Source organism: Enterobacter sp. AN-K1 (genome assembly GCF_020971765.1).
GTDB classification, from domain to species: domain Bacteria; phylum Pseudomonadota; class Gammaproteobacteria; order Enterobacterales; family Enterobacteriaceae; genus Enterobacter; species Enterobacter hormaechei_C.
Window position 1 is genome coordinate 3,146,000 of the sequence record NZ_CP087390.1, and the last position, 922,746, is coordinate 4,068,745.

The window sequence follows — 922,746 nt, forward strand, 5'->3', positions numbered from 1 at the left end:
CGCAACTACTCATCGCAGCAGTACATGCGCAGCGAAGAGGAGATGTGTGAGCTCTTCTCGGACATCCCGGAAGCGCTGGAAAACAGCGTAGAGATTGCCAAGCGCTGTAACGTCACCGTGCGTCTCGGCGAATACTTCCTGCCGCAGTTCCCGACGGGAGACATGACCACCGAAGATTTCCTGGTCATGAAATCGAAAGAGGGTCTGGAAGAGCGTCTGGAATTCCTCTTCCCGGATGAAGCGGTCCGTAAAGAGAAACGTCCTGAATATGACGAGCGCCTGGATATTGAACTCCAGGTGATCAACCAGATGGGGTTCCCAGGCTACTTCCTGATCGTGATGGAGTTCATCCAGTGGTCGAAAGATAACGGCGTGCCGGTAGGTCCGGGCCGTGGTTCTGGTGCCGGCTCGCTGGTGGCGTATGCTCTGAAAATCACCGATCTCGATCCGCTGGAATTTGACCTGCTGTTCGAACGTTTCCTCAACCCGGAACGTGTCTCCATGCCCGACTTTGACGTCGACTTCTGCATGGAAAAACGCGACCAGGTGATTGAGCACGTGGCCGATATGTACGGTCGTGATGCGGTTTCGCAGATCATCACCTTCGGTACGATGGCCGCGAAAGCGGTTATCCGCGACGTGGGCCGCGTTCTGGGCCACCCGTACGGTTTTGTCGATCGTATCTCTAAGCTGGTGCCGCCCGATCCGGGCATGACTCTGGCGAAAGCCTTTGAAGCTGAACCTCAGCTGCCGGAAATCTACGAAGCCGACGAAGAGGTCAAAGCGCTGATCGACATGGCGCGCAAGCTGGAAGGCGTCACGCGTAACGCCGGTAAGCATGCGGGGGGTGTGGTTATCGCCCCGACCAAAATCACCGACTTTGCGCCGCTGTACTGCGACGAAGCGGGCCAGCACCCGGTCACCCAGTTCGACAAGAACGACGTAGAATACGCCGGGCTGGTGAAGTTCGACTTCCTCGGCCTGCGTACGCTGACCATCATCAACTGGGCGCTGGAGATGATCAACGCCCGTCGCGAGAAGAACGGCGAACCGCCGCTGGATATCGCGGCTATCCCGCTTGATGACAAGAAAAGTTTCGACATGCTGCAACGCTCGGAGACGACAGCCGTCTTCCAGCTTGAATCCCGCGGCATGAAAGATTTGATTAAGCGTCTGCAACCAGACTGCTTCGAAGATATGATCGCGCTGGTGGCCCTGTTCCGTCCGGGGCCGTTGCAGTCGGGGATGGTAGATAACTTTATCGACCGTAAACATGGGCGCGAAGAGATTTCCTACCCGGACGTGCAGTGGCAGCATGAAAGCCTGAAACCGGTACTGGAGCCAACCTATGGCATCATACTGTATCAGGAACAGGTCATGCAGATCGCCCAGGTGCTTTCTGGTTATACCCTTGGCGGCGCAGACATGCTGCGTCGTGCGATGGGTAAGAAAAAGCCGGAAGAGATGGCCAAGCAGCGTTCCATCTTTGAGGATGGGGCGAAGAAAAACGGCGTCGATGGCGAACTGGCGATGAAAATCTTCGACCTGGTGGAGAAATTCGCCGGGTACGGATTTAACAAATCCCACTCCGCCGCCTATGCTTTGGTTTCGTATCAAACGCTGTGGCTGAAGGCTCACTATCCCGCTGAGTTTATGGCGGCGGTAATGACCGCCGATATGGACAACACCGAGAAGGTGGTTGTCCTGGTGGACGAGTGCTGGCGCATGGGGCTGAAGATCCTGCCGCCGGATATTAACTCTGGCCTGTACCATTTCCACGTTAACGATGACGGGGAAATCGTCTATGGGATCGGCGCGATCAAGGGCGTAGGCGAGGGGCCGATCGAGGCGATCATCGAAGCGCGTAACAACGGCGGCTATTTCCGCGAGCTGTTCGATCTGTGCGCCCGCACCGATACCAAAAAACTGAACCGCCGGGTGCTGGAAAAACTGATCATGTCCGGCGCGTTTGATCGGCTGGGGCCACACCGCGCCGCGCTGATGAACTCGCTCGGCGATGCGCTGAAAGCAGCCGATCAGCACGCGAAAGCGGAAGCCATTGGCCAGGCAGATATGTTCGGCGTGCTGGCGGAAGAGCCAGAGCAGATTGAGCAGTCTTATTCCAACTGCCAGCCCTGGCCAGAACAGGTGGTGCTGGATGGGGAGCGGGAAACGTTAGGCCTGTACCTGACGGGGCACCCGATCAACCAGTATCTGAAAGAAATTGAGCGCTATGTCGGCGGCCACAGGCTTAAAGACATGCATCCGACAGAACGTGGTAAAATCACCACGGCTGCGGGGCTCGTGATTGCTGCAAGGGTAATGGTCACCAAGCGCGGCAATCGTATCGGCATCTGTACCCTGGATGACCGTTCCGGGCGTCTGGAGGTGATGTTGTTCACCGACGCGCTGGATAAATACCAGCAATTGCTGGAAAAAGACCGCATACTTATCGTCAGCGGACAGGTCAGCTTTGATGACTTCAGCGGGGGGCTTAAAATGACCGCCCGCGAAGTGATGGACATTGACGAAGCCCGGGAAAAATATGCTCGCGGGCTTGCTATCTCGCTGACGGACAGGCAAATTGATGACCAGCTTTTAAACCGACTCCGTCAGTCTCTGGAACCCCACCGCTCGGGGACCATTCCAGTACATCTCTACTATCAGAGGGCGGATGCACGTGCGCGGTTGCGCTTTGGTGCAACGTGGCGTGTCTCTCCGAGCGATCGTTTACTGAACGATCTCCGTGGCCTCATTGGTTCGGAGCAGGTGGAACTGGAGTTTGACTAATACAGGAATACTATGAGTCTGAATTTCCTTGATTTCGAACAGCCGATTGCAGAGCTGGAAGCGAAAATCGATTCTCTGACAGCCGTGAGCCGTCAGGATGAAAAACTGGATATTAACATCGACGAAGAAGTGCATCGTCTGCGCGAAAAAAGCGTAGAACTGACGCGCAAAATCTTTGCCGATCTCGGCGCATGGCAGATCGCCCAGCTGGCGCGTCATCCACAGCGTCCGTACACCCTGGATTATGTCCGCCTGGCGTTTGACGAATTTGACGAACTGGCAGGCGACCGCGCATACGCTGACGATAAAGCTATCGTCGGCGGTATCGCGCGTCTGGATGGACGTCCGGTGATGATTATTGGTCATCAGAAAGGCCGTGAAACCAAAGAGAAAATCCGTCGTAACTTCGGTATGCCAGCGCCAGAAGGCTACCGTAAGGCCCTGCGTCTGATGGAGATGGCTGAGCGTTTCAATATGCCTATCATCACCTTCATCGACACGCCGGGTGCTTACCCGGGTGTTGGCGCTGAAGAGCGCGGTCAGTCTGAAGCCATCGCACGCAACCTGCGTGAGATGTCTCGCCTGAAAGTGCCGGTCATCTGTACCGTTATCGGTGAAGGTGGGTCCGGCGGTGCGCTGGCAATTGGCGTGGGCGATAAAGTGAATATGCTACAGTACAGTACCTATTCCGTTATCTCTCCGGAAGGCTGTGCCTCCATTCTGTGGAAAAGTGCCGATAAAGCGCCGCTGGCTGCTGAAGCGATGGGCATCATTGCCCCACGTCTGAAAGAGCTGAAGCTGATCGACACCGTTATCCCTGAACCGCTGGGCGGCGCGCATCGTAAGCCGGAAGTGATGGCTGCTTCCCTTAAAGCGCAACTGCTGGCAGATCTGGCGGACCTGGACGTGCTGAGCACAGAAGATCTGCTCAACCGTCGTTATCAGCGTCTGATGACCTACGGTTACGCGTAAGCCTCACAATTATCCTAAAAGCCGCACATTGTTGCGGCTTTTTTTATACCTGCCGTTTACCTTAACTATGCTTATCTGATGTTTTTCAAGGAGGTAAACCATGAACATCATTGCCATCATGGGGCCACACGGCGTCTTTTATAAAGACGAACCCATCAAGGAGCTGGAGCAAGCCCTTAAAGCACGCGGATACCAGCTGATCTGGCCGCAAAACAGCGCCGACCTGCTGAAATTTATCGAACACAATCCGCGCATCTGTGGCGTGATATTCGACTGGGACGAATACGACATGGAGTTGTGCAGCGATATCAATAAGCTCAACGAATATCTTCCGCTGTACGCGTTTATCAACACTCACTCGACCATGGACGTGAGCGCGCATGATATGCGTATGGCGCTGTGGTTCTTCGAATACTCACTCGGCGTTGCCGAGGACATTGCGACCCGCATTCAGCAGTACACCGGTGAATACCTCGATAACATCACACCGCCGTTCACGCGCGCGCTGTTCACCTATGTGAATGAAGGGAAGTACACCTTCTGTACGCCAGGCCACATGGCGGGAACAGCCTATCAAAAAAGCCCGGTGGGATGTCTGTTCTACGATTTCTTTGGCGGTAACACGCTGAAGGCGGATGTGTCGATTTCGGTCACCGAGTTAGGCTCTCTGCTGGATCATACCGGCCCGCATCTGGAAGCCGAAGAGTACATCGCCCGGACCTTTGGCGCCGAGCAAAGCTACATGGTGACCAACGGTACCTCAACCTCGAACAAAATCGTCGGGATGTACGCCGCGCCTGCCGGCAGTACGCTGCTGATTGACCGCAACTGCCATAAATCACTGGCGCATTTGCTGATGATGAGCGACGTGGTGCCGCTCTGGCTGTCGCCTACGCGTAATGCGCTGGGTATTCTCGGCGGCATTCCTCGCCGTGAATTCGCGCATGAAGCCATTGAAAATAAGATCGCGGCGATCCCCGAGGCAAGCTGGCCTGTGCATGCGGTGATCACCAACTCCACCTATGACGGGCTGCTTTACAACACGAACTGGATCAAGCAGACGTTGGACGTGCCGTCGATCCACTTTGACTCCGCGTGGGTGCCTTACACCAATTTCCACCCGATTTACTCGGGTAAAAGTGGGATGAGCGGCGAGCGGGTGCCGGGCAAGGTGTTCTTCGAAACGCAGTCGACGCACAAAATGCTGGCCGCGTTTTCCCAGGCGTCTCTTATTCACATCAAGGGCGAGTACGACGAGGACACCTTCAACGAAGCCTTTATGATGCACACGACCACGTCGCCGAGCTACCCGCTGGTGGCGTCCATCGAAACGGCGGCGGCGATGCTGCGCGGTAATCCGGGTAAACGCCTGATCAATCGTTCGGTGGAACGGGCGCTGCATTTCCGAAAAGAGGTTCAGCGGCTTAAAGATGAAGCGGACGGCTGGTTCTTTGATATCTGGCAGCCGGAAGAGATTGATGAGGCAGAATGCTGGCCCGTCGCGCCGGGGGAGAGCTGGCACGGTTTCCGGGATGCCGATGCGGACCACATGTTCCTCGATCCGGTTAAGGTGACGATCCTGACGCCGGGCATGGATGAGCAGGGTGTGATGGGTGAGGAAGGGATCCCGGCTGCGCTGGTGGCGAAGTTCCTTGATGAGCGCGGCGTGGTGGTGGAGAAAACCGGCCCCTATAATTTGCTGTTCCTGTTCAGCATCGGGATCGATAAAACCCGCGCGATGGGGCTGTTGCGCGGACTGATGGAGTTTAAGCGTGCATATGATCTGAACCTGCGGGTAAAGAATATGCTGCCGGATCTCTACGCGGAAGATCCTGACTTCTATCGCAATATGCGTATTCAGGATCTGGCCCAGGGGATCCACAGGCTGATCCGCCAGCACGAGCTGCCGCGCCTGATGTTGCAGGCATTTGATGTTCTGCCTGAAATGAAGCTGACGCCGCACAGGGCGTGGCAGCGCCAGGTGAAAGGGGAGGTTGAAACCGTTGAGCTGGAAAACCTGGTCGGGCGGGTATCGGCCAACATGATCCTGCCTTATCCGCCGGGCGTGCCGCTGCTGATGCCGGGTGAAATGATCACCGAGGAGAGCCGGGCGGTGCTCGATTTCCTGCTGATGCTCTGTTCGGTAGGGCGCCACTATCCGGGCTTTGAAACGGACATTCATGGCGCGAAACGCGATGATAACGGCGTGTACTGGGTGAGAGTCCTAAAATAAAAGGGTCTGCTTGCCAGGGGCGGGTTGTCGGTTGTAACGTTCAGAGCATCATAAAAAGGAGAAACTATGCTGGGTTTAAAAGCGGTTCATCATATTGCGATCATTGCCACCGATTACGCGAAAAGTAAGGCATTCTACTGCGACGTTCTCGGCTTTACGCTGTTGAGCGAGGCTTACCGTGAGGAGCGCGACTCCTGGAAAGGCGATCTGGCGTTAAACGGACAATATGTGATTGAACTGTTCTCTTTTCCTTTCCCGCCAGCGCGTCCTTCACGCCCGGAAGCCTGCGGCCTGCGCCACCTGGCCTTCAGCGTCGATGACCTGGACAGCGCGGTAAAACATCTGGAAGCCCACGGCGTGGCCTGCGAAGCGATTCGTGTCGATCCCTTTACCGATAAACGTTTCACTTTTTTCAACGATCCGGACGGGCTGCCGCTGGAGCTTTACCAGCAGTAATCGCCGTCATGTGTGATAATGCCCGTTCAGTTCGGGCATTTTTTATGTGTAATTTTCTATGACCTTACCCGCTATCGCGCACGCCGTTTCACCCTATCGCCAGCTGCTGGTGGGGTTCAGCGGTGGCCTGGATTCCACCGTTTTGCTGCACCGCCTTAAGCTCTGGCGCGACCGTGAGCCTGACGTCCAGCTGCGGGCGATGCATATCCATCACGGCTTAAGCCCCCATGCCGACGACTGGGTGGCGCACTGCGAAGCGGTGTGCTCAGGGTGGGCAATCCCGCTGATCGTTGAACGCGTCACGCTTGAGGATGAGGGGCTGGGTATTGAGGCGCAGGCGCGGAAAGCCCGCTACGCCGCGTTTTCCGGCGCATTACAGCAAGGGGAAGCGTTGGTCACCGCGCAGCATCTGGACGACCAGTGCGAGACGTTTTTACTGGCGCTCAAGAGGGGCAGCGGGCCTGCGGGGTTATCTGCCATGCCTGAGCGCGCTGATTTTGCTGAAACAGAGCTCATCCGCCCACTACTGGGTGAGACGCGCGCATCACTGGAAGCCTGGGCGCAGCAGCATCATCTGTGCTGGATTGAAGACGAGAGCAATCAGGACGACAGCTACGACCGTAACTTCCTGCGCCTGCGCGTCTTACCGCTGCTGAGTGAGCGCTGGGCCCATTTTTCCGAAGCGGTGGCCAGAAGCGCCATGCTGTGTGCTGAACAGGAAAGCTTGCTGGATGAGTTGCTGAGCGAGGAGCTGGATACGCTGACTACCGCTGACGGTGCCCTGAACATTGCGCCGTTGAAGGTGATGAGCCCCGTGCGCCGGGCTGCTCTGATTCGTCGCTGGCTGGCTTACCACCGTGCGGTTATGCCGTCCCGGGCGATGCTCAACCGTATCTGGGAGGAAGTTGCACAGGCGAGGGAAGATGCCGCCCCGTGTATACACCTGAATGGTTATGACGTCAGGCGCTATAAAGGGCAACTCTGGTGGGTAAAATCTGTGCCGTCGCTGGCTGACGTTGTGCTCGACTGGCCGTCGCCGGAAAAAGCATTAACGCTACCGATGAATGCCGGTGTCGTTGCGTTAAGCCATTCGGGCAATGTGCGTCTACCTGAGCCGGACGAGAACGTTACCATACGCTTCAGGGCCAGCGGCATGCTGCATATCGTCAGTCGTAACGGCGGGCGTAAGCTGAAGAAAATCTGGCAGGAACAGAACGTTCCGCCCTGGCGACGTGATACCACGCCGCTTCTGTTTTACGGCGACACGCTCATCGCGGCGGCAGGGGTTTTCATCACTGAAGAGGGGTGGGCTGAAGCGGGTGTTAATTTTGAATGGAAAGCGTAACGGGCAGCCTGGCTGCCCGTTGGTTATCAGGATTCGCTCACCACAACGGTGCCGATTTCCGGATGGCTGAAACTGGCAATTTTGTCGAGGCGTAGCTCACGCGTTGCACCTGCATCTTCCACAACCAGGTATTCCACATTTTTACGGGAAACCAGATCGCTGGCCTTTGCCTTTAGCACTTCGCCATCTTTTAGCTCCAGCGTCAGTATTAAATGATGCTGGCAGGCGAGTTCGAGGTTGTCATAGTCATCACAATTGATGGGTTGATAGGTATCATTCATCGACATAATCGCTCACCAGTAAATTCGCCGCAGCATACGCTGCTTTTTCCCTGACCGATTCAGAAAGGCTCTCATCAGAGGCCACTTCATTTAGCACGTTCAATACACAGCCCAACGCATCCGGAATGTACCCCAGATCTCCGCTGGCGATCTCCGCATACCGTCTGCGAATCAACTCACAATAATTATTCACATCACCTCCTGCCAGCGTACTGACTTACTGTGAGATATCATTAAGCCTACGAAGTTAAACTCGGTTTAGCAAGGTGACTATACCATACTCATTTAAGCATTATCAGCGCCTTGATAAGAGGGAGACACCACCTCGTAACAGCCTTTTGCCGCGGTTTTCGCTACAATGTACGCCTGATTCGAAAGGAGTTCTCTCATGGCGCTGAAAGCGACAATTTATAAAGCTGTGGTCAATGTGGCGGATCTTGACCGTAACCAGTTTCTGGATGCGTCATTGACGCTGGCGCGTCACCCTTCTGAAACCCAGGAGCGCATGATGCTGCGCCTGCTGGCGTGGATTAAGTATGCCGACGAGCGTCTGCAATTTACCCGTGGTTTAAGCGCGGAAGATGAACCGGAAGCCTGGCTGCGCAACGATCATCTGGGTATCGATTTATGGATTGAGCTTGGCCTGCCGGATGAACGCCGGATCAAAAAGGCCTGCACCCAGTCTGCTGAAGTGGCGTTGTTTGCCTACAACCAGCGCGCGGCGGAGATATGGTGGCAACAAAATAAAAATAAATGTGCGCAGTTCAAAAATCTTACCGTCTGGTATCTGGATGATGAACAGCTGGCGCAACTGAGTGCGTTCGCCAGCCGGACGATGGCGCTACAGGCGACGATTCAGGACGGCGCCATCTGGCTTTCCGATTCTCAGAATAATCTGGAAATTCATCTCACGGCCTGGCAGCCCGCATCATGATTGTATTGTCCCGAAACGTCAGCATCCCTGATAACGAGCTGGAGATCACCGCCATCCGGGCCCAGGGAGCAGGGGGACAGCACGTTAACAAGGCCTCAACGGCTATCCATTTGCGCTTTGACATTCGGGCCTCCAGCCTGCCAGAGTATTATAAAGAAAGCCTGCTTGCCGCCAGCCATCACCTGATCACCAGCGAGGGTGTGATGGTGATTAAAGCGCAGGAGTATCGCAGCCAGGAGCTAAACCGGGAAGCGGCAATAGCCCGGCTGGTCGCGGTCATTAAAGAGCTGACGGCTGTACAAAAAAGTCGCCGGGCAACACGTCCAACGCGGGCATCGAAAGAACGTCGGTTGTCATCGAAGGCGCAGAAATCCACTGTAAAATCACTGCGTGGCAAAGTCCGTCACCCATAATGTGACGAAAGGGATACCCTTTTTCATAAGGAAAGTATTGTGAAAAAAGCATTATTATCAGCGCTGGCCGTGACAAGCCTGTTCGCGCTTTTTGGCTGTAATAACCGTTCAGAAACGCAGGTACTACAGCCAACGCAAAATGAAGAATTAAAGCCGATGCAGCAAAGCTGGCGCGGCGTATTACCGTGTGCAGATTGCGAGGGCATCGAAACCTCTCTGTTCCTGCAAAAAGATGGCACCTGGGTCATGAACCAGCGTTACCAGGGGGCGAAAGAACCGTCTTCTTTTGCATCTTACGGAACATGGGCGCGTACGGCTGAGAAGCTGGTATTGACGGATACCACGGGCGATAAAACCTTCTTCCGCGCCAAAGGCGAGGGGATGGAGATGCTCGATCGCGAAGGTAATCCGATTGAATCCCAGTTCAACTACACGTTGGCCCCGGTAAAAGCGACCCTGCCAGCCACCCCAATGGCGATGCGAGGGATGTATTTCTACATGGCGGATGCGGCGATCTTCACTGACTGTGCAACCGGGAAGAAAGTCAGCGTGGCGAACAATGCCCAGCTGGAGCGAGACTATGCCGTCGCGCGCGGCAACGACAGTAAGCCAGTGTTGCTGACGGTTGAAGGGCATTTTACGCTGGAGCCAAACCCGGATAGCGGCGAGCTGGTGAAAACGCTGGTGGCAGATAAAGACGCGAAGTTTGCTGCGGGGAAAGACTGCGAAAGCAAATAAGATATAGCCATTAAAAAACCCCGCACTGGCGGGGTTTTTTGTTTCTTAACCTTTGATGGCTTTCACCAGGGAATCAAGAATATCGCCCGTCTTGATCATCTGTTTTTCGCCGGTGCGACGGTATTTGTATTCAATCTCGTCGCTGTCGAGGTTACGGTCGCCAATGACGATGGTGTGTGGAATACCGATCAGTTCCATGTCAGCAAACATCACGCCAGGACGCTCTTTACGGTCATCCATCAGCACGTCGATACCTTTCGCGCTCAGCTCAGCGTAGAGTTTCTCAGCCAGCTCCTGCACGCGGTAAGACTTGTGCATGTTCATTGGCAGGATCGCTACCTGGAACGGCGCGATGTTATCCGGCCAGACGATTCCGCGTTCGTCATAGTTCTGCTCGATAGCGGCAGCAACAACGCGCGTTACGCCAATGCCGTAGCAGCCCATGGTCAGAACCTGGTTACGGCCATCTTCGCCCTGAACGGCAGCGTTCATAGCGCGCGAGTACTTATCGCCCAGCTGGAAGATGTGGCCTACTTCGATACCGCGTTTGATCATCAGGGTACCCTTGCCGTCCGGGCTTGGATCGCCTGCGACCACGTTACGGATGTCAGCCACTTCCGGCGTCGCCACGTCACGATCCCAGTTGATGCCGAAGTAGTGTTTACCGTCGATGTTTGCGCCAGCAGCGAAGTCGCTCATCGCCGCAACGGTGCGGTCAATGACCACCGGAACAGGCATGTTCACCGGACCCAGAGAACCAGGACCTGCATTCACCACGGCGCGGATCTCCGCTTCCGTTGCGAAGGTCAGCGGGCTGGCAACCTGCGGCAGCTTCTCGGCTTTCACTTCGTTCAGCTCGTGATCGCCTCGTACCAGCAGGGCAACCAGTGGATAAGCGCTACCTTCAGCCGATTTCACCAGCAGGGTTTTCACGGTTTTTTCGATCGGCAGAGTAAACTGCTCAACCAGCTCGGCGATAGTTTTCGCGTTTGGCGTATCAACCAGCGTCATCTCTTGCGTTGCCGCGCCGCGTGGTTCTTTCGGTGCCAGCGCTTCTGCAAATTCGATGTTCGCGGCGTAATCAGAGGAGTCAGAGAAGATCACATCGTCTTCGCCGCTCTGCGCCAGAACCTGGAATTCATGGGAGGCGCTACCGCCGATTGAACCGGTATCAGCCTGTACAGCACGGAAATCCAGCCCCATGCGGGAGAAGATTTTACTGTAGGCCGCGTACATTTTGTCGTAGGTCTCTTGCAGCGATTCCTGAGAAGTATGGAAAGAGTAAGCATCTTTCATCAGGAATTCGCGAGAACGCATGACGCCAAAGCGTGGACGCACTTCGTCACGGAACTTGGTCTGGATCTGGAAGAAGTTCAGCGGCAGCTGTTTGTAAGAGCTCAGCTCGTTACGGATCAGGTCGGTGATCACTTCTTCATGCGTTGGGCCGAGAACGAATGGACGATCGCCACGATCGGCAATACGCAGCAGTTCAGGACCGTACTGCTCCCAACGACCGCTCTCCTGCCACAGTTCAGAGGGCTGAACGACCGGCATTAACACCTCGATAGCACCGGCGTTGTTCATCTCTTCACGCACGATGTTTTCGACTTTTTTCAGGACGCGCACGCCGGTCGGCAGCCAGGTGTATAACCCGGAGGCCAGCTTGCGGATCATCCCGGCGCGCAGCATCAGCTGGTGGCTGATCACCTCGGCGTCGGCAGGTGTCTCCTTCAGAGTGGAGAGCAGATATTGGCTAGTACGCATGTTGTTACGGTTCCATTTCGACGATTGGAACAGGCTGAAACACCAGCCTGACACAAAAAAAGTGGTTTAGTTTACCAGTGTGGCAAAGATGCCAAAAGAGAGGAGAACAAAATTACCTGGGTTCCAGGGCAAACACTTCAAAACCCGCCGCAGTCACGCGCCAGCGCACGTTAAAGTCCAGCAGCCAGACGGCGTACGTATTCCCGGCTTCCTCTTCTTTGCGGTAGGCGGGACGGGGGTCCTGAGCCAGCACTTCAACGATAAAGTCACGCAGGCGAGGATAACGCTTTTCCAGCTCGCTGATTTGCGTTGTAATTTCAGACGTGAAGTGAACCGCCATATCTGCCTGCGGTGCGTCCTGAGCATAGCTTGCCCGGGCATCCGGCAGCGCTTCGGCGAAGGGCAGGTAAGGCTTAATATCTATGACCGGCGTGCCATCAACCAGGTCAAGGCTACCTAACTCCAGGATCACCTGATCTTTCTGACAACGTATGCCTTTCAGCTCGACCAGCGACATCCCGATGGGGTTGGGACGAAAGGTTGAGCGGGTGGCAAAGACACCCATTCTGGCATTTCCGCCCAGACGAGGCGGACGCACGGTGGGACGCCAGCCGCCTTCCATGGTCTGGTGAAATACAAAGACCACCCATAAATGGCTGAACGCCTCAAGCCCGCGCACTGCATCGGCCTGATTATACGGCGCGACAAGATGAAGCTCGCCGCCGCCGTTAATGACCAGACCCGGCTGACGTGGAACGGCGAACTTTTCTTTATAAGGGGAGCGGATAACGCCTATCTGCTCGAACTGAAATGAACTCATTTCGCCGTAATGTTAAGCGCAGAACCGATACATACCGCCTGGCGATAGCAACCTGGTGTGCCGCTGGTGACTTCGCAGCTGTGCAGCAGCACCGCGTTGGCTTTCATTTTCGACGCGTTGATTTGCATACGCTTGCGGGCTGTCGGAATATTGGGTGGGGAGTCCTGATTCGTTGCCTGGCAGGATTCGCCGCTCACTTCGCCCAGTTCACGGAATGGCTTACCGACCAGCTCGTCGGCTTTGGTAATAATACGTACCGGCGCAGCGCGAGGCGCTTTCGGTTTTGCTGGCTCCGCTTTTGGCGGGGTTGCAGTGCTTTGAACAGGTTCAACAGGAGATCTGCTTAGCATAGAACAGCCGCTCAGCATCAGTGCTAAAAGACAGATCGGTAAAGCACGCATAATAATTCCTCAGTGGATAATCAAAACGTCAGATATTGAAGCAGTTGACCGCACAAATGACAAGACGGGCAAATGCCCGTCTTGATGATATTACACTGCCGGGAGATTACCAGCCTTTAACCGCGCCGCCGTTAAACACCTTATTGGCTTCCTGGTACACTTCTTCAGACTGATATGCCTGTATGAATTTCTTCACATTCTCCGCGTCTTTGTTGTCTTCGCGAGTCACGATCAGGTTGACGTACGGGGAATCTTTATCTTCAACGAAGATGCCATCTTTCGCTGGGGTCAGGCCGATCTGGCTGGCGTAAGTGGTGTTGATCACGGCCAGGGCGATCTGCGCATCGTCCAGAGAACGTGGCAGCTGTGGTGCTTCCAGCTCAACAATTTTCAGATTTTTCGGGTTTTCGGTTACGTCCAGAACGGTCGGTAACAAGCCAACGCCTTCTTTCAGTTTAATCAGGCCCACTTTCTGTAGCAGAAGCAGGGAACGGCCAAGGTTGGTTGGGTCGTTAGGGACGGCAACCTGTGAACCCGGCTGGAGTTCATCCAGAGATTTAATTTTCTTGGAGTAACCGGCAATCGGGTAAACGAAGGTGTTACCGACAGCAACCAGTTTATAGCCGCGATCTTTGATCTGCTGATCCAGGTACGGTTTATGCTGGAAGGCGTTAGCGTCAATGTCGCCTTTGCTCAGCGCTTCGTTCGGCAGAACGTAATCGTTGAAGGTCACCAGTTCAACGTCCAGGCCATATTTCTCTTTAGCGATTTTCTGCGCGGCCTCAGCAACCTGCTGTTCTGCACCGACGATAACGCCTACTTTGATGTGGTTTGGATCTTTTTCGTCCTGACCGCAACCCACCAGTGCCAGCGAGCCAATCAGTGCGCCTACTGCTGCGAAGGTCTTAAATTTAAACGCCATGTTATATCCTTAACTCGTCGAGTTTGTGTTGTTTGTAACGTTATTTATGCGTAACAGCCCGGACGATACGATCGCCAGAGAATTGAATTAAGTAAACCAGCACAACCAGCAATACCAGAACGGTATTCATTACGGTAGCGTTATAGCCAATATAGCCGTACTGATATCCAATCTGGCCTAAACCGCCAGCACCTACGGCGCCGCCCATTGCGGAATAACCGACCAGGGTGATAAGCGTGATGGTTGCTGCGTTCACCAGCCCAGGCAGCGCCTCTGGCAGCAGAACTTTGCGAACGATCTGCATTGGCGTCGCACCCATAGCGCGGGAAGCTTCGATCAGGCCGGTTGGGATTTCCAGCAGGGCGTTTTCCACCATACGGGCGATAAACGGTGCCGCGCCTACGGTCAGCGGGACAATAGCTGCCTGCAAACCAATCGACGTCCCGACGATCACGCGCGTAAACGGAATCATCCACACCAGCAGAATAATGAACGGAATAGACCGGAAAATGTTCACCAGCGCAGAGAGCGTGCGGTACAGCTTCGCGTTTTCAATAATTTGACCCGGGCGCGTAACGTACAGCAGCACGCCGACCGGCAGCCCAATCACAAAACCAAAGAAGCCCGATACGAAGGTCATTGCCAGCGTTTCCCAAACGCCGCGAACCAGTAGCCACATCATCGGCTCAGACATAACCCAGTACCTCTACTTTTACGTGATGTTCTTGCAGCCAGGCAATTGCCGCCTGGGTTTCTTCCTGTGTGCCGTGCATTTCCGTCAGCATAATGCCGAACTTCACGCCACCGGCGTAGTCCATCTGCGCGCTAATAATGTTGTTATTCACGTTAAAGCGACGCGCGGTTTCGGACAGCAGCGGTGCGTCAACGGACTGGCCCGTGAACTCCATGCGCAGCATCGGGACGCTGTCAGGCGTTGCGTCTGTTTTTAAACGTTCCAGATAATCTTCCGGAATATCCAGATGCAGTGTGGACTGAATGAACTGCTGAGCCAGCGGCGTTTTCGGGTGGGAGAAGACTTCACTCACCGTGTCCTGCTCAATCAGCTCACCGTTGCTGATGACCGCCACGCAGTCGCAGATGCGTTTCACTACATCCATTTCATGCGTAATAAGGAGAATCGTCAGGCCCAGGCGACGGTTAATGTCTTTTAACAGTTCCAGAATAGAGCGCGTGGTGGCCGGGTCTAACGCGCTGGTGGCTTCATCGCACAGCAGCACCTTAGGATTGCTTGCCAGCGCGCGAGCGATTGCTACACGCTGCTTTTGCCCGCCGGACAGATTTGCCGGGTAGCTGTCATGCTTATCACCCAGACCCACGAGGTCGAGCAGTTCGGTGACGCGACGCGTAACTTCTTCTTTCGGCGTGTTATCCAGCTCAAGCGGCAGGGCAACGTTGCCGAACACGGTGCGGGATGCCAGCAGGTTAAAGTGCTGGAAAATCATGCCAATTTGGCGACGCGCTTTGGTGAGTTCTTTTTCTGAGAGAGCGGTAAGCTCCTGGCCGCCAACTTCTACGCTGCCCTGGGTTGGGCGCTCAAGCAGGTTAACACAACGGATCAGCGTACTTTTACCCGCACCCGATGCGCCAATGACGCCATAAATCTGACCAGCAGGCACATGCAGGCTGACGTTGTTCAGCGCCTGAATGGTTCGGTTCCCCTGCTGGAACACTTTGGTGATATTGGAAAGTTTAATCATTAGATTATTTTTATCGTAAGTAAGTTAGCCGTGGCATTTTCTTCTGCCAGATACGGGGAATGACCGTAAACAAAATGGATGTTAAGGCATCCAGACGTCTAAATCAATCCACCTCTGTGCGATGAGCACTTTATTGCGCTGCGATTCATGAGATACTAGCTGAACAAGACTTTTTCAGGAGCAAACCGGTGGCAAAATCTGTACCCGCAATTTTTCTCGATCGTGACGGCACTATTAATGTGGATCACGGTTACGTCCATGAGATTGATGAGTTCGAGTTTATCGAGGGCGTAATAGATGCCATGCGCCAGTTGAAAGAGATGGGCTATGCGCTGGTGGTGGTGACTAACCAGTCCGGTATTGCCCGGGGTAAATTCACCGAAGCGCAATTCGAGACGCTGACGGAATGGATGGACTGGTCTCTGGCCGATCGTGGCGTCGATCTTGATGGCATCTATTATTGTCCGCATCACCCGCAGGGAAGTGTAGAGGCGTATCGTCAGACCTGTGATTGCCGTAAGCCACACCCGGGCATGTTTATCTCTGCACAGGAATTCCTGCACATTGATATGGCCGCATCTTATATGGTGGGCGATAAACTGGAAGATATGCAGGCAGCAGCGGCGGCAGGTGTAGGTACCAAGGTATTAGTGCGTACCGGTAAACCGGTCACCACAGAAGCAGAAAATGCAGCCGACTGGGTGATAACTAGTCTGGCAGAACTGCCAAAAGAGATTAAAAAGCACCAAAAATAAGGCGTTTTGGCGAAAAGGTGAGCGGTTGAAATAAAAATGCATTTTTCCGCTTGTCATTCCTCGGCGGCTCCCTATAATGCGCCTCCATCGACACGGCGGATGTGAATCACTTCACAGATAACCCGGTCGGTTGAAGAGAAAAAATCCTGAAATAACGGGTTGACTCTGAAAGAGGAAAGCGTAATATACGCCACCTCGCGACAGAGCGCTGAAGCGCGTCGCAACTGCTCTTTAACAATTTATCAGACAATCTGTGTGGGCACTCAAAGTGACATGGATTCTTAATGTCCTCGGACACTAAATGAATACCAAGTCTCAACGAGTGAACACGTAATTCATTACGAAGTTTAATTCATTGAGCATCAAACTTTTAAATTGAAGAGTTTGATCATGGCTCAGATTGAACGCTGGCGGCAGGCCTAACACATGCAAGTCGAACGGTAACAGGAAGCAGCTTGCTGCTTCGCTGACGAGTGGCGGACGGGTGAGTAATGTCTGGGAAACTGCCTGATGGAGGGGGATAACTACTGGAAACGGTAGCTAATACCGCATAACGTCGCAAGACCAAAGAGGGGGACCTTCGGGCCTCTTGCCATCGGATGTGCCCAGATGGGATTAGCTAGTAGGTGGGGTAACGGCTCACCTAGGCGACGATCCCTAGCTGGTCTGAGAGGATGACCAGCCACACTGGAACTGAGACACGGTCCAGACTCCTACGGGAGGCAGCAGTGGGGAATATTGCACAATGGGCGCAAGCCTGATGCAGCCATGCCGCGTGTATGAAGAAGGCCTTCGGGTTGTAAAGTACTTTCAGCGGGGAGGAAGGTGTTGAGGTTAATAACCTCAGCAATTGACGTTACCCGCAGAAGAAGCACCGGCTAACTCCGTGCCAGCAGCCGCGGTAATACGGAGGGTGCAAGCGTTAATCGGAATTACTGGGCGTAAAGCGCACGCAGGCGGTCTGTCAAGTCGGATGTGAAATCCCCGGGCTCAACCTGGGAACTGCATTCGAAACTGGCAGGCTAGAGTCTTGTAGAGGGGGGTAGAATTCCAGGTGTAGCGGTGAAATGCGTAGAGATCTGGAGGAATACCGGTGGCGAAGGCGGCCCCCTGGACAAAGACTGACGCTCAGGTGCGAAAGCGTGGGGAGCAAACAGGATTAGATACCCTGGTAGTCCACGCCGTAAACGATGTCGACTTGGAGGTTGTGCCCTTGAGGCGTGGCTTCCGGAGCTAACGCGTTAAGTCGACCGCCTGGGGAGTACGGCCGCAAGGTTAAAACTCAAATGAATTGACGGGGGCCCGCACAAGCGGTGGAGCATGTGGTTTAATTCGATGCAACGCGAAGAACCTTACCTACTCTTGACATCCAGAGAACTTAGCAGAGATGCTTTGGTGCCTTCGGGAACTCTGAGACAGGTGCTGCATGGCTGTCGTCAGCTCGTGTTGTGAAATGTTGGGTTAAGTCCCGCAACGAGCGCAACCCTTATCCTTTGTTGCCAGCGGTCCGGCCGGGAACTCAAAGGAGACTGCCAGTGATAAACTGGAGGAAGGTGGGGATGACGTCAAGTCATCATGGCCCTTACGAGTAGGGCTACACACGTGCTACAATGGCGCATACAAAGAGAAGCGACCTCGCGAGAGCAAGCGGACCTCATAAAGTGCGTCGTAGTCCGGATTGGAGTCTGCAACTCGACTCCATGAAGTCGGAATCGCTAGTAATCGTGGATCAGAATGCCACGGTGAATACGTTCCCGGGCCTTGTACACACCGCCCGTCACACCATGGGAGTGGGTTGCAAAAGAAGTAGGTAGCTTAACCTTCGGGAGGGCGCTTACCACTTTGTGATTCATGACTGGGGTGAAGTCGTAACAAGGTAACCGTAGGGGAACCTGCGGTTGGATCACCTCCTTACCTTAAAGAACCTGCCTTTGCAGTGCTCACACAGATTGTCTGATGAAAAACAGCAGTAAAAAACCTCTACAGGCTTGTAGCTCAGGTGGTTAGAGCGCACCCCTGATAAGGGTGAGGTCGGTGGTTCAAGTCCACTCAGGCCTACCAAATTTGCCTCGCAAATTTGAAGAGGTTGTAAACGATGGGGCTATAGCTCAGCTGGGAGAGCGCCTGCCTTGCACGCAGGAGGTCTGCGGTTCGATCCCGCATAGCTCCACCATCTTTTACTGCGAACACAAGAAAACTTCAGAGTGAACCTGAAAAGGTGCACTGCGAAGTTTTGCTCTTTAAAAATCTGGATCAAGCTGAAAATTGAAACGACACACAGCTCATGTGTGTTCGAGTCTCTCAAATTTTCGCAATCAGAAGTGAAACATCTTCGGGTTGTGAGGTTAAGCGACTAAGCGTACACGGTGGATGCCCTGGCAGTCAGAGGCGATGAAGGACGTGCTAATCTGCGAAAAGCGCCGGCGAGGTGATATGAACCTTTGACCCGGCGATGTCCGAATGGGGAAACCCAGTGCAATCCGTTGCACTATCGTTAACTGAATACATAGGTTAACGAGGCGAACCGGGGGAACTGAAACATCTAAGTACCCCGAGGAAAAGAAATCAACCGAGATTCCCCCAGTAGCGGCGAGCGAACGGGGAGCAGCCCGGAGTCTGAATCAGCTTGTGTGTTAGTGGAACGGTCTGGAAAGTCCGACGGTACAGGGTGATAGTCCCGTACACGAAAATGCACATGCTGTGAACTCGAAGAGTAGGGCGGGACACGTGGTATCCTGTCTGAATATGGGGGGACCATCCTCCAAGGCTAAATACTCCTGACTGACCGATAGTGAACCAGTACCGTGAGGGAAAGGCGAAAAGAACCCCGGCGAGGGGAGTGAAAAAGAACCTGAAACCGTGTACGTACAAGCAGTGGGAGCCTCTTTTATGGGGTGACTGCGTACCTTTTGTATAATGGGTCAGCGACTTATATTCTGTAGCAAGGTTAACCGTATAGGGGAGCCGAAGGGAAACCGAGTCTTAACTGGGCGTTAAGTTGCAGGGTATAGACCCGAAACCCGGTGATCTAGCCATGGGCAGGTTGAAGGTTGGGTAACACTAACTGGAGGACCGAACCGACTAATGTTGAAAAATTAGCGGATGACCTGTGGCTGGGGGTGAAAGGCCAATCAAACCGGGAGATAGCTGGTTCTCCCCGAAAGCTATTTAGGTAGCGCCTCGTGAACTCATCTTCGGGGGTAGAGCACTGTTTCGGCTAGGGGGCCATCCCGGCTTACCAACCCGATGCAAACTACGAATACCGAAGAATGTTATCACGGGAGACACACGGCGGGTGCTAACGTCCGTCGTGAAGAGGGAAACAACCCAGACCGCCAGCTAAGGTCCCAAAGTCATGGTTAAGTGGGAAACGATGTGGGAAGGCACAGACAGCCAGGATGTTGGCTTAGAAGCAGCCATCATTTAAAGAAAGCGTAATAGCTCACTGGTCGAGTCGGCCTGCGCGGAAGATGTAACGGGGCTAAACCATGCACCGAAGCTGCGGCAGCGACGCTTATGCGTTGTTGGGTAGGGGAGCGTTCTGTAAGCCGTTGAAGGTGGCCTGTGAGGGTTGCTGGAGGTATCAGAAGTGCGAATGCTGACATAAGTAACGATAATGCGGGTGAAAAGCCCGCACGCCGGAAGACCAAGGGTTCCTGTCCAACGTTAATCGGGGCAGGGTGAGTCGACCCCTAAGGCGAGGCCGAAAGGCGTAGTCGATGGGAAACAGGTTAATATTCCTGTACTTGGTGTTACTGCGAAGGGGGGACGGAGAAGGCTATGTCAGCCGGGCGACGGTTGTCCCGGTTTAAGCATGTAGGCGGAGGTTCCAGGTAAATCCGGTACCTTGTTAACGCTGAGGTGTGATGACGAGGCACTACGGTGCTGAAGTGATAAATGCCCTGCTTCCAGGAAAAGCCTCTAAGCATCAGGTAACACGAAATCGTACCCCAAACCGACACAGGTGGTCAGGTAGAGAATACCAAGGCGCTTGAGAGAACTCGGGTGAAGGAACTAGGCAAAATGGTGCCGTAACTTCGGGAGAAGGCACGCTGATGTGTAGGTGAAGCCCCTGCGGGTGGAGCTGAAATCAGTCGAAGATACCAGCTGGCTGCAACTGTTTATTAAAAACACAGCACTGTGCAAACACGAAAGTGGACGTATACGGTGTGACGCCTGCCCGGTGCCGGAAGGTTAATTGATGGGGTTAGCGGCAACGCGAAGCTCTTGATCGAAGCCCCGGTAAACGGCGGCCGTAACTATAACGGTCCTAAGGTAGCGAAATTCCTTGTCGGGTAAGTTCCGACCTGCACGAATGGCGTAATGATGGCCAGGCTGTCTCCACCCGAGACTCAGTGAAATTGAACTCGCTGTGAAGATGCAGTGTACCCGCGGCAAGACGGAAAGACCCCGTGAACCTTTACTATAGCTTGACACTGAACACTGGTCCTTGATGTGTAGGATAGGTGGGAGGCTTTGAAGCGTGGACGCCAGTCTGCGTGGAGCCGCCCTTGAAATACCACCCTTTAATGGCTGGTGTTCTAACGTAGACCCGTAATCCGGGTTGCGGACAGTGTCTGGTGGGTAGTTTGACTGGGGCGGTCTCCTCCCAAAGAGTAACGGAGGAGCACGAAGGTTGGCTAATCCTGGTCGGACATCAGGAGGTTAGTGCAATGGCATAAGCCAGCTTGACTGCGAGCGTGACGGCGCGAGCAGGTGCGAAAGCAGGTCATAGTGATCCGGTGGTTCTGAATGGAAGGGCCATCGCTCAACGGATAAAAGGTACTCCGGGGATAACAGGCTGATACCGCCCAAGAGTTCATATCGACGGCGGTGTTTGGCACCTCGATGTCGGCTCATCACATCCTGGGGCTGAAGTAGGTCCCAAGGGTATGGCTGTTCGCCATTTAAAGTGGTACGCGAGCTGGGTTTAGAACGTCGTGAGACAGTTCGGTCCCTATCTGCCGTGGGCGCTGGAGAATTGAGGGGGGCTGCTCCTAGTACGAGAGGACCGGAGTGGACGCATCACTGGTGTTCGGGTTGTCATGCCAATGGCACTGCCCGGTAGCTAAATGCGGAAGAGATAAGTGCTGAAAGCATCTAAGCACGAAACTTGCCCCGAGATGAGTTCTCCCTGAGACTTTAAGTCTCCTGAAGGAACGTTGAAGACGACGACGTTGATAGGTCGGGTGTGTAAGCGCAGCGATGCGTTGAGCTAACCGATACTAATGAACCGTGAGGCTTAACCTTACAACGCCGAAGGTGTTTTGGCGAAGAGACAGACAATCAAATTTCAGCTTTGATACAGATTAACAGAATTTGCCTGGCGGCTTTAGCGCGGTGGTCCCACCTGACCCCATGCCGAACTCAGAAGTGAAACGCCGTAGCGCCGATGGTAGTGTGGGGTCTCCCCATGTGAGAGTAGGGAACTGCCAGGCATCAAATTAAGTAGTAAGCCGGTGCATTAATCCGGTGGTTACAGAAGTATTCGGTGGAGCGGTAGTTCAGTCGGTTAGAATACCTGCCTGTCACGCAGGGGGTCGCGGGTTCGAGTCCCGTCCGTTCCGCCACTTATTAAAAGCCCTGAGCGTTAGCTCAGGGCTTTTTTCTTATCTGTCGTTTTATTGTTGCGAAATTAGCAAAAATCCTCTGCGTTTCACGATCTTTTTCGTCATAACAACTACAGCGATAATTCTCCTCAGTTTATGAACATAACGATTGAGGAATCATATGACTATCCCTGCACTGGGTCTGGGCACTTTCCGCCTGAAAGACGATGTTGTTATTGCATCTGTTAAAACCGCACTCGAGTTGGGCTATCGTGCTATTGATACGGCGCAGATTTATGATAACGAAGCTGCCGTAGGCCAGGCTATCGAAGAGAGTGGCGTACCGCGCGACGAACTTTTCATCACCACTAAAATCTGGATTGAGAATCTCGGCCAAGACAAGCTGATCCCAAGCCTGAAGGAAAGTCTGAAAAAGCTGCGTACTGACTATGTTGATCTTACGCTGATCCACTGGCCATCACCTGACGATGCCGTCTCTGTGGAGGAGTTCATGCAGGCGCTGCTGGAAGCGAAAGAGCAGGGCTTAACGCGTGAAATTGGCATCTCTAACTTCACCATCCCGTTGATGGAAAGGGCCATTGCCGCAGTGGGTAAAGAGAATATTGCCACCAACCAGATTGAACTCTCTCCTTACCTGCAAAACCACAAAGTCGTGGAATGGGCGAAACAGCATGGTATTCACATCACCTCGTACATGACGCTGGCATATGGTAAGGCGCTGAAAGATGAAGTGATTGCACGCATCGCTGAAAAACACAATGCGACAGCCGCACAGGTGATCCTGGCATGGGCGATGGGTGAGGGCTATGCCGTGATCCCGTCTTCAACCAAACGTGAAAACCTGGCAAGTAACCTGTTAGCGCGGGATCTCCAGCTTGATGATGAAGATAAAAACGCGATCGCTGCACTGGAATGCAACGATCGTCTGGTCAGCCCGGAAGGGTTAGCACCAGACTGGGATTAATAAAAGCCCTTCCTCTGTACCCTTAAACCCTCACACAGCTCCTCCGGGAGCTGTTTTTATATGTTCGCTAAGGAAGTCGATAAAAGCGCGTATGCGCGTACTTACCGCTCTGTCACTGTAATACACTGCGCTAAAAGGCATCTCTACAGGTAAGCGTTTGTCAGCCATCAGTTCTACAAGCTGACCCGCAGCTATTTCCTTATCAATCATATAGTCTGATAAACAGGCGATCCCATTTCCTTCAAGACAAAGCTGTTTCAGCGTTTCTCCGCTATTAGACGAAAGTCCGCAAGTGATCTCATGAAGTTGTCCGTCATGACAGGCCACGGGCCAGGTGTTCAGCGAGACAGGTTCCGTAAAGCCCAGGCACAGGTGCTGCTTCAGCTCCTCAACGGTCTCCGGTTTGCCATGCTCTGCAATATATTGCGGTGACGCGATAATTTTGCGGTAGCTGGTGAACAGTGGGCGAGCGCGTAAACTTGAATCCGTCAGGGTTCCCGCGCGGATCGCCACATCAACTTTACGCTCAATCAGGTTAATAAACGTCTCTGAAGAGACCAGGGACAGAGTCATCTCCGGATAACGTTCCCGGAATGGCTTGATTAACGGCATCAGAAAATGAAGCACGACCGGCGTCGCCGCATCAATGCGTAGCAATCCACGCGGAGTGCTACGCGACTCCATTATTTCCGTCTCAGCTGCCGCCATCTCCTGCAAAACGGATTGTACGCGGCGAAAATAACGTTCACCTTCTTCCGTCAGGCTGAGCTGCCGCGTTGTTCTGTTGAGCAGACTTACCCCGAGCTTCATCTCCAGCTTTTTCACCGAGCGGCTGATGGCGGAGTTCGCCTGCCCGAGCTGTTCGGCCGCACGGCTGAAGCTGCCGCTTTCAACAACGGCAATAAAGATAGTCAGTTCTTCCGATGTGGCTTTCATTATTGCATCATCCGCAAAATTCTATTGAGATTCTAACCATTTTTGTTATTTAAACACTGGCGCATACTGCCTGTCATCTTAATCCTGAAGAGACGGAGTATTTATGCCACTGGCGCTTCTTGCCCTGACGATCAGTGCCTTCGCAATTGGCACGACCGAATTTGTTATTGTAGGACTTGTTCCCACTATTGCTGAACAACTCGCCATTTCGCTGCCTTCTGCCGGGCTGCTGGTATCTATTTACGCGTTAGGCGTCGCTGTTGGGGCGCCTGTGCTGACCGCACTGACTGGACGCTTTCCACGTAAACAACTGTTAGTTGCCCTGATGGTGCTCTTCACCGCCGGCAATATTCTGGCGTGGCAGGCTCCGGACTACACCACTCTGGTCATTGCCCGTTTGCTGACTGGCCTCGCACACGGTGTCTTCTTCTCCATCGGCTCCACGATTGCAACCAGCCTGGTGCCAAAAGAGAAAGCAGCGTCAGCCATTGCGATTATGTTTGGCGGCTTAACCGTCGCGCTGGTCACCGGCGTGCCGTTAGGAACGTTTATTGGGCAACATTTTGGCTGGCGAGAAACCTTCCTTGCGGTATCGCTGTTGGGCGTGATTGCTCTGGTAGCCAGCCTGCTGCTGGTGCCCTCCAGTATTCCGGGGCGCGCGAGCGCCAGCCTGAGCGATCAGGTTAAGGTTCTGACACACCCGCGCCTGCTGCTGATCTATGCCGTTACGGCTCTGGGTTATGGAGGTGTGTTCACTGCGTTCACTTTCCTTGCACCGATGATGCAGGAACTGGCTGGTTTTTCTCCGGGCGCAGTGAGCTGGATTTTACTGGGCTACGGTATCTCCGTCGCAATCGGCAATATCTGGGGCGGCAAGCTTGCAGATAAGCATGGTGCGGTACCGGCGCTAAAATTTATCTTCGCCGCGCTGGTTGTCCTGCTGATGATTTTCCAGTTCACCGCGTCGATACAATACGCAGCGCTGGTAACTGTGTTGGTTATGGGAATATTCGCGTTTGGTAACGTACCGGGATTGCAGGTCTATGTTGTACAGAAAGCCGAACGCTATACGCCCAATGCGGTGGATGTCGCATCCGGCCTGAATATCGCCGCATTCAATATCGGTATCGCACTCGGATCGGTTATCGGCGGGCAGACGGTTGAACACGTTGGATTAACCCAAACGCCATGGATTGGTGCGGTAATTGTGCTTGTCGCTTTCCTGCTTATTGGTCTGAGTGGACGGCTTGATAAACCCGCTCGTATCGCGCTTGGATAAGTATCAGTAAGTGCTTGCTTACAAAACTGGAAAGCGGTTTCTCAGTAATTGCGTTGAAAGTGTGACCTAAAATCCCTATAACATTAGAACCAGTCCGTTTTCCGGGCTGGTTCATGTTACAGAGGTCGTTTCCAAAAGTGCGAAAAAATACCTATGCCATGCGTTATGTTGCCGGAATGCCCGCGGAGAGGATCTTGCCTCCGGGGTCGTTTGCGAGCCTGGGTCAGGCATTACCAGCGGGCACGCCATTAAGCAGTGACGAAAAAATTCGCGTACTGGTGTGGAACATCTTTAAACAACAGCGTGCGGAGTGGTTATCCGTACTTAAAAATTTTGGTAAAGATGCGCATCTGGTTCTGTTACAGGAGGCGCAAACCACGCCTGAGCTGGTCAGGTTTGCAACGACAAACTATCTTGCAGCCGATCAGGTGCCTGCCTTTGTTCTGCCACAGCATCCTTCTGGGGTGATGACCCTTTCAGCCGCACATCCGGTCTATTGCTGCCCGCTGCGTGAACGTGAGCCAATCCTGCGTCTGGCAAAATCGGCGCTGGTCACGGTCTATCCGTTGCCCGACACCCGTCTGCTGATGGTGGTAAACATTCATGCGGTGAACTTCAGCCTGGGTGTTGATGTGTACAGTAAGCAGTTACTACCCATTGGCGATCAGATTGCTCATCACAGTGGGCCGATCATTATGGCCGGGGACTTCAATGCCTGGAGCCGTCCACGTATGAACGCGTTGTACCGCTTCGCGCGTGAAATGTCGCTGCGTGAAGTTCGTTTTAACGATGACCAGCGCAAGAAAGCGTTTGGTCGTCCTCTCGATTTTGTCTTCTATCGGGGTTTAAGCGTGCACGACGCCTCCGTTCTGGTGACGCGCGCCTCTGATCATAATCCTCTACTAGTTGAATTCAGTCCCGGCAAACCTGATAAATAATGGTGCGTCAGGTCTGCCGTGGGGCAGGCCTGTGCGGGTGCTGCCCTTTATTTTTTAACCCATAAAAGGACAGCAACATGACAACAACACACTCCCATCATGACAACGTCGAAAAACAGTTTGGTTCTCAGGCAAGTGCCTACCTGAGCAGCGCCGTGCACGCCTCTGGCCGCGATCTGGTACGTCTCGGCGAACGGCTCGCCGCGTTTCCTGACGCGCACGTGCTGGACTTAGGCTGCGGGGCGGGGCACGCCAGTTTTACCGCCGCACAGCAGGTTGCTCAGGTGACGGCATATGACTTATCGAGCCAGATGCTGGATGTGGTTGCTGAAGCGGCGAAAGCGAAAGGGCTGAATAACGTCACGACGCGCCAGGGCTACGCTGAATCTTTACCCTTTGAGGATGCGTCGTTTGAGGTTGTGATTAGCCGTTACTCTGCACACCACTGGCATGATGTGGGGCAGGCATTACGGGAAGTGAAACGCGTGCTCAAACCGGGCGGAATCTTCATCATCATGGACGTGATGTCTCCCGGACATCCGGTACGAAATATCTGGCTCCAGACGGTTGAAGCGCTGCGTGATACCTCGCACGTGCAAAACTACTCCAGTGGAGAGTGGCTTACGTTTATCACCGAAGCCGGCTTGATTTCACGCTCATTGATAACCGACCGTTTGCCGCTGGAGTTCACATCATGGATTGCACGGATGCGCACACCCGAGGCATTGACTCAGGCGATCCGATTGTATCAGGAGAGCGCCTCTGCTGACGTGAAGGCGTACTTTGAACTGCATGATGATGGTTCGTTTACCAGCGACACCATTATGGCTGAAGCGCAAAAAGCGGGATAAATAAAAAAGGCACCGAGGGGAATCGGTGCCTTTTTAACAAGCGATCGTACTATCAGGAATCTGGCGTAGCGCTGTTTTTCACAAACAACGTCAGCTGGTCGCCAGGTTGCAGGTTGTCAGTATCGTTGTTCCAGCGCATCACATCTTTGATGTTTACGCCGTGACGCTTAGCAATACTGGACAGCGAGTCGCCTTTACGTACGCGATAGGTAATGCTATCGCTGTTTTTAGCGAGACGCTGTGCGCTGCTACCTGCACCTACGGTCAGCGTTTGACCCACTTTCAGACCAGATCCGCGCAGATTATTCCACTGCTGGAGATCTTTCGCATTCACGCCAAAACGTGATGCAATACCTGAAAGCGTATCACCTGAACGCACCTTATAGCTGCGGCTGCTTACAGGCGACGTATCAGCGATCAGCGTGGACTGAACGGCTGCAATTTCACCCGAAGCTAAAGACTCTCGTAACTGTTCCGCATGTTTCTGCGGAACCATCACATAGCCAGGGCCACTAGCGCCCAGCGTGGAGCCTTTAACACCTGCATTAAAGGTTTTAAGCTTACTTACCGACATACCCGTCATATCTGCAACCTGTTGAATATCAACCGGGCTGCTGAGGCGGACACGCGCCAGTGCACGACTTTCGTCTGGTGTTGGCAGTTGTACACCGTAACGTTTGCTGTTCTTGAGAATATCGCCCAGTGCCAGCATTTTCGGTACGTAAATCTTTGTTTCCTGTGGCAGTGAGAGCGACCAGAAGTCTGTGGATTTTCCACGCGCTTTATTCGCTTTCATTGCCTTCAGTACACGACCTTCACCACTGTTATACGCCGCGACGGTCAATAACCAGTCGCCGTCAAACATCTTGTTCAGACGTTGCATCATGTCGAGAGCGGCTGTCGTTGAAGCGACAACATCACGACGCGCATCGTAGTTGCGGGTCTGCTTTAAACCATAATTTCGCCCTGTGCTCGGAATGATCTGCCAGATGCCTGCTGCATTGGCGCCAGACGTCGCGTGCGGGTCAAAAGCGCTCTCCACTATGGGTAGTAGTACCAGTTCCATAGGCATGTTACGTTTCTTAACTTGCCCGGCTATCCAGTACATATACGGCTCTGCCCGTAATGTTACATCGTGGAGATAGCTCTTATTTCTCAAATACTTCTGTTTCTGTTCGCGAATCCGGCTGTTTTCCGGAATTCCCATCTTTAGCTCGTCGCCAATAGAGGCCCACAAGTCTTGTTCCTGCGCGAAGGATGTCCCATCGTCCAACCATCGCGCCTGACTCGTAAACTTCCCTGCTTCCCCTTGACCAGCCGCAGAAAGGCTCTGTGCGTGCTGTTGTACGTTGCTGCCGTTTTGTGACTGGCAACCTACAAGCAGGACAGAGGCGAGTAATATCGCTTTTGCCTTCATGTGTGTGTCAATAGTTGCTTAAAAGACGAGCGATGATAACGGCGAAATTTTGAAAAGGCAACCCGCAATTATCTGAAGTTATCTTTCTTTGACCTTAACCATGCAAATCGCGCTTCAGGTTGTAACAAATTTGTTTCTTGATTAATTTTATTAATTAAATCAACATCATCAGTTCTTAAAAATAAATTTATTTGTCGCTCATTTTTCAGAATTACGGGGAGTGTTTTTTGGTTTTTTGCACGTAACTCCTTCACTTTCTGGTAATAATCCTGAATCGCCCGATCCTCAGGCAGCACGCTTGCAGCAAACTTCATATTCCCTAATGTATACTCATGTGCGCAACAAATTACGGTGTCGGCTGGCAGCGCATTAATTTTTTGTAAAGATTGATACATCTGTTCTGGCGTGCCTTCAAACAGCCTTCCACAGCCGCCAGAAAACAGCGTGTCGCCACAAAACAGATAAGGTTTGCTGTAGAAACAGAGATGACCGGAAGTGTGACCTGGCGTAGCAAATACGGAAAACTCCCACCCGAGGATGAGGATACTTTCGCCTTCTTCGACAACTTGCGTTGTACCCTTATCCTGTGTCTCTGCTGGTCCGTAGACGGGTAGATGGGGATAGCGCGCAAGGAGATCGGGAACACCGCCGACATGATCGTGATGGTGATGGGTAAGGAGGATCGCCTCCGGCTGCCAGCCGTTTTCTTTTATCGCGTGCAGGATCGGTGCGGATTCGCCTGGATCAACAATGATGCATCTGCGATCGTCGTCGACTAAAACCCAGATGTAATTGTCCTGAAAGGCGGAAATACTGATAAGATTCATGCATTACCTCTTATAGCGTGGCGGGTGTTTTGATGAAACCGGCAAGGATACCTCAGACTGTCGCACCACCGGAACGTTGGGCAGAGTTGCCCTGGGGTGAATATTATCGCGAGGCCTTAGAACTTCAGCTTAAACCCTGGCTCGCGAAAATGTATGGTTTTCACCTGCTTAAGATTGGCAATCTGAGCGCAGAAATCAATACCGAAAGCTGCGCTATCTCGCATCAGGTCAGCGTATCGCTTAATGGCTCCCCGGTTCAGGTGAAAGCGGATCCGCTGCATTTGCCGTTTGCGGAAAAATCCATTGATGCCTGTCTGCTCGCCCACACGCTGCCCTGGTGTAGCGATCCCCATCGTCTGCTGCGGGAAGCCGACCGCGTTTTGATTGATGACGGCTGGCTGATCCTGAGCGGTTTTAATCCGCTGAGTCTGATGGGGCTACGTAAACTGACGCCCGTTCTGCGTCGCACGCCGCCTTATAACAGCAGGATGTTTACCATGATGCGCCAGCTGGACTGGCTTTCACTGTTAAATTTCGAAGTGCTAAGCTACGGGGGTTTTCAGGTCATCCCCTGGACGCGTAAAGGCGGGGTCTTATTAAGCACCCATTTACCCGCGCTGGGCTGCATGCAATTTATTGTCGCGCGTAAGAGGACGATCCCCCTTACGCTCAACCCGATGAAGCAAAGCAAATCAAAAACGCGGATCCGCCAGACCGTGGGGGCCACGCGGCAGTACAAAAAACCGTGATCAGGATTCAGGTTGATAACCTGCATCCTCATGGGTTGGGTTGGATGCCGCCGCGCGAGCCAGCTCGTCACAGCGTTCGTTTTCAGGATGACCGGCGTGCCCCTTTACCCACTCCCATTTGATTTCGTGCTGACCGAGGGCGGCATCAAGACGCTTCCAGAGATCGACATTCTTGACGGGTTTTTTCTCTGCCGTTTTCCAGCCACGCTTTTTCCAGTTGTGGATCCATTGGGTAATGCCCTGGCGGACATACTGGCTGTCGGTACTCAGCACCACGTCACAATGTTCTTTTAACGCTTCCAGCGCCACGATGGCCGCCATCAACTCCATGCGGTTGTTGGTGGTCAGGAAATAGCCTTCACTAAATGTTTTTTCATGCTGGCGATAGCGCATAATGGCGCCATAGCCGCCGGGCCCTGGGTTACCGAGACAAGATCCATCGGTGAAAATTTCTACCTGTTTACGCATCTCTGGTAGACTTCCTGTATTTGAAACGTTCAGTAAAACGATAAGTCTGACATAAATGACCGCTATGAGCACTGCAATTACTCGCCAGATTGTTCTTGATACCGAAACCACCGGTATGAACCAGATTGGCGCCCACTACGAAGGGCACAAAATCATTGAGATTGGTGCCGTTGAAGTGGTGAACCGTCGCCTTACGGGCAACAACTTCCACGTTTACCTTAAACCCGATCGGCTGGTGGACCCGGAAGCGTTCGGCGTTCACGGAATTGCCGATGAGTTTTTGCTGGATAAGCCCACCTTTGCCGACGTCGCAGATGAATTTCTCGACTACATCAGAGGTGCGGAACTTGTCATTCATAACGCGTCGTTCGATATCGGCTTTATGGACTATGAGTTCAGCAAGCTCAACCGTGATATTCCGAAGACGAATACGTTCTGTAAAGTCACGGATAGCCTGGCGCTGGCAAGGAAGATGTTCCCCGGCAAGCGTAACAGTCTTGATGCCCTGTGCTCTCGCTATGAGATAGACAACACCAAGCGAACGCTGCACGGCGCGTTGCTCGATGCCCAGATCCTGGCCGATGTCTACCTGACCATGACCGGCGGGCAAACGTCGATGAAATTCAGTATGGAAAATGAATCCCAGCAGACGCGGGATGAAGGGGGAATTCAGCGCATTGTGCGTCAGGCGAATCGCCTGCGGGTTGTTTTAGCCAGTGATGAAGAACTGATGAACCATGAATCTCGTCTCGATTTAGTGCAGAAGAAGGGCGGAAGCTGTCTGTGGCGCACGTGAAAATGTGCTGAAACGTTTGTTAAATCACCGTTTGGGTGAATTTTGCAGCAAACGATTCAAAACCTGAGAAAAAGCGTTGACGAGTTCAGAGGCAAACCGTAATATTCGCCTCGTTCCCCAAACGGGAACAGTGGAGCGGTAGTTCAGTCGGTTAGAATACCTGCCTGTCACGCAGGGGGTCGCGGGTTCGAGTCCCGTCCGTTCCGCCACTATTCAGAAAGCCTGAGTCAGAAATGATTCAGGCTTTCGTCGTTTTATAGTCCCTCGAATATTGTTTATTCCTCTTTTTATTTCCATTAACAAAAAGTTAATAAATACGGTGCATTTTATTAACAAATGCACGATTTTAGTGCATTCTTTGCACTGTTTTTGTGCGTTTTTTGCCCATCCTTACCTTCGCGCCCATCTTCTTATGTAATAATTATGTAAAATAATTGGTAGGAAATCATTCGGTTACCGATCATTTTTCAGAAAATTAACGAACCAATACGCTATTGGTTCGTTAATTGCTTAATTACTAGCACGTTAAGTTCTGCGTCATATCAATAACTTATTATTAATAAAAATAAAGCAATGATGAAAGCGAGCGAACCAATATGGAAAAGCCTTCACGGTTTTTAGCTAATTCCAGTACCGCGCTTGAGCAGCTGCGCGGGCTTATCAACCAGCACGAGTCAACACCAGGCATTCCGCTGCCCACTGAACGTGAGCTGTCGGACACTCTCGGCGTAGGCCGACGTGAAGTGCGTCGCGCGCTGGACGTGCTGGAAGAGGAAGGGCGTATCTGGCGCAAGCAGGGCAAGGGTACCTTCATTGGTCCATCTGCCCCGGTTGAGCCGTTGGCGCTTCAGGGATTGGTTCAGCAAACCAACCTGCTGGAAGTCATGGAAGCTCGACTACAGCTCGAACCCGGCTTAGCCCGACTTGCGGCACTGCGTGCCACCAGGGAAAACCTCGCGCTCATGCAGCGTATGCTGGAACGCATTAATAAGGTCAGCCCTGATGACCGCGATCTCAACGAACTGTGGGATAGCGCCTTCCACCGCGCCATTGCGGAGGCAGCAGGTAACCGCCTGATGCTTGGGCTTTTTGATGCGATAGATGCCGTCCGCCGGGAGCCTGGCTGGCAGCATTTACGCGAACTTGCCCGCACCCCTGAACGTGTCGATAGCTACAACGACCACCATCACAAAATCATGTCAGCGATTATTCATCGCCAGCCTAATGAAGCAGCTGCCGCCATGCGCGAACACCTGCTCAGCCTGCAAACCGCCCTGATTCAGGCTATCCACCTTGAGGACGATTCCACGCTATGACGACGATACCCTTTAAGGACTCCACGCCCGTACTGCGGCTGCAAAACCTCAACGTTAAATTCGCGGGCTCGCCGGTGAGCGTGCTCGACGATATCTCGCTGACGGTCAGGGCGGGAGAAACGCTGGCGCTGGTAGGCGAGTCCGGCTGCGGTAAAAGCATCACTTCCCTGGCGCTGATGGGGTTATTACCTGCCAGCGCCAGGATCGTCAGCGGGGAGATGAATTTCCGCCGCCAGGATCTGCGCAAGCTCTCGCCGCGGGAGTATGCCGATCTGCGCGGCAGCGAGCTGGCGATGATATTCCAGGAGCCCATGACCTCGCTCAACCCGGCCTTCACGCTTGGCGATCAGCTCAGTGAAGCGGTGATGCGCCATCAAACGATCTCCCGGGCTGAGGCGATGACGGTTGCGCTACAGATCCTGGAGAAGGTGCAGATCCCGGCCGCAGAGATGCGCCTTAAGGCTTACCCGCATCAGCTTTCCGGCGGTATGCGCCAGCGCGTGATGATAGCGATGGCGCTGATAAACCATCCCAAACTACTCATTGCTGACGAACCCACTACCGCTCTGGACGTGACCATTCAGGCGCAAATTCTCTCCCTGCTCAATACTTTAAAAGAAGAAACGGGCACGGCGGTGCTGATGATCACCCACGATTTAGGCGTGGTGGCTGAAGTCGCGCAGCAGGTGGCGGTGATGTATGCCGGACAGGTAGTGGAGCAGGGGAGTGTTGAAGCCCTGTTTGCCGATCCGCAGCACCCCTATACCATTGGCCTTATGGGTTCCCTTCCTTCTATGGGTGCGCGTAAAGGCCAGCTATCAACTATTCCCGGATCGGTCCCGCTGCCGGAATCCATGCCTCAAGGCTGCCGCTTTGCCACCCGATGTCCCTTCGCGCAGACGCGCTGTCATGCTGAAAAACCACCGCTCACTACGCTCGGTACGGGCCATCAGGTTGCCTGCTTCCGCGTGCCGCTCGAACACCACATTGCCCTGGGAGAGACCGCATGACTATGCCCATTCTTGAAGCCCGCGATCTGAGCAAGCTTTTCCCCGGCCCGAAAAAACTGTTTACGCCGGCCCGCTTTGTCACCGCTGTCGACCGAGTTTCGATGTCGGTGATGCCTGGCGAAACGCTGGCAATTGTCGGCGAGTCGGGTTCCGGGAAATCCACCCTTGGTCGTCTGCTGCTGCGCCTGCTAGGCGCCAGCGAAGGGCGGGTATTTTATCAGGGTGAGGAGATCACCCACGCCTCGGGCGCCCGTCTGAACCAGCTCCGGCGTGAGCTACAGATCATCTTTCAGGATCCCTTCGCTTCGCTGAACCCGCGCATGACGGTGGAGCAAATTGTCGGTGAGCCGCTGTGGCTGCATCAGAACATGAAAAAAACGGATCGCCAGTACCGCGTCTCCGAGCTACTCAGGACGGTCGGCTTGCCCGCGGCCTGGGCCGGGCGTTATCCACACGAATTTTCCGGCGGGCAGCGTCAGCGTATCGGCATTGCGCGCGCGCTGGCGTCAGGCCCAAAGCTACTGCTGGGTGATGAGCCGGTTTCTGCGCTGGACGTTTCCGTTCAGGCACAGGTGGTTAATTTACTGGAAAGCCTGAAGCACCAGTTGGGGCTAACGATGGTGATCGTCGCCCACGGGCTGGCGGTTATCCGTCATATGAGCGACCGCGTGGCGGTAATGTATCTTGGGCAAATCGTCGAGCTGGCCACCGTCGACGACATCTTCGACGCACCGTTGCATCCTTATACCCAGGCGTTGATTGCCTCAGCGCCGCAAATGCAGCCAGGCGTAGCGCGGGATACGCCGCTGTTGCAGGGTGATTTACCGAACCCGGCTAACCCGCCGTCCGGCTGCCGTTTCCACACCCGTTGCCCCTACGTTACAGATGAATGTCGCCAGATCGAGCCGATTAATCAGGTGCTCGACGGCGGACGTCAGGTTGCTTGCCATCGCTGGCAGGAGATCAATCGCGATCGCAGCGTTATCCAGATCGCACCGCCATCCGCCGCTTTTCTGCGCCGCCGCGCGCTGTTTGAACACGCGGCCACTCACTCCTCCCTTCCTTCAAGGAACTCATGATAATGACAATGCGTAATTCTCTTTTGACCGTACTGGGAAGTGTTATGTTGCTTGGCGCGGCGCTGCCCGCCCATTCTGAAAGCGTGCTGCGGATCGGCCTGGGGGCCGACCCGGATATGCTCGACCCGCATCTGGCGCGCACCTACTATGGCCGTTTCGTGTTTGCCTCCCTGTGCGACAGGCTGGTGGACGTCGACGAGCACCTGAAAGTGGTGCCGGGTCTGGCAAAATCCTGGGCCTGGAGCGAAGATGGCAAAACGCTGACTATGGATCTACGCGAAGGTGTGACCTTCCACGACGGTGAAAAATTTGATGCCGCTGCGGCAAAATACAACCTCGACCGCGCCCTGACCCTCAAAGGCTCCCTGCGTAAAAGCGAGATCTCATCCGTTGAATCGGTCGAGGTCACCGGCCCGATGCAGATTGCGCTGCACCTGAAAACACCGGATGCCGCGCTGCTAATGCAGCTCACCGACCGCGCGGGCGCGATGATGGCACCCGATGCGGCGAAAAAGCCTGACTTTGCCGCCCATCCCGTCTGCTCCGGTCCATACAAATTCGACAGCCGCGTGTCGCAGGACCGCATCGTTCTGACCCGCTTCGACAACTACTGGAACAAAGACGCCTATCACTTCGACAAAATCATCTATCTGCCGATCCCGGATGCCTCCGTGCGTCTCGCGAACCTGCGCGCGGGCGATCTTGACCTGACCGAGGGCATTGCCGCCAGCGACGTCAAAACCGTCGAAGCCGACAGCAAGCTGGCGCTGGCGAAGGTCACCGGTCTGGGCTATCAGGGGATCACCTTCAATATTAACAACGGCAAGGTGCCAGCCAACGATCCGTTCAAAGATGCCCGCGTGCGCGAGGCGTTTTCTCAGGCAATCGATCGCGATGCGTTAAACCAGGTGGTCTTTGAAGGGCTCTACACCCCGGCAAATCAGGCGTTTTCACCGGTCAGCCCGTACCACGTTAACCTGCCGGTCCCGCCGCGCGACGTCGATAAAGCCAAAGCGCTGCTGAAAGCCGCCGGTGTGACCACGCCGCTGAGCGTCAATCTGCTGGTGCCAAACAACCCAACCTCGCAGCAGGTGGGACAGGTATTGCAGGCGATGGTGGCAGAGGCGGGCTTTAACCTGAACCTGCAAATGACCGAGTTCGCCACGCTGCTGGATCGCCAGCAGAGCGGTGACTACCAGTTGAGCTTCTCCGGCTGGTCGGGGCGCCCGGATCCGGATGGCAGCATTTACGGCTTTATCAACAGTAAAGGCACCCTGAACGACGGCCGATACAGCAACGCGCAAATCGATGAATGGCTGACTCAGGCGCGTCAGAGCACCGACCAGGCCGCACGCCAGCCGCTGTACGACAAGGTGGTGAAGCAGCTCCAGACCGACATGCCGATTGCCTACCTCTACTTCGAGCCGCGCATTTTTGGACTGAACAAGAACGTGCAGGGCTTTAAGCCGTACCCGGACGGCATCGTGCGTCTGGCCGGTTTGACGCTGGCAAAATAAACGTCCTGAGGAGAACCCATGCTGGAACTGATTTGCAAACGTCTGCTGCTGGCCGTCCCGACGCTATTGCTGGTGAGCATGATGGTGTTCGGGCTGCAAAAGCTGCTGCCCGGCGACCCGCTGATCGCCATGGCCGGGGAGGAGCGCGATCCGGCGGTCATTGCCCAGCTGCGTGCTGAGCTTAATCTGGATGCGCCGATCCCCGTGCAGTATTTCCATTGGCTAACGCGCGCGCTGCAGGGCGATCTGGGCGTCTCCTTGCGCACGCATGAACCGGTCACGCAGCTGATTGCCAGCAAGCTGCCGGTCACGCTGGAGCTCTCTCTGCTGGCGATGATCATCGCGCTGGTGTTTGGCATCAGCATGGGGATCCTTGCGGCGGTGAATAAAAACAGCTGGGTCGATCACGGGGCGAACTTTGTGGCGATCTCGGGGATATCAATTCCGCACTTCTGGCTGGGGATCCTGCTGATTCTGGTCTTTTCGGTGAACTTGCAATGGTTACCTGCGTCCGGTTATGTGCCATTCAGTGAAGATCCGATCCAGAACCTGCGCACGCTGCTGCTACCCGCGTCCGTGCTCGGAACCGGACTGGCGGCGACGCTGATGCGCCATACCCGTGCGTCGATGATTGCGGTACTGAAGGCGGATTACATCCGCACCGCGCGCGCTAAGGGGCTGCTGCCGAAAGCAGTGATCCTGAAGCACGCCTTTCGCAACGCGCTGGTGCCTGTAATCACCCTCACCACGCTTCTGTTCGGCGAGCTACTGGGCGGCGCGGTGCTGACCGAGCAGGTCTTCACCATTCCGGGCTTTGGCAAAATGATCGTCGACTCGGTGTTCAATCGTGACTATGCGGTGGTGCAGGGCGTGGTGCTGATCGTGGCGATCGGCTTCCTGATGCTCAATCTGCTGGCCGACGTGCTCTACGTCCTTATCAACCCGAAAATGCGAGGTTAACCATGGCGGAACTGACGACGCAAACCGTTGCCCCCACGCTGCCGCGCGCGCAGAACCGGGTGCTGAAGAAATTTCTCGGCAATAAAAGCGCGGTGATTGGCGCGCTTGTGGTGGGCTTTTTTGTCCTGGTGGCGCTGCTGGCGCCGTGGATCGCCCCCTTCGACCCGGTCAAAGCCAACTTCCTGGCGGTGCGCAAAGCGCCGTCGGCGATGTACTGGTTCGGCACCGACGAGCTGGGGCGTGACATCTTATCCCGCATTATTTGGGGGGCGCGCACCTCGCTGATGGCGGGCTGTATGTCGGTCATTATTGCCGTGGTCATCGGCGTGCCGCTGGGGCTGGTGGCGGGCTACTTCCAGAAGATGTGGGACGGCGTGATCTCGCGCTTTATTGAGGCCTTGCTGGCCTGTCCGTTCCTGATCATGGCGATCGCGCTGGGGGCATTTTTGGGCCCAAGCCTGACGAATGCGATGATCGCCATTGGTCTCTCGGCAATGCCGATTTTCGCCCGGCTGACGCGCGGCCAGGTGATCGCCATTCGCAACGAAGAGTATATCGACGGCGCGCGGGCGATTGGCCTGCCGGATCGCTGGATCATCATTAAATACGTCCTGCCAAACGTGATGTCGCCGATCCTCGTGCAGGCCACGCTGGCGATCGCCTCGGCGATTATCGCCGAAGCCAGCCTGTCGTTTTTGGGGCTGGGACAGCAGCCGCCAAATCCGTCCTGGGGCTCCATGCTCAACACCGCGAAAGGGTTTCTGGAGCAGGCTCCGTGGATGTCCGTTTTCCCCGGCGTGGCGATTTTCCTTGCCGTGCAGGGCTTTAATCTACTCGGCGACGGGCTGCGCGATGCGCTCGATCCGCGCCACGACTAAGGAGTCATGATGACCAAAGCGCTTGATTTTACGTCCGGTTACGATTCACGCCGCCCGCCGATGCTGGGCCATAACGCGGTTGCCACGTCGCAGCCGCTGGCGGCGCAGGCGGGGATGAAGATGCTGCAACTGGGCGGCAATGCCGTCGATGCAGCCATTGCCACCGCGATGGCGCTGACGGTGGTTGAGCCGACCGGCAACGGGATCGGCAGCGACGCCTTTGCCATCGTCTGGGACGGTGAAAAGCTTCACGGCCTCAACGCATCAGGCCGCTCGCCGGCCAGCTGGCATGCGGATCTGTTTGCCGGAAAAAGCGCAGTGCCGGAAATTGGCTGGGACGCGGTGACCGTGCCGGGAGCGGTATCCGGCTGGGTCGCGCTGGCGGAGCGCTTCGGCACGCTGCCGCTGACCACGCTGGCGCAGCCTGCCATTGACTACGCGCGCAACGGCTTTCCCGTCTCGCCGCTGATTGGTCATCTCTGGCAGCGAGGCTATAGCAAGCTGAAAGATCAGCCGGGCTTCAGCGCCTGCTTCGCGCCGGAAGGCCGCGCCCCGCGCGTGGGGGAAATCTTCCGTAACCCGGCGCAGGCGAACTCGCTGGAGCTGATTGCGAAAACCAACGGCGACGCGTTTTACCGCGGCGAGCTGGCGCAGAAAATTGCCGCCTTTGCCAAAGAACACGGTGCGCATCTGACGGCAGAGGATCTGGCAAACCACCGCGTGGACTGGGTTGACCTGCTGTCGCGCGACTTCGCGGGCGGCTCGGTTCAGGAATTGCCGCCAAACGGTCAGGGGATCGCCACGCTGATTGCGCTCGGCATTCTTGAGCAGTGCGGCATTGAGAAGCACCACCCGGACTCCGTGCAGTCTCTGCACCTGTCCATTGAGGCGATGAAGCTGGCGCTGGCAGATCTCGATCGCTACGTGGCGGACGAAGAACACATGGCCTTCGCGGCGAAAGAACTGCTGAGCGACCATTACCTGAAGTCGCGCGCGGCGCTTATCAACCACGATAAAGCTTCTGATTTTGTGTATGGATCGCCGACGCAGAGCGGGACGGTTTACGTCAGCACCGCGGATGCGAGTGGGATGATGGTCTCGTTTATTCAGTCCAACTATATGGGATTCGGTTCAGGGATCGTGGTGCCGGATACCGGGATCAGCCTGCAAAACCGGGGCTGCGGCTTTGTGCTGGATCCTGCGCACCCGAACGCGCTGGCGGGCAGCAAGCGCCCGTTCCACACCATCATTCCGGGATTTGCGATGGACGGCAACGGCAAGCCGCTGATGTCCTTCGGCGTGATGGGCGGCCCGATGCAGGCGCAGGGGCACATGCAGATGGCGCTGCGCATTATGCTGCACGGGCAAAACCCGCAGGCGGCAATCGATGCACCGCGCTGGCGCGTGGTGCAGGGCAGGGAGGTGATCGTCGAATCAACGTTCGATCGCAATACTATCGCGGCGCTGCGCGAGCGCGGGCATCAGATCGTGGTGGAAGATCCGCTTCAGGATTATAACTTCGGCGGTGCGCAGGTGATTTACCGTATGCCGGAAGGGCACTACGTGGCCGCGACGGAAAGCCGCAAAGACGGGCAGGCGCTGGTGAGTTAATTAACGCCCGGTGGCGCTGCGCTTACCGGGCCTACGCTGTGCTTTTTGTAGGCCGGGTAAGGCGCAGCCGTCACCCGGCTTTTTTTCAACCAATGCTAAACGGATCTGCATCCTGCCAGGCCGGAAACTTCTCCCGATACTCCTTTAACGCCGTTAACGAGATCTCAGCGTCAATTCGTGTTGCCTGATGCGGCTCGGCGGTGGCAATAATCTCACCCTGCGGACTTATCACCCGGCTGTCACCGCGATAGTGATGCCCGTTGCCGTCCGTTCCCACGCGGTTACAGCCAACGACATAAGCCTGATTTTCAATCGCGCGCGCGGTCAGTAAAGCCTGCCAGTGCAGGGAGCGTGGGGCGGGCCAGTTGGCGACGTACAACGCCAGGTCATAATCGTTGCGGTTGCGCGACCACACCGGGAAGCGCAGGTCATAGCAGACCAGCGGCAGAATACGCCAGCCGCGCCATTCAAATACCACGCGTTCGCTTCCGGCTTCATAATGTTGATGTTCGTCCGCCATGCGGAACAGGTGGCGCTTATCGTAGAAATGGACTTTTCCTTCCGGCTCAACCAGCAGGAAGCGGTTGACCGGTCCGCGCCCGGTCTGGAGTGCGACGCTACCGGCAATCAGCGCATTTGTTTCCTGCGCCCTGGCGTGCATCCAGGCCACCACCTCGTCCTGCGGCATGGACTGTTTTGCTGCCTCCATCGCGAAACCTGTGGTAAACATCTCCGGCAGGACAATCACATCGCGTCCGGTAATCTCTTCCAGCTGGCGATCAAAATGGCGAAGGTTGGCGGGGCCGTCCATCCACACTAAAGGTTGCTGCAAAACAGAAATCTTTAAACCAGGCACGATACAGGCTCCTTAATAAACACTTTTTGACACTGTAGCACGTCATTACCAGAAAATGTGGCAATAAAAAACCCCGCGCGGGGCGGGGTTTGTGGGAGCAAAAGGCCTTATGCCGCTTCAGGTTTGCGGTGCTTCTCTGGCAGCTTTACCGGCTGTGTCGCCAGCTCTTCAGGTTCGAAATCATCCACATTAATACTGCGCAGACGGCTCTCTTCGGCTTTCACCAGAATCGCAGCTTCGCTGTTGTCGATGATGCCACCCGCCAGCGCCTGTTTTGCCAGCTCATCCAGTCGTGTAAACGGCAGGTTTTTGCCCAGCTGTTTGCAGATCTTCTGGTGAATCGGGTCGGCGGCCATCACGTCAAGCAGCGCCTCTTCCAGCAAACCTACCGGGTTATGCGGGGTAGGTGCCAGATATTGACCCCGACCAATACGAGAGCGGGTTGCGCTTGGTACCTGGAGGATTTTTGCCACTTTGTGATCCAGCTTGTCGGACGGCGCCAGGTGATGACGACCGGTCGGGAAGATCACCGCGCGCAGGGCACCCGCTACGAAGCGGTTCGGGAAGTTCGCCAGTAGATCGTCAATCGCCTGTTCGGCCTGATACATCGCATCCTGCACGCCCCAGTGCACCAGCGGCAGATCCGCTTCCTGACGGCCTTCATCGTCGTAGCGTTTCAGCACCGCAGAGGCCAGGAAGATCTGGCTCAGCACATCACCCAGACGGGCGGAGATGCGTTCGCGACGCTTCAGGCTACCGCCCAGGACGGCCATTGAGACGTCAGACAGCAGGGCCAGGTTGGCGCTCAGACGGTTCAGATGCTGGTAGTAACGTTTGGTCGCATCGCCGGTTGGCGTCGCGCTGGTCAGCCCGCGCGTCAGGCCCAGCCAGAAGCTGCGCACCTTGTTGCTGCCGACGTGACCGATATGTTTGAACAGCAGCTTGTCGAAGGCATCCACATCATTATTCTGCGCGGCAGCCATCTCTTCCAGCACGTAAGGATGGCAACGAATCGCACCCTGGCCGAAGATCATCATGCTGCGGGTCAGGATGTTTGCCCCTTCCACGGTGATGGCAATCGGCGCACCCTGATAGCCGCGCGCCAGGAAGTTGCCTTCGCCGAGCATGATACCTTTACCGCCTGCGATATCCATTGCATCAATAATTGACTGCTGTGCGCGGTGGGTACAGTGATACTTCACAATCGCTGACAGCACGGCGGGTTTTTCGCCCAGCATAATGCCGTAGGTAATCAGCGAGGCTGCGGCGTCCATCACGTAGGCATTGCCCGCAATACGCGCCAGCGGCTCTTCGATACCTTCCATCTTGCCGATGGAGATTTTGAACTGACGGCGGATATGCGCGTAAGCCCCAATCCCCATCGCCACCGATTTCAGACCGCCGGTTGAGTTCGACGGCAGGGTAATGCCGCGGCCCACAGACAGACATTCCACCAGCATACGCCAGCCCTGCCCGGCCATTTTCGGGCCACCGATGATGTAGTCAATCGGAACAAAGATATCCTGACCGCGGGTAGGACCGTTCTGGAACGGCACGTTCAGCGGGAAGTGACGGCGACCAATTTCAACGCCCGGAGTCGAGGTTGGGATCAGCGCACAGGTAATACCCAGCTCTTCTTCACCGCCCAGCAGTTTTTCCGGGTCAGAGAGTTTGAACGCCAGGCCCAGCACCGTGGCGATAGGTGCGAGGGTGATATAACGTTTGTTCCAGGTCAGGCGCATGCCCAGCACCTGCTGGCCCTGCCATTCGCCCATGCAAACCACGCCGGTATCAGGAATTGCGCCGGCATCGGAGCCTGCCTCCGGGCTGGTCAGCGCGAAGCACGGAATTTCCTGACCACGCGCCAGACGCGGCAGGTAGTGATCTTTCTGCTCTTCCGTACCGTAATGCTGTAACAGCTCGCCCGGGCCTAAGGAGTTTGGCACGCCAACGGTGATCGCCAGGATCCCGGAGACACCCGCCAGTTTTTGCAGCACCCGAGCCTGAGCGTAAGCGGAGAACTCCAGACCGCCGTACTCTTTCTTAATGATCATCGCGAAGAAGCGATGCTCTTTCAGGTATGCCCACAGCTCAGGCGGCAGGTCGGCCATTTCGTGAGTGATGGCAAAGTCGTTTGCCATGCGGCACGCTTCTTCTACCGGACCATCAATAAAGGCTTGTTCTTCGGCGGTCAGACGCGGCTGCGGATAGTTGTGAAGCTTTTTCCAGTCGGGGTTGCCCTGGAACAGATCGCCTTCCCACCAGGTCGTACCGGCGTCAATCGCTTCTTTCTCTGTACGCGACATCGGCGGCATCACTTTACGGAATCCCCTGAACACCGGCGCAGAGATCATCGACTTACGCATCGGCGTCAGGTTGAACGGCAGCAAAATGATGGCCAGGGGAACAAGGACCCAGATATTCCACAGACCAGCGACGCCAAGTGCAGCCGTCCAGGCCAGAAGAATCAGGCTACTCAGGAATAAACTGACACGGTGATAGAACAACACACCGAGCAGCACAACGGTTGCGAAAATGCTCAAAATCATCATAAAGAAAAGCTCCCTTGCTTGTAGGAGGTCTGACCACTTGTGATGATATGGTTGTAGTTGATGTCATTTCCTTTAGCAATGTGTTTACAAAATAATTACAACCTGGTTCACATTGTTCGCGTTTTAGCCGGCACAAAAAATCAAAACGCCGGACGATTCGCATGGCTTTAGCTTCTCGCTTTTACTGCTATCCGGTACACTCCACTGTGTTATTTCATCAATACTGAAGGATTATCCTCATGTACCAGGATCTTATTCGTAACGAACTGAACGAAGCGGCGGAAACGCTGGCGAATTTTCTGAAAGATGATGCCAATATTCACGCTATTCAGCGCGCGGCGGTCCTGCTTGCCGACAGCTTCAAAGCCGGCGGTAAAGTGCTCTCCTGCGGTAACGGCGGTTCCCACTGTGACGCCATGCACTTCGCCGAAGAGCTGACCGGACGCTATCGTGAAAACCGTCCGGGCTACCCGGCGATTGCGATTTCCGACGTGAGCCACATCTCCTGTGTAGGCAACGACTTCGGTTACGACCATATCTTTTCCCGCTACGTTGAAGCCGTAGGCCGTGAAGGCGACGTGCTGCTGGGTATCTCCACGTCCGGTAACTCTGCTAACGTGATCAAAGCGATCGCCGCCGCGCGTGAGAAGGGCATGAAAGTGATCACCCTGACCGGGAAAGATGGCGGTAAGATGGACGGTACAGCGGACATTGAAATCCGTGTACCACACTTCGGTTATGCGGATCGCGTTCAGGAAATTCACATCAAAGTGATCCACATCCTGATCCAACTGATCGAAAAAGAGATGGTTAAGTAAGACTTCGCTGGGGGGCGCCGGTGCCCCCCGCTGTTGTGGAGGTGATCTATGTGCGAACTGCTCGGGATGAGCGCCAATGTGCCAACCGATATCTGCTTTAGTTTTACCGGGCTGGTTCAGCGCGGTGGAGGAACCGGGCCGCATAAAGACGGCTGGGGTATTACCTTCTACGAAGGCAAAGGATGTCGCACGTTTAAAGATCCACAACCCAGCTTTAACTCACCCATTGCCAGACTGGTGCAGGACTATCCTATTAAATCCTGTTCGGTGATCGCCCATATCCGCCAGGCCAATCGCGGCGAAGTGGCGCTGGAAAATACCCATCCGTTTACCCGTGAACTGTGGGGCCGTAACTGGACCTATGCGCACAACGGGCAGCTTTCGGGCTATAAGTCGCTGGAAACCGGCAATTTCCGTCCTGTCGGTGAAACGGACAGCGAAAAAGCATTTTGCTGGCTGCTGCACAAGCTGACCGAGCGCTACCCCCGTACGCCCGGCAACATGACCGCCGTTTTTAAGTACATAGCGTCACTGGCGTCTGAGTTACGCGAGAAGGGCGTCTTTAATATGCTGCTGTCTGACGGGCGCTACGTGATGGCGTTCTGCTCGACGAATCTGTTCTGGATCACCCGACGTGCGCCGTTTGGCGTCGCCACGCTGCTCGATCAGGATGTGGAAATTGATTTTCAGAAGGAGACCACACCGAACGATGTGGTCACTGTCATTGCAACGCAGCCGCTGACCGGCAACGAAACCTGGCAAAAGATCATGCCAGGCGAGTGGGCGCTATTTTGTCTCGGGGACCGCGTAATTTGACGCCAGCTGCGGCTGAACCACTTCATGGCTGAGCGGTTTACTCACCACGTAACGGCCATTGACGATGGACACCACCGGCGGCTTATGGGTCTGCTCGAAGTAGTCATAGCCCGGTTTTAGCTGTTTCCAGAAATCTGTGTAAACAGAGTACTTATGGCGCGCCATGTTCGCATCCGTCATACGGAACGGGTAGATGCTGACCTGAACATTCGGCTGGCCGAAGACCAGTGCGCCCGTGACAAACTGGAAGATTTCATCAATGCCGGAATCCGTCATCGCATAACAACCGACTGACACGCAGGCACCGTGAATCATCAGGTATTTCCCTTCGTAACCGTGTGCACGGTCGAAGGCATTGGGGAAACCGATGTTAATCGCTTTATAGAACCGGCTGTCCGGTTTTAGCTGGTTACGCTGAACGTTGTAAAACCCTTCCGGACTTTTGAAGTCACCCTGGCGCTGTTTCGGCCCCAGCCCGCCAGAATAGTTACAGATTTTGTAGCTATCGAGCAGCTGATACGTCTCGCCCATTTTGACAAACAGATCGAGTGTGCGCTCTTCCTTGAAGATTTGAATATAAACCGGGGATCCCATCAACTGCTGTTTATACTCTTTGCTGACCGGCGTCGTTGAACTATTACTGCCAAGCAGCCCGGCAAACGACATGCACGGTATCAGAAGCATCGCAATGAACAATGCGATTTTACGCATACTACTGGTTCCTTGATAAAACAATGACCAACTTGCCAGAACGGCAAAAGACACCCGAAATCAGACTAATCTGGACAGGAGCGCTCACATTAGCACCGATGGAGATTTTCGCAAGAGCCAACCTTTGCGTTTACAAATTAGTTTTACTTTATAACCCATTCACATTGTCCTGACTCCAGGAACTTTGCGCAATAGCTCGCATTTCAGCGCGTCAGACGGCGGATTTGCTGCCCCTGGCAGAGCCGAAAATGGTACACTTCGGCCTCTCTGGATTGTTGTTCATGGATACCTGCTAACCACATGTTTAGAATTAGAAAAGGACTCGATCTGCCAATCTCTGGCGTGCCTGAACAGCACGTTACCACCGGCGCCAGTATTCATCATGTCGCCATTGTAGGTGATGATTACGTGGGCATGCGTCCCGCGATGCTGGTACAGGAAGGCGATCGCGTAATAAAAGGCCAGGCGCTCTTCGAGGATAAAAAAAATCCTGGCGTTATGTTTACAGCCCCAGCCAGCGGCACCGTTGTCGCCATCCATCGTGGTGAGCGTCGCGTTCTGCAATCGGTAGTTATTCAAATTGAAGGCGATGAGAAACGCGAATTTGCGCGTTTTGACGCCGCCGATCTCGCTACCCTCAGCCGCGACGCGGTGCAGACGCAACTGCTGGAGTCGGGACTGTGGACGGCGCTTCGCACGCGCCCCTATAGCAAAACGCCCGTGCCTGGCACTGTGCCAGCCGCTATCTTCGTTACGGCCATCGACACCAACCCGCTCAGCGCAGATCCGCAGCCTCTTATCCTGGCGGAACGCAAAGCTTTCGATGCCGGCCTCACCGTGTTAACGCGCCTGACGCCGGGCAAAGTGCATGTCTGCCAGGCCAGCGGCGGTAAGCTGGGCGGGCATCCGCAAGGGCAGGTAGCCTTTAATGAATTTGCCGGTCCGCATCCGGCCGGGCTGGTGGGAACACATATTCATTTCCTGGAGCCGGTAAGCCTGACGAAACAGGTCTGGCATCTTAATTATCAGGACGTGATCGCTATCGGTAAGCTGTTCACCACGGGTGAGCTGTGCGCAGAACGCATTATTGCCATCGGCGGCCCTCAGGCAACCCAACCGCGTCTGGTTCGCACGCTGCTTGGGGCAGACCTGACGGCGCTGTTGGCTGGCGAAACGAAAGAGGGTGAAAACCGTATTATTTCCGGTTCGGTGCTGAGCGGCAGGCACGCGACAGGCCCGATGGCCTGGCTGGGTCGTTTCCATCTTCAGGTGAGCGTGGTGCTTGAAGGGCGGGAGAAAGAGCTGTTCGGCTGGGTGCTGCCTGGCGCAGAAAAATACTCGGTAACCCGCACCACGCTCGGCCACTTCCTGCGTCGTAAGCTGTTTAACTTCTCCACCAGTACCAACGGCGGTGAGCGCGCCATGGTTCCGATTGGCAACTACGAACGCGTGATGCCGCTGGATATTCTGCCCACCGTGCTGCTGCGCGATCTCCTGGCCGGCGATACCGACGGTGCCCAGGCGTTGGGCTGTCTGGAGCTGGACGAAGAAGATCTGGCGCTGTGTACCTATGTGTGTCCAGGTAAATACGAATATGGACCCGTATTGCGCGAGGTGTTAACCCGCATTGAGCAGGAAGGATAACCATGGGCTTAAAACACCTCTTTGAAAAAATTGAGCCGCACTTTACCGAAGGGAAGCTCAAAAAGTACTACCCGCTGTATGAAGCGACAACGACCATTTTCTACACGCCGGGTCTGGTGACGAAAGGCGCGGCGCACGTTCGCGACGCCATCGACCTCAAGCGAATGATGATTCTGGTCTGGTTTGCGGTCTTCCCGTCCATGTTCTGGGGGATGTATAACGTTGGGTTGCAAACTATTCCGGCGCTGCACCATATGTACGATGCAGAGCAGCTGGCGCAGGTGATTCAGTCTGACTGGCACTATCGTCTGGCGCAGTCGCTGGGGGTGAGCTTTGCGGCAGATGCCGGCTGGGTCAGCATGATGACGCTGGGCGCTGTCTTCTTCCTCCCTATCTATATGACTGTCTTTATCGTCGGCGGTTTCTGGGAGGTGCTTTTCGCTATTATTCGCAAACATGAGATCAACGAGGGCTTCTTTGTTACTTCTATTCTGTTTGCGCTGATTGTTCCGCCAACGCTGCCGCTCTGGCAGGCGGCGATGGGGATCAGCTTTGGCGTGGTGATTGCCAAGGAGATCTTCGGCGGGACCGGACGCAACTTCCTCAATCCGGCGCTGGCAGGGCGCGCGTTCCTGTTCTTTGCTTATCCGGCGCAAATCTCGGGCGACCTGGTGTGGACGGCAGCAGACGGATTCTCCGGCGCGACGCCACTTTCACAGTGGGCGGCTGGCGGCGGCGAAACGCTGGTCAATAATGCAACCGGACAGCCTGTCACCTGGTTTGATGCGTTTATCGGCAATATTCCGGGCTCCATCGGTGAAGTGTCTACCCTGATGATTTTGATCGGCGGGGCCATCATCCTCTTTGGCCGCGTGGCGTCCTGGCGCATTGTCGCAGGCGTCATGCTCGGGATGGTACTCACCGCCACGCTTTTCAACTTCATTGGTTCAGACACAAACCCGATGTTCTCCATGCCGTGGTACTGGCACCTTGTGCTGGGAGGCTTTGCGTTTGGCATGATGTTCATGGCCACCGATCCGGTCTCGGCTTCGTTTACCGACAGAGGTAAATGGTGTTACGGCGCGCTCATTGGGGTGATGTGTGTACTGATTCGCGTGGTCAACCCGGCTTATCCGGAAGGGATGATGTTGGCCATTCTGTTTGCCAATCTGTTTGCGCCGCTGTTCGACTACCTGGTCGTGCGCGCCAACATTAAGCGGAGGAAGGCGCGTGGCTGAGATCAAAAATAACGACAGCATCAGCAAAACGCTGCTGGTGGTGCTGGTACTGTGTCTGGTCTGTTCCATTGTCGTGGCCGGTTCTGCCGTAGGGTTAAAACCGCTACAGCAGGAGCAACGAGCGCTGGATAAACAGCGTAACATCCTGGCCGTGGCCGGGCTGATGCAGGAAGGCATGACGAAGGATGACGTCGCAGCGGTGTTTGCCGAACGTATTACCGCACGGCTGGTGGATTTAAAAACCGGGGAGTTAATGGATAAAGACCCGGCGAAATACAACCAGGCGCTGGCGCTAAAAGATCCGCAGATGAGCACCACGCTTGACGCCTCGCAGGATCCGGCAGGCATTAAGCGCCGCAGCAATGTCGCGGAGATTTACCTCGTCCGTGACGAGCAAAAGCGCATCCAGGAAATCGTGTTGCCCATCTATGGCAACGGTTTATGGTCAATGATGTACGCCTTTGTGGCGCTGGATACCGATGGTCGTACGGTGAAAGGCATTACTTATTACGATCAGGGCGAAACACCAGGGCTGGGGGGCGAAGTTGAGAACCCTAACTGGCGGGCACAGTTTGTTGGTAAAAAAGTGCTCGACGACAACGGCCAGCCTGCGCTGAAGGTGGTGAAAGGGGGCGCGCGTCCCGGCGATGAATTTGCCGTTGATGGCCTTTCCGGCGCCACGCTCACCTCTAACGGTGTGCAGCACAGCTTTGATTTCTGGATGGGTGAACTGGGCTTTGGTCCCTTCCTGAAGAATGTACGTGAAGGAGCGCTGAATAATGGCTGATACGGGTGAACTGAAAGAAGTTAAAAAGGTGCTGATTGGCCCGCTGTTAGCCAATAACCCGATAACGCTACAGGTGCTGGGGGTGTGCTCGGCGCTGGCGGTGACCACCAAGCTGGAAACGGCGGTGGTCATGACGCTGGCGGTAACGCTGGTGACAGCGTTTTCCAGCATGTTTATCTCAATGATCCGCCACCACATACCCAACAGCGTGAGGATCATCGTGCAGATGGCGATTATCGCCTCGTTGGTGATCGTGGTCGATCAGCTCCTGCGCGCCTTCGCCTATGAAACCTCGAAGCAGCTTTCGGTGTTTGTCGGCCTGATAATCACCAACTGCATCGTGATGGGGCGTGCTGAAGCCTATGCGATGAAAATGCCACCGCTGGCGAGCTTTATGGACGGTATTGGCAACGGCCTGGGTTACGGCGTGATCCTGTTGACGGTTGGTTTCCTGCGCGAACTTATTGGCAGCGGCAAGCTGTTTGGCATTCCGGTGCTGGATACGGTACAGAACGGCGGCTGGTATCTGCCGAACGGCCTGTTCCTGCTGGCCCCAAGCGCATTTTTCATTATCGGTTTGCTGATCTGGCTGATTCGTACGTTGAAGCCTGAACAGCAGGAAAAGGAGTAACCGACAATGGCTCATTACCTGAGTTTATTTGTGCGCGCGGTGTTTGTTGAAAACATGGCGCTCGCTTTCTTCCTGGGCATGTGTACGTTCCTTGCCGTTTCTAAAAAGGTATCGACGGCATTTGGTCTGGGCGTGGCAGTTACCGTTGTGCTGGGGCTTTCCGTTCCGATTAACAACCTGGTATTCAACTTCGTGCTGCGCGATGGCGCGCTGGTGGAGGGGGTTGATCTTAGCTTCCTGAACTTCATCACCTTTATCGGAGTGATTGCGGCGCTTGTTCAGATCCTGGAGATGATCCTCGATAAATACTTCCCGTCGCTGTACAACGCGCTGGGGATCTTCCTGCCGCTGATCGCCGTGAACTGCGCCATCTTCGGTGGCGTCTCGTTTATGGTTCAGCGCGATTACAACTTCAGTGAATCGGTTGTGTATGGCTTCGGTTCCGGTATCGGCTGGATGCTGGCGATTGTCACCATGGCGGGGATCCGTGAAAAAATGAAATATGCCAACGTACCTGCGGGGCTTCGTGGCTTAGGGATCACCTTTATCACCACCGGCCTGATGGCGTTGGGCTTTATGTCCTTCTCCGGTGTGCAGCTATAAGGGCTAACAGATGGAAATTATTCTTGGCGTGGTGATGTTCACGCTGATAGTACTGGTGCTGTCAGGGCTGATCCTGGCGGCGCGTGCGAAGCTGGTCAATTCCGGGGATGTGATCATTGATATCAATGACGATCCGCAGAATCAGATCCGTACCCCGGCAGGGGATAAGCTGCTTAACACGCTCTCCGGCAACGGGATTTTTGTCTCGTCTGCCTGTGGCGGCGGTGGCTCCTGTGGCCAGTGCCGTGTGACGGTCAAAGAGGGCGGCGGTGATATTCTGCCAACGGAACTGTCGCATATCACGAAGCGTGAAGCGAAAGAGGGATGCCGTCTGGCGTGCCAGGTCGCTGTGCGCCAGAACATGAAGATTGAGCTGCCGGAGGAGATCTTCGGCGTGAAAAAATGGGAATGCGAAGTTATCTCTAACGATAACAAAGCCACGTTCATCAAAGAGCTCAAGCTGCGTGTCCCTGAAGGGGAGAGCGTCCCGTTCCGTGCGGGTGGGTATATCCAGATTGATTGTCCGGCACACACCGTCGCGTATGCTGACTTCGATGTGCCTGAGGAGTACCGGGCAGACTGGGATAAATTTAACCTCTTCCGCTTTGTTTCCGAGGTAAAAGAGCCCGCGCTTCGCGCCTATTCCATGGCTAACTATCCGGAAGAGAAGGGCATTATTATGCTCAACGTGCGTATCGCCACGCCGCCACCGAATGTGCCTGATGCCCCTCCTGGCGTCATGTCGTCGTATATCTGGTCCCTCAAGCCTGGCGACAAAGTGACGATTTCCGGCCCGTTCGGCGAATTCTTTGCCAAAGATACCGATGCGGAGATGGTCTTTATCGGCGGCGGTGCGGGTATGGCGCCGATGCGTTCGCATATTTTTGACCAGCTCAAACGACTTGGCAGCAAGCGTAAGATCAGCTTCTGGTACGGGGCGCGTTCACTGCGCGAAATGTTCTATGACGATGAGTTTGAACAACTGGCGCGTGATAACCCTAACTTTACCTTCCATGTGGCGCTATCCGATCCGCAGCCGGAAGATAACTGGACAGGCTATACGGGCTTCATCCACAACGTGCTGTATGAAAATTACCTCAAACAGCACCCGGCACCGGAAGACTGCGAGTTCTATATGTGTGGTCCACCAATGATGAACGCCGCCGTGATTAAGATGCTAAAAGATCTTGGCGTGGAAGATGAGAACATCATGCTTGATGATTTCGGAGGCTGATTATGCTGACTTTTCTGGCGACCTTTGCGGTGTTTGTGCTGGTGATCTTCGGCATGTCCTTAGGCTGGATCATCAAGCGTAAAAGCATTCAGGGCAGTTGCGGAGGCATCTCTTCCATCGGAATGGAAAAAGTGTGCGATTGTCCGGAACCGTGCGATGCGCGGAAAAAGCGGATGGCTCGCGAGCAGCAACGCATTATTTAGTCTTCCAGGTCGGGTAAGGCAACGCCGCCACCCGACAATTCCTGCGCGCACTTCTCAACCCTCATTTGTTTACTGTATACTTATCCAGTAATAAGTGAGGGCTTACTATGCGCAAAATAATCCATGTCGATATGGACTGCTTTTTTGCCGCAGTGGAGATGCGTGACAACCCGGCGCTGCGGGATATTCCGATCGCCATTGGCGGCAGCCGGGTTCAGCGCGGTGTCATCAGCACCGCCAACTATCCTGCTCGCAAATACGGTGTACGCAGCGCCATGCCGACAGCGATGGCGCTGAAACTGTGCCCGCATCTCACTCTTTTGCCCGGATGTTTTGATGCCTATAAAGAAGCATCGAGCCACATTCGGGAGATCTTCTCCCGCTACACCTCACTGATTGAACCGTTATCGCTGGATGAAGCCTATCTGGATGTCACCCACAGCGTGCACTGCCACGGCTCCGCCACCCTCATGGCGCAGGAGATCCGCCAGACTATTTTTAACGAGCTGAACCTGACGGCATCGGCAGGCGTCGCGCCGGTCAAATTTCTCGCCAAAATCGCCTCCGATTTAAATAAGCCCAACGGCCAGTACGTCATCACTCCGGAAGAGGTTCCGGCGTTTTTAAAGACGCTGCCGCTCAGCAAAATCCCCGGCGTGGGCAAAGTCTCCGCCGCGAAGCTGGAAAATATGGGGCTACGCACCTGCGAAGACGTTCAGCGCAGCGATCTGGCGCTGCTGCTTAAGCGTTTTGGCAAGTTTGGCCGCGTACTGTGGGAACGCAGTCAGGGCATTGATGACCGGGATGTGAACAACGAACGGCTGCGTAAATCGGTCGGCGTTGAACGCACGCTGAGCGAAGATATCCATGACTGGACCGAGTGTGAAACCATTATTACGGAACAGCTTTATCCTGAGCTTGAACGACGCTTACTGAAGGTCAAACCGGATCTGCTTATTGCCCGACAGGGCATCAAACTGAAATTTAACGATTTTCAGCAGACGACGCAGGAGCACGTCTGGCCACGCCTCAACAAAGAGGATCTTATCGCGACGGCGAAAAAGGCGTGGGAAGAACGGCGGGGCGGACGAGGGGTGAGGCTGGTGGGGCTGCACGTCACCTTGCTGGATCCGCAGCTGGAGCGTCAACTGGTGTTGGGACTGTAGATTACGCTAATCGTAGGCCCGGCAAGCGTAGCGCCACCGGGCATCAAACGGCTAATTACTTAACAGGAATTGCTTTCAGCAGCTCAGTCAGCAGCGTCCAGTAGTGACCGACGCTTTCAATGTGAACCTGCTCATCCGGGGAGTGTGGCCCGGTGATGGTTGGCCCGATGGAGACCATGTCCATATCCGGATACGGTTTCTTGAACAGACCACACTCCAGACCCGCATGAATAACCTGAATGTTCGGGGTGCTGTTGAACAGTCGCTGATAAGTTTCACGCACCAGTGCCATGACCGGAGAACTTGCATCCGGCTGCCAGCCCGGGTAGCTGCCTTTTGCAGACGTTTTCGCGCCCGCCAGGGTACCCAGAGATTCCAGCATGCTCACAACGTACTCTTTACCGCTGTCGATCAGGGAACGGATCAGGCAGATGATCTCTGCGCTGTCGTCACCCATGGTCACCACGCCCAAGTTCAGGGAGGTTTCCACCACGCCTTTCGCCACGTCAGAGTTGCGAATAACGCCGTTTGGCGTTGCGTTCAGCAGCTGGACGAACGTGTCACGAGACTGTGCGGTCAGCGCGGCTTTATCCGTCGTAACGGACTCCAGCACCACCGTCAGGTTTTTCTCTTTCGCAGACAGTTCGTTTTTCAGGATCTCCAGATACACGCTGGAGAGTTTTTTCAGTTCGTCCGCTTTCGACGCAGATACCGCCACGGTGGCGAAGGCTTCGCGAGGGATCGCGTTACGCAGAGTACCGCCGTTGAAGTCCACCAGACGCAGATCCAGTTCAGCGGCATGGCCCGCCAGGAAACGCGCTAGCAGTTTGTTGGCGTTGCCCAGGCCCAGGTGAATATCACCGCCGGAGTGACCGCCTTTCAGCCCTTTCAGCGTCAGCTTAAAGGTCTCGAATCCGGCAGGGATCGCTTCGCGGGACAGCGGCAGGGTAGAGATAAAATCGATCCCGCCCGCGCAGCCCATGTAGATCTCACCCTCTTCTTCGGAGTCGGTGTTGATCAGAATGTCCGCTTGCAGCCAGTTTGCCTGGAGACCGAACGCGCCATCCATGCCCGCTTCTTCAGTCATGGTCAGCAGCACTTCCAGCGGACCGTGTTCAACGCTGTCGTCAGCCAGCACGGCCAGCGCGGAAGCCATACCAATGCCGTTATCTGCGCCCAGAGTCGTGCCGCGCGCCTTCACCCACTCACCGTCGATGTACGGCTGGATCGGGTCTTTTGTGAAGTCGTGAACGGTGTCGTTGTTTTTCTGCGGAACCATATCCAGGTGCGCCTGCAATACCACTGGCTTACGGTTTTCCATACCTGCGGTGGCAGGTTTGCGGATAAGAATATTGCCAACCTGGTCGCGCTCAGCGTGCAGACCTTTTTCCTTTGCCCAACCCATAATATGTTCGGCAAGCTGTTCTTCGTGATAGGAAGGGTGCGGAATGGAGCAGATTTTGGCAAAAATATCCCACAGTGGTTGTGGAGATAATTGAGACAGTTCAGACACGATAGGTCTCCTTGTCGTTGCGCTGCAAAACAATGTTGCAGGTCACAGGGTTAGCAGGTTAATCGTTACCACAAGTCAGGCTTGCGAGATGCAACTGAGAATACCACTTTCTCCCGTGGCTGGTAGCATTAAGCATGTAAAAACTCAGGCTCATGGCGTGTAACACTGGTTTTTAGTGCGTCAGATCTCTATAATCTCGCGCAACCTGGTTCACCCTCATTTTTTTAAGCCGTATATAAACAGGCTGGGACACTTCACATGAGCGAAAAATACGTCGTCACCTGGGACATGTTGCAGATTCACGCACGCAAACTGGCTGCGCGTCTGATGCCTTCCGAACAGTGGAAAGGCATTATTGCCGTCAGCCGTGGCGGTCTGGTACCGGGGGCGCTGCTGGCTCGTGAGCTGGGTATTCGTCATGTCGATACCGTATGTATCTCCAGCTACGATCACGACAACCAGCGCGAACTGAAAGTGCTGAAACGCGCGGAAGGCGACGGTGAAGGCTTTATCGTTATCGACGATTTGGTGGACACCGGCGGTACCGCGGTGGCTATCCGCGAAATGTATCCAAAAGCGCACTTCGTCACGATCTTCGCGAAACCAGCGGGTCGCCCACTGGTTGATGATTACGTCATTGATATCCCGCAGGATACCTGGATTGAACAGCCATGGGATATGGGCGTGGTCTTCGTACCGCCTATCTCTGGCCGTTAATTTCAGTACGTAACTTTACACGCCCGGTTATGCCGGGCGTTGTTCTTTTTAGCCTGCCACGCGTTACAATGGTCTTCATATGACGTATCCATGGAGGCAACGCAATGACGCAGGCGAATCTTACCGAAACTCTCTTCAAACCCCGTTTCAAGCACCCTGAAACGTCGACGCTGGTGCGTCGGTTTAATCCGGGGACAATGCCTGCCGTTCAGTCAGCGTTAGACGGTAAGAACGTGCCCCACTGGTATCGAATGATTAACCGCCTGATGTGGATCTGGCGCGGCATCGATCCGCGTGAAATCCTCGACGTGCAGGCGCGTATCGTGATGAGTGAGTCCGAGCGTACCGACGGCGATCTCTACGATACGGTGGTGGGCTACCGTGGTGGAAACTGGATCTACGAATGGTCAAAGCAGGCCATGCTCTGGCAGCAAAAAGCGAGCCAGGAAGAAGACGCCACTCTCAGCGGAAAGCACTGGCTGCATGCGGCAAATCTGTACAGCATCGCTGCATATCCGCATCTTAAAGGCGACGAACTGGCAGAGCAGGCCCAGGCGCTGGCAAACCGGGCTTATGAAGAGGCCGCGCAGCGGTTGCCTGGCCGGATGCGTGAAATTGAGTTCGCCATTCCCGGTGGCAGCCCGGTGACCGGATTCCTGCATATGCCGGAGGGGGAAGGGCCGTTCCCGACGGTTCTGATGTGCGGTGGACTGGACTCGTTACAAATTGACTATTACAGCCTGTATGAGCGCTACTTTGCCCCAAACGGAATCGCCATGCTGACGCTTGATATGCCTTCCATTGGTTTTTCATCCAAATGGAAACTTACGCAAGACTCCAGCCTGCTGCACCAGCATGCTTTAAAAGCGCTGGAGAATATCCCTTGGGTTGACCACACCCGGGTTGGCGCGTTTGGCTTCCGCTTTGGCGCTAACGTCGCGGTACGGCTTGCCTACCTTGAATCTTCACGCCTGAAGGCCGTCGCCTGTCTTGGCCCGGTGGTGCATGCTCTGTTAAGCGATCCTGCGCGTCAGGGTAGCGTTCCTGAGATGTATCTGGACGTGCTGGCGAGCCGACTTGGCATGCATGATGCTTCAGACGAAGCGTTGCGCATTGAACTTAATCGTTATTCATTAAAAACGCAGGGCTTACTCGGCCGCCGCTGCCCAACCCCGATGATGTCCGGTTTCTGGAAGGACGATCCGTTTAGCCCGGAAGAGGAGTCACGCTTAATCACGTCGTCATCTTCTGATGGTAAATTGCTGGAGGTACCCTTCAGCCCGGTGTACCAGAATTTTGACAAAGCGCTGAAAGAGATCACACGCTGGATCACGCAGAGATTGTGTTAATAGTTTGCTAAATTTCGTTGGTTTGGTAAAACAGTGCTTCACAAAAGGAGATCGCAATGACGTTACCGAGTGGACACCCGAAAAGTAGACTGATTAAGAAGTTCATGGCTCTTGGCCCGTATATTCGAGAAGAGCAGTGTGAAGAGAATCGCTTTTTTTTCGACTGCCTGGCTGTTTGCGTCAACGTGAAGCCTGCACCCGAAAAACGTGAGTTCTGGGGCTGGTGGATGGAAATGGAAGCACAGGAAAACCGTTTTACCTATAGCTATCAGTTTGGCCTGTTTAATAAAGACGGGCACTGGCAGGCGACGAGCATCAAAGATCAGGAAGTGATCGATCGCCTGGAGCATACGCTAAAAGAATTTCACGGCAAAGCTCGTGACCTGCTGGCAACGCTGGATCTGAAGCTGGAGCCTGCGGACGATTTTTCCAGCGAAGCGGTGAAACTGAGAGCCTGATGATGTCACAGCGCCGGGTGGCGGCTACGCCTTACCCGGCCTGAAAAATGTACTATCCCGTACGCCCGGTAAGCAGAGCGTCACCGGGCACAAAAAAACCGGCTCAGCGCCGGTTTTTTTATTACCATAACATCAGAACTGGTAGGTCATGCCCAGCGCAACGATATCATCGCTGCTTACGCCCAGTTTATTATCGTCATCGATCTGGTTGATCTTATAATCAACAAAGGCAGACATATTTTTGTTGAAATAATATGTCGCACCTACGTCGATGTATTTCACGATATCTTCATCGCCGATACCTTCGATATCTTTGCCTTTAGACTGCACGTAACCCAGAGATGGACGCAGACCAAAGTCAAATTGATATTGCGCGACCACTTCGAAGTTTTGCGCTTTATTTGCAAAGCCACCGGAAATAGGGGCCATATTGCGGGTTTCGGAATAGATAGTGGCCAGGTAAATATCGTTGGCATCATATTTCAAACCGGTTGCCCAGCCTTCTGCTTTTTTACCTTCGCCGCGTGCCTGAAGGTTTTGATCGTTGGTGCGATCGGAGCTGGCATACGCACCAATCACAGAAAAATCGCTGCCGCCGAAGTCATAGCTCAGGGAGGTACCGAAGCCGTCACCGTTTTGCTTCTTCACGTCGCGGTTTTCATTTTTGCCCTGGTATTGCAGGGTCATGTTCAGGCCGTCAACCAGGCCAAAGAAATCGGTATTACGGTATGTGGCCAGACCGGAGGCGCGTTTCGTCATGAAGTTATCGGTCTGCGCCAGGCCGTCACCGCCGAACTCCGGGAACATATCGGTGTATGCGGCGACGTCATACAGCGCGCCCAGGTTACGGCCGTAATCCAGTGAGCCGAAGTCTTTCAGTTTCAGCCCGGCAAATGCCAGACGTGTTTTTTGAGAAGAGTCGCTCTCAGCTTTGTTACCTGCGAACTCAGCTTCCCAACGTCCGTAGCCCGTCAGCTGATCGTTAATCTGCGTTTCACCCTTAAAGCCGAAACGAACGTAAGTCTGGTCACCATCCTTAGCGTCATCATCACTGATGTAGTGCATTGCTTTTACTTTGCCGTACACGTCCAGTTTATTCCCGTTTTTATTATAAACTTCTGCTGCCTGAACAGATGCGGAAGCAACTACGCCCATTACCACTAATGCCAGAGTGCTCTTTTTCATTTTCAATCCTGATTTTATAAAAACGCGCTAATATTCGCTGAGTAATAAGATTCGACTTATTACCCCGTGAAAAACAGGAAGGGTTTTATCGTTCGTGGGTGAAAGTTTTATGACAAAGTAAGAATATGTCTAAAAAAGTATGTTTTAATTTTTCGGTAATAAAATTGTCAAAATCTGCCGCTACGCTTCCTGATCCCGCGCAACAAAGTGACGGGTCATGCGCTAAGGCAGTTGGCAACGGAGCTGACACCTGTTAAAACGTCTGACTGACATCATTTTCCCTTATTGTTGAACGGCAGAGAATCATGAGTGACAGCCAGACGCTGGTGGTAAAACTCGGTACCAGTGTGTTAACAGGCGGATCGCGCCGCCTGAATCGTGCCCATATCGTTGAGCTTGTACGTCAGTGCGCTCAGTTGCATGCCGCAGGGCATCGTATTGTGATTGTGACTTCCGGGGCGATTGCCGCCGGGCGTGAACACCTGGGCTACCCCGAACTCCCCGCGACGATCGCCTCCAAACAGCTGCTGGCCGCCGTAGGACAAAGCCGACTCATACAGCTCTGGGAACAACTGTTCTCCATCTACGGCATTCACGTCGGGCAGATGCTGCTGACGCGTGCGGATATGGAAGACAGAGAACGTTTCCTGAACGCCCGCGATACGCTGCGTGCGCTGCTGGATAACCATATCGTTCCGGTCATTAACGAAAACGACGCTGTTGCCACCGCTGAAATCAAAGTGGGCGACAACGATAACCTCTCTGCGCTGGCGGCGATCCTGGCAGGGGCCGATAAGCTGCTGCTTCTGACCGATCAGCAGGGGCTGTTTACCGCTGACCCGCGCTCTAATCCACAGGCTGAACTGATCAAAGACGTTCACGGCATTGACGATGCGCTGCGTGCCATTGCGGGTGACAGCGTTTCTGGTCTGGGGACCGGCGGCATGGGCACCAAGTTACAGGCCGCGGACGTGGCGTGCCGGGCCGGTATCGACACCATCATCGCCGCGGGCAGCCGTCCGGGCGTGATCGGTGATGTGATGGAAGGCATCTCTGTGGGCACTCGCTTCCACGCCCAGGCGTCCCCGCTGGAAAACCGAAAACGCTGGATCTTTGGTGCGCCCCCGGCTGGCGAACTGACCGTGGATGAAGGCGCGACCGCCGCTATTCTGGAAAGAGGAAGCTCGTTACTTCCAAAAGGAATTAAAAGCGTGACAGGCAACTTCTCGCGTGGTGAAGTGATCCGAATTCGTAACCTTGAAGGTCGCGACATCGCTCATGGCGTAAGTCGTTATAACAGCGACGCGCTGCGTCGGATTGCTGGTCACCATTCCCAGCAGATCGACGCCATCCTGGGCTATGAATATGGCCCGGTTGCCGTGCATCGTGACGACATGATTATTCGTTAAGGAGCCAGAACATGCTGGAACAAATGGGCGCAGCCGCGAAAGCCGCCTCTTATAAACTGGCGCTCCTTTCCAGCCGCGAGAAAAATCGCGTGCTGGAAAAAATCGCTGATTATCTGGAATCTCAGTCGCAGGAAATTTTGCTCGCCAACGAGCAGGATCTGCTGGAAGCGCGTCGCAACGGCTTGAGTGAAGCGCTGCTCGACCGTCTGGCGCTGACCCCGGCGCGTCTGAAAGGTATTGCCGACGACGTCCGTCAGGTGTGCAACCTCGCCGACCCGGTAGGGCAGGTGATTGACGGTGGGGTGCTCGACAGCGGATTACGCCTTGAGCGTCGCCGCGTGCCGCTTGGCGTCATTGGGGTGATTTACGAAGCGCGTCCAAACGTGACGGTGGATGTCGCCTCCCTGTGCCTGAAGACCGGTAATGCCGCGATCCTGCGTGGCGGGAAGGAGACCTGGCGCACCAACGCCGCGACGGTAAACGTCATTCAGCAGGCGCTGGAGGAGTGTGGTTTACCGGCGGGTGCCGTGCAGGCGATTGAAAGCCCCGACCGTGCGCTGGTCAACGAGATGCTGCGCATGGACAAATACATCGACATGCTGATCCCACGCGGCGGCGCGGGCTTGCACAAGCTGTGCCGTGAGCAATCTACCATTCCGGTGATCACCGGTGGTATTGGCGTATGCCATATCGTAGTGGATGACACCGCGGAGGTAGAACCTGCGCTGAAGATTATCGTCAACGCTAAAACACAGCGTCCAAGCACCTGTAATACGGTGGAAACGCTGCTGGTGCATCAGGGCATCGCCAGTACCTTCCTGCCAGCGCTGAGCAAGCAGATGGCGGAAAGTGGCGTCACGCTGCATGCGGATGAGAAGTCTCTCGCCCTGCTGAAAGACGGTCCGGCGAAGGTCGTTCCGGTTAACGCGGAGCAGTACGACGATGAGTATTTGTCGCTGGATCTGAACGTGAAGGTGGTTGCGGATCTCGATGACGCTATTGCGCACATTCGTGAACACGGAACCCAGCATTCTGACGCGATCCTGACGCGCACCCTGCGCAATGCCGATCGGTTTGTGAATGAAGTGGATTCGTCTGCGGTTTACGTGAATGCCTCGACGCGCTTCACCGATGGCGGCCAGTTTGGTCTGGGCGCGGAGGTGGCTGTGAGCACTCAGAAGCTGCACGCCCGCGGTCCGATGGGGCTGGAAGCACTGACCACCTACAAGTGGATCGGCTACGGTGATGATACGATTCGTGGCTAAATAATCACGGGTGATGCAAAAATAGCCGTTTGATTCAAAAGGGCATTGACGCATCACCCGGTTAGATCTACTCTTTTGCCCCGTGGTTACGCTCGTAACCGGCCTTTCAGGGCCGATATAGCTCAGTTGGTAGAGCAGCGCATTCGTAATGCGAAGGTCGTAGGTTCGACTCCTATTATCGGCACCATTCAAATCAAGTAGTTAGATCAATATCCTCCTTCTTTTCACAAACCAGCCTTAATCAATGTAACGGCGGGTGTAAGTGAATTTAATCTACGTTAATCAACGCAAAATTCTTCTCAGCGATCTAGTTTTCCTCAGGTAGCCAGCCAAACGCTGGGCTATTTTCTCCCTGATTTTTACTAATAAAATTCATGCTATAGCTATTCCCGCTACTAATAGCGGGAATAGCTATAGTTGTGTTTATGTGCAAACAAAAAAACGCCAGCGTTAGAAAGGCTGGCGCGGGTGGTGGGATTAGGAGAATGAAGTGTTATACATCGGCTACAGATGCATATTTCTCGGGTGGGGCTGGAATAATCATCGTAAATGTCGCTCCTGGAGAAGGTGACCAGTAGTGATATTGCTGATGGATTTATAACCATGACGTTTCATCAATCCAGTGGCCCGGCGGGCACGAAGAATGTCGATACTGCTGATGAAGGGAGACTGCTCCATAATCGTAAATCCACTATGGTCAGTACGTACCAGCTCATATTTTTCGACGATAAAATTCACTGCGTTGCTGAGTGAGATACCAGCATTGATATGTTCACGAATAGTGCTTTCATCGCTGAACGGAGTGTCATTAAGGGTTAGACCATAGTGTTGTGCCAGAAGATGTTTGAGTAGTATCTGCCAGACCTCGACAGGCGACAGGCGTGACGAAACAGGCTCCGTGGTCGGTGCAGTTGAAATTTGCATGCGTTGAGTCCTGATAAATGAGTATTGAGGAAGGTCTAGCTGGCTTCTGATTGAGGATAAATTACGATGTAAACATAACCGCAACTCCCCAACGTATCTGACTCGCAGGTTAAACCGTTGCGGATATAGATGTATTGTTTAGCCTCACGTGGGTCGAGTTTGCCGCTAAGCAGAGCGGTTTCCATATCCCGGATTAATGCTGGGAAGATCGCATCCAGCGCTGCGGATTGTTCCGGGCTGAATGTGCCGAGAAGCGTGGCACGGTCGGCCAGAAAATGCAGCCGTCGACCTTCCTGAACTAACCGGGCGCTGAATGATGGAACGGTTTGACTGTGTAAACCCCACACGTGTTCCTGAACAGGTTCTTTAGTCATCGTGATATTCCAGACTTATAGTAGTGTCACGCTACGCAGGATGGCATACGGGCCATCGCGGTCCTGACGACGTTCAGCAAAAACGGCTAGTACGCCGCTGATATCCTGGACGTGGCGACCGGTGTAATGGCAGACGCTACCGGTCCAGCGGTAACGACCTTTACAGTACGTTGCCAGACGTGAACCGGGCGTTTGGCGGTAAAGCATCATCGCCTGGCGCTTGCTGATGATTTTCATAGCCATCCCCGCTCGGCAAACGAGACGATCTCCCGGTGGCCGATGATGAGATGGTCGAGAACCCGCACATCAACCAGTAACAGCGTGTTTTGCAGGTTGCTGGTGAGCAGTCGGTCTGCCCTGCTGGGCTCTGCCATGCCGGAGGGATGGTTATGCGCGAGGATCACCGCTGCTGCGTTATGCCGCAGAGCTGCCTTTACGATTTCGCGCGGATGGACCTCAGTATGGTTGATGGTGCCGGTGAACAGAGTTTCGCAGGCCAGCAACTGATGCTGGTTATCCAAAAACAGAGCGACAAACTCTTCCCGCTCCAGCACAGCCATCTTTAACCGCAACCAGTCACGGGTTTCGGTTGCGGAGAGGAATGACACGCCGGGCTGTCGCAGGTGTTTATCCAGCAGGTTCAAGGCCCTTTGAATTGTTCGCTGTGCATATGGCGTTAAGGCTAGTGGTACGGCGGGAGCGGATGCGGGTATCAGTGATATTACAGTGCTCATTTATCCTCCTTATTTCAGTCGGCAGTCTCTTCAGCCCAGCGCCTGCTGCATTTGCTCAGCCATCACCCACAAAGCACGGTTAAGCTTCAGATCGCCATCGATCCCTTTCACTGCGCGGGTATGGCTACGTTTGCCTTGGGCAGTACGAGTGCTCAAACCACCTTTTATCAGGTTTTCCTGTAGCCGATTGAACACGGTCCACAGATCGCTGGATTCGTCCTGCCAGCGACGTGGCGCAAGGATTTGTTCTTCGGTTACTGGCTGATGCTCCTCTCCAAAACGATAGGTCAACGCCGCTTTCGCAAATGCTTGTTGAGCCGGAGGGGGAAGCATGAGGCTTTGCATTGAGTCATGCTTTTCTTCAATTCGGTCAAAAACCCGAAGCACTTCATAAGCTCCTTCAATCACTTTCTCTACCACGTTTCCTTTATGCGGTACTCGCACCTCGCCAAAACTCTCACCGCATATCAGCCCGTTCTGGCAAACCGCACGAAATAATCCCGGTAGCATCTGGTAAGAACTTGAACCATCGTGGCTGTTTAGCAGGATGATTTCTGGCACCTGCTTACCCGTGATTTGGCCTTCCCGACGCAGACGAAGCATGTGTTTAGTGTGCTCACGTTTACCGGGATCGCGAACACGGGCCTGACAGGCGAAGAACGGCTGAAAACCTTCCCGTTGCAGGCTTTCAAGTAGAGTAATAGTTGGAGTGCAGGTATATCGTTCACTACGGGATTCATGCTTTTCAGCGCTGAATACACTGGGAACGTGGTTCATCATTTCATCGTGCGTTAATGGACGGTCGCGACGGATAAGATTGACCCTGCCAAAGCGGGAAGCTAAGCGCATAGATAACTCCTTTTCTGAATTCATCGGCATAAAAAGAAAAGGCCATGCTCCCGAAAGAACATGACCTCTGATACTGCTAACGGCATTATTCGAATATGTTAACGACCCATATATTCCACTTTTGCACTGGTGGCCTTGCCATCATTGCCTACAGTGACCACTACCTTGTCGTAGGTTCGATATCCAGCATTGTAGACTTCAAATACCACTGTATTTCCCTTCACTTCATAGCTGCCAAAATCAGCGGCCTCAGCGGTTTCGCTGTCATACTCTTTTGTATACGCCTGTTTGGCTGCTTTCATGACTGAACCTTTATTTATCTCTGGTGAACTGCTCCCGGCGCTGGTGGGAAGAGCAGAGACGTATTTCGGGCAGACGCTCATCATGTCGCCACGGGTGAAAGTCATCTGTCCGCCAAAAACTTGCAGGGTTGAAACCTCCTGGCTGGCAATGGAGACAATTGCCTTTTTAGCTGCCGTAGTAGCCTGCCCCCCTTCGACTTCAGCTGCTTTAAATCCTGTTTGCTGGTTGCACATCTGGGAAGTGGGAACCATATTGCCGTTGACACTAATGCGACTCCCCATTAATTCCTGAGGACCATTAGGGCAACCCTGAAGCTGTCCGAATATGCCAATAGTGTCATTTTTCAGCATCACCAGCGCCTGACCATTATCAGTCATAGTCTGACACCAGCCGTTTTTCACAGCCTAATTACCAGCCTGAGCCGATACGGAAGCGGCAGATAACACAATTGCAATGGCTGTCTGAATTTTCATATATCACCTTGTGGATTGATCAGGAATAGTCACGAGGGGATAACAAGCGGATAAAACGCTGATGTGTGATTAATGTCCATGTCGTTATTCCTGTCTCCCTACCTGCCAGACTCCTGAAGACTTCTGTGAGGAAAATACCCTTTTTTTTGATAGGTAAAAGCGATCAATAGAGGGATGATTTATCGATTTTTTAATAGATAAAAACGATCGATATTTAATTATCGATCGTTTTTGCAGATCAATAAACTGGTTTTTAACAGTCAATTTTTGACCATGAATACCGCATTCAGCCGAAGAGTTTGTCCCAGAGGCTGGTTGCTAACTGCACCAATTTTTCACGTAACCGGCATAGCAAAACCCGCAATCCGGAAGGCAGAGAGTTTGAATCAATGACTGAATCAAATGCGCTGCCAGCTATTTCGCCAAATTGCAGCCGCACAGCGGAGTCGCTTTCAGCGTTTTTATGTTCAGACTTCAGTTGCCGATAGACTGTACTACTGGCTTGTGGAGGCAAAGCATGCACTATCAGCTCTACCAAGGCTGACAGGTTGTAGCTAGTGTGCGCAGACACCGCCATCACGGGGAAAGAGGATGAAAGCTGTCCGGCAACCATCGAACTAATAACGGCAAGAGAAAGGCATTGCTCTGCATCCGGAAGTGCCTGCCATTCCTCACCATCAGGCATTGGCCGTACCCGGTCTGCCTGGGACAGCACAAACAGAAATCTCGATGGATCGGCACCGGCGTTCAGCAGAGCCCGATGTGTGGCAATATCCGTAGCCCGTGCATGGTCGTCGGCCCTGAGGACCCAGATAATCAAATCCAGCTCAACAAGCAGTTGCTGGTACAGTGAGAGATAGGTTTCATCCTTTTCCGGGGTCTCTCCCACCCCCGGCAAATCAACCAGCGTCATGCTACGTTCACCAACGGTCAGCACCAGTCGTTGCGGCTCGCGGGTGCAGGCCATTAGATCACTGGTCAGACATACCGGCTGCTGAAACAGTGCATTGCAGAGAGAAGATTTACCGGCACCGGTTTTGCCCATGATGCCGATTACTGGTTCGTAATGAATGGCGTGCTGAAGTCTGGAAAGAATTCGGTCGCAAGCATATTGTGGTAAGAATGAGAGATGGGATCGTAATGCCTCGGTACTGGTTAGTGTATCGGGGGAATCGGGCATGATTTACTCCTGTGGATTGTTTAGGCTGATATGCACTATTTGAGTATTCACAGAGGTAATGTGGGTGTGAGATTTTTTTGAATCTTTTACTAGATGAGACAAGAAAAAGAAAAGTCCGCAGATTAGGTCACAAAATTGAGGTGTAACTATAAAGAACAACATGTTAAGTTTAAAATTGTTATGTTTTGTTCTCTATGCTAAGGAACAATAAACTCCATATGGGATGCAACTGTGCTAATACTTCATTTATCTGACATCCACTTCCGTAAGTCCGAAATCAGTACCGTACAAGATCCGAATTTGCACTTGCGGAACGAAATCATTCGAGATGCAGCTGAGCAATGTGCCGAGCTTGGGCCACCTAATGTGATTGTGATTTCTGGGGATATAGCATTTGCTGGTGATCCTGAAGAGTTTGTCTATGCAACGCGGTGGCTTGAGAAGCTCTGCGTTGCATGCGGTTGCCCGATGTCATCCATTTTTGTTGTTCCGGGAAATCATGATGTTGTGCGCTCAGTTGCTGAACAAAACATGGTTCAGATGATTCATCGGACAATCAAAGAGTCAGCGAATCCCACCGCAGAAATTTTTAGGCAACTGAATGATCCTCTGGCACAGCGCCTACTTTACGCAGGTCTCGAAAATTATAACGAATTTGCCTCGCAGTTCCTCTGTGATTTACTTCCTCCAGAAAGGACGTCTGCTAAACGTGATTTGACACTAAATGATGGCTCAACGCTTCGATTGTGGGGATTAAACAGCGCTTTTGTTTCAAGTGGGCACGATAGAGAAAGGGATTTATTTGTCGATCAGGCTAGTTTCCAGATCATGCGTGAGGATGGTGTTGTTAACCTTGTTGTTACTCATCATCATCTTTCTTGGTTAAGGCAAGCTCGAGAGCTAGAGGATCATCTAAACGATGTGGCACCAATACAAATCTTTGGTCATGTCCATATGAACCGAATAAACCTTGATCGTGATTATGTAAGGCTCACGGCTAGTGCTGCCAACCCGGATCGACATGAAAGAGGTTGGGAACCTGGATACAACTTAATTCAGCTTTCTATTGACCGAGAAGGACAGGAAAGAACTCTCCAAGTAAAAGCACATGTCAGAGTCTGGCAGACAGCTCCGAGTGGCTTTCATGCAAAAATGGATCGTAGTAGATTGCCATTTTTTAAGCAGCGCATAAATTTGGAAAACTGGACACCTCCAGAAGCTACTTTAGTTACATCGCCAACTCATGTAGAAGTTGCCCGACCTCACGAAATGCCAACTGATGACAGCGCCGTCATGGGGACTGTACGGAACTTGGCTCTTCGGTTCTACAAGCTTTCATTTAGCAAAAAATCTGAAATTGTAGGACGGTTAGATCTGTTAGAGGACGAAGACATGCACTCGCCTGATTTTGAACGTTTTCGACGTGTTTTTATCAGGGCAAATGAGCGAGGTTTGTTAAGCGCTCTAGATAATGCGATTACTGAAGTTGAACAACGATAAAAGACGGATTGAACATGGCAAAATTTACATTCGCAGATCGATATTCGGAAGCTGGGCTGGAGCCTTCATCAGAAAAAATCAACTCCAGACATGAGCCCGTTAAACGTATCATTACAGATATAACTGACGCACAACTTGTTGATTTGGTTTTATTTTATTACGGTTTTTCAAGTGGCAATCTAGAATGGTTTAGGGATGAGTTTGCTCAGGAAGATGCTGGCTTTAGTTTAGTTAACAATGAGCGGGAATCCCGCATACTCGCTTCACTTGTTCTTAGTGGCTTGGTTGAAGAAGAAAACTCAAAGGCTATTCTGGCTGTTATTAGCGCGGGGATAAAAGGAACGCGTGTACCATCTCAATCTAATTGGCTGCTATCCGCAGCTGAAGAGTCATTTTTAAGACTCTCGGTTGAAGAGCGGAGGCTTACTGAAGTACAAACTAAAATCTCGCCTCCAGGTCCATCCAAGCTTGGTTCGGAAATTACCGAGCTTGGGCAAACTAACACTTGGGAAGCTCTAACAAGCATTCTTGGCAAGATGAGAGAGGAATATCGAACATCAGCAGTTTCTTCAGCAAAGCAAGTTACGGATGTATTAGAGGAATTTGAGCATCGGACTTCGGTAATGCAAGAAGAGAGTCAGATGCTTTGGTGGTTGACAGGTGGTTATAGTCGCACCTTCGAGCGAAGTTTTTCGACCTTTGGACCGATGCAAGCAGCTGTTGTAGGCGCTGTAGATTTGGGGACGTTAACTACTTATACACAACTAGGTCCCATTGCTATTCCTGCTATGTTGGAACGTGTCATTTCAGCTTCCAAAAAATCGAAAAAACAAGCTTCGAGTTTAGCATCTGTAATTGATAGCTTTACTGCTGTTGAACTGAAAATGCTGAATGTCCCTCACCACCTGTCCCCTATATTAGCACCTGTTTCATGCGCTATTGATTCAGCAAGAACCGTTGGGACTGGTTTGTGGCATACTTTATTTCAGACCAAAACTGGTCTTGACGCAAATGCTGAATTCTCACCTTTGATATTGGGTGAACAGCTGTACCGCGAACATCTGTTAGGACAATTAATGTGATAGATGAACAAGGTGAATTAGATAGTGACTTGGATGTCTTCGAACAGCCGGTCACAGCAGAGGTACCTGCACAGAGCCAAAGTTGGGAGATTTTACCCTCTGCAATGATGCTCACTCTTGAAGAGGCCGATGAGCTTCTCTGTTGGCGAGATTCTGCAATTATTGCAGTAGTTGGAGAGAAAAATGGTGGTAAAACAACCTTAATTACTGAGTTATATGGTCGTTTTCTACGTGGCCCTTTTGCAAACACTATGTTTTGCAATAGCTTAAGCCTATTGGGCTTTGAACGAAAATGTTACCAGTCTCGGGCTGCATCTGGGATGTATACCCCTGAAACACCGAGGACATCAGTTCAGGACGGTTTGAGTTTTTTTCATCTTGCTGTTTCGAACGAAAGCGATTTGCAACGACGAGACCTGCTTATTTCAGAACGCGCGGGAGAGGTTTATAAACAGATCCGCGATAAACCAGAACTAGCCATGGATATGGTGGAAATATGCAAGGCAACATCTATTGCTTTTATTGTTGATGGTGAAAGGGTTGCTTCTTCTCGTACAAGACATGAAGTTTTTTCCTCAGTCAGAACAACCATACGTGCATTGCTGAGTTCCGGATGTATTTTGGCAAAAACACAAATTCAGCTCGTGACGACTAAATATGATCTTCTTCAAGGTGAAGAGATGAATGATGCTAGGCAGGCACTAACTGAATTTGAGCAAGTCATTACGGTTCTTTTAAAAGAAAAATTTAACTTATCATTTTTTCATACATCAGCCAGAAATCCAAAAGCCGGTACCGAACCTGGACAGGGATTAGCTCCTTTATTTCAAGTTTGGATGAGCCCAAAGCCTTTGGAGATATTAGATGTAAAAATGCCTGTCTTGAATAATGAATTTGATCGTCTTATGTTGAGGAGAGGTGCCCTGTGAATTCTAACTTTATCATAATGGGACTACCTGCATCAGGTAAGACAACCTTTCTCGCTGCTCTCTGGCATTTGGTGGAATCGAATGAAACTCCCTGTCGTTTAGAATGTTACGATTATAAAGGTGATTTCTCTTATTTGAATAGTATTGCCACTGCTTGGAGAACGTTTAAAGCGGTACCAAGAACGTCACAGACTGGTGATATGAATGTGAGTATTATGCTACGCAATCGCGTTACAGGTGAATGTGGAATTGCTTTCTTTCCTGATCTTGCTGGGGAAACCTTTGATCGACAGGTGGAGGAAAGAAGGTGCTATCGCGACTTTGTTGACTCCTTTTCTGAGGAGGATGGCGTTTTATTCTTTATTAGTGCAGATCTAAAGGAAGATGATCTCTCAATTACTGATCTGAATGCTAGGTTGCCAATAAACAAAGCAGAACAAATAGAGGATAGCAGTGCTATAAATGAGAATGAAATGGCTTTAAATGAATGGGAACCAAAATTTTTACCTTGGCAAGTAAAAATAGTCCAATTACTTAGCGATCTTACTCGTCCTCCTTTTGTACAACGTAAAAGGCGGATTGCCATATTAATCTCAGCTTGGGACCTTGTTCGCTCTATGGGGTATACTCCTCAAGAATGGTTATCTGTAAATATGCCTTTAGTTGCACAGTTTTTAAAAACTAATGTCGATTATTTTAACTTTGAGATATTTGGTGTCTCTGCTCAGGGAGGGCGGCTTGACGACAATTCGGCTATTGATGAGGCCGCGAAAGGTTTGGCAAGTCGGCGTATTCAGATTGTCAGCCCGCAAGGAGAGGGGCACGATCTTACCGAACCACTTGTTTGGTTAATGACGGCGACAAAATGAAATTTGAGCATTGTTTATTTGGCTACGATGATGGGCATAGACTGCTAGCATCTTCATTCCCTCTTGGGAATGAGATTTCACTTTTAACAGAGTTGAGTGATCTTGCTCCAGGGACTGTGTTTGGTAATTCGAAAGGGTATTGGACTGGAGTACCAGTCCCTTCTATCGGATGTTATGCTTTAATGTTTACTTGGCCTGCGCCAGAAATGTCCAGACCTGGTTGCGTGTGGACTCATGCATTATTTATCAAACCTGCTTTGTTCGAATGTTTGGATGATTTATTAGTTCTAAAATCGCTGTTTGTCAGGCCGAGTGGGATTAATAATTTAGCATTCTATAAGCAGCCTTTGAATGTAAATATAGAAATGTTAAGCGCCAATGATGAATCAGCTATAAATAATGATGTCGTTCAAGAGCTGATATTGTCATTATACGAAAAAAATAACAAACAAATAGATATTGTCACTCCAGGTGAAATAGATGGAGCGTTATTTGCTGTATGGTCTCAACAATGGCCTAGATTAAGAAGGAACCTACGTTTTCAAACTGCAGTATCAATTGTTTCTCAAACAAGTCGTTCTGTACGTTTTGATGTTTCTGTCTCGATGGCCAAATCTCACAAGCCTAATTATTCAATTAAAAAATATGATTCCAATTGGATTATTGCTGCTGTAAATGACATTTCTAACAGGTCTAACAGTAGTAGAGGAGAATTACGTAATTTTTTATGGGTATACGGACAGGATGTTCAACGTCAGCGTGGTTCGTTTCGGCCTTTAATTGAAATTAATATAATCAACAAACGCTGCCGAAACGATGATGCTGAAGCTTTAATTGATCTTGTAATTGAAGCCTTTCCTGAGCGTAATAATGGAGTCCGATTAAAACAGGATCTAATGGATGGTAAGTTAGCCAGTCCTTTGCAAGCTGAATTAATTAGATTAATAATAACAAATGGTTTGACTGAAAAAAATGGCTTTCCAAGACTAACTGAGTCAGGTATTGATAATCTTGCTAACTTCTGGCCAGTAAGGTCAGAAGAAATTTTCAAACTTATTGATTCTTTGATCTTTTCGGGTGAGAGTTCTTGGGCACGAGTGTTTGATCGGATAATAGATTTAATACAAACAGTGGATTTTTGGGTATTAAGTAATGGATATTCTCGAGTTCGTGAGTATGTTATCAAAAATAGGCCAGATTTTTTAATTCAATTACATAAGCAGTTGGATGCGGAATCATTAATTACGTTAATTCCATTTGTTACTATTGAATTAACTGAAGTTAGTGATTTTATTGCCTGTGCAATTAAACGAGATAATACTGACTTAGTAAATATTTTGTTTAAAAAGTGTCCAGAGGATATTTCAGAACAAACAATTAAATCTTTAGACAAGAATGATATTAATATAGCATCTGTCTGGGTTCAGGGTCTTATTAGACGTCCAGAGTTTCTACTTAGGGCCAAAGTACTTAGTTTAGTATCGCGTAAAAGTTTGCTTTATATGCTTGCAGATTCTCTAGGGTGGTTATCTTCGTCAGTCAAGAATGCAGGTATAGCCCCTTGGAGGGAAGGAATATACGCTATTGAAGATCTTTCAGAATCGGAATCTGAGATATTCGATTGCTTTCTTATTTCTCTAGCCATTATTTCTAATGATGGTGAAGGATTAAGGGTTGTTGAATTTGCTTATGATAAAATTCATAGTAAAATGCTTCGCTCCAAGCTCTCTTTGAGAGGGGAGGAATTTCTATCTCCATTTTTACCAGACTTAGGTTGGTTTTCAAATTGGGATCTTGCATATCGTTTTCGCTTGGCAATAACAAAGGCTTATGTTCGACATAATTGGCCCACAGGTAGTTATGCTGCGCTCGCTAAAGATAAAAAGGGGCGGAAAATGCTTTCAGAAGTAGCATCGAGTATAGATGGAGCCCAAAAGTATCATGATGCATTATTTACATGAGCTAATATTTTAGTTTTCATATTTCGATATTAAAGTTTAGCTCCCGGCTGAACATGGAAATATGCAGGGAGCTTGTATTATTGGACTTGGGAAGATGTGAGGGCGACTAGTATTAATATATTAAAAAGTAATTGCAGATGAATGATGGGTTAATAGTGGGTGAATTTTTTTAAAGGAATTTGTTGATGAAAATAAAAGAGAAATTAAAGGTTACCGGTAGGCGATCTAAAATTGCTTTGCTTATCACTGCTATGGTCATGGTTTATTTTGTCATGTTTGTTCTGAAAATGATCTTCATTGAGACCAGCAATAGCGGCATTGTGATAGTCCAAAACATTCATCGACTTGTTAGTACAGTTATTTCCTTTACTTATTACCCACTAACGAAGCCATTATGGGGTTGGATTCCATCTGTCTCCTTCGATGATAGAGATCTTATCGCTCTTTATAAGCCTATTGTACCAGGTTTTGCTATTTTAACCATTTGCATGCTTTTTATACGTGATCACCGGGAGCTTAAGCAGAAATTCAAGCAACTCAGGGCAGAAGTAGAGGATGAAATTACGCGTAAACAGTTGCGTAAGGATGCTGGTTTGGTGAACGTTGATGAAACAACCACTATAGATGTGATTATCGATAATAAAAATAACACAGATCCAGCTTGGCATGATACTTGGTGGGGAAAAGTAATTATTGGTGTAGTAATTGCTCTTATTGCTGCTGCTTTTGGGCTCAGTTAGTAGTCTAAGCTGTTTTTTAAGTAATTATTGCTGCTTGTCTGATTGATTAATAATCAGGCCTTCTATAACGAAGGCCTTATGTTTTTTAGGCTAGGATCTGCTGCAACCGAAGTTTCGGTCACCTTCACCAAAGATCTTGGTATCAACTTTCGTTAGATAATCCAGTCGCTTTAACAAAGCATGGTAATCAAAAATAAAATCTGGTTTGTTTTTGTCCAGAATATATTTCCCGTTTTCAGGGAAATGAACCAGCCCTAGACAATCCTCAAGCTGTAACCCTAATGCGCTGTACCAGGCATTTATAATCATGCCTCTCAGGCAATCATCATCATAGCTACCAAGATGGTAATATGCATCTTTATTGAATACAAGACAGGCATGATAATGGCATTTTCCGGATTGAGAGTACTCCTTTCCCCACATATCGCGTAAAGTGTTTGGGTAGATTCGGGTTCCGTTCTGTGCCCGCCGGTATTCATGAGCAGCAAGCATCGCTTTTAGGGAGTTAATAAACCTCGATATCTCACCTGACTTGAGATTAGGGAAGCAGCAAACAGTGTCTCCATTATCCAATATCCTTGGGTAGTGAAGATCTACTCGCACAGCCATAATGCGACTAAATTCATTTGAAGCATTGTCAAGAACATCAATTATGCTATCACGCCAAGCTGCCACATGAAGACCATGTGATCCTTGATATTGTTTCATAGTATATACCTACCTATCTATAAGTATTAGTTCAGTTGATGCTGTATGATGCATATATAACAAGATGAATAGATATAAATAGTTAAACACAGGTATAATAATACCTATCCAACTTGATTTTTTGTCATTTATTTCACTGTGAGTTTGTTTTTTATGAAAAAATCACTCTGCAATTAGATTCATTCTATTGAGTTTATAAATGCCATATTCCTGAGTTTACTAGGATTAAGTAAGTCGTTCTTCCCCTCGTTTCAAAAAGTATTTTCTGCGTATACGCAAGATTTTTCAGTAATGGTTCTAAAGTCTTTTTATTCCTAAGTCGAACTGGTCCATATTGAAGAATGATGTTTTTCTTCAAACGTGCCAGACCATGGGAACGGCAATAATGGATAATCCAGTCGAATAGTTCATTTTCATCGTTGTTATTATTATCACTTGCAAAAAAATGTTGATACTCTTCAAGATACCATGAGCTGATTGTTTCAGCCGCATTCGTAGCTATAGGGGTGATATCGCCTTCATCGCCTCTGAAGAAATGCAGCAATGCCGCGATTCTTGCTGTATTCTCAGCAATTTTTGATGCACAATCTCTGATCTCAAAAAGTTCTCCTGTTGAGGCCATTTGAGTTTCAACGAAATTATACCAGTCGATCCATGCGCTGGCGGCTGTTGGTGAAAACTGCAACATGATTCTATCATTGTGCTGATTAGATAGAATTAATTCTTTAATTCGTTCACTGAAAATTGGCATATGTTCTCTGGATGTAACGGGGTTATTTATCTGCCGATACCCTTGAGTTGATACAGGATGGCTGAATAGGCATCTGGCATTAAACCCTGAATCCTTTGCAATTTTATTATTGCTTCTTTGAAATGTATTCAATAAATTTTGCTGAACCATAATTGATAATGTGACTCTTGCATCAGTTATAGTCAGTGGTGGCCTGTTTTTTCTGTCAATATGTACATCCCCGCCACTCCATATTGTATTGATGAGCGAAGGATTATTCAGTGCGGAACCACCGAACACCACACCACCTTCATCTGAGAGAATGCCGACCGATCGACCTTCCCCAGATAAATGATCTTTTAATGCCGCTGGAGTGGTGTCACTCATAATTAATCTGCGTGAACGGGGAAGGACGGGTTTTTTTGAATTTAATTCATCAATGTCGTCTTTGGTTTGAGAGGTATCAAGACCTTTTTTTATCTGCATTTTTAATTTGGCAAACAGAGCTTTCTTTTCTGCTTCATATATCTCAACAGCACCGGAATACCAATTCATTTCTTCGGCGTGTTGCAGCGCGAACATTTTTTCGCATTCATGTATCGCAGAAAATACATTTTTGTCAATTGCACTTTTTCGTTCGCCTGATTCTGCGATTGTAACAAAAAAAAGAGATGTTGGACCTTTGAGTCCTCCAGGCCTTTCTACATCAACTTTGCTTTGGCAAGCTAAGGATACTGCGCTCAACATTGCAGACCCTATCATTGCCATGGGAGCTTTGGTGATATTTTGTTCTTCATACGCAGCATTTCTCATGATTGCTGGAAAGGCATCAATTGGGTAAGGAATTTTTTCCATCTTTCGCCTCAGAAGTTATTGTTACTTGAAAACATCGCCGCAATGAAGGATTCAATATCGGTTCTTAGCCAGCAGTTTTTGTTATTTAACTTTCTTGGCCTTGGTAGACCTTCAGGCAATGAATTTTGGCAAAGCCACTTCCTGATAGTCTGAGGCTTTCGTCCGAGAAGGATGGCGAGTTCCTTAACGGAAATAAGAGGAGATGCAGGAATATCTTTAGTTAATTGAGATAACAGGATGCCGCTCATTTGATCACCTCGTCGATGGAGGTATGAGCCATGCTAAAAAGTGAAAAAAGCGATGAGAGATTTAAATCAAGACTTAGAGATAAGTTATGAAGAGGTAAGGGGTCCGAGGGGGAACTGTCACTATCACTTGATTTGGCTGAGCGGCCGCTGCTCCGTGAAGCGCTATGGCTACGACGAGATCTTGAAGCACGTTTTTTGGATTGTAGACGTGGGGATGAGAAACATTGCAAAACTATACGGCTAATACTTCTCATGTGCTGTGAGAATCTTACCTTAGCACGAGCAATGAAGCATTTAGTTTCACTATAGGCATTTTTAAACAGAGCGTTAACCTGTGCCTGGCATTCGGCCCAATCAACTTCTGGACGTGTTGATTCAGCATTTGAATCTATGATGATAAGCATCTCCCGCTCTGGTATGTCAAAAGCTGGATTATTCATTCAATGTATCCTCTTTGAGTTAATGTATTAAAGTGGAAGAATTGTCACCACAAAGCTTAGTGATGTCAACTAAGTAATTTATTAATAACCTATTGATTTATAACAAAATCAACACCAATCAACATCGATTTATTTTCAAATGTTGGCCTGTTCTAATGTACGTCACATGACGTTCAGGCGCTATCGTCAGCTCCGCCCGAACCTCCTGCGCGAAGTCATCGTCTGGGTTTTCCTCCAGCCAGCGCCGCATGGTCATCCATTTTGCGGCTTCGTACCTGTCCCAGCCTTCCTGATCAGCCAGCACCATTTCAACCAGGTCATAGCCCTGTTGATCGAAAGACGCAACCAGACTGGGCAGAGTGAGAAAGTCTGCAATCGACGAGACGCCGCAGGCCTGGGCTGTCTCCTCCGTCGCGGGTACCCGACGCCAGTACGGTTCGCCGATGAGCATTATTCCCCCGGGCTTGAGGCTTTTTGCCAGCAGATCCATTGTCCCGGCTACGCCACCCGCAATCCAGGTTGCGCCAACGCAGGCCGCCACGTCACATTTTTCATTTGCGACGTAGCCGGCCGCGTCGTTATGAATGAAATGGACGCGTTCGCTGACGCCGAGTTCCTCTGCGCGCAGCGTGGCCTGCGCGGTGAAGAGCGGGCTCATATCGATGCCGGTACCGGTAATACCGTAATCACGTGCCCATGTACAAAGCATCTCTCCCGAGCCGCTACCGAGATCGATAATGCATGTGCCTGGCTTCATGCGTAACACCCGGCCCAGTGTCGCGTACTTCTCTGGCGTAAAGGGGTTATGAATGCGGTGTTCGCTTTCGCTAACAGTAAAAATACGTGGGATATCCATCATCCTCTCCTCAACGATTATCAGGCTGAGCGCGAACGTTATTCAGCCCGGTGGTGTTAATGCGGTAGGGCTGGCCGTTAACGGATTTGATCAGCTTTTTGGTTTTGAGCTTTTTGAAAACGGCGAGCGTGCAGTCAGCCAGCAGTAGCCCTTCGCGGCTATAGCATTCAACGGCGGTGACGCGGCCGGAGGTATCGCGGACGTGCACAATACGGCCACCTTTGGCGAGAACGTGTAAGGTACGTTGTTCCTGACGGGATAAATTCATACTGGAAAACCTGTTTAATCATCATGTGCAAAACGTGCAAACACATAGCGGTGTCCGCATACGATTTCGGCGCATTGATAATCAGTCCGGCCTGGAAAGGTCGGGAAGCTGATTATCGGATGATTACATTCTCCAGCATCAAAGCCTCGGTTTGAGTTGATAGGTATTTACGGGGTGAATGATAACACCTGGTTATTGTCAGTGAATACCCAGGGGTGAAAAATGTGATCCCGGTTGGTATCGGGCTGAGGAGAGGGGATCATTCCTGGCCGCTCTTAATTTTGCTGTCGACCTGAGGCTGTGGTTTGCTGAAAAGATATCCCTGCACAAGCTCGCAACCCAGAGCCTGAAGCCGCTCAAGCTGCTCTTCGGTCTCAACGCCCTCGGCAATGACGCCCATATTAAGGCTTTTAGCCATACCGGTAATCAGCTTCACAATATTAAGCGCATCTTCTTGCGTAGATATCGGATTGACAAAAGATTTATCGATCTTGATTTTATCAAAATTCAGTTCGCTGAGTCTGGAGAGCGACGAATAACCTGTGCCAAAATCATCAATAGAAATTCTTACGCCCAGTGAGCGTAGTTTTTTGAGGATCGCAATGGGGTTATTTCTGTCACTGAAGAGGGAAGACTCTGTGACCTCTAACTCAAGACGGTTAGCCGGGAGCCCGGTCTCAGCCAGAACGGACTGCACCGTATTAATAAATGATTTGCTGCCCAATTGAACAGGCGAGACGTTGACGGAGATCCTGGCCGGAACAGCCCAGGAGACCGCCTCCCTACAGGCCAGTTTAAGTACAGTTTTACCTATCTCGTTGATCATGCCTGTTTTTTCAGCGGCGAAAATAAAGCTATCCGGGGAGAGCATCCCCTTGACGGGGTGCATCCAGCGAATAAGCGCTTCATAGCCGTAAATTTCCTTGCTGACGGAATTCACAATAGGCTGGTAATAAACAATAAACTCATCATTCTCTATTGCTCTTGCCATATCATTTTCAAGGGTTCTGCTTTCCTGCAACTTCTGTAGCATTCGCTGGCGGAAGACTTTGATTTGCTGAGAACCTTCTTTCTTGGCTTCATAGAGCGCCAGATCGGCAAATTTATAAAGGTAATCTGAACGTCGTTCGTTATCCGATAAAACAATACCCACACAGGTGGCTATTTTTATAAGTTGATTATTAATTGTATAGGGCTTGCTGATGCTATCACTGATTTCTCGCGCGCGTGAAACGGCTGCGGCTTCGGTTAAGCCACTGGAGAGAAAAGCAAATTCGTCACCGCCCAAACGATAAAATGTCTCTGAAAAGCGGCTCAAAGCGTTAAGGCGCGTGGATACCTCACGTAACAGTAAATCGCCAGCATCATGACCGTAGGTATCATTCACCTCTTTGAACCGGTCTAAATCGAATAACATCACCGTGACCGAAATATGTTTTTCCTCAGCCTGTAGATTAAGTTTATTGAGATCATCCCAGAAGAAAAGACGGTTTTTCATGCCGGTAAGGGAGTCATGATAAACATCGTATTCCAGTTTTGTATTCTGGATTTGCAGGGTTTCTTTGGACAGCTGAAGTTCTTCAGCCAGCGTTTTAACCTGTGTATGTGCTTTGAGAATGTTTTTATTTTGATAGATAATCAAAAAGCCCAGTATGAAGCTTAAAATAACCAGTAACAGCGAAAGTGCTGAATAAATATAATACAGAACCTGTATTTTTAGGTTAGTTTCATTGATTGTATTAACATCTTTTGTTAAAGCCGTTGATGAAAGCTGGCTTAGCGGTGCATCCAGTAAATGCATATTTTTCAGATAGAGCTTTAACTCTGAACGGCTCATTTTCTCAAGATGACCATCCAGATAGTTCAGTATATTTTCCAGGCGTAAGGCGAGCACCTGATGCGCTTTCGCGCTGTTTATATAACGACCCAGGCCGCCCTCTTTCAATAAATCATTCTGGCTCAGCATGATTTCCAGGCGCATGCGAACCTGGTCTACCGTAACGTCATCAGTCTCGGTTGCGTACAGTCCAATCCATGATTCAAATCGGTAATATTCAGATACCAGTTGGGCTACAGACCAGGACTCAGTGTAGTGAGTCAATTTTTGCAACTCCTGCTGACGGTCGTAGACAAGAAAGGCTATATATCCCGTAGTGATAAAAAGAGAAAAAATGATACCAACCAGTATCCTGTTCATTATGTTCTCCTGAACTACTATTCAATCTTCATTTTGCTGACCTGCCAGGCCGATCGCGAGTAATAAATCTGATTATTGAGTTCAGGAAGACTGTCATAAGGGTAGACGATGAATGACGGACCTTTATCGCGGATGCGCATATATTCGCCATTGACCTTTAACGCCAGGATGGCGTTGTATTTCTGGAAGTCGCTGAGAGGGATGACGGTAGTATAATCATTGAGTGCAACCACATTCAGAACAGAACCCTTAGCACCCACATACTCCATGAGTTTGCGCATCGGGATACCCTCAAACTTCGTGCGGCCATTATACCAGGGAGAGGTCGTCTGGAAACTCACCATCCCCAGTTTTTCCAGGCTGGCAATATCAAAAACGGCTTTTCCATTTTCGTTCGTATTTTCTATATTACCGGTAATGGTTAAGATGGGTTTGCCCACAGGCTTTGGCAGTTCGCCAGCCCAGCTTAAACTTTGTACCAAAAAGCAGCACAGCATTAGGATTATTCGCATATTGGCCTCCTCTTTTTAACAGAAGTATAAGAATTATAAGTTATTTATCCTATAAGTTTGTCTATTTTGTTGAACGCCATGGCTTTTTGCAAACGATACTTCATTAAATGTATTAAAATCAAATGGATAATCGTTGTTTGCCCCGTGATTGCAGACCTCTGGCTGGAGTTTACGTTTTTTAAAACATAAAAACTCAGTGTAATTAGCCACCCGGGTTTAAAAAATGATCGCTTTGATTTATTGATATATTTACGCACCCCCATTTTTTATCAATGGTGGCATCGTTAAGATGAATTTATTTGTACAAAGAATGATAACGCACCTTCAATGTGAGGGAATAAGAGAGTGCGCATACCTCTGACGTCGTTGGCAGGGATTTTCGGTTAACCCGTCTCCAGCATACTGAAACTGACGATCCGCGAGCGCCCCAGCTCTTTCGCCCGGTAAAGCGCCACATCTGCTGCGCGCAGCAGGTCGTCGCTTTGGGCGTGCTGCGGGTAACTGGCTATCCCGATCGACACATCCACCGGGCCAATCTCAGCAAGCCCATAGCGCAGCGACAGCGTATGGACGCCGTTATAAATCTCCGTTGCGCAGGCGTGAGCCTCTTCCTCATCCGCACCCGTTAGCAGCACCAGAAACTCTTCGCCACCAAAGCGGAAGGCCAGGCCGGCATCGTGCACGGCACGCTGAACAATTGTCGCCACGCTCTTAATCACATGATCGCCAGCCTCATGGCCGAAGCGATCGTTAATGCTTTTAAAGTGATCGATGTCGATCATCATGCAGCTCACCGGCTCATCATTGCGCATTGCCTGAGCTATCTGAGTGCGCAGGGTATCTTCCAGGTGGTGGCGGTTACGCAAGCCGGTGAGCGGGTCGAATAGCGCTTTTTCCAGCAGGGCATCGCGCAGACGCTGGTTGGCCAGCGCCAGACCCAGGGCTTCCGCCATTAATTCGAGATATGCGCGGGACGGCGCCGTTTCAGGCGTGATGTTCTGAAACGACAGCAAACCAATGGCTTCCCCCTGCGCAATGAGCGGCACGCACAGTGAACTGTCTTTTTGTGATTCAGGCAGATGCTGGCAACCGATATCCGGCTCGCCGTTGACCGGTGGGTGGCTCTGACCACGGCGTATGGCCCAGCATTGATCGGGGTGGAAAGCATTTTTTTCTCCCTGTGGAGATAACCATTCCGCCGCACAGCGCATCTCCCACGGGTTTCGATCCAGGATATACAGACGTCCGGCGATACCCGGCGCAATGTTGGGAGCAAACAGCTCTGCCACCTCAATCACGTCGCTGACGTTCTCGCACCCCTGCAAGCGCTGGGTCATTCGCGCGAGCAGCTCGCGGATGGCCCAGTCTGCGTCGCGTTCTTTTTCAAGCCGCTGCCTTGCCAGCCCGTTCTCGCGGAAAATGCGAATGGCCTGCGCCATATCGCCTATCTCATCGACCTGGTTGAAATTGGGCGTTTCGACGCCGTAATCCTGTGAGGCCAGGCGGTGAACCACATCGCTGAGGCGCACTACCGGGCGCAGCACGCGGTGCTTGAGAATAAAGCCCATCACGAATAAGAAGAGCAGGGCGGTCAGGCCGACCATCACCTCTGAGGCGGTACGCAGCGTTTTCGACGTGTTGGTCGCTGCCTGGACATCGGCAATAATGCGCTTATCCAGCAGCATACGAAAATGGTCAATCTTGCTCTGGGCGCGTTCCGTTTCAAGTTCGTAGATTTTGCCGAAGAGTAACGCAATGGCCTGTTGTTCCTCACCCCGGGCGACGCTGGCAATTGCTGCCTGCTGTTCATCCTGTAGGCCATCAACAATCTTCAGCCCTTCATACAGCAGCGCCAGCTCTTCGCCCGTTGCGCCCGTATCTTTTAACTGTCCCACTTTGTGTTCAATATTCTTCAGTTCACCTTCTTTCGCCTGGTACGCTTTCAGCACATCGGGCTCTTTTTTGATGGCGTAAAGGCGCGCTAAATCGGAGAGCATCCAGGTTTCTGCTTCAATCTCTTCCGTAAGCTGGTCAAAAATTTGTCGTTGCTTAACAGCCTGACGCTCTACGTTGTCGGCATGGGAAGCCATCAGCATGACGATACCGGAGGCAATGGTCAGGCACACCGTGACACCATAGGCCCAGTTTGTGATCGTGGCGATTCGCACCTGTTGGATCCTTCTACGACAAATGTGGAAGAGCGTTCATTTCAGATTATAGAAAACCCCTGATTTATCGCGAAAAAAAAGGCGGCACAGGGCCGCCTGACAAAACGCGTTTCGTTAGAGATCCGGAGGGTTTTTTCCCTCTTCGATAAAGTCTGCGTCCAGCTCCTCGGCGTTGCCTGCGTGGTCGCGGCCGGAGAAGAGGTTCCAGCAGGCGATAAACAGGGCGGCAATCAGCGGCCCAATCACAAAACCATTAATGCCGTACAGCTCCATACCGCCGAGCGTGGTGATCAGTATCAGGTAGTCCGGCATTTTGGTGTCTTTGCCCACCAGCAGCGGACGTAAAAGGTTGTCCACCAGCCCGACGATAATGACAAAAAAGCCCACAATGAACAGACCCTGCCACAACTGGTGAGTGGCAAACAGGAAGATCGCGGCGGGAACCCAGACGATAGCCGAGCCGACGGCGGGCACCAGGGAGAGGAACGCCATCAGCGCTCCCCACAGTACGCTACCGTCAATACCGACGATGGCAAAGGCGATACCGCCAAGCGTACCCTGAACCACTGCCACGACCGCCGTACCTTTTACCGTGGCTCGTGAGACGCCGACAAACTTAGCGAACAGGTGCTGTTTGGCGAAGTCAGACAGCGGCAGCGAGTCGAGGATCTGGCGCACCAGATAGGGCCCGTCTTTGAGCAGGAAAAACAGCAGGTACAGCATAATGCCGAAGCTAATAGCAAAGCCGAACGTCCCTTTACCAATCAGGAACGCGCTTCCCGCCAGATACTGTCCACCCTGTAACGCGACATCGGAAAGCTTTTTCTGAATCTGCGCGGCGTTGGTCAGGTTGTGATCCGCCAGGAAGCCGCTGGCCCAGTCCGGCAGGCGATTGAAGATACCGGCGATGACTTCCGGGAACTGCGTGTTGTTCTGTTGCAGCTTGGTGTAAACCATGTTCAGTTCCACCGCGAGCGAGGAAAGGATCACCATCAACGGAATAAACACGATCAGGCAGATAATGCCGAGTGTAAGGAGGGAAGCCAGCCCGTTGCGATCGCCCAGCGCGGTACGCAGTTTGTTTTTCACCGGGTTGAAAATGATGGTCAGGATCGCGGCCCACAGAATCGCCGAGAAATAGGGAGACAGCACGTCAAAGAAAGCCCAGGTAACAAGGGCCAGGATGAGAATAAAGAAACCTTTGGTCAGTCCGTTAAATCGCATAGTGAGTCCTGGTGAAGAAGAAACTGTGTCGACTATAGAACTGATTTAAAGATTTACCAATAATTGCGCCGAAGTCGTGCCGGGTGGCTTTTTGTTAACAATCGCGGTATAACACCCTTCTTTGGATGTTTAGATGTCCATACGTTTAGAAGGTAATATGCAAACAGAACAACAAAACGGGCAGCTTAAGCGCACCATGAAAACCCGTCACCTGATTATGCTCTCGCTGGGGGGCGTTATCGGCACAGGGTTATTCTTCAATACCGGATACATCATTTCGACAACCGGCGCGGCGGGCACGCTGCTGGCGTATCTTATTGGTGCGCTGGTGGTCTGGCTGGTTATGCAGTGTCTGGGCGAGCTTTCCGTAGCAATGCCGGAAACCGGCGCGTTCCACGTCTACGCCGCTCGTTATCTCGGCCCGGCGACAGGGTATACCGTGGCGTGGCTCTACTGGCTTACGTGGACAGTGGCGCTGGGATCGAGCTTTACCGCAGCCGGGTTCTGTATGCAGTATTGGTTCCCGCAGGTTCCCGTCTGGACGTGGTGCGTCGTCTTTTGCGTGGTGATTTTTGCTCTTAACGTCATTTCCACGCGCTTCTTCGCCGAAGGGGAATTCTGGTTCTCGCTGGTGAAAGTCATCACCATCATCGCCTTCATTATTCTCGGCGGGGCGGCGATCTTCGGTTTTATCCCGATGCAGGACGGTTCACCGGCGCCGGGCTTAAACAACATTACTGCCGAAGGCTGGTTCCCGCACGGCGGTCTGCCGATCCTGATGACCATGGTGGCGGTCAACTTTGCCTTCTCCGGAACGGAGCTTATCGGCATCGCGGCAGGAGAAACGGAAAACCCACACAAGGTTATTCCGGTTGCTATTCGCACCACCATCGCCCGGCTCATCATCTTCTTTATTGGCACCGTGTTTGTGCTGGCGGCGCTGATCCCGATGCAGCAGGCTGGCGTGGAGAAAAGCCCGTTCGTGGTGGTGTTTGAAAAGGTCGGCATTCCGTATGCGGCGGATATCTTTAACTTCGTGATCCTGACGGCGATCCTCTCGGCGGCGAACTCGGGCCTGTATGCCTCTGGCCGTATGCTGTGGTCTCTGTCTAACGAGAAAACGCTGCCGCGCTGCTTTGCCCGCGTCAACAAAAACGGCGTGCCGCTGACGGCGCTCTCCGTTTCCATGCTGGGTGGCGTGCTGGCGCTGTTCTCCAGCGTGGTTGCGCCGGATACGGTGTTTGTGGCCCTGTCAGCCATTTCCGGTTTTGCGGTGGTGGCGGTGTGGATCAGCATCTGCGCGTCACACTTCGTGTTTCGTCGCCGTCACGTGCAGTCCGGGCAGCCACTTTCGGCGTTGCAGTATCGCGCGCCATGGTATCCGCTGGTGCCCGTGCTTGGCTTTATCCTCTGTCTGGTGGCCTGCGTCGGCCTGTGGTTTGACCCCAGCCAGCGTATTGCCCTTTATTGCGGGCTTCCGTTTGTCGCCCTGTGTTATGGTGCGTACTACCTGACCCGAAACCTGACCACGCAGGAGCCTGAACATGTCGCAGAATAATCCGCTTACCGCCCTCCTTGAAAACCAGCCGTTTGTCGTGCTGGATGGGGCGATGGCAACGGAGCTGGAAGCGCGCGGTTGTAACCTTGCCGACAGCCTCTGGTCGGCCAAAGTGCTGATGGAAAACCCGGAGCTGATCCGGGACGTGCACCTCGACTATTACCGCGCGGGGGCACAGGTGGCGATCACCGCCAGCTATCAGGCCACGCCTGCGGGCTTTGCCGCACGCGGGCTGGACGAGGCGCAATCCCGGGCGTTGATTGGCAAAAGCGTAGAGCTGGCACGCAAAGCGCGGGAAGCGTACCTGGCAGAGAATGCGCAGGCGGGCACGCTGCTGGTGGCGGGGTCGGTAGGGCCGTACGGCGCGTACCTTGCCGATGGATCTGAATATCGCGGCGATTATGTGCGTCGCGCTGAAGAGTTCACCGCGTTCCACCGTCCCCGCGTGGAGGCGCTGCTGGATGCGGGCGCGGATCTGCTGGCCTGTGAAACGCTGCCTTCTTTCCCGGAGATTAAGGCGCTGGCGGTGTTGCTGACGGCGTATCCTCGCGCCCGGGCATGGTTCTCATTTACCCTGCGTGACAGCGAGCATCTGAGTGACGGGACGCCGCTGCGGGATGTCGTTTCTGCGCTCGAAAGCTACCCACAGGTTGTCGCGCTGGGGATCAACTGTATCGCGCTGGAAAACACCACCGCGGCGCTGACGCATCTGCACAGCCTGACGTCGCTGCCGCTGGTGGTCTATCCGAATTCCGGCGAGCATTATGATGCGGTGAGCAAAACCTGGCATCACCACGGTGAAGCCTGCGAGACGCTGGCGGGGTATTTACCGCAGTGGCTGGATGCCGGTGCGAAGCTGATTGGCGGCTGCTGTCGCACCACGCCGCAGGATATTGCTGCGCTGACGGTTCAGCGCTGAGGTCTTTGCCGGGTGGCGGCTGCGCCTTACCCGGCCTACAAATTGCACGAACCGTAGGCCGGGTAAGCGCAGCGCCACCCGGCGAAACAACCGCACAAAATTCACTATCCTTTCCCGCTTTTTTTCTAAAAACTAATCGTCATTAGCGATTCTTTTTTATTCCTTTATCAAATTTCTCGCGCCGGAAATACTGCCCTTATAACAACAAGGGGAGCAGGCACTATGGCAATTTCATCGCGAATCACATTACTCGGCGCACTGGCGCTGTGGGCATTTCAGGCGCAGGCGGTGGACGTCACCGTCGCGTATCAGACTTCCGCTGAGCCGGCGAAAGTCGCGCAGGCGGATAACACCTTCGCCAAAGCGAGCGGGGCGAATGTCGACTGGCGCAAGTTCGACAGCGGCGCGGCGATTGTGCGGGCGTTAGCCTCGGGCGATGTGCAGATTGGCAACCTGGGCTCCAGCCCGCTGGCGGTGGCTGCCAGCCAGCAGGTGCCGATTGAAGTCTTCCTGCTGGCGTCGCAGCTCGGAAATTCCGAAGCGCTGGTGGTGAAGAAAAGCATCACGAAACCCGAAGATTTGATCGGCAAACGCATCGCGGTGCCGTTTATCTCCACCACGCATTACAGCCTGCTGGCAGCGCTGAAACACTGGGGCATTAAGCCGGGCCAGGTGCAGATCATTAACCTGCAACCTCCGGCGATTATTGCCGCCTGGCAGCGTGGCGACATCGATGGAGCATACGTCTGGGCGCCCGCCGTCAACGAGCTGGAAAAAGAGGGCACCGTGCTGACCGACTCCGAAAAAGTGGGGCAGTGGGGCGCGCCAACCCTTGACGTCTGGGTCGTACGGAAGGACTTTGCCGAGAAACACCCTGAAGTGGTGAAAGCCTTCGCCAAAAGCGCCATCGACGCACAGCAGCCATACATCAGCAACCCGGATGAATGGCTGAAACATCCCGCCAACCTGGAGAAGCTCTCACGTCTGAGCGGCGTGCCGGAAGCTGACGTGCCGGGGCTGGTAAAAGGCAACACCTATCTGACGCCTGCGCAGCAGATCCAGCAGTTGAACGGGCCGGTGAGCAAAGCGATTGTCGACACTGCCACGTTCCTGAAAGAGCAGGGCAAAGTGCCTGCGGTGGCGGCGGATTACAGCCAGTTCGTGACCGATCGCTTTGTGAAATAAGGGGGCTGCAATGCTGAACATTACAAACCTGTCTGCCGATTACGGCGGCAAACCCGCCCTGGAAGAGATCAACCTGACGCTGGACAGCGGTGAACTGCTGGTGGTGCTAGGGCCGTCCGGCTGCGGGAAAACGACGCTGCTGAACCTGATCGCCGGGTTTGTACCGTATCAGCACGGCACGATCCAGCTGGAAGGAAAACGGGTAACGGGGCCGGGCGCAGAGCGCGGCGTGGTCTTCCAGAATGAAGGATTACTCCCGTGGCGAAACGTTCAGGAAAACGTTGCGTTTGGTCTGCAACTGGCCGGTGTAGCGCGTGAACAGCGCCTGAGTACGGCGCGCGATATGCTGAAAAAGGTCGGGCTGGAGGGGGCTGAAAAACGCTTTATCTGGCAGCTTTCAGGCGGGCAGCGTCAGCGCGTCGGGATCGCCCGTGCGCTGGCGGCTAACCCACAGTTGCTGTTGCTGGACGAACCTTTCGGGGCGCTGGATGCCTTCACCCGCGAGCAGATGCAAACCCTGCTGCTGCGCCTGTGGCACGAAACCGGCAAGCAGGTGCTGTTAATCACCCACGATATCGAAGAGGCCGTGTTTATGGCGACGGAGCTGGTGCTGCTCTCACCGGGGCCGGGACGCGTGCTGGAGCGCCTGCCGCTTGAGTTTGCCCGCCGCTATGTGGCGGGAGAGCCGGTACGCAGCATCAAATCCGATCCGCTGTTTATTGAACAGCGTGAATACGTCTTAAGCCGCGTGTTTGAGCAACGGGAGGCGTTCTCATGAGCATTGTTTTCAGTGAAAAAACGCGGCTGACGCGCCTTGCCTTACGCTGGCCGTTCTCTCGCCAGCTCACCTTAAGCCTCAGCACGCTGGTGGGGCTGCTGGCGGTATGGTGGGCGGTTGCCGCGCAGCAGTGGGTCAGCCCGCTGTTTCTGCCCCCGCCAGGCCAGGTTCTGGAAAAACTAATTACTATCGCCGGGCCGCAGGGCTTTATGGATGCCACGCTCTGGCAGCATTTAGGCGCCAGTCTGATGCGTATTCTGGTGGCGCTGCTGGCGGCGGTCATTATTGGCGTTCCGGTGGGGATCGCGATGGGACTGAGCCCGACGGTACGCGGCATTCTCGACCCGCTGATAGAGCTTTACCGTCCCGTCCCGCCGCTGGCTTATTTGCCCCTGATGGTGATCTGGTTTGGCATCGGCGAGACGTCAAAGATCTTACTGATATACCTGGCGATATTTGCGCCGGTAGCCATGTCGGCCCTGGCTGGCGTAAAGAGTGCGCAGCAGGTACGCATACGTGCGGCGCAGTCGCTCGGCGCCAGCCGCGCGCAGATACTGCTGTTCGTCATTATACCAGGCGCGCTGCCGGAGATACTGACCGGGCTGCGCATCGGCCTTGGGGTGGGCTGGTCTACGCTGGTGGCGGCAGAGCTGATAGCCGCCACGCGCGGCCTTGGGTTTATGGTGCAGTCGGCGGGAGAGTTCCTGGCGACTGACGTGGTACTGGCAGGGATCGCGGTGATCGCCGCGATTGCCTTTGGATTAGAACTGGGACTGCGCGCGCTACAGCGTCGCCTGACGCCCTGGCATGGAGAAATACAATGAGTGAACGACTGACCATTACCCCGCTGGGGCCATATATTGGCGCGCAGGTGTCGGGCCTGGACGTAACCCGTCCGCTGAGCGATAACCAGTTTGAGCAGCTGTACCACGCGGTGCTGCGTCATCAGGTGGTATTCCTGCGTGAACAGGCCATTACCCCGCAGCAGCAGCGCGCGCTGGCCCTGCGTTTTGGCGACCTGCATATCCACCCGGTCTACCCGCATGCGGAAGGGGTGGAGGAAATTATCGTGCTGGACACCCATAACGATAACCCGCCCGATAATGACAACTGGCACACGGACGTTACCTTTATCGACACACCGCCAGCCGGGGCGATTCTGGCAGCAAAACAGCTGCCGGAAACGGGTGGGGATACGCTGTGGGCCAGCGGGATTGCTGCGTTTGAGGCGCTCTCCGCGCCGCTCCAGACCCTGCTGAGCGGCCTGCGGGCGGAGCATGACTTCAAAAAATCGTTCCCGGAGTACAAGTACCGTAAAACGAAAGAGGAACATCAGCGCTGGCTGGATGCGGTCGCAAAACATCCCCCGCTGCTGCACCCGGTGGTGCGGACCCATCCGGTGACGGGCAAACAGGCGCTGTTTGTGAATGAAGGGTTCACCACGCGCATCGTGGACGTAGCGGAAAAAGAGAGTGAGGCGCTGCTTGGCTTCCTGTTCGCGCACATCACCAAACCGGAGTTCCAGGTGCGCTGGCGCTGGCAGGAGAACGATCTGGCGATCTGGGATAACCGCGTCACGCAGCATTACGCCAATGCGGATTACCTGCCGCAGCGAAGGATTATGCAGCGGGCGACGATCCTGGGGGATAAGCCGTTTTATCGTGCGCCTTGATTGCCGGGTGGCGGCGTTGCCTTACCCGGCCTACGTTTAATTGTAGGCCCGGTAAGCGCAGCGCCACCGGGCAACGGAGCTAAAGGTGTGCTTCTATATACCGCTGATAGCGGTTTGCCTTCAGATAACACAGATCCACCAGCACCAGCCCGTCGATACAGTTATTGAACGCCGGATCGCTGCCGAAATCGATAAACTGCACGCCGCCTGGCTCGCATAGCTCGGAATACTGTTTATAGAGCGGCGGGATGCCGCAACCCAGGTTGCCGAGCAGGGATTTCAGCTTTGTCAGGTCATCCACGTAATCCACCCCGCCAAACTGTGCCAGCACGTCCGGAAGTGAGGCCGGGTAGGGTTGACGCGAGGCGGCTAAGGGATGGCTGGCCGGAAACCAGAGACGATAAAACGCCACCAGCAGATCCCGTGCGGCAGGCGGTAAGCCGCCGGAGATGGACACCGGACCAAACAGGTAACGGTAATGGGGATAGCGTGCCAGATAGGCGCCAATGCCTGACCACAGATAGTCCAGACCGCGACGCCCCCAGTAGCGCGGCTGTATAAAGCTGCGCCCCAGCTCAATACCGTGCTCAAGTATGTCCTGCATTTTTTCGTCGTAGTGGAACAGGCTGTAGCTGTACAACCCCTCGACGCCGCGCTTTTCCACCTGCATGGCCGTTGGCATAAAGCGGTACGCGCCGACAATCTCCAGGTCATCGTCATCCCACAGAATAAGGTGCAGATAGTCATCATCGTAGCTGTCGGTATCCCGGCGCTTCCCGCTGCCTTCCTCCACGGCACGAAAGGCAATCTCGCGCAGCCGCCCCAGCTCGCGCAGCAGAGGCGCCTCTTCCTGCCCGTTGCGCTGCCAAAGATAGATGGCCTTACCATCGCTCGTTTTGCCCAGACACTCGACCTGCGCCAGTTCGCGCTTGAGCGTCGCCCTGTCTTCCGGGCGGGCAATGGCGCACTGGGTTTTAAAGACGCCAGGCAATCCCTTGCCAAGACGTATCACGTGCTGACGACACTGCTCGGCCATCTCACGCGATGAAAGGGTAGAACTAAACCGGTCATTCCAGGCAATCTGCTGGCCGATTTTGATCGGCAGCTGACTGTGACGGCGGCGAAACATCTGTTGCATCAGCAGCAGCATGGATACCGTTGGCGAGACCAGGGTACTGGCATAAAACAGCAGGCTGTTGTGCGCCTGGATATGTACCGGGAGTAGCGGCACCCGTAGTTTGCCGGCCAGCTTGATAAAGCCCGGATGCCATTTTTTATCGCGGATGCCTTTGCGCGTTGGGCGGGAAACTTCGCCCGCCGGAAAGAAGATCAGCACGCCGGCGTTTTGCAGGTGCTGCTCCATCTGTATCAGCGAGGCTTTTGCGGTTCTGCCGCCCATATTATCCACGGGAATAAATAATGAGCTGAGGGGCTCAAGGTGGGACAGCATCCTGTTGGTAACAACCCTGACGTCGCGGCGCACGCGGGAAACGGCATACAGCAGCGCCAGCCCATCCAGGGTGCCGGTGGGGTGGTTCGCTATCACAATGAGTGGGCCGTGTTCGGGGATTTGTTCGAGGTCGCGGGCGGAAACGGAGCAGTGAATATCAAGGTGTTCCAGTACCTGCTCCACCATATCCAGCCCTTTCAGGTGACGGTGGCTGGCGGCAAACTGCTGAAATTCGTCTTCGTGAAGCAGTCTTTTTAACAGACTTTTTTGCCAGGGTGCGGGCCTCGCCTGAGGCCAAAGGTCATCAAGAACGCTGTCGAGACTAAACATTGATCACTCCTCCTGCCGTCTTGCCCAGACAGTAGAAGGAGGAGATGTCGTTTGTATTGCAGTTTGGTGAAGATTAGTGCAGAGAGCAGGCCGGGTAAGGCGAAGTCGTTACCCGGCGCTAAAGCGGATTAACGCAGAATTTTCTTCTCAGCCAGATCCAGCGCGAAATAGCTGAAGATCAGATCCGCGCCCGCGCGTTTGATCGCCCCCAGGCTTTCGAGGATCACTTTCTCTTCGTCGATGGCACCCGCCTGCGCGGCGAATTTGATCATCGCGTACTCGCCGCTCACCTGGTAGGCGCCCAGCGGCAGTTCGGTGCGTTCGCGAATGTCGCGCAGGATATCCAGGTATGCGCCAGCAGGTTTCACCATCAGGCAGTCAGCGCCCTGGGCTTCATCCAGCAGAGACTCACGAATCGCTTCGCGGCGGTTCAGCGGGTTCATCTGATAGGTTTTACGATCGCCTTTCAGCGCCGTGCCGGCTGCTTCACGGAACGGGCCGTAGAAAGAGGAGGCAAATTTGGTGGAATAGGACATGATGGCGGTGTCGGTGAAGCCCGCAGCGTCAAGCGCCTGACGGATCGCCTGTACCTGCCCATCCATTGCCGCAGAAGGCGCAATGAAATCCGCACCCGCAGCGGCGGCAACTACCGCCTGCTTGCCCAGATTCAGCAGGGTCGCATCGTTGTCCACGCCGTGATCGCACAGCACACCACAGTGGCCATGAGAGGTGTATTCGCAGAAGCAGGTATCGGACATGACGATCATCTCCGGCACACTCTCTTTGCAGATGCGCGACATGCGGGCGACGAGGCCGTCTTCTTTCCAGGCATCGCTGCCGGTCGCGTCAGTGTGGTGGGAGATACCGAACGTCATTACCGAGCGGATGCCCGCATTCGCAATGCGTTCGATCTCGCGGGCCAGATGCTTTTCAGGAATGCGCATCACGCCCGGCATCGCGTCGATGGCTTTGTAGTCATCGATCTCTTCTTCAACAAAAATCGGCAACACCAGATCGTTTAAGGTCAGTGTTGTCTCTTCAAACATGGCGCGCAGTGCGGGAGACTTGCGCAGGCGACGGGGACGTGCAATTAAATCGGTCATGGTATGCCTGATGTTTGTGGAACAAAGAGGTATAGTGTACCTGAAAGCAGGGAGCGGTGTTTTACTAAAGTTGTCTTTTAGATTTTCGAAATCGACTAATATTCGCTGTATGTATTTTGTCTATATTATAAAACTTATTCTGGTGTTCAGCGTGGTGTTTAATATTGGTGAGGTTTCTATATTGGTTCGGGATTATAAATATAAATGATTTATTGCTTTTTATTATATGTGCCGAAGCAACTAAAGTGGTTTGCAATCACTTGAATTTATAATATTTATTCATAATGATTGATATTTCCATGGGTTTATAAGCTTATTTGTCTGAATACGGACTTAATGGAATCATTCATTGAACCTTTTCGAAGTGAAACTGCATAATTCCTTCCGCAATTTAATGTTGCTAAATGATTTGATGGACAAACTTGCTTACGTCCCTGAGGAGGGATGACCCAATGCAAATATGGAAAAAGAAACTGGTTGTATCACAACTTGCATTAGCCTGCACACTGGCTATCGCTTCTCAGGCCAATGCGAAAGATATATCCGGCACAACATATAATACTTTTGGCTATGACAATACCGCGTCCACGCCCTGGTATTATGGTTATGCTGACTGGGATTATTCAGATGCCACACATGATGGTGACATTTATCCAGTCATCAATAAATCAACCGTAAACGGAGTTATTTCGACATACTATCTTGATGATGGTGTCAATGGCCGTGCGAACGCGTTGAGTATTTCTAACAGCACCATTAACGGCATGATCACGTCAGAGTGTATGACCACGACGTGTGCAGATGGCGTGGATACTGACGGTACCACTCATACCCAGTATGATCGTTTTAGCCTGACTGTTGATAACTCCACCATCAACGATACCTACGAGCATTACGCCTACGATGTCGTCAATGGTGAAACCACTGAAACGCATTATCTGGACACCTATGGTCTGGGTAACGCGATCACGCTGGACGTTGAATCTGATATCGTTATTCAGAACAACTCCCATATCGCGGGCATCACGCTGACGCAGGGTTATCAGGAGCTGGATAACACGCCATACGACGGTGTTGAAGGGGTTGCTAACAGCAGCAATATCTTTACCGATACGCTGGTGGTGAAAGATTCTGTGCTGACCTCTGGTGCGTACAGCGATCTGGGTACCAGTGGCTTCTACGGTCAAACGGCGAAGCCGAGCGACTACGGTGAAACCAACGCCACGGCTGCGGATGATGCGGCGCTGATCGTTGTTGCTGGCGCGTCTGATAACGCTATGCAGACCACCGCTACCTTCGATCACTCTACCATTACCGGCGACATCCTTTTCGCCAGCACCTTTGATAACAACTTCTACGAGAATGGCGATCCGGCAACGGATACCACCGATGACGGCGTCTATAACCCAACTACCAACGGCTGGGATGATACCGACAAGCTGGATGTCACGCTGACCAACGGCAGTAAATGGGTTGGCGCCGCGCAGTCCAGCGTTGAAGCCATCGGCACGGCGCAGATGTATGGTGAAGGCTACAGCGATGTAGACTGGCACACGCTTTCTCCAAACAGCATCTGGCCTGATTCTACCTTTGACAGCAACGGTCATGTTGCAGGTGAAGAAGTTTATCAGAGCGGCCTGTTCAACGTGGCGCTGGATAACGGTTCCGAGTGGGATACCCGTAAGATCTCCAACATCGACGCGCTGACGGTGAACAACCAGTCTCAGGTCAATGTTGAAAACTCCGGCCTGCTGGCAGATTCCATCACCCTGACCAATGCGTCTAGCCTGAATATTGGCGACAGCGGTGGTGTGGCTACCGACAGCCTGTATCTGGATAGCTACAGCCGTGCTGCACTCACTGAAGAGACAGCTGAGCTGTATGCCAACACCATTACCGTGGACAACGGTGCAGAGCTGGCGCTGGGTCTGGGTCAGGTTGATACGCACAATATGGTGCTGACCGATGGCGGTGTGCTTAACGTTGCCAGCCGTGATTATGTGCTGAACAGCGACCTGAACAACGCACGCTATATCACCAACGATCGCTCTAAAGCGGACTACGACTATGGTGTTGTCGCGCTGAACTCTGACGGCCATCTGGCGGTGAACGGTGACGTTGCCGGTAACTATAAAGTGCGCATCGACGATGCGACCGGCGCAGGCTCCGTAGCTGACTACGAAAACAAAGAGATCGTTCGCGTCTATGACAATAACGCGGATACCGCTGCCAGCTTTACTGCGGCAAACAAAGCTGATTTAGGTGCATACACCTATCAGGCGCAGCAGAAGGGCGACACCGTTGTTCTCCAGCAGGAAGAGCTGACTGACTACGCCAACATGGCGCTGAGCATTCCTTCTGCTAATACCAACATCTGGAATCTGCAACAGGATACCGTGGGTACCCGTCTGACCAACAGCCGTCATGGCCTGGCAGATAACGGCGGCGCATGGGTGAGCTATTTCGGCGGCAACTTTGACGCGGATAATGGCACCGTTAGCTACGATCAGGACGTAAGCGGCATTATGGTAGGTCTGGATACTCAGATCGACGGTAATAACGCGAAGTGGATGGTCGGTGGTGCGGCTGGTTTCGCGAAGGGTGATATCAGCGATCGTACTGGTCAGGTCGATCAGGACAGCCAGACTGCGATGATCTACGCGTCGGCGAAGTTCATGAACGACATCTTCCTCGACAGCTCCCTGAGCTACACCCGCTTCAACAACGACCTCTCTGCTACCATGAGCAACGGTCAGTATGTTGACGGTAATACCACGACTGACGCCGTTGGTTTCGGGATGAAACTGGGCTATGACTGGAAACCAAACCTGTCTGGCTACGTCACGCCTTACGCGGCGATCTCTGGCCTGTTCCAGTCCGGTGATGACTACCAGTTAAGCAACGACATGCGTATCGATGGTCAGTCTTACGACAGTATGCGTTATGAACTCGGCGTGGATGCAGGTTATACCTTCAACTACGGCGGCGAGCAGGCATTAACGCCTTACTTCAAACTGGCTTACGTGTATGACGATGCCGACAACAATGCTGATATCAATAATGACAGCATTGATAACGGCGTGGAAGGCTCTGCGGTTCGCGTGGGACTGGGCACTCAGTTCAGCTTCACGAAAAACTTCAGTGCTTACACTGATGCGACTTATCTGGGCGGCGGCGACGTTGACCAGAACTGGGGAGCAAACCTGGGTGTGAAATATACCTGGTAAGAGAAAAGCGCGGGGGATTTTTCCCCCGCTTTTTTATGTGCTTTAAAAATAATAAAGAACCGACAGATACAGATGACTTGAGGTATGCATGAACGTTAATGCGAAACCACTTTCTGAATTAAGCCGGCTCATAAAGTGTCTGGAAGTCGCCGGTACCCCATTTAAGATCGAACCACAACAATTAATAACTACCGGCAATAATGATGATGAACCATTGACCGTTGTCATACAATCCGGCCTGACGGCCGTCCACCGTAAATCAGACGAATTACTTATGGGTATTGCGCGGGCACCGTATATCCACGGTTTAAGCGCATGGATAAATGAAAACTATCTTGAATATTCTTTGATGGCACAGACGCCTTGTACCGGATTTTATTTACCGGCATCTGACGCGTACCAGCTTATTCAGGACGCGCAACTTTGGCAAGAGGCTTTCTGCTGGCTGTCATGGCTTAACCATTTATTGGGAAAACGTGACATGCAGTTGGTCGGAAATAATTCCTATAGCCAAATCCGGGCGATGCTGATCAATATGGCCGAGTGGGATGACACGCTACGTTCAAAAATTGGTGTTATGAATCATATTCAGCGTAGCACTCGTATTTCTCGTTCGGTCGTTGCTGAGGTTCTGGCGGCGCTGCGACAGGGGAACTACATCAATATGAGCCGGGGCAAACTGATCAGTATCAACCGTTTGCCCACGGACTATTGAGATCAGTTAGAGGCCGTAAGCACCTGCGCTTTATTGGCGCTCAGCTCGGCCACCAGGTTATTTATGCCATCACTCATATTCACGAAGCGTGTATTTGGCGACCGGGTGACCACCACAAAAGCGCCTACGTTTGATTGCGGAATCATCGCCATGTAGGTGATGAATCCGCCACCTCCACCGGTTTTTTGAATAATCCCAGGTCGGCCATCTTTTGGCGCCATATACACCCAGCCCATGCCGAGGGCATCGGCTTTACCTGGAACATCCATGCCAATGACGCGTCGTAGCTGAGCACGCTGGTAGATGAGCGTCTGCATTCGGTCGGCCTGATTGCTACGCGCGTAAAAATCCGATGAGAGGAACTGTTGCATCCAGCGCATCATGTCGCCAGGCGTAGAGTAAACGCCACCGCTGCCAATGGCGGCCAGCGTGTTATTGCACGGGCTGGCCCCTTTTTCCGCCACCATCAGACGCTTGCACTGGTCCGGGGAAGGGGTGTAAGTGGTATCTTTCATCCCGAGCGGACGCGTGATCTGCTCTTCAAACAGTTGAGGGTAAGGCTTACCCGACGCCGTCGCTAAAGCGTCGGCCAGCAGATCAAACGCCAGGTTAGAATAGCCGGCCTGCGAGCCCGGGGCCGATTTCAGGGTTGCTGTGCTCAGGTAGTTCCAGCGTTGCTCGCGGGTTGGCCAGACAAAGACAGGGCGATGCGCAGCGCCACCGGGCTGTTCTCGCGGCAGGGCGCTGGTATGGGTCGCCAGATTCACCAGTCTGATCGGCGTTCCCTGATATGTCGGAACGCGAGCGCCGGCCGGTGCATATTTGCTAAGCGGATCGTCGAGTTTCACCACGCCCTGATCGAGCAGTTTCACCAGCATTTCGCTGGTCATCAGCTTGGTTATCGATGCGACACGGATAACGGAATCCAGCTGCGGACGAATGTTATTTCCCGGTCGTGTTTCACCGAAGCTGCGAAACACCCGCTGGTTACCGTCGATCACGACCAGCGCCATTCCCGTCGCACCGCTGCCGTAATAAATAAGGTTCGCGTAGCGATCGGCAATGTCAGAGGCCAGAACCGGGGCCGTCAGAGGCTGTGCTGCCTGGGCGGTGGACAGGCTCACCGCACACAGCGCGGCGATAGAGAGCAGACAACGTTTCAACGAAAAGCATCCATCAAGTGAATAAGGAAAGTTACGGGTAGTTATACTACTAATCGGCGTCGGGCAATGGCCCGATTTGCATAACGATAGCGAGAAAAACGTAACCGTGGGTAAATTTGAACAATTTACTTGCGGCGTGGCTCCCATTTTGTGACATCGACCGTATGATAGACGCTACGATCGCTGTTGCGAATGAAACGCACCGAAACAATTCCTGAAAACTGTGAAGCGAACTAATAATTCACCCGCAGGTCTCACTTTTTTGCCTGAGCCGGGAGTCTGGCACAGGCAAGGTTTCGTGTGGCGATATGTTGAACACAGCAACAGCCATAACAACAAGAAGGAAGCACAATGTTTAAGTCTTTTTTCCCAAAGCCGGGGCCCTTTTTCCTGTCGGCATTTATTTGGGCACTGCTGGCTGTCATTTTCTGGCAGGCCGGTGGCGGCGCGTGGCTGACCCGTCTTACGGGGGCAACGGGTGACATTCCCATTAGCGCAGCGCGCTTCTGGTCCATGAGCTATCTGCTTTTCTACGCTTATTACGTGCTCTGCGTAGGGCTTTTTGCCATGTTCTGGTTCGTCTATTCTCCTCACCGCTGGCAATACTGGTCGATTCTCGGCACGTCGTTAATCATCTTTGTCACCTGGTTCCTGGTGGAGGTGGGCGTAGCGGTCAACGCCTGGTATGCGCCGTTTTACGATCTGATCCAGACGGCGCTGAGTTCGCCGCATAAAGTGACCATTAACCAGTTCTACCATGAGGTGGGGATCTTCCTCGGCATCGCCCTTATCGCCGTGGTGATTGGCGTGATGAATAACTTTTTCGTCAGCCACTATGTGTTCCGCTGGCGTACCGCGATGAACGAACACTATATGGCGCACTGGCAGCACCTGCGGCATATCGAAGGTGCCGCACAGCGTGTGCAGGAAGACACCATGCGTTTTGCCTCTACTCTGGAAGATATGGGCGTGAGCTTTATCAATGCCATCATGACGCTGATCGCCTTCCTGCCGGTGCTGGTGACGCTCTCGTCGCACGTTCCGGAGCTGCCGATTGTCGGCCATCTGCCATACGGCCTTGTGATTGCTGCGATTGTCTGGTCGCTGATGGGAACGGGGCTGCTGGCGGTGGTGGGGATCAAGCTGCCGGGGCTGGAGTTTAAAAACCAGCGCGTGGAAGCGGCCTACCGTAAAGAACTGGTGTATGGCGAAGACGATGCCAACCGTGCGTCACCGCCTACCGTGCGTGAGCTGTTTGGCGCCGTACGACGTAACTATTTCCGCCTCTATTTTCATTACATGTATTTCAATATCGCGCGCATTCTTTATCTTCAGGTTGATAACGTTTTCGGGTTGTTCCTGCTGTTCCCGTCCATCGTTGCGGGTACGATTACGCTCGGTCTGATGACCCAAATCACCAACGTCTTTGGTCAGGTTCGTGGTTCGTTCCAGTATCTGATCAGCTCCTGGACTACGCTGGTGGAGCTGATGTCCATCTACAAACGTTTACGCAGTTTCGAGCGTGAGCTGGACGATAAGGACGTGCAGGAAGTCACCCATACATTAGGTTAAAAAGGAATTGCTATGCCATTTGCCGTACCACGTGCATTACCGCTGACGTTACTCGCCGCTTTCGTGCTGGCGGGCTGTGCCGAAAAAGGGGCTGCCCCGCTCAAAGAAGGGGAGAAGCCCGTTGATGTGGCGAGCGTGGTGCGGCAAAAAATGCCCGCCAGCGTGAAGGATCGCAGTGAGTGGGCTGATGCGCTGGCCGCGACCTTCAAAAGCCAGAAGATCGCGCCTACCGAGGAGAATATCTGCTCGGTGCTCGCGGTGGCGCAGCAGGAATCGATGTATCAGTCAGATCCTGTAGTGCCTGGCCTGAACAAAATCGCCTGGAAGGAGATCGACCGCCGGGCCGAATCGATGCATATCCCGGTTTTCCTGGTGCATACCGCCCTTAAAATCACCTCGCCAAACGGTAAAAGCTACAGTGAACGGCTGGATACGGTGAAAACCGAGAAACAGCTTAGCGCCATTTTCGATGATTTCATCAATATGGTGCCGATGGGGCAGAAGCTGTTTGGCTCGCTAAATCCGGTGCATACCGGCGGTCCGATGCAGGTCAGTATCGCATTTGCGGAAAAGCATACCGACGGCTATCCGTGGGATATCGACGGTACGGTACGTCAGGAGGTCTTCTCCCTGCGCGGTGGGCTGTGGTTTGGGACGTATCACCTGCTGAATTATCCGGCCAACTACGATAAACCGCTGTATCGCTTTGCCGACTTTAACGCGGGCTGGTATGCCAGCCGAAATGCAGCCTTCCAGAATGCGGTAAGCCGCGCCAGCGGTGTGAAGCTCGCTTTGGACGGCGATCTCATTGCTTACGGCAGCAGTGAGGCCGGGACCACCGAACGTGCGGTGCGAAAACTCTCGACGAAGCTGGAGATGAGCAACAGCGACATTCGCCGACAGCTGGAGAAGGGCGACAGCCTGGCGTTTGAGAAAACGGATCTGTATAAGCAGGTCTTTGCGCTGGCCGAGAAGAAAAGTGGAAAGGCTTTACCCAGAGCCATTCTGCCAGGCATTCAGCTGGAAAGCCCGAAGATCACGCGTAACCTGACGACCGCCTGGTTCGCGAAACGCGTTGACGATCGTCGGGCACGCTGTATGGGACTGTAATCAGTGGCGGTTGCGCCAGCGCAGGACAAGGGCAATCACGCCCAGAACCATGCTGCCCGCGAGGAAGGGAATGAGTCCAAATACGGTGCTCACGCCTAAACCGATTTCAACGCGCGGGCGGCCTGTATCCTGCACCTGCATCAGATGCTCATACACGCCAGGGGCATGCACCAGCATATTCAGCAGTTGGGTTCCTGCCCAGAAACAAAACAGAACAAACAGGGCATAGGCAATATTCCCCGCCGTGGAGGTTTTTGGTTGTTTTCCGCCAAAAATCGGTTTCGACAATGTAAAGTCTGCCATAAGACCTCCCGATAATATCACTCTGTTTTAATACGCGTCGTACAGGGTGAGTGTGACAGGTCATAGCATTTGTCAATATCAGAATCGTGGGAAATTCGGCTCAGGATTTCTCCTGGATTGTCGATTTCTGCATCACGTCACAAATTGATAACATAAGTGAAACTGCGCTGCATTTCAGAATTTACGTATCCGCCACAGACGCCATTATCAAACTGTGAGAGGATAGTTTTTTTTCTGCCGGAGTTGTCATGAAGCTCACTTCCAAATTACGCCGTGACTGGCATTACTACGCCTTTGCGATCGGGCTGATCTTTATTCTCAACGGTGTTGTCGGGCTGCTGGGATTTGAAGCGAAAGGCTGGCAAACCTATGCGGTTGGGCTGGTAACCTGGGTAATCAGTTTCTGGCTGGCGGGATTTATTATCCGCCGTCGTCCCGATGAGACGACGACGGCGGAGAAAGCTGACTAAGCGTTAGTTAACGGAACTTTTCAGGGCGCTGTCAGCGGCGTGGCGCTCCAGTGCCAGTTCAATCAGGCGGGTGATCAGTTCCGGATAGCTTATCCCGCTGGCCTGCCACAGCTTCGGGTACATGCTGATATTGGTAAAGCCCGGCAGAGTGTTGATTTCGTTAATCACCACCTCGTTATCCGGCGTCAGAAACACGTCGACGCGCGCCATCCCACAGCATCCCAGCGCCTGATAGGCTTCAACGGCGATCGCCCGGATCTTGTCGTTAACGTCGGGATCGAGCGCGGCGGGAACCACAACCTGGGCACCTTTGTCGTCAATATATTTGGTGTCGTAGGAATAGAAGTCACTGTTCAGTACCACTTCACCACAGGTACTCGCCTGCGGGAAGTCGTTGCCCAGTACGGCGCACTCAATTTCACGACCGTTAATTCCCTGCTCAACCACCACCTTATGGTCAAACTCAAAGGCCAGACGAACGGCATCGTTAAACTGCGCTTCGCTGGTGACTTTGCTGACGCCGACGGACGAGCCCTGATTCGCCGGTTTCACAAACAGCGGCAGGCCGAGTTGCGCCTGGATCTGCGCGAAGCTGTGTTTATCGCGGTTGGCGCGAGTGAGCGTCACGAACGGCGCAATATTCAGACCGGCGTCGCGCAGGAGACGTTTTGTGACGTCTTTATCCATGCAGGCGGCAGAGCCCAGCACATCGGAACCGACAAACGGCAGGTTCGCCATCCGCAACATGCCTTGCAGGGAGCCGTCTTCGCCCAGCGTGCCGTGAACGATAGGGAACACTACGTCAATCTGTGCCAGCGCCTGCGCGTTCCCGGCATCGATAAGCTGTCCCTGTTCCACGCCTGGAACCGTTGCGACGCTGATATCAGAAGGATTAAGGGCAATGTGCGCCGGATCGTCAGCGTGTAACAGATACTGGCTGGCATCGTTAACATGCCACTGGCCCTGTTTATCAATGCCCAGCAGCACCACGTCAAAACGGCTTTTATCAATCGCATCAACGATATTTTTAGCCGATTGCAATGACACCTCGTGCTCTGCCGATTTTCCCCCAAAGACAATACCTACGCGCTGCTTTGCCATCTCACTCTCTTCCAGTCTGACGAAAAGCCCATAACATACCACGATGCCCGGCGGGTTTCGCGGCCTTCTGCCATAATGTTTTGGGGATGCTGAAGGGGGGCGCGTGAAAGGAAAAGGTCTGCTTATTCTTATTGTTATTGCCGGGATCGCCACGGTGGGCTACCGCTGGTTGCCGCCGTATTACAATCCTTTCGTGCCGCTTACGCTTGACGATCCGCCCGGAAAAATAACCCAGTTTAAACTTCGACGTTTAACACCGAAGGCATGCGAAAGCCTGTTAGCGCAGGCGAATCAACGCCAGCTTATCCGTACCCAGGCTGTCGCTGACAGCGCCGGTGAGTGTCCGCTGAGTAACGTGGTGCGCGTGCGCGATTTTGGCCCGGTGAGCCTGAACAGCAGCTTTCTGGCCAGTTGTCCGCTGGCGTTAAGTTCGGCGCTGTTTGTCAGCCAGCAGGCCCGACCGCTCACCAAAACCTGGACCGGAAGCGAGCTTACTCGTATTGAACATCTGGGCAGCTTCGCTTGCCGCAATATCTACAGCCGCCCGGATGCGCGGCGCAGCGAACATGCCACGGCGGATGCGCTGGATATCAGCGCTTTCAGGCTGGCAAATGGACAGCGCGTTACCGTCCTGAACGGCTGGAAAGCGGAAAAGACGCAGCCCTGGCTACAGGCCCTGCTCTCGGCAAGCTGTGGCTATTACGGTAACGGTCTGGGGCCGGACTATAATGCCGCCCATGCCAACCATTTCCATCTGGGGATGCGCGGCTATGGATTATGTCGATGAAGCATAATCTTCCGCCAAAAATTGGATAAATTGTGACTTATTTCACAAATATGATGACTGGGAAGATAAAACACCAAAGTCTGCAAGGCCGCATCTCTGGCGCTATGTCATTGCGCGTAACTTGCTAATCTGTCGGCGAATTCGCCTAAAAATGAAGACTATTTCTGTTATGGAACCCTGGAAAGTTAATCTCATTTCAGTCTGGTTCGGCTGCTTCTTCACCGGACTGGCTATCAGCCAGATATTGCCCTTCCTGCCGCTGTATGTATCGCAGCTGGGAGTGACTTCCCATGAAGCGCTCTCGATGTGGTCCGGCCTGACGTTCAGCGTGACGTTTCTGGTCTCCGCCATTGTGTCGCCGATGTGGGGCAGCCTGGCGGATCGCAAGGGGCGCAAGTTGATGCTGCTCCGCGCCTCGCTGGGGATGGCGATAGCCATTTTGCTCCAGGCCTTCGCCACCAACGTCTGGCAGCTGTTTATTCTGCGGGCGATAATGGGGCTGACCTCCGGTTACATTCCGAATGCCATGGCGCTGGTGGCCTCACAGGTACCGCGTGAGCGAAGCGGCTGGGCGCTCAGCACGCTTTCCACGGCCCAGATCAGCGGGGTCATTGGCGGCCCGCTGCTCGGCGGCTTCCTGGCGGACCATGTCGGGCTGCGTGCGGTCTTTATCATTACCGCGATCCTGCTAACGATCAGCTTTCTGGTCACCCTTTTTCTGATTAAAGAGGGCGGGCGGCCTGTTGTCAGTAAATCCGAACGCCTGAGCGGAAAAGCGGTTTTCGCCTCGCTGCCTTATCCTGGCCTGATGATTAGCCTCTTTGTGACGACGATGGTGATCCAGCTCTGTAACGGTTCGGTAGGGCCGATTCTGGCGCTGTTTATCAAGTCGATGGCGCCGGACAGCAGCAACATTGCTTTTCTGAGCGGGATGATTGCCGCGGTGCCGGGCGTGTCGGCGCTGATGTCTGCTCCGCGTCTGGGGAAACTGGGCGACAGGATCGGTACGGCACGTATTCTGATGGCAACGCTCATCATTGCGGTGATCCTTTTCTTTGCCATGTCATTCGTCACCACACCTCTTCAGCTCGGCATCCTGCGCTTCCTGCTTGGCTTCGCAGATGGCGCCATGCTGCCCGCTGTTCAGACGCTGCTGGTGAAATATTCCAGTGACCAGGTAACCGGCCGCATTTTTGGCTACAACCAGTCGTTCATGTATTTAGGCAACGTAGCGGGCCCGCTTATCGGCGCCTCGGTCTCGGCAATGGCGGGTTTCCGCTGGGTATTTGCCGCGACGGCGGTGGTGGTCCTGCTGAATATTATTCAACTGGCCTTTGCCTTGCGACGCCGCAGGCGAATCGCTGAGGCAAAGTCGGCCCGGTAAACACGATAATATATTATTTATTCTTATGAACGCCGCATTTTTATATAACGAAATGCGGCGCCTTTCTTTCAGGAAAACGTTTCGCTTTCGCGCTGAAATATCTTTTTTGGCAGCGATGTCACTTTTGCATAAGATAAAGCCAATCCATGCTTTTCATTATTCAGAGAGGGTGTTAATTTCAGGGGAAATCACATAAGGAAATAGCACCATGAAAAATCTCATTGCTGAGTTGTTGGTTAAGCTTGCCCAAAAGGAAGAAGAGTCGAAAGAGCTGGTTGCCCAGGTCGAGGCGCTGGAAATCGTTGTGACGGCGCTGCTGCGACAGATGGCAAAACCGGAGCAGGAGGCGTTGATCGACAACGTTGAAGGCGCGCTGGAAAAAGCGCGTCCTGATTCCCAGGTGCCTGCGGAAGATGCGGAGCTGCTTCAGCAATACGTAAAGAAGCTTTTAAGGCATCCTCGCAGCTAACCTGTCTGAGGTGAAATGACGTGTCACAGAATTGTCATGCAGGATGCCTGGCGTCGCTCTGTTTTTATTTTTACACATTTATGCAGGGAAAATTAAATTGAAACAGAGCACACCTTTCACCGCATAATTTCTGTTATTAATTACCGCCTCCCCCCCGGCGAAACCGGTTAATGAATATTGTGCCGATACAGGGCTGAAATAACCGCAGAGCCCGGCGAAAATCAGAGTCGCAGGGTGGTTTTTTTCCCGTAACGAGCCAGACTTAACGTGGAACTTCACATAAAGGATGGTGCAATGAAAACAACAATACTGGTTACCCTGCTCTCTGGCCTGTGTCTGATCGCCTCAGCACACGCGGAAGAGAAAACGTTAACGCCCCAGCAGCAGCGCATGACGACCTGTAACCAACAGGCGACATCGCAAAGCCTGAAAGGGGATGCCCGTAAAACGTACATGAGCGACTGCCTTAAAAATGGTGCGGCTAAACCCGGTGAAAAAAGCCTGACCCCACAGCAGCAAAAAATGCGTGAGTGCAACGCCCAGGCGACACAGCAGATGCTGAAAGGCGACGATCGCAGCAAGTTTATGAGCGCGTGCCTCAAAAAACAGGCGTAGTGCTAACGGGTGAGTCACGGCTGTGGCTCACCCAAAATTTCATACTTTCCCCGCTATCCCCCTCTCTATAATTTGGGAAAATGTTTCAGAATATTCCCAAAAATGATGAATGATGAGTTTTATGACAATCACGAGAACATTCGGGAAGCGTGGCACCAGCAGCTTTCTCAGGATGATTCATACCGTTCCGGTCTGCGATTTGCCCGGCGAATACGGCTGGCACGCATCGTTGGTCTGGCGGCGCTATTTGTTCCGCTTGCCAGCGTTCTGGTGAGCCAGTTTCTTTCCGGCGTCTGGTGGTTATTGCTGGTGGGCTGGGTTTTTGTCTGGCCCCATCTGGCCTGGCAGTTGGCTTTTCGTTCGGCTGAACCCCACAGCTGTGAAATTGTTAATCTGAAAATCGATGCCATTATTGCCGGTGTCTGGATGGGGCTAACAGGGTTCAATGCGCTACCAACGGCGGCGCTGATCGTGATGATCGGCATGAATATGATGGGATCGGGGGGATGTCGGTTATTTCTGACAGGACTCGCGCTACTTGCCCTGTCTGCCCTGTTGACCGTGCAATCCACGGGTACTCCTGTGGTATTGACCTCTGAACCGCTGGCGTTGTGGCTGACGCTCCCCGTGCTGGTGGTCTATCCCATACTGTTTGCCTGGCTCAGCCACCGCACGGCGATCCGTCTGGCAGAGCATAAGCGTCGGCTTGAGCTGATGAGTACCCGCGACGGAATGACCGGCGTGTTCAATCGCCGTCACTGGGAAACGCTGCTGCGTAACGAATTTGAGGCCTGCCGTCGCAGCCATCGACAGGCGACGATACTGCTCATCGATATCGATCACTTCAAGACGATCAACGACACCTGGGGGCATGACGTGGGGGATGAAGCGATTGTCGCCATCACGCGCCAGCTTCAGCTGACCCTGCGCTCAGGCGATTATATTGGCCGTTTTGGCGGGGATGAGTTCGCGGTGATCATGTCCGGCACGCCAGCCGACAGCGCGATTGCAGCGATGTCGCGCGTCCACGAACGGCTGGTCAACATGCCGCTGCACGGAGCACCTATGGCGAGGTTGTGTATCAGCGTTGGGGTTGCCCCCTGGGGGGCGCAGTTCACCCACTATCGTGAATGGCTAAAGGCGGCGGACGTGGCCCTCTATAAAGCCAAAAATGCCGGACGGGGCCGCACCGAAGTGGCCGCCTGACGCCCGGCGTAGCGCATCAGGACTTACTGAGCTTCTCTGATTTTTCCATGCATTTTTCCATCGCCTCGATCACGGCGGAGCGGAACCCGCGATCTTCCAGCACGCGCACGGCTTCAATGGTTGTGCCCCCCGGTGAGCACACCATATCTTTCAGTTCGCCCGGATGTTTACCCGTTTCCAGCACCATTTTGGCCGAACCCATCACCGCCTGCGCTGCAAATTTGTAGGCCTGCGCGCGCGGCATTCCACCCAGTACGGCGGCATCGGCCATGGCTTCGATAAACATAAAGACATACGCCGGGGCAGAGCCGCTCACGCCGACTACCGGGTGGATCATCGGTTCGGCAATCACTTCCGCTTCGCCGAAGCAGCGGAAAATATTCAGTACATCCGCCACGTCTTCAGATGTGACCAGCGCGTTCGGGGTAACGGATGTCATACCGGCATTCACCAGCGACGGGGTGTTTGGCATGGCGCGAACAATCTTACGGTCGTGGCCCAGCGCGCGGGCGAGCTGATCGAGGGTCACGCCTGCGGCAATCGATACCACCAGGGTCTCTTTGTTAAGGCTGGAGGTGATCTCGCTCAGGACTTTAATCATGATATTCGGCTTAACGGCGCCAAAGACAATATCCGCCACCTGAGCCACGTCCTGTGCGCTTTCGGCAGCGTTGACACCATACTCATCACGCAGCGCCGCGACTTTATCCGGGGATGGGGTATAGACCCAAATCTGCCCCGGCAGCACCTGCCCGCTGGCAATCAGTCCGCCGAGGATAGCTTTGCCCATATTTCCGCAGCCGATAAACCCGATTTTCTTATCCATCACGTCTCTCCGTTATTATGCGTTGTTATCTCTCATTGATAGCTTAACAACGAAATGCAGGCGACAATAGTCACCAGAATCATAATGGGGAGAGACTATGGCGATTTGGGTTGATGCGGACGCGTGTCCGAATGTCATCAAAGAGATTTTATTTCGTGCTGCCGAGCGCGTGCAGATGCCGCTGACGCTGGTGGCGAACCAGAATATCCGCGTGCCGCCCTCCAGATACATCCGTTCTCTGCGCGTTCCGGCCGGGTTTGACGTGGCGGATAACGAGATAGTACGCCTGTGTGACGCAGGAGATCTGGTGATCACCGCGGATATCCCGCTGGCTGCCGATGTACTGGCGAAAGGGGCGGCGGCGCTGAACCCGCGCGGAGAACGCTATTCGCCGGCAACGATCCGCGAGAAGCTCACCATGCGTGATTTTATGGATACGCTTCGTTCCAGCGGCGTGCAAACCGGTGGGCCGGACAGCCTGTCGCAGCGCGATCGCCAGCAGTTTGCCGCCGAGCTGGATAAATGGCTGCTGGAAGTGAAGCGCCGCCCGGCGTAGCCCACCTCCGGGCGGTTTTGTGGTACAGTGTGGCTTCCACAGGCTTGTCATTCCGTACCGCTTTGCAGTAAAGTTAGCGCAACATCTACTGCAATCATTTCTTTACAGCCTTCAGTTATCCGGCAGCAAGGGGAACACCTGGTTATGAACCCACCCATCTTTTTAGTTGGCCCTCGCGGCTGTGGGAAAACCACCGTTGGTCTGGAGCTGGCGCGTCTGTGCCAGAGTCAGTTTGTCGATACTGACCATTGGCTCCAGGAGAATGCCGGTAAGACCATCGCCGATATCGTTGAGGATGAGGGTTGGGAGAGCTTTCGTGCGCGTGAAACAGCCACGCTGGAAGCGGTGACCGCGCCGTCAACCGTGATCGCGACCGGTGGGGGCATTATTCTGGCACCGTATAACCGCCAGTTTATGCGCGAAAAGGGTGTCGTGATCTACCTCTGTGCCCCGGTCTCTACGCTGGTGGGGCGGCTGGAGGCGTTTCCGGAAGAGGGACAGCGCCCGGCGCTGACCGCGAAACCGCTGAGTGAAGAGGTCAGCGACGTCCTCGCCGAACGCGATGCACTGTACCGCGAGGCGGCACACCACGTTGTAGATGCGTCGGCGTCACCCGAGAAAGTTGCGATTCAGATTATTACCGCCCTGCGTTTGGCTTGCGCCAGCTAACAGCCGTCTATACTCATAGCTCAGACATAAAAAAAGGATGAGCTATGCCAACCAGACCTCCCTATCCACGTGAAGCCCGCATCGTTACCGTTGAAAAAGGTAACGGCGATCAGACCGTAACCTGGTACCAGCTGCGTGCCGATCACCCTAAACCTGATTCGCTGATCAGCGAACATGAAACCGAACAGGAAGCGCTGGATGCAAAACGGCGCTATGAGGATCCTGAGAAGTCCTGACAGGAATCCGAATTCGTTACAACCGTGCCTGAATCACACTTTTAACATATCGCTGATGTTAAGCAGCAGTTAATATTTAGTTATTACAGGTGGATTCGGAAAGGCCAGTCGATCTTTACATTACGGTGTAGAGATCCCCTGCTACCCTTGGTGCTGTTTTGTTGAAAAAATGAACAGTGCAGCGTAGTGAGCCTGTACTTATGTGGCAGTTGTGGTAGTAACGGAAGGCGATCAAAATGAAGGCGACGTTGGCGATCCTCACGATTGGTGTGGTGCCTGTAAGCGAAGTATTACCGCTCTTAACCGAGCATGTCTCTGAACAACAAATTACGCATCTCAGTCTGTTAGGGAAGCTCAGTCGGGAAGAGGTCATGGAAGACTACGCGGTCGGAGAGGGGGAAGATCCCCTGGCAACGTTACTCAGTGACGGTAAACTGGCGCATGTGTCGCGCCAGAAAATCGAGCGCGCGCTACAGGGCGTGATCGAAGTGCTCGACAATCAGGACTATGACGTTATTTTGCTGATGAGCACGGCACCCGTTAAAGGGCTCAGCGCGCGTAATGCCATTCTGCTCGAACCGATGCGGATTATCCCTCCGCTGGTGGCCTCAATTGTTGATGGTCATCAGGTTGGGGTCATCGTTCCCGTTGAGGAACTGCTGGATAACCAGACGGTGAAGTGGGCCGCGCTGGAGCACACCCCGCTGTACGCACTGGCAAACCCGTTCTGGGACAGCGAAGCGAAGCTGATTGCGGCCGGGCAGGAGTTGATCGACAGAGGGGCGGATGTCCTGATGCTCGACTGCCTGGGCTTCCATCAGCGGCATCGTGATTTACTGCAAAAGGCGCTGGATGTTCCGGTGCTGCTCTCTAACGTCCTGATGGCGCGCCTGGCGTCAGAATTACTGGTGTAATGATTTTGCGTGACAGGTCATGAGCATGGCCCCTATAGTGGATTTTTCTCAATAAATATAAGGGCCAGTTCATGCTTCAAAGTAACGAATACTTTTCCGGTAAAGTGAAATCCATTGGTTTTACCAGCAGCAGCACTGGCCGCGCCAGTGTCGGCGTAATGGCGGAAGGGGAATACACCTTTGGCACCGCAGAAGCGGAAGAGATGACGGTGGTCAGCGGCGCGCTGAACGTCCTGCTGCCGGGTGAAACGGAGTGGAAAGTCTACAGTGCCGGGCAGGTCTTCAACGTGCCGGGCCACAGCGAGTTCCATTTGCAGGTTGCAGAGCCAACCTCTTATCTGTGCCGCTATCTGAAATAAAAGCATGCCGGGTGGCGCATTCGCTTACCCGGCCTGCGTTTTGCCTGTCAGCGCTGCGCTTCGCCGCCGAGACCTTCCACCAGGTTCTGAATCATCGCCGCCAGCTCGCCGGTCATCAGGATAAAGTCTGCGTCAAAGCGCTGAGCATAATCTTCGCGGTCGATATCTTCGTTCTGATCGCGCAGTTCATCGCAGAACTTAAGGCGCTTCACGGAGCCGTCATCACACATCACAAACTGAATGCGCTGCTGCCAGTCGAGTGCCAGTTTGGTCACCACTTTGCCCGCTTCAATGTGCACGGCGATTTCGTCGCTCACCAGATCCTGTTTCTTCGCGCGGATCACGCCGCCATCTTCCAGCAGCGCTTTCAGCTCTGCTTCATCAAGGATCTGGAAGCCCTGCGCGGCAGTCCCGCTGCGCACCCACTCGGTCAGGGTCAGCTCAATCGGCGTTTCCAGCGCCAGCGGTACCACCGGTAATGAGCCAAGGCTCTTACGCAGCAGCGCCAGCGTATCTTCCGCTTTTTTGGCGCTGGCGCAGTCCACCATGATCAGCCCGTTCACGGTGTCGATCCACATCATGGTCTGGCTAAAGCGGCTAAAAGCGCGCGGCAGCAGCGAGTGCAGCACTTCATCCTTAAGCGAATCTTTTTCGGTTTTTTTAAGCTTACGGCCCTGTTCAGCTTCCAGCTTGAAGATCTTCGCTTCGAGCGCCTGCTTAACCACGGGCGTCGGCAGGATCTTCTCTTCTTTACGGGCGCAAACGATGATTTGCCCCGTGCTGCTGGCGTGGGTCAGCGCATCGCTTTGAGAACCCATTGGCGGAACCCAGCCGGTTTTTGCCATATCCTGGCTACCGCAAGGCGTAAAGGAGTAAGCGGCTAACTGTTTTTCCATCTCTTCTGCACGCAGCGAAACGTCGCGGCTGAGACGGTAAACCATCAAATTTTTGAACCACAGCATGATAATTTCCACGGCCTTGTCGTTAAATCAGCGGGCATGATAACGAATTGTCGCATCGCTTGCATTGCTAATCGGGAAGCGGGCTTCTACTCTGTTGATAATCAAAATAATGAGGAGTGTCTTGTGCGTATTGGGATTGATTTGGGCGGCACCAAAACAGAAGTTATTGCGCTGAGCGAGCAGGGGGAGCAACTGTTTCGCCACCGTCTGCCTACGCCGCGCGATGATTATCACCAGACCATAGAGACGATTGCCCGCCTGGTCGATATGGCAGAGCAGGCAACGGGCGAGACGGGCACGGTCGGGATGGGGATCCCCGGCTCCATTTCGCCGTATACCGGCGTGGTGAAAAACGCCAACTCCACCTGGCTCAACGGTCAGCCGTTTGATAAAGACTTAAGCCAGCGCCTGAACCGGGAAGTGCGTCTGGCGAATGATGCCAACTGCCTGGCGGTCTCTGAAGCCGTGGATGGCGCAGCGGCTGGCGCGCAGACCGTATTTGCGGTCATTATCGGCACCGGCTGCGGGGCGGGCGTGGCCCTCGGTGGGCGCTCGCATATTGGCGGCAACGGCACCGCGGGCGAGTGGGGGCACAATCCGTTGCCGTGGATGGATGAAGATGAACTCAAATACCGCGCCGAAGTACCGTGCTACTGTGGCAAGCAGGGCTGTATTGAGACCTTTATTTCCGGCACGGGGTTTGCCACCGATTATCATCGTCTGAGCGGTCAGCCGCTGAAAGGTAACGAGATTATGCGTCTGGTTGAGGAGCAGGATCCGGTGGCTGAACTGGCGCTCAGCCGCTACGAAATGCGGCTGGCTAAGTCACTGGCGCATGTGATCAATATTCTTGATCCCGACGTGATTGTACTGGGCGGCGGCATGAGCAACGTCGACCGGCTGTACGCCACGGTGCCAACGCTGGTGAAACAGTGGGTATTTGGCGGCGAGTGCGAAACGCCGATCCGCAAAGCCGTCCACGGAGATTCCAGCGGCGTGCGCGGCGCGGCGTGGCTCTGGCCGGAATAAACGCAAACCGTTTTCGATGTTTGTACCCTCTCCCCGTGGGGAGAAGGTTCCCCAGTAATTTGAAAGCAAAAGCGATAACGTTGCCTCAGAATAACTGAGGGCTTTCAGCGATGCCTCGGTCCGGCTGTAAATCGCTGAGGCCTTTCCTGTAGGCCGGGGCGAGGCGCAGGGATGCGCCGAGAGGGCGGGCTTTACAGGGATGTTACCTCCGCCCGTCCCCGATAAGCCGGAAGGAATAAGCCGAAGGCACCGCGAAGCGGCGATTTTCCGCCGGAAGCCCGGGTCGCCAGGGTGGTGGCGACTGAGCCACCCTGGCACGTTCACCGGTCATGTCGTGACAGAGTAGCAAGGAACATAAAGTGAACGGAATGACCACCAGAGCCGTATGTTCCCCCTCACCCCAGCCCTCTCCCTCAAGGGAGAGGGGGCCGTCTGTGCAGGCATTATTTTGTGGGGAACCCTCAGCCTCGTGGGAGAGGGCCAGGGTGAGGGCACCAGAGCGCACCATCCCCCATTTACTGCACCGCAAACTCCCTGTCCAGCCTGCTATATCCCAGCCCGTTGATCTTCTTCACTTTGATCTGCACCGGAATACGCTCTTTCATTGCCTCTACGTGGCTGATCACGCCGATAGTTTTCCCGGTGGCGTTCAGCGCGTCGAGCGCGTCCAGCGCGGTGTCCAGCGTTTCGCTGTCGAGCGTGCCGAATCCTTCATCCAGGAACAGCGAGTCAATGCGCGTTTTGTGACTGACCAGATCGGAAAGCGCTAAAGCCAGCGCCAGACTGACCAGGAAACTCTCCCCGCCGGAAAGGGTACGGGTATCGCGTACCGCATCGGCCTGCCAGGTATCGACCACTTCCAGCTCCAGCGCGTCGCTGGCTTTACGCTGAAGCAGATAGCGGCCATGCAGACGGTTGAGCTGCTGGTTGGCAAGCCACACCAGATTATCCAGCGTCAGCCCCTGGGCGAATTTACGGAATTTATCGCCGGTGCTGGAGCCTATCAGCGCATTGAGATAGCCCCAGTCGTCGGCCTGACGCGCCGCCTCCTCAATCTGCTGCATAAGCGCCTGCTGGTGCAGACGGTTATCGGCGTCCTGTTTGAGCTGCTGGCGGATCTCCCCCTGATGCGTGTTGTTGTCCCGAAGCTGTTGCGCCAGCTGGTGTAACTGCGCCTGAAGCGTTGCGGCATCGGTTTCCAGCCCCTCGGGGCGCTGTGCCTGATGCGCCTGAAGCTGCATGCTTGCCTGCACCGAAAGCGCCGTGGCCTGCTGGAGCTGGTTTTCCAGCGTCTGCTTTTGTTGTTCAAGCTGGCGGATCGACGTTTCATCCAGCAGGGCGGAGAGAAATGCTTCCCGATCGGCAAAGCAGCTCGCGGTCAGCGCGGCGTTGAACTGAGCCTGTGATTGCTGGAGCCGTTCACGCTCAAGCGTCTCCTGTTGCTGTAGGGTGGTGAGCTGACTTTGCAGCGACACGCATTCGTCGTGGATGCCGCGCCAGTTCTCAGGGATAACCGCGTCGGCTTCTGCATCATTGGTAACCGGCAGCGTCTCCAGAATGGGCATCAGGGCGTTAATACCTTCCTGAATCGTACCGTGCTGGGCCTGTTTTTCCTGCCACAGGGTATATTCGCTTTCGCGCGCGCTCAGCCAGGCGCTTTCAGCCCCTTCATCGGGCACGCTAAGCGACAGCGATTGTAACGAGGCCGCCAGCGCCTGACGCGTCGCCGTCAGCTGCTGCTGGTACTGGCGCGCCTGACCTTCCTGTTCATTGAGCTGGTTTTGCAGCGTCAGACGCTGGCTGAGCTGATACAGCTGGCGTTCATACTGTTCCTGTTCGCTCATCCAGGGGGCAATATCAGCCTGAATATTCAGCGCTATGTTCAGGGAGGCGCAGACCTCCAGCCACTCTTTAGTGAGTGCTTGCTCTTCCTCAGAGAGAGCCTGTGCTTCCTCTGTCTCGCGCTGGATCTGTTGGGTCAGCGCATTCACCTGCCCGAGCACCAGCAATCCTTCCTCTTTTAGCGCGGCAACCTCTTTCTCCAGCGCGTCGCGGCGGCGCTGATTGTCAGTCAGTTCAAGCGCCTGATACTGCACAACTGCCGGATGTTCGCGTGAACCGCAGAGCGGGCAAGGCTTACCCGCTTCGAGCTGTGCACGATAGTTCTCAAGATCCTTGATTGTCGCCTCACGCTCACAGAGCGCTTTCAGGTCGGCATAGTGCTGATTTTTCTCTTTGAACTGCTGACGCCGCAGGATCAGCGTTTCATTGAGCTTAGCCTGCTCAGCCTGCGCTTTCTGCACGCTTTCCGCATTCTGGCGCAGCCGTTTTTGCAGCGGCTGAAAGCGAGCGTGAAGCGCTATCAGACGCTGGCGGAGCGCCCGCGACTGTGCCTGTTGCTCCATTGCCGTCGCGAGATCCTCAGCCGTCAGCGTCAACCTACTTTCAGGCATCTCAGCCAGCTTCTGACGAAGCTCAGCCATGCGCGCTGACTGGGCAACAAGCTGATTTTTATCGCGACCCAGTTGCGTAAAATGCGCCCGCCAGCCGGCAATTTCCTGCCCCCACTGACGGAAACGATCGTGTTCGGTCAGCCACTGCGTCAGTACCTTGTGCTCTGTCTGCAACTGTTCACGGTTGCGCAGTGCACCGTTGCGAATACGCGAGCGCTGCGCCGCTCTGTCGAGTAAGCGAGTATTTACTTCAACAATTCGCTCTGTTGTCTGCGCCAGGCGGGTGGTCTGCTCCTGCTGATACTCCCATAGCGGACGTAGCTGGGCGGCGGGCTGCGCCAGCTGGAGCTTCGCCAGTTGGGGCGCGGCGTCTGTCAGAGCCTGTTGCGCCTGCTGCTGCGAAGCGGCTGCACGCTGCTGCTCACGTATCAGTTCGTCGTTACGCGTAAGCCACTGAAAATCTTTCTGTTGGCTTTGCTGCTGTGCCAGCAGGACTTTTTCTTCGTCAGTAAGTGCCTGCAAACTTTGCTGCAAGTGTTGCTGCTGTTCCTCGCTCAGCAGCACAACCCCTGCGGCCTGCGCTTCGCACACCTCCAGCGCGTTACGTGCCGCTTTGTGTTTTTCAAAAACCATGGCGGAAATCTGGCCGTAAATTTCCGTGCCGGTCAGTTCTTCCAGCAGCTCTGCGCGATCGCTCGGTTTAGCATTCAGGAAGGCGGCAAACTGCCCCTGAGAGAGCAACATCGAGCGGGTAAAGCGACCATAGTCCAGCCCGGTAAGCGCGGCGGTTTGTTCCAGCTTATCCGTGACTTTGTCGGCCAGAATTTTGCCGTCTTCGCAGCGGGCCAGCTCAACGCGCGGTGCCTGTAAGTTCCCGTCCGGCTGGTTGCGGGCGCGGTTCTGGCTCCAGAAAGCGCGATAAGCAACGCCTTTGACCTCAAATTCTACTTCCGCCAGGCATTCGGCGGTATCGCGCGTCATCAGGTCGTTTTGCGCCTGAGAGACCTTATTAAGACGCGGCGTTTCGTGGTAAAGCGCCAGGCAGATGGCATCCAGCAGCGTGGTTTTACCCGCGCCGGTTGCGCCGGTGATGGCAAACAGTCCGTTGCTGGCGAACGGCTCCGCGGTGAAATCAATTTTCCACTCACCCTTTAGCGAATTCAGATTTTTCAGGCGCAGGCTCAGAATTTTCATGCGTTTTCGTCCTCGTCATGGAGGGAATGCAGGGTCTGGGCAAACAGCTCGTTAAGCCTGGTGCGTCTGGCCTCGTCCACCTCTTCATGCGCAAGCCGCCGCGCGAACACCTCTTCAACCCGAAGTTCGCTAAGCGTTTCACGCTGGGCGTTGAGCAGTATTTTCTCGCGCTGCTCGCGGCTGCGGCGTACCAGCAGCACCTCCACGGGAAGGTCTTCCGTCAGCGTCTGTATTTTACGCTGCATATCGTACAGGTAGTCGTCGGTGGTGATTTCGATATCGAGCCAGACGGGGGGATTAAGCGCTGCGCCGCGCCACTGCTCAAGCTGAGCGGTAATGGCGGCCAGATCGCCTTTCAGCACCGCCAGCGGCTGGGTGACCGGCACCTCAAGCGTCTCAACGGCGCTGAGTTTGCCTCCGGTGAAGCTCACCAGATGCACGGATTTGGCTTTGCCCGTTTCGTCAAAACTGAGCGAAATGGGCGAGCCGCAGTAGCGGATATGCTCGCAGCCGCCGATGATCTGCGCCCGGTGAATATGCCCGAGGGCAATGTAGTCGGCGGGGGGGAAGTTTTGCGCCGGAAACGCGTCCAGCGTACCGATATAGATCTCGCGCACCGCATCACTCTTACTGGCTCCGACGGTGGTGAGGTGTCCGGTGGCAATGATCGGAATGGCCTGATCGCCGCGCAGGGCGCAGGCTTCCGTATGTTGCTGGTGATAATAGCGGGTGATGGCCTGCAACAGATGCTGCTGTTTTTCGCTGCCGGACAGACCTGCCTGGCTTTGCACGATATCGCGCGGGCGTAAAAACGGAATTGGGCACAGCACTGCGCCCGGCGTGCCGTCGCGTTTTTTCAGGATCTGCGGCGCGTGTCCGGCGCTGGCCACCACGGTGGTATTGAGGAACGCCAGAATATCGCGGGATTCATTCAGCGTCGCCACCGAGTCATGGTTTCCGGCGACAATCACAAGGTGACAACCGGTTTGCTGGAGGTTGACCACAAAACGGTTGTACAGCTCACGCGCATAGCTCGGCGGCGATCCGGTATCAAAAATGTCGCCCGCCACAATAATCGCGTCCACCTCGTGAGCCTGAGCCGTCTCCAGCAGCCAGTTCAGGAACGCTTCATGTTCCGCGGCGCGGCTTTTGCTGTAAAAATTTTGACCCAGGTGCCAGTCTGAGGTGTGAAGTATGCGCATAAAAGATCCGTGGCAATAATAAGAAAGCAGGATTATAAACGTTCGGGGAACGGAAAATAACCGCTGTAATAAAACAACAGTTTGCTATTTATAGTGGTAATGTTTTTCATAAATCTGTCATAAATCTGACGCATAATGACGCCGCATTACAGACTTGTAACTTAAATACGATAAGACAGGGCAAAGTATGGCGAGACGTATTCTGGTCGTAGAAGATGAAGCTCCGATCCGTGAAATGGTGTGCTTCGTGCTTGAACAAAATGGCTTCCAGCCGGTTGAAGCGGAAGATTATGACAGCGCGGTGAACCAGCTGAATGAACCCTGGCCCGATCTGATCCTGCTGGACTGGATGCTGCCTGGCGGTTCCGGATTGCAGTTTATCAAGCATATCAAACGCGAGGCGATGACCCGCGATATCCCGGTGGTAATGCTGACGGCGCGCGGCGAGGAAGAGGATCGCGTGCGCGGTCTGGAAACCGGCGCGGACGATTACATCACTAAACCGTTCTCCCCGAAAGAGCTGGTGGCGCGTATCAAAGCCGTGATGCGCCGTATTTCACCGATGGCGGTGGAAGAGGTGATTGAGATGCAGGGGCTGAGCCTGGATCCTACCTCACACCGGGTCATGACCGGTGAAAATCCCCTCGATATGGGACCGACCGAATTTAAACTCCTGCACTTCTTTATGACCCACCCGGAGCGCGTTTACAGCCGCGAACAGTTGCTGAATAACGTCTGGGGAACTAACGTCTATGTCGAAGACCGAACGGTTGACGTCCATATTCGCCGCCTGCGTAAAGCACTGGAACAGAGCGGCCACGATCGCATGGTACAGACGGTCCGCGGCACGGGTTATCGTTTCTCGACCCGTTTCTGAACAATGACAGGAGTGTGACGCGTGCTGGAACGTCTGTCATGGAAAAGGCTCGTCTTTGAACTGATCTTATGTTGTATTCCGGCCCTCATTCTGGGGGCTATCTTTGGCTATCTGCCGTGGTTCTTACTGGTGGCCGTGACGGGATTGCTCGTCTGGCATTTCTGGAATTTACTGCGTCTCTCCTGGTGGCTGTGGGTCGACAGAAGTATGACACCCCCGCCGGGAAGCGGGAGCTGGGAACCGCTACTCTACGGCCTGCACCAGATGCAGATGCGTAACAAAAAGCGCCGTCGTGAGCTGGGAAGCCTGATCAAACGCTTTCGTAGCGGTGCGGAGTCGCTGCCGGACGCGGTGATCCTGACGACAGAAGAAGGGACAATCTTCTGGTGTAATGGCCTCGCGCAACAGCTGCTGGGCCTGCGCTGGCCGGATGATAATGGTCAGAACATCCTGAACCTTCTGCGTTATCCCGAGTTCACGCTGTATCTGAAAAAGCGGGATTTTTCGCGCCCGCACAATCTGAAGCTCAATAACGGTCGCCATCTGGAAATCCGCGTGATGCCCTACAGCGATCGGCAGTGGCTGATGGTGGCGCGGGACGTTACCCAGATGCACCAGCTTGAGGGCGCGAGACGTAACTTCTTTGCCAACGTCAGCCACGAGCTGCGTACGCCGTTGACGGTGCTTCAGGGCTACCTGGAGATGATGCAGGAGCAAACGCTTGAGGGGGCGCCGCGTGAGAAAGCACTGCATACCATGCGGGAGCAGACGTTCCGCATGGAAGGGCTGGTCAAACAGCTGCTGACGCTTTCAAAGATTGAGGCTGCGCCGTCGCTGGCGCTAAACGACATCATTGATGTGCCGATGATGTTGCGGGTGGTGGAGCGCGAAGCCCAAACGCTGAGTCATAATCAGCACACCCTGAGTTTTGACGTTGATAACACGCTGAAAGTGCTCGGCAGTGAAGATGAGCTGCGAAGCGCTATCTCAAACCTGGTCTATAACGCCGTGAATCATACCCCGAAAGGGACGCATATCGCGGTGTGCTGGCAGCATACCCCGGCGGGCGCTGAGTTTAGCGTCGAGGACAACGGGCCGGGGATTGGGCCCGAGCACCTCCCGCGTCTCACCGAACGATTCTACCGGGTGGATAAGGCGCGCTCGCGGCAGACCGGCGGGAGCGGACTGGGACTGGCAATTGTGAAGCATGCCGTCAGCCACCACGAAAGCCGGCTCAATATCGAAAGCACCCTGGGTAAGGGCACGCGCTTTAGCTTCGTGATTCCGGAACGATTAATTGCCAAAAAAAGCGCCTGACGGCAGATGTGTCAGGCTACCTTTCCACGGGCCAGCGATTGCTGGCCCGTTTGCTTTGCAGTCAAGCGAAACGCGGATGAATATTATACGGCTGGTGCTTTTTTGTTCGCATGATTAGCCATGAGTTTTTCTTATACATGGCATATTATTTTGGTCTGAATTTTCATACTGGCATATTGTTCTGGTTTTACGATCCCTTCTTGCCTTTAAACGTTATAAGCGTTTAAATTGCCCCCCATATACTGTCAGACCGACTGTATTTGCGTGGTAAATCGAAAAACTATTCTTCGCCACGCCAGGACGGGAGCATATCCCGCTGAAATTGAGCAAATTTTCCGCTGTATCGTCCCGTGAGGGATGGCGAAAATCTCAACGTATTCAACACCACATCCACAGGCAGTAAGGTTTTATGACCCATCACTTGAAATCGCGTGACATTATCGCGCTGGGCTTTATGACATTTGCGCTGTTCGTTGGCGCAGGTAACATCATTTTTCCTCCAATGGTTGGCTTACAGGCGGGTGAACACGTCTGGACGGCTGCGTTTGGCTTCCTGCTTACTGCCGTGGGCCTGCCGGTACTGACCGTTATCGCGCTGGCGAAAGTCGGTGGCGGTGTGGACAGCCTCAGCACCCCGATTGGCAAAGTGGCTGGCGTTCTGCTGGCAACCGTCTGCTATCTGGCCGTTGGCCCGCTGTTCGCGACCCCGCGTACGGCGACCGTCTCCTTTGAGGTGGGTATCGCCCCGCTGACCGGTGACGGCGCGATGCCGCTGTTTATTTACAGCCTCATTTACTTCGCCATCGTGATTCTGGTTTCTCTCTATCCCGGCAAACTGCTGGATACCGTGGGTAACTTCCTGGCTCCGCTGAAAATTGTGGCGCTGATCGTGCTGGCGGTTGCGGCCATCGTCTGGCCTGCGGGGCCCATCAGCTCCGCGATGGACGCTTATCAGAACGCGGCGTTCTCAAACGGTTTCGTGAACGGCTATCTGACAATGGATACGCTCGGTGCGATGGTGTTTGGTATCGTTATCGTTAACGCCGCGCGTTCCCGCGGGGTGACCGAAGCGCGCCTGCTGACTCGCTACACCATCTGGGCTGGCCTGATGGCCGGTGTCGGCCTGACGCTGCTGTATCTGGCGCTGTTCCGTCTGGGTTCAGATAGCGCAACGCTGGTCGATCAGAGCGCAAACGGCGCGGCGATCCTGCATGCTTACGTGCAGCATACCTTTGGTGGTGCAGGCAGCATGCTGCTGGCGGCGCTGATTTTCCTGGCCTGTCTGGTGACGGCGGTGGGTCTGACCTGCGCCTGCGCGGAGTTCTTCGCCCAGTATCTGCCGCTCTCTTACCGCACGCTGGTGTTTATCCTCGGCATCTTCTCCATGGCGGTGTCAAACCTCGGTCTGAGCCACCTGATTCAGGTGTCAATTCCGGTGCTGACGGCGATCTATCCGCCATGTATCGTGCTGGTGGTGCTGAGCTTCACCCGCCCGTGGTGGCATAACTCGACGCGAATTATTGCGCCGGCCATGTTTATCAGCCTGATTTTTGGTATCCTTGACGGGATCAAAGCATCAGCATTTGCAGAAATCCTGCCAGCCTGGACACAGCGTCTGCCGCTGTCCGAGCAGGGCCTGGCCTGGCTGATGCCTTCCGTTGTAGCGCTGGTTCTGGCGATTATCTGGGACCGTGCGGCAGGGCGTCAGGTGACATCCAACGCCCATTAATCAACGGCAACAAATTGTTTAACCACGGGGCTTAAGGCCCCGTGGTTTTTTGTTTTTTTCGTGTTGAATGGCAAGATTTTAATGGAAAGCACTAACAAACTTAAACGTGGATTGAGCACCCGCCACATCCGCTTTATGGCGCTGGGCTCGGCTATCGGCACCGGTCTTTTTTATGGCTCGGCAGATGCCATCAAAATGGCCGGTCCAAGCGTTCTGCTGGCCTACATCATCGGCGGCGTGGCGGCCTATATCATCATGCGTGCGCTGGGGGAGATGTCGGTTCACAACCCGTCTGCCAGTTCCTTCTCCCGCTACGCACAAGAAAACTTAGGCCCGCTGGCCGGGTTTATCACCGGCTGGACTTACTGCTTTGAAATCCTGATTGTCGCCATTGCCGATGTGACGGCGTTTGGCATCTATATGGGGGTCTGGTTCCCCGCCGTGCCGCACTGGATCTGGGTACTGAGCGTGGTGCTGATCATCTGCGCCGTCAACCTGATGAGCGTGAAGGTGTTTGGCGAGCTGGAGTTCTGGTTCTCCTTCTTCAAGGTCGCGACCATTATCATCATGATCCTCGCCGGTTTCGGCATCATCATCTGGGGTATCGGCAACGGTGGGCAGCCAACCGGCATCCATAACCTGTGGAGCAACGGCGGCTTCTTCAGCAACGGCTGGCTCGGGATGGTCATGTCGCTCCAGATGGTCATGTTCGCCTATGGCGGTATTGAGATTATCGGCATCACCGCCGGGGAAGCGAAAGATCCGGAGAAGTCCATTCCGCGCGCCATCAACTCGGTGCCGATGCGTATCCTGGTGTTCTACGTGGGCACGTTGTTTGTGATTATGTCCATCTACCCGTGGAACCAGGTGGGCACCAACGGCAGCCCGTTTGTCCTGACTTTCCAGCATATGGGCATTGCGTTTGCCGCCAGCATTCTCAACTTTGTGGTACTGACCGCCTCGCTGTCGGCCATCAACAGTGACGTGTTCGGCGTGGGTCGTATGCTGCACGGCATGGCGGAGCAGGGCAGTGCGCCGAAGGTGTTTGCCAAAACGTCGCGTCGCGGCACCCCGTGGGTAACGGTGCTGGTCATGACCGTGGCGCTGCTGTTCTCGGTTTACCTGAATTACATCATGCCGGAGAACGTCTTCCTGGTGATTGCGTCACTGGCGACCTTTGCGACGGTGTGGGTGTGGATCATGATCCTGCTGTCGCAGATTGCGTTCCGTCGCCGCCTGTCGCCAGAAGAGGCCAAAGCGCTGAAGTTTAAAGTGCCGGGCGGCGTGCCAACGACCATTGTCGGTCTCATCTTCCTGGTCTTCATCATTGGCCTGATTGGTTATCACCCGGATACCCGTATTTCTCTGTACGTGGGCTTCGCGTGGATCGTCCTGCTGCTGGTGGGCTGGATGTTTAAATGTCGCCGCGATCGTCAGCTGGCGGAAGCACAGTAAGGTAAAAATGCCGGGTGGCGCTGCGCTTACCCGGCCTACACTCCCTTTTGCCCTGGAAAAAATCTCCTCCTCCGTTCTCCTCCCCCAATAATCCCGAACACGATGAGCTATCTTTAATCACCCTGTGGCAAGGTGACGTCAATTTCATCAAAGGGGATTCGTGATGTTAAACGCCTGGCACCTTCCGGTTGCCCCATTTGTTAAGCAAAACAAAGACAACCTTGTGATTACGCTCTGGCTGGCAGGGGACAATCAGCCTGAACGTGTGACCCTGCGCGCCGAAGTGGATAACGAAGAAACGTCGCTGAAAATGCACAAAGTGCGCAGCCAGCCGCAGCCGGGCGTCACGGCGTGGCGGGCAAATATCGATTTGCGCAGCGGGCAGCCGCGTCGCCGCTACGGCTTCAAGCTGCTGTGGAACAACCGGCAGCTGTGGTTTACCCCGCAGGGCTTCAGCCGTTTTCCTCCGGCCCGGCTGGAGCAGTTTGCCGTGGATCACCCGGATAACGGCCCGCAGTGGGTTAACGATCAGGTCTTTTACCAGATTTTCCCGGACCGCTTTGCGCGCAGCGAAAAGCGCAACGCCGATCAGGACAAGGTTTATTACCATCATGCGGTCGGTCACGACATTATTCTGAAAAAATGGGACGAGCCGCTGACCGCCCAGGCGGGGGGATCGACCTTTTACGGCGGCGATCTCGACGGTATCAGCGAAAAACTGCCGTACCTGAAAACGCTCGGCGTGACGGCGCTGTACCTGAACCCGGTGTTTAAAGCGCCAAGCGTGCACAAATACGATACGCAGGATTATCGCCACGTTGACGAGCAGTTTGGCGGTGACGAGGCGCTGCTGCGGCTGCGGCACAACACGCAAAAAGAGGGTATGCGCCTGATCCTTGATGGCGTGTTCAATCACAGCGGTGATTCTCACGCGTGGTTTGACCGTCATAATCAGTCGATGAGCGGCGCATGCCATAATCCGGACTCACCGCAGCGTGACTGGTACAGTTTTGATGAGAATGGCCGCGCCCTGGACTGGCTGGGCTACCCGAGCCTGCCGAAGCTCGATTTCCAGTCGCCATCGCTGGTGAATGAGATCTACGGCGACGACGACAGCATCGTGCGCCACTGGCTGAAAGCGCCGTGGAACATGGACGGCTGGCGGCTGGACGTGGTGCATATGCTGGGTGAATCAGGCGGGGCGCGGAATAACCTTCAACATGTCGCCGCCATTACCCGGTCGGCAAAAGCGGCCCGGTCGGAAGCGTTCGTCTTCGGGGAGCACTTTGGCGACGCGCGTCAGTGGTTGCAGGCTGATGCAGAAGACGCGGCGATGAACTATCGCGGCTTCACCTTCCCGCTGTGGGGTTTCCTCGCTAACACCGATATCTCTTACGATCCGCAGCATATCGACGCCGAAACCTGCATGGCGTGGATGGAAAACTATCGCGCTGGCCTGTCGCATCAGCAGCAGCTGCGGATGTTTAACCAGCTCGACAGCCATGATACCGCGCGCTTTAAATCATTGCTGGGTAAAGATGTGGCGCGTCTGCCGCTGGCGGTGACCTGGCTCTTTACCTGGCCGGGCGTACCCTGCATCTACTATGGCGATGAAGTGGGGCTGGAGGGGAATAACGATCCGTTCTGCCGTAAAACCTTCCCGTGGGAGAGTGAAAAACAGGATCAGGATCTGTTCAGCCTGTACCAGCGTATGGCGACGCTGCGCAGGCAGAGTCAGGCCCTGCGCTACGGGGGCTGTCAGGTGATGTACGCCCACGATAACGTAGTGGTGTTTGTCCGCGTCTATAACCAGCAGCGCGTGCTGGTGGCGATCAACCGGGGCGAAGCGTGTGAAGTAGTGCTGGAAGATTCACCGCTGCTGGCCGGTAAAACGTGGAAGATCAAAGAGGGTAAAGCGACGTTCCAGGAGAGCGTGCTCACGTTGCCCGCGATCTCCGCTGCGGTCTGGTTCGGCAGCTAAGCGCAGGCAGAATGGTTTTCACCTTTTAAGATGGCGCAAATGCAACGATTTGTGTCAATCTTAGCGGATCGTTTACGGTGAAGGTGGAAACATGGACGAGCTTTACATCCTTGGCTGTTTGTTCCTGGTTTTTGCGCTGGTCGTGGCACCCGTGCTCGCGGTGATAGGTTTTAACCGAAGCACGGCGGCGCGGCAGGAGATCGCCCGGCTTCGCCAGCGCATTGAGGCGCTTGAGCAGCGCGGTGTCACTGAGAAAGCGCCGGAGCCGGTGCAGACCGCCGCGCCGGTGGAGACGCCAGCGTCGGTGGCAGAAGCCGTTACCGCACCTGTCGATCCCTGGCGTCCCGAACCGCCCGTCACTGAAGCAGAACCAGCGCTTGTACCGGCGGCAAAACGGCCTTCCGCCTTTGGCGGCATCCTGTCCTCGCTGACGCGCTGGTTTATGCAGGGCAATCCGCTGGCAAAACTGGGGATTGTACTGCTCTTCCTCGGCCTCTCTTTCCTGCTGCGCTATACCGTTGAACATTCACTGTTTCCGCTTGAGCTGCGTCTTGCCGCCACGGCGCTGTTTGCCATGGTTCTGCTGGCCGTTGGATGGCGGCTGCGGCACAGGCAGCGGATCTACGCGCTGATCCTCCAGGGCGGGGCGACCGGCGTGCTTTATCTGACCGTCTTTGGCGCATTCCGGCTGTGGCAAATGCTGCCGATGACGCTGGCGTTTGCGCTGCTGGTGGTGATTTGCGCGGCGAGCGTCGGGCTGGCCGTGCTGCAAAAGGCGCTGAGCCTTGCCATGCTGGCGAGCCTCGGCGGATACCTTGCGCCGCTGCTGTTGTCTACCGGAGGCGGCAGCTTTGTGGCGCTGTTCTCCTTCTATCTCCTGCTTTCCATCGGCATTCTCGCCATCAGCATCTGGCAGCACTGGCGCGAGCTCAACCTGCTCGGGCTGCTCTTCACGTTTGGCGTTGGCGGGGTATGGGGGCTGAGCGACTACCAGCCGGAAGACTATGCTATCTGTCAGCTGTTCCTGATTGCCAATACGCTTATTTTTGGCGTGTTTAGCGTGGCGCTGTCGCTGCGGGCGCAGGAAAAAGGCAAACAGATTATTGACGGCGCACTGCTGTTTGCTCCGCCGCTGATTGGTTTTGGGATGCAGTATGGCATGACGTCTCACTGGACGTACGGCCCGGCGCTCAGCGCGCTGGGCTATGGTGCGTTTTATCTCTCACTGGCGTTTCTCGCACTGCGACGCTATCCGTCTGTCGGGCGGCCACTGGTTATGGCGGCGCTGGCGATCGGCGGCGGGTTTGCCACGCTTGCCATTCCGCTGGCGCTTTCAGCGCGCTGGACGGCGATGGCCTGGGCGCTGGAAGGGCTGGGTATTCTCTGGCTGGGCGTGCAACAGCAGCAGCGGCGCATGAGCTATAGCGGGACGGCGCTGCTGGTGCTGGCGCTCGGCAGCGCGATATGGGCGCAAATGGACGGCGTCACCTCGTTGAGCCTGCTGCTTATTTTCGCAGTGCTCAGTCTTTGCTGGCTGGCTGCGGCCTGGCTGTGGCAGAAAATCGCACAGCCGGGCAGTTGGGCATTGCTGGCCGGTGGGCTGCTGTTCTGGTTAGTGGCGCTGCTGGGCGCGTCGCAGCTGTTCCTGAAGCAGGAGTTCTCGGTTCTGGCAGGCGTAATGGCGCTGACGGCGGCGTCGGCCTGGGGATGGCGGCAGGCTGCCGCTCGTCTGGCGTGGCGGGAGCTGGATGCCAGCAAATGGCTGCTGTGGCCGGTGATGCTGCTGATGGTGCTGTATCAGATCTGGCAACAGCAAATCCTGGCGGCCGGCTGGGCAAATCTGGCCTGGGCTATTGCGCTGCCTGCCGCCCTGATGCTGCTGCGGCGCGACGAAGATAAACTTCTGCCGCGCATCTCAATGGGACTGCATCTGTCGCTGGTGTGGACGATTTTACTCGCCATAGCCGCCGAGCTTTACTGGTTTGCCCGCTCCCTGCCGTGGGGCATGGCGGCCTGGGGAAGCGGCATTGCGATGGCTGTTGGCGGTGGGGTGATTATGGCGCTCTCCGCGGCTGTACGGCGTCGCGGGTGGCCGTTCCGGGTATGGCCTGCGCTCTACGCCTGCCTTGCCGCGATCCCTGTGGTTGTGGCGCTGGTGGTATTGCTGGTCGTGACCAATTTGCAGGACGGTGTGGTCTATCAACAGACATGGCTGCCGCTGGTGAACCCGCTTGAGGAAGGGGCGGCGTTCGCGCTGCTGGGGCTGGTGGTGTTTTATCGGGAAGTGGATCGCTACTATCCGGCATCGTTTGCGCAGTCCCGTCCGTGGCCCGCCGTTGTGCTGATGGCCCTGGGTTTCTGGTGGCTTAACGGCGCATTGCTGCGCGCGCTGGCGTGGTACGGCGAGGTGGCCTGGAATTGGGAGTCGTTGTGGCATTCGCGGCTTATCCAGACCACTTTTGCACTGTTCTGGATGTTCTGCGCGCTGGTGGTCATGATCCGCGCCACCCGTCACGCCTCCCGTCAGCAGTGGCTTGGCGGTGCGGCGCTACTGGGGGTGGTCATGCTCAAACTGATGCTGGTGGACAGCGCGGGCGGTGGCGGCCTGGCGCGCGCCGTCGCGTTTATTGGCGTGGCGATCCTGGTCCTGATTGTGGGCTATTTCTCGCCGCTACCGCCTAAGGCAGGAGAAGAAAAATGAAATGGATGAACGCGGTTGTTTGTGCGGCACTGCTGGCCGTGGCCGGTCCGGCATTCAGCGAGGGCGCGCCAGCGGAATCCCCGCGGGATTATGCCTATGGCCTGTCCCTTGATACCTCTGCCTCTTCGCCGTGGTATCGGGTCATGCTGCCGCTGGCGGTTTATCAGCAGAGCACATCGCCCGATCTGCGCGACGTGCGCGTGTTTAATCAGTCGGGCGAGCCGGTACCGTTCAGCCTGGTTACCACGACGCGTCCGCAGCCGGCACCGACCACCACGGCGCTGCGCCTCTTTGCGCTTAACGCCTCGCCGGGCGGAGAAGAGGACAGCGGCGATAAAATTATGCTACGGGCCAGAAACGGCGTGGAAATTGTGCTGGAAGGGCAACACGCGGCGGCTGCCGGACAGCACTATCTGCTGACCCTGCCGGAAAACGCGACGGAGGTTCCGCTCTCTCAGCTCCAGCTTTTCTGGGACACGCCGCAGGGCTCGTGGCAGGGGACGGCATCGGTCTATTACAGCGAGGATCTGAAAAACTGGTATACCCTGCGCGAAGAGATGCCCCTGCTGGACGTGATGAGTGGACAGGATCGCCTGAAGCTCGACCGCATCGATACCGATCTGGTGTTATCGCCTGAGGCGAATCGTTATCTGCTGCTGGTGCTGAACACGGGGCGTTCTGCCCTGACGTTAACCGGCGTCAACGCGATTAACGCGACTGAACAGCCGGAATCTGAGCACATTAGCCTGGCGGGAGAGGGGGAGCGGTTATCCGAAAGCGAAGCCGTGTGGCGCTGGAAACATCCGCAGCCTCTGAGTGCGATCGGCTTCATGCTGAATGGCGACGGTGTTCTCCCGGCAGAAATAGCCTGGCGGGAGGCGGATAAGGATCGGTGGCATACGCTGAAAAAAGAGGTGATCTACCAGCTCGGCGGCAAAACGTCTGAACCTGTTCCGCTCCCTGGCGGGCTGGTCGAGGCGGTAAAAATCAAGACCCTCAATGCGCGTTTGCCTGAGAACCTGCCTGGCGTGACCGGGCAACGCGTGCGCTACGATCTGGTGTTTAACGCGCAGGGGAAGGGGCCGTACCTTCTCGCGTGGGGGAACGGGGCTGCGAAACCGGCGAGCGTGGAGACGGATATGCTGATCCCGACCGAACTGCGTAAAACCTACGATCTGGCAGCCCTGCCGATGGCGGATACGCTGGAACCTGTCCCGCTGGGTGGCGAGGCGCGTTTAACCGCGACGTCTGCGGCTGAGCAGGAAAGCAGAATGAAAACGCTGATGGTCTGGGGCGTACTGATTGCGGGGGTGATGGTGCTTGCGGGTATGGCATGGCGCATCTGGCGCGAGGTAAAAAAAGACGGCGCAGCATAAGCCATAAAAAAACCCGCGTATTCGCGGGTTTTTTGGTAAACCGTGCCGATTACAGGCTGGATACGTTCTCAGACAGGTATTTAGCTACGCCGTCTGGGGAAGCCGCCATACCTTCTTTACCTTTTTCCCACTGAGCCGGGCACACTTCACCGTGCTCTTCGTGGAACTGGAGCGCGTCAACCATGCGCAGCATTTCGTCGATGTTACGACCCAGCGGCAGATCGTTCACAACCTGGTGACGAACGATGCCGTTCGCGTCGATCAGGAAAGAACCACGCAGTGCAACGCCAGCGTCCGGATGTTCGATACCGTAAGCCTGCTGGATTTCGCGTTTGATGTCCGCAACCATCGCGTATTTCACTGCACCGATGCCGCCGTTTTCGACAGGGGTGTTACGCCATGCGTTGTGTACAAATTCAGAGTCGAAGGAGACGCCAACCACTTCCACGCCACGCTTCTGGAATTCTTCGTAACGTTTGTCGAACGCGATCAGCTCAGAAGGGCAAACGAAAGTGAAGTCCATTGGCCAGAAGAACAGAACGGTCGCTTTACCGTTGGTGTGCTGTTTGAAGTTGAAGTTTTCAACGATTTCACCATTGCCCAGAACGGCGGCAGCTGTAAAATCCGGAGCCGGACGAGTTACCAGAACCATATGATTCTCCTGTAGATACTAAGGTTATTTGGAACGCAACGCGGGCCAGTATAGAGGCAGTACGGGAATAAGACAAAGAGGTGGTAACAATCGTTCCACCAGCTTTTACCTATCAATCGAACCGACTTCACAGTTCTTTATTTTTCGCCTGCGTCATCATACGCGGGTAGAACTGCCAGAAGCGGGTTTCCAGCGCATCATAATGTTCATCCAGGTCATGCCATGAGTCGCGCAGCGCGTCCAGACGCGGTCGACGGCTCGCCATGCCGTTCAGGACGTTCTGAATGAAATCCATCTCGCGGTATCGCTCCAGCCAGCGTTCAGACCAGAGATAGTTATTCAGATTCACAAAGCGCGGCGGGGAGTCCGGCAAAATGATCGACACCTGCGCGTGGGCGTAGCGCACAAACTCAGGCAGCGACATATCAGGCGACAGCCGGGACCAGTGGCGCGACAGGAAATGATCCCACATGACGTCGAGCGTGATCGGCGCCACGCGTCGGGTTTCGGGGCGGAACCAGGCTTTGGCTTCCGTCACTTCCGGCAGGTTATCGGTCAGCACGTCGATGCGGCGGTGCATAAAAATCCCGTCGACAACCTCAGGGGAGTACGCTTCCGCGGGGTTGCCGCGTACAAAATCGGCCAGCAAATTGCCGGAGAGGGAGCTGTCCGCGAGATGAGCGAGATGCAGATGAGCGAGAAAATTCATGCGTTTTCGTTGTCCGGTGGCGGCTAGTTGTTGCAGCAAAAGGGTGTGAGCACTAGACTATGCCGCCTGTTTTTAAGTCACGAGTATACGTCATGCGCGTCGCCGATTTCTCCTTTGAACTACCTGAATCCCTGATTGCTCACTACCCCATGCCTGAGCGTAGCAGCTGTCGCTTGCTGTCACTGGACGGGCCAACGGGCGCGCTGACGCACGGTACTTTCACCGATCTGCTCGACAAGCTCAACCCTGGCGATCTGCTGGTCTTTAACAATACCCGCGTGATCCCGGCGCGTCTGTTTGGCCGTAAAGCCAGCGGCGGTAAGATTGAGGTGCTGGTCGAACGTATGCTCGATGATAAACGTATTCTGGCACATATTCGCGCCTCTAAAGCGCCGAAGCCGGGCGCTGAACTGCTGCTGGGGGATGACGAGAGCATCAAAGCGACCATGACCGCGCGTCACGATGCGCTATTTGAAGTGGAATTCAACGACGAGCGCACGGTGCTCGATATCCTCAACGCCATCGGCCACATGCCGCTGCCGCCGTATATTGAGCGCCCGGACGAAGAGGCCGACCGCGAGCTATATCAGACTGTCTACAGCCAGAAGCCTGGCGCGGTGGCGGCGCCAACGGCGGGCCTGCACTTTGATGAGCCGCTGCTAGAGAAACTGCGCGCGAAGGGCGTAGAGATGGCGTTCGTGACGCTGCACGTTGGTGCAGGCACCTTCCAGCCGGTGCGCGTGGACAGCATCGAAGACCACATCATGCACTCTGAGTATGCCGAAGTGCCACAGGAGGTTGTGGATGCGGTGCTGGCGGCGAAAGCGCGCGGTAATCGCGTCGTGGCCGTCGGTACAACGTCGGTACGTTCCCTTGAGAGCGCTGCGCAGGCCGCGAAAAGCGAGCTGATTGAGCCGTTCTTTGGCGATACGCAGATCTTTATCTACCCGGGCTATCAGTACAAAGTCATTGATGCGCTGGTGACCAACTTCCATCTGCCTGAATCGACGTTGATTATGCTGGTTTCCGCGTTTGCGGGATATCAGCATACGATGAACGCCTACAAGTCTGCGGTAGAACAAAAATATCGCTTTTTTAGCTACGGTGACGCGATGTTTATCACGTACAATCCGCAGGCTTTGAATGAGCGTGTCGGGGAATAAGTCCGCGGCACCGTATTACAACGTTGGACTGTTTTTCTGACGTCGGAGAAAAAATGAAATTTGAACTCGATACCACCGATGGCCGCGCGCGTCGCGGTCGTCTGGTGTTTGATCGCGGCGTGGTAGAAACCCCCGCGTTTATGCCTGTGGGCACGTACGGCACCGTAAAAGGAATGACGCCGGAAGAAGTTGAAGCCACTGGCGCACAGATTATCCTCGGCAACACCTTCCACCTGTGGCTGCGTCCGGGTCAGGAGATTATGAAGCTCCACGGCGACCTGCACGATTTCATGCAGTGGAAAGGCCCGATCCTCACCGACTCCGGCGGTTTCCAGGTCTTCAGCCTGGGCGATATCCGTAAGATCACTGAGCAGGGCGTACACTTCCGTAACCCGATCAACGGCGATCCAATCTTCCTCGATCCGGAAAAATCCATGGAGATTCAGTACGATCTCGGCTCCGATATCGTAATGATCTTCGACGAATGTACGCCATACCCGGCGGACTGGGACTACGCCAAGCGTTCCATGGAGATGTCCCTGCGTTGGGCGAAGCGTAGCCGCGACCGTTTTGACGCCCTGCAAAACAAAAATGCGCTGTTCGGCATTATTCAGGGCAGCGTTTACGAAGATTTACGCGATATCTCGGTTAAAGGTCTGGTAGAGATAGGCTTTGATGGCTACGCTGTCGGCGGTTTGGCTGTGGGTGAGCCGAAGGAAGACATGCACCGCATTCTGGAGCATGTCTGCCCGCAAATCCCGGCGGATAAACCACGATACCTGATGGGTGTGGGTAAACCAGAAGATCTGGTGGAAGGCGTACGTCGCGGCATTGATATGTTCGACTGCGTTATGCCAACCCGAAACGCGCGTAACGGTCATCTGTTCGTTACCGATGGCGTGGTGAAAATCCGTAACGCGAAGCATAAGAGTGACACCAGCCCGCTCGATTCCGAGTGCGATTGCTATACCTGTCGCAATTATTCTCGCGCGTATCTGCATCATCTCGATCGTTGCAACGAGATTTTGGGGGCGCGTCTCAATACCATTCATAATCTTCGTTATTATCAGCGCTTAATGGCTGGTTTACGTAAGGCTATCGAAGAGGGTAAATTAGAGAGCTTCGTGACCGATTTCTACCAACGTCAGGGGCGGGATGTTCCACCGTTGAACGTTGATTAATTTTAATAATGAGGGAATTTGAATGAGCTTTTTTATTTCTGATGCGGTAGCAGCAACGGGTGCACCAGCGCAGGGCAGCCCGATGTCTCTGATTCTGATGCTGGTTGTGTTCGGTCTGATCTTCTACTTCATGATCCTGCGTCCACAGCAGAAGCGTACTAAAGAGCACAAAAACCTGATGAACTCCATCGCGAAGGGCGATGAAGTCCTGACCAATGGTGGCCTGGTGGGTCGCGTAACCAAAGTAGCGGAAAACGGCTACATTGCTATCGCCCTCAACGACACCACTGAAGTGGTTATCAAACGTGACTTCGTAGCTGCCGTTCTGCCGAAAGGCACCATGAAGGCGCTGTAATCCCAACTTTTCCCAAAGGGAACTGCCGTGTTAAACCGTTATCCTTTGTGGAAGTACATCATGCTGGTCGTCGTGATTATCGTCGGCCTGCTGTACGCGCTTCCCAACCTGTATGGTGAGGATCCGGCCGTTCAAATCACTGGCGCGCGCGGTGTCGCCGCCAGTGAGCAAACGCTGATCCAGGTCCAGAAAACGTTACAAGAAGAAAAAATTACCGCTAAGTCTGTGGCACTGGAAGAGGGCGCAATTCTTGCTCGCTTCGACACCACCGACACGCAGCTCCGCGCACGTGAAGCGCTGATGGGCGTGCTGGGTGATAAATATGTCGTGGCGCTTAACCTTGCTCCTGCAACCCCACGCTGGCTGGCTGCGCTGAACGCAGAGCCAATGAAACTGGGTCTTGACCTGCGTGGCGGCGTTCACTTCCTGATGGAAGTGGATATGGATACCGCGCTCGGCAAGCTACAGGAACAGAATATCGACAGCCTGCGCAGCGATCTGCGCGATAAGGGCATTCCGTACACCACCGTACGTAAAGAAGATAACTACGGCCTGAGCATCACGTTCCGCGACAGCGCGGCACGCGATCAGGCTGTGACGTATCTGTCTCAGCGTCACCGCGATCTGGTGATCACCTCTCAGGGCAGCAACCAGCTGCGTGCGGTAATGACCGACGCGCGTCTGAGTGAAGCACGTGAATACGCCGTTCAGCAGAACATTAACATTCTGCGTAACCGTGTAAACCAGCTGGGCGTGGCTGAGCCACTGGTACAGCGTCAGGGTGCTGACCGTATCGTGGTCGAACTGCCGGGTATCCAGGATACCGCCCGTGCGAAAGAGATTCTGGGCGCGACGGCGACCCTAGAGTTCCGTCTGGTTAACTCCAATGTCGACCAGGCTGCTGCGGCTTCAGGCCGTGTGCCGGGCGATTCTGAAGTGAAACAGACCCGCGAAGGCCAGCCTGTTGTGCTGTACAAACGCGTGATCCTGACCGGTGACCATATCACCGACTCCACTTCAAGCCAGGATGAGTACAACCAGCCGCAGGTTAACATCTCGCTGGATAGCGCAGGCGGCAACATCATGTCTAACTTCACCAAGGACAACATCGGCAAGCCGATGGCGACCCTGTTCGTGGAGTACAAAGACAGCGGTAAGAAAGACGCCAATGGCCGTGCCGTGCTGGTGAAAGAGGAAGAGGTGATTAACATCGCCAACATCCAGTCTCGTCTGGGTAACAGCTTCCGTATTACCGGTATCAGCAACCCGAACGAAGCGCGTCAGCTCTCTCTGCTGCTGCGTGCCGGTGCGCTGATTGCGCCAATTCAGATTGTTGAAGAACGTACCATCGGTCCAACCCTGGGTATGCAGAACATCAAACAGGGTCTGGAAGCGTGTCTGGCCGGTCTGGCGGTGTCCATCATCTTCATGATCTTCTTCTATAAGAAGTTCGGCCTGATTGCGACCTCCGCGCTGATTGCCAACCTGGTGCTGATCATCGGTATCATGTCCCTGCTGCCGGGGGCGACGCTGACCATGCCGGGGATTGCGGGTATCGTTCTAACCCTTGCGGTGGCGGTCGACGCCAACGTACTGATAAACGAACGTATCAAAGAAGAGCTGAGCAACGGTCGTTCTGTACAGCAGGCGATCGAAGAAGGCTACAAAGGGGCGTTCAGCTCCATCTTCGATGCGAACGTAACAACACTGATTAAGGTTCTTATCCTGTATGCAGTGGGTACTGGCGCGATCAAAGGCTTTGCGATTACTACCGGTATCGGTGTCGCAACGTCGATGTTTACCGCTATTGTCGGCACCCGTGCCATCGTGAACCTGCTGTACGGCGGCAAGCGCGTCAAAAAGCTGTCTATCTGAGGAGTGCGTTGTGGCACAGGAATATACTGTTGAACAATTGAACCACGGCCGTAAAGTCTGGGACTTTATGCGCTGGGACTACTGGGCCTTCGGCATTTCAGGTTTTCTGCTGATCTTGTCCATCGTCATTATGGGCGTGAAAGGCTTTAACTGGGGTCTGGATTTCACCGGTGGTACGGTGATTGAAATTACCCTGGAAAAACCGGTCGATATGGACCAGATGCGTGAGTCTCTGCAAAAAGCGGGCTTTGAAGAGCCGCTGCTACAGAACTTTGGCAGCAGCCGCGACATCATGGTGCGTATGCCGCCGGTACACGATGCCAACGGCAGCCAGGAGCTGGGCAGCAAGGTCGTCCAGGTTATTAACGAAACGACCAGCCAGGATGCAACGGTTAAGCGTATTGAGTTTGTCGGCCCGAGCGTTGGTGCTGACCTGGCGCAGACCGGTGCGATGGCGCTGCTGGTGGCGCTGATCTCGATCCTGATTTACGTCGGTTTCCGCTTTGAGTGGCGACTGGCGGCAGGCGTGGTTATCGCCCTGGCGCACGACGTGGTGATCACCATGGGCATACTGTCTCTGTTCCACATTGAGATTGACCTGACGATTGTGGCATCCCTGATGTCCGTTATCGGTTACTCACTGAACGACAGTATCGTGGTATCTGACCGTATTCGTGAAAACTTCCGTAAGATCCGTCGCGGCACGCCGTACGAAATCTTTAACGTGTCGTTGACCCAGACGTTGCACCGTACGTTGATCACCTCCGGCACCACCCTGATGGTGATCCTGATGCTGTTCCTGTTCGGTGGCCCAGTGCTGGAAGGCTTCTCGCTGACCATGCTGATCGGTGTGTCTATCGGTACGGCCTCGTCTATCTACGTCGCGTCCGCACTGGCGCTGAAGCTGGGCATGAAGCGCGAGCATCTGATCCAGCAGAAAGTCGAGAAAGAAGGGGCGGATCAGCCGTCCATTCTGCCGTAAGAGTCTTATGTAGTATCGAAATCCCGGCCTGTTGGCCGGGATTTTTTTTGTCTGCATCTCACAAACACTCCTGACAGTATGCTGTCAGGAGCCCTGTCGTAGACTCCTTCTGAACCCTAACAACAGGCAGGAGGACGTATGAAAAGTGTTATTAACTGGTTTGAAATTCCGGTCGCCGATATGGATCGCGCCATCAAATTTTATGAGTCGGTGATGCAGGTCGCGCTGCGGCGCGAGAAGATGGACGTGGCTGATCTGGCGATTTTCCCGCACGAGGATCCGGCCACCGGCGGCGCGCTGGCGAAATTTGACGGCGTTACACCGTCTTCGCAGGGCGCTATTATCTACCTGCATACTGACAATCTGGCGGCCACGCTCGATCGTATTGCTTCTGCGGGCGGTGAGTGCGTGTTTGGCCCGCTGGAACTGCCGCAAGGCATTGGCACTATAGCCCTGTTTACCGACAGCGAAGGTAATCGCGTCGGCCTCCATCAACCGGTATGAGAGTAAACCGATGACCCGACGCGCTGACCGTTTGTTCCAGATTGTGCAGATCCTTCGGGGCAGGCGTCTGACAACGGCAGCGCATCTGGCGGAAAGGCTTGGCGTGTCCGAGCGCACGGTGTACCGCGATATCCGCGACCTGTCGCTTTCCGGCGTGCCGGTGGAAGGCGAGGCGGGAAGCGGATATCGGCTGATGTCGGGTTTTGATTTACCCCCGCTGATGCTGACCAACAAAGAGTCCGAGGCGCTGATGGTGGCGATTCGCCTGCTCAAAACCTGGGGCGGGGAATCGCTGTCGCGCGAGCTTGAGTCGGCCCAGGAAAAAGTGCTGGCGATCCTGCCAGAAGAGAGCCGCCGCAAAGCTGAGCAGACGCGGATTTACGCGCCGGATATTGCCCTTCAGCCCCATTCCCGTAGTGGTTTCGACGTGATCCATCAGGCGATTTCCGCCCAGCGCGTGCTGGCACTGCATTATCGTGATGAGGCTGGGCAGCTCTCAAAGCGCGAGGTTCAGCCGCTGGGCTTGTTCTTCTGGGGAGAGCGCTGGCTGCTGGCGGCGTGGTGTGAACGGCGCGATGACTATCGCTGTTTCCGGCTCGACCGATGCCTCAATATTGTGCAGACGGAGAGGCGGTTTAGCGAAAGTGCGGACAGGTCATTGGCAGATTTTTTGCGCAAGGTGAGGCAGTAAAAAGCCGGGGGGCGGCTACGCCTTACCCGGCCTACATTCGGATCGTAGGCCCGGTAAGCGTAGCGCCACCGGGCGGAATCCGCACTGATTAGAAGTTGTAACCCACGACCAGGTAACCACCCCAACCGGTAGAGCGAACGCTGAAGTCGCCGTTGCCAAAGTTCAGGCTGGCGTCGTCGTTCCACTGGCCACCGTTGTGCCAGTAACGCGCAACAACAGAGTAGTGCCAGTGATCGTAGTTCAGCGCCAGGATGTGGCTGGACGCGATGGAGTCGTTAGTGCGCGCTTTTCTGCCGTTCAGGTCGCGGAAATCGTTATCGCCCAGGTCTGAACCCCAGTCAAAGTTGGTGAAGCCGATATAGCTCAGGTTGCCGCCCCACAGTTGGGTAATTGGCACGAAGTATTTCACTTTGAAACGGTAGCCGTCCCACTCGTTCTCGTTCGCGGCGCCGTAGTTCTGCCACTGGTATTTTGCGTAGACGTTCATGGACAGGCTCATCGGCAGGCCAGTCTCAATGTCTGTACCCAGACCCATGTACCAGGTGCTCTGGCGACCGGACTTGTTGCGACCCATGTCGTAGATGTAGTTGTTTGCGAAATACCACTCTTTGAACGGACCAAACGCCAGACTAGTACCGGTCAGTTTATCAATGGAGAAGCGGGGTTCGATCTCCATGAACAGTGGGGAACCGTGGTTCCAGATACCTTTCGCGTCGGTGTTACCGCCGAAGAATACCGGTGCGTCCATGTAGCCATAGAAATCAAACCAGTCTTTTTTAGCGAATGCTTCGTACTCGAGGTAGGTATCGTTACGGATCTGCGGTCCGAAACGGGTATGGTAGCTGCCTACAACGTTAACGCTCTGATGCCACCAGTCGGAAAGGTATTGTGGTTTGTCGTTTTCCGCTGCGTTAACAGTGAAAGAGGTGGAGAGTGCCAGAACTGCACCGGCTGCGAGTAATGTTTTTTTCATAATCATGCCACTGATTGAAATTCCCTTCCGGGAGTGAAAAATGCGCGAATTGCGTTTCTAAATATTTCGTATTTCTGCGGAGCCTATTATAGGAATCCTTGCTCACAAAAATATGTGTTGTTTCACATATCTCTCACATACGTAATCGATTGCGTTCACGTTTGCGTACTTTAGACGGGCGGGATTGTAGCGGCAATCATTTATGTTGCCAATCCATACGAAATGTAAATGTTAGCGGAGTGACATTTCACTCCGCTAGAAGGGCGGGTTATTGCGCGGCGGGTTGAATGTCGTGAATACGGATAAAGCCCAGCTGTTCTGGGGTCAGTCCGCTCAGCTGGAGCGGGATATCAACATCGCTCGGCGCCAGCGTGCTGGCGGGGGCGGTGAAGAGCTGATTCTTCACGTTCACTTCCTGATAGCTCTCCGTGGTGCCCTGAATCTGGCCCCACTCTACGGTGCCGCTGAACGCGGGAAGCGGATCGTTGGACTCACCCTGAATGCGTAATGTTGCGCGAGTACCATCGGCATTCGCTGCAACATTCACCACAGACATCTTTAGCGTGCCAATCTGGCTGTTCAGACGCGCGGGCGTGTTTGCACCTGGCAATAAATAAACGCCATTGCTGGATTTGGCATTCAGCGCGTTCTGCTGGGTGATCTTCACGGTTTCTTTGTTAAGTTTGTCCATCGCCACGTTAAGCGTATTCACGCTTTGTTTCATCTCGCGGACTTCGCTTTGCTGTGCGCAGGCGCTGAGCGTGAACAGGCTCCCCACCAGCACTATTTTCAGGTAACGTCTTGTCATTGCGTTTAATTCCTTGAAATCACAGATTGCTGTAATGGTAGACAGGATATTGCCGTCAGGCATAGATCCTTTGTCTCAAAAAGCTCTTCCTTTGTTGTCGGGCCAGTTCAGGGTAAAATAGAAATCAGTTAACCAGATAACAGGGACATCGTATGCATTGCCCATTTTGCTCCGCTGTGGATACCAAAGTCATCGACTCGCGTCTTGTAGGCGAAGGGTCTTCCGTGCGTCGTCGTCGGCAGTGTCTGGTGTGCAACGAGCGTTTTACCACCTTTGAGGTGGCAGAGCTGGTAATGCCGCGCGTGGTAAAAAGTAACGATGTGCGCGAACCGTTCAATGAAGAGAAACTGCGTAGCGGGATGCTCAAGGCGCTGGAAAAACGGCCCGTCAGCTCCGATGACGTCGAAATGGCGTTAAACCATATTAAATCTTATCTGCGGGGGTTAGGCGAGCGCGAAGTGCCGAGCAAAATGATCGGCAATCTGGTGATGGAACAGCTGAAGAAGCTCGATAAAGTCGCCTATATCCGCTTTGCCTCCGTTTACCGCAGCTTCGAAGACATCAAAGAGTTTGGCGAAGAGATCGCCCGCTTACAGGATTAAGCCCATGCACGATGAGATGTACATGGCGCGCGCCATGAAGCTGGCGCAGCGCGGTCGGTTTACCACTCACCCTAACCCCAATGTCGGGTGCGTCATTGTTAAAGATGGCGAGATCGTGGGGGAAGGTTTTCACTACCGCGCAGGCGAGCCGCATGCTGAAGTGCATGCCCTGCGCATGGCGGGTGAGAAAGCGCGTGGCGCGACGGCCTATGTGACGCTGGAGCCATGCAGCCATCACGGACGTACGCCGCCGTGCTGTGAGGCGCTGATTGCGGGGGGCGTCTCGCGCGTTGTCGCCGCCATGCAGGATCCTAATCCGCAGGTGGCGGGCCGCGGGCTGTATCGTCTGCAACAGGAAGGCATCGACGTCAGCCACGGCCTGATGATGCAGGATGCCGAAAACATCAACAAAGGCTTCCTGAAGCGTATGCGCACCGGCTTCCCGTTTATCCAGCTTAAGCTTGGCGCGTCACTGGATGGCCGCACGGCGATGGCGAACGGCGAGAGCCAGTGGATCACCTCGCCGCAGGCAAGGCGCGATGTGCAACGTCTGCGCGCGCAAAGCCATGCTATTCTCACCAGCAGTGAAACGGTACTGGCTGACGATCCGGCCATGACCGTGCGCTGGGAAGAGCTGAATGCGGATACGCAGGCGCTCTATCCGCAGGAGAACCTGCGTCAGCCGCTGCGCATTATTGTTGATAGCCAGAACCGCGTGACGCCGGAGCACCGCATCGTGCAGCAGCCGGGTGAAACCTGGATTGCCCGCACCAAAGAAGATACGCGCGAGTGGCCGGAAGGCGTGCGCAGCATTATGGTGCCGGAACATAACGGGCATCTCGATCTCGTGGTGCTGATGATGTTGCTCGGCAAACAGCAGGTCAACAGCATCTGGGTTGAAGCCGGTCCGACGCTCGCCGGCGCACTGCTTCAGGCGGGGCTGGTGGATGAGCTTCTCGTCTACGTTGCGCCTAAACTGTTAGGTAATGACGCGCGCGGCCTGTTTGTGCTGCCCGGCCTTGAAAAACTGGCCGATGCGCCGCAACTCTCATTCAGCGAGATTCGTCCGGTAGGCCCGGATGTCTGCCTCCATTTAACGACAGCGTAATTGCTCCTGAAATAGGGAAGCAGTGCGCAAAGTATTATGATAAAATCCGCCCCCCTGCGGGGCCAAATGAACCCGTAAAGGAAGAGTATGAACATTATTGAAGCTGCTGTAGCTACCCCGGACGCTCGCGTCGCCATCACCATTGCGCGTTTCAACAACTTCATCAACGATAGCCTGCTGGAAGGTGCGGTTGACGCCCTGAAACGTATCGGCCAGGTTAAAGATGACAACATTACCGTCGTTTGGGTACCAGGTGCTTACGAACTGCCACTGGCAGCGGGCGCGCTGGCGAAAACCGGTAAATACGACGCGGTGATTGCGCTGGGTACCGTTATTCGTGGCGGCACTGCGCACTTCGAATACGTTGCGGGCGGTGCAAGCAACGGTCTGGCACACGTTGCACAGGATGCTGAAATCCCTGTCGCGTTCGGCGTGCTGACCACCGAAAGTATTGAACAAGCCATCGAACGTGCTGGCACTAAAGCCGGTAACAAAGGTGCAGAAGCTGCACTGACCGCGCTTGAAATGATCAATGTATTGAAAGCCATCAAGGCCTGATTTTTTTGTAAGGGGAATTCCGTGAAACCTGCTGCTCGTCGCCGCGCCCGTGAATGTGCCGTCCAGGCACTTTACTCCTGGCAGTTGTCCCAGAACGACATCGCTGATGTTGAATACCAGTTCCTGTCAGAACAGGACGTGAAAGACGTTGACGTTCTGTACTTCCGTGAACTGCTGTCGGGAGTGGCGACTAATAGCGCGTATCTCGATGGTCTGATGAAGCCATACCTGTCCCGTCTGCTCGAAGAGCTGGGCCAGGTCGAAAAAGCAGTGTTGCGTATCGCGCTGTTTGAGCTGTCTAAACGTGATGATGTGCCGTACAAAGTGGCCATCAACGAAGCGATCGAACTGGCGAAAACCTTCGGCGCTGAAGACAGCCACAAGTTTGTTAACGGCGTGCTGGATAAAGCCGCACCTGCGATCCGTCCCCACAAAAAGTGATCCGCAAACCGGAGTCTTGCATTGCCTTTTTGGCAGTGCGGCTCCGGTTTTTTCTTTTATTTGCTGAGGCATAACGTATGGCATGCGGCGAATTCTCCCTGATTGCCCGTTATTTCGACCGTGTCAGAACCTCTCGTCTTGATGTTGAAACCGGCATTGGCGATGACTGCGCACTTCTCAATATTCCCGAAAAACAGACGCTGGCAATCAGCACCGACACCTTAGTGTGTGGGCGTCATTTCCTGCCGGATATCGATCCTGCCGATCTGGCGTATAAAGCGCTGGCGGTGAACGTCAGCGATCTGGCGGCAATGGGCGCCGACCCGGCCTGGCTGACGCTGGCTCTGACCCTGCCGGAGGTGGATGAAGCCTGGCTTGAAGCCTTCAGCGATGCCCTGTTTGAACAGCTGAATTATTACGATATGCAGCTGATTGGCGGTGATACCACCGCCGGTCCGCTGTCCATGACCCTGGCAATCCACGGCTATGTGCCTGCCGGGCGCGCGCTGAAGCGCTCGGGTGCAAAACCAGGCGACTGGCTCTACGTGACCGGTACGCCGGGCGACAGCGCCGCGGGGTTAGCTATCCTTCAGAATCGCTTAACGGTTGAAGAGGCTGACGATGCGGCGTATCTGGTGAAGCGCCATCTGCGGCCAACGCCGCGTATTCTGCACGGTCAGGCGCTGCGCGAGCGGGCCAGTTCGGCTATCGATTTGTCTGACGGGCTGATCTCCGATCTCGGCCATATCCTGAAGGCCAGCGGCGTGGGCGCACGCGTTGACCTGGATCTGTTCCCGCTGTCGGAGCAACTGCTTCGCCATGTCGAACCTGAACAGGCGCTGCGCTGGGCGTTATCCGGTGGAGAAGATTATGAGCTGTGCTTCACCGTGCCTGAGCTGAATCGCGGGACGCTGGATGTGGCGCTAGCGCATCTGGGGGCGAAATTTACCTGCATCGGGCAGGTGATGCCGGAAAGTGAAGGGTTGCTGTTTGTCCGCGACGGCGCCCCGGTTACGCTTGACTGGAAAGGGTACGATCACTTTGGGTGAGTGTTTTGCCGGGTGGCGGCTTCGCCTTACCCGGCCTACGATCGCACTTTATTTGTAGGCCGGGTAAGCGCAGCGCCACCCGGCAAGTGTTTATTTAAACCCTACCACCGGATGCTGCTGATACGGCGTCTCCAGCTCGGCAATCTGCTCCGGCGTCAACGATAAGTCCACCGCACTTAACAACTCATCCAGCTGTTCTTCCCGCGATGTGCCCACAATCGGCGCGGCGACACCGCGCTTGCTCAGCAGCCACGCCAGCGCCACCTGCGCGCGCGTTGCACCGATATCGTCGGCGATCCCGGCTAAGCGTTCGGCAATTAACGCATCGCTGGCTTCTGTATCGTCATACAGGTTTTTACCCACTTCATCCGATACCAGCCGGGCGGTAGTTTCCCCCCACGGACGGGTTAACCTTCCGCGCGCCAGCGGGCTCCACGGGATCACCGCCACGCCTTCCTGGTAGCAGAGCGGCAGCATCTCGCGCTCTTCTTCCCGGTAAATCAGGTTGTAGTGATCCTGCATAGTGACAAAGCGCGCCCAGCCGTGCTGCGCCTGGAGATCGAGCGCCTGGGCAAACTGTGAGGCATGCATGGACGATGCGCCGATGTAGCGCGCTTTACCGGCTTTCACAACGTCGTTTAACGCTTCAAGCGTCTCTTCGATCGGGGTGTTGTAATCCCAGCGGTGGATTTGCAGCAGGTCGACGTAATCCATGTTCAGGCGTCTGAGGCTGTCATCAATGGAACGCAGGATCTGCGCGCGAGAAAGGCCTTCCGCCAGATCGCCTGACGGGTAGTACACCTTAGTGGCGACCACAATGTCATCACGACGGGCAAAATCTCGCAGGGCGCGGCCCATAATCTCTTCGCTGCTGCCATCTGAGTAGCTGTTGGCGGTATCGAAGAAGTTGATGCCGCCGTCAATGGCGCGCTTGATGATAGGGCGGCTGCTCTCTTCCGGCAGCGTCCAGGCATGATTTCCCCGGTCAGGCTCGCCAAACGTCATGCATCCCAGGCAAAGCCGGGACACCTTAAGGTCCGTTTTTCCTAATGTCGTGTATTGCATGGTTCCGCTCCTGCTGTTTAAACAATACGTTTAAGCATAGCAGGAGCAGAAAAGGGGAGGGATCAGGCCAGCCAGGTGCGGATTTTAGCTTCGATACCGGCGGCGTCCAGACCAATGTCGGCGCGCGCCTCATCCTGGGTGCCTTGCGGGATGAAGTGGTCAGGGAGGCCGAGATTAAGCACCGGAACGGCTTTACGGTTCGCCATAAGCACTTCGTTCACGCCGCTACCCGCGCCACCCATGATGGCGTTCTCTTCCAGCGTGACCAGAACGTCATGGCTTTCCGCCATGCTCAGAATCAGAGATTCATCGAGCGGCTTCACAAAGCGCATATCGACCAGCGTCGCATTCAGGTTTTCAGCGACTTTTGCCGCTTCCGGCATCAGCGTACCAAAATTCAGGATCGCCACTTTTTCACCACGGCGTTTCACCAGACCTTTACCGATGTCCAGTTTTTCCAGCGGCTGTAATTCAACGCCAAGGGCATTACCGCGCGGATAACGTACCGCGCAGGGGCCGTCCTGATAGTGGTAACCGGTATACAGCATCTGACGACACTCGTTTTCGTCGCTTGGCGTCATGATCACCATATCAGGGATGCAGCGCAGGAAGGAGAGATCAAACGCGCCCTGGTGCGTCTGGCCATCAGCCCCCACAATGCCCGCGCGATCGATAGCAAACAGCACCGGCAGCTTCTGAATGGCAACGTCATGGATAACCTGATCGTAGGCGCGTTGCAGGAAGGTAGAGTAGATCGCTACCACCGGCTTGTAGCCGCCAATCGCCAGGCCCGCAGCAAAGGTTACCGCGTGCTGCTCGGCGATAGCCACGTCGAAATACTGGTCCGGGTATTTTTTGGAAAACTCCACCATGCCGGAGCCTTCACGCATGGCAGGCGTCACCGCCATCAGCATGTTGTCTTTCGCCGCCGTTTCGCACAGCCAGTCGCCAAAGATTTTTGAGTAGCTCGGCATCCCGCCGCTGCTTTTCGGCAGGCAGCCGCTGGTATGGTCGAACTTAGGCACCGCGTGGAAGGTGATCGGATCTTTTTCCGCCGGTTCGTAACCACGCCCTTTTTTGGTCATGATATGCAGGAACTGCGGGCCTTTCAGGTCGCGCATGTTTTTAAGCGTCGTCACCAGGCCCAGCACATCGTGGCCGTCCACCGGGCCAATATAGTTAAAGCCCAGCTCTTCGAACAGCGTACCCGGCACGACCATGCCTTTGATGTGTTCTTCGGTACGCTTAAGCAGCTCTTTAATCGGCGGTACGCCGGAGAAGACTTTTTTACCGCCTTCACGCAGTGAGGAGTAAAGCTTGCCGGACAGCAGCTGCGCCAGATGGTTATTCAGCGCGCCGACGTTCTCGGAGATCGACATTTCGTTGTCGTTGAGGATCACCAGCATGTCCGGTTTGATATCGCCCGCGTGGTTCATGGCCTCAAAGGCCATCCCGGCGGTGATCGCCCCGTCGCCAATCACGCAGACGGTGCGGCGTTGTTTATTCTCTTTTTCGGCGGCAACGGCAATACCAATGCCCGCAGAAATGGAGGTGGAAGAGTGGCCGACGCTTAACACATCATATTCACTCTCGCCGCGCCACGGGAACGGGTGCAGGCCCCCTTTCTGGCGAATGGTGCCAATTTTATCGCGACGTCCGGTCAGAATTTTGTGCGGATAGGCCTGGTGGCCTACATCCCAGATCAGCTGATCGAACGGCGTGTTATAGACGTAATGCAACGCCACGGTCAGCTCAACCGTGCCAAGTCCGGAGGCGAAGTGGCCGCTGGAGCGGCTAACGCTGTCGAGCAGGTAGCGACGCAGCTCGTCACACAGCTTCGGCAGACTCTCTTTCGGCAACAGACGTAACTCCTGAGTGGAGTCAACTAACGCCAGTGTCGGGTATTTGGCAATATCAAAACTCATCAAAGGCTCATCGAGATTTATAGTTTATTTATCACGCTGGATTATGTAGTCCGCTAGCGCTTCCAGTGCCGAGGTATCCAGCGATTGCGCGGCCAGCTCATTCAGCGACCGGCGGGCATCGTCTATCAGATCCCGGGCTTTACGTTGGGCATGCTCAAGGCCCAACAGGGCGGGGTAGGTACTTTTGCCAAGCTGCTGATCCGCACCCTGACGTTTTCCCAATGTTGCAGTATCGCCCACCACATCCAGAATGTCATCCTGAACCTGGAATGCCAGACCGATACTTTCTGCGTATCTGTCCAGAATCGGCAGGGCTTTACGCCCGCGTTCACCCGCGCTCAGCGCGCCCAGGCGAACGGCTGCACGAATCAGTGCGCCCGTTTTGTGACGGTGGATGCGCTCCAGCTGTTCCAGAGTAACCTGACGCCCTTCAGCCTCTAAATCCAGCGCCTGGCCGCCGCACATCCCGGCGACGCCGCTGGCCATTGCCAGTTCGGACACCATTGCCAGACGATCGCGATCGCTCACCTCAACCATCGGCGCATCGCTCAGAATGGAGAAGGCCAGGGTTTGCAGCGCATCCCCCGCCAGAATGGCATTCGCTTCGCCAAATTTGATATGGCAGGTTGGCTGACCGCGACGCAAATCGTCATCGTCCATGGCCGGCAAATCATCATGGATCAGCGAATAGGCGTGGATACACTCCACGGCGGCTGCCGGGGCGTCCAGCGTGTTATCGCTGATACCGAACATATTGCCCGTGGCATACACCAGGAACGGACGCAGGCGTTTACCCCCCAAGAGTGCGCCATAGTGCATGGCTTCAACCAGTGGAGTGTTCTGAAAAGGCTGCGGCTCAATGAAACGGCGCAGCGCATCGTTGGCGCGGATGACGCGCGCCTGAAGCGCGTTGGAAAAATCCATTTACTCGGCGTCCGGTGTGAATGGCGTGGTTTTAGCGTCTTCGCTGTCGGAAAGCAGGATCTGCACACGCTGCTCGGCCTGCTGGAGTTTTATCTGCCCCTGGCGCGCGAGCTGCACGCCGCGTTCAAATTCGTTGAGCGCGTCTTCCAGCGGGAGATCGCCGCTCTCAAGACGGGTAACGATCTGCTCCAGTTCACTCAGCGCAGTTTCGAAACTGGCCGGTGCGTCGTTTTTCTTCGGCATAGTGAATTGACTCTTAAATTTTTCGCCCTGACATGGTAACGGACTCGGGGCAATTATCAAATAACGCGAGTGGCGCGATGGTGGTATACTTGCGCGCCTGGATGCAGCCACGGGTGTGGGCTGCTGTATCATTTTCCACTACAAGCCTTTATAAGCTTGCCTAAGAAACATTGCCGCCATGAAGTTTATCATTAAATTGTTCCCTGAAATCACCATCAAAAGCCAATCCGTGCGTTTGCGCTTTATTAAAATTCTCACCGGGAACATTCGTAACGTATTAAAACACTACGACGAAACGCTCGCCGTGGTGCGTCACTGGGACCACGTAGAAGTCCGCGCGAAAGACGAAAACAAACGTCTTGATATTCGCGACGCGCTGACCCGTATCCCGGGTATTCACCATATTCTGGAAGTGGAAGACGTTCCCTTCACCGATATGCACGATATCTTCGAAAAGGCGCTGGTACAGTACCGCGACCAGATCGAAGGGAAAACGTTCTGCGTGCGCGTGAAGCGCCGGGGTAAGCATGAGTTTAGCTCTATTGAGGTTGAGCGCTACGTCGGCGGTGGTCTGAACCAGCACGTTGAAACGGCGCGCGTCCGCCTGACTAATCCGGACGTCACCGTTAATCTTGAGATCGAAAACGATCGCCTGCTGCTGGTCAAGGGTCGTTACGAAGGGATTGGCGGTTTCCCTATCGGCACTCAGGAAGATGTGCTGTCGCTGATCTCCGGTGGTTTCGACTCCGGCGTGTCCAGCTATATGCTGATGCGTCGCGGCTGCCGCGTGCACTACTGCTTCTTTAACCTGGGCGGCGCGGCGCATGAAATCGGCGTACGTCAGGTGGCGCATTACCTGTGGAACCGCTTCGGCAGCTCTCACCGCGTGCGTTTTGTGGCGATCAACTTTGAGCCGGTGGTCGGCGAAATCCTCGAAAAAGTGGACGACGGCCAGATGGGCGTGGTCCTGAAACGTATGATGGTGCGTGCGGCGTCCAAAGTGGCTGAGCGCTACGGCGTGCAGGCGCTGGTCACCGGTGAAGCGCTGGGGCAGGTCTCCAGCCAAACGCTGACCAACCTGCGTCTTATCGACAACGTGTCTGATACGCTGATCCTGCGTCCGCTGATCTCTCACGATAAAGAGCACATCATCGATCTGGCGCGTAAAATCGGTACTGAAGATTTTGCCCGTACCATGCCGGAATATTGCGGTGTGATCTCCAAAAGCCCAACCATTAAAGCGGTGAAGGCGAAGATCGAAGCGGAAGAAGAGAACTTCGATTTCAGCATCCTGGAAAAAGTGGTGGCGGAAGCGTCCAACATCGATATCCGTGAGATCGCTCAGCAGACCGAGCAGGAAGTGGTTGAGGTGGAGACGGTCAGCGGCTTCGGTGCTAACGATACGATTCTGGATATCCGTTCTGTTGATGAGCAGGATGACAAGCCGTTGCAGGTGGAAGGCGTCGAGGTGGTTTCGCTGCCGTTCTACAAGCTGAGCACCCAGTTTGGCGATCTCGACCAGAGCAAAACGTATCTGCTGTGGTGCGAACGTGGGGTCATGAGCCGTTTGCAGGCGCTGTATCTGCGTGAGCAGGGCTTCGCGAACGTGAAGGTGTACCGCCCGTAGTTTCTCGCCCGGTGGCGCGAGCGCTACCGGGCCTGCGATTCTATGCTCTTTTTGGCCGGGTAATCGACAATGGAAAAAAAACATAAGTACTGGGAAATCAAAGAGAGAATCAAAAAAGATATTCTCAATGAAGTCTACAAAAAGGGCGAAAGCATTCCGTCGGAGCGCGATCTTGCCGGTATTTATGACGTTACGCGCGTAACGGTTCAGAAAGCCATGGCGATGCTGGTACAGGAAGGGTATATCGAGCGTATCCACGGCAAGGGCATGTTTGTTTTAAAGAATACTGCCAGCAATATTTACATTCTGAATAATGAAAAGAGTGACAGTATTCTCGGGTTTTCCCGTGAATTTCAGGGGCGGGTCAACGTAACCAGCCGCTTGCTGACGTTGACGACCCTTCACGCCGACGCGGCGCTGGCACAGCACCTCGAAATTGCGCAGGGTGATGATGTCTGGTTTATTCGCCGTATCCGTTTACTGGAGGGACAGCCGGTGTTAATTGAAGACAGCAATATTCCTCACAAGGTGGTTGCCACTGTTCCGCAGGCTATTCTCGAAGTGGGATCGCTGTATGGCTATATTGAAGACTTTACCGGTAAGAAAATCAGCGACGCCGATTCACTGATTGAAGCGGATCTTTTTGATGAGGAGCTGGCGGCCCATCTCAATATTCTGCCAGGCCAGCCGATGTTGAAAATTACCGAAGTCACGCGCCTCGATGACGGTAGAGCATTTAACTTCTCCATCAGCTACAACCGGGCAGATATTTTCCGCGTCAAGAATATGCACATCAAACGATAACAGGCGCATCAGCGCCTGTTTCTCTTTTACAGCTTAGCGGCTGCCGCTTTATCGACAATGATCCTTAACCGTGGGTGCGGCTTTAGCAGCGTCGCGGGAACCGCCGGGTCCGGTGCGGAATTGACGGTTGTTGCGATGATGTCGGCTTTTTTCTCGCCGCTTGCCATCAAAATAATGGCCCGTGAGGCCAGGATAGTCTTCATCCCCAGCGAAATGCCCTGACGGATATGACGCTGCTGGCCGAAGTATTTAACCGAAACGGCCTGCGTCACCGCATCCAGGTCCACGATGTGGCAACCGGTATCGAGGGCGGCGCCCGGTTCATTGAAGCCGATATGGCCGTTCATACCGATCCCCAACACAATGATGTCAGGCCCACCGTGGGCCGTAATAAAGTTATCCACACGCTGACACTCTTCCTCGGGGGATTGCGTCAGGCCATCAAAGAAACAGATCTGATCGTCGCGCAGGGCCAGGTGGCTGAAGAAATGGCCCCATACCATCTCCCGGCAGCTGCCTTTATCGGCCTGACCCAGCCCCAGCCACTCATCCAGGCCAACAAATGCCGCACGGGAAAAATCGACCTTACCCTGTTTGCTGGCGTGCACCAGCGCGGCAAAAACGCCCAGCGGCGTATCTCCACCCGCGATGCAAATCAGCGCATCGGGTTTTTGCGTAACGGTTTCAATGACCGCTTTCGCCACGGCGTCACTCAGCGCCGCATAATCGTCTGTCTGTTCTACGTTCATTGTGCGTCCTTACGTTTAGCATACTGGGGTAAATAACGGTGGTTGACCTCAAGATATTCATTAAGGATCTGTTCTGCCGCGGCGGCAGAAGGCACAAGGGGATTTACGCTCAGCGCCAGCAGCGCCGTGTCGTAATTTCCAGTGACAGCGGCCTCAACGGTGAGCTCTTCATAGGCCTTCACGCTCTGGATCAGGCCGCGGATCTTCACGGGCAGCCTGCCATAGGCGAGGGGATGCGCGCCGTTTCGGTCGATCATGGCGTTGGTTTCCAGCGTAACGTGATCCGGCAGATCGGGTGTTGTGCCCCTGTTAGGAACATTTACGACGTGGATCTCTTTTTTATCGTTATAAATAGCGCTGATGATCGAGCATGCAGTATCGGAGTACCAGGCGCCTCCGCGCTGCTCCAGCTCTTTCGGCTTGTGCGCGAGATGGGGGTCCTGATAAAGCGTAAAAAGCCGTTGCTCAATTTCGCGCGTCTGCTCGCCGCGGGTTCCCTTAGTATTTGCATCGCGCAGCGCGGCGTCGGTCATCTCGCGGGTCAAAAAATAGTATTTGAGGTAGGAGATAGGGTACATGTGGAGTGCCCTGGCAAAGCGGGCACTAAACCCAATGTCCGGTATATTTTTCAGGGAGTTATTTGCGCTGCCCTCGGCCAGTTTTTCAATAAAGTCGTCGGTATAATCCTCTCCCTTGAGGAAAATTTGGTCGGCAAAAATAAGATGGTTCAGACCAATAATGCGTGCGTAAACGTCCGACTTCTGCACGCCGTAGGCTTTGGCGATGTCCATCATCATGCTGTTTGCGCCACTGCAAATGCCTATGGTCCGAATGGCCGAGTGGCGGGTGATTGCCTCGGTGACAATCCCGGCCGGGTTGGTGAAGTTAATCAGCCAGCCGTTCGGGCACCATCTTTCCATGTCCTTACAGATATCCAGCAGGACCGGGATCGTGCGTTGAGCTTTCATAAACCCGCCGGGACCTGTCGTCTCTTGCCCCAGAACGCCGTATTTTAGCGGGATTTTTTCATCGTTGATGCGGGCATCAAGAAAGCCGACACGCAGCTGCGTGGTGACAAAATCGGCATCTTTCAGCGCCTCTTCCCGATCGAGCGTCAGGTGGATATTCATTGGGAGCCCGGCTTCAGCTACCATGCGCTGGGCCAGCTTTCCGACAATCTCCAGCTTCTCTTTTCCCTCTTCAATATCCAGCAAATAATAATCGGTGACCGGCAGCTCTGCGTAGCGTTTGATAAAACCGTCGATCAATTCTGGCGTGTAGCTGGAGCCGCCGCCAATAGTGACAACCTTGAGCTTTTTCATCGTGGTTCCTTTTTACAAGATGGGGTCGGAAAGCGTGTCCGCGTTGCGGCGGGCATTCTCTTCGGCCGCTTCGGTTTCAAGTTGTTTGCGCTCGGCCAGTTTGAAAAACGGCAGCCAGACCAGGGCGGAAATAACCAGCGTGCAGACGGACCAGATCACGGCAGGGATATTGCCGCCGGTCACGAACCATGCGGCGAAAATCGGCGGCATGGTCCAGGGGATCTGTAAGACGGGACGACCAATGATGTCGAAGTACATCAGCGACCAGGTTGAGATGCACAGGATCATCGGCGTCAGGGTAAACGGGATCATCAGCAGTGGGTTGAAGACTATCGGGCAACCGAAAATGACAGGTTCGTTAATACAAAATATCGCGGAGGGCAGGGAGAGCTTGCCCACTGATTTGTACAGCCGACTGCGGGAACGCAGCATGGCAATGACCAGCCCCATGGTCGCGCCCGTTCCGCCCAGGCACATAAAGACGATATAAAACCCGTCGGCGGTAATATGGGGAATGGGCTGATGATGCAGATAGGCCTGAGTATTTTCAGCGATGTATTTCAGGAAAATGGGACTGGTGATGCCGGAAAGCACGTTGTCGCCATGTATGCCGCAGCACCACAGCAGCGAAATCAGAAAAATAAGCACCAGCATGCCCGGCAGCGAACCGAGGCCGGAGACGAGCGGGCTGAGCAGCAGGGTGAAGAAGTGGTTGATATCAAAATTCAGGATGACCCTAATCAGCCAGATCAGAGTGATTGCTACCGCGGCGGGGATCAGGCTCGCAAAAGATTGCGCCACGGCAGGAGGCACGCCCTCCGGCAGGGTGATCACGACGTTGTGCCGGATAAAAAATCGCACGATGTGCACCGTCAAAATCGCCAGGATGATGGCAGAAAACAGCCCCGCCGCACCAAGATTGTCAACGTTGAGCTGATGGCTGTCGTTGAGTTGCGCCAGTAAGAAAACCACCAGCGTGACTATGCAGCAGGTGATAGCGTTGAGGTTGTACTCCTTCGCGAGGTTGTAGCTGATACCCACCGCAGAAATCAGCCCTATTGCACCAAAGGTAACGCCCACCGGGGCGCTGAGCTTTTCGGCAAACGGGCCAAGCCATTCACTCCAGCCGGGTATCGGTAGATTGGCGAGAATGAGAAACAGGCTACCGGTGATGGTGAAGGGTAAGGTCAGCGCAATACCGTTGCGCACGGCGACCAGTATTTTATTTTCGCCTACGCGAATCAGTACAGGAATGACTCTGTGCTCAAGAAATGTAATCACATTGCTTACTCCAGAAGAGATTTCTGCTCTCCCGCCGCTGTTGATGTTATCAGGCTTTGCTGGCGGATTTTTAAACTGGTATATACCAGTTGAATGCAGTTTTTCACGGTTCTTTTAGCCTGTCAAACAGGCATGCAATGCGGTGCAGATTTGATTATTTGTCTGAAAATAAAGGGTTTTTGAAAGGGTAAAACGGTGGGGAGACGCTTCAGGGCAGGAAAATGAATCGCAGAACTGTGACGCTGGCTGCACTATTTCTGTAGGGCAGACGGGCCAGCGCGTTGCCAGCCCGGGAGGACATCAGGCTTCGTAGAAATTATAAATCCCCGCCGCCATCACCAGCGATGACGCCACTTCGTACGCTTTTTCGCGCCCAACCAGCAGGTCAATAATCTTCAGGCCAAAATCAATGGCGGTGCCCGGCCCCTGGCTGGTGAGCAGGTTAACGCGCGGATCCCAGACCACGCGTTTATCCACCCACTGGTCTTCCGGAATTGTGTCCTTCAGGCCAGGAAAGCCGGTCATATTCCCGATGGGGAAAATGTCGTGCGGAACCAGCACCGTACCTGCGGCCGCACAGATTGCCGCGACGATACGCCCGGAAAGATGAAACTGACGAACGGTTTCAACCAGCAGCGGGCTGTCGCGGAAACACTCTGCACCCTTCAGCCCACCCGGCAAAACGATCATGTCGTAATCACCGTCCGCCACCTGTACAAGCGGTGCATCCGCCAGGATCTTCACCCCACGCGAGCAGGTAATCGCCAGACTTCCGTCGCTGGCGACGCTGGCGGTAGTAACCTTAATACCACCACGCACCATCAAATCAATGGTGGTGACCGCTTCTGTCTCTTCGCTACCAGGGGCGAGGCATACCAGTGCCGATGCGCTCATACTCACTCTCCTTTCGTTTTACTAACTCAAACAGACGGCTGTTTTCCGCAACGGTAATACCGTGTGCCCGGGCGCGTTTTAACAGATAACCGGTAATGTAATCAATTTCGGTATGCCGCATAGCCCGGATATCCTGCAACATTGAGGAGATATTTTCTGCCGTACTCTCAATGACCTGGTCGACATAATAACGTAAATCGGACTCTGAGGTGTGGTAGCCTTCGCGTTCAATGACGGCGGCAACTTCCCGGCAAATCAGCGCTACCCGATCGGGATGCTGACGCAGTTCACCGTTAGGGCAATCCAGCAGGGCGGTCAGCGGATTGATCGCGCAGTTGACCGCCAGTTTGCGCCACAGTTCCGCGCGAATGTTATTGTGCCAGGCGACGTCAGGCAGCGTGCTTTGCAGGGTATCCGCAAGATAGCTGTAATCGCCGGGCTGTTCACGCGCAGGACCGATATGGGTGATACCACTGGCAACATGGATAATGACGTTACCGTCGCGACGTGCCGCGTGGGTGGTTGTCCCCATCAGCAGCGGTTGCCGGACAGATTTTAGCTCTTCAATGGTACCCATACCGTTGTGAATCAGCAGGATTGGCGTGCTTTCAGGTAACTGGGCGGCCAGGCTTTTCACCGCATCGGAGACCTGCCAGGCCTTCAGCGTGACCAGCAGCAAATCGCTGGTGGCAAGAAATTCCGGATCGTTTGCCGTCAAAGACTCGTTGAAAATTGAACCGTCTGTACCAATTACGTTCACACTGCAATAGGGCTGGGGAATTCGCAGCCAGCCCTGAACGTCGTGTCCCTGTTTGCATAGCGCTGTAAACCAGAGTTGGCCAAGGGCTCCGCATCCAAGCACTGTTACTTTCATCGTTCCTCCTCACCTGCAACGGCGCCAGGTGCTATGACGCTAAGTATAGCGCCATCAGCTAAGCTTCTCGTTATGCCTCGTTGCGGGTATTATGCAACGCAACAAAAATGAAGGGAGAAGAAAAGATGCCATCTTTCGATATTGTTTCTGAAGTTGATTTGCAGGAAGCGCGTAACGGCGTAGAAAATGCTGTCCGTGAGGTTGAGTCACGTTTCGATTTTCGTGGCGTTGAGGCGACCATTGAACTGAACGACGCGAACAAGACGATCAAAGTCCTGAGCGAGTCTGATTTCCAGGTCAACCAGTTGCTGGATATCCTGCGCGCCAAGCTGCTCAAGCGCGGCATTGAAGGGACCTCACTCGACGTACCGGAAGATTTTGTTCACAGCGGCAAAACCTGGTTTGTGGAAGCGAAGCTGAAGCAGGGGATTGAGAGCGCGGTACAGAAAAAAATCGTTAAGCTTATCAAAGACAGTAAGCTCAAAGTGCAGGCGCAGATCCAGGGTGAAGAGATCCGCGTGACCGGAAAATCCCGTGATGACCTGCAATCCGTGATGGCGCTGGTGCGTGGCGGCGATCTCGGTCAGCCATTCCAGTTTAAAAACTTCCGCGATTAAGACAACCATGCCCGGCTAAACCGGGCATTTTTTCAGGCCTTCAGCGCCTGCTCCACCTCAAAGCGGTTAGTCACTTTGCTGTCAATTTTGACATACGCACTGCGCTCTTCCGGGACAATCAGCACTTCGCTCACGCCCTCTGTCGCTTCCAGACGCTGTTTTAACGCGTCACCGATTGCCACGTCATCGGGAATTTCTACCCGCAGGCTACTTACATAGCGCGGCTCTTTCATGGTGCTGGCAACAAACAGCCAGAGCATCGCCAGCAGCGCACCGGCGAGGAAAACGGTCTGGGAGTCAAACAGACCGTCCACCCAGCCGCCGAGCGACCCGCCGATCGCCACGCCGAGAAACTGGCTGGTGGAGTAAATGCCCATCGCGGTGCCTTTGTATCCTGCCGGAGACTCTTTGCTGATAAGCGACGGCAGCAGGGCTTCCATCAGATTAAACGCCAGGAAGAACAGCTGTACGCCGGCGATCAGTTCCCAGAAATGCGGGCCAGCGCCCCACAGCACAATCTCGGCAATCAGCAATAACGCCACGCAGCCCACGAAGACGCGTTTCATTTTGCGCTTCACTTCGGCGTAAATAATGAAGGGCACAACGGAGACAAACGAGATCAGCATTGTGACCAGATAAATTTTCCAGTGCTCTGCCGCCGGGAAACCTGCTGCGGCAAGTTGACCAGGCAGGGCGACGAAGGTGGACATCAGCAGAATGTGCAGGCACATAATGCCGAAGTTCAGCTTAAGCAGGCGCGGCTCGGCGATGACTTTGCTGAAACAGCCTTTCACCATCCCGGATTCACGGTTGAGGATGTGGTTTTTACTGTCAGGCACAACCCACAGCGTGAGTGCGATCCCGATGGTCGCCAGCACCGCAATCATCCAGAACAGGGCGTGCAGGCCGAGCGCATGAGTGATGACAGGCCCCAGCACCATGGCAATGGCAAACGTGACGCCGAAGCTGACGCCGATAAACGCCATGGCTTTGGTGCGGTTTTGCTCGCGGGTTAAGTCTGACAGCAGCGCCATCACGGCGGCGGCAATCGCCCCGGAACCTTGCAGGGCGCGCCCAAGAATAATTCCCCAGATGGAGTGGGAGAGGGCGGCGATGATGCTGCCAAGTACAAACACCAGCAGCCCGCCGACAATCAGCGGTTTGCGACCCACGCGGTCGGAGAGCAGGCCAAAGGGGATCTGGAATATCGCCTGCGCCAGGCCGTAGATACCAATCGCCAGACCAATCAGCGCTTCGCTGGCACCCTGTAACGCCATGCCATATGTGGTCAGAACGGGCAGGACCATAAACATGCCAAGCATCCGCAGCGAGAAAACAGTCCCTAAACCCCAGGTCGCACGCAGTTCGCCTGGCGTCATTTTATAATCGTTCATTACCACCTCTACCAAAAAGCAGGCCATAGTTTAGGCGGGGTGATAAGTGCGGTAAATAGGTGTTTGTTTAAGAGATATTACGAGGGTGTGATAAAAGCACCCCCGGATAAAAAATTACGCCTCGACGCGCAATCCGTAGCTTTTGAATTTCTCAAGAACAATGGCAATTTCATCGTCACTGAGCACCGGAACGGGATCTACTATCGCCAGCGTGGCCAGGTAGAGTTTTGCCAGCACCTCTACCTCCTGCGCCAGCCACAGTGCCTTTTCAAGATTTTCTTCGCAGGTTATCAGGCCGTGGTGCTGTAAGAGCGTCGCTTTGCGATCGCGTAATGCGACCGCGACATGCTCTGACAGCGCGCGCGTCCCGAAGGTCGCGTAAGGGGCGCAGGGAATGGAGTTTCCCCCGGCGGCGGCAATCATATAGTGAATAGCAGGAATGGGGCGGTTGAGTATCGAGACGGCGGTACAGTTAACCGCATGGTTATGGACGACGGCGTTAGCATCCGGGCGGGTCTGATACACAACCTGATGAAAACGCCATTCGCTGGAGGGCAGTTTATCTTCTTCGTGTCGCCCCTGTGCATCTACATAGACGATACTCTCTTCGGTCAGATGCTCGTAGGGAATTCCGGTCGGCGTAATCAGCATGCCGTCGCGATAGCGAACGCTGATATTGCCGGCGGTGCCCTGATTTAACCCCATGCGGGTCATCTCAAGGCAGGTGTCGATAATGTCTCTAGCTAATCGGGCTCGTTCCATTTTTTATTCTCCGGGTACAGTTTTATTTTTACTGGCGGGAACGTTTGACCAGCTTCATATCGACTTTCGCCGTCTCGTTGACCGCTTCGCCGTCGATGGCTCGCTGCATCAGTTCAAACGCTTTTTCCGCCCAGGTATCTTCATCCTGCTGCATGGACCAGACGCTGTTAGGCAGGAACCCCAGCATGGGGTGCTCATCGAAGGTGCCGATATTGATGTGTTGGGGCACGGTGCCGGTACGCGTCCGCAGGGCTTCGATTGCCCCTTCCAGAACGGGTAACGATGAGGCGATAAACGCCTGCGGAACACCCTGGCTGTCGATAAGCGAATCCATCAGGGCATATCCGCCCTCCGGCGTATTGTCCGGCCCTTCGATGACCCACTCGCGATGGTGAATACCGGCTGTTTTCAGGGCCTGTAAGTAGCCGTTCAGACGGTCCGTAATACTGGGCAGTGCGGTATCGCCCACAAGGAACCAGAGCGGCGTTTTTCTCTCTGCCAGCATGTTGCGGGCCAGTTCATCCCCCCCGGCCTCGTTATGACTCTCAACCAGCGCGTTGTCAGTAAAGCCAAAATCCCGGTCGAGGAGCACCAGTGGTTTTTGGATCTGCCGCAAATGATGCTGCTGGTTTTCCAGCGTCGAGGGAACGATAAACAAGCCGTCCACGTTGCGCGCCATCAGGGCTTTGACCAGCTTGTTTTCGTAATCCACATCGTTGTAAGTACAGCTGATCATCAGCTGGTAGCCCGAACGGCGGCAGCGCAGTTCGAGTTTCTCGGCGAGCGTTGCAAAGAACACGTTCGAGATGTTGGGCACGATGAGCCCCAGCGTCTCGGTTTTGTTTAGCTTAAGACTGCGCGCCGAATGGTTGAGGGTATAGCCGAAGCGCTCGACGTGTTCATTAATTCGGGACTGTGTTTTCACGCTGATCCGATACTGTTCGGCTTTCCCGCTCAGTACCAGCCGCACGGTGGTGACGGATAAATTCAGATCCTTCGCTATCTGTTCAACTGTTTTGGCCATCGCTACGCCTCAATCCTTAACGTACGTAAAAAACTGCTGATAAAGCATACGCATCCTGCCATTACATTTCCTGTTGCATCAGGAGATTAAGCGCCTGCTGCTGGGTCCACAGCATCAGGTACGCCTCATATTTTTGCCTGTGGAAAGCCGCGGTTTCCGGCCGACGGGTGATGATGTCGCCGGCTTTGACCATTTCCCGGGTGGCATCGGTGAGCGTTGCCCATGCACCGCTCGCCACAGCGCCGCAAATGGCCGCGCCGAGAGTGACGGCATCTTCTTCGGCTAAAAGATGAATATCGCAGCCCGTGGCATCGGCATACTCCCGCAGCCAGAGCCGGTTATGGGTGGCTCCTCCACAAATGACAATGCGCGACAAGGTGTGCCCGTGATGTTTCAGGGTATCCATAATATGTCGTGTGCCATAGGCTATGGCCTGTAGCGTGGCCAGATAGAGCCTCGCCAGCGCACGTTCACCGGTTTCTAATGTCAGACCGACCACGCTGCCCCGCGCATCCGGACGCGAACGCGGCGAGCGGTTGCCGTGGTGATCGGCCAGAATGTGCAGGTTGCGGGTGGGATATTTTTCTTCCTGTTCAAGCGCGGCTACCCAGTCGTTGAGCAGCGCCACCGGATGGCGTTGCGCCGCTTCTGCTTTTGCAAACAGGTCTGCGCTGGCTCCGTGCTCGCGCAACGTCCAGTCGACCAGTGCCCCGGCAGCACTTTGCCCGCCTTCCGTCAGCCAGTAGCCCGGCAGCATGGCGCTCCAGTAAGGCCCCCAGACGCCGGGCGTATGGATCTCCGTCTGACTGGCAAGCATATGGCAGTTCGAGGTTCCGCTGATGAGTGCCAGCGTGCCCTCCGGGTTTGAGCCCGTCAGCGCCACGCCACCCGCGTGGGCATCGATCATGCCGCTTGCCACAACCACCTCTTCGGGCAACCCCAGAGCTTGCGCTGCCTGTGGGCTGAGTTTCCCGACGCATTCAGCGACGTCCAGAATAGTATCGGGAATTTTTGTCAGTAAGGTCTCCAGCCCCACCTCCCTGAGCAGCGATTCGCTGAACTGCGCCTCATGCGCAAGGTAGTTCCATTTGCAGGTGAGGGTGCACAGGCTGGCGGCGTCCTGGCCCGTCGCTTTCCAGACCAGAAAATCGGCAAGGTCGAAAAAGCGCCAGGCCTGATTCCAGGTTTCAGGATGATGTCGCTGCAACCACAGCAGTTTTGGCAGTTCCATTTCAATACTCACCTCGCCGCCCACGTAGCACAGGGCAGGATCGCGTGTGGCATTGATGCGAACAGTTTCTTCGTGAGCACGATGATCCATCCACATAATGATGTCCTGCGATGCCGGACTGTCGGGGGACACGCTCAGGCCGTTACCCTCAGCATCCAGCGCGACCAGCGAGCACGTGGCGTCGAAGCCAATCGAACAAATGGCGTCGGGTGAGATCCCAGAGGAGTCGACGGCTTCCCGCACCACCGCGCAAACCTGCTGCCAGATCTCCGCGGAGGACTGTTCCACGCGCGCGTTGCTGGCGTGAAACTGCGAAATCGGAAGGGTCGCGAAGCTCAAACGCTCGCCTTGCGCAGAGTAAAGCCCAGCACGAACGCTGGCTGAACCCACATCGACCCCGAGGAAATAGCCGTCACTCATCATAAACTTCCTTATTTTTTACCAAACGGATGTAACAGTTTATCAATTTCAGGGGTGTTGATATTCTGCGCATTGACATATTTCACTGGAATATCAATTTCTTTAGCCACCGTCTGTCCGGAAATTACCGCGTTCAGCGCCTTTATGCCCTGATAACCAATCTGGTATGCGTCCTGCACCACGAAGCCCTGAATCACGCCGTTTTTGAGGAAGTTAATGATGGCTTCGGTGCTGTCAAAACCGATGACTTTCACTTTGCCCTTCAGATTCTGGCTGTCGATAGCGTTCGCAACGCCCAGGGTTGAGCCTTCGTTGGTGGCATAAATACCGGCGATATCCGGGTTGGCCTGAACCATATCAATGGTTTTATCCATCGCCTTTTGCGGGTCGCCATCGCTATATTGCACCGGCAGTACCTGAATATTCGGGTACTTCTCTTTCATTCGCTCGCTGAATCCTTCAGAGCGCTCAATGGCGGACGTCGTTCCGGCTACGTGGGCGATAATACCCACTTTCCCCTTCTGGCCTACCTGCTCCGCCAGCGCATCCGCAGCCTGTGCGCCCGCCTTACGGTTATTGGTGGCGACAAAGCTGGCCGGGATATCGGAGTTCACGCCCGAGTCGAAGGTCACCACTTTGATCCCCCGGCTGTTGGCGGTTTCGACCAGCGGGGCAAGGGCGTTTGCATCAAGCGCGGCCAGCAACAGGCCGTTTGGCTTTTGTGCCATGGTGTTTTCGACTAACTGGATCTGCTCGGCGATTTGCGTTTCATCGGCAGGGCCAACGTAGCTGGTTTTGTCACCCAACTCTTTTGCGGCAGCTTCCGTCCCCATTTTGACCGTCTGCCAGAATTCGTGCTGGTAACCTTTACTGACTACCGGCAGGTTCAAATCTTTTGCCAGCGCGCTGCTGGACAGGATGGCAACGAGCGACAGGGCGCTCAGGATATGGCTGGTTTTCATTATTTTGCTCCGTTGTAGGGTTGGCAGGGCTTGTTGTATCGAGAACCTAACGCATTCTTTTACGTAACGTGTCCAGATAGACGGCGGCAACGACGACCACGCCCATCGCCACCATCTGCCAGAACTGGGACACGCCCATGAGATTGAGGCCGTTTTTCAGCACGCTCATAATGAACGCGCCTATGATGGTGCCGCCAATCGTGCCCACGCCGCCCATCAGACTGGTACCGCCAATCACTACCGCCGCAATGGCTTCCAGCTCATAACCCACGCCTACGGTTGGCTGGCCTGAATTGAGACGAGAGGCGAGGATCACCCCGGCCACGCCGGTTAACAGGCCGCATAAGGCGTAAACGAAAATTTTCACTCGCTGGACTTTAATCCCGGAAAGATGTGCCGCCGTTTCATTGCTGCCGACAGCGTAGATATAGCGGCCCATCACCGTTTTCTTCAGGATCCACATGGCGATCAGTGCCACGATGACCAGGTAGAACACCGGGTAAGGCAGGACGTCGAACAGGCGACCCTGCGCTAGCAGCTTGAACTGCGGGTAGTCAGAAAAATAAATCGCGCGGCCATCGGTCATCACCATATTGATGCCGCGTACCGACATCATTAAGCCGAGGGTGGCAATAAACGGTGGTATGGTCATTTTGGTGACCAGAAACGCGTTCACATAGCCGCAAAGCCCGCCGGCGAGCACGCCAGCCAGAATACAGACCGGCAGCGGCATACCAAACCCGGCGGCGATGCCCACCGCAACCCCTGAGAACGCCACCACCGATCCGAGCGACAGGTCGATCCCGGCGGTAATAATCACAAAGGTTACGCCAATGGCCATGATGCCAATCACCGCCGTTTGCAGGGCGATAGTCATGATATTTTCAGTATTAAAGAAGAACGGTGAGCTGAAGCTGAAAAACAGAACCAGCAATACCAGGCTAAAAAAAGGCGCCAGACGCATCAGGAGCGCTTTATTTATTTTCATCGTATGACTTCCGCTTTGCGGCGATGGAACGGTAACGGACATGATTAATCCTCCAGCGTGGCGTATTGCATGATTTTTTCCTGGGTGGCGTGCTCAGCCTCTATTTCGCCGGCAATGCGGCCGCTGCGCATCACAAGTATGCGGTCGCACATTCCTAATACTTCCGGCAGTTCGGATGAAATCATGATGATCGATTTACCTTTAGCGACAAGGCGGTTCATTAGTTCATAAATTTCCAGCTTGGCGCCAACATCAATTCCCCGGGTTGGCTCATCAAAAATTAAAATATCGGTATCTTTACAGACCCAGCGGGCAATAATGATCTTCTGTTGATTACCGCCGCTTAAATTCAGTGCCGCCTGTTCCAGATGCGGCGTTTTTATTCGCAGCGCATCCACCAGTTTCTGGCTGGACTCCCGGCAGCGTTTTTCATCGACATTACCCACGACGCCAGCGTAGTCCGGGTAATTGCCGAGCATAATGTTCATCTCAACGGAAAGGCCGAGGGCGAGTCCCTCTTTTTTGCGGTCTTCTGTTAAATAGCTGATGCCTTTCTCAATGGCGTCAGCCACGTCTTTAATCCGTGTGGGGGTGCCGTTCAGCGTTAGAGTACCGGCGTCGATCGCATCGGCGCCAAACAGGGCCCGGCCCAGTTCCGTTCGGCCTGCGCCCATTAAGCCAGCGAGGCCGAGGATCTCACCGCGCCAGAGGGTAAAGTTGATGTCGTGCAGTACACCATTTCGCGTCAGGCCATTCACCTCCAGCACTTTTTCTCTGCGCTGATGCGGTGGGCGTTTTGGGTAGATGTTATCGAGATTGCGGCCAACCATCATGGCGATAAGCTCGCCGATCTGAACCGTTTCATAATCTACGGTGGCGATGTATTGTCCGTCGCGCATGACGGTCGCGCGATCGGCGATCAGCGCCAATTCTTCCAGACGGTGCGAGATGTAGACTATCCCCGTGCCCTGAGCCTTGAGCATCCGCGTGACGTCAAATAAACTCTCGATTTCACTTTCGGTCAGCGCGGCGGTGGGTTCATCCATGATTAGCACTTTGGCATTGACCGAAATCGCTTTGGCAATTTCAACCATCTGCTGCTGGGCTACGGTTAATTCACTGACGCGGGCGTCCGGGGCGATTTTTAAATTCAGCGTGTGCAGTATTTTCTCAACCGCCTGTCGCTGGGCGCGTTTATCTAACTGCCAGCGACTATTTTTGCAGAATTCACGGCCAATAAAGATATTCTCTTCCACGGTTAAATCGGGAAAGAGATTAAATTCCTGATGGATAATCGTAATACCTGCGTGCTGAGCACTTAGCGGATCGCTGAATGATACGGATTGCCCTTCAAAGCGAATTTCACCGGAATCGGGTTGGTAAACTCCGGATAATATTTTCATCAGCGTCGATTTGCCGGCACCGTTTTCACCTAACAGGGCATGTACTTCGCCGCGGCGTAAATCGAAATCAACCTGATTCAGCGCCAGCACGCCGGGAAAGCGTTTGGTGATGCGCGTCATCTGAATAAGAGTCTCTGACATTGCAAAATTCCTGTGTTGGAAAGGCAATGAATCACAAGCCACAGTGATTTAGTTATTAAGCTAACTCGACTTAGCTTTCGTCCTTAAAAGCTATTTTAGGGTCATAATTTAGCCAAATCATTTGTATTCAAATTGTGACGTCGTGCAAAGGTATTTTGTTATTTAATTGAATTCAAACGATATGTTTAGATTTTGCTGAATCGTAATACCTGACACTGATCGAATTTTGACCTCTCATCGTGAAACTGCTCACAGATTCTGCACATTTATCTTGTCTCATTTTTAGTGAGAACCCTAAGCTAATTCGAGTTAGCAAATTTCACCGCTTTCCGTTCACGGTGCTGCCCGGGCGCTTTTTCACGGCTATGCCCCTGAGACGGATAGGTTAACCAACGTGAGGAAGGGCTATGAAAACGATAAAAGCGTTACCCCGGATTGGCATTCGACCTGTTATTGATGGCCGCCGAATGGGCGTACGCGAGTCTCTGGAAGAGCAGACCATGAACATGGCGAAAGCCACGGCGGCGCTACTCAGTGAAAAATTACGCCACCCCTGCGGTACGCCCGTAGAGTGCGTAATTGCCGACAGCTGCATTGCCGGAATGGCGGAATCCGCCGCTTGCGAAGAGAAGTTCAGCACGTGCCACGTTGGTCTGACGATCACCATCACCCCCTGCTGGTGTTACGGGAGTGAAACCATTGATATGGATCCGCTGCGCCCGAAAGCGATCTGGGGCTTTAATGGCACCGAGCGTCCGGGGGCGGTATACCTCGCAGCGGCGCTGGCAGCGCATAACCAGAAAGGGATCCCGGCGTTTTCCATTTACGGCCACGATGTACAGGATGCGGGCGACGAGACCATCCCGGCAGACGTTGAGGAAAAATTGTTGCGCTTCGCCCGGGCGGGCCTGGCGGTCGCCAGCATGAAGGGGAAAAGTTATCTGTCGGTGGGCGGTGTCTCAATGGGGATCGCGGGCTCGATTGTCGATCACAACTTCTTTGAATCCTGGCTGGGGATGAAGGTGCAGGCGGTGGATATGACCGAACTGCGTCGCCGCATCGATCATAAGATTTACGACGAACAAGAACTTGAGCTGGCCCTGAGCTGGGCGAAGGCACATTTCCGTTTCGGCGAGGATAAAAACGCAGAGCAGTATCGTCGCAATGAACAGGAAAATGCCGCGATCCTGCGGGAGAGCCTGCTAATGGCGATGTGCATCCGCGACATGATGCAGGGCAACCCTAAACTCGCTGCGATGGGCCGCGTGGAGGAATCGCTGGGCTATAACGCCATTGCGTCCGGTTTCCAGGGGCAGCGCCACTGGACGGATCAGTATCCAAATGGCGATACCGCAGAGGCGCTGCTGAACAGCTCTTTCGACTGGAACGGTATTCGCCAGCCGTTGGTAGTGGCGACGGAAAATGACAGCCTTAACGGGGTAGCGATGCTGTTTGGGCATCTGATGACCGGCACCGCGCAGATTTTTGCTGATGTACGCACCTACTGGTCGCCGGAGTCGGTTGAGCGTGTTACCGGCCAGAAGCTCACTGGACGGGCTGAGCACGGCATTATTCATCTGATCAACTCCGGCTCGGCGGCGCTGGACGGTACAGCGGAGCAGAAAGACGCCGAGGGGAAACCGACCCTGAAACCACACTGGGACATTACTGACCAGGAAGCCAACGCGTGCCTGGCCGCAACCCACTGGTGTCCGGCGGTGCATGAATACTTCCGCGGGGGCGGTTTCTCATCAAACTTCCTCACCCGGGGTGGCGTGCCATTTACCATGACCCGCGTAAACCTCATCAAGGGTGTGGGTCCGGTATTACAGATAGCGGAAGGCTGGAGTGTTGAGCTGCCGGAACACGTACATGACATTCTGAATAAGCGCACCGATTCAACCTGGCCCACCACCTGGTTTGCCCCACGCCTGACCGGTAAAGGCCCGTTCAGCGACGTCTATTCAGTGATGGCGAACTGGGGCGCTAACCACGGGGTATTAACCGTCGGGCACGTCGGCGCTGATTTCATCACCCTGGCGTCCATGCTGCGCATCCCTGTATGCATGCATAACGTACCGGAGGCGCTGATTTATCGGCCGACGGCCTGGGGCGCTCACGGTATGGATCCGGAAGGGCAGGATTACCGCGCCTGTGAAAATTACGGACCGTTATACAAACATTAATCCGGCCTGCCACCCTGCTCCGGCGGGCTGGCAGCCTGTGGGGACCGCGATGAAAAAATGTTTTCTGGTTCTCGATTGTGGCGCGACGAACGTGCGCGCCATTGCGCTGGATCCCGAAGGGAATATTGTGGCGCGCGCCGTGGTGGCGAACGAAAGCGAAAGCGCCGCTGAAAATCCGGCCTGGCACCAGTGGTCGCTCGACGCCATCATGCAACGGTTTGCCGTCTGTTGTCAGAAAATCAGCGCAGCGCTGAGCGAGCATAACCTGTGCGGAATGAGTGTGACGACCTTTGGCGTGGATGGCGCACTGGTAGATGAGCGGGGAGAACTGCTTTACCCGATCATCAGCTGGAAGTGCCCGCGAACCGTGCCGGTGATGGAAGCGGTTGCCCGTTCATGCTCCCCGGCAGAACTACAGCAGATCACCGGCGTTGGGCAGTTTAGTTTTAACACGTTGTATAAGCTAGGCTGGCTTCAGGACAACCATCCCGATCTGTTACAGCGTGCTCACGCCTGGCTTTTTATCTCCTCGCTAATCAACCATCGCCTGACCGGAAAGATGACGACCGATCTCACGATGGCCGGTACCAGTCAGATGTTCGATCTGCATCAGCAGCGCTTCAGCGAAACGATCTTAAGCAAGATCGGCGTGCCTCATTCCCTTTTCCCGCCGCTGGTTTCCCCCGGAGAAAGGATTGGTGAATTGCGGCCCGACGCTGCATCCAGGCTCGGATTGCCTTGCGGTGTGCCGGTGATCTCCGCCGGGCACGACACGCAGTTTGCCCTTTTTGGCGCCGGGGCGGGAATTAATGAGCCAGTTCTCTCTTCGGGTACCTGGGAGATTTTAATGGCGCGCACCACGCAGGTTGATACCGCTTTGCTGGGGCAATACCCGGGCGCAACCTGCGAACTGGATAGCCGGACGGGGCTCTATAATCCGGGAATGCAATATCTGGCGTCTGGCGTACTGGAGTGGATCCGCGCGCTGTTCTGGTCGCCTGGTACCGACTGGGACACTATTCTGGCTCAGGCGGCGGCAATTCCGAACGGCGCGGATGGCGTCACGATGAATACCCAACTGCTCGATTCTCCACTCGCCGGCTGGCAGGGCGTTACGCTCACCACCACGCCAGCCCATTTTTACCGCGCAGCCCTGGAAGGACTCACGGTGCATCTGCAAGAAAAATGCCTGGCGCTGGAGGCGATCGCGCAATTTAAGGCGCGTGAACTCCTGCTGGTGGGGGGAGGTAGCCGCAATATGCTGTGGAATCAGCTCAAGTCCAATGCGCTTGGGATCCCGGTGAAGGTTCTTGAAGAGGCTGATACGACCGTGCTGGGGGCGTCTTTGTACGGATGGTGGGGCGTCGGAGAAACGGCCAGCGCTGAGGCTGCTCGCGATCGGGTCCACTATCGTTACCGTTATTTCTATCCTGAGGAGCAACCTTGTGCTTAAAACGATATCCCCTCTGATTTCACCCGAGCTGCTGAAAACGCTGGCAGAAATGGGTCATGGTGACGAGATTATTTTTGCAGATGCTCACTTTCCCGCGCACAGCCTGGGGCCAAAGACGATCCGCGCAGATGGCCTGCTCATCAGCGATTTGCTGGCCGCGGTGATACCGCTGTTTGAACTGGACAGCTATGCGCCACCGCTGGTGATGATGGCCCCTGTCGACGGGGATACGCTCGATATACAGGTAGAAGCGCGCTATCGCAACGCACTCTTTGGTGAGGCGGAAGGGGAGGGGGTTACGCGTATTGACCGTTATGCGTTTTATGCGCGGGCACAGAAAGCGTACGCCATCGTGGTGACGGGCGAGACCGCGAAATACGGCAATATACTGTTAAAGAAAGGGGTTACGCCGTACCAATAAAAAACGCCGGGCTAAACCCGGCGTTTTTACATCAGTCTTCTTACCAGACGTAAGTCAGCAGGTGTTGTGAATCTGGCACCATGAAGTCTACGGACATCATCACGGACAGGGAGGTGATGGCGACAATCGAGAACACAAACAGCTTGCGTGCCCAGACCTTGTCATCTTCCACTTTGTAACCGCGCAGGGCCATGCCGAGCCACCATACGCTCACCGCAGCTGCTACCACCAGATATTTATATCCGGCGTAACCGCCCAGAGAGAGCATCAGCGTTGCCACGGCAAAAGCGATGATGTAGAGCGTGATGTGGTTCTTGGCAACCGAAATGCCTTTCACGACCGGCAGAACCGGAATGTTCGCCGCCTGATAATCCTTAAAGCGGAAAATCGCGATGGCGTAGGAGTGCGGCATCTGCCACAGGCTAAAGATAGCCAGCAGGATGAGCGCACCGCTGTCGAACTCGTTCGTGACGGCGCAGTAGCCAATCACCGGCGGCGCCGCGCCGGAGAGAGAACCAATCAGCGTGCCGTAGACGGAGTGACGTTTCATATACAGGCTGTAGACGCCCACATACACCACGAACCCCATCACCCCCAGCCAGCAGGCCAGCGGGTTAGCACCAAACCACAGCAGCATAAAGCCAGCAATACCCAGCAAGGTGGCGTACACCAGCGAGACGGAAGGAGCAATCAGGCCTTTAACCAGCACCCGATTTTTGGTCCTTTCCATCTTCTTGTCGATATCCATGTCGATGTAGTTGTTAAATACACAACCGGACGCAACCACCAGTGACACACCGACCAGCGTGTAAATAAAGAGGGTGTAATCAATGCTGCCTTTAGAGGCCAGCAGGAACCCTCCGATTACGGAGATCAGGTTGCCAAAGATGATGCCTGGTTTCGTGACTTGCAGGTATTGCTTAAACATACTCGCCGCTCTTAGTGAACCATCATGTTGTAGTTAAGGTTCCACATAATCCAGATGGAACCGACTACCAGGATAGCGATGATAATCACGGTAAAGATAAAGGCCGTCATGTTCCAGCCTTCATCGGACTTGGTGTTCATGTGCAGGAAGCAAACCAGATGCACCAGAATCTGAATCACCGCGGTCACCAGGATTGCGCCCAGGATAACCGGCTTAGATGCAGAACCGTTCATCACCATCCAGAACGGGATCACCGTCAGAATGATCGACAGGATGAAACCTGTCATGTAGGTTTTTACGCTGCCGTGGGAAGCGCCATGATCGTTAGAATGACTCATTACATCGCCCCCATCAGATAGACAACAGAGAACACACAGATCCATACCACGTCCAGGAAGTGCCAGAACAGGCTCAGGCACATAATACGGGTACGGTTAGTACTGGTCAGGCCGCGACGGGAGATCTGGAACATCAGCACCGCCATCCAGATCAGACCCGAGGTCACGTGCAGACCGTGGGTGCCTACCAGCGCGAAGAACGCTGACAGGAAGCCGCTACGATCCGGGCCGAAACCTTCCATGATCAGGTGATGGAATTCATAGATTTCCATCCCGATAAAGCCAGCACCAAACAGCCAGGTCAACGCCAGCCAGGAGACAACCTGGCTCTTGTTGTTTTTGTACATGGCGATAGCCGCCATGCCGTAGGTGATGGAGCTGAATAACAGCAGTGCGGTTTCAACCAGAACGAACGGCAGTTCAAAGATGTCCTTACCGGTCGGGCCGCCCGCTGTGCCGTTCACCAGAACGGCATAGGTTGCGAACAGACAGCAGAACAGGATGCAGTCGCTCATCAGGTAGATCCAGAAACCGAAGACTTTCGTCGGTCCTGTATCATGGTGCGCATGTTCATGCGCGTGGGCAGTTGAGTGCGCCAGAGTATCAGTTGCCATTTTTCAGCCCCGCTTTAGAAATCTCGTCAAAATGCTGGTTTTCCAGCTTTTCAACTTCACGGACTGGTACGTAGTAGTCCACGTCCTCGTCAAAGCTCTTCACAATCCAGCTGATTACGATGCCAGCGAAGCCAACAATCGCCATCCACCAGATGTGCCAGATCATTGCGAAACCAAATACCGTTGCGAAAGCGGCAATAACCATGCCCGCGGCGCTGTTTTTCGGCATATGGATCTCTTCGTAATGCTCAGGTTGCTTGTACGCTTCACCTTTTTCTTTCATTTCCCAGAATGCATCACGCTCGTGAATGTGCGGCACTACGGCAAAGTTATAGAACGGAGGCGGAGAAGAGGTCGCCCACTCCAGCGTACGGCCACCCCACGGGTCACCGGTCAGGTCGCGGTTCAGGTTACGGTCACGGATAGACACGTAGTACTGAATCAGCTGGCACAGAATACCGCAGGCAATCAGCGCTGCGCCGCCCGCTGCAACCATCAGCATTGGGTGGAACTGCGGATCGATCTGCTGGCTCAGACGACGGGTCATCCCCATGAAGCCCAGCACGTACAGCGGCATAAACGCCACGAAGAAGCCGATGATCCAGAACCAGAACGCGCGTTTACCCCATTTTTCGTTCAGGGTGAAACCGAACGCTTTTGGCCACCAGTAGGTCACACCAGCGAAGCAGCCGAAGACCACGCCACCGATGATAACGTTATGGAAGTGCGCAATCAGGAACAGACTGTTGTGCAGAACGAAGTCAGCACCTGGTACGGCCAGCAGTACGCCGGTCATCCCACCTACGGAGAAGGTCACGATGAAGCCGATGGTCCACAGCATAGCTGAGTGGAACACGATACGACCCTGGTACATGGTGAACAGCCAGTTGAAGATCTTAACCCCGGTCGGGATCGCGATAATCATGGTGGTAATACCGAAGAAGGCGTTTACGTTGGCACCCGCACCCATGGTGAAGAAGTGGTGCAGCCAGACGATGAACGACAGGACGGTAATACATACGGTTGCCCACACCAGAGAGGTGTAACCAAACAGGCGTTTACGCGAGAAGGTTGCCGCGATTTCGGAGAATACACCGAACACCGGCAGAACCAGGATGTACACTTCCGGGTGACCCCAGGCCCAAATCAGGTTGATGTACATCATCATGTTGCCACCCATATCATTCGTGAAGAAATGGGTACCCAGATAGCGATCCAGGGTCAGCAGCGCGATGGTGACGGTCAGAATTGGGAACGACGCGATAATCAGGACGTTGGCGCACAGAGATGCCCAGGTAAATACTGGCATCTTGAACATCGTCATACCTGGTGCACGCATCTTCAGGATGGTCACGAAGAAGTTAATACCGGTCAGGGTGGTACCGACACCGGAGAGCTGAAGCGCCCAAATCCAGTAGTCAACGCCCACGCCCGGACTGTACTCAATTCCCGACAGCGGCGGGTAGGCCAGCCAGCCAGTCTGAGCAAATTCGCCCACACCCAGTGACAGGTTAACCAGGATAACGCCGACAACCGTGAACCAGAAGCTCAGGTTGTTCAGGAACGGGAACGCAACGTCGCGCGCGCCGATTTGCAGCGGAACGACCACGTTCATCAGACCGATTACCAGCGGCATCGCCACGAAGAAGATCATGATAACGCCGTGGGCGGTAAAGATCTGATCGTAGTGGTGCGGTGGCAGGAAGCCGGCTTCGCCCGCAGACGCAAGCGCCTGCTGGCTACGCATCATGATTGCATCCGCAAAGCCACGAATTAACATGACGATACCGACGATGCAGTACATGATACCGAGTTTTTTGTGGTCAACCGAAGTCAGCCACTCATTCCACAGGTAGCTCCACTTACCGAAGTAAGTGATCAGGCCAACTAAGGCCGCGCCACCAATGATAATTGCAGCCACCGTAACCATAATAATCGGTTCATGGTAGGGCACTGCATCCAGTGTCAATTTTCCGAACATTTTCTTCCTCGGCCCCTTAGTGAGCGGTTTCCGCGTGGCTCATGTCCATGCCTTCCATACCCTGGTGCGTGTTGTGCTCGCCTTCAGGCTGGGTCATGTCCATGCTCATGCCGTGATCCATAAATTTGCCAATAACGTCTTTGAACAGATTCGGTTTCACGTTAGAGAAGTACTCCACCTTGTTGTATTCGCTAGGTGCAGCCACTTTTTCGAACGCCGCCATGTCAGACATGGTGTTTGGAGACTGCTTCGCTTTTGCAACCCACTGGTCGAAAGTCGCGCGGTCTGGCGTAGCGATAGCTTTGAACTTCATACCCGAGAAGCCCGGGCCACTATAGCTGGCGGAGATACCGTCGTAGGTGCCTGCTTCATTCGCGATCAGGTGCAGGTTAGTCTGCATACCGGCCATCGCGTAAATCTGGCTGCCCAGACGTGGGATGAAGAAGGAGTTCATTACGGAGTTGGAGGTCACTTTGAACTGAACCGGAGTGTTCGCCGGGAAGGCGATTTCATTCACGGTAGCAATGCCCTGTTCTGGATAGATGAAGAACCATTTCCAGTCCATGGAGACCACTTCAATGGTAATAGGTTTTTCATCGTGAACCAGCGGTTTGCTCGGCTCAAGTGCGTGAGTGGTTTTCCAGGTCAGTACAGCAAGGAACAGGATGATCAGAATAGGTACCGTCCAGACCACAGCTTCCACTTTATTGGAGTGTGACCAGTTAGGGCTATACTTCGCATCTTTATTGCTCGCACGATACTTCCAGGCGAAACCAACAGCCATCAAGATGGCAGGAATAACCACAATCAACATCAGGCCAAAAGCCGTCAGTATCAATGAACGTTGTTCCAGTCCAATCTGTCCTTTGGGGTCTAGTAGTGCAGAATCGCAGCCACTGAGTAATACAGTGCCTGCGAATAATGACAACCATCCCAAACTTTTATTGTATTTCCTGAGTCTCATTTAACGACCTCAATTCCACGGGAGTCTGGTGGCGTTTAAAGTGTGGGGGCATTTTACGGGAAGGTTACATTACTGTAAACATCATTAGCCCTGTGTCAGGAAGGTGTTACCGGGTTCTGCCGCACATGTCACAAGTGTTGCAAATTATGTCGCGTTTTCCGGGGGAAGCCGCACGGAGCGGGCGTTATAACGAAAGGGTGCCCCAGCATACCGCAAAAGGGACAATTGGTATAACCATTGTGAAAAATACACAAATAATTAACAATTAATTATCAATAAAAAGACAACTAAAAAACGAAAATTCAATCTTTCGAATGCTGAATCGTTTAACGGAAAATAGCGTAGCGAAATAAGCTCCAATAATTTCCGAATGCTATCCCGCACAAAACAACAAATATTTTTTTTTGCCGATGGCGGTTATTTCGCCGTTATAATTTCGTGTCGTTATTACAACGGGAAATAACCTTTCGCTTTTTACTTCATGTCATCTGCGTTTTCCGCAATGACATGAAATCCAGCATCCCACCGGTCAGGATACCCACGATGGCGAGTAACACCCCTGCATCAAGCAGCTGGGTTTCAAACGGAAGCGACAAGGTGGTCGTCGCATTCAAGATGAGTACCGCGAGCCACACTACCAGCGCAAGACAACCAGCCATCAGCAGACGCAGGGCAAACCGATAGGCAGCCTGATATTCCGTGCGCGGCATGAAGTGTTCCGTCCGCTGGGTATATTCCAGCGTCTGGCGACAGACCAGCAGCAATAAAATCCCCGGCACCGCCGCCACCACCGAGAAGAGATAAAACGTCGGCCAGCCGTGAGCTTCAACAAACCAGCCCGCGACGGGGCCAACGTATACGCGCCCGACGGCAGAAAGGGCAGACAGTAGCGCAAATTGGGTGGCGGAAAATGACTTATTGCACAGCGTCATCAGCAGGGCGACAAATGCCGCAGTGCCCATACCGCCACACAGGTTTTCAAAGAATACCGCCGTCGCCATGCTGATCATATGCTTGTCGGTGATCGACAGCAGCCAGTAACCGGCATTCGATGCGCCCTGAAGGATGCCGAAGATCAGCAGAGCGCGGAACAGCGTCAGGCGCTGCATCAATACACCGCCGTACAGCGCGCCGACGATGGTGGCAAACAGTCCCAGGGTTTTGTTCACCACGCCGACTTCGCCCGCATCAAACCCGACGCCGCGGATCAGGAAGGTGGTGGTCAGACTCATGGCGAAAGCGTCGCCAAGCTTATAAAGGACAATCAGCAGCAGGATCAGCCAGGCATTATTGCGACCAAAGAAGTCGCGGAGCGGTGCGGCGACGGCCTGCTCCAGCGAGCGGGGGACCGGAATCACATCGCTCGGTTCAGGCGCGAATAGCGTGGCAATAATGCAGGGGATCAGCAGAGCGGCCATCAGCCAGTACATTCCCTGCCAGCCGAGATAGCGGTCGGCAAGCCAGAGGGCCAGCCCGCCGGAAACCAGCATACCCAGGCGGTAGCCAAGCACGCTGATTGCCGCACCGGCGCCACGCTCTTCCGCTGGCAGGACGTCCGTCTTCCAGGCGTCAAAAACAATGTCCTGCGAAGCGGAGCAGAAGGCGATCACCACCGCAAGCGCGGCCATCCAGCGCAGCTGTGTTGACGGCTCAAGGAAACCCATTGCGGCAATGGCCAGCAACAGCAGTACCTGCGTCATCACTAACCAGCCGCGACGGCGCCCGAGGAACGGTGGGGTATAGCGATCCATCACCGGCGACCACAGGAACTTAAAGACGTAAGCCTGGCCGACGAGCGAGAAGAAACCAATGGTTTTAAGATCGATGTTCTCAACCGTCATCCACGCCTGTAACGTGCCGGAGGTGAGCGCAAGGGGTAAACCGGAGGCGAAACCAAGGATCAGCAGAATAGCTGATTTCGGTTGCTGGAAAATACGTAAGTAGTGACTGGACATGTTCTTATGAACTGACCCGGTGAAGCACCGGGTCAGTCAGCAGGATTAACGGGCGTTCTGCTTGATGAAGTCGTGAATACTGGTGTCCTGTGCCATGTCGGCAATGGTGTCAGTCAGCACACTGTTAACCGCGTCAGCGATATTTTTGTTGGAGGCCTGGAATGCGCCTTCAACGGAATAGCTTGCACGGTAGTTTTTGTTCATTTTATTGCCGTTCTTCGCGGTAGCAATGATGGCGATATCGGCTTTGGTCGCAATGTTGTAGCGAACGTTACCCTGGGAGACGTCAGCGTACAGGTTGTTCACGATGATTTGCAGATCAACCGCGCCGCTTGGGCCAATCATGTATCCACGGGAGGTCATCTGTTTTTCCAGCACTTCCTGCAACAGGAAGCGCAGGTCGCGGGAGGCGGTCAGCGTGACCTGCTGGTTGTCGCGAGTCACTTTCGCCAGCGCCTGGTCCTGACGCTGATCGGCGCCATTAATGCTGACTGTGACGCCCATCAGACTTGGATCCTGCTGAGGCAGGGTAATTTTTGGTGAAACGTCAATGGTCGTCGGCGGAGTCGCGCAGCCGGCGAGCATAAAGAGTGCTACCAACGGAAAGAAGAGTTTTTTTAACATTTTCGGGTTCTCAACGAATCGTAAGCAAAGAGAGAAAAATTGCCGCCATCATAACATCGCTAACGGCCAGGGGAAGTGGTCAACGCATGTAAATTCATCGCCTTGTCCGAAAACTGACCACCTTTCCGCTTTTCTCTGCCTGTAAGTGACAAAACGTATGAACCTCATAGTGAACTTCATTCGTTTGGATGAGAAAATCAGACGAAAGCTAAATATTTGTTGTCAAGGTGTAATGGAACCGGTAAAAGCGGCTAATATTTAAAGGGATGGGTGACACCTTAGCGTTGTCGGAGGAGTGATTTCATGATGATACGTGAACAGATAGAAGAAAAATTAAGGGCAGCGTTCAACCCTGTGTTTCTCGAAGTTGTCGACGAAAGCTATCGTCATAACGTGCCGGCAGGTTCTGAAAGCCACTTTAAAGTGGTTCTGGTCAGCGATCGCTTCACGGGAGAACGTTTCCTGAACCGACACCGCTTGATCTACAGCACCTTGACGGAAGAACTCTCCACAACCGTACATGCGCTGGCGCTGCATACCTACACCATTAAGGAATGGGAAGGGCTACAGGATACGGTATTCGCATCACCGCCTTGTCGGGGTGCAGGCACCATCGCCTGATAAATCGGATTTGCAACCGCCGGAGTTTTTCCAGTATGTTGCTTACAGATTTCGTCAAAACGGCCTTCGGGCCGTTTTGTTTTGTCTGAGTTTTGAGCGGATGGCGCGTTTTTAAGGCTAAAAATAGCCTTAAAGTGTGAAAAAAGCCGCAGCAACATGCTCCAACCGTTCTCGACTCACCTAAGTGATGCCGCTATAATGCCGCGTCTTATTGAATGTCTTCGGGATGATTCTGGCGACAGGGAATGTGAATCTGCACATAAGAGAGCATCCCGGTATAACAGACAGATTCAGAGTTGACCGAGCACTGTGATTTTTTTGAGGTAACAAGATGCAAGTTTCAGTTGAAACCACTCAAGGCCTTGGCCGCCGTGTAACGATTACTATCGCTGCTGACAGCATCGAAACTGCTGTGAAAAGCGAGCTGGTCAACGTAGCAAAAAAAGTACGTATTGACGGCTTCCGCAAGGGCAAAGTACCAATGAATGTTGTTGCTCAGCGTTATGGCGCTTCCGTGCGTCAAGATGTGCTGGGTGAACTGATGAGCCGCAACTTTATCGACGCGATCATCAAAGAAAAAATCAATCCAGCCGGCGCGCCGAACTACGTTCCAGGTGAATACAAGCAGGGCGAAGACTTCACCTACTCCGTAGAGTTCGAAGTGTACCCGGAAGTTGAGCTGAAAGGTCTGGAATCTATCGAAGTTGAAAAACCGATCGTTTCCGTGACTGACGAAGACGTTGACGGCATGCTGGATACCCTGCGCAAGCAGCAGGCGAACTGGAAAGAGAAAGAAGGCGCTGTTGACGCGGAAGACCGCGTAACCATCGACTTCACCGGTTCTGTAGACGGCGAAGAGTTCGAAGGCGGTAAAGCGTCTGACTTCGTACTGGCGATGGGCCAGGGTCGTATGATCCCAGGCTTCGAAGACGGTATCAAAGGTCACAAAGCGGGCGAAGAGTTCACCATTGACGTGACCTTCCCTGAAGAATACCACGCTGAAAACCTGAAAGGTAAAGCAGCGAAGTTCGTTATCAACCTGAAGAAAGTGGAAGAGCGCGAACTGCCAGAACTGACCGAAGAATTCATCAAGCGTTTCGGCGTGGAAGATGGTTCTGTTGCGGGCCTGCGTACCGAAGTGCGTAAAAACATGGAGCGCGAGCTGAACGGCGCTGTACGTAACCGCGTGAAGTCTCAGGCGATTGAAGGTCTGGTGAAAGCGAACGACATCGACGTTCCTGCTGCCCTGATCGACAGCGAAATCGACGTTCTGCGCCGTCAGGCTGCACAGCGCTTCGGTGGCAACCAGCAGCAAGCGATGGAACTGCCACGCGAGCTGTTCGAAGAGCAAGCGAAACGTCGCGTTGTTGTCGGCCTGCTGCTGGGCGAAGTGATTCGTACCCACGAGCTGAAAGCTGACGAAGAGCGTGTGAAAGGCCTGATCGAAGAGATGGCTTCTGCATACGAAGATCCATCAGAAGTGATCGAGTTCTACGGTAAGAACAAAGAGCTGATGGACAACATGCGCAACGTCGCACTGGAAGAGCAGGCTGTTGAAGCGGTACTGGCGAAAGCGAAAGTGACCGAAAAAGAGACCTCTTTCACCGAACTGATGAACCAGCAGGCGTAATTTCGCCCCAACGGTTTAAAGTTTGAACAAAAAACCCGTTGCCCTCCGGCGACGGGTTTTTTTTATCACAGTTTTAGTCCTGGAAGGGTGCTAAAACGCCCTTTCAGTGTTAGCGTTACAACAAAACGTTGTTATGCTTGAAATAGGGCATGGCGACCCCCATTAGTATGTAATCACGATGATTGAGACTGGCTGATAATCCGTCCATAAGGTTACAATCAGTACAGCAGGTGTTTTCAATTTTGAACCAGGAGACGGAAATGTCATACAGTGGCGAACGAGATAACTTTGCACCCCATATGGCGCTGGTGCCAATGGTTATTGAACAGACCTCACGCGGTGAGCGTTCTTTCGATATCTATTCCCGTCTGCTCAAGGAACGCGTTATCTTTCTGACCGGCCAGGTGGAAGACCATATGGCTAACCTGATCGTGGCGCAGATGCTGTTCCTGGAAGCGGAAAACCCGGAAAAAGACATTTACCTGTACATCAACTCGCCAGGCGGTGTGATTACGGCGGGCATGTCAATTTATGACACCATGCAATTCATCAAGCCGGATGTCAGCACCATCTGTATGGGGCAGGCGGCGTCCATGGGTGCTTTCCTGTTAACCGCAGGGGCGAAAGGTAAGCGTTTCTGCCTGCCTAACTCCCGCGTGATGATTCACCAGCCGCTGGGTGGTTACCAGGGCCAGGCGACGGATATTGAAATCCACGCCCGAGAAATTCTGAAAGTAAAAGCGCGCATGAATGAACTTATGGCGCAGCATACGGGTCAACCTCTCGAGCAGATCGAGCGCGATACCGAGCGCGATCGCTTCCTCTCTGCACCAGAGGCAGTTGAGTACGGCTTAGTCGACTCCATTTTGACCCATCGTAATTGATGCCCGCGACGCGAGTGTGCCGCTATACTAAGGTAGGGCGGAACGTTGCCTGTAAGCAGCTTGCGTCTGAGAATGGCATTTGCGTCGTCATGTGCGGCACATAGAACTTAAAAAGAGGTTTGGACTCATGACAGATAAACGCAAAGATGGTTCGGGCAAACTGCTGTACTGCTCTTTTTGCGGCAAAAGCCAGCATGAAGTGCGTAAACTGATTGCCGGGCCGTCCGTGTATATCTGCGACGAATGCGTCGATTTATGTAACGACATCATTCGCGAAGAGATTAAAGAAGTCGCGCCGCACCGTGAGCGCAGCGCGTTACCAACGCCACACGAGATTCGCCACCACCTGGACGACTATGTCATTGGTCAGGAGCAGGCGAAAAAAGTGCTGGCGGTGGCGGTATACAACCACTACAAACGTCTGCGTAACGGCGATACCAGCAATGGCGTAGAGCTGGGCAAAAGTAACATTCTGCTGATCGGGCCTACGGGTTCTGGTAAAACCCTGCTGGCGGAAACGCTGGCGCGCCTGCTGGATGTTCCGTTCACCATGGCGGATGCCACCACCCTGACCGAAGCCGGTTATGTGGGTGAAGACGTTGAAAATATTATCCAGAAGCTGCTCCAGAAGTGCGATTACGACGTACAGAAAGCCCAGCGCGGGATCGTCTATATCGATGAGATCGACAAAATCTCCCGTAAATCAGACAACCCGTCGATCACTCGTGACGTCTCGGGCGAGGGCGTGCAGCAGGCGCTGCTGAAGCTGATTGAAGGTACGGTTGCGGCTGTTCCACCGCAGGGTGGACGTAAACATCCGCAGCAGGAATTCTTGCAGGTTGATACCTCCAAGATCCTGTTTATCTGTGGTGGTGCGTTTGCAGGCCTGGATAAAGTGATCTCTCACCGTGTGGAAACCGGCTCCGGCATTGGTTTTGGCGCAACGGTGAAAGCCACGTCTGAAAAACCAAACGAAGGCCAGCTGCTGGCGCAGGTTGAACCGGAAGATCTGATCAAATTCGGTTTGATTCCGGAATTTATCGGCCGTCTGCCGGTTGTGGCGACCCTGAACGAACTGAGCGAAGACGCGCTGATTCAGATCCTGAAAGAGCCGAAAAACGCGCTGACCAAGCAGTATCAGGCGCTGTTTAATCTGGAAGGCGTTGAGCTGGAATTCCGTGACGAAGCACTGGACGCGATTGCCAAGAAAGCGATGGCGCGTAAAACCGGTGCCCGTGGCCTGCGTTCTATCGTAGAAGCAGCATTGCTCGACACGATGTACGATCTTCCTTCTATGGAAGACGTTGAAAAAGTCGTGATCGACGAGTCCGTCATTGGTGGCCAGTCCAAGCCGTTACTGATTTACGGTAAACCGGAAGCGCAGCAGGCATCTGGCGAATAATTCACCATTTCATACAATCAGTTAATCAAAAAGGGGGGATTTTATCTCCCCTTTACTTTTTCCGTATTCATGGCGTTGAATGTATGGGAAACATCCCCATATACTGGATTACATGTTAATGGTTGTGTGAAGCACAGTTACATGACCAGTTTACCTGGCGGACACTAAACTAAGAGAGAGCTCTATGAATCCTGAGCGTTCTGAACGCATTGAAATCCCCGTATTGCCGTTGCGCGATGTGGTGGTTTATCCGCACATGGTCATACCCTTATTTGTAGGGCGGGAAAAATCTATCCGTTGCCTCGAAGCCGCCATGGATCATGATAAAAAAATCATGTTGGTCGCGCAGAAGGAAGCATCAACGGATGAGCCGGGTGTAAACGATCTTTTCACCGTCGGGACCGTGGCCTCTATTTTGCAGATGCTGAAGCTGCCAGACGGCACCGTGAAGGTGCTGGTGGAAGGCTTACAGCGTGCGCGTATTACCACTCTGTCAGACGATGGCGAGCACTTCTCTGCGAAGGCAGAGTACCTTGATTCACCGGAACTTGATGAGCGCGAACAGGAAGTGCTGGTACGCACCGCGATCAGCCAGTTCGAAGGCTACATCAAGCTGAATAAGAAAATCCCACCTGAAGTGCTGACGTCGCTGAACAGCATCGACGATCCTGCACGTCTGGCGGATACCATCGCTGCGCACATGCCGCTGAAGCTTGCTGACAAACAGTCCGTGCTGGAAATGTCCGACGTTAACGAACGTCTGGAATACCTGATGGCGATGATGGAGTCTGAGATCGATCTGCTCCAGGTTGAGAAGCGCATTCGCAACCGCGTCAAAAAGCAGATGGAAAAATCGCAGCGTGAGTACTATCTGAACGAGCAAATGAAAGCCATTCAGAAAGAGCTCGGCGAGATGGACGATGCGCCGGATGAAAACGAAGCGCTGAAGCGTAAGATCGACGCGGCGAAGATGCCGAAAGAGGCGAAAGAGAAAGCCGAAGCTGAGTTGCAGAAGCTGAAAATGATGTCTCCGATGTCGGCAGAGGCGACCGTCGTGCGCGGCTATATTGAGTGGATGGTGCAGGTTCCGTGGAATGCCCGCAGCAAGGTCAAAAAAGACCTGCGTCAGGCGCAGGAAATCCTCGATACCGACCACTACGGCCTGGAACGCGTGAAAGACCGCATTCTTGAGTACCTCGCGGTACAGAGCCGTGTGAACAAAATCAAAGGCCCAATCCTGTGCCTGGTAGGGCCTCCAGGCGTGGGTAAAACCTCTCTGGGCCAGTCCATCGCCAAAGCGACCGGACGTAAGTATATCCGTATGGCGCTGGGCGGCGTACGCGATGAAGCGGAAATCCGCGGCCATCGTCGCACCTATATCGGTTCCATGCCGGGCAAGCTGATCCAGAAGATGGCGAAAGTGGGGGTTAAAAACCCGCTGTTCCTGCTCGATGAGATCGACAAAATGTCTTCGGACATGCGTGGTGATCCGGCGTCGGCGCTGCTGGAAGTGCTTGATCCAGAACAGAACGTGGCGTTCAGCGATCACTACCTGGAAGTGGACTACGACCTGAGCGATGTGATGTTCGTGGCGACCTCCAACTCCATGAACATTCCGGCCCCGCTGCTGGACCGTATGGAAGTGATCCGTCTCTCCGGTTATACCGAAGATGAGAAGCTGAACATTGCTAAGCAGCACCTGCTGCCGAAACAGATTGAGCGTAACGCGCTGAAAGCCAACGAGCTGACCGTCGAGGACAGCGCGATTATTGGCATCATTCGCTATTACACCCGTGAAGCGGGCGTTCGTAGCCTTGAGCGTGAGATCTCTAAGCTGTGCCGTAAGGCGGTGAAACAGCTGCTGCTGGATAAGAGCCTGAAGCACATTGTGATTAACGGCGACAATCTGCATGCTTACCTTGGCGTTCAGCGCTTCGACTACGGTCGTGCGGACAACGAAAACCGCGTTGGTCAGGTGACCGGTCTGGCATGGACGGAAGTGGGCGGCGATCTGCTGACCATCGAAACCGCCTGTGTCCCGGGCAAAGGCAAGCTGACCTACACCGGTTCACTGGGTGAAGTGATGCAGGAGTCCATCCAGGCGGCGCTGACCGTGGTGCGCGCGCGTGCGGAAAAACTGGGTATCAACCCGGATTTCTACGAAAAACGCGACATTCACGTTCACGTTCCGGAAGGGGCGACGCCGAAAGATGGCCCAAGCGCGGGTATTGCCATGTGTACGGCGCTGGTTTCCTGCCTGACAGGGAACCCGGTTCGTGCTGATGTGGCCATGACCGGTGAAATTACGCTGCGTGGTCAGGTACTGCCTATCGGCGGGTTAAAAGAAAAACTGCTGGCGGCACACCGCGGTGGGATCAAAACCGTATTGATCCCTTACGAAAATAAACGCGATCTGGAAGAGATTCCGGACAACGTTATTGCCGATTTGCAGATCCATCCGGTGAAACGCATTGAGGAAGTTCTGACTCTCGCACTGCAAAATGAACCGTCCGGAATGCAGGTTGTGACCGCAAAATAGTGACCTCGCGCAAAGAGCGCCAATAAAAACAAGGCTGGTAAGTCATTTCGTACTTGCCAGCCTTTTTTTGTATAGCTAATTTAGATTGCTGATTGGGTTAGCCATCAACAACGGGTGTTGTAAGGTCATAGCAGGACTGATATAACTGCTGCGCGGTCGCGCTGTGAAGGATTCAGGTGCGATATAAATTATAAAGAGAGGAAGAGAACAGTGAATAAATCTCAACTGATTGACAAAATTGCTGCGGGTGCTGATATTTCTAAAGCTGCAGCGGGACGTGCTTTAGATGCTTTAATTGCTTCTGTTACTGAATCTCTGCAAGCTGGGGACGACGTTGCACTGGTAGGCTTCGGTACTTTTGCGGTTAAAGAGCGTGCAGCCCGTACTGGCCGCAACCCTCAGACCGGTAAAGAGATCACCATTGCTGCCGCTAAAGTGCCGGGTTTCCGTGCAGGTAAAGCGCTGAAAGACGCAGTAAACTGATTGCTTTCCCGCTCCAGGGAAGCTGAAAAGTACAAGGGCGCATCGTTTGATGTGCCTTTTTTGTTTGTCCAGACCTGATTTGTGCGAGTTTATGCGAGTTTATGCGAGTTGTGGGCTGACAATTGCCCTGTTTTCTTGTCACAATACGCCTTTACGCGCGACGGTCAGGATTTTCCGTCAGCGTCAGGTAACCAGTCACCTACAGCGGAGTGTTGTTACACCATGATGGACAGCTTACGCACGGCTGCTAACAGTCTCGTGCTCAAGATTATTTTCGGTATCATTATCGTGTCGTTCATATTGACCGGTGTGAGTAGTTACCTCATCGGCGGTGGCGCGAACTACGCCGCAAAAGTGAATGGCCAGGAAATTAGCCGTGGGCAGTTCGAGAACGCTTTTGCTGGTGAACGTAACCGCATGCAGCAGCAACTGGGCGACCAATACTCTGAACTTGCAGCCAACGAAGGCTATATGAAAAACTTGCGTCAGCAGACGCTGAACCGCCTTATCGACGAAGCGCTGCTGGATCAGTACGCGAAAAGCCTGGGTCTGGGCATCAGCGATGAGCAGGTTAAAAAAGCCATCTTCTCGACGCAGGCTTTCCAGTCTAATGGGAAGTTCGACAACGCGCGTTACAACAGCATTGTTAACCAGATGGGTATGACGGCTGACCAGTACGCTCAGGCGCTGCGTAACCAGTTGACCACGCAACAGCTGATCAACGCGGTGGTGGGCACCGATTTCATGCTGAAAGGCGAAACTGAAGAGCTGGCGGCACTGGTGGCGCAGCAACGCGTGGTGCGTGAAGCGACGATTGATGTCAACGCACTGGCAGCGAAACAGCAGGTTAGCGACACTGAAGTTAATGCTTACTACGAGCAAAACAAGAACAACTTCATCTCTCCGGAACAGTTCCGCGTAAGCTATATCAAGCTGGATGCAGCTGCGATGCAGGAAAACGCGACTGACGCCGAGATCCAGTCTTATTACGACCAGCATCAGGATCAGTTCACTCAGCCGCAGCGTAACCGTTACAGCGTGATCCAGACCAAAACGGAAGCAGAAGCGAAAGCCGTGCTGGACGAGCTGAACAAAGGCGCTGATTTCGCCACCTTAGCGAAAGCAAAATCCACCGACATTATTTCTGCCAAAAACGGCGGTGATATGGGCTGGCTGGAAGAGTCCACTACCCCGGACGAGCTGAAAAATGCAGGCCTGAAAGAGAAAGGCCAACTGTCTGGTGTAATCAAATCCTCCGTTGGTTTCCTGGTGGCGCGTCTGGACGATGTTGTGGCGGCGAAAACCAAGCCGCTGGCTGACGTTCGTGATGATATCGCTGCGAAAGTGAAGCAGGAGAAAGCGCTGGACGCCTTCTATGCTCTGCAACAGAAAGTGAGCGATGCCGCAAGCAACGACAACGAATCACTGGCGGGTGCTGAGCAGGCTGCTGGCGTTAAAGCGGTTGAGACGGGCTGGTTCAGCCACGAAAACCTGCCGGAAGAACTGAACTTCAAACCAGTTTCAGATGCCATTTTCAATGGTGGTCTGGTCGGTGAGAACGGTACGCCGGGCAGCAATTCAGACATCATTACCGTTGATGGTGACCGTGCGTTCGTACTGCGCGTTAGCGAGCACAAAGCCGAGGCAGTGAAGCCCCTGGCGGAAGTGAAAGATCAGGTGGTGGCGCTGGTCAAACACAACAAAGCGGCACAGCAGGCAAAACTGGATGCAGAGAAAATTCTGGCCGATCTGAAAGCCGGTAAGAACGATGCGCTGAAAGCGGCTGGCCTGAGCTTTGGCGAAGCAAAAACGCTGAGCCGTACCGGTCAGGATCCTGTCAGCCAGGCGGCGTTTGGCCTGAGCCTGCCGGCGAAAGACAAACCTGTCTTTGGCACCACGACCGATATGCAGGGTAACGTGGTGCTTCTGGCGCTGGATGAAGTGAAAGCCGGTACGCTGCCAGACGCGCAGAAGAAGGCCATGGTTCAGGGAATTACCCAGAACAATGCCCAGATTGCTTTCGAAGCGATGATGAGCAACCTGCGTAAAGAAGCCAAAATCAAACTGGGTGATGTGGTCACTCAGGAGCAATAATTACGTATCTGCTCGCAGATTTTCGTAACGCTCTGCAAAAACTAAAGGCCGCTTTCGCGGCCTTTTCCATTTCTGCAATCTGTTGTTTGTCCCTGTTTTCCCGCGCGGTTATCGTGGCGTGGCTGTCAACAAACAAGGAGAAAACAGCATGAAATGTGGAATCAAAGCACTGTTAATTACACTGGCTATTGCCACTTCCGGGATGAGTGCGGGCGCGCTGGCGGCGTCCCCTTCGGTTAAAGCGCAGGCTGCACAAAACCAGGCCGATGCAACGTCACAAGGTCATGTTAAAGCCAACGCGACGGTCAGCACGAAAGCCATTGAGGACGAGGGTACGCGGGTCAGTATCAATACTGCCTCTGCGGACGATCTTGCCCGCGTTATGAATGGCGTGGGTCTAAAAAAAGCGCAGGCCATCGTCAGCTATCGTGAAGAGTATGGCCCTTTCAAAACCCTTGACGATCTCAAGCAGGTGCCGGGTATGGGCAGCGCGCTGGTTGAGCGCAATCTCGCACACCTGACGCTGTAATCGCGTAATCACTTGCACTGCGGCAAAAATTTGCCAGGATAAAGAGGTCATACCAGTTATGACCTCTGAACCTATAACAACGAAAGGCTATTGCGCTATGCAGACACAAATCAAAGTCCGTGGTTATCACCTCGATGTTTACCAGCACGTCAATAACGCCCGCTACCTTGAATTTCTTGAAGAGGCGCGCTGGGACGGCCTGGAGAACAGCGAAAGCTTCCAGTGGCTGACCGCACACAACATCGCGTTTGTGGTCGTCAATATCAACATTAACTACCGCCGCCCGGCTGTGCTGGGGGATGTGCTCACCGTGACCAGTGAGGTCCAACAACTGAATGGCAAAAGTGGTGTATTGAGCCAGGTCGTTACGCTGGAGCCAGAAGGGCAGGTGGTGGCCGATGCGCTGATCACCTTTGTCTGTATCGATCTCAAAACCCAGAAAGCGTTGCCGCTGGAAGGGGAGTTGCGCGAAAAGCTGGAGCTGATGATCGCGTAAGAAATGTTCAGGGATAACTGTGCTGTCGACACTTACCGTTCGACAGCACGGTCAGGTAGCCCTTATTTCAGCCCGGTCTTTTTCTGCATTGCGGCCATCACGCCCGCTTTATCCGCAAAATAATGATTCAGACCGTTCGCGCGCAGGTTACAGGCGGCACACTGCCCGCAGCCGTCCCCTTTAATGCCGTTGTAGCAGGTCAGGGTCTCGTTGCGAACAACATCCAGCTTGCCCCAGTAGTCGGCCAGGGCCCAGGTTTCAGCCTTATCCAGCCACATCAGCGGCGTTTCGAAGCGGGTCTCTTTTGCCATTCCCAGATCGACAGCGTGATTGAGTGCTTTCACGAATTCATCCCGGCAGTCCGGGTAGCCAGAGAAGTCGGTCTCACACACGCCCGTGATCACCGCTTCGGCTTTCACCTGGTAGGCATAGATCGCCGTCAGGGTCAGGAAGAGAATGTTGCGGCCCGGTACGAAGGTGTTCGGAATGCCGCTGGCATCCGGTTCGTAATCAGGCACCGGAATGCTGTCGCGGGTGAGGCTGCTGACGGCCAGTTCATTTAACAGCGTCACGTCCAGCACTTTATGAGCGCGGGCGCCCAGTTTGAGGGCCAGTTCACGAGCGACATCGATTTCAGCGCGATGACGCTGACCATAATCAAAAGTGACGCAGTGCACTTCATCATACTGGTGAAGCGCCTGAATCAGGCAGGTTGTGGAATCTTGTCCTCCGCTGAACACGACGACGGCACGTTTCATAGATCATCTCGACAGTTACAGTAAAAGCGTCATGTTAACGCCTGGCTAAAGCGGCGACCAGCTTCTTCACGCGTTTGGGGGAGGAAGCCAGGCTTCGGTGAAGTCAAACCAGCCGCGAGTGTTAAGGCGTATGCCGTTGACGCCCGGAGGCGCGCTGATTTGATACTGGTAGTTAAAGAGCGGCGTCAGGACGGCTGTCTCCATTAACCGGCTGAAGATAGCCTGAAGTCCTGCGTGTCGGTCACGTTCGTCGGCCTGCGTCTGCACCGCATCCAGCGTGGCCTGCAAATGGGCGTATGCCGGTGCGCTCAGCAGATGCGGCCAGAGCGCATCGCAGCGGAGCCACTGCTCAAGCGTGTACGCTGGCGCTTCGCCAATCAGTCTGTCTCCCATCATGATGTCTGCATCGGCAAGCTGCTGGCACCCGTCCCACGTTTTGGCGTCGTGAAAGATGACGGTCAGTTCACAACCCTGCCGCGCAAGGTATGCTTTTAACTGGCTGGCCATGGTGTGAAGCTCAACCGGCAGGTGGTAGACGAGCGTCAATGCCTCTGGCAGCGCAACGTCGGTTAAATCAGGCCATTGTGGGATCGCCCAGCCGGGAAGCAGTTCCTCGGTAGGGGTGATGAGCCCTTCGTTCAGGGGAAGCGTGTGCAGCAGCGTTGAGAGATGAATGATATTAATCAGCCGCTTTGCCTGAAGTTCGCTCAGACGTGGGCTCTGTTTCAGCGTGAGGTAGCAGAAACCCAGACTGGTGCTGTTACTCACCAGCCGCAGGCTGGCCAGCTCGTCGGCCTCGCCAATGGCGATTTGCACCGGGTGGCGACAGCTGGTGCCCAGACTGTAGTCAAAAAGCTGGGGCGTGATCCAGTACTCGATAGCCTTAAGCAACGGATGGCCAAGGTGATACTGCTCGTGGCTTTCCAGACGCACCAGTTCAGGCTCAAAAACGCTCAGCCGGAAGGGACCGCTACCCACCACGGGGTAATCGGGATGCGCCAGACGGCTACAGTAGGTTGCCAGCCTGTGCGCCAGCCAGTAGTCAGGTTGATGGAGAATAAACGTCAGGCACTGCGGATGCGTGGTTTCGATACGTAAGACGCTGCGGAAAAGCGTGCCCAAGCCGGGCTGCGATAACAGCGCCGTCAGGCTTTGCCGGAGCTGTGCCGTCTCTATTTTATCGCCGTTATGCCAGTGCAGGGTGGAGCGAATGTAGAAATGCCAGCGCAGGCCGTCAGCGGAGATTTCCCAGTGATGCGCCAGATCGCCCGTGGGTTCACTGCTGGTACCATTAAAACGCGTCAAACCAGAGAATACCTGTCCCGCCAGATGCTGCTCCGCCCGGCCAGGGAGAAACCCCGGCTGAAGCGGCTCCAGCGAGCGATAGTAGGGAATACGCAGCGTCGGCGTATCGTTCTGCCACTGCCCGCCCATAAACGGATGCAGCAGCGATCGCAAATCTTCAGGCGCGAGCTGGGCCAGCTCCAGCGCGTTGTGCTGCTGTCCACTTTTCAGGGCCTCTTCCATCATCGTATTACGCAACGAGTCCGGGGTGACGTGAAAGCGTAATTCCCCACGCTTACCTCGTCCGGAGCGGGCGTGCCAGCTTAGCCAGCCCGCCTCCTGCGCCTGGCGCAGCAGGGTGCGAACATGTCGCTCGCTGCAAAAGCAGCGGCTGGCAAGTTCACTGATGGTAACCTGCTGCGGTGCGCCGGCGGAGGGGTGCCACAGACGCTGATACTGGTTAAGACGATTAAGCTGGCGCATGAAAAACCCGGAACAATAATTATCATCTATTCACTATTACTTCCGTATATCTCACGTAATACTGATGCACAAGTTAACCGCATCACATTTCGGGAGTAATTATGGCTCGGCTCGCTGCATTTGATATGGACGGCACGCTGTTAATGCCGGATCACCGTTTAGGGGAGAAAACCCTGAACACACTTAAGCGCCTGCGCGAGCGTGAAGTCACCCTGACGTTTGCCACTGGTCGTCATGTTCTCGAGATGCGCCATCTGCTGGGAACATTTGCCCTCGATGCGTTCCTGATCACCGGCAACGGGACGCGCATTCACTCCGTCGACGGCAATATGCTGCACCGTCAGGATCTGAATCCGGAAGTGGCGGACATTGTCCTGCACAGCACCTGGGATACGCAGGCCAGCGTGCATGTTTTTAATGATGAAGGCTGGTTTACCGGGCGTGAGATCCCGGCCTTGCTGCACGCTCACGTTTACAGCGGCTTTAAATATCAGCTTATCGATTTGCGCCGCATTCCGGCACACAAGGTGACCAAGATCTGCTTCTGCGGCGATCACGACGATCTCTGCCGCCTGCGTATTCAGCTTAACGAGGCGCTGGGCGACCGGGCGCACCTGACCTTCTCGGCGGTGGACTGCCTTGAAGTGCTGCCGGTGGGCTGTAACAAAGGATCTGCGCTGGCGGTGCTGAGCGATCATCTGGGGCTGACGATGCAGGACTGTATGGCCTTTGGTGACGCCATGAACGACCACGAGATGCTGAGCAGCGTGGGTCGTGGACTGATTATGGGGAACGCGATGCCGCAACTTATCGCCGCGCTCCCGCATTTACCGGTTATCGGACACTGTCGTAACGAAGCGGTGTCCCATTTTTTGACGCATTGGCTGGACAAAAATAACCTCCCATATTCCCCCGAATAGTGAGACCCTTCCAGCAAGCCAGGCTTTAGCCTGGCTTTTTTTTATTTCACCAGCTGCGAAATCTGCGCTTTCCACGGTTCTACATCGCCAATAGTTGCCTGCACCCATTCTGCGTTGTAATAGGTGTCCAGGTAGCGCTCCCCGCTGTCACACAGCAGCGTGACGACAGAGCCGGTACGGCCTTCTTCGCGCATCCTCGCGGCCAGCTGTAGCGCGCCCCACATATTGGTGCCGGTGGAAGCCCCGACTTTACGGCCAAGCTGTGTCTCCAGCCAGTGCGCCGTCGCGACGCTGGCGGCGTCCGGCACGCGGAGCATCTCATCCACAACGTCCGGAATGAACGAGGGTTCGACGCGCGGGCGACCAATCCCTTCGATCTTGCTCCCCACGGGGCTGCGCAGGCTGGCATCGCGGGATTGCCAGTAATCGAGGAACACCGAGTTTTGCGGGTCAACCACCATCAGCTGCGTATCATAACCCTGACAGCGGATATAACGTCCGATGGTGGCGGAGGTTCCGCCCGTGCCCGCGCTCATGACAATGTAAGAGGGAACAGGATGCGGCTCGTGGGTCATCTGGCGGAAAATGCTGTCCGCAATGTTATTATTGCCGCGCCAGTCGGTGGCGCGCTCGGCGAAGGTAAACTGGTCCATATAGTGACCATTCAGTTCGCGGGCCAGCATTTCGGAGGCCGCATAGATTTCGCAGGCGCTTTCCACAAAGTGGCAGCGTCCGCCGTAAAATTCGATCTGTTCGACTTTACGTTTCGCCGTGCAGGAGGGCATCACGGCGATAAACGGGAGGCCCAGCAGGCGGGCAAAGTAGGCTTCGGAGACGGCAGTTGATCCGGACGACGATTCAATAATCGTGGTGCCTTCTTTGATCCAGCCGTTACATAAACCGTATAAAAAGAGTGAACGCGCCAGGCGATGCTTCAGGCTGCCGGTAGGATGAGTGCTTTCATCCTTCAGGTAAAGCTGAATGCCGGGAAATCCAGGCAGAGGCAGGCGGATCAAGTGGGTGTCTGCCGAGCGCTGATAGTCGGCATTTATTTCGCTGATGGCATGTTTAACCCAGGTGCTATTCATCGTAGTTATCCGTTTGTCATTTTGTGCCCAGCATAGCGAAAAGCACAGAAAAAATTGTTGCTATCTGACCTTTAAAATAGAATGTAAGGAGAATAATTTTCTCTTCGAGGTGGCTATGTTAGATAAAATTGATCGTAAGCTGCTTTCTTTGCTGCAAAGCGACTGCACCCTCTCTTTGCAGGCGCTGGCAGATGCCGTTAATCTGACCACCACACCGTGCTGGAAGCGCCTCAAGAAGCTGGAAGATGATGGCATTCTGCTGGGACGCGTGGCGTTGCTGGATCCCGAAAAACTGGGGCTTGGACTGACCGCCTTCGTCCTGATAAAAACGCAGCATCACAGTAGCGAATGGTACTGCCGCTTCGTCACCCAGGTTTCCGACATGCCCGAAGTGCTCGGCTTCTGGCGCATGGCGGGGGAATACGACTATCTGATGCGCGTTCAGGTGGCAGACATGAAGCGCTACGATGATTTCTACAAGCGGCTGGTCAATAGCGTACCAGGCTTGTCCGATGTCACCTCCAGTTTCGCCATGGAACAGATTAAATACACCACAGCGTTACCCATTGAATAACTTCTTAAAATACCTTCAGGAAAAGACCGCGTGCGATTATTTGCCCAATTAAGCTGGTACTTTCGTCGGGAGTGGCAACGCTACCTCGGCGCGGTGGCCCTGCTTATTATCATTGCCATTCTGCAACTGATCCCGCCCAAAGTGGTGGGTTACGTCGTGGATGGCGTTACGGAACAACATTACACCGCCGCACGGGTGATGATGTGGGGCGGTACGCTGGTGCTGACGGCCGTGGTGGTTTACCTGCTGCGTTATGTCTGGCGCGTGCTGCTGTTCGGCGCGTCCTATCAGCTTGCCGTTGAGCTGCGCGAGGACTTTTACCGCCAGCTGAGCCGCCAGCACCCTGAGTTTTATCTGCGTCACCGTACCGGGGATCTCATCGCCCGCGCCACTAACGATGTAGACCGCGTGGTGTTTGCCGCCGGTGAAGGGGTGCTAACGCTGGTGGATTCCCTGGTGATGGGCTGTGCGGTACTGATTGTGATGTCTACGCAAATTAGCTGGGAGCTCACGCTGCTGGCGCTGCTGCCGATGCCGCTGATGGCGCTGGCAATTAACCGCTACGGCGAGCAGCTCCATGAACGCTTTAAGCTGGCGCAGGCGGCGTTCTCGTCGCTGAACGATCGCACCCAGGAGAGCATGACCAGCATCCGCATGATCAAAGCGTTTGGTCTGGAAGACCGCCAGTCCGCGCTGTTTGCCGCCGACGCCGCCGATACCGGCGCGAAAAACATGCGCGTGGCGCGTATTGATGCCCGTTTCGATCCGACAATTTATATTGCGATTGGCATGGCGAACCTGCTGGCAGTGGGCGGCGGCAGCTGGATGGTGGTGCAAGGCACGATGACCCTCGGGCAGTTAACCAGCTTTGCGATGTACCTTGGGCTGATGATCTGGCCGATGCTGGCGCTGGCCTGGATGTTTAATATCGTTGAACGCGGGAGCGCCGCTTACAGCCGTATCCGCGCCATGCTGGCGGAAGTGCCGGTCGTGAACGATGGCAGCGAGCCGGTGCCGGAAGGTCCGGGTATTCTCAAGGCTGATATCCGCGCCTTTATCTACCCGCAAACGGAACATCCGGTGCTTGAGAACGTCAGTTTCACGCTGCGTCCTGGTCAGATGCTGGGCATCTGTGGCCCGACGGGTTCCGGTAAAAGCACCATTCTGTCACTGATTCAGCGCCATTTTGACGTGAGCGAAGGCGATATCCGTTTCCACGACATCCCTCTGCCACGTCTGCTGCTGGATGACTGGCGCAGCCGCCTGGCGGTCGTCAGCCAGACGCCGTTTTTGTTTTCAGACACCATTGCCAACAATATCGCGCTCGGGTGTCCGACGGCGACACAGGACCAGATCGAGCACGTGGCGCGTCTGGCCAGCGTCCACGAGGATATTCTGCGCCTGCCGCAGGGCTACGACACGGAAGTGGGTGAGCGGGGCGTTATGCTCTCCGGCGGACAAAAACAGCGTATCTCTATTGCCCGCGCGCTGCTGCTGGACGCTGAGATCCTGATACTGGATGATGCGCTGTCCGCGGTTGACGGACGTACTGAACATCAAATTTTGCATAACCTTCGCCAGTGGGGAGAGGGGCGCACGGTCATCATCAGCGCGCACCGTCTGTCGGCCCTTACCGAAGCCAGCGAAATTCTGGTGCTTCAGCACGGGCATATTGCTCAGCGTGGTCAGCATGAGCAGCTTGCCGGGCAGACCGGATGGTATCGGGATATGTACCGCTATCAACAGCTTGAAGCCGCGCTGGATGAGGAGGTCGCCGATGCGTAAGTTTGGACAGATGTGGCCGACGTTAAAACGGCTGCTGGCCTATGGCTCACCGTGGCGCAAACCGCTTTCCATCGCCGTGCTGTTGCTGTGGATCGCCGCGATTGCGGAGGTGACCGGTCCGCTGCTTATCAGTTATTTCATCGACAATATGGTGGCGAAAAACTATCTGCCGCTGGGGCTGGTGGCGGGGCTGGGCGTGGCGTATGTCGGCCTACAGCTGACGGCGGCGGGGCTGCACTATGCGCAGTCGCTGCTGTTTAACCGGGCCGCCGTGGGCGTGGTCCAGCAGCTACGCACGGATGTGATGGATGCCGCGCTGCGCCAGCCGCTGAGCGAGTTTGATACCCAGCCGGTCGGACAGGTTATTTCGCGCGTCACCAATGACACCGAGGTTATCCGCGACCTCTATGTAACCGTTGTCGCAACGGTTCTGCGCAGTGCCGCGTTAATTGGCGCGATGCTGGTGGCGATGTTCAGCCTGGACTGGCGTATGGCGCTGGTGGCGATCGCTATTTTCCCGGCGGTGCTGATTGTGATGGTAATTTACCAGCGCTACAGCACGCCGATTGTTCGTCGCGTGCGCGCTTACCTCGCAGATATCAATGATGGCTTCAACGAAGTGATCAACGGCATGAGCGTTATCCAGCAGTTTCGCCAGCAGGCGCGTTTTGGCGAGCGAATGGGGGAAGCCAGCCGCTCGCACTATATGGCGCGGATGCAGACGTTACGGCTGGATGGCTTTCTGTTACGCCCGCTGCTGAGCCTCTTCTCTGCGCTGGTGCTGTGCGGGCTGTTGATGCTGTTTGGCCTGACGACGCGCGGAACCATCGAGGTGGGGGTACTGTACGCATTTATCAGCTACCTTGGACGCCTTAACGAACCGCTGATTGAACTCACCACGCAGCAATCGATGCTGCAACAGGCAGTGGTCGCGGGCGAACGTGTATTCGAGCTGATGGACAGGCCGCGTCAGACCTATGGCGATGACGAACGCCCGCTGGAAAGTGGATCCATAGCGTTTGATCATGTCTCGTTTGCCTACCGCGACGACCAGCTTGTCTTGCAGGATATTAACCTCGAGGTACCGTCGCGCGGTTTTGTCGCCCTGGTTGGGCATACCGGTAGCGGCAAAAGCACGCTCGCCAGTTTGCTGATGGGCTACTATCCGTTGACGCAGGGGGAGATCCGTCTGGACGGACGGCCGCTTGCCGCGCTTAGCCACAACGCGTTACGTAAGGGCGTCGCGATGGTGCAGCAGGATCCGGTGGTACTGGCGGATACCTTTTATGCCAACGTGACGCTGGGACGACCTTTCACGCCTGAGCAGGTATGGGAGGTGCTGGAAACGGTGCAGCTTGCGGATCTGGCGCGCGGGTTAAGCGAGGGGATCCATACCCGGCTGGGTGAGCAGGGCAATAATCTCTCGGTCGGGCAAAAGCAACTTCTTGCGCTGGCGCGCGTGCTGATTGAGACGCCACAGGTGTTAATTCTGGATGAAGCGACCGCAAGCATTGACTCCGGTACCGAGCAGGCGATCCAGCAGGCGCTGGCTGCCGTGCGGGATCGCACTACGCTGGTGGTAATCGCCCACCGCCTCTCAACCATCGTCGATGCCGATACCATTCTGGTGCTGCACCGTGGCCAGGCCGTTGAACGGGGGACGCACAGAGCGCTGCTTGAGGCAAAAGGACGCTACTGGCAGATGTATCAGTTGCAGCTGGCAGGCGACGAACTGGCCGCCAGCGCGCGCGAGGAAGAGTCACTCAGCGCCTGATGCACCATAACAAGGCAATGCGCTAACAGACTTAACCGTTGGTGCAAAACTGAAACGCACCCTGCACTGCCATGGTGCGTTTTTTTTCGCCTCTTCCCGGCGCATCCGCGCCGCGGCGCTTTCCTCCTCACCTTTCACTTCTGGCACACCCTTTGCAATATCCCTTTCGTGTTAGCTGCGGCCATTACCGAATTCTGACTGGAGGGGATATATGAAGCTGGTTACGGTGGTAATCAAACCATTCAAACTCGAAGACGTGCGTGAAGCGCTGTCTTCCATGGGTATTCAGGGACTGACTGTCACCGAAGTGAAAGGCTTTGGGCGTCAGAAAGGTCATGCCGAGCTTTATCGCGGGGCGGAATACAGCGTTAACTTCCTGCCAAAAGTGAAGATTGATGTGGCGATTGCCGACGATCAGCTTGATGAGGTGATTGATGTCGTCAGCAAAGCAGCCTACACCGGAAAAATTGGCGACGGCAAAATTTTCGTTGCCGAACTACAGCGCGTCATTCGCATTCGTACCGGCGAATCTGACGAAGCGGCGTTGTAAGTAACTCCTGGCACACAGTGATAGGGATCGAGAAAATGAAGAAAGCAACAATGAAAACAGGTCTGGGTTCGCTGGCACTGCTGCCGGGCCTGGCAATGGCTGCACCTGCTGTGGCAGACAAAGCCGATAACGCCTTTATGATGATTTGCACCGCGCTGGTGCTGTTCATGACGATTCCGGGGATCGCGCTGTTTTACGGCGGCCTGATCCGCGGCAAGAACGTACTCTCCATGCTGACGCAGGTTGCCGTCACGTTCGCGCTGGTGTGTGTGCTGTGGGTGGTTTACGGTTACTCGCTGGCCTTCGGGGAGGGCAACGCCTTCTTCGGCAACGTTAACTGGGCGATGCTGAAAAATATCGAACTGACCGCGGTGATGGGCAGTTTTTATCAGTATATTCATGTCGCGTTCCAGGGCTCATTCGCCTGCATCACCGTGGGGCTGATTGTGGGCGCGCTGGCTGAGCGTATCCGCTTCTCTGCGGTACTGATTTTCGTGGTGGTCTGGCTGACGCTCTCCTATATCCCGATTGCGCATATGGTCTGGGGAGGTGGTCTGTTGGCTTCCCATGGCGCGCTGGACTTTGCGGGCGGTACCGTTGTGCACATCAACGCCGCGGTAGCAGGTCTGGTAGGCGCATACCTGATTGGTAAGCGCGTGGGCTTCGGGAAGGAAGCATTTAAGCCGCACAATCTGCCGATGGTCTTTACCGGCACCGCCATCCTCTATTTTGGCTGGTTCGGCTTCAACGCAGGTTCAGCCAGCGCCGCTAACGAAATCGCCGCGCTGGCCTTCGTGAATACCGTTGTGGCAACCGCCGGCGCTATCCTCTCATGGGTATTTGGCGAGTGGGCCGTTCGCGGCAAGCCATCGCTGCTGGGTGCCTGTTCCGGGGCGATTGCCGGTCTGGTAGGTATTACGCCAGCGTGCGGTTACGTGGGCGTGGGCGGTGCGCTGCTGATCGGTATCGTCGCAGGACTGGCGGGGCTGTGGGGCGTTACCGCACTGAAACGTGTTCTGCGCGTTGACGATCCGTGTGATGTATTCGGCGTACACGGTGTGTGCGGCATCGTCGGCTGTATCATGACCGGTATCTTTGCTGCCCAATCTCTGGGCGGTGTGGGTTACGCAGAAGGCGTGACCATGATGCATCAGGTGCTGGTACAGCTGGAAAGCATCGCGATCACCGTTGTCTGGTCCGGTGTTGTGGCCTTTATCGGTTACAAGCTGGCTGATATGACCGTTGGGCTGCGTGTGCCGGAAGAGCAGGAGCGCGAAGGCCTGGACGTCAACAGCCACGGCGAGAATGCCTATAACGCATAATTTGAGTGCCTTGCCGGGCGGCGGCTTCGCCTTACCCGGCCTGAAAAAGCACAATTCGCAGGCCCGGTGAGCGCAGCGCCACCGGGCTTTTTACATCACCCGCGATTACGCATCACACCTTCCTGCACGGTAGAAGCCACCAGCACGCCATCCTGAGTGTAAAACTCCCCGCGTACAAAGCCGCGCGCGCTGGACGCAGAGGTACTTTCCACGCTGTAAAGCAGCCATTCATTCATATCGAATGGACGGTGGAACCACATGGAATGGTCAATTGTGGCTACCTGCATCCCTTTTTCGAGGAAGCCCACACCGTGCGGCTGTAGCGCAACCGGCAGGAAGTTGAAATCCGACGCATACCCCAGCAGGTACTGATGCACGCGTAAATCTGCCGGTACGCTGCCGTTGGCGCGGATCCACACCTGGCGGGCGGGCTCAGCGGTATGCCCCTTCATTGGGTTATGAAATTCGACCGGGCGGATCTCCAGCGGTTTATCGCACAGAAACTTCTCTTTTACCTGCGGCGGAAGCAGATGCGCGAGTGCGCGGGCAATTTCGGTTTCTGATTTCAGATCGTCCGGCGACGGGGCAGGCGGCATCTTTTTTTGATGCTCATAGCCCGGCTCTGGCGCCTGGAACGAGGCGGTCATGTAGAAGATGGGTTTGCCATGCTGGATGGCCGCCACGCGACGGGCGCTGAAGCTTTGACCGTCACGCAGAACTTCAACGTCGTAAACAATCGGTTTAGCACTGTCACCGGGGCGTAAAAAGTAGCTGTGAAACGAGTGCACCAGACGGTCTGCCGGGACGGTCTCCTTGGCGGCATACAGCGCTTGCCCCACGACCTGGCCGCCAAAAACCTGGCGTAAGCCTAAATCTTCGCTCTGTCCGCGAAATAGCCCTTCTTCTATTTTTTCCAGGTTCAGTAATGTCAGCAGATTGTTCAGTGCCTGACTCATAGTGGTCCTCAATAAACGCCGTGGCGAAAGATACGCTGAGTATAACCCAGAAATGAAAGTGGTCCGATGGGTAGAATAATCTTAATATCTGGACGAAATTAGGCATAAATCCGTGATTTGTGCCACACTTGTATTCGTTGTGTGAATAAAACGACATCAGATGGGATCGATCCCGCTGGTGCATTGATGATAAGGAGACTTCAATGAAACTCGTGCCTATGCTCAGTGGTGTAGCAATTGCGGTAGCGTTGTCCGCTTGTGCTGGTAAGAGTGCCGATGTACCGGTGCCAACAGCAAGCGCAAACGGGATTAACACCCTTTCACAGCAAGCTATTCAGCAGCCAAATGTTTCCGGTACGATCTGGATCAAACAGAAGGTTGCGCTGCCGCCGGATGCGGTTTTAACGGTCACGCTGTCTGATGCTTCCCTGGCGGATGCGCCGTCTAAAGTGCTTGCGCAGCGCGCGGTTCGTACAGAGGGTAAACAGGCGCCGTTCAGCTTTGTGCTGCCGTACAACCCGTCTGACGTGCAACCTAATGCGCGTATCCTCCTGAGCGCGGCGGTAACGATCAACGATAAGCTGGTCTTTATCACCGATACCGTGCAGGAAGCGGTCAACAAAGGCGGCACCAAAATCGACCTGACCCTGGTACCGGTGCAGCAAACTGAAGTGCCTGTTGCAACGCAGACCAATCAGCCGACTCTGCCTACACCGCCAACACAGCTGTAATTCTCTTTCGCCCTCTCCATGTTGACGGGAGAGGGCGTCAGTACTCCCAGCGATACTTCTGCATATCAATTTGTCCTGCCCCGGACACCTGCACCCCTTCTGAAAGTAAAGCCTGACGCTGGCGCTGCAAGTCTGGCCCGGTGAGGGAAATGGCGCCATGGCGATTGACGACCCGGTGCCACGGTAACGTGCTTCCTTCTGGTAGCCTCCTTAGCACGCCGCCTACCTGACGCGCCGCTCGCGGAGAACCCGCCAGCCGGGCGACTTCCCCATAGGTCGTGACACAGCCTTCCGGGATCGAGGCTACGATTTGCCACACTCGCTGTGGGAAAGTGTCATGTTCGTCCATTGTTTCTCCTGCGGGAAATCAGCGAAGGGTAATGTTATACGAAGATAAAGAAGATTGTCGGGGCAGTTTGCGCAATAATCCAGCATCCGGTTGCCAGCGGCTTGCAATTGAGGTGCTCCACAGGGATAATGCGCCAGCGCGTTGGTTATCAACGCTCTCAATGGGGGCTCTGTTGGTTCTCCCGCAACGCTACTCTGTTCACCAGGTCAGGTCCGGAAGGAAGCAGCCAGGGCAGACGACGTGGGTGCCGGGATGTAGCTGGCAGGGCCCCCACCCATTTGAGCTCCTCTCCAGTCGTTCCCCTGAATAAACCTTCTAAATAATGTGACTATTGTATTTTTTGTAATGCAACCTTCATTTAACTGAAATAATAATGTCATAAACCTGTAATAATAGACTGTCATTTTATTTTTCGATGCCTTTATTCTGTTATAAGCTAAAAAATATATATCTGGATAACAAACTTATCTTCGTGTATTAAATTAAACACGTGTTCCGAAAGGATGTGACAATCATGGTTACTGCGGTTTTAAACGTTAAAATTGATGAAGCGCTAAAAGAAAGACTTCGCCACTATGCGGAAGACAATAATGAGAATTTAAGCGTGACCACAGAGAAACTGCTGCTGATGGCATTTGAAGCAGTAGAAGAGGCGGGAGTATCGGAAGAGGATGTTGATAATCAGCATACGGAAGAAGAGAGCGTAACTCCATTTACTCCTAAAGAAATCAAAGCACTACGTAAACTTCTGAAGAAGAGAAAATGAAACAACAACTATCGACTGCCAGTGACTACAACGAGGCCTGCAATCTGTTACGTTCCGGCTACGTGAAACATGTTCGTCTTGGCTGGAATGTAGGAAGTGATGAGTTCTTTCGTATTGCGTCTGACTGGTGTGATACCGGTGCAAAAATAAAGAAAGAAGGGGATAATTTCATTATTTCGCTGAAAGGCTTCCCGATTCCACCTCAACATTAAGTTGTTCTTCATGAAAACTGCTGACTGCATGCGATACAGTCAGCAGTTTTTATTGTTTCTGGCGAATAATTTACACCAGGCTCCGTTTTACTGGCGCTACACTTTTATTTAATGCACGCCACAGCGGTTTGATCCGCAATAATGCCTCTTCAAGTTCTGGTGAACTGAGTGAGAAGGGCATACGCAGGTAGCGGTCAAACGCGCCTGATAGTCCAAAACGCGTGCCGGTGCCCATAATGATGCCTGTCGTTTCGGCGCGTGCCGCCAGCTGTGTCGCCAGCATGCCGGGTAATTCAATCCAGTATGAAAGCCCTCCCTCCGCTTCCTGAAACCGCCATTCGGGGAAATGTTCCCGCAGCATCTGGCCGCAGCGGTCGCGCCGTTCTGCCAGCATTTGCCGCCGGGCAGGCAGGAAGGTTGCACTGTTTTCGATAAGCCACAGCGTGGCCAGCTGTTCCAGCACCGGAGAGCCCAGATCCAGCGTGTCGCGCGTTTGCGCGAGGGTGGCGATAGTGCGTGACGAGGCGCGGATCCAGCCGAGACGCAGCCCACCCCAGAAGCTTTTGCCTGCGGAACCCAGCGTCATCACCGTGGCCTCCGGGTTAAAGGCGGCCAGCGGCGGCGGCGGGGGAACATCGAACCAGAGATCGACCATGGTTTCATCCACCACCAGCGTGGTGCGGGTCTGCGCGGCGATGTCGGTTATGGTCTGGCGCGTCGCGGCATCCATGCAACGTCCGGTTGGATTATGAAAATCCGGCATCAGATAGGCCAGACGCGGGGCGGTCTGGGCAAGCGTTGCGGCAAAACCGTCGGTATCCCAGCCCGTTTCAGGCAGCGAGACGCCCACGGGCCGGCATAGCGCCCCCTGAATAGCGGCTATCGCCAGCGGGTAGGTGGGATGATCCACCACCACGCGATCCCCGGGACCGGTCATCATTCTTAAGATCAGGGCGAAGCCGCTGACGGCGCCGTTCACCACCATCACTTCGTCTGCCCGGGTGGGCAGACCGCGTGCGGTGTAGCGGGCGGCGATAGCTTCACGCAGCACCGGAAGCCCAAGCTGATCGTACCCGGTCAGTGCCAGATTCGGCGTGATGGCCGTCAGCGCGTGGGCGTAGGCCTGGTGGATCTCTGGCCCCGCGTTGAGTGCGGCGGTTGAGAGATCCAGCGCCGCGCTGGCAGTAGAAAGCGTGGGCACGGCGCGGCTGTCTGGCAGGATCGCCCGCGAACCGCTGCCGTGACGGCTCTCCAGATAACCCTCTTCCCGCAGATGCGCCAGCGCGCTGCTGATGGTGGTGCGGCTTACGCTCAGAGCGGCGGCCAGTTCCCGCTCTCCGGGCAGGCGCGTGTTTAACGCCAGCCTGCCATCCAGAATTAACAGGCGTAACGCGTCAGCCAGCTGGCGCCACAGCGGGGTACGGGAAGAGGCTTGCTGCCAGTGCCCTAACAGGCGAACCAGAGACTGGCTACCAAAACGACGTGATGACATGTGCAGTCCACTATTTGAAAACTGGACATTAATCATAGTGCCATTTTCACCGAAGATGGAACCTGGTTCTTCGGAGAAGAGAAAATGGTACGTCGTCTGGTACAACTTTATGTCGGTTTAGGCCTGTACGGGCTTTCAACCGCGATGTTTATTCGTTCGGATCTGGGTGTCGACCCGTGGGATGTCTTTCACCTTGGCGTCGCCATCCAGACCGGGATGAGCATCGGCACGGTGATTATTTTAACCGGGGCCGCGGTGCTGCTGCTGTGGATCCCGCTGCGTCAGCTGCCGGGACTGGGTACTATCAGTAATGTGATTTGTATTGGTCTGGCGGCCGATGCGTCAATGGCGCTGATCCCTGAGCTCACCTCGCTGCCCGTGCGCATCACCCTGCTGGTTTCCGGCATTGTGGTTAACGCCCTTGCCACCGGGATGTATATCGGCGCGGGTTTTGGCGCAGGCCCGCGCGACGGTCTGATGACCGGCATACATGCCCGGCTGGGCTGGTCGATCCGCAGCGTGCGTACCGCGATCGAGGTGACCGTGTTGATCGTCGGCTACCTCCTCGGGGGAGCGTTTGGCGTTGGAACCGTACTGTATGCATTAACCATCGGCCCGCTGATCCAGCTCTGTTTGCCGTGGTTTCGTCAGGGACCGCGCATTCAGAAAGCCGCGCGGCCGGAGCGGATTGTTTAATTTTGCGAAGCGCTCACAGGCTATGATGGCGTAACTGTGTCAGAATAGAGACTTCTCTTTTTACGACGCCAGAATGTATGAAAGCGATCACTCTTTATGACGTTGCCCGCGTGGCGGGCGTTTCCTATCAGACCGTTTCCCGGGTGATTAACGACGCAGAACACGTTTCTGCCCGTACGCGGGAAAAGGTCCGGCAGGCCATGGCGGCGCTACACTATGTGCCTAACCGTGGCGCGCAGCAGCTGGCCGGGAAACGTACCCGCACGCTGGGGCTAATGACCAGCGATCTGGCGCTGCATGCGCCGTCGCAAATCGCCTCAGCTGTAAAATCCCGGGCAGTGGAGCAGGGGGCTAGCGTACTCATCTCCATGGTGGAGCAACCCGCGCAGTGTCAGGCTGCTTTGCAGGAATTACTGGCGCAGCGCGTGGAGGCGCTGCTGGTGAACGTTCCGCTGGAAGATGCACAGGCAGAAATGCTTCAGGAAATGGCCTCGCCGACCCCGGTTCTTTTTCTCGATGTTTCCCCCACAGCTCGGGTTAACAGCCTTGTTTTCAATGCCGAACAGGGCGCTGGCCTGGGGGCAGAGCATCTGCTTTCGCTGGGGCACCAGCGAATTGCGCTGCTCGCCGGGCCGGAAAGTTCTGTCTCTGCCCGGGCTCGTCTGGCGGGATGGAAAACCACGCTGGCCCGGGCCGGCGTGGAGGCGTTTGCGGTGGCGCAGGGCGACTGGAGCGCGGCCTCGGGCTATGAGAAAGGGCATCAGCTCCTGGCGGGCGCGCAGCTGCCGGAGGCGATCCTCGTCGCTAACGATCAGATGGCGCTTGGCGTTTTACGCGCCTGTGCGGAAAAAGGCGTTGCGGTACCGGGGCAGATCTCGGTTGTCGGGTTTGATGATACGGCTGACAGCGCGTGGTTTTCACCTCCGCTCACCACCGTTCGGCAGGCGTTCCGCGAGGCCGGTGAGCGCAGCGTGGAGCGGCTGATGGCACCTGCCCATCACGACGAATGCTGGCAGGAACAACTTCCCGTTACGTTGATCGTGCGTCATTCCACCGCGCCGCGCGCCGCACAGCAGGCCGATCGTGAAGATCTGGCGCAACAGCTCAGAACGCTGGCGCTGCTGGCGGAGAAGCTGGCGCGCAGCTAGCACTTTTGTGATCGTGCTCGCCTGGTGACGATCAAAGTCTTTACCGCCACCGTTTACCAGGGCATGTTGGCTAAAATTGTGAGCGCTTCGCAAAGAGGTTGATATGTCTTCTACATTGCCGCTGACCCTCAGCGCACTTCTGGCGCGTCGTGACTGGGAAAACCCGGGCGTGACGCAGTGGAATCGTCTGGCCGCACACGCGCCTTTTCATAGCTGGCGCGATGATACCTTCGCCCGCGAGGATAAGCCTTCGCTGAGCAAGCGTCTGCTTAATGGCGTCTGGCGATTCAGCTTTTTCCCGGCGCCAGAGCAGGTTCCCGAGACATGGTTAACGGACGATCTGGCTGACGCCGTTGAGATGCCCGTGCCGTCGAACTGGCAGATGGAGGGATTTGACACTCCCATCTATACCAACGTCACCTATCCGATAAATGTGAACCCGCCGTATGTTCCGGCTGAAAACCCAACTGGTTGTTACTCGCTCACATTTGAGATGAATGACGCCTGGCTGTGCAGCGGGCAAACCCGCATTATTTTTGACGGGGTGAATTCAGCTTTTCATCTGTGGTGTAACGGCCAGTGGGTGGGCTATTCGCAGGACAGCCGTCTGCCTGCGGAGTTCGATCTCAGCGCGGTGCTGCGACCGGGGCAGAACCGCCTGGCGGTGATGGTGTTACGCTGGTGCGACGGAAGCTACCTGGAAGATCAGGACATGTGGCGGATGAGCGGCATTTTCCGTGACGTCTCGCTGCTGCACAAGCCGGAAACGCGAATTGCCGATTATCAGATCGTGACCGATCTGAATGCCGAATGCGATCGGGCGATACTCCGGGTTGACGTTGCGCTGGAAGGCTCACGCTACGCCGAATGCGAGGTGGCGTTTACCCTGTGGCGTAATGGCGAAGCCTGCGCGCAAACCACGCAGCAGCCCGGATCGGCCATCGTGGACGAACGCGGCAGTTGGGCAGAACGGCTCACGGTGGCGATCCCCGTGAACGCTCCCGCGCTGTGGAGCGCTGAAACACCGGAATGCTATCGGCTGACAATGTCGCTTCGGGATGCGCAGGGTAACGTGCTGGAGACTGAAGCCTGCGATGTCGGTTTCAGACGCGTCGAAATCAGCAACGGCCTGCTGAAGCTTAACGGCAAACCGCTGCTGATCCGCGGCGTGAACCGTCACGAACATCATCCTGAGAAGGGGCAGGTGATGGATGAGGCGACCATGCGCCGCGACATCGAACTGATGAAGCAGCATAACTTCAACGCCGTGCGCTGCTCGCATTATCCGAACCATCCTCTGTGGTACACGCTTTGCGATCGCCACGGCCTGTACGTGGTCGATGAGGCGAATATTGAAACCCACGGCATGGTGCCGATGAGCCGCCTGGCGGACGATCCGCGCTGGCTGCCTGCCATGAGCGAACGCGTAACGCGTATGGTGCAGCGGGACCGGAATCATCCGTCCATCATCATCTGGTCCCTGGGGAATGAGTCCGGGCATGGGGCGAACCACGATGCGCTGTACCGCTGGCTGAAAACCACCGATCCCACGCGGCCGGTGCAGTACGAAGGCGGCGGCGCGAGTACAGCCGCTACCGATATTGTCTGCCCGATGTATGCCCGCGTCGATCAGGATCAGCCGTTCCCGGCGGTGCCAAAGTGGTCGATTAAAAAGTGGATCGGCATGCCGGACGAAACCCGTCCGCTGATCCTCTGCGAGTATGCCCACGCGATGGGCAACAGCTTTGGCGGCTTTGCCAGCTACTGGCAGGCATTCCGCAGCCATCCCCGTTTGCAGGGCGGGTTTGTCTGGGACTGGGTCGATCAGGCGCTGACGAAAAAAGCAGAAGACGGCACGGCATACTGGGCCTACGGCGGCGATTTTGGCGATAAGCCCAACGACCGTCAGTTCTGCCTCAACGGGCTGGTGTTTCCCGATCGCACTCCGCACCCCGCCCTTTACGAGGCGCAGCGTGCCCAGCAGTTCTTTACCTTTACGCTGGTGAGCACCGTTCCGCTGGTCGTCGATATCCAGAGCGATTATCTGTTCCGTCATATTGACAACGAGCATCTGCGATGGTCAGTGGCGCGTGACGGTGCGGTATTGGCTTCCGGCGAAACCCCCCTTTCTGTTGCGCCTCAGGAGACGCAGCGCGTTGAGATCCCGCTGCCTGAGCTTGATGCTGAGCCGGGCGAGGTCTGGCTCAACGTGGAGATCGTTCAGCCGCATGCCACGCCGTGGTCGCCGCCCGGCCACCGTTGTGCCTGGGATCAGTGGCCGCTCCCGGCTCCGCTGTACCTTGCGCCACCGAAAGCAGGCGGAACCCCTCCGCAGCTAACGGTGCAGGACGAAGCGCTGGACATTACTCATCAGCAGCAGCGCTGGCAGTTTAGCCGTCTCACCGGAAACCTGACCCAGTGGTGGAACGAGGGCGCTGAAACGCTCCGTTCCCCGCTAACGGATAACTTCACCCGCGCGCCGCTGGACAATGACAATGGCGTCAGCGAGGCGACCCGCATCGATCCGAACGCGTGGGTGGAACGCTGGAAAGCGGCGGGGATGTATGAGATGTCCTCGCGCCTCCTCCAGTGTGAAGCGGAGCAGCATGCCCGTGAGGTGGTGGTGACCACGCAGCACGTCTGGGAACATCAGGGAAAAGCGCTTTTTATCAGCTGCAAGCTCTGGCGGATTGATGACCACGGGGTGCTGCACGGTGATGTGCAGGTGACGGTGGCGTCTGACATTCCTGAGCCCGCTCGCGTGGGCCTGAGCGTTATGCTGGCGGATATCCCGGAAACGGTGCGCTGGCTGGGGCTAGGCCCGCTGGAGAACTATCCGGACAGAAAACTGGCGGCGCAGCAGGGGCGTTGGGCGTTACCGCTGGAAGAGATGCAGACGCCGTATATCTTCCCGACGGAGAACGGTTTGCGCTGCGACACCCGCGAGCTGACGTTTGGCTCCCATCAGTTGCAGGGACAGTTCCATTTCTCCCTGAGCCGTTATAGCCAGCGGCAGCTGCATGAGACAACGCATCAGCATTTGCTGCGGGAAGAGGCTGGCTGCTGGTTGAATCTTGATGCGTTTCACATGGGCGTAGGGGGGGACGACTCATGGAGCCCGAGCGTAGCCCCGGCCTTCATTCTGCAAAACCGCCGGCTGCGCTACACGTTTAGCTGGCAGCAGAACGGCTGAGCCGACACGTGCGGCCACTGCCGTGGCCGCAATGCTTATCTCAGGATCCCGCTTGCGCCGTGAATGCTCATATAAATCCCGACTACCGCGATCAGTGCCGCTGAGATCCACGGCGCCTTGCGCGAAAAGGCGCTAAAGCCGGGCCAGCGCTTCGCCGCATGTTTCATGCTTAATGCGGCAATTGCGCCAGAGGCGACGAGAGTGAGCGCCAGTCCGATACTGAAACTGAACACCAGCGTGGCGCCGAGCGCGAAATGTTTCAGTTGCAGGCAGATCAGCAGCACCGTAATGGAGGCCGGACAGGGGATAAGCCCACCGGTCAGGCCGAATAGCGCGATTTGCCCGGTGGTGACCTCTTTACCGTTGAAGCGTCGGTTAATGTCCTGGGCGTGTGCGCGCTGGTGGGCATCCTGCCACTCCTCTTCAACCAGAGGAGACATGTGGTCGTGATGATGCGCGTGGTCGTGATGATCATGATGGTGATGATGATCATCATGGTGGTGATGCGGCTGGCTCTCATGCCAGGTTCGCCACGCCATCCACAGGGCGATCAACACGATCAGAACCCCGGAAATCAACTGAAACCAGGGCTCAGAAGTATCTGCATCCCATCCCCGACCAAACCATAAACCCGCCATCGCAATGATCCAGACGACCGCCGTATGAGACAGCGTTGCGGACAACCCAAGCAACACAGCCTGTTTCAGCGTACCGCGGATCGCCACAATGAAAGCCGCCATCATTGTTTTTGAATGGCCTGGCTCAAGGCCATGGAGCGCGCCAAGCAGGATGGCGCTGGGGACAAACAGCCAGGCGTTACCCTGCTGTAGAAGAGAAGAAAAATCGTTCATTGAACATTCCGGGGTGGAAAACATGCCGAGAATACTACTCCCCCCCAGTAGTATAATACTACCCCCCAGTAGAAAAATACCCAGGGGGAGTAGAGCGTGATATGCTTTTTACGCCACCAAAGAGGAGCTAAGCGATGTCACACACAGTTCGTGATAAAAAGAAGTTATTGACCCGCCTGAAAAAAATACAGGGGCAAAGCGCTGCGCTGGAAAAAATGCTCAACAGCGATCATGAATGCGCCGAGGTGTTACAGCAGCTGGCGGCGATCAGGGGCGCGGTAAACGGCATGATGATGCAAGTAATTGAGGGACATTTAACCGATCACGTGGTGAAAGAGCCAGAGGAAGCGCAGCGCGAGGCCGATCTCGGGGTCGTGATGCAGGTGATCAAATCGTACCTTAAGTAATGTGCTTCTCCAGGTTGTGCCCGGCCCAGAGAATGAAATCCTCTTTAGGCAGTGCCTTGCTGAAATACCAGCCCTGGCCGTACTGCACGCCGTGGCGATGCAACCATTCGATCTGCCCTTCAGTTTCAATGCCTTCTGCGACCATCGCCAGTTTAAGCGATTTGGCCATTTCGATGATGTGGGGAGTCACGTTCTTGTACTCCAGCGCATCCACAAAGGATTTATCAATCTTCAGGGTATCAACATCCAGATCCTGCAAATAGCTCAGGCTGGAGTAACCCGTACCAAAATCATCAATGTAGATAGCGTGCCCGGCGCGGCGAAACGCAGCGATGGCAGGCACGCTGACGGCGGGATCGGCAAAGCCGCGCTCGGTCAATTCAAGGGCGATCTGGCGCGGGTGGACGCCCCATTTGTTGAGCAACTGACTCAGCTGGCGAGGCAGCTCGGGGGACGTTAAATCGGATGGCGCAAGGTTGACAGAAATGTGCAGTTCCGGGTGATGATGCAGCCAGGCGCCTAAATCCTCAAACACCTTATTCACCACCAGCTGCGTCAGCGTTGAAATAAGCCCCGTCTGCTCAGCCAGCGGCACAAAGAGATTGGGCGACAGGTGACTGCCATCTGGCTGCGGCCAGCGCATCAGCGCTTCAGCACCCACCAGTTTTCCACTGCACAGCGCCACGATGGGCTGATAGTAAACTTCGATCTCCCGGTTGTTGATCGCGTCGATCAGGCGGTTACGCGGGGATAACAAACGGCGGAGGATGCGCAGGACAATAAGGGCAGCAGCCAGGCTTAGCAAGATGCCAGCCGGTAGCCAGATGATCAGCTGCTGGTGCCAGGATTCCGCCAGCGGTTTTAACGACGCCCACGCGATCACCGTAAACCCCAGTTCGGGTACAGGTTTCAACACGTACATCGAGCCGTTGTATTGTACGCGCGTAACGTCCTGCTGCTCCTTAACGACAGAAAGAATATACGGGTCGACAATATTGCTTCTGGCAAATATCCGATGGGTTTCACTGCCCACCAGGGCGGCATCCATCGAAATTTCACCAAACGGGACAACATCCACAAGCGAGGCAGGATCAACCATCACCAGATAATGTCCTTTCCCCAGAACGGCCATATAGCGGTGAATGCCGAGGTCGTTTTGCGAGGTGAGCCACGCGCTATACCTGTCTGCGGTGATCCGCATCGGGGGCGGTAAGATCGCCGTATTACTGGATTGTTCAAGGGATGAGCAGAGCGGCTTCAGGTTATCGATATACATCACTTCCTGAATATAGCGCCAGGAGAACGCGACCCGGCGCATTTCGCGTAAATGCGGGGGAGTGCAGGGTGGGGCGTGGAATGTCTGTAGGTGCGTGAGCGCCTGTTTTGCCTGCGCAACGACTCTGTCGGTACGGATCAGGACGCGCGAGGCATAGCTGTCCAGAGCGTCCACAAATTTATCCTCTGCCTGACGATGCGCCAGCCAGATACTGAGGCACACAGGGACCAGCGCAGAGAAGATCAGTATGCCTGTTACCAGGCTGACCAGATGTCGGGTTCGCATGCTGCTTTATCCTTTCCATATGCCCACCTTGGGCCTGGAGTTTGCGCGCCAGAAGAAAAAGTTTTTTATCGCTAAATGATATAGTTATAGCATGTGACAGTCTCAGGCAGGTATCTGAATCAACCTTTCAAAAACAGGCTGTGCGTGACAGGGGTTGTTTTTGCAGTAAAGCTCAGATAGTATTTTGTTATGTTATAACAATACATGAAGGCCAGAGATGAAACCGAATATCCATCCAACCTATCGCACCGTTGTGTTTCACGACACCACGGCGAATGAATACTTTAAAGTCGGCTCAACGATTAAGACAGACCGTGAAATTGAGCTTGAAGGGAAAACGTATCCCTACGTTACCCTTGATGTCTCCTCTAAATCACATCCGTTTTATACCGGGAAGCAGAAGACCTTCTCGACGGATGGCAGCGCGGCACGCTTCCGCAAGCGTTTTGGCGGCTTTCTTGATGCGAAGCGAGGCTAATCATGCAGGTGCTGAACTCATTGCGCAGTGCAAAACAGCGTCACCCGGATTGCCAGATAGTCAAACGCAAGGGACGCTTATACGTGATTTGCAAATCTAACCCGCGCTTTAAGGCGGTGCAGGGACGTAAAAAAAGACGCTAGACGCGCGTCTCTCGCCAGCTTTCCAGGGATCTTTTCTGTTTGCCATCGGCGGTAAAATTGTCGGTGGCAAGCCAGCTTTCAAACGCGCTCGCCAGCGCTGGCCACTCTTTGTCGAGAATTGAAAACCAGTCGGTGTCCCGGTTTCGGCCTTTAATGACCAGCGCCTGGCGAAAACGCCCTTCAAACTGAAAGCCCAGACGCAGAGCCGCTTTGCGGGATGGTTCGTTCAGGCTGTTGCACTTCCATTCATAACGCCGGTAGCCCAGGGTATCGAACACGTACCGCATCAGCAGATACTGCGCTTCTGTCGACATGGGCGTCCGGCTTAACAGTGACGAGAGGTGAACATGTCCCACTTCCACAACGCCGTTTTTAGGATCGATCCGCATCAGGGACAGCGTCCCGACAGGAGACTGGGTCTGGTTATCGATAACGGTAAAGTGGATGGGATCGGCTAATTCGCTCACGCTCGCCACCCATTCGGCAAACTCCTCTGCGGTGGCATCTGGTTCACGCAGCAGCCACGTCCAGCTTCGGGTATCTCCGGCCAGGGAATACGCAGAGAACAACGCCGGGGCATGCTCCACGCGCAGCGGCTCAAGCCGACAATAGCGACCCTGAAGTATCACCCGGGACGGGTGCGGGCGAGGCTGCCAGTCGAAAAGGCTTTCGCCTACAGGTTGTCCAAACTCATTGAATGTATTCATCTTTATTCCCGTCAAATTGAAAAGATCTCCAGATTAATGAATTGCTGGTTCCTTAAAAAGAACCACCAGGCTATGTTTTTCTGGTACCACGAGGAGGAAAGATGAATATACCGGGTGATGAGCTTTACACCTTGCTCCATGCTGCGCTGAAAAAACGTGGGGAAGAGACGCTCCAGCGTGCGCTCTATCTTGCTTTGCGGGAGGCCATACTGTGCGGAAGGCTCCGGTCCGGCAGCCATTTGCCCGGCTCGCGGACGCTGGCGCAGCAGATCTCGGTGTCCCGAAACACCGTCAATGCCGCGCTGGACCAGCTCACGCTCGAAGGTTATTTGCTGCGTAGCCGCCAGGGCACGCGGGTGGGGCAATTCGCTCCTCGTACGATTACCCGGACATTACCGGACCCGGACGTCAGGCTGACAAAACGTGTCGCCCTGCTGCCCGCGCCTGTGCCGCGCGACACTCCGGTGATGGCGTTTACGCCGGGAACGCCTGCCATCAACTATTTCCCCTTGCCGCTGTGGCGGCGGTTGTACGATCGCGTCCTGCGCGAGGAGGGAAGCGCCCTGTTAGGGTATGGCGACCCGGCCGGCGAGCCGACGCTGCGGGCCGCCATTGCCCGCCATCTTGCGCTCTCCCGCGGCATTGACTGCGATGCCAGCCAGATAGTGATAACCGAAGGGGCGCTGGAGGGCGTCAATCTGTGCACGATGCTGTTAAGCGAGCCGGGGGATGTCGCCTGGGTGGAAAATCCCGGCTATAGCGGCGCCAAAAGCGCTTTCGTCAAAACCGGCCTGGCGATGACCGGCATACCGGTGGATGACGAGGGGATGTGCTGGGAAGGGCTGTCTGCGCCTTCACCCACGCTGATTTTTACCTCGCCATCGCATCAGTTCCCTTGCGGAAGCGTGCTCAGCGCGCGGCGGCGTCTGGCGCTGCTGGAACTGGCCCGGCAGCACAGCGCGTGGATCATTGAGGATGATTACGACAGCGAATTTCGTTATACCGGTGAGCCCGTCCCGGCGATGCTCGGAATGGTCAACAATGCGCCCGTTGTGTATCTGGGGACGTTCAGCAAAACGCTGTTTCCATCGCTCCGGATGGGGTTCATGGTGTTACCGCCAGCGCTGGCGAAGGCGGCGCGTCCGGCCATCGGCTCGCTGCTGCGCGGCGGGCATCGCGCTGAACAGCGCACCCTGGCGCTGTTTATTGAGGAAGGCCACTATGCACGACATCTTGCCGCCATGCGCCGCCTTTATCGTAAGCGTTACCGCCAGCTGCGGGAGGTGCTGAGCGCAGAGCTTCATACGCCGCACCGTGTTCTTGCCGGGGAAGGGGGAATGCACCTGACGCTGGCGATTGACGGTATCGACGACCAGCGGCTGGTGGAGCAGGCGAGAGCGTTTCAGCTGGCACCCGCTGCGCTGAGCGGGTATTACCTTGAGACGAAGCAGGGGCAAACCGGTCTGGTTTTAGGTTACGGTAATACCTCTGCTTCGCAGTTTGCACCGGGTATCCGACGTCTTCAGGCGCTCATTACACAGCAGTGGGGCGGGAAAGGGTAAAGACATCATAAAAAGAGAGCTGGCCCTTAGTGATGACCATTTTCTGCAACTTCTCTTTTTGCCCGGCTTCGACGGCCGGCGAGAGCAGGATATTGTCGATCAGCTCCTTCGGCACGTAACGCGTGTTGTACCACTCCCCGTTGTAGCACACGCGGAAATCGAGTACGTCGATATCTTCATACCGGTAACGCGGATTGACGTCGAAAAAGAAAAACGCGTTAAACACCACGAACAGCACAACCAGTAGCCAGACGGAATCGACCAGTGTTTCAGACTTCAGCATGACGATAAGCGTTGCCAGCCAGGCGGCGTACATGGCGACGAACAATCCGGGGTGTTTGCGAATAAAGCTGATGCTAAAGCGCGGGCGATTGTCGCGCTTTTCGCGGGTATTGAGATCGTCGATGGTGGCGGTAAGCAGGCGCTGTATCTCTGTCATTTTTTGCCTTTATGATTGTTAAAAATACAGGTGATCTGCCTATTTTATGAGAGGGGTTTAGGCGATGAAAGTAACAGTTATGCCAGGAAAAAGCATAACAGTTACTCAGGATGCGCTTAGATCATTTTAATGATTTTCGCCGGATTCCCGCCCACTACCGCATTGGCCGGCACGTCTTTGGTCACTACCGCGCCGGAAGCGATAACCGCATTATCGCCAATGGTCACGCCTGGATTAATCACCGCGCGTCCGCCGATCCAGACATTATCACCAATGGTGACCGGTTTACCGTACTCCAGCCCGCTGTTACGTTCGGTCGCATCCAGAGGATGCGTGGCCGTATAAATGTGCACTCCCGGCGCAAGCATACAGTTATCGCCAATGCGGACAGGGCAGACGTCCAGCATGACGCAATCGAAGTTAGCGTAAAAATTGTTGCCCAGATAGATGTTATACCCGTAGTCGCAGCGGAAGCTTGGCTCTATATAGGCACCTTCGCTTTGACCCAGCAGGTCAGCTAATAAGGCGCGACGTTCGGCCTTCTCATCGGGTGCGGTATGGTTATAGCGGTGAACAAGATGACGCGCGCGTAAACGGTCAGCCCTCAGCGTGTCATCGCCAGGGCGGTAATATTCACCTGCAATCATCTTCTGTTTTTCTTCACTCATGGGAACCTCTCTGGAATCGTTTTACGCAGCGTAAAGAGGATTAACCAGAAAGGGAACGTTCCCTAAAAGTGGCTGTGACGGGAGTCACAACATTCTTGCGCATAAATACGTTTTATACGGGAACCTGGCGTTTGCATTTGAAGCGTAATTCGAAAGGTAAATTCAGCTTAACAACGGGCGTAATGCCTTTACAGTCTCTCTTCAACGATTAACGAACAAATTTCCACACCGAAGAGGGGATCTTGTCATACAGTTTATTCATGGTCAGCTCAGCAAGACGATGGTCGGCAGCTGAATAAAATACCGCCAGTTCATTATCAGACAGCTCGTATTTATTTTTCTCAATAACTCGTTCAAGGGTGTCAATTGACTGGCAGCGTCGCAGGCGCATCAAATAATCGACTTTTGTTAATGGTTTATCAGACATAAATTCACCTTAGTAATTGTAATAATTTTAACAGGAAAGACTAACCGGATTAGCTCTGCTGACATTAGTGAAGCAGCGAAATAGACGGTTTCCTGATTTACGCCATTTCTGCAAATCCTGTGCGTTAATGCCGTAGCTGCTGAACAACATAAAGGTGTCGTCCAGGTATTCATCAATTTGCTCTATCAACTTATTATCTTCATTGTACTTAATTTTATAATTAAGTGCGAAGGTGGCGATATGCTCGATCAGCTCGTTGAGCTGTAAATTGATAGCAGACGTTGGATCGTTCACCCAGCCATGGTTACTTTCTTCAAGATTGGCAAGGCAGTCATGGTACAAGGATTCGCAGAGAAATTTCAACTGCGCGATATCATGCCTTTTTGGCGAGTACTCGTCCATAGCGCATCCCCTTCTGAGTGATTTTTTACTCACCGAACATCATGTCGGGATGGATACAACTTGCTTAGCCACACGGGAGCTGTGTTCCTGATAACTCTAACTATAAGCCACTCTGATCAAGATTTCACCGCGCTATTACGAAAAATTACAATTAAATCGTTACTGTTCGAGCCTTTACGCAAATCTACCTTTTGCAGCGAACGCGTTAATCAATAAAAAAGACGATTTTTATCGGTTCCTTAGAATTCATTGAGTTAGCGCAAAGTTTCATGTGAAGTCCGAAACCAGATATCTTCAGATATTTTCCATTGCTTAGGAATAGTCCGAATAATTTACGTCACGAAATGATAATAAAAGAATGCTGAGTTCCTGGTGTAAGTTATCGGCCTATTATGATAGGCCTTATTAAAAAGGAGGAAAATAAATAGAAAGGCAATAGGTCTATTTTATGATTTTTTCTGAAAAAGAAAAAGGCCGCAAATGCGGCCTTTTTATCATGTGAAACCGGTATCAGTGATGTTCTACCGAATGATTGTGCTCAACGTCTTCATTCTTACGGCTGAAGCGGCGGCGAACCACCACGAAGAACACCGGTACGAAGAAGATCGCAAGAACGGTCGCGGTTACCATCCCACCCATTACGCCGGTACCTACTGCGTTCTGTGCGCCGGAGCCCGCGCCGGAGCTGATAACCAGCGGCATAACGCCGAGGATAAACGCCAGGGACGTCATCAGGATTGGACGCAAACGCATACGAACGGCTTCCAGCGTTGCTTCAATCAGGCCTTTTCCTTCTTTCTCCATCAGATCTTTGGCGAATTCGACGATTAGTATCGCGTTCTTCGCCGACAAGCCAATGGTTGTCAGCAGGCCCACCTGGAAGTAAACGTCGTTGGTCAGCCCACGGAACGTTGCGGCAAGCAGCGCACCGATAACCCCCAGCGGAACCACCAGCATAACGGAGAATGGAATCGACCAGCTCTCATACAATGCCGCCAGACACAGGAACACCACAATCAGTGAAATGGCGTACAGGGCAGGGGCCTGGTTACCGGACAGACGTTCCTGATAGGACATGCCGGTCCAGTCGTAGCCGACACCCGCAGGCAGTTTGCTGGCCAGTTCTTCCATCAGGTTCATGGCTTCACCGGTGCTTCGGCCCGGGGCTGCCTGACCGAGGATTTCCATCGATGGCAAGCCGTTATAACGCTCCAGACGCGGTGAACCGTATTCCCAGCGCGAGGTTGAGAAGGCGGAGAACGGCACCATCTGGCCATCGCTGCCGCGAACATACCAGTTGTTGATATCGTTCGGCAGCATACGGTATTGCGCTTCGGACATCACGTAGACTTTCTTCACGCGACCACGGTCGATGAAGTCGTTGACGTAGCTGCCACCCCAGGCTGCACCCAGCGTGGTATTAATGTCGCTGATGGAAACACCCAGCGCCTGCGCTTTTTCCTGGTCGATATCGATCTTGTACTGCGGCGTATCTTCCAGACCGTTAGGACGTACGCCCACCAGCAGGTCAGGGTGTTTTGCCACCTCGCCAAACAGCTGGTTACGCGCCTGAGTCAGTTTTTCGTGGCCCAGACCGCCCTGGTCAATCAGCTGGAAGTCGAAGCCGGTCGCCGTACCCAGTTCAACAATCGCTGGCAGGTTAAAGGCGAAGACCATCGCATCTTTAATCTGTGAGAAGGTGCCCATCGCGCGGCCGGTAATGGCTTCTACCTTGTTCTCTGCGCCCGGACGTTCAGACCAGTCTTTCAGAGAAACGAAGGCGATACCGGTGTTCTGACCACGACCCGCGAAGCCAAAGCCGTTAACCGCAAACACGGATTCGACGTTGTCTTTCTCTTTGGTCAGGAAGTAGTCGGTCATCTCATCCAGCACCTTTTGCGTACGCTCTTGCGTCGCACCGGCCGGAAGCTGCGCCATACTCAGGAACACGCCCTGGTCTTCATCTGGCAGGAACGAGCTTGGCAGACGAACGAACAGGAAAGCCATGCCCACCACGATGATGATATAGAGCAGCAGGTAACGACCGGTGCTGCGCAGGATGTTACCCACGCTGTCGGTGTAGTGGTGCGTACTCTTATCAAACATGCGGTTGAACCAGCCGAAGAAGCCTTTATGCTCGCCGTGACCGCCTTTCTGAATCGGCTTCAGCATCGTCGCGCACAGGGCTGGCGTCAGGATCAGTGCAACCAGTACCGACAGCGCCATCGCCGAAACTATGGTGATGGAGAACTGACGGTAAATCGCACCGGTAGAGCCGCCAAAGAAGGCCATCGGAATAAATACCGCAGACAGTACCATCGCGATACCGACCAGCGCGCCCTGGATCTGGCCCATTGATTTACGGGTTGCTTCCTTCGGCGGCAGGCCTTCTTCCGCCATGACACGCTCGACGTTTTCGACCACCACGATGGCGTCATCCACCAGCAAGCCGATGGCGAGCACCATCCCGAACATCGTCAGGGTGTTTATCGAGTAGCCAAATATCGCCAGCACCGCGAAGGTCCCGAGCAGTACAACCGGCACGGCGATGGTTGGGATCAGCGTTGCGCGGAAGTTTTGCAGGAACAGGTACATCACCAGGAAGACGAGAATGATCGCCTCAACCAGGGTTTTCACCACTTCGTGAATCGAAATTTTAACGAATGGCGTGGTGTCATACGGATAAACGATTTTCAGACCTGACGGGAAGAACGGTTCCATCTTCTTCAGTTCTGCACGGATAGCCGTCGCGGTGTCCAGGGCGTTCGCGCCCGTCGCCAGTTTGATACCCAGACCGGAAGCCGGTTTACCGTTGAACTTCGCAATGATGTCGTAGTTCTCACCGCCCAGCTCAACCTTCGCCACGTCACGCAGGCGAACCTGCGAACCGTCCTGATTCACCTTCAGCAGAATTTTGCTGAACTCATCGGCGGAGGTCAGACGCGTTTGCGCGATGATCGACGCGTTAAGCTGCTGGCCTTTCACCGGCGGTGTACCACCCAACTGACCGGCGGCAACCTGGGCGTTCTGCGCTTTAATTGCGCTGATCACGTCAACCGGCGTCAGCTGGAAGTTGTTCAGTTTATTCGGATCCATCCAGATACGCATCGCGTACTGGGAACCGAACAGCTGAACGTCACCCACACCAGACGTACGGCTGATGGCGTCCTTCATGTTGGCGCCCACGTAGTCGGAAATATCCTCCTGCGTCATGGTGCCGTTGGTGTTGATCACGCCGACCACCATCAGGAAGCTACTGGACGATTTCTCGACGCTCACGCCCTGCTGTTGTACTTCCTGCGGCAGCAGAGGCATCGCCAGCTGCAATTTGTTCTGCACCTGAACCTGTGCAATGTCCGCATCCGTACCGGATTCAAAGGTCAGGGTGATCTGAACCGTACCGGTTGAGTCACTGTTTGAGGACATGTACATCAGGTTATCGATACCGTTCATGTTCTGTTCGATAACCTGCGTAACGGTATCCTGCACCGTTTTGGCATCAGCGCCCGGATAGGTTGCGGAGATCGTCACTGCCGGCGGCGCAATCGTTGGATATTGCGCGACAGGCAGCTTCAGGATCGCAAGTCCCCCGGCCAGCATGATGATTATGGCGATCACCCACGCAAATATGGGGCGATCGATAAAGAAATTAGGCATGTCTTAACGGCTCCTGTTTAAGTTAAGACTTGGTTTGTTCTGACTGGCCAGCGGCCGACGCTTGTTGTTTGTCGTCAGATTTCACTTCCTGAGCTTTGACCTGCGCACCAGGACGAACTTTTTGCAAACCAGTAATAATTACGCGATCGCCATCTTTCAGACCTTCCGTTACCAGCCACTTGTCGCCAATCGCCTGCGTTGCAGTGATATTGCGTGTTTCGACTTTGTTATCGGCACCCACAACCAGTGCGCTCGCATCACCGCGTGGCGTACGGGTCACACCTTGCTGAGGAACCAGAATGGCGCTTGGGTTAGTCCCTTCCTCAAGACGGGCGCGTACGAACATACCGGGCAGCAGGGTTTTATCCGGATTGGGGAAAATGGCCCGGATGGTGATAGAGCCGGTGGTCTGATCGACGGTCACATCAGAAAATTCCAGTGTGCCAGTCTGTGAGAACTTGATACCGTCGTTGGTAACCAGTTCCACTTTGGCTTTACCGTTTTCCTGTTTCAGGGTGCCGTTAGCCAGCTCCTGTTTGAGACGCAGGAAATCGTTGCTGGACTGGGTGACGTCAACGTAGATCGGGTCGAGCTGCTGCACGGTGGCCAGCGCGTTGGTTTGACCGTTCTGCACCAGCGCACCTTCGGTGACGGCTGATTTACCAATGCGACCGCTGATAGGGGAGGTCACTTTGGTGTAGGCCAGGTTAATACGCGCGGTTTCTACCGCCGCTTTCGCCGCCACAACGGCTGCGTTGGCTTGCTGTGCATCGGCCAGGGCAGAATCGTAATCCTGTTGGCTGATGTACTGCGTGCCGAGCAGTTTCTTGTAACGATTCAACGTCAGCTGCGAGATTTTGGCTGCCGCTTCGGCTTTAGCCAGATCGCCCTTAGCGCTCTCATAAGACGCCTGATAGGTTGCTGGATCAATCTGATACAGAGACTCGCCTGCCTTGACATCACCGCCTTCGGTGAAGTTACGTTTCAGGATGATACCGCTCACCTGCGGACGCACTTCCGCAATGCGGTAGGCGCTGGTGCGGCCCGGTAGTTCTGTTGTCATCTGGAGAGGTTCGGATTTGAGCGTCACGACGCCAACTTCTGGCACCTGCTGAGCTCCTTGTTGAGCCTGTTTGTCGTCACATCCTGTAAGCGCTAAGCTGCCTGAGAGCATCAGAACGACCGCCAGAGGCGTTAACCCTCTGTTTTTGTTCATATGTAAACCTCGAGTGTCCGATTTCAAATTGATCAAGGGTCCTGAGTCTAAAAACCCATTGCTGCGTTTATATTATCGTCATGCTATGGTACATACATTCATAAATGTATGTAAATCTGACTCCTGTAAATTCATCAACGTATGGCACGAAAAACCAAACAACAAGCGCTGGAAACCCGACAACACATTCTGGATGTGGCAATGCGTTTGTTCTCACAGCAGGGTGTTTCGGCAACCTCGCTGGCACAGATTGCTCAGGCCGCGGGCGTCACGCGGGGAGCGATTTACTGGCATTTCAAAGACAAGTCCGATCTGTTTGGTGAAATCTGGGAGCTTTCAGAGTCCAGCATTAGCGATCTTGAGAGTGAGTATCGGGCAAAATTCCCTCACGATCCACTCTCAGTGTTAAGAGAAATTCTAGTATATATCCTTGAAGCGACGGTTGTTGAAGAGCGTCGTCGTCTGATGATGGAAATCATCTTCCATAAATGTGAGTTCGTTGGTGAAATGGCGGTGGTTCAACAGGCGCAGCGCGACCTGTGTCTGGAAAGCTACGATCGCATCGAACAGGTCCTCACGGAGTGCATGCAGGCCAAAATGCTTCCTGCCACATTACTCACCCGCCGGGCGGCGATCCTGATGCGCAGCTATATTTCCGGCCTGATGGAAAACTGGCTTTTTGCTCCGGAGTCGTTCGATCTCAGATCAGAGGCGCGCAGCTACGTCGAAATTTTTCTTGAGATGTGCCAGCTCTGTCCGACCCTTCAAAGTAAACTTAGCCCGCGCTCTGCCTGATCGGGCATGGGAAAAATCGTAGACCCTTTCCGTCGTACTATTCTGCTTCAGCCGGGCGTGATATCCTTCATGCCCGACTATTTCCGGTCATTTCTCACATCACATTCACAACTATGCTGCACATCAATCGCTCGCAACATCCTGTTCTGGCCCTGTTTTTGATCCTGCTGTTTTACTTTGCAGCCGCGCCGCTTTCATGGGCCCGTGCAGACAACGGCAGTGACATTCCCACGCGTGCTGATGTTCAGTCGCAACTCGACACCCTGAATAAGCAAAAAGATCTCTCCGCCCAGGAAAAGCTCGTTCAGCAGGATCTAACGGAAACCCTGGAAACGCTGGACAAGATCGATCGCATCAAAGCCGAAACGGCCCAGCTACGGCAGAAGGTCGCTCAGGCGCCGGAGAACATGCGTAAGGCAACGGAGGCGCTGAGTGCGCTCAGCGACGTCGATAACGACGATGAAACCCGAAAAACGCTTGCCACGCTGTCGTTGCGCCAGCTTGAGTCGCGCGTGGCGCAGCTGCTGGACGATCTGCAAACGGCGCAGTCCGATCTCTCAACCTACAACAGCCAGCTGGTTTCGCTGCAAACCCAGCCTGAGCGCGTGCAGAACGCCATGTACTCGGCGTCGCAACAGCTACAGCAGATACGTAACCGTCTGAATGGCATCACCGTGGGGGAAGGGGCGCTTCGTCCCACCCAGCAAACGCTGCTGAACATCCAGCAGACGCTGCTAAACGCGGAGATTGAACAGCAGCGTAAGAGCCTGGAAGGCAACACGGTGCTACAGGATGCGCTGCAAAAACAGCGTGACTACGTGACCGCGAATATCAACCGGCTTGAGCATCAGCTTCAGCTGTTGCAGGAAGCGGTGAACAGCAAGCGCCTGACGCTGACTGAAAAAACGGCGCAGGAAGCGGTTTCGCCAGACGAGACGGCCCGTATTCAGGCCAACCCGCTGGTGAAGCAGGAGCTGGAGATTAACCACCAGCTGAGCGAGCGTCTGATTCAGGCGACTGAAAACGGCAGCGCGCTGGTGCAGCAAAATATTAAGGTCAAAAACTGGCTGGATCGCGCTTTGCAGGCCGAGCGCAACGTCAAGGAGCAGATTGCCGTCCTGAAGGGCAGCCTGCTGCTGTCGCGCATTCTCTACCAGCAACAGCAGACGCTGCCGTCCGCCGACGAGCTGGAAGACATGACCAACCGCATTGCGGATTTGCGTCTTGAACAGTTTGACGTTAACCAGCAGCGCGATGCGCTATTCCAGAGCGATACCTTCGTTGCCAAAGTGGAAGAGGGCCATTCAGGTGAAGTGAACGCTGAAGTTCACGACGCGCTGTTGCAGGTGGTGGACATGCGCCGCGAATTGCTCGATCAGCTTAACAAGCAGCTGGGCAACCAGCTGATGATGGCGATTAACCTGCAAATCAACCAGCAGCAGCTGGTGAGCGTTTCTAAAAGCCTCCAGGAGATCCTGACCCAGCAGATTTTCTGGGTGAACAGCAATAAACCCATGGACTGGGACTGGTTTAAATCTTTCCCGGAAACGCTGAAATCCCAGATCAAAAGCATGAAAATTACCGTGAACTGGGAGAAAGCCTGGCCTGCGGTGATGATTGCCTTCCTGACGGGGCTGCCTTTGCTGCTCATCGCTGGCGTCATACGCTGGCGTTTGAAATGGCTGAAACAGTACCAGGCGAAGCTGGCCTCGGAAGTGGGGCAACTGCGTAACGACAGCCAGCTGCACACCCCGAAAGCGATCCTGATCGATCTGATCCGTGCTCTGCCGGTCTGCCTGTTGATACTCGCCGTGGGCCTGATCCTGCTGACCATGCAGCTGAATATCAGCGATCTGCTGTGGGCGTTCAGCAAGAAGCTGGCGCTGTTCTGGCTGGTGTTTGGTCTGTGCTGGAAAGTGCTGGAAAAAGATGGCGTCGCCGTCCGCCACTTCAACATGCCGGAAAAACTCACCAGCCACTGGCGTCGCCAGATTGTGCGCATCAGCCTCGCGCTGCTGCCGCTGCACTTCTGGTCAGTTGTGGCGGAGCTTTCCCCGCTGCACCTGATGGATGACGTGCTGGGGCAACTGGTGATTATGCTGAACCTGCTGCTGATTGCCGTTCTGATGTGGCCAATGTGCCGCGACAGCTGGCGGGATAAAGAGTCCCACAATCTTCGTCTGGCTACCGTAACGGTACTGGCGATCATTCCTCTGGCGCTGATGGTGCTGACGGCGACGGGTTACTTCTATACCACGCTGCGTCTGTCCGGCCGCTGGATCGAAACGGTTTATCTGGTGATTGTATGGAACCTGCTGTTCCAGACCGTGCTGCGTGGTTTGAGCGTGGCGGCGCGCCGCATTGCGTATCGTCGTGCTGTTGCCCGTCGGCAGCATCAGGTGAAAGAGGGGGCTGAAGGGGCAGAGCCGCAGGAAGAGCCGACCATTGCTCTGGAGCAGGTTAACCAGCAAACGATGCGTATTACCATGCTGGTGATGATCGCCCTGTTTGCGGTGATGTTCTGGGCCATCTGGTCTGATTTAATTACCGTCTTCGCCTACCTCGACAGTATCACGCTCTGGCAATACAACGGTACCGAAGCGGGCGCTGCGGTAATGAAAAGCGTCACCATGGGCAGCCTGCTCTTTGCGCTGGTGTCGTCAGTGGTTGCCTGGGCGTTGATCCGCAACCTGCCGGGTCTGCTGGAAGTGCTGGTGCTCTCAAGGCTGAACCTGCGTCAGGGGGCGTCGTACGCTATTACCACCATCCTGAACTATGTCATTATTATTGTCGGGGCGATGACGGTATTCGGCTCGCTGGGCGTCTCGTGGGATAAACTCCAGTGGCTGGCGGCGGCGTTGTCGGTGGGTCTGGGCTTCGGCTTGCAGGAGATCTTCGGTAACTTTGTCTCTGGCCTGATTATCCTATTCGAACGTCCGGTGCGTATCGGCGATACCGTCACCATCGGTACTTTCTCCGGGACCGTCAGCAAGATCCGCATTCGTGCGACCACCATTACCGACTTCGATCGTAAAGAGGTGATCATCCCGAACAAAGCGTTTGTGACCGAGCGTCTGATCAACTGGTCGCTCTCGGATACCACCACTCGCGTGGTGATCCGACTCGGGGTGGCCTATGGCTCGGATCTGGACAAGGTGAAAGAGGTACTGCTGAAGGCGGCAGCTGACCATCCAAAAGTGATGCACGATCCTGCGCCAGCGGTATTCTTCACCACCTTCGGGCCGAGCACTTTGGATCATGAGCTGCGCCTGTACGTACGCGAACTGCGCGATCGCAGCTACACCGTCGATGAGCTGAACCGCACCATTGACCGTCTGTGTCGTGAAAACGATATTAATATCGCCTTTAACCAGCTTGAGGTTCATCTGCGCAACGAGAAAGGCAATGAGCATACGGAAGTGAAGCGCGAGATTAAGGGGGACGACCCTACTCCCGCCTAATCTATTTCCCTCTCTCCTCTGGGGAGAGGGTAGGGTGAGGGGGAAGTTTCCCCTCAAAATCTCGTCGCACAATCTCCAGCGCTTTCAGCACCGTCTCCGCCGGGATCTCGTGATTCTCCAGCAGCATAATTAAATCGACGGCCAGCTTGACCTCGTCGGGGGCATTTTCCAGTGACATCAGTGGCTCCTGTTAACGGGTCAGGCGTTCAATGACGCGTTCAATCTCATCCAGCGCCTGACGGCAGCGGACGATACGGCCTTCCAGCGCGCTGATTTCACGCATTAATAACTGCTGCTCTTCCAGCGTTTCGCTGGTGTTCAGGCGGGCTTCGCGCTCGCGCTTCATCTCAAACAGACGGCGCTCAAACTCCTGGTTCTCCAGCCGCTTGCGCTGCCATTTACCGAGCCCCGGCGAGGCGCTGTCCCACGCCCGTAACGGCCAGGCGGCGATTTCCCGGTGCAGGGCGGTGATCTGCTCGGTAAGATGCTCCGCAAGCCACGCGACCTGTTCCTGCTGTTCACTCTCAACCGCGTGACGAAGCTCGTCGAGATTGGTCTGCGCTTCAGCAAGATAATCCTCAATGACGGTGCTGCGGGTGCGGAAGAGCTGTCGGTCAAAGCGCGGTTTCAGCGTGGCGTGGCCCATCAACGGCGTGGCCTGCGCCCGCAGCGCGATCAGCTGATTTTGCAGCCTCTCAAGAAGCAGTGCTGTTTTCAAGGCGCTCTCCAGTGGTAAAGTAGCCGTTCAGTTTGATAACGATTCGCATTATGCAGCGTACTATTTTAATCATCATTGGCTGGCTCGCGGTAGTGCTGGGCACGCTGGGTGTGGTTTTACCCTTGCTGCCGACCACCCCGTTTATCCTGTTGGCCGCCTGGTGCTTCGCCCGCTCGTCGCCGCGTTTTCACCACTGGCTTCTGTACCGCTCGTGGTTTGGCGGCTACCTGCGGCACTGGCAAAAACACCGGGCCATGCCGCCCGGGGCTAAGCCGCGCGCCATTGCCTTCATCCTGATCACCTTCGCCGTCTCGTTATGGCTGGTGAAAATGATGTGGGTGCGCATTCTGCTGCTGGCGATCCTGGTCTGCCTGCTGATCTTTATGTGGCGGATCCCCGTGGTTGATGAAAAGCAACAAAAGCACTGAAGCCTCATCATGGCGGTTGCAATTATGGCGCTCAGCCAGTAAATTCGACCGTTTTCGAGCACAGGTGCGCCTGGTCAAAGGTTAAACAACTGTTACTTTGACCGACTCGTCGCGCGCCGTGAGTAACACTGTTTCATTTAGGCACAAACCGATGACCGCAACTGCACAGCAGCTTGAATATCTGAAAAATAGCATCAAAAGTATCCAGGACTATCCAAAACCTGGCATTCTTTTCCGCGATGTCACCAGCTTGCTGGAAGACCCGAAAGCGTACGCCCTCAGCATTGAACTGCTGGTTGAGCGTTATAAAAACGCCGGGATCACCAAAGTAGTAGGTACTGAAGCCCGTGGCTTCCTGTTTGGCGCACCGGTTGCGCTGGCGATGGGCGTGGGTTTTGTGCCGGTGCGTAAGCCGCGCAAACTGCCGCGTGAAACCATTGCTGAGAGCTATGAGCTGGAATACGGCACCGATCAGCTGGAAATTCACGTTGATGCCATCAAGCCAGGCGACAAAGTGCTGGTGGTGGACGATCTGCTGGCAACCGGCGGCACCATCGAAGCGACCGTGAAGCTGATCCGTCGTCTGGGCGGGGAAGTGACCGACGCGGCATTCATCATCAACCTGTTCGATCTCGGCGGCGAGCAGCGCCTGGAAAAACAGGGTATTACCAGCTACTGCCTGGTGCCATTCCCGGGACATTAATCCCGTATCTCACAACCTCGCTCAATGGGTGAGGTTGTGATAGCATTCCCCTCCATTAATTCACCTTCCAGCGTTGCAGAGCCTGCCCATGAGTTATCAGGTGTTAGCCCGTAAATGGCGACCACAAACCTTTGCTGACGTTGTCGGTCAGGAACATGTGCTGACGGCCCTGGCGAACGGCTTGTCGCTAGGTCGCATCCATCACGCCTATCTTTTCTCCGGCACCCGCGGCGTCGGTAAAACCTCTATTGCCCGTCTGCTGGCAAAAGGTCTGAACTGCGAAACCGGGATCACCGCCACCCCGTGCGGCGTGTGCGACAACTGTCGTGAGATCGAGCAGGGGCGTTTTGTCGATCTGATTGAGATCGACGCCGCCTCGCGCACCAAAGTGGAAGACACCCGCGATCTGCTCGACAACGTGCAGTACGCCCCGGCGCGCGGCCGCTTCAAGGTCTATCTGATCGATGAAGTGCACATGCTGTCGCGCCACAGCTTCAACGCCCTGCTGAAAACGCTGGAAGAGCCGCCTGCGCATGTCAAATTCCTGCTGGCGACCACCGATCCGCAAAAGCTGCCGGTCACGATCCTCTCGCGCTGCCTGCAATTCCATCTGAAGGCGCTCGACGTTGAGCAGATCCGCGCTCAGCTTGAGCATATCCTCGATGAAGAGAACATTGTCCACGAGCCGCGTGCGCTGCAACTGCTGGCCCGTGCCGCGGACGGCAGCCTGCGCGATGCGCTGAGCCTGACCGACCAGGCGATTGCCAGCGGTGACGGTAAACTCTCCACCGACGCGGTCAGTACCATGCTCGGCACGCTGGATGACGATCAGGCGCTGTCGCTTATTGAAGCGATGATTGCCGCCAACGGTGAGCGGGTAATGACCCTCGTCAACGACGCCGCTGCCCGTGGCATTGAGTGGGAAGCGCTGCTGGTCGAGATGCTCAGCCTGCTGCACCGTGTGGCGATGCTGCAACTGTCTCCGTCGGCTATTGGCGCGGACATGGCGACCATTGAACAGCGGATGCGTGAACTTGCGCGCACCGTGCCGCCGGCTGATGTTCAGCTTTATTATCAGACGCTGCTGATTGGCCGCAAAGAGCTGCCGTTTGCACCGGATCGCCGGATGGGCGTTGAAATGACGCTGCTGCGCGCGCTGGCCTTCCATCCGCGCAAGCCACTGCCGGAGCCGGAAACGCCCCGGCAGTCCTTTGCGCCGGTTGCGCCGACCGCGGTAATGTCACCGCAGCAGGTGCCACCGCAACCGGCATCGCCGCCGCCGCAAAACGTGCCGCTGTCGGATGCCACCAGTTCGGTGCTTGCCGCACGAAGCCAGTTGCAACGTGCGCAGGGAGCAACCAAACCAAAAAAGAGTGAACCGGCAGCGCCTGCAAGAGCGCGGCCGGTGAACAACGCCGCGCTTGAACGACTGGCCTCGGTAACGGAGCGCGTGCAGTCGCGTCCGGCACCGTCCGCGCTCGAGCAAAAAGCCCCGGCGAAAGAAGAGGCATACCGCTGGAAGGCGACCACCGTTGTTGAAACGGTCAAGGAAGTGGTCGCCACGCCAAAAGCGCTGAAAAAGGCGCTGGAGCATGAAAAAACGCCGGAGCTATCCGCGAAGCTCGCGGAAGAATCCATTGAGCGCGACGCCTGGGCCGCCGAGGTCAGCAAACTGCAACTGCCGAAGCTGGTGGAGCAGGTCGCGCTGAACGCCTGGAAAGAGCAGGACGGTAATCAGGTGCGTCTGCACCTGCGCCCTGGCCAGCGGCACCTCAACTCCCCTGGCGCGCAAAAGGCGCTGGCCGAGGCGCTTACCGCATTACAGGGTGTACCGGTTGAATTGACTATCATTGAAGATGATAATCCGGCGGTGAAAACGCCGCTCGAGTGGCGTCAGGCCATTTATGAAGAGAAGCTCGCGCAGGCGCGCGAGGCGATAATTGCGGATAACAACATCCAGACCCTGCGCCGGTTCTTCGACGCCGATTTGGATGAAGAGAGTATTCGCCCCATTTGATCGTGAGTCTGACTTACGGTTGTAATCCTTAACGTGAAAGAAGAGAGAAGCCTATGTTTGGTGGAAAAGGCGGTCTGGGTGGTCTGATGAAGCAGGCTCAGCAGATGCAGGAAAAAATGCAGAAGATGCAGGAAGAGATCGCTCAGCTGGAAGTCACGGGTGAATCCGGTGCCGGTCTGGTCAAGGTGACCATCAACGGTGCGCATAACTGCCGTCGCGTTGAAATCGACCCGAGCCTGCTCGAAGACGACAAAGAGATGCTGGAAGATCTGGTTGCAGCCGCGTTTAACGATGCCGCTCGCCGTATCGACGAAACCCAGAAAGAGAAAATGGCCTCTGTTTCCAGCGGTATGCAACTGCCGCCGGGCTTTAAGATGCCATTCTGATGCAAACCAGTCCGCTGCTCACGCAGTTAATGGAAGCACTGCGCTGCCTGCCGGGCGTTGGCCCGAAGTCGGCGCAGCGTATGGCGTTTACGCTATTGCAGCGCGACCGCAGCGGCGGGATGCGCCTGGCGCAGGCTCTGACCCGCGCCATGTCAGAAATTGGCCACTGTGCGGATTGCCGGACCTTTACCGAGCAGGACGTATGTAACATCTGCACGAACCCGCGTCGTCAGGAAAACGGTCAGATTTGCGTGGTGGAGAGTCCGGCGGACATCTACGCCATCGAACAAACCGGGCAGTTTTCCGGCCGCTATTTCGTGCTGATGGGGCATCTCTCCCCGCTGGATGGCATCGGCCCGGACGATATCGGTCTCGATCGCCTGGAGCAGCGCCTGGAGTCGGAAACCATCAAAGAGGTGATCCTCGCCACCAACCCGACGGTGGAAGGGGAGGCAACCGCCAACTACATCGCCGAGCTGTGCGCGCAGTACGGCGTTGACGCCAGCCGCATCGCCCACGGCGTGCCGGTCGGCGGTGAGCTGGAGATGGTCGACGGCACCACGCTGTCACACTCGCTGGCCGGACGTCACAAGATTATTTTCTGACCAAACGGAGGCTGCGCGCGCGGCCTCCGCTTGAAAATTCCTCCCCTTATCCCCATCTCTCACTCAACGTTTTACAACCCCATTAAATGGCATTGTTGAGGTCGACTTAGATGAAAGGACAAGAAACCCGTGGTTTCCAGTCAGAAGTAAAACAGCTTCTGCACCTGATGATCCATTCCCTGTATTCCAACAAAGAAATCTTCCTGCGTGAGCTGATTTCCAACGCCTCTGATGCGGCGGACAAGCTGCGCTTCCGCGCGCTGTCTAACCCGGATCTGTATGAAGGCGACGGCGAGCTGCGCGTGCGCGTCTCGTTTAATAAAGAGAACCGCACCCTGACCATCGCCGATAACGGCATCGGGATGAACCGCGACGAGGTGATTGACCACCTCGGAACCATCGCCAAATCCGGCACCAAAGCGTTCCTTGAGTCCATGGGCTCTGACCAGGCGAAAGACAGCCAGCTGATCGGTCAGTTCGGCGTAGGCTTCTACTCGGCGTTCATCGTGGCGGACAAAGTTACCGTGCGCACCCGCGCCGCGGGCGACAGCGCCGAGAACGGCGTGCTGTGGGAGTCTAAAGGTGAAGGTGAATACACCGTTGATGACATCACCAAAGCGGATCGCGGCACCGAAATCACCCTGCACCTGCGTGAAGGCGAAGACGATTTCCTGAACGACTGGCGCGTACGCTCCATCATCAGCAAATATTCCGACCATATCGCGCTGCCGGTTGAGATTGAAAAACAGGAAGAGAAAGACGGCGAAACCGTGGTTTCCTGGGAAAAAATCAACAAGGCGCAGGCGCTGTGGACGCGTAATAAAGCTGAAATTAAAGACGACGAGTACAACGAGTTTTACAAGCACATCGCCCACGACTTCACCGATCCGCTGACCTGGAGCCACAACCGTGTTGAAGGGAAGCAGGAGTACACCAGCCTGCTGTACATCCCGGCACAGGCGCCGTGGGACATGTGGAACCGCGATCACAAGCACGGCCTGAAGCTGTACGTGCAGCGCGTGTTCATTATGGACGACGCCGAGCAGTTCATGCCGAACTACCTGCGCTTTGTGCGTGGCCTGATAGACTCCAACGATCTGCCGCTGAACGTCTCCCGTGAAATTCTTCAGGACAGCACCGTCACCCGTAACCTGCGCAACGCCCTGACCAAACGTGCGTTGCAGATGCTGGAAAAACTGGCGAAGGACGATGCGGAAAAATACCAGACCTTCTGGAAACAGTTTGGCCTGGTGCTGAAAGAAGGTCCGGCGGAAGATACTGCGAACGTGGAAGCTATCGCTAAACTGCTGCGCTTCGCCTCTACGCACAACGACTCCTCCGCCCAGACCGTGTCGCTGGAAGAGTACGTCTCCCGCATGAAAGAAGGGCAGGAGAAGATCTACTACATCACCGCCGACAGCTATGCGGCAGCGAAGAGCAGCCCGCATCTGGAACTACTGCGTAAGAAAGGCATCGAAGTGCTGCTGCTGTCTGACCGCATCGACGAGTGGATGATGAACTACCTGACCGAGTTCGACGGTAAATCCTTCCAGTCCGTTGCCAAAGCCGACGAGTCTATCGATAAGCTGGCGGATGAAGTGGACGACAGCGCGAAAGAAGCCGAGAAGGCGCTGGAGCCGTTCGTTGAGCGCGTTAAAACGCTGCTGGGCGACCGCGTGAAAGAGGTGCGCTTCACGCACCGTCTGACCGATACGCCAGCCATTGTCACCACCGATGCGGACGAAATGAGCACCCAGATGGCGAAACTGTTCGCTGCGGCGGGCCAGGCCGTGCCGGATGTGAAATATATCTTTGAGCTTAATCCGGATCACCCGCTGGTGAAACGCGCGGCGGATACCCAGGACGACGCCCGCTTTGCGGAGTGGGTTGAACTGCTGCTGGATCAGTCCCTGCTGGCCGAGCGCGGTACGCTGGAAGATCCTAACCTGTTCATTAAACGTGTGAATGCGCTGCTGCTGGCGTAATCTTCCCTCACCCCGGCCCTCTCCCACAGGGAGAGGGTGAAAGAGTTCCCTCTCCCTGTGGGAGAGGGTTAGGGTGAGGGCACCAGACCGCCCGAAGCCAAATTATCTCCTCCCGTTAACCGTTTCAGCCTTCCCGCCTTCCTTGAGCCATACCCGTTCTGGTGGTATTGTTTAGCGCTTTTTGAAAAATTGAATCGACTTTTGAGGGGATTTTCGCAATGCGTATTATTCTGCTTGGCGCTCCGGGCGCGGGTAAAGGAACTCAGGCTCAGTTCATCATGGAGAAATACGGTATTCCGCAAATCTCCACCGGTGACATGCTGCGCGCCGCTGTTAAATCTGGCTCCGAGCTGGGTAAACAAGCGAAAGACATCATGGACGCAGGCAAACTGGTGACCGACGAACTGGTTATCGCGCTGGTTAAAGAGCGCATTGCTCAGGAAGACTGCCGTAACGGTTTCCTGCTGGACGGCTTCCCGCGCACCATTCCTCAGGCTGACGCCATGAAAGAAGCGGGCATCAACGTGGATTACGTGCTGGAGTTCGACGTACCAGACGAGCTGATCGTTGACCGTATCGTTGGCCGTCGCGTACACGCTGCTTCTGGCCGCGTTTACCACATCAAATTCAACCCACCTAAGGTTGAAGGCAAAGACGACGTGACCGGCGAAGAGCTGACCACCCGTAAAGACGATCAGGAAGAAACCGTGCGTAAACGCCTGGTGGAATATCATCAGATGACCGCACCGCTGATCGGCTACTACACCAAAGAAGCGCAGGCGGGTAACACCAAATACGCGAAAGTGGACGGCACCAAAGCCGTGGCTGACGTACGTGCAGAGCTGGAAAAAATCCTCGGCTAAGCGCACCTCTCTCACCCGGAGCCCCGGGTGAGAAAAATTCTCATCTTACCTATTACAGCAATGGGTTTCGTTTAAACGCATTTCCGCTACAATTGACAGCCTATCAAATGGTTAAGAGGCGTGAATGAGTCAGGCGAAAACCGGCATCCTGCTTGCCAATCTGGGCACCCCAGAAGCACCTACTCCAGCGGCGGTCAAACGCTACCTGCGACAATTTTTAAGCGACACGCGCGTCGTGGATACCCCAAGACTGCTGTGGTGGCCACTGCTGCGTGGCATCATTCTGCCGATTCGTTCCCCGCGTGTGGCAAAGCTCTATCAGTCCGTGTGGATGGAAGAGGGCTCGCCGCTGATGGTGTACAGCCGTCGTCAGGAGAAGGCGCTGGCCGCCCGCCTGCCGGACATGCCCGTTGCGCTCGGCATGAGCTACGGTAAGCCGTCCCTGGAAAGCGCCGTCGACTCTCTGCTGGCGCAGGGCGTTGAACACATTGTGGTGCTGGCCCTTTATCCGCAGTATTCGTGCTCCACGGTAGCTGCCGTCTGGGACGAACTGGCGCGCATTCTGGCGACCCGCCGCCGTATACCGGGTATCACCTTTATCCGCGACTACGCCGATAACGAGCTGTACATTCAGGCGCTTGCCAGCAGCGCGCGCGCGTCGTTTGAAAAACACGGCGAGCCGGATCTGCTGCTGCTCTCCTATCACGGTATTCCGCAGCGTTTCGCGAACGAAGGGGATGATTACCCCCAGCGTTGCCGCGATACCACCCGCGAGCTGGTCTCCGCCCTCGGCCTGCCGCCTGAGAAGGTGATGATGACCTTCCAGTCGCGCTTCGGCCGTGAACCGTGGCTCACCCCGTATACTGATGAAACGCTTAAGATGCTGGGCGAGAAGGGCGTGAAGCACATTCAGGTGATGTCGCCGGGCTTCTCGGCGGACTGTCTGGAAACGCTGGAAGAGATTGCTGTCCAGAACAAAGAGTTCTTTATGGAGGCGGGCGGAACGAAATACGAATACATTCCTGCGCTTAACGACTCCCCTGAACACATCGACATGATGGTGTCACTGGTCACCACCCGCCGCTGATCGCGTTACGGGCCGGGTTTGTGCTACCATTCCCGGCCCGTATTCTTTGCACAGTTCAGACCATGAAATTTCCCGGTAAACGTAAGTCCAAACACTATTTCCCCGTCGATGCCCGCGATCCGCTGTTACAGCAAATTCAGCAGGAAAGCGAAACCAGCGCTGCCTGGGTGGTCGGTATCGATCAGACGCTGGTGGACATTGAAGCCAAAGTGGATGATGCGTTTGTCGCACGTTACGGTCTGAGCGCCGGGCACTCGCTGGTGATTGAGGATGACGTTGCTGAAGTGCTGTATCAGGAGCTGGTGCGCGAAAATCTTATCACCCACCAGTTTGCCGGCGGTACCATCGGCAACACCATGCACAACTACTCCGTACTGGCAGACGACCGCTCGGTGCTGCTTGGCGTGATGTGCAGCAATATCGAAATCGGTGGCTATGCCTACCGCTACCTGTGCAATACCTCCAGCCGCACCGATCTGAACTATTTGCAGGGCGTTGACGGGCCGATTGGCCGCTGCTTTACGCTGATAAGCGATTCCGGCGAGCGTACCTTTGCCATCAGCCCCGGCCATATGAACAAGCTGCGCGCTGAAAGTATCCCGGAAGAGGTGATCGCGGGCGCGTCTGCGCTGGTACTGACCTCCTATCTGGTGCGCTGCAAGCCGGGCGAACCAATGCCGGACGCAACCATGAAGGCAATTGAGTACGCGAAGAAATACAACGTGCCTGTGGTTCTGACGCTGGGCACCAAATTCGTCATTGCCGACAACCCGGAGTGGTGGCAGGCCTTCCTGAAAGAACACGTCTCGATTCTGGCGATGAATGAAGAAGAAGCCGAAGCGCTGACCGGCGAAAGCGATCCGCTGCTGGCGTCTGATAAGGCGCTGGACTGGGTAGATCTGGTGCTCTGCACCGCCGGGCCGGTCGGGCTGTATATGGCGGGCTTCACGGAAGAAGAGAGCAAGCGGAAAACCCAGCACCCGCTGCTGCCGGGCGCAATCGCCGAATTTAACCAGTACGAGTTCAGCCGCGCCATGCGTCATAAAGACTGCATCAACCCGCTGCGTATCTTCTCCCACATCGCACCGTATATGGGTGGCCCCGAGAAGATCATGAACACCAACGGCGCGGGCGACGGCGCGCTGGCCGCGCTGCTGCACGACATCACCGCCAACGCCTACCACAAAACCAATGTGCCGAATTCCAGCAAGCACACCTTCAACTGGCTGACCTACTCCTCGCTGGCGCAGGTGTGCAAGTACGCGAACCGCGTGAGTTATCAGGTGCTGAACCAGCATTCACCGCGCTTAACGCGGGGGCTGCCGGAACGGGAAGACAGCCTCGAAGAGGCGTATTGGGACAGGTAAAAGCAAAACGGCAACCTGTGGTTGCCGTTTTTAGTGTTTGTTCCCTCTCCCTGTGGGAGAGGGCCAGGGTGAGGGCATCAGGCCGCACAAAACTTAACCCGTCACCGCCTCTTCAACTGGCGGTTTTGTCAGCATTGTCAGCATTGTATTTGCAATCTCACGCTCACCCATCACCACCTGATTCGCGCCGCGCTCGGTGATGTACTCCACTTCGTCATCATAATGGGCGCGGGCAATGATTTCGATATGTGGGCATTTTTCACGGGCTGTGGCGACAATCTCGCCAGCCTCGTAACCGTTCGGGATAGTGAGCAGCAGCCAGCGAGCGCAGTCCAGATGCGCCAGATTCATAATCTCTTCGTTAGCCGCGTTGCCCAGCACCGCGCGGATGCCGCGCTCGCGAAGCTCGTCGACGCGAGTGCGGGAGGTTTCAATCACTACCAGGGGGATCCCCTGGGCCATCAGCTTCTCACCGAGCAGGCTGCCGACGCGGCCAAAACCGACCAGCAGCGCGTGGTTGCAGATATCTACGGGGATCTGTTTCTCCTCCTCAATCGCTTCTTCCAGGGTTTGCTCTTCGAGGGTTTCGGTCTTCTCGAGATATTTCTCCAGCAGGGCAAACAATACCGGGTTTAGCATGATGGAGAGGATCGCCCCCGCCAGCACCAGATTTTGCCCCGCCTGTGGCAGCAGGTTCAGGGCCATCCCCAGACCGGCAAGAATAAAGGCGAACTCGCCAATCTGCGCCAGGCTGGCGGCGATGGTCAGCGCCGTGCGCGGCGAGTGACCGAACATCCGTACCAGGAAGAAGGCGGCAACGGACTTACCAAAGATGATGATTGCCAGCGTACCCAGCACGGCCAGCGGCTGCTGAATGAGGATCAGCGGGTCGAACAGCATCCCGACGGAGACAAAGAACAGCACCGCGAATGCATCACGTAGCGGCAGGGTATCGTGCGCGGCACGGTGGCTCAGCTCGGACTCGTTCAGCACCATCCCGGCGAAGAACGCGCCCAGCGCAAAGGAGACGTCAAACAGCTCGACGGCGCCAAAGGCAATGCCCAGCGCCAGCGCAAGGACCGAAAGCGTGAACAGTTCACGCGAGCCCGTGGCGGCGCTGCGGGACATGATCCACGGCACCAGACGGCGGCCCACCAGCATCATGATGGCGATAAACGCCACGACTTTACCGATGGTAATGCTCATATCCAGCGCCAGCGAGGCGAAGCCGATATTCTCTTTTTCCATCATCCCGGCAACGGCAGGCAGCAGAACCAGCGTCAACACCATTACCAGATCTTCAACAATCAGCCAGCCTATCGCGATTTGTCCGCGCTGGCTGTCTATCAGCTGTCTCTCTTCAAGCGCGCGCAGCAGCACCACGGTACTGGCGGTTGAAAGACACAGCCCAAATACGATACCGGTCATGATTGACCAGCCCAGCACCGCCGAAAGCGCCATGCCCAGCAGCGTCGCCACCCCTATCTGGGCGATCGCTCCCGGTATGGCGATCGACTTTACCGCCATCAGATCCTTCAGGGAAAAATGCAGTCCGACGCCAAACATCAGCAGGATTACGCCCAATTCCGCCAGCTCAGGCGCCAGTTTGGTATCTGCGACAAAACCCGGCGTAAAGGGCCCTGCCAGCACGCCCGCCAGCAAATAGCCTACAAGGGGCGAAATACGCAGTTTATTGGCAATCATGCCGAGAATAAAAGCGAGCACAAGTCCACCAACAATGGTGGTGATAAGCGGTGTGGCGTGGTGCATTCCGTCTCCTTTCGCGATGGGTGATCCATTTTTGGTGCAAATACCAAAAAGCCGATTAATAGTTTATGACAATTTTTACGCTTATGTTTATGAATAATTGTTGAAATCACAATAAAAAGGCAATAAGCATGAAAAAAGGCAGATTTTGATAAATTTGCTGAGGGGAGGGAGAGGAAAGCCTTATGGCATCAGGTTATCCGGCTGCCAAAGTTTAACTTTGGCAGCCGTGAAGTCACGCTTTATGACGATTGTCAGGCAGGAATATGGTCAACATCCCCAGAAGTGGCAGGAAAGCGCAGATTTTATAGACCAGGAAGATGCTGGTGTGGTCTGCAACCATCCCCAACACGGCTGCGCCAAGGCCGCCCATGCCAAAGGCAAAACCGAAAAAGAGGCCGGAAACCATACCGATACGTCCCGGCAGCAGCTCCTGCGCGTAGACCAGGATGGCTGAAAATGCCGATGCGAGAATAAAACCAATAATCACCGTCAATATTCCGGTCCATTCCAGCGTTGCATACGGTAAAACAAGCGTAAACGGCGCGACGCCGAGGATAGAGCCCCAAATGACATATTTACGTCCAATTTTATCCCCCACAGGGCCGCCTATCACCGTGCCTGCCGCCACCGCAAACAGGAAGGCAAAGAGGTGGAACTGGGCGTTTTGTACTGATAATCCGAATTTTTGCATCAGATAGAAGGTGTAATAGCTGCTAATGCTCGCCATATAGAAATATTTCGAGAAAATCAGCACCAGCAGCACGCTGACGGCAAGGATCACCTTATTGCGCGGAAGGGGATTGGTTATCTTCGCGGCAGGTTTTCCCTTATTTACGCGATGCTGCGCGGCATACCAGCGGCTGATTTGCGCCAGGACGACAATCGCCAGCAGCGCGGCCAGCACAAACCACGCCACGTTGCCTTTGCCGTAAGGCGCGATAATTACCGCCGCCAGCAGAGGACCGAGGGAGCTACCAAAGTTACCCCCCACCTGGAACAGAGACTGCGCCAGCCCGTGACGTCCGCCGGAGGCCATACGTGCCACGCGGGACGATTCCGGATGGAACACCGATGAACCGGTTCCCACCAGCGCCGCGGCAACCAGAACCGCCTCAAAGCTGCCCGCCATGGCCAGCAGCACCAGCCCGCTCAGGGTAAAGCACATGCCAATGGGCAGCGACCATGGCATCGGGTATTTGTCCGTCCAGTAGCCCACCACCGGCTGTAGCAGCGAAGAGGCCAGCTGGAAGGTCAGGGTGATCATCCCGATCTGCACGAAGGTTAATGAGAACTCAGACTGCAACAGCGGGTAGATCGCCAGAATCAGCGACTGGATCATGTCGTTGAGCAGATGAGAGAGACTGATTGCGCCTAATACTTTAAAGGAAGTGCGCGATTTCGGCGGCGACGCCGGAGCGCCCTGGACGGGCTGGGTTGATTCACTGATTGCCATAAATACCACGTCGATTTGTTATTAGAGATGCAGGGAGTAATTATTATCCGACTAACATACCCGTCCGTGACATTTGAAGAAAGTCGCAATTCTGAAAACTTATTTGTCTATTCTTGTGAGTCACTGTAATTTTTGCGTTTGTCTATGGGTCAGGGAGAGAGAAGATGAAGTTAATGAAGCGTGGCGTCGCGCTGGCGCTCATCGCCGCATGGGGGCTGACAAGCCTGCCCGCGCAGGCGTATGAAAAAGATAAAACCTATAAAATTACCATTCTGCATACTAACGATCATCACGGCCATTTCTGGCGCAGCGAATACGGTGAATATGGCCTGGCGGCGCAAAAAACGCTGGTGGACGGCATTCGTAAAGAGGTCGCGGCCCAGGGCGGCAGCGTGCTGCTGCTGTCGGGCGGGGATATTAATACCGGGGTACCGGAATCTGATTTGCAGGATGCCGAGCCTGATTTCCGCGGCATGAATTTAATCGGTTACGACGCGATGGCGGTTGGAAACCACGAGTTTGATAATCCGCTGAGCGTGTTGCGCCAGCAGGAGAAGTGGTCCAAATTCCCGTTCCTTTCCGCCAATATTTATCAGAAAAGCACCGGCGAGCGCCTGTTTAAACCGTGGGCGCTGTTTAAGCGTCAGGATCTGAAGATCGCGGTCATCGGCTTAACCACCGACGATACGGCCAAAATTGGTAATCCTGAATTTTTCACCGACATCGAATTCCGTAAACCGGCGGACGAAGCGAAGCTGGTGATCCAGGAGTTGCAGCAGAATGAAAAACCGGATGTGATTATCGCGACCACCCACATGGGGCATTACGATAACGGTCAGCACGGCTCTAACGCGCCGGGCGACGTGGAGATGGCGCGCAGCCTTCCTGCGGGCTCGCTGGCGATGATTGTGGGCGGTCACTCACAGGATCCGGTCTGCATGGCTTCTGAGAATAAAAAGCAGGCAGATTATGTGCCCGGCACCCCGTGCGCGCCTGATCGTCAGAACGGGATCTGGATTGTACAGGCCCACGAGTGGGGTAAATACGTTGGCCGCGCGGATTTCGAATTCCGTAACGGCGAGATGAAGCTGGTGCACTATCAGCTCATCCCGGTCAACCTGAAGAAGAAAGTGACCTACCCGGACGGCAAAAGCGAGCGCGTACTCTACACGCCAGAGATCGCTGAAAACCAGCAGATGCTCTCTCTGCTGACGCCGTTCCAGAGCAAAGGGAAAGTGCAGCTGGACGTGAAGATTGGCACGCTTAACGGACGACTGGAAGGGGACCGCAGCAAAGTCCGCTTTGTACAGACCAACATGGGGCGTCTGGTGCTGGCCGCGCAGATGGCGCGCACGAATGCGGATTTCGGCGTGATGAGCGGCGGCGGTATTCGTGATTCCATTGAAGGCGGAGACATCACCTATAAAGACGTGCTCAAAGTGCAGCCGTTTGGCAACGTGGTGGTCTATGCGGACATGAGCGGGAAGGAGGTGATTGACTACCTGACCGCCGTGGCGCAGATGAAGCCGGATTCCGGGGCGTATCCGCAGTTTGCTAACGTCAGCTTCGTCGCGAAGGACGGCAAGCTTAACGATCTCAAAATCGAAGGCGAACCGGTTGATCCGGCGAAAACCTACCGCCTGGCAACGTTAAGCTTTAACGCCACCGGCGGCGACGGCTATCCGCATATCGATAACAAACCGGGCTATGTAAATACCGGGTTTATTGATGCGGAAGTGTTGAAGCAGTTTATCCAGCAAAATTCACCGATTGACGTGAACATGTATGAGCCGAAAGGCGAGGTGAGCTGGCAGTAGTGCGTTTTTTTGCCGGGTGGCGGCTTCGCCTTACCCGGCCTACATTCGAATCGTAGGCCCGGTAAGCGCAGCGCCACCGGGCAATTTTCTCAATCCCGGCGCGCAATATCCGCAAATTTCGCGTCCAGCATTTTCGCCAGATCGCCTGCGGCCAGTTCGATATCCAGCCCGCGCTTGCCGCCAGAAATATAGATCGTCTCAAATTCCTGCGAAGGCGCATCGATCAGCGTCGGCAGACGCTTTTTCTGGCCGAGCGGGCTGATCCCGCCGACCAGATAACCCGTTGTGCGTTGCGCAACCATCGGGTCAGCCATATCGACCTTTTTCGCTCCCAGCGCTTTGGCCACTTTCTTCAGATCAAGCTGTCCGGCGACGGGCGTCACTGCCACGGCGAGGTGCTTCATATCGCCGTTCACCGCGACCAGCAGCGTTTTGTAGACCTGGTCCGCGTTCAGCCCCAGCTTGCGCACCACTTCATCACCAAAGTTGGTTTCGTTCGGATCGTGATCGTAGGTGTGGATCCGGAAAGAAATTTTGTTTTTTTCGAGTAATTTAACGGCGGGAGTCATGGCTATCCTTCTTACGACAGACGATTCATACCAGCAGCATACGCCTGACGTTTGTCTAAAAAATAGCACCATCTTGCGCAATAGTATTGGCAGTGATGGTTACTTTGAGCGACAATCGGCGTAGCCGAAGGTCACTTCGGTATAATAAAAACGATGAAATTCCTCTTTGACGGGCCAATAGAGATATTGGCCATTTTTTTATTTCAGCAGCGACGGCAAATTCCCTTCTCCGTACAAATGCAACGCGCCAACCGCGACAACATAACGACCGGCAGGCAGGGCATATAGTGTCTCCCGCCACGCCTGGTTGCGCGCGTTCATCAGCACATCATACAACGATTCACTGAACGTCGACGGTAACGCCAGCTTACCGTCTGCGGGCGGCGCATCCAGCCACCAGCCAATCATCGTTTGCAGCAGACGCGCGTTGGTGTGCCAGTGGGTCAGGGTATCATCCAGCAGTATCAGGCCGTCATCGGGAAGCTGGCGAAGAAGCGCAATCTGGCTGTCCGTGCCTTCCAGTTCAATGACGGACATATTGCTCGCCCTTGCCGCATTCAGCAGCTGATAATCGATACCGTAATCGCCGCGCAGCCCCAGGCGCTGCGCCTGGGTGGCCTGTAGCACCATGGCAATTTGCCACAGGGGCAGAGTGTCGAGCATAGAGAGCGAGACGCCGGTCTCATCCGCAAGACGGGTAAGCTCAGCCAGCTGCGTCTCGTTAAGACGTTCCGCCAGGGGGCGATCGCTTTCCAGCCCAGCAAACGGCGATTCATGGCCGGAGATGTCGGCTTCGACGATTAGCGCGTCGGCGCGCTTCAGCAGTTTAATCAGGCCGGAGGGCAGGGGGGACATATCCTGCGTGCCCATATGAATGCTTCCCACCAGGTGCAGATGCTGCCCGCCCGGAAGCGAAATATCCATACCGGGCCAGGCATAACGGCGAGGAAAGAGGGCGCGAAACGATGTTTTTAGACGATTAAACAGACCCATACGCGCTCCATGACCGGAAAGGTTCATGCTAGCGCGTACGGGTACAAGGTTCAATCCTTCGGTTTAAACCGCAGCAGACGGTTAGCGTTGCTCACCACGGTAATTGACGAGAGCGCCATCGCCGCACCCGCAACAACCGGGTTCAGCAGGGTACCGGTCAGCGGCCACAAGATCCCGGCGGCAATCGGAATGCCGAGCGAGTTATAGACGAAGGCCCCCAGCAGGTTCTGCTTCATGTTGCGCAACGTGGCTTTCGAAATCGCCAGCGCATCCGCCACCCCCATCAGGCTGTGGCGCATCAGGGTGATCGCCGCGGTTTCAATGGCGACATCGCTCCCGCCACCCATCGCAATACCTACGTCAGCCTGCGCCAGCGCCGGGGCGTCGTTGATGCCGTCGCCCACCATCGCCACCTGGCGACCCTGACTTTGCAGGTTCTTGATGGCGTCCGCTTTGCCGTCCGGCAGCACGCCCGCGATCACCTCATCAATACCGGCTTCTTTCGCAATGGCGTTGGCGGTGGTCGGGTTGTCCCCGGTCAGCATCACCAGACGATAGCCCGCGCGGTGCAGGCGCTGTAAGGCATCTACGCTGTCCTGGCGTAACGGATCGCGCACGGCCAGCAGCGCCGCCACCTGACCATCCCTCGCCAGCAGAACCGGCGTCGCGCCCTGAGAGGCCTGCGCATTTAGCTCTGCGTCCAGCGCGGACGTATCAACGCCGTGTTCAGTCAGCAGTGCCTGGTTGCCCAGCAGCAGCGTATGGCCTTCGGCTTCACCGCTGACCCCTAAACCGCGCAGGGTGCGGAAGTTGCTGACCTGCGGCAGACGGCCATCACCGGCTTTCTCCAGGATGGCGCGCGCCAGCGGGTGGCTGGAACCTTGTTCCAGCGCGGCGGCAAGGCGCAGGGCGTCCGTCTCCGTACAGCCAACGGTACTGACGGCCACCACCTGCGGTTTGCCCTCGGTGAGCGTGCCGGTTTTATCAAAGACAAGGGTGTCCAGCGTGCTTGCCCGTTGCAGGGCGTCAGCATCCCGGACCAGTACGCCAAATTCGGCGGCGCGTCCGACGCCAGAGATAATCGACATCGGCGTGGCCAGACCAAGAGCACAAGGGCAGGCGATGATCAGCACCGTGGTGGCGATCACCAGGGTGTAGACAATCTGCGGCGCCGGGCCGAAGAAATACCAGATCGCCGCGCTCAGCAGGGCAATACCGACGACCACCGGCACAAAAATGGCGGAGATTTTATCGGCAAGCTGACCAATCTCCGGCTTACTGCTCTGCGCCTGGCGGACCATGCGAATGATGCGTGACAGCGTGGTATGGCTCCCGACCGCGCTGGCGCGGAACAGTACGCTGCCGTCCTGTACCACCGTACCCGCATGCACCGCATCGCCCTGAGATTTCTGCTGGGGTATCGGCTCGCCGGTCAGCATCGCTTCATCCAGCCAGGCATCGCCCTGGGTTATTTCACCGTCGACGGGCACGCGGTCGCCGGTGGTCAGGCGCAGCGTCATTCCCGGCTGTACCTCTGAGAGCGGAACGCTTTTTTCCCCGTCGTCCGTGACCACGCGGGCCGTCGGCGGGGTTAAATCGAGTAATCTTTCCAGCGCTTTCGACGAGCGCTGACGCGCGCGGGCTTCGAGCATATGGCCTAAGTTAATCAGACCGATAATCATCGCACTCGCTTCATAATAGAGATGGCGCGCCTCCATCGGGAACCACTGCGGCCAGACGTTCACGCTCATCGAATACAGCCACGCCGCGCCGGTACCGAGCGCGACCAGCGTGTCCATCGTCGCGGTGCGGTTTTTCAGGCTCTTCCAGGCGCTGGTATAGAAATGTCCGCCAGCAAACACCATCACCGCAAGGGTAATCAGACCAATCACCAGCCACAGGGTGCGGTTGTCAGCGGTGACCATCATGTTGTCACCCATCATGCCCCACACCATCACCGGAATACCGACCAGCAGGGCGACAATCGCCTGCCAGCGGAAACGCTTCATAGTGGCGACAGCCGTTTCCTGCTGGCGCTCGCGGCGCTCGGCATCATCTTCGATGGCCTCCGCCCCGTAGCCCGCTTTCTCCACGGCCTGCACTAACTCTGCGGCGGAGGCGCTGCCCATCACCAGCGCAGTACGCTCCGCCAGGTTTACCCGTGCCTGTGCGACGCCCGGTACCGCCTGTAAGGCGTTTTGTACCCGGGAGACGCAGCTGGCGCAGCTCATGCCGTTGATCAGCAGCTGTTGGCTGTCATCAATATCATCAGCTACCGGAAGCTCAGGAGTGGCCGCTGTCAGTGCTTCCGACGGGGATGATGACTCTGCCAGCGGTTTAGCCTTTGGGTGGCTTAACTCCGCCCCGTAACCGGCCTGTTTAATGGTATCAATCAGCGCGTCGGCGCTGGCGCTGCCGGTCACGGCGGCATGATCGATAGTCACCTCAGCGCTTTCCACGTCAGGACGCTGCTCCAGGCTTTCTTTAACGCGTTTGACACAGTGGCCGCAGGAGAGGCCGTCCAGTGTCAGGTCAATAGTGTGAGACATAACAAAACTCCCGTATAATGTTCTGGTCAATTGTTGACCTTCACTCTGCTTTTCGCTAACTGTTATGAAGGTTAAACCTTCCATCAAGGGGAAGGTCAAGGGGGAAATGTGAATATCAGCGATGTTGCGAAAAAAACCGGCTTAACCAGCAAAGCGATTCGCTTTTATGAGGAAAAAGGGCTGGTGACGCCACCGTTGCGCAGTGAAAACGGCTACCGCAGCTATACGCAGCTGCATCTTGATGAACTGACGTTACTGCGCCAGGCAAGACAGGTAGGATTTAACCTTGAAGAGTGCGGCGAGCTGGTTAACCTGTTTAACGATCCGAAACGCCACAGTGCCGACGTGAAAAAACGTACGCTGGAAAAAGTGGCGGAGATCGAACGCCATATCATCGAATTACAGGCGATGCGTGAGCAACTGTTACAGCTGGCAGAATCCTGCCCGGGAGATGACAGCGCCGAGTGCCCGATTATCGACAATCTTTCCGGCTGCTGCCACCGTAAAACCCACGTCTAACAGGCTTTAACCCGCAGGGTAATGCCTTCCACCGCAATGACCTCAACCCGCGTGCCGGCGCTGAGGTCATCGTCGGCCACCACCGGCCACGAACTGTCCCCCACGCGCATATGACCGCGTCCGTTGATCAGCGCGTTATCAAGCGTAAAGCGTCTACCCACGATCTGCTGCCCACGCTGGTTGAGGTGCGCGTCGACCGGCTTCTGCGCCTTCACCCGTTTGTTCAGCCAGCGCCACCACAGCCAGGCGGCCAGCAGCGTCAGCACGGCAAACAGCGCGCCCTGCCACTCCCAGCCGACAGGCAGCAGCCAGACGACCAGCCCGGTAATCACCGCGGCAACCCCGCTCCACAGCAGATAACCGTTGCCGCCAAGCATCTCGGCGGCCAGCAGTAAGCCGCCAAGGCTTAGCCAGAACGCATGAGGATGTGCAACGATGAGCTCAATCATTTTTTACGCTCGTTTCCGCCGTCTTTGATCAACTCGGCAATTCCGGCGATAGATCCCATCAGACTGCTGGCATCCAGCGGCATCATTACCACCTTGCTGTTGTTCGCGGAGCCGATCTCCTTCAGCGCATCGGTATATTTTTGCGCGACGAAGTAGTTCACGGCCTGGATATCCCCGGCGGCAATCGCCTCGGAGACCATTTGCGTCGCGCGGGCTTCCGCTTCTGCCGAACGTTCACGCGCTTCCGCCTGGAGGAAGGCAGACTGACGGTCGCCCTCGGCTTTCAGGATCTGCGACTGTTTTTCCCCTTCCGCTTTCAGGATTTCAGCCTGACGCACCCCTTCGGCTTCAAGAATATAGGCACGCTTGGTACGCTCGGCCTTCATCTGCGCGTTCATGGAAGCAATCAGCTCTGCCGGTGGGCGCACGTCGCGGATCTCAATGCGGGTCACTTTGATCCCCCACGGATTGGTGGCTTCATCCACAATGTGCAGCAGGCGGGTATTAATGCTGTCGCGCTGGGAGAGCATTTCGTCCAGCTCCATTGAGCCAAGCACGGTACGGATGTTGGTCATGGTCAGGTTGGCGATCGCCAGCTCCAGGTTGCTCACCTCATAGGCCGCTTTCGGCGCATCAATCACCTGAATAAAGCACACCGCATCGATGGTGACGTTGGCGTTATCCTTGGAGATGACTTCCTGGGAAGGGATATCCAGCACCTGCTCCATCATATTGATCTTACGCCCAATTCTGTCCATGAACGGGACGATCAGGCTTAAACCCGGCTGAAGAGTATTGGTGTAGCGACCGAAGCGTTCGACGGTCCACTGGTAACCCTGCGGGACAATTTTGACGCCTGCGCCCACGATAACCAGCGCAACGAAAATAAGGACAGGAACAACGATGAGCATAAAAACCTCCTGTTTTGCATGCCGTAACGAGAAAAATTGCGTATTTGTTGAACGTAAGTATATCGGCTAACGAACAGGATTTCGCCCCTGTAAAGAGGTGGGAACCGGACTGGCAGAAATAAAACGCCCCGTTCGGGATGCGGGGCGCAAAGCGTTACTTTTCAGACCAGGTATAGCTGAAGTCAGTGATAAACCCATCCCCGGCGTCAGCGATAGCTTTTGATAAGCCCTGATAGTATTTTTCCAGGCCGATGGCCTCTATCTGCTGGATCTGCTCGCGAACGGGAGCGCAGAACAATACCGCATTGCCCGCCCCGACACGTTTGTTGTTCGGCGGCAGATCGCCGGTAATCGCCTTAAACCAGGTTCTGATCCCTTGCTTTAAGCTGTGCGGCGCTTTTGTAAGATCCTCCTGGCCGGTCAGCACCTGTAGGGTAGGGAATTCATTAGCATTGACGGCGGTTTTCATACGCGCAAAGAACGCGGTAAAAAGCTCAAAAGAGCCGAGATCTGTGACGCGAGGCTTGGTGGTTTTTCCGTTTTTATTGCCCATTTTTCCGGCAGGGGCTGTAGGCGCCGGAACCACATTGACCTTATGCAGATCCAGACCAAACAGCAGATTGCAGTGCGCCCGGCGCTCTTTAAGCGGGTAGGACATCAGCACGTCAATAAACGCCGTCGCCTTCACATCGGCCAGATCATGGTTAATCAGCCATTGCGAGCGGGCAAATTCCGCGGGGGAAACGAACCAGTCCGGCACCTCAGTAAAGCGTCTGGATTTACCCTTGCCGTCAAACTCGAGAAAGTACGCTCCATCATCGAAAGCAAAATAGCAGTTTTTAAAGCTACCGATTGTGGTGTTAACGATGAGCGCCTTCTTAACAAAATCGACCACCTCTGCACCCATGACAAAACGCGTGAGTTCAGAAGAATTGATGACTTCCATTAATGTTTCCACATCAGGAACACCAGGCTTCAGGGAAGAGAACTCATAAAAGATATGTGTCATGTTGCTGACTTCCTGTAGTTATAGAGGTGACAATTAGCGAGCAAAAAGTTTAACACTTGCTATATGTTAAGGCTATTCGCGCTGCGTAGCGGAAAGGATTATGCTAAAGGCTGTTCTTATTACAGCGGTTAACGGAATCGGAATGAATAATAAAAAAAATCTTCTGGATATCAGGGATGTTGGCTTTCGTGTGGGTGATAACACCATCCTTCAGCACGTCGATTTTTGTCTCTCTCCGGGCGAATTTAAACTGATAACTGGCCCCTCCGGCTGCGGCAAAAGCACCCTCCTGAAAATTGTGGCTTCGCTACTGAGCCCAACGGAGGGAACCATCCTGTTTGCAGGAAAAGATATCGCCACGCTTTCACCGGAAAGCTATCGCCAGCAGGTGTCATACTGCGTGCAAACGCCGTCCCTGTTTGGCGACACGGTGTACGACAATCTGGTTTTCCCCTGGCACATCCGCAACCAAACGCCTGATCCGAAAAAGTTTACCGACGATCTGACCCGGTTCGGGCTTTCGCCGGAGACGCTGACCAAATCGATCGCCGAACTGTCGGGAGGGGAAAAGCAGCGCGTCTCGCTGATCCGTAACCTGCAATTCTTGCCGAAGGCGCTGTTGCTGGACGAAATCACCAGCGCGCTGGATGACGCTAACAAGCGCAACGTCAATGACATTATCCATCGCTACGCCCGGGAGCAGAATATTGCCGTGCTGTGGGTGACGCATGATTCAAATGAAATTACCCATGCGGATGATGTCATCACGCTCAGGCCGCAGGGCGGGAAAATGGAGGAGGCTCATCGTGGGTGAACATAACATAACCAACGAATCGCTGGCGCTGTCGATGGTCCTGGTGCTGGTGGCGATTGTGGTCAGCTACCGGGAAAAGCTGGGGCTGGAAAAAGATATTCTTTGGAGTATCGCCCGCGCGGTCATTCAGCTCATCATCGTCGGCTATGTGCTGAAATACATCTTCAACGTCAATCATGCCGTGCTGACCCTGTTGATGGTGCTGTTTATCTGCTTTAACGCGGCATGGAACGCGCAGAAACGCAGTAAATACATCGATAAAGCGTTCATTTCGTCGTTGATCGCCATCACTACCGGGACCGCGTTAACGCTGGCGGTACTGGTACTCTCCGGCTCGATAGAATTTACGCCGATGCAGGTGATCCCCATTTCCGGGATGATTGCGGGCAATGCGATGGTGGCGGTCGGGTTGTGCTACAACAATCTGGGGCAACGGTTCAGCAGTGAACAGCAGCAGCTTCAGGAGAAGCTAAGCCTGGGCGCGACGCCGAAGGTGGCCTCTGCGCGGTTGATCCGCGACAGCATTCGCTCTTCGCTGATCCCAACGGTGGATTCCGCCAAAACGGTGGGTCTGGTGAGCCTGCCGGGCATGATGTCGGGGCTGATTTTTGCCGGTATCGATCCGGTAAAAGCGATTAAGTACCAGATTATGGTGACGTTTATGCTGCTCTCTACGGCGAGCCTGTCCACCATCATTGCCTGCTACCTGACCTATCGGAAGTTTTACAACGCGCGCCACCAGCTGGTGGTGACGCAGTTGAAAAAGACGGGGTAATATCGGCTTTTGTAGGCCCGGTAAGCGTTAGCGCCACCGGGCATTTTTTTACTAGTAGAGCAACGCGTACAGCTGACGACGATATTTCGACGCCAGCGCGTCACCGGTACCCAGCGCGGCCAGGATCTCCTGGAACATCTTCCGCGCCTGTCCGTCTGCGGCGCCCAGGTCCTTCTGAAGATGGCTAAACAGCAGCTCCAGCGCCTCTTCGTTACGCCCCACCTGATGAAGCTGAAGCGCCAGCTGGCTTGCCAGCGCGGCATCCTGCGGGTTGTCCGCAACCTGCTGCTGAAGCTGTTGAATTTCAGGGGTATCGGCCGCCTGTTTCAGCAGGTCAATCTGCGCCACCAGACCCTGATAACGGGTATCCTGATCCTGCATCGGCACCGTTTTCAGCACGGCTTCCGCGTCTTCAGGGCGGTGCAGCGCAATCTGGGTCTCTGCCAGCAGCAGACCAATCTGGCTGTTCTGGTTCGACAGCTGCCACGCGTCCTTTAACAGCGGCAGCGCCTCGTCGTACTTACCTTCCTGCATCAGCGCCATGGCTTCCTGCGCTTTCAGCTCTTCTTCGCGCGGCAGAACTTTATCCAGCAGGGCGCGGATCGCCTCTTCCGGCTGCGGCCCCTGGAAGCCATCCACCGGCTGACCGTTCTGGAACAGGTAGACGGTTGGGATCGCGCGCAGGCCAAACTGGGAAGCCACCATTGGTTCGGCGTCACAATCCAGCTTCGCCAGAATGAACTGACCGTTGTACTGCGCGGCAAGGCTTTCCAGGACCGGCGTCAGTTGCAGGCAGTGTTGGCTGCGTTCAGACCAGAAGTAGAACAGCACCGGTTTAGTCATTGACTGTTCGAGCGTCTGTTGCAGGTTAGCTTCAGTTATGTTGACGATATTCTGTACGGACATGCGGCATTCTCTTTTATCGGTTTACTCTTTACATGGGGGTAAGCGTCGTCGCTTCAACTCAACCCTGCAAAATTTTGTCCATCATCCGCCCCGGCAGCAGGCGTTTCAACCAGCCGACGGCATGGGTTACCAGCGTGACCGGATAGCGCATTTTAGGGGTATCGCTCTCAAACGCGTGGCGCACTTTGGCAACAACGGCTTCTGGCCCAAGCGTAAAACGCGCCGCGATGCCGGGGTTTTCGACCGGTTTGTCCGCCTGCGTCTGGTTAACGTTTTCCGTAAAGCGGGTGCGGATCGGGCCCGGTTCAATCAGGCTGACCTTAATACCGCTGTGGCGCAGCTCCATGCGCAACGCATCGGACCAGGCTTCAAGCGCATATTTGCTGGCGGCGTAAGCCCCGCGCCCCGGCGTGGAGATCAGGCCCATGACCGAGGAGGTCATCACGATGCGCCCTTCGCCGTGCGGCAGCATGGCGGGGAGAAGGCGCATGGTAAGCTGATGCGCCCCGAAAAAGTTTGCGGAGAACTGCTGCTCCAGCTGTTCCCGTGAGAGAGTCTGTAGCGGGCCGTACACGCCGTAGCCCGCATTGTTGAACAGACCGTAAAGACGGTTGTTGGTCAGGGCGATAACCTCATCGGCGGCCTGCTCTACGCTCTCTGGCGAATCGAGATCCAGCAGAATGCCGGTAAATCCCAGCCCTCGCATGCGTTCGACATCCTCGGGTTTACGGCAGGCTGCCAGTACCCAAAACCCCTGGCGTTTCAGTTCAAGGGCGCTTTCAAGGCCAATTCCGCTGGAACATCCTGTTATTAAGACCGATTTTTGCATAACTTTACCTGTCAGGTTCTCAGCTGTTTGACGAGTCATGTTTTACTAAAGGAGCCAGCCGGGTTGCCATCCAGTCGGCAATGAACGGCTGGGCATCGCGATTGGGGTGTATGCCATCATCCTGCATCCACTGGGGTTTCAGATAGACCTCTTCCATGAAAAATGGCAGCAGCGGAATATCAAACTCTTTGGCAAGCTTAGGATAGATCGCGCTAAACGCCTCATTATACCGACGGCCGTAGTTGGCGGGCAGGCGAATTTGCATCAGCAGCGGCTGGGCGTTGGCGGCCTTAATGGTCTGCAAAATGGTCCGCAGCGTTTGCTCCGTTTGCTGAGGCTGGAAGCCGCGCAAACCATCATTACCGCCCAGTTCAACCAGCACCCAACGCGGTTGATGCTGCTTAAGCAGGGCAGGCAGGCGCGATAAGCCTTGCTGCGACGTATCGCCGCTGATGCTGCCGTTCACGACAGACGCCCGGGACTGCCATTTATCATTGAGCAGGGCGGGCCAGGCCGCACTGGCGGCCATACGATAGCCCGCGCTCAGGCTGTCGCCCAGAATCAATAACGTGTCCGCAGCCGCCGCGCGGAAGGTCATCAGCATCAAAAACAGGAAGGGCAAATGCCAGCGGAAAACATTGTTGAAGTTCATCGTCTTAAGAAGTCCGTCGGTCAGGGAGAACACGAGCTTTCCATCCTCACCGGAGTTGAACTCGTTGTCAAACGTGCCGAAACCATCGCCCTGATTGGTGAATCCGGTTCCGGTAAGTCCACACTGCTGGCCATTCTCGCTGGTCTGGACGATGGCAGTAGTGGTGAAGTGAACCTGGTCGGCCAGCCCCTCCACGCGCTTGATGAAGAGGCCCGCGCCGCGCTGCGTGCCCGGCATATCGGGTTTGTCTTTCAGTCATTCATGCTGATCCCGACGCTGAACGCGCTGGAAAACGTTGAGCTGCCCGGCCTGCTGCGTGGTGACAATACTCGTGAAAGCCGCGATCACGCGAAGGCGTTGCTGGAACAGCTGGGGCTAGGCAAACGTCTCGACCATCTTCCGGCACAGCTTTCCGGCGGTGAGCAGCAGCGCGTGGCGCTGGCGCGGGCGTTTAACGGGCGCCCTGAAGTGCTGTTTGCCGATGAACCCACTGGTAACCTTGACCGTAAAACCGGAGACAAGATTGCCGATCTGCTGTTTTCCCTCAACCGCGAGCACGGCACCACGCTGATTCTGGTTACCCACGATCCGCAGCTGGCCGCCCGCTGCGACCGCCGCCTGCGGCTGGTGAACGGTATTCTTCAGGAGGAAGCATGATTGCCCGCTGGTTCTGGCGCGAGTGGCGCTCGCCCTCGCTGCTGATTGTCTGGCTGGCGTTGAGCCTGGCGGTGGCCTGCGTGCTGGCGCTCGGCAGCGTCAGCGATCGTATGGAGAAAGGGCTTAGCCAGCAGAGTCGGGAATTTATGGCCGGGGACCGGGCTCTGCAAAGTTCTCGCCCCGTGCCGCCGGGCTGGATTGAGGAAGCGCGCAAAGAGGGGCTGAAGGTAGGGGAGCAGATCACCTTTCAGACTATGACCTTTGCGGGCGACACGCCGCAGCTTGCCAGCGTAAAAGCCGTGGATGACATCTACCCGATGTATGGTGACTTACAAACCAGCCCGCCGGGGCTAAAACCGACGGCCGGTACGGTCCTGCTGGCATCGCGACTGATGGCGCTGCTGAACCTGAAACCCGGCGACAGTATCGACGTCGGCGACGCGACACTCAAAATTGCCGGGGAAGTGGTGCAGGAGCCCGACTCTGGATTTAATCCGTTCCAGCTTGCGCCGCGCCTGCTGATGAACAGCGCTGATGTGGCGAAAACCAACGCCGTCCAGCCGGGAAGCCGTGTCACCTGGCGGTATAAGTTTGGCGGGACGCCTGCGCAGCTGGAGGCGTACGAAAAATGGCTCCTGCCGCAGCTCAAGCCGGAACACCGCTGGTACGGGCTGGAGCAGGATGACGGGGCGCTCGGCAAATCCCTCGAACGTTCCCAGCAGTTCCTGCTGCTGTCGGCGCTGTTAACTCTGCTGCTTGCCATTGCGGCGGTTGCCGTGGCGATGGGGCACTACTGCCGCAGCCGTTACGATCTGGTGGCGATCCTCAAAACCCTCGGCGCGGGCCGCGCGCAGCTGCGCAAGCTGATTGTCGGCCAGTGGCTGATGGTGCTGGCGCTGTCGGCTCTGACCGGCGGGGCGATAGGGCTGCTGTTTGAAAAGCTGCTGATGGTGCTGCTCAAACCGGTATTGCCCGCCGCATTACCGCCTGCCAGCCTCTGGCCGTGGCTGTGGGCCATCGGCGCGATGACGACGATCTCCCTGCTGGTGGGGTTACGCCCGTACCGGCTGCTGCTCGCCACCCAGCCGCTGCGCGTGCTGCGCCGCGATGTGGTGGCCAGCGTCTGGCCGCTGAAGTTCTACCTGCCGGTGATTATTGCGGTGGCGGTCGGGCTGTTGGCCTGGCTGATGGGCGGCAGTACGCTGCTGTGGGCGGTGCTGGCGGGCGCGGTGGTGCTGGCGCTGCTGTGCGGCGTAGTGGGCTGGATACTGCTTAATGTCCTGAGAAAGCTGACAGTTAAATCACTCCCCATACGGTTAGCGGTTAACCGCCTGCTGCACCAGCCGTGGTCTACCCTCAGCCAGCTCTCGGCATTTTCGCTGTCGTTTATGCTGCTGGCGCTTCTGCTGGTGCTGCGCGGGGATCTGCTGGATCGCTGGCAGCAACAGCTTCCGCCGGAAAGCCCGAACTATTTCCTGATCAACATTGCTCCCGAACAGGTGACGCCGCTGAAGGGTTTCCTGTCTGAGCATCACATTATTCCGGAATCGTTCTATCCGATCGTGCGCGCCCGCCTGACGCAGATCAACGGCCAGTCGACGGAGGGAAATAAGGATGAATCGCTCAATCGCGAACTCAACCTGACCTGGCAGGCGAAACGTCCGGACCATAACCCGATCGTTGCCGGCACCTGGCCGCCGAAAGCGGGGGAAGTGTCGATGGAAGAGGGGCTGGCGACACGCCTGAACGTGAAGCTCGGAGACAGCGTGACCTTCACCGGCGATACCCAGGATTTCACCGCCAAAGTCACCAGCCTGCGCAAAGTGGACTGGGAAAGCCTGCGACCAAACTTCTTCTTCATCTTCCCGCCGGGTGCGCTGGACGGACAGCCGCAGAGCTGGCTCACCAGCTTCCGCTGGGAAAACGGCAACGGCATGCTGACGCAGCTTAACCGGGAATTTCCGACGGTGAGCCTGCTGGATATCGGCGCGATCCTCAAACAGGTCGGGCAGGTGCTGGAGCAGGTGAGCCGCGCGCTGGAGGTGATGGTAGTGCTGGTGACCGTCTGCGGTGTGCTGTTGCTGCTGGCGCAGGTGCAGGTGGGCATGCGTCAGCGTCATCAGGAGCTGGTGGTCTACCGCACGCTGGGAGCCAGTAAACGGCTGCTGCGCGCCACGCTGTGGAGCGAATTTGCCCTGCTCGGTCTGGTGGCGGGCCTGGTGGCGGCCATCGGGGCGGAAACCGCGCTGGCGGTACTCCAGAGCAAAGTCTTCGACTTCCCGTGGGAGCCCGACTGGCGGCTGTGGCTCACGCTGCCCGTCTGCGGCGCCGTGCTGCTGTCCCTGTGCGGCGGCTGGCTCGGAACCCGGCTGTTGAAAGGTAAAGCGCTATTCCGCCAGTTTGTCAGCTAGTTTACTGACGTGATGATGACGCACCGGCATTTCTGCTGGTGCGTCATCGCTTAACGGCACAAATCGTTAATGCCCCTGCATTTAGTAGCACAAAACATTAAAAAACCGCCCACACAGCCCGAATTTTTCCGGTTAATATTCACCAGCTAAATATTTAGCAGCGTGTCTATCAAGGAAAAAGAATGACTATAAGAAAAACAGCGCTGGCGACAACGATCGGCGCAGCAGTGGCATTGGCTTCTTTCGCATCTCAGGCGGAAATCACCCTTCTGAAACAGGATCCGCAGGCGGGTAACCCGCTGAGCCGCCTGAACTTCACCGTTGGCGGCAGTATTCGTCCTCAGTTCCAGAATATGACCGGTGATGACGGCAAAAACAGCTACAAGCGCAACGGCTTTGACGGCGGCACCCGCTTCCGTTTCGCTGCGGATTACTACCTGTTCGATGACATCAGCTGGATCAGCTACTACGAGCTGGGTGTGAACATTCCGGCGCAGTTCAACTGGGATCATCACTACGCCGACGGCGCGCACGACACCTCTCGTCGTATGCTCTACACCGGTCTGAAGAGCGACACCTGGGGTACGCTGACCTTCGGCCAGCAGAACAGCGTGTACTATGACGTAGTGGGCGCAAAAACCGATATCTGGGACTACGACATGATTGGTCAGGCGCCAGGTAACGGGATCAACGGCGACTATGACGGCTCTTACCGTTCACGCCAGATGCTGAAGTACAAGAAAACTGTGGGCGATGCTGACATCTACGCCTCTTACCTGTTTGAAGACAGCGAATACCTGCCGGGCAACGGCCTGCGTTACAAACGTAAAGGCGGCGGTTCACTGGGTATCGATTATCACCTGACTACCGATCTGACCTGGGGCGCAGCGTGGAACTACACCCGCGCGGACATGCGTAACCCGGACAACGGCGACAGCAAATCCTACGACCAGAACATCCTTGGTACCGCCCTGAGCTGGACGCCGGATAACTGGACCTTCTCCGCAGGCGGCGGCTGGTATCAGAACTTCCTGACCACCAAAAAAGTGTCCGTTAACGACTACTTCGCCGGTGATGCATGGGGTATTGAATACTTTGCGGGTTACAAGTTCCCGGTTGGTCAGTATGCGGTGAAATCCATCCAGCCGTACTTCATGGGCGACCGTATTGAGTACGTGAATGGCCGTAACTATCAGCGCATCGACAACGGTGTGGGTATTAGCTTCCAGCTGGATTACGGTTTCCGCGTAGATTACGAACACGTGTTCACCTCCAGCACCGACAACCTGGGCGATATGAACCTGGTGCGTCTGCGTTACGACTTCTAAGTTGTCATGTAGGGTGCGGCCTGATGCCCTCACCCTGACCCTCTCCCACGGGGAGAGGGAAAAAACATTAAAAACGGCAACCCAGGTTGCCGTTTTGCTTTTACCTCGCCACCCGGCTTTTTTCAGCGATCGAGCCACTCAGCAATTTCTTCGTACGTCCCGCGATACACAATCTTCTCCGCCTTTTTCTCCAGCTGATAGCCGTACATCGGGTCGTAATAGTCCTTCAGCAGCGGCACAAGCCAGCTGAAGTGCGCGTCAGTGCTGCCAGTACGCTGTTGCTCGACAAGCGCGGCATCCAGCAGGGCGGTAAATTCCGCAAAGCGTTGCAGCCCCAGACGGCGACGAATGGCGTACAGGCCGTGATGCAGATATTCGCTGTACGCTTTCCAGCCCGCCTCTTCACCGCAGGCGGCAGAAAAGTCGGCCCACATGTGGACGAAATACTCTTCGCGCAGGCGCTCAAGACGGATCTCAAACGGATCCTCGACCACCACGACAGGCGCTTCAGCCATGCCGTCGCGCAGGCATTCCGGCAGGTGGTTAGAGCCAATCATCCGGCCTTCATCTTCCAGCACCCAGCGCGCGGCGTCTTTTTTCAATAACTCAACCGCAAGGTGATTCTCGAAGCTCGCCTGAGAAAGCTGCGGGGTGAGCGTGCGTCCAAACGACGAGCCGCGATGGTGCGCCAGCCCTTCCAGATCGATGCCCTGTGCATGCTGCTTCACCAGCAGCGTTTTACCGTTACCGGTACAGCCGCCGATAAGCACCATCGGCTTTTGTGACTGCTCAATGGTCACCTGAATCGCCGTCTGACGCAGGGCCTTATAGCCGCCGCGGATCAGCGGGTAGTCGATGCCCGCCTCTTTCAGCCAGGCCTGGGAGATGTGTGAGCGCTGGCCACCGCGCGCGCAGCAAAGGTAGCCCTCAGGATGGGCAAGGCTGGCTTCCCGCCAGGCGCTGATGCGCGCCTCGCGCGTCTCGCCGTTGACCAGGCTATGGCCGAGCGCCAGCGCGGCGTCCGGACCCTGGCGTTTATAGCAGGTGCCGACGGCGGCACGCTCATCGTCGTTCATTAATGGCAGGTTGAGTGCGGCGGGCATCGCACCCTGGGCAAATTCGATCGGCGCGCGAACGTCGATTAAAGGGGTATCGGACGCGAGGATCGCGCGATAGTCCGTTCCATCGTTCATGGTGGTTCCAGAAGAAAACTGAGCAGCAATGGGCGGGGATTGTACGCCGGGGAAGGGGAAGGTCAACTCCCCGGCGAGGGATACTTACTTCAGTTTTGACTGCGCCCAGACAATACCGCTCGCATATTCTGGCGGCAGCAGGGGAACAATCGCTTCCAGCGTGGCGCTCAGGCGGTCCGTGTCGGTATCGTTCAGGTTCAGATGGCCGACCTTACGCCCCGGACGCACCTCTTTGTCGTACCAGTGCAGGTGCACCAGCGGCAGCTTCAGCCAGTTGTAGTTCAGATCGGTGCCGATCAGGTTGATCATCACCGACGGGCTGGTCACCACCGGCTGCGGCAGCGGCAGATCGGTGATGGCGCGCAGGTGCAGCTCGAACTGGCTGATGGAGGCGCCGTTTTGCGTCCAGTGGCCGCTGTTGTGCACGCGCGGCGCAAGTTCGTTGATCAGCAGACCCGACGGCGTGACGAAACACTCCATCGCCATCACGCCCACATAGCCCAGCTCATGCATAATGGCAGAGAGCATCTCTTCCGCCTGCGCCTGCTGGTCAGCATTGGCCTGCGGGAAGGCGACGCTGGTGCGCAGAATCCCGTCCTGATGCAGGTTATGCGTTAGCGGGTAAAAAACGGTGTGCCCGTCATGCCCGCGCGCGCCAACCAGCGACACTTCACCGCTAAAGTTAATGCCCTGCTCAACAATGCACTCGCCGTAGCAGTCGTCCGGCAGCTCGGCGGTGTCGTTCGCGCGCAGGCGCCACTGCCCGCGGCCGTCGTAGCCGCCGACGCGACGCTTCACAATCGCCAGGTCTCCCAGCATCGCAAACACGTCATCCCACTCGCGCTTATCGGAAAGAAGCTGCCACGGCGCGGTCGCGAGGCCGAGCTTGTCGAAAAGCTGTTTTTGCGTGAGACGGTCGGCAATGATCGGGAAGACGTCGCGGTTCACAAAGGCGTTATGGCGCGCCAGCTCGCGGGTCAGGGCGGTTTCCGGCCAGCGTTCAATTTCGGCGGTGATCACGCTCTGATGGAACGGCACGGCTTCCGGCTCGGCATCCAGCCCGACGGGCCAGACGGCAATACCCAGCGGCTCACCGGCCTGACGCAGCATCCGGCCAAGCTGACCATTACCAAGAACGCAAACCTGCTTCATGCTGCACCCCGCGGATCCGGGTTATCCAGCACCTCATCGGTCTGGGCTTTACGCCACTCCGCCAGACGCTGGTGCAAATCTTTATCATGCGTCGCCAGGATCTGCGCGGCCAGCAGGGCGGCATTTGCCGCACCTGCTTTACCAATCGCCAGGGTACCGACAGGAATACCGCGCGGCATCTGGACAATAGAGTAAAGGCTATCCACCCCGCTTAACGCGGCGCTTTGCACGGGAACACCCAGTACCGGCACCAGCGTTTTGGCGGCAATCATGCCCGGCAGATGTGCTGCGCCGCCCGCACCGGCAATGATCACCTCGTAACCGTTCTCTTCGGCGCTTTCGGCGAAGCTGAACAGTTTATCCGGCGTACGGTGCGCGGAAACCACTTCGACGTGGTGCGGAACATTCAGGATTTCAAAGATTTCGGCGGCGAACTGCATGGTAGCCCAGTCGCTTTTGGACCCCATCACGATGGCGACACGCGCCGGATTATTGCGGGAAGACATGCGTCTTAAAACTCCTGTGGTGCGGAACACACTGCTTTCGAGGGCACAGAGAATAGCATGTAATACCGGCAAGGAAAACGGTTGCGTGGTCGGGAAATGAGCGAAAAGACGGGGAGGCGTTAAAACGGGAAGGCGATCAGTTCGACACCTTCCGGCGTAACTTTGACCATCGATCCTTCGCTGTGCCAGGCGCCTAAAACCACGCGATGGGCGGGCTCGCCGTTGGCGATAAGGGAATGCACATCGGGACGATGGGTATGGCCGTGGATCAGCCACTGAACGCGATGCTTCTCCATCACCTTCACCACCGCCTGCGGATTGACGTCCATGATGGTCATCGATTTGCTGCTGTTGGCGGCCTTGCTGCCCGCGCGCATTCTGGCGGCGATGCGGTTGCGGATAAACAGCGGCAGGGCGAGGAACACTTTCTGGATCCACGGGGTGTGAACTTTGGCGCGAAACGCCAGGTAGCCGGTATCGTCAGTGCAGAGCGTGTCGCCGTGCATGATCAGAATATTGCGGCCATAGAGGTTGAGCACCTGCTCTTCCGGCAGCAGCGTCATACCGCTCTCGCGGGCGTAGCGCTGGCCGATCAGGAAATCACGGTTGCCGTGAATGAAATAGCAGGGGACGCCGGAATCCACCAGCACTTTAATGGCCGCAGCCATCTCACGGTGCAGCGGGTTCGGATCGTCGTCGCCTATCCAGGCCTCAAACAGGTCACCCAGAATGTATAGCGCATCGGCGCTTTTCGCTTCACCGCGTAAAAAACGCAGAAAACCGGCGGTTATCGCCGGTTCTTCTGTTTGCAGATGCAGATCCGCAATAAAGAGTGTCGCCACGAATTACTCGCTGACGGTCACGCTTGTGATCACAACGTCTTCTTTAGGAACGTCCTGGTGCATACCGCTGCGGCCAGTAGAAACGGCTTTGATCTTGTCGACCACGTCCATCCCTTCAACCACTTCTGCGAATACGCAGTAGCCCCAGCCTTGCAGACTTTCGCCAGAGAAGTTCAGGAAGTCGTTGTCCGCTACGTTGATGAAGAACTGTGCGGTCGCAGAGTGTGGCGCCTGAGTACGGGCCATTGCCAGCGTACCACGGGTGTTTTTCAGGCCGTTGTTCGCTTCGTTTTTGATCGCTTCTTTCGTCTCTTTCTGGCGCATGCCAGGCTCGAAACCGCCGCCCTGGATCATAAAGCCGTTGATCACACGGTGGAAAATAGTGTTGTTGTAGAAACCTTCGCGGCAGTAGTCCAGGAAGTTTTTAACTGTTTCAGGCGCTTTGTCATCAAAGGTTTTGATTACGATATCGCCATGATTAGTGTGGAAAGTAACCATTTTTGCATCCTGTTCCGTTATTGTGGTGCGTCGACCCGTGCTCGGGTCACATATAGGGGCTTGTTATAGCATAACCACAGGACACGATCACCTTGCATTGTGTGCTGACCGTACTCCGAATTATGGGTATTATAAGGAACAAACAATCCACACACGTGTTTACATGGAATCTTCGATGTTAAAAATCTTTAATACAATGACGCGCCAAAAAGAGGAATTTAAACCTATCCATGCCGGGGAAGTCGGCATGTACGTGTGTGGTATTACGGTTTACGATCTCTGTCATATCGGCCATGGCCGTACCTTTGTCGCGTTCGACGTGGTGTCACGCTACCTGCGCTTCCTGGGCTACAACCTGAAGTACGTGCGCAACATCACCGACATCGACGACAAAATCATTAAACGTGCTAATGAAAATGGCGAAAGCTTTGTTGCGCTGGTGGATCGCATGATCGCCGAAATGCACAAGGATTTTGATGCCTTAAATATTCTGCGCCCGGACAGCGAGCCGCGTGCGACCCACCATATCCATGAAATCATTGATATCACCCAAAAGCTGATCGAGCGTGGTCACGCCTATGTGGCGGACAACGGTGACGTGATGTTCTCGGTGCCGACGGACCCAACCTACGGTGCGCTTTCCCGCCAGGATCTGGACCAGCTCCAGGCCGGCGCGCGCGTGGACGTGGTTGACGTGAAGCGTAATCCGATGGACTTCGTGCTGTGGAAGATGTCCAAAGCGGGCGAACCGAGCTGGCCATCCCCGTGGGGCGAAGGGCGTCCGGGCTGGCACATTGAATGTTCCGCGATGAACTGCAAGCAGCTGGGCAACCATTTCGACATCCATGGCGGCGGTTCGGATCTGATGTTCCCGCACCATGAAAACGAAATCGCGCAGTCCACCTGTGCACACGGCGGCGAGTACGTGAACTACTGGATGCACTCCGGGATGGTGATGGTTGACCGCGAGAAGATGTCGAAATCGCTGGGTAACTTCTTCACCGTGCGCGACGTGCTGAAGTATTACGACGCGGAAACCGTGCGCTACTTCCTGATGTCTGGCCACTATCGCAGCCAGCTGAACTACAGCGAAGAGAACCTGAAGCAGGCTCGCGCTGCGCTGGAGCGTCTGTATACCGCCTTGCGCGGCACCGATAAATCTGTTCCGTCCGCAGGCGGTGAGGCGTTCGAGGCCCGCTTCGTTGAGGTCATGAACGACGACTTCAACACCCCGGAAGCCTACTCCGTGCTGTTCGACATGGCGCGTGAGGTGAACCGCCTGAAGTCAGAAGATATGGCGGCGGCCAATGCGCTGGCGTCTCATCTGCGTAAGCTCTCTTCCGTGCTCGGCCTGCTGGAGCAGGAGCCGGACCTGTTCCTGCAAAGCGGCGCGCAGGCGGACGACGGTGAAGTGGCGGAAATTGAAGCACTGATCAAAGCACGTCTCGAAGCGCGTCATGCGAAAGACTGGGCGGCGGCGGATGCGGCGCGTAACCGTCTGACCGAGATGGGCATTATTCTGGAAGACGGCCCGCAGGGAACCACCTGGCGTCGTAAGTAGGTCCGTAACGCCCGGTGGCGCTAACGCTTACCGGGCCTACAGGTGAAAGTAGGCCGGGTAAGGCGTAGCCGCCACCCGGCTTTTCTTTTACCTCCGCCTCCACCACAGCAACCCCATCAGCACCATCCCCGGCAGCCACACCCACAGCAGTTCTGAAATGATTACCTGATGCCCGTACGGCGTGGTGTAGCGTGACAGCGCAAACGGCGCGACCTTAATCACCTGCCACGGCGCAAAGAAGCGTTCATCAGACCAGGGCCACAGCCAGCCGACGCCTTTCCCGCCTGTCGTTATTGAATCCAGCAAGCTGTGCGACAGCAATGACACGGTTAAAAACAGCCAGCACCGCGTCAGGCTGGCCCTGAACCAACGTCGGCCTGCCAGCACGCAGAGTATCGGCACCACCAGGGCAAACAGTAGCGAATGAGTGAAACCGCGGTGGCCGAAAATATTCCCGTAGGCGACACCGAATTTAAACGCCAGTACGTCGGCATCGGGCAGCATGGCGAGGACGATCCCGGCAAACAGCAGGCGGGGTGGGATGACTTTGGTTCCGAGCCCTAAGCCCAGACACAGAGGTACGGCAGCGTGGGTGATAACGGTAGGCATTGCATTTATCCATGGCAAATCATGGGAATATAGCAGCAGATCCGCCGCAGCAAACCTGTGCTAAATTCTGATTTTACGCCGATTCCCGCGCGATAAGCTGCCCGGAGAGGGTAATGCGCTGCGTTTGCAGATCCGGCTCTTTCAGCCTGCGGATCATCAGCCCTGCCGCCTGGCGGCCGGTCTCTTCGCTGGCAGACGAAACGTAAGTCAGTGACGGCGACGTGAGATTAACGTGGAGCATATCTTCAAAACCAATCAGCGCCACCTGCTGGGTTAAAAACACGTCTTTACCCACCGTGCGCCCCACCTGGTGAATACCTGAGATTGAACCGATCATCGCGTCCGGTGAATGGCAGAGCAGGGCGGTAATCGTGTTGTTCTTCTCCAGCAGCTGACGAGTCGCCATGGCCGCCGCCTGCGTGTCATCGGTGCAGGCGGGAGAATATTCCTCACGCCAGACCAGGCCGCTCTGCGTCATCGCGCTGCGAAAACCAAGCAGGCGCTGCTCGCGGATACGGCACCCGTCGCGCCCGCCAATGTAGGCGATGTTACGGTGCCCGCGCTCGATAAGATAACGCGCGGCCAGGTTCGCCGCCTGGCGGTTATCGCGCATCACCAGGTTGCATTTCTCTTCCAGCAACGACTGCGAAACCGCCACAAGCGGCAGCGGGCAGTGACGAATGTGTTCCGGAAGAGAGGCGGCGCGGGTGTCCGACGCCAGGTAGATGACGCCCGCCACGCCCTGCTGCTTAAACGAGAGCAGGGTACGCTCAAGATGTTCGCCGTCGTTCAGCGGCTGACCGAGAAATACCATATAACCCTGTTTCTCCAGCTCCTGAACGATGCTCGCCATCACCTTGATGGAAAAGCTGTCGCTGAAGTCGCGCAGGATCAGGCCGATTAAGTTGGAGGTGTTGGCGCGAAGATTGGCAGCTGCGACGTTATGAACATAACCCAGCGTTGTGATGGCGGCATTGACCTTCCCGATCGTCGCCTCTGAGATCTTCCCTTTCTGGCGCAGCACCAGCGAAACGGTAGAAACCGACACGCCCGCATGCTTTGCGACATCAATAATGCTGACTTTCTTCAAAACCGCTCCCTGAAATTTCCCAATTATCAGCCAGATAAGAGGCGTCCCCCAGCGTACAGGAGACGCCTCCTTCAGGCATCTTATTATTTGCCAATCATCGTGGACATGGTCTGGGCGATAAACTGTGCTCTGGCCCCGAAAATCACCTGTATTCCGTTATCGCCAACGAACACCACGCCGCGCGCGCCAAGCCCGTTCAGCCCGTCCCGGTCCACCGCTTCGCTCTTCGCCACTTCCAGACGCAGACGTGTGATGCAGGAGCCGACGGAATCAATGTTCTGCGCACCGCCCAGCAGGCCGATGATTTCGGTGGCAAGTTCGGAATCGGACTTGTCATTCGCGCTGGCGGTCACTTCGGTGCGGCCCGGCGTTTTCACGTCGAAGCGACGGATCACGAAGCGGAAGGTGAAGTAGTAGATCAATGCCATCGGAATGCCGATGATAATGGCGCTCAGGAAGTTGGTCTGATAGCCGTTAAACGACGGCAGGATCCCGAACGACAGGTAGTCGATAAAGCCCGCCGAGAACGACTTGGCGATGTGCGCATGCAGCAGGTACATGGTCATGTACGCCAGGCCCGCCATAATGGCGTTGAAGACGTAAAGGATCGGCGCCACGAAGATAAAGGTGAACTCTACCGGCTCAGTGATGCCCGTCAGGAAGCAGGTGAGGGCCGCAGAGAACAGAATACCGGCCGCGATTTTCTTATTCTTCGTGTGCGCTTCGTGGTACATCGCCAGACACGCCGCAGGCAGTGCGAACAGCATCAGCGGGAACTCACCCTGCATGAATTTCCCGGCGTTCTGGTAGGTGTCGCTGCTGAAGGATTTCACTCCCTCTTCCAGCATCTTGAACCAGATGGTCTGGTCACCGTGGATCACCTGACCCGCCTGGGTAGTGTAATCCCCGAACGAATACCAGAAGGATGGATACCAGATATGGTGCAGGCCGAGCGGGATCAACGCGCGCTCCACCAGCCCGAAGATAAAGGTCGAGGCCGCCTGGTTATCGCCGTTCACCACCACGGACAGGGCGTCGATCCCGGATTGAATATGCTGCCAGACGTACGGCAGCAGCAGGCCGAGCAGGAACGACAGAAACGCCGTCGCGATCGCCACAAAGCGCTTGCCGGAGAAGAAGCCGAGGAACTCCGGCAGCTGCATGGTGTGGAAGCGGTTGTAACACCAGGCCGCAAGAATACCGCAGATCAGGCCGCCAAAGACGCCCATCTGCAACGTCGGAATGCCAACGACCATGGCGTATTTGCCGCCCTGAGAGGCCATTTCCGGCGTGATGCTCAGCACGGTGCTGATGGTGATGTTGGTGACAAACACGGAGACCGCCGCAGAGAGTGCGGCAATGCCGGATTCCGAAGCCAGTCCGACGGCAGAGCCGATGGCGAACAGCATCGGCAGGTTATCAAAGATAACCCCGCCGGCGTTCATCATCAGCGGCAGATGGAACTTATCGCCGAAGGCCAGCAGCAGGCCCGCAGCGGGAAGCAGTGAAATTGGCAGCATTAAGGCGCGACCAATCATCGATAACTTAGACAGCGATTTAACAAACCCTGTTATCAGGCTCATGCTGATTTCCCCCGAGTAGCGCTTTTTTCACGCTGTTATTGTAAGTAGAACGTTTTAGTAGAACGTTCTACTTATCGTGGGGAAAGTCTGAAAATCGCGCAACTTAATTTTCACATTTCGCCAGAGGGAATAGTGATTATTTGAAGTTGATCGATAATTAACCGTGATGGGTGTGAGGGGATTGTGAGAGAAATTGCCGGGTGGCAGCTTCGCCTTACCCGGCGTACAAACGGAGACAGTACGTAGGCCCGGTAAGCGCAGCGCCACCGGGCATCAGACAGCTCAGGCCGTCACGGTCACGCTTTGTCCTGCGAAGCTCACGGTCTGACCCGCGACAATTTTGCAGCGCTTGCGGGTTTCCACCGAGCCGTCTACTTTTACCTGCCCGTCGGCGATGACGATCTTCGCCTGCGCGCCGCTTTCGCTCCAGCCTTCCAGCTTCAGCAGATCGCACAGCTCAACGTGCGGGTGTTTACCTAAAGAAAAAGTTGCCATGATTACGCGTCCTCTACGTCGTGATACTCCTCGCACGCCTGCAAGGTATTCTGAATCAGTGTTGCTACCGTCATCGGGCCTACGCCGCCCGGGACCGGAGTGATATAGGATGCGCGCGCTGCGGCATCTTCATACACCACGTCGCCGACCACTTTGCCGTTTTCCAGACGGTTAATACCCACGTCCACGACGATTGCGCCCTCTTTGATCCACTCGCCCGGAATAAAGCCCGGCTTGCCGACCGCAACGATCAGTAGATCGGCGTTTTCGACGTGGTGACGCAGGTTTTTAGTGAAGCGGTGGGTAACGGTGGTGGTACAGCCCGCCAGCAGCAGCTCCATGCTCATCGGGCGGCCCACGATGTTGGAGGCGCCAATCACCACGGCGTTGAGGCCATAGGTATCGATGTTATAACGCTCCAGCAGCGTCACGATGCCGCGCGGGGTGCACGGACGCAGGCGCGGCGCGCGCTGGCACAGTCGGCCTACGTTATACGGATGGAAACCGTCAACGTCTTTGTCCGGCGCGATGCGCTCCAGCACCTTCACGTTGTCAATGCCCGCAGGCAGCGGCAGCTGAACCAGGATGCCGTCGATCTCTTTATCGGCATTCAGAGTGTCGATCAGTTCCAGCAGTTCCGCTTCGCTGGTGGTTTCCGGCAGATCGTAAGAGCGGGAGACGAACCCCACCTCTTCACACGCTTTGCGTTTGCTGCCGACATAAATTTGCGAAGCCGGGTTGCTGCCAACCAGCACAACGGCCAGCCCGGGGGCGCGAAATCCGGCGGCTTTACGCGCCTTCACTTTTTCCGCAACCTCAGAGCGCACCTGCTGCGCAATCGTTTTACCGTCAATAATCTTTGCTGCCATCAGAGAGAAGATTCCGTCTGTAACGTTAGAAAGGAGGGATTGCCTGTATTTTGTCAGAAGCGAGCGCCGCTGTCAGTCACCCTTTACGAGATTTCATCGATGTCCCGCAAAATCCCTTCTCACGGCATGGTCAATTTCTTAGAGGTGATTAGGATGTGACCTGGCAAAATGGCAGCGTTTTGACATATTACAAAATAAATTCCTGAGCTACTTTGTCCTCTCCGAAATAAGCCTTCAATTTTTTAATTGATCGTATTTCTTATTCCCGAATATGCGCGGGAAGGGTTATTTACATTTTAAAGGAATAGACATGAAACTCAGCAACATTGCTTCTACTGTTATTGCAACTCTGGCCCTGGTCGCGGGTGCCGCTCACGCAGAAGATACTACCACGCCTGTATCTGTAAACGGTGGTACGGTGCATTTTAAAGGTGAATTAGTGAATGCCGCGTGTTCAGTGAATACTGACTCTTCAGAGCAGACGGTTAATCTTGGCCAGTACCGTACCGCGAAATTCACTAAAGTGGGTGACACCACCTCCAATATTCCGTTCACCATCGAACTGAACGACTGCGATCCTGCGGTAGCGAAAACCGCTGCTGTCGCGTTTACCGGCCAGATCGACGCCACCGACAAAACGCTGCTGGCGGTAAGCTCCGGTAATAACGACAACTCCGCGAAGGGCGTGGGTATTGAGATCCTCGACAGCAAATCCTCCACGCTGACCCCGGACGGCGCCACCTTCTCTGCGGCGCAGAACCTGATTGAAGGGACTAACACCCTGAACTTCACCGCGCGCTATAAAGCCACGGCGGCGACCACCGAGCCAGGCCAGGCAAACGCGGACGCAACATTCGTAATGAAATACGAGTAATGCCTGAGTACAGGGATGTGGCTGGCCTCAGGGAAGAGGTCTTTTGATCGCCTATACCGGGAGCGAAGGATGACAAGGACTGGGATACTGCTGTGTGCCCTTGCGATTGCCTCAGCGGTAAACGCACATACCGTGGTCATAGACGGCGGCAAAGTACACCTCAGGGGAGAGCTGGTGAACGGCGGCTGCGCCGTGGCCCCGGACAGCCAGAATATGCGCGTGGATATGGGGCAATACCGCACAAACGCCTTTTCCGGCGTCGGCAGCTTTTCCACGGTTAATGTGCCTTTCACCGTACGTCTGCTGGATTGCAGCGTGGACGTCTCCCGCACCGTGGGGATCCAGTTCCAGGGAGTGACACCGGCAGAAGATCCGCAGGTTTTCCTGGCGACATCGCGGCCGGGGGAAAATGCGGTCAGCAGCGGTGTCGGGCTGGCGCTTTTTGACGAACAGCAACGTCAGATCATCCCGAACGCGACGGCGGTGAGCTGGTTACCCATTGACACCCGCGAGCTGGTATTTCATTTCAGCGCCCGCTACCGGGCAATTTCCGAACACCTTGTACCAGGCACTATTCAGTCGAATGTCTGGTTTACGTTGATTTATCCCTGACGCCTGCGAACTAATTATTAAAGGTACGGTTGTGATGAACACCCTGATTAAACCTGGACTGTTTTTAGCTTTTATTTTGATGATGGTTTCTGCCAGCGCGAATGCGTCCGGCGGGATTGCGCTGGGCGCGACGCGCGTTATTTATCCGGCCGATGCCAAACAAACGTCGCTGGCGATCACCAACAGCAATAAACAAGAGCGCTATTTAATTAACGCGTGGATAGAAAATGCCAACGGGCAAAAGGAAAAAACCTTTGCCGTCACGCCGCCGCTGTTTGTCAGCGAGCCGGCCAGCGAAAACACCCTGCGCATTATCTACGCAGGCCCGGCGCTGCCTGCCGATCGCGAATCGCTCTTTTACATGAATGTCAAAGCGATTCCCTCCGTCAGCAAAAAACATCAGGACGGCAACAACGTCCTGCAACTGGCTATTCTGTCACGTATCAAGCTGTTTGTTCGCCCGGCTAACCTGGCGATGCCGCCGGAAGAGGCGCTCTCACAGCTGCGCTTTGAGCGCGTCGGCAACCATCTTAAGGTGAGCAATGCCTCGCCGTATTACGTCACGCTGGTCAATCTGAAGCTCGGCGGTCAGACGCTGGATAACCTGATGGTTGCTCCTAAAAGCTCGGCGCAGCAGGTGCTGCCTGCCGCTGCGAGCGGCACGCTCTCCTGGCAGAGTGTGAATGACTATGGCGCCATTACGCCGGCGCGTAGCGTCAGCCTGTGAGCAGAGACAGGGCGATGAACACTCAATGGCGTTACTGCCCGGTTGCGCTGGCACTGATGGCAACGCTCTGGCCACTCACTGGCTGGGGCGAAAGCTACTTTAACCCGGCGTTTCTCTCCGATGACACGGCGAACGTGGCGGATTTGTCACGTTTTGAAAAAGGCCACCAGCAGGCACCGGGCGTCTATCGCGTCGATATCTGGCGTAACGATGAGTTTATCGGCACGCAGGACGTGCGGTTTGAGCAAGCTGACAACACGCCGCCGGTCGCGGGCGGTTTGTCGCCGTGCATTACGCGCGCGATGCTCGATCGCTTTGGCGTCAATATCGCCGCCTTCCCGGAACTGAGCAACGTGCAGGGCGATACCTGCGTTCCGCTCACCACGGCTATTCCGGGCAGCGAAACGGCGTTCAACTTCGCCTCGTTGCGCCTGAACGTCAGCCTGCCTCAGGTGGCGATGCAAAACAGCGCCCGCGGGTATATTCCACCTGAACAGTGGGATGAAGGCATCCCCGCCGCGCTGCTGAACTACAGCTTTACCGGCAACCGGGGCAGCGACGACGACAGCTACTATCTGAACCTGCAAAGCGGGTTGAACTATGGCGCCTGGCGATTACGCAATAACGGCGCGTGGCGTTATACCGAAAGCAACGGCCAGCGGCACAGCAGCTGGCAAAATATTGGTACCTGGGCGCAGCGTACGATCATCCCGCTGAAAAGCGAGCTGGTGCTTGGCGACAGCAACACCGGTAACGATGTCTTCGACAGCGTCGGTTTTCGCGGTGGTCGCCTCTATTCGTCCGACAGTATGTACCCGGACAGCCTGCAAGGTTACGCGCCTACCGTGCGCGGAATCGCCCGCACCCCTGCCAAAGTGGTGATCCGCCAGAACGGATACGTGATTTACCAGAGCTATGTGCAGCCGGGGGCTTTTGCGATAACTGATCTTAACCCGACCTCCTCAAGCGGTGACCTGGAGGTGACGGTGGAAGAGAAGGACGGCAGCCAGCAGCGCTACACCGTCCCGTATTCCACCGTTCCGCTGCTCCAGCGTGAAGGACGCTGGAAATACGATCTGGTGGCAGGGGACTATCGCAGCGGCAACAGCGAGCAGGACACGCCGTTCTTTACTCAGGGTACGATGATTGCGGGTCTTGCCGACGGCTACACGCTGTACGGCGGAACGCAGCTGGCCTCGCGCTATACCGCCATCGCCATTGGCGCGGGTAAAAACCTCGGTGACTGGGGGGCGGTTTCACTTGATCTCACCCATGCCCGCAGCCAGCTTGCCGATGACAGCCGCCATGAAGGGCAGTCCCTGCGGTTCCTGTACGCAAAATCCCTTAACGGATTCGGTACCAACTTCCAGCTGCTGGGCTATCGCTACTCGACCAAAGGCTTCTACACCCTCGACGATGTGGCCTGGCGCACAATGGAAGGCTACCAGTATGGCGACGATCAGGACGATGACGGCGTGCCGGACGTGCAGAGCTATCACAACCTGACGCTGAATAAAAAAGGGCGTTTCCAGCTCAATATCTCCCAGTCTCTCGGCGATTACGGCTCGGTGTACGTGTCGGGCAGCCAGCAGAGTTACTGGGGCACCAGCGAATCCAACGTCTGGTATCAGCTTGGCTACGCGGGCGGGGTGAAAGGGGTCAGCTACGCCTTATCCTGGTCGTGGAACAAGGCCGTCGGCATTGACGGAACCGACCGGATCGCCTCGTTCAACGTCTCCGTCCCGTTCAGCCTGTTCACCCGTCACGGCTACCGTCGCGATAACGCGATTGACCGGGCCTATGCCACAGCCTCTGCCAGCCGTAACAGCGACGGTGATACCAGCTGGCAGACCGGGATCAGCGGAACGCTGCTCCAGGATCGTAACCTGAACTACAGCGTCACGCAGGGTCACACCAGCAATAACGGTGCCAGCGGCAGCGCCAGCGCTAACTGGCAGGCGACGTACGGCACGCTGGGCGTGGGCTACAACTACGCCCGGGATCAGCACGACCTCAACTGGCAGCTCTCCGGCGGCGTGGTAGGGCATTCAGACGGCATCACATTCAGTCAGCCGCTGGGCGATACCAACGTCTTGATCAAAGCGCCGGGCGCGTCAGGCGTGAGCGTCGAAAACCAGACCGGCGTCAAAACAGACTGGCGTGGCTATGCGGTGATGCCGTACGCCACGGTGTACCGTTACAACCGCGTGGCGCTCGACACCAACACCATGAGCAACAACACCGACATTGAAAATAACGTTTCCAGCGTCGTGCCGACGAACGGTGCGCTGGTGCGCGCCAGTTTTGACACCCGCATCGGCGTGCGTGCGCTGCTCACCGTGAAGCGTGATAACCAGCCTGTACCGTTTGGGGCGGTGGTGCGTGAGACGCAGAGCGGCGTAACCAGCATGGTGGGAGATGACGGTCAGATTTACCTGAGCGGGCTGCCGCTGAGCGGTGAACTGCTGATTCAGTGGGGAGACGGGAAACAGTCCCAGTGTCGTGCGCCCTACAGCCTGCCAGAACAAAGCCTGCAACAGGCGATCACACTTAAGGGGATCCGCTGTGAATAAAATCCATTATCTGGGGCTATCCCTGCTGGCGTTTTTTCCGCTATCTGAGGCCTTCGCCACGGTCTGCGTCAATGAAAATGGCGTGCCGACGGAGGTGTATTACGACCTGACGGATAAATTTAACAGCTCCAATAACCAGGTGGGGCAGATTGTCACGCTCAGCGAGAAGTCCCAGTGGGTGGGCGTCAACGCCGTCTGCCCTAAGGGAACGTCCGGGAACACCACCAAGCGCAGCTATGTTACCGATTTCCCTGTTACGGGCACCAGCGATGGCTACCAGTATCTGAAGCTAAACGACTATCTGGACGGGGCGATGAAAATTACCGACAGCTACGCTGGCACGTTTTATCCGCCCAAAAGCTACATCCAGATGGGGAGCCACCCGAATGTGTCTAAAAACAAACCGTTTGGCGTACAGGATTCCAGCCTCGTCTTCCGGCTTAAAGTGACCCGACGCTTTATCAATATGGTGGTGATCCCCCGGGCGACCATGTTCCGGGTTTACGTCACCACGACCTCCTCGGATCCGCTCACCACGCCGGTTTATACCATCAGCTACAGCGGGACTATTCAGGTGCCTCAGAGCTGTGAAATCAATGCCGGGAATGTGGTGGAGTTCGATTTCGGAGACATCGGCGCCTCCCTGTTCAGTAAAGCAGGCATCGGGAATAAGCCGGAGGGGATCTCAGCGCAAAGCAAAACCATCGGCATCAAATGCACCAACGTCGAGGCGAACGCCATGCTCACGATGCGTGTTGAAGCGGAGAAGGTTTCAGGCAGTGCGCTGGTTTCCGATAACGCGGATGTGGGTTTTGTGATTGCCAACAGTAATGGCGTGCCGCTGACGCCCAACAACCTGACCAGCAAAATCCCGTTCCGTCTGGACGACAGCGCTCAGGCGCAGGTGGGGATCCGCGCGTGGCCCGTCAGCGTAACCGGTAAAAAACCTGCCGAGGGGCGTTTTACCTCTCGCGGCTATTTACGCGTCGACTACGACTAAGGAGCAGGTATGCGAAACGGAATGCGGTATTTAGCCGCCGCGCTCTTTGCGCTTTGCTCCCCTGCACACGCAGAGACAGCGCTTGGGGAAATTAACATTCAGCTCTACGGCAATATCGTGGATTTTACCTGCGTGGCGGAGGGGGACGACAGCAATAAAACCGTCACGCTCGGCACCTGGCCCACGAAACAGCTTCGCACAACGGGGAGCCGGACGCAGCCTGTACCGTTCACCCTGAAGCTGACCGGATGTCCGCCGGGGGCGGCTTCGGTCACATTTACGGGGAAGATGGACGGGCATGATAATAGCCTGCTGGCGCTGAATGATGCCAGCGCGGCCAGCAACGTGGCCGTGGAGATCCTCGACCGGGATAAAACGCGCCTCGCGTTGCAGCAGACCAGCCAGACGGTGGCGGTAGATGCGCAGGGAAATGCCGAACTGTCGTTTTATGCCAATTATATCGCCACGGCGGATAACCCGCAGCCGGGACGGGCTGACGCCGATGCAACTTTCATGATTAATTATAATTAATCGTATCCACTCTCCCTGTAACGGTTATATGTTGCAGGGAGAGGGTAGGATTATAGTAATTCGTGCGCCTTCGCGTAATCAATTAATTCAACGATACTTTGCACGCCCAGCTTGGAAAAGATATTAGACTTATGGGCGCTAATTGTTTTGTTGCTAAGTAATAATTGATCCGCAATCTCCTTATTAGATAATCCGTTCGCCAGATATCGCAGAACCGTCACTTCACGATTTGATAATGGCATATCCACAGCGGCGCCCGTCCGCGAGCCCAGATGGTTTATAAAACTCAATGTTTCTGAGGGGAAGAAGGAATAGCCCGTCAGGATCATTTCCACCGCGTTATAAATTTCCCCCAGATCTTTTCGCTTACTGACAAAACCATTTGCCCCGGCGCGGATGGCGCGTCCTGCGTAGAAGGCTTCAGATTTCGAAGAGAGGAAAAGAACCTTAATGTCTTTATTTAAGTTCCTGATTCTTTTCAGTAATACGAACCCATCCGTGCCCGTCATTTCAATATCGAGAATGACCAGGTCAATGGGGTGGTTGCGTATACAGTCAAGCACCTCGTGGCTGTCGCCTGACTTCAGTTTGACCTGGATGTTTTTATTTTTCTGTAGCAGGACTTCTATCGACATTCTGACGATAGGGTGTTCGTCCATAATGATAACGGATGCCGGTTTCATTTTTTATGCCTCAGATTGTTAAAAGCGTTATGCTGAGTTTTGTTAAAACTCTCGAAAAGCCGGAAGGATAATTGCGCAGATCCTTGTACGGTAAATGTCCCTGGGAAGAGCGAAAGCATCCTTGTTTACGTAGTGGTGATATCAATGCCTCAGCGCAGTTATCTCATAAGGCTGGTTATGGCAAAATGATTTTTCTTATTCGCGTGTCAAACACGTCTTATTATACCGTTTAAGTATTGTCCGAAAAGCCTGTAAATTAATATCCATATATTGCTGATTATTATGTTCTGGATCTGAATCACTAACTTTTTAAAATTAGCAAAAATGTCCTGATATTGCATTTACCACACACTTTCATCTTTATGTAATAACAAAAAATAAACGATTTTACTGTATGTTAAATGAATGTTAACAGCGGGCAGGCTGTGACAACCAACATCCCGCCTGCCTGCCATCCCTGAAATCCGCCATTTCGTGCGTCATCTCTCCGTTTCAAACGCCTCCTGGCAAATTGCCGTTCCCAACAACAGAACAGTACTATCTGCTGTTTTCTTCACCTCTCATCGCATTCTTTTACAGGTGAATCGCTTGTTTTTACACCATTATCATCCTGTTAACTGAAGCGCCAGAACCTTAACGCATGGATAAAATCACTCTCGTTGAGCGTACCGGCAGCATTTCGCATGGTTTAAGACCTGGAATTAGGAATAGTTATAAAATCGAAAGTTTTGTTAAAAAACACAAAAATTTAACATACATCCTAAGTAATTTCCTAAAGGTCTTTAGGAATTAAGAAGTTACTGAATACGTTAATACGTGAAATCTGAGAGGTTGTTGAGAAGATGTAGCAACTCATGACGATGATTCAGCCCAAGTTTCGCCAGGATGCAGCTGAGACGGTAAATAATGCGGCTGTAGGGGCGGTTCTGTAACTGCGCGATCTGCCGCAAGGAGCTCCCCTGCGACAGCGCCTGTAAGATCGGCCATTCATCCCGTGAAAACCACTCTTTGCGGTTGCCGGCCGGTGACGGTGCTTCCAGCAAGGTTTGTTGCATAGCCAGCGCCGTTAGCTGGCGTTCAAGCACATGAAAAGGGCCAGCCGCTTTACAAAACAGGCGAGCATCATAATCATCGGCGCGGACGAGCAGGTAGGGTGTCAGGTAGGGGGCGAACAGGCTGTGGCGGCGTAATCGGTCCAGCAGGTCGATGAGCGGCGAGGCGCGGCTCTCAATGTCTATTACCAGACGTGATGAAGGCCAGTGATTTAAATCACTGAGGGCGGCTTCCAGCGTGGAATAGTCGCAGCAATTGCTCAGGGGCGACTGCCCGCTCAGTAAACCGGAACGGAAAAAATTATCCTGTGTGACCAGAATGATAAAGGGAGCATCGGTTTTGCGGGTCTGGTTGATTGACTGGCTCAAATATTCGAGACGATCAAAAAATGGGAGAGCAAAAGGCGAGTGCGTAGAACCCAGTGAATCACTTCCTGTCCGACGACGCCGGTAACGGCGCACTGTCATTCGCATAGCTTCCCTCTTGGCGATGACCGTTCAGTCCTCCTGCCATCTCCAGGATGGCCAATAATATCCCTGACCGAAGCGCGCGCCAGCATGAAGCGCGCAAGTACGGTCCCGTTCTGTTTCAATGCCTTCAATAAGCACATTCGCAGCGATTTTTGAACAAAGGGTGACCAGCTGTGTCAGCGCCTGCGTTTCACGTAAACGCCAGAAAGCGATCTTATCGATTTTTATTCCGCTTAATGGCAGGCGGCAGGATAAAAATGCTTGTCCTGACGCTTCATCAATATCATCCAGCCAGATCCGGTGTCCTCGCGCGGTCAACTGCTGAAGCGCACAACTCACCCTCAGACGCGCCGGGTCTGAGAGTGTAAAGAACGAGGCAGGCTCCACGAGTTCAATGTTCAGCGGTGGGCTGTTAAGTTGCAGTAAACGCTGAAACATTTCCGGTATGGTCAGAACGGTTATCGGCAAATTTATGAAAAGGTTGTCACAGGGGCAGGGGTTTTTTAACGCGGCGATCTGTGCTTCCAGCAGCATAAGCGCCCGGGCGGCGGACCAGTCCTGGAAAAAGCTTTCGTTTTGCTGATGCGGCGACAGCACGCTGAGCACTTCGGCCCCCACCGTGCGCGAAGATGAGAGGGCGACAATGGGTTCAAGCTTAATGCCTGTAATATCGTGTGAGATGTGCTGCACGCACGAGGGAAAACCTGTCTGGTCTGGCGCTGTCACTCCGTCGTCCTGTTCACTTCCAGCCTCCAGGCGGCCGGGTTACCGCAGGACAGTGTGAAGGTGAAGTAAACAGGAAAACAGCAGGCGTTACTTAAAAGCGGCTAAGCCTTTTCGCAGCCCGTAAAAGAGGGATAAATGTTGAAAAAACAGCCGTATTTACAATCAGCTAGTCATTATCGCCAGAGAAGGCGGAAAAGGCATTGACTCACTACGCATTGACCGTATAATTCCAGGCGTTTCACCACCGCGAAGTACACTCTTCTCCGTGCGCCCTTAGCTCAGTTGGATAGAGCAACGGCCTTCTAAGCCGTAGGTCGTAGGTTCGAATCCTACAGGGCGTGCCATTAAATTTCACATATTGCCGCCTGCGCGACGTCCTGCTGATTTTCTCCATGAAATACCCCTCGCGAAAGTAGCGTTAACGCACATTTTTCACAGCACAATTGACTGTTATAACAGTATTTTTCTTACCCTATGGCAATTTTGCTATTCCTCTACCATGCTCATATCACCTCACTCTTACTCGTGGGGCTTTTCGTAGTTGCTGATTAATCTCAAGGAAAAAGGTTATGAAAAAAACGACTGCTATTTTGATGGGCGCTGCATTTCTGTTTACCACCAATACCTTTGCGGCTGAACTGCTGACGAAAAACGAGTTTGAGAAAGTGGAATCACAGTATGAAAAAATTGGTACGGTTAGCACTTCCAATGAAGTCTCGGTAGACGACGCGAAAAAAGAGCTGATCGAGAAAGCCGATAAAGAAGGTGCTGATGTTCTGGTGCTGACTTCCGGCAACACCAACAACAAAATTCACGGTACCGCCGATATTTTCAAGAAAAAATAATGCCTTAGCAACCACCCCTGTTTCGGGGTGGTTGCGCGCCATACCTCCCGCCAGCCTTGTTTCTTGTCTCTTCTCGCTCAGAGATGTCCGTTGACACTTGATTACGCATTCATAATGCGTATAGTTCTCATTTGCATTTCTTTTAATAACTTTTAAGGCCCGACAACGGGTCATTTTTGCGCGCACGTTAAGAGCTCATTATGAACAACACCACAATGCACAAAACGCTGCTGGCGATTGCCATCGGCGCGGTTACACACTCCGCTTTTGCGGCGGATGAGAAAAAAGAGGACACCATCGTGGTCCAGTCCACGGCGGGGAGTGATTTCAAACCCGGTGGTGACCAGCTGCTTCCAGCCTTCCTCGACGGCCAGGTGGCGAACGGCGGGCGCATGGGTATGCTCGGTCAGCAGAACGCCATGGACGTGCCGTTCAACATCATCAGCTACACCTCGAAGCTGGTGGAAGATCAGCAGGCAAAAACCATTGCTGACGTGGTTGCCAACGACGCGGGCGTACAATTTGTTCAGGGTTACGGCAACAGCGCGGAAACCTTCCGCATTCGCGGCTTGAAGTTTGACGGCGACGATATGACCTTTGGCGGATTGTCCGGGGTGCTGCCGCGTCAGGTGGTGGATGCCCAGATGGTCGACCGTATCGAGATCTTCAAAGGGGCCAACTCCCTGATGAACGGCGCCGCAAGCTCCGGCGTGGGCGGGATGATCAACCTTGAGCCCAAACACGCGGGCGACACCCCGCAGGCGAAAGTGGGCGTTGACTACACCTCGGATTCCCAGATTGGCACCACGCTGGATGCGGGTCGTCGCTTTGGCGATAACGACCAGTTTGGCGCGCGCGTGAACCTCGTGCATCGCGAAGGGGAAACCGGCGTGCCGAACGACCGCCGCCGCACCACGCTGCTCTCCACCGGCCTGGATTACAAAGGCGACCGCTTCCGCACCTCGCTGGACCTGGGCTACCAGAAAAAAACCTTCCACGGCAGCCCAACCAGCGTCAACATCTCGGCGGTGGACTTTGTGCCTGAGCCGCCGAAGAACGATCGCAACTTCTCGCAGAAGTGGGCCTACAGCGATATCGAAAACGAGTTCGGGATGTGGCGCAGCGAGTATGACATCACCGATAGCTGGACGGCATATACCGGTCTCGGCGCGCAGCACGCGCACGAAGAAGGGATCTACAGCGCGCCGAAGCTCCTCGATAAGAGCGGTAATGCGACGGTCAGCCGCCTTGATACCAACCGCATCAGCGATTCCGTCAGCGGCATGGCGGGCATTCGCGGTAACTTTGACACCGGTTTTGTCTCGCACAAGGTCAACGTCGGGTATTCAGCGATGACCAAAAACGAAAAAATCGCGTGGAAAATGTCGGCGGCGGCAGATAACCCGACCACCAACATCTATCACAACACCGGCGTTGATATGCCGGACAGCACTAACTTCAACGGCTCAGGCGGGAAATACAGCGATCCGCTGACCAGCGGGCGCACCCGTACCCAGGGCTGGCTGCTGAGCGATACGCTGGGCGTACTGGACGACAAGCTGCTGTTCACCGCAGGCGCACGTCATCAGAAAGTTGTCATCCGCGGGTACAACAAAATCACCGGCGCGGAAAACGACGCGGACGGTTTCGACGGCAGCCGCTGGATGCCAACCTACGGCGTAGTCTATAAACCGTGGGAGGAAATTTCCCTCTACGCCAACCACACCGAGGCGTTACAGCCCGGTGAAACTGCGCCTCGCTCAGCAAACAACTACGGCCAGAGCACCGGTATCGTGCACTCTAAGCAGAACGAAGTGGGCGTAAAGGCGGACTTTGGCCGCGTGGGCGGCTCCCTGGCGCTGTTTGAGATCAAAATGCCGTCGGCGATCCTTGACGACAGCGGTCACTACGGCCTGGATGCAGAACAGCGTAACCGCGGCGTGGAGCTGAACGTCTTCGGCGAGCCAATGCTTGGGATGCGTCTGAATGCCAGCGCCACCTGGTTGCAGGCTGAGCTGACCAAAACCAAAAACGGCGTCAATCAGGGCAACGATGCGATCGGTATTCCGAGCTTCTACGCCGTGCTGGGCGCAGAGTACGATATCAAGCCGATTGAAGGCCTGACGGCGACCGCGCGCGTTAACCACTCCGGCACGCAGTATGCCGATCTTGCGAACACCAAAAAGCTGGACAGCTACACCACGCTGGATCTGGGCATGCGCTATCGCTTCGCGGTGAACCACAATGAAAACCAGATGACCGTGCGGGCAGGCATCGACAACGTGACCAACGAGAACTACTGGTCAAGCGTGGACGATTCCGGTACTTACATCACTCAGGGCGAGCCGCGTACCTTTAAGGTCTCGGTTGGCTACGAGTTCTAAGCGTTCCACCTCGTTATCCGGGGCAGGGACGCCCCAATCCCTTCGTTGTCGTGTTATAAAATTGTAATAAAAGCTTCTTACACTGGTCGCCACATCCTTACCTCTTGGCCAATGACAGGAAGCCGCTATGGGCAGACCCCTCAAATCCGTATTTAAAAAAGAACATCGCGACGATATCAGTAACCGCAGCGCTAACCCGGTATTCTCCGAGGTTGCAGAGGTGTTCCTCTCCCGCCGCCGTTTTCTCCAGATGGGGGCCGTAGCGGGGGCCGCCGTATCATTCCCGTATCTGATCACACCCGAAAATGCCATTGCCGCGGTATCGAAGCCTTCCGCGCTGGCAAAAGCGGTTTCCCTGGGCTTTACCAGCATCGACGTCTCCACGGAAGACACGGTCAGGGTGCCAGAAGGCTATATTGCCCGCCCGTTCTATCGCTGGGGTGATCCGACGGGAATCAAAGACAACATGCCGGCATTTAAGCCGGACGCCAGTAATACCACAGACGAACAGGCTGTGCAGGCGGGCATGCACCACGACGGCATGGCGTGGTTTAGCCTGCCGCAGGGGGCGCAAAACCCGGAACATGGCCTGCTGGCGCTGAACCATGAATACATCGATAACGGGATGCTGTTTACCGACGGTACGGCGAACTGGAGCCTCGATAAAGCCCGCAAGGGGCAGAACGCGATGGGCGTGTCGGTGGTGGAAGTGAAAAAAACGGGCAGCGGCTGGGAGGTGGTGCGTCCGTCTTCCTTCGCCCGGCGTATTACCGTCAATACGCCGATGCAGCTTACCGGCCCGGCGCGGCATCAGGATTTAATGAAAACCGCCGCCGATCCGCAGGGGGAACGCGTTCTGGGCACCATGCAGAACTGCGCCAACGGCCACACGCCTTGGGGCACCTATCTCACCTGCGAGGAGAACTGGTCGGACATTTTTGTGAAAAAAGCCGATCTCAATCCGCTGGAAAAACGCTACGGCATTAGCGACAGCGATGAGTCCTATCGCTGGAACGAGGTGGATGAGCGGTTCAGCGTCGATAAAACCCCTAACGAACCCAACCGTTTCGGCTGGGTGGTGGAGATCGATCCCTACAACTCGACCTCCACGCCGCGCAAGCACACCGCGCTGGGCCGCTTCAAGCATGAGGGGGCCGCCGTCACGCTCGCCGCCGATAATCGCGTGGTGGTCTACATGGGCGACGACCAGAAGTTTGAGTACATCTATAAGTTTGTCTCCGACAAAAAATACGATCCCGCGAACCGTGAAGCCAATATGCAGCTGCTGACGTCCGGCACGCTGTACGTCGCCAGGTTCAACGAAGACGGGAGCGGCGACTGGCTGCCGCTGATCTTCGGGCAAAATGGCCTGGATAAAAGCAACGGGTTTGAAAGCCAGGGCGATCTGCTGATCAAAACCCGCCTGGCGGCCGACGCGGTGGGGGCAACGAAAATGGATCGTCCCGAGTGGATTGCCGTCGATCCGCACGCCAGCGGCAGCGTCTACTGTACGCTCACCAACAACAGCGATCGCGGTAAAGAGGGGAAGGCACCGGTCGATGCCGCTAACCCGCGCGCCAACAACGTGTTTGGTCACATCATGCACTGGCACGAAGAGGGTGCCGATCCTGCCGCCGCACGCTTTAAGTGGGATATTCTGGTTATGGCCGGGCGTACCGACGGCGACGATCCGAAGGCCAAAGGCTCCATGCAGGGCGCGGCATTCGGCAGCCCGGATGGGTTGTCGTTCGATCACCAGGGCGTCCTGTGGATCCAGACCGACGTCTCCTCCAGCACCATCAATAAGAAAGCGTACGAGGGGATGGGCAATAACCAGATGGTCGCCACCATTCCGGGCACCAACGAGTATCGCCGTTTTCTGACCGGGCCGCGCGGATGTGAAATCACCGGCATTGCGTTTACGCCGGACAACCGCACACTGTTTATCAACATTCAGCATCCGGGGGAGGGCGGGGATGATATTACCGACCCGGCCAATCCGCGCGCCGTTTCCAACTGGCCAGACGCCAGCCCGAACGGGCGTCCGCGATCGTCAACGGTGGTGATTACCAAAGCGGACGGCGGGCTCATCGGGTCGTGACGTTTATCCGCCGGGCGCATGCGCTGGCCCAGCGTTAAGCTTGCTACCACCAGCATGAAGTGTTAAAACGTGCCCCTTCTAAAAAAGAGACAGGGGTAGGGCGTGAAAGACGCGTCATCCGCTTCAGGCCATGGTAGCGCTGAAGCTTCGTCGGATCAGAGTCCGACGCTGCAACGTGGTTTGCAAAATCGACATATTCAGTTAATTGCCCTTGGCGGCGCGATCGGTACCGGGCTGTTTCTCGGCATCGGCCCCGCCATCCAAATGGCTGGCCCGGCGGTTCTGCTGGGTTACGCTCTCGCCGGGATTATCGCCTTCCTGATCATGCGCCAGCTCGGCGAGATGGTCGTTGAAGAGCCGGTGTCCGGCTCCTTCGCACATTTTGCCTATAAATACTGGGGGCCGTTCGCAGGCTTCCTCTCCGGCTGGAACTACTGGGTGATGTTCGTGCTGGTGGGCATGGCAGAGCTGACCGCCGCTGGCATCTATATGCAGTACTGGCTTCCGGACGTGCCGACCTGGATTTGGGCCGCGGCCTTCTTCATCATCATTAACGCCGTTAACCTTGTGAACGTGCGCCTGTATGGCGAGACCGAGTTCTGGTTTGCGCTCATCAAGGTGCTGGCGATTATTGGCATGATCGGCTTTGGCCTGTGGCTGCTGTTCTCCGGTCACGGCGGCGAGCGTGCAAGCATCGACAACCTGTGGCAGCACGGCGGCTTTCTGGCGACCGGCTGGAAAGGGCTGATCCTGTCGCTGGCGGTCATTATGTTCTCCTTCGGCGGGCTGGAGCTGATTGGCATCACCGCGGCTGAAGCGCGCGATCCGCACAAAAGCATTCCGAAAGCAGTCAACCAGGTGGTGTACCGTATCCTGCTGTTCTATATCGGCTCGCTGGTGGTGCTGCTGGCGCTCTATCCGTGGGTGGAAGTGAAATCTGACAGTAGTCCGTTCGTGATGATTTTCCACGATTTGAACAGCAACGTGGTGGCTTCGGCGCTGAACTTCGTCATTCTCGTGGCGTCATTGTCGGTTTACAACAGCGGGGTTTACTCCAACAGCCGCATGCTGTTTGGCCTCTCCGTACAGGGCAACGCGCCGAAGTTCCTCACCCGCGTCAGCCGTCGCGGCGTGCCGATCAATTCGCTGTTCCTTTCTGGCGCTATCACCTCGCTGGTGGTGCTGATTAACTATCTGCTGCCGAAAGAGGCGTTTGGCCTGCTGATGGCGCTGGTTGTCGCCACGCTGCTGCTGAACTGGATCATGATCTGCCTGGCGCACCTGCGCTTCCGCGCGGCAATGCGCCGCAAAGGGCGCGAGACCCAGTTTAAAGCGCTGCTCTATCCTGCGGGGAACTACCTCTGTATCGCCTTCCTCGGGCTGATTCTGGTGCTGATGTGCACCATGGATGAGATGCGCCTGTCAGCGATGCTGCTGCCGGTGTGGGTGGTGTTCCTGTTTATCGCGTTTAAGCTTTCACGAAGGTAAAAGCAAAACGGCAACCTGGTTGCCGTTTTTAGTATTTGCACCCTCTCCCTGTGGGAGAGGGCCGGGGTGAGGGCACCAGACCGCACCAAACCAGACCGCACCACACTGCCCGCCTTCACGCCCGGTGGCGCAGCGCTTACCGGGCCTACATGTTCGGGGACGTTATTTAGTAGGCCGGGTAAGGCGCAGCCGTCACCCGGCACCTCCCCTTCACCTTTATCGTGACTCCCCTCCCAATTCTGTTTTGATCCACAGGATCTTTATTTTGTAATCGATTACTTTTCATTTGAACGAATTTGTAATCGATTACTTTTTCCGGGTGAGGCTTATCATGGTGTCAACTGAGAGTAGTGAAAAGGCGATAGCGCAGCACCGGCTGCTGGTGCCGCGTCTGTCGTTGATGATGTTTCTGCAATTTTTTATCTGGGGTAGCTGGTCGGTCACGCTTGGCCTGGTGATGACCCGGCACAACATGTCTTTGCTGATTGGCGACGCGTTCTCTGCCGGACCCATCGCTTCCATTCTTTCGCCGTTCGTGCTCGGGATGCTGGTGGACCGCTTCTTTGCCTCGCAGAAGGTGATGGCGGTGATGCACCTCGCGGGCGCGGCGATCCTCTGGTTCGTGCCGGGGGCGCTGATTGCCGAGAACGGCGCGCTGCTGATTGGCCTGCTGTTTGGCTACACGCTCTGCTATATGCCGACGCTGGCGCTGACCAACAACATTGCGTTTCACAGCCTGGCGAACGTGGATAAAACCTTCCCGGTAGTGCGCGTGTTCGGCACCATCGGCTGGATCGCGGCGGGCATTTTCATCGGCGTCACCGGCGTGGCGTCCAGCGTCACCATCTTCCAGGTGGCGGCGATAAGCTCCGTGCTGCTGGCGCTCTACAGCCTGACGCTGCCGCACACGCCCGCGCCAGCGAAAGGCCTGCCGGTAAAGGTGCGGGATCTCTTCTGCGCGGACGCCTTCGCGCTGCTCAAAACCCGCCACTTCTTCGTCTTCTCCGTCTGCGCGATGCTGATCTCCGTCCCGCTCGGTACCTACTACGCCTACACCGCCTCGTATCTGGCGGATGCCGGGATTGCCGACGTCAGCACCGCCATGTCCTTCGGGCAGATGTCTGAGATCGTCTTCATGCTGATTATCCCTCTGCTGTTCCGCCGCCTGGGCGTGAAATATATGCTGCTGATCGGCATGCTGGCATGGTTCGTGCGTTATGCCATGTTCGCGCTGGGCGTCAGCGAGGAGGGGCGCATTCTGCTGTATCTCGGCATTCTGCTCCACGGCGTCTGCTACGATTTCTTCTTTGTCGTCGGCTTTATCTATACCGACCGCGTGGCGGGCGAAAAGGTGAAAGGTCAGGCGCAGAGCATGATCGTGATGTTCACCTACGGCATCGGCATGCTGCTCGGCTCGCAGATTTCCGGCGCGCTCTACAACCGCCTGGTGGCAGGACAGACCGTGCCGCAGGCGTGGGTCACATTCTGGTGGATCCCGGCGGTGGCTGCCGCGGCGATCGCGCTGATTTTCCTTCTCACGTTTAAGTATGACGATGACAAGGCGTAACGTTCAGGAGGTGGTATGAGGACAATGAAAGGACCGGGCATTTTTCTGTCGCAGTTTATTGGCGGGGAAGCGCCCTTCAACACGCTCGACGGGCTGGCAGGATGGGCGGCGGGGAAGGGTTACAAAGCGGTGCAGATCCCCTGCAACCATCCGCATATCTTTGATGTGGAGAAAGCCGCAGAGAGTCAGGCCTACTGCGATGAAATCGCGGGCAAGCTGGCCGCGCATGGGCTGGTCATCAGCGAGCTGTCGACCCATCTGGAAGGGCAGCTTGTTGCGGTAAACCCGGTTTACAGCGAGGCGTTTGACCATTTCGCCCCTGCTTCCGTGCGCGGTAACGAGGCGGCGCGTCAGGCGTGGGCGACGGAAAAGCTGAAGCAGGCGGCGGTCGCCTCGGCCAGGTTAGGCCTGAAAGCGCACGCCACCTTCTCCGGATCGCTGGCCTGGCCGTTTTTCTATCCGTGGCCGCCGCACAACGAGCAGCGCTTTCAGGAGGCGTTCCAGGCGCTGGCAACCCGCTGGCGGCCGATTCTGGATACCTTCGACGAGCAGGGCGTGGACGTCTGCTTTGAGCTGCATCCGGGGGAAGATCTGCACGACGGCGTCACCTTCGAGCGTTTTCTGGCGCTGGTCGATAACCATCCGCGCTGTAATATTCTCTACGATCCAAGCCATATGCTGCTCCAGCAGATGGACTATCTGGCCTTTATCGATATCTTCCACGCGCGCATTAAAGCGTTCCACGTGAAGGACGCCGAGTTCCGCCCCAGCGGGCGCAGCGGCGTCTACGGCGGCTACCAGCCGTGGATCAACCGCGCCGGACGCTTCCGCTCGCCCGGCGACGGACAGATCGACTTTAAGGGCATTTTCAGCAAGCTGACCCAGTACGACTACGACGGCTGGGCGGTGCTGGAGTGGGAGTGCTGCCTGAAGGATGGCGATGCCGGCGCGCGTGAGGGCAGCGAATTTATCCGCCGTAATATCATCCCGGTTTCCGGACGGGCGTTTGATGATTTCGCCGCAGGGGGCAGCCATGATTAACGTCGGGATTATCGGCAGCGGGTTTATTGGCCCGGCGCATATCGAGGCGCTCAGGCGTCTCGGGTTTGTGCAGGTGGTCGCGCTCTGTGACGGCTCGCTCGTTAAGGCGCAGGAAAAGGCGCGCCAGCTCAATGTGCCGCACGCCTGTGCCAGCGTGGAGGAACTGCTCGCGCTCCCTGATTTGCACGCGGTGCACAACTGCACGCCGAACCACCTGCACGCGGAGATTAACCGCCAGATCCTGCGCGCGGGCAAGCATGTGTTTTCCGAAAAGCCGCTGTGCATGACGCCGGACGAGGCGCGCGAGCTGGTGGCGCTGGCGGAGCAGGCGGGCGTGGTGCATGGCGTGAGTTTTGTCTATCGCCAGTTTGCGATGGTGCGCCAGGCGGCGAGCATGATGCGTGCGGGCAGCCTCGGGCGGCTGTTTGCTTCGCACGGCAGCTATTTACAGGACTGGATGCTGCTGGAAACCGACTACAACTGGCGGGTTGATGCCGCACTCGGCGGCGCGTCGCGGGCGGTGGCGGATATCGGCTCCCACTGGTGCGATACGGTACAGTATGTGACCGGCAGGCGCATTACCGGGGTGATGGCTGATTTATCCACCGTCTGGCCGACGCGCAAGGCCAGCGTGGGCGGTCATCAGACCTTCTCCCATGACGAGCAGGCGGAGTATGAAGACAAACCGGTCACCACCGAAGACTTTGGCTCGGTGCTGTTCCGCTTTGACGACGGCAGCAAGGGCAGCTTTAGCGTCTCGCAGGTGAGCGCGGGGCGAAAAAATCGCCTGACCTTTGAAATTAACGGCAGCGAGCAGTCGGTGGCGTGGGATCAGGAAATCCCGCAGCAGCTGTGGATCGGCCATCGCGCCAGGGCAAACCAGACGCTCAGCGACGATCCGGGCCTGATGAACCGTGACGTGGCCGACAGCGCCCACTTCCCCGGCGGGCACATTGAAGGCTGGCCGGATGCCTTTAAAAATATGATGGCGCAGTTTTACCGTGCCGTGCAGGCGGGCGCGATGCCGGATAATCCGCAGTTTGCCACCTTCCACGATGGCGCCTGTGTGATGTATATCATTGATGCGATTATGAAAAGTCATCAGCAGCAGCGCTGGGTGCGCGTGGAATACTGACGCATTGCCCGGTTCGCCGGGCAACCAATTTATGGTAGCCTGCACAAAACGCTAACCGCAGGATGTATCGTCGCTATGTCAATTCAGAAAATCGCTCAACTGGCCGGGGTATCCGTGGCAACGGTCTCCCGCGTACTGAATAACAGCGATACCGTGAAGGCGAAAAACCGCGAGCGCGTTTTGCAGGCGATCCAGGAGAGTAACTATCAGCCCAATCTGCTGGCGCGTCAGCTGCGCACTGCCCGCAGCTATATGATCCTGGTGATGGTCTCGAACATCGCCAACCCGTTCTGCGCCGAAGTGGTGAAGGGCATTGAAGCCGAGGCAGAAAAGAACGGCTATCGCATTCTGCTGTGCAACTCCGGCTCGGATATTGAGCGCTCCCGCTCGGGCTTAAGCCTGCTCTCCGGCAAAATCGTCGACGGCATTATCACCATGGATGCGTTCTCGAAACTGCCGGAGCTGGCCGCGCTGATTGGCAACGCGCCGTGGGTGCAGTGCGCTGAATACGCCGATGCGGGCGCGGTCTCCTGCGTGGGGATTAATGATGTTGATGCCTCCCAGCACGTTGTCAGCCAGCTTGCCGACGGGGGACGCAAACGCATTGCGCTCATCAACCACGACCTCAGCTACAAATATGCCCGTCTGCGCGAGCGCGGCTATAAGAGCGTCATACACCTGCGGGATCTGGACTATCAGGCGGTGGAGTACGCCAGTGAGCTCAGCTCCGGTGCGGGCATGGCGGCGATGCAAAACCTGTTAAAAGCAAACCCGCCGGATGCGGTGTTTGCCGTTTCCGATACGCTGGCGGCGGGGGCGCTGCGCGCCATTCAGCAGGCAGGGCTGCGGGTGCCAGAAGATATCGCGGTGGTCGGCTTTGACGGCACTGAGCTGGCGGAGATGATTTCACTCACCACTATTGAACAGCCGTCGCGGGATATCGGGCGCAAGGCGGTCAATCTGCTGTTAAATAAGATCGACAACCCGGATGCGCCCACGGAAAGGGTCATGATGGACTGGCGCTTTATTTCCCGCGCCAGCTCCTGATTATCTGGCGATGACGCCAGCCAGCGAGCGAATATCGTTTCCGGTTGGCGACTGGTGAATACGCAGGCCAAATTCATCTACCACCGCGAAAATATGATCGAAGATGTCGGCCTGAATATCTTCGTATTCCGCCCAGATCACCGTGTTGGTAAAGGCATATATTTCAATCGGCAGCCCGTTGGCATCCGGCGCGAGCTGGCGCACCATCAGCGTCATATCTTTGCGAATGCGCGGGTGGTTACGCAGATATTCATTCAGGTAGGCACGGAAGGTGCCGATATTGGTCATCTTGCGCAGGTTTAATACCGATTCCCCTTCGCCGTTCTGCTGATTCCACAGGTTAATTTCCTCATGACGCGCCGCCAGATACGGCTTCAGCAGTTTCGCCTGAATCAGTTTCTGCTGCTCCTGCTCGTCGAGGAAATGAATGCTGGTGGTATCGATATTCAGGCTACGCTTGATGCGGCGACCACCGGAGGCGGACATGCCGCTCCAGTTGATGAACGCATCGGACACCAGCGCCCAGGTCGGGATGGTGGTGATGGTGTTATCGAAGTTGCGCACTTTAACGGTGGTCAGGCCGATGTCGGTCACCGTGCCGTTGGCGCCGTACTTCGGCATCTCCAGCCAGTCGCCGAGCTTGAGCATGTCGTTGGCGGAGAGCTGAATGCCCGCCACTAAGCCCAGTATCGGGTCTTTAAAGACCAGCATCAGAACGGCAGCCATCGCACCCAGGCCGCTTATCAGAATGGCGGGTGACTGACCGATCAGCAGGGAGATAATCAGTATCCCCACCAGAATGGCACTCACCAGCTTAACGCCCTGGAATATCCCCTTCAGCGGCAGCTGCGAGGCGGTAGCCATTTTCTGCGACAGATTGAAAATCACGTCCAGCAACGAGAAGAAGGAGAGCAGGGCATAAACCATCACCCACAATTTCGCGCAGGTGGTGAGTAATTCCGCCGCTTCGCTGCCTTTTTGCAGCCACAGAACCGCCTGAACGTTGACGATTATCCCCTGGAGGGTAAACGCCAGACGGTGAAATAATTTGTTCTGCGTAATGATCTGCAACCATAAATGACTGCTGGCCTGGGCGCGTTTCTCGAATGCGCGCAGCACCACTTTGTGCAGAATAAAATGAACGATAATGGCCGTAAGAAAAATAATACCAAAGATAATCACTAAAGAGGTGGTGTGATTAATTTCAATCCCTAACTCTTCAACCTGAGCAATTAATTCCTGCATAACGTCTCCTGTATTGATGCAGCCCCATAATGGCGGCTGCGGATCTATTATGCAAATTCAGGCAGTTTTATTTTGTCGCCGGACAGGCCTTGACGACCGGTAAACACAGACGATGACGCATACGCAGCGTGACCAGCGCCAGCACCACCATCATGGCCGTTTCCACCATCAGGAAGACGTTGACCGCCTGGGTATAATCTCCGTGATGATTTTGCAGCCCGTGCAGCAAAATCGCGCCGAAAATGGCCGGGCCAAGCCCCAGCGCAGCCTGTTGCAGCGTGCTTAAAATCGCGCTCGCGGCCCCCGCGTCGTCAGGCTGAATATCGCGCATCCCGATACGGTAGAAGCTGTTTACAATCAGCGCCTGCCCGTAACCCACCAGCCCGGTGGCCGGGGCCAGCGTCAGCGCGGTATTCTGCATTCCCCAGTGACGGAACGTGGCGATCAACGTCACCAGGCCGACAAGCTGAATCGCAAGCCCGGTCAGCAGGATGGCGCTGGTGCTGTAGCGGGCAATCAGGCGTGGGGCGAACCAGGCAGAAATAAAATAGGTGACGCCAAGCGCGATAAAGCTGTTCCCGGACTGCCACGGCGCCATCCCCAGACCGCTTTGCATGGTCAGCGCCATACAGAACATGAACCCGGACCAGACGCTGAAAAAGAGTATCCCGATCAGCACGCCAAAGCGGATGCTGCGCAGCTGTAACAGGCGTGGCGCGATGAGCGGGTGGGCATTCTCACGCTCTTTTTTGCGCGCGTTCAGCACCATCAAACAGGCCAGCGGCACAATCGCCAGCAGTGCGGCCTTCAGCGGCCACGACCAGTGCCACTGCGGGCCGAGCGCCATCGGAAACAGCAGACAGCACAGTATTGCCGTCAGCAGGACAGTCCCGGTCCAGTCAATGCGCGACGGCGTGTCGCGGCGGGTTTCCGGCACGTAGCGACGGCTCAGCGCCAGCACCACCAGACAAATCGGCACGTTGATAAAGAAGGCGTTGCGCCAGCCCAGCCCGGCGATGTCCGCCGATACCAGCCAGCCGCCACCCATCTGGCCGACGATAAACGCAATTCCGCCGATACCCCCGAACAGGCTGATCGCTCTGGCGTGTGCCGTTCCTTTTAACGTCACATGCAACGTCGCGAGAATTTGCGGCATGATCAGCGCGGCGCCCGCGCCCTGAAGAATGCGCGCGCCAAGCAACTGTTCGATATTGCCCGCCATGCCGCACAGCAGCGAGGCCAGGCCAAAACACGCCACGCCCCACATAAACAGGCGACGGCGGCCAAGGTTATCGCCCAGCTTGCTGCCGGGTGCCAGGCAGACGGCAAAGGCCACGCCGTAGAGGGCGACGATCAGCTCCAGTTCGGTGGCGGTGGCGTGTAACGAATGGGTGATGGAATCCAGCGCCACGTTGGTGATTGAGGTATCAATCAGCGGCAGCATCTGGCCGGTTAACAGCAATATCAGGCCCGCACGACCCGGTGAAACAACTGACGTATTCATGGTGACTCCATTGCGTCAAACAGCGTAGAGTCGTAGCATCAACCATCTGATAAACGGGTACCAGTTCTTGCTTATACTGGTACTGGCACTACCATGCAGGAGATGTTATGGCGCTGATGTCTGAACCTGTCACCTCTCTCCAGGATGACACCCGCAAGCAGCTGGGCGCGTTTTTGCGTGCCCGGCGCGAAAGCCTTGATCCGCAGCGGCTCGGCTTACCGCGTAGCGGCCGCCGCCGCACGCCGGGCCTGCGTCGGGAGGAGGTGGCGATGCTCGCGGATGTCGGCGTGACCTGGTACACCTGGCTGGAGCAGGGCCGGGACGTCAATCCGTCCAGCGCGGTGATGGCCGCCATCGCAAAAGCGCTGCAATGCACCCCGACCGAAGCCCGGCATCTTTTTGTGCTCGCCGGTTTGCCGCCGGGCGAAGCCCCGCAGGCGGTGTGCTGCGAGGGGATCAGCGAAGGCACGCGTCGCCTGCTGGATACCCTGATGCCGAAACCTGCCAGTATTCAGAAACCGAATTTCGATATCGTGGCGTGGAACGACAGCTTCGGCCACCTGATGGGTGTCGATTTCAACGCCATCCCGCCGGAAGATCGCAACTGTATTTACCTGTTCCTCACCCATCCGGCGTGGCGCGCGCGGCTCGGCAAACGTGACGACGTGCTGCCGATTTTCGTCTCCTACTTCCGCGCGGCCATGGCTGAGCACCGTGGCGACCCGCTCTGGGAAGCGAAGCTGGCGCGTTTTTTTGCGGTGTCCGAAGAGTTCAAAACCCTGTGGCACCAGCGTAACGACGTGCGCGGCGTGGAGAACCAGCTCAAGCTGTTCACCCATCCCGAGCTGGGGGATTTTCATCTCCAGCAGATGTACTGGTACTCCGCCCCGCGAAACGGATCGCGGCTGCTGGTCTATTTACCCGTGGATGAGGCAGGGGAGAAGGCGATGGCGTGGCTGGCGGAGCAGGGGAAGTAAGTTTTTTGCGAGGGGCTTTCAGGGAATCAGAGCTGGCTCTGCTAAGCGGATGAGACAGGTATAAGGTGGCGTTTAACTTAAACCAACCGACTGAATCGACATCATTTCGATGAGGGATTAAGTCGACTATACTCACGCCATGAGAAACAACAAATGTCGCCACTGATGATTGATTCCGCAGATTTCAGCCAAAAACTCGGCCTTATCTCCCGAAACGTCGAACACACCGAAGCGTTCCTGGCACGAGGTACGGCGGATTTTCATCTGCCGGGGTTTCTGCTGCCTGTCGGATACCGGCTCCTGAAATCGCGTTATGGTGATGAATATCGTCTCGTGACCACCGATGACGGCAAACCTTATACGGCGTATGCCGTAAAGCTTAAATTTCATAAAGAAATTACCTTTCCCCACGGTGCCGCCACGCAGGTGATGGTGTGGCGTACTCCGCGTGCCGTTCATCAACGCGTGATAAGCGGGTTACCACAACTCTTTTTTCAGTGGGTGCTAAGCGAATACGACATCGTTGTCTCTGACAGCGAACAAACGGGCGACGGGCAACGGTTCTGGCTGCGCATGATCGACTGGGCGTTTACCATGAACTATCGCATTAGCGTGGCGGACGGTACGGTGGGAGAAGAGTGGACGTTAACGCCCGTAAATTCCTACGCTGAGCTGGAAGAGCGCTGGATTGCTTTTGCCTGGGGAAACGATCGTGAGGTTCATCCGCATCGCAGGCTTGTCATCAGTAAAACGTAACGGGCCGCATGCAGCGGCCCATTTTCATTAGCACTCAGTCACAATCGTGCTCAGGGGCAGACGAGACTTCGGCAGCGTGGCGTTAAAATCTTCCACGCTGTGGTGCCCAACCGGGACCACCACCAGGCTGGTGAAGCCTTTCTCTTTCAGGCCAAACTCTTCATCGAGGATCGCGGCGTCAAACCCTTCGATGGGTACCGCATCCAGGCCCATCGCGGCCACGCCCAGCAGGAAGTTGCCGACGTTCAGGTAAACCTGCTTCGCCATCCACTGGTCGTCATCTTTCAGATCCACGCGGTGCATGTCGGCAAAATAGCAGCGGCCTTTGTGATTCGCGGCTTTAGCTTCTGGCGTGGCGAAACGGCCGTCAGCCTCTTCCTGATCGACAACGCGCTCAAGCCAGGCATCGTCCATCGCGGTTTTCGCGCAGAACACCACCACGTGAGAGGCATCCAGCATTTTGCGTTCGTTAAACACATAGGTGCCCGCCGCGGATTTTGCCACGCGCGCTTTACCCTCTTCAGTGCTGGCAACAATAAAGTGCCACGGCTGGGAGTTGGTGCTGGACGGGCTGTATTGCAGCAGCGTTTTGATTTTTTCCGCTTCTTCTGCGGTCAGTTTTTTGGCTGGGTCGAACGCCTTGGTAGAGTGGCGTTTCAGGGCGACAGAAATAATATCCATAACAACTCCTGGTGATGAAATTCGCCCGCGGGCGGGCGTGAAAGGAAAGCAGATTACCGCGCGAAGCGGGAAAAGATAAGTGCGATTCGAGCGCTTATTCTGTTCGTCTGAGACGAACAATCAGGCTGGCCGAATCCACTTCTGATCTTTTTTCGGCAGTTTATCAACGACCAGATTCCACGAATCCGTAATCAGGTCGGTGACCAGTTCAGGCGTGATGTCGTCCGTGCCATAAAGGGAGATCCAGTGTTTTTTATTCAGATGGTAACCGGGCTCCACGCCACGGTAGATCTGCTGATTGAGCAGCGATTTTTCCGGATCGGATTTCAGGCTGACGTGGGCCCGACCGTGAGCCGTCGCCATCAGCATAAAAATTTTCCCGCCCACCTTAAACACGTCATACTCCGGGCCAAACGGCCAGCAATGTTCGGTAAAAGGCATCTCCAGCGCGACGCGTCTGGCATGTTCCTGCAAGGATTTACTGTCCATGGTTATCTTCCTCAGCAAGCCCGCGCCACATGGCTTCAAAGCCCAGCGCTTTAAAATCGACGGCACGGGACGGATCGCGCGCGGCAAACTCCATGGTGGTTTCAGCCAGCGATAAGAACATTGCATCACCGAAGGTCTTAAACTCGTCAGACATAAACACCGGGCGGATCGAACGACGACACAGTTCATGCAGTTCCGGGAACATGTCTTTCACCGCCTGCTCGGTTTCGGCGTTTAGCTTTTCACTGACGCCAATCTGACGGATAGCCGCATGCGCCAGGGGGTTACGAATGCCCCAGTCCACATAGCTGTTCCAGATATTGCGGGTATGCTCTTTTGGCTCGGTGATGGTCCGATCGAGATTCGCCAGCATGGTCTGGCAGAGATCCTGCTTCAGATGCAGGTAGAGGGCATTCAGCAGATCGTCTTTGGTAGCAAAGTAGCGAAACAGTGTCCCTTCAGCGACGCCCGCATTACGGGCAATTAACGCCGTTGAGGCGGCAATACCTGACTGCGCAAACGCAGCCGTTGCTGCTTCCAGTAAGGCCTGTTTTTTATCTTCACTCTTCGGACGTGCCACTAAATTTTTCCTCCCGTCAATTGTAAAAGCCCTGATTGAAACACGAGCCTTGATACGCTGCAACGCGGAATGTCAAAGATCGAAAACCTTCTTGACGGCGTAATCATCCTATCTATAATGAGTGCTTACTCACTCATAATCAAGTATCACCCGCGCAAACCATCGGATGGGGCGCGTAGGCGGGTCAGGAAATGAAAAAGCCTCTATTCATCTGCGTGGTGTTAGTCATGATTATTGCTTCAGCTGCCAGTTTACCGTTTGTACTGAATGCCGGATTTGGCCAGCCACCGCAGGGTGCGCAGCTCTCTGAAGTGGAAGCCTCTCCGCACTATCGCGACGGGCAATTCCATAACACGCTCCCTACGCCGGGCTTTACCGGGCAACAAAATATGCTGGTGGCATGGTGGCAGTTCCTTACCCGTAAAACCGAAAACGCCCGTCCTGCGCAGCCGCTGCCGCTGGTGAAAACCGATCTGGCGAGCCTGTCGCCTGAACAGGACACACTGGTGTGGCTCGGCCACTCCTCCTGGTATATGCAGCTGGCGGGGAAACGCATCCTGATCGATCCGGTTCTGAGTAGCTACGCCGCACCGTTCTCCTTCCTCAATAAAGCGTTTGCGGGGGAGTACCCGTGGCGTGCGGAGAGCATGCCGGAGATCGACCTGCTGATTATCTCCCACGATCACTATGACCATCTGGATTACGCCACCATCAAGGCGCTGCTGCCGAAGGTTAAGCGCGTGGTCACGCCGCTGGGCGTGGGGTCGCATCTGCGCTACTGGGGGATGAACCCTGAGATTATCGACGAGCGGGACTGGAACCAGTCGGTGCATATCAGCGATGCGCTGACGGTACACGTTCTGCCGGCGCGCCATTTTTCCGGGCGCGGCATTAAGCGTAACCAGACCCTGTGGGGCAGCTTTATGTTTGTCACCCCAGAGCGAAAGGTCTACTACAGCGGAGACTCCGGTTACGGCCCGCACTTCAAGGCGATTGGCGAGCAGTTTGGCGGAGTTGACTTAGCCATCATGGAAAACGGCCAGTACGACCAGGACTGGAAGTACATCCATATGCACCCGGCAGAAACGGCGCAGGCCTCGGCAGATCTCAATGCCAAAGCGGTCGTGCCGGGACATAACGGGCGTTTTGTGCTGGCGAAACATACCTGGAACGATCCACTGATCCAGCTGGCGAAAGCCAGTAAGGATAAAAACTACCGGCTGCTGACGCCGGAGCTGGGCGAGCCCGTGCGGGTGAGTGATACCACGCAACAATTTCGCGAGTGGTGGGAATAATGTTTAAGCGAGAAGCAGAGGGGGAGAGCAGTATGACGATTTCCGCTCAGGTCATTGATACGATTGTCGAATGGATTGATGACAATCTACACCAGCCGTTACGCATCGAAGAGATTGCCCGCCATGCGGGTTACTCAAAATGGCATCTACAGCGGCTGTTTATGCAGTACAAAGGCGAAAGTCTGGGGCGCTACATCCGCGAACGCAAGCTGCTGATGGCGGCGCGCGATCTGCGTGAGTCAGACGAGCGCGTGTACGATATCTGCCTGCGCTACGGGTTTGACTCGCAGCAGACGTTTACCCGCATCTTTACCCGCACCTTCAACCAGCCGCCCGGGGCGTATCGCAAAGAAAACCACGGTCGGGCGCACTGAAAAACATCCCCTCACCCTAACCCTCTCCCCAAAGGGGAGAGGGGACGATTACACCCTCGCCCCTTTGGGGAGAGGGCCGGGGTGAGGGGATCAGACCGCACCATGCTTACCAGCTGTAATTCACCGTCGCCGTCACCGTCCGGCCAATCCCGTAGAAGCACGCCGTATCGCTTGCGCATGACGCCACATACTTCGTGTCTGCCACGTTATTGACGTTGAACTGCACGCTTGCCCCTTTCAGGCTGCGGTTCATCTCGCCCAGATCGTAGCGCAGCATCGCGTCATACAGATCCACCGATGGCACCTTGAAGGTGTTCTTCGCATCGCCGTAGCTGGTGCCGATGTAGCGCATCCCCACGCCAGCGGTCAGGCTCTTCAGCGCTCCGCCCGGAACGGTATAGCTGGCGAACGCCGATGCCATATGCGCTGGAATGCGCGCAGGCGTTTTGCCTTCAGTTCCCGCCACCGTGGTGCTTTCGGTTTTTGCATCGGTGTAAGTGTAGGAGCCAATCAGGTTGATGTTATCCATCAGCGTGGCGTGGATTTCCGCTTCAGCGCCTTTCGAACGCACCTTGCCCGCATTTTCGAACCAGCCTTCAGCGCTGTTATAGGTCGCTACGTTGTCCTGAGTCAAATCGTACAGCGCCAGGGTCATCAGCGTGGTGTCGACCGGCTGATATTTCAGACCAATCTCGGTCTGCTCCCCGGTAGTGGGCCTGAATGGCGCGACGCCCGGCGCACGGTTGGTTTGCAGGTTCGGTTCAAACGAGGTGCTGTAGCTGATGTACGGCGACAGGCCAGAATCAAACGCGTACAGCAGGCCAGTGCGCCAGGTAAATTTGCTGTCGTTCTGCTGCGTAAAGCTGTTATCGGTGAAGTCGTTGGTACGCACTTCGCTCCAGTCGTAGCGCCCGGAAACCAGCCACTCCCAGTTGTTCCAGCTCATCTGATCCTGAAGATACAGGCCCATCTGGTCGAGATTTTGCTGCTCGTCGGTGGCCGTTTTGAAGGTACTTTCATCCACGTTCACGCCGTAAACCGGGTTTGTCCAGTCGAGGTCATACTGTGAGCCGCTCCCGCGCGCCAGCAGCTGTTTATCCTTACTGGTCTTGTAATCAAACCCGCCGAGCAGGGTGTGGTTGACGCTTCCGGTCTCCAGCAGATATTCCAGCTGGTTATCAAGGCCAAATTCGTTGGTCGTGCGCTCTTCACGCTGGGCGCGACGGGTCAACACCGTGCTGTTGGCCGTGCTGTTGGCGTAAACCAGATAACGATATTTCTGCTTGATGGTGGCGTAACGGGCGTTCTGGCGGAAGGTGAGGTTGTCGGCGAACTGGTGTTCCAGCTCGTAGCCAATCATCGTCTGCTCGCGCCAGGATTGATTGTAATTCGGATCGCTGACGTTAAAGTCGCGCGGGATGTACTTCCCGTCGGCACTTTTCACCGTGCCATACGCGGGCAGGAAGTTGCGGTATCCGGCATCCGGATCTTTCTGGTAGCTGGTCAGCAGCGTAAAGCGGGTCTGATCGTTCGGGTACCAGGTGATCGCCGGGGCGATCGCCATCCGCGTCTCTTTATAATCGTCCACCTGATTATGCTGCGTACGGGCGATACCGTTCACGCGATACAGCACGCGGCCGTCGTCGCTCAGCTTGCCGCCGAAATCAAACGCACCTTCGGCGAGATCGTTATTGCCGGTGCGGAACTGCACGTTGTGAATGGCCTCCGCCGTCGGGCGCTTGCTGGTCATACTGATTAACCCGCCCGGATTCACCTGTCCAAACAGCACCGACGCCGGGCCGCGCACCAGCTCCACGCGCTCCAGCAGCCACGGGTCAACTGTGCCCGTCTGTGAGGAAGCCGTTGCGCCAAAGCTTAAGCCGTCGAGGAATTTCGGCACGTAGCTAAAGCCGCGCACAAACACCTCGTCGTTACGGTTAGACGAGCCCCGGTACTCGGTAAACACGCCCGCCGAGTAGCGCAGCGCCTGCGAAACGGAGGTGACGTCCTGCATGTTCATCTGATCGCGGGTGATCACCGATACCGACTGCGGCGTCTTCACGATCTCCGCGCTGGTCTTGGTGGCGGAGAGCGTTTTCGTCGCCACAATGCCTTTTACGGGCGCAGTGGGCTCTTCAGTAACGCCCTGCGTCACCGTAATCGTTTCTTCTTTCGTTTCTGCCTGAGCCGCGACGCTGGTCGTCGCCAGACTCAGCAGCCAGAGCTGCATTATCTTATTATTTTTAAACATTTTTATTGAACGTCCTTGGTTGCTATCGCCATAAAAACACCGGTAAAACGCCGTTGATGATATTGCAAATTATTACCATTTGCATTAGCGTTGTTAACAAATTTCGTTGGGGAACAAGCGGTAATGAAGAGGGTATGGAGTGGGTTGCTGCTGGGGATCGGCGCGCTGCCCGCCGTGGCGGCAACGTGCGAGCAGTCGTCCCGGCAGGGCGATGTTCAGGGAAAGTTTGATGCCAGCGGCGAAGTCTGCTTCTCCCTGCCCGAGCTGGATGAAAATTACGTTTCCGCCACGCTGCATGGCGTGACGGATGCGCGCCTGCTGGATGGGCAAAACCGTCGCATCCGCACGCTGATCGAAAACGGTCCTGCGGACGGGGAACACACGCTGCTGTTTGCCCTGCCGGTGAAACAGAACACCTCGCTGGTGCTACACGGCGAAGCTGGCAAGCCGTGGCGTTTTCAGTGGCGGATGAAAGAGACCTCTCCGTTACCACGCGTGCAGATGCTGGCGCCAGAAAGCCCGACGTTGAAGGCGCTGGCAAACGTCATTTCTGCCGGTGGAAGTACCGAGGCGTTCTGGCAGGCGCAGCGTCGACAGGGAACGCCGATGGTGGAGCCGGTAGATGCGAGCCATAAGCGCGTGACCTTTCTGTGGCGCGGCGCGCGGGATAACGTCTTCATTCTCGGCTCGCCGGCGGGGGATCACGATCCGCTGTTCCGCCTGGGCAACAGCGACGTCTGGTTCCGCAGCTACGTGGTCCCCGCTGATACGGTGATGCAGTACAAGCTCGCCCCCGATGTGCCGATCGTTGAAGGCTCTGCCCGCGATCAACGCCGCGCCATCCTGGTAAGCGCGCAGGCCGATCCGCTTAACCCGAATAGCTTTGGGGAGCAGAAGACCGATCGCTGGAATCGCTATTCTCTGCTCGATCTCAGCCCGGCGCGCTACTGCTCCGTTCGGGCTACGGCACAGCAGCTGTTACACGGGACGTTGAGCCGCCAGAGGCTGAGCAGCAACATCCTCGGCAATGCCCGCGACGTGATGATCTACCAACCGCGCGGCGCACAGCCTGCACGCTGGACGCTCATCCTTTTCGACGGACAGGTTTATCAGGACGAATACCATTTTGCCAACGTGCTGGACGGTCTGATTGCCCGACATCACCTGCCTCCGATTAACGTGGTGTTTATCGACAGCCTCGATCACGCCCGTCGCGGCAACGAGCTGCCGCCGAACCCGGATTTTGCTGACTTTATGGCGCACGAGCTGCTGCCGTGGCTGCGGGGGAAGGGCATCGGCATGCAGCGGCAGAAAACCGTACTGGCAGGATCAAGCTACGGGGGAATTGCCTCTTCATGGGTGGCGCTGCGCTATCCGCGCCTGTTTGGCAACGTGCTGAGCCTTTCCGGTTCTTACTGGTGGGCTCCAGAAGGTGACGCCCCCGGCTGGCTGACGCGTCAATACCAACAGTCTCGACCGTATCCGGTGCGTTTCTGGTTACAGGCCGGGAAGTTTGAAACCACGGGGCCGGGCGGCGGCATCTATCGCACCACGCAGGATTTTGAACAGGTGCTGAGGAATAAAGGCTACCGCGTCAGCTTCCACCCCTCATCCAGCGGCCACGACTACGCGGCCTGGTGTGAAGCGCTGATCCACGGGATGCGCGATCTCACTGGCTTACGACGCCAGTGAAAACCAGCGGCGCCAGATGAAACGCAGGATAAAGAATTCGATGGCGCCGAGCACCAAAAACCACAGACAGAACAGAATGGTGTACAGCTGATTCAGATCGACCATATGAAAGGTCTGAACCAGCTTCTGCGCCAGCACCAGACCCAGCGACGGCGCGGGTAACAGCAGGCAGGAGAGCAGGGCCATCAGCAAAATGCCCCCTGCGGTGAGCAGCGATTCTAACGGGTGTTTCATCGTAATGTTAATCGTCAGTTAAAAATGTCATTGTCCGGCATCCTGAAACGTAAAGCAATATCATCCCCGCTGGCAAAATTGGGTAAAAGGCCACCGTTATTCTGCGAATTAATAACAGAAAATAGATAATATTTTCGGGGCGATTAAATTAATATCGCGTTATGTAAATAAACGTCTTTCTCACGAAAATAATTTTACAAAGCTATAGGTGCTATATCCAATTAACGTCGCAATAACAATGGCTGCGACAATGTATAACGCCAGACGCCGTCCGCGATAAATACCAAACATGCTTCCTCCTCGTTTAGTGTTGGTTTAGAAATATTTTGTAAAAATCAACGCGTCGAAATAATTTTAATCAGTTTTGAATAACCGGGTAGTCAATATATTGCGGTAGATCAATTTAACCCGCAAGACTTAAAAATGAATTATTTAAAGCCAGAAAGGAATTCCGGCTTCCGTCCACCGGATATTGAAGGAAAAATACCATGACCAAAAAAAATTTCTCGCAGAATATGCCACCCGCAGGCGGGCAGGCGTACCAGCAGACCGTAGAGCAGGTGCTTGCTCAGGCGCAGAGTCAGGCTAATGGCCTGGACCGTGCCGAGGCGCAGGCGCGTTTACAGAAGCATGGCCCGAACGCGCTGCCGGAGAAAAAAGGCAAGCCGGGCTGGCTGCGTTTTCTCGCGCATTTTAACGATGTCCTGATTTACGTCCTGCTGGCAGCCGCCGTATTAACGGCAGTAATGGGACACTGGGTTGATACGCTGGTTATTCTGGGCGTGGCGGTAATCAATGCCTTAATTGGCCACATTCAGGAAAGTAACGCGGAAAAATCCCTGAAGAGTATTCGCAATATGCTCTCCAGCGAGGCGCGCGTTATTCGTAACGGCAACCATGAAACTATCCCGACGACGGAAATCGTCCCGGGCGATATTATTGTGTTGCGCGCAGGAGATCGTATACCGGCGGATATGCGCTTAATCGAAGCGCATAATTTACGCGTGGAAGAGGCAATTCTGACCGGTGAATCCACCGTGGTGGATAAACACACGAACCCGCTGAACGGCGAATTACCGCTGGGCGACCGCACGAACCTGGTCTTTTCCGGTACGACGGTAAGCGCGGGCGGCGGCGTTGGCGTGGTCATTGCCACGGGCCAGGAGACCGAACTCGGCCACATCAACCAGATGATGGCGGGCATTGAAAAACACCGCACCCCGCTGCTGGTGCAGATGGACAAGCTGGGCAAAGCGATCTTCGCCATCATTCTGGCGATGATGGCCGCGCTGTTTGTCTTCAGCCTGGTGTTCCGCGAGATCCCGATGGGCGAGCTGCTGCTCTCCCTGATTAGCCTGGCGGTAGCCTCCGTGCCGGAAGGTCTGCCAGCGATTATCTCCATTATCCTCTCCCTGGGCGTGCAGGCGATGGCGCGCAAGCGGGCGATTATCCGCAAGCTGCCGACGGTTGAAACCCTGGGCGCGATGACCGTGGTCTGCTCGGATAAAACCGGCACCCTGACCATGAACGAGATGACGGTGAAAGCCATCATCACCGCCGACACCTGCTATCGCGTGGACGGCAACAGCTACGAGCCGGTGGGCAACATCTACCTCGAAGGCAGCGACGAGCCGGTGCAGATCCAGCCGGGCACTGTGCTGGAGCAGTACCTGCGCACCATCGACCTGTGTAACGACAGCCAGCTGATTCAGGACGAGCGTGGCCTGTGGGGCATCACCGGCGGGCCAACCGAGGGCGCGCTGAAGGTGCTGGCGGCCAAGGCCCACCTCGAGCCGGTCGTGACCACGCTGGTTAACAAGATCCCGTTCGACTCTCAGTACAAGTACATGAGCACCCACTACCAGATTGGCAGTGAGGAGCAGATTTTGATTACCGGCGCGCCGGACGTGATTTTCGCCCTGTGTGAGCAGCAGCAGACCCGCAACGGTGCGCAAGCCTTTGACCGCGCGTACTGGGAAACGGAGATGGAGCGCTATGCGCGTCAGGGGCTGCGCATGGTCGCCGCGGCGTTCAAGCCAGCGAACGGCGAGCAGGCATTAACTCACGACGACCTGAGTCACGGCCTGATTTTCCTCGGCATTGCCGGGATGATGGATCCGCCGCGTCCGGAAGCGATTGAGGCGATTAACGCCTGCCAGCAGGCGGGGATCCGCGTGAAGATGATCACCGGGGATCACCCACAGACGGCGATGAGCATCGGCCAGATGCTGGGGATCACCAACAGCGAGCAGGCGGTTACCGGCTACCAGCTGGAGAAGATGGACGACGCCGAGCTGGCGGAAGCGGCGGTGAAGTATGACATCTTCGCCCGTACCAGCCCGGAGCATAAGCTGCGCCTGGTGAAAGCGTTGCAGGACAAAGGCGAAATCGTCGGCATGACCGGTGACGGCGTGAACGATGCCCCGGCGCTGCGCCAGGCGGACGTGGGTATCGCGATGGGCATCAAAGGCACGGAAGTGACCAAAGAGGCGGCGGACATGGTCCTGACGGACGATAACTTCGCCACCATCGCCAGCGCGGTAAAAGAGGGGCGTCGCGTTTACGACAACCTGAAGAAGACCATTCTGTTCATCATGCCGACCAACCTGGCGCAGGGGCTATTGATTGTGATTGCGCTGCTGGCGGGGAACATCATTCCGCTGACGCCAGTGCTGATCCTGTGGATGAACATGGCGACCTCCGCCACGCTCTCCTTCGGCCTGGCCTTCGAGGCCGCCGAGCGCAACATTATGCGCCGCCCGCCGCGTCAGACCGGGCAGCACGTGATGGACGCCTACGCCGTCTGGCGCGTGGCCTTCGTCGGCACCATGATTGCCATCGCCGCCTTTGCGCTGGAAGCCTGGCTGGCCCCACGCGGCCACAGCGCGGAGTTCATCCGCACCGTGCTGTTGCAGATGCTGGTCTGCGCCCAGTGGGTATACATGATTAACTGCCGCAACACCGACGGGTTCTCCCTGAACCGCGGCCTGCTGGCGAACAAAGGGATCTGGCTGGTAACGGGCGTACTGTTCCTGCTCCAGGCGGCGATTATCTACCTGCCGTTTATGCAGATGCTGTTCGGCACCGAAGCGCTGCCGCTGCGCTACTGGTTCGTGACGCTGGCGGTGGCGGGGGTGATGTTCTTCGTCGTCGAAATCGAGAAGCGACTGACCCGCAGGTTCCGTAAGGCTGCATAACCTTTTGCCCTCACCCTAACCCTCTCCCTGTGGGAGAGGGCCGGGGTGAGGGAAAACAACGCCGAGGTACTCCCATGAAATTCCCACTCCTGTTCGCGCTCCTCACCTGCACCCTGCCACCCGCATTCGCCGCGGCCATTCCCGTGCGTGTCGCCACCGTGGAGCAGACCGCCCACGCCGCCGAGCGTCAGATCCCGGGTCGCATTGAAGCTATCCACACCGTTGAACTGCGCGCGCGTACGGAAGGCGTCATCACCAGAATCCACTTCCGCGACGGGCAGTACGTGAAAAAAGGCGACGTGTTGTTCGAACTGGACGACGCCGAGCCGCGCGCCGCCCTGCGTCTGGCGCAGGCCGAAGTGAGAAGCGCCGAAGCCACGCTGCGTCAGGCGCAGCAGCAGCTGTCACGCTTCGAAAGCCTGGGCAGCAGCAACGCCATCAGCCGCCACGACGTGGACAACGCCCGCATGCAGCGCGACGTAGCGAGCGCCGCGCTGGAGCAGGCGAAAGCCCGGCTCGACACCCGCAGCGTCACCCTCAACTACACGCGCATTACCTCACCGATTGACGGGCGCGTGGGGCACAGCAACTTTCACGTCGGCAGCCTGGTGAATCCTGCCAGCGGTGTGCTGGTGGAGGTGGTGCAGCTCGATCCCATCCGCATCGCCTTTGCGCTGGAAGAGGGCGCGTTTGCCACTAAAGCCGGACAGCATGCGGATATCAGCGCCATGAAGCAGGCCTGGCAGGCGCTGATTGACAGCAACGGCCAGCGCATCAGCGGGGAACTCACCTCCGTGGACAACCGCATCGACCCGCGCACCGCCAGCGTGATGCTGCGCGCCGAGTTCGCCAACCCGCGCCATCAGCTGCTGCCCGGCGGCAACGTGAACGTCTACCTGCGTCCGTCAAGTGAGCAACCAGTGCTGACTCTGCCCGCCGCTGCCGTACAGCAGAATGGCCACGGGTTCTTCGCATGGGTGGTTAACGCCGAGGATAAAGCCGAAATGCGTCCGCTGAAGGTCGCCGGACAGATCGGCCAGCAGTTCCAGATTGCCTCCGGCCTGAAGCCCGGTGAGCGAGCGATTACTGACGGTGCGCAGCGCGTGCAGCCAGGCGTTGCCGTCCAGATACTGAATTAAGGAGCCATCATGCTGACGTTTTTCATCAAACGCCCGCGCTTTGCGATGGTGATTGCGCTGGTCATCACCCTGCTGGGGGCCATCGCGCTGAGGATTATTCCGGTGGAGCAGTACCCGCAGATCACCCCGCCGGTCGTGAATGTGTCAGCGTCATGGCCGGGCGCCAGCTCGGCTGACGTGGCGGAGGCCATCGCCACGCCGCTGGAAACCCAGCTGAACGGGGTGGATCATATGCTCTATATGGAGTCCACCAGTTCGGACGAGGGTAGCTATAGCCTGAACATTACCTTTGCGGCAGGCACCGACCCGGATCTCGCCGCCATCGACGTGCAGAACCGCGTGGCGCAGGCCGTGGCGCAACTGCCGACCGAGGCACAGCAAAACGGCGTGCAGGTGCGCAAGCGCGCCACCAACCTGATGATGGGGGTAAGCCTTTACTCACCGAACAACACCCACACGCCGCTGTTCGTCAGCAACTACGCCAGCACCCAGGTGCGCGAGGCGCTGTCGCGTCTGCCGGGCGTCGGGCAGGTACAGATGTTTGGCGCACGGGACTACAGCATGCGCATCTGGCTGCGCCCGGACCGCATGAACGCCCTGAACGTGACCAGCGATGACGTGGCGCAGGCGCTGCGCGAGCAGAACGTGCAGGGGGCGGCAGGCCAGGTCGGCACGCCGCCGGTGTTTAACGGCCAGCAGCAGACCCTGACCATTAACGGGCTGGGGCGCTTAAATCAGGCCGACGACTTTGCCAACATCATTATCCGCGCCGGGGAGATGGGTCAGCTGGTGCGCCTGAAGGACGTCGCCACCATCGAGCTTGGCTCGCGCAGCTACAGCTCTGGCGCGCAGCTGAACGGGCACGACTCCGCCTACCTCGGCATCTACCCGACGCCGTCCGCTAACGCCCTGCGCGTGGCCGATGCGGTGCGCGCGGAGCTGGAACGGTTATCCACGCGCTTCCCGGACGATCTGGTCTATGAAGTCAAATTCGACACCACCTCGTTTGTGGCCGCCACCATCAAAGAGATTGGCGTCTCGCTGGCGCTGACGATGCTGGCGGTGGTGGTCGTGGTGTCCCTGTTCCTGCAAAGCTGGCGCGCGACGCTGATTGTTGCCCTTGCCATTCCGGTGTCGCTGGTGGGCACCTTCGCGGTGCTCTATATGCTCGGCTACTCCGCCAATACGCTGAGCCTGTTCGCTATCATTCTGGCGCTGACCATGGTGGTGGATGACGCCATCGTGGTGGTGGAGAGCGTCGAAACGCTGATGGCGGAAGGGCAGAGCCGGACGGCGGCGACCGCACTGGCGCTGCGTCAGATCGCTGGGCCAGTGATTGCCACCACGCTGGTGCTGCTGGCGGTGTTTGTGCCGGTGGCGCTCCTGCCGGGGATTGTGGGCGAGCTGTACCGCCAGTTCGCGGTGACGCTCTCGACTGCCGTCACGCTCTCAAGCCTGGTGGCGTTGACTCTTACGCCCGCCCTGTGCGCGCTGTTGCTGCGCCCGCGACCGGAGAAACCTGCGGCATTCTATCGCGCCTTTAACCACGGGCTGGACGCCACGCGCGGTTTCTACACCCGCATCGTGAACGTTTTAAACCTGCGCCCGTGGCTGGCGCTGCTGGCCACCGCGGGTGCGGCGGCGGTGGTGGTATTCAGCTTCATGTCGATGCCAAAGGGCTTCCTGCCCCAGGAGGATCAGGGCTACTTCTTCGCCAGCGTCCAGCTGCCGGAGGCAGCCTCGCTGGAGCGCACCGAAGCGGTGATGACCACCGCGCGCGAGCTGATCGCTAACAACCCGGCGGTAGAAGACGTGATTCAGGTCTCCGGGTTTAACATCCTCAACGGCACCAGCGCATCGAACGGCGGGTTTATCTCCATCATGCTCAAAGACTGGAGCGAGCGTCCGCCGCTGGATGAGGTGATGGGCATCCTTCAGCGCCAGCTGCTGGCCCTGCCGGAAGCCACCATCATGACCTTTGCGCCGCCGACGCTGCCGGGGCTGGGCAACGCCTCCGGCTTCGACCTGCGCATTCAGGCGCAGGCGGGGCAAAGTCCGGCGGAGCTGGAGCGCGTGACGCGTGAGGTGCTGGCGAAAGCCAACCAGAACCCGCAGCTGAGCCGCGTGTTCACCACCTGGAGCAGCAACGTGCCACAGATGACGCTCACCGTTGACCGCGAGCGCGCGGCCCGCCTCGACGTGCCGGTGTCACGCATCTTCAGCAGCCTGCAAACCGCCTTTGGCGGCACGCGCGCCGGGGATTTCAGCGTCAACAACCGCGTCTACCACGTAGTGATGCAGAACGAGATGCAGTGGCGCGAGCGCGCGGAGCAAATCAGCGAGCTGTTTGTGCGCAGCAACAGCGGCGAGCGGGTGCGTCTGAGCAACCTCATCACCATCACGCCGACCGTCGGCGCGCCATTTATACAGCAGTACAACCAGTTCCCGTCGGTATCGGTGAGCGGCTCGGCAGCGGAAGGGGTGAGCAGCAGCACCGCAATGGCGGCGATGGGCGAGATTCTGGCGGAAAACCTGCCAGCCGGGTACGACTACGCCTGGAGCGGCATGTCGTATCAGGAGCAGCAGACCGGCAATCAGGCGATATGGATTGTGCTGGCGGCGGTGGTGATGGCGTGGCTGTTTCTCGTCGCCCAGTATGAGAGCTGGACGCTGCCGGCGAGCGTGATGCTCTCGGTGCTGTTCGCCATCGGCGGGGCGCTGGTCTGGCTGTGGCTGGCGGGCTACGCCAACGACGTGTATGTGCAGATAGGTCTGGTGCTACTGATAGCCCTCGCCGCCAAGAACGCAATTCTTATCGTGGAGTTTGCCCGCGCCCGGCGCATGGATGGAATAGCGATTGTCGATGCCGCACGGGAGGGGGCATCGCGCCGCTTCCGCGCGGTAATGATGACCGCCGTGTCGTTCATTATCGGCGTCCTGCCGATGATGCTGGCGACCGGGGCGGGTGCCCAGAGCCGCCGCATCATCGGCACTACGGTGTTCAGCGGCATGCTGGTGGCGACCGTGGTGGGGATAGTGTTCATCCCGGCGCTGTTCGTGCTGTTCCAGCGCCTGCGCGAGTGGGGCCACGGCCTTACGGACTCGTCGCCCACAGCTCACAGTGCTTCTGCACCAGAGAAATCAGCGAGCCGCCATCGGCGATAAAGTCCCGCATGCGCTGCGCCTCGCTCTTGCCCTGCTTTAACAGCAGGGCAATCTCATTGATTGCGCTTGTCGCGCCGAGCTTCTCGGCCGACGGCGCAACCTGCTCGAGCAGCCAGGCGATATCTTCCGCCACGGTTTTGTGCTCGCCGGTATGTACGTCCGTCAGAATGCCTTCCAGCCCGTAGCGACAGGCCTGAAAACGGTTAAAGCGATAGAGCAGAAAATCCCGTTCCTGATGCTTATACGGCCGCGCGGTCAGCAGCCAGTGCGACGTCGCCTGAATAAGCCCGGCGATGTTAATGGCGTGGCTGAGCGTCAGCGGCGTATCCATCACCCGCACCTCGACGGTGCCGAAGTGCGGGCTGGGGCGGATGTCCCAGTGCAGATCCTTAATGCTGTCGATCATGCTGGTGGAGCTCAGGCGGCGGAACAGCCCCTCGAACTCCTGCCAGCTGTTGACCCACGGCATCTGACCGTTATCCGGGAAGCCCGAGAAGATGTTGAGACGCGATGAGGCGAACTTCGTGTCCGTGCCCTGCATATACGCTGATGCGGCGGCCAGGGCGATAAAGTGCGGCACAAAGCGCGACAGGCCGTGCAGCAGGTAAATGGCGTCGTCCCCGGTCCGACAGCCGACGTGTACGTGCTGGCCGAACACCGTCGCCTGCAAAATCAGATAGCCAAAGCGCTCCAGCGTGACGTTATAGCGCTCGTCGTCGCATACTTCCTGCCGCTGCCATTTCTGGAACGGATGCGTCCCACCGCCGCAGATCTGGATATGCTGATCTTCCGCCGCCCGCAGGATACTCTGCTGCATCACTGAAAACTGCGCCGCTGCCTGGTCGATGGTCTGGCACACGCCGGTGGCGATTTCGAGCATGCTTTCGGTGATGTCGTGTTTGACTTCCCCCCCTTTGATGTCGTCTTTGACGGCGGCGATGAGGGCAGAGGAGTCCTGGCTCAGATCGTAACCCGGCGGGTTAACCACCTGGAGTTCGAGCTCAATGCCGAGGGTATAAGGTTCAGAGGATTTGAAGTCGGGTAAAGGCATGGCGCACTCCGTTGTCTGTTATGAGTTGAGTATAGACAATGGGCGTGGCGCGCTCGTCTCAGGGTGGTATAACTGATAGCAGGCTTAGCAAAAGGGGAGTGACCCATGTCTGACTATCCAACCATTGCGCTGACAGGACCCGGTGCGATTGGGACCACCATCGCCGCGGTGCTGCATGAAGCGGGCCGCACGCCGCTGCTGTGTGGTCGCACCGCGCATCCGGAACTGCGCCTGCGTCACGATGAGGGTGAAATTGTGGTGCCCGGTCCGGTACTCACCGATCCCAGCGTCATTACGCGCCCCGTTGACCTCGTTTTTTTGGCGGTAAAAACGACGCAAAATGCCGACAGCGCCGGTTGGCTGCGCGCCCTGTGCGATGAAAACACCGTGGTCTGCGCGCTGCAAAACGGCGTGGAGCAGAAAGCCCAGCTCGCGCCTTTGGTCAATGGCGCAACGGTGCTGCCCTCGGTGGTCTGGTTCCCCGCTCAGCGCGAGCCGGACGCCTCCGTCTGGCTGCGGGCTAAACCGCGCCTGACGCTGCCGGACGTGCCGCAGGCGCAGCGGGTGGTCGAGGCGCTTCGCGGTACGCGCTGTGACGTTGAACTCTCGGCTGATTTCCCCACCGTCGCCTGGCGCAAGCTGCTGCAAAACGCGGTCGCCGGGCTGATGGTGCTGGCCAATCGCCGCGCCGGGATGTTCAGGCGCGAGGATATCAGCGAACTGGCGCTGGCCTACCTGCGCGAGGGGCTGGCCGTCGCCCGCGCCGAGGGGGCGAAGCTGGCCGATGACGTGGCGCAGGAGATTCTGGCGGACTTTCAGCGCGCGCCAGTGGATTTGGGCACGTCGATCCTCGCCGACCGTCAGGCGGATCGCCCGATGGAGTGGGATATCCGTAATGGCGTCATCCAGCGCTACGGCCGCAAACACGGCATTGCGGTGCCCATCAGCGATGTAGTGGTGCCGCTGCTGGCGGCGGGGAGCGAGGGGCCGGGTTAACGGCCACTGTTTTTCCGTTCGGCATAGTAATGGGCGGCCGTGCTGCCCATCGCTTTTCTAAACAAGGTGATAAACGCATTCATACCTGAGAGTGGCGGCGGGCCGATAGAGAGGAAGAGAGATGAATATGAATGTCCGCTCTGTGCCAGAAGCGGACGTTGCTGACATTGGCATGTAATAATCTACAGGGAGCCAATTAATTAACTGTGTCTTCACGATATCTGCTTACTGGAGCCTGTAGATACTCGCGTTCCAGTAACCATTACCCTGACAACGAGATTCTTTAAAACCCAACGACCTCAGTTCTCTTGCAATTAGCCGATTCATCACCCCATGTCCCATAAAAAGCACAGGGCCGTCGGATGCTTTTGCCAACCCGACGAGGCGATTCGCAGCCTGAGCAGCACGCTGCTTAGCTTTTCCCATGCGCTCTACATTACGGGACAGGCCGCATAGCCACATGACGCGAAAAATAGCTGCCCACATGGTTGGAGATAACCTTAAACCGGGCATGTGAAATACCGGCAGGCCAGCTTCCCTGTAAACCTCATCAATGACGTCCGGCTCGCACCCTAATGCCCTCAGCGAAGAAAGGGCTCTGGGAAGAGGACTACTTATGATTCGCGATGCGCTGAATGCTAATGATTTACTGGACTCAGGCGGGATATCTTCTCCTGTATCAGAAAGATCATATTCAGCAATCCAGTTGGCCATTTCACGGCTCGTTACCTTTGCAGATCCCTTAAATGCAGGCTTTCCATGACGCATTAAAATAATTTCCATACAGAACTTCTTGTTTGTGATCCTTTCCAGACAGACTAACGCAATAAAGACAGGATGCACCACTACCTTATCCGGGGTTGACGCTGATTACTGAGTAGATGTGTCAGGTGAGAATCAATGTGCGAATAAGCAAATTTATTAATACAGTCTTCATACTTCTTACAGTCCTGATGTCCGCTCTTCGCTCTTAACGGACATTCAACAAACCACATTGCATTATGCATAAGGCCGAAATCCTGCTTTTTACCCCAGCAGAGCCCCGGCCTCCCATCACCCGCCTCAGTGCGCCGTTATATAAGGCTCCTTCACAAACTCCGCCAGCAGCCAGACCATATCATGCAACAGCCCGGTGAGTTCTTTCGCCACGCTCGCAGGCAACGTCCCGCCCATCACCGCCAGCGTTAACGCCTCGGCATAGTCCACCTGCATCGCAGCATTCCCGCAGCCGCTTCAGCGCTGCCAGCAGTTGCTTACAGAGCGTGGAAAATGTCACCGCATCGTCCGTTTCCACCAGTACGCTCACGTACGCCGCACAGGTGCCAGCCAGTTCAAAGAGATCCGCAGAATCGGGAAGTTGCAGGTGAAGAAGGTGATGAACAGCGCTTTCTTCAGCGTGTACGTATGAAAATCCAGGGGTAGTCGCCATTTAGCATCCTCGTTGTCCAAAAAAAATGTCATGTCATGCTAACGGGTTCCTACGCCCGGTTACGGATGTGCCGCAACGCAGGCACTTTAAAACCGCGGAGAAGGGATGAAAAGGGATGCCCCTGAATTACATAAGGTTGCTTAAAAGTTTGCGAGGCGGCTTCCAAAGGGCATTGCCGGGTGGCGGCTGCGCCTTACCCGGCCTACAAAACCGCCAACCAGCCAACCAACCCGCGACACGAACCGTAGGCCCGCGCAAGCGCAGCGCCGCCGGGCACAGCCACACCGTAGCTACCCCTCGCTCATCATCGTCAGAAACCGTTTCACCGTCCGCGAGCGTTCAAAACGCCGCCAGCAGAGCGCGATATCGGTATAAAGCTCCGGCGAGCGCAGCGCATGGTAGGTGACATTCGGCGGAGAAATAGCGGCCATGGATTTCGGCACCAGCGCGAACCCGCCGCCAGCGGAGACCATGCTCAGGGAAGAGGACAGTTGTGAAGATTGCAGCGTGTGTTGCATATCGATCCCGGCCCGCTCGCAGCTGCCGTAAACGCGGTCATACAGCCCCGGTGCTACCTCCTGGGGGAACAGCACCACCGGCGTATCCCGCAGCTCATCCAGCGCCAGATCGCCACATGCCGCCAGAGGATGATCGCGATGCAGCGCCACCACCATCGGCTCCCGATCGAGGATTTTTAATTCGAACACCTTACTGCTTTCGCACGGCAGGCGCACAAAGGCGATATCCAGCTCACCCTCCGCCAGCATCGTCGTCAGCGACGACATATTGGCTTCCACCTGGTGAACCTGCACCGCCATGTTCTGCACCTGAAACTGACGTATCAGGGCGAAGATTTTGGGATGAAAAGCATCTGAACTGGTGATGCCAATCGACAGGCTGCCGTTCAGCCCGCGCGCGATGCCCCGGGCTTTCTCCAGCGCGGCATCGCTCAGCGCCAGTATCTTACAGGCGTCCTCATAGAAGGCCTCTCCCGCTTCGGTCAGCTCCACGCCCCGTGTCAGGCGCCTGAACAGCGGCGTGCCCACTTCCTCTTCGAGCCGTTTGATCTGCTGACTCAGAGGAGGCTGTGAAATACCCAGCGCTTTGGCCGCCCTGGTGAAGTGTCGCTCGCGTGCTACCGCGACAAAATAGCGCAGATAACGAAGTTCCATATCAAAAACGTCTCAAACCAGCATGGATTCTATATTGGAACTCTCTGCTGAATCGGGTCAACATTTATTTAACCTTTATAAATAAAGTTGAAGAGGACGGGCATGATGATGCATTCATCTGCATGCGACTGTGAGGCGAGTTTATGCGAGACCCTGCGTGGGTTCTCGGCTCAGCATCCTGACAGCGTGATCTATCAGACATCGCTAATGAGCGCCCTGCTAAGCGGCGTCTACGAAGGGGAGACGACCATCGCCGACCTGCTGGCACATGGTGATTTTGGTCTCGGTACCTTTAACGAGCTGGACGGTGAAATGATTGCCTTCAGCAGCCAGGTGTACCAGCTGCGCGCCGACGGCAGCGCCCGCGCCGCGAAGCCGGAGCAAAAAACGCCGTTCGCGGTGATGACCTGGTTCCAGCCGCAGTACCGCAAAGCCTTCGACGGGCCGGTCAGCCGTCAGCAGATCCACGACGTGATCGACAAGCAAATCCCCTCCGATAACCTGTTCTGCGCGCTGCGCATCGACGGCAATTTCCGCCACGCGCACACCCGCACCGTACCGCGCCAGACGCCGCCGTACCGGGCGATGACCGACGTGCTGGATGACCAGCCGGTGTTCCGCTTTAACCAGCGCGAGGGCGTACTGGTCGGGTTCCGCACCCCGCAGCATATGCAGGGCATTAACGTGGCGGGCTATCACGAACACTTTATCACCGACGACCGTCAGGGCGGGGGCCACCTGCTCGACTATCAGCTGGAGAACGGCGTGCTCACCTTCGGCGAAATCCACAAGCTGATGATTGACCTGCCCGCCGACAGCGCGTTTTTACAGGCCAACCTGCACCCCAGCAACCTTGATGCGGCTATCCGCGCCGTCGAAAACTAACAGGAGAACTACCGTGAACAGTGAGAAACAGTCACGTCAGTGGGCGCACGGCGCCGATATGGTTGTCGGCCAGCTGGAAGCGCAGGGTGTGAAGCAGGTGTTCGGCATACCGGGCGCAAAAATCGACAAGGTCTTTGACTCCCTGCTGGACTCCTCCATCGAGATTATCCCGGTGCGTCACGAGGCGAACGCGGCGTTTATGGCGGCAGCGGTAGGGCGGCTAACCGGTAAGGCCGGGGTCGCGCTGGTCACCTCCGGGCCGGGCTGCTCCAACCTGATCACCGGCATCGCCACCGCCAACAGCGAAGGTGACCCGGTGGTGGCGCTGGGCGGGGCGGTGAAGCGGGCAGATAAAGCGAAACTGGTGCACCAGAGCATGGATACCGTCGCCATGTTCAGCCCGGTCACCAAATACGCCGTCGAAGTCAATTCACCGGACGCGATTGCCGAGGTGGTGTCGAACGCGTTTCGCGCTGCCGAGCAGGGCAGGCCGGGCGGGGCGTTTGTCAGCCTGCCGCAGGATATTGTCGACCAGCCCACCACGGGGGCTATTTTACCCGCCAGCACCGCGGCGCTGATGGGCCCGGCGCCGGAGTCAGCCATCAACGACGTGGCGAAGCTTATCGCGAAGGCCAAAAACCCGGTCATCTTACTCGGCCTGATGGCCAGCCAGCCCGCCAACAGCGCCGCGCTGCATAAGCTGCTGGAGAGAAGCCGTATTCCGGTCACCAGCACCTATCAGGCCGCCGGGGCGGTGAATCAGGAACACTTCACCCGCTTCGCCGGACGCGTCGGCCTCTTTAACAACCAGGCTGGCGACCGGCTGCTGCATCTGGCGGACCTGATTATCTGCATCGGCTACAGCCCGGTGGAGTACGAGCCGTCCATGTGGAACAGCGGCGACGCCACGCTGGTGCACATTGACGTGCTGCCCGCCTATGAGGAGCGCAAGTATGTTCCCGATCTGGAACTGGTCGGGGATATTGCCGCCACGCTGAATCTGCTTGCCAGTCGAATCGAGCACAAACTTGAACTCAGCCAGCGCGCCTCGGAAATTCTTGTCGATCGCCAGCATCAGCGGGACCTCCTCGACCGTCGCGGCGCATCGCTCAACCAGTTTGCGCTGCATCCGCTGCGCATCGTCCGGGCCATGCAGGACATCGTGAACAACGACGTGACGCTCACCGTCGACATGGGCAGCTTCCATATCTGGATCGCCCGCTACCTCTACAGCTTCCGGGCGCGTCAGGTGATGATCTCCAACGGTCAGCAGACCATGGGCGTGGCGCTGCCGTGGGCGATTGGCGCGTGGCTGGTCAACCCGGGGCGCAAGGTGGTCTCGGTCTCCGGGGACGGCGGCTTTTTGCAGTCGAGCATGGAGCTGGAAACCGCCGTACGCCTCAACGCCAATGTGCTGCACATCATCTGGGTGGATAACGCCTACAACATGGTGGCCATCCAGGAAGAGAAAAAATACCAGAGGCTTTCCGGCGTCGAGTTCGGCCCGGTCGATTTCAAAGTCTATGCCGACGCGTTCGGTGCGAAAGGCTTTGCCGTCGAGAGCGCCGATGCGCTCGAACCGACGCTGCGTGCGGCAATGGATGTCGATGGCCCGGCCGTGGTGGCCATTCCCGTCGACTACAGCGATAACCCGCTGCTGATGGGCCAGCTCCATCTCAGCCAGATTTTGTGAATCAATATAAGGACAGAGAAATGCAAAAAGTGGCTCTCGTAACCGGCTCCGGCCAGGGGATTGGCAAAGCGATCGCGCTTCGCCTGGTGAAGGACGGCTTTGCCGTTGCTATTGCGGATTACAACGAAGAGACGGCGAAAGCGGTCGCGGATGAGATCACCCGTAACGGCGGGAAGGCCGTCGCCGTGAAGGTGGACGTCTCTGACCGCGAGCAGGTGTTCGCGGCGGTGGAAAAAGCCCGCACCGCGCTGGGCGGTTTTAACGTCATCGTCAATAACGCCGGGGTGGCGCCGTCCACGCCCATCGAATCCATCACGCCGGAGATTGTCGACAAGGTTTACAACATCAACGTGAAAGGGGTGATCTGGGGCATTCAGGCCGCAATTGACGCGTTTCGTAAAGAGGGGCACGGCGGCAAGATCATCAACGCCTGCTCCCAGGCGGGCCACACCGGTAACCCGGAGCTGGCCGTCTACAGTTCCAGTAAATTCGCGGTGCGCGGCTTAACCCAGACCGCCGCGCGGGATCTCGCGCCGCTGGGGATCACCGTTAACGCCTACTGCCCGGGGATCGTCAAAACGCCGATGTGGGCGGAAATCGACCGTCAGGTCTCCGAGGCGGCGGGTAAACCGCTTGGCTACGGGACGGAAACCTTTGCCAAACGCATCACGCTTGGCCGTTTGTCCGAGCCGGAAGACGTGGCCGCCTGCGTCTCTTACCTCGCCGGGCCGGATTCCGACTACATGACCGGTCAGTCGCTGCTGATTGATGGTGGGATGGTGTTCAACTAAATACACAATACTAAAAAGCTCTGACATGAACTTTCCCCTGCTCCCGTGCAGGGGCTTTTTTTTGTCTCGTCAGCCATTGTGCATTACACTGCGCGCTGCAAAACTTTAGTCTTAGGATCTGACAGGCGGTAACAGCGATGAACGGTACAATCACAACGTGGTTTAAAGATAAAGGCTTTGGATTTATCAAAGATGAAAACGGCGACAACCGCTATTTTCATGTGATTAAGGTCGCCAACCCTGATCTGATTAAAAAAGATGCGGCGGTGACTTTCGAGCCAACCACCAACAGCAAAGGCCTTTCCGCGTATGCGGTGAAGGTGATCCCGGAGAGTAAGCATCTCTATATTGCGGGCGAGCGCGTGAAGCTCACCTCAATTAAATCCTTCGTGGTGTTCAGCGAGGAAGAGCCCGTTGAGACCAAAATCGACAAAGAGAATGCGGTGCTGTCGGTGGGGCTGCTGATGAACAGCATCAAACCAAAAACCGAGAAAAAGCCGGGCGAAATGCGCACGGTGAAGAAGCTGGCGATCACCACCTTCCAGAACACGACGATGATCTTCACTGAAGATGAGATCGACATTGATGCCACGGTGAAGCTGCTGAAGTAACGTTTTGCCGGGTGGCGGCTACGCCTTACCCGGCCTACGAAATGCGTGCGGCACTCGCCGCCGCACGGTTTACCCCATCCTGTGCTCCCCCCGCAACATGGCTTCACGGTCAAATACCCGCTGGATCTTCCCGTGCGCCATAAATGCCGCCCGGTCGGACATATGCGCAATCACGTCCGCATCGTGGCTCACCAGCAGGTAGGTCATGCCGTGCTGCGCCTTCAGGCGGTTGAGCAGGTTCAGGATCTCCGCCTGTACCGACATATCCAGCGCCGAGGTCGGTTCATCCAGCAGCAGAAGCTGCGGGCGCAGCAGCAGCGCGCGGGCAATGGCCACGCGCTGACGCTGTCCGCCGGAAAGCTGATGCGGGTAACGCCTGGCCGCGTCGGCAGCCAGACCCACCTGTTGCAGCGCATCCGCCACCTTTTCGGCAACCTGGGTTTCGCCGTGGATGTTTAACGGCTCCGACAGGGTGCGGGCAATGGTGTGGTTCGGGTGCAAAGACGCCCACGGATCCTGGAACACCATCTGCACGTTACGGCGAAGCGCGCCTTCAAAACGTCGTCCTGGCCGTAAATTTTCCCCGAGGACGGAAATGTGGCCATGCCACTCGCGCAGCAGCCCCGCCAGCACGCGCAGAAGAGTCGATTTGCCGCAGCCGGATTCACCGATCAGGCTGAAGGTTTCGCCTTTTTCGATCGCAAAACTGGCGGCGGAAACCGCCGTTTTTTCACCAAAACTCACCCGGAGCTGGTTAACCTCAACGAGTGCCATTGTCGGCCTCCTTCCACGGTTGCGAACGGTCGAGCGTCGGCAGCATCTGGCCAAACGTCCCGGCGTTCGGGCGGCAGGTCCAGAGCGTGCGCGTGTAGGGATGGGTTGCCTGCGGCAACTGGCTCGCCGCCATTTCATCAACGTTCTCACCCTGATACATCACCAGCACGCGGTCACAGTGTTCCGCGACGAGCGGCAAGTCGTGGCTGATTAACAGCATCGCCATCTGCCGCGCCTCGCACTGCTGTACCAGCAGCTCCAGGATCTGGTTGCGCAGGCGAGCGTCCAGCGCGGAAGTCGGTTCGTCGGCGATCAGCACCTGCGGGTTGTTGACGAGCGCAATGGCGATCATCACGCGCTGGCCCATGCCGCCGGAGAGTTCGCCGGGATAGCGCTGGAGCACGTGCTCGTTCAGCCCCACGGCGCGGATGATATCGTGAATGCGCGCCAGGCGTTCGGCGCGGGGCAGGCGCTGATGGAGGGTCAGCGCTTCATCAAGCTGGGCGGCGACGGTTTTCACCGGGTTTAGCGCGTAGCGCGGGTCCTGTAGAACCATCGCAATGCCGTTACCGCGCAGCGCCTGCCAGCGGCGGCTGTTCAGGGTCAGCAGGTCGTTGCCAAGCACGTTAAGCCGCTTAGCGCTTACGATGCCGGGCTTGCGCACCAGCCCCATCAGGGCGCGGGCAGACATGGACTTGCCGGAGCCGGATTCTCCCACCAGCGCCAGCCGCTCGTTGCCTAACGTAAAGCTCAGGTTGTGGACCACGCGCGCGGCGGGGTAGTCGATATTTAGCGCATCGACGATGACGCGGTGTTCAGTCATGCTGTGGCTCCAGTACGTCGCGCAGGCCATCGCCCAGCAGGTTAAAGGCCAGGCTGGCAAACAGAATCGCCCCGCCTGGAATGGCGGCAATCCACCACTGGTCAAAAATGACCTGCATGCCGTCGGCTATCATCGCGCCCCATTCCGCCATCGGTGGACGTGCGCCCAGGCCAAGGAAGCCCAGCCCGGCGGCGGCCAGAATGATCCCGGCCAGATCCAGCGCCAGCCGCACAATCGCGGAGGGCAGGCACAGGGGCAGAATATGGCCGACCAGTAGGCGCGGGCCGCGAATGCCCATCATCTCCGCGGCGGCCAGATAATCGCTGTGGCGCAGACGCTGGATTTCACTGCGCGCCTGGCGCGCATAGGCAGGCCAGGTCGTTAAGGCCAGCGCCAGCGCGCCGTTCACCAGACCGGGGCCGAGCATCGCGACAAACGCGAAGGCGAGGATCAGGCGCGGCATCGACATCACCACGTCGGTAAAGCGCATCAGGATGCGCTCCATCCAGCCGCCGTAGTAGCCTGACAAAATCCCCACCAGCAGACCGGCGGGGAGGGTAATAACGGTGACTAAGGCCACCAGCCCCAGTGCCGGACGGGTGCCGTAGATTAATCGGGAGAGCAGATCCCGCCCATAGCTGTCGGTACCCAGCCAGTGCTGCGCGTTGGGCGGTTGCAAACGCGCGGCGGCGTCCTGCCAGTTGGGATCATGCGGTGCAAGCCACGGTGCTAACAGGGCAATAAGCACCAGCAGCGCGATGGCGATCAGCCCGCAAAACGCGGCAGGGGAGCGGCGCAGGCGGCGTAAGAAGAGATAAAACGGCATTAGCGCACCCTGGGATCGGTCGCCCGCACAAGCAGGTCGGTAAGGTTATTGATCAGAACAAAGCAGACGCCAATCAGCAGCGTGCCGCCCATCACGGCGGTGGTGTCACCGGCGAACAGGGCCGTGGTGAGGTAGCGCCCGATGCCCGGCCATGAGAAGACGGTTTCGGTTAATACCGCGCCCTCCAGCATGCTGGTGTAGGCCAGGGCAATCACCGTCAGCAGGGTGCTGCGAATGTTCGGCAGCACGTGACGCAGCAGGATGGTCATCTCTCCGGCGCCTTTGGCGCGGGCGAGCAATATGTACTCTTTGTTCATCTCGCTCAGACAGGCGGAGCGCGTCAGGCGGGTGATACTTGCCAGCGAGTAGTAGGCCAGCAGCAGCACCGGCAGCACCAGGTGGCTGATGGCGTTGCGGAACGCCTCGCGGTCGCCGGAAAGCCAGGTATCAACCAGCGCAAATCCGGTTCGTGGCTCAACGGTGAATTGCCAGATGTCGTCCAGCCTGCCGGGGCCAGCGCTCCACTGTAGTTTCGCGTAGAACAGAGCCAGCATCAGCAGTCCGAGCCAGAATATCGGCACCGAATTGCCGAGCAGGGTGAGCGTTCTGATCGCTAAGTCCAGTGGCGAACCGGCGTAGCGGGCGCACAGCACACCCGCAATCACGCCGAGTACCGTGCCGATAATTAGCGCCAGCGTTGCCAGTTCCAGCGTGGCGGGAAAGGCGTGCAGCAGGTCCTGCAATACCGGCTGACCGGTAGCGCTGGCGGTGCCTAAATCCCCGTGAGCGAGGTTTTGCAGGTAGTGCCAGAACTGTACGGGAAGAGGCCGATCCAGCCCAAGCTGGTGGCGAACCTGATCGTAAGTGGACTGGCTGGCGTGATCGCCGACGATCTGCAATACGCGATCGACCGGGGAAAAGGCAGAGAGCGCAAACGTGACCAGCAGTAGCCCGAACAGCGTGAGCAGGAGAGTCAGCAGACCCTGAAGCACGCGGGTGGAAAGATGTGGCATGGGAAAATCGTTATCCTGAAAATATGCACGAACGACCCCCTCTCCCTGTGGGAGAGGGCAGGGGTGAGGGGAAACAGGCGGCTCTGTTGCGCGATGTTGCCCTCACCCCAACCCTCTCCCACGGGAGAGGGAGAGGGGGGAAAAGCTACTTCGTAACGCGATCGTACCAGACCATATCCGCGTTCAGCCCCTGCTGATACCCCTTCACGTTATCGCGCACCACGATCTGGGTTTTGCCCTGGTCAACGAACACATACGGCGAGTTATGCTGTAACTGTTCCTGCATCTTCTTATACAGATCCAGACGTTTTGCCGGATCCGGCTCGGCAACCGCCGCCAGCGTAGCGTTGTTCAGCTCCGGAATTTTCCAGCCGTTAAGCCCGGCCACGGTGCTGGATTTCCCGTCATTCCATGCGAAGGCGCTGGCGTTGGAGTGTGCATCGAAGTAGTCCGGGATCCACAGACGTATGGCCGCCTGATGCTGTTTCGCACGCACGCGGGCGTACACCTGGCTACCCGCCGCGGGCAGCAGATCCACCTTCACGCCGCCCTGAGCGAAGCTCGCCTGCATGGATTGCGCGATGGTGATGAACGGCGGTTTATTCTCTACGTCCAGCGTGAAATGCGCGTCTTTGATGCCCGCCCTGGCGAGGATCGCTTTTGCTTTTGCCGGGTCAAACGTGAACGGATTGTCCTCCAGCGCGCCCGGCAGGCCGACCGGCAGGAAGCTCTGATGAACAAAATACTGGCCTTTCAGCAGATCTTTGGTGATGCCTTCATAATCCACCAGCCAGCGCGAGGCTTCCCAGAACGCTGGATTATTCAGCAGCGGGTTAGCGCTGTTGCCGGTGTTAAACACCAGATAGTTTTGCTCGGCAGAAGGGATGCTAAGCACCTTCACACCCGGCTTGCCGCTGAGGGCGATTATCTGGTCTGCACCCAGATCGCGCGCCACGTCCGCATCACCCTGCTGGATCAGCAGGCGGCGGGAAGCGGGATCGGGGACGTTTTTAATGATGATGCTTTTAAGCTTCGGCGCGCCGCCGGGTGCGGATTCGTTGGCTTCCAGCACGATGGCCTGATGCGGCTGGTAAACGCGCATTTTGAACGCGCCGCTGCCCGCAGAGTGCATTTTTAACCACGCGTTGCCGAAGTCGTTATCCTTCACGTTCGCCGCAACCTGCTTTTCATCGACGATGGAGGCAATCGGCGTGGAGAGTATATTCAGCGCTACCGACGGGCTGACGTCCGCCGTCCAGCGAAGCGTGAGGGTATGGTCGTCCACTTTCTTGAGCTGGCTGGCGATGTTGCTGGCGTCCCAGCCCAGTACGTTGAGGATAAACGCCGGGGATTTGTTCAGCGTCACGGCGCGGGTATATGAGAAGATCACATCTTCCGGGCGCAGCGGGTTGCCGGAGGCAAATTTTGCATCGGGCTTAAGTTTGATGGTCAGGGTTTTTGCTGCCGCGTCCGCTTCCCAGCTTTCGGCCAGAACCGGGGTGATTTTTTCCGGGTTATCGCGGTCCGGCTGTACCAGACGCTGATACAAACTCGGTACGGTCTGGATGCTGGAAAGTTCGTTGGCTTCGGCCGGGTCAAGGCTCACGATATCATCCAGACCCTGGGCGACAACCAGCGTGTTGGGCGGGGTAGCGGCGTGAGCAGCGCTTGAGAGCGCAGCCAGCACCAGTAACGGCAGCAGTTTTTTATTCATAGCGATCCCTGAAGAAAATATATTGTGATTGTTTTATGCACCGTTACGGTAGGCTGGCTGAGGATTTCCTCAAAGTCGAAATTCTGCTTTGCTTATGCCCTCCGGGAATAACGCATTCGGTCTGGTTATGAGTCACCTCTCTTTTCGTTCGCTTTTTAACCTGCTATAACAAACTCCTTACCTTTCAGGGAGTCACCGCCGTGCCCGAAATCAATCAACATGGTCAAACCGTTAATGATATTGTCCCGGACTGGAAATGCGCCCGCGCGTTAACCCGTACCCTGCTCACCGGGCAGTATTGCCGCCTGGAGCCGCTGGATGCTGACCGCCATTCGGCTGATTTGTTTGAAGCCTATGCGCTGGGTGACGACAGCGACTGGACGTGGCTTGCCAGCACCCAGCCTGTGAGCGTTGAGGCCACTGCGCACTGGGTGCTGGGAAAGGTGCTGGATGACGACCTGGTGCCCTTTGCCGTTATCGATCTGCGCACCGAAAAGGCGGTAGGGCTGGTCAGCTATATGGCGATAGAACGCTTTCAGGGCTCGGTTGAGATCGGCCACGTCACCTGGTCGCGCAGAATGAAGGGCACCCGCGTGGGTACCGAAGCGGTGTGGCTGCTGCTGAAAAATGCCTTTGAGCATCAATATCGCCGGCTGGAGTGGAAGTGCGATTCGATGAACATCGCCTCACGCAACGCGGCGGAGCGGCTGGGGTTTGTCTGGGAAGGGCGCCTGCGCCAGAAGCTGGTGCGTAAAGGACGCAACCGCGACAGCGATATGCTTTCGATTATTGACGGCGAATGGCCGCAGCGCGATGCAGAGCTGCGCGCCTGGCTGGCGGCGGAGAATTTTGACGGGGAAGGACGGCAGGTTAAGCGGCTTGAAGCATTTCGGAAATAATTTCCCCTCACCCTAACCCTCTCCCTTTGGGAGAGGGCCGGGGTGAGGGGAGAAGTTCGCACTCAGCGGCGAACCGGCGCCCCATCCGCCACATAATACGCCGCCGTGCTCTTCGCCAGCGGCTCGCGCCCGCGAATGGCGTCGGCAATCTTTTCGCCAATCATGATGGTGGTGGCGTTCAGGTTGCCGGTGATAATCTGCGGCATAATCGACGCATCCACTACGCGTAACCCTTCCAGCCCGTGAACCCGGCCTTCGCCGTCAACCACCGCCATTTCGTCGTAGCCCATTTTGCAGGTGCCGCACGGGTGGAAGGCGGTTTCGGCGTGGTTGCGCACGAACTCGTCCAGCTGTTCGTCGGTCTGGCATTCGACGCCCGGGCTGATTTCACGACCGCGATACTTGTCCAGCGCAGGCTGGTGCATGATCTCGCGGGTGATGCGGATCGCGTCGCGGAACTCCTGCCAGTCCTGCTCGTGGGACATGTAGTTGAACAGGATCGCCGGATGCTGGTGCGGATCGCGCGACTTGATGCGCACGTGGCCGCGGCTCGGCGAGCGCATGGAGCCAACGTGGCACTGGAAGCCATGTTCTTTCACCGCGTTCGAGCCGTTGTAGTTAATCGCCACCGGCAGGAAGTGATACTGAATGTTCGGCCACTCGAACTCCTCGCGGCTGCGGATAAATCCGCCCGCTTCGAAGTGGTTGCTCGCGCCCACGCCTGTGCCGCCAAACAGCCACTCCGCGCCAATCTTCGGCTGGTTCCACCATTGCAGGGCAGGGTAGAGGGAGACCGGCTCCTTACATTCATACTGAAGGTACATCTCCAGGTGATCCTGCAAGTTTTCACCCACCCCGGGTAAATCATGTACCAGCGGGATATCAAACTGCTTCAGCAGTTCAGCGTTGCCCACGCCGGAGCGCTGGAGGATCTGCGGAGACGCGATGGCGCCCGCGCACAGCAGCACCTCTTTCTTCGCCGTCGCTTTTGACGGAATGGTGCTTTCGCCTTCCAGCCACTCGACGCCCACCGCGCGCTTGCCGTCAAAGATAATGTGATCGGTCATGGCGTGGGTGCGGATGGTCAGATTCGGGCGCGGTTTGGCATGGTCCAGATAGCCGCGCGCGGTGCTGGCGCGTCGGCCCTGCGGCGTGACCGTACGGTCCATCGGGCCAAAGCCTTCCTGCTGATAGCCGTTAAGGTCGTCGGTGCGCGGGTAGCCCGCCTGCACGCCCGCCTCTACCATCGCTTCAAACAGCGGGTTCACGCCCGGCTTAGAGGTGGTGACGCTCACCGGACCGTCGCCGCCGTGGTAGTCGTTCGGCCCCACGTCGCGGGTCTCTGCCTTGCGGTAGTAGGGCAGGCAGTTGAGGTAGCTCCAGTGCTCCAGACCCGATTGTTTCGCCCAGTTGTCCAGATCCATCGCGTTACCGCGCACGTAGCACATGCCGTTGATCAGCGACGAGCCGCCCAGCCCTTTACCCCGTCCGCATTCCATGCGGCGATTGTTCATGAAAGGCTCAGGCTCGGTTTCATACGCCCAGTTGTAGCGCTTGCCCTGCAACGGGAAGGCCAGCGCGGCAGGCATCTGGGTGCGGAAGTCAAAGCGGTAGTCCGGCCCGCCCGCCTCAAGCAGCAGGACGGTGGTGTTCGGATCTTCAGTCAGTCGTGTTGCCAGTACGTTGCCGGCAGAGCCGGCTCCGATAATGATGTAGTCAAATTGCAAATAAACCTCCCGGTTAAAATATGGACTGGAATTTACCCATCTCAACCTGGATGGACTTCACCTGGGTGTAACTCTGAAGCGTCATGACGCCGTTCTCACGGCCAATGCCGGAGTGTTTGTAGCCACCGACCGGCATCTCTGCGGCGGATTCACCCCAGGTGTTGATCCAGCAGATGCCCGCTTCGAGCTGATGAATAGCGCCGTGGGCGCGGTTCAGATCGGCGGTGACGATGCCCGCCGCCAGACCGTAGTCGGTATCATTGGCGCGGCGAATGGCCTCTTCGTCAGTGTCATAGGTAAGAATGGACATCACCGGGCCGAAGATCTCTTCGCGCACGATGGTCATTTCGTCGGTGCAGTCGGTGAACACGGTCGGGGCCACCCACGCGCCGTTGTCAAAGCCGTCACCCTTCAGCACGTCGCCGCCGCACAGCACGCGCGCGCCTTCCTCTTTGCCTTTGGCGATGTAGCGCAGCACGCTGTCGCGGTGCGGGAAGCTGACCATCGGGCCAAAGTTGGTGTTTTCATCGAACAGGTCGCCCGCGCGGATGCGGCCCACGCGCTCAACGATTTTTTGCTCAAACGCGGCTTTGACCTTCGCGGGTACGAACACGCGGGTGCCGTTGGTGCACACCTGGCCGGAGCTGAAGAAGTTCGCCATCATGGCGATATCTGCCGCGAGATCCAGATCCGCATCGTCAAACACTATCAGCGGCGATTTGCCGCCCAACTCCATTGTCACTTCTTTCAGGGACGAGGCCGCCGAGTTCGCCATCACCTTTTTGCCGCTGGCCACGCCACCGGTGAAGGAGACTTTGGCGATGCCCGGATGCTCGGTCAGGAACTGGCCGGTCTCTGCGCCCACGCCCGGCAGGACGTTAAACACGCCGTCCGGCACGCCTGCTTCGGTGTAGATCTCCGCCAGTTTCAGGGCGGTAAGCGGCGTCACTTCGCTCGGCTTGAAGATCATCGCGTTGCCCGCCGCCAGCGCCGGGGCAGATTTCCACAGGGCGATCTGGATCGGGTAGTTCCACGCGCCGATGCCCGCCACCACGCCCAGCGGCTCGCGGCGGGTGTAGACGAACGAGGTGTCGCGCAGCGGGATCTGGCTGCCTTCCAGCGCCGGGATCAGCCCCGCGTAGTACTCCAGCACGTCCGCGCCGGTAACGATGTCGACGGTCGAGGTTTCGGAATACGCTTTACCGGTGTCGAGGGTTTCCAGCGTTGCCAGCTCGTCGTTTCGCTCGCGCAGGATATCGACGGCGCGGCGCAGGATGCGCGAGCGCTCCATGGCGGTCATCGCCGCCCAGATCTTCTGCCCGCGCTGTGCGCTTTCCACGGCGCGGTCCACGTCTTCGCGCCCGGCGGCCTGCACGGTTGCCAGAACTTCACCGTTCGCCGGGTTGATGGTCTCGAAGGTGCGACCGCTGGTGGCCGATGTGTAACCACCATTGATATAAAGCTGCTGTTCTGCCATTCGGGACATAAATTCTCCTCGGTTAATCGGTCGGTAAATGCTGGCTGATAAAGTGGCTGGTGAGCGACTGGGCCAGGGTTTTATCCAGCGGTTTGCCGCTGAGCGCAGCGCGCAGCCATAGCCCGTCAATCAGTGCGGCGAGCCCGTAGCCCGCCTCTTCAGCCTGTTCACGCGGCAGCTCGCGGCGGAACTCGTACACCAGGTTAGAGAGCAACCGGCGGCTGCTGACCTGCTGCAAACGGTAGAGCATCGGCTGATGCATGCTGCTGGCCCAGAAGGCCAGCCAGGCCTTCATCGCCGCGCCGCTGATCTGGGTTTCATCAAAATTGCCGCCGACAATCGCCTGCAATCGCTGCTCTGCGCTGCCGTCCGGCAGGGCGCGTAAACGGCTTAATACCGCGTCGCGCAGCTGACCGGTGATGTCACGCATGGTCGCTTCCAGCAGACCGTTTTTATCTTTGAAATAGTGGCTGATGATCCCCGTGGATACGCCCGCCCGACGGGCGATTTGCGCGATGGTTGCGTCATGCATTCCCACTTCATTAATTGCTTCCAGCGTGGCATCGATTAGCTGCCTGCGCCGGATCGGCTGCATCCCCACTTTGGGCATTTTTGCCACTCCATTCATCAGCGTTGGTTAACTATTAAAGCGGTTTTTGATTGGACGTTCAATATAAAATGTGTCTTAATTGTTGCGATTTTGGATTTCAATAGTTACAAAAACAGTGGGGATACTGGATGACAGACCTTTCACAGGACAGAGAAAAAGACAAAATCAACCCGGTCGTTTTTTATACGTCCGCCGGGCTGATTTTGTTGTTTTCCCTGACGACCATTTTCTTTCGTGATTTTTCTGCCGAGTGGATTGGGCGCACCCTGAACTGGGTGTCGAAGACCTTCGGCTGGTACTATCTGCTGGCCGCGACGCTCTATATCGTCTTCGTGGTCTGCATTGCCTGCTCGCGCTTCGGTTCGGTGAAGCTCGGGCCAGAGCAGTCTAAGCCCGAGTTCAGCCTGCTGAGCTGGGCCGCAATGCTGTTTGCCGCCGGCATCGGCATCGACCTGATGTTCTTCTCCGTGGCGGAACCGGTCACGCAGTATATGCAGCCGCCGGAAGGGGCAGGGCAGACGATGGAGGCTGCGCGCCAGGCGATGGTCTGGACGCTGTTCCACTACGGCCTGACGGGCTGGTCGATGTACGCCCTGATGGGCATGGCGCTCGGATACTTTAGCTATCGTTATAATTTGCCCCTTACCATCCGCTCCGCGCTGTACCCGATTTTCGGCAAAAAGATCAACGGCCCTATTGGGCACACGGTAGACATCGCGGCGGTGATCGGCACCATCTTTGGTATCGCGACAACGCTCGGAATTGGCGTAGTGCAGCTTAACTACGGGCTGAGCGTGCTGTTTGACATCCCGGATTCGATGGCGGCGAAGGCGGCGCTGATTGCGCTGTCGGTGATTATCGCCACCATCTCGGTGACCTCTGGCGTGGATAAAGGGATTCGCGTGCTCTCCGAGCTGAACGTCGCGCTGGCGCTGGGGCTGATCCTGTTCGTGCTGTTTATGGGCGACACCTCGTTCCTGCTCAATGCCTTAGTGCTGAACGTGGGTGATTACGTGAACCGCTTTATGGGCATGACGCTGAACAGCTTCGCCTTTGACCGTCCGACAGAGTGGATGAACAACTGGACGCTCTTCTTCTGGGCGTGGTGGGTGGCGTGGTCGCCGTTTGTCGGCCTGTTCCTGGCGCGTATTTCGCGTGGGCGCACCATCCGTCAGTTCGTGATGGGCACGCTGATCATCCCGTTCACCTTTACCCTGCTGTGGCTGTCGATTTTCGGCAACAGCGCGCTGCACGAGATCATCCACGGCAATGCGACTTTTGCCCAGGAAGCGATGGCGCACCCGGAGCGCGGCTTCTACAGCCTGCTGGCGCAGTATCCGGCGTTTACCTTTAGCGCGTCCGTAGCGACCATTACCGGCCTGCTGTTCTACGTCACCTCGGCGGACTCCGGCGCGCTGGTGCTGGGGAACTTCACCTCGAAGCTCAAGGACATTAACAGCGACGCGCCGAACTGGCTGCGCATCTTCTGGTCCGTCGCCATCGGCCTGCTGACGCTCGGCATGCTGATGACCAACGGTATCTCGGCGTTGCAGAACACCACGGTGATCATGGGCCTGCCGTTCAGCTTCGTGATCTTCTTCGTGATGGCCGGGCTGTATAAATCGCTTAAGGTGGAAGACTACCGCCGCGTCAGCGCCAGCCGCGACACCGCCCCGCGTCCGCTGGGCGCGCAGGACAGGCTGAGCTGGAAGAAACGCCTCTCGCGCCTGATGAACTACCCCGGCACGCGCTACACCAGCCAGATGATGGAGACGGTCTGCTTCCCGGCGATGGAAGAGGTGGCCCAGGAGCTGAAGCTGCGTGGCGCCTACGTTGAGCTGAAAAACCTGCCCCCGGAAGAGGGCGAAAATCTGGGGCACCTGGATCTGCTGGTGCACATGGGTGACGAGCAGAACTTTGTCTATCAGATCTGGCCGCAGCAGTATTCGGTGCCCGGGTTCACCTACCGGGCGCGCAGCGGGAAGTCGACCTACTACCGGCTGGAGACCTTCCTGCTGGAAGGCAGCCAGGGGAATGATTTGATGGATTACAGCAAGGAGCAGGTGATTACGGACATTCTGGATCAGTATGAACGGCACCTGAACTTTATCCATCTGCACAGGGAAGCGCCGGGGAATAGCGTGATGTTTCCGGATGTTTAAATGATGACAAACCCCTGTCGTTAACAATCCAGCCATCTTTCTTGCCGGGTGGCGCTGCGCTTACCCGGCCTACAAATATGCTTTACCGTAGGCCTGATAAGCGAAGCGTCATCAGGCGCGCCCTTCATTGACACAACTTTAATGATAATTATTTTCATTTAAATATAGCCTGTGCTATACCTTATAGCACAGGCTAATTTTGCTTTGAATTTAATCACCTCAGGAGACTTCTGCGATGCATCCACGGCAAGGATTGAAGCGTTTGTTGCTCGGCGCGCTGCTCATGACTGCGACCACGACCGGCGCGCTGGCGGCTGAAAAGTTCCAGGTCATCACCACTTTTACCGTTATTGCTGATATGGCGAAAAACGTGGCGGGGGATGCCGCAGAGGTCACCTCCATCACCAAACCGGGCGCGGAAATTCACGAATACCAGCCCACCCCGGGCGATATCAAGCGCGCGCAGAAGGCACAGCTGATCCTGGCGAACGGCATGAATCTGGAGCTGTGGTTCCAGCGCTTTTATCAGCATCTGAACGGCGTGCCGGAGGTGATTGTCACCAAAGGCATCACCCCGATGGGCATCAGCGAAGGGCCCTATAACGGCAAGCCCAATCCGCACGCGTGGATGTCGCCGGACAACGCCCTGATTTACGTCGATAACATCCGCGACGCGCTGGTAAAGTACGATCCGGCCAACGCACAGACGTATCTGCGCAACGCTGATGCTTACAAGCAGAAGATCACCGCCACTCTCGAACCGCTGCGCAAGCAGGTCGCGGATATACCGGAAGACAAACGCTGGATGGTGACCAGCGAAGGGGCGTTCTCCTATCTGGCGCGGGATTTGGGCCTGAAGGAGCTTTACCTGTGGCCGATCAACGCCGATCAGCAGGGCACGCCGCAGCAGGTGCGCAAGGTTATCGATCTGGTGAAAAAACATCACATTCCGGCGGTGTTCAGCGAAAGCACGGTCTCGGATAAGCCCGCCCGTCAGGTGGCGCGTGAAACCGGCGCCCACTATGGCGGCGTGCTGTACGTCGACTCTCTGAGCGCGGAAAACGGCCCGGTGCCGACCTATATCGATCTGCTGAACGTCACCACCCGCACGCTGGTGCAGGGCATCCACGACGGGATGAAGGAGTAACCATGCAGAAGGGGATTGTTGTAACCGACGTGACCGTGACCTACCGCAACGGCCACACGGCGCTGCGCGACGCATCGTTCAGCGTGCCGGGCGGATCGATTGCCGCCCTAGTGGGGGTGAACGGTTCCGGCAAGTCCACGCTGTTTAAGGCGGTGATGGGGTTTGTGCGGGCGGCGAGCGGCACTATCTCCATTCTGGGGCTGCCGCCTCACCGGGCGCTGCGTCAGAACCTGGTCGCCTACGTGCCGCAGTCGGAAGAGGTCGACTGGTCGTTTCCGGTGCTCGTCGAGGACGTGGTGATGATGGGCCGCTACGGGCATATGGGGTTTATGCGTCGTCCCAAAGAATGCGATAAGCAGATCGTCACCGACGCCCTGAAGCGTGTAGATATGCTCGAGCTGCGCCATCGGCAGATTGGCGAGCTGTCCGGCGGGCAGAAGAAGCGCGTGTTTCTGGCCCGTGCGATTGCCCAGCAGGGCGAGGTGATCCTGCTCGACGAGCCGTTTACCGGCGTGGACGTCAAAACCGAAGCCAGGATCATCAGCCTGCTGCGGGAGTTGCGCGACGAGGGTAAAACGATGCTGGTCTCGACCCACAATCTGGGCTCGGTCACGGAATTCTGCGATTACACGGTGATGGTCAAAGGCACCGTGCTGGCGAGCGGCCCGACGGATATCACCTTTACCGCCGAGAATCTCGAGCGCGCCTTTAGCGGCGTGCTGCGCCACGTGGTGCTCAGCGGCTCGGAAGATCGCATTATTACCGATGACGAACGCCCCTTCGTCACGCACCGACAGGAGGCCAAATGAACGTGCTTCTCGAACCCTTCGGCTACGAGTACATGCTCAACGCGATGTGGGTCTCGGCGATGGTGGGCGGGCTATGCGCGTTTCTCTCCTGCTATCTGATGCTCAAAGGCTGGTCGCTGATCGGCGATGCACTGTCGCACTCCATCGTGCCCGGCGTAGCGGGCGCTTACATGCTCGGGCTGCCGTTCTCGCTGGGGGCGTTTTTATCGGGCGGGCTGGCGGCGGGCAGCATGCTGTTTCTCAACCAGCGCAGCCGCCTGAAGGAGGACGCCATTATCGGGCTGATCTTCTCCTCGTTTTTCGGGCTGGGGCTGTTTATGGTCTCGCTCAACCCGACCTCGGTGAACATTCAGACCATCGTCCTCGGCAATATTCTGGCTATCGCCCCGGAAGATATCGTCCAGCTGGCGATTATCGGCGTGGTGTCGATAGTTATCCTGCTGTTCAAATGGAAAGATCTGATGGTGACCTTTTTTGATGAGAACCACGCCCGCGCCATCGGCCTGCGTCCTGAACGCCTGAAAATTCTCTTCTTCACGCTGCTGGCGGTCTCTACCGTGGCGGCGCTGCAAACCGTCGGCGCATTTCTGGTGATCTGTCTGGTGGTCACGCCCGGCGCGACCGCGTGGCTGCTGACCGACCGCTTCCCGCGCCTGCTGATGATTGCGGTCGCCATTGGCAGCATCACCAGCTTCCTCGGCGCGTGGGCCAGCTATTACCTGGACGGCGCCACCGGCGGCATTATCGTCGTGGCCCAGACACTGCTGTTCCTGCTGGCGTTCGTCTTTGCGCCGAAGCACGGGCTGCTTGCCAGCCGCCGTCGGGCGCGGGAGGCACACCCATGTTGACGCTGCTTCTCGAACCGTTCCAGTTTGCGTTTATGAACAACGCGCTGCTGATTTCACTCATGGTGGCCGTGCCCTGCGCGCTGCTGTCGGTTTTTCTGGTGCTGAAAGGCTGGGCGCTGATGGGCGACGCCATGAGCCACGCGGTGTTTCCCGGCGTCGTGCTGGCCTGGATGATGGGCCTGCCGCTGGCGCTGGGCGCGTTCGTGGCCGGTCTTTTCTGCGCGGTCGCCACCGGATATCTGAAGGATAACAGTCGCATCAAACAGGATACGGTCATGGGGATCGTCTTTTCCGGCATGTTCGGCGCCGGGCTGATCCTCTATATCGCCGTCAAACCTGAGGTGCATCTCGACCACATTCTGTTCGGCGATATGCTGGGTATTAACGGGATGGACATTATGCAAAGCGGTCTCGTCGCGGGGCTGATTGCGCTGGTGATTGGCCTGAAGTGGCGCGATTTTCTGCTGTTCTGCTTTGACTATCAGCAGGCGCAGGCGAGTGGCTTGCGCACCCGCTGGCTGCACTACGGCTTACTGTGCATGGTTTCGCTGACCATCGTTGCGACGCTGAAAGCGGTGGGGATCATTCTGTCGATTTCCCTGCTGATTGCGCCCGGCGCCGTGGCGGTGCTGATTACCCGACGCTTTCACATGGCGCTGCTGGTGGCGGTCGCCGTTTCAGCGCTGGTGTCGGTAAGCGGCGTTTATGCCTCGTTTTATCTCGACAGCGCGCCTGCGCCGACCATTGTGGTCCTGTTCGCGATGGTGTTTATCGTGACGTTTGTGGTGACCAGCGTGAAGGCTCGTCGCCAGGAGCGTGTGACAGCAGGGTGATGACCTGTTCGCCGTGCTGCTGCCAGTGCAGGCGGAAGGCGGTGCCTTCTTCAAAGCCTGCCAGTTGACGGGTCAACGCCAGCGTGAGCGTCTTGTCGTCGAGCCTGGTAACGCGGGCGCAGTCAAAACCCATCCAGGCCTGTACCTGCGGAAAGAGGGCCTTAAACAGGCTCTCTTTGGCGCTGAAGACCAGCGTCAGGGCGAGGGCGAACGGGTATCCCTGGCGGGAAAGCACAGGTTCTTCCTGCGTATCAATAATGCCGTCTTTGATTTCCCTGGCTTCGTTTTCGAAGAGGATCGTTTCACAATCGATGCCGATAAGCGCCGGGTATTGCGTGACGACGGCTATCGCCTGCGTGCCGCTGTGGGTGATGCTGCCGGAAATACCTTGCGGCCAGAGCGGTTCCCCGCTGGGGCCGATGGCGGGCATGGTGTGGTCAGGTAAGGCGTGCGCGGCGGCGATGCGGCCTGCCAGGTGGTCGGCCTTGCGTTTGCGTCCGGCGTCAGCGAGCTGGGCGTGGTGGGGGAGCCAGAGGAGATCGGCGTCGGTAAAGGTGGCGGGGTCGAAAGTGATGCGGTGGAGGGTGTGGCCGGCGAGAGAAAATGTGCTGTGGGTGGTGTGCATGGTTTTTCCCCTCACCCTGACCCTCTCCCCGGAGGGGAGAGGGAAGGATTGACTTCAGTGCCTTAAAAACGCGTATTCACGCTCATATACCAGGTACGGCCCGGTTCATTATACGTATACGCGCCCGCACCGTACATATACGCGCCGGTGGTGGTATTACCCGTGGTCTGGGCGTTACCCGCACGCCACTGGCGCTTGTCGAAGACGTTGTCCACGCCGCCGGTCAGGCTGACGTTTTTGGTCACGTCCCAGGTCGCGCTCAGGCCCACGATGCTGTACGGGCTGACTTCGTCTTTCTCAGACCCGGTGACCGGCTGACCTTTGTAGTTGTACTTCTTCGGCTGCTGCTTGCCGTACCAGGTGAAGGTCGACTGGAGCGATACGTCCTGATGCACCTGCCAGCTCAGGGTAGAGTTCAGCGTATACTCCGGGATGATCGACAGACGATCGCCGGTCTCCTTGTTCTTGCTTTGCAGCATGTAGGTGATGTTGTTGGTCCAGTTGATGGTGTCGCTGACCGGCACGTTCAGGGAGCCTTCCAGACCTTCTACTACCGCCTTCGGCACGTTTTCCCACTGGTAGATATCGGTGGTGACTTTGCCGGTGGACGTCTGGCCAATCGGCGCGTAGCCCGCTTCAATCTTGTTGCGGTAGTCGTTGCGGAACCAGGTCACGCCCGCCAGCCAGCCGTCGCGTTTCCACTCCAGGCCAATCTCTTTGTTGATGCTGGTCTCCGCTTTCAGATCGTCGTTACCCATCATGTAGCAGCCCACGCCGTCGGAACTGGCGTAGCAGCCCTGGCCTTTACTGTACAGCAGGTAGTTCGGGTTGGTCTGATACAGGCTTGGCGCTTTATAGGCGCGCGCGATGCCCATCTTCAGGGTGAAGTCATCCCCCAGACCCTGCGACAGGTTCAGGGACGGGCTCCAGTTATTACCCACAATAGTATGGTGGTCGAAGCGCAGGGCAGGAGTCAGCATGGTGCTGTCGGTCAGCTCCATGTTGTTTTCGGCAAACAGGGAGAAGATCTCCGCTGAAGTGTACGGGCTACGGTCTTCGCTCATGCCCGGAATGGTGCCCCCCTGCTGGGTTTGCGTGAAGGAGGTCGAGTCCTTCATGCGCTGCTGGTTCCACTCGGTGCCGAGCGTCAGGTTTTGATTCACAATGAAATCAATCGGCAGGTTGATTTCGCTGTGCAGCATCACGTCGGCCAGGTCGGTATCGGTGAATTTATTGCTGTTGAACAGGCCTTCCAGACCGCCCGCCAGCCCTTCACCCAGACGAGAGTTGCGGGTGTGCTCGTACTGCGCCCAGTTGCTGGTGGTGATGCCGTTATCCCAGCCGCCGTTCCAGGTCACCGCGAAGTTCTGACGATAGATACGGTTAGTCTCTTTACCGTAGTTTTTCTTCACCAGCGCGTTGTCGTTGTTGGTGTTCTGCGTGTCACCCGCATACAGGTTGTTCTGGCGGCTGTAGCCCGCTTCAAACTCCAGGGACTGCATCGGTGCGAAGTCCCAGCGCACCACGCCGTTGATGTCTTTATTTTCCACCCCTTCACGGCCTGCGGGCAGGGTGTTGGCGTAAGCTTCCGTGCGATCGGACTGATGTCCCTGGTTGATATCCCACGCGTCGGCCTGGGTTTTATCCAGGTTACCGTACATGCGGAAGCTGAAATCCCCGCCCAGCGGGCCGCTCAGGCTGAAGTTGGTGCGTTTGGTGGAACCTTCGTCTTTATGCTCTGGCGCGTTCAGATAGGTGTTCCAGGAGCCGTGCCACTGGTCGTCGAATTTTTTGGTGATGATGTTCACCACGCCGCCCGCCGCGCCGTTACCGTAGCGGGCAGCAGCCGGGCCACGGATCACTTCGATGCGCTCGATCATCTCCGGCGGGACCCAGCCGGTATCGCCGCGGGTATCACGCTCGCCGCGCCAGCCCAGACGGATGGAGTTGCGGCTGGTAACCGGCTTGCCGTCAATCAGGATCAGGGTGTTTTCCGGGCCCATGCCGCGAATGTCAATCTGACGGTTGTTCCCGCGCTGGCCGCTGGTGGAGTTGCCGGTCAGGTTAACGCCCGGCATGGTGCGGATGATTTCCGCCACGTCGCGCGCGGGCGGGTTTTTGCGGATCTCGTCGGCGGTGATGGTCGACACGCCCGGCGCCTGCAAATTCTGCTCGGCGGCGGTGATCACCATGGTGTCTTCGTGCTGCGCGGAGGCGGTGTTGTCGTCTGCCATGGCGGGCAGCGCGACACCATAAATCCCTAAATTGACCAGCAAGGCCAGAGAGTGAATCTTCTTATTCATTGTACGTCCCGCTTTTATGGTTATTTAATGAGCGCGCTTCCCACAGCGCGGGCATTACGCTATTGCAAATGAAAATAGTTATCAATAATATTATCAATAAAATTTGCTCTGCAACAAAAAAGACTGTTAAACATGGGGTTATAAGGGTGACGGCGTTAACAACCGGAAGTGAAGCGTGGTGGCAGGCGAAAGACGGGCCGGAACGGGAACGTCATCAGGAAAACTATCGCGTGACATTCTGGTGGCGGGACCCGGCGGGAACGCAGAAAACGTCGACGGTTAAACGCGTCTGGCTCTACGTCACCGGTGTGACCGATCACCATCAAAATGCCCGTCCGCAGTCCCTTGAACGTATCCCGGATACCGACGTCTGGCAGTGGCAGGGCGAGTTCAACCCCGAATGGCGCGGCAGCTACTGTTTTATCCCCTCCGACAATGAAAACGATTTTGCCAGCGCAGTGTTTGAAGGCGATCAGCCGGACCGCATGGCGCTGCGCGAAGGCTGGCGCAAACTGTTGCCGCACGCGGTGTCCGACCCGCTGAATGCCCAGAGCTGGCGCGGCGGGCGCGGGCACGCCGTCTCGGCGCTGGAGATGCCGGAGGCGCCCGTACAGCCCGGCTGGAACCATCCCGATACCCCTTACAATAAGCCTGTCTGCATTGAGTGGCACAGCGCGCGTCTGAAGAACCGTCGCCGCGTGTGGATTTTTACCACCGGGGATGAAAGCCCCGAGCGCCCGCTGGCGGTGCTGCTCGACGGGCAGTTCTGGGCCGAAAGCATGCCCGTCTGGCCTGCGCTGGCGTCGCTCACCCATGAAGGCAAACTGCCGCCTGCGGTCTATGTCTTAATCGACGTGATTGACACCGCACACCGCAGCCGCGAGCTGCCGTGTAACCCTGATTTCTGGCTGGCGGTGCAGGACGAACTTCTCCCGCAGGTGAAAAGCATGGCCCCGTTCAGCGACCGCGCCGACCATACCGTGGTGGCGGGTCAGAGCTTCGGCGGGCTCTCTTCCCTCTATGCGGGCCTCAACTGGCCGCAGCGTTTTGGCTGCATCCTCAGCCAGTCCGGATCCTACTGGTGGCCGCACCGCGGCGCGCAGCAGGACGGGCTGCTCATCGAACAACTCAAAGCGGGTGACAAAACCGCTCGCGGGCTGCGCATCGTCCTTGAGGCCGGGCGCAACGAGCCGCTTATTTTGCGCGCAAACCAGGCGATCCTCGCCGAACTACACACTCAGCAACCGGTTTTCTGGCGTCAGGTTGACGGCGGACACGATGCGCTTTGCTGGCGCGGTGGGCTGACGCAGGGGCTGATGACCCTCTGGCAGCCGCTTATTCAATAACGGAGTCTGTATGGAATTCAGCAATCCTTTCGATAATCCGCAGGGACAGTTCGCCATTTTGCAAAATGACCAGGGGCAGTACAGCCTGTGGCCGCAGCAGTGCGAGTTGCCCGCGGGCTGGCGCGTGGTCTGCGAACCGCAATCTCAGGAGGCGTGCCAGCAGTGGCTGGCGGAACAGTGGCAGACGCTTGAGCCGTCATGTTTTGCGGGGGAGCGCGCATGAACCGTCTCCCTCTTGTCGCCGCCCAGCCGGGGATCTGGATGGCAGAGCAGCTTTCCTCCCTGCCAAACGCCTGGAGCGTCGCGCACTACACCGAGCTGAAAGGCGCTATCGATGCGCCATTGCTGGCAAAAGCCATCGCTGAAGGCATGATGCAGGCCGACACCCTGCGGATGCGTTTTGCCGAAGATAACGGTGAGGTGTGGCAGTGGATCGATGAGGCCATGCTCCTGCCGGAGCCGTCCATCGTGCGCGTTGACTCCCACGACGCCGCCGTGGCGCTGATGGAGGCCGATCTCAACCAGAACCTGCGCGTCGACAGCGGTCAGCCGCTGGCGTTTCACCAGCTGATCCAGGTGGGAGAAAGCCACTGGTACTGGTATCAGCGGTATCATCATCTGGTGGTGGATGGCTTCAGCTTCCCTGCTATTACCCGTCAGATCACCGCCATTTACGCTGCGTGGCAGAAAGGTGAATCCACGCCGGCCTCGCCGTTCACCCCGTTCGCCGAGGTGGTGGAGGAGTATCAGCGCTATCGCGACAGCGAGGCGTATCAGCGCGACGGTGCTTTCTGGGCCGAACAACGCAAACAGCTTCCTTCTCCGGTCTCGCTCTCTTCCGCGCCGCTGCCGGGACGCGCCGCCACCACCGATATCCTGCGCCTGAAAATTGCGATGGACGGCCGTGCGTTCAGCCAGCTTGCACAGAAGGCAGGCCAGGCGCAGCGTACCGATCTGGCCCTTGCGCTGGTGGCGCTGTGGCTGGGCCGCCTGACCGGACGGCTGGACTACGCCGCCGGGTTTATCTTTATGCGCCGCATGGGCTCCGCCGCGCTGACCGCGACCGGACCGGTGCTCAACGTCCTGCCGCTGGCGGTGAATATTCGCCCGCAGGAGAGCCTGCCGGAACTGGCGCTGCGCCTGGCGAACCAGCTGAAAAAGATGCGCCGCCATCAGCGTTACGACGCCGAGCAGATCGTGCGCGACAGCGGACGTGCCGCAGGCGACGAAGCCCTTTTTGGTCCGGTGCTGAACGTCAAGGTGTTCGATTATCAGCTGAATATCGACGGCGTGGAGGCCATTACCCACACGCTGGCAACCGGCCCGGTGAACGATCTGGAGCTGGCGCTGTTCCCGGACGAGCAGGGCGGACTGAGCATTGAGATCCTCGCCAACGGGCAGCGTTACGACGAGGCGACGCTGAAGGGGCACGCGGCGCGCCTGAACGCAATGCTGACGCAGTTTGCCGCCAATCCGGACCTGGGCTGTGGCGACGTGGAAACCGTATCAGAGCAGGAATACGCCCGGCTGGCGCGCATCAACGATACCGGGCTGGCGCTGCCGTCCACCACGCTGGCGGATCTTGTGGCGGAGCAGGCGAGCAAAACGCCGGACGCCCCCGCGCTGGCGGATGCCCATACTGAACTGAACTACCGCCAGATGCGCGAGCAGGTGGTCGCGCTGGCAAACCTGCTGCGCGCGCGCGGCGTGAAGCCGGGCGACAGCGTGGCGGTGGCGCTCCCGCGCTCGGTGTTCCTGACCCTGGCGCTGCACGGGATTGTTGAAGCTGGCGCCGCCTGGCTGCCGCTGGATACCGGTTACCCGGATGACCGTCTGCGGATGATGCTGGAGGACGCGAAGCCGTCGCTGCTCATTACCACCGACGAGCAGCTTCCGCGCTTTAACGATCTGCCGATCGCCACCTTTAGTTACAACACACTATTACCGGCCACCGATGCTGAACCTCTGCGCCTGGCGAAGCCGGAGCAGACCGCGTACATCATCTTTACCTCCGGTTCGACGGGGCGTCCAAAAGGGGTGATGGTCGGCCATACCGCCATCGTTAACCGCCTGAAGTGGATGCAGGATCATTATCCACTGGCGGCGCATGACGTGGTGGCGCAGAAAACGCCGTGCAGCTTTGACGTGTCGGTGTGGGAGTTCTGGTGGCCGTTTATCGCCGGGGCGAAGCTGGTGATGGCCGAGCCGGACGCGCACCGCGATCCGCAGGCGATGCAGGGCTTCTTCGCAGAATATGGCGTAACCACCACCCACTTCGTGCCGTCGATGCTGGCGGCCTTTGTCGCCTCTCTGACCCCGGAAAACGCTGTGTGCTGCAAAACCCTTAAGCAGGTGTTCTGTAGCGGCGAAGCGCTGCCGACTGCGCTGTGTCGCGAGTGGGAACAGCTCACCCATGCGCCGCTGCACAACCTCTATGGCCCAACCGAAGCGGCGGTGGATGTGAGCTGGTATCCGGCGTTTGGCCCCGAGCTGGCGGCGGTGGAAGGCAACAGCGTGCCGATCGGCTTCCCGGTGTGGAATACGGGGCTGCGCATTCTGGACGCGATGATGCGCCCGGTGCCGTTCGGCGTGGCGGGGGATCTGTATCTCACCGGCATTCAGCTGGCGCAGGGGTATCTGGGACGCCCCGACCTTACCGCCAGCCGCTTTATCGCCGATCCGTTTGCCCCCGGCGAGCGAATGTACCGCACCGGGGACGTTGCCCGCTGGCTGGACAACGGCGCGGTGGAATATCTGGGCCGCAGCGACGATCAGCTGAAAATCCGCGGCCAGCGCATCGAGCTGGGCGAAATCGACCGGGCGATGCTCGCGCTACCGGATGTGGCCCAGGCGGTGGCGCACGCCTGCGTGTTCAACCAGGCGGCTGCTACGGGCGGCGATGCCCGCCAGCTGGTGGGATACGTTGTCTCTGAATCCGGCTTACCGCTGGATCGCGACGCGCTGCTTGCATCACTCAAAGCCCAGCTGCCGCCGCATATGGTGCCGGTGGTGCTGCTGCAAATCAGCGCGCTGCCGTTAAGCGCCAACGGCAAACTGGATCGCAAGGCGCTGCCGCTGCCGGAGCTGACCAGCAAAACTTCCGGTCGCGCGCCCGAGACGCAAACCGAAGTCGCCGTGGCGCAGGCGTTTTCTGCCCTTCTGGGCTGCGCGGTGAACGATATCAAGGCCGATTTCTTTGCCCTCGGCGGCCACTCGCTGCTGGCGATGCGCCTTGCGGCTCAGCTCAGCCGTGCGTTCAGCCGCAAGGTCACGCCGGGGCAGATTATGGTCGCCTCGACGGTGAGCAAGCTTAGCGCCCTGCTGGACTCGCAGATGAGCGACGAGCAGGCGCAGCGTCTGGGGTATGAAACCGTTCTCCCGCTGCGTGAAAGCAACGGCCCCACGCTGTTCTGCTTCCATCCGGCGTCCGGCTTTGCCTGGCAGTTTAGCGTCCTGGCGCGCTACCTCAGCCCGCGCTGGTCAATCGTCGGCATTCAGTCTCCCCGGCCTGACGGGCCGATGCAGCAGTGTGCGGATCTCGATGCGGTGATCGAACATCATCTGAACACGTTGCGTAAGCAACAGCCGCAGGGGCCGTATTATCTGTTCGGCTATTCCCTCGGCGGCACGCTGGCGCAGGGCATTGCGGCGCGTCTGCGCGAGCAGGGTGAAGACGTAGCGTTCCTCGGCCTGCTGGATACCTGGCCACCGGAAACCCAGAACTGGGCGGAGAAAGAGGCCAACGGCCTCGATCCGGAGGTGCTGGCGGAAATTGAGCGCGAACGCCAGGCGTTTATCGCTGCCCAGCAGGGGCAGGGCTCCAGCGAGTTGTTTAACGCCATTGAAGGCAACTATGCGGACGCGGTGCGGCTGCTCACCACGGCACACAGCGCGCGGTTTGACGGTAAAGCGACGCTGTTTGTCGCCGAGCGAACGCGAACGATGGATCCGCAGGTCGTGTGGGCGCCGTGGGTGGGTGAGCTGGAGGTATACAGCCAGGACTGCGCCCACGTGGATATTATTTCACCGCAGGCGTTTGAAAAGATTGGGCCGGTACTGAAGGAAATTTTGGGGTAACGTTTAAAGCCCCTCACCCTAACCCTCTCCCACGGGGAGAGGGGATGGTTTGCTCCCTCTCCCCGTGGGAGAGGGCCGGGGTGAGGGCATCAGACCGCACGCTTGCCCAACGGCACCACCAACGGCGTACCCGCCACCGGATCGTCAATAATCATGCAGCGCATGCCGTAGATCCGCGCGATCAGATCCGGCGTCACAATCTCCTTCGGCGCGCCCTGCGCCACAATCTCGCCGTCGCGCAACGCAATCAAATGCGTAGCGTAGCGGCACGCCTGGTTTAAGTCGTGCAGCACTGCCGCCAGGGTGTACCCCTGCGTACGATTCAGTTCGCTCAGCAGCTCCAGCAGGTCAATCTGATGGCTGATATCCAGCCAGGTCGTCGGCTCGTCCAGCAGCATGATGGAGGTCTCCTGCGCCAGCACCATCGCGATCCACGCGCGCTGGCGCTGTCCGCCGGAGAGGGTATCGACGCTTTGCTGGGCCAGATCGGTGATGCCCGTCGCCTGCATCGCGCGCTTCACGGCCTCGTCGTCCTCCTTGCGCCAGCGGGTAAACAGCGGCTGGTGCGGATAGCGCCCGCGTGAGACCAGCTCCTGCACGGTAATATCCCCCGGCGTGGTGGCGTTTTGCGCCAGCAGCCCAATTCGGCGCGCCACCTCTTTGCTGGCGAAGCGCTGGATCTGCTCCCCGTCGAGGAACACGCTGCCCTCAACCGGCGACATCAGGCGGCTCAGCGTGCGCAGCAATGTCGATTTGCCGCAGCCGTTTGGCCCGATGATGGCGGTGAAGTGGCCGTCCGGAATGGCAACGGATAAGTCCCGGGCAATGATTTTTTTACCGTAGCCGAGGGTCAAGTTTTCGCCGCGCAAGCGGGGTGTTGAATCTGTCATTTCTTGCGTGACTCCTGAACGAGCAAGACGATGAGGTAAATCCCGCCGAGGCTGACGGTCACCACGCCCACCGGCAGTTGATAAGGCGTAAACAGCTGCTGAGCGCAGAGATCGGCGGCCAGCAGTAATACTGCGCCGCACAGCGCTGCCTGGGTTAATCCCCAGCGCGCGGTGCCGCTAAGTCGCCGCGCGATATGCGGCGCGACAAGGGCAATAAACGAGATCGGCCCGGCGATGGCGGTAGACGCTGCGGTCAGCAAGACCGCCACCAGCATCAGCATCAGGCGCGAGCGCTCTACGCTCACGCCCAGCGCGCAGGCGCTGTCGTCGCCCATCTCCAGCAGCCGCATGCGCCTGACCAGCAGCAACGCGCCAATAAACATCAGGATAATCAGCGGCGCGGCGGGCCAGGTTTTTCCCCACGTCAGACCGTTGAGGGAACCGGCGTACCACAGCCCGGCGGAGAGTGCGGTTTCCAGCGACGCCTGTAGCAGAAGCCAGGTGTTAAACGCCATCAGCATCGCGCGGATGCCGATCCCGATGATGATCAGGCGGAAGGTGTCGATGCCGTTGCGCCAGGCCAGGGCCCAGATAAGCAGGGAGGTGAGAATGCCGCCCGCCATCGCCGTAAAGGTAATGGCCATGAGATGCTGCCCGAACAGCACCATCGCCACCAGCACGCCGCTCCACGCGCCGGTATTCAGGCCCATCACGTCCGGGCTGCCGAGGGGGTTACGCATCAGCGACTGGAATATTGCGCCGCTGACGCCGAGCGCCGCGCCAACCAGGATCGCCATCGCCACACGCGGCAGTCGCCATTCGGTGACCACCATGGTGATGTTACGCGGCGCGCTGCCAGTGAGAGCGTGAAAGACCTGCGCGAAATCAAGCGTTACGGCACCGCTTTGCAGGCTCCAGACCGCCAGCAGCAGACTGGCGACGACCAGCAGGACGACGCTGGTGAGTAATCTACGGGACGGGGCCATCATGCGCCACCCCCGCGTCTGCGTCGTACCAGGAAGATCAGCACCGGCGCGCCGATAAAGGCGCTGACCACCGAGACGCGCAATTCACCCGGCACCAGCAGGCGGCCCAGTACGTCGGCAAACAGCAGCAGGGCAGGGGTCGCCAGCAGCGTGACCGGCAGCGACCAGCGGTGATCCGCCCCCACCAGCCAGCGCGCCATGTGCGGCATCATCAGGCCGATGAAGGCAATCGGCCCGACGACGGCGGTCGCGCTGCCGCACAGCACGGTGATGACAAGCAGGCCCGTCAGCTGCGTGCGCGCCACGCGGTTGCCGAGGGCGGTCGCGGTGTCGCTGCCGAGGCTCAGGCTGTTGAGCGCCCGGCTTAAACACAGCGCTACGGCGGCAGCGATAAACACCGGGAATGCCACCACTTTCAGGGTATCAAGGGTACGGATATCCAGCGAACCGGCCTGCCAGAAGCGCAGCTGGTCATACACGTCCGGGTTGAGCAGGGCGATGCCGTTCGATAAGCCTTCCAGCACCGCCGCGAGCGCCACGCCCGCCAGTGTCAGACGTACCGGGCTGAGCTGTCCGCCGCCCTGGCTGCCGGTAAAGGCCACCACCAGCGAGGCGGCCAGCGCGCCGCAGAAGGCCATCACCAGCTGTTCAGACGGAGAGGTGAAACCAAACAGCGCCGCGCCGAGCACAATGGCGAAACTGGCACCAGAGTTCACGCCGAGAATGCCAGGGTCCGCCAGCGGGTTGCGGGTGAGGGTTTGCATCAGGGCACCGGCAAGCCCGAGTGCGCCACCGGCCAGCAGGCCGGCAAGGGTGCGGGGCAGCCGGGCGTCGAGCACGATGGTGCAGTCGGCGCTCTGGCAGGTACCGGAGAGTGCATCGACAATAACGGACGCGGGCAGCGGCTTCGCGCCAACCAGCAAACTGAGTGCAATCGCAAGGATCAACAGCAGCAATAAAACGGGCACGGCTACGGCGCGCACCGCGGAAGAGGAAAACGACATAGCAACGTCCATGATGTGATAATGATAGTAATTATCGTTATCTATCTTATTTGGCTATGTTAGCATGTGCGCCCATGGAAATGGTAGACCGATACCTCAAGGCCTTGTCATGAATCAAAAATCCTGGCTGCTCAACCTCAGCCTGCTGAAAACGCACCCGGCGTTTCGAGCGGTTTTTATCGCCCGCTTTATCTCCATTTTATCCCTCGGCCTGCTCGGGGTCGCCGTGCCGGTACAGATCCAGACCATGACCCACTCCAGCTGGCTGGTGGGGTTATCCGTCACCTTAACCGGCGGGGCGATGTTTATCGGCCTGATGGTGGGCGGCGTACTGGCGGACCGCTACGAGCGTAAAAAACTGATCCTGCTGGCGCGCGGCACCTGCGGGGTGGGCTTTGTCGGGCTGTGTCTGAACGCAATGCTGCCGGAGCCGTCGCTGATGGCGATTTATGCCCTGGGCCTGTGGGACGGCTTTTTTGCCTCGTTAGGCGTGACGGCGCTGCTGGCGGCCACGCCCGCGCTGGTCGGGCGCGAGAACCTGATGCAGGCGGGGGCGATCACCATGCTCACCGTGCGTCTGGGATCGGTGATTTCGCCGATGGTCGGCGGCCTGCTGCTGGCGACCGGCAACGTGGCGTGGAACTACGGCCTTGCCGCGGCGGGAACCTTTATCACCACCCTGACGCTGCTGCGTCTGCCGCTCCTGCCACCGCCGCCGCAGCCGCGCGAGCATCCGCTGAAGTCCCTGATGGCCGCGATTCGTTTTCTGTTCAGCAACCCGCTGATTGGCGGCATTGCGCTGCTCGGCGGCCTGCTGACGATGGCGAGCGCCGTGCGCGTGTTGTACCCGGCGCTGGCGGGCGAGTGGCAGATGAGCGCCTCAGAGATTGGGGTGCTGTACGCCGCCATTCCGCTCGGCGCCGCGTGCGGGGCGCTGACCAGCGGAAACCTGGCGCAGAGCGCGAGACCGGGGTTAATCATGCTGGTGGCGACGCTGGCCTCGTTTATCGCGATTGGTTTCTTCAGCCTGATGCCGGTGTGGGCGCTGGGGGTGATGTGTCTGGTGATTTTTGGCTGGCTGAGCGCGGTCAGCTCTCTTTTACAGTACACCCTGATCCAGACCCAGACGCCGGAAGGGATGCTCGGGCGCATTAACGGCCTGTGGACGGCGCAGAACGTCACGGGCGATGCGATTGGCGCAGCGATCCTCGGCGGGCTGGGAGCGATAATGACCCCGGTGGCGTCGGCGAGCAGCAGCGGGTTTGTGTTAGCCGTGGTTGGCGTAATTTTATTGGCGGTTTTGGTGGAGTTGCGTCGGTTCAGGCAGAACCTGTAGGTCGGGTAAGGCGTAGCCGCCACCCGACAAAACGCCCGGTGGCGCTGCGCTTACCGGGCCTACGGGAAACGTGCCACTTATTTAAAAATTGAATTCAAACGCTGCAACACCAACAACGCGCTGTAATAATCCAGGCGGAACGTCTCCGTTCCCAGCGCCCAGACGCGCTTGTTCTTGACCGACGGCAGATGCGCCAGCAGCGGGTTGGCGTAAATCGCGTCCACGTCTTTCTGGTCGCCGGCAAACACGAACAGCCCTTCGCCGTTCAGCCCCGTCGCCAGGTTTTCCCCGCCCAGCTGAATAATGTCGTGACGCTTGCCCTGGCTTTGCGAGGTGTGCAATCCATCAGGTAACGCCGCCAGCGTGAAGCCCAGCTGGTGCAGCAGCTTGCCCTGAGCCGAGTCTGTCGTCCACAGGTTCGCCGTGTGCGCCGCGGCGGTGTAGACGATGGCGTTCACCGGCTGCGGCGGCAGCTTCATCTGCTGCTTCACCTGGGCGAGCTGTTTATCGAAGGCAGCGATGCGCTCTGCGGCCTGTGTTTCCTGCCCGGTGATCGTCCCCAGCTGGGTCAGCAGTTCCTGCCAGCTTTTGTCGTCGTAGTTAATGATAAGCGTCGGGGCGATGGCGGAAAGCTGATCGTAGAGTGCCAGCGCGGAATCCCCGCCGGTGGCGCTGATCAAAATCAGGTCCGGCATCTGGGCCGCGACGGCTTCGGCGCTCGGCTCGCCGATGTACAGCCGGGCAACCTTACGCTGTTTCGCGATATCGCCCCACTGACGTAAAAAGCCCTGTGCATCCGCTACGCGGTTGTTTGGCGTGGTGGCTCCGCTGGCAATAACCGGGGCGTCAATGGCCAGCAGGGAGCCGGTTAGGGTCACGCTGGTGGAGACAATGCGCGTCGGTTTGCTCTCAAGCGTATGTACGCCGCGGCTGTCTGTGACCTGACGCGGCCAGTCGGCGGCCGTCGCTGAGGTTAGTCCTAAAACAAAAAGTCCTGTTAAAAGAAAGGCATTACGGCAAACGGCAGGGAGTTTCACAGAGCGGCATCCTGTTTTTGTTGAAGTTAATGCTTCTCATTTTCATGATTGCGGGGAAGGTATGCAAGCGTTAGTCGCACAAGTTGTTTGCTCTGCGGTTGACACCAGGGCGATGTGGGATTAGGTTAGCCGACGAAAATATAAATGATAATCATTATTACTGCTTTTATCATTTTAGGAGGATGATATGGATACGTCATTGGCTGAGGACCTTCAGCACACCGCGACCACGCTGCAATCAGACAGCTTTTTCTTTATGTCGCCCTATCGCAGTTTTACCACGTCAGGCTGTTTTGCCCGTTTTTCTGAACCCGCCGTCGGCGGTGACGATCCGGCGGGCCCCTTTCAGCAGAAATTAGCTCAGGCTTTCCAGAATGCGAAAAACAGCGGCATTGCCCATCCGGTGATGGTAGGGGCGATCCCCTTCGATACCCACAAACCGTCATCGCTGTTTATTCCGCAACGCTGGCAAACCTTCTCCCGCCCGGCGCGTCAGCAGTCCGCACGCTACGCCTCCGGCGCGCAGACGCTGAACGTGCAACAACGCACCGAGATCCCGCCGCAGCCGGTTTTCGAGGAGATGGTCGCCCGCGCCGCGTCGCTCACCGCCACGCCGCAGGTGAATAAGGTGGTGCTGTCGCGCCTGATTGATATCGCCACCGACAAACAGATTGATAGCAGCGCGCTGATGGAGCGTCTTATCGCCCAGAACCCGGCTAGCTTTAACTTCCACGTACCGCTGGAAGACGGCGGCGTGCTGCTGGGCGCCAGCCCGGAACTGCTGCTGCGTAAAGAGGGCGAGCACTTTAGCTCGCTGCCGCTGGCGGGCTCTGCGCGCCGTCAGCCGGACGATGTGCTGGATCGCGAAGCGGGCACTAAGCTGCTGGCCTCCGAAAAAGACCGTCACGAGCACGACCTGGTAACGCAGGCGATGAAAACCATTCTGGAACCGCGCAGCCATCATCTGACCATGCCGGCTTCCCCGCAGCTGATCACCACGCCGACCCTGTGGCATCTGGCGACGCCGGTAGAAGGTGACGCGCGTGAAAACGAGAACGCCCTGACGCTGGCCTGCCTGCTGCACCCGACGCCAGCGCTGAGCGGCTTCCCGCATCAGGCGGCAAAAGAGCTGATTGCCGAGCTGGAGCCGTTCGATCGTGAGCTGTTCGGCGGCATCGTCGGCTGGTGCGACAGCGAAGGTAACGGCGAGTGGGTGGTAACTATCCGCTGCGCGCGGCTGCATCAGAATACCGTTCGCCTGTTTGCCGGCGCGGGCATTGTGCCTGCTTCCTCCCCGGTGGGCGAGTGGCGCGAGACGGGCGTGAAGCTCTCCACCATGCTCAACGTGTTTGGTTTGCACTAAGGAATACTCATGACCATCCCTTTTACCCGCTGGCCTGAGGATTTTGCCCGCCGCTACCGTGAAAAAGGCTACTGGCAGGATCTGCCGCTGACCCACATCCTGACGGACCATGCGGACAACGATGCGGTCGCGATAATTGACGGCGATCGCCGCATCACCTACCGCGCGTTTAATCAGGCGGTGACGAATCTGGCGTCTGTCCTTCAGGCGCAGGGGCTGCATCGCGGCGAGACCGCGCTGGTGCAGCTCGGCAACGTGGCCGAGTTCTACATCACCTTCTTCGCGCTGCTGCAAATCGGCGTCGCACCGGTCAACGCGCTCTTTAGCCATCAGCGCAGCGAACTCAACGCCTACGCGGAGCAGATCAAACCCGCCGTGCTGATTGCCGACCGCGACCACACGCTGTTCGCGGGTGATGATTTTCTCAATACCTTTGTGGATGCGCATCGCTCGGTACGCGTTGTGCTGCTACGCGGCGATAAGGGCGAACACGCGCTGGAGGCGGCGATTGCACGCCCGGCGGACAATTTCATCCCGAACCCGACGCCCGCCGACGAAGTGGCGTTCTTCCAGCTCTCCGGCGGCAGCACCGGCACGCCGAAGCTGATCCCGCGTACGCACAACGACTACGACTACAGCATCCGTCGCAGCAACGAAATCTGCGGAATCACTGCGCACACCCGCTATCTGAACGCACTTCCCGCGGCGCATAACTACGCCATGAGCTCGCCGGGATCGTTAGGCGTTTTCACGGCGGGCGGCTGCGTGGTGCTGGCGAACGATCCGAGCGCCACGCTCTGCTTCCCGCTGATTGAGCAGCATCAGATAAACGTCACCTCACTGGTGCCGCCCGCGGTCAGCCTGTGGTTGCAGGCGATTGCCGACGGCGCGGGGAACGCCCAGCTGAAATCCCTCGAACTGCTCCAGGTAGGCGGCGCACGTCTCTCCGCCACGCTTGCGGCACGTATTCCGGCGGAAATTGGCTGCCAGCTTCAGCAGGTGTTTGGCATGGCGGAAGGGCTGGTGAACTACACCGCCCTCGACGATGCGCCGGAGCGCATCATCAATACCCAGGGCCGCCCGATGTGCCCGGACGATGAAGTGTGGGTGGCGGACGAGGACGGCAACCCGCTGCCGCGCGGGGAAGTCGGGCGTCTGATGACGCGCGGCCCTTACACCTTCCGCGGCTATTTCAATAGCCCGGAACACAACGCCAGCGCCTTTGATGCCAACGGTTTCTACTGCTCGGGCGATCTGATCGCCATCGATGAGCAGGGTTACATCACCGTGCAGGGGCGCGAGAAAGATCAGATCAACCGCGGTGGCGAGAAGATCGCCGCCGAAGAGATCGAAAACCTGCTGCTGCGCCACGACGCGGTGATCCACGCCGCGCTGGTGAGCATGGAAGACAGCCTGCTGGGCGAAAAAAGCTGCGCGTACCTGGTGGTGAAACAGCCCCTGCGCGCGGTGGAGGTGCGCCGCTTCCTGCGCGAGCAGGGCGTCGCCGAATTTAAGCTGCCGGACCGCGTGGAGTGCGTGGATGCGCTTCCGCTCACGCCGGTCGGCAAAGTTGATAAGAAACAGTTGCGCCTGTGGCTTGCTGAACGCGCCCGGGGCTGAGGAACAGATAATGGCCATTCCAAAATTAACCGCATACGCGCTGCCAACCGCCGCCGAACTGCCGACCAGTAAAGTGAACTGGGCGTTTGAACCGGAGCGCGCCGCGCTGCTGATCCACGATATGCAGGAGTACTTCCTGAACTTCTGGGGCGAAAATAGCGACATGATGCAGCAGGTAGTGGCGAACATCGCTAAACTGCGCGCGTACTGCAAAGAGCACAATATTCCGGTGTACTACACCGCGCAGCCGAAAGATCAGAGCGACGAAGACCGCGCCCTGCTGAACGATATGTGGGGGCCGGGCCTGACTCGCTCGCCGGAGCAGCAGCGCATCGTCGCTGAGCTGACCCCGGACGAAGCGGACACCGTGCTGGTGAAGTGGCGCTACAGCGCGTTTCACCGCTCGCCGCTGGAGCAGATGCTTAAAGAGACCGGGCGCAACCAGCTTTTGATCACCGGCGTGTACGCCCACATCGGCTGCATGACCACCGCCACCGACGCCTTTATGCGCGACATCAAACCGTTCTTTATCGCCGACGCGCTGGCGGATTTCACCCGCGACGAGCACCTGATGTCGCTGAAATACGTGGCAGGACGTTCGGGCCGCGTGGTTATGACCGACGAGCTGCTGCCGTCCGTTCCGACAACGAAAGCCGCGCTGCGTGAGCTGATCCTGCCGCTGCTGGACGAGTCCGACGAGCCGATGGATGACGAAAACCTGATCGACTACGGTCTGGATTCAGTGAGGATGATGGCGCTGGCCGCCCGCTGGCGCAAAGTGCACGGCGACATTGATTTCGTGATGCTGGCAAAAAATCCGACCCTCGATGCCTGGTGGGCGCTGCTCTCCCGCGAGGTGAAGTGATGGCTTTTGATTTCACCGGTAAAACGGTCTGGGTGACGGGCGCGGGTAAGGGCATTGGTTATGCGACCGCGCTGGCATTTGTGGAGGCCGGGGCGCAGGTGACCGGGTTCGATCTGGCTTTCCCTCACGGCGAATATCCGTTTGCCACCGAAACGCTGGACGTGGCGGATGCGGCGCAGGCGAGTGACGTCTGCGGGCGTTTGCTCAGCAGCCTTGAGCGGCTCGATGTGCTGGTTAACGCGGCGGGCATTCTGCGTATGGGCGCGACGGATCAGCTCTCGCAGGAGGACTGGCAGCAGACCTTTGCGGTCAACGTCGGCGGCGCGTTCAACCTGTTCCAGCAGACGATGGGCCAGTTCCGTCATCAGCAGGGGGGGGCGATTGTGACGGTGGCCTCTGACGCGGCGCACACGCCGCGCATCGGCATGAGCGCCTACGGCGCGTCGAAAGCGGCGCTGAAAAGCCTGGCGCTGACCGTCGGGCTGGAGCTGGCGGGCAGCGGCGTACGCTGTAACCTGGTGTCGCCGGGTTCAACGGATACCGACATGCAGCGCACCCTGTGGACCAGCGATGATGCGGAACAGCGGCGCATTCGCGGCTTTGGCGAGCAGTTCAAGCTCGGCATTCCGCTCGGTAAAATTGCCCGTCCACAGGAGATTGCTGCGACCGTGCTGTTCCTGGCATCCGATGCCGCCAGCCATATCACCTTGCAGGATATCGTGGTGGACGGCGGCTCCACGCTGGGGGCGTAATGATCTGGAAACGTCATTTAACGCTCGAGGAGCTGAACGCCACCAGCCTGAATACGATGGTGGGGCACCTTGGCATCGTCTATACCCGCCTCGGGGACGATACGCTGGAAGCAGAGATGCCGGTGGATGCCCGCACCCACCAGCCGTTTGGCCTGCTGCATGGTGGCGCCTCGGCGGCGCTGGCGGAAACGCTGGGCTCAATGGCCGGTTTTCTGATGACCCGTGACGGGCAGAACGTGGTGGGCACGGAACTGAATGCCACGCACCACCGCGCGGTCTCTCACGGTAAGGTACGCGGCGTGTGTCAGCCGCTGCATCTGGGCCGTTCCAGCCAGAGCTGGGAGATCGTGGTGTTCGACGAGCAGGGGCGGCGGTGCTGTACCTGTCGGTTGAGTACGATGGTGTTGGGGTAAGTCATTCAGCTGAAAGTGATCGGCTTAACACTGTGGTGTAAATCTCTGGTTTGACCACGCATTATTGCGTTTCAAAGTTGTTAAATTTTATCCGTTGTTCTAGAAACAAAATGTAACATCTCACTGTTTCACAACAACGGACAACAACTATGAACAACTCAGGGAAATACCTTACGTGGGCGGTGCTCTCCGTGGTGGGAGCCTTTGCCCTGGGCTATATCGCCCTCAACCGGGGGGAGCAGATCAACGCGCTGTGGATCGTCGTCGCCTCCGTCTGCATTTATCTGATCGCATACCGTTTTTATGGCCGCTATATCGCGAAGACGGTACTGGGCGTAGACGGCACGCGCATGACGCCGGCCGTGCGTCATAACGACGGGCTGGACTACGTGCCGACCGATAAAAAAGTGCTGTTCGGTCACCATTTCGCGGCGATTGCCGGGGCAGGCCCGCTGGTGGGGCCGGTACTGGCCGCGCAGATGGGCTACCTGCCAGGGATGATCTGGATCCTCGCGGGGGTGGTGCTGGCGGGCGCGGTGCAGGACTTCATGGTGCTGTTCGTCTCCACCCGCCGCGACGGTCGTTCGCTGGGTGAGCTGGTGAAAGAGGAGATGGGCGCAACCGCCGGGGTGATTGCGCTGGTGGCGACCTTTATGATCATGGTGATCATCCTCGCGGTGCTGGCGATGATCGTTGTGAAAGCCTTGACCCACAGCCCGTGGGGAACCTATACCGTCGCCTTCACCATTCCGCTGGCGCTGTTTATGGGGATCTATATCCGCTATCTGCGTCCGGGGCGCATTGGTGAAGTTTCAGTTATTGGCCTGGTGTTCCTGGTGTTTGCCATTATCTCCGGCGGCTGGGTAGCGGAAAGCCCGACCTGGGCGCCGTTCTTCGACTTCACCGGCGTGCAACTGACCTGGATGCTGGTGGGCTATGGCTTCGTGGCGGCGGTGCTGCCGGTATGGCTGCTGCTGGCCCCGCGTGACTACCTCTCCACCTTCCTGAAAATCGGCACCATCGTCGGGCTGGCGATCGGCATTCTGATTATGCGCCCGACCCTGACCATGCCTGCGCTGACCAAATTTATTGACGGCACCGGCCCGGTCTGGACCGGCAACCTGTTCCCGTTCCTGTTTATCACCATCGCCTGCGGCGCGGTGTCGGGCTTCCACGCGCTGATCGCCTCCGGAACCACGCCGAAGATGCTGGCGAATGAAAATCAGGCCTGCCTGATTGGCTACGGCGGCATGCTGATGGAATCCTTCGTGGCGATTATGGCGCTGGTTTCGGCCTGTATTATTGACCCGGGCGTTTACTTTGCGATGAACAGCCCAATGGCGGTACTGGCCCCGGCCGGCACCGTTGACGTGGTTGCCTCTGCCGCGCAGGTGGTCAGCGGCTGGGGCTTTGCGATTACCCCTGAAACGTTGACGCATATCGCTAATGAGGTCGGCGAGCAGTCAATTATCTCCCGCGCAGGCGGGGCGCCAACGCTGGCGGTGGGCATGGCCTACATTCTGCACGGCGCGCTGGGCGGGCTGATGGATGTCTCGTTCTGGTATCACTTCGCCATTCTGTTCGAGGCGCTGTTTATTCTGACGGCGGTGGATGCCGGTACGCGTGCGGCGCGCTTTATGTTGCAGGATCTGCTGGGGGTGATCTCCCCGAACCTGAAGCGTACCGATTCACTCCCGGCTAACCTGCTGGCGACGGCGCTGTGCGTGCTGGCGTGGGGCTACTTCCTGCATCAGGGCGTGGTCGATCCGCTCGGCGGGATTAACACCCTGTGGCCGCTGTTCGGTATCGCCAACCAGATGCTGGCGGGCATGGCCCTGATGCTCTGTGCCGTAGTCCTGTTCAAGATGAAGCGCCAGCGTTACGCATGGGTGGCGCTGGTGCCAACGGCGTGGCTGCTGATCTGTACCCTGACCGCGGGCTGGCAGAAAGCCTTCAGCCCGGACAATAAGGTGGGCTTCCTGGCGATCGCCAACAAGTTCCAGGCGATGATCGACAGCGGTAAGATCCCGGCACAGTACACCGAATCTCAACTGTCGCAGCTGGTGTTTAACAACCGTCTGGACGCCGGGCTGACCATCTTCTTTATGGTGGTGGTTGTGGTGCTGGCGTTGTATTCTCTGAAAACCGCGCTGGCGGCTTTGAAAGTCGACAAACCGACGGCGAAAGAGACGCCGTATGAGCCAATGCCTGAGAACCTGGACGAGATTGTCACCCAGGCGAAAGGGGCGCATTAACCCGTGTGCCGGGTGGCGGCTTCGCCTTACCCGGCCTACATTTCCTGTGAGATCAGAACTATGTTCGACACCCTTTCCAAAGCAGGTAAATACCTGGGCCAGGCCGCTAAAATGATGATTGGCGTGCCGGATTACGACAACTACGTCGAGCATATGCGCGTCAACCACCCGGACCAGACGCCCATGACCTACGAAGAATTTTTCCGCGACCGTCAGGACGCCCGCTACGGCGGCAAGGGCGGGGCGAAGTGCTGTTAACCCTCTTTTGGTAAATAGAGGCTGATCTGCTCCTGTTTACAGCCGTAAATTGCCGCCAGCTTTTCGCGGGTGCGCTTTTGCGGTCGGGAGTCCAGCGCTTCCAGCTGTGACACGGCGGACTGGCTGATGCCAAGCTTCTCCGCCACCTCCTGCTGGGACATGCCGCGTAAAATGCGCCAGGCGGCCTGTAGGCTGACGTTCTCGTTATGCATGACGTCGCACACTTCCCCCGGTAAACCTACGTTATCGTAGATATCTGATTCATAAGGGATATCTTCCCAGTCGCTTTCATCCTCATCGTCATACTCAAGCGTGGCTAAACGCATGCGAAAATATTCACTATAAGGAATGACAACATACTGTTTTTTCCCTTCTTTATCCTTTATGAACTGAACAGTCATATTCCGTATGCTCCTCATGAAGGTAGGTGGTTGTTGTCCGGCGTTTAACCGCCACTACGTAGCAGATATCACCCGGCGGATCCCCGAAGGTGTAAATTACCCTGTAATCACCTAATCGCAGCCTGTAGTGGTTTTCGGGAGATGATAATTTCTTGATATCCGCGACAGGTGATGTTTTATCATCCATCTTCTCCAGCCTGAATTTAATGCGGTTCTGATATCGCGTATCGATTTTAGAAAATTGCTTCTCAGCGGTCTTTGACCAGACAATCTTCATCCGTACCTCCACTGTACGCCCACACAAAATATAAGGAAATAATAAGACTATTAGATAAATTCCGAATTTCTTATGGGTTACTGTAGAGCGGAGAAAAACCGCGAGAAAGCGGCAAAACGCGAATCGTCGAGGCGGCTCGAACAGGCCTCTGCCGGGCGACAGAGGCATACAGTAAATTTGCGATCAGGCGTTCAGACCGCCGTCGACATCCAGACCGGTGCCGGAAATTTGCCCCGCAGCCGGGCTGGCGAGGAAGGTGACCGCCGCTGCGATATCCTCCGGCTGGCCGTAATGGCCCAGGGCAATAAGCTGACGCTGAGAGTCAGCCTGTTCGCCGTCTTCCGGGTTCATATCGCTGTTGGTCGGGCCGGGGTGGACCAGGTTGACGGTAATGCCGCGCGGGCCTAAATCGCGGGCCAGACCTCGGGTGAGGGAGTTAAGGGCAGACTTGGTCATCGAGTAGACGGCGATCCCCGGCTGTGCCACGCGGTTCGCCAGACAGCTACCGATGTTGATGATGCGACCGCCGTCAGACATGTGCACCAGCGCTTCCTGAATGGCGATCACCACGCCGCGGATGTTGACGTTGATCAGAGCGTCGATGTCCGCCAGGGTCATGGACTCCAGCGGGCCGCCGCGCGCAATCCCGGCGTTATTGACCAGAATATCCAGCCCGCCGAGGGAGCGCGCCGCCTGCGTGACCGCATCCTGAATCGCCTGCGCGCTGGCGCTGTCGGCCTGAATCGCCTCGCCGTGTCGCCCCAGCGCGTTGATCTCATCGACAACCTGCTGGGCTTTATCGACGGATTTTTCGTAGGTGATAACCACATCGGCACCGGCGCGTGCCAGCGACAGCGCAATCGCCCGACCCAGCCCACGACTGGCGCCGGTAACCAGCGCCTTTTTACCTGTTAAATCGATCTGCATGATGACCTCGTTGCAAGAGTGGAGAGAATCATCATTAGGTATAGCCCGTCGGCGCGATTAACGGCTGAAGGATTCCACCTTCGCAAACGCGGCGCGCAGAACCTCAGGCGTTAACGTCACCGGCAGATAGTGAATCGACTCCACCGGGCGCAGGGTGTGGGCAATGACCTTATCCAGCTCGTCGCGGTTGTGAATATCGACGTCCAGCTCGCGAAGCGTGGTCGGCAGATTGAAGCGCTGGTACGCCGCCACCAGCTGCGCCAGCACGTCGTCCTGACCGAGCAGGGCGCTCTGCACCAGAATGCCGTAGGCCACCTTGGTGCCGTGCAGGTATTTTTCCGTCTGTGGCAGCACGGTTAAGCCGTTGTGCACCGCGTGCGCCGCCGCCACGCGGGTATAGCGCTCACCCAGACCGCCGACCATTCCGCCTCCGGCAATAATCGCATCCACCACGTCCCGGAACGCCTGCGTCTGTTCGCCGCGCTGCTGATCCGCAAGCGCTTCTTCGCTGCGTGCCAGCAGCACGTCACGGATCGCCAGCGCACCGTTCAGGCCAAGACGCACGGTCAGCGGCAGACTCTCAGGTTGAGGGGCGAGCACCGCCGCTTCGTACCACTTCGCCAGCGTATCGCCGATGCCCGCCAGCAGATATTCCGCCGGGGCGTTAAGGATGATCTGCGGCTCCACCAGCACCAGAAAGTTGGCGTCGTCAAAAATCTCAAACTGTAGCGCCTGACCGGCATCGTTGTACCAGACGGAGAGCGGGGTCCACGCCGCGCAGGTGGCGGCGATAGTGGGAATGCCTACGAACGGCACGCCCAGACGACGCGCCACGGCCTTGACGGTATCCATTACCGCACCGCCGCCCACGCCAATCACCACGCTGGTTTCACTACCCGACTCGTTCACCAGATGGGTGACGTCACGCTCGCTGCAATGGCCCTTAAACAGCAGATGTTTTGCCCCCGTCGCGTTAAAACTCTGCGGCAGATAAGGGCGTGCGCCCTCGATTGCCCGCTCGCCGTAGATCCACACCGCGCGGGAAAGCTGTTCCGGAGTAAAGAAATCATCCAGGTGGGCAAGGCTTCCCGGATGAGAGAAGTAGTTCGCCGGGCCGGGCACGACGCGGATATCGGTGTTGCTCATGAAGTTGTCCTTTTTTAGCAAGCGCTAACCCGATGTTATGTCTGGACATCCGGATGGCTAATAATATTTTGCTTTAACTTATGCCTTTTACGTCGTTGTCAGTCAACAAGAGCTGTGAAAAATTCGCTAAATCAGAAGAGTAATGAAGGATTTACGCGGATGGTTTCCAGTCGCCTTGAGATGCGCGGTATCAGCCTGGCCTTTTCCGGCTTTCAGGCCCTGTCGCGCGTGGATTTCACCCTGAACGGCGGGTCGGTGCATGCGCTGACCGGCGCCAACGGCGCGGGGAAATCGACGCTGATGGCGGTGCTGTGCGGGACGCACGATCGTTATGAAGGCGAAATCTGCATTAACAACCAGCCGGTAAGTATCCGCGAGCCGCTGGACGCCAAACGGCTGGGTATCCACCTTGTGCAGCAGGAGGTGGATGTGGCGCTCATTCCCGGGTTAAGCATTGCCGAAAACATCATGCTCGACCAGCTGGCGCATCCGGGGCATCGCTACAGCTGGCGCGACATCCGCCAGCAGGCGCGGCAGGCGCTGGCGCAGCTGGATGTTTCGCTCGACGTACGCCGCTCCATCGACAGTTGCACGCTGGCTGAAAAACAGCAGATTTTGCTGGCGCGGGCGCTGTCGCACCACTGCCGTTTTCTCATCCTTGATGAGCCCACCGCGCCGCTGGACGCGCACGAGAGTGAGCGTCTGTTTGCGGTAGTAAGACGTCTGCAACAGCAGGGTATCGGCGTAGTGTTTATCTCTCACCGCATTCACGAGCTGAAGGCCATCTGCGACACCCTGACGGTGCTGCGCGACGGCAGGCTGATTGAGTCCGGCCCGATGGCGGATCTGAGCGGCGAAGCGATTGTTGAGAAGATGCTCGGCCACGAGCTGAGCGATATCTATCCGCCCCCGCGCCCGCCGCACGGTGAGGAGACGCTGCTGCGGGTGGAAGGGCTGCACGACGATGCGCTGCTGAAAGATATCTCCCTGCACCTGCGCAAAGGTGAAATCCTCGGCATTGCCGGGCTGGCGGGGGCGGGGAAAACGGAACTCTGCAAGGCGCTGTTTGGCGCCAGCAAAAGCCGCGTCGCGCGCGGCGAGCTGAACCATCAGGCCTGGAAACCGCGCGATCCGGCAGACTCGGTACTGCGCGGTCTGGCGCTGGTGCCGGAGGAGCGGCGCAAAGAGGGCATTTTTATCGACGAGCCGGTGAGCATGAACCTTGCCGTGTGTGCCGATAACAGCTTCTCGCGCTGGAGCCTGTTTGGTCATCGTCAGGCGTGGCGCTGGGCAGAAGAGGTGATCGCCCGCGTCGGTGTGCGCACGCGCGGGCCGGGGCAGGTGCTGCGTCGGCTTTCCGGCGGTAACCAGCAGAAGGTCGCCATCGGCAAATGGCTGCGCAATGACGCCAGCGTGCTGATATTCGACGAGCCGACCAAAGGCGTGGACGTGAAGGCCAAAACCGATCTGTTTCAGCTGATCGACGGCCTGGCGCGCGAGGGCAAAGGTGTCATTTACGCCTCGGGCGAGTTCGCCGAGCTGGTCGGGCTGTGCGACCGCATCTGCGTGCTGTGGGACGGACGCATCGTGGCGGAAATCGCCGGAGCCGAGGCCCGGGAAGAGACACTACTTTATTATTCAACCGGAGGAACGGCGTCGTGAGCAAGGCCCTTTCAGTGAACGCGGCGGCGTCTGGCCGTCAGCAGATTTTCGATTTTCTCTACAGGTGGGGCATGCTGTTGACCGTCGTCGCGCTGGTGGCGGTGTTTGGCCTGGCGTCGGACAGCTTCCTCGATCCGAACAACATCATCAACATTCTGCGCTCGATTGCCATCGTGACGGTGATTGCCATCGGCGTCTCGATTTCGCTGACCGTCGGCGGGTTCGATCTCTCGGTGGGGTCAACCGCGTCGCTGGCGAACGCGCTGGTGATTTCGCTTTTCGTCTGGCACGGCTTCGGCACCACCGAGTCGATTCTGCTTACCCTTGCGCTCTGCACGCTGGTCGGCCTGTTTAACGCCTTTCTGATCGTCATCCTGCGCATTCCGGACATGCTCGCGACCCTTGCCAGCCTGTTTGTCATCCAGGGCGTGGCGATGACCTACAGCTACGGCGGGTCGATTACCGAGAACATGGTGCTGCCGAGCGGCGACATGGCGGAAGGGACCATTCCGGCGGCGTTCAGCCTGCTGGGGCAGGTGCCGACCATTGTGATCGTCATGCTGGTGGTGACGATTCTGGCGCAGCTTGGCCTGTCGCTGACCACCCACGGACGCCGGATGTACGCCATTGGCGGCAACCCGGAAGCCGCGCGTCTCTCCGGTATTCGCACCACGCGCTACAAGGTGGCGGCCTACATGATCGCCTCGCTGCTGGCGGGACTGGGCGGAATTTTGCTGGCTTCGCGTATCGGTTCATCGCAGGTGAATGCGGGTGGCGGCTACCTGATGGATGCGGTGGCGGCGGCGTGGATCGGGTTCTCGCTGGCCGGGTCCGGCAAGCCGAACGCGCTGGGCACGCTGGTGGGGGCGGTGATCCTCGGCGTGCTGTCGAACGGGCTGGTGATGCTCTCCGTGCCGTATTATGCCATGGACATTATAAAAGGGCTGGTGCTCGCGATGGCACTGGCGATTACTTACATACAAAAACGCTGACAACACAACGGGATAATAAATGAAAAAGATTGCGCTCTCTTTGGTAGCTCTTGGATTACTCACTTCTTTGCCGGGCCTGGCGGCTACCCCCGCGCCGGTTCCGGCCGCCATTGCCAGCCATGACGGCCCCATTCGCATTGCGGTGATCCGCAACCTGGGCTCGGACGACAATACCACGCAGTTTGTTGCCGGGGCGATTCAGGAAGGGAAAAAGCTCGGCTTTAAGGTCAGCACGTTTTTAAGTAACGGGGACGACGCCAGATTCCAGGATTTCGTGAACCAGGCCATCAGCCAGAAATACGACGGGATTATTCTCTCTCAGGGGCGCGATCCGTACTCCACCGCGCTGGTAAAGAAGGCGGTGGATGCCGGGATTAAAGTTTCGGTGTTTGATACCGCCGTGAACGGCGAGATCCCGGGCGTAACCGTTACCCAGCAGGACGATGCCTCCCTGACCAGCCTCTCTTTTGGTCAACTGGCGAAAGATTTCAACGGCAAGGCCAATATCGTCAAGCTGTGGGTCGCGGGCTTCCCGCCGATGGAGCGCCGTCAGGCGGCGTATAAAGAACTGCAAAAGCAGTATCCGGAGATTAAAGAGCTGGAGTCCATCGGCGCGGTCTCCTCTGACGTGCAGGGCGACACCGCCAACAAGGTGGGGGCGATCCTCGCGAAATACCCGAAAGGTAAAATCGACGCCATCTGGGGGACCTGGGATGCCTTCAGCCAGGGCGCGTATAAGGCGCTGAAAGAGAACGGCCGCACCGAGATCAAGCTCTACAGCATCGACATCTCCAACCAGGATCTCCAGCTGATGCGCGAGCCGGGTAGCCCGTGGAAGGTGAGCGTGGCGGTAGATCCGAAGCTGATTGGCGCGACCAACGTACGCCTGATCGCCAATAAGATTGCCGGAGAAGCGACGCCTGCCACCTACGATTTCAAGGCGGCGGCTATTCCGCAGGCGCTGCTGACCGCCCAGCCGGGCGCGGTGAACGTGGCTTCTCTGGGGAAAATCATTCCGGGCTGGGGCCAGACGGAAGATTTTATCGCGCCGTGGTTTGCGACGCTTGCCGCTAAAAACAAGTAAACCAAGCCGGGTGGCGGCTGCGCCTTACCCGGCCTACATTTCGCACCCGTAGGCCCGGTAAGCGTAGCGCCACCGGGCGTAAGGAGCATAAGGTGTCTCAATTACCCCCTCCCGAATACAGCCGCAATATGCGGCTGATTGGCCATAGCGACCAGGGCGGTCGTCCGGACGGTGTACAGCTGATGGTGCACCGTGGTTTCGCCTATATCGGTCATATGGTGTCGCAGGGCTTTTCCATTGTCGACGTGCGCGATCCGAAAAAACCAAAAGCCGCAGGTTACGTGCCCGCGCCGCCGGGTACCTGGAACGTACACCTCCAGGCGCACGATGATTTGCTGCTGGTGATTAACGCCCGGGATCTGTTTGCCGATGCGCGTTTTGCCGATGAGAAGGTCTACTACACCCGCCAGGTGGGGGAGACCGTCAGCGACGTGCAGGATAAAGGCTGGAGCGCCGGGCTTCGCGTCTTTGATATCTCCACGCCGGACAGGCCACGCGAAATCGGCTTTCTGTCGCTGAGTGGCATCGGCATTCACCGCATCTGGTACGTCGGCGGCCGCTGGGCCTACGTTTCAGCGCTGATCGACGGCTTTACCGATTACATTTTCCTGACTATCGATCTAGCGGACCCGCGTAAGCCTGAAGTCGCGGGGCGCTGGTGGCTGCCCGGGATGAACCAGGCCGAAGGTGAGAAGCCGGACTGGCCGGAAGGAAAACGTTACGCCCTGCACCATGCGATTATTGCCGGCGACACCGCCTACGGCAGCTGGCGCGACGGCGGCCTGACGCTGCTGGACGTGAAGGACCGCGCGCAGCCGAAGCTGATTAGCCATCGCAACTGGAGCCCGCCGTTTGGCGGCGGAACGCACACCGCGCTGCCGCTGCCGGACCGCGACCTGCTGGTGGTGCTGGACGAAGCGGTGCTCGACAATCAGGAAGACGGCGAAAAGCTGATCTGGCTGTTTGATATCCGCGAGCCGTCGAACCCGGTCAGCATCTCGACCTTCCCGCAGCCGGATGAAACCGACTACGTGGCGAAAGGGGCGCATTTCGGCCCGCACAACCTGCACGAGAACCGGCCGGGAAGCTTCGTCAGCTCAACGCTGATCTTCGCGACGTACCAGAACGCGGGCGTGCGCGCGTATGACATTTCCAATCCGTATCGCCCGGTAGAAACGGGAGCGCTGGTGCCCGCGGCGCCGGAGAGGATGATGGATACGCGGCCCAACCGCCCGCAGGTGATCCAGTCGTGCGACGTGTTTGTGGATGCGCAGGGGATTATTTACAGCACGGACTATAACGGCGGGATGTCGGTGATTGAGTATTTGGGGTGAGTTTTTGCCGGGTGGCAGCTTCGCCTTACCCGGCCTACATTTTGCACCCGTAGGCCCGGTAAGCGCAGTGCCACCGGGCAAACGTTCTCAACTGTACTGCCGCACTCGCGCCACCAGCTCTTCCGCGCTGTCGATGCGGTCGGCAATGACAATCAGCGCTTTACCGAGGGATATTGCATGGCGGAGGCATTCGTGGCGCATGGCTTCATCCTGGATGGTATCGATATCCGCCACGTGTGAAAGCCCGACGCTGCGGCGAATCAGCTCGGTGCCGCAGAACCCGATGGCGTCATGCCAGACCTTTTTCAGGAACGCGGAGGCATAGCCCGGCGCGCTGAGTGCGGCGTCGCGGGCTTTCTCGTTTGCCAGCGCCTGGAAGCGCTCCGCGAAGGTGTTCCACAGTTCCTGAATATCGTTCAGGCGCTGCTCGCGCGCGGCGGCGGCATCGCGAATGCCGAGGTGCCCAGGCAGGCCGCAGAAGTTCAGCAGCAGGTTGCCGATGGCGGTGCCAACGTCAAAGCCAATCGGCCCAAAATAGCCGAACTCAGCGTCGATGGCCTTCAGGCTGCCGTCGGCCACAAAAATCGAACCGCTGTGAATGTCTCCGTGCAGCAGGGCTTCGGCGTGCGAGAAAAAGCGGTGCTTGAGGGAGGCCACGGCGATTTTAAGCTGGGCGTCGTCGCGCAGGGCGGCAACATCGTTTTCCAGCTCGGCCGGGTAGCTGTTGCGCGCGTGGATCTGGTACGGATCGTTAAAGAACAGATCTTCGGTGATCTCGCACATCTCCGGGTTGATGAATTTCGCTACCTGCGCTTTTTTATCGTGCGGATGCAGATAAAAATCGCTGGTGTGGAACAGGGTGTGAGCCAGATATTCCCCCAGCTGACGCGCCGCCTGGGGGTAGTAAATGTTGTTAATCAGCTCGCCGCGCCAGATGCGATGGCTGGAGAGATCTTCCATCACCATCACCGCCAGTTCCGGGTCAAAGTGGTGGATTTTCACCGTGTGCTGCGGGCTGTGCTGGTAATGCTCGACCAGGGTTTGCGCTTCAAGACGGGCACGATCCAGCGTCAGCGGCCAGGATTCGCCGACGCAGCGTACATAGGGCAGCGCCTGCTTAACGACGATGCGGCTCACGCCCGCGCGGTCGAAAATTTTAAAGACCAGGTTGAGGTTGCCGTCGCCGATTTCCTGCGCCTCTACCAGCGATGAAGGATCGTCAAGTCCGCCAAACTGCCTGGCATACTCCACGGCGTCCTGAGCGGTAAAGGTACGGTATTGCGACATGGCCTGCTCCTCAGTTTTGCTAATTAAGACATGTAGACGTCTATACATCTGGATTTCATCCTGACACAATGTGCTACAACAACGCAACAGGGAATTAACGACATGCAGACATTACAGACGACCAGCCTGCGGGTGGCGGATAATCAGCTCTTTATTCTCGACCAGCAGGCGCTTCCACAGGAGAAACGCTGGCTGGATGCCTCGACGGTCGAGGCGCTGGTCGGGCACATCCACGCCCTGCGGGTGCGCGGCGCGCCGCTGATTGGTCTCTCTGCAAGCCTGTTGCTGGCGCTGTTAGCGGAAAGCGGCAAAAGCCGCGACGAGCTGGCGGTGGCGCTGGAAACCCTGCGCGCCTCCCGCCCGACGGCGGTGAACCTGATGAATAACCTCGATCGCATGAAGAATGCGCTGTGGCAGGAAGATTATGTTCCGGCGCTGGTGGCTGAAGCGCTGCGGCTGATTGACGAAGACAAACGGCTCTGTGACGCTATTGCCAGTGCTGGCAGCGCGCTGGTGAAGCGCGGCAGCCGTCTGCTGACCCACTGCAACACCGGCGGGCTGGCGACGGCGGGCGTCGGTACCGCGCTGGGGGTGATTGCCCGCGCGCATCAGGAAGGCAAGGTAAGCAACGTCTGGGTGGATGAAACCCGTCCGCTATTGCAGGGCGGCAGGCTGACCGCGTGGGAACTCGGCGAGCTGGGCGTACCGTATCAGCTGATTACCGACTCCATGGCCGCCAGCCTGATGGCAAAAGGGCAGGTGGACGCCGTGTGGGTGGGTGCAGACCGCATTGCCGCCAACGGCGACGTGGCGAACAAAATCGGCACCTATTCCCTGGCGGTGCTGGCGAAGTTTCACGGCATTCCGTTCTACGTCGCTGCCCCGCAAACGACCCTCGACCCGGACTGCCCGAACGGTGACGCAATCCCGATTGAGCAGCGCGCGGCCAGTGAAGTGACGGGCGTGGCGGGGAGCTTTGGCGCGGTGCAGTGGGCGCCGCAAGAGGCGCAGGTCTATAACCCGGCGTTTGACGTCACCCCCGCCTCGCTGATTAGCGGCTGGGTGCTGGATACAGGCGTGGTCACACCGGACGAGGTAGCGAAAGGGAAATTTGCCTGAGTCCGGCTATCCTTTACGGGCGTTCCCTGAGAGGACAACATCGTGACGCTCGATCCTGACACAGACTTAAAACTGGAGCGCGTGGTGGATGCACCGCGCGACCTCAGCGATTGCGCGTCATCCGACGAAGGAGATCCGCGAGCAGCATGAGCAGATGGGCTTCCATGAAGGGTAGGGTGTTGTGCTGGATCAGCTGGTGGGGTATGTGAAGACTCTTCAACCCCCTCTCCCTTGAGGGAGAGGGATGGGGTGAGGGGGAGAATGCGTTGATCATGTTGAAGAAAGGTTTCTCTTTTTAGTATTCCTCATCTGACGAAATACTGGCTCTCCCTTTTCATCAAAGTATCTTTCCGGCCATATCACCTCCGGTGGAAGGTTAAGAGCCTGAGCGATAAGCAGTTCCCCTTTAGGCCATGGTCGGGAAAGCGCATTTGCCAGTGTGGATGAAGATAATCCAGCCTTTCGGGACAACGCAGCCAGGCTTGTTCCGTGTTTCTTTAGTGCGGCGATGATATCGGCAGGATGCCAGTTCTGATGACGCATTGTGTCCTCCTTACGTATGTTTGTTACGCGCTTAATTATCCTGTTTTGGGATAAAAACACAACGGGAGGATATTCGATTTCAGGATATTTGTATGGAATCGGAACAATGGCCTCAGTTTACTCGGATGAATACCAACGTGTTATCAATGCATTGAAGAAATCCCGTAAAGAGAAGGGGATTACTCAGGCGCAGCTTGCGGAAGCGCTGGGAAAACCACAGTCGTTTATTGCTAAAGTTGAAAACGGGGAGCGCAGGTTAGATGTGGTGGAGTTTGTGCATCTGGCGAGGTTGGTTGATGTGAATATATCGTTAATTTTGAATGAAATAATATAGATAAGAAAATAGCAAAGTTAATTATATGGTAAATGATAAAACATCGTGCTCAAGGGGCTAAAATGAATGATAAATTACAAATTTATGCTGATAATATTAAAAGTACTGGATTTATTTTAGAAAGTAAAGTTTCTGATTTTTTAAATAATCATGGTTGGGGGGTTATTAATAATAAATATTATATAGATGATGTTCAAAGTGTTGCGCGAGAAATAGATATTATTGCTTACAAAGCGACAAAAGTTAGAGATGTATTAGTTTATACAACTCTCATAATTAGTTGTAAGAAAAATGAAGAAAATGTTTGGGCGTTATTAGTGAAAAACATTAAGCCCAATGATCCTAATATTGATTATGAGCCATTGAAAAACTGGAGTAATCACCCAGTACTAAACTATGAATTGAATTTTAATAACAAAGAGAAAATCGGCGTGCCGGATGGTATTGTTTATGAAAAAATTTTCAACGTAACAAAAAATGTTTTTGCTTTTCAAGAAATGAGTAAGAAAAGTGGAAGATCAAATAATGATAAAAATATATTCAATTCGATAACGTCATTGATGAAAGCGCAGTCTTATGAGTTAACCTCTTTATCATCAAGAAAAAAAGAACGTAGTGTTTATTTTTTCCATCTAATGTCATTAATTGATAGTGAGATGATACTACTGGATTGTGAAGGAGATGAAATACATCCAAGCGAAACGGAATCGCATACTATCATAAGTAATTATATTATAAATGGTGAATCGACTGCTTCAAAAATAAATTTCATGACACTTAATGGTTTTTTAACTAATGAAATTTATTATCAAAAACTTCACGAATATTATGTAACTTATATCAATAAATGCTTTTCGAATTTTTACAATGATGCTTTTTCTAATATTGATAAACGTAAGATTTTAACAAAAGAGCTATGGCATAAGTATGGGGCAAAGTTATCGCTCGAAGTAATGAGGGGTTTTAAAGTATATGATCGTTTTAGCATAGATGACATCTGGCCTTCTGATGATTCGCTAATAGTTGAGATAACTACTAAGAGTTCGCAGCTTAACGAGCTGTTGGAGGGTAGCGAAAAAATAAAAGAGCAACTTCGAATTTATATTGAAGACGTTTTTAACATGAAAGTGAATAAAAAAATAGCTTTTATAGATGATATTCCATTTTGATTCGTTAAAAGTGCCATTGATTAACGTTAATGGCACTAGAAATGTAAATACCTATGCCAGCCTTGGATACGCATCCGCAATCGCATCCCCGGTAAACTGTGCGACCCAACCCTCCGGGTTATCGAAAATACGAATCGCCGTAAAGTTCGGCTCTGAGCCCATATCAAACCAGTGCGGCGTGCCCGCAGGGACTGAAATCAGGTCGTTTTTCTCGCACAGCACCTGGTACACCTCATCGCCGATGTGCAGGCAGAACAATCCCGCCCCTTCCACGAAAAAGCGCACTTCGTCTTCACCGTGAGTGTGTTCGTTCAGAAACTTCGCGCGCAGCGCCTCTTTCTGCGGATTGTCGGCGCGCAGGCTGATCACGTCCCAGCTCTGGTAACCTTTCTCTGCCACCAGCTTGTCGATCGCATGCTGATAGGCCGCGATCACGGCTTCAGGCGCGGGATCGTGCCCTAAATCGCGATCCGCAGCCCAGCGTTCAAACCGCACGCCTTTGGCGTTGAGCTGTTGGGCAATCTCGGCGGCGTCGGTGCTGTGCCACTGGTGCTGACTGGCGTCTTTATCGGAATAAATGGTCAATGCGCTCATGAAGGGATCTGCTCCGGATTAATCTCGTCAAACTGGTGGATCTGATGATGATGGCTTGCGCCGTCATCTTCACCGCGAATCAGTTGCAGGGTGCGAAAACCCGCCTGTTCAGCCGCGTCCAGCTCCTGATGAATATCCGACAGAAACAGGATCTGCGACGGGGCAATGCCCGTTTGCGCCGCAATATTTTGATAAGACTGCACCTCGCGCTTGGCGCCAATGTGGGTATCAAAATAGCCGCTGAACAGATGAGTAATATCACCTTCGTCGCTGTAGCCAAATAACAGTTTCTGCGCGGCGACAGAGCCAGAGGAATAAACATAGAGATCAATCCCTTGCGCCTTCCATTTTTCCAGCGCGGGCAGTACGTCAGGATAGAGGTGTCCGGTAAAGTCACCGTTGACGTAACCGTCCTGCCAGATGATGCCTTGCAGGGCTTTGAGCGCCGTCGATTTGCGGTCTTCATCCATAAAGGTAAACAGTACGTTGATGAGATCGCTGACGCTGGCATGCGGAGCGCTGATTTCATCGCGCAGGTTGTCCAGAATCGATTTGACCGGCTCGGCGTACTGCTGCGCGGTCACGAAGGCCGCCAGCCGCTCACGCGCGTAGGGGAACAAAACATCATGGACAAAACGGATATCGCTGGTGGTCCCTTCAATATCCGTCACAATCGCGCGAATCATACTCTCTCCCATTGTCGTAAACGCATTTCGCATTCAAATAAGAATTCTAAACCTTCCAGATGACGGCGGGCTTCGGCCACGTCGCGTCCCCAGCAGGTTAAGCCATGGCCGCGCAGAAGAAAACCATAATTAAGCGGACGTTCCTGCGCGTAATGGGCGATGCGCGAGGCGAGGGCGTCGATGTCCTGGTCGTTATCAAACACCGGGATGGCCACCGTATCCTGGTGCGTGGTCTGCCCGGTAAGGGATTTTTGCATCTCGAAACCGGTGATCTTCAGCTCGGCCTCGTTGACCAGACGCGACAGCACCGTGGCATTGACGGTGTGAACGTGCAGGACGGCGTTAGCCTCGGGAAACAGGCGATAGATGAGGGTATGCAGCCCGGTCTCTGCCGATGGTTTACGGCCAGACGGCGCACGGTTGGTGGCGATTTCAACCTGTAGAAAATCGGCGGTGGTCAGGCTGCCTTTGTCTTTTCCGGATTCGCTCAGCCAGCACAGGTGTTCATCCTGACGCACGGACATATTGCCGCCGGTAGCGGGCGCCCAGCCTTTAGCGCCAATCCAGCGGCAGGCCTCGACCAGGTGTGTGAGTTGCAGGTTGTCTGTCATTTCCTTTTACCCTCTCGGTCAGGAATATTTATATCGTTTAGACGTCTAAGCGTCTTGATTGCCAAAGACTAACATCGTGTTATAGTGTCAGCAACATAAGTATTACAGGCAGGCACACTACAATGAGCAATAACCCGTTGATCCCGCAGAGTAAACTTCCAAATCTCGGCACGACGATTTTTACCCAGATGAGCGCCCTGGCGCAGCAGCATAACGCCATTAACCTCTCGCAGGGGTTCCCGGATTTTGACGGCCCGCGCTATTTGCAGGAGCGTCTGGCGTACCACGTGGCGCAGGGAGCCAACCAGTACGCGCCGATGACCGGCGTGCAGGCGTTGCGTGAAGCCATTGCGGATAAAACGGCTGAGCTGTATGGCTATAAACCTGATGCGAACAGCGATATCACGGTAACCGCAGGGGCGACCGAAGCGCTGTATGCGGCGATAACCGCCCTAGTGCGTACGGGCGATGAGGTGATTTGTTTTGACCCGAGCTACGATAGCTACGCCCCGGCGATTGAACTGGCTGGCGGCGTAGTGAAACGCGTGGCGCTCCAGCCGCCGCATTTTCGTCCGGACTGGCAGGCGTTTGCCGCGCTGCTGAGCGATAAAACCCGGCTGGTGATCCTGAATACGCCGCACAACCCATCGGCGACGGTGTGGCAGAAGAGCGATTTTGCCGCCCTGTGGCAGGCCATCGCCGAACGTGAAATCTATGTTCTGAGCGACGAGGTGTATGAGCATATCTGCTTCGCCGAAGAGGGGCATGCCAGCGTGCTGGCGCATCCGCAGCTTCGTGAGCGTGCAATCGCGGTATCGTCATTTGGCAAAACCTACCATATGACCGGCTGGAAGGTCGGGTACTGCGTGGCGCCCGCCGCCATCAGCGCTGAGCTGCGTAAAGTGCACCAGTATCTGACGTTTGCGGTGAACACACCCGCTCAGCTGGCGCTGGCGGATATGCTGCGCAGCGAACCCGGACACTACCGTGAGCTACCGGATTTCTACCGTGCGCGTCGGGATCGGTTTGTGGCTGTGTTGAGCAAAAGCCGTCTGGAGATTTTACCCTGTGAAGGGACCTATTTCCTGCTGGCCGACTACAGCGCGATTTCCGATCTGGACGACGTGAGTTTCTGCCAGTGGCTGACGAAAGAGGTGGGCGTGGCGGCCATTCCGCTGTCGGTGTTCTGCGCCGATCCCTTCCCGCATAAGCTGATCCGACTTTGCTTTGCGAAGCAGGAATCGACGCTGCTGGCAGCGGCAGCGCGGTTAAACGCGCTCTGACTATTTCACCGTCCAGGCTTCAGAAAAACGACGGTCTGCGAAGAGTTCGAGCAGACCGTTGATCTGCTTCAGACGCAGTACCTCATCGCTGTCCATACCCAACTCCTGGCCAATTTTCTGCTCACTCCAGCCCATAAGCACCAGCTCGCGCACGATTTCTGACATGGCGTTGATCTGGTGGCGTCCGCGCGCGCGGTTGTGGCGAATGGTCGCAGCCATGCGGTCGAATTTTTCCTGCCGCGCTTTACGCAGGCAGGTGACAGGAAGGTAACCCTTAAGCTGGCGCTTCAGGGTCGCCCGATTACTGCCGATATCATGGCGGTGAAAACCATCGACAATTTCGTAGTGCTGTGGCGCATTTTCCGTCACCACGATAGGCTGTGTGAATCCATCCAGCTCCAGTGACTTGCTGAGTAGCCGCTTTTCCGGTGGCGCGACGTTATTTGGGTTGTAATCGTTAGCGCTGATGTTTGTCTTTTTTATCCACAATACGCAATCGACGGGCTGATCGCGAAAAGGGCTGATTTCATGTAATGCCTGACGAAACGCATTAATAGCGGCTATTCGCTCTTCCTCAGAAAGTGCCTGAAGGTACGTTTCCATTTCGGTGATTATTCGTTGTTGCATAAAATCCCCCACTCCTTGCGTTTTGCTTTCACTCTGTCGCTGTAGCGCTGATAGTGTTTAGGCTTATTTGGGCTAAATGACAGGGCCCTGCACCAGTAATCGTTATTAAGTAAAACCTTACAGATACGTCGCCAGGAGGGGATGTCCTTGGCGCCAATGTCGCCCTCCTGCGTATCGGGAATATCGTTCATGCCTCGCTTTTGATACCAGTGGAGATAAACCGCAATTTTATTGCGGTAATGCTCCGCCGTATTTTGCGGCATGCTGTCGAGTAGCAGCATGGCGTATTCGCGCCAGCCAAGATGGTCTGGTTTCAGGATCTTCCGGTGGCCATAAAAATGGTTATCGTGCCCGGCATAAATACCGCCGCTGCGCACCCCGCAGGCACGCTCACACATCGCCGCCCAGCGTTCGGGTTCAATGACATGATAGAGCCACAAGCCCTGACGCTGTTCCGGGCCAAACGGTTCGCAGATGCGCATATAACGCGGCGGCACCCCCGCCTTGTACATCAGGTCGTATAACGGGTTATAGCAACATTTTGATTTCGCGAACCACGTCCAGATGTCGGCGGTTTTCCAGTCGTACAGAGGGTAGATGTACCAGGTGTGCCCGCCCGGTGCGACGGTCGTCCAGGGTTTATCGTCAGAAAAGCGCTGCTTACGTGCCGACGCGATAGCCAGAAAGCGGTTGTAGGATTCATCGGCGCGGATCCCCACCATAACGGCGGCAGGACGTTTTTGCGCATACCATTCGGCAAACTCTCGCACGAAGACTTCAAACGTCATTCCCTGCTGATAAAAATCGAAATAGTGATAATCGGTAATGGCATCTTCCGGTGGCTGGCGAACCCAGTTTGTCCCGGGTTCCCAGCACTGCCATTCAGGTTGAAACTGTGACAGGGCGTTCTGGGTCGTGAGCGGAAGCGCTACCCACCAGAACTGATGGATAACATCCCGATACAGCGTTCTCATCGTGTCAACATGCTGAATGGTTGAGGAGAATTGCGCTTCCCAGTCCAGAAAGATGACATCTATTTTTCGCTTTAATTGCCGTGCTTGCTGGGCAACGAGATGCAGCATCACGGTAGAATCTTTTCCACCGGAAAAGGAAACGCATACCCTGGAGAAATTGTTTAGCGTCCAGTCTATGCGTTCCGCTGAAGCGTCTAAAACATTTTCCTGTAAAGGGATTTTATAGATCGACATGGTTAATCGCATCCTGCGTATTAAATGTCTGGAAAAAATTAAGACGATATTATGAAATCATTTTTCATTATTTTCACGGGATCATTTTTTCAGTTTGCGATTTTTATATTCATCATATAAATGATTTTACGCAGATGGAGCGGAAAGACAGAGTTTATGCATTTTCTCAATGAACGTTGAAAAAACGCTGCTGTTCAGCGATGAACGGCTGTAAAGCATATAGACATGTATTTCGGGCAATTCAAATGGGGCGGCGATCCGTTTTATTTTTAACGTCTCTTTATAGGCTTCATAGATTGATACGGGTATAAAGCCTAACAGATCAGATGAACTGACCATGGAGATAAGCGAAATGATGGAGTCCGTGCGAAAAGCAATATCTCTTTCCGGGAAAAGGTCATTGGCGCGATTCTGGAACTCTTTAACGCCCGGGTGCGCACTCTGGTAAAAGGTGAATTTTTCCCGGTATAACGCTTCAAGACTGACCGTATCGGCGAGTCTTGGGTGGTTTTCTCGGCAGATTAACGCTATTGGCACCGTGGCAAAGTGAGAACACACCACAGAGCGATTCTTAATTGGGGCAATAGTAAAGATCAGGTCGGCTTTACGGTAGGCGAGCAGGTCCTCTGCGGATTCCGGAGAGATAAGCATATCTCGTTGTTCTATCTCATAATTATCCTCTGACATTAGCAGCTTCATTGGTTCGAGCATATAGCCGGGCGACATCATTTGAGAGCAATAGATAACGAACTTTTTCTTGATGTCCGAGTGATGCATCATGTTGATCGTCTGCTCAATTTGGTTGAGATTCTGTTCAAGATGATGATGCAGGTTGGTGCCCACCGTGGTCGGCGTAATTCCCTTACCTGAGCGGATGAACAGGGGGTCATTGAGCTGGCCACGCAGACGTTGCAGCGACTGGCTCACGGCGGATGGCGTGATATAAAGTGTCTCGGCAGCCTTACTGATACTGAGATGTTGGTAAATGCATTCGAAGATGACTAACAGATTGAGATCGAATTTTTTTAGGTCGTAGAGGTTGGCCATGTTTCGTCCTGAGTGTGCTGTGTTTGCTGTCGTTATCACATCATGGAGTACGACAGAGGGAAGTTACCTTTAACAATCCGTGGGGGTAACTCGCTTAATTTAAAAATTAAGTGATCTTAATATATCACGGCTTTGGATTATTGAAACACAACTTCAAGATTTATTAAGGTAATTTTATCTTTAAAGTGTGATTGAATTATTTGAATGACAACTGGCATTTATATATAGCGCGAAATTTATAATGAAATTAAATTTATAACGTTTCTGAGACCTGTTCGATTCTGCCTATCACAACCATAGGCAGGACTATCCCTCTTATGCATTGCTCAATGCGCGCACGGATGCTGTAATCAAACCGCTGTTACGGCCTTGATACAAGGTATGTAGAGCGCAACGCAACGCCAGCTTCGGCTGGCACTGAATGTACCTGCGGGGAATTCAGGTATCAGGGCCGCCCGTTGAGGCGGCCTTTTTACTTTCAGGCTTTCCTGTAAAAGGTTCACCTTGCTGTCTTGTTGTTGTTGTAAGGTTTGGCTGATTGATTTGATAAAGCATACGCATTAGCCCCGATGAACAAAGTTGGTTACCTTACATCTCAACGAAAACACGGAGGAAGTACAGATGTCCTTGATTAACACCAAAATTAAACCTTTCAAAAACCAGGCGTTCAAAAACGGTGAGTTCATCGAAGTAACTGAGAAAGATACCGAAGGCCGCTGGAGCGTGTTCTTCTTCTATCCGGCTGACTTCACCTTCGTTTGCCCGACCGAACTGGGCGACGTGGCAGACCACTACGAAGAACTGCAAAAGCTGGGCGTAGACGTTTACTCTGTTTCTACCGATACCCACTTCACCCACAAAGCGTGGCACAGCAGCTCTGAAACTATCGCGAAAATCAAATACGCGATGATCGGCGACCCGACTGGCGCCCTGACCCGTAACTTCGACAACATGCGTGAAGATGAAGGCCTGGCAGACCGCGCGACCTTCGTTGTTGACCCGCAGGGCATTATCCAGGCTATCGAAGTTACCGCTGAAGGTATCGGCCGTGATGCATCTGACCTGCTGCGCAAAGTGAAAGCGGCTCAGTACGTTGCTTCTCACCCAGGCGAAGTGTGCCCGGCGAAATGGAAAGAAGGCGAAGCGACGCTGGCTCCATCTCTGGACCTGGTCGGCAAGATCTAAGTCTGTAAAGCCTGGCGGCGCTACGCTTGCACAGGCCTACAGTATCGTAGGCCGGGTAAACGAAGTGCCACCCGGCAATCAATGGGCGCTCCCCGCGCCCATTTCATTCCAGCACCATGATGCAAGTTGCATTCAGGCAGCCCGTATAAGGCGGCTTGCATGATGACGTTTTAAGAGAGGGAAGAATAATGCTCGACGCTAACATGAAAACCCAGCTCAAGGCCTACCTTGAGAAACTGACCAAACCTGTTGAGCTGATTGCCACGCTGGACGACAGCGCGAAATCGGCAGAAATCAAAGCGCTGCTGACAGAGATTGCTGAGCTGTCGCCGAAGGTGACCTTCAAAGAAGACAACACGCTGGCAGTCCGTAAGCCTTCTTTCCTGATCGCCAACCCAGGGTCTGACCAGGGGCCGCGTTTCGCGGGCTCTCCGCTGGGGCACGAATTTACGTCCCTGGTGCTGGCGCTGCTGTGGACCGGTGGTCATCCGTCAAAAGAAGCGCAGGCGCTGCTGGAGCAGATCCGCGATATCGACGGTGATTTTGAGTTTGAAACCTATTACTCACTCTCCTGCCACAACTGTCCGGACGTGGTGCAGGCGCTGAACCTGATGTCAGTCCTCAACCCACGCATTAAGCACACGGCGATTGACGGCGGTACGTTCCAGAACGAAATCACCGAGCGCAACGTGATGGGCGTTCCGGCGGTTTACCTGAATGGTCAGGAGTTCGGCCAGGGGCGTATGACCTTGACCGAAATCGTCGCCAAAGTGGATACCGGCGCAGAAAAACGTGCGGCAGAAGAGTTGAACCAACGCGATGCGTACGACGTACTGATTGTTGGCTCCGGCCCGGCGGGCGCGGCGGCAGCGGTCTACTCCGCACGTAAAGGGATCCGTACCGGTCTGATGGGCGAGCGTTTCGGTGGTCAGGTTCTGGATACCGTTGACATTGAAAACTACATTTCCGTGCCGAAAACCGAAGGCCAGAAGCTGGCCGGGGCGTTGAAAGCGCACGTCAGCGACTACGACGTGGATGTCATTGACAGCCAGAGCGCCAGCAAACTGGTTCCGGCTGCGGTCGAGGGTGGTTTGCACCAGATAGAAACGGCGTCCGGCGCGGTGCTGAAGGCGCGCAGCGTGATCATTGCCACCGGCGCGAAATGGCGCAACATGAACGTCCCGGGCGAAGATCAGTACCGCACCAAAGGCGTGACCTATTGCCCGCACTGTGACGGCCCGCTGTTCAAAGGTAAACGCGTAGCGGTGATCGGCGGCGGTAACTCCGGCGTGGAAGCGGCTATCGATCTGGCGGGAATTGTTGAACACGTTACCCTGCTGGAGTTCGCCCCGGAGATGAAAGCGGACCAGGTGTTGCAGGATAAGGTGCGTAGCCTGAATAACGTCGATATTGTGCTCAATGCCCAGACGACAGAAGTGAAAGGCGACGGCAGCAAAGTGACCGGTCTGGAATACCGTGACCGCGTGAGTGGCGATATCCACAGCGTGGCGCTGGCAGGGATCTTTGTTCAGATTGGCCTGCTGCCAAACACCACCTGGCTGGAAGGCGCGATTGAGCGCAACCGCATGGGCGAGATCATCATTGATGCGAAATGCGAAACCAGCGTGAAGGGCGTATTTGCGGCGGGCGACTGCACCACCGTGCCGTACAAACAGATCATCATCGCCACTGGCGAAGGTGCGAAAGCGTCGCTGAGCTCGTTTGATTATCTGATCCGCACCAAAACCGCATAATAAAAGAAAGCAAGACGACACCTGCAATGCCAGAGGCCACCAAAAGGTGGCCTCTTTTTTTATCTCACGACCATCACCGGAATGTGGGTGTGGCGGATCACGCTGGAGGCGTTCGACCCCAGCAGGTGAGTGGTGATGGAAGGGTTACGTGAACCAATCACTACCACGTCGGCATTTAATTCCCCCGCCAGCTCATTAACGGCGTCGCGCACGCTACCGAACCGGACGTGGGTTTTGATGCGGGAAGGATCGATGCTGAAGTGCCCGACCATGGTTTGCAGGCGTGTCTCGGCTTCATGCTGTAAATGCTCTTCAAAACGACGCACATCAGCAGCGAAACGATGCAGGCTCAGGCTGGCAGAGCCCGGTAAAACATGCAGAAGATGAATAACTCCGTCCTGCTGCGCGAGAAATTCCGCGTGACGTACAGCCTTATCACTCAGTTCCATTTCGAAAACATCAACCGGCATAATGATTGTTTGATACATAACCGTTTCTCCTTGTTTATAAACGCTGAAATCATTCAACCACAAAATATAAAAGGTTTCTGTAATCCCGACAGCACTTTTTTATCTCGCCAGGATAAATCTCAAAACAGCCGGATTCCGGGGCAGATCCCGAGAGGTAGCTACCCTTTTATAAGCTTACCCACACCCTTTCGGAGGTTGCATGAAAGCTCTCACCTATCACGGTCCACATCATGTTCGGGTCGATAATGTCCCCGATCCGGGCATCGAACAGCCTGACGATATCATCCTGCGCGTAACGGCCACGGCGATCTGTGGTTCTGATTTGCATCTTTATCGCGGAAAAATTCCCAAGGTCCAGCACGGCGATATCTTTGGTCATGAATTTATGGGCGAGGTGGTGGAGTGCGGGAGCGAAGTGAAAAACGTGCAGAAAGGTGACCGGGTGGTGATCCCGTTTGTGATTGCCTGCGGTGACTGCTTCTTTTGCCAGATGCAACAGTACGCGGCCTGCGAAAACACGAACCGCGGACAGGGCGCGGCGCTGAACAAAAAGCAAATTCCCGCCCCTGCCGCGCTGTTTGGCTACAGCCATCTTTACGGCGGCGTGCCGGGCGGACAGGCGGAGTATGTGCGCGTCCCGAAAGGCAACGTGGGGCCGTTTAAAGTGCCCCAGCTGCTGTCTGACGACAAAGCGCTTTTCCTGTCAGATATTCTGCCTACCGCCTGGCAGGCGGCAAAAAATGCGCAGATCCAGAAAGGCTCCAGCGTCGCCGTATTCGGGGCCGGGCCGGTGGGGTTACTGACCATTGCCTGCGCGCGGCTTCTCGGCGCAGAGCAGATTTTCGTGGTTGACCATCATCCCTATCGACTGCGGTTTGCCCAGGAGCGCTACGGCGCGATCCCGATTAACTTTGATGACGATAACGACGCGGCGGAGAAAATCATTGAGCAAACGGCCGGACAGCGCGGAGTGGATGCGGTGATTGATGCCGTCGGGTTTGAGGCCAAAGGCAGCACCACGGAAACGATCCTCAGTAACCTGAAAATTGAAGGCAGCAGCGGCAAAGCCCTGCGCCAGTGCATTGCTGCGGTGCGACGCGGCGGCGTGGTCAGCGTGCCGGGCGTGTACGCCGGTTTTATTCACGGCTTCCTGTTTGGCGATGCCTTCGATAAAGGGCTGAGCTTTAAGATGGGGCAGACCCACGTCCATGCCTGGCTGGGAGAGCTGCTGCCGCTCATCGAAAAAGGGCTGCTTACCCCAGAAGATATTGTGACCCACTATCTTCCGCTGGCTGATGCGGAACGCGCCTATAAGATCTTCGAAAAACGGGAGGAGGAGTGCCGCAAGGTGATCCTGGTGCCTGGCGCAGACACCCCGGAGGCAGCGCAGCAGAAAGTGAAGGGACTGGTGAATGCCTTCCCCGGCGGCGTTGTGTGAGGTTCCTCACTCACCAGTGGCGCTCAAGATACAGCACCGCCACGACGAGGATCGCCAGGATGATGAGAAAAACCAGTGCGATAACAAGTATCTCACCCATGACCGTCCCCACGGCACTACAACAGACTAAGCGTGGATTAAGCAGTTTTTGTCCGGTATAGCACAATAGGGTGAATTTGCGGAAAGAGGATGCGGGTGCATCCTCTGTGCAAAGCGGGGTCGCTTGTTCAGAAGGGATTAACGCAGGTAATCGCCAGCGGCTTCTGGCTGGTAGAGCAGCTCAAGCACTTCCAGGTGAGCTGAGGCGCCGCCCGGGAGTTCCCAGTGGATGGTATCGCCCGTGCGCAGTCCAAGCAGCGCTGCGCCCACGGGTGCCAGCACCGACAGTTGCGTGCTGCTGTCGGTCATCTGCGCCGGATAGACCAGCGTACGAGTGAGCTCCTCTCCGGTGGTCAGGTTGCGGAACTTCACCTGGCTGTTCATGGTGACCACATCATGCGGCATGGTCTCAGGCGTACACATCTGCGCCCGGTCGAGCTCTTCGTTCAGCGCATCGGCTACCGGCAGCGAGGCGAATTCTGGTTTCTCCAACAGTCGGTCAATACGTTCTGCGTCGAGTTCATTGATGATAATCGTAGGTCTGGACATTTTTACTCCATGTCGTTAATGCTGCGTGTAACGCAGAAACCAATCCAAAAGAAAACCCTCGCCGTCTGGCAGCGAGGGTTTAACTTATCTGATGATACTGTCTGAAACCGTAAGTTTGAAGTGATGAAGGTCACAATCATGCGCCATATGAATTTTTGGCAATAAACCCGGCGTCCCGATTCACGCTGAACGGAAATTTCGTTACGCTGGAAAGACTGAACCCGGGCAATGCGCGTTGCAGCCCCAGCGTAGAGAGAGCGATATGTACTTTTACCAACCGTCTCAGGGGCACGGCCTGCCGCACGACCCTCTGAACGCCATTATCGGTCCACGTCCGATTGGCTGGATCTCATCCTGTGATAAGGCCGGTCAACTGAACCTTGCCCCGTACAGCTTCTTTAACTGCTTTAACTATCGCCCACCGATCATTGGTTTTTCAAGCAACGGCTGGAAGGATAGCGTGCGGAATATTACCGAAACGGGGGAGTTTGTCTGGAACCTCGCAACGCGGGATCTGGCCGAGGCGATGAATGAAACCTCCGCCACGCTCCCACATGGCGAGGATGAATTTACCTTTGCCGGCCTGACGCCCGTAGCCAGCCAGCTTGTGAGCTCGCCGCGCGTGGCGGAAAGCCCGGTGAATTTCGAGTGTCGATTGTCACAGTGCATTCAACTTACCGGCGCGGATGGGACGCCGATTGATACCTGGCTGGTGCTCGGCGAAGTCGTGGGCGTCCATATCGCCGAGAGTTTGCTGGAAGAGGGGATTTACCAGACCGCGAAAGCGCAGCCCATTCTGCGTGCGGGTGGACCTACAGCCTACTACGCCATCAGTGACAGCCATCGCTTCGACCTGGTACGCCCGGATGCGCGCAGGGGGTGATATGCGCGCAACCCTGTTGCCCGCCGATCAGCAGTTTTTTGCCGATCTGTTGAGCGGCCTGGTGCTCAACCCACAGCAGCTGGGGCGAGTCTGGTTTGCTCAACGTGGCGCGTCTGACGCTGTCGGAAGCGTGAGCCGCGACTGGCCACGGCTTGATGTCGTTCTTCGCGGGGAATATGGCAACAGACTGGTTACCGGGCAGCAGACCCTCTGCCAGGGGGAAATGCTGTTTCTTCCCGCCCAGGCCGCCAGCGTCCCGGTGTTTGAACGACCGGTCATGCTGCTGAGCATTCTTTTTGCGCCGTCGTGGCTGGGGCTGGTGTTTCATGATACCCGTCACGGGCGATCCGTGCCTGCGCAGCGACACGTTGAGCTTCCTCATCCTGAACGAGGCGAATGTGCTGCGATGCTGATGGCCCTGACACACCTGAGCGCTTCCCCGCAGGATCAGGCCATTATTCAACCGCTGGTGCTGAGCCTGCTGCACTGGTGCCGGAAAGTGGTGTCGTCGCTGCCTGAACCGGGACTGTCGCGCGGGGATTTCCTCTATCAGAGCATTTGTAACTGGGTGCAGGAAAACTATGCTGAATCCCTGTCGCGGGACAGCGTCGCCGCGCTATTTAATATTTCGGCTAACCATCTGTCACGCCTGTTCTCCCAACAGGGGACGATGAGTTTTGTGGATTACGTTCGTTGGGTGCGTATGGCGAAGGCGAGAACCATCCTGCAAAAATACCACCTGCCGGTGGGGGAAGTGGCGAAGCGCTGCGGCTATGCCGATAGCGACTATTTTAGCCGTCTGTTCCGGCGCCAGTTTGGCCTGACGCCGGGGGAGTATCGCGCACGCTTTCAGTGACAGTCAGAACATGATTTCAGCGTTCAGCAGATCCAGGATACTTTGCGGCGTCATTGCTGCAAACAGCGACTCGCGAAACGTTTTATTGACCAGCTTCCGCGCCAGCTGGGAAAAGACCTTCACGTGATTAATCCCTTCCTGAGCGCCGAGCGTCAGCATGATCACCAGCTCGACGTCGCCCAAATCCGACTCCCAGTCAATCGCCTTGTCCAGGCGTGCAATGCTGATGCTGGAGTGGCGTATCCATTGCGATTTGGTGTGAGGGATCGCCACGCCAAACCCGACGGCGGTGGTGACAATCTCTTCGCGCTGCCAGAGATCTTCTTCAAGCTCCAGCGGGTTTTCGGTCCTGCCATGAATCGCAAGATTTCCGCATAAGAACTGAAGCACCTGCTCTTTTGAGGTCAGCGGCTCATTGACCACGATAGTCTCCAGGGCCAGCAAGGGACGCGGCGGCGCTTCCGGTGTGAAATCCGCCAGCAGGGCTTCAATTTCCTCTGCGCTGCGGCTGTCGCAGGCCTTTTCCGCCAGCGCCCGGCAGGTTGCCATGTCCAGCTGACGCAGCTGGGTTTTTACCGCAGGGATGCGCGGCCCGCTCATGCTGAACTCATCTAAGCCCAGACCAAGCAGAAGAGGGAGGTAGCGCTGCTCTCCGCCAAGTTCCCCGCAAATGCCGACCCATTTCCCGTGACGATGCGCTGCGGTGACGATCTGGCGAACCATTCGTAAAAAAGACGGTGTGATGGGGTTATACAGCCCCGAAACGCGCGGGTTGTTGCGATCGACAGCGTAGAGATACTGAGTCATATCGTTCGAGCCGATACTGAAGAAATCCACCTCTTCGCAGAAGTGATCGATGATAAAGCAGACTGAAGGCACTTCAACCATGATCCCCAGCGGCAGGTGTGCGGTGTGACGTAACCCCTGTGAGGCCAGGGCGTCACGAACGTTTTGCAGCTCCTGTTTGATCCATAAAATCTGATCGAGACTGTGCACCATCGGGATCATCAACAGCGCATTGCCGCTGGCGCCTGCGCGTAAGATCGCGCGCAGTTGGGTGCGGAAGAGATCGGCAAATTCGGGATAAATACGAACGGCACGATAGCCGAGGAAGGGGTTTTCTTCCTGGGGAATGTTCAGGTAAGAGAGATGCTTATCGCCGCCGATGTCCATTGTGCGAAAGATGACCGGCTTGCCCTGCGCGGAGAGCAGCACCTGCTGATAGGCTTCGAATTGCTCCTGCTCGTCCGGCGCGGTGTCTCTGTCCATATACAGCATTTCAGTGCGAAACAGCCCGATACCCTGCGCGCCGCAGGTAAACGCCCCGGGCGCTTCCAGCGCGCTGCCGATGTTGGCGGCAATCTCTACCGGCACGTTGTCGCGGGTGAGCGCAGGAAGACCCGCATCTTTGATCTGCTGCTGGTGGCGTCGGTCGGCAAGGCGCTGCGCCACGCTGTAGTAATCATTCACCGCGTCGTTGGGTTCAACGACCAGCACGCTACAGATGCCGTCCAGAATGACCTCTTTTCCCATCAACGGCGCCAGCGAGGCGACCGTTAAACCACTCAGCACAGGCACGGAGGCCGCGCGTGCCAGGATCAGCGTGTGCGACGTCCGGCCTGTTTTTTCAAGTACCATGCCTTTCAGGTACTGCGTGTCGAGGCTGAGAAACTGGCTGGGCGTCAGATCTTCCGCCACCAGAATGGTGGGGGCGCTGAGGGTGAATGCGGAGGTTTGCTGTAACTCCGGCCAGGTAATGTTAAGAAGCTGCTCGCTGATGTCGCGAATATCGCTGACGCGTTCACGCAGGTAGTCGCTGGCGGAGAGCGACAGCTTGTCGCAGATCAGCTCCATGTTACGAATGATCGCCTCCGCAAGGCTTAGCCGCTCCTCGGCGATCAGTCGGCGTATGGTGCCGCCAAACTCCTCATCCTGGATCAGCGAAAGATGCGCGCTGAGAATGGTTTTACTCTCGCCGTCCAGCCCGCGCAGGCGGTGGTTGAGCTGTTCAGCCAGCGTCGCCAGGCTGTGTTCCAGGCGGGTAATATCTTCCGGCGAGGCGGGGATCTGACAATAACGTTTGAGGTTATCGCTCTGCCAGCCTCGCAGAGTGCCAGCCCCGATGCCACTGGCGAGCGTAATGCCGTGCTGAAGGTGGGGAGCAAGCCTTACAAGCGAACGGGGCAGGGGATGCGCAACGTGCGGCGCGTCGCCGGAGGGAATACTGTCGCTGTCGATAAACGCGCCGGTGAGATACGCCTCCAGCACGCGTCGGGCCTGCTCCTCGTCGCTGCCGTTAATTTCCAGCACGCAGCTGTCATTAAACAGCGTACCGGTACTGATCAGCGCCAGCGAGCTTTTGGCATCCGCGTGAGTGTTAAGCCGTCTGTTGATAAAACGGATGTCGCTGCGCCATGCGCTGCACTGCTCTTTTAACGCCCAGGCCGGACGCGCATGCAGGCCGTTGGGCAGTGGGCAGAAAAATTCAATTGAAAGCATACTTCCTCCTGGCCGCGTGAGATCAGCATCTGAAGTCCGTCAGATGATCCACGGTCTCACGGTTCATGCATGCCACAAGCGCGACAAGCAGTTGTTGGGTGTGATGAATGTCTTTTTCGTCGGCAATGGATGCCGCGCAGTGCCCGTGTCGGGTTGGGGGACCAAGCACAAGAGTCGGCACGCCAGTGCCGGAGAGATGGATCGCCCCGCCGTCCGTTCCGCCGTTGCTGAACATGTCTTTTTGCAGCGGGATCCCTTGCGAGCGCGCGATCGTCTCAGCCAGCGCAATCAGTTTGGCTGGGGCGATGAGCGTTTTGTCGTACAGCACCAGCATCGGGCCCGCACCGATCTGGCGATGGTTGGCGCTGCCATAATCGAAATTTTTTGACCAGCAGGCGGTATCCAGCACCAGCGCGATATCAGGATGAATGGCGCGCGTGGCGGTCTGGCCGCCGCGCAGGCCGACCTCTTCACTTGAGCTGGCCACCAGCCAAAGCTCGCAGTCGAGCGGCGTCTGGTGCAGCTCACGCAGCAGCGCGATCAGCAGGTAACAGCCGAGACGATCGTCGAAGGCTTTACCCATCACCCGATTGTGGGGAAGGGTCTGAAAGGGTGTATCGAACGCCACGCGGTCGCCTGCGTCGATACCGGCGGCGAACACCTCCTCCGCCGACGTCGCGCCAATGTCGACATGTAAATTTTCAACGTTTTCTCCTTTCAGATCCCCATCCAGCAGTCCCGGTATTTTTTCCCCGTTACGCGTGGTGATGCGCACCGGCTGAAGGGTACGGGCCATCATGCGCACGTTGCCGATGGGCAGGACATCAATGGCCCCTTCGCGCGAGACGCTACGCACCATAAAACCGACTTCATCCATATGGGCGCAGACCATCACCTTCGGGCCCCGGCTCTGGTTGACGCGGATAAGCACGGAACCCAGCCCATCAAACTGAACCTCTTTATGGTATTTTTGCGCCTCACTGAGCAGGATGTCGCGCACCTCTTGCTCTGAGGCCGCAATGGCGTCTGCTTCGCTCAGGGCGCGCAGTAAATCTCTGTCCACTCTTGTTCTCCCGTCAGTAATAGCCGTTTGTCGAGGGTATAAAGCACCTCGGCGCCCGTTTCCGTCACCAGCACCACATCTTCAATTCGTACCCCGCCCTGGTGTTCAAGGTAGATCCCCGGTTCAACGGTCAGCACCATGCCGGGCTGCAACGGGGTGCGGTCGGTAGGGGAAAAACGTGGATTTTCATGGACATCAATACCAATGGCATGACCGGTGTTATGCCCGAACTGCGGGCCGTAACCTGCACGTTCAATCACGGAACGTGCGGCGCTATCGATCTGATGACAGGAAACGCCGGGGCGGATGGCATCAATGGCCGCCTGTTGTGCCGCCAGAACGATCTGGTACACCGCATAGAGAGGGTGCTCCTCCGGCGGCGTGTTTTGCCCGGCGACAAGAAAGGTCCTTGTCATATCCGAGCAATACCCCTGGTGTTGGGCGCCGAAATCAAGGGTGATCATCTCGCCAGGCATAATCACTTTGTCAGAGGCTTTGCCGTGGGGCAGCGCACCGCGCGGCCCGCTGGCGACAATGGTGTCGAAAGAGGGCTTGTCCGCACCCTCCTGCTTCATAAACCACTCCAGCTCGGCAGCGACTTCACGCTCGCGCATACCGGGCTGAATGAAACGCCGGATGTGCTGTGCGGCGCGGTCGGCAATGCCGCACGCTGCACGGATACGGTCGATTTCGTCAGCGGTTTTTATCTGCCGCAGCGCGTCTAGCGAGGTGCTGCAAAGGTTGGTATTTAGCGTATCGTGCCACAGCACGCCTGTTTGCCAGCTCACGTATTCACCCTCAAAGCCAAGACGGGTGAGATCTTCCTTCGCAATAATCTGATTCACCGCCTGCGCAAACGGGTTCTCCGTGTTAAGCAGGTGCATTTCATAGCCCGCCGCTCGTGAAGCGATATCGCTGTAGTAACGGAAATCCACCAGGATATGTGCCGCGGTTTGTGACACCAGCACATATCCCGAACCGGTTGAAATGCCCAGGTGCGGCTGTTTATTCTGGCGCGAAGAGATGAGCACGCCGTCCAGTTTTTCCGCAGCCAGCCAGGCACGAAGCCTTCTCAGTAATTCCATGGTTCACCCCGTTACAGCGTGTCGATAGCGAGTTTTCCGCGCTTGTGCAGACTGTTACGAATAATCACGACCAACAGCGCGGTGATCGCCGCCCCGACCACAATACTGAGCATGTACGCCCCCAGATTGGTGACCAGCGGCCACGCCCAGATCGCCGATTCAGGGAACCACTGCACGGCACCGAGCGCGGTGGCGGTCATCGCACCCGCGATCGCACCCGCCATATACGCCGGCAGCGTCGCAAGCGGATTTTCCAGCAGGAACGGGATGGCCCCTTCACTGATGCCCATAAAGGCGAGGAACATGGCCGTTTTGCCTTGCGGATAAAGCTGCGGACTAAACAGTCGTTTGCCGGTCAGACGATGGTCAATCAGCGTGGCCAGCCCCAGACCAATGGGCGGAATAACAATCGCCACGGCGCGGGAGGTGATGGGCAGGACATGATCGGTTGTCAGCCCCAGGCCAACAAATCCCGCCGCTTTGTTAATGGGGCCGCCAAGATCAATCGCCGTGGCTGCCGCCATCCCGATGGCATACATCATGGAGCCCGCCTGACCCGCCGCCAGCAGTACGGTCCGCATACCTGCATTCAGCCAGCCGCCAATCGGCGTGATGATGTAATACATCGCCAGCATCACAAACAGCGCCGAGAGGATTGGGATCAGAAAGGTGCTTTTAAAGGCCAGCAGATACTGCGGTACGTTAATACGGCTATTCAGCCATTTGACCAGATAGCCTGCGGCTATGGCGATAATCAGCGCGCCAATAAACGTGGAGGGCACGGGTTTGGTGGCAAGCCAGGTCAGTTTTTCCGCATCAAAGTTCAGCACCAGCGTCGGCTGCGTGGCGACAAGGCCACCGATAAACCCGGCCGGGAAGGCCAGCTTTCCGCCGATAGAGTTGGCGACAAAGGCGGCAAACATCGGGATGGCGAAGCTGAACAGCAGCCCGCCGAACGATTCGGTCAGATAGCCAAATTTCAATACCGAGAGATTGAAACCGGTGAATTTGCCTGAGTTAAGCGCGTCGAGAATACCGGTGTCAGGCGGGATCTCCAGCCAGACGTAGGCGATGAGCTGTGAAATGGCGAGGATAACCCCGCCCATGATAAGCGTTGGCACCATGCGGGATATCCCCGACATAATGTGCTGTGGAAGCTCTTTCCAGAAAGACGCACCGGCGGCAACCGGTGCGGATTTGATGGCAAGTGTGTCACCCGCGTGACTGTCCGGGCGAACCGCGCTGCGTTTTTTAATAGCCATGACGAAAACCCCTGGGTGTGAGGATTATTATTGTTCTGCTGCAATCATCTCTTCGATCTCTTTCAGGGTGCCTGCCGCGTTTTTAATAGCGTCCTGAAGCGTAATCTCATACACGTCGCGCGTTTCGAAGCGCTCATTGTCTTCCGGGGTGATCGCGATGGCGTGGATAATAATGTCAGCGTCGGCAATATCCTGCGGGGTCAGGCGATTCTGGATCCCGTCCGCGCCCTGGGTTTCAATTTTTACCTCATAACCGGCTTCCGTCGCCGCGTCTTCCAGCGCCTGGGCTGCCATGAAGGTATGTGCCAGGCCCATCGGGCAGGCGCACAGTGCAATCAGTTTTTTAGCCATGTGAAATTCCTCCTGTAGATAACGCCATGATTATGGCGGGGAGGTTTCAGTGATGTTTACCGGATTAATAATGCTTTAGCTGGAAAAATGATGCGTGTGAGCGGAAGTGTGAGGTTAATCGTCATATCACGGAAATCAATGAAAAACCGGGCAAAAAGGTGCCCGGCGCAGCATCAGTAACCGGCTTTATCAATGACAAACTGTTTGCCGCAGTTGCCCGGATGCGGCTGTGGCGCAAAGGAGCCGGCAGAGAGCGGGTTGTTGATGGTGCTGGCGTTCAGCGAGATCTGCATCTCGGTCAGATAAGCCGGATTGCCGTGGCAGGTAAGCTTGAACGCTTTTACGCTCTGTTTCCCCCAGCTTTTGGCCACGGCTGCATCGAAGTCGCTGCGGCGGACGGTTTTGCCATAATTTTCCGCCAGAAATTTTCCTGCCGCGCTGTGCTTCACTTCCTGGTTCATGCGCACCATGGTGCCGAAGTAAGCGTCGGGATCAAAACCAAAGCAGACGCCGTGTTTCGCGTATTCATAACGTTCAAGGCAGGAGTTGCCGCCCGCGCCGGGCATCACGCTGTTCAGCTTCGCCGCGCCGGTTAGCGATAGTCCGGTCTCTGCGGCGTCACATTTGCGGCTGGCTTTTGCTTCCGGCATATTTGGAACCGGACGAGTGGCACAGCCGAAGCGCATCCAGCGGCGTTCATCCACTCCGCGAGCGGCAATAGATTTCGGCAGCGCGGGCCATAAGCCGTGGACGGTCAGAAAATCGGTTTTGTTGCTGCTCTCTTTTTGCAGGCGACACTCTTCCGGTTCGTCACGGTTACGTTCGACCATGCTCTGGCAAAATCCGGTTTGCCAGGAAAGGGCCAGAACGTAGCGATCGAAATCGCCGTACTGGGTTGGCTTAAGCGGATCTGCCTGAATTGAGAAGACACAGAGTGCAAGCGCTACTGCGCCAGACGGGATAACGATATCCTTCCTGAACATTTGCTTTCCTGATTGGTTGGGCGCGATTAATTTCTGGGGGTTATTAAAGCACAAAAAGCGCCCGCAGGCGCTTTTTGGAAATCAGGAATTTCGCTTAGGCAGCGCCGGGAAGCAGCACTTCGGTGGCGATAATAACGATAATCAGGCCAACCAGCACCGGCACTGACGTGCGTTTTACCACTTCAAACGGAGAGATTTTCGCCATCCCCGCAACCGCAACCACCACGCCCGATACCGGAGAAATGGTACGACCCAGGTTGGAAGCCTGAAGCATTGGAATGGACAGGTAAGCCGGGTTGATGCCGGAGGAGTGCGCCAGCTTAGGGATCATCTCAACAAAGGCGTAGAACGGCGCGTTACCGGAGCCGGTGGTCATCGCCGCCAGCATGGTCAGCACCACCAGCACCAGCATCAGGATAATGCTGGCCGAGCCGAACGAGGTGGCGATAGAGATCAGGCTCTGAATAAAGCCGATGGTGCTCAGCCCCTGGGCAAACACCCCCGCGGCAACCAGCAGCATCACCACGCCCGCGAAGGCATCCGCCATACCGCGGAAGGCAACTTCCAGACCCGTGAACACTTTCTGGGTATTAAAACCACGAACGAATTCCAGGATGGCCGCCAGCAGCATACAGATCACCAGGATAGTGATGATGTGCAGCTGCGGGCCCCATTTGCCGTCGAAAATAAGCACGCCAATAATCGGCGTGAAGGGCAGGATGGAATAAAACGCCGGGGCGGTAGTGGTGATTTCGCTGACGTCCATCATTTCGTGGCTGACGTTCTCTTTCTTATCGAGATAGCGCTGCCAGAAGAAATGCGCCACGCCCATGCCGAGAATAGCGGTGATGGAGATCGGCAGTGTGGTTTTGAAGGCGAAGTCAATCAACGACATTTCCGCGGCTTTTGCGGCCAGCACTACGTCACCGGAAGTAGGGGAGAGAATAATCGCCGCCGGAGAGGCGCAAATAGCCGCCGCTGCGCCACGGCTGATCCCGACGTTAACCATTACCGGGAACAACGTTGCCATTAACAGCACGCCAAGGCCCGTTGCTGAGGAAACGGCTAATGACATCAGACAGGCCAGGAAATAGGCCGCGACCATCAGCAGATAGGGGGAATTAATATATTGCAGCGGCTTAGAAGCCAGCTTTACCACCATATCATTCGCGCCGATATGGGTCATATAGGCAGCAAATCCGCAGAGCATCATGATCATCATGCCCAGATCGCCGCCGCGGCTCATCAGCAGAATTTTTATATATTCCACAATATCGGTAGCGGTATATCCGGTACTGGCTTCGCTGGCGGGTAAAACCTGATGACCCATTAGCGCGCTAATGATCAGCAGCGTCAGGCCGCCGACAAATAGCACGCCGGTGGCTGAGTAACCTTTAATGATGTAGCGTGCTACACCGACAATGACCACGACTCCAATGAGGAGTTCGAGAAAAGTAAGCATGATTTCCCCTGTATCCTTGCTGCCCGAGAGACAAATAATCAATAAAAAAGAAGCTGAAATGTGCCGAATAAATGTCCAGTCCTTGCTGATTAAAATCAAGAAAGAGACTACTAAAGGCACTGATGACGATATTTTTGCTAACCCTGCGTCATTTATATTAAGACGTTATTGACCTGATGAATAGATATTATATGTCATTAAAATGATGGTGAAGTGTTAAGGTTTTGAGTATTATTTGCCGACAATCGATTTAAAACGTAAATCTCTTTAAAACCACTTCTCTTTCATTCTTTTGCCTGCTTATACTCGGTTCACTTTTACCCTATCCGACGATCTGAATATGCACGCCAGCTGGACATATCGCCTGCGCTTTATCAAAAAACATCTGCTGATGTTTTTGCTGGCGTTTGGCTGGCTGTTGATCCAGAGTCAGGTTGCCGTCGCCTCCCATCAATGTTCAATGGATTTGCGCGGTGAGGTAGCCACCATCCAGCATATGGAGATGATGGCGCAACCGGGGCCGCATTATGCTGCCGGTGCTTCACCGCTGTGTGAAAAACATTGTGTGCCGGATCAGGTACAAAAAGATCCTGCCCAGCCGCATCTGGTGGCGCTGCCTGCCGCCATGACCCTGACCTTAACGACCCCAGAGTGCTCGTCTGCAAGCCATCCTGCGTGGTCCGTTACCCCTCCTGCTGTGGGGCCGCCGGCAACGATCCGCTATTGCCGGTTTCGGGAGTAAAAACCTGTTAATTCGTTGATTTTCATTTACTTAACGTTTAACAGGAGTTTTTTTCATGCGTACTATATTCCTTTCCGCGCTGGTTGGCGCGTCCGTCTCTTTCGCTTCTTATACCGTTCAGGCAAACCAGACCTGGCAGGGCCACGGCGTGGTTCAGTCGATCTCTGACAGCGCCGTCATGCTCCGGCACGAGGCCATACCGGAACTAAAATGGCCAGCAATGACCATGCCGTTTACTTTATCTGCCGGCGCCACGCTGAATGACGCCAAACCAGGGGATGAAGTGACCTTCACGCTTGAGCGTGCGGGTGACGGTTTCCAGATTATCTCGCTGACGCCAGCACGCTAAGCGAGGTCACCATGAAACAACACACACTGAGCCTGTGGCTCGGTGGGGTGTTGTTCGGCCTGTTAACCTCCGCCGCGCAGGCGGAGCCGTGGACGCTCGAACACACCCTGACCGAAGCCCAGCGCTACTCGGCAGAACTCTCTGCCAGCCGTAACGAAGCGCAGGCGCTGGATGCGATGGCGGATTCCGCCACGCAATTACCTGACCCAAAACTGAAATTCGGTATCGAAAACGTGCCGGTACAGGGCAGCAACGATCGGCGGCTGACGCGCGAAGGGATGACCATGCAGAAGGTTGGCATCATGCAAAGCTACGTCAGCTCAGAGAAGCGGGAACGTAAAGCGCAGACCTTTCAGGCGCAGGCGCGAAGCGTGCTGGCAAAATCCGAGGCCGTCCGCGCCGCGCTTCAGCGTGATACCGCCCAGGCCTGGCTGGATCTGGCGCTGGCCCAGCAGGCGCTGAACACGGCCAGAACGCTGGTCCGCGAAACGGAACGCCAGCGGGGCGTGCAGAAGGCGAGCGTCGGGGCGGGAAGCGCCACGCCGGACAGCGTACTGGCCCTGCAAATGATCCTCAGCGCCATGCGCGACAAAGAGACGCTGGCGCAGCGGGATGTGCAGCTGGCGCAAAGCCGTCTGCTGGAGCTTACGGGGCACGCGATTACGGCGGTTCGCGGTCCGCTGCCGCGCTATCAGCGTCTTCCTGCCGATGAAAAAACGTTGCAGGAGGGGATCGTCAGGCACCCGGAAGTGGAGGCCGCACGACGTGAAGCCGAGACCGCGAAAGCGCGTTCAGCGCAATCTGCCGTGGCGGCGATACCCGATGTGGATGTGGAGGTCTATTACGCCCACCGCGCCGAAGGCTATGACGATATGGCTGGCGTGATGTTCAGCGTGGATCTGCCTTTGTTCCAGTCAAAACGTCAGGACAAGGATTACGCCGCCGATGTTTCCCGCTCAATGCAGGCGGTGGATCAACTGACGCTGCTCAAACGTGAACACATTGCCCAGGTGCAAACGCTGGTGGCGCAGTATCAGTCTGCGCAAACGGTGTGGCAGCGACAGCGGGACGAGGTACTACCGTTGCAGCGTCAACGGCTGGCGGTACTGACGGCGCAATATCGCTCTGGACAGTCGGCGCTTCCGGCCCTGCTGGAGGCGCGTCGTGGCGTACTGGATACGGAACTGGCGGTGAACCAGGCGGAGCGCGAAATGGCGCGAACCTGGGCTGCCGTGAACTGGCTGATCCCGCAGGAGCTGGCGCAATGAAAAAAACAACGTTAATGGCGATTGCCATCGCGATAGCTGCCGCTGGCGGCTATTTTGTCGGAAAGAAGCAGACGCATCAGCCGGCTGCGGCTGCACAACCCTCTGAACGTAAGGTGCTTTACTGGTACGACCCTATGGTGCCCGGTCAGCGCTTCGATAAGCCGGGTAAATCCCCCTTTATGGATATGGATCTGGTCCCGCGCTACGCCGATGAAGCACAGGCGGCGTCAGGCGTGGTCATCAGCACTCAACAGCAGCAAAACCTGGGGATGAAAACCGCCAACGTTGAGATGCGCCAGCTGGTTTCGCCGTTCTCGGCCTTTGCCACGGTTGCAACGGATGAACGTAACGTCTCGGTGGTGTCAGCCCCGGCCAATGGCGTGGTGTCAAAATTGTTTGTTAATGCGCCACAGCAGCAGGTGAAAGCCGGAGAGGCGCTGGCGCAACTGTGGATCCCGCAATGGACCACCGCCCAGCAGGAGTATCTCGCGGTTCGTCAGCTTGGCGATGCCGCATTGACCCGCGCCGCACGCGAGCGGCTGGCGTTGCAGTTTATGCCGGAAGAGGTCATTCGTTTGCTGGAGCGTAGCGGTAAGCCGCAGACCACACTCACCCTGCGCGCTGACCGGGCGGGTTATGTGGTGAAGCTGGACGTGCGGGAAGGGGCGCAAATCACCGCAACGGCGCCGCTGTTTGAGATCGCCAGCCTCGATCCGGTCTGGCTGGTGGTCGATTACCCGCAAACGCAGGCGCAGTCTCTGGCAGTGGGCAGCAACGTGGTAGCAACGTCAGAAAGCTGGCCGGGGGAGCAATTCCACGGCACGGTCAGCGAATTGCTGCCGCAGATGGAGGCGACCACGCGAACCCTGAAAGCCCGTATCGTGCTGGAAAATACCGCACATAAGCTGAAGCCAGGCATGTACCTCTCCGTCAGGCGTGCGGAAGAGATGAAAGGCCCGCCGGTGCTGGCGGTGCCGGAAGAGGCGGTGATTAACAGCGGAGAGTCTGCGCGTCTGCTGCTGGCCACCGGGGACGGTTATTTCCAGCCTGTGACGGTGACAACCGGCCTGACGGCGCAGGGCTGGACGGCGATCCTGTCCGGGGTCAAAGAGGGCGATAAGGTGGTGACGTCCGGGCAATTCCTCATTGATTCCGAAGCCAGCCTGCGTAGCGTGATGCCGGAGGTGACGCCATGATTGCCGCTGTGATTCGCGCTTCGTTGCGTAACCGCCTGCTGGTGATCCTGGCCGCGCTGATGATGGCCGGCTGGGGCTGGTGGGCGGTGCAGCGCGCGCCGCTGGACGCGTTGCCCGATCTGTCTGATGTGCAGGTCATTATCAAAGCGAGTTACCCCGGAAAAGCGCCGCAGGTGATTGAAGATCAGGTGACCTGGCCCCTGACAACCTCCATGTTGTCTGTGCCGGGAGCTAAAACCGTGCGTGGTTTTTCAATGTTTGGTGACGCTTATGTGTATGTGCTGTTTGAGGATGGCACCGATCTCTACTGGGCGCGATCCCGGGTGCTGGAATATTTAAGCCAGGTACAGGCGCAGTTTCCGCCAGGCGTGAAGGTGTCGCTGGGGCCAGATGCGACGGGCGTGGGCTGGATCTACGAATATGCACTGATCGACCGTAGTGGAAAACACAGCCTGGCAGATCTGCGGGCCCTTCAGGACTGGACGCTTAAGTTCGAGCTTAAGACGGTACCGAATGTATCTGAAGTGGCAAGCATTGGCGGAATGGTGCGTCAGTATCAGATCGTGGCGGACCCGGCGAAGATGCGCGCGCTGAATATTACCCACAGCCAGCTATCGGGCGCGGTGCAGGCCGCCAATAAAGAGAGCGGCGGCGCCCTGCTGGAGATGAGCGAAGCGGAGTATATGGTGCGGACAACGGGCTATTTGCGCTCGCTGGAGGATTTTCGCAATGTGGTGATCGCCACCCGCGATGGCGTACCTGTCCTGCTGAAAGATGTCGCCACCATTGGCATTGGCCCGGAGATCCGCCGGGGCGTGGCGGAGCTTAACGGTGAAGGGGAGGTCGCTGGCGGCGTGATCGTGATGCGCTACGGGCAGAATGCGCTGGAAACGCTTCGTGCGGTAAAAGCGAAACTGAGCGAGCTGCAAAAAACGCTGCCGCAGGGCGTCGAGATTGTTCCGGTCTACGATCGTTCCACGCTGATTGAGGACTCGGTCAAAACGCTGACGCACAAGCTGCTCGAAGAGTTTGCCGTGGTGGTACTGGTGTGCGCGCTGTTCCTTTTCCACCTGCGCTCCGCGCTGGTGGCGATGGTCTCTCTGCCGCTGGGGATCCTCGGGGCTTTTGTGGTGATGCACTATCAGGGCATTAACGCGAATATGATGTCGCTCGGCGGGATCGCCATTGCCATCGGGGCGATGGTGGATGCGGCAATTGTGATGATTGAAAACATGCACAAGGTGCTGGAGCAGTGGCGGCATGATAATCCGGGCAAGGAGCCCGCGCCGGGGGAATACTGGCGTCTGGCGGAAAAGGCGGCGGTCGAAGTGGGACCGGCGCTGTTTTGCAGCCTGTTAATCATCACGCTGTCATTTATACCGGTTTTTTCGCTGGAAGCGCAGGAGGGGCGAATGTTCTCGCCGCTGGCGTTCACCAAAACCTGGTCGATGGCCGTGGCCGCCGGGCTTGGGATCACCCTGGTGCCGGTGCTAATGGGCTTTTTCATTCGCGGGAAAATCCCGGATGAGAAGGCAAACCCGATCAACCGCCTCCTGATCCGCCTGTATGAGCCGCTGCTGGACAAGGTACTGACCTTCCCGAAAATGACGCTGGCACTGGCATGTCTGCTGCTGATCGCCACGCTCTGGCCGCTGAGCCGCCTGGGAAGCGAATTTATGCCGCCGCTGGATGAAGGGGATTTACTCTATATGCCCTCCACGCTGCCGGGGATCTCTGCTCGCGAGGCATCGCGGCTGCTTCAGCAGACGGACCGCTTGATCAAAAGCGTACCGGAGGTCGCGAGCGTGTTTGGCAAAGCCGGTCGCGCGGAGTCGGCAACCGATCCCGCGCCATTAACCATGCTGGAAACAACCATTCACTTTAAGCCCCGCGAGCAGTGGCGGCCAGGAATGACGCCGCAAAAGCTGGTGGAGGAGCTTGATAAAACCGTGTCGCTGCCGGGTATTGCCAATGTGTGGGTGCCGCCTGTCCGTAACCGCCTGGACATGCTGGCAACCGGGATCAAAAGCCCGGTCGGCATTAAGGTGAACGGCAATAATATTGCCGACATTGAGCGCGTGGCCCGGCAGATTGAGCAGGTGGTGAAGGACGTTCCTGGCGTCTCCTCTGCGCTGGCGGAGCGTCTGGAAGGCGGGCGCTACGTGGATATACGTATCGACCGGCAAAAAGCCGCGCGCTACGGCGTTTCCGTCGATGAACTGCAAAGCCTGGTCTCCACGCTGGTCGGGGGCGATAACATTGGCGAGGTGATCCAGGGACGCGAGCGGTATCCCATTAACCTGCGTTATCCCCGCGATTTGCGTGATAACGTCGACACGTTGCGGGTGTTGCCGGTAGTGACCGCCAGCGGTAGCCAGGTGGCGCTGGGGGAATTGGCCGATATCGTCGTGACGGAAGGCCCACCGATGCTCAAAAGTGAAAACGCGCGCCTTTCCAGCTGGATCTACGTGGACTTGCGCGGGCGCGATCTGAAATCCGCCGTGGATGAAATGCAAAAACGGGTGGAGGAGAAGGTGGTATTGCCGCAGGGCGTGTCTCTCTCCTGGTCCGGGCAGTTTGAATATCTGGAACGGGCGACCGCGACGCTCAAAATAGTCTTACCTGTCACGCTGATGATTATATTCGTCCTTTTATGGTTAACCTTCAGGCGGATATCAAATGTCCTGATAATAATGGGGACATTGCCTTTCGCGCTTATTGGGGGCGTGTGGTTACTGTGGCTGCTTGAATATAATTTGTCAGTGGCGGGGGCCGTTGGCTTTATCGCCCTTTCCGGAGTGGCGGCAGAATTCGGCGTAATTATGGTTCTTTATTTGAATCATGCGCTTGATAAATATCACAGGCTGGAGCCAGAAGGGGAAAATACGGTGCTGATGCGGGCAATCCACGAAGGAGCCGTGCTGCGTGTGCGTCCGAAGGTGATGACGGTCGCCACTATTATGGCGGGACTGCTGCCCATCATGTGGGGCAGTGGGAGTGGTTCAGAGGTGATGCAACGTATTGCCGCGCCGATGATTGGTGGCATGGTAACGGCACCGTTATTGTCGATGTTAGTTATTCCCGCACTCTACAAGTTGTTACACCAACGTTAAATATGTCAACTGCATGTGCTTATTCAGGCATGCAGTTTATGTTTCCTCAGATTATTCCCAGAAACGGGAGGGTAATTAGGAATAACACCGATGCTGTTAAGCGTTCATTCAAGTATTCTGTGTTAAAGTCTGCACCGAATACTAAATATGGTAATGGCACTGTGATTGTACGAATTAAATTTCCCCTGATTTTATTGTTTATTATTGGGCAGTTATCATTTGCGTCTGCTGTTAATGCAGAGAGCAATACAGCGGATAAAGGCTGGTTCACCACCTTCACGGATAACGTCGCGCAAACATGGAATGAACCTGAGCACTACGATCTCTACATTCCGGCCATTACGTGGCATGCACGTTTTGCCTACGATAAAGAAAAAACTGACCGTTATAACGAGCGTCCGTGGGGGGCCGGCTTCGGTCAGTCTCGCTGGGATGAAAAAGGTAACTGGCATGGCCTGTACCTGATGGCGTTTAAGGACTCCTACAATAAATGGGAGCCTATTGGTGGCTACGGCTGGGAAAAAACCTGGCGTCCGTTATCAGACGACAACTTCCGTCTGGGGCTGGGCTATACGGCAGGGTTCACGGCGCGTGATAACTGGAAATACATTCCTGTTCCGGTACTGCTGCCGCTTGCCTCCATCGGTTACGGTCCGGCGACGTTTCAGATGACCTACATACCGGGGACGTATAACAACGGTAACGTTTACTTTGCCTGGATGCGGTTTCAGTTTTAACTGAATTTTTCTGGTAAATCGACCAAAAAACGCACAGACATTGAAATGTAAAGGATAAAAATCGGACAGCGAAAATTAACGCGACTTTTGTCACTTTTTATCAAAGATCCGCTGGACAAAACGCCTCACAATTGTTGTACTGATACCCGACACAGCATTTGTGTCGTTTTTTAATGTAAAGGTAATTTTGATGTCTAAGATTAAAGGTAACGTTAAGTGGTTTAATGAGTCCAAAGGATTCGGTTTCATTACTCCTGAAGATGGCAGCAAAGACGTGTTCGTACACTTCTCTGCAATCCAGTCTAATGGTTTCAAAACTCTGGCTGAAGGTCAGCGCGTAGAGTTCGAAATCACTAACGGTGCCAAAGGCCCTTCTGCTGCTAACGTAATCGCTCTGTAATTCAGACGCGTCAGCAAGAATTTCAAAACCCGCTCAATGAGCGGGTTTTTTTCGTTCTGAATCAACCAATAAGATAGATCTTCAGGAAGCTGGCGACGATCGCGACGCTTAGCAATACCATACCCACGCCTGACAGAGTTTCTTTCATGCTATCACCCTCGTTCAATATTGAGCCAAGAGTGACAGAGAAAAATTAAGCCAACATTAAGGTTGCCGCGCTTAATGTCCGCTGGCGGAGGAAAATAACCAGAATGCGATCGCAGTCATCGCAAACGAGCCAAGCATGTTAACGGCAATGTTGGTCAGCGCCCAGCCCATCCGGCCTTCCTGAAACAGAAAGACCACCTCCGCAGAGAAGGTAGAAAACGTTGTTAAGCCGCCGCAGAAACCAGTTGTAATCAGAACCTTCCACATAGGGTCGATGTTGGTCATACGATTAAACCAGGCCAGCCCCATCCCAATAATAAACGCCCCGATCAGATTTGCCGCCAGTGTCCCCATCGGAATGGCCTGATGCAGGGGGTTAAACCGCATGCTTAAGAGCCACCGCGCAACGCTACCCGTGCCTCCACCAATAAAAACGGCTATAAGTAGTTGTAACACTGTCAATACCTGCTATTTGCTGTGTAAGTGCGTCGAGTGTAACGCTGTTTTTAACCGGGAGACAATTATGTATGTTGCAGTAGGGCAGTTCGCGGTGACGCCGGACTGGAATGAAAACGCGGAAAAATGCGTCTCCCTGATGCATCAGGCGAAGCAAAAGGGGGCGTCGTTGCTGGTACTTCCCGAGGCGTTACTGGCCCGTGATGATGGCGATCCAGACCTGTCGGTAAAGTCTGCGCAAACGCTGGAAGGGGCGTTTCTGAAACGACTGCTGGCCGAAAGCGTTGGCAACACGCTCACCACCATCTTGACGGTCCATATTCCGTCCTCGCCGGGGCGCGCGGTAAACACGCTGGTGGCGATACGTGAGGGTGCCATCGTCGCGAGCTACGCCAAACTTCATCTGTATGATGCGTTCAGCGTTCAGGAGTCGCGCCTGGTCGATCCGGGGAGTGTAATTCCGCCGCTGATTGAGGTCGAGGGTTTTAAGATTGGCCTGATGACCTGCTACGATATCCGTTTTCCCGAGCTGGCGCTGAACCTGGCATTGCAGGGGGCCGAGGTGCTGGTTCTGCCTGCCGCGTGGGTCAAAGGACCGCTTAAGGAGCATCACTGGGCGACGCTGCTGGCAGCACGTGCGCTGGATACCACCTGTTACGTGGTAGCCGCGGGTGAATGTGGTAACAAAAATATCGGGCAGAGCAGGGTTGTCGATCCGCTGGGGGTGACGGTTGCGGCAGCAGCGGAGACGCCTGCGTTATTGCTGACGGAGATAATTTCCGCCCGAATAGCGCTTGCGCGTCAGCAATTACCTGTTCTGCGCAACCGCAGGTTTGCGCCACCGCAATTAATGTGATGTTTTTTTCAACAATGCTTGATTCACCTTGTTACAGATTGCTATTGTGTGCACGCGCCAAATGACCGTTAATACGTTCAGGTTTTTTGGCGGAATGCAGCCTGTTTCATGTAAAGAAGGTATTTATGGGTGAGATTAGTATTACCAAACTGCTGGTGGTTGCCGCACTGGTCGTCCTGCTGTTCGGTACCAAGAAGTTACGCACGCTGGGTGGAGACCTGGGTGCTGCCATTAAGGGCTTTAAGAAAGCAATGAACGATGACGACGCGGCAGCAAAGAAAAGCGCCGAAGATGACATCACTGCACAGAAGCTTTCACACAAAGAGTAATGGCAATGCTGCAAGGCTTGCATAAAAAAACCGGCTCACGAGGCCGGTTTTTTGTTTTACTGTAAATAAATTTTACAGCTTTATTTCACTTCTTCGCCCTTCGCCTGCATATCGGCGTGATAAGAGGAGCGAACAAACGGACCGCACGCGGCATGGGTAAAGCCCATCGCCATCGCTTCGGCTTTCATTTCATCGAACTCATCCGGGCTCACGTAACGCTGTACAGGCAGGTGGTGACGGCTTGGCTGGAGGTACTGGCCCAGCGTCAGCATGGTGACGCCGTGGCGGCGCAGATCGCGCATCACTTCAATGATCTCAGCGTTGGTTTCACCCAGGCCGACCATCAGGCCGGACTTGGTTGGAATATGCGGATGGGCTTCTTTAAAGCGCTCCAGCAGCTTCAGCGACCAGTTGTAGTCTGCACCGGGACGTACCTGTCGGTAGATACGCGGTACGTTCTCCAGGTTGTGGTTGAACACGTCTGGTGGCGTCGCGGTCAGGATATCGAGCGCGCGATCCATACGGCCACGGAAGTCTGGCACCAGCGTCTCAATCTTAATGTTCGGGCTTTTTTCGCGGATGGCGGTAATACAGTCAGCAAAATGCTGAGCACCGCCATCGCGCAGATCGTCACGGTCAACGGAGGTGATAACAACATAACGCAGCGCCATATCGGCAATCGTCTGCGCCAGTTTTTGCGGTTCGTTTGCGTCAGGCGCAACAGGACGGCCATGGGCAACGTCACAGAACGGACAGCGGCGGGTGCAGATGGCACCCAGAATCATAAATGTCGCGGTACCGTGATTGAAACATTCAGCAAGGTTAGGGCAGGAGGCCTCTTCACAGACAGAGTGAAGGCCATTTTTGCGCATCGCCGCTTTGATCCCCTGGATACGCGAAGAGTCGGCCGGAAGTTTGATTTTCATCCATTCCGGTTTTCTTAACAGCGCCTCGCGCTCTGTAGCCACGTTTTTAACCGGGATAAGGGCCATTTTATCGGCATCGCGGTATTTAACACCGCGTTCCATCACAATGGGTTTACTCATAGCGTGCGTGTTCCAGTTGCGAATATCGAAGGAAAGCGTTTCAATTCAAGGGAATGTTGTAATTATCAACTATTTTTGAACGAACGACAGGCAGTATATCATTTAAAGGGGCGATAAAGCAGCCTGCCAGGTCGCCAATTTGTAAAATAGTTGTTGTTTTGTGCCTTTTGCCCCGCTTGCGGCAGGGGCTTGTGCTGAAAGGCGGGATTAGAACGCCTGGCGGATCACGTTAATGACGTTTTCCAGCACCGGATCGCGCAGGCTTAGCTTGTTGTAATGCAGTGAGATTTCAACAGATTCCGTCGTAAGTTGACTCAATGGAATGCTCTCCAGCGGCCAGCACTTTTGAAGCAGAGTGAAGAGACGCACAGGCATAATACAGAGCAAATCGCTGCTGCCAATAAGGGCCGCGAGGGTAAACATATTGTAACTGCTGAAGCTGATCAGACGGTCCGGGAACAGTTCGTCAATACGCTGGCGCAGCGGATCCGGACCCTGCCCCTCGGACATAAAGGTTGCATGTTCGTAATGACGCAAATTTTCAGGCGTCAAAGCTGCGCCCAAAGCAGGATGACTCTGACGACATACGAGCGCCAGAGAGTCGGTATAGAGAACGTTATGCCCTAATGCCCTGGCCGCGAAGCTGTTGCTGTCGATAATAAGGTCCGTCTGGAATTGTGCCAGCTGAGTTTCCGGATCGTTAACGGGCACGTTGCGGATCAGCAGCTGTGGCGCATGCTGTTTAACAGCCTGGTAAATAGCGGGCATGACCAGAACGCCCACAGAGGGAGAGGTGCCTATGGTGATGGTTCGTTGCTTATCGTAACTGCCGGTGAGATCCAGCGCGCCCAGAATCGATTCCAGACCCTGGCTGATGTACTCATGCAGATGGGTGGCGTACGCGGTGGGGGTTACGCCCTGGCCTTTACGAATAAATAAGGGATCGGGAAATATCGCGCGCAATTTTTGAATTGACTGGCTAATAGCGGAGGGCGTGAGATTAAGAATTTTCGCAGCATTAACGATACCTTTGTGGACATATACCGCCTCAAAAATAGTCAATAAATTGAGATCAATATTACGTAAAGTCCGGAAAATTTGCGGCTTATCTTCGCCGCTGGTTTCATTCAGGCGTTTGGCTGGTAAATTAGTAGGCTCCACGCTCTTACTCCGTATCCATTCACAATATGAATGATAGTTGAATTTATTTATTATGCTTGCAGAGATTCGTAAAGTGTTTCGCAAGTTTCCCTTGTTTATCGAAAACAAGCAGTTGGGTGATTATCACGCACGTTACACGATACCCGGTGATGGTACTATTAAGGTTCTAATTAATATGGGACGCTAATATATGGGCGACTCGAAAATATAGAATATGCGGTTTATTGTAAAGCGTAAATGCGGCAATTAAGCAGTGGCTGGTCAAATAACCGAACCACTGTCGGAAGTGTGTTAAGCAGCAATATATTCGTAGTCAGGATTGTTAAGCAGCGCTAAAAACTTCTTCAGAAGCACGGGGCGGATATTCTCAGGGGTGGCGGTATCGACCCACTGGCGCATTTGCGTCATTTCCATACCGGCATACCCGCATGGGTTGATGCGCTGGAAAGGGGTCAGATCCATATTGATATTCAGCGCCAGCCCGTGGAACGAGCAGCCTTTACGGATACGCAGCCCCAGCGAACAGATCTTCATCTCTCCAACATAGACGCCCGGGGCATCGGCGCGAGGGTGAGCATCGATACCGTACTCAGCGAGCGTGTTCACCACGGTTTGTTCCAGTAAGGTCACGAGCTCACGCACGCCCAGCTTTCTGCGTTTCAGGTTAAGCAGGACATACATTACCTGCTGGCCCGGGCCGTGGTAGGTTACCTGTCCACCGCGATCGCTCTGGATCACCGGGATATCACCCGTCATCAATAAATGTTCGGCTTTTCCTGCCTGGCCTTGAGTAAACACCGGCAAGTGTTCAACCAGCCAGATTTCATCAGGGGTGGTGTCATCGCGCATATCGGTAAAGTCATGCATAGCCTGAGAGACTGGCTCGTAAGGCTGTAGCCCAAGATGGCGGACAAGAATTTTATCCTGGTACAAAAGGACGTCTCCGAAGACAAGGGAGAATAGGTAACGGGGAGTATATCACAGCGGGGAAGTGGGTTACCCGGCAAACCGGGTAACCGCAGAGGGACTACAGCACCATACGAACAATTTCGATATTGCCGAGCTCTTCGTACAGCGTCTCAACCTGCTCAATGTGTGTCGCAGTGATGGTGATTGAGACCGAGTGGTAGTTACCTTTGCTGCTCGGTTTGACTGATGGAGAGTAGTCACCCGGCGCATGGCGCTGTACCACTTCAACCACCTGATCAACCAGCTCAGGTTTCGCCAGACCCATTACTTTGTAAGTAAAAGGGGTAGGGAATTCAAGCAGTTCGTTAAGTTTGGTTTTCATGTCAGCTCCGGCGTGTGTATAAAAAATAATAACTCCCGCCACGGGGCGGGAGTTTTACTGATACGTAGTATATGGGGATCAAAATCACACTTTCAAGTGTTCAATTTTTAACCAAACCAGTGATGGAACATCAGCTTAATGTAATCAATGATTTTGCCGAAGAAATTGCCTTCAGGAATTTCCTCCAGCACCACCAGCGGGCGCTGATCGATGGTTTTGCCATCCAGCTGGAAGTTAATGGTACCCACGACCTGATTCTTTTGCAGCGGGGCGTGCAGCTCGGTGGTATTCAGCACGTAGCTGGCTTTCAGATCTTTCATACGACCGCGTGGGATCGTCAGATAGAGATCTTTGTCCACGCCCAGGGAAGCGCGATCGTTATCGCCAAACCAGACAGGTTCAGAGGCAAATTCTTTACCGGCTTTCAGCGGGTTCACGGTTTCGAAGAAGCGGAAGCCCCAGGTCAGCAGCTTTTTGCTTTCCGTTTCGCGGCCTTTAAACGTACGCCCCCCCATCACGGCAGAGATCAGACGCATCTGGCCTTCAGTGGCGGAGGCCACCAGGTTATAGCCGGCTTTATCGGTGTGGCCAGTTTTGATGCCGTCGACGTTCAGGCTGTTGTCCCACAGCAGGCCGTTACGGTTGGTCTGACGAATGCCGTTGAAGGTGAACTCTTTCTCTTTGTAGATAGAGTACTCGTTTGGCACATCGCGGATCAGCGCCTGACCGATCAGCGCCATGTCACGCGCGGAACTGTACTGACCTTCGGCGTCCAGGCCGTGAACGGTCTGGAAGTGGCTGTTTTTCAGGCCCAGGGCGGAGACGTAGCTGTTCATCAGGCCCACGAACGCGTCCTGGCTGCCCGCTGCAAAATCGGCCATGGCCACGCAGGCGTCGTTACCGGACTGCAAGTTGATGCCACGGATAAGCTGAGAGACCGGAACCTGCATGCCTGGCTTCAGGAACATCAGCGATGAACCTTTGAACACCGGGTTGCCGGTTGCCCACGCATCGTTACCGATAGTCACCAGGTCGGTTTCTTTGAATTTGCCTGCTTTCATGGCCTGACCGATAACATAGCTGGTCATCATTTTGGTCAGGCTGGCCGGATCGCGGCGGGCATCGGCGTTCTGTTCTGCCAGAACTTTGCCGGAGTTGTAATCAATCAGGATGTAGGATTCCGCGTCGATCTGCGGAACGCCAGGGATCATGGTCTTGATGTTCAGGTCGTCCGCGTGAGCTGCGGAGAACGCAGCAGCGCAAAGGGCCGTGGTCAGCGCCATGCGCTGCACAAAACGAGCAGAAAAAGTGGTCTTCATGGTCAGAACTACGACATCCGTGATGGAATTAAAAAAAGTGCCTTACTATAGCAAATGCTATACGGGCAGGCATCCGACTTTCATCATGAGAGTGTTAACGTGCTTTACACAAACTGACATTTCGGATACCACCGAATAATTATTTTGCAACAGCGATAAACGACTGGAGCTGCGCCTCGCTCTGCAAACGCTGTTGCAGGGACCCTGCCTGCGATTTGCTGGCAAATGGACCCATCTGGATACGCCATACCGCACCGTTTTGCTCAACGCGGCCTGGCACGCCAAACTGCTTGCTTAAACGCTGCTGATATTGCTCTGCACGGGTCCGATCGCTGACGGCGCCAACCTGAACCACGTAGCTGCCGCTCGCCGTCGCAGGCGCCGCAGTCTGCGTAGCAGCAGGCGCGGTCACCGGGGCGGGTTGTGTAGCGGGTGCAGCAGCGACGGGCGCAGGCGCTGGGGCAGGTTCATTTGATTCAATCACGCCCGGCGCTAACGTGGTGGGTGCGCCAAGGAAACCACTGCTTTTCACCGGGGCGCCGGTCGCGTCTTCACTTTGCAGCGTATCGTTGCTGATAGCACGCACTTCACCCTGCGGCTGTGCGGGCTCTGCCGGCGTTGAAGCGCCCCCCATACCACCGCTCAGATCCGGGCGAGCGGGCAGGGCATAGGTCTGTTTCGCGACCGTGGTACAGGCCGTGCCCGGGCCAGACAGTGAACCATCCTGCGCCACGATAATCGGGTCGATACGCACTTTAGTATTGTTTGAGGTGTTCAGACGGTCGGCCGCCGCGCGGGACAGGGAGATCACGCGATCGGTGCCGTAAGGACCGCGATCGTTGATACGCACCACGATCATTCGGCCATTCGCCAGGTTAGTGATGCGTGCATAGCTCGGGACAGGCAACGTCGGGTGTGCCGCCGTGATCTGCATCGGATCGAAGGTTTCACCCGACGCGGTCAGATTGCTGCCGGGCTCAGCATCATAGATGGCAGCAAAGCCAGCCTGGCTGAAACGGGAAGGATCCTGAACGATTTTATAGCTTTTACCGTCGCGCTGATAATCCTGATTCACGCTGGCGTTCAGCGGTTCATAAACGGGATCGGCACCGCTAATCTCAACAATCGGGCCATTACAGACCGCAGGCTGCGGCGGCGCGACGGTTGCCTGTTGCTGACCATCATCACTTGTACAGGCGGCAAGTAAACTTGCTGCGATGCAGATCCCCAGCCACTGCTTACGCATTGCGATCCCCTTATTTTTATACGCTTTTGGACAACATTTTCCTGTGGGTATGGATCGACATGACGATACCAAACCCGGCCATCAACACGATCAGTGCCGAGCCCCCGTAACTCACCAGCGGCAGCGGTACGCCAACAACCGGCAGAATACCACTCACCATACCAATATTTACGAAGACATAAACGAACAAAATCAACATTAATCCGCCTGCCATCACGCGACCAAAGGTGGTTTGCGCGCGCGCGGCAATCCACAAACCTCGCATGATCAGCAGCACGTAGAGTGCAAGCAGCACCAGGATGCCAACCAGCCCTAACTCCTCAGCCAGAACGGCAAAGATAAAGTCGGTGTGGCGTTCCGGTAAAAATTCGAGCTGCGACTGCGTACCGTGCAGCCAGCCTTTACCACGCAGGCCTCCGGAGCCAATCGCAATCTTCGACTGAATAATATGATAGCCTGCGCCCAGCGGATCGGTCTCGGGATCGAGCAGCATCATAACGCGCTGACGCTGGTAATCATGCATCAGGAAGAACCAGAGGATAGGGATAAACGCGGCAACCAGCACCACGGCGATACCAATCAGACGCCAGCTCAGGCCGGACAGGAACAGGACGAACAGGCCGGAGAGGGCGATAAGAATTGAAGTACCGAGGTCCGGCTGTGCGGCCACGAGCAGCGTCGGCAGGAAAATCAGCACCAGCGCAATAGCGGTATTTTTCAACGACGGCGGGCAGACGTCGCGGTTAATAAAGCGCGCCACCATCAGCGGGACGGCGATTTTGGCGATTTCCGACGGCTGGAAGCGGACAATCCCCAGATCCAGCCAGCGTTGCGCCCCCTTCGAGATGGCGCCGAAAGCATCTACTGCCACCAACAAAATGATACAGAAAATATAGAGATAGGGCGCCCAGCCCTCGTACACGCGCGGCGGTATTTGCGCCATCACCACCATAATGACCAGACCCATGGCGATCTGGCCGATTTTACGCTCCATCATGCCGATATCCTGGCCGCTGGCGCTCCAGATAACGAGGGCGCTATAGACCAGCAGAGCCAGCAGGATCAGCAGCATGGCAGGGTCGATGTGGATCTTGTCCCACAGCGATTTTTTATTCGGATTATCCGTCATGATTATTGGTCCTCCGCCGCAGCGGCTGCCGGGTTTTCAGCTGGCAGTTCGGTGTTGTTGTCACCCAGCATGATGTGGTCGAGGATTTGACGCATGATGGTACCCACCGCCGGGCCTGCGCCGCCGTTCTCAAGAATCATCGCCACCGCAACCTGCGGGTTATCATAAGGGGCAAACGCCGTCATGAGCTTGTGGTCACGCAGACGTTCGGCAATTTTATGTGCGTTATAAGTTTCATTCGCTTTCAGACCGAAGACCTGAGCCGTACCTGATTTCGCGGCAACCTTATACGGTGCGCCAGCGAAATATTTGTGCGCCGTCCCGTTAGGGCGGTTGGCTACACCGTACATGCCGTCTTTCGCGATTTCCCAGTAGCCGGAATGAATGTCACCCACCGGCGGCTCGTGCGGCTGTATCCACGGCACTTTTTTGCCGTCTTCAACGGTGCTTTGCAGCAGGTGCGGCACTTTCACAACGCCATCGTTAATGAGGATCATCATTGCCTTGTTCATTTGCAGCGGCGTTGCCGTCCAGTAGCCCTGGCCGATCCCCACCGGAATGGTGTCACCCTGATACCAGGGTTTTTTAAAGCGCTTCAGCTTCCATTCGCGGGTTGGCATGTTGCCGGAACGTTCTTCCGCCAAATCTATGCCGGTGTAATGCCCGTAGCCGAATTTGCTCATCCATTCAGACAGACGGTCAATACCCATGTCGTAGGCGACCTGATAGAAGAAGGTATCCGCCGACTCCTCCAGTGATTTGGTCACGTTCAGATGGCCGTGGCCCCATTTTTTCCAGTCGCGGTAGCGTTTCTCAGAGCCAGGCAACTGCCACCAGCCGGGGTCAAACAGACTGGTATTACGGGTGATGACGCCCGCGCTTAGCGCAGACACGGCGACATACGGTTTAACCGTTGAAGCTGGAGGATAAACCCCCTGCGTCGCGCGATTCACCAGCGGCGTGTTTGGATCGTTGAGCAGGCCGGAGTAATCCTTGCTGGAGATGCCATCCACGAACAGGTTCGGATCGTAGCTTGGCATCGAAACCATCGCCAGAATGCCGCCGGTACGCGGGTCGGTCACAATAACCGCAGCACGGCTACCCGCCAGCAGCGTCTCGATATACTGCTGTAGCTTCAGGTCGAGCGTCAGATAGACGTCATGCCCCGCCTGCGGGGGAACCTCTTTCAGCTGACGGATCACGCGGCCACGGTTGTTAACTTCAACCTCTTCATACCCGGTCTGACCGTGCAGCACGTCTTCGTAATAACGTTCGATCCCCAGCTTGCCAATATCATGGGTTGCGGCGTAGTTAGCCAGCTTGCCGTCTTTATCAAGGCGTTCGACGTCTTTATCGTTGATTTTGGAGACGTAACCAATGACGTGCGTCAGCGCGGAGCCGTAAGGATAGTAGCGGCGTTTATAGCCTTTGACTTCCACACCGGGGAAACGGTACTGGTTAACGGCAAAACGGGCGACCTGCACTTCCGTCAGGTTGGTTTTTACCGGAATGGAGGTGAAGCGGTGAGAACGTGCACGCTCTTTTTTGAACGCAGCGATATCGTCATCAGTCAGGTCGACAACGCTTCTCAGCGCGTTCAGCGTATCCTGCACGTTATCCACTTTCTCGGGCATCATTTCTATCTGGTAGATGGTGCGATTGAGCGCCAGCGGCGTGCCGTTACGATCGTAGATAATGCCGCGGCTGGGCGCGATGGGCACCAGCTTGATACGGTTTTCGTTTGAGCGGGTCTGGTAATCGGTATAGCGGACAATTTGCAGATTATAGAGGTTGGCGATCAGCACGCCGGTAAGCAGCAAAATCCCCGTAAAGGCGACCAGCGCCCGGCGCACAAACAGCGCGGACTCAGCCGTATAGTCGCGAAAAGAATTCTGTAGTTTCATCCGCTGCTTAAATTACCCTGGTCAGTCATTACTCGCGGTGATAAGGGTGGTTGGTAGTGATGCTCCATGCGCGGTATAAACTTTCTGCCACGAGAACCCGTACAAGCGGGTGGGGCAGCGTCAGCGCCGAGAGTGACCAACTTTGTTCTGCTGCCGCTTTGCAGGCGGGAGATAACCCCTCTGGTCCGCCAATCAACAGACTGACGTCCCGACCATCCTGCTTCCAGCGCTCCAGTTCGTGCGCCAGCTGCGGCGTATCCCAGGGTTTGCCCGGGATATCGAGGGTCACGATGCGGTTTTTGCCTGCGGCAGCCAGCATCAGCTCTCCCTCTTTATCGAGAATACGTTTGATATCTGCGTTCTTGCCGCGCTTTCCTGCTGGGATCTCCACCAGTTCGAACGGCATATCTTTTGGGAAACGACGCAGATACTCAGTAAAACCGGTTTGTACCCAGTCCGGCATTTTGGTGCCGACGGCGACCAGTTGCAACTTCACGCATTAACCCCAGAGTTTTTCCAGCTCATACAGGCGACGGCTCTCTTCCTGCATGACGTGGACAATCACATCGCCGAGATCGACAACCACCCAGTCAGCGGTCGCTTCACCTTCAACGCCCAGCGGAAGCAGCCCTGCCGCGCGCGATTCCTGAACAACATGGTCAGCAATCGAAACAACGTGACGAGTTGAGGTCCCGGTGCAGATGATCATGCAGTCGGTGATGCTGGATTTACCCTTAACGTCGATAGCGATGATGTCCTGACCTTTCAGGTCATCAATTTTGTCGATAACAAAATCCTGGAGTGCTTTACCCTGCAAGTTTTCCCCCTGGGTGTATGAGATTGTACAACTATGAATTCGTGGTCAGTCAGTATACCTGAACTGACGCCAGTCGCGGGACAAATGTCACCGCCCGGCTTTTGAAGGCGGGTATCATCCCACCCTCCGCCTGATATTGCATCGCCATTTTTGTAAAACAATTTCTGTAAAGCAGCGATCGGCGGGAAAGTCTGGCAGCGGAGGATATCAGTATGGCTTAGCCTGTCAAGGCAGGATAATCATTAACGGACAATTTCGCCGGCGATGCTCAGACATCTGTACTTTTCTGATACAGACCGTGCGCATGGATATAGGCCAGCACGGGCGAGGGGAGGAGATCGTCACAGTCTAAACCCTGCTGGAGACGCTCGCGGATGAGGGTTGCGGAAATATCAAACCACGGCGTTTCAGCGAGGTAAATTTTCCCGGCGGGGAGACTGTGCAGGTCTTCTATATTGTCCGTCAGATGCGCGTCAAGCCACTGCTGATGCTGTGCGTCGCGCATGGTCAGCGGGTAGCCCGGACGGCGGCAGACCAGCAGATGACTGTTTTCCAAAATGGTTTCGTACTGGTACCAGCTGGGAAAGTTGAGCAAGGAATCCTGGCCGATGATAAACGCCAGCGGTTTCATGGGCCCTTGCTCAGCGCGCCACTCCCGCAGCGTTTGCGATGTCCAGGAAGGGGTATCCCTGCGCAGTTCACGCTCATCCAGCGTGAAGAGAGGCTTATCGGCGATAGCCAGTGCGAGCATCGCTTTACGCTGCTCGCTGGTTGCTTCTGGCTGAGGACGGTGCGGCGGAACATTGTTGGGCATGATGATTACCCGCTGCAACCCAATCAAATTCGCGAGGATTTCTACCGGCTTAAGATGCCCATAGTGTACCGGGTCGAAGGTCCCGCCATACATTGCCTGTAAAGAATGCATATCACCCATCGATAAATACGTCTGCCAGCGCCTTATGGCAGAGCAGCAAAGAGAGGCTCTCCAGCTCCGCCCAGACAGACTGGCCGTAATCCTGTTTTAACGTCAGTTCGGCGCGCATCAGAAGTTGTACTGCCTGACGCAACTGCTCCTGGCTCAGGCGGTTTATCGCCTCCGTGGTCATCGCCCGACGGTTTTGCCAGACGCGATGTTTGTCGAATAAGGCGCGCAGGGGTGTGTGTGCTGACTGGCGTTTAAGGTTGTTCAGCAGCAGTAATTCGCGCTGGAGCGTACGGAGCAGAATGACCGGCTCACTCCCTTCCAGGCGCAGCTGTTGCAGGATGTGCAGAGCACGCTTACTTTTCGCCGACAGCAGCGCATCAACCCAGTGGAAGGGGGTAAAGTGCGCGGCATCATTCACCGCCTGTTCCACGCGCGGCAGCGTCAGCTTACCATCGGGCCACAGCAGGGCGAGCCTGTCCAGCGCCTGCGCCAGTGCCAGAAGGTTGCCTTCGTAGCAGTAGCACAGGAGCTGACTGGCGGCCTCATCCAGCTGCAAATTGTGCTGCTTTGCTCGCGCGGCAACCCATTTTGGCAGATGCGCCTGCTCTGGCGTCTGGCAGGTGACCAGCACCGCACTGGGGGCTAGCCGGGTAAACCAGGCCGCGTTTTCCTGCGCTTTTGTGAGTTTGTTGCCGCGTACGATAAGCAGCAGATCGCTGTGTAACAAACTCACCAGCATAGCCAGCTGTTCATTGATGGCAGCGTTAGGACCATTCTCCGGCAGCAGGATCTGGATTGTCTGACGAGAGGCAAACAGGCTCATGGCCTGACAAAGCGAGAAGATAGCGTTCCAGTCGGTACTGTTATCGATCTGGAACGTATGATGCTCATCGAAACCCTGTGCGGCTGCCGCATGGCGAACCGCATCAAGGCTTTCCTGAAGTAACAGGGGGTCATTGCCGAGTAGCAGATAGGCCGCGCGCAGCCCTTCGTTGAGCTGCGCGCGGAGTTGTTCAGGATACAACCTGATCATCAGTTACCCATGAAAGTTGAATCCAGATTTGATTTAACATCTGGTTTCTCAATGATGTCAGCACCTTGTCTGGAAGTTGCCATAATACTTGGCAATTTACGAATCAGCTGTTCTGCTGCCTTATCATACATTTCATTGATAATTATTTGCTGCTCAGCGCTTTTGGCTAGCGCTGTTTGTGGGTTATCAAAGAAGGAACGATAAACTTTGGTATTGATCGGATAAATGTCCTTACCCGGCAGCAATACTGTTGCGTTAACCGACATTACCATCTGGTACTCTGCCGTACGACCATCCTGGAAAATAGAAGCCGTGTCTTTATTCAGACTCATTCCCAGAAGACGGAACGATGGCACGTCCTGGCGAAGTGTTCCTTTCTCAATAATTTCAACGCCGTTCAAACGCAGCTGGTTACGAACGGCCCGGCTCAGCGGTCCGTTCGGATCGGATGAGTCGAAGATCATCGTTTTCATCTGAGCTGGCACTGCCGTGGTGTTGCGCAGGTGCCAGCCGCAGCCAGCGGTGACAAGCACCGCCAGAGATAAGAGTATTGTTGCCAGTTGTCGCACGTTTCCTCCCGCGCTTAGCCAACGACCAGATTCAGCAGTTTACCCGGTACGTAGATCACTTTACGTACGGTAACGCCCTCAAGGTATTTCGCGACCAGATGCTCCTGGCCTGCGCGCTCGCGAACCTGTTCTTCGGTTGCGTCGACCGCGACGGTAATTTTACCGCGCACTTTACCGTTAACCTGCACCACCACCAGCGTGGTGTTTTCCACCATAGCGGATTCATCCGCCACTGGCCACGGCGCGTTGTCGATATCGCCTTCGCCTTTCAGCTCCTGCCACAGGGTGAAGCTAACGTGCGGCGTGAACGGGTTAAGCATGCGAACGACCGCCAGCAGCGCTTCACGCATTAAGGCGCGATCCTGCTCGCCGTCCTGCGGGGCTTTCGCCAGCTTGTTCATCAGTTCCATAATAGCCGCAATTGCGGTATTGAAGGTCTGACGACGACCAATATCATCGGTGACTTTCGCAATGGTTTTATGAACATCACGACGCAGCGCCTGCTGATCTTCGCTCAGTGCAGCCACGTTCAGCGCTGGCGCATCACCCTGAGAGGTGTGCTCGTACACCAGTTTCCAGACGCGTTTCAGGAAGCGGTTTGCCCCTTCAACGCCAGATTCCTGCCATTCCAGCGTCATATCTGCCGGGGAGGCGAACATCATGAACAGACGCACGGTGTCAGCGCCGTAACGCTCAACCATTACCTGCGGGTCGATACCGTTATTTTTCGACTTGGACATCTTGCTCATGCCGGTATACACCAGTTCATGACCTTCGGCGTCTTTCGCCTTCACGATACGGCCTTTCTCGTCGCGCTCCACAATCGCATCAACCGGAGAAACCCAGTTACGCTCGCCGTTCGCGCCAACGTAGTAGAACGCATCTGCCAGCACCATACCCTGACACAACAGCTGTTTTGCCGGCTCGTCGGAGTTGACGAGGCCTGCGTCACGCATCAGTTTGTGGAAGAAGCGGAAGTAGAGCAGGTGCATAATGGCGTGTTCAATGCCACCGATGTAGATGTCTACCGGCAGCCAGTAGTTTGCTGCATCGGAATCCAGCATGCCTTCTTTGTACTGCGGGCAGGTGTAGCGCGCATAGTACCAGGAGGATTCCATAAAGGTGTCGAAGGTGTCGGTTTCACGCAGCGCTGGCTGACCGTTGACGGTGGTTTTCGCCCATTCAGGATCGGCTTTGATCGGGCTGGTGATGCCGTCCATGACCACGTCTTCCGGCAGGATCACTGGCAGCTGATCTTCCGGCGTTGGCATCACGGTGCCATCTTCCAGAGTCACCATTGGGATTGGCGCACCCCAGTAACGCTGACGGGAAACGCCCCAGTCGCGCAGACGGTAGTTCACTTTACGCTCGCCCACGCCCAGGGAGGCCAGCTTATCGGCGATGGCGTTGAAGCCTTCTTCGAAGCTCAGGCCGCTGAACTCACCGGAGTTAAACAGGGTGCCTTTTTCAGTCAGCGCTTGCTCAGAGAGATCGGGCTCAGAGCCGTCAGCAGCAAGAATAACAGGCTTGATGGTCAGGCCGTATTTGGTGGCAAATTCGTAGTCGCGCTGGTCGTGACCCGGCACGGCCATCACTGCGCCTGTGCCGTATTCCATCAGTACGAAGTTGGCTGCCCAGACAGGGATCGCTTCGCCCGTCAGCGGGTGAATGGCTTTAAAGCCGGTATCAACGCCTTTTTTCTCCATCGTCGCCATGTCGGCTTCGGCCACTTTAGTATTGCGGCATTCGTCGATGAAGGTCGCCAGTTCCGGATTGTTTTCTGCCGCTTTCTGCGCCAGCGGGTGACCTGCGGCCACGGCCAGGTAGGTCGCGCCCATGAAGGTGTCCGGACGGGTGGTATAGACGGTCAGGGTCTGGTCGTAGTTCTCAACGTTGAAGGTAATTTCCACACCTTCGGAACGGCCGATCCAGTTGCGCTGCATGGTCTTAACGGTATCTGGCCAGTGGTCCAGATTATCCAGATCGTTCAGCAGTTCGTCAGCGTAGGCGGTGATTTTGATAAACCACTGCGGGATCTCTTTACGCTCTACTTTGGTGTCGCAGCGCCAGCAGCAGCCGTCGATAACCTGTTCGTTCGCGAGAACGGTCTGGTCATTCGGGCACCAGTTAACGGCAGAGGTCTTCTTGTACACCAGGCCTTTTTTATACAGCTCGGTAAAGAATTTCTGCTCCCAGCGGTAGTATTCCGGGGTACAGGTTGCCAGCTCGCGACTCCAGTCATAGCCAAAGCCCAGCATTTTCAGCTGGTTTTTCATGTACGCAATGTTGTCGTACGTCCACGGAGCCGGTGCCGTGTTGTTTTTCACCGCCGCGCCTTCAGCAGGCAGGCCGAACGCATCCCAGCCGATAGGCTGAAGAACGTTTTTGCCCAGCATACGCTGGTAGCGCGCAATCACGTCTCCGATGGTGTAGTTACGCACGTGGCCCATGTGTAGTCGACCAGAAGGATAGGGAAGCATCGACAGGCAGTAATACTTCTCTTTGCTCTCGTCTTCGGTTACTTCAAAGGTGCGCTTCTCGTCCCAGTGTTGCTGGACTTTTGATTCTATCTCTTCCGGGCGGTATTGCTCTTGCATGGCAGCCAGTGGTCCTGTGTTCAATACAGCTACAAATGTAGCCAATGGATGTGGTAATTCAGATCCGCATAGCATAGCCCAAACGCCCGCGTCAAAACAGCCTTTCACGCAAATGCACTTTGCAGGAATTTACCGGGTCTGTGCTTCACCTGACAAAGCGGCGGCGAAATAAGGTCTATTATTAGAGACAGTTACTTACCCGGGAGGCAAAATGATGAACAAGGTTGCTCAATTTTACCGTGAACTGGTAGCGACTCTGACGGAACGGCTGCGTAACGGCGAGCGTGATATCGACGCGCTGGTCGAACAGGCACGCGCACGCGTGACGCAAACGGGTGAGTTAACGCGAACCGAAGTGGAAGAGGTGACGCGCGCCGTGCGCCGTGACCTGGAGGAGTTCGCGCGAAGCTATGAAGAGAGCCAGGACGAGATCGCCGACAGCGTTTTTATGCGGGTCATCAAAGAGAGCCTGTGGCAGGAGCTGGCGGATATTACCGATAAAACTCAGCTGGAATGGCGTGAGGTGTTTCAGGATTTAAACCACCACGGTGTCTATCACAGCGGCGAAGTAGTGGGGTTGGGGAACCTGGTGTGTGAGAAGTGCCACCACCATATCGCCGTTTATACGCCGGAGGTGCTGTCGCTGTGTCCGAAGTGCGGGCACGACCAGTTCCAGCGTCGGCCATTTGAGCCGTAGGTAAAAGCAAAACTGTTTGCACCCTCTCCCTGTGGGAGAGGGGCGGGGTGAGGGCATCAGGCCGCAGAATAATAAGGCAGCCGCTCCGCCAGCAAATCCACAAACGCTTCCCGATCGATATCCACCATTACCGTGGTATTCGGCTTGTTTCCCGTCAGCGAGTAATAGTCCACCACCGTCATTCCCTGGGTATATTTCCCCTGTGTTTCCACACCAACCCAACGCTCGACCGTGGTAAACATTTCCGGCTTCAGCAGCCAGGCGATGGTGCATGGGTCATGCAGCGGGGCGCCGTGGAAGCCCCACTTCTCGGCTTTGTGATACTCCATAAAGAAGTCGAGCAGCTCGGCCACGGTCGTTGCAACCGGGTTGCCCACGGCGCGGAAGCGTTCAATATCGTCTGTCATAATCTGTGCCCGATGCGTCACGTCCAGCCCCGCCATCACAATCGGCAGGCCCGACTGGAAGACGATTTCCGCGGCTTCCGGGTCAACGAAGATGTTGAACTCTGCTGCTGGCGTCCAGTTCCCCAGCCCCATTGCCCCGCCCATGATGACGATACGGGCGATGTTGCTGTGCAGTTCAGGATGGCTGTTCAGCAGCAGCGCAACGTTGGTCTGCGGGCCGGTCGCCACCAGCGTCACGGGCTCTGCGCTCTCACGCAGCACCTTCGCCATGAGCTCGACGGCAGTGCAGTTTTGCGGTGCGAAATTCGGCTCCGGTAGCGCCGGGCCATCCAGCCCACTCTCACCGTGAACATTATCCGCAATGATCAGCTCGCGCATCAGTGGCTTAACGGCGCCACCTGCGACCGGAATATCGGTGCGTTTCAGCAGCGTCAACATGCGCAACACGTTTCGCAAGGTTTTATCCGGCGTCTGGTTCCCGGCGGAGGAGGTGACAGCTTTTACGTCCAGTTCAGGGGAAGCAAGAGCAAGGACGAGTGCGATCGCGTCATCATGACCCGGATCGCAGTCGAGAATAATTGGCTGTGCCATAGCGTTCTCCATTCTCAGCATTATTTGTGACAAGGTTAACGCTGCGATGTGACGCCGAATAGAAAAAGAGATCTAAAGCGTGAAGCAGTGCGCAATCCGCAGATTGCGCACTAAAAAGATTAATGCAGGATTTTGGCGAGGAAGTCTTTTGCACGTTCAGATTTAGGATTTGCGAAGAACTCTTCTTTTGGTGAGTCTTCAACAATTTTCCCTTCATCCATGAAGATCACGCGGTTGGCCACTTTACGGGCGAAGCCCATTTCGTGCGTCACCACCATCATGGTCATCCCTTCGTGCGCCAGCTCCACCATGACGTCCAGCACTTCGTTGATCATCTCAGGGTCGAGCGCGGACGTCGGCTCATCAAACAGCATTGCCACCGGATCCATGCACAGCGCACGCGCGATTGCCACACGCTGCTGTTGGCCGCCCGAAAGCTGGGCCGGGAACTTATTCGCATGCGCAGACAGCCCGACGCGTTCCAGCAGCTTCAGCCCCTTTTCGCGCGCCGCTTTTTTGTCGCGCTTCAGCACTTTGACCTGCGCCAGCGTCAGGTTCTCAATGATGGACAGGTGAGGGAACAGCTCAAAATGCTGGAACACCATCCCTACGTGAGAGCGAAGCTGGGCAAGGTTGGTTTTGCGGTCATTTACTTTGGTACCGTTAACGACAATCTCGCCCTGCTGGACAGGTTCCAGCCCATTAACGGTTTTGATAAGCGTGGACTTACCGGAACCGGACGGGCCGCATACCACCACCACATCGCCTTTTTTCACTTCCGTTGAGCAGTCGGTCAGCACCTGAAAGTGCCCATACCATTTAGAAACATTTTTCAGGGAAATCATTATACCGTCCTTTTCTTCAGCCAGCTGACCAACAGCGATGCGCTTAAACTAATCACAAAATAGACCCCGCCCGCGAAGAGGATCATCTCAACCTGCGTTCCGTCACGTTCGCCAATGGTGGAGGCGGTACGGAAGAAGTCTGCCAGACTCAGCACGTAGACCAGGGAGGTATCCTGGAACAGGACGATGCCCTGCGTCAGCAGCAGCGGAACCATGGCGCGAAACGCCTGCGGCAAAATAATGAGCTTCATGGACTGCCAGTGCGTCATACCGAGCGCCAGCGCAGCGCTGGACTGCCCGCGAGAGATACTCTGAATACCTGCGCGGATGATCTCTGAGTAGTAGGCGGCTTCAAACATGGAAAACGCCACCATGGCAGAGATCAGGCGGATATCGGTCTTTGGCGACAGTCCCAGTACGTTCTGTAAAAAGCCGGGAACAATCAGATAAAACCACAGCAGCACCATGACCAGTGGAATGGAGCGGAATACGTTAACGTAAGCCGTGGCAAACCAGGCGAGCGGCTTAAAGCTCGACAGGCGCATCACTGCCAGCAGGGTGCCCCAGACAATACCGACGATAATGGCGATAACGGTGATCTTTAAGGTGATTGCCAGTCCATCCAGCAGATAGGGCATGGAGGGAACAATGGAACTCCAGTCAAAATCGTACATTTATTTGCCCCCCAGATTGCCCGGCAGGCGTACTTTGCGTTCAACCAGGTTCATCACCAGCATGATGAAAGCGTTAATCAGAACATAGGCGAGCGTGATCGCCGTGAAGGATTCCCAGGCGTGAGCGGAGTAATCCAGCAGTTTGCCCGCCTGTGCCGCCATATCCACCAGACCGATGGTTGAGGCGATAGCCGAGTTTTTTACCAGGTTCATCATCTCGGACGTCATCGGCGGAACGATGACGCGGTAAGCGTTAGGCAGCAGTACGTAACGGTAGGCCTGGGGCAGAGTCAGGCCCATTGCCAGTGCCGCATTCTTTTGCCCGCGCGGCAGTGACTGTATGGCGGCACGTACCTGCTCGCAGACGCGCGCAGCGGTGAACAGCCCCAGACACAGCATAGAGGAGACAAAAAATTGTACGTTAGGATCCAGCTCGGCCTTAAACCACATGCCGAGATCTTCCGGCAGCAGTTCCGGGATCACCAGATACCAGGTAAAGAACTGCACGATCAGCGGAACGTTACGGAACAGTTCCACATAGAGCGTGCCAATCGAAGAGAGAAAACGGTTAGGGACGGTACGCAGAATACCGAACAGCGAACCGACAAGAAACGCGATAATCCACGCCGTTATCGATAACGCAACGGTAACCTGAAAGCCGCTCCACAGCCAGCCGAGATAGGTGGTGTTGCCGAACGGGGCTTGTTGCAGAAAGATGCCCCAGTTCCAGTCAATTGACATAGTAAACTCCAGAAAAAAAAGGGTAGCAGCGCTACCCTCGAAGATTGGTGAGAAGCTCAATTTTTGCGCTGAGTGGGGAACGACCACTCAACGTATGTCTGTCCATGCTTCCCGACAATCGAGAGGGCAGGAGATCCCGCCCCTGTCGTTCTAATTAGTTAAGAGCTTTGTCGTTTGGTGATTTGAACAGCGCTTTCATGTCGTCAGACAGTTCAAAGTTCATGTTCAGGTTTTTTGGTGGAATTGGGTTCTTGAACCATTTGTCGAACCATTTTGCCGCTTCGCCGGAGGTTTGCGCCTGAGCGATGGTGTCATCGATCAGTTTCTTGAAGTCCTCGTCACCTTTACGCAGCATACAGCCGTAGGCTTCTTTCGACTGGGCGGTACCGACGATTTCCCAGTTGTCTGGTTTCTTCGCTTTCGCGCGTTCGCCCGCCAGCAGGGCGTCATCCATCATAAACGCGACAGCACGGCCGCTTTCCAGGGTACGGAAGGAGTCGCCATGGTCTTTCGCGCTGATGATGCGCATGTCCATTTTCTTCTCGTCGTTCAGCTTGTGCAGCAGCACTTCGGACGTGGTACCGGAGGTCACGACAACCGCTTTGCCTTTCAGGTCAGCAAAATCTTTGATGTCGCCGCCTTTCTTCGTCAGCAGGCGGGTGCCCACAACGAAGATGGTGTCCGAGAAAGCGGCCTGTTTCTGACGCTCAAGGTTGTTGGTGGTTGAGCCACATTCAAAATCAAATGTGCCGTTTTGCAGCAGAGGAATACGGTTTTGTGAAGTGATGGGGATCAGCTTCACTTGCAGGTCAGGTTTGTTCAGCTTTTTCTTCACGGCTTCAACGATGGCGTTGGAGTAATCCTGTGAATAGCCCACGACTTTTTGCGTGTTGTCGTAGTAAGAGAACGGGACAGAAGATTCACGGTGGCCGACCACGATCACGCCGTTTTTGGCAATCTTGTCGAGAGTGCTTCCTGCTGCCGGAGCGTCTTCAGCGTGGACAACCCCCGCAGACATTCCCATAACCAGCATTGCTGTGGCCAGTTTACGTAATTGCATACCCAACTCCTTTCTTATCAGCGCCAGTGACGCATAGATACCCATTGTGATGTTGTTATATCTCGCGCAATGCGAGTGCAGTGTTATGCAAGCTTGTTAACATTTAGTCTGGCTTAATGTAAAGATTTTGCTGCGTTATTGTTTATTTTTGCGAAGCGCGCCGCACCATTCAGAGGCAATAATCCCTCGTTGCACCGTTTCGGTGCTACCGATGATCTACGCTGGTGCGACAAAGTTGCACGTTAAGCCAGACAGCGTTGATGTGAATAAACAAAGCAACAGGCGTGCCAGAATTGAAGTTTGGGAGGAAATTGTCGGGTGGCGGCGCTGGAGAGTAGGCCGGGTAAGGCGTAGCCGCCACCCGGCAACAGAAGGTAAGGTTATTTACGACGCTGACGCAGGCTCATCAGTACGGCGCCAAAGCCGAATAGCGTAGTCAGGATCCACAGCGGCCAGTGCCCGGTGCGCGCGTAAGGCGTAAGCCCGGTAGTTGGCGTGACGTTAGTAGTCAGCACCTCACGGGTAAATTGCGGGATCATGGCCTGGATTTCACCTTGCGGACCAATCACGGCGGTAATGCCGTTATTGGTGCTGCGCAGCAACGGACGCGCCAGCTCCAGAGAACGCATTCGCGCCATCTGGAAGTGCTGCCACGGGCCAATCGATTTACCGAACCACGCATCGTTTGAGATGGTCAGCAGATAGTCGGTGTCCGGGCGGAAATTATCGCGCACCTGCTCGCCGAGGATAATCTCGTAGCAAATGGCGGCCGTCAGGGCAAAACCGTGCGCATGCAGCTGCGGCTGAACGTAAGGGCCCCGGCTGAATGAGGACATCGGCAAATCAAAGAACGGTGCCAGTGGGCGCAGAATAGACTCCAGCGGAACAAATTCGCCAAACGGTACAAGGTGGTTTTTGTTGTAGCGATTGGTGGAGGTATAGCTGTATTCGCTGTCCTTACCGAGCGTAATGATCGTGTTGTACGTGTCATAGCGGTTCTGCTGATTGAGACGCGCATCCACAATTCCGGTGATCAGCGTACTGCCGCGCGCGCGCAGCAGATCGTCCATCATCTTCAGGAAGGGCTGCTGATTGATCTCCAGGTCCGGGATCGCAGACTCAGGCCAGATGATGAGCTGCGATTTGCCCATCACCTTTTCAGTGGCGTTGGCGTAGATTTTCAGCGTGTTCAGCAGCTGATTCTCATCCCATTTTAGGGACTGCGGGATATCGCCCTGTACCAGAGAAACCTGCGTGGTGCGCGCGGGCTCCAGCGTAAACCACTGGATATAACGCAGCGGGAAGGGCAGGGCAAACAGGATCAACGCGGCAACCAGCGGCTTCCAGTTACGTGTCACCAGAGCCAGCACCAGAAGGCCGCTGACCGCCATGAGCAGGAAGTTGATCGCCTCCACGCCCATGACCGGGGCCAGGCCTTTCAGCGGGCCGTCTACCTGGCTATAGCCGAACTGCAACCACGGGAAGCCGGTCAGTACCCAGCCGCGCAGAAATTCGGTGATTTGCCAGACAACGGGTGCCGCTATCGCCACGCGCAGCCAGGTCGTTTTTGGCCACAGGCGAGACAGGATGCCCGCGAACAGGCCGGTGTAGAGCGAGAGATAGGCGGCGAGCAGCACAACCAGGAAGACGTTAACCGGCCCCGGCATTCCGCCAAATTGCGCGATACTGACGTAGACCCAGTTGATACCAGAGCCGAACAGCCCCAGCCCCCAGAAGTAGCCAATGGCCGCGGCCTGTACCGGACGACGGTTCAGGGTAAGACCCTGTAGCCCCATCAGGGAGAGAATAGCGGCTGGCCAGATATCGTAAGGAGAAAAAGCCAGCGTACCGCTGGCTCCGAGTAACAGCGCCAGCAGCAAACGGACGCGCTGGCGTTCAAAGAGTGGGGCAAATGCCATTTACATTAATCTTCCAGTTTTGGCACCGGTGAGTCGTCCGGCATTCTGACGTGAACCTGAATAATACGTCGGCTGTCAGCCATTGCGACCTTGAACTGGTAACCATCGATGTCAACGGTTTCACCGCGGGCCGGAAGATGGCCGAAGGCCTGCATCACCAGACCACCAATGGTGTCCACTTCTTCATCGCTGAAGCTGGTGCCAAAGGTATCGTTGAAGTCTTCAATGGAGGCCAGCGCGCGCACGGTCCAGGTGTGGCGGCTCAGCTGACGGAAGTCGATATCCTCTTCTTCGTCATACTCATCTTCGATTTCGCCCACGATCAGCTCAAGGATGTCTTCGATTGTGACCAGACCGGAAACGCCACCAAATTCATCAATAACAATCGCCATGTGATAGCGCTGGGAGCGAAACTCCTTCAGCATCCGATCCACACGTTTACTTTCCGGCACAACCACGGCCGGGCGTAACACCTTTTCCATACTGAAGGCTTCGGCATCGCTGCGCATAAACGGCAGCAGATCTTTCGCCATCAAAATCCCTTCAATGTGATCTTTGTCTTCGCTGATGACCGGGAAACGTGAGTGAGCCGATTCGATAATCACATCGAGGCACTCGTCCAGCGTCTGGTTGCGTTTCAGGGTAATCATCTGCGAGCGGGGGATCATGATGTCGCGGACGCGCTGGTCGGCGATGTCCATCACCCCTTCGAGCATTTCGCGCGTATCTTCGTCGATAAGGTCGTTCTGCCCGGAATCACGAATCAGCTCCAGCAGTTCATCACGGTTTTTCGGTTCGCCGTGGAAAAGCTGGTTCAGAATGAGGGAGAAAAATCCCTTTTTAGTGGTTGTCGTGTCGCTACTGTGTGAATTGTCGTCGCTCATGGCGTTTGTTAAGGGTTCTCTTGTTAGTTCAATGTTAACCGCCGCGCTATGTCCCTGCGCGGCGGCATGGTAGTCAGTGACTGACTATTCTTTCTCGGCAATGTACGGATCCTCATAGCCCAGAGCAAGCATTATCTCTGTCTCGAGGGATTCCATCTCTTCCGCTTCGTCATCTTCAATATGGTCGTAACCCAGAAGATGCAGGCTACCGTGCACCACCATGTGTGCCCAGTGCGCTTCCAGCGGCTTTTGCTGCTCTTTGGCTTCCTGCTCAACCACCTGACGGCAGATGATCAGATCGCCCAGCAGCGGCATCTCAATGCCCGGAGGGGCTTCGAACGGGAAAGAGAGCACGTTGGTCGGCTTATCTTTCCCGCGGTAGGTCAGGTTGAGCTCATGGCTTTCTGCTTCATCCACCAGGCGAATCGTGACCTCTGATTCTTCCTGAAACTGGGGGATAACGGCATCCAGCCATTTCTGAAACTGTGCCTCTTCTGGCATGCCGGAATTATCATCACAGGCCAGCTGTAAATCGAGGATCACCTGACTCATTTCTGTTCATGCTCCTGCGCTTCGCGCTTACGTTCTGCGGCCAGTTCGGCCCTGCGCTTCTGATCTGCCTCTTCCCAGGCCTCATAAGCGTTAACGATACGCGCGACGACCGGATGGCGTACCACGTCTTCACTGTGGAAGAAGTTAAAGCTGATTTCCTCTACCTCGGCCAGGACTTCGATGGCGTGACGCAGACCCGATTTGGTGTTACGCGGCAGGTCAATCTGGGTGACGTCACCGGTGATAACCGCTTTCGAGTTAAAGCCAATACGCGTCAGGAACATCTTCATCTGTTCGATGGTGGTGTTCTGGCTCTCATCCAGAATGATGAACGCGTCGTTAAGCGTACGGCCACGCATGTAGGCCAGCGGAGCAACTTCAATCACGTTACGCTCGATGAGCTTTTCAACTTTCTCGAAGCCGAGCATTTCGAACAGCGCGTCATACAGCGGGCGCAGGTAGGGATCTACTTTCTGACTCAAATCGCCCGGCAGGAAGCCCAGTTTTTCACCGGCTTCAACAGCAGGGCGGGTCAGCAGGATACGGCGGATCTCCTGACGCTCGAGCGCATCGACCGCAGCGGCAACGGCCAGATAGGTTTTACCCGTACCCGCCGGGCCTACGCCGAAGGTGATGTCGTGGTCGAGAATGTTGGCGATGTACTGCGCCTGGTTCGGGGTACGAGGCTTAATCACGCCGCGTTTAGTTTTGATGTTGATGGCTTTGCCATAGTCCGGCACGCTTTCCGCGCTCTGCTCAAGCACGCGCGCCTCTTTAATGGCCAGGTGGATCTGTTCAGGTTCAATATCCTGGATCTCACCGCGCATCGGGGCGGTATCAACATACAGGCTGCGGAGAATATCTGCCGCGGCGTTGACGCAGATTGGGCGTCCGGTGAGTTTGAAATGGTTATCGCGACGATTGATTTCGATACCCAGACGTCGCTCCAGTTGTTTGATATTGTCATCAAACGGCCCGCACAGGCTCAGCAGGCGAGCGTTGTCTGCGGGCTCAAGGCTAATTTCACGCGTATCTATGTTCAAACTGTTCCTCTTTAATTGGTTAACTGACCTGTGGCCACACGGCGTAATAAAACGGTCATTACCGAAATTATTCACGCCACAGAATAAAGGCGCAAGCGTTGCGGTAGATATTGGGGGTGATGAGAGGAAATACAAGGCCTGCCGGACAGGCAGGCCAGGAGGATCACGGCTGGTAAATACCTACGCCAGAATCGTTGACTTTGCGGGTGCGAGAGATAACGGATTCCGGCGTCTCGGCAATACGCAGACCCATTTCGTCCTCAGTGCGTACCACCTTCCCGCGCAGCGAGTTCGTGAGTACTTCGACAATCTCGACGTCCACAAACTTACCGATCATGTCCGGGGTGCCTTCAAAATTCACCACGCGGTTATTTTCGGTTCGACCAGACAGTTCCATGACGCTCTTACGGGAGGTGCCTTCCACCAGAATACGCTGGACAGTACCGAGCATACGACGACTCCAGGCGTTGGCCTGCTGGTTGATACGCTCCTGTAGAATATACAGACGCTGCTTTTTCTCTTCTTCCGGCACATCGTCAACCATATCGGCCGCAGGGGTGCCCGGGCGCGCAGAGAAGATAAAGCTGTAGCTGACGTCGAAATTCACCTCGCCGATGAGCTTCATGGTGCGCTCAAAGTCATCAGCGGTTTCGCCAGGGAAGCCGACGATAAAGTCGGAGCTAATCTGGATATCCGGGCGCGCTTCACGCAGCTTGCGGATGGTGGACTTATACTCGAGCACCGTATGTGGACGACCCATCAGGTTCAGCACGCGATCAGAACCGCACTGGATCGGCAGGTGCAGGAAGCTCACCAGCTCTGGCGTATCGCGATAGACGTCAATAATGTCGTCGGTAAATTCCATCGGATGGCTGGTGGTAAAGCGAATGCGGTCGATGCCGTCAATCGCCGCCACCAGACGTAGCAGTTCAGCAAAGCTGCCGGTGGTACCGTCGTAGTTTTCCCCGCGCCAGGCGTTCACGTTCTGACCCAGCAGGTTCACTTCACGAACGCCCTGCGCGGCAAGCTGCGCGATTTCAAACAGAATATCGTCTGCCGGGCGGCTCACTTCTTCACCGCGGGTGTAAGGCACCACGCAGTAAGTACAGTATTTGTTGCAGCCTTCCATGATGGAGACGAAGGCGGTCGGGCCATCAGCGCGCGGCTCAGGCAGACGGTCAAATTTCTCGATCTCCGGGAAGCTCACGTCAACCACCGGGCTACGGCTGCCGCGAACCTGATTAATCATCTCTGGCAGGCGGTGCAGGGTCTGAGGGCCAAAAACGATATCCACATAGGGGGCTCTCTGGCGGATCAGCTTACCTTCCTGCGATGCGACGCAGCCACCCACGCCAATAATCAGGTCCGGATTTTTCCGTTTGAGAAGCTTCCAGCGGCCTAACACATGAAAAACTTTTTCCTGTGCTTTTTCACGAATTGAACAGGTGTTCAGCAGCAGCACATCGGCTTCTTTCGCATTTTCAGTCAGCTGGTATCCGTGGGTGGTATCCAGCAGATCGGCCATCTTCGATGAATCGTATTCGTTCATCTGACAGCCCCAGGTTTTTATATGGAGTTTTTTAGTCATCGACTTGCTCAGCTCAGGATTGCAAGCCGCGTATTGTAATGCTTTGGTGCGGTTGTGACCAGTATGAAGGTTGTCAACCTCAGGGCCGCAAAAATCCGGTAAACTTAAGGTATTCTCCAATAAGGAATAGTGACCATGACACTCCTGAAAACCGAAGTTGCCGTTGTTGGCGGCGGTATGGTCGGCGGCGCACTGGCGCTGGGGCTGGCGCAGCAGGGATTTGACGTAACCGTTATTGAACAGGCGGCTCCGCCGGCATTCGATCCTGCCAGCCAACCGGACGTGCGTATTTCCGCCATCAGCGCGGCCTCTGTTGATCTGCTTCGCGGGCTGGGCGTCTGGGAGGCGGTGCTGGCGATGCGCGCGCACCCATACAGCCGTCTTGAAACCTGGGAGTGGGAAAATGCTCACGTGTCGTTTGATGCCGCCGAGCTGAAACTGCCGCGCCTGGGCTATATGGTGGAAAACAACGTGCTCCAGCAGGCACTCTGGCAGGCGCTGGAGGCGCACCCGAAGGTGACGCTGCGCGTTCCGGACTCGCTGAAAGCCCTGCATCGTCATGATGGCGGGTATCTCCTGACGCTGGACAACGACGATGAGCTGGCCGTGAAGCTGGTGGTAGGGGCGGATGGCGCGAACTCGCAGGTCAGGCTGATGGCAGGCATTGGGATCCATGCCTGGCAGTACCAGCAGTCCTGCATGCTGATCACCGTTCAGTCAGAAAACGCGCCGGGCGAAAGCACCTGGCAGCATTTTACGCCGAACGGCCCGCATGCATTCTTACCGCTGTTTGATAACTGGGCCTCGCTGGTGTGGTACGACAAACCGGCGCGCATTCGACAGTTGCAGGGGCTGTCCATGGATCAGTTGCAGCGCGAAATCCGCCAGCACTTCCCCAGCCGTCTGGGCAACGTGACCCCGGTTGCCGCCGGCGCATTCCCGCTGATGCGACGCCATGCGTTGCAGTATGCCCGTGAAGGACTGGTGCTGGTGGGGGACGCGGCGCACACCATTCATCCGCTGGCGGGGCAGGGGGTGAATCTGGGATACCGTGACGTCGATGCGTTACTGGATGTGCTGGGTAACGCTCGCGCCCACGCGGAAGCCTGGGCCAGCCATCAGGTACTGAAGCGCTACCAGACGCGCCGTATGGCGGATAACTTCATTATGCAGTCGGGGATGGATCTGTTCTATGCCGGGTTCAGCAACGATGTTGGTCCGGTGCGTATAGTGCGCAATATTGGATTGATGGCGGCGGAGCGTGCCGGTGGGCTGAAGCGTCAGGCCCTGAAATACGCCCTCGGACTCTAATCCTTTTCCCCTCTCCCCGTGGGAGAGGGTCAGGGTGAGGGCATCAGGCCGCACAATTCTGTACAAAAACAAAAAAGCCCGCAGAGCGGGCTTGTTTGTTTTAAGTGGCTGGGGTGCAGGGATTCGAACCCCGGAATGCTGGTATCAGAAACCAGAGCCTTACCGCTTGGCGACACCCCAATTGCGTTAAACAAACTGCTTAACGACTTTAAAGTGGCTGGGGTACGAGGATTCGAACCTCGGAATGCCGGAATCAGAATCCGGTGCCTTACCGCTTGGCGATACCCCAACAATGTTCAGTTTACCGAATCGTATTCGATAACATAAATATGGTGGCTACGACGGGATTCGAACCTGTGACCCCATCATTATGAGTGATGTGCTCTAACCAACTGAGCTACGTAGCCAGTACTGCAATCTTCGATGGCTGGGGTACCTGGATTCGAACCAGGGAATGCCGGTATCAAAAACCGGTGCCTTACCGCTTGGCGATACCCCAATACCGCGGAGAACCGCATAATCGAAGAAATATGGCTGGGGTACCTGGATTCGAACCAGGGAATGCCGGTATCAAAAACCGGTGCCTTACCGCTTGGCGATACCCCATCCGTGCAACGCTTACCTGGGAATGGTGCGGGAGGCGAGACTTGAACTCGCACACCTTGCGGCGCCAGAACCTAAATCTGGTGCGTCTACCAATTTCGCCACTCCCGCAAAAAAGATGGTGGCTACGACGGGATTCGAACCTGTGACCCCATCATTATGAGTGATGTGCTCTAACCAACTGAGCTACGTAGCCATCTTTTTTTCGCGTTACCTTATCGGCGTTGCGGGGCGCATTATGCGTATAGACCCTTGCAGCGTCAACACCTTTTTCAATGAAAATAGCCGGAATGTGACTGTTTGGTTAGGTTGCGAACAGCGAGGCCGAATATTCGACAATTATTGGTTATTAATCGATTTTATGCGGAGAAAAGAGAGACAAAAAAATCAGGCCCCGGAGGGCCTGATGATACTCTGAACATTATTTATAGGCAGACTGGTGAACGCCCACCGCGCGTCCTGACGGATCGTTCATCGCTTTGAATGATTCATCCCATTCAATGGCTTTAGCAGAAGAGCAGGCGACCGATGGGCCACCCGGTACGCACTCTGCTGCGCTTGGAACCGGGAACAGCTCCTCAAAGATCTCACGGTACAAATACGCTTCTTTCGAGGCTGGCGTGTTGTACGGGAAACGGAAGCTCGCAGTTTCCAGTTGTTGATCAGAAACCTGTTTCGCCGCCACCTCTTTCAGGGTGTCGATCCAGCTGTAACCCACGCCATCCGAGAACTGCTCTTTCTGACGCCACGCCACGCTCGCCGGCAGGTAGGATTCAAAACATTCTCGCAGGATATGTTTCTCCATTTTGCCGTTGCCGCACATTTTGTCCTGCGGGTTGATGCGCATCGCCACATCAAGGAATTTCTTATCGAGGAACGGCACGCGGGCTTCCACACCCCAGGCGGACATCGCTTTGTTGGCGCGCGCGCAGTCAAACATGTGCAGCGCCTGTAGCTTACGCACCGTTTCTTCATGCAGCTCTTTGGCGTTTGGCGCTTTGTGGAAATAGAGGTAACCGCCAAACACTTCGTCAGAACCCTCGCCGGAGAGCACCATCTTGATGCCCATCGCTTTGATCTTCCGCGACATCAAATACATCGGTGTGGAGGCGCGAATGGTGGTCACATCATAGGTTTCAATGTGATAGATCACATCGCGGATCGCATCCAGACCTTCCTGTACGGTGAAGTGAATTTCATGGTGCACCGTGCCGAGATGATTTGCCACTTCCTGGGCGGCTTTCAGGTCAGGTGCCCCTTCCAGACCCACGGCAAAGGAGTGCAGCTGCGGCCACCAGGCTTCAGAGCGCTCCTGATCTTCCACGCGACGTGCGGCGAATTTCTTGGTGATCGCGGAGATCACGGAGGAGTCCAGACCGCCGGAGAGCAGTACGCCGTAAGGTACGTCTGACATCAGGTGGCTTTTCACTGACTCTTCCAGGGCCTGACGCAGTTCGGCTTTGTCCGTCACGTTGTCTTTCACCGCCTCATAATCAAACCAGTCGCGCTGGTAGTACGGGCGGATCTCGCCGTCTTTACTCCACAGGTAGCTACCTGCCGGGAACTCTTTGATGGTGCGGCACACCGGTACCAGGGCTTTCATCTCTGAGGCAACGTAGAAGTTGCCGTGCTCATCGTGTCCCATGTACAGCGGGATAATACCGATATGGTCGCGGCCAATCAGGTAAGCGTCTTTTTCGCTGTCGTACAGCGCGAAGGCGAACATACCTTGCAGATCGTCGAGGAACTCCGGGCCTTTCTCCTGATACAGCGCCAGGATCACTTCGCAGTCTGAGCCGGTCTGAAACGCGTAGCGATCGCCGTACTCGGCGCGCAGCGCCTGATGGTTGTAAATTTCACCGTTAACAGCCAGCGCGTGCGTTTTTTTCTCGTTATACAGCGGCTGTGCGCCAGCGTTGACATCAACAATGGAGAGACGTTCATGAGCCAGAATCGCTTTATCGCTGGCGTATACGCCTGACCAGTCCGGACCGCGATGGCGCATCAGGCGGGACAATTCGAGTGCTTTTTTACGCAGTTCGCCCGCGTCAGTTTTAATATCCAGTACGCCAAAAATAGAACACATAACCTTCTCCGTTAACCCTGTTGCGTTGTGATGTTGCTTGCTTATGAAAATGCCGTAAAAGGGGGAGGGGGCGCAAGCGTTTTACCGATGAAAACGTAAAAAGTGCAATGGCGATTGCCGAATCTTAAAAAAAGAGTATGTCTTAAGCAATTCTATTGATGATTTCTCAATGAAGGGCTGATTTCGTTAGATGAAGTGATGTTTTCAGACGGCAGAAATGAAAAACCACGCCCTTAGGCGTGGTTCTGAATCAAATAACGTCGATTTCGTCGACAGAAGGGTAAATCCAGCTTGGCCGGAACGGCATCGTATCAATGTCATCAAGCTGTGAAACGCCAGAAAGCACCAGGATGGTTTCAAGCCCCGCCTGGAAGCCAGCCAGAATATCGGTACGCAGGTTGTCGCCCACAATGACGGTTTCTTCTGAGTGTGCCTGCATCGTATTCAGTGCGGCGCGGATGATCCACGGGCTCGGTTTACCGACAACAAACGGCTTACGACCCGAGATTTTTTCGATACCGGCGCAAAGCGCACCGCAGGCGGGATAAAAACCACGACCGTGCGTGTCCGGGTTGGTGGCGATAAAACGCGCACCGTTGGCGACAAAGTAGGCTGCCTTATGCATCATCTCCCAGTTAAAGGAGCGCGTTTCGCCCACGATGACAAAGTCCGGGTTCACGTCGGTGATGGTGAAGCCCGCTTTATACAGCTCGTGGATCAGCGCACCTTCACCAACGACATAGGCTTTTTTGCCTTCCTGACGCTTCAGGAAATCCGCGGTCGCCATCGCAGAGGTATAGAACACGCTGTCCGGGACGTTGACGCCTGCGGTAGCAAAGCGGTTTGCCAGATCCTGACCAGTCTGTGAAGGGTAGTTCGTGAGAAGAACCAGTGGCATTCCTTTGTCGATGATGCGGTGAAGAAACTCCGCAGCACCCGGCACGGCAACGTTGTCGTGCATCAGCACGCCGTCGATATCACAAATTACATTCTTAATGGTCATGGACAATCCGACATCAAAAAAAGAAGGCGTTACTATAAGGTCCGATCAGGATTCCAGCAAATGTTGCAGCAGGATCCCGTTGAGCATGGCACGTTTTACCAGGGCGAATGCGCCAATTGCCGAGCGGTGATCGAGCGTAGATCGCACCACCGGCAAATTCTGGCGAAATGCCTTCAGCGCCTGGGTATTGATGCAGCCTTCAATGGCGGGCAGTAACACTTTTTCGGCTTCAACGATCTCGCCGGCAATCACCACTTTCTGCGGATTAAACAGGTTGATGGCAATGGCGATGGTCTTACCCAGGTGGCGTCCTACCTGTTCGATCACTTCGCAGGCCAGCGCATCGCCTTTGTTTGCCGCTTTGCAGATGGCGCCGATCTTACAATCGTCCAGCGTGACGCGGCTCTGGTAACCCTGCTCCAGCAGATGGCGAACGCGATGTTCAATGGCGGCATTGGCGGCAACGGTTTCAAGACAGCCAAAGTTACCGCAGTGGCAGCGCTCGCCAAGCGGTTCCACCTGGATATGACCAATCTCGCCTACGTTACCGTTACGGCCAATAAAAATGCGGCCATTCGAGATGATGCCCGCACCTGTACCACGGTGAACGCGCACCAGAATAGAGTCTTCGCAGTCCTGGCTCGCACCAAAGTAGTGCTCCGCCAGCGCCAGCGAGCGAATATCGTGACCAACAAAGCAGGTCAGCTTGAAGCGCTTTTCCAGCGCCTCAACCAGCCCCCAGTTCTCTACCTTAATATGCGGCATGTAGCGAATAACGCCGCTTTCCGGGTCAACCAGGCCGGGCAAAATCACCGAGATGGCGATGAGTTCACGGATCTTGCGCTGACAGCTTTCGATGAAATGCGCAATGGTATTCAGCAACGCGTGTTCAAGCGTCTCCTGCGTGCGCTCAGGAAGGGGGTAGTGTTCTTCGGCAATGGCCTTGCTGCTCAGATCGTAGAGCGTAAGCGTGGTGTCATGACGTCCTAAGCGAACGCCAATGGCCTGAAAATTGCGGGTTTCCGTGACGATGGAAATCGCGCGGCGGCCCCCGGTGGAGGCCTGCTGATCGACTTCTTTGATCAGGCCGCGCTCAATGAGCTGACGTGTAATTTTTGTCACGCTGGCGGGAGCAAGCTGGCTTTGTTCGGCTATCTGAATGCGTGAGATTGGCCCGTGCTGGTCAATCAGGCGATAAACCGCCGCGCTGTTAAGTTGTTTAACGAGATCGACATTACCGATTTGAGCTTGTCCGCCTGGTGTCATACTTTTACTTACTCAGTGACGACCTCGTTACCATTAACGATGGTCTTAATAATTTTATAATCGTGTGTGAACGCCGTCAGGTTTGCAACCATACCTGGCGCAATACCGCCGAGCTGTTTATCGACGCCAATGGCGCGCGCCGGATAAAGCGTGGCCATGCGCAGCACTTCCTCAAGCGCGATGCCGCAATGTTCAACGAGGTTACGTACCCCTTCGATCATCGTCAGAGAAGAACCGCTCAGCGTGCCGTTCTCATCCACACACAGTCCATTCCGGTAGTATATTGTTTTACCAGCAAAAATGAACTGGTCAATATTCGCCCCTGCCGGAGCGGTAGCATCCGTCACAAGGCAGAGCTTGTCGCCTTTCAGGCGTTTGGCGTTGCGGATGTTGGTGTAATCGACATGCAAGCCGTCGGCGATAATGCCGCAGTAGACGTCTGGTTCATCCAGAATGGCGCCAACCAGTCCCGGTTCGCGGCCAGTAATATAGGGCATCGCGTTATAAAGGTGTGTGGCAAACGTAATGCCTGCGCGGAAACCGGCCTTCGCCTCTTTCAGCGTCGCGTTCGAATGGCCCGCAGACACCACAATCCCGGCGGCGGCCAGTTTGCTGATAACGTCCGTGCCGGTCATTTCCGGGGCCAGCGTTACTTTGGTGATCACATCGGCATTGGCGCACATGTAATCCACCAGCTCGGCATCCGGTTTGCGCACGTAGTTTGGGTTATGGGTGCCTTTCTTGACCATATTCAGCCATGGTCCTTCCAGGTGCAGGCCCAGCGCCTGATTCGGATGTTTTGCCAGGTATTCGCGCATGACGCGGATACCCTGTTTCATCAGGTCATCGCTGCTGGTGATCAGCGTTGGCAGATAGCTGGTGCAGCCCGATTTCTCGTTGGCTTTTTGCATGATTTCCAGCGTTTCAACCGATACCGCCTCTGCGGTATCGTTAAACTGGACACCGCCGCAGCCGTTAAGCTGTACGTCGATGAAACCGGGGGAGATTACTGCTCCATTGAGGGAACGCTGTTCGATCTCCGGCGGCAGTTCCGCCAGCGGGCAAACACGTTCAATCAGGCCATTGGCGATTACAATCGCATGGTCATCCAGAATTTCATGGCCGGTATAAATCCGACCGTGGGTTAAAGCGTACATATCGACCCCCGGTTAAAAAAAGCGACCGCCTCGGATAAAAGAGGCGGTTATTCAATTACAGACCTTTGATGTTCTCAGCTTCCAGCTCGTTGAAGTATTTCAGCGTTTTCACTTTCAGCTCCATGGTGGACGGTTCGTCACACACGACAACCGCTTTTGGATGCAGCTGTAAGCAGCTGATCGTCCACATATGGTTCACGTTGCCTTCAACGGCAGCCTGAAGCGCTTGCGCTTTCACCGCGCCCAGCACCAGAATCATCACTTCTTCGGCATCCAGCAGCGTGCCCACGCCCACGGTCAGCGCGTATTTAGGCACCTGATTGACGTCGCCGTCAAAGAAGCGGGAGTTAGCCACGCGCGTATCATGGGTCAGCGTTTTAATACGGGTACGGGAAGCCAGTGAAGATGCCGGTTCGTTGAACGCGATATGACCATCGTTGCCTACGCCGCCCATAAACAGGTGGATTTTACCGTAGGAACGGATTTTTTCTTCATACTGACGGCATTCTGCGTCAATATCAGGCGCGTTTCCATTCAGCAGGTTAATGTTTTCAGCCGGAATATCAACGTGATCGAAGAAATTACGGTGCATAAAGCTGTGGTAACTTTCCGGATGTTCCTTCGGCAGGCCGACATATTCGTCCATGTTGAAGGTCACAACGTGTTTAAAGCTAACCTGGCCCGCTTTGTGCATTTCAACCAGAGCTTTATACGCGGTCAGGGGCGTGCCGCCGGTTGGAAGACCGAGAACGAAAGGACGATCGGCTGTTGGTTTGAATGCGTTGATGCGGTTAACGATATGACGAGCAGCCCATTTTCCGACTTGTTCAGCTGTTGCCAGGGGAATCAGTCTCATTATTCACCTCTAAAGTTTAAGTAAAAGTGGGCGGATGATTAGTGCAACCTGAACTAAGCGTAACCTGGAACCTTTCAGGCCGGATCAATCCGTCTTGATTTTTTGAATGATAAAATAAGTTTTCGTCGTTAGCCAGTGAAAGGGAGGGTTTAATACGATATTTGGTGACAATAATCACAAAAAATAGGTGTTTAATTTGCGATACGAATTAATTTTTCACACACTCACACTGCCAGTGAATCATCAACTGTATCTATCGTTCGTGACACAATAAAAACATAGTTTATGCGCGAGTCTTAACAAAGGGTCTCGTAGGGGGAATAGGATGAATATTTTAGGTTTTTTCCAGCGCCTCGGTAGGGCTTTGCAGCTCCCTATCGCCGTGCTACCGGTTGCAGCGTTGCTGCTGCGATTCGGGCAACCCGATCTTCTTAACGTGCCGTTTATCGCCCAGGCAGGCGGCGCAATTTTTGACAACCTGGCGCTGATTTTCGCCATCGGTGTGGCGTCAAGCTGGTCAAAAGACAGCGCTGGTGCCGCGGCACTGGCAGGGGCTGTCGGTTACTTCATCCTCACGAAAGCGATGGTAACCATCAACCCTGAAATCAATATGGGTGTGCTGGCAGGTATCATTACCGGCCTGGTGGGTGGCGCCGTGTACAACCGTTGGGCAGGTATCAAACTTCCTGACTTCCTGAGCTTCTTCGGCGGTAAACGTTTTGTGCCGATTGCGACGGGCTTTTTCTGTCTGATCCTCGCCGCCATCTTTGGCTACGTTTGGCCACCGGTGCAGCATGCTATCCATGCGGGTGGCGAGTGGATCGTGTCTGCGGGCGCAATGGGCGCGGGCATCTTCGGTTTCATTAACCGTCTGCTGATCCCAACCGGTCTGCATCAGGTACTGAACACCATCGCCTGGTTCCAGATTGGTGAGTTCACCAACGCGGCCGGCGCGGTATTCCACGGTGATATCAACCGCTTCTACGCAGGCGACGGCACCGCGGGCATGTTCATGTCTGGCTTCTTCCCAATCATGATGTTTGGTCTGCCTGGCGCGGCGCTGGCAATGTACCTGGCTGCGCCGAAAGCGCGTCGCCCAATGGTTGGCGGGATGCTGCTGTCCGTTGCGATCACCGCCTTCCTGACCGGCGTGACCGAGCCACTGGAATTCCTGTTCATGTTCCTGGCTCCGCTGCTGTATCTGATGCACGCGATCCTGACCGGTATCAGCCTGTTCGTCGCCACCCTTCTGGGTATCCATGCTGGCTTCTCCTTCTCCGCAGGCGCCATCGACTATGTGTTGATGTACAACCTGCCGGCGGCAAGCAGCAACGTCTGGATCCTGATGGTGATGGGCCTGATCTTCTTCGTTATCTACTTCGTTCTGTTCAGCGCGGTTATTCGTATGTTTAACCTGAAGACGCCGGGCCGCGAAGATACGAAAGATGATGTTGTGACCAGTGAAGCCAACAGCAATACCGAAGAGGGTTTAACCCAGCTGGCAACCAACTACATTGCCGCTGTGGGTGGCACCGACAACCTGAAAGCGATCGATGCCTGTATTACCCGTCTGCGTCTGACCGTAGGTGACTCCGCGCGCGTGAGCGATGCAATGTGCAAACGCCTGGGTGCGTCTGGTGTGGTGAAACTGAACAAACAAACCATCCAGGTTATCGTGGGTGCGAAAGCCGAATCTATCGGCGATGAAATGAAAAAAGTGGTTGCCCGTGGGCCGGTCGCTGCCGCCTCAACGGATAACGCGGCAGTGGCTGACGCGCCGGTTGCAAAACCGCAGGCTGTGCCAAACGCGGTGACCATCGCTGCGCTGGTTTCTCCGGTGACAGGTGACGTTGTTGCGCTTGAGCAGGTGCCTGACGAAGCGTTCGCCAGCAAAGCGGTCGGTGACGGCGTGGCGGTGAAACCAACGGACAAAACCGTGGTCTCTCCGGCTGCCGGTACTATCGTGAAAATCTTCAACACCAACCACGCGTTCTGCCTGGAAACGGAAAAAGGCGCGGAGATCGTTGTCCATATGGGTATCGATACCGTTGCGCTGAACGGTCAGGGCTTTACTCGTCTGGTGGAAGAGGGTGCTGAAGTGGCGGCAGGTCAGCCGATTCTGGAAATGGATCTGGACTTCCTGAATGCCAACGCGCGCTCCATGATAAGCCCGGTCGTGTGCAGCAACATCGACGACTTCAGCGGTCTGGTGATCCAGGCGCAGGGTCAGGTGGTTGCAGGCCAGACGCCACTGTATGAGATTAAAGGCAAGTAATCGCTCCTGAGTAGAGTTATGCCTTTAGCGGCGGGGGATATCCTCCGCCGCTTTTTTTTGCAGCAATTGCCCCCATTATTTTCTTCCGGGACGTTTTAAGGGTTGTCACTACGTCCGGCTTATAAGATCATATGCCGTTATACGTTGTTTACGCTTTGAGGAATCCACGATGAGTGAGGCAGAAGCCCGCCCGAGTAACTTTATTCGTCAGATCATCGATGAAGATCTGGCCAGTGGTAAGCACACCACAGTCCACACGCGTTTCCCGCCGGAGCCAAATGGCTACCTGCACATTGGTCACGCCAAATCGATCTGCCTGAACTTTGGTATTGCGCAAGATTACCAGGGGCAGTGCAACCTGCGTTTCGATGACACCAACCCAGTAAAAGAAGACATCGAATACGTTGAGTCGATTAAAAACGACGTGCAATGGCTGGGCTTCAACTGGTCTGGCGATATCTGCTACTCCTCAGACTATTTCGATCAGCTGTATGCCTATGCGGTTGAACTGATTAACAAAGGTCTGGCATACGTTGACGAGCTGTCTGCTGACGAAATCCGTGAATACCGCGGTACGCTGACTCAGCCTGGTAAAAACAGCCCGTTCCGCGATCGTAGCGTGGAAGAGAACCTGGCGCTGTTTGAAAAAATGCGTGCCGGTGGCTTCGAAGAAGGTAAAGCGTGTCTGCGTGCCAAAATCGATATGGCGTCTCCGTTCATCGTGATGCGCGATCCGGTGCTGTACCGCATTAAGTTCGCTGAACACCACCAGACCGGTAACAAGTGGTGCATCTACCCGATGTACGACTTCACCCACTGCATCAGCGATGCGCTGGAAGGCATTACGCACTCTCTGTGCACGCTGGAATTCCAGGACAACCGTCGTCTGTACGACTGGGTGCTGGATAACATCACCATTCCTGTGCATCCGCGTCAGTACGAGTTCTCTCGTCTGAACCTGGAATACACCGTGATGTCCAAGCGTAAGCTGAACCTGCTGGTCACCGACAAGCACGTTGAAGGCTGGGACGACCCGCGTATGCCGACCATCTCTGGCCTGCGTCGTCGTGGCTATACCTCGGCGTCCATTCGTGAGTTCTGCAAACGTATTGGCGTTACCAAGCAGGACAACACCATCGAAATGGCGTCTCTGGAATCCTGCATTCGTGAAGACCTGAACGAAAACGCGCCGCGCGCGATGGCAGTGATCGATCCAGTGAAACTGGTCATCGAAAACTATCCGCAGGGCGGAAGCGAACTGGTCTCGATGCCTAACCATCCGAATAAACCGGAAATGGGTACCCGCGACGTGCCGTTCAGCGGTGAAATCTGGATCGATCGCGCCGACTTCCGCGAAGAAGCGAACAAGCAGTACAAGCGTCTGGTGCTGGGCAAAGAAGTGCGTCTGCGTAACGCCTATGTAATCAAAGCCGAGCGCGTAGAGAAAGATGCGGAAGGTAACATCACGACCATCTTCTGTACGTACGACGCAGAGACGCTGAGTAAAGATCCGGCGGATGGCCGTAAAGTGAAAGGTGTGATCCACTGGGTGAGTGCGCAGCATGCGCTGCCGGTTGAGATCCGTCTCTACGATCGTCTGTTCAGCGTACCTAACCCAGGCGCTGCGGAGGACTTCCTGGCGGTTATCAACCCTGAGTCGTTGATTATCAAACAGGGGTATGCCGAGCCGTCTCTGAAAGCCGCTGAAGCCGGTAAAGCGTTCCAGTTTGAACGTGAGGGTTACTTCTGCCTGGACAGCCGTTACAGCACGGCGGAAAAACCGGTATTTAACCGTACCGTCGGTCTGCGTGATACCTGGACTAAGATCGGCGAATAATAACGCTGGCATGGTCAATGAGAAACAAACGCCGCGTAATGCGGCGTTTTTTTATTTAACGATCATGTCGTTAAGCATCGGGATGATGAATTAAAGCCAACATTCCAGGTCAATGTGGTGCTACTTATTTTATTTAAAAAAGTTTGTTGTTTTCCAAAAACAGAAACGCTGAAAAATATATTCACAATATCAATGTTACTTACTGAAAATTAGCGCATTCCCCCGCCAGTACTTGCTTTCCGGTAAATGTTACAAAGCACTACGAAATATGTGCTCTTCGTCATAATCCTGACTTTTGCCTGATTAAAAGCATTGATAATTCGCGCCGCGAAAAATAACCTAAAGACGGTAGTTAATTCGAGGGTATTTCTGACTACCCCTGACCACTTGGTCTTTTCTGTTTTTCGCCGTTTAAGGCGTTTTAATTCGTCAAAGAGGAATAATCTATGCGTACGTTCAGTGGCAAACGTAGTGCGCTGGCGCTGGCTATCGCCGGTGTGACAGCAATGTCGGGCCTGGTGGTTGCGCCAGAGGCAAAAGCAGCAGGTTTCATCGAAGATTCCACCCTCACGGGCGGTATTTATTACTGGCAGCGTGAGCGTGACCGTAAAGACGTCACTGAAGATAAATACAAAACCAACCTTTCTCACTCGACCTGGAACGCCAACCTTGATTTCCAGTCGGGATATGCCGCCGATATGTTCGGGATCGATATTGCAGCGTTCACCGCAATTGAAATGGCCGAAAATGGCGACAGCGGCCATCCGAACGAAATTGCGTTCTCCTCCAGCAATAAAGCCTACGACGAAGACTGGTCCGGCGATAAAAGCGGAATCAGCCTGTATAAAGCGGCTGCAAAATTCAAATATGGTCCGGTCTGGGCGCGTGGAGGTTATATCCAGCCAACCGGCCAGACGCTGTTAGCACCGCACTGGAGCTTTATGCCAGGTACCTATCAGGGTGCGGAAGCCGGTGCTAATTTTGACTACGGCGATGCGGGGGCGTTGAGCTTCTCCTATATGTGGACCAACGAGTACAAAGCGCCGTGGCACATTGAGATGGACAAGTTCTATCAGAATGATAAAAAAACCAAAGTTGATTATCTCCACTCGCTGGGGGCGAAGTACGACTTCAAAAACGATCTGGTGCTGGAAGCTGCTTTTGGTCAGGCTGAAGGCTATATCGATCAGTACTTTGCTAAAGCCAGCTACAAATTTGATATCGCGGGTAGCCCGCTGAGCACCAGCTATCAGTTCTACGGTACGCGCGACAAAGTCAGTGATGGCAGCGTAAATGATATCTATGACGGCACCGCGTGGTTACAGGCGCTGACCTTCGGCTACAAGGTAGGTCAGGTTGATTTACGTCTGGAGGGAACATGGGTCAAGGCAGAAGGGCAGCAGGGCTACTTCCTGCAACGTATGACGCCAACCTACGCCTCTTCCAATGGTCGTCTGGATATCTGGTGGGATAACCGCTCTGACTTTAACGCCGACGGCGAAAAGGCGGTCTTCTTCGGCGCAATGTATGACCTGAAGAACTGGAACCTGCCTGGCTGGGCGGTGGGTGCGTCCTACGCGTACGCCTGGGACGCGAAGCCAGCAGATATGGCTACGCCAGACGCCTACTACGATCCGAATTACCGTCTGAAAGAGTCTTCATACAGTCTGGATGCGATTTACACCCTTCAGGAGGGCCGTGCGAAAGGCACGATGTTCAAACTGCACTTCACCCAGTATGACAACCACTCCGATATCCCGAGCTACGCGGGCGGTTACGGCAACATCTTCCAGGATGAACGTGACGTGAAATTCATGGTCATTGCGCCATTCACAATCTTCTGATGAACACGCTGGCGGGCGAAATCCCGCCTGCATGGAGACTGCATATGATGAAAAAAATGGTAATCGTTGCGCTGCTGGCATCGGGGCTGGTGGCGTGTGCGCAGGATCAGGCGCAGAAAGAAGACTCCCGTCTGAAGGAGGCGTATAGCGCCTGCATCAATACAGCACAAGGATCGCCAGAGAAGATTGAAGCCTGCCAGAGCGTGCTGAATGTGCTGAAAAAAGAGAAAGCGCATGAGCAGTTTGCGACGCAGGAAAATGTTCGCGTGATGGATTACCAGGCCTGTATCCAGGCGCGGAAAAGCGGTAACGATCAGGAAGTGGCGAAGCGTTGCGATAAGATCTGGGACGAGATTCGCAATAACAATAAATAAGTTGCTTTACGCCCGGTGGCGCTGCGCTTACCGGGCCTACAACGGTGTCACAGCCCGTAGGCCCGGTAAGCGCAGCGCCACCGGGCTTTTTTCAGGCAAAAAAAAGCCAACCTTACGGCTGGCTCAGAGTATAAACACGATATTATTTCGCGTCGTGCGCGTGGTCGTCTTCGCGGCAATCGCCTTCAGCGCAGTGACCGTACAGGTACAGGCTGTGGTTGGTCAGGCGGATGCCATGACGGGCGGCGATTTCACGCTGGCGTGATTCAATGGAATCATCGCTAAATTCAATGACCTTGCCACAGTCGAGGCAGATCAGGTGATCGTGGTGATGCTGCTGAGTCAGCTCGAACACGGATTTACCGCCTTCGAAATTATGACGAGTAACAATGCCCGCGTCATCAAACTGGTTCAGCACACGATAGACGGTTGCCAGCCCAATCTCTTCACCCATATCGATAAGACGCTTATAAAGGTCTTCCGCACTGACATGGTGATTGTCTGGCCCCTGAAGCACTTCAAGGATTTTTAACCGAGGAAGCGTTACTTTCAGGCCAGCTTTCTTTAATGCGGTATTGTTGTCAGTCATGCGGAATCTGTCCTGTTGCTAAACGATTCACTTCAAAAGAAGAAGTGACAGAAAATGCACTTGGGATAATGCGTCTCATTATAGAACTGCCATGGCTAAATGAAAACTGCAAGTCTCAAGCAAAGTATGCTTATAAAAACGTGGTATCACCAACAAACTTGTTCGATGGCACCCACTTTTTACCAGGGGGATATTGTACAGGTCTGGGCGAAAAAGTTAAAAGTTTGTAGCAATTAATTTAATCGGTTCTACCTGGAAAACGGGCGCAACCGGAGTTGCGCCGCAGGGATATCAGGCGTTAAGGATATCGTCCAGGTTCAGCTCTTCACGAACCTGCTTAACCCATTTTTCTACACGCTCAGCGGTCAGCTCTGGCTGACGGTCTTCATCAATGGCCAGGCCAACGAAGTGATCGTCATCTGCCAGACCTTTGGACGCTTCGAAATGGTAACCCGCCGTTGGCCAGTGACCGACGATCGCCGCACCGCGTGGCTCAATGATGTCGCGAATAGTGCCCAGCGCATCACAGAAATACTCAGCATAGTCTTCCTGATCGCCACAGCCAAACAGGGCAACCAGCTTGCCGTTGAAGTCTACTTCTTCCAGCGTCGGGAAGAAATCGTCCCAGTCACACTGTGCTTCACCGTAGTACCAGGTCGGGATGCCCAGCAGCAGGATGTCATAGCCCTCGAGATCTTCTTTGCTGCTCTTGGCGATGTCATGCACATCAGCAACGTCTTTACCGAGCTGTTTTTGAATGTTTTTTGCGATATTTTCAGTATTGCCGGTATCACTGCCAAAGAAAATGCCGATGATTGCCATGAGTAAAATAACCTCTTGAAACTTAATGGTATGGTGGCGCAAATTGTCCACGGATAAGGGCAATAATAGCAGAACAGGCAACCCTGCGGAAACAGCTATCACGCAGGACTGCACTCTGTGCTACATGAAAAAGGTAATATTGGGGATTTTCTGACTCACGCCTTGCCGCGTAACGTCTCAAGCTGGGCGATCAGCATCTCTTCGATCAGTTCGCTGCGGCTGATGTTGCGCGCGTCAGCTAACTCGTTAAGCGCATCGACGGCATCGGCATTCAGCTTCAGTTCGACACGCTTAAGCCCACGATTTTTATCGCGTTTAAGCTGGTTGCGTTTATTGATACGCAGCTGTTCATCGCGCGAAAGCGGATTCGTTTTCGGTCGTCCCGGTCGACGCTCATTCGCGAACAGATCTAGTGTCGTACGGTCCGTTTGTTCTTTGGCCATGATTCTGAGACTTCGGGGGAAACACGCCGCCCTGCTAATGCCCGGGCGATAAGCGCGCCATCATACATCACCCAAATCCACACGCCAACGACTGGAAGCCCGTCGTCTTCCGGTCGCTGGCTTTTTAATCAATTCGCTGTATCAGTAAGATAGCGGCGAATGGCGCGCAGGACGGCATCCGGTTTTTCCGCGTGTACCCAGTGCCCGGCACCCGCAATAACGTGAGCGCGAGCCTGCGGGAATTGCGCCAGCAGCGTGTCACGGTACGCATCAGTGACGTAAGGGGAGTTGCCGCCGCGAATAAAAAGGGTAGGGTGCGGCCAGGCGGGGACGGTTTCCCAGCCCACAATATGCGAATACTGATCCCACAATACCGGGACGTTAAAGCGCCATTGTCCGTCAACAAACGATTTCAGCAGGAACTGGACCACGCCTTCCTCATCAAGATGCTCACGCATAACGGCAGCCGCCTGCTGGCGGGTTGCGACACCCGCTTCGGTGACCGCATTGATGGCGGCAAAAATCTCATCGTGACGGCGAACGTCGTAATTGACGGGCGCAACGTCGATGACCACCAGCCCGGAAATTCGCTCAGGGGCCAGCGCAGTGAGCGCCATCACCGCTTTGCCGCCCATTGAATGCCCGATAAGCGTCGCTTTCTGGATATTATTCGCATCGAGGGTGTCCCGCAGATCCTGCGCCATGGCTGCGTAGGTCATCTCCTCCGAGCGCCCAGAAAGACCGTGATTGCGCATATCAACCTGGAGGATCGCGTGATCGGCCACTAAATCGCGCGCAAGCACACCCAGATTATCCAGGCTACCAAACAGGCCGTGAACCAGTACGATGGGAGAATTATTGTTCGGCGATTGTGCAGTTTGCGCTCGGGTATTCAATTTCATGGCAAAGTTCTTTTTTTAGGTTTATCAGGTTAGGGTATCATGTTGACCATTCTGCCGCCCGGGGGCAAGGATCCAGTTTAATCTGACTTTTGCCGCCAACCTGGTTTGACGCTATCCGCTGTTGGGATTTGACCTTATAATCTCAACGACTTGTATTCAGATAAGATATCGCACTGGATTAAGATGAAAACAATCGAAGTTGATGACGAACTCTATCAGTATATTGCCAGCCAGACGCGGCATATTGGGGAGAGCGCGTCCGACATTTTACGGCGCATGCTTAAAATTTCCGCCGCCTCACAGCCCACTCCTGTCACTAAAGATGTCGTGTCTCAGCCGAGCGTTGTTGCACAAGTAAAACCTGCCGTCATGCCGGCAAAAGACAAAGTGCGCGCGATGCGCGAGCTGCTGCTGTCCGATGAATATGCCGAGCAGAAAAAGGCGGTTAACCGCTTTATGCTGGTGCTGTCTACACTTTACTCACTGGATAACAACGCATTTGCAGAAGCGACAGAGTCGCTGCACGGTCGCACGCGCGTTTACTTCGCAGGCGACGAGCAGACCCTGCTGCAAAATGGCAACCAAACCAAGCCCAAACACGTTCCCGGTACACCATACTGGGTGATCACCAACACCAATACGGGCCGTAAGTGCAGCATGATCGAACATATCATGCAGTCCATGCAGTTCCCGGCGGAATTGATCGAAAAGGTTTGCGGTACAATTTAACCCTTGCATCAGAAGGACCAGGCAATGGCAAATCACAGCCGTGCAGGACAACCTGCACAACAAAGCGATTTGATTAACGTCGCTCAACTGACCGCGCAGTACTACGTGCTGAAGCCGGTGGTGGGCAACGCAGAACACGCAGTGAAGTTTGGTACATCTGGCCACCGCGGTAGTGCGGCGCGCCACAGCTTTAACGAACCGCACATTCTGGCCATTGCTCAGGCCATCGCGGAAGAGCGCGCCAAAAATGGCGTCACCGGTCCGTGCTATGTAGGGAAAGATACCCACGCCCTGTCTGAACCTGCTTTTATCTCCGTGCTGGAAGTGCTGGCGGCGAACGGCGTAGACATGATTGTTCAGGAGAACAACGGTTTCACGCCAACGCCAGCGGTTTCTAACGCTATTCTGGTACACAACAAAAAAGGTGGCGCGCAGGCTGACGGCATTGTGATCACCCCGTCCCACAACCCACCGGAAGATGGCGGCATCAAGTACAACCCACCTAACGGTGGCCCGGCGGATACCAACGTCACGAAAGTGGTGGAAGATCGTGCCAACGCGTTACTGGCTAACGGTCTGAACGGTGTGAAACGCATCTCGCTGGATGAAGCCATGGCCTCCGGCCACGTGAAAGAGCAGGATCTGGTGCAGCCGTTCGTGGAAGGGCTGGCGGATATCGTCGATATGGCCGCTATCCAGAAAGCCGGTCTGAAGCTGGGCGTGGATCCACTGGGCGGCTCCGGCATTGAATACTGGAAACGCATTGCCGAGCACTACAAGCTGGATCTGACCATCGTGAACGATCACGTCGATCAGACCTTCCGCTTTATGCACCTGGACAAAGACGGCGCGATCCGTATGGACTGCTCCTCCGAATGCGCAATGGCTGGCCTGCTGGCGCTGCGCGACAAGTTCGATCTGGCGTTTGCCAACGACCCGGACTACGACCGCCACGGTATCGTCACCCCGGCAGGGCTGATGAACCCGAACCACTACCTGGCTGTTGCAATCAATTATCTCTTCCAGCACCGTCCGCAGTGGGGCAAAGAGGTCGCGGTGGGTAAAACGCTGGTCTCTTCCGCTATGATTGACCGTGTGGTCGACGCACTGGGTCGCAAGCTGGTGGAAGTGCCGGTGGGCTTCAAGTGGTTTGTTGACGGTCTGCACGACGGCAGCTTCGGCTTTGGCGGTGAAGAGAGCGCGGGGGCATCCTTCCTGCGCTTCGACGGCACCCCATGGTCAACCGATAAAGACGGCATCATCATGTGCCTGCTGGCGGCGGAAATCACCGCGGTCACCGGTAAGAACCCGCAGGAACATTACAACGAGCTGGCGGAACGTTTTGGTGCGCCAAGCTATAACCGTATTCAGGCTAGCGCCACGTCTGCGCAAAAAGCAGCTCTGTCAAAACTCTCTCCGGAGATGGTCAGTGCCAGTACCCTGGCAGGTGACCCGATCACCGCGCGTCTGACGGCGGCGCCGGGTAACGGCGCATCCATCGGCGGCCTGAAAGTGATGACCGAAAACGGCTGGTTCGCCGCGCGTCCATCCGGTACGGAAGATGCGTACAAAATCTATTGCGAAAGTTTCCTCGGCGCTGAGCATCGTCAGCAGATTGAGAAAGAAGCGGTAGAGATTGTCAGCGAAGTGCTGAAAAACGCGTAAGTCGTGATCTGGTGCGGGCTGATGCCCTCACCCCGGCCCTCTCCCACTGGGAGAGGGAGAAAACATAAAAAACGGCAACCTCAGGGTTGCCGTTTTGCATTGACCTCGTAGGCCCGGTAAGCGCCAGTGCCACCGGGCTTCTTTTTTAACTATGTTTATTCTTCAGTTCAAACCGTGGTGAGACCAGACCGTACAGCGTCCAGCCCATGAATGTCACCATCGCCCCATACAGCATCGCCTCCTGACCGGACGAGTAGAGCGCATAGAAGCTGTAAATCGCCCCAATCAGCGCCACGATATTGGCCGCCCGGGCTTTGCGCGGATCCACCTTCGCCACCTTCTGAATAATCACCAGCGCCGCCATCGACAGAATGTACGGAATGATGTTCGTCACCACCGCCAGGTTGACCAGCACGTTAAACTGGCTGTTCAGCGACGGGCTAATGGTCATCAGCGACAATCCGCTCTGGAAGATGACAATCGCCAGCATACCCTGCACCGGTGCATCCGCTTTGGTGACGCGGGAGAAGATTTTCGGGAAATAACCTTCGTCAGCGGAAGATTTGAATACCTGGGCGATGGTGAACTGCCAGCCCAGCAGCGAGCCGCAGCAGGACATCACCATCAGTCCCATGATCACTTTCCCTACCTCCGGCGTAAACATCTGCGCAAACGCCAGTCCGAACGGCGCCGTGGAGTTAGCCAGATCCATGTTGGGCACAATTCCCGCAATCACGTTGGTCGAGACGATATAGATCACCGCCGCCCCCAGCGTCCCGCCGAGTACCGCGATCGGCACATTTTTCTCCGGGTTTTCCACCACTTCCGCATTCGCACAGGCCGACTCCAGCCCGAGGAAGGCCCACAGCGTCATGGCGATGGACGATCCCACGGCGGTGAAGAACGGTACGTGATGCGGATTCCAGGAATTGGCGTACAGCGTCGGGCTGAACCAGAACCAGCCGATGATGCACAGGCCGACAACCGGGATGATGACGCCCCAGACGGTGATGCTGCTGAGCTGTCCGGTGATGCGCGCGCCGCCAAAGTTAGCGACGGTGCAGATCCAGAGCACGCCGATGGTCGCCAGCCCAATTTGCACCGGGGTCAGCGTCGCGCCAAACAGCTCTGTGCCGTAACCGACAGCGGAAATGGCAATCGCCACATTGGCGATCAGCAGCGACACGCCATAGGTATAGTTCGCCATAAAGTTACCGGACTTACCAAACGCATATTCGGCATAGCCGCCCATGCCGCCGGACTTGCGGCTGAACATACCGCACTTGGCAAACGCCCACGCCAGCGCCATCGAACCCACGGCGGTAACAAGCCAGGAGATAATCGAAATCGTCCCCACTTCAGCGAGCTTGGTGGGGAGCATGATGATCCCCGAACCCATCATATTCACCATGGTGAGAATAGTGAGCTGCACCACGCCCATCTTGTTGGCCTTACTCATAATTTTTCTCCTTTCAGCAGCGATGGCTGAGCGGCAGGTTGTTTGATGACGTAGCAGCGCACCTGTTTGCGACCGTCACACTCCTCGACGTAAACCCCCTGTAACTCCGGCGCAAAACCCGGCAGCAGATTGATCCCGTCTTCCAGCGCGGCGAAATAGCGCAGCACGGAACCGCCCCAGACTTCTCCCGGCACCACGCACAACACCCCCGGTGGGTAAGGCAGCGCGCCTTCCGCGGCGATACGGCCTTCCGCGTCGCGCAGGGACACCAGCTCGACCTCACCGCGCAGATAGGCATAGTTCGCCTCCTGCGGGTTCATCATGACGCGTGGGAAGTGAGACTTGCGGAACATCTCTTTTTGCAGTTGCTTCACGTTATGGCGGGCGTAGAGGTCATGCATCTCCTGACAAATCTGACGCAGGGTATAATCCGCATAACGTTCCGGATGTTGCTTATAAAGAGAGGGCAGAACCTCTTTCAGCGGCACATCGCTCTGGAGCAGTTTTTCGAAGCGCACCAGCTGGGCGACGAGCTGCTGCAATTTGCCCATGTCCTCCGCCGGGGTGAGCAGGAACAGAATGGAATTGAGGTCGCATTTTTCCGGCACGATGCCGTTTTCACGCAGGAAGTTGGCGAGGATGGTCGCGGGCACGCCGAAATCATCGTACTCACCGGTGCGGGCGTTGATGCCCGGCGTAGTCAGCAGCAGTTTGCAGGGATCGATAAAATACTGATGCTCGGCATATCCCTCAAAGGCGTGCCAGCGTTCGCCCGGAACGAAATGGAAGAAGCGCAGATCGGTAGCAATCTCGGCCGTATCCCAGCTTTCCCATTGACGGCCATCCACCGTCTCCGGCACGAACGGACGAATAAACTGACAGTTCTGAAGGATCAGTTTCCGCGCTTCGATACCCGTCACCACGCAGTCCATCCACATGTTGCGCCCACTTTGCCCCTCGTGCATGCGGGCGTTGATATCCAGGGCGGCAAACAGCGGATAAAACGGGCTGGTGGAGGCGTGCATCATAAAGGCGTTGTTGAGGCGTTTATGCGGGACATAGCGCGGCTGGCCTTTTATGTGGCTGTCCTTCTTATGGATTTGCGAGGTTTGCGAGAAGCCCGCCTGCTGCTTATGCACCGACTGGGTCACCAGAATGCCCGGATCGTTTTCGTTCAGCTCCAGCAGCAGCGGCGAGCAGTCGGCCATCATCGGGATAAACTGCTCGTAACCCACCCAGGCGGAGTCAAACAGAATGTAATCGCACAGGTGACCAATCTTATCCACCACCTGACGGGCGTTATAAATGGTACCGTCGTAGGTGCCCAGCTGGATCACCGCCAGACGGAACGGACGTTCATCCCGCGCACGGCCAGGCGCGACCTCTGACACCAGCTCCCGCAGGTAGCTCTCGTCGAAACAGTGTGCGTCGATACCGCCGATAAACCCGTACGGGTTGCGCGCCGTTTCCAGATACACCGGCGTCGCGCCCGCCTGTAACAGCGCCCCGTGGTGATTAGATTTATGGTTATTGCGATCGAACAGCACCAGATCGCCTGGTGTGAGCAGGGCATTGAGCACCACCTTGTTGGAAGAGGAGGTGCCGTTCAGCACGAAGTAGGTTTTATCCGCATTAAAGACTTTTGCCGCATGCTGCTGGGCGATGCATGGCGCGCCTTCGTGGATCAGCAGATCGCCCATTGCCACGTCGGCATTGCACAGATCGGCGCGGAAAAGCGTTTCGCCAAAGAAATCGACAAACTGGTTTCCGGCCGGATGGCGGCGGAAGAACTGGCCTCCCTGATGTCCGGGGCAGTCAAACGCGCTGTTCCCCTGCTGGACGTAATCGACCAGCGCGCGGAAGAACGGCGGGCGGAGCTGGGTTTCGTACTTCTGCGCAGCCGCTTCAAGCTGGCGTCCGTAGTACGCATTGCTGGTGTCGGAGTACTCAAAAACGCCGTGAATACGCGACAGAAATTCAGCCGGAACCCTTTCTTCTTTATGCGTGGCAATAAACACCGGGATACCGAATCCCGTGGCTTCTATTTCTTCTATGGCGCCATTGAAAATATCGCTGACGGCCAGAACCACGGCTGCCACATCAATATAATCCGATGCGGTGATATCCACGATGTCGCGCGAAGTGGTAAAGCATTCAGGGCAGGCACGGCTGACGGCAATTTTTAACGTTTTCATCTTTATCTCTTTATTTCAGGCAATATGGGGCCCTCGACTTCTTGCGGTAAAGAAATCGATTATTTCCGGAAAAAAAAGCAAAGCGTGTCCGCTGATACGAAATCAGTTAATTGCTTTTTTGCTGAGTAGAATTCAGTCCGCCCGGTTGCGGAGAATCTGAATCACAGGGAGTGAGCGCAGGTGTTCACAGGCAACAGCCTGTAAAATAGCGTTTTTCAGGATAACCTGTAAGCAGATGCGCCAGAAGTCGAAGGACTACCGGGCGTTAAAGAGATGAAAGTCAAAACAGTTACGGTGGGCAAACATCATGATATGTGTTGTCCGCCTTATATGGGGCATTAAACGATTATTGTTTTCCATGTTCAGTTTCCTTTCAGTAATTGAAAGCATGGTCATTTTATCCAGGAAAAAGGGATTAACTGTGAAACAGATCACCAATAACCGATCATTTCAGAAATAATTAGTCGTTTTCAGTGAATAACGCAGATCAAAATGCTGTTTTGTTGGTTTGGTGTTAAATAGATGTTTTAATTGTGTTTAAAGAGGGCGAATATAGCCATGAAAATAATCTCATCGTTATTTTCATGGCTATATTCAGGCTGGTATGTTTTTTATTTAAAATTAAAGTGAATACTTATTCATATCATAAACCGATATCCGATACCGGTTTCTGTTAATAAATGACGAGGACGCGCGGGATCGGCTTCAAGTTTCTGGCGAAGGTGTCCCATATAAATGCGTAAATAGTGACTATGCTCGACAGCATTCGGTCCCCAGACCTGGCTTAACAGCTGTCGCTGCGTTAACACTTTTCCGTGGTTATTGAGCAGCACGGCCAGCAGCCGAAATTCGATAGGCGTAAGGTGGATCTCTTCTTCCCCTCGCACGATGCGGCGGGCGGCAAGATCGACGCGGATATCGCCAAAGGCGTACACCGGATCGGAAGGGGACGTGGCACTGTGTCGACGCAGCGCCACACGAAGCCGGGCCTGTAACTCGCCAATGCCAAACGGTTTGATCAGATAATCATCCGCTCCGGCATCCAGCGCGGCGATTTTATCCGTCTCTTCGGTGCGGGCAGAGAGCACCAGAATGGGCATCTGGCTCCACTGACGCACTTCACGAATAAAATCGATGCCGTCGCCATCCGGAAGTCCCAGATCCAGGATCACCAGATCTGGCTTGCGGGTGGCGGCTTCAATTAACCCCCGTTGAAGCGTACCGGCTTCATGCACGCGCAAGCCGTCGCCTTCCAGCGCGGTACGCAGAAATCGGCTGATAGCGCGCTCATCTTCAACAATCAGAACGTTAATCACAAATCCTCTGGTAATTCATCAAGTTCTGGTGGGGTTTCAAGAGGAAGTGTAACACAAAAGCGTGCCCCACCTTCCGGGCGGTTCTCTGCGGAAATGGTGCCACCATGCACGTCGACAATCGCCTGGCAGATCGCCAGACCCAGCCCAACGCCCGGAATGGCGGATTCCTTATTACCGCGCGCAAATTTTTCGAATATGGCGCGCTCCTGACCAGCCGGAATACCCGGCCCGGTATCCCAGACGTCGAGCCGCAGCACACGTTTATCCACCCTGGCAGCAATCCCCAGCCGGGCCTTTGTCCCGGCGTATTTAGCCGCGTTTTCCAGCAGATTAATCAGCACGCGCTCAAACAGCGGGCCATCCACATGGATTAACGTCAGGGGTTCCGGCATGTCCAGCTCAATATGGCGCCCGCCGAGACCCGGCTCCAGCATCTTCAGCGCACTGCCGACAACCTCCTCAAGGGTGAGCCACTCTTTTTTGAGGTTAAACCCGCCGGACTGAATGCGCGCCATGTCCAGCAGGTTGTTCACCAGGCGCGTGGTATTCAGCACGTGCTGGCGAATTTCGCTGGCCTGCATCGCGTGCTTTGATCCTTCCGCCGCCAGATCCAGCGTCAGAATTTCGGACTGGCCAAACAGCACGGTAAGCGGGGTGCGCAAATCGTGAGACAGCGCTGCCAGCAGCGAATTGCGAATACTTTCGCGCTCGCTTGCCAGCCGCGCCTGCTCTTCGCTGGCGGTGAGCGCCAGCCGTTCAAGGGCGCTGGCGACCAGCAGGGTGAAGGTTTCCAGCAGGCGCTGCTGCTCTGGGATCATCAGCTGACGCAGGTTAGACGGCTCGACGATGACCAGCCCGTGATTCTTATCCGCGCTGCGCAGCGGCAGGATCTGGTAAGGCACGCCGGGCAGCGTGTCGGTGCCGGCGCCGGCAGGTAACCCCTTATCGAAACTCCAGCGGGCAATCGCTTCATCCCAGGGCGTCATCCCCGAAGGGGAGGTCAGCGGGCGAAGGCGCCCCTGTTCGTCGGGGAGCAAAATCAGGTTACTGGCATGAAAGGTCGAACGAATAAACTGCTCGCTGGTCTGCACGATATCTCGCTGCGTGCGGCCAACCGCCAGCGATTTTGACATTTCATACAGATGGCGCGTGCGCTGCTCGCGATAGCGGGCAATGCGTGCCTGGTAGCGTACGCCTGCCGTCAGATTCCCGATCACCAGCCCGACGGTAAGCATCACGGCAAAAGTCAGAATGTACTGCACGTCCGAGACAGCAAGCGTCCCGCGCGGAGCGATAAAAAAAAGGTCGAAGCTGATGACGTTGATCACCGTTGCCAGCACCGACGGCCAGCGGCCATAAAAGAGCGCGACCACAACGACGCCGAGCAGATAAATCATGACCAGATTGGCGGCGTCGAAGGCGATGAGCCACTGGCTGGCAATCACCGTAATCAGGGCGCAAAGGACCACGGCCACCAGGCAACCCCGGATCTGAATGCGCCATTTATCGCCAAAGGTGCGAGCATCCGGCGTACGGTTGGGCAGAGGGGCGGGCTTGTCATCCAGCGCGACGATGACTAAATCAAGATCCGGCGCGCGGCGGGCCAGCCTGTCGGCAAAAGATTCGCGGCTAAACCAGCGGCGATGCTGTCGATGTCCAATGACAATCTTGCCCAGGTTGTGCTCGCGCGCGTAGCGCAGAATGGCTTTATCTTCCTGCGGTTCGGAAAGGGTGGCGGTTTCGGCACCCAGCTCCTGCGCCAGCCGCAGCGCGCTCAAAATGGCGCGACGCTGATTTTCTGGCAGACCATGCAGCTGCGGCGTTTCGACGTAGACCGCGTGCCAGACGCTGCCAAATTTCGCTGCCAGCCGGGCGGCGGTGCGAACCAGTTTTTCGTTGCCGCTGCCGTGACCAATGCATAACAGAATGGCGTCCCGCGTGTGCCAGACGCGCTCTTGTCCCTGTAGGTCTCGCCAGGCGCGCATCTGGTCATCAACGCGATCGGCGGTGCGGCGCAGGGCCAGCTCGCGCAGGGCAATCAGGTTTCCTTTGCGGAAAAAATGTTCGATGGCGCGTTCGGCCTGGCCGGCAATATACACTTTGCCTTCGTGCAGGCGCTGGCGCAGATCGTCCGGCGGCAGGTCAACCAGTACGACTTCATCGGCAGAATCAAAAAACGGATCGGGGACGGTTTCCCGCACCTGGATACCGGTTACGCCGCTCACTACGTCGTTCAGGCTTTCCAGATGCTGAACATTCACCGTGGTGAAGACGTCAATGCCTGCCTCAAGCAGCTCCTCAACATCCTGCCAGCGCTTCGGATGGCGGGAGCCTGGCGCATTGCTGTGCGCCAGTTCGTCCATCAGGATCAGGGCAGGGCGGCGGGCGAGGGCGGCATCAAGATCAAACTCCGTGACCAGCCGCCCGCGATGGCTGATACGCTGGGGCGGCTGCGTCGCCAGCCCCGTCAGCAGCGCAGCCGTCTCTTTGCGACCGTGGGTTTCCACCACGCCGATGAGAATATCAAGCCCCTGCGCCCGAAGCCGCTGGGCTTCCGTCAGCATAGCGAAGGTTTTCCCGACGCCCGCGCAGGCGCCGAAGAAAATTTTCAGCTTGCCGCGGTGGGCTTCAGCCGTCTGTTCAAGCAGCCTGTCCGGATCCGGGCGCATGGGCTCGTCGGTCATTTAGTTCTTCCTTAGCGCGTCCAGCGCCAGATTCAGCTCAACAATGTTCACTACCGGCATGCCGATGAAGCTGACCAGCGGCTTTTGCGTATGTTCTGCAACCAGCTGGCTCACCTGCTCGACGGTCAGCTGACGGGCGGCTGCCACGCGTGGGATCTGCCACACCACCGCATCCGGCGTCAGGCTGTAATCCAGCCCGCTCGCGGAAGCGGTGATCAGCTCAACCGGCACCTCACGGCTGGCCTGCGGATTCGCGGCGCGCAGGGCGGCAACGCGTTCAGCAACGGCTTTGTCCAGGTCAGGATTACTGCCAGCCAGATTGCTGCCGCCGGAGGCCATTGGATTATACGGGCTTTCCGCAGTGGCGGAAGGGCGTCCCTGGAAGTAGCGCGGGTCCGTAAAGTTCTGCCCAATCAGACGCGAGCCGCGGTTTTCACCGTTCTGGATAATCAGCGAGCCGTTGGCCTGATCTTTAAACCACCACTGGCCCAGCGCGGTAGTCATCAGCGGGTAAAGCCCGCCGGTAATCAGAGACAGCAGAATAAACAACAGTATAGCGGGACGTAACATCGTCATTGGATCCACCTTTTAAACCAGCCCGAACAGCGTTAACAGCATGTCGATAACCTTGATCCCAATAAAGGGCACCACCAGCCCACCCAGACCGTAAATCCACAGGTTACGGCGCAGCATGGCGGCGGCCGTCAGCGGCTTATAGCTCACCCCTTTCAGCGCCAGCGGAATAAGAAAGACAATAATCAGCGCGTTGAAGATCACCGCGCTCAAAATGGCCGAGGCCGGAGAGTGCAGGTGCATCACGTTCAGGGCATTCAACTGCGGGTAGGTTGCCGCAAAAGCCGCCGGAATGATGGCGAAATACTTCGCCACGTCGTTGGCGATACTGAACGTGGTCAGCGAGCCGCGCGTCATCAGCATCTGCTTCCCGATATGTACCACTTCGATCAGCTTGGTCGGGTTCGAGTCGAGATCCACCATGTTGCCCGCCTCTTTTGCCGCCTGGGTACCGGAGTTCATCGCCACCGCCACGTCGGCCTGCGCCAGCGCCGGGGCGTCGTTGGTGCCGTCGCCGGTCATCGCCACCAGACGGCCTTCCGCCTGATACTGGCGAATGAGTGCCAGCTTCGCTTCCGGCGTCGCTTCGGAAAGGAAATCATCCACGCCCGCTTCGGCGGCAATGGCCGCCGCAGTCAGACGGTTATCCCCGGTGATCATCACTGTTTTAATGCCCATCTTACGCATCTGGGCGAAACGCTCTTTAATACCGCCTTTAACGATATCCTTCAGGGCGATAACCCCCAGAACGCTTGCACCTTCCGCCACCACCAGCGGGGTTGCTCCCTGACGCGCCACGCTTTCCACCAGGTTGTCGACTTCCGGGGGGAAGTGTCCATTATTGGCTTCAATATGACGGCGAATGGCATCAACGGACCCTTTACGGATCATCCGGTCCTGAATGTTAATTCCGCTCATTCGGGTTTGCGCCGTAAAGGGCACGAACGTGGCGTGCAGGCTCTGAACGTCGCGCTGGCGCAGGTTAAAGCGCTGCTTGGCGAGGATCACGATACTGCGGCCTTCCGGCGTTTCATCGGCCAGCGAGGAAAGCTGCGCCGCGTCAGCCAGCGTTTTTTCATCCACGCCGGGAGCAGGTAGAAAGTCAGAGGCCTGACGATTGCCCAGGGTGATGGTCCCGGTTTTATCCAGCAGCAGCACGTCTACGTCACCCGCCGCTTCAACGGCGCGTCCGCTGGTGGCGATGACGTTCGCGCCCAGCATCCGGCTCATCCCCGCCACGCCAATCGCGGAAAGCAGGCCGCCGATAGTGGTGGGGATCAGACAGACGAGCAGGGCGATCAGTACGGTGATGCTAACCGCTGTACCGCCGTAGGCGGAGAAAGGCCACAGGGTCGCCGTTGCCAGCAGGAAAACAATGGTGAGCGCCACCAGCAGAATGGTCAGGGCGATCTCATTCGGCGTTTTACGACGCTGTGCGCCTTCCACCATGGCGATCATCCGGTCGAGAAAGGTTTCGCCCGGGTTAACGCTGCACTGGATCACCAGCCAGTCGGAAAGAATGCGCGTTCCGCCGGTAACTGAGGCGAAATCTCCGCCCGACTCACGGATCACCGGTGCGGATTCCCCGGTAATGGCGCTTTCGTCTACCGACGCGCCGCCCTCAATCACCTCACCGTCGCAGGGGATGATGTCGCCAGCTTCCACCAGCACCACGTCACCTTTGCGCAGTTCATCCGCCGGAACGTGGTCCATCTGCGCGCCGTATTTAGGTTCGCGTAATTTGCGCGCAAAGGCGGTCTTTTTTACTCCTTTCAGGCTGTTGGCCTGTGCCTTACTGCGGCCTTCCGCTAACGCTTCGGCGAAGTTGGCGAACAGCACGGTAAACCACAGCCACAGGCTGATGGCGGCGGTAAAGGTTGCATTTCCTGAAAGGTGTCCCGTTCCCATGGCAATCGCCAGTGCGGTGGTGAGTAAACTTCCAGTCCAGACAATAAACATCACCGGGTTGTGCCACTGCACGCGCGGGCTCAGTTTTTTTACCGCATCCATGAGGGCCTGACGAACTAACGTCGGTTCGAGCAGGGCCAGTTGTTTACGACTCATGACAAATTCTCCGCAAAATCAGCGTAAAGAGAGATATTCCGCAACCGGGCCTAACGCGAGGGCGGGGATAAAGGTCAGGGCACCCACCAGCAAAACGGTGCCAATGAGCAGGCCGACGAACAGCGCGCCGTGAGTCGGTAACGTACCGGTGGTGGTCGGCTGGATCTTCTTATTCACCAGTGTTCCAGCGATCGCCATGACGGGAATAATCACGCCGAAACGTCCGATGAACATGCAGAACGCCAGCAAACAGTTCCAGAACGGCGAGTTGGCGCTTAATCCTGCAAAGGCGCTGCCGTTGTTGTTGGCGGCAGACGAAACGGCGTAAAGCACTTCGCTAAAGCCGTGAATGCCCGGGTTAAAGATGCCGTTGCGCCCGGCGTCGGTCATCAGCGCCAGCGCGGTACCGAGCAGCACAAGGGTGGGGGTGACCAGAATTGCCAGCGCGGTTAATTTCATTTCGCGGACGTCGATTTTTTTGCCGAGATACTCCGGCGTGCGACCGATCATTAGCCCGGCGATAAACACGGCGAGCAGAACGAACAACAGCATGCCGTACAGCCCCGAACCGACCCCACCGAAAACTACCTCGCCAATCTGCATCAGCCACATCGGGATCATGCCGCCGAGCGCGGTAAAAGAGTCGTGCATGGCGTTCACTGCCCCGCAGGAGGCCGCCGTGGTGACCACCGCATAGAGGCTGCTGGCAAGAATGCCGAAGCGGCTCTCTTTGCCTTCCAGGTTGATATTGCTGTTTGCCCCCAGTTGCATGAAGTGGCTGTTGCCGTTCCATTCGGCCCACATCACCAGTGCTACGCAGACCACGAAGATCAACGACATCGCCCACAGCAGCGTACGTCCCTGGCGGCGATCGTTAACCACATCGCCAAAGGCGAAGCAGAGCGCGGCGGGGATCAGGAAGATCGCCAGCATCTGTACAAAATTGGTTAATGCCGTTGGGTTTTCAAACGGATGCGATGAGTTGGCGTTGAAGAAGCCGCCGCCGTTGGTGCCCAGCATCTTGATCGCTTCCTGCGACGCCACCGGCCCCATAGGAAGGAGTTCCCTGGCCTCTTCAAGCGAGGTGTAAGGGGTATAAGGCAGCAGGTTTTGCAGAGTGCCTTGCTGAATAAAGAACAGGGCAATAATCAGCGCAACAGGCACCAGGATCCAAAGGGTGATGCGCGTGACATCAACCCAGGCGTTGCCGAGGGTGCTGACATTCTGACGGGCAAACGCGCGCGTCAGGGCGAAGATCACCGCGATACCGCTGGCCGCAGAAAGAAAGTTTTGCACGGTTAACCCGGCCATCTGGCTGAAGTAGCTGAGCGTGGTTTCACCAGCGTAAGACTGCCAGTTGGTGTTGGTGACAAAGCTGACCGCCGTGTTCAGCGCCAGATGCCAGGATAAACCCGGTAACTGCTGCGGGTTCAACGGCAGACTGCCCTGGAGCATCAGCAGCGTAAAGAGGGCAATAAGCCCCAGGATATTCAGAAGCAGTATCGCCATCAGGTACTGGCGCCAGTTCATTTCCCGATCGCTGATACCTGAAATGCGCCAGAGCACGTTTTCAATATTTCGCGTGCCCGGCAATGGCACGTTGTTTATCAGACGCGCCAGCGCTGTTCCCAGCGGCCTGGCGAGCACAAACAGCACCAGTAAAAAGCTGGCAATAAGCAAAAACGCCTGAGCAGCCATCAGAATGCCTCCGCATTAATCAGGGCATAAATCAGATAACCCAATAACAGGAACACCAGCACGATGCCGGCAATCAGACCTGCACTCACAATCCACCTCCGGGTGACTTTTGTTGTTGTACAAACGGTAGGATTTATGGCGCAAAGATTTCGCAAAAATCAGAAGGGCAGGTGTAAAAAAAGTATAAAAAGGGAAAGACCACAATTTAACTATTGGTAAGTAAATCGTTAACTTTTTTGTAACTTAATTACAGGCGGGAATGTAAATATTCACGAAATGGATGAAAATAAGTGGTCGGATGAGTAGTAAAATTACAAACAAAGCGGTATTATTTTAACCAGGTCACAGATTTCACATTTTCCGGAGACGGTTTCCGGCCAACTACAGGGGAGAAAATTATGGATCTTTATAAAGAGTTTCCGGCTCATATCATTTTCATGCGTCGCACTTTCGCCGTAGTGGCTGGCGTGTTGGCCCTGCCGGTGATGCTGTTCTGGAAAGATCGCGCACGTTTCTACAGTTACCTGCACCGCGTCTGGGCGAAAACCAGCGAGAAGCCGGTGTGGATGGATCAGGCCGAGAAAGCGACCTGCGATTTCTACTGATACGGTGTGACATCGTAGCCATAAAAAAACCGCCTACAGCAATGTGGCGGTTTTTTTGTCCCTCGGGATTCGCGGTCCTTTGGGTAATCTTGCAGCCCCTACCCGGGATTTTTATCATACCCTTCTTTAAAAAGTTCACAATCCACTTCACCTTTATAAATTCCTAATTTTACTGAAATAACTTACTTTTGGCGTTGGTGCTAATTATGATGCCACGTCCCTTTCCGCCATCTCGCAAATGGGCATCGGTCCTGGGAAAGGTGTATCCATAGCCGTAAAGCAGCCCACCTACCCGGGCTTGTGTCCACCGATTTATCACCGGTGGTGATAGGTGGAGCGGTTAGCAGCAGGGACCGCATAGTGAAACGCTATTTATGCATCGCGTTCATTGTCGCCAGCGCACTCGTTGTAAAGAGTGATAAACCGGATGTGTTTATTGCCTTTACCCTGATAGCGCAGGACAAGTAGCGTTAAGGCCGCCTCGGGCGGCCTTTTTTATTTCATCCCGTCTACACTTCATGGCAAAGTAGTTCAATGCATGCCTTTTTCCTTTTACGGCATGCCCTTACGGACATAATGGACAATTGCCAGGAGTTTTATGCCCACCCATCTGGTTTGGTTTCGCGCGGATTTACGCATTCACGACAACTTCGCTCTCGCGGCGGCCTGCCGCGCTAAAGACGCGAATGTGCTGGCCCTGTTTATCGCCACACCTGAACAGTGGCGGCAGCATGACATGGCGCCCCGGCAAGCGGCACTACTCAGCGCGTATCTGAATGACCTGCAACATTCACTGGCTGAAAAAGGCATTCCGCTGATCTATAAAGAGGCCCATGATTTTGCCGCGCAGCGCCAGACGGTGCAGGCAATCTGCCAGCAGCACGCAGTAACGCATCTTTATTACAACTATCAGTATGAATTCAACGAGCAACAGCGGGATCGTCAGCTGGAGAAAACCCTTGCGGGCGTGGTCTGTGAAGGCTTTGATGACAGCGTGATGCTCGCACCGGGCAGCGTAATGACCGGTAGCCACGAAATGTATAAAGTTTTCACGCCGTTTAAAAATGCCTTTATCAAACGCCTGAAAGAGGGACTACCTGAGTGCGTTACCGCCCCGACCGTGAGAGGGGAAACGATAACGGATCTGCCGGCGATCAGGCTGAATTATCCCCAGCAGTCGTTCGATGAAACAGTATTCCCCGCCAGTGAGAAAGCAGCTATTGACCGGTTGCGTCAGTTCTGCACGCAGGGGGCGGCAGAGTACGAGGCGCGTCGGGATTTTCCAGCGACTGAAGGCACCAGCCGCTTGTCGGCCTGTTTAGCGCTGGGCGCGCTCTCTCCGCGCCAGTGTTTACATCGCCTGCTGGCGGAACAGCCTCAGGCCTTAGACGGGGGGGGGGGCGCAGTGTGGCTGAACGAACTGATCTGGCGTGAGTTTTATCGCCATCTGATGACGTATCATCCTGATTTGTGTAAACATCGGCCCTTTATTCGTTGGACCGAACAGGTACAGTGGCAGTCGAATGAGAAGCTGCTTAAAGCATGGCAGCGTGGGCTCACCGGCTTCCCGATTGTTGATGCGGCTATGCGGCAGCTCAATGAAACCGGGTGGATGCATAACCGTCTGCGTATGATTACCGCCAGCTTCCTGGTGAAGGATCTGCTTATCGACTGGCGAACCGGAGAACGTTATTTTATCTCTCAGCTGATCGATGGCGATCTGGCGGCGAATAACGGCGGCTGGCAGTGGGCGGCCTCCACCGGAACGGATGCGGCTCCCTATTTTCGGATCTTCAATCCGACCACGCAGGGACAACGATTTGACGCCGACGGCGAGTTTATCCGTCGCTGGCTGCCTGAGCTAAAGGATGTCCCGGCCAAAGCCATTCATGAACCCTGGGTATGGGCGGATAAACAGCGTGTTACCCTGAACTATCCCCGTCCCATTGTCGACCATAAACAGGCGCGCGTCGCCACGCTGGCGGCGTACGAAGCCGCCCGAAAAGTTTGAGAGAATGATGATGAAAAACAGTGAACTGGAACGCCTGATTAACGAAAAACTCAACACGGCTTCGTTTAGCGACTACGGCCCGAATGGCTTGCAGGTGGAGGGGCGCGAGGCGGTGCAAAAAATCATCACCGGCGTGACGGCAAGCCAGGCGCTGCTGGATGAGGCGGTGCGTCAGGAAGCCGATGCGGTGATTGTCCACCACGGTTATTTCTGGAAAAACGAATCACCGATTATTCGCGGCATGAAGCGCAACCGACTCAAAACGCTGCTGGCGAATGACATCAACCTGTACGGCTATCACCTGCCGCTCGATGCGCATCCTGAACTGGGAAATAACGTTCAGCTTGCGCAGCTGCTGGGGATTACCGTGATGGGTGAAATTGAACCTCTGGTGCCGTGGGGCGAACTGTCGATGCCGGTTCCGGGTCTGGAGCTGGCTTCGTGGATCGAAGCGCGCCTGGGGCGTCGTCCGCTGTGGTGCGGCGACACCGGGCCGGATACCGTGAAGCGCGTGGCATGGTGCACCGGCGGCGGCCAGGGCTTTATTGACAGCGCGGCGCGTTTTGGTGTCGACGCCTTCATTACCGGCGAAGTCTCCGAGCAGACCATTCACTCAGCCCGTGAACAAGGCCTGCATTTTTACGCGGCGGGCCATCACGCCACCGAGCGTGGCGGCATCCGCGCCCTCAGCGAGTGGCTGACGGAAAATACCGATCTGGATGTGACGTTTATTGATATCCCTAATCCGGCCTGATGAGAGGTAGTTAAGTGCAGCGAGCGCGTTGTTATCTTCTGGGTGAAACCGCGGTAGTTCTGGAGCTTGAGCCTCCGGTGACGCTTGCTACGCAAAAGCGTATCTGGCGTCTGGCTCAGCGACTGCCCGAGCTACCCGGCGTGGTTGAAGCTATTCCGGGTATGAATAATATCACCGTGGTGCTGCGTGATCCGCACACGGGGGCGCTGGATGCCATTGAGCGTCTGCAACGCTGGTGGGAGGAGAGCGAGGCGCTGGAGCCGGAATCGCGGACGATTGAGATCCCGGTTGTCTATGGCGGCAAGGGAGGTCCCGACCTTGGCGTGGTGGCCGAACACTGTGGATTAACGGAGAAGCAGGTTGTGGAGCTGCATAGCTCAGTCGACTATGTTGTCTGGTTTTTGGGATTTCAGCCGGGTTTCCCCTATCTGGGCGGGTTATCGCCCCAGCTGCATACTCCGCGCCGGGCTGAGCCGCGCCTGAGCGTACCGGCGGGCAGCGTGGCGATTGGTGGCGAGCAAACGGGAATTTATCCGCTCGCCTCACCGGGAGGCTGGCAGCTGATTGGGCACACGTCCACGCCGTTATTTGAACCAGGCCAGGACGCGCCCATACTTCTGCGTCCGGGGGATACCCTGCGCTTTATCCCGCAGAAGGAGGGGGTATGTTAACGCTTATTCGCGCAGGGCTTTACACCTCGGTACAGGATGCCGGGCGTTTTGGGCTGCGTCAGTCGGGCGTGAGCTACTGCGGTGCGCTCGATCGCCCTTCGCTGGAGATTGCCAACCTGCTGGTAGGTAACGCAGGCAGCACGGCGGCGTTAGAAATTACGCTGGGTCAGTGCGTGATTGAGTTTGGTCAGGAAACCTGGTTTGCCTTAACCGGCGCGGGCTGTGACGCGACGCTGGACGGCAAAGCGGTGTGGACCGGCTGGCGCCTGCGGGCGAAGGCCGGGCAGCGTCTGACGCTCAAGCGTCCTCTGCACGGCGTGCGCAGCTATCTTGCGGTGGCGGGGGGGATCGACGTGCCGGAGGTGTTGGGCTCATCCAGCACCGACCAGAAAGCGGGAATGGGCGGCCATGAAGGACGGCTGCTGCGTGACGGCGATCGTCTGCGGATAAAGACCTCAACGCGCCATTTCACCACCACGCAGGGCGTGAAACAGCTGCTGTGGGGGAACGTGATCCGCGCCTTACCAGGACCGGAATACCATGAGTTTGATGAAGCCGCGAAAGAGTCTTTCTGGCGCTCGCCGTGGAAGATCAGCCCGCAGAGTAACCGCATGGGTTACCGGCTTCAGGGGCAGCCGCTGACCCGCACGACTGACCGGGAGCTGCTTTCCCATGGTCTGTTGCCCGGGGTGATTCAGGTGCCGGGCAACGGGCAGCCCATCGTACTGATGAACGATGCGCAAACCACGGGGGGATATCCGCGTATTGCCTGCATTATCGAAGCGGATCGCTACCATCTGGCGCAAATTCCTCTCGGTCAGCCCATTCATTTTGTGCAGTGTTCGCTGGAGGAGGCGCTGAAAGCCCGGCAGGATCAGCAGCGTTATCTCGAACAGCTGGCGTGGAGGCTCGATGGTAAAGATTGATTTAAACGCCGATCTGGGGGAGGGCAGCAACGCCGATGCGGCGCTGATGACGCTGGTCTCCTCGGTGAATATCGCCTGCGGGTTTCATGCCGGCGATGCGCAGACCATGCTGGCGAGCGTGCGCAATGCCATGAAAAACGGTGTGGCGATTGGCGCTCACCCCAGCTTTCCCGACCGGGAAAACTTTGGTCGCACAGCGATGGATCTGCCGCCTGAGACGGTTTACGCGCAAATGCTCTACCAGATCGGCGCGCTGGAGGCGATAGTGCGCGCTGAGAATGGCGTGTTGCGCCACGTCAAGCCGCACGGCATGCTCTATAACCAGGCGGCGAAAGATCCGGCGCTGGCGGATGCCATTGCCCGTGCGGTGCGGGACTGTAATCCGCAACTGATTCTGGTAGGCCTGGCGGGCAGCGAGCTTATCCGTGCCGGAGAGCGGCTGGGGCTGACTACGCGGCAGGAAGTGTTTGCCGATCGGGGATACCTGCCGGACGGTAGTCTGGTTCCGCGTACGCAGGCCGGTGCGCTGATCACCGACGAAGTTAAAGCACTGGCGCAGACGCTGGAGATGGTGCGCTTCGGGCGAGTAACCTCAACGGAGGGTACAACGGCAAACGTTCAGGCGGATACGGTGTGCTTGCACGGTGACGGCGAGCATGCGCTCCAGTTTGCGCGACGCCTGCGGGCGGCGTTCTCGGAAGAGGGCATTGTTGTCAGCGCAGAATAATCATGAAAGGACAATAACATGCCAGAAGGTCCGGAGATCCGCCGCGCGGCGGATAGCCTGGAGGCGGCGATAAAGGGCAAACCTCTGACACACGTCTGGTTTGCCTTTCCTCAACTCAAGCCGTTTGAATCGCAGCTGGTGGGGCAGACGGTGACCCACATTGAAACGCGCGGCAAGGCGTTACTCACCCACTTTTCCCATAACCTGACGTTATACAGCCATAATCAGCTTTACGGTGTCTGGCGGGTGGTGGAGGCGGACGAGCAGCCGCAAACGACCCGCGTGCTGCGCGTGCGGCTACAAACGGCGGATAAGGCGATCCTGCTCTACAGCGCCTCTGATATCGAAATGTTAACGCCGGAGCAGCTGCTGACGCATCCGTTCTTACAGCGGGTCGGGCCGGACGTGCTCGACATGCGTCTGACGGCAAGCGATGTGAAAGCCCGGTTGTTATCCCCCACATTCCGCAACCGGCAGTTTTCCGGGCTGTTGCTCGATCAGGCATTTCTGGCGGGGCTGGGAAACTACCTGCGGGTGGAGATCCTCTGGGAAGTGGGGCTGGCGCCGCAGCACAAAGCGTCGCAGCTGAGCGATGAACAGCTGGAGGCGCTGTCGCACGCGTTACTGGATATTCCACGGCTGTCGTACAACACGCGCGGCGTGGTGGATGAGAACAAGCATCACGGGGCGCTGTTCCGCTTCAAGGTGTTTCATCGGGCAGGTAAAAAGTGTGAGCGGTGCGGCGGGGTGATTGAGAAGGCGACGATCTCTTCCAGGCCGTTTTACTGGTGTCCTGGGTGCCAGATGTAAAAAAGCCGGGTGGTGGCTACGCCTTACCCGGCCTACATCTCGCACTTGTAGGCCCGGCAAGCGAAGCGCCGCCGGGCGTGTTTTTTAGCGCTTAATGTCAGACTTAAAATCACGCTGCTCGTAGCCGGTATACAGCTGACGAGGACGCGCGATTTTCATGCCTTCGCTGTGCATTTCGTTCCAGTGCGCAATCCAGCCCACGGTACGCGCCATGGCGAAGATTACGGTGAACATGGAAGACGGAATGCCCATCGCTTTCAGAATAATGCCAGAGTAGAAATCGACGTTCGGGTAGAGTTTCTTCTCGATGAAGTACGGGTCGTTCAGCGCGATGTGTTCCAGCTCCATCGCCACTTCCAGCAGATCATCTTTGGTGCCCAGCTCTTTCAGCACTTCGTGGCAGGTCTCACGCATGACGGTCGCGCGCGGGTCGTAGTTTTTGTAAACACGGTGACCGAAGCCCATCAGACGGAAGGAGTCATTCTTGTCTTTCGCGCGGCGCACGAACTCAGGAATGTGCTCAACGGAGCTGATCTCTTCCAGCATCTTCAGCGCCGCTTCGTTCGCGCCGCCGTGCGCCGGTCCCCACAGGGAGGCGATGCCCGCAGCGATACAGGCGAACGGGTTCGCGCCGGAAGAGCCCGCGGTACGGACGGTAGAGGTCGAGGCGTTTTGTTCGTGGTCAGCGTGCAGGATCAGAATACGGTCCATCGCGCGTTCCAGCACCGGGTTCACTTCGTACTCTTCGCACGGCGTGGAGAACATCATACGCAGGAAGTTACCCGCGTAGGAGAGGTCGTTGCGTGGGTACACAAACGGCTGACCGATAGAGTATTTGTAACACATCGCCGCCATGGTAGGCATTTTAGACAGCAGACGGAACGCCGCGATATCACGGTGACGTGGGTTATTCACGTCCAGAGAATCGTGGTAGAACGCCGCCAGCGCACCGGTAATACCGCACATGACCGCCATCGGATGAGAGTCACGACGGAACGCATGGAACAGACGGGTAATCTGCTCATGGATCATGGTGTGACGGGTCACGGTGGTTTTAAATTCATCGTACTGGGCCTGCGTCGGTTTTTCGCCGTTCAGCAGGATGTAGCACACTTCCAGATAGTTGGATTCGGTGGCTAACTGATCGATGGGGAAGCCGCGATGGAGCAGGATACCTTCGTCACCGTCAATGTAGGTGATTTTGGATTCGCAAGATGCGGTGGAGGTGAATCCAGGGTCAAAGGTGAATACCCCTTTGGAACCCAGCGTACGGATATCAATAACATCCTGACCGAGCGTGCCTTTTAGCACATCCAGTTCAATAGCATCATCACCATTTAGGGTGAGTTTTGCCTTTGTATCAGCCATTTACGGTCTCCTTAGCGCCTTATGCTTAAGACTGCGCTTTACCGGATTTGCTTTCAGCTGTTAATCATCGTTACCAGATTGTTATTTGGCTTACCGCTCAGCTCACGAGGAGAAACCAGGGTACAGAGCTATGGCGCCTTGCAGGTAAACGAATGAAATATCAGTGAAACAACAGCAAATCAGCGTTTTTGCAGTCCGAATTATTCAAACCTGTATATCACTAATAACTGTCCTGATAACTTCGGTCAATACCATCACACTGTTACATAACTATTTGTCAGGTGAAAGAGAGACCTCATAACTTTTGCGCATTATATGCCTTTTCTGATGACGTTTGTAACAATATTGTTTAACATTTGTCAAATCAGATGATTAAAAATTAAAAAGATGTTGTTATCGTGACCCCGATCACTGATCCAGAGAAAACCCAACAAACTGTATGTAGGTTAATTGTAATGATTTTGTGAACGGCCTATACTGCCGCCAGGTCTCCGGAACACCCTGCAATCCCGAGCCACCCAGCGTTGTAACGTGTCGTTTTAGCATTTGGAAGCAATGTTTTGCATGACGCGCAGTTATAGAAAAGGAACGCTGTCTGACCCGCATCGCAGTCCGGAGGAAGGAAACAATAAGAACAGCATGTGGGCGTTATTCATGATAAGAAATGTGAAAAAACAAAGACCTGTCAATCTGGATCTGAAAACGATCCGATTCCCTGTAACAGCAATAGCGTCCATTCTGCACCGTGTTACTGGTGTGATTACGTTTGTGGCGGTCGGTATCTTGCTGTGGTTACTGGGAACCAGCCTCTCATCCCCTGAAGGATTCCTCCAGGCCTCAGCCATTATGAACAGCTTCTTCGTGAAATTTATCATGTGGGGCATTCTGACCGCGCTGGCCTATCACGTGGTTGGCGGCGTTCGCCATATGCTGATGGACTTTGGCTACCTGGAAGAGACGTTCGAGGCCGGTAAACGTACCGCTAACATTTCATTTGTGATCACTGTCGTGCTTTCACTTCTCGCAGGAGTTCTCGTATGGTAAGCAACGCCTCCGCATTAGGACGCAACGGCGTACATGACTTCATCCTGGTCCGTGCTACCGCCATCGTTCTCACCCTTTACATCATCTATATGATCGGTTTCTTCGCGACCAGCGGCACGCTGACGTGGGAAATCTGGAGTGGTTTCTTCGGATCGGCCTTCACCAAAGTGTTCACCCTGCTGGCCCTGTTCTCCATCCTTATTCATGCCTGGATTGGCATGTGGCAGGTGTTGACCGATTACGTTAAACCGCTGGCGATTCGCCTTCCGCTGCAACTGATTATTGTTGTTGCTCTGCTGGTTTACGTCATTTATGGATTTGTTGTGGTGTGGGGTGTGTAATGAAACTGCCAGTCAGAGAATTTGATGCTGTTGTGATTGGTGCGGGTGGCGCAGGTATGCGCGCCGCACTACAAATTTCCCAGAGCGGCCAGACCTGTGCGCTGCTCTCTAAAGTATTCCCGACCCGTTCCCACACTGTGTCTGCGCAGGGCGGTATCACCGTTGCGCTGGGTAATTCCCATGAAGATAACTGGGAATGGCATATGTACGATACGGTAAAAGGTTCCGATTACATCGGTGACCAGGATGCCATCGAATATATGTGTAAAACCGGCCCGGAAGCGATTCTGGAGCTGGACCACATGGGTCTGCCGTTCTCTCGTCTGGAAAATGGCACCATCTATCAGCGTCCGTTTGGCGGCCAGTCGAAAAACTTCGGCGGCGAGCAGGCGGCACGTACCGCAGCGGCGGCTGACCGTACCGGCCACGCGCTGCTGCACACGCTGTATCAGCAGAACCTGAAAAACCACACCACAATTTTCTCCGAGTGGTATGCGCTGGATCTGGTGAAAAACGCCGATGGCGCCGTGGTGGGTTGTACCGCCCTGTGCATCGAAACCGGTGAGGTGGTCTACTTCAAAGCCCGCGCAACCGTTCTGGCGACCGGCGGCGCAGGCCGTATCTATCAGTCCACTACCAATGCCCATATCAACACCGGTGACGGCGTTGGGATGGCGATCCGCGCTGGCGTGCCGGTGCAGGACATGGAGATGTGGCAGTTCCACCCAACCGGTATCGCCGGTGCGGGCGTACTGGTGACAGAAGGCTGCCGTGGTGAAGGTGGTTACCTGCTGAACAAACATGGCGAGCGCTTCATGGAGCGTTATGCGCCAAACGCAAAAGACCTTGCGGGCCGTGACGTGGTGGCGCGTTCCATCATGATCGAAATCCGTGAAGGCCGCGGCTGTGACGGCCCTTGGGGTCCACACGCGAAGCTGAAACTCGACCATCTGGGTAAAGAAGTGCTGGAATCCCGTCTGCCGGGCATTCTGGAGCTGTCCCGCACCTTCGCGCACGTCGACCCGGTGAAAGAGCCAATTCCGGTTATCCCAACCTGTCACTACATGATGGGCGGTATTCCGACCAAAGTGACCGGTCAGGCGCTGACCGTGAACGAGCAGGGCGAAGACGTGGTCATCCCTGGCCTGTTCGCGGTAGGCGAAATTGCCTGCGTATCCGTGCACGGCGCAAACCGTCTGGGCGGCAACTCCCTGCTGGACCTGGTGGTATTTGGTCGTGCGGTGGGTCTGCATCTCCAGGAGTCTATTGCCGAGCAGGGCGCGCTGCGTGATGCGACCGACGACGAAATAGATGCCTCTCTTGAGCGCCTCAATCGCTGGAACGATAATCGTAACGGCGAAGATCCGGTGGAGATCCGTAAGGCGTTGCAAGAGTGTATGCAGCACAACTTCTCGGTATTCCGTGAAGGTGACGCGATGGCCAAAGGGCTTGAGCAGCTGAAAGCGATCCGCGAGCGTCTGAAGAATGCCCGTCTGGATGATACCTCCAGCGAGTTCAACACCCAGCGCGTTGAGTGCCTGGAGCTGGATAACCTGATGGAAACCGCGTTCGCCACTGCGATGTCGGCAAACTTCCGTACCGAAAGCCGTGGCGCCCATAGCCGCTTCGACTTCCCGGATCGTGATGACGAAAACTGGCTGTGCCATTCCCTGTATCTGCCAGAGTCGGAAACCATGACGCGTCGTAGCGTTAACATGGAACCGAAACTGCGTCCGGCGTTCCCGCCGAAGATTCGTACTTACTAATGCGGAGACAGGATAATGAAACTCGAATTCTCAGTTTATCGTTATAACCCGGATGTAGACGATGCTCCGCGTATGCAGGATTACACCCTCGAAGCGGAAGAAGGTCGTGACATGATGCTGCTGGATGCCTTAATCCAGCTGAAAGAGAAAGATCCTACGCTGTCGTTCCGCCGCTCCTGCCGTGAAGGGGTGTGTGGCTCTGACGGTGTAAACATGAACGGCAAAAACGGTCTGGCCTGTATCACGCCAATTTCAGCGCTACAGCGTCCTGGCCAGAAAATTGTGATCCGTCCTCTGCCTGGCCTGCCGGTCGTGCGTGATTTGGTGGTGGACATGGGGCAATTCTATGCACAATATGAGAAGATTAAGCCTTACTTATTGAATAATGGGCAAAATCCACCCGCTCGCGAGCACTTACAGTCTCCTGAGCAGCGTGAAAAACTCGATGGGTTGTACGAGTGTATTCTCTGTGCATGCTGTTCAACGTCATGCCCGTCATTCTGGTGGAACCCGGATAAATTTATCGGCCCTGCGGGTCTGCTGGCTGCCTATCGCTTCCTGATCGACAGCCGCGATACCGAAACCGAGAATCGTCTGGAAGGGCTAAGTGACGCTTTCAGCGTATTCCGCTGCCATAGCATCATGAACTGCGTCAGTGTGTGTCCTAAGGGGCTGAACCCGACGCGCGCCATCGGCCATATTAAGTCGATGTTGTTGCAGCGCAGTGCGTAAGTAACAACGCCGGATGGCGCTCGCTTATCCGGCCTACGTAACAGTAGGCCCGGTAAGCGTAGCGTCACCGGGCAAATTGCAGAAACCTTTAAAAACTGCCCTGAAGTTTAGACAGTTTCTAAAGGTTCCTTCGCGGGCCAAATGAAAAGAGCTCGCAGGTGAACCCCGGCACGTACACGTGGTGTGCGTGGTAGTTTCTACGGCGAAAGTAAGCATAAAAATGCTTAAGGGATCACGATGCAGAACGGCGCAATGAAAGCCTGGCTGGACTCTTCTTACCTCTCTGGTTCAAACCAGAGCTGGATAGAACAGCTCTATGAAGACTTCTTAACCGATCCTGACTCAGTGGACGCAAACTGGCGTTCCATGTTCCAGCAGTTGCCTGGTACAGGGGTCAAACCGGATCAATTCCATTCAAAAACACGTGATTATTTCCGTCGTCTGGCGAAGGATGCCTCACGTTACTCTTCTGCGATTTCCGACCCTGACACCAATGCGAAGCAGGTTAAAGTCCTGCAACTTATCAACGCTTATCGCTTCCGTGGTCACCAGCATGCGAATCTCGATCCGCTGGGACTGTGGCAGCAGGAACGTGTAGCGGATCTCGATCCGGCTTATCACGATCTGACCGAGGCCGATTTCCAGGAAAGCTTTAACGTAGGTTCCTTTGCCATCGGCAAAGACACGATGAAGCTGGGCGATCTGATTGACGCGCTCAAGCAAACCTACTGCGGCTCCATCGGCGCGGAATATATGCACATTACCTCCACCGAAGAGAAACGCTGGATCCAGCAGCGTATCGAATCCGTGGCAGGCCACGCGAATTTCTCAGCAGAAGAGAAAAAACGTTTCCTCAGCGAATTGACCGCAGCGGAAGGCCTTGAGCGCTATCTGGGCGCGAAATTCCCTGGCGCAAAACGCTTCTCACTGGAGGGCGGCGATGCGTTAGTCCCGATGCTGAAAGAGCTGATTCGTCATGCCGGTAAGAGCGGCACGCGCGAAGTGGTGCTGGGCATGGCGCACCGTGGTCGCCTGAACGTGCTGGTTAACGTGCTGGGTAAAAAGCCGCAGGATCTGTTCGACGAATTTGCGGGTAAACATAAAGAGCACCTCGGCACCGGTGACGTGAAGTACCACATGGGCTTCTCGTCGGATATCGAAACCGAGGGCGGTCAGGTTCACCTGGCGCTGGCGTTTAACCCGTCGCACCTGGAAATCGTCAGCCCGGTGGTTATCGGTTCCGTGCGTGCGCGTCTGGATCGTCTGGACGAGCCGAGCAGCAATAAAGTACTGCCAATCACTATTCACGGTGATGCGGCGGTCACAGGGCAGGGCGTGGTTCAGGAAACCCTGAACATGTCGAAAGCGCGTGGTTATGAAGTGGGCGGTACCGTTCGCATCGTAATCAACAACCAAGTGGGCTTCACCACCTCTAACCCGCTGGATGCGCGTTCCACCCCGTACTGCACCGACATCGGTAAAATGGTTCAGGCACCCATCTTCCACGTTAACGCGGATGACCCTGAAGCCGTTGCTTTCGTTACCCGTCTGGCGCTGGACTTCCGTAACACCTTCAAGCGCGACGTGTTCATTGACCTCTTCTGCTACCGCCGTCACGGCCACAACGAAGCGGATGAGCCAAGTGCAACCCAGCCGCTGATGTACCAGAAAATCAAAAAACACCCGACGCCGCGTAAAATCTACGCTGACAAGCTGGAAAGCGAAAAAGTGGCGACGCTGGAAGATGCGACCGAGATGGTCAATCTTTATCGCGACGCGCTGGATGCGGGTGAATGCGTAGTGAAAGAGCTGCGCCCAATGAACATGCACTCCTTCACCTGGTCGCCGTACCTCAACCACGAGTGGGACGAGAGCTACCCGAACAAGGTTGAGATGAAGCGTTTGCAGGAACTGGCTAAACGCATCAGCACCGTGCCGGAAGCGATCGAGATGCAGTCCCGCGTGGCCAAGATCTATGGCGATCGCCAGGCAATGGCGGCGGGTGAGAAGCTGTTCGACTGGGGCGGCGCGGAAACGCTGGCCTATGCGACGCTGGTTGACGAAGGTATTCCGGTTCGTCTGTCCGGTGAAGATGCGGGTCGTGGCACCTTCTTCCACCGTCATGCGGTTGTACACAACCAGTCTAACGGTTCAACGTACACTCCGCTTCAGCACGTGCATAACGGTCAGGGCCAGTTCAAGGTCTGGGACTCCGTGCTGTCAGAAGAAGCGGTTCTGGCCTTCGAATACGGCTACGCCACCGCAGAACCCCGCACCCTGACCATCTGGGAAGCGCAGTTCGGTGACTTCGCCAACGGTGCGCAGGTCGTCATCGACCAGTTCATCTCCTCCGGTGAGCAGAAGTGGGGCCGTATGTGCGGTCTGGTGATGCTGCTGCCGCACGGCTATGAAGGACAAGGTCCGGAGCACTCCTCCGCGCGTCTGGAGCGTTATCTGCAACTCTGCGCCGAGCAGAATATGCAGGTTTGCGTGCCGTCCACTCCGGCTCAGGTTTACCACATGCTGCGTCGTCAGGCGCTGCGCGGTATGCGCCGTCCGCTGGTAGTCATGTCACCAAAATCCCTGCTGCGCCATCCACTGGCGGTCTCCAGCCTGGAAGAGCTGGCAAACGGCACCTTCCTGCCGGCCATCGGTGAAATTGACGAGCTGGATCCGCAGGCCGTTAAGCGTGTCGTAATGTGTTCTGGTAAGGTTTATTACGACCTGCTGGAACAGCGCCGTAAGAACGATCAGAAAGATGTCGCCATCGTGCGTATCGAACAGCTTTATCCGTTCCCGCATCAGGCGATGCAGGAAGTGCTGAAACAGTACGCTCACGTTCATGATTTTGTCTGGTGCCAGGAAGAGCCGCTCAACCAGGGCGCATGGTATTGCAGCCAGCATCATTTCCGTGAAGTGATTCCATTTGGGTCTGCCCTGCGTTATGCAGGTCGCCCGGCCTCCGCCTCTCCGGCGGTAGGGTATATGTCCGTTCACCAGAAGCAGCAACAAGATCTGGTCAATGACGCGCTGAACGTCGATTAATTAAAGGATACATAATGAGTAGCGTAGATATTCTTGTTCCCGACCTGCCTGAGTCCGTAGCAGATGCAACCGTCGCCACCTGGCACAAAAAACCAGGCGACGCGGTAACCCGTGACGAAGTGCTGGTAGAAATCGAAACTGACAAAGTGGTACTGGAAGTACCGGCTTCAGCGGATGGCATTCTGGATGCAGTCCTGGAAGATGAAGGTACGACCGTCACTTCTCGCCAGATCCTGGGTCGCCTGCGTGAAGGCAATAGCGCGGGCAAAGAGTCCAGCGCCAAATCTGAAGAGAAAGCGTCTACTCCGGCCCAGCGCCAGCAGGCGTCTCTGTCCGATCAGACCAATGACGCGCTCAGCCCGGCGATCCGTCGCCTGCTGGCTGAGCACAGCCTCGATCCGGCAGCCATCAAAGGCACCGGCGTGGGTGGCCGTCTGACGCGCGAAGACATCGACAAGCATCTGGCAAAAGCGCCTTCTGAGGCGAAAGCGGAAGCGAAAGCCCCTGCGGCAGCACCAGCGGCACAGCCAGCTCTGGGCGCACGTAGCGAAAAACGCGTGCCGATGACCCGCCTGCGTAAGCGCGTGGCCGAGCGTCTGCTGGAAGCGAAAAACTCCACCGCGATGCTGACCACCTTTAACGAAGTCAACATGAAGCCAATCATGGATCTGCGCAAGCAGTACGGTGACGCGTTTGAAAAACGTCACGGTATCCGTCTGGGCTTCATGTCCTTCTACGTGAAAGCGGTAGTTGAAGCGCTGAAACGCTACCCGGAAGTGAACGCGTCTATCGATGGCGATGACGTGGTTTACCACAACTACTTCGACGTCAGCATGGCGGTTTCTACCCCACGCGGCCTGGTTACCCCGGTTCTGCGTGACGTGGATACCCTGGGTATGGCTGACATCGAGAAGAAAATCAAAGAGCTGGCCGTGAAAGGCCGCGACGGCAAGCTGACCGTTGAGGACCTGACTGGCGGTAACTTCACCATTACCAACGGTGGTGTGTTCGGCTCGCTGATGTCTACCCCGATCATCAACCCGCCGCAGAGCGCGATCCTGGGTATGCACGCCATTAAAGATCGTCCAATGGCGGTAGACGGTAAAGTGGAGATCCTGCCGATGATGTACCTGGCGCTCTCTTACGATCACCGCCTGATCGACGGCCGCGAGTCCGTAGGCTTCCTGGTTGCCATTAAAGAGCTGCTGGAAGATCCAACGCGTCTGCTGCTGGACGTCTAGTTTTTGCAGTCTTGCCCGGCGGCGCGTTGCTTGCCGGGCCTACAAAAGCACTACCTAACGATTACCTGAAGGATGGATAGAACACATGAACTTACATGAATATCAGGCCAAACAGCTGTTTGCCCGGTATGGCTTACCGGCTCCGGTGGGTTATGCCTGTACTACCCCGCGTGAAGCAGAAGAAGCCGCGTCTAAAATCGGTTCCGGCCCGTGGGTAGTTAAATGTCAGGTTCACGCTGGTGGCCGTGGTAAAGCGGGCGGTGTGAAGGTTGTTAAGAGCAAAGAAGAGATCCGTGCGTTTGCTGAACATTGGCTCGGCAAGCGTCTGGTAACCTACCAGACAGATGCGAACGGCCAGCCGGTTAACCAGATCCTGGTTGAAGCGGCAACCGACATCGCGAAAGAACTGTACCTCGGCGCAGTCGTAGACCGTAGCTCCCGTCGCGTGGTGTTCATGGCGTCTACCGAAGGCGGCGTGGAAATCGAAAAAGTGGCGGAAGAAACCCCGCACCTGATCCACAAAGTGGCTATCGATCCGCTGGCGGGCCCAATGCCTTACCAGGGTCGTGAGCTGGCATTCAAACTGGGTCTGGAAGGCAAGCTGGTTCAGCAGTTCACCAAGATCTTCATGGGTCTGGCGACCATTTTCCTGGAGCGCGATCTGGCGCTGATCGAGATCAACCCGCTGGTGATCACCACCCAAGGCGACCTGATCTGCCTCGACGGCAAGCTGGGCGCTGACGGCAACGCGCTGTTCCGCCAGTCCGATCTGCGCGAAATGCGCGACCAGTCTCAGGAAGATCCGCGTGAAGCGCAGGCTGCACAGTGGGAACTGAACTACGTGGCGCTGGATGGCAACATCGGCTGCATGGTTAACGGTGCGGGCCTGGCAATGGGCACCATGGACATCGTTAAGCTGCACGGCGGTGAGCCAGCGAACTTCCTCGACGTGGGCGGTGGCGCAACCAAAGAGCGCGTAACCGAAGCGTTCAAAATCATTCTCTCTGACAGCAACGTGAAAGCGGTTCTGGTGAACATCTTCGGCGGTATCGTACGTTGCGACCTGATCGCCGACGGTATCATCGGCGCGGTAGAAGAAGTGGGCGTTAACGTTCCGGTTGTTGTACGTCTGGAAGGGAACAACGCTGAACTCGGCGCGAAAAAACTGGCTGACAGCGGCCTGAATATTATTGCAGCGAAAAGTCTGACGGATGCAGCTCAGCAGGTTGTTGCCGCAGTGGAGGGGAAATAATGTCCGTTTTAATTAATAAAGATACCAAGGTTATCTGCCAGGGCTTCACCGGTAGCCAGGGGACTTTCCACTCCGAACAGGCGATTGCCTACGGTACGCAGATGGTTGGCGGCGTAACGCCAGGTAAAGGCGGCACCACGCACCTGGGCCTGCCGGTGTTCAACACCGTGCGTGAAGCGGTAGAAGCGACGGGCGCAACCGCGACCGTGATCTACGTACCGGCGCCGTTCTGCAAAGACTCTATTCTGGAAGCGATCGACGCAGGCATTAAGCTGATCATCACCATCACCGAAGGCATCCCGACGCTGGATATGCTGACCGTGAAGGTGAAGCTGGACGAAGCAGGCGTGCGCATGATCGGCCCGAACTGCCCAGGCGTTATCACTCCAGGCGAATGCAAAATCGGCATCATGCCGGGCCACATTCATCGCCCAGGCAAAGTGGGTATCGTGTCCCGTTCCGGTACCCTGACCTATGAAGCGGTTAAGCAGACCACCGACTACGGTTTCGGCCAGTCCACCTGCGTGGGCATCGGCGGTGACCCGATCCCGGGCTCTAACTTCATCGACATCCTGAAGCTGTTCCAGGAAGATCCACAGACCGAAGCGATCGTGATGATCGGTGAGATCGGTGGTAGCGCGGAAGAAGAAGCGGCTGCTTACATCAAAGATCATGTGACCAAGCCGGTGGTGGGTTACATCGCGGGTGTGACCGCGCCGAAAGGCAAACGTATGGGTCACGCGGGCGCGATTATCGCAGGCGGTAAAGGTACGGCTGATGAGAAATTCGCAGCACTGGAAGCCGCGGGCGTGAAAACCGTTCGAAGCCTGGCGGATATCGGTGAAGCACTGAAATCCATCATTAAGTAAGTCCTCTCTGCTCCCCGAATGGGGCGCGTTGAAGTATAAAAAAATGTCCGTTTCGACATGGTTGGCCGCTGTAAAGCGGCCTTTTTTTATTGCCTGCGTTTAGCCACCAGGGTGAATTTATAGTCGTCGGTGTTAAACACGTTGCGACTGTATTCAAATACCCGGCCGTCTTTAAGAAAGCCGCGAGAGACTTTTTCCAGAATCGGTTTCGCCGGATCGAGCGCCAGGGCGGCAATCGCCTCATCCGATGGCATGACTGGCACCAGCTCCTGCTCGCTGCGATCGATAACCATCTTTTTGATCTGCTCAATGTAATGGTATTTCGACTGTTCCATCACTTCCCAGGTGAGGTCGGGGAACATCGCCAGCGGCATCCATGTCTCTTCCAGATTCACCGGCTTTTCCCTGATGAAGCGTACGCGCTTGACGTGCCAGACCTTATCGTCCGGATTGAGCGCAAGTTTTGCCGCGAGCCGCTCATCGGCTTTCACCACTTCGAAGACGCTGACGTCGCTGTGCGTATCGACGTTGCGATCCGCTAACTTTTCGTAAAAGCCGGTGAGCTGATAAATATCGTAATTCACCCGCTCCTCTTTTACATACGAGCCGCTGCCCTGAATACTTTCGATGATCTGCTCGTCGGCGAGCAGCTTCAAAGCCTGCCGCACGGTGACCCGGCTGACGCTAAACGCCTCCTGAAGGCTGGATTCCGTCGGCAGTGCGTCGCCAGGTTTTAACTCACCGGCATTAATTTTCTCGCGGAACGCATCGGCGATCTGCCGGTACATCGGTTTATTGCCCATTGTGTCGCGCCTTTTTAATACCTTTTCAGGGAATTATGCCTTCAGTGGTGAATTTGTAAATAATACAAATAAGATACAAATATTGATGTTAGTGAAAATGATCACATAAATGTATTATCTGGTCTGCCACAATCCTCCCCAGACAATAACTTTGGATAGGTGAGGATCTTTATGAACCTGACGACTCTGACCGACCCCCGTGCTGTCTGCGTGCAGGCGCAGTTTACCAGCCGTGATGAGGCAATCCGTCAGCTTGCGACGCGGCTGGTGGCGTTGGGCAAAATAGCCGACGCCGATACGTTTCTGGCAGACGTTTTCCATCGGGAATCGCTTGGCCCGACGGCGTTGGGCGAGGGGCTGGCCGTACCCCATGGTACATCAGTGGCGGTAAAGGAAGCGGCTTTTGCCGTGGCCACACTGCGCGAGCCGCTGGCCTGGGAAGGCGTGGACGGGCCGGAGGAGGTCGAGCTGATTTTTCTGCTCGCCATTCCTCCCGCTCAAGCGGGGTCAACGCATATTCAGGTCCTGACGGAACTGACGTCTCGCCTGGCGGATGACGAGCTCAGGGCGCGCGTGATGACGGCGACCAGCGCGGAAGCGGTGCTTGCGGCGATGGAGACGGCGCCTGACGCACAAGAAACCGCCGTTGCGGTGAATGCCCCGACGATCGTCTGCGTAACCGCCTGTCCGGCCGGGATCGCCCATACTTACATGGCAGCGGAATATCTCGAAAAAGCGGGACGTAAGCTCGGCGTCAATGTGGTGGTCGAAAAGCAGGGGGCAAATGGTATTGAGGGGCGCATCACCGCGCAGCAGTTGCAGGAGGCAAAAGCGTGTATCTTCGCGGCGGAAGTGGCGATCAAAGAGCGTGAGCGTTTTCAGGGGATCCCCGCCATTTCCGTGCCCGTCGCGGAACCCTTACGCCATGCGGAAGCGCTCATTGAGCGTGCGCTGGCGCTACAGCCTGTATCCGATGCGCGTCCTGCGCACGTCGACTCGGACGCGAAAAAGTGCGTTAAAACCGAACTCAAGCAGGCGCTGCTCAGCGGTATCTCCTTTGCGGTGCCGCTGATTGTCGCTGGCGGCACGGTGCTGGCAGTGTCGGTACTGCTGGCGCAAATCCTGGGCTTGCAGCATCTGTTCGATCAGGAAAATTCGTGGCTGTGGATGTACCGCAAACTGGGCGGCGGGATGCTCGGTATTCTGATGGTGCCTGTTCTGGCGGCCTATACCGCTTACTCGCTGGCGGATAAACCTGCGCTAACGCCGGGCTTTGCGGCGGGTCTTGCCGCCAATATGATCGGCTCTGGTTTTCTCGGGGCCATCGTCGGCGGGCTGATTGCGGGCTACCTGATGCGCTGGGTAAAAAACCACATCCGACTGAGTAGCCGCTACAACGGCTTTCTGACCTTTTATCTCTATCCGGTGATTGGCGTGCTGGGCGCAGGCAGCCTGATGCTGTTTGTGATCGGCGAACCGGTGGCCTGGATCAATAACGCCCTGACCGCCTGGCTTAACGGTCTGTCCGGCGCGAATGCGCTGCTGCTGGGGGCGATCCTGGGCTTTATGTGCTCGTTCGATCTGGGCGGTCCGGTCAACAAAGCCTCTTACGCGTTCTGTCTGGGAGCGATGGCCAATGGCGTATACGGGCCTTATGCGATTTTTGCCTCCGTCAAAATGGTATCGGCCTTTACCGTGACGGCATCAACGATGCTGGCTCCGAACCTGTTCAAACAGTTCGAAATTGAAACCGGGAAGTCCACCTGGCTGCTGGGGCTGGCGGGCATCACCGAAGGGGCAATTCCGATGGCTATCGAGGATCCGTTGCGGGTCATTGGCTCATTTGTTCTGGGGTCAATGGTGACCGGAGCGATTGTCGGGGCGATGGGGATTGGGCTATCCACCCCCGGCGCGGGCATTTTCTCGCTCTTCTTACTGCATGATGCCGGGCTGGGCGGCGTGATGGCCGCTGTCGGCTGGTTTGGCGCCGCGCTGATTGGCGCCGCAATCTCTACGCTCATTTTACTGCTCTGGCGACGCCAGGCCGTGAAGAGCGGCACCTACGTGACTGAAGACATACCCTCCTAAACACGCACTGACAGGAAACGAAGATGAAAGCTGTATCTCGCGTTCATATCACGCCACATATGCACTGGGACCGGGAGTGGTACTTCACCACCGAAGCATCACGTATTCTTCTGGTCAATAATATGGAAGAGATCCTCACTCGTCTTGAGCAGGACGCAGAGTATAAATACTACGTACTCGACGGCCAGACGGCGGTGCTGGAAGATTATTTTGCCGTGAAACCGGAAAACAGGCCACGCGTGAAGGCGCTGGTGGCGGCCGGGAAGCTGATTATCGGGCCGTGGTATACCCAGACGGACACCACCCTTGTTTCTGGCGAGTCGATTGTCCGAAATCTGATGTACGGCATTCGCGACTGTCTGGCCTTTGGCGAGCCGATGAAAATTGGCTATCTGCCGGACTCCTTCGGCATGTCCTCCCAACTGCCGCACATTTACAACGGTTTTGGCATCACGCGTACCATGTTCTGGCGCGGGTGTTCCGAGCGGCACGGTACCGATAAAACCGAATTTCTCTGGCAAAGCCAGGACGGCAGCGAAGTGACGGCACAGGTGCTACCGCTGGGCTACGCGATTGGTAAGTACTTACCGGAGGATGAGGCCGGGCTGCGCAAACGGCTCGACACGTACTTCGAGGTGCTTGAAAAAGCCTCCGTGACGAAAGAAATCTTACTGCCTAACGGCCATGATCAGATGCCGCTCCAGCAGAACATCTTTGCGGTGATGGATAAGCTGCGCGAAATCTATCCGCAGCGTCAGTTTGTGATGAGCCGCTTCGAGGAGGTGTTTGACCACATTGACGCGCACCGCGATGAACTGGCGACGCTGAAAGGGGAGTTTATTGACGGTAAATATATGCGGGTGCACCGGACGATAGGCTCCACGCGGATGGACATCAAAATCGCCCACGCCCGGATAGAGAATAAAATCGTCAACGTCCTTGAGCCGCTGGCCACGCTTGCCTGGACGCTGGGCTTTGAGTATCACCACGGCTTGCTGGAAAAAATGTGGAAAGAGATCCTCAAGAATCACGCCCATGACAGTATCGGCTGCTGCTGTAGTGACAAAGTGCATCGTGAGGTGATGTCCCGCTTCGAGCTGGCGGAAGACATGGCCGATAACCTGACGTGCTTCTATATGCGCAAGATTGTTGACAACATGCCACAGAGCGAGGAAGACAAACTGGTGATGTTTAACCTCACGCCCTGGCCGCGTGAGGAAGTGATTAACACCACGATACGTCTGCGCGCCAGCCAGTTCCGCCTGCTGGACGATAGGGGGAATGAAATCCCTTACTGCCTGCGCAGCGCGCGTGAAATCGACCCCGGCTTGATTGACCGGCAAATTGTGCATTACGGCAACTACGATCCCTTTATGGAATTTGACATCCAGCTCAACCAGATCCTGCCATCAATGGGTTACCGCACGCTCTATATCGAGCCGCACGTGGCCGGCAAGCTGCTGGCGGCAGAAAAAACGTCGGAGGCGTTACTGGAAAATGCTTTCTGGGAAATAACGTTAAACGACGACGGCACCCTGCGTCTGCTCGATAAAGCGTCCGGGCTTATCTATGACCGCGCGCTGGAAATAGAAGAGAGCTCGGATGATGGCGATGAGTACGACTACTCGCCTTCACGGGAAGAGTGGAGACTCACTTCCGCTCAGGGCGAGCATGAGGTTGAGGTGATCCACGAGGCCTGGCAGAGCAGGGCGGTGATCCGCCATCGCATGGCGGTGCCGGCGGATCTCGCCGAACGTTCTGCGCGTCAGCAGACGGGAACGCTTGAGGCAGAACTCACGGTCACGCTCAGCCATAACAGCCGACGTATCGACGTTGAGGCGCGTCTCGGAAATCACGCGGATGACCACCGTGTGCGGGTGCTGATCCCGACGCCATTTACCACAGACACGGTGTTAGCCGATACCCAGTTCGGTTCGCTGACGCGTCCTGTACAGGATGAAGCGATGGCGAACTGGCAGGAGGAGGGCTGGAAGGAAGCGCCGCTGCCGGTGTGGAATCTGCTCAACTACGCGGTGCTCCAGGAACGGCGTAACGGAATGGCCCTGTTTACCGAAGGGTTGCGCGAATTTGAAGTGACTGGCGAGCGTCAAAAAACGTTTGCCCTGACGTTGCTTCGCGGCGTGGGGGTGCTTGGGAAAGAAGATTTACTGCTGCGCCCCGGCAGACCGTCCGGGATCAAAATGCCGGTGCCGGATTCGCAGATGCGGGGCCAGTTAACCTGTCGCTTTAGCCTGTTCAGTTTTAATGGTACGCCCGTCAGTGCTGGCGTTGCGCAGCAGGCGAAGTCGTGGTTAACGCCAGCGCTCTGCTATAACAAAATCCCGTGGGATGCGATGAAGCTTAACCGCGCCTCTTTCACCACACCCTGTAGCTATAGCCTGCTAACGCTGGCGCCTAACGGATGCGTACTCAGTGCGCTGAAAAAAGCGGAGGATCGTGACGAGATGATTCTTCGTCTGTACAACCCTTCGGAGACCCGCTCCGGTGATGTGGCTTTGTCTGTGAACCGTGAGGTCCAGGCCTGTTGCGAAACGGACATGAATGAGGTGCGCAAAGCGCAAGGGGCGGAGGGTTCAGCCATTACGGGGTCGTTCCGGCCATGCCAGTCACGCACCTTTAGCATAAAAATTGAAAGGTAATCCTCCGAACAAAATAAAGGCCGCATTCCTGCGGCCTTTATTTCATCAATAGTCACGAAAGGGTGTTAATTTTAAGATTATTAAAGGTGAATGAAATGTAATCTTTTCGGCGGGTAGCAAAGCGAAAGAAAAATACTGTGAAGCAGATAACATTATATGTTTATCTTCCGGCAAAATGCGTTTTTTCTTGCGCGTTAATAAAAATCACAACTGTTTATATTATCTTCTGGCTTTTATAACCAATAACGCCTTTAAATATACATATTGTTAACAAGGTTTTTACTATCCGCACCACAAAGAAACATCATTAACAGCTCTGACTGTTTTTGATTTAAATCAATGTTTAATCCTTGGAAAAAGCCTCCGAAAGGCGTTAAATTGTTCCCGATCAAAATGGCCGAAAAGTGGTAATTTTGCTATAAATTGATCGCCGTCGAAAAACGTAAATCTGTTCGAATAAAAACCTGTTTATTGTAAGGGTTTTGCAGCGTATTATATTTACGGGATCAATTTGGTTTTTTCTTAACGTATTTGTAACCTTTCATCATTGCTTTTTCCTCCTGAAGAGAATAAGCAACGAAGAAGGGAAGCAGATAACTTTGTATTGGGGCATGCGTGTGGATCCTTATCTAACGGGGTTCACTCTCGGAGTCTTCATGCGATGAGCAAGGAGTCATAATGTTAGACGTAGTCGAACTGTCGCGCTTACAGTTTGCCTTGACCGCGATGTACCACTTCCTGTTTGTGCCGCTGACGCTCGGTATGGCGTTCCTGCTGGCCATCATGGAAACGGTTTACGTCCTCTCCGGCAAACAGATTTATAAAGATATGACCAAGTTCTGGGGCAAGTTGTTTGGTATCAACTTTGCGCTGGGCGTGGCAACCGGTCTGACCATGGAGTTCCAGTTCGGGACAAACTGGTCTTACTATTCCCACTATGTGGGGGATATTTTCGGTGCGCCGCTGGCCATTGAAGGTCTGATGGCCTTCTTCCTCGAATCCACCTTTGTAGGTCTGTTCTTCTTTGGTTGGGACCGTCTGGGTAAAGTCCAGCATATGGCGGTAACCTGGCTGGTGGCATTAGGCTCCAACTTGTCCGCACTGTGGATCCTGGTGGCGAACGGCTGGATGCAAAACCCAATCGCATCTGATTTCAACTTCGAAACCATGCGTATGGAGATGGTCAGCTTCGCTGAGCTGGTCCTGAACCCGGTTGCCCAGGTTAAATTCGTTCACACCGTGGCGTCTGGCTATGTGTGCGGCGCGATGTTCGTGCTGGGCATCAGCTCCTACTATATGCTGCGCGGCCGCGACTTCGCGTTCGCCAAGCGTTCTTTTGCTATCGCAGCAAGCTTCGGTATGGCCGCGATTCTGTCCGTGATTGTTCTGGGTGATGAATCCGGTTACGAAATGGGCGACGTGCAGAAAACCAAACTCGCCGCAATTGAAGCTGAATGGGAAACCCAGCCGGCACCGGCAGCGTTTACCCTGTTCGGTGTGCCTGACCAGGAAGCGCAGGAAAACCGCTTCGCCATTCAAATTCCTTACGCTCTGGGTATTATCGCCACGCGCTCCGTCGACAAACAGGTGACTGGCCTGAAAGATCTGATGGTGCAGCATGAAGAGCGTATCCGTAACGGGATGAAAGCTTACTCGCTGCTGGAACAGCTGCGCGCCGGCTCTACCGACCAGGCCGTTCGCGATCAATTTAACGACGTGAAGAAAGACCTCGGTTACGGTCTGCTGCTGAAACGCTATACCCCGAACGTCTCCGACGCGACGGAAGCGCAGATCCAGATGGCAACCAAAGACTCTATTCCACGCGTTGCGCCGCTGTACTTCGCGTTCCGCATCATGGTGGGTTGCGGCATTATCATGCTGCTGATCATCGCGGCCTCGTTCTGGTCAGTCATTCGTAACCGTATCGGTGAGAAAAAATGGCTGCTGCGCACCGCGCTGTACGGTATCCCACTGCCATGGATTGCTATCGAGTCCGGCTGGTTTGTTGCGGAATATGGCCGTCAGCCTTGGGCGATCGGTGAGGTGCTGCCAACAGCGGTAGCGAACTCCTCCCTGACCGCAGGCGACCTGATCTTCTCCATGCTGCTCATTTGCGGTCTGTACACCCTGTTCCTGGTGGCTGAACTGTTCCTGATGTTCAAGTTCGCGCGCCTTGGCCCAAGCAGCCTGAAAACCGGTCGCTACCACTACGAGCAGTCTGTTGCGACTACTCAGCCGGCACGCTAAGACAGGAGTCATCAAATGATCGATTATGAAGTATTGCGTTTTATCTGGTGGCTGCTGATCGGTGTTCTGCTGATTGGTTTTGCGGTCACCGATGGTTTCGACATGGGCGTGGGCATGCTCACCCGTTTCCTCGGTCGTAATGACACCGAGCGTCGAATCATGATCAACTCCATCGCCCCGCACTGGGACGGTAACCAGGTGTGGCTGATCACCGCAGGTGGCGCGCTGTTCGCTGCCTGGCCGATGGTCTACGCGGCTGCGTTCTCCGGCTTCTATGTGGCGATGATTCTGGTGCTGGCTTCTTTATTCTTCCGTCCGGTGGGTTTCGACTACCGTTCCAAGATTGAAGACACCCGCTGGCGTAACATGTGGGACTGGGGCATCTTCATCGGTAGCTTCGTTCCACCGCTGGTCATTGGTGTGGCGTTCGGTAACCTGTTGCAGGGCGTACCGTTCCACGTCGACGAATATATGCGTCTGTTCTACACCGGTAACTTCTTCCAGCTGCTGAATCCGTTTGGTCTGCTGGCGGGCGTGGTGAGCGTGGCGATGATCATCACCCAGGGCGCAACCTATCTCCAGATGCGTACCGTAGGTGAACTGCACCTGCGTTCCCGCGCTACCGCTCAGGTTGCGGCGCTGGTGACGCTGGTCTGCTTCGCGCTGGCCGGTGTGTGGGTCGTGTATGGTATTGATGGATACGTGGTGACGTCCGCTATCAACCATGCTGCACCGTCTAACCCGCTGACCAAAGAGGTGGCGCGTCAGGCCGGTGCATGGCTGGTGAACTTCAACAATACCCCTGTGCTGTGGGCTATCCCTGCTCTGGGTGTGCTGCTGCCACTGCTGACCGTGCTGACGTCTCGTCTGGAGAAAGGCGCTCTGGCGTTCGTATTCTCTTCCCTGACGCTGGCGTGCATCATCCTGACGGCCGGTATTGCGATGTTCCCGTTCGTGATGCCATCCAGCACCATGATGAATGCCAGCCTGACCATGTGGGATGCAACGTCCAGCCATATGACGCTGAACTTAATGACCTATGTGGCTTGCGTGTTCGTTCCGATTGTTCTGGCTTACACCATCTGGTGTTACTGGAAAATGTTCGGTCGTATCACTAAAGAACATATCGAAAGCAACACCCACTCTATGTACTAAGTAAGGAGCTGAATATGTGGTATTTCGCATGGATTTTAGGGACGCTTCTTGCCTGTGCGTTTGGTGTCATCACTGCCCTGGCGCTTGAGCATGTAGAAGCGACCAAAGCAGGTGAAGAAAAGCACTAATGAATATTATCGCAACGTTATATGCGGTAATGGATAAGCGCCCCTTGAGGGCGCTTTCCCTCATTATGGCATTACTGCTGGCAGGCTGTATCTTCTGGGACCCGTCGCGCTTCGCGGCGAAAACCAGCGAGCTTGAAATCTGGCACGGCTTCCTGATTATGTGGGCGGTGTGCGCAGGCGTGATTCACGGTGTCGGCTTTCGTCCGAAAGCGCTACACTGGCAGGGCATCTTCTGCCCACTGATTGCCGATCTGGTTCTCCTCGCCGGTTTGATTTTCTTCTTCTTCTGAATAAGAAATGTCCGTTAACGTTATGGGCTTACCCTGGCCCATAAAAATTTACTCTCCGTTTACTTTCCCCCATTCCAAACCATCATTCCCGCGCGTATAGTAGCGAAGTTTGAAAGCTCCAACTTTTCTTGTATTACCGGGATGTAAAGTGAATACAACGCTGTTTCGATGGCCGGTTCGTGTCTACTACGAAGATACCGATGCCGGTGGTGTGGTCTACCACGCCAGCTACGTTGCTTTTTATGAACGGGCACGCACAGAGATGCTGCGCCATCATCACTTTAGTCAACAGGTGCTGTTGGCTGAGCGAGTTGCCTTCGTGGTACGCAAGATGACGCTTGAGTATTTTGCGCCTGCCAGACTCGACGATATGCTCGAAGTCCAAACAGAAATTACATCAATGCGCGGAACTTCACTGGTTTTCACGCAGCGGATAGTCAATGCAGAGAACAAGGTACTGAACTCAGCTGAAGTCCTGATTGTCTGTGTTGATCCAACCATAATGAAGCCTCGTGCGCTTCCTAAGTCTATTGTCGCGGAGTTTAAGCAGTGACTGACATGAATATCCTTGATTTGTTCCTGAAGGCAAGCCTTCTGGTTAAACTTATCATGTTGATTTTGATTGGTTTTTCAATCGCATCCTGGGCCATCATCATCCAGAGAACGCGTATCCTCAATGCCGCTGGCCGCGAAGCCGAAGCGTTTGAAGATAAGTTCTGGTCGGGTATTGAGCTTTCGCGTCTGTACCAGGAAAGCCAGGGACGCCGTGATAACCTTTCAGGCTCCGAACAAATTTTCTACAGCGGTTTCAAAGAGTTCGCTCGCTTACATCGCGCTAACAGCCATGCGCCGGAAGCCGTGGTAGAAGGGGCGTCGCGTGCGATGCGCATCTCCATGAACCGCGAACTGGAAAATCTTGAAACGCATATTCCTTTCCTCGGAACCGTTGGCTCCATCAGCCCGTATATCGGCCTGTTTGGTACGGTGTGGGGGATCATGCACGCCTTTATCGCCCTTGGGGCGGTGAAGCAGGCAACGTTGCAGATGGTTGCGCCGGGTATCGCAGAAGCACTGATCGCGACCGCAATCGGTCTGTTCGCCGCAATTCCGGCGGTAATGGCGTACAACCGTCTGAACCAGCGCGTGAACAAACTGGAACTGAACTACGACAACTTTATGGAAGAGTTCACCGCGATTCTGCATCGTCAGGCGTTTACCAGCACCGAGAGCAACAAGGGGTAAACCATGGCCAGATCGCGTGGACGAGGTCGTCGCGAGCTCAAGTCCGAAATCAATATCGTTCCGTTACTGGACGTGCTGCTGGTGCTGCTGCTGATCTTTATGGCGACAGCGCCCATCATCACCCAGAGCGTGGAAGTTGATCTGCCGGATGCGACAGAATCACAGGCGGTAAGCACCAATGACGATCCTCCGGTCATCATTGAGGTTTCCGGCGTAGGGCAGTACAGCGTGGTGGTAGAGAAAGATCGTATGGATCAGCTTCCGCCAGAGCAGGTTATTGCTGAAGCGCAACGACGCCTGGAGTCAAATCCGAAGACGGTCTTCTTAATCGGTGGTGCGAAAGACGTACCATATGATGAAATTATCAAAGCGCTGAACTTGCTACATAGCGCGGGCGTTAAGTCAGTTGGCTTAATGACTCAGCCTATTTGATCATCTGCGTAGTTTTTGGGAACCGATAGTGTCAAAGGCAACCGAACAGAACGACAAGCTTAAGCGAGCGATAATCGTCTCCGCAGTGCTGCACGTAATTCTTTTTGCAGCGCTGATCTGGAGTTCGTTCGATGAGCACCTTGATGCATCAGGCGGCGGTGGTGGCTCGTCCATCGACGCCGTCATGGTGGATCCTGGTGCGATCGTTCAGAACTATAATCGTCAGCAACAGCAGCAGGCGAGCTCTAAACGTGCTGAAGAGCAGCGAGAAAAACAGGCGCAACAGCAGGCGGAAGAGCTGCGTGAAAAGCAGGCCGCCGAGCAGGAACGTCTGAAGCAGCTTGAGAAAGAGCGTTTGCAGGCGCAGGAAGCCGCTAAAGAGCAGGCGGAGCAGCAGAAACAGGCTGAAGCCGCAGCGAAGAAGGCGCAGGAACAGCAGAAGCAGGCGGAAGAGGCGGCAGCCAAAGCCGCGGCTGATGCAAAAGCGCAGGCTGACGCACAGGCGAAATTAGCGGCTGACGCGGCGAAGAAAGCCGCTGCTGATGCTCAGAAAAAAGCGGAAGCAGAAGCTGCGAAGAAAGCCGCTGCTGATGCCCAGAAGAAAGCGGAAGCAGAAGCTGCGAAGAAAGCCGCTGCTGATGCCCAGAAGAAAGCGGAAGCAGAAGCCGCGAAGAAAGCCGCTCAGGAAGCAGAGAAGAAAGCTGCTGCCGATGCTGCGAAGAAAGCGGCTGCTGCCGAGAAGGCTGCGGCTGAAAAAGCGGCTGCCGCTGAAAAAGCTGCGGCTGATAAAAAAGCTGCTGCCGAAAAAGCCGCAGCCGACAAGAAAGCTGCCGCTGAAAAAGCCGCTGCCAGGAAGGCCGCTGCTGAAAAAGCTGCCGCTGAAGCAGCCACCGCTGACGATATCATTGGCGACCTGAGTTCTGGTAAGAATGCGCCGAAAACTGGCGGTGGGGCAAAAGGGAGTAATGCAGCCCCGGCGGGAAGCGGTAACACTAAGAACAACGGTGCTTCTGGCGCTGAGATTAACGACTACAAGAACCAGATTGCTGCGGCTATATCCAGCAGGCTTAACGATAAATCATTGTATACAGGGAAAACATGCAGACTGCATATTAAACTGCATACTGATGGTACCGTGCTGAGCGTTGAGTCTGAAGGAGGCGATGACGCATTATGCCAGGCTGCACTTGTGGCAGTGAATCAGGCAAAACTGCCAAAACCTCCGTCACAGGCTGTCTATGAAGTGTTCAAAGACGCTTCGCTGAACTTTAAGCCATAAGCAGAGCTGCGGTTATCGGGTTCTGATAGTTTTGTGTATTTGAGTTTGTTAACCTTCTGCTAAATTATCCAGGACTTATTGTTCGGATAAGGGAGATATGATGAAGCAGGCATTACGATTAGCTTTTGGTTTTTTAGTACTGTTGACGTCAGCAGTGCATGCCACAGTAAGCATCGACATTACCGACTGGAACGACTCAGCGCGTCCAATCGGTGTCGTTCCGTTCCAGTGGGCAGGCCCGGGCGCTGCGCCTGAAGACATTGGCGGCATTGTTGCAGCTGACCTGCGTAACAGCGGTAAATTTAACCCCTTAGATCGTTCTCGTCTGCCGCAGCAGCCGGGTACCGCTCAGGAAGTTCAACCTGCTGCATGGTCTGCACTGGGTATTGATGCCGTGGTTGTCGGACAGGTTACTCCTGCGCCAGACGGCGGCTATAACGTCGCTTATCAGCTGGTGGATACCGGCGGTGCGCCGGGTACCGTTCTGGCTCAAAACACGTATAAGGTGAACAAGCAGTGGCTGCGTTACGCAGGCCATACGGCGAGTGACGAAGTGTTTGAGAAGCTGACCGGTATTAAAGGTGCGTTCCGTACTCGTATCGCGTACGTAGTACAGACCAACGGCGGCCAGTTCCCTTATGAGCTGCGCGTCTCTGATTACGATGGCTACAACCAGTTCACCGTACACCGTTCACCACAGCCGCTGATGTCTCCGGCATGGTCTCCGGACGGCTCTAAGCTGGCGTACGTGACCTTCGAAAGCGGCCGTTCCGCGCTGGTTATCCAGACGCTCTCTAACGGTGCTGTGCGTCAGGTTGCGTCATTCCCGCGTCACAACGGTGCGCCTGCGTTCTCTCCGGACGGTACCAAACTGGCGTTTGCCCTGTCTAAAACCGGTAGCCTGAACCTGTACGTGATGGATATTGGTTCTGGTCAGATCCGTCAGGTCACGGATGGTCGTAGCAACAACACTGAGCCAACCTGGTTCCCGGACAGCCAGAATCTGGCCTTTACGTCTGACCAGGCAGGTCGTCCACAAGTTTATAAAGTGAATATCAACGGCGGAGCAGCGCAGCGTATTACCTGGGAAGGTTCTCAGAACCAGGATGCTGACGTCAGTGCCGATGGTAAAACGATGGTAATGGTCAGTACTGCGGGTGGTCAGCAGCACATTGCCAAACAAGATCTGGTAACGGGGGGCGTACAAGTACTGTCGTCAACGTTCCTGGATGAAACGCCAAGTCTGGCACCTAACGGCACCATGGTAATCTACAGCTCTTCTCAGGGGATGGGATCCGTGCTGAATCTGGTTTCTACAGATGGGCGTTTCAAAGCGCGTCTTCCGGCAACTGATGGACAGGTAAAATCACCTGCCTGGTCGCCGTATCTGTAATAATAATTAATTGATTACTAAAGGAATCTTAGAAATGCAACTGAACAAAGTGCTGAAGGGGCTGATGATCGCTCTGCCTGTTATGGCAATCGCAGCGTGTTCTTCTAACAAGAATGCAAGCAATGACCAGAGCGGCGAAGGCATGATGGGTGCCGGCACCGGTATGGACGCTAACGGCAATGGCAATATGTCTTCTGAAGAGCAAGCGCGTCTTCAGATGCAGCAGTTACAGCAGAACAACATCGTTTACTTCGATCTGGATAAATACGACATCCGTTCTGACTTCGCTGCAATGCTGGATGCGCACGCAAACTTCCTGCGTAGCAACCCGTCTTACAAAGTCACCGTAGAAGGTCATGCGGACGAACGTGGTACTCCGGAGTACAACATCTCCCTGGGTGAACGTCGTGCAAACGCTGTTAAAATGTACCTCCAGGGTAAAGGCGTTTCTGCTGACCAGATCTCCATCGTTTCTTACGGTAAAGAAAAACCAGCAGTACTGGGTCACGACGAAGCGGCTTACTCCAAAAACCGTCGTGCCGTACTCGTTTACTAAGAGAATTGCATGAGCAGTAACTTCAGACATCATCTGATGAGTCTGTCGTTACTGGTTGGAATAGCGGCCCCCTGGGCCGCTTTTGCTCAGGCACCAATCAGTAGTGTCGGCTCAGGCTCGGTAGAAGACCGGGTCACTCAACTCGAGCGTATTTCTAACGCTCACAGCCAGCTTTTAACTCAACTCCAGCAGCAGCTTTCCGATAACCAGAATGATATTGATTCCCTTCGTGGTCAGATCCAGGAGAGTCAGTATCAGCTTAATCAGGTTGTGGAGCGCCAGAAGCAAATTTTGTTGCAGATGGATAGCCTGAACAGCGGCGGAGCAGCAGCACAGCCAGCAGCAGGCGATCAAAGCGGTGCGGCAACGCCTGCACCTGCGGCAGATGCCTCCGCGTCGTCTGGTGCGCCTGTACAGAGCGGTGACGCGAATACGGACTACAACGCGGCCATTGCCCTGGTGCAGGATAAATCGCGCCAGGACGATGCTATCGTTGCGTTTCAGAACTTCGTTAAGAAGTACCCTGATTCCACTTACCAGCCAAATGCGAACTACTGGCTGGGTCAGTTGAATTACAACAAGGGTAAAAAGGATGATGCGGCGTTTTATTTTGCCTCTGTGGTGAAAAATTACCCGAAATCACCGAAAGCGCCTGATGCGATGTATAAAGTCGGCGTGATCATGCAGGACAAAGGCGACACTGCAAAAGCCAAAGCGGTTTATCAGCAGGTGGTTGCAAAATTCCCGGGTACAGACGGCGCCAAACAAGCGCAAAAACGTTTAAGTTCGATGGGTTGATTATCGCATGACCAGAAATCGCGTCATTTCTGGTCGTGCAGCATGATTCCTAAGCAGTTAAGTGATCTTCATCGAAATTTTTGTTGCGCAGAATTCTTAAATCAGTAATATATGCCGCCGTTGCCACGGGATATCAAACAACGTGAAAGCAGCGCAAAAGTGGGTCGTTAGCTCAGTTGGTAGAGCAGTTGACTTTTAATCAATTGGTCGCAGGTTCGAATCCTGCACGACCCACCACTTAAAGCAGTTCTGGCAGTACAGAGTGGGTGATTAGCTCAGTTGGTAGAGCATCTCCTTTACACGGAGGGGGTCGGCGGTTCGAGCCCGTCATCACCCACCACTCGGGTCGTTAGCTCAGTTGGTAGAGCAGTTGACTTTTAATCAATTGGTCGCAGGTTCGAATCCTGCACGACCCACCAATTTTATTGGTTCCGAGTGATAATTCAGGCAACACCCGAATGGGTCGTTAGCTCAGTTGGTAGAGCAGTTGACTTTTAATCAATTGGTCGCAGGTTCGAATCCTGCACGACCCACCAGCCTGAATAGATTTGAAGTACATCCCGCAAGGGGTCGTTAGCTCAGTTGGTAGAGCAGTTGACTTTTAATCAATTGGTCGCAGGTTCGAATCCTGCACGACCCACCAGTGTTGAAAGGCGCCCTAAAGGCGCCTTTTTGCTATCTGTCGTTCGCCAGTGCCTTGTAGGTCGGGTAAGGCGAAGCCGCCACCCGACAGATGCTACCGGCATCAATTCCCGATGACATTCCCCCTCAAATTCGCTATCTTGTTTAGTATACAAAACACCATTGCCTCATTTTTGTTATCTCATGCAAAACAAAGGCAATATTGTTAAGCCAGTAAAACGAGAAGCCATAATGAGTGTGATGTTTGATCCCGAAACCGCAATCTATCCCTTCCCGCCGAAGCCCGCTCCGCTAAGCCGGGATGAAAAACAGTTCTATCGTGAAAAAATTAAGCGCCTGCTTAAAGAGCGTGATGCGGTGATGGTGGCGCATTACTACACCGACCCGGAAATTCAGCAGCTGGCAGAAGAGACGGGCGGCTGTATCTCAGACTCCCTGGAAATGGCGCGTTTCGGTGCAAAACATCCTGCCTCCACGCTGCTGGTTGCAGGTGTGCGCTTCATGGGCGAAACGGCAAAAATTCTCAGCCCGGAAAAAACCATACTGATGCCGACGCTGAATGCCGAATGCTCCCTTGACCTCGGTTGCCCGATTGATGAGTTCACCGCCTTCTGTGATGCCCACCCTGATCGTACCGTGGTGGTCTATGCCAACACGTCTGCGGCGGTGAAAGCCCGGGCAGACTGGGTAGTGACCTCCAGTATCGCCGTTGAGCTGATTGAGCATCTGGACAGCCTGGGGGAGAAAATCATCTGGGCGCCCGATCGTCACCTGGGAAACTATGTACAAAAACAAACCGGTGCGGATGTGCTGTGCTGGCAGGGCGCCTGTATCGTTCACGACGAGTTTAAGACCCAGGCCCTGACGCGCATGAGAGGGTTATACCCGGACGCCGCGATTCTGGTGCACCCGGAATCCCCGCAGTCCATCGTCGACATGGCGGATGCCGTCGGGTCAACCAGCCAGCTCATTCATGCTGCGAAAACCCTGTCACACAAGCAGCTCATTGTGGCGACCGATCGCGGTATCTTCTACAAGATGCAGGAGGCCGTGCCGGAAAAAACGTTGCTCGAAGCGCCGACCGCCGGAGAAGGGGCGACCTGCCGAAGCTGCGCGCATTGCCCGTGGATGGCGATGAATGGGCTCAAAGCGATTGCGGAGGGGCTGGAAAACGGTGGCGCAGCGCATGAGATCCATGTGGATGCCGCTCTGCGTGAAGGCGCGTTAATTCCACTTAACCGTATGCTGGATTTTGCGGCTACACTACGTACTTAACTTATTACGCCCCGGAGAAAAAATGGATTTTTTTAGCACACAGAACATCCTGGTTCATATCCCGATTGGTGCGGGCGGCTATGACCTGTCGTGGATTGAAGCGGTGGGTACGCTGGCCGGTTTACTCTGTATCTGGCTGGCCAGCCTTGAGAAGATCAGCAACTATGCGTTCGGGCTGATAAACGTCACGCTGTTTGCGATCATCTTTTTCCAGATCCAGCTCTACGCCAGCCTGCTTCTACAGCTGTTCTTCTTCGCAGCCAATATCTATGGCTGGTACGCCTGGTCTCGGCAAAACAGTCAGCAGGAGGCGGAACTGCAAATCCGCTGGCTGCCGTTGCCAAAAGCCATCGCCTGGTTCGCGGCCTGCGTGGTGGCTATCGGCTTTATGACCGTCTTTATTGATCCGGTATTTGCCTTCCTGACGCGCGTGGCGGTCTCGGTCATGTCGGGTCTGGGATTAAATGTGACGATGCCTGAGCTTCAGCCGGATGCCTTCCCGTTCTGGGATTCCTGCATGATGGTGTTGTCGATTGCCGCAATGATCCTGATGACCCGTAAATACGTTGAGAACTGGCTGCTGTGGGTGGTCATCAACGTCATTAGCGTGGTGATTTTTGCCCGCCAGGGTGTTTATGCCATGTCGCTGGAGTACATGCTGCTGACGGTCATTGCCCTGAACGGTAGCCGCATGTGGATTAACAGCGCGCGTGAGCGTGGCTCGCGCGCGCTTTCCCGTTAATGGTGATGGGCGTGTGAGTGGCCGGACTGCGCCTCGTTCAGGTGACAGTCTGGCCCGTTACATGGCTGATACTCCATCTGGATGGTGGCGTGCGCAATTTCGTAGTGATGCTCAAGGAAGTGCCGAATACGTTCAAGCAACGCATCGTGATCGTGGGGCGGAATAACCTGAACGTGCAGCGTCATAAGCGGTTTCTCACCCACCAGCCAGACGTGAACGTGGTGAACGTTACGGACTTCAGGAATGGAACGACACAGATTGCGTTTTAGCTCGCCAATATCCAGCGACGTGGGAGCGCCTTCCAGCAGCTCATTGACGCTCTCTTTCAACAGCCGCCAGGCACTGCGTAATACAAGGCACGATACCAGCACGGAAAGAATCGGGTCGATGGGAGTCCAGCCCGTGCCCATAATGATCAGCGCGGCTACGATGGCACCTACGGAACCCAGCAGATCGCCCAGCACATGAAGCGCCGCGGCCCGTACGTTCAGATTTTTTTCACTGCTGCCGCGGTGCAATATCCAGAACGCCAGAATATTGGCGACCAACCCGGCAATGGCGATAACCATCATTGTCGTCCCGGCTATCGGTTGTGGATGCCGAAAGCGCTGAAAAGCCTCCCAGACGATAAGAAGAGTAATGACCACCAGTGCAATCGCATTCACAAAGGCGGCAAGCGTGGTCAGTCTGAGCCAGCCAAAGGTGTGGCGGGTATTGGGAGGGCGACGGGCAAACTGCACGGCCAGCAGAGCAAACAGGAGCGCGGCAGCGTCGGTCAGCATATGCCCGGCATCGGCCAGCAGCGCCAGCGATCCGGATATCAGTCCGCCTGTGACCTCAATTATCATAAAGGTGGCAGTGACGCCAAAAGCCAGCAGAAGCCGTTTGGCATTTTCATCGCCAGTGGAGTGGGAATGGGAGTGGGAGTGGGAGTGCGCCATGGTATCGTTCCTGATTTATTATTATTTTTAGTTTAGCGTTTTTAAGAGCTTAAATAAAAAAGGAGAGCATTCGCTCTCCCTGTTTTACCTTACGGAAGGTTACTGGGTAGTACCGTCCGTTTTGGTATTGGCATCGCTGCCTACTTTGTCATTCGGGTCCGGGCATTTCCCGTCTTTACACACTGAGTTTTTATGAACCTCGTCGGTAGTCATACCCTCATGGTTCATCGTGCCTGTGTTCGTCCCGCCGGTGTTGGTATTGCCCGTGTTGATATTACTGTTATCAACATTGTTTGGCGCAATATTCTGTTTTGCATCCGGCGCAACCTGGCCTGCTTCGGCAGCGGCATTCGCGTCGCCGTTGCTGCCGGATGAGCCTGCGTCAGCAGCCAGTACGCTACCGCTTGCCAGAGTAAGGGTTGCCGTCAGGAAAAGCGTAGTCAGTTTCGTCATTTTCATCATGGTGCTCCTGTTCTTATCGTTACGCTGGATAACATTCTCCAACAGTGCATCTTGTTCAGTGGCGAAAGATCCCAGTTTCCTGATTTATGTCAGGATGGAATCGCGTATAAATATTTAAAAACAGTCGTTACAAGTAAAAAGCTTAGGCCAGATCTCATTTTTCGCTATTTTGTTGTGTATTTTAGGCGAATTCCAGGAATTATCTGCGCGAAGTGTAAAAGCCCGTTTACACTTCGTGGCCGACAAGTTAGATTGAAAGGATTGCTTTCATTACTAAAGATATGGCAGAGCCGGAAAGAAGATGAATTATCAGAACGACGATTTACGCATTAAAGAGATCAATGAGTTATTACCTCCCGTAGCGCTCCTTGAAAAATTCCCCGCCACCGAAAATGCCGCCAACACGGTGTCTCATGCCCGCAAGGCGATCCACAAGATCCTGAAAGGTAGCGACGATCGTCTTCTGGTGGTCATTGGGCCGTGCTCCATTCACGATCCTGCTGCGGCCAAAGAGTATGCGTCCCGTCTGCTCGCCCTGCGTGAAGAGCTGAAAGGCGAACTGGAAATCGTGATGCGCGTTTATTTCGAAAAACCGCGTACCACCGTGGGCTGGAAAGGGTTGATCAACGATCCGCATATGGACAACAGTTTCCAGATCAACGACGGCCTGCGCATTGCGCGTAAGCTGCTGCTGGAGATCAACGACAGCGGGCTGCCTGCTGCCGGAGAATTCCTCGATATGATCACCCCGCAGTATCTGGCTGACCTGATGAGCTGGGGCGCTATTGGCGCGCGTACGACGGAATCTCAGGTTCACCGTGAGCTGGCGTCTGGCCTGTCATGCCCGGTGGGGTTCAAAAATGGCACTGATGGCACCATTAAAGTCGCTATTGACGCCATTAATGCGGCTGGCGCGCCGCACTGCTTCCTGTCGGTGACCAAGTGGGGCCACTCCGCTATCGTGAATACCAGCGGTAATGGCGATTGCCATATTATACTGCGCGGCGGTAAAGAGCCTAACTACAGTGCTAAACACGTAGCGGAGGTAAAAGCAGGGCTGGAGAAAGCGGGTCTGGCACCGCAGGTGATGATCGATTTCAGCCATGCCAACTCCAGCAAACAGTTTAAAAAGCAGATGGAAGTCGGCGCAGATGTGTGTCAGCAAATCGCCAGCGGTGAACGCGCAGTGATTGGGGTGATGATTGAGAGCCATCTGGTGGAAGGCAACCAGAACCTGGAGGGCAGCGAGCCGCTGGTCTACGGTAAGAGCGTGACGGATGCCTGCATTGGCTGGGACGATACCGATGCGATCCTGCGTCAGTTGGCGGATGCGGTTAAAGCGCGTCGCGGCTAAGTTTGTCCCGGGCAATAAAAAAGCGTGGATTGCTCCACGCTTTTTTTATGTCCGGCGAAAATTACTTCGCTTTACCCTGGTTCGCCACGGCCGCCGCTTTTGCAGCGATTTCGTCGGCGTTACCCAGGTAGTAATGTTTAACTGGCTTGAAGTTTTCGTCGAACTCGTACACCAGCGGCACGCCGGTAGGGATATTCAGCTCGAGGATTTCATCTTCACCCATGTTGTCCAGGTATTTCACCAGCGCACGCAGGGAGTTACCGTGAGCAGCGATAATGACGCGCTCGCCGCTTTTCAGGCGTGGCAGAATGGTTTCGTTCCAGTAAGGCACAACGCGGTCGATGGTCAGCGCCAGGCTTTCGGTCTGCGGCAGTTCAGCCTCAGTCAGCTTCGCGTAACGCGGATCGTGGCCCGGGTAGCGCTCGTCATCTTTGCTCAGCTCTGGAGGCGTGACCGCAAAACCACGACGCCACTGCTTAACCTGCTCGTCACCGTATTTTTCTGCGGTTTCCGCTTTGTTCAGACCTTGCAGCGCACCGTAGTGACGCTCGTTCAGTTTCCAGGATTTCTCAACCGGCAGCCAGGCCTGATCCAGCTCGTCCAGAACGTTCCACAGGGTATGGATGGCACGTTTCAGCACAGAGGTGTAAGCAAAGTCAAAGGTGAAGCCTTCTTCTTTCAGCAGTTTACCTGCCGCTTTTGCTTCGCTCACGCCTTTCTCGGACAGATCAACGTCATACCAACCGGTGAAGCGGTTTTCGTTGTTCCACTGGCTTTCGCCGTGGCGCACCAGGACAAGCTTAGTATTAGCCATTTCTTACTCCTCAAGCATTTTGAATGATAACAATTCTCATTATATTGCCGTGACTGTGCCAGCAGCAACGCTTAACCCTAACCATAGCGAAAATAGTTCGAGAGTGTAAGATGCATGTGAATCCAGGGTTATGATTTTGTCTGCGATCGCCGCTATTTTCAGCAAGGCGGAGATAAAAAAGCCCTCGCGATGAGGGCCAGTCTTTTTTGCCGGATGGCGCTTCGCTTATCAGGCCTATATTCGTAGGCCCGTGCGCCGCCGGACATTAAGCGCGTGGAATGAAATGATACTCGGTGACGCTTACGTACTCTTCACCCGGACGTAGCACGCAATCCGGCTGCGGCCATTCAGGATGGTTAGGCGTGTCCGGAAGGAACTCGCTTTCCAGCGCCAGTCCTTGCCAGGCGCCGTAGGCGTCATGTTCACGCGCCGTGGTACCCTCCAGATAGTTACTGGAGTAGAACTGTAGGGCGGGGGCGGTGGTGTAGACCGTCATCTGTAACTTCTCATCAGCAGACCAGACCTGTGCGGCAGGTTGAGAAAGATCGCCTTTTGCCTGCAACAGGAACGCGTGGTCGTAGCCTTTCACCTTGCGCTGATCGTCATCACTCAGGAAATCCTGAGCAATGGTTTTCGGCTGACGGAAATCAAAGCTATTTCCGCTTACCGGTTTCAGCCCCTGATAAGGGATACCCATCTCATCGACCGGCAGATACTCATCCGCCAGGATCTGGAGTTTGTGGCTGCGGACATCGGTCTGATTACCGTCAAGGTTGAAATAGGCGTGGTTAGTCAGGTTGACCGGGCACGGCTTATCGACGGTCGCGCGGTACTCAATGGCGAAGCGATTATCTTCGGTCAGGGTGAAGCGCGCTGTTGCGGTGAGATTGCCCGGGAAGCCCTGGTCTCCATCGAGGGAGTCCAGAGAGAACCAGACCTCACCGTCATTTTGCTGCACAATCTTCCAGCGACGTTTATCAAACCCTTCCGGGCCGCCGTGTAGCTGATTTTCGCCCTGGCTGGCAAGCAGAGAATACGATACGCCGTCCAGCGTAAACTGGCTTCTGGCGATGCGGTTAGCGTAGCGGCCTATGGATGCGCCCAGAAAAGCGGTCTGCTCGATATACTGCTCCGGCGATGCGCAGCCAAGCAGGGTTTCGCGCACGCTGCCGTCAGGCATCGGTACGCGGGCAGAAAGTAACGTTGCGCCCCAGTCCATCAGCGTAACCACCATCCCGGCGCTGTTGCGCAGGGTTAACAGGCGATACGGCAGACCATCCGGTGCGAGTGTTGGTGTTTCGTTTAGCACTGTCCGGCTCCTTGTGATGCTTTGCAGACATAGAAAGTTTCTTTGATGCCCGTTTTGGCTTCGTACTGTTTAGCCACCGCGTCCTGAATGGCAGGGACCAGCTCTTCCGGCACCAGGGCGACGACGCACCCGCCGAATCCGCCGCCGGTCATACGCACGCCGCCTTTGTCGCCAATCGTGGCTTTCACAATTTCAACCAGGGTGTCGATTTGCGGCACGGTGATTTCGAAATCGTCACGCATGGAGGCATGCGATTCGGCCATCAGCTCGCCCATCCGTTTCAGGTCACCTTTCGCCAGCGCGGAGGCGGCTTCTACGGTACGGGCATTTTCCGTCAGTATATGACGCACGCGCTTCGTGACAACCGGGTCCAGTTCGTGAGCAACCTTGTTAAATTCATCAAGTGAGACATCACGCAGGGCTGGCTGCTGGAAGAAGCGCGCGCCGGTTTCGCACTGTTCGCGACGGGTGTTGTACTCGCTGCCCACCAGGGTGCGTTTGAAGTTGCTGTTGATGATCACCACAGCCGCACCTTTAGGCAGCGGAACCGCTTTGGTTCCGAGGGAGCGGCAGTCAATCAGCAAAGCGTGTTCTTTCTTGCCCAGCGCGGAAATCAGCTGATCCATAATGCCGCAGTTGCAGCCCACGAACTGGTTTTCCGCTTCCTGACCGTTGAGGGCGATCTGCGCCCCGTCCAGCGGCAGATGATAAAGCTGCTGGAACACGGTGCCGACCGCCACTTCCAGCGATGCGGAAGAGCTTAATCCGGCCCCCTGCGGCACGTTGCCGCTGATCACCAGATCGGCCCCGCCGAAATTCTTGTTACGCTTTTGCAGGTGCTTCACCACGCCGCGAACATAGTTCGACCACTGCTGGCTGTCGTGGGTCACGATCGGCGCATCGAGGGAAAATTCGTCAATTTCGTTGCCGTAATCCGCGGCGATCACTCGCACGTGACGATCGTCGCGTTTCGCGCAGCTGATCACCGTCTGGTAGTCGATGGCACACGGCAGTACAAAACCGTCGTTATAGTCGGTGTGCTCGCCGATCAGATTAACGCGGCCTGGCGCCTGGATAACATGGGTGGCAGGGTAGCCAAATTTTTCAGCAAACAGGGATTGTGTTTTATCTTTCAGACTCATTTTTAGACTCCTGATTCGCGGTAATGGACGTCGCTAACGGCACGCAGACGTTCTGCCGCCTGTTCCGCCGTCAGGTCGCGCTGGGTTTCCGCCAGCATTTCATAGCCCACCATGAATTTACGTACCGTCGCAGAACGCAGCAGCGGCGGGTAGAAGTGTGCATGTAACTGCCAGTGTTGATTCTCTTCGCCGTTAAACGGCGCGCCGTGCCAGCCCATGGAGTAGGGGAAGGAGCACTGGAAGAGGTTGTCGTAGCGGCTGGTCAGTTTTTTCAGCGCCAGCGCCAGGTCGTCACGCTGGGCGTCGCTGAGTTCGGTAATGCGCTGAACATGGGCTTTCGGCAGCAGCAGCGTCTCAAACGGCCACGCCGCCCAATAAGGGACCACCGCAAGCCAGTGCTCGGTTTCCACCACGGTACGGCTGCCATCCGCCAGCTCACGCTGGGTGTAATCCACCAGCATCGGCGAACCGTTCTGGGCGAAATAGGCTTTTTGCAGTCGGTCCTCACGCTCGGCTTCATTCGGCAGGAAGCTGTTCGCCCAGATCTGACCGTGCGGATGCGGGTTGGAGCAGCCCATCGCCGCGCCTTTGTTTTCGAACACCTGCACCCAGGGATAGCTCTGCCCCAGCTCTGCGGTTTGCGCCTGCCAGGTGCTGACCACCTCTTTCAGGGCATCCACGCTCAGCTCCGGCAGCGTTTTGCTGTGATCGGGCGAGAAGCAGATCACGCGGCTGGTGCCGCGGGCGCTTTCGCAGCGCATCAGCGGGTCATGGCTTTCCGGCGCGTCTGGCGTATCGGTCATCAGCGCGGCAAAGTCATTAGTAAACACGAAGGTGCCTTGGTAGTCCGGGTTTTTATCGCCCGTCACGCGCGTATTGCCCGGGCAGAGGAAACAGTCCGGATCATGCTGCGGCAGCGTCTGTTTGGCAGGCGTCTCTTGCGCCCCCTGCCAGGGGCGCTTGGCGCGATGCGGTGAAACTAAAATCCATTGCCCGCTGAGCGGGTTAAAACGACGATGCGGGTGATCGACGGGATTGAATTGCGTCATGACAAATCCTTAATCCGGATAACCCTGCGGATGGCGTGACTGCCAGTGCCAGGTATCCTGTGCCATTTCATCAAGCGTGCGGGTGACACGCCAGTTAAGCTCTTTATCCGCTTTGGTGGCATCGGCCCAGTAAGCCGGGAGGTCGCCATCCCGGCGGGGAGCGAAGTGATACTTCACCGGCTTGCCGCAGGCTTTACTGAAGGCATTCACCACGTCCAGCACGCTGCTGCCGATCCCGGCGCCGAGGTTGTAAATATGCACGCCCGGTTTATCCGCCAGCTGCTGCATCGCCGCCACGTGGCCGTCGGCCAGATCCATGACGTGAATGTAATCGCGCACGCCGGTGCCATCTTCGGTGGGATAATCGTTACCAAAAATCGCCAGGGAATCGCGGCGCCCTACGGCAACCTGCGCGATATACGGCATCAGGTTATTAGGAATGCCCTGCGGATCTTCGCCCATATCACCTGACGGATGTGCGCCGACCGGGTTGAAGTAGCGCAGCAAGGCGATGCTCCACTCAGGCTGGGCTTTTTGCAGGTCGGTCAGGATCTGCTCTACCATCAGCTTGCTTTTGCCATACGGGCTTTGCGGCGTACCGGTCGGGAAGCTTTCAACGTAAGGGATTTTTGGCTGATCGCCGTAGACGGTCGCGGAGGAGCTGAAGATAAAATTTTTAACGTTGGCCGCACGCATGGCGGAGATCAGACGCAGGGTACCGTTGACGTTGTTGTCATAGTACTCAAGCGGTTTTGCCACCGATTCGCCAACCGCTTTCAGGCCCGCGAAGTGGATAACGGTTTCAATCGCGTGATCGTGAAGGATTTCAGTCATCAACGCTTCATTGCGGATGTCGCCTTCCACGAAAGTCGGCTGTTTACCCGAAAGGCGTTCAATGACCGGCAGCACGCTGCGCTTACTGTTGCACAGGTTATCAAGAATGACGACATCGTGGCCGCTTTGCAGCAGTTGCACACAGGTATGACTTCCTATGTAACCGCTACCACCTGTTACCAGAACTCGCATATTTCGCTCCATTAGGCTTATGGTATGAATTAACCATAGCATATCAGAGACGCGAAAAGTGTGACATGGGATAAAATAGTGGTATCGTTTACACTGGTTTTCACACGCGCTTTTTCACAGACTGAGTGCATTGTAGATCAAAGAGATAGAGATGTATTGTTGCAGGTTGTCTGAAAAGCGGAGGGCAGCGCCCTCCACGCGTTAATCGATTTTGCTCAGCAGGTAGCGGTATTGCTCGCGGTCAGGGACAAATTCCAGCCGATGGGTGATACAGGACGGGGCATCTTCAGCATGGTGGGACACAAACAGCAGCTGGGTTTCACCTTCGCTAATCAGGACATCCACAAAGCGGCGGATCAGCTGACGGTTGAGCGGATCCAGCCCCTGCAACGGTTCGTCAAGAATCAGCAGCGTAGGGTGCTTGACCAGCGCGCGGACGATCAATGCCAGCCGCTGCTGCCCCCACGACAGGCTGTGGAATGGCGCATCGGCGACCCGGTTATCCATACCCAGAATATCCAGCCACTGCTGCGCCAGCTTGTGCTGCTTGTCGGATACCGCCTGATAAATACCAATGGAGTCGAAGAAGCCAGAGAGGATCACGTTTCGCACCGTGGTGCTCACCCGGTAGTCCAGATGCAGGCTGCTGCTGACATAGCCGATGTGCTTTTTGATATCCCAGATGGTTTCCCCGCTGCCGCGGCGACGGCCGAACAGGGTGAGATCGTTGCTGTATCCCTGCGGGTGATCCCCGGTGATCAGGCTCAGCAGCGTGGATTTACCCGCTCCGTTGGGGCCGACGATCTGCCAGTGCTCACCAGGATTAACCGTCCAGCTGAGGTGATTAAGAATAGGGCGATCGTCGTAAGCAACCAGCCCATCGCGCAGCACAATGCGCGGCTGGTCAGGCTCCAGCCCGTGGCGTGCCGAAGGCGCATCCGGCTCCGGCAGGGCAATACCGTCCAGTTTCTCGCTGTGCGCCAGCTGCGCAATCAGCGCCTGCCGAAGCAGTACGGCTTTCTCGCCGGTTTCGGTCAGGCTACAGTCCGCCAGCACGCCCGCATACTGTACGAAATCCGGGATCTCATCAAAGCGGTTAAGAACCAGCACAAGCGTGTATCCCTGCTGGTTAAGCGACGCCAGCAACGCTGCCAGCTGCGCGCGGGATTGCACATCCAGTCCGTCAAACGGTTCATCCAGGATCAGGAGTTCCGGCTCGCTCATCAGCGCCTGACACAGCAGCGTTTTGCGCGTTTCACCGGTTGAAAGGTATTTAAAGCGGCGATTAAGCAGGGCGGTAATGCCAAATTGCTCCGCCAGCTGCTGACAGCGGGCAGGATCTTTTATCTCATCCTGGATAATTTCCGCCGTCATGCGGCCGGTATCTTCTTCGCCGGGGCTGAGCAAATCGGTATTGTTACGCTGCCACTCATCGCTGACCAGCTTTTGCAGCTGTTCGAAGGAAAGGCGCGTCAGCCGGGTAAAGGTGCACCGACGTTCACCCTTCAGTTGGGTTAATTCGCCTGCCAGAGCGCGGGCCAGCGCGGATTTTCCGCTGCCATTCGTGCCCACAAACGCCCAGCTTTCTCCGGCGCGAAGGGTTAACTCTGGCAGCGATAAGGTACGGGTATCGCTAAGACGAAACGTGCCTTGCGAAATATGCAATGATGACATGTGTTATCCCATTTTTTGCAGCAACAGATGTCAGGGATACTCAGTGGAAGCAGGGTTGTCAATGCGCTTAGCACAATGTGGCGATAATTACCCTGTCTGCATTGAAATATGCGGTCACCACAGCACCTTCGTCTAATTCGGTCGCGTCGTTCACCGGAACGGTGGCGCAGAGCAACTGTCCATCCGGCAGGGTCATCAGCACTTCACATTGTTCTGCGCCGCGCTCGATGTGGCTGATACGCCCGCGTAGCTGGTTGTCGGCCTCTGCGGCCTGCTCAGGGTTGAGTGCGATGCTGATCCAGGGCGCTTTGAGTAATACCAGCACCTCCTGACCTTCGTTCAGCCCAAGGCGTTGACCACTTTGCGCGGTGATGGCGGCTTTCAGGCGCGTCGTACCGTCCGCGAGCAGAATCTCTATATGCTCCTGCACCTGCGAATGATCGCGCCCCGTCACCGTACCAAACCACTGGTTGCGGGCGCTGGTCTGCAAAGAGAAACGGGAGATGGCGCCCAGCAGGCTGTCCAGCGGCAGGTTGTCGTCATCGCTCAGCACATCAAATGCTTTTTGCTGGATCTGCGCCAGTAAATCGTAGAGCTGGATCAGACGTTGCCCGTAACGCGTCAACACGGCGCCGCCGCCGCCTTTCCCGCCGGTGGCGCGCTCAACCAGCGTATGTTCGCTCAGGGTGTTCATGTCGTTAATCGCATCCCAGGCGCTTTTATAGCTGATGCCGGCGTTTTTGGCTCCCTGGCTAATCGAGCCAGTTTGTTCTATTTGTTTTAACAGGGCGATGCGTCGCGGATCGGCGAAAAGCTTCTGCTGAAGTCGTAGTGTGAGGAGAATTTCGGCCTGCATAACAGTGTCCCGGCAAAAAGGCTATTGTGACCCAAATGCCCGGGGGCGGAAAGCGCACCGCACAAAAGGGGATGTTTTTCTTACTTTTCAGGGTAGAATAAGCCGTTCACAAGATCTGGAGAAAACCATGTTAGAGTTGTTGAAAAGTCTGGTATTCGCGGTAATCATGGTGCCAGTAGTGATGGCTATCATCCTCGGTGCCATCTACGGCCTGGGTGAAGTGTTCAACGTCTTTTCGAACATTGGTCATCGTCGTGACCAGCCTAAAAAGCAGCAATGATTTCCTCCAAAACGCCCGGCCAGCCCGGGCGTTTTGCTCTCAAGTTTATTCCTTTCCCGCCGATATCTTTTACAACGTTCCTTGAGTTTACGCATTAATGGGTACGATTTAGCGCTAGGAACGCCTGCGATATATCGTTATATTTATTTGTATATAACGACACGCACAGGAGCTTCAAATGGCACGTTCATGGGTACGCCTTTTCGCAGGGGCAACGCTGACTCTCTCACTCACCGCCCACGCACTGGCGGATGAAGGAAAAATCACGGTCTTTGCGGCGGCGTCGCTGACTAACGCGATGCAGGATATTGCTGCGGTATACAAAAAAGAGAAAAACGTCGAGGTGGTCTCGTCGTTTGCCTCCTCGTCCACGCTGGCCCGCCAGATTGAAGCGGGGGCACCCGCGGATCTGTTCATCTCTGCCGATCAGAAATGGATGGATTACGCGGTGGAGAAAAAATCTGTTGATACGGCTACCCGCGAAACGCTGCTGGGAAATAGCCTGGTGGTGGTCGCGCCCACAAACAGCAAGCAGGACGACATCGCCATCAACAAACAGACGGACTGGACCCGTCTGCTCAACGGTGGCCGTCTGGCGGTAGGCGATCCGGAGCATGTTCCTGCCGGGATTTATGCGAAAGAAGCGCTACAAAAACTGGGTGCATGGGAGACCTTATCGCCGAAGCTGGCTCCCGCAGAAGATGTGCGTGGCGCGCTGGCGCTGGTGGAGCGTAACGAAGCGCCACTCGGGATCGTTTACGGCTCCGATGCCGTCGCCAGTAAAGGTGTGAAGGTGGTGGGCACCTTCCCGGAAGACTCGCATAAGAAAGTAGAATATCCTGTTGCGATAGTTGATGGACATAAAAATGCGAGCGTGACGGCCTTCGTTGACTACCTGAAGGGGCCGGAAGCGTCCGCTATCTTTAAACGTTACGGATTTACGACTCACGAATGATATTGACCGAACCTGAATGGCAGGCCGTGCTGCTGAGCCTGAAAGTCTCTTCCCTGGCGGTTGCGCTGAGTTTGCCCTTTGGGGTGTTCTTTGCCTGGTTACTGGTTCGCGTGAAGTTTCCAGGCAAAGCCCTGCTCGACAGTGTTCTCCATCTTCCGCTTGTCTTACCGCCTGTGGTGGTCGGATATCTGCTGCTGATCTCCATGGGGCGGCGCGGTTTTATCGGCGAATGGCTGTACGACTGGTTCGGACTGACCTTTGCTTTCAGCTGGCGCGGCGCGGTTCTGGCCGCGGCAGTAATGTCCTTCCCGCTGATGGTGCGCGCTATCCGCCTGGCGCTGGAAGGGGTGGATATCCGGTTAGAACAGGCCGCCCGCACGCTGGGCGCAGGCCGCTGGCGGGTATTCCTGACCATTACGCTTCCGCTCACGTTACCGGGCATTATCGTCGGTACGGTGTTAGCCTTCGCCCGCTCGTTGGGTGAGTTTGGCGCGACCATCACCTTTGTGTCGAACATTCCCGGCGAGACGCGGACCATCCCGTCGGCCATGTATACCCTGATTCAGACCCCGGGCGGCGAAGGTGCGGCGGCCCGGCTGTGTATTATTTCGATTGTGCTCGCTCTGGTCTCGCTGCTGGTATCTGAGTGGCTGGCGCGCCTCAGCCGTGAACGGATGGGGAAATCGTGATGCTGGAACTCAACTTTACGCAAACCCTGGGCAGCCACACCCTGACGCTGAACGAAACGCTGCCTGCCAGCGGTATCACCGCCATTTTTGGCGTGTCCGGGGCGGGGAAAACGTCGCTGATTAATGCGATTAGCGGCCTGACGCGTCCCCAGTCTGGCCGTATTGTGCTAAATAACCGCGTCTTAAATGACGCGGAGAAGAAGGTCTGCCTGTCACCGGACAAACGCCGTATCGGCTATGTGTTTCAGGATGCGCGCCTGTTTCCGCACTACAGCGTTCGCGGGAACCTGCGTTACGGCATGGCAAAAAACATGGCCGGACAGTTCGATAAGCTGGTGGCGCTGCTGGGCATCGAACCGCTGCTGGATCGTCTGCCGTCGTCGCTGTCGGGTGGTGAAAAACAGCGCGTGGCGATTGGCCGCGCCCTGTTAACCGCGCCGGAACTGTTGCTGCTGGATGAGCCGCTGGCCTCGCTGGATATTCCGCGCAAGCGCGAGCTGCTGCCGTATCTGCAACGTCTGGCGCGGGAAATCAATGTGCCAATGCTCTACGTCAGCCATTCGCTGGATGAGATCTTACATCTGGCCGACAAAGTGCTGGTGCTGGAAGCGGGCAGGGTGAAGGCATTCGGCAATCTGGAGGAGGTGTGGGGCAGCAGCGTTATGCATCCATGGCTGCCAAAGGAGCAGCAGAGCAGCATTCTGAAGGTGAGCGTGCTGGAGCACCATCCGCACTACGCGATGACCGCGCTGGCGCTGGGCGATCAGCATTTGTGGGTGAATAAAATCGATACGCCGATTCAGTCCACGTTACGGATCCGCATTCAGGCGTCGGATGTCTCCCTGGTCCTGCAACCGCCGCTGCAAACCAGTATCCGCAATATTTTGCGCGCAAAAGTGGCGCAGTGTTTTGATGATAACGGCCAGGTGGAAGTGCAGCTGGAAGTAGGCAACAGAACGCTGTGGGCGCGCATCAGCCCGTGGGCCAGGGATGAGCTGGGCATCAAGCCTGGCCTGTGGCTTTACGCGCAAATCAAGAGCGTTTCCATAACCGCCTGATTACAGCAGGTGGGTATAAATATACTGCGCGATGCTGTCGGTGGTGTTATCGCCAATCACCACGTCAGCGCGCGCTTTCACCGCGTCATCGGCATTACCCATCGCCACGCCCGTTCCGGACGCTTCCAGCATGCTGATGTCGTTATAGTTATCGCCGAAGGCAATTACGTCCTGCATTGATCCGCCCTGCGATTCAACGAACTGGGTCAGACGCTTTCCTTTGCTGTTGCCTTTGCGGGCGATATCCACCTGATCGTGCCAGGACCATTCACATTCCAGACCCAGCGTATGCTCGACATGTTTTGCGAAAGTATTCAGTTTGGCGGTGTCTTCATCGGTCAGGGCAAATTTCCAGATTGCGTCGACGTCTTCCGCCGCCTGGCGCAGGGAGGAAACCTGAGTGAACACCGGACGCTGCGCTTCCGGCAGAGACAGAGCCCAGTTGCTGGTGCGGATCACATGGCCGGTAGGGCGTTCATACACCATGGCGTTGTCCACATACATCAGGCCGTGAATGGCATGCTCATCCAGTAAATCAATCAATTGCAGCGCCTGCGTAACGGGAAGCGGATCGGAGGCTAAAACCTTTTTTGCCTGATAATCATACAAATAGGTGCCATTACAACAAATTGCAGGTGTATCTAAGCCCAGTGCCTGATAAAAAGGATGAATGGCTACGTGATGTCGACCCGTTACGATGAGAAGTTGATACCCCGCTTCCTGGGCTCGTTTGAGGGCCTCAAGAGAAGAGGGGAGCAGGGTTTTCTGAGGGGTAAGCAGTGTTCCGTCTAAATCCAGGGCAATCACTCGCGAGGTCATTTTTTCTTCCGGGTTAATGTTGAATTTAAGGTCTGTCGGGATGGTACACCGAGAGCGGAACCCTGCAAAATCCCGGACTACAATTCAGCATTCACCGTTAAAAATAATCAGGAGTATTCATGAAACAAACCGTTTATACCGCCAGTCCTGAAAGTCAGCAGATCCATGTCTGGCGTTTGAATACAGAAGGTTCGCTTACGCTGGTTCAGGTTGTTGATGTGCCAGGCCAGGTGCAGCCGATGGTCGTCAGCCCGGATAAACGTTTTCTTTATGTCGGCGTACGCCCGGAATTCCGCGTGCTGGCATACCGCATCTCCCCGGACGACGGCGCGCTGACCTATACCGCAGAAGCCCCGCTGCCGGGCAGCCCGACCCATATTTCCACTGACCATAAAGGCAACTTTATCTTCAGCGGCTCCTACAATGCAGGCTGCGTGAGCGTCACCCGCCTGGAAGACGGTATTCCCGTTGAAACCGTCGACGTGGTAGAAGGGCTAGAAGGTTGCCACTCCGCCAACATTTCGCCGGATAACCGCACGCTGTGGGTGCCAGCGCTTAAGCAGGACCGCATCTGCCTGTTCACCCTGAGCGATGACGGCCATCTGGTCGCGCAGAGCCCGGCGGAAGTCACCACCGTGGAAGGCGCAGGCCCGCGCCACATGGTCTTCCATCCGAATCAGCAGTATGCCTATGTCGTTAACGAGCTGAACAGCTCGGTAGACGTGTGGGAGCTGAACGATCCTAACGGGCAGATCGAGTGCGTACAGACGCTGGACATGATGCCATCTGATTTCTCCGACACACGCTGGGCGGCAGACATTCACATTACGCCGGATGGCCGTCACCTGTATGCCTGTGACCGTACCTCCAGTCTGATCACCGTCTTCAGCGTCTCCGAAGACGGCAGCGTTCTGGCAGTTGAAGGCTTCCAGCCGACAGAAACCCAGCCGCGCGGCTTTAATGTCGATCACAGCGGCAAATACCTGATTGCGGCGGGGCAGAAATCCCACCACATTGCGCTCTATGAAATCCAGGGCGTGCAGGGTCTACTGGAAGAGAAAGGACGCTATGCGGTCGGACAAGGGCCGATGTGGGTTGTGATTAACGCTCATTGATCCGTAGACGAAAAAAAACCTCGCAAATGCGAGGTTTTTTTATGCGCGGTTAATGCATGAGGTAGGCCGGGTAAGGCGCAGCCGCCACCCGGCAGCAGGCATTTTACTGCTTCGGCTCAGCAACCACTTTGCTACCCAGACCGCGGTTGTTATATTCCCACATGCGGTTAAAGTTAGCGTCATTCAGGTTACGCTGCACGTTGTCTTTCTCATCCACCGTGCCGGTGTTGCCGGAGAAAGGACGTTTCGAGATCGCCGCATCCGCCCACGGTTTTGCCATGTTAAAGCCTTCGTTAATCACGCTGTCGCGGATCACGACCTGGCCGTTAGTGGCGGAGTCCACGTCCAGAGAGCGACCAAGCTGCGCCACGCCATCGCCAGCAGCAGTAAAGCGGCTATTCACGGCCAGGAAGCCATAGAACAGGTTAGACTGCGTGGCCGGGGCAAAGACGTAACCTTCCTGCTGCGTACGTGAATTCACCACGCGGAAGTCGGTGTTATCAAATACCACCGCGCCGCGGCCAGAGACCATATCCACGTCGCCTTCAATGTAGCTGTTGGTGACCAGAGTACGCGTCAGACGGTTGTTCTGAAGGGTATTCTGCACGCCGCTGTTGGTCACGAAGAAGATGTTCTGGCGGCCCAGGATATTGACGTTGTTAATCTGTACCTTGTCGCCATCGCTACGCAGCGCCACGGCCTGATGATTACCTGCGTCAACGCTGTCGCCCAGGGTGTTCTGAATGGTCAGGTTCTGCAATTGCAGGCCATTGTTCTGTGACCAGAATACCGCTGAACACATCACGCCAATGGTGGCGGCACGCTTGCGCTGGCAGTTATCAAACATATACCACGCCGGTTTACCTGGCATGTATTTACCGGCCGGGTTCACCAGATGGCGCCAGGTGGTGCTGTCGATCTCTGAATCAATCGCCAGGCCAATTTTTACGTCGACCGCTTTTTCGCCCAGGCCGTAAAGCGTAATGCTTCCCGGTGCCGCCGGAACATAAACGGTTCCTTCGTATTCACCCGGCAGGATGGCAATGTACTGACGAGATGCGCTGTGTTTGGTAATTGCGGCATCAACGGCTGCCTGAATAGAGGTGTGTGTAACGCCCTCTGCCCCGGCCGGGCCGACAACGAAGTCTGGCTGTTTCGGCAGGTTAATAGAAGAAGGCGTCCACGGGGCTGCATTGGGATCCATCGCCGAGAAATAGTGCGCACGGGTGAAGTTCTTCGCTTCAGCCGCTGACAGGATCGGACGGGAAGCGGTGCCCGGAGCAACCTGCTCAGAAGGTTGCTGATCCGGTGGTGTTGAACTGCAAGCGGATAAAGTCACGCCAAAGGCGAGTGCCAACGCCAGACGGGAAATCCTGGAAATATTCAAGGTAATGCTCCTGGGTATGCAAGTCTTATCTGGATAGACGAAATAGCCTGCTTTTTTATACTAAGTTGAGCGAAACGGGAAGATAAAAACCGGAAAAGTTGCATTTTTGCCCGCAGGCGACGGGAAAGTCATCACAAATAAATAACATTTTCCCCCAATGCGGTTGACAGCAGGCGGCAGATGAAAATAAATGTCTATACAACCCATGACAAGTGGAAGGCACATGCAGCAGCTTCATCCCGATGATGTGATATGGCGAAATGCGCGACTGGCAACCCTGGCGACAGGTGAGGCGGAGCCCTACGGCCTGAGAGAACAACATGCCCTCGTTGTGCGCGGCCAGACGATTCTGGCCATTATTCCTGAATCCGAGATCCCCTCCGGGCATCGTCAGTGTGTCGATCTCGACGGGCGTCTGGTTACCCCCGGCCTGATCGATTGCCACACCCATCTGGTGTTCGGCGGCGATCGCGCAGCGGAATGGGAGCAACGGCTTAACGGCGTGTCATATCAGACCATTAGCGCGCAGGGCGGCGGAATTAACGCCACGGTCACGGCCACCCGCAACAGTTCGCCGGAAACGCTCCTGACGGTGGCGCAGCAGCGACTCCAGCGGCTGATGAATGAAGGCGTAACGACCGTTGAAATCAAATCGGGATACGGACTGAATGCCGAAGCCGAAGAGAAAATGCTGCTGGTTGCCCGCCAGCTCAGCCTGAATAATCTGGTCGATATCAGCCCGACGCTGCTGGCCGCGCACGCCGTTCCTGCCGAGTACCGACAGGATCCGGATGCCTATCTGGCGCTGGTCTGTGAGCAGATCATGCCCACGCTGTGGCAAAAAGAGTTATTTGAAGCGGTGGACGTGTTTTGTGAAAACGTCGGCTTTACCCCGGCGCAAACCGAGCGCCTGTTCCGGGCCGCCGCCGCGCTCGGGATCCCGGTAAAAGGGCATGTAGAACAACTGTCGAATCTCGGCGGCGCGGCGCTGGTCAGCCAGTATAAAGGGCTGTCGGCCGATCATATTGAGTATCTCGATGATTCAGGTATTCAGGCGATGGCGCAAAGCGGCACGGTGGCGGTATTGCTCCCCGGCGCGTTCTATTTTCTTCAGGAGCGCCAGCGTCCACCGGTAGCGCAGCTGAGAGAGCAGGGCGTGCCGATGGCGGTGGCTACCGACTACAATCCGGGCACCAGCCCGTTTGCCAGCCTGCATCTGGCAATGAACATGGCCTGCGTCCAGTTTGGCCTCACGCCGGAAGAGGCCTGGGCTGGCGTGACGCGGCATGCGGCGCAGGCGCTAGGACGTGGTGCGACGCACGGGCAGTTAAAGCCCGGTTATGTGGCTGATTTCGTCGTCTGGGAGGCGAATCATCCGGTTGAGATGGTTTACGAGCCGGGGCGGAATCCTATGTATCAACGCGTGTTTCGGGGGCAGGTAGCATGAAACTGTGGCATCCCGTCTCTCCGCAGGTCTGGCAGGGTCGTGACGACAGCGCCGAGTCCAGCACCGCGAAACGTCTCTTCCAGACCATACAACAGCGCGAACACTTTTCTCCCGCGCCGTCAGGCATCGCCCTGCTGGGCTTTGAATGTGATGAAGGGGTTAAGCGTAACCAGGGCAGGCCCGGTGCTGCACAGGCGCCCGATGTGTTGCGTGGCGCGCTGGCGAATATGGCGAGCCATCAGGGGCATGCGCGCCTCGTGGATATGGGCGCTATTTATGTTGAAGGCCACGCGCTGGAGGCGGCACAGCAGGCGCTGAGCGAGGCCATAACCGCGTGCCAGCAATCCGGGATGCGTACTCTGGTTTTCGGAGGTGGACATGAAACCGCCTGGGCGCACGGGCGCGGCGTGCTGGACGCCTTTCCGAACGATCGCCTTGCGGTGATCAATCTGGATGCGCACCTCGATTTACGCAAGGCCGAACGGGCAACGTCCGGCACGCCGTTCCGCCAGCTGGCGCACTACTGCGCGTCTCAGTCGCGGGTGTTTCACTACGCCTGCCTGGGGGTAAGCCGTGCGGCGAATACTCAGGCGCTGTGGGAGGAAGCTGAGCGGTTGAACGTGACGCTGGTTGAAGATCTCGATTTTCGCCGGGATGCGCTATCCGCGCTGGATAGCGTGCTTGCGCAGGCAGACCGGGTTTATCTCACCGTTGACCTCGATGTGCTGCCTGCCGCAGAAATGCCCGCCGTGTCCGCCCCTGCGGCGTTGGGGATCCCGGCGCTGGATCTGTTCCCGGTGATTGAGCGTATCTGCCGAAGCGGTAAACTACAGGCGGCGGATCTGGTGGAATTTAATCCGCACTACGATCGGGACGGTCAGGGCGCTAAGCTCGCCGCCCGACTGGCCTGGCAAATTGCTCACTGGTGGGCATAACAACATTCAAGGAGTCATGATGTTTTCACGCTCGCCCCTGCCGCAGCCGAGCCCTCCCGCGCCTTTTTACGAAAAGGTGAAGCAGGCGATCAGCGAAAAAATCGCCGCCGGCGTCTGGCGCCCGCACGACCGCATTCCGTCCGAGGCCGAGCTGGTGGCGCAGTTTGGCTTTAGCCGAATGACCATCAACCGCGCACTGCGTGAACTGACCGATGAAGGGTTGCTGGTGCGTTTGCAGGGTGTCGGAACCTTTGTCGCCGAGCCAAAAGGACAGTCGGCGCTGTTTGAAATCCGCAGCATTGCCGATGAAATTGCCGCCCGCAACCATCAGCACCACTGCGAGGTGCTGGTGCTTGAAGAGACGCAGGCCAGCGCCGAACAGGCCATCGAGCTGAACGTTACCGAGGGCACCCGGATTTTCCATTCGGTGATGGTGCATTATGAGAACGACATTCCGGTCCAGATTGAAGATCGCTGCGTCAACGCGGAGCGGATACCGGATTACCTGAGCCAGGATTACACCCAAACCACACCGCATGCGTATCTCTCGCTCGTCGCCCCGCTGACGGAAGGGGAGCATATCGTGGAAGCCGTGCGCGCCACGCCGCAGGAGTGCGTGCTGTTGCGTATTAAAGAGCACGATCCCTGTCTGCTGATCCGCCGTCGTACCTGGTCGTCCTCGCAAATTGTGTCGCATGCGAAGCTGCTATTCCCGGGGAATCGCTACCGGTTGCAGGGCCACTTTATGTCATAAGTTTTATAAGCGTGATCGCTAACGCAATATAGCAAAATTGTATCTTTTTTGTTAAATCCGACCTTGTGTGTGCTTGTCTATACAAGTATATCTAAATGCATCACCTGTCCCTTATGAGGAACACACAATGTCGTCAGATAAATACCGCAAGCAGGATGTCCGCGCCGCGCGCGGCACCACGCTCACCGCAAAAAGCTGGCTCACCGAAGCACCGCTGCGCATGTTGATGAACAACCTTGATCCTGAGGTAGCAGAAAATCCCCACGAGCTGGTGGTCTACGGCGGCATTGGCCGCGCCGCGCGCAACTGGGCGTGCTATGACGCGATTGTTGAGTCTTTGACGAATCTCGAAAACGACGAAACGCTGCTGGTGCAATCCGGCAAACCGGTTGGCGTATTCAAAACCCATAAAAATGCGCCCCGCGTGCTGATTGCCAACTCCAACCTGGTGCCGCACTGGGCGACGTGGGAACACTTCAACGAGCTGGACGCAAAAGGGCTGGCCATGTACGGCCAGATGACCGCGGGTAGCTGGATCTACATCGGCAGCCAGGGGATTGTGCAGGGCACGTATGAAACCTTCGTGGAAGCGGGCCGTCAGCACTATAACGGATCACTGAAAGGCCGCTGGGTGCTCACCGCCGGACTGGGCGGCATGGGCGGCGCGCAGCCGCTGGCCGCGACGCTGGCGGGCGCGTGCTCCCTGAACATTGAGTGCCAGCAGAGCCGCATCGATTTCCGTCTGCGTACCCGCTATGTCGATGAACAGGCCGACAACCTCGATGACGCGCTGGCGCGCATCAAAAAGTACACCGCTGAAGGCAAAGCCGTGTCGGTTGCCCTGTGCGGCAACGCGGCGGATATTCTGCCGGAACTGGTGGCGCGCGGCGTGCGTCCGGACCTGGTCACCGACCAGACCAGCGCTCACGATCCGCTCCACGGCTATCTGCCAAAAGGCTGGACGTGGGAAGACTACCAGCAAAAAGCGGAAACCGATCCTGAGGGCACGGTACTGGCGGCCAAACGCGCCATGGCGGAACACGTCTCCGCGATGCTGGCCTTCAGTAAGATGGGTATTCCGACCTTTGATTACGGGAATAACATCCGCCAGATGGCGAAAGAGATGGGGGTGACTAACGCCTTTGACTTCCCCGGCTTCGTGCCCGCCTATATTCGTCCTCTGTTCTGCCGCGGCATTGGGCCGTTCCGCTGGGTTGCCCTGTCCGGCGACCCGGAGGATATCTACAAAACCGACGCCAGAGTGAAAGAGATTGTCGCCGATGACGAACACCTGCATCGCTGGCTGGATATGGCGCGCGAACGCATTAACTTCCAGGGCCTGCCGGCGCGTATCTGCTGGGTCGGGCTGGAGTGGCGGCAAAAACTCGGCCTCGCCTTTAACGAAATGGTGCGCAGCGGCGAAGTCTCCGCGCCGATCGTCATTGGCCGCGACCACCTGGACTCCGGCTCTGTCGCCAGTCCGAACCGTGAAACCGAAGCCATGCGCGACGGCTCGGATGCGGTCTCCGACTGGCCGCTGCTGAATGCCCTGCTGAACACCGCCAGCGGCGCGACCTGGGTATCGCTGCACCACGGCGGCGGCGTCGGGATGGGCTTCTCCCAGCACTCCGGGATGGTCATCGTCTGTGACGGAACTGATGAAGCGGCCGCGCGTATCGCTCGCGTGCTGCACAACGACCCGGCAACCGGCGTGATGCGTCACGCGGATGCGGGTTACGAGATTGCCATTGATTGTGCCAAAGAGCAGGGCCTGAACCTGCCGATGATCCCCGCCACACAAGGAAAGCCTGCATGAACGCGTTAACACTTACTCCCGGCTCGCTGACGCTCAAACAGCTGCGTCACGTCTGGCGTCAGCCGGTGACACTCTCCCTTGATGAAAGCGCCCACCGTGCCATTAACGACAGCGTGGCCTGCGTGGAGGCGATTGTGGCGGAGGGGCGCACCGCCTACGGCATCAATACCGGGTTTGGCCTGCTGGCGCAGACCCGCATCGCCACGCACGATCTGGAGAATTTACAGCGTTCGCTGGTGCTGTCGCACGCGGCGGGGGTTGGCCAGCCGCTGGACGATGAGATCGTCCGCCTGATGATGGTGTTGAAAATCAACAGCCTGGCGCGTGGGTTTTCCGGCATTCGTCTGAGCGTGATCCAGGCGCTGATGGCGCTGGTCAATGCGGAAGTTTATCCGTGGATCCCGGCGAAGGGCTCCGTCGGCGCCTCCGGCGATCTGGCGCCGCTGGCGCATATGTCGCTGCTCCTGCTGGGTGAAGGCCAGGCGCGCTGGCAAGGGGAGTGGCTGCCTGCGAAAGAGGCGCTGAAAAAAGCTGGCTTAACGCCGATCACCCTCGCGGCAAAAGAGGGGCTGGCGCTGCTCAACGGCACGCAGGCGTCGACCGCTTTCGCGCTGCGCGGTCTGTTTGAAGCGGAAGATCTGTTCGCCTCGGCGGTGGTGTGCGGTGCACTGACCACTGAGGCGGTGCTCGGCTCGCGTCGTCCGTTCGATGCCCGCATCCACGAGGTGCGCGGCCAGCGCGGGCAGATTGATGCCGCCGCCATGTACCGCCACGTACTTACCGATACTAGCGACATTGCCGATTCGCATCACAACTGTGAGAAGGTGCAGGATCCGTATTCCCTGCGCTGCCAGCCGCAGGTGATGGGCGCATGCCTGACGCAGCTGCGCCAGGCGGCAGAAGTGCTGCTGGTCGAAGCCAATGCGGTGTCCGATAACCCACTGGTATTTGCTCAGGAAAACGAGGTGGTTTCTGGCGGTAACTTCCACGCCGAACCGGTGGCGATGGCCGCAGATAATATCGCCCTGGCGATTGCCGAAATCGGGGCGCTGTCTGAGCGTCGAATCGCGCTGATGATGGATAAGCACATGTCCCAGCTGCCGCCATTCCTGGTGCGCAACGGCGGGGTCAACTCGGGCTTTATGATCGCCCAGGTCACCGCCGCGGCACTGGCAAGCGAGAACAAAGCCCTGTCGCATCCGCACAGCGTGGACAGCCTGCCAACCTCAGCCAACCAGGAAGATCACGTTTCGATGGCCCCGGCTGCCGGGCGTCGCCTCTGGGAGATGGCCTCTAACACCCGCGGCGTGCTGGCGGTGGAGTGGCTGGCGGCGTGTCAGGGTATTGATTTGCGCGAAGGGCTAAAATCCAGCCCGCTGCTGGAGCAGGCGCGCCAGGAACTGCGCGAGCACGTTACGCACTACGATGACGACCGCTTCTTTGCGCCGGATATTGATAAGGCGATGCAGCTTCTGGAGGAAGGACGGCTGGTGGGGCTGTTACCTTCGGTGCTGTGATTTTATGCCCGGTGGCGCTGCGCTTACCGGGCCTACGAGTACGAAATGTAGGCCGGGTAAGGCGTAGCCGCTACCCGGCTTTTTTTACGAATACATCGCCGTAATCGACGCGCTACCCAGCGAATGGAAATGCACGTTAAAGCCTACCATCGCGCCGCTCGCCCCTTCGTCGACCTCAATCTTGTCCACATCCAGCGCGTGCACGGTGAAGATATAGCGGTGCGTTTCCCCTTTTGGCGGCGCCGCGCCGCCGTAGCCCGCTTTGCCAAAGTCAGTGCGCGTCTGAATCGCACCGTCAGGCAGAGCGACCAGATCGGAACCGGAGCCCTGCGGCAGCACGCGCGTGTCGGCGGGCAGGTTTGCCACGATCCAGTGCCACCAGCCCGACCCGGTTGGCGCATCCGGATCGTAGCAGGTCACGACAAAACTTTTGGTTCCCGCTGGCACATTGTCCCACGCCAGATGGGGAGAGATATTATCCCCCTGATAACCCATCCCGTTAAACACGTGACGTTCCGGCAGCTTTTCGCCGTCGCGCAAATCTTTACTGATGATTTTCATCCGATTTCCCTCGTTACTCACTCATTCAGAAAGTGTAACGCATGGGGTTAAATCGCGAAATGCGCTGAAGTGTTAACGGCTTCAACCACTGCACCGGTCAGCTTGCGGAGCTGATCCGCAGAAATGCTGTACGGCGGCATGAGGTAAATCAGCTTACCGAAAGGTCGCACCCACACGCCCTGGTCAACGAAGAAGCGCTGCAACGCGGCCATGTTCACCGGATGCGTTGTCTCGATTACCCCGATGGCGCCCAGTACGCGGACGTCCGCGACGTATTCCGCCTCCGCCGCCGCGCTTAACTGCTGCTTCAGCTGCGCCTCAATCGCCGCCACCTGCGTCTGCCATGCGCCGCTTTCCAGAATGGCGAGGCTTTCGCTTGCCACGGCGCAGGCCAGCGGGTTGCCCATAAACGTCGGGCCGTGCATAAAGCAGCCCGCGTCGCCGTCGCTGATGGTATCGGCAACCTGGCGGGTGGTAAGCGTGGCGGAGAGCGTCATGGTGCCGCCGGTGAGCGCTTTCCCCAGGCACAGAATATCCGGCGCGATCCCCGCATGCTCGCAGGCGAACAATTTCCCGGTGCGGCCAAAGCCGGTGGCGATCTCATCGGCAATCAACAGGATCCCTTCGCGGTCGCACATCTTCCGAATGCGCTTCAGCCACTCGGGATGGTACATCCGCATTCCGCCCGCGCCCTGCACAATCGGTTCGAGAATAACGGCGGCAATCTCGTGGCGATGGGCCGCCATCAGCCGCGCGAAGCCCACCATGTCCATCTCGTTCCATTCGCCGTCGAAGCGGCTCTGCGGTGCTGGCGCAAACAGGTTTTCTGGCAGATAGCCTTTCCACAGGCTGTGCATGGAGTTGTCCGGATCACATACCGACATCGCGCCGAAAGTGTCGCCGTGATAGCCGTTGCGGAAGGTAAGGAACCGCTGGCGCGTTTCGCCCTTCGCATGCCAGTACTGCAACGCCATTTTCATCGCCACTTCCACGGCCACCGAGCCGGAGTCGGCCAGGAAAACGCACTCCAGCGATTCAGGCGTCATCGCTACCAGGCGACGGCATAAATCCACCGCGGGCTGATGCGTGATCCCGCCAAACATCACGTGTGACATCTGGTCAATCTGCGCTTTCATCGCCGCGTTCAGTCGCGGGTGGTTGTAGCCATGGATCGCCGCCCACCAGGAGGACATCCCGTCAACAAGCCGCTCGCCGCTGGCAAGATGCAGCTCGCAGCCGTGGGCCGAGGCTACCGGATAGACGGGAAGGGGGCGGGTCGTGGAGGTGTAAGGGTGCCAGATATGCTGCTTGTCGAAGGCGAGATCGTCCTGGGTCATAATCGACTTGTAAACCATTTTGAAAAGTTTTAGGTTTACAAGTATAAACCGAACCGACAATTAACAAAACCCTTTGGAGAAGCCCGATGGCTCACCACGCACGCTGGACGATGTCGCAAGTCACTGAATTATTCAACAAACCTTTCCTGGAGCTGATGTTTGAGGCGCAACAGGTGCACCGCCAGCACTTCGATCCGCGTCATGTTCAGGTCAGCACGCTGCTGTCGATCAAAACCGGGGCTTGCCCGGAAGACTGCAAATATTGCCCGCAAAGCGCGCGCTATAAAACCGGTCTCGAATCCGAGCGCCTGATGGAAGTCGAGCAGGTGCTCGACTCCGCGCGCAAGGCCAAAAACGCTGGCTCGACCCGCTTCTGCATGGGCGCGGCGTGGAAAAATCCGCATGACCGCGACATGCCCTATCTGGAGCAAATGGTGAAGGGGGTGAAGGAGATGGGGCTTGAAGCCTGCATGACCCTTGGTACGCTGAACGAAGAGCAGGCGCAGCGTCTCTCGGCGGCGGGGCTGGATTACTATAACCACAACCTCGATACCTCGCCGGAATTCTACGGCAACATCATCACCACGCGCACCTATCAGGAGCGTCTGGACACGCTGGATAAAGTGCGTGATGCGGGGATCAAGGTCTGTTCCGGCGGGATCGTGGGACTGGGAGAGACGGTAAAAGATCGTGCCGGCCTGCTGTTACAGCTGGCAAACCTGCCGACCCCGCCGGAAAGCGTGCCCATCAACATGCTGGTGAAGGTAAAAGGGACGCCGCTGGCGGATAACGAGGACGTGGATGCCTTCGATTTCATCCGCACCATCGCGGTGGCGCGCATTATGATGCCGACCTCTTACGTTCGCCTCTCTGCCGGTCGCGAGCAGATGAGCGAGCAGACCCAGGCGATGTGCTTCATGGCCGGGGCCAACTCCATCTTCTACGGCTGCAAACTGCTGACCACGCCAAACCCGGAAGAGGACAAAGATGTCCAGCTGTTCCGCAAGCTGGGGCTGAACCCACACCAGTCCGAGGTACAGGCGGGGGATAACGAGCAACAGCAGCAGCTGGAGCAGCAGATGTTTAACGCCGACACCGACCAGTTCTACAACGCGGCAGCCGTATGACCTGGCAGGCACGTATCAGGACCGCGCTCGACGAGCGGCGGGCGGCGGATGCGTTTCGGGTGCGCAGGGTAGTGGAAAACGGTGCAGGCCGTTTTCTCTCCCGGGAAGGAGAGCGGTTCTGTAATTTCTCCAGCAACGATTATCTGGGCCTGAGCCAGCACCCGCAGATCGTTCGCGCCTGGCAGCAGGGCGCGGATCGTTACGGCGTGGGCAGCGGTGGCTCCGGGCACGTCAGCGGCTACACCACGGCGCATCAGGCGCTGGAGGAAGAGCTGGCCGACTGGCTGGGCTACCCGCGGGCGCTGCTGTTTATCTCCGGTTTTGCCGCGAATCAGGCGGTGATTGCCGCCCTGATGGGCAAAGACGACCGCATCATCGCGGACCGCCTGAGCCACGCGTCCCTGCTTGAAGCGGCCAGTCTCAGCCCGGCGCAGCTGCGGCGTTTTGCCCATAACGATGCCTCTCAGCTGAACGTCCTGCTGGGTAAACCCTGTTCAGGGCTTCAGCTGGCGGTGACGGAAGGGGTATTCAGCATGGACGGCGACAGCGCGCCCCTTGCCACCTTGCATGACGTCGCAAAACAGCAGAACGCCTGGCTGCTGGTCGACGATGCCCACGGTATTGGCGTCACCGGCGAGGAGGGGCGCGGAAGCGCGCACCAGCAACGCGTCAGGCCGGAACTGCTGGTGGTCACTTTCGGCAAAGGCTTCGGCGTCAGCGGCGCCGCGGTGTTGTGCAGCGAGCCGGTGGCCGATTACCTGGTGCAGTTCGCCCGGCACCTGATCTACAGCACCAGCATGCCCCCGGCGCAGGCCGTGGCGCTCTCTGCGTCGCTTGCGGTGATCCGCGGCGAAGACGGCGCTGAACGCCGGGCGCGCCTGGCCGACCATATTCAGCGTTTTCGCCGGGGGGTAAGCGCACTGCCTTACCGGCTTACCGACTCGCACAGCGCCATTCAGCCCGTGATTGTGGGTGAAAACCCTCGGGCGCTGATGCTGGCACAGGCGCTACGAGAGCGGGGGCAGTGGGTCACGGCGATCCGCCCACCCACCGTGCCGCCAGGCACCGCGCGCTTGCGTCTGACGCTCACGGCAGCGCACGAGCCGCAGGATATCGATACGCTTCTGGAGGCACTGTATGTCTCCTGTCAATAAACAGGCCGTTGCCGCCGCGTTTGGCCGGGCAGCGCAAAGCTATTCACAGCACGATGAGCTGCAACGCCTGAGCGCCCGCGGGCTGCTGGCCGCGCTCGGTGAGGGGCGTTTTGCGCAGGTGCTCGACGCTGGCTGCGGGCCTGGCGGCAATAGCCGCTACTGGCGCGCAACGGGTAGCCACGTCACGGCGCTGGATTTATCCGCGCAGATGCTGGATGAGGCCCGCCAGCAGCAGTCAGCAGACCGTTATCTGGTGGCCGATATCGAGGCCATCCCGCTGGAGGATGCGCTGTTTGACCTTGTCTGGAGCCATCTGGCGGTGCAGTGGTGCGCCAGCCTGCCGCAGGCCCTACGCGAGCTTTACCGTGTGGCACGGCCCGGCGGAGCGGTGGCCTTTACCACCCTGCTGGAAAGTTCGTTGCCAGAGCTGAATCAGGCGTGGAGGGCAGTGGATGCGCAGCCGCACGCCAACCGGTTTCTCTCGCACCAACAGGTCACTCAGGCGCTGGCAGGCTGGCGCTATCGCTGCATGGTCCAGACCGTCACCCTCGAATTTAGCGATGCGTTAAGCGCCATGCGATCGCTTAAGGGTATAGGCGCGACGCACCTGCACGCCGGACGGGAGAAGAAACCCCTTACCCGCGGCCAACTCCAGCGTCTCGAGCTGGCCTGGCCGCAGGAGCAGGGCCGGTTCCCGCTCTCTTATCATCTTTTTCATGGGATTATTGAACGTGACTGAACGTTATTTTATTACCGGCACGGACACTGAAGTCGGTAAAACGGTTGCCAGCGCCGCGCTGTTGCAGGCGGCGCGTCTGCTGGGGAAAACTACGGCCGGGTATAAGCCCGTAGCCTCCGGCAGCGAGATGACGCCGGAAGGCTTACGTAATACCGATGCGCTGGCGCTACAGCGTAACAGCAGCCTTACGCTGGCCTATTCTGCGGTGAACCCCTATACCTTTGCTGAACCCACCTCGCCGCACATCGTCAGCGTCGATGAAGATCGTCCGATTGATTTTTCGGTGCTCTCTTCCGGGTTACGCGACCTGGAAACACAGGCCGACTGGGTGCTGGTGGAGGGGGCTGGCGGCTGGTTTACCCCGCTGTCCGACGAGCAGACATTTGCTGACTGGGTGCAGGCCGAGCAGCTTCCGGTCATTCTGGTGGTTGGCGTGAAGCTTGGCTGTATCAATCACGCCATGCTGACCGCCCAGGCCGTGCAGCAGGCCGGGTTGCGTCTGGCAGGGTGGATTGCCAATGACGTGGTAGCGCCGGGTAAACGTCATGCTGAGTATCTGGCGACGCTGAAGCGGGTGCTGCCTGCGCCGTTTCTCGGCGAGATCCCGAGGCTTGCCGACGGCGCAGAGCAGGCGGAAACCGGACGCTATCTCGACCTCAGCGCCTTATGTCCCGCGCCATCCAGTGCGCAATAAGGTCGTCATCCAGCTCGTTAACGTGGCCCTGTGCCACGTTACGTCCGCGATAGAGCATGCAGAAACGATCCGCTACCCGGCGGATAAACGACAGCTGTTGCTCCGCTAACAGCACCGTCATTCCCAGCTCCCGATTCAACCGCACCAGCAACTGCCCCAGCCTGCGCGCGAAACCGTGCCCTGCGCCATGCATGGGCTCATCCAGAATCAACACGCGCGGACGATTAACCAGCGCACTGGCGAGGGCCAGCTGATACTGGTCGTCAGGGGACAGCGCAGAGGCACGGCTCTGTCGCAGCGGATAGAGCTCCGGAAACAGGGCATACACGTCACTTTTTGATGCCGGGTCGGGTTTCCCCGTCGCCCGCATAGCGATATGCAGATTTTCATCGACGGTGAGCTGAGAAAATATTCGCCGATCCTGCGGGACGTAGCCTATCGTCGGCGGCGCCGGGAATGCTGACGCAGGGTTGAGCAAGTTATGCGGCGGCGCGCCAGCCTCATGCCAGATGATGGTGCCGCTCTCGACGGGCACCTTTCCGGTAATGCAGTTCATAAGCGTGGATTTGCCCATGCCAGGCAGGCCAACAATGCCCGTACAGATGCCTTGCGGGAAATCGATATTCACGTTCCATAGCGTATGTTGGCTTCCGTAAAACTGATTTACAGCACGCAGACTCAACATCTTTCTCTCCTTAAAAATGTGTGGGGTGATGCACAGAGTGATGTCTGCAAAACGCCTGCCAGGAACTTCATAATGATTAAAAAAAGGCCATTTTTAGGAATAACTCACTATCAAAAGCTGAACGTTTATACGAATTGCACACTCCTGGTGCTGCGTATGTCGAATTGTGGTGCAGGAGAAATGACAGAATTGTGATTAAGATCTCGCCAGTCGCTTATGAAAAAATGAACGTTTTCCAGGCAAAAAAGAGTGATAAAAATTTTTTACTGCCGCTTCGTGGGAAAAACCGGGAATTTGCTGGAGTGCATGCTGTACGGGCTGGAGGCAGTTATCCACTATTCCTGTGGATAACCTTGTGCATTAGAGTTAGAAAACCCGCGATAAGCGAGAGAATACGCGGGTTACAACCAAATTGATGCGAAACGCGGCTTAATAAATTAGTCTTTATTTTTTAACGAATTAGATAAAAGCAATTCCCTCAACGCCAGCGAGACCTGTTGCCATAAAACTTTCATAACCGCCCTTGACAAATGTTAAAAAAGTAATAGTTCTGGGGATAACCCCCTGAGGCTGGTGTTTTATTTTGTCACAGTCGAAATTTGGCTCGCGAACGCACTAATCCTCTCTGCGCTACGCTAAATATCCTGACATGCTACTGGTTTTTCATCCAGTGTTTTTTACTGGCAATCCTGGCCACAACGAGTAAAATTACTCACCTGCCGCTTATTCTGTCATCAGGTCGTCGCCCATGAGTAAACCGTTTAAACTGAATTCTGCTTTCCGTCCTTCCGGGGATCAGCCCGAGGCTATTCGTCGCCTGGAAGAGGGGCTGGAGGACGGGCTGGCGCACCAGACCCTGCTGGGGGTTACCGGTTCGGGCAAAACCTTCACCATTGCCAACGTCATTGCCGATCTCCAGCGTCCGACGATGGTTCTCGCGCCGAACAAAACGCTGGCGGCGCAGCTGTATGGTGAGATGAAAGAGTTCTTCCCGGAAAACGCGGTGGAGTATTTCGTCTCCTACTACGACTACTACCAGCCGGAAGCCTACGTTCCCAGCTCCGACACGTTTATCGAGAAAGATGCCTCGGTGAACGAACATATCGAGCAGATGCGTTTGTCGGCGACCAAGGCGCTGCTGGAGCGTCGTGATGTGGTGGTGGTGGCCTCGGTGTCGGCGATCTACGGCCTGGGCGATCCGGATCTCTATCTCAAGATGATGCTGCACCTGACGCAGGGGATGATCATCGATCAGCGTGCGATTTTGCGCCGTCTGGCGGAGTTGCAGTACACCCGTAACGATCAGGCGTTCCAGCGCGGGACCTTCCGCGTGCGCGGCGAGGTGATTGATATCTTCCCGGCGGAGTCGGACGATATGGCGCTGCGCGTGGAGCTGTTCGACGAAGAGGTTGAACGCCTGTCGCTGTTCGATCCGTTGACCGGTCACGTCGAGTCGGTGATCCAGCGCTTCACCATCTACCCGAAAACGCACTATGTAACGCCGCGCGAGCGTATTGTGCAGGCGATGGAAGAGATCAAAACCGAGCTGGCGGACCGCCGCAAGGTGCTGCTGGCGAACAATAAGCTGCTGGAAGAGCAGCGCCTGAGCCAGCGTACCCAGTTCGATCTGGAGATGATGAACGAGCTGGGCTACTGCTCCGGCATCGAAAACTACTCGCGCTACCTCTCCGGGCGCGGGCCGGGCGAAGCGCCGCCGACGCTGTTTGACTACCTTCCGGCGGACGGCCTGCTGGTGATCGACGAATCCCACGTTACGATCCCCCAGATCGGCGGGATGTACCGCGGTGACCGCGCGCGTAAAGAGACGCTGGTGGAGTACGGGTTCCGACTGCCGTCAGCGCTGGACAACCGTCCGATGAAGTTTGAAGAATTTGAGGCGCTTGCTCCGCAGACCATCTACGTATCGGCCACGCCGGGCAACTACGAGCTGGAAAAATCCGGTGATGACGTGGTGGACCAGGTGGTGCGTCCGACCGGGCTGCTGGATCCGATTATCGAGGTGCGTCCGGTGGCGACGCAGGTGGACGATCTGCTCTCGGAAATACGTGCCCGCTCCGCCATCAACGAGCGCGTGCTGGTTACCACGCTCACCAAACGTATGGCGGAAGATTTGACGGAGTATCTGGAAGAACACGGCGAGAAGGTGCGGTATCTGCACTCGGATATCGATACCGTGGAGCGTATGGAGATCATCCGCGATCTGCGTCTGGGCGAGTTCGACGTGCTGGTCGGTATTAACCTTCTGCGAGAAGGGCTGGATATGCCTGAGGTGTCGCTGGTGGCGATTCTGGACGCGGACAAAGAGGGCTTCCTGCGTTCCGAGCGCTCGCTGATCCAGACCATTGGCCGCGCCGCGCGTAACGTCAACGGGAAGGCGATCCTGTACGGGGATAAAATCACCCCGTCGATGGCCAAAGCGATTGGCGAAACGGAACGTCGTCGCGAGAAGCAGCAGCGCTACAACGAAGAGCACGGCATCACGCCGCAGGGGCTGAACAAGAAGGTGGTGGATATCCTGGCGCTGGGTCAGAACATTGCGAAGACCAAAGCGAAAGGCCGCAGCAAGGCCCGTTCAGTGGTGGAAGAGGATACCGTCGCGCTGACGCCGAAAGCGTTGCAGCAGAAGATCCACGAGCTGGAAGGGCAGATGATGCAGCATGCGCAGAACCTGGAGTTCGAAGAGGCCGCGCAAATCCGCGATCAGCTGCATCAGCTGCGGGATCTGTTTATTGCGGCATCGTAGTTTTTTGCCCGGTGGCGTTTTCGCCCTCTCCCTGTGGGAGAGGGCCGGGGTGAGGGCATCAGGCCGCACAAAACGAACCTAACCTAATGCCTGAATCGCCTTTTCCAGCGCCTCGCGCAGCAGATGGCGGTCGTGGCGATATTTAATATCGCTGGCTTCCAGCGGCTCCTGCACCACCACGCGATCGCCAATCCCCGATACATCCACTTTTGGCCCGACCACGACACCATCGATAATTTTCTTACCAACGTACTGTTCCATCAGGTCCAGCTTATCCGCCAGCGACAGGCTTGCCGCCGCCGGGCTGAGTTCGCGGCCTAAATTACCGATATAGACCATGGGCGCAGGCGTTCTGCGCAGCGCCTGCGCCAGCTCTTTCACCAGCAGGATCGGCATCAGGCTGGTATAAAAACTTCCCGGCCCAATCAGGATCAGATCGGCCTCGGCAATCGCTTCTACCGCTTCACGCGTTGCGGGTACGCTGGGGTAGGTCATTAGCTCTTTTGGCGGAAGAAGAAGCTGGTCGATATTCACTTCACCATACACTTCGTGATCGTCGGCATCGATCGCCATTAAATCCACCGGCTGTTCGGACATCGGGATCAGGAATGCATCCACCTTTAACAGGTTACGAATTAAATTGATCGCTTCCAGAGGGCGCACGCTCAGGTGATCCAGCGCCTTTAACATCAGATTTCCAAGGTTATGGCCTGAAAGTTCACCATTCCCGCCAAAACGGTACTCAAACATCGCCGAGGCCACGCTTGGCTCCGTGATAAGCTGGTTGAGGCAATTGCGCATGTCACCCCAGGCAATCCCGCCTTCAGCGCGTCGGATCCGCCCGGTTGAGCCGCCGTTGTCCGTTGTTGTCACGATGCCCGTCAGGCGCGAGCCCAGTGACGATAACGACGACATCACTCGTCCCAGACCGTGACCTCCGCCAAGAGCGACCACACGGTCCAGATCCGCAAAAGTGCGATTGCGCATACCTATTCCTTATCCTGTTAAGCTTGCGTCACAGTAACGCAACTACTCCTAAAAGACGATGCCTCTCACAAACCATAATGACGTATATCAATGCGAAAGCGCTGTTTTTGCGTATTCTGTAGTGAAAATGCACGATAACATCGTTATATATAAATTTATATAGCGAAAAGCGACAATGGCGAAGTGGCGATTTCCACGCTACTATCGCCATAACCACGTTTTCAAAACTGAAAACATACACTCTAGCCCTGGCGCCTGTGTCGAGAGATATGGCGCCCTGGCCGTGGCGGATTTGCCACCAGGGTACAGAAAGAAATGACTGTGCCTCCCGATCTGGAAAGGTGTACATGGCTTCACAACTTACTGATGCTTTCGCGCGTAAGTTTTTCTACTTACGTTTGTCGATTACCGACGTGTGTAACTTCCGTTGCACCTACTGCCTGCCCGATGGCTACAAGCCGGGCAGCGTCACCAATAATGGCTTTCTCTCCGTGGATGAAGTACGCCGCGTCACGCGCGCGTTCTCTGAACTTGGCACGGAAAAAGTGCGTCTTACCGGGGGAGAGCCCTCCCTGCGCCGTGATTTCCCTGACATCATTGCCGCCGTGCGTGAAAACGAACGTATCCGCCAGATCGCGGTGACCACCAACGGTTACCGCATGGCGCGTGACGTGGCGAACTGGCGCGATGCGGGGCTGACGGCGATCAACGTCAGCGTCGATAGCCTGGACGCCCGTCAGTTCCACGCCATTACCGGCCAGGATAAGTTCCAGCAGGTGATGGACGGCATCGATGCCGCGTTCACCGCCGGTTTCGACAAGGTCAAAGTCAATACCGTGTTGATGCGTGATGTGAACCACCATCAGCTGGACACTTTCCTGGCGTGGATCAAACCGCGCCGCATTCAACTGCGTTTTATTGAGCTGATGGAGACCGGGGAGGGTAGCGAGCTGTTCCGTCGCCATCATATCTCCGGCATGGTTCTGCGCGACGAACTGCTGAAACGCGGCTGGATCCACCAGATCCGCCAGCGCAGCGATGGCCCGGCGCAGGTCTTTTGTCATCCGGATTATGAAGGCGAAATCGGCCTGATCATGCCCTATGAAAAAGACTTCTGTGCCAGCTGCAACCGTCTGCGCGTCTCCTCCGTCGGCAAGCTCCATCTTTGCCTGTTCGGGGATGGCGGCGTCGATCTGCGCGATTTGCTGGAAGATGACGCCCAACAGGACGCGCTTGAAGCACGCATTTCCGAGGCGCTGACGCACAAAAAGCAGACCCATTTCCTGCATCAGGGCAACACCGGCATTACTCAGAACCTGTCCTATATCGGCGGGTAATCAGGCTTTAGAAGGAACCAGAAGATGAGTCAGGTAAGCGCGGAATTTATCCCGACACGCATTGCTATTCTTACCGTTTCCGATCGTCGTGGTGAAGAGGATGATACCTCCGGCCACTGGCTGCGCGAGGCGGCACACGAAGCCGGACACCAGATTGTTGATAAAGCGATCGTCAAAGAAAACCGTTACGCCATTCGCGCTCAGGTCTCACAGTGGATTGCGGGTGATGACGTCCAGGTGGTGCTGATCACTGGCGGCACCGGCTTTACCGCAGGCGACCAGGCGCCGGAAGCGCTGCTCCCGCTGTTCGATCGCGAAGTGGAAGGCTTCGGCGAAGTGTTCCGCATGCTCTCGTTTGAAGAGATTGGTACCTCTACGCTTCAGTCCCGTGCCGTCGCGGGGGTGGCGAATAAGACGCTGATCTTCGCCATGCCGGGGTCGACCAAAGCCTGCCGCACCGCGTGGGAAAACATTATTGCCCCGCAGCTGGATGCCCGTACCCGTCCGTGTAATTTCCATCCCCATTTAAAGAAATAAGCTATGTCACAACTGACCCACATAAACGCCGCTGGCGAAGCGCATATGGTGGATGTCTCCGCCAAAGCCGAAACGGTGCGCGAGGCGCGTGCTGAAGCGTTCGTCACCATGCTGCCGGAGACGCTGGCGATGATTATCGACGGCAGCCATCACAAGGGTGACGTGTTTGCCACCGCCCGCATCGCCGGTATTCAGGCCGCTAAACGTACCTGGGACCTCATCCCGCTCTGCCATCCGTTGATGCTCAGCAAAGTGGAGGTAAATTTGCAGGCGCAGCCGGAGTATAACCGCGTGCGTATCGAGTCCCTGTGCCGCTTAACCGGGAAAACCGGCGTGGAGATGGAGGCGTTGACGGCGGCCTCCGTGGCGGCGCTGACCATCTACGACATGTGTAAAGCGGTGCAGAAAGATATGGTGATTGGCCCGGTGCGTCTGCTGGCAAAAAGCGGCGGCAAATCCGGCGATTTTAAGGTGGTAAGCCATGATTAAGGTGCTCTTTTTTGCCCAGGTCCGTGAGCTGGTCAATACCGACAGCCTGACGCTGGACGGCGCTTTCGAAAACGTCGCCGCCCTGCGTGCGCATCTGGCGGCGCAAGGCGACCGCTGGGCGCTGGCGCTGGACGAAGGCAAACTGCTGGCCGCCGTGAACCAGACGCTGGTGGAGTTAACCCACCCGCTGGCCGATGGGGACGAAGTGGCCTTCTTCCCGCCGGTCACAGGGGGTTAAGATGACGGAAACCCGAATTCTGGTCGGCCATGAGCGTTTTAACGTGGGCACGGAATATGACTGGCTGGCCGGGCGCGACGAAGACGGCGCGGTCGTGACGTTTACCGGGAAAGTGCGTAATCATAATCTCGGCGACAGCGTAAAAGCGCTGACGCTGGAGCACTATCCGGGAATGACCGAAAAATCGCTGGCGGCCATTGTGGAAGAGGCGCGAGGCCGCTGGCCGCTAGGGCGCGTTACGGTTATCCATCGCATCGGCGAAATGTGGCCCGGCGAAGAGATTGTGTTTGTCGGCGTCACCAGCGCCCATCGCGGGAGTGCTTTTGCGGCGGGGGAGTTCATCATGGATTACCTTAAAACCAAAGCGCCGTTCTGGAAGCGTGAAGCGACGCCGGAAGGTGAGCGCTGGGTAGAATCACGCGACAGCGATAAGCATGCCGCCAGCCGTTGGTAGTTGGTTTACGCGGATGTGTTACTCTTAACGTGTGTGTTTACTTAATCAGGAGTGAATCATGGACCGATTTCCGCGTTCCGATTCGATAGTTCAGCAGACCCGTAGCGGGCTGCAAACCTACATGGCTCAGGTGTATGGCTGGATGACGGTTGGCCTGCTGCTTACCGCGTTTATCGCGTGGTATGCGGCAAACACGCCTGAACTGATGATGTTTATCTTCTCAAGCAAAATCACCTTCTTTGGGCTGATTATTGCGCAACTGGCGCTGGTGTTCGTGCTCTCCGGGCTGGTGCACAAGCTCAGTGCGGGTATGGCGACCACGCTGTTTATGCTCTATTCGGCGCTGACCGGGCTGACGCTTTCCAGTATTTTCATCGTTTACACCTACTCTTCCATCGCCAGCACGTTTGTGGTGACCGGCGGGATGTTCGGTGTGATGAGCCTGTACGGTTACACCACCAAACGTGACCTGAGCGGCTTCGGCAACATGCTGTTTATGGGGCTGATTGGGATTGTGCTGGCGTCGCTGGTGAACCTGTGGCTGAAGAGTGACGCGCTGATGTGGGCGGTGACCTATATCGGGGTGGTGATCTTCGTGGGCTTAACCGCTTACGACACCCAGAAGCTGAAAAACATCGGTGAACAAATTGATGTTCGCGACAGTTCAAACCTGCGCAAATACTCGATTCTGGGCGCGCTGACGCTTTATCTGGACTTCATCAACCTGTTCCTGATGCTGCTGCGTATCTTCGGCAACCGTCGCTAGTTATTTCCCCCTCACCCTAACCCTCTCCCTCAGGGAGAGGGGATTGCACGGTGCGGGCTTTTCTCCCTCTCCCCGTGGGAGAGGGCCGGGGTGAGGGCATCAGACCGCAGCGCTACCCGACACAACTCACTTCGCCAACATCCTCTCGTTCTTCGCGCGCAGCTTCTTCGCCCGACTCTCCAGCACCAGATAACAGACCGTTGCCAGCGCCAGCGGCAGGAAGTAGTAGATCATGCGGTACGCGAGCAGGGCGGCGATAATCGTCCCGTGAGACACATGCTCCCCCGCAAGCAGCGCGATAAACACCGCCTCCAGTACGCCAATACCCGCCGGAATATGCACAATCACCCCGGCAATACTGCTTACCAGCAGCACGCCCAGCACGAAGAAGTAGTTCACATCTTCGCCAATCAACAGCCAGATAATGGCCCCCATCGCCATCCAGTTAGCGCTGGAAACCACCATTTGCAGGACGGCAAACTTCCATGACGGCAGCACCAGCTTCTGGCCTTTAATGGTCATGTGACGACGTTTGGCAAAGGCGCAGGCCCACAGGTAGGCGGCGATGATCAGCAGCAGTACGATGCCCAGGATGCGCAGGGTAGCCTCATCGATGTACCAGTGCGCAGGCAGCTGCACCACGCCGATGGTGAAAATCACCCCGCCCAGCAGGATATACCCCAGCCAGTTGGTGGTGATGCTTAAGGAGAAAATACGCGTGATGGTGCCGCCCGGTAAGCCAAGGCGGGAGTACAGGCGATAGCGCATACCAATCCCGCCCACCCAGGTGCTCAGCGTCAGGTTAAAGGCGTAGCAGATGAATGACACCAGCATAACCTGCCGTTTGGCAAGCTTATGTCCGCAGTAGGCACGTCCCAGCAGGTCATAGCAGCCGTACATCAGGTAGCTCACAATCACCAGCCCAACGGCCCCCAGCAGGACTGTCCGGTTGTAGTTGCGAATAACTTTCCACACCTCTTCCCAGTCCACCTTTTGGGCATACACCACCAGCAGGACCGCGACGGCAATGAAGAACAGCCAGGTCAGGATTTTTTTCGCCAGCCGCCAGCGAGGATGAGATTTCGACATCAGGTTTTCCCTCCATCTTCCGCCTCTACGCGGTCCTGGGTTTCCATTTCGGGTTGCACAGGCGGATCCACCAGCGCCAGTTTCGGCGTATGCGCGGGCAGCCAGCCCACCATGGCCGGGAAGTGGCGCAGGAAGTGGAACACCACCACGCCGATGCCCACGTTCCACCAGCTCCGTTTCGGCACCATGGACTCATCCACACGCACGCAGTCTTTATTGATAAGACCCTGAAGGTTATCGCGCAGGGTCTGATTAAACTGGCGATCGTGGATGATCAGGTTCGCTTCCAGATTGAGCGATAAGCTCAGCGGATCGAGGTTGCTGGAGCCAACGGTCGCCCAGTGGTCATCCATCACGGCGACTTTGCCGTGCAGCGGGCGGCGGCGATATTCATAGATCTGCACGCCGCTTTTGACCAGATAGCGATAGAGCAGACGCGCGCCCACCTTCACAATCGGCATATCGGGCTCACCCTGCACGATAAGCTTCACGCTCACGCCGCGTCGGGCCGCGTTGCGCATGGCGTGCAAAATCCGGTAACCGGGGAAGAAATAGGCGTTGGCGATAATCACCTCGCGCTTCGCGTTCGCCAGCATCTTCAGGTAATGACGCTCGATATCGTCCCGGTGCTCCTCGTTATCCCGCCAGACGAACAGCGCCTGCGCCTCGCCGGGCTTGCGGTTCTCTTCCGGGCGATGGCGGCGTCGCCACCAGCGGCGTGCGGCCTCTTTGCCGGGTAAGTTTTCCAGCACGAACAGCTGGATGTCCTGAACCACCGGTCCTTCGATACGGATCGCGTAGTCCTGTTTAGCTTCGGGACCGTAATCCGACATATGCTCGGCGGAGTAGTTAATGCCGCCAACGAAGGCCACCGTTTCATCCACCACCACAATTTTGCGGTGCATTCGGCGGAACAGGTTGGTGCGCATGCCGAACAGACGCGGGCCGGGATCGTAATAGCGGAACACCACCCCTGCGGCGGTGAGCTCGTTAACAAATTCGTCGCTGAGATCCGGCGAACCATATCCGTCGAGCAGAACCTCGATTTTTACACCGCGACGGGCGGCATGCAGCAGTGCGCTGTGCAACTGCCTGCCCACGTCGTCTTCAAACCAGATAAACGTTTCGAGAAAGACTTTCTGCTGTGCGTGGCTAATCGCCTCAAAAACCGCCGGATAAAAGTTATCGCCATTTTCCAGCAGCGTAATACGGTTACCTTCCTGCCATGAGCATTTCATAAGTGGATCTCCGCGCTGAGTGGGGCATGGTCGGAGAGATGTCGCCAGTTGAGTAAAGCCAGCGCCGTCGGGCTGCTGGCGTGGGCATTTTTTACGTAGATGCGGTCAAGGCGCAGCAGGGGGAAGCGCACCGGAAACGTCCGCGCGGGACGACCGCGTGAGCGGGTAAAGATCTCCTCCAGCCCCGCCTTCACCTTCAGCGGATGGTTGGCCCGCTGTCGCCAGTCGTTGAAATCACCGGCCACCACTACGGGCTCGCCCTCCGGCAGCGCATTGGTCCAGTCTGCCAGCATCTGTAGCTGGGCCTGACGGTGGGCTTCACGCAGGCCAAGATGAACACAGCCCACATGAATGGGAAAATCGAGCGCCGGGGGGGTGATACGACAGTATAACAGCCCGCGTTTTTCGCTCTCGCCAACGGAGACGTCGCGGTTCTCATAATGCTCGATAGGAAAACGCGACAGCACCGCGTTACCGTGATGCCCCTCCGGGTAGACCGCATTGCGCCCGTAGGCGTAATCGCTCCACATGGTATCCGCCAGAAATTCGTAATGGGGCGTGTCGGGCCAGTTTTCGAAATGCATCGGGTGCACTTCGTGCGCGCCCATGACCTCCTGGAGGCAGACAATATCGGCGCTGACGGTGCGTACCGCGTCGCGCAGCTCCGGTAAAATGAAGCGGCGGTTAAATGCTGTGAAGCCCTTATGAATGTTTATCGTCAGCACCTTAAGCGAGAAATGCTGCGTTTTTTTGCTCATAAACACCTTCCTGGGTGACTATCCCGATGAAAATAAAGTGTAGTAGGCGTCACAAAAAGATGCGGCGTTACGGAATTTTCCGTAAAGTGCGGTAGTCTGAATTAGCAGAGAAAAATCCTTCAGGAGAGAAGCCATGAAGTGGCAACAACGCGTTCGTGTCGCAACCGGTTTGAGTTGCTGGCAGATAATGTTGCATTTACTGGTCGTGGCCGTACTGGTGATGGGCTGGATGAGCGGCACGCTGGTGCGTGTCGGCTTAGGGTTATGCGTGGTTTACGGCGTGACCGTGCTGTCGATGCTGTTTTTACAGCGTCACCACGACGCGCGCTGGCGTGAAGTGGGTGATGTGCTCGAAGAGCTCACCACCACCTGGTATTTTGGTGCGGCAATGATCGTCCTGTGGCTGTTGTCACGCGTGCTGCAAAACAACCTGCTGCTGGCCCTGGCGGGTCTGGCTATCCTCGCAGGGCCTGCGGTGGTGTCGTTGCTCACCAAAGAGAAAAAGCTACGCGATGTTTCGTCTAAACATCGCATAGGCCACTGAGCCCGTTGTGGCCGCGATGACCAGTAGCGGCCACAAACTTCCCCACACAATATCCAGACTCGCATCCTTCAGATAGATTTGCTTGGTGATATCCGTGAAGTGACGAATTGGGTTTATCCACGTCAAATCCTGTAACCACACCGGCATGTTCTCCACTGGCGAAACGTACCCTGAAAGCAAGATCGCCGGCATCATAAAGACAAACACCCCGATAAACGCCTGCTGCTGCGTTGAGCAGAGCGCGGAAATCAGCAGCCCAAACCCCACCAGCGACAGGCCGTAAATCACCATCGTGAAGTAAAACAGCGCCAGCGATCCGGCAAACGGGATCTGGTACGCCCATATTCCCACCCCCAGCACGATGGTGGCCTGGAACGTCGCGACAATCAGTGCCGGCACCGCCTTGCCGACAAATATCTGCCAGGTGGCGAGCGGTGAGACCAGCAGCTGATCCAGCGTACCTTGCTCACGTTCGCGCGCCACGGACAGCGAGGTGACAATCATCACGCCAATGGTGGTGATCATGGCGATTAATGACGGCACCACAAACCATTTATAGTCCAGGTTCGGGTTGTACCAGTTGCGCACCACCAGCTCGCTGTTGTTGGGTTTGGGTTTGCCTGCCATCAGCTCCTGCTGGTAATCCTTCACCACCTGTTGCAAATAGTTCGCCGCAATCTGGGCGCTGTTGGAGTTACGTCCGTCGAGGATCAGCTGCATCGGCGCGGTCTGGAATGTGTCCAGGTTGCGGGAGAAGTCCGCCGGGAAGCGTACCAGCAATAATGCTTTTTGCGTGTCGATGGTGGGCTGGATCGCCTGCGGGCTTTCCAGAAGCAGGACATGGGTAAAGGCTTTGGCGCGGGCGAAACGCTGCGTCAACTCGACGGAATGCTTGCCGTTGTCTTCGTTGTAAATGGCGATGGTGGCGTTGGTGACCTCGAGTGTGGCGGCAAACGGAAACAGTACAACCTGAAGCAGCACCGGCAGCACCAGAATGGCGCGGGTCTGCGGCTCGCGCAGCAAGGATTGCAGCTCTTTGCGGATCAATGTCCATAAACGGTGAAACATCGCGTCGTCCTCCTGTCGGGTGGCGCTTGCGCTTACCCGACCTACAAAATCCGATGGCTAATCTAATCTTCTTTTCGTTTTCATCCACGTCAGCCCGATAAACATCACCGCCGACGCCAGCAAAAACAGGGTGTTGATAATCAGCACCACCGGAATATTTCCCGCCAGGAACAGGCTTTGCAGGGTGCTCACAAAGTAGCGCGCCGGAATGATGTACGTCACGGCGCGGATCACCGCCGGCATACTGTCTATCTGGAAGATAAAGCCGGAGAGCATAATCGACGGCAGGAAGGCGGCATTAAGCGCCACCTGCGCGGCGTTAAACTGGTTGCGGGTGATGGTAGAAATTAACAGTCCCATCCCCAGCGTGCTGAGCAAAAACAGGCTGGTAATAAAGAACAGCAGCACCAGCGAGCCGCGGTACGGCACGCTAAGAATAAATACCGAGACCAGCATACACAGCAGCATCGCCAGCATGCCGAGGAAGTAGTAGGGGATCAGCTTGCAGAGCAGCAGCTCGACGCGCGTCACTTCGGTCGAGAGCAGCGCCTCCATGGTGCCGCGCTCCCATTCGCGGGCGATCACCAGCGAGGTGAGGATCGCGCCAATCACCGTCATGATGATGGTGACCGCCCCCGGAATAATAAAATGCTGGCTGATGGCGGCGGGGTTAAACCAGTAGCGCGTCTGCACGTCAATCAGCGGTTCAAACTTTTCCCCCCGGTCTTCGGCGCGCTGCATCTGCCAGAGCTGCCAGATCCCCTCCGCATAGCCCTGCACGAAGTTGGCGGTGTTAGGCTCGCTGCCGTCGGTGATCACCTGAATTGGCGCATCGGCGCCCGGGCGTGCCATATTGGCGGCAAAATCGACCGGAATGACGATCAGACCGCGAATTTTTCCGGCCTGCATTTTCTGGATCAGTTCCTGCCGGTTGTCGCTGATGGTGGCATCGATGTAGGGCGAGCCGGTCATGGCGTGGGTGAAGTCCAGCGCCTCTTCGCTCTGCTGCTCCAGCAAAATCCCGACCCGCAGCTTGCTGGAGTCGAGGTTAATCCCGTAGCCGAAAATAAACAGCAGCAGCAGGGGGATCACCACCGCAATCAGCCAGCTGCTGGGGTCACGCACAATCTGCCGCGTCTCTTTGACGCACAGGGCGCGCACCCGGCGCCAGGAAAGGGCGTTACTGCGCATGAGTATTCTCCTTATCCCAGTCGTGGATGAGGGTGATAAACGCCTGCTCCATGGTCGGGTCTGGCTGCGCGTCGTCGGCGGCCTGCGCTTTCAGGTCATCCGGGGTGCCGTGGGCAATCAGCTTGCCGCGATAGACCAGCCCGATGCGGTCGCAATACTCTGCCTCGTCCATAAAGTGGGTGGTGACCATCACGGTCACGCCTTTTTCCACCATGCTATTGATATGCAGCCAGAATTCGCGGCGGGTGAGGGGGTCCACGCCTGAAGTCGGTTCATCAAGAAACAGGATATCTGGCTCGTGCATCAGTGAGCAGGCCAGCGCCAGCCGCTGTTTGAAGCCAAGAGGCAGAGCGTCGGTAGCGTGTGAGGCGATATCGGTCAGGCCGAAGGCGTCGCACATGCGGCCGATCTTCTCATTCTGTGCCCGTCCCCGCAGGCCATAGACGCCGGAGAAAAATCGCAGATTTTGCTCCACCGTCAGGTTGCCGTAGAGCGAAAACTTCTGCGCCATATAGCCCAGGTGCTGGCGCGCCTTGCCGGAGCTGACTTTCAGATCCATATCCAGCACCAGTGCCTTGCCGGACGTCGGCACCAGCAGGCCGCACATCATCTTAAAGGTGGTCGATTTTCCCGCGCCGTTCGGCCCGAGCAGGCCAAAAATCTCGCCGCGCTTCACGGCAAAATTGACGTTATCGGTGGCGGCGAAATCGCCGAATTTTTTGGTGAGCGATTTTGCTTCAATGACCGTTTCGCCCGGCGTGCCTTCCACCGTGTGCAGGATGGCGCCAAGCGGTGATTCTGAGGTTCCCGCCCCGCCCAGCAGATCGATAAACGCATCTTCAAAGCGCGGCGCGGTCTCTGTCATGTCGATCTCAGGCATACCCTGCGCACGGCGGATATCGTCGGCGGTAGTCTCTTTATTGAGGATCACGCGCACCGAACGGCCCTGAATCATCCCGTCGCTCACCTGCGGCAGCTTCAGTACCCGTTGCAGCAGCTTGCGGTTGGACTCCTGCGCGCTGTGCAGCAGAAAACTGCGCCCGGCCATGGTTTGCGTCAGCTCGGTGGGTTCGCCCTGATAGAGCAGTTCGCCTTCATTCATCAGCAGCACGTCGCGGCACTGCTCTGCTTCATCAAGGTAAGAGGTACTCCAGAGGATCAGCATGCCGTCACCCGCCAGCTCGTGCACCATCTGCCACAGCTCGCGGCGGGAAATCGGGTCCACGCCCACGCCGGGTTCATCCAGCAAGAGCACCTTCGGTTCGCCCACCAGCGTGCAGGCCAGCCCCAGCTTCTGCTTCATCCCGCCGGAAAGTTTGCCCGCCAGCCGGTCGGTGAACGGGCCGAGGGAGGTAAACGCCAGCAGACGCTGGAAGGTTTTCTGCCGGGTTTCGCCGGTAACGCTGCGCAGATCGGCATACAGGTTGAGGTTTTCCATTACCGTCAGATCTTCGTACAGACCAAACTTCTGCGGCATATAGCCGAGCATGCCGTGGAGCGCCGCGTCGTCTTTGATCGGATCGAGGCCAAGCACGCTGGCACTGCCTTCATCCGGCTTCAGCAATCCCGCCAGCATCCGCATCAGCGTGGTTTTACCCGCGCCGTCCGGCCCCACCAGCCCGGTCACATAGCCTTTCTGAATCGTACAATTCAGCGGCGCGACCGCCGGTTTAGCCATTCCCGGGAAGCGTTTGACCAGATTGTTGAGCTGGATAACCGCATCATTCATGTCGTTCCCCGTCGTTTAAGGTCACGGTAACAGGCATGCCCTGACGCAGCGCGTCGTCCGCATCGGTGACGATGATGCGCAGGCGATACACCAGGTCGGTACGCAGGTCCGGGGTTTCAACGGTTTTTGGCGTGAACTCGGCGGTAGGGGAGACGAAGCCCACTTTGCCGTGATACGGCTTGTCCGGGCGACCGTCGGTATAGAGCAGCAGTTCGCGGCCCGGCTGCATCTGGCCCAGATTTGGCTCATCAATGTAAGCGCGCACCCACACCGGACGGGTTAAGGAGAGCGTTAACACGGTGCTGCCCGCGCTGAGCATGCTGCCCGGCTCCACGGCGCGGGTCATCAGCGTGCCGTCAGACGGGGCGACTAACGTGGTGTCGTGCAGATCCAGCTCCGCCTGGGCTAACTGCGCCTGCGCCTGCTCAAGGCTGGCCTTCGCCTGGGCAATGTCCTGCGCACGGTTACCGGTGCGGTACTGGCTTAGCTTATCCTGGGCAGATTTCAGCGTCGCCTGTGCCTGGTCGCGGGATGAGCGCGCGTTTTCCAGGTCGTTGGCGGAAATAGTACGGCTTTTCCATAAGCCTTGCTGACGGTTATAGAAATTCTGCGCATAGTCATAGGCGGCTTTTGCCTGCTTAACGGCAGCGGCCGCCTGGGAGATCTCTTCGTCACGGTAGCCCGCCAGCATCAGGTCGTATTGCGCCTGTGCGACGGAGACGCCTGCTTTTGCCTGCATCAGCGCGTTCTCAAACGGGGCTTTGTCCAGCATTCCCAGCGTCTGCCCGGCTTTGATGGCATCGCCTTCGTCAACGTTCAGCGAGGCCAGCCGTCCGCCGACGCGGAAGCTCATGTTCACGGTGCGGATATCCACGTTGCCGTACAGCGTCAGGCCACGATCCTGCTGGCTCTGATACCACAGCCAGCCACCGATTCCCGCAGCAAGTAACACAACAACCACCAGAATGATGGCGACAGGTTTTTTCATGACTTCTGGCTCCTTTGCGTTAAGCCTTGCAGGATCAGATCAACGTGACAGGTAATGACCTGGCTAATTTGCGCGGCTTTATCCTCATCGAATTGTGTCCAGCCCGTACGTAACAGGATGGTCTCACGCCCCAGACGGAAGGCGAGCACTTCGCCCAGCAGGGCGTGGGTATGCAAAATGGTGTCGGTATCGCTGGCGTCCCGTCCGGTATAGGCGGCGATCAGCCGGGTCAGATGGCTGTGCATCGGGGCGATCACCTGATCGTGCACCAGCTGGTACGCGGTAGTGGGGGAGAGCTGCTCGCGGGAGATAAATTTGCTCAGGTTCAGCGTATCGTCGTGCGTCAGCAAGCGGATCATGTTGTGACAGGCGTTAAGGATCAGCTGGCGGATGGCAGCCCGGTCAGGCTCTGGCTGGCTGAACAGCGCGGTGGCTTCTTCCACGTGCGGGCGAAAGCTGGTGCCGATAAAATCCGCGATCCACTGGGCGCAGGCGAGGTATAAATCCTCTTTTGAGCCAAAATAGTAGGTGATGGCCGCAATATTCTGCCCGGCCTGAGCGGCGATATCCCGCGTGGTAGCATGCAGACCATACTCGCCAAACTGCGCCAGCGCGGCGGCGATAAGCTGACTTTTCGCCTGTTCGCCTTTGGTTGTCGTTGGGGTTGTATTCATAGCAGCATTAAAAATTAATCAATCGATTGATTAAGATTATGCCTGATTTGCGCAAACGTCGAGTCATCGCCGGGGATATTTTATGCGCCACGTCACAAAAGCTGCTACACTCCGCTCCTTCGCGACATTGTGGTTTTTGTCCTTCTATTCGTTATATCTCCCTGAAAACTACACCTGTGATGGTCGGGGCGGTTCGGAGTTTTTATGTCTTTTGATTCCCTTGGTCTGAACCCGGAAATTCTGCGCGCCATCGCAGAGCAGGGCTACGTTGAGCCAACCCCTATCCAGCAGCAGGCCATTCCGGCCGTTTTGCAGGGCCGTGACCTGATGGCAAGCGCGCAGACCGGTACCGGTAAGACCGCGGGCTTTACCCTGCCGCTGCTGGAGCTGTTGGTAAAAAACCAGCCGCACGCCAAAGGCCGTCGTCCGGTGCGTGCGCTGATCCTCACCCCAACCCGCGAACTGGCGGCCCAGATTGGCGAGAACGTGCGTGAATACAGCCGCTACCTCAACATTCGTTCGCTGGTGGTTTTCGGCGGGGTAAGCATTAACCCACAGATGATGAAGCTGCGCGGCGGCGTGGACGTGCTGGTGGCAACGCCGGGGCGTCTGCTGGATCTGGAACACCAGAACGCGGTGAAGCTCGATAACATCGAAATTCTGGTGCTGGACGAAGCCGACCGTATGCTGGATATGGGCTTCATCCACGACATTCGCCGCGTGCTGGCGAAGCTGCCGACGCGTCGTCAGAACCTGCTCTTCTCCGCGACTTTCTCCGACGAGATCAAGGCACTGGCGGAAAAGCTGCTGCATAACCCGCTGGAAGTGGAAGTCGCGCGCCGCAATACCGCCTCCGAGCAGGTGACGCAGCACGTGCACTTTGTGGATAAGAAGCGCAAGCGGGAACTGCTCTCCCAGATGATCGGCCAGGGCAACTGGCAGCAGGTACTGGTCTTTACCCGCACCAAGCACGGCGCTAACCACCTGGCGGAACAGCTCAATAAAGACGGTATTCGCAGCGCGGCGATCCACGGCAACAAGAGTCAAGGTGCGCGTACCCGCGCGCTGGCTGATTTTAAATCCGGCGACATACGTGTGCTGGTGGCAACCGACATCGCCGCCCGTGGCCTGGACATTGAAGAGCTGCCGCACGTGGTGAACTACGAGCTGCCAAACGTGCCGGAAGACTACGTGCACCGTATCGGCCGTACCGGCCGTGCGGCGGCAACCGGGGAAGCGCTCTCTCTGGTCTGCGTGGATGAACACAAGCTGCTGCGCGACATCGAACGCCTGCTGAAGAAAGAGATCCCGCGCATTGAAACCCCGGGTTATGAAGTGGACCCGTCGATCAAAGCTGAGCCAATTCAGAACGGTCGTCAGGGCGGCGGTCGCGGTCAGGGTGGCGGTGGTCGCGGTCAGCAGCCGCGTCGTGCCGAAGGTGGCGCGCCGAAATCTTCGGGCAAACCGCCGCGTCGTAATAACGACAGCAAACCAGCCGGTGAAAACCCGTGGCGTAGCGGCGAAGGGAAACCGGCAGGCGAGGGGCAGCGCCGACGCCGCCCGCGTAAACCTGCTAACCCGCAGTAATCTGGAAGCCCGGTCGTAAAGCCGGGCTTTTCTTTTTGCGGCAGCGAAGAGAAAGTGCCACAATAGTGGCTGTTTATACAGTGTTTCAGGTTTTCCAATGGCTTTAACCGCTGCGCTCAAGGCGCAAATTGGCGCATGGTATAAGGCGCTACAACAGCAGATCCCCGACTTTATCCCCCGAGCGCCGCAGCGGCAGATGATTGCTGACGTGGCCAAAACGCTCGCCGGGGACGACGGGCGACATCTGGCGATTGAAGCCCCGACCGGCGTCGGGAAAACCCTGTCGTATCTCATTCCCGGCATTGCCATCGCGCGGGAAGACGACAAAACGCTGGTGGTCAGTACCGCTAACGTGGCCTTGCAGGATCAGATCTTCAGCAAAGATTTGCCGCTGCTGCGCAAAATTATCCCCGATTTACGGTTCACCGCCGCCTTTGGTCGCGGGCGCTACGTCTGCCCGCGCAATCTGGCGGCGCTGGCCAGCAGTGAACCCTCCCAGCAGGATCTGCTCGCGTTTCTTGATGACGAGCTGACGCCAAACAACAAGGCGGAGCAGGAGCAGTGCGCAAAGCTAAAGGCCGATCTCGACGGCTACAGGTGGGACGGCCTGCGGGATCACACCAGCCAGGCGATCGGCGACGACCTGTGGCGCAGGCTCAGCACCGATAAAGCGAGCTGCCTGAACCGCAACTGTCATTACTATCGCGAGTGCCCGTTCTTTGTCGCCCGGCGTGAGATTCAGGAAGCGGAGGTGGTTGTCGCCAACCATGCGCTGGTGATGGCTGCCCTGGAGAGTGAAGCGGTCCTGCCGGAGCCCAAAAACCTGCTGCTGGTGCTCGATGAAGGTCATCATCTGCCCGACGTGGCGCGGGATGCGCTGGAGATGAGTGCGGAAATTACTGCCCCGTTGTTTCGCCTGCAACTCGATCTGTTCTGCAAGCTGGTGGCAACCTGCATGGAGCAGTTCCGCCCGAAAACCACGCCGCCGCTGGCGGTCCCGGAGCGGCTGAGCGAGCACTGTGAAGAGGTGTACGGCCTCATCGCCTCGCTGAATAACATTCTCAACCTGTATCTCCCCGCCACCCAGGAAGCGGAACACCGCTTTGCGATGGGTGAGTTGCCACAGGAAGTGATGGAGATTTGCCAGCAGCTGGCGAAGCACCTTGAAAAGCTGCGCGGGCTGGCGGAGATGTTCCTCAACGATCTCAGCGAGAAAACCGGTACCCATGACGTGGTGCGCTTGCACCGCATTCTGCTGCAAATGAACCGCGCGCTGGGCATGTTTGAGGCGCAGAGCAAACTCTGGCGGCTGGCCTCGATGGCGCAGGCGTCCGGGGCGCCAGTGACAAAGTGGGCCACCCGCGAAGTGCGAGACGGACAGGTACATCTGTTCTTCCACTGCGTGGGCATCCGCGTGGCCGATCAGCTGGAAAAGCTGATCTGGCGCAGCGTGCCGCACGTGGTAGTGACGTCGGCAACCCTGCGTTCACTGAACAGCTTCTCAAGGTTACAGGAAATGAGCGGCCTGAAAGAGAAAGCGGGGGACCGTTTTGTGGCCCTGGACTCGCCGTTCAACCACTGTGAGCAGGGCAAGCTGGTGATCCCGCGCATGAACTATGAGCCGCTTATCGATAACGAAGAGCAGCATATTGCGGAAATGGCGGCCTACTTCCGCGAGCAGGTTGAGAGTAAAAAATACCCCGGTATGCTGGTGCTGTTTGCCAGCGGCCGCGCGATGCAACGCTTCCTGGAGCACGTCACCGATCTGCGCTTACTCCTGCTGGTGCAGGGCGATCAGCCGCGCTATCGGCTGGTGGAAACGCACCGTAAACGCATTGATAACGGCGAGCGTAGCGTGCTGGTGGGGCTACAGTCCTTTGCGGAAGGGCTGGATTTAAAAGGCGACTACCTGACGCAGGTGCATATCCATAAAATTGCCTTCCCGCCCATCGACAGCCCGGTGGTGATCACCGAAGGCGAATGGCTGAAAAGCCTTAACCGTTATCCGTTTGAAGTGCAAAGCCTGCCTGCGGCGTCGTTTAACCTGATCCAGCAGGTCGGGCGCTTGATCCGTAGCCACGGCTGCTGGGGCGAGGTGGTGATTTATGACAAACGCCTGCTTACCAAAAACTATGGCCAGCGGCTGCTGAATGCGCTGCCGATCTTCCCGATTGAGCAGCCAGAAGTGCCGGAGGTAAAAAAACGCCCGGCAAAACCCTCTGCCGGGCGTACAAAAAGCATCCGTGCAAAGAGGCGCGGTCCTACTGGTAAGTGAATGTTACCTGAATCACGCTGTTGAACGTCCCGGCAGTGACGGGCATTGAGGTGGCGTAGTAGCGTGCGGACAGAGGAAAGGTTGCCGTGTGGTCGCTCGGATTGATGGCGGCGTTAAAGGCGGCCTGCGGGGCAATCAGTATTTTGTCCTGTCGGTCTGCCAGCTCCAGCGCCAGTCCCTTTGCGCTACCGATATTGGCAAATTTGGTCGGATGCACGCTGTCTGCCTGGCCATAGAAAAAGGCCGTGGCAAGCGCCAGCGTGGCTGGGCAGTGCGATACTGACAGGGAAAAGTCTTTCCACTCACCGGTATCCCCCACGTCTTTAAAACTGCCCGACACCGCCAGGCCTAAGTCCACCGTCAGGTTGCGGCTGGCGCTGTCAATAATGCAGGTATTGGCGTAAATATTTCCCGTCATCTGGATCTGAATGTCGTCTGCGTGAGCCTGGGCCAGTAAGCCTACCGTCAGAAACGCGATTGTCTTTTTCATGTTTGTCACTTATAGGCGAGAGTGATGGTTGCTACGGTGTTGGCGGGGCCGGGCGTCACCACATCGCTGGTCTGCTCGTAGCGAACCTGAAAGGGGATATCCAGCGTTTCATTGGCAACGGCCTGGCTTTGGGTGTTGACGTAGGAGTCAAAGGTCGCGATATGGTCATCAAACAGCATTCTTACCCCGACGCCCCTTGCCATGCCCGTCTGCTTCGTCAGTTTGATCACTCCCTCAAATGCCGTTTCGTACCCGTTAGCACTGGTGATTTTTAGCTCAGGCTGAACGGTTGTGTCACAGTTAACGGTGATATTAAACGTCTGAGCGGGGCTGGATAAAAACCCCACGCTCATAAAATCACTGACGGGAAAATCGCCCAAATTAACGGTGAGATTTTTTGGCGAAACAGAGCAGGTGACCTGATGCAAAATGACGTTACCTGCATACGCAATATGATTAGGGCTGCCGATCCCTTCATGGCCAAAAACGCCAATGCCGAATTCGGTCTGAGACTGCACCAGCGTGCCGGATGTCACGGCGTCGCTTGTTTTCACCAGTTCAAGCGTGACGTCAAAGTTAAACGACTGTGTGCCATCGGTAGAAACATAGGCAACAGGCGTTCCGCGTGAATCGCACTGTACTCCGCCTGCTCCGCTGATTCGCTGACCCTGATCGTTCATTAGTGCGACCCCAATCCCCGGTACGCCGGAATCATAAACGCCCCTGAGCCCGGGAATTTCCGCGCCGGTGCCGTAGTAGCAGGAAACAATTTCCAGACCGCTGTCAATACTCTGATCGCAGTGCCCGGCAACATGAACGCTTTGCTCTGTACCCGGGATAGTTGCGCCAACGGCCAGCGTCGTCGGTACAGAGATGGAGGCCACGTTAATCATTTTGGGCAGATCCGGCGTGGTGCAGGTCGCCTTCGCATGCGGCATAAATAACGCGGCGGTTCCCAGAACCAGTAAGAAAAAGCACTGTTTAATCATTTGCATAATCGTTAGCCTGAACGGTAATCAATGACACTGCGCGGCAGCGTTAATGATGCTGGTTTTCTCTTTCTCATCCGTTAGCGCATAGTCAGCGACGCAGTGCTCGCTCGCCTCCTGTCCCCAGGAAACGTTGAGATGCCCTTCCTGTGGCAGACCCGAGAGGTAAGTCTGGCCGTCATTTCCGACAATAAATTCGCTGTCCTTATCCCCGGTGGTGACCGTTGCGCCGAAGGGCAGCGGTTTACCATTTTGTGTAAGCGTCATCAGGACGCGATTACCCACGCGGGTAGTAAAGCTGGCGCGCACCACGGCCCCTCGGGTCGGCGTCACAATTTGCGCCGCGTGGGTGACGTCGGCATCCTCCGGCAGCGTTTCGGTATCCAGTGCGATGGTGTTATGGCGATACGCGGTCACGAACGGCACGACGGTATAGCCGCGGAAGTCAGTCTCCACGCCTGTCTGGTTGGTGATATGGGTGCCGTGCGTACCTGGCGCTTTCACCAGCGCGATGGTTTCACCGAGCGGCTGGCTCAGGGTTATCCCGTTAGCGTGGGCCACCACGCCGCCCTGCAAACCGACGTTCAGGGTCTGCTGATACTTATCCTGACTGACGCCTGCGCTCACTTCGCCGTAGGTCGCTTTGTAATCGGTGTTGATGCTGGTGGAGTTACCGCTGCCGGTGCTGCTCAGCCCTTCCTGGATATTCCAGTTCAGGTTGTCTTCTTTCAGGGCCGTACCGTTAAGACCGATGTTCTGCGTGGTGCCATCTTTGGTGTTGTTCAGGTTGTACGTGGCCCAGGTATTATGCATCCAGCGATCCAGCGGAACCGAAACGCTCAGCGAGAACTGGTTGTCGTTTGTTACCTCATTACCGTCTTCATCGCTGTCGTGGGTGTTTTTGTTCATGCTGTAGCTGAGGCTGTAGCTCACGCCGTGCCAGCTGTTGTTGTAGCTGACGCTCAGGGAGGTCATGTTCTGGCTCTGGCTCCAGTAAGTTTCCTTCACCATGCTCAGCGTCACCGACCCCCAACCTTCTGGCAGCGTCTGGTCAATGGTGGCTTCTGTACGGGCGCGGCGCTGCTGGGGAGCAGACCAGTCGTCGGCGCGGGTATACGACTCCATAGTGTCGTCCAGGGTGTAAAACCCCTTGCTGTTATAGCGATAGCCCGCAAGCGAAAAGTTGGTGCCTGAACCGGCGAAATCTTTGCTGTAGCGTACGCGCCACGACTGGCCCTTGCTGGACTGCTGTTTTTTCAGCAGGGCTCTGGCGCGGGTCACGTCAATGGAGAACGCCCCGAGATCGCCCATGTTTTTCCCGGCGCCGAGCGCCTGGGACTGATAGTGGCTGCTCTGCTGCACGCCGCCGTAGGCCGTGAAGCCGTGAGGTAAACCGTAGATGGCGCTTCCCTGGGCAAACGGGGTCTTTTCAACGTCTTTGTCATAAGAGCGATAACGCCCGGCGGTTACGCTGTAGCGCAGGTTTTTTTCACGCTGCAATACCGGCACGGAGGCAAACGGCACCACGAAATGACTTTCGCTGCCGTCAGTTTCTTTCACCGTGACCTGGAGGTCGCCGCTGCTGCCGGTGGGGTAGAGGTCGTTAATTTCGAATGCGCCCGGCGCGACCGTGTTCTGATAAATCACGTACCCGTTCTGGCGGACCATCACCAGCGCGTTACTGTGGGCGGTGCCGCGAATAATAGGGGCATAGCCTTTTTCGCTGTCCGGCAGCATGTCGTTGTCGGATTTCAGCTCCACGCCGGTGTAGGGGACGCTGTCAAAAACGTCGGAAGGTGAGGTGCTTTGGCCCACCGTCACGTCACTTTTCATCGCCACCATATCGCGTTGCGCATAGGTATAAACGGAGGTGAATTTCTGTTTCTCCTCGTGGCCCGTGGTGCTGCGATTCCAGGTGGAGTAGTTACGAACGCGCCATGCCCCGAGGTTGAAGCCGGGACGCAGGTTAACGTACTGGCTGCTGCTATCCTCTTCACCCTGCTGGCGCGCATGGCTCTGGCTGGCGTTGACGCTGTAATTAAGCAGGCCCGCGTTGATCCCTTCGTCAAACTCTTTCGGGTCGATGTAACCGCGTGGCACCTGTCCGAGCGCCTTTTGCGGAATGCTCAGCAGCAGCTGCTGATTGCGCACGCGAAAGGTCGCGGATGCCGAAGGGATGGCGTGTAGATCGGCGCATTGACCTTCTGCCCTCAGCTGCGGATATTTTTGCGTTTTGATCCCGAGGCTCTTTAATTCGTCCAGTGTAAAACAAGGCTGAAGCGTGCTGGTGCCCTGCGGATCTTTAACTACGTTAAAGGTCACGTCACGGGTATCAATTTTATTGTTATTGATAAATACCGCGACCTGATATTTACCTGGCGCCTGACCGGGACCTTTTTCATAGACAGACAGATCGGTCTTTTCCTGCTGTGGATTATCAATGTCCAGCAGGGCAGGGTTAAAATAATCATCAGCCAAAACCTGCTGCGCAAAGATCGCCATTGCCAGGCAACAAAAAGTCATCAGTAATGACGAAAATCGGCAGGTGAACGGCTTTTTATGGCGGTACATGATGATTTTATTACCGGGCAATATTATTAATGAACGTGTTTAGACCATGTCTGGCTGATGCTGCCGTAATCAGTAATAATGGAATACGCGACGGTCGAGCCTCCGACATTGCCAGGTAAAGCAAAATGCGTTTCAGTTTTTGGCACAGCCCAGGTGGCTTTCGTGATTTTCTGACCATTCAGGGTGACGGCCTGAAAATTCATATAGAAAGGCGTGGGATTGTTCACCACTAAATCATTCCCTTCGCGATGCCATTCAAGTTTATCGGCCATATCTTCTGGTTTGCCTTTTACCGCTGACGGGCGATAGAGCAATTTAATTCGGGTGTTAATGGCAATTTGCAGCGTATTTACACCCTCAACATGCTTTGAGGAAGGGATCGCTTTAATATTCAGCCAGTACAGAGATTCCCTGTCTTCCGGTAAATTTCCTCCCGTACGCACCACGCGCAGGACGTTATCCTCTTTCGCATCCAGTCGGAAAAGCGGCGGGGTGATCAGGAACGGGGCTTTGGCCGGGTTTTTACCGCCGGAATCGACCCAGGACTGCACCAGATAATCCGTGGTATCTGTATTTGAAAGACCAAGAGATGATTCCTTTTTATCTCCCTGATAGACCAGACGGGTGCCATTGATCACGACACCCGCCTGTGCCGAGGCTGCTACCAGTAAAAGAGTGCTCAGTAAATAACCGTGGCGCATAAAGATTTCTCATTAAAAAGATGAGATATTAATGCCCGCAAGAGCATTAATATCTCAGGATTGATAAGATCAGTTATAAATAACGGTGAAGGTCGATACAGAGTTAGCAGGGCCCGCAGTGACTGCCGCCTGAGTTTGAATATAACGCGCACCAAACTCCAGGTCGTTAACCTCCGTACCGGAGACTAAAGGATATTGCATCGAAGGGGTATACAGGGTGACAGGCTGCCCGGAAGCATCCAGTAGCTGAATCGCCACACCAGTAGCTGCACCGGTATCGGGCGTTAATGCCAGCGTGGCATTATTATTCGCATCCGGGGTACCACCGAAGTTAATCGCAGCCGAGGTTACGGTTTCCGGACAATTGGTTAACTTAATATCAAACTTCGTGAGTGTGCTGGTAGAGCCTGCGCCGGTAAATACCGTTTTAGATACTTTTCCTAACTGAACATCTAATGGATTACTTAATTCATTCACGACCTGGCAAGCAGAATCGATAATTTCTCCGGTGAAATTAATCTGCCCTTCACCGTTGATTGCCGCAAATGCGGATGCAGAACATCCCACCGCTGCGGCGATAAACAACCCTAATGCAACCTTGTTCATAGTAAATCCCGATGTGTTTCTGGCAAAAACGTTGCCTGGACGTTTTTACCGTTGACCCTTAATAACTTTCAGATGTTTATTTAATCAAAAAAAGGGCAGGTACGAATCTTTAGTTCCAATCACAAATAATGCAAATAGTGCTTGAGTTTATTTTTTTTACCTGAAAACAGCAGGTTGATAATGATCACAAAACACTATCGGGTGCGTGTTCATCGGGCTATATTGTTAACAAGATGATGCTGTCAGGAGAAATGTCGTGGATTACCGCAAAATTATCAAAGAGGTAGGGCGTGGGAAAAACCATGCTCGCGATCTGGATCAGGAAACGGCCCGTGCGTTGTACACGCATATGCTCAATGGCGACGTGCCGGATCTGGAAATGGGCGGCATTCTGATTGCGCTGCGCATCAAAGGGGAAGGTGAGGCGGAGATGCGCGGTTTTTATGAGGCCATGCAGTCGCAGACGATGCGTTTAACCCCGCCCGTCACGAAGCCGATGCCGATTGTGATCCCGACCTACAATGGCGCGCGTAAGCAGGCAAACCTCACGCCGCTACTGGCTATTCTGTTGCAGAAACTCGGTTTCCCGGTGGTGGTGCATGGCGTGAGCGAAGATCCGACGCGCGTGCTGACAGAAACCATTCTGGAATTATTAGGCATCGAACCCACTCTCCATGCTGGCCAGGCGCAGGCAAAGCTGGAGGGGAACCAGCCGGTCTATATTCCCGTGCGCGCGCTCTGCCCGCCGCTGGAAAAGCAGCTGGACATGCGCTGGCGCATGGGGGTACGTAACAGCGCCCACACCCTGGCGAAGCTGGCGACGCCGTTTGCCGAAGACGCCGCGCTGCGTCTTTCCAGCGTCTCCCATCCGGAGTACGTGACGCGGGTCGGTCAATTCTTTGCCGAAATCGGCGGGCGAGCGCTGCTGATGCATGGAACTGAAGGGGAGGTTTACGCCAACCCGCAGCGTTGTCCACAGCTGATGCTGATTGAGCCTGCCGGGACGCGGGTCGTGCTGGAACGTGGGGAAGAGAACAGCGATGTGATCCTGCCTGAGTCGAAAGATCCGCAAGTCACCGCGCACTGGATCGTACAGTGTCTGGCCGGAAAGGTGCCGGTTCCGCAGTCTATCAAGCTGCAAATGGCCTGCTGTCTGCTGGCGGCAGGGGAAGTGGCGTCCGTGGACGCCGGGTTGCAGCGCGTGGCGCAGTCGTTTTAAGCAAAAAAAAAGCCCGTCCAGTGGCGGACGGGCAAACAAGGGTAACAACAACAGGGTCAATGAGGGTTGGAGCATCTCACCAGAGGGTAGGGTGAGGGTGGAGCATAATTCGTTCGATTACTTGTAGATAACCGCGGTACCGCTCAGTTTGTTATTACCGTTAGTGGAGGTGATGGTGTATCCACTTGCGCCGGCAGCGGCAGCTTTTTCCGCCAGTTTGGCTTCCAGACCGTCCAGCGTGGTCGCGCCTTCAGCACTCACCACCCCGATTTTGTTCAGATCCTGTGACTGAGTAGAGGAGACTGGCTCTACGGCGAAAGCGCCGAAAGACAGAGCGGACAGGGCAACAGCGGCAACAGCATATTTGATGGTTTTCATAGGTCAATTCTCGCAGGCTATTCTGTTAAGGGGACGATGTTCCGTCGATGTGATAAGTATCACGGTTTTTAGTGGAAGATAAAATCGAAGAGAATTGACGTGGTTACTCAAAAAAATTGAATGACAAATAACTTATTGATTATTAATAAATTCAGAAGCGCAATTGACATTTCTTGGGGATGCGCTTTACAGAAGCCATCGGAAGGGCACGTTTTGCTACGCGTTTCGCTAAAAGTCGTGAGCGTAAAGTAAACGGCTGGCGCGGTTAACTTCGGTAAAGGAAAGTCAACGTAACTGGCTGTCTTTCGATCCTCTACGATTATATCCTGAATGTGCCGCATTTTTTGAATCTTTCTCCTGCTGACAGGCAATACATAGCCGTACGCCAGGAATGGCTTTACGCCGTGCTTCAGGAATCGGATCCCCGCACTCTTCGCATTCCGTCAAACTTTCGCCGCGCGGAATTTCACCGCGAGCACGCGCGACCGCATCTTCAATGGTACTGTTGATCTGTTCGTTAACGGCGTCGTCATTCGCCCAGCCGGAAGCCATCATGTTCTCCTGATCTGTTTAAGCCATTCATCTTAATATGGGGTTAAAAAACGCACAGTCAAGGCGAAGGAAGGAAATGAGAACTGCATCTGCCTTGCAGATGCAGTGTGGGAAAAGAGGGCGTTATTTATAGATGGTCGCGGTGCCGTACATATGGTTATCACCACCGGCGGCGTTCACCACGAAGCCTTTAGCCCCTTCCTGACGCGCTTTTTCGGCCAGCTTGTCCTGAAGGTCATCAAGGTTGCTTGCCCGGCTGACAGAGACCGTCCCGGCCGCACGTAGCTGGCTGGTGTCGTTGCTGTCGGTCAGAGGTTGAACGGACCAGGCTGAGAACGATGCGCCTGCCAGCGCACCCGCAATAATAAAGGTCAGATACTTTTTCATAATCACATCCTCAGGGGAAACAACAGGTGATTCCTCTTAAGTTTAGAAGCCTGACGCGCGTGATTTAGCGCAAAAATTTGATGATGATCTGCTTATTTTTTGAACGATAAATTCTGACAATTTGCTGACAGATCATAGACATACAGGATGCTGATTTTCGTAGGTTTTTTGTGCAGCGCAGACAGATATTTACCCCCGCGCCGTCACAGGGTATCTTACGCGGCTGTCTAAAGGAGAATGCCATGACTTCCCAAAAGCCGGGATTGCACCCGCGTAACCGCCACCGTAGCCGCTACGACATGAAAGCCCTGTGCCTGAGCTGCCCGGAATTGCAGGATTTTATTGTTCAGACACCAGCCGGTGAACCGTCGGTAAACTTTGCCGATCCGCTGGCGGTTAAGACGCTGAACAAAGCGCTGCTGGCCCATTTTTATGGCGTTACGCACTGGGACATCCCGGATGGCTTTCTCTGCCCACCGGTGCCAGGACGTGCGGATTATGTCCATCATCTTGCCGATCTGCTGGCAGATGATAATGGCGGCGTGGTGCCGAAACAGGCCACCGTGCTTGATATCGGTACGGGCGCGAACCTGATCTACCCCCTGATAGGCGCACATGAGTACCAGTGGCGGTTTACCGGCAGCGAGATCGGCGCCGAGGCCTTTGCCAGCGCACAGGCCATTATCAACGCTAACCCAGGGTTAAGCCGGGCCGTTCGTTTGCGTCGTCAAAAGGATCCCGCTGCTATTTTCAACGGCATTATTCACAAGAACGAACAATATGATGCCACCCTGTGCAACCCGCCCTTCCACGACTCCGCCGCCTCCGCACGTGCGGGAAGTGAACGCAAGCGGCGTAACCTGGGCCAGGCTGAAGACGGCGCGCTGAACTTTGGCGGCCAGCAGCAGGAGCTATGGTGCGAGGGCGGGGAAGTGGCATTTATTCTGCGCATGATTGCCGAGAGTAAGGGCTTCGGTCGTCAGGTGAAATGGTTTACCACGCTGGTCTCCCGCGGCGATAACCTGCCGCCGCTTTACCGCGCGCTGACCGACGTCGGCGCGGTGAAGGTAGTCAAAAAAGAGATGGCGCAGGGCCAGAAGCAGAGCCGCTTTATCGCCTGGACCTTTATGGACGATAACAAACGCCGCAAATAGCCCCCCATCGCAGGCCGGGTAAGGCGAAGCCGCCACCCGGCTCGGTTACAGCGTCGGCTCCTGCGGAGGCAGCGGCGAAGCGGGCGGCGACAATACCTGATACGTCTGCACCGGCGCTCTCACGTTCGCCAGATCGAAGTGTTTTTTCACCATGCTGTCGAGGGCGAAGCGCACCGTCCACTGCTTAAGGGGCTGGGTGGTGAACGACACGCGCAGGGTAAAGGCAGTGTTCGTCAGCCCGACGATACCCGCGAACGACGGTTCACCAATCACCAGCCCGCGAATATCCTCCATCTCCATCAGTTCGCTCACCGCATCCCGCAGCGCCTGCTTCGCCTTATCTGCATCCTCATGACGATCGACATCATAATTCGCCACCACCGAACCAATGCCGCGCACAAAGTTGGCAAAGGTGGTGATCGATGACCACGGAATAATGTGGTACGCGCCGGTATCCTGACGTACGCCGACGGAGCGAATGGACATGCGTTCCACCGTGCCGGTGAGCGGTCCTATGGTCACCAGATCCCCGGTGTTCATCCCGTTCTCAAACTGGATAAAAATGCCGGTGATAATATCCTTCACCAGCGTCTGCGAACCAAAGGAGATCGCCAGCCCAAGCGCACCGGCACCCGCCAGCAGCGGGGCGATATTCACGCCGATTTCCGACAGTACAATCATGATGGTGATGGTGCTGATGATCACCGCCAGCGCGTTGCGGCACAGGGTCAGCAGCGTGCGGGCGCGGGCGCTCGGCAGCGGCCTGCCGTGGACATCCGACACCAGACGGTTTTCGATAAGGCTTGCCAGCAGCGTCCAGCCGACGGCGGAGAAGAACAGGATCAGCGCGATACGAATAAGAATATCAACGGTCTTTTCCCCCGCGCCGTTATGCAGCCAGTTCCAGAAATCAAACAGCCCCCACGCGTTCAGCAGTAGCATAATTGCCACGCAGACCGTCAGAATACGCGCCACCTTCAGGGATACCGTCATCCAGCCATTTACCCGCTTTTGCAGTTCCGGGTAGTTACGCTGAACCTGCGGCGACAGGGTGATCGTTTTCGACAGCCAGCGGGAGAGCAGGCCAGAGACAAAGGCCGCAATGCCGATAATCGCCAGGCTTTTGAACGTCGCCCCCATCATAAATTTCAGGCTATTGCCCGGATCGAACAGGGAGAAGAAACAGAGCACAATAAAATAGGCGCTGGCCAGCCAGTGCCACACCAGCGCAAAGGCGCGAATAAAGAGGCTGAAAAAGGAGAGGGAGCGATCGGCCAGGTGCAGCAGGCTGTCGGTGATCGCTTTTTTATTGTGGAAGATGAGGTACAGCGCCCAGACGGTAATGCACAGCATGATCAGCACGTTCGCCAGCGCCCCGAACTGCACGTTAACCTGGTTGGAAATAATCGGCACGGCAACCAGCAGGCCATAACCGATCAACCCGCTCAGCACGCTGAGCCGCACCGCCCAGTATTTGGCGCTCTGATCCGAAATGGCGAAGGGGCGAAGGTCCGGCACGCGCGGGCAGAAGATCAACCGCAGGAGGGCTTTAAAGAACTCAATCAGGGCAAAGGCATTGAGGAACAGTCCCTGCTGAAACGCGATGGTTTTGTTTCCGGTATTAAGTCGGTCGGCCAGCATCTGGCCGACAAACAGCGTCAGGGCCAGCAGCAGCAAATCGATGACAAACGCCCCGGTAATCATTGCCGGAAGATGCAGCCAGCTGCTTTTATGCTGATTCTTTTTGCGTCCCCACTGGCCCATTTTCCGGTAAAGCGGCCAGACAGACAGGCGCAACAGCCAGTAAAAAATGAAGACGGCGCCAGCCAGAATAGCAAACTGGGTGGCGGCTGCGGAAAAGGTGTGAGGATTAAAAGGCTTATGTGAGGTGCCAACCAGGTTGCGATAGAGCTGGGCAAAACGCGACGACAGGGCTTCCCCGTAGCGGCGACTGATGTCGGTGACGTTTTCCAGCACCGTTTTTTCTTCTTCGGCTTCCGGCGGCGCAATAGCAGGAACCGGATCCTGAGGCGGCGTGGCGGCCACTTTCCTCAGCTGATCGATCAACTCCTGTCGGGACGTGTCGTTCTCAAGCACGTCGGCCAGCGCGCCGTAGGCGGCTTTTTTCTTTTCAGCGTCTGGCTCTGGCGGCGCATTTTGCTGGGTGGCGGTGGCTCCGGTGGTAACGCCGGGAAGGGTTACAGCAAGTGATGGCGCGCTAAACAGGCTAAACAGTAGCAACAGGATCCACGGCACGGCGTCCTCCGACAAAAATATCGTGCAAAATGATAAGTATAGAGCGCGGGGAGCGGAGGGGAGTTTTTGGGAACAATCCGGCGTAAAAAAGCCGGGCATGCCCGGCTCTGGGTGTGGCTATCAGGAGACGTGTTGCAGGAACTCCTGGAGGCGCTGGCTTGGTGGGTTCGCAATCAGCGCCTGCGGATTCCCGTCTTCCGCGATACGGCCCTTATCAATGAAGATCAGACGGGACGCCACCTTTTCGGCAAAGCCGATTTCGTGGGTAACGATCACCATCGTCATGCCTTCTTCCGCCAGATCCTGCATAACTTTCAGCACTTCGTGACGCAGCTCCGGGTCGAGTGCCGACGTTGGCTCATCGAACAGCATCATCTTTGGCTTCACCGCCAGCGCACGGGCAATGGCCACGCGCTGCTGCTGGCCGCCGGACAGTTCGGAAGGATAGTGGTGGGCACGCTCCGCCAGACCAACCTTCGCCAGCAGATCTTTTGCCAGCGCTTCCGCTGCCGCTTTGCTGGCCCCGCGCACGCGCAGAGGACCGAACATCACGTTTTCCAGCGCCGTGAGGTGCGGGAACAGGTAGAACTGCTGGAACACCATGCCCGCTTCCTGGCGGATCAGGCGCTCGTCCACTTTCGGATCGTTAACCTTCAGACCATCGACGATCAAATCGCCGCTGGTGATCTCCTCAAGCTTGTTAATGCAGCGCAGCAGGGTGGATTTACCGGAACCGGACGGCCCGATGATCACCACCACTTCGCCCTGCCTGATGTTCAAATCGATATTGTGCAGCACCTGGGTTGGGCCAAAGTGCTTGGAAACGTTTTTAAATTCAATCACAGGATTTTCATCCTTCTTTCAAGACGACGCAGAACAAAGCTCAGGACAAGCGTGATAATCAGATAGACAACGGCGACCGCACTCCAGATTTCCAGAGCGCGGAAGTTACCCGCGATGATCTCCTGGCCCTGACGGGTCAGTTCGGCCACGCCGATAACAATAAACAGCGAGGTGTCTTTAATGCTGATGATCCACTGGTTACCCAGCGGCGGCAGCATGCGGCGCAGCGCCAACGGCAGGATCACGTGACGAATGGTTTCGCGACGGGAAAGACCTAACGCCAGGCCGGCTTCGCTGAAGCCTTTATGAATCGACAGCACCGCACCGCGGGTAATTTCCGCAATGTAGGCGCCGGAGTTGATCATGATGGTAACAACGGCGGCGCTGAACGGGTCGATGCGCAGGTCGGTGAAGGCCATCGGCAGGGCGAAGTAGATGAACATGACCTGCACCACAATGGGGGTGCCGCGGATCACTTCGATGAAAACCAGTGCGATGTGGTTTGCAATCCAGCCGCCGTAGGTGCGGGCGAAACCGGCCACCAGACCGATAATCAACCCGCCAACCAGACCGAGGACCGAAATCCACAGGGTCATTTTAGCGCCTTCAAGCAAGAGAGGAATGGCAGGCCAGATGGCGCTCCAGTCAAACTGCATGATGTATTCCTGTATACCGTGGTGAAAAACAAAAAACGTAGGCCCGGTAAGCGGAAGCGCCACCGGGCGTTACAAACCTGAAGTCAGGTGAAATTATTTAGGCTCGGTACCGAACCATTTTTTGTAGATTTCGTTATAGGTGCCGTTCTCTTTCAGGGTTTTCAGCGCGCCGTTAACTTTGTTACGCAGGTCGTCGCTGCCTTTCGGGAACGCAATACCGTACTGCTGAGCTTCCAGGGAATCACCTACCGCTTTGAACTTGCCATTACCGGCGGTTTTGATGAAGTAAAGGATGTTAGGCGTGTCGTGCAGCACCGCGTCAGCGCGGTTGGTGCCCAGTTCCATGTAAGCGTTGTCGATGTTCGGGAACTGACGCAGGTCTTTGGTTTTGATGTTGGCTTTCGCGTAATCAACGGAGCCGGTTCCGCTCTTCACTGCGACCACTTTACCGTCGAGATCTTTCACGCTTTTCACGTCGTTGTTATCCGCTTTCACCATCACCAGCAGGCCGCTTTTGTAGTAGCCGTCAGAGAAGTCGATGGCTTTTTTACGCTCTTCGGTAATGGTGATGCCTGCCAGCGCCAGGTCAACGTTTTTGGTTTGCAGTGCCGGGATAATGCCGCTGAAATCCATTGGCTTCAGGGTGTAATCCAGTTTGAGTTCTTTTGCGACAGCGGCCCACAGATCCACGTCAAAACCAACGTATTTATCACCCTGTTTGAATTCAAACGGTACGAACGCCGTGTCAGTCGCCACAACCAGTTTGTCGGCAGCCTGCGAGGACACCGCAAACGCCAGGGTAAGTGCAGCCAGTGAAACTTTTAATACAGACTTCATAGCATTTCCTTTTATATCCACGGGGCGATCCCCTGCGAGAACCTCAGGCACAATGAAAAAATCGTGCCAATTTTACAAGCTGTTGTTTTGCAAAGGGGATGATGTCACGCATTGCACAAAAAGCGTGGCAATTCTGCCAGGTTGCACCAGAATGGAGCACCGTTTTGGTGCGCTTCGTTAAGGTCTTCTGACAGGGGGATATTTAGCGCAGAATCTGACGAAAAAACAATCTTCCGTTAACGGTTGTGTGAGGTGATTATTACATTTTATTCACTTTTGCGGCCGTTGCGGGCAAAAGTGCGCACCATAAATGTGCAAAACCCCCGCCAGGGGCGAGGGTTATTCGGACAATCCGCAGGGATTATTCGATGTTGGACTCGATGAACCACAGGAACTGATCCAGGTCGCGTGATGCGGCAGTGAAGATATCAGCGGTATCTTCATCTTTGGCTTCGCCAATCGCTTTACGAACATCGTTCGCCACAATCGCATAACGATCCGCCAGCTCTTTCAGGTGATCCTGGACGGTATGGATATCCAGCGGATAGCTTTTCAATGGCGTTTTGCTGTTGATCACCTGTGTGGTACCCAGTGCCACGCCACCCAGCTGTACGGCGCGCTCGGCCATGGTATCCAGGTGAGTCACCAGTGCTGTGCGGAAGCCATCCAGCATTTCATGAACGGCAATAAAGTTTGCACCGCGCATATTCCAGTGGGCCTGTTTGGTGATCAGCGAAAGATCGATGAACTGGACCACCTGGCGATTCAGCAACTCGATGGTCGCTTTTTTATCGCTATCCGATACATCGTTACGGGTATAAAGCAGATTAGACGCTTTCGTTTTCACCAGTTTAGCGGTACTCATAATCTCATATCCTCTTGATGTTTGTGTCCCAGGTAATTACGGGACTAAGTATAGCACCGGATTTTTTCTCTGCGGTTTGGCTCTGCCTATCGGTTTAATAGCGAAAGGAAGGTTTTATTATCAAATATTTGAAAAGTAAGTGGTTTATTTAAATTGATACAGATCAATCTTAATTCACTCTCCAGGAAAGCGAGCAGGTGAAATATTTTGGCAATATGAGAGAGTTTGTAAGAAATTATTTGAGCTACTGACGTGGCGTATATTCTGCATGGCGGGTTAGCCATGCAGAATTTAAGGCTTAGTTGAGGTCTATTTTTTCCACTTTAGGTTCCGGACGCATGGTCAGGGTGGAGCCCATTGACGCCGCGATAATGGAACAGAGCGCCAGCGTTTGTACCAGGGTCAGGGTTTCACCGAGGAAAATCATTCCTGAGATGGCGGCCAGCGCGGGCTCCATGCTCATGAGCGTACCAAAAATGCGTGTGGGCAGGCGCGTCAGGGCGATCATCTCCAGAGAGTAGGGCAGCGCCGTGGAGAGAATGGCAACCGCCAGCCCAACCGGCAGGATTGACCATTGCCATATTGAGTCTGTCGCTTGTGCCATTCCAATCGGGACAAAGATAACGGCGGCAATCAGCGAGCCTAAGGCGACCGTCGCGGGGCCGTGCTCTTCCCCCGCACGCTGGCCAGTGAGAATATACACCGCCCAGCATGCCCCCGCGCCCAGCGCCAGAGCAGCCCCTGTCAGATCGATTTGTGAAACGCTTTGCCCGAGCGGCAGCAGGAACCATAGCCCCAGCACGGCCAGTACGACCCAGATAAAGTCTACCGGACGACGAGAAGAGAAGAGGGCAACCGCCAGCGGGCCGGTAAATTCAAGCGCGACCGCGATCCCCAGCGGGATCGTCTGAATAGAGAGATAGAACATGTAGTTCATCCCTCCCAGCGCCAGCCCATAAAAAAGCAGTGGCAGTCGCTGCTCCTTTTTAAACCGTAGCCGCCAGGGTTTAAAAACAACCACGAGGATCAGGGTGCCTAATGCGATACGCAGCGCCGTGACGCCGGGCGCACCAACCAGCGGAAACAGCGATTTTGCCAGCGACGCGCCGCTTTGTATGGACATCATCGCGATAAGTATGACTGCCACCGGCATCCAGACCGACGATTTACGAGGTAAACCTGGCATCCTTTCTCCTGTCAATTTATGTCAAATGAGGTAAAAGTCGCAGTGTAATGGAAATAAGCTGCAACGGTTGAGCTACTGTTGAAAAAAATCCAGGGAAAATCCGTAAAATGAGAAAACGTTGATGATTTTATCGCCTGAAAGATTAGGAATAATCTGGATGAACTAAATGGCGATGACGCGCACTATTAGCATTTACAGGTGAAAATCTGGAGTTATTTGAACGAGATAGCTGGTGCTGGAAATGTTCTGTTACAGGAAAGGTCGCATTAGACATCGTGAATGACAAAGAGTTTCACAGAATTTTTTGATATATTTAAAACTTACGGACTTACTTGAAGCACATTTGAGGTGGTTATGAAAAAAATTGCATGTCTTTCAGCACTGGCAGCTGTTCTGGCTGTTTCCGCAGGTACCGCTGTAGCGGCAACTTCTACTGTAACCGGTGGTTACGCTCAGAGCGATATGCAGGGCGTGATGAACAAAACCAACGGTTTCAACCTGAAGTACCGTTACGAGCAAGACAACAACCCGCTGGGTGTGATCGGTTCTTTCACTTACACCGAGAAAGATCGTACTGAAAATGGCTCTTACAATAAAGGTCAGTACTACGGCATCACCGCGGGTCCTGCTTACCGCCTGAATGACTGGGCAAGCATCTACGGTGTTGTAGGTGTTGGCTACGGTAAATTCCAGCAGACCGAAAACCAGGGTCTGAACCGTACTGCAAGCAACAGCGACTATGGTTTCTCCTATGGCGCAGGTATGCAGTTCAACCCAATCGAAAACGTTGCTCTGGACTTCTCCTATGAGCAGAGCCGTATCCGCAACGTTGACGTTGGCACCTGGATCGCGGGTGTAGGTTACCGCTTCTAATCACTTCGGTGAGCCAGTAAAAAATCCGCCCAATGTGGCGGATTTTTTTTGTTTGTACCCTCTCCCCATGGGAGAGGGCCGGTGAGGGCATCAGCCCGCACGAAACGGCAGAAATTACTTACTCTTAATATCGAAAATATCCGTCCCAAGATGGTTATAGTCGACTTTCTGTAACTTAAAGTTGGTAATGTAAACTGGCGGGCCCTTCTTCCCGGAGATAAACGGGTAATCATTTTTTATCTCTTTCGCCTTAATCCCCGTCCATTGTGAGAAGAATTTCAGGAAATCGTTCGCGGAACGGCGCGCTTTGATGATGCGATGCGTTTTGTCATCACTCGACAGCACCATAAACGGTACCTGGAAGTTTTGCTGGAACTTGTCATCGTGTGCCAGATACTGCACCTGTTTACCGCGCTCCTTAAATGCCAGACCGTGGTCAGAGAAATAGACCATCGAGAAGCTGTCGCCGCTGTTGCGCAGCTGTGCGTACAGCTTGCTGAGCAGATCGTCGGTTTGCGTCATGGTGTAGAGATAACACGAGGTCTCTTTGGATTGCACAAACTCCGCATATTTTCCCCCGGTACGATCGCATGCCTGCGGGTGTGACCCCATCAGGTGCAGGACAATCAGCTGCGGCTGGGTGCGCTGAGTAGCAAAGACCTGCGCCGTCATTTTTAGCAACGCTTCATCTTTTGTGTTTTTATCGGCTTCGAAATCACCGCTTTTCAGGAACTGTACCTCGTCGGCACGCTTCGCGATGCTGGCGATGGCGGTATCATACTCGCCGATCTGTCCCTGGTTAGAGAACCACCATGTCTGAAAACCTGCCCGGTTGGCCAGGGTGACAAAATTATCCTGAAACTGCGGTTTTCCATCCACCACGCGGTTGAGCGTCAGACCGAGTGATTTCTGCGTCGAGCCGCTGGCCGCCACGTAGTCGGTAAACAGCGTACCGTTAACGGCGCTGGCAAACGGCGTGTTATCCCAGTGACCGCCAAACGCGCCGAGCGCATCGCGACGCGCGCTTTCCCCGATCACCACCACGTAAGTGTGATACTTCGGTTTCACCGCCAGCACGTTCCAGGTATCTTTCATGGTGGAAAGCTCGGCCATACGCGCCTGCTCGTCGAGCACTTCCTCGTTATTCACCACCACGTCTTTGACGAAGCGAAACACCGGATACCCGGTATCTTTAAGCTTAAACACGCCGCCCCAGGCCAGATTTTGTACCGGTGCAACAAAAAACGTCACCACGCTAAAGGCCAGGCACAGGCTTTCAATTTTACCCCATGCCTTTTTCCCGACGGGCTTACGACGAACCGCAATCACGCCGAGGGCAAAAATGAAAAGGCCAACCACGTAGTTGTACCACGGAAAGATCGTCAGGATCTCTGTGGACTCTTCCATATTGGTGGAGTGGAGCGCCAGCAGAGTATTAAAGTTCGGCGCGCCATAGGCCTGGCCAAACGGGAAATAGGCGGCAGCAATCAGAGAACAGATCCCGATAAGCACTTTCTGCACGCGCGGTGCGCTTCGCCAGAGCAGGTGAAGAATACAGGTGAATCCGACGGCATAAAGCAGGCTAAAGGGGTAGCCAAGAGCAAAGTTAATCAACAGCGATTGCAAAAAATAGAATCCCGTCCACGGGCTTAAGGCCCGGCTGCGGGTAACAAGTGTATCAATCAGGGTTACGTTCATAGATCACTATCACGAAAACGCCATGTGCTCACCCTGGCGTCAAGGGTCAAAGCCTGCCGGACAGTGCGTGGAAAGGGAATGAGAGGTCCGCTTCAGCGAGCCGCAAATTGTGCAGGGCTGCAAGAAGATAGTGCGAGCGTGAATTAAGGTCAACAGTTGCTAAACAGATGTTTTGCGAAGGGGGCTGCAAATCCGCAAAAATAATCGGGAACAGGCCAGTTTACAACGTAAGTGTGACGGGAAAATGAAGCGGCGTACCGCGACGCCGCTTAGTGGGAAGAATTGTCGTCCTGCTGCGGTTTGGCGTTAAACATATCGCACAGCATGTTCAACAGCATCAGGCGCACTTTAAAAGGAGAGTGGGTAAACACGTTCATACACCTCTTGAATTCATTCATAAGACCTCCTGATTCATGATCCCTTCGATCCGTGAAGGGTGACTGCATTACATACAGATATAGCACAGGCTATATTGTATAGCTATGGCTAATTCGTTAATTTTTTGTGCTTGTAGAGCTATGGTTTACAATGTGCGCTCCGTTACAGGGCGCTGGAAGCGTCAACCCCATTGAGGAAGCACAATGAACCGTCGCGCAGGTAAGCCAACAACAAAAAAAACGACGCAACTGGTGAACGTTGAAGAGCATGTGGAAGGCTTCCGCCAGGTGCGTGAGGCGCACCGCCGGGAGCTGATTGATGATTATGTCGAACTGATCTCTGATCTGATCCGTGAGGTTGGAGAAGCGCGCCAGGTGGATATGGCCGCACGCCTGGGGGTGTCGCAGCCAACCGTTGCCAAAATGTTAAAACGTCTGGCGTCGGTCGGGCTGATCGAAATGATCCCCTGGCGCGGGGTGTTTCTCACCGCTGAGGGCGAAAAGCTGGCGCAGGAGAGCCGCGAGCGACACCAGATCGTCGAGAATTTTTTACTGGTGCTGGGCGTCAGCCCGGAAATTGCCCGTCGGGATGCCGAAGGTATGGAACACCACGTCAGTGAAGAGACGCTGTTGAAGTTCCGCGAGTTTACGCTCAAATACGGTCCCTCCGCTGAATGAACATCCCCGGCTTGCAGGCCCTGAAACGCGATCGCTTTTTCCATCTTTTACTGATCACTGGCGTTGGGCTCAGCGTCTTTGTGCCCTTCACGCCGCACACCTGGCCGGCGGCCATAGACTGGCGCACCATTATTACTCTGAGCGGTTTGATGATGCTCACCAAAGGCGTGGAGCTGAGCGGCTATTTTGACGTGCTGGGGCGCAAAATGGTGCGCCGCTTCGCCACCGAGCGCAAACTGGCCCTGTTCATGGTCTTTTCGGCGGCGCTGTTGTCGACGTTTCTCACTAATGACGTGGCGCTTTTTATCGTGGTGCCGCTTACGCTCACGCTGCGTAAGCTGTGCGAAATACCGGTTACCCGTCTGATTATCTTTGAAGCGCTGGCCGTCAATGCGGGCTCGCTGCTCACGCCTATCGGTAACCCGCAGAACATTCTGCTGTGGGGACGCTCCGGCCTGTCGTTTACCGCGTTTACCGGGCAGATGGCGCCGCTGGCGCTGGCGATCGTGGCGTCGCTGCTGGCGGTGGGCTGGTTTGCTTTCCCGAATAAATCGTTGCAGTACCACAGCGGTACAACCGGCCCCCAGTGGCAGCCGCGTCTCGTCTGGAGCTGCCTGGGGCTGTATATCGTTTTTCTTATCGCTCTGGAGTTAAACCAGGCGCTGGCGGGCGCGCTGCTGGTGGCGTGCGGCTTCCTGTTCCTCGCCCGGCGGGTGCTGGTGAGCGTTGACTGGACGCTGCTGCTGGTGTTTATGGCGATGTTTATTGACGTCCATCTCCTGATCCAGCTTCCGGTATTGCAGAACGTTCTCCATAGCGTCAGCGGTCTGTCACAGCCGGGATTATGGCTGACGGCGATTGGTCTCTCGCAAGTGATCAGTAACGTGCCGTCCACCATTTTGCTGCTTAACTATGTTCCCCCAACGGTACTGCTGGCGTGGGCGGTCAACGTCGGCGGCTTTGGGCTGCTGCCTGGCTCGCTGGCCAACCTCATCGCCCTGCGGATGGCCAACGATCGCCGCATCTGGTGGCGCTTCCATTTATGGTCAATCCCGATGCTGCTCTGGTCAGCGGCGGTCGGTTTCGGACTATTCCTTCTCATATAGTGCGCAATTTGTCAGTTTTTCCTGGCAAATGTATAGCAACGTCCTAGCTTTAGTGAACGGCATAGTGTGATGCCGCTCACTGACAGGACCGTTGCTGAACTATGGCAGAAGATCAAAACCCACCTGCTGACGAGCAGGATCAAAACAATAACGAGCGCAAGCGCCCGGGGAAAAAACCGTTAATTATCCTTGGCATCGTGGTCATCGTGATGGTGATTGTGGCGCTGGTCTGGTGGTTTTTAACTCGTAACGAAGAGACCACCGACGACGCCTTCACCGACGGCGACGTAGTGACCATTGCCCCAAAAACGGCAGGCTACGTCACCGAACTTCGCGTGCGGGATAACCAGCGCGTGAAGAAAGGGGATGTGCTGGTGGTGATCGATCCGCGTGATACCACCGCCCAGCGCGATCAGGCCCAGGCTCAGCTTGGGCTGGCGGTTGCGCAGTTGCATCAGGCGCAGGCGCAGCTGGCGCTCTCGAAGGTGCAATATCCCGCTCAGCGCGATGAAGCCAAAGCCCAGGTACTGAAAGCCCAGGCAGATATGGCCAACGCGCAGGCGGAGTACCGCCGTCAGCGCGGCGTTGACCCGCGCGCGACCACGCAACAAAGTATCGATGCCGCGAACGCTCAACTGCGGAGTGCCCAGGCGGGTCTGGCCAGCGCGCAGGCGCAGCTGGAAGTGGCGGAGCAGGTTCAGCTGCAAATCCGCCAGCAGGAGACCAACGTCGAAGCCCGCGAACGGCAGGTCGATCAGGCCAGAGCGCAGCTGGAAACCGCCAACCTGAACCTCTCTTATACCGAAGTCCGCGCCCCGTTCGACGGTTTTGTCACCAAACGCAACGTCCAGCCCGGTACGCTGGTGCAGGCAGGTACGGCGCTGTTCTCGCTGGTTTCCCCGAACGTGTGGGTGGTGGCGAACTTCAAGGAGTCGCAGCTTGAGCGCATGAAGCCGGGCGACAAAGTGACCGTGTCCGTCGATGCCTGGCCGGATATGGAGCTGGAAGGCCATATCGACAGCATCCAGCAGGGCAGCGGCTCGCGCTTCTCCGCCTTCCCGTCGGAAAACGCCACCGGTAACTTTGTGAAGATCGTTCAGCGCGTGCCGGTGAAAATCGTCATTGATAAAGGGCTGGATCCGAACAAGCCGCTGCCGCTGGGGCTGTCGGTTGAACCGAAGGTCACCGTGGAATGACGGATCACAGCCACGATAACTGGAAGCCCGCCAGTAACCCGTGGGCGGTGGCGATTGTGGTCACCCTGGCGGTGTTTATGGAAATTCTGGACACCACCATCGTCAACGTGGCGTTGCCCCACGTCGCGGGGTCGCTCTCGGCCAGCTATGACGAATCCACCTGGGTGCTCACCAGCTACCTGGTGGCGAACGGCATCGTGCTGCCGATTTCGGCCTTTCTGAGCCGCCTGTTTGGTCGCAAGCAGTTCTTCCTGATCTGCATTGTGATGTTCACCATCTGCTCGTTCCTGTGCGGCATCGCCACCGAGCTATGGCAAATCATCCTGTTCCGCGTGATGCAGGGGTTCTTTGGCGGCGGGTTGCAGCCTACCCAGCAGTCGGTGCTACTTGACTACTTCAAGCCGGAGGACAGGGGCAAAGCCTTTGGCCTTTCATCCATTGCCATTATCGTCGCGCCGGTACTCGGCCCCACGCTGGGGGGGTGGATCACCGATAACTACTCCTGGCGCTGGGTGTTCTTTATCAATATCCCGGTAGGGATTGTGACGGTGCTGGCCATCTATCAGCTGCTGGAAGATCCGCCGTGGGAGAAAAAGTCGGAAGAGAAGCTCACCGTCGACTGGACGGGGATCGGCCTGATCGCCCTCGGTCTTGGCTGTTTGCAGGTGATGCTCGACCGGGGCGAAGATGATGACTGGTTTTATTCGAACTTTATCCGCACCTTCGCAGTACTGACGCTGGTCGGCATTATCGGCGCGATCTACTGGCTGATGTATGCCAGAAAGCCGGTGGTGGATCTGCACTGTATGAAGGACCGCAACTTTGCGATCTCCAGCCTGCTGATGGCGGGGATGGCGATGATCCTGTACGGCAGTTCGGTGGTTATTCCGCAGCTGGCGCAGCAGGATTTGGGCTATACCGCCACCTGGTCCGGGCTGGTGCTCTCGCCCGGCGCGGTGCTGATTGTGCTGACCATCCCGCTGGTGCTGAAGCTGATGCCGGTGGTGCAGACGCGCTGGATCATCGCCTTCGGCTTTACCTGCCTGGCGGTGTCGTTCTTCTGGTCCCGCACGCTGACGCCGGATATCGACTTCGAAACGCTGGTGCTGTTCCGCAGCGCGCAGTCGATAGGGCTGGGGTTCCTGTTTGTGCCGCTGACCACCATCGCCTTTATCTCGATCCCGAGGCGGCTTAACGCCGACGCGGCGGCGCTGTTTACCATGTTCCGCAACGTGGCCGGCTCGATTGGGATTTCTCTCTCGACGGCGGCGATCACCGAGCGCTCGCAGGCGCACAGCGCGCATCTGGCTTACCACGCTTCGCCGTTTAACGAGCAGTTCCAGCTGGCGATTCGCGAAAGCGCCCAGGCGATCCAGAACTTCACCACTCAGGTGGGCGATCCGACCGGCATTGCCACCGGGCGGATGTACCAGACGATGATCGAGCAGTCGCGCTTTCTGGCCTACATCGACGTCTTCACCATTCTGAGCGCGGTGGCCCTATTACTGATTCCGTTTTGTTTGTTGCTCTCGCCGGTTAAGAGCGAGGGGAGTGCAGGAGCACACTGATGATACACAGACGTTTACACCCCCTGATGATAATGATGCTGCTGGTGGGCTGCGCCGTCGGGCCGGACTACCAACAGCCTGAACCGCCCGCCAGCACGCACTGGAACGATAAGGGCGACAGCGCGGTGAAATCGCAAACTTCCTCCGCGGCCACTAACCCGCGCTGGTGGAAAACCTTCGGCTCGCCGCAGCTCGACAGCCTGATTGAACGCGCCATCGCCGGGAATCTGACGCTACAGCAAACGGTATTACGCATTGCCGGCGCGCGCGAACAGATTAACCAGGCCGGCGGGGCGTTTTTCCCGTCGGTGAATGGCAATGTGCAGGCGACGCGCCAGCAGCTTGGGCTGGAAGGGGAGCTGAAATCCCACGGCGTGTATGACCAGTTGAATAATGTCGATCCTGAACTGCGGGGCGCGTTAGGCCCGCTGACGCAGCCGATAAACCTCTATCAGGGCAGCTTCGACGCCCAGTGGGAAATCGACCTGTGGGGCAAGGTGCGCCGTCAGGTAGAAGCGGCCGAGGCGCAGCAGCGGGCGGCGATCGAGCAGCGTAACGATGCGCTGGTCTCGCTGGAAGCCGAAGTGGCGCGGGCGTGGCTACAGCTGCGTGGGGCGCAGAGCATCATTGCCACGCTTAATACGCAAATTGAAAGCGCACAGCAGACGCTGGATCTGACCGAAAGCCGCCAGCGGGGCGGGCTGTCGCCGCAGATGGACGTGGAGAACGCCCGGGCGCAGCTGGGCAATCTTGAAGCGCAGCTGCCGCAGTATCAGGCGCAGGAACGCCAGGCGATGAACGGGCTGGCGATCCTGCTCGGCAAACCGCCGGGCGCGCTGGATGCCGAACTGCAATCCGTGCAGCCGATGCCTGCCCTGCCAGATATTGTGCAGACCGGTATTCCGTCCACCCTGGCGCGCCGTCGCCCGGACGTGCGCGAAGCCGAGGCGAATCTCCATGCCGCCACGGCGCAGATTGGCGTCTCGGTGGCAGAACTGTTCCCGAGCTTTACCCTCTCCGGACAGTTTGGCCTGCGCAACAGTGAATCTAACTGGCTGACCGACTGGAGCAGCCACTTCTACAGCTTTGGCCCGCAGGTTTCCATACCGATTTTCCAGGGCGGTCGGCTGGTCTCCAGCGTCAAGGTGGCGCGCGCGCAGCAGGGGGCGGCAGTGCTGGACTATCGCCAGACGGTACTGACGGCGCTCGGCGACGTTGAAAACGCGCTGGTGAGCTATCGCACCGACCAGCAGCGTGAAGCGGGCCTGGCGAAAACCATCGACGCGCTGCAAAACGCCTTTGATCTCGCCAGCGACAGCTACCGGCAGGGGATCGCCAGCTTTATTGACGTGCTGGACGCCCAGCGTCAGCTCGCTCAGGCCGAACAGCAGCGGGCGCAGGCGCAGGTGCAGAGCGCGCTTGATCTGGTGGCGCTCTACAAAGCCCTCGGCGGCGGCTGGGAGCCGTATCAGCAGGTGCGGCTGCCAGACTACAGCGTCTTTGGCGACGCCCCACGCGGATAGATTCAGAGGATTGGGCAAGAAACGGACAGGAACGCCACATTCGCGATGGCTGGGGGGCGGGTATAACTAACAGACACCCAATCGACATGCGAGGAAAGCGTTATGCGTTATCAAAAACTGGGCAATACCGGACTGTTTGTTTCTGAACTCTGCCTCGGCACCATGACCTTCGGCGGTGAAGGCGGCATGTGGGGCAAAATTGGTCAGCTTCAGCAAAGCGACGCCGAGCAGCTGGTGGGCCGCGCGCTGGACGCCGGGATCAATTTTATCGACACGGCAGATGTCTACTCGGAAGGGCGTTCAGAGGAGATCACCGGGCAGGCGCTGAAGAACCTGAAAATTCCGCGCGAAAACGTGGTCGTTGCCACCAAGGTGTTCGGTGAAACCGGCACAGCGGGGGTGAACTCGCGCGGTAGCTCGCGCTATCACATCATCAGCGGCGTGAAGGAGAGCCTGCGTCGCTTGCAGCTGGATCATATCGATCTCTATCAGCTGCACGGTTTCGACCCCGCGACCCCCATCGAGGAGACGCTTTACGCGCTGGATAATCTTGTGCAGCACGGTCACGTACGCTATATCGGCGTCTCGAACTGGGCGGCATGGCAGATTGCCAAAGCGCTCGGCATCTCTGAGCGTCTGGGGCTGGCGCGTTTTGCCTCATTGCAGGCGTACTACACCATCGCCGGGCGCGACCTTGAGCGCGAACTGGTGCCGATGATGCAGAGCGAAGGCGTCGGGTTGATGGTATGGAGCCCGCTGGCGGGTGGTCTGCTGAGCGGAAAATACGATCGCGACGGGCAGAGCGCGGCCGGTAGTCGTCGCCTGGCGTTCGACTTCCCGCCAGTGAATAAAGATCGCGCCTTCGACTGCGTGGACGTGATGCGTACCATCGCCGAAAGTAAAGGCGTTTCCGTGGCGCAAATCGCGCTGGCGTGGCTGCTGCACCAGAAGGCGGTGACCAGCGTCATTATTGGTGCGAAACGGGTCGATCAGTTGGATGACAACATTGCCGCAACCGGCGTTCAGCTGAGCGATGATGAGCTGAAACAGCTGGATGCGGTCAGCGCGCTGCCGCGCGAGTATCCTGGCTGGATGCTGGAGCGCCAGGGCGAGTACCGTCGCAATCAGTTAGCGCAACAATAACCTTTCTTTCCCCGGTGGCGCTTGCGCTTACCGGGGCTGCGTTCCCTTGTAATGACATATTAACGTTATGTCACTACACGAAATACCAATGGGCTGTTCTCTTCTTCCGCTGTTTCAGTATGCCAGCTTTACGAACGCACAGGGCGGTACCCGGGAAGAATCACTCCGGGCCAATGCGTGCGTTTCATTAATGCGCGCATCCGTGTATTAAGGATTGCCTTAATCCTCTCCAAATGATACTAATTATCATTCTTATTATAAAAATAATGGCAGTTTAAAATATCTGGCAAGGATGTGAGCTTAACGATCGATCACTTTTACGTTAGGCATGTATTAGGGAATGGGTATGAGAATTATCAAGATCTTCTGGCCGCTCACTGCGCTCCTGGCAGGGTTGAACAGTCAGGTATCACTGGCAAAATCCTCCGATGATAACGACGAGACCCTGGTGGTGGAAGCCACCGCTGAGCAGGTACTCAAACAGCAGCCGGGCGTGTCGATTATTACCAGCGAAGATATTAAAAAGAACCCTCCGGTCAACGATCTCTCCGATATTATTCGCAAAATGCCCGGTGTCAATCTGACCGGCAACAGCGCCTCGGGTACACGTGGTAATAACCGCCAGATCGACATTCGCGGCATGGGGCCGGAGAACACCTTAATTTTAATTGATGGTGTGCCGGTGACGTCGCGCAACGCCGTGCGTTATAGCTGGCGTGGAGAGCGTGATACCCGCGGCGACACCAACTGGGTGCCACCGGAACAGGTTGAGCGTATTGAAGTGATCCGCGGCCCTGCGGCGGCACGCTACGGTTCGGGCGCAGCGGGCGGGGTGGTGAACATCATTACCAAACGCCCTACCAACGACTGGCACGGTTCGCTGTCGTTATACACCAACCAGCCGGAAAGCAGCGACGAAGGCGCTACGCGTCGCGCCAACTTCAGCCTTAGCGGGCCGCTGGCTGGCGATGCGCTGACCATGCGCCTGTACGGAAACCTGAATAAAACCGATGCCGACAGCTGGGATATTAACTCCTCGGCCGGTACGAAAAACGCGGCCGGGCATGAAGGGGTGCGCAACAAAGATATTAACGGCGTTGTCTCGTGGAAATTAAATCCGCAGCAAATTATCGATTTCGAAGCCGGATATAGCCGTCAGGGGAATATCTATGCGGGCGATACGCAAAATAGTTCTTCCAGTGCCGTCACTGAAAGCCTGGCGAAATCCGGCGAGGAGACGAACCGCCTTTACCGGCAGAATTATGGCGTTACGCACAATGGTATCTGGGACTGGGGTCAAAGCCGTTTTGGTGTCTATTATGAGAAAACCAATAACACCCGCATGAATGAAGGATTATCCGGTGGCGGTGAAGGGCGTATTTCGGCGGATGAAAAGTTCACGACCAATCGCCTGAGCTCCTGGCGAACCAGCGGCGAGCTTAATATTCCGCTGAATGCGCTGGTCGATCAAACGCTGACCGTGGGTGCGGAGTGGAGCCGCGATGAGCTCGACGATCCTTCCTCTACCAGCCTGACCGTGGATGACAGTGATATCGGCGGCATTTCTGGCTCGGCTGCGGATCGCAGCAGTAAAAACCATTCCCAAATCAGTGCGCTGTATATTGAAGATAATATTGAGCCGGTTCCCGGCACGAATATCATTCCCGGCCTGCGCTTTGATTATCTCAACGATTCCGGCGGTAACTTCAGCCCCAGCCTGAACCTCTCGCAGGAATTGGGGGATTACTTCAAAGTCAAAGCGGGGATTGCCCGAACCTTTAAAGCACCAAACCTGTATCAATCCAGCGAAGGTTATCTGCTCTACTCGAAAGGCAACGGTTGTCCAAAAGATATTACATCGGGCGGCTGCTACCTGATCGGTAATAAAGATCTCGATCCGGAAATCAGCATCAATAAAGAAATTGGGCTGGAGTTCGCCTGGGAAGATTACCATGCCAGCGTGACCTACTTCCGCAATGACTACCAGAATAAGATCGTGGCCGGCGATAATGTTATCGGGCAAACCGCTTCCGGCGCATATATTCTCCAGTGGCAGAACGGCGGGAAAGCGCTGGTGGACGGTATCGAAGCCAGCATGGCGTTCCCGCTGGTGAAAGATCGTCTGAACTGGAATACCAATGCCACCTGGATGATCACCTCGGAGCAAAAAGACACCGGTAACCCGCTGTCGATCATCCCGAAATACACCATTAATAACTCGCTTGACTGGACCATCACCCAGGCGTTCTCTGCCAGCGTCAACTGGACGTTATACGGCAGACAAAAACCGCGTACTCATTCGGAAACTCGTAGTGAAGATACTGGCGGTCTGTCGGGTAAAGAGCTGGGCGCTTATTCGCTGGTGGGGACGAACTTCAATTACGATATTAATAAAAATCTGCGTCTTAACGTTGGTGTTAGCAATATCTTAGATAAACAGATCTACCGATCTTCCGAAGGGGCGAATACCTATAACGAGCCTGGCCGGGCTTATTATGCCGGTGTTACCGCGTCATTTTGATCGTAGTGTTACAGGTGTACTGCCCGCGTCAAGGCGGGCAGTGTTTAGCGGCTTAATGAATGACAGCCTGCTGTGTTACCTGCGTTTTCACCACTGATATCTAACAGCGCTCCGCGGAAGGAGGCGTTGAACATCGGCCCGTGTCCCAGGTTTGGGAAATCCCAAAAGGCGGCATTGACGCCTTTATCTTCCAGCGTGGCGAGGGTGGCATGAATTTTCGTCAGCACTCCGGCAGCATGCGTTTCCCGGTTATCGCCCGGCGTCGCCGAACCTTCCATTATCATCAGGCGCCTGGCGCAGTATTGCGACGGCTCAACCGCCGTGATGCGGCTCAGTAGCGCATCATGGCCTCTGCCCAACGACGGGCTGGCGCTGTAATACGTCCGGAAATAAGGGGAAGACAGCCATGCATCCAGCACGAACAGGCCGCCGTAGGAGTGCCCCCACAGGCCGCGACGCTGCCGATCGATATTCAATCCCTGTTCCACCTTTGGCGCTATACGCGTTTCCAGTAACTGGCGAAAGTCGTTGCTACCCCCACTCTTACGGCTAAAACGCCCGTTGCGGGTATCCGTTTTGCCGCTTTCTGCTGCTGGCGTATAGTCGTAGGCCCTGCCGTTGAGATCGAAGGGGAGGTTGGTCTGATACCCGACAGCCACAATCACCGGCGGTGATTTTTCTGCCAGCTGTTTGAGCAGGTCGTCGTTCAGGCGGTCCATAACTGCGTTGCCGTCGAGCATATATAAAATCGGGTAGCCCGACGCCGGTGCGGCTTTATTTGGCACGGCCGTCCATACCCGATAATGGCGGCTGCCATCGTCGGAGTCGAACGAGTTGACGCTGAAATGGTAAAACGCAGAGCCTTTATCGGCGATATTCGGCCCCAGTGGCTGCATATCCGGCTTTGCGAAAGCGTGCGCATTCCAGATAAGGCTGAGACCAGAAAGAAGAGTGACAAGCGCCTTGCGTGAGCGTGTTGGGCGATACTCGCGGGCATACATCTGATGTTTATTCCTTTTCCGCAGGTGACATTTTCTTTATTCAGGAAGCCTGTACAGTTGCCTGAAAGTGTTCGCGGGTCAAGTCAACCCTGGAGTAAACCAAGCCCGTCAATCAGTGCGCCGCGCCACCATGCGTAATCGTGACCCCCGGTATACATTGCGCAATGGCTGTCGACGCCAGCGGTAAGCAACTGCTGATGCAGCCGCTGAACGTGGGGTACCGTCGAACCTTCCAGCGATCCCACGCACAGGCGGATGCGCACGCCCTGCGGCGGGGCAGAAAGCAGATGTTCGCTCACCCATGACGAATCGGTTTCGCTGAACACGTTTGGCCGGCTGGCACCCTCTGGCGTCCACCACATCGAAGGGGAGTGGCTGAGCGCCAGCCCGAACGTTTCCGGTGCGTAACGAGCGGCCATGAGCGCGCTGACCCCGCCGAGGCTCTGTCCGGCCAGCACGGTGCGCGAACGGTCTGCCCACCGCCGCTGCGGGTGTTCGGCGCGGATCGTCGGCAACAACTGGTCGGCGATATCCTTTATCAGCTCGCTGCGCCCGCCGAGTATCGCAGTTCGCTCGTGTTCATCGATATTGTCGATGCCAAGTACAGCCACAGGCACGATGCGTCCGTTGTTTATGGCGGCGTCAATTGCCGCGCATACGCCAAGGTGATCGAACCAGGTTTCACCATCGGGCAGTACCACCAGGCCGAGGGGCTGCGAAACATCAACGTCCGGCAGATAGAGCCGAACCCGGCGCGATTCCCCGGCGAGAGTGCGCGCCGAGGTAAGCAATTGCCCGCTGGGTGACCCGCCGCGCCATTCGGACTGGGCGGGGGCTTTATCAAGCGCCAGCACCGACTCCTGTGTGCTTCCCCGAACGTTGATCCCCGGCGTTTTGTTTAGCGGATCGACGTGCCCGACGAGGGTAGCAAAGCGGCCTCCGGACTGTGCAATCGTCTCGGCCGGGGTGCCGGGGGGGATTTCCACCAGCGAATAGGAGCCGCAGTAGCTTGCGGGTAAACGCAGTGTCAGAGTCCAGATATCCGTCGCGGGAAGGGCGGTCATCATCCCTTTCGCCACGTGCTCTTTATCCGTCACCCGATTCAGACGCAGATAAACGCCCTGTAGAGGGTGCCTGGCGCGCCACAGAAATGTCACATCACGCTCGTCTTTCGCTCCGTCGACTGGCGTCACCAGCGGTACATTTAGCGACTCAGCGTCTCGCCAGAAGTCAGAAAGGTTATCAATGTGGCCTGCTGCCAGCTGGCTGCGCAGCCTGGCGATAGCAGAGGGATGTTGTTGCATGTTCAGCATTCACTCTCTTTGAATATGAAGGGTGTCAGTATAAATAGCTAAAGCGGCTATTCCGGGAACAGCCGCTTTAGCGCGTGTTTTGTAATGTCTTACGTGCGCAATTACTCTTCCACGATTTCCCCCGTGATGTCGTGCTGGCGATGGGGAACAGAGCTGCCGACGCTGTCATGCCACAAGCGGGTGTAGAGGCCGCCGGCCGCTAACAGCTGTTCGTGGGTGCCGTATTCCGCAAGCTGCCCCTTATCGATAACGGCAATCAGATCGCAGCGCTGCGCGGTGGTCAGACGGTGCGCCACAATCAGCGCCAGGTGCTTCCCGGTGTGCGCGACGTCTGTTAACGATGACATCAATCGCTCTTCGGATGTGCGATCCAGGCGTGACGTGGCTTCATCGAGCAGCAGGATGTGAGCATTCGCCAGTTGTGCGCGGGCCAGCGCAATCAGCTGGCGCTGACCTGCGGACAGATCGGCACCGCCGTTATTCACCGGTGTGCGGAATCCCTGCGGCAGATTGCGCACCGTCTCATACAGCCCTGCCTGTTGAGAGGCAATCTCAACGTCGTCATTGGTACTGGATGGCCGTGAATAACGAATGTTTTCCGCGATATCACCACTAAACAACGCCACATCCTGATCGACCAGCCCAATCTGGCGACGGTAATCGGCAAGCGAGGCATCATCAATTATCCGATCGCCAATGCTGATCCTGCCGTGGGTGGGGGAATACAATCCGGCGATCAGCTTAATCAGCGTTGACTTACCCGCACCGCTGCGACCAACGACCGCGACGACCCTTCCCTCAGGGATTGTCAGGGTAAGTTTGTTCAGCGCGGGTTCAGGGCTGTCGGGATAACTGAACGTGACCTCATCAAGATGCAGCGCGCCGGTGGCGGGCGGTGCGGAAGAGGGCTCGATGTTCTCTGTGCCTTCGGTCGCCAGCAGTTCATTGATATGTTTGCCGCTGGCCGTCGCCTGCTGCCAGGCGTCGACAATTCCTGATAACTGCTGTACTGGCCCATAGAATTGCCCCAGCAGCAGGAAGAAAGCCGCCAGCACCCCGGCGGTCATTTCGCCTTCGGCGACTCGCGATGCACCCACCAGAAGAACGGCGGCATAGGAGGCCTCGGTGCAGAAGGTCAGGAACGGGAAATAGACGGCAAGGTATTTTTGCGCACGTACGCGGGTCGCACGGAACCGATCCGATAACGCGCGCAGCCGGGCGGCTTCCTGTTCCTGCTGGCCATGCGATTGCACAACGCGCAAGCCGGAGACTTTCTCCTGCAGGGTGCTGTTGACTTTGCCTATTTCCAGCCGCGCCTGCGCATAAGCAGGGGAGCTGAGGCGGCGATAAATCCAGGTTGCCAGTGCGACCACTGGCACCGCGCTTAATGCCGTCAGCGCCAGGAGCGGGTCGAGCCAGAACATGGCGGCGGCGATGGCGAACATTGTCACCAGGCTGGTGGCTGCACCGGCAAGGCCGTTTTGCAGAAAGCGGGCGAGAGAGTCCACATCTACGGTCATGCGGGTCAGACGTGAATCGACATGCTTTTCATGCCAGGGGAGACCAAGACGCAGCATATGGCCGAAGCTGCGCAAGCGCACCGTATGCTGGACTGACTCTGCCGCTCTGGCGGCGAAGACAGTCTGTAGTGAATAACAGCACCAGCTCACGGCCACCAGGCACAGGGCGAATAGGGCACAGAGGCCGATAGTCGACATATCGCCTGTGGCAACGCCGGAGTCAATGCCGCGCTGCAGCAGTATCATTACCCCGACGCCTGCCGCCGAATCGAGGGCGATCAGCAGGGCGGCGATGACGAACATCCACGCCACGGGCTTCAGCAGCGACGTGACTTTGCGGCCTTTACCGGCCAGCGCCTGCTGTACTGCATTTTCCGGCACGCGCGTCATACGGGCGACAAAGCCTTTATCCCCCGTCTGCGCCGCATCGTCTTGTGCCGCTGGTACGGTCGGCCACAATCCGTTAGGCCCACTGTGGGAAGGCGCGAGGAAATCGCCGTCGCCGGTCATCAGCGCGCGGAACGCCGGACAGCGCGCTTCAAGTTCTGCCTGGGTTCCGGTGTCCACCACCCGGCCCTTATCCAGCACCACAATCCGGCTGGCTAACTGAAGCGTCGAACGGCGTCGGGCAATCACCAGCAGCATATGCTTTTCGTCAGCATAGCGACTCAGCGCGGTGTTGATCTCCGCTTCAGTACCGGCATCGACCGCAGAGGTGGTGTCATCGAGGATCAACACTTCCGGCGCGGTAATGAGCGCCCGCGCCAGCGCGATTCGCTGCCTCTGTCCGCCGGAAAGATTCGTACCGCGTTCGGTTAATTGGGTATCGAAGCCTTTCGGCAGGGCGTTGATAAAATCGCTGGCTCCTGCTGCCCTCGCCGCGAGGCGAATGTCGTCCGCCGTTGCCTGAGGGTGCCCGTAGGCGATATTTTCCGCCACCGTACCGGCAAACAGAAAAGCATCCTCAAACACAACGCCTACCCGACGACGAAGCGCCTCCAGCCTGAGATCGCGGAGGTTCTGTCGGCCTGCGCTGGTGTTGAGCCATATCTCTCCGGCGCTGGGATCGTAAAAACGCGCCAGCAGCATCAGCAGCGTGGATTTCCCGGAACCCGATGCGCCCACTACCGCCACCGTTTCACCGGCGTGCAGGGAAAAGGAGACATCGCTGAGGATGCGTCTGCCGCCACGGTACTCGAAGCTCATATTCTCCAGTTGCAGCCCGATAACCTGACCGTTAACCGCCTCCGTCCCGTCTTCCATCTGCGAACGGGTGTCGATCAGAGCAAACACGCGCTCCACGGACGCCTGGGTGCGCTGGGCGATAACCAGAAACGATGCCAGTACACGGGTTGGCCCGGTCAGCATCGCGAGGAAGCTGGCAAACGCCACGAAGGTGCCGAGATCGATGCGCCCGTGCATAACCGACCAGCCGCCGTAGCACAGCAGGACGATTTGCCCGAGCACCGGTAGCGCCAGCATGGTGGCACCTGGTATCGCCTGCGAGATGGCCGCGCCGATGCGTACCCGCACCATCTGCCGCGACTGGCGATCCAGCCAGCGCGTTTCACGCAGCTCCGCCACGCAGGATTTTACCACTGAGATCTGCGCCAGCACCTCGCGCATATGTTCGGTGAGATTTGCCAGTCGGTCCGAGGCCAGCCCGGTTTGCGCAAAGACCCGGCGACGCGCGCGCAGCGCAGTGATAGCCAGGCATGCCAGTACGCACACGACGATGAGCGTCATGGCGGGTGACATCCACAGCATCACGGCAATGCCGGCAATGTAATAAGTGAACACCGCCAGCGGCACCGGGCACATCTGTAGCAGGGTATGCACCTGCTGCAGATCGCTGTTGGTCCGTGAAATCACCTGCCCGGTGCGCAGTGCGTCCTGGCCTGCGCCGTCAAGTTTTTGAATACTGTCGAATGCCCGTCCTCGCAGGGTGTGCTGCACCCAGAGCGAGAGCTCCCCGGCATAACCGCGGCGCACGTAGTTACCGATGAAATCAAAAAAGGCAATCAGCAATAGCCCGCAGGCCAGCCACGGCAGACGAGTCGGATTGCCCGCCAGCGCGTCGTTCACCGCTTGCCTTGTCAGCAACGGCGTCAGCGCGGCCAGCAGAATGGTCGAGACCGACGCTACCACTACGATGATGCTAAGTTTCTTACGTTCCCAGCACACGCGTGCCAGGCGAACTATCCAGGACCGCGCAGGAGTGGGAGAGTGAGTCGCAGGCATTAAGCCTCCTCCGTCTGTAAACAATAGGATCCAAGTCGGATCGCTGTGCAAAAAAAAGCGCCAGCCCGATCCGGTCCCGCATTGTTACGGGCGTATCTCCTGGATGCGTGCTGGCGTATGATCGTCATGACGGCGTAGTGGCTACCCTTTCTGTACCCTCGCGATCAGGCTTTTCGCCACCTCGCTCGGACAGGGTTGCGCTGCCATTTCCGCCGCTACCTCTTCAGAGGCGTCGCGAAGCGCGCGATTGTCGAGGAAAGCATTGATCATGCTGCTCGACAGGCCGTCGTCGCCGGGGATGATCCCGCAGCCGCGTTCGACAACAGCGCGGGCATTTACCGGGCGATCGGCACCCTGGCCGAAGACGATCTGTGGAATACCGGCGTGCAGCGCCGTCAGGGTATTGCCCGCGCCACCATGATGAATGAAGCCATCTGCGCCGTTCAGGAAGGCTCCCATGGGTATCCAGTCGACCAGGCGAACATTTGAGGGCAGTGAGCGCAGATCCGACCGCGCATTGGCCGAAAGATGCAGGATGATCTCGGCATCGACTTCACTGGCGGAATCCATCACCCAGGCGATCAGGTCAAGGCCGTCGACCATCGGTTTGACGGTACCGAGACTCACCAGCAGACGTTTACGGTCGGGCGTCCTCTCCCACCACGGTTCCCACACCGCGCCGCCGTTGTACGGGACGTACTGCATGGGAATAATGGGTTCTCCGTCGTTTTCAAGAATGCTCATGCTCGGTGGTGTTACGTCGATCCAGGCCATATCGCGCGGTGCGGCCCCAACGCCGTGGCGATGATAGGCGTCCGCGAGCGAACGCGTTACGCCTTTGATATGCCAGGGCGTATGGCCGAAGCCGACGGTTTGCATTACGACCGGTATATCGTATTTGGCGGCAATCAGAGGCCCGATGACCCCGAGCGGCGGGTAGATGATGAGATCGGGCCGCCAGTGTCCGGCAAACTCCACCAGGTGGTCGGCCATCTCTTCGCTGAAGAATGAGAAGTTGCCCATTTTTGTGCCGATGTTGCTTTCTTTTCGCTGTGCCTCGCGGCGGCGATAGTCAGCTTCAGAATCAAAACCGGGTGCGGCGTCAAATACCACCAGCCCTGCTTCTGCCGCTTTTTGGGCGAATTTTCCTCCGCTGGCGATCAGCACTTCATGGCCGTTAACGCGAAACGCCTGTGCCAGAGACAGCACAGGATACAGCAGCCCATAGAGAGGCGGGCCTACAAACAAAATACGCATGAGAAAATCCCTCTCCGCTTGACGAACTAAATCAGGAAGTCGACGCAGTCATATGCCAGCAGCAGGACGTTAATTTTCGTTAAGCCTGCTTTGACAGACGCTGCGTCCTTTTTGAGTTTCACCAGCCTTACGAACGGTCCTGTCGCTGACTGTTCCGTGACGTAGGCTGGTGAATCGGGAATTCCTTGTCCCGGCTTCCATTAACGCTTACGCGCCGTTGTCCTTTTGAACAGCCCAGGCGGCGTCGTGCTGCCACGCCGCGGTGTTCAGATGCATTTGTTGAGTGTGAGACCGTTCAACAAACCTGGAGAGGCTTGTTTCCTGATACCTCTGTATACCTTGCCAGATAAACCATCAGTGCAAATGCTAATGATAATAATTACTATTATCATATGTGAGTTGCAACTATAATTAAGCACTTAATGCACAATGAATCGATTATGGGAAAAATCGCAGGTGGGGCTCAGCAAAAGGGGACTCTGTGGATTTAGGCACAAAATCCCACGCTTGCGGCGGTTTACAGGCGGACCTGGTGATTCTGTGTAATTGATGGCGGGGGTCTACGATGACGCTACTTCACCAAATAGCGCGGGTTTACCTCCCGTAAATACTGGCGATGTTACTATGATGCCTGATTCACTGCTGTTTATCGTTATGGAAAACCTGCGTAATGTTAACAAAATTCCCTCCCCGACGCGTAATGACCTGTGCTGCGGCTCTGCTAATTATTTTTAGCATCGCCTTGTTCTTCTTCCTGAGAAGCCCCGAGGTTCCTGAGTATGTTACCGCTCCAGTACGCATCGGCGATATTGAAAACGCCGTACTTGCTACCGGTCGAATTGATGCGATTGAGCGGGTCAACGTTGGGGCACAGGTTTCTGGCCAGGTTAAGTCGCTGAAAGTGAAGTTAGGCGATCGTGTCACTAAAGGACAGCTCATCGCTGAAATTGATGACGTGCCGCAGCGGAATGATTTACGCAACGCAGAAGCTGCTCTCAACGTGGTAAAAGCGGACCTTCAGGCTAAGCAGGCGCAGTTGAAGCAAGCCTCATTGCGTTTTAAGCGCCAGCGCCAGATGTTAAATGAGGATGCCAGCTCGAGAGAAGATTTCGAAACGGCTGAAACCACGCTGGCCAGTACCCGCGCTGAGCTATCGGCACTGAATGCCAAACTCGTCCAGGCGCAAATTGATGTCGACAAGAAAAAGGTCGATTTGGGTTATACAAAAGTTGTTGCTCCCATGGACGGCATTGTTATTGCCGTTGTCACCCAACAGGGCCAAACGGTTAACTCCAGCCAAAGTGCGCCGACCATTATCAAACTCGCACGTCTGGACGTGATGACAATTAAAGCCCAGATCTCTGAGGCGGATATCACGCGAATTTCACCGGGACAGAAAGCCAGATTCACCATTTTCTCTGAGCCGGATAAGCATTATGACGCCACGTTACGTACCGTTGAACTGGCACCTGAGTCGGTTATGAAAGATGATAGCCTTGCCAGCAGTAGCTCAGCCTCAGGGTCAGGCACGTCAAATGCTTCGGTGTACTACAACGCGCTGCTGGATGTCCCCAATCCAGAAAATCGGCTGCGAATTGCCATGACAGCACAGGTGACCTTGCTGGCTGGAGAAGCTAAAAATACGTTACTGGTGCCGATTCAGGCTGTGCACAAGGTGAGTGGCAACAAACAGCAGGTGCAGATATTGACCAGTGATAACCGGCTGGAAACCCGTGAGGTCAAAACCGGCATTACTAACAGTGTGGATATCCAGATCCTGGACGGTGTAAAAGTCGGGGAACAAGTTGTGTTATCGCAGCCGGGTGAAAAAGCGCCCGGGGAAGGGTTTGTATCTTGAGTAATATCATAGAACTCAAGGGCATCAGCCGCACCTACAGGAACGGTGGACAGGATCTCACCGTGCTTAAAGGGATTGATTTGACTATCGCTGCTGGGGAGATGGTCGCGATCATCGGCGCCTCCGGTTCCGGTAAGTCAACCCTGATGAATATTATGGGCTGTCTCGATGTCCCTGATTGTGGCGATTACTTTATCAGCGGTCAAAATGCCGCCCAGCTTTCACCTGACGATCTGGCAAGGATCCGCCGTGAGCACATCGGTTTTATCTTCCAGCGTTATCATTTAATGCCCGACCTGAGCGCGTTAAGTAACGTTGAAATTCCGGCGATTTATGCCAATAGTGAGCGCGAAAAGCGCCGTCTGCGCGCGGCGACATTGCTTGGAAGACTCGGGCTGGAAGGTCGTGAACATCATAAACCGGGAGAGCTTTCAGGCGGCCAGCAGCAGCGTGTGAGTATTGCCCGCTCGCTGATTAACGGCGGTGAAATCATTCTGGCGGATGAACCCACCGGCGCGCTGGATACGCAGTCCGGTCAGGAGGTACTGTCAATACTCAGTGAACTGAATCAGCGTGGCCATACCGTGGTTATGGTGACACATGATATGAAGGTAGCGCAGCATGCTAACCGTATTATTGAGCTGCGTGACGGTGAAATTATTTCTGATACCGGCAGTCGTGTTACCTCCGGGGTTGCCCTTAAACGACCTGACAGCGTTCAGCAGAGCTGGTGGCAAAGTATTGTTGACCGTACCCGTGAATCCCTGCACATGGCGTTAAAAGCGATGAATGCGCATCGCCTGCGCACGACGTTAACCATGACGGGCATTATTTTTGGTATCGCCGCGGTTGTTACGGTGGTGGCACTGGGAGAAGGCGCGAAACAGCGAACCCTTGATAATATCAAGGAGCTTGGAACCAACGTGGTGAGCATCTACCCGGGAAGGGATTTCTTTGACGACAGCACTGAAGCCATTCGTACACTGGTCCCGGCAGACGCCGAAGCATTAGCAAAGCAGGGGTTTGTTGACAGCGTCAGCCCCGAAGTTAACGCTTCCGACAACATTCGCTTTCTGGGTAAATCCGCTACCGCCACGATCAATGGCGTTGGGCGCGATCATTTTCGCGTAAACGGTATTGAACTGTTGCAGGGATCAACTTTCCAGGACGATCGAAATGCCTCGCAGGAAGTCATCATTGATGAAAACGCCCGCAAGGCGTTATTTGACGATGCGGGACTCAAGGCACTTGGGCAAATCGTTTTTCTGGGTTCCGTGCCTGCACGGGTTGTCGGCATCGCCAAAGGGAACAGCCGAAGCTATGCGCCTAATCGCATTAACGTCTGGATGCCTTACAGCACGGTGATGTATCGAATGACAGGAAAACCGGTGTTGACCAGCATCAGCGTAAGGCTTAAGGATGATGTTGCCAACGAGGCAGCGGTCAGCGCTATTTCTCAGCTTCTCACTCAACGCCACGGCGTGAAAGACTTCCAGCTTTATAATTTCGAGCAGATTCGACAATCAATAGAACGGACCTCAATGACCTTTAGCATCCTGATTCTGATGGTGGCCTGCATCTCGCTGATGATCGGCAGCATTGGGGTGATGAATATCATGCTGGTGTCGGTCACGGAACGGACCCATGAGATTGGCGTACGAATGGCGGTCGGTGCGCGTCAGGGCGATATCATGCAGCAGTTTATGATTGAGGCTGTGCTGGTATGTCTAATAGGCGGAGTGTTAGGTATTGCACTGTCGTATGCCGCCGGAGCGCTGTTCACCGAGCTGGCAGGGGGCATTTTCACCGCCATTTATTCGTGGCAGGCCGCTGCTGCCGCATTCTTCTGCTCAACTTTAATCGGCATGATCTTTGGTTATCTCCCTGCCCGCAAGGCAGCAAGGATGGATCCGGTCGTTTCACTGGCCAGCGAGTAACCCATGAAAATATTATCCCCTTTAACGGTATGCCTTGCTGTCCTGCTTAGTGCTGGCTGCGCCGACTCTCTGAAAAGCGACTATCAGCCTCCTGAGGTGAAATACCCTGCCAACTGGTATCAGGCGGATGCTGCGGAGGAGAGGATGCCGTTCGACTGGCAGGCCTTTAACGATCCAGACTTCGACGGCTGGCTGCGGCAGGTGATGGTGCGCAATAACGATGTCGCTGGAGCAGTATTGCGTGTTTATCGCGCCCGCCTGGAAGAAGAGCGGATTGGCATCACAAACGATCCGGGACTAAAAGGTTCGCTCGCGCTTGACGGTAAAAAACAGCTGAACAGCTCAGCCAACTGGAGCAGGGGCAGCGTTGCCAGTATTAATACCAGCTATGAGCTGGATCTGTGGGGCAAAATAGCGCGGCAGCGCGATGCGAAGGCGTGGGCACGTTTTGCCTCGGAAGAGGATCTGCGTTCTGCACGCCTGACGCTGCTTTCAAATGCCAGTAATAATTACTGGCGCTTAGGCTTTATTAACCAGCAGCTGTCTGTCCTGCAACAAAGCATCGACTATGCAAAAGAGACGCTGCGCCTGGCTAACGCGCGCTATGCCGCGGGCGGTGCCTCCTCTCTGGATGTTGTGGATGCTCAGCAGGGCGTGCTTTCGCAGGAAAACAGGCTGGCGGCGTTGAAGAATGAACGTTTACAGGCGCTCAATCAGCAAGCCGTTTTGCTTGGAACCGCGCCGGGCAGCGCGATAGTCGAACCGAAAGCGTTACCAATGGGACCACTGCCGCAGGTCAGTGGAAAGATCCCGGTCAACGTGCTGCGGCATCGACCCGATATCAGCGCTAAAGAGTGGCGGGTACGGGAAGCATTGGCCACCGTTGATGTCCAGCGTACTGCATTTTATCCAGCGTTTAGTCTGACCGGCTCGCTTGGCACCAGCAGCAGCAGCCTTATGGCCTTCCTGGAAAATCCTGTCGGCTCTGTTGGAGCAAACCTGACCCTGCCGTTCCTGGAATGGAGAGAAAGGGGCATGGACGTGAAGATTGCCCGAAACGACTACGAGCAACGGGTTCTGGAGTTTAAACAGGAACTTTACAAGGCGATGAGTAGCATAGAAGATGCGCTTGCTTTGCGTCATCAACTCCTGGAACAGGAGACGCTTCTACGTGAAGGCCTGGAACTGGCGAAAAAATCAGAGAGGCTAAACGAAGTTCGCTATCGCCAGGGCGCGGTGCGAATTTCTTTCTGGCTTGATGCTCAGGAGAAACGCCGTCAGGCCGAACTGGCACTGTATGAAAATCGCTTTAACCAGTTAAATAATCTGGCAAAAATCTATATGGAGTTTGGCGGTTCGGTATCTTTCCCCTGAATTGCGCAGACTCATTTACGTCTGGCAGCAATATGACTTGCTGCCAGGGCGCAGTTCGCAAGACATCCCTCGTCATTATTCAAACCCATCTCACAAAAATCGTTCCTCCCCTTTGATCGAAATTTCATCTCCGGCTATATGACTAGTCATATCATTTAAATGACTAGTCATATAGGAGGCAACCATGAATCAATCACTGCCAGCCAACTTCTTATGGGGCAACTCGGTGTCGAGCATGCAGACGGAAGGGGCCTGGAATGAGGGCGGAAAGGGGATGTCGGTGTACGACATTCGCGAAGCCGGTGAAAATATCTCTGACTGGAAAGTGGCCACCGACTCCTACCACCGCTACCGGGAAGATTTCGACCTGATGCAGGATCTGGGCATGAACTGCTACCGCTTCCAGATCTCCTGGAGCCGCGTCTGCCCGCAGGGTGACGGCGAGTTCAACGCCGAAGGCATCGCGTTTTATGACCGTTTTATCGACGATCTGATCGCCCGCGGTATCGAGCCGATGGTCTGCCTCTACCACTTCGATATGCCGCTGGCGCTGGCGCAGGAGTACAACGGATTTAACGATCGTCGCGTCGTGGAGGCGTTTATCCGCTACGGCAAAAAGATGATCGACTGCTTTGGTGACCGGGTGAAGTACTGGCTGACCTTTAACGAGCAGAATATTTTCCACATGCCGATAGCCTTCCGCATCTCCGGCTATATGAAGGGGGAGGAAACCCTGCGCGAGCTGTACGAAGTGCAGCATCACACCATGGTGGCGCACATGGCGCTGACCGAGTACCTGCACCAGACTAAGCCGGGCAAGCTGATGGGCGGCATGCTGGCGCACCAGCTGATTTATCCGGCCACCTGCAAACCGCGTGACATCTTCTGCGCCCAGCAGTACGACGAATTCCTCAACCAGAACCTGCTGCGCGTCTTCGCGGGCCAGGGCTACAGCCCGGCGGTGATGGCGGTGGTGGAGCAGGAAGGCTTCGGCGATATCTACCGCGCAGACGATCTCGCGCTGTTTGCGCGAACGAAGAACGACTTTATGGCCTTCAGCTACTACGCCAGCAAAACGCTGGACAGCGATGCCATCCCGGAAGGCACGCCGGTGAACTATTACCTGCTGCACGGCGAGAAAAACAATCCGTACCTGAAGGCCACCGAGTGGAACTGGCAGATCGACCCGCTGGGCTTTCGCACCATCATCACCCGCTATGCCAACGACTGGCGGATGCCAGTATTCCCGATTGAGAACGGCATTGGGGTGATTGAGTCCTGGGATGGCGTAAACCCCATAGAGGATACCTACCGCATCGACTACCACCGGGCGCATATCGAGGCCATGAAAGAGGCGATGTTCGAGGACGGGGCAGAGGTATGGGGCTATCTCGGCTGGGGGTTGATTGACATTCTCAGCTCGCAGGGTGACATGCGCAAGCGCTACGGCGTGGTCTACGTCAACCGTGAAAACCACGACCTGAAAGACCTGAAGCGCGTGCCGAAGAAGAGCTATGCGTGGTTAAAACAGGTTATCCATACCAACGGACGCGAGATGTAAGCCGTACGCTGCCGGGCCGTTTTTGTGACTGATTGATGGGAACTATCCGCTATGTCTGAAACAAAAATAACACCGCACATGCAGTCTTTTGTCGATAAATTTGTTGAGTTCTCGGCGCGCCTGGCAAACCAGGTGCATCTTCGCTCCCTGCGCGATGCCTTCGCCACGGTAATGCCGATTTTCATCCTTGCCGGTCTGGCGGTGCTGGTGAATAACGTGGTGTTCCCCTGGATCTTAGAGGGCGACACGCTCACGCAGTTTAAGGTGTGGGGCGAGGCGATCATCAACGGCACGCTGAACATCGCCGCGCTGCTGCTGGCGCCGATGATTGCCTGGTCGCTGGCGCGCAACAAAGATTTCGACAATCCGGTCTCGGCAGTGGTTATCGCCGTCAGCAGTTTCATCATCATGATGCCGATGCGCTTACAGATTACTCCCGTCGGCAGCGACGCCACGGTAAACGTTACCCAGGTGCTGACGTTCGCCAATATCGGTTCCACCGGGATTTTCGCCGGGGTGCTGATTGGGCTGCTCTCAACCGAGCTGTTTATCGCCATTTCACGGCTGAAGGCGCTGCACATTTCGCTGGGGGAGAACGTACCGCCAGCGGTGAGCAAATCCTTTACCGCGCTGATCCCGACGATCCTCACGCTCTCCCTGTTTGCGGTGCTGGCGGCTATACTGGCGAACGTGCTGCACACGGATCTGATCCATCTCATTACGACATTTATTCAGCAGCCGCTGCGGCTGATCAACACCAGCCTGCCCGGGACGATCTTCATTTACAGCTTCGGTAACTTCCTGTTCACGCTCGGTATTCATCAGTCGGTGGTCAACAGCGTGGTGCTGGAGCCATTTCTGCTGATCAATACCAATGAGAATATGCTGGCCTTTGCCAACGGCCAGCCGATCCCGCACATCATCAACAACATCTTTGTGCCGACCTTTGGCATGGTGGGCGGGACGGGCAGCACAATCTCATTGCTGATTGCTATCTTCATCTTCTCAAGACAGAAATCAGCGAAGCAGGTGGCGCGTCTGTCGCTGGCGCCGGGTCTGTTTAACATCAACGAGCCGGTGATTTTCGGCCTGCCGATAGTCTTTAACCTGCCGCTGATGATCCCGTTCGTGCTGCTGCCCGCTATCGGAATTTACTTTGCGTGGCTCTGTACCACGCTGGGGCTCATGTCGCGCTGCGTGGTGATGATCCCGTGGACGACCCCGCCGATCCTCAGCGCCTGGCTGGCGACGGCGGGGGACTGGCGGGCGGTGGTGGTGCAGTTGGCAATCATCGTATTTGGTGTATTCTTCTACCTGCCTTTCCTCAAAGTTGCCGAGCGAGTGGCGTTGAAAAACAGCGGGACAGAACACTAATTTAAGGAAGGACGATGGCGGCGAAGTACATCACCATAGCGCGGGAAATTAAGAAACGCATTATCACCCAGCAGTACGCCGCCAATGAACCTCTGCCGGACCAGTTTGCGCTGGCGGCGGAGTTCAGCACCAGCCGGATGACCATTCAGCAGGCGATGCGTCAGCTGATCGTAGAAGGGCTGGTCTATACCCGACAGGGGCAGGGCACGTTCATCCGCAAAAATTTCCTCCAGCTTTCCCAGTGGGATCTCTCCGGCAGCGACTACTTCGGGGCGACCAAAACCTGGGAACATTTAGGCACGGTGACGAGTCAGGTGGTGCACTTCGAACTGCGCTTCCCGAACGAGAAAGAGCAGGCATCGCTGATGATAAATCCGAATACGCCGATCTATGACTTTATCCGTCTGCGTTTACTGAACGGTGAGCCGATGTCTCTGGACGCTACGGTAATGCCGCTCAATCTGGTGCCCGGTCTGAACAAAACCCATCTTGAAAGTTCGGTATTCCGGTATGTACAGGAGACGCTGGGGCTGAAGATCATGGGATCGTATCGGGTGGTGCGGGCGCTGAAGCCCAGTGCGCTGGATATGCAACACCTTGTCTGCGAGCCAACCGACCCGGTGCTGGAGGTAGAGCAGGTGATCTATCTTGAAGATGGTACGCCGCTGGAGTACGCCCATTGTCACTATCGCTATGACCATGGCGGCATCGTTATCGTGAATAACGGATAAAAAAAAGCGGGCCCCGCGGCCCGCTTTTTTTATTCTCACGATTAGTTCAGACGCACCGGCATACCGGAACGGTTCTGAATCGCCTGGTCAACAATGGTCGTGTCAACATCCGCCTGAGAGGTGACAGACTGCACCGCGCTGGTCAGCTTAATCGGTACGATTTCGTTGTTGTTGATCTGATCTTCGCTGGTGGACAGCGGGTTATGCACTTCAATGTAACGGCTGCCGTCCGGCTCTGACGTCGCTTTCACCGGTTCGTTAATGAACTGCACGCGCGTACCGACCGGCACGTTATCGAACAGGAATTTTATGTCTTCATTACGCAGACGCACGCAGCCGTGGCTTACGCGCAGGCCGATACCGAAGTTGGCGTTAGTACCGTGGATGGCATACAGACGTCCAATGTACAGCGCGTACAGACCCATCGGGTTATCCGGGCCGGCAGGCACAACGGCTGGCAGCGGTTCGCCGGCAGCAATGTACTCAGCGTGCATTTTGGCGGTCGGCGTCCAGGTTGGGCCCGCTTTCTTACGCTCCACTTTGGTGGTCCAGTTCAGCGGAGTGTCTTTACCCAGCTGACCGATACCGATAGGCAGCACGATCACGGTGTTGGTGCCTTTCGGGTAGTAATACAGACGCATTTCGGCGCTGTTAATCACGATACCTTCGTGCACGGTATCCGGCAGGATCAGCTGCTGTGGAATGTTGAGTACGGTACCCGCTTTCGGCAGATACGGGTCAACGCCCGGGTTCGCCTCCAGCATGTTCGACAGACCGAGCTGATACTGCGCCGCGAAGTATTCCAGCGGCTGAGAGTTCCCTTCCGGCACCGTCACCACCTGGTTTTCACCCACCAGACGGCTTCCGTCTGTCGGCAGGGGATACGTCACCGCAGACGCGGTCTTACAAAAACCTACTACGGCTAACGCCGCCGCAAAAAGCGTTGTTAATTTCATGTTCATGTTATGCGAGGTATCTAAGCCATTCTGGCGATGAGTTGATAAGTCTGAATCGGTAATGGGAGCGCATTATATGTGCATTCCCGTTAACTGGGAATTCAGATGTGTACGAAATCACATTTTTTTCGATTTTGTTAAAGTTTAGTGGATTACCGCAACACGGGATCTCAATTCGGAATTGTGGCATAATGCCGCGTTTATCACACTTTTCGCAGGAATCTCTCCGTGTTAGTTACCAGCAACGTCACTATGCAGTTTGGCAGTAAGCCGCTGTTCGAAAACATTTCCGTCAAATTTGGCGGCGGCAACCGTTACGGCCTGATTGGTGCCAACGGTAGCGGAAAATCCACCTTTATGAAGATCCTCGGCGGTGACCTGGAGCCAACGCTCGGTAACGTGTCGCTCGACCCTAACGAGCGCATCGGTAAGCTGCGTCAGGATCAGTTCGCCTTCGAAGAGTTCACCGTGCTCGACACCGTGATCATGGGGCACGCGGAGCTGTGGGAAGTGAAGCAGGAGCGCGATCGTATCTACGGTCTCGCTGAGATGAGCGAAGAAGACGGTTACAAAGTGGCCGACCTGGAAACGCAATACGGCGAAATGGACGGCTACTCTGCGGAAGCGCGTGCGGGCGAACTGCTGCTGGGCGTCGGTATTCCGGTTGAACAGCATTACGGCCCGATGAGCGAAGTCGCGCCAGGCTGGAAGCTGCGTGTGCTGCTGGCGCAGGCGCTGTTCTCTAACCCGGACATCCTGCTGCTCGACGAACCGACGAACAACCTGGACATCGACACCATCCGCTGGCTGGAGCAGACGCTGAACGATCGCGACAGCACCATGATCATCATCTCGCACGACCGTCACTTCCTGAACATGGTGTGTACTCACATGGCGGATCTGGACTACGGCGAGCTGCGCGTTTATCCGGGCAACTACGATGAGTACATGACGGCTGCCACCCAGGCGCGCGAGCGTCTGCTGGCCGACAACGCCAAGAAGAAAGCGCAGATTGCTGACCTGCAATCCTTCGTCAGCCGCTTCAGCGCCAACGCCTCTAAATCGCGCCAGGCAACGTCGCGTGCCCGTCAGATCGACAAAATCAAGCTGGAAGAGGTTAAAGCCTCCAGCCGTCAGAACCCGTTCATTCGCTTCGAGCAGGACAAGAAGCTGTTCCGTAACGCGCTGGAAGTGGAAGCCCTCACCAAAGGCTTCGATGAAGGCCCGCTGTTCAAAAACTTCAACCTGCTGCTGGAAGTGGGCGAGAAGATTGCCATCCTCGGCGCCAACGGCGTGGGTAAATCCACTATGCTGAAAACCCTGGTCGGTGAACTGCAACCGGATAACGGTACCGTGAAATGGTCTGAAAACGCGCAGATTGGTTACTACGCGCAGGACCATGAATATGAGTTTGAAAACGATCTGACCGTCTTCGACTGGATGAGCCAGTGGAAGCAGGAAGGCGACGACGAGCAGGCGGTACGCAGCATTCTGGGGCGTCTGCTGTTCAGCCAGGACGACATCAAAAAGCCAGCCAAAGTGCTCTCCGGTGGTGAAAAGGGCCGTATGCTGTTCGGCAAGCTGATGATGGAAAAACCGAATATTCTGGTGATGGACGAACCGACCAACCACCTGGATATGGAATCTATTGAGTCGCTAAACATGGCGCTGGAGATGTATCAGGGCACCCTGATCTTCGTCTCTCACGACCGGGAGTTCGTCAGCTCGCTGGCGACCCGCGTGATCGAAATTACGCCAGAGCGCGTGGTGGACTTCACCGGTAACTACGAAGATTACCTGCGCAGTAAAGGTATCGAGAGTTAAAAAAATAGCCGGGTGGCGGCTTCGCCTTACCCGGCCTACGTTCTATCCCCTCTCCCTGTGGGAGAGGGTTAGGGTGAGGGCAACAGGCCGCACTACACCACCCACTCGCCCCCTTCAACTCCGTTCACCCGCAACGTACGTTTTTCCCCCGCCGGTAATGACACCTTCAGCGCCTTCCATGCCGGACGATAGTCGCCGCGCGCATTCACCTTCAGGTTGATACTTGCGCCGTCGCACACCATCTCCCATTCCACCCACAGCGCATTGCCGTTCTGGTAGCCCCAGCTTTCGCCGTCATCCTCAAACAGCAGCCCGGCGGTGGTGCCGACGCCTTTCACCGGGAACAGTTTCAGCTCACGGGTATCGTCTTTATCTGCGCTCACGTGACGGATGCGCTCGCTGAGCGGCAAACCGGCCCCGGCGCGTACCAGCAGCGGCAGCTTTTCCAGCGGCGCATCAAGGACGATCGATTGCCCGCCCGCATACCACGCGTGAGTGTAAAAATCGTACCAGCCGGTTTCGTTATCCGGCAGCCAGACGCGGCGCTCGCGCTGCCCGGCTTCGACGACGCTGGCCACCAGCAGGTCACGGCCCAGCAGGAAGTCGTCGCACTCTTCAAACGTCTGCGCATCGTGCTCATGATCGAGGAAGGTCGGGCGCAGCATCGGCTCGTCGTCGGCGTGCGCCTGCCAGAGCAGGGTGTAGAGATACGGCAGCAGGCGGTAGCGCAGTTCAATGGCGCTGCGAATCGCAGGCGTGACGCCCGGGTACATCCACGGCTCGTTCACCGTGTGATCATCGTTCCACGAATGAATGGTAAAGCGCGGGTGCATCACGCCGTTCTGTACCCAGCGCACGAACAGCTCGGCATCCGGCTTGTCGCCGGAGAAACCGCCGACGTCGTGACCGACGTTGAACAGTCCGGACAGGCTCATGCCCAGCCCCATGCGGATGTTATAACGCAGGGTGTCCCAGTTGGTGCGGTTGTCGCCGCTCCAGGTCTGAACGTAGCGCTGCATCCCGGCGCAGCCGGAGCGGGAGATCAGATACGGACGTTTCTCCGGCGCAAAGCGCTGCTGCGCTTCCAGCGAGGCGCGCATCATCAGCAGCGGCATCACCGGGCGAATGTGCTTGATGGCGATCTCCTGACCGAAGCCATAGCAGCGCGCTTCCCCGTCCCACACTTCATACTCGTTGTTGTCGTTCCAGGTGGAGTCGATGCCCATCTCCAGCAGCTGCGTGGTCACGCCGTTCTGCCACCACTGCACCGTCTGCGGGTTGGTGAAGTCGAGATGCGATCCTTCGTCATCCCAGAAGCTGGAACGTTCAGGCGCATCGGTTTCTGAATCACGAATGAACAGGCCGCGTTCCGCCACTTCGCTGTAGCGGGGATGATCCTGCAACAGACACGGCTTGATGTTGGCCGCAAGCCGCAGCCCCGCGTCGTGGAACGCCTGGCTCATCACCTTCGGCTGCGGCACTTTGTCGTAGTTCCAGTTAAAGACGTAGCGCTTGCCGTTAATCGAGGTATAGCCGGAGGAGAGCTGGAACGAGTCGCACGGAATGGCATGCTCATCGCACAGGCGAATGAAGTTCATCAGCTGGTTTTGCGCGTCCGGCGCGTCGGTGTAGTGCATGGTCGAGCCGCTGTAGCCCAGGCTCCACTTCGGTCCGAACAGCGTTTTCCCCGTCAGGCGCACGAAGGCTTTCGTCACGTCCAGCACGCGCTTGCCGGTGAAGAGGTAGTAGTCAATATCGCCCGCTTCAGCCTGCCAGCGGCGGTAGGCGGTGTGATAGTTGTCGATTTCGTTACCCAGATCCAGCCAGCAACTGCTCAGGTTATCGTAGAACAGACCGTAGCTCACGTCATCGCGACGGGTGAGGGTGAACGGGATGTGCTTGTAAAGCGGGTCGGTGCTGGCCGCGTTATAGCCCATTGCGTCCAGGTTACGCATCTCATAGCGTTTGCCGTTGCGCTGTAAATCACCCGCTTTCTCACCCAGACCGTAAAAACGCTCATCCTTACGACGGCTGAGATAGTGCGCCACGCCGTCACCGTGGGCGTTTAGCAGGTAGGCGCTGGTCGGGCGGTCATTGACCAGCGGCAGCCATTCACCCGCCTCATTGCGGTAGTGCCACTCCAGCCACAGCGGCTGGTGGACGGTGACGCGCAGCTGTTCGGTCGCTACGGTTAACGCGTCGTCCTGCTGCGTCAGCGTCCAGGTCGGGCAGGTGAAGCCGCTGACATCGTCGCGACGGCGGCCTTCCCACGGCACATCTTGTTCCGGCGCGATGCTCCAGGTGCGGTCCAGCGCCAGCTCGCCTTTACGTTTGATCAGCACGCGGAACAGATTCTCTTCCAGTACATACAGGCACAGGCGGTGCTGGTTATCGATCAGCAGTTCCAGATGATTCGCCGACTGCGTATCGACGGTCCAGTTTTTCAGGGTTTTCATATGCAATACATCCACTATCAGGTGCGCTTGGCGCGACGTTCAGCAATAAATGCCACCAGGAAAACAGCGCCAAGCAGGTCAAAGAAGCCCATGGCGATAAAGAGCGGGTTGAAGCCGATTTTGTCGGCGGTCACCCCAATCAAAAGGGAGAACAGGAAGCTGGCGATCCACGCCGCCGAGCCGCGCATGCCGTTGACGGTCGCCATCTGGCCTTTGTCGAACGACTCCACCACCAGGGCGCTCAGCATGCAGGAGATGATCTGGTGCCCGAAGCCGCCGATGGAGATCAGCACGATGGTGATATACGGGTCGCGGGTTACGGCCACGACGGCGAGGGAGATCATCAGAAACGCGCCGGTGACGGAGCTGGCGACGACCGAGTTGACGCGGGTGCAGCCGAAAAGTCGGGTATAGAGACGCGTCAGGTAGCCGCTTGCCACGCTGCCGAGGTCGGCGGCCAGGAACGGCAGCCAGGCGAACATCGCAATCTGCTTCAGGTCCATGCCGTGCTCTTTGGCGAGGTACAGCGGCACCCAGAAGCTCAGCACGGCCCACGCCGGTTCCGCCATAAAGGCCGGGATAGCGATACCGTAGAAGCGTTTGTTCTTCGAGACGGTTTTCAGCGCGGTCAGGAAGGGCAGTTTGACCGGCGCAGGTTCGTTATCCTGCTTGATAAACGCCAGCTCATCGCGGCTCAGGTTCGGGTGCTGTTCCGGGTTGTGATAAAACGCCCACCACAGGATCACCCACAGCAGCGCCAGCACGCCGGTAAACATAAACGCACCCTGCCAGCCGAAGGACGCGTGGGCAAAGTAGATGATAGGCGGGGCCAGCATGGCCCCAATGGAGAAGCCTACCCCCGCCCAGCCTGCGGCAACAGGGCGCTCTGATTTCGGGAACCATTCACCGATGGTTTTGGCGTTCGCTGGCGTGGCGGCGGCTTCGGACGCACCCATAAAGAAGCGCAGAATCGCCAGGTGCAGCCAGCTTCCGGCGCCCGCGTGGAAGATACACATCAGCGCCCAGATCCCGGCGCAGACCATAAAGCCGATTTTCAGGCCGATAACGTCAATCAGCCAGCCGCACAGGGGCTGGAAAATGGTGTAGGCGATCTGGAACGCGCCGACGATCCAGGAGTACTGCTCGGTGGTGATCCCGAGGCTCTCTTTCAGTTCAGGGGCGAGAATACCTAACGAGTTACGGGTGATGTAGTTAACGGTCACGCCGAGAAGAAACAGCACCAGTACGTACCAGCGCAGGTTCCTGATGACGCGACGTGTTTTGCTTGTCGCTACGGTGTTATTGATGTCCTGACTCATTTTCTTCTCCACAAGACGGACGGTAAGGGGACAAAGGTTCAGGTGTCACACAGCGTCAGGCGTTTGAAAGTTATCTGTTTTAGAGCGCTAAGCTGCTATACAACTAGTATGGAAGTTGTGTGACAGGTTCACCTTAAGAAAGAAATTGGGCAGGGAATAGTGGATTTTGTGCAAACTTTCTCATAACCGAGGTTTAATTTTCGGCATTATGGCCTTCTCGCAAGTTATTACCTGATAAACATGTTGTGAAAATTTTTTCATTTCACATCCGGAGCCAGATCACAAAATGGACAAAAGGCTTAAAATCACCGAAATCGCCGCCCGGACGCAGCTCTCCATCAGCACCGTTTCTCGCGTGCTGGCGGGGAAGGCAAACACCAGCGAAAAAGCACGGGCAAAGGTGCTGGCGTGCGCGCGGGAGCTGGGGGTAATGGACGGCATGGCGGCGGGGCGTCTGCTGCTTAACAGCCTGGTGGTGTTTGCCCCGCAGCGGGCGTTTGACGAGCGGTCCGACATCTTTTACTACCGCGTCATCCAGAGCGTGAGCAAAGGGCTGGCCTCGCACGAGGTGCGTCTGCGTTACTGTGCGCTGGAGGAGAACGACAGCGATGCCCAGCTGTTTCTGGCCCGCATGAACGAAACGGACACTCAGGCGGCGATCCTCCTTGGTATCGACGATCCGCATATCCACGATCTGGCGGTAGACATGGGCAAACCCTGTATGCTGATTAACTGCCGGGACCGCCACATGCGCCTGCCCGCCGTCGCGCCGGATCATCGCGCGATTGGCGAGCGGGCGGCAGAGTACCTGTTCGAGATGGGGCACCGGGAGGTGATGAACGTGCTGTGCCTGCGTCGCTACACCATGGAGCTGCGCCTGTCCGGGATCCGCGACGCGTGGCACGGTCATAACCTCAGGTTCAGCGACAGGCGCGACCTGCTGATGGTGTCCAGCTTCAGCGCCAGAGAGACGGAGCAGCTGGTGAGCGAGTGGCTTCACCAGCAGAAAGGGAAGGACCTGCCGACGGCGTTCCTGGTTGGTGGCGATTTTATGGCGGCGGGGACCATCAGCGCGCTGCAAAACCACGGTCTGCGCGTGCCGCATGATGTCTCGGTGATGAGCATCGACGGCTTTAATCTCGCGGCGATTCAGGATGTGCCCTTAACCGCGGTACATGTTCCGCGTGATGAGCTGGGAACGGAAGCGGTGCATATGCTCCAGCAGCGGCTGATGCGCCCGGACGCGCCGGTGGGAACATTGCTGCTAAACGGCACGCTGACCGTGCGGGAGTCGGTCCGGCGGATACGTCAGGGGAAACGACGTACCGCCGTAGAGCGGGAAGGGCTGTACGACGGTTAAGCCATGCCCAGCGCGCGCCTGCCGTGGATGTTGAGATCGGCCACGGTAAAGCGGCCCTGCCAGCTTTTCTCATAATCCTCGCGCGGGAAATCGCCCGGTGACGCGCCGGTTTCCAGCGCTTCCTTGACCTTTTTCGCATAGGCGAGATTCTTCTCGCACATTGGCGCGGCAGGAATATACATCACGTTGCCCCAGCCCTGCTGATTTTCCACCGGCGCGACGGAGTGGATCACATCGCAGTGCCACCACACGGAATCACCGGCTTCCAGCGCCGGAATGCTGGTTAACGCTTCGATCAGCAGCGGATGCCACTTCTCAGAAATCGGCAGCACGCGCCCCGGCGCCACGCCGCACAGCTCGTCTTCCGGCACGTCGTTCAGCAGCGGACGCAGCAGAATATAGGCCATTGCCTCCGGGATCGGCACCACGTGCAGCAAGCCCTGTCCGGGGATCATGTCCGACAGCGCCGTCCAGCCCTGGAAGGTGCGGAACACCGAGCATTTGGTGGTATTATCGACGGTGTACTCTTCCACTTCGGTACGATGCGCGGCATTCCACGGATCGTATTTCTCGACGTTGCCGTCAAACACGCGGGCAAAGACCTGCTGATAAGCGGGCAGCAGCCAGCGCTCCAGCGCGCCAGAATCGGTGTGTGCGCCAAGTCCTTTCGAGGTGGTTCCCGGCGGGCGGCGGCGGATGCGGTCAGGGTAAATCACGCTCACGTCCGGGTCGAACCACTGTTTACCGTTGCTCTCAAATGTCCATAAACGGTTCAGGAATGACTGTACCTGCGCCATCTCTTCACTCTGGCGCGCCTGCATTTGCGCCTGAGACCAGTAGATCGGATAAATCTCCGGACGAGAGGCCGTTAAGGTGCCGAAGAAGTTATCGCCGGGTCCTTTGTACACCTCGTCAAATTTGTTCAGATCGAGGTAGTCGAGCATCGACTGATCCCACGCCAGCGCCTGCTCGCGCGGGAAGTGGCCTTTGATCACCGCGCAGCCGCGACGTTTAACGGCTTCGCGCTGTTCGGTGGTGATCGTGCCGTTTTTCACGTCGGCAAAAGGGATCACTGGCCAGACGGTTTCGCCTTTGTTTTTGAGAGCGTTGATTTCCGCCACGCGGGTGGCGATTTTATCGCTGAGCCGGTCGAACAGCGCCTGCACGTCGCCGATCTGCGCGCGTAATTCACGTTTCATCTGACGGATTGCCGCTTTATGGTCCGCTGGCAACGTTTCGCTGGTAAAGGTCATAACTGCCTCGCATCTTTCATTCGAAAGTAAAAGTGTCTACAAGTGATACTTTAAGTTAAAAAAAAGTTAATGCAAGTTTAAAACCTTGACGGGTGCCACAGGATGGGAAAAGAGTGAGAGGCCGGAGCGAGGCTCCGGCAGGTAGGGGGATCAGGCGTCGAACGGGGAGTGCGCGTCGAGCACGGCCTGAATCACATTCAGCGCGCCCTGATGGTTGTTATCGTCGGTAGTGTAACGGCTGACCTCTTTAATGCTGTCCGCCGCGTTGCCCATCGCAAAGGAGTATTTCACCAGCTTCAGCATTTCCGCATCGTTGCCGCTGTCGCCAATGCCGACGCACGCCTGAGGTGAGACTTTCCAGCGTTTAAGCAGGCGGCTGATGCCGTTGGCCTTGTGCAGGCCGGGGATAATCAAATCGACAAAACCGAAGCCGCTGGTGACCGGCTTCATGATGCCGTCCAGGGAGACATGCAGTTTATCAACCAGATTCGGGATATCGCTGTCCGGCAGGTTCAGGGAGAATTTAAACAGCACGTCGTCAATTTCGCGGTAATCGCTGATGGGTTTTAAGCGATGGTAGTGTTTCGACATCAGCTTCACGAACGCTTCTGGTGCTTTATCGCTGACGTACGCGCTCTCCAGCCCGCAGGCCACAAAGTTCAGCCCTTTGTCTTTCAGCAACTCGCCAATGACGATCTGCGACTCATGACGCGTCAGTTCGCCGTGGAAAATCTGTTCGCCGTGATCGAAGACCAGCGCGCCGTTTTCCGCGACGAAGGAGATCTGATCTTTCAGCTCCGGGAAGAAGGAGATGAGCTGGTAATACTGGTTGCCGCTGGCGACAACAAATTCAATGTCGCGGGCTTTAAGCTGCTCAAACTGTGCCTGGAAGCGGTCACGATCGTACTGCTTGGCATCATCAAGGAAAGTTCCGTCCATATCGGTGACGATAACTTTTACGGTCATACTGTGCTCCTGGGTCACTGCGTTTGAAACATTCTAATAACAAGGTGACGGGGAGCACAAATTTAATTTCGAATGAAAGTCAGAAAGCCGGGTGGCGGCTTCGCCTTACCCGGCCTACGGGGGGACAATGTAGGCCCGGTAAGCGAAGCGCCACCGGGCGTTTTTTTACAGCGTATGCTCAGTACGGGCAATAATATCGTCCTGCGCATCTGGCGACAGGGCAGTGAAGAACGCCGAGTAACCCGCCACGCGCACCACCAGGTCACGATACTGATCCGGGTGTTTCTTCGCTTCCAGCAGCGTTTCACGGGAGACGATGTTGTACTGAATGTGCCAGCCTTTATGCACCTCGAAGAAGGTGCGCAGCAGCACCATCAGCTTCTGGCGATCGCTGTCGTTTTCCAGCGTCGACGGGTTCAGCTTCTGGTTTAGCAGCACGCCGCCGAGAATCGCTTCCGTCGGCAGTTTACCCACGGAGCCAATCACCGCCGTCGGGCCGAGGTGGTCGGTACCGGAGGCCGGGCTTGCCCCTTCCGCCAGCGGAGTGTGGGCTTTACGGCCGTCCGGCGTTGCCATGGTTGCTGCGCCAAACGGCACGTTTGCGGAGATAGACGACGTGCCCGCATAGTAGTTACCCCCAATCGGGCCGCGGCCGTAGCGTGGGTTATGGTACTGCTTCAGCTCTTCAATGTAGGTTTCGTAGGCACGGGTCAGCAGCAGGTCCACGCTGTCGTCGTCGTTGCCGTACTTCGGCGCGCCGTTGATCAGGCGCTGGCGCAGCTGCTCGTGGGTCAGCCCCTCGAAGTCATCCGCCAGCGCCGCCGCCAGCTGTTGCTGACCGATAACGCCCTGGTCAAACACCAGCTTCTTCACCGCTGCCAGGCTGTTGCCGAGGTTGGCGATCCCCACCTGTAGGCCGGAAACCCAGTCATACTTCGCGCCGCCCTGCTTAATGCTTTTCGCGCGTTCGATACAGTCGTCCACCAGCGCCGAGCAGAGAATATCGTGGACGTTCTCTTCCAGCATGGTGTCCACCACGTACTCGATCTCAATGGATTTGCGGGTGTAGTAGCGGATCTGGTTATCCCACGCCGCCATGACCTCATCGAAATTCCCGAAGTTACCGGCAGAAAGCGCTTTTTCCTGCGGCAGGAACACCTGGCCACTGGTGGCGTCGCGACCGCCTTCCAGCGCCGCCAGCATCACGCGGGCGAAGTTGATAAAGCTCATGCCGGTGCAGCGATAGCCCCACTTGCCGCCAACGGCGGTTTCGATGCAGCCAATCGCCGCATAGTCATACGCGTCCTCTCGTTCCACGCCGAGCTTGATAAATTCCGGGATGACGATTTCATCGTTGTTAAACGCCGGCATCCCGAAGCCGCAGCGGATCACCTGCACGCAGGCGTCGAGGAAGTCGTTGCTCATGCCCGCGTGGTAGCGCACGCTCAGGTTCGGCTGGGTGGAGCGCAGACGGCCGCAGGATTCGAGAATGGCGTAAGAGAGCGGGTTGACCGCGTCCATCGGTTCACCGTTGACCAGCTTCTGGCCGCCGATGGTGACGTTCTGATACAGCGGGCTGCCCGCAGAGGCTTTGGAGTGCGAGCCGGAGCGGATTTTGTTCACTTCCAGCAGCTTCAGCCAGCAGCTGTGCAGCAGCTCAATGGCGTGTTCGCGATCCAGACTCTGGTCCAGCTCCACGTCGCGGCGGTAGTACGGGTAAAGGTACTGGTCCATACGGGCAAAGGAGACGGAGTGACCGTTGGACTCAATTTGCAGGATCAGCTGAATGAAGTAGCACAGCTGTAGCGCCTGCCAGAAGGTTTTTGGCGGTTGGTGGGCGATGATGTCGCAGTTTTCCGCCATGGCCAGCAGCTCGTCGCGGCGGCTGTCGCGGGTTTCTGTTGCGGCCATTTCACGCGCCAGGTCGGCAAAGCGTTTGATGTGCAGGCTTACGGCTTCCAGCACGATATCAATGGCTTTCAGGAACTGGTCGCCGTGCAGATCGTCCAGCACCGTCAGGTTGATGCGCGACCGGCGCTCGGCCACTTTCGCGCGCAGGCCGTCAAGCCCTTTCTCCAGTACCAGCGGGAAATTCACCGCCAGGTGTGCGTCACCGGAGGTCATGTTGCCTTCCGCTTTGATGATGCCGGTTTCCAGCAGGCCTTTCTGCTCGTCGGTGAACATGCCGTAGCAGCGGTCCTGCACCGTCTGGCCGCGCCACCACGGGCAGATCTCATGCAGCACGCGCTTGTTCTCTTCGCTGACCGCAAAGCCTGCGCCCGGGCGGTCCGCCAGATCGTCGATCTCTTTCTCAATCCAGGAGACGGTATATTCCGGGAAAATCGGCGCGGCGCGCACTTCGCTTGCCTGGTTACCGATAATCAGCTCGTCGTGTTTGATCCAGATGGTACGTTTTGCCAGGTGGTGGGCGAGGGCCAGTGCGCGACGTACCGGGATCGGCTTGTCCAGATGCTGCTGATACATTTCGGTATAATGCTGTGCGCGCTCGGTACAGACCGGCGGCTTAACGATATGCACCAGCGCCGTTTTGTGCGCCTTGATGCGCTCGCTGAGGGTGTTGAGATTCAGGGTTGTCATAGGTTTATCCTCGTAAGGTCGCGGTTAACCCTTTCTGGCAGGCGTACTGCTGCGCAAAGTCCAGCAGGGCAGGGTTATCCAGCGGTTTGTCAGGGGCAGAGTAGGGTTGGCCGAGCAGGGTGTATTTGTTCATGCCCAGCGTGTGATACGGCAGAAAATGAATATCGTGAACGCCGAGTTCGTCGGCGGCGAAATTGGTAATGGCGGTAACCGACGCTTCATCGGCGTTAAAGCCCTGGATCAGCGGCACGCGAATGGTGATTTTTTTCCCGGCGGCAGCCAGGCGCTTCAGGTTGTCCAGGATCCGTCTGGCTGAGCCATCGGTCCACTGTTTGAATACGTCACTGTCCACATGCTTCAGGTCCGCCAGGAACAGATCGACATACGGCAGTGACGGCTCGATATAATGCCAGGGGACGTGAAGGCAGGTTTCAACGGCGGTATGAATGCCTTGTTCATGGCTGGCTTTAAACAGGGCATGTGCCAGCGCCGGGTTCATGAACGGCTCGCCGCCGGAGAGGGTGATCCCGCCGCCGCTGCGGTCGTAGAAGGGCTTGTCGCGCAGCACGGTGGCCATAATCTCCTCCACCTGCTTCTCTTCACCGCAGACGGTAAGCGCCTGGGTCGGGCAGCAGTCGGTAAGGGCAGTGAGCGTCTCGTCGTTGAGCTTCTCACGATGAATGACCAGCCCGTTCAGCGCGCGTTCAACACACCCCGGCGCGGCCTGCTGACACAGGTCACAGCCGTCCAGGCACAGGCGGGCATCAAACAGGACGTCCCGCGTGCGGGAGCGGCTTTCCGGGTTCTGACACCAGCGACAGCCCAGCGAGCAGCCTTTCAGGAATACCACGGTTCGAATACCGGGACCGTCGTGGGTGGAGTAACGCTGTATATTGAAGATCATTTTCTTGCCCTCTAATTACATATGAAGATTAAATTACTTTCGAATGAAAGTTATCTTGATATGGGTCAATTCCTGAGCAGGTTTTGCTGTGATAGGGTAAGTGCAGGCTAATTTTGAGGGTGACATCATGGAACTTTATCTCGACACATCTGACGTTGCGGCAGTCAAAAAGCTGGCGCGTATCTTCCCGCTGGCGGGCGTGACCACTAACCCAAGCATTGTGGCGGCGGGTAAAACGCCTCTGGAAGAGCTGCTGCCCGCGCTGCACGACGCGCTGGGCGGCAAGGGCCGGCTGTTCGCTCAGGTGATGGCGAAGACCGCCGAGGGAATGGTGGAAGACGCACGTAAGCTGCGCGCGATAATCAATGACCTGGTGGTGAAAGTGCCCGTGACCGCTGAAGGACTGGCGGCGATCAAAATGCTGAAAGCAGAAGGGATCCCGACGCTGGGTACGGCGGTGTATGGCGCAGCGCAGGGGATGCTCTCCGCACTGGCGGGGGCTGAGTATGTGGCTCCTTATGTGAACCGCGTGGACGCGCAGGGCGGGGATGGGATCCAGACGGTGGTCGAACTGCAACAGTTGCTGACCCTGCATGCCCCGCAGTCAAAAGTGCTGGCGGCGAGCTTTAAAACCCCGCGCCAGGCGCTGGACTGCCTGCTGGCAGGGTGCGAATCCATCACGCTGCCGCTGGACGTGGCGCAGCAGTTTATTACCTCTCCGGCCGTGGATGCGGCAATTGTGAAGTTTGAGCAGGACTGGCAGGGGGCGTTTGGACGGACGTCTGTCTGATGCGGTTGCCGGGTGGCGCTAACGCTTACCCGGCCTACGTTTGCATCGCTGTTGCCGGGTGGCGCCGTTTGAGCCGTTGTAGGTCGGGTAAGGCGAAGCCGCCACCCGACTTTTTTACTGGCTACACACCTCACACCCGGGATTACGCATCAGCTTCATCTCGCGGAACTGGCAGGTCATCGCGTCATACATCACGATTTTACCCGCTGCGGGCGTGCCGTAGTGCGCCAGCACTTTGATCGCCTCCATCGCCTGCAAGGAACCGATAACGCCAACCAGTGGCGCCATCACGCCCGCCTCGACGCAGGTCAGCGCATTCTCGCCAAACAGACGGCTCAGGCAGCGGTAGCAGGGCTCTCCTTCAGCGTAGGTGAAGACGGTGATTTGCCCCTCCATGCGAATGGCCGCGCCGGAAATCAGCGGCGTTTTACGGGCAAAGCAGCCCGCATTGAGCTGGTTGCGAATGGCGACGTTATCGGTGCAGTCCAGCACCAGGTCATGCCGTGCAATCTGCGCAAACAGCGCGTCGTCATCCAGCATCGCGTCAATCAGGGTGAACTGAACGTTGGGGTTAATGCGCGCCAGCGCCGTGCGTGCTGATTCCACTTTAGGCTGACCGACCGTCGCGTCGCTGTGCAGCGTCTGGCGTTGCAGGTTGGACACCGACACGGTATCGAAGTCCAGCAGCGTCATGCGGCCGACACCCGCCGCAGCCAGGTATTGCGCCGCTGCGCAGCCCAGCCCGCCAAGACCCACAACCAGCACGCTGGCCGCCTTGAGCGCTTCCTGGCCCTCGAAATCAAACCCGCGTAGCACGATCTGGCGGTTATAGCGCATCATCTCCGGGTCGCTCAGTTCCACCGTCATGTCAGCCTCCGAACAGGTGGTTAAAGCGTTCCACTTCAACCCATTCGCCCGCCTCAACGTGGCCGCGATCGCGCTCCAGCACGATAAAGCAGTTACCCTGACTGAAGGAGCTAAAGATGTGCGAACCCTGATGCCCGGTGGTGCTCACCTCCAGCTCGCCGTCGGCGTTGCGCGCCAGAATGCCGCGCTGGAAATCGAGACGGCCCGGTGATTTTTTGAGGCGCGTTGCCGCCCGCACGCGCACACGCTCCGGCAGCGGGCTGGCATTGTTGCCTGAAAGCTTCGCCAGCAGCGGGATCACCAGCTGGTAGAAGGTCAGCGCGGCGGAGACCGGGTTACCCGGCAGGCCACAGAACCAGCTGTGCGGAAGTTTGCCAAACGCGAACGGTTTGCCCGGTTTAATCGCCAGCTTCCAGAAGGCGATTTCGCCCAGCTCTTCAAGCAGGGTTTTGGTGTAATCCGCTTCGCCAACCGATACGCCGCCGGAGCTGATCACCACGTCGGCAGAGGCTTCAGCGTCGATAAACGCCGCGCGCAGTTTTTGCGGATCGTCAGGAATGATACCGAGGTTAATCACCTCACAGCCCAGCTGCTCAAGCATCAGGTGCACCGCCAGACGGTTGGTGTCGTAAATCTGCCCCTCGTTCAGCGGCTGACCCGGAAGCTGTAGCTCGTCTCCCGTGGAGAACACCGCCACGCGCACTTTGCGGACCACGTCAATCTCCGCGATGCCAAGCGATGCCAGCACCGGCAGTTCGGCGACCGTCAGCTTTTGCCCGGCGGCAAAGACCGTTGCGCCCAGGGTAATGTCTTCCCCGATGTGGCGGATATTCTGTCCCGCTTTGACGCTGGCGGTAAAGCGCACGCCGTCGTCCGTTTGTTCGGTCTCTTCCTGCATCACCACGGCTTCACAGCCCTTTGGCACCGGTGCCCCGGTCATAATGCGCACGCAGGTGCCCGCTGGCCACTCACCGTTAAACGGCTGCCCGGCAAACGCTTTACCTGTCACCGGCAGCGGCTGACCCGTTTGCAGATCCGCCAGACGTACGGCATAGCCGTCCATCGCCGCGTTATCGAACCCCGGCACGTTCAGCGGCGAGACGATATCGCGCGCGGCAATACGGCCAAAACAGCGCACAAGCGGCAGTGTCTCAACGTCGTGCAGTGGAGTAATACGATCAAGCATCTGCGAGAGTGCCGTCTCAAGCGGCATCAGTCCGGCGGTAAAATCCATGGTGGGCTCCTGCGGAGTAACAACGAAAGCGCTCATTATGGCAGAAAAGTGCGGCTAACTGTATGACCCGATGGGTGTACGCTTTACATCACAGTTGCGTCTTTCTATATTCAAAAATCATCTGAAGATTCGTCGACGATAATGATATTTATAGAAAAAGCAGCCAGCCAGGCTGATGGGTGATGCGAAATGAGTAAAGCGGTTATCGCAATTCATGGCGGTGCCGGGGCAATCACCCGTGCACAGCTCAGTCCCGAGCAGGAGAAGCGTTATATTGATGCGCTGAACGCCATTGTGGAAACAGGCCAGCGGATGCTGGAAGCGGGCGACAGCGCGCTGGACGTGGTGACCGAAGCAGTACGTCTGCTGGAGGAGTGCCCGCTGTTTAATGCCGGTATTGGCTCGGTCTTTACGCGCGATGAAACGCACGAGCTGGATGCCTGCGTGATGGACGGCGTCACCCTGAAGGCGGGCGCGGTAGCGGGCGTCAGCCGTCTGCGTAATCCGGTGCTGGCCGCGCGTCTGGTGATGGAACAAAGCCCACATGTGCTGCTGGCCGGGGCGGGGGCGGAAAAATTTGCCGTCGAGCACGGGATGGACACGATCTCGCCCGATCTTTTCTCCACCGAGGAGCGTTACCGGCAACTGCTGGACGCCCGTACAGCGGGGATGACGCAGCTGGACCATGCCGCGCCGCTCGATGAACGCAGCAAAATGGGCACGGTAGGCGCGGTGGCGCTGGATAAAGCCGGTAATCTCGCCGCCGCGACGTCGACAGGCGGTATGACCAACAAACTTCCCGGTCGCGTCGGCGACAGCCCGCTGCCGGGGGCCGGGTGTTACGCCAATAACGCCACCGCGGCGGTGTCATGCACCGGCACCGGCGAAGTGTTTATCCGCGCGCTGGCGGCCTACGACATTACCGCGCTAATGGATTACGGCGGATTAAGCCTGAGTGAGGCCTGCGAGCGGGTAGTGATGGAGAAACTGCCGGCGCTGGGCGGGATTGGCGGCTTAATTGCGGTGGATCGGGAGGGCAACGTGGCTCTGCCGTTCAACAGTGAAGGGATGTACCGGGCGTGGGGGTATGCCGGCGATGCGCCCAGCACAGGCATTTATCGTGAATAAGGGGGCATTGCGTGCCGCACCGTGAAGAGCTGGACAACTGCGAAGTGCTGGCTGTCCACCAACTGAATATTGCGTTTCAGGAAGAGCGGCAGTTCATCCCCGCAGTACAGAATTTATCGTTTTCGCTCAGGCGCGGCGAGACGCTGGCGATTGTTGGCGAATCAGGTTCCGGTAAATCCGTTACCGCGCTGGCGCTGATGCGTCTGCTTGAGCAGACGGGCGGGCAGGTCACCAGCGAGCGGATGCTGTTGCGCCGTCGCAACCGTCAGGTTATCGATCTCAACGAGCTGAGCGCGTCCCAGATGCAGGGGGTGCGCGGGGCAGATATTGCGATGATTTTTCAGGAGCCGATGACCTCCCTGAACCCGGTTTTTCCGGTGGGCGAGCAGATTGCCGAATCTATCCGCCTGCATCAGGGACTGAGCGGTGATGAGGCGCTCAACGAAGCAAAACGGATGCTGGAGCTGGTGCGTATCCCTGAGGCGCACGCGATTTTGTCCCGCTATCCGCATCAGCTTTCCGGCGGCATGCGCCAGCGGGTGATGATTGCGATGGCGCTGTCGTGCCGTCCGGCGGTGCTCATTGCGGACGAACCCACCACGGCGCTGGATGTCACCATTCAGGCCCAGATCCTGCAACTGATTAAGGTGTTGCAGCAGGAGATGGAGATGGGGGTGATTTTCATCACCCACGATATGGGGGTGGTGGCGGATATTGCCGATCGGGTGCTGGTTATGCATCAGGGCAATGCCGTGGAAACCGGCACGGTGGAGCAGGTCTTTCATGCGCCGGTGCATCCTTATACCAAAGCGCTACTGGCGGCGGTCCCGCGTCTGGGGGCAATGAATGGCAGTGATTTTCCGCGCCGTTTTCCGCTGTTCTCACAGACCGAACAGGGCCAGCAGGAAGACGAAACCGAGCAGGATACGGTGGTTCCCGGCAGGCCAATCCTCGAAGTGCGTGACCTGGTGACCCGTTTCCCGCTGCGTAGCGGGATCCTCAATCGCGTGAAGCGCGAAGTGCATGCGGTTGAAAACGTCAGTTTTGATCTCTGGCCGGGCGAAACGCTGGCGCTGGTGGGGGAGTCCGGCTGCGGTAAATCCACCACCGGGCGGGCGCTGCTCAGGCTGGTGGCGTCGCAGGAGGGGAGCATCACCTTCAACGGTGAGCGCATCGACACGCTCCCTAACAGTAAATTGCAGGCGGTGCGCCGGGATATTCAGTTTATATTCCAGGATCCTTATGCGTCGCTCGATCCGCGCCATACGGTGGGGTACTCGATTATGGAGCCGCTGCGGGTGCATAACCTGCTCGACGGTGAAGCCGCGCAGCGCCGCGTCGCATGGCTGCTGGAGCGCGTGGGCCTGAAGCCGGAGCATGCCTGGCGTTATCCGCACGAATTTTCTGGCGGTCAGCGTCAGCGTATCTGCATTGCGCGGGCATTGGCCCTCAATCCGAAAGTGGTGATTGCGGATGAGTCCGTGTCAGCGCTGGATGTCTCTATCCGCGCGCAAATCATCAATCTCCTGCTCGATTTACAGCGGGATTTGGGCATTGCGTTTCTGTTTATCTCCCACGATATGGCGGTGGTGGAGCGGATCAGCCATCGCGTGGCGGTGATGTACATGGGGCAAATTGTTGAAATCGGCCCCCGTCGGGCGGTGTTTGAAAACCCGCAGCACCCGTACACCCGCAAGCTGATGGCTGCCGTACCGGTTGCCGATCCTGAGCATCGTCACGCCCAGCGCGTGCTGTTGCAGGACGAAATGCCGAGCAATATTCGTAAACGGGGCGAAACCCTGGAGCGCGTGGCGCTGCGTGAGGTGGGACCCGGTCATTTTGTCGCACCACCGCGTCAGGGCAATGCATTCTCGCGGTTATAACTTACAACAGGCAGGAGAACACAATGGTTCCTTTTGTTGCTCGTAAATGGCTGCTGGCCGCGAGCGTGACGGCTGCGCTGGCCGCCGCCCCCGCGTTCGCGGCGAAAGATGTGGTGGTGGCTGTGGGGTCTAACTTCACGACCCTGGATCCGTATGATGCCAACGACACTCTTTCTCAGGCGGTGGCAAAATCCTTCTACCAGGGGCTGTTCGGCCTGGACCGCGAAATGAAGCTGAAAAACGTGCTGGCGGAAGGCTATACCGTGTCGGACGACGGGCTGGTCTATACCGTTAAGCTCCGTACCGGCGTGAAGTTCCAGGATGGCACCGATTTCAACGCCGAGGCGGTTAAGGTCAACCTGGATCGTGCCAGCAATCCGGAAAACGGTCTTAAACGCTACAACCTGTATAAAAATATCGCCCAAACCGAGGTGGTTGATCCGGCGACGGTGAAGATCACCCTCAAAGAGCCGTTCTCGGCGTTCATCAATATCCTGGCGCATCCCGCGACGGCGATGATTTCCCCCGCCGCCCTGAAAAAATACGGCAAAGAGATTGGCTTCCACCCGGTGGGGACCGGACCGTACGAACTGCTCACCTGGAACCAGACCGATTTTGTGAAGGTGAAAAAATTCGCCGGATACTGGCAGCAGGGGCTGCCGAAGCTGGATACCATCACCTGGCGGCCGGTAGTGGACAACAACACCCGCGCCGCAATGCTGCAAACCGGCGAAGCGCAGTTTGCCTTCCCGATCCCGTACGAACAGGCGGCGCTGCTGGCGAAAAACAGCAAGCTGGAACTGGTGGCCAGCCCGTCGATTATGCAGCGCTACATCAGCATGAACGTCACGCAGAAACCGTTTGATAACCCGAAGGTGCGTGAAGCCATCAACTACGCCATTAACCGCCAGGCGCTGGTGAAGGTGGCCTTTGCCGGCTACGCCACCCCGGCGACGGGCGTGATGCCGCCAACCATTGAGTACGCGCAAAGCTATCAGCCGTGGCCTTACGATCCGGCGAAAGCGCGGGAACTGCTGAAAGAGGCGGGCTATCCGAACGGCTTTAGCACTACGCTGTGGTCGTCGCATAACCACAGTACCGCGCAGAAGGTGCTGCAATTTACCCAGCAGCAGCTGGCGCAGGTGGGCATTAAAGCCAGGGTTACGGCGATGGATGCCGGACAGCGAGCGGCGGAAGTGGAAGGCAAAGGACAGAAAGAGAGCGGCGTGCGGATGTTCTACACCGGCTGGACGGCTTCAACCGGAGAAGCGGACTGGTCCCTGTCGCCGCTTTTTGCTTCCCAGAACTGGCCGCCAACGCTGTTCAATACCGCGTTCTACAGTAATCCGCAGGTGGATAAAGCTCTGGCCGATGCCCTGAAAACCACCAAACCGGAAGAGAAAGCACGCCTGTACAAAGAGGCGCAGGACATTATCTGGAAAGAGTCGCCGTGGGTGCCGCTGGTGGTGGAAAAACTGGTCTCAGCCCACAACAAAGCGCTGACCGGTTTTTACATCATGCCGGATACGGGCTTTAGCTTTGATGACGCGGATTTGAAATAAAACTCATGCTGAATTATGTGTGTAAACGCCTGCTGGGGCTTATCCCGACGCTGCTGATTGTGGCCGTGCTGGTGTTTTTGTTTGTTCATATGCTGCCCGGCGATCCGGCGCGTTTGATTGCCGGACCGGAAGCGGATGCGACGGTTATTGAACTGGTGCGTAAACAGCTCGGTCTTGACCAGCCGCTGTACAGGCAATTTCTGCGTTACATTGGCAATGTCCTTCAGGGCGATTTCGGCATCTCAATGGTGTCGCGTCGTCCGGTGTCGGAGGAGATTGCCAGCCGCTTTATGCCTACCTTCTGGTTAACGATTGCCAGTATGAGCTGGGCGGTTGTCTTTGGCCTGGGCGCGGGGATTGTCGCCGCCGTCTGGCGCAACCGCTGGCCGGATAAGCTCGGTATGGCGCTGGCGGTCACCGGCATCTCTTTCCCGGCGTTTGCGCTGGGCATGCTGCTGATGCAGATTTTCTCCGTCGAGCTGGGCTGGTTGCCGACCGTCGGGGCCGACACCTGGAAGCACTACATTCTGCCCTCTATGACGCTAGGCGCGGCCGTTGCGGCGGTTATGGCCCGGTTTACCCGCGCCTCGTTTGTCGACGTGCTGAGCGAAGATTACATTCGCACCGCGCGGGCAAAAGGGGTGAGTGAGAAATGGGTCATTCTGAAGCATGGTTTTCGTAATGCGATGATCCCGGTGGTCACGATGATGGGGCTACAGTTCGGCTTCCTGCTGGGGGGCTCTATCGTGGTTGAGAAGGTCTTTAACTGGCCGGGGCTGGGGCGCCTGCTGGTCGACTCGGTCGATATGCGTGACTATCCGGTTATTCAGGCTGAAGTCCTGCTTTTCTCGCTGGAGTTTATTCTTATCAACTTAGTGGTGGATGTGCTGTACGCCGCCATTAACCCGGCCATCAGGTATAAGTAAGATGCGATTACTGAACTGGCGTCGCCAGGCCATTTTAAACGCTATGCCGGGGATCAGGCCGGACCATATTCGCACCCCGTGGGTTGAGTTCTGGCGTCGATTCCGTCGTCAGCCCGTCGCTATGGTCGCCGGGTTGTTTGTGTTACTGCTGATCCTGGTGGCGATTATCGCCCCCTGGATAGCCCCGTTTGATGCGGAAAACTACTTCGACTACGACCGGCTGAACGATGGTCCGTCGATGATGCACTGGTTTGGCGTGGACTCGCTCGGGCGCGATATTTTTAGCCGCGTGCTGGTAGGGGCGCAGATCTCACTGGCGGCCGGGGTCTTCGCGGTGCTGATGGGCGCAGCAATTGGCACCGTGCTGGGGCTGGTGGCCGGGTACTACGAAGGCTGGTGGGACCGCATCATCATGCGTATCTGCGACGTGCTGTTTGCCTTTCCCGGTATTCTGCTGGCGATTGCCGTGGTGGCGGTGATGGGCAGCGGCATGGCGAACGTCATTATCGCCGTGGCGGTATTCTCGATTCCCGCTTTCGCGCGTCTGGTACGTGGCAACACGCTGGTGCTGAAGCAGCAGACCTTTATCGAGTCGGCGCGCAGCATGGGAGCCAGCGATGCCACCATCCTGTTCAGCCATATTCTGCCGGGAACGGTCTCGTCTATCGTGGTCTATTTCACCATGCGCATAGGCGTGTCGATTATCTCGGCGGCCAGCCTGTCGTTTCTGGGGTTAGGGGCACAGCCGCCGACGCCGGAGTGGGGGGCGATGCTGAACGAGGCGCGGGCGGATATGGTGATTGCGCCACACGTGGCGATCTTCCCGAGCCTGGCGATTTTCCTGACCGTGCTGGCGTTTAACCTGCTGGGGGATGGGCTGCGCGACGCGCTGGATCCGAGGATTAAGGGGTAGTGCAGTGAAATGTGCCGGGTGGCGGCTACGCCTTACCCGGCCTACAAAAGGGAAGCAGGGTGTTTAAACCCGGCTACCCCACAGGTCATACTCATCCGCGTTTTCAACCTTCACGCGAATAATATCACCCGGCTTAACCTGTGTTTCCCCGTTCAGGTACACCGCGCCGTCGATTTCAGGCGCATCCGCCATGCTGCGGCCAATCGCGCCTTCTTCGTCCACTTCGTCGATAATCACCAGAATTTCGCGGCCCACTTTCTCCTGCAAGCGTTCAGCCGAGATCTGCTGTTGCAGCTGCATAAAGCGGTTCCAGCGCTCCTCTTTTACCTCTTCCGGCACCTGGTCCGCCAGCTCGTTGGCGGTTGCGCCTTCAACCGGGCTGTACTTGAAGCAGCCGACGCGATCCAGACGCGCCTCTTTCAGGAAGTCGAGCAGCATCTGGAAATCTTCTTCGGTTTCACCCGGGAAGCCGACAATAAAGGTGGAGCGCAGGGTCAGATCCGGGCAGATCTCACGCCACTGCTTGATGCGCGCCAGTTGGCGATCCACGGAGCCAGGACGTTTCATCAGCTTCAGAATGCGCGGGCTGGCGTGCTGTAGCGGGATATCCAGATACGGCAGGATTTTGCCTTCCGCCATCAGCGGGATCACATCGTCAACGTGCGGGTAAGGATAGACGTAGTGCAGGCGCGTCCAGATCCCGAGCTTAGCCAGCTGCTCGCACAGGCCGACCATGCTGGTTTTCACCGGCTCGCCGTTGTGGAAACCGGAGCGGTGTTTGACGTCCACACCGTAGGCGGAGGTGTCCTGGGAGATGACCAGCAGCTCCTTCACGCCCGCGTCGGCCAGGCGTTTGGCTTCTGCCAGCACCTCGCCAATCGGACGGCTCACCAGATCGCCACGCATCGACGGGATGATGCAGAAGGTACAGCGGTGGTTGCAGCCTTCGGAAATTTTCAGGTAGGCGTAGTGGCGCGGCGTCAGCTTCACGCCCTGTTCCGGCACCAGGCTCAGGAACGGGTTGTGCTTTGGTTTGGGGACGTAGTGATGAACATGTTCCAGCACCTGCTCGTAGCTGTGCGGGCCTGTGATCTCAAGCACTTTCGGGTGCACTTCGCGGATCTGATCCACCTTCGCGCCCAGGCAGCCGGTGACAATCACTTTGCCGTTTTCCGTCAGGGCTTCACCAATGGCTTCCAGTGACTCCTGGACCGCGCTGTCGATGAACCCGCAGGTGTTGACGATCACCATGTCGGCGTTGTCGTAGCTTGGCACCACGTCATAGCCTTCAGTGCGAAGTTCAGTCAGGATGCGTTCGGAGTCCACCAGGTTCTTCGGGCAGCCGAGGGAGACAAAGCCGATTTTCGGCGGGTGCGTAACATTGCTCATAGGTTAAAAATTCATCAATTATGGAGTTATCAGGGCGGGATTTTACAGCGTATCGCGGGGGATTTATACACTCTTGATGGCGCAGTTGAGGCGGGCAATCGTTGTAACATTGTAAAGAATGTTAATCAGTTATCGTTTATTGATCTCAGGCATTACATTGTACAAAAAATGACCTTATCCTTAATAAGGTAACATGGCTGACAGGGGAGGAAATAGCATGTCCGTTGACAGACTGAAACGCGATCTGCTTAACAAGCTGATCAACGCCCGAATCGACCTGGCCGCATATCTGCAACTCCGCAAGGCGAAAGGGTATATGTCAGTCAGCGAAAGCGAAAATCTGCGTGATAACTTCTTTGAACTTTGCAATTTCATGCGTGAAAAAGCACCCATCCTGAAAGCGCACTACGCTGAAAGCGAATTAGTGGCGCTGCGCCGCGCCGCCGAGGTGCTCTCCATCGCCGGAGTCTGTTTGATGAACGGACGTCACGACTGCCCGAATTTTATTGCCGTTAACGCGGAGAAGCTTGAAAACTGCCTGACCACGCTCGCGCTTTGCATCATGTGTCTGAACAAGCCGGAAACGCTTGCCCGGCACTGAACCCGGGGGAGGCAACTCCCCCTTCTGATTAAGCTTTTGTAAAAGTGGTAACGCACCCGGGAACAGTGGCTAATCTTTAAGCCATATGTCGATAAAGGAGTGCGTTATGCCTCGATCCTCGTTGATTTTCCTTCCAGTCTTGTTATTCCCGCTTTCACTGCTTGCAGCGCCTGAGACGGTTAAGGTCGACGTGCTACAGACAAAACTGGATCACCCCTGGTCGCTGGCGTTTCTGCCAGATAACAAGGGGCTGCTCATCACGCTCAAAGACGGGCAGCTTAAGCACTGGCAGGCTGGAAAAGGGCTCTCCGATCCGATTGTCGGCGTGCCGAAAGTGTGGGCGAGCGGCCAGGGCGGACTGCTGGACGTCGCGCTGGCCCCGGATTTTGCACAGTCACGGCGGGTCTGGCTCAGCTTCGCCGAGGCAGGTAATGATGGCAAAGCGGGTACCGCGGTGGGCTACGGGCGGTTGAGCGATGACCTTTCGCGCATTGAGGGCTTCCAGGTGGTGTTCCGACAGATGCCGAAGCTCTCTACCGGCAACCACTTTGGCGGACGGCTGGTGTTCGACGGCAAAGGCTATCTCTTTATTGGCCTGGGTGAAAACAACCAGCGCCCGACGGCGCAGGAGCTGGACAAGCTTCAGGGCAAGGTGGTGCGCCTGACGGAGGACGGAAAAGTGCCGCCGGATAATCCGTTTGTGAACACCGCCGGTGCGCGCCCGGAAATCTGGTCCTATGGCATTCGCAACCCGCAGGGGATGGCGATGAATCCGTGGAGCGACACGCTGTGGCTCAACGAACACGGACCACGCGGTGGGGATGAGATTAACATTCCTGAGAAGGGCAAAAACTACGGCTGGCCCCTGGCGACGCACGGGATCAATTACAGCGGCCTGAAAATCCCGGAAGCGAAAGGCGAGCACGTTGAGGGCACCGAAAAGCCGCTGTTTGTCTGGAAAGTATCGCCCGCCGTCAGCGGCATGGCGTTCTACAACAGCGACGTCTTCCCGCAGTGGAAAAACAAGCTGTTTATCGGCGCGCTGAAGGAGAAAGACGTCATCGTGCTGAGCGTGAAGGGCAATAGCGTGACGGAGGACGGACGCATTCTGGGCGATAAAGATCAGCGTATTCGCGATGTGCGCGTCGGGCCGGATGGCTATCTGTACGTGCTGACTGACGAGACGGACGGGCAACTGCTGAAAGTCAGCCCGTCCAGGTCGTAATCAGGTCACCGGGATCATCACCACGTTGCGATACGCCGGGCGCTCGCTAAGCTGCTGGATCCAGCGCTCCAGGTGAGGGCGCGGGCTCCAGCTAAGACCCATGTTAGTGAGGTTCCAGACGAAGGGGGCGACGGCGATATCGCCCACGCCGAAGGTGTCGCCGGAGAACCAGGCGTGCTTCGCCAGTTCGTCGTCCATCATCGCGAACAGGGATTCGCAGGCGTCCTGGGCGGCATGAATGGCGGGATAATCACGTTCGGCTTCCGGCGTGCGGACAAGCCCCATCAGGATCACCCGGTGCGTGGGGGAAAGCGTCTGGTTTGCCCAGTCCATCCATTTTTCGCCCTGCGCGCGGCGGGCTGGATTTTCAACCCACAGCCGACCCTGGCCGTACTGCGCGGCGAGATAACGCACGATGGTGTTGGACTCCCACAGCGTGGCGTCTGTCTCGTCATCGCGCAGCAACGGCACCAGTCCGTTTGGGTTCATCGCCAGATAGTCGGCGTCTTTATTCACCCCGAACGCCATGCCAGCCATGATTTGGTTGAACGGTAAATCCAGCTCCTCCAGCGTCCAGAGCACTTTCTTCACGTTAGTCGAATTGTTCCTGCCCCACAGCGTAATCATATTTACTCCCGATGAGATGTGAATCCGAGTCAGCTTTTCGCCATGGTGAGATAAACCTAACAATTACGCAACAGATGCTAAAAAAAACGCCGCAATCAAAGCGTATCTGAATGTTATTGCATAAACTTTAAAAACTTTACCTGGAACAGGTTTCTTTGAACGCTGTAGTGCGCTATTACTCATCGCTTCTTGCGACACGGTGATTGTGACGTGATTTTTAGAATGGACACTCGGGTGGCATTTATGACGCAAAAAACTTCTTCTCTGCGCAGCCTGGCGGCAGGCTCGGCGCTGCTTTTCCTTTTTGCCCCAACGCTCCATGCGGCGGAACAGACGGCGCCCGAAGCGCCGCCTGTCGATGCGCGCGCCTGGATCCTGATGGATTACGCCAGCGGGAAAGTGCTGGCGGAAGGTAACGCCGACGAAAAACTCGACCCGGCGAGCCTGACGAAAATTATGACCAGCTATGTTGTGGGCCAGGCGTTGAAAGCGGGCAAGATCAAGCTGGATGACATGGTCACCGTCGGCAAAGATGCCTGGGCGACGGGTAACCCGGCGCTGCGCGGCTCGTCCGTCATGTTCCTGAAGCCCGGCGATCAGGTCTCCGTTTCCGATCTGAATAAAGGGGTCATTATTCAGTCGGGAAATGATGCCTGTATTGCGCTGGCCGATTACGTCGCAGGCAGTCAGGACTCATTCATTGGGTTGATGAATGGCTACGCGCAAAAACTGGGTCTGACCAACACCACCTTTAAAACCGTTCACGGCCTGGATGCGCCCGGTCAGTTCAGTACCGCGCGCGATATGGCGCTGCTGGGCAAAGCGCTGATCCATGACGTGCCGGATGAGTACGCCATCCATAAAGAGAAAGAGTTTACCTTCAACAATATCCGCCAGCCTAACCGTAATCGTCTGCTCTGGAGCAGTAACGTTAACGTGGACGGCATGAAAACGGGGACGACCGCCGGGGCCGGATACAACCTGGTGGCTTCTGCGACGCAGGGCGACATGCGCCTGATCTCGGTGGTGCTGGGGACGAAAACCGACCGCATTCGTTTTAATGAATCCGAAAAACTGCTGACCTGGGGTTTCCGCTTCTTTGAAACCGTCACGCCGATTAAGCCGGACGCCACCTTCGTCAGCCAGCGCGTCTGGTTTGGGGATAAAAGTGAAGTGAACCTGGGGGCAGGTGAAGCGGGTTCCGTCACCATTCCACGCGGTCAGCTGAAAAACCTGAAAGCCAGCTATACCCTGACCGAGCCACAGCTGACCGCGCCGTTGAAAAAAGGCCAGGTGGTCGGGACGATAGATTTCCAGCTTAACGGCAAATCCATTGAGCAGCGTCCGCTGGTGGTGATGGAAGCGGTGGAAGAGGGGGGCTTCTTCAGCCGGATGTGGGACTTTGTGTTAATGAAGTTCCACGGCTGGTTTGGCAGCTGGTTCAGCTAGGTTTTTGCCGGGTGGCGCTGCGCTTACCCGGCCTTCGTTCGAGCTGTTGTAGGCCGGGTAAGCGAAGCGCCACCCGGCATAACCTCAATACATCAACTTCACCTGCTGCGCCTTTGCATACGACACCAGCTCGTCATCCGGGCGGCAATCACTGACGATGGCGTCAAAGCGCGACAGTTCCCCCATCCTTGCCGGACGAACCTTGCCAAATTTACTGTGATCAACCACCAGCACATGCTGCTGTGCGGCGTTGAGCGCCCACTGTTTCACCGGTAACTCTTCAAGATTAAAACAGGTTGCCCCCTGTTTCACATTCACACCCGCCGCAGAGTAAAAGGCGATATCCGGACATACATTGCTCAGCGTGTCCTGAATATTCAGCGGCTTGAAGATGGCGTTGCTGGCATGAAACTCGCCGCCGCACAAAATCACCCGGCACGCCGGTTTCTCCTGCAAGGCCAGGAAGGTGTTTAGCGAATAACAGACGGCGGTAAAGGGAACGGTGCTGTCGATGGCCTCGATGATCCACGGGGTTGTCGTACCGCAGTCAAAAAACAGCGTTTGATGCGGCTGCACCAGCGAGGCGGCGAGCCGCGCGGCTTTGCGCTTCTCTTCCACCAGGCGTGTTTTTTGATCGCTTAACAGATAATGGCTGGCGCTACGCGGCTCCAGAACAATATACCCGCCAAGCAGCACAACGGGGGCGCTGTCGCTGTTCAGATCGCGACGAATGGTCATTTCAGACACGCCAAGCAGGGTAGCGGCTTCCTTAAGATGCAGCTTATCGCTGCGCTTCAGCGCCTGAAGCAGCTGAGCAATGCGGTCATCGCGACGTGTTTCCATAGATCCTCGGGCTAAAAAAGTGAGCCCCCGCAGGGCGGGGGCTCAAGTGTAACCTGACGGACCGGGGTTAGTCACGTATCCAGCCTTTGCGGATCGGAAGGGCAAACAGAACGCGATAGGCCTGTGATAATCCACGATAAAGCGCCGGACCAAAGAGGCTCCACAGGATGGCTGCGCTGACGCAGCCCATCAGCCCCACCAGGAAACCGCCGACCATATCCAGCGGCCAGTGCACGCCCAGGTAGACGCGGGACCAGGCGATGGCGACCGCCACCCCCATCAGCACCATGCCAGACCACAGGCGATGCCAGAACAGGAAGGCCAGCGCAAAGGTGAAGATCACCGTGCCGTGATCGCTCGGGAACGAGTCATCCGGCGCATGGTGCAGGAAGTTGTAGCCGACGCGATCGACAAACGGACGATCGTGCGGAAAGGCGTGGCCCAGCACGTAGCTTGCCAGCACGCTCACGCCGATCGCCATCGCCATTTTGATCACCAGATGGCGCTGGGCGGTGACCTGTGTACGAGGTCCCCATAACCAGAGGATCACCGCCATCGCCGGTACAATGCTGATCACATCTTTCGCAATGAAGGTGGCGAGATCGATCATCCATTCCGGTGATGCTGGCGTGGCGTTGAGCAGGTAAAACAGTTCGTAGTTCAGATTTTCTAACATAATCTCGTTACTCTTTAGCAAACCAGGTGGAAACCAGCCCGTAAACCAGCACCTGGGAAAACCAGACCCACCACCCGGCCCACAGGTTGTGAGAGAAAAAATGCGCGCCGCGCATGACCTGGCCGAATCCCATCAGCAGCCCCATAACAACGCCTAACGCGACAAAGGACCATGCCAGGCGCGGACGTTCACGCCAGAAGGCAAAAAACAACCCCATCACCATAAACCCGCTTGAGGCGTGGCCGCCGGGAAAGCAGCGTCCCGGTCCGCTGTCTGCCGGAACGGCGCTGAACAGGGGATACGAGACGGCTTTGCCGCCATACTCCACCAGATCCCACGGACAGCTGTGGTGGCTTATGCTTTTCAGCACCCCAACTACCAGCGCCCCCAGCCCCATCAGAAGCGCGGCCGTCACCAGCCGGGCATTGCGTTTGTAAGCGCCGTAAATCAGCGATGCGGCAGCCAGCGCAATGGTCACATATTTCGCCAGCCGATGGTTCAGCAGATCCAGCAGCGGGTTTTGCTGTAGCGGGAAATGGTGCGTCGCCGCGTCATACCAGAAGCCGGTTATCCATCGGTCAAGCGATTCATCGCGCGAAAGCCAGGTAAAAAGCAGCGCAAGGACGATCAGCCCGAAAAGCTGATAACCATAAAAGCGGGCAGAAAAACGGTAAAGGCTTTTTGTCTTATTTGTCGGTAACTTAGATAATTCTGAAGGGCTGACGGCGTGTGTCATAGTTTCGGTCAATAACGTGAAATAGCACTATCATAGGGAGGGCAACTTAAGGAAACCTTAAACAACAACGATAAGTGCCTTATTTCTGTGTTTTCACGTGATTATGCTATCTCAGACAGCGGCAATTCATTACACTCATCGCGATTTTTTCATACTAAAGAGATTGCATGATAAACCGTTCTTCTTCCGGTAATCGTCTGGGTCGTCAGGCGTTACTTTTTCCTCTGTGTCTGGTGCTTTACGAATTCTCTACCTACATCGGCAACGACATGATCCAGCCAGGCATGCTGGCTGTGGTTGAGCAGTACAACGCAGGTATTGAGTGGGTACCTACATCCATGACCGCCTATCTGGCGGGCGGCATGTTTTTACAGTGGCTTTTAGGGCCGCTGTCGGATCGTATTGGCCGCCGCCCGGTGATGCTGACGGGCGTGGTGTGGTTTATCGTCACCTGTCTCGCCACGCTGCTGGCGCAGAACATTGAGCAATTCACGCTGCTGCGTTTCCTTCAGGGCGTGAGCCTGTGCTTTATTGGCGCCGTGGGCTACGCCGCTATTCAGGAGTCGTTTGAGGAGGCGGTATGTATCAAAATAACCGCGCTGATGGCGAACGTGGCGCTGATTGCGCCGCTTCTGGGGCCGCTGGTGGGAGCCGCATGGGTCCACGTTGCGCCGTGGGAAGGGATGTTCGTCCTCTTTGCCGCGCTTGCGGCCATCTCTTTCTTTGGGCTGCACCGTGCGATGCCGGAGACCGCCACCCGCCTGGGCGAAAAGCTCTCGCTTAAAGAGCTGGGGCGTGACTATAAGGCGGTGCTGCAAAACGGTCGTTTTGTCGCGGGCGCGCTGGCGACGGGCTTTGTCAGCCTACCGCTGCTGGCGTGGATTGCCCAGTCGCCGGTCATTATCATCAGCGGCGAACAGCTTAGCAGCTATGAGTATGGCCTGTTACAGGTGCCGATTTTTGGCGCGCTGATTATCGGTAACCTGGTGCTGGCGCGTCTGACGTCCCGCCGTACCGTACGTTCGCTGATTATTATGGGGGGCTGGCCCATAGCGGCAGGGCTGATTATCGCGGCGGTGGCGACCGTAGTCTCGTCCCATGCGTACCTGTGGATGACGGCGGGGCTGAGCGTTTATGCGTTTGGTATTGGCGTGGCGAATGCCGGCCTGGTGCGCCTGACGCTGTTCGCCAGTGAAATGAGTAAAGGCACGGTGTCTGCCGCGATGGGGATGCTGCAAATGCTGATTTTCACCGTCGGTATTGAGGTGAGCAAGCATGCCTATGCTTTCGGCGGTAACGGACTGTTCAGCCTGTTTAACCTCGCCAACGGCGTGCTGTGGATTGCCCTGATGGTGGTATTCCTGAAAGACAAACGCGTCGGAAACGCCCTGCAACCGTAATTCTTATTCCCTCTCCCCCGTGGGCGAGCTCGGGACAGTCCCCTCTCCCTGTGGGAGAGGGTTAGGGTGAGGGCACCAGAGCGCACGGAATCAATTAAACGGCGCCCTCCCATCCAGCACCCTATCAATTACGTCCAGCACCCCTTCGTCATTATTGTTCGGCGCTTCATAGCGGGCCACCGCTTTAATATGCGGTCTGGCATTGGCCATCGCGAAGCCATACCCTGCCTGGCGCAGCATCTCCACGTCGTTACCGCTGTCGCCAAAGGCCACCACTTCACTGTCCTCAATGCCCCAGCGCGCTTGCAGGATCCGCAGGCCGTTAGCTTTGTGCACGCCGGGGATAATCAGGTCGATACTGCCGTGTCCCGTGGTCACCGGCACCATGATGTCGCCAAGCTTCTCATGCAGCAGCGCCTGAATGCGCGGAATTTCGTCGTCAGAGACGTTAAGCCCGAATTTGAAGAAAATATCGTTGAGGTTGTCAAAGCTGCTGACGCTTTCAAGGCGGTGATAGTATTTCGCAGCAATCTCTTTGAAGAGGTCGTTATACGTTTTCAGCGTGTAGGCGCTGTTTTTTCCGCAGGCAATTATCTCTATGCCGGGCACGTCGTTTAACAGGGTGGCGACGGTCAGAAAATGCTCTTTCGACAGTTCGCCGTTAAACACGTCTTCGCCCGCATCCACCACCCAGCCGCCGTTTTCGGCAACGAAGGCAATTTCATGGGCGATCTCCGGGAAAAATGAGATCAGCTGGTAGTACTGGTTTCCGCTGGCGACCACAAAACGGATGCCTTGCGCTTTCATGCGCGCGTACTGCGCCAGAAAACGCGCGCGGTTATAGGTTTTCGCATCGCTCAGGAAGGAGCCATCCATGTCGACTGCAATCAGTTTAACGCTCATATCCCTTCTCCATTGACGTTGTTTCTGCTTCCGGTTTTGCCACCGCTCGCGCCACCAGGGCGGCAATAATGACTAACCCTAATACCACCAGCATCGCGCTGCGTAACCCGTAGTGCTCACCGAGGAATCCAAGCAGCGGCGGGCCCACCAGGAAAGCGAGGTAGCCCGTGGTCGCCACGACGCTCACGCGCGTCGGCGCGTCGGGGCCGGTATCGCTGGCAGCGGAAATGGTCAGCGGGAAGCCAAGGGAGGCGCCCAGTCCCCACAGGATCACCGACACGCCGGCAATCCAGTCCACATCCACAAAGATAATCATCGCGATGCCCAGCCCACCCAGCAGGGCGCTGGCACGGACGACAGCCACGCGGCTGTAACGGTCGATAAACCAGCCCCCGGTAAAGCGTCCGACGGTCATGCCGAGCGTAAACCCGGCGTAAATCAGCGAGCCGGAGGTGGGGCTAAATCCGTGCCCGTCCACCATCAGCAACGGTAGCCAGTCGTTGGCGGAGCCTTCAGCAAACGCCATCGCCAGTACCACCACGCCAATCAGCATCAGCTGGAAATCGCGATAGAAGGGCAACCCTTTTGCCGCAGACTTCTGTTCGTCCGAGGCATTTTGTCCTGTGCCAGCGGGAATAGCCCTGATGCCGGTGAGGATCGGGATAATACAGACCAGCGCCGCGAGTAAAATGTGCACATTGGCCGCAATGCCCAGCGCCGTCAGCGCCATCCCCACGCCCGCACCAGCCAGCGTGCCGAGGCTGTAAAAGCCATGCATCATCGGCAGCACCGTTTTGTTCATCGCCTGTTCAACGGAGGCCCCCTCGACGTTAATGGCCACTTCCGCCGCACCAAAGCTGCCGCCAAATACCATCAGGCCAAGGGCAAACATCAGCGGCGAGGCGAACCACAGCGCCACGCTCAGACCGAGCATTCCCACCACGGCGCAGCACATGGTGGTGCGGATCACCGCGCGCGTGCCAAAGCGTTTCACCAGCCAGGCCGAGCAGAGAATGCCGCTCATCGAGCCAATCGACAGGCCAAACAGCACGATCCCCATCTCCGCCGTCGAAACGGATAGCGTATCGCGGATTGCCGGGGTGCGCGTTGCCCAGGAAGCCATCAGCAGCCCAGGGATGAAGAAGAACATAAACAGCGCCCACATGCGCAGATGCAGGGCTTTGCGAGGAGAAGTTAGCGTCATTGGGATCAGCACCAGAAGTACAACAATAGCGACAACACTAGCAACTTTGTGTACATTTGTACATAAACCGGATGAGGATTTTATGAGCAGACCACCGAACGACCCTAACCGCCGCGAGAAGATACTCCAGGCGACGCTGGACACCATTGCTGAGCACGGTATTCATGCCGTCACGCACCGCAAAATTGCTACCTGCGCAGGCGTGCCGCTGGGGTCGATGACCTACTATTTCGACGGGATGGAGTCGCTTCTGGAGGAGGCATTCACGTGGTTTACGCAGCAGATGTCTCAGCAGTACCGGGATTTCTTCGCGGGGGTTACGGGGCGCGAGAGGGCGTGCGAGGCGATTACCACGCTGATCCACAGTTCAGCCGTGACCACGCCACACAATATGGCGCTGATGTATCAGCTGTACGCGTTTATGCACCGCAGCGCCGCGCTGAAAACGGTGATGCAGGACTGGATGAAGATGAGCCAGGCTACGCTGGAGCAGTGGTTTGATCCGGCCACCGCCCGCGCGCTGGATGCGTTTATCGAGGGGATGACGCTGCATTTTGTGACCGATCGGTCGCCGTTAACTCGGGAGGAGATCCGGGTGATGGTGGGGCGAATTGCCCGTGAGCAGATGCCACGCGATTAGCAGAAGGGCACCATGATGTTACCGGCCCAAAACTTTTGCCTGGAGTCGATTCGACTACCCTACTTACCGGGTGACGGCTTCGCCTTACACGGCCTACAATCCTGAATCTTAAATTTGTATTTCTTCAGGCAACAAAAAACCCATCAACCTTGAACCAAAACGGCGGGGTTGATGGGCTCCACAAATTGGGGACATCAAAGAAAAGCAGTGGCACTAGTTATGACTGCACCCTGCGTAAAAAGTTCTGCGCGTAACGAAAATTTTTTGTGCCACACGCAAACTTGAGATTTATCCGAGTCCTGGCCAGATAATGATGATCAGCGTACCTGCCAGCGTCAGCAGCACGTTGGCGATCGCGTACGTGCCTGCATAGCCCAGCGCCGGAATATTGCTGCGCGCGGTGTCGCTGATGATCTCCATCGCAGGTGCGCAGGTGCGCGCGCCCATCATCGCGCCGAAGAGCAGGGCGCGGTTCATGCGCAGCACGTAGGCGCCGAAGAGGAAACAGATCACCACCGGTACCAGGCTGACGATAAGTCCGGAAACCAACATTTGCCAGCCGACCGCGCCCAGGCCGTTGCCAATGCCGCTCCCGGCGCTTAAGCCGACACCCGCCATAAAGACCATCAGACCGAACTCTTTCACCATGTTCAGCGCCCCCTGAGGGATATAGCCGAAGGTGGGATGGTTCGCTCGCAGGAAGCCCAGCATGATCCCGGCGAACAGCAGACCGGCTGCGTTACCAATGCCGAAGCTAAAGTTGCTGAACTGGAAGGTTATCATCCCGATCATCAGGCCGACAATGAAGAAGGCGCAGAAGGCTAACAGGTCCGTCACCTGGCTGTGGATCGAGATAAAGCCGATACGGTCGGCAACGGTTTTAACCCGTCGGGCATCGCCGCTGACCTGCAACACATCGCCTTTATTGAGCACCACGTTATCGTCGATAGGCATTTCAATCTGGCTGCGGATCACGCGGTTGAGGAAACAACCGTGGTCGGTCAGCTTCAGCTGTGCCAGACGGCGGCCCACGGCGTTGTGGTTTTTCACCACAATCTCTTCGGTGACGATACGCATGTCCAGCAGGTCGCGGTCAAACACCTCTTTCCCGTTGCGGAAGCTCGGATCGAGACGCGCGTGGGCGTCCGGGTAGCCAACAAGGGCGATGTCATCGCCCATCTGGAGCACCGCGTCACCGTCCGGGTTTGCCAGAATGCCGTTACGACGGATACGTTCGATGTAGCAGCCGGTCTGACGGTAGATCCCCAGCTCGCGCAGGTTTTTCCCGTCGGTCCAGGCAACCAGCTCCGGCCCGACGCGGTAGGCGCGGATCACCGGCAGGTAAACTTTACGTTTGGAGTCCGTGTCCAGGCCGCGCTCGCGGGCGATGGTCTGGGCGCTGGTCTGGAGATCCTGATGCTGAAGTTTTGGCAGATAGCGCGCGCCAACAATCAGGCTCACCAGACCAATCAGATAGGTCAGGGCATAGCCCAGACTCAGGTTGTCCAGCGCGGAGGAAAGCTGCGTGCCTGCCATGCCAGAATGACGAAGCGTATCCCCCGCGCCAACAAGCACCGGCGTGGAGGTCATCGAGCCTGCCAGCATACCGGCCGTTAAGCCGATGTCCCAGCCAAACAGTTTGCCCAGCCCTAACGCAATCAGCAGGGCGCTGCCGACCATCACCAGCGCCAGCATCAGGTAATTTTTGCCGTCTCGGAAGAAAATGGAAAAAAAGTTCGGACCAGCTTCCACGCCTACGCAAAAAATAAACAGCATGAAACCTAAGTTAAGCGCGTCCGTGTTAATACTGAAATGTTGTTGACCTAATAACAGGGAGACGACTAAAACGCCAATGGAATTACCAAGTTGAACTGAACCCAGGCGTAATTTACCCAGACAAAGGCCCAGCGCCAGTACCACAAATAATAACAGGATGTAATTCCCATTTAACAAGTCTGCGACGTTTATATTCACGGAGGCTAACTTCTTGTTTACCAGTAAGTTGTTGAATGAAAGGACTATTTGGGCTACTGTTTTCAGAGTCAGGGAATCACTTTGCATCTCCCTGCTTCCTGATAAATACCCTAAACACTAGCAGTCGGTTAGTTTAATCGTAATAGCTACCGACAGCCACCTATTATCGCACGACTTCTGTGCGTGCTTTGGCAAGGATTGCCGCATTGCTTTATCTGACTGGGCGTCCACCGGACGATTTTTGTATTTGATAGAGATAAGTCAGGAGGATAGTTTGAACTTTAAACGAAACTGGGCTGGCGTAATCAGCTGTTTTTTGCTGTTTACGGTCGTTTGCATGTCGCTCGCTTTTAACGTGAAAGGCGCCTTCAGAGCGTCCGGTCATCCCGAGCTGGGCCTGTTGTTCTTCATCCTGCCGGGGGTAGTCGCTGGTTTTCTCTCGCGTAAAGGCGAGGTGGTGATGCCGCTTATTGGGGCAATGCTTGCGGCCCCGCTCTGCCTGCTTCTGATGCGCGTGCTGTTTCTCTCGTCGAGAAGCGTCTGGCAGGAAGTGGCGTGGCTACTGAGTGGCGTTTTCTGGTGTGCGCTGGGCGCGCTCTGTTTCTTATTTACGCGCAGCCTGCTGCAACAGCGGAAGCACCGTAAATAAAAACGCCCTCAGGGTGAGGGCGTCTTCGCATTACTGAGCCGCAAACAGGCCCAGGTGTTCTTTGGCGTAGGCCTCAAAATCGGTGCAGCCGCCGATGTGTTTCTGATCGAGGAAGATCTGCGGCACGGTTTCAACCGGTTTACCCACGGTTTTTTCCAGATCGGCTTTAGTGATGCCTTCCGCGTGGATATCCACGTAACGGAAGTTGAAATCATCACGTTCTTCAGTCAGTTTCTCTGCCAGCTCTTTCGCGCGTACACAGTAAGGGCATCCTGGACGACCAAAAATTACTGCAAACATTTCTCTCTCCTCAAAAAACAAGCCTGACGGCGAATAGCGCCTATAGTGCACGATAACCTGCCGTCATGGAAAGAAGGTTTCACCTGTCACTTTGATACAGTCAGGCTATGTTTCGCCAATTACATCAGGTGGATCATTGCCTATACTGGCTGCCATACGTTTTACGCAACACAAAGAGAGACAAAATGACGCCAACCATTGACCTGCTTCGTTCCCACCGTTCCATTCGCCATTTCACCGATGAGCCGATTACCCAGGCGCAGCGGGAAGCGATCATCGACAGCGCAAGAGGCACCTCCAGCTCCAGCTTTTTGCAGTGCAGCTCCATTATCCGCATCACCGATCCGGCGATGCGTGAGCAGCTGGTAACGCTGACGGGCGGACAAAAGCACGTTGCCCAGGCGGCTGAGTTCTGGGTGTTCTGCGCCGATTTTAACCGTCATCTACAAATCTGCCCCGAGGCCGAGCTGGGGCTGGCGGAACAGCTGCTGCTGGGCGTGGTGGATACGGCGCTGATGGCGCAAAACGCGTTCACGGCGGCGGAATCGCTGGGGCTTGGCGGCGTCTATATTGGCGGGCTGCGTAACAACATCGAAAGCGTGACGGAACTGCTGAAGCTGCCGAAACACGTGCTGCCGCTGTTTGGTCTGTGCCTCGGCTGGCCGGCGGATAACCCGGATCTGAAACCGCGCATTCCTGCTGCGATGCTGGTGCATGAAAACCACTACCAGCCGGTCGACCAGGACGTTCTGCATCAATACGATGAAGAGCTGGCGAACTACTATCTGACGCGCGACAGCAACAACCGCCGCGACACCTGGAGCGACCATATTCGTCGCACCATCATCAAAGAGAACCGCCCGTTCATTCTCGACTACCTGCACAAACAGGGCTGGGCAACGCGGTAGTCCATTCCTCCTGCGCCTCGTGTATGATAGGCAGGCTTTTACCATGTCTTTAGAGAGGTGCAGGGTGAAAATTGCCATATTGTCCCGGGATGGAACGCTCTATTCATGTAAACGCCTGCGAGAAGCGGCGGCGAAACGCGGACATCAGATTGAGATCCTCGATCCGATGTCCTGCTATATGAACATCGACCCTGCGGCATCGTCGATTCATTACAAAGGCCGCAAACTCCCGCATTTTGATGCGGTGATCCCCCGCATTGGCTCCCAGATCACCTATTACGGTACGGCTGCGCTGCGCCAGTTTGAAATGCTGGGAAGCTATCCGCTCAACGAGTCCGTGGCGATCTCACGCGCCCGCGATAAGCTGCGCTCGCTGCAACTGCTGGCGCGCCAGGGGATCGATCTGCCCGTCACCGGGATTGCCCACTCCCCGGACGACACCAGCGATTTAATCGACATGGTGGGCGGTGCGCCGCTGGTTATTAAGCTGGTGGAAGGTACGCAGGGTATTGGGGTGGTACTGGCGGAGACGCGTCAGGCGGCGGAAAGCGTGATCGACGCGTTTCGCGGTCTGAATGCCCATATTCTGGTGCAGGAGTATATTAAAGAGGCCAACGGGTGCGACATCCGCTGCTTTGTGGTGGGCGATGAAGTGGTGGCCGCCATAGAGCGGCAGGCAAAAGAGGGCGACTTCCGCTCTAACCTGCACCGCGGCGGTATCGCGCGGGTGGCCCTTATTAGCGAGCGCGAGCGCGAGATTGCTGTGAAAGCAGCGCAGACGCTGGGCCTGGACGTGGCGGGGGTCGATCTGCTGCGTGCCGGGCGCGGGCCGCTGGTGATGGAAGTCAACGCCTCGCCGGGGCTGGAAGGGGTGGAAAAAACCACAGGCGTCGATATTGCAGGTAAAATGATCGCATGGATTGAACGCCATGCTACGCCGGGATTTTGCCTGAAAACGGGCGGTTAAATGGATCGGCGCGCACTTTTTGCGTAATCTGGACAACGTTTTTATTTAAGAGGCTGCACAGCGATGGATTTACAGGTCGTACCTACACTGGATACGTTACGTCAATGGCTCGATGATGCCGGTATTACTTTCTTCGAATGCGACTCCTGCCAGGCGCTGCATCTGCCTCACATGCAAAATTTCGACGGCATTTTCGATGCCAAAATCGATCTGATCAACGACGTGATCCTTTTCTCCGCGCTGGCCGAAGTAAAGCCTTCAGCGCTGCTGGCGCTGGCCTCTGATCTGTCAGCGATCAACGCCAGTTCTTTGACGGTGAAAGCGTTTCTCGACATACAGGATGATAATCTGCCAAAGCTGGTGGTTTGCCAGTCTTTATTCTCCGGCGCGGGGCTCTCCTTCAAGCAGTTCGCCTGGTTTATGCGCCTGAGCGAAGAGCAAATTTCCATGGTAATGATGGAAGCCAACGCACATCACCTGCTGTATAGCGCGGAAGATGACGCCGAGAATAATGATGCATCTCCCAATTTTCTCCACTAAGCCTGTCTGACTTTTGCGCAGTCGCTGCCAGAGCGGCTGCATAACACCGTTTTTTCTGCTGCTTTTAACCTTTCTTTAAAGAGTTTTTCACCTCCTCTGCGGCCGTTTCGGCTTATCACGTAGACATAATCTGCATAAAAAATTGATAAAAGGCGTTTTTTCGTCTGGGCTATAGCCGGAGACACGGGCTACAGTTATTCTTGCGGTGCTTAAAAAAGCGAGCGGAACCTGCCGGAATGAGGGGGGTATTTTATTTCGGGCAGAGCGACAAACTATGCATGATTATTGCATATCTTCAGGCTGCACAGATTTGGTTCGTTTGTTAACGAACTTTCAGAAGGAATAACAATATGATCGCCTTGAATAAAAAATGGTTATCGGGTCTGGTTGCGGGTGCTCTGATGGCCGTCTCTGCCGGCACGCTCGCTGCGGAACAAAAAACGCTGCACGTCTATAACTGGTCTGACTATATTGCGCCGGACACCGTCGCGAATTTTGAAAAAGAGACCGGCATTAAGGTTGTCTACGACGTATTCGATTCCAACGAAGTGCTGGAAGGCAAACTGATGGCGGGCAGCACCGGTTTCGATCTGGTGGTGCCGTCGGCAAGCTTCCTGGAGCGTCAGCTGACCGCCGGTGTCTTCCAGCCGCTGGACAAGAGCAAATTACCAAACTGGAAAAACCTCGATCCGGACGTGCTGAAGCTGGTGGCGAAGCACGATCCGGAGAATAAATACGCGATGCCTTACCTGTGGGCGACCACCGGTATTGGCTATAACGTGGATAAAGTCAAAGCGGCGCTGGGCCCGGACGTCAAGCTGGACAGCTGGGACGTGGTGCTGAAGCCGGAAAACCTCGAGAAGCTGAAAAGCTGCGGCGTCTCTTTCCTTGATGCGCCGGAAGAGATTTTCGCCACCGTGCTTAACTATCTCGGCAAAGATCCAAACAGCAGCAAGGCTGACGACTACACCGGTCCGGCGACTGACCTGCTCCTGAAGCTGCGTCCGAATATTCGCTACTTCCACTCCTCTCAGTACATCAATGACCTGGCTAACGGGGATATCTGCGTGGCCATCGGCTGGGCGGGCGACGTCTGGCAGGCGGCGAACCGCGCGAAAGAGGCGAAAAACGGCGTGAATGTTTCCTACTTCATTCCGAAGGAGGGGGCGCTGGCGTTCTTCGACGTCTTCGCGATGCCGGCTGATGCGAAAAATAAAGAGGAAGCGTATCAGTTCCTCAACTACCTGATGCGTCCGGACGTGATTGCCCACATCAGCGACCATGTCTACTACGCCAACGGTAACAAGGCCTCCGTGCCGCTGGTGAGCGAAGATATCCGCAATAATCCGGCGATCTACCCGCCAGCCGATGTGTTTGCCAAGCTGTTCACCCTGAAAGTGCAGGAACCAAAAATTGACCGTGTGCGTACCCGCGCGTGGACCAAGGTGAAAAGCGGTAAGTAACGGCGTTTGATATCGTTGCCCGGTGGCGCTGTTGCTTACCGGGCCGACAGATCCCGTAGGCCGGGCAAGCGTTAGCGCCGCCCGGCGATGCGCACCCTGACGGTGCGTTTGCACCAGTGTTGATCTATGCCGGAGAACACCCCGTGAATGACGCGATCCCCCGCCCGCAGGCGAAAGTCCGTAAAGCGCTGACCCCGCTTCTTGAAATTCGTAACCTCACCAAATCCTTCGACGGCCAGCATGCCGTGGACGATGTCAGCCTGACGATCTACAAAGGTGAAATTTTTGCTTTGCTCGGCGCATCGGGCTGCGGCAAATCCACACTGCTGCGTATGCTGGCAGGCTTTGAACAGCCTACCGCCGGGCAGATCGTGCTGGATGGGGTAGACCTCTCCAGCGTGCCGCCGTACCAGCGGCCCATAAACATGATGTTCCAGTCCTATGCCCTGTTCCCGCACATGACCGTTGAGCAGAACATCGCCTTCGGCCTGAAGCAGGACAAACTGCCGAAAGCCGAAATCACCGCGCGCGTGGCAGAGATGCTGAGCCTGGTGCATATGCAGGAGTTTGCGAAGCGTAAGCCGCATCAGCTTTCCGGCGGCCAGCGTCAGCGCGTGGCGCTGGCAAGAAGTCTGGCGAAGCGTCCAAAATTATTACTGCTCGACGAGCCGATGGGCGCGCTGGATAAAAAGCTGCGCGACCGGATGCAGCTGGAAGTGGTGGATATCCTCGAGCGCGTGGGGGTGACCTGCGTGATGGTGACTCATGACCAGGAAGAGGCGATGACCATGGCCGGGCGCATTGCGATCATGAATCGCGGTAAGTTCGTGCAGATCGGCGAGCCGGAAGAGATCTATGAACACCCGACAACCCGCTACAGCGCGGAGTTCATCGGCTCGGTGAACGTCTTCGAAGGGCTACTGAAGGAACGCCAGGACGACGGTCTGGTGATTGAATCGCCGGGGCTGGTGCACCCGCTGAAGGTTGATTCTGATAACTCCGTGGTGGACAACGTGCCGGTTTACGTTGCCCTGCGCCCGGAAAAAATCATGCTTTGCGATGAGCCGCCCGCCGATGGCTATAACTTTGCCGTGGGCGAAGTGGTGCACATTGCCTATCTCGGCGATCTGTCGATTTACCATGTGCGCCTGAAAAGCGGCCAGATGCTCAGCGCCCAGTTACAGAACGAACACCGGTATCGCAAGGGACAGCCAACCTGGGGCGACGAAGTGAGCCTCTGCTGGGATGCGGACAGTTGCGTAGTCCTGACGGTATAAGGAGCGGCCATGAGCACATTTGAACCACCAGCCCGCGTCAAAAAACCGGGCGGTTTCGCGCTCTGGCTGGCGCGCATGCAGATGGCGCATGGCCGCAAGCTGGTCATCGCCATGCCCTATATCTGGCTGATCCTGCTGTTTCTGCTGCCGTTCCTGATCGTCTTTAAGATCAGCCTGGCGGAGATGGCGCGGGCGATCCCACCGTATACCGATCTGTGGGAGTGGGCCGACGGGCAGCTGACGCTGACCTTAAACCTCGGTAATTTCCTGCAACTGACCGACGATCCGCTCTATTTCGAAGCCTATTTGCAGTCGTTACAGGTTGCGGCTATTTCTACGATTTGCTGCTTGTTGATGGGCTACCCGCTGGCGTGGGCAGTGGCGCACAGCAAGCCGTCGACGCGAAATATTTTACTGCTGTTGGTCATTTTACCGTCGTGGACGTCGTTCCTGATCCGCGTGTACGCGTGGATGGGGATCCTGAAGAATAACGGCATATTGAATAACTTCCTGCTGTGGCTTGGGGTCATCGACCAGCCGCTGACGATCCTGCACACCAACCTTGCGGTGTATATCGGGATTGTCTATGCCTATCTGCCGTTTATGGTGCTGCCGATCTATACGGCGCTGACGCGAATCGATTACTCGCTGGTGGAAGCCTCGCTGGATCTCGGCGCACGCCCGTTGAAGACTTTCTTCAGCGTCATTGTGCCGCTCACCAAAGGCGGGATCATCGCCGGATCGATGCTGGTATTTATCCCGGCGGTCGGGGAGTTTGTGATCCCGGAACTGCTCGGCGGCCCGGACAGCATCATGATTGGCCGCGTGCTGTGGCAGGAGTTCTTCAATAACCGCGACTGGCCGGTGGCCTCGGCGGTGGCGATCGTCATGTTACTGCTGCTGATCGTGCCGATCATGTGGTTCCACAAACATCAGCAGAAACAGATGGGAGACCACGGATGAACAACTTACCGGTAGTACGCTCCCCGTGGCGAATTGCGATCCTGATGATCGGCTTTACCTTCCTGTATGCGCCAATGCTGATGCTGGTGATCTACTCGTTCAACAGCTCTAAGCTGGTCACCGTCTGGGCGGGCTGGTCCACGCGCTGGTACAGCGAGCTGTTCCACGATGATGCGATGATGAGCGCGGTGGGGCTGAGCCTGACCATTGCGGCGCTGGCGGCGACGATGGCCTGCGTGCTGGGCACGATTGCCGCGCTGGTGATGGTGCGCTTTGGCCGTTTCCGCGGGGCGAATGGTTTCGCGTTTATGATCACCGCCCCGCTGGTTATGCCGGACGTCATCACCGGCCTGTCGCTACTGCTGCTGTTTGTCGCGCTGGCGCACGCCATCGGCTGGCCAGCGGATCGCGGGATGCTCACCATCTGGCTGGCACATGTCACCTTCTGTACGGCGTATGTGGCGGTGGTGATCTCCTCGCGGCTGCGCGAGCTGGATCGCTCCATTGAAGAGGCGGCGATGGATCTCGGCGCAACGCCGCTGAAGGTCTTTTTCATCATCACGCTGCCGATGATTATGCCGGCGGTGATCTCCGGCTGGCTGCTGGCGTTCACGCTCTCGCTCGACGATCTGGTTATCGCCAGCTTTGTGTCGGGGCCGGGCGCGACGACGCTGCCGATGCTGGTCTTCTCCAGCGTGCGGATGGGGGTGAATCCGGAGATCAACGCCCTGGCGTCCATCATCCTTGGCGTGGTCGGAATTGTCGGATTTATCGCCTGGTATTTGATGGCGCGCGCGGAAAAACAGCGTGTGCGCGATATCCAGCGTGCAAGACGCGGCTGAAGGAATTACTATTTCCAGTGATGTGCCGCGTATGACGCGGCACTGTTTTTCAGGGAAGTAAAAACATTGGGATTCTTACAAAAAACACGTCATTCGCACGCTCGTCCGAACGTCCCTGCACTGGTGCAGGTGGCGGCGCTCGCCATTATTATGATCCGCTGCCTGGATGTGCTGATGATAATGAACACGCTGGGTCCGCGCGGAATGGGGGAATTTATTCACCGCAGCGCGCAGACGTGGAATCTGACGCTGGTGTTTCTCAGCAGCCTGATGCTGGTGTTTATTGAGATCTACTGTGCGTTCTCGCTGGTGAAAGGACGTAACTGGGCGCGCTGGGTGTATCTGCTTACGCAGATCACCGCCGCAGGCTACCTGTGGGCCGCCTCGCTGGGCTATGGCTATCCGGAGCTGTTCAGCATACCCGGTGAGTCGCGACGCGAGATTTTCCATTCACTGGTGATGCAAAAACTGCCGGATATGCTGGTGCTCTGCCTGCTTTATCTCCCGGCTTCCAGTCGGCGGTTCTTCCGCCTGCAATAATGTGTATAATCGCAGCCCTCGTGTTTCTTAAGGTTTTCATATGCAGTGCGCACTCTATGACGCCGGACGCTGCCGCTCCTGTCAGTGGATAGAACAGCCGGTCTCTCAACAACTCACCGCCAAAATGGCCGACCTGCAACAGCTGCTGACAGCACATGCGGTGGGCGAGTGGTGCGCACCCGTCAGTGGCCCGGAACAGGGCTTTCGCAATAAAGCCAAAATGGTGGTCAGCGGCAGCGTTGAAAAGCCGCTGCTGGGGATGCTGCACCGCGACGGCACGCCGGAAGATTTAACCGACTGCCCGCTATATCCCGCCTCGTTTGAGCCGGTGTTTAGCGCGCTGAAACCGTTTATCGCCCGGGCGGGGTTAACGCCCTATAACGTTGCCCGCAGGCGCGGCGAGCTGAAATACCTTTTGCTGACCGAAAGCCAGATCGACGGCGGGATGATGCTGCGCTTTGTGCTGCGTTCGGAAAACAAGCTGGAGCAGCTGCGCGCGGCGCTTCCAGGGTTGCAGGAACAGCTTCCGCAGCTCAAGGTTATCACCGCAAATATTCAGCCGGTGCATATGGCGATCATGGAAGGGGAAAAAGAGATTTTCTTCACCGAACAGTATGCCCTGGCGGAGAGCTTTAACGGCGTGCCGCTGTGGATCCGTCCGCAAAGCTTCTTTCAGACTAACCCCACCGTCGCCAGCGCGCTGTATGCCACCGCGCGCGACTGGGTGCGTGCGTTACAGGTTCATCACATGTGGGATCTGTTCTGCGGCGTCGGCGGCTTTGGCCTGCACTGTGCCACGCCAGACATGCAGCTCACCGGAATTGAGATCTCCGCCGAAGCGATTGCCTGCGCGAAGCAGTCCGCCGCGGAGCTGGGGCTGACGAATCTGCACTTCCAGGCGCTAGACTCGACCCGGTTCGCCACCGGACAGGGCAACGTGCCGGAGCTGGTGCTGGTGAACCCACCGCGCCGGGGTATCGGCCAGGCGCTCTGCGACTACCTGAGCCAGATGGCGCCGGAGTACATTGTCTACTCCAGCTGTAACGCGCAGACCATGGCGAAGGATATCGCCAGCCTGCCGGGCTACCGCATTGCGCGCGTTCAGCTTTTCGATATGTTCCCCCATACCGCCCATTATGAAGTGTTGACGTTGTTAACCAAAGCGCAGGCCGGGTAAGGCGAAGCCGCCACCCGGCATAAACCCCGCACAATGTTCAACAAAATGTGAACTCTTCCCCCGCTCGAAATCAGGTAAGCTTACGTCATAACAAATGATTGAAGGCTTACCCATGAAGCAGATCCTGCTGGTAGAAGATGACCACGATATCGCGGCACTCCTGCGTCTTAACCTGGAAGATGAAGGCTATGCCATTACCCACGAGCCCGACGGGGGCAACGCCTTACAGCGTCTTGAAACACAGCCGTGGGACGCGGTGATCCTCGATCTGATGCTGCCGAATGTTGATGGTCTGGAGATTTGCCGCCGTATCCGCCAGATGACCCGCTACCTGCCCATTATCATCATTAGCGCCCGCAGCAGTGAAACTGACCGTATTACTGGCCTGGAAACAGGGGCGGATGATTATCTGGCAAAACCTTTCTCGGTGCAGGAGCTGATTGCCCGCATTAAGGCGCTGTTTCGCCGTCAGCAGGCGATGGGCCAGGCGCAGACGGACGGCATTATTCAGGCGCACGGACTGACTATCGATCCGCTGGCGCGCACCGTGCGCCTTAACGGTCAACACGTCGATCTCACCCCGCGCGAATTTGAACTGCTCTATTTCTTTGCCCGCCATCCCGGAGAGGTCTTTTCGCGGCTGGCACTGCTGGAGCAGGTATGGGGGTATCAGCACGAAGGCTACGAACACACCGTCAATACCCACATTAACCGCCTGCGCATTAAAATAGAGAAAGATGCCGCCGAGCCGGAGATCGTTCGCACCGTCTGGGGCAAAGGCTACAAATTTGCGGAGCAGAATCATGATGCGTCGCTTTAGCCTGAGCCAGCGCCTGACGCTGCTGTTTACGGCGTTACTGCTGCTCTGCGCCACCGTCGCCTGTGCGGTGCAGCTCTACAGTAGCATGCAGTACGGCAATGCGATGGTGCAGCGGCTCTCCGGTGGGCTGGCGCAGCAGATTGTGCAGCGGGAAGCGATTCTGGATGCGCAGGGCAGGGTGGATCGCAGCGCCTTAAAACCGCTGTTCGACCGGCTGATGACCTTTAATCCGAGCGTCGAGCTGTATGTTGTCTCGCCAGATGGCGATATCCTGGCCGATGCCGCCCCGCCGGGGCACATTCAGCGGCAAAAAATTGACCTCGTGCCGATACAGAATTTCCTCAGCGGGACGGTGATGCCGGTGTTTGGCGACGATCCCCGAAGCCAGAATAAGAAAGTCTTCAGCGCCACCCCGCTGCGGCAGGACGGTGAGCTGAAGGGGTATCTGTACATTATTTTGCAGGGGGAGGAGTCCAACGCGCTGGCGGAGATGGCCTGGCACAAAGCGCTCTGGAGTACGGCGCTGTGGTCGATGCTGCTGGTGGCGCTGTTTGGTCTGCTGGCGGGGTTGCTGCTCTGGTACTGGGTGACGCGCCCGGTTAAAGAGCTCACGCTGGACGTGGCCGGGCTGGAGCAGGACAGCATCAGCGCGATTAAGCAGCTGGCGGCCCAGCCGCTTGAGCCTGCCGGCCAGGATGAAGTGGCGATCCTGCGCAATACCTTTATCGAGCTGGCGCGCAAAATCACCTCTCAGTGGGATCGGCTGGCCGACAGCGACCGCCAGCGCCGGGAGTTTATCGCCAACATTTCGCACGACTTACGCACCCCGCTGACGTCGCTGCTGGGTTATCTGGAAACGCTGTCGCTGAAATCCGCAACGCTGTCGCCGCAGGAGCATCAGCAGTACCTCGCTACCGCGCTGCGTCAGGGGCAAAAGGTACGCCATCTGTCGCAGCAGCTGTTCGAGCTGGCGCGTCTTGAGCACGGCGGCATCAAGCCCCAGCGCGAGCGTTTTGCCATGGCTGAACTGATTTCCGACGTGGCGCAAAAGTTTGAACTCGCTGCCCGCACGCGTGAGTTAAATCTGCACATTGACGTCCCGGGTCCGCTGCCGCAGGTGTTGGCCGATGTTTCCATGATTGAACGGGTGGTGACGAATCTGCTGGATAATGCGATACGCCATACCCCAGCAGGTGGAGACATTCGTCTGGCGGTGTGGCAGGAGAACGACCGGTTACAGGTTGAAGTGGCCGACAGCGGAACGGGTGTTGATGCCGCATTACGGGACGATCTGTTCCAGCGTCCGTCAGCGTTAAATCCACAGGCCTCGCGGGAGCACCGGGGCGGGTTAGGGCTGTTAATCGTGAAAAGAATGCTGGAGCTGCACGGCGGGGGGATCAGGCTGATGGAGTCCGTGAGCGGGGCACGGTTCAGGTTCTTTGTGCCGCTTTAAGAAATTGCCGGGTGACCTGGCCTACAGACCACCCCCGTAGGCCAGGTCACCCGGCAAAAAAGGTTATTGCGGGAACCACTGCTCGCTGATTTTCTGGTATGTGCCGTCAGCTTTGATCGCTTTCAGCGCGCCGTTCAGTTTCTCAAGCAGAGCCTTGTTATCCGGACGCACGGCAATACCGAGGCCAGTGCCGAAATACTGCGGATCGGTCACTTTCTCCGTCGCTGTACCCAGCTGCGGGTTGGTTTTCAGCCACTCATTCACGACCGCGGTGTCGCCAAATACGCCATCAATACGGCCATTTTTCAGGTCGATAATGGCGTTCTGGTAGCTGTCGTAGGCCACGGTTTTCACTTCAGGATGCTTGTCCTGGAGGTATTTCTGGTGTGTGGTGCCGTTCTCCATGCCGATGCGCTTGCCTTTCAGCTCGTCGAAAGATTTATAAGCCCCTTTCTTCGCAATCACCACCGCAGAGTTCGCGTAGTACGGGTCGGTGAACGCGACCTGCTTGCTGCGCTCTGGCGTGATGTCCATGCCGGAGATCACCGCGTCGTACTTTTTAAATTTCAGGGACGGGATCAGGCTGTCAAATGCGTGGTTAGTAAAGGTGCAGTCGGCCTGCATCTGCTTGCACAGCGCTTTCGCCAGGTCGATGTCGAAGCCGACGATCTGGTTGCTGGCATCCAGCGATTCAAACGGCGGATAGGTGGCAGAAACGCCGAAATTGATTTTATCGGCGGCGGATGCGCCAGCGGCGAAGGTTGCGAGTAATGCGGCCAGAACTAACTTTTTCATTGTAATGCTCCCGTCTGTCAATCTTGTCATTATGCGCCGTGTCTGCGGCATGGATGTACAATGCCACTCAATGAATTTATATGCAATAAATATGATTAAATATTATTTAATGCATAAAAAAATGCGGGTAACCCATCAGGTTACCCGCACTACGAAAACAGCTTTATGCATTAAGTCGATTAATTTCTGCGCTCAAACGCCAGCGCCTTACGCTCGATAAGACGCATCATCAGGGTCAGCAGACCGTTGACCACCAGATAGACCAGACCCGCCGCACCGAACACCATCACGTCGTAGGTGCGTCCGTACAGCAGCTGTCCGTGGCCCATCACTTCCATCAGGGTGATGGTGTAGGCCAGAGAGGTACTTTTGAACACCAGCACGACTTCGTTGGAATAGGAAGAGAGGGCGCGCTTAAAGGCATAAGGCAGCAGGATCGCCAGCGTATCCTTCTTGCTCATGCCCAGCGCCCCGCAGGACTGCCACTGGCCTTCCGGGATCGCGCGAATGGCACCGTAGAACAGCTGCGTGGTATAGGCCGCGCTGTTCAGGGAGAGGGCAATCAGGGCGCAGAGCCATGGCTCAGAGAGCAGATGCCAGATAACCGGATATTCCTGTAACGACGGGAACTGGCCCGGGCCGTAGTAAATCAGGAAGATCTGCACCAGCAGCGGCGTTCCGGTAAAGAGCGTAATGTAGCCACGTACAATCCACACCAGCACCGGCGTTTTCAGCGTCAGGACGATGGTGAAGATCAGCGCCAGGATCAGCGCCACGATGATAGACGCGACGGTCAGCGTCAGGCTGGTGTGCAGCCCTTTCATCAGTTCGGGTAAATAATCCAGCATCAGCCTGGTCTCCGTTCAAAACGCGTTGCGCGCAGATCAATACGCTTCAGAACGTACTGGCTCAGCAACGTGATCACCAGGTAGATAGCCGCCGCGACGATGTACCAGGTAAACGGCTCCTGCGTACGGGTGGCGATACTTTTGGTTTGCAACATCAAATCGTTCACGCTGATCAGGCTCACCAGCGCGGTATCTTTCAGCAGTACCAGCCACTGGTTACCCAGCCCTGGCAGGGCATGACGCCACATCTGCGGCATCACCAGGCGGAAGAAGATCGCCGCTTTCGACAGACCCAGCGCCTGGCCGGATTCCCATTGACCCTGCGGTACCGCTTTCAGCGCGCCGCGCAGCGTTTGTGACGCATAGGCCGAATAGAGCAGGGAGAGCGCAATCACGCCGCACAGGAACGGGCTGACGTCGAAGTTCTCAATCTGCATCTGCACCGGGATCTGCGCAAAGCCGAGATTAATCGTGAAGCCGTCCGACAGCGTTAACAGCAGCTGTGAGGAGCCGAAATAGATAAACAGGACCACCAGAATTTCCGGCAGTCCACGCAGCACAGTCACCAGCGCTGAACCGAGCCATGCGACAGGGCGCCACTTAACGGACTCCCACACCGCAAAGAACATCGCCAGTACGAGGCCGATAATCAGTGCACAAACGGCAAGGCCGACGGTCATCCCGGCGGCGCTTGCTAAAGGAAAAATTTCATTCATCAGGAATTACTTCTGGAACCATTTTTTGTAGATGGTTTCGTAGGTGCCGTCTTTCTTCACTTTTTCCAGCGCAGCGTTGAATTTCTGCTGCAACTCGGTATTGCCCTGACGTACGGCAATACCCAGACCTGTACCGAAGTAGTCTTTATCGGTCACCTTGTCACCCACGGCGGCCAGCTTGTCGTTCGCTTTCAGCCATTCAGTCACAACAGCCGTGTCCCCGAACACCGCATCGATACGACCGTTTTGCAGGTCCAGCTTCGCATTCTGGTAGCTGTCATACGGCACGGTGGTGATTTCCGGATGCTTATCCATGATGAATTTCTGGTGCGTCGTGCCGTTCTGCACGCCCACTTTCTTGCCTTTCAGCAGATCAACAGAGGCGTATTTCCCTTTCTGACCGATGAACAGCGCAGAGTTGTCATAGTAAGGGGTGGTGAACAGAACCTGTTTTTCACGCTCAGGGGTGATGTCCATGCCCGCCATTACGGCGTCGATACGACGGAACTTCAGGCTTGGGATCAGGCTGTCGAAGGCCTGGTTGCTGAAGGTACAGGTCGCATCAATCTCTTTACACAGGGCGTTAGCCAGGTCCACATCAAAGCCGACAATCTTATTGTTGGCATCAATGGATTCAAACGGAGGATAAGACGCTTCAGTGGCGAAACGAATGGTCTGAGCTGCGGTAGCGGAAAGGCTGACGCTAGCGAGCAGCGCGGCAATCAATACTTTTTTCATTATCTTTTTCCCTAACACATCAGTGTGATAAGTAGTTTTTGAAGGCGTCGGTTTGCGGTTGAGTGAAACAACTCGCATCACCTTGCTCAACGATATACCCGTTTTCCATGTACACCACGCGGCTGGCGGTTTTGCGCGCCACTTCCACTTCATGGGTAACGATGACCTGCGTAATATTGGTTTCCGCCAGTTCACGAATAATGCTGACGATCTGGGCGGTAATTTCCGGGTCCAGCGCGGCGGTAGGCTCATCAAACAGCAGCACGGCTGGCTCCATCATCAGCGCACGGGCAATGGCCACGCGCTGCTGCTGACCGCCGGAAAGGTGCAGCGGATAACGATCGCTGTACGGCTTAAGGCGCAGACGCTCCAGCAGCTTTTCGGCACGCGCCATCGCCTGGTCTTTGCTTAAGCCAAGCACGCGGCACGGCGCTTCAATAAGGTTCTGCACCACCGTAAGGTGAGGCCAAAGATTGTATTGCTGGAATACCATGCCGACGTTTTGACGCAGTTCGCGGATCGCTTTATCAGAAGGCGTTTTGGCGAAATCGAAATGGTTACCGGCGATCGCCAGCGTACCTGAACGGGGCATTTCAAGCAGATTAAGGACACGCAGAAGAGAGCTTTTTCCCGCGCCGCTTGGGCCGAGCAAAACCAGCGTTTCGCCCTCCGGGCAACTCAGCGTAATGTCGAACAGCGCCTGGTGTGCGCCGTAGAAGCAGTTAATGCCGTTTAGTTTAATACTCATCGGGGCAGTCTTTACTCATCCAGGCAATCTATAGCAATTGAGGCCGCAGATAGTACCGTTGACAGAATAGTTATGCAATATTTCTGCGTTAAAAGTTAAATATAACCCGTATTTACTCTTAAACATAGCACAAAATAGCGACGGGAATGGGGGGCGAGTATAAATGTCGGCATTCCGCAGGAAATGCCGGACATTTTACGGGGTTAACGTTTATTGAACGGATGCGTTAGCGGTTCTCAATCGACTGGCGAAGGGTGCCCGCCGGGGCATGAACGCTGCCGCCAATGTAGCGCACATCGTCTATTGCCCAGCACTGGCCTTCACGGATCATCAGCACCTCATCCTGCCAGGTTTGCGTCCCCTGGGTGAGCTTCACGCGCAGGGGAATATTGCGTGCGTCGGTATTCGGTATGGTGGACGCGCTGGCGACGTCGGCGCTGTCCGGGAGCGTGGCGCGGCTGGAGAACGGATCGGATGACAGCAGGGCGTTATGCTGCGGATCGCGCGAAGCGTCGGTGAGCAGTTTCGCCAGATTATCGCTCAGGTACGGGCGCAGGGCGGTCAGGTCATTACCGCGATGCTGAATACGGTAATCATAAAATTGTTGCGCCACGGCATCCGGGCCACCCTCAATACAAGGGCCGCTGCGGGTTCCGATATCCTTAAAGGCTGGCGTGACCGGCGTTGTGCAGGCGCTGAGCACCAGCGCGCATGGCACTAAAAGCGTTAAAGCAGAGTAGCGCATGTTGATTTCCTTATTTATTAACTATCCTTTCAATCATAGCGTAACGAACCGATAATGCTGTCGCTAACGCATTGAACGCTAAAGAAGGAGAGAAAGTATGCAATTTTCAACAACGCCAACCCTGGAAGGTCAACCGATTACCGAGTACTGCGGCGTGGTCACCGGTGAGGCGATTCTGGGCGCCAACATTTTCCGCGACTTTTTTGCCGGCATTCGGGATATCGTCGGCGGACGCTCCGGCGCGTACGAGAAAGAGCTGCGTAAAGCGCGCGAGATTGCGTTTAAGGAGCTGGGCGAGCAGGCCAAAGCGCTGGGCGCGGATGCGGTGGTGGGCATTGATATCGACTACGAAACGGTCGGAAAAGATGCCAGCATGCTGATGGTGAGCGTAAGCGGCACGGCGGTGAAAACCCGTCGATGAAGCGTTCGCTCTCAACCCTCCTGCTGGCGATGTTGCTGGCAGGATGCGCCTCGGAAGAGGGCATTGTTGATAAAGGCGCGTACGAGCTGGATACGCGCCATCAGGCGCAGGCGGCCTACCCGCGTATAAAGGTGCTGGTTATTCACTACACCGCCGATGATTTCGACACCTCGCTTGCGACCCTGACCGATAAAAACGTCAGCTCTCACTATCTCATCCCCGCAAAGCCGCCAGCTCCGCAGGGCAAACCGCGTATCTGGCAGCTGGTCCCTGAGAGCGAACTGGCCTGGCATGCGGGCATCAGCTTCTGGCGTGGCACCAACCGCATAAATGATACCTCCGTCGGCATTGAGCTGGAAAACCGCGGCTGGCGGAAAACCGGTGACGTGAAAACCTTTACCCCCTTCGAACCGGGGCAAATTGCGGCGCTGATCCCGCTTGCCAGAGACATCATCGCCCGCTACGACATTAAACCGCAGAACGTGGTGGCACACTCGGATATCGCCCCGCAGCGTAAAGACGATCCTGGCCCGCTGTTTCCGTGGCGCGAACTGGCGCAGCAGGGTATCGGAGCCTGGCCCGATCCGGGGCGCGTGAATTTTTATATCAACGGGCGACCGCATTATCAGCAGGTTGATACCGCAGCACTGCTCGATTTGCTGGCGCGCTACGGTTACGAGGTGCCAGAAAACAGTACGCCCGAACAGCAAAAACGCATCATCATGGTTTTCCAGATGCATTTCCGTCCGCAGTTATGGAGTGGCGTTGCAGATGTTGAAACCATGGCGATTGCTGAAGCACTTTTAGAGAAATACGGGCAGGGGTAAACCTTCGGATTACCCCCGAATGAGTATATTTTAGCAAGTTTCTATCAGATTAATCCTAAGTACAAACTCATTTCATTTTTAGTTAATTGACTTAAAATTATCCCGATTTAAGATGGACACATAGCGCGCTAAGTAATTTGGCGAATTAATAAAAAGCTTCACTCTTTTTTTGTTTATTCTTGACGTTTTCATCAGGAAAAATATTTATGGCTCGGTAACAACACCGTGGCCATGCTTTTTAAAAATCACATCTTAAATCGGGTATAACAATGTTAAGCATCTATGGAAAAAAATTACGTCCGCAACATGAAATGGAAAAGATCATTTCTGCAACCTCAGGCGTTGAAGAAAGAACGTTAAAAAAATGGCAGAAAATTTCCACTTCTGATTCCGACTATATTCATATTATCGTCAGCGGTGAAGTCGAATTTCGACGTGAATCTGACGAACTGTGCATGTTCACCGTCACCGGGCAATGCATTTTCGGCCTGTCGTCAATGTATTACAGCGCCACCCATATGTACGGCCTTGTTCGGACGAATACGGTTGTTCGCTCGATCAAGAAAGAGGTCTTCGCCCAGCTGATGACCGAAAAAAATCTGTGGCCAGAACTGACCAAAGTCCTTTCCTGGTACATCTGCATGCTGAGCAAACGTGATGATGTTCTGGTTGCCCGCAGTGCGTATTCCGTTGTCCGCGAATTTTTATATGAGATTAACGACCTGATTGTTCAACAACAGCGTGATATTAACGTTTATGATTACATTCAGGAATACACTAACCTGGCACGTAGCACTATTATTAAAATCCTCTCCGATCTGAAAAAGGGTCAATATATTGTGGTGGAAAAAGGTCGACTGCTTAACCTTACCGCACTGCCTGAAAAATATTAATACCTGCTCCCGCCGTCTCCTTTTTCACTGAAAGGAGAACGGCTATTTCCACTGTTTTTTACACTGGCTTGTGAATTATCCTGCGTTTCGTCAACCGGCGGCGCGGGAATTTTTCCTTGAGAATAATCCTGCTCCTGCTCTTTTAGCGCCTGCTTAAATAATTCCGTTAATGATGACTCTTCACTGCCCGTGCTGGCGGGAGCGTTATCGTGCTCATGCGCTTCGGTCCCGGGTAAGGTATCCCGCGAGGCGTCGTGTGGCACTGCGCCGTCGGGCGCTTGCTGCCAGTCGCCATCATCACTGTTGATCGGCAGATCCTGCATCGATGGAACATCAACTGGCACTGGCGCAGCTTTAGGTTGCGGATGCGGGAACGGTTTACTCACGTACACGTAATGCATATCCGAAAGCTGCGTTTCCGGTTTCGCAACGCTGGCGTTGACCGGTTCAGGCGCCGGGTGGTGCAGGTTCCAGTAGACGTGCATATACAGGCCGACAACCAGCATGACGCAAATCCCGACCAGCCATAACGCTGTTTTGCCGAATACGTTTTTCAGGCTGGGGAGACGGTACGAAAACCAGACCGCTTCCCCGGTTGTATAGCTGCGCTGGGCCGCAAGGCAGATGGTCGACATTAGGCTTTCTTCTCCTGCATTTTCGCGTCCGGGGTGGTGCGGGTGGTCTGAATCAGTACGCCCGGCGTGCTGTTGGTCACGCGCATCAGCTGCATCAGCGTATCTTCGCCGGGGATGCCATCCACGTGCAGATGCATTTTTTGCTGGAACTCGCGGGTGCGTTTCATCATCTCTGTGGTCCAGATCCGGGCATGCGTTTCGGGCTGGCTCAGCGCCAGGCTTAATTGCTGATCCAGCCAGGCCATATCTTTGCTGTCGCTGGCCGCGCCGATCGCGTCTTTACCTTCCGGTGTCAGGCGGTGCAGCTGGGTGAAGTTGCCGGTCGCGTGCCGGTTAAACCAGCTGCGGCTCACCTGCCAGGTCCGGTTATTCATTAACAGGTCAATGGACGTGTTCCCGACCCTGGCGATCACCGCATAGTTAAGATGGCCGCTGGTTTTCAGTTCACTGACCCACGGATACCCTTCCTGCGCCAGCGTCTCCGGCGACGCGTTCCCCTGTTTACACATCAGGTTCACTTTGGCGGCGTTCTGGCACAGCGCATCTTCGGCCGAGGCGTCATACCCCCACATGAGATACAGCTGATGCATCGCATCCGGCTGATTAACTATTTCGTTGTCGATAACCGGCACTACGGGCGCTTCGACTTTTAGCGATTGCTGTTTCCAGCTGACGGGCACCGGCAGCTGGATCGGCAGGCGTGCACCGATCGATGAGGTCAAATACCAGCCGCAGGCGGCAAACAGCACGGACGCAAACAGCCCCACGGTCGCCAGGCGCTTACCGTGTTTTTGGGCGGGCAGGATCTCTCCCGCCGCCAGACGTAAATGACGTGGGCTGACCTGGGCCGCGCGTTCCGTCCAGGCGGCGAGCATTGACAGGTGCGCCAGCGCGTTCAGTTTGCTGATGTTGCCTTTGGTTAGCGTGTGCATTTTGCGCACGCGGGCAGGCGGCAACGGCGAGTTTTCGCAGCCGTGTTCTTCGCACTGGGCCTGTACATAGCTCAGGTATTCGCGGCAGGTCAGGGGGCGCAGGGCATGATGCGTGTGCGTATATTCGCGCAGTTCAGGTTGCTTTAGCAGGATCTCCTGATCCGCATTGCCCGTCAGTACCACGGCGAGCCGGAAGTTCAGCTCCTGGGCGCGCGTGAGCAGCGTTCCCAGGACTTCACGGCAGCTCTCCTTCATGGCTTCGGCATGGGCGATCGTCACTACTCTGGATTTCGCTTTCCCCTCCTGCCACTGGCGCAGGACGGCATCCACCGCCTGCATGCGATCTTTAATCGCTTTCGTTCCCGGGTTGAGTTTGTACAGCAGGCTACTGGCACTCAGTTTGGGAAACGCGTTGATGGCAAGAACGGTATGGTTGCTGGCTTTCAGCGCGTCGATGAACAGACCCAGAAGCGGAGCGTCGTCGCAAAAAAGCCCGATAATTCCCGCCAGCTGGGTTTTCTCTTTCAGCAGGTTGAACACGTCCTGATGATAAGGCACCAGAAAATCACCGGATAAACGGGTGATTGTCCTGAATGGCGGATTTTTAAAATTAAAGTGGCTCTGATACATAACGACTTACCGTCTCTGATTAGGAATAGCAACAGCAGCAGAAAGTAAGGTAATGCCCCTGAGCGGTCAATTTGCAGACAGAGTAAAAATATCCAGCCGGCTGCGCCTAACATCTGGAATTTATACGGTCAATATTTTTCTTTATGAAAGTTGGTGGCGAAGTCAGTGGTCGCGTTTGCAACAGCTTATTACTATTTTCCTCCATATTGGCGCAGTATGACGCTGCTTATTTTTGCTTTGCTATAGGCCGGATAAAAAATGAGGTTCTCATTTCTGTCACGGTGGATAACGCCTTGTATTATGTTTTTGCTGCTCATTTTTTGTGGCCAGCAAGGCTATCTCACCTTTAAAGATTATAAAAAAGTTATGAATAAGTTTGCTAATTCTGACCTACAGCCGCTGAAAAAAACGCGCGAAGACAAACCCTTCACGCTTTTTACGGCTGCCGTCCGTCAGGAGAATTTATCGGCTGCGGCAAAACCCCCGCTGGCGGCGGAGATTGAAGGCATTGTGCGCAGTGATGACGCCTGGCTCTCCTTCGCTGTCATCAAAACCCCGGGCGGCCAGCGAAGCTACCGCGAGGGTGAACCGCTCGCCGGGTTTAACGACGCATTTATTCAGGAAATAAACAAAGATAATGTGGTGGTTAATTATGAAGGTGCTACGCAGGTACTGGCGTTAAATAAACCGGACTATTTTAAGGGGGGCGTGGAGAGCGGCCCGGTTACAAAATCGACGAAAGATGCTGGCGCAGAGAGTGTGCATCTTGATGATTATCTGGTGTTAAAACCCATCATTGAAAAAGGCCGACTGGAAGGCTACAGGATAAACCCAAGGAATGCCTCCGCCTTTTACAGTCAGTCAGGTCTGGAAAAAGGCGATGTGGCGATTCAGGTTAACTCTGTCGATATGACCGATGAAGCAAAAGCGAAAAGCATTATTGCCAACTGGTCGAAAATGAAAGAAGCGGAGGTCATCGTACGACGTCACGCTCACCTTGAAAATATTCGGGTTAATGTTCTAAACAATTAATAAGTGTGCAGACATGAAAAAATTTCCCTGGGCGTGCGTGGCGCTGACCGCATTGTCGTTATATTCCAGTTCGCTGCTTGCAGCTAACTTTAGCGCAAGTTTTAAAAATACTGATATTCGCGAGTTTATCGATACGGTAGGTCGCAATCTCAACAAAACTATTCTGGTCGATCCGTCCGTCCAGGGAACCGTCTCGGTCAGAACCTACAACGTGCTGACGGAGGATGAGTATTACCAGTTCTTCCTGAGCGTGCTGGATCTCTACGGCCTGTCGGTGATCCCGATGGACAACGGCATGGTCAAAGTGGTGCGCTCAAGCGTAGCGCGTACCGCCGGTGCGCCGCTGGCAGACAGCAAGAACCCGGGCAAAGGTGACGAGATTATCACCCGCGTGGTGCGTATGGAAAACGTACCCGTTCGCGAGCTGGCCCCGCTGCTGCGTCAGCTCAACGATGCCACCGGCATCGGGAATGTGGTCCACTTTGAGCCGTCCAACGTCCTGCTGTTAACCGGTAAAGCCTCGGTGGTGAACCGCCTGGTGGATCTGGTTCAGCGCGTCGATAAAGACGGTATTCAGCGCCGCGAAATCATCCCGCTGCGCTTTGCCTCTGCCAAAGAGCTTTCGGATATGTTGAATAACCTCAACAACGAAGAGCAGAAGGGGCAGAATGCGCCGCAGCTGGCGACTAAGGTGGTGGCGGATGACGAAACCAATAGCCTGGTGATCAGCGGCTCGGAAGATGCGCGCGCGCGTACCCGTTCCCTTATCCATCAGCTGGATCGCGAGCAGAATAACGAGGGGAACACCCGCGTCTTCTACCTCAAATATGCCAGCGCCACCAAAGTGGTACCGGTGCTGACGGGGATTGGCGAGCAGCTGAAAGACAAGCCGGGCGCGGCCAAAGCGAAAACCGCGAGCGCCTCAACCGACCTGAATATTACCGCCGACGAGTCGACCAACTCCCTGGTGATCACCGCGCAGCCTAACGTGATGAACTCCCTGGAGAAGGTGATCGACAAGCTGGATATTCGCCGTCCGCAGGTGCTGGTGGAAGCGATCATTGCCGAAGTGCAGGACGGCAACGGCCTGGATCTTGGCGTGCAGTGGACCAGCAAGCACGGCGGCGTGCAGTTTGGCGCTACCGGCCTGCCAATCAGCCAGATTAAAAATGGCACCATGAAAGGGGCGAGCTTCACGGGCCTTGCGACCGGCTTCTTTAACGGTGATTTCGGTGCGCTGGTGACCGCGCTCTCCACCGACGGTAAAAACGACATCCTCTCCACGCCAAGCGTGGTCACGCTGGATAATAAAGAAGCGTCGTTCAACGTCGGTCAGGATGTGCCGGTGCTTTCCGGTTCGCAAACCACCAGCGGCGACAACGTCTTTAACTCGGTTGAGCGTAAAACCGTGGGGACCAAGCTGAAGATTGTGCCGCAAATCAACGATGGCGACATGATCCACCTGAAGATTGAGCAGGAAGTATCCAGCGTCGACAACAGCGCAACGGAAGATTCCAGCCTCGGCCCAACCTTCAACACGCGCACGATCAATAACGAAGTGATGGTCCACAGTGGCCAGACGGTGGTGCTCGGCGGCCTGATGGAAAATGTGACCAAACAGTCGGTCTCCAAAGTGCCGCTGCTCGGCGATATCCCGCTGGTCGGGCAGCTGTTCCGCTACACCTCGCAGGATACTTCCAAACGCAACCTGATGGTGTTTATTCATACCACCGTCCTGCGTGACGACGACAACTACAGCGCAGCCTCGAAAGAGAAATATGATCAGATCCGGGTGCGCCAGATGCAGCGCGTGGAAGAGAAAAAGCTCGGTATTGTCGAGCCGAGCGACAACGCCGTACTGCCAGCGTTTCCTGCCGCCAGCACTGCACCCGTGAAAACCCACGCGGCACGCAATCCGTTTAAAGAGTAAGGCGGGGGGAAACGTGGACGAACTGACTAAAACCCTGTGTAGCAGCAACTACGCAAAAGAAAACGGCGTTCTGCTTTACAACAATGACGTCTATATCCGTGAGGACACCCCGGCGTTAGCGCTGCTGGAGGTGCGCCGGGTGCTGGGACGCGCGTTTGTCCCGGTTACCCTGGCGCCGGAAGCGTTTGACGAGATGCTGGCCAAAATCTGGCAGCAGAGCAGCGGCGTGTCGCAGCAGCTGGTGGACGACATGGACGCGGATATCGATCTGATGGCGTTAACCGAGGAGATCCCGGATAACGAAGATCTGCTCGATAACGACGAAAACTCGCCGGTGATCCGCCTGATCAACGCCATTCTCGGCGAGGCGGTGAAGGACGGCGCGTCGGATATTCATATCGAAACCTTCGAGCGCACCCTGAACATACGCTTTCGCGTTGACGGCGTGCTGCGCCCGGTGCTGCAACCGGCGCGTAAGCTCGCCCCGCTGCTGGTGTCGCGTATCAAGGTGATGTCGAAACTCGACATCGCCGAGAAACGCCTCCCGCAGGATGGCCGTATCTCCCTGCGCATCGGTCGCAAGGCTATCGACGTGCGCGTCTCGACCATTCCGTCCCAGTACGGCGAGCGCGTGGTGATGCGCCTGCTCGATAAAAGCAATCTCAAGCCCGACATCAACAAGCTGGGGCTGATTGATGAAGAGCTGGAGAAGCTGAAAGGGCTGATCGACCGCCCGCACGGGATCATCCTCGTTACCGGCCCGACGGGTTCCGGTAAAAGTACCACGCTGTACGCCATTCTTTCGGCGCTGAACGGCCACGAACGCAACATTCTGACCGTGGAAGATCCGATTGAGTACGAGCTGGAAGGGGTGGGGCAGACGCAGGTTAACCCGCGCGTGGACATGACCTTTGCCCGCGGGCTGCGCGCCATTCTGCGTCAGGACCCGGACGTGGTGATGATCGGGGAAATTCGCGACGGTGAGACCGCCCAGATTGCGGTGCAGGCGTCGCTGACCGGTCACCTGGTGATGTCGACGCTACACACCAACAGTGCCGCAGGGGCGATAACCCGTCTGCGGGATATGGGGCTGGAGTCCTTCTTAATCGGTTCATCGCTGCTCGGTGTCATTGCCCAGCGTCTGGTGCGTCGGCTGTGTACGCACTGCCGGACCACCAGTCCGCTGGACGCCAATGAAAAAGCGCTGTTCAGCTTTATGGCCGCGCCGCCAGACGCGATTTACCGCGCGGTGGGGGGCGAACACTGCCGTCAGAGCGGCTATCAGGGCCGCGCCGGTATCCATGAATTCCTGGTGGTGGACAGCGCCATGCGCCGCGCCATCCATGAAGATAAGGACGAAATGTCCCTCGAAACGCAGCTTTTTAAGCAGGCCTACAGCCTGCGTGAAAACGGGCTGCTGAAGGTGATCGGCGGCGTGACGTCTCTGGAAGAGGTCATGCGCGTCACCGCCGAACGTGGGGGGGATGCGTAATGGCTTTCTACGCCTGGACGGCGACGGATGCCGCGGGGAAAACACAGCGCGGGACGTTACAGGCCGAGGGGCAGAAGCAGGTTCGCCAGTGGCTTCGCGAGCAAAAGCTGATGCCCGTCAGCATCACCGAAACCCGCGAAACGGCGGCTGGCGGGAAAGCGAAAACCGGGGTGAAGCTCTCCACTCCGGTGCTGTCGATGTTTACCCGTCAGCTTTCGACGCTGGTCAACGCCGCGCTGCCGCTGGAGAGCGCGCTGAAAGCGATCTCGAAGCAGACGGAAGACAAAAAGCTGGCGGCGATGGTGGTGGAGATCCGCGAGAAGGTGGTGGAAGGCCACACCCTGTTCGATGCCTTCAGCCAGTTTCCGCGCACCTTCGACAAGCTTTACTGCACGCTGGTGATGGCCGGGGAGAAAACCGGTCACCTGGGCGACGTGCTGGAAAAGCTGGCGGAGTACAACGAGCAGCGCCAGAAGATGAAAAGCAAGCTGACGCAGGCAATGGTCTACCCGATAACCCTCACCGTGGTCGCCATCGCGGTCATCAGCATCCTGCTGGTGGCGGTGGTGCCGCAGGTGATCGAGCAGTTTACCCACATGAAGCAGCAGCTGCCGATCACCACCCGGACGCTGATTGCGGTCAGTGATTTCCTGCAAGCCTGGGGCATTTATATTGTGGGCATTCTGGGGGGCGGCTTTATCGGCTTCAAAACCTGGCTGAGGAATGCCAAAAACCGTTTTCGTTGGCACAGCTGGCTGGTGAACGGCTCGCCGATTAAAAAGCTGGTCTGCGCCATCAACAGTGCCCGCTATATCCGTACCCTGAGCATTTTGCAGGCCAGTAGCGTGCCGCTGCTGGAGGGAATGTATATCGCGATGGACGGTATTGAAAACCGCTATGCCCGGCAGGTGCTGGAGCAGGCCGCCGACACCGTGCGCCAGGGGGCGTCGCTGTATGCGGCGCTGGAACAGGCGAAATTATTCCCGCCCACCATGCTGTATATGATTGCCTCCGGTGAAGAGAGCGGGGAATTAGGTAATTTAATGGATCGCGCGGCGGAAAATCAGGAATCGGCCTTACAACATCGAATTACATTAACGCTGTCGGTCTTTGAACCGGCGCTGGTGGTATCCATGGCGACGATTGTTTTATTCATCGTTCTGTCAATATTACAACCGCTTCTGCAACTTAATAATATGGTAGGTTAAATCATGGCTTTAAAACGTAAAAACCTGGCTCGCCAGGCGGGCTTTACATTGCTCGAATTAATGGTGGTCATTGTTATTCTCGGCGTACTGGCGAGTATGGTGGTGCCAAATTTAATGGGCAATAAGGAAAAAGCCGATACGCAAAAAGCAACCAGCGATATTGTCGCGCTCGAAGGCTCGCTGGATATGTACAAGCTGGATAACCACCGCTACCCGACCACAGAGCAGGGTTTGCAGGCGCTGGTGACCAAACCTGAAATCGCGCCAATCCCGAACGGCTACCGCACGGACGGCTATATCCGTCGCCTGCCGCAGGACCCCTGGGGCAATGATTATCTTCTGGTGAGCCCGGGTGAACACGGCGCGGTGGACGTCTTCTCAGCCGGTCCGGACGGCGAAGCCAATACCGCCGATGACATTACAAACTGGTCTCTGGATAAGAAAGAGAAATAATGAAAAATCAACGCGGCTTTACGTTACTGGAAATTATTCTGGCGCTGGTGATATTTGCCAGCTGCGCCATGATGGTGGTGTCCACCATTCCTTCGCGCAGCGGCGCGGATATATTTGGCCAGCAATTAAAAGCGCTCGTTGATTATGGTTCAGACCGTGCGGTGATGGACGGAAATATTGTCGGGCTGGTGATCGCCACCGATAAATATCAGCTGGTGACGATCGCCGATAAAAATGGCGAGCGGCACTGGATGCCATTATCTGCCGGACGCATTAACACCAAAGGTGATTTTCCGGAAGAGATGCATGTGTCGCTTTCGCCGCAGCGTCTGGCCGCGACGGTGACCTCCGAGCCGCAGGTGATCTTTTTACCGGACGGTGAAATCAGCCGCTTTACGCTGACGCTGCAAAGTTACGACAAACAGCACCATTTCCGCGTGGTGTCGCACGGTGCGGCGCCGGTATCGGTAGAAAACGATGGCTAACGGCAACAAAAAGCAAAAGGGGATGACGCTGCTGGAGGTGATGGTCGCTCTGGTGATTTTCTCCACCGCCGCGCTGGCACTGATGAACTCGGTCTCCCTGAACGTGCGTTTTACCCATGGCCTGGCCGATACCTTGCAGGCCAGTTGGGTGGCGGAAAATCAGCTGGCGGAAGCACAGCTCACCCGAACCGACTTCCCGGATGCTGAACAGCAGGGGACGGAAATCATGGGCGGGCGCAGCTGGAACTGGCGTAAGCAGCGGGTGAAAACCGCCGACAACGTCTGGGCGAATACCCTACGCGTGTATGCGGAAAGCGATGAGAGCCAGCCGGTTATCTCCCTGCGCATCATTCCGCCGGGAGAGAGCAAGTGAAGAAAACGCGACGCCAGCGCGGATTTACCCTGCTGGAGATCATGATTGCGCTGACTATCTTCGCGGTGATCAGCACCCTGGCCTGGCAAATTCTGGACGGCGCGATGCGTACCAGCTCGGCCACCGATGCCAGCGCCGCAAAGCTCAACCAGCTTCAGCGCGCCTGGAGTCTGATGGAGCGTGATTTTTTCCAGCTTCAGGCGCGCGCCCCGCGTAATGAGCCGGAGCTGTTTCGTCAGGAGGGCGATGCTCTTGAACTGACCACCCTGAATGGCGTGAGCGGAACGGTCCAGCTGGAGCGCGTGCGCTGGCGGCTGGAAGAGGGGCGTTTGTATCGCGACGTCTGGCCGGTCATTGACGCTCCGGCGGACGTTAAGCCTGACGAAGTGCCCATTGTCAGCGGCGTAAAATCATTGCAGTGGCGGTTTTATCGTCAGGGCTGGCAGACAGCCTGGCACGACGCTGCCCATCTGCCGGACGGCGTGGAGGTTACGTTGACGATGGAAAGCGGGGATACCTGGCGCTGGGTGTTCACTACACCGGGTGATATGCCGGAGGTGGCCGCTGCCGCAGCGCCAGCGCCTTCGCCGGAGACCAGACCATGAAACGGATCCGTCAACAACAGGGCGTCGCCCTGCTGGTGGTGCTGATTTTGCTGGTGATGATGTCGGCGCTGGCCGCCAAAATCAGCCAGCAGTTCTGCCGTAATTTGCAGAAAACGCATTATCAGGTAAGCCAGCAGCAGCTGCGCTGGGCGATGCAGACCCAGGAAAAAGTGGTGAAGGACCGGTTACAGACCGACGCCAGCGGCGAGAGCAAGCCGCTGGCCCTGGACGGCGACTGGCATCAGCCGCTGGAGACGCAGGGTGAGGACTATACGGTCGTGAGCCAGGTGGAAGATGCGCAGGACTGCTTTAACGTCAATAACCTGTTGACCGCCGACATCGCACCCCAGGGGCAAAGCGCTCCCGCGGTGGCGGAAAAACCGCGTAAAGCGCGGATTGTTGAACAACTTCTGACGGAAAGCGGCCTCAGCCCGGGCACGGCGGAGGCGGTCTATTTCCAGCTGGTGGATTATCTCGATGGTGACAGCACCACGGCGAAGGAGGGGGCCGAAAGCGATGCGTGGGCTGGCGTCGTGCCCGCGCGGCAACCGGCAAATCAGATGATGCGCAGCATCGCGGAAATCAAACTGCTGCCTGCGTTCCCTGTTACGGCGTATCCGAAGGTGAGCAAGCTGTTATGCGCGCTGCCGGACGCTGCCAGCAAGGTTGATGTCAACACCCTGCAACCGGAACAGGCCGCCGTGCTGGCGGCCATGTTCCCCGGAAAACTGACGCGGGATGACGTCGTTCGCCTGTTGGATGCGCGTCCGGAATCGGGCTGGGAAAATATGGAAGCGTTCAGCAAAGCGCTGGAGCAGGCCTTCCCGCAGTTAAAAGACGATCTCCCGCAGGTGGCGGATCAATTTTCTATAAACAGCCGGTACTTCCGCGTGAATTACACCGGCAATACCGATGAATTAACGCTTCGCGTGGTCAGCCAGCTTCAGGTGAATAACGAAGCCGGTGAGATCGTGACGTGGCAGCGTCGTTACCGAATGATTGAATAAGAAAAGTAGAACGTTATGAAACAGGTACTTTTTGTTCGTCCCGACAGCCGCGAGGGCGGGAAAATAATGTGGTGTGAGTCCGGCAGCGAGCGCGTCGAGGTGGTCGACAGCCTGGAGATGCTGGCCGAACACCCCCTGGCTACGCGCGTTTGTCTCCTGTTGCCCGCCAGCGACATGATTTTCCGCCATTTTACGCTGCCGAAAAAGATGGCTTCTCAGGCGATGGCCTTCTCGTGGATGGCGGAAGAGACGCTGATTGGCGACGTGGACAACCTCCACTGGACGGTACTCCACAAAAAAGGCGCCGACGTCGACGCCGTGGCCATTGACGCCGACCGCCTGCGCGCGGCATTAACCCGCTGTCAGGAGGCCGGATTAAACGTGATTCAGGCCCTGCCTGATGCCTGGCTGCTGCCCGTGACGACAGGGGGCAGCACGCTGGTCGCGCAGGATGATGGCTACTGGCTGCGTTTATCGCCCCATGTGGCGGGTGAAATGGAGGCAGCCCTGCTGCCGCTGTTAATGCAGAAAGCCGGGGTCGGGGAGGTGTGGTGCTACGGCGATGCGCCTGCGAAGGTGCACGTTGACGTGCAGCATGCCTGGCAGCATCCGCTGGCGCTGATCCAGCCGCAGTGGCAAACCTGTCGCGTTAACCTGCTTCACGGTGAATTCAGCCTTAAGGCCGGTCATGGGCGGGCGGCGAAAAGTATGAAAGCGGCGATGGTGGCGGCGGGCGTGCTGTCTGTTGGTCTGCTGCTGGGGCCACGCATTGCGATGGCCTGGATGCTGGTGCAGCAGGAAAATCGGGTGCAGGAGGAGATAGTCCAGGTTTATCAGCACCATTTCCCCAGCATGCGTCAGCAGACCAATATCAAATATCACTTTGGTCAAAGCCTGAAAAAACAGAGCAAGGGATTCTTTCTTCAGCTTGATGAGCTGGAGAAAGCCCGGCAGGCAGTCCCTGCGATGGAGATCGATCTGCTGGAATACGATGCGCAGCAAAACACCCTGACGCTCAGCGTCAGCGCGCAAAACCAGCCCGCGTTGCAGGCGTTTGTTAACCAGACCCGTGAGAATTTTGATTTTACCTTACAGCCTGTTTCAACAACCGAACCGTATACCGCCATGATCGCAGGGAAACATAAATGAAAGAGCGAATCGCGCAGCTGAAAGCGCGCTATCAGAATTACAGCGCCCGGGAAAAAATTATTTTAAAAATATGTGCCGTTGCCATTGTGGGGGCAGCGGTGTATTACACAGGAGTGATCCCCTTGGATAATATGATTCAAAATAGTAAATCGACGCTTAAAAGACAAAAAGAGACGCTTAACTGGATGCGCAGTGAAATTGATAAAAATCATCTTCAGGTCCAGTTAGTCAAAACGGATAATCCGCGTACGGTGGTCGAGAACAGCGCTCATGAAATTAACCTTTCACTGACGGATGTGCGCCAGGAGGGGCAAACTTTATCGTTCGTGGTGAATCGGGTGAATGTGTATGAATTAAAAAGCTGGCTGCGCGAAATTAATCAGACCTCTGGTGTGAGACTGCAAAAAATAAACCTCACGCCGGTTGACCACCTCAGCGACGTGAAAGCGCAGGTGCAGCTCACCTGGTCAAAAAACGCATGAATACCTTCGCGCTGATACGGGACGCCTGCCCGGTAGGGTTCCCGATAATGAGTGCGGTCCTGGGTGGCATTGTGGGCAGTTTTCTTGGCGTTGTCGCCGAGCGCGTACCGGGGATGGTGATGGATGAGGAGGGCAATGGCAATCTGCTCTTTCCGGCCTCGCACTGTCCGGTGTGCCAGCACACGCTTGCGGCGTGGGAAAACATCCCGCTGCTCAGCTGGCTTTTATTACGGGGGCGCTGCCACCAGTGCGGCAGCGCGATCCCGCTGCGACTCTTTCTGGTCGAACTGATCTCCGCCTTGTTTTTTGGCATCACGGCCTGGTGCATGCCGGACGTTCAGGCGCTGTTCTCTTTGTGGTTACTGGCGGCTTTTTTACTGCCGCTGGCCATGATCGACTGGCAGCACCAGCTGCTTCCGGACTGCCTGACCCAGCCGCTGCTGTGGGCGGGGTTAGTGCTCCATGCGTTTGACCACACGTTGCCGCTACGCGATGCGCTGTTCGGCGCGGTGGCGGGCTATCTGTCGCTCTGGCTGCTCTACTGGGCTTTTCGACTGATCACGGGACGAGAAGGTCTGGGTTACGGGGATTTTAAGCTACTGGCGGCGCTGGGCGCCTGGTGCGGCTGGCAGGCGTTGCCCTCTATTGAACTGGCGGCAGCGTTAAGCGGTATTGTCGGTTATTTCGCCGTAAATAATTTAAATAAAAATAACCTCACTATTTCTTTTGGTCCTTATCTCGCCTTTGCTGGAATAGGGGTGTTTATTAGTCAGCAAATTGCTTTCACATTTTAAATATACAGGTCAAGATTTTTTATAAATCTTTTTGATGGAGGAAGGAAAGGACGATCCTTTACGCTCAGTGTATCGTAAGAGATATAAGCTACACGGGATTTGGCTTGTATCTTTTAATGGAGGAATACAACGCAGCAACAATTTTTTGTTCACGGCACTCACGTTGGTTAAATACGCATTACGCGAAACGCATCCATGATCTCACGGAAGACATGGGTTACTACGTTATAAATAAATTTATCAGGAAATAAAAATGAAATTTATGAAGCCAAAATATCTGGCGCTCTTTATTGCGGCGGCAACCAGCTCCGCATTTGCAGCAGCGCCAGGTGCACCGACGATCGGCTATGGCAATGACAAATTTGCCCTGGTGGAAGTCGATCAGGCTGCTCAGGATTATAACAATCTTGTCAAAGTGCATAACGATGGCGTGGATGTAAAAGTTGAGTGGAACGTCTGGAGTGGTGATGCGCCAACTTCTGCGAAAGTTCTGCTGGACGGACAGACCGTATGGACCGGCGCAGCCGGTGCGACGGGCTCTGCAACGTTTAAAGTGAAAAAAGGCGGGCGTTATCAGGAACAGGTTGAAGTCTGTAACGCCAGCGGCTGTGCGAAAAGCGCCAGTAAGCTGATTATTGTGGCTGACACCGACGGTAGCCACCTGCTGCCGCTGAATACGTCTCTCCAGGAGAACAACAAAGCGTTCGCGAAGCATACCGATAAAGTGGTTGCGGCCTACTTCCCGGAATGGGGCGTTTACGACCGTAACTTCCCGGTTGATAAGATCCCTGCGGCAAACCTCAACCACATTCTGTACGGCTTCATTCCAATCTGTGGCGGTGACGGCATCAACGACGGCCTGAAAACCATTGAAGGCGGTAACAGCTTCCGCGTGCTTCAGAACGACTGTAAGGGCCGTCCTGACTTTACCGTGGCGATCCACGACCCATGGGCTGCGCTGCAAAAACCACAGGCTGGCGTCTCCAACTGGGATGACCCGTACAAAGGTAACTTTGGCCAGCTGATGGCGCTGAAAAAAGCGCATCCAGGCCTGAAAGTGCTGCCATCTATCGGCGGCTGGACGCTTTCCGATCCGTTCTTCCACATGGGCGACCCGGCTATCCGCGCACGCTTCGTCTCTTCTGTGAAAGATTTCCTCCAGACGTGGAAATTCTTTGACGGTGTGGATATCGACTGGGAATTCCCGGGCGGTGGCGGTGTAACCGAAACCATCGGCAACCCGCAGCAGGATAAAGCGACCTATACCGCACTGATGCACGACCTGCGCACCATGCTGAACGAGCTGTCTGCACAGACGGGTCGTACCTATGAACTGACCAGCGCCATCGGTGCAGGCCGCGATAAGATCGAAGACGTGGATTACACCACGGCTCAGCAGTATCTCGACCACATCTTCCTGATGAGCTACGACTTCTACGGCGGCTGGAGCAACACCGTTCTCGGCCACCAGGCTGCGCTGCGTGCGCCAGCATGGCGTCCGGACACGGATTACACCACTGAAAACGGCGTTAACGCGCTGCTTGCGCAGGGCGTACAGCCAGGCAAGATCGTGGTGGGTGCGGGCATGTATGGCCGCGGCTGGACCGGCGTGCATGGCTACACCGGTGACAATCCATTCACCGGTACGGCAACTGGCATGGTGAAAGGCACCTGGGAACCGGGCGTGGTTGACTATCGTCAGATCGTGAACGAATACAAAGGCAAACCGGGCTGGGAATACGGCTACGACACGACCGCTGAAGCTCCTTATGTCTTCAACAAATCCACCGGCGACCTGATCTCGTATGAAGATGCGCGTTCAACCACGGCGAAAGGCAAGTATGTTCTGGCCAATAAACTGGGCGGTCTGTTCGCGTGGTCTATCGACTCTGATACCGGCGACATTCTGAATGCGATGAACGAAAGCCTGCTGGGCGGCGACTCGACTCCGGTTGATCCGGTGGTCACCAACCACGCGCCAATCGCGTCCTCTGCCGATCAGAACGTGTCTGGCCCGGCAACCGTCACGCTCGATGGCTCTGCTTCCAGCGATCCTGATGGCGATGCGATTACCTACAAATGGACTCAGGTCTCTGGTCCGTCTGTCACCATCAACAACAGCACCAAAGCGAAAGCGACCTTCAACGTTGCTGCCGCGACCACCGACCAGACCATGACGTTCCGCCTGACGGTGACCGATGCAAAAGGCCTCAGCAACGCGATTGATGTCCAGGTGGTGAACAAGGCGCCGAAAGCTAACCAGGCACCGGTTTTAAACCCAATGGAAGCGATCACGCTTGAATCTGGTGAAACCTATGCGCTGCATGCCCAGGCCGCGGACCCAGACGGTGATGCGCTGACCTACGCCTGGAGCGTACCAGCAGATATGCACGCCACCGGAACTGACTCCGCGAACGTGAATATCACGGCGCCGGAAGTGAGCTCGACGTCTACCTACACCCTGAGCGTGGTGGTGAGCGACGGTAAGACCAGCGTGCAGTCTAACGTCCAGGTTACCGTGAATCCGAAAGCGGCGCCTGCACCGGTACCTGCTGACGAAGACACTAACCCGGCGGATGACGTTACCCCTCCGGCTGATGATGTGACTCCTCCGTCTGACAAAGGAAGCTGCGATGCCCCTGTGGATGCTAACGCCAGCAAATACGCGGCGTGGGAATCCAGCAAAATCTACAACGGTGGCGATACCGTAAGCTTCGACCATCTGGTGTGGAAAGCGAAGTACTGGACTCAGGGCAATCAGCCTGGCTTCGGTGTGGATGCATGGGAACTGGTGAGCAACGTGAAGATGAACTGGCGTTCTGACCTGGTGTACAACGGCGGCGACACCACCACCTATGAAGGTAACGTTTACCGTGCGAAATGGTGGACCCGTGGTGATAACCCAGCCAACAGCGACGTATGGGTAAAAGAAGGCGCATCAACAGATTGCAAATAATCTAACCCATTAATGACTCCCCCTTCAGAGGGGGAGTCATTCAAAATTCATTTTACAGGATGTTGGTAAGGAGAAATAACCGAAACTGTCAGCAGGTAAAAATGAAAAAGTTGATTTTGTTGTTATTGATAATAAGCCAAAGCGCCCTGGCAAATTGTTGGGATAAAGCGGCGCATTATTATCATGTCGATCCTTATTTACTGTACGCGATAGCGAATGTGGAATCCGGTATGAATCCGTATGCGGTTGGGCAAAACCGCGATGGCACGCGGGATGTCGGGCTGATGCAAATCAACAGTTCGCATTTTTCCGCGCTGGAAAGCAGAGGCATCGACGAATACCGATTAATCACGGAGCCGTGTACGTCGATCATGGTCGGGGCTTCTATTCTCTCCGGGATGATCAGGGTGTATGGCTATAACTGGGAAGCCGTTGGCGCGTATAACGCTGGGCTGAAAAAAGAAAATTATCCGCAGAGGATGAAATATGCCCATAAGGTCTGGGCCAAATATCAGCAACTGAAATTAGCAACACGATATTAACGTTTTTTATTTTTGAAGAATTCCTGAAGGTGTTCTTCGAAAAGTGAAAACAGCTGAATGTGGTTTATGTATTAACGGAGTAATACCTAAGCCGGGATATTAACATTTAATTTGAAATAAACAGGAAAACTGAAATGAACAAAAGGACGTTACTGAGTGTACTCATTGCGGGAGCCTGCGTGGCGCCATTCATGGCCCAGGCTGCGAATCTGAAGGAGACCAGCAGTGAGCCGTACACCATCAAAGCCAGCGATCTGGCGAAGAAAGAGAAGGAACTGACGGACTTCCCGCTGATGGCTTCGGTTAAAGAGACCATCCAGACGCTGGATAACGCGCAGGTCGAACTGATTGAGCCAGGCCGGGCGGCAAACCCGGACAACGTTAAACGCGTTGAAGGGATTGTGAAAGCCAGCGACTGGGAATATCTCTTCCCGCTGCGCGCGCAGGCCTATACCTACAGCAACTTCCTGAAAGCCGTGGGTAAATTCCCGGCGCTGTGTAAGACCTACAATGACGGTCGTGACAGCGACGCCATCTGCCGCAAAGAGCTGGCCACCATGTTTGCCCACTTTGCCCAGGAAACTGGCGGCCACGAAAGCTGGCGTCCGGAAGCCGAATGGCGTCAGGCGCTGGTCCACGTACGTGAAATGGGCTGGAGCGAAGGGCAGAAGGGCGGTTATAACGGCGAATGTAACCCGGACGTCTGGCAGGGGCAGACCTGGCCTTGCGGTAAAGATAAAGACGGCGATTTCCTGAGCTACTTCGGTCGTGGGGCGAAACAGTTGTCCTACAACTACAACTACGGTCCATTCTCTGAAGCGATGTACGGCGACGTGCGTACGCTGCTCGACAAACCTGAGCTGGTGGCGGACACCTGGCTGAACCTGGCGAGTGCGATCTTCTTCTTCGCCTATCCGCAGCCGCCAAAACCAAGCATGTTGCAGGTCATCGACGGTACATGGCAGCCGAACGACCACGATAAAGCCAACGGTCTGGTTCCGGGCTTTGGTGTGACCACCCAGATCATCAACGGCGGCGTTGAGTGCGGCGGCCCGACTGAAATTGCGCAGTCTCAGAACCGTATCAAGTACTACAAAGAGTTTGCAAACTACCTGAAAGTGCCTGTTCCGGCGAACGAGGTGTTGGGTTGCGCCAACATGAAGCAGTTCGACGAAGGTGGCGCAGGCGCCCTGAAGATTTACTGGGAACAGGACTGGGGATGGAGCGCGGATACCCCGGACGGCAAAACCTACTCTTGCCAGCTGGTGGGCTACCAGACTCCGTTCAGCGCCTTTAAAGAAGGCGACTACAGCAAGTGCGTGCAGAAGTTCTTTAACGTGAAAATCGTTAACGATGATGGTTCTTCCGTTACCCCGGACGAAACCCCGGTAACGCCAACACCGACGCCATCTGGCGATGAAACGCCAGCGCCAACGCCAACACCAACGCCGGATGAAACCCCGGTCGAACCTGTTGTGGTGAACCACGCGCCGGTTGCGCAGATTGCCGGTCCGATCGGCGCAGTTGAAGCGGGTGCGCAGGTTTCTCTGAGCGCGGAAGGCTCTACCGATCCAGATGGCAACAAGCTGACCTATACCTGGCGTTCCCAGGATGGTCAGACTGTTTCCGGTCAGGACAAAGCGGTTGTGACCTTCACCGCGCCAGAGTCTGCGACGGCGCAGCAGTATGAAGTGAGCCTGACCGTCAGCGATGGCGAGCTGAGCAGCACCACGTCTTACCTGCTGAACGTGAAAGCGAAAGCGGCAACGCCATCCGGAGAAGATACGTCTTACCCGGCATGGAGCGCGAACAGCAAGTACAACGCCGGTGATATCGTGAACAACCACGGTAAACTGTTCCAGTGCAAACCGTTCCCGTACAGCGGCTGGTGTAACAACTCTCCAACGTACTATGAACCAGGCGCAGGTCTGGCATGGGCTGAAGCCTGGACGGCGTTATAAACAGCAAACGGCAACCCCCAGGGTTGCCGTTTTAGTGTCTGCACCCTCTCCCTGTGGGAGAGGGCCGGGGTGAGGGCATCAGTCCGCACTCTCTGTTTTTTGCCGGGTGGCGCTGCGCTTACCAGGCCTACATGAGGCTGGAACGCTTACCGGTGCAACTTCCCGTGATCCCGTAACCACGCCGCCGTACGCACTATCCCTTCATCCAGCGATACAATCGGTTTATACCCCAGTTCGTTCTCCGCCCGCGAAATATCCAGCGTAAAATCAAAGTTGAGCTTCGACACACCGTAATGCGTCAGCGCAGGCTCTTTCGCCGATTTACTGCCAAAGCGCTCCATGCTGCGGGCAATCATGTCCAGCATCGGGTAGGGAACGGAACGGATCCGGCAGTCGATCTTTAACTCGTCAATCAGCCTTTGCACAATGCTGCGCAGGGTACAGGGCTCGCCGTTGGTGATGTTATAAGCGCGCCCCGACACCAGCTTATCGCATTCCGGCTGGCTCGCCAGCCACATGGCGTGAACGGCATTTTCGTAATAGGTCATGTCCACCAGCGCATCGCCGCCGCGCGGTAACAGCACGCTGCCGTAGTGGTGCATCATCTGGGCCAGTCGCGGGATAAAGACTTTGTCGTGCGGCCCAAACAGGCTCTGCGGACGCAGCACGGTAAAGCGGGTGTGCGGGTTTGACTGGGCCAGCAGGTCGATCACCTCTTCGCCCGCCGCTTTACTGCGGGCAAACTCACAGGCGAAGCGCGCCGGGCGGAAATCTTCCTGAATATCTCGATGGTGGTGATAGTCGAAATAGAGCGACGGGGAGGAAATATGAATAAAGTTACGCACGCCCCAGGCGACGGCCCATTCGCCCAGACGACGCGTGGCGCGCACGTTGGCGAGATCAAAGGCTTCCTGGGTACCCCACGGAGAGGTAAAACTGGAGCAGTGCCACAGCGTATCGATACCGGCGAGCATCACCTTGGCCTGAGAGGAGACCAGCTCCGTCAGATCGGCATGGACAAATTCAGCGCCCATTTTTTGCAGGAGCTTACCCATCGCCTCATTGCGACCGGTGGCCCTCACGCTGATGCCTTTGTTGCGCAGAAACTCGACCGCATTTCGGCCTAAGCCGCTGGTCGCCCCGGTAACCAGTACCTTCATATCAATCCACTGTGTTGAAAAGAATTTCGTGCGCATTCTTTCGTGAATTACGATGTGTTGCAATGGGAAAGGTGAAAGAAAAAGCGTTTTATTTAGTTACCTTCCTGCTTTTGTTCTGCCAGTTGCGCTATCCGTTTCGCCATTCCGCGGAAGATAAACAGGTGTGCCGGGATCATCAGCAACCAGTAAAACAAACCCGGCATTCCGTGCGGATGCCACCATGCCCGAACGTCCAGTTCACGATGGTCGCCGTTGTCCTTCAGGGTGAAGCAGAGCCGCCCCAGCCCCGGTGCCTTCATGCCAAACAGCAGCGCCAGCTGTTTTTCCGGCTCAACGATAATCACCTTCCAGCTGTCGACGGTATCGCCCTCCTTCAGCCAGGGATGGGCAGGGCGGCCTTTTGCCAGCCGGTGACCGACCAGCAGATCCAGCGCGCCGCGCGTTTTCCAGAGAATATTGCCGAAGAAATAGCGCTCTTTGCCGCCGATCTGATTCACCACTTCCCACAGCGCTGCCAGGCTGGCAGAGGTTTTTACCGTACAGCCCGCCTGTTTCGGATAATAGCCGTACTCGGGCCGCCAGCGGGCAAACGCCTGCGCGTCGTAGCCCCAGTCGCTGGAGTTCACCAGCTTCTCTTCCTCTTTCAGCGTATTGCGCACCGCGTCGTCAAAGCGGATCAATTCCTGAGGGATTAAGGCGCGCAGCGCGCGATCGTCAGCCAGCAGATCATGCTTCAGCCCCTGGATCAGCGCTTTGGCGGTCGTCGGCGGCACGGAGGTGATCACATTCAAAAACCACACCGATATCCAGCGGGTCGGGAAGGGGATAGGGATCAGCCAGCGGCGGCGGCCGCTCACCCGCATAAAATGTTCGAACTGCGCCTGATAGCTCAGCACTTCCGGGCCTGCCGCCTCCAGCACGCGATGCTGCTCCGCCGGGTGATCCAGCAATGCCACCAGATAGTGGAGTAAATTCTCCAGCGCAATGGGCGTGGTGCGCGAGCGTACCCAGCGCGGCGGCGTCAGCACCGGCAGGTTGTAGACCATATCGCGCATCACTTCGAATGCGGCGGAACCCGCGCCGACGATGATCCCCGCCCGCAGTTCGGTGACGGGTATATGGGCGCTTCGCAGCGTTTCTGCCGTCAGTTGCCGGGCGCGCAGATGGTCTGACTGCTCGTGCTCAGGTGCCTGGAGCGAGCTTAAAAAAATCACCTGCTTCACCGGCGTTTGCCGCAGCGCATCACGAACGTTCATCGCCACCTGACGCTCGTGGGCGATAAAATCGCCGCCTTCGCCCATGCTGTGGACAAGGTAGTAAAGCGTATCGACCCCTTCCAGCAGCGCAGGAAGCGCTTTCGGCCAGTTAAGGTCAACGTTGTGACACGTCACGCCAGGCAAATGTAGCTTTTGCAGGCGTTCCGTGTTGCGTGCCGCTGCCAGCACCTGGTGCCCCTGCTGGCTTAACGCAGTGGTCAGATGCTGACCGATATACCCGCTGGCGCCGAGCACCAGAATACGTTGCGGCACGGTATGCTCCTTAACGCTGTAAAAATGCCTGCCAGTGTTTCACCACCTCGGTCAACTGCTCGCGGTTAACGTCAAGGTGCATCACCAGCCGCACGACCGGGGAGGCGTTAATCAGCACGCCACGGGCTTTCATAAAGTCGCCCAGCGCGGCAGCATGCTCATCGCCGACGCGGACAAACAGCATGTTGGTGTCGTGACGCATGACATCAGCGCCGATTTCACGCAGCTGCGCTGCCATCCACGCTGCATTGTCGTGATCGTTTTTCAGGCGTGACACGTTATTTTTCAGGGCGTACAGTCCGGCTGCCGCCAGAATACCCGCCTGACGCATCCCGCCGCCGGTCATTTTGCGCCAGCGGTTGGCGCGCCTGATGTAGTCCGCGCTGCCAACCAGCAGGGAACCTACCGGCGTACCCAGCCCTTTAGAGAGGCAAATGGTGAACGAGTCGCAATATTGGGTGATCGCTTTCAGCTCGCAGCCGTACTCCACCACGGCGTTGAAGATACGTGCGCCGTCAACGTGCAGGCCGAGCTTGCGCTCACGGGTAAAGTCCCATGCCGCTTTCAGGTATTCGCGCGGCAGGACTTTACCGTTATGGGTGTTTTCGAGGCTCAGCAGTTTAGTGCGGGCGAAGTGAATATCATCGGCTTTGATTTTCGCCGCGACCTTGTCCAGCGGCAGCGTACCGTCCGGCGCGGCGTCAATCGGCTGCGGCTGGATGCTGCCAAGCACCGCCGCACCGCCGGCTTCGTACAGGTAGTTATGCGCCCCCTGGCCGACGATATACTCCTCGCCGCGCTCGCAGTGGCTGAGCAGCGCCACCAGGTTAGCCTGCGTGCCGGTGGGCAGGAACAGGGCAGCCTCTTTACCGCTCAGCTCTGCCGCATAGCGCTGGAGTTCGTTGACCGTCGGGTCATCGCCGTAGACGTCGTCCCCGACCGGGGCGGCCATCATCTCTTCGAGCATGGCGCGGCTCGGACGGGTAACGGTATCACTACGTAAATCAATCATTTCACATCCCTTTAATCTAAGAGGTCTTGTGAAATGTTTTACCTGAGCCAGTTGGTTTTTGCCAGTTCGATCACTTCGTCACCGCGCCCGCTGATGATGGCGCGCAGCATGTAGAGGCTAAAACCTTTGGCCTGTTCCAGCTTGATTTGAGGCGGGATCGCCAGCTCTTCTTTGGCGACCACCACATCCACCAGCACCGGGCCGTCGATGGCGAAGGCACGTTGCAGGGCGTCGTCCACCTCTGAGGCTTTCTCCACCCGAATACCGGTGATACCGCAGGCTTCGGCGATGCGGGCGAAGTTGGTGTCGTGCAGTTCGGTGCCGTCCGTGAGGTAGCCTCCGGCCTTCATCTCCATCGCCACGAAGCCCAGAACGCTGTTGTTAAAGACCACGATTTTGAGCGGAAGCTTCATCTGCGCCACCGACAGGAAATCCCCCATCAGCATACTGAACCCGCCGTCGCCGCACATCGCCACCACCTGACGTTCCGGTGCCGTCGCCTTTGCGCCCAGCGCCTGCGGCATGGCGTTGGCCATTGAGCCATGGTTGAACGACCCAAGCAGGCGACGTTTGCCGTTCATTTTCAGATAGCGCGCGGCCCAGACGGTGGGCGTTCCTACGTCGCAGGTGAAGATGGCATCGTCGTCGGCGAAGTGGCTGATCTGCTGCGCCAGATACTGCGGGTGGATCGCTTTTTCGCTCGGTTTGGCGAGATCGTCCAGCCCCTTGCGCGCATCGCGATAATCGCTCAGGGCTTTATCGAGGAATTTGCGGTCCGTTTTTTCTTCCAGCAGCGGCAGCAGGGCGGCGAGGGTGGATTTGATATCGCCGATAAGCGCCATATCCACCTTGCTGTGCGCGCCGATGCTGCCGGGATTAATGTCGATCTGGATAATTTTGGCATCCGTCGGGTAGAACGCGCGGTACGGGAACTGGGTGCCGAGCAGGATCAGCGTGTCGGCGTTCATCATGGTGTGGAAGCCGCTGGAAAAACCGATCAGCCCGGTCATGCCGACATCGTACGGATTATCGTATTCAACGTGCTCTTTCCCGCGCAGGGCGTGCACCACTGGCGCCTTCAGCTTGCCGGCAAATTCCACCAGCTCTTTATGCGCGCCGGCGCAGCCGCTGCCGCACATCAGGGCGATATTGCTGGAGTATCGCAGCAGCTGTGCCAGCTTTTTCAGCTCTTCTTCGGCAGGGGTAATGGTTGGCTGGGGCGCAGAGTACCAGTGGGTGGTGGCGGTTTCAGGTGCGGCCTTCAGCGCCACGTCCCCCGGCAGCACAACCACCGAAACCCCGCGATTCAGGATCGCCTTACGCATGGCTATCGCCAGCACCTGTGGGATCTGCTCCGGCGATGAGACCAGCTCGCAATAGTGGCTGCATTCACGGAACAGCTCCTGCGGATGCGTCTCCTGAAAATAGCCGCTACCGATTTCAGATGACGGAATGTGAGCCGCAATCGCCAGCACCGGAACATGGTTGCGGTGACAGTCGAACAGACCGTTGATGAGGTGCAGGTTTCCCGGTCCGCAGGAACCTGCACAGACGGCGAGTTCACCCGTAAGCTGCGCTTCGGCACCGGCGGCAAAGGCGGCGACTTCTTCATGGCGGGTGGGCATCCACTCAATAGTTTTCATCTTGTTAAGGCTATCGCTGAGTCCGTTCAGAGAATCGCCAGTGACGCCCCAGATACGCTTTACGCCAGCCTGCTCAAGGGTTTTCGCTATGTATGCAGCCACAGTTTGTTTCATGGTTGTCCGTCTCCTTTTTGTGATATCGCTTACAAGCTTAGAAGAAAGTCGCTGTATTGCCTGCTCAGTATTCTTTAAGTCCAGGTGGTTTTTCTGCGCGACGTGCCTGGCAAAGTCAAACAAATAACGGGCTGCCGCACAGGCAGTAGGCACAATGTAGGCCGGGTAAACGTAGTGCCACCCGGCAAAAAGCCCGGTGGCGCTGACGCTTACCGGGCCTACAGGTGAACCACGACAGATTATGCGAGGACAAGATCGCCCTGCGGATGGCACGAACATGCCAGCACATAGCCCTCCGCGATTTCCGCGTCGGTCAGCGTCATGGTGCTGGTGACCGTGTACTCACCGGAAACCACTTTGGTCTTACAGCAACCGCACACCCCGGCGCGACAGGCCGCTGCCACCGGTACGTTGTTGCTTTCCAGCGCTTCAAGCAGCGTGGTGCCCACGCGGCCAAAGAAGGTCTGCGCCGGTTGCAGCTTCGTGAACTTCATCCCGCTGGTCGCCGCTTCCGCTACAGGCGTGAAGAACTGCTCTTTGAAGAAGCGGGTCACGCCGAGCGCTTTCACTTCTTTCTCCACGATCTCCATGTACGGCGCCGGGCCGCAGGTCATCACGATGCGGTTCGCAATATCCGGCACGCTTTGCAGCAGCTCGCGGCTCAGGCGCCCCGCGACAAAACCGTGCGTCGCGTTGTGCTCAGCCACCAGCGTCACCGGATAGTTGCGCCATTCTTCGGCAAAAATCACATCTTCCGGGGAACGAACGCTGAAAATCACCTGCACGTCGGCCTGAGGTCGGTATTTCGCCAGCCAGCGACGCATCGACATAATCGGCGTCACGCCACAGCCCGCCGCCAGCAGCAGGAATTTATCTTCTGTCTTGTCGTCACAGGTAAACTCGCCCTGCGCATCAGACAGCCAGATGTAATCCCCGCGCTTCACGTCCCGGGTCAGCCACTCGGATCCTGCGCCGTCATCAATACGACGAACGGTGAGCGTAATGTACTCGCTCACGCCCGGCGTGGAGGAGATCGTGTAGGCGCGCAGAGTATCCGCCGAATTACGCACGCTCACCAGCGCATACTGGCCCGCGCGGTACGGATAATAGTCATGGCACAGCAGCGACAGCGTCCACACATCCGGCGTCTCCTGATGGATGTGATGAACCTGCATCCGCCACGGACATTGTGAGGTTGGCATGGTCATGAGTTACTCCTTACGCGCTCAGCAGTTGCTTCATATCATCTTCAACGTTGGTCACAGAACGCAGACCAAATTTCTCGTTCAGGATGGCCAGCAGGTCCGGCGTCAGGAAGCCTGGCGCGGTCGGCCCGGTGACGATGTTGGTCACGCCGAGAGAGAGCAGGGTCAACAGGATAACGATCGCTTTCTGCTCGAACCAGGAGAGCACCAGCGACAGCGGCAGATCGTTCACGCCGCAGCCCAGTTTCTCTGCCAACGTGACCGCCAGAATGATGGCTGAATACGCATCGTTACACTGACCCGCATCCACCAGGCGCGGCAGACCTTCGATGTTGCCGAAGTCCAGCTTGTTGAAACGGTACTTACCGCAGGCCAGGGTCAGGATCAGACAGTCTTCCGGTACGCGGGTGGCGAAATCGGTGAAGTAGTTACGTTCCCCGCGCGCGCCGTCACAGCCGCCGATCAGGAAGATGTGACGCAGTTTTTCACGGCTGACGAGGTCAATCAGGGAATCCGCCGCACCCAGCAGGGTTTCACGACCAAAACCGACGGTGATGAGGTGCGGAATTTCGCTGTACGGGAAGCCTGCCATCTGCTGCGCCTGAGCGATAACCGGACCGAAATCGTCGCCTTCAAGGTGGCTCACGCCCGGCCAGCCGACGATGCTGCGGGTCCAGATACGGTCGTCATACGCGCCGACGGTCGGGTCGATGATGCAGTTAGAGGTCATGACGATTGGGCCAGGGAAGCGGGCAAACTCCACCTGCTGGTTCTGCCAGCCGCTGCCGTAGTTACCGATCAGATGCTTAAATTTACGCAGCTCCGGGTAACCGTGCGCGGGCAGCATTTCGCCGTGGGTATAAACGTTAACGCCGGTGCCTTCGGTCTGCTTCAGCAGGTTGTAGAGATCTTTCAGGTCATGACCGGAGATCAGGATGCATTTGCCTTCGGTCGCTTTGACGTTGACCTGCGTTGGCGTTGGGTGGCCGTAGGTGCTGGTTTCACCGGCATCCAGAATGCTCATCACTTTGAAGTTCATCTGGCCGATTTCCATCGAGCATTCCAGCAGGGCGTTCATATCGGAAGGCCAGGTGCCCAGCCAGGCCATGATTTTGTGGTACTGGGCGTAAATAGCGTTGTCGTACTGGCCGAGTACGTGCGCGTGTTCCATATAGGCCGCAGCACCTTTCAGACCGTACAGGCACAGCAGGCGCAGGCCGAGGATGTTTTCGCCAATCGCCGCTTTGTCTTTATTGGGAGTAAATTCTGCGGCCTGACGCTGTAGCTCGCCCAGGTCGTCGCTCACCAGCTGTAGCTCCGCCATCGGGTTGTCCACGCGGGCGCTGGCGTCGGCATTCAGGCACTGCGCTTTCAGGGCTTCACGCAGGGCAATCGCTTCGCGGGCATAGCCCACAATGCGTGGAGAATCGAAGTTAACGTTAGTCAGCGTGGAGAAAAATGCGCGCGGCGCAAAGCTGTCGACATAGTGATCAACAATGCCATATTCACGGGCTTTGAAGGCCCAGGCGGACAAGCCTTGCAGCGCCGCAATCAGCAGATCCTGGAGATCGGACGTTTCTGCGGTTTTGCCGCACATACCCTGCGCGTAAGAGCAGCCGTTGCCTGCTGGGGTACGGATGGTTTGTTCACATTGCACACAAAACATAATCACACCTGTTAAAGTTATATTTGAGATACATGTTTAAGGTTATGCCTGTGCCACAACGGAGAAAAGTGCTTTCTTATACTAAGTGGAGGGTTATTGATTTAGCGCAATTTTGGCGGCAGGTTCACTACCGCCAAAGCAGTATCAGGCTGAGAAGAACGCCATCAAAATGGGTACCAGCAGGCTCAGAATAAAACCGTGTACGATGGCGGCAGGAACCATCTCCAGCCCTCCCGAGCGCTGTAATACCGGCAGGGTAAAGTCCATTGAGGTGGCCCCGCACAGGCCCAGCGCGGTAGAGCGGCTGCGGCGTACCAGGCCGGGGATCAGCATGATGGCTATCAGCTCGCGCGCCAGATCGTTAAAGAAGGCGGCGCTGCCAATCACCGGACCAAACGATTCGGTCAGCAGAATACCGGAGAGCGAATACCAGCCGAAACCGGACGCCATCGCCAGGCTGGTTTTCAGCGGCAGATCGAGAATAAAGGCGTTAATCACTCCCCCCGCCAGTGAGCTGGCCACAACGATAACGGCAACCATCATGCCCCGGCGGTTAAGGACAATCTGTTTCAGCGTCATGCCATTATTTCGCAGCTGAATACCAATCAGGAAGAGCAGGAAAATAAGCGTATATTCGCTGGCTTCCGTTGCGTGCTGTAAAAATGCCCAGCCGGTCAGCCCCAGTAAAAAACCGAGAACCACCACGCCGCATAGTTTTAATGATTCCAGCGCCATCGCAATACGGGAGGGAAGCTTTTCCTGATGGTGGTGATTTTTCCAGGGAATAGTGCGTTCCAGCCAGAACAGCGCAGCAATATTGCACAGCAGAATAACCACTACCGTAACCGCAGAATAATGCAGGATGGAAAGCAAGTTCGTCGCCAGATTATCCAGGAAGGCCAGGCTGATCCCCATAAAGAACAGAATGACGTAAACAATCCAGCTGAGAAAACGATTAATAAGCTTTAAGGCCGATTCATGACGCAGCGGAATAAGGTAGCCCACAATCAGGGGCAGAAGAATGATGAGGAGTCCTGAGAACATGAACAGCCGGTCCTTTTGAGTTTTCGTTAAGCGCCAGAGACACTACCCAATAAAGGCTGTACAGTAAAGCGGCAAAAGAAAGCCGGGTGGCGGCTGCGCCTTACCCGGCTTGTCTATTTGGGGTGGTGCGGCCTGATGCCCTCACCCCGGCCCTCTCCCACAGGGAGAGGGGGAAAACCATTAATCGTGTTTTTCCAGCAGGGTGCGATACAGCACGCCGCCCAGAATACCGCCGATAATAGGCATCACCCAGAACAGCCACAGCTGTTCAAGCGCCCAGCCGCCCTGGAAAATAGCCACCGCGGTGCTGCGCGCCGGGTTAACGGAGGTGTTGGTCACCGGAATGGAGATGAGGTGGATCAGCGTCAACGCCAGACCAATAGCGATGGGGGCAAAGCCCGCAGGCGCGTATTTGTCCGTTGCGCCGTGGATCACCAACAGGAAGCCTGCGGTGAGCACAATTTCAATCACGATGGCAGACAGCATCGAGTAGCCGCCTGGAGAGTGTTCGCCGAAGCCGTTCGACGCAAATCCGCTGGCCGCGGCGTCAAACCCGGCTTTTCCGCTGGCAATTACGTACAGCACCGCCGCGGCAATAATACCGCCAATAACCTGGGCAATAATATAGCCAATAATATCTTTCGCCGGGAAACGTCCGCCCGCCCATAATCCTAATGTGACGGCCGGGTTGAAATGACCGCCGGAAATATGCCCCACGGCGAATGCCATGGTTAATACAGTTAAACCGAATGCCAGCGCGACGCCGACAAAGCCAATACCTAATTCCGGAAATGCGGCTGCCAGTACTGCGCTACCGCAGCCACCAAACACCAGCCAGAATGTACCAAAGCATTCTGCCGCTAATTTTCTGAACATAACCACCTCAATAATAAACGTCCGCGCCCATTCCTGCGCGCGGGTTATATCGCCATAAAGGGATGACGACTCAAAGAGCCAGTATTTTGAAACCATCAACATCCCTTCGCCACTCAAATAAATTCACTAAATTTGATTTAAGGCAATGTGATGTCAATCCTTGTTCAGATCGGAGGTAATAAGAGCATAGCCCAATAATTAAGGGGGCGTATATTCTGCTGTCGTGACCCACAGCCTGCCGCTATACTGCTGATAACTTGAAGGAAAAAGTGGCCGAATTGCGGGGGATGTATGCTACTCGAACGTGTGGAGATTGTCGGGTTTCGCGGGATTAACCGCCTGTCGCTGCAACTGGAACAGAACAACGTCCTGATAGGCGAAAATGCCTGGGGTAAATCCAGCCTGCTGGATGCCCTGACGCTGCTGCTTTCGCCCGAAGAGAACTTGTACCACTTCGTTCATGATGACTTCTGGTTTCCGCCAGGGGATGTCAACGGACGCGAGAAACACCTGCATATCATTCTGACCTTCCGCGAATCCGAGCCCGGTCGCCATCGCGTGCGTCGTTTTCGCCCTATGTCGCCCTGCTGGGTGCCCTGTGAAGATGGTTTCCAGCGTATTTTCTATCGCCTTGAGGGCGAAATGGCGCAAAACGACGGGGTGTTAACCCTGCGTGAATTTCTTGATGAGAAGGGAAATCCGATCCCGCTCGATAATATTGACGAGCTTGCCCGCCATCTTATCCGCCTCTCCCCCGTGCTGCGCTTACGAGACGCGCGCTTTATGCGGAGGATCCGTAACGGCACCGTGCCGAATATGCCCGAGGTGGAGGTGACCGCCCGCGAACTGGATTTCCTCGCCCGTGAACTGGTCTCACGGCCGCAGAACCTCACCGACGGCCAGATCCGTCAGGGACTGTCTGCCATGGTGCAACTGCTGGAGCACTATTTCTCCGAGCAGGGAACGGGGCAGGCGCGCCACCGTCTGATGCGTCGCCGCTCGCACGATGAACAACGAAGCTGGCGCTATCTCGATATTATCAACCGCATGATCGACCGCCCCGGCGGGCGCACGCATCGGGTGATCCTGCTGGGATTATTCTCCACGCTTTTACAGGCGAAAGGGACGGTGCGCCTGGATCGGGACGCGCGCCCGCTGCTGCTGGTGGAAGATCCGGAAACGCGGCTGCACCCGATTATGCTTTCCGTGGCGTGGCATCTTCTTAATTTGCTGCCGTTGCAGCGAGTCACCACCACGAATTCCGGAGAGCTGCTCTCCCTGACGCCGGTGGAGTATGTCTGCCGCCTGGTGCGTGAATCCTCGCGGGTTACCGCCTACCGGCTCGGGCCCGGCGGGTTAAATGCCGAAGATGGCCGACGGATTGCGTTTCATATCCGTTTTAACCGTGCCTCTTCCCTGTTTGCCCGCTGCTGGTTGCTGGTGGAGGGGGAAACGGAAACCTGGGTGATAAACGAGCTGGCTCGCCAGTGCGGACACCACTTTGACGCCGAAGGGATCAAAGTGATCGAATTTGCTCAGTCTGGCTTAAAACCGCTGATCAAATTTGCGCGCCGGATGGGGATAGAGTGGCACGTACTGGTGGATGGCGATGAGGCGGGTAAAAAATATGCGGCGACCGTGCGCAGCCTGCTCAATAACGATCGTGAAGAGGAGCGGGAACATCTGACCGCGCTGCCTGCGATGGACATGGAGCACTTTATGTACCGCCAGGGATTTGACGACGTCTTTCACCGCGTGGCGATGATCCCGGTAGATGTGCCCATGAATATGCGCCGGGTGATTGCCAAAGCTATCCATCGGTCGTCAAAACCGGATTTGGCCATTGAAGTTGCGACGGAAGCGGGCAGGCGAGGCGTGGAGTCGGTGCCCACGCTGCTGCGTAAAATGTTCTCCCGCGTCCTCTGGCTGGCTCGCGGGAGGGCCGATTAACGGGCAGTCGCCTGCGAAACCTGTTGGATCAGGCTATCAAGCAGGGCATAGCGGCGGCGGTATTCGGACCGTTTTTTACTCGCAATCTCTTCCATCGGTTTGCGTGGCATGGTCAGCGGCAGGGCAAAGTTGCCGTTATCCTGCTGCTGTCCGCCAAGGGAGCGCCAGAAGCTGTCATAGTCAGCCAGCAATTTTCCCTCTTTTTTCTTGCGATAGCGCCAGCTGCGGTAGATGTGGGTGGCGTTACTCACCGCGAGGATCTGCTCGACCGGGAAGGCGCCTGCCAGCGTCATGACCGCTTCAACCAGCAGACGTTTTGGGAACAGTCCGTGACAGGCTTTGGTCGCCAGCTGAATGTGCTCGTGCGGGACATGCGCTTTCGCCCCCTGCATTCCGCCGATGAAGAGCGTTGGCTTGCCCTGGTATGTGCACAGCGTAAAGGTCAGCTCGGCCAGCACCGTGTTCTGGTGGTCGCAAAAAGTGAGGGTCGCTTCCCCTTCTTTGTCCAGAAACGCATCCGCGCTAAGGCGAACGCTAAACTGCTGCTCCTCTTTGCCCGTTAACGTCACCAGCATAATGCCCTGGCTGGAGAGGTAACCGTTCAGCAGCGACGCCGGAAGATGGCGGCTCATCATCTCATAGTGATCGTTCAATGCGTCCAGCGTAGTCTGACGGCCCATATTGACGGTCAGCCACGGCCGGTGCAGGCGGCACGGCAGGCCGGGCTGCACGCGCAGGATCTGCATCAGACGGGGCTGTTTTGCAAGGTTTCCGAGCAGGCGCGCAGTGGTGAACGGCGTTGCCAGCGAGCGCAACATAAACTTACGTCGATAGGCCGGATTTTGCCACGCCAGCCCCGGCGTGAGGGAACCCGATGCCAGGCTTTTAAACAGTTGCCAGCCCGATTTAGGCTGGGGCAGCGTTGAATAAGGTGTATCGACGATGGAAGACATGTTAGATCCTGCTTCTGGTGGAATATCGCTATTTCAGCAGGCGCTTTATCAACATCGGGTAAACAATTCCCGACGATTACGGGGATCGGGGGTTTCGTTGAGGAGTGGTTTAGATAAAATCAACGGTGATGATAGCCAGAACAATTATTTGGAATATTTATGAACCTGAAGGGAAAACGCAGAAAGCTGTTTCTGCTGCTGGCGGTAGTGGTGTTAGCGGGCGGATTCTGGTTATGGAAGGTACTGAACGCGCCGGTACCACAGTATCAAACGCTGATTGTTCGTCCGGGCGAACTGCAACAAAACGTGCTGGCGACGGGGAAACTGGATGCCCTGCGTAAGGTTGACGTGGGCGCGCAGGTCAGCGGTCAGCTTAAAACCCTGTCAGTTGAGATTGGCGATAAGGTTAAAAAAGGCCAGCTGCTGGGCGTGATCGATCCTGAGCAGGCGCAAAACCAAATCCGCGAAGTGGAAGCGACGCTGATGGAGCTGCGCGCGCAGCGCGCGCAGGCTCAGGCGGAGCGTAATCTCGCTCAGGTCACCCTGACGCGCCAGCAGGCGCTGGCGAAAACGCAGGCTATCTCGAAACAGGATCTGGACACAGCCGCCACGGAGCTGGCGGTGAAGCAGGCGCAGATTGGCACCATCGATGCGCAAATCAAACGGAATCAGGCCTCGCTGGATACGGCGAAAACCAACCTCGATTACACGCAAATCGTTGCGCCAATGGCCGGGGAAGTGACGCAGATAACCACCCTGCAAGGCCAGACGGTCATCGCCGCGCAGCAGGCGCCGAACATCCTGACCCTGGCGGATATGAGCACCATGCTGGTGAAAGCCCAGGTATCCGAAGCGGACGTCATTCACCTTAAGCCGGGGCAGAAAGCCTGGTTTACGGTGCTGGGCGATCCGCAAACCCGCTATGAAGGGGTGCTGAAAGATATCCTGCCGACGCCGGAGAAGGTTAACGACGCCATCTTCTACTATGCGCGTTTTGAGGTGCCAAACCCGCAGGGCGTGCTGCGTCTGGAGATGACCGCCCAGGTGCATATCCAGCTGACCGGCGTGAAAAACGTGCTGACGGTTCCGCTCTCCGCGCTGGGTGAATCCGCCGGGGACAATCGCTACAAGGTGAAAGTGCTGCGCAACGGCGAAACCCGCGAGCGGGAAGTGGTGATTGGCGCACGTAACGACACCGATGTGGTGGTGGTAAAAGGGCTGGAAGAGGGTGAGGAAGTGGTCACCAGCGAAACCCTGCCCGGAGCCGCGCAATGACGGCGCTGCTTGAGCTGAATGACATTCGTCGCAGCTATCCGTCCGGCGACGGGCCGGTGGAGGTGCTGAAGGGCATCTCCCTGCGCGTTGAAGCCGGTGAAATGGTGGCGATTGTCGGGGCGTCGGGCTCGGGTAAATCAACGCTGATGAACATTCTCGGCTGTCTGGATAAGCCCACCAGCGGCACCTATCGCGTGGCCGGGACGGATGTTTCCACCCTGGACGGCGACGCGCTGGCGAAGCTGCGTCGCGAGCATTTTGGCTTTATTTTTCAGCGTTACCATCTGCTTTCACACCTGAGCGCGGCGCAGAATGTGGAGGTGCCGGCGGTGTATGCGGGCGTCGAGCGCAAAAAACGCCTTGAACGCGCGAAGGCGCTGTTAACGCGTCTTGGGCTGGCGGAGCGTGTTGATTATCAGCCTTCGCAGCTTTCCGGCGGTCAGCAGCAGCGCGTGAGTATTGCCCGTGCGCTGATGAACGGCGGACAGGTGATCCTCGCTGATGAGCCAACCGGTGCGCTCGACAGCCATTCCGGTGAAGAGGTAATGGCGATCCTGCATCAGCTTCGCGATCAGGGGCATACGGTGATTATTGTCACCCACGATCCGCAGGTCGCAGCGCAGGCGGAACGCATTATCGAGATCCACGACGGCGAGCTGGTCAGCAACCCGCCGCCACGTCAGTCCAGAGCGGCGGCGCCGAAAGAAGCCTTACCTGCGTCCACCGGCTGGGGACAGTTCTCCAGCGGCTTTCGTGAAGCGCTGACCATGGCCTGGCTGGCGATGGCGGCCAACAAAATGCGCACCCTGCTGACCATGCTCGGCATCATTATCGGTATTGCCTCGGTGGTGTCGATTGTGGTGGTGGGCGATGCGGCGAAACAGCTGGTGCTGGCGGATATTCGCGCCATCGGGACTAACACCATCGACGTTTACCCCGGCAAAGATTTTGGCGACGACGAGCCGCAGTATCAGCAGGCGCTGAAATACGACGATCTGGCGGCTATTCAGAAGCAGCCGTGGGTGAACTCCGCCACGCCTGCCGTGTCGCAAAACCTTCGTCTGCGCTACGGCAACATCGACGTGGCGGCCAGCGCTAACGGCGTCAGCGGAGATTACTTCAACGTCTACGGCATGACCTTCAGCGAAGGGGCGACCTTCAACGCGGAACAGCTGGCGGGCAGGGCGCAGGTGGTGGTGTTAGACGCTAACTCGCGCAGACAGCTTTTCCCCAATAAAACCCGTGTGGTGGGGGAAGTGATCCTGGTGGGTAACATGCCCGCCACGGTGATTGGTGTGGCGGAAGAGAAACAGTCCATGTTTGGCAGCAGCAAGATCCTGCGCGTCTGGCTGCCGTACAGCACCATTTCCGGGCGCATTATGGGACAGTCCTGGCTCAACTCCATTACCGTGCGAGTGAAAGAGGGCTACGACAGCGCGCTGGCGGAACAGCAGCTCGAGCGGCTGTTAACGTTGCGCCACGGGAAAAAGGATTTCTTCACCTGGAACATGGACGGCCTCTTGAAAACGGCCGAAAAGACCACACGTACTCTTCAGCTGTTCCTGACGCTGGTGGCGGTGATTTCGCTGGTCGTCGGCGGGATAGGGGTGATGAACATTATGCTGGTGTCGGTGACCGAACGTACGCGCGAGATCGGCATTCGCATGGCGGTCGGGGCCAGAGCCAGCGATGTGCTCCAGCAATTTTTGATTGAAGCGGTGCTGGTGTGTCTGGTGGGAGGCGCAATGGGGATTGCGCTCTCGATGATGATCGCCTTCGCGCTCCAGCTCTTTTTGCCGGGGTGGGAGATTGGCTTCTCACCGATGGCGATCCTCACCGCGTTTTTGTGCTCCACCTTTACCGGCATTTTGTTTGGCTGGCTACCGGCACGAAACGCGGCGCGGCTGGATCCGGTGGATGCGCTGGCGCGGGAATAACCCGAAAATAAAAATGCCAGCCGATCGGGCTGGCATTTTGCCTGCGGGGTGTACACAATGAATCAGAGAGCTATGCAACCGTTTCTGCTTCAACGGGCACGATAAGACTGGCGTGATTGCCTTTTGGCCCCTGGTGTACATCGAACCGGACGGACTGCCCGGCTTTGAGCGTCCTGTAACCATCCATCTGAATGGTGGAATAGTGAGCGAAGATATCCTCGCCGCCGCCTTCGGGGCAAATGAAGCCAAACCCCTTGGCGTTGTTGAACCACTTAACAGTACCCATTTCCATGCTTCGACATCCTTCGTAAATCTTATAAATTAAGATGGAATGAACCGGTGGTGGAGTGGGGGCTGTTCAAAACCTCGCCAACTCACGCTTGTACAATTTAGAGAAACGGAAGAAGCCGTCAAGCGTTTGGCGCTGGAGTTGGGACAATAATCAACCAAAATTTGAGGCAGTTAACGCTATTGCAACAGTTTGTGACAGACATCGCGGATGACAGTAATAGATGATTGTTATCTAACATCTGAGGTAGATTCAAAGTGGTTATGCATAATGGGTAAGACCAACGATTGGCTGGATTTTGACCAGCTGGCGGAAGATAAAGTGCGCGACGCGCTAAAACCGCCATCTATGTATAAAGTTATGTTAATGAACGATGATTACACGCCGATGGAATTTGTTATTGACGTGCTACAAAAGTTCTTTTCTTATGATGTTGAACGTGCAACGCAACTGATGCTTACCGTTCATTATCGTGGCAAAGCGATCTGCGGCATCTTTACTGCCGAGGTTGCGGAAACCAAAGTAGCGATGGTGAACGACTATGCAAGGGAGAACGAGCATCCGTTGCTGTGTACGCTGGAAAAGGCCTGATAAGGCATAAAATTGGGGGAGGTGCCTATGCTCAATCAAGAACTGGAACTCAGTTTAAACATGGCTTTCGCCAGAGCGCGTGAGCACCGACATGAGTTTATGACCGTCGAGCACCTGCTGCTCGCACTGCTTAGCAACCCATCTGCCCGCGAAGCGCTGGAAGCCTGCTCCGTGGATCTGGTGGCGCTACGTCAGGAACTCGAAGCCTTCATCGAACAAACTACTCCGGTGCTGCCAGCCAGTGAAGAAGAGCGCGACACGCAGCCGACGCTCAGCTTCCAGCGCGTGTTGCAGCGCGCGGTTTTCCACGTCCAGTCTTCCGGACGTAGCGAAGTGACTGGCGCCAATGTTCTGGTCGCCATCTTTAGCGAACAGGAGTCCCAGGCGGCCTACCTGCTGCGTAAACACGAAGTCAGCCGGCTCGACGTGGTCAACTTCATCTCTCACGGAACGCGAAAAGACGAGCCTAACCAGGCATCGGATCCCAGCGGACAGATCAACAGCAATGAAGAGCAAGCAGGCGGGGAGGATCGTATGGAAAACTTCACCACCAACCTTAACCAGCTTGCTCGCGTTGGCGGTATCGACCCGCTGATTGGCCGCGACAAAGAGCTGGAGCGTGCCATCCAGGTGCTGTGCCGTCGCCGTAAGAACAACCCGCTGCTGGTGGGGGAATCTGGCGTGGGTAAAACCGCGATTGCCGAAGGGCTGGCCTGGCGCATTGTGCAGGGCGACGTGCCGGAAGTGATTGCCGACTGCACCATCTACTCGCTGGATATTGGCTCGCTGCTGGCGGGCACCAAATACCGCGGTGATTTCGAAAAACGTTTCAAAGCGCTGTTAAAACAGCTGGAGCAGGACACCAACAGCATCCTGTTTATCGATGAGATCCACACCATCATCGGCGCAGGTGCGGCCTCCGGTGGCCAGGTGGATGCCGCTAACCTGATCAAACCGTTGCTCTCCAGCGGCAAGATCCGCGTGATGGGCTCCACGACGTACCAGGAGTTCAGCAACATCTTTGAGAAGGATCGTGCGCTGGCGCGTCGTTTCCAGAAAATCGACGTTACCGAGCCGTCGGTTGACGAAACGGTGCAGATCATCAACGGCCTGAAAACCAAGTACGAAGCACACCACGACGTGCGTTACACCGCGAAAGCGGTCCGTGCGGCGGTGGAACTGGCGGTGAAATACATCAACGATCGTCATCTGCCGGATAAAGCGATTGACGTGATTGATGAGGCGGGTGCGCGTGCGCGCCTGATGCCAGCCAGCAAGCGTAAGAAAACTGTGAACGTGGCGGATATCGAGTCCGTGGTGGCCCGCATCGCGCGTATTCCTGAGAAGAGCGTTTCTCAGAGCGACCGTGATACGCTGCGCACCCTCGGCAATCGCCTGAAAATGCTGGTCTTTGGTCAGGATAAAGCCATTGAGGCTTTAACCGAAGCGATCAAGATGGCCCGTGCCGGACTGGGGCATGACCACAAGCCTGTCGGTTCCTTCCTTTTCGCTGGCCCGACCGGCGTGGGGAAAACCGAGGTGACGGTTCAGCTCTCGAAAGCGCTGGGCATTGAGCTGCTGCGCTTTGATATGTCCGAGTATATGGAGCGTCATACCGTCAGCCGTTTGATTGGTGCGCCTCCGGGATACGTGGGCTTTGACCAGGGCGGCCTGCTTACGGACGCGGTTATCAAGCATCCGCACGCGGTACTGTTGCTCGATGAAATCGAGAAAGCGCACCCGGACGTGTTCAACATCCTGTTGCAGGTGATGGACAACGGGACGCTGACCGATAACAACGGGCGCAAGGCCGATTTCCGCAACGTGGTGCTGGTGATGACCACCAACGCGGGCGTGCGGGAAACCGAGCGTAAATCCATCGGCCTGATCCACCAGGATAACAGCACCGATGCGATGGAAGAGATCAAGAAGATCTTCACGCCGGAGTTCCGTAACCGTCTGGACAACATTATCTGGTTCGATCATCTGTCTACCGAGGTGATTCATCAGGTGGTGGACAAGTTCATCGTCGAGTTGCAGGTTCAGCTGGATCAGAAAGGTGTGTCGCTGGAAGTGAGCCAGGAGGCCCGCAACTGGCTGGCTGAGAAAGGCTACGATCGTGCGATGGGCGCCCGTCCGATGGCGCGCGTGATTCAGGACAACCTGAAGAAACCGCTGGCGAACGAGCTGCTGTTTGGCTCGCTGGTGGACGGCGGCCAGGTAACGGTGGGGCTGGATCAGGCGAAGAACGAACTGACGTACGATTTCCAGAGTGCGGCGAAGCACAAGCCGGAAGCGGCTCACTGATTTTCTTTAGTGTAAAAGCCGGGTTTTTAACCCGGCTTTTTTGTGTCCGCTTTTCTCCCTCTCCCTGTGGGAGAGGGTCAGGGTGAGGGCATCAGAACGCACTAAAATACCTCTTCCTGAACAGCCACACTAAAGCCAAAAATAAAAAAGGCCGGGATTGTCCCGACCTTTTAAATATTCATCTGCCATTACAGGCGAAAACAATTAGCGACTACGGAAGACAATGCGGCCTTTGCTCAGGTCGTACGGGGTCAGTTCAACAGTCACTTTGTCGCCCGTCAAAATGCGGATATAGTTTTTGCGCATTTTACCGGAGATGTGCGCAGTTACCACGTGACCGTTTTCCAGTTCTACGCGAAACATGGTATTAGGCAACGTATCAAGTACGGTACCCTGCATTTCAATATTGTCTTCTTTGGCCATCTAATCCTCTGGGGTATCACTACCAAGTTTTGAACCGGCAAGATAATGCCGAAATTCCTCAATTAAGTAAAGAATTGCGCGTTTAAAACGCAGCAAAACAGTCTCAGCGTATTGCCCAAGCGTCACGGTACAACCGAACGGAAAGCGCATTCGTAAAGGGGAGACGACAGGATAAACGTAAGGACGTTATCTGAAGCGAGGGTCCCAAACGGCGGCGGGGCAACAGGCAGAAGCTACTCTGCGGCGTAATTATAACACCCTCATAAAAAATATGCGGAAAACATTTAGGCATTGGGTATAAAGAGCGTTCTGGGAACCCAAAAATCGCGTGGTAGGGTCTCCTTTCGGCACTGTTCCAGGTGTTCGATATAGTGTCGGCGGGAGATTTCAACGGCGCCGAGCGAGGCGGTATGCTCATTCAGCACCTGACAATCCATTAACTGTCCTCCACGTCGGGCAAATTCCTGGCTAAAAACCAGCAGCGCGGTTTTCGACGCATTCGTGGCGCGGGAGAACATCGACTCGCCGCAGAACAGCGTACCCTGCGCCACGCCGTACATGCCCCCGACGAGGTCGTCGCCGCTCCACACTTCGATCGAATGCGCGTAATCCAGCTCATGAAGCTGGTGATAGGCGATAATGATATCGCGGGTTATCCAGGTGCCTTCTAGACGATCTTCAGCGCAGCCTTCGATAACCTGGCCGAAGGCGTGATTAAGCGTGACGCGAAAGGGTGATTTTGCATGAAAACGCTTCATGCTGCGGCTCAGGTGAAACTGCCAAGGCCACAGCACGGCTCGCGGGTCAGGAGACCACCATAAGATCGGGTCGCCAGGAGAAAACCACGGAAAGATGCCGCGCTGGTAAGCCATTAAGAGCCGTGCCGGGCTGAGATCGCCGCCCAGAGCCAGCAAGCCGTTAGGTTCACGCAGCGCCCCCTCCGGAGAAGGGAACGCAATATTATGGCGAGAAAGCTGCACCAGGCGCATGACAACAGAACTCCAGTACGCGAGAGAGGACGCTACAAATATAGTCTACAGGCGCTGTTTAAACTGGTAGTAGCGACCTTGTTTTGCCAGCAGCTCTGCGTGACTACCTTGCTCAATTATGTGTCCGTTGTCCATCACAATTATCTGATCGAAATTCACCAGCCCTCGCAGACGGTGCGTGACCATCAGCACGGTTTTACCTTTCATCACATTCGCCAGTAAATCAAGGATTTGGCTCTCTGTCGTGGCATCCAGTCCTTCTGTCGGTTCATCCAGCAGCATCAGCGGCGCATCGTGCAGCAGCGCACGCGCAATGGCCAGACGACGCAGTTCGCCGCCGGAAAGCTGTCGACCCCCTTCACCCAGCCAGCTGTTCAACCCGTCGTCTTCAAGCAGCTTGTGCAGCCCAACCTGCTCCAGCATTGCCCGCAGCGTATCGTCGGAGGCGTCTGGTGCCGCCAGAAGAAGATTATCGCGCAGCGTAGCGCTGAACAGATGCACCCGCTGGGGCACGACGCTGACCGTTTTACGCAAGGCCGCTTCGCTAAAACCAGACAGCGGAACGTCGTTAAACAGAATCTCGCCCTGCTGTGGGTCCCACGCGCGCGTGAGAAGTTGCAGAAGTGTCGATTTCCCACATCCCGTACGGCCAAGGATCGCAATGCGCTGCCCGGCATCAACAGAAAGGGTGATGTCTTCCAGCGCGTTTTGCGCCTGCTTGTCGTAGGCGAAAGTGACATTGCTGAGCGTCAGCGCGACCTGCTCTGGCACAGCGGTTTGACCCGCGCTGAACTTCACTTCCGGCTCCTGCTCGGCAATATCCGTAATGCGCAGCGCAGAGGCAATCACCTGGCCGAGATGCTGAAAGGCGCCCGTGACCGGGGCTAAGGCTTCAAAGGCTGCCAGGGCGCAGAAAACAAACAGCGCAATCAGCGGGCCAGGCTGCGCGTTACCGCCCACGCCACCGGAGGCCATCCAGAGCATGGCGATAACGGCAATCCCACCAATTAACATCATCAGCGCCTGGGAGAACGCGGTCAGTTCAGACTGGCGCCGCTGGGCTTCATGCCAGTTCAGCTCCGTATTTTCCATGCGGGCGCGGTACCATTTGCTGGCACCAAAAAGGGTGAGCTCGGCCTGTCCCTGCAACCAGGCGGTGAGCTGCTGGCGATATTCCCCTCGCAGGCGCGTCAGGTTTTCCCCGGTGGTTTTACCTGCACGATAAAACAGGGGCGGCAGAATAATCAGCGTCATCAGCATGATGCCGCCGAGCGTCAGTGCGATGGGAACATCCAGGAAACTCAACCCCAGCGTGACCACGACAATCACTACAAACGCGCCCACCATAGGTGAAATGACGCGCAGATAGAGGTGATCCAGCGTATCCACATCTGCGACCACGCGGTTGAGTAATTCGCCCTGTCGAAAACGTGCCAGCCCGGCAGGGGAGAGGGGCAGCAGTTTGCTGAAGGTGTAAATACGCAGGTGTTGCAGCACGCGGAAGGTCGCGTCGTGGCTGACCAGACGTTCGAAGTAGCGTCCGGCAGTTCGCGTAATCGCCGTGCCGCGCACCCCGGCGGCAGGCAGCATGTAGTTAAAGCTGTACAGCCCGGCAAAGCCTGCGGCCGCAGACGCGGAGAGGAACCAGCCGGAAAGCGTAAGCAGACCGATGCTGGCCAGCAGAGTAACGATCGCCAGCACGATCCCGAGCGTCAGCATCCATTTGTGGCGTTTATACAGTGCAAGATACGGAAGCAGGGCGCGCATCAGATATCCTCCTGACGGTTCGCCAGCAGGGTCGCAAACGGCCCCTGCGCGGCAACAAGCGCGGCGTAATCGCCTTGTTCAACAATGTGTCCGTTTTCCATCACCCAGATCTGATCCCAGTCGGCAATACCTTCCAGCTGGTGAGTCACCATCAGGGTGGTTTGCTGGCGTGAGGCTGCGTTAAGCGCATCCATCACGCGCTGCTCGCTGTGAGCGTCCAGGCTGGCCGCAGGTTCGTCCAGCAGCATTAGCGAAGAGGGATTCAGCAGCGCACGGGCGACCGCGACGCGCTGTGCCTGGCCTACTGACAGCCCGGCAGACTGATCGCCAATGACGGTATCGACACCCTGCGCAAGCAGCGGCAGAAACTCGCTGACCCAGGCGCGGTCGAGGACCGATTGCAGCTCATCTTCACGCGCATCCGGGCGTGCCAGCAGCACATTCTCGCGCAGCGTCGGAGCTGGCAGCTGAGGGTTTTGCCCCACCCAGCTCAGCTGTTTACGCCAGGCATCCGGATCGAGCTCGCGCAGCTCCGTTTTGTTGATACGCAGCGATCCGGTGTACGCCATAAAACCTGACAGCGCATTCAACAATGAGCTTTTACCTGAGCCGCTGGTACCCACCAGCACCACACGTTGCCCGGCAGGCAGGGTAAAGTTCAGCGGACCGGCCAGCACTTTGCCTTCAGGCGACAGAACAGAAAAATCCTGTGCTTCAATGGTCACCGGATCGTTCGTATTCAGCGTTACCTCACCACGCTCCGGATTCGCCAGCGGCGTTTCCATGAAGGTTTTCAGGCTGTCGGCAGCACCCACCGCCTGCGCTTTGGCATGGTAAAAGGTGCCGAGATCGCGAAGCGGCTGGAAAAATTCCGGGGCCAGGATCAGCGCCAGGAACCCGGCGGAAAGCGTGACCGCCGTACCGTAGTGGCCAAAGTCCAGCGCGCCGAGGTAGGAGAAGCCAAAGTAAACCGCCACCAGCGCAATCGACAGGGAGGTGAAAAATTCGAGCACGCCAGATGAGAGAAAGGCCATGCGCAACACTTCCATGGTGCGCTGACGAAAATCCTGCGACGCCAGGCGAATGTTTTCGGTTTCCGCTTCACCACGACCGAAGATCCGCAGGGTTTCCATTCCGCGCAGACGGTCCAGGAAATGACCGCTCAACCGACCCAGCGCCAGGAAGTTACGACGGTTAGCATCTGCCGCGCCCATGCCGACCATCGCCATAAACAGCGGGATGAGCGGGGCGGTGCCTAGCAGGATCAACGCCGCCACCCAGTTAACAGGGAAGATGGCGATAACAATCATCAGGGGCACAAACACCGCCAGCGCCATCTGGGGAAGATAACGCGCGTAGTAATCGTGCATATCGTCGATTTGCTCAAGGATCAGCGTCGCCCAGCTGCCGGCTGGCTTACCCTGGATCCACGCAGGCCCGGCTTCCGAAAGCCGATCGAGCACCTTGCGGCGAATCTCATAGCGGATGTGCTGCCCGGCGTGGAACCCAACCCGCTCGCGCAGCCAGACCACCCACGCACGCAGAACGAAAACCAGCACCAGAACGATAAACGGCAACAGCAGCGCTTCGCGCGGGATGTTCTCCATGATCATATGGTTGAGAATGCGGGCCAGCAGCCATGCCTGGGCAACAATCAACAGACCGCTGATGAATCCCAGAACGCGGGAAATCATAAGCCAGCGGCGGGACAGAACGCTTTGCTGTTTCAGCCAGCGGGTTAACTCTTGTTGACGGGTTTTTTCCATTGCGTACTTTGCAGGTGACGTTATAAGAAATTAGACCTCTGCATGTTACACGCGAGCAAAAATAAAGGCGACCAGTGGCCGCCTTTATTTACGTTTGTTACTGACTTGTAAAGATTATTTGCCTTGTTCAGCCAGCCCGTCCAGGTAGCGTTCTGCGTCCAGCGCGGCCATACAACCGGTGCCCGCAGAGGTGATCGCCTGACGATAAATATGGTCCATCACGTCGCCAGCTGCGAAGACACCCGGAACACTGGTCTGGGTGGCGTTGCCGTGAATGCCAGACTGCACTTTGATGTAGCCGTTCTCCAGCTCCAGCTGGCCTTCAAAGATAGCCGTGTTCGGGCTGTGACCGATTGCCACAAACAGGCCTGCCACTTCCAGCGTTTCGACGTTATCGGTGTTCTGGGTATCACGGATACGCAGTCCCGCCACGCCCATCTGATCGCCAGTCACTTCTTCCAGCGTACGGTTGGTATGCAGCACAATGTTGCCGCTCGCCACTTTGTCCATCAGGCGTTTAATCAGGATCTTCTCCGCGCGGAAGGTGTCGCGACGGTGAATCAGGTGTACTTCTGAGGCAATATTTGCCAGATACAGCGCTTCTTCCACAGCGGTGTTGCCGCCGCCGATAACCGCAACTTTCTGGTTGCGATAGAAGAAACCGTCGCAGGTCGCGCAGGCTGACACGCCGCGGCCTTTGAACGCTTCTTCAGACGGCAGGCCGAGATAGCGGGCAGAGGCGCCGGTGGCGATGATCAGCGCATCGCAGGTGTATTCGCCGCTGTCACCCGTCAGGCGGAACGGACGGTTCTGCAAATCCACTTTATTGATGTGGTCGAACAGGATTTCGGTTTCGAATTTGGCGGCATGCTCGTGCATGCGCTCCATCAGCAGCGGCCCGGTCAGGTCGTTCGGGTCGCCAGGCCAGTTTTCCACTTCCGTGGTGGTGGTCAACTGACCGCCTTTTTCCATCCCGGTGATCAGTACCGGTTGCAGGTTAGCGCGTGCAGCATAGACCGCTGCGGTATATCCCGCAGGTCCAGAACCAAGGATTAGCAGCTTACTGTGTTTGGTCGTGCCCATGAGATCCCCATTGTTGTTGGCAGGCAATGGGCTGGATTGTAGGGAATTTGTTGCCGTAAAAAAAGAGCAGGAGAGTTTTGCTTCCGATATATGCAATAGACGCGCCCTATGGGTCAGAGGCGGTCACATCACTTCTGCTACTGAAAACCGCGTGTTTATAAGGCAATAAAATGAGGATTAATGCCCCTCCGTAATGAATATCCGGCATGTTGTACTAAAAATCGATGTTTTGCTTTGACAATCCCCTGCGCTTTTGCGAAAACATTCAAGGAAGAAAAAAAGACGCACGAACTGCATGCCGCATAGACATGCACGGAAATGCCATTTTTACCGGGTCAGTGAAATCTACGCATGGTGTGGACAGACGCCATACGTGATGTCTGTGACTGCTTTCGGGCAACGGTCTTCTTACCGCAGAACCCGAATCTACATCGCGTCTAATACATAACCAGGCGATGTGATGAATAACGGGTCCAGGCTCTGAACAGTGATGTGCACAGGGTCCAGGCAGGAGTAGGGAAGGAATACAGAGAGACAATAATAATGGTAGATAGCAAGAAGCGCCCTGGCAAAGATCTCGACCGTATCGATCGTAACATTCTTAATGAATTGCAAAAGGATGGGCGTATTTCCAACGTCGAGCTTTCAAAACGTGTGGGACTTTCCCCGACGCCGTGCCTTGAGCGTGTGCGTCGACTGGAAAGACAGGGTTTTATTCAGGGCTATACGGCTCTGCTGAACCCGCATTATCTGGATGCCTCACTTCTGGTATTTGTTGAGATTACTCTGAATCGTGGTGCACCAGATGTGTTTGAGCAATTTAACGCCGCTGTACAAAAACTTGAAGAAATTCAAGAGTGTCATCTGGTTTCCGGTGATTTTGACTACCTGTTGAAAACCCGTGTGCCTGATATGTCCGCCTACCGTAAGCTGCTGGGTGAAACCCTGCTGCGTCTGCCAGGCGTGAACGACACCCGTACTTATGTGGTGATGGAAGAGGTCAAACAGAGCAATCGTCTGGTTATTAAGACGCGCTAACACGGAACAGGTGCAAAATCAGTGTAGTTTGATTACACTCCTGTTAATCCATACAGCAACAGTGCCGGGGAGTCCCGGCGCTGTTGTCCGTTTTAGCACACAGGCAGGACATGCCTGATACCTGGAGAGCCTTTCTTGAGCCAGGAATACACTGAAGACAAAGAAGTCACATTATCTAAGCTAAGCAGCGGACGTCGTCTCCTTGAGGCGTTACTGATTGTTATTGCCCTTTTTGCCGTCTGGCTGATGGCTGCCTTACTCAGTTTCAACCCCTCAGACCCTAGCTGGTCGCAAACCGCATGGCATGAGCCTATCCATAATTTAGGTGGCGTTCCCGGCGCCTGGCTTGCGGACACGCTCTTCTTCATTTTCGGTGTGATGGCCTATACCCTTCCCGTCATCATTATTGGCGGATGCTGGTTTGCCTGGCGTCATCGACAGAACGACGACTACATCGATTATTTTGCCGTTTCGCTGCGTCTGATTGGCGCCCTGGCGCTGATCCTCACCTCCTGTGGGCTGGCGGCGATCAATGCCGATGATATCTGGTATTTCGCCTCTGGCGGGGTGATTGGCAGCCTGTTAAGTTCCGCGCTGCAACCGATGCTTCACAGCAGCGGCGGCACGCTGGCGCTGCTCTGTATCTGGGCGGCGGGACTGACGCTGTTTACCGGCTGGTCCTGGGTGAGCATTGCCGAAAAAATCGGCAGCTTTATTCTGACTCTGCTGACGTTTGCCAGCAATCGCACCCGTCGTGATGATACGTGGGTCGATGAAGACGAATATGAAGATGAGTACGAAGAGGAAGACGAGGCACCCGTGCAGCGTCGTGAATCCCGCCGTGCCCGTATTCTGCGCGGCGCTCTGGCACGCCGCCAGCGCGTTGCTGAAAAATTTGCTAACCCGTTAGGCCGTAAAACGGATGCCGCGCTTTTCTCCGGCAAACGTATGGATGAAGAGGAGCAGATTGAGTATCGCGGCGCGGCCGTCGATCCTGATGATGTGTTGTTCTCTGGTCATCGAGCTACGCCGGGTGAGTATGATGAATACGATCCGCTGTTGCATGGTCATTCCGTGACTGAACCGGTAGCCGCTGCTGCTGCCGCAACGACGGCTGCGCAGGCCCATGTTGCGCCTGTTGAAGCCGTGATGCCGTCCTCGCCTGTTCCGGCACCGGAGTCCGCGATCCAGCAACCGCAGGTGGACTGGCAGACTGCGCCAGGCGTCCATACGCCTGAACCGACCATTGCGCCGGAGCCTGAAAGCTATATTCCTGTGCAGCAGGAACAGTGGCAGCAACCGTATCAGCCGCCTGAGCCTGCCAGCGAGCCGCAACAGCCGTATCAGGCTTATACGCCCGAACCTGCTGAACCTGAACAGCCATACGTTGCGCCGGTGTCTGAACCCGAAGTGGTGGAGGAAGCGAAGCCATCCCGTCCGCCATTGTACTATTTTGAAGAGGTGGAAGAGCGCCGTGCCCGAGAGCGCGAGCAGCTTGCCGCCTGGTATCAGCCCGTGCCTGAGCCGGTGCAGGAGCCTGTTGTAAAAGCGCCTTCTGCAAGCGTTGCACCTGTAGATCCAGCGCCAGCCGTTGCGTCAGGAGCGGAAACCGTGAAGCAGGCAACGGCAGCCGCTGCCGCGTCCGCTCCGCTATTCAGCCCGGCAACCGACGGTGCGCCGCGTCCTCAGGTAAAAGAGGGCATTGGTCCACAATTGCCGCGCCCTAATCGCGTGCGCGTACCGACGCGCCGGGAGCTGGCCTCTTATGGCATTAAACTGCCTTCCCAGCGTATGGCGGAAGAAAAAGCCCGTGAGTCCGACTACGAAGATGATGCCGACGAACTGCATCAGGGTGAGCTGGCGCGTCAGTTTGCCGCCCAGCAGACTCAACGCTACGGGAATGAGTACCAACACGATGTTCATTCTCAGCAGGATGAAGATGATGCTGCCGAAGCGGAATTAGCGCGTCAGTTTGCGGCCACGCAGCAGCAACGTTATTCCGGTGAGCAGCCTTCGGGGGCAAACCCGTTCTCGCTCTCGGATTTTGAATTTTCACCGATGAAAGATCTGGTGGATGACGGTCCGAGCGAACCGCTGTTCACGCCGAGCGTGATGCCAGAAGCGGAACCGGTGCGTCAGGCGCCAGCGCCGCAGGCTTATGCGCAGCCGCATACACCGCCGGCCCAACCGCCGCAGCCGCAGTTCCAGCAGCCAGCACCACAGCCGCAGGAAAGCCTGATTCACCCGCTGCTGATGCGTAACGGAGACAGCCGTCCGCTGCAACGACCAAGTACGCCGTTGCCGTCGCTGGATCTGTTAACGCCGCCGCCAGCGGAAGTCGAACCGGTGGATACTTTTGCTCTTGAGCAGATGGCCCGTCTGGTGGAAGCGCGTCTGGCTGACTTCCGTATTAAAGCGGACGTGGTGAACTACTCCCCTGGCCCGGTGATCACCCGTTTCGAACTGAACCTGGCGCCAGGCGTAAAAGCGGCGCGTATTTCTAACCTGTCCCGTGACCTGGCGCGTTCTCTGTCGACCGTGGCGGTACGCGTGGTGGAAGTGATCCCAGGTAAGCCTTACGTTGGCCTTGAGCTGCCAAACAAGAAACGCCAGACCGTTTATCTGCGTGAAGTTCTGGATAACACCAAATTCCGCGACAACCCGTCCCCTCTGACCGTGGTGTTGGGTAAAGATATCGCTGGCGATCCGGTGGTTGCCGATCTCGCGAAGATGCCGCACCTGCTGGTTGCGGGTACCACCGGCTCCGGTAAATCGGTCGGGGTGAACGCCATGATCCTCAGTATGCTCTACAAAGCGCAGCCTGAAGATGTGCGTTTCATCATGATCGACCCGAAAATGCTTGAACTGTCCGTCTACGAAGGCATTCCGCACCTGTTAACGGAAGTGGTGACCGACATGAAGGACGCCGCCAACGCATTGCGCTGGAGCGTCAATGAAATGGAGCGTCGCTACAAGCTGATGTCGGCGCTGGGCGTTCGTAACCTGGCCGGTTATAACGAGAAAATCGCTGAGGCGGCACGTATGGGCCGTCCGATTCCGGACCCATACTGGAAGCCGGGTGACAGCATGGATGCCCAGCATCCGGTGCTGGAAAAACTGCCTTACATCGTCGTGCTGGTGGATGAGTTCGCCGACCTGATGATGACCGTTGGCAAGAAAGTGGAAGAGCTGATTGCGCGTCTGGCACAGAAAGCGCGTGCGGCGGGCATCCACCTGGTGCTGGCGACGCAGCGTCCGTCCGTAGACGTTATCACCGGTCTTATTAAGGCAAACATCCCGACCCGTATCGCGTTTACCGTGTCGAGTAAAATTGACTCGCGTACTATCCTTGACCAGGGCGGTGCAGAGTCGCTGCTGGGTATGGGTGATATGCTCTATTCCGGCCCGAACTCCACCTCGCCGGTGCGCGTACACGGTGCGTTTGTTCGCGACCAGGAAGTGCATGCGGTGGTGCAGGACTGGAAAGCGCGCGGTCGGCCGCAATACGTTGACGGCATCACCTCCGACAGTGAAAGCGAAGGTGGCGGCGGTGGTTTTGACGGCGGCGAAGAGCTGGATCCGTTATTTGACCAGGCGGTTAATTTCGTTACCGAAAAACGTAAGGCGTCCATCTCCGGCGTCCAGCGCCAGTTCCGTATTGGCTACAACCGCGCGGCGCGTATTATCGAGCAGATGGAAGCCCAGGGTATTGTGAGCGAACAGGGGCATAACGGTAACCGTGAGGTGCTGGCGCCACCGCCGTTTGATTAACCTTCAGCGATTGCAAAGAAGGGTAAATCAGCAAAAATTAAGCATATTCTTCTGTCGCCTGCCTTCGGGCAGGTCCAGAATAGAAACGGAACCCCCATATCGGGAAGACGTATTTTAAGGAATAACAATGAAAAAAATCGCCATCGCCTGTGCATTACTCTCCAGTTTTGTTGCCAGCAGCGTCTGGGCTGATGCAGCCAGCGACCTTAAAAGCCGACTGGATAAAGTGAGCAGCTTCCACGCCAGCTTCACGCAAAAAGTGACTGACGGCAGTGGCAACGCGGTGCAGGAAGGTCAGGGGGATTTGTGGGTGAAACGCCCGAATCTCTTCAACTGGCACATGACCCAGCCGGATGAAAGCGTGCTGGTGTCCGACGGGAAAACCTTATGGTTCTACAACCCGTTTGTTGAGCAGGCGACCGCCACCTGGCTGAAAGATGCGACCAGTAATACGCCGTTTATGCTCATTGCCCGTAACCAGTCCAGCGACTGGCAGCAGTACAACATTAAACAAAACGGAGATGAGTTCGTCCTGACGCCAAAAGGCAGCAACGGTAACCTGAAGCAGTTCACCATTAACGTGAGCAGCAACGGTACCATTAATCAGTTCGGTGCGGTTGAGCAGGACGATCAGCGCAGTAGCTATCAGCTTAAGTCTCAGCAAAACGGCGCTGTAGATGCTTCGAAATTCACCTTTACCCCGCCGCAGGGCGTAACGGTGGACGACCAACGTAATAAGTAAGAGGCATGAGTGAGCAACCTGTCGCTCGATTTTTCAGATAATGCGTTTCAACCTCTGGCCGCCCGTATGCGGCCAGAAAATTTAGCGCAGTACATCGGCCAGCAACACCTGCTTGCTGCGGGGAAACCCTTGCCGCGCGCTATTGAGGCGGGGCATCTGCACTCCATGATCCTCTGGGGCCCACCTGGAACCGGTAAAACTACCCTCGCTGAAGTGATCGCCCGCTATGCTAACGCGGACGTTGAGCGCATCTCGGCGGTTACCTCCGGCGTAAAGGAGATTCGTGAGGCGATCGAGCGCGCGCGGCAAAACCGTAATGCCGGGCGCCGCACCATTCTGTTTGTCGATGAAGTCCACCGCTTCAACAAGAGCCAACAGGATGCGTTTCTGCCGCACATTGAAGACGGCACGATTTTCTTCATCGGCGCAACCACGGAAAACCCGTCGTTTGAGCTGAACTCTGCGCTCCTTTCCCGCGCCCGCGTTTACCTGCTTAAATCCCTGACCACAGAGGATATCGAAAAGGTTCTGACCCAGGCGATGGAGGACAAAGCGCGGGGTTACGGCGGACAGGATATCGTTCTGCCGGACGACACGCGTCGTGCGATCGCTGAACTGGTCAACGGCGATGCGCGTCGGGCGCTGAATACGTTGGAAATGATGGCCGATATGGCCGAAGTGGATGATGCCGGAAAGCGGGTGCTAAAGCAGGAGCTGCTGACCGAAATAGCCGGTGAGCGCAGCGCACGCTTCGATAATAAAGGCGATCGTTTTTACGACCTGATCTCTGCATTACATAAGTCCGTGCGCGGCAGCGCCCCGGATGCGGCGCTCTACTGGTACGCGCGTATCATTACCGCCGGTGGCGATCCGTTATATGTCGCGCGTCGCTGCCTGGCCATCGCGTCAGAAGATGTCGGTAATGCCGATCCACGCGCCATGCAGGTCGCTATTTCCGCCTGGGACTGCTTTACCCGCGTCGGACCCGCGGAAGGTGAGCGTGCCATTGCGCAGGCAATTGTCTATCTGGCCTGCGCGCCGAAAAGTAACGCGGTGTATACCGCCTTCAAAGCGGCGATGTCGGATGCGCGTGAACGTCCGGACTACGATGTGCCGGTTCATCTGCGCAATGCGCCAACCAAATTGATGAAAGAGATGGGGTATGGGCAGGAGTATCGCTACGCCCATGATGAACCCAACGCCTACGCCGCCGGGGAAGAGTATTTCCCGCAGGAGATGGCACAAACCCGCTATTATCATCCCACAAACAGAGGTCTTGAGGGTAAGATTGGCGAAAAGCTCGCCTGGCTTGCCGGACAGGATCAAAATAGCCCTATAAAACGCTACCGTTAGTTCAATCGTTGCGGTAATGTTGGCAATATATCTCTGTGGCCGCAGGCTGTGGTCACTTTTTCCTTTTTTAATTCGATAAGCACAGGATAAGCATGCTCGATCCCAATCTGCTGCGTAATGAGCCAGACGCAGTCGCTGAAAAACTGGCACGCCGGGGCTTTAAGCTGGATGTAGATAAGCTGCGCGCTCTTGAAGAGCGTCGTAAAGTTTTGCAGGTACAAACTGAAAATCTGCAAGCAGAGCGTAATTCTCGATCGAAATCCATTGGCCAGGCGAAAGCGCGCGGGGAAGATATTGAGCCATTACGCCTGGAAGTGAACAAACTGGGTGAAGAGCTGGATCAGGCGAAAGCTGAACTGGATGTTCTTCAGGCTGAAATTCGTGATATCGCTCTGGCGATCCCGAACATTCCTGACGACAGCGTGCCTGTCGGCAAAGACGAAAACGACAACGTTGAAGTGAAACGCTGGGGCACGCCTCGCGAGTTTGACTTCGAGGTGCGCGATCACGTCACGCTGGGCGAAATGCACGCGGGCCTGGACTTTGCGGCTGCGGTTAAGCTGACGGGTTCTCGCTTTGTGGTCATGAAAGGTCAAATTGCCCATCTGCATCGCGCTCTGGCGCAGTTCATGCTGGATCTGCACACCGAGCAGCACGGCTACAGCGAAACCTACGTTCCGTATCTGGTTAACCACGATACGCTGTACGGTACAGGCCAGCTGCCGAAATTTGCCGGCGATCTGTTCCATACCCGTCCGCTGGACGAGGAAGCAGACAGCAGCAACTACGCGCTGATCCCAACCGCGGAAGTGCCGCTGACCAACCTCGTGCGTGATGAGATCATCGACGAAGACGATCTGCCAATCAAACTGACCGCGCACTCTCCATGTTTCCGTTCTGAAGCCGGTTCTTACGGTCGCGATACGCGCGGTCTGATCCGTATGCACCAGTTCGATAAAGTAGAGATGGTGCAGATCGTTCGTCCGGAAGAGTCTATGGACGCGCTGGAAGAGATGACCGGTCATGCTGAGAAAGTGCTGGAGCTGCTGGGCCTGCCGTACCGCCGTATGGCGCTGTGCACCGGCGACATGGGCTTCGGTGCCTGCAAAACCTTCGACCTTGAAGTCTGGGTGCCTGCGCAGAACACCTACCGTGAAATCTCTTCCTGCTCCAACGTCTGGGATTTCCAGGCGCGTCGTATGCAGGCGCGTTGCCGCAGCAAATCTGACAAGAAAACCCGTCTGGTTCATACCCTGAACGGTTCTGGTCTGGCAGTAGGCCGTACGCTGGTTGCTGTGCTGGAAAACTACCAGCAGGCTGACGGACGCATTGAGATCCCGGAGGTGCTGCGCCCTTACATGAAAGGCCAGCAGTTCATCGGCTAATTATTTGCTCTAAGACAAAAAAGCGCCTCAGGGCGCTTTTTTTATGCCTCTGATTTGATACGAAGCAATAACCCCTCCCTCTAAAGTAGTAATACTCCTCCGAACGAAAGTCAGCATAAAACACTGATAACCAAAAATATCGTTATACATAAAACTATATAGCGGTGTATGCCGCCCTTTATTTCTTTGTGAGCAACCAAAGTGAGTCTTTATGAAAATCAAAGCGCCTGAAGCGTTAATGGCTGCCGAGGTCACTCGCCGTGGGTTGATGAAAACCACGGCAATAGGCGGTCTGGCGGTTGCCAGCAGCGCCTTTACGCTCCCTTTTACCCGTCTGGCGTCGGCGGCGGAGGCTCTGTCTCCCGCTTCAGCCCCGGAAAAAGTGGTGTGGAGTGCCTGTACCGTTAACTGTGGTAGCCGTTGTCCTCTGCGTATGCATGTTGTTGACGGTGAAATCAAATATGTCGAAACCGACAATACCGGCGATGATAACTACGAAGGGTTACATCAGGTTCGTGCCTGTCTGCGTGGCCGTTCAATGCGCCGTCGCGTTTATAACCCGGATCGTCTGAAATACCCAATGAAGCGCGTCGGTAAGCGTGGGGAAGGGAAGTTCGAGCGTATTAGCTGGGACGAAGCCTACGATATTATCGCGACTAACATGCAGCGCCTGATCAAAGAGTATGGCAACGAATCCATCTACCTCAACTACGGCACCGGGACGCTGGGCGGTACCATGACCCGCTCCTGGCCGCCGGGTAAAACGTTGGTGGCGCGCCTGATGAACTGCTGCGGCGGCTATCTCAATCATTACGGCGACTACTCTTCCGCACAGATTGCTGCGGGGCTGAACTACACCTACGGCGGCTGGGCAGACGGTAACAGCCCGTCGGATATCGAAAACAGTAAACTGGTGGTGTTGTTCGGTAACAACCCAGGCGAAACCCGGATGAGCGGCGGTGGGGTAACCTATTATCTTGAGCAGGCGCGCGCCAAATCCAACGCACGTATGATCATCGTCGATCCGCGCTATACCGATACCGGCGCGGGACGTGAAGACGAGTGGATCCCTACTCGCCCTGGTACCGATGCGGCGCTGGTCAATGCGCTGGCGTATGTGATGATCACTGAAAACCTCGTCGATCAGCCGTTCCTTGATAAATACTGCGTTGGTTATGACGAGAAGACCCTGCCAGCCAGCGCACCGGCTAACGGGCATTACAAAGCGTACATTCTTGGTCAGGGCAGCGACGGGGTAGCGAAAACCCCTGAGTGGGCATCCACCATTACCGGCATTCCAGTCGAACGTATTGTTCAGCTGGCCCGTGAAATTGGTTCAGCAAAACCGGCTTATATCAGCCAGGGATGGGGACCACAGCGTCACGCGAACGGCGAAATTGCTACCCGCGCTATTTCTATGCTCTCGATTCTGACTGGCAACGTCGGTATTCACGGCGGTAATAGCGGGGCGCGTGAAGGCTCGTATGAAGTCCCGTTTGAACGTATGCCAACGCTGGATAACCCGGTTCAGACCAGCATCTCCATGTTTATGTGGACGGACGCGATCGAGCGCGGCCCGGAAATGACCGCGCTGCGTGACGGTGTTCGGGGCAAAGATAAGCTGGACGTGCCGATCAAAATGATCTGGAACTACGCCGGTAACTGCCTGATCAACCAGCACTCTGAAATCAACCGCACCCATGAAATTTTGCAGGACGACAAGAAGTGCGAAATGATTGTGGTGATCGACTGCCACATGACCTCATCGGCGAAGTATGCCGATATTCTGCTCCCAGACTGCACCGCGTCTGAGCAGATGGATTTCGCGCTGGATGCCTCCTGCGGCAACATGTCCTATGTGATCTTCACTGACCAGGCCATCAAACCGCGCTTCGAGTGCAAAACCATCTATGAGATGACTTCCGAGCTAGCGAAACGTCTTGGCGTTGAGCAGCAGTTCACTGAAGGACGTACTCAGGAAGGGTGGATGCGCCATCTGCATGAGCTCTCACGCAAAGCCATTCCTGACCTGCCGGACTTCGATACCTTCCGCAAGCAGGGCATGTACAAGCAGCGCGATCCCGAAGGGCATCACGTGGCGTATAAAGCCTTCCGCGACGATCCGCAGGCCAATCCGCTGACCACGCCGTCGGGCAAAATCGAGATCTACTCCGAAGAGCTGGCAAAAATTGCCGCAACGTGGGAATTGCCGGAAGGGGACGTTATCGATCCGCTGCCGATTTATACGCCAGGCTTCGAAAACTACAACGATCCGCTGACGGCGAAATTCCCGCTTCAGTTGACCGGTTTCCACTACAAAGCGCGTGTTCACTCCACCTACGGCAACGTTGACGTACTGAAAGCGGCCTGCCGACAGGAGATGTGGATCAACCCGATGGATGCGAAAGCGCGCGGCATCAGTAATGGCGATCGCGTACGTATCTTCAACGGACGTGGCGAAGTGCATATCGAAGCTAAAGTGACTCCGCGTATGATGCCTGGCGTTGTCGCGCTGGGGGAAGGGGCCTGGTATAACCCGGATGCGAACCGTATCGATCAGGCGGGCTGCATCAACGTTCTCACTACGCAGCGCCCATCGCCGCTGGCGAAGGGCAACCCATCCCACACAAACCTCGTTCAGGTTGAAAAGGCGTAAGGAGTAACCGATGACAACCCAGTATGGATTTTTTATTGATTCCAGCCGCTGCACCGGGTGCAAAACCTGCGAGCTGGCCTGCAAGGATTACAAAGATCTGACCCCGGACGTCAGCTTCCGTCGTATCTATGAATACGCGGGCGGCGACTGGCAGGAGGATAACGGCGTCTGGCATCAGAATGTCTTCGCCTATTACCTGTCGATTGCCTGCAACCACTGCGAAGATCCGGCCTGTACCAAGGTCTGCCCGAGCGGGGCAATGCACAAGCGCGACGACGGTTTTGTGGTGGTGGACGAGGATGTCTGCATCGGCTGTCGCTACTGCCACATGGCCTGCCCGTACGGCGCGCCGCAGTACAATGCCGCCAAAGGCCACATGACCAAGTGCGACGGCTGCCATAGCCGCGTGGCGGACGGCAAAAAGCCCATCTGCGTCGAATCCTGCCCGCTGCGCGCGCTGGACTTTGGCCCGATTGAAGAGCTGCGCAAAAAACACGGTCAGCTTGCTGCCGTCGCGCCGCTGCCGTCTGCGCACTTCACGAAGCCGAGTATTGTGATTAAACCTAACGCCAACAGCCGTCCGACGGGTGACACCACCGGCTACCTGGCAAACCCGAAGGAGGTGTGAGATGGGAAGTGGATGGCATGAATGGCCGCTGATGATCTTCACGGTCTTTGGGCAGTGCGTGGCGGGCGGGTTTATCGTCCTTGCGCTGGCGCTGTTAAAAGGGAACCTCAATGCTGAACAGCAGCAGCGTTTGGTGTTAAGCATGTTTGGCCTGTGGGTGTTGATGGGCATTGGGTTTATCGCCTCTACGCTGCACCTGGGCTCACCGATGCGCGCGTTCAACTCCCTGAACCGCGTAGGTGCCTCTTCGCTGAGTAACGAGATTGCCAGCGGGGCAATCTTCTTTGCCGTTGGCGGGCTGGGGTGGTTACTGGCAGCGGTGAAAAAGCTGCCGTCAGGGTTACGCGCGTTGTGGCTCATCGTCACCATGGTACTGGGCGTTGTCTTCGTCTGGATGATGGTCCGGGTGTACAACACCATCGATACCGTTCCGACCTGGTACAGCGTCTGGACGCCGATGAGCTTCTTCCTGACCATGTTTATTGGCGGGCCGCTGCTGGGTTATCTGCTGCTGCGTGTGGCTGGCATTAATGGTTGGGCGATGCGCCTGCTGCCCGCGGTCTCGCTGCTGGCGCTGGTAATCAGTACCGTTGTCGCGCTCATGCAGGGAGCGGAGCTGGCGACCATTCACAGCTCTATCCAGCAGGCTTCGGCGCTGGTGCCGGATTACGGTTCGCTGATGGCCTGGCGTGTGGTGCTGCTGACGGCGGCGCTGGTGTGCTGGATTGCCCCTCAGCTTAAAGGTTACTCGCCTGCGCTGCCGTTACTGTCCCTGGCCTTTGTGCTGGTGCTGGCAGGGGAGTTAATTGGTCGCGGCGTATTTTACGGTCTGCATATGACGGTCGGTATGGCTATCGCCAGCTAATTTTAGATTTTGTTATAAAAAGCCGGGACATAGCGCCCGGCTTTTCTTTTTTCATTCATGAAATTTTTCGACTGATGTTTCGTTGTAAAAATTCCCGGAAATAAATAAAAACAAATAGATAATTAATATCAGTAGCAGGCTTTGCATTAGCAGGATGAGTTTTTTAAATCGACAAGGCGCATAACGTGCGTGACGCCTGAATCGGTGGATTGACTTTGTTTTTGCCAGTGGCATGATGCGCACGAAATCTGAACTTCCTCACGGTTTTTAATCCATGACCACCTATACCCGCCCGGTGCTTTTGTTGCTCTGTGGCCTGCTTTTGCTGACCCTGGCGATCGCGGTGTTAAACACACTCGTCCCGCTATGGCTCGCCCATGAAAACTTACCGACCTGGCAGGTGGGTATGGTTAGCTCGTCCTTTTTTACGGGCAATCTGCTGGGCACCTTATTAACGGGCAGCCTTATTAAGCGCTTTGGTTTTAACCGCAGTTATTATCTGGCGTCGCTGATCTTTGCCGTCGGCTGCGCCGGTTTAGGCCTCATGGTCGGCTTCTGGAGCTGGATGGTCTGGCGCTTTATTGCGGGCGTCGGCTGCGCCATGATCTGGGTGGTGGTTGAAAGTGCGCTAATGTGCAGCGGAACGTCCCGTAATCGCGGGCGTCTGCTGGCGGCCTATATGATGGTTTACTACGTCGGTACCGTTCTGGGACAGCTGATGGTCAGCAAACTGCCAACCGACCTGATGAGCGTGCTGCCGTGGGTGACGGGCATGGTTCTGGCGGCGATCCTGCCGCTGCTCTTTACCCGCATTGTGAATCAAAACAGCGAGCATCAGGAAGCTACCCACGTCTGGCCGATGCTGAGACTGCGCCAGGCGCGTCTGGGGGTTAACGGCTGCATTATTTCCGGGATTGTGCTGGGCTCGCTCTATGGCCTGATGCCGCTCTATCTTAACCATCAGGGCGTCAGTGATTCAGGGATCGGTTTCTGGATGGCGGTGATGGTCAGCGCGGGGATTGTCGGGCAGTGGCCGATTGGCCGCCTGGCGGACCGCTTTGGTCGTCTGCTGGTGCTGCGCGTCCAGGTTTTCGTGGTCATCATGGGCTGTCTCGCCATGCTCAGCAACGCCGCAATGGCGCCTGCGCTGTTCATTCTGGGAGCTGCGGGCTTTACGCTCTATCCGGTCGCGATGGCCTGGGCCTGTGAGAAAGTTGAGCATCACCAGTTGGTTGCAATGAACCAGGCTTTGTTGCTGAGTTACACCATCGGCAGTTTACTGGGGCCGACTTTTACCGCTATGCTCATGCAAAATTATTCTGACAATCTGCTGTTTATTATGATCGCCAGCGTGTCGTTTATTTATCTGTTAATGCTGCTGCGCAAAGTGGGCGAACATCCAACGCCAGTGGCCCATGCATGACTTATTAAAAGCCTGTCGATGACAGGCTTTTTTGTCCCTGTCACATATAAGACTTTTACTTATTGTGAGTTTTTACTGCCTGGCGATAATTCAAATGAGTTTACCACTAAAAGGCAGCAATCATGTCTACTCGTCGTTTTTCCACTACCGCACTTGCCGTAGTGTTGGCTTTAACGTTTGCAACGGCTCCGGCCATGGCTAATCCAGGAAACGGGAATGGCGGTGGTTACGGAAACGGTGGCGGACAAGGTAATAGCGGCAATCATGGTAACGGGAACGCTGGTAACCATGGTAATAAACACAATAACGGTCAGGATAACCCTGGGAAATCGGATAAGAGCTTTAAAAACAGCAAAGATGTCGGTAATGATGTGGATGCTCGCGTGAGCTTCGATCATGCCCGCCATCTGGCACTGAATTACGGCTTAACAGGCTACGACTCTCTGCCTCCGGGAATTGCGAAAAACCTGGCGCGCGGTAAGCCACTGCCTCCGGGCATTGCGAAGAAAACCGTGCCAGCCGATATGCTGGGTCAGCTTCCTTCCTATCCGGGCTATGAATGGCGCGTGGTAGGTGACGACCTGGTCTTAATTGCGCTGAGTACGGCGATTGTGACTTCCGTTATTAATGGCGTCTTTAAATAGAATATAAAAAGGCCCGGTTTTCACCGGGCCTTTTCGTTAATACATGACCTTGTGGCCATACTGCTCAAGAATACCTTTGACGCGCTCCATCGTCTCTTTTTTCGGCGGCTTCACGCCATCGAGTTTGTACTCTTCACCCATCGCCACCCATTTATGTTTACCCAGTTCGTGATAGGGCAGGAGTTCAATTTTCTCCACGTTACCCATATCCCGGGTAAATTCACCCAGACGATGTGCAGAGTCATCATCATCTGACCAGCCCGGCACCACCACGTAGCGGATCCAGGTCTTGACGCCTTTATTGGCAATGTATTTGGCAAATTCCAGCGTACGGTGGTTTGAAACGCCAACCAGATTCTGGTGGATCTCATCGTTCATCTGCTTGAGATCGAGCATCACCAGATCGGTCACTTCAAGCAGTTCATCAATAACCGGATCGTAACGGCGCACAAAGCCGTTGGTGTCGAGGCAGGTATGAATGCCTTCTTTGTGGCAGGCGCGGAACCAGTCGCGCACAAATTCAGCCTGAAGTATGGCTTCACCGCCGGATGCCGTCACGCCACCGCCGGACGCGTTCATGAAGTGGCGATAGGTCACCACCTCTTTCATCAGATCCTCAACGGTGACTTCTTTACCGCCATGGGTGTCCCAGGTGTCACGGTTATGGCAGTACAGGCAGCGCATCAGGCAGCCCTGGAAGAAAGTGATAAAGCGGATCCCCGGGCCATCGACGGTGCCACAGGATTCAAAGGAGTGAATGCGACCAATAATTGACATTGCGGTGATATCTCCGAATTTGGCCCATCCGGGGGCCTATGTAGATGCACAGCTCAAAGGCTATGTCGAGTCTGTTTTGGCTGTTATCCATTAAGTATAGATAGCGGACAAAAGAGACTGATAAAGCGAGGGTGTTAAAAAGGCCCCACTTGCGTGGAGCCTTTATTGTACGCTTTTTAACGCGTGATTTCAGTCAATTCCACTTACATGGACTGAGTGAAAGTACGGGTAATAACGTCCTGCTGCTGTTCTTTCGTCAGGGAGTTAAAACGTACTGCGTAGCCAGATACGCGGATGGTCAGCTGAGGATATTTCTCAGGATGTTCCATCGCGTCGAGCAGCATTTCACGGTTCATCACGTTCACGTTCAGGTGCTGACCACCTTCGATGGACGCTTCGTGGTGGAAGTAACCATCCATCAGACCCGCGAGGTTAGTTTTACGCACTTCGTCGTCTTTACCCAGCGCGTTTGGCACGATAGAGAAGGTGTAAGAGATACCATCTTTCGCGTAAGCAAACGGCAGTTTAGCAACGGAGGTCAGAGAGGCAACCGCACCTTTCTGGTCACGACCGTGCATTGGGTTAGCACCTGGGCCGAATGGCGCGCCAGCACGACGACCGTCCGGGGTGTTACCGGTTTTCTTACCATACACAACGTTAGAGGTGATGGTCAGAACAGACTGAGTCGGGATAGCGTTACGATAGGTAGTGAGTTTCTGAATTTTCTTCATGAAACGTTCTACCAGGTCAACCGCCATATCATCAACGCGAGCGTCGTTGTTACCAAACTGCGGATATTCGCCTTCGATTTCGAAGTCGATAGCCAGACCATCTTCGTCACGAATTGGTTTAACTTTCGCATATTTGATTGCAGACAGGGAGTCAGCCGCAACGGACAGACCTGCGATACCACACGCCATGGTGCGAACAACGTCACGGTCGTGCAGCGCCATCAGAGAGGCTTCGTAGCTGTACTTGTCGTGCATGTAGTGGATAACGTTCAGCGCGGTCACGTACTGTTTAGCCAGCCAGTCCATGAAGTGGTCCATGCGGTCCATGACTTCGTCATAGTTCAGCACGTCGCCTTTGATCGGTTCAGACTTAGGACCAACCTGCATTTTCAGTTTTTCATCAACGCCGCCGTTGATTGCGTACAGCATGGTTTTCGCCAGGTTTGCACGCGCACCGAAGAACTGCATTTGCTTACCAACAACCATTGGACTTACGCAGCAAGCGATAGCGTAGTCATCGTTGTTGAAGTCAGGACGCATCAGGTCATCGTTCTCGTATTGCAGAGAAGAGGTGTCGATGGACACTTTAGCGGCGAATTTCTTGAAGTTCAGAGGCAGTTTTTCAGACCACAGAACGGTGATGTTCGGCTCCGGAGAAGGACCCATGGTGTACAGGGTGTTCAGGAAGCGGAAGCTGTTTTTGGTTACCAGAGTACGGCCATCTACGCCCATACCGCCGATAGATTCGGTTGCCCAGATTGGGTCACCAGAGAACAGCTCATCATATTCTGGGGTACGCAGGAAGCGAACCATACGCAGTTTCATGACCAGGTGGTCAATCATTTCCTGAGCGTCTTGTTCGGTGATTTTGCCTGCTTTCAGGTCACGTTCGATGTACGCATCCAGGAAGGTGGATACGCGGCCGAAGGACATTGCTGCACCGTTCTGAGACTTAACAGCGGCCAGGTAGCCGAAGTAGGTCCACTGGATAGCTTCCTGAGCGTTGGTTGCAGGACCAGAGATATCGCAGCCGTATTTAGCCGCCATCTCTTTGATCTGACCCAGCGCACGGTGCTGTTCAGCGATCTCTTCACGCAGACGGATAGTCGCTTCCAGGTTTACGCCGTTTTCCAGGTCAGACTGGAGAGAGACGAACTGCGCGTATTTGTCTTTCATCAGGAAGTCGATACCGTACAGCGCAACGCGACGGTAGTCACCGATGATACGGCCACGGCCATAGGCATCTGGCAGACCGGTCAGAACGCCAGATTTACGGCAGTTCAGAATGTCTTTGGTGTAAACATCGAATACGCCCTGGTTATGGGTTTTGCGGTATTCGGTGAAGATTTTTTTCAGCATTGGGTCCAGCTCGCGGTTATACGCTTTGCAGGAACCTTCAACCATTTTGATACCACCGAACGGGATGATTGCGCGTTTCAGTGGTGCTTCAGTTTGCAGACCAACGATTTTCTCAAGGGCTTTATTGATGTAGCCAGCATCGTGAGAAGTGATGGTAGAAGCAACGGAGGTGTCAAAATCAACTGGCGCGTGAGTGCGGTTTTCCAGTTTAACGCCTTCCATTACGCTGTCCCACAGCTTGGTGGTTGCGTCAGTCGCACCAGCCAGGAAGGATTCGTCACCTTCATACGGGGTATAGTTTTTCTGAATGAAGTCACGGACGTTGACTTCATTCTGCCAGTCACCTTTCGTAAAACCTTCCCAGGCTGTGGCTAACTTTTCATTAAGCTCGGACATGTAACACCTACCTTCTTAAGTGGATTTTTTATTTACTGCCTGAGACAACCATTAATGATGATCGCCGCCACGCAGGTAAATGACCCAGTATGTCAACCCAACTAACAGACCCCCACCGATAATGTTCCCGATAGTGACGGGGATCAGGTTATCAGTAATGAAGTTCATAATAGTCAGGTGTGAAAAACTTTCCGGGGTTGAACCTACAGCAGTCCAGAACTCCGGGCTTGCAAAGTTGCGGATAACAATCCCCATCGGGATCATGAACATATTCGCAATACTGTGCTCAAAGCCGCTGGCAACAAACATCGCAACCGGCAGAACCATAATCATGGCTTTATCCATCAGGCTACGACCAGAGTAGCTCATCCAGACCGCCAGGCAGACCATCAGGTTTGCGAGGATGCCGAGAGCAACAGCTTCGATAAATGTATGGTGCATTTTGTGGTCGGCGGTTTGCAGGACGTTAAGCCCCCAGCCGCCGTTGGCGGTCATATACTCGCCAGAGAGCCACATCAACAGAACAAAGAGCAGACAGCCAATCAGGTTGCCAACGTAAACGTTGAGCCAGTTGCGCCCCAGTTGACCCCAGGTAATTCTTCCGCTGGCTTTTGCCACCACAATCAGCACCGTTGAGGTGAAGAGGTCGGCGCCGCAGATGACGCAGAGAATCAGGCCCAGTGAGAAGCAAATACCACCAATCAGTTTCGCTATGCCGAAAGGCATCCCGGCAGTGCCGGTGGTGGCTGTGATATAGAAGACGAAAGCGATGGAGATGAACACCCCAGCCGTAATGGCCAGAAAGAACGTCGTCATCGGATGTTTCGTGGCTTTGTAGACTCCCGCTTCTTCGGCAACTTTCGCCATCGCAGCGGGGAGTAATAGATCAAAAGGGTTGTCAGCTTTCACACTAACTCTCTCTTTATTAAGTCGGCGACGAGATACTAACAAAGCATTATAGAAGAGAAATTGATATAGATCATATCTCGCCTGGCTTATAGGCCCGCAGTGTGTATGGTTTTACAGCAAAAGCGGAGTAAGTATTTGATTATCCGTATAAAAATAAATTTTAAAAGTTATGAAAAGAGTTGAATTTTTTCCTTCAGCCTCCCGTGGAACAGTTAATTAAAATGGAGTATTTATTATAATTAGTAACAGTAAAGCTCAGGTAAGCGTTTTTATATTTACCCGTGATTAACTTAATTATTACAATTAAACGTCATTGCGGAAAAATAAAAAAAAAAAGGGGCAATGAAATTGCCCCGTAATATAGCTCAGGCGATTGAATACGCCTACAGCCATTAATGTTATATGCGCTTATTTTGACCAGTAAGCGGCTTTTGCCTTCTGCAATTTTTCATACGCATTCAGCAGTGACTGATGCGCCGGGAAGGCTTTCAGATCGCTGTCAACCGCTTGCAGGCCGTAGAATGGTTCTTCACCGCTCAACGCCGCGCTGGCAGCTTCAACGGCATCCGCACCGTACATACGTACAAAGGCGTTCAGATACTGCAATGGCTCGCGGTCGTCTTCCTGAGAAAGCAGGAGCAGCGTTTGCAGGCAACGGTAATAGTTAGTGCGCTCGGCGGAGAAGACGGACTGGTTAAACTCCATCGTCCACTCGGTCCAGGCCAAAGCCTGATCCAGATCGCCGCCCGCCAGCGCCAGCATCGCTTTCAGCTCGCCGATGCGCAGGGTGTACCAGCCGTTATCTTTTCCGGTCGCCAGACCCAGCAGTTCGCGCACGCGGGTGAAATCATCGTGTCCTTCTTCGTCCAGCTGGGCGATCAGGTTCAGATAATCTTCTTTATCCCACTCGCTGCCTGGCAGGGCCAGCAGGGTTTCACGCAGATGTGCGCCCATGCTATTGTTCGCCAGCCATAAATCTTCTGCCGGATAAATGTCCGACATACCTGGCACAATAATACGGCACGCGTAAACACCGAGGTGTTCATAGTCGGCAATGTAGACTTCCTGATCTTCCGCGTTGAAGATCGCCATCAGGGTGGCGAACTCTTCTTCCGTCGTACCGGCAAAGCTCCAGTCCACGAACGGATAGTCCGCGTCCTGTTTGAACATATCCCAGGAGATCAAACCGCTGGAGTCGATGAAGTGCGTTTCGAGGTTGGTGTGCTCGGCGACTTCTTCGTCATCAAAGGTTGGCGGAGTAAAGACATCGAGATCTTTCAGGCTACGACCTTGCAGCAGTTCGGTTACGGTACGCTCCAACGCCACGCCGAAGTCCGGGTGCGCGCCGAAGGAGGCGAAACAGGTGCCATTTGCCGGGTTGAACAGTACCACGCAGATAACCGGATATTTGCCGCCCAGAGAGCCGTCATAAGCAAAGATTGGGAAACCTTCTGCTTCCAGTTTGGCGATGGATTCCACCACGCCCGGGTAGCGCGCCAGCACGTCAGCCGGGATCTCCGGCAGGCTGATGGATTCAGCAATAATGCGGTTTTTGATATGACGCTCGAAAACTTCAGACAATCCCTGCACGCGCGCTTCGTTGCGGGTATTACCGGCAGACATGCCGTTAGACACATACAGGTTGCCGACGATGTTCATCGGGATATAAACGGTCTGCTCGTCAGACTGACGGTTGAACGGCAGGGCGCAGATCCCACGATCCTCATTGCCGGATTGCAGGTCGATCAACATGCTGCCGGTCAGTTCGTTTTCCGGATCGTAGAACGCGCGCAGGCGGGCATCGAGAATGCCTTCCGGCAGTTCATCGTTTTCGGTCAGCGGGAACCATTTTTCGTTCGGATAGTGAACGAACGGACCGTTGGCAATAGTTTCGCCCAGCCAGAAGTCGGCGAAGAAGTAGTTGGTGGACAGACGCTCAAAATACTCACCCAGTGCAGAGGCCAGCGCCGCTTTTTTGGTCGCGCCTTTACCGTTGGTAAAGCACAGCGCACAGTCTTTGTCGCGAATATGCACGGACCAGACGTGAGGCACCGGATTCAGCCAGGAGGCTTCTTCGATATTAAAGCCCAGGTCGGTCAGTTTCTGCTGGAAGCGAGCGATGGAATCTTCCAGAGCGGCGTCTTTGCCGGGGATAAACGTTTGAGTCATGGCGTTCACTTTTATCGTACGTAAAGCGCGCAATGATACGGGTTTTGCGTGACGGGTGCTATCTCCGGCGAAAATAAATGGCTGGACTATGCTTATAAGCAGTAACCTACTGTTAAGGCATAAAAAAATGAAAGCTTTCAATCTCCAGCGGATGGCGTTTGATAAAGTCCCTCCTGAGTTTTTAGGCGAAGTAGCGCTGCGCAGCCTGTACACCTTTGTACTCGTTTTCCTGTTTCTGAAAATCACCGGACGTCGCGGCGTGCGGCAGATGTCGCTGTTTGAAGTGCTGATCATCCTGACGCTGGGGTCGGCGGCAGGGGACGTTGCCTTTTATGACGATGTGCCGATGGTGCCGGTCTTTATCGTCTTCGTGACGCTTGCACTGCTGTACCGGCTGGTCATGTGGCTGATGTCGAAAAGTGAGAAACTGGAAGATCTGCTCGAAGGGAAGCCGGTGGTGATTGTCGAAGATGGTCAACTGGCCTGGGAGAATGTGCAAAGCGCCAATATGACGGAGTTTGAGTTCTTTATGGAACTCCGTTTGAGCAGCGTTGAGCAACTGGGGCAGGTGCGTCTGGCGATTATGGAAACGAATGGTCAAATCAGCGTCTATTACTATTCCGACGATGAGGTGAAGCCCGGCCTGTGCATCCTGCCGGATATGCTCATCGAGCGATACAAAACTGTACCTGAAGCGGGCGAGTACGCCTGCATAAAATGTAGTCATGTCGTGGTTATGCAGGCGGGCGAACATCAATTATGCCCCCGCTGTACGAATCCAGAATGGACGAAGGTTAGCCGGGCTAAACGTAACACCTGACAGCGATTTTGTCGGTTTTGTGACAACGGTACGGCAGATTGTATTGTGTGACGAGGGGCACATTTCTTCGGCCATCAGTTTTAGACATTGCGGCGCGTGTCACTGAATGATAAAACCGATATCCACAGTTATAACTTATGGCTTTTAGCGTGGTGAGGGGAAATGGCTCAAGTCTTTAATTTCAGTTCAGGTCCGGCAATGTTACCGGCAGACGTGCTCAAACAGGCTCAACAGGAGCTGTGTGACTGGAACGGTCTGGGTACGTCGGTGATGGAAGTCAGCCACCGGGGTAAAGCGTTTATTCAGGTGGCGGAAGAAGCAGAAAAGGATTTTCGCGATCTGCTGAACATTCCCTCGAACTACAAAGTATTGTTCTGTCACGGCGGTGGACGCGGCCAGTTTGCGGGTATCCCGCTCAATCTGCTGGGCGACAAAACCACCGCTGATTACGTTGATGCCGGCTACTGGGCGGCCAGTGCGGTAAAAGAAGCGCACAAATATTGCACGCCGAATGTCATCGATGCCAAAGTGACCGTTGACGGTCTGCGCGCCGTGAAGCCGATGAGTGAGTGGCAGCTTTCTGACAACGCCGCGTATCTTCACTACTGCCCGAACGAAACCATCGACGGTATTGCCATTCACGAAGAGCCAGACTTTGGCGAAAATGTCATTGTGACGGCGGATCTCTCTTCAACCATTCTGTCCACCCCGCTGGATGTCAGCCGCTACGGCGTCATCTACGCGGGTGCCCAGAAAAACATCGGTCCTGCGGGTCTGACTATCGTTATTGTGCGTGAAGACCTGCTGGGGAAAGCCCATAAGTCTTGCCCGTCAATTCTGGATTACACCGTCCTGAACGACAACGATTCCATGTTCAACACCCCACCAACGTTTGCCTGGTATCTCTCCGGCCTGGTCTTCAAATGGCTGAAGCAAAAAGGCGGTGTGGCGCAGATGGATAAGATCAATCAGCAAAAGGCTGAACTGCTGTACGGCGTGATCGACAAGAGCGATTTCTACCGTAACGATGTCGCCAAAACTAACCGTTCGCGCATGAACGTGCCGTTCCAGCTGGCGGACAGCAACCTGGATAACGTGTTCCTGGAAGAGTCCTTCGCGGCGGGTCTGCATGCGCTGAAAGGCCACCGTGTGGTAGGCGGAATGCGCGCCTCTATCTATAACGCCATGCCGCTGGAGGGCGTTAAAGCCCTGACTGATTTCATGATCGACTTCGAACGTCGTCACGGTTAATTGGCTGTTTTTCACCCCCGCAGCGTTCCTGCGGGGTTTTTATTATGTTGAGTTGAGAGTTGAGTTTCATGGAATCCCTGACGTTACAACCTATCGCGCGGGTAGATGGCACCATTAATCTGCCTGGTTCAAAAAGTGTCTCGAACCGCGCTCTGCTGCTGGCAGCTCTGGCAAACGGCACCACCGTCCTCACTAATCTGCTGGACAGCGATGACGTGCGCCATATGCTCAATGCACTGAAAGCGTTGGGCGTTCAGTACGCGCTGTCTGACGATCGTACCCGTTGTGAAGTCACCGGTAACGGCTGCGCGTTACATTCTGCTGAAGCGCTGGAGCTTTTCCTGGGTAACGCCGGTACCGCGATGCGTCCTCTGGCCGCAGCGCTGTGTCTGGGGAGTAACGATATTGTGCTGACCGGTGAGCCGCGAATGAAAGAGCGTCCGATCGGCCATCTGGTGGATGCCCTGCGTCAGGGCGGCGCGCAGATTGATTATCTTGAGCAGGAAAATTACCCGCCCCTGCGTCTGCGCGGGGGATTCACTGGCGGCAATGTTGAGGTTGACGGTAGCGTTTCCAGCCAGTTCCTGACCGCGCTGCTGATGACCGCACCGCTGGCACCACAGGACACCGTCATCAGCATTAAAGGCGACCTGGTTTCTAAGCCGTACATTGATATCACCCTGCACCTGATGAACACCTTTGGTGTTGAGGTGGAAAACCAGTCTTATCAGCGTTTCGTGGTTCGCGGTGGGCAGCAGTACCAGTCGCCGGGCCACTACCTGGTTGAAGGCGATGCTTCATCCGCCTCCTATTTCCTTGCCGCAGGCGCGATTAAAGGCGGTACGGTTAAAGTGACGGGCATTGGCCGCAACAGCGTGCAGGGCGATATCCGTTTTGCTGACGTGCTGGAAAAAATGGGCGCGGTGGTGACCTGGGGCGATGACTTCATCTCCTGCACCCACGGTGAGCTGAACGCCATCGATATGGATATGAACCATATTCCGGATGCGGCGATGACCATTGCCACCGCTGCGCTGTTTGCGAAAGGCACCACCACGCTGCGAAACATTTACAACTGGCGTGTGAAAGAGACGGACCGCCTGTTCGCGATGGCAACCGAGCTGCGTAAAGTGGGGGCCGAGGTAGAAGAGGGCGAAGACTACATTCGCGTCACGCCGCCGGCAAAACTGCAATTTGCAGAAATTGGCACCTACAACGATCACCGCATGGCGATGTGTTTCTCGCTGGTGGCGTTGTCAGATACGCCAGTCACTATCCTTGATCCGAAGTGTACGGCAAAAACGTTCCCGGACTACTTCGAACAGCTGGCGCGCATTAGCACCCTGGCCTGATGATCGTATGCCGCATCACCTGATGCGGCATTTCCTTACGCTTTCTGACACTCATCCTCTTTCATTTCTTCTACACTCTGCTTCAATCATTCCGTAATTTGCACGCAAAGGTAACAGTTGCGCACGTTGGCGCGTATAATGCGCGGCGTTCATGTAAACGGTATGCCTTAATTAAGGAGAAAAAGATGACGGCAATTGCCCCGGTAATCACCATTGATGGGCCAAGTGGCGCAGGGAAAGGTACTCTGTGCAAAGCGATGGCGGAAGCATTGCAATGGCATCTTTTAGATTCGGGAGCAATCTATCGCGTGCTGGCGCTGGCTGCGCTGCATCATCATGTGGATGTTGCGTCTGAAGAAGCTCTGGTACCGCTGGCTGCGCATCTGGATGTGCGCTTTGTCTCGACCGATGGCAACCTTGAAGTGATCCTTGAAGGGGAAGATGTCAGCGGTGAAATCCGTACGCAAGAAGTGGCCAATGCGGCCTCTCAGGTGGCGGCTTTCCCACGCGTTCGTGAAGCGCTGTTACGTCGCCAGCGCGGTTTCCGTGAAGCGCCGGGGCTGATCGCCGACGGCCGCGACATGGGAACCGTGGTATTCCCCGATGCGCCAGTGAAAATTTTCCTTGACGCCTCTTCAGAAGAACGTGCTCAACGCCGCATGCTTCAGTTGCAGGAAAAGGGGTTTAGTGTTAACTTTGATCGCCTTTTATCCGAGATAAAAGAGCGCGATGACCGCGATCGTAACCGCGCCGTCGCACCACTTGTTCCCGCGCAAGACGCATTAGTGCTGGATTCAACCAGTTTAACTATTGAGCAAGTGATTGAAAAAGCGCTACAATATGCGCGCCAAAAACTGGCACTCGCGTAATCGCGACCGATTTAGCAGTACCCCCGCTGCAATGGATTGACGGCGGGTATGTGAAACAACCCCATCCGGCACGGAGCCAGGTGGACGTTAATATTAACCTGAAGATTAAACATGACTGAATCTTTTGCTCAACTGTTTGAAGAATCCTTAAAAGAAATCGAAACCCGTCCGGGTTCCATCGTTCGTGGCGTTGTTGTTGCTATCGACAAAGACGTTGTACTGGTTGACGCCGGTCTGAAATCTGAGTCTGCCATCCCGGCTGAGCAGTTCAAAAACGCCCAGGGCGAGCTGGAAATCCAGGTTGGTGACGAAGTTGACGTTGCTCTGGACGCAGTAGAAGACGGCTTCGGCGAAACCCTGCTGTCTCGTGAGAAAGCTAAACGTCACGAAGCATGGATCACGCTGGAAAAAGCTTACGAAGAAGCTGAAACTGTGGTCGGTGTTATCAACGGCAAAGTTAAAGGTGGCTTCACTGTTGAGCTGAATGGTATTCGTGCGTTCCTGCCAGGTTCTCTGGTAGACGTTCGTCCAGTCCGTGACACCCTGCACCTCGAAGGCAAAGAGCTTGAGTTCAAAGTAATCAAGCTGGACCAGAAGCGTAACAACGTTGTTGTTTCCCGTCGTGCCGTTATCGAATCCGAAAACAGCGCAGAACGCGATCAGCTGCTGGAAAACCTGCAGGAAGGCATGGAAGTCAAAGGTATCGTTAAGAACCTCACTGACTACGGCGCATTCGTTGACCTGGGCGGCGTTGATGGCCTGCTGCACATCACCGACATGGCGTGGAAACGCGTTAAGCACCCAAGCGAAATCGTGAACGTGGGCGACGAAATCACTGTTAAAGTGCTGAAGTTCGACCGCGAGCGTACTCGTGTATCCCTCGGCCTGAAACAGCTGGGCGAAGATCCATGGGTAGCTATCGCTAAGCGTTACCCAGAAGGTACTAAACTGACTGGTCGCGTTACCAACCTGACTGACTACGGCTGCTTCGTTGAAATCGAAGAAGGCGTTGAAGGTCTGGTGCACGTTTCCGAAATGGACTGGACCAACAAAAACATCCACCCATCCAAAGTTGTTAACGTTGGTGATGTAGTGGAAGTGATGGTTCTGGATATCGACGAAGAACGTCGTCGTATCTCCCTGGGCCTGAAGCAATGCAAAAACAACCCATGGCAGCAGTTCGCGGAAACCCACAACAAGGGCGACCGTGTTGAAGGTAAAATCAAGTCTATCACTGACTTCGGTATCTTCATCGGCCTGGACGGCGGCATCGATGGCCTGGTTCACCTGTCTGACATCTCCTGGAACGTTGCAGGCGAAGAAGCAGTTCGTGAATACAAAAAAGGCGACGAAATCGCAGCAGTTGTTCTGCAAGTTGACGCAGAGCGTGAGCGTATCTCCCTGGGTGTTAAACAGCTCGCAGAAGATCCGTTCAACAACTGGGTTGCACTGAACAAGAAAGGCGCAATCGTAAACGGTAAAGTGACTGCTGTTGACGCTAAAGGCGCAACCGTAGAACTGGCTGACGGCGTTGAAGGTTACCTGCGCGCTTCCGAAGCTTCACGTGACCGCGTTGAAGATGCAACTCTGGTTCTGAGCGTTGGTGACGACGTTGAAGCTAAGTTCACCGGTGTTGACCGTAAGAACCGTGCAATCAGCCTGTCTGTCCGTGCTAAAGACGAAGCTGATGAGAAAGATGCAATCGCAACTGTGAACAAACAGGAAGATGCAAACTTCTCTAACAACGCAATGGCTGAAGCTTTCAAAGCAGCTAAAGGCGAGTAAGTTCAGGTTCGCACCATCATTTGAGCTGTAACGCATTTACAGCGCGAAGGATGGAGAGCAGACTTGACAGATTGCAGGATTCGTCCTGTAATCAATAACAAAGGGCGGCTACGGCCGCCCTTGTTTAATAAGCTGTTCAGCTAATGGGTTTGAAAGGAACCGGAGGAATCATGACCAAGTCAGAATTGATTGAAAGACTTGCCAGTCAGCAACCGCATATCCCTGCCAAGGCTGTGGAAGATGCCGTTAAAGAGATGCTGGAGCATATGGCTACCACTCTTGCCCAGGGCGAGCGCATTGAAATCCGCGGTTTCGGTAGCTTTTCTCTGCACTATCGTGCACCACGTACCGGGCGTAACCCGAAGACTGGCGATAAAGTGGAGCTGGAAGGAAAGTATGTTCCGCACTTTAAGCCGGGTAAAGAACTGCGCGATCGCGCCAATATTTACGGTAACTGAGTTTAATCATCAGGGTTAAACTGAGTTTAAAGAAAGCACCTTAGGGTGCTTTTTTTGTATCCCGCCCCTGCATTTCTGAATACGCGCCGCATTTAAATTTTCTCTTTGCTGTAAACGCTTAAAAACGTTGCAGCGCCCGCTGTAAATCACGCCTTTTCTGTCTGACGACGCATCAGTCCCGCCGCATAATCGCCTGAAACATGGAGGTGAAGATGGGGATCCACGTTATCAGTATGTGCGCCATTCTGGCCATAATCCCGCTCTTTTGGTTACCCGTTTTGCCAGATGTGCATCTTGTCTGGTTGCTGATTGCCGCAGGAATTGCGTTATCCGTACAGCAGAGAAAATGGCTCAGGTTTTCAGGCCTCGCATTGCTTTTTATGTGCTGGGGGATCCTGGCCGCTCAGGAAAGCGTGTGGCCGATGAACTATTTAACGCAAGCACCGCAGCAGGCCGAGGTGGTCATTACCGCAACGGACGGCGCAAAGATGCATCAGGGAAAGATTGTCAGCCTCAATGGAGAACGCGTATGGGCTGCCATGGGCGTGGCGCTGTATGGCAACTATCTGCCGCAAAACGTCTGCGTGGGTCAACGCTGGGCAATGACCCTGCGGCTCAGGGCGGTACACGGAGAACTCAACGATGGCGGCTATGATTCACAGAAAAATGCCTTTGCCCGACACCAGACGCTGAGTGGACGGTTTACCCATGCGGCGCTCGTTGACGAAGGCTGTAGTCTGCGTGCGCAATACCTGACATCACTACAGAATACTCTTTCAGCATATCAGTGGGGACCCGTGATCCTGGGGCTGGGGATGGGGGAGCGGCTGTCGGTCTCGCGGGAGATAAAAAACCTGATGCGTGAGACCGGAACGATGCATCTGATGGCAATCTCGGGATTGCATATTGCGCTGGCCGCTTCTGTCATCTGGTTTCTGACGCGGGGCATCCAGTTCTTCCTGCCGGGCCGCTGGATTATCTGGCAAATCCCCTTGCTGGCAGGGCTGATTTTTGCCGCGTTTTACGCATGGCTAACGGGCATGCAGCCGCCCGCGCTGCGCACGGTTATCGCGCTTGTGGTACTGGCTGCATTAAAAATGAGCGGTCGCCAGTGGTCGCCCTGGCAGGTATGGCTTACCTGCGTGGCGGCGATCCTGATTTTCGACCCACTGGCGGTCCTGTCACAAAGCCTGGCGTTGTCTGCGTTTGCGGTCGCCGCGCTTATTTTTTGGTATCAGTGGTTGCCTCTCCCTCACTGGCAACGTGGCCGGCGCCTGCGGCCGCTGGCGACGCTAGTGTATTTGCAGGTTGGAATGCTGCTGCTTCTGTTGCCGCTTCAGGTCCTGATTTTCCATGGTTTCAGCCTCTCCTCGCTGGTGGCGAACCTGTTTGCCGTTCCTCTGGTCACGTTTATCTCAGTTCCGCTGATCCTGCTCGGCATGTTTCTGCATCTGTTTCCGGTCGCTGCGCTGGAAAGTATCGTCTGGCTGGCTACTGATAAATCTCTGGCAGGGCTTTTCTGGCTATTGATGCGTTTACCGAATGGCTGGCAGGACGTTGATGAACGCTGGCAATACCTGACGTTACTGCCGTGGCTGCTGGTCATTGGCTGGCGATTCAGGGCCTTCAGCGCAGCACCCGCAGTCTGTCTGGCAGGCAGCGTGGTGCTGGCCTTTCCCCTCTGGCACAGGGTTAAAACAGACAGCTGGTCCCTGCATATGCTGGATGTAGGGCAGGGGCTGGCGATGGTCATTGAGCGTCACGGCAAGGCCATTCTGTATGACACCGGGCTGGCATGGCCCGGTGGGGACAGTGCGCAACAGCTGATTATCCCCTGGCTACGCTGGCATCATCTGAGACCGGAAGGGGTGATCCTGAGCCATGAACATCTCGACCACACGGGGGGACTGGCATCGCTAAAAGCTGCCTGGCCCGCAATGTGGATCAGGAGCCCCTTATCCTGGTCCGGACATCTTCCGTGCTTTCGAGGACAGCGATGGCAGTGGCAGGGTTTAACGTTCTCCGTGCACTGGCCACCCGAAAACACCTCGGCGAAAGGTAACAATCGCTCCTGCGTGGTAAAAATCGATGACGGCGAACAGAGCGTTTTACTGACCGGAGACATTGAAGCGCAGGCAGAACTGGCAATGCTAAGCCATCGCTGGCGTCAGCTTGCGTCTACACTGATCCAGGTGCCACATCATGGAAGTAACACGTCATCTTCAACACCGTTGCTACAGCGCGTAGAGGGGCAGGTTTCGCTGGCCTCGATGGCTCGCTATAACGCGTGGCGTTTCCCTTCTATTAAAGTGGTCCGGCGCTATCGAACGGAGGGATATCTCTGGCTTGATACCCCGCATTCCGGGCAGATATCTGTGACCTTTTCGCACCATAGTCGGCAAATTCGTCGCTTACGCGAACACTATTTACCGCGTTGGTATCATCAGTGGTTTGGCGCGCCCGTAGATAACGGGTAGAATATGCGGCTATTTCAACAAATGCTGGTTTTTTGAATGCATAACGACAAAGATCTCTCCACGTGGCAAACGTTCCGCCGGCTCTGGCCGATGATTGCTCCTTTCAAAGCAGGCTTGATCGTGGCGGGCGTAGCGTTAATCCTCAACGCAGCCAGCGATACGTTTATGTTATCGCTTCTCAAACCGTTACTGGATGACGGTTTCGGTAAAACGGATCGTTCAGTGCTGCTATGGATGCCGCTGGTGGTTATTGGGCTGATGATCTTACGCGGAATCTCCAGCTATGTATCCAGCTACTGCATCTCCTGGGTATCCGGTAAAGTGGTGATGACCATGCGCCGCCGGCTGTTCAGCCATATGATGGGGATGCCGGTCTCATTCTTTGACAAACAGTCAACCGGCACCCTGCTGTCGCGTATTACCTACGATTCAGAGCAGGTGGCGTCGTCCTCTTCCAGCGCACTGATTACCGTTGTGCGTGAAGGCGCATCCATCATCGGCCTGTTCGCGATGATGTTCTATTACAGCTGGCAACTGTCGCTGATCCTTATTGTGCTGGCGCCGATTGTCTCCATCGCGATCCGCGTGGTATCAAAGCGTTTTCGCAACATCAGTAAAAATATGCAGAATACGATGGGGCAGGTGACTACCAGCGCCGAGCAGATGCTGAAAGGCCATAAGGAAGTGTTGATTTTCGGCGGTCAGGAAGTCGAAACCAAACGCTTTGACAAGGTCAGCAACAGAATGCGCCTGCAAGGAATGAAAATGGTATCGGCCTCGTCGATTTCCGATCCGATCATTCAGCTGATTGCCTCTCTGGCCCTGGCCTTCGTCTTGTATGCCGCCAGTTTCCCGAGCGTCATGGAAACCCTGACTGCGGGTACCATTACGGTGGTGTTCTCATCCATGATTGCGCTGATGCGTCCGCTGAAATCGCTGACTAACGTCAACGCCCAGTTCCAGCGCGGGATGGCAGCCTGTCAGACGCTGTTCAGCATCCTCGATTCCGAACAGGAAAAAGATGAAGGTACACGCGTGATCGAGCGCGCTAAAGGCGACCTGGAATTCCGTAACGTCACCTTTACCTATCCAGGCCGTGAAGTGCCGGCGCTGCGTGATATCAGCCTGTCCATCCCGGCGGGTAAAACCGTTGCGCTGGTCGGTCGTTCCGGTTCGGGCAAGTCGACCATTGCCAGCCTGATTACCCGTTTCTACGATATCGACCAGGGCGAGATCCTGCTTGATGGTCACGACCTGCGGGAATATACCCTCCAGTCGCTGCGTAACCAGGTCGCGCTGGTCTCGCAGAACGTGCATCTGTTCAACGATACGGTGGCGAACAACATTGCGTATGCCCGTACCGAAGAGTACAGCCGTGAAGAGATTGAGAATGCGGCGCGTATGGCCTATGCGATGGACTTCATTAACAAAATGGATAACGGTCTGGATACGATCATTGGCGAAAACGGGGTGCTGCTCTCAGGTGGTCAGCGTCAGCGTATCGCGATTGCCCGTGCGCTGCTGCGCAACAGCCCGATTCTGATCCTCGATGAAGCAACGTCCGCACTGGATACGGAATCTGAACGCGCTATCCAGTCTGCTCTGGATGAATTACAGAAAAACCGTACCTCGCTGGTTATTGCGCACCGTCTGTCGACCATCGAACAGGCTGACGAAATCGTGGTGGTGGAAGATGGCGTGATCGTTGAACGCGGCAGCCATGCGGACCTGCTGGAACAGCGTGGTGTTTACGCGCAGCTTCATAAAATGCAGTTCGGTCAATGATTGCACGCATCTGGTCGGGGGAATCCCCTCTGTGGGTGCTGCTTCTCCCGCTCTCCTGGCTGTATGGCCTGGTGAGCGGTGCTATTCGTCTGCTTTACCGCCTCGGGATCAAGCGCGCCTGGCGCGCACCGGTACCGGTGGTGGTGGTCGGCAACCTGACGGCGGGTGGAAACGGCAAAACCCCGGTGGTGATCTGGCTGGTAGAACAGCTCCATAAACGCGGTATCCGCCCGGGAGTTGTCTCACGCGGTTACGGTGGTAAAGCGGCGCAGTATCCACTGGTGCTGAGCCCAGCTACGACAACCGCTGAAGCCGGTGATGAGCCGGTACTGATTTACCAGCGTACCGGCGCGCCGGTTGCGGTATCGCCGGTGCGCAGTGATGCCGTGAAGGCACTGCTTGCGGAGCATGACGTACAAATCGTTATTACCGATGATGGTTTGCAGCATTACGCGCTGGCGCGTGACAAAGAGATCGTGGTCATTGACGGCGTGCGGCGTTTTGGCAACGGCTGGTGGCTGCCAGCCGGTCCAATGCGTGAGCGTGCGTCGCGCCTGAAGAGCGTCGATGCTGTGATTGTAAACGGTGGTGAAGCCAGAGCGGGCGAAATCCCGATGCATCTTCGTCCCGGACAGGCCGTGAATATGTTGACCGGCGTGCGTAAAGACGTCGCGCAACTGGAACATCTGGTTGCGATGGCCGGTATAGGTCATCCGCCGCGTTTCTTCGCAACGCTGGAGCAGTGCGGCGCAAAGCTTGATAAACGGGTGCCGCTCGCCGATCACCAGGCGTTAGTTGCCGAAGAGGTTGAAAGGCTGGCAGCGCCGGGACAGACGCTGATCATGACGGAAAAAGACGCGGTAAAATGCCGGGCCTTTGCGAAAGAAAACTGGTGGTATCTGCCGGTTGACGCTGAACTCAGCGGCGAACAGCCGGAACATTTGCTCAAGGAACTGCTCGCGTTAGTGCAGTAACTTCTACGCGGTTCCGGTGGCGCTTTGACTGACAGGAAAACGCATGTCTCTACCGCAATTCTCACTTGCAGCCGCACGAAACCTGCATCTTGCCGCCCAGGGGCTTCTGAAAAAGCCCCGCCGCCGCGCGCAGCCAGCTGATATCCTCTCTACCGTGCAACGCATGTCGTTGCTGCAAATCGACACCATTAACATCGTGGCGCGTAGCCCGTATCTGGTCCTGTTTAGCCGCCTGGGAAACTATCCTCCGCAGTGGCTGGATAATGCGCTAAGTCAGGGCGAACTGATGGAATACTGGGCGCACGAAGCCTGTTTTCTCCCGCGAAGCGATTTTGCCCTGATGCGTCACCGCATGCTCGCCCCGGACAAAATGGGCTGGAAATACCGTCAGGAGTGGATGGTGGAACACGCGGATGAAATAGAGCAACTGATTGCCCATATTCAGGAAAACGGGCCGGTACGCTCTGCGGATTTTGAACACCCGCGAAAAGGCGCAAGCGGATGGTGGGAGTGGAAACCGCACAAACGCCATCTTGAAGGGCTGTTTACGTCGGGCAAAGTGATGGTGGTCGAGCGCCGCAACTTTCAGCGCGTCTATGACCTCACGCACCGTGTTATGCCTCACTGGGACGATACGCGTGACCTGCTGTCTCAGGACGCAGCCGAAGCCATCATGCTCGGGAACAGCGCCCGCAGCCTTGGCATCTTCCGCCCACAGTGGCTGGCGGATTATTATCGTCTGCGTCAGCCGCAGCTAAAACCACTGCTGGAATCGTGGCAGCGCGAACAGCGCGTCATGCCGGTCTCGGTAGAGTCGTTAGGTGAAATGTGGTTGCATGCGGATTTGTTCCCTCTGCTGGCGCAGGCGCAGGAGGGCAAACTCCAGGCGACCCACAGTGCCGTGCTGTCGCCGTTCGACCCCGTTGTCTGGGACAGAAAGCGGGCCGGGCAGTTGTTTAATTTCAGCTACCGTCTGGAATGCTACACTCCGGCGCCCAGGCGGCAGTATGGTTATTTTGTTTTGCCGCTGCTGCACAAAGGCCAGCTAGTCGGGCGCATGGACGCTAAAATGCACCGTAAAACCGGCATGCTTGAAATTATCGCGCTCTGGCTTGAAGAGGGCATAAAGGTGACGGCTGGCCTGGAAAAAGGGTTAACGACTGCGCTCAGTGAATTTGCCCGCTGGCAGGGGGCGCATGAAATTGTACTCGGTCGCGTGCCTGCGGGGCTGTTTACGACCTGTCGAGGTGGCTGGGAAACAGGCACTCCCTGAAAAGGGAATGTGATAAGCTTTAGCGATTACCCATACGGAGGAACTATGGATCACCGTTTACTTGAAATTATTGCCTGCCCGGTGTGCAACGGCAAACTGTATTACAGCCAGGATAAACAAGAGCTGATTTGCAAACTGGACAGCCTGGCGTTCCCGCTGCGTGACGGCATTCCGGTCCTGCTGGAAAATGAAGCCCGTTCCCTGGTGGCAGAAGAGATCAAACCATGAGTTTTGTTGTCATTATCCCTGCGCGTTATGCTTCCACGCGCCTGCCAGGTAAACCGCTGGTGGATATCAATGGCAAACCGATGATTGTGCATGTCCTTGAACGGGCACGCGAATCGGGCGCCGGACGCGTCATCGTCGCCACCGATCACCCGGATGTTGCGCGCGCGGTTGAGGCCGCGGGTGGGGAAGTGTGCATGACCCGTGCCGATCATCAGTCAGGCACCGAGCGCCTGGCGGAAGTCGTCGAAAAATGCGGTTTCAGCGACGAGACGGTGATTGTGAACGTGCAGGGCGATGAGCCGATGATCCCGGCGGCGATTATCCGTCAGGTGGCCGACAACCTGGCACAGCGTCAGGTCGGGATGGCGACCCTCGCGGTGCCGATTCACCACGCTGAAGAGGCGTTCAATCCGAATGCGGTGAAAGTGGTCATGGACGCAGAGGGCTACGCACTCTATTTTTCCCGCGCCACCATTCCGTGGGATCGCGATCGTTTCGCGCAATCGAAAGAGACAATCGGCGAAACCTTCCTGCGCCACATCGGTATTTACGGCTACCGCGCCGGCTTTATTCGTCGCTACGTCGCCTGGGCACCAAGCCCGCTGGAGCATATTGAAATGCTCGAACAGCTTCGCGTGCTGTGGTACGGCGAGAAAATTCACGTTGCGGTTGCCCAGGAAATCCCTGGCACCGGCGTGGATACCCCTGAAGATCTCGAGCGCGTACGCGTCGAAATGCGTTGATTCGCTGGCATCCCCTCGTCTGGGGGGATGCTCTCCCGCCTGGCTATTTTCCTTTTCTTTTTCATTATTGATCTCTACCGGGTGACATCCGGGTTTCGCGCGCTCATTATAAAAGCAGTAGTCTTAATGGGGGTAATCTCATATGGAACAGCTGCGTGCTGAACTCAGCCATCTCCTTGGCGAAAAGCTAAGCCGGGTGGAATGCGTGAATGAAAAGGCCGATACCGCACTCTGGTCGTTGTATGACAGTCAGGGAAACCCCATGCCGCTGATGGCCAGAAGTTTTACCTCGCCGGGCGTCGCCAGACAGCTGGCCTGGAAAATGTCGATGCTGGCGCGGGAAGGGACTGTCCGCATGCCGACGGTCTACGGCGTGATGACCCATGAGGAGCATCCCGGCCCGGATGTTCTACTTATCGAACGTTTACGCGGGGTTTCTGTTGAAGCCCCGACGCGTACACCGGAGCGCTGGGAACAGCTGAAAGATCAGATTGTCGAGGCTCTGCTTGCCTGGCATCGGCAGGACAGCCGGGGTCTTGTTGGCGCGGTGGACAGCACGCAGGAAAACCTGTGGCCGCTGTGGTATCGCCAGCGTGTTGAAGTGCTGTGGGGCACGCTGAACCAGTTCAACAACACCGGTTTAACGATGCAGGACAAACGTATTTTATTCCGCACCCGGGAGTGTCTGCCGACGCTGTTTGAGGGCTTTAACGACAACTGCGTGCTGGTTCACGGCAATTTCACGCTGCGCAGTATGCTTAAAGACTCGCGCAGCGACCAGCTGCTGGCGATGGTCGGGCCGGGGATCATGCTCTGGGCGCCGCGCGAGTACGAACTGTTCAGGCTGAGCGAGGGCGGGGCGGCGGAAGATTTGCTCTGGCACTATCTTCAGCGCGCCCCCGTTGCGGAGGCCTTTCTCTGGCGACGCTGGCTCTATCTTCTCTGGGATGAGGTGGCGCAGCTGGTCAACACCGGGCGCTTTAATCGCGCCAGTTTCGATCTGGCCGCAAAATCACTCCTGCCCTGGCTTGCCTGACGAACCTTTGAGCCACTGCCAGAGGCGGCCAAGCGTCTCGTAGCCGACGCGATCGCTGTGCATCAGCCATACCGGGGACGGGATTATCCGTTCCCACGGATTGAGCGGGGCGTCAATAGCCATCTGGTTTGCCGGAGCAGGAAGCGGATGCAGGCCCTGCTTCTCAAAGAAAATCATTGCGCGCGGCAGGTGTGAAGCAGAGGTCACCAGCAGGAACGGTACATCACCGATGGCCTGTTTCACCGCCGCCGCCTCTTCTTCGGTATCTTTTGGGCTATCCAGCGTGATGATGGCGGAACGTGGTACGCCAAGCGATTCAGCCACTCTTGCTCCTGCTTCAGCGGTACTGACCGGGTTGGTTTTTGCCGCAGCGCCCGTGAAGATCATCTTCGATCCCGGATTGGCCAGCCACAGGCGGATCCCCTCGTTCAGGCGCGGCAGGCTGTTGTTGATCAGGTTCGAGCTGGGCGCCCAGTTCGGATCCCAGGTATATCCGCCGCCCAGCACCACGATATAGCCCACCTTCTGATTTCCCTGCCATGTCGGGTAGGTGTTTTCAATCGGACGTAATAAACCGTCAGCGACCGGTTGCAGGCTGAGTAACAGCAGCGCCAGCCAGCCCACGGTAACGAGGGATTTACCGCTTTTCTGAAAGCGGCTAAACCATATTAATGCCAGCCCCAGCGCGATGAAAAGCAACAGCAGGGGAAGGGGAAGCATCATGCCTCCGATATATTTTTTTAGGGTAAAAAGCATCCTTTTTGGTTCCTTTTTTAACCATACAGCAGGCGATTGTCGGTGATATTACACCAGAGTGGTTCATTCTCCGCGCGGGTGTGACAAAATAGCGGTTTTGCAGTGAGTGGAACCCTCCCAATGCGGGATCGCAATTTTGATGACATCGCGGAAAAGTTTTCGCGCAACATTTATGGCACCACCAAAGGTCAGCTTCGTCAGACGATCCTCTGGCAGGATCTGGACAAGCTGCTGGCTGAATTCGGTGACCGACCGTTGCGCGTGCTGGATGCCGGCGGTGGGGAAGGTCAGACTGCAATTCTGATGGCGCAGCGGGGACATCACGTCACGCTTTGCGATCTTTCTGCCGAGATGGTTGCGCGCGCAGGGCGAGCGGCAGAAGAGAAAGGTGTGAGCGACAACATGCATTTTATACATTGCGCCGCTCAGGACATTCCGCAGCATTTGGAAACGCAGGTTGATCTGATATTGTTTCATGCTGTGCTCGAATGGATCGCCGAACCACAAGCGATGTTAAAAACGCTGTGGTCGATGTTGCGCCCGGGCGGTGCGTTATCGCTGATGTTTTACAATGCCAACGGCCTGCTAATGCGAAACGTGCTGGTCGGCAATTTTGGCTATGTACAGCAGGGCATGTATAAAAAGAAACGACGCACGCTTTCACCGGATTTCCCCCGTGAACCGCAGCAGGTCTATGGCTGGCTGGAGGAGATCGGTTGGGAAATTACCGGCAAAACCGGCGTGAGGGTGTTTCATGATTATCTGCGTGATAAACAAAAACAGGATGACTGTTTAGACGCCTTAACAGAAATAGAGACGCGGTACTGCCGCCAGGAGCCTTATCTGAGCCTTGGCCGCTATATACACGTCACCGCGCGCAAGCCGCAGATGCAAGGATAATCTATGAGTGAATTTTCCCAGACAGTCCCCGAACTGGTTGCCTGGGCCAGGAAAAACGATTTCTCCATCTCGCTGCCGGTAGACAGACTCTCATTCCTGCTGGCGGTTGCGACGCTAAACGGCGAACGCCTGGATGGCGAAATGAGTGAAGGCGAACTGGTGGATGCGTTCCGCCACGTCAGTGATGCGTTTGAGCAAACCAGCGAAACCATTAGCGTGCGTGCCAACAACGCAATCAATGATATGGTGCGTCAACGTCTGCTGAACCGCTTTACCAGCGAGCAGGCGGAAGGAAACGCCATCTATCGTCTTACGCCACTGGGCATTGGCATTACCGACTATTACATCCGCCAGCGCGAATTTTCCACGCTGCGTCTCTCCATGCAGCTCTCTATTGTTGCAGGTGAGCTGAAGCGTGCCGCCGACGCGGCTGATGAAAACGGTGACGAATTCCACTGGCATCGCAACGTTTACGCGCCGCTGAAATATTCGGTCGCCGAGATTTTCGACAGTATCGATCTGACTCAACGTCTGATGGACGAACAGCAGCAGCAGGTGAAAGACGATATCGCTCAACTGCTTAATAAAGACTGGCGTGCGGCCATCTCCAGCTGTGAACTCTTGCTGTCAGAAACGTCCGGTACGCTGCGTGAGTTGCAGGATACGCTGGAGGCGGCGGGGGATAAGCTACAGGCCAATCTGCTGCGCATCCAGGACGCGACAATGGCGCACGACGATCTGCATTTTATCGACCGTCTGGTGTTTGATTTGCAGAGCAAGCTTGACCGCATTATCAGCTGGGGCCAGCAGTCAATCGACCTGTGGATCGGTTACGACCGCCACGTGCATAAATTTATCCGTACCGCCATCGATATGGATAAGAATCGCGTCTTTGCTCAGCGTCTGCGCCAGTCGGTACAGACCTACTTCGATGCGCCGTGGGCGCTGACCTACGCCAACGCCGATCGTCTGCTGGATATGCGCGACGAAGAGATGGCGCTGCGTGATGAAGAGGTCACCGGTGAACTGCCGCCGGATCTGGAATACGAAGAATTTAACGAAATTCGCGAGCAGCTTGCGGCGATGATCGAAGAACAGCTCGCTGTCTACAAAACCAGACAAGCACCGCTGGATCTTGGCCTCGTGGTACGCGACTATCTGGCGCAGTATCCGCGCGCGCGCCACTTCGATGTTGCCCGCATTGTTGTAGACCAGGCGGTGCGCCTGGGCATCGCACAAGCCGATTTCACCGGACTGCCGCCGAAGTGGCAGCCGATTAACGATTACGGAGCCAAGGTACAGGCGCATGTCATTGACAAATATTGAACACGTGATGCCAGTTAAGCTGGCACAGGCGCTGGCGAATCCGTTGTTTCCGGCGCTGGATAGCCAGCTGCGTGCCGGTCGTCACATTGGCCTTGACGAGCTGGATAATCACGCCTTTTTGATGGACTTTCAGGAGTACCTGGAAGAGTTTTACGCTCGCTATAACGTTGAGCTGATCCGCGCGCCGGAAGGTTTTTTCTACCTGCGTCCGCGCTCTACCACGCTTATTCCGCGCTCGGTGCTTTCCGAACTGGATATGATGGTCGGCAAAATTCTCTGCTACCTCTATCTCAGCCCGGAACGTCTGGCGAATGAAGGGATCTTCACCCAGCAGGAGCTTTACGATGAGCTGCTGTCGCTGGCGGATGAAAGCAAGCTGCTCAAGCTGGTGAATAACCGCTCAACGGGGTCCGATCTGGACCGTCAGAAATTACAGGAAAAAGTTCGCTCTTCCCTGAACCGTCTGCGCCGTCTGGGAATGGTCTGGTTCATGGGTCACGACAGCAGCAAGTTCCGTATTACCGAATCGGTCTTCCGTTTTGGCGCCGATGTGCGTGCGGGTGACGATGCGCGTGAAGCGCAGCTGCGCATGATCCGTGACGGTGAAGCGATGCCGGTGGAAAACCATTTGCAGCTCAATGACGAGCACGAAGAGAATCAGCCGGATAGCGGGGAGGAAGAGTAATGATTGAACGCGGTAAATTTCGCTCACTAACGCTGATCAACTGGAACGGCTTCTTTGCCCGAACATTCGATCTGGATGAGCTGGTGACAACGCTCTCCGGTGGTAACGGGGCGGGTAAATCCACCACCATGGCGGCCTTCGTGACGGCGCTGATCCCTGACCTGACCCTGCTGCACTTCCGTAACACCACCGAAGCGGGCGCCACGAGCGGCTCCCGCGATAAAGGTCTGCACGGTAAGCTGAAAGCGGGCGTCTGTTATTCCGTACTGGACGTGATCAACTCCCGTCATCAGCGCGTGGTTGTAGGCGTGCGCCTGCAACAGGTTGCCGGTCGCGACCGTAAAGTAGATATCAAACCGTTTGCGATCCAGGGGCTGCCAACCTCCGTGCAGCCGACCGCGCTGCTGACGGAAACCCTGAATGAACGTCAGGCGCGCGTCCTCACGCTTCAGGAGCTGAAGGACAAGCTGGAAGCTATCGAAGGCGTGCAGTTTAAGCAGTTTAACTCCATTACCGACTACCACTCTCTGATGTTCGATCTCGGCGTGGTAGCCCGTCGTCTGCGCAGCGCGTCAGATCGTAGTAAATACTACCGTCTGATTGAAGCCTCCCTGTACGGCGGTATCTCCAGCGCCATTACGCGCTCCCTGCGCGACTACCTGCTGCCGGAAAACAGCGGCGTGCGTAAGGCTTTCCAGGATATGGAAGCCGCGCTGCGTGAAAACCGCATGACGCTGGAAGCGATTCGCGTCACACAGTCTGACCGCGACCTGTTTAAGCACCTGATCAGCGAAGCCACCAACTACGTGGCGGCGGACTATATGCGCCACGCCAACGAGCGCCGTATTCATCTCGATCAGGCGCTGGAATACCGCCGCGAGCTGTTTACCTCCCGCAAACAGCTGGTGGCTGAGCAGTATAAGCATGTCGAAATGGCGCGCGAACTGGGCGAGCACAACGGTGCGGAAGGGGATCTGGAAGCCGATTACCAGGCGGCCAGCGATCACCTGAACCTGGTACAGACCGCGCTGCGTCAGCAGGAAAAAATCGAGCGCTATGAAGCCGATCTGGATGAGCTGCAAATTCGTCTTGAAGAGCAAAATGAAGTGGTGGCCGAAGCCGCCGATTTGCAGGAAGAGAACGAAGCCCGCGCGGAAGCCGCCGAGCTGGAAGTGGATGAGCTGAAAAGCCAGCTTGCTGATTACCAGCAGGCGCTGGACGTGCAGCAGACGCGTGCGATTCAGTACAACCAGGCGTTGCAGGCGTTGCAGCGTGCCAAAGAGCTGTGCCATCTGCCGGACCTGACCCCGGAAAGCGCTGACGAATGGCTGGATACCTTCCAGGCCAAAGAGCAGGAAGCCACTGAGAAACTGCTTTCTCTCGATCAGAAAATGAGCGTGGCGCAAACGGCGCATAGCCAGTTTGAGCAGGCGTACCAGCTGGTGGTGGCGATTAACGGTCCGCTGGCGCGTAACGAAGCGTGGGACGTTGCCCGTGAGCTGCTGCGCGACGGCGTCAATCAACGCCATCTGGCCGAACAGGTGCAGTCGCTGCGCATGCGCCTGAACGAGCTGGAACAGCGTCTGCGTGAACAGCAGGAAGCCGAGCGTCTGCTGGCGGAATTCTGCAAGCGTCAGGGTAAAAATTACGATTTCGACGAGCTTGAGGCCCTGCACCAGGAGCTGGAAGCGCGTATTGCGGCCCTGTCGGATACCGTATCGAACGCCAGCGAACAGCGCATGACGCTGCGTCAGGAGCTGGAACAGCTTCAGTCGCGTTCGAAGACGCTCTTACAGCGTGCGCCGATCTGGCTGGCTGCACAAAGCAGCCTGAACCAGCTCAGCGAACAGTGTGGCCAGGAGTTTGCCTCCAGCCAGGACGTCACCGAATACATGCAACAACTGCTGGAGCGCGAGCGTGAAGCGATTGTTGAGCGTGACGAAGTGGGTGCGCGCAAGCGTGACGTCGATGAAGAGATTGAGCGTTTAAGCCAGCCTGGCGGCTCAGAAGATCCGCGCCTGAATGCCTTAGCCGAGCGTTTCGGCGGCGTGCTGCTGTCTGAAATTTACGACGATGTCGGCCTGGACGATGCGCCGTACTTCTCCGCGCTGTACGGTCCATCCCGTAACGCGATTGTGGTGCCTGATCTGTCGCTGATTTCGGACCAGCTTGCAGGGCTGGAAGACTGCCCGGAAGATCTCTACCTCATCGAAGGGGATCCGCAGTCGTTTGATGACAGCGTATTCAGCGTCGACGAGCTGGAAAAAGCGGTGGTGGTGAAAATCGCCGATCGCCAGTGGCGCTATTCGCGCTTCCCGGAACTGCCGCTGTTTGGCCGCGCCGCGCGTGAAAACCGTATTGAAAGCCTGCACGCCGAGCGCGAAACGCTTTCTGAACGTTTTGCAACCCTGTCGTTTGATGTTCAAAAAACGCAGCGTCTGCATCAGGCGTTTAGCCGCTTTATCGGCAGCCACCTGGGCGTTGCCTTTGAGCCCGATCCGGAAGCTGAAATTCGCAAGCTCAACACCCGCCGTGGTGAGCTGGAGCGTGCGCTTGCCAGCCATGAAAATGACAACCAGCAAAGCCGCGTGCAGTTCGAGCAGGCGAAAGAGGGCGTTGCGGCCCTTAACCGTATCCTGCCGCGCCTGAACCTGCTGGCGGACGATACACTCGCCGACCGCGTGGACGAAATTCAGGAACGTCTGGACGAAGCGCAGGAAGCGGCGCGCTTTGTGCAGCAGCACGGCAATCAGCTGGCAAAACTGGAGCCGATGGTTTCCGTTCTCCAGAGCGACCCGGAACAGTTTGAGCAGTTAAAAGAGGATTATGCCTGGTCACAGCAGGTGCAGCGCGAAGCGCGTCAGCAGGCGTTTGCCCTGACGGAAGTGGTGCAACGTCGCGCACACTTCGGCTACTCCGATTCAGCAGAAATGCTGAGCGGGAACAGCGATCTTAATGAAAAGCTGCGCCAGCGTCTTGAGCAGGCCGAAGCAGAGCGTACGCGCGCCCGTGAAGCGATGCGTACTCACGCCGCACAGCTGAGCCAGTACAGCCAGGTCATGGCCTCGCTGAAAAGCTCCTTCGACACCAAGAAAGAGCTGTTAAACGATCTGCATAAAGAGTTGCAGGACATCGGCGTTCGCGCCGACAGCGGTGCAGAAGAGCGGGCGCGTATTCGCCGCGATGAACTGCATGCTCAGCTCAGTAACAACCGCGCGCGTCGTAATCAGCTGGAAAAAGCGCTGACCTTCTGTGAAGCAGAGATGGACAACCTGACGCGACGCCTGCGCAAGCTGGAGCGTGACTATCATGAGATGCGTGAACAGGTTGTGACCGCGAAGGCGGGGTGGTGCGCGGTGATGCGCATGGTGAAAGATAACAACGTGGAGCGTCGTCTGCATCGTCGCGAGCTGGCGTACCTGTCTGCCGATGAACTGCGCTCTATGTCGGATAAGGCGCTGGGCGCGCTGCGTCTGGCGGTGGCGGATAATGAACACCTGCGCGACGTGCTGCGTATGTCCGAAGATCCGAAGCGTCCTGAGCGCAAAATTCAGTTCTTCGTGGCGGTTTATCAGCACTTACGCGAGCGTATTCGTCAGGACATCATCCGTACCGACGATCCGGTGGAAGCGATCGAACAGATGGAGATCGAGCTGGGCCGTCTGACGGAGGAGCTGACCTCCCGCGAGCAGAAGCTGGCAATCAGCTCCCGCAGCGTGGCGAATATTATTCGTAAAACCATTCAGCGCGAGCAGAACCGTATCCGTCAGCTGAACCAGGGCCTGCAAAGCGTGTCGTTTGGCCAGGTCAACAGCGTGCGGCTGAACGTGAACGTGCGTGAGGCGCACTCCACGCTGCTGGACGTGTTGTCTGAACAGCACGAACAGCATCAGGATCTGTTCAACAGTAACCGCCTGACCTTCTCCGAAGCGCTGGCGAAGCTATATCAGCGTCTGAATCCGCAGATTGACATGGGCCAGCGTACGCCGCAAACCATCGGCGAGGAGCTGCTGGACTACCGCAACTATCTGGAAATGGAAGTTGAGGTTAACCGTGGCTCAGACGGCTGGCTGCGCGCGGAATCCGGTGCGCTCTCTACCGGTGAAGCCATCGGTACCGGTATGTCGATTCTGGTGATGGTGGTGCAGAGCTGGGAAGATGAAGCGCGTCGTCTGCGCGGCAAAGACATCTCGCCATGCCGTCTGCTGTTCCTCGATGAAGCCGCGCGTCTCGACGCCCGCTCCATCGCCACGCTGTTTGAGCTTTGCGAGCGACTCGATATGCAGCTCATCATCGCGGCGCCGGAAAACATCAGTCCGGAAAAAGGGACAACCTATAAGCTGGTGCGTAAGGTGTTTCAGAACAGTGAACACGTACACGTCGTGGGCCTGCGAGGTTTCGCCCCGCAGCCACCGGAGTCATTACCGGGCACGGCTGACGCCTCTTAACCCGGGGTGCGACAAATAGCGGCGCTCATGCGCCGCATTTTTTATTCACTTAACTTGTGTTCAGGGCTGCGTTATCTTTAAACTTCTTTACATAAGGTAAGGCAGCAGCGAGTATGCCTTTCTATACTGAAGGAAAGCTCCAGAATAATGGGCATGTCGTGAAAAACAGGGGGCAAGGGATGTTGCTTAAGAAAAATCGTGGTCGTCAGCTGTCTGCGCTGAGTTTGTGCCTGACAGTGATGTTTGCTCCACTGTTTACCGCTCAGGCCGATGAGCCTGAAATTGTACCGACTGACAGCTCCGCGACGATGGGCGCGCAGCCGACGTCGCTGTCACAACCGCTGGATCAGTCTCCGGCGACGGCCATCATGGCCGGCATTAAACCGCTGCCGGAAGGCATCGATACTGAATCATTACGCCAGCAGCTTATGACCGGCCTGCCCTCGGGCTATACTCCCGCTTATATTAACCAGCTCACGCTGCTTTACGCTGCGCGCGATATGAAACCGATGTGGGAAAATCGCGAGGCGGTACGAGCCTTCCAGCAGCAGCTGGCTGAAGTGGCGATTGCAGGCTTTCAGCCGCAGTTCACGACCTGGGTTGAGCTCCTGACCGACCCTGCCGTTTCCGGACAGGCGCGTGACGTGGTGCTGTCTGATGCCATGATGGGCTACTTACAGTTTGTGGCGGGGATTTCGGTGAACGGCAACCGCTGGTTATACAGCAGTAAACCGTACAAGCTGGCGACGCCTGCGCTGTCCGTCATTAATCAGTGGCAGCTGTCGCTGGATAACGGCGAACTGCCGCGCTTTATCGCAAGCCTTGCGCCTGCCCATCCGCAATATGCCACGATGCATCAGTCGCTTCTTGAGCTGGTCGCGGATTCCCGCCCGTGGCCTCAGCTGCGTGGCACCACAACGCTGCGTCCGGGGCAGTGGAGCAGCGATGTGCCTGCGATCCGCGAAATTATGAAACGCTCCGGCATTCTCGACAGCGGCCCTAAAATTGCTCTGCCCGGTGACGAGACGCAAAATGCGGTCGTCAGCCCGTCGGCGCCGGTAAAAGAGAAAACGGCCGTTGCGTTGAGCAATAAGCCCGCCGCTTACGATCGCGAGCTGGTCGCCGCAGTGAAGCAGTTCCAGGCCGCGCAGGGGCTTGGCGCTGACGGCGTGATTGGTCCATCTACTCGCGACTGGCTGAACGTCTCTCCGGCCCAGCGGGCAGGGGTGCTGGCGTTGAATATCCAGCGCTTGCGCTTGCTGCCGGGCACGTTATCCACCGGCATTATGGTCAACATTCCGGCGTACTCCCTGGTCTACTATCAGGACGGTAGCGAAGTGCTGGCGTCCCGCGTGATTGTCGGCCGACCTGACCGTAAAACGCCAATGATGAGCAGCGCGCTGAATAACGTGGTGGTTAACCCGCCGTGGAACGTGCCGCCGACGCTGGCGCGCAAAGATATCCTGCCTAAGGTCTGGAATGACCCGGGTTATCTGGAGCGACACAACTATACGGTGATGCGGGGCTGGAACAGCAAAGAAGCGATTGACCCCTGGATGGTCGACTGGTCAACGATTACGCCTTCGAACCTGCCGTTCCGTTTCCAGCAGGCACCGGGCGCACATAACTCGCTGGGACGTTACAAATTCAATATGCCAAGTTCGGACGCTATCTACCTGCATGATACCCCGAACCATAATCTGTTTCAGAAAGATGCACGCGCGCTTAGCTCGGGCTGTGTTCGCGTGAACAAGGCCTCCGAGCTGGCGAATATGCTGTTGCAGGATGCAGGCTGGAACGATACGCGGATATCAGATGCCCTGAAGCAGGGGGATACGCGTTACGTCAATATCCGCCACAATATTCCGGTCAATCTTTACTATCTGACGGCGTTTGTAGGCGCGGACGGACGCACCCAGTATCGTACAGATATTTACAATTATGATCTGACAGCGCGATCCGGCGCACAAATTTTGCCAAAAGCGGAACAATTAATCAGGTAAATGAAGTAGTTCGGTAAAAATGATTGTCGTAAGTTATGGTGAATATGAGGCGATCTGTCTGCAAGCCGCGTATTCACTGGGGTTGGGCGCCTTGACGTAGCAGGCTTTGCCAGTTATGGTGCCCTTCGTGCGCTAAGCATATTGACAATTTCTTTTACCTGTAGACCTGATTATCATGGACAAATTTGACGCTAATCGCCGCAAATTGCTGGCGTTAGGTGGCGTTGCGCTGGGCGCAGCAGCCATCCTTCCGACGCCAGCATTTGCCACCCTCTCGACACCTCGTCCGCGTATTTTAACGCTCAACAATCTGCATACTGGTGAGACGCTTAAAGCGGAATTTTTCGATGGCAGAGGCTATATTCAGGATGAATTAGCAAGACTCAACCATTTTTTCCGTGATTTCCGCGCGAATAAAATCAAAGCCATCGACCCTGGATTATTCGATCAGCTTTACCGCTTGCAGGGACTGCTGGGGACCAAAAGGCCGGTGCAACTCATTTCTGGCTATCGCTCTCTGGATACCAACAATGAACTGCGCGCCCACAGCCGTGGGGTAGCGAAAAAAAGCTATCACACTAAAGGGCAGGCGATGGATTTCCATATTGAAGGCGTTTCGTTAGCCAATATTCGCAAAGCGGCGTTATCTATGCGCGCAGGTGGTGTAGGATACTACCCACGTAGCAACTTTGTGCATATTGATACCGGGCCGGTTCGGCACTGGTAATAACGAAACACAGGAGCAGTATGAACTATCGTATTATTCCGGTTACCGCGTTCTCACAGAACTGTTCATTGATCTGGTGTGAACAAACTAAACTGGCCGCGCTTGTTGATCCCGGTGGCGACGCTGAGACAATCAAGCAGGAAGTCGCTGCCAGCGGTGTAACGCTGATGCAGATTTTACTCACCCATGGCCATCTCGACCATGTGGGTGCAGCGGCAGAACTGGCTGAACACTACGGTGTGCCGATTATCGGCCCGGAAAAAGAAGATGAGTTCTGGCTTCAGGGGCTACCTGCCCAAAGCCGTATGTTTGGTCTGGATGAGTGTCAGCCACTGACACCGGACCGCTGGCTGAACGAAGGCGATCGCGTTAACGTAGGGAATGTAGCTTTACAGGTGTTGCATTGCCCCGGGCATACGCCCGGCCATATTGTCTTCTTTGATGACGTGTCGCGCCTGCTGATTTCCGGTGACGTGATTTTCAAAGGGGGCGTAGGACGCAGTGATTTCCCACGCGGCGATCACGGTCAGCTGATTCAGTCGATTAAGCAGAAGTTATTGCCGTTAGGTGATGATGTGACGTTTATCCCTGGCCACGGACCAATGTCGACGCTGGGCGATGAGCGGTTGCATAACCCGTTCCTTCAGGATGAAATGCCTGTCTGGTAAACCCGGTAAAATAAAAAAGCCTGCGCGATGCAGGCTTTTTTTATGGGTGCAGGTTACAGCACCGCGACAATGGCTTCGCACAGCGGCGCCATGTTGTCAGGCGTCATACCTGCAACGTTCACGCGGCCAGAGGCAACGGCATACACGCCAAACTCTTCACGCAGGCGCAGCACCTGCTCTTTGGTCAGGCCGCTGAAGGAGAACATGCCGTTCTGCTTGATGATGAAGCTGAAGTCACGGTCAGCGCCTTTCTCAGCCAGCGTGTTCACAAACAGCAGACGCATGCGCTGAATGCGCTGACGCATATCGTTCAGCTCTTGTTCCCAGATTGCGCGCAGCGCATCGTTGCTCAGGATCGTCGCGACCACAGACGCACCGTGTGCCGGTGGGTTAGAGTAGTTAGCGCGGATCACGGACTTCATCTGGCTGAATGCGCGATCGACGGTTGCTTCGTCAGCAGCCACCAGCGTACAGGCGCCGACACGCTCGTTATACAGACCAAAGTTCTTGGAATAGGAGCTTGCGACAATCAGCTCCTGATGCACGGCGGCGAATGCGCGCAGACCTTCTGCATCTTCTTCCAGACCACGGGCAAAGCCCTGGTAAGCGAAGTCGAACAGCGGCAGCCAGCCTTTTTCAACGGACAGCTTAGCCAGCTGTTCCCACTGTTCAAGCGTAGGATCGATACCGGTTGGGTTATGGCAGCAGCCGTGGAACAGCACCACATCGCCCGCCTGGGCTTCGCTCAGGCTGGCCAGCAGACCGTCGAAATCCAGCGCGTGGTTTGCCGCGTCGTAGTAGGCGTATTCACGGACTTCCAGACCCGCAGAATTAAAAACACTCTTGTGGTTCGGCCAGCTTGGATTGCTTACCCACACACGCTTCACAGAGGTGTTTTTCGCCAGGAAATCTGCCGCTACGCGCAGTGCGCCGGTACCGCCTGGGGTCTGCGCCGTGCGGGCGCGTTTTTCGCTCACAATGGTGCTGCCTTTGCCGAACAGCAGCTCCTGGGTGCAGCGACCAAATTCAGGGATACCATCAATACCGAGGTAGTTTTTGGTGGTTTCATTTTCCAGCAGATACTGCTCAGCTTTTTTGACGCTGGTCAGTACCGGAGTTTTGCCGGTTTCATCTTTATATACACCAATACCCAGGTTGATTTTGCCAGGGCGGTCGTCGGCACGAAACAGATCGGCCAGGCCCAGAATTGGGTCGGCAGGAGCGGCAGTAATGTTCTCAAACATGACGAAGTTCCATTGTGATTACAGAAGTGAAATCCGCTATCAGGTTAACGGTAGATTTACAAAATGCCAACCGTTTGCGACGAAAAGCGTGCGGCTTTTCAAAAGTCGCTATTATTTTCTCTCAGGAATAAAAAAACAGGGCCGAAGCCCTGTTCATTAAGCATATAACAACGAGGTGTGCTGATTAGAACTGGTAAACCAGACCCAGAGCCACGATATCGTCGTTGTTGATGCCCAGCTTGTTGTCGTCTTTCAGCTGGTTGATCTGATAGTCAACATAGGTAGACATGTTTTTGTTGAAGTAGTATGTCGCACCAACGTCGATGTAGTTGATGTAGTCTTCGTCACCGATACCTTCTACGTCTTTCGCTTTAGATTTGTAGTAAGCGATGGATGGACGCAGACCGAAGTCGAACTGGTACTGAGCGACGACAGAGAAGTCCTGAGACTTGTTAGCGAAACCACGGCTGCCCAGACGCGCTGCGTTACGCATTTCGCCATAAATAGCTGCCAGGTAGATGTTGTTCGCGTCATATTTCAGGCCGGTTGCCCACTGTTCAGCTTTGTCACCTTTACCCCATTCCAGCGTCTGCTGGTTGTTGGTACGGTCAGCTGCACCATAAGCACCCACAATGCCGAAACCGTCGAAATCATAGCTCAGAGAGGTTGCCCAGCCGTCACCGTTGGAACGTACTGCGTCATCACGTTCATTTTTGCCCAGGTACTGAACACCAAAGTTCAGACCGTCAACCAGGCCGAAGAAGTTGCTGTTACGGTAAGTCGCCAGACCACCCGTACGGCCTGCGAAGAAGTTATCGCTCGCGCCGGTGTCGCCGCCGAACTCAGGCAGCATATCGGTGATGCCGATTGCGTCATAGACCAGACCGTAGTTACGACCGTAGTCGAAGGAGCCTGCGTCACCAAATTTCAGACCTGCGAATGCCAGACGGGTTTTGTTGCCGTTCTGTGCATCGCCACCTTCAGAGTTGTTACCCTGGAAGTTGTATTCCCACTGACCGTAGCCAGTCAGCTGATCGTTGATCTGAGTTTCACCTTTGAAGCCCAGACGCGCGTAAGTGTTGTCGCCATCGTTGCCCGCGTAATCAGAGAAGTAATGCAGGCCAACTGCTTTCCCGTAAAGATCTAATTTGTTGCCGTCTTTGTTATAGATTTCAGCAGCGTTTGCTGCACCGGCTACCAGCAGGGCAGGGACTACCACTGCCAGGATATTGCGCTTCATCATTATTTATTACCCTCATTGGTTTTTTTATGACACTCGCCACTGCCGCCAATAAATTCTGTCAATAAATGTTTCCGGAACTATTGATGAGAGTTAGGTGTCTTTATGTGTCTGACAGGCATCTTTCCATTCATAGAACCGTTTCGCTACACTGAAAGTGCTACAATCTTCAAGATTCAGTTACCAAAAGAAAATATGTGTAACTAAATATGTATTTTTGGGAACTTTGTGAAGCACCTCAAATTTCAGTGCCGCCTGGCGAATTAAACATCCGCTTTATTCTTATATATATGATTTACTTATGTTTAATTTAGCTAAAGGCCTTTCGTATAAACAGAAGTTAAACGGCTCATTTTTTCTTATGATTGACAAAAGCCATCCAGATGGCTGTGAAATTGGTTTTTTTTTATGCTATTGCGTAAGAATTGTTTTAAGCGCAATAAGAATGGGGTTATTTTTTTGTCTCAGGATATTTCGTGGAAACAAAACGTAACAGGTAGAGGTAATAGCGGGGTTGTGGTTTAAAGACGCTTACTTCTGACTGACGAAAACTGACATTGCAGGATAAAATAATGGCCAGCATTTGCTGGCCATTAATGATTTGGTCGGTTAGAAACTTGCGTTACGCGGTGTGCGTGGGAACGGAATCACATCACGTACGTTCTGAACACCTGTTACGTAAGCAATCAGACGTTCGAAGCCCAGGCCAAAGCCGGAGTGTGGAACGGTGCCGTAGCGACGGAGATCGCGATACCAGCTGTAGTCCGCCGGGTTAAGGCCCATCTCCTGCATACGCGCGTCCAGCACATCCAGGCGCTCTTCACGCTGGGAGCCACCGATGATCTCACCGATGCCCGGCGCCAGGACATCCATCGCGGCAACGGTTTTACCGTCTTCGTTAAGGCGCATATAGAACGCCTTAATGTCTTTCGGATAGTTTTTCACCACAACCGGTGCTTTAAAGTGCTTCTCTGCCAGATAACGTTCGTGCTCGGAGGAGAGATCCACGCCCCAGTAAACCGGGTTTTCGAATTTCTCACCGCATTTTTCCAGGATTGCGACCGCGTCGGTGTAATCCACCTGCGCGAAGTCTGCGGAGACGAAGCGCTCAAGACGGGCGATGGCGTCGTTATCGACACGCTCAGCGAAGAATTTCATGTCGTCTGCGCGCTCTTCGAGAACGGCTTTAAACACGTATTTCAGCATCGCTTCTGCCAGGGCTGCCGCGTCATTCAGATCGGCAAAGGCCACTTCCGGCTCCAGCATCCAGAATTCCGCCAGGTGACGGCTGGTGTTGGAGTTTTCCGCACGGAAGGTTGGGCCGAAGGTATAGATCTTAGACAGCGCACAGGCGTAGGTTTCACCGTTGAGCTGGCCGGAAACCGTCAGGAAGGCTTCTTTACCAAAGAAGTCTTTGTCGTAATCGACTTTACCTTCCGGCGTACGCGGCAGGTTTTCCATATCCAGCGTTGAAACGCGGAACATTTCACCTGCGCCTTCGGTATCGGAAGCCGTGATCAGCGGAGTAGAAACCCAGAAGTAACCCTGCTCGTCAAAGAAACGATGCAGCGCCTGCGCCAGCGTATGACGCACGCGGGCAACCGCACCAATCAGGTTGGTGCGCGGACGCAGGTGCGCGACTTCACGCAGATATTCGATGCTGTGACGCTTTGCAGCCATCGGGTAGGTGTCAGGATCTTCAACCCAGCCGGTCACTTCCACCGAGGTCGCCTGAATTTCGTAGCTCTGACCCTGGCCCGGAGAGGCCACCACAACACCGGTGACGATCACGGAACAGCCGGTTGTCAGGTGCAGAACGTCATCATTGTAATTGGGCAGAGAATTATTAATGACGGCCTGTACAGGATCAAAGCAGGAACCGTCATAGACGGCGAGGAAGGAGATGCCAGCTTTAGAATCTCGGCGAGTACGCACCCATCCGCGCACGGTGACCTCCTGGTCAACGGCGACACGGCCCTGGAGTACGTCGGCTACAGGCACAACGCTCATAATATTCTCTCTGTTAATAGTCGGAAAAAATAAACACTTGTCCGCCCTTATAGGGGGGATATCTATGTTACCTGCCATCCGCTATCAGACAAGTAAATTTCACCGTCTTAAGAGAAGAAATAAGAAATTAATAAGAGAAGGGGAGCCATGAAGGCTCCCCCGAAGCCGTTAGCTGGCTTTTTTAACCTGAGGCAGATCGAAGGCTTTACGTAATGCGCGGACAAACGCTTTGTCATGGCAGATGGTTTTGCCCGGACTGTCGGAGAGCTTCGCGACCGGCTTACCGTTACATTCCACCAGTTTTATGACGATGTTCAGCGGTTTCACCTGAGGAATATCACAGGTTAACCGCGTACCAATCCCGAAACTCAGGTTCACCCGCGATGAGAAATGACGATAAAGGTCGACGGCTTTCGCCAGGTCAAGGTTATCGGAGAAGACCAGCACCTTACTCATGGGGTCGATGCCCAGTTTTTCGTAATGGGCGATGGCTTTCTCACCCCATTCAACCGGGTCCCCGGAATCATGGCGCAAACCCTGGTAGCGTTCGGCAAACTCAGGGCCAAAGTCGCGCAGGAACGCGTCCATGGTAATGCAGTCGGTAAGGGCAATACCCAGCCGATCCGGGTATTCCTCTAGCCACGCGGCGAGGGCGGCGCGCTGGCTGTTGGCAAGGTCAGGGCTGATCTGCTGGTGCGCCTGGAACCATTCGTGTGCCTGGGTGCCCATAGGCGTTAAATCAAGGCGACGTGCCAGATCGTAGTTACTGGTGCCAACGAACCACGGCTCCTGTTGCAGACGTCTGACAATGGCTTCCTGAACCTCGCGAGAGAAGCGGCGGCGCGTGCCAAAGTCCATCAGACGGAATCGGGACATATCCAGCCCTTCGGTCAGTCTGGAAAACTCAACGAGTTTATTCTCCAGAGCGGCAACCGCCTGCGTCACACCGGTTTCAGGGGAGCGATAGCGGTGGGCCAGCTCGCTGATTACGGCCAGAAGCGGCACTTCCCACATGATCACCTCACGCCACGGGCCGGTCAGACGAATGTCCAGCTTGCCGTTATCATTGGTGACGGTGACCTGTTCCGGGTTATAGCGGAACTCACGCAGCCAGTTCAGATAATCCGCTTTAAAGAAAGGCAGGCCTGAAAGCCACTGATATTCGTCATCGGTGAGCGCCAGATGCTGCATGGCCTCGACCTGTTCACGAATGGAATCTGCGTAGATACCCAGCAAGTCGTCACCCCGGCAGCGAAATTCCGCCGCAACATGGACATCATGATAGTGGTGAAACACGGCTTGCTGCATATGCAGCTTGTACGCGTCGGTATCCAGCAACGTATGCAGAACCGGAGAAGCGAATTGAGTCATAGGTGCGCTGTAGCATCCTCTCACGGGAGCGTTTAGTACAATAAACAACTCCGGAGTATACCCTGTTTAGTGATTTATTGAACCCCGATCACAACATAAGCACACTTTATGGTCGAGAGCATTTCGTGCCCCGTGTTATAAAAATGTAGCTAAAAAGGGCGTTGTGCCTGAAAAGATGAACATTCTGCATAGCGCGTTTTACACAACAGGAATATATTGAATCGTTACTCGACAAACGATGCATAAGGTTTTCTATGACACAACAGCCACAAGCTAAATACCGCCACGACTATCGTGCGCCGGAATACCTGATAAGCGATATCGATCTGACTTTCGACCTGGATGCCACAAAAACCGTGGTGACGGCGATAAGCCAGGTGACGCGCCAGAGCGCGACTGCCGTGCCGCTGCGTCTGGATGGTGAAGACCTGACGTTGGTTTCCCTGCATATTAACGATGAAGCCTGGTCAGACTATAAAGAAGAAGGCAACCAGCTGGTCATCGACAACCTGCCGGAACGCTTTACCCTGCGCATCGTGAATGAAATTAGCCCTGCCGCCAATACCGCGCTGGAAGGACTTTACCAGTCAGGCGTAGCCCTGTGTACCCAGTGTGAAGCCGAAGGTTTCCGCCACATTACCTGGTATCTGGATCGCCCGGACGTCCTGGCGCGCTTTACCACCAAAATTATTGCCGACAAAACGCTGTACCCGTACCTGCTTTCCAACGGCAACCGGATTGCTGAAGGGGAACTGGAGAATGGCCGTCACTGGGTACAGTGGCAGGATCCGTTCCCGAAACCCTGCTATCTGTTTGCGCTGGTGGCGGGAGATTTCGATGTCCTGCGCGACACCTTTAAAACGCGCTCTGGCCGTGAAGTCGCGCTGGAGCTGTTCGTGGACCGTGGCAACCTTGACCGCGCACCGTGGGCAATGACCTCCCTCATCAACTCCATGAAGTGGGATGAAACGCGCTTTGGCCTCGAATATGACCTCGACATCTATATGATCGTTGCGGTCGATTTCTTCAACATGGGCGCGATGGAGAATAAAGGCCTTAACATCTTTAACTCTAAATACGTGCTGGCGCGTACCGATACCGCCACGGATAAAGATTACCTCGATATCGAACGCGTTATCGGCCACGAATATTTCCATAACTGGACCGGGAACCGCGTCACCTGCCGCGACTGGTTCCAGCTGAGCCTGAAAGAGGGCTTAACCGTCTTCCGCGATCAGGAGTTCAGCTCCGATCTGGGATCGCGGGCGGTAAACCGCATCAACAACGTGCGCACCATGCGTGGTCTGCAATTTGCAGAAGATGCTAGCCCAATGGCGCACCCGATCCGCCCGGATAAAGTCATTGAGATGAATAACTTCTACACCCTGACGGTGTATGAAAAAGGCGCTGAAATTATCCGTATGATCCACACCCTGCTGGGTGAAGAGAATTTCCAGAAAGGGATGCAGCTTTACTTCGAACGCCACGACGGCAGTGCGGCCACCTGCGACGATTTTGTTCAGGCGATGGAAGACGCCTCTAACGTCGATCTGTCTCATTTCCGCCGCTGGTACAGCCAGGCCGGTACGCCGATTGTGACGGTCAAAGACGACTACAACCCGGAAACCGAGCAGTACACGCTGACCATCAGCCAGCGCACGCCGCCAACGGCCGAGCAGGAAGAGAAACATCCGCTGCACATTCCATTCAGCGTTGAGCTGTACGACAACGAAGGCAACGTGATCCCGTTACAGAAGGGCGGCCACCCGGTGCATAACGTGCTGAACGTGACCCAGGCAGAGCAGACCTTTATCTTCGATAACGTCTATTTCCAGCCCGTTCCTGCCCTGCTGTGCGAATTCTCCGCGCCGGTGAAACTCGAATATAAGTGGAGCGATCAGCAGCTGACGTTCCTGATGCGTCACGCGCGCAACGATTTCTCGCGCTGGGATGCGGCACAAAGCCTGCTGGCGACCTACATCAAGCTGAACGTCAACCGTTACCAGCAGGGCCAGCCGCTGACGTTGCCGGTTCATGTGGCAGACGCGTTCCGTGCCATCCTGCTGGATGAGAACATTGACCCGGCGCTGGCGGCTGAAATTTTGACGCTGCCTTCTGCGACTGAAATCGCCGAGCTGTTTGACATCATCGACCCGATTGCCATCGTCGCCGTGCGTGAAGCGCTGACCCGCACGCTGGCGACCGAACTGGCAGATGAGTTCCTCGCCATTTACAACGCCAACAAGCTGGACGCGTATCGGGTGGAACATGCGGATATCGGTAAACGTTCCCTGCGCAATACCTGCCTGCGCTATCTGGCGTTTGGTGAGGCAGAGCTGGCGAACACGCTGGTCAGCAAGCAGTACCACGAAGCCGATAACATGACGGATGCCCTGGCCGCGCTGGCCGCAAGCGTTGCCGCCGAGCTACCGTGCCGCGATGCGCTGATGCAGGAGTACGACGACAAGTGGCATCAGGATGGTCTGGTGATGGACAAGTGGTTCATCCTTCAGGCCACCAGCCCGGCAGCCGATGTGCTCAGCAAAGTACGCAGCCTGCTGAAGCACCGTTCGTTCACCATGAGCAACCCGAACCGCGTCCGCTCTCTGATTGGTGCCTTCGCCAGCAGCAACCCGGCCGCGTTCCATGCCGAAGACGGCAGCGGTTATCAGTTCATGGTTGAAATGCTGACCGAGCTGAACAGCCGTAACCCGCAGGTGGCGTCTCGTCTGATTGAGCCGCTGATCCGCCTGAAACGTTACGATGCGCAGCGTCAGGCGAAAATGCGCGCCGCGCTTGAGCAGCTGAAAGGGCTGGAAAATCTGTCTGGCGATCTGTACGAGAAGATTGCTAAGGCGCTGGCCTGATGTAAAAAAGCCCGGTGGCGCTACGCTTACCGGGCCTACGTGGGGTCGCGGGGCATCGGTTTTCTCCCTCTCCCTGTGGGAGAGGGCCGGGGTGAGGGCATCAGGCATTAGCCTTTATCCGCTGAATCTCCGCTTCCCCACGTTTCATCACCCGATCCAGTACTTCGGCTTCCAGCTCCGCCAGTCTGGCCGATCCCACGCGGCGAGGACGTGGAATATCTACCGTCAGATCCAGACCAATTTTGCCCTCTTCTATTAACAGCACCCTGTCTGCCATTGCCACGGCTTCACTGACATCATGCGTCACCAGCAGTACCGTAAAGCCGTGCGTCTGCCAGAGGGTTTCAATCAGATCCTGCATCTCGATCCGCGTCAGGGCATCAAGCGCGCCGAGCGGTTCATCGAGCAGCAACAGGCCGGGACGGTGAATCAGCGCGCGTGCCAGCGCTACGCGCTGCTTTTGTCCACCCGACAGGGCCGCAGGCCACTCTCCCGCGCGATTCTCCAGCCCTACCGCAGCGAGTGCCTGCCGGGCGTCCTCCCGCCAGCTGCCCTTCAGGCCCAGCCCGACGTTATCCATCACCGTTTTCCACGGCAGCAGACGCGCGTCCTGAAACATCATGCGCGTATCATCCTGAATCGTGGCCAGCGGCGTAGTGCCTGCCAGAATGTCACCGCTGTTTGGCGCTTCCAGCCCGGCTAAAAGACGCAGCAGGGTACTCTTGCCGCCACCGCTGCGGCCGACAACGGCCACAAACTGTCCGGCAGGAATATGCAGATCCAGTGCATTCAGAATGGTGTTGTCGCCGTAGCGTTTGGTCACGCCGTTCAGCAGTAACGGTGTTCCCTGGTTCAGTCGTGCAGTATTCATGCTTTCGCCTCCTGAGCGGTGTAGGCCGGGTTCCAGCGCAGCCAGCTACGTTCCAGCCACTGGGCGCTGACGTCCGCAAGTTTGCCGAGCAGGGCATAAAGGATAATGGCAACCACCACCACGTCCGTTTGCAGGAACTCGCGGGCGTTCATCGCCAGATAACCAATGCCGGAGTTAGCCGAAATGGTTTCCGCCACGATCAGGGTTAGCCACATCAGGCCGAGCGCAAAACGCACCCCAACCATAATGGAGGGCAGGGCGCCCGGCAGGATCACATGGGTAAACAGGGCAAAACCTGACAGGCCATAGCTGCGGGCCATCTCCACCAGACCGCGATCGATATTACGGATCCCATGCCAGGTATTGATATAAATCGGGAATAACGTTCCCAGCGCCACGAGGAAAATTTTGGCGCTCTCATCAATGCCAAACCACAGGATAACCAGCGGAATAAGCGCCAGATGCGGCACGTTGCGCAGCATCTGAACGGAGGTATCCAGCAGCCGCTCACCCCAGCGTGACAGGCCGCTGATCAGCCCCAGCGTCAGGCCGATGCTTCCGCCAATCGAAAAGCCAATTACCGCGCGCCAGGAGCTGATGGCAAGATGTTGCCACAGCTCACCGCTGGCGCTTAGCGACCAGAACGCTTCCACAACGCCCTCCGGAGAGGGCAAAATGCGGCTCGACAGCCAGCCAGTTGAAGACGCCAGTTGCCAGACGAGGACAATGCCGACGGGCAGAAACCACGGCGCGGCGCGCAGCAGCCATTTTTGTGCGGTTGCAGACATGGTGGCTCCTTAGCTTTGCGCGACTTTTCTCGGGATAAACGCGTTCGCCACGGCTTCGCCCTGCAACTGAAGCTGACGTGGCTGCGGAATTTCCGGGATAGCGACATCCAGATGCGGGAACAGCAGTTCACCCACCTTGTACGCCTCCTCCAGATGTGGGTAGCCAGACAGGATAAAGCTGTCGATCCCCAGCGCCGCGTATTCATTAATGCGTGCCGCTACGGTTGGACCGTCGCCGACCAGTGCCGTGCCGGCACCGCCGCGCACCAGACCTACCCCGGCCCACAGGTTCGGGCTGATCTCAAGATTTTCACGCTTGCCGTTGTGCAGGGAGGCCATCCGATGCTGGCCCACGGAGTCGGTTTTGGCAAACGCTGCCTGTGCTTTAGCGATAGTGTCGTCGTCCAGATGAGCGAGCAGACGGTCGGCGGCTTGCCAGGCCTCGTCGTTGGTTTCGCGGACGATCACGTGCAGGCGAATGCCGAAGCGTACCGTACGGCCATGTTCTGCGGCTTTAGCGCGTACCTGAGCAATTTTCTCTTTCACCAGCTCCGGTGGCTCGCCCCAGGTCAGATAGAGATCGACCTGCTCAGCCGCCAGCTCCTGCGCCACGTCCGACGATCCGCCGAAATAGAGAGGAGGGCGCGGCTGCTGTACCGGCGGGAAGTAGAGTTGCGCATTGCGAACGTGGATATGTTTCCCTTCGAAGGTGACGGTTTCCCCTTCCAGCAGACGTCGCCAGACGCGGGTGAACTCTGCGGAGGCTTCATAGCGCTCGGTATGATCGAGAAAGACGCCATCGCCCGCCAGCTCCTGCGGATCGCTGCCCGTCACCAGGTTGAACAGCGCACGGCCGTTGGAAAGCCTGTCCAGCGTTGCCGCCTGACGCGCCGCGACGGTGGGCGACACCACGCTCGGGCGCAAGGCTACCAGGAATTTCAGACGCTGGGTGACGGGGATCATTGACGCGGCAACCAGCCACGCATCCTCACACGAGCGGCCCGTCGGGATCAGTACCCCGGTAAAACCGATGCGGTCTGCCGCCTGGGCGATCTGCTGTAGATAGCCGTGATCGACCGGGCGGGCGCCTTCTTCTGTGCCAAGATAGTGTCCATCACCGTGGGTGGGTAAAAACCAGAAAAGATTCAGACTCATGATTTTTTTCCTTCAATGCCAGCGGGTTGCCAGATGCGTTCGCGAATATTCACCTGCTTTGGAACCAGGCGGTTTTGATAAAAGAGGTCTGCCGTTTGCTGCTGGAGAGCGGCAACGTGGGCGTCAATCGGTGCTATGGTGGTGGGAGGACGGTGGTCAAGATAGGTGGCGATCACCGGTTCAGGCAGGCCCATGGTTTTTGCCAGCAGCGTGATGCTCTGCTGACGCTGGCTTTGGGTCAGCGCATCGGCCTGAGAGAAGGTATCCAGCACCTGCTGAATAAATGCGCCATTTTTCTCAGCGTAAGGACGTGCCGCCAGGTAGAACGAACCGGTCTGCTTCAGGGTGGTGCCGTCTTTCAGCACCCGCACACCGCCCTGCAACAGTGCGGCGGAGTAGTACGGATCCCAGATAGCCCAGGCATCAACATTTTTTTGCTGAAACGCCGCGCGCGCATCGGCAGGCGTCAGGTAAACGGGCTGGATATCGGTGAATTTTAGGCCGGCCTCCTGCAACGCGCGCAGCAGCAGGTTGTGCGAGCTTGAACCTTTCTGGAAAGCAACCTTATGGCCTTTGAGGCCGGCGACGCTTTTGATCTCGCTGTTTTCGGGCACCAAAATAACCTCTGCCTTCGGCTTGGCGGGCTCAACGCCAACGTAAACCAGATCCGCCCCGGCAGCCTGCGCAAAGATCGGCGGGATATCGCCGGTGCTGCCTAAATCAATACTCCCGACGTTCAGCGCCTCCAGCATCTGTGGTCCGGCAGGGAACTCGACCCATGAGAATTTGGTCTCCGGGAAACGCTTCTCAAGCAACGCATGGCTTTTCGCCAACACCATGCTGACGCTGCCTTTCTGATAACCGATACGCAGGCTCTCCGGCGCTTTCTCCGCCGCCTGAGCCAGCGACGCCACTGCCAGCAGACCTGCCAGCCCGATACGGGTAACTGTTTTAAACATGCGCCACTCCTTGTGATTGATGAAATGCTGCCGCGTGGCGATCCCGACGGTTCAGGGCGTGCCAGAAGGTTTCGAGTGCACTGTCGAGGCGGGTTTGCAGATTCGGCGTGAAATGGGGTTTATGCTGGTAGTCGATTACCTGTGAGTCGTCAGCGAAGACGCCATGCAGGATCTCCTGCGCTTTCAGCGCGTTCAGAACCGGCTTGAGGGCATAATCCACCGCCAGTAAATGAGCTACCGTACCGCCTGTGGCCAGCGGCAGGACGACCTTACCGTCCAGCGCGCGTTCGGGCAGCAGATCGAGCAGCGTTTTCAGTGCGCCGGAAAAAGAGGCTTTATAAATCGGTGTCGCGACGACCAGCCCGTCAGCACTCTTAAGTTGTTCGATCAGGGTTTTCAGCGCCGGGCTGTCGAAACGGGCGTAGAGCAGATCTTCAGGCGCGAAATTGTGCAAATTCCAGTGACACACTTCGACATCCAGAGCATTAAGCTTTTCGCGAGCGTATTCCAGCAGTGCGCTGGAGCGAGAGGGGAAGCGGGGGCTTCCGGCCAGGGTAATGACGCGCATGGTTGCTCCTTATAACTAATTGTTTGCTTTTATCTAACATTCATAACAATTTTCAGGAGTGTGACATTGCGTGGTTATTCCACTAAATGATTTATCCTCAGGATGAATGCAGAAAAATGCATAAGAAGCGAACCGATAAGTAAACGATTGCGTTTTACGTGGCTTTTTTTGCCACAGGTCAATTCCCTTTCCGGGCGGAATCGCACATAATCCCCTCCCGGTTTGCACACCGGGAATCCAGGAGAGTTCATGTACTACCCCTTCGTTCGTAAAGCCCTTTTCCAGCTCGATCCTGAGCGCGCTCATGAATTTACATTTCAGCAGTTACGCCGTATTACAGGAACGCCTCTGGCCGCGCTGGTGCGTCAAAACGTGCCGGAAAAACCAGTTCAGTGCATGGGCCTGACTTTCAAAAATCCACTGGGCCTGGCGGCCGGTCTGGACAAAAATGGCGAATGCATTGATGCACTCGGTGCGATGGGCTTTGGCTCGATCGAAATCGGGACGGTGACGCCGCGTCCGCAGCCGGGAAATGACAAGCCACGTCTGTTTCGCCTGGTTGAAGCCGAGGGGCTGATCAACCGCATGGGCTTTAATAACCTTGGCGTCGATCATCTGGTTGAGAACGTTAAGAAAGCCCATTTTGATGGCGTGCTGGGTATTAATATTGGCAAAAATAAAGACACGCCGGTCGAGCAGGGTAAAGATGACTATCTGATTTGTATGGAAAAAGTCTATGCCTATGCCGGTTATATCGCGGTGAATATATCCTCGCCTAACACCCCAGGGCTGCGTTCATTACAATATGGCGAAGCGCTCGACGATCTTCTTAGCGCCATTAAAAATAAACAAACGGCGCTACAGGCGATCCACCATAAATATGTTCCGGTCGCGGTTAAGATCGCCCCGGATCTTTCGGCAGAAGAATTGATCCAGGTTGCCGACAGTTTAGTTCGCCATAATATTGATGGTGTGATTGCGACCAATACGACACTCGATCGCTCTCTCGTTCAGGGAATGAAAAACTGTGACGAAGCGGGGGGATTAAGTGGCCGTCCGGTACAATTAAAAAGCACCGAAATTATTCGCGCACTCTCCGCGGAATTAAAAGGCCAGCTGCCGATTATTGGCGTGGGTGGCATTGACTCTGTCATCGCTGCACGTGAGAAGATGGCGGCAGGTGCATCGCTGGTGCAAATTTATTCCGGCTTTATTTTTAAAGGGCCGCCGCTGATTAAAGAAATCGTCACGCATATCTAATCTTTTCTCTTAATCAGACAACCAGGGCTTTATTTCCAGCCCTGGTTGTTTTATATTCCGTCATTGTTGCTTATTTAAACATTATAGTCTTTTATTACTAGGGTTATAAGCGAAGCGGCAAACAGGACATTTTTAGTACAGGACGTTTAGGGGACGGGAGAGAAACATGCGAATTAAACCTGACGATAACTGGCGCTGGTATTTTTGTGACGAGCATGACCGTATGATGCTCGACTTAGCCAATGGCATGTTGTTTCGCTCTCGTTTTGCGCGCCGAATGTTAACGCCAGACGCGTTTGCTCCCTCAGGCTTTTGCGTTGACGACGCTGCACTCTATTTCTCTTTTGAAGAAAAATGCCGTGAGTTCGATCTCTCCAAAGAACAGCGCGCTGAACTGGTACTAAATGCGCTGGTGGCGATCCGTTTCCTGAAACCGCAAATGCCGAAAAGCTGGCATTTTCTCGCCCACGGCATGTGCTGGACCCCGGCTATCGGCGATGCGGCGAGCGTCAATCTGAGCGATACCGAAGAAGAGGTGAATTTGCTGGTGGTTGAACCCGGTGAAAACGCTGCGCTCTGTTTGCTGGCCCAACCCGGCGTGACCATTGCCGGGCGAGTTATGCAGTTAGGTGATGCCATCAAAGTGATGAATGACAGGCTGAAGCCACAGCTGCACGTTGATTCCTTCAGCCTTGAACAGGCAGTTTAAGCTTCCAGCTGTACGGATGTTTTCGGGACACAGCTACAGCACAGGATCGTGCCGTCACTGCCAATCGCAGATTTCTTCAGCGCATTCACTTCACCATCGACCAGTTTAATGCGACAGCATCCGCAAATCCCCGCGCGACAGGAATACGGTACGCGGATACCTGCCTGCTCCAGCTGTTCCAGTAGCACCTGCTGATTGTTACCACGGATAACTTTGCCTTCCCAGTGAATATCCACCGCGGAAGCGACGTTGGTGACAACGTCAACCATCTCTTCTTCCTGACCTGCGCCGTACACCCTGGCAGGCCCGCGGGTGAGAATTTCGACCTCGTCGCCCACGCGGATCACGCCGCTGGAGCGGGGGATCAGGTTCTGGCCGAAGTCGACATCGCCGTTATCCTGCGCGGTACGAAATGACTGCAAGGTTTTCAGCGGTTCGCCGGAAGGGTGTTTCTGACCTTTCTCCGGGCTGACGGTGGTAAAAATACAGCGGCTGCACGGCTTCACGACATCAAAAATAACGCTGCCGATGCGGATCACTTTCCAGGTATCTTCATCCCAGGCATTCGCTCCGGTCACCACCAGATTCGGGCGAAACTGCTCCATCTGCACGCTGGCTTTGCAACGATTTTGTAAATCACGCAGCGAGGCCTCGCTGGTCAGCAGGAAGGGAAAACCATCCGCGAAGGAGAGAGGAACCGCATCGTGGCGCTTCACGCGACGGGTCAGCGCAGGCCCAACCCAGCGCAGCTGAACGTCACGGGAGAAAAAGCCGCTCAGCCACTGGTTAATGTTATCCGGCGCGATACGCGCGGTAAAATGATTGCCCCACACTTCCGTTGGCGCATCAAGCGGCGCAAAATCAGCAAAGCGGATCACGACGCTTGAACCGTCCGGCGCAGTCAAATGCAGCCCGTCATGAAGCGGGGAAGGGGTAAAGCGAACCATCTGCGGGAACTGACGTGCGGTGATAAACTTACCGTCAGGCTCGGTGACCATAAAAATACGATCGAAGGCGAATCCGCTCATATCGGCCAGCGCGTGAGAGACGCCGATGCCGCGCATGGATTTCACCGGATGAATAAAAAGCCTGGATAACGTCGCCACTGCACACTCCCGCTAAAGAAAATAAGCCTTCAACTTTATGACATACACGCCATATTAGCTATAATGCGCGACAATTTTCTATGAGTAAAAGTGACGATATGAATTCTCTGTTTGCCAGTACGGCCCGTGGGCTGGAAGAGCTGTTAAAAACTGAACTGGAAGCCCTGGGCGCGAAAGAGTGCCGGGTGGTTCAGGGTGGTGTCCATTTTGAGGGCGACACGCGGCTTATTTACCAGAGCCTGATGTGGAGCCGTCTGGCGTCGCGCATCATGCTGCCGATGAAAGAGTGCAAGGTCTACAGCGATCTTGATCTCTACACCGGCGTACAGATGATCGACTGGACAGAGATCTTCACCCCGGACGCCACCTTTGCGGTGCATTTCAACGGCGTCAACGATGAAATCCGCAACAGCCAGTACGGTGCCCTGCGCGTTAAGGATGCCATTGTGGACTGCTTCACGCGTCGTAATAAAGAACGTCCGAACGTTGACCGTGAAAACCCGGATCTGCGTATCAACGTCTGGCTGAACGGCGATACGGCCAGTATTTCCCTGGATCTGAGTGGCGCAGGCCTGCATCTGCGCGGCTATCGCGATCGCACCGGGATGGCGCCGATCAAAGAAACGCTGGCTGCCGCTATCGTGATGCGCTCCGGATGGCAGCCAGGTACGCCGCTGCTCGATCCGATGTGCGGTTCCGGTACGCTGCTGATTGAAGCCGCGATGCTGGCCACCGACCGTGCGCCAGGGCTGCACCGCGGCCACTGGGGCTTCAAAGGCTGGGCGCAGCACGATGAGGCCATCTGGAAAGAGGTCAAAGACGATGCGCAGGCCCGCGCCCGTAAAGGGCTGGCGGAGTACACCTCTCACTTTTACGGTTCGGACAGCGACGCACGGGTGATTGAACGCGCGCGCAGCAACGCCCGTCGTGCCGGTATCGGCGAGCTGGTGGCCTTCGAGGTGAAGGACGTGGCGAATCTGACCAATCCTCTGCCAAAAGGCCCGTACGGTACGGTGATCAGCAACCCGCCGTATGGTGAGCGTCTGGACAGCGAGCCGGCGCTGATTGCACTGCACAGCCTGCTGGGCCGCAACATGAAAGCGCATTTCGGCGGCTGGAACCTCTCCCTGTTTAGCGCCTCGCCGGAGCTGCTGAGCTGCCTGCAATTGCGTGCCGATCGCCAGTTCAAAGCGAAAAACGGCCCGCTGGACTGCGTGCAGAAAAACTACCATCTGGCAGAGGTAGCGGCGGATAGCAAACCGTCAGGCGTGGCGGAAGATTACGCCAACCGCCTGCGCAAAAACCTGAAGAAATTTGAGAAGTGGGCGAAGCAAGAAGGCATCGAATGTTATCGCCTGTACGACGCTGACCTGCCCGAGTACAACGTGGCGGTTGACCGCTATGCGGACTGGGTGGTGGTTCAGGAATACGCCCCGCCGAAAACTATCGATGCGCAAAAAGCGCGTCAGCGTATGCTGGATGTGATTGCGGCCACCATCGCCGTACTCGGCATTTCGCCAAACAAGCTGGTGCTGAAAACACGTGAGCGTCAGAAAGGCAAAAACCAGTATCAGAAGATGGGCGAGAAGGGTGACTTCATCGAAGTGGGCGAATATAACGCGCGGCTGTGGGTTAACCTGACCGACTACCTTGATACCGGCCTGTTCCTCGATCACCGTATCGCCCGCCGCATGCTGGGCCAGATGAGCAAGGGTAAAGACTTCCTGAACCTGTTCTCCTATACCGGCAGCGCCAGCGTTCATGCGGGGCTTGGCGGCGCGCGTAGCACCACCACGGTAGATATGTCCCGGACTTATCTGGAGTGGGCTGAGCGCAACCTGCGTCTTAACGGCTTAACCGGACGTCAGCATCGCCTGTTACAGGCCGACGTGCTGGGCTGGCTGCGCGATACCGACGAGCAGTTTGACCTGATCTTTATCGATCCGCCGACCTTCTCTAACTCTAAGCGTATGGAGGATAGCTTTGATGTTCAACGCGATCACCTGCGCCTGATGACCGACCTGAAGCGTCTGCTGCGTAAAGGCGGCACCATTATGTTCTCGAATAACAAGCGCGGATTCCGCATGGATCACGACGGCCTGGCCGAACTGGGACTGAAAGCACAAGAAATCAGCCAAAAAACGCTGTCTCAGGACTTTGCCCGTAACCGTCAAATCCACAACTGCTGGCTGATCTCCGCGGTCTGAAAGGAAAAATAAATGTCTTTAATTAGTATGCACGGCGCGTGGCTCTCTTTCAGCGACTCACCGCTTCTCGATAATGCAGAGCTGCATATCGAAGATAACGAGCGCGTCTGTCTGGTGGGCCGTAACGGCGCAGGTAAATCGACGCTGATGAAAATCCTCAACCGTGAGCAGGGGCTGGATGACGGCCGTATTGTTTACGAGCAGGATCTGATCGTCTCTCGTCTGCAACAGGATCCGCCGCGTAACGTCACCGGCAGCGTGTACGATTTTGTGGCCGAAGGGATTTCAGAGCAGGCGGAATACCTCAAGCGTTACCACGAGATTTCGCATCTGGTGATGACGGACCCGAGCGACAAGAATCTCAACGAGCTGGCAAAAGTGCAGGAGATGCTCGATCACCACGGTCTGTGGCAGCTGGAAAACCGCATTAACGAAGTGCTGGCCCAGCTTGGCCTGGAAGCGGATATGGAGCTGTCGGCGCTCTCCGGCGGCTGGCTGCGTAAAGCGGCGCTGGGCCGTGCCCTGGTGAGCGGGCCTAAGGTGCTGCTGCTGGACGAACCGACGAACCACCTGGATATCGAAGCGATTGACTGGCTGGAAGGGTTCCTGAAAACCTTTAACGGTACCATTATCTTCATCTCCCACGACCGTTCGTTCATCCGCAACATGGCCACGCGCATTGTCGATCTCGATCGCGGCAAGCTGGTGACCTATCCGGGCGATTACGATACCTATCTGCTGGAGAAAGAAGAAAACCTGCGCGTGGAAGAGCTGCAAAACGCCGAGTTCGACCGCAAGCTGGCCCAGGAAGAGGTATGGATCCGTCAGGGCATTAAAGCGCGTCGTACCCGTAACGAAGGCCGCGTTCGCGCCCTGAAGGCGATGCGCCGCGAACGTAACGAACGCCGCGAAGTCATGGGTAGCGCCAAAATGCAGGTGGAAGAGGCGTCCCGCTCGGGCAAGATTGTCTTCGAAATGGAGAACGTGAATTATTCGGTTGACGGCAAAGTGCTGGTGAACGATTTCTCCGCTCAGGTTCAGCGCGGCGACAAAATTGCGCTGATCGGCCCGAACGGGTGCGGTAAAACCACACTGCTGAAACTGATGCTCGGTCAGCTCCAGGCCGACAGCGGTCGTATCCACTGCGGTACCAAACTGGAAGTGGCGTACTTCGACCAGCACCGCGCCGAGCTGGATCCAGACCGTACGGTGATGGATAACCTCGCCGAGGGTAAACAGGAGGTCATGGTTAATGGCAAGCCGCGTCACGTGCTGGGCTACCTTCAGGACTTCCTGTTCCACCCGAAACGCGCCATGACGCCGGTGCGCGCGCTGTCCGGGGGAGAACGTAACCGTCTTTTGCTGGCGCGTCTGTTCCTGAAACCCAGTAACTTATTGATTCTCGATGAACCGACTAACGATCTGGATGTCGAAACGCTGGAACTGCTGGAAGAGTTGATTGATGGTTATCAGGGAACCGTGATGCTGGTCAGCCACGATCGTCAGTTTGTCGATAACACCGTGACCGAGTGCTGGATCTTCGAAGGCGAAGGACGCATCGGTCAATATGTGGGCGGCTATCATGACGCGCGTGGACAGCAATCGCAGTCGCTGGCGCAAAAACAGGCGAAGACCAAAAATGTCGCCGAACCTGTTGTTGCAAAAGCAGAAACTGTCAAAAAGTCTCCTGCTAAAATGAGTTATAACTTGCAGCGCGAGCTGGAAGGGCTGCCGCAGCGTCTGGAAGAGCTGGAAGCTGCACTGGAAGCACTGCAAATCCAGGTCGCTGATGCGTCATTCTTTACGCAGCCTCACGACTATACTCAGAAAGTATTGGCTGAACTCTCCCAGGCTGAACAGGCGCTGGAAGAGGCATTTGAGCGCTGGGAGTACCTTGAGTCTCTGAAAAACGGCGCATAAACAGGGATAATCTATGTGTGACCAGCACCATGCCGATCGGCATATATTATGCTCGCAATGCGATATGCTCGTGGCGTTGCCAGAGCTTGGTCACGGACATAAGGCTGCCTGCCCGCGCTGCGGCGCTACGCTGACGACCGAGTGGGACGCGCCAAGGCAGCGTCCTACGGCTTATGCGCTGGCAGCCTTATTCATGTTACTGCTCTCCAATCTCTTCCCTTTCATCTATATGAAAGTGGGCGGGATGACCAGCCAGGTGGATTTACTGGAAATACCAGGCGTGATGTTCTCGGAAGATTACGCCAGCCTTGGCACCTTCTTTCTTCTTTTCGTGCAGATCGTCCCGGCTTTTTGCCTGGTCGTCATTCTGCTGCTGGTCAACCGCGTCAGGATGCCCACTGTCCTTAAAATCAAACTCGCGCGGATCCTGTTCCAGTTGAAAAGCTGGGGGATGGCGGAAATTTTTCTCGCGGGTATCCTGGTCAGCTTCGTGAAGCTGATGGCCTACGGCGATGTGGGGATTGGCAGCAGCTTTATTCCGTGGTGTCTGTACTGCGTGCTACAACTGCGCGCGTTCCAGTGCGTGGACCGACGCTGGGCCTGGGACGATATTGCCCCGGCGCCTACGCTCTCGCAGACGGTAAAGGTGGGCGTACCGGGTATCCGTCAGGGGCTTCGCTCCTGCTCGTGCTGCACCGCCGTGCTGCCCGCGGATGTCGAGGTGTGCCCGCGCTGTGAAACAAAAGGTCACGTCCGGCGTAAAAATAGCCTGCAATGGACCATGGCGCTGCTGGTGACCTCTGTCATGCTCTATCTGCCCGCCAATATCTTGCCGATCATGATCACCGATCTGCTCGGCGACAGAATGCCCTCGACCATACTGGCCGGGGTGATTTTGCTGTGGAGCGAGGGGTCTTACCCTGTAGCAGGCGTCATATTCCTCGCCAGTATTATGGTTCCGACCTTAAAGATGATTGCCATTGCCTGGCTTTGCTGGGATGCAAAAGGGCACGGTAAGCGAGACAGCGAGCGTATGCATCTGATTTATGAGGTCGTGGAATTTGTTGGCCGCTGGTCGATGATTGACGTGTTCGTGATTGCGGTTCTCTCAGCGCTGGTGCGTATGGGGGGGCTGATGAGTATTTATCCCGCTATGGGAGCGCTGATGTTTGCGTTGGTCGTCATTATGACCATGTTTGCGGCCATGACCTTCGACCCTCGTTTATCGTGGGATCGTGAGCCCGATTCAAGCCATGAGGAAGAGTAAGAGCATGGAAAATAAGAGTGGAGAGGCTAAAGTGCAGAAGGTCAGAAACTGGTCGCCGGTGTGGATTTTCCCCATCGTGACCGCGCTGATCGGTGCATGGATCCTGTTTTATCATTACAGCCATCAGGGACCGGAAGTCACGCTAATTACCACCAATGCAGAGGGGATTGAGGGCGGAAAAACCACCATCAAGAGCCGCAGCGTGGATGTGGGTGTCGTGGAAAGCGCGACCCTGACGGATGATTTAACCCATGTTGAAATCAAGGCCCGCCTGAATGCCGGCATGGAAAAACTGCTCCATGAAGATTCTGTTTTTTGGGTAGTGAAACCGCAGGTCGGGAGAGAAGGGATCAGCGGATTAGGGACGCTATTGTCCGGGGCTTATATTGAACTCCAGCCCGGCAACAAAGGCGCCCAGCCAGCAAACTATCAGCTGCTGGATTCACCGCCGCTTGCGCCACCGGATGCAAAAGGGATCCGCGTTATTCTGGACAGCAAAAAAGCGGGCCAGCTCTCGCCGGGCGATCCGGTGCTGTTCCGTGGGTATCGCGTCGGTTCGGTAGAAACAAGCACCTTCGATCCGCAAAAACGGACCATCAGCTATCAGCTATTTATCAATGCGCCTAATGACCGCCTGGTGACCAGCAACGTTCGCTTCTGGAAAGACAGCGGGATCGCGGTGGATCTCACCTCTGCGGGGATGCGCGTTGAGATGGGTTCACTCACCACGCTGTTTGGTGGGGGCGTCAGTTTTGACGTGCCGGAAGGCATGGAGCTCGGGCAACCGGTGGCGGAGAAAACCGCCTTCAGGCTGTTTGACGATCAAAAAAGTATTCAGGATGCGCTCTATACCGATCACATCGACTATCTGATGTTCTTTAAGGATTCCGTACGCGGCTTGCAGCCAGGGGCACCAGTTGAGTTCCGCGGTATTCGTCTGGGGACAGTGGGACAAGTGCCTTACTTTGTTCCGGGACTGAAGCAGATGCTTGATGATGATTATCGTATTCCGGTGCTGATCCGCATTGAGCCTGAGCGTTTGATTAACCAGATAGGCGAGGACCAGGATATTGGGGAGCATATCAGCGACCTGCTGAATCGCGGGCTGCGCGGCTCGCTGAAAACCGGCAACCTGGTCACAGGGGCGTTGTATGTCGATATGGACTTCTATCCAAAAGCGCCACCAATGACGGGTATCCGTGAATTTGGCGGCTACAAAATCATTCCTACGGTCAGCAGTGGCCTGGCGCAGATCCAACAGCGCCTGATGGAAACGCTGGATAAGATCAACAATCTGCCGCTGAATCCAATGCTTGAGGCTGCGACGGGATCACTGCATCAGAGCCAGGCGACGATGCAACGTCTGCAAACCACGCTGGATAATATCAACAAGATCACCGCTAACCAGTCCATGCAGCAGCTGCCGCAGGATATGCAGAAAACGTTGCGCGAACTGAATCGCAGTATGCAGGGCTTCCAGCCGGGCTCAGCGGCCTACAACAAGATGGTGGCGGATATGCAACGTCTTGATCAGGTTTTACGCGAGCTACAGCCTGTTCTGAAAACGCTCAATGAAAAGAGCAACGCACTGGTGTTTGAAGCGAAAGACAAAAAGGATCCTGAGCCTAAGAGGGCGAAACAATGAAAAAATGGCTAATCATCGCAGGCGCACTGGTATTAACGGCCTGTAGCTCTGGAAGCGATAACAAAAGCTACTACCAGCTGCCGTTAAGCGCCCAGTCCGGTGCGCAGAGCAGCGCCTCGCAGGGCAGCCGTCTGCTGTGGGTTGAACAGGTTGCCGTGCCAGATTATCTGGCGGGCAATGGGGTGGTCTACCAGACCAGCGATGTGCAGTACGTTATCGCCAACAATAACCTGTGGGCCAGCCCGCTGGATCAGCAGCTACGCAATACGCTGGTGGCGAATCTGAGCAGCCAGCTCCCTGGTTGGGTCGTCGCCTCGCAGCCTCTGGGAAGCGATCAGGACACTCTGAATGTTAACGTGACGGGATTCCATGGCCGCTATGATGGTGCCGTTGTTATCAGCGGGGAGTGGCTCTTGAATCATCAGGGCCAGCTGATTAAGCGTCCTTTCCATCTGGAACTGAAGCAGCAGAAAGATGGCTATGACGAAATGGTGAAAGTGCTTGCGCAGGGGTGGGCACAGGAGTCGGCTGCTATCGCAAGAGAGATTTCCCGGCTGCCATAAGTAAAATTCATCGACGAAAGCCGCACTCAGCTTCCTGCTGATTGCGGCTTTTTTTTCGTTTTGCGTTCAGGTTGTTACTTGTCCCGCGTCACATTTTTTGTACAAACGATCTTCCATGTAGCTCACAAATATGACACCCGTATGAATTTTGAACGTTGACGCTGACGCCGATTCGGGGTATTCGTTAACTGTGCTTGCACATATTGCAACCACTGTTTTCTTTCCACCAGACAAAAGAATGAGGGAAACGAGGCATGAAGAGACAGAAACGAGATCGCCTGGAAAGGGCTCATCAACGTGGTTATCAGGCTGGCATCGCCGGACGTTCAAAAGAAATGTGTCCCTATCAGGCCCTGAATCAAAGGTCCCAATGGCTAGGGGGCTGGCGAGAAGCCATCGGAGACAGGGCAGTACTTGCTTGATACCGTCTCTTTAAAAAGAAACCTCCGCAATGCGGAGGTTTCGCCTTTCTGGAAGGGGCTACATCCCGTTATCAGAAAGCGGAGGTATCCTGGAACAGACCCACTTTCAGGTCGTTCGCGGTATAAATAAGACGACCATCTACCAGCACTTCACCGTCCGCCAGGCCCATAATCAGGCGGCGGTTAACGATGCGTTTGAAATGGATACGGTAGGTGACTTTCTTCGCGGTAGGCAGAACCTGACCGGTGAATTTCACTTCGCCTACGCCCAGCGCACGGCCTTTACCTTCACCGCCAAGCCAGCCCAGATAGAAGCCAACCAGCTGCCACATGGCATCGAGGCCCAGGCAGCCAGGCATTACCGGATCGCCAATAAAGTGGCAACCGAAGAACCACAGGTCCGGGTTGATATCGAGTTCTGCTTCTACGTAACCCTTATCAAAGTTGCCGCCGGTTTCGGTCATTTTCACGACACGGTCCATCATCAGCATATTTGGGGCCGGTAACTGCGGGCCTTTCGCACCAAACAGTTCACCGCGACCAGAGGCAAGAAGGTCTTCTTTAGTATAGGATTCGCGTTTATCTACCATGTTCTCAGTAAGCCTTATTTTAGTGAAGGACGCAGGATAGCTAACACGTGTACGCTGAACAAGTCCGATCAGTTAGCACTAAACCAACTTAACCAACGTAACGGCCACGGATAACGATGACGAGCATCCTGCTGTGTCGCCTGAGCTATACGTTCCTGAATGGTCTGCATCAGGGTTGTCTGGCCTTCGCCGTCCCAGACCAGGTTTGTCAGTAAGGGTAGAGCATCCTCAACCCCTTCGATGGCCCAGACGGCGAATTGTTCCTGCTCTACCGCATCCAGAATCGCCTGGCTCAGGCTCAAATGGCGAGCGTTAGGCGCCGGAATAATCACGCCCTGTTTGCCGTTTAAACCGCGCTGCTGGCAGATAGCAAAGAAGCCTTCGATTTTCTCATTCAGTCCACCCACCGGTTGAGCACGACCAAACTGATCTACGGAACCGGTAATCGCAATATTCTGATTAATCGGTACGTCTGCAAGCGCGCTGATCACGGCGCACAGCTCTGCCATCGAGGCGCTGTCGCCGTCGACTTCACTGTAGGACTGCTCAAAGGTCAACGAGGCAGAGAAGGGGATCTGCTGCTCCAGCTGAAGTTCAGACATCAGGAATGCCTGCATGATCATCATGCCTTTGGCATGAATGTTTCCGCCCAGTTCGGCCTTGCGTTCGATATCGGTAAATTCGCCGTCACCAATGTGCACGACACAGCTGATACGGGAAGGCTCGCCAAAGGCGCGCGGGTGTCCGGGGAACTCGATGACGGACAAGGCGTTGATTTGCCCGATACGTTCGCCTTCGGTCTCCACAAGAATCTGTTCCAGCAGAATTTCATCCTGCATACGGTCAGCAAGATAACCTTCACGCCATTCACGCTGGGCCAGCATCTGGCTAAGCTGCTCACCAGTAAACGGACCGTTGCCGCTGATAACGCCCACTTCACGCAGCTGTTTACCGATCCAGAGCGGGCAGAGCGGCAGGGTTTCCTGATCGCCAGTATAGCGTACGGCCTCGCGGATTAAGCCCGGCCACGCATCCTCGGCAGGCGAGGGCAGCGCGAAACGTTCCGCCACGGCCATAACCCACTGACACCACTGCGCCATGTCATCGGCATCGGCGATCTGAATATTGTCTTCAAATTCACTGTAAACCGCCTGCTCCGCGAGTTCTGGCTCCATTTCCTGGAAATCAGCCAGAGATTCACGGTCACCCGTCAGCACGACGGTCAGCGACAGCGGCATAGACGGAATGGAAACAGGCAGTGGACGTGAATCGTCGTAGCCTATCCAGTCAAAACGTTGCTGCATCACCACCGTTTTCAGGCGCATCCACAGCAGAGGCTGTGCGAGCAGGGTGCGAAGGGAGATGAGCAACACACCACCGTTCGCGCGGTGTACCAGACCGGGTTGCAGTGACACATCGCCATTGAACTGACGAAGGCAGCCGAACAGCTGTTCTGCTTCCACCCAGTTGGCGGTGATCACTTCGCCTTTTGCAGCGAATTGTCCGTCTGCCTGCGTGGCAGGTTCGAAGGTCACGTCACGTCCGGCAATATGGTACTGACCACCAAAAACGGCATTCGTTTTTGGATGCAACTGGCGCATGGCATCACCGAGAAGCGTCAGATACTCGGCTTCTTCCGGGGCTTTGAGCAGCATGAAAGGAGATGTAGCCCATGGGGATGACATCTGCTCCAGCGCGTAATGCAAACGCGGTTGTGTATCGCTAAGTATGAATTCGTGTTCTTTTGTGAGGTCTGGCTGTGCAAACAGCTCCTGATAGCTCTCGGTATCCGGAACCAGGTCACGCCATGCAAGTTTCGTAATGGTCAAAGTTGATGTTTTTTAGTCAGAAGTAAAACCGTGGAGTATACCGTAAGCGGCGCACTCTGCCCAATCAGGATTCGGGTTTTCGTCATGCGGATCGCCTGCGGCGTTTCACAGGATATGATTTCTTTTCAGCAGATTGCCAAAAAACTGATATTCTGAACAGAGTTACACGGTAACACTGAGATCGCAATGAAATATCAACAACTGGAAAACCTCGAAAGCGGCTGGAAATGGAAGTACCTGGTCAAAAAGCACCGTGAAGGGGAGCTGATCACCTGCTACATCGAAGCCAGCGCGGCACAAGAAGCTGTGGATATGTTGCTGACCCTCGAAAACGAACCGGTACAGGTCAACGGCTGGATTGAGAAACACATTAATCCGGCCTTGTTAAACCGGATGAAGCAAACTATCCGTGCTCGTCGTAAACGGCATTTCAATGCCGAGCATCAGCACACCCGTAAGAAATCCATCGACCTGGAGTTCATGGTCTGGCAGCGTCTGGCCGGGCTTGCGCAGCGGCGCGGGAAAACCCTGTCGGAAACGGTGGTGCAGCTGATTGAAGATGCCGAGCACAAAGAGAAGTATGCCAGCCAGATGTCGACGCTGAAGAACGATCTACAGGCACTGTTAGGTAAAAAATAAGCTTTTTACTTTTCTTCAGATAATAAAAAACCCCGCATCGCGGGGTTTTTTTATAAGACGATAACTTATGCCGCAGGCTGAGTTACAACGTCTTTGATACCTTTAACTTCGATCTCTACGCGACGATCTGGTGCCAGGCAGTCGATCAGTGCAGCGCGTGGTTTCACGTTGTCACAGGTAGAACCGGTAACTGGGTTAGATTCGCCCATACCACGTGGGGAGATCTTGTTAGCTGGGATACCTTTAGATACCAGGTAATCAACTACAGACTGAGCACGTTTCTCAGACAGACCCTGGTTGTAAGCGTCAGAACCGATACGGTCGGTGAAGCCCAGAACCACTACAGAACCGTCTTTAGGATCCAGGTTGCTCAGCTGGGTGTACAGCTGATCAAGTGCCTGCTGACCTTCTGGTTTCAGGGTAGCTTTGTTGAAGTTGAACAGAACGTCAGACTTCAGAGTGAAGTGCTTGGTCTGTACTTCTGGAGCTGGAGCCGGAGCTGGAGCTACGACTGGCGCATCTTCCTGCTGACCGAAACGGTAAGAAACACCAACGCTCAGCATGCCGTTGTCTGGACGAACGCCAACGGTAGCACCGTCACCGATGTTGTTAACCCACTGGTATTCCAGACGGGTAGCGATGTCACGGGTCATTGCCCACTCAACGCCACCAGCGAATACTGGGGAAACACCAGTGTCGTGGTCGTCACCAGCGATGCTGTTGCTGGAGTCTGCACGCCATACCATGCCGCCCAGACGGGTGTACACGTCCAGATCGTCAGTTACTGGGTAACCCAGTTTAGCGGTCAGCTGTACGCCTTGAGCTTTGAAAGCGCCATTTACGTTGTCGCCTTTGTAAGGCATACGACCTAACCAGTCGTAACCCATTTCAAAGCCAACATACGGGTTAACCTGATAGCCACCGAACGCACCTGCACCCAGCTGGCTCTCGTGAGTAGGGCCATCGTTGTTCAGGCTGCTGTTGTACCAACCGGTGTCATGGAACTGAGACCAGCCCAGTTTACCACCTGCATACCAGGTATTATCTTTCGGAGCGGCCTGCGCTACGGTAGCGAAGCCAGCCAGTGCCACTGCAATCGCGATAGCTGTCTTTTTCATTTTTTGCGCCTCGTTATCATCCAAAATTTGCCATGAATATCTCCATCGGAGGAATCACGGTTAAATCCTTCACCGGGGGGCGTGGTCAAATATAAACCTACCGATATCTTCGGCTTAGGCCGAGCACCCCTGGCGATGTAAAGTCTACAACGTAGCTGAAAACTTACAAGTGTGAAGTCCGTCAGGCATATGAAAAAAAAAGTTCCGTATACCTAATATTTAACAATTTTTGAACGAATTTTGTGCAGTAAAATTAACGAGAACCGCGTCAGACAAGCCTTGCCGCAGTTTTGGCGCGTTGAACTTTTTTTGCATACTGCGGTCGAAAAAAATTCCAGGAAAACTCTTAAAATGACTCAATGGTACACATTTGAGTGAATTTTTAGCCCGGGATGTTGTCCTCTGCGATAGGAATCTCCACGAACCGGCCGCATGATGAAACCCATCGCGTTACCTTCTTCAGCCGCTTCAGTCAGACGCAAATGTTCCTCTTGCGACAGATCCTCCGGCAACCACCCAATCACGACGCTATAGTTCCCGGTACGTAATGCCCGGACCATCGACTCGACCGTATCGCAAGGGGAGAGTTGATTAATCTGCATCACCTTCGCTAACGGCAGGCCAGCCGACTGAACCCATTCACGACTTAATTTTTGCTGTGGCGTCAGCCAGAGCTGCCAGCGAGACTGTTGCCCGAGCTGCTGCAAAAGCGGCAGGAGTAAGAGTTGTGTTAACAGCGGCTGGTCTTCACGGTAAACCACTTCACTGATAAGCCCTGTCGATACACGCCCGATAGAATTCTGCGCAGCATTGCCTGCGGCAGAAGTGGAAGGTGTTAAGTGATTTGCATAGCCTGAAGTGTACATATTCATTCCAGCCCTGTAGTTACTGTATGGATATACAGTAACCCCTGTGTGCATAAAGATCAACCTCATTTTCGGAAAGCGACTCGCAAATTTCATCCATTCCTGGTGAACCTGAAAAAATCATCTTGCCCAACGGCAATAAGTTGCCTATTTTCCTGCTAACGGATCCGTTAGTAAGAAATATCGTGTTTACTGTATGATTTTTAATGGAATTATCATGAAAAAGATATCTTATGATCGGATTTATCAATCTCGGGAATACCTCTCTCCGCTGGGCGAAATTCATCATCGCGCCCTGTTTGGCGGTTATACCCTGGCCGTGGATGAAGCGGTGTTCGCGATGGTGTCTGACGGCGAGCTGTACCTTCGCGCCTGTGAGCAAAGTGCAAAATACTGTGTAAAAAACGCCTCCTCTTTTCTGACACTGATGAAACGAGGACGGCCAGTGCTGCTTAATTACTACCGTGTGGATGAAGGTCTGTGGCAAAACAGGGAAAAGCTGCTTCAGCTCTCCTCGTTTGCGCTCGATGCCGCCAGGAAAGAGCGCTACCAGCGCCATCAGCGTAATCGGCTTAAGGATCTGCCGAACCTGACCTTTCAGATTGAGGTCCTGCTTATGGAGGCGGGCATTACCAATGAAGAGACGCTACGACAGTTGGGGGCGAAGACGAGCTGGCTGAAAATGCGCTCTAAGAATAAAGCGCTGAGTATCCGGGTATTGTTCGCGCTTGAAGGCGCCATCGAAGGGTTACATGAAGCGGCACTCCCGGCGGATATTCGCCGGGAGCTTATGGAGTGGTTTAATGCGCTGCCTGAGTCGCAGGGCCATCATTCCGCCAGGTAGCGATCTTCTGTCGCAGCCGACAAATTTCCGGCAGCAAAGCGATAAGCAGGCCAATTTGCTGTAGGACCAGCGGAGCTTTGTTGTCGGTGCCAGGATCAAGGTGTGCGATACGTTGCACCAGTTCATCCAGTGCCTGGTGAACCCGTGGCTCATCCGCAGGTTGATGATGAAGCGCATCATCAACGTAGCAAACGGCGTCGTCCAGCAGCGCCAGGATGCCCGGATTTGTCAGTTTCTCACGGTGGGCGCCAAGTGTAGAGATATAGCTGGTGAACGTGTGGTTCAGACACAGCAGGCGGAAGGCTGTCTCCCGGATTTCTGCCGTGGCGCGCGGCTCAGTTGACATATTCGAGACAACGGAAGCCAGCTCTGCGTCCGTGTTATGCGCATCGCGACGGGCAATCCGATAGGCCAGACGGTTATCGCGACCCTGATGGTATTGCTCAAGAATAGCATCCAGATAGCGGCAGTTGGCGTTCATTGCTCTGTCGGACACGCGCGGTAAGTTACGAAAACGCCAGTCCGGCCAGATAAAGCTCACCGCCGCCCAGGCAATGGCGCAGCCGATTAGCGTGTCGATAACGCGAGGGAGGGCCACTTCAAAGCCTTCACCCAGCAGATTGAAGCAGAGCAGCACCAGCAGCGTGATGAACATCGTGGCGTGGGCGTACTGCACATTGCGGAAGGCGAAAAACAGTACACCGGTAATCACAATCAGGATCAGTTGCCCTTCTACGGATGGCACAAAGTAGAGCACCGGCAGCCCGATGGCGACCCCGACTAATGTCCCGACAATACGCAGCGCGAGCCGATGGCGGGTAGCGTTATAGTTCGGCTGGCAGACAAACAGGCTGGTCAGCAGGATCCAGTAACCGTGGTGCAATCCTGTTATCTGGATAAACGCGTAGCCGACGCACAGAACCAGCGACATCCTTACCGCATGGCGAAAGAGGGCGGATTCCGGCGTAAAATGACGGCTCAGGCGCAGCCACATATCGCTGAAACCGTTGAGACTGTCGTCGGCAAGCTGGTTGTCGGCGTCATTGCCCGGCATTGCCATCGCCTGTTCAGACTCAATGGTGGCGAGCTGAGCATCGATGGCTCTCAGGTTGTTGAGCAAGAATCCCAGGGCTTTGAACTGTTCCGGCGATGTCCCACTGGCCTGAACGCGATCGAGGGCCGCATCCAGATGACTGAATGCGCGTTCAAAGCGAGGATCGTGCTGATAGGGCGTGCGCAGCAGTATTGAGCGCGCAAGTTGCTGGCAGGCCTGAGACTGCATTGACAGCAGGCGCTGGAAACGGAACATCACGTCGCTGTAGCGGAATTTCTCGCGCAGGTCAGCGTACTGCACATGCGAGGAGCTGGCGCGCTCGTGAATATCCTGGGCGACAAAGTAGTAGTGCAGTGTGCGCCGGGTACCGCGCTGACCGCGATCGCCGCGCAGACGGGTGAGCAGAGACGCTTTGGTCTGATTTAGCGTGGCGACCAGCTGGCCATTTGCCAGCGCCAGATCGTACAGGGGCGCCTGGCTGTCCTCTTCAATATCCGGATCAAACAGCCGGGATTTCAGCTCCAGATAGTGGGCCAGCTGTTCGTAACTGCGGGCAATGTTGTCCTGTAAGGCACGAACCGGAAAAATAAGATGTCCGGTTAAGGTCAGCAGGTTATACCAGATAGCGCCCAACAGCAGCAGGACCGGCTGCTGATACCACTGATCGTAAAGAGAGACGCCCAGCATGGTGTAAATGGCAATCAGCAGGGCGCCAAACGCGATAGTGGCGTAGCGTTGCCCGAGGCCGCCGAGCAAAATGAAGCCGCTGGTGGACACCGTCAGCCCTAAGGCAAACAGCCAGGGCCAGGGGAAAAGCAGCTCAACGGAGGCGGAAGCAATAAAGAAGCAGACCAGCGTGATGACCAGATTACGCAAACGACCGGCCAGGCGGTCGTCGAGATCCGCCAGCGCACCGGCCACCACCCCAAGCGTGAGGGGGATGGTGAGCTTCACGTCATTTAGCCACCACGGCAGAGCGACGGTGCCGCAGAGGGCGATAAAGATCCTGACGTTATACAGCCAGTTACTGTTCCACGTATAGCGACGAAGCAGGGGGCTTAGCATGAGTGCGGCCAGTCCTTATTACTGAAAACGGCGACGGGCGTTGGCTTCACGCGCGGCTTGCGCGACTTCGACCGGGACAACACGGCGTCCTACCGGCCACAGGGCGATGGTAGCAATTTTGAAATTAGCGATGCCAACCGGAATGCCTATAATCGTGATGCACTGGGCGATACCAGCGAAGATATGCATCAGACACAACCACCAGCCAAAGAAGATCAGCCATAAAATATTCAGCAGCGTGCCGCCGGTATTCATCAGGGCATTTTTTCTTTCCGGCTCCAGCTCATCCACGTGTACGGCTTCATTTCCATAAGGAACGAGGGACAGTTTGGTGATTTCCCAGCAGGAGCGCGTCAGCGGAAGGGTGAAGATGAGCACGATGCTCACCAGAGTGGCAAAAAGCCAGGAAAGGGTGGTGGCAAAACCGCCAAGGACAAAATTCAACACATTCAGAACGGTACGCATAAACCCTCATTTCCTTCGATATGATTAACGCCCGGTGATTGTAACGTTTTTTTGGGCTGGAGCACCTTAAAACTGGCAGTTAAACTGTCTGACAAATTATGACCTCGTGGATCCGGCAGGATATGGAACTGAAAGCAACTTCAATGGGCAAACGCCTGGCGCAGCACCCTTACGACAAGGTTGTCCTTCTCAATGCGGGAGTGAAAGTCTCCGGGGAACGCCACGAATACCTTATTCCGTTTAATCAGCTACTGGCCATTCATTGTAAACGAGGGCTGGTATGGGGGGAGCTGGAGTTCGTCCTGCCGGCAGACAAAGTGGTGCGACTCCACGGGACCGAGTGGGCGGAAACCCAACGCTTCCACCATCATCTGAACACGCGCTGGCAGCAGTGGAGCCAGGAGATGAGCGTGATAGCCGCACAGGTGCTACAACAGGTGCTGGACGATATCGCGCTAAGCAATACGCAGCAGAAGTGGCTGACGCGCCAGCAAACCGCCGGGCTTCAGCAAAAAATCGCCCAGGCGCTGACGGCATTGCCTTTACCGGTGGCGCGGCTTGAGGAATTTGAGAACTGCCGCGACGCGTGGCGGAAGTGTCAGGCCTGGCTGAGCGATATCGAGAAAAGCCGTCTGGCGCATAACCAGGCCTGGACTGAGGCGATGCTTACGCAATATGCCGATTTTTTCAGTACGGTGGAGTCATCACCCCTCAATCCTGCCCAGGCGCGCGCCGTGGTGAATGGCGAGCAGTCTTTATTGGTGCTTGCAGGCGCCGGGAGCGGCAAAACGTCGGTGCTGGTGGCGCGCGCGGGTTGGCTTCTGACAACGGGCGAGGCGGTTGCCGACCAGATTTTGCTGCTGGCCTTTGGTCGCAAGGCTGCGCAGGAGATGGATGAGCGCATTCAGGCGCGTTTGCATACCCAGGATATCTCGGCGCGCACGTTCCACTCCCTCGCTTTACACATCATTCAACAGGGCAGCAAAAAAGTCCCTGTTGTCAGCAAGCTGGAAAATGACGCTCAGGCTCGCCAGGCGCTGTTTATCAAGGCATGGCGTCAGCAGTGCAGTGAAAAAAAGGCGCAGGCGAAAGGCTGGCGTCAGTGGCTTGAAGAGGAACTCAACTGGGAGGTGCCGGAGGGCAGCTTCTGGCAGGATGAAAAACTGGCGCGCCGGCTGGGCTCTCGTCTCGACCGGTGGGTAAGCCTGATGCGCATGCACGGCGGCTCTCAGGCGGAGATGATAGAAAGCGCACCGGAGTCGATCCGCGCTGTGTTTTCTAAACGGGTTAAGCTGATGGCGCCGATACTGAAAGCGTGGAAAACCGCGCTGAAAGACGAAAACGCGGTCGATTTTTCGGGGCTGATCCATCAGGCCATCATCATTCTGGAGAAAGGGCGCTTCGTCAGCCCGTGGAAACACATTCTGGTGGATGAGTTTCAGGATATCTCGCCGCAGCGCGCTGCGCTGCTTTCGGCGCTGCGGGCGCAGAATAAACACACGTCGCTGTTTGCCGTGGGCGATGACTGGCAGGCTATCTACCGTTTCAGCGGGGCGCAACTATCCCTCACGACGGCCTTCCACCACTATTTTGGGGAAGGCGATCGCAGCGATCTGGACACCACCTACCGCTTCAACTCGCGGATTGGCGAAATAGCCAACCGTTTTATTCAGCAGAACCCGCACCAGCTGTCGAAACCGCTTAACAGCCTGACGTCGGGGGATAAAAAGGCCGTCACGCTGCTGGCGGACGATCAGCTGGAGCCGCTGCTGGATAAACTGAGCGGCTATGCGAAACCGGATGAGCGCATTCTGGTGCTGGCGCGTTATCACCACCTCAAGCCGACGGCGCTGGAAAAAGCGGCGACGCGCTGGCCAAAACTTCAGCTCGATTTTATGACCATTCACGCCAGTAAAGGGCAGCAGGCCGACTACGTGATTGTGGTGGGGCTAAAAGAGGGGAGTGACGGTTTCCCTGCACCGGCGCGGGAATCCGTGATGGAAGAGGCGTTATTACCTGTTCCGGAAGATTTCCCGGATGCAGAGGAGCGGCGTTTACTGTACGTGGCGATAACCCGCGCGCGCCATCGCGTGTGGCTCTTGTTCAACAAAGAGGAGCCGTCGGTGTTTGTCGATATTTTGAAAAGTATTGACGTGCCGGTGGCGAGAAAGCCGTAACGCGCCGGGCAAATTCTGTAGGCCCGGTAAGCGCAGCGCCACCGGGCAAAAAACTACTTCAGTCTCTCCGCAAGATAACGCTGATAATCCGGGATCAAAATCTCCACCGGATCGTTAAACTGCGGCGATTCAATGATGAAATCTGCCGTTGAAAGATTGGTGGCTACCGGAATGTTCCACACCGTCGCCAGACGCAGCAGCGCTTTAACGTCCGGATCATGCGGAACCGCGTTCAGCGGATCCCAGAAGAAAATCAGAACGTCAATTTTACCTTCTGAAATCTGAGCACCTACCTGCTGGTCACCCCCCATCGGGCCGCTCAGCATGGCATTCACTTCCAGACCGGTTTCGCGGTGGATCAGGTTGCCGGTTGTTCCCGTGGCAGAAAGGGCATGATGCTGTAAAAGAGGCTGATGGCGACGAACCCAGTTAAGCAGCATTTGTTTACAGTGATCGTGCGCAACCAGAGCAATGTGCTTGCGCGCCGGAAGTGTGCGTGTTGTCAGTTCCATAATCTTATCCGTGAGGTTACCTCGCTACACGATGACGGGAACTGGCTGATGCTGCAAGAGAAAGGACGAAAAAATGTGGCTTACGACGAAGGTTGTTGCTTCGCCCATTGCAGAAAACGGGCGCGCGTGTCCGGATCGGCATTCTGGAACCAGAACTTGAGGCGTTGCTCAGTAAGGGTCTGCGACTGAGGGGGGAGTACATCCAGCTCCGATACGCCCGAAAGCAGGGTACTGTCATCCGCCATCATGGTGGCGAACTGGGGCAGCGAGGCGCGCCTGCTGGCCCTGTTGTAGGTCTCGGTGTCCGCTTCATAGTCTGTTCCCTTTGACCTTTTTGTCAGCGCCAGAATATCCAGTTTTACCGGGATGGGCATGGAGTCCCCGTCCACCAGTTCAATGCGCGGCGAGGCATCAAATGCCAGTGACTCCTTTTCTGTCTCAAGGCGCGGGAGACGAAAATTGACCTGGCTGATAAGCTGGGTATTAAAGCTGACCACCAGCGGAGGCGAAATGTACACCTGCTGTTCGTTGTCGGCGAGGCGAATGGTCTTTTCCACCCGAAAAACCACCTGATGAGGGCCGTTATCCAGCTCGATACTGTCTGCACCCCGCAGCAGGGAGCTGGAGACTTTTTTCCCGTCCAGCACCAGCAGGTCAATGTCGGTTGAGAGTCTGAGGGTGGTTGCGAAAACACAAACCGGCATGATTAACGCAACCACAGCCCAGGCAATGCCGGTTTTCATAGCAGACTCCTGTAGACAAACTACCCGGTAAGAATGTATCAAAAGTTTTCGACAAACACGTTTACTAACATATAGACATATTCTGCCGTTTTGCCCTCATACTTCTGTATGGGATGCGTGGTTGAGATGTCCGCTTTGACGTACACTTTGAAAAAAGCCAGGAGGAAGAGCATGAAAGAGAACGACATTGTCGAGATTCTGACGTCCACGCGCACTATCGCGCTGGTCGGCGCGAGCGATAAACCGGATCGCCCAAGCTATCGGGTCATGAAATACCTTCTGGATCAGGGTTATCACGTGATCCCGGTCTCGCCGAAGGTGGCGGGGAAAACGCTGCTGGGCCAGCAGGGCTATGCGACGCTCGCGGACGTGCCGGAAAAGGTGGATATGGTGGACGTTTTTCGTAATTCAGAGGCGGCCTGGGGCGTGGCGCAGGAGGCGATTGCCATCGGCGCGAAAACGCTGTGGATGCAGCTGGGCGTGATTAATGAGCAGGCGGCCGTGCTGGCGCGCGATGCCGGGCTGAAGGTGGTGATGGATCGCTGTCCGGCAATCGATATTCCCCGTCTGGGGCTGGCAAAATAAAAAAAAGCCCGTTTGACGGGCTTTTTTACACCTTTAGTTGCGCAGTCTTGGTGCCTGTAACTGTTTGCGGATGGTCTGAGCAAGCTCGTCCATAGTGGGTTGTTCCGGATGCTCATCCTGTAGTTCACCACTCAGCTGCGCTTCGGCAAGATAGGTATGGACAGGCTGACCATCGTCGCCCTCCATAACCACATGATACCAGGGCGCGGCGCGAAGCTCTGCGTCAACGGCCAGATCGTCTGCTGACGGTTCATCAAGGGAATACTCCGGGTCGATATCCACGACCACACCCAAATATCCAAGCAAGGTGTGGCGGACCTGCTGGCCGATACCGAATTTGCTGGCAATCATAGTCACCTCCCGGGAAACATTACATACACACTATGTGCGGGCAATATTTCTCTTTTCAAGTTACATGACGCGACAGGCAAACCCTTTCAGATACAGCCCTTCCGGGTAGGTAGCGATCACCGGGTGATCGGCGGCCTGACGGAACTGCTCTATAAATTGTACATCACGACCCGCATCTATTGCGGCATCGGCGATGATTTTTTGGAATAAATCTGTCGTCATCAGGCCAGAGCAGGAGAACGTCAGGAGCACGCCGCCCGGGTTCAGCAGCTGGATCGCCAGCATGTTGATGTCTTTATAGCCACGGCAGGCGCCCATCAGCTGGCTTTTGTTTTCAACAAACTTCGGCGGGTCCATCACGATGACGTCAAATTTCTCGCCCTGGTCGCGGTATTTACGCAGCAGTTTGAATACGTCGTCGCGCACAAACTCCGCTTTGCTCAGATCCAGCTTATTCAGCTCAACGTTCTGCTTCGCCACGTCCAGCGCTTCCTGTGAGGTGTCGACGCTCACCACCTGATCACAGCCGCCCATCAGGGCAGAGACCGCAAAGCCGCCGGTATAAGAGAAGCAGTTCAGCACGCGTTTATCGGCAACGTACTGGCGCGTTGCCAGACGGCTGTCACGCTGGTCGAGGTAATAACCAGTCTTATGGCCGCCCTGGATATCCACCAGCAGCTTCATGCCATGTTCTTCGATAGGCAGCAGGGCAGGCGGCAGTTCGCCGGTGACCGGGCCTTGCGTCAGCTCCATGCCCTCTTTTTTACGTACCGCCACGTCGCTGCGGTCGTAAATGGCACATTCCGGGAACAGGGTTTGCAGGGCGCTAATCAGCGCGGCACGCTGGTATTCCGCCCCGGCGCTCAGCAGCTGCAACACCAGGAAATTGCCGAAGCGGTCAATGGTAACGCCCGGCAGCCCGTCGGACTCTCCGGCAATCAGACGATAGCTGTCCAGCCCGTCACGCTTTGCCAGCCACTCGCGCCACTGCTGCGCCTGTTGCAAACGACGGACAAAGAAGTCGATATCGATGGTTTCTTCTTTATCGAAGGTCCAGACGCGCGCGCGGATCTGAGATGCTGGCGAGTATGCGCCGCGTGCTAACCATTTCCCCTGATGGTCAACAATATCGATGGTTTCACCGAGGCTGGCTTTACCTTCCATGCGGGCAACCGCGCCGGAAAAGACCCAGGGATGGCGGCGCAGTAATGACTTCTCGCGCCCTTTGGCTAACACTAAACGTACACTCATAATTTGCTATTCTGTCGATTCCAATGAAATGGCCGCCATTTTCCCGACTTCAGTGAGGAAATGCAACGCGCCAGTCGGATAAGGAGAAGGATGATGTCAAATGTTTGCACCATTGCCTGGGTTCATGGCCTTGTACAGGGCGTCGGATTCCGCTACAGCACCCAGCGCGAAGCCCTTCAGCTCGGGCTGACAGGGTATGCGCGTAACATGGATGATGGCAGCGTGGAGGTTGTGGCCTGCGGTGAGGCGGATCGGGTTGAGAAGCTGGTGGCGTGGCTGAAAGCGGGCGGACCGCGCAGCGCGCGGGTTGATAAGGTGCTAACGGAACCGCATCAACCCGACCGGGAATACGCTGACTTCAGTATTCGCTATTAAATGCATTTTACCGGCTTTGGCAGGCCGGCGATTTTTGTCGCCTGTTTAGCCGGGCCTTTCGGAAACAGGCGATACAGATAACGGCTGTTGCCTTTCTCTTCGCCAAATTTATTCGCCATGGCTTTGACCAGCATGCGGATAGCCGGCGAGGTGTTGAATTCAAGGTAAAATTCTCGCACGAAGCGCACCACTTCCCAGTGTTCCGGGGAGAGGGTAATTCCTTCGTTTTCCGCAATTTTCTCCGCCAGCGCTTCGCTCCACTGGCTGCTCTCTTTCAGATAACCGTCGTTATCGGTTTCGATCTCTTTGCCTTCAAAACTCAACATATTCATTCACGCGTTAGTCAAAAACCGCCTCAGTCTACCAAAAAAACAAAGCCCCGCATAAGCGGGGCCCTGTTCACAGCACGGTGAGTTAATCGCGGCTGGCGAAGCCCAGGATGCTCAGCAGGCTGACAAAAATGTTGTACAGCGACACATACAGGCTCACGGTGGCGCGGATATAGTTCGTCTCACCGCCGTGAATGATGTTGCTGGTTTCATACAGGATTGCGCCGGATGAAATCAGGATAAACACCGCGCTGATTGCCAGATGCAGCGCAGGCAATTGCAGGAAGATGTTCGCCAGCATACCGACCAGCACAATCACGATACCTGCCATCAGCATACCGCCAAGGAAGGACATGTCCTTACGGGTGGTCAGCACGTAGGCCGAGCAGCAGAAGAACACCAGCGCGGTACCGCCCAGCGCCATACCAATTACGTCGCCCATTCCGGCAGACAGATAGGCATTCAGGATTGGCCCCAGAATGTAGCCCAGGAAGCCGGTAAAGGCGAACGCGGAGAGAATCCCCACCGGTTTATCCGCGGTTTTGTAGGTCAGGAACATCAGACCGTACATACCTACCAGCGTGAGGATCAGGCCCGGAGAAGGCAGCATCAGTACGGTGCTGGCCGTCGCGGTGATCGCCGAAAACGCCAGCGTCAGGCTGAGCATGAAATAGGTATTGCGCAGCACCTTATGGGTGCTGAGTAGCGATGTGCGGTCGCGTGAAGAAGTAATTATACGATCCATGAGTCACTCTCTTATGACAGATGTAATTAGCGCAAAGAATAGGAAACGGCGCGGCAGACGCAAAGTGGTTTTACCCATCTTTACTCAGCCCCTTAGGGATTATACTGGTTTTTTATTCTGGCAAAGCCTTTGTACTCAGAATGAAGTGCGGTTTGTAGGGCGTATTCAGATCAACCTCTTATAGGTCACTGAAAAATATTGCGTTATTTCCCTAAGGCCGCTAAGAGTTATTTCCGGATCGTCATAAAAACAGACAATAAGGCGAAGGAAATGAAACCACAAACACGCACGCACTTTACACTCTCTTTGTTAACCGCAGGGATCCTGTGCGCCAGCACGGCAACCTGGGCGGCTAACGTGCCGGCAGGAACCCAGCTGGCAGATAAGCAGGAACTGGTCAGGAACAACGGCAGTGAACCCGCCTCGCTCGACCCGCATAAAGTCGAAAGCGATGTCGAATTCAATATTATCAGCGATTTATTCGACGGGCTGGTCAGCGTCTCTCCGGCAGGTGAAATCCAGCCGCGCCTGGCGGAGAAATGGGAAAATAAAGACAACACCGTCTGGACGTTCCATCTGCGTCCGGGCATTACCTGGAGCGATGGAACCCCCATCACCGCGGAAGATATTGTCTGGAGCTGGCAGCGGCTGGTCGACCCGAAAACCGCCTCTCCGTATGCCAGCTATCCCGGTAGTATGCGTATCGTCAACGGCACTGATATTGCAGAAGGCAAAAAAGCGCCCGAGTCGCTGGGGGTGAAAGCCATCAATGACAGCACGCTGGAAGTTACGCTCACGCAACCTAACGCCGCTTTCCTGGCGATGCTGGCTCACCCGTCTCTGGTGCCAATTGATAAAGTCCTGGTAGGCCGTTTCGGTGATAAGTGGACCAAACCGGAGCACTTCGTCAGCAGCGGGGCTTATAAACTGTCACAGTGGGTGGTTAACGAACGCATTGTGGCGGTGCGTAACCCGAAATATTGGGATAACGAACATACCGTCATCAACAAGGTGACCTATCTGCCCATTTCCTCTGAAGCTGCTGACGTCAACCGCTACAAAGCGGGCGAAATCGACATTGTTTACACGGTGCCGATCAACCAGTTTGCTCAGCTGAAGAAAACGCTGGGGAGCGAGCTGGACGTTTCACCGCAGCTTGCCACCTATTATTATCAGTTCAACACCACCCGGCCGCCGTTCAACGACGCCCGCGTGCGCAAGGCGCTGAACCTGGCGCTGGATAAAGACATCATCGCCGGGAAAGTATTAGGGCAGGGCCAGCGCCCGGCATGGCTGATCAGCCAGCCGGATATTGGCGGCGTCAAGCTCCAGAACCCGGATTACGCCAGCTGGCCGATGGATAAACGCATTGCCGAGGCGAAAAAGCTGCTGGCCGAAGCCGGATTTAACGACAGCCATCCGCTCAGCTTTAATCTCCTCTATAACACCTCGGAATCGCACCAGCGTATTGCCATTGCCGCCAGCTCAATGTGGAAGAAGAACCTCGGCGTGGAGGCGAAGCTGCAAAATCAGGAGTGGAAAACCATGCTTGATACCATGCACACCCATAACTTTGACGCGGTACGCTACGCCTGGATTGCCGATTACGACGATGCGGCAACCTTCTTGAACAACTTCCGTACCGGGGACAGCCAAAACACCACTCAGTACAGCAATCCGGACTACGATCGGGCACTGGTGAACGCGGCGAAATCGAAAACGGCGGAGGAGCGCGGTAAATTCTACCAGCAGGCAGAAGATCTGCTGGGACGGGATGTACCGGCGATCCCGGTCTATCATTACGTGCGCACGCACCTGGTGAAACCGTGGGTAGGGGGCTTCACGCCAGACAAGCTCGGGTACTACTACACCAAAGATATGTACATCAAAAAGCACTAACGATCCGCAGTGGATATTATGCTGTCAAAACGGCCAATCTGTCGTCTATTCAACCGATTAAACGCATTTTGGCTATTTTTAAAGCGAACGAATGCGCGCACTCTTTACAGCGCGCGGTGAGGTGTTTATAGTTCGCCTCACTTAGGAAGCGTGGCCGAGCGGTTGAAGGCACCGGTCTTGAAAACCGGCGACCCGAAAGGGTTCTAGAGTTCGAATCTCTACGCTTCCGCCAAATTCGAAACCCCTGCGATAGCAATATCGCAGGGGTTTTTGCTTTTGCGCCAGGCTTCCGTCATGCCACCATGTTATAGCTTATCGTGATCCCGGCGTCGGCCTTGCAGACCTGAGCTTTTACGCACCAGGTGTCCTCGATGTTTGCCGGCGTCAGAACCGCTTCTGGCGCGCCCGTGGCGGCGATCTGCCCGGCCTTCAGGAGGATCAGACGCTGGCAATAATTGGCCGCAAGATTGAGATCGTGCAGTGCAACCACCACCGTAAGCGGCAGCTGTGAAACGAGCCGCATCAGCTCCAGCTGGTGCTGAATGTCCAGGTGGTTTGTCGGTTCATCGAGCAACAGCACCTGCGGCTGCTGGGCCAGCGCGCGGGCTATCTGGCTTCGCTGGCGCTCTCCGCCAGACAAAGAGTGCCATCGCCGCTGGCGTAAGCGGCATAACTGCATCAGGCCAATCGCCTGCTCAACCGCAGCCTCATCGTCGCGCGAGGTTTTCTGGAATGTTTTCCGGTAGGGCGTACGCCCCAGTCTGACAATGTCCTCAACGGTCAGTTCTCCGTCGACCTCAGCATGTTGCGGGACAAACGCCATGTGCTGCGCGCGTTTTTTCAGCGGCATCATGCCGAGCGTTGTGCCATTAAGCGCCACGCGTTCGCTGAGTCGTGGAAACAGCCCGGCGAGACAGCGCAGCAGCGTCGACTTGCCCGAGCCGTTTGGCCCTAACAGGCCGATAATCTGCCCGGATGGCAGGTCGAGATCGATATCCTTAAGCACCGTCTGCGCTTGTCGGGTTACGGTTAACCCGGCCACAGTAATATTCATGGATGCTCCTTTCGGTTTTGATAAAGCAACGCCACAAAGACGGGGGCGCCTACCAGCGCAGTCACCACCCCGATGGGCAGAACCTGGTGCACAATCAGCGTGCGTGAGACGATATCGGCGAGGATCATAAAGTGGGCGCCGATAAGAAACGTCAGCGGGATAGATAGACGATGGCCCGGCCCACATAGCATGCGCGTTACATGGGGAATGACCAGCCCGACAAACCCCACTGCGCCCGTGGCGCTCACCAGCGTTGCGGTAACAATGGCACAGGTCAGCAATAAGACAATACGCACGGCGGTAACCGGGATCCCCAGCGTGGTGGAGACCTCATCCCCGAAGGTGAAGGTGTCCAGCGCCCGTGAAAAGAGCAATACCACCAGTAAACCCGCAAGCGTAACGGCCAGCGCCAGCAGCGCGTCAGGCCAGCGCACGCCGCTCAGACTTCCCAGCAGCCAGAACATGACGCTACGGGACTGCTCGGCATTGGCGGACGTACTGACGACGTACGCGGTCATGGCGTTGAAGAGCTGGGTGCCCGCAATGCCAGCCAGCAAAATGCGCGACGGGCTTTCACTCATCCCGTTCGTAATCACCATGATGAGCGCAAAGGCGGCGCACGAACCGACAAACGCACCGCTGCTTACGCCAATCACGCTCCCCCCGATGCCGAGAAGCATCACGCAGACGGCCCCCAGCGATGCGCCCGCGGAAATCCCCAGCAGATAAGGCTCAGCCAGAGGGTTACGCAGGATCGACTGTAACACCAGCCCGCACAACGCCAGGCCGCCGCCGTTGCACGCGGCCATTACTGCCCGGCTCATGCGATATTGCCAGACGATACCTTCCTCCATTTGCGGCAACGCATAAGAGGTCAAACCCAGTCCGTTGAGGATCGCTTTCCCGGTACTGGCATACGACACCGGCATATCACCGATACTGGCGGCAAAGACCAGCATCAGCGGCAGCGCCATGGCACCTGCTGCCAGTAAACCCTGCTGGCGGCGGTCAAAAGCGAAATGACTCATTGTTCATCCCGGAAAGTAGCCAGCCGATCGCTGATAAGCTCAACCGCATCGACGTTACGCAATGAAGGGTTTAACGACATCGCTGGCACCACGATGATGTGGTTGTTCCTGACCGCAGGCATGTTCTTTGTCACCGGGTCACTGCGCAAGAACGCTTTTTTTACCTCAACGTCATCGGCAGGGTAGAGCCTGCGGGACATCCCGGCGATAACAATCACGTCCGGCTGCGATCGGGCTATATGTTCCCACGTTACAGCGGGCCATTCGTCGTGAGAGTCAATAATGTTCTTCAACCCCAGCGTGCGGCTGATCCAGCCAGGCGCGCCGTAATTCCCGGCCACCCAGGGATCGCCATTCAGACGGCTGCTGGAGAACCAGAATACAACGCTAAGCGGTTTCGCTGAGACGCGCGCCTGGGCCTTTTTAATACGCTCCGCCAGCGCACGATTGAGCTGCTCACCTCGCGCGGAAACATCAAAAATCGTCGCCAGATCTGTCACTTCCCGTGTAATTTCCGCCAATGAAAACGGCGCGCTACGTGCTCCGTCTGCGTTTGAGGTTTCCGTTACCGTTTTATCCGTGCAGTCGGCAGGGGAGATCCACGTATTAATCCCCAGCGACGCAAACTGCTCACGGGTTCCCACTTCTCCCTGCGGACCAATGTGCCAGTGATACTGTGCGAGAACGAGTTCAGGTTTCTGCCCTGCCACGGCTTCAAAGGAGGGGGAATTATCTGCAAGCCGGGGGAGGTTTTTTCCGGCATCCTCCAGCGGGGCCGGGAGCTTGCCGAACCAGACTGACGTCGCGGCGATCGTTTTCTCCAGCCCCAGTGCGAGCAGTAATTCTGTTTCATGCTGACCCACGGTCACGACGCGCTGAGGAGCCTGCGTAAAGGTTTGCTTAACGCCGCAATTTTCAATCGTGAGGGGCCAGGTGGTTGCGGTGAAAGCGGCAGGCGCCATGGAGAGCAGTGAAGCCAGAAATAACCCATTTTTAAGTAACATAGAACGCAATCCGAAATTGTTATGTTATAACATAATACATATATTGTGACTGAGAGCAACACGCTCACCGTCGCTTGTTGCAGAAACGAAAGGCTGGACTATTCTCAACATACCCACCTGGCATTCGCGGGTTGCCTGAAAAATAACAAGATTTCTGACCTGGGGTAGTAAGGATGAAAAAGATCCTGCTCGCGTTTGCGTTCTGTTTTGCCGCCCTGAGCGCCTTCTCATCGTATGCCGCAGAGCCCCGCCAGGCGCCTACGGAGCAGGAGCGCGCCCGAACGGTCTACATCTTCCATCAGCCCATCGTCATGCTCCAGGCGAAATTTGGCCTGACCACGCCGGAAGAACGCGTTTTACGCATCCGCAACACCCTGCGCAATTTTACCGAGGCGGATGTGCGTGAGCCGCTCAGCATCGTTCCCGTGACCCGCTATAACCAGCAGGGACGGCTAATAGTGATGAACGGGAAACCTGTGATGCTGCTGACGGAAGGGGATTTGGACGAAGGGGACGATCTTACCCTCGATCAGGCCGCACAGCGCGTGCTGGCGCGCATGGAAGCGCAAAGGATGGCGCTGCGCGATCAATACGATACCGGCTGGCTATTTGCTCTCTCCGCCGCCTGGCCGTTTCTTCCCGGTGCAAACTCGCTGGCGTTTAAAGGTATTAGCGTCTTCTTTGGCCTGATGTTAACGCTGGGCTCGGCAGGGGTGATGAACCATGCCATGAGCGGTCTGGTCCTGATTTACTCCCGCGCGCTGCGCAAAGGCGATGTCATTCGGGTGGCGGATAACGAAGGCAAGGTCAGTGAAATTGGCATGCTGGCGACCAAAATTATTACCCGGGAAAATTATGTCGTTACCTTGCCCAACGCGGTGGTGGTGAGCGGTAAGATCACCAATCTGAGCGCGCTACAGCCCGATGGCAGCCTCAATCTGACGGTCAGCGTCACGATCGGTTATGACACCCCATGGCGTCAGGTGCATGCCATGCTGGAGCTGGCCGCGAAACGGGCAAAAGGGATTGACCTTTCCGAGCCGCCGCTGGTACGCCAGTTAGGGTTAATGGACTGGTATATCGCTTACGAATTGCAGGTCCGTCTGCTGCCCGAACAGTCCCTCGCGGTTGCCCGCAATGAACTGCATAGCCAGATACAGGATGTGTTTAACGAATTTAACGTGCAGATCATGTCCCCGAATTTTGTTATGCAGCCAGAGGGCAGCGTAATGGTTGCCAAAGAGAACTGGTATACCGCGCCAGCCAAACCCCCTCAGGTCGAAACGTGACGGCCCGGTTTTTTGTGGCAAGGCAAAATGTTACAGCTTTTAATCGACGATCGCCGATTTTACACGGGTCATCGCCAGAATGTTTTTTGAGCGCATATTTAATTTCTCGAGGATCCTCACGCGGTAGGTGCTGGTCGTTTTTTGTGACAGTTGCAGCTTTTTCGCGATCTCATGGTTTTCCAAATGAAACAGCTTCAGCACGTCATATTCGCGTCGCGTAAAGGAGTGTGTTCTGAGCGCCCGGTAAAAGCGCATCAGCTGCTGAAAAGGGTGAGCAGTAAAATGCATCGACGAATAGATAATATTATCGATTCTCACTGCGCGGTTGGCTTCTATCTCATGCATCAGGACAATGTAATCACGCTTAACTTTTTTGACCTGCCGAATGGTTTTATTGCGTAACTTATCCTGTTCAATCGCAATGATAATATCCATCGCCTGATCGACCCCATCAAGATCGTGAATATCCGCGTCATCGCGAATCAAATGGGTTGATGTCAGGGAGCTTGATACACCATGGCAAAGGTAATAGTTATCACTGATAAATAAAAAATTCATAATCGTCGTTAAATAAAGTCATGGCTAATCTCTTATCGCAGTGATCTACGGTTAATGGGTGTTGTGCGAAAAAGAGTCTAAATGACCACCCGCGAATCTAATAAACGTTATGAATGTAAAAATAAATGTTTACATTTTAGCCAGTCGATGGCGAAGAAATCAGCGGGACGGAAGGGGAGGACGGAAGACGTGTAATGTTATGCAATTTCGTGCTTTACATCATGCTCAGAGATGTTTATAGTGCGCCTCACTTTGGAAGCGTGGCCGAGCGGTTGAAGGCACCGGTCTTGAAAACCGGCGACCCGAAAGGGTTCTAGAGTTCGAATCTCTACGCTTCCGCCAAATTCGAAAACCCTGCGATAGCAATATCGCAGGGTTTTTTCGTTATTCCAGCCCCAGCGTATACTGCGCGATTTTGAAGTAGATAATCAGCCCGGTGCCGTCGATGAGCGTGGCGATAAACGGTGCGGAGACCACCGCCGGATCGATTTTGCAGCGTTTCAGTACCATCGGGATCACCGACGAGACGATGGCGCTCCACAGTGTAATGCAGACCAGCGTCAGGCTGACGATGAGCGTGATTTCCATCCCAATACCCATCATCCAGGCGCGAACGCAGCCCGCCAGACCCAGCGTGGCGGCAATCATTAACGAGGTGCTGATCTCTTTGCGCAGCACGCGACCCACATCGCGAAGGTGGACTTCACCCAGCGCCATGGCGCGCACCAGCGTCGAGGTGATCTGCGTCCCGCTGTTTCCGCCGGTGCCAATCAGCAGCGGAATAAAGAACGCCAGCGCGATGGCAGATTCCAGCGCCTCTTCAAAATGCTGGATCACCGAACTGGTATACGCTTCCGCAACAAACAGCAGCAGCAGCCAGACGGAGCGTTTCTTCCACAGGCTGAAGGCGCTGGTTTCCAGATAGGGCTTCTCCAGCGGCAGCGTCGCCCCCTGAAGCTGGGCATCTTCAGTAACGTCATCTTCCAGCAGATGGGCGATTTCACGCTCGGTAAGGCAGCCTACCAGCTTGCCGTGGGTCACCACCGGCACTACATCCGCACCCGCGTGCGCCAGCAGCCCGGCGACATCCGCCCGCTCATCTTCCGGTTTGAGCTGAATAAAATCCGATATCATCAACCCCTTAACAGGCTGCACGGTGTCCGTGGCCTGCAATAATATGCGTACGGCGATTAAACCCGCGAGGCGACCGTTATCTTCGATAAAAATATGCGACGGAATATCATCATCTTTTAATTTTTCAAAGAACTGCTCGCGTGCCAGAGCTACGCATAATGAAATATCGATAACGATAAAATCGGTATTCATATATTGCGCGATGGCGCTGTCATTAAAAGCCAGGTTTTGGTTGTGAATAGCGTAAGACATAGTAAATTCCCTTTGAATAATAAAATCTCTCAGGGGCGAGCAAGACAGGGCATGTCGGAAAGGAGATCCCCACGTCCTGGGTTCAGCACTGTACACCGTATCCCACAAGGGAAGTTATACTGACAAAGCCTTGATTCGACAGTGCCTGTTTTACCCTGTGCCGGTTCTCTCGAACCCACCAGAGCGATAACGTGTATTTGTACAGGAGCCTCGCCATAACGAGATCGTTGTAAAACGAGAGGGATAATACGCCTGTTTAAATTTAGTGCTCAGAAAATTAAATAATGTTTAAGAACGGTTTAGGTAAATCTTATTAATAAAATGTTGAGGGTTTATTTAAGGTTATTCATTTTAAATGGACAATTAAATTATTAACGGGGGAGGGGAAAATGACATGGTTTGATAACCTGCTGAATCATTTTGCGCTATATCCGGCACATCTGTTTGTGCTGTTATTCGTGATGGCGCTGAGCAAATCGACGGTGCTGATCTCCTCCGTGCTGCCGCCTGCGTCGGTGATGCTGCTGGCGTGCATTACCGTCAGCCAGGGGAGCATGCATCCTGCGCTGACGTGGCTCGCCGTGGTGATGGGGGCAACGGCGGGTTCGGTGCTGAATTACCATATCGGCCAACTGATGGGGCATACCAGGATGGTCACGCGCTTCACCTCAAAGCATGCCAATAAGTTCCTGCGGGTCCAGCATCAGCTGCAAAAGAACGGGGTCATCGTGCTTTTTACGTCGCGCTTCCTGGCGGTGTTGCGTTACATCGTCCCGCTGGCGGCCGGGATGCTCAGGCTGAACGCCGTCAAGGTCTACGCCGTCAGCCTGCTTTCCGCCTGTGCGTGGGCGGCGCTGTATGTCGGCGCGGTCACCGGCATCAGCGCCTTTTGAATTACAGGCTCCCCATTCCGCCGTCCACCAGCAGCTCCGTTCCCACCGTGTAGCTCGACTCGTCGGACGCCAGATAGAGCGCGGCTTTTGCCAGCTCGGTCGTCGAGCCCATTCTGCCCAGCGGCACCAGCTTAATGACTTCTGCCATCATCGCGTTAAGCGCCTCGTCGCTTAAGCCCGTTTTCGTGAACGCCGGGGTTTCCACCGGGCCGGGGCTCAGGCCGTTGACGCGGATCCCGCGCGGCAGCAGCTCCGCCGACAGCGTGCGCGCCAGCGACAGCAGGGCGGCCTTGCTCGCGGCATACACGCTGCTGGTGGGCAGGCCGATGCGTGCGCTCACGGAGCCGCAGAGGATCACCGAGGACGGGTTATTCAGCAGCGGCAGCAGCGCCTGAATTAAAAAGAACGGTCCCTTCAGGTTGATGTTCATCAGACGGTCCCAGGCCTCTTCCTGCCAGGCTTCCAGCGGCGCGTGCGTCACGTCACCGGCGTTGAGAAAGACCGCGTCGAGGCGCGGCCAGCGGGCGGCGAGGGTCTCCGCCAGCGCTTTTTGCGACGAAATATCGCCTGCGTCGGTTGGGATCACCCAGGCCTTATCGCCCAGAATGCGCTCTGCTTGGGCGAGGGTATCCGGGTTGCGTCCGGTCACGGCGACGCGCGCCCCTTCGGCGATAAACGCCTGCGCGGTGGCGAGACCGATACCGCTGGTGCCGCCGGTAATCAACGTATACTTATCGGTTAAACGACCCATGTTCTTCTCCTGAAATGTCTCTGGAGAAAGCACTATAGAAACGTTAGTATCGAAAGGAAACCAGGTACCAAATGGATACTAACGAGGCAAGAGGTGTGAAATGGCAGAGATGCTGGAAACGTGCTGCGAAAAAAAATCTGAGGCGTATACCTGCCCGATGACGCAGTTTGTGAACCTGATTTCCGGTAAGTGGGCGATCCCCATTCTCTATCGCCTGATTGTGTTCAATACGCCCGTTCGCTTTGGCGATCTGCTGCGTGCCGCTGCCCCCATCACTCAGAAAGAGCTGACGAAGCAGCTGCGCCTGTTTGAGCAGCGCGGGCTGGTGACGCGAACTGTCTACCCGGAGATCCCGCCGCGCGTGGAGTATCAGATCACCGAGCTGGGGCTAACCCTTCAGGACGCACTCTCGCCGCTGGCCGCCTGGATGAGCGAATACGGCGACCAGCTTCAGCGTTAGGCTACTGTTTTACGTAGCGCGGATCCCGGCTTCATCGGTGAGATCGGCCAACAGAATATCGACTGCCACCCCGTAGCGCGCGTCGCGAACAATCAGCAGCGACCACCAGTCGCCGCTAATATCCAGCGAACGGGCGACGGGGCAGGTGCTCTCTTCAAGGCGGGTACGTTTCACAGCGAATTCTCCGGTGGGGTATGGTTTTTTTATAAAACTAATCGGCACACGCCGTAAGCACGTTAATCATCAGTTTGAGAAATGCTTCCCGAAAAAACTGTCACGGATCTGTCACACTCAGGGCGACATTAAAAACGTGTGAGGAATTAGGGATGAGAAAAGCACTACTCGCAGTTGCCGTTGCAGGTACCCTGTCCGTGACCTTTGGCGCACAGGCGCAGGACACGCCGGATGGCTATCAGCTGGAACAGGTGCTCATCATGAGCCGCCATAACCTGCGCGCGCCGCTTGCCAATAACGGCAGCGTGCTGGAGCAGTCCACGCCGAAGCAGTGGCCGGAGTGGGACGTCCCGGGTGGACAGCTCACCACCAAAGGCGGCGTACTGGAAGTGTATATGGGTCACTATATGCGCGAGTGGCTGGCCGAGCAGGGGATGGTGAAGACGGGTGAATGCCCGCCAGCGGATACCGTCTATGCCTACGCCAACAGCCTCCAGCGCACCGTGGCGACCGCGCAGTTCTTTATCACCGGCGCGTTCCCGGGGTGCGATGTTCCTGTGCATCACCAGGAAAAAATGGGCACCATGGACCCCACCTTCAATCCGGTCATTACCGATAACTCTACTGAGTTTCGCGAGAAAGCGTTGAAAGCGATGGAGACGGAACGGCAGAAAATGCAGCTGGATGAAAGCTACAAACTGCTGGAACAGCTGACAAACTACAGCGAATCGCCGTCCTGCAAGGAGAAAAAAGTCTGTTCCCTGACGGAGGCGAAAGATACGTTCAGCGCCGATTATGAAAAAGAGCCGGGCGTCTCCGGGCCGCTGAAGGTGGGTAACTCGCTGGTGGATGCGTTCACGCTTCAGTATTACGAAGGCTTCCCGACAGACCAGGTGGCCTGGGGGGAAATCAAAACCGATCAGCAGTGGCGCGTGCTGTCGAAGCTGAAAAACGGCTATCAGGACTCGCTGTTTACGTCGACGGAGGTGGCGCAGAACGTGGCTAAACCGCTGGTGAAGTACATTGATAAAGCGCTGGTGACCGACCAGGCAAAAGCGCCAAAGATCACCCTGCTGGTGGGGCACGACTCCAACATCGCCTCGCTGCTGACCGCGCTGGACTTCAGGCCTTATCAGCTGCACGACCAGCAGGAACGAACCCCGATTGGCGGTAAAATTGTCTTCCAGCGCTGGCATGACAAAAACACTAATCAGGAGCTGATGAAAATTGAGTATGTCTACCAGAGTTCAGAGCAGTTGCGTAACGCCAGCGTACTGTCGCTGCAATCCCCTGCGCAGCGCGTGACGCTGGAGCTGAAGGGCTGTCCGGTGGATGCGAACGGCTTCTGTCCAGTCGATAAATTCAATGCGGTGATGAACAACGCGGCGAAATAGAAGAAAACCCCCGCGCGCGGGGGGAACGTTCAGACGTTTTTACGTTCGATGGTTTGCTCGCCCCAGAACAGCGAGTCTTTGTCGGTTTTTTCGAAGGCGCGAACCAGCACTTCATCGTTGCCTTCTTCCCAAATCTGCTCAGCCAGCTTTTCGTCATAATTGGCGACTTCAAAGATGGCTTCGGCAATCTCCGGAGAGGTATTGCGTAAACTTGCCCATTCGCCCACGTGGTGAGCTTTGGATTCTTGAGTTGGCATACTTGTCCTCCTGTTGGGTTAGCCGTTCAGTTTTTTGGCAAGACCCGCGACGTATTCACCCTGATAGCGGGCGATAGAAAGTTCTTCATTGCTTGGCTGACGTGAACCATCCCCACCGGCAATGGTTGTCGCGCCATACGGTGTCCCGCCACGAACCTGGGAAACATCGAACAGTTCCTGCGCGCCGTAGCCAATCGGCACAATCACCATCCCATGATGGGCAAGGGTAGTCCAGGTGGAGGTGATCGTCTGCTCCTGGCCGCCGCCCGTGCCGGTAGAGCTGAACACGCTGGCCAGCTTGCCGTATAACGCGCCGGAGGCCCAAAGCCCGCCCGTCTGGTCGAGGAAGGTGCGCATCTGGCCGGACATATTGCCGAAGCGGGTCGGGGTGCCGAAGATAATGGCATCATAGTCCGCGAGCTCCTGCGGGGTAGCGACCGGGGCGTTTTGTGTTTTCCCCCCGGCTTTGGCGAAGGCTTCCGCCTGCATGGTTTCCGGTACGCGTTTAACCACGACCTCAACGCCGTCTACTTTGTTTGCGCCTTCTGCTACTGCGTGAGCCATGGTTTCAATGTGTCCATACATGGAATAATAGAGCACCAGAACTTTTGCCATTTTGCATCACTCCTCGTTGGTTTTTCTTACAGCGGATCGCTGCGTTCCTTTAAAGATATGACATCACAGCCAGACTGCAAAAATGAACGGCATTTCTTTGATATATAACAATATCTTTTGGTTACGTGTCTTGTAGCAAAATGAAACAACTTTCACGGCGCGGATTTTTCAAAATATAAGAATGGCTTATGAATAACTTCCCCGATATTTCATACGAAAGGCTGAGATCATGTTGCAGAATATTACCTCTCGCTTGCCGGATAGCCGCATTACACTAAGCTTAGTTTCACGCGGCACAGATAAAGGCACTGCCCTTGAGCCGCGAGGTGAAAGAATCCTCTTTTACTGAATGCAATATGATGTCTAATGTTTCACACTCTGGAGGTTAGAGATGGCAAACCATCGTGGTGGTTCAGGTAATTTCGCTGAAGACCGTGAAAGAGCATCAGAAGCAGGTCGTAAAGGTGGCCAGTCTAGCGGGGGCAACTTCAAAAACGACCCTCAGCGCGCATCAGAGGCTGGTAAAAAAGGGGGTAAAAATAGCCACGGCAGCAATAAGTAGTACGCCGGGTTAACGCCCTGCCGCCGGGTTTCCCGGCGGTTTTTTTATGTCAGCTACATTGAACTGTCATCAAAGGCATCGCACACTACAGGATTAATTCTTCGTGCTGGTGTCCCATGTCCGTTTCCCGTTTTACCTTCTCCATTAAGCCTCAGGAAGCGATCCTGATTTTGATCACCATGTTCTGGGGCGGAACCTTTCTTGCCGTTCAGTACGCGGTCACGATGAGCGATCCGTTTTTCTTTGTAGGGCTGCGCTTTGCAACCGCGGCGATTGCCGTGGCGCTTATTTCGCTGAAAACCCTGCGCGGGTTGACCCTGAGAGAGCTTAAGGCGGGTGTCGCCATTGGTGTGGCGATTGCCATGGGCTACAGCCTGCAAACGTGGGGGCTCCAGTCTATCTCCAGCAGTAAATCCGCCTTCATCACCGCCATGTACGTACCGCTGGTGCCGCTGTTGCAGTGGTTGTGCCTCGGCAGAATGCCGGGCTTGATGTCGTGCATTGGCATCGTGCTGGCGTTCATCGGCCTTATTTTATTAGCCGGGCCGGAAAATAATCTGCTGGCGCTGGGGCCGGGGGAGATCATCACTCTGGTGGGGGCCGTCGCCATTGCGGCAGAAATTATCCTGATTAGCGCCTGGGCAGGAAAAGTGGACGTCAAGCGGGTGACGGTGGTGCAGCTTACCACCGCGTCGCTGGTGGCGTTCGCGACGATGGTGCCGGCAGGGGAGTCCGTCCCGCCGATGTCTACCGGGCTTATCGTCGTGGCGCTGGGGCTGGGCATTTTCAGCGCCATTATCCAGGTCACCATGAACTGGGCGCAGCGCAGCGTATCCCCAACTCGGGCGACGGTCATTTATACCGGTGAACCGGTATGGGCGGGTATTTTCGGGCGACTCGCCGGGGAACGTCTGCCCCTGCTGGCGCTGGTGGGCGCGGCGTTTATTATCGCCGGGGTGCTGGTGAGCGAGTTGAAGTTAAAAAAACGACGTAAGGCGACTGCCGGATTGAGCGCTGAACAAGGGGCAGATAGCTAATAACGCGCAGCCTGCCCGTTTAGCCCGGCGGCGCTTCGCTTGCGCGGGCCTACTTGCCAATTGTAGGCCGGGTAAGCGTAGCGTCACCCGGCAAGAAAGCGGCACGTATTTCAGGTGGAGGGGGTGATGGCTTTTCCTTGCGGTACATCCCTTTTCCGGCGGCTCAGCAGGGCATTGAGCAGGATCGCGCCGAAGGTCGCCGTGCCAATCCCGCCCACCGTAAATCCGCCCAGCGTCAGGGCGAAATCACCCGCCCCCAACACCAGCGTTACCGCCACCATGATCAGGTTACCGTTCTGGCTCAGATCAACATGATTCTGCACCCAGATACGTGCCCCTGCCACGGCAATCAGACCAAATACCACAATCGAGGCGCCGCCAATCACGGGGGCCGGGATGGTGTGGATCAATGCGCCGAATTTCGGGGAAAAGCCGAGCAGCATCGCCATCACCGCCGCCGCCACGAAGACCAGCGTCGAGTAGACTTTGGTCACAGCCATCACGCCGATGTTTTCCGCGTAGGTCGTCACGCCGCTGCCGCCGACCGAGCCGGAGAGCATGGTCGCCAGACCGTCTCCCACAAACGCCCGCCCCATATACGGATCCATATTGCGCCCGGTCATTCCCGCTACGGCTTTCAGGTGGCCCAGGTTTTCAGCCACCAGAATCACCGCGACAGGCGCGATGAGCATCATCGCCTGAGCGTTAAAGGTGGGGGAGGTCATCTGCGGCAGGCCGAACCAGGCGGCCTGGTGAATCAGTGTGAAATCAACCGGTTTGCCGAGACCGAACACGTTCGCCAGCAGCGCGTAGACCAGACAGGCCGCAATCAGCCCGACCAGGATCAGCAGACGCTGGATCATGCCGCGCGTAAAGACCGCCACCACGCCGATGCACAGCACCGTTATCACCGCCATCCAGCTTTCAAATGGTGAGCCGGATACGCTCTTCACCGCAATCGGCGCGAGGTTCAGGCCTATCGCCATCACCACCGCCCCGGTGACGACGGGGGGCATCATCCGCTCGATCCAGCGCGTGCCGACTTTCATCACCACCAGACCGGTCAGGGTGTAGACCAGCCCACAGGCGATAATGCCGCCGAGGGCCACGCTCAGGTTGGGGTTAATACCTTGACCGTTAAACCCGGTCGCTGCAATGACCACCCCCACGAAGGCGGCGCTGGAGCCCAGATAGCTGGGCACACGCCCGCCGGTGACAAAAAAGAACAGCAGGGTACCCATACCCGACATCAAAATGGCGAGGTTAGGATCCAGCCCCATCAGCATGGGCATCAGCACCGTCGCACCAAACATCGCGACCGCATGCTGCACGCCCATCACCATGGTCTGCCCGAGCGGAAGCCTTTCATCCGGCGCGACCACGCCTGCTTCTGTGGAGGTCGATTTCAACTGCCAGTGGGGAAGTCCGAACATGATCTGTCTCCTGAAGGCGGATTAACAGGCGGGTCGCATAAGTGCGTGATAGCCGCGGTCAAACCACACCAGCCCTTGCGGCGCCGGGTGGCGTACGATGGATACAATGTCGCAAAACAGAATGTCGTGAGTGCCAACGCTCACCACCTGGCTGATGCGGCAGTCGAACGAGGCCAGCGCATTTTCCAGACGCGGGCAGCCCGTGTCGCCTGTCTGCCAGCGGGCAGCGGCAAAGCGGTCCGCCATCGGCGTTTTCCCGCCAAACAGGTTGGATAAAGGCTCCTGTCCGGCACTCAGCGTGTTAACGCACAGGGTGCGGTTCTCGCTGAAAATCGGCCAGACCGACGCGCCGCGGTTCAGGCACACCAGCAGGGTAGGCGGGGAATCCGTGACGCTGCATACCGCGCTGGCGGTGAAGCCCGCCAGGCCTGCCGGGCCGTCGGTGGTAATGATATTGACCGCTGCGCCGACGCAGGCCATAGCGTCGCGAAAGGTTTGTTTATCCGGTGTCATCACGTTCGCTCCTTACGCCAGCCCGCAGGCATCGTCAAAGGCCAGACGCGGCAGGCGTCCGTAAAGTTTGGTCGTATCGCCATAGCCGATGTTAATCAGCAGATTGCTTTTGAGTAGCGTGCCCGTGAAAAAGGCCGCGTCCACTTTTTCCCGGTCAAAACCCGACATCGGCCCGGTGTCCAGCCCGAGCGCGCGGCAGGCGAAAATCAGGTACGCGGCCTGCATTGAGCTGTTGCGAAAGGCGGTCTCTTCCGCCAGCGCGGGGCTGGAGGTAAACCAGCTTCTGGCATCGCCGTGTGGGAACAGTTCAGGCAGGCGCTCATAAAACTCGCTGTCCCAGGCGACAATCGCCGTGACCGGGGCAGTGAGCGTTTTCTCAAGGTTGCCGCTGGAGAGCGCCGGGCGCAGCTTCTCTTTTCCTTCCGGGCTTCGCACAAACACAATGCGCGCCGGGGAGCAGTTGGCGGACGTCGGCCCCCATTTCATCAGGTCATAAATCTCGCGCAGCGTCTCGTCACTGACCGGTATATCCAGCCAGCCGTTATGGGTACGTGCGCCGGTAAACAGCGTTTCCAGCGCGGCGGGCGTGATGGCTTCGCTCATTCAAGCTCCTTACAAAGCGGGTTCTGGGCTGTGCAGCAGGCTGGCAAGCCCGTTCAGCAGCAGAGTGTTAAAGGTGTCCGGCGCGGTCACGTTGCAGGCATGCCCGCCCTGGCGCATGACCGTTTTGCGGGCGTGCGGGAGGGCGGCGTGCAGTTCAGCGGAGCAGACGGACGGCACCAGCAGATCGTCGGTGGAACAGATAATCTGCACGGGGCAGCGAACGCGTGCAGCGTGGCGGCTAAAATCGGCCTGCTTCAGGGCATGCAGCCTGCGCAGCAGATTGGCTTTGCCCTGAAAATGGGCCAGCGCCAGCGCCTCCTCGGCCTCAAGCCGCGGGGCGCGGGCGGCCATCCAGTCTGCCGGGTAGAGGAACAGCGGCTGTGCTTCTACCCACGCCTGCGCGCCGCCCGCATGCAGCAGGCGTTCGCGAACGTCAAAACAGCGGCGGGTATGGGCATTGAGGGTCAGCCAGCCGTTGACGCAGACCAGCGCGGTGAGGGCGTCGGGCTTATCGATAGCCAGCCGCAGGCCGACCAGCGCCCCCAGCGCGTGACCGACCACGCAGTAACGGGCGATCCCGGCCTCGGCTAACGCCAGCGCGAGCTCGTCGGCTATGTGTGCGAGGGTGTAGTCTTCCGGCAGGGTATCCGGGTTATTCCCCGTGCCCCGCTGGTCGTAGCACACCACCTGATACTCCTGCCCCAGCACGGCGAGCTGGGGCAGCCAGTAGCTGCCGCTGCCGCCGAGCCCGGCAATCAGTACCACCACGGGCGCGCCCGCAAAGGGGGGCGGTGAAATGGACAGTTTCATGGCCGCCTCACTTCGCGATGTGCGCAACGGTGGCAATTTCAACCAGCGCTTCGGGCTTTACCAGCCCGCACTGGATGCAAAACCGCGCCGGTTTATCGCCGGGGAAAAACTCCGCGTAAATCTCGTTAATCGCGGCGTAGTTTTTCCAGTCGGTGATAAAGATGCTGTTGAAGGTCACGTCCTCCATCGTCCCACCCGCCGTTTCGATCACGGTTTTGATTGTCTCCAGCACGTGGCGGGTTTGCGCCTTTGGGTCATCGATAAACACCACGTTGTTGTCTTTATCAAACGGCAGCGTGCCCGAGACATACACCACGCCGTCGGCGAGGGTGCCGGGGACAAACGGGGCAATCGGGGTGCTGGTGCCCGGCGGAATAATCACGGATTTCGGCATAGCGGTTCTCCTCAGGCGATGTGGGCGAGCGGGGGATCCAGCGCGTCGCAGAAATCATTGACGTTACTGACCCAGCCAAAAAAGGTTTCGATATTGAACAGGGCGGCTTTCTGGGCAAAATCCGGCCCGGCCTGATGGGTGGCATCCTCCAGCACCACCCCAAAATACTCGAGGAAAAAGCCGTCGCGCAGGGTCGACTCCACGCACACGTTGGTGGCAATGCCCGTAAAGACCAGATGGCGAATGCCCCGGCTGCGCAGCAGGCTGTCGAGCGGGGTATTGAAAAAGCCGCTGTAGCGCGGTTTCGGCAGCACGATATCGCCGGGTTCCGGTACCAGCTCATCCACCAGCTGATAATCCCAGCCGCCTTTCGCCAGCAGCGTGCCCTGGAGTTCGGGCCGTTGGCGCATGGTTTTCAGGGCGTTGGATTTGTGAAAGTTGGGTGAGCCGGGACCGCCAGCCTCGACGTACTGGTCGTCCCAGCCGTTCTGGAACCAGACGATCAGCATGCCCGCAGCACGCGCGGCGCTCACGGCGGTTTTGATGTTCTCAATCACCGGCTGCGTGGTGGAGACGTCAAACCCGGCCAGATCCAGATACCCGCCTTTACTGGCATAGGCGTTTTGCATATCCACCACGATCAGCGCGCTGCGCTGCGCGTCAAAGGTAATGGCTTCCGGGCGAGCGTTGAGGGTCGTCATTACGCCACCTCCTTCGTCACGGCAGGGATGTGGGCGCGGCACTGCATCAGCGGCTGAATGCGCTCGCCGAAAGTTTCCACGCCGGTGAGAAAATCATCGAAGGTCAGCAGCACGCCTTCGGCGCCGGGCACGGCAGCCACTTCGTCGAGCATTCTGGCCACGCTGGCATACGAGCCAACCAGCGTGCCCATGTTGATATTGACGGCAGACGTCGGGTCGGCCATCTGGCGAACGTTGGTGTCCGCGCCGGAGCGGGTATCCTTCTGGCTCTGCTCGGTAAGCCAGCTCAGCGCTTCGTCATCCGCGCCGTCCTTGTATCGTTCCCATTTGGCGCGCGCGGCGTCGTCGGTTTCGTCGGCAATCACCATAAACAGCACGTAGGAGCCCACGTCGCGCCCGGTTTTGTCGGCGGCCGCTTTCATGCGTGCCGCGGTGGGCGCGAAGGCGGCCGGGGTGTTAACGCCTTTGCCGAAGCAGAAGTTGAAGTCGGCGTATTTCGCCGAGAATTCCATTCCCGCGTCGCTCTGTCCGGCGCATATCACCTTCATCGGCACCGACGGCTGCGGGCTGACGCGGCAGTCGTTCATGGTGAAGAAGTCGCCTTTGAAATCGCTTTTGCCGGTGCCCCACAGATCGCGCAGCACTTGCACATATTCGGTCAGGTAGTCGTAGCGACGGGAGAAGTAATCGTCCCCCGGCCAGATCCCCATCTGCTCGTACTCCGGCTTTTGCCAGCCGGTGACCAGGTTAACGCCAAAGCGCCCGCCGGAGATGGAGTCGATGGTGGAGGCCATCCGCGCCACGATTGCCGGGGGAAGGGTAAGGGTGGCGGCGGTGGCGTAAATCTGGATGCGCGAGGTTACCGCCGCCAGGCCCGCCATCAGGGTGAAAGACTCCAGGTTGTGGTCCCAGAATTCGGTCTTACCGCCGAAACCGCGCAGCTTGATCATCGAGAGCGCAAAGTCGAAGTGGTAGTGCTCCGCTTTCTGCACGATGGCTTTATTCAGCTCAAAGGTCGGCATGTATTGCGGGGCAGTGGTCGAGATAAGCCAGCCGTTGTTGCCGATCGGTACAAATACGCCAATTTTCATCACGAACCTCTCTTCACTACATTGCAGGTGAATACGATTTTGCAAAGGCAGTGCCACTTTTGAAAATGGCAGTGTTATTAATGTGTTAATCAGAGGTTGGTGAGATGATGCGTGTGAAAGTGGACTAAATGGTCAAAAACATTGCACAGAAAACAGGCACTCATGCGCGATGGGAGTGCAGAAGGTCGTGGCGAGACGGGGGTTTTGCTATGCTGTTGGCTACGCAGAATAAGGAGAGCGAAAATGACACAAGGCGCAGTGAAAACACCCGGTAAACGTTCGCAGGCGGTGAGCGCCAAGAAACAGGCGATCCTCAGCGCCGCGCTGGAGACATTTTCGCAGTTTGGTATTCACGGTACGCGCCTTGAGCAGGTGGCGGAGCAGGCCGGGGTGTCCAAGACCAATCTGCTCTACTACTACCCGTCGAAAGAGGCGCTGTATGTGGCGGTGATGCAGCAGATCCTGGATATCTGGCTCGCACCACTTAAAGCATTTCGCGAAGAGCTGGCCCCGCTGGTGGCGATAGAGGAGTACATACGCCTGAAGCTGGAGGTATCGCGTGATTACCCGCAGGCATCAAGGCTGTTCTGCCTGGAGATGTTGCAGGGCGCGCCGCTGTTGCAGGCGGAGCTGACCGGCGATTTAAAGCAGCTGGTGGACGATAAATCGGCCATTATTGCCGGATGGGTCGCCAGCGGAAAACTGGCGCCCGTCGATCCGCATCATCTGATCTTCATGATTTGGGCCTCAACCCAGCACTACGCTGACTTCGCGGCCCAGGTCGAGGCGGTGACCGGTAAAACGCTCCAGGACGAGGCGTTTTTCCAGAGTACGCTGGATAACGTGCAGCGGATGATTATCGAAGGGATCCGTGTGCGCTAATCAGCCGGTTGGAAAGGGCAGCTTAAATTGCCCTCTTCACACTGCATCAACGAGGCCAGAAAGGCTTCGCGCTCCGCTGTTTTCTCCGTCAGGCACTGGTTGATAATCATCGGCTGAATAGTGCCACCTTCGGTTCCTGAACCCATCAATTTACAGTCTGCGTCACGCAGGGCGATCCACGCCTGCTGCGCCTTTTTCAGCAGGTCGCGCTGAGGGGCTGCCGCGCGTTTGATGGCGGCCTGGTACGTCTGGTTGAGCTTTTTATCCGCAGCCTGGTACTGCTCTGCCGCACAGGCACTGAGTTCTGTCTGGGTGGTCGCTTTGTCGCACTCGTCGGCCAGCGCACTGGCGCTGAGCAGCAGTGCTGCGCCTGCGAGAAATATTCTTTTCATCATTCCCTCCGTGTAAAAAAGCCGGATGCGCTGCGCTTATCCGGCCTACGGTGATTTTGTAGCCCCGGTAAGCGTAGCGTCACCGGAGAGAGTTTACACGATTAACCGATTGTCATCAGGCTGGCGTTACCGCCCGCCGCCGCGGTGTTGACGCTGAGCGAGCGCTCAACGTACAGACGCTCCAGCAGCAGGTTGGTTTCCCCGCGCGCAAAGCCCTGCACGGAAACGATGGCACCGCTGCGGGCCGCCACCTGCTCACACAGTTCGCGCAGCTGGTCGGAATCACCGTGGTAGATCACCGCGTCAAACGGCTGGGTCAGCAGGGCATCGGCTTTCGCAAAGCGAATGCGGGCCGAGACCGCTTTTGGCAGCTGTTTGGCGAGGTCGCGATGCAGGGCATCTTCCGGCCACAGCACCTCACAGCCCGTTGCCGTTGCGGCTGCCAGCTGCACCAGCGCGTCCTGCTCGTTATCCGCCACGCACAGCACACGCTCGCGCGGCATCAGCGTCCAGGTGTTGCGCTCACCGGTAGGACCCGGCAGCAGACGCTGTGTTCCCGCCTGCGCCAGCTCGCCGTACTGCTGTGCAATCGCATGCAGCTCGGGACGATTTTCAGCCCACTTAATCAGCGCGTCCAGCGGTTGGGTCAGCACGGCTTTCACCTGCGCATCCACCGGATATTCCGCGTCCTGACGCGCCAGCGTCACGCCCAGCGCATTTTCCGGACGGTTTGCCAGCAGACGGTACAGATAGAGCGGACCGCCCGCTTTCGGGCCGGTGCCGGAGAGACCTTCACCGCCGAATGGCTGCACGCCCACGACCGCGCCAACCATATTGCGGTTGACGTACAGGTTGCCGACTTTAGCATTGCCGGTCACCTGGGCAATAGTTTCGTCGATACGGGTATGCACGCCAAGCGTCAGGCCGTAACCCGAGGCGTTGATCTGATCTATCAGCTCGTTGAGGTTGTTACGGTTGTAGCGCACCACGTGCAGTACCGGACCGAAGACCTCTTTTTTCAGCTCGTCGAAGCTTGCCAGCTCAATCAGCGTTGGCGGCACGAAGGTGCCTGTCTGCCACTCGCGGGCATCTTCGCTGTTCTCGCGCACCGCCTGGAACACCGGACGGCCTTTGGCACGCATGGTCTGAATGTGGTTTTCGATGTTGGCTTTGGCTTCCGCGTCGATCACCGGCCCGATGTCGGTGGTGAGACGGCCCGGGTTGCCCATGCGGCATTCCGCCATCGCACCGCGCAGCATCTTCAGCGTGTGGTCAGCCACGTCATCCTGTAAGCACAGTACGCGCAGGGCGGAACAGCGTTGGCCCGCGCTGTCGAAAGCAGAGGCCAGCACGTCAACGACGACCTGCTCGGTGAGCGCGGAGGAGTCCACGATCATGGCGTTCATGCCGCCGGTTTCAGCGATCAGCGGGGTAGGACGGCCCTGCGCATCCAGACGGGTGGCGATGTTGCGTTGTAGCAGGGAGGCCACTTCGGTAGAACCGGTAAACATCACGCCGCGTACGCGGTTATCGGAGGTCAGTTTGGCCCCGACCGTTTCACCGCGCCCTGGCAGCAGCTGCACCACGCCCGCCGGTACGCCCGCTTCCAGCAGAATGCTAATGCCCTGGGCGGCAATCAGCGGGGTCTGCTCTGCCGGTTTCGCCAGAACGCTGTTGCCTGCGGCCAGCGCCGCGGCAATCTGGCCGGTGAAGATCGCCAGCGGGAAGTTCCACGGGCTGATACACACCACCGGGCCGAGCGGACGGTGGGTTTCGTTGTCGAAATCATCGCGCACCTGACCGGCGTAGTAGTGCAGGAAGTCGACCGCCTCGCGCACTTCGGCGATGGCGTTGCTGAAGGTTTTACCCGCTTCACGCACCAGAATGCCGATAAGCTGCTGCATCTGATCTTCCATCAGCACCGCCGCGCGTTCCAGAATGGCGGCACGCTCCTGCGGCGGGGTGGCAAACCAGATTGGCGCGTTGTTCACCGCGCTCTCCAGGGCCTGCTCCACTTCCGTTTCCGTGGCTTCGCGCACGTAGCCGACGATATCCTTCGGCTCTGCCGGGTTGATCACCGGCTGCATTTCACCGTCCTCAACGGACTGCTCAAGGATCGGCCTGGCCTGCCACTTCTGCAATGCGCTGTTAAGCAGGGCGGAAGAGAGCGACGCCAGACGGTGTTCGTTCGCCAGATCCAGACCCGCCGAGTTGACGCGGCCCGCGCCGTACAGCTCGCGCGGCAGGGCAATTTTCGGATGCGGCAGACCAATCTGGCCTTCCTGCGCCGCCATCTTCTCAACGGCCTGTACCGGATCGGCCACCAGTTCGTCCAGCGGCAGGGTGGTATCGGCGATGCGGTTAACGAAGGAGGTGTTCGCCCCGTTCTCCAGCAGACGACGCACCAGGTAGGCCAGCAGGGTCTCGTGGGTACCTACCGGGGCATAGATTCGGCACGGACGGTTCAGCTTGCCGTCGGCCACTTTACCGGTCACTTGCTCGTACAGCGGTTCACCCATGCCGTGCAGGCACTGGAACTCGTACTGGCCCGGATAGTAGTTCTGACCCGCGAGGCTGTAGATCGCCGCCAGGGTGTGGGCGTTGTGGGTGGCGAACTGCGGATAAATCAGGTTCGGCACGCCGAGCAGTTTTTTCGCGCAGGCGAGGTAAGAGACGTCGGTATAGACCTTGCGGGTATAGACCGGATAACCTTCCAGACCTTCCATCTGGGCGCGTTTGATTTCGCTGTCCCAGTAGGCGCCCTTCACCAGACGGATCATCAGGCGGCGACGGCTGCGGCTGGCCAGGTCAATCAGGTAGTCAATGACGAACGGACAGCGTTTCTGGTAGGCCTGGATAACGAAACCAATCCCGTTCCAGCCCGCCAGCTCCGGCTCGAAGCACAGTTTTTCCAGCAGGTCGAGGGAGATCTCCAGACGGTCCGCCTCTTCGGCGTCGATGTTGATGCCGATGTCATACTGGCGCGCCAGCAGGGTCAGGGACTTCAGGCGCGGGTAGAGTTCTTCCATCACCCGGTCGTACTGCGCACGGCTGTAGCGCGGGTGCAGGGCGGAAAGCTTGATAGAGATGCCCGGACCTTCATAAATACCGCGACCGTTGGACGCTTTACCGATGGCGTGGATCGCCTGCTGGTAAGAGACCATGTAGGCCTGCGCGTCGGCGGCGGTCAGCGCCGCTTCACCCAGCATGTCGTAGGAGTAGCGGAAGCCTTTGTCTTCCAGCTTGCGGGCGTTCGCCAGCGCTTCGGCAATGGTTTCCCCGGTGACGAACTGCTCGCCCATCAGGCGCATCGCCATGTCCACACCCTTGCGGATCAGCGGCTCGCCGCTCTTGCCGATGATGCGGTTCAGAGAGCGCGACAGGTTGGCTTCGTTATGGGTGGAGACCAGCTTGCCGGTAAACAGCAGGCCCCAGGTGGCGGCGTTAACGAACAGGGACGGACTGCGGCCAATGTGGGAGTGCCAGTTGCCGTTACTGATTTTGTCGCGGATCAGGGCATCGCGGGTGGCTTTATCCGGAATACGCAGCAGCGCTTCCGCCAGACACATCAGCGCCACGCCTTCCTGCGAGGAGAGGGAGAACTCCTGCAACAGACCCTGCACCATACCGGCGCGTCCGCTGGCGGTTTTCTGGTTACGCAGCTTGTCGGCGAGCTGATACGCGAGGCTGTGCGCCTGAGCGGCAACGGCTTCCGGCAGGCGCGCCTGCTCCAGGAGCATCGGCACGGCGTCGGTTTCGGCACGGCGGTAGGCGCCGGTAATGGCGGCACGGCTGACGGACTGCGGCAGGATCTGCTCGGCAAATTCCAGGAACGGCTGGTGGTTCTCTTCAACGGCCGTCGCGGCCTCTTCGCTTTCGTTCGCTGCACCCGCCAGCAGGGCAGGCAGCTCCGGCAGACCTTCTTCACTCTCCAGTCTTTCCAGATAGTTAAAAATCGCCTGCTTGATTAACCAGTGCGGTGTGCGGTCGATGCGGGTCGCAGCGGTTTTAATCCGTTCGCGGGTAGCGTCATCCAGCTTAACCCCCATGGTGGTCATCCCCATGCCAAAACTCCTGTTGTTCTGTAATAGCGTTCTGTTGATAGCGTGAAATATCCACCATGTTGCAACTTTGTGCAACCGTGTTAAATGTGACCTGGTCTGCAAGCTGGAAAATGAATGGATTGTTAACGATTAGTTAGCTGTGAAAAAGAACGTGCGGCGGTTTCTGAGCCCAGTTTTTATGCGGTGCTTAACACTTTTTAAAGGTGCAACCCGTAAAAGCGTGAGCGAGTGCAACCTATAGGAAAGACGTATAAAACCAGGGATGAAATTCATGTAAATGCAGTGTTAAATCGTTTGTCAGTGGGATGCGTATACGGCAGGATAGCGCGCCCAACGGAAACACATACACACATCACTACGTTCCGGTGATGACATAACAAGGCAACCCGGACGGTTGTCGCTCGACATTTTGGAGAATTTGAATGGCTATTAGCACACCGATGCTGGTGACATTTCTCGTTTATATTTTTGGCATGATCCTGATAGGGTTTTTGGCATGGCGTTCCACTAAAAACTTTGACGACTACATCCTCGGCGGGCGCAGCTTAGGCCCGATGGTCACCGCACTCTCTGCGGGCGCTTCCGACATGAGCGGCTGGCTGCTGATGGGGCTGCCGGGCGCGATTTTCATCTCCGGTATCTCCGAAAGCTGGATCGCCATCGGCCTGACCGTCGGCGCGTGGATCAACTGGAAGCTGGTGGCAGGCCGTCTGCGCGTGCACACCGAAGCCAACAACAACGCCCTGACGCTGCCGGACTACTTCACCGGACGCTTTGAAGATAACAGCCGTATCCTGCGCATTATCTCCGCGGTGGTGATCCTGCTGTTCTTCACCATCTACTGTGCCTCCGGCATCGTGGCGGGCGCGCGCCTGTTCGAAAGCACCTTCGGCATGAGCTATGAAACCGCCCTGTGGGCCGGCGCCGCAGCAACCATCCTCTATACCTTCGTGGGCGGATTCCTGGCGGTAAGCTGGACCGATACCGTGCAGGCGAGCCTGATGATCTTCGCCCTGATCCTGACTCCGGTGATTGTCATTTTCACCGTCGGCGGCTTTGGCGAATCGCTGGAAGTGATCAAGCAGAAGAGCATCGAAAACGTCGATATGCTGAAAGGGTTGAACTTCGTCGCCATCGTCTCTCTGATGGGCTGGGGCCTGGGCTACTTCGGCCAGCCGCACATTCTGGCGCGCTTCATGGCGGCGGATTCTCACCACACCATCGTTCACGCGCGTCGCATCAGCATGACGTGGATGATCCTGTGTCTGGCGGGGGCGTGTGCGGTCGGCTTCTTCGGTATCGCGTACTTCAACAACAACCCGGCGCAGGCGGGCGCGGTGAACCAGAACGCCGAGCGCGTGTTCATCGAGCTGGCGCAGATCCTGTTCAACCCGTGGATTGCCGGTATTCTGCTCTCCGCGATCCTCGCGGCGGTGATGTCCACCCTGAGCTGTCAGCTGCTGGTGTGCTCCAGCGCCATCACCGAAGACCTCTACAAAGCGTTCCTGCGTAAGGGCGCGAGCCAGAAAGAGCTGGTGTGGGTAGGGCGCTTTATGGTGCTGGTGGTTGCGCTGGTGGCGATTGCGCTGGCGGCAAACCCGGAAAACCGCGTCCTGGGGCTGGTGAGCTACGCCTGGGCGGGCTTCGGTGCGGCATTTGGTCCGGTGGTGCTGTTCTCTGTACTGTGGTCACGCATGACCCGCAACGGCGCGCTGGCGGGGATGATTATCGGTGCGGTAACCGTTATCGTCTGGAAACAGTTCGCGTGGCTGGGCCTGTACGAAATCATTCCGGGCTTCATCTTCGGCAGCCTCGGTATCGTGGTGTTTAGCCTGCTGGGTAAAGCGCCGTCTGCGTCTATGCAGAAACGCTTTGCGGAGGCGGACGCGCACTATCACTCAGCGCCGCCGTCTAAGCTCCAGGCTGAGTAATTTTCCCCTCACCCTAACCCTCTCCCCGGTGGGGAGAGGGGATAGTCCTTTCACCTATGTGAGTCTTCATCAATGAGAATTAAAACAGGGTTAATGGTGGCAGCATTCGTGATGCTGTCGGGCTGTAGCGCACCCGCACAGCACGCGGCGGTGGAAACCTGCAAAGCAGAAAATCAGATGCAGCAGACCACGCTTTATTTCGGCTTAAACCGTCCTGCCGGGGCGCAAATCACAGGCAACGAATGGCAGCAGTTTGTCGACCAGGACGTGACGCCACGCTTTCGCGATGGTTTAACGGTATTTGATGCGCGCGGTCAGTGGCTGGGGAATGATGGAAAAGTGGCGCGCGAGCCGAGCAAGGCATTGATGCTGATCCACGCTAAAGACGCGCAGAGTGAGAAGAATATCGAAGCGTTGCGCGGGATCTATAAGTCACGCTTCGCGCAGGAGTCGGTGATGCGGGTCGACCAGCCGGTGTGCGTGCAGTTTTAATGAAAAACGGCGGGAAACCCGCCGTTGTTGTATCGTAGGCCCGTGCAAGCGAAGCGCCGCCGGGCACAAAACTTACAGCACCAACCCCGCAAAGCTTGCCGACAGCAGGCTTACCAGCGTTGCCCCGTATACAAGGCGTAAACCAAACCGCGACACCACGTTACCCTGTTGCTCATTCAGACCTTTTATTGCCCCCGCCACAATGCCGATGGAAGCGAAGTTAGCGAACGATACCAGGAACACGGACAAAATCCCCAGCCCGCGCGGTGACATTTGATGGGCTATTTTTTGCAGCTCGATCATCGCCACAAATTCATTCGCCACCAGTTTAGTTGCCATAATGCTCCCCGCGCTTAAGGCATCGCTCAGCGGAATACCAATAAGCCACGCCAGCGGATAAAACACATAACCCAGAATCTGCTGGAAGCTCATGCCAAATATGCCGGAGAAGAGGGCGTTAATGGCGCTAATAAGGGCGATAAAGCCAATCAGCATCGCCAGAATAATCATCGCCACCTTAAAACCGGCCAGAATATACTCGCCCAGCATTTCAAAGAAGCTCTGGGATTCGTGCAGTTTTTCCAGCCTGATATCCGGCTCCGCTTCCGGGCGGGCCGGGTTAATGACCGAAAGAATAATAAAGGTGCTGAACATGTTCAGGATCAGCGCCGCGACGACAAACCTGGCGTCGAGCATAGTCATATAGGCCCCGACAATCGACAGCGAAACCGTCGACATGGCCGTGGCAGCCATCGTAAACAGACGACGCGAGGAGAGATCGCCCAGCACGCCTTTGTAGGCAATGAAGTTTTCCGACTGACCGAGGATCAGCGAACTCACCGCGTTAAAGGATTCCAGCTTGCCCATGCCGTTCAGTTTTGACAGCAGCGTCCCGATCACCCGAATAAAGATCGGCAGAATACGCCAGTGCTGAAGAATACCAATCAGCGCCGAGATAAAAATAATGGGGCAGAGCACGCCAAGGAAAATGAACGCCAGCCCTTTTTCACCCATCCCGCCAAAGACAAAATTCGTCCCTTCGGCAGCGAATTTAAGCAGCGACTCAAAGAAACCGGAAACGTATTTAATAATAAACAGGCCGCTTTCTGCGTGGAGGAAAAAGAACGCCAGCGCGATTTCGATCACGATCAGCTGTAAAACGAAACGAATACGAATTTTTCGGCGGTCGAAACTCACCAGCCAGGCGAGCGCAAGAATAATCACCAGCGCCAGCAGGAAATGGACAATTTTAAACATGGCTTATTTTCAGTTGGTTTTCGAGGCGGACATTTAGCCACAGCCCCGGTTAACCGTAAATGGGCATTTTCGTTATACCTTATAAACGTAACGGTTACTCAGGCAATTATTACTCCGCAATGCGTTTACATCTGGTCATCAAAACTCAACACATTTCGCTTGTTTTTCTTGTTGCCGTAATGATAATCACTATCACAAGAATTTACTTTTCTTTGCATCAGTTGACCGCGATAAACATTTAAGGTGTCGGCATGTTTGTTCCTTTTCTCATTATGTTACGTGAAGGCCTTGAAGCGGCCCTGATTGTTAGCCTTATCGCCAGTTATCTGAAGCGTACCCAGCGCGGACGCTGGATTGGCGTCATGTGGGTTGGGGTTTTCCTTGCTGCGGCGCTCTGCCTGGGCCTCGGTATCCTCATCAACGAAACCACCGGGGAGTTCCCGCAGAAAGAGCAGGAGCTGTTTGAAGGGATCGTCGCCGTGATTGCGGTGGTGATCCTCACCTGGATGGTGTTCTGGATGCGCAAGGTCTCCCGTAACGTGAAGGTACAGCTTGAGCAGGCGGTGGATAACGCCCTGCAAAAAGGCAACCACCACGGCTGGGCGCTGATCATGATGGTCTTTTTCGCCGTGGCGCGTGAAGGCCTGGAGTCTGTGTTCTTCCTGCTCGCGGCTTTTCAGCAGGACGTGGGCATCTGGCCGCCGCTGGGCGCGGTGCTCGGGCTGGCCACGGCGGTTGTGCTTGGCTTCCTGCTCTACTGGGGCGGCATTCGTCTTAACCTGGGCGCGTTCTTCAAGTGGACCAGCCTGTTTATTCTGCTGGTGGCCGCAGGGCTGGCGGCAGGGGCGATCCGCGCCTTCCACGAAGCGGGTCTGTGGAACCACTTCCAGGACGTGGCGTTCGATCTCAGCAACGTCCTGTCGACCCATTCACTGACCGGTACCCTGCTCGAAGGGATCTTCGGCTACCAGGAAACGCCGAGCGTCAGCGAAGTGGCGATGTACTTTATCTATCTGGTTCCGGCGCTGATCCTGTTCGCTATGCCGCCGCGTACCGGCTCGCAGACGTCGCGCGTAGCGCCGTAAGTGCTGTTTTAGTTACAACATACTTTTAAAGGGAAGAGTCATGGCCATTCAGTTCCGTCGTAGTGCGTTATGCGCAGGCATTGCCGCGCTGTTCGTGTCTGCCTTCACCGCTCAGGCGGCAGATATTCCGCAGGTAAAAGTCACCGTCAACGATAAACAGTGCGAGCCGATGACCATCACGGTTAACAGCGGTAAAACGCAGTTTATTATTCAGAACCACAGCCAGAAGGCGCTGGAGTGGGAAATTCTGAAAGGCGTGATGGTGGTGGAAGAGCGCGAGAATATCGCGCCGGGCTTCAGCCAGAAGATGACCGCAAATCTTCAGCCCGGGGAATATGACATGACCTGCGGCCTGCTGACTAACCCGAAAGGTAAGCTGATCGTCAAAGGCGCAGCGACGGCGGACGCGGCCAAAGGCACGGCGCTGCTGAGCCTCGGCGACGCCATTACCGCCTATAAAGCCTACGTCACCAAAGAGACAGCGGACCTGGTGGCAGGCACCAAAGCCTTTACCGACGCGGTGAAAGCGGGCGACATCGAAAAAGCGAAATCCCAGTATGCGCCTACCCGTCAGCACTACGAGCGCATTGAGCCGATTGCCGAACTGTTCTCTGACCTCGATGGCAGCATTGACGCCCGTGAAGACGACTACGAGCAGAAGGCCACCGATCCGAAATTCACCGGCTTCCACCGTCTGGAAAAAGCCCTGTTTGGCGATAACTCCACCAGTGGGATGGAGAAATACGCCGAGCAGCTCAACAGCGACGTGCTGGAGCTGCAAAAACGCATCAGCGAGCTGGCATTCCCACCGTCGAAAGTGGTGGGTGGCGCAGCGGGCCTGATTGAAGAAGTGGCCGCCAGCAAAATCAGCGGTGAAGAAGATCGTTACAGCCACACCGACCTGTGGGACTTCCAGGCGAACGTCGACGGCGCACAGAAAATTGTCGAGCTGCTGCGGCCTCAGCTGCAAAAAGAGAACGGCGAGCTGCTGGCGAAAGTGGATGCCAACTTTAAGAAAGTTGACGCTATCCTGGCGAAATACCGCACCAAAGACGGGTTCGAAACCTACGACAAGCTGACCGATGCTGACCGTAACGCGCTGAAAGGCCCGATAACCACCCTGGCGGAAGATCTCTCCCTGCTGCGTGGCGTACTGGGTCTGGATTAAGCGATGAACAAGCATGACGAATACGACGTGGCGGAACCTTCCCGACGTCGGTTGTTAAAAGGGGTAGGGGCGCTGGGCGGCGCGTTTGCCCTGGCGGGAGGCTGTCCGGTGGCGCATGCGGCAAAACCGCAAAGCGCCCCTGGCACGCTCTCCCCGGATGCGCGTATGGAAACGCAGCCGTTTTATGGTGAGCACCAGGCGGGGATCCTGACGCCGCAGCAGGCCTCGATGATGCTGGTGGCTTTCGATTCGCTGGCGAGTGATAAAGCCGACCTTGAGCGTCTGTTCAGGCTGTTGACCACGCGTATTGCCTTCCTCACCGCCGGCGGTCCCGCACCGGAAACACCGAATCCGCGCCTGCCGCCGATGGATTCCGGCATCCTCGGCGCGTTTATCGCTCCCGATAATCTGACCATCACCGTGTCGGTGGGGGAATCGCTGTTTGATGATCGCTACGGACTGGCGAAGCAGAAGCCGAAAGCGCTGCAAAAAATGACGCGATTCCCGAATGATTCTCTCGACGCGGCGCTGTGCCACGGCGATCTGCTGTTGCAGATCTGCGCTAATACCCAGGATACGGTGATCCATGCCCTGCGCGATATTATCAAGCACACCCCGGATCTGCTGAGCGTGCGCTGGAAGCGGGAAGGTTTTATCTCTGACCACGCCGCGCGCAGTAAAGGGAAAGAGACGCCGGTCAACCTGCTGGGCTTCAAAGACGGCACCGCCAACCCGGACAGCAGCAATACCGCGTTGATGAAGAACGTGGTATGGGTGACGGCGGATCAGGGCGAACCGGCCTGGGCGGTCGGAGGCACCTATCAGGCGGTGCGTATCATTCAGTTCCACGTGGAGTTCTGGGACCGCACGCCGCTGAAAGAGCAGCAAACTATCTTCGGTCGCGATAAGCAAACCGGCGCACCGCTCGGCATGAAGCACGAGCACGATGAACCCGACTACGCCCGCGATCCGAACGGGGATGTCATCGCGCTGGACAGCCATATTCGCCTCGCCAATCCTCGCACCAAAGAGACGCAATCCAGCCTGATGATGCGCAGGGGCTACAGCTACTCGCTGGGGGTGACCAACTCCGGTCAGCTTGATATGGGACTGCTGTTTGTCTGCTATCAGCACGATCTGGAGAAGGGATTCCTCACCGTGCAGAAGCGGCTCAACGGCGAAGCGCTGGAGGAATATATTAAGCCCATCGGCGGCGGCTATTTCTTTGCCCTGCCCGGCGCGCGTGACGCGAACGCCTGGCTCGCTCAGGGTCTGATAGAAGCCTGATAATCGTCCCTGCGACAGTTCGCGGGGACATTATTTTTTCGAAGGACTATCTTATTGTTATATTTCTGTAATATTTCTATATAAGACTGATTTTCCATGTAGGGGCAGTCCTAAAAGTTGCATTCAGGTAAAATAAATGTTGCATTTATGATAATTCCTGATGTACTTAAGAGAAGACAGCGGTAGTTCCCGGCAGTGATGCTAACTCACTATGGAGATCGCGAATGGTTGCGTCCTGTACTGGACAAGGTAAACACATCAACCGCAGTACCCGGCGCGGAGGCTCAGACTCCGGCAGCGATTTCTTCACCACCAAATTCTCTCCTTCACCTCAAGAACCTTTTTCTACCGACGTGCATAACGGTGCGCGTAGCCGTTGTATATCGTCATCCGGTAATGCAAGCAATGGCTTACAAGGAAGCCAACCCTCTGATGTTCGTGCGCATAATCGTGCCGATGCTGGCGCGTGTGATGAATACCAACAACTCAAGGTGCTATCCATGGGAAGACAGAAAGCAGTGATCAAAGCTCGTCGTGAAGCAAAACGTGTGCTGAGACGGGATTCACGTAGCCATAAGCAGCGTGAAGAAGAATCGGTCACCTCGCTTGTGCAGATGAGCGGCGTAGAATCCATTGGCATGGCGCGGGACAGCCGCGATGCATCGCCAATTGTGGCGCGGAATGAAGCTCAGGCGCACTACCTGAATGCTATCGAGAGTAAACAGCTCATCTTTGCAACCGGGGAAGCCGGATGCGGGAAAACCTGGATCAGCGCCGCCAAAGCGGCGGAGGCGCTGATTCATAAGGACGTGGAAAGGATCATCGTTACCCGTCCGGTACTGCAAGCGGATGAAGATCTGGGCTTCCTGCCCGGCGATATTTCCGAGAAGTTTGCCCCGTACTTCAGGCCCGTCTATGACGTGCTGGTGAAGCGGTTGGGCGCTTCCTTTATGCAGTACTGCCTGCGACCAGAGATTGGCAAGGTGGAAATCGCGCCGTTCGCCTATATGCGCGGACGTACATTTGAAAATGCGGTCGTTATTCTTGACGAGGCTCAGAACGTAACCGCTGCGCAAATGAAGATGTTTTTAACGCGCCTCGGGGAGAACGTGACGGTTATCGTCAACGGCGATATTACCCAGTGTGACCTGCCGTCGGGCGTGAAGTCCGGCCTGAGCGATGCCATGTCACGTTTTGAGGAAGATGAGATGATAGGGGTGGTCCGCTTCACAAAAGAGGACTGCGTCCGCTCAGCGCTGTGCCAACGAACGCTGGAAGTGTACTCCGACTAAGATCATTTCACATTTTAAGTCATTTCTTCCCGGCGTTATGCCGGGAAGCTTCCTTTATTCCCTCTGCACGCGTGGCTTTTTTAAATCATATTTATTTCCTATAGCATTCAACAGGATTTACGCCCCGTTTTGCGGTAATAATAATATTACTGTTAATTTGCTGCGAACGCTTTTTATACAGGTCACGGAAATGTGATATGTATTTATAATACCCACAAAATATCTATGAATATAATGATCATGCTAATTATTGGTTTAAAATTAAACGTGAATGTTGTCACAGAACATGACTAAGCAGTAAAAATTAAGTTGGTGTCTTTTGGGTAATTATCTATGTTTCGTACTTGTTCAGACAAAATTCTAAAAAGAAACTCGCCAGGGGATCGTTTCCTCTGGAACATCACGCTAAGGGTCATACATGAACGAACTGGTTAGTGCAATTAATGGTGTTATCTGGAGCCCGGCGTTAATATTTTTATGTCTGGGTGTCGGCCTCTATTTCTCGCTGCGTAGTCGCTTTCTGCAATTACGGCATATAAAACTTATGATTACCCTGATGTTTCAGGGGCGTCCTACCGAGGCAGGCGTGTCGTCGTTTCAGGCGCTGACGATGACGCTGGCGGGCCGCGTGGGGACAGGGAATATTGCCGGTGTAGCGACCGCCATTACCTTTGGTGGACCCGGTGCGCTTTTCTGGATGTGGATCGTGGCATTTTTGGGGGCAAGCTCTGCTTTTGTCGAATCCACGTTAGGTCAGGTTTATAAAGAGAAAATTAACGGCGAATATCGTGGTGGTCCTGCCTTTTATATTGAGAAAGGGTTAGGCGTGAAGTGGTACGCATGGTTATTTGCCATCGTAACGATTTTCTCCTGCGGATTATTACTGCCAGGTGTGCAGGCAAACTCCATTGGTGCGAGCCTGGATATTGCCTTTGGTCTGAGCCCAAATGTCACGGCGGCGTTACTTGCTGTGCTGTTGAGTTTTATTATTTTTGGTGGCGTAAAAAGGATTGCCAGCTTTAGCAGCATGGTGGTTCCGTTTATGGCGCTCGGCTATATTATTGTCGCGTGCGTGATTATCGCTATCAATATTGATCAGCTTCCTTCAGTTATATTGCTGATCTGGAAAAGTGCTTTTGGCCTTGAAGCTGGGTTTGGCGCTATTCTGGGCCAGGCCATCATGTGGGGCGTCAAGCGTGGCGTCTATTCCAACGAGGCGGCGCAGGGTACCGGGCCACATGCCTCCTCGGCGGCGGCCGTAAGCCATCCGGTGAAACAGGGGCTGGTTCAGGCGTTCTCCGTGTACATCGACACGCTGTTTGTCTGCTCCGCGACCGGGTTTATGCTGTTGATCACCGGGCTGTATAACGTGCAGGGCGTCGACGGCGCAGCGCTCTATACCGGAATAGCGGGCGTGGCCGCAGGACCGGGATATGTCCAGACGGCAATGGAAAGTATGATGCCGGGCTTCGGTAATTATTTTGTTGCCATCGCGCTGTTCTTCTTTGCCTTCACCACGATCATTGCTTACTACTACATCGCTGAAACGAATATCGCCTACATCAACCGTAAGATTCATCGCCCGTGGCTGACGTTCCTGCTCAAGCTGTGTCTGATGGCTTCGACGGTATATGGCACGGTACGCACCGCGGATCTGGCCTGGGGATTAGGGGATATTGGCGTAGGGCTGATGGCATGGCTCAACATTATTGCCATCGTTCTGTTGCATAAAAAAGCGTTTGCCAGCCTGAAGGATTATGAAATCCAGAATGCACAGGGGTTGGATCCACACTTTGACCCGGTTCGGCTGGGGATTAAAAATGCGGATTACTGGCTGGAGGAGCGTAAGGATGAAGCGGGTTTGAATATTGGCCAGAGACTTGCTCCCGAGGGAAAGCAACCGGCTGGAAAGCTGAATAGCTGAGGAATGGTTGAGACAGGCCCGTGCTTTTGTACGGGCTTTTTTTTGTAGGTGAGGCAGCTCGTGTCGCACCGGGGGGGATTGACTCGCTTCGCTCGCCCTGCGGGCAGCCTGTTCGCTATGCTCTCAGTCTGTCCAACTGGCTGCCGCCAGTTGTCGAACCCCAGTCGGGGGTTCTCATCCCCCCCTTTTCGGAGAATATAAAAGAAAAAAGCCCGTACTTTCGTACGAGCTCTTGTCTTGAATATGGCGGTGAGGGGGGGATTCGAACCCCCGATACGTTGCCGTATACACACTTTCCAGGCGTGCTCCTTCAGCCACTCGGACACCTCACCATATTGTTTTGCTGCCTGACCGCTTGGGGGGCAACGGGGCGCTACTATAGGGAGTTGCGCTAAAACGGTCAAGCAGATTTTCAGCATTCGTGCTTGTTCGGTTAAGCCTTAATCAGCTTATGTCGCAGCGCGCAGGATTAACGCTGCGAATCGAGCACTTCGCTATTTTTCACCACGTCCTGCGCTTTGCTGTAGCTTTCGATCAGCAGCTGGTAGGCCGGGAAGATGTGTGTGTACACCTCAGCCCATTCACCCGCATCTTCACGGTTCCACGTGCGCTGAATTTCGGAAGCAACAGCAGCCGTGTCCATCGGCACCACGCCTGCCTGCACCACGCGCGCCAGGGTGATCTCCTGCGCCATTTTGCTGTAGGTGCCGGAGGCATCAATCACCGCAAACACTTTATATCCGTCCGCCACCGCGCTGATGGACGGGAAGGCCATGCAGACGCTGGTGATCGTCCCCGCGATAATCAGCGTTTTGCGCCCGGTGGCTTTCACCGCCGCCACGAACTCCGGGTTATCCCAGGCGTTGATCTCACCCTTGCGTGCCACATACTGTGCGTGCGGCGCGTTGGCGTGGATCTCCGGGATAAGCGGGCCGTTCGGTCCCTGTGGAACCGACGCCGTGGTGATCACCGGGATCTTCGCCAGCGAGGCGATTTTTGCCAGCGCTGCTGCACGGGCGCGCAGCTCAGGCATTGGCATGTCTCCTACAGTCTGGAACAGCCCGCTCTGGTGATCGATAAGCAGCATAACGGCATCGTTTACGTCAATAACGGGACGTGCACCGTTGAAGTTTGCAGGGGTAGACATAATGCGCTCCTTATTACGTTTAGATTTGGCCAAAGCGGCCGGAGTTGAAATCGCGAATAGCCTCGGCAATTTCGGTTTTACTGTTCATCACAAACGGGCCATAGCCCACGATGGGTTCATTCAGCGGCTCCCCGGCCATCAGCAGCACTTTGGCATCGCTGCTGGCTTCGAGATGCAGTTTGTCACCGCTCTGACTCAGCACGACCAGTTGCGCCTCACCGGCAGGCGTGGTGCCGTTCACCGTCACGCTGCCTTCAACGACAACCAGCGCCGTGCTCCAGCCTTCGGGCTGATTGAGCGTCAGATGGCTACCCTGGCGCAGCGCGAGATCCCACACGTTCAGCGGTGAGAAGGTATGCGCCGGGCCGGTTACCTCTCCAAAACGGCCAGCAATCACGCGCAATGTTCCGCTGTTATCCGGCAGGGTGACCACCGGGATATCCGCCTGAGTGATGCTCTGGTAGCCAGGCGTCGCCATTTTGTCTTTGGCGGGCAGGTTGACCCACAGCTGCATCATTTTCAGTTCACCGCCTTTCTGCGAAAACGCGCTGGAGTGGAACTCCTCGTGCAAAATGCCTGCGCCTGCCGTCATCCACTGCACGTCGCCTGGGCCAATAACGCCGCCTCTGCCGGTGGAATCACGGTGCTCCACTTCGCCTGAGTAGACGATGGTCACCGTTTCAAAACCGCGATGAGGATGCTCGCCCACGCCGCGTTTCGCGCCGTCCGCCGGGAAGGTATGCGGTCCGGCGTAGTCCAGCAGCAGGAACGGGCTCAGGGGCTCGCCGTGCGTCTGGTAAGAAAACATCGAACGAACCGGAAAACCGTCACCGACCCAGTGCGGCCGAGGTGCGGTATACACGCCTGTTACGTTTTTCATGATTAACTCCTGATGTCCTGTTGATGGAATTAGCTTATATTCAGGGTTAATATCCCGGTAGATAGCAAAAATGACATTCACTGTTCCTTAAATGGAACAATGGAGGCGTATGCAGGATCTCAATGATTTCGTATGGTTTGTGAAGGTGGTGGAGCATGGTGGCTTTGCGGCGGCGGGTCGGGCGCTCGATCAGCCTAAGTCGAAACTGAGCCGTAGGATTGCGCAGCTGGAAGAACGCCTGGGCGTTCGGTTGATCCAACGTACCACGCGGCAGTTTGCAGTGACGGAGGTGGGGCAGACGTTCTATCAGCACTGTAAAGCCATGCTGGTGGAAGCTGAAGCTGCGGAGGAGGCGGTGGCTGCTTTACAGGCTGAGCCGCGCGGTATGGTCCGGATCACCTGTCCTGTCACCTTGCTGCACGTTCACGTGGGGCCCATGCTGGCGCGGTTTATGGCGCGCTATCCAGGGATCAACCTCCAGCTCGAAGCCACCAACCGCCGGGTCGATCTGGTGGCGGAGGGGGTGGATGTGGCGATCCGCGTTCGTCCGCGCCCGTTTGATGACAGCGATCTGGTATTAAGGGTGCTGGCGGACAGGGGGCACTGTCTGGTTGCCGGGCCGGCACTGATTGAACGGATGGGCAACCCGGCGATGCCCTCTGAACTCAGCGAGTGGCCGGGGTTAAGTATGGGGGCGGGCAAGCACCTGCATAAGTGGGAATTGAGCGGGCCGGAGGGCGCAAAGGCAGAAATTCACTTCACGCCGCGCCTGGTGACTACCGACATGCTGGCGCTGCGGGAGGCGGCGATGGCGGGCGTGGGCGTGGTACAGCTGCCCATTTTGATGGTGAAGGATCAGCTGGCTTCAGGTGAACTTGTTCGGGTGCTGAATGCCTGGGAACCCAGACGGGAAGTGATCCACGCGGTGTATCCATCCCGGCGCGGCCTGCTGCCATCGGTCAGGACGCTGGTGGATTTTCTCACCGAAGAGTATGCAAAGATGGTTGAAGACTAGCTTTTTGTAGGTCGGGTAAGCGTAGCGCCACCCGACATAAAGAACGCAGGGAGCGAATCTCCTTACGGAGAATATAAAAGAAAAAAGCCCGTACTTTCGTACGAGCTCTTGTCTTGAATATGGCGGTGAGGGGGGGATTCGAACCCCCGATACGTTGCCGTATACACACTTTCCAGGCGTGCTCCTTCAGCCACTCGGACACCTCACCATATTGTCATCCCGTTGTTGTCGGGACGGGCGCTAATGTAAGGAAAAGCCGTACTGCCGTCAACCCACTTTTTCAGTAATTTAGCGTGTTTAGACAAACTTCAGGCAACCTGATTCCGAAATGTGCGAAATGCGCCTCTTTTATCAGCAACGCGGTTTAGCGATAAATTTGTTATGCTGGCAAGCCAGTTGAAAATGAAAATAAAACAGCGCAATAAAAGGCAATGACTATGGATATTATCTTCTATCACCCCACTTTTGATACGGCTTACTGGATTAACGCGCTCACGGCGGCACTGCCTGGCGCACGCGTTCGCGAATGGAAACAGGGCGATAATGAACATGCCGACTACGCGCTGGTCTGGCATCCCCCGGTCGAAATGCTTCAGGGACGCCGTTTGAAGGCGGTGTTTGCTCTTGGTGCGGGTGTGGATTCCATTCTCAGTAAGCTGAAGGCACACCCTGAAATGCTGCCGGAGGATATTCCCCTGTTTCGTCTGGAAGATACCGGTATGGGGCAGCAGATGCAGGAATATGCCGTGAGCCAGGTGCTGCACTGGTTCCGCCGCTTCGACGATTATCAGGCGTTTAAACAGCAATCCCACTGGGAACCGCTTCCGGATTATCAGCATGAAGATTTCACCATCGGCATCCTCGGCGCGGGTGTACTGGGTTCGAAAGTCGCCGAAGCGCTCGCGCCGTGGGGCTTCCCACTGCGCTGCTGGAGCCGGAGCCGTAAGGATTATCCAGGCGTCGAGAGCTTTGCCGGAACGGACGAACTCCCGGCGTTCCTGAAAGGGACTCGCGTCCTCATTAACCTGCTGCCGAATACGGCGGAAACGGTCGGCATTATCAATGGCACGCTCCTCAACCAGTTGGCAGAAGACAGCTACTTAATGAACCTGGCGCGCGGGGTACACGTTGTGGAAGACGATCTGCTGAAAGCGCTGGATAGCGGTAAACTGAAAGGCGCAATGCTGGATGTCTATAGCCGCGAACCGCTGCCGACAGACAGCCCGCTCTGGGCACATCCGCGCGTGGCGATGACGCCTCATATTGCGGCCGTGACGCGACCGGCGGAGGCCGTGGCGTACATCTCGCATACCATCAGCGAAATAGAGAAGGGCAACGCGGTGACCGGACAGGTCGACAGACAGCGAGGCTACTGAGAGAAACCCGGCGTTCGCCGGGTTTTTGCTAATATTCGCCGCTGATAACTGCTATCCTTGGGAAAAACCGCAGAGGAGAGAAAGATGTATCCCGTTGACCTGCATATGCACACCGTCGCCAGTACCCACGCTTACAGTAACCTCCATGATTATATCGCTCAGGCGAAGCTGAAAGGCATTAAACTGTTTGCGATAACCGATCACGGTCCGGATATGGCGGATGCGCCGCACTACTGGCATTTTGTGAATATGCGTATCTGGCCACGCCTGGTGGACGGTATCGGGATACTGCGTGGCATCGAAGCGAACATCAAAAATACCGACGGTGAGATTGACTGCACCGGTCCGATGCTGACCTCGTTAGATCTGATCCTCGCTGGCTTCCACGAGCCGGTCTTTGCGCCCCAGGATAAAGAGACCAACACCGCAGCGATGATTGCCACTATTGCCAGCGGCAACGTGCACATTATCAGCCACCCGGGAAATCCGAAATACCCGATTGATATTCAGGCCGTGGCGCAGGCGGCAGCGAAGCACCGCGTGGCGCTGGAGATTAACAACTCCTCCTTTGTTCACTCGCGTAAGGGCAGTGAAGCCAACTGCCGCGAAGTGGCGGCGGCCGTGCGTGACGCGGGCGGCATGGTGGCGCTGGGCTCTGATTCACACACGGCCTTCACGCTGGGTGATTTTAGCGAGTGCCTGAAAATATTGCGGGACGTGAATTTCCCGGAAGAACAGATCCTGAACGTCACGCCGCGTCGTATGCTCGACTTCCTTGAGTCGCGCGGCATGGCGCCGATTGATGAATTTGCCGATCTTTAATTAATAACGGAATAAAAACATGAATGAGTTTTCCATCCTTTGCCGCGTGCTGGGCACCTTATATTACCGCCAGCCGCAGGATCCGCTGCTGGTTCCGCTGTTTACCCTGATTCGTGAAGGTAAACTGGCGCAGAGCTGGCCGCTGGAACAGGATGAGTTGCTGGAACGCTTGCAAAAAAGCTGCGATATGCAGCAGATTTCAACGGATTACAACGCGCTGTTTGTGGGAGAAGAGTGTCGCGTGTCGCCGTATCGTTCTGCCTGGCAGGAAGGTACGACCGAAGCGGAAGTTCGGGCGTTTCTTTCAGAACGCGGCATGCCGCTGACGGATATGCCTGCCGATCATATCGGTACCCTGCTGCTGGCGGCCTCCTGGATTGAAGATAATGCAGGTGATGATGAGAACGAGGCGATTGAAACCCTGTTCGAAACGTATTTGCTTCCGTGGGTTGGCACCTTCCTGGGTAAAGTTGAAGCCCACGCCACCTCGCCGTTCTGGAGAACGCTGGCTCCGCTGACGCGTGACGCCATCGCTGCCATGTGGGACGAGCTGGAAGAAGAGAACGAAGAGTGATTTGAATCACAAAAATCCTGCAACGATACATTTCAACTTGCACGTAATGTGCTTCTGATCTCATTTCTATGGTGCGCATCTGCTAAGATGCGCACCATGAACATACTACTTTGTATTGCAATCACGACTGGCATCCTCTCCGGCCTCTGGGGTTGGGTGGCTGTCTCTCTCGGCTTGTTGAGCTGGGCTGGTTTTCTTGGCTGCACGGCCTATTTCGCCTGCCCGCAGGGTGGTCTCAAAGGGCTCTTCATCTCCGGCTGTACTCTGATGAGCGGTGTGATTTGGGCGCTGGTCATTATGAAAGGCAGCGCGCTGGCGCCGCATGTGGAAATCCTGGGGTACGCCATCACCGGCATTGTGGCCTTCCTGATGTGCGTTCAGGCAAAACATCTGCTGTTGTCCTTTGTGCCCGGCACGTTCATGGGTGCCTGCGCGACCTTTGCGGGGCAGGGGGACTGGAAGCTGGTGGTCCCTTCGCTCATGCTGGGATTACTGTTTGGCTACGCCATGAAGAACAGCGGCCTCTGGCTTGCGGCCCGACGCGAGAAGAGCCAGAGCGTTCCTGCGGTAAGTAAATAAAAAAAGGCGAGACGGAAATCTCGCCTTTTTTATGCGCCGCCGATTATGACTCTGGCGGCACCGACATCTCTCGGTATTTCACCAGCACCGCATTACTCACGTCACTTTTATTCTGAAGATCCCACAAGCCGCGATCGATACCGTCATTAATCAGGAAAATCACGCCGGTTTCGATGGCCGACATCAGACACAGCATGACCGGCTCGTTAGAGGTATAGCCAATTTCACCCTCCAGCAGACGCTGGTAATCGATAAAGCGGAACACCCCGGCCTGCACTTCATAAGAGAGAATCGTTTTGCTGGTGGTCACGGAGGATAATATCTCACCCGTGCTCACGTTAACCACGCGCAGGTTGACGGCAATCTGATCCAGCTGATACTGCGTGTCGGCCCCGATGCCAAAGTAACGCGCACCCGCGCCGCCCGATTTCACGTTACTTTCGTAGCCGATAATCGAGCCTTCCACCATGATATTGGCTGCGGTGAGAGACTGTAGCGGCATGCGGTTATTGACGCCAACGGTACCATTCTCCTGCGCGGCACGAATGATTTTTCGTTCGTTAAGCAGGTTTTGCAGCCCCTGACGTTCCAGCGGGATAAACCAGCGAGAATCTTTCAGGGCGGTGACCAGCATCGCGGTGGCGCTCTGCGGTACGGCCGTCGAGAAGTTACTGGCCGGATACGGTTTGAACTGGCCCGTCTCATCCTGAATGTTATAGACCGAGACGAATATCTTCCCGGTAGGGACCGGCAGATGTGTCAGATCCCGGTAGCTCTGGGCACGAGGCATTAGGGTGGGTTTAGCGGCTTCTTTTGGCGGGGCAGTTAAACAACCGCTTAATAAGCACACTGCAACTAAAATAAAAAAGCGCTGCATAATAATTGTCCTTATTTTGGGGTTGTTTAGAAATCAGTTGAACTGGTCTGCAAACCGGAAACCTGGATTGTCGACGTTTTACCGGTTTTTCGGTCTGTCACATTTAACTGAAGCTGTCCGTCTTTATTGGCAATATCGACGATAAAGTCGTTAGTGACCATCCGTCCGGGTTTTCCGGTATTAATGTTGGTTAATAAGCCACCTAATATTTGCGACTGGATGGCCTGAGTGAAATTATCCAGGGCCGACGGGGTCTCGATACCGAAATCATCGTCATAGCTGGGGTCTTTATAGGAGTTTTGAGCCTGAGCCTGGTTAAGCATAAAGGCTCCGTTATTCGGGTTGCCGCCAAAATTAGGGTTGCGGAACTGGAATGTCATATTTCCGGCCCAGCTCAACGGCGCAATGAGCATTAACGAAATCACTGTGTGTGCGAGACGCATTACAGCCTCCGAAATAGGTGTCGTTGCTAGAACTCATCTTTTGCTAAATCGCCTGTGTTCAAAAGGGCTTTGTCTAACTGTAGGCGGTTAATAGCTTCTTCTGTTTGTGCCAGCGCGAAAGCGACGTTCTGATCGAAGTCTCTTTTCGTTGGGAATAAAAAAGTCTGGTAAATAACGTCCTGATTAGCGGTTATTGTGATCCAGCTTCCCCACCGCGCACTGGGCCGTTCGTTGATGGTTAAGTTACCCGGATAATCGCTTTCCCACTTATCGCTGAAGGCACGATAAAAATTGTGTCCGACAGAGGTGACGGTGTGGTCGGTCAACAGTCCGGGAACTTCCACCTCAACAGCCTGAAGGTTTCCGGCAGCAAGCATAATGCCTGCGGCGGCAATCCAACTTAGGGTGCGTTTCATGCTATTAACGCCTGAGGTTATCGTTTGCCCACGACACCGCCTGCGTGCGATTTTTAACAGCTATCTTTTTGAAAAGATTATAAAGATGCGTCTTAACCGTATTTTCGCTGATAAATAACGAACGGGCGATTTCAATATTTGAAGCACCAATACGCAGTTTGTTCAGGATCTCTTTCTCACGGTGCGTCAGAAGTGCAGATTCTGAACTGTTATAGCGATAATTTCCGGAGTGGGTAATGAGGTAGCTGGCCAGTTTTTGCGAGAAATAACACTCCCCCCGCAATATGCCCTGCAAACCCTCCACGACACGGTTTTCTTCTTCAGTGACGTAAAACACGCCGTTAATATGCGGCCAGCTCTCAATATCGCGGAAAGGATACTCATCAGGCGTATTTAATAACAATACGCGGATATTATTGTTTTTCCTGCTTAAATTATCCTGCCAGTAATGGACCAGTTTTTTATCCGCTTCCATCATATCGAGAAGAATGATGCTGCCAGGAGCGATATCATCAAAAGAACGTTGAATATTATGCAGTTTCCCGTTAAGCGAGAGGCATTGTTTTAAATGCTGCAATAACGCTGTCGCTTGTAGGGAAGGTTTTGTGATCAACAATAATGTATGACCGGGTAAGCTATGGACTTCATTAAACATGATGAAACCCCACGTTATTTATGACACCCGGCAGCTGCCCTCGTATTATTGAAAAGGGCACCAGAAGTACTGACAGGTGTGGCACTGCTGTGTGTAGTTAAAAAACCTTCCTCCAAAGGAGGCGGTAAAATTAAAAACAAATAACGTACTGCTGTTTTCAATCTAGCTATTGCAAACTTTAAAGCAAGTGTTAATCATGTAACAGAATGTAAAATTCGATATTAAGTTGTGTATTTTGCAGGGTGAATAGATTTTAAGATAAGGGGGAAGTTGTACAGGTGTATAAACGTGCACAGATTTTGAAAGTCATACAATATATTATAACGAATTGAATTATTGGGCTTTTAATTATTGTAAGCCAGCCGGTAAAAAGTATGAACTCAGCTAAAAAGTTAAGACTTCTCTAAGCTGGAAATTTTTCTTAAGAAAACTTGCTTCGTGTCACGCCCCTGGCAAAAGACATTGCCGTGTTTGTCTGTAGAAGCCGGTACAGGTTGGACAGCCTGTCTCGCTGTTGTCCAGGCGCTCAGACAAGAATTTATTTCTGCATTAGTGGTGTGTCGCGTCGTTTCAGGCGAGATTTACGACTTTGAGGTGAATGAGCATATAAAAATAAGGCACACGGGTGAGATATTAAATATGTTTCGGCAGACATACTCTTTTCCGTAACGCGGCGTTAACAAAACGAATCGCGTTAACGGGTAAAGACATACCTATTTTATAGCCAGGTCCAGGGTGACAGCATGAAAAACAAAATGTTGTTTATGATGTTTACATTACTGGGTGCGCCTGGGTTTGTAATCGCAGGTGATTCAGATTTAGCCAGTTCTGAATATAATTTTGCGATAAATGAATTAAGTAAAGCTTCATACAATCAGGCAGCCATTATTGGTCAACAGGGCTCAGGTAATAATGCTGATGTACGCCAGGGCGGTTCTAAATTGCTGTCCATTATTTCCCAGGAGGGCGGGAATAACCGCGCGCATGTTGATCAGTCAGGGACGTATAACCTTGCTTATATCGATCAGACCGGTAACGGCAACGATGCGAGTATTAAGCAGGGCGCTTTTGGCAACACCGCCATGATTATCCAGAAAGGCTCGGGTAACAGGGCGAATATAACGCAGTATGGTACGCAGAAAACAGCAGTTGTAGTACAGAGACAGTCGCAAATGGCTATTCGCGTTATTCAACGCTAGCGATGTGTGACGCCTTAATCAATCCGATGGGGGTTTACCATGAAACTTTTCAAAGTGGCAGTTATTGCAGCAATCGTAGTTTCTGGCAGTGCTTTCGCAGGTGCGGTACCACAATTTGGCGGCGGCCACGGTGGTGGCTGGGGTGGCGGCAATAACGGCCCTGACTCAACCCTGAGCATTTACCAGTACGGCGGCGGTAACTCCGCGCTTGCTTTGCAGACGGACGCCCGAGATTCTGAATTGACCATTACCCAGCACGGTGGCGGTAACGGCGCAGATGTTGGTCAGGGCTCTGATGACAGTTCTATCGATCTGCTGCAAAAAGGCTTTGGTAACAGCGCCACCATCGACCAGTGGAATAGCAAAGACTCTGTTATCAACGTGAAACAGTTCGGCGGCGGCAACGGCGCGGCGGTAGACCAGACAGCGTCCGGCTCAACGGTGACTGTGCACCAGGTTGGCTTTGGCAACAACGCGACCGCACATCAGTACTGATTCAATTCTGTACCAAAAAACAGGGCATGTGCCCTGTTTTTTTTCGGGAGGATCTCATGAGCACCTTCATTCTCCTTGCTGCGCTTGCCAGCCAGATAACGTTCAGCACCTCACAGCAGGCAAATATGACAACCATTATTCCTCAGGTCACGCTGGCAGACGCCTGCGAATGTCAGGTTGAGGTGTTATCTGTCCGACAGGGGCAAGCGGGACAAAGTACATCGCGGCAGAAAAATACTCTTTTTATACCCGCTAATCAGCCGATTGATTTAACGCGAATCAGTTTAAATATTCGTTCAGGGGATGCGGTAAAAATAATCGTCACCGTTTCCGATGGAAAATCGCTTCATTTATCACAGCAGTGGAACGCACCGGTAAGTACGCTTTAATAATTCATGAAATCAATGATTTAATAAAGTGGCGGCGCTGCACAGGTAAGCTATGCTGATATCAAGAACCCAGTCATCGGGTTGCTTAAATTGATACGTCATAACGGAGCGTTTTTACCCCTCAAGGACGAATTTCATTGAGGAGTACAAATAATGTTCAAATCCGCAGCGTGTATTATTTCTGGTCTGGGACTGATCCTGTCCTCTTTTTTATCTCCGGCTTATTCAGCAACTATAGAAAATGGTGGGGTGATTCATTTTCGTGGCGCGGTGGTCGCTGACCCGTGCGAAGTCACGCCCCGGCATCAGCAGTTTGCGATCTCCTGTCCGGAAAATAACCGTATGAAAACGCATACCATCAGTTATGACGAGGCGCTCCGGGGCCATCATCCTCATTCAGCTCTGGCCGCTGTCAGCATGAAATACCTGAATGAACAGAAAACGCTTGCGGTCGTTCAGGTGGATTACCGCTAACCGACGTTTTTTTCACGGCAGTTTTTCTCCTTCTCCCTCTGCGATACACTGATGAAAAAGGCGGGTTGTAGAGGGTGTTTATGAGACCGCAAATCGACGTTATTCATGGCGATATCACGACGGTACACGTTGACGTGATCGTCAACGCAGCCAATTCCTCCCTGATGGGTGGGGGCGGGGTGGACGGTGCCATTCACCGGGCCGCAGGCCCTCAACTCCTTGAAGCATGCAAAACCGTGCGTCAGCAGCAGGGAGAGTGCCCGCCGGGGCATGCTGTTATTACGCTTGCAGGCGATCTCCCGGCCAAAGCGGTGATCCATACCGTTGGACCCGTCTGGCACGGTGGCGACCGCCATGAGGCTGAGATTCTGGAGCAGGCGTATCGTAACTGCCTGCGGCTTGCGGCGGATAACGGGTACAAGACCATGGCGTTCCCCGCCATTAGCACCGGGGTATACGGTTATCCAAAGGAAGCGGCAGCTACAATCGCCGTGAATACCGTTTATCACTACCTTTCCCTCAAACCCATGCCGGAAAAAGTCATTTTTGTCTGTTTCGATGAGCACACCGCCGACCTGTATCAGCGGATTTTGACCGCGCGCAGCCAGGCATTTTGATGTCTGAAGTGCAAAAACGGCGCCCTGGAGGCGCCGTTTTGTTATCCCGCTTTAACCTGAGGTTTGCCTGAGAACAGGAAACGCAAAAGCGGGATCCGCAGATGGATTTCATACAACACGATGGCAATGCCAACCACAAAGACCAGGCCGGTGAAGAAGCCCAGCGCATTCGAGGCGATATGCGGCGTAATGTACGCCCCGAAAAACAGCGTCAGCGGATGGTGAACCAGGTAGATAAACAGCGAAGCATTAACGAAATAGGTGACGCGACTGGATTTAAAATTCAGCAGACGATGGCCAAGGGCGAACACCACGTTAACCATCCACAGGCCCATCAGCATCGTTATCACGCTCTCTGTCTCATACATCCACGCGTCCCCGCTGCCATAGCGCTGATTGAGAAGATAGGCGGCAAAGGCCAGCGCAGCACCCACCGCACACCAGGGGGAGGGGGTGGTAAACAGCGCTTTAAGCCGGGGATGAATAAATGCCAGCGCCCCAATCAGGAAGAAGGGAATGTAGAACAGGGTCTGCATCACCACGAAATTAAACAGCCCATCGCTCAGAATGGGAGGGTAGACAATGAGCAGGGTACGCCTGACGGCGGCATACGCGACCCCCAGCGCAAGAAACAGCAGCGACAGCTTGCCCAGGGTGATGTTGGCGAAGAAGGTCGAGGATGCGGTGTTCGCGCGCTGGCGCAGCTGGCTGAAGATCAACAAACTCACCGTGGTTAGCACCACCAGTACCAGCAGGAACCAGAGGTGGGAAATCAGCTCCCAGACCAGGGTGTTGTATTTCTCATAGAAGGAGAGATTCGGCCAGTTTTCCGCCTTGCCTTTAACATGCTGCAACATGATGAACTGCGGCAGCGTCAGCAGCGGAATGGCCGTCAACATCGGTATGCCCACGCGCTCCACGCGCACTTTCCACCATCGTTTGAGGGGGTAGCGCAAGAAGAGCATGTAAGAGAAATAACCCGAAATGACAAAAAATACCTGCATGCGGAAGGCATGGATAAAATCATTAAACAGCGTCAGCCACCAGGAGGGCATCTGGCTGTTCACGTGCCAGGTGTGGCTGGAATAGATCAGTGAAATATGAAAAGGGATCCCCAATAGCATGAGCCATGCGCGGATCGAGTCGAGGAAATATTCACGTTGTACAGGGGTTGTGCTCATATAACTTTGCGCATTCTCAGACTTTTCGCCTTATCCCTAAGGCTCATAATGGTTACATTCGGAGCCAACCCTACACCAAGACCGACACCCTGTCTCCAGGATAAGCACGCAAAGTGAAAAGCGGGTTCTTTCATTTGCTTAATCCATGAGCCAGCGAGCTGAACAAAGCAGTGATAATGTTGTCGGATTGCCTGAGTTTCCATTAAAATGGATCGGATCGATATAAGCACACAAAGGGGGAAGTGCTTACTTATTATGAAACATAAACCACAAATGATGAAAATGCGTTGGTTGGGTGTAGCAGTGCTGTTGTCACTGTATACCTCATCTGCACTGGCCTTTAACATCGATGATGTCGCAAAACAGGCTAAATCGATGGCGGGCAAGAGCTACGAAGCGCCAAAAAGTAACCTGCCCTCCGTTTTCCGCGACATGAAATACGCGGACTATCAGCAGATCCAGTTCAATCACGATAAAGCGTACTGGAACAATATTAAAACCCCGTTCAAGCTTGAATTTTACCACCAGGGTATGTACTTCGACACGCCGGTTGCCATCAACGAAGTGACGGCGACCGCGGTACGCAAAATCAAGTACAGCCCGGATTATTTCAATTTTGGCGATGTGCAACACGATAAAGACACGGTGAAAGACCTCGGCTTCGCAGGCTTCAAGGTGCTTTATCCGATTAACAGCAAAGATAAAAACGACGAAATCGTCAGCATGCTTGGCGCCAGCTACTTCCGCGTGATTGGCGCGGGGCAGGTGTACGGGCTTTCTGCGCGCGGTCTGGCAATTGATACCGCGCTGCCATCAGGTGAAGAATTTCCACGTTTTCGCGAGTTCTGGATCGAACGTCCAAAACCAACCGACAAACGTCTGACAATTTATGCGCTGCTGGACTCCCCTCGTGCGACAGGCGCTTATCGCTTCGTGATCATGCCAGGGCGTGACACGGTGGTTGACGTACAGTCTAAAGTTTACCTGCGCGATAAAGTGGGCAAACTGGGCGTCGCACCGCTGACCAGCATGTTCCTGTTCGGGCCGAACCAGCCCTCTCCGGCGACCAATTTCCGTCCTGAACTGCATGATTCCAATGGCCTCTCCATTCATGCGGGTAACGGCGAGTGGATCTGGCGTCCGCTGAACAACCCGAAACACCTCGCCGTCAGCAGCTTTGCGATGGAAAACCCGCAGGGCTTTGGTCTGCTGCAACGTGGCCGTCAGTTCTCCCGCTTTGAAGATCTGGATGACCGCTACGATCTGCGTCCAAGCGCCTGGGTTACGCCGAAAGGCGACTGGGGTAAAGGCAAGGTTGAGCTGGTTGAAATTCCAACTAACGATGAAACCAACGATAACATTGTGGCGTACTGGACACCGGATCAGCTGCCGGAAGCCGGTAAAGAGATGAACTTCAAGTATGCGATCACCTTCAGCCGTGACGAAGACAAACTGCACGCACCGGATAACGCGTATGTAATGCAGACGCGTCGTTCGACGGGTGACGTGAAGCAGTCCAACCTGATTCGTCAGCCGGATGGCACGCTGGCATTTATCGTGGACTTCACCGGGCAGGATATGAAAAAACTGGCCCCGGATACTGCCGTGACGGCACAGGCCAGCATTGGCGATAACGGTGAAATCGTTGAGAACGCCGTGCGTTACAACCCGGTCACCAAAGGGTGGCGTTTGACCCTGCGCGTGAAGGTGAAAGATCCGAAACAGACCACTGAAATGCGCGCCGCGCTGGTCAGTAACGATAAGCCGCTGAGTGAAACCTGGAGCTATCAGCTACCTGCCAATGAATAATACATCTGAATATATTGATGCCATGCCGCTGACGGACATCGAAAAAGCGGCACTCCCTGCGAGCGACATCCGCGCGGTTCACACCGCGCTGGATGGTGAACATCGTCACTTTTCCCGTGATGATGATACGCCGCTGGGGTCAGTGAAGGCACGTCTGGAGCAGGCATGGCCGGACTCGCTGGCAGAAGGGCAGTTAATCAAGGATGACGAAGGGCGTGACCAGCTACAGGCGATGCCGAAGGCCACGCGTTCCTCCATGTTCCCCGATCCGTGGCGCACCAACCCGGTGGGCCGCTTCTGGGATCGCCTGCGTGGGCGAGACGTGACGCCGCGCTATCTGTCACGTCTGACCAAAGAACAGCAGGCGTCCGAGCAGAAATGGCGTACCGTGGGAACGATTCGTCGTTACATTCTGCTGCTGCTGACGCTGGCGCAGACGGTTGTCGCCACCTGGTACATGAAAACCATTCTGCCGTACCAGGGCTGGGCGTTGATTAACCCTGCTGACATGATTGGCCAGGATATCTGGGTCTCCTTCATGCAGCTGCTGCCGTATATTTTACAGAGCGGCATTCTTCTGCTGTTCGCCGTGCTGTTCTGTTGGGTCTCCGCCGGGTTCTGGACGGCGCTGATGGGCTTCCTGCAACTGCTGATGGGGCGTGACAAATACAGTATTTCCGCGTCGACGGTCGGGGATGAACCCCTCAATCCTGAGCACCGTACCGCGCTGATCATGCCTATCTGTAACGAAGACGTTGACCGCGTATTCGCCGGGCTGCGTGCTACCTGGGAGTCCGTGAAGGCGACCGGTAACGCGGCGCATTTCGACGTCTATATCCTGAGCGACAGCTACAATCCGGATATCTGCGTGGCGGAGCAAAAAGCCTGGATGGAGCTGATTGCCGAGGTGCAGGGCGAAGGGCAGATCTTCTACCGTCGTCGTCGTCGTCGTGTTAAGCGTAAGAGCGGAAACATTGATGACTTCTGTCGTCGCTGGGGTAACCAGTACAGCTACATGGTGGTACTGGATGCAGACTCCGTGATGAGCGGCGACTGCCTGAGCGGGCTGGTCCGTCTGATGGAAGCCAACCCGAACGCGGGAATTATTCAGTCCTCGCCAAAAGCGTCCGGTATGGACACGCTGTATGCGCGCTGCCAGCAGTTTGCGACCCGCGTCTACGGGCCGCTGTTTACTGCCGGTCTGCACTTCTGGCAGTTGGGTGAATCCCACTACTGGGGCCACAACGCCATTATCCGCGTGAAGCCATTCATCGAGCACTGCGCCCTGGCGCCGCTGCCGGGTGAAGGGTCGTTTGCCGGGTCCATTCTGTCGCATGACTTTGTGGAAGCTGCGCTGATGCGTCGCGCAGGGTGGGGCGTCTGGATTGCCTACGATCTGCCTGGCTCGTATGAAGAGCTGCCGCCGAACCTGCTGGATGAGCTCAAACGCGACCGCCGCTGGTGTCACGGTAACCTGATGAACTTCCGCCTGTTCCTGGTGAAAGGGATGCACCCTGTTCACCGTGCGGTGTTCCTGACGGGCGTTATGTCCTATCTGTCTGCGCCGCTGTGGTTTATGTTCCTGGCGCTCTCAACCGCGTTGCAGGTTGTGCATGCCCTGACGGAGCCGCAGTACTTCCTGCAACCGCGCCAGCTGTTCCCGGTGTGGCCGCAGTGGCGTCCGGAGCTGGCGATCGCGCTGTTCGCGTCGACCATGGTGCTGCTGTTCCTGCCTAAGCTGCTCAGTATCATTCTGATCTGGTGCAAAGGTTCGAAGGAGTACGGTGGTTTCTGCCGCGTGACCCTTTCACTGCTGCTGGAAGTGCTGTTCTCGGTCCTGCTGGCGCCGGTGCGTATGCTGTTCCATACGGTGTTTGTGGTGAGCGCGTTCCTGGGATGGGAAGTGGTGTGGAATTCACCGCAGCGTGACGATGACTCTACGCCGTGGAGTGAAGCCTTTATGCGCCACGGCTCTCAGCTGCTGCTGGGCCTGGTGTGGGCCGTTGGTATGGCCTGGCTGGATCTGCGTTTCCTGTTCTGGCTTGCGCCAATCGTCTTCTCGCTGATCCTGTCGCCGTTTGTATCGGTGATCTCCAGCCGTTCCACGGTGGGCCTGCGTACCAAACGCTGGAAGCTGTTCCTGATCCCGGAAGAGTATTCTCCGCCGCAGGTGCTGGTGGATACCGATACCTATCTGGAGCAGAACCGCAAACGCACGCTGGATGATGGCTTTATGCATGCCGTGTTTAACCCGTCATTCAACGCGCTGGCAACCGCGATGGCGACGGCGCGTCACCGCGCCAGCCAGGTGCTGGAGATCGCCCGCGATCGCCACGTTGAGCAGGCGCTGAACGAGACGCCAGAAAAGCTTAACCGCGACCGTCGTCTGGTGTTGTTGAGCGATCCGGTGACGATGGCACGGCTTCACTACCGCGTGTGGTCCTCTCCGGAGAGATACTCTTCGTGGGTGAACTACTACAAGGACGTGAAGCTCAATCCGCTGGCCCTGAAGGCGAAGTAAGTTGTTAAGTAGGGCGGGTAAGCGAAGCGCCACCCGCCAAATAAAATACCGGCTTAATCGCCGGTATTTTTTTAGAGGTCAGAAATGAAAGTAATCATTGTCGTCATGATGGCATGCCTGCTCAGCGGTTGCGGCAGCATTATCAGCCGCACCATCCCCGGGCAGGGCCACGGGAATCAGTACTACCCCGGCGTACAGTGGGATGTCCGTGATTCCGCATGGCGCTATCTCACCGTGCTCGATCTGCCGTTTTCTCTGATTTTCGACACGCTACTGCTGCCCATCGATGCCAGCCACGGCCCCTACGAGTAGCGGTGACTTATCGCTCGTCCCATTCGTCCGCTGCGGCCTGACCCTCTTCGGTATCCAGCGGCGGTTCGAGCTGAAACTCACCTTCGTCCCATTCGTGCAGCGTATTTTCTTCCAGCCACTCCTGACGTAACTCAATTTCGTCATAGTCGCCGTCGAATACCGCCTGCGCACCTTCACCACTGAGTATCGGCAGACATTCACCATCTTCACCTTCATCAGCAAAGAATTCGGCCTGCCACATAATATCGCCGTCCTGTAGGACGTATTTTTGGATATTGAGTTGTTGCACGTCAGCATCTTCTTCCTCAACGCCGGGATTATCGGCGAGGAACTCTTCGCGAGCGGCATCAATTGCTTCTTCCAGCGTGGCGTACATGGTCATTGGTGTCTCCCTGTTTTTCGTGAAGGTATTCAGGGAAAGAATAGCTGATTATGTGATTTTGCAAGTATGAATGCGAAAATTAGCCGTCACGATGTGGTCTTATTCGCGCCGGGCGTAGCGCCCGGGATAAGCTGAGCCACGAATAAACGGCGTTGAACAGCACGACGCCTGCCGTCACGATAAAGACCGCCCGGAAACCGAAGCTGGCCGAAATCCCCGCGCCAACCAGCGGTCCGGTGACGTTACCCAGATCGCGAAACGACTGGTTATAGCTGAAAATACGACCGGCTATCTGGTTGGTGGAGTTATAGACCAGCAGCGTCTGTACAGCCGGGAGTAGCGCACCATCCGCAGCCCCCAGCAGGAAGCGCAGGACGCCGAGCTGCCACGGAGACTGCACCAACGCCATGGGGATCAGCAGCAGGACGGAGACGATCAGGGCGCAGATCAGGATCTTTTCCGGGCCGATACGGTCTCCCAGCTTGCCGAGCCTCGGCGCGCTCAGTAGCGCCGCCACGCCGGGAACAGAGGCGATTAGGCCGCTGATAAAGGCGATATTGCTGACGTTTCCCGCCAGGTCGCGTACGTAGAGCGTCAGTATAGGCGCGATTGAACCGGTGGCCACCTGGATAATCATGGTGGTTACAAACAGGCTCAGCACCAGCTTTGGGTTTTTCAGCGAGGCCAGCACATCCCGGGCGTGCAGCATCTCTTTTTTGGCCACGGGCGTGAAATTCTCGCGGATACAGATAAGCGTCACCAGGAAGCAGAGGAACAGCACGCTGGCGGTAATGAAGAATACCGGCCGCAGTCCGTAGTGGTCGGCCAGCAGCCCGCCCGCCAGTGGGCCCAGCAGTGCGCCGCTTACTCCGCCAGTGGATAGCGTGCCCAACGCCCAGCCGCTTTTCTGGCGCGGGATTTGGGTGGCGATCAGGGCGTTGGCGTTAGGGATAAATCCCCCGAGCAGGCCCAGAAGCGCGCGTAGTATCAGGAACTGCCAGACATTCTGCGCCACCCCCATCAGCAGCATAATGATCGCCATGCCGAGCGCGGAGCGCAGCAGCATAATTTTGCGGCCTTTGCGATCCGCCAGCCCACCCCAGAAAGGCGACGCAATGGCGGAGAACAGGAACGTAATGCTGAACACCAGGCCGGACCACATATTCAGGGCGCTATGTCCGGTGACGCCGAGCTGTTCAACGTAGAGGGGCAGGAAGGGCATCACCAGGCTAAAGGCGGCGCCAGTAAGAAAACAACCCAGCCACGCAACCGTCAGGTTACGTTTCCAGTTTATGGGAGCATCTGTGGGGGACATAACTATCCGCATAATGAGGTGCAGGGCACCGTGAACAGTGAGGTAATAAGCCTGCTAATTATGCGCCCGGGGTATGATTGCCGCAATGACGGGGAGCTTTTAAAGCTAAAACAACATGCGGCCCGGAAGGCCGCACGCAGGTTAATACCGGGAAGGAACGCCCTGAGGCCGGGTTTTAAAGCGGCGATGCAACCACATGTACTGCTCCGGCGCGAGCATAATGCATTTCTCGACAACGCCGTTCATCCAGCGGGCGGTGGTTTCTGCATCAATCAGCGGTGGCGCGAGTTCCGGCTCCAGCATGATGAGCTGATAGCCTGAACCGTCTGGTTTACGGCGCGGCACAAACGGCACGATAGCCGCTTTGGACATCCGCGCCAGCATCCAGGTCCCGGTGGTCGTCGCTGCATCTTCCACCGCAAAGAATGGGACAAACACGCTGGATTGCGGGCCATAGTCATGATCCGGGGCATACCAGACCACTTCACCTGCTTTCAGGGCGCGGATCATCCCTTTCAGGTCTTTGCGATCGATCATGCTTTTATTGGAGCGCATGCGTCCGTTGGTCTGGATCAAATCGATCACCGGATTATCGTTAGGACGATAAACGCCTATACCCGGCGCCTGCATGCCGAACATGCGCGCGCCAATTTCGAGCGTCAGGAAATGAACGCCAATCAGCAGGACGCCAGTCTGGTTGGCCTGAAGAGTATGCACCGGCTCCATGCCGGTCCCGGCCACTTCCGTCCAGCGCGCCATGCGTTTATCCGACCAGAACCAGGCCATACCGGTCTCCATCAGCCCCATGCCGACAGATTCGAAGTTTTTAACCACCATGTCGTGGCGCTCAGATTCACTCATCTGAGGAAAACAAAGCTCAAGGTTACGATACGCGATCCTGGCGCGACGCTTCATAAACTGCTGAGCAATGCGGCCCAGTCCTTTACCCATGCGGAAAATGACGGGATAAGGCAGCTGTACAATTAGCCACAACAAGCCAATGCCTGACCATGTTAACCAATAGCGGGGATGCAAAAGCGCGGCAGTAAATTTCGGTAACTGGGTCATGTCTGTCCTGTGTTCTAACGTCCTGAAAGGATATTGTCTCATTTTTTAAGGCATAGCCAAAATGTCTGTCATCGAAACATGAAAGAATATGCAAATGTTAAGTCTGATTAATCAGGTTGACTGAAATGTAGCGTAAATTGTGTGGATGTAAATTGTCTTTGTTTGCTATATCATGCCGACCGATTTTTATTTCTCAACGATTGCAGGACTTGTACACCATGCCAGTGTTACACAACCGCGTTTCGAATGAGATGTTGAAAGCGCGTATGTTGGCCGAAACCGAACCGCGCACAACGATCTCTTTCTATAAGTATTTCACCATCGATGATCCCCAGGCGACCCGCGATGCGCTTTACCAGGCTTTCACCGCCCTGAACGTGTTTGGTCGCGTCTATCTGGCGCGTGAGGGGATTAACGCGCAGATCAGCGTGCCGGAAAGCAAGGTCAGCGCCTTCCGCGACCTCCTTTACGGGTTTGATCCGGCGCTTAACGGCTTACGCCTGAACATTGCGCTGGATGATGACGGTAAATCATTCTGGGTGCTGCGCATGAAGGTGCGCGAGCGTATTGTGGCGGATGGCATTGACGATCCGAGCTTCAATGCCGCTAATGTGGGGGAGTACCTGAAGGCCGCTGAAGTGAACGCGATGCTCGACGATCCGGATGCGGTGTTCATTGATATGCGTAACCACTACGAATATGAAGTGGGTCACTTCGAGAATGCGATGGAAATTCCTGCCGACACCTTCCGCGAGCAACTGCCAAAAGCCGTTGAGATGATGCAGGAGCATAAAGACAAAAAGATCGTTATGTACTGCACCGGGGGGATCCGCTGTGAAAAAGCCAGCGCCTGGATGAAGCACAACGGGTTTAATAAAGTCTGGCACATTGAGGGTGGGATCATTGAGTATGCCCGTCGCGCCCGTGAGCAGGGTTTACCGGTGCGTTTTATCGGTAAGAACTTTGTGTTTGACGAGCGTATGGGCGAGCGAATTTCAGAGGACGTGATCGCGCACTGCCACCAGTGCGGTACGCCGTGCGATACGCATACCAACTGCAAAAACGACGGATGTCATCTGCTGTTTATTCAGTGCCCTGCATGTGCCGAGAAGTTTAATGGCTGCTGTAGCGAGCTGTGCAGTGAAGAGAGTATCTTGCCTGAAGAAGAGCAACGTCGTCGCCGTGCCGGACGCGAGAACGGGAATAAGATCTTTAATAAATCCCGGGGCCGACTGAATACCAAACTGGGTATTCCGGACCCGGAGTAAAACACTGCCCGGCGGCGCGAAAGCCTGCCGGGCCTGTTTTATGACTTCTGCTGAACGCCTTCCACCGAAATAATCAACTCAACATCCTGCGATGCCGGGCCTAAATCCGTGGTGATATTAAAATCTTTTAGATGAATTTTGCCTGCGGCTTCAAAGCCAGCACGTTTGCCACCCCACGGATCGTCGCCCTGTCCAATTAATTTGGCATCCAGTGTGACCGGTTTTGTTACGCCGTTCAGCGTCAGATTACCGGTAATAGCGAGCTTATCACCGTCTTTCTTCACCTCTGTCGACGCGAAAGTAGCTTGCGGGAATTTGCCCACGTTCAGAAATTCAGCGCTGCGCAGATGTTTATCACGCTCGGCGTGATTAGTGTCGACGCTGTTGGTATTAATGGTGACGTTCACTTTATCGGCAGCAGGGTTTTTCTCGTCGAAAGTAAATGTGCCATCGAAATCATTGAATGTGCCATATAACCAGCTGTAACCCAGATGCTGAATACGGAAATTGACAAAGGCATGCTGGCCCTCCTTATCAATTTTATAGTCAGCGGCAATGGCCGAACCGGTGGTAAATAGCAGCGAACCTAATGCGATACCCAACAGGCGTTTTTTCATTTTATGCTCCAGAGTCAACTGACGAACGGCCAAGCATGCGCTTCAGCGTATCGTCTTTATCAATAAAGTGATGTTTCAGGGCCGCAAGGCCATGCAGGACAGACAGGATCACCACGCTCCATGCCAGCCACAGATGAACCACACCTGCGGTGTCAGCCTGTGAACCGGCGTCAGCCAGCGTGGCTGGGACGTCAAAAAGCCCAAACACGCTGATCGGTTTACCGTCTGCGGTCGAAATAAGATAGCCGCTGATCAGAATGGCAAACAGCAGGGCATAGAGTGCGATATGTGCGCCAACAGCGCTTATGCGGGTAAGTCGGCCATGGCTTTTGAGTGCTGGAGGGGGCGGAGAGATATGTCGCCAGATCACGCGAAAAACCAGACCCATCATCAGCAGAACCCCAATGCTTTTGTGCAATTCGGGGGCCTGATGATACCAACCGTCATAATAGCTTAATGTCACCATCCACAGGCCGAGACCAAACATGGCATAGACGGCAAGTGCAAATAGCCAGTGTAAACACATGGATATTATTCCGTAGCGACGGGAGGAGTTACGCCATTGCATATGAATTTCCGTTCTCAAATGACTGAGCAATAAAAATGGACGGCTTAAATAAATAATGCAACTGAAAAAAATGAATAATGTATTTTATTTAATTTATTTCAGCGAATTTGAATATGTTTCCGCAATGTATTTCAATCGCTTCGTTCAATAAATTTGAGGTGACGTTTTTTAAAAAATATAAGTTAAATAAGTTTAAAGGAGTGTCAATAAACGTCAGCAAGAACTTTCAGAAGAATACAATATAGATAACGTCAATGATCGCCAGCAGCGACCAAAGAGCAATGTAGAGCATGAAATGCTCGCGGATGTTATTGATAAGGTAATTCACCAGTCTGCGCATCATGCCCCTCTCGCTAAACAGGCCCCGGTTATTCGGAGCCTGTAGAGGTATTATCGATCAAAGCGCGAAAGCGCGAAGGGCTTGAGATCAAACGAAGGCGCGATCCCCTGAGCAAACTGGGCGGCGATTTCACCTAACACAGAGGCAAATTTAAACCCGTGGCCGCTGAGCCCGGTTATGAGCAGGGTGTTGTCGTGTCCCGGCAGGGTGTCGATGATAAAGTCTTCATCCGGGGTGTTGTCGTAGGTGCACGCTGCGCCGTAAAGCAACCCGCCTACGCCCGGCAGGATATTACGCAGGAACGTGAAGGCTTCGGAACCATCCTGCGGATAAGCGCCGTACGGCTTGCGTTCTTCCGCAGAGGAAATTACCTGCCCGCCGTTATGTTTGCCAATCTTGAGCGCGTCTTTTTCCGAGGGAAAACCGTAGAACTGGTCGCCATTGGGTAACTCGCCTGTAAACGCCGGGAATTTGTTCTGACTGCTGTAACGCCCGTCAGACTGGAACCAGGAGAAGACTTTGCGCACTGGCTGGATGGGCAGGTCCGGCAGCAGTTTCGTCACCCACGTTCCCGCACTCACCAGCAGACGCGTGGCGGTATATTCACCTTCAGAGGTGGTGACGGTTGAACCCTCTGCATGGTGGGTGATGCCCGTGACCGGACAGTTGAACAACTGCGCGCAGCCCGCTTTGGCGGCGAGATCAATCCAGGTCTTAATGGCCGTTTCGCTGTGCAGCACGCCAGAGTTGGCTTCAAACAACCCAATGTAGTCGTCAGGGACAGAAATTTCCGGCCAGCGCGCCATGATGCCGTTTGCATCCAGACGCTCGACGTCCAGGCGGTAGGCTTTCGCGCTCTCCTCGACGGTCGCCAGAAACGTGGAGCTGGCTGGCCCCAGGTTAACGACCCCGGTGCGCTCAAAAATGCGATCTTCGGTGAGGGCGGTCAGCTCATCCCACAGCGTCTGAGCCCGAAGCACCAGCGGTACATAACGTTCACCTTCACCGTAAGCGTGACGGATCAGACGGGTATCGCCGTGATGGCTTCCTTCAGAGTGGGGGGGAAGGTGGGCGTCAATCATCAGCACTTTCAGACCCGCCTGCGTGGCGTAATAACCGGCGGCAGATCCTACGGAGCCGCTTCCGATAATGATTAAATCGTATTTCATAGGCTTCTCTTTACTAACGCTTTGTTAGCAGAGTAATTAACTAAGTGGGCTTATACAAGAGCGAAATAAATAAGGCACCGCGAGGGTGCCTGTTGAGTGAAAAGGGGCATAAGGTCAATGCCGTTTATACTCATTTTCCTGATAGTCGCCAGATTCTATTTTTGCGATGCCTGCTTCTAAAATAGAGATAAACTGACGGGCGACGTCTGTTGTAAGCCACAGCGTCTGTCCAACTTCCGCTTCATCACGGTTTTGCTGATTTGGGGTCTGGTAGTGCAAACGCAGCATCAGCGCATCGTAGCTGTCTACGGTGCTGATATCCCAGCCAACAAGCGGATGGGTCTGGATGACTTCACTATTCTTTTCCATTATAACCCCCTTAATGCGTGTTAGAAGACAACGACTTTGAGGTTCAATGCATGTTTTTCTGAAAGCAATTTCAGTATATCAATTAATAAGGGTTCAGAAGGAAAAAATAAACGGGTAGCAACACATTTTTATGCTTTTTAGGATTGTTCGAACAATAAAACGCCATCTTGTTCACGATTTTCTAAGAAGATGCTGAAATATTTTGAACTTTCAGGAGACGAAACGAAAAAAAGCCGGGGCGACCCGGCAAAAAAACACAATGAGGGAGCAAATTTTAATCAGTGATGAACCAGTCGTCGGCGCTTTCCCATGTTTCCTGCAAAATTTCTCTGATGCGTTCTTTGTCTTCTTTCGCGCCGCCGATGACGGAAAGATGGTTTGCTGTCGCATAACGTACCGTTACGGCACCATCGTTTTCAGGAAAAGTGCTGTTAATACGTCGGGATAGTTCACCCGCCAGAGCGTCGAGTGCGCCAGCAGGCAGGACGGTGGATTTGGCTATGGTGACTTCGATACGCATAAATGCCCCCTGTGTAATGTACTGTTTATTTATACAGTTATATTGTCGGTTTGACAACAGGGGGCGCGATTTTTTTAGCGTTTTACCGTCCAGTTTACGGTTTCACCGGCCAGGAAGGGGATCAGCGTATCGTCGGTGAGCGCAATCGACGCTTCAACCTGGCTTTCTTTGCGCTCCAGCTCAATGAACGTGTCATTAACCGGCAGACCGTAGAAACGCGGGCCGTTAAGGGAGCAGAAGGCTTCGAAATGGTCTAACGCATTCATCTCTTCAAACACGGTTGCGTAACTTGCCAGGGCGGTCGGGGCGTTAAAACAGCCTGCACAGCCGCAGCTCGCCTCTTTACGGTGACGGGCATGCGGGGCGGAATCCGTGCCGAGGAACGCGCGCGGGAAGCCGCTGGCGACCAGCTCACGTAGCGCCTGCTGGTGGATGTTGCGCTTGAGGATCGGCAGACAATACAGATGTGGGCGAACGCCGCCCACCAGCATGTGGTTACGGTTAAACATCAGGTGCTGCGGGGTGATGGTGGCGGCAATCAGCTCGTTTCCATCCCGGACATACTCTGCGGCATCTTTAGTCGTAATGTGTTCAAACACCACTTTCAGCCCCGGAAGACGCTGGCGCAGCGGCTCCATGACCGTTTCGATAAAACGTGCTTCGCGATCGAAAATATCAATGTCAGCGTGGGTCACTTCCCCGTGCACCAGCAGCGGCATGCCCAGTTTTTGCATACGCTCCAGAACAGGCATGATGGCATCAATACTGGTCACCCCATGGCTGGAGTTAGTGGTGGCATTCGCCGGGTAGAGCTTCGCGGCGGTGAATACACCTTCGTTAAACCCGCGCTCAACTTCATTCGGATCCAGCGAGTCCGTCAGGTAGCAGGTCATCAATGGGGTAAAATCGTGTCCGGCCGGAACGGCGTCAAGGATACGCTGGCGATAGGCAATCGCGGCCTCGATGGTAGTGACTGGCGGAACCAGGTTAGGCATAACAATCGCACGGCCATAAATTTCGCTGGTATACGGCACGACGGTTTTCAGCATGTCGCCATCACGAAGATGGATATGCCAGTCGTCTGGGCGGCGGATTTTGAGAACCTGGGATTGTACAGTCATGGAAGCTCCGGCTTGAAAGAGATCAGTCATAAGAGGGCTGTTTTTGCCGGACACAAATCATAAGCGGAAACGTTTTCGTTTGCACACTATTCCGTTAAAAAAAACGGGCGCCTGAGCGCCCGGAGTGTTTAGTCGGTGAAAGGGATGATGATTTCACCCGGTTTCACCTCTATCCCTTTGGCATATTTTTTCGCCAGAGATTCGCCTTTGCTCTTGTCTTCGCTCAGAACATAGGCAGGCTGTTGGTTAAAGTAGTTCTGCAACGACTGGTTGAGATACGGCATCAGCGTTTGCAGCACCGGTTTCATTTTTTCCGGCGTCACAACTGCATCGACGATTTCCATCTCTTGCAGGAAAATGGCCCCTTTCTCTTTATTAAAGACCGGCAGCGCCTTAAGCTTCAGCTTGATATCCGCTTTCTGATTGCCGAAGAGCGAGGTCATATCGAGGCTGGCATCGCCGGAAAGGGTGACTTTGTTAGGCTCCTCGCGCCCAATCTGGCTGGCGAGATTCGTCAGGACGATATGCGCATCCGCAAGGCCGGGCACGCCGATATCTTTTGAAAAGTTATTATGTTTTTCCAGCGCCTGATTAATTTCCTGCTCACTGACGGTGTACTGCGTAAGCTGGTTACATCCCACCAGCAGACCACTGACAATTAACGCAGCGGCAATAACGATCTTTTTCATGGCGTTCCTCAACATAAAATCGGCGCATCTGTCCTGATACGCCAGTATGTCAGGGTGATCCAACAGAAACCAGCAGAAAAAACTGATAGTGAAAGAGGGTCAGGCGCCAGGCTCCAGCATCCCGCGGGTGCTGCGTTTATCACTGAACTGCCACCAGAGGGCAATCAGCGTCATAAAGCCGACCATGCCGAGCATGACCCACGGCAGCTCCGGCTGATGGAGCGCTTTTCCGGCATCAAACAGCCAGCCGCCACCGGTGTAACCCAGTGCGCCACCAAGAGCCAGCCCGAGACGGCTGAAGCCCATGTAGCTGCCGCGGGCCCGGGCGTCGGCAAGTGACGCGCTCAGCGTTTCACGGGCTGGCTCGGCAATGATTGAGCCAATATAGAAGGTGCAGATGAGCATAAACAGTTGCTGAAGCGAACTCACCAGGCCGATGGGCATCATGCTCAGCGTCATCAGCAACAGCCCGGCCATCAGACGGTGCTCAAGCCGGAAACGGCGCTCGCTCCAGCGGGCAATCGGATAGAGCAGCGTCAGAGAGAGGCAGGCCTCAATGGCATACATCCATTTCACCGCTGCCGGCGTGCCGGCAATATCGTTAACCATAATGGGCAGCATCAGCATGACCTGCACGGCGAGCATGTAGTAGCCGGTCAGGGTTAACACATAGGTGACGAAGCGTTTATCGCTCAGCACGCGGTCAAGCCCTTCCCGCACAGGCGCCTTCACCGTCGACAGCTTCCACGCGGGCAGAAACAGACCGTTAAACAGCGCGCAGAGAATAAACAACACCGCGCCGGTGGCGCAAACCAGGCGGAAATCGTATTGCAGCAGCCAGCTTCCCAGCAGGGCGCCAACCACCGCGCCAGCGCTGTCCTGCATCATCAAAATCGAGAAGAAGCGCCCCCGATGTTGCGGACGGATAAGCTTAACCACCAGCGCGGTACGCGGTGGGTCGAAAAGGGTGCCGCCAATCCCGGAAAGGAAACAGGAGAACCACAGCAGCCAGGGTTCATGAGCGATTGCCATGGTGGCGAATCCCGCCGCACGTAACAGCATGCCGGTGACGATCATCGGTTTCGCGCCGAAGCGGTCGGCTATTGCGCCGCCAAACACGCCCAGACCCTGTTGTACAAACTGGCGTAGACCCAGCGCGATCCCGACCATCAATGCCGCCCAGCCCATTTGATCGACAAAACGAATCGATATAAGCGGAAAAACGACAAAAAAGCCGAGCACGACCAGCATGTTATCGACGAGCAGGAAATATTTACCCAGGCTCCTGGCCTGTGATACGCGGGACATTTTCCCTCCAGGGAAAATAAAAGGTAAGCACGCTAACATTCTGCGGTGTCGCCGGGCTTTTTCCCATACCCGCTGGCGACAATATTTTTTTATCAAAAAGGTGCTTTGATAGAGAGTTCTCATCGAAAAATGTGAAAAGCGATCAAAATGGTATGTCACTGTTTTCACAGAAGGCACAGGCGCAGGTATAGTAAAGCTAACAGGCAGAGCAGAAGCGACGGGAAGGAGTGGTAACGATGTTTGGCTATCGCAGTAATGTGCCAAAAGTGCGTCTGACGACGGACAGGCTGGTCGTTCGTCTGGTGCATGAGCGTGATGCCTGGCGTCTGGCGGATTATTACGCCGAGAATCGCCAGTTTTTAAAACCCTGGGAACCCGTTCGGGACGAGAGCCACTGCTACCCCTCTGGCTGGCAGGCGCGCCTCAGTATGATTGCGGAATTTCATAAACAGGGAAGTGCGTTTTATTTCGCGCTTCTCGATCCGGAAGAGAAAGAGATCGTTGGCATTGCCAATTTTTCAAACGTGGTACGCGGGTCGTTTCACGCCTGTTACCTCGGGTATTCCATCGGTCAGAAATGGCAGGGGCAGGGGCTCATGTTTGAGGCGCTGACGGCGGCGATTCGCTACATGCAGCGCACGCAACATATCCATCGCATTATGGCCAACTACATGCCGCACAATAAGCGCAGCGGCGATCTGCTGGCCCGCCTGGGGTTTGAGAAAGAGGGCTATGCCAAAGATTATCTGCTGATTGACGGCGAGTGGCGGGACCATGTGCTCACCGCGCTCACCACGCAGGAGTGGACCGCGGGTCGTTAAGGAGAAAAAATGAAATATCAGTTAAATGGCGCCGAAGCGCGCGTGGTCGGCTGCCTTCTGGAAAAGCAGGTCACCACGCCGGAACAGTATCCTCTGTCCGTGAATGCCGTCACGATGGCCTGCAACCAGAAGACGAACCGTGAGCCGGTGATGAACCTTGGCGAGCACGAGGTGCAGGATACCCTTGACGAGCTGGTGAAGCGCCACTACCTGCGCACCGTCAGCGGCTTCGGTAATCGCGTCACTAAATATGAACAGCGCTTTTGTAATTCCGAATTTGGCGATTTAAAACTCAGCGCCGCGGAAGTGGCAGTGATCACCACGCTGCTGCTGCGCGGGGCGCAGACGCCGGGTGAACTGCGCACACGCGCCTCCCGCATGCATGAGTTTCAGGATATGCAGGACGTTGAACAGACGCTGGAGGGGCTGGCCTCACGCGAGGACGGTCCTTACGTGGTGCGTCTGCCCCGCGAGCCGGGCAAGCGTGAAAGCCGCTACATGCACCTTTTTAGCGGCGACGTTGAGCCCTCTGCGCTGGCCGTAGAATCCGACACGCCAGCATCAAACGACAGCCTGAACGCGCGCGTGGCGGCCCTGGAAGACGAGGTTGCCGGGCTGAAGCAGCGTCTGGATGCGTTACTCGCACATCTGGGAGATTAATCGTGACAACATTACGCATTGGTGTTGTGGGGCTGGGAGGGATCGCGCAAAAAGCCTGGCTGCCCGTTTTAGGCGCCGCGTCCGACTGGACGCTGCAAGGGGCGTGGTCGCCCACCCGCGAGAAAGCAGAGCGCATCTGCAAAACCTGGCGCATCCCTTATGCCGGTTCGCTACAGGATTTAGCCCGTGAATGTGATGCGGTATTTGTGCATACCTCAACCGCGACGCACTACCAGGTGGTGAGCGAGTTGCTTAACGCAGGCGTTCACGTCTGCGTGGATAAACCCCTGGCGGAAAATGTACAGGATGCTGAGCGACTGATTGAGCTGGCCGCGCGTAAAAAGCTGACGCTGATGGTCGGCTTCAACCGCCGTTTTGCACCGCTCTATCAGCAGCTTAAAGCGCAGTCCGGCTCGTTCGCCTCTCTGCGTATGGATAAGCACCGTACCGACAGCGTGGGGCCTAACGACCTGCGCTTCACGCTGCTGGATGATTATCTCCACGTCGTGGATACGGCCCTGTGGCTGAGTAACGGAAAAGCCCAGCTGCAAAGCGGCACGCTGCTGACCAACGAGCAGGGAGAGATGGTTTACGCCGAACATCATTTTGCCGTTGAGCATTTGCAGGTGACGACCAGCATGCATCGTCGGGCGGGCAGCCAGCGCGAGTCCGTGCAGGCCGTTACGGATGGCGCGCTGTATGACGTCACCGATATGCGAGAGTGGCGGGAAGAGAAGGGCAATGGCGTGGTCGCGTTACCGGTTCCCGGCTGGCAAAGCACCCTGGAGCAGCGTGGTTTTGTGGGCTGCGCGCGTCACTTCATCACCTGCGTGCAGAATCAGACGGTTCCTGAAACGTCCGGGGAGCAGGCTATTCTGGCGCAGCGCATTGTGGAACGACTCTGGCGCGAAGCCATGTCGGAATAACGCGTTGTAACATCTGCCGATAGTAATTCGTTGAAATCCGGTTAGACTAAGCGCCGCTTGTTGGCTTTGCCGGGTGGCGCTAACGCTTGCCCGTCCTGGAAATCCGTAGGGTTGTGGAACTTCACGTTAATGAACTTATTAAAATCGCTGGCGGCCGTCAGCTCGATGACCATGTTTTCCCGCGTGCTTGGCTTTGCGCGCGATGCCATTGTGGCAAGGGTTTTTGGCGCCGGGATGGCGACTGACGCCTTTTTCGTCGCCTTTAAGCTGCCAAACCTGCTGCGCCGTATTTTTGCCGAAGGGGCCTTCTCACAGGCATTCGTTCCGATCCTCGCAGAATATAAAAGCAAACAGGGCGAAGATGCCACTCGCGTCTTTGTGGCCTACGTTTCCGGATTACTGACGCTGGCGCTGGCGATCGTGACCGTCCTGGGGATGCTGGCAGCGCCCTGGGTGATCATGGTGACGGCGCCGGGTTTTGCTGACACAGCGGATAAATTTACCCTGACCACCCAACTGCTGCGTATAACCTTCCCCTATATTCTGCTGATTTCGCTGGCGTCGCTGGTGGGTGCCATCCTGAATACCTGGAACCGCTTCTCCGTTCCGGCCTTTGCCCCCACGTTCCTCAACGTCAGCATGATTGGCTTTGCGCTGTTCGCCGCGCCGCATTTTAACCCACCGGTGCTGGCGCTGGCCTGGGCCGTGACCGTCGGCGGCGTGTTACAGCTTGCTTATCAGCTTCCGCACCTGAAAAAAATCGGCATGCTGGTTCTGCCGCGCATTAATTTCAAAGATGCGGGCGCAATGCGCGTTATCAAACAGATGGGACCGGCGATACTCGGCGTGTCCGTCAGCCAGATCTCGCTGATCATCAATACCATCTTCGCCTCTTTCCTGGTGTCGGGCTCGGTGTCCTGGATGTACTACGCCGATCGTCTGATGGAGTTTCCATCCGGGGTGCTGGGCGTGGCGCTGGGGACTATTCTGCTACCGTCGCTGTCGAAAAGTTTCGCCAGCGGCAACCACGATGAATACTGCCGCCTGATGGACTGGGGCCTGCGTCTCTGTTTTCTGTTGGCGCTGCCAAGCGCGGTGGCGCTGGGGATCCTGGCAAAACCGCTGACGGTTTCATTGTTCCAGTATGGAAAATTCACCGCCTTTGATGCCGCCATGACCCAGCGTGCGCTCGTAGCCTACTCGGTGGGGCTGATGGGGCTGATTGTCGTGAAGGTGCTTGCGCCCGGTTTCTATTCACGTCAGGACATCAAAACGCCGGTTAAGATTGCCATTGTGACGCTGATCATGACGCAGCTGATGAACCTGGCGTTTATTGGACCGCTGAAACACGCGGGGCTGTCATTGTCGATTGGTCTGGCGGCCTGTCTGAACGCCGGCCTGCTGTACTGGCAGCTGCGCAAGCAGGATATCTTCACACCGCAGCCGGGCTGGGCAAGCTTCCTGCTGCGTCTGGCGATTGCGGTAGTGGTGATGGCGGCCGCGTTGGTTGGCATGTTGTATGTCATGCCTGAGTGGGCGCAGGGCACCATGCCTTACCGCCTGATGCGTCTGATGGCCGTGGTGGTGGTCGGTGTGGTGGCGTACTTTGCCACGCTGGCGGTGCTTGGCTTCAAAGTGAAAGAGTTCACCCGCCGCACGGTATAAACGCCAAAAGGGGAGTTCACCAGAAGGTGCTCCCCGCTTCATGACGTGCCGCTACTGCGTCAAATCGAAATCTTTTTCCCACCCGTGATACGTGCCGTGGCCGTCTGACCATCCGCACCGTACAGCCCCGGCTCTTTATAGGGCTTTAACACTTCAAGCGCCTGCTGATTACGGATAATCTGTCCTTCCAGCAGCCAGCCGTTATGCTGGTTGAGATCGCGAAGATGCTGGGTTTTTTCTGTAATGGTCTGCCAGCGTTCGTTGATCTCATCATTGGCGCTGCGTTTCGCGTCTTGCTCAGCGCGTCGCTGTTTTTCCAGATAATCCAGGGTCGCCAGCAGCGAGCTTTTATCTTCAGTTATGCGTTGCAACGCGCTGCCGTTGATTTGACCAGAAGAGAGGTGGTGCTGTTCTGCATCCATCACCGTTTTCAGGTCGTTCAGGACCACCGTCATCTGATCCAGTATTTCTGACAGTCGACTCATACGGTTAGTTACTCTGGAGGAAACTCTGTGCGTCCTGAATCAGCGCATCAGCGATTTTGCTGGTATCCATTTTCAGTTCGCCGTTACGGATAGCCGTTTTCAGCGCTTCAACACGTTCCATATTGATATCGCTGCTGCCTGGCTGCATCAGCTTCGACTGCGCATCGCTCAGCGTGACGCTGGTGCTGTTAGCCGTCGACGTTTTTTCCAGACGCGTTTTTTGCGGGGCAGCCTCATTCGTTTCGCGAGGTTGTACAGTGCTAACCGGCTTCAGGGCTGATGTACGATCAATGCTCATAGTGTTGTCCTCATCGAGGGTTCGCGGCGTTTGCGCCTGACATCATCATTTGTTGAATATTTATCGGCAGTCGCCGCGAAATCTTTAAAAAGATTACAGGTTAATCAGAATATTCCCATCAGGACCGACCGTGCCGCTGACCACCTGGCCTGAGGACATTCTGACCCGGGCATTTTGTGCCACTGCGGCATTATTCAGCGCTTTTCCTTCACTGTTGATACTAAAGCCTTCGCCATTGGCGACCACCATCACCTGTTGTCCCGCTTTCACCCGCCACGCCTGGCGCAGCATGGATAGCTGTATCGCCTGTCCAGGAGCGACATCGCGCAGGCTGACCGCCTCCTGAGCCTGGTTGATATCCAGCATCGTCCGCGGTGGAAGCTGATCCAGACGGCCTCGCTTCAGCGTTACGCTGTCAGGTTGCAGCAGGCTGCCCCGGGGAATGGGAACGGCGGCGACAACATAATTGCCCGTCGCCTGAACCGCAACCTGTAAGTAGCGTTTTTCATTGGCGCAACGCGCCAGCACGTTCACGTTGCCCCATAAGCGGGTGCTGCCGGTCACGCTAAATGACGGGGCTTCGCAGGAAGGGTAAAGGTTAGGCGGGGTGCGCACGGTCACGCGTACGTCATCGCTGAAACCGGCCAGCTTCTGCGCAAAGAATGCATTGAGCTGGTCCTCTAACCCCTCAGCCTGCACCAGAGGGCTTAAAAGCAGTAGGGTCGCCGCCAGGCCACGTTTAAAAGTCCGCATCGCACGTTCCACCATGTCCAGAATTTAGCAAATTCTACCCGCAGTGGTTTTCCATCAACGCAACAAATAGCGACGCATTTTGCGCTTATTCCGTCGATAGGGGAGACGGGGTGAGATTTAAGCTGTGAACTGAAATTTTCTCATCAGCGGAGGAGACATGCTCGATAAACTCGACGCCGCGTTACGTTTTCAGCAGGAAGCGCTCAATTTACGCGCCCAGCGGCAGGAGATTTTAGCCGCCAATATCGCCAACGCGGATACCCCCGGGTATCAGGCGCGCGATATTGATTTTTCCAGTGAACTCAAACAAGTGATGGAGCGTGGACGTGCCGAAGGAACGGGTGTCTCACTGGCCCTGACATCCTCACGTCATATTCCCGCTCAGGCGATGACCGCGCCAACGACCGACCTGCTTTACCGTATTCCCGATCAGCCCTCACTTGATGGTAACACCGTCGACATGGACCGGGAGCGCACACAGTTTGCCGATAACAGCCTGCAATACCAGACAGGTCTGACGCTACTCGGCGGGCAAATTAAAGGCATGATGACCGTCCTACAGGGGGGCAATTAGTAAATGGCCTTGCTGAATATTTTTGATATCGCCGGTTCGGCATTAACGGCGCAGTCCAAACGACTGAACGTGGCCGCCAGTAACCTGGCCAACGCCGACAGCGTGACCGGCCCTGACGGGCAACCGTATCGCGCTAAACAGGTTGTCTTCCAGGTTGATGCTGCACCGGGTGCGGCAACGGGCGGCGTAAAAGTGGCGGACGTGGTTGAGAGCCAGGCACCCGACAAGCTGGTTTACGAGCCTGGCAACCCGCTCGCGGATGCCAGCGGCTACGTGAAAATGCCGAACGTGGATGTGGTCGGGGAGATGGTGAACTCCATGTCCGCGTCGCGTAGCTACCAGGCAAACGTCGAAGTGCTTAATACCGTGAAGAGCATGATGCTCAAAACACTCACTCTCGGCCAGTAAAGGAGACACGCATGTCCATCGCCGTAAACGTGAATGACCCGACAAATACCGGCGTCAACAGCACCAGCAGTGCGACCGGTTCCAGCTCTCTCACCGGGAGCAATGCCTCCGATTTACAGAGCAGCTTTCTGACCCTGCTGGTGGCGCAGCTGAAAAATCAGGACCCGACCAATCCGATGCAGAACAACGAACTGACCACGCAGCTTGCGCAGATCAGTACCGTCAGCGGCATTGAGAAACTGAACACCACGCTCGGCTCGGTCTCCGGTCAAATCGATAACAGCCAGTCCTTGCAGGCCGCCAACCTGATCGGTCACGGGGTGATGATCCCGGGGACCACGATTCTGGCGGGCACCAGCACTACCGATGGCACGTCCACCACCACCACGACGCCGTTTGGCGTTGAGTTGCAGCAGCCGGCCGACAAAGTCACCGCCACAATCAAAGACGCCAGCGGCAACGTGGTGCGCACGATTGAGATTGGCGAGCTTAAAGCGGGCGTTCATACCTTTACCTGGGATGGCAGCCTGACCGACGGCACTAAAGCGCCTAACGGCTCGTATCAGGTTGCGATTAGCGCCAGCAACGGCACCACTCAGCTGGTGGCTCAGCCGCTACAGTTTGCCCTGGTTCAGGGCGTCATCAAGGGTAGCGATGGCAACAAACTGGATTTGGGTACCTCCGGTACCACCACACTCGACGAAGTTCGGCAGATTATCTAAGCCTTCATACTTATCAGGAGTAAGTCATGGCCTTTTCTCAAGCGGTCAGCGGCCTGAATGCTGCGGCCACCAACCTGGACGTCATTGGCAACAACATCGCCAACTCCGCGACCTATGGTTTTAAATCCGGTTCTGCGTCTTTTGCAGATATGTTTGCAGGCTCTAAAGTGGGTCTGGGCGTGAAGGTTGCGGGTATCACCCAGGACTTCACCGACGGGACGACCACCAACACCGGTCGCGGTCTGGACGTCGCCATCAGCCAGAACGGTTTCTTCCGTATGGTGGATGCCAACGGTTCCGTGTTCTACAGCCGCAACGGCCAGTTCAAGCTGGATGAAAACCGTAACCTGGTGAACATGCAGGGGCTTCAGTTAACCGGTTATCCGGTGGCCGGCACGCCGCCTACGGTGCAAACCGGTGCGAATCCGCAGGCGATCTCCATCCCAACGACGCTGATGGCGGCGAAGTCCACCACCACGGCCTCTCAGCAGATCAACCTGAACTCCACCGATACCGCGCCAACCGTCGCCTTCGATCCGTCCAACCCTGACTCTTACAACAAGAAAGGCACCGTGACGGTGTTTGACAGCCAGGGTAATGCGCACAACATGAACCTGTTTTATGTCAAAACAGCTGACAACAAATGGGATGTGTATACCCAGGATGGAAGCGTAGCGGGTGCTTCTGCAAGAAAAGCAGCACAGATGAACTTCGACAGCAACGGTAACCTGGCGGGAGTTTACAACTACAATGCTGCTGGCGTAATAAGCGCTACGCCAAATGCCACCCCAGCTATCAATATCACTACAGGCACCATTAGCGGTGCGGATCCTGCCGTGTTCTCTCTGAGTTTCCAGAGCTCCATGCAGCAAAACACCGGTGCGAACAACATCGTGGCGACGAGCCAGAACGGCTATAAGCCGGGCGATCTGGTGAGCTACCAGATCAACGATGACGGTACCGTTGTCGGTAACTATTCGAACGAACAGACCCAGGTGCTGGGCCAGATCGTGCTGGCAAACTTCGCCAACAACGAAGGCCTGAAATCCGAAGGGGATAACGTCTGGTCTGCCACGCAGTCTTCCGGGGTTGCCCTGCTGGGAACCGCGGGTTCCGGTAACTTCGGCACGCTGACTAACGGCGCGCTGGAAGCCTCCAACGTCGATCTGAGTAAAGAGCTGGTGAACATGATCGTCGCGCAACGTAACTACCAGTCCAACGCGCAGACCATCAAAACCCAGGATCAGATCCTCAACACGCTGGTTAACCTGCGTTAAGCAGCTGACGGGAAAGCGCAATGGATCACGCAATATATACAGCGATGGGCGCAGCAAGCCAGACGCTCAATCAGCAAGCTGTTACCGCCAGCAACCTTGCGAACGCTTCCACGCCAGGTTTTCGTGCGCAGCTCAACGCGCTGCGTGCGGTGCCGGTAGAAGGGCTGTCATTGCCCACGCGTACGCTGGTCACCGCCTCCACGCCGGGCGCCGACATGACGCCAGGTCAGATGGATTACACCGCGCGTCCGCTGGACGTTGCCCTTCAGCAGGACGGCTGGCTGGCGGTGCAAACGGCTGACGGCGGGGAAGGGTATACCCGCAACGGTAATATCCAGGTGAGCGCCACCGGGCAGCTGACGATTCAGGGGCATCCGGTTATGGGCGAAGCCGGTCCGTTGACGGTGCCGGAAGGGTCAGAGCTGACCATTGCGGCAGACGGGACGATCTCGGCGTTAAACCCGGGCGACCCGGCGAACACCGTTGCGCCTGTCGGTCGTCTGAAGCTGGTGAAAGCGGAAGGCAACGAAGTGCAGCGTGGCGATGACGGGATGTTCCGTCTGACCCAGGCGGCGCAGGCCACGCGTGGCGCCACGTTACAGGCCGACCCGACCATCCGCGTGATGTCCGGCGTGCTGGAAGGCAGTAACGTCAAACCGGTGGAAGCCATGACCGACATGATCGCCAGCGCCCGCCGCTTCGAAATGCAGATGAAAATCATCAGCAGCGTCGATGAAAACGCAGGCAAGGCTAACCAACTTCTGGCTATGAGTTAACAGGACTCCCTATGATCAGTTCTTTATGGATCGCGAAAACCGGTCTGGACGCACAGCAAACCAATATGGATGTGATTGCCAACAACCTGGCAAACGTCAGCACCAATGGTTTCAAGCGCCAGCGTGCGGTTTTCGAAGATTTGCTTTATCAAACGATTCGTCAGCCAGGGGCGCAGTCTTCTGAGCAAACCACGCTGCCGTCCGGTCTGCAAATTGGTACCGGCGTGCGCCCGGTCGCCACCGAGCGTCTGCACAGCCAGGGCAACCTGTCCCAGACCAACAACAGTAAAGACGTTGCCATTAAAGGTCAGGGTTTCTTCCAGGTGCAGTTGCCTGACGGGACCTCCGCCTATACCCGCGACGGTTCGTTCCAGGTGGATCAGAACGGCCAGCTGGTGACGGCGGGCGGTTTCCAGGTTCAGCCTGCGATCACCATCCCGGCGAACGCGCTGAGTATCACCATTGGTCGTGACGGTATCGTCAGCGTCACTCAGCAAGGTCAGGCCGCGCCGGTCCAGGTTGGACAGCTCAACCTGACCACCTTCATGAACGATACCGGACTGGAAAGCATCGGTGAGAACCTCTACACCGAAACGCAGTCTTCCGGCACGCCAAATGAAAGTACCCCGGGCCTGAACGGGGCGGGGCTGCTGTATCAGGGGTATGTGGAAACCTCGAACGTTAACGTGGCGGAAGAGCTGGTGAATATGATCCAGGTCCAGCGCGCCTATGAAATTAACAGTAAAGCAGTGTCGACGACCGACCAGATGCTGCAAAAACTGACGCAACTCTAAGGTGTAGCCCGGTGCGGTAAACGTCGCACCGGCTCCCTGTTTTCGAAGATGAAGGCAATGCAAAAAAACGCGGCGTTTCGTTATCCGATCCTGACTGTTCTGGCCGTCACCCTCAGCGGGTGTGCCTGGATCCCGTCTAAACCATTGGTACAGGGTGCGACTACCGCCCAACCCGTTCCCGGCCCCGCGCCGGTGGTGAACGGCTCAATTTTCCAGACCGCGCAGCCGATTAACTACGGTTATCAGCCGCTGTTTGAAGACCGTCGTCCGCGTAACGTTGGCGATACGCTGACCATTGTGTTGCAGGAAAACGTCAGTGCGAGTAAGAGCTCGTCGGCGAACGCCAGCCGCGACGGCAAAACCAATTTTGGCTTCGACACCGTACCGCGCTATCTGCAAGGGCTGTTCGGCAACGCCCGTGCGGATGTGGAAGCCTCCGGCGGCAACACCTTTAACGGTAAAGGTGGCGCGAACGCCAGCAATACCTTCAGCGGAACGCTGACGGTTACGGTTGACCAGGTTCTGGTGAACGGCAACCTGCACGTGGTGGGCGAAAAACAGATCGCCATTAACCAGGGTACGGAATTCATTCGCTTCTCCGGTGTGGTTAACCCTCGCACCATCAGCGGCACCAATACCGTACCGTCCACCCAGGTGGCGGATGCGCGCATTGAGTACGTCGGCAACGGCTATATCAACGAAGCGCAAAATATGGGCTGGCTGCAACGCTTCTTCCTTAACTTATCGCCGATGTAAGCGAGGTGACCTATGTATAAATTTCTCTTCGCCGTGGCGCTGTCGCTGGTCGCTACCGTTGCGCAGGCCGATCGCATACGCGATCTCACCAGCGTGCAGGGCGTGCGCGAAAACTCGCTGATTGGCTACGGCCTGGTGGTGGGGCTGGATGGGACGGGTGACCAGACGACCCAGACGCCGTTCACCACCCAGAGCCTGAACAATATGCTCTCGCAGCTCGGTATTACCGTACCGGCCGGGACCAACATGCAGCTGAAAAACGTGGCGGCCGTGATGGTGACCGCGTCTTATCCGGCCTTTGCGCGTCAGGGGCAGACCATCGACGTGGTTGTCTCGTCGATGGGTAACGCCAAAAGCCTGCGTGGCGGTACGTTGCTGATGACGCCGCTGAAAGGGGTCGACAGCCAGGTGTATGCTCTGGCGCAGGGCAACATTCTGGTTGGCGGAGCAGGCGCGTCGGCGGGCGGCAGCAGCGTGCAGGTGAACCAGCTGAACGGGGGACGTATTACCAACGGCGCGATCATCGAACGTGAGCTGCCGACCCAGTTCGGCACCGGCAACACCATTAACCTGCAACTGAATAACGAAGACTTTACGATGGCGCAGCAGATCGCTGACACCATCAACCGCAGCCGGGGCTACGGCAGCGCCACCGCGCTGGATGCCCGTACCGTGCAGATCCGCACGTCAACCGGCAGCAGCAACCAGGTGCGGTTGCTGGCCGATATCCAGAATATGGAAGTGAACGTGCCGGTGCAGGATGCGAAAGTCATTATCAACTCCCGTACCGGCTCGGTGGTGATGAACCGCGAAGTGACGCTGGACAGCTGCGCCGTGGCGCAGGGCAATCTCTCCGTCACGGTTAACCGCTCGGCCAACGTCAGCCAGCCGGATACCCCGTTTGGTGGCGGTCAGACGGTAGTGACCCCGCAAACGCAGATTGATTTGCGACAGAGCGGCGGTTCGTTGCAGAGTGTGCGCTCCAGCGCCAACCTGAACAGCGTGGTGCGTGCTCTGAATGCGCTGGGTGCAACGCCAATGGATCTGATGTCCATTCTGCAATCCATGCAAAGTGCAGGCTGCCTGCGCGCCAGACTGGAAATCATCTAAATGCTGACCGATAGCAAACTGTTGACCAGTGCCGCCTGGGATGCCCAGTCGCTCAACGAGCTGAAAACCAAAGCGGGCAAGGATCCGGCGGCGAATATCCGCCCGGTTGCCCGTCAGGTGGAAGGCATGTTCGTGCAGATGATGTTGAAAAGCATGCGTGAAACCCTGCCGAAAGATGGCATGTTCAGCAGTGATTCCACGCGGCTTTACACCAGCATGTACGATCAGCAGATTGCCCAGCAAATGACCGCCGGAAAGGGGCTCGGCCTGGCGGATATGATTGTGAAGCAGACCGCAGCCGCTCAGGGGCTCCCGCCTGAAGAGGCCCCGCAGCAGGTGCCGCTGAAGTTTGATCTGGAAAAGGTGACCAGTTATCAAAATCAGGCGCTGACGCAGATGGTGCGTAAGGCGATGCCGAAACCGGCAGAAACGCGTGACGAGCCGCTCTCCGGCGACAGCAAAGACTTCCTGGCGCAGCTCTCCCTCCCGGCGCGTCTTGCCAGTGAAGAGAGCGGCGTGCCGCACCATCTGATTCTGGCGCAGGCGGCGCTGGAGTCGGGCTGGGGGCAACGTCAGATCCGCAGGGAGAACGGCGAGCCGAGCTTCAACATCTTTGGCGTGAAGGCCACCTCCAGCTGGAAAGGGCCGACCACGGAAATCACCACCACCGAATATGAGAACGGTGCGGCAGTGAAGGTGAAAGCCAAATTCCGCGTCTACAGCTCGTATCTGGAAGCGTTGTCGGATTATGTCGGGCTGCTGAGCCGGAATCCGCGCTACACCGCCGTGACCCAGGCCGCCACGCCAGAGCAGGGCGCTCAGGCATTGCAGAATGCTGGCTACGCGACCGATCCAAACTATGCGCGCAAGCTAACCAGCATGATCCAGCAGCTGAAATCCATGTCTGAGAAGGTCAGCAAAGCGTATAGCACAGATCTCGAAAATCTGTTCTGAAAGTTCTCAAGTCCCGGTGGAGGTTGCCGATAACCTTCATCAGGACTCGTGTCTGAACGTATAAAAGGAACCCCCATGTCCAGTTTGATTAACAGCGCCATGAGTGGCCTCAGTGCTGCGCAGTCGGCACTCAATACCGTCAGTAATAATATTTCAAGCTACAACGTGGCAGGTTATACCCGCCAGACCACCATTCTGGGGGCTTCAAACAGCACCCTGACCGGCGGTGGCTGGGTGGGTAACGGGGTCTATGTCTCCGGTGTTCAGCGTGAATATGATGCGTTTATCACCAACCAGCTGCGCGCGGCGCAGAACCAGAGCAGTGGGCTGACCACGCGCTACCAGCAGATGTCAAAAATTGACGACGTGCTTTCTGATACCACGAACTCGCTTTCTGCCAACCTCCAGGATTTCTTTAAAAGCCTGCAAACGCTGGTGAGTAACGCAGAAGATCCGGCTGCTCGCCAGACGGTACTCGGGAAGGCGGATGGTCTGGTAAACCAGTTTAAAACCAACGATCAATATCTCCGCGATCAGGATGCGCAGGTCAATACGGCGATTTCTACCAGCGTCGATCAGATCAATAACTACGCGAAACAGATTGCCAATCTTAATGATCAGATCTCCCGGCTGACTGGCGTCGGTGCGGGCGCATCCCCGAATGAACTGCTCGATCAGCGCGATCAGCTGGTGAGTGAACTGAACAAGATTGTCGGTGTGGACGTCACCGTACAGGACAGCGGCACCTACAACATCTCTATCGCCAACGGTTACACCCTGGTACAGGGCAGCAACGCCAGCCAGCTGGCGGCGGTGAAATCCAGTGCGGACCCAGCGCGTACAACAATTGCGTATGTGGATACCGCAGCGGGCAACGTGGAGATCTCAGAAAAACAGATCACCACGGGGTCGCTTGGGGGGCTGTTAACGTTCCGTTCTCAGGATCTGGATCAGGCGCGAAACACCCTTAACCAGATGGCGCTGGCGTTTGCGGATGCCATGAATACCCAGCACCAGGCTGGCTTTGATGCCAACGGGGATGCAGGCGGCAAGCTGTTTGATTTTGGCTCTCCGGCAGTGCTGAGTAACGGTAAAAACACCGGAAGCGCGTCCGTTACGGCCACGATGACGGACAGTACAAAGGTCCAGGCGACAAACTATAAAGTTGAGTACAACGGTACTGACTGGACAATCACGCGTCTGTCGGACAATACCAGCTTCACGGCCAAGCCTGACGCCAGCGGTAATCTGTCGTTTGATGGTCTCAACGTTAAGATTAGCGGCTCAGCCGATAATAAAGACAGTTTCATCGTCAAACCGGTGAATGACGTCATTGTGAATATGGACGTAGCGATCAGCGACGAATCCAAACTGGCGATGGCCTCCGCGAAAGGAAGCGGCGAAAGCGACAATACCAATGGCCAGAAGCTGCTGGATTTACAGAGCGCCAAATTGGTGGGAGGGAACAAAACCTTTAACGATGCTTATGCCGCGCTGGTCAGTACGGTGGGCAGCACCACGGCGTCGCTGAAAACCAGCAGCGAAACCAAAGTTAACGTGGTGACGCAGCTGACCAAACAACAGCAGTCAATCTCCGGGGTTAACCTGGATGAAGAGTATGGCAACCTGCAACGCTATCAGCAGTACTATCTGGCGAATGCGCAGGTGCTGCAAACGGCGAGCACGCTGTTTGATGCATTGATCAATATCCGCTAAGGCTGAGGCATAAAAAATGCGTATTAGTACTCAAATGATGTATGAGCAAAGCATGCGCGGCGTGACGAACTCCCAAAGTCTCTGGCTCAGCTACGGCGAGCAGATGTCTACGGGGAAGCGTATCAACCGTCCGTCTGACGATCCGATTGCCGCCTCGCAGGCCGTTGTGCTCTCTCAGGCTCAAACGCAAAACAGCCAGTATGCGCTGGCACGCTCCTTCGCTACGACGAAAGTCTCGCTGGAAGAGAACGTGTTATCGCAAGTGACAACCGCCATCCAGGCTGCTCAGGAAAAGATTGTCAATGCGGGCAACGGTACGTTAAGTGACGATGACCGCGCTTCGCTGGCCACGAACCTGCAAGGTATTCGCGATCAGCTCATGAACCTGGCTAACAGCACGGACGGTAACGGTCGCTATATTTTTTCCGGTTACAAGACCGAAGCGGCGGCTTTCGACCAGGCGACGGGTGATTATAAGGGCGGCGGAACGCCAATCAGCCAGCAGGTTGACTCCGCGCGCACGATGCAAATTAGCCATACGGGCACTGAAGTTTTCGATAGCTTCACCAGCAATGCCAAGCCAGAGCCAGATGGTAGTGCGCCGGAAACGAATTTGTTTAAGATCCTCGACTCCGCAATTGAAGCGTTGAATACGCCGATTGGGGAGGACGAAACGAAAGCCGAGGCGTTTACGGCGGCTATTGATAAAGCCAACCGTGGCCTGAGCAACTCCCTCAACAACGTGCTGACCGTGCGCGCCGACCTCGGCATCAAGCTGGATGAGCTGGGCAAGCTGGACGCTCTGGGTGAAGACCGCGCGCTGGGTCAGACGCAGCAGATGAGTAACCTGGTTGACGTGGACTGGAACTCGGTGATTTCGTCCTACACCATGCAGCAGGCGGCGTTGCAGGCCTCGTATAAAGCCTTTAGCGATATGCAGGGTATGTCTTTGTTCCAGATGAACAAATAAGACTCTGACCTGTTTGACATGTCTTGAAACTGGGCATGTTTTGACTGCCCAACCCGTCCGGGTTGGGCATTTTTTTTACACACTTTCTGCCTGTGCGGACAGCACCCGGGCGCTTTCAATCACTCTGATAGCCAGCGCAATGGCACCACACAGGGTTGCCAGAGCCAGCACGCCAGACCAGCCTGCCAGCGTATAGATATTGCTGCCTAATGCCGAACCCAGCGCCATTCCGATGAAAATGACGGTAAACAGCAGGGCGTTCAGGCGTCCGCGGGCCTGCGGCTCAAGGCTGTAGACCAGGTTCTGGTGGGCCACGAGGCTGGACTGCAAGCCGAGATCGAAACCGACCGCGGAGAGGGCAATCAGGATCAACTGACCGTGTACACCCAGTGCCGGCATCATGAACATCAGGGCAAACGAGAGGGTCACCAGCGCGGCACCCAGCTGGGTCACTTTACCGGCGCCCAGCTTATCTGCCAGACCCCCTGCCAGCGGTGCAGCCAGCGCACCAGCGGCTCCGGCAATACCAAATCCACCCGCTACGGCGCTGCCAAGGTGATACCGTTCCAGCAGCATGACCGCCAGCGTTGACCAGAATGCGCTAAAGGCAATCGACAGAAAACCCTGAGCCAGCGCCGCGCGACGCAGTGCCGGGTAACGACGCCACAGGTGCTCCATGGAACGCATCAGCGCGGGATAGCTCAGCGTGGAGTGAATAGCAAAACGTGGGAGTACGGCCCACATCACCACGCCGACAAAGGCAATGCTTGCAGCAGCCAGCTGATACATCACCCGCCAGCCAAAGGCTTCACCGACCACACCGCTGACGGTTCTGGAGAGCAAAATCCCCAGCAGCAGGCCGGTCATCACCGTGCCGACCGTTTTTCCCTGTTTACCTTCCGGCGCGAGGATCGCTGCGGCCGGGACAATATCCTGCGCCATGGTGGCGGCCATGCCAATCAGCAGGCTGGTGAGCAGCAGGGAGTGCAGTTGTCCGGTCAGGCTACAACCCAGCAGGAACAGCGCCAGGGCCGCACTTTTTATCAGGATCAGCGTTCTGCGGTCATGACGATCGCCGAGCGGGAGCAGAAACAGGATGCCCAGGGCATAACCCGCCTGGGTGAGCGTCGGGACCATGCCCATGCCTTCGATGCTCAGATGCAGGTCTGAGCCCATCAGCGGCAGCAGAGGCTGGGCATAATAGATGGATGCCACGCTAAAGCCCGCACCGAGCGCCAGCATTAAGATTACCCAGCGGCTTACGGCCCGGGTGGTGGTTGTGTTCATAAGATGTTCCTCATTCGTCGTGTGCGGCTATTTTTTATCAGTACGCCTTGCGACGGTAGCGGGCGCGGTGGTAAAACGCTTATACGTGTGGCGTATGGGTAAAAATGGTATGAAAAGGTCTGAGCGTATAGATCGGGTAGAACTGATGCGAACGTTTGTTCGCATTGTGGAGGCGGGGTCTCTTTCTGCGGCGGCACGTCAGCTGGCAACAACCCAGGCCACGGTGAGCCGACGGTTGCAGTCGCTTGAGACCATGCTGGGAGTACGCCTGATGCTGCGCACAACCCATACGACCCGGCTGACCGATGACGGCGAACGCTGCTATCAGCATGCCCGACGGGTGATTGACAGCTGGCTGGCGCTGGAAGACGAGGTAGGGCAGACGGAAGATGAACCGGTTGGGGTGCTGAGGGTGCGCGCCCCGCACGCGTTTGGCCAGGATCAGCTTCTGAAACCGTTAACCGAATTTTTGCAGCGCTATCCCCAGCTTTCTGTAGAGTGGATGCTCAACGATCGCTCGGTTGATTTCCTCGGCGACAACCTTGACTGTGCTATTCGGGTGGGTGTGGAAGTCGATCCGGCAACCGTGTCCGTGCTGCTGGCTGAAGTGCCGCGCTCGGTGGTGGCTTCACCGGAATTACTGGCCCGTTATCCCGCGGTTAAAACGCCGGAAGATTTGCAGCAGCTTCCCTGGATTGCCATCAGCTCTTTTTATCAACGCCATGTGGAGCTTTTCCACGATGCATCATCTGCCCCGGCGCGGGTTACCATTACGCCACGCCTGAGTACCGACAGCCTGTATGTGGCGCGCAATACGGCACTCACCGGGCTGGGCGTGGCGGTGGTATCCAGCTGGACAGTACAGGATGATATTCAGGAAGGAAGACTGGTGCATCTACTGCCAGAGTGGCAGCCGGCAGCGTTACCGGTACATCTGGTTTACCCCTGGTCTCGTTATTATCCGGCGCGCTTGCGGCGTTTTCTGGAGCTGATGCGGCAGATAATGCCGGAGGTCACCGGAATGAGAAAGCCCCTGCAACAGCCATAAAAAAGCCGACCCGAAGGTCGGCTTTCAGTCTTAGCGTGCGTTATTCAACAGGCTGAGGACGAGTAGCTGGCGCAGTAGCCATGTGCGTTGCACTGTGACCACCGGCAGCACCTTTGCCTTCGAAGTTGAATGCCGGACGAACCCAGTCGCTATGGCGTGGCGCTTCAGGTACATACTCAGGTGCCGGGGCGCGAGTCATCGGCGCGGTAGCAACGTGAGCAGGCGCTGGAGCGGCAACGACCTCAACCGGCTCGGATTTCACTTCAGCCTCTTTGACCTCTTCGACAACAGGCTCAACCTGAATCTCGACGTCCTGAACAACCTCTTCCGTCACCGTTTCGACGGTAACGTCTGCGGGTTCTTCTGCTGCGGAGACCGGCTCAGCTTCCTCCGCGACTTCTTCAGCCACCACGGTATCTTCTTCGGCAATGATCTGCGGAGCGGCATCAACCGGCGCAGCAATGACTTCAGGATGGGTCGTTTCCACTTCCACAGCCTGCGGTGCCACCGTGTCAACAACTTGCGGTTCAACCACGGTTGCCGCTTCAGTCACGACGTCTTCCACCGCTGCTAGCGGTGCAATCACCTCTTCGGTCACAGCCTGTTCTTCAACAGCCTGCTCCGGGCGAGCAACCGGATAACGGATCCAGACTTTACCGGATGCCATCTCAGGTGACGCGCACGCCACGGTCAGCGGCATTGGCGACTGAGTCGGGTAACGCTCGTCACGGTAGCGACGACGACGCTGGCCACTCACGCGCAGGTGACGCGGAGAACGACGGGAGCGACGCGGCATACCTGCGTTGTCACGGTTTTCGCTGCTTTCGTCCTGCTCAACCTGATTTTCCACTACGGCTGGCAGGTCAACTTTTGCAACCTGGGTACCCGTTGTGCTTTCTGCTGCTTCAACCGCGATAACGTCGTTTTCTTCCGTCTGAACAGCACCCACACGTACTTTCTGGGTCAGCTGACGCTGCTTACGACGCGGCATAACCTGAGTACGCTCTTCCTGCTCCGTGTCCTGCTGTTCAACAGGCGCTTCGCGGTTCAGGTTTTTGACTTCCTGCTGGGCCTGGCGTTTCTCGTCGTTACGACGACGGTTACGCTCGCGGCGAGGTTGCTGCTCGTCACGCTGTTTGCTCTTCTCGGACTCATCGCCCGCCTGCTGGCGAATCTCACGATCTTCAACGTTCTGCTGTTGCTTCTCGCGACGGTTGCGACGGTTGTCCTCGCGTTGTTCACGACCTTCGTTGTTCTCGGAGCGATTATCACGGCGCTCGTTACGATCGCTACGGTCGTTGCGGTCATTACGATCGCGACGATTGTTCTGACGCTTACGACGGTCCTGCTGACGCTCTGGTTTCGCTTCTTTTGGCGCTTCTTTCGGCTGCTCAGGCTGAACTTCTTCGCCAGCAAACATTTTTTTCAACGCGCCGAAGATGCGGCTCAGGAGACCCGGCTGCTCAGGCTGCGCTTTTGGCGCGGCAGGGGCCGCCTTTTGCACGGCAGGTTTTGCCGCTGGTTTTTCCAGCGTCGCTTCCGGCGGGGCTTCCGGCATGATGAAGGTTGCTAATGCAGGCTGCTCAGGCAGTTTACGCTCGGCAGGCTCTTCATCCGATGGCAGCGCCATTTCTTCTTCATGCAGCTTCGGCAGCAGGTAGCTGAGGGTGCTTGTCTCTTCGCCTTTACGCACGCGCAGCACGTGATAGTGCGGGGTTTGCATCTCGTCGTTTGGCACGATGATGCAGCGAACGCCGCCCTGACGCGCTTCGATTGCGCTTACCGCTGCACGTTTTTCGTTCAGCAGGTAGGAGGCAATCGGCACCGGAACAATGGCGTGAACCTCTTTGGTGTTCTCTTTCAGCGCTTCTTCTTCAATCAGACGCAGAATAGAGAGGGAGAGCGATTCATTGTCACGCACGGTACCCGTACCGGAACAGCGCGGGCAGACGTGATGGCTGGACTCGCCGAGTGACGGGCTCAGACGCTGACGGGACATTTCCAGCAGGCCGAAGCGCGAGATATGGCTAATCTGGATACGTGCGCGATCCTGGCGTACCGCTTCACGCAGACGGTTTTCAACCGCACGCTGGTGGCGAACCGGGGTCATGTCGATGAAGTCGATAACAATCAGACCACCCAGGTCGCGCAGGCGGAGCTGGCGGGCGATTTCATCAGCGGCTTCAAGGTTGGTGTTGAAGGCGGTCTCTTCGATGTCGCCGCCGCGGGTTGCACGCGCGGAGTTGATATCGATAGCGGTCAGCGCTTCGGTGGTATCAATTACGATAGAACCGCCGGACGGCAGACGCACTTCACGCTGGAAGGCAGACTCGATCTGGGATTCAATCTGATAGTGGCTGAACAGCGGGATTTCACCGGTGTACAGTTTAATCTTGCTGGTGAAATCCGGGCGACCCAGCGCGGCGATGTGCTGGCGAGCCAGCTCAAGCACTTTCGGGTTATCAATCAGAATTTCACCGATGTCCTGACGCAGATAATCACGGAAGGCACGCACAATAACGTTGCTTTCCTGGTGGATCAGGAACGGAGCAGGACGGCTCTCAGCCGCTTTCTTGATGGCTTCCCAGTGCTTCAGGCGGAAGCTCAGGTCCCACTGCAACGCTTCGGCAGATTTGCCGACGCCTGCGGTGCGCACGATAAGGCCCATGCCGTCTGGCAGCTCGAGACTTGCCAGCGCTTCTTTTAGCTCGGTACGGTCATCGCCTTCGATACGGCGAGAGATGCCACCCGCACGCGGGTTGTTTGGCATCAATACCAGATAGCTTCCTGCCAGGCTGATAAAGGTGGTCAGTGCGGCACCTTTGTTGCCACGCTCTTCTTTATCGATCTGGACGATAACTTCCTGACCTTCACGCAGAACATCTTTAATGTTCGGACGGCCATGGGAGTTGTAGTTTGCAGGAAAATATTCGCGGGCGATTTCTTTGAGAGGAAGGAAACCGTGACGCTCAGCACCGTAATCGACAAATGCAGCTTCAAGGCTTGGTTCAATGCGGGTGATTTTGCCTTTGTAAATGTTCGCTTTTTTCTGTTCGTGTCCAGGACTTTCGATATCCAGATCGTACAGGCGCTGCCCATCCACAAGGGCGACACGCAACTCTTCTTGCTGAGTTGCGTTGATTAACATTCTTTTCATCGTAACTTACTCGTTATTCTTACATTGACGACAAAGCTGCGGGCAAGGTGACGCTTTCCGGGGTATGAACCGATGGCCTCGTGTCTATTCACGTCGCCAACCTCACGGTTGTCGCTCGCTTAAGAGGCGCAGAGTGTCGGTTGCCTGTGTTTCATACGGAAACACAGCGCAATTATCAGGGGAATTGCCTGGGAAAACTCTCCAGAGAACAATCCTTATACCGGGAAGTACTGCAACCCGCAGCCCGCTAACTGCCTGAAAGATCAATACGTCTTACGCCATTGCTGCGTGGATGATCGGTCAGACAAAATTGGTCATTCCGTCGACATCCTTACAAAACCCGGATTTAACGCGGAAAACGGATTCATTATTCCACTGCTCGCCGGGTTATAGCAAGATGACTTTTACCAATTATCACCCGGTTACTCACAGTTTCTTCACTTCAACGGGGTGATTGGTTTAATAACCACCAAATCGATTGCGCGAAAGGGGAGTGGTCCGGATAAAAGTAAATATAAGCATAGAAAAATGAGTGGCGCTAATGCCTGACGCTATTTAGAATCGCCAACCATGAAAACAGAGACTCCAACCGTAAAAATGGTTGCCATCGCCGACGACGAGGCGGGGCAACGTATCGATAATTTTTTGCGCACCCAGTTGAAGGGCGTGCCAAAAAGTATGATTTATCGCATCTTGCGTAAGGGCGAGGTGCGAGTGAACAAAAAACGCGTGAAGCCAGAGTATAAGCTCGAGGCGGGCGATGAAGTCCGGATTCCACCGGTACGTGTTGCAGAGCGTGAAGAAGAGGTCGTTTCTCCGAAGCTGCAAAAAGTCGCGGCCCTGAGCGACGTTATCCTTTATGAGGACGACCACATTCTGGTGCTGAATAAACCGTCCGGAACGGCGGTACACGGGGGGAGCGGTCTGAGCTTCGGCGTGATTGAAGGGTTACGCGCGCTGCGCCCGGAAGCGCGTTTCCTCGAACTGGTTCACCGTCTTGACCGCGATACCTCTGGCGTGCTGCTGGTGGCGAAAAAACGTTCTGCGCTGCGTTCACTGCATGAACAGCTGCGCGAAAAAGGGATGCAGAAAGATTACCTGGCGCTGGTGCGCGGCCAGTGGCAGTCCCACGTGAAAGTGGTGCAGGCGCCGCTGCTGAAAAATATTCTGCAAAGCGGCGAGCGCATTGTTCGTGTTAATCAGGAAGGGAAACCGTCTGAGACGCGCTTTAAAGTTGAAGAGCGCTACGAATTCGCCACGCTGGTGCGCTGTAGTCCGGTGACGGGGCGTACCCACCAGATTCGCGTCCATACCCAGTTTGCGGGCCATCCGATTGCGTTTGATGACCGCTATGGCGATCGCGAATTTGATAAGCAGCTGGCGGGAACAGGGCTGTCGCGTCTGTTCCTGCACGCGGCAGCGCTGAAATTTACCCATCCTAATACCGGCGAAGTTATCCGTATTGAAGCGCCGCTGGATGAGCAGCTCAAACGCTGTCTGAAAGTTCTGCGCGGCTGATTTTGTGCCGGGTGGCGCTGCGCTTACCCGGCCTACATGTTTTTCTCCCTCTCCCTGTGGGCATCAGGCCGCAACGGTCACATCGTCAGCGGATTACACTCTTCTCGCCTTAACATCTGGCACAGCGCAATCAGCGGCAACCCCACCAGCGTGTTGGGATCGCGGCCATCGAGCTTGTCGAACAACGCAATCCCTAGTCCTTCACTTTTAAAGCTCCCTGCACAGTTTAGCGGACGTTCCCGACGCACATAATCCATAATCTCCTGCTCGCTAAGATGACGGAAGTGCACATCAAACGGCTCGCACTCGGTTTGCAGATGACCGGAAGCCGAATTATAAAGCGCCAGGCCGGTATAAAAGGTCACGATACCGCCTCGCGCACGCAACAGCTGCTGGCAGGCGTTTTCTTCCGTATGCGGTTTGCCGGTGATTTCGCCGTCCAGCACACAAACCTGATCGGAGCCTATAATCAGATGTGCGGGGTAACGTACGGCCAGCGACTGTGCTTTCTCTTTCGCGAGACGGGTCACCAGATGACGCGGTGACTCGCCCGGCTGTGGCGTTTCATCCACCTCCGGCGCAGCGCATTCAAACGGGATCCCGAGCTTTTCCAGCAGCATTCGGCGATAAGGTGAAGTGGAAGCAAGGACGAGATTTGGCATATTTTTATCACCAGATATAGCGTATTGATGCCAGCCATTTTAAACTACAGGCCGCAATGTGTGCGAATAATTGGCAAAAGGCAGCTCTGGTTGCCTTTTTCTTTGACTCTATGACGTTACAAAGTTAATATGCGCGCCCTATGCAAAAGGTAAAATTACCCCTGACTCTTGATCCGGTTCGTACGGCTCAAAAACGCCTCGATTACGAAGGAATCTATTCTTCCGATCAGGCTGAGCGTATTGCCGAATCTGTAGTCAGTGTGGACAGTGATGTAGAATGCTCCATGTCGTTCGCTATCGACAACCAGCGTCTCGCCGTGTTAACCGGTGATGCAAAGGTGACGGTAACGCTCGAATGTCAGCGTTGCGGGAAACCGTTTGTACAGCATGTTCACACAACGTATTGTTTTAGTCCGGTTCGTTCTGACGAACAGGCTGAAGCACTCCCGGAAGCGTATGAGCCGATTGAGGTTAACGAATTCGGTGAAATCGATCTTCTGGCGCTGGTTGAAGATGAAGTCATCCTCTCCCTGCCAGTCGTTCCGGTGCATGATTCTGAACACTGTGAAGTGTCCGAGGCGGACATGGTCTTTGGGGAACTGCCTGATGAAGCGCAAAAACCAAACCCATTTGCCGTATTAGCCAGCTTAAAGCGTAAGTAATTGAGGAGTAAGGTCCATGGCCGTACAACAGAATAAACCAACCCGTTCCAAACGTGGCATGCGTCGTTCCCATGACGCGCTGACCGCAGTTACCAGCCTGTCTGTAGACAAGACTTCTGGTGAGAAACACCTGCGTCACCACATCACCGCTGACGGTTTCTACCGCGGCCGCAAGGTTATCACTAAGTAATCACGCGTCAGCGTGATTAGGCTTAGTGAGGAACTTCCCCGTGCAAACGGGGAGTTTACCGAACCAGGCTGCGACGATACCTTGACACGTCTAACCCTGGCGTTAGATGTCATGGGGGGAGATTTTGGCCCTACCGTGACAGTGCCTGCAGCATTGCAGGCACTGAATTCTAATTCGCAACTCACACTTCTTTTAGTCGGTAATCCCGACACAATCACGCCATTACTTGCAAAAGCTGACTTTGAACAACGTTCGCGTCTGCAGATTATTCCTGCGCAGTCAGTTATTGCCAGTGATGCCCGGCCATCGCAGGCTATTCGTAATAGCCGTGGCAGCTCTATGCGAATGGCGCTGGAGCTGGTGAAAGAAGGGCGAGCGCAGGCTTGCGTCAGCGCGGGAAATACTGGCGCGCTGATGGGGCTGTCGAAATTATTGCTCAAGCCGATTGAGGGCATTGAGCGTCCGGCGCTGGTGACGGTATTACCGCATCAGCAGAAGGGCAAAACGGTGGTGCTGGATCTGGGCGCTAACGTGGATTGTGATAGTACAATGCTGGCTCAGTTTGCCGTTATGGGGTCGGTGCTGGCTGAAGACGTGGTCGGGATTAACAATCCCCGCGTTGCTTTACTGAATATTGGTGAAGAAGAGACTAAAGGCCTGGACAGTATCCGCGACGCTGCGGAAATACTCAAACAGGTCCCCTCCATCAACTATATTGGTTATCTCGAAGCCAATGAGTTGCTGACGGGCAAAACGGATGTATTAGTGTGTGATGGCTTCACCGGAAACGTGACGTTGAAGACCATGGAAGGGGTCGTACGAATGTTCCTTTCTCTGCTGAAATCGCAGGGAGAAGGTAAAAAAAGGTCCTGGTGGCTGATTTTATTAAAGCGTTGGTTACAAAAAAGCCTGACGCGGCGATTCAGTCACCTCAACCCCGACCAGTATAATGGCGCCTGTCTGTTAGGATTGCGCGGCATCGTGATTAAGAGTCATGGCGCCGCCAATCAGCGAGCATTTACCGTCGCGATTGAACAGGCAGTGCAGGCGGTGCAGCGTCAAGTCCCTCAGAGGATTGCCGCTCGCCTGGGATCTGTATTAGCTAAAAGTGACTGAGCGTACATGTATACGAAGATTTTAGGTACCGGCAGCTACCTGCCAAAACAAGTGCGTACCAACGCCGATCTTGAAAAAATGGTAGATACGTCTGACGAGTGGATTGTCACGCGCACAGGTATCCGTGAACGTCGTATCGCCGCGCCAGACGAAACTGTGTCCACCATGGGCTACGAAGCCGCTCAGCGAGCGCTTGAGATGGCTGGCATTGATAAAGAACAGATCGGGCTTATTGTGGTGGCGACAACCTCTGCCACGCATGCCTTCCCAAGCGCAGCGTGCCAGGTGCAGAACATGCTCGGCATCAAAGGCTGTCCGGCATTTGATGTTGCAGCAGCGTGCGCGGGGTTCACTTATGCGCTGAGCATCGCCGATCAGTATGTAAAATCGGGCGCCGTAAAATATGCGCTGGTGATCGGCGCTGATGTGCTGGCGCGTACCTGCGATCCAACCGATCGCGGCACGATCATTATTTTTGGCGATGGCGCGGGCGCGGTGCTGCTGGGGCAGTCCGAAGAGCCGGGCATCATCTCCACGCACCTGCATGCCGATGGCCGCTACGGCGAGCTGTTAACGCTACCTAACGCCGATCGCGTTAATCCTGATAACTCCATTTACCTCACCATGGCAGGTAATGAAGTATTCAAGGTGGCGGTGACTGAGCTTGCGCATATTGTCGATGAGACGCTGGAAGCCAATAACCTTGAACGCACCGCACTCGACTGGCTGGTGCCGCATCAGGCGAACCTGCGTATCATCAGCGCGACGGCGAAGAAGCTGGGCATGTCTATGGATAACGTTGTGGTGACGCTTGATCGCCACGGCAACACCTCTGCGGCATCGGTACCGTGCGCATTTGACGAAGCGGTACGCGATGGACGAATTAAACGGGGCCAACTGGTCTTGCTTGAAGCCTTTGGTGGCGGGTTCACCTGGGGTTCCGCGCTGGTTCGTTTCTAGGATAAGGATTAAAAAATGACGCAATTTGCTTTTGTGTTCCCGGGACAGGGCTCGCAAACTGTTGGGATGTTGTCTGAAATGGCAGCAAACTATCCGGTTATTGAAGAGACTTTCCGTGAAGCCTCTGACGCGCTGGGTTATGATCTGTGGGCGCTGACCCAACAGGGCCCCGCTGAAGAGCTGAACAAAACCTGGCAGACTCAACCGGCACTGCTGGCAGCCTCCGTCGCATTGTGGCGCGTATGGCAGCAGCAGGGCGGCAAAGCGCCGACGCTGATGGCGGGTCATAGCCTGGGTGAATACTCTGCGCTGGTCTGCGCAGGGGTGATTGCCTTCGCTGACGCGGTACGCCTGGTTGAATTGCGTGGTAAATTCATGCAGGAAGCGGTGCCAGAGGGCACGGGCGGCATGTCTGCCATCATCGGTCTGGATGATGCGTCTATCGCTAAAGCCTGTGAAGAATCTGCTGAAGGTCAGGTCGTTTCTCCGGTAAACTTTAACTCGCCAGGCCAGGTGGTTATCGCAGGTCATAAAGAAGCGGTTGAGCGTGCAGGTGCTGCCTGTAAAGCTGCGGGCGCAAAACGTGCACTGCCCCTGCCGGTGAGCGTACCGTCTCACTGCGCGCTGATGAAGCCCGCTGCCGATAAGCTGGCGGTTGAGCTGGAAAAAATGACCTTTAACGCACCGACGATTTCCGTTGTGAATAACGTCGATGTGCAGTGCGAAACCGCGCCGGAGGCTATCCGTAACGCGCTGGTTCGCCAGCTCTACAGCCCGGTTCAGTGGACTAAAACCGTTGAATTTATGGCGTCTCAGGGCGTTGAACATCTGTATGAAGTTGGTCCAGGTAAGGTACTTACCGGTCTGACAAAACGTATTGTAGATACCCTGACTGCCTCGGCGATTAACGAGCCGGAAGCCATGAAAGCGGCACTCTCGCAATAAAAGAGGAATACCATGAGTTTTGAAGGAAAAATTGCCCTGGTGACCGGCGCAAGCCGCGGTATTGGGCGCGCTATTGCTGAAACACTGGTTGCGCGCGGCGCGACGGTGATCGGGACTGCGACCAGTGAGAATGGCGCACAGGCCATCAGCGACTATCTGGGTGCGAACGGTAAAGGTCTGGTACTGAATGTGACTGAACCAGCATCTATCGAATCTGTTCTGGAAAATATTCGCGCAGAGTTTGGCGAAGTGGATATTCTGGTCAATAATGCCGGGATCACTCGCGACAACCTGCTGATGCGAATGAAAGACGACGAGTGGAACGATATTATCGAAACCAACCTGTCATCTGTATTCCGTCTGTCAAAAGCGGTAATGCGCGCTATGATGAAAAAGCGTCATGGTCGTATTATCACTGTAGGTTCTGTGGTTGGTACCATGGGAAATGCTGGTCAGGCTAACTACGCTGCGGCGAAAGCAGGTCTGATCGGTTTCAGTAAGTCGCTGGCGCGTGAAGTCGCGTCCCGCGGAATTACTGTAAACGTTGTTGCTCCGGGCTTTATTGAAACGGACATGACGCGTGCGCTGACTGATGAGCAGCGTGCGGGTACGCTGGCGGCAGTTCCGGCGGGTCGTCTTGGCGACCCTAAAGAAATCGCCAGCGCGGTTGCATTTTTAGCCTCTGACGAAGCGGGTTACATCACTGGTGAAACCCTCCACGTCAACGGCGGGATGTACATGGTTTAATCACGATCGAAAATATTTGCGTTATTTGGGCAAATGGCCTCAAAATAACGTAAAATCGTGGTAAGACCTGCCGGGATTTAGTTGCAAATTTTTCAACATTTTATACACTACGAAAACCATCGCGAAAGCGAGTTTTGATAGGAAATTTAAGAGTATGAGCACTATCGAAGAACGCGTTAAGAAAATTATCGGCGAACAGCTGGGCGTTAAGCAGGAAGAAGTTGTGAACTCCGCTTCCTTTGTTGAAGACCTGGGCGCAGATTCTCTTGACACCGTTGAGCTGGTAATGGCTCTGGAAGAAGAGTTTGATACTGAGATTCCGGACGAAGAAGCTGAGAAAATCACCACCGTTCAGGCTGCCATTGATTACATCAACGGTCACCAGGCGTAAGTGAACATCTCCAGGCGGTCATTCGACCGCCTGAGTTTTATCTTTTGTTGTCCCACGAATCTCTTTTTTTATCCCTCCCTGGAGGACAAGCGTGTCTAAGCGTCGTGTAGTTGTGACCGGACTTGGCATGTTGTCTCCTGTCGGCAATACCGTAGAGTCCACCTGGAAAGCTCTCCTTGCCGGTCAGAGCGGCATCAGCCTAATCGACCATTTCGATACTAGCGCCTATGCAACGAAATTTGCTGGCTTAGTAAAGGATTTTAACTGTGAAGAGATCATCTCGCGCAAAGAACAGCGCAAGATGGATGCCTTCATTCAATATGGAATTGTCGCTGGCGTTCAGGCCATGCAGGATTCTGGCCTTGAGATTACGGAAGAGAACGCGACCCGTATCGGCGCCGCTATCGGCTCCGGGATTGGCGGTCTTGGTCTGATTGAAGAAAACCATACATCTCTGATGAATGGCGGCCCGCGTAAAATCAGCCCGTTCTTCGTTCCGTCTACGATTGTCAACATGGTGGCAGGTCACCTGACCATTATGTTCGGCCTGCGTGGCCCAAGCATCTCAATCGCGACAGCCTGTACGTCTGGCGTGCATAACATCGGCCAGGCCGCGCGTATCATTGCGTACGGCGATGCAGATGCTATGGTTGCGGGCGGCGCTGAAAAAGCCAGTACCCCGCTGGGCGTCGGTGGCTTCGGTGCAGCGCGTGCGCTCTCTACCCGCAACGATAATCCGCAGGCGGCGAGCCGTCCATGGGATAAAGACCGTGACGGTTTCGTACTGGGTGACGGTGCAGGCATGATCGTACTGGAAGAGTACGAACACGCGAAAAAACGTGGCGCGAAAATTTATGCTGAAGTTGTTGGCTTTGGCATGAGCAGCGATGCTTATCACATGACGTCTCCTCCAGAGAACGGCGCAGGCGCTGCGCTGGCGATGGAAAACGCCATCCGTGATGCGGGCATTACCCCGGCACAGATTGGCTACGTTAACGCGCACGGGACGTCTACCCCTGCGGGCGATAAAGCAGAAGCGCAGGCTGTTAAGTCTATCTTCGGTGAATCTGCCAGCCGTGTGCTGGTGAGCTCCACGAAATCCATGACCGGTCACCTGCTGGGTGCTGCGGGGGCAGTAGAATCAATCTACTCTATTCTCGCGCTGCGCGATCAGGCTGTACCGCCAACCATCAACCTGGATAACCCGGATGAAGGTTGCGATCTGGACTTCGTTCCTCACGAAGCGCGCCAGGTTAGCGGTATGGAGTACACCCTGTGTAACTCCTTCGGCTTCGGTGGGACTAACGGTTCTCTGATCTTCAAAAAGGTCTGAGTCTGATTAGTCGCTGACGATAAAAAAGGTCCGCTTGCCGGGCCTTTTTTATTAGGTGAAATCCCCTTGTCCGGCTGCTCACATCCTGCCAGACTGAGCCTCCACGCATAAGGAGCCACCATGTTTTTGATTAATGGCCTTGAGCAAGAAACGCTGCCAGCCAGCGACAGGGCGACCCAGTTTGGCGATGGCTGTTTCACGACTGCGCGTATTCTCGACGGTGGCGTGTGCCTGCTCGGGGCCCATATCCTTCGTTTACAAAAAGCCTGCGAAGCATTACTGATCCCCTTCTCGCAGTGGGACATTCTTGAAAGTGAAATGCGTAGGCTGGCCTCAGATAAAGCAAGCGGCGTCCTGAAAGTCATTATCAGCCGCGGGAGCGGTGGCCGGGGTTATAGCGGATCTGCCTGTCTGCATCCTACGCGGGTCCTTTCCGTTTCAGATTATCCTTCCCATTATGCGCACTGGCGTGAAGAGGGCGTAGCCCTGGCGCTAAGTCCGGTACGTCTGGGGCGAAACCCGATGCTCGCGGGTATAAAGCATCTCAACCGCCTTGAACAGGTGCTTATTCGTACTCATCTTGAGCAGACGGAGGCCGGGGAGGCGCTGGTTCTTGACAGCGAAGGGTACATTACGGAATGCTGTGCGGCTAATTTACTCTGGCGGAAGGGCAGTGACGTGTTCACGCCTTCGCTGGAGCAGGCCGGCGTCAACGGCATTATGCGGCAGTTTTGTCTGCACCAGCTGGCACGCGCAGGCTTTCGCGTTGTCGAAGTCAACGCTAAGGAAGAGGCGCTGCTGACTGCTGATGAAGCCGTTATCTGCAATGCGCTGATGCCCGTTGTCCCCGTTCGCGCTTATGGCCGAAAATGCTGGTCATCCCGCGAGCTGTTCCAGTTTCTGGCCCCGTTATGTGAGCAAACCAGGTAGTCATGAAGAAAATGTTACGTTTTGTCCTCCTTCTTATCGTTGCGTTCGGTATCGCTGGCGGAGCGGGAGTGTGGAAAGTCCGTCAGCTGGCGGAGAGTCAGATCCTGATAAAAGACGAGACGATTTTTACCCTGAAAGCGGGGACCGGGCGGCAGGCGCTTGGTCAGCAGCTGTATGACGACAAAATTATCAATCGCCCACGCGTATTCCAGTGGCTGCTGCGTATTGAACCGGACCTGTCCCATTTCAAGGCCGGTACCTATCGCTTTACCCCTGGCATGACCGTGCGAGAGATGCTGCAACTGCTGGAAAGTGGTAAAGAAGCCCAATTCCCGCTGCGTTTTGTGGAAGGTATGCGTCTGAGCGATTACCTCAGGCAGCTGCGGGACGCGCCATACATTAAGCATACGCTGAAAGATGACCGCTACCAGACCGTGGCAGACGCCTTAAAATTCGAACATCCCGAGTGGGTGGAAGGCTGGTTCTGGCCCGATACGTGGATGTATACGGCAGGCACGACGGATGTGGCCATTCTGAAGCGCGCGCACAACAAAATGGTCGCGGCGGTAGACGCTGCCTGGAAAGGGCGAGCAGAGGGCCTGCCTTATAAAGATCAAAACCAGTTCATGACGATGGCCTCGATCATCGAGAAAGAGACGGCCGTTGCTGCCGAACGTGACCAGGTTGCCTCGGTGTTTATTAACCGTCTGCGCATAGGCATGCGTTTGCAAACCGATCCTACCGTCATCTACGGCATGGGCGAAAACTACAACGGCAGGATTTCCAGAAAAGATCTGGAGACGCCAACGGCGTATAATACCTACGTGATTAGCGGCCTGCCGCCTGGACCGATCGCGACGCCGAGTGAAGCATCGTTAAAGGCCGCCGCGCACCCGGCCAAAACGCCGTATCTCTATTTTGTGGCTGACGGAAAAGGGGGGCATACGTTTAATACCAACCTGGCCAGCCACAATCGCTCCGTGCAGGACTATCTGAAGGCACTTAAGGAAAAAAATGCGCAGTAAATACATTGTCATTGAGGGACTCGAAGGGGCGGGCAAAACAACTGCCCGTAACGTGGTGGTGGATACGCTTACGTCGCTTGGCGTCGCCGACATGGTCTTTACCCGCGAGCCGGGCGGTACGCAGCTGGCGGAAAAACTGCGCAGCCTGGTTCTGGATATCAAATCCGTTGGCGATGAAGTTATTACCGACAAAGCGGAAGTGCTGATGTTCTATGCTGCGCGCGTTCAGCTGGTGGAGACGGTGATCAAACCCGCTCTGGCAGAAGGGAAATGGGTGATTGGCGATCGCCACGATCTCTCAACCCAGGCGTATCAGGGCGGGGGCCGGGGTATCGATCAGGCCATGCTGGCTACGCTTCGCGACGCGGTTCTGGGCGATTTCCGTCCTGACCTGACGCTGTATCTGGACGTAACTCCTGAGGTGGGCCTGAAGCGCGCCCGTGCCCGCGGCGAACTGGACCGCATTGAACAGGAGTCTTTTGATTTCTTTAACCGCACCCGTGCGCGTTATCTGGAACTGGCCGGGCAGGACAAGACCATTCGTACCATCGATGCGACGCAATCCCTTGAAGACGTTACGCGTGATATTCAGCAGACCGTTACGCAGTGGCTACAGGAGCAGCAGGCATGAAATGGTATCCATGGTTGCGCCCACACTTTGAACAGCTGATCGGCAGCTATCAGGTTGGTCGGGGGCATCATGCGTTACTGATCCAGGCGCTGCCGGGAATGGGTGATGATGCGTTGATTTACGCCATCACCCGCTTTCTGATGTGCCAACAGCCGGAAGGACATAAAAGCTGCGGTAAATGCCGGGGTTGCCAGCTCATGCAGGCGGGCACGCATCCTGACTATTACACCCTCGAACCCGAGAAGGGCAAAAATACGCTCGGTATCGACGCGGTGCGTGAGGTCAGTGAGAAACTGTACGAATATGCGCGTCTGGGGGGGGCGAAAGTGGTGTGGCTGAAAGACGCCGCGCTGCTCACGGAAGCCGCAGCCAACGCCCTGTTAAAAACCCTGGAAGAGCCGCCAGAGAATACCTGGTTTTTCCTCTCCTGCCGCGAGCCGGAACGCTTGCTGGCGACGCTGCGCAGTCGCTGCCGTCTTCACCACCTCGCTGTCCCTCAGGAATCCTGGGCGCTCGCCTGGCTTGAGCGAGAAGTGACGGTGTCACAAGATGCGGCGCGCTCGGCGTTGCGCCTGTGCAGCGGTGCGCCTGCGGCTGCGCTGGCCTTATTGCAGCCGGAAGTGTGGTCTCAGCGTGAAACGCTGTGTCGTGCGGTTGAATCAGCCCTCGACAGCCATGACTGGCTGAGCGTGCTGCCAGCGCTGAACAGCGATCAGGCTCCGGAACGGCTACACTGGCTGGCCGCACTGCTGCTGGATGCGCTCAAAATCCAGCAGGGGGCGACGCTTCTGACTAACCCTGACGTGTGGGCGCTGGTCACCACGCTGGCGAATCGCCTGTCAGGGCAGTCGCTGCACGCTATCCTTCATGATATCTGCCAGAGCCGTGAACAACTTTTGACAGTGACCGGTCTCAATCGCGAGCTTTTACTGACCGACCAGTTACTGCGTATCGAACACTACCTGCAACCGGGCGTCATACCGCCGGTTTCCCACCTCTGAGAGAGACATTATGTTTTTAGTCGACTCACACTGCCATCTCGATGGCCTGGATTATCAGTCCCTGCATAAAAATGTGGACGACGTGCTGGCGAAAGCCGCCGCGCGCGATGTGAAATTTTGCCTGGCCGTGGCGACCACGTTGCCGGGTTACCGCTCCATGCGTGAACTGGTAGGCGAGCGCGATAATGTCGTCTTCTCCTGCGGCGTGCATCCGCTGAATCAGGATGAAGCATACGACGTTGAGGATTTACGCCGTCTTGCCGCAGAAGAGGGCGTAGTGGCGATGGGCGAGACCGGCCTGGACTATTTCTACACCCCGGAAACGAAACCTCGCCAGCAGGAATCCTTCCGCAACCATATCCGTATTGGCCGTGAACTGAATAAGCCGGTTATCGTTCATACCCGCGATGCGCGTGCCGACACGCTGGCGATCCTGCGGGAAGAAAAGGTGACGGATTGCGGTGGCGTACTACACTGTTTCACTGAAGACAGAGAAACGGCGGGTAAGCTGCTTGATTTAGGCTTTTATATCTCGTTTTCGGGGATCGTCACGTTCCGCAATGCCGAGCAACTGCGTGATGCGGCGCGCTATGTTCCGCTGGATCGTATTCTGGTGGAAACCGATTCACCGTACCTGGCGCCGGTGCCTCATCGCGGCAAAGAGAATCAGCCAGCGATGACCCGGGATGTCGCTGAGTATATGGCCGTTCTGAAAGGTGTCAGTATTGAAGAGCTGGCTCGCGTGACAACGGAAAACTTCGCCAGTCTGTTCCATATCGACCCCGCCCGCCTGCAATCTGTCTGATACGCCTGTTATTTTTAGGCTCGTAATTAATAAGTAAAACGAGTAAAGTTCACCGCCTCATTTGGGGCGGTGATGGCGTTTTTAGACACATCCAGACATGCTTTATGTAAATATCTGCAAGTTTTTTGGCCGTCTTGAACTGAAACGTGATAGCCGTCAAACAAACTCAGAGGGAATTATTTTACTCTGTGTAATAAATAAAGGGCGCTTAGATGTCCTGTCCACGGCGCGGTACTCCCCCCGGGCCAATGCGTGAAAACGTAAAAAAAGCACAAATACTCAGGAGCACTCTCAATTATGTTTAAGAATGCATTTGCTAACCTGCAAAAGGTCGGTAAATCGCTGATGCTGCCAGTATCCGTACTGCCTATCGCAGGTATCCTGCTGGGTGTCGGTTCTGCAAACTTCAGCTGGCTGCCAGCCGTAGTTTCCCACGTGATGGCCGAAGCAGGCGGTTCTGTTTTTGCTAACATGCCGCTGATCTTCGCTATCGGTGTTGCTCTGGGCTTCACCAATAACGACGGTGTATCCGCGCTGGCGTCCGTTGTTGCTTACGGCATCATGGTGAAAACCATGGCTGTGGTTGCGCCGCTGGTACTGCATTTACCTGCTGAAGAGATTGCCGCTAAGCATCTGGCGGACACCGGTGTTCTCGGTGGTATCATCTCCGGTGCGATTGCAGCGTATATGTTTAACCGCTTCTATCGCATCAAGCTGCCTGAGTATCTGGGCTTCTTCGCGGGTAAACGTTTTGTGCCGATCATTTCTGGTCTGGCCGCGATTTTCACCGGTGTGGTTCTGTCTTTCATCTGGCCACCAATCGGTACGGCAATCCAGACCTTCTCTCAGTGGGCGGCTTACCAGAACCCGGTTGTGGCGTTCGGTATCTACGGCTTCATTGAGCGCTGCCTGGTACCATTTGGTCTGCACCACATCTGGAACGTTCCATTCCAGATGCAGATTGGTGAATACACCAACGCAGCAGGCCAGGTGTTCCACGGCGACATCCCACGCTACATGGCGGGTGACCCAACGGCAGGTAAACTGTCTGGTGGCTTCCTGTTCAAAATGTACGGTCTGCCGGCCGCCGCAATTGCGATCTGGCACTCTGCTAAACCAGAGAACCGTGCAAAAGTGGGCGGTATCATGATCTCCGCAGCGCTGACCTCGTTCCTGACCGGTATCACCGAGCCGATCGAGTTCTCCTTCATGTTCGTTGCGCCGATCCTGTACATCATCCACGCGGTACTGGCAGGTCTGGCATTCCCAATCTGTATCCTGCTGGGTATGCGTGACGGTACGTCCTTCTCTCACGGTCTGATCGACTTCATCGTTCTGTCCGGTAACAGCAGCAAGCTGTGGCTGTTCCCAATTGTGGGTGCGGGCTACGCAGTGGTGTACTACACCGTCTTCCGTGTGCTGATCAAAGCACTGGACCTGAAAACGCCGGGTCGTGAAGATGCAACGGAAGACAGCAAAGCCGGTGCGACCAGCGAAATGGCGCCTGCTCTGGTAGCTGCTTTCGGCGGTAAAGAGAACATCACTAACCTGGACGCGTGTATCACTCGTCTGCGTGTGAGCGTTGCCGACGTTGCGAAAGTAGACCAGCCGGGTCTGAAAAAACTGGGCGCAGCGGGCGTCGTTGTTGCAGGTTCTGGTGTTCAGGCAATCTTCGGTACGAAATCCGATAACCTGAAAACCGAAATGGATGAGTACATCCGCAACAACTAAGCTGTGACCTGGGGAGACTAAGGCAGCCGAATGGCTGCCTTTTTTATTACTGCTGCTTGTGGTGCCGGGTGGAGGCTGCGTCTTACCCGGCCTACGTGATGGGTAGGCCCGGTAAGCGCAGCGCCACCGGGCTTCTGTCACTCAGAAATCGTAGCTCGCGCTCACCGAGACGTTCAGCGGCGCGCCATACACTACATAAGAGCCGACGTAATCGTAATACTCTTTGTCGAACAGGTTGTTGACGTTAGCCTGCACCGCAAAATCTTTGGTGGCCTGATAACGGCTGAACAGGTTCACCAGCCCATAGCTGCCTTGCTCCGCGCGGGAACGTCCTGCCGGGCCGCCTTCCACGTCCGTCCACACTTTGTTCTGCCAGTTTACGCCACCGCCCACGGTCAGTTCCGGCAGCATTGGCAACTGATAGCGGGTGAAGAGCTTCATGGTTGTGCGCGGCTGATCGGAGCTGACGGCGTTGCCATTCTTATCTTCTGCGATGTAACGCGTCGCGCCGAAGGTCAGCTGCCAGTTATCGGTCAGGGCACCGTTGAGCTCGAACTCGACCCCTTTGCTGACCACCCCGTCCAGCGATTCATAGATCGACTCACCGCTCGGCATGTAGGTATAGGTGTTGCTGGCGACGTTATCCTGCTCAATGCGGAAAATCGCCAGCGAGGTGGTGAGGCGGGTATTAAACCAGTCCGCCTTCACCCCGGCTTCGTAGCTTTTACCCGTGGTAGGGTCAAGATAACGTCCGCTGGCATCGCGCTTATCCTGCGGCTGGAAGATAGAGGTATAGCTGACGTAGGTCGACCAGTCCTCATTGATGTCATACACCAGGCCGGCGTACGGCGTGACATCATCTTTGGTGCTTTCCAGACGGGTATTCGGCGATCCTGCCGGGTTATAACGAATGTTATATTGGGTGTAGCGCGCGCCCAGGATCAGGTGCAGCGGATCGGCCAGCGAGAAACGAGCCGACGAATAGGCTGAAGACTGGCGAATATCATCCTTGCTGTAGAGTTTCCACGGCGTCCACTGGGGATCGGCGATGTTCCCGTTCCAGTTCTTAAAGTTGCCGACATCAACCATGCCGTATACCGCATCCGGCATGGAGTTGTCGTAATGGTTACGCTGACGGCTGAAGCTGCCGCCGAACATCATTTCGTGCTGACGGCCAAAGAGATCGAAGCCGCCGCGCAGGAAGGCGTCAACCGCATCCTGTTTACGTTCCCCACGGTTCCAGCCGCCGTAACCCACCAGGCCCGCACCGGTCTCTTTATCCGGATAGCCGGACATATACATCAGTTTGGAGTCGAAGTTGGTTTCAGCGTGCATGCCGTTGATGTGCGCTTCCCAGCCATTATCGAAACGCTGAGTCAGGTTAGCGAAGATGCGGGTGCTGTCTTTATCTGAATAAGCCCAGTCAGGTGCGACGGTCTGGCTACGATTGTAGTGGGTCTTACTTCCGTCGCTGTACCAGGTCGGCAGCCCGCCCCAGGTCGGGTCGGCGGTATGGCTTTCCTGATATTCATACCCTACCGAGAGGGTGGTGCTGTCGGTGACATCCGCGTCCATCACGCCGTAGAGGAATTTCTTCCGGTAGTGGTAGTTATCCACGAAGCTGTCGTTGTCCTGATAACCCGTAATCAGACGGCCCCGTACCTTACCTGACTCTACCAGCGGCGCCTGGAGATCCAGCACGTAGCGCTGCTTGTCCCAGCTGCCGTAACTGGCGGAGACGTTACCTTTAAATTCCGGGCTGTCCGCGTGCTTACGCACCATATTAACGTACGCCGCCGGGTTGCCCGTGCCGGACATCAGGCCGGTGGCGCCGCGAACCACTTCGATGCGGTCATAAATCGCGGTATCCGCGACGGTATCACCAAAGTTCCACACTTCACTGATGGAGGTTGGCAGGTCGTCATAGGCGTAGTTGCTGACGAAAAAGCCGCGTGAGTAAAACACGGTACGGTCGCTGTCCTGCACCTGGGCCGTAATGCCCGTGGTATTCGTCAGCACCTGTCCGATGGTTTGCAGATTCTGGTCAGCCATACGTTGCTGGCTGATAACGCTGACGGACTGTGGGATGTCGCGGGGAACCAGCAACAGTTTGGTGCCGGTGGTGGTGGTTTTTACGCTGTAATCCTGATCCTGGCTGGCAGAAAGATCCTGTGTGTTGTCAAAACCCCCGTCTACGACGACGGTATCTTCGGTGGTTGAAGCAGCGAAAGCGGCGGTTGGCGTCAATGCCATAGCAATGCAGGCGGCCAGCAACGAAGGTGTTGCGGCAGGCTGATGTTGCCCATCCCTGGTGTGATTAATGAAAGACATCATCAAACCCTTAGTGAATGGTGAAGGTAATTCGCGACAGTCCCGCTAGCACGGGCTGACGTCGTTTTCTATGTTAAAAATGCGCATGAAAATGCAAATGCGAAATATACGCATTGTGATTAACGCTGTAAACAGATGTTTCGGAATGAACTGAAATAAGGTTTCAGAAAAGAAATGTCCTAAAGCGACGCCTCTTAAGCCAGATGGCGGACAATCAGGAAAGAAATCACGGGAGAAGGTTGAAAGGACAGGAGAAACTCGCTCATACTCTTGTCTTGTGTCACGCAGTAAATCAGACAATGTGTGTTAACAACGGACGCACGACGCCAGATTAAACTTAAAAGGAAAAGGTCATGGCTGAAGAAACGATTTTCAGTAAAATTATCCGCCGCGAAATTCCGTCGGATATTGTCTATCAGGATGAACTGGTCACGGCTTTCCGCGACATTTCTCCCCAGGCGCCGACGCACATCCTTATTATTCCCAATATTCTGATCCCGACCGTTAATGACGTTAAAACCGAGCATGAAGTGGCGCTGGGCCGTATGCTTACGGTAGCCGCGAAAATCGCAGAGCAGGAAGGGATTGCTGAAGACGGATACCGTCTGATCATGAACTGTAATCGCCATGGCGGCCAGGAAGTCTATCATATTCATATGCATCTGCTGGGTGGACGTCCACTGGGACCGATGCTGGCACATAAAGGTCTTTAATATGTTAACTGGGCGTATTGCAGCGCTGATCGTGACGCTGGTAATGGTTGGGTGCAGCGCGCGTCCCGCCATCCCGGTCAGTGAAGAACAGACGCTGGTGATGGAGTCCTCAGTGCTTGCTGCGGGCATCACGGCGGAGAAACCTTCGCTGACCATAAGCGAAATCCAGTCTTCAGCCTCCTCTACGCTCTATAACGAAAGGCAAGAGCCAGTGACGGTGCATTATCGCTTCTACTGGTATGACGTGAGAGGTCTTGAGATGCACCCGCTTGAGGCGCCGCGCAGCGTGACCATCCCGGCAAGATCGTCAGTCACGCTCTACGGCAGCGCCAGCTATCTGGGTGCACATAAGGTGAGACTTTATCTTTATTTGTAAGGAGTGAACCTTGATTAAAACAATGAGCCGTTATGCGCTCCTGAGTGCTTTTGCACTCTTTCTGGCGGGTTGTGTGACGCGAACGGAAGAACCAGCACCGGTAGATCAGGCGAAGCCGGGAACGGAACAGACAACAACGCCAGCGCAGCCTGTTCCAACCGTGCCGTCTGTACCGACCATTCCGGCGCAGCCTGGCCCGATCGAACATCCGGACGACACCGCACAGCCTGCGCCGCGAGTACGCCACTATGACTGGAACGGCGCGATGCAGCCGATGGTGGGCAAAATGTTGCAGGCACAGGGCGTTACGCCCGGCAGCGTGCTGCTGGTGGACAGCGTGAACAACCGTACAAACGGTTCCCTGAATGCGGGAGAAGCGACGGAAACCCTGCGCAACGCGCTGGCAAACAACGGTAAATTTACGCTGGTCTCAGCTCAGCAGCTCGCGGTCGCCAAGCAGCAGCTTGGTCTGTCGCCTCAGGACAGCCTGGGTTCGCGCAGTAAAGCGATTGGTATTGCCCGCAACGTTGGCGCGCAGTATGTCCTTTATTCTAACGCGACAGGCAACGTGAACACGCCGTCGTTGCAGATGCAGTTAATGCTGGTTCAGACCGGCGAAATTATCTGGTCAGGTAAAGGTGCCGTTACGCAACAATAAGCGCACGCGTCATGACGTCCTGACGCGTTATTTCCCTCAGTACCGTGTTATCGCGCCGCAAGCCCCCGCCGGGCTTGGCGGCGCGAGTTGCATTATTGAGCGTGGCGACCATCGGCTGGTTTTACGTCAGCATCACGATGCCGCCGCGCCTGCCTCCCATTTTCGTCGCCAGTTCCGCGCCCTGAAGCGCCTGCCCGCCGACCTTGCGCCACAACCTCATCTCTTTATCAGAGACTGGATGACGGTGGCGTTTATTGCGGGTGAGATCAAAAGCGAGCTTCCCGATACGCCTGCGCTTGCAGCCATGCTGTATCATCTGCATCGCCAGCCGCGTCTGGGCTGGCGGGTAACGTTACTTCCTTTGCTGGATCACTACTGGCAGCAGGCTGCGCCTGGACGACGCACGCCCTACTGGCTGGCGCAGCTTAAGCGGCTACGCAGAGCGGGAGAGCCGCAGGCGTTACGTCTGGCGCCGCTGCATATGGATGTCCACGCGGGTAATATCGTTCATACCACGGCAGGCGAGAAACTTATCGACTGGGAATATGCCGGAGACGGTGACGTGGCGCTCGAACTCGCTGCGGTCTGGATGCCTGATGAGGCGTCGCGCGAGCAGCTGATAACCGCCTATGCCCGAAACGCCAACATCAATGCGCTCACCCTTGCGCGGCAGGTCGCGCGCTGGCGCCCGTGGGTGTTGATGCTGATGGCGGGATGGTTTGAAATGCGCCTTCAGCAGACAGATGACAAACAATTTATTGCGCTGGCAAATGATGCCTGGCGTCAGTTACAAACGAAAGGATAAGAGAGGTTGGTGTGGGTCCAGTAATGTTGGATGTCGAAGGGTTTGAGCTGGATGCGGAAGAGCGCGAAATTCTGGCGCATCCGCTGGTAGGGGGGCTGATTCTTTTCACCCGCAATTATCTTGATCCGGAGCAGTTGCGTGAGCTGGTTCGCCAGATCCGTGCGGCGTCGCGCAATCACCTGGTGGTGGCCGTAGACCAGGAAGGTGGGCGTGTGCAGCGTTTCCGCGAAGGGTTTACCCGTTTACCCGCCGCGCAATCTTTTGCTGCGCTGCTGGGGATCGAAGAGGGCGGTCAACTGGCGCAGGACGCCGGCTGGCTGATGGCCAGCGAGATGATCGCCATGGATATCGACATCAGCTTCGCCCCGGTGCTGGACGTAGGACACATTAGCGCGGCAATTGGTGAGCGTTCGTATCATGACGATCCGCGTATTGCGCTGGCAATGGCGACGCGCTTTATTGACGGTATGCATGCTGCGGGCATGAAAACCACCGGCAAACATTTCCCGGGCCACGGGGCGGTGACGGCGGATTCCCATAAAGAAACCCCGCGCGATCCGCGCTCGGAAGCAGACATTCGCGCTAAAGACATGTCGGTTTTCCGCTCGCTGATCGCTGATAACAAGCTGGATGCCATCATGCCTGCGCACGTCATCTACAGTGAGGTCGATCCGCGTCCGGCCAGCGGCTCTCCGCACTGGCTGAAAACCGTACTGCGTCAGGAATTAGGCTTCAATGGCGTAATTTTCTCTGACGATTTATCCATGGAGGGGGCGGCAATTATGGGTAGCTATGCCGAACGTGGGCAGGCTTCGCTGGATGCGGGTTGCGATATGATCCTCGTCTGCAATAATCGTAAAGGGGCGGTGAGCGTGCTGGATAACCTGTCGCCGATCAATGCTGAACGTGTTACACAATTGTATCATAAAGGTTCATTTAGTCGTCAGGAGCTGATGGACTCGGCGCGCTGGAAAACGGTAAACGCCCGGCTTGAAGCCCTGAACGAGCGCTGGCAGGCACATAAAGCAGCCCTTTAATTCATCCCGGAAGGCGTAGCGTGGTGAGACGATGATCATTTATTTACACGGTTTTGACTCAAACAGTCCTGGTAATCATGAGAAAGTGCTGCAATTGCAGTTTATCGATCCGGATGTCCGGCTGATCAGTTACAGCACACGTCATCCGAAGCATGACATGCAGCATCTGCTTAAAGAAGTGGATAAAATGTTGCAGCTCAATATCGACGATCGCCCGCTGATCTGCGGCGTGGGGTTAGGAGGATACTGGGCAGAGCGCATCGGTTTTTTGTGCGATATCCGTCAGGTCATTTTTAATCCTAACCTCTTTCCGAACGAAAACATGGAAGGCAAAATCGATCGCCCGGAGGAGTACGCCGACATCGCAACTAAATGCGTGAGCAATTTCCGTGAAAAGAACCGCGATCGGTGTCTGGTGATCCTTTCCCGCAACGATGAAGCGCTGAACAGCTCCCGCGCCGCCGAGCTTCTGCACCATTACTACGAAATTGTCTGGGACGAAGAGCAGACCCACAAGTTCAAAAACATTTCCCCGCACTTGCAGCGTATTAAAGCCTTTAAAACGCTGGGCTGATCTCCCTGAACCTGATAAAGGCCCGGTACGTGAAAGCGTACCGGGCCTCTTTTTTGTCAGAGTTGTCTACTTTTAAACCATCAAAACTTGATACATATCAATTTTGGTATGACCAATGCGCCTGACGTGCTATTCTCAATGAATCTGAATGGTTTCAGCGCAGTAACCTGTTGTTAATTAAGGGTTATTTATATAACTTTTAATTAACAATTGGTTAATAATTTGAGGGGGTCACGTTGACTACGCCATTGAAAAAGATAGTGATTGTCGGCGGTGGTGCTGGCGGACTGGAGCTCGCGACACAGCTGGGTAAGAAGCTGGGTCGCGGTAAGAAAGCCAAAATCACGCTGGTGGATCGTAACCACAGTCATCTGTGGAAGCCGTTACTGCACGAAGTGGCGACCGGGTCGCTGGATGAGGGCGTGGATGCGCTGAGCTATCTGGCGCATGCGCGTAACCACCACTTCCAGTTCCAGCTGGGTTCGGTGGTGGATATCAATCGTGAAAACAAAACCATCACGCTGGCTGAGCTGCGTGATGATAAAGGCGAGTTGCTGGTTCCTGAGCGCAAGCTGGCCTATGACACGCTGGTGATGGCCCTGGGCAGTACCTCCAATGATTTCAACACCCCAGGCGTAAAAGAGCACTGCATCTTCCTGGATAATCCGCATCAGGCGCGTCGTTTCCATCAGGAGATGCTTAACCTGTTCCTGAAGTACACCAACAACATGGGTGCTAACGGCAAGGTCAACATTGCTATCGTGGGCGGCGGCGCAACGGGCGTTGAATTATCGGCGGAGTTGCACAATGCGGTCAAACAGCTGCACAGCTACGGCTACAAAGGGCTGACTAACGAAGCGCTGAATGTGACGCTGGTGGAAGCAGGTGAACGTATTCTGCCTGCGCTGCCGCCGCGTATTTCCGGCGCGGCGCACAACGAGCTGACCAAACTGGGCGTGCGCGTGCTGACCCAGACCATGGTGACCAGCGCGGATGAGGGCGGCCTGCATACCAAAGACGGCGAATATATCCAGGCCGACCTGATGGTTTGGGCTGCGGGGATCAAAGCGCCTGATTTCATGAAAGATATCGGTGGGCTGGAGACGAACCGCATTAACCAGCTGGTGACAGAGCCGACGCTGCAAACCACGCGCGATCCGGACATCTTCGCCATTGGCGACTGTGCCTCCTGCGCACGTCCGGAAGGCGGATTTGTACCGCCTCGCGCTCAGGCCGCGCACCAGATGGCAAGCCTCGTGCTGCATAACATCCTGGCGCAGATGAAAGGCAAACCGATGAAAGCCTATGTCTACAAAGACCACGGCTCTCTGGTGTCGCTCTCAAACTTCTCCACCGTGGGCAGCCTGATGGGTAACCTGATGCGCGGCTCCATGATGGTGGAGGGGCGCATCGCCCGCTTCGTGTACATTTCTCTGTACCGTATGCACCAGATTGCGCTGCACGGCTACTTCAAAACCGGCCTGATGATGCTGGTTGGCCGCATCAACCGCGTGATCCGTCCACGCCTGAAGCTGCACTAATTTCTCTCTCCCTCCGGGCCCTCCGGAGGGAATTCTTAGCACATCATGCTGTGCATTTCCCTCCTGACGCTTAAGAGTTCTCTTAAACCCACGTTGTCCCGGTCAACAGCCCTGATTTTGATCCTTTATCTTATTGGCGAAGCGTTTATTGCGCTGCAAAATTGCTACCAATTGCAACAAAGGAGGAAGTCCCGTGAATAAATCAATGTTGGCGGGTATAGGGATTGGCGTCGCAGCTGCGTTAGGTGTGGCTGCCGTTGCCAGTCTGAACGTACTTGATCGTGGCCCGCAGTATGCGCAGGTGGTTTCCGCTACACCGATCAAAGAGTCGGTCAAGACGCCTCGTCAGGAGTGCCGTAATGTTTCTGTCACCCATCGTCGTCCGGTTCAGGATGAAAACCGTATCGCTGGCTCCGTGCTGGGCGCGGTTGCTGGTGGGGTGATTGGTCATCAGTTTGGTGGCGGCCGTGGTAAGGATGTCGCGACGGTGGTTGGTGCGCTGGGTGGCGGTTATGCCGGTAACCAGGTACAGGGCGCGATGCAGGAAAATGATACCTACACCACAACGCAGCAGCGCTGTAAAACCGTGTATGACAAGTCTGAAAAAATGTTGGGCTACGACGTAACCTACAAAATTGGCGATCAGCAGGGCAAAATCCGCATGGATAAAGATCCTGGCACGCAGATCCCTCTCGACAGCAACGGTCAGCTGATACTGAATAACAAAGTGTAAAAAAGATGTTCTCTGAACTTAGCTCCTCATGCGCTCAGGCTGAGGAGCTTTTTTTTTGCGTCAGAGTTTAAGAAGTTCAGGCCACAGGCGCAGTGTTGTTTGCGTAATCCCCTGCAATTTTTCCAGCGTCGCGCCTTCACGGGCGCTGATGGACATCCCCTGTAAAATACAGCTCAGATACTGGGAAAGCTCCTGCGGACGGCAATGCGCCGGTATTTCGCCGCGCTGCTGACGCTGAGCCAGAAACGTGCTGAGCGTCTCCTCCTGCATCGCATGCCGCGATTTGACCGTGTTGGCAATCTCTTTAGACGATGCCGCGAGGGTCGCGGAGGTGTTGATCATAAAACAGCCCGCAGGCGTGTCCTTGCTGGTATAGCAGGTCGCGATTGCCGTGAAATAATCCTGCAATGCCTGCTCAACCGTTTTTTCTTCGCAGAACAGCTGGGCTTCATGTTTTGCCGCGAAGCGCGCGATGTATCTGTCCAGAACGGCCCGGAATAAGCCTTCTTTGTTGGTGAACTCTGCGTACAGGGTAGGGGCTTTCGCGCCCGTTGCTTCCACAAGATCGGAAAGCGACGTAGCTTCATACCCATGCTGCCAGAAGAGCGTCATGGCCTTATCGAGCGCCGCATCCCTGTCGAACACTTTTGGTCGGCCACGGCTTTTCTTCGCGCAACGCGTAACATCGGTTGTCATGTGCCGTTGGTCCTCTGTTGTTTTGTTGAATAGTCATTATAAAAATAAACGTCTGCAACGACCAGCGGTGATTTCTGAAAAATAATTTAATTTTATCTTTATGAAATATAAGGCAAATGAAATTAATTTAACGACCATTATAAAAATTGGTTGACGTGTGACCTGGATCACACCTATCATTTACCTATCGATCGTTAACTAAATAACTAACGACCACTACATCATCTGCCTAAAGGTATAAAATCATGAAAAACGTTAAAACCCTCATCGCTGCCGCCGTTCTGAGTTCACTCTCTTTCGCAAGCTTCGCTGCTGTTGAAGTGCAATCCACGCCAGCAGACCAGCAGAAAGTCGGTACCATCTCTGCCACTGCCGGGACTAATCTGGGCTCTCTGGAAGATCAGCTGGCACAAAAAGCTGACGAAATGGGTGCGAAATCATTCCGCATCACCTCTGTGACCGGTCCTAACACCCTGCACGGTACCGCTGTTATCTACAAATAAGCGTAACGCAACCCTCCGTTATGCCACTGCAATAAAAAACGCCCTGCTGATGCAGGGCGTTTGTCGTTATTACTGCTTTACATTGATTGCTGAGCAACCTCATGATGCCGCGTGACATCGGTTGGCATCCCCGAGCGCGCTTCCATCGCCCGCTCCATCACCGCGCCATCGGTATTGGCATTCGTTTTAAAGCTCACCATCGAGGCATTCAGATTAATCGGCAGCGTCTGCGGATCGTCATTGATGTTTTTCGATAGCGGCTGGTGGATCTCAACCAGACGGACGCCACCCGGCTCTTCAGACACTTTAATCGGCGTATTAATGATATTCACTTTCGTGCCAGGGGCGATCACGCGGTAGAGCGTTTTGATATCGTCATCGCGCAGGCGAATGCAGCCGGAGCTGACGCGCATCCCGATCCCGAAATCCGCATTCGTTCCGTGCAGAAGATAAACCCCACCGTATGCCGCCAGGCGAATCGCATGGTGCCCCATCGGATTATCCGGGCCAGCAGGCACCACGGCAGGCAGGTCGATACCTTGAGCTTTATAACGGGCGCGAATGTTTGCCGTCGGGGTCCAGGTTGGATTAGCGCGCTTATCAGAGACGGTGGTGACCATGGTAGGCGTGAGCGTATCGCCCCCCAACTGACCAATACCGATAGGGTAGACGGTCACTTCGTTCTTGCCCGGCGGGTAGTAATACAGACGCAGCTCGGCGAGATTAATCACAATGCCCTGACGCGGCGCGTCCGGCAGGATGGTTTGCAGCGGAATCGTCAGTACGCTGCCTGCCCGGGGCACGTATGGATCTACGCCCGGGTTGGCCTGCAACAGCGCCAGGAACCCGACGTTATATTTTTTGGCAATCGCTTCCAGCGAACCGCCATCGTTTTCAACCACGTGAAAGCGGTTTTCACCTACGACGTTGCTGCCGGCAGGCGGAAGAGGCCAGGTATTTGCGCGAGCAGGGAGCGCGACGGCAACCGTCGCGGCAAGCGCAAACAGAGTTAACCAGCGGGTAAAACGCGAAGAAATCATCATTATCATAATCCATACAAATGATAAGGTTATTGTTTTATAAGGCGTTAATGATAATTATGGCGAATGTATAGTCGGGAAGTTCGGGCGAAGTGCAAAGAGTTTGTAAATTGTCCCCCCGCCAGCCGGGCGCTGGCGGGGGATACCGTTATGCGATGGCGTTCTCTTCCAGCTGACGCATAAAGTTACGCACCCAGTCCATGCGGGTTTTACGTTCCGTCAGATCCTGAGTAAATTTCAGACGCGTCGGGCCATCAAGACGGAAATGCTGCGGCTGTTTTTGCAGGAGGCCAATCAGCCACATCGGATCGACGTGGTTCTTCTCGGCAAACTCAATTACGCCGCCTTTCTCATTGCCTTCAAGCTTGCGAATGCCCAGCTTCTGCGCCTGCTGACGCAGGCGGGCAATATCCAGCAGGTTGCGCGCCGCATCGGGCAATATCCCAAAACGGTCAATCAGTTCGACTTTGATCTCTTCCAGCTCGCCTTCGCTTTTCGCGCTGGCAATGCGTTTGTAGAACGACAGACGGGTATTCACGTCAGGAATAAAATCATCCGGCAGCAGAGAAGGCATGCGCAGTTCCACTTCGGTCTGCTGGCTGGTGAGATCTTCCAGAGACGGTTCACGTCCGGCTTTAAGCGCGTCGACGGCATTTTCCAGCAGCTCCATATACAGCGAGAAACCGATGGTTTCCATGGAGCCGCTCTGGTCTTCACCCAGCAGCTCACCGGCGCCGCGGATCTCCAGGTCGTGGGTCGCCAGCGCAAAGCCAGCACCCAGATCTTCCAGTGAGGCGATAGCTTCCAGACGCTTTTGCGCGTCGGTGGTCATCGCCTTCGGATGCGGCGTCAGCAGCCAGGCGTAGGCCTGATGGTGCGAGCGCCCGACGCGCCCGCGCAGCTGGTGCAGCTGGGCCAGGCCGAAGTGATCCGCACGTTCGATAATGATGGTGTTCGCCGTTGGAATGTCGATCCCGGTCTCAATGATGGTGGTACACACCAGCACGTTGAAACGCTGGTGGTGGAAATCGTTCATCACCCGCTCCAGCTCGCGCTCGCGCATCTGGCCGTGACCAATGGCGATGCGCGCTTCCGGTACCAGCTCTGCCAGCCTGTCGGCGGCTTTCTGAATATTTTCAACGTCGTTATACAGGTAATACACCTGGCCGCCGCGCAGCACTTCGCGCAGGATCGCCTCGCGCACCACCAGATTGTCGTACTCGCGAACAAAGGTTTTCACCGCCAGACGGCGCGCCGGTGGGGTGGCGATAATCGACAGATCGCGCATGCCGCTCATCGCCATGTTCAGGGTGCGCGGGATCGGCGTTGCGGTCAGGGTCAGAATGTCGACGTCGGCGCGCATCGCTTTGATGCGCTCTTTATGGCGCACCCCGAAGCGGTGCTCTTCATCCACGATCAGCAGCCCCAGATCTTTCCACTTCACGTCGCTTTGCAGCAGCTTGTGAGTGCCGATCAGAATATCAATTTTGCCTTCGCTTGCCTGTTCCAGGATTTGCGTCTGCTCTTTGGCGCTGCGAAAACGCGACAGCATCTCAATGCGCACCGGCCAGTTGGCGAAGCGGTCGCGGAAGTTGTCGAAGTGCTGCTGGGCGAGGAGGGTAGTCGGCACCAGCACCGCCACCTGCTTGTTGTTTTCCACCGCCAGGAAGGCGGCACGCATCGCCACTTCGGTTTTGCCGAAGCCCACGTCACCGCAGACCAAGCGGTCCATGGCCAGCGGCTGGCACATGTCGCTCAGCACGGCGTTAATGGCCTGGGCCTGATCCGGCGTAGTTTCAAACGGGAAGCTGTCGCAGAACAGCTGATACTGCTCTTTATCATGCTTAAACGCATAGCCCTCTTTGGCCGCACGCTGGGCGTAAATATCCAGCAGCTCGGCGGCCACGTCGCGCACTTTTTCCGCTGCCTTCTGGCGCGCGCGCGCCCAGGCATCGCCGCCCAGCTTATGCAGCGGCGCGTTGTCTTCCGCGCCCCCGGCGTAGCGACTGATTAGGTGCAGGGACGACACCGGCACGTACAGTTTGGCGTCGTTGGCGTAGGTCAGCATCAGGTATTCACCTTTGATGCCGCCTGCTTCGAGGGTGGTCATCCCCTGATAGCGACCCACCCCGTGTTCAAGGTGAACGATCGGCTGACCGGGGTGCAGTTCGGCCAGGTTACGGATCAGGGTGTCCGGGTTGATGGTGCGACGGCTGTCCTGACGACGGCGCGCGACGCGCTCGCCCAGCAGGTCGCTTTCACAAATCAACGCCAGGTTATTGAGCGTATCAATGAATCCGTGCTCGGCGGCGCCGATCATCAGGTAACGGCCATTTCCGGTCGCTTCGCTCAGGCGAAGAATGCGTTTCGGCGCAACTTTGATCCGTCCCAGCAGTTCGCCCAGCGCTTCACGGCGACCCTCACTTTCAACGGAGAAGACCACCGGCCCGGTGAAGGACTCAAGAAACTTGCGCAGATTATCAAGCGGGGATTTCTGCTGCGCCTGGACGGCCAGGTCAGGCAGCGTCCGGAACGCGAGATTGGTGTTCGCCGCCTTCTCGGCAAGCGCGTCGGTTTTGAGCTGCATGCGCGGCCAGCGTTTCAGCTCGGCGTTCAGCTCGTCGGTACGTAGCCACAGCATTTCCGGCGGCAGCAGCGGACGCATCGGGTCAACGCCCCGGTTTTCAAAGCGGGCGCGCGTTTCGCTTTCAAAGCGGCTGGCACTGGCGTCGATATCCCCGGTGTTAACAATCAGCGTATTCGCCGGGAAGTAGCTGAACAGCGCCGGCAGCGGTTCGTTAAAGAACAGGGGCTGCCAGTACTCGATCCCGGCCGGAAGGGTGCCCTTGCTGACTTGCTGGTAGATATGTTCGGCATCGCGCTTCACGTCGAACCTGTCGCGCCACTGGCTGCGGAACAGCTCGATGGCGGTTTTATCCGTCGGGAACTCATGGGCGGGCAGTAGGTTAATGGAGTCCACTTCCTCCAGCGTGCGCTGGGTGTCAGCGTCGAACACGCGCAGGCTGTCGATCTCATCATCAAAGAAATCCAGACGATATGGCCGATCGCTGCCCATCGGATAGAGATCCAGCAGCGCACCGCGCGTCGCATATTCGCCGTGCTCCATCACCTGGTCGACATGTCGATAGCCGGCTCCGTCCAGCTGCACGCGCAGGGCATCGCGCGACAGGCGCTGGCCTTTTTTCATCACCAGCGCATGGCCGTGCAAATAGCTGTGCGGACAGACGCGCTGCATCAGGGTGTTCACCGGTACAATCAGCACGCCGCGCTGCATGGTGGGAAGCTGATACAGCGTCGACAGGCGCGAAGAGATGATCTCCTGGTGCGGAGAAAAACTGTCGTAGGGAAGCGTTTCCCAGTCGGCCAGGCTGAACACCAGGCTATCGGTGAACTGACGAATTTCGTCGTGCAGGCGCAGAGCGTTTTGCATGTCCGGGGCAACCAGCACCACCGGCCCTGGATGCCGCTCAGCAATTTCCGCCACCAGGGTGGCGCAGGCCGCGCCCGTGAGTTCGCCCAGCTGGCGCTGGTCGCCCGCTTTGACAGGCAAGGAGTAACGATAGTGTTCAGGCATGGCTATGTCAGAGTCTCTTGGGGATATACCAACAGTATTGGGGCATATCACTGATACGCAATGTCTTTATTATCCTCGATCGTTTTACATAAGCAAATCGTAACCGCACAAGAGGGAAAGTGCCCCCGGATGGGTAGAGGGTTCCTCAGTAATTTGAAAGCAGAAGCAATAACGTTGTCTTCAGACTAACTGAGGGCTTTCAGCGATGCCCTGGTCCGGCTGTAAATCGCTGAGGCGTTTCCTGAAGGCCGGGGCGAGGCGCAGGGATGCGCCGAGAGGGCGTGGCCTGCATGGATGCAGGCTCATGCCCGACCCGATAGCCGGAAGGAATAAGCCGAGGGTATCGCGAAGCGACGATTTACCGCCGGGAGCCCGGGTTGCCAGGGTGGTGGCGAATGAGCCACCCTGGCACGTTCACCGCTCGTGCGGTTAAAGAATAGCAAGGAACATAAGGTGAACGGAACGAGCACCACAGCTGTATGTTCACCCTCACCCCAGCCCTCTCCCATAGGGAGAGGGAGCCGTCTGTGCAGGCCTTATTTTGTAGCCCGTATGGGACAGGGTTAGTTAGCGGGTCGTGGGCACGGGCGAAAGCCGCGCGGGAGGGGAGAAGAAAAGATCGCCAAAGAGGGCGGTCGAGAGCTTACGTGCCCCCAGCCCAACCAGCGTGCAGACGAGCAGGCTGATAAATGGATAAACCAGAATCAGCGTTAACTCCGCCCAGATCGGCCAGTACGCCGCATTCATTTCGCGGATCAGGAGCAGGCTAAATGCCTCGATTAAAATGCGGTGGGTGGTATATATCGCGATGGTGTTTGAACCGATGACGTTCAGCAGGTTATTGGGATGAACGGCATAACGCTGCTCGAAGCTGTAAAAGAGCTTCATGATAACCACGATTGACAGCAGAGAGAGCGGCAGAGGGACGTTAGCGAACCACAGCACCACCGACACCGCACCAGAGGCGATGAGGATCAGCCAGCTGCGGCGCAAATTCATCCCTTTCATCCACGCCATCAACTGCGCGCCGTACCATGCGCCGAGGCTGTAGTAGACCATGTTGCGCACCACGCTGTTCATTCCCCACCACGGTAACGGCAGGAAGTTGATGGCGATGCTTGCCAGCGCCAGAAGCCCCAGCATCGGCAGTTTCCAGCGGCTCAGCAGCTTACAGAGCGTAAAGTAGACCACTAAGGCGTACAAATACCATAGGCTGGTGCTGGCCGTGAGCATTCCCCGTACAAACCCTGAAACGGAATCGGCGTAGGCCGCATTGGATGCTGTCGCCAGCTCTCGCTCGGGGGCGAGCCAGGCATTCAGATGAGTCAGCGCCTGCCATTGCAGGACGCCCCACAGGGCCAAAACCCAGACAATGCTCCAGATCCGCTTGTCGAGACTGGTGCGCCAGTTCACCTCGTCAATATATCGACGGATCAAATAGCCGGAGATAAAGAAAAACACCGGCATACGGAACGGGGCAAGGTAAAGATTAAAGTAGACCCAGCATTTGGCGAGCAGGCCCGATAACGGATGCTGTAGCCCGTCCAGGTGAGGATAAAAGGTGATCACCGAGTGGTAAATCACCACCAGGCAGATACACAGACCTTTTATCTGGTTAATCCATAATGCTTTTTGTTTCATTGTGCGTGACGACCTTGTTGCCATAAACGAAAGGTCGATTGTTGTAAAATGAAACCCTGATGTAACGGGTAACAGTCTGTATCAGGACGATTTTCGGAAAAGGTGGAGGCTGTCTGGCGGAAGTTCAGTCAGTAGCATGATGATTTATCTGAATTTTTCGGAAAAATGATTACCGAATCTTACGGTTTCAGTCATTTACGCTTAGCGGATTCGCTTATATACTCGTGGGTCTGCTATCAGCAAACAGACGGATTTCATGTATCAACCTGTCGCACTCTTTATAGGCTTACGTTACATGCGTGGGCGCGCCGCGGACCGCTTCGGTCGCTTTGTCTCCTGGCTTTCGACTATTGGCATTACGCTTGGCGTGATGGCACTGGTGACGGTGCTTTCCGTCATGAACGGCTTCGAGCGCGAGCTGCAAAACAATATCCTGGGGCTGATGCCGCAGGCCGTTCTCTCTTCCACTCAGGGGTCCGTTAACCCGCAACAGCTGCCGGAAAGCGCGGTGAAGTTACAGGGTGTCACGCGCGTTGCGCCGCTCACGACGGGCGATGTGGTGCTGCAAAGCGCCCGTAGCGTGGCGGTCGGGGTGATGCTGGGTATCGATCCGGCGCAAAAAGATCCGCTGACGCCGTTCCTGGTCAATGTGAAACAAACCGACCTGGAAGCGGGTAAATACAACGTCATCCTCGGCGAGCAGCTTGCCGGGCAGCTCGGGGTCAACCGTGGCGATCAGCTGCGTGTGATGGTGCCGTCAGCCAGTCAGTTTACGCCGATGGGGCGTCTGCCAAGCCAGCGCCTGTTCAACGTGATTGGCACGTTTGCGGCGAACAGCGAAGTCGATGGTTACCAGATGCTGGTTAACATTCAGGACGCCTCGCGTCTGATGCGCTACCCGGCGGGAAATATCACCGGCTGGCGTCTGTGGCTTGATGCGCCGCTGAAGGTGGATACCCTTAGCCAGCAGACGCTACCGGAAGGGACGAAATGGCAGGACTGGCGCGACCGGAAGGGCGAACTGTTCCAGGCCGTGCGCATGGAGAAAAACATGATGGGGCTGCTGCTGAGCCTGATCGTGGCCGTTGCCGCGTTTAATATCATCACCTCGCTCGGGCTGATGGTGATGGAGAAGCAAGGCGAAGTCGCCATTCTGCAAACTCAGGGGCTGACTCCGCGCCAGATCATGGCGGTATTTATGGTCCAGGGCGCCAGCGCTGGCATCATCGGCGCGCTGCTCGGCGCGGCGCTGGGGGCGCTGCTCGCCAGCCAGCTCAACAATCTCATGCCGATTATCGGCGCGCTGCTTGATGGCGCGGCGCTGCCGGTGGCAATCGAGCCGCTCCAGGTGGTCGGTATTGCGCTGGCCGCGATGGCCATTGCGCTGCTTTCTACGCTTTATCCTTCCTGGCGGGCTGCCGCCACTCAACCCGCTGAGGCTTTACGTTATGAATAAGATCCTGTTGCAGTGCGACAACCTGTCCAAACGCTATCAGGAAGGCACTGTGCAGACCGACGTGTTGCACAATGTGAGTTTTAGCGTGGGTGAAGGCGAGATGATGGCGATTGTCGGCAGCTCCGGTTCCGGTAAAAGTACGTTGCTGCATCTGCTTGGCGGGCTGGACACGCCAACCGAAGGCGATGTGATCTTCTCCGGTCAGCCGCTGAGTAAAATGTCGTCTACGGCGAAAGCCGAGCTGCGTAACCGCGAGCTGGGCTTTATCTATCAGTTCCACCATCTGCTGCCGGACTTTACGGCGCTGGAAAACGTCGCAATGCCGCTGCTGATTGGTAAAAAGAAACCCGCGGAAATTAATGCCCGCGCCAGCGACATGCTAAAAGCGGTAGGGCTGGGTCATCGCGGAAATCACCGTCCGTCTGAGCTTTCCGGCGGTGAGCGTCAGCGTGTGGCCATCGCCCGTGCGCTGGTCAACAACCCGCGCCTGGTGCTGGCGGATGAACCGACAGGTAACCTCGATGCGCGTAACGCAGACAGCATTTTCCAGCTTCTCGGCGAACTGAACGCCGCGCAGGGAACCGCGTTTCTGGTGGTCACCCACGATTTACAACTGGCTAAGCGGATGGGGCGTCAGCTGGAAATGCGCGACGGTCGTCTGAATGCTGAACTGACGCTGATGGGAGCGGAGTAATGGCTTCACCGTTATCGTTACTCATCGGGTTACGCTTTAGCCGCGGTCGTCGCCGGAGCGGGATGGTATCCCTTATCTCCGTGATCTCCACCATCGGTATCGCCCTGGGCGTGGCGGTGTTGATCGTGGGCTTAAGCGCCATGAACGGCTTTGAGCGTGAACTGAATAACCGCATTCTGGCCGTTGTCCCCCACGGTGAAATCGAGCCGGCTAACCAGCCGTGGTCCAACTGGCGTGATGCCCTTAACAAAGTGGAAAAGGTGCCCGGCATTGCGGCGGCTGCACCTTACATCAACTTTACCGGGCTGGTAGAGAGCGGGGTAAACCTGCGCGCCATTCAGGTGAAAGGGGTAAATCCTCGTCAGGAAGAGCGTCTGAGTGCGCTGCCGCGCTATGTGCAAAATGGCGCATGGGCAAACTTTAAGGCTGGCGAGCAGCAGATCATCATGGGCAAAGGCGTTGCCGATGCGCTGAAGGTGAAGCAGGGCGACTGGGTCTCGATCATGATCCCGAACGCCAGCGCTGATCACAAATTGCAGCAGCCTAAGCGCGTACGTCTGCACGTCACCGGTATTTTGCAGCTGAGCGGCCAGCTCGATCACAGCTTCGCGATGGTGCCGCTGGAAGATGCGCGCCAGTATCTGGATATGAGCGACAGCGTGACGGGCATTGCCATTAAGGTTAACGACGTCTTCAACGCCAATAAACTGGTGCGTGACGCTGGCAGCGTGACCAATAACTATGTCTACATCAAAAGCTGGATCGGCACTTACGGGTATATGTACCGTGATATCCAGATGATCCGCGCGATTATGTATCTGGCGATGGTGCTGGTGATTGGGGTGGCGTGTTTTAATATCGTCTCGACGCTGGTCATGGCCGTTAAGGATAAGAGCGGCGACATCGCCGTGCTGCGTACCTTAGGGGCGAAAGACGGTCTTATTCGCGCCATCTTCGTCTGGTACGGTTTGCTGGCGGGGCTGTTTGGCAGCCTTTGCGGTGTGGCGATCGGCGTGGTGGTTTCCCTTCAGCTGACGCCGATTATTAACGGAATTGAAGCGCTTATTGGCCATCAGTTCCTGTCAGGCGATATCTATTTTATTGACTTCCTGCCGTCTGAACTGCACTGGCTGGACGTTATTTATGTGCTGGTGACAGCACTTTTACTGAGTCTGCTGGCAAGCTGGTATCCGGCGCGTCGCGCAAGCCGAATTGATCCGGCGAGGGTATTAAGTGGCCAGTAATTTCGTCATGGTTTAGCGGTCTTTTGGCCGCTGAATCAAACAGAGGAATGCATCATGTATTACGGATTTGATATTGGCGGCACCAAGATTGCGCTCGGCGTGTTCGATAAAGACCTTAAGCTACAATGGGAAACCCGCGTACCCACGCCGCGCGAAAGCTACGATGAATTTTTAACCGCCATTGCCGCGCTGGTGGCGCAAGCGGATGAACGCTTTGGCGTCAAAGGCAGCGTCGGCATTGGTATTCCGGGTATGCCCGAAACCGACGATGGCACGCTGTATGCCGCCAACGTTCCTGCTGCCAGCGGCAAACCGCTGCGTGCCGATCTTTCTGCTCTCCTTGAGCGCGACGTGCGCTTAGACAACGATGCCAACTGTTTTGCTCTCTCAGAGGCCTGGGACGACGAGTTTCGTCGCTATCCGCTGGTTATGGGGCTGATCCTCGGAACCGGCGTGGGGGGCGGGATAGTCATTAACGGTAAGCCCATTACCGGGCGCAGCTACATTACCGGCGAATTTGGTCATATCCGTCTGCCGGTGGATGCGCTGGATGTTGTCGGACGTGATTTCCCGTTGATCCGCTGCGGTTGTGGTCAGCACGGCTGTATTGAGAGTTACCTTTCAGGCCGTGGGTTTGCATGGCTTTATGAACACTTCTATCATCAGAAACATGACGCCCCCCAAATCATTACCCTGTGGGAACAAGGGGATGCGCAGGCGCGAGAGCACGTTGAACGCTATCTCGACTTGCTGGCCGTGTGCCTGGGGAATATCCTGACCATCGTCGACCCGGATCTGCTGGTGATCGGGGGAGGGCTGTCAAATTTCACTGCGATTACGGAACAGTTGTCCGGGCGTCTGCCCCGACATTTATTGCCGGTCGCCCGCGTGCCGCGCATTGAGCGTGCGCGACACGGGGACGCAGGAGGCATGCGCGGAGCCGCATTCCTTCATCTCACCGATTAGTTTACGAGGTTATTATGCTGTCGCGTCGCCAGGGTCGACTCAGCCGTTTTCGCAAAAATAAACGCCGCTTACGTGAACGCCTGCGTCAGCGGATCTTTTTCAGAGACAGGATGATGCCAGAAGCGATGGATAAACCCAGAGTGGTGGTGTTGACCGGGGCGGGGATCTCCGCCGAATCCGGTATTCAGACCTTCCGCGCGGCGGACGGACTGTGGGAAGAACACCGAGTTGAAGATGTGGCGACGCCGGAAGGTTTCGCCCGCGACCCGGCGCTGGTGCAGGCGTTCTACAACGCCCGCCGTCGCCAGCTTCAGCAGCCGGAGATTGCACCGAATGCGGCGCACCTGGCGCTGGCAAAGCTGGAGGAAGCGCTGGGGGATCGTTTTCTGCTGGTCACGCAGAACATCGACAATCTTCACGAAAGGGCCGGAAACCACAACATCATTCACATGCACGGCGAACTGCTCAAGGTGCGGTGCGCATGGAGTGGTCAGGTGCTGGACTGGAAAGAGGACGTGCTGGACGAAGACCGCTGCCACTGCTGTCAGTTCCCTTCGCGTCTGCGTCCGCATGTGGTCTGGTTTGGCGAAATGCCGCTGGGAATGGATGAGATCTATAGCGCCCTGGCTATGGCGGACGTCTTTATCGCCATTGGTACCTCAGGACATGTCTATCCGGCGGCAGGATTTGTTCACGAAGCGCGACTGCAAGGTGCCCATACGGTGGAGCTTAATCTGGAGCCAAGCCAGGTCGGGAGCGAGTTTGAAGAGAAACATTACGGTCTGGCGAGCGAGGTGGTGCCAGCCTTTGTGGATAAACTCCTGAAGGGGCTGTAAGAGTAACGGGCGACATTGCGTCGCCCGTTACGCATTAACGGCCTGCTTTTAGCTTCTGATAATACTCTTCATACAGGCGGCTCGCGTCACCGACGTCGTTCTGCCATTCCCCTTTGCTGATGGTTTCAGCGTCCGGATAAAGCGATTTATCATTTGCCACTTCAGGGCTGAGCAGCTTCCGCGCGGCCAGGTTTGGCGTCGGGTAGCCGATGGTTTCCGCCACCTCTTTTGCCACATCCGGGCGCAGCAGGAAATTGATCAGCTTCAGGGCGCCCTCGACGTTTTTCGCATTCGCCGGGATCGCGAGGCTGTCCATCCAGAAGATGCCGCCCTCCTTCGGCCAGACCACCTCCAGCGGCGTCCCGGCCTGACGCGCCACAAACGCAGAGCCGTTCCAGACCATACCCAGATTCACTTCACCTTCCATATACGGGTTAGCCGGGTTATCCGAGTTGAACGCCGCCACGTTTGGCATCAGCTTTTTCAGTTCGTTATACGCCGCTTCGATCTCTTTCGGATCGGTGGTGTTACCGGAATAGCCGAGTTTACGCAGCGCAACCTGGAACACTTCGCGCGCATCGTCGGTTAACAGCAGGCTGCTTTTGTATTCCGGCTTCCACAGGTCAGCCCAGGATGAAACCGTTTTTGGATCAATGGCATCGCTGTTGACGCCAATTGCCGTCGCGCCCCAGATGTACGGAATGGAGTAGTCGTTGTTCGGGTCGAACGGCTTGTTTAGCATCTCAGGATCGAGGTTTGAAAAATTGGTTAGCTTCGTTTTGTCGATCTTCTGGATCATGCCTTCTTTGCGCATCTTGTCGACGAAATAGGTCGACGGCACCACCAGGTCATACGCGCCATCTTTATAGGTTTTGAGCTTGGCGTACATGGTTTCATTCGACTCGTAGGTCGAATAGATCACCTTGATGCCCGTCTCTTTGGTGAACTGCTCCAGCAGGCCCGGCGGCACATACTCGGTCCAGTTGTAGAAATAGAGCGTTTTGCTGTCATCAGCATGCGCGGCGCCCATTCCGAGCACCAGTGCCGCAGCGGCAAGCATTTTTTTCATTTCTGTGTCCCCTGAGATTTTGTTTTATCACGAGCAATAACCTGGCTGGCAATTACCAGAACCAGCGATAACACCAACAGAATAGTCGCCAGCGCGTTCACTTCGGGTGAAACACCGACTTTAACCATTGAGTAGATCTTCAACGGCAGAATTTCATAGCTCGGCCCGGTGACGAAGGAGGACACGACCACGTCGTCCATCGACAGGGTAAAGCTGAGCAGCCATCCTGCTGCCACGGCGGGCATCGCCAGCGGCAGAATGATTTTGCGCAGAATGGTCATCTCGCTCGCACCCAGATCTTTCGCCGCTTCCAGCATGCGTACGTCGAACCCTTTCAGACGCGCGTAGACGGTTACCACCACAAACGGCAGACAGAAGGTGATATGCGAGAACAGCAGCGACCAGAAACCGAGTTGGACGCCCAGCAGCATAAACAGCACCAGCAGTGAAATGGCCATCACGATATCCGGGGACATCATCACCACAAACAGCATGCCACTGACGAACGGCTTACCGCGAAAACGGTAGCGGTACAGCGCCACGGCGGTCAGCGAGCCAATCAGCGTCGCGAAGGTGGCAGAGAATACCGCCATCGTCAGCGAGTGCTGAGCGGCCTGTAGCAGGCTGTCATTGTTCATCAGCAGGCCATACCATTTGGTGGTAAACCCTTGCCAGTTGATCCCGAAGCGTGAGCTGTTAAAGGAGTTCACGATCAAAATGATTATCGGAATATAGAGATACGCATAAATGGCGGTCATAAAACCGCCGCGAAGCAGTCGACCGATCATTCCAGCTCCACCTTCTTATTCAGCAGGCGTGATGCACGCCAGTAAACCAGCAGCATCAGCCCCATCACCACCGTCAGCGTTATGCTGGTGGCCGAGCCGAACGGCCAGTCGCGGATATTCAGGAACTGGCTCTTAATCACGTTACCGATCAGCAGGTTTTTCGCCCCGCCCATCAGGTCCGATACGTAGAACAGGCCCATCGCAGGCAGCATGACCAGCAGACAGCCGGCGATAATACCCGGCATGGTCAGCGGAATAATGATGCGGACAAAGGTTTGTAACTTACTGGCGCCCAGGTCTTTCGCCGCTTCCAGCAGCGGTTTATCGAGCTTTTCAATGCTGGAGTAGAGCGGCATCACCATAAACGGCAGCAGGATATAGACCAGGCCGACAATCACCGCGCCCGGGGTGAACATGATGCGGATCGGCGTCTCGATCACCCCCAGCCACAGCAGAAACTCGTTCAGATAACCTTTGGTGCTGAGGAAGATTTTCAGCCCGTAGATGCGGATTAACGAGTTGGTCCAGAAGGGTACAATCAGTAAAAACAGCAGCAGCGGCCGTACTTTTTGCGGCAGGCGGGCCAGGAACCAGGCGAATGGATACCCCAGCACCAGACAGGCGAGGGTAGCAATCAGCGCCATATTGAGCGAGTGCAGCAGCACGTCAAAATAGAGCGGATCGAGCAGGCGCGCGTAGTTGTCCAGCGTAAAGACCATCGCGACGAAGTTCGCGTCGTCGCGGGTCAGGAAGCTGGTTACGATGATCATCAGGTTGGGTAGAAAGACAAACAACACAAGCCAACCGACGATCGTGGCAATCACCACATTCTGGAACTTACTTGTGTTCTTCATCAGCCAGTACAACCTCCCAGCTTTCTACCCAGTTGATGACCATTTTCTGATCCAGCGAGTGGTCGAAGTCCGGATCGTCCTCGTTAAAGAACTCGCTGACCATCACCATTTTGCCGTTTTCCAGTTCCACAACGGATTCGAGGGTCATCCCTTTGTAGTTGCGTTCGCGAACGTAACCGATCAGACCTTCGACGTCAGCCGTGTCGTGGATCTCATCAACGCGGAGATCTTCCGGGCGCAGCAGGACGTTGAGCTTTTGCCCCTTCTCGACGGCAAAGTTGACGGTAATATTGCATTCGCGGCCTTCCACGTTCGCGCGAACGCGCTGCTCGTCCAGACGCTCAATCACCGTGGCGTTGAAAATATTGATTTCGCCTATAAAGCTGGCGACGAACAGGTTTTTCGGCTCTTCGTAAATTTCACGCGGGGTGCCATCCTGCTCAATCTTGCCGTCGCGCATCACCACGATACGGTCTGACATGGTCAGGGCTTCTTCCTGATCGTGCGTAACAAACACGAACGTGATGCCGAGCTTACGCTGAAGCGCTTTCAGCTCGTTCTGCATCTGCTTGCGCAGCTTGTAGTCCAGCGCGGAGAGGGATTCATCCAGCAGGAGCAGGCGAGGTTTGTTGACCACGGCGCGGGCAATGGCCACACGCTGCTGCTGACCACCGGAAAGTTGATGCGGCTTGCGCTGGGCGAACGCCTCCAGCTGTACCATGCGCAGGGCTTCGGTAACCCGAGGTGGGATCTCGCTGGCCGGTGTTTTTTGCATCCGCAGGCCAAACGCCACGTTCTCAAACACGGTCATGTGCGGGAACAGGGCATAGCTCTGAAAGACGGTATTGACGTGGCGATCTTCGGCTGGAACCTGGGTTATGTCCTGGTTCTCAAGATGGATATGGCCGTTATCGACGCTTTCCAGCCCGGCGATAAGGCGCAGGACGGTGGTTTTGCCGCAGCCGGAGGGGCCGAGCAGCGTGAGAAACTCACCGTCATTGATGGTCAGATTAAGGTCGGAAATGACATCTTTGCCATCGAAACTTTTACGAATTCGTTCCAGTTGCACCAGCGGTGAAAGGGAACGGGGTTGTGTATTCAATTTTCGCGCTGTCCCATATAGACGCCTCAGGCAGCAGACTGAAGCGGGGTTTGTGTGTAACCACCTTGGTGACTCGTAATGAGGGCGGACATTCTACGGCAAACCCATTGAATCGCCAATCCTTCTCACTTATTCATAAGCTACATTTATTAACGCACAACGATATAAACGTAAAAAGTTCTCGTTTGCGGGATAAAAGTGACCTGACGCAATATTTGCGTTTTGCTGCTTAATGATAATGTTGTCACAAAAAGTGAGGGTGACTGCATGGATAAACTACTTGAGCGTTTCTTACATTACGTTTCGCTGGATACCCAATCTAAGCCGGGGGTCCGACAGGTGCCAAGCACCGAAGGCCAGTGGAAGCTGCTAAATCTGCTGAAAGAGCAGCTGGAGGCCATGGGGCTGGTTGATGTCACGCTCAGCGAAAAAGGGACCGTGATGGGAACGCTGCCGGCGAATATTGACGGCGATATCCCGGCAATTGGCTTTATTTCTCATGTCGATACCTCACCTGATTTTAGCGGTAAACACGTAAACCCGCAGATTGTTGAAAACTATCGCGGCGGTGATATTGCGCTGGGCATTGGCGACGAAGTGCTGTCGCCGGTGATGTTCCCGGTACTGCATCAGCTGCTGGGGCAGACGTTAATCACCACTGACGGCAAAACCTTGCTGGGGGCCGATGACAAAGCGGGCATCGCCGAGATCATGACGGCGCTGGCGGTGCTGAAGGGCAAAAATATCCCACATGGCGATATCCGCGTGGCCTTCACGCCGGATGAAGAGGTTGGAAAAGGCGCAAAACACTTTGACGTTGAGGCGTTTAACGCGCAGTGGGCCTACACCGTCGACGGTGGCGGCGTGGGTGAACTGGAGTATGAAAACTTTAACGCGGCATCGGTGACGATCAAAATCGTCGGGAATAACGTGCACCCGGGGTCTGCGAAAGGGGTGATGGTGAATGCGCTGTCGCTGGCTGCGCGTATTCATGCGGAAGTGCCCGCCGAAGAGAGCCCGGAGATGACGGAAGGGTATGAGGGTTTTTATCATCTGACCAGCATCAAGGGGACCGTGGACAGCGCGCAGATGCACTATATTGTCCGCGATTTCGACCGCAAAGCCTTTGAAGCACGCAAACGTAAGATGATGGAGATCGCGAAAAAGGTCGGCAAGGGGCTACATCCGGATTGCTATATTGAACTCATCATCGAAGACAGCTATTACAATATGCGCGATAAGGTGATGGAGCATCCGCATATTCTTGATATCGCCCAGCAGGCGATGCGCGATTGTGACATCGAGCCGGTGATGAAACCGATCCGTGGCGGTACCGATGGTTCACAGCTGTCGTTTATGGGCCTGCCGTGCCCGAACCTGTTTACCGGTGGATATAACTACCACGGCAAGCATGAATTCGTGACGCTGGAAGGGATGGAGAAAGCGGTGCAGGTGATCGTGCGGATAGCGGAGTTAACCGCGAAGCGGTAATGTTTTATGCCGGGTGGCGGCTACGCCTTACCCGGCCTACATTTCGATCGTAGGCCCGGTAAGCGCAGCGCCACCGGGCAATGGGCAAGGAGTGCCAATGTCAAACTACCGCCGCCACTACATCCCCGGTGGGACCTGGTTTTTCACCGTCAATCTGCAAAACCGCCAGAGCGATTTACTTACTCGCCACATCGACAGCCTGCGTTCCGCTACCGCCACGGTTAAGCGTGCGAAGCCCTTTACCATTAACGCCTGGGTTATCCTGCCTGAACATATGCACTGTATCTGGACCCTGCCGGAAGGAGACAGTGACTTTTCAGCGCGCTGGCGCGACATCAAAAAAACGTTTAGCCGCAACATTGAAATGCGCCACGTCTGGCAACCGCGTTTCTGGGAGCACACTATTCGCAATGAGCAGGATTATCGGCGGCATATGGATTACGTCTACATCAATCCGCTGAAGCATGGCTATGTCGGGAAAGTCGTCGACTGGCCATATTCAACGTTTCATCGGGACGTGCGGGAAGGGTTATATCCGGCAGACTGGGCGGGTGAGATTGAGGATTTTGCGGCGGGGGAGCGGAAGTAAAACAAAGCCGGGTGGCGGCTACGCCTTACCCGGCCTACATTTCGATCGTAGGCCCGGTAAGCGCAGCGTCGCCGGGCATTAAAGCGGCTCAGTCCTCAAAAAACCAGTACCCGCTGTTCACCAGCGCGGCCAGCATGGCGAGGAAGGAGGGATCGTCCAGTGCGTCGCCAAAGGTATCCGCAGTCAGCACCATATGGCTGGCAATCGCTTCCAGCGCCGGGCGATGCGGAGAGTCCAGGCGCTCGCCGTTGACGAATACCTCTTCGCCAATGCGCAGTACGCGTAATCCGCCCAGACGAACCAGCTTATCGCCCTGCTGGAGCGCATCATAAATTTCATCTGCCTGATACGGCGGCTCTGGCGGTGCGACGTCCAGTTCGTGACGCGACTGGCTGATAAACTCGCCAAACCACTGTCTGAAGTGCTCCGGTTCGTTGATCAGATCCAGCATCATCCCGCGCAGCTTATCCAGCTCCTCTGGCAGAATATCCGCCGGGTGCTCACGCGCCGGAACGTCCGGATCGCTGTAACGGTAGCTGCCCAGCTCACGCTGTAAAACATAGTCAGCAAATCCGCTGATCATCTCGCGCCCGCTTGGCGCGCGGAAACCAACCGAATAGTTCAGCGAGTTCTCCAGGGAATAACCTTCATGCGGGAAGCCCGGTGGGATATAAAGAATGTCACCTGGTTCCAGCTCTTCATCAATGATCCCTTCAAACGGATCAACCTGAAGCAGATCCGGGTGCGGGCAGTGCTGCTTCATTGGCACTTTTTCGCCCACGCGCCAGCGACGGCGACCGGTACCCTGAATGATAAACACGTCGTACTGATCCAGATGCGGACCCACGCCGCCACCGGGAACGGAGAAGGAGATCATCAGATCGTCCATTCGCCAGTCTGGCAGGGCGCGGAAGGGACGCATTAAGGCTGCGGTGGGTTCGTGCCAGTTGTTGACCGCCTGCACCAGTAAAGACCAGTTGTTTTCGCCCAGATGATCGTAGCTTTCAAAGGGACCGTGGCTGACCTGCCATTTCCCGTCCTGGTGGCTCACCAGACGGCTGTCTACCTCGTTTTCCATCGCCAGACCAGCGAGTTCGTCAGGAGAAATAGGGTCGATAAAATTGCTGATCCCGCGTTTAAGAACGACCGGGCGTTTTTGCCAGTAACGTTCAATAAATTCGGGCCAGTTAAGCGTTAATTGATAATCCATATTTTTGTATTCCGCAGGCTCTTACTGAGACGGATTATAACGGAAGCACCGCCCCCTGACTGCGAGATCCGCGTATTTTTCACATTTCGGGTCAACTATCGTTCGATACGGGATGCTGGCGGCCAAAAATGACTTCCATACGGGCACCGCCCAGCAAACTTTCACCGGTTTCAATCTTGCCCTCGTACTGATCGACGATTTCCCTGGCGACGGATAATCCGACGCCCTGGCCTGGCCGCAGCGTATCGGCGCGCTGGCCGCGATCGAACACCACTTCGCGTTTATTACAGGGAATGCCAGGACCATCATCCTCAACGATAATATGCAGTTCGTTATCCGTTACCCGCGCGGACACCTCGACAAACTCCAGACAATATTTGCAGGCGTTATCGAGCAGGTTTCCCATCACTTCCATAAAGTCATTTTTCTCACCGACAAAGCTAATTTCCGGTGAGATATCCAGACTGATGTTGACCCCTTTACGCTGGTACACCTTGTTCAGCGCAGAGGTGAGGTTATCCAGCAGCGGGGCTACCGGGTGCAGTTCACGGCTCAACAGGGCGCTTCCGGAACGCATGCTCGCGCGGTGCAGGTAATAGCCGATCTGCTGTGAAATACGGCTGATTTGTTCCAGCATCACCGGCTCGGCGTCATCCACGCTCATTTTCGAACTGCGCATGGAACGCAGGGTACTCTGCATCACGGCCAGCGGGGTTTTCAGGCTGTGCGTAAGGTCGGTGAGCGTCGTGCGATACTTGTCGTAGCGTTCACGTTCGCTTTTCAGCAGGCGGTTGAGGTTGCGCACCAGGCTGGTCAGCTCACGCGTGGTCTCCGGGTTTAGCTTCTCGCGGTGATGTTCCTCCAGCTCGCGCACCTCTTTGGCAAGGGATTCAATCGGGCGGAGGCTCCACCACGCAGCAACCCACAGGAGAGGGATCACCAGCAGCAGGTTGGCAGCCAGAACATACACAAACCAGTTCCAGACCATATACGAGCGTTTCAGCTCAACCGGTATGGTATCGATCACCACAATGGTTAACTGCGGCATGTTCAGGGTGGCGGGGTAAAGGTTGATGGCCACAGAGTGGGTCATCTCCGTGTCGTCATCTTCGGCACGGATCTCATTTAGCTTGATCTGTAAGGCGCGATCGTCACGCAGCAGGCTGCTGGTGGAGTTGAGGTCGGCTTCTATTTCATGAAAACCGTTGGTTTTCAGCCATTCCGGACGGATGCGCTTTTTCAACCACGGGACATCGCGCTGGGCCCAAAGCAATTTCCCTTTTTCATCATAGATCAGCGCCAGCGTCGGGCTCTGCTGATTCAGGTTTTCCGGCATCTCGACGGTGATTCGGTTGTTCTCCCACTTCGCCAGGGTATAAAACAGGTTACTTTCGCCGCGAAGCAGGCGGAAGGTGGTTTTATCGAAGCTCACGCTATAACCGACCAACGCCACCATCCCATAAGAGAGCGACAGCACCAGCACGACGGCGGCGGTTGCCAGCAAAAAGCGAACCCGCAGCGAAAGGGGTAAAATGTGGCGCAATATCCCTTTCATTTAGCGTAATTCGAACAGGTAGCCCTGACCACGCACGGTGGTGATCACGTCATGCGGGTACTGCGCCTGAATTTTTTTACGCAGGCGACCCATCAGCACGTCAATGGTGTGGCTTTCGCGCAGCTCGGCATCCGGATAGAGCTGAAGCATCAGGGAATCTTTGCTCACCACTTTACCGTTGTTACGGATCAGCGTTTCCATGATGGTGTATTCGAATGCGGTCAGCTTGATCACTTCATCATTAATAGAAAATTCGCGGCGAGAGAGGTCCACCTGGAACGGCGGCAGAGAGATAACCTGTGACGCCAGCCCGCTGTTGCGGCGCAGCAGCGCCTGCATACGCGCAGCGACTTCTTCAATATGGAAGGGTTTGGTCACGTAGTCATCCGCGCCAGCGCTCAGGACTTCAACCTTGTCCTGCCAGCCTTCGCGGGCAGTCAGCACCAGTACCGGCAGGGAAACGTCATGGCTACGCCAGCGGCGGATAAGGGACAATCCGTCTTCATCCGGCAGCCCTAAATCGACAATGGCGATGTCCGGCAGGTGTTCATTGAGATAATAATCGGCCTCTTTTGCGTCTTCAGCATCATCCACCTGATGACCCATCTCCTGAAGTTGAACTTTCAGGTGATGGCGTAGCAATGCGTTATCCTCAACAACCAGTACGCGCATCATCACTTCTCCCTTTATAAATGGTATGAATAGTTTAACGCTGATTATTCAGGTTGACACCAGCGCAATGAAATTAAATGATTTTTTTCATGCTCCCGAACACAGGGGGGGATGACGCCAGGCACCTGATTATTAAGTATGTTGACCTGAGCCTGGTTCATATCACCCACCCAACTCACGTAAGCCTCATGCGCCCCCAGCAGGCGCGGGTAATATAAACTGACTTGTTTTCGCAAGCTTTCGCAATCCCGATAAAACAGCCATCCGTTTATGAACTGTTGAAGGCGAGTCGCTTTTTGGACAGCACGGGCACGCCAGTTTTGTAAATATTGCCCTTTTTTTTGTAAGGATGTTCTCACTATGCCTGGCTTTGTCTACGCTTATTTTATGGTGCGAAATTAGATTTGCATAAGATGTGCCAGAAAAGCAGCATTTTTACACAACAAAACAGCAATATAGCGAGTAAAGAGGACTTTATGGAATGGAAGGTTGTTGAGACTATTGCGAGCCCGGAAAGCGGAACCATCTTTTGCAAAGTTGAAACACAGTATGGCCTGAATTATATCCTGTGGTTAAAGGGAGATTATTACGTTCGTACAGGTGAAATCATCACCACTTCAAACCAGGGGATCCTGATTAACGATCGGCGGCGTAGAGTATGGATAGCGCAGGCAATGCCCTTTACATCAATAGGCTGGATGGGGTTCATACAGAAAAACGCGTGTCCAGGCAACCGACAGGAGATGGATCGCCCGTGCACGGCTGAAATCCCGTGCCAGTTCAAACTGTGCCCGTTCGGCTTAAAACGGTATATTCCGGAAAGTTATTCCACGGCAAAAAATAACATTCAGCCTGACGGCAGGCTCTAATCCCGGCAAAACAGATAATGTGACGTGAAATGTCGGCTCGATGATGTAAAGCAGCCCCCTTTCCAGGTGGAAAGGGGGAAGGGCGATTACTTCAGCTCGTCAACCATAGCGATGGCACGGCCAATATAGTTTGCCGGGGTCATCTCTTTCAGGCGCGCTTTTTCTTCTTCTGGCAGCGCCAGACCGTCGATAAACTGTTTCATACCTTCAGCATCAACGCGTTTACCGCGGGTCAGCTCTTTGAGTTTCTCGTACGGTTTTTCGATGCCGTAACGACGCATCACGGTCTGAATCGGCTCCGCCAGCACTTCCCAGTTGTGATCCAGCTCGTCCAGCAGACGGTCGCGGTTAACTTCCAGTTTGCTCACACCTTTCAGGGTGGACTGGTAGGCGATCAGCGCGTAGCCAATACCTACGCCCAGGTTACGCAGCACCGTGGAGTCAGTCAGGTCGCGCTGCCAGCGGGAGACCGGCAGCTTGCTCGCCATATGCTGCAACACGGCATTCGCCAGACCCAGGTTACCTTCGGAGTTTTCGAAGTCGATTGGGTTCACTTTGTGCGGCATGGTGGACGAACCGATTTCCCCGGCGATGGTCTTCTGCTTGAAGTGGTTCAGGGCGATGTAACCCCATACATCACGATCGAAGTCGATCAGGATGGTGTTGAAGCGCGCAATGCAGTCAAACAGCTCGGCGATGTAGTCGTGCGGCTCAATTTGGGTGGTGTACGGGTTCCACTGGATCCCCAGAGAGGTCACAAACTCTTCGCTGAACTGGTGCCAGTCCACTTCCGGGTACGCGGCGATGTGGGCGTTGTAGTTACCCACCGCGCCGTTGATTTTGCCGAGGATCTCAACCTGCTCCAGCTGACGATACTGGCGTTCCATGCGGTACGCCACGTTCGCCATCTCTTTACCCATGGTGGATGGGGTTGCTGGCTGGCCGTGAGTACGGGACAGCAGCGGAATGTCGCGGTATTCCACGGACAGCGCTTTCACCGCATCAATGATTTTACGCCAGTAAGGGAGTACCACTTCTTTCCGCGCGGTAGAGAGCATCAGCGCGTGAGACAGGTTGTTAATATCTTCAGACGTACAGGCGAAGTGAATAAACTCAGAGACCGCGTGCAGGGCAGGGACGCTTGCTACTTTCTCTTTCAGGAAGTATTCAACCGCTTTCACGTCGTGGTTGGTGGTGCGTTCGATGGTTTTAATGCGCGCGGCATCTTCTTCGCTGAACTCAGCAACGATTTTATCAAGGTAATCGTTTGCCTTTGCGTCAAAAGCAGGAACTTCCTTGATTGCTGTCTGGGCGGCCAGCTTTTGCAGCCAGCGTACTTCAACCTGAACACGGAACTTCAGCAGGCCATATTCGCTGAAGATCCCGCGCAGCGCGCTGACTTTATCGCCGTAGCGTCCATCGACAGGGGATACGGCGGTCAGTGAGGATAATTCCATAATTCGCAACTCCGGGAGGTTAACAATGAGCAAGAATTTGTTTTGCCTGAGTCGTCAGGCGATGACGAGAAAACATTAACTGTAGGCGGCCACCGCCGACCTGTTGCCACAGCACGGCGGCACGGATGCCTGCCAGCAGCGAGGCGCGTACCTTCGCCTGTACCTGTGGGCTTTGCAATACGGCAGGCGAACCGGTGACCTGAATACGCGGGCCGAGCGGGCTAATCACGTCAACGTAGATACCGGCCATCGCGCTGAGCAGGGTCTCAGACTGGAGGTCAAAGTGGTCGAGCTGGCACTGTAGCCCGGCGATGCGGTCGCCCAGGGTATTCATTGCGCCTTTTGCCGCATTAAGCTTACGTTCCAGCACCATCAGGCTTAAGGTGTAGCGGGTCAGTTCCGCGTTCAACCCCTGACGGTTGCTGGCGTTGAGCACGCCGAGCAAAGTTTCAAGACCGAGACGAAGATTGGTTTCACTGCCGCCAAAGACGCCCAGCGTGGAGCCTGGGTTAAGATCGATAACGCTGTTGAGTGAAACGTGCAGGGCATCAGCGTCGCAATGACCCTGATGCGCCAGCTGTTGCACCAGACGGGCTGACTGGCAAATTCCCGCCAGCGCCAGGGTGATGTCATAATAGTTCTTCGCCACACGGTCTCCTTTATGTGTGCAAACGGTTTAAACAGCAGGCAGCGGCAGGCGCTGTTCAATGATCCCACCGCCGAGGCAAATTTCGCCGCTGTAGAAAACAGCAGACTGGCCAGGGGTAACGGCGGAAACCGGCTCGTCGAAACGCACGTCAATGCGATCGTCATCCAGTGCGGTTACGGTGCAAGGGATGTCCGTCTGGCGGTAGCGCGTTTTCACTGTGCAGCGTAGCGTGCCTTTCAGCGGCTCGCGATCGACCCAGTGCAGCTGTTGCGCGATCAGTCCAACGGACATCAGGCGCGGGTGGTCGTGACCCTGAGCCACAACCAGAATATTGTTTTCGACGTCTTTGTCGACCACGTACCACGGATCTTCGCTGCCCTCTTTGGTGCCGCCGATACCCAGACCTTTACGCTGGCCGAGAGTGTGGTACATCAGCCCCTGGTGCTGACCAATCTCATCGCCGTCAACGGTGACGATTTTGCCCGGCTGTGCAGGCAGGTAGCGCCCCAGGAACTCGCGGAATTTACGCTCGCCGATAAAACAAATACCGGTGGAGTCTTTTTTCTTCGCGGTAATCAGATCCAGATCTTCAGCAATCTTACGCACTTCCGGCTTTTCCAGCTCGCCGACCGGGAACAGGCTCTGGGCAATCTGTTCGTGGCTCAGCGTATAGAGGAAGTAGCTCTGATCTTTGTTGCCGTCCAGGCCGCGCAGCAGCTGGCTTTTGCCATTCACATCCGCGCGACGCACGTAGTGGCCGGTCGCAATGTAGTCTGCGCCCAGGTCTTCCGCGGCGAATTCGAGGAAGGCTTTGAATTTGATCTCTTTGTTGCACAGGATATCCGGGTTTGGCGTGCGGCCCGCTTTGTACTCTTCGAGGAAGAGTTCAAAAACGTTGTCCCAGTATTCTGCGGCAAAGTTAACGGTGTGCAGTTCGATGCCGAGCTTATCGCACACGGCCTGCGCATCGGCGAGATCCGCAGCGGCAGTGCAGTATTCCTCGCCATCGTCTTCCTCCCAGTTCTTCATGAACAGGCCCTCCACCTTATAGCCCTGTTGCTGCAACAGGTAGGCGGAAACGGAGGAATCGACACCGCCGGACATGCCGACGATTACTTTTTTCTGGCTGTTATCTGACATGGAATACTCACGACATTGAACTTCAAGGCGGCGTATTCTATCACGCCCCCCCACCATTGACACCCTCTGTAAACGGCCAGTTAAACTCTGCAATGATATCCAGCGGCAGGCGCGCCGCAGACTGCCAGCAGCGGATGCTTTCCGCCACCAGCGGCGAACGCAGGTTTGGCGCGTTCAGGATCTCCTCGGCAGTCACCCACAGGCAGCGATCGATATCGTCGTCGTGCGGTTCAGTGGCGCACGTTTCGTTAAGTTCAACGGCGAATAAGAAGCGCAGGAAAGGCGTCTGGTCAGGCGCTATCCACTGATGCATACGGATAAAATGCTGCGGTTCGGCGCGGATACCCGTCTCCTCCCACAGCTCACGGGCTGCCGCCTGGCGTAAGGTTTCATTGGCTTCAAGATGCCCGGCAGGCTGGTTCCACAGCGCTTTGCCGTTGATGGTTTCTTCCACCACCAGGAATTTCCCCTGCGCATGGACCACGCAGGCGACCGTAACATGAGGTTTAAACATCAGTTCTCCTTAGGGGTAACATCCCGCCATTCCCCGTTTGCCAGCGAGTCCAGCGTGTAGCTGCCCATGGCATAGCGAATGAGTCGCAGGGTAGGGAAGCCCACATGCGCAGTCATGCGCCTGACCTGTCGGTTGCGGCCTTCATAAAGGGTGATTTTAAGCCAGCTGGTGGGAATGGATTTCCGCTCACGAATCGGCGGGTTGCGCGGCCATAGCCACTCGGGTTCATTCACGCGCTCAATACCAGCCGGCAGGGTGGGACCGTCGTTCAGCGTTACGCCGTTACGCAGTTTTGCCAGCGACGCGTCGTCCGGCTCGCCTTCAACCTGCACAAAGTAAATTTTCCCGGTACGCTTGCCCGGCTGAGTGAGCCTGGCCTGGAGCACGCCGTCATTGGTGAGCACCAGCAACCCTTCGCTGTCACGATCCAGACGTCCCGCCGCGTACACTCCCTGAACGGGAATAAAGTCCTTCAGCGTGCTGCGCCCGGCCTCGTCGGTAAACTGCGGCAATACATCGTAGGGTTTATTGAACAGTATGACCCGCGTTGGCTGGGGTTCTGGCGTTCTTCTGGTGGCTTGTCGTGAGCTGAATCGCTCAACCCGGTGTTTTCTAAAAGAAGTTTTCGTCATGGTATTTTCAGGCGTTATCAATTGCCGCATTATAGCCTAATAACGAAGACCTTTCATGGCGTCGGACAATCAGGTACTATCGGAAGGCTCATTACAATTTATTAACATAAGATCAGTAACAACCAGAAGCGCTCGAAGGAGAGGTTAATGGAAAGCAAAGTAGTTGTTCCGGCGGAAGGTAAAAAGATCACCCTGCAAAACGGCAAGATTAACGTTCCTCACAACCCGATTATCCCGTTCATTGAAGGCGACGGTATCGGCGTAGACGTTACCCCGGCAATGCTGAAAGTGGTTGATGCCGCTGTTGAGAAAGCCTACAAAGGCGAGCGTAAAATTTCCTGGATGGAAATTTACACCGGTGAAAAATCGACTCAAGTTTATGGCCAGGACGTCTGGCTGCCAGCCGAAACGCTGGACCTGATCCGCGACTATCGCGTTGCTATCAAAGGCCCTCTGACCACACCAGTTGGCGGTGGCATTCGCTCCCTGAACGTGGCGCTGCGTCAGGAACTGGATCTGTATGTGTGTCTGCGTCCGGTGCGTTACTACCAGGGCACCCCAAGCCCGGTTAAGCACCCGGAACTGACCGACATGGTTATCTTCCGTGAAAACTCAGAAGACATCTACGCCGGTATCGAATGGAAAGCGGACTCTGCTGATGCAGAAAAAGTGATTAAATTCCTGCGCGAAGAGATGGGTGTGAAGAAAATTCGCTTCCCTGAGCATTGCGGCATCGGCATCAAGCCATGCTCCGAAGAAGGGACCAAGCGTCTGGTGCGTGCCGCCATCGAATACGCTATCACCAACGATCGTGACTCTGTGACCCTGGTTCACAAAGGCAACATCATGAAGTTCACCGAAGGCGCGTTCAAAGACTGGGGCTACCAGCTGGCGACCGAAGAGTTCGGCGGTGAACTGATCGACGGCGGCCCATGGCAGAAAATTAAGAACCCGAACACCGGTAAAGAGATCATCATTAAAGATGTGATTGCCGATGCGTTCCTGCAACAGATCCTGCTGCGACCTGCTGAGTATGACGTGATCGCCTGTATGAACCTGAATGGTGACTACATCTCCGATGCGCTGGCCGCGCAGGTGGGTGGTATCGGTATCGCCCCGGGCGCGAACATCGGTGACGAGTGCGCCCTGTTCGAAGCAACTCACGGTACTGCACCTAAATACGCAGGCCAGGACAAAGTCAACCCAGGCTCTATCATTCTGTCCGCAGAGATGATGCTGCGTCATATGGAATGGTTCGAAGCCGCAGACCTGATCGTTAAGGGTATGGAAGGCGCGATTAACGCGAAAACCGTCACCTATGACTTTGAACGTCTGATGGAAGGCGCTAAACTGCTGAAATGCTCAGAGTTTGGCGACGCGATTATCGCGAACATGTAATCCACTCGCTGGGTTAAATGACAACGGGAGCCTGAGGGTTCCCGTTTTTTATGCACACAAGACGGAAACAACGCTATGAACCATGATATCCCGCTCAAGTATTATGACATCGTCGACGAGTATGCGACTGAAACGGCGAAACCGGTAGAAGAGGCAGAGCGTACGCCGCTGGCACACTATTTCCAGCTGCTGCTCACTCGCTTATACAACAATGAGGAAATCAGTGAAGAGGCGCAGCGGGAGATGGCTGTCCAGGCGGAGATAGACGAAGCGCGCATTGACGATATTGCGAACTTCCTGAATCAGTGGGGCAATGAATAACGCGTCATCGCGCTGAGTCTGCCAGCAGCCTGGCGAGGTCGTGCCGGGTTAGCGACTTTGAAAAGTACCAGCCTTGTACGAGGGCATCGGGGTATCTCTGCGCGATGAACTGATATTGCGTTTCGCTTTCAACCCCTTCAAAAACCAGGGTTTTGTGCAGTTTAGCGAGCGCGTCGCTGAAGATCACCAGGATATCCTGTTTATAGTGCTCGCTGATGCCGTCCACTAACGACTTATCCACCTTGATTTCGTCATATTTGAGATTTGATAGCCTGGCCAGATTAGAGTTTTGCACACCAAAATCGTCTATTGAAATTTTGACGCCTGCCGATTTAAGCTCCTCACAAAACTCTTCAAGGATGGCCGCGGTGGAAACGCCATTTTCGGATAACTCAACTTTGATTAACGATAAGGGAATCGCGTTCTCTGAGCATTCATGACGTAATACCGCCAGGAATTTGCCGTCTTCAATTTCCGTCCGGCCAACGTTCAGTGAAATCATTAACTGATGTTCAGCGGCCAGCGCGGCAATTTCCGCCAGGGATTTCTTTATCATGTTCTGATAATAAACGTTATACAGGCCAATTTTTTTAATTAACGGGATAAACAGCTCAGGAGAAACCTCTTTGTGATTGTTATCCTGCCATCTTGATAACACTTCAACCCCGACGATTTTCTTATCAGCAACCCGAATAACAGGCTGAAAATGAACGCTGATGGTATTCGCTTTTACCGCTTTGACCAGCGTTCGTTCCAGAGAACGTCGGTCTTCATAAAGTCGAAGAGAAAACAGCGTCAGGGATACCCAGATAAAGTATAAAAACAAGCACAGAAGCACCATCACTACGTGGGAGAGCGAAGCCAGTCCGGCATCATGGTGTGTGACGGTAACGCACAAATCCCAGCGTGTACTGCACTCTGTCACAGCCAGCGTAAATAACAGAGACTGTAAGCGGCTGAAGTTTTCTGATGGCGGCGTAACGGTGAAAAAGGTGCGGCCGAAATCTTTAGTGGAAGAACGAAGCGAATAGTTGGCGGTAACGGGGGCAAATTTATCGTAGGCTGAACGGGAGGTGAAGATAATAAGGTGGTTATAGATTGTCGCATTGCCGACAAAGAAATCTTTCTGCGAAAACTGCGCCAGGCTGAAACCGTTCTGGGTATTATGCAGCTCAGAGGGAAGGGCGATGGGATTTGCCAGCTTGCCCCAAAACGCGGTGCAGGTGATTTTCCCCTTTTCAATAAACCCCACATCGGCGAAATAGAGACTTCGCATCTTTAATTTTCGGTAGACGTTCAGACTGGCGCTATCGCATCCCTGCGCGGAGGTATTTTTAAGCGTACTGGCGATATTTTGCGTTAACTCTTCAGAATAGCTTAAGAGCGTGTGGGAGATCTCCCTCTGCCGGTTCTTTTGCTGCTCAGCGATAATGGCGTTAACAGCATACAGCGACAGGACGACCATAAAGGTTGAGATGATAGCAACGGCAATGGCCTTCTTCATTTTCCTGTTGTCCCACCACGTCCTGAGGTGCAGGGATCTTAACACAGGTCATAAAAGCTACAAGTATGAGAGTTGAGGCTGCACGGAATCGAAAGGAAAGCCACCATGCCAGGCTCCTTTCATATCAGAACCACTCAAACCGTGTTGAGAGCAGTAGCAGTAACGTACTGGCAGAAACAAGATTAAGGCAGATGACAAACTTGCTTGATACGTTCATGTTATCAACGTTTTTGTTGTTCAGTAGCCACCGAGAATAGCGTTTCACCTCCACTGAAGAAACGCCAGATTTTGGTGGGTTCGCGCAAAAAAAAGCCCACTCAAGAGTGGGCAAGAAATACTGGAAGCAATGTGAGCAATGTCGTACTGAATACCTGAGTGATTTGCTCAACTATTCAGTAATGAGAAAGATAATCTTTCTCAGTAAAAGATGCAACCCCACGATGAGTGTGGAACGGCATTTTTTTACTGCTCATATTTTAATCAAACGAACCGTGTGATTCTTATCACAAATTTCCTTTCTCAGATCCTGTGCTATCCTTTTCTGTGTCGTTGATTTAATGACAAAAACCATACAGAGAGGAAAGCTATGGGAATTTTATCCTGGATTATCTTTGGGCTGATTGCGGGGATCCTGGCGAAGTGGATTATGCCGGGCAAAGATGGCGGCGGTTTCATCGTCACGATCATTCTGGGGATTGTGGGTGCAGTCGTCGGTGGCTGGATCAGTACCCTGTTCGGCTTTGGCAGAGTTGATGGCTTCAACTTCGGCAGCTTTGTCGTCGCGGTGATTGGCGCGCTGGTTGTTCTGTTTATCTACAGAAAAATCAAAAGCTAAAGCTGACCTGAGTTAAAAAAGGCTGCCTGACGGCGGCCTTTTTACTTTGGGCGTTACCACCAGCCCAACTGCGTACCGGCGACGGCCACGATGGCGACAATCAGCATGATGATGGTCGTTTTTCTCATTTAAGCCCCCGGCGCGGCGTAACCACCAAGGAAAAACCAGCCTAAAAACACCACCGCCGTGATAAAAATAACCACCGGAAAGAGGATCCCTATTCTCATGCCATCACCTGTTTGAGTTTGTATAAGGCCGTAGAGTGTACGATTTTAATCTAACGCGACAAAGCCTGTTTTGCTTTTTCCTTTTTTATCCTGATACATCGCGAGGTCTGCGGTGCGCAGGGCGCTATCTTCATCAGTGCGGTGAGGATCAACAATAACGACGCCAAGGCTTGCGCCGGGATAAAGAATAGTGGCATTACCTAACCCGTATTCGCCCGCAATAAGACCATTGAGGCGGGTTTTGATTGCGTTGACCTCTTTGCTGGCGTCGCCATCATCGCTGTGACTCAGGCTGGCAACCAGAAATTCATCGCCGCCGAGCCGGCCAATAATCTCATCCTGCGTTTGCTCGTGAGTCAGCCGCTTGCCGACCTGTACAAGGAAGCGATCGCCCGCCTCATGCCCGTACTGGTCATTGATTCGCTTGAAATCATCGAGGTCAATAAAGGCCATCATGACGTTGCGGTTAAGATGGCGCGCCAGTGAGAACAGGGTGGTAAGGTTTTCAAAAATGGCGCGACGATTCGGCAGGCCGGTGAGGGCGTCGGTGTAAGAGTGGGCAATGAGCGCCGCATTTGCTTCGCGAAGCTGAAGCACAAGCGACTCTTTGTGAATGTACTGACCAATTAACCCGGCAAAGAGCCTGATCACCTGCTCGCCACGCTCGCTGAACTGTTTCTGTGCGGTGCTGGCCGCGCAAAGCGTGCCATACAGAGAACCGTCAGCCAGGTGAACCGGCACGCTCATATAGGTTGTAATGCCCAGTGCTTTGGCCGCTTCACACTCCGGCCAGCGGTCGGGCACCTCGTTACTGAACAACGTGTCGCTGTCGATGGCGCGCTTACACAGCGTTTCGTCCCAGGGCACGCTGAATCCTTCAGGGATCTGCATTTGCTTGCTGTTACGGGCATATAAAATGTGCTGCAAACGCGCATTGATATCGACTTTCGTCAGGTAGGTTGATTCCATATCCGTCACAATTTCCAGCATTTCCAGTAGCTGACGCACCAGACTGTCGAGAGATTGCTCAGTGGAGAGGGTTTCCGAAACACGGGCAAGAATGATATCTGACATGAGGCAGGATGACTCCCATGCAGAAGACCTCTGTATCTGCATGTTGTGCTGAAAATATAGACTCCAGCCATAGTAAAACATGAACAGGATTAATTTTATAGATTCTTCTGAAGGCGGATTAGGGGGAGGCTAAAAAAAAGCCCCGATGTTGAGATCGGGGCAAAACATCTTGATTACGGAATGATGTTCTCTGGTCAGTGTGAGAACAGGCATCACTATAAGGGGGAATCGTGCAGGTTTAATGGAGAAATCATGGAGAAAACGGCGATGACCCGTTACTCTGACGTTTTTACACCCTGAAGGATCATGATAATGAAATATCTTCTCCTGGCGCTGGTTTTACCGCTGGCCGCCTGCTCAACAAAGACAACCCCTCCTGATGCGCCTCAACCGCCGCACGCTATTGGTATGGCAAACCCGGCGTCAGTGTACTGTCTGGAGAAAGGGGGAGAGCAAATCCCTGTTCAAAGCCCGCAGGGCGTACGTACCGAGTGCAAATTGCCAGGCGGGGAAGTGATCGATGAATGGGATCTCTACCGCCGCGATCACCCGCAACCGACCAGATGACAACGGCAATAAAACTGCGATACACTTCTCTTTAGGATTATTCTTAGCCAGTTTCTGGCAGTACGTTTGCGAGAAGAAGTATGTTTCAGTTAAAACCGGGCAGCATGGCGATGATCGTGGGTGCGCGTACGGCGGCAGGCCGTCGAAATATCGGTAAATCCGTCGAGCTGTTTGGCCTCTGTCAGCCGGGCCAGCGTTTTGTGAACCCGGTTAACGGCGTCATGACGCAATTACCCGCCACGACAGCGCGTGCGCTGTGGCTGGTCACCGGTGATGTTTATGCCTTTGATAATCAGCACGGTTTTGCGTTTGTTCGCCCGGAACATCTGATGCCGCTTACTCCCGACGAGATGCCACACAACGTGGATGAGCTGGCGATCGGTTAATCACAGTTTACGCAGCCAGTCCGCCAGTACCTGCGCGTGATTCTGCTCCGTATTTTTCGCCCCATAGAGTAGCGTCACGGTCTGCTGTTTGGCGAGAGCCGCCAGGCGTTTGCCTTCATCCGGATGCTGCGCCAGCTCTTTGCGATAGGCTTCACTGAACGCGGTGAAATCTATCGTTTCACTGTGAAAGGCTTTTCGCAGTTCGCTGGACGGCGTTAGCGCTTTACACCACTCATCGCAGGCGAGGTCGGTCTTTTTTATCCCTCGCGGCCAGAGTCTGTCGACCAGGATCCGGTAACCGTCTTTTGAGGTCGCCTGCTCATACACGCGTTTACATTGAATCATGGGTCCTCCTCATTTCCTTACGACGTTCTGCAAGAACACTATAGCACCCGGCTTTTATCCACCCAATTTAAGGTATTGTGATAATTGCAAAAGATCGGTAGTCTGAGGTTCCTTATGTTATCTGAAAATCCTCCGGCATAAGGAATCTCTGATGGAACTCTCCCCGGTTAAAACGACGCTGCGCATTGCGCTGGTTGGTGATTACAATCCCGATGTTATTGCGCACCAGGCGATCCCGCTGGCGATTGACGACGCCGCTGCGGTTCTGGATCTCACCGCTGATTATGACTGGCTCGCCACGCCTGGGCTGACCAGCGCCGAAGACCTCGTCGGGTACGATGCCATCTGGCTGGTACCGGCAAGCCCGTATAAAAACACCGAGGCGGCGTTTATTGCGGCGCGTTACGCGCGTGAGAATAGCATCCCCTTTCTCGGCACCTGCGGCGGGTTCCAGCATGCGCTGATTGAGTATGCGCGTAATGTACTGGGCTGGCACGATGCAGGCCATGCCGAAACCGACACCGAGGGAAGGATGGTAATTGCGCCGCTGACCTGCTCGCTGGTGGAAAAAACCGACGCGATCGAGCTGCGGAATAACACGCTGATTGCTAAAGCGTATGGCAAGCCGGAAATTCAGGAGGGGTATCACTGCAATTACGGCGTCTCACCTGAGTTTGCCGACCAGCTTGAGCGGGGCGACATGCGCGTAACGGGCTGGGACGAGCAGGGCGAGATCCGCGCGGCAGAGCTGGTAACCCATCCTTTCTTTGTCCTCACCCTGTTCCAGCATGAGCGGGCCGCGCTGCAAGGGCGCCCGGTCGTGCTGGTACAGGCCATGCTGCGGGCGGCGCAGGGATAAAAAAAGCAGACCTCCGGGTCTGCCTTGAATGTCAGCGGGGTGTGATCTCCCGGTCACGCCCGGCAAGCATACCGCATAACGCCATCACCACCGCGGCCAGCGCGCAGGCGAGCAGCGGAATGCGCCAGTCTCCGGCGGTATCGTGAATTTTCCCCATCAGCGGTGGGCCACAGGCCGCCAGAAGATAGCCAATCGACTGTGCCATGCCGGAGAGCGCCGCGGCCTGATGGGCCGAGCTGGCGCGCAGCCCGATAAACGTCAGGCCGAGGATCATGGTGGCGCCGGATCCAAAGCCAAACACCAGCGTCCAGACGACGGCCAGCCCCGGCGCGAACCAGAACCCGGCCGCGCTGACGGCGCACATCAGGGCGACTAGCCCGGCAATGCCACGCTGATCGTTAAGACGGTGCAGGATCAGCGGAATGGCGAGACCGGGAACCGCGGTTGCCAGCTGGAGAAGCCCGTGCATGGAGCCAGCCTGCGTTTCGCTGTAGCCATGGCTAAGCAAAATCGCGGGTAACCAGCCGATAATGACGTAGTAAATCAGCGAGTTAATGCCCAGAAAAAGCGTCACCTGCCAGGCGAGCGCCGAGCGCCAGATAGCCCGATTGTGCAGCGCGCCCGCTCCGGTCAGGGTGGCGGCCGGCTTCTGGCGCCATTGCGGTAACCACAGCAGCAGCGCCACCAGCGGGAAGAACATCAGCATCAACAGCGCCCCGTGCCAGCCACCACTCCCCAGCGACAGCGGGACGATCAGCGCCGACCCTGCGGCAGCAGCGGCTCCCATCGTCAGCGAATAAGCCCCCGTCAGTTTTGCGACCTGGCCCGGAAAATCACGTTTGATTAAGCCAGGTAACAGGACATTGCCCAGCGCAATCCCACAGCCTACGATCGCCGTACCGATAAACAGCAGCGAGGCCGACGGCAGCGAACGTACGCCAATCCCGATGCAAATCAGCAGCAGAGCGATAAAAAGGCTGCGCTCCATGCCCAGGCGCCGGGCGACGCCTGCGGCAAGGGGAGAGATAAAGGCGAAGGCCAGCAGAGGCAGCGTCGTGAGCAGGCCGGTTTGCGCCGTGCTTAAGCCATAGTCCTGTCGGATGGTATCGAGCAGGGGGGCGACACCGGTAAAGGTGACGCGCAGCGTCGTGGCAATCATCAGGATGCCTGCAATCAGCAGCGCACCCTGTTTCCCGGAAGGTTGAATAGCAGTAGTCATTATTGTCTCTTACGTTCAGGCGAGCGCATACCATACCGATTTAAGTCGTGGTTGAAATCAGGCTAAAATGACAGTTTATCGCTAATATCGGACAACTTTATGTACGGACTGGGGCTCGATGGCTACGATCCCGATAGCCAGCACGACGCGGCGGTGGCCTTTCGCATCCGCGTGGTGGCACAGGAACAATATATTCCGCTGCATCAGCACCGCAAAGGGCAGCTGATTATGGCGCTGGGGGGAGCGATCACCTGTGAAGTGGAGAACGCGATGCTGATGGTGCCGCCCCAGTATGCGGTGTGGATCCCGGGACAAACGCCGCACAGCAACAAGGCGACGCCCGGCGCGCAGCTCTGTCTGCTGTTTATTGAACCCGGTGCGCTCGAATTGCCGACGCGTACCTGTACGCTGAAAATATCGCCCCTGGTGCGGGAGCTGGTGATGGCGCTTGCGGACAGGTCACGGGAGGAACTGCCTCTTCCCGCTACCGGAAGGCTGGTTGACGTCCTGTTTGATGAACTGCCCCTGCAACCGCAGGAGCATCTACAGCTGCCGGTATCTCCGCATCCAAAAATTCGCCTGATGAGCGAGACCATGGCAAACGAACCTGCCGCCTGGCAGACGCTGGCGCAGTGGGCAAGCCACTTTGCCATGAGCGAACGCAATCTGGCGCGGCTGGTGGTGAAAGAGACTGGCTTAAGCTTTCGCCGCTGGCGGCACCAGCTCCAGCTGATTGTCGCATTGCAGTTTTTGATCGGCGGAAAGTCGGTTCAGCAGGCGGCGCAGGCGCTGGGGTATGACTCCACCACCGCCTTCATCACCATGTTTAAGAAAGGACTGGGACAGACGCCCGCCCGCTATATTGCCAGCCTGACTACGACTTCCCGATAAACAGCGAAACCAGTCCGGCAGCAATCAGCGGGCCAACCGGCACGCCACGAAACAGCGCCACGCCTAACACGGTGCCCACCAGCAGCCCGGCCACCAGTGAAGGCTGGCTGCTCATCAGCGTCACGCCGCGCCCGCCAAGCCATGAGACAAAAACGCCCACCGCAATCGCCACCAGCGATTTCCAGTTTACAAAGGAGTGCAGCAGCGTTGAGGCCGGTAGCGTTCCGCTGGCAATCGGGGCCATCACACCGATGGTCAAAATAATGATCCCGATGGTAAGCCCCTGTTTTTCTATCCACGGGAAGAAGGTATTCAACGGTGTGACGCGAACGATGATCAGGACCAGAATGGAAATCGCGACGGTGGTGTTGTGGCTGACAAAACCCAGAGCAGCCAGGGCCAGAAGTATGAGCAGTGTAGGGTCGAACATGACGGGATCCTTGCCAAAAATAGTAAGCCTGCTTACTTTACGCGCAAACGCGACGGCAGGCAGGCTTTACTGAAAAAATTGTCTATTTTTGGGCACTTGCCTGACGTCAGTCCACCAGTTGCTGGATAAGCGGACTCCCTTCGCGGATAAACACCGGGATGGTTTCCAGCGCCGCTGGCACCCGGATATGCTCCCCACCGGCGTAGCGCTCACCGTTAAGAGCGACCCAGCTATTGCCCGTCGGCAGCCAGACATCGCGCTCACGCTGACCGGCCTGCATAACCGGTGCCACCAGCAGATCTTCGCCAAACAGATACTGATCTTCACACGCCCAGCTCTGCTTATCCTGCGGATAGTGCCAGAACAGCGGACGCATGAGCGGATCTCCGTGCAGATGAGCCTGCTGGTACAACGCGTCAATATACGGGCGCAGGGTTTCGCGAACGGTAAGCCAGTGCTGCATGATGGCGTAATTCTCTTCTCCGTAACTCCACAGCTCATTAGGCGAACCGCTGTTACACTGAGGAATGCCGTCACGGTAGCGCTCCGGGGGCTGGATCTGCGGTTCGCGATAGCCGTGCATGCGCAGAACCGGTGTAAACACTGCCCACTGGAACCAACGGATCAGCAATTCGTGGAACGCCGGATCGTTAACGTTCCCTCCCTGGAAGCCGCCGATATCGGTCGTCCACCATGGGATCCCCGCCAGCCCCATATTCAGTCCCGCGGCGAGTTGATTGCGAAAAGCATGGAACGAGGAGTGGACATCACCCGACCACGCCAGCACGCCGAAGCGCTGGCTACCAGCCCAGGCGCAGCGTACCAGGTTAACAATGTCGGTTTCGCCGTTTGCCTGGAGCCCATCGTAAAAGCCCTGCGCAAAGTCACGCGGGTAGCGATTGCCCACTTCCAGCACCGGACCGGCGTGGTAGCGATAGTTGTCAAAATCATAGGCGCGGTATTCCGGCTCCGCTTCGTCCAGCCAGAACAGCTTAATGCCCATGTCGTAGTAATTTTTCTTCACCGTATCCCAGACGAATTTCCGCGCCTCAGGATGGGTCGCATCAAAGAAGGTGGTATTGCCCATAAAATCGAGGTTGACCTGTACGCCACGTTCACTGCTGACCAGCCAGCCTTTGGCTTTCATCAGCGGGTAGAGAGGGCTGCGCGCCTCTACCGTTGGCCACACCGACACCATCAGCGCAATACCCATTTCGCGCAGCTCGTCGACCATCCCTTCAGGATCGGGCCAGTCTACGGGGTCGAAGCACCAGGTGCCCTGATTCGGCCAGTGGAAAAAGTCGATGACCATCACCGACAGCGGCAGATTACGGCGGCGATACTCCCGCGCAACCTCCAGCACCTCCTGCTGGGTGCGGTAGCGTAATTTGCACTGCCACAGCCCGCTGATAAACGCCGGGGCGGGGGGCGGAGTACCGGTGGCTTTCACATACTGGCGGGTGATATCCGCCACCGTGTCGGCGGCGGTGATCCAGTAGTCCATTTCTCCTGTGACGCGGGCGCGCCATTCCGTCTGATTTTTTGCAAAGCTGGCTTCACCAATCGCCGGGTTGTTCCACAGCAGGCCATAGCCAAGGCTGGACTGCATAAAGGGCACGCTGGCCTGGGAGTTGCGCTGCGCCAGTTCCAGCGTACAGCCTTTCAGATCCAGCCACGGCTGTTGATACTGACCCATGCCATAGATGCGTTCATCCGGACGCGATTCAAACCGGACGGTGAGCTGATATTTCCCCCCCATTAGCGGCTTAAATTCGCGGCCATCCAGCTTCAGGGCGCTGACATATTTATCCTGGCTCTTCTCGCTGGCACCGATACCCACCGTTGAACGCTGGCGCCACATCTCTTCCAGCAGCAGTTCGCCGCGCTGATTGTAGAAGGCCAGCTGACCTTTAAGGTTCAGCGTCGCGGTAATATTGCCGTTGCGCAGCGTCAGGCTTTCCGCTTCGGCGACAATCTCAGCCTGGCAAGGGGCGGCGGGCAACAGTGCCTGTAAGGCGTCATCAAAAGTCGGGGAGCAGGTGGCCCTGACGCGCAGACTGTTTTCACCCCACGGTTCAATACGCAGGATCTGGCGTTCAAAACGCCATTCGATACTGTTGGAATGTTGGATCAGCTCACTCATGGAAAACGCGTCCTTCTAAACAGGGTATTTGGCAAGATGGATGGATTGCATTGTGCTGTCGTCGAGCTTGTACCAGCGCAGCGTGGCAAACGCGCAGAGTGACAAGACGCCAGGCACGACGGTAAAGAGGGCGATGATGCAGTACATGGCCGTGGTGGTCTGTTCCGGGGCGTTGGCGACATAGCCGCTTAAGCCCAGCGTCCAGCCAACAATCGCGCCGCTGATCGCCATTCCCAGCTTGAGTACGGCGAGGAAGGTGGAGAAGATCACGCCGTCCATGCGTTTCCCCTGTTTCCATTCGCCGTAATCGGCGACGTCCGCCATCATTACCCACATCAGCGTGGTGGTGGCCTGGTAAAGGGTGGAGACGATGAACGTCATAGGTACCAGAATCAGCACCGACTTAGGCGCAAAGAACAGGGCGATACTGAGTACTCCCGCCAGCACGGAACAGTAGCCAAACATCTGCACTTTGCTCACGTTCTGCGTCAGACGTTTAGCCAGCGCGCTACCTGCGGCTTTTCCAAGAATATGCGCGCCGAGCATCCACATAAAATAGCTCGCGCTACCGAGATAATAAGTGACGAAATACATCATTGCGCCAAGGCGAATAACGCCAAAACCAATGTTGGTTAATACCAGGACGGCGACAACCCGCCATTGGTCGTTTCGTAATAAATCCCGCAGTTCCGCAAGATAATTATTGTGGGTAGCGGGAGCCTTAATACGTTCACGCGTATTGGCGAAGCAGATCCAGAACATGATGACCGCGATGGTCGCCATAATGGCCATCGCCCAGCGGTAGCCCAGTAATTTATCATCGCCGCCTAAAAACTCTGCCAGCGGCATCATAAAGAATGTCGACAGCGCGCCACCCAGCGTGGCCAGGAAAAAACGATAGGACTGGAGGGAAATTCGCGCATCGTTGTCGGGCGTGATCACCGCGCCCATGGAGCAATAGGGAATATTGATTGCGGTATACATCAGCATCATCAGGGTATAGCTGACGGTGGCGAAAATCATTTTACCGTGCAGATCGAGCGACGCCGGAACGGCGTAGGTCAGCAGACAACTTGCGCCAAAGGGCAGCGCCAGCCACAGCATCCAGGGGCGGAATTTGCCCCAGCGCGTGCGCGTCCTGTCTGCGATATAGCCCATCGCCGGGTCTATTATGGCATCGGCGGTTCTCGCCAGGAGAAACATGGTGCCCACGAATGCGGCAGGTAGCCCCACCACGTCCGTATAGTAAAACGTCAGAAAAATAATGACGTTATCCAGCCCAATATGGCTCGCCATATCGCCTAACCCATAACTGATCTTTTCTTTACGGGTAATTATTTCGGTCATTGTATTCACCTTGCCAGTGTAAGGTTTATTTTTGAGGTGCTCCGTAAACAGGGTTAACCATGATGAAAAGGTTAACAATTGCGAGATCTGGCATCGGGGTTACGTAAATTTCTTTTCGTGATACCGGTAACAAATAAAGTATTTAAACAGTGACTTTATACGGTGGAGGATAGGTAACAGCGAATCGTTTCAGCGAAAAAATAGTCATTTCACGGACGCGTCATTGTCATTTAACTGTCATTGTGCGGGGGTAAAAAAGAGGCAAATGGGCAAAGCAGAGGGCATCATGAACGATCCTATGTTTGTCGAAACGCTGATTATCTCCTCATCGTTTTTTATTATCGCGATTATTTTGATTGCTTCCGTGCTGCTGCTGGAAAAAGGCTGACCGTTAGCCAGCCGCAGTATTTATTGTTTACGGAACGTCACCAGTTCAGGACGGGCGATACGCAGATAGTCCTGGGTGTCCATAATCACCGACTTTTCCAGCAGGCCGGCGTTAAAGGCGATCTCATCGAAGCGCTCAAACAGCAGCGGATCGGCGACCAGCGTCAGATCCGGATGAAAGCTGAAGGGGGGAATGGCGCCGAAAACGCAGCCGGTAAGTGCATCCACTTCTGCCGGACTGGCGAGCGAGGCCTTTAGCCCACCGAAATGACTGGCCAGCAGGCTCAGATCGGCCTGCCGATCGGCGGCGAGGATTGCCAGAATATGTTTCTTAACACCGTTGCCTTTTACCTTGCAGACCAGTGCTTTTGCACCCTGCCGGAGATCGGTCCCGCGAATTTCACTGACCGCTTCGCATTTCCCAACGGCCTCATGCGCCACCACGCGAAAGCGCGCCTCCTGCTCGGTTAATAAGCTGATTAGCCGCTGATGGGTCGTCGTCCCGATCACGTCATCAGACATAACGATTTCACCTGTGATTTGCCAATACGTAGCTTGCTACATTAGCACGGGACGGAGAGGGCTGAAAGAAAACAGCCAGCGGGTGCGCTGGCTGTTGGGTCATGCGTTGCTGGTGGACGACTGTTTCTGGAACAGTTCCCGGAAGACCGGGTAGATGTCATCCTGGTCACGAATGTGCTGCATCGCAAAGTTATCGAACATCGCTTGCAGATGCTCATACTCACGCCACAGCGTCTGGTGGGCGCGACGGGTAATTTCAATGTAGCTGTAGTAACGCACCACCGGCAGGATCTTCTTCGCCAGAATTTCATGACACAGCGGCGAGTCATCCGCCCAGTTATCGCCATCCGATGCCTGCGCGGCGTAGATATTCCACTGCGCCGGATCGTAGCGCTCCTTCACCACCTCGTCCATCAGCTTCAGGGCGCTCGACACGATGGTGCCGCCGGTCTCCTGCGAGTAAAAGAACTCATGTTCATCCACCTCTTTCGCCTGAGTGTGATGGCGGATGTAGACCACCTCCACGTTCTTATACGTTCTGCTCAGGAACAGATAGAGCAGAATATAAAAACGCTTAGCCATATCCTTGGTGGCCTGATCCATTGAACCTGACACGTCCATCAGGCAGAACATTACTGCCTGGCTGGAAGGCTCCGGCCGTTTTTCGTAGTTCTTGTAGCGCAGGTCGAACGTGTCGATAAACGGCACCCGGTCGATCTTCGCCCGCAGTTCGGCGATCTCTTTTCGCAGGCGCTCCTCTTCCAGCAGTTGCGCCGGTTCGGTGTTTTCCACCACTTTCAGGCTGGTTTCCAGCTCGCGCAGTTCGCGCCGTTTGCCTGCCGTCATCGCCGTGCGTCGCGCCAGCGAGTTTTGCAGTGAACGCACCACGCTGATGTTGACGGGCACCCCGTTTGCGGTATAACCCGCGCGATGGGTTTTGTATTCGTTGAGCTGACGGTGCTGATTCTTTCTCAGATTCGGCAGGGCCAGATCCTCAAACAGCAGGTCGAGATATTCGTCTTTTGAAATCTGAAAGACGAACTCGTCCTGGCCTTCACCGTCCTGGCTGGCCTGTCCCTGACCGCTGCCAGAACCGCCGCCTCCGCCTTGTGGCCGCTCGATTCTGTCATTCTGGACGAAGTGGTCATTACCTGGGTGCACACGATGGCGAAGGCCGCCACGCCCCTGATGAAACATCGGTTCGCTGATGTCATCGTTAGGGATGGAGACGGATTCGCCGCTGTCGACGTCGGTCACCGAGCGTTTGTTGATGGCCTCGGAGATCGACTGTTTAATTTGCGCTTTATAACGGCGCAAGAAGCGCTGGCGATTCACCGTGCTCTTGTTTTTGCCGTTAAGACGCCGGTCAATAAACCAGGTCATATATCCCCCGTACTGCATTTGCCAACTTGCAGCGTCCGTAAGTGCCGGACATTTTGTTGGCCCGGTAAGCGCATTACCGGGCACTTGTTTTAAGACGATTTACGCACGCGCAGATACCATTCACAGAGCAGGCGGACCTGTTTGCGGGTATAGCCTTTTTCCATCATACGGTCGACAAAATCGTCGTGCTTTTTCTGCTCGTCGGTTGAGGTTTTGGCGTTGAACGAGATGACCGGCAACAGCTCTTCCGTGTTAGAGAACATTTTCTTCTCTATAACCGTGCGCAGTTTTTCGTAGCTGGTCCAGTTCGGATTACGGCCGTTGTTATGCGCTCTGGCGCGCAGCACGAAGTTCACAATCTCGTTTCGGAAGTCTTTCGGATTGCTGATCCCGGCTGGTTTCTCGATTTTTTCAAGTTCCGCGTTCAGGGATTCACGGTCAAACAGCTGGCCGGTATCCGGGTCGCGATACTCCTGATCCTGGATCCAGAAGTCAGCGTAGGTGACGTACCGGTCGAAGATGTTCTGGCCGTATTCGGAATAGGATTCCAGGTAGGCGGTCTGGATCTCTTTGCCGATAAACTCGGCGTATTTCGGGATCAGGTAGCCTTTCAGGAACTCCAGGTAGCGTTCAGCCTGCTCCTGTGGGAACTGTTCACGTTCAATTTGCTGTTCCAGCACGTAGAACAGATGTACCGGGTTGGCGGCCACCTCCGCGTGGTCGAAGTTAAAGACGCGGGAGAGGATCTTAAACGCGAAACGCGTCGACAAACCGTTCATCCCTTCGTCGACCCCGGCGTAATCGCGGTATTCCTGGTACGATTTCGCTTTCGGGTCGGTATCCTTCAGGCTTTCACCGTCATACACGCGCATTTTTGAGTAGATGCTGGAATTTTCCGGCTCTTTCAGGCGCGACAGGATCGAGAAGCGCGACAGCGTTTCCAGCGTTCCCGGTGCGCAAGGGGCATGGACCAGCTCACTGTGGTTGAGCAGTTTTTCGTAAATCTTGATCTCCTCGGAGATCCGCAGGCAATAAGGCACTTTGACGATATACACACGGTCAAGGAACGCCTCATTGTTTTTGTTGTTACGGAAGGTCACCCATTCAGATTCGTTAGAGTGGGCAAGGATAATCCCGTTAAACGGCAGGGCGGAAATACCCTCTGTCCCGTTGTAGTTCCCTTCCTGGGTGGCGGTCAGTAGCGGATGCAGCACTTTGATCGGTGCTTTAAACATCTCGACAAATTCCATAATCCCCTGGTTGGCGCGGCACAGCGCACCGGAATAACCGTAGGCATCCGGGTCGTTTTGCGCGTGATGCTCCAGCTTACGGATATCGACTTTACCCACCAGCGCCGAGATATCCTGGTTGTTCTCGTCACCGGGTTCAGTTTTAGCGATGGCGATCTGCTCGAGGATAGACGGCCACACTTTCACGACGCGAAACTTGGTGATGTCCCCGCCAAACTCGTGCAGACGTTTTGCCGCCCACGGCGACATGATCGTACCGAGATAGCGATGCGGAATGCCAAACTCTTTTTCCAGAATTTGCGCATCCTCTTGCGGATTAAACAGGCACAGCGGATGGTCATTGACCGGGCTGCGTTCGCCGTTGGCGCTCAGCACATAGATCGGCACGCGCTGCATCAGCGCTTTCAGCCGTTCAGCCAGGGAGGATTTACCCCCACCGACAGGACCCAGCAGGTAAAGGATCTGTTTCTTCTCTTCCAGCCCCTGAGCGGCATGCTTCAGGTAGGAGACGATCTGCTCAATGGCGTCTTCCATGCCATAGAACTCTTCAAACGCCGGGTATCGGGCGACCACCCGATTCGAAAATAGACGGGAAAGCCGTGGCTCCAGGGCAGTATCAACCATGTTTGGCTCACCAATAGCCATCAATAGCCGTTCTGCCGCATTGGCATAGGCACTGCGATCTTGCCGACAAATGGTAAGAAACTCCTGCAGTGTGAACTCTTCGTCCTTGGCAGCTTCGTAGCGCTGGCGATAGTGATCGAATATATTCATGGCATGCCGTCCTTTCGTTTTTTAGCACAGGATAAGAGCCGTTCGTATGAGTAGTGGAGGCTCCCGGAAGAGAATTTTTCGCACCTCACTGCCAGAGCAGCAACCTGTGTGCCAGGTCGAAGGCTATGAACCGCAGGGTGTTCAGCAAAACCTCTTCTTAAATTAAAGCGTAGATGGCAATTGCAAAACTTGCATACGGATAAAATCTACTTTCAATGACATATCAATAACTCATCCAAAAATTTCCACTGCGGTTATAAGCGAAAAGTGGGTTTTTCATTTATCGGTCACATAAATGAAAGCGGGATGTCATCTGAAAAATGAAAAATAACGGGTTAATCAAACGGATTAGCGCGCAAAAAATTTTGGGATGTACGGGAATGGCGGTTACACTTCACCCGCTGATTATTTGACTACAGGAAAGAATGGATTGTGACCAAACTCAAACTTCTGGCATTGGGCATCCTTGCCGCTACCGCAGCGAGCACCGTACAGGCTGAGAGCCAGTGGACTGTTGGCGCGGGTGCTGGCGTGATTAACAGCCCGTACAAGCAGTATGACCGCGACGTTTATCCTGTCCCCGTTGTCACCTATGAAGGCGATAACTTCTGGTTCCGTGGGTTGGGCGGTGGCTACTATCTGTGGAACGATACGGCCGATAAGCTCTCCATCATGGCCTATTACGATCCAACGCACTTTAAACCAGGCGACAGCGACAGCAATGCGCTTCGTCAGCTGGACAAACGCAGAAGCTCACTGATGGCGGGGCTTTCTTACGTCCATAATACCGAGTATGGCTTCCTGCGCACTGCGCTGGCGGGCGATACCCTGGACAACAGCAACGGCTTCATCTGGGATCTGGCGTGGCTTTATCGCTATACCAACGGCGCAGTGACGCTGACGCCGGGTATCGGTGTGCAGTACAGCAGCGAGAATTACAACGACTACTACTATGGCGTGTCTAAAGCGGAGTCTCGCCGCAGCGGTCTGAAGAGCTACAGCGCGGATGATGGCTGGGACCCGTACCTGGAACTCACCGCCTCGTATAACTTCCTCGGTGACTGGAATGTGTACGGTACTGGCCGTTACATTCGTCTGAGCGATGAAGTGAAAGACAGCCCGATGGTCGACAAGTCCTGGTCTGGCATCTTCTCCGTGGGTGTGACCTACAAGTTCTGACCAGAACGTGATGCATTAAAACGGGGCGCTAGCGCCCCGTTTGTTTTTTATGATGCCTGAACAATATTAGCGCTTCACAATCTTGATCGTCTGGCCTAAGCGGGACGGTTTTTCTTCGCTGGTTTTCTGCGGCGCGGTCACGCACGCGGTTTCCACGCACACGAAGGTCTTGTAACCGTCATCCGGGATATCCGCCATGCTGACGGAAAGGGCAGGGCCCGGGTTCCAGCCCACCACGTTGCTGTGGTGGTGATGAACCACATCAATACCGCGGTTCAGCGCGCTGTCGTGGATGACGCTACAGGCTTCCGGGTGCAGATACACGCGGTCGGTACGATCCGGGAAAGTCTGCACGCCGTCGTCCAGCTTGCCTTCTTTCGCGTTATCCACTTTGTCGATAAAGGTATCGCCAAGTCCGCTCACCTTAACGGCCTGAATGTCGCCTACGTTGAAATAGGTGTGCAGGGCGGACGTTGTTTCGAATTCGCCGTGCGCTTCCAGTTCAATTTCGCAGGTTTTA

Annotated in this window: 843 protein-coding genes, 22 tRNA genes, 3 rRNA genes, 1 other RNA gene, 3 pseudogenes, 2 riboswitches and 1 other annotated feature (2 of these 875 only partly in view); of the genes and pseudogenes, 475 read left to right on the forward strand and 397 right to left on the reverse strand. The window is 55.8% G+C overall.

Annotated elements, in window-relative coordinates; all coding sequences use genetic code 11:
- From dnaE to tilS, 5 genes are all read left to right on the forward strand, one after another.
- Window positions 1-2,790: the 3' portion of a DNA polymerase III subunit alpha gene (dnaE, locus tag LOC22_RS14955; RefSeq protein ID WP_230239007.1), read on the forward strand. It extends 693 nt beyond the left edge of the window; 2,790 of the gene's 3,483 nt are visible here — the last part of the coding sequence; its start codon lies off the left edge, out of view; its stop codon occupies window positions 2,788-2,790.
- 12 nt (window positions 2,791-2,802) lie between these two features.
- A complete protein-coding gene (gene accA, locus LOC22_RS14960) occupies window positions 2,803-3,762 on the forward strand; it encodes an acetyl-CoA carboxylase carboxyl transferase subunit alpha (protein WP_003856154.1) in 960 nt (319 codons plus the stop codon).
- A 100-nt stretch (window positions 3,763-3,862) separates the two neighbouring features.
- A complete protein-coding gene (locus tag LOC22_RS14965; RefSeq protein WP_230239008.1) occupies window positions 3,863-5,995 on the forward strand; it encodes a lysine decarboxylase LdcC in 2,133 nt (710 codons plus the stop codon).
- A 66-nt stretch (window positions 5,996-6,061) separates the two neighbouring features.
- Complete coding sequence (locus LOC22_RS14970; RefSeq protein ID WP_003856151.1) at window positions 6,062-6,451, forward strand: VOC family protein; 390 nt, start codon at window positions 6,062-6,064, stop codon at window positions 6,449-6,451.
- Window positions 6,452-6,509: 58 nt separating this feature from the next.
- Window positions 6,510-7,796 carry a tRNA lysidine(34) synthetase TilS gene (gene tilS / locus LOC22_RS14975; protein WP_230239009.1) on the forward strand — a complete coding sequence of 429 codons (1,287 nt, stop codon included), beginning with the start codon at window positions 6,510-6,512 and terminating at the stop codon, window positions 7,794-7,796.
- Between the two features lie 26 nt (window positions 7,797-7,822).
- Here tilS and rof read toward each other — a convergent pair whose 3' ends face one another.
- Window positions 7,823-8,083: a Rho-binding antiterminator gene (gene rof / locus LOC22_RS14980; protein WP_003856148.1), complete on the reverse strand. Its 261-nt coding sequence runs from the start codon at window positions 8,081-8,083 to the stop codon at window positions 7,823-7,825.
- Window positions 8,070-8,270: a YaeP family protein gene (locus tag LOC22_RS14985; RefSeq protein ID WP_003856146.1), complete on the reverse strand. Its 201-nt coding sequence runs from the start codon at window positions 8,268-8,270 to the stop codon at window positions 8,070-8,072. The genes rof and LOC22_RS14985 overlap by 14 nt, the downstream gene beginning before the upstream one ends.
- Before the next feature lie 195 nt (window positions 8,271-8,465).
- Here LOC22_RS14985 and LOC22_RS14990 point away from each other — a divergent pair, with 195 nt between their 5' ends.
- From LOC22_RS14990 to nlpE, 3 genes are read left to right on the forward strand one after another with little or no spacing between them, the layout of a single operon-like run.
- Window positions 8,466-9,011 carry a YaeQ family protein gene (locus LOC22_RS14990; RefSeq protein ID WP_003856144.1) on the forward strand — a complete coding sequence of 182 codons (546 nt, stop codon included), beginning with the start codon at window positions 8,466-8,468 and terminating at the stop codon, window positions 9,009-9,011.
- Window positions 9,008-9,424 carry an alternative ribosome rescue aminoacyl-tRNA hydrolase ArfB gene (arfB, locus tag LOC22_RS14995; protein WP_006810027.1) on the forward strand — a complete coding sequence of 139 codons (417 nt, stop codon included), beginning with the start codon at window positions 9,008-9,010 and terminating at the stop codon, window positions 9,422-9,424. Before LOC22_RS14990 ends, arfB begins: the two co-directional genes overlap by 4 nt.
- A 39-nt stretch (window positions 9,425-9,463) precedes the next feature.
- Window positions 9,464-10,162, forward strand: coding sequence for an envelope stress response activation lipoprotein NlpE (gene nlpE / locus LOC22_RS15000; protein ID WP_017383734.1), 699 nt, complete (start codon window positions 9,464-9,466; stop codon window positions 10,160-10,162).
- Window positions 10,163-10,207: 45 nt separating this feature from the next.
- Here the strand turns inward: nlpE and proS are convergent, their stop codons facing one another.
- The 6 genes from proS to metN form a co-directional block, all read right to left on the reverse strand.
- Window positions 10,208-11,926, reverse strand: coding sequence for a proline--tRNA ligase (gene proS, locus LOC22_RS15005; RefSeq protein ID WP_230239010.1), 1,719 nt, complete (start codon window positions 11,924-11,926; stop codon window positions 10,208-10,210).
- Window positions 11,927-12,038: 112 nt separating this feature from the next.
- Window positions 12,039-12,746: a tRNA (N6-threonylcarbamoyladenosine(37)-N6)-methyltransferase TrmO gene (gene tsaA, locus LOC22_RS15010; RefSeq protein WP_017694476.1), complete on the reverse strand. Its 708-nt coding sequence runs from the start codon at window positions 12,744-12,746 to the stop codon at window positions 12,039-12,041.
- Window positions 12,743-13,147, reverse strand: coding sequence for an Rcs stress response system protein RcsF (gene rcsF / locus LOC22_RS15015; protein WP_003856133.1), 405 nt, complete (start codon window positions 13,145-13,147; stop codon window positions 12,743-12,745). The genes tsaA and rcsF overlap by 4 nt, the downstream gene beginning before the upstream one ends.
- A 106-nt stretch (window positions 13,148-13,253) precedes the next feature.
- The gene (gene metQ, locus LOC22_RS15020; RefSeq protein ID WP_003856132.1) at window positions 13,254-14,069 is read right to left on the reverse strand and encodes a methionine ABC transporter substrate-binding lipoprotein MetQ; all 816 of its coding nucleotides are present in this window, start codon (window positions 14,067-14,069) and stop codon (window positions 13,254-13,256) included.
- Between the two features lie 40 nt (window positions 14,070-14,109).
- Entirely contained in the window at window positions 14,110-14,763 is a 654-nt protein-coding gene (locus LOC22_RS15025) for a methionine ABC transporter permease MetI (RefSeq protein WP_003856130.1), read from the reverse strand.
- A complete protein-coding gene (gene metN / locus LOC22_RS15030) occupies window positions 14,756-15,787 on the reverse strand; it encodes a methionine ABC transporter ATP-binding protein MetN (RefSeq protein WP_006810022.1) in 1,032 nt (343 codons plus the stop codon). Before metN ends, LOC22_RS15025 begins: the two co-directional genes overlap by 8 nt.
- Window positions 15,788-15,975: 188 nt before the next feature.
- On the opposite strand from metN, the gene gmhB reads away from it, so the two are divergent.
- The 8 genes from gmhB to dkgB all read left to right on the forward strand — a co-directional run bounded on the left by gmhB (window position 15,976) and on the right by dkgB (window position 23,076).
- Window positions 15,976-16,542 (forward strand): D-glycero-beta-D-manno-heptose 1,7-bisphosphate 7-phosphatase, encoded by a 567-nt coding sequence (gmhB, locus tag LOC22_RS15035; protein ID WP_017694475.1) that lies wholly within the window; start codon window positions 15,976-15,978, stop codon window positions 16,540-16,542.
- 372 nt (window positions 16,543-16,914) lie between these two features.
- Window positions 16,915-18,456, forward strand: a 16S ribosomal RNA gene (locus tag LOC22_RS15040).
- Between the two features lie 70 nt (window positions 18,457-18,526).
- A tRNA-Ile gene (locus LOC22_RS15045) sits at window positions 18,527-18,603 on the forward strand.
- A gap of 36 nt (window positions 18,604-18,639) precedes the next feature.
- Window positions 18,640-18,715 (forward strand) — tRNA-Ala (locus tag LOC22_RS15050).
- A gap of 170 nt (window positions 18,716-18,885) precedes the next feature.
- Window positions 18,886-21,792: ribosomal RNA gene (locus LOC22_RS15055) — 23S ribosomal RNA — on the forward strand.
- A gap of 72 nt (window positions 21,793-21,864) precedes the next feature.
- Window positions 21,865-21,980: ribosomal RNA gene (gene rrf, locus LOC22_RS15060) — 5S ribosomal RNA — on the forward strand.
- Together the 16S, 23S and 5S rRNA genes with 3 tRNA genes alongside form the textbook arrangement of a ribosomal RNA operon.
- A gap of 55 nt (window positions 21,981-22,035) precedes the next feature.
- A tRNA-Asp gene (locus LOC22_RS15065) sits at window positions 22,036-22,112 on the forward strand.
- A gap of 160 nt (window positions 22,113-22,272) precedes the next feature.
- The gene (dkgB, locus tag LOC22_RS15070; protein WP_230239011.1) at window positions 22,273-23,076 is read left to right on the forward strand and encodes a 2,5-didehydrogluconate reductase DkgB; all 804 of its coding nucleotides are present in this window, start codon (window positions 22,273-22,275) and stop codon (window positions 23,074-23,076) included.
- 30 nt (window positions 23,077-23,106) lie between these two features.
- On the opposite strand, the gene yafC is transcribed toward dkgB, so the two are convergent.
- Entirely contained in the window at window positions 23,107-24,012 is a 906-nt protein-coding gene (yafC, locus tag LOC22_RS15075) for a DNA-binding transcriptional regulator YafC (protein ID WP_193361344.1), read from the reverse strand.
- Window positions 24,013-24,115: 103 nt separating this feature from the next.
- Here yafC and LOC22_RS15080 point away from each other — a divergent pair, with 103 nt between their 5' ends.
- The 3 genes from LOC22_RS15080 to LOC22_RS15090 all read left to right on the forward strand — a co-directional run bounded on the left by LOC22_RS15080 (window position 24,116) and on the right by LOC22_RS15090 (window position 27,080).
- Window positions 24,116-25,291 carry an MFS transporter gene (locus LOC22_RS15080; protein WP_017383719.1) on the forward strand — a complete coding sequence of 392 codons (1,176 nt, stop codon included), beginning with the start codon at window positions 24,116-24,118 and terminating at the stop codon, window positions 25,289-25,291.
- A gap of 137 nt (window positions 25,292-25,428) precedes the next feature.
- Entirely contained in the window at window positions 25,429-26,229 is an 801-nt protein-coding gene (locus LOC22_RS15085; RefSeq protein WP_026080641.1) for an endonuclease/exonuclease/phosphatase family protein, read from the forward strand.
- A 77-nt stretch (window positions 26,230-26,306) separates the two neighbouring features.
- Complete coding sequence (locus LOC22_RS15090; protein ID WP_015571390.1) at window positions 26,307-27,080, forward strand: class I SAM-dependent methyltransferase; 774 nt, start codon at window positions 26,307-26,309, stop codon at window positions 27,078-27,080.
- A gap of 52 nt (window positions 27,081-27,132) precedes the next feature.
- On the opposite strand, the gene mltD is transcribed toward LOC22_RS15090, so the two are convergent.
- Both mltD and gloB read right to left on the reverse strand, forming a co-directional pair.
- A complete protein-coding gene (gene mltD, locus LOC22_RS15095; RefSeq protein ID WP_126543012.1) occupies window positions 27,133-28,497 on the reverse strand; it encodes a murein transglycosylase D in 1,365 nt (454 codons plus the stop codon).
- A 68-nt stretch (window positions 28,498-28,565) separates the two neighbouring features.
- Window positions 28,566-29,324, reverse strand: a complete 759-nt coding sequence (gene gloB, locus LOC22_RS15100; RefSeq protein WP_032102816.1) for a hydroxyacylglutathione hydrolase — start codon at window positions 29,322-29,324, stop codon at window positions 28,566-28,568.
- A 32-nt stretch (window positions 29,325-29,356) separates the two neighbouring features.
- On the opposite strand from gloB, the gene LOC22_RS15105 reads away from it, so the two are divergent.
- The gene (locus LOC22_RS15105; protein WP_017383714.1) at window positions 29,357-30,073 is read left to right on the forward strand and encodes a class I SAM-dependent methyltransferase; all 717 of its coding nucleotides are present in this window, start codon (window positions 29,357-29,359) and stop codon (window positions 30,071-30,073) included.
- On the opposite strand, the gene rnhA is transcribed toward LOC22_RS15105, so the two are convergent.
- Entirely contained in the window at window positions 30,074-30,652 is a 579-nt protein-coding gene (gene rnhA, locus LOC22_RS15110; RefSeq protein WP_160840538.1) for a ribonuclease HI, read from the reverse strand. It lies immediately after the preceding gene.
- Between rnhA and dnaQ the strand changes: the two genes are divergently transcribed.
- The 9 genes from dnaQ to LOC22_RS15155 all read left to right on the forward strand — a co-directional run bounded on the left by dnaQ (window position 30,606) and on the right by LOC22_RS15155 (window position 39,708).
- Window positions 30,606-31,337 (forward strand): DNA polymerase III subunit epsilon, encoded by a 732-nt coding sequence (gene dnaQ / locus LOC22_RS15115; RefSeq protein ID WP_003863237.1) that lies wholly within the window; start codon window positions 30,606-30,608, stop codon window positions 31,335-31,337. The two genes, rnhA and dnaQ, sit on opposite strands and share 47 nt — an antisense overlap.
- Before the next feature lie 132 nt (window positions 31,338-31,469).
- Window positions 31,470-31,546: transfer RNA gene (locus LOC22_RS15120), tRNA-Asp, on the forward strand.
- Window positions 31,547-31,933: 387 nt separating this feature from the next.
- Window positions 31,934-32,653: a FadR/GntR family transcriptional regulator gene (locus LOC22_RS15125; RefSeq protein ID WP_015571386.1), complete on the forward strand. Its 720-nt coding sequence runs from the start codon at window positions 31,934-31,936 to the stop codon at window positions 32,651-32,653.
- Window positions 32,650-33,663, forward strand: a complete 1,014-nt coding sequence (locus tag LOC22_RS15130; RefSeq protein ID WP_015571385.1) for an ABC transporter ATP-binding protein — start codon at window positions 32,650-32,652, stop codon at window positions 33,661-33,663. The genes LOC22_RS15125 and LOC22_RS15130 overlap by 4 nt, the downstream gene beginning before the upstream one ends.
- Window positions 33,660-34,742: an ABC transporter ATP-binding protein gene (locus tag LOC22_RS15135; protein WP_032652644.1), complete on the forward strand. Its 1,083-nt coding sequence runs from the start codon at window positions 33,660-33,662 to the stop codon at window positions 34,740-34,742. The genes LOC22_RS15130 and LOC22_RS15135 overlap by 4 nt, the downstream gene beginning before the upstream one ends.
- 2 nt (window positions 34,743-34,744) lie before the next feature.
- Window positions 34,745-36,259, forward strand: coding sequence for an ABC transporter substrate-binding protein (locus LOC22_RS15140; RefSeq protein WP_023295959.1), 1,515 nt, complete (start codon window positions 34,745-34,747; stop codon window positions 36,257-36,259).
- Window positions 36,260-36,277: 18 nt separating this feature from the next.
- Window positions 36,278-37,219 (forward strand): ABC transporter permease, encoded by a 942-nt coding sequence (locus LOC22_RS15145; RefSeq protein ID WP_015571382.1) that lies wholly within the window; start codon window positions 36,278-36,280, stop codon window positions 37,217-37,219.
- Between the two features lie 2 nt (window positions 37,220-37,221).
- Entirely contained in the window at window positions 37,222-38,097 is an 876-nt protein-coding gene (locus LOC22_RS15150; protein WP_015571381.1) for an ABC transporter permease, read from the forward strand.
- A 9-nt stretch (window positions 38,098-38,106) separates the two neighbouring features.
- Window positions 38,107-39,708 (forward strand): gamma-glutamyltransferase family protein, encoded by a 1,602-nt coding sequence (locus LOC22_RS15155; RefSeq protein WP_023295960.1) that lies wholly within the window; start codon window positions 38,107-38,109, stop codon window positions 39,706-39,708.
- A gap of 85 nt (window positions 39,709-39,793) precedes the next feature.
- On the opposite strand, the gene LOC22_RS15160 is transcribed toward LOC22_RS15155, so the two are convergent.
- Window positions 39,794-40,564, reverse strand: coding sequence for an amidohydrolase (locus LOC22_RS15160; RefSeq protein ID WP_017383119.1), 771 nt, complete (start codon window positions 40,562-40,564; stop codon window positions 39,794-39,796).
- A gap of 107 nt (window positions 40,565-40,671) precedes the next feature.
- Window positions 40,672-43,116 carry an acyl-CoA dehydrogenase FadE gene (fadE, locus tag LOC22_RS15165; RefSeq protein ID WP_015571378.1) on the reverse strand — a complete coding sequence of 815 codons (2,445 nt, stop codon included), beginning with the start codon at window positions 43,114-43,116 and terminating at the stop codon, window positions 40,672-40,674.
- 239 nt (window positions 43,117-43,355) lie between these two features.
- Here fadE and lpcA point away from each other — a divergent pair, with 239 nt between their 5' ends.
- A complete protein-coding gene (gene lpcA, locus LOC22_RS15170) occupies window positions 43,356-43,934 on the forward strand; it encodes a D-sedoheptulose 7-phosphate isomerase (RefSeq protein ID WP_003863232.1) in 579 nt (192 codons plus the stop codon).
- Window positions 43,935-43,982: 48 nt separating this feature from the next.
- On the forward strand, window positions 43,983-44,750 hold the full coding sequence (locus LOC22_RS15175) for a class II glutamine amidotransferase (protein ID WP_017383120.1): 768 nt from the start codon (window positions 43,983-43,985) through the stop codon (window positions 44,748-44,750).
- Here LOC22_RS15175 and dpaA read toward each other — a convergent pair.
- On the reverse strand, window positions 44,721-45,461 hold the full coding sequence (gene dpaA / locus LOC22_RS15180) for a peptidoglycan meso-diaminopimelic acid protein amidase (RefSeq protein ID WP_006810008.1): 741 nt from the start codon (window positions 45,459-45,461) through the stop codon (window positions 44,721-44,723). The two genes, LOC22_RS15175 and dpaA, sit on opposite strands and share 30 nt — an antisense overlap.
- A gap of 300 nt (window positions 45,462-45,761) precedes the next feature.
- Here dpaA and LOC22_RS15185 point away from each other — a divergent pair, with 300 nt between their 5' ends.
- From LOC22_RS15185 to dinB, 8 genes are all read left to right on the forward strand, one after another.
- A complete protein-coding gene (locus LOC22_RS15185; RefSeq protein WP_063405162.1) occupies window positions 45,762-47,105 on the forward strand; it encodes a Na(+)-translocating NADH-quinone reductase subunit A in 1,344 nt (447 codons plus the stop codon).
- A gap of 2 nt (window positions 47,106-47,107) precedes the next feature.
- Window positions 47,108-48,343 carry an NADH:ubiquinone reductase (Na(+)-transporting) subunit B gene (locus tag LOC22_RS15190; protein ID WP_230239012.1) on the forward strand — a complete coding sequence of 412 codons (1,236 nt, stop codon included), beginning with the start codon at window positions 47,108-47,110 and terminating at the stop codon, window positions 48,341-48,343.
- A complete protein-coding gene (locus tag LOC22_RS15195) occupies window positions 48,336-49,130 on the forward strand; it encodes a Na(+)-translocating NADH-quinone reductase subunit C (protein WP_023295964.1) in 795 nt (264 codons plus the stop codon). Before LOC22_RS15190 ends, LOC22_RS15195 begins: the two co-directional genes overlap by 8 nt.
- On the forward strand, window positions 49,123-49,761 hold the full coding sequence (locus LOC22_RS15200) for an NADH:ubiquinone reductase (Na(+)-transporting) subunit D (protein WP_003863219.1): 639 nt from the start codon (window positions 49,123-49,125) through the stop codon (window positions 49,759-49,761). The genes LOC22_RS15195 and LOC22_RS15200 overlap by 8 nt, the downstream gene beginning before the upstream one ends.
- Window positions 49,762-49,767: 6 nt before the next feature.
- Window positions 49,768-50,364 carry an NADH:ubiquinone reductase (Na(+)-transporting) subunit E gene (gene nqrE / locus LOC22_RS15205; RefSeq protein WP_003863217.1) on the forward strand — a complete coding sequence of 199 codons (597 nt, stop codon included), beginning with the start codon at window positions 49,768-49,770 and terminating at the stop codon, window positions 50,362-50,364.
- A 10-nt stretch (window positions 50,365-50,374) separates the two neighbouring features.
- Entirely contained in the window at window positions 50,375-51,598 is a 1,224-nt protein-coding gene (gene nqrF, locus LOC22_RS15210; RefSeq protein WP_015571374.1) for an NADH:ubiquinone reductase (Na(+)-transporting) subunit F, read from the forward strand.
- A gap of 2 nt (window positions 51,599-51,600) precedes the next feature.
- A complete protein-coding gene (gene nqrM, locus LOC22_RS15215; RefSeq protein WP_003863212.1) occupies window positions 51,601-51,801 on the forward strand; it encodes a (Na+)-NQR maturation NqrM in 201 nt (66 codons plus the stop codon).
- A gap of 107 nt (window positions 51,802-51,908) precedes the next feature.
- Complete coding sequence (gene dinB / locus LOC22_RS15220) at window positions 51,909-52,967, forward strand: DNA polymerase IV (RefSeq protein ID WP_230239013.1); 1,059 nt, start codon at window positions 51,909-51,911, stop codon at window positions 52,965-52,967.
- 55 nt (window positions 52,968-53,022) lie between these two features.
- On the opposite strand, the gene pepD is transcribed toward dinB, so the two are convergent.
- Window positions 53,023-54,480, reverse strand: a complete 1,458-nt coding sequence (pepD, locus tag LOC22_RS15225; RefSeq protein WP_230239014.1) for a cytosol nonspecific dipeptidase — start codon at window positions 54,478-54,480, stop codon at window positions 53,023-53,025.
- Between the two features lie 258 nt (window positions 54,481-54,738).
- On the opposite strand from pepD, the gene gpt reads away from it, so the two are divergent.
- The 3 genes from gpt to crl all read left to right on the forward strand — a co-directional run bounded on the left by gpt (window position 54,739) and on the right by crl (window position 57,004).
- Window positions 54,739-55,197 (forward strand): xanthine phosphoribosyltransferase, encoded by a 459-nt coding sequence (gpt, locus tag LOC22_RS15230; RefSeq protein WP_003863205.1) that lies wholly within the window; start codon window positions 54,739-54,741, stop codon window positions 55,195-55,197.
- A gap of 104 nt (window positions 55,198-55,301) precedes the next feature.
- Complete coding sequence (gene frsA, locus LOC22_RS15235; RefSeq protein ID WP_230239015.1) at window positions 55,302-56,546, forward strand: esterase FrsA; 1,245 nt, start codon at window positions 55,302-55,304, stop codon at window positions 56,544-56,546.
- Between the two features lie 56 nt (window positions 56,547-56,602).
- Window positions 56,603-57,004, forward strand: coding sequence for a sigma factor-binding protein Crl (gene crl / locus LOC22_RS15240; protein ID WP_006809999.1), 402 nt, complete (start codon window positions 56,603-56,605; stop codon window positions 57,002-57,004).
- A gap of 132 nt (window positions 57,005-57,136) precedes the next feature.
- Here crl and phoE read toward each other — a convergent pair whose 3' ends face one another.
- On the reverse strand, window positions 57,137-58,189 hold the full coding sequence (gene phoE / locus LOC22_RS15245; RefSeq protein ID WP_017383128.1) for a phosphoporin PhoE: 1,053 nt from the start codon (window positions 58,187-58,189) through the stop codon (window positions 57,137-57,139).
- A 305-nt stretch (window positions 58,190-58,494) separates the two neighbouring features.
- Here phoE and proB point away from each other — a divergent pair, with 305 nt between their 5' ends.
- The 3 genes from proB to LOC22_RS15260 all read left to right on the forward strand — a co-directional run bounded on the left by proB (window position 58,495) and on the right by LOC22_RS15260 (window position 61,050).
- Complete coding sequence (gene proB / locus LOC22_RS15250) at window positions 58,495-59,598, forward strand: glutamate 5-kinase (RefSeq protein ID WP_015571369.1); 1,104 nt, start codon at window positions 58,495-58,497, stop codon at window positions 59,596-59,598.
- A gap of 11 nt (window positions 59,599-59,609) precedes the next feature.
- Window positions 59,610-60,863, forward strand: a complete 1,254-nt coding sequence (proA, locus tag LOC22_RS15255; protein WP_047728882.1) for a glutamate-5-semialdehyde dehydrogenase — start codon at window positions 59,610-59,612, stop codon at window positions 60,861-60,863.
- Window positions 60,864-60,974: 111 nt separating this feature from the next.
- Window positions 60,975-61,050: transfer RNA gene (locus tag LOC22_RS15260), tRNA-Thr, on the forward strand.
- A 353-nt stretch (window positions 61,051-61,403) separates the two neighbouring features.
- On the opposite strand, the gene LOC22_RS15265 is transcribed toward LOC22_RS15260, so the two are convergent.
- From LOC22_RS15265 to LOC22_RS15295, 7 genes are all read right to left on the reverse strand, one after another.
- Complete coding sequence (locus LOC22_RS15265; RefSeq protein ID WP_196347929.1) at window positions 61,404-61,787, reverse strand: TA system toxin CbtA family protein; 384 nt, start codon at window positions 61,785-61,787, stop codon at window positions 61,404-61,406.
- 35 nt (window positions 61,788-61,822) lie between these two features.
- Window positions 61,823-62,161, reverse strand: coding sequence for a type IV toxin-antitoxin system YeeU family antitoxin (locus tag LOC22_RS15270; protein ID WP_196347930.1), 339 nt, complete (start codon window positions 62,159-62,161; stop codon window positions 61,823-61,825).
- Window positions 62,162-62,176: 15 nt separating this feature from the next.
- The gene (locus tag LOC22_RS15275; RefSeq protein WP_196347931.1) at window positions 62,177-62,398 is read right to left on the reverse strand and encodes a DUF987 family protein; all 222 of its coding nucleotides are present in this window, start codon (window positions 62,396-62,398) and stop codon (window positions 62,177-62,179) included.
- Window positions 62,395-62,895: a RadC family protein gene (gene radC / locus LOC22_RS15280; protein ID WP_050555520.1), complete on the reverse strand. Its 501-nt coding sequence runs from the start codon at window positions 62,893-62,895 to the stop codon at window positions 62,395-62,397. Before radC ends, LOC22_RS15275 begins: the two co-directional genes overlap by 4 nt.
- A 30-nt stretch (window positions 62,896-62,925) precedes the next feature.
- Window positions 62,926-63,744 carry a DUF932 domain-containing protein gene (locus LOC22_RS15285; protein WP_196347933.1) on the reverse strand — a complete coding sequence of 273 codons (819 nt, stop codon included), beginning with the start codon at window positions 63,742-63,744 and terminating at the stop codon, window positions 62,926-62,928.
- 98 nt (window positions 63,745-63,842) lie between these two features.
- Complete coding sequence (locus LOC22_RS15290) at window positions 63,843-64,424, reverse strand: hypothetical protein (protein WP_230239016.1); 582 nt, start codon at window positions 64,422-64,424, stop codon at window positions 63,843-63,845.
- A 382-nt stretch (window positions 64,425-64,806) separates the two neighbouring features.
- A complete protein-coding gene (locus tag LOC22_RS15295; RefSeq protein ID WP_230239017.1) occupies window positions 64,807-65,700 on the reverse strand; it encodes a GTPase family protein in 894 nt (297 codons plus the stop codon).
- Between the two features lie 231 nt (window positions 65,701-65,931).
- Here LOC22_RS15295 and LOC22_RS15300 point away from each other — a divergent pair, with 231 nt between their 5' ends.
- From LOC22_RS15300 to LOC22_RS15325, 6 genes are all read left to right on the forward strand, one after another.
- The gene (locus LOC22_RS15300) at window positions 65,932-67,200 is read left to right on the forward strand and encodes a metallophosphoesterase (RefSeq protein ID WP_196347935.1); all 1,269 of its coding nucleotides are present in this window, start codon (window positions 65,932-65,934) and stop codon (window positions 67,198-67,200) included.
- Between the two features lie 14 nt (window positions 67,201-67,214).
- Complete coding sequence (locus LOC22_RS15305) at window positions 67,215-68,282, forward strand: GTPase-associated system all-helical protein GASH (RefSeq protein WP_196347936.1); 1,068 nt, start codon at window positions 67,215-67,217, stop codon at window positions 68,280-68,282.
- Window positions 68,279-69,211, forward strand: coding sequence for a TRAFAC clade GTPase domain-containing protein (locus LOC22_RS15310; protein ID WP_198923898.1), 933 nt, complete (start codon window positions 68,279-68,281; stop codon window positions 69,209-69,211). Before LOC22_RS15305 ends, LOC22_RS15310 begins: the two co-directional genes overlap by 4 nt.
- Window positions 69,208-70,080, forward strand: a complete 873-nt coding sequence (locus LOC22_RS15315; protein ID WP_196347937.1) for a hypothetical protein — start codon at window positions 69,208-69,210, stop codon at window positions 70,078-70,080. The genes LOC22_RS15310 and LOC22_RS15315 overlap by 4 nt, the downstream gene beginning before the upstream one ends.
- A complete protein-coding gene (locus tag LOC22_RS15320) occupies window positions 70,077-72,041 on the forward strand; it encodes a hypothetical protein (RefSeq protein ID WP_230239018.1) in 1,965 nt (654 codons plus the stop codon). The genes LOC22_RS15315 and LOC22_RS15320 overlap by 4 nt, the downstream gene beginning before the upstream one ends.
- A gap of 185 nt (window positions 72,042-72,226) precedes the next feature.
- Window positions 72,227-72,781, forward strand: a complete 555-nt coding sequence (locus LOC22_RS15325; RefSeq protein ID WP_130996895.1) for a hypothetical protein — start codon at window positions 72,227-72,229, stop codon at window positions 72,779-72,781.
- A 90-nt stretch (window positions 72,782-72,871) separates the two neighbouring features.
- Here LOC22_RS15325 and LOC22_RS15330 read toward each other — a convergent pair whose 3' ends face one another.
- The 9 genes from LOC22_RS15330 to LOC22_RS15370 form a co-directional block, all read right to left on the reverse strand.
- Window positions 72,872-73,489, reverse strand: coding sequence for an inovirus Gp2 family protein (locus tag LOC22_RS15330; RefSeq protein WP_196347939.1), 618 nt, complete (start codon window positions 73,487-73,489; stop codon window positions 72,872-72,874).
- A 193-nt stretch (window positions 73,490-73,682) separates the two neighbouring features.
- A complete protein-coding gene (locus LOC22_RS15335) occupies window positions 73,683-75,074 on the reverse strand; it encodes a YfjI family protein (RefSeq protein WP_230239019.1) in 1,392 nt (463 codons plus the stop codon).
- Window positions 75,075-75,082: 8 nt separating this feature from the next.
- Entirely contained in the window at window positions 75,083-75,322 is a 240-nt protein-coding gene (locus LOC22_RS15340) for a helix-turn-helix transcriptional regulator (protein ID WP_230239020.1), read from the reverse strand.
- A gap of 558 nt (window positions 75,323-75,880) precedes the next feature.
- Complete coding sequence (locus tag LOC22_RS15345) at window positions 75,881-76,618, reverse strand: SAM-dependent methyltransferase (protein WP_230239554.1); 738 nt, start codon at window positions 76,616-76,618, stop codon at window positions 75,881-75,883.
- 10 nt (window positions 76,619-76,628) lie between these two features.
- On the reverse strand, window positions 76,629-76,886 hold the full coding sequence (locus LOC22_RS15350; RefSeq protein WP_003863178.1) for a YjhX family toxin: 258 nt from the start codon (window positions 76,884-76,886) through the stop codon (window positions 76,629-76,631).
- A gap of 259 nt (window positions 76,887-77,145) precedes the next feature.
- Window positions 77,146-79,083, reverse strand: coding sequence for a putative bifunctional diguanylate cyclase/phosphodiesterase (locus LOC22_RS15355; protein WP_032671391.1), 1,938 nt, complete (start codon window positions 79,081-79,083; stop codon window positions 77,146-77,148).
- Between the two features lie 17 nt (window positions 79,084-79,100).
- Complete coding sequence (locus LOC22_RS15360) at window positions 79,101-79,595, reverse strand: molybdopterin-dependent oxidoreductase (RefSeq protein WP_023303170.1); 495 nt, start codon at window positions 79,593-79,595, stop codon at window positions 79,101-79,103.
- Between the two features lie 383 nt (window positions 79,596-79,978).
- Window positions 79,979-81,763, reverse strand: coding sequence for a diguanylate cyclase (locus tag LOC22_RS15365; protein WP_230239021.1), 1,785 nt, complete (start codon window positions 81,761-81,763; stop codon window positions 79,979-79,981).
- 114 nt (window positions 81,764-81,877) lie between these two features.
- The gene (locus tag LOC22_RS15370) at window positions 81,878-82,987 is read right to left on the reverse strand and encodes an AI-2E family transporter (RefSeq protein WP_017383139.1); all 1,110 of its coding nucleotides are present in this window, start codon (window positions 82,985-82,987) and stop codon (window positions 81,878-81,880) included.
- A 157-nt stretch (window positions 82,988-83,144) separates the two neighbouring features.
- Here LOC22_RS15370 and mmuP point away from each other — a divergent pair, with 157 nt between their 5' ends.
- The 6 genes from mmuP to tauD all read left to right on the forward strand — a co-directional run bounded on the left by mmuP (window position 83,145) and on the right by tauD (window position 89,099).
- Window positions 83,145-84,545: an S-methylmethionine permease gene (gene mmuP / locus LOC22_RS15375; protein WP_047365298.1), complete on the forward strand. Its 1,401-nt coding sequence runs from the start codon at window positions 83,145-83,147 to the stop codon at window positions 84,543-84,545.
- Window positions 84,532-85,464, forward strand: coding sequence for a homocysteine S-methyltransferase (gene mmuM / locus LOC22_RS15380; RefSeq protein WP_062938216.1), 933 nt, complete (start codon window positions 84,532-84,534; stop codon window positions 85,462-85,464). Before mmuP ends, mmuM begins: the two co-directional genes overlap by 14 nt.
- A gap of 222 nt (window positions 85,465-85,686) precedes the next feature.
- Entirely contained in the window at window positions 85,687-86,649 is a 963-nt protein-coding gene (tauA, locus tag LOC22_RS15385) for a taurine ABC transporter substrate-binding protein (protein WP_023303173.1), read from the forward strand.
- Between the two features lie 10 nt (window positions 86,650-86,659).
- On the forward strand, window positions 86,660-87,427 hold the full coding sequence (gene tauB, locus LOC22_RS15390; RefSeq protein WP_017383143.1) for a taurine ABC transporter ATP-binding subunit: 768 nt from the start codon (window positions 86,660-86,662) through the stop codon (window positions 87,425-87,427).
- Window positions 87,424-88,251 carry a taurine ABC transporter permease TauC gene (gene tauC, locus LOC22_RS15395; RefSeq protein ID WP_230239022.1) on the forward strand — a complete coding sequence of 276 codons (828 nt, stop codon included), beginning with the start codon at window positions 87,424-87,426 and terminating at the stop codon, window positions 88,249-88,251. The genes tauB and tauC overlap by 4 nt, the downstream gene beginning before the upstream one ends.
- Window positions 88,248-89,099 carry a taurine dioxygenase gene (gene tauD / locus LOC22_RS15400; protein WP_015571325.1) on the forward strand — a complete coding sequence of 284 codons (852 nt, stop codon included), beginning with the start codon at window positions 88,248-88,250 and terminating at the stop codon, window positions 89,097-89,099. The genes tauC and tauD overlap by 4 nt, the downstream gene beginning before the upstream one ends.
- 79 nt (window positions 89,100-89,178) lie before the next feature.
- Here tauD and LOC22_RS15405 read toward each other — a convergent pair whose 3' ends face one another.
- Window positions 89,179-90,879 (reverse strand): lysophospholipid acyltransferase family protein, encoded by a 1,701-nt coding sequence (locus tag LOC22_RS15405; RefSeq protein ID WP_230239023.1) that lies wholly within the window; start codon window positions 90,877-90,879, stop codon window positions 89,179-89,181.
- Between the two features lie 128 nt (window positions 90,880-91,007).
- Window positions 91,008-91,982, reverse strand: a complete 975-nt coding sequence (hemB, locus tag LOC22_RS15410) for a porphobilinogen synthase (RefSeq protein ID WP_015571323.1) — start codon at window positions 91,980-91,982, stop codon at window positions 91,008-91,010.
- Between the two features lie 452 nt (window positions 91,983-92,434).
- Here hemB and LOC22_RS15415 point away from each other — a divergent pair, with 452 nt between their 5' ends.
- Both LOC22_RS15415 and LOC22_RS15420 read left to right on the forward strand, forming a co-directional pair.
- A complete protein-coding gene (locus tag LOC22_RS15415; RefSeq protein WP_063135458.1) occupies window positions 92,435-95,209 on the forward strand; it encodes an autotransporter outer membrane beta-barrel domain-containing protein in 2,775 nt (924 codons plus the stop codon).
- An 88-nt stretch (window positions 95,210-95,297) separates the two neighbouring features.
- Window positions 95,298-95,924, forward strand: a complete 627-nt coding sequence (locus LOC22_RS15420) for a helix-turn-helix domain-containing protein (protein WP_015571320.1) — start codon at window positions 95,298-95,300, stop codon at window positions 95,922-95,924.
- 2 nt (window positions 95,925-95,926) lie between these two features.
- Here the strand turns inward: LOC22_RS15420 and ampH are convergent, their stop codons facing one another.
- The gene (gene ampH, locus LOC22_RS15425) at window positions 95,927-97,087 is read right to left on the reverse strand and encodes a D-alanyl-D-alanine-carboxypeptidase/endopeptidase AmpH (RefSeq protein ID WP_230239024.1); all 1,161 of its coding nucleotides are present in this window, start codon (window positions 97,085-97,087) and stop codon (window positions 95,927-95,929) included.
- A gap of 351 nt (window positions 97,088-97,438) precedes the next feature.
- Here ampH and sbmA point away from each other — a divergent pair, with 351 nt between their 5' ends.
- Window positions 97,439-98,659, forward strand: a complete 1,221-nt coding sequence (gene sbmA, locus LOC22_RS15430; RefSeq protein WP_003859162.1) for a peptide antibiotic transporter SbmA — start codon at window positions 97,439-97,441, stop codon at window positions 98,657-98,659.
- 12 nt (window positions 98,660-98,671) lie between these two features.
- Window positions 98,672-99,769, forward strand: coding sequence for a DUF1615 domain-containing protein (locus LOC22_RS15435; protein ID WP_017383149.1), 1,098 nt, complete (start codon window positions 98,672-98,674; stop codon window positions 99,767-99,769).
- Here the strand turns inward: LOC22_RS15435 and LOC22_RS15440 are convergent, their stop codons facing one another.
- Window positions 99,770-100,072, reverse strand: coding sequence for a DUF2755 family protein (locus LOC22_RS15440; RefSeq protein WP_003859159.1), 303 nt, complete (start codon window positions 100,070-100,072; stop codon window positions 99,770-99,772). It lies immediately after the preceding gene.
- A gap of 248 nt (window positions 100,073-100,320) precedes the next feature.
- On the opposite strand from LOC22_RS15440, the gene LOC22_RS15445 reads away from it, so the two are divergent.
- Complete coding sequence (locus LOC22_RS15445; RefSeq protein ID WP_015571318.1) at window positions 100,321-100,542, forward strand: DUF2754 domain-containing protein; 222 nt, start codon at window positions 100,321-100,323, stop codon at window positions 100,540-100,542.
- A 3-nt stretch (window positions 100,543-100,545) separates the two neighbouring features.
- Here LOC22_RS15445 and ddlA read toward each other — a convergent pair whose 3' ends face one another.
- Complete coding sequence (ddlA, locus tag LOC22_RS15450) at window positions 100,546-101,643, reverse strand: D-alanine--D-alanine ligase (RefSeq protein WP_023296002.1); 1,098 nt, start codon at window positions 101,641-101,643, stop codon at window positions 100,546-100,548.
- 103 nt (window positions 101,644-101,746) lie between these two features.
- Between ddlA and LOC22_RS15455 the strand changes: the two genes are divergently transcribed.
- The 5 genes from LOC22_RS15455 to adrA all read left to right on the forward strand — a co-directional run bounded on the left by LOC22_RS15455 (window position 101,747) and on the right by adrA (window position 106,104).
- A complete protein-coding gene (locus tag LOC22_RS15455; RefSeq protein WP_023296003.1) occupies window positions 101,747-102,430 on the forward strand; it encodes an extensin family protein in 684 nt (227 codons plus the stop codon).
- 169 nt (window positions 102,431-102,599) lie between these two features.
- Entirely contained in the window at window positions 102,600-103,814 is a 1,215-nt protein-coding gene (locus LOC22_RS15460; protein ID WP_230239025.1) for a multidrug efflux MFS transporter, read from the forward strand.
- 208 nt (window positions 103,815-104,022) lie between these two features.
- Window positions 104,023-104,283: an anti-adapter protein IraP gene (gene iraP, locus LOC22_RS15465; RefSeq protein WP_003859148.1), complete on the forward strand. Its 261-nt coding sequence runs from the start codon at window positions 104,023-104,025 to the stop codon at window positions 104,281-104,283.
- A gap of 294 nt (window positions 104,284-104,577) precedes the next feature.
- Window positions 104,578-104,898 carry a phosphate starvation-inducible protein PsiF gene (psiF, locus tag LOC22_RS15470; RefSeq protein WP_015571316.1) on the forward strand — a complete coding sequence of 107 codons (321 nt, stop codon included), beginning with the start codon at window positions 104,578-104,580 and terminating at the stop codon, window positions 104,896-104,898.
- 102 nt (window positions 104,899-105,000) lie between these two features.
- Complete coding sequence (adrA, locus tag LOC22_RS15475) at window positions 105,001-106,104, forward strand: diguanylate cyclase AdrA (protein WP_230239026.1); 1,104 nt, start codon at window positions 105,001-105,003, stop codon at window positions 106,102-106,104.
- A 16-nt stretch (window positions 106,105-106,120) separates the two neighbouring features.
- Here adrA and proC read toward each other — a convergent pair whose 3' ends face one another.
- Window positions 106,121-106,930: a pyrroline-5-carboxylate reductase gene (gene proC, locus LOC22_RS15480; RefSeq protein WP_015571314.1), complete on the reverse strand. Its 810-nt coding sequence runs from the start codon at window positions 106,928-106,930 to the stop codon at window positions 106,121-106,123.
- Between the two features lie 97 nt (window positions 106,931-107,027).
- Here proC and LOC22_RS15485 point away from each other — a divergent pair, with 97 nt between their 5' ends.
- The 5 genes from LOC22_RS15485 to ppnP all read left to right on the forward strand — a co-directional run bounded on the left by LOC22_RS15485 (window position 107,028) and on the right by ppnP (window position 109,664).
- On the forward strand, window positions 107,028-107,486 hold the full coding sequence (locus tag LOC22_RS15485) for a YaiI/YqxD family protein (protein WP_003859141.1): 459 nt from the start codon (window positions 107,028-107,030) through the stop codon (window positions 107,484-107,486).
- A gap of 144 nt (window positions 107,487-107,630) precedes the next feature.
- Window positions 107,631-108,155 (forward strand): shikimate kinase AroL, encoded by a 525-nt coding sequence (gene aroL / locus LOC22_RS15490; protein WP_017383154.1) that lies wholly within the window; start codon window positions 107,631-107,633, stop codon window positions 108,153-108,155.
- 44 nt (window positions 108,156-108,199) lie between these two features.
- Complete coding sequence (yaiA, locus tag LOC22_RS15495) at window positions 108,200-108,391, forward strand: protein YaiA (protein ID WP_003859135.1); 192 nt, start codon at window positions 108,200-108,202, stop codon at window positions 108,389-108,391.
- A gap of 236 nt (window positions 108,392-108,627) precedes the next feature.
- Entirely contained in the window at window positions 108,628-109,305 is a 678-nt protein-coding gene (locus LOC22_RS15500; RefSeq protein ID WP_003859133.1) for an AroM family protein, read from the forward strand.
- Between the two features lie 71 nt (window positions 109,306-109,376).
- Window positions 109,377-109,664 carry a pyrimidine/purine nucleoside phosphorylase gene (ppnP, locus tag LOC22_RS15505; RefSeq protein ID WP_003859131.1) on the forward strand — a complete coding sequence of 96 codons (288 nt, stop codon included), beginning with the start codon at window positions 109,377-109,379 and terminating at the stop codon, window positions 109,662-109,664.
- A gap of 47 nt (window positions 109,665-109,711) precedes the next feature.
- Here ppnP and rdgC read toward each other — a convergent pair whose 3' ends face one another.
- On the reverse strand, window positions 109,712-110,626 hold the full coding sequence (gene rdgC, locus LOC22_RS15510) for a recombination-associated protein RdgC (RefSeq protein ID WP_047063230.1): 915 nt from the start codon (window positions 110,624-110,626) through the stop codon (window positions 109,712-109,714).
- 123 nt (window positions 110,627-110,749) lie between these two features.
- Between rdgC and mak the strand changes: the two genes are divergently transcribed.
- Entirely contained in the window at window positions 110,750-111,655 is a 906-nt protein-coding gene (gene mak / locus LOC22_RS15515; RefSeq protein WP_017383156.1) for a fructokinase, read from the forward strand.
- Between the two features lie 515 nt (window positions 111,656-112,170).
- On the opposite strand, the gene sbcC is transcribed toward mak, so the two are convergent.
- Together sbcC and sbcD are read right to left on the reverse strand one after the other, a co-directional pair.
- Window positions 112,171-115,302, reverse strand: a complete 3,132-nt coding sequence (gene sbcC, locus LOC22_RS15520) for an exonuclease subunit SbcC (protein ID WP_230239027.1) — start codon at window positions 115,300-115,302, stop codon at window positions 112,171-112,173.
- On the reverse strand, window positions 115,299-116,504 hold the full coding sequence (gene sbcD / locus LOC22_RS15525) for an exonuclease subunit SbcD (protein ID WP_017694432.1): 1,206 nt from the start codon (window positions 116,502-116,504) through the stop codon (window positions 115,299-115,301). Before sbcD ends, sbcC begins: the two co-directional genes overlap by 4 nt.
- Window positions 116,505-116,691: 187 nt before the next feature.
- Here sbcD and phoB point away from each other — a divergent pair, with 187 nt between their 5' ends.
- The 7 genes from phoB (at window position 116,692) to LOC22_RS15560 (ending at window position 127,940) form a co-directional block, all read left to right on the forward strand.
- Window positions 116,692-117,381, forward strand: coding sequence for a phosphate response regulator transcription factor PhoB (gene phoB / locus LOC22_RS15530; protein WP_163371257.1), 690 nt, complete (start codon window positions 116,692-116,694; stop codon window positions 117,379-117,381).
- Window positions 117,382-117,402: 21 nt separating this feature from the next.
- On the forward strand, window positions 117,403-118,698 hold the full coding sequence (gene phoR, locus LOC22_RS15535) for a phosphate regulon sensor histidine kinase PhoR (RefSeq protein WP_017383159.1): 1,296 nt from the start codon (window positions 117,403-117,405) through the stop codon (window positions 118,696-118,698).
- A gap of 409 nt (window positions 118,699-119,107) precedes the next feature.
- Window positions 119,108-120,427, forward strand: coding sequence for a branched-chain amino acid transporter carrier protein BrnQ (brnQ, locus tag LOC22_RS15540; protein ID WP_003859118.1), 1,320 nt, complete (start codon window positions 119,108-119,110; stop codon window positions 120,425-120,427).
- A gap of 81 nt (window positions 120,428-120,508) precedes the next feature.
- The gene (gene proY, locus LOC22_RS15545; RefSeq protein WP_017383160.1) at window positions 120,509-121,882 is read left to right on the forward strand and encodes a proline-specific permease ProY; all 1,374 of its coding nucleotides are present in this window, start codon (window positions 120,509-120,511) and stop codon (window positions 121,880-121,882) included.
- Window positions 121,883-122,045: 163 nt separating this feature from the next.
- Window positions 122,046-123,863, forward strand: a complete 1,818-nt coding sequence (gene malZ, locus LOC22_RS15550) for a maltodextrin glucosidase (protein WP_033486694.1) — start codon at window positions 122,046-122,048, stop codon at window positions 123,861-123,863.
- 91 nt (window positions 123,864-123,954) lie between these two features.
- Complete coding sequence (locus tag LOC22_RS15555) at window positions 123,955-126,564, forward strand: DUF2339 domain-containing protein (RefSeq protein ID WP_230239028.1); 2,610 nt, start codon at window positions 123,955-123,957, stop codon at window positions 126,562-126,564.
- Window positions 126,561-127,940 (forward strand): DUF3999 domain-containing protein, encoded by a 1,380-nt coding sequence (locus LOC22_RS15560; protein WP_033486692.1) that lies wholly within the window; start codon window positions 126,561-126,563, stop codon window positions 127,938-127,940. Before LOC22_RS15555 ends, LOC22_RS15560 begins: the two co-directional genes overlap by 4 nt.
- Window positions 127,941-127,989: 49 nt before the next feature.
- Here the strand turns inward: LOC22_RS15560 and LOC22_RS15565 are convergent, their stop codons facing one another.
- On the reverse strand, window positions 127,990-128,592 hold the full coding sequence (locus LOC22_RS15565; protein ID WP_003859113.1) for a peroxiredoxin C: 603 nt from the start codon (window positions 128,590-128,592) through the stop codon (window positions 127,990-127,992).
- Between the two features lie 127 nt (window positions 128,593-128,719).
- Window positions 128,720-129,301: an ACP phosphodiesterase gene (acpH, locus tag LOC22_RS15570; protein ID WP_015571305.1), complete on the reverse strand. Its 582-nt coding sequence runs from the start codon at window positions 129,299-129,301 to the stop codon at window positions 128,720-128,722.
- Window positions 129,302-129,393: 92 nt separating this feature from the next.
- On the opposite strand from acpH, the gene queA reads away from it, so the two are divergent.
- The 7 genes from queA to LOC22_RS15605 all read left to right on the forward strand — a co-directional run bounded on the left by queA (window position 129,394) and on the right by LOC22_RS15605 (window position 136,052).
- Window positions 129,394-130,464, forward strand: a complete 1,071-nt coding sequence (gene queA, locus LOC22_RS15575) for a tRNA preQ1(34) S-adenosylmethionine ribosyltransferase-isomerase QueA (RefSeq protein ID WP_017694427.1) — start codon at window positions 129,394-129,396, stop codon at window positions 130,462-130,464.
- A gap of 53 nt (window positions 130,465-130,517) precedes the next feature.
- Complete coding sequence (gene tgt, locus LOC22_RS15580; RefSeq protein ID WP_015571303.1) at window positions 130,518-131,645, forward strand: tRNA guanosine(34) transglycosylase Tgt; 1,128 nt, start codon at window positions 130,518-130,520, stop codon at window positions 131,643-131,645.
- Window positions 131,646-131,667: 22 nt separating this feature from the next.
- Window positions 131,668-132,000, forward strand: coding sequence for a preprotein translocase subunit YajC (gene yajC, locus LOC22_RS15585; RefSeq protein ID WP_003859109.1), 333 nt, complete (start codon window positions 131,668-131,670; stop codon window positions 131,998-132,000).
- Window positions 132,001-132,027: 27 nt separating this feature from the next.
- Window positions 132,028-133,875, forward strand: a complete 1,848-nt coding sequence (gene secD / locus LOC22_RS15590; protein ID WP_017383164.1) for a protein translocase subunit SecD — start codon at window positions 132,028-132,030, stop codon at window positions 133,873-133,875.
- Between the two features lie 10 nt (window positions 133,876-133,885).
- Window positions 133,886-134,857, forward strand: coding sequence for a protein translocase subunit SecF (gene secF / locus LOC22_RS15595; RefSeq protein WP_003859105.1), 972 nt, complete (start codon window positions 133,886-133,888; stop codon window positions 134,855-134,857).
- A gap of 138 nt (window positions 134,858-134,995) precedes the next feature.
- Window positions 134,996-135,361, forward strand: coding sequence for a VOC family protein (locus LOC22_RS15600; RefSeq protein ID WP_017383165.1), 366 nt, complete (start codon window positions 134,996-134,998; stop codon window positions 135,359-135,361).
- Between the two features lie 10 nt (window positions 135,362-135,371).
- Window positions 135,372-136,052 (forward strand): helix-turn-helix transcriptional regulator, encoded by a 681-nt coding sequence (locus tag LOC22_RS15605; protein WP_017694425.1) that lies wholly within the window; start codon window positions 135,372-135,374, stop codon window positions 136,050-136,052.
- Between the two features lie 88 nt (window positions 136,053-136,140).
- On the opposite strand, the gene LOC22_RS15610 is transcribed toward LOC22_RS15605, so the two are convergent.
- Complete coding sequence (locus LOC22_RS15610; RefSeq protein ID WP_026080602.1) at window positions 136,141-137,025, reverse strand: nucleoside-specific channel-forming protein Tsx; 885 nt, start codon at window positions 137,023-137,025, stop codon at window positions 136,141-136,143.
- A 268-nt stretch (window positions 137,026-137,293) separates the two neighbouring features.
- On the reverse strand, window positions 137,294-137,833 hold the full coding sequence (locus tag LOC22_RS15615; RefSeq protein ID WP_032649957.1) for a DUF3251 domain-containing protein: 540 nt from the start codon (window positions 137,831-137,833) through the stop codon (window positions 137,294-137,296).
- A gap of 152 nt (window positions 137,834-137,985) precedes the next feature.
- Here LOC22_RS15615 and nrdR point away from each other — a divergent pair, with 152 nt between their 5' ends.
- The 5 genes from nrdR to thiL all read left to right on the forward strand — a co-directional run bounded on the left by nrdR (window position 137,986) and on the right by thiL (window position 141,591).
- A complete protein-coding gene (gene nrdR, locus LOC22_RS15620) occupies window positions 137,986-138,435 on the forward strand; it encodes a transcriptional regulator NrdR (protein WP_003859099.1) in 450 nt (149 codons plus the stop codon).
- 4 nt (window positions 138,436-138,439) lie between these two features.
- Window positions 138,440-139,543: a bifunctional diaminohydroxyphosphoribosylaminopyrimidine deaminase/5-amino-6-(5-phosphoribosylamino)uracil reductase RibD gene (gene ribD / locus LOC22_RS15625; protein WP_058700535.1), complete on the forward strand. Its 1,104-nt coding sequence runs from the start codon at window positions 138,440-138,442 to the stop codon at window positions 139,541-139,543.
- Between the two features lie 87 nt (window positions 139,544-139,630).
- Window positions 139,631-140,101 carry a 6,7-dimethyl-8-ribityllumazine synthase gene (gene ribE / locus LOC22_RS15630; protein ID WP_003859098.1) on the forward strand — a complete coding sequence of 157 codons (471 nt, stop codon included), beginning with the start codon at window positions 139,631-139,633 and terminating at the stop codon, window positions 140,099-140,101.
- Between the two features lie 21 nt (window positions 140,102-140,122).
- Window positions 140,123-140,542: a transcription antitermination factor NusB gene (nusB, locus tag LOC22_RS15635; protein ID WP_006809908.1), complete on the forward strand. Its 420-nt coding sequence runs from the start codon at window positions 140,123-140,125 to the stop codon at window positions 140,540-140,542.
- A gap of 77 nt (window positions 140,543-140,619) precedes the next feature.
- Window positions 140,620-141,591, forward strand: coding sequence for a thiamine-phosphate kinase (gene thiL, locus LOC22_RS15640; protein WP_015571296.1), 972 nt, complete (start codon window positions 140,620-140,622; stop codon window positions 141,589-141,591).
- Window positions 141,592-141,681: 90 nt separating this feature from the next.
- On the opposite strand, the gene LOC22_RS15645 is transcribed toward thiL, so the two are convergent.
- The 4 genes from LOC22_RS15645 to xseB all read right to left on the reverse strand — a co-directional run bounded on the left by LOC22_RS15645 (window position 141,682) and on the right by xseB (window position 145,748).
- Window positions 141,682-142,656 (reverse strand): aldo/keto reductase, encoded by a 975-nt coding sequence (locus tag LOC22_RS15645; RefSeq protein WP_196343738.1) that lies wholly within the window; start codon window positions 142,654-142,656, stop codon window positions 141,682-141,684.
- 62 nt (window positions 142,657-142,718) lie between these two features.
- The gene (dxs, locus tag LOC22_RS15650; RefSeq protein ID WP_015571294.1) at window positions 142,719-144,581 is read right to left on the reverse strand and encodes a 1-deoxy-D-xylulose-5-phosphate synthase; all 1,863 of its coding nucleotides are present in this window, start codon (window positions 144,579-144,581) and stop codon (window positions 142,719-142,721) included.
- Between the two features lie 24 nt (window positions 144,582-144,605).
- Window positions 144,606-145,505 carry a (2E,6E)-farnesyl diphosphate synthase gene (gene ispA, locus LOC22_RS15655; RefSeq protein WP_015571293.1) on the reverse strand — a complete coding sequence of 300 codons (900 nt, stop codon included), beginning with the start codon at window positions 145,503-145,505 and terminating at the stop codon, window positions 144,606-144,608.
- A complete protein-coding gene (gene xseB, locus LOC22_RS15660) occupies window positions 145,506-145,748 on the reverse strand; it encodes an exodeoxyribonuclease VII small subunit (RefSeq protein WP_193136238.1) in 243 nt (80 codons plus the stop codon).
- Window positions 145,749-145,926: 178 nt separating this feature from the next.
- On the opposite strand from xseB, the gene thiI reads away from it, so the two are divergent.
- Together thiI and LOC22_RS15670 are read left to right on the forward strand one after the other, a co-directional pair.
- On the forward strand, window positions 145,927-147,375 hold the full coding sequence (gene thiI / locus LOC22_RS15665; RefSeq protein ID WP_006809903.1) for a tRNA uracil 4-sulfurtransferase ThiI: 1,449 nt from the start codon (window positions 145,927-145,929) through the stop codon (window positions 147,373-147,375).
- Between the two features lie 69 nt (window positions 147,376-147,444).
- A complete protein-coding gene (locus LOC22_RS15670; RefSeq protein WP_230239029.1) occupies window positions 147,445-148,179 on the forward strand; it encodes a GntR family transcriptional regulator in 735 nt (244 codons plus the stop codon).
- A 26-nt stretch (window positions 148,180-148,205) separates the two neighbouring features.
- Here LOC22_RS15670 and LOC22_RS15675 read toward each other — a convergent pair whose 3' ends face one another.
- From LOC22_RS15675 to panE, 5 genes are all read right to left on the reverse strand, one after another.
- Window positions 148,206-148,928, reverse strand: coding sequence for a glucosamine-6-phosphate deaminase (locus LOC22_RS15675; protein ID WP_023303188.1), 723 nt, complete (start codon window positions 148,926-148,928; stop codon window positions 148,206-148,208).
- Window positions 148,925-150,250, reverse strand: a complete 1,326-nt coding sequence (locus LOC22_RS15680; protein WP_015571289.1) for a 6-phospho-beta-glucosidase — start codon at window positions 150,248-150,250, stop codon at window positions 148,925-148,927. Before LOC22_RS15680 ends, LOC22_RS15675 begins: the two co-directional genes overlap by 4 nt.
- 12 nt (window positions 150,251-150,262) lie before the next feature.
- Entirely contained in the window at window positions 150,263-151,531 is a 1,269-nt protein-coding gene (locus LOC22_RS15685; protein ID WP_230239030.1) for a PTS sugar transporter subunit IIC, read from the reverse strand.
- 300 nt (window positions 151,532-151,831) lie between these two features.
- Window positions 151,832-152,425, reverse strand: coding sequence for a protein deglycase YajL (gene yajL, locus LOC22_RS15690; RefSeq protein WP_015571288.1), 594 nt, complete (start codon window positions 152,423-152,425; stop codon window positions 151,832-151,834).
- Complete coding sequence (gene panE / locus LOC22_RS15695) at window positions 152,388-153,299, reverse strand: 2-dehydropantoate 2-reductase (protein ID WP_230239031.1); 912 nt, start codon at window positions 153,297-153,299, stop codon at window positions 152,388-152,390. The genes yajL and panE overlap by 38 nt, the downstream gene beginning before the upstream one ends.
- 125 nt (window positions 153,300-153,424) lie before the next feature.
- Here panE and LOC22_RS15700 point away from each other — a divergent pair, with 125 nt between their 5' ends.
- On the forward strand, window positions 153,425-153,916 hold the full coding sequence (locus tag LOC22_RS15700) for a YajQ family cyclic di-GMP-binding protein (protein WP_017383179.1): 492 nt from the start codon (window positions 153,425-153,427) through the stop codon (window positions 153,914-153,916).
- Window positions 153,917-153,948: 32 nt separating this feature from the next.
- Here the strand turns inward: LOC22_RS15700 and LOC22_RS15705 are convergent, their stop codons facing one another.
- The 7 genes from LOC22_RS15705 to LOC22_RS15735 form a co-directional block, all read right to left on the reverse strand.
- A complete protein-coding gene (locus tag LOC22_RS15705; RefSeq protein ID WP_032647425.1) occupies window positions 153,949-155,310 on the reverse strand; it encodes an MFS transporter in 1,362 nt (453 codons plus the stop codon).
- Window positions 155,311-155,424: 114 nt separating this feature from the next.
- A complete protein-coding gene (gene fucA / locus LOC22_RS15710; RefSeq protein ID WP_017383181.1) occupies window positions 155,425-156,072 on the reverse strand; it encodes an L-fuculose-phosphate aldolase in 648 nt (215 codons plus the stop codon).
- Between the two features lie 28 nt (window positions 156,073-156,100).
- On the reverse strand, window positions 156,101-157,096 hold the full coding sequence (locus tag LOC22_RS15715; protein WP_015571284.1) for a LacI family DNA-binding transcriptional regulator: 996 nt from the start codon (window positions 157,094-157,096) through the stop codon (window positions 156,101-156,103).
- 61 nt (window positions 157,097-157,157) lie between these two features.
- Window positions 157,158-158,747 (reverse strand): FGGY-family carbohydrate kinase, encoded by a 1,590-nt coding sequence (locus LOC22_RS15720; protein WP_230239555.1) that lies wholly within the window; start codon window positions 158,745-158,747, stop codon window positions 157,158-157,160.
- Window positions 158,748-158,758: 11 nt separating this feature from the next.
- On the reverse strand, window positions 158,759-159,709 hold the full coding sequence (locus LOC22_RS15725) for an ABC transporter substrate-binding protein (protein ID WP_000858088.1): 951 nt from the start codon (window positions 159,707-159,709) through the stop codon (window positions 158,759-158,761).
- A 46-nt stretch (window positions 159,710-159,755) separates the two neighbouring features.
- A complete protein-coding gene (locus LOC22_RS15730) occupies window positions 159,756-160,739 on the reverse strand; it encodes an ABC transporter permease (protein ID WP_230239032.1) in 984 nt (327 codons plus the stop codon).
- A 2-nt stretch (window positions 160,740-160,741) separates the two neighbouring features.
- A complete protein-coding gene (locus LOC22_RS15735; protein WP_230239033.1) occupies window positions 160,742-162,241 on the reverse strand; it encodes a sugar ABC transporter ATP-binding protein in 1,500 nt (499 codons plus the stop codon).
- Between the two features lie 407 nt (window positions 162,242-162,648).
- Between LOC22_RS15735 and fucI the strand changes: the two genes are divergently transcribed.
- From fucI to fucU, 3 genes are read left to right on the forward strand one after another with little or no spacing between them, the layout of a single operon-like run.
- Window positions 162,649-164,427 carry an L-fucose isomerase gene (fucI, locus tag LOC22_RS15740; protein ID WP_230239034.1) on the forward strand — a complete coding sequence of 593 codons (1,779 nt, stop codon included), beginning with the start codon at window positions 162,649-162,651 and terminating at the stop codon, window positions 164,425-164,427.
- A gap of 49 nt (window positions 164,428-164,476) precedes the next feature.
- A complete protein-coding gene (gene fucK / locus LOC22_RS15745) occupies window positions 164,477-165,880 on the forward strand; it encodes an L-fuculokinase (RefSeq protein WP_230239035.1) in 1,404 nt (467 codons plus the stop codon).
- The gene (fucU, locus tag LOC22_RS15750) at window positions 165,873-166,301 is read left to right on the forward strand and encodes an L-fucose mutarotase (RefSeq protein ID WP_017694412.1); all 429 of its coding nucleotides are present in this window, start codon (window positions 165,873-165,875) and stop codon (window positions 166,299-166,301) included. Before fucK ends, fucU begins: the two co-directional genes overlap by 8 nt.
- A gap of 40 nt (window positions 166,302-166,341) precedes the next feature.
- Here fucU and cyoE read toward each other — a convergent pair whose 3' ends face one another.
- The 7 genes from cyoE to LOC22_RS15785 form a co-directional block, all read right to left on the reverse strand.
- Window positions 166,342-167,229: a heme o synthase gene (gene cyoE / locus LOC22_RS15755; protein WP_017383188.1), complete on the reverse strand. Its 888-nt coding sequence runs from the start codon at window positions 167,227-167,229 to the stop codon at window positions 166,342-166,344.
- Window positions 167,230-167,240: 11 nt separating this feature from the next.
- Window positions 167,241-167,567 carry a cytochrome o ubiquinol oxidase subunit IV gene (locus tag LOC22_RS15760; protein ID WP_006809888.1) on the reverse strand — a complete coding sequence of 109 codons (327 nt, stop codon included), beginning with the start codon at window positions 167,565-167,567 and terminating at the stop codon, window positions 167,241-167,243.
- Window positions 167,567-168,181 (reverse strand): cytochrome o ubiquinol oxidase subunit III, encoded by a 615-nt coding sequence (locus LOC22_RS15765; protein ID WP_003859057.1) that lies wholly within the window; start codon window positions 168,179-168,181, stop codon window positions 167,567-167,569. The genes LOC22_RS15760 and LOC22_RS15765 overlap by 1 nt, the downstream gene beginning before the upstream one ends.
- Window positions 168,171-170,162, reverse strand: coding sequence for a cytochrome o ubiquinol oxidase subunit I (cyoB, locus tag LOC22_RS15770; protein ID WP_017383189.1), 1,992 nt, complete (start codon window positions 170,160-170,162; stop codon window positions 168,171-168,173). Before cyoB ends, LOC22_RS15765 begins: the two co-directional genes overlap by 11 nt.
- A 16-nt stretch (window positions 170,163-170,178) precedes the next feature.
- Window positions 170,179-171,126 (reverse strand): cytochrome o ubiquinol oxidase subunit II, encoded by a 948-nt coding sequence (gene cyoA, locus LOC22_RS15775; RefSeq protein WP_006809886.1) that lies wholly within the window; start codon window positions 171,124-171,126, stop codon window positions 170,179-170,181.
- A 479-nt stretch (window positions 171,127-171,605) separates the two neighbouring features.
- Window positions 171,606-173,081 carry a muropeptide MFS transporter AmpG gene (gene ampG / locus LOC22_RS15780; RefSeq protein ID WP_017383190.1) on the reverse strand — a complete coding sequence of 492 codons (1,476 nt, stop codon included), beginning with the start codon at window positions 173,079-173,081 and terminating at the stop codon, window positions 171,606-171,608.
- A gap of 45 nt (window positions 173,082-173,126) precedes the next feature.
- The gene (locus LOC22_RS15785; protein ID WP_003859052.1) at window positions 173,127-173,705 is read right to left on the reverse strand and encodes a lipoprotein; all 579 of its coding nucleotides are present in this window, start codon (window positions 173,703-173,705) and stop codon (window positions 173,127-173,129) included.
- Between the two features lie 303 nt (window positions 173,706-174,008).
- Here LOC22_RS15785 and bolA point away from each other — a divergent pair, with 303 nt between their 5' ends.
- The 9 genes from bolA to LOC22_RS15830 all read left to right on the forward strand — a co-directional run bounded on the left by bolA (window position 174,009) and on the right by LOC22_RS15830 (window position 184,383).
- Window positions 174,009-174,326 carry a transcriptional regulator BolA gene (bolA, locus tag LOC22_RS15790; protein ID WP_003859051.1) on the forward strand — a complete coding sequence of 106 codons (318 nt, stop codon included), beginning with the start codon at window positions 174,009-174,011 and terminating at the stop codon, window positions 174,324-174,326.
- A 331-nt stretch (window positions 174,327-174,657) separates the two neighbouring features.
- A complete protein-coding gene (gene tig, locus LOC22_RS15795; protein ID WP_015571277.1) occupies window positions 174,658-175,956 on the forward strand; it encodes a trigger factor in 1,299 nt (432 codons plus the stop codon).
- Between the two features lie 260 nt (window positions 175,957-176,216).
- A complete protein-coding gene (clpP, locus tag LOC22_RS15800; protein WP_006809880.1) occupies window positions 176,217-176,840 on the forward strand; it encodes an ATP-dependent Clp endopeptidase proteolytic subunit ClpP in 624 nt (207 codons plus the stop codon).
- Between the two features lie 127 nt (window positions 176,841-176,967).
- Entirely contained in the window at window positions 176,968-178,242 is a 1,275-nt protein-coding gene (gene clpX / locus LOC22_RS15805) for an ATP-dependent protease ATP-binding subunit ClpX (protein ID WP_015571275.1), read from the forward strand.
- A 184-nt stretch (window positions 178,243-178,426) separates the two neighbouring features.
- Window positions 178,427-180,781 (forward strand): endopeptidase La, encoded by a 2,355-nt coding sequence (gene lon / locus LOC22_RS15810; protein ID WP_014882775.1) that lies wholly within the window; start codon window positions 178,427-178,429, stop codon window positions 180,779-180,781.
- A gap of 210 nt (window positions 180,782-180,991) precedes the next feature.
- The gene (hupB, locus tag LOC22_RS15815; RefSeq protein ID WP_002444653.1) at window positions 180,992-181,264 is read left to right on the forward strand and encodes a nucleoid-associated protein HU-beta; all 273 of its coding nucleotides are present in this window, start codon (window positions 180,992-180,994) and stop codon (window positions 181,262-181,264) included.
- Between the two features lie 222 nt (window positions 181,265-181,486).
- Window positions 181,487-183,358 carry a peptidylprolyl isomerase gene (ppiD, locus tag LOC22_RS15820; RefSeq protein ID WP_230239036.1) on the forward strand — a complete coding sequence of 624 codons (1,872 nt, stop codon included), beginning with the start codon at window positions 181,487-181,489 and terminating at the stop codon, window positions 183,356-183,358.
- A gap of 148 nt (window positions 183,359-183,506) precedes the next feature.
- The gene (locus LOC22_RS15825; RefSeq protein ID WP_045338275.1) at window positions 183,507-183,887 is read left to right on the forward strand and encodes a helix-hairpin-helix domain-containing protein; all 381 of its coding nucleotides are present in this window, start codon (window positions 183,507-183,509) and stop codon (window positions 183,885-183,887) included.
- Window positions 183,888-183,984: 97 nt separating this feature from the next.
- Window positions 183,985-184,383: a YbgC/FadM family acyl-CoA thioesterase gene (locus LOC22_RS15830; protein ID WP_017694410.1), complete on the forward strand. Its 399-nt coding sequence runs from the start codon at window positions 183,985-183,987 to the stop codon at window positions 184,381-184,383.
- A gap of 62 nt (window positions 184,384-184,445) precedes the next feature.
- On the opposite strand, the gene queC is transcribed toward LOC22_RS15830, so the two are convergent.
- Together queC and LOC22_RS15840 are read right to left on the reverse strand one after the other, a co-directional pair.
- On the reverse strand, window positions 184,446-185,141 hold the full coding sequence (gene queC / locus LOC22_RS15835) for a 7-cyano-7-deazaguanine synthase QueC (protein ID WP_015571271.1): 696 nt from the start codon (window positions 185,139-185,141) through the stop codon (window positions 184,446-184,448).
- Window positions 185,142-185,207: 66 nt separating this feature from the next.
- The gene (locus tag LOC22_RS15840) at window positions 185,208-186,908 is read right to left on the reverse strand and encodes an SgrR family transcriptional regulator (RefSeq protein ID WP_023296028.1); all 1,701 of its coding nucleotides are present in this window, start codon (window positions 186,906-186,908) and stop codon (window positions 185,208-185,210) included.
- A gap of 101 nt (window positions 186,909-187,009) precedes the next feature.
- On the opposite strand from LOC22_RS15840, the gene cof reads away from it, so the two are divergent.
- Window positions 187,010-187,828: an HMP-PP phosphatase gene (gene cof, locus LOC22_RS15845; protein WP_017383195.1), complete on the forward strand. Its 819-nt coding sequence runs from the start codon at window positions 187,010-187,012 to the stop codon at window positions 187,826-187,828.
- 41 nt (window positions 187,829-187,869) lie between these two features.
- On the opposite strand, the gene LOC22_RS15850 is transcribed toward cof, so the two are convergent.
- Window positions 187,870-188,916 (reverse strand): PLP-dependent cysteine synthase family protein, encoded by a 1,047-nt coding sequence (locus LOC22_RS15850; protein WP_017383196.1) that lies wholly within the window; start codon window positions 188,914-188,916, stop codon window positions 187,870-187,872.
- Window positions 188,917-189,031: 115 nt separating this feature from the next.
- Between LOC22_RS15850 and LOC22_RS15855 the strand changes: the two genes are divergently transcribed.
- The 5 genes from LOC22_RS15855 to amtB all read left to right on the forward strand — a co-directional run bounded on the left by LOC22_RS15855 (window position 189,032) and on the right by amtB (window position 194,921).
- Window positions 189,032-189,490 carry an Lrp/AsnC family transcriptional regulator gene (locus LOC22_RS15855; protein WP_015571267.1) on the forward strand — a complete coding sequence of 153 codons (459 nt, stop codon included), beginning with the start codon at window positions 189,032-189,034 and terminating at the stop codon, window positions 189,488-189,490.
- Between the two features lie 30 nt (window positions 189,491-189,520).
- Window positions 189,521-191,275: a SmdA family multidrug ABC transporter permease/ATP-binding protein gene (locus LOC22_RS15860; RefSeq protein WP_045327600.1), complete on the forward strand. Its 1,755-nt coding sequence runs from the start codon at window positions 189,521-189,523 to the stop codon at window positions 191,273-191,275.
- Window positions 191,268-193,049: a SmdB family multidrug efflux ABC transporter permease/ATP-binding protein gene (locus LOC22_RS15865; protein ID WP_015571266.1), complete on the forward strand. Its 1,782-nt coding sequence runs from the start codon at window positions 191,268-191,270 to the stop codon at window positions 193,047-193,049. The genes LOC22_RS15860 and LOC22_RS15865 overlap by 8 nt, the downstream gene beginning before the upstream one ends.
- A 211-nt stretch (window positions 193,050-193,260) precedes the next feature.
- Window positions 193,261-193,599 (forward strand): P-II family nitrogen regulator, encoded by a 339-nt coding sequence (gene glnK / locus LOC22_RS15870; protein WP_006809867.1) that lies wholly within the window; start codon window positions 193,261-193,263, stop codon window positions 193,597-193,599.
- Between the two features lie 35 nt (window positions 193,600-193,634).
- The gene (gene amtB, locus LOC22_RS15875) at window positions 193,635-194,921 is read left to right on the forward strand and encodes an ammonium transporter AmtB (protein ID WP_015571265.1); all 1,287 of its coding nucleotides are present in this window, start codon (window positions 193,635-193,637) and stop codon (window positions 194,919-194,921) included.
- A 95-nt stretch (window positions 194,922-195,016) separates the two neighbouring features.
- Here the strand turns inward: amtB and tesB are convergent, their stop codons facing one another.
- Window positions 195,017-195,877 (reverse strand): acyl-CoA thioesterase II, encoded by an 861-nt coding sequence (tesB, locus tag LOC22_RS15880; protein ID WP_022650486.1) that lies wholly within the window; start codon window positions 195,875-195,877, stop codon window positions 195,017-195,019.
- A gap of 203 nt (window positions 195,878-196,080) precedes the next feature.
- Between tesB and LOC22_RS15885 the strand changes: the two genes are divergently transcribed.
- Window positions 196,081-196,608, forward strand: a complete 528-nt coding sequence (locus LOC22_RS15885) for a YbaY family lipoprotein (RefSeq protein WP_023296032.1) — start codon at window positions 196,081-196,083, stop codon at window positions 196,606-196,608.
- A gap of 37 nt (window positions 196,609-196,645) precedes the next feature.
- On the opposite strand, the gene LOC22_RS15890 is transcribed toward LOC22_RS15885, so the two are convergent.
- Window positions 196,646-196,957 carry an MGMT family protein gene (locus tag LOC22_RS15890; protein WP_003859016.1) on the reverse strand — a complete coding sequence of 104 codons (312 nt, stop codon included), beginning with the start codon at window positions 196,955-196,957 and terminating at the stop codon, window positions 196,646-196,648.
- Window positions 196,958-197,127: 170 nt separating this feature from the next.
- On the opposite strand from LOC22_RS15890, the gene ffs reads away from it, so the two are divergent.
- From ffs to LOC22_RS15905, 3 genes are all read left to right on the forward strand, one after another.
- An RNA gene (ffs, locus tag LOC22_RS15895) (signal recognition particle sRNA small type) lies at window positions 197,128-197,224 on the forward strand.
- A 247-nt stretch (window positions 197,225-197,471) separates the two neighbouring features.
- A complete protein-coding gene (locus LOC22_RS15900; RefSeq protein ID WP_045348611.1) occupies window positions 197,472-197,723 on the forward strand; it encodes a hypothetical protein in 252 nt (83 codons plus the stop codon).
- Window positions 197,720-197,935 carry a hypothetical protein gene (locus tag LOC22_RS15905; protein ID WP_015571263.1) on the forward strand — a complete coding sequence of 72 codons (216 nt, stop codon included), beginning with the start codon at window positions 197,720-197,722 and terminating at the stop codon, window positions 197,933-197,935. Before LOC22_RS15900 ends, LOC22_RS15905 begins: the two co-directional genes overlap by 4 nt.
- A 70-nt stretch (window positions 197,936-198,005) precedes the next feature.
- Here the strand turns inward: LOC22_RS15905 and LOC22_RS15910 are convergent, their stop codons facing one another.
- On the reverse strand, window positions 198,006-199,427 hold the full coding sequence (locus LOC22_RS15910) for a PLP-dependent aminotransferase family protein (RefSeq protein ID WP_047734351.1): 1,422 nt from the start codon (window positions 199,425-199,427) through the stop codon (window positions 198,006-198,008).
- A gap of 84 nt (window positions 199,428-199,511) precedes the next feature.
- On the opposite strand from LOC22_RS15910, the gene LOC22_RS15915 reads away from it, so the two are divergent.
- The 3 genes from LOC22_RS15915 to LOC22_RS15925 all read left to right on the forward strand — a co-directional run bounded on the left by LOC22_RS15915 (window position 199,512) and on the right by LOC22_RS15925 (window position 204,464).
- Window positions 199,512-200,123 (forward strand): YczE/YyaS/YitT family protein, encoded by a 612-nt coding sequence (locus LOC22_RS15915; protein ID WP_015571261.1) that lies wholly within the window; start codon window positions 199,512-199,514, stop codon window positions 200,121-200,123.
- Window positions 200,124-200,200: 77 nt separating this feature from the next.
- Window positions 200,201-201,271: a LacI family DNA-binding transcriptional regulator gene (locus tag LOC22_RS15920; RefSeq protein WP_017694402.1), complete on the forward strand. Its 1,071-nt coding sequence runs from the start codon at window positions 200,201-200,203 to the stop codon at window positions 201,269-201,271.
- A 103-nt stretch (window positions 201,272-201,374) separates the two neighbouring features.
- A complete protein-coding gene (locus LOC22_RS15925; RefSeq protein ID WP_230239037.1) occupies window positions 201,375-204,464 on the forward strand; it encodes a beta-galactosidase in 3,090 nt (1,029 codons plus the stop codon).
- 35 nt (window positions 204,465-204,499) lie between these two features.
- Here the strand turns inward: LOC22_RS15925 and LOC22_RS15930 are convergent, their stop codons facing one another.
- Window positions 204,500-205,315: a nickel/cobalt efflux protein RcnA gene (locus LOC22_RS15930; protein ID WP_045344591.1), complete on the reverse strand. Its 816-nt coding sequence runs from the start codon at window positions 205,313-205,315 to the stop codon at window positions 204,500-204,502.
- A gap of 134 nt (window positions 205,316-205,449) precedes the next feature.
- On the opposite strand from LOC22_RS15930, the gene LOC22_RS15935 reads away from it, so the two are divergent.
- Window positions 205,450-205,722, forward strand: a complete 273-nt coding sequence (locus tag LOC22_RS15935) for a metal-sensing transcriptional repressor (RefSeq protein WP_015571258.1) — start codon at window positions 205,450-205,452, stop codon at window positions 205,720-205,722.
- Here LOC22_RS15935 and LOC22_RS15940 read toward each other — a convergent pair.
- Window positions 205,715-207,283 carry an EAL domain-containing protein gene (locus tag LOC22_RS15940; RefSeq protein WP_230239038.1) on the reverse strand — a complete coding sequence of 523 codons (1,569 nt, stop codon included), beginning with the start codon at window positions 207,281-207,283 and terminating at the stop codon, window positions 205,715-205,717. The two genes, LOC22_RS15935 and LOC22_RS15940, sit on opposite strands and share 8 nt — an antisense overlap.
- A gap of 217 nt (window positions 207,284-207,500) precedes the next feature.
- Here LOC22_RS15940 and LOC22_RS15945 point away from each other — a divergent pair, with 217 nt between their 5' ends.
- Both LOC22_RS15945 and ykgO read left to right on the forward strand, forming a co-directional pair.
- Window positions 207,501-207,761, forward strand: coding sequence for a type B 50S ribosomal protein L31 (locus LOC22_RS15945; RefSeq protein WP_015571255.1), 261 nt, complete (start codon window positions 207,501-207,503; stop codon window positions 207,759-207,761).
- Window positions 207,762-207,763: 2 nt separating this feature from the next.
- A complete protein-coding gene (gene ykgO, locus LOC22_RS15950; RefSeq protein ID WP_003859006.1) occupies window positions 207,764-207,904 on the forward strand; it encodes a type B 50S ribosomal protein L36 in 141 nt (46 codons plus the stop codon).
- Here ykgO and LOC22_RS15955 read toward each other — a convergent pair.
- Window positions 207,901-208,611, reverse strand: a complete 711-nt coding sequence (locus tag LOC22_RS15955) for a GNAT family N-acetyltransferase (RefSeq protein ID WP_230239039.1) — start codon at window positions 208,609-208,611, stop codon at window positions 207,901-207,903. The genes ykgO and LOC22_RS15955 overlap by 4 nt on opposite strands.
- A gap of 101 nt (window positions 208,612-208,712) precedes the next feature.
- Here LOC22_RS15955 and LOC22_RS15960 point away from each other — a divergent pair, with 101 nt between their 5' ends.
- Window positions 208,713-210,173: a PLP-dependent aminotransferase family protein gene (locus tag LOC22_RS15960; protein ID WP_045349927.1), complete on the forward strand. Its 1,461-nt coding sequence runs from the start codon at window positions 208,713-208,715 to the stop codon at window positions 210,171-210,173.
- Here the strand turns inward: LOC22_RS15960 and LOC22_RS15965 are convergent.
- From LOC22_RS15965 to acrA, 6 genes are all read right to left on the reverse strand, one after another.
- On the reverse strand, window positions 210,145-210,612 hold the full coding sequence (locus LOC22_RS15965; protein ID WP_023296041.1) for a YlaC family protein: 468 nt from the start codon (window positions 210,610-210,612) through the stop codon (window positions 210,145-210,147). The genes LOC22_RS15960 and LOC22_RS15965 overlap by 29 nt on opposite strands.
- A 116-nt stretch (window positions 210,613-210,728) precedes the next feature.
- Window positions 210,729-211,280 carry a maltose O-acetyltransferase gene (maa, locus tag LOC22_RS15970; protein ID WP_015571251.1) on the reverse strand — a complete coding sequence of 184 codons (552 nt, stop codon included), beginning with the start codon at window positions 211,278-211,280 and terminating at the stop codon, window positions 210,729-210,731.
- 208 nt (window positions 211,281-211,488) lie between these two features.
- On the reverse strand, window positions 211,489-211,707 hold the full coding sequence (locus LOC22_RS15975) for an HHA domain-containing protein (RefSeq protein ID WP_015571250.1): 219 nt from the start codon (window positions 211,705-211,707) through the stop codon (window positions 211,489-211,491).
- Between the two features lie 27 nt (window positions 211,708-211,734).
- Window positions 211,735-212,109, reverse strand: coding sequence for an Hha toxicity modulator TomB (gene tomB / locus LOC22_RS15980; RefSeq protein WP_006809850.1), 375 nt, complete (start codon window positions 212,107-212,109; stop codon window positions 211,735-211,737).
- A gap of 510 nt (window positions 212,110-212,619) precedes the next feature.
- Window positions 212,620-215,766 (reverse strand): multidrug efflux RND transporter permease subunit AcrB, encoded by a 3,147-nt coding sequence (acrB, locus tag LOC22_RS15985; protein WP_015571248.1) that lies wholly within the window; start codon window positions 215,764-215,766, stop codon window positions 212,620-212,622.
- Window positions 215,767-215,788: 22 nt separating this feature from the next.
- Window positions 215,789-216,982: a multidrug efflux RND transporter periplasmic adaptor subunit AcrA gene (gene acrA, locus LOC22_RS15990; protein WP_017694395.1), complete on the reverse strand. Its 1,194-nt coding sequence runs from the start codon at window positions 216,980-216,982 to the stop codon at window positions 215,789-215,791.
- Window positions 216,983-217,123: 141 nt separating this feature from the next.
- Between acrA and acrR the strand changes: the two genes are divergently transcribed.
- Complete coding sequence (acrR, locus tag LOC22_RS15995; RefSeq protein WP_015571247.1) at window positions 217,124-217,777, forward strand: multidrug efflux transporter transcriptional repressor AcrR; 654 nt, start codon at window positions 217,124-217,126, stop codon at window positions 217,775-217,777.
- A 113-nt stretch (window positions 217,778-217,890) separates the two neighbouring features.
- A complete protein-coding gene (gene mscK / locus LOC22_RS16000; protein WP_230239040.1) occupies window positions 217,891-221,238 on the forward strand; it encodes a mechanosensitive channel MscK in 3,348 nt (1,115 codons plus the stop codon).
- Window position 221,239: 1 nt separating this feature from the next.
- On the opposite strand, the gene rsmS is transcribed toward mscK, so the two are convergent.
- Together rsmS and priC are read right to left on the reverse strand one after the other, a co-directional pair.
- Window positions 221,240-221,416: a pleiotropic regulatory protein RsmS gene (gene rsmS / locus LOC22_RS16005; protein ID WP_017383212.1), complete on the reverse strand. Its 177-nt coding sequence runs from the start codon at window positions 221,414-221,416 to the stop codon at window positions 221,240-221,242.
- Between the two features lie 12 nt (window positions 221,417-221,428).
- A complete protein-coding gene (gene priC, locus LOC22_RS16010) occupies window positions 221,429-221,956 on the reverse strand; it encodes a primosomal replication protein N'' (RefSeq protein ID WP_017383213.1) in 528 nt (175 codons plus the stop codon).
- A gap of 50 nt (window positions 221,957-222,006) precedes the next feature.
- On the opposite strand from priC, the gene LOC22_RS16015 reads away from it, so the two are divergent.
- The 9 genes from LOC22_RS16015 to LOC22_RS16055 all read left to right on the forward strand — a co-directional run bounded on the left by LOC22_RS16015 (window position 222,007) and on the right by LOC22_RS16055 (window position 231,397).
- Window positions 222,007-222,384 (forward strand): DUF454 family protein, encoded by a 378-nt coding sequence (locus LOC22_RS16015; protein ID WP_015571246.1) that lies wholly within the window; start codon window positions 222,007-222,009, stop codon window positions 222,382-222,384.
- A 151-nt stretch (window positions 222,385-222,535) separates the two neighbouring features.
- A complete protein-coding gene (gene apt / locus LOC22_RS16020; protein ID WP_006176947.1) occupies window positions 222,536-223,087 on the forward strand; it encodes an adenine phosphoribosyltransferase in 552 nt (183 codons plus the stop codon).
- An 88-nt stretch (window positions 223,088-223,175) separates the two neighbouring features.
- Window positions 223,176-225,104, forward strand: coding sequence for a DNA polymerase III subunit gamma/tau (gene dnaX / locus LOC22_RS16025; protein WP_017383214.1), 1,929 nt, complete (start codon window positions 223,176-223,178; stop codon window positions 225,102-225,104).
- Window positions 224,434-224,498: a sequence feature (DnaX frameshifting element), on the forward strand. It overlaps the preceding gene by 65 nt.
- A 53-nt stretch (window positions 225,105-225,157) precedes the next feature.
- Window positions 225,158-225,490, forward strand: a complete 333-nt coding sequence (locus LOC22_RS16030; RefSeq protein WP_003858972.1) for a YbaB/EbfC family nucleoid-associated protein — start codon at window positions 225,158-225,160, stop codon at window positions 225,488-225,490.
- Window positions 225,490-226,095 carry a recombination mediator RecR gene (gene recR, locus LOC22_RS16035; RefSeq protein WP_006809843.1) on the forward strand — a complete coding sequence of 202 codons (606 nt, stop codon included), beginning with the start codon at window positions 225,490-225,492 and terminating at the stop codon, window positions 226,093-226,095. The genes LOC22_RS16030 and recR overlap by 1 nt, the downstream gene beginning before the upstream one ends.
- 110 nt (window positions 226,096-226,205) lie before the next feature.
- On the forward strand, window positions 226,206-228,080 hold the full coding sequence (htpG, locus tag LOC22_RS16040) for a molecular chaperone HtpG (RefSeq protein WP_032670453.1): 1,875 nt from the start codon (window positions 226,206-226,208) through the stop codon (window positions 228,078-228,080).
- Window positions 228,081-228,298: 218 nt separating this feature from the next.
- Complete coding sequence (gene adk / locus LOC22_RS16045) at window positions 228,299-228,943, forward strand: adenylate kinase (protein WP_006809841.1); 645 nt, start codon at window positions 228,299-228,301, stop codon at window positions 228,941-228,943.
- 124 nt (window positions 228,944-229,067) lie between these two features.
- On the forward strand, window positions 229,068-230,030 hold the full coding sequence (hemH, locus tag LOC22_RS16050; RefSeq protein WP_116481053.1) for a ferrochelatase: 963 nt from the start codon (window positions 229,068-229,070) through the stop codon (window positions 230,028-230,030).
- A 62-nt stretch (window positions 230,031-230,092) separates the two neighbouring features.
- A complete protein-coding gene (locus LOC22_RS16055) occupies window positions 230,093-231,397 on the forward strand; it encodes an inosine/guanosine kinase (protein WP_023303206.1) in 1,305 nt (434 codons plus the stop codon).
- Window positions 231,398-231,490: 93 nt separating this feature from the next.
- Here LOC22_RS16055 and ybaL read toward each other — a convergent pair whose 3' ends face one another.
- Together ybaL and LOC22_RS16065 are read right to left on the reverse strand one after the other, a co-directional pair.
- Window positions 231,491-233,167: a YbaL family putative K(+) efflux transporter gene (gene ybaL, locus LOC22_RS16060; protein WP_017383218.1), complete on the reverse strand. Its 1,677-nt coding sequence runs from the start codon at window positions 233,165-233,167 to the stop codon at window positions 231,491-231,493.
- 232 nt (window positions 233,168-233,399) lie between these two features.
- On the reverse strand, window positions 233,400-234,620 hold the full coding sequence (locus tag LOC22_RS16065; RefSeq protein WP_015571242.1) for an MFS transporter: 1,221 nt from the start codon (window positions 234,618-234,620) through the stop codon (window positions 233,400-233,402).
- Between the two features lie 164 nt (window positions 234,621-234,784).
- Between LOC22_RS16065 and ushA the strand changes: the two genes are divergently transcribed.
- The gene (gene ushA / locus LOC22_RS16070; protein ID WP_230239041.1) at window positions 234,785-236,437 is read left to right on the forward strand and encodes a bifunctional UDP-sugar hydrolase/5'-nucleotidase UshA; all 1,653 of its coding nucleotides are present in this window, start codon (window positions 234,785-234,787) and stop codon (window positions 236,435-236,437) included.
- A gap of 89 nt (window positions 236,438-236,526) precedes the next feature.
- Here ushA and ybaK read toward each other — a convergent pair whose 3' ends face one another.
- From ybaK to copA, 3 genes are all read right to left on the reverse strand, one after another.
- Window positions 236,527-237,006 carry a Cys-tRNA(Pro)/Cys-tRNA(Cys) deacylase YbaK gene (gene ybaK, locus LOC22_RS16075; protein WP_010428207.1) on the reverse strand — a complete coding sequence of 160 codons (480 nt, stop codon included), beginning with the start codon at window positions 237,004-237,006 and terminating at the stop codon, window positions 236,527-236,529.
- A gap of 198 nt (window positions 237,007-237,204) precedes the next feature.
- Window positions 237,205-237,999 carry a TraB/GumN family protein gene (locus tag LOC22_RS16080; RefSeq protein ID WP_230239042.1) on the reverse strand — a complete coding sequence of 265 codons (795 nt, stop codon included), beginning with the start codon at window positions 237,997-237,999 and terminating at the stop codon, window positions 237,205-237,207.
- 50 nt (window positions 238,000-238,049) lie between these two features.
- On the reverse strand, window positions 238,050-240,548 hold the full coding sequence (copA, locus tag LOC22_RS16085; protein WP_032104065.1) for a copper-exporting P-type ATPase CopA: 2,499 nt from the start codon (window positions 240,546-240,548) through the stop codon (window positions 238,050-238,052).
- A gap of 108 nt (window positions 240,549-240,656) precedes the next feature.
- Here copA and cueR point away from each other — a divergent pair, with 108 nt between their 5' ends.
- Entirely contained in the window at window positions 240,657-241,067 is a 411-nt protein-coding gene (cueR, locus tag LOC22_RS16090) for a Cu(I)-responsive transcriptional regulator (RefSeq protein ID WP_017694388.1), read from the forward strand.
- On the opposite strand, the gene LOC22_RS16095 is transcribed toward cueR, so the two are convergent.
- The 3 genes from LOC22_RS16095 to LOC22_RS16105 form a co-directional block, all read right to left on the reverse strand.
- Window positions 241,064-241,516 carry an NfeD family protein gene (locus LOC22_RS16095; protein WP_015571238.1) on the reverse strand — a complete coding sequence of 151 codons (453 nt, stop codon included), beginning with the start codon at window positions 241,514-241,516 and terminating at the stop codon, window positions 241,064-241,066. The two genes, cueR and LOC22_RS16095, sit on opposite strands and share 4 nt — an antisense overlap.
- A complete protein-coding gene (locus LOC22_RS16100; protein WP_230239043.1) occupies window positions 241,513-242,427 on the reverse strand; it encodes an SPFH domain-containing protein in 915 nt (304 codons plus the stop codon). Before LOC22_RS16100 ends, LOC22_RS16095 begins: the two co-directional genes overlap by 4 nt.
- Before the next feature lie 154 nt (window positions 242,428-242,581).
- Complete coding sequence (locus LOC22_RS16105; RefSeq protein WP_015571236.1) at window positions 242,582-243,436, reverse strand: hypothetical protein; 855 nt, start codon at window positions 243,434-243,436, stop codon at window positions 242,582-242,584.
- A 142-nt stretch (window positions 243,437-243,578) separates the two neighbouring features.
- Between LOC22_RS16105 and fetA the strand changes: the two genes are divergently transcribed.
- Both fetA and fetB read left to right on the forward strand, forming a co-directional pair.
- Entirely contained in the window at window positions 243,579-244,250 is a 672-nt protein-coding gene (gene fetA / locus LOC22_RS16110; RefSeq protein WP_015571235.1) for an iron efflux ABC transporter ATP-binding subunit FetA, read from the forward strand.
- Complete coding sequence (gene fetB / locus LOC22_RS16115) at window positions 244,243-245,025, forward strand: iron efflux ABC transporter permease subunit FetB (RefSeq protein ID WP_017383223.1); 783 nt, start codon at window positions 244,243-244,245, stop codon at window positions 245,023-245,025. The genes fetA and fetB overlap by 8 nt, the downstream gene beginning before the upstream one ends.
- Before the next feature lie 51 nt (window positions 245,026-245,076).
- Here fetB and LOC22_RS16120 read toward each other — a convergent pair whose 3' ends face one another.
- From LOC22_RS16120 to tesA, 3 genes are read right to left on the reverse strand one after another with little or no spacing between them, the layout of a single operon-like run.
- A complete protein-coding gene (locus LOC22_RS16120) occupies window positions 245,077-245,931 on the reverse strand; it encodes a co-chaperone YbbN (protein ID WP_003858935.1) in 855 nt (284 codons plus the stop codon).
- Between the two features lie 58 nt (window positions 245,932-245,989).
- A complete protein-coding gene (locus LOC22_RS16125) occupies window positions 245,990-246,799 on the reverse strand; it encodes an SDR family oxidoreductase (protein ID WP_006809829.1) in 810 nt (269 codons plus the stop codon).
- Complete coding sequence (gene tesA / locus LOC22_RS16130; protein ID WP_003858933.1) at window positions 246,780-247,412, reverse strand: multifunctional acyl-CoA thioesterase I/protease I/lysophospholipase L1; 633 nt, start codon at window positions 247,410-247,412, stop codon at window positions 246,780-246,782. The genes LOC22_RS16125 and tesA overlap by 20 nt, the downstream gene beginning before the upstream one ends.
- Here tesA and ybbA point away from each other — a divergent pair.
- The 3 genes from ybbA (at window position 247,383) to LOC22_RS16145 (ending at window position 251,808) form a co-directional block, all read left to right on the forward strand.
- Window positions 247,383-248,069 carry a putative ABC transporter ATP-binding protein YbbA gene (ybbA, locus tag LOC22_RS16135; RefSeq protein ID WP_017383226.1) on the forward strand — a complete coding sequence of 229 codons (687 nt, stop codon included), beginning with the start codon at window positions 247,383-247,385 and terminating at the stop codon, window positions 248,067-248,069. The genes tesA and ybbA overlap by 30 nt on opposite strands.
- Window positions 248,066-250,480 carry a putative ABC transporter permease subunit YbbP gene (gene ybbP / locus LOC22_RS16140; protein ID WP_047637548.1) on the forward strand — a complete coding sequence of 805 codons (2,415 nt, stop codon included), beginning with the start codon at window positions 248,066-248,068 and terminating at the stop codon, window positions 250,478-250,480. Before ybbA ends, ybbP begins: the two co-directional genes overlap by 4 nt.
- A 182-nt stretch (window positions 250,481-250,662) precedes the next feature.
- Window positions 250,663-251,808 (forward strand): porin, encoded by a 1,146-nt coding sequence (locus LOC22_RS16145; protein ID WP_017383228.1) that lies wholly within the window; start codon window positions 250,663-250,665, stop codon window positions 251,806-251,808.
- Window positions 251,809-251,930: 122 nt separating this feature from the next.
- Here the strand turns inward: LOC22_RS16145 and mnmH are convergent, their stop codons facing one another.
- The 5 genes from mnmH to ppiB all read right to left on the reverse strand — a co-directional run bounded on the left by mnmH (window position 251,931) and on the right by ppiB (window position 255,999).
- A complete protein-coding gene (mnmH, locus tag LOC22_RS16150; protein ID WP_023296049.1) occupies window positions 251,931-253,001 on the reverse strand; it encodes a tRNA 2-selenouridine(34) synthase MnmH in 1,071 nt (356 codons plus the stop codon).
- 84 nt (window positions 253,002-253,085) lie between these two features.
- Window positions 253,086-254,153 (reverse strand): 5-(carboxyamino)imidazole ribonucleotide synthase, encoded by a 1,068-nt coding sequence (gene purK / locus LOC22_RS16155; RefSeq protein WP_003858922.1) that lies wholly within the window; start codon window positions 254,151-254,153, stop codon window positions 253,086-253,088.
- Complete coding sequence (gene purE / locus LOC22_RS16160) at window positions 254,150-254,659, reverse strand: 5-(carboxyamino)imidazole ribonucleotide mutase (protein WP_006809824.1); 510 nt, start codon at window positions 254,657-254,659, stop codon at window positions 254,150-254,152. Before purE ends, purK begins: the two co-directional genes overlap by 4 nt.
- 119 nt (window positions 254,660-254,778) lie before the next feature.
- A complete protein-coding gene (lpxH, locus tag LOC22_RS16165) occupies window positions 254,779-255,501 on the reverse strand; it encodes a UDP-2,3-diacylglucosamine diphosphatase (RefSeq protein ID WP_047637546.1) in 723 nt (240 codons plus the stop codon).
- A 3-nt stretch (window positions 255,502-255,504) separates the two neighbouring features.
- On the reverse strand, window positions 255,505-255,999 hold the full coding sequence (gene ppiB, locus LOC22_RS16170; RefSeq protein ID WP_000256009.1) for a peptidylprolyl isomerase B: 495 nt from the start codon (window positions 255,997-255,999) through the stop codon (window positions 255,505-255,507).
- Between the two features lie 175 nt (window positions 256,000-256,174).
- On the opposite strand from ppiB, the gene cysS reads away from it, so the two are divergent.
- Window positions 256,175-257,560 (forward strand): cysteine--tRNA ligase, encoded by a 1,386-nt coding sequence (gene cysS, locus LOC22_RS16175; RefSeq protein ID WP_230239044.1) that lies wholly within the window; start codon window positions 256,175-256,177, stop codon window positions 257,558-257,560.
- A gap of 87 nt (window positions 257,561-257,647) precedes the next feature.
- On the opposite strand, the gene LOC22_RS16180 is transcribed toward cysS, so the two are convergent.
- The 5 genes from LOC22_RS16180 to folD form a co-directional block, all read right to left on the reverse strand.
- The gene (locus LOC22_RS16180) at window positions 257,648-258,169 is read right to left on the reverse strand and encodes a metal-dependent hydrolase (RefSeq protein ID WP_015571226.1); all 522 of its coding nucleotides are present in this window, start codon (window positions 258,167-258,169) and stop codon (window positions 257,648-257,650) included.
- 73 nt (window positions 258,170-258,242) lie between these two features.
- Complete coding sequence (gene malI, locus LOC22_RS16185) at window positions 258,243-259,259, reverse strand: Mal regulon transcriptional regulator MalI (protein ID WP_023303216.1); 1,017 nt, start codon at window positions 259,257-259,259, stop codon at window positions 258,243-258,245.
- Window positions 259,260-259,342: 83 nt separating this feature from the next.
- Window positions 259,343-260,842: a PTS transporter subunit EIIC gene (locus LOC22_RS16190; RefSeq protein WP_015571225.1), complete on the reverse strand. Its 1,500-nt coding sequence runs from the start codon at window positions 260,840-260,842 to the stop codon at window positions 259,343-259,345.
- 282 nt (window positions 260,843-261,124) lie between these two features.
- Window positions 261,125-261,337 carry a ribosome-associated protein YbcJ gene (gene ybcJ / locus LOC22_RS16195; RefSeq protein WP_015571224.1) on the reverse strand — a complete coding sequence of 71 codons (213 nt, stop codon included), beginning with the start codon at window positions 261,335-261,337 and terminating at the stop codon, window positions 261,125-261,127.
- Window positions 261,338-261,339: 2 nt separating this feature from the next.
- Window positions 261,340-262,206, reverse strand: a complete 867-nt coding sequence (folD, locus tag LOC22_RS16200) for a bifunctional methylenetetrahydrofolate dehydrogenase/methenyltetrahydrofolate cyclohydrolase FolD (RefSeq protein WP_006809817.1) — start codon at window positions 262,204-262,206, stop codon at window positions 261,340-261,342.
- Between the two features lie 310 nt (window positions 262,207-262,516).
- Between folD and fimA the strand changes: the two genes are divergently transcribed.
- The 6 genes from fimA to sfmF all read left to right on the forward strand — a co-directional run bounded on the left by fimA (window position 262,517) and on the right by sfmF (window position 268,523).
- A complete protein-coding gene (fimA, locus tag LOC22_RS16205) occupies window positions 262,517-263,080 on the forward strand; it encodes a type 1 fimbrial major subunit FimA (protein WP_015571223.1) in 564 nt (187 codons plus the stop codon).
- A 69-nt stretch (window positions 263,081-263,149) separates the two neighbouring features.
- Window positions 263,150-263,692: a type 1 fimbrial protein subunit FimI gene (gene fimI / locus LOC22_RS16210; RefSeq protein WP_017383235.1), complete on the forward strand. Its 543-nt coding sequence runs from the start codon at window positions 263,150-263,152 to the stop codon at window positions 263,690-263,692.
- Between the two features lie 34 nt (window positions 263,693-263,726).
- A complete protein-coding gene (fimC, locus tag LOC22_RS16215; RefSeq protein ID WP_015571222.1) occupies window positions 263,727-264,419 on the forward strand; it encodes a type 1 fimbria chaperone FimC in 693 nt (230 codons plus the stop codon).
- Window positions 264,420-264,433: 14 nt separating this feature from the next.
- Entirely contained in the window at window positions 264,434-266,992 is a 2,559-nt protein-coding gene (locus LOC22_RS16220; protein ID WP_230239045.1) for a fimbrial biogenesis usher protein, read from the forward strand.
- On the forward strand, window positions 266,985-267,992 hold the full coding sequence (gene fimH, locus LOC22_RS16225) for a type 1 fimbria D-mannose specific adhesin FimH (protein WP_047063265.1): 1,008 nt from the start codon (window positions 266,985-266,987) through the stop codon (window positions 267,990-267,992). The genes LOC22_RS16220 and fimH overlap by 8 nt, the downstream gene beginning before the upstream one ends.
- A gap of 9 nt (window positions 267,993-268,001) precedes the next feature.
- Entirely contained in the window at window positions 268,002-268,523 is a 522-nt protein-coding gene (gene sfmF / locus LOC22_RS16230) for a fimbria assembly protein (RefSeq protein ID WP_096205470.1), read from the forward strand.
- A gap of 50 nt (window positions 268,524-268,573) precedes the next feature.
- Here the strand turns inward: sfmF and fimZ are convergent, their stop codons facing one another.
- From fimZ to LOC22_RS16245, 3 genes are all read right to left on the reverse strand, one after another.
- Window positions 268,574-269,206 carry a fimbria biosynthesis transcriptional regulator FimZ gene (gene fimZ, locus LOC22_RS16235; protein WP_003858901.1) on the reverse strand — a complete coding sequence of 211 codons (633 nt, stop codon included), beginning with the start codon at window positions 269,204-269,206 and terminating at the stop codon, window positions 268,574-268,576.
- 809 nt (window positions 269,207-270,015) lie between these two features.
- Window positions 270,016-270,732: a helix-turn-helix transcriptional regulator gene (locus tag LOC22_RS16240; RefSeq protein WP_017383240.1), complete on the reverse strand. Its 717-nt coding sequence runs from the start codon at window positions 270,730-270,732 to the stop codon at window positions 270,016-270,018.
- Window positions 270,733-270,756: 24 nt separating this feature from the next.
- Window positions 270,757-271,419 (reverse strand): EAL domain-containing protein, encoded by a 663-nt coding sequence (locus tag LOC22_RS16245; protein WP_063404778.1) that lies wholly within the window; start codon window positions 271,417-271,419, stop codon window positions 270,757-270,759.
- 303 nt (window positions 271,420-271,722) lie between these two features.
- Here LOC22_RS16245 and LOC22_RS16250 point away from each other — a divergent pair.
- The 9 genes from LOC22_RS16250 to LOC22_RS16290 all read left to right on the forward strand — a co-directional run bounded on the left by LOC22_RS16250 (window position 271,723) and on the right by LOC22_RS16290 (window position 283,063).
- Window positions 271,723-271,799 (forward strand) — tRNA-Arg (locus LOC22_RS16250).
- A 225-nt stretch (window positions 271,800-272,024) separates the two neighbouring features.
- Window positions 272,025-272,300 (forward strand): DUF1471 family periplasmic protein YahO, encoded by a 276-nt coding sequence (yahO, locus tag LOC22_RS16255; RefSeq protein WP_015571217.1) that lies wholly within the window; start codon window positions 272,025-272,027, stop codon window positions 272,298-272,300.
- Between the two features lie 200 nt (window positions 272,301-272,500).
- A complete protein-coding gene (locus tag LOC22_RS16260; RefSeq protein WP_163313146.1) occupies window positions 272,501-274,684 on the forward strand; it encodes a TonB-dependent receptor in 2,184 nt (727 codons plus the stop codon).
- 127 nt (window positions 274,685-274,811) lie between these two features.
- Window positions 274,812-276,785, forward strand: coding sequence for a PhoX family protein (locus tag LOC22_RS16265; protein ID WP_230239046.1), 1,974 nt, complete (start codon window positions 274,812-274,814; stop codon window positions 276,783-276,785).
- Window positions 276,786-276,887: 102 nt separating this feature from the next.
- A complete protein-coding gene (gene pheP / locus LOC22_RS16270; protein WP_032668731.1) occupies window positions 276,888-278,273 on the forward strand; it encodes a phenylalanine transporter in 1,386 nt (461 codons plus the stop codon).
- Window positions 278,274-278,604: 331 nt separating this feature from the next.
- Window positions 278,605-279,840 (forward strand): MFS transporter, encoded by a 1,236-nt coding sequence (locus tag LOC22_RS16275; protein ID WP_230239047.1) that lies wholly within the window; start codon window positions 278,605-278,607, stop codon window positions 279,838-279,840.
- A gap of 15 nt (window positions 279,841-279,855) precedes the next feature.
- A complete protein-coding gene (locus LOC22_RS16280) occupies window positions 279,856-280,881 on the forward strand; it encodes a sugar phosphate isomerase/epimerase family protein (RefSeq protein WP_230239048.1) in 1,026 nt (341 codons plus the stop codon).
- Window positions 280,874-282,016, forward strand: a complete 1,143-nt coding sequence (locus LOC22_RS16285; RefSeq protein WP_230239049.1) for a Gfo/Idh/MocA family protein — start codon at window positions 280,874-280,876, stop codon at window positions 282,014-282,016. The genes LOC22_RS16280 and LOC22_RS16285 overlap by 8 nt, the downstream gene beginning before the upstream one ends.
- Window positions 282,017-282,091: 75 nt before the next feature.
- On the forward strand, window positions 282,092-283,063 hold the full coding sequence (locus LOC22_RS16290; protein WP_015571213.1) for a LacI family DNA-binding transcriptional regulator: 972 nt from the start codon (window positions 282,092-282,094) through the stop codon (window positions 283,061-283,063).
- On the opposite strand, the gene LOC22_RS16295 is transcribed toward LOC22_RS16290, so the two are convergent.
- Both LOC22_RS16295 and LOC22_RS16300 read right to left on the reverse strand, forming a co-directional pair.
- Entirely contained in the window at window positions 283,064-284,308 is a 1,245-nt protein-coding gene (locus tag LOC22_RS16295) for a mechanosensitive ion channel family protein (RefSeq protein WP_015571212.1), read from the reverse strand. It lies immediately after the preceding gene.
- Window positions 284,309-284,375: 67 nt separating this feature from the next.
- A complete protein-coding gene (locus LOC22_RS16300) occupies window positions 284,376-285,812 on the reverse strand; it encodes an MFS transporter (protein WP_230239050.1) in 1,437 nt (478 codons plus the stop codon).
- Between the two features lie 107 nt (window positions 285,813-285,919).
- On the opposite strand from LOC22_RS16300, the gene LOC22_RS16305 reads away from it, so the two are divergent.
- Both LOC22_RS16305 and LOC22_RS16310 read left to right on the forward strand, forming a co-directional pair.
- Window positions 285,920-286,789, forward strand: coding sequence for a helix-turn-helix transcriptional regulator (locus LOC22_RS16305; protein WP_045334174.1), 870 nt, complete (start codon window positions 285,920-285,922; stop codon window positions 286,787-286,789).
- A gap of 153 nt (window positions 286,790-286,942) precedes the next feature.
- Window positions 286,943-287,545: a hypothetical protein gene (locus tag LOC22_RS16310; protein ID WP_063133759.1), complete on the forward strand. Its 603-nt coding sequence runs from the start codon at window positions 286,943-286,945 to the stop codon at window positions 287,543-287,545.
- A gap of 27 nt (window positions 287,546-287,572) precedes the next feature.
- On the opposite strand, the gene nfsB is transcribed toward LOC22_RS16310, so the two are convergent.
- From nfsB to LOC22_RS16325, 3 genes are all read right to left on the reverse strand, one after another.
- On the reverse strand, window positions 287,573-288,226 hold the full coding sequence (gene nfsB / locus LOC22_RS16315) for an oxygen-insensitive NAD(P)H nitroreductase (RefSeq protein ID WP_003858884.1): 654 nt from the start codon (window positions 288,224-288,226) through the stop codon (window positions 287,573-287,575).
- 120 nt (window positions 288,227-288,346) lie between these two features.
- A complete protein-coding gene (locus LOC22_RS16320; protein ID WP_003858883.1) occupies window positions 288,347-288,715 on the reverse strand; it encodes an MmcQ/YjbR family DNA-binding protein in 369 nt (122 codons plus the stop codon).
- Window positions 288,705-289,295, reverse strand: coding sequence for a TetR/AcrR family transcriptional regulator (locus LOC22_RS16325; protein WP_003858882.1), 591 nt, complete (start codon window positions 289,293-289,295; stop codon window positions 288,705-288,707). The genes LOC22_RS16320 and LOC22_RS16325 overlap by 11 nt, the downstream gene beginning before the upstream one ends.
- A 191-nt stretch (window positions 289,296-289,486) precedes the next feature.
- On the opposite strand from LOC22_RS16325, the gene LOC22_RS16330 reads away from it, so the two are divergent.
- Window positions 289,487-290,590, forward strand: a complete 1,104-nt coding sequence (locus tag LOC22_RS16330; protein ID WP_062932253.1) for a RomA family MBL fold metallo-hydrolase — start codon at window positions 289,487-289,489, stop codon at window positions 290,588-290,590.
- A gap of 32 nt (window positions 290,591-290,622) precedes the next feature.
- A complete protein-coding gene (locus tag LOC22_RS16335; RefSeq protein WP_003858880.1) occupies window positions 290,623-290,964 on the forward strand; it encodes a RamA family antibiotic efflux transcriptional regulator in 342 nt (113 codons plus the stop codon).
- A 106-nt stretch (window positions 290,965-291,070) separates the two neighbouring features.
- Here LOC22_RS16335 and LOC22_RS16340 read toward each other — a convergent pair whose 3' ends face one another.
- Complete coding sequence (locus LOC22_RS16340) at window positions 291,071-293,215, reverse strand: TonB-dependent siderophore receptor (protein ID WP_064489830.1); 2,145 nt, start codon at window positions 293,213-293,215, stop codon at window positions 291,071-291,073.
- Window positions 293,216-293,338: 123 nt separating this feature from the next.
- On the opposite strand from LOC22_RS16340, the gene LOC22_RS16345 reads away from it, so the two are divergent.
- The gene (locus LOC22_RS16345) at window positions 293,339-294,907 is read left to right on the forward strand and encodes an alpha/beta hydrolase-fold protein (RefSeq protein ID WP_062938173.1); all 1,569 of its coding nucleotides are present in this window, start codon (window positions 293,339-293,341) and stop codon (window positions 294,905-294,907) included.
- Here LOC22_RS16345 and LOC22_RS16350 read toward each other — a convergent pair.
- The gene (locus LOC22_RS16350) at window positions 294,893-295,141 is read right to left on the reverse strand and encodes a DUF1158 domain-containing protein (RefSeq protein ID WP_003858875.1); all 249 of its coding nucleotides are present in this window, start codon (window positions 295,139-295,141) and stop codon (window positions 294,893-294,895) included. The genes LOC22_RS16345 and LOC22_RS16350 overlap by 15 nt on opposite strands.
- Before the next feature lie 488 nt (window positions 295,142-295,629).
- On the opposite strand from LOC22_RS16350, the gene LOC22_RS16355 reads away from it, so the two are divergent.
- The 3 genes from LOC22_RS16355 to LOC22_RS16365 all read left to right on the forward strand — a co-directional run bounded on the left by LOC22_RS16355 (window position 295,630) and on the right by LOC22_RS16365 (window position 302,642).
- A complete protein-coding gene (locus tag LOC22_RS16355; RefSeq protein ID WP_017382547.1) occupies window positions 295,630-298,338 on the forward strand; it encodes a cation-transporting P-type ATPase in 2,709 nt (902 codons plus the stop codon).
- 74 nt (window positions 298,339-298,412) lie between these two features.
- A complete protein-coding gene (locus LOC22_RS16360) occupies window positions 298,413-299,477 on the forward strand; it encodes an efflux RND transporter periplasmic adaptor subunit (RefSeq protein WP_039271407.1) in 1,065 nt (354 codons plus the stop codon).
- Window positions 299,478-299,486: 9 nt separating this feature from the next.
- Window positions 299,487-302,642 (forward strand): efflux RND transporter permease subunit, encoded by a 3,156-nt coding sequence (locus LOC22_RS16365; protein ID WP_230239051.1) that lies wholly within the window; start codon window positions 299,487-299,489, stop codon window positions 302,640-302,642.
- Here the strand turns inward: LOC22_RS16365 and LOC22_RS16370 are convergent.
- On the reverse strand, window positions 302,572-303,693 hold the full coding sequence (locus LOC22_RS16370) for a YbdK family carboxylate-amine ligase (protein ID WP_230239052.1): 1,122 nt from the start codon (window positions 303,691-303,693) through the stop codon (window positions 302,572-302,574). The genes LOC22_RS16365 and LOC22_RS16370 overlap by 71 nt on opposite strands.
- Window positions 303,694-303,798: 105 nt before the next feature.
- Here LOC22_RS16370 and LOC22_RS16375 point away from each other — a divergent pair, with 105 nt between their 5' ends.
- Complete coding sequence (locus LOC22_RS16375) at window positions 303,799-304,689, forward strand: oxidoreductase (protein WP_230239053.1); 891 nt, start codon at window positions 303,799-303,801, stop codon at window positions 304,687-304,689.
- Window positions 304,690-304,914: 225 nt separating this feature from the next.
- Here LOC22_RS16375 and LOC22_RS16380 read toward each other — a convergent pair whose 3' ends face one another.
- The 3 genes and pseudogenes from LOC22_RS16380 to LOC22_RS16390 form a co-directional block, all read right to left on the reverse strand.
- Entirely contained in the window at window positions 304,915-305,472 is a 558-nt protein-coding gene (locus LOC22_RS16380; protein ID WP_230239054.1) for a histidine phosphatase family protein, read from the reverse strand.
- A gap of 279 nt (window positions 305,473-305,751) precedes the next feature.
- Window positions 305,752-306,118 (reverse strand): annotated as a pseudogene (locus LOC22_RS16385) (hypothetical protein).
- Window positions 306,119-306,408: 290 nt separating this feature from the next.
- Window positions 306,409-307,290 carry a LysR family transcriptional regulator gene (locus LOC22_RS16390; protein ID WP_230239055.1) on the reverse strand — a complete coding sequence of 294 codons (882 nt, stop codon included), beginning with the start codon at window positions 307,288-307,290 and terminating at the stop codon, window positions 306,409-306,411.
- Between the two features lie 105 nt (window positions 307,291-307,395).
- On the opposite strand from LOC22_RS16390, the gene budA reads away from it, so the two are divergent.
- The 4 genes from budA (at window position 307,396) to LOC22_RS16410 (ending at window position 311,270) form a co-directional block, all read left to right on the forward strand.
- Window positions 307,396-308,175, forward strand: coding sequence for an acetolactate decarboxylase (gene budA, locus LOC22_RS16395; RefSeq protein WP_026094386.1), 780 nt, complete (start codon window positions 307,396-307,398; stop codon window positions 308,173-308,175).
- 58 nt (window positions 308,176-308,233) lie between these two features.
- On the forward strand, window positions 308,234-309,868 hold the full coding sequence (gene alsS / locus LOC22_RS16400; RefSeq protein ID WP_225561392.1) for an acetolactate synthase AlsS: 1,635 nt from the start codon (window positions 308,234-308,236) through the stop codon (window positions 309,866-309,868).
- A 20-nt stretch (window positions 309,869-309,888) separates the two neighbouring features.
- Window positions 309,889-310,659, forward strand: a complete 771-nt coding sequence (locus tag LOC22_RS16405; RefSeq protein ID WP_003858846.1) for a (S)-acetoin forming diacetyl reductase — start codon at window positions 309,889-309,891, stop codon at window positions 310,657-310,659.
- Window positions 310,660-310,796: 137 nt separating this feature from the next.
- Window positions 310,797-311,270 (forward strand): cold-shock protein, encoded by a 474-nt coding sequence (locus LOC22_RS16410; RefSeq protein ID WP_017382537.1) that lies wholly within the window; start codon window positions 310,797-310,799, stop codon window positions 311,268-311,270.
- A gap of 69 nt (window positions 311,271-311,339) precedes the next feature.
- Here the strand turns inward: LOC22_RS16410 and LOC22_RS16415 are convergent, their stop codons facing one another.
- The 5 genes from LOC22_RS16415 to LOC22_RS16435 all read right to left on the reverse strand — a co-directional run bounded on the left by LOC22_RS16415 (window position 311,340) and on the right by LOC22_RS16435 (window position 316,420).
- Window positions 311,340-312,044 carry an ABC transporter ATP-binding protein gene (locus tag LOC22_RS16415; protein WP_230239056.1) on the reverse strand — a complete coding sequence of 235 codons (705 nt, stop codon included), beginning with the start codon at window positions 312,042-312,044 and terminating at the stop codon, window positions 311,340-311,342.
- On the reverse strand, window positions 312,031-312,867 hold the full coding sequence (locus LOC22_RS16420) for an ABC transporter ATP-binding protein (RefSeq protein WP_063133774.1): 837 nt from the start codon (window positions 312,865-312,867) through the stop codon (window positions 312,031-312,033). The genes LOC22_RS16415 and LOC22_RS16420 overlap by 14 nt, the downstream gene beginning before the upstream one ends.
- A complete protein-coding gene (locus LOC22_RS16425; protein WP_023296077.1) occupies window positions 312,860-313,693 on the reverse strand; it encodes an ABC transporter permease in 834 nt (277 codons plus the stop codon). The genes LOC22_RS16420 and LOC22_RS16425 overlap by 8 nt, the downstream gene beginning before the upstream one ends.
- Entirely contained in the window at window positions 313,693-314,706 is a 1,014-nt protein-coding gene (locus LOC22_RS16430; protein ID WP_023303249.1) for an ABC transporter permease, read from the reverse strand. Before LOC22_RS16430 ends, LOC22_RS16425 begins: the two co-directional genes overlap by 1 nt.
- A gap of 145 nt (window positions 314,707-314,851) precedes the next feature.
- Window positions 314,852-316,420, reverse strand: coding sequence for an ABC transporter substrate-binding protein (locus LOC22_RS16435; protein WP_023303250.1), 1,569 nt, complete (start codon window positions 316,418-316,420; stop codon window positions 314,852-314,854).
- A 200-nt stretch (window positions 316,421-316,620) separates the two neighbouring features.
- On the opposite strand from LOC22_RS16435, the gene LOC22_RS16440 reads away from it, so the two are divergent.
- Window positions 316,621-317,319, forward strand: coding sequence for a GNAT family N-acetyltransferase (locus tag LOC22_RS16440; protein WP_047717958.1), 699 nt, complete (start codon window positions 316,621-316,623; stop codon window positions 317,317-317,319).
- Window positions 317,320-317,381: 62 nt separating this feature from the next.
- On the opposite strand, the gene betA is transcribed toward LOC22_RS16440, so the two are convergent.
- Genes betA through betI form a run of 3 tightly spaced genes read right to left on the reverse strand, consistent with a single transcriptional unit; the run spans window position 317,382 to window position 321,133 of the window.
- Window positions 317,382-319,046, reverse strand: coding sequence for a choline dehydrogenase (betA, locus tag LOC22_RS16445; protein ID WP_230239057.1), 1,665 nt, complete (start codon window positions 319,044-319,046; stop codon window positions 317,382-317,384).
- Window positions 319,047-319,059: 13 nt separating this feature from the next.
- The gene (gene betB, locus LOC22_RS16450; RefSeq protein ID WP_017694352.1) at window positions 319,060-320,532 is read right to left on the reverse strand and encodes a betaine-aldehyde dehydrogenase; all 1,473 of its coding nucleotides are present in this window, start codon (window positions 320,530-320,532) and stop codon (window positions 319,060-319,062) included.
- A gap of 13 nt (window positions 320,533-320,545) precedes the next feature.
- On the reverse strand, window positions 320,546-321,133 hold the full coding sequence (gene betI, locus LOC22_RS16455; protein ID WP_017382531.1) for a transcriptional regulator BetI: 588 nt from the start codon (window positions 321,131-321,133) through the stop codon (window positions 320,546-320,548).
- Between the two features lie 128 nt (window positions 321,134-321,261).
- On the opposite strand from betI, the gene betT reads away from it, so the two are divergent.
- The 5 genes from betT to LOC22_RS16480 all read left to right on the forward strand — a co-directional run bounded on the left by betT (window position 321,262) and on the right by LOC22_RS16480 (window position 326,932).
- A complete protein-coding gene (betT, locus tag LOC22_RS16460) occupies window positions 321,262-323,295 on the forward strand; it encodes a choline BCCT transporter BetT (RefSeq protein WP_023303253.1) in 2,034 nt (677 codons plus the stop codon).
- Window positions 323,296-323,530: 235 nt separating this feature from the next.
- A complete protein-coding gene (gene sitA / locus LOC22_RS16465; protein ID WP_319023525.1) occupies window positions 323,531-324,442 on the forward strand; it encodes an iron/manganese ABC transporter substrate-binding protein SitA in 912 nt (303 codons plus the stop codon).
- A gap of 2 nt (window positions 324,443-324,444) precedes the next feature.
- Window positions 324,445-325,251, forward strand: a complete 807-nt coding sequence (gene sitB / locus LOC22_RS16470) for an iron/manganese ABC transporter ATP-binding protein SitB (RefSeq protein ID WP_230239058.1) — start codon at window positions 324,445-324,447, stop codon at window positions 325,249-325,251.
- On the forward strand, window positions 325,248-326,099 hold the full coding sequence (gene sitC, locus LOC22_RS16475) for an iron/manganese ABC transporter permease subunit SitC (protein WP_015571185.1): 852 nt from the start codon (window positions 325,248-325,250) through the stop codon (window positions 326,097-326,099). Before sitB ends, sitC begins: the two co-directional genes overlap by 4 nt.
- Window positions 326,093-326,932 (forward strand): metal ABC transporter permease, encoded by an 840-nt coding sequence (locus LOC22_RS16480; protein WP_047735271.1) that lies wholly within the window; start codon window positions 326,093-326,095, stop codon window positions 326,930-326,932. The genes sitC and LOC22_RS16480 overlap by 7 nt, the downstream gene beginning before the upstream one ends.
- On the opposite strand, the gene entD is transcribed toward LOC22_RS16480, so the two are convergent.
- Window positions 326,868-327,557: an enterobactin synthase subunit EntD gene (gene entD / locus LOC22_RS16485; RefSeq protein WP_230239059.1), complete on the reverse strand. Its 690-nt coding sequence runs from the start codon at window positions 327,555-327,557 to the stop codon at window positions 326,868-326,870. The two genes, LOC22_RS16480 and entD, sit on opposite strands and share 65 nt — an antisense overlap.
- 62 nt (window positions 327,558-327,619) lie before the next feature.
- Window positions 327,620-329,860, reverse strand: a complete 2,241-nt coding sequence (locus tag LOC22_RS16490) for a TonB-dependent siderophore receptor (RefSeq protein ID WP_230239060.1) — start codon at window positions 329,858-329,860, stop codon at window positions 327,620-327,622.
- Window positions 329,861-330,006: 146 nt separating this feature from the next.
- On the opposite strand from LOC22_RS16490, the gene fes reads away from it, so the two are divergent.
- The 3 genes from fes to entF are packed head-to-tail and all read left to right on the forward strand — an operon-like array spanning window position 330,007 to window position 335,283.
- Window positions 330,007-331,206: an enterochelin esterase gene (fes, locus tag LOC22_RS16495; protein WP_230239061.1), complete on the forward strand. Its 1,200-nt coding sequence runs from the start codon at window positions 330,007-330,009 to the stop codon at window positions 331,204-331,206.
- Window positions 331,207-331,216: 10 nt separating this feature from the next.
- Window positions 331,217-331,429 carry an MbtH family protein gene (locus LOC22_RS16500; RefSeq protein ID WP_015571182.1) on the forward strand — a complete coding sequence of 71 codons (213 nt, stop codon included), beginning with the start codon at window positions 331,217-331,219 and terminating at the stop codon, window positions 331,427-331,429.
- Window positions 331,426-335,283 (forward strand): enterobactin non-ribosomal peptide synthetase EntF, encoded by a 3,858-nt coding sequence (gene entF / locus LOC22_RS16505; protein ID WP_230239062.1) that lies wholly within the window; start codon window positions 331,426-331,428, stop codon window positions 335,281-335,283. The genes LOC22_RS16500 and entF overlap by 4 nt, the downstream gene beginning before the upstream one ends.
- Window positions 335,284-335,372: 89 nt before the next feature.
- On the opposite strand, the gene fepC is transcribed toward entF, so the two are convergent.
- Genes fepC through fepD form a run of 3 tightly spaced genes read right to left on the reverse strand, consistent with a single transcriptional unit; the run spans window position 335,373 to window position 338,163 of the window.
- Entirely contained in the window at window positions 335,373-336,173 is an 801-nt protein-coding gene (fepC, locus tag LOC22_RS16510) for an iron-enterobactin ABC transporter ATP-binding protein (RefSeq protein ID WP_032647637.1), read from the reverse strand.
- Window positions 336,170-337,159: an iron-enterobactin ABC transporter permease gene (gene fepG / locus LOC22_RS16515; protein WP_074143379.1), complete on the reverse strand. Its 990-nt coding sequence runs from the start codon at window positions 337,157-337,159 to the stop codon at window positions 336,170-336,172. The genes fepC and fepG overlap by 4 nt, the downstream gene beginning before the upstream one ends.
- On the reverse strand, window positions 337,159-338,163 hold the full coding sequence (fepD, locus tag LOC22_RS16520) for a Fe(3+)-siderophore ABC transporter permease (protein WP_047365398.1): 1,005 nt from the start codon (window positions 338,161-338,163) through the stop codon (window positions 337,159-337,161). The genes fepG and fepD overlap by 1 nt, the downstream gene beginning before the upstream one ends.
- A 109-nt stretch (window positions 338,164-338,272) precedes the next feature.
- Between fepD and entS the strand changes: the two genes are divergently transcribed.
- Complete coding sequence (gene entS / locus LOC22_RS16525; RefSeq protein ID WP_017382514.1) at window positions 338,273-339,499, forward strand: enterobactin transporter EntS; 1,227 nt, start codon at window positions 338,273-338,275, stop codon at window positions 339,497-339,499.
- Between the two features lie 77 nt (window positions 339,500-339,576).
- On the opposite strand, the gene fepB is transcribed toward entS, so the two are convergent.
- A complete protein-coding gene (fepB, locus tag LOC22_RS16530) occupies window positions 339,577-340,536 on the reverse strand; it encodes a Fe2+-enterobactin ABC transporter substrate-binding protein (RefSeq protein WP_032103091.1) in 960 nt (319 codons plus the stop codon).
- A gap of 187 nt (window positions 340,537-340,723) precedes the next feature.
- On the opposite strand from fepB, the gene entC reads away from it, so the two are divergent.
- The 7 genes from entC to LOC22_RS16565 all read left to right on the forward strand — a co-directional run bounded on the left by entC (window position 340,724) and on the right by LOC22_RS16565 (window position 348,062).
- Window positions 340,724-341,899, forward strand: a complete 1,176-nt coding sequence (gene entC, locus LOC22_RS16535) for an isochorismate synthase EntC (RefSeq protein ID WP_230239063.1) — start codon at window positions 340,724-340,726, stop codon at window positions 341,897-341,899.
- A 9-nt stretch (window positions 341,900-341,908) separates the two neighbouring features.
- The gene (entE, locus tag LOC22_RS16540; protein ID WP_180263009.1) at window positions 341,909-343,519 is read left to right on the forward strand and encodes a (2,3-dihydroxybenzoyl)adenylate synthase EntE; all 1,611 of its coding nucleotides are present in this window, start codon (window positions 341,909-341,911) and stop codon (window positions 343,517-343,519) included.
- A gap of 10 nt (window positions 343,520-343,529) precedes the next feature.
- Window positions 343,530-344,384, forward strand: a complete 855-nt coding sequence (locus tag LOC22_RS16545) for an isochorismatase (RefSeq protein ID WP_015571175.1) — start codon at window positions 343,530-343,532, stop codon at window positions 344,382-344,384.
- Window positions 344,384-345,136, forward strand: a complete 753-nt coding sequence (gene entA, locus LOC22_RS16550; RefSeq protein WP_015571174.1) for a 2,3-dihydro-2,3-dihydroxybenzoate dehydrogenase EntA — start codon at window positions 344,384-344,386, stop codon at window positions 345,134-345,136. The genes LOC22_RS16545 and entA overlap by 1 nt, the downstream gene beginning before the upstream one ends.
- Window positions 345,136-345,549, forward strand: a complete 414-nt coding sequence (gene entH, locus LOC22_RS16555) for a proofreading thioesterase EntH (RefSeq protein ID WP_015571173.1) — start codon at window positions 345,136-345,138, stop codon at window positions 345,547-345,549. Before entA ends, entH begins: the two co-directional genes overlap by 1 nt.
- A gap of 149 nt (window positions 345,550-345,698) precedes the next feature.
- Window positions 345,699-347,804 (forward strand): pyruvate/proton symporter CstA, encoded by a 2,106-nt coding sequence (gene cstA / locus LOC22_RS16560; RefSeq protein ID WP_015571172.1) that lies wholly within the window; start codon window positions 345,699-345,701, stop codon window positions 347,802-347,804.
- A 60-nt stretch (window positions 347,805-347,864) separates the two neighbouring features.
- Entirely contained in the window at window positions 347,865-348,062 is a 198-nt protein-coding gene (locus LOC22_RS16565) for a YbdD/YjiX family protein (protein ID WP_006809671.1), read from the forward strand.
- On the opposite strand, the gene LOC22_RS16570 is transcribed toward LOC22_RS16565, so the two are convergent.
- The 4 genes from LOC22_RS16570 to LOC22_RS16585 all read right to left on the reverse strand — a co-directional run bounded on the left by LOC22_RS16570 (window position 348,059) and on the right by LOC22_RS16585 (window position 350,813).
- The gene (locus LOC22_RS16570) at window positions 348,059-348,463 is read right to left on the reverse strand and encodes a helix-turn-helix domain-containing protein (RefSeq protein ID WP_017694334.1); all 405 of its coding nucleotides are present in this window, start codon (window positions 348,461-348,463) and stop codon (window positions 348,059-348,061) included. The genes LOC22_RS16565 and LOC22_RS16570 overlap by 4 nt on opposite strands.
- On the reverse strand, window positions 348,438-348,740 hold the full coding sequence (locus tag LOC22_RS16575) for a type II toxin-antitoxin system RelE family toxin (protein ID WP_015571170.1): 303 nt from the start codon (window positions 348,738-348,740) through the stop codon (window positions 348,438-348,440). Before LOC22_RS16575 ends, LOC22_RS16570 begins: the two co-directional genes overlap by 26 nt.
- 183 nt (window positions 348,741-348,923) lie before the next feature.
- Window positions 348,924-349,667 carry an SDR family NAD(P)-dependent oxidoreductase gene (locus tag LOC22_RS16580; RefSeq protein WP_017382507.1) on the reverse strand — a complete coding sequence of 248 codons (744 nt, stop codon included), beginning with the start codon at window positions 349,665-349,667 and terminating at the stop codon, window positions 348,924-348,926.
- Between the two features lie 57 nt (window positions 349,668-349,724).
- Window positions 349,725-350,813, reverse strand: a complete 1,089-nt coding sequence (locus LOC22_RS16585) for an oxidoreductase (RefSeq protein ID WP_045334387.1) — start codon at window positions 350,811-350,813, stop codon at window positions 349,725-349,727.
- 159 nt (window positions 350,814-350,972) lie between these two features.
- On the opposite strand from LOC22_RS16585, the gene LOC22_RS16590 reads away from it, so the two are divergent.
- The 4 genes from LOC22_RS16590 to LOC22_RS16605 all read left to right on the forward strand — a co-directional run bounded on the left by LOC22_RS16590 (window position 350,973) and on the right by LOC22_RS16605 (window position 355,885).
- The gene (locus LOC22_RS16590; protein WP_015571168.1) at window positions 350,973-352,475 is read left to right on the forward strand and encodes a sugar ABC transporter ATP-binding protein; all 1,503 of its coding nucleotides are present in this window, start codon (window positions 350,973-350,975) and stop codon (window positions 352,473-352,475) included.
- Complete coding sequence (locus LOC22_RS16595; RefSeq protein ID WP_047063327.1) at window positions 352,472-353,467, forward strand: ABC transporter permease; 996 nt, start codon at window positions 352,472-352,474, stop codon at window positions 353,465-353,467. The genes LOC22_RS16590 and LOC22_RS16595 overlap by 4 nt, the downstream gene beginning before the upstream one ends.
- A gap of 19 nt (window positions 353,468-353,486) precedes the next feature.
- Window positions 353,487-354,551 carry a sugar ABC transporter substrate-binding protein gene (locus LOC22_RS16600; protein WP_047063329.1) on the forward strand — a complete coding sequence of 355 codons (1,065 nt, stop codon included), beginning with the start codon at window positions 353,487-353,489 and terminating at the stop codon, window positions 354,549-354,551.
- 92 nt (window positions 354,552-354,643) lie between these two features.
- Window positions 354,644-355,885 carry an LVIVD repeat-containing protein gene (locus LOC22_RS16605; protein WP_185829073.1) on the forward strand — a complete coding sequence of 414 codons (1,242 nt, stop codon included), beginning with the start codon at window positions 354,644-354,646 and terminating at the stop codon, window positions 355,883-355,885.
- An 87-nt stretch (window positions 355,886-355,972) separates the two neighbouring features.
- Here the strand turns inward: LOC22_RS16605 and mtnK are convergent, their stop codons facing one another.
- A complete protein-coding gene (mtnK, locus tag LOC22_RS16610; RefSeq protein ID WP_032103099.1) occupies window positions 355,973-357,172 on the reverse strand; it encodes an S-methyl-5-thioribose kinase in 1,200 nt (399 codons plus the stop codon).
- A gap of 102 nt (window positions 357,173-357,274) precedes the next feature.
- Between mtnK and mtnA the strand changes: the two genes are divergently transcribed.
- Both mtnA and LOC22_RS22325 read left to right on the forward strand, forming a co-directional pair.
- Complete coding sequence (gene mtnA / locus LOC22_RS16615) at window positions 357,275-358,291, forward strand: S-methyl-5-thioribose-1-phosphate isomerase (protein WP_040117363.1); 1,017 nt, start codon at window positions 357,275-357,277, stop codon at window positions 358,289-358,291.
- A 103-nt stretch (window positions 358,292-358,394) separates the two neighbouring features.
- Window positions 358,395-358,466, forward strand: a pseudogene (locus LOC22_RS22325) (polyketide cyclase); the annotation flags it as partial.
- Window positions 358,467-358,561: 95 nt separating this feature from the next.
- Here the strand turns inward: LOC22_RS22325 and LOC22_RS16620 are convergent.
- Window positions 358,562-358,834 carry a helix-turn-helix domain-containing protein gene (locus tag LOC22_RS16620; RefSeq protein WP_045339325.1) on the reverse strand — a complete coding sequence of 91 codons (273 nt, stop codon included), beginning with the start codon at window positions 358,832-358,834 and terminating at the stop codon, window positions 358,562-358,564.
- Between the two features lie 106 nt (window positions 358,835-358,940).
- Here LOC22_RS16620 and LOC22_RS16625 point away from each other — a divergent pair, with 106 nt between their 5' ends.
- Both LOC22_RS16625 and LOC22_RS16630 read left to right on the forward strand, forming a co-directional pair.
- On the forward strand, window positions 358,941-359,168 hold the full coding sequence (locus LOC22_RS16625) for a helix-turn-helix domain-containing protein (protein ID WP_230239557.1): 228 nt from the start codon (window positions 358,941-358,943) through the stop codon (window positions 359,166-359,168).
- 62 nt (window positions 359,169-359,230) lie between these two features.
- Entirely contained in the window at window positions 359,231-360,337 is a 1,107-nt protein-coding gene (locus LOC22_RS16630; protein WP_045334383.1) for a hypothetical protein, read from the forward strand.
- Between the two features lie 51 nt (window positions 360,338-360,388).
- Here the strand turns inward: LOC22_RS16630 and LOC22_RS16635 are convergent, their stop codons facing one another.
- The 3 genes from LOC22_RS16635 to LOC22_RS16645 are packed head-to-tail and all read right to left on the reverse strand — an operon-like array spanning window position 360,389 to window position 362,228.
- A complete protein-coding gene (locus LOC22_RS16635) occupies window positions 360,389-360,931 on the reverse strand; it encodes a 1,2-dihydroxy-3-keto-5-methylthiopentene dioxygenase (RefSeq protein ID WP_023315605.1) in 543 nt (180 codons plus the stop codon).
- A complete protein-coding gene (mtnC, locus tag LOC22_RS16640; protein ID WP_006809660.1) occupies window positions 360,928-361,617 on the reverse strand; it encodes an acireductone synthase in 690 nt (229 codons plus the stop codon). Before mtnC ends, LOC22_RS16635 begins: the two co-directional genes overlap by 4 nt.
- The gene (locus tag LOC22_RS16645; RefSeq protein WP_017382494.1) at window positions 361,614-362,228 is read right to left on the reverse strand and encodes a methylthioribulose 1-phosphate dehydratase; all 615 of its coding nucleotides are present in this window, start codon (window positions 362,226-362,228) and stop codon (window positions 361,614-361,616) included. The genes mtnC and LOC22_RS16645 overlap by 4 nt, the downstream gene beginning before the upstream one ends.
- Before the next feature lie 122 nt (window positions 362,229-362,350).
- Here LOC22_RS16645 and LOC22_RS16650 point away from each other — a divergent pair, with 122 nt between their 5' ends.
- Entirely contained in the window at window positions 362,351-363,511 is a 1,161-nt protein-coding gene (locus tag LOC22_RS16650; RefSeq protein ID WP_230239064.1) for a pyridoxal phosphate-dependent aminotransferase, read from the forward strand.
- Here LOC22_RS16650 and LOC22_RS16655 read toward each other — a convergent pair whose 3' ends face one another.
- The 3 genes from LOC22_RS16655 to citR all read right to left on the reverse strand — a co-directional run bounded on the left by LOC22_RS16655 (window position 363,512) and on the right by citR (window position 366,393).
- Complete coding sequence (locus LOC22_RS16655; RefSeq protein ID WP_023303279.1) at window positions 363,512-364,138, reverse strand: IbrB-like domain-containing protein; 627 nt, start codon at window positions 364,136-364,138, stop codon at window positions 363,512-363,514.
- Window positions 364,123-365,346 (reverse strand): phosphoadenosine phosphosulfate reductase, encoded by a 1,224-nt coding sequence (locus LOC22_RS16660; RefSeq protein WP_017382491.1) that lies wholly within the window; start codon window positions 365,344-365,346, stop codon window positions 364,123-364,125. The genes LOC22_RS16655 and LOC22_RS16660 overlap by 16 nt, the downstream gene beginning before the upstream one ends.
- A gap of 126 nt (window positions 365,347-365,472) precedes the next feature.
- On the reverse strand, window positions 365,473-366,393 hold the full coding sequence (citR, locus tag LOC22_RS16665; protein WP_230239065.1) for a DNA-binding transcriptional repressor CitR: 921 nt from the start codon (window positions 366,391-366,393) through the stop codon (window positions 365,473-365,475).
- Window positions 366,394-367,014: 621 nt separating this feature from the next.
- Here citR and ahpC point away from each other — a divergent pair.
- On the forward strand, window positions 367,015-367,578 hold the full coding sequence (gene ahpC / locus LOC22_RS16670) for an alkyl hydroperoxide reductase subunit C (RefSeq protein ID WP_014882974.1): 564 nt from the start codon (window positions 367,015-367,017) through the stop codon (window positions 367,576-367,578).
- Window positions 367,579-367,766: 188 nt separating this feature from the next.
- Window positions 367,767-369,332, forward strand: coding sequence for an alkyl hydroperoxide reductase subunit F (gene ahpF, locus LOC22_RS16675; RefSeq protein ID WP_017382489.1), 1,566 nt, complete (start codon window positions 367,767-367,769; stop codon window positions 369,330-369,332).
- 59 nt (window positions 369,333-369,391) lie between these two features.
- Here the strand turns inward: ahpF and uspG are convergent, their stop codons facing one another.
- Window positions 369,392-369,820 carry a universal stress protein UspG gene (uspG, locus tag LOC22_RS16680; RefSeq protein WP_006809652.1) on the reverse strand — a complete coding sequence of 143 codons (429 nt, stop codon included), beginning with the start codon at window positions 369,818-369,820 and terminating at the stop codon, window positions 369,392-369,394.
- Window positions 369,821-370,001: 181 nt separating this feature from the next.
- On the opposite strand from uspG, the gene LOC22_RS16685 reads away from it, so the two are divergent.
- Window positions 370,002-371,240: a zinc-dependent alcohol dehydrogenase gene (locus tag LOC22_RS16685; RefSeq protein ID WP_015571156.1), complete on the forward strand. Its 1,239-nt coding sequence runs from the start codon at window positions 370,002-370,004 to the stop codon at window positions 371,238-371,240.
- A 10-nt stretch (window positions 371,241-371,250) separates the two neighbouring features.
- On the opposite strand, the gene yldA is transcribed toward LOC22_RS16685, so the two are convergent.
- Both yldA and rnk read right to left on the reverse strand, forming a co-directional pair.
- Window positions 371,251-371,340 carry a small membrane protein YldA gene (gene yldA, locus LOC22_RS22280; protein ID WP_275430195.1) on the reverse strand — a complete coding sequence of 30 codons (90 nt, stop codon included), beginning with the start codon at window positions 371,338-371,340 and terminating at the stop codon, window positions 371,251-371,253.
- A gap of 137 nt (window positions 371,341-371,477) precedes the next feature.
- Window positions 371,478-371,888 carry a nucleoside diphosphate kinase regulator gene (rnk, locus tag LOC22_RS16690; protein WP_006809650.1) on the reverse strand — a complete coding sequence of 137 codons (411 nt, stop codon included), beginning with the start codon at window positions 371,886-371,888 and terminating at the stop codon, window positions 371,478-371,480.
- A 262-nt stretch (window positions 371,889-372,150) separates the two neighbouring features.
- Between rnk and LOC22_RS16695 the strand changes: the two genes are divergently transcribed.
- The gene (locus LOC22_RS16695) at window positions 372,151-372,771 is read left to right on the forward strand and encodes a flavin reductase family protein (RefSeq protein WP_003858756.1); all 621 of its coding nucleotides are present in this window, start codon (window positions 372,151-372,153) and stop codon (window positions 372,769-372,771) included.
- 1 nt (window position 372,772) lies between these two features.
- Entirely contained in the window at window positions 372,773-373,627 is an 855-nt protein-coding gene (locus LOC22_RS16700) for a helix-turn-helix domain-containing protein (protein ID WP_026094381.1), read from the forward strand.
- A 3-nt stretch (window positions 373,628-373,630) separates the two neighbouring features.
- Here LOC22_RS16700 and ptsP read toward each other — a convergent pair whose 3' ends face one another.
- From ptsP to dcuC, 7 genes are all read right to left on the reverse strand, one after another.
- Window positions 373,631-376,126 carry a phosphoenolpyruvate--protein phosphotransferase gene (ptsP, locus tag LOC22_RS16705; protein WP_015571152.1) on the reverse strand — a complete coding sequence of 832 codons (2,496 nt, stop codon included), beginning with the start codon at window positions 376,124-376,126 and terminating at the stop codon, window positions 373,631-373,633.
- Window positions 376,127-376,148: 22 nt separating this feature from the next.
- On the reverse strand, window positions 376,149-377,189 hold the full coding sequence (gene ypdE / locus LOC22_RS16710) for an aminopeptidase (protein WP_045328965.1): 1,041 nt from the start codon (window positions 377,187-377,189) through the stop codon (window positions 376,149-376,151).
- A complete protein-coding gene (gene ypdF / locus LOC22_RS16715) occupies window positions 377,162-378,274 on the reverse strand; it encodes an aminopeptidase (protein ID WP_230239066.1) in 1,113 nt (370 codons plus the stop codon). Before ypdF ends, ypdE begins: the two co-directional genes overlap by 28 nt.
- An 11-nt stretch (window positions 378,275-378,285) precedes the next feature.
- On the reverse strand, window positions 378,286-379,536 hold the full coding sequence (locus tag LOC22_RS16720) for a PTS fructose transporter subunit IIC (RefSeq protein ID WP_230239067.1): 1,251 nt from the start codon (window positions 379,534-379,536) through the stop codon (window positions 378,286-378,288).
- Between the two features lie 27 nt (window positions 379,537-379,563).
- Window positions 379,564-379,887 carry a PTS fructose transporter subunit IIB gene (locus LOC22_RS16725; protein WP_017382483.1) on the reverse strand — a complete coding sequence of 108 codons (324 nt, stop codon included), beginning with the start codon at window positions 379,885-379,887 and terminating at the stop codon, window positions 379,564-379,566.
- A gap of 173 nt (window positions 379,888-380,060) precedes the next feature.
- Window positions 380,061-380,870: a ribonuclease I gene (rna, locus tag LOC22_RS16730; protein WP_003858741.1), complete on the reverse strand. Its 810-nt coding sequence runs from the start codon at window positions 380,868-380,870 to the stop codon at window positions 380,061-380,063.
- 94 nt (window positions 380,871-380,964) lie between these two features.
- The gene (dcuC, locus tag LOC22_RS16735) at window positions 380,965-382,332 is read right to left on the reverse strand and encodes an anaerobic C4-dicarboxylate transporter DcuC (RefSeq protein ID WP_045328961.1); all 1,368 of its coding nucleotides are present in this window, start codon (window positions 382,330-382,332) and stop codon (window positions 380,965-380,967) included.
- 340 nt (window positions 382,333-382,672) lie between these two features.
- Here dcuC and LOC22_RS16740 point away from each other — a divergent pair, with 340 nt between their 5' ends.
- The 7 genes from LOC22_RS16740 to cspE all read left to right on the forward strand — a co-directional run bounded on the left by LOC22_RS16740 (window position 382,673) and on the right by cspE (window position 390,137).
- Window positions 382,673-383,074, forward strand: a complete 402-nt coding sequence (locus LOC22_RS16740; RefSeq protein ID WP_063136445.1) for a hypothetical protein — start codon at window positions 382,673-382,675, stop codon at window positions 383,072-383,074.
- Between the two features lie 55 nt (window positions 383,075-383,129).
- On the forward strand, window positions 383,130-383,423 hold the full coding sequence (locus LOC22_RS16745; protein ID WP_017694319.1) for a copper-binding protein: 294 nt from the start codon (window positions 383,130-383,132) through the stop codon (window positions 383,421-383,423).
- 11 nt (window positions 383,424-383,434) lie between these two features.
- Window positions 383,435-384,691: a TolC family protein gene (locus LOC22_RS16750; RefSeq protein WP_230239068.1), complete on the forward strand. Its 1,257-nt coding sequence runs from the start codon at window positions 383,435-383,437 to the stop codon at window positions 384,689-384,691.
- Window positions 384,688-385,887 carry an efflux RND transporter periplasmic adaptor subunit gene (locus tag LOC22_RS16755; protein WP_032103118.1) on the forward strand — a complete coding sequence of 400 codons (1,200 nt, stop codon included), beginning with the start codon at window positions 384,688-384,690 and terminating at the stop codon, window positions 385,885-385,887. Before LOC22_RS16750 ends, LOC22_RS16755 begins: the two co-directional genes overlap by 4 nt.
- Window positions 385,884-389,000, forward strand: coding sequence for an efflux RND transporter permease subunit (locus LOC22_RS16760; RefSeq protein ID WP_230239069.1), 3,117 nt, complete (start codon window positions 385,884-385,886; stop codon window positions 388,998-389,000). Before LOC22_RS16755 ends, LOC22_RS16760 begins: the two co-directional genes overlap by 4 nt.
- 161 nt (window positions 389,001-389,161) lie before the next feature.
- A complete protein-coding gene (pagP, locus tag LOC22_RS16765; protein ID WP_032647688.1) occupies window positions 389,162-389,737 on the forward strand; it encodes a lipid IV(A) palmitoyltransferase PagP in 576 nt (191 codons plus the stop codon).
- A gap of 190 nt (window positions 389,738-389,927) precedes the next feature.
- Entirely contained in the window at window positions 389,928-390,137 is a 210-nt protein-coding gene (gene cspE / locus LOC22_RS16770) for a transcription antiterminator/RNA stability regulator CspE (RefSeq protein ID WP_002439184.1), read from the forward strand.
- Between the two features lie 219 nt (window positions 390,138-390,356).
- Here the strand turns inward: cspE and crcB are convergent, their stop codons facing one another.
- Window positions 390,357-390,740 (reverse strand): fluoride efflux transporter CrcB, encoded by a 384-nt coding sequence (gene crcB / locus LOC22_RS16775; protein WP_017382474.1) that lies wholly within the window; start codon window positions 390,738-390,740, stop codon window positions 390,357-390,359.
- Window positions 390,741-390,807: 67 nt separating this feature from the next.
- On the opposite strand from crcB, the gene LOC22_RS16780 reads away from it, so the two are divergent.
- Window positions 390,808-391,596, forward strand: a complete 789-nt coding sequence (locus tag LOC22_RS16780) for a deaminated glutathione amidase (protein WP_032103123.1) — start codon at window positions 390,808-390,810, stop codon at window positions 391,594-391,596.
- A 125-nt stretch (window positions 391,597-391,721) separates the two neighbouring features.
- Window positions 391,722-391,925, forward strand: a complete 204-nt coding sequence (gene tatE, locus LOC22_RS16785; RefSeq protein ID WP_003858723.1) for a twin-arginine translocase subunit TatE — start codon at window positions 391,722-391,724, stop codon at window positions 391,923-391,925.
- Between the two features lie 80 nt (window positions 391,926-392,005).
- Here the strand turns inward: tatE and lipA are convergent, their stop codons facing one another.
- From lipA to leuS, 14 genes are all read right to left on the reverse strand, one after another.
- Entirely contained in the window at window positions 392,006-392,971 is a 966-nt protein-coding gene (gene lipA, locus LOC22_RS16790) for a lipoyl synthase (RefSeq protein WP_006809637.1), read from the reverse strand.
- A 207-nt stretch (window positions 392,972-393,178) separates the two neighbouring features.
- Complete coding sequence (locus tag LOC22_RS16795; protein ID WP_032647690.1) at window positions 393,179-394,132, reverse strand: YbeF family transcriptional regulator; 954 nt, start codon at window positions 394,130-394,132, stop codon at window positions 393,179-393,181.
- 291 nt (window positions 394,133-394,423) lie between these two features.
- Window positions 394,424-395,065 carry a lipoyl(octanoyl) transferase LipB gene (gene lipB, locus LOC22_RS16800; protein WP_017382471.1) on the reverse strand — a complete coding sequence of 214 codons (642 nt, stop codon included), beginning with the start codon at window positions 395,063-395,065 and terminating at the stop codon, window positions 394,424-394,426.
- Window positions 395,066-395,159: 94 nt separating this feature from the next.
- A complete protein-coding gene (gene ybeD / locus LOC22_RS16805) occupies window positions 395,160-395,423 on the reverse strand; it encodes a DUF493 family protein YbeD (protein WP_003858718.1) in 264 nt (87 codons plus the stop codon).
- 107 nt (window positions 395,424-395,530) lie between these two features.
- Window positions 395,531-396,742, reverse strand: coding sequence for a D-alanyl-D-alanine carboxypeptidase DacA (dacA, locus tag LOC22_RS16810; RefSeq protein ID WP_003858714.1), 1,212 nt, complete (start codon window positions 396,740-396,742; stop codon window positions 395,531-395,533).
- 139 nt (window positions 396,743-396,881) lie between these two features.
- Window positions 396,882-397,988: an endolytic peptidoglycan transglycosylase RlpA gene (rlpA, locus tag LOC22_RS16815; protein WP_230239070.1), complete on the reverse strand. Its 1,107-nt coding sequence runs from the start codon at window positions 397,986-397,988 to the stop codon at window positions 396,882-396,884.
- Between the two features lie 16 nt (window positions 397,989-398,004).
- The gene (gene mrdB / locus LOC22_RS16820; protein WP_015571139.1) at window positions 398,005-399,117 is read right to left on the reverse strand and encodes a peptidoglycan glycosyltransferase MrdB; all 1,113 of its coding nucleotides are present in this window, start codon (window positions 399,115-399,117) and stop codon (window positions 398,005-398,007) included.
- A gap of 2 nt (window positions 399,118-399,119) precedes the next feature.
- Window positions 399,120-401,021, reverse strand: coding sequence for a peptidoglycan DD-transpeptidase MrdA (gene mrdA, locus LOC22_RS16825; RefSeq protein ID WP_015571138.1), 1,902 nt, complete (start codon window positions 401,019-401,021; stop codon window positions 399,120-399,122).
- A gap of 28 nt (window positions 401,022-401,049) precedes the next feature.
- Entirely contained in the window at window positions 401,050-401,517 is a 468-nt protein-coding gene (rlmH, locus tag LOC22_RS16830; RefSeq protein WP_003858701.1) for a 23S rRNA (pseudouridine(1915)-N(3))-methyltransferase RlmH, read from the reverse strand.
- 3 nt (window positions 401,518-401,520) lie between these two features.
- On the reverse strand, window positions 401,521-401,838 hold the full coding sequence (gene rsfS, locus LOC22_RS16835; protein WP_003858696.1) for a ribosome silencing factor: 318 nt from the start codon (window positions 401,836-401,838) through the stop codon (window positions 401,521-401,523).
- A 268-nt stretch (window positions 401,839-402,106) separates the two neighbouring features.
- A complete protein-coding gene (gene nadD / locus LOC22_RS16840; RefSeq protein ID WP_003858694.1) occupies window positions 402,107-402,772 on the reverse strand; it encodes a nicotinate-nucleotide adenylyltransferase in 666 nt (221 codons plus the stop codon).
- On the reverse strand, window positions 402,765-403,796 hold the full coding sequence (holA, locus tag LOC22_RS16845) for a DNA polymerase III subunit delta (protein ID WP_032652963.1): 1,032 nt from the start codon (window positions 403,794-403,796) through the stop codon (window positions 402,765-402,767). The genes nadD and holA overlap by 8 nt, the downstream gene beginning before the upstream one ends.
- Window positions 403,796-404,365 (reverse strand): LPS assembly lipoprotein LptE, encoded by a 570-nt coding sequence (gene lptE / locus LOC22_RS16850; protein ID WP_047355452.1) that lies wholly within the window; start codon window positions 404,363-404,365, stop codon window positions 403,796-403,798. The genes holA and lptE overlap by 1 nt, the downstream gene beginning before the upstream one ends.
- 14 nt (window positions 404,366-404,379) lie before the next feature.
- Window positions 404,380-406,962, reverse strand: a complete 2,583-nt coding sequence (leuS, locus tag LOC22_RS16855; protein ID WP_015571136.1) for a leucine--tRNA ligase — start codon at window positions 406,960-406,962, stop codon at window positions 404,380-404,382.
- 214 nt (window positions 406,963-407,176) lie between these two features.
- Here leuS and LOC22_RS16860 point away from each other — a divergent pair, with 214 nt between their 5' ends.
- Window positions 407,177-407,659, forward strand: a complete 483-nt coding sequence (locus tag LOC22_RS16860; RefSeq protein ID WP_003858689.1) for a zinc ribbon-containing protein — start codon at window positions 407,177-407,179, stop codon at window positions 407,657-407,659.
- Between the two features lie 56 nt (window positions 407,660-407,715).
- On the opposite strand, the gene rihA is transcribed toward LOC22_RS16860, so the two are convergent.
- From rihA to miaB, 10 genes are all read right to left on the reverse strand, one after another.
- Window positions 407,716-408,657 carry a pyrimidine-specific ribonucleoside hydrolase RihA gene (rihA, locus tag LOC22_RS16865; RefSeq protein WP_023296115.1) on the reverse strand — a complete coding sequence of 314 codons (942 nt, stop codon included), beginning with the start codon at window positions 408,655-408,657 and terminating at the stop codon, window positions 407,716-407,718.
- 119 nt (window positions 408,658-408,776) lie between these two features.
- Window positions 408,777-409,502, reverse strand: coding sequence for an amino acid ABC transporter ATP-binding protein (locus LOC22_RS16870; RefSeq protein WP_017382465.1), 726 nt, complete (start codon window positions 409,500-409,502; stop codon window positions 408,777-408,779).
- Window positions 409,502-410,176 carry a glutamate/aspartate ABC transporter permease GltK gene (gene gltK / locus LOC22_RS16875; RefSeq protein ID WP_003858686.1) on the reverse strand — a complete coding sequence of 225 codons (675 nt, stop codon included), beginning with the start codon at window positions 410,174-410,176 and terminating at the stop codon, window positions 409,502-409,504. The genes LOC22_RS16870 and gltK overlap by 1 nt, the downstream gene beginning before the upstream one ends.
- Window positions 410,177-410,917, reverse strand: coding sequence for a glutamate/aspartate ABC transporter permease GltJ (gene gltJ, locus LOC22_RS16880; RefSeq protein WP_015571133.1), 741 nt, complete (start codon window positions 410,915-410,917; stop codon window positions 410,177-410,179). It abuts the gene before it with no gap.
- 154 nt (window positions 410,918-411,071) lie between these two features.
- On the reverse strand, window positions 411,072-411,977 hold the full coding sequence (locus LOC22_RS16885) for an amino acid ABC transporter substrate-binding protein (protein ID WP_003858681.1): 906 nt from the start codon (window positions 411,975-411,977) through the stop codon (window positions 411,072-411,074).
- Between the two features lie 380 nt (window positions 411,978-412,357).
- Window positions 412,358-413,896, reverse strand: a complete 1,539-nt coding sequence (lnt, locus tag LOC22_RS16890; RefSeq protein WP_230239071.1) for an apolipoprotein N-acyltransferase — start codon at window positions 413,894-413,896, stop codon at window positions 412,358-412,360.
- Window positions 413,897-413,901: 5 nt separating this feature from the next.
- On the reverse strand, window positions 413,902-414,780 hold the full coding sequence (gene corC / locus LOC22_RS16895) for a CNNM family magnesium/cobalt transport protein CorC (protein ID WP_003858679.1): 879 nt from the start codon (window positions 414,778-414,780) through the stop codon (window positions 413,902-413,904).
- Between the two features lie 84 nt (window positions 414,781-414,864).
- Window positions 414,865-415,332: an rRNA maturation RNase YbeY gene (gene ybeY, locus LOC22_RS16900; protein ID WP_017694310.1), complete on the reverse strand. Its 468-nt coding sequence runs from the start codon at window positions 415,330-415,332 to the stop codon at window positions 414,865-414,867.
- Window positions 415,329-416,375, reverse strand: a complete 1,047-nt coding sequence (locus tag LOC22_RS16905) for a PhoH family protein (RefSeq protein ID WP_003858674.1) — start codon at window positions 416,373-416,375, stop codon at window positions 415,329-415,331. Before LOC22_RS16905 ends, ybeY begins: the two co-directional genes overlap by 4 nt.
- Before the next feature lie 163 nt (window positions 416,376-416,538).
- Complete coding sequence (miaB, locus tag LOC22_RS16910; protein ID WP_017382461.1) at window positions 416,539-417,963, reverse strand: tRNA (N6-isopentenyl adenosine(37)-C2)-methylthiotransferase MiaB; 1,425 nt, start codon at window positions 417,961-417,963, stop codon at window positions 416,539-416,541.
- Window positions 417,964-418,098: 135 nt separating this feature from the next.
- Here miaB and ubiF point away from each other — a divergent pair, with 135 nt between their 5' ends.
- Window positions 418,099-419,274: a 3-demethoxyubiquinol 3-hydroxylase gene (gene ubiF, locus LOC22_RS16915; RefSeq protein ID WP_230239072.1), complete on the forward strand. Its 1,176-nt coding sequence runs from the start codon at window positions 418,099-418,101 to the stop codon at window positions 419,272-419,274.
- A 105-nt stretch (window positions 419,275-419,379) separates the two neighbouring features.
- On the opposite strand, the gene LOC22_RS16920 is transcribed toward ubiF, so the two are convergent.
- From LOC22_RS16920 to nagB, 12 genes are all read right to left on the reverse strand, one after another.
- A tRNA-Gln gene (locus LOC22_RS16920) sits at window positions 419,380-419,454 on the reverse strand.
- Window positions 419,455-419,488: 34 nt separating this feature from the next.
- Window positions 419,489-419,563 (reverse strand) — tRNA-Gln (locus LOC22_RS16925).
- A 41-nt stretch (window positions 419,564-419,604) separates the two neighbouring features.
- A tRNA-Met gene (locus LOC22_RS16930) sits at window positions 419,605-419,681 on the reverse strand.
- Between the two features lie 17 nt (window positions 419,682-419,698).
- Window positions 419,699-419,773, reverse strand: a tRNA-Gln gene (locus tag LOC22_RS16935).
- A gap of 32 nt (window positions 419,774-419,805) precedes the next feature.
- Window positions 419,806-419,880 (reverse strand) — tRNA-Gln (locus LOC22_RS16940).
- Between the two features lie 23 nt (window positions 419,881-419,903).
- Window positions 419,904-419,988 (reverse strand) — tRNA-Leu (locus LOC22_RS16945).
- A gap of 8 nt (window positions 419,989-419,996) precedes the next feature.
- Window positions 419,997-420,073 (reverse strand) — tRNA-Met (locus LOC22_RS16950).
- Window positions 420,074-420,298: 225 nt separating this feature from the next.
- Window positions 420,299-421,963 carry an asparagine synthase B gene (gene asnB, locus LOC22_RS16955; protein ID WP_015571128.1) on the reverse strand — a complete coding sequence of 555 codons (1,665 nt, stop codon included), beginning with the start codon at window positions 421,961-421,963 and terminating at the stop codon, window positions 420,299-420,301.
- Window positions 421,964-422,213: 250 nt separating this feature from the next.
- Window positions 422,214-422,966 (reverse strand): ribonucleotide monophosphatase NagD, encoded by a 753-nt coding sequence (nagD, locus tag LOC22_RS16960; RefSeq protein ID WP_003858667.1) that lies wholly within the window; start codon window positions 422,964-422,966, stop codon window positions 422,214-422,216.
- A 45-nt stretch (window positions 422,967-423,011) separates the two neighbouring features.
- Window positions 423,012-424,232 carry a DNA-binding transcriptional regulator NagC gene (nagC, locus tag LOC22_RS16965; RefSeq protein ID WP_006809613.1) on the reverse strand — a complete coding sequence of 407 codons (1,221 nt, stop codon included), beginning with the start codon at window positions 424,230-424,232 and terminating at the stop codon, window positions 423,012-423,014.
- A gap of 8 nt (window positions 424,233-424,240) precedes the next feature.
- Window positions 424,241-425,389, reverse strand: coding sequence for an N-acetylglucosamine-6-phosphate deacetylase (nagA, locus tag LOC22_RS16970; protein WP_023296119.1), 1,149 nt, complete (start codon window positions 425,387-425,389; stop codon window positions 424,241-424,243).
- Between the two features lie 55 nt (window positions 425,390-425,444).
- Window positions 425,445-426,245 (reverse strand): glucosamine-6-phosphate deaminase, encoded by an 801-nt coding sequence (gene nagB / locus LOC22_RS16975; RefSeq protein ID WP_003858663.1) that lies wholly within the window; start codon window positions 426,243-426,245, stop codon window positions 425,445-425,447.
- Window positions 426,246-426,570: 325 nt separating this feature from the next.
- Here nagB and nagE point away from each other — a divergent pair, with 325 nt between their 5' ends.
- From nagE to chiQ, 4 genes are all read left to right on the forward strand, one after another.
- Complete coding sequence (gene nagE, locus LOC22_RS16980) at window positions 426,571-428,520, forward strand: PTS N-acetyl glucosamine transporter subunit IIABC (RefSeq protein WP_032652976.1); 1,950 nt, start codon at window positions 426,571-426,573, stop codon at window positions 428,518-428,520.
- Between the two features lie 169 nt (window positions 428,521-428,689).
- Window positions 428,690-430,357 (forward strand): glutamine--tRNA ligase, encoded by a 1,668-nt coding sequence (gene glnS / locus LOC22_RS16985; RefSeq protein ID WP_015571127.1) that lies wholly within the window; start codon window positions 428,690-428,692, stop codon window positions 430,355-430,357.
- 446 nt (window positions 430,358-430,803) lie between these two features.
- Window positions 430,804-432,201 (forward strand): chitoporin ChiP, encoded by a 1,398-nt coding sequence (gene chiP, locus LOC22_RS16995; protein ID WP_017694280.1) that lies wholly within the window; start codon window positions 430,804-430,806, stop codon window positions 432,199-432,201.
- 47 nt (window positions 432,202-432,248) lie between these two features.
- The gene (chiQ, locus tag LOC22_RS17000) at window positions 432,249-432,575 is read left to right on the forward strand and encodes a ChiQ/YbfN family lipoprotein (RefSeq protein ID WP_032102682.1); all 327 of its coding nucleotides are present in this window, start codon (window positions 432,249-432,251) and stop codon (window positions 432,573-432,575) included.
- 142 nt (window positions 432,576-432,717) lie between these two features.
- Here chiQ and fur read toward each other — a convergent pair whose 3' ends face one another.
- The 4 genes from fur to ybfF all read right to left on the reverse strand — a co-directional run bounded on the left by fur (window position 432,718) and on the right by ybfF (window position 435,331).
- Window positions 432,718-433,164 carry a ferric iron uptake transcriptional regulator gene (gene fur / locus LOC22_RS17005; RefSeq protein ID WP_010428651.1) on the reverse strand — a complete coding sequence of 149 codons (447 nt, stop codon included), beginning with the start codon at window positions 433,162-433,164 and terminating at the stop codon, window positions 432,718-432,720.
- Window positions 433,165-433,455: 291 nt separating this feature from the next.
- A complete protein-coding gene (fldA, locus tag LOC22_RS17010; RefSeq protein ID WP_003858653.1) occupies window positions 433,456-433,986 on the reverse strand; it encodes a flavodoxin FldA in 531 nt (176 codons plus the stop codon).
- Between the two features lie 155 nt (window positions 433,987-434,141).
- Window positions 434,142-434,429: a LexA regulated protein gene (gene ybfE, locus LOC22_RS17015; RefSeq protein WP_003858652.1), complete on the reverse strand. Its 288-nt coding sequence runs from the start codon at window positions 434,427-434,429 to the stop codon at window positions 434,142-434,144.
- Window positions 434,430-434,557: 128 nt separating this feature from the next.
- The gene (gene ybfF / locus LOC22_RS17020; RefSeq protein ID WP_015571124.1) at window positions 434,558-435,331 is read right to left on the reverse strand and encodes an esterase; all 774 of its coding nucleotides are present in this window, start codon (window positions 435,329-435,331) and stop codon (window positions 434,558-434,560) included.
- Between the two features lie 183 nt (window positions 435,332-435,514).
- Between ybfF and seqA the strand changes: the two genes are divergently transcribed.
- Window positions 435,515-436,060: a replication initiation negative regulator SeqA gene (gene seqA, locus LOC22_RS17025; RefSeq protein WP_003858650.1), complete on the forward strand. Its 546-nt coding sequence runs from the start codon at window positions 435,515-435,517 to the stop codon at window positions 436,058-436,060.
- 24 nt (window positions 436,061-436,084) lie between these two features.
- Window positions 436,085-437,725, forward strand: coding sequence for a phosphoglucomutase (alpha-D-glucose-1,6-bisphosphate-dependent) (gene pgm / locus LOC22_RS17030; protein ID WP_163358791.1), 1,641 nt, complete (start codon window positions 436,085-436,087; stop codon window positions 437,723-437,725).
- Between the two features lie 145 nt (window positions 437,726-437,870).
- On the opposite strand, the gene potE is transcribed toward pgm, so the two are convergent.
- The 9 genes from potE to kdpF all read right to left on the reverse strand — a co-directional run bounded on the left by potE (window position 437,871) and on the right by kdpF (window position 449,803).
- On the reverse strand, window positions 437,871-439,184 hold the full coding sequence (gene potE, locus LOC22_RS17035) for a putrescine-ornithine antiporter (RefSeq protein WP_003858648.1): 1,314 nt from the start codon (window positions 439,182-439,184) through the stop codon (window positions 437,871-437,873).
- Entirely contained in the window at window positions 439,181-441,379 is a 2,199-nt protein-coding gene (gene speF / locus LOC22_RS17040; protein WP_230239073.1) for an ornithine decarboxylase SpeF, read from the reverse strand. Before speF ends, potE begins: the two co-directional genes overlap by 4 nt.
- A gap of 255 nt (window positions 441,380-441,634) precedes the next feature.
- A complete protein-coding gene (gene speFL, locus LOC22_RS17045; RefSeq protein ID WP_003858645.1) occupies window positions 441,635-441,739 on the reverse strand; it encodes a leader peptide SpeFL in 105 nt (34 codons plus the stop codon).
- 278 nt (window positions 441,740-442,017) lie between these two features.
- Window positions 442,018-442,695 (reverse strand): two-component system response regulator KdpE, encoded by a 678-nt coding sequence (kdpE, locus tag LOC22_RS17050; protein ID WP_230239074.1) that lies wholly within the window; start codon window positions 442,693-442,695, stop codon window positions 442,018-442,020.
- A complete protein-coding gene (kdpD, locus tag LOC22_RS17055) occupies window positions 442,692-445,379 on the reverse strand; it encodes a two-component system sensor histidine kinase KdpD (protein WP_230239075.1) in 2,688 nt (895 codons plus the stop codon). The genes kdpE and kdpD overlap by 4 nt, the downstream gene beginning before the upstream one ends.
- Window positions 445,380-445,955 carry a potassium-transporting ATPase subunit KdpC gene (gene kdpC / locus LOC22_RS17060; protein ID WP_015571119.1) on the reverse strand — a complete coding sequence of 192 codons (576 nt, stop codon included), beginning with the start codon at window positions 445,953-445,955 and terminating at the stop codon, window positions 445,380-445,382.
- 12 nt (window positions 445,956-445,967) lie between these two features.
- A complete protein-coding gene (gene kdpB, locus LOC22_RS17065; protein WP_032652983.1) occupies window positions 445,968-448,016 on the reverse strand; it encodes a potassium-transporting ATPase subunit KdpB in 2,049 nt (682 codons plus the stop codon).
- Between the two features lie 18 nt (window positions 448,017-448,034).
- Window positions 448,035-449,714, reverse strand: coding sequence for a potassium-transporting ATPase subunit KdpA (kdpA, locus tag LOC22_RS17070; RefSeq protein WP_230239076.1), 1,680 nt, complete (start codon window positions 449,712-449,714; stop codon window positions 448,035-448,037).
- Window positions 449,714-449,803: a K(+)-transporting ATPase subunit F gene (gene kdpF / locus LOC22_RS17075; protein ID WP_003858638.1), complete on the reverse strand. Its 90-nt coding sequence runs from the start codon at window positions 449,801-449,803 to the stop codon at window positions 449,714-449,716. The genes kdpA and kdpF overlap by 1 nt, the downstream gene beginning before the upstream one ends.
- A gap of 309 nt (window positions 449,804-450,112) precedes the next feature.
- On the opposite strand from kdpF, the gene LOC22_RS17080 reads away from it, so the two are divergent.
- The 7 genes from LOC22_RS17080 to nei all read left to right on the forward strand — a co-directional run bounded on the left by LOC22_RS17080 (window position 450,113) and on the right by nei (window position 456,218).
- Entirely contained in the window at window positions 450,113-450,319 is a 207-nt protein-coding gene (locus tag LOC22_RS17080; protein ID WP_003858637.1) for a YbfA family protein, read from the forward strand.
- Window positions 450,320-450,917: 598 nt separating this feature from the next.
- The gene (gene phrB, locus LOC22_RS17085) at window positions 450,918-452,330 is read left to right on the forward strand and encodes a deoxyribodipyrimidine photo-lyase (RefSeq protein WP_230239077.1); all 1,413 of its coding nucleotides are present in this window, start codon (window positions 450,918-450,920) and stop codon (window positions 452,328-452,330) included.
- 10 nt (window positions 452,331-452,340) lie between these two features.
- Window positions 452,341-453,084: a type 2 GTP cyclohydrolase I gene (locus LOC22_RS17090; protein ID WP_026094364.1), complete on the forward strand. Its 744-nt coding sequence runs from the start codon at window positions 452,341-452,343 to the stop codon at window positions 453,082-453,084.
- A gap of 14 nt (window positions 453,085-453,098) precedes the next feature.
- Complete coding sequence (pxpB, locus tag LOC22_RS17095) at window positions 453,099-453,755, forward strand: 5-oxoprolinase subunit PxpB (RefSeq protein ID WP_003858633.1); 657 nt, start codon at window positions 453,099-453,101, stop codon at window positions 453,753-453,755.
- On the forward strand, window positions 453,749-454,681 hold the full coding sequence (pxpC, locus tag LOC22_RS17100; RefSeq protein WP_015571116.1) for a 5-oxoprolinase subunit PxpC: 933 nt from the start codon (window positions 453,749-453,751) through the stop codon (window positions 454,679-454,681). The genes pxpB and pxpC overlap by 7 nt, the downstream gene beginning before the upstream one ends.
- Window positions 454,668-455,408, forward strand: coding sequence for a 5-oxoprolinase subunit PxpA (gene pxpA, locus LOC22_RS17105; RefSeq protein WP_049134679.1), 741 nt, complete (start codon window positions 454,668-454,670; stop codon window positions 455,406-455,408). Before pxpC ends, pxpA begins: the two co-directional genes overlap by 14 nt.
- 18 nt (window positions 455,409-455,426) lie before the next feature.
- Window positions 455,427-456,218, forward strand: coding sequence for an endonuclease VIII (gene nei, locus LOC22_RS17110; RefSeq protein WP_015571114.1), 792 nt, complete (start codon window positions 455,427-455,429; stop codon window positions 456,216-456,218).
- Window positions 456,219-456,302: 84 nt separating this feature from the next.
- On the opposite strand, the gene LOC22_RS17115 is transcribed toward nei, so the two are convergent.
- Window positions 456,303-457,586, reverse strand: a complete 1,284-nt coding sequence (locus tag LOC22_RS17115; RefSeq protein WP_006809584.1) for a citrate synthase — start codon at window positions 457,584-457,586, stop codon at window positions 456,303-456,305.
- A gap of 639 nt (window positions 457,587-458,225) precedes the next feature.
- On the opposite strand from LOC22_RS17115, the gene sdhC reads away from it, so the two are divergent.
- The 8 genes from sdhC to sucD all read left to right on the forward strand — a co-directional run bounded on the left by sdhC (window position 458,226) and on the right by sucD (window position 467,876).
- The gene (gene sdhC, locus LOC22_RS17120) at window positions 458,226-458,630 is read left to right on the forward strand and encodes a succinate dehydrogenase cytochrome b556 subunit (protein ID WP_230239558.1); all 405 of its coding nucleotides are present in this window, start codon (window positions 458,226-458,228) and stop codon (window positions 458,628-458,630) included.
- Window positions 458,624-458,971 (forward strand): succinate dehydrogenase membrane anchor subunit, encoded by a 348-nt coding sequence (gene sdhD, locus LOC22_RS17125; protein ID WP_003858621.1) that lies wholly within the window; start codon window positions 458,624-458,626, stop codon window positions 458,969-458,971. The genes sdhC and sdhD overlap by 7 nt, the downstream gene beginning before the upstream one ends.
- Window positions 458,971-460,737: a succinate dehydrogenase flavoprotein subunit gene (sdhA, locus tag LOC22_RS17130; RefSeq protein ID WP_230239078.1), complete on the forward strand. Its 1,767-nt coding sequence runs from the start codon at window positions 458,971-458,973 to the stop codon at window positions 460,735-460,737. Before sdhD ends, sdhA begins: the two co-directional genes overlap by 1 nt.
- Before the next feature lie 15 nt (window positions 460,738-460,752).
- The gene (sdhB, locus tag LOC22_RS17135; RefSeq protein ID WP_017384969.1) at window positions 460,753-461,469 is read left to right on the forward strand and encodes a succinate dehydrogenase iron-sulfur subunit SdhB; all 717 of its coding nucleotides are present in this window, start codon (window positions 460,753-460,755) and stop codon (window positions 461,467-461,469) included.
- A gap of 237 nt (window positions 461,470-461,706) precedes the next feature.
- Window positions 461,707-464,514 carry a 2-oxoglutarate dehydrogenase E1 component gene (sucA, locus tag LOC22_RS17140; protein ID WP_003858615.1) on the forward strand — a complete coding sequence of 936 codons (2,808 nt, stop codon included), beginning with the start codon at window positions 461,707-461,709 and terminating at the stop codon, window positions 464,512-464,514.
- A gap of 14 nt (window positions 464,515-464,528) precedes the next feature.
- Complete coding sequence (gene odhB / locus LOC22_RS17145) at window positions 464,529-465,755, forward strand: 2-oxoglutarate dehydrogenase complex dihydrolipoyllysine-residue succinyltransferase (RefSeq protein WP_003858613.1); 1,227 nt, start codon at window positions 464,529-464,531, stop codon at window positions 465,753-465,755.
- Between the two features lie 85 nt (window positions 465,756-465,840).
- Complete coding sequence (sucC, locus tag LOC22_RS17150; RefSeq protein ID WP_017384968.1) at window positions 465,841-467,007, forward strand: ADP-forming succinate--CoA ligase subunit beta; 1,167 nt, start codon at window positions 465,841-465,843, stop codon at window positions 467,005-467,007.
- Window positions 467,007-467,876 (forward strand): succinate--CoA ligase subunit alpha, encoded by an 870-nt coding sequence (gene sucD, locus LOC22_RS17155; protein ID WP_003858609.1) that lies wholly within the window; start codon window positions 467,007-467,009, stop codon window positions 467,874-467,876. Before sucC ends, sucD begins: the two co-directional genes overlap by 1 nt.
- Window positions 467,877-467,962: 86 nt before the next feature.
- On the opposite strand, the gene LOC22_RS17160 is transcribed toward sucD, so the two are convergent.
- The gene (locus LOC22_RS17160; RefSeq protein WP_017384967.1) at window positions 467,963-468,679 is read right to left on the reverse strand and encodes a GntR family transcriptional regulator; all 717 of its coding nucleotides are present in this window, start codon (window positions 468,677-468,679) and stop codon (window positions 467,963-467,965) included.
- Between the two features lie 171 nt (window positions 468,680-468,850).
- Between LOC22_RS17160 and mngA the strand changes: the two genes are divergently transcribed.
- The 20 genes from mngA (at window position 468,851) to pnuC (ending at window position 485,606) form a co-directional block, all read left to right on the forward strand.
- Window positions 468,851-470,767 (forward strand): PTS 2-O-a-mannosyl-D-glycerate transporter subunit IIABC, encoded by a 1,917-nt coding sequence (gene mngA, locus LOC22_RS17165; protein WP_230239079.1) that lies wholly within the window; start codon window positions 468,851-468,853, stop codon window positions 470,765-470,767.
- 23 nt (window positions 470,768-470,790) lie between these two features.
- Complete coding sequence (mngB, locus tag LOC22_RS17170; protein WP_230239080.1) at window positions 470,791-473,427, forward strand: mannosylglycerate hydrolase; 2,637 nt, start codon at window positions 470,791-470,793, stop codon at window positions 473,425-473,427.
- A 678-nt stretch (window positions 473,428-474,105) separates the two neighbouring features.
- The gene (cydA, locus tag LOC22_RS17175; protein WP_003858601.1) at window positions 474,106-475,674 is read left to right on the forward strand and encodes a cytochrome ubiquinol oxidase subunit I; all 1,569 of its coding nucleotides are present in this window, start codon (window positions 474,106-474,108) and stop codon (window positions 475,672-475,674) included.
- Window positions 475,675-475,689: 15 nt separating this feature from the next.
- Complete coding sequence (gene cydB / locus LOC22_RS17180; protein WP_023303309.1) at window positions 475,690-476,829, forward strand: cytochrome d ubiquinol oxidase subunit II; 1,140 nt, start codon at window positions 475,690-475,692, stop codon at window positions 476,827-476,829.
- 14 nt (window positions 476,830-476,843) lie between these two features.
- Window positions 476,844-476,957, forward strand: a complete 114-nt coding sequence (gene cydX, locus LOC22_RS17185) for a cytochrome bd-I oxidase subunit CydX (protein ID WP_003858598.1) — start codon at window positions 476,844-476,846, stop codon at window positions 476,955-476,957.
- A complete protein-coding gene (gene ybgE, locus LOC22_RS17190) occupies window positions 476,957-477,247 on the forward strand; it encodes a cyd operon protein YbgE (protein WP_003858596.1) in 291 nt (96 codons plus the stop codon). Before cydX ends, ybgE begins: the two co-directional genes overlap by 1 nt.
- A 148-nt stretch (window positions 477,248-477,395) precedes the next feature.
- Window positions 477,396-477,800, forward strand: a complete 405-nt coding sequence (gene ybgC / locus LOC22_RS17195; RefSeq protein WP_047734221.1) for a tol-pal system-associated acyl-CoA thioesterase — start codon at window positions 477,396-477,398, stop codon at window positions 477,798-477,800.
- Entirely contained in the window at window positions 477,797-478,489 is a 693-nt protein-coding gene (tolQ, locus tag LOC22_RS17200) for a Tol-Pal system protein TolQ (RefSeq protein WP_003858590.1), read from the forward strand. Before ybgC ends, tolQ begins: the two co-directional genes overlap by 4 nt.
- Window positions 478,490-478,492: 3 nt before the next feature.
- Window positions 478,493-478,921 (forward strand): colicin uptake protein TolR, encoded by a 429-nt coding sequence (gene tolR, locus LOC22_RS17205; protein ID WP_003858589.1) that lies wholly within the window; start codon window positions 478,493-478,495, stop codon window positions 478,919-478,921.
- A gap of 28 nt (window positions 478,922-478,949) precedes the next feature.
- Window positions 478,950-480,200: a cell envelope integrity protein TolA gene (gene tolA / locus LOC22_RS17210; RefSeq protein ID WP_017384963.1), complete on the forward strand. Its 1,251-nt coding sequence runs from the start codon at window positions 478,950-478,952 to the stop codon at window positions 480,198-480,200.
- A 100-nt stretch (window positions 480,201-480,300) separates the two neighbouring features.
- On the forward strand, window positions 480,301-481,593 hold the full coding sequence (tolB, locus tag LOC22_RS17215) for a Tol-Pal system beta propeller repeat protein TolB (RefSeq protein ID WP_017384962.1): 1,293 nt from the start codon (window positions 480,301-480,303) through the stop codon (window positions 481,591-481,593).
- A gap of 34 nt (window positions 481,594-481,627) precedes the next feature.
- Window positions 481,628-482,149: a peptidoglycan-associated lipoprotein Pal gene (pal, locus tag LOC22_RS17220; RefSeq protein ID WP_003858578.1), complete on the forward strand. Its 522-nt coding sequence runs from the start codon at window positions 481,628-481,630 to the stop codon at window positions 482,147-482,149.
- Between the two features lie 9 nt (window positions 482,150-482,158).
- Window positions 482,159-482,947 carry a cell division protein CpoB gene (cpoB, locus tag LOC22_RS17225; protein ID WP_003858574.1) on the forward strand — a complete coding sequence of 263 codons (789 nt, stop codon included), beginning with the start codon at window positions 482,159-482,161 and terminating at the stop codon, window positions 482,945-482,947.
- A 161-nt stretch (window positions 482,948-483,108) separates the two neighbouring features.
- Window positions 483,109-483,184: transfer RNA gene (locus LOC22_RS17230), tRNA-Lys, on the forward strand.
- Window positions 483,185-483,211: 27 nt separating this feature from the next.
- Window positions 483,212-483,287, forward strand: a tRNA-Val gene (locus tag LOC22_RS17235).
- A gap of 3 nt (window positions 483,288-483,290) precedes the next feature.
- A tRNA-Lys gene (locus LOC22_RS17240) sits at window positions 483,291-483,366 on the forward strand.
- A 41-nt stretch (window positions 483,367-483,407) separates the two neighbouring features.
- Window positions 483,408-483,483, forward strand: a tRNA-Lys gene (locus LOC22_RS17245).
- A 31-nt stretch (window positions 483,484-483,514) separates the two neighbouring features.
- Window positions 483,515-483,590, forward strand: a tRNA-Lys gene (locus LOC22_RS17250).
- A 230-nt stretch (window positions 483,591-483,820) separates the two neighbouring features.
- Window positions 483,821-484,864 (forward strand): quinolinate synthase NadA, encoded by a 1,044-nt coding sequence (gene nadA / locus LOC22_RS17255; protein WP_110292738.1) that lies wholly within the window; start codon window positions 483,821-483,823, stop codon window positions 484,862-484,864.
- A gap of 22 nt (window positions 484,865-484,886) precedes the next feature.
- On the forward strand, window positions 484,887-485,606 hold the full coding sequence (pnuC, locus tag LOC22_RS17260; protein ID WP_023296141.1) for a nicotinamide riboside transporter PnuC: 720 nt from the start codon (window positions 484,887-484,889) through the stop codon (window positions 485,604-485,606).
- On the opposite strand, the gene zitB is transcribed toward pnuC, so the two are convergent.
- Window positions 485,603-486,547, reverse strand: a complete 945-nt coding sequence (gene zitB, locus LOC22_RS17265) for a CDF family zinc transporter ZitB (protein ID WP_040117388.1) — start codon at window positions 486,545-486,547, stop codon at window positions 485,603-485,605. The two genes, pnuC and zitB, sit on opposite strands and share 4 nt — an antisense overlap.
- 99 nt (window positions 486,548-486,646) lie before the next feature.
- A complete protein-coding gene (locus LOC22_RS17270) occupies window positions 486,647-487,006 on the reverse strand; it encodes a protein YbgS (protein ID WP_003858566.1) in 360 nt (119 codons plus the stop codon).
- 304 nt (window positions 487,007-487,310) lie between these two features.
- Between LOC22_RS17270 and aroG the strand changes: the two genes are divergently transcribed.
- Window positions 487,311-488,363: a 3-deoxy-7-phosphoheptulonate synthase AroG gene (gene aroG, locus LOC22_RS17275; RefSeq protein ID WP_003858564.1), complete on the forward strand. Its 1,053-nt coding sequence runs from the start codon at window positions 487,311-487,313 to the stop codon at window positions 488,361-488,363.
- A 61-nt stretch (window positions 488,364-488,424) separates the two neighbouring features.
- Here the strand turns inward: aroG and gpmA are convergent, their stop codons facing one another.
- From gpmA to modE, 7 genes are all read right to left on the reverse strand, one after another.
- Window positions 488,425-489,177, reverse strand: coding sequence for a 2,3-diphosphoglycerate-dependent phosphoglycerate mutase (gpmA, locus tag LOC22_RS17280; RefSeq protein ID WP_006809557.1), 753 nt, complete (start codon window positions 489,175-489,177; stop codon window positions 488,425-488,427).
- Window positions 489,178-489,442: 265 nt separating this feature from the next.
- Window positions 489,443-490,486: a galactose-1-epimerase gene (gene galM, locus LOC22_RS17285; protein WP_230239081.1), complete on the reverse strand. Its 1,044-nt coding sequence runs from the start codon at window positions 490,484-490,486 to the stop codon at window positions 489,443-489,445.
- Entirely contained in the window at window positions 490,480-491,628 is a 1,149-nt protein-coding gene (gene galK, locus LOC22_RS17290; protein ID WP_023324336.1) for a galactokinase, read from the reverse strand. The genes galM and galK overlap by 7 nt, the downstream gene beginning before the upstream one ends.
- A 2-nt stretch (window positions 491,629-491,630) precedes the next feature.
- Window positions 491,631-492,677, reverse strand: a complete 1,047-nt coding sequence (galT, locus tag LOC22_RS17295) for a galactose-1-phosphate uridylyltransferase (protein ID WP_047053050.1) — start codon at window positions 492,675-492,677, stop codon at window positions 491,631-491,633.
- 9 nt (window positions 492,678-492,686) lie between these two features.
- On the reverse strand, window positions 492,687-493,703 hold the full coding sequence (gene galE / locus LOC22_RS17300; protein ID WP_003858554.1) for a UDP-glucose 4-epimerase GalE: 1,017 nt from the start codon (window positions 493,701-493,703) through the stop codon (window positions 492,687-492,689).
- Window positions 493,704-493,904: 201 nt separating this feature from the next.
- The gene (gene modF / locus LOC22_RS17305) at window positions 493,905-495,377 is read right to left on the reverse strand and encodes a molybdate ABC transporter ATP-binding protein ModF (protein WP_230239082.1); all 1,473 of its coding nucleotides are present in this window, start codon (window positions 495,375-495,377) and stop codon (window positions 493,905-493,907) included.
- A gap of 67 nt (window positions 495,378-495,444) precedes the next feature.
- The gene (gene modE, locus LOC22_RS17310) at window positions 495,445-496,233 is read right to left on the reverse strand and encodes a molybdenum-dependent transcriptional regulator (protein ID WP_015571099.1); all 789 of its coding nucleotides are present in this window, start codon (window positions 496,231-496,233) and stop codon (window positions 495,445-495,447) included.
- A gap of 127 nt (window positions 496,234-496,360) precedes the next feature.
- On the opposite strand from modE, the gene LOC22_RS17315 reads away from it, so the two are divergent.
- The 4 genes from LOC22_RS17315 (at window position 496,361) to modC (ending at window position 499,215) form a co-directional block, all read left to right on the forward strand.
- Window positions 496,361-496,513 carry an AcrZ family multidrug efflux pump-associated protein gene (locus LOC22_RS17315; protein WP_003858549.1) on the forward strand — a complete coding sequence of 51 codons (153 nt, stop codon included), beginning with the start codon at window positions 496,361-496,363 and terminating at the stop codon, window positions 496,511-496,513.
- 178 nt (window positions 496,514-496,691) lie between these two features.
- On the forward strand, window positions 496,692-497,468 hold the full coding sequence (gene modA, locus LOC22_RS17320) for a molybdate ABC transporter substrate-binding protein (RefSeq protein ID WP_230239083.1): 777 nt from the start codon (window positions 496,692-496,694) through the stop codon (window positions 497,466-497,468).
- Window positions 497,465-498,157, forward strand: coding sequence for a molybdate ABC transporter permease subunit (gene modB / locus LOC22_RS17325; protein WP_003858545.1), 693 nt, complete (start codon window positions 497,465-497,467; stop codon window positions 498,155-498,157). The genes modA and modB overlap by 4 nt, the downstream gene beginning before the upstream one ends.
- A complete protein-coding gene (modC, locus tag LOC22_RS17330) occupies window positions 498,157-499,215 on the forward strand; it encodes a molybdenum ABC transporter ATP-binding protein ModC (protein WP_017694124.1) in 1,059 nt (352 codons plus the stop codon). The genes modB and modC overlap by 1 nt, the downstream gene beginning before the upstream one ends.
- Here modC and LOC22_RS17335 read toward each other — a convergent pair whose 3' ends face one another.
- Window positions 499,216-500,034, reverse strand: coding sequence for a pyridoxal phosphatase (locus LOC22_RS17335; protein WP_017384949.1), 819 nt, complete (start codon window positions 500,032-500,034; stop codon window positions 499,216-499,218).
- Window positions 500,035-500,153: 119 nt separating this feature from the next.
- On the opposite strand from LOC22_RS17335, the gene pgl reads away from it, so the two are divergent.
- The gene (gene pgl / locus LOC22_RS17340) at window positions 500,154-501,149 is read left to right on the forward strand and encodes a 6-phosphogluconolactonase (protein WP_017694123.1); all 996 of its coding nucleotides are present in this window, start codon (window positions 500,154-500,156) and stop codon (window positions 501,147-501,149) included.
- Window positions 501,150-501,252: 103 nt separating this feature from the next.
- On the opposite strand, the gene LOC22_RS17345 is transcribed toward pgl, so the two are convergent.
- Window positions 501,253-502,536, reverse strand: coding sequence for a putative acyl-CoA thioester hydrolase (locus LOC22_RS17345; protein WP_230239084.1), 1,284 nt, complete (start codon window positions 502,534-502,536; stop codon window positions 501,253-501,255).
- Between the two features lie 223 nt (window positions 502,537-502,759).
- Between LOC22_RS17345 and hutI the strand changes: the two genes are divergently transcribed.
- The 5 genes from hutI (at window position 502,760) to hutH (ending at window position 509,005) form a co-directional block, all read left to right on the forward strand.
- The gene (gene hutI, locus LOC22_RS17350; RefSeq protein ID WP_032670311.1) at window positions 502,760-503,983 is read left to right on the forward strand and encodes an imidazolonepropionase; all 1,224 of its coding nucleotides are present in this window, start codon (window positions 502,760-502,762) and stop codon (window positions 503,981-503,983) included.
- Window positions 503,980-504,918: a formimidoylglutamase gene (gene hutG / locus LOC22_RS17355; RefSeq protein ID WP_015571092.1), complete on the forward strand. Its 939-nt coding sequence runs from the start codon at window positions 503,980-503,982 to the stop codon at window positions 504,916-504,918. Before hutI ends, hutG begins: the two co-directional genes overlap by 4 nt.
- A gap of 19 nt (window positions 504,919-504,937) precedes the next feature.
- Window positions 504,938-505,672: a histidine utilization repressor gene (locus tag LOC22_RS17360; RefSeq protein WP_017694120.1), complete on the forward strand. Its 735-nt coding sequence runs from the start codon at window positions 504,938-504,940 to the stop codon at window positions 505,670-505,672.
- 127 nt (window positions 505,673-505,799) lie between these two features.
- Entirely contained in the window at window positions 505,800-507,488 is a 1,689-nt protein-coding gene (hutU, locus tag LOC22_RS17365) for a urocanate hydratase (protein ID WP_032671286.1), read from the forward strand.
- Window positions 507,485-509,005: a histidine ammonia-lyase gene (gene hutH, locus LOC22_RS17370; RefSeq protein WP_015571090.1), complete on the forward strand. Its 1,521-nt coding sequence runs from the start codon at window positions 507,485-507,487 to the stop codon at window positions 509,003-509,005. The genes hutU and hutH overlap by 4 nt, the downstream gene beginning before the upstream one ends.
- An 84-nt stretch (window positions 509,006-509,089) precedes the next feature.
- Here hutH and LOC22_RS17375 read toward each other — a convergent pair whose 3' ends face one another.
- Entirely contained in the window at window positions 509,090-509,566 is a 477-nt protein-coding gene (locus LOC22_RS17375; protein WP_045906628.1) for a kinase inhibitor, read from the reverse strand.
- A 47-nt stretch (window positions 509,567-509,613) separates the two neighbouring features.
- Window positions 509,614-510,903: an adenosylmethionine--8-amino-7-oxononanoate transaminase gene (bioA, locus tag LOC22_RS17380; RefSeq protein WP_017694117.1), complete on the reverse strand. Its 1,290-nt coding sequence runs from the start codon at window positions 510,901-510,903 to the stop codon at window positions 509,614-509,616.
- An 86-nt stretch (window positions 510,904-510,989) separates the two neighbouring features.
- On the opposite strand from bioA, the gene bioB reads away from it, so the two are divergent.
- The 4 genes from bioB to bioD are packed head-to-tail and all read left to right on the forward strand — an operon-like array spanning window position 510,990 to window position 514,617.
- Entirely contained in the window at window positions 510,990-512,030 is a 1,041-nt protein-coding gene (gene bioB, locus LOC22_RS17385; RefSeq protein ID WP_230239085.1) for a biotin synthase BioB, read from the forward strand.
- Window positions 512,027-513,184 (forward strand): 8-amino-7-oxononanoate synthase, encoded by a 1,158-nt coding sequence (gene bioF / locus LOC22_RS17390; protein ID WP_033486378.1) that lies wholly within the window; start codon window positions 512,027-512,029, stop codon window positions 513,182-513,184. Before bioB ends, bioF begins: the two co-directional genes overlap by 4 nt.
- The gene (gene bioC / locus LOC22_RS17395; protein WP_032670301.1) at window positions 513,168-513,923 is read left to right on the forward strand and encodes a malonyl-ACP O-methyltransferase BioC; all 756 of its coding nucleotides are present in this window, start codon (window positions 513,168-513,170) and stop codon (window positions 513,921-513,923) included. The genes bioF and bioC overlap by 17 nt, the downstream gene beginning before the upstream one ends.
- Window positions 513,916-514,617, forward strand: a complete 702-nt coding sequence (bioD, locus tag LOC22_RS17400) for a dethiobiotin synthase (protein ID WP_074181795.1) — start codon at window positions 513,916-513,918, stop codon at window positions 514,615-514,617. Before bioC ends, bioD begins: the two co-directional genes overlap by 8 nt.
- On the opposite strand, the gene LOC22_RS17405 is transcribed toward bioD, so the two are convergent.
- Complete coding sequence (locus LOC22_RS17405; protein WP_015571086.1) at window positions 514,580-515,302, reverse strand: ABC transporter ATP-binding protein; 723 nt, start codon at window positions 515,300-515,302, stop codon at window positions 514,580-514,582. The genes bioD and LOC22_RS17405 overlap by 38 nt on opposite strands.
- Window positions 515,303-516,050: 748 nt before the next feature.
- On the opposite strand from LOC22_RS17405, the gene uvrB reads away from it, so the two are divergent.
- On the forward strand, window positions 516,051-518,066 hold the full coding sequence (gene uvrB / locus LOC22_RS17410) for an excinuclease ABC subunit UvrB (RefSeq protein WP_023303330.1): 2,016 nt from the start codon (window positions 516,051-516,053) through the stop codon (window positions 518,064-518,066).
- Window positions 518,067-518,144: 78 nt separating this feature from the next.
- Here the strand turns inward: uvrB and yvcK are convergent, their stop codons facing one another.
- Entirely contained in the window at window positions 518,145-519,053 is a 909-nt protein-coding gene (gene yvcK, locus LOC22_RS17415) for a uridine diphosphate-N-acetylglucosamine-binding protein YvcK (protein ID WP_017384936.1), read from the reverse strand.
- Window positions 519,054-519,279: 226 nt separating this feature from the next.
- Window positions 519,280-519,413: riboswitch (molybdenum cofactor riboswitch) on the forward strand.
- Here yvcK and moaA point away from each other — a divergent pair.
- The 6 genes from moaA to LOC22_RS17445 all read left to right on the forward strand — a co-directional run bounded on the left by moaA (window position 519,401) and on the right by LOC22_RS17445 (window position 522,874).
- A complete protein-coding gene (moaA, locus tag LOC22_RS17420; protein WP_017384935.1) occupies window positions 519,401-520,390 on the forward strand; it encodes a GTP 3',8-cyclase MoaA in 990 nt (329 codons plus the stop codon). It overlaps the preceding riboswitch by 13 nt.
- Window positions 520,391-520,414: 24 nt before the next feature.
- The gene (gene moaB, locus LOC22_RS17425) at window positions 520,415-520,927 is read left to right on the forward strand and encodes a molybdenum cofactor biosynthesis protein B (protein WP_045334163.1); all 513 of its coding nucleotides are present in this window, start codon (window positions 520,415-520,417) and stop codon (window positions 520,925-520,927) included.
- A gap of 3 nt (window positions 520,928-520,930) precedes the next feature.
- Window positions 520,931-521,416, forward strand: a complete 486-nt coding sequence (gene moaC / locus LOC22_RS17430) for a cyclic pyranopterin monophosphate synthase MoaC (protein ID WP_230239086.1) — start codon at window positions 520,931-520,933, stop codon at window positions 521,414-521,416.
- On the forward strand, window positions 521,409-521,654 hold the full coding sequence (gene moaD / locus LOC22_RS17435) for a molybdopterin synthase sulfur carrier subunit (protein WP_040117401.1): 246 nt from the start codon (window positions 521,409-521,411) through the stop codon (window positions 521,652-521,654). Before moaC ends, moaD begins: the two co-directional genes overlap by 8 nt.
- Before the next feature lies 1 nt (window position 521,655).
- Window positions 521,656-522,108, forward strand: a complete 453-nt coding sequence (gene moaE / locus LOC22_RS17440; RefSeq protein ID WP_015571082.1) for a molybdopterin synthase catalytic subunit MoaE — start codon at window positions 521,656-521,658, stop codon at window positions 522,106-522,108.
- 58 nt (window positions 522,109-522,166) lie between these two features.
- Complete coding sequence (locus LOC22_RS17445) at window positions 522,167-522,874, forward strand: Bax inhibitor-1 family protein (RefSeq protein WP_015571081.1); 708 nt, start codon at window positions 522,167-522,169, stop codon at window positions 522,872-522,874.
- A gap of 126 nt (window positions 522,875-523,000) precedes the next feature.
- Here the strand turns inward: LOC22_RS17445 and LOC22_RS17450 are convergent, their stop codons facing one another.
- From LOC22_RS17450 to LOC22_RS17460, 3 genes are read right to left on the reverse strand one after another with little or no spacing between them, the layout of a single operon-like run.
- Window positions 523,001-523,963, reverse strand: a complete 963-nt coding sequence (locus LOC22_RS17450) for a lysylphosphatidylglycerol synthase transmembrane domain-containing protein (RefSeq protein ID WP_015571080.1) — start codon at window positions 523,961-523,963, stop codon at window positions 523,001-523,003.
- The gene (gene clsB / locus LOC22_RS17455) at window positions 523,963-525,201 is read right to left on the reverse strand and encodes a cardiolipin synthase ClsB (protein ID WP_058686642.1); all 1,239 of its coding nucleotides are present in this window, start codon (window positions 525,199-525,201) and stop codon (window positions 523,963-523,965) included. Before clsB ends, LOC22_RS17450 begins: the two co-directional genes overlap by 1 nt.
- Entirely contained in the window at window positions 525,198-525,959 is a 762-nt protein-coding gene (locus tag LOC22_RS17460; protein ID WP_017384933.1) for an endonuclease/exonuclease/phosphatase family protein, read from the reverse strand. Before LOC22_RS17460 ends, clsB begins: the two co-directional genes overlap by 4 nt.
- A gap of 133 nt (window positions 525,960-526,092) precedes the next feature.
- Between LOC22_RS17460 and LOC22_RS17465 the strand changes: the two genes are divergently transcribed.
- Complete coding sequence (locus LOC22_RS17465; RefSeq protein WP_003858499.1) at window positions 526,093-526,503, forward strand: YbhQ family protein; 411 nt, start codon at window positions 526,093-526,095, stop codon at window positions 526,501-526,503.
- On the opposite strand, the gene LOC22_RS17470 is transcribed toward LOC22_RS17465, so the two are convergent.
- The 5 genes from LOC22_RS17470 to cecR are packed head-to-tail and all read right to left on the reverse strand — an operon-like array spanning window position 526,465 to window position 532,153.
- Window positions 526,465-527,571 (reverse strand): ABC transporter permease, encoded by a 1,107-nt coding sequence (locus tag LOC22_RS17470; RefSeq protein WP_017384932.1) that lies wholly within the window; start codon window positions 527,569-527,571, stop codon window positions 526,465-526,467. The genes LOC22_RS17465 and LOC22_RS17470 overlap by 39 nt on opposite strands.
- A 57-nt stretch (window positions 527,572-527,628) precedes the next feature.
- Entirely contained in the window at window positions 527,629-528,762 is a 1,134-nt protein-coding gene (locus LOC22_RS17475; RefSeq protein WP_033486372.1) for an ABC transporter permease, read from the reverse strand.
- A complete protein-coding gene (locus LOC22_RS17480; RefSeq protein WP_230239087.1) occupies window positions 528,752-530,491 on the reverse strand; it encodes an ATP-binding cassette domain-containing protein in 1,740 nt (579 codons plus the stop codon). Before LOC22_RS17480 ends, LOC22_RS17475 begins: the two co-directional genes overlap by 11 nt.
- On the reverse strand, window positions 530,484-531,479 hold the full coding sequence (gene hlyD / locus LOC22_RS17485) for a secretion protein HlyD (protein ID WP_023296152.1): 996 nt from the start codon (window positions 531,477-531,479) through the stop codon (window positions 530,484-530,486). The genes LOC22_RS17480 and hlyD overlap by 8 nt, the downstream gene beginning before the upstream one ends.
- A complete protein-coding gene (cecR, locus tag LOC22_RS17490) occupies window positions 531,476-532,153 on the reverse strand; it encodes a transcriptional regulator CecR (RefSeq protein WP_017384928.1) in 678 nt (225 codons plus the stop codon). The genes hlyD and cecR overlap by 4 nt, the downstream gene beginning before the upstream one ends.
- Before the next feature lie 204 nt (window positions 532,154-532,357).
- On the opposite strand from cecR, the gene rhlE reads away from it, so the two are divergent.
- On the forward strand, window positions 532,358-533,740 hold the full coding sequence (gene rhlE / locus LOC22_RS17495; RefSeq protein ID WP_017693771.1) for an ATP-dependent RNA helicase RhlE: 1,383 nt from the start codon (window positions 532,358-532,360) through the stop codon (window positions 533,738-533,740).
- A gap of 97 nt (window positions 533,741-533,837) precedes the next feature.
- Window positions 533,838-536,015 carry an ATP-dependent DNA helicase DinG gene (gene dinG / locus LOC22_RS17500; RefSeq protein ID WP_230239088.1) on the forward strand — a complete coding sequence of 726 codons (2,178 nt, stop codon included), beginning with the start codon at window positions 533,838-533,840 and terminating at the stop codon, window positions 536,013-536,015.
- Here dinG and LOC22_RS17505 read toward each other — a convergent pair.
- From LOC22_RS17505 to LOC22_RS17525, 5 genes are all read right to left on the reverse strand, one after another.
- Window positions 536,002-536,505 (reverse strand): fimbrial protein, encoded by a 504-nt coding sequence (locus LOC22_RS17505; protein WP_230239089.1) that lies wholly within the window; start codon window positions 536,503-536,505, stop codon window positions 536,002-536,004. The two genes, dinG and LOC22_RS17505, sit on opposite strands and share 14 nt — an antisense overlap.
- Window positions 536,506-536,510: 5 nt before the next feature.
- The gene (locus tag LOC22_RS17510; RefSeq protein ID WP_017384925.1) at window positions 536,511-537,500 is read right to left on the reverse strand and encodes a fimbrial protein; all 990 of its coding nucleotides are present in this window, start codon (window positions 537,498-537,500) and stop codon (window positions 536,511-536,513) included.
- Window positions 537,501-537,521: 21 nt separating this feature from the next.
- The gene (locus LOC22_RS17515) at window positions 537,522-540,065 is read right to left on the reverse strand and encodes a fimbria/pilus outer membrane usher protein (protein WP_230239090.1); all 2,544 of its coding nucleotides are present in this window, start codon (window positions 540,063-540,065) and stop codon (window positions 537,522-537,524) included.
- A gap of 26 nt (window positions 540,066-540,091) precedes the next feature.
- Window positions 540,092-540,766 (reverse strand): molecular chaperone, encoded by a 675-nt coding sequence (locus LOC22_RS17520; protein ID WP_230239091.1) that lies wholly within the window; start codon window positions 540,764-540,766, stop codon window positions 540,092-540,094.
- A 69-nt stretch (window positions 540,767-540,835) separates the two neighbouring features.
- Window positions 540,836-541,372 (reverse strand): fimbrial protein, encoded by a 537-nt coding sequence (locus LOC22_RS17525; protein WP_086524351.1) that lies wholly within the window; start codon window positions 541,370-541,372, stop codon window positions 540,836-540,838.
- A gap of 256 nt (window positions 541,373-541,628) precedes the next feature.
- On the opposite strand from LOC22_RS17525, the gene ybiB reads away from it, so the two are divergent.
- Complete coding sequence (gene ybiB, locus LOC22_RS17530) at window positions 541,629-542,591, forward strand: DNA-binding protein YbiB (protein ID WP_017384921.1); 963 nt, start codon at window positions 541,629-541,631, stop codon at window positions 542,589-542,591.
- Between the two features lie 117 nt (window positions 542,592-542,708).
- On the opposite strand, the gene ybiJ is transcribed toward ybiB, so the two are convergent.
- From ybiJ to mcbA, 3 genes are all read right to left on the reverse strand, one after another.
- Window positions 542,709-542,969 (reverse strand): DUF1471 family protein YbiJ, encoded by a 261-nt coding sequence (gene ybiJ / locus LOC22_RS17535; protein WP_032670284.1) that lies wholly within the window; start codon window positions 542,967-542,969, stop codon window positions 542,709-542,711.
- Between the two features lie 285 nt (window positions 542,970-543,254).
- Complete coding sequence (locus LOC22_RS17540) at window positions 543,255-543,521, reverse strand: DksA/TraR family C4-type zinc finger protein (protein ID WP_017693765.1); 267 nt, start codon at window positions 543,519-543,521, stop codon at window positions 543,255-543,257.
- 123 nt (window positions 543,522-543,644) lie between these two features.
- The gene (gene mcbA / locus LOC22_RS17545; RefSeq protein ID WP_003858470.1) at window positions 543,645-543,908 is read right to left on the reverse strand and encodes a DUF1471 family periplasmic protein McbA; all 264 of its coding nucleotides are present in this window, start codon (window positions 543,906-543,908) and stop codon (window positions 543,645-543,647) included.
- Between the two features lie 242 nt (window positions 543,909-544,150).
- Between mcbA and rlmF the strand changes: the two genes are divergently transcribed.
- A complete protein-coding gene (rlmF, locus tag LOC22_RS17550; RefSeq protein WP_017384919.1) occupies window positions 544,151-545,062 on the forward strand; it encodes a 23S rRNA (adenine(1618)-N(6))-methyltransferase RlmF in 912 nt (303 codons plus the stop codon).
- A gap of 45 nt (window positions 545,063-545,107) precedes the next feature.
- Here rlmF and ybiO read toward each other — a convergent pair whose 3' ends face one another.
- The 6 genes from ybiO to rhtA form a co-directional block, all read right to left on the reverse strand.
- The gene (gene ybiO, locus LOC22_RS17555; RefSeq protein WP_032647784.1) at window positions 545,108-547,318 is read right to left on the reverse strand and encodes a mechanosensitive channel protein; all 2,211 of its coding nucleotides are present in this window, start codon (window positions 547,316-547,318) and stop codon (window positions 545,108-545,110) included.
- Between the two features lie 120 nt (window positions 547,319-547,438).
- Window positions 547,439-548,161 carry a glutamine ABC transporter ATP-binding protein GlnQ gene (gene glnQ, locus LOC22_RS17560; protein WP_006809503.1) on the reverse strand — a complete coding sequence of 241 codons (723 nt, stop codon included), beginning with the start codon at window positions 548,159-548,161 and terminating at the stop codon, window positions 547,439-547,441.
- Window positions 548,158-548,817, reverse strand: coding sequence for a glutamine ABC transporter permease GlnP (glnP, locus tag LOC22_RS17565; RefSeq protein WP_003858462.1), 660 nt, complete (start codon window positions 548,815-548,817; stop codon window positions 548,158-548,160). The genes glnQ and glnP overlap by 4 nt, the downstream gene beginning before the upstream one ends.
- A gap of 93 nt (window positions 548,818-548,910) precedes the next feature.
- On the reverse strand, window positions 548,911-549,654 hold the full coding sequence (gene glnH / locus LOC22_RS17570; protein WP_003858455.1) for a glutamine ABC transporter substrate-binding protein GlnH: 744 nt from the start codon (window positions 549,652-549,654) through the stop codon (window positions 548,911-548,913).
- Window positions 549,655-550,015: 361 nt separating this feature from the next.
- Complete coding sequence (gene dps, locus LOC22_RS17575; protein WP_000100801.1) at window positions 550,016-550,519, reverse strand: DNA starvation/stationary phase protection protein Dps; 504 nt, start codon at window positions 550,517-550,519, stop codon at window positions 550,016-550,018.
- Between the two features lie 298 nt (window positions 550,520-550,817).
- Window positions 550,818-551,705 carry a threonine/homoserine exporter RhtA gene (gene rhtA / locus LOC22_RS17580; RefSeq protein WP_017384917.1) on the reverse strand — a complete coding sequence of 296 codons (888 nt, stop codon included), beginning with the start codon at window positions 551,703-551,705 and terminating at the stop codon, window positions 550,818-550,820.
- Window positions 551,706-552,059: 354 nt separating this feature from the next.
- Between rhtA and ompX the strand changes: the two genes are divergently transcribed.
- Window positions 552,060-552,578 carry an outer membrane protein OmpX gene (gene ompX / locus LOC22_RS17585; protein ID WP_003858450.1) on the forward strand — a complete coding sequence of 173 codons (519 nt, stop codon included), beginning with the start codon at window positions 552,060-552,062 and terminating at the stop codon, window positions 552,576-552,578.
- A 114-nt stretch (window positions 552,579-552,692) separates the two neighbouring features.
- Here the strand turns inward: ompX and LOC22_RS17590 are convergent, their stop codons facing one another.
- Window positions 552,693-554,276 carry a phosphoethanolamine transferase gene (locus LOC22_RS17590; RefSeq protein ID WP_017384916.1) on the reverse strand — a complete coding sequence of 528 codons (1,584 nt, stop codon included), beginning with the start codon at window positions 554,274-554,276 and terminating at the stop codon, window positions 552,693-552,695.
- A gap of 269 nt (window positions 554,277-554,545) precedes the next feature.
- A complete protein-coding gene (mntS, locus tag LOC22_RS17595) occupies window positions 554,546-554,674 on the reverse strand; it encodes a manganase accumulation protein MntS (protein WP_017384915.1) in 129 nt (42 codons plus the stop codon).
- A gap of 183 nt (window positions 554,675-554,857) precedes the next feature.
- On the opposite strand from mntS, the gene mntR reads away from it, so the two are divergent.
- The 7 genes from mntR to iroN all read left to right on the forward strand — a co-directional run bounded on the left by mntR (window position 554,858) and on the right by iroN (window position 564,388).
- Window positions 554,858-555,331 carry a manganese-binding transcriptional regulator MntR gene (mntR, locus tag LOC22_RS17600; protein ID WP_015571059.1) on the forward strand — a complete coding sequence of 158 codons (474 nt, stop codon included), beginning with the start codon at window positions 554,858-554,860 and terminating at the stop codon, window positions 555,329-555,331.
- Complete coding sequence (locus LOC22_RS17605; protein ID WP_017384914.1) at window positions 555,328-556,437, forward strand: anion transporter; 1,110 nt, start codon at window positions 555,328-555,330, stop codon at window positions 556,435-556,437. The genes mntR and LOC22_RS17605 overlap by 4 nt, the downstream gene beginning before the upstream one ends.
- 101 nt (window positions 556,438-556,538) lie before the next feature.
- Window positions 556,539-557,633 carry an HlyD family secretion protein gene (locus LOC22_RS17610; RefSeq protein WP_015571057.1) on the forward strand — a complete coding sequence of 365 codons (1,095 nt, stop codon included), beginning with the start codon at window positions 556,539-556,541 and terminating at the stop codon, window positions 557,631-557,633.
- The gene (locus LOC22_RS17615) at window positions 557,630-559,201 is read left to right on the forward strand and encodes a DHA2 family efflux MFS transporter permease subunit (protein WP_015571056.1); all 1,572 of its coding nucleotides are present in this window, start codon (window positions 557,630-557,632) and stop codon (window positions 559,199-559,201) included. The genes LOC22_RS17610 and LOC22_RS17615 overlap by 4 nt, the downstream gene beginning before the upstream one ends.
- Window positions 559,201-560,724, forward strand: a complete 1,524-nt coding sequence (locus tag LOC22_RS17620; RefSeq protein WP_063847782.1) for an efflux transporter outer membrane subunit — start codon at window positions 559,201-559,203, stop codon at window positions 560,722-560,724. Before LOC22_RS17615 ends, LOC22_RS17620 begins: the two co-directional genes overlap by 1 nt.
- A gap of 102 nt (window positions 560,725-560,826) precedes the next feature.
- Complete coding sequence (locus LOC22_RS17625) at window positions 560,827-561,867, forward strand: aldo/keto reductase (RefSeq protein ID WP_017384912.1); 1,041 nt, start codon at window positions 560,827-560,829, stop codon at window positions 561,865-561,867.
- A gap of 346 nt (window positions 561,868-562,213) precedes the next feature.
- A complete protein-coding gene (gene iroN / locus LOC22_RS17630; protein ID WP_086523929.1) occupies window positions 562,214-564,388 on the forward strand; it encodes a siderophore salmochelin receptor IroN in 2,175 nt (724 codons plus the stop codon).
- A gap of 44 nt (window positions 564,389-564,432) precedes the next feature.
- Here iroN and LOC22_RS17635 read toward each other — a convergent pair whose 3' ends face one another.
- From LOC22_RS17635 to iroB, 4 genes are all read right to left on the reverse strand, one after another.
- Entirely contained in the window at window positions 564,433-565,389 is a 957-nt protein-coding gene (locus LOC22_RS17635; RefSeq protein WP_032670272.1) for an alpha/beta hydrolase, read from the reverse strand.
- A gap of 83 nt (window positions 565,390-565,472) precedes the next feature.
- Entirely contained in the window at window positions 565,473-566,702 is a 1,230-nt protein-coding gene (locus LOC22_RS17640; protein WP_230239092.1) for an esterase family protein, read from the reverse strand.
- 101 nt (window positions 566,703-566,803) lie between these two features.
- On the reverse strand, window positions 566,804-570,463 hold the full coding sequence (iroC, locus tag LOC22_RS17645) for a salmochelin/enterobactin export ABC transporter IroC (protein WP_230239093.1): 3,660 nt from the start codon (window positions 570,461-570,463) through the stop codon (window positions 566,804-566,806).
- Window positions 570,464-570,604: 141 nt separating this feature from the next.
- On the reverse strand, window positions 570,605-571,720 hold the full coding sequence (gene iroB, locus LOC22_RS17650; RefSeq protein WP_017384908.1) for a salmochelin biosynthesis C-glycosyltransferase IroB: 1,116 nt from the start codon (window positions 571,718-571,720) through the stop codon (window positions 570,605-570,607).
- A 670-nt stretch (window positions 571,721-572,390) separates the two neighbouring features.
- On the opposite strand from iroB, the gene LOC22_RS17655 reads away from it, so the two are divergent.
- The 6 genes from LOC22_RS17655 (at window position 572,391) to LOC22_RS17680 (ending at window position 580,555) form a co-directional block, all read left to right on the forward strand.
- Window positions 572,391-573,578, forward strand: a complete 1,188-nt coding sequence (locus LOC22_RS17655) for an efflux RND transporter periplasmic adaptor subunit (RefSeq protein WP_047727423.1) — start codon at window positions 572,391-572,393, stop codon at window positions 573,576-573,578.
- Window positions 573,575-575,515: a MacB family efflux pump subunit gene (locus LOC22_RS17660; RefSeq protein WP_047727425.1), complete on the forward strand. Its 1,941-nt coding sequence runs from the start codon at window positions 573,575-573,577 to the stop codon at window positions 575,513-575,515. Before LOC22_RS17655 ends, LOC22_RS17660 begins: the two co-directional genes overlap by 4 nt.
- 3 nt (window positions 575,516-575,518) lie before the next feature.
- Window positions 575,519-576,889 (forward strand): TolC family protein, encoded by a 1,371-nt coding sequence (locus LOC22_RS17665; RefSeq protein WP_047727427.1) that lies wholly within the window; start codon window positions 575,519-575,521, stop codon window positions 576,887-576,889.
- A gap of 184 nt (window positions 576,890-577,073) precedes the next feature.
- Window positions 577,074-578,450 carry a glycoside hydrolase family 1 protein gene (locus LOC22_RS17670; RefSeq protein ID WP_032670263.1) on the forward strand — a complete coding sequence of 459 codons (1,377 nt, stop codon included), beginning with the start codon at window positions 577,074-577,076 and terminating at the stop codon, window positions 578,448-578,450.
- 51 nt (window positions 578,451-578,501) lie between these two features.
- The gene (locus LOC22_RS17675) at window positions 578,502-579,824 is read left to right on the forward strand and encodes a PTS sugar transporter subunit IIC (RefSeq protein WP_023296170.1); all 1,323 of its coding nucleotides are present in this window, start codon (window positions 578,502-578,504) and stop codon (window positions 579,822-579,824) included.
- 14 nt (window positions 579,825-579,838) lie between these two features.
- Complete coding sequence (locus LOC22_RS17680; RefSeq protein WP_230239094.1) at window positions 579,839-580,555, forward strand: GntR family transcriptional regulator; 717 nt, start codon at window positions 579,839-579,841, stop codon at window positions 580,553-580,555.
- A 41-nt stretch (window positions 580,556-580,596) separates the two neighbouring features.
- Here LOC22_RS17680 and ldtB read toward each other — a convergent pair whose 3' ends face one another.
- Entirely contained in the window at window positions 580,597-581,517 is a 921-nt protein-coding gene (gene ldtB, locus LOC22_RS17685) for a L,D-transpeptidase (RefSeq protein ID WP_015571042.1), read from the reverse strand.
- Window positions 581,518-581,739: 222 nt separating this feature from the next.
- Here ldtB and LOC22_RS17690 point away from each other — a divergent pair, with 222 nt between their 5' ends.
- Window positions 581,740-583,335 carry an ABC-F family ATPase gene (locus LOC22_RS17690; RefSeq protein ID WP_003858434.1) on the forward strand — a complete coding sequence of 532 codons (1,596 nt, stop codon included), beginning with the start codon at window positions 581,740-581,742 and terminating at the stop codon, window positions 583,333-583,335.
- Window positions 583,336-583,427: 92 nt separating this feature from the next.
- Here LOC22_RS17690 and LOC22_RS17695 read toward each other — a convergent pair whose 3' ends face one another.
- Entirely contained in the window at window positions 583,428-585,791 is a 2,364-nt protein-coding gene (locus LOC22_RS17695; RefSeq protein WP_230239095.1) for a TIM-barrel domain-containing protein, read from the reverse strand.
- 17 nt (window positions 585,792-585,808) lie between these two features.
- Window positions 585,809-587,110 carry an MFS transporter gene (locus tag LOC22_RS17700; RefSeq protein WP_230239096.1) on the reverse strand — a complete coding sequence of 434 codons (1,302 nt, stop codon included), beginning with the start codon at window positions 587,108-587,110 and terminating at the stop codon, window positions 585,809-585,811.
- A gap of 286 nt (window positions 587,111-587,396) precedes the next feature.
- On the opposite strand from LOC22_RS17700, the gene LOC22_RS17705 reads away from it, so the two are divergent.
- Window positions 587,397-588,470, forward strand: coding sequence for a LacI family DNA-binding transcriptional regulator (locus LOC22_RS17705; RefSeq protein WP_017693751.1), 1,074 nt, complete (start codon window positions 587,397-587,399; stop codon window positions 588,468-588,470).
- On the opposite strand, the gene LOC22_RS17710 is transcribed toward LOC22_RS17705, so the two are convergent.
- The 4 genes from LOC22_RS17710 to LOC22_RS17725 form a co-directional block, all read right to left on the reverse strand.
- Entirely contained in the window at window positions 588,467-589,723 is a 1,257-nt protein-coding gene (locus tag LOC22_RS17710; RefSeq protein WP_017693750.1) for a DUF1479 domain-containing protein, read from the reverse strand. The two genes, LOC22_RS17705 and LOC22_RS17710, sit on opposite strands and share 4 nt — an antisense overlap.
- A 150-nt stretch (window positions 589,724-589,873) precedes the next feature.
- Window positions 589,874-590,689, reverse strand: coding sequence for a Cof-type HAD-IIB family hydrolase (locus tag LOC22_RS17715; protein WP_017693749.1), 816 nt, complete (start codon window positions 590,687-590,689; stop codon window positions 589,874-589,876).
- A 165-nt stretch (window positions 590,690-590,854) separates the two neighbouring features.
- Window positions 590,855-593,287 (reverse strand): formate C-acetyltransferase/glycerol dehydratase family glycyl radical enzyme, encoded by a 2,433-nt coding sequence (locus tag LOC22_RS17720; protein ID WP_023303352.1) that lies wholly within the window; start codon window positions 593,285-593,287, stop codon window positions 590,855-590,857.
- A gap of 4 nt (window positions 593,288-593,291) precedes the next feature.
- Complete coding sequence (locus LOC22_RS17725) at window positions 593,292-594,191, reverse strand: glycyl-radical enzyme activating protein (protein WP_015571034.1); 900 nt, start codon at window positions 594,189-594,191, stop codon at window positions 593,292-593,294.
- 127 nt (window positions 594,192-594,318) lie between these two features.
- Here LOC22_RS17725 and fsa point away from each other — a divergent pair, with 127 nt between their 5' ends.
- Complete coding sequence (gene fsa / locus LOC22_RS17730) at window positions 594,319-594,981, forward strand: fructose-6-phosphate aldolase (protein ID WP_017693747.1); 663 nt, start codon at window positions 594,319-594,321, stop codon at window positions 594,979-594,981.
- A 114-nt stretch (window positions 594,982-595,095) separates the two neighbouring features.
- On the opposite strand, the gene moeB is transcribed toward fsa, so the two are convergent.
- Together moeB and moeA are read right to left on the reverse strand one after the other, a co-directional pair.
- Window positions 595,096-595,848 (reverse strand): molybdopterin-synthase adenylyltransferase MoeB, encoded by a 753-nt coding sequence (moeB, locus tag LOC22_RS17735; RefSeq protein WP_063933201.1) that lies wholly within the window; start codon window positions 595,846-595,848, stop codon window positions 595,096-595,098.
- A 1-nt stretch (window position 595,849) separates the two neighbouring features.
- The gene (moeA, locus tag LOC22_RS17740) at window positions 595,850-597,082 is read right to left on the reverse strand and encodes a molybdopterin molybdotransferase MoeA (RefSeq protein ID WP_063933202.1); all 1,233 of its coding nucleotides are present in this window, start codon (window positions 597,080-597,082) and stop codon (window positions 595,850-595,852) included.
- Between the two features lie 189 nt (window positions 597,083-597,271).
- Here moeA and iaaA point away from each other — a divergent pair, with 189 nt between their 5' ends.
- Genes iaaA through gsiD form a run of 5 tightly spaced genes read left to right on the forward strand, consistent with a single transcriptional unit; the run spans window position 597,272 to window position 603,494 of the window.
- Complete coding sequence (gene iaaA / locus LOC22_RS17745; RefSeq protein WP_062933902.1) at window positions 597,272-598,210, forward strand: beta-aspartyl-peptidase; 939 nt, start codon at window positions 597,272-597,274, stop codon at window positions 598,208-598,210.
- Between the two features lie 11 nt (window positions 598,211-598,221).
- A complete protein-coding gene (gene gsiA, locus LOC22_RS17750; RefSeq protein WP_023296179.1) occupies window positions 598,222-600,093 on the forward strand; it encodes a glutathione ABC transporter ATP-binding protein GsiA in 1,872 nt (623 codons plus the stop codon).
- Between the two features lie 23 nt (window positions 600,094-600,116).
- Entirely contained in the window at window positions 600,117-601,655 is a 1,539-nt protein-coding gene (gene gsiB / locus LOC22_RS17755; protein WP_230239097.1) for a glutathione ABC transporter substrate-binding protein GsiB, read from the forward strand.
- A 5-nt stretch (window positions 601,656-601,660) separates the two neighbouring features.
- The gene (gsiC, locus tag LOC22_RS17760) at window positions 601,661-602,581 is read left to right on the forward strand and encodes a glutathione ABC transporter permease GsiC (RefSeq protein WP_006809475.1); all 921 of its coding nucleotides are present in this window, start codon (window positions 601,661-601,663) and stop codon (window positions 602,579-602,581) included.
- A gap of 1 nt (window position 602,582) precedes the next feature.
- A complete protein-coding gene (gene gsiD, locus LOC22_RS17765; protein WP_015571027.1) occupies window positions 602,583-603,494 on the forward strand; it encodes a glutathione ABC transporter permease GsiD in 912 nt (303 codons plus the stop codon).
- A gap of 63 nt (window positions 603,495-603,557) precedes the next feature.
- Here the strand turns inward: gsiD and rimO are convergent, their stop codons facing one another.
- A complete protein-coding gene (gene rimO, locus LOC22_RS17770; RefSeq protein ID WP_017693743.1) occupies window positions 603,558-604,883 on the reverse strand; it encodes a 30S ribosomal protein S12 methylthiotransferase RimO in 1,326 nt (441 codons plus the stop codon).
- Window positions 604,884-605,100: 217 nt separating this feature from the next.
- On the opposite strand from rimO, the gene bssR reads away from it, so the two are divergent.
- Window positions 605,101-605,484, forward strand: coding sequence for a biofilm formation regulator BssR (gene bssR / locus LOC22_RS17775; protein WP_003858412.1), 384 nt, complete (start codon window positions 605,101-605,103; stop codon window positions 605,482-605,484).
- A 106-nt stretch (window positions 605,485-605,590) separates the two neighbouring features.
- A complete protein-coding gene (locus LOC22_RS17780; protein ID WP_017384889.1) occupies window positions 605,591-606,709 on the forward strand; it encodes a PQQ-dependent sugar dehydrogenase in 1,119 nt (372 codons plus the stop codon).
- On the opposite strand, the gene LOC22_RS17785 is transcribed toward LOC22_RS17780, so the two are convergent.
- Complete coding sequence (locus LOC22_RS17785) at window positions 606,710-607,336, reverse strand: glutathione S-transferase family protein (protein ID WP_017384888.1); 627 nt, start codon at window positions 607,334-607,336, stop codon at window positions 606,710-606,712.
- Window positions 607,337-607,579: 243 nt separating this feature from the next.
- Here LOC22_RS17785 and dacC point away from each other — a divergent pair, with 243 nt between their 5' ends.
- Window positions 607,580-608,785: a serine-type D-Ala-D-Ala carboxypeptidase gene (gene dacC / locus LOC22_RS17790; protein ID WP_023296184.1), complete on the forward strand. Its 1,206-nt coding sequence runs from the start codon at window positions 607,580-607,582 to the stop codon at window positions 608,783-608,785.
- Between the two features lie 84 nt (window positions 608,786-608,869).
- On the opposite strand, the gene deoR is transcribed toward dacC, so the two are convergent.
- The 3 genes from deoR to LOC22_RS17805 form a co-directional block, all read right to left on the reverse strand.
- Complete coding sequence (gene deoR, locus LOC22_RS17795) at window positions 608,870-609,628, reverse strand: DNA-binding transcriptional repressor DeoR (protein WP_017384886.1); 759 nt, start codon at window positions 609,626-609,628, stop codon at window positions 608,870-608,872.
- A 67-nt stretch (window positions 609,629-609,695) separates the two neighbouring features.
- On the reverse strand, window positions 609,696-610,304 hold the full coding sequence (gene ybjG, locus LOC22_RS17800) for an undecaprenyl-diphosphate phosphatase (protein WP_032653078.1): 609 nt from the start codon (window positions 610,302-610,304) through the stop codon (window positions 609,696-609,698).
- Between the two features lie 7 nt (window positions 610,305-610,311).
- Window positions 610,312-611,040 (reverse strand): phosphatase PAP2 family protein, encoded by a 729-nt coding sequence (locus tag LOC22_RS17805; protein WP_032653080.1) that lies wholly within the window; start codon window positions 611,038-611,040, stop codon window positions 610,312-610,314.
- Between the two features lie 167 nt (window positions 611,041-611,207).
- Between LOC22_RS17805 and LOC22_RS17810 the strand changes: the two genes are divergently transcribed.
- On the forward strand, window positions 611,208-612,440 hold the full coding sequence (locus tag LOC22_RS17810; protein WP_023303359.1) for an MFS transporter: 1,233 nt from the start codon (window positions 611,208-611,210) through the stop codon (window positions 612,438-612,440).
- Window positions 612,441-612,530: 90 nt separating this feature from the next.
- On the opposite strand, the gene LOC22_RS17815 is transcribed toward LOC22_RS17810, so the two are convergent.
- Together LOC22_RS17815 and LOC22_RS17820 are read right to left on the reverse strand one after the other, a co-directional pair.
- Window positions 612,531-613,343, reverse strand: a complete 813-nt coding sequence (locus tag LOC22_RS17815) for a Cof-type HAD-IIB family hydrolase (RefSeq protein ID WP_045327996.1) — start codon at window positions 613,341-613,343, stop codon at window positions 612,531-612,533.
- A complete protein-coding gene (locus LOC22_RS17820; RefSeq protein ID WP_040117426.1) occupies window positions 613,333-614,547 on the reverse strand; it encodes an MFS transporter in 1,215 nt (404 codons plus the stop codon). Before LOC22_RS17820 ends, LOC22_RS17815 begins: the two co-directional genes overlap by 11 nt.
- An 82-nt stretch (window positions 614,548-614,629) precedes the next feature.
- Between LOC22_RS17820 and LOC22_RS17825 the strand changes: the two genes are divergently transcribed.
- Window positions 614,630-615,187, forward strand: a complete 558-nt coding sequence (locus LOC22_RS17825; RefSeq protein ID WP_032647831.1) for a TetR/AcrR family transcriptional regulator — start codon at window positions 614,630-614,632, stop codon at window positions 615,185-615,187.
- Between the two features lie 288 nt (window positions 615,188-615,475).
- Here the strand turns inward: LOC22_RS17825 and LOC22_RS17830 are convergent, their stop codons facing one another.
- Window positions 615,476-617,161: an aspartate:alanine antiporter gene (locus LOC22_RS17830; protein WP_026080732.1), complete on the reverse strand. Its 1,686-nt coding sequence runs from the start codon at window positions 617,159-617,161 to the stop codon at window positions 615,476-615,478.
- Between the two features lie 274 nt (window positions 617,162-617,435).
- Between LOC22_RS17830 and LOC22_RS17835 the strand changes: the two genes are divergently transcribed.
- Window positions 617,436-617,810, forward strand: a complete 375-nt coding sequence (locus LOC22_RS17835; RefSeq protein WP_017384878.1) for an inner membrane protein YbjM — start codon at window positions 617,436-617,438, stop codon at window positions 617,808-617,810.
- Between the two features lie 30 nt (window positions 617,811-617,840).
- Here the strand turns inward: LOC22_RS17835 and LOC22_RS17840 are convergent, their stop codons facing one another.
- Window positions 617,841-618,110: a GrxA family glutaredoxin gene (locus LOC22_RS17840; protein WP_006809455.1), complete on the reverse strand. Its 270-nt coding sequence runs from the start codon at window positions 618,108-618,110 to the stop codon at window positions 617,841-617,843.
- Window positions 618,111-618,295: 185 nt separating this feature from the next.
- On the opposite strand from LOC22_RS17840, the gene nfsA reads away from it, so the two are divergent.
- The 11 genes from nfsA to LOC22_RS17895 all read left to right on the forward strand — a co-directional run bounded on the left by nfsA (window position 618,296) and on the right by LOC22_RS17895 (window position 629,060).
- Window positions 618,296-619,018, forward strand: a complete 723-nt coding sequence (nfsA, locus tag LOC22_RS17845; RefSeq protein WP_015571015.1) for a nitroreductase NfsA — start codon at window positions 618,296-618,298, stop codon at window positions 619,016-619,018.
- A gap of 64 nt (window positions 619,019-619,082) precedes the next feature.
- On the forward strand, window positions 619,083-619,985 hold the full coding sequence (gene rimK / locus LOC22_RS17850; RefSeq protein ID WP_017693733.1) for a 30S ribosomal protein S6--L-glutamate ligase: 903 nt from the start codon (window positions 619,083-619,085) through the stop codon (window positions 619,983-619,985).
- A 63-nt stretch (window positions 619,986-620,048) separates the two neighbouring features.
- Window positions 620,049-620,525 carry a YbjN domain-containing protein gene (locus LOC22_RS17855; RefSeq protein ID WP_003858385.1) on the forward strand — a complete coding sequence of 159 codons (477 nt, stop codon included), beginning with the start codon at window positions 620,049-620,051 and terminating at the stop codon, window positions 620,523-620,525.
- Window positions 620,526-620,875: 350 nt separating this feature from the next.
- Window positions 620,876-621,988 carry a spermidine/putrescine ABC transporter substrate-binding protein PotF gene (gene potF / locus LOC22_RS17860; protein WP_045339540.1) on the forward strand — a complete coding sequence of 371 codons (1,113 nt, stop codon included), beginning with the start codon at window positions 620,876-620,878 and terminating at the stop codon, window positions 621,986-621,988.
- Between the two features lie 143 nt (window positions 621,989-622,131).
- Window positions 622,132-623,265: a putrescine ABC transporter ATP-binding subunit PotG gene (gene potG, locus LOC22_RS17865; protein ID WP_017693732.1), complete on the forward strand. Its 1,134-nt coding sequence runs from the start codon at window positions 622,132-622,134 to the stop codon at window positions 623,263-623,265.
- A gap of 9 nt (window positions 623,266-623,274) precedes the next feature.
- Window positions 623,275-624,228 carry a putrescine ABC transporter permease PotH gene (gene potH / locus LOC22_RS17870; protein WP_045142264.1) on the forward strand — a complete coding sequence of 318 codons (954 nt, stop codon included), beginning with the start codon at window positions 623,275-623,277 and terminating at the stop codon, window positions 624,226-624,228.
- Complete coding sequence (potI, locus tag LOC22_RS17875; protein ID WP_032668746.1) at window positions 624,225-625,070, forward strand: putrescine ABC transporter permease PotI; 846 nt, start codon at window positions 624,225-624,227, stop codon at window positions 625,068-625,070. The genes potH and potI overlap by 4 nt, the downstream gene beginning before the upstream one ends.
- 42 nt (window positions 625,071-625,112) lie before the next feature.
- The gene (locus LOC22_RS17880) at window positions 625,113-625,610 is read left to right on the forward strand and encodes a YbjO family protein (RefSeq protein WP_085929694.1); all 498 of its coding nucleotides are present in this window, start codon (window positions 625,113-625,115) and stop codon (window positions 625,608-625,610) included.
- A 40-nt stretch (window positions 625,611-625,650) separates the two neighbouring features.
- The gene (gene rlmC / locus LOC22_RS17885; protein WP_063157868.1) at window positions 625,651-626,787 is read left to right on the forward strand and encodes a 23S rRNA (uracil(747)-C(5))-methyltransferase RlmC; all 1,137 of its coding nucleotides are present in this window, start codon (window positions 625,651-625,653) and stop codon (window positions 626,785-626,787) included.
- Between the two features lie 112 nt (window positions 626,788-626,899).
- Complete coding sequence (locus LOC22_RS17890) at window positions 626,900-627,607, forward strand: response regulator transcription factor (RefSeq protein WP_022650690.1); 708 nt, start codon at window positions 626,900-626,902, stop codon at window positions 627,605-627,607.
- Entirely contained in the window at window positions 627,591-629,060 is a 1,470-nt protein-coding gene (locus LOC22_RS17895; protein ID WP_015571009.1) for a sensor histidine kinase, read from the forward strand. Before LOC22_RS17890 ends, LOC22_RS17895 begins: the two co-directional genes overlap by 17 nt.
- 63 nt (window positions 629,061-629,123) lie before the next feature.
- Here LOC22_RS17895 and artJ read toward each other — a convergent pair whose 3' ends face one another.
- From artJ to LOC22_RS17925, 6 genes are all read right to left on the reverse strand, one after another.
- Window positions 629,124-629,855, reverse strand: a complete 732-nt coding sequence (gene artJ / locus LOC22_RS17900; RefSeq protein WP_015571008.1) for an arginine ABC transporter substrate-binding protein ArtJ — start codon at window positions 629,853-629,855, stop codon at window positions 629,124-629,126.
- Between the two features lie 179 nt (window positions 629,856-630,034).
- Window positions 630,035-630,703, reverse strand: coding sequence for an arginine ABC transporter permease ArtM (gene artM / locus LOC22_RS17905; protein ID WP_003858369.1), 669 nt, complete (start codon window positions 630,701-630,703; stop codon window positions 630,035-630,037).
- The gene (artQ, locus tag LOC22_RS17910; protein WP_003858367.1) at window positions 630,703-631,419 is read right to left on the reverse strand and encodes an arginine ABC transporter permease ArtQ; all 717 of its coding nucleotides are present in this window, start codon (window positions 631,417-631,419) and stop codon (window positions 630,703-630,705) included. Before artQ ends, artM begins: the two co-directional genes overlap by 1 nt.
- 6 nt (window positions 631,420-631,425) lie before the next feature.
- A complete protein-coding gene (artI, locus tag LOC22_RS17915) occupies window positions 631,426-632,157 on the reverse strand; it encodes an arginine ABC transporter substrate-binding protein ArtI (RefSeq protein ID WP_006174322.1) in 732 nt (243 codons plus the stop codon).
- A gap of 19 nt (window positions 632,158-632,176) precedes the next feature.
- Window positions 632,177-632,905 (reverse strand): arginine ABC transporter ATP-binding protein ArtP, encoded by a 729-nt coding sequence (artP, locus tag LOC22_RS17920; RefSeq protein WP_006174323.1) that lies wholly within the window; start codon window positions 632,903-632,905, stop codon window positions 632,177-632,179.
- Window positions 632,906-633,131: 226 nt separating this feature from the next.
- The gene (locus LOC22_RS17925) at window positions 633,132-633,650 is read right to left on the reverse strand and encodes a lipoprotein (RefSeq protein ID WP_015571007.1); all 519 of its coding nucleotides are present in this window, start codon (window positions 633,648-633,650) and stop codon (window positions 633,132-633,134) included.
- Between the two features lie 97 nt (window positions 633,651-633,747).
- Between LOC22_RS17925 and LOC22_RS17930 the strand changes: the two genes are divergently transcribed.
- The 3 genes from LOC22_RS17930 (at window position 633,748) to LOC22_RS17940 (ending at window position 635,791) form a co-directional block, all read left to right on the forward strand.
- Entirely contained in the window at window positions 633,748-634,071 is a 324-nt protein-coding gene (locus LOC22_RS17930) for a heavy metal-binding domain-containing protein (RefSeq protein WP_006174327.1), read from the forward strand.
- Complete coding sequence (locus LOC22_RS17935; protein ID WP_015571006.1) at window positions 634,068-634,898, forward strand: N-acetylmuramoyl-L-alanine amidase; 831 nt, start codon at window positions 634,068-634,070, stop codon at window positions 634,896-634,898. Before LOC22_RS17930 ends, LOC22_RS17935 begins: the two co-directional genes overlap by 4 nt.
- Before the next feature lie 269 nt (window positions 634,899-635,167).
- Window positions 635,168-635,791, forward strand: coding sequence for a helix-turn-helix domain-containing protein (locus tag LOC22_RS17940; protein WP_015571005.1), 624 nt, complete (start codon window positions 635,168-635,170; stop codon window positions 635,789-635,791).
- Here the strand turns inward: LOC22_RS17940 and LOC22_RS17945 are convergent.
- Both LOC22_RS17945 and LOC22_RS17950 read right to left on the reverse strand, forming a co-directional pair.
- Entirely contained in the window at window positions 635,788-636,426 is a 639-nt protein-coding gene (locus tag LOC22_RS17945; RefSeq protein ID WP_015571004.1) for a hypothetical protein, read from the reverse strand. The genes LOC22_RS17940 and LOC22_RS17945 overlap by 4 nt on opposite strands.
- On the reverse strand, window positions 636,426-637,988 hold the full coding sequence (locus LOC22_RS17950; RefSeq protein WP_032103424.1) for an ExeA family protein: 1,563 nt from the start codon (window positions 637,986-637,988) through the stop codon (window positions 636,426-636,428). The genes LOC22_RS17945 and LOC22_RS17950 overlap by 1 nt, the downstream gene beginning before the upstream one ends.
- Window positions 637,989-638,288: 300 nt before the next feature.
- Here LOC22_RS17950 and gspC point away from each other — a divergent pair, with 300 nt between their 5' ends.
- From gspC to LOC22_RS18025, 15 genes are all read left to right on the forward strand, one after another.
- Window positions 638,289-639,020, forward strand: coding sequence for a type II secretion system protein GspC (gspC, locus tag LOC22_RS17955; protein WP_017693723.1), 732 nt, complete (start codon window positions 638,289-638,291; stop codon window positions 639,018-639,020).
- A gap of 13 nt (window positions 639,021-639,033) precedes the next feature.
- Window positions 639,034-640,950, forward strand: a complete 1,917-nt coding sequence (gspD, locus tag LOC22_RS17960; protein WP_015571003.1) for a type II secretion system secretin GspD — start codon at window positions 639,034-639,036, stop codon at window positions 640,948-640,950.
- 13 nt (window positions 640,951-640,963) lie between these two features.
- On the forward strand, window positions 640,964-642,442 hold the full coding sequence (gene gspE, locus LOC22_RS17965; protein WP_319023526.1) for a type II secretion system ATPase GspE: 1,479 nt from the start codon (window positions 640,964-640,966) through the stop codon (window positions 642,440-642,442).
- A complete protein-coding gene (gspF, locus tag LOC22_RS17970) occupies window positions 642,442-643,650 on the forward strand; it encodes a type II secretion system inner membrane protein GspF (protein ID WP_017384864.1) in 1,209 nt (402 codons plus the stop codon). Before gspE ends, gspF begins: the two co-directional genes overlap by 1 nt.
- A 3-nt stretch (window positions 643,651-643,653) precedes the next feature.
- Window positions 643,654-644,103 (forward strand): type II secretion system major pseudopilin GspG, encoded by a 450-nt coding sequence (gene gspG, locus LOC22_RS17975; RefSeq protein ID WP_003858352.1) that lies wholly within the window; start codon window positions 643,654-643,656, stop codon window positions 644,101-644,103.
- Window positions 644,103-644,588 (forward strand): type II secretion system minor pseudopilin GspH, encoded by a 486-nt coding sequence (gene gspH, locus LOC22_RS17980; protein ID WP_023296201.1) that lies wholly within the window; start codon window positions 644,103-644,105, stop codon window positions 644,586-644,588. Before gspG ends, gspH begins: the two co-directional genes overlap by 1 nt.
- On the forward strand, window positions 644,581-644,961 hold the full coding sequence (gspI, locus tag LOC22_RS17985) for a type II secretion system minor pseudopilin GspI (protein WP_015571001.1): 381 nt from the start codon (window positions 644,581-644,583) through the stop codon (window positions 644,959-644,961). The genes gspH and gspI overlap by 8 nt, the downstream gene beginning before the upstream one ends.
- Window positions 644,958-645,566 carry a type II secretion system minor pseudopilin GspJ gene (gene gspJ / locus LOC22_RS17990; protein WP_023296202.1) on the forward strand — a complete coding sequence of 203 codons (609 nt, stop codon included), beginning with the start codon at window positions 644,958-644,960 and terminating at the stop codon, window positions 645,564-645,566. Before gspI ends, gspJ begins: the two co-directional genes overlap by 4 nt.
- Window positions 645,563-646,573: a type II secretion system minor pseudopilin GspK gene (gene gspK, locus LOC22_RS17995; RefSeq protein ID WP_023296203.1), complete on the forward strand. Its 1,011-nt coding sequence runs from the start codon at window positions 645,563-645,565 to the stop codon at window positions 646,571-646,573. Before gspJ ends, gspK begins: the two co-directional genes overlap by 4 nt.
- Window positions 646,574-646,588: 15 nt before the next feature.
- Window positions 646,589-647,722, forward strand: a complete 1,134-nt coding sequence (gene gspL, locus LOC22_RS18000; RefSeq protein WP_230239098.1) for a type II secretion system protein GspL — start codon at window positions 646,589-646,591, stop codon at window positions 647,720-647,722.
- A complete protein-coding gene (gene gspM / locus LOC22_RS18005) occupies window positions 647,719-648,204 on the forward strand; it encodes a type II secretion system protein GspM (RefSeq protein ID WP_047718677.1) in 486 nt (161 codons plus the stop codon). Before gspL ends, gspM begins: the two co-directional genes overlap by 4 nt.
- The gene (locus LOC22_RS18010) at window positions 648,201-648,998 is read left to right on the forward strand and encodes a prepilin peptidase (RefSeq protein WP_230239099.1); all 798 of its coding nucleotides are present in this window, start codon (window positions 648,201-648,203) and stop codon (window positions 648,996-648,998) included. Before gspM ends, LOC22_RS18010 begins: the two co-directional genes overlap by 4 nt.
- Window positions 648,999-649,251: 253 nt before the next feature.
- Window positions 649,252-651,954, forward strand: a complete 2,703-nt coding sequence (locus tag LOC22_RS18015) for a glycosyl hydrolase family 18 protein (protein ID WP_063848922.1) — start codon at window positions 649,252-649,254, stop codon at window positions 651,952-651,954.
- Between the two features lie 101 nt (window positions 651,955-652,055).
- Complete coding sequence (gene iagB / locus LOC22_RS18020; protein ID WP_230239100.1) at window positions 652,056-652,496, forward strand: type III secretion system invasion protein IagB; 441 nt, start codon at window positions 652,056-652,058, stop codon at window positions 652,494-652,496.
- Between the two features lie 134 nt (window positions 652,497-652,630).
- Window positions 652,631-654,457 (forward strand): chitinase, encoded by a 1,827-nt coding sequence (locus LOC22_RS18025; protein ID WP_047051801.1) that lies wholly within the window; start codon window positions 652,631-652,633, stop codon window positions 654,455-654,457.
- Between the two features lie 146 nt (window positions 654,458-654,603).
- On the opposite strand, the gene LOC22_RS18030 is transcribed toward LOC22_RS18025, so the two are convergent.
- The 8 genes from LOC22_RS18030 to aqpZ form a co-directional block, all read right to left on the reverse strand.
- Window positions 654,604-655,617, reverse strand: a complete 1,014-nt coding sequence (locus LOC22_RS18030) for an NAD-dependent epimerase/dehydratase family protein (RefSeq protein ID WP_017384852.1) — start codon at window positions 655,615-655,617, stop codon at window positions 654,604-654,606.
- A gap of 92 nt (window positions 655,618-655,709) precedes the next feature.
- Window positions 655,710-657,146: an SDR family oxidoreductase gene (locus LOC22_RS18035; protein ID WP_230239101.1), complete on the reverse strand. Its 1,437-nt coding sequence runs from the start codon at window positions 657,144-657,146 to the stop codon at window positions 655,710-655,712.
- Window positions 657,147-657,156: 10 nt separating this feature from the next.
- Entirely contained in the window at window positions 657,157-658,158 is a 1,002-nt protein-coding gene (gene ltaE, locus LOC22_RS18040; RefSeq protein ID WP_032670227.1) for a low-specificity L-threonine aldolase, read from the reverse strand.
- Window positions 658,159-658,196: 38 nt separating this feature from the next.
- Window positions 658,197-659,915, reverse strand: a complete 1,719-nt coding sequence (poxB, locus tag LOC22_RS18045) for a ubiquinone-dependent pyruvate dehydrogenase (protein ID WP_017693711.1) — start codon at window positions 659,913-659,915, stop codon at window positions 658,197-658,199.
- A gap of 239 nt (window positions 659,916-660,154) precedes the next feature.
- On the reverse strand, window positions 660,155-661,123 hold the full coding sequence (gene hcr / locus LOC22_RS18050) for an NADH oxidoreductase (protein ID WP_017384848.1): 969 nt from the start codon (window positions 661,121-661,123) through the stop codon (window positions 660,155-660,157).
- Between the two features lie 10 nt (window positions 661,124-661,133).
- Window positions 661,134-662,786, reverse strand: a complete 1,653-nt coding sequence (gene hcp, locus LOC22_RS18055) for a hydroxylamine reductase (RefSeq protein ID WP_017384847.1) — start codon at window positions 662,784-662,786, stop codon at window positions 661,134-661,136.
- Window positions 662,787-662,930: 144 nt separating this feature from the next.
- Entirely contained in the window at window positions 662,931-663,830 is a 900-nt protein-coding gene (locus LOC22_RS18060; protein ID WP_015570988.1) for a lysine exporter LysO family protein, read from the reverse strand.
- Between the two features lie 180 nt (window positions 663,831-664,010).
- Entirely contained in the window at window positions 664,011-664,706 is a 696-nt protein-coding gene (gene aqpZ, locus LOC22_RS18065; RefSeq protein WP_032103428.1) for an aquaporin Z, read from the reverse strand.
- 291 nt (window positions 664,707-664,997) lie between these two features.
- Between aqpZ and LOC22_RS18070 the strand changes: the two genes are divergently transcribed.
- A complete protein-coding gene (locus LOC22_RS18070) occupies window positions 664,998-666,656 on the forward strand; it encodes an ATP-dependent endonuclease (RefSeq protein ID WP_017693708.1) in 1,659 nt (552 codons plus the stop codon).
- On the opposite strand, the gene LOC22_RS18075 is transcribed toward LOC22_RS18070, so the two are convergent.
- The gene (locus LOC22_RS18075; RefSeq protein ID WP_033486314.1) at window positions 666,653-667,609 is read right to left on the reverse strand and encodes a VirK/YbjX family protein; all 957 of its coding nucleotides are present in this window, start codon (window positions 667,607-667,609) and stop codon (window positions 666,653-666,655) included. The two genes, LOC22_RS18070 and LOC22_RS18075, sit on opposite strands and share 4 nt — an antisense overlap.
- Before the next feature lie 159 nt (window positions 667,610-667,768).
- Here LOC22_RS18075 and macA point away from each other — a divergent pair, with 159 nt between their 5' ends.
- Window positions 667,769-668,884, forward strand: a complete 1,116-nt coding sequence (gene macA, locus LOC22_RS18080; RefSeq protein ID WP_033486313.1) for a macrolide transporter subunit MacA — start codon at window positions 667,769-667,771, stop codon at window positions 668,882-668,884.
- Window positions 668,881-670,821, forward strand: coding sequence for a macrolide ABC transporter ATP-binding protein/permease MacB (gene macB / locus LOC22_RS18085; protein ID WP_015570984.1), 1,941 nt, complete (start codon window positions 668,881-668,883; stop codon window positions 670,819-670,821). The genes macA and macB overlap by 4 nt, the downstream gene beginning before the upstream one ends.
- Window positions 670,822-670,891: 70 nt before the next feature.
- On the opposite strand, the gene cspD is transcribed toward macB, so the two are convergent.
- Window positions 670,892-671,113: a cold shock-like protein CspD gene (gene cspD, locus LOC22_RS18090; protein ID WP_006809408.1), complete on the reverse strand. Its 222-nt coding sequence runs from the start codon at window positions 671,111-671,113 to the stop codon at window positions 670,892-670,894.
- 267 nt (window positions 671,114-671,380) lie between these two features.
- Here cspD and clpS point away from each other — a divergent pair, with 267 nt between their 5' ends.
- Together clpS and clpA are read left to right on the forward strand one after the other, a co-directional pair.
- Window positions 671,381-671,701 carry an ATP-dependent Clp protease adapter ClpS gene (clpS, locus tag LOC22_RS18095; protein ID WP_006174393.1) on the forward strand — a complete coding sequence of 107 codons (321 nt, stop codon included), beginning with the start codon at window positions 671,381-671,383 and terminating at the stop codon, window positions 671,699-671,701.
- A gap of 27 nt (window positions 671,702-671,728) precedes the next feature.
- Window positions 671,729-674,008: an ATP-dependent Clp protease ATP-binding subunit ClpA gene (clpA, locus tag LOC22_RS18100; protein WP_006809407.1), complete on the forward strand. Its 2,280-nt coding sequence runs from the start codon at window positions 671,729-671,731 to the stop codon at window positions 674,006-674,008.
- A gap of 204 nt (window positions 674,009-674,212) precedes the next feature.
- Here clpA and infA read toward each other — a convergent pair whose 3' ends face one another.
- From infA to trxB, 5 genes are all read right to left on the reverse strand, one after another.
- Complete coding sequence (infA, locus tag LOC22_RS18105; protein WP_002211347.1) at window positions 674,213-674,431, reverse strand: translation initiation factor IF-1; 219 nt, start codon at window positions 674,429-674,431, stop codon at window positions 674,213-674,215.
- Between the two features lie 284 nt (window positions 674,432-674,715).
- A complete protein-coding gene (gene aat / locus LOC22_RS18110; protein ID WP_230239102.1) occupies window positions 674,716-675,420 on the reverse strand; it encodes a leucyl/phenylalanyl-tRNA--protein transferase in 705 nt (234 codons plus the stop codon).
- 45 nt (window positions 675,421-675,465) lie between these two features.
- Window positions 675,466-677,187: a heme ABC transporter ATP-binding protein/permease CydC gene (cydC, locus tag LOC22_RS18115; RefSeq protein WP_230239103.1), complete on the reverse strand. Its 1,722-nt coding sequence runs from the start codon at window positions 677,185-677,187 to the stop codon at window positions 675,466-675,468.
- The gene (gene cydD / locus LOC22_RS18120; RefSeq protein ID WP_015570980.1) at window positions 677,187-678,953 is read right to left on the reverse strand and encodes a heme ABC transporter permease/ATP-binding protein CydD; all 1,767 of its coding nucleotides are present in this window, start codon (window positions 678,951-678,953) and stop codon (window positions 677,187-677,189) included. The genes cydC and cydD overlap by 1 nt, the downstream gene beginning before the upstream one ends.
- 114 nt (window positions 678,954-679,067) lie before the next feature.
- Window positions 679,068-680,036 (reverse strand): thioredoxin-disulfide reductase, encoded by a 969-nt coding sequence (gene trxB / locus LOC22_RS18125; protein ID WP_003858303.1) that lies wholly within the window; start codon window positions 680,034-680,036, stop codon window positions 679,068-679,070.
- A gap of 543 nt (window positions 680,037-680,579) precedes the next feature.
- On the opposite strand from trxB, the gene lrp reads away from it, so the two are divergent.
- The 10 genes from lrp to LOC22_RS18175 all read left to right on the forward strand — a co-directional run bounded on the left by lrp (window position 680,580) and on the right by LOC22_RS18175 (window position 694,541).
- Window positions 680,580-681,074 (forward strand): leucine-responsive transcriptional regulator Lrp, encoded by a 495-nt coding sequence (gene lrp, locus LOC22_RS18130; RefSeq protein WP_000228469.1) that lies wholly within the window; start codon window positions 680,580-680,582, stop codon window positions 681,072-681,074.
- Window positions 681,075-681,209: 135 nt separating this feature from the next.
- Window positions 681,210-684,845 carry a DNA translocase FtsK 4TM domain-containing protein gene (locus LOC22_RS18135; RefSeq protein WP_230239104.1) on the forward strand — a complete coding sequence of 1,212 codons (3,636 nt, stop codon included), beginning with the start codon at window positions 681,210-681,212 and terminating at the stop codon, window positions 684,843-684,845.
- Window positions 684,846-684,972: 127 nt separating this feature from the next.
- Window positions 684,973-685,587 carry an outer membrane lipoprotein chaperone LolA gene (gene lolA, locus LOC22_RS18140; RefSeq protein ID WP_003858270.1) on the forward strand — a complete coding sequence of 205 codons (615 nt, stop codon included), beginning with the start codon at window positions 684,973-684,975 and terminating at the stop codon, window positions 685,585-685,587.
- 9 nt (window positions 685,588-685,596) lie between these two features.
- Entirely contained in the window at window positions 685,597-686,940 is a 1,344-nt protein-coding gene (gene rarA, locus LOC22_RS18145) for a replication-associated recombination protein RarA (protein WP_006809396.1), read from the forward strand.
- Window positions 686,941-687,032: 92 nt separating this feature from the next.
- A complete protein-coding gene (serS, locus tag LOC22_RS18150; protein ID WP_003858266.1) occupies window positions 687,033-688,325 on the forward strand; it encodes a serine--tRNA ligase in 1,293 nt (430 codons plus the stop codon).
- A 211-nt stretch (window positions 688,326-688,536) separates the two neighbouring features.
- Window positions 688,537-690,981: a dimethylsulfoxide reductase subunit A gene (gene dmsA / locus LOC22_RS18155; RefSeq protein WP_230239105.1), complete on the forward strand. Its 2,445-nt coding sequence runs from the start codon at window positions 688,537-688,539 to the stop codon at window positions 690,979-690,981.
- A 10-nt stretch (window positions 690,982-690,991) separates the two neighbouring features.
- A complete protein-coding gene (locus tag LOC22_RS18160; RefSeq protein ID WP_017384545.1) occupies window positions 690,992-691,609 on the forward strand; it encodes a DMSO/selenate family reductase complex B subunit in 618 nt (205 codons plus the stop codon).
- A 1-nt stretch (window position 691,610) separates the two neighbouring features.
- Window positions 691,611-692,474: a dimethyl sulfoxide reductase anchor subunit family protein gene (locus LOC22_RS18165; protein WP_017693703.1), complete on the forward strand. Its 864-nt coding sequence runs from the start codon at window positions 691,611-691,613 to the stop codon at window positions 692,472-692,474.
- A gap of 274 nt (window positions 692,475-692,748) precedes the next feature.
- Entirely contained in the window at window positions 692,749-693,897 is a 1,149-nt protein-coding gene (locus LOC22_RS18170; protein ID WP_003858254.1) for an MFS transporter, read from the forward strand.
- Between the two features lie 122 nt (window positions 693,898-694,019).
- Window positions 694,020-694,541, forward strand: a complete 522-nt coding sequence (locus LOC22_RS18175) for an anti-virulence regulator CigR family protein (RefSeq protein ID WP_192972201.1) — start codon at window positions 694,020-694,022, stop codon at window positions 694,539-694,541.
- A 36-nt stretch (window positions 694,542-694,577) separates the two neighbouring features.
- Here LOC22_RS18175 and pflA read toward each other — a convergent pair whose 3' ends face one another.
- From pflA to ycaO, 4 genes are all read right to left on the reverse strand, one after another.
- Window positions 694,578-695,318 (reverse strand): pyruvate formate lyase 1-activating protein, encoded by a 741-nt coding sequence (gene pflA, locus LOC22_RS18180; protein WP_003858250.1) that lies wholly within the window; start codon window positions 695,316-695,318, stop codon window positions 694,578-694,580.
- A 203-nt stretch (window positions 695,319-695,521) separates the two neighbouring features.
- A complete protein-coding gene (pflB, locus tag LOC22_RS18185) occupies window positions 695,522-697,804 on the reverse strand; it encodes a formate C-acetyltransferase (RefSeq protein ID WP_003858247.1) in 2,283 nt (760 codons plus the stop codon).
- Window positions 697,805-697,855: 51 nt separating this feature from the next.
- The gene (gene focA, locus LOC22_RS18190) at window positions 697,856-698,713 is read right to left on the reverse strand and encodes a formate transporter FocA (protein ID WP_017384832.1); all 858 of its coding nucleotides are present in this window, start codon (window positions 698,711-698,713) and stop codon (window positions 697,856-697,858) included.
- A 408-nt stretch (window positions 698,714-699,121) separates the two neighbouring features.
- Window positions 699,122-700,882 carry a 30S ribosomal protein S12 methylthiotransferase accessory factor YcaO gene (gene ycaO / locus LOC22_RS18195; protein WP_230239106.1) on the reverse strand — a complete coding sequence of 587 codons (1,761 nt, stop codon included), beginning with the start codon at window positions 700,880-700,882 and terminating at the stop codon, window positions 699,122-699,124.
- A 127-nt stretch (window positions 700,883-701,009) separates the two neighbouring features.
- On the opposite strand from ycaO, the gene LOC22_RS18200 reads away from it, so the two are divergent.
- The 13 genes from LOC22_RS18200 to LOC22_RS18260 all read left to right on the forward strand — a co-directional run bounded on the left by LOC22_RS18200 (window position 701,010) and on the right by LOC22_RS18260 (window position 715,933).
- Window positions 701,010-701,702, forward strand: coding sequence for a DUF421 domain-containing protein (locus tag LOC22_RS18200; protein WP_230239107.1), 693 nt, complete (start codon window positions 701,010-701,012; stop codon window positions 701,700-701,702).
- A 162-nt stretch (window positions 701,703-701,864) separates the two neighbouring features.
- Window positions 701,865-702,953 carry a 3-phosphoserine/phosphohydroxythreonine transaminase gene (gene serC, locus LOC22_RS18205; RefSeq protein ID WP_017384829.1) on the forward strand — a complete coding sequence of 363 codons (1,089 nt, stop codon included), beginning with the start codon at window positions 701,865-701,867 and terminating at the stop codon, window positions 702,951-702,953.
- A gap of 68 nt (window positions 702,954-703,021) precedes the next feature.
- Entirely contained in the window at window positions 703,022-704,305 is a 1,284-nt protein-coding gene (gene aroA / locus LOC22_RS18210; RefSeq protein WP_032670211.1) for a 3-phosphoshikimate 1-carboxyvinyltransferase, read from the forward strand.
- 185 nt (window positions 704,306-704,490) lie between these two features.
- Window positions 704,491-705,174, forward strand: coding sequence for a (d)CMP kinase (gene cmk, locus LOC22_RS18215; protein ID WP_015570968.1), 684 nt, complete (start codon window positions 704,491-704,493; stop codon window positions 705,172-705,174).
- Between the two features lie 111 nt (window positions 705,175-705,285).
- Window positions 705,286-706,959, forward strand: coding sequence for a 30S ribosomal protein S1 (rpsA, locus tag LOC22_RS18220; protein ID WP_003858235.1), 1,674 nt, complete (start codon window positions 705,286-705,288; stop codon window positions 706,957-706,959).
- A 170-nt stretch (window positions 706,960-707,129) separates the two neighbouring features.
- Complete coding sequence (gene ihfB, locus LOC22_RS18225) at window positions 707,130-707,417, forward strand: integration host factor subunit beta (protein ID WP_003858233.1); 288 nt, start codon at window positions 707,130-707,132, stop codon at window positions 707,415-707,417.
- 212 nt (window positions 707,418-707,629) lie between these two features.
- Window positions 707,630-709,894, forward strand: coding sequence for a ComEC family protein (locus LOC22_RS18230; protein ID WP_230239108.1), 2,265 nt, complete (start codon window positions 707,630-707,632; stop codon window positions 709,892-709,894).
- Between the two features lie 36 nt (window positions 709,895-709,930).
- A complete protein-coding gene (msbA, locus tag LOC22_RS18235; protein WP_003858227.1) occupies window positions 709,931-711,679 on the forward strand; it encodes a lipid A ABC transporter ATP-binding protein/permease MsbA in 1,749 nt (582 codons plus the stop codon).
- A complete protein-coding gene (gene lpxK / locus LOC22_RS18240; RefSeq protein WP_015570966.1) occupies window positions 711,676-712,653 on the forward strand; it encodes a tetraacyldisaccharide 4'-kinase in 978 nt (325 codons plus the stop codon). Before msbA ends, lpxK begins: the two co-directional genes overlap by 4 nt.
- 43 nt (window positions 712,654-712,696) lie before the next feature.
- A complete protein-coding gene (locus LOC22_RS18245; RefSeq protein WP_015570965.1) occupies window positions 712,697-713,926 on the forward strand; it encodes a winged helix-turn-helix domain-containing protein in 1,230 nt (409 codons plus the stop codon).
- Between the two features lie 45 nt (window positions 713,927-713,971).
- On the forward strand, window positions 713,972-714,154 hold the full coding sequence (ycaR, locus tag LOC22_RS18250; protein ID WP_003858220.1) for a protein YcaR: 183 nt from the start codon (window positions 713,972-713,974) through the stop codon (window positions 714,152-714,154).
- Window positions 714,151-714,897: a 3-deoxy-manno-octulosonate cytidylyltransferase gene (gene kdsB, locus LOC22_RS18255; protein WP_015570964.1), complete on the forward strand. Its 747-nt coding sequence runs from the start codon at window positions 714,151-714,153 to the stop codon at window positions 714,895-714,897. Before ycaR ends, kdsB begins: the two co-directional genes overlap by 4 nt.
- A gap of 142 nt (window positions 714,898-715,039) precedes the next feature.
- A complete protein-coding gene (locus tag LOC22_RS18260; protein ID WP_003858216.1) occupies window positions 715,040-715,933 on the forward strand; it encodes a YcbJ family phosphotransferase in 894 nt (297 codons plus the stop codon).
- On the opposite strand, the gene elyC is transcribed toward LOC22_RS18260, so the two are convergent.
- The gene (gene elyC, locus LOC22_RS18265; protein WP_045907422.1) at window positions 715,910-716,689 is read right to left on the reverse strand and encodes an envelope biogenesis factor ElyC; all 780 of its coding nucleotides are present in this window, start codon (window positions 716,687-716,689) and stop codon (window positions 715,910-715,912) included. The two genes, LOC22_RS18260 and elyC, sit on opposite strands and share 24 nt — an antisense overlap.
- Before the next feature lie 120 nt (window positions 716,690-716,809).
- On the opposite strand from elyC, the gene cmoM reads away from it, so the two are divergent.
- The 7 genes from cmoM (at window position 716,810) to LOC22_RS18300 (ending at window position 727,446) form a co-directional block, all read left to right on the forward strand.
- Window positions 716,810-717,589 carry a tRNA uridine 5-oxyacetic acid(34) methyltransferase CmoM gene (gene cmoM, locus LOC22_RS18270; protein WP_003858212.1) on the forward strand — a complete coding sequence of 260 codons (780 nt, stop codon included), beginning with the start codon at window positions 716,810-716,812 and terminating at the stop codon, window positions 717,587-717,589.
- A gap of 3 nt (window positions 717,590-717,592) precedes the next feature.
- Entirely contained in the window at window positions 717,593-718,915 is a 1,323-nt protein-coding gene (mukF, locus tag LOC22_RS18275) for a chromosome partition protein MukF (protein WP_015570962.1), read from the forward strand.
- Window positions 718,896-719,600: a chromosome partition protein MukE gene (mukE, locus tag LOC22_RS18280; RefSeq protein WP_017384823.1), complete on the forward strand. Its 705-nt coding sequence runs from the start codon at window positions 718,896-718,898 to the stop codon at window positions 719,598-719,600. The genes mukF and mukE overlap by 20 nt, the downstream gene beginning before the upstream one ends.
- Window positions 719,600-724,048 carry a chromosome partition protein MukB gene (mukB, locus tag LOC22_RS18285; protein WP_230239109.1) on the forward strand — a complete coding sequence of 1,483 codons (4,449 nt, stop codon included), beginning with the start codon at window positions 719,600-719,602 and terminating at the stop codon, window positions 724,046-724,048. The genes mukE and mukB overlap by 1 nt, the downstream gene beginning before the upstream one ends.
- Window positions 724,049-724,227: 179 nt before the next feature.
- Window positions 724,228-726,051, forward strand: coding sequence for a L,D-transpeptidase (gene ldtD, locus LOC22_RS18290; RefSeq protein ID WP_015570960.1), 1,824 nt, complete (start codon window positions 724,228-724,230; stop codon window positions 726,049-726,051).
- A gap of 175 nt (window positions 726,052-726,226) precedes the next feature.
- The gene (locus LOC22_RS18295; RefSeq protein WP_003858202.1) at window positions 726,227-726,778 is read left to right on the forward strand and encodes a YcbK family protein; all 552 of its coding nucleotides are present in this window, start codon (window positions 726,227-726,229) and stop codon (window positions 726,776-726,778) included.
- 20 nt (window positions 726,779-726,798) lie between these two features.
- Window positions 726,799-727,446: an MBL fold metallo-hydrolase gene (locus tag LOC22_RS18300; RefSeq protein ID WP_126495564.1), complete on the forward strand. Its 648-nt coding sequence runs from the start codon at window positions 726,799-726,801 to the stop codon at window positions 727,444-727,446.
- A 53-nt stretch (window positions 727,447-727,499) separates the two neighbouring features.
- Here LOC22_RS18300 and LOC22_RS18305 read toward each other — a convergent pair whose 3' ends face one another.
- The 4 genes from LOC22_RS18305 to pncB all read right to left on the reverse strand — a co-directional run bounded on the left by LOC22_RS18305 (window position 727,500) and on the right by pncB (window position 733,311).
- Window positions 727,500-728,690, reverse strand: a complete 1,191-nt coding sequence (locus tag LOC22_RS18305) for an amino acid aminotransferase (RefSeq protein ID WP_017384820.1) — start codon at window positions 728,688-728,690, stop codon at window positions 727,500-727,502.
- A gap of 184 nt (window positions 728,691-728,874) precedes the next feature.
- A complete protein-coding gene (gene ompF / locus LOC22_RS18310; RefSeq protein ID WP_017384819.1) occupies window positions 728,875-729,933 on the reverse strand; it encodes a porin OmpF in 1,059 nt (352 codons plus the stop codon).
- Window positions 729,934-730,539: 606 nt separating this feature from the next.
- Window positions 730,540-731,940: an asparagine--tRNA ligase gene (asnS, locus tag LOC22_RS18315; protein ID WP_015570955.1), complete on the reverse strand. Its 1,401-nt coding sequence runs from the start codon at window positions 731,938-731,940 to the stop codon at window positions 730,540-730,542.
- 168 nt (window positions 731,941-732,108) lie between these two features.
- Window positions 732,109-733,311 carry a nicotinate phosphoribosyltransferase gene (pncB, locus tag LOC22_RS18320; RefSeq protein WP_015570954.1) on the reverse strand — a complete coding sequence of 401 codons (1,203 nt, stop codon included), beginning with the start codon at window positions 733,309-733,311 and terminating at the stop codon, window positions 732,109-732,111.
- A 254-nt stretch (window positions 733,312-733,565) separates the two neighbouring features.
- Here pncB and pepN point away from each other — a divergent pair, with 254 nt between their 5' ends.
- Entirely contained in the window at window positions 733,566-736,178 is a 2,613-nt protein-coding gene (gene pepN, locus LOC22_RS18325; RefSeq protein ID WP_047726831.1) for an aminopeptidase N, read from the forward strand.
- Window positions 736,179-736,278: 100 nt separating this feature from the next.
- Here the strand turns inward: pepN and ssuB are convergent, their stop codons facing one another.
- From ssuB to ssuE, 5 genes are read right to left on the reverse strand one after another with little or no spacing between them, the layout of a single operon-like run.
- Window positions 736,279-737,049, reverse strand: coding sequence for an aliphatic sulfonates ABC transporter ATP-binding protein (gene ssuB / locus LOC22_RS18330; RefSeq protein ID WP_015570909.1), 771 nt, complete (start codon window positions 737,047-737,049; stop codon window positions 736,279-736,281).
- A complete protein-coding gene (ssuC, locus tag LOC22_RS18335) occupies window positions 737,046-737,837 on the reverse strand; it encodes an aliphatic sulfonate ABC transporter permease SsuC (RefSeq protein ID WP_003858185.1) in 792 nt (263 codons plus the stop codon). The genes ssuB and ssuC overlap by 4 nt, the downstream gene beginning before the upstream one ends.
- 9 nt (window positions 737,838-737,846) lie before the next feature.
- A complete protein-coding gene (ssuD, locus tag LOC22_RS18340; RefSeq protein ID WP_045333942.1) occupies window positions 737,847-738,992 on the reverse strand; it encodes an FMNH2-dependent alkanesulfonate monooxygenase in 1,146 nt (381 codons plus the stop codon).
- On the reverse strand, window positions 738,989-739,951 hold the full coding sequence (locus tag LOC22_RS18345) for a sulfonate ABC transporter substrate-binding protein (RefSeq protein ID WP_049012682.1): 963 nt from the start codon (window positions 739,949-739,951) through the stop codon (window positions 738,989-738,991). The genes ssuD and LOC22_RS18345 overlap by 4 nt, the downstream gene beginning before the upstream one ends.
- On the reverse strand, window positions 739,944-740,519 hold the full coding sequence (gene ssuE / locus LOC22_RS18350) for an NADPH-dependent FMN reductase (protein WP_003858180.1): 576 nt from the start codon (window positions 740,517-740,519) through the stop codon (window positions 739,944-739,946). Before ssuE ends, LOC22_RS18345 begins: the two co-directional genes overlap by 8 nt.
- 249 nt (window positions 740,520-740,768) lie before the next feature.
- On the opposite strand from ssuE, the gene pyrD reads away from it, so the two are divergent.
- On the forward strand, window positions 740,769-741,779 hold the full coding sequence (gene pyrD, locus LOC22_RS18355; protein ID WP_015570907.1) for a quinone-dependent dihydroorotate dehydrogenase: 1,011 nt from the start codon (window positions 740,769-740,771) through the stop codon (window positions 741,777-741,779).
- Between the two features lie 166 nt (window positions 741,780-741,945).
- Window positions 741,946-742,488, forward strand: coding sequence for a cell division protein ZapC (gene zapC, locus LOC22_RS18360; protein ID WP_230239110.1), 543 nt, complete (start codon window positions 741,946-741,948; stop codon window positions 742,486-742,488).
- Here the strand turns inward: zapC and LOC22_RS18365 are convergent.
- Window positions 742,485-743,594, reverse strand: coding sequence for a YcbX family protein (locus LOC22_RS18365; RefSeq protein WP_230239111.1), 1,110 nt, complete (start codon window positions 743,592-743,594; stop codon window positions 742,485-742,487). The genes zapC and LOC22_RS18365 overlap by 4 nt on opposite strands.
- 98 nt (window positions 743,595-743,692) lie before the next feature.
- Here LOC22_RS18365 and rlmKL point away from each other — a divergent pair, with 98 nt between their 5' ends.
- From rlmKL to rmf, 6 genes are all read left to right on the forward strand, one after another.
- Window positions 743,693-745,801 (forward strand): bifunctional 23S rRNA (guanine(2069)-N(7))-methyltransferase RlmK/23S rRNA (guanine(2445)-N(2))-methyltransferase RlmL, encoded by a 2,109-nt coding sequence (gene rlmKL / locus LOC22_RS18370; RefSeq protein ID WP_230239112.1) that lies wholly within the window; start codon window positions 743,693-743,695, stop codon window positions 745,799-745,801.
- A gap of 12 nt (window positions 745,802-745,813) precedes the next feature.
- Window positions 745,814-747,721, forward strand: coding sequence for an ABC transporter ATP-binding protein (locus LOC22_RS18375; RefSeq protein ID WP_047062308.1), 1,908 nt, complete (start codon window positions 745,814-745,816; stop codon window positions 747,719-747,721).
- Window positions 747,722-747,734: 13 nt separating this feature from the next.
- Window positions 747,735-748,988, forward strand: a complete 1,254-nt coding sequence (gene pqiA / locus LOC22_RS18380) for a membrane integrity-associated transporter subunit PqiA (RefSeq protein WP_017693685.1) — start codon at window positions 747,735-747,737, stop codon at window positions 748,986-748,988.
- A 4-nt stretch (window positions 748,989-748,992) separates the two neighbouring features.
- Entirely contained in the window at window positions 748,993-750,633 is a 1,641-nt protein-coding gene (gene pqiB, locus LOC22_RS18385) for an intermembrane transport protein PqiB (RefSeq protein WP_032647911.1), read from the forward strand.
- Window positions 750,630-751,196 carry a membrane integrity-associated transporter subunit PqiC gene (gene pqiC / locus LOC22_RS18390; RefSeq protein ID WP_023296271.1) on the forward strand — a complete coding sequence of 189 codons (567 nt, stop codon included), beginning with the start codon at window positions 750,630-750,632 and terminating at the stop codon, window positions 751,194-751,196. Before pqiB ends, pqiC begins: the two co-directional genes overlap by 4 nt.
- 254 nt (window positions 751,197-751,450) lie before the next feature.
- Complete coding sequence (gene rmf, locus LOC22_RS18395; RefSeq protein ID WP_003858162.1) at window positions 751,451-751,618, forward strand: ribosome modulation factor; 168 nt, start codon at window positions 751,451-751,453, stop codon at window positions 751,616-751,618.
- Window positions 751,619-751,689: 71 nt separating this feature from the next.
- On the opposite strand, the gene fabA is transcribed toward rmf, so the two are convergent.
- Window positions 751,690-752,208, reverse strand: a complete 519-nt coding sequence (gene fabA, locus LOC22_RS18400) for a bifunctional 3-hydroxydecanoyl-ACP dehydratase/trans-2-decenoyl-ACP isomerase (protein ID WP_000227926.1) — start codon at window positions 752,206-752,208, stop codon at window positions 751,690-751,692.
- Between the two features lie 68 nt (window positions 752,209-752,276).
- Complete coding sequence (locus LOC22_RS18405; RefSeq protein ID WP_017384808.1) at window positions 752,277-754,037, reverse strand: AAA family ATPase; 1,761 nt, start codon at window positions 754,035-754,037, stop codon at window positions 752,277-752,279.
- Window positions 754,038-754,223: 186 nt separating this feature from the next.
- Here LOC22_RS18405 and matP point away from each other — a divergent pair, with 186 nt between their 5' ends.
- Window positions 754,224-754,676, forward strand: a complete 453-nt coding sequence (gene matP, locus LOC22_RS18410; protein WP_006809347.1) for a macrodomain Ter protein MatP — start codon at window positions 754,224-754,226, stop codon at window positions 754,674-754,676.
- A 65-nt stretch (window positions 754,677-754,741) separates the two neighbouring features.
- Here the strand turns inward: matP and ompA are convergent, their stop codons facing one another.
- Together ompA and sulA are read right to left on the reverse strand one after the other, a co-directional pair.
- Window positions 754,742-755,794 (reverse strand): porin OmpA, encoded by a 1,053-nt coding sequence (gene ompA / locus LOC22_RS18415; RefSeq protein ID WP_017694761.1) that lies wholly within the window; start codon window positions 755,792-755,794, stop codon window positions 754,742-754,744.
- A gap of 356 nt (window positions 755,795-756,150) precedes the next feature.
- A complete protein-coding gene (gene sulA / locus LOC22_RS18420; RefSeq protein ID WP_026094322.1) occupies window positions 756,151-756,660 on the reverse strand; it encodes an SOS-induced cell division inhibitor SulA in 510 nt (169 codons plus the stop codon).
- Window positions 756,661-756,877: 217 nt separating this feature from the next.
- Between sulA and LOC22_RS18425 the strand changes: the two genes are divergently transcribed.
- Window positions 756,878-757,504 (forward strand): TfoX/Sxy family DNA transformation protein, encoded by a 627-nt coding sequence (locus LOC22_RS18425; protein WP_230239113.1) that lies wholly within the window; start codon window positions 756,878-756,880, stop codon window positions 757,502-757,504.
- Here LOC22_RS18425 and yccS read toward each other — a convergent pair.
- Entirely contained in the window at window positions 757,461-759,623 is a 2,163-nt protein-coding gene (gene yccS, locus LOC22_RS18430; RefSeq protein WP_015570895.1) for a YccS family putative transporter, read from the reverse strand. The two genes, LOC22_RS18425 and yccS, sit on opposite strands and share 44 nt — an antisense overlap.
- An 18-nt stretch (window positions 759,624-759,641) precedes the next feature.
- Window positions 759,642-760,088, reverse strand: a complete 447-nt coding sequence (locus tag LOC22_RS18435) for a YccF domain-containing protein (RefSeq protein WP_003858149.1) — start codon at window positions 760,086-760,088, stop codon at window positions 759,642-759,644.
- A gap of 122 nt (window positions 760,089-760,210) precedes the next feature.
- On the opposite strand from LOC22_RS18435, the gene helD reads away from it, so the two are divergent.
- On the forward strand, window positions 760,211-762,265 hold the full coding sequence (helD, locus tag LOC22_RS18440; protein ID WP_230239114.1) for a DNA helicase IV: 2,055 nt from the start codon (window positions 760,211-760,213) through the stop codon (window positions 762,263-762,265).
- Between the two features lie 53 nt (window positions 762,266-762,318).
- Here the strand turns inward: helD and mgsA are convergent, their stop codons facing one another.
- Together mgsA and csgI are read right to left on the reverse strand one after the other, a co-directional pair.
- The gene (gene mgsA, locus LOC22_RS18445; RefSeq protein ID WP_003858146.1) at window positions 762,319-762,777 is read right to left on the reverse strand and encodes a methylglyoxal synthase; all 459 of its coding nucleotides are present in this window, start codon (window positions 762,775-762,777) and stop codon (window positions 762,319-762,321) included.
- A gap of 80 nt (window positions 762,778-762,857) precedes the next feature.
- Complete coding sequence (gene csgI / locus LOC22_RS18450) at window positions 762,858-763,520, reverse strand: curli synthesis inhibitor (protein WP_063413416.1); 663 nt, start codon at window positions 763,518-763,520, stop codon at window positions 762,858-762,860.
- 171 nt (window positions 763,521-763,691) lie between these two features.
- Here csgI and LOC22_RS18455 point away from each other — a divergent pair, with 171 nt between their 5' ends.
- On the forward strand, window positions 763,692-764,105 hold the full coding sequence (locus LOC22_RS18455) for a CoA-binding protein (RefSeq protein ID WP_006809337.1): 414 nt from the start codon (window positions 763,692-763,694) through the stop codon (window positions 764,103-764,105).
- 33 nt (window positions 764,106-764,138) lie between these two features.
- On the opposite strand, the gene hspQ is transcribed toward LOC22_RS18455, so the two are convergent.
- On the reverse strand, window positions 764,139-764,456 hold the full coding sequence (gene hspQ / locus LOC22_RS18460) for a heat shock protein HspQ (protein WP_003858136.1): 318 nt from the start codon (window positions 764,454-764,456) through the stop codon (window positions 764,139-764,141).
- Window positions 764,457-764,516: 60 nt separating this feature from the next.
- On the reverse strand, window positions 764,517-765,707 hold the full coding sequence (rlmI, locus tag LOC22_RS18465) for a 23S rRNA (cytosine(1962)-C(5))-methyltransferase RlmI (protein ID WP_111962384.1): 1,191 nt from the start codon (window positions 765,705-765,707) through the stop codon (window positions 764,517-764,519).
- A 93-nt stretch (window positions 765,708-765,800) separates the two neighbouring features.
- On the opposite strand from rlmI, the gene yccX reads away from it, so the two are divergent.
- Entirely contained in the window at window positions 765,801-766,082 is a 282-nt protein-coding gene (yccX, locus tag LOC22_RS18470; protein ID WP_017693676.1) for an acylphosphatase, read from the forward strand.
- Here the strand turns inward: yccX and tusE are convergent.
- Together tusE and yccA are read right to left on the reverse strand one after the other, a co-directional pair.
- Complete coding sequence (tusE, locus tag LOC22_RS18475; RefSeq protein WP_003858129.1) at window positions 766,079-766,408, reverse strand: sulfurtransferase TusE; 330 nt, start codon at window positions 766,406-766,408, stop codon at window positions 766,079-766,081. The genes yccX and tusE overlap by 4 nt on opposite strands.
- Before the next feature lie 88 nt (window positions 766,409-766,496).
- Window positions 766,497-767,156 (reverse strand): FtsH protease modulator YccA, encoded by a 660-nt coding sequence (gene yccA / locus LOC22_RS18480; RefSeq protein ID WP_003858127.1) that lies wholly within the window; start codon window positions 767,154-767,156, stop codon window positions 766,497-766,499.
- 270 nt (window positions 767,157-767,426) lie between these two features.
- Between yccA and LOC22_RS18485 the strand changes: the two genes are divergently transcribed.
- Both LOC22_RS18485 and LOC22_RS18490 read left to right on the forward strand, forming a co-directional pair.
- Window positions 767,427-769,055 (forward strand): ABC transporter substrate-binding protein, encoded by a 1,629-nt coding sequence (locus LOC22_RS18485; RefSeq protein WP_047057586.1) that lies wholly within the window; start codon window positions 767,427-767,429, stop codon window positions 769,053-769,055.
- Window positions 769,056-769,199: 144 nt separating this feature from the next.
- Window positions 769,200-769,287 (forward strand) — tRNA-Ser (locus LOC22_RS18490).
- A 60-nt stretch (window positions 769,288-769,347) separates the two neighbouring features.
- Here the strand turns inward: LOC22_RS18490 and LOC22_RS18495 are convergent.
- Genes LOC22_RS18495 through LOC22_RS18505 form a run of 3 tightly spaced genes read right to left on the reverse strand, consistent with a single transcriptional unit; the run spans window position 769,348 to window position 772,141 of the window.
- Complete coding sequence (locus LOC22_RS18495; RefSeq protein WP_015570887.1) at window positions 769,348-770,109, reverse strand: ABC transporter ATP-binding protein; 762 nt, start codon at window positions 770,107-770,109, stop codon at window positions 769,348-769,350.
- Window positions 770,106-771,137, reverse strand: coding sequence for a FecCD family ABC transporter permease (locus LOC22_RS18500; protein WP_045911591.1), 1,032 nt, complete (start codon window positions 771,135-771,137; stop codon window positions 770,106-770,108). The genes LOC22_RS18495 and LOC22_RS18500 overlap by 4 nt, the downstream gene beginning before the upstream one ends.
- Complete coding sequence (locus LOC22_RS18505; RefSeq protein WP_230239115.1) at window positions 771,134-772,141, reverse strand: ABC transporter substrate-binding protein; 1,008 nt, start codon at window positions 772,139-772,141, stop codon at window positions 771,134-771,136. The genes LOC22_RS18500 and LOC22_RS18505 overlap by 4 nt, the downstream gene beginning before the upstream one ends.
- 173 nt (window positions 772,142-772,314) lie before the next feature.
- Here LOC22_RS18505 and LOC22_RS18510 point away from each other — a divergent pair, with 173 nt between their 5' ends.
- A complete protein-coding gene (locus LOC22_RS18510; RefSeq protein WP_230239116.1) occupies window positions 772,315-773,430 on the forward strand; it encodes a mechanosensitive ion channel family protein in 1,116 nt (371 codons plus the stop codon).
- 39 nt (window positions 773,431-773,469) lie between these two features.
- Here LOC22_RS18510 and LOC22_RS18515 read toward each other — a convergent pair whose 3' ends face one another.
- On the reverse strand, window positions 773,470-773,988 hold the full coding sequence (locus tag LOC22_RS18515) for a LuxR C-terminal-related transcriptional regulator (RefSeq protein WP_163293385.1): 519 nt from the start codon (window positions 773,986-773,988) through the stop codon (window positions 773,470-773,472).
- A gap of 254 nt (window positions 773,989-774,242) precedes the next feature.
- On the opposite strand from LOC22_RS18515, the gene LOC22_RS18520 reads away from it, so the two are divergent.
- Window positions 774,243-774,330: transfer RNA gene (locus LOC22_RS18520), tRNA-Ser, on the forward strand.
- A 42-nt stretch (window positions 774,331-774,372) separates the two neighbouring features.
- Here the strand turns inward: LOC22_RS18520 and LOC22_RS18525 are convergent.
- Window positions 774,373-775,374, reverse strand: a complete 1,002-nt coding sequence (locus tag LOC22_RS18525; protein WP_045907440.1) for a magnesium transporter — start codon at window positions 775,372-775,374, stop codon at window positions 774,373-774,375.
- A 60-nt stretch (window positions 775,375-775,434) separates the two neighbouring features.
- Window positions 775,435-775,604, reverse strand: a riboswitch (M-box (ykoK) riboswitch).
- A 159-nt stretch (window positions 775,605-775,763) separates the two neighbouring features.
- On the opposite strand from LOC22_RS18525, the gene LOC22_RS18530 reads away from it, so the two are divergent.
- A complete protein-coding gene (locus tag LOC22_RS18530; RefSeq protein WP_230239117.1) occupies window positions 775,764-776,267 on the forward strand; it encodes a DedA family protein in 504 nt (167 codons plus the stop codon).
- Window position 776,268: 1 nt separating this feature from the next.
- On the opposite strand, the gene LOC22_RS18535 is transcribed toward LOC22_RS18530, so the two are convergent.
- Window positions 776,269-777,018 carry an SDR family oxidoreductase gene (locus LOC22_RS18535; RefSeq protein WP_230239118.1) on the reverse strand — a complete coding sequence of 250 codons (750 nt, stop codon included), beginning with the start codon at window positions 777,016-777,018 and terminating at the stop codon, window positions 776,269-776,271.
- 100 nt (window positions 777,019-777,118) lie between these two features.
- Between LOC22_RS18535 and LOC22_RS18540 the strand changes: the two genes are divergently transcribed.
- Window positions 777,119-777,478 carry a winged helix-turn-helix transcriptional regulator gene (locus tag LOC22_RS18540; protein ID WP_059295308.1) on the forward strand — a complete coding sequence of 120 codons (360 nt, stop codon included), beginning with the start codon at window positions 777,119-777,121 and terminating at the stop codon, window positions 777,476-777,478.
- Between the two features lie 66 nt (window positions 777,479-777,544).
- Here the strand turns inward: LOC22_RS18540 and LOC22_RS18545 are convergent.
- A pseudogene (locus LOC22_RS18545) lies at window positions 777,545-777,652 on the reverse strand (transcriptional regulator); the annotation flags it as partial.
- A gap of 152 nt (window positions 777,653-777,804) precedes the next feature.
- On the opposite strand from LOC22_RS18545, the gene agp reads away from it, so the two are divergent.
- The gene (agp, locus tag LOC22_RS18550; protein WP_230239119.1) at window positions 777,805-779,046 is read left to right on the forward strand and encodes a bifunctional glucose-1-phosphatase/inositol phosphatase; all 1,242 of its coding nucleotides are present in this window, start codon (window positions 777,805-777,807) and stop codon (window positions 779,044-779,046) included.
- Window positions 779,047-779,075: 29 nt separating this feature from the next.
- On the opposite strand, the gene LOC22_RS18555 is transcribed toward agp, so the two are convergent.
- Both LOC22_RS18555 and wrbA read right to left on the reverse strand, forming a co-directional pair.
- The gene (locus LOC22_RS18555; RefSeq protein ID WP_006809324.1) at window positions 779,076-779,303 is read right to left on the reverse strand and encodes a YccJ family protein; all 228 of its coding nucleotides are present in this window, start codon (window positions 779,301-779,303) and stop codon (window positions 779,076-779,078) included.
- A gap of 18 nt (window positions 779,304-779,321) precedes the next feature.
- Window positions 779,322-779,918 carry an NAD(P)H:quinone oxidoreductase gene (wrbA, locus tag LOC22_RS18560; protein ID WP_003858109.1) on the reverse strand — a complete coding sequence of 199 codons (597 nt, stop codon included), beginning with the start codon at window positions 779,916-779,918 and terminating at the stop codon, window positions 779,322-779,324.
- A 391-nt stretch (window positions 779,919-780,309) separates the two neighbouring features.
- Between wrbA and LOC22_RS18565 the strand changes: the two genes are divergently transcribed.
- A complete protein-coding gene (locus LOC22_RS18565; RefSeq protein WP_001273664.1) occupies window positions 780,310-780,480 on the forward strand; it encodes a general stress protein in 171 nt (56 codons plus the stop codon).
- 116 nt (window positions 780,481-780,596) lie between these two features.
- A complete protein-coding gene (locus LOC22_RS18570) occupies window positions 780,597-781,517 on the forward strand; it encodes a DMT family transporter (RefSeq protein ID WP_017384777.1) in 921 nt (306 codons plus the stop codon).
- A 110-nt stretch (window positions 781,518-781,627) separates the two neighbouring features.
- Here the strand turns inward: LOC22_RS18570 and rutG are convergent, their stop codons facing one another.
- From rutG to rutA, 7 genes are read right to left on the reverse strand one after another with little or no spacing between them, the layout of a single operon-like run.
- Window positions 781,628-782,950: a pyrimidine utilization transport protein G gene (gene rutG, locus LOC22_RS18575; RefSeq protein ID WP_017384776.1), complete on the reverse strand. Its 1,323-nt coding sequence runs from the start codon at window positions 782,948-782,950 to the stop codon at window positions 781,628-781,630.
- 21 nt (window positions 782,951-782,971) lie between these two features.
- Window positions 782,972-783,463: an NADH-dependent FMN reductase RutF gene (rutF, locus tag LOC22_RS18580; RefSeq protein WP_015570873.1), complete on the reverse strand. Its 492-nt coding sequence runs from the start codon at window positions 783,461-783,463 to the stop codon at window positions 782,972-782,974.
- A gap of 12 nt (window positions 783,464-783,475) precedes the next feature.
- Window positions 783,476-784,066, reverse strand: coding sequence for a malonic semialdehyde reductase (locus LOC22_RS18585; protein WP_017693662.1), 591 nt, complete (start codon window positions 784,064-784,066; stop codon window positions 783,476-783,478).
- Between the two features lie 9 nt (window positions 784,067-784,075).
- A complete protein-coding gene (gene rutD, locus LOC22_RS18590) occupies window positions 784,076-784,876 on the reverse strand; it encodes a pyrimidine utilization protein D (RefSeq protein WP_039271149.1) in 801 nt (266 codons plus the stop codon).
- Between the two features lie 7 nt (window positions 784,877-784,883).
- Window positions 784,884-785,270: a pyrimidine utilization protein C gene (gene rutC, locus LOC22_RS18595; protein ID WP_015570870.1), complete on the reverse strand. Its 387-nt coding sequence runs from the start codon at window positions 785,268-785,270 to the stop codon at window positions 784,884-784,886.
- 11 nt (window positions 785,271-785,281) lie between these two features.
- Window positions 785,282-785,971: a pyrimidine utilization protein B gene (gene rutB, locus LOC22_RS18600; protein WP_103270010.1), complete on the reverse strand. Its 690-nt coding sequence runs from the start codon at window positions 785,969-785,971 to the stop codon at window positions 785,282-785,284.
- A complete protein-coding gene (gene rutA / locus LOC22_RS18605; protein WP_003858092.1) occupies window positions 785,971-787,062 on the reverse strand; it encodes a pyrimidine utilization protein A in 1,092 nt (363 codons plus the stop codon). Before rutA ends, rutB begins: the two co-directional genes overlap by 1 nt.
- Before the next feature lie 243 nt (window positions 787,063-787,305).
- Here rutA and rutR point away from each other — a divergent pair, with 243 nt between their 5' ends.
- Entirely contained in the window at window positions 787,306-787,944 is a 639-nt protein-coding gene (gene rutR / locus LOC22_RS18610) for an HTH-type transcriptional regulator RutR (protein ID WP_015570865.1), read from the forward strand.
- Here rutR and LOC22_RS18615 read toward each other — a convergent pair.
- On the reverse strand, window positions 787,941-788,336 hold the full coding sequence (locus tag LOC22_RS18615) for a lysozyme inhibitor LprI family protein (protein WP_032647943.1): 396 nt from the start codon (window positions 788,334-788,336) through the stop codon (window positions 787,941-787,943). The two genes, rutR and LOC22_RS18615, sit on opposite strands and share 4 nt — an antisense overlap.
- A 101-nt stretch (window positions 788,337-788,437) precedes the next feature.
- Complete coding sequence (gene putA, locus LOC22_RS18620; protein WP_023303409.1) at window positions 788,438-792,400, reverse strand: trifunctional transcriptional regulator/proline dehydrogenase/L-glutamate gamma-semialdehyde dehydrogenase; 3,963 nt, start codon at window positions 792,398-792,400, stop codon at window positions 788,438-788,440.
- 422 nt (window positions 792,401-792,822) lie between these two features.
- On the opposite strand from putA, the gene putP reads away from it, so the two are divergent.
- On the forward strand, window positions 792,823-794,331 hold the full coding sequence (gene putP, locus LOC22_RS18625) for a sodium/proline symporter PutP (RefSeq protein ID WP_017384768.1): 1,509 nt from the start codon (window positions 792,823-792,825) through the stop codon (window positions 794,329-794,331).
- 72 nt (window positions 794,332-794,403) lie between these two features.
- The gene (locus LOC22_RS18630; protein WP_017384767.1) at window positions 794,404-794,823 is read left to right on the forward strand and encodes a DUF3574 domain-containing protein; all 420 of its coding nucleotides are present in this window, start codon (window positions 794,404-794,406) and stop codon (window positions 794,821-794,823) included.
- Between the two features lie 72 nt (window positions 794,824-794,895).
- On the opposite strand, the gene LOC22_RS18635 is transcribed toward LOC22_RS18630, so the two are convergent.
- Window positions 794,896-796,080, reverse strand: a complete 1,185-nt coding sequence (locus LOC22_RS18635; protein ID WP_017384766.1) for a NupC/NupG family nucleoside CNT transporter — start codon at window positions 796,078-796,080, stop codon at window positions 794,896-794,898.
- A gap of 251 nt (window positions 796,081-796,331) precedes the next feature.
- Here LOC22_RS18635 and efeU point away from each other — a divergent pair, with 251 nt between their 5' ends.
- The 5 genes from efeU (at window position 796,332) to LOC22_RS18660 (ending at window position 802,836) form a co-directional block, all read left to right on the forward strand.
- Entirely contained in the window at window positions 796,332-797,165 is an 834-nt protein-coding gene (efeU, locus tag LOC22_RS18640) for an iron uptake transporter permease EfeU (RefSeq protein ID WP_017384765.1), read from the forward strand.
- Between the two features lie 40 nt (window positions 797,166-797,205).
- Complete coding sequence (gene efeO, locus LOC22_RS18645; protein ID WP_015570859.1) at window positions 797,206-798,333, forward strand: iron uptake system protein EfeO; 1,128 nt, start codon at window positions 797,206-797,208, stop codon at window positions 798,331-798,333.
- Window positions 798,334-798,336: 3 nt separating this feature from the next.
- Window positions 798,337-799,620 (forward strand): iron uptake transporter deferrochelatase/peroxidase subunit, encoded by a 1,284-nt coding sequence (gene efeB, locus LOC22_RS18650; RefSeq protein ID WP_023296295.1) that lies wholly within the window; start codon window positions 798,337-798,339, stop codon window positions 799,618-799,620.
- Between the two features lie 500 nt (window positions 799,621-800,120).
- Window positions 800,121-800,912, forward strand: a complete 792-nt coding sequence (phoH, locus tag LOC22_RS18655) for a phosphate starvation-inducible protein PhoH (RefSeq protein ID WP_017384762.1) — start codon at window positions 800,121-800,123, stop codon at window positions 800,910-800,912.
- A gap of 418 nt (window positions 800,913-801,330) precedes the next feature.
- Window positions 801,331-802,836: an alanine/glycine:cation symporter family protein gene (locus LOC22_RS18660; RefSeq protein ID WP_017384761.1), complete on the forward strand. Its 1,506-nt coding sequence runs from the start codon at window positions 801,331-801,333 to the stop codon at window positions 802,834-802,836.
- 244 nt (window positions 802,837-803,080) lie between these two features.
- On the opposite strand, the gene LOC22_RS18665 is transcribed toward LOC22_RS18660, so the two are convergent.
- The 3 genes from LOC22_RS18665 to LOC22_RS18675 form a co-directional block, all read right to left on the reverse strand.
- Window positions 803,081-803,168: transfer RNA gene (locus LOC22_RS18665), tRNA-Ser, on the reverse strand.
- Window positions 803,169-803,305: 137 nt separating this feature from the next.
- Window positions 803,306-803,983 (reverse strand): isochorismatase family protein, encoded by a 678-nt coding sequence (locus LOC22_RS18670; RefSeq protein ID WP_003858068.1) that lies wholly within the window; start codon window positions 803,981-803,983, stop codon window positions 803,306-803,308.
- A 19-nt stretch (window positions 803,984-804,002) separates the two neighbouring features.
- Entirely contained in the window at window positions 804,003-804,863 is an 861-nt protein-coding gene (locus LOC22_RS18675) for a pirin family protein (RefSeq protein WP_040117482.1), read from the reverse strand.
- 109 nt (window positions 804,864-804,972) lie between these two features.
- Here LOC22_RS18675 and LOC22_RS18680 point away from each other — a divergent pair, with 109 nt between their 5' ends.
- The gene (locus LOC22_RS18680; protein WP_017384759.1) at window positions 804,973-805,878 is read left to right on the forward strand and encodes a LysR family transcriptional regulator; all 906 of its coding nucleotides are present in this window, start codon (window positions 804,973-804,975) and stop codon (window positions 805,876-805,878) included.
- A 120-nt stretch (window positions 805,879-805,998) separates the two neighbouring features.
- On the opposite strand, the gene LOC22_RS18685 is transcribed toward LOC22_RS18680, so the two are convergent.
- A tRNA-Ser gene (locus LOC22_RS18685) sits at window positions 805,999-806,086 on the reverse strand.
- Window positions 806,087-806,315: 229 nt separating this feature from the next.
- Here LOC22_RS18685 and ghrA point away from each other — a divergent pair.
- The 4 genes from ghrA (at window position 806,316) to LOC22_RS18705 (ending at window position 809,229) form a co-directional block, all read left to right on the forward strand.
- Complete coding sequence (gene ghrA, locus LOC22_RS18690) at window positions 806,316-807,254, forward strand: glyoxylate/hydroxypyruvate reductase GhrA (protein WP_017384758.1); 939 nt, start codon at window positions 806,316-806,318, stop codon at window positions 807,252-807,254.
- Between the two features lie 84 nt (window positions 807,255-807,338).
- Window positions 807,339-808,076, forward strand: coding sequence for a phosphatase (locus tag LOC22_RS18695; protein ID WP_003858061.1), 738 nt, complete (start codon window positions 807,339-807,341; stop codon window positions 808,074-808,076).
- 19 nt (window positions 808,077-808,095) lie between these two features.
- Window positions 808,096-808,650, forward strand: a complete 555-nt coding sequence (locus tag LOC22_RS18700) for a molecular chaperone (RefSeq protein ID WP_023303414.1) — start codon at window positions 808,096-808,098, stop codon at window positions 808,648-808,650.
- A 96-nt stretch (window positions 808,651-808,746) separates the two neighbouring features.
- Entirely contained in the window at window positions 808,747-809,229 is a 483-nt protein-coding gene (locus LOC22_RS18705) for a DUF1097 domain-containing protein (RefSeq protein ID WP_072159654.1), read from the forward strand.
- Window positions 809,230-809,272: 43 nt separating this feature from the next.
- On the opposite strand, the gene csgG is transcribed toward LOC22_RS18705, so the two are convergent.
- From csgG to csgD, 4 genes are read right to left on the reverse strand one after another with little or no spacing between them, the layout of a single operon-like run.
- Complete coding sequence (gene csgG, locus LOC22_RS18710) at window positions 809,273-810,106, reverse strand: curli production assembly/transport protein CsgG (RefSeq protein WP_003858055.1); 834 nt, start codon at window positions 810,104-810,106, stop codon at window positions 809,273-809,275.
- Window positions 810,107-810,132: 26 nt separating this feature from the next.
- Window positions 810,133-810,549, reverse strand: a complete 417-nt coding sequence (gene csgF, locus LOC22_RS18715) for a curli production assembly/transport protein CsgF (protein WP_003858054.1) — start codon at window positions 810,547-810,549, stop codon at window positions 810,133-810,135.
- 26 nt (window positions 810,550-810,575) lie between these two features.
- Window positions 810,576-810,965 carry a curli production assembly/transport protein CsgE gene (csgE, locus tag LOC22_RS18720; protein ID WP_230239120.1) on the reverse strand — a complete coding sequence of 130 codons (390 nt, stop codon included), beginning with the start codon at window positions 810,963-810,965 and terminating at the stop codon, window positions 810,576-810,578.
- 4 nt (window positions 810,966-810,969) lie between these two features.
- Window positions 810,970-811,620, reverse strand: coding sequence for a biofilm master transcriptional regulator CsgD (csgD, locus tag LOC22_RS18725; protein ID WP_017384754.1), 651 nt, complete (start codon window positions 811,618-811,620; stop codon window positions 810,970-810,972).
- 743 nt (window positions 811,621-812,363) lie between these two features.
- On the opposite strand from csgD, the gene csgB reads away from it, so the two are divergent.
- The 5 genes from csgB (at window position 812,364) to ymdB (ending at window position 814,794) form a co-directional block, all read left to right on the forward strand.
- Window positions 812,364-812,819 (forward strand): curli minor subunit CsgB, encoded by a 456-nt coding sequence (gene csgB / locus LOC22_RS18730; protein ID WP_017384753.1) that lies wholly within the window; start codon window positions 812,364-812,366, stop codon window positions 812,817-812,819.
- 39 nt (window positions 812,820-812,858) lie between these two features.
- Window positions 812,859-813,314, forward strand: coding sequence for a curli major subunit CsgA (gene csgA, locus LOC22_RS18735; protein WP_003858043.1), 456 nt, complete (start codon window positions 812,859-812,861; stop codon window positions 813,312-813,314).
- 56 nt (window positions 813,315-813,370) lie between these two features.
- Window positions 813,371-813,703, forward strand: a complete 333-nt coding sequence (gene csgC, locus LOC22_RS18740; RefSeq protein ID WP_017384752.1) for a curli assembly chaperone CsgC — start codon at window positions 813,371-813,373, stop codon at window positions 813,701-813,703.
- 153 nt (window positions 813,704-813,856) lie between these two features.
- A complete protein-coding gene (locus LOC22_RS18745) occupies window positions 813,857-814,177 on the forward strand; it encodes a type 1 fimbrial protein (protein ID WP_017384751.1) in 321 nt (106 codons plus the stop codon).
- A gap of 80 nt (window positions 814,178-814,257) precedes the next feature.
- Complete coding sequence (gene ymdB / locus LOC22_RS18750) at window positions 814,258-814,794, forward strand: O-acetyl-ADP-ribose deacetylase (RefSeq protein WP_015570849.1); 537 nt, start codon at window positions 814,258-814,260, stop codon at window positions 814,792-814,794.
- A gap of 41 nt (window positions 814,795-814,835) precedes the next feature.
- On the opposite strand, the gene mdoC is transcribed toward ymdB, so the two are convergent.
- Complete coding sequence (gene mdoC / locus LOC22_RS18755) at window positions 814,836-815,975, reverse strand: glucans biosynthesis protein MdoC (RefSeq protein ID WP_047057602.1); 1,140 nt, start codon at window positions 815,973-815,975, stop codon at window positions 814,836-814,838.
- 255 nt (window positions 815,976-816,230) lie between these two features.
- Between mdoC and mdoG the strand changes: the two genes are divergently transcribed.
- From mdoG to LOC22_RS18770, 3 genes are all read left to right on the forward strand, one after another.
- A complete protein-coding gene (mdoG, locus tag LOC22_RS18760) occupies window positions 816,231-817,784 on the forward strand; it encodes a glucans biosynthesis protein MdoG (RefSeq protein WP_015570847.1) in 1,554 nt (517 codons plus the stop codon).
- Window positions 817,777-820,305: a glucans biosynthesis glucosyltransferase MdoH gene (gene mdoH / locus LOC22_RS18765; RefSeq protein WP_003858032.1), complete on the forward strand. Its 2,529-nt coding sequence runs from the start codon at window positions 817,777-817,779 to the stop codon at window positions 820,303-820,305. Before mdoG ends, mdoH begins: the two co-directional genes overlap by 8 nt.
- 84 nt (window positions 820,306-820,389) lie before the next feature.
- Entirely contained in the window at window positions 820,390-820,617 is a 228-nt protein-coding gene (locus LOC22_RS18770; protein WP_003858030.1) for a YceK/YidQ family lipoprotein, read from the forward strand.
- Window positions 820,618-820,624: 7 nt separating this feature from the next.
- Here LOC22_RS18770 and LOC22_RS18775 read toward each other — a convergent pair whose 3' ends face one another.
- The 3 genes from LOC22_RS18775 to LOC22_RS18785 form a co-directional block, all read right to left on the reverse strand.
- A complete protein-coding gene (locus LOC22_RS18775) occupies window positions 820,625-820,999 on the reverse strand; it encodes a MysB family protein (RefSeq protein ID WP_015570844.1) in 375 nt (124 codons plus the stop codon).
- A gap of 79 nt (window positions 821,000-821,078) precedes the next feature.
- The gene (gene mdtG / locus LOC22_RS18780; protein WP_017693650.1) at window positions 821,079-822,314 is read right to left on the reverse strand and encodes a multidrug efflux MFS transporter MdtG; all 1,236 of its coding nucleotides are present in this window, start codon (window positions 822,312-822,314) and stop codon (window positions 821,079-821,081) included.
- Window positions 822,315-822,455: 141 nt separating this feature from the next.
- The gene (locus LOC22_RS18785) at window positions 822,456-823,382 is read right to left on the reverse strand and encodes a Kdo(2)-lipid IV(A) acyltransferase (RefSeq protein WP_032647968.1); all 927 of its coding nucleotides are present in this window, start codon (window positions 823,380-823,382) and stop codon (window positions 822,456-822,458) included.
- A gap of 218 nt (window positions 823,383-823,600) precedes the next feature.
- Between LOC22_RS18785 and LOC22_RS18790 the strand changes: the two genes are divergently transcribed.
- On the forward strand, window positions 823,601-824,650 hold the full coding sequence (locus LOC22_RS18790; protein WP_015570841.1) for a rhodanese-related sulfurtransferase: 1,050 nt from the start codon (window positions 823,601-823,603) through the stop codon (window positions 824,648-824,650).
- A gap of 38 nt (window positions 824,651-824,688) precedes the next feature.
- Here LOC22_RS18790 and LOC22_RS18795 read toward each other — a convergent pair whose 3' ends face one another.
- The 9 genes from LOC22_RS18795 to mdtH all read right to left on the reverse strand — a co-directional run bounded on the left by LOC22_RS18795 (window position 824,689) and on the right by mdtH (window position 831,351).
- A complete protein-coding gene (locus tag LOC22_RS18795) occupies window positions 824,689-825,267 on the reverse strand; it encodes a YceI family protein (protein WP_017384744.1) in 579 nt (192 codons plus the stop codon).
- A 1-nt stretch (window position 825,268) separates the two neighbouring features.
- Window positions 825,269-825,835 (reverse strand): cytochrome b, encoded by a 567-nt coding sequence (locus LOC22_RS18800; protein ID WP_045333970.1) that lies wholly within the window; start codon window positions 825,833-825,835, stop codon window positions 825,269-825,271.
- A 226-nt stretch (window positions 825,836-826,061) separates the two neighbouring features.
- Window positions 826,062-826,175 (reverse strand): YceO family protein, encoded by a 114-nt coding sequence (locus LOC22_RS18805; protein WP_032668750.1) that lies wholly within the window; start codon window positions 826,173-826,175, stop codon window positions 826,062-826,064.
- A 50-nt stretch (window positions 826,176-826,225) separates the two neighbouring features.
- On the reverse strand, window positions 826,226-827,344 hold the full coding sequence (gene solA, locus LOC22_RS18810; protein ID WP_064489177.1) for an N-methyl-L-tryptophan oxidase: 1,119 nt from the start codon (window positions 827,342-827,344) through the stop codon (window positions 826,226-826,228).
- 114 nt (window positions 827,345-827,458) lie between these two features.
- Complete coding sequence (gene bssS / locus LOC22_RS18815; protein ID WP_015570838.1) at window positions 827,459-827,713, reverse strand: biofilm formation regulator BssS; 255 nt, start codon at window positions 827,711-827,713, stop codon at window positions 827,459-827,461.
- Between the two features lie 274 nt (window positions 827,714-827,987).
- On the reverse strand, window positions 827,988-828,233 hold the full coding sequence (gene dinI, locus LOC22_RS18820) for a DNA damage-inducible protein I (RefSeq protein ID WP_230239121.1): 246 nt from the start codon (window positions 828,231-828,233) through the stop codon (window positions 827,988-827,990).
- A 74-nt stretch (window positions 828,234-828,307) separates the two neighbouring features.
- Entirely contained in the window at window positions 828,308-829,354 is a 1,047-nt protein-coding gene (gene pyrC / locus LOC22_RS18825) for a dihydroorotase (protein ID WP_230239122.1), read from the reverse strand.
- 128 nt (window positions 829,355-829,482) lie between these two features.
- The gene (locus LOC22_RS18830; RefSeq protein ID WP_017384739.1) at window positions 829,483-830,043 is read right to left on the reverse strand and encodes a lipoprotein; all 561 of its coding nucleotides are present in this window, start codon (window positions 830,041-830,043) and stop codon (window positions 829,483-829,485) included.
- A gap of 99 nt (window positions 830,044-830,142) precedes the next feature.
- Window positions 830,143-831,351, reverse strand: coding sequence for a multidrug efflux MFS transporter MdtH (gene mdtH / locus LOC22_RS18835; RefSeq protein WP_003858008.1), 1,209 nt, complete (start codon window positions 831,349-831,351; stop codon window positions 830,143-830,145).
- Window positions 831,352-831,587: 236 nt separating this feature from the next.
- Here mdtH and rimJ point away from each other — a divergent pair, with 236 nt between their 5' ends.
- From rimJ to murJ, 4 genes are all read left to right on the forward strand, one after another.
- Window positions 831,588-832,172 (forward strand): ribosomal protein S5-alanine N-acetyltransferase, encoded by a 585-nt coding sequence (rimJ, locus tag LOC22_RS18840; protein WP_003858007.1) that lies wholly within the window; start codon window positions 831,588-831,590, stop codon window positions 832,170-832,172.
- 9 nt (window positions 832,173-832,181) lie between these two features.
- Complete coding sequence (locus LOC22_RS18845; protein ID WP_032670133.1) at window positions 832,182-832,832, forward strand: YceH family protein; 651 nt, start codon at window positions 832,182-832,184, stop codon at window positions 832,830-832,832.
- A 2-nt stretch (window positions 832,833-832,834) separates the two neighbouring features.
- Window positions 832,835-833,758 (forward strand): Gfo/Idh/MocA family protein, encoded by a 924-nt coding sequence (locus tag LOC22_RS18850; protein ID WP_017384736.1) that lies wholly within the window; start codon window positions 832,835-832,837, stop codon window positions 833,756-833,758.
- Window positions 833,759-833,887: 129 nt separating this feature from the next.
- The gene (gene murJ, locus LOC22_RS18855; protein WP_023303424.1) at window positions 833,888-835,423 is read left to right on the forward strand and encodes a murein biosynthesis integral membrane protein MurJ; all 1,536 of its coding nucleotides are present in this window, start codon (window positions 833,888-833,890) and stop codon (window positions 835,421-835,423) included.
- Window positions 835,424-835,482: 59 nt separating this feature from the next.
- Here the strand turns inward: murJ and flgN are convergent, their stop codons facing one another.
- The 3 genes from flgN to flgA all read right to left on the reverse strand — a co-directional run bounded on the left by flgN (window position 835,483) and on the right by flgA (window position 836,959).
- On the reverse strand, window positions 835,483-835,908 hold the full coding sequence (gene flgN, locus LOC22_RS18860) for a flagella biosynthesis chaperone FlgN (RefSeq protein ID WP_003858003.1): 426 nt from the start codon (window positions 835,906-835,908) through the stop codon (window positions 835,483-835,485).
- Between the two features lie 4 nt (window positions 835,909-835,912).
- Window positions 835,913-836,206 (reverse strand): flagellar biosynthesis anti-sigma factor FlgM, encoded by a 294-nt coding sequence (gene flgM / locus LOC22_RS18865; RefSeq protein ID WP_003858002.1) that lies wholly within the window; start codon window positions 836,204-836,206, stop codon window positions 835,913-835,915.
- A gap of 93 nt (window positions 836,207-836,299) precedes the next feature.
- Complete coding sequence (gene flgA, locus LOC22_RS18870) at window positions 836,300-836,959, reverse strand: flagellar basal body P-ring formation chaperone FlgA (protein WP_023296301.1); 660 nt, start codon at window positions 836,957-836,959, stop codon at window positions 836,300-836,302.
- A gap of 157 nt (window positions 836,960-837,116) precedes the next feature.
- Between flgA and flgB the strand changes: the two genes are divergently transcribed.
- The 11 genes from flgB (at window position 837,117) to flgL (ending at window position 847,016) form a co-directional block, all read left to right on the forward strand.
- Window positions 837,117-837,533, forward strand: a complete 417-nt coding sequence (gene flgB, locus LOC22_RS18875; RefSeq protein ID WP_196358741.1) for a flagellar basal body rod protein FlgB — start codon at window positions 837,117-837,119, stop codon at window positions 837,531-837,533.
- A gap of 3 nt (window positions 837,534-837,536) precedes the next feature.
- On the forward strand, window positions 837,537-837,941 hold the full coding sequence (gene flgC / locus LOC22_RS18880) for a flagellar basal body rod protein FlgC (protein WP_003857997.1): 405 nt from the start codon (window positions 837,537-837,539) through the stop codon (window positions 837,939-837,941).
- 11 nt (window positions 837,942-837,952) lie between these two features.
- Window positions 837,953-838,663 carry a flagellar hook assembly protein FlgD gene (flgD, locus tag LOC22_RS18885; protein WP_003857994.1) on the forward strand — a complete coding sequence of 237 codons (711 nt, stop codon included), beginning with the start codon at window positions 837,953-837,955 and terminating at the stop codon, window positions 838,661-838,663.
- A gap of 26 nt (window positions 838,664-838,689) precedes the next feature.
- Window positions 838,690-839,940, forward strand: coding sequence for a flagellar hook protein FlgE (flgE, locus tag LOC22_RS18890; RefSeq protein WP_045615689.1), 1,251 nt, complete (start codon window positions 838,690-838,692; stop codon window positions 839,938-839,940).
- A gap of 20 nt (window positions 839,941-839,960) precedes the next feature.
- Entirely contained in the window at window positions 839,961-840,716 is a 756-nt protein-coding gene (locus LOC22_RS18895) for a flagellar basal body rod protein FlgF (RefSeq protein WP_003857990.1), read from the forward strand.
- Between the two features lie 11 nt (window positions 840,717-840,727).
- Window positions 840,728-841,510: a flagellar basal-body rod protein FlgG gene (flgG, locus tag LOC22_RS18900; protein WP_000625853.1), complete on the forward strand. Its 783-nt coding sequence runs from the start codon at window positions 840,728-840,730 to the stop codon at window positions 841,508-841,510.
- Window positions 841,511-841,567: 57 nt separating this feature from the next.
- Window positions 841,568-842,266, forward strand: coding sequence for a flagellar basal body L-ring protein FlgH (flgH, locus tag LOC22_RS18905; protein ID WP_003857987.1), 699 nt, complete (start codon window positions 841,568-841,570; stop codon window positions 842,264-842,266).
- Window positions 842,267-842,278: 12 nt separating this feature from the next.
- Entirely contained in the window at window positions 842,279-843,376 is a 1,098-nt protein-coding gene (locus tag LOC22_RS18910) for a flagellar basal body P-ring protein FlgI (protein ID WP_017384733.1), read from the forward strand.
- A complete protein-coding gene (flgJ, locus tag LOC22_RS18915) occupies window positions 843,377-844,330 on the forward strand; it encodes a flagellar assembly peptidoglycan hydrolase FlgJ (protein WP_032104080.1) in 954 nt (317 codons plus the stop codon).
- A gap of 75 nt (window positions 844,331-844,405) precedes the next feature.
- The gene (flgK, locus tag LOC22_RS18920) at window positions 844,406-846,046 is read left to right on the forward strand and encodes a flagellar hook-associated protein FlgK (protein ID WP_017384731.1); all 1,641 of its coding nucleotides are present in this window, start codon (window positions 844,406-844,408) and stop codon (window positions 846,044-846,046) included.
- A 16-nt stretch (window positions 846,047-846,062) separates the two neighbouring features.
- Window positions 846,063-847,016 carry a flagellar hook-associated protein FlgL gene (gene flgL, locus LOC22_RS18925; RefSeq protein WP_017384730.1) on the forward strand — a complete coding sequence of 318 codons (954 nt, stop codon included), beginning with the start codon at window positions 846,063-846,065 and terminating at the stop codon, window positions 847,014-847,016.
- 75 nt (window positions 847,017-847,091) lie between these two features.
- Here flgL and LOC22_RS18930 read toward each other — a convergent pair whose 3' ends face one another.
- Window positions 847,092-848,303 (reverse strand): MFS transporter, encoded by a 1,212-nt coding sequence (locus LOC22_RS18930; protein ID WP_032653206.1) that lies wholly within the window; start codon window positions 848,301-848,303, stop codon window positions 847,092-847,094.
- Between the two features lie 94 nt (window positions 848,304-848,397).
- Here LOC22_RS18930 and LOC22_RS18935 point away from each other — a divergent pair, with 94 nt between their 5' ends.
- Entirely contained in the window at window positions 848,398-849,351 is a 954-nt protein-coding gene (locus LOC22_RS18935) for a LysR family transcriptional regulator (protein ID WP_032671510.1), read from the forward strand.
- Window positions 849,352-849,391: 40 nt separating this feature from the next.
- Here LOC22_RS18935 and rne read toward each other — a convergent pair whose 3' ends face one another.
- Window positions 849,392-852,508 (reverse strand): ribonuclease E, encoded by a 3,117-nt coding sequence (rne, locus tag LOC22_RS18940; protein ID WP_230239123.1) that lies wholly within the window; start codon window positions 852,506-852,508, stop codon window positions 849,392-849,394.
- Window positions 852,509-853,078: 570 nt separating this feature from the next.
- Here rne and rluC point away from each other — a divergent pair.
- Window positions 853,079-854,026: a 23S rRNA pseudouridine(955/2504/2580) synthase RluC gene (rluC, locus tag LOC22_RS18945; RefSeq protein ID WP_230239124.1), complete on the forward strand. Its 948-nt coding sequence runs from the start codon at window positions 853,079-853,081 to the stop codon at window positions 854,024-854,026.
- A gap of 77 nt (window positions 854,027-854,103) precedes the next feature.
- Here the strand turns inward: rluC and LOC22_RS18950 are convergent, their stop codons facing one another.
- Window positions 854,104-854,688, reverse strand: coding sequence for a Maf family protein (locus tag LOC22_RS18950; RefSeq protein WP_017693639.1), 585 nt, complete (start codon window positions 854,686-854,688; stop codon window positions 854,104-854,106).
- A 140-nt stretch (window positions 854,689-854,828) separates the two neighbouring features.
- Between LOC22_RS18950 and yceD the strand changes: the two genes are divergently transcribed.
- The 14 genes from yceD (at window position 854,829) to ptsG (ending at window position 867,155) form a co-directional block, all read left to right on the forward strand.
- A complete protein-coding gene (yceD, locus tag LOC22_RS18955; RefSeq protein ID WP_003857966.1) occupies window positions 854,829-855,350 on the forward strand; it encodes a 23S rRNA accumulation protein YceD in 522 nt (173 codons plus the stop codon).
- A gap of 16 nt (window positions 855,351-855,366) precedes the next feature.
- Window positions 855,367-855,540: a 50S ribosomal protein L32 gene (gene rpmF / locus LOC22_RS18960; protein ID WP_003857964.1), complete on the forward strand. Its 174-nt coding sequence runs from the start codon at window positions 855,367-855,369 to the stop codon at window positions 855,538-855,540.
- 81 nt (window positions 855,541-855,621) lie between these two features.
- Window positions 855,622-856,656, forward strand: a complete 1,035-nt coding sequence (gene plsX, locus LOC22_RS18965) for a phosphate acyltransferase PlsX (protein WP_017693638.1) — start codon at window positions 855,622-855,624, stop codon at window positions 856,654-856,656.
- 6 nt (window positions 856,657-856,662) lie between these two features.
- Complete coding sequence (locus tag LOC22_RS18970; RefSeq protein ID WP_017384725.1) at window positions 856,663-857,616, forward strand: beta-ketoacyl-ACP synthase III; 954 nt, start codon at window positions 856,663-856,665, stop codon at window positions 857,614-857,616.
- 15 nt (window positions 857,617-857,631) lie between these two features.
- The gene (gene fabD, locus LOC22_RS18975) at window positions 857,632-858,561 is read left to right on the forward strand and encodes an ACP S-malonyltransferase (protein WP_015570824.1); all 930 of its coding nucleotides are present in this window, start codon (window positions 857,632-857,634) and stop codon (window positions 858,559-858,561) included.
- Window positions 858,562-858,573: 12 nt separating this feature from the next.
- A complete protein-coding gene (fabG, locus tag LOC22_RS18980) occupies window positions 858,574-859,308 on the forward strand; it encodes a 3-oxoacyl-ACP reductase FabG (protein ID WP_003857956.1) in 735 nt (244 codons plus the stop codon).
- 154 nt (window positions 859,309-859,462) lie between these two features.
- Window positions 859,463-859,699 (forward strand): acyl carrier protein, encoded by a 237-nt coding sequence (acpP, locus tag LOC22_RS18985; protein ID WP_003857954.1) that lies wholly within the window; start codon window positions 859,463-859,465, stop codon window positions 859,697-859,699.
- Between the two features lie 91 nt (window positions 859,700-859,790).
- Window positions 859,791-861,032: a beta-ketoacyl-ACP synthase II gene (gene fabF / locus LOC22_RS18990; RefSeq protein WP_003857950.1), complete on the forward strand. Its 1,242-nt coding sequence runs from the start codon at window positions 859,791-859,793 to the stop codon at window positions 861,030-861,032.
- Between the two features lie 120 nt (window positions 861,033-861,152).
- Complete coding sequence (gene pabC / locus LOC22_RS18995; protein WP_023296305.1) at window positions 861,153-861,962, forward strand: aminodeoxychorismate lyase; 810 nt, start codon at window positions 861,153-861,155, stop codon at window positions 861,960-861,962.
- 2 nt (window positions 861,963-861,964) lie between these two features.
- Window positions 861,965-862,987, forward strand: coding sequence for a cell division protein YceG (gene yceG, locus LOC22_RS19000; protein ID WP_017384722.1), 1,023 nt, complete (start codon window positions 861,965-861,967; stop codon window positions 862,985-862,987).
- Window positions 862,977-863,618 (forward strand): dTMP kinase, encoded by a 642-nt coding sequence (gene tmk, locus LOC22_RS19005; RefSeq protein WP_015570821.1) that lies wholly within the window; start codon window positions 862,977-862,979, stop codon window positions 863,616-863,618. Before yceG ends, tmk begins: the two co-directional genes overlap by 11 nt.
- Window positions 863,615-864,619 (forward strand): DNA polymerase III subunit delta', encoded by a 1,005-nt coding sequence (gene holB / locus LOC22_RS19010; protein WP_015570820.1) that lies wholly within the window; start codon window positions 863,615-863,617, stop codon window positions 864,617-864,619. The genes tmk and holB overlap by 4 nt, the downstream gene beginning before the upstream one ends.
- A gap of 10 nt (window positions 864,620-864,629) precedes the next feature.
- Window positions 864,630-865,424, forward strand: a complete 795-nt coding sequence (locus LOC22_RS19015; protein ID WP_015570819.1) for a metal-dependent hydrolase — start codon at window positions 864,630-864,632, stop codon at window positions 865,422-865,424.
- 297 nt (window positions 865,425-865,721) lie between these two features.
- Window positions 865,722-867,155 carry a PTS glucose transporter subunit IIBC gene (gene ptsG, locus LOC22_RS19020; RefSeq protein ID WP_003857942.1) on the forward strand — a complete coding sequence of 478 codons (1,434 nt, stop codon included), beginning with the start codon at window positions 865,722-865,724 and terminating at the stop codon, window positions 867,153-867,155.
- Window positions 867,156-867,296: 141 nt separating this feature from the next.
- Here ptsG and fhuE read toward each other — a convergent pair whose 3' ends face one another.
- Complete coding sequence (fhuE, locus tag LOC22_RS19025) at window positions 867,297-869,486, reverse strand: ferric-rhodotorulic acid/ferric-coprogen receptor FhuE (protein ID WP_230239560.1); 2,190 nt, start codon at window positions 869,484-869,486, stop codon at window positions 867,297-867,299.
- A gap of 353 nt (window positions 869,487-869,839) precedes the next feature.
- Here fhuE and hinT point away from each other — a divergent pair, with 353 nt between their 5' ends.
- The 8 genes from hinT to LOC22_RS19065 all read left to right on the forward strand — a co-directional run bounded on the left by hinT (window position 869,840) and on the right by LOC22_RS19065 (window position 875,923).
- Window positions 869,840-870,199 carry a purine nucleoside phosphoramidase gene (gene hinT / locus LOC22_RS19030; RefSeq protein WP_006809243.1) on the forward strand — a complete coding sequence of 120 codons (360 nt, stop codon included), beginning with the start codon at window positions 869,840-869,842 and terminating at the stop codon, window positions 870,197-870,199.
- 1 nt (window position 870,200) lies between these two features.
- The gene (locus LOC22_RS19035) at window positions 870,201-870,575 is read left to right on the forward strand and encodes a YcfL family protein (protein WP_003857939.1); all 375 of its coding nucleotides are present in this window, start codon (window positions 870,201-870,203) and stop codon (window positions 870,573-870,575) included.
- A 13-nt stretch (window positions 870,576-870,588) separates the two neighbouring features.
- Entirely contained in the window at window positions 870,589-871,233 is a 645-nt protein-coding gene (gene lpoB / locus LOC22_RS19040; RefSeq protein ID WP_163371392.1) for a penicillin-binding protein activator LpoB, read from the forward strand.
- The gene (gene thiK, locus LOC22_RS19045) at window positions 871,214-872,038 is read left to right on the forward strand and encodes a thiamine kinase (RefSeq protein WP_163371380.1); all 825 of its coding nucleotides are present in this window, start codon (window positions 871,214-871,216) and stop codon (window positions 872,036-872,038) included. Before lpoB ends, thiK begins: the two co-directional genes overlap by 20 nt.
- Window positions 872,039-872,049: 11 nt before the next feature.
- Window positions 872,050-873,075, forward strand: a complete 1,026-nt coding sequence (gene nagZ / locus LOC22_RS19050; protein WP_063135247.1) for a beta-N-acetylhexosaminidase — start codon at window positions 872,050-872,052, stop codon at window positions 873,073-873,075.
- A gap of 31 nt (window positions 873,076-873,106) precedes the next feature.
- Window positions 873,107-873,649: an alpha/beta hydrolase YcfP gene (ycfP, locus tag LOC22_RS19055; protein WP_006809239.1), complete on the forward strand. Its 543-nt coding sequence runs from the start codon at window positions 873,107-873,109 to the stop codon at window positions 873,647-873,649.
- A 236-nt stretch (window positions 873,650-873,885) separates the two neighbouring features.
- Window positions 873,886-875,190, forward strand: a complete 1,305-nt coding sequence (locus tag LOC22_RS19060; protein ID WP_017693633.1) for an NAD(P)/FAD-dependent oxidoreductase — start codon at window positions 873,886-873,888, stop codon at window positions 875,188-875,190.
- A gap of 193 nt (window positions 875,191-875,383) precedes the next feature.
- Window positions 875,384-875,923, forward strand: a complete 540-nt coding sequence (locus tag LOC22_RS19065) for a glycine zipper 2TM domain-containing protein (protein WP_047637431.1) — start codon at window positions 875,384-875,386, stop codon at window positions 875,921-875,923.
- Between the two features lie 60 nt (window positions 875,924-875,983).
- On the opposite strand, the gene LOC22_RS19070 is transcribed toward LOC22_RS19065, so the two are convergent.
- A complete protein-coding gene (locus LOC22_RS19070) occupies window positions 875,984-876,619 on the reverse strand; it encodes a TetR/AcrR family transcriptional regulator (protein WP_015570813.1) in 636 nt (211 codons plus the stop codon).
- A 245-nt stretch (window positions 876,620-876,864) separates the two neighbouring features.
- On the opposite strand from LOC22_RS19070, the gene bhsA reads away from it, so the two are divergent.
- On the forward strand, window positions 876,865-877,122 hold the full coding sequence (bhsA, locus tag LOC22_RS19075) for a multiple stress resistance protein BhsA (RefSeq protein ID WP_006809234.1): 258 nt from the start codon (window positions 876,865-876,867) through the stop codon (window positions 877,120-877,122).
- A 77-nt stretch (window positions 877,123-877,199) separates the two neighbouring features.
- Here bhsA and ldtC read toward each other — a convergent pair whose 3' ends face one another.
- The 3 genes from ldtC to LOC22_RS19090 form a co-directional block, all read right to left on the reverse strand.
- Window positions 877,200-878,165, reverse strand: a complete 966-nt coding sequence (ldtC, locus tag LOC22_RS19080) for a L,D-transpeptidase LdtC (protein WP_023303432.1) — start codon at window positions 878,163-878,165, stop codon at window positions 877,200-877,202.
- A gap of 145 nt (window positions 878,166-878,310) precedes the next feature.
- A complete protein-coding gene (gene mfd / locus LOC22_RS19085; protein ID WP_017693631.1) occupies window positions 878,311-881,757 on the reverse strand; it encodes a transcription-repair coupling factor in 3,447 nt (1,148 codons plus the stop codon).
- A gap of 567 nt (window positions 881,758-882,324) precedes the next feature.
- Window positions 882,325-883,398: an acyltransferase family protein gene (locus tag LOC22_RS19090; RefSeq protein WP_023296315.1), complete on the reverse strand. Its 1,074-nt coding sequence runs from the start codon at window positions 883,396-883,398 to the stop codon at window positions 882,325-882,327.
- A 256-nt stretch (window positions 883,399-883,654) separates the two neighbouring features.
- Between LOC22_RS19090 and lolC the strand changes: the two genes are divergently transcribed.
- Genes lolC through cobB form a run of 5 tightly spaced genes read left to right on the forward strand, consistent with a single transcriptional unit; the run spans window position 883,655 to window position 888,594 of the window.
- The gene (lolC, locus tag LOC22_RS19095) at window positions 883,655-884,854 is read left to right on the forward strand and encodes a lipoprotein-releasing ABC transporter permease subunit LolC (protein WP_017384712.1); all 1,200 of its coding nucleotides are present in this window, start codon (window positions 883,655-883,657) and stop codon (window positions 884,852-884,854) included.
- A complete protein-coding gene (gene lolD / locus LOC22_RS19100) occupies window positions 884,847-885,548 on the forward strand; it encodes a lipoprotein-releasing ABC transporter ATP-binding protein LolD (RefSeq protein ID WP_015570809.1) in 702 nt (233 codons plus the stop codon). The genes lolC and lolD overlap by 8 nt, the downstream gene beginning before the upstream one ends.
- Entirely contained in the window at window positions 885,548-886,792 is a 1,245-nt protein-coding gene (gene lolE, locus LOC22_RS19105) for a lipoprotein-releasing ABC transporter permease subunit LolE (protein ID WP_032619921.1), read from the forward strand. The genes lolD and lolE overlap by 1 nt, the downstream gene beginning before the upstream one ends.
- Before the next feature lie 54 nt (window positions 886,793-886,846).
- Window positions 886,847-887,758: an N-acetylglucosamine kinase gene (nagK, locus tag LOC22_RS19110; RefSeq protein WP_032670943.1), complete on the forward strand. Its 912-nt coding sequence runs from the start codon at window positions 886,847-886,849 to the stop codon at window positions 887,756-887,758.
- A 14-nt stretch (window positions 887,759-887,772) separates the two neighbouring features.
- Window positions 887,773-888,594 (forward strand): Sir2 family NAD+-dependent deacetylase, encoded by an 822-nt coding sequence (gene cobB / locus LOC22_RS19115; protein ID WP_006809226.1) that lies wholly within the window; start codon window positions 887,773-887,775, stop codon window positions 888,592-888,594.
- 34 nt (window positions 888,595-888,628) lie between these two features.
- Here cobB and potD read toward each other — a convergent pair whose 3' ends face one another.
- From potD to potA, 4 genes are read right to left on the reverse strand one after another with little or no spacing between them, the layout of a single operon-like run.
- Complete coding sequence (potD, locus tag LOC22_RS19120; RefSeq protein WP_015570806.1) at window positions 888,629-889,663, reverse strand: spermidine/putrescine ABC transporter substrate-binding protein PotD; 1,035 nt, start codon at window positions 889,661-889,663, stop codon at window positions 888,629-888,631.
- Entirely contained in the window at window positions 889,660-890,451 is a 792-nt protein-coding gene (gene potC / locus LOC22_RS19125; protein WP_015570805.1) for a spermidine/putrescine ABC transporter permease PotC, read from the reverse strand. Before potC ends, potD begins: the two co-directional genes overlap by 4 nt.
- Window positions 890,448-891,305, reverse strand: coding sequence for a spermidine/putrescine ABC transporter permease PotB (gene potB / locus LOC22_RS19130; protein ID WP_017693625.1), 858 nt, complete (start codon window positions 891,303-891,305; stop codon window positions 890,448-890,450). The genes potC and potB overlap by 4 nt, the downstream gene beginning before the upstream one ends.
- Entirely contained in the window at window positions 891,289-892,437 is a 1,149-nt protein-coding gene (gene potA, locus LOC22_RS19135) for a spermidine/putrescine ABC transporter ATP-binding protein PotA (RefSeq protein WP_162837914.1), read from the reverse strand. The genes potB and potA overlap by 17 nt, the downstream gene beginning before the upstream one ends.
- 237 nt (window positions 892,438-892,674) lie before the next feature.
- On the opposite strand from potA, the gene pepT reads away from it, so the two are divergent.
- On the forward strand, window positions 892,675-893,898 hold the full coding sequence (gene pepT / locus LOC22_RS19140; protein WP_006809220.1) for a peptidase T: 1,224 nt from the start codon (window positions 892,675-892,677) through the stop codon (window positions 893,896-893,898).
- Window positions 893,899-893,995: 97 nt separating this feature from the next.
- The gene (locus LOC22_RS19145; protein ID WP_017384707.1) at window positions 893,996-894,487 is read left to right on the forward strand and encodes an REP-associated tyrosine transposase; all 492 of its coding nucleotides are present in this window, start codon (window positions 893,996-893,998) and stop codon (window positions 894,485-894,487) included.
- A gap of 88 nt (window positions 894,488-894,575) precedes the next feature.
- On the opposite strand, the gene LOC22_RS19150 is transcribed toward LOC22_RS19145, so the two are convergent.
- The 3 genes from LOC22_RS19150 to phoP all read right to left on the reverse strand — a co-directional run bounded on the left by LOC22_RS19150 (window position 894,576) and on the right by phoP (window position 897,924).
- Window positions 894,576-895,697 (reverse strand): cupin domain-containing protein, encoded by a 1,122-nt coding sequence (locus LOC22_RS19150; protein WP_017384706.1) that lies wholly within the window; start codon window positions 895,695-895,697, stop codon window positions 894,576-894,578.
- Window positions 895,698-895,788: 91 nt separating this feature from the next.
- Window positions 895,789-897,252, reverse strand: a complete 1,464-nt coding sequence (phoQ, locus tag LOC22_RS19155; protein ID WP_032634007.1) for a two-component system sensor histidine kinase PhoQ — start codon at window positions 897,250-897,252, stop codon at window positions 895,789-895,791.
- Window positions 897,253-897,924 (reverse strand): two-component system response regulator PhoP, encoded by a 672-nt coding sequence (gene phoP, locus LOC22_RS19160; protein ID WP_026094318.1) that lies wholly within the window; start codon window positions 897,922-897,924, stop codon window positions 897,253-897,255.
- Between the two features lie 413 nt (window positions 897,925-898,337).
- On the opposite strand from phoP, the gene LOC22_RS19165 reads away from it, so the two are divergent.
- The gene (locus LOC22_RS19165; RefSeq protein ID WP_045907473.1) at window positions 898,338-898,793 is read left to right on the forward strand and encodes an anti-adapter protein IraM; all 456 of its coding nucleotides are present in this window, start codon (window positions 898,338-898,340) and stop codon (window positions 898,791-898,793) included.
- Between the two features lie 86 nt (window positions 898,794-898,879).
- Here the strand turns inward: LOC22_RS19165 and purB are convergent, their stop codons facing one another.
- The 5 genes from purB to rluE are packed head-to-tail and all read right to left on the reverse strand — an operon-like array spanning window position 898,880 to window position 903,215.
- Window positions 898,880-900,250: an adenylosuccinate lyase gene (gene purB, locus LOC22_RS19170; protein WP_017693620.1), complete on the reverse strand. Its 1,371-nt coding sequence runs from the start codon at window positions 900,248-900,250 to the stop codon at window positions 898,880-898,882.
- A gap of 19 nt (window positions 900,251-900,269) precedes the next feature.
- Complete coding sequence (gene hflD / locus LOC22_RS19175; RefSeq protein ID WP_126805229.1) at window positions 900,270-900,899, reverse strand: high frequency lysogenization protein HflD; 630 nt, start codon at window positions 900,897-900,899, stop codon at window positions 900,270-900,272.
- Window positions 900,900-900,926: 27 nt separating this feature from the next.
- Complete coding sequence (gene mnmA / locus LOC22_RS19180; protein ID WP_032103856.1) at window positions 900,927-902,039, reverse strand: tRNA 2-thiouridine(34) synthase MnmA; 1,113 nt, start codon at window positions 902,037-902,039, stop codon at window positions 900,927-900,929.
- A gap of 40 nt (window positions 902,040-902,079) precedes the next feature.
- The gene (locus tag LOC22_RS19185; protein ID WP_015570797.1) at window positions 902,080-902,553 is read right to left on the reverse strand and encodes an NUDIX hydrolase; all 474 of its coding nucleotides are present in this window, start codon (window positions 902,551-902,553) and stop codon (window positions 902,080-902,082) included.
- Window positions 902,553-903,215, reverse strand: a complete 663-nt coding sequence (gene rluE, locus LOC22_RS19190) for a 23S rRNA pseudouridine(2457) synthase RluE (protein WP_017693618.1) — start codon at window positions 903,213-903,215, stop codon at window positions 902,553-902,555. Before rluE ends, LOC22_RS19185 begins: the two co-directional genes overlap by 1 nt.
- A gap of 117 nt (window positions 903,216-903,332) precedes the next feature.
- Here rluE and icd point away from each other — a divergent pair, with 117 nt between their 5' ends.
- Both icd and LOC22_RS19200 read left to right on the forward strand, forming a co-directional pair.
- Complete coding sequence (icd, locus tag LOC22_RS19195) at window positions 903,333-904,583, forward strand: NADP-dependent isocitrate dehydrogenase (RefSeq protein ID WP_003857898.1); 1,251 nt, start codon at window positions 903,333-903,335, stop codon at window positions 904,581-904,583.
- A 75-nt stretch (window positions 904,584-904,658) separates the two neighbouring features.
- The gene (locus tag LOC22_RS19200) at window positions 904,659-904,904 is read left to right on the forward strand and encodes a YmjA family protein (RefSeq protein WP_015570796.1); all 246 of its coding nucleotides are present in this window, start codon (window positions 904,659-904,661) and stop codon (window positions 904,902-904,904) included.
- 4 nt (window positions 904,905-904,908) lie between these two features.
- On the opposite strand, the gene LOC22_RS19205 is transcribed toward LOC22_RS19200, so the two are convergent.
- Window positions 904,909-906,408 (reverse strand): cyclic diguanylate phosphodiesterase, encoded by a 1,500-nt coding sequence (locus LOC22_RS19205; protein WP_023296321.1) that lies wholly within the window; start codon window positions 906,406-906,408, stop codon window positions 904,909-904,911.
- A 124-nt stretch (window positions 906,409-906,532) separates the two neighbouring features.
- A complete protein-coding gene (gene yncL / locus LOC22_RS19210) occupies window positions 906,533-906,625 on the reverse strand; it encodes a stress response membrane protein YncL (protein ID WP_071524166.1) in 93 nt (30 codons plus the stop codon).
- Between the two features lie 369 nt (window positions 906,626-906,994).
- Here yncL and LOC22_RS19215 point away from each other — a divergent pair, with 369 nt between their 5' ends.
- Window positions 906,995-907,243 carry a GlsB/YeaQ/YmgE family stress response membrane protein gene (locus LOC22_RS19215; protein ID WP_003857896.1) on the forward strand — a complete coding sequence of 83 codons (249 nt, stop codon included), beginning with the start codon at window positions 906,995-906,997 and terminating at the stop codon, window positions 907,241-907,243.
- A 53-nt stretch (window positions 907,244-907,296) separates the two neighbouring features.
- On the opposite strand, the gene yoaJ is transcribed toward LOC22_RS19215, so the two are convergent.
- The 3 genes from yoaJ to LOC22_RS19225 are packed head-to-tail and all read right to left on the reverse strand — an operon-like array spanning window position 907,297 to window position 908,544.
- On the reverse strand, window positions 907,297-907,371 hold the full coding sequence (yoaJ, locus tag LOC22_RS22330; RefSeq protein ID WP_015570794.1) for a protein YoaJ: 75 nt from the start codon (window positions 907,369-907,371) through the stop codon (window positions 907,297-907,299).
- Window positions 907,372-907,470 carry a YoaK family small membrane protein gene (locus LOC22_RS19220; protein ID WP_015570793.1) on the reverse strand — a complete coding sequence of 33 codons (99 nt, stop codon included), beginning with the start codon at window positions 907,468-907,470 and terminating at the stop codon, window positions 907,372-907,374. It lies immediately after the preceding gene.
- Between the two features lie 45 nt (window positions 907,471-907,515).
- On the reverse strand, window positions 907,516-908,544 hold the full coding sequence (locus LOC22_RS19225) for a sensor domain-containing diguanylate cyclase (RefSeq protein WP_230239125.1): 1,029 nt from the start codon (window positions 908,542-908,544) through the stop codon (window positions 907,516-907,518).
- 312 nt (window positions 908,545-908,856) lie between these two features.
- Here LOC22_RS19225 and LOC22_RS19230 point away from each other — a divergent pair, with 312 nt between their 5' ends.
- Together LOC22_RS19230 and LOC22_RS19235 are read left to right on the forward strand one after the other, a co-directional pair.
- Window positions 908,857-909,111 carry a DUF333 domain-containing protein gene (locus LOC22_RS19230; RefSeq protein WP_015570791.1) on the forward strand — a complete coding sequence of 85 codons (255 nt, stop codon included), beginning with the start codon at window positions 908,857-908,859 and terminating at the stop codon, window positions 909,109-909,111.
- Between the two features lie 80 nt (window positions 909,112-909,191).
- A complete protein-coding gene (locus tag LOC22_RS19235; RefSeq protein ID WP_032670952.1) occupies window positions 909,192-909,497 on the forward strand; it encodes a periplasmic protein in 306 nt (101 codons plus the stop codon).
- Here LOC22_RS19235 and LOC22_RS19240 read toward each other — a convergent pair whose 3' ends face one another.
- A complete protein-coding gene (locus LOC22_RS19240; RefSeq protein ID WP_015570789.1) occupies window positions 909,498-909,842 on the reverse strand; it encodes a DUF488 domain-containing protein in 345 nt (114 codons plus the stop codon). It abuts the gene before it with no gap.
- A 151-nt stretch (window positions 909,843-909,993) separates the two neighbouring features.
- Between LOC22_RS19240 and LOC22_RS19245 the strand changes: the two genes are divergently transcribed.
- Entirely contained in the window at window positions 909,994-910,701 is a 708-nt protein-coding gene (locus LOC22_RS19245) for a CTP synthase (protein ID WP_230239126.1), read from the forward strand.
- Between the two features lie 31 nt (window positions 910,702-910,732).
- Here LOC22_RS19245 and LOC22_RS19250 read toward each other — a convergent pair whose 3' ends face one another.
- Entirely contained in the window at window positions 910,733-911,920 is a 1,188-nt protein-coding gene (locus LOC22_RS19250) for a CynX/NimT family MFS transporter (protein ID WP_017384696.1), read from the reverse strand.
- A gap of 99 nt (window positions 911,921-912,019) precedes the next feature.
- Between LOC22_RS19250 and LOC22_RS19255 the strand changes: the two genes are divergently transcribed.
- Window positions 912,020-912,811, forward strand: coding sequence for an AraC family transcriptional regulator (locus tag LOC22_RS19255; RefSeq protein WP_049133795.1), 792 nt, complete (start codon window positions 912,020-912,022; stop codon window positions 912,809-912,811).
- Here LOC22_RS19255 and LOC22_RS19260 read toward each other — a convergent pair.
- The 3 genes from LOC22_RS19260 to LOC22_RS19270 form a co-directional block, all read right to left on the reverse strand.
- Window positions 912,795-913,241 (reverse strand): DUF441 domain-containing protein, encoded by a 447-nt coding sequence (locus tag LOC22_RS19260; protein ID WP_003857881.1) that lies wholly within the window; start codon window positions 913,239-913,241, stop codon window positions 912,795-912,797. The genes LOC22_RS19255 and LOC22_RS19260 overlap by 17 nt on opposite strands.
- 106 nt (window positions 913,242-913,347) lie before the next feature.
- Window positions 913,348-915,384 carry a glycoside hydrolase family 31 protein gene (locus LOC22_RS19265; RefSeq protein WP_230239127.1) on the reverse strand — a complete coding sequence of 679 codons (2,037 nt, stop codon included), beginning with the start codon at window positions 915,382-915,384 and terminating at the stop codon, window positions 913,348-913,350.
- A 15-nt stretch (window positions 915,385-915,399) separates the two neighbouring features.
- Entirely contained in the window at window positions 915,400-916,731 is a 1,332-nt protein-coding gene (locus tag LOC22_RS19270; protein ID WP_058686306.1) for a glycoside-pentoside-hexuronide (GPH):cation symporter, read from the reverse strand.
- Window positions 916,732-917,017: 286 nt separating this feature from the next.
- Here LOC22_RS19270 and yoaI point away from each other — a divergent pair, with 286 nt between their 5' ends.
- Window positions 917,018-917,119: a small membrane protein YoaI gene (yoaI, locus tag LOC22_RS19275; protein ID WP_230239128.1), complete on the forward strand. Its 102-nt coding sequence runs from the start codon at window positions 917,018-917,020 to the stop codon at window positions 917,117-917,119.
- Window positions 917,120-917,139: 20 nt separating this feature from the next.
- Here the strand turns inward: yoaI and LOC22_RS19280 are convergent, their stop codons facing one another.
- From LOC22_RS19280 to yeaG, 3 genes are all read right to left on the reverse strand, one after another.
- Complete coding sequence (locus tag LOC22_RS19280) at window positions 917,140-917,640, reverse strand: YbaK/prolyl-tRNA synthetase associated domain-containing protein (RefSeq protein ID WP_015570783.1); 501 nt, start codon at window positions 917,638-917,640, stop codon at window positions 917,140-917,142.
- A gap of 99 nt (window positions 917,641-917,739) precedes the next feature.
- The gene (locus LOC22_RS19285) at window positions 917,740-919,023 is read right to left on the reverse strand and encodes a YeaH/YhbH family protein (RefSeq protein ID WP_230239129.1); all 1,284 of its coding nucleotides are present in this window, start codon (window positions 919,021-919,023) and stop codon (window positions 917,740-917,742) included.
- Between the two features lie 89 nt (window positions 919,024-919,112).
- Window positions 919,113-921,047 carry a protein kinase YeaG gene (gene yeaG, locus LOC22_RS19290; RefSeq protein ID WP_006809140.1) on the reverse strand — a complete coding sequence of 645 codons (1,935 nt, stop codon included), beginning with the start codon at window positions 921,045-921,047 and terminating at the stop codon, window positions 919,113-919,115.
- A 432-nt stretch (window positions 921,048-921,479) separates the two neighbouring features.
- Between yeaG and LOC22_RS19295 the strand changes: the two genes are divergently transcribed.
- Complete coding sequence (locus LOC22_RS19295) at window positions 921,480-922,226, forward strand: MipA/OmpV family protein (protein ID WP_017384691.1); 747 nt, start codon at window positions 921,480-921,482, stop codon at window positions 922,224-922,226.
- 66 nt (window positions 922,227-922,292) lie between these two features.
- Here LOC22_RS19295 and LOC22_RS19300 read toward each other — a convergent pair whose 3' ends face one another.
- Window positions 922,293-922,746 carry the 3' portion of a D-hexose-6-phosphate mutarotase gene (locus tag LOC22_RS19300; protein WP_040117548.1) on the reverse strand. It continues 431 nt past the right edge of the window, so the window shows 454 of its 885 coding nt (coding positions 432-885); its start codon lies off the right edge, out of view — the gene reads right to left on this strand; its stop codon occupies window positions 922,293-922,295.

Excerpts from the sequence above, each read along its gene's own strand:
- accA (WP_003856154.1), top strand. The coding sequence starts at position 2,803 with ATGAGTCTGAATTTCCTTGATTTCGAACAGCCGATTGCAGAGCTGGAA.
- LOC22_RS14965 (WP_230239008.1), top strand. The coding sequence starts at position 3,863 with ATGAACATCATTGCCATCATGGGGCCACACGGCGTCTTTTATAAAGAC.
- LOC22_RS14970 (WP_003856151.1), top strand. The coding sequence starts at position 6,062 with ATGCTGGGTTTAAAAGCGGTTCATCATATTGCGATCATTGCCACCGAT.
- tilS (WP_230239009.1), top strand. The coding sequence starts at position 6,510 with ATGACCTTACCCGCTATCGCGCACGCCGTTTCACCCTATCGCCAGCTG.
- rof (WP_003856148.1), bottom strand. The coding sequence starts at position 8,083 with ATGTCGATGAATGATACCTATCAACCCATCAATTGTGATGACTATGAC.
- LOC22_RS14990 (WP_003856144.1), top strand. The coding sequence starts at position 8,466 with ATGGCGCTGAAAGCGACAATTTATAAAGCTGTGGTCAATGTGGCGGAT.
- arfB (WP_006810027.1), top strand. The coding sequence starts at position 9,008 with ATGATTGTATTGTCCCGAAACGTCAGCATCCCTGATAACGAGCTGGAG.
- proS (WP_230239010.1), bottom strand. The coding sequence starts at position 11,926 with ATGCGTACTAGCCAATATCTGCTCTCCACTCTGAAGGAGACACCTGCC.
- tsaA (WP_017694476.1), bottom strand. The coding sequence starts at position 12,746 with ATGAGTTCATTTCAGTTCGAGCAGATAGGCGTTATCCGCTCCCCTTAT.
- rcsF (WP_003856133.1), bottom strand. The coding sequence starts at position 13,147 with ATGCGTGCTTTACCGATCTGTCTTTTAGCACTGATGCTGAGCGGCTGT.
- metQ (WP_003856132.1), bottom strand. The coding sequence starts at position 14,069 with ATGGCGTTTAAATTTAAGACCTTCGCAGCAGTAGGCGCACTGATTGGC.
- LOC22_RS15025 (WP_003856130.1), bottom strand. The coding sequence starts at position 14,763 with ATGTCTGAGCCGATGATGTGGCTACTGGTTCGCGGCGTTTGGGAAACG.
- metN (WP_006810022.1), bottom strand. The coding sequence starts at position 15,787 with ATGATTAAACTTTCCAATATCACCAAAGTGTTCCAGCAGGGGAACCGA.
- dkgB (WP_230239011.1), top strand. The coding sequence starts at position 22,273 with ATGACTATCCCTGCACTGGGTCTGGGCACTTTCCGCCTGAAAGACGAT.
- yafC (WP_193361344.1), bottom strand. The coding sequence starts at position 24,012 with ATGAAAGCCACATCGGAAGAACTGACTATCTTTATTGCCGTTGTTGAA.
- LOC22_RS15080 (WP_017383719.1), top strand. The coding sequence starts at position 24,116 with ATGCCACTGGCGCTTCTTGCCCTGACGATCAGTGCCTTCGCAATTGGC.
- LOC22_RS15090 (WP_015571390.1), top strand. The coding sequence starts at position 26,307 with ATGACAACAACACACTCCCATCATGACAACGTCGAAAAACAGTTTGGT.
- mltD (WP_126543012.1), bottom strand. The coding sequence starts at position 28,497 with ATGAAGGCAAAAGCGATATTACTCGCCTCTGTCCTGCTTGTAGGTTGC.
- gloB (WP_032102816.1), bottom strand. The coding sequence starts at position 29,324 with ATGAATCTTATCAGTATTTCCGCCTTTCAGGACAATTACATCTGGGTT.
- LOC22_RS15105 (WP_017383714.1), top strand. The coding sequence starts at position 29,357 with ATGAAACCGGCAAGGATACCTCAGACTGTCGCACCACCGGAACGTTGG.
- dnaQ (WP_003863237.1), top strand. The coding sequence starts at position 30,606 with ATGAGCACTGCAATTACTCGCCAGATTGTTCTTGATACCGAAACCACC.
- LOC22_RS15125 (WP_015571386.1), top strand. The coding sequence starts at position 31,934 with ATGGAAAAGCCTTCACGGTTTTTAGCTAATTCCAGTACCGCGCTTGAG.
- LOC22_RS15130 (WP_015571385.1), top strand. The coding sequence starts at position 32,650 with ATGACGACGATACCCTTTAAGGACTCCACGCCCGTACTGCGGCTGCAA.
- LOC22_RS15135 (WP_032652644.1), top strand. The coding sequence starts at position 33,660 with ATGACTATGCCCATTCTTGAAGCCCGCGATCTGAGCAAGCTTTTCCCC.
- LOC22_RS15140 (WP_023295959.1), top strand. The coding sequence starts at position 34,745 with ATGACAATGCGTAATTCTCTTTTGACCGTACTGGGAAGTGTTATGTTG.
- LOC22_RS15145 (WP_015571382.1), top strand. The coding sequence starts at position 36,278 with ATGCTGGAACTGATTTGCAAACGTCTGCTGCTGGCCGTCCCGACGCTA.
- LOC22_RS15150 (WP_015571381.1), top strand. The coding sequence starts at position 37,222 with ATGGCGGAACTGACGACGCAAACCGTTGCCCCCACGCTGCCGCGCGCG.
- LOC22_RS15155 (WP_023295960.1), top strand. The coding sequence starts at position 38,107 with ATGACCAAAGCGCTTGATTTTACGTCCGGTTACGATTCACGCCGCCCG.
- fadE (WP_015571378.1), bottom strand. The coding sequence starts at position 43,116 with ATGATGATTTTGAGCATTTTCGCAACCGTTGTGCTGCTCGGTGTGTTG.
- lpcA (WP_003863232.1), top strand. The coding sequence starts at position 43,356 with ATGTACCAGGATCTTATTCGTAACGAACTGAACGAAGCGGCGGAAACG.
- LOC22_RS15175 (WP_017383120.1), top strand. The coding sequence starts at position 43,983 with ATGTGCGAACTGCTCGGGATGAGCGCCAATGTGCCAACCGATATCTGC.
- dpaA (WP_006810008.1), bottom strand. The coding sequence starts at position 45,461 with ATGCGTAAAATCGCATTGTTCATTGCGATGCTTCTGATACCGTGCATG.
- LOC22_RS15185 (WP_063405162.1), top strand. The coding sequence starts at position 45,762 with ATGTTTAGAATTAGAAAAGGACTCGATCTGCCAATCTCTGGCGTGCCT.
- LOC22_RS15190 (WP_230239012.1), top strand. The coding sequence starts at position 47,108 with ATGGGCTTAAAACACCTCTTTGAAAAAATTGAGCCGCACTTTACCGAA.
- LOC22_RS15200 (WP_003863219.1), top strand. The coding sequence starts at position 49,123 with ATGGCTGATACGGGTGAACTGAAAGAAGTTAAAAAGGTGCTGATTGGC.
- nqrE (WP_003863217.1), top strand. The coding sequence starts at position 49,768 with ATGGCTCATTACCTGAGTTTATTTGTGCGCGCGGTGTTTGTTGAAAAC.
- nqrF (WP_015571374.1), top strand. The coding sequence starts at position 50,375 with ATGGAAATTATTCTTGGCGTGGTGATGTTCACGCTGATAGTACTGGTG.
- nqrM (WP_003863212.1), top strand. The coding sequence starts at position 51,601 with ATGCTGACTTTTCTGGCGACCTTTGCGGTGTTTGTGCTGGTGATCTTC.
- dinB (WP_230239013.1), top strand. The coding sequence starts at position 51,909 with ATGCGCAAAATAATCCATGTCGATATGGACTGCTTTTTTGCCGCAGTG.
- gpt (WP_003863205.1), top strand. The coding sequence starts at position 54,739 with ATGAGCGAAAAATACGTCGTCACCTGGGACATGTTGCAGATTCACGCA.
- frsA (WP_230239015.1), top strand. The coding sequence starts at position 55,302 with ATGACGCAGGCGAATCTTACCGAAACTCTCTTCAAACCCCGTTTCAAG.
- crl (WP_006809999.1), top strand. The coding sequence starts at position 56,603 with ATGACGTTACCGAGTGGACACCCGAAAAGTAGACTGATTAAGAAGTTC.
- phoE (WP_017383128.1), bottom strand. The coding sequence starts at position 58,189 with ATGAAAAAGAGCACTCTGGCATTAGTGGTAATGGGCGTAGTTGCTTCC.
- proB (WP_015571369.1), top strand. The coding sequence starts at position 58,495 with ATGAGTGACAGCCAGACGCTGGTGGTAAAACTCGGTACCAGTGTGTTA.
- proA (WP_047728882.1), top strand. The coding sequence starts at position 59,610 with ATGCTGGAACAAATGGGCGCAGCCGCGAAAGCCGCCTCTTATAAACTG.
- LOC22_RS15265 (WP_196347929.1), bottom strand. The coding sequence starts at position 61,787 with ATGCAAATTTCAACTGCACCGACCACGGAGCCTGTTTCGTCACGCCTG.
- LOC22_RS15270 (WP_196347930.1), bottom strand. The coding sequence starts at position 62,161 with ATGACTAAAGAACCTGTTCAGGAACACGTGTGGGGTTTACACAGTCAA.
- LOC22_RS15275 (WP_196347931.1), bottom strand. The coding sequence starts at position 62,398 with ATGAAAATCATCAGCAAGCGCCAGGCGATGATGCTTTACCGCCAAACG.
- radC (WP_050555520.1), bottom strand. The coding sequence starts at position 62,895 with ATGAGCACTGTAATATCACTGATACCCGCATCCGCTCCCGCCGTACCA.
- LOC22_RS15285 (WP_196347933.1), bottom strand. The coding sequence starts at position 63,744 with ATGCGCTTAGCTTCCCGCTTTGGCAGGGTCAATCTTATCCGTCGCGAC.
- LOC22_RS15290 (WP_230239016.1), bottom strand. The coding sequence starts at position 64,424 with ATGACTGATAATGGTCAGGCGCTGGTGATGCTGAAAAATGACACTATT.
- LOC22_RS15295 (WP_230239017.1), bottom strand. The coding sequence starts at position 65,700 with ATGCCCGATTCCCCCGATACACTAACCAGTACCGAGGCATTACGATCC.
- LOC22_RS15305 (WP_196347936.1), top strand. The coding sequence starts at position 67,215 with ATGGCAAAATTTACATTCGCAGATCGATATTCGGAAGCTGGGCTGGAG.
- LOC22_RS15320 (WP_230239018.1), top strand. The coding sequence starts at position 70,077 with ATGAAATTTGAGCATTGTTTATTTGGCTACGATGATGGGCATAGACTG.
- LOC22_RS15325 (WP_130996895.1), top strand. The coding sequence starts at position 72,227 with ATGAAAATAAAAGAGAAATTAAAGGTTACCGGTAGGCGATCTAAAATT.
- LOC22_RS15330 (WP_196347939.1), bottom strand. The coding sequence starts at position 73,489 with ATGAAACAATATCAAGGATCACATGGTCTTCATGTGGCAGCTTGGCGT.
- LOC22_RS15335 (WP_230239019.1), bottom strand. The coding sequence starts at position 75,074 with ATGGAAAAAATTCCTTACCCAATTGATGCCTTTCCAGCAATCATGAGA.
- LOC22_RS15340 (WP_230239020.1), bottom strand. The coding sequence starts at position 75,322 with ATGAGCGGCATCCTGTTATCTCAATTAACTAAAGATATTCCTGCATCT.
- LOC22_RS15345 (WP_230239554.1), bottom strand. The coding sequence starts at position 76,618 with ATGGATATCCCACGTATTTTTACTGTTAGCGAAAGCGAACACCGCATT.
- LOC22_RS15350 (WP_003863178.1), bottom strand. The coding sequence starts at position 76,886 with ATGAATTTATCCCGTCAGGAACAACGTACCTTACACGTTCTCGCCAAA.
- LOC22_RS15355 (WP_032671391.1), bottom strand. The coding sequence starts at position 79,083 with ATGAACAGGATACTGGTTGGTATCATTTTTTCTCTTTTTATCACTACG.
- LOC22_RS15360 (WP_023303170.1), bottom strand. The coding sequence starts at position 79,595 with ATGCGAATAATCCTAATGCTGTGCTGCTTTTTGGTACAAAGTTTAAGC.
- LOC22_RS15370 (WP_017383139.1), bottom strand. The coding sequence starts at position 82,987 with ATGCGATTTAACGGACTGACCAAAGGTTTCTTTATTCTCATCCTGGCC.
- mmuP (WP_047365298.1), top strand. The coding sequence starts at position 83,145 with ATGCAAACAGAACAACAAAACGGGCAGCTTAAGCGCACCATGAAAACC.
- mmuM (WP_062938216.1), top strand. The coding sequence starts at position 84,532 with ATGTCGCAGAATAATCCGCTTACCGCCCTCCTTGAAAACCAGCCGTTT.
- tauA (WP_023303173.1), top strand. The coding sequence starts at position 85,687 with ATGGCAATTTCATCGCGAATCACATTACTCGGCGCACTGGCGCTGTGG.
- tauB (WP_017383143.1), top strand. The coding sequence starts at position 86,660 with ATGCTGAACATTACAAACCTGTCTGCCGATTACGGCGGCAAACCCGCC.
- tauC (WP_230239022.1), top strand. The coding sequence starts at position 87,424 with ATGAGCATTGTTTTCAGTGAAAAAACGCGGCTGACGCGCCTTGCCTTA.
- tauD (WP_015571325.1), top strand. The coding sequence starts at position 88,248 with ATGAGTGAACGACTGACCATTACCCCGCTGGGGCCATATATTGGCGCG.
- LOC22_RS15405 (WP_230239023.1), bottom strand. The coding sequence starts at position 90,879 with ATGTTTAGTCTCGACAGCGTTCTTGATGACCTTTGGCCTCAGGCGAGG.
- hemB (WP_015571323.1), bottom strand. The coding sequence starts at position 91,982 with ATGACCGATTTAATTGCACGTCCCCGTCGCCTGCGCAAGTCTCCCGCA.
- LOC22_RS15415 (WP_063135458.1), top strand. The coding sequence starts at position 92,435 with ATGCAAATATGGAAAAAGAAACTGGTTGTATCACAACTTGCATTAGCC.
- LOC22_RS15420 (WP_015571320.1), top strand. The coding sequence starts at position 95,298 with ATGAACGTTAATGCGAAACCACTTTCTGAATTAAGCCGGCTCATAAAG.
- sbmA (WP_003859162.1), top strand. The coding sequence starts at position 97,439 with ATGTTTAAGTCTTTTTTCCCAAAGCCGGGGCCCTTTTTCCTGTCGGCA.
- LOC22_RS15435 (WP_017383149.1), top strand. The coding sequence starts at position 98,672 with ATGCCATTTGCCGTACCACGTGCATTACCGCTGACGTTACTCGCCGCT.
- LOC22_RS15440 (WP_003859159.1), bottom strand. The coding sequence starts at position 100,072 with ATGGCAGACTTTACATTGTCGAAACCGATTTTTGGCGGAAAACAACCA.
- LOC22_RS15445 (WP_015571318.1), top strand. The coding sequence starts at position 100,321 with ATGAAGCTCACTTCCAAATTACGCCGTGACTGGCATTACTACGCCTTT.
- ddlA (WP_023296002.1), bottom strand. The coding sequence starts at position 101,643 with ATGGCAAAGCAGCGCGTAGGTATTGTCTTTGGGGGAAAATCGGCAGAG.
- LOC22_RS15460 (WP_230239025.1), top strand. The coding sequence starts at position 102,600 with ATGGAACCCTGGAAAGTTAATCTCATTTCAGTCTGGTTCGGCTGCTTC.
- iraP (WP_003859148.1), top strand. The coding sequence starts at position 104,023 with ATGAAAAATCTCATTGCTGAGTTGTTGGTTAAGCTTGCCCAAAAGGAA.
- psiF (WP_015571316.1), top strand. The coding sequence starts at position 104,578 with ATGAAAACAACAATACTGGTTACCCTGCTCTCTGGCCTGTGTCTGATC.
- adrA (WP_230239026.1), top strand. The coding sequence starts at position 105,001 with ATGATGAATGATGAGTTTTATGACAATCACGAGAACATTCGGGAAGCG.
- proC (WP_015571314.1), bottom strand. The coding sequence starts at position 106,930 with ATGGATAAGAAAATCGGGTTTATCGGCTGCGGAAATATGGGCAAAGCT.
- LOC22_RS15485 (WP_003859141.1), top strand. The coding sequence starts at position 107,028 with ATGGCGATTTGGGTTGATGCGGACGCGTGTCCGAATGTCATCAAAGAG.
- aroL (WP_017383154.1), top strand. The coding sequence starts at position 107,631 with ATGAACCCACCCATCTTTTTAGTTGGCCCTCGCGGCTGTGGGAAAACC.
- yaiA (WP_003859135.1), top strand. The coding sequence starts at position 108,200 with ATGCCAACCAGACCTCCCTATCCACGTGAAGCCCGCATCGTTACCGTT.
- LOC22_RS15500 (WP_003859133.1), top strand. The coding sequence starts at position 108,628 with ATGAAGGCGACGTTGGCGATCCTCACGATTGGTGTGGTGCCTGTAAGC.
- ppnP (WP_003859131.1), top strand. The coding sequence starts at position 109,377 with ATGCTTCAAAGTAACGAATACTTTTCCGGTAAAGTGAAATCCATTGGT.
- rdgC (WP_047063230.1), bottom strand. The coding sequence starts at position 110,626 with ATGCTGTGGTTCAAAAATTTGATGGTTTACCGTCTCAGCCGCGACGTT.
- sbcC (WP_230239027.1), bottom strand. The coding sequence starts at position 115,302 with ATGAAAATTCTGAGCCTGCGCCTGAAAAATCTGAATTCGCTAAAGGGT.
- sbcD (WP_017694432.1), bottom strand. The coding sequence starts at position 116,504 with ATGCGCATACTTCACACCTCAGACTGGCACCTGGGTCAAAATTTTTAC.
- phoB (WP_163371257.1), top strand. The coding sequence starts at position 116,692 with ATGGCGAGACGTATTCTGGTCGTAGAAGATGAAGCTCCGATCCGTGAA.
- brnQ (WP_003859118.1), top strand. The coding sequence starts at position 119,108 with ATGACCCATCACTTGAAATCGCGTGACATTATCGCGCTGGGCTTTATG.
- proY (WP_017383160.1), top strand. The coding sequence starts at position 120,509 with ATGGAAAGCACTAACAAACTTAAACGTGGATTGAGCACCCGCCACATC.
- malZ (WP_033486694.1), top strand. The coding sequence starts at position 122,046 with ATGTTAAACGCCTGGCACCTTCCGGTTGCCCCATTTGTTAAGCAAAAC.
- LOC22_RS15555 (WP_230239028.1), top strand. The coding sequence starts at position 123,955 with ATGGACGAGCTTTACATCCTTGGCTGTTTGTTCCTGGTTTTTGCGCTG.
- LOC22_RS15560 (WP_033486692.1), top strand. The coding sequence starts at position 126,561 with ATGAAATGGATGAACGCGGTTGTTTGTGCGGCACTGCTGGCCGTGGCC.
- LOC22_RS15565 (WP_003859113.1), bottom strand. The coding sequence starts at position 128,592 with ATGGTTCTGGTAACTCGTCCGGCTCCGGATTTTACAGCTGCCGCCGTT.
- acpH (WP_015571305.1), bottom strand. The coding sequence starts at position 129,301 with ATGAATTTTCTCGCTCATCTGCATCTCGCTCATCTCGCGGACAGCTCC.
- queA (WP_017694427.1), top strand. The coding sequence starts at position 129,394 with ATGCGCGTCGCCGATTTCTCCTTTGAACTACCTGAATCCCTGATTGCT.
- tgt (WP_015571303.1), top strand. The coding sequence starts at position 130,518 with ATGAAATTTGAACTCGATACCACCGATGGCCGCGCGCGTCGCGGTCGT.
- yajC (WP_003859109.1), top strand. The coding sequence starts at position 131,668 with ATGAGCTTTTTTATTTCTGATGCGGTAGCAGCAACGGGTGCACCAGCG.
- LOC22_RS15600 (WP_017383165.1), top strand. The coding sequence starts at position 134,996 with ATGAAAAGTGTTATTAACTGGTTTGAAATTCCGGTCGCCGATATGGAT.
- LOC22_RS15605 (WP_017694425.1), top strand. The coding sequence starts at position 135,372 with ATGACCCGACGCGCTGACCGTTTGTTCCAGATTGTGCAGATCCTTCGG.
- LOC22_RS15610 (WP_026080602.1), bottom strand. The coding sequence starts at position 137,025 with ATGAAAAAAACATTACTCGCAGCCGGTGCAGTTCTGGCACTCTCCACC.
- LOC22_RS15615 (WP_032649957.1), bottom strand. The coding sequence starts at position 137,833 with ATGACAAGACGTTACCTGAAAATAGTGCTGGTGGGGAGCCTGTTCACG.
- nrdR (WP_003859099.1), top strand. The coding sequence starts at position 137,986 with ATGCATTGCCCATTTTGCTCCGCTGTGGATACCAAAGTCATCGACTCG.
- ribD (WP_058700535.1), top strand. The coding sequence starts at position 138,440 with ATGCACGATGAGATGTACATGGCGCGCGCCATGAAGCTGGCGCAGCGC.
- ribE (WP_003859098.1), top strand. The coding sequence starts at position 139,631 with ATGAACATTATTGAAGCTGCTGTAGCTACCCCGGACGCTCGCGTCGCC.
- thiL (WP_015571296.1), top strand. The coding sequence starts at position 140,620 with ATGGCATGCGGCGAATTCTCCCTGATTGCCCGTTATTTCGACCGTGTC.
- LOC22_RS15645 (WP_196343738.1), bottom strand. The coding sequence starts at position 142,656 with ATGCAATACACGACATTAGGAAAAACGGACCTTAAGGTGTCCCGGCTT.
- dxs (WP_015571294.1), bottom strand. The coding sequence starts at position 144,581 with ATGAGTTTTGATATTGCCAAATACCCGACACTGGCGTTAGTTGACTCC.
- ispA (WP_015571293.1), bottom strand. The coding sequence starts at position 145,505 with ATGGATTTTTCCAACGCGCTTCAGGCGCGCGTCATCCGCGCCAACGAT.
- xseB (WP_193136238.1), bottom strand. The coding sequence starts at position 145,748 with ATGCCGAAGAAAAACGACGCACCGGCCAGTTTCGAAACTGCGCTGAGT.
- thiI (WP_006809903.1), top strand. The coding sequence starts at position 145,927 with ATGAAGTTTATCATTAAATTGTTCCCTGAAATCACCATCAAAAGCCAA.
- LOC22_RS15670 (WP_230239029.1), top strand. The coding sequence starts at position 147,445 with ATGGAAAAAAAACATAAGTACTGGGAAATCAAAGAGAGAATCAAAAAA.
- LOC22_RS15675 (WP_023303188.1), bottom strand. The coding sequence starts at position 148,928 with ATGAACGTAGAACAGACAGACGATTATGCGGCGCTGAGTGACGCCGTG.
- LOC22_RS15680 (WP_015571289.1), bottom strand. The coding sequence starts at position 150,250 with ATGAAAAAGCTCAAGGTTGTCACTATTGGCGGCGGCTCCAGCTACACG.
- yajL (WP_015571288.1), bottom strand. The coding sequence starts at position 152,425 with ATGAGCGCATCGGCACTGGTATGCCTCGCCCCTGGTAGCGAAGAGACA.
- panE (WP_230239031.1), bottom strand. The coding sequence starts at position 153,299 with ATGAAAGTAACAGTGCTTGGATGCGGAGCCCTTGGCCAACTCTGGTTT.
- LOC22_RS15700 (WP_017383179.1), top strand. The coding sequence starts at position 153,425 with ATGCCATCTTTCGATATTGTTTCTGAAGTTGATTTGCAGGAAGCGCGT.
- LOC22_RS15705 (WP_032647425.1), bottom strand. The coding sequence starts at position 155,310 with ATGAACGATTATAAAATGACGCCAGGCGAACTGCGTGCGACCTGGGGT.
- fucA (WP_017383181.1), bottom strand. The coding sequence starts at position 156,072 with ATGGAACGAGCCCGATTAGCTAGAGACATTATCGACACCTGCCTTGAG.
- LOC22_RS15715 (WP_015571284.1), bottom strand. The coding sequence starts at position 157,096 with ATGGCCAAAACAGTTGAACAGATAGCGAAGGATCTGAATTTATCCGTC.
- LOC22_RS15720 (WP_230239555.1), bottom strand. The coding sequence starts at position 158,747 with ATGAGTGACGGCTATTTCCTCGGGGTCGATGTGGGTTCAGCCAGCGTT.
- LOC22_RS15725 (WP_000858088.1), bottom strand. The coding sequence starts at position 159,709 with ATGAAAACCAGCCATATCCTGAGCGCCCTGTCGCTCGTTGCCATCCTG.
- LOC22_RS15730 (WP_230239032.1), bottom strand. The coding sequence starts at position 160,739 with ATGTCCGTTACCGTTCCATCGCCGCAAAGCGGAAGTCATACGATGAAA.
- LOC22_RS15735 (WP_230239033.1), bottom strand. The coding sequence starts at position 162,241 with ATGTCAGAGACTCTTATTCAGATGACGCGCATCACCAAACGCTTTCCC.
- fucI (WP_230239034.1), top strand. The coding sequence starts at position 162,649 with ATGAAAACGATAAAAGCGTTACCCCGGATTGGCATTCGACCTGTTATT.
- fucK (WP_230239035.1), top strand. The coding sequence starts at position 164,477 with ATGAAAAAATGTTTTCTGGTTCTCGATTGTGGCGCGACGAACGTGCGC.
- cyoE (WP_017383188.1), bottom strand. The coding sequence starts at position 167,229 with ATGTTTAAGCAATACCTGCAAGTCACGAAACCAGGCATCATCTTTGGC.
- LOC22_RS15760 (WP_006809888.1), bottom strand. The coding sequence starts at position 167,567 with ATGAGTCATTCTAACGATCATGGCGCTTCCCACGGCAGCGTAAAAACC.
- LOC22_RS15765 (WP_003859057.1), bottom strand. The coding sequence starts at position 168,181 with ATGGCAACTGATACTCTGGCGCACTCAACTGCCCACGCGCATGAACAT.
- cyoB (WP_017383189.1), bottom strand. The coding sequence starts at position 170,162 with ATGTTCGGAAAATTGACACTGGATGCAGTGCCCTACCATGAACCGATT.
- cyoA (WP_006809886.1), bottom strand. The coding sequence starts at position 171,126 with ATGAGACTCAGGAAATACAATAAAAGTTTGGGATGGTTGTCATTATTC.
- ampG (WP_017383190.1), bottom strand. The coding sequence starts at position 173,081 with ATGTCCAGTCACTACTTACGTATTTTCCAGCAACCGAAATCAGCTATT.
- LOC22_RS15785 (WP_003859052.1), bottom strand. The coding sequence starts at position 173,705 with ATGTTAAAAAAACTCTTCTTTCCGTTGGTAGCACTCTTTATGCTCGCC.
- bolA (WP_003859051.1), top strand. The coding sequence starts at position 174,009 with ATGATGATACGTGAACAGATAGAAGAAAAATTAAGGGCAGCGTTCAAC.
- tig (WP_015571277.1), top strand. The coding sequence starts at position 174,658 with ATGCAAGTTTCAGTTGAAACCACTCAAGGCCTTGGCCGCCGTGTAACG.
- clpP (WP_006809880.1), top strand. The coding sequence starts at position 176,217 with ATGTCATACAGTGGCGAACGAGATAACTTTGCACCCCATATGGCGCTG.
- clpX (WP_015571275.1), top strand. The coding sequence starts at position 176,968 with ATGACAGATAAACGCAAAGATGGTTCGGGCAAACTGCTGTACTGCTCT.
- lon (WP_014882775.1), top strand. The coding sequence starts at position 178,427 with ATGAATCCTGAGCGTTCTGAACGCATTGAAATCCCCGTATTGCCGTTG.
- ppiD (WP_230239036.1), top strand. The coding sequence starts at position 181,487 with ATGATGGACAGCTTACGCACGGCTGCTAACAGTCTCGTGCTCAAGATT.
- LOC22_RS15825 (WP_045338275.1), top strand. The coding sequence starts at position 183,507 with ATGAAATGTGGAATCAAAGCACTGTTAATTACACTGGCTATTGCCACT.
- LOC22_RS15830 (WP_017694410.1), top strand. The coding sequence starts at position 183,985 with ATGCAGACACAAATCAAAGTCCGTGGTTATCACCTCGATGTTTACCAG.
- queC (WP_015571271.1), bottom strand. The coding sequence starts at position 185,141 with ATGAAACGTGCCGTCGTCGTGTTCAGCGGAGGACAAGATTCCACAACC.
- LOC22_RS15840 (WP_023296028.1), bottom strand. The coding sequence starts at position 186,908 with ATGCGCCAGCTTAATCGTCTTAACCAGTATCAGCGTCTGTGGCACCCC.
- cof (WP_017383195.1), top strand. The coding sequence starts at position 187,010 with ATGGCTCGGCTCGCTGCATTTGATATGGACGGCACGCTGTTAATGCCG.
- LOC22_RS15850 (WP_017383196.1), bottom strand. The coding sequence starts at position 188,916 with ATGAATAGCACCTGGGTTAAACATGCCATCAGCGAAATAAATGCCGAC.
- LOC22_RS15855 (WP_015571267.1), top strand. The coding sequence starts at position 189,032 with ATGTTAGATAAAATTGATCGTAAGCTGCTTTCTTTGCTGCAAAGCGAC.
- LOC22_RS15865 (WP_015571266.1), top strand. The coding sequence starts at position 191,268 with ATGCGTAAGTTTGGACAGATGTGGCCGACGTTAAAACGGCTGCTGGCC.
- glnK (WP_006809867.1), top strand. The coding sequence starts at position 193,261 with ATGAAGCTGGTTACGGTGGTAATCAAACCATTCAAACTCGAAGACGTG.
- amtB (WP_015571265.1), top strand. The coding sequence starts at position 193,635 with ATGAAGAAAGCAACAATGAAAACAGGTCTGGGTTCGCTGGCACTGCTG.
- tesB (WP_022650486.1), bottom strand. The coding sequence starts at position 195,877 with ATGAGTCAGGCACTGAACAATCTGCTGACATTACTGAACCTGGAAAAA.
- LOC22_RS15885 (WP_023296032.1), top strand. The coding sequence starts at position 196,081 with ATGAAACTCGTGCCTATGCTCAGTGGTGTAGCAATTGCGGTAGCGTTG.
- LOC22_RS15890 (WP_003859016.1), bottom strand. The coding sequence starts at position 196,957 with ATGGACGAACATGACACTTTCCCACAGCGAGTGTGGCAAATCGTAGCC.
- LOC22_RS15900 (WP_045348611.1), top strand. The coding sequence starts at position 197,472 with ATGGTTACTGCGGTTTTAAACGTTAAAATTGATGAAGCGCTAAAAGAA.
- LOC22_RS15905 (WP_015571263.1), top strand. The coding sequence starts at position 197,720 with ATGAAACAACAACTATCGACTGCCAGTGACTACAACGAGGCCTGCAAT.
- LOC22_RS15910 (WP_047734351.1), bottom strand. The coding sequence starts at position 199,427 with ATGTCATCACGTCGTTTTGGTAGCCAGTCTCTGGTTCGCCTGTTAGGG.
- LOC22_RS15915 (WP_015571261.1), top strand. The coding sequence starts at position 199,512 with ATGGTACGTCGTCTGGTACAACTTTATGTCGGTTTAGGCCTGTACGGG.
- LOC22_RS15920 (WP_017694402.1), top strand. The coding sequence starts at position 200,201 with ATGAAAGCGATCACTCTTTATGACGTTGCCCGCGTGGCGGGCGTTTCC.
- LOC22_RS15925 (WP_230239037.1), top strand. The coding sequence starts at position 201,375 with ATGTCTTCTACATTGCCGCTGACCCTCAGCGCACTTCTGGCGCGTCGT.
- LOC22_RS15930 (WP_045344591.1), bottom strand. The coding sequence starts at position 205,315 with ATGAACGATTTTTCTTCTCTTCTACAGCAGGGTAACGCCTGGCTGTTT.
- LOC22_RS15935 (WP_015571258.1), top strand. The coding sequence starts at position 205,450 with ATGTCACACACAGTTCGTGATAAAAAGAAGTTATTGACCCGCCTGAAA.
- LOC22_RS15940 (WP_230239038.1), bottom strand. The coding sequence starts at position 207,283 with ATGCGAACCCGACATCTGGTCAGCCTGGTAACAGGCATACTGATCTTC.
- LOC22_RS15945 (WP_015571255.1), top strand. The coding sequence starts at position 207,501 with ATGAAACCGAATATCCATCCAACCTATCGCACCGTTGTGTTTCACGAC.
- ykgO (WP_003859006.1), top strand. The coding sequence starts at position 207,764 with ATGCAGGTGCTGAACTCATTGCGCAGTGCAAAACAGCGTCACCCGGAT.
- LOC22_RS15955 (WP_230239039.1), bottom strand. The coding sequence starts at position 208,611 with ATGAATACATTCAATGAGTTTGGACAACCTGTAGGCGAAAGCCTTTTC.
- LOC22_RS15960 (WP_045349927.1), top strand. The coding sequence starts at position 208,713 with ATGAATATACCGGGTGATGAGCTTTACACCTTGCTCCATGCTGCGCTG.
- LOC22_RS15965 (WP_023296041.1), bottom strand. The coding sequence starts at position 210,612 with ATGACAGAGATACAGCGCCTGCTTACCGCCACCATCGACGATCTCAAT.
- maa (WP_015571251.1), bottom strand. The coding sequence starts at position 211,280 with ATGAGTGAAGAAAAACAGAAGATGATTGCAGGTGAATATTACCGCCCT.
- LOC22_RS15975 (WP_015571250.1), bottom strand. The coding sequence starts at position 211,707 with ATGTCTGATAAACCATTAACAAAAGTCGATTATTTGATGCGCCTGCGA.
- tomB (WP_006809850.1), bottom strand. The coding sequence starts at position 212,109 with ATGGACGAGTACTCGCCAAAAAGGCATGATATCGCGCAGTTGAAATTT.
- acrB (WP_015571248.1), bottom strand. The coding sequence starts at position 215,766 with ATGCCTAATTTCTTTATCGATCGCCCCATATTTGCGTGGGTGATCGCC.
- acrA (WP_017694395.1), bottom strand. The coding sequence starts at position 216,982 with ATGAACAAAAACAGAGGGTTAACGCCTCTGGCGGTCGTTCTGATGCTC.
- acrR (WP_015571247.1), top strand. The coding sequence starts at position 217,124 with ATGGCACGAAAAACCAAACAACAAGCGCTGGAAACCCGACAACACATT.
- mscK (WP_230239040.1), top strand. The coding sequence starts at position 217,891 with ATGCTGCACATCAATCGCTCGCAACATCCTGTTCTGGCCCTGTTTTTG.
- rsmS (WP_017383212.1), bottom strand. The coding sequence starts at position 221,416 with ATGTCACTGGAAAATGCCCCCGACGAGGTCAAGCTGGCCGTCGATTTA.
- LOC22_RS16015 (WP_015571246.1), top strand. The coding sequence starts at position 222,007 with ATGCAGCGTACTATTTTAATCATCATTGGCTGGCTCGCGGTAGTGCTG.
- apt (WP_006176947.1), top strand. The coding sequence starts at position 222,536 with ATGACCGCAACTGCACAGCAGCTTGAATATCTGAAAAATAGCATCAAA.
- dnaX (WP_017383214.1), top strand. The coding sequence starts at position 223,176 with ATGAGTTATCAGGTGTTAGCCCGTAAATGGCGACCACAAACCTTTGCT.
- LOC22_RS16030 (WP_003858972.1), top strand. The coding sequence starts at position 225,158 with ATGTTTGGTGGAAAAGGCGGTCTGGGTGGTCTGATGAAGCAGGCTCAG.
- recR (WP_006809843.1), top strand. The coding sequence starts at position 225,490 with ATGCAAACCAGTCCGCTGCTCACGCAGTTAATGGAAGCACTGCGCTGC.
- htpG (WP_032670453.1), top strand. The coding sequence starts at position 226,206 with ATGAAAGGACAAGAAACCCGTGGTTTCCAGTCAGAAGTAAAACAGCTT.
- adk (WP_006809841.1), top strand. The coding sequence starts at position 228,299 with ATGCGTATTATTCTGCTTGGCGCTCCGGGCGCGGGTAAAGGAACTCAG.
- hemH (WP_116481053.1), top strand. The coding sequence starts at position 229,068 with ATGAGTCAGGCGAAAACCGGCATCCTGCTTGCCAATCTGGGCACCCCA.
- LOC22_RS16055 (WP_023303206.1), top strand. The coding sequence starts at position 230,093 with ATGAAATTTCCCGGTAAACGTAAGTCCAAACACTATTTCCCCGTCGAT.
- ybaL (WP_017383218.1), bottom strand. The coding sequence starts at position 233,167 with ATGCACCACGCCACACCGCTTATCACCACCATTGTTGGTGGACTTGTG.
- LOC22_RS16065 (WP_015571242.1), bottom strand. The coding sequence starts at position 234,620 with ATGGCAATCAGTGAATCAACCCAGCCCGTCCAGGGCGCTCCGGCGTCG.
- ushA (WP_230239041.1), top strand. The coding sequence starts at position 234,785 with ATGAAGTTAATGAAGCGTGGCGTCGCGCTGGCGCTCATCGCCGCATGG.
- ybaK (WP_010428207.1), bottom strand. The coding sequence starts at position 237,006 with ATGACTCCCGCCGTTAAATTACTCGAAAAAAACAAAATTTCTTTCCGG.
- LOC22_RS16080 (WP_230239042.1), bottom strand. The coding sequence starts at position 237,999 with ATGGGTCTGTTTAATCGTCTAAAAACATCGTTTCGCGCCCTCTTTCCT.
- copA (WP_032104065.1), bottom strand. The coding sequence starts at position 240,548 with ATGTCTCACACTATTGACCTGACACTGGACGGCCTCTCCTGCGGCCAC.
- LOC22_RS16095 (WP_015571238.1), bottom strand. The coding sequence starts at position 241,516 with ATGATTGAGCTCATCGTTGCACATCCTCATGCGTTCTGGCTAAGCCTT.
- LOC22_RS16100 (WP_230239043.1), bottom strand. The coding sequence starts at position 242,427 with ATGCTCATCGTTGTTCCTGTCCTTATTTTCGTTGCGCTGGTTATCGTG.
- LOC22_RS16105 (WP_015571236.1), bottom strand. The coding sequence starts at position 243,436 with ATGACACATATCTTTTATGAGTTCTCTTCCCTGAAGCCTGGTGTTCCT.
- fetA (WP_015571235.1), top strand. The coding sequence starts at position 243,579 with ATGAATAATAAAAAAAATCTTCTGGATATCAGGGATGTTGGCTTTCGT.
- LOC22_RS16120 (WP_003858935.1), bottom strand. The coding sequence starts at position 245,931 with ATGTCCGTACAGAATATCGTCAACATAACTGAAGCTAACCTGCAACAG.
- LOC22_RS16125 (WP_006809829.1), bottom strand. The coding sequence starts at position 246,799 with ATGACTCGTCAAACAGCTGAGAACCTGACAGGTAAAGTTATGCAAAAA.
- ybbA (WP_017383226.1), top strand. The coding sequence starts at position 247,383 with ATGCCAGCGGAAAACATTGTTGAAGTTCATCGTCTTAAGAAGTCCGTC.
- tesA (WP_003858933.1), bottom strand. The coding sequence starts at position 247,412 with ATGAACTTCAACAATGTTTTCCGCTGGCATTTGCCCTTCCTGTTTTTG.
- ybbP (WP_047637548.1), top strand. The coding sequence starts at position 248,066 with ATGATTGCCCGCTGGTTCTGGCGCGAGTGGCGCTCGCCCTCGCTGCTG.
- LOC22_RS16145 (WP_017383228.1), top strand. The coding sequence starts at position 250,663 with ATGACTATAAGAAAAACAGCGCTGGCGACAACGATCGGCGCAGCAGTG.
- mnmH (WP_023296049.1), bottom strand. The coding sequence starts at position 253,001 with ATGAACGATGGAACGGACTATCGCGCGATCCTCGCGTCCGATACCCCT.
- purK (WP_003858922.1), bottom strand. The coding sequence starts at position 254,153 with ATGAAGCAGGTTTGCGTTCTTGGTAATGGTCAGCTTGGCCGGATGCTG.
- purE (WP_006809824.1), bottom strand. The coding sequence starts at position 254,659 with ATGTCTTCCCGCAATAATCCGGCGCGTGTCGCCATCGTGATGGGGTCC.
- ppiB (WP_000256009.1), bottom strand. The coding sequence starts at position 255,999 with ATGGTTACTTTCCACACTAATCATGGCGATATCGTAATCAAAACCTTT.
- cysS (WP_230239044.1), top strand. The coding sequence starts at position 256,175 with ATGTTAAAAATCTTTAATACAATGACGCGCCAAAAAGAGGAATTTAAA.
- LOC22_RS16180 (WP_015571226.1), bottom strand. The coding sequence starts at position 258,169 with ATGCCTACCGTTATCACCCACGCTGCCGTACCTCTGTGTCTGGGCTTA.
- LOC22_RS16190 (WP_015571225.1), bottom strand. The coding sequence starts at position 260,842 with ATGAGCCTGATAACAGGGTTTGTTAAATCGCTGTCTAAGTTATCGATG.
- ybcJ (WP_015571224.1), bottom strand. The coding sequence starts at position 261,337 with ATGGCAACTTTTTCTTTAGGTAAACACCCGCACGTTGAGCTGTGCGAT.
- folD (WP_006809817.1), bottom strand. The coding sequence starts at position 262,206 with ATGGCAGCAAAGATTATTGACGGTAAAACGATTGCGCAGCAGGTGCGC.
- fimA (WP_015571223.1), top strand. The coding sequence starts at position 262,517 with ATGAAACTCAGCAACATTGCTTCTACTGTTATTGCAACTCTGGCCCTG.
- fimI (WP_017383235.1), top strand. The coding sequence starts at position 263,150 with ATGACAAGGACTGGGATACTGCTGTGTGCCCTTGCGATTGCCTCAGCG.
- fimC (WP_015571222.1), top strand. The coding sequence starts at position 263,727 with ATGAACACCCTGATTAAACCTGGACTGTTTTTAGCTTTTATTTTGATG.
- LOC22_RS16220 (WP_230239045.1), top strand. The coding sequence starts at position 264,434 with ATGAACACTCAATGGCGTTACTGCCCGGTTGCGCTGGCACTGATGGCA.
- sfmF (WP_096205470.1), top strand. The coding sequence starts at position 268,002 with ATGCGAAACGGAATGCGGTATTTAGCCGCCGCGCTCTTTGCGCTTTGC.
- fimZ (WP_003858901.1), bottom strand. The coding sequence starts at position 269,206 with ATGAAACCGGCATCCGTTATCATTATGGACGAACACCCTATCGTCAGA.
- LOC22_RS16240 (WP_017383240.1), bottom strand. The coding sequence starts at position 270,732 with ATGCGAATGACAGTGCGCCGTTACCGGCGTCGTCGGACAGGAAGTGAT.
- yahO (WP_015571217.1), top strand. The coding sequence starts at position 272,025 with ATGAAAAAAACGACTGCTATTTTGATGGGCGCTGCATTTCTGTTTACC.
- LOC22_RS16260 (WP_163313146.1), top strand. The coding sequence starts at position 272,501 with ATGAACAACACCACAATGCACAAAACGCTGCTGGCGATTGCCATCGGC.
- LOC22_RS16265 (WP_230239046.1), top strand. The coding sequence starts at position 274,812 with ATGGGCAGACCCCTCAAATCCGTATTTAAAAAAGAACATCGCGACGAT.
- LOC22_RS16275 (WP_230239047.1), top strand. The coding sequence starts at position 278,605 with ATGGTGTCAACTGAGAGTAGTGAAAAGGCGATAGCGCAGCACCGGCTG.
- LOC22_RS16280 (WP_230239048.1), top strand. The coding sequence starts at position 279,856 with ATGAGGACAATGAAAGGACCGGGCATTTTTCTGTCGCAGTTTATTGGC.
- LOC22_RS16285 (WP_230239049.1), top strand. The coding sequence starts at position 280,874 with ATGATTAACGTCGGGATTATCGGCAGCGGGTTTATTGGCCCGGCGCAT.
- LOC22_RS16290 (WP_015571213.1), top strand. The coding sequence starts at position 282,092 with ATGTCAATTCAGAAAATCGCTCAACTGGCCGGGGTATCCGTGGCAACG.
- LOC22_RS16295 (WP_015571212.1), bottom strand. The coding sequence starts at position 284,308 with ATGCAGGAATTAATTGCTCAGGTTGAAGAGTTAGGGATTGAAATTAAT.
- LOC22_RS16300 (WP_230239050.1), bottom strand. The coding sequence starts at position 285,812 with ATGAATACGTCAGTTGTTTCACCGGGTCGTGCGGGCCTGATATTGCTG.
- LOC22_RS16305 (WP_045334174.1), top strand. The coding sequence starts at position 285,920 with ATGGCGCTGATGTCTGAACCTGTCACCTCTCTCCAGGATGACACCCGC.
- LOC22_RS16310 (WP_063133759.1), top strand. The coding sequence starts at position 286,943 with ATGTCGCCACTGATGATTGATTCCGCAGATTTCAGCCAAAAACTCGGC.
- nfsB (WP_003858884.1), bottom strand. The coding sequence starts at position 288,226 with ATGGATATTATTTCTGTCGCCCTGAAACGCCACTCTACCAAGGCGTTC.
- LOC22_RS16320 (WP_003858883.1), bottom strand. The coding sequence starts at position 288,715 with ATGGACAGTAAATCCTTGCAGGAACATGCCAGACGCGTCGCGCTGGAG.
- LOC22_RS16330 (WP_062932253.1), top strand. The coding sequence starts at position 289,487 with ATGAAAAAGCCTCTATTCATCTGCGTGGTGTTAGTCATGATTATTGCT.
- LOC22_RS16335 (WP_003858880.1), top strand. The coding sequence starts at position 290,623 with ATGACGATTTCCGCTCAGGTCATTGATACGATTGTCGAATGGATTGAT.
- LOC22_RS16340 (WP_064489830.1), bottom strand. The coding sequence starts at position 293,215 with ATGTTTAAAAATAATAAGATAATGCAGCTCTGGCTGCTGAGTCTGGCG.
- LOC22_RS16345 (WP_062938173.1), top strand. The coding sequence starts at position 293,339 with ATGAAGAGGGTATGGAGTGGGTTGCTGCTGGGGATCGGCGCGCTGCCC.
- LOC22_RS16350 (WP_003858875.1), bottom strand. The coding sequence starts at position 295,141 with ATGAAACACCCGTTAGAATCGCTGCTCACCGCAGGGGGCATTTTGCTG.
- LOC22_RS16355 (WP_017382547.1), top strand. The coding sequence starts at position 295,630 with ATGACCAAAAAAAATTTCTCGCAGAATATGCCACCCGCAGGCGGGCAG.
- LOC22_RS16360 (WP_039271407.1), top strand. The coding sequence starts at position 298,413 with ATGAAATTCCCACTCCTGTTCGCGCTCCTCACCTGCACCCTGCCACCC.
- LOC22_RS16365 (WP_230239051.1), top strand. The coding sequence starts at position 299,487 with ATGCTGACGTTTTTCATCAAACGCCCGCGCTTTGCGATGGTGATTGCG.
- LOC22_RS16370 (WP_230239052.1), bottom strand. The coding sequence starts at position 303,693 with ATGCCTTTACCCGACTTCAAATCCTCTGAACCTTATACCCTCGGCATT.
- LOC22_RS16375 (WP_230239053.1), top strand. The coding sequence starts at position 303,799 with ATGTCTGACTATCCAACCATTGCGCTGACAGGACCCGGTGCGATTGGG.
- LOC22_RS16380 (WP_230239054.1), bottom strand. The coding sequence starts at position 305,472 with ATGGAAATTATTTTAATGCGTCATGGAAAGCCTGCATTTAAGGGATCT.
- LOC22_RS16390 (WP_230239055.1), bottom strand. The coding sequence starts at position 307,290 with ATGGAACTTCGTTATCTGCGCTATTTTGTCGCGGTAGCACGCGAGCGA.
- budA (WP_026094386.1), top strand. The coding sequence starts at position 307,396 with ATGATGCATTCATCTGCATGCGACTGTGAGGCGAGTTTATGCGAGACC.
- alsS (WP_225561392.1), top strand. The coding sequence starts at position 308,234 with ATGGTTGTCGGCCAGCTGGAAGCGCAGGGTGTGAAGCAGGTGTTCGGC.
- LOC22_RS16405 (WP_003858846.1), top strand. The coding sequence starts at position 309,889 with ATGCAAAAAGTGGCTCTCGTAACCGGCTCCGGCCAGGGGATTGGCAAA.
- LOC22_RS16410 (WP_017382537.1), top strand. The coding sequence starts at position 310,797 with ATGAACGGTACAATCACAACGTGGTTTAAAGATAAAGGCTTTGGATTT.
- LOC22_RS16415 (WP_230239056.1), bottom strand. The coding sequence starts at position 312,044 with ATGGCACTCGTTGAGGTTAACCAGCTCCGGGTGAGTTTTGGTGAAAAA.
- LOC22_RS16420 (WP_063133774.1), bottom strand. The coding sequence starts at position 312,867 with ATGACTGAACACCGCGTCATCGTCGATGCGCTAAATATCGACTACCCC.
- LOC22_RS16425 (WP_023296077.1), bottom strand. The coding sequence starts at position 313,693 with ATGCCGTTTTATCTCTTCTTACGCCGCCTGCGCCGCTCCCCTGCCGCG.
- LOC22_RS16430 (WP_023303249.1), bottom strand. The coding sequence starts at position 314,706 with ATGCCACATCTTTCCACCCGCGTGCTTCAGGGTCTGCTGACTCTCCTG.
- LOC22_RS16435 (WP_023303250.1), bottom strand. The coding sequence starts at position 316,420 with ATGAATAAAAAACTGCTGCCGTTACTGGTGCTGGCTGCGCTCTCAAGC.
- betB (WP_017694352.1), bottom strand. The coding sequence starts at position 320,532 with ATGTCCCGAATGGCAGAACAGCAGCTTTATATCAATGGTGGTTACACA.
- betI (WP_017382531.1), bottom strand. The coding sequence starts at position 321,133 with ATGCCCAAAGTGGGGATGCAGCCGATCCGGCGCAGGCAGCTAATCGAT.
- betT (WP_023303253.1), top strand. The coding sequence starts at position 321,262 with ATGACAGACCTTTCACAGGACAGAGAAAAAGACAAAATCAACCCGGTC.
- sitA (WP_319023525.1), top strand. The coding sequence starts at position 323,531 with ATGCATCCACGGCAAGGATTGAAGCGTTTGTTGCTCGGCGCGCTGCTC.
- sitB (WP_230239058.1), top strand. The coding sequence starts at position 324,445 with ATGCAGAAGGGGATTGTTGTAACCGACGTGACCGTGACCTACCGCAAC.
- sitC (WP_015571185.1), top strand. The coding sequence starts at position 325,248 with ATGAACGTGCTTCTCGAACCCTTCGGCTACGAGTACATGCTCAACGCG.
- LOC22_RS16480 (WP_047735271.1), top strand. The coding sequence starts at position 326,093 with ATGTTGACGCTGCTTCTCGAACCGTTCCAGTTTGCGTTTATGAACAAC.
- entD (WP_230239059.1), bottom strand. The coding sequence starts at position 327,557 with ATGCACACCACCCACAGCACATTTTCTCTCGCCGGCCACACCCTCCAC.
- LOC22_RS16490 (WP_230239060.1), bottom strand. The coding sequence starts at position 329,860 with ATGAATAAGAAGATTCACTCTCTGGCCTTGCTGGTCAATTTAGGGATT.
- LOC22_RS16500 (WP_015571182.1), top strand. The coding sequence starts at position 331,217 with ATGGAATTCAGCAATCCTTTCGATAATCCGCAGGGACAGTTCGCCATT.
- entF (WP_230239062.1), top strand. The coding sequence starts at position 331,426 with ATGAACCGTCTCCCTCTTGTCGCCGCCCAGCCGGGGATCTGGATGGCA.
- fepC (WP_032647637.1), bottom strand. The coding sequence starts at position 336,173 with ATGACAGATTCAACACCCCGCTTGCGCGGCGAAAACTTGACCCTCGGC.
- fepG (WP_074143379.1), bottom strand. The coding sequence starts at position 337,159 with ATGGCCCCGTCCCGTAGATTACTCACCAGCGTCGTCCTGCTGGTCGTC.
- fepD (WP_047365398.1), bottom strand. The coding sequence starts at position 338,163 with ATGTCGTTTTCCTCTTCCGCGGTGCGCGCCGTAGCCGTGCCCGTTTTA.
- entS (WP_017382514.1), top strand. The coding sequence starts at position 338,273 with ATGAATCAAAAATCCTGGCTGCTCAACCTCAGCCTGCTGAAAACGCAC.
- entC (WP_230239063.1), top strand. The coding sequence starts at position 340,724 with ATGGATACGTCATTGGCTGAGGACCTTCAGCACACCGCGACCACGCTG.
- entE (WP_180263009.1), top strand. The coding sequence starts at position 341,909 with ATGACCATCCCTTTTACCCGCTGGCCTGAGGATTTTGCCCGCCGCTAC.
- LOC22_RS16545 (WP_015571175.1), top strand. The coding sequence starts at position 343,530 with ATGGCCATTCCAAAATTAACCGCATACGCGCTGCCAACCGCCGCCGAA.
- entA (WP_015571174.1), top strand. The coding sequence starts at position 344,384 with ATGGCTTTTGATTTCACCGGTAAAACGGTCTGGGTGACGGGCGCGGGT.
- entH (WP_015571173.1), top strand. The coding sequence starts at position 345,136 with ATGATCTGGAAACGTCATTTAACGCTCGAGGAGCTGAACGCCACCAGC.
- cstA (WP_015571172.1), top strand. The coding sequence starts at position 345,699 with ATGAACAACTCAGGGAAATACCTTACGTGGGCGGTGCTCTCCGTGGTG.
- LOC22_RS16565 (WP_006809671.1), top strand. The coding sequence starts at position 347,865 with ATGTTCGACACCCTTTCCAAAGCAGGTAAATACCTGGGCCAGGCCGCT.
- LOC22_RS16570 (WP_017694334.1), bottom strand. The coding sequence starts at position 348,463 with ATGACTGTTCAGTTCATAAAGGATAAAGAAGGGAAAAAACAGTATGTT.
- LOC22_RS16575 (WP_015571170.1), bottom strand. The coding sequence starts at position 348,740 with ATGAAGATTGTCTGGTCAAAGACCGCTGAGAAGCAATTTTCTAAAATC.
- LOC22_RS16580 (WP_017382507.1), bottom strand. The coding sequence starts at position 349,667 with ATGCAGATCGATTTAACAGGTAAAAAGGCGCTGGTTACCGGCGCCAGT.
- LOC22_RS16585 (WP_045334387.1), bottom strand. The coding sequence starts at position 350,813 with ATGAGCAACACCGATATCCGCGTCGTGCCCGGCCCGGCGAACTACTTC.
- LOC22_RS16590 (WP_015571168.1), top strand. The coding sequence starts at position 350,973 with ATGGTTTCCAGTCGCCTTGAGATGCGCGGTATCAGCCTGGCCTTTTCC.
- LOC22_RS16600 (WP_047063329.1), top strand. The coding sequence starts at position 353,487 with ATGAAAAAGATTGCGCTCTCTTTGGTAGCTCTTGGATTACTCACTTCT.
- mtnK (WP_032103099.1), bottom strand. The coding sequence starts at position 357,172 with ATGTCGCAATACCGTACCTTTACCGCTCAGGACGCCGTGGAGTATGCC.
- mtnA (WP_040117363.1), top strand. The coding sequence starts at position 357,275 with ATGCAGACATTACAGACGACCAGCCTGCGGGTGGCGGATAATCAGCTC.
- LOC22_RS16620 (WP_045339325.1), bottom strand. The coding sequence starts at position 358,834 with ATGCGTCATCAGAACTGGCATCCTGCCGATATCATCGCCGCACTAAAG.
- LOC22_RS16625 (WP_230239557.1), top strand. The coding sequence starts at position 358,941 with ATGGCCTCAGTTTACTCGGATGAATACCAACGTGTTATCAATGCATTG.
- LOC22_RS16630 (WP_045334383.1), top strand. The coding sequence starts at position 359,231 with ATGAATGATAAATTACAAATTTATGCTGATAATATTAAAAGTACTGGA.
- LOC22_RS16635 (WP_023315605.1), bottom strand. The coding sequence starts at position 360,931 with ATGAGCGCATTGACCATTTATTCCGATAAAGACGCCAGTCAGCACCAG.
- mtnC (WP_006809660.1), bottom strand. The coding sequence starts at position 361,617 with ATGATTCGCGCGATTGTGACGGATATTGAAGGGACCACCAGCGATATC.
- LOC22_RS16645 (WP_017382494.1), bottom strand. The coding sequence starts at position 362,228 with ATGACAGACAACCTGCAACTCACACACCTGGTCGAGGCCTGCCGCTGG.
- LOC22_RS16650 (WP_230239064.1), top strand. The coding sequence starts at position 362,351 with ATGAGCAATAACCCGTTGATCCCGCAGAGTAAACTTCCAAATCTCGGC.
- LOC22_RS16655 (WP_023303279.1), bottom strand. The coding sequence starts at position 364,138 with ATGCAACAACGAATAATCACCGAAATGGAAACGTACCTTCAGGCACTT.
- LOC22_RS16660 (WP_017382491.1), bottom strand. The coding sequence starts at position 365,346 with ATGTCGATCTATAAAATCCCTTTACAGGAAAATGTTTTAGACGCTTCA.
- citR (WP_230239065.1), bottom strand. The coding sequence starts at position 366,393 with ATGGCCAACCTCTACGACCTAAAAAAATTCGATCTCAATCTGTTAGTC.
- ahpC (WP_014882974.1), top strand. The coding sequence starts at position 367,015 with ATGTCCTTGATTAACACCAAAATTAAACCTTTCAAAAACCAGGCGTTC.
- ahpF (WP_017382489.1), top strand. The coding sequence starts at position 367,767 with ATGCTCGACGCTAACATGAAAACCCAGCTCAAGGCCTACCTTGAGAAA.
- uspG (WP_006809652.1), bottom strand. The coding sequence starts at position 369,820 with ATGTATCAAACAATCATTATGCCGGTTGATGTTTTCGAAATGGAACTG.
- LOC22_RS16685 (WP_015571156.1), top strand. The coding sequence starts at position 370,002 with ATGAAAGCTCTCACCTATCACGGTCCACATCATGTTCGGGTCGATAAT.
- yldA (WP_275430195.1), bottom strand. The coding sequence starts at position 371,340 with ATGGGTGAGATACTTGTTATCGCACTGGTTTTTCTCATCATCCTGGCG.
- rnk (WP_006809650.1), bottom strand. The coding sequence starts at position 371,888 with ATGTCCAGACCTACGATTATCATCAATGAACTCGACGCAGAACGTATT.
- LOC22_RS16695 (WP_003858756.1), top strand. The coding sequence starts at position 372,151 with ATGTACTTTTACCAACCGTCTCAGGGGCACGGCCTGCCGCACGACCCT.
- LOC22_RS16700 (WP_026094381.1), top strand. The coding sequence starts at position 372,773 with ATGCGCGCAACCCTGTTGCCCGCCGATCAGCAGTTTTTTGCCGATCTG.
- ptsP (WP_015571152.1), bottom strand. The coding sequence starts at position 376,126 with ATGCTTTCAATTGAATTTTTCTGCCCACTGCCCAACGGCCTGCATGCG.
- ypdF (WP_230239066.1), bottom strand. The coding sequence starts at position 378,274 with ATGGAATTACTGAGAAGGCTTCGTGCCTGGCTGGCTGCGGAAAAACTG.
- LOC22_RS16720 (WP_230239067.1), bottom strand. The coding sequence starts at position 379,536 with ATGGCTATTAAAAAACGCAGCGCGGTTCGCCCGGACAGTCACGCGGGT.
- LOC22_RS16725 (WP_017382483.1), bottom strand. The coding sequence starts at position 379,887 with ATGGCTAAAAAACTGATTGCACTGTGCGCCTGCCCGATGGGCCTGGCA.
- rna (WP_003858741.1), bottom strand. The coding sequence starts at position 380,870 with ATGTTCAGGAAGGATATCGTTATCCCGTCTGGCGCAGTAGCGCTTGCA.
- dcuC (WP_045328961.1), bottom strand. The coding sequence starts at position 382,332 with ATGCTTACTTTTCTCGAACTCCTCATTGGAGTCGTGGTCATTGTCGGT.
- LOC22_RS16740 (WP_063136445.1), top strand. The coding sequence starts at position 382,673 with ATGCACGCCAGCTGGACATATCGCCTGCGCTTTATCAAAAAACATCTG.
- LOC22_RS16745 (WP_017694319.1), top strand. The coding sequence starts at position 383,130 with ATGCGTACTATATTCCTTTCCGCGCTGGTTGGCGCGTCCGTCTCTTTC.
- LOC22_RS16750 (WP_230239068.1), top strand. The coding sequence starts at position 383,435 with ATGAAACAACACACACTGAGCCTGTGGCTCGGTGGGGTGTTGTTCGGC.
- LOC22_RS16755 (WP_032103118.1), top strand. The coding sequence starts at position 384,688 with ATGAAAAAAACAACGTTAATGGCGATTGCCATCGCGATAGCTGCCGCT.
- LOC22_RS16760 (WP_230239069.1), top strand. The coding sequence starts at position 385,884 with ATGATTGCCGCTGTGATTCGCGCTTCGTTGCGTAACCGCCTGCTGGTG.
- cspE (WP_002439184.1), top strand. The coding sequence starts at position 389,928 with ATGTCTAAGATTAAAGGTAACGTTAAGTGGTTTAATGAGTCCAAAGGA.
- LOC22_RS16780 (WP_032103123.1), top strand. The coding sequence starts at position 390,808 with ATGTATGTTGCAGTAGGGCAGTTCGCGGTGACGCCGGACTGGAATGAA.
- tatE (WP_003858723.1), top strand. The coding sequence starts at position 391,722 with ATGGGTGAGATTAGTATTACCAAACTGCTGGTGGTTGCCGCACTGGTC.
- lipA (WP_006809637.1), bottom strand. The coding sequence starts at position 392,971 with ATGAGTAAACCCATTGTGATGGAACGCGGTGTTAAATACCGCGATGCC.
- ybeD (WP_003858718.1), bottom strand. The coding sequence starts at position 395,423 with ATGAAAACCAAACTTAACGAACTGCTTGAATTCCCTACCCCTTTTACT.
- dacA (WP_003858714.1), bottom strand. The coding sequence starts at position 396,742 with ATGAAGACCACTTTTTCTGCTCGTTTTGTGCAGCGCATGGCGCTGACC.
- rlpA (WP_230239070.1), bottom strand. The coding sequence starts at position 397,988 with ATGCGTAAGCAGTGGCTGGGGATCTGCATCGCAGCAAGTTTACTTGCC.
- mrdB (WP_015571139.1), bottom strand. The coding sequence starts at position 399,117 with ATGACGGATAATCCGAATAAAAAATCGCTGTGGGACAAGATCCACATC.
- mrdA (WP_015571138.1), bottom strand. The coding sequence starts at position 401,021 with ATGAAACTACAGAATTCTTTTCGCGACTATACGGCTGAGTCCGCGCTG.
- nadD (WP_003858694.1), bottom strand. The coding sequence starts at position 402,772 with ATGGGTGATATGCATTCTTTACAGGCAATGTATGGCGGGACCTTCGAC.
- holA (WP_032652963.1), bottom strand. The coding sequence starts at position 403,796 with ATGATCAGGTTGTATCCTGAACAACTCCGCGCGCAGCTCAACGAAGGG.
- leuS (WP_015571136.1), bottom strand. The coding sequence starts at position 406,962 with ATGCAAGAGCAATACCGCCCGGAAGAGATAGAATCAAAAGTCCAGCAA.
- LOC22_RS16860 (WP_003858689.1), top strand. The coding sequence starts at position 407,177 with ATGAACAAGGTTGCTCAATTTTACCGTGAACTGGTAGCGACTCTGACG.
- rihA (WP_023296115.1), bottom strand. The coding sequence starts at position 408,657 with ATGGCACAGCCAATTATTCTCGACTGCGATCCGGGTCATGATGACGCG.
- LOC22_RS16870 (WP_017382465.1), bottom strand. The coding sequence starts at position 409,502 with ATGATTTCCCTGAAAAATGTTTCTAAATGGTATGGGCACTTTCAGGTG.
- gltK (WP_003858686.1), bottom strand. The coding sequence starts at position 410,176 with ATGTACGATTTTGACTGGAGTTCCATTGTTCCCTCCATGCCCTATCTG.
- gltJ (WP_015571133.1), bottom strand. The coding sequence starts at position 410,917 with ATGTCAATTGACTGGAACTGGGGCATCTTTCTGCAACAAGCCCCGTTC.
- LOC22_RS16885 (WP_003858681.1), bottom strand. The coding sequence starts at position 411,977 with ATGCAATTACGTAAACTGGCCACAGCAATGCTGGTTATGGGAATGTCT.
- lnt (WP_230239071.1), bottom strand. The coding sequence starts at position 413,896 with ATGGCATTTGCCCCACTCTTTGAACGCCAGCGCGTCCGTTTGCTGCTG.
- corC (WP_003858679.1), bottom strand. The coding sequence starts at position 414,780 with ATGAGCGACGACAATTCACACAGTAGCGACACGACAACCACTAAAAAG.
- ybeY (WP_017694310.1), bottom strand. The coding sequence starts at position 415,332 with ATGAGTCAGGTGATCCTCGATTTACAGCTGGCCTGTGATGATAATTCC.
- miaB (WP_017382461.1), bottom strand. The coding sequence starts at position 417,963 with ATGACTAAAAAACTCCATATAAAAACCTGGGGCTGTCAGATGAACGAA.
- ubiF (WP_230239072.1), top strand. The coding sequence starts at position 418,099 with ATGACACTCCTGAAAACCGAAGTTGCCGTTGTTGGCGGCGGTATGGTC.
- asnB (WP_015571128.1), bottom strand. The coding sequence starts at position 421,963 with ATGTGTTCTATTTTTGGCGTACTGGATATTAAAACTGACGCGGGCGAA.
- nagD (WP_003858667.1), bottom strand. The coding sequence starts at position 422,966 with ATGACCATTAAGAATGTAATTTGTGATATCGACGGCGTGCTGATGCAC.
- nagC (WP_006809613.1), bottom strand. The coding sequence starts at position 424,232 with ATGACACCAGGCGGACAAGCTCAAATCGGTAATGTCGATCTCGTTAAA.
- nagA (WP_023296119.1), bottom strand. The coding sequence starts at position 425,389 with ATGTACGCTTTAACCCACGGTCGGATTTATACCGGCCATGAAATTCTG.
- nagB (WP_003858663.1), bottom strand. The coding sequence starts at position 426,245 with ATGAGACTGATTCCCCTGGCAACAGCTGAACAAGTCGGAAAATGGGCT.
- nagE (WP_032652976.1), top strand. The coding sequence starts at position 426,571 with ATGAATATTTTAGGTTTTTTCCAGCGCCTCGGTAGGGCTTTGCAGCTC.
- glnS (WP_015571127.1), top strand. The coding sequence starts at position 428,690 with ATGAGTGAGGCAGAAGCCCGCCCGAGTAACTTTATTCGTCAGATCATC.
- chiP (WP_017694280.1), top strand. The coding sequence starts at position 430,804 with ATGCGTACGTTCAGTGGCAAACGTAGTGCGCTGGCGCTGGCTATCGCC.
- chiQ (WP_032102682.1), top strand. The coding sequence starts at position 432,249 with ATGAAAAAAATGGTAATCGTTGCGCTGCTGGCATCGGGGCTGGTGGCG.
- fur (WP_010428651.1), bottom strand. The coding sequence starts at position 433,164 with ATGACTGACAACAATACCGCATTAAAGAAAGCTGGCCTGAAAGTAACG.
- fldA (WP_003858653.1), bottom strand. The coding sequence starts at position 433,986 with ATGGCAATCATCGGCATTTTCTTTGGCAGTGATACCGGCAATACTGAA.
- ybfE (WP_003858652.1), bottom strand. The coding sequence starts at position 434,429 with ATGGCCAAAGAACAAACGGACCGTACGACACTAGATCTGTTCGCGAAT.
- ybfF (WP_015571124.1), bottom strand. The coding sequence starts at position 435,331 with ATGAAATTGAATACCCGAGCGCAAACTGCACAATCGCCGAACAATAAT.
- seqA (WP_003858650.1), top strand. The coding sequence starts at position 435,515 with ATGAAAACAATCGAAGTTGATGACGAACTCTATCAGTATATTGCCAGC.
- pgm (WP_163358791.1), top strand. The coding sequence starts at position 436,085 with ATGGCAAATCACAGCCGTGCAGGACAACCTGCACAACAAAGCGATTTG.
- potE (WP_003858648.1), bottom strand. The coding sequence starts at position 439,184 with ATGAGTAAGGCCAACAAGATGGGCGTGGTGCAGCTCACTATTCTCACC.
- speF (WP_230239073.1), bottom strand. The coding sequence starts at position 441,379 with ATGAAAACGTTAAAAATTGCCGTCAGCCGTGCCTGCCCTGAATGCTTT.
- speFL (WP_003858645.1), bottom strand. The coding sequence starts at position 441,739 with ATGGAAAACAATAATCGTTTAATGCCCCATATAAGGCGGACAACACAT.
- kdpD (WP_230239075.1), bottom strand. The coding sequence starts at position 445,379 with ATGACCGACGAGCCCATGCGCCCGGATCCGGACAGGCTGCTTGAACAG.
- kdpC (WP_015571119.1), bottom strand. The coding sequence starts at position 445,955 with ATGACGATGTTACGTCCCGCTATACTGTTGTTTATTCTGCTGTCTCTG.
- kdpB (WP_032652983.1), bottom strand. The coding sequence starts at position 448,016 with ATGAGTCGTAAACAACTGGCCCTGCTCGAACCGACGTTAGTTCGTCAG.
- kdpA (WP_230239076.1), bottom strand. The coding sequence starts at position 449,714 with ATGGCTGCTCAGGCGTTTTTGCTTATTGCCAGCTTTTTACTGGTGCTG.
- LOC22_RS17080 (WP_003858637.1), top strand. The coding sequence starts at position 450,113 with ATGGATCTTTATAAAGAGTTTCCGGCTCATATCATTTTCATGCGTCGC.
- phrB (WP_230239077.1), top strand. The coding sequence starts at position 450,918 with ATGCCCACCCATCTGGTTTGGTTTCGCGCGGATTTACGCATTCACGAC.
- LOC22_RS17090 (WP_026094364.1), top strand. The coding sequence starts at position 452,341 with ATGAAAAACAGTGAACTGGAACGCCTGATTAACGAAAAACTCAACACG.
- pxpC (WP_015571116.1), top strand. The coding sequence starts at position 453,749 with ATGTTAACGCTTATTCGCGCAGGGCTTTACACCTCGGTACAGGATGCC.
- pxpA (WP_049134679.1), top strand. The coding sequence starts at position 454,668 with ATGGTAAAGATTGATTTAAACGCCGATCTGGGGGAGGGCAGCAACGCC.
- nei (WP_015571114.1), top strand. The coding sequence starts at position 455,427 with ATGCCAGAAGGTCCGGAGATCCGCCGCGCGGCGGATAGCCTGGAGGCG.
- LOC22_RS17115 (WP_006809584.1), bottom strand. The coding sequence starts at position 457,586 with ATGGCTGATACAAAGGCAAAACTCACCCTAAATGGTGATGATGCTATT.
- sdhC (WP_230239558.1), top strand. The coding sequence starts at position 458,226 with ATGTGGGCGTTATTCATGATAAGAAATGTGAAAAAACAAAGACCTGTC.
- sdhD (WP_003858621.1), top strand. The coding sequence starts at position 458,624 with ATGGTAAGCAACGCCTCCGCATTAGGACGCAACGGCGTACATGACTTC.
- sdhA (WP_230239078.1), top strand. The coding sequence starts at position 458,971 with ATGAAACTGCCAGTCAGAGAATTTGATGCTGTTGTGATTGGTGCGGGT.
- sdhB (WP_017384969.1), top strand. The coding sequence starts at position 460,753 with ATGAAACTCGAATTCTCAGTTTATCGTTATAACCCGGATGTAGACGAT.
- sucA (WP_003858615.1), top strand. The coding sequence starts at position 461,707 with ATGCAGAACGGCGCAATGAAAGCCTGGCTGGACTCTTCTTACCTCTCT.
- odhB (WP_003858613.1), top strand. The coding sequence starts at position 464,529 with ATGAGTAGCGTAGATATTCTTGTTCCCGACCTGCCTGAGTCCGTAGCA.
- sucC (WP_017384968.1), top strand. The coding sequence starts at position 465,841 with ATGAACTTACATGAATATCAGGCCAAACAGCTGTTTGCCCGGTATGGC.
- sucD (WP_003858609.1), top strand. The coding sequence starts at position 467,007 with ATGTCCGTTTTAATTAATAAAGATACCAAGGTTATCTGCCAGGGCTTC.
- LOC22_RS17160 (WP_017384967.1), bottom strand. The coding sequence starts at position 468,679 with ATGGGCAATAAACCGATGTACCGGCAGATCGCCGATGCGTTCCGCGAG.
- mngA (WP_230239079.1), top strand. The coding sequence starts at position 468,851 with ATGAACCTGACGACTCTGACCGACCCCCGTGCTGTCTGCGTGCAGGCG.
- mngB (WP_230239080.1), top strand. The coding sequence starts at position 470,791 with ATGAAAGCTGTATCTCGCGTTCATATCACGCCACATATGCACTGGGAC.
- cydA (WP_003858601.1), top strand. The coding sequence starts at position 474,106 with ATGTTAGACGTAGTCGAACTGTCGCGCTTACAGTTTGCCTTGACCGCG.
- cydB (WP_023303309.1), top strand. The coding sequence starts at position 475,690 with ATGATCGATTATGAAGTATTGCGTTTTATCTGGTGGCTGCTGATCGGT.
- cydX (WP_003858598.1), top strand. The coding sequence starts at position 476,844 with ATGTGGTATTTCGCATGGATTTTAGGGACGCTTCTTGCCTGTGCGTTT.
- ybgE (WP_003858596.1), top strand. The coding sequence starts at position 476,957 with ATGAATATTATCGCAACGTTATATGCGGTAATGGATAAGCGCCCCTTG.
- tolR (WP_003858589.1), top strand. The coding sequence starts at position 478,493 with ATGGCCAGATCGCGTGGACGAGGTCGTCGCGAGCTCAAGTCCGAAATC.
- tolB (WP_017384962.1), top strand. The coding sequence starts at position 480,301 with ATGAAGCAGGCATTACGATTAGCTTTTGGTTTTTTAGTACTGTTGACG.
- pal (WP_003858578.1), top strand. The coding sequence starts at position 481,628 with ATGCAACTGAACAAAGTGCTGAAGGGGCTGATGATCGCTCTGCCTGTT.
- cpoB (WP_003858574.1), top strand. The coding sequence starts at position 482,159 with ATGAGCAGTAACTTCAGACATCATCTGATGAGTCTGTCGTTACTGGTT.
- nadA (WP_110292738.1), top strand. The coding sequence starts at position 483,821 with ATGAGTGTGATGTTTGATCCCGAAACCGCAATCTATCCCTTCCCGCCG.
- pnuC (WP_023296141.1), top strand. The coding sequence starts at position 484,887 with ATGGATTTTTTTAGCACACAGAACATCCTGGTTCATATCCCGATTGGT.
- zitB (WP_040117388.1), bottom strand. The coding sequence starts at position 486,547 with ATGGCGCACTCCCACTCCCACTCCCATTCCCACTCCACTGGCGATGAA.
- LOC22_RS17270 (WP_003858566.1), bottom strand. The coding sequence starts at position 487,006 with ATGAAAATGACGAAACTGACTACGCTTTTCCTGACGGCAACCCTTACT.
- aroG (WP_003858564.1), top strand. The coding sequence starts at position 487,311 with ATGAATTATCAGAACGACGATTTACGCATTAAAGAGATCAATGAGTTA.
- gpmA (WP_006809557.1), bottom strand. The coding sequence starts at position 489,177 with ATGGCTAATACTAAGCTTGTCCTGGTGCGCCACGGCGAAAGCCAGTGG.
- galK (WP_023324336.1), bottom strand. The coding sequence starts at position 491,628 with ATGAGTCTGAAAGATAAAACACAATCCCTGTTTGCTGAAAAATTTGGC.
- galT (WP_047053050.1), bottom strand. The coding sequence starts at position 492,677 with ATGACGCAATTCAATCCCGTCGATCACCCGCATCGTCGTTTTAACCCG.
- galE (WP_003858554.1), bottom strand. The coding sequence starts at position 493,703 with ATGCGAGTTCTGGTAACAGGTGGTAGCGGTTACATAGGAAGTCATACC.
- modF (WP_230239082.1), bottom strand. The coding sequence starts at position 495,377 with ATGTCATCATTGCATATTTCGCAAGGCACGTTTCGTCTTAGCGATACC.
- modE (WP_015571099.1), bottom strand. The coding sequence starts at position 496,233 with ATGCAGGCCGAAATTCTCCTCACACTACGACTTCAGCAGAAGCTTTTC.
- LOC22_RS17315 (WP_003858549.1), top strand. The coding sequence starts at position 496,361 with ATGTTAGAGTTGTTGAAAAGTCTGGTATTCGCGGTAATCATGGTGCCA.
- modA (WP_230239083.1), top strand. The coding sequence starts at position 496,692 with ATGGCACGTTCATGGGTACGCCTTTTCGCAGGGGCAACGCTGACTCTC.
- modB (WP_003858545.1), top strand. The coding sequence starts at position 497,465 with ATGATATTGACCGAACCTGAATGGCAGGCCGTGCTGCTGAGCCTGAAA.
- modC (WP_017694124.1), top strand. The coding sequence starts at position 498,157 with ATGCTGGAACTCAACTTTACGCAAACCCTGGGCAGCCACACCCTGACG.
- LOC22_RS17335 (WP_017384949.1), bottom strand. The coding sequence starts at position 500,034 with ATGACCTCGCGAGTGATTGCCCTGGATTTAGACGGAACACTGCTTACC.
- pgl (WP_017694123.1), top strand. The coding sequence starts at position 500,154 with ATGAAACAAACCGTTTATACCGCCAGTCCTGAAAGTCAGCAGATCCAT.
- hutI (WP_032670311.1), top strand. The coding sequence starts at position 502,760 with ATGCAGCAGCTTCATCCCGATGATGTGATATGGCGAAATGCGCGACTG.
- hutG (WP_015571092.1), top strand. The coding sequence starts at position 503,980 with ATGAAACTGTGGCATCCCGTCTCTCCGCAGGTCTGGCAGGGTCGTGAC.
- LOC22_RS17360 (WP_017694120.1), top strand. The coding sequence starts at position 504,938 with ATGTTTTCACGCTCGCCCCTGCCGCAGCCGAGCCCTCCCGCGCCTTTT.
- hutU (WP_032671286.1), top strand. The coding sequence starts at position 505,800 with ATGTCGTCAGATAAATACCGCAAGCAGGATGTCCGCGCCGCGCGCGGC.
- hutH (WP_015571090.1), top strand. The coding sequence starts at position 507,485 with ATGAACGCGTTAACACTTACTCCCGGCTCGCTGACGCTCAAACAGCTG.
- LOC22_RS17375 (WP_045906628.1), bottom strand. The coding sequence starts at position 509,566 with ATGAAAATCATCAGTAAAGATTTGCGCGACGGCGAAAAGCTGCCGGAA.
- bioA (WP_017694117.1), bottom strand. The coding sequence starts at position 510,903 with ATGACCCAGGACGATCTCGCCTTCGACAAGCAGCATATCTGGCACCCT.
- bioB (WP_230239085.1), top strand. The coding sequence starts at position 510,990 with ATGGCTCACCACGCACGCTGGACGATGTCGCAAGTCACTGAATTATTC.
- bioF (WP_033486378.1), top strand. The coding sequence starts at position 512,027 with ATGACCTGGCAGGCACGTATCAGGACCGCGCTCGACGAGCGGCGGGCG.
- bioC (WP_032670301.1), top strand. The coding sequence starts at position 513,168 with ATGTCTCCTGTCAATAAACAGGCCGTTGCCGCCGCGTTTGGCCGGGCA.
- LOC22_RS17405 (WP_015571086.1), bottom strand. The coding sequence starts at position 515,302 with ATGTTGAGTCTGCGTGCTGTAAATCAGTTTTACGGAAGCCAACATACG.
- uvrB (WP_023303330.1), top strand. The coding sequence starts at position 516,051 with ATGAGTAAACCGTTTAAACTGAATTCTGCTTTCCGTCCTTCCGGGGAT.
- yvcK (WP_017384936.1), bottom strand. The coding sequence starts at position 519,053 with ATGCGCAATCGCACTTTTGCGGATCTGGACCGTGTGGTCGCTCTTGGC.
- moaA (WP_017384935.1), top strand. The coding sequence starts at position 519,401 with ATGGCTTCACAACTTACTGATGCTTTCGCGCGTAAGTTTTTCTACTTA.
- moaB (WP_045334163.1), top strand. The coding sequence starts at position 520,415 with ATGAGTCAGGTAAGCGCGGAATTTATCCCGACACGCATTGCTATTCTT.
- moaC (WP_230239086.1), top strand. The coding sequence starts at position 520,931 with ATGTCACAACTGACCCACATAAACGCCGCTGGCGAAGCGCATATGGTG.
- moaD (WP_040117401.1), top strand. The coding sequence starts at position 521,409 with ATGATTAAGGTGCTCTTTTTTGCCCAGGTCCGTGAGCTGGTCAATACC.
- moaE (WP_015571082.1), top strand. The coding sequence starts at position 521,656 with ATGACGGAAACCCGAATTCTGGTCGGCCATGAGCGTTTTAACGTGGGC.
- LOC22_RS17445 (WP_015571081.1), top strand. The coding sequence starts at position 522,167 with ATGGACCGATTTCCGCGTTCCGATTCGATAGTTCAGCAGACCCGTAGC.
- LOC22_RS17450 (WP_015571080.1), bottom strand. The coding sequence starts at position 523,963 with ATGTCGAAATCTCATCCTCGCTGGCGGCTGGCGAAAAAAATCCTGACC.
- clsB (WP_058686642.1), bottom strand. The coding sequence starts at position 525,201 with ATGAAATGCTCATGGCAGGAAGGTAACCGTATTACGCTGCTGGAAAAT.
- LOC22_RS17460 (WP_017384933.1), bottom strand. The coding sequence starts at position 525,959 with ATGAGCAAAAAAACGCAGCATTTCTCGCTTAAGGTGCTGACGATAAAC.
- LOC22_RS17465 (WP_003858499.1), top strand. The coding sequence starts at position 526,093 with ATGAAGTGGCAACAACGCGTTCGTGTCGCAACCGGTTTGAGTTGCTGG.
- LOC22_RS17470 (WP_017384932.1), bottom strand. The coding sequence starts at position 527,571 with ATGTTTCACCGTTTATGGACATTGATCCGCAAAGAGCTGCAATCCTTG.
- LOC22_RS17475 (WP_033486372.1), bottom strand. The coding sequence starts at position 528,762 with ATGCGCAGTAACGCCCTTTCCTGGCGCCGGGTGCGCGCCCTGTGCGTC.
- LOC22_RS17480 (WP_230239087.1), bottom strand. The coding sequence starts at position 530,491 with ATGAATGATGCGGTTATCCAGCTCAACAATCTGGTCAAACGCTTCCCG.
- hlyD (WP_023296152.1), bottom strand. The coding sequence starts at position 531,479 with ATGAAAAAACCTGTCGCCATCATTCTGGTGGTTGTTGTGTTACTTGCT.
- cecR (WP_017384928.1), bottom strand. The coding sequence starts at position 532,153 with ATGAATACAACCCCAACGACAACCAAAGGCGAACAGGCGAAAAGTCAG.
- rhlE (WP_017693771.1), top strand. The coding sequence starts at position 532,358 with ATGTCTTTTGATTCCCTTGGTCTGAACCCGGAAATTCTGCGCGCCATC.
- dinG (WP_230239088.1), top strand. The coding sequence starts at position 533,838 with ATGGCTTTAACCGCTGCGCTCAAGGCGCAAATTGGCGCATGGTATAAG.
- LOC22_RS17505 (WP_230239089.1), bottom strand. The coding sequence starts at position 536,505 with ATGAAAAAGACAATCGCGTTTCTGACGGTAGGCTTACTGGCCCAGGCT.
- LOC22_RS17510 (WP_017384925.1), bottom strand. The coding sequence starts at position 537,500 with ATGCAAATGATTAAACAGTGCTTTTTCTTACTGGTTCTGGGAACCGCC.
- LOC22_RS17515 (WP_230239090.1), bottom strand. The coding sequence starts at position 540,065 with ATGTACCGCCATAAAAAGCCGTTCACCTGCCGATTTTCGTCATTACTG.
- LOC22_RS17520 (WP_230239091.1), bottom strand. The coding sequence starts at position 540,766 with ATGCGCCACGGTTATTTACTGAGCACTCTTTTACTGGTAGCAGCCTCG.
- LOC22_RS17525 (WP_086524351.1), bottom strand. The coding sequence starts at position 541,372 with ATGAACAAGGTTGCATTAGGGTTGTTTATCGCCGCAGCGGTGGGATGT.
- ybiJ (WP_032670284.1), bottom strand. The coding sequence starts at position 542,969 with ATGAAAACCATCAAATATGCTGTTGCCGCTGTTGCCCTGTCCGCTCTG.
- LOC22_RS17540 (WP_017693765.1), bottom strand. The coding sequence starts at position 543,521 with ATGGCTTCCGGCTGGGCGAATGACGACGCCGTTAACGAACAGATCAAC.
- mcbA (WP_003858470.1), bottom strand. The coding sequence starts at position 543,908 with ATGAAAAAGTATCTGACCTTTATTATTGCGGGTGCGCTGGCAGGCGCA.
- rlmF (WP_017384919.1), top strand. The coding sequence starts at position 544,151 with ATGACTTCCCAAAAGCCGGGATTGCACCCGCGTAACCGCCACCGTAGC.
- glnP (WP_003858462.1), bottom strand. The coding sequence starts at position 548,817 with ATGCAGTTTGACTGGAGCGCCATCTGGCCTGCCATTCCTCTCTTGCTT.
- glnH (WP_003858455.1), bottom strand. The coding sequence starts at position 549,654 with ATGAAGTCTGTATTAAAAGTTTCACTGGCTGCACTTACCCTGGCGTTT.
- dps (WP_000100801.1), bottom strand. The coding sequence starts at position 550,519 with ATGAGTACCGCTAAACTGGTGAAAACGAAAGCGTCTAATCTGCTTTAT.
- rhtA (WP_017384917.1), bottom strand. The coding sequence starts at position 551,705 with ATGCCAGGTTTACCTCGTAAATCGTCGGTCTGGATGCCGGTGGCAGTC.
- ompX (WP_003858450.1), top strand. The coding sequence starts at position 552,060 with ATGAAAAAAATTGCATGTCTTTCAGCACTGGCAGCTGTTCTGGCTGTT.
- LOC22_RS17590 (WP_017384916.1), bottom strand. The coding sequence starts at position 554,276 with ATGAACGTAACCCTGATTGATACACTTGTTACCCGCAGCCGGGCCTTA.
- mntS (WP_017384915.1), bottom strand. The coding sequence starts at position 554,674 with ATGAATGAATTCAAGAGGTGTATGAACGTGTTTACCCACTCTCCTTTT.
- mntR (WP_015571059.1), top strand. The coding sequence starts at position 554,858 with ATGAACCGTCGCGCAGGTAAGCCAACAACAAAAAAAACGACGCAACTG.
- LOC22_RS17605 (WP_017384914.1), top strand. The coding sequence starts at position 555,328 with ATGAACATCCCCGGCTTGCAGGCCCTGAAACGCGATCGCTTTTTCCAT.
- LOC22_RS17610 (WP_015571057.1), top strand. The coding sequence starts at position 556,539 with ATGGCAGAAGATCAAAACCCACCTGCTGACGAGCAGGATCAAAACAAT.
- LOC22_RS17615 (WP_015571056.1), top strand. The coding sequence starts at position 557,630 with ATGACGGATCACAGCCACGATAACTGGAAGCCCGCCAGTAACCCGTGG.
- LOC22_RS17620 (WP_063847782.1), top strand. The coding sequence starts at position 559,201 with ATGATACACAGACGTTTACACCCCCTGATGATAATGATGCTGCTGGTG.
- LOC22_RS17625 (WP_017384912.1), top strand. The coding sequence starts at position 560,827 with ATGCGTTATCAAAAACTGGGCAATACCGGACTGTTTGTTTCTGAACTC.
- iroN (WP_086523929.1), top strand. The coding sequence starts at position 562,214 with ATGAGAATTATCAAGATCTTCTGGCCGCTCACTGCGCTCCTGGCAGGG.
- LOC22_RS17635 (WP_032670272.1), bottom strand. The coding sequence starts at position 565,389 with ATGTATGCCCGCGAGTATCGCCCAACACGCTCACGCAAGGCGCTTGTC.
- LOC22_RS17640 (WP_230239092.1), bottom strand. The coding sequence starts at position 566,702 with ATGCTGAACATGCAACAACATCCCTCTGCTATCGCCAGGCTGCGCAGC.
- iroC (WP_230239093.1), bottom strand. The coding sequence starts at position 570,463 with ATGCCTGCGACTCACTCTCCCACTCCTGCGCGGTCCTGGATAGTTCGC.
- iroB (WP_017384908.1), bottom strand. The coding sequence starts at position 571,720 with ATGCGTATTTTGTTTGTAGGCCCGCCTCTCTATGGGCTGCTGTATCCT.
- LOC22_RS17655 (WP_047727423.1), top strand. The coding sequence starts at position 572,391 with ATGTTAACAAAATTCCCTCCCCGACGCGTAATGACCTGTGCTGCGGCT.
- LOC22_RS17665 (WP_047727427.1), top strand. The coding sequence starts at position 575,519 with ATGAAAATATTATCCCCTTTAACGGTATGCCTTGCTGTCCTGCTTAGT.
- LOC22_RS17670 (WP_032670263.1), top strand. The coding sequence starts at position 577,074 with ATGAATCAATCACTGCCAGCCAACTTCTTATGGGGCAACTCGGTGTCG.
- LOC22_RS17675 (WP_023296170.1), top strand. The coding sequence starts at position 578,502 with ATGTCTGAAACAAAAATAACACCGCACATGCAGTCTTTTGTCGATAAA.
- LOC22_RS17680 (WP_230239094.1), top strand. The coding sequence starts at position 579,839 with ATGGCGGCGAAGTACATCACCATAGCGCGGGAAATTAAGAAACGCATT.
- ldtB (WP_015571042.1), bottom strand. The coding sequence starts at position 581,517 with ATGAACATGAAATTAACAACGCTTTTTGCGGCGGCGTTAGCCGTAGTA.
- LOC22_RS17695 (WP_230239095.1), bottom strand. The coding sequence starts at position 585,791 with ATGAAAACCCTGAAAAACTGGACCGTCGATACGCAGTCGGCGAATCAT.
- LOC22_RS17700 (WP_230239096.1), bottom strand. The coding sequence starts at position 587,110 with ATGAGTCAGGACATCAATAACACCGTAGCGACAAGCAAAACACGTCGC.
- LOC22_RS17705 (WP_017693751.1), top strand. The coding sequence starts at position 587,397 with ATGGACAAAAGGCTTAAAATCACCGAAATCGCCGCCCGGACGCAGCTC.
- LOC22_RS17710 (WP_017693750.1), bottom strand. The coding sequence starts at position 589,723 with ATGACCTTTACCAGCGAAACGTTGCCAGCGGACCATAAAGCGGCAATC.
- LOC22_RS17715 (WP_017693749.1), bottom strand. The coding sequence starts at position 590,689 with ATGACCGTAAAAGTTATCGTCACCGATATGGACGGAACTTTCCTTGAT.
- LOC22_RS17720 (WP_023303352.1), bottom strand. The coding sequence starts at position 593,287 with ATGACAACCCTGAATCTCAACACCCTCAGCGAGCGCATCAAGGCGCAC.
- LOC22_RS17725 (WP_015571034.1), bottom strand. The coding sequence starts at position 594,191 with ATGATCTTCAATATACAGCGTTACTCCACCCACGACGGTCCCGGTATT.
- fsa (WP_017693747.1), top strand. The coding sequence starts at position 594,319 with ATGGAACTTTATCTCGACACATCTGACGTTGCGGCAGTCAAAAAGCTG.
- moeB (WP_063933201.1), bottom strand. The coding sequence starts at position 595,848 with ATGACGGTGGAACTGAGCGACCCGGAGATGATGCGCTATAACCGCCAG.
- moeA (WP_063933202.1), bottom strand. The coding sequence starts at position 597,082 with ATGGATTTTACCGCCGGACTGATGCCGCTTGAGACGGCACTCTCGCAG.
- iaaA (WP_062933902.1), top strand. The coding sequence starts at position 597,272 with ATGAGTAAAGCGGTTATCGCAATTCATGGCGGTGCCGGGGCAATCACC.
- gsiB (WP_230239097.1), top strand. The coding sequence starts at position 600,117 with ATGGTTCCTTTTGTTGCTCGTAAATGGCTGCTGGCCGCGAGCGTGACG.
- gsiC (WP_006809475.1), top strand. The coding sequence starts at position 601,661 with ATGCTGAATTATGTGTGTAAACGCCTGCTGGGGCTTATCCCGACGCTG.
- gsiD (WP_015571027.1), top strand. The coding sequence starts at position 602,583 with ATGCGATTACTGAACTGGCGTCGCCAGGCCATTTTAAACGCTATGCCG.
- rimO (WP_017693743.1), bottom strand. The coding sequence starts at position 604,883 with ATGAGCAATGTTACGCACCCGCCGAAAATCGGCTTTGTCTCCCTCGGC.
- bssR (WP_003858412.1), top strand. The coding sequence starts at position 605,101 with ATGTCCGTTGACAGACTGAAACGCGATCTGCTTAACAAGCTGATCAAC.
- LOC22_RS17780 (WP_017384889.1), top strand. The coding sequence starts at position 605,591 with ATGCCTCGATCCTCGTTGATTTTCCTTCCAGTCTTGTTATTCCCGCTT.
- LOC22_RS17785 (WP_017384888.1), bottom strand. The coding sequence starts at position 607,336 with ATGATTACGCTGTGGGGCAGGAACAATTCGACTAACGTGAAGAAAGTG.
- dacC (WP_023296184.1), top strand. The coding sequence starts at position 607,580 with ATGACGCAAAAAACTTCTTCTCTGCGCAGCCTGGCGGCAGGCTCGGCG.
- deoR (WP_017384886.1), bottom strand. The coding sequence starts at position 609,628 with ATGGAAACACGTCGCGATGACCGCATTGCTCAGCTGCTTCAGGCGCTG.
- ybjG (WP_032653078.1), bottom strand. The coding sequence starts at position 610,304 with ATGTTAGAAAATCTGAACTACGAACTGTTTTACCTGCTCAACGCCACG.
- LOC22_RS17805 (WP_032653080.1), bottom strand. The coding sequence starts at position 611,040 with ATGACACACGCCGTCAGCCCTTCAGAATTATCTAAGTTACCGACAAAT.
- LOC22_RS17810 (WP_023303359.1), top strand. The coding sequence starts at position 611,208 with ATGATAAACCGTTCTTCTTCCGGTAATCGTCTGGGTCGTCAGGCGTTA.
- LOC22_RS17815 (WP_045327996.1), bottom strand. The coding sequence starts at position 613,343 with ATGAGCGTTAAACTGATTGCAGTCGACATGGATGGCTCCTTCCTGAGC.
- LOC22_RS17820 (WP_040117426.1), bottom strand. The coding sequence starts at position 614,547 with ATGACGCTAACTTCTCCTCGCAAAGCCCTGCATCTGCGCATGTGGGCG.
- LOC22_RS17825 (WP_032647831.1), top strand. The coding sequence starts at position 614,630 with ATGAGCAGACCACCGAACGACCCTAACCGCCGCGAGAAGATACTCCAG.
- LOC22_RS17840 (WP_006809455.1), bottom strand. The coding sequence starts at position 618,110 with ATGTTTGCAGTAATTTTTGGTCGTCCAGGATGCCCTTACTGTGTACGC.
- nfsA (WP_015571015.1), top strand. The coding sequence starts at position 618,296 with ATGACGCCAACCATTGACCTGCTTCGTTCCCACCGTTCCATTCGCCAT.
- LOC22_RS17855 (WP_003858385.1), top strand. The coding sequence starts at position 620,049 with ATGGATTTACAGGTCGTACCTACACTGGATACGTTACGTCAATGGCTC.
- potF (WP_045339540.1), top strand. The coding sequence starts at position 620,876 with ATGATCGCCTTGAATAAAAAATGGTTATCGGGTCTGGTTGCGGGTGCT.
- potH (WP_045142264.1), top strand. The coding sequence starts at position 623,275 with ATGAGCACATTTGAACCACCAGCCCGCGTCAAAAAACCGGGCGGTTTC.
- potI (WP_032668746.1), top strand. The coding sequence starts at position 624,225 with ATGAACAACTTACCGGTAGTACGCTCCCCGTGGCGAATTGCGATCCTG.
- rlmC (WP_063157868.1), top strand. The coding sequence starts at position 625,651 with ATGCAGTGCGCACTCTATGACGCCGGACGCTGCCGCTCCTGTCAGTGG.
- LOC22_RS17890 (WP_022650690.1), top strand. The coding sequence starts at position 626,900 with ATGAAGCAGATCCTGCTGGTAGAAGATGACCACGATATCGCGGCACTC.
- LOC22_RS17895 (WP_015571009.1), top strand. The coding sequence starts at position 627,591 with ATGATGCGTCGCTTTAGCCTGAGCCAGCGCCTGACGCTGCTGTTTACG.
- artJ (WP_015571008.1), bottom strand. The coding sequence starts at position 629,855 with ATGAAAAAGTTAGTTCTGGCCGCATTACTCGCAACCTTCGCCGCTGGC.
- artM (WP_003858369.1), bottom strand. The coding sequence starts at position 630,703 with ATGCTGGATTATTTACCCGAACTGATGAAAGGGCTGCACACCAGCCTG.
- artQ (WP_003858367.1), bottom strand. The coding sequence starts at position 631,419 with ATGAATGAAATTTTTCCTTTAGCAAGCGCCGCCGGGATGACCGTCGGC.
- artI (WP_006174322.1), bottom strand. The coding sequence starts at position 632,157 with ATGAAAAAAGTATTGATTGCCGCGCTGCTCGCTAGCGTCAGCCTTTCC.
- artP (WP_006174323.1), bottom strand. The coding sequence starts at position 632,905 with ATGAGTATTAAACTAAACGGCATTAACTGCTTCTACGGCGCACACCAG.
- LOC22_RS17925 (WP_015571007.1), bottom strand. The coding sequence starts at position 633,650 with ATGCGCTACTCTGCTTTAACGCTTTTAGTGCCATGCGCGCTGGTGCTC.
- LOC22_RS17930 (WP_006174327.1), top strand. The coding sequence starts at position 633,748 with ATGCAATTTTCAACAACGCCAACCCTGGAAGGTCAACCGATTACCGAG.
- LOC22_RS17935 (WP_015571006.1), top strand. The coding sequence starts at position 634,068 with ATGAAGCGTTCGCTCTCAACCCTCCTGCTGGCGATGTTGCTGGCAGGA.
- LOC22_RS17940 (WP_015571005.1), top strand. The coding sequence starts at position 635,168 with ATGTTAAGCATCTATGGAAAAAAATTACGTCCGCAACATGAAATGGAA.
- LOC22_RS17945 (WP_015571004.1), bottom strand. The coding sequence starts at position 636,426 with ATGTCGACCATCTGCCTTGCGGCCCAGCGCAGCTATACAACCGGGGAA.
- LOC22_RS17950 (WP_032103424.1), bottom strand. The coding sequence starts at position 637,988 with ATGTATCAGAGCCACTTTAATTTTAAAAATCCGCCATTCAGGACAATC.
- gspC (WP_017693723.1), top strand. The coding sequence starts at position 638,289 with ATGTTTTTGCTGCTCATTTTTTGTGGCCAGCAAGGCTATCTCACCTTT.
- gspD (WP_015571003.1), top strand. The coding sequence starts at position 639,034 with ATGAAAAAATTTCCCTGGGCGTGCGTGGCGCTGACCGCATTGTCGTTA.
- gspF (WP_017384864.1), top strand. The coding sequence starts at position 642,442 with ATGGCTTTCTACGCCTGGACGGCGACGGATGCCGCGGGGAAAACACAG.
- gspG (WP_003858352.1), top strand. The coding sequence starts at position 643,654 with ATGGCTTTAAAACGTAAAAACCTGGCTCGCCAGGCGGGCTTTACATTG.
- gspH (WP_023296201.1), top strand. The coding sequence starts at position 644,103 with ATGAAAAATCAACGCGGCTTTACGTTACTGGAAATTATTCTGGCGCTG.
- gspI (WP_015571001.1), top strand. The coding sequence starts at position 644,581 with ATGGCTAACGGCAACAAAAAGCAAAAGGGGATGACGCTGCTGGAGGTG.
- gspK (WP_023296203.1), top strand. The coding sequence starts at position 645,563 with ATGAAACGGATCCGTCAACAACAGGGCGTCGCCCTGCTGGTGGTGCTG.
- gspL (WP_230239098.1), top strand. The coding sequence starts at position 646,589 with ATGAAACAGGTACTTTTTGTTCGTCCCGACAGCCGCGAGGGCGGGAAA.
- gspM (WP_047718677.1), top strand. The coding sequence starts at position 647,719 with ATGAAAGAGCGAATCGCGCAGCTGAAAGCGCGCTATCAGAATTACAGC.
- LOC22_RS18010 (WP_230239099.1), top strand. The coding sequence starts at position 648,201 with ATGAATACCTTCGCGCTGATACGGGACGCCTGCCCGGTAGGGTTCCCG.
- LOC22_RS18015 (WP_063848922.1), top strand. The coding sequence starts at position 649,252 with ATGAAATTTATGAAGCCAAAATATCTGGCGCTCTTTATTGCGGCGGCA.
- iagB (WP_230239100.1), top strand. The coding sequence starts at position 652,056 with ATGAAAAAGTTGATTTTGTTGTTATTGATAATAAGCCAAAGCGCCCTG.
- LOC22_RS18025 (WP_047051801.1), top strand. The coding sequence starts at position 652,631 with ATGAACAAAAGGACGTTACTGAGTGTACTCATTGCGGGAGCCTGCGTG.
- LOC22_RS18030 (WP_017384852.1), bottom strand. The coding sequence starts at position 655,617 with ATGAAGGTACTGGTTACCGGGGCGACCAGCGGCTTAGGCCGAAATGCG.
- ltaE (WP_032670227.1), bottom strand. The coding sequence starts at position 658,158 with ATGATTGATTTACGTAGTGATACCGTTACCCGTCCGAGCCGCGCCATG.
- poxB (WP_017693711.1), bottom strand. The coding sequence starts at position 659,915 with ATGAAACAAACTGTGGCTGCATACATAGCGAAAACCCTTGAGCAGGCT.
- hcr (WP_017384848.1), bottom strand. The coding sequence starts at position 661,123 with ATGACCATGCCAACCTCACAATGTCCGTGGCGGATGCAGGTTCATCAC.
- hcp (WP_017384847.1), bottom strand. The coding sequence starts at position 662,786 with ATGTTTTGTGTGCAATGTGAACAAACCATCCGTACCCCAGCAGGCAAC.
- LOC22_RS18060 (WP_015570988.1), bottom strand. The coding sequence starts at position 663,830 with ATGTTCTCAGGACTCCTCATCATTCTTCTGCCCCTGATTGTGGGCTAC.
- aqpZ (WP_032103428.1), bottom strand. The coding sequence starts at position 664,706 with ATGTTCAGAAAATTAGCGGCAGAATGCTTTGGTACATTCTGGCTGGTG.
- LOC22_RS18070 (WP_017693708.1), top strand. The coding sequence starts at position 664,998 with ATGCTACTCGAACGTGTGGAGATTGTCGGGTTTCGCGGGATTAACCGC.
- LOC22_RS18075 (WP_033486314.1), bottom strand. The coding sequence starts at position 667,609 with ATGTCTTCCATCGTCGATACACCTTATTCAACGCTGCCCCAGCCTAAA.
- macA (WP_033486313.1), top strand. The coding sequence starts at position 667,769 with ATGAACCTGAAGGGAAAACGCAGAAAGCTGTTTCTGCTGCTGGCGGTA.
- macB (WP_015570984.1), top strand. The coding sequence starts at position 668,881 with ATGACGGCGCTGCTTGAGCTGAATGACATTCGTCGCAGCTATCCGTCC.
- cspD (WP_006809408.1), bottom strand. The coding sequence starts at position 671,113 with ATGGAAATGGGTACTGTTAAGTGGTTCAACAACGCCAAGGGGTTTGGC.
- clpS (WP_006174393.1), top strand. The coding sequence starts at position 671,381 with ATGGGTAAGACCAACGATTGGCTGGATTTTGACCAGCTGGCGGAAGAT.
- clpA (WP_006809407.1), top strand. The coding sequence starts at position 671,729 with ATGCTCAATCAAGAACTGGAACTCAGTTTAAACATGGCTTTCGCCAGA.
- infA (WP_002211347.1), bottom strand. The coding sequence starts at position 674,431 with ATGGCCAAAGAAGACAATATTGAAATGCAGGGTACCGTACTTGATACG.
- aat (WP_230239102.1), bottom strand. The coding sequence starts at position 675,420 with ATGCGCCTGGTGCAGCTTTCTCGCCATAATATTGCGTTCCCTTCTCCG.
- cydC (WP_230239103.1), bottom strand. The coding sequence starts at position 677,187 with ATGCGCGCCCTGCTTCCGTATCTTGCACTGTATAAACGCCACAAATGG.
- cydD (WP_015570980.1), bottom strand. The coding sequence starts at position 678,953 with ATGGAAAAAACCCGTCAACAAGAGTTAACCCGCTGGCTGAAACAGCAA.
- trxB (WP_003858303.1), bottom strand. The coding sequence starts at position 680,036 with ATGGGCACGACCAAACACAGTAAGCTGCTAATCCTTGGTTCTGGACCT.
- lrp (WP_000228469.1), top strand. The coding sequence starts at position 680,580 with ATGGTAGATAGCAAGAAGCGCCCTGGCAAAGATCTCGACCGTATCGAT.
- lolA (WP_003858270.1), top strand. The coding sequence starts at position 684,973 with ATGAAAAAAATCGCCATCGCCTGTGCATTACTCTCCAGTTTTGTTGCC.
- serS (WP_003858266.1), top strand. The coding sequence starts at position 687,033 with ATGCTCGATCCCAATCTGCTGCGTAATGAGCCAGACGCAGTCGCTGAA.
- dmsA (WP_230239105.1), top strand. The coding sequence starts at position 688,537 with ATGAAAATCAAAGCGCCTGAAGCGTTAATGGCTGCCGAGGTCACTCGC.
- LOC22_RS18160 (WP_017384545.1), top strand. The coding sequence starts at position 690,992 with ATGACAACCCAGTATGGATTTTTTATTGATTCCAGCCGCTGCACCGGG.
- LOC22_RS18165 (WP_017693703.1), top strand. The coding sequence starts at position 691,611 with ATGGGAAGTGGATGGCATGAATGGCCGCTGATGATCTTCACGGTCTTT.
- LOC22_RS18170 (WP_003858254.1), top strand. The coding sequence starts at position 692,749 with ATGACCACCTATACCCGCCCGGTGCTTTTGTTGCTCTGTGGCCTGCTT.
- LOC22_RS18175 (WP_192972201.1), top strand. The coding sequence starts at position 694,020 with ATGTCTACTCGTCGTTTTTCCACTACCGCACTTGCCGTAGTGTTGGCT.
- pflA (WP_003858250.1), bottom strand. The coding sequence starts at position 695,318 with ATGTCAATTATTGGTCGCATTCACTCCTTTGAATCCTGTGGCACCGTC.
- pflB (WP_003858247.1), bottom strand. The coding sequence starts at position 697,804 with ATGTCCGAGCTTAATGAAAAGTTAGCCACAGCCTGGGAAGGTTTTACG.
- ycaO (WP_230239106.1), bottom strand. The coding sequence starts at position 700,882 with ATGACTCAAACGTTTATCCCCGGCAAAGACGCCGCTCTGGAAGATTCC.
- LOC22_RS18200 (WP_230239107.1), top strand. The coding sequence starts at position 701,010 with ATGAAAGCTTTCAATCTCCAGCGGATGGCGTTTGATAAAGTCCCTCCT.
- serC (WP_017384829.1), top strand. The coding sequence starts at position 701,865 with ATGGCTCAAGTCTTTAATTTCAGTTCAGGTCCGGCAATGTTACCGGCA.
- aroA (WP_032670211.1), top strand. The coding sequence starts at position 703,022 with ATGGAATCCCTGACGTTACAACCTATCGCGCGGGTAGATGGCACCATT.
- cmk (WP_015570968.1), top strand. The coding sequence starts at position 704,491 with ATGACGGCAATTGCCCCGGTAATCACCATTGATGGGCCAAGTGGCGCA.
- rpsA (WP_003858235.1), top strand. The coding sequence starts at position 705,286 with ATGACTGAATCTTTTGCTCAACTGTTTGAAGAATCCTTAAAAGAAATC.
- ihfB (WP_003858233.1), top strand. The coding sequence starts at position 707,130 with ATGACCAAGTCAGAATTGATTGAAAGACTTGCCAGTCAGCAACCGCAT.
- LOC22_RS18230 (WP_230239108.1), top strand. The coding sequence starts at position 707,630 with ATGGGGATCCACGTTATCAGTATGTGCGCCATTCTGGCCATAATCCCG.
- msbA (WP_003858227.1), top strand. The coding sequence starts at position 709,931 with ATGCATAACGACAAAGATCTCTCCACGTGGCAAACGTTCCGCCGGCTC.
- lpxK (WP_015570966.1), top strand. The coding sequence starts at position 711,676 with ATGATTGCACGCATCTGGTCGGGGGAATCCCCTCTGTGGGTGCTGCTT.
- LOC22_RS18245 (WP_015570965.1), top strand. The coding sequence starts at position 712,697 with ATGTCTCTACCGCAATTCTCACTTGCAGCCGCACGAAACCTGCATCTT.
- ycaR (WP_003858220.1), top strand. The coding sequence starts at position 713,972 with ATGGATCACCGTTTACTTGAAATTATTGCCTGCCCGGTGTGCAACGGC.
- kdsB (WP_015570964.1), top strand. The coding sequence starts at position 714,151 with ATGAGTTTTGTTGTCATTATCCCTGCGCGTTATGCTTCCACGCGCCTG.
- LOC22_RS18260 (WP_003858216.1), top strand. The coding sequence starts at position 715,040 with ATGGAACAGCTGCGTGCTGAACTCAGCCATCTCCTTGGCGAAAAGCTA.
- elyC (WP_045907422.1), bottom strand. The coding sequence starts at position 716,689 with ATGCTTTTTACCCTAAAAAAATATATCGGAGGCATGATGCTTCCCCTT.
- cmoM (WP_003858212.1), top strand. The coding sequence starts at position 716,810 with ATGCGGGATCGCAATTTTGATGACATCGCGGAAAAGTTTTCGCGCAAC.
- mukF (WP_015570962.1), top strand. The coding sequence starts at position 717,593 with ATGAGTGAATTTTCCCAGACAGTCCCCGAACTGGTTGCCTGGGCCAGG.
- mukE (WP_017384823.1), top strand. The coding sequence starts at position 718,896 with ATGTCATTGACAAATATTGAACACGTGATGCCAGTTAAGCTGGCACAG.
- mukB (WP_230239109.1), top strand. The coding sequence starts at position 719,600 with ATGATTGAACGCGGTAAATTTCGCTCACTAACGCTGATCAACTGGAAC.
- ldtD (WP_015570960.1), top strand. The coding sequence starts at position 724,228 with ATGTTGCTTAAGAAAAATCGTGGTCGTCAGCTGTCTGCGCTGAGTTTG.
- LOC22_RS18295 (WP_003858202.1), top strand. The coding sequence starts at position 726,227 with ATGGACAAATTTGACGCTAATCGCCGCAAATTGCTGGCGTTAGGTGGC.
- LOC22_RS18300 (WP_126495564.1), top strand. The coding sequence starts at position 726,799 with ATGAACTATCGTATTATTCCGGTTACCGCGTTCTCACAGAACTGTTCA.
- LOC22_RS18305 (WP_017384820.1), bottom strand. The coding sequence starts at position 728,690 with ATGTTTGAGAACATTACTGCCGCTCCTGCCGACCCAATTCTGGGCCTG.
- ompF (WP_017384819.1), bottom strand. The coding sequence starts at position 729,933 with ATGATGAAGCGCAATATCCTGGCAGTGGTAGTCCCTGCCCTGCTGGTA.
- asnS (WP_015570955.1), bottom strand. The coding sequence starts at position 731,940 with ATGAGCGTTGTGCCTGTAGCCGACGTACTCCAGGGCCGTGTCGCCGTT.
- pncB (WP_015570954.1), bottom strand. The coding sequence starts at position 733,311 with ATGACTCAATTCGCTTCTCCGGTTCTGCATACGTTGCTGGATACCGAC.
- pepN (WP_047726831.1), top strand. The coding sequence starts at position 733,566 with ATGACACAACAGCCACAAGCTAAATACCGCCACGACTATCGTGCGCCG.
- ssuB (WP_015570909.1), bottom strand. The coding sequence starts at position 737,049 with ATGAATACTGCACGACTGAACCAGGGAACACCGTTACTGCTGAACGGC.
- ssuC (WP_003858185.1), bottom strand. The coding sequence starts at position 737,837 with ATGTCTGCAACCGCACAAAAATGGCTGCTGCGCGCCGCGCCGTGGTTT.
- ssuD (WP_045333942.1), bottom strand. The coding sequence starts at position 738,992 with ATGAGTCTGAATCTTTTCTGGTTTTTACCCACCCACGGTGATGGACAC.
- LOC22_RS18345 (WP_049012682.1), bottom strand. The coding sequence starts at position 739,951 with ATGTTTAAAACAGTTACCCGTATCGGGCTGGCAGGTCTGCTGGCAGTG.
- ssuE (WP_003858180.1), bottom strand. The coding sequence starts at position 740,519 with ATGCGCGTCATTACCCTGGCCGGAAGCCCCCGCTTCCCCTCTCGCTCC.
- pyrD (WP_015570907.1), top strand. The coding sequence starts at position 740,769 with ATGTACTACCCCTTCGTTCGTAAAGCCCTTTTCCAGCTCGATCCTGAG.
- zapC (WP_230239110.1), top strand. The coding sequence starts at position 741,946 with ATGCGAATTAAACCTGACGATAACTGGCGCTGGTATTTTTGTGACGAG.
- rlmKL (WP_230239112.1), top strand. The coding sequence starts at position 743,693 with ATGAATTCTCTGTTTGCCAGTACGGCCCGTGGGCTGGAAGAGCTGTTA.
- LOC22_RS18375 (WP_047062308.1), top strand. The coding sequence starts at position 745,814 with ATGTCTTTAATTAGTATGCACGGCGCGTGGCTCTCTTTCAGCGACTCA.
- pqiA (WP_017693685.1), top strand. The coding sequence starts at position 747,735 with ATGTGTGACCAGCACCATGCCGATCGGCATATATTATGCTCGCAATGC.
- pqiB (WP_032647911.1), top strand. The coding sequence starts at position 748,993 with ATGGAAAATAAGAGTGGAGAGGCTAAAGTGCAGAAGGTCAGAAACTGG.
- pqiC (WP_023296271.1), top strand. The coding sequence starts at position 750,630 with ATGAAAAAATGGCTAATCATCGCAGGCGCACTGGTATTAACGGCCTGT.
- rmf (WP_003858162.1), top strand. The coding sequence starts at position 751,451 with ATGAAGAGACAGAAACGAGATCGCCTGGAAAGGGCTCATCAACGTGGT.
- fabA (WP_000227926.1), bottom strand. The coding sequence starts at position 752,208 with ATGGTAGATAAACGCGAATCCTATACTAAAGAAGACCTTCTTGCCTCT.
- matP (WP_006809347.1), top strand. The coding sequence starts at position 754,224 with ATGAAATATCAACAACTGGAAAACCTCGAAAGCGGCTGGAAATGGAAG.
- ompA (WP_017694761.1), bottom strand. The coding sequence starts at position 755,794 with ATGAAAAAGACAGCTATCGCGATTGCAGTGGCACTGGCTGGCTTCGCT.
- sulA (WP_026094322.1), bottom strand. The coding sequence starts at position 756,660 with ATGTACACTTCAGGCTATGCAAATCACTTAACACCTTCCACTTCTGCC.
- LOC22_RS18425 (WP_230239113.1), top strand. The coding sequence starts at position 756,878 with ATGAAAAAGATATCTTATGATCGGATTTATCAATCTCGGGAATACCTC.
- yccS (WP_015570895.1), bottom strand. The coding sequence starts at position 759,623 with ATGCTAAGCCCCCTGCTTCGTCGCTATACGTGGAACAGTAACTGGCTG.
- LOC22_RS18435 (WP_003858149.1), bottom strand. The coding sequence starts at position 760,088 with ATGCGTACCGTTCTGAATGTGTTGAATTTTGTCCTTGGCGGTTTTGCC.
- helD (WP_230239114.1), top strand. The coding sequence starts at position 760,211 with ATGGAACTGAAAGCAACTTCAATGGGCAAACGCCTGGCGCAGCACCCT.
- mgsA (WP_003858146.1), bottom strand. The coding sequence starts at position 762,777 with ATGGAACTGACAACACGCACACTTCCGGCGCGCAAGCACATTGCTCTG.
- csgI (WP_063413416.1), bottom strand. The coding sequence starts at position 763,520 with ATGAAAACCGGCATTGCCTGGGCTGTGGTTGCGTTAATCATGCCGGTT.
- LOC22_RS18455 (WP_006809337.1), top strand. The coding sequence starts at position 763,692 with ATGAAAGAGAACGACATTGTCGAGATTCTGACGTCCACGCGCACTATC.
- hspQ (WP_003858136.1), bottom strand. The coding sequence starts at position 764,456 with ATGATTGCCAGCAAATTCGGTATCGGCCAGCAGGTCCGCCACACCTTG.
- rlmI (WP_111962384.1), bottom strand. The coding sequence starts at position 765,707 with ATGAGTGTACGTTTAGTGTTAGCCAAAGGGCGCGAGAAGTCATTACTG.
- yccX (WP_017693676.1), top strand. The coding sequence starts at position 765,801 with ATGTCAAATGTTTGCACCATTGCCTGGGTTCATGGCCTTGTACAGGGC.
- tusE (WP_003858129.1), bottom strand. The coding sequence starts at position 766,408 with ATGTTGAGTTTTGAAGGCAAAGAGATCGAAACCGATAACGACGGTTAT.
- yccA (WP_003858127.1), bottom strand. The coding sequence starts at position 767,156 with ATGGATCGTATAATTACTTCTTCACGCGACCGCACATCGCTACTCAGC.
- LOC22_RS18485 (WP_047057586.1), top strand. The coding sequence starts at position 767,427 with ATGAAACCACAAACACGCACGCACTTTACACTCTCTTTGTTAACCGCA.
- LOC22_RS18495 (WP_015570887.1), bottom strand. The coding sequence starts at position 770,109 with ATGAATATTACTGTGGCCGGGTTAACCGTAACCCGACAAGCGCAGACG.
- LOC22_RS18500 (WP_045911591.1), bottom strand. The coding sequence starts at position 771,137 with ATGAGTCATTTCGCTTTTGACCGCCGCCAGCAGGGTTTACTGGCAGCA.
- LOC22_RS18505 (WP_230239115.1), bottom strand. The coding sequence starts at position 772,141 with ATGTTACTTAAAAATGGGTTATTTCTGGCTTCACTGCTCTCCATGGCG.
- LOC22_RS18510 (WP_230239116.1), top strand. The coding sequence starts at position 772,315 with ATGAAAAAGATCCTGCTCGCGTTTGCGTTCTGTTTTGCCGCCCTGAGC.
- LOC22_RS18515 (WP_163293385.1), bottom strand. The coding sequence starts at position 773,988 with ATGAATTTTTTATTTATCAGTGATAACTATTACCTTTGCCATGGTGTA.
- LOC22_RS18525 (WP_045907440.1), bottom strand. The coding sequence starts at position 775,374 with ATGTCTTACGCTATTCACAACCAAAACCTGGCTTTTAATGACAGCGCC.
- LOC22_RS18530 (WP_230239117.1), top strand. The coding sequence starts at position 775,764 with ATGACATGGTTTGATAACCTGCTGAATCATTTTGCGCTATATCCGGCA.
- LOC22_RS18535 (WP_230239118.1), bottom strand. The coding sequence starts at position 777,018 with ATGGGTCGTTTAACCGATAAGTATACGTTGATTACCGGCGGCACCAGC.
- LOC22_RS18540 (WP_059295308.1), top strand. The coding sequence starts at position 777,119 with ATGGCAGAGATGCTGGAAACGTGCTGCGAAAAAAAATCTGAGGCGTAT.
- agp (WP_230239119.1), top strand. The coding sequence starts at position 777,805 with ATGAGAAAAGCACTACTCGCAGTTGCCGTTGCAGGTACCCTGTCCGTG.
- LOC22_RS18555 (WP_006809324.1), bottom strand. The coding sequence starts at position 779,303 with ATGCCAACTCAAGAATCCAAAGCTCACCACGTGGGCGAATGGGCAAGT.
- wrbA (WP_003858109.1), bottom strand. The coding sequence starts at position 779,918 with ATGGCAAAAGTTCTGGTGCTCTATTATTCCATGTATGGACACATTGAA.
- LOC22_RS18565 (WP_001273664.1), top strand. The coding sequence starts at position 780,310 with ATGGCAAACCATCGTGGTGGTTCAGGTAATTTCGCTGAAGACCGTGAA.
- LOC22_RS18570 (WP_017384777.1), top strand. The coding sequence starts at position 780,597 with ATGTCCGTTTCCCGTTTTACCTTCTCCATTAAGCCTCAGGAAGCGATC.
- rutG (WP_017384776.1), bottom strand. The coding sequence starts at position 782,950 with ATGTTCGGACTTCCCCACTGGCAGTTGAAATCGACCTCCACAGAAGCA.
- rutF (WP_015570873.1), bottom strand. The coding sequence starts at position 783,463 with ATGACACCGGATAAACAAACCTTTCGCGACGCTATGGCCTGCGTCGGC.
- LOC22_RS18585 (WP_017693662.1), bottom strand. The coding sequence starts at position 784,066 with ATGAGCGAAGCCATCACGCCCGCCGCGCTGGAAACGCTGTTTACCGGC.
- rutD (WP_039271149.1), bottom strand. The coding sequence starts at position 784,876 with ATGAAACTGTCCATTTCACCGCCCCCCTTTGCGGGCGCGCCCGTGGTG.
- rutC (WP_015570870.1), bottom strand. The coding sequence starts at position 785,270 with ATGCCGAAATCCGTGATTATTCCGCCGGGCACCAGCACCCCGATTGCC.
- rutB (WP_103270010.1), bottom strand. The coding sequence starts at position 785,971 with ATGACGACCCTCAACGCTCGCCCGGAAGCCATTACCTTTGACGCGCAG.
- rutA (WP_003858092.1), bottom strand. The coding sequence starts at position 787,062 with ATGAAAATTGGCGTATTTGTACCGATCGGCAACAACGGCTGGCTTATC.
- rutR (WP_015570865.1), top strand. The coding sequence starts at position 787,306 with ATGACACAAGGCGCAGTGAAAACACCCGGTAAACGTTCGCAGGCGGTG.
- LOC22_RS18615 (WP_032647943.1), bottom strand. The coding sequence starts at position 788,336 with ATGAAAAGAATATTTCTCGCAGGCGCAGCACTGCTGCTCAGCGCCAGT.
- putA (WP_023303409.1), bottom strand. The coding sequence starts at position 792,400 with ATGGGGATGACCACCATGGGGGTTAAGCTGGATGACGCTACCCGCGAA.
- putP (WP_017384768.1), top strand. The coding sequence starts at position 792,823 with ATGGCTATTAGCACACCGATGCTGGTGACATTTCTCGTTTATATTTTT.
- LOC22_RS18630 (WP_017384767.1), top strand. The coding sequence starts at position 794,404 with ATGAGAATTAAAACAGGGTTAATGGTGGCAGCATTCGTGATGCTGTCG.
- LOC22_RS18635 (WP_017384766.1), bottom strand. The coding sequence starts at position 796,080 with ATGTTTAAAATTGTCCATTTCCTGCTGGCGCTGGTGATTATTCTTGCG.
- efeU (WP_017384765.1), top strand. The coding sequence starts at position 796,332 with ATGTTTGTTCCTTTTCTCATTATGTTACGTGAAGGCCTTGAAGCGGCC.
- efeO (WP_015570859.1), top strand. The coding sequence starts at position 797,206 with ATGGCCATTCAGTTCCGTCGTAGTGCGTTATGCGCAGGCATTGCCGCG.
- efeB (WP_023296295.1), top strand. The coding sequence starts at position 798,337 with ATGAACAAGCATGACGAATACGACGTGGCGGAACCTTCCCGACGTCGG.
- phoH (WP_017384762.1), top strand. The coding sequence starts at position 800,121 with ATGGGAAGACAGAAAGCAGTGATCAAAGCTCGTCGTGAAGCAAAACGT.
- LOC22_RS18660 (WP_017384761.1), top strand. The coding sequence starts at position 801,331 with ATGAACGAACTGGTTAGTGCAATTAATGGTGTTATCTGGAGCCCGGCG.
- LOC22_RS18670 (WP_003858068.1), bottom strand. The coding sequence starts at position 803,983 with ATGTCTACCCCTGCAAACTTCAACGGTGCACGTCCCGTTATTGACGTA.
- LOC22_RS18675 (WP_040117482.1), bottom strand. The coding sequence starts at position 804,863 with ATGAAAAACGTAACAGGCGTGTATACCGCACCTCGGCCGCACTGGGTC.
- LOC22_RS18680 (WP_017384759.1), top strand. The coding sequence starts at position 804,973 with ATGCAGGATCTCAATGATTTCGTATGGTTTGTGAAGGTGGTGGAGCAT.
- ghrA (WP_017384758.1), top strand. The coding sequence starts at position 806,316 with ATGGATATTATCTTCTATCACCCCACTTTTGATACGGCTTACTGGATT.
- LOC22_RS18695 (WP_003858061.1), top strand. The coding sequence starts at position 807,339 with ATGTATCCCGTTGACCTGCATATGCACACCGTCGCCAGTACCCACGCT.
- LOC22_RS18700 (WP_023303414.1), top strand. The coding sequence starts at position 808,096 with ATGAATGAGTTTTCCATCCTTTGCCGCGTGCTGGGCACCTTATATTAC.
- LOC22_RS18705 (WP_072159654.1), top strand. The coding sequence starts at position 808,747 with ATGAACATACTACTTTGTATTGCAATCACGACTGGCATCCTCTCCGGC.
- csgG (WP_003858055.1), bottom strand. The coding sequence starts at position 810,106 with ATGCAGCGCTTTTTTATTTTAGTTGCAGTGTGCTTATTAAGCGGTTGT.
- csgF (WP_003858054.1), bottom strand. The coding sequence starts at position 810,549 with ATGCGTCTCGCACACACAGTGATTTCGTTAATGCTCATTGCGCCGTTG.
- csgE (WP_230239120.1), bottom strand. The coding sequence starts at position 810,965 with ATGAAACGCACCCTAAGTTGGATTGCCGCCGCAGGCATTATGCTTGCT.
- csgD (WP_017384754.1), bottom strand. The coding sequence starts at position 811,620 with ATGTTTAATGAAGTCCATAGCTTACCCGGTCATACATTATTGTTGATC.
- csgB (WP_017384753.1), top strand. The coding sequence starts at position 812,364 with ATGAAAAACAAAATGTTGTTTATGATGTTTACATTACTGGGTGCGCCT.
- csgA (WP_003858043.1), top strand. The coding sequence starts at position 812,859 with ATGAAACTTTTCAAAGTGGCAGTTATTGCAGCAATCGTAGTTTCTGGC.
- csgC (WP_017384752.1), top strand. The coding sequence starts at position 813,371 with ATGAGCACCTTCATTCTCCTTGCTGCGCTTGCCAGCCAGATAACGTTC.
- LOC22_RS18745 (WP_017384751.1), top strand. The coding sequence starts at position 813,857 with ATGTTCAAATCCGCAGCGTGTATTATTTCTGGTCTGGGACTGATCCTG.
- ymdB (WP_015570849.1), top strand. The coding sequence starts at position 814,258 with ATGAGACCGCAAATCGACGTTATTCATGGCGATATCACGACGGTACAC.
- mdoC (WP_047057602.1), bottom strand. The coding sequence starts at position 815,975 with ATGAGCACAACCCCTGTACAACGTGAATATTTCCTCGACTCGATCCGC.
- mdoG (WP_015570847.1), top strand. The coding sequence starts at position 816,231 with ATGAAACATAAACCACAAATGATGAAAATGCGTTGGTTGGGTGTAGCA.
- mdoH (WP_003858032.1), top strand. The coding sequence starts at position 817,777 with ATGAATAATACATCTGAATATATTGATGCCATGCCGCTGACGGACATC.
- LOC22_RS18770 (WP_003858030.1), top strand. The coding sequence starts at position 820,390 with ATGAAAGTAATCATTGTCGTCATGATGGCATGCCTGCTCAGCGGTTGC.
- LOC22_RS18775 (WP_015570844.1), bottom strand. The coding sequence starts at position 820,999 with ATGACCATGTACGCCACGCTGGAAGAAGCAATTGATGCCGCTCGCGAA.
- mdtG (WP_017693650.1), bottom strand. The coding sequence starts at position 822,314 with ATGTCCCCCACAGATGCTCCCATAAACTGGAAACGTAACCTGACGGTT.
- LOC22_RS18785 (WP_032647968.1), bottom strand. The coding sequence starts at position 823,382 with ATGACCCAGTTACCGAAATTTACTGCCGCGCTTTTGCATCCCCGCTAT.
- LOC22_RS18790 (WP_015570841.1), top strand. The coding sequence starts at position 823,601 with ATGCCAGTGTTACACAACCGCGTTTCGAATGAGATGTTGAAAGCGCGT.
- LOC22_RS18795 (WP_017384744.1), bottom strand. The coding sequence starts at position 825,267 with ATGAAAAAACGCCTGTTGGGTATCGCATTAGGTTCGCTGCTATTTACC.
- LOC22_RS18800 (WP_045333970.1), bottom strand. The coding sequence starts at position 825,835 with ATGCAATGGCGTAACTCCTCCCGTCGCTACGGAATAATATCCATGTGT.
- LOC22_RS18805 (WP_032668750.1), bottom strand. The coding sequence starts at position 826,175 with ATGCGCAGACTGGTGAATTACCTTATCAATAACATCCGCGAGCATTTC.
- solA (WP_064489177.1), bottom strand. The coding sequence starts at position 827,344 with ATGAAATACGATTTAATCATTATCGGAAGCGGCTCCGTAGGATCTGCC.
- bssS (WP_015570838.1), bottom strand. The coding sequence starts at position 827,713 with ATGGAAAAGAATAGTGAAGTCATCCAGACCCATCCGCTTGTTGGCTGG.
- dinI (WP_230239121.1), bottom strand. The coding sequence starts at position 828,233 with ATGCGTATCGAAGTCACCATAGCCAAATCCACCGTCCTGCCTGCTGGC.
- pyrC (WP_230239122.1), bottom strand. The coding sequence starts at position 829,354 with ATGACTGTACAATCCCAGGTTCTCAAAATCCGCCGCCCAGACGACTGG.
- LOC22_RS18830 (WP_017384739.1), bottom strand. The coding sequence starts at position 830,043 with ATGAAAAAGATCGTTATTGCCGCTGCGTTAATTGTCAGTGGTCTGCTG.
- mdtH (WP_003858008.1), bottom strand. The coding sequence starts at position 831,351 with ATGTCCCGCGTATCACAGGCCAGGAGCCTGGGTAAATATTTCCTGCTC.
- rimJ (WP_003858007.1), top strand. The coding sequence starts at position 831,588 with ATGTTTGGCTATCGCAGTAATGTGCCAAAAGTGCGTCTGACGACGGAC.
- LOC22_RS18845 (WP_032670133.1), top strand. The coding sequence starts at position 832,182 with ATGAAATATCAGTTAAATGGCGCCGAAGCGCGCGTGGTCGGCTGCCTT.
- murJ (WP_023303424.1), top strand. The coding sequence starts at position 833,888 with ATGAACTTATTAAAATCGCTGGCGGCCGTCAGCTCGATGACCATGTTT.
- flgN (WP_003858003.1), bottom strand. The coding sequence starts at position 835,908 with ATGAGTCGACTGTCAGAAATACTGGATCAGATGACGGTGGTCCTGAAC.
- flgM (WP_003858002.1), bottom strand. The coding sequence starts at position 836,206 with ATGAGCATTGATCGTACATCAGCCCTGAAGCCGGTTAGCACTGTACAA.
- flgA (WP_023296301.1), bottom strand. The coding sequence starts at position 836,959 with ATGCGGACTTTTAAACGTGGCCTGGCGGCGACCCTACTGCTTTTAAGC.
- flgB (WP_196358741.1), top strand. The coding sequence starts at position 837,117 with ATGCTCGATAAACTCGACGCCGCGTTACGTTTTCAGCAGGAAGCGCTC.
- flgC (WP_003857997.1), top strand. The coding sequence starts at position 837,537 with ATGGCCTTGCTGAATATTTTTGATATCGCCGGTTCGGCATTAACGGCG.
- flgD (WP_003857994.1), top strand. The coding sequence starts at position 837,953 with ATGTCCATCGCCGTAAACGTGAATGACCCGACAAATACCGGCGTCAAC.
- flgE (WP_045615689.1), top strand. The coding sequence starts at position 838,690 with ATGGCCTTTTCTCAAGCGGTCAGCGGCCTGAATGCTGCGGCCACCAAC.
- LOC22_RS18895 (WP_003857990.1), top strand. The coding sequence starts at position 839,961 with ATGGATCACGCAATATATACAGCGATGGGCGCAGCAAGCCAGACGCTC.
- flgG (WP_000625853.1), top strand. The coding sequence starts at position 840,728 with ATGATCAGTTCTTTATGGATCGCGAAAACCGGTCTGGACGCACAGCAA.
- flgH (WP_003857987.1), top strand. The coding sequence starts at position 841,568 with ATGCAAAAAAACGCGGCGTTTCGTTATCCGATCCTGACTGTTCTGGCC.
- LOC22_RS18910 (WP_017384733.1), top strand. The coding sequence starts at position 842,279 with ATGTATAAATTTCTCTTCGCCGTGGCGCTGTCGCTGGTCGCTACCGTT.
- flgJ (WP_032104080.1), top strand. The coding sequence starts at position 843,377 with ATGCTGACCGATAGCAAACTGTTGACCAGTGCCGCCTGGGATGCCCAG.
- flgK (WP_017384731.1), top strand. The coding sequence starts at position 844,406 with ATGTCCAGTTTGATTAACAGCGCCATGAGTGGCCTCAGTGCTGCGCAG.
- flgL (WP_017384730.1), top strand. The coding sequence starts at position 846,063 with ATGCGTATTAGTACTCAAATGATGTATGAGCAAAGCATGCGCGGCGTG.
- LOC22_RS18930 (WP_032653206.1), bottom strand. The coding sequence starts at position 848,303 with ATGAACACAACCACCACCCGGGCCGTAAGCCGCTGGGTAATCTTAATG.
- LOC22_RS18935 (WP_032671510.1), top strand. The coding sequence starts at position 848,398 with ATGGGTAAAAATGGTATGAAAAGGTCTGAGCGTATAGATCGGGTAGAA.
- rne (WP_230239123.1), bottom strand. The coding sequence starts at position 852,508 with ATGAAAAGAATGTTAATCAACGCAACTCAGCAAGAAGAGTTGCGTGTC.
- rluC (WP_230239124.1), top strand. The coding sequence starts at position 853,079 with ATGAAAACAGAGACTCCAACCGTAAAAATGGTTGCCATCGCCGACGAC.
- LOC22_RS18950 (WP_017693639.1), bottom strand. The coding sequence starts at position 854,688 with ATGCCAAATCTCGTCCTTGCTTCCACTTCACCTTATCGCCGAATGCTG.
- yceD (WP_003857966.1), top strand. The coding sequence starts at position 854,829 with ATGCAAAAGGTAAAATTACCCCTGACTCTTGATCCGGTTCGTACGGCT.
- rpmF (WP_003857964.1), top strand. The coding sequence starts at position 855,367 with ATGGCCGTACAACAGAATAAACCAACCCGTTCCAAACGTGGCATGCGT.
- LOC22_RS18970 (WP_017384725.1), top strand. The coding sequence starts at position 856,663 with ATGTATACGAAGATTTTAGGTACCGGCAGCTACCTGCCAAAACAAGTG.
- fabD (WP_015570824.1), top strand. The coding sequence starts at position 857,632 with ATGACGCAATTTGCTTTTGTGTTCCCGGGACAGGGCTCGCAAACTGTT.
- fabG (WP_003857956.1), top strand. The coding sequence starts at position 858,574 with ATGAGTTTTGAAGGAAAAATTGCCCTGGTGACCGGCGCAAGCCGCGGT.
- acpP (WP_003857954.1), top strand. The coding sequence starts at position 859,463 with ATGAGCACTATCGAAGAACGCGTTAAGAAAATTATCGGCGAACAGCTG.
- pabC (WP_023296305.1), top strand. The coding sequence starts at position 861,153 with ATGTTTTTGATTAATGGCCTTGAGCAAGAAACGCTGCCAGCCAGCGAC.
- yceG (WP_017384722.1), top strand. The coding sequence starts at position 861,965 with ATGAAGAAAATGTTACGTTTTGTCCTCCTTCTTATCGTTGCGTTCGGT.
- tmk (WP_015570821.1), top strand. The coding sequence starts at position 862,977 with ATGCGCAGTAAATACATTGTCATTGAGGGACTCGAAGGGGCGGGCAAA.
- holB (WP_015570820.1), top strand. The coding sequence starts at position 863,615 with ATGAAATGGTATCCATGGTTGCGCCCACACTTTGAACAGCTGATCGGC.
- LOC22_RS19015 (WP_015570819.1), top strand. The coding sequence starts at position 864,630 with ATGTTTTTAGTCGACTCACACTGCCATCTCGATGGCCTGGATTATCAG.
- ptsG (WP_003857942.1), top strand. The coding sequence starts at position 865,722 with ATGTTTAAGAATGCATTTGCTAACCTGCAAAAGGTCGGTAAATCGCTG.
- fhuE (WP_230239560.1), bottom strand. The coding sequence starts at position 869,486 with ATGTCTTTCATTAATCACACCAGGGATGGGCAACATCAGCCTGCCGCA.
- hinT (WP_006809243.1), top strand. The coding sequence starts at position 869,840 with ATGGCTGAAGAAACGATTTTCAGTAAAATTATCCGCCGCGAAATTCCG.
- LOC22_RS19035 (WP_003857939.1), top strand. The coding sequence starts at position 870,201 with ATGTTAACTGGGCGTATTGCAGCGCTGATCGTGACGCTGGTAATGGTT.
- ycfP (WP_006809239.1), top strand. The coding sequence starts at position 873,107 with ATGATCATTTATTTACACGGTTTTGACTCAAACAGTCCTGGTAATCAT.
- LOC22_RS19070 (WP_015570813.1), bottom strand. The coding sequence starts at position 876,619 with ATGACAACCGATGTTACGCGTTGCGCGAAGAAAAGCCGTGGCCGACCA.
- bhsA (WP_006809234.1), top strand. The coding sequence starts at position 876,865 with ATGAAAAACGTTAAAACCCTCATCGCTGCCGCCGTTCTGAGTTCACTC.
- ldtC (WP_023303432.1), bottom strand. The coding sequence starts at position 878,165 with ATGATGATTTCTTCGCGTTTTACCCGCTGGTTAACTCTGTTTGCGCTT.
- mfd (WP_017693631.1), bottom strand. The coding sequence starts at position 881,757 with ATGCCTGAACACTATCGTTACTCCTTGCCTGTCAAAGCGGGCGACCAG.
- LOC22_RS19090 (WP_023296315.1), bottom strand. The coding sequence starts at position 883,398 with ATGAAACAAAAAGCATTATGGATTAACCAGATAAAAGGTCTGTGTATC.
- lolC (WP_017384712.1), top strand. The coding sequence starts at position 883,655 with ATGTATCAACCTGTCGCACTCTTTATAGGCTTACGTTACATGCGTGGG.
- lolD (WP_015570809.1), top strand. The coding sequence starts at position 884,847 with ATGAATAAGATCCTGTTGCAGTGCGACAACCTGTCCAAACGCTATCAG.
- lolE (WP_032619921.1), top strand. The coding sequence starts at position 885,548 with ATGGCTTCACCGTTATCGTTACTCATCGGGTTACGCTTTAGCCGCGGT.
- nagK (WP_032670943.1), top strand. The coding sequence starts at position 886,847 with ATGTATTACGGATTTGATATTGGCGGCACCAAGATTGCGCTCGGCGTG.
- cobB (WP_006809226.1), top strand. The coding sequence starts at position 887,773 with ATGCTGTCGCGTCGCCAGGGTCGACTCAGCCGTTTTCGCAAAAATAAA.
- potD (WP_015570806.1), bottom strand. The coding sequence starts at position 889,663 with ATGAAAAAAATGCTTGCCGCTGCGGCACTGGTGCTCGGAATGGGCGCC.
- potC (WP_015570805.1), bottom strand. The coding sequence starts at position 890,451 with ATGATCGGTCGACTGCTTCGCGGCGGTTTTATGACCGCCATTTATGCG.
- potB (WP_017693625.1), bottom strand. The coding sequence starts at position 891,305 with ATGAAGAACACAAGTAAGTTCCAGAATGTGGTGATTGCCACGATCGTC.
- pepT (WP_006809220.1), top strand. The coding sequence starts at position 892,675 with ATGGATAAACTACTTGAGCGTTTCTTACATTACGTTTCGCTGGATACC.
- LOC22_RS19145 (WP_017384707.1), top strand. The coding sequence starts at position 893,996 with ATGTCAAACTACCGCCGCCACTACATCCCCGGTGGGACCTGGTTTTTC.
- LOC22_RS19150 (WP_017384706.1), bottom strand. The coding sequence starts at position 895,697 with ATGGATTATCAATTAACGCTTAACTGGCCCGAATTTATTGAACGTTAC.
- phoQ (WP_032634007.1), bottom strand. The coding sequence starts at position 897,252 with ATGAAAGGGATATTGCGCCACATTTTACCCCTTTCGCTGCGGGTTCGC.
- phoP (WP_026094318.1), bottom strand. The coding sequence starts at position 897,924 with ATGCGCGTACTGGTTGTTGAGGATAACGCATTGCTACGCCATCACCTG.
- LOC22_RS19165 (WP_045907473.1), top strand. The coding sequence starts at position 898,338 with ATGTGCCAGAAAAGCAGCATTTTTACACAACAAAACAGCAATATAGCG.
- purB (WP_017693620.1), bottom strand. The coding sequence starts at position 900,250 with ATGGAATTATCCTCACTGACCGCCGTATCCCCTGTCGATGGACGCTAC.
- mnmA (WP_032103856.1), bottom strand. The coding sequence starts at position 902,039 with ATGTCAGATAACAGCCAGAAAAAAGTAATCGTCGGCATGTCCGGCGGT.
- LOC22_RS19185 (WP_015570797.1), bottom strand. The coding sequence starts at position 902,553 with ATGTTTAAACCTCATGTTACGGTCGCCTGCGTGGTCCATGCGCAGGGG.
- rluE (WP_017693618.1), bottom strand. The coding sequence starts at position 903,215 with ATGCGGCAATTGATAACGCCTGAAAATACCATGACGAAAACTTCTTTT.
- icd (WP_003857898.1), top strand. The coding sequence starts at position 903,333 with ATGGAAAGCAAAGTAGTTGTTCCGGCGGAAGGTAAAAAGATCACCCTG.
- LOC22_RS19200 (WP_015570796.1), top strand. The coding sequence starts at position 904,659 with ATGAACCATGATATCCCGCTCAAGTATTATGACATCGTCGACGAGTAT.
- LOC22_RS19205 (WP_023296321.1), bottom strand. The coding sequence starts at position 906,408 with ATGAAGAAGGCCATTGCCGTTGCTATCATCTCAACCTTTATGGTCGTC.
- yncL (WP_071524166.1), bottom strand. The coding sequence starts at position 906,625 with ATGAACGTATCAAGCAAGTTTGTCATCTGCCTTAATCTTGTTTCTGCC.
- LOC22_RS19215 (WP_003857896.1), top strand. The coding sequence starts at position 906,995 with ATGGGAATTTTATCCTGGATTATCTTTGGGCTGATTGCGGGGATCCTG.
- LOC22_RS19220 (WP_015570793.1), bottom strand. The coding sequence starts at position 907,470 with ATGAGAATAGGGATCCTCTTTCCGGTGGTTATTTTTATCACGGCGGTG.
- LOC22_RS19225 (WP_230239125.1), bottom strand. The coding sequence starts at position 908,544 with ATGTCAGATATCATTCTTGCCCGTGTTTCGGAAACCCTCTCCACTGAG.
- LOC22_RS19230 (WP_015570791.1), top strand. The coding sequence starts at position 908,857 with ATGAAATATCTTCTCCTGGCGCTGGTTTTACCGCTGGCCGCCTGCTCA.
- LOC22_RS19235 (WP_032670952.1), top strand. The coding sequence starts at position 909,192 with ATGTTTCAGTTAAAACCGGGCAGCATGGCGATGATCGTGGGTGCGCGT.
- LOC22_RS19240 (WP_015570789.1), bottom strand. The coding sequence starts at position 909,842 with ATGATTCAATGTAAACGCGTGTATGAGCAGGCGACCTCAAAAGACGGT.
- LOC22_RS19245 (WP_230239126.1), top strand. The coding sequence starts at position 909,994 with ATGGAACTCTCCCCGGTTAAAACGACGCTGCGCATTGCGCTGGTTGGT.
- LOC22_RS19250 (WP_017384696.1), bottom strand. The coding sequence starts at position 911,920 with ATGACTACTGCTATTCAACCTTCCGGGAAACAGGGTGCGCTGCTGATT.
- LOC22_RS19255 (WP_049133795.1), top strand. The coding sequence starts at position 912,020 with ATGTACGGACTGGGGCTCGATGGCTACGATCCCGATAGCCAGCACGAC.
- LOC22_RS19260 (WP_003857881.1), bottom strand. The coding sequence starts at position 913,241 with ATGTTCGACCCTACACTGCTCATACTTCTGGCCCTGGCTGCTCTGGGT.
- LOC22_RS19265 (WP_230239127.1), bottom strand. The coding sequence starts at position 915,384 with ATGAGTGAGCTGATCCAACATTCCAACAGTATCGAATGGCGTTTTGAA.
- LOC22_RS19270 (WP_058686306.1), bottom strand. The coding sequence starts at position 916,731 with ATGACCGAAATAATTACCCGTAAAGAAAAGATCAGTTATGGGTTAGGC.
- yoaI (WP_230239128.1), top strand. The coding sequence starts at position 917,018 with ATGAACGATCCTATGTTTGTCGAAACGCTGATTATCTCCTCATCGTTT.
- LOC22_RS19280 (WP_015570783.1), bottom strand. The coding sequence starts at position 917,640 with ATGTCTGATGACGTGATCGGGACGACGACCCATCAGCGGCTAATCAGC.
- LOC22_RS19285 (WP_230239129.1), bottom strand. The coding sequence starts at position 919,023 with ATGACCTGGTTTATTGACCGGCGTCTTAACGGCAAAAACAAGAGCACG.
- yeaG (WP_006809140.1), bottom strand. The coding sequence starts at position 921,047 with ATGAATATATTCGATCACTATCGCCAGCGCTACGAAGCTGCCAAGGAC.